This window comes from Brevibacillus laterosporus DSM 25 (assembly GCF_002706795.1).
GTDB classification, from domain to species: Bacteria; Bacillota; Bacilli; order Brevibacillales; family Brevibacillaceae; genus Brevibacillus_B; species Brevibacillus_B laterosporus.
In genome coordinates this window covers 4045858-4968603 of sequence record NZ_CP017705.1, presented here as the reverse complement: position 1 = coordinate 4968603, position 922746 = coordinate 4045858, and the positions used below count along the sequence as shown (strand labels likewise).

747 protein-coding genes, 1 tRNA gene, 25 pseudogenes, 5 riboswitches and 6 other annotated features (1 of these 784 only partly in view) are annotated in these 922746 nt (G+C 40.1%); of the genes and pseudogenes, 228 read left to right on the top strand and 545 right to left on the bottom strand.

Annotated features, from left to right (window positions below):
* Both BrL25_RS26330 and BrL25_RS23135 read left to right on the top strand, forming a co-directional pair.
* Positions 1–14991: the final stretch of a non-ribosomal peptide synthase/polyketide synthase gene (locus tag BrL25_RS26330; RefSeq protein ID WP_018669922.1), read on the top strand. The gene continues 21549 nt to the left of window position 1, outside the view; 14991 of the gene's 36540 nt are visible here — the last part of the coding sequence; its start codon lies beyond the left edge, outside the window; its stop codon occupies positions 14989–14991.
* A gap of 176 nt (positions 14992–15167) precedes the next feature.
* Entirely contained in the window at positions 15168–24707 is a 9540-nt protein-coding gene (locus BrL25_RS23135) for a non-ribosomal peptide synthetase (RefSeq protein WP_018669923.1), read from the top strand.
* Positions 24708–24905: 198 nt separating this feature from the next.
* Here BrL25_RS23135 and BrL25_RS23130 read toward each other — a convergent pair whose 3' ends face one another.
* Positions 24906–26357 carry an MFS transporter gene (locus BrL25_RS23130; protein ID WP_018669924.1) on the bottom strand — a complete coding sequence of 484 codons (1452 nt, stop codon included), beginning with the start codon at positions 26355–26357 and terminating at the stop codon, positions 24906–24908.
* Between the two features lie 30 nt (positions 26358–26387).
* Positions 26388–26780, bottom strand: coding sequence for an AT hook motif family protein (locus tag BrL25_RS23125; protein ID WP_018669925.1), 393 nt, complete (start codon positions 26778–26780; stop codon positions 26388–26390).
* A 414-nt stretch (positions 26781–27194) separates the two neighbouring features.
* Between BrL25_RS23125 and fdhF the strand changes: the two genes are divergently transcribed.
* The 4 genes from fdhF to BrL25_RS23105 all read left to right on the top strand — a co-directional run bounded on the left by fdhF (position 27195) and on the right by BrL25_RS23105 (position 33480).
* On the top strand, positions 27195–30140 hold the full coding sequence (gene fdhF, locus BrL25_RS23120; RefSeq protein ID WP_051088565.1) for a formate dehydrogenase subunit alpha: 2946 nt from the start codon (positions 27195–27197) through the stop codon (positions 30138–30140).
* Positions 30140–30634, top strand: a complete 495-nt coding sequence (locus tag BrL25_RS23115; RefSeq protein WP_018669927.1) for a helical membrane plugin domain-containing protein — start codon at positions 30140–30142, stop codon at positions 30632–30634. Before fdhF ends, BrL25_RS23115 begins: the two co-directional genes overlap by 1 nt.
* A gap of 470 nt (positions 30635–31104) precedes the next feature.
* A complete protein-coding gene (locus BrL25_RS23110) occupies positions 31105–32304 on the top strand; it encodes a dicarboxylate/amino acid:cation symporter (RefSeq protein WP_018669928.1) in 1200 nt (399 codons plus the stop codon).
* Between the two features lie 186 nt (positions 32305–32490).
* Entirely contained in the window at positions 32491–33480 is a 990-nt protein-coding gene (locus BrL25_RS23105; protein ID WP_018669929.1) for an acrylyl-CoA reductase family protein, read from the top strand.
* A gap of 163 nt (positions 33481–33643) precedes the next feature.
* Here the strand turns inward: BrL25_RS23105 and BrL25_RS23100 are convergent, their stop codons facing one another.
* Both BrL25_RS23100 and BrL25_RS23095 read right to left on the bottom strand, forming a co-directional pair.
* Positions 33644–34468 (bottom strand): MBL fold metallo-hydrolase, encoded by an 825-nt coding sequence (locus tag BrL25_RS23100; RefSeq protein ID WP_018669930.1) that lies wholly within the window; start codon positions 34466–34468, stop codon positions 33644–33646.
* 349 nt (positions 34469–34817) lie between these two features.
* A complete protein-coding gene (locus tag BrL25_RS23095; RefSeq protein ID WP_018669931.1) occupies positions 34818–35618 on the bottom strand; it encodes a DUF2785 domain-containing protein in 801 nt (266 codons plus the stop codon).
* 466 nt (positions 35619–36084) lie between these two features.
* On the opposite strand from BrL25_RS23095, the gene BrL25_RS25330 reads away from it, so the two are divergent.
* Positions 36085–36237 (top strand): DUF6877 family protein, encoded by a 153-nt coding sequence (locus BrL25_RS25330; RefSeq protein WP_018669933.1) that lies wholly within the window; start codon positions 36085–36087, stop codon positions 36235–36237.
* Between the two features lie 625 nt (positions 36238–36862).
* Here BrL25_RS25330 and BrL25_RS23080 read toward each other — a convergent pair.
* Entirely contained in the window at positions 36863–37189 is a 327-nt protein-coding gene (locus tag BrL25_RS23080) for an antibiotic biosynthesis monooxygenase family protein (protein ID WP_018669934.1), read from the bottom strand.
* A 1015-nt stretch (positions 37190–38204) separates the two neighbouring features.
* Between BrL25_RS23080 and BrL25_RS23075 the strand changes: the two genes are divergently transcribed.
* Positions 38205–38579, top strand: coding sequence for a DUF423 domain-containing protein (locus BrL25_RS23075; RefSeq protein WP_018669936.1), 375 nt, complete (start codon positions 38205–38207; stop codon positions 38577–38579).
* Between the two features lie 196 nt (positions 38580–38775).
* Here BrL25_RS23075 and mgtA read toward each other — a convergent pair whose 3' ends face one another.
* Positions 38776–41379 carry a magnesium-translocating P-type ATPase gene (gene mgtA, locus BrL25_RS23070; protein WP_018669938.1) on the bottom strand — a complete coding sequence of 868 codons (2604 nt, stop codon included), beginning with the start codon at positions 41377–41379 and terminating at the stop codon, positions 38776–38778.
* A gap of 325 nt (positions 41380–41704) precedes the next feature.
* Positions 41705–41880, bottom strand: a riboswitch (M-box (ykoK) riboswitch).
* A gap of 111 nt (positions 41881–41991) precedes the next feature.
* The gene (locus tag BrL25_RS23060; RefSeq protein WP_018669940.1) at positions 41992–43149 is read right to left on the bottom strand and encodes a 1-propanol dehydrogenase PduQ; all 1158 of its coding nucleotides are present in this window, start codon (positions 43147–43149) and stop codon (positions 41992–41994) included.
* Between the two features lie 220 nt (positions 43150–43369).
* On the opposite strand from BrL25_RS23060, the gene BrL25_RS23055 reads away from it, so the two are divergent.
* From BrL25_RS23055 to BrL25_RS22975, 17 genes are all read left to right on the top strand, one after another.
* Complete coding sequence (locus BrL25_RS23055) at positions 43370–43714, top strand: BMC domain-containing protein (protein ID WP_018669941.1); 345 nt, start codon at positions 43370–43372, stop codon at positions 43712–43714.
* Between the two features lies 1 nt (position 43715).
* Entirely contained in the window at positions 43716–44156 is a 441-nt protein-coding gene (locus BrL25_RS23050) for a EutP/PduV family microcompartment system protein (protein WP_018669942.1), read from the top strand.
* A gap of 12 nt (positions 44157–44168) precedes the next feature.
* Entirely contained in the window at positions 44169–45602 is a 1434-nt protein-coding gene (gene eutA / locus BrL25_RS23045; RefSeq protein ID WP_018669943.1) for an ethanolamine ammonia-lyase reactivating factor EutA, read from the top strand.
* A gap of 19 nt (positions 45603–45621) precedes the next feature.
* Positions 45622–46986: an ethanolamine ammonia-lyase subunit EutB gene (locus BrL25_RS23040; RefSeq protein ID WP_018669944.1), complete on the top strand. Its 1365-nt coding sequence runs from the start codon at positions 45622–45624 to the stop codon at positions 46984–46986.
* A gap of 17 nt (positions 46987–47003) precedes the next feature.
* On the top strand, positions 47004–47936 hold the full coding sequence (eutC, locus tag BrL25_RS23035) for an ethanolamine ammonia-lyase subunit EutC (protein ID WP_018669945.1): 933 nt from the start codon (positions 47004–47006) through the stop codon (positions 47934–47936).
* Between the two features lie 31 nt (positions 47937–47967).
* On the top strand, positions 47968–48621 hold the full coding sequence (gene eutL, locus BrL25_RS23030; protein ID WP_018669946.1) for an ethanolamine utilization microcompartment protein EutL: 654 nt from the start codon (positions 47968–47970) through the stop codon (positions 48619–48621).
* 16 nt (positions 48622–48637) lie between these two features.
* A complete protein-coding gene (locus BrL25_RS26325) occupies positions 48638–49294 on the top strand; it encodes a BMC domain-containing protein (RefSeq protein ID WP_018669947.1) in 657 nt (218 codons plus the stop codon).
* A complete protein-coding gene (locus BrL25_RS23020; RefSeq protein WP_018669948.1) occupies positions 49291–50772 on the top strand; it encodes an acetaldehyde dehydrogenase (acetylating) in 1482 nt (493 codons plus the stop codon). The genes BrL25_RS26325 and BrL25_RS23020 overlap by 4 nt, the downstream gene beginning before the upstream one ends.
* A gap of 43 nt (positions 50773–50815) precedes the next feature.
* On the top strand, positions 50816–51109 hold the full coding sequence (eutM, locus tag BrL25_RS23015) for an ethanolamine utilization microcompartment protein EutM (RefSeq protein ID WP_018669949.1): 294 nt from the start codon (positions 50816–50818) through the stop codon (positions 51107–51109).
* A gap of 109 nt (positions 51110–51218) precedes the next feature.
* Positions 51219–51845: a phosphate propanoyltransferase gene (gene pduL, locus BrL25_RS23010; protein ID WP_018669950.1), complete on the top strand. Its 627-nt coding sequence runs from the start codon at positions 51219–51221 to the stop codon at positions 51843–51845.
* A gap of 5 nt (positions 51846–51850) precedes the next feature.
* Positions 51851–52687: a hypothetical protein gene (locus tag BrL25_RS23005; protein WP_018669951.1), complete on the top strand. Its 837-nt coding sequence runs from the start codon at positions 51851–51853 to the stop codon at positions 52685–52687.
* Entirely contained in the window at positions 52684–52974 is a 291-nt protein-coding gene (locus tag BrL25_RS23000) for a EutN/CcmL family microcompartment protein (protein WP_018669952.1), read from the top strand. The genes BrL25_RS23005 and BrL25_RS23000 overlap by 4 nt, the downstream gene beginning before the upstream one ends.
* A complete protein-coding gene (gene eutH, locus BrL25_RS22995; protein WP_018669953.1) occupies positions 52971–54071 on the top strand; it encodes an ethanolamine utilization protein EutH in 1101 nt (366 codons plus the stop codon). Before BrL25_RS23000 ends, eutH begins: the two co-directional genes overlap by 4 nt.
* On the top strand, positions 54072–54530 hold the full coding sequence (locus BrL25_RS22990; RefSeq protein WP_018669954.1) for a cupin domain-containing protein: 459 nt from the start codon (positions 54072–54074) through the stop codon (positions 54528–54530). It abuts the gene before it with no gap.
* A gap of 481 nt (positions 54531–55011) precedes the next feature.
* The gene (locus tag BrL25_RS22985; protein ID WP_018669955.1) at positions 55012–56235 is read left to right on the top strand and encodes a M20 metallopeptidase family protein; all 1224 of its coding nucleotides are present in this window, start codon (positions 55012–55014) and stop codon (positions 56233–56235) included.
* A 360-nt stretch (positions 56236–56595) separates the two neighbouring features.
* A complete protein-coding gene (locus BrL25_RS22980; RefSeq protein ID WP_018669956.1) occupies positions 56596–57792 on the top strand; it encodes an MFS transporter in 1197 nt (398 codons plus the stop codon).
* A gap of 430 nt (positions 57793–58222) precedes the next feature.
* A complete protein-coding gene (locus BrL25_RS22975) occupies positions 58223–58951 on the top strand; it encodes a YwiC-like family protein (protein ID WP_018669957.1) in 729 nt (242 codons plus the stop codon).
* 246 nt (positions 58952–59197) lie between these two features.
* Here the strand turns inward: BrL25_RS22975 and BrL25_RS22970 are convergent, their stop codons facing one another.
* Positions 59198–59611 carry a hypothetical protein gene (locus BrL25_RS22970; RefSeq protein WP_018669958.1) on the bottom strand — a complete coding sequence of 138 codons (414 nt, stop codon included), beginning with the start codon at positions 59609–59611 and terminating at the stop codon, positions 59198–59200.
* Positions 59612–60104: 493 nt separating this feature from the next.
* Here BrL25_RS22970 and BrL25_RS22965 point away from each other — a divergent pair, with 493 nt between their 5' ends.
* The 8 genes from BrL25_RS22965 (at position 60105) to BrL25_RS22930 (ending at position 66521) form a co-directional block, all read left to right on the top strand.
* Positions 60105–60671 (top strand): riboflavin biosynthesis intermediates N-glycosidase, encoded by a 567-nt coding sequence (locus BrL25_RS22965; RefSeq protein WP_018669959.1) that lies wholly within the window; start codon positions 60105–60107, stop codon positions 60669–60671.
* 265 nt (positions 60672–60936) lie between these two features.
* Positions 60937–61860 carry a DUF7638 domain-containing protein gene (locus BrL25_RS22960; protein ID WP_018669960.1) on the top strand — a complete coding sequence of 308 codons (924 nt, stop codon included), beginning with the start codon at positions 60937–60939 and terminating at the stop codon, positions 61858–61860.
* A gap of 170 nt (positions 61861–62030) precedes the next feature.
* Positions 62031–62456, top strand: coding sequence for a hypothetical protein (locus BrL25_RS22955; RefSeq protein WP_018669961.1), 426 nt, complete (start codon positions 62031–62033; stop codon positions 62454–62456).
* Between the two features lie 37 nt (positions 62457–62493).
* On the top strand, positions 62494–63015 hold the full coding sequence (locus tag BrL25_RS22950) for a hypothetical protein (protein ID WP_018669962.1): 522 nt from the start codon (positions 62494–62496) through the stop codon (positions 63013–63015).
* Positions 62985–63584 (top strand): DUF2625 family protein, encoded by a 600-nt coding sequence (locus BrL25_RS22945; RefSeq protein WP_018669963.1) that lies wholly within the window; start codon positions 62985–62987, stop codon positions 63582–63584. Before BrL25_RS22950 ends, BrL25_RS22945 begins: the two co-directional genes overlap by 31 nt.
* A gap of 373 nt (positions 63585–63957) precedes the next feature.
* Positions 63958–64533: a DeoR family transcriptional regulator gene (locus tag BrL25_RS22940; RefSeq protein ID WP_018669964.1), complete on the top strand. Its 576-nt coding sequence runs from the start codon at positions 63958–63960 to the stop codon at positions 64531–64533.
* 13 nt (positions 64534–64546) lie between these two features.
* Positions 64547–65950: a PepSY-associated TM helix domain-containing protein gene (locus BrL25_RS22935; RefSeq protein ID WP_018669965.1), complete on the top strand. Its 1404-nt coding sequence runs from the start codon at positions 64547–64549 to the stop codon at positions 65948–65950.
* Between the two features lie 43 nt (positions 65951–65993).
* Positions 65994–66521, top strand: a complete 528-nt coding sequence (locus BrL25_RS22930) for a FixH family protein (protein WP_035311825.1) — start codon at positions 65994–65996, stop codon at positions 66519–66521.
* 222 nt (positions 66522–66743) lie between these two features.
* On the opposite strand, the gene BrL25_RS22925 is transcribed toward BrL25_RS22930, so the two are convergent.
* Positions 66744–67223 (bottom strand): hypothetical protein, encoded by a 480-nt coding sequence (locus BrL25_RS22925; RefSeq protein ID WP_018669967.1) that lies wholly within the window; start codon positions 67221–67223, stop codon positions 66744–66746.
* Positions 67224–67362: 139 nt separating this feature from the next.
* On the bottom strand, positions 67363–67545 hold the full coding sequence (locus BrL25_RS22920; RefSeq protein ID WP_018669968.1) for a cold-shock protein: 183 nt from the start codon (positions 67543–67545) through the stop codon (positions 67363–67365).
* A 242-nt stretch (positions 67546–67787) separates the two neighbouring features.
* Between BrL25_RS22920 and fni the strand changes: the two genes are divergently transcribed.
* Positions 67788–68849 (top strand): type 2 isopentenyl-diphosphate Delta-isomerase, encoded by a 1062-nt coding sequence (gene fni / locus BrL25_RS22915; protein WP_018669969.1) that lies wholly within the window; start codon positions 67788–67790, stop codon positions 68847–68849.
* Between the two features lie 99 nt (positions 68850–68948).
* Positions 68949–70184: an MDR family MFS transporter gene (locus BrL25_RS22910; RefSeq protein ID WP_018669970.1), complete on the top strand. Its 1236-nt coding sequence runs from the start codon at positions 68949–68951 to the stop codon at positions 70182–70184.
* A 91-nt stretch (positions 70185–70275) separates the two neighbouring features.
* Here the strand turns inward: BrL25_RS22910 and BrL25_RS22905 are convergent, their stop codons facing one another.
* Positions 70276–70647, bottom strand: a complete 372-nt coding sequence (locus BrL25_RS22905) for a YxeA family protein (RefSeq protein ID WP_018669971.1) — start codon at positions 70645–70647, stop codon at positions 70276–70278.
* A gap of 177 nt (positions 70648–70824) precedes the next feature.
* Here BrL25_RS22905 and BrL25_RS22900 point away from each other — a divergent pair, with 177 nt between their 5' ends.
* The 7 genes and pseudogenes from BrL25_RS22900 to tnpB all read left to right on the top strand — a co-directional run bounded on the left by BrL25_RS22900 (position 70825) and on the right by tnpB (position 78491).
* Complete coding sequence (locus BrL25_RS22900) at positions 70825–71793, top strand: YbgA family protein (protein WP_018669972.1); 969 nt, start codon at positions 70825–70827, stop codon at positions 71791–71793.
* A 340-nt stretch (positions 71794–72133) separates the two neighbouring features.
* Entirely contained in the window at positions 72134–73408 is a 1275-nt protein-coding gene (locus tag BrL25_RS22895) for a Zn-dependent hydrolase (RefSeq protein ID WP_018669974.1), read from the top strand.
* 49 nt (positions 73409–73457) lie between these two features.
* Complete coding sequence (locus tag BrL25_RS22890; RefSeq protein WP_018669975.1) at positions 73458–74255, top strand: EcsC family protein; 798 nt, start codon at positions 73458–73460, stop codon at positions 74253–74255.
* Positions 74256–74357: 102 nt separating this feature from the next.
* Positions 74358–74501: a hypothetical protein gene (locus tag BrL25_RS25325; protein WP_018669976.1), complete on the top strand. Its 144-nt coding sequence runs from the start codon at positions 74358–74360 to the stop codon at positions 74499–74501.
* A gap of 188 nt (positions 74502–74689) precedes the next feature.
* On the top strand, positions 74690–76741 hold the full coding sequence (gene abc-f, locus BrL25_RS22885; protein ID WP_018669977.1) for a ribosomal protection-like ABC-F family protein: 2052 nt from the start codon (positions 74690–74692) through the stop codon (positions 76739–76741).
* A gap of 258 nt (positions 76742–76999) precedes the next feature.
* Positions 77000–77404, top strand: a complete 405-nt coding sequence (gene tnpA, locus BrL25_RS22880; RefSeq protein WP_157775854.1) for an IS200/IS605 family transposase — start codon at positions 77000–77002, stop codon at positions 77402–77404.
* 2 nt (positions 77405–77406) lie between these two features.
* Positions 77407–78491, top strand: a pseudogene (gene tnpB, locus BrL25_RS22875) (IS200/IS605 family element RNA-guided endonuclease TnpB).
* 173 nt (positions 78492–78664) lie between these two features.
* Here the strand turns inward: tnpB and xerS are convergent.
* Positions 78665–79786: a tyrosine recombinase XerS gene (gene xerS / locus BrL25_RS22870; protein WP_018674405.1), complete on the bottom strand. Its 1122-nt coding sequence runs from the start codon at positions 79784–79786 to the stop codon at positions 78665–78667.
* A gap of 502 nt (positions 79787–80288) precedes the next feature.
* Positions 80289–80484, top strand: a riboswitch (cobalamin riboswitch).
* 199 nt (positions 80485–80683) lie between these two features.
* Here xerS and nrdI point away from each other — a divergent pair.
* From nrdI to BrL25_RS22830, 8 genes are all read left to right on the top strand, one after another.
* On the top strand, positions 80684–81109 hold the full coding sequence (nrdI, locus tag BrL25_RS22865; RefSeq protein WP_018674404.1) for a class Ib ribonucleoside-diphosphate reductase assembly flavoprotein NrdI: 426 nt from the start codon (positions 80684–80686) through the stop codon (positions 81107–81109).
* The gene (gene nrdE, locus BrL25_RS22860) at positions 81075–83129 is read left to right on the top strand and encodes a class 1b ribonucleoside-diphosphate reductase subunit alpha (protein WP_051088640.1); all 2055 of its coding nucleotides are present in this window, start codon (positions 81075–81077) and stop codon (positions 83127–83129) included. Before nrdI ends, nrdE begins: the two co-directional genes overlap by 35 nt.
* 15 nt (positions 83130–83144) lie before the next feature.
* Complete coding sequence (nrdF, locus tag BrL25_RS22855) at positions 83145–84137, top strand: class 1b ribonucleoside-diphosphate reductase subunit beta (protein ID WP_018674402.1); 993 nt, start codon at positions 83145–83147, stop codon at positions 84135–84137.
* A 221-nt stretch (positions 84138–84358) separates the two neighbouring features.
* Positions 84359–85024: a GntR family transcriptional regulator gene (locus BrL25_RS22850; RefSeq protein ID WP_018674401.1), complete on the top strand. Its 666-nt coding sequence runs from the start codon at positions 84359–84361 to the stop codon at positions 85022–85024.
* Between the two features lie 36 nt (positions 85025–85060).
* Positions 85061–86017, top strand: a complete 957-nt coding sequence (locus tag BrL25_RS22845) for a bile acid:sodium symporter family protein (RefSeq protein WP_018674400.1) — start codon at positions 85061–85063, stop codon at positions 86015–86017.
* 530 nt (positions 86018–86547) lie between these two features.
* The gene (locus BrL25_RS22840) at positions 86548–87813 is read left to right on the top strand and encodes an efflux RND transporter periplasmic adaptor subunit (RefSeq protein WP_099327294.1); all 1266 of its coding nucleotides are present in this window, start codon (positions 86548–86550) and stop codon (positions 87811–87813) included.
* Positions 87814–87827: 14 nt separating this feature from the next.
* A complete protein-coding gene (locus BrL25_RS22835) occupies positions 87828–88550 on the top strand; it encodes an ABC transporter ATP-binding protein (RefSeq protein WP_099327293.1) in 723 nt (240 codons plus the stop codon).
* The gene (locus BrL25_RS22830; protein ID WP_099327292.1) at positions 88547–89737 is read left to right on the top strand and encodes an ABC transporter permease; all 1191 of its coding nucleotides are present in this window, start codon (positions 88547–88549) and stop codon (positions 89735–89737) included. The genes BrL25_RS22835 and BrL25_RS22830 overlap by 4 nt, the downstream gene beginning before the upstream one ends.
* A gap of 328 nt (positions 89738–90065) precedes the next feature.
* Here the strand turns inward: BrL25_RS22830 and sigJ are convergent, their stop codons facing one another.
* Positions 90066–90938, bottom strand: coding sequence for an RNA polymerase sigma factor SigJ (sigJ, locus tag BrL25_RS22825; protein WP_026315267.1), 873 nt, complete (start codon positions 90936–90938; stop codon positions 90066–90068).
* Positions 90939–91038: 100 nt separating this feature from the next.
* Positions 91039–91455: pseudogene (locus BrL25_RS22820) on the bottom strand (NAD-dependent epimerase/dehydratase family protein); the annotation flags it as partial.
* Positions 91456–91737: 282 nt separating this feature from the next.
* Between BrL25_RS22820 and BrL25_RS26015 the strand changes: the two are divergent.
* The 6 genes and pseudogenes from BrL25_RS26015 to BrL25_RS22795 all read left to right on the top strand — a co-directional run.
* Positions 91738–91956 (top strand): annotated as a pseudogene (locus tag BrL25_RS26015) (TetR/AcrR family transcriptional regulator); the annotation flags it as partial.
* 396 nt (positions 91957–92352) lie between these two features.
* Positions 92353–93828 carry a spore germination protein gene (locus BrL25_RS22815; protein WP_018672851.1) on the top strand — a complete coding sequence of 492 codons (1476 nt, stop codon included), beginning with the start codon at positions 92353–92355 and terminating at the stop codon, positions 93826–93828.
* Entirely contained in the window at positions 93825–94928 is a 1104-nt protein-coding gene (locus BrL25_RS22810; protein ID WP_018672852.1) for a GerAB/ArcD/ProY family transporter, read from the top strand. Before BrL25_RS22815 ends, BrL25_RS22810 begins: the two co-directional genes overlap by 4 nt.
* Positions 94928–96046 (top strand): Ger(x)C family spore germination protein, encoded by a 1119-nt coding sequence (locus tag BrL25_RS22805; RefSeq protein WP_018672853.1) that lies wholly within the window; start codon positions 94928–94930, stop codon positions 96044–96046. Before BrL25_RS22810 ends, BrL25_RS22805 begins: the two co-directional genes overlap by 1 nt.
* 361 nt (positions 96047–96407) lie before the next feature.
* The gene (locus BrL25_RS22800; RefSeq protein ID WP_018672854.1) at positions 96408–96812 is read left to right on the top strand and encodes an Rrf2 family transcriptional regulator; all 405 of its coding nucleotides are present in this window, start codon (positions 96408–96410) and stop codon (positions 96810–96812) included.
* A gap of 225 nt (positions 96813–97037) precedes the next feature.
* Positions 97038–97640: a class I SAM-dependent methyltransferase gene (locus tag BrL25_RS22795; RefSeq protein WP_018672855.1), complete on the top strand. Its 603-nt coding sequence runs from the start codon at positions 97038–97040 to the stop codon at positions 97638–97640.
* 756 nt (positions 97641–98396) lie between these two features.
* Here the strand turns inward: BrL25_RS22795 and BrL25_RS22790 are convergent.
* The 8 genes from BrL25_RS22790 to BrL25_RS22755 form a co-directional block, all read right to left on the bottom strand.
* A complete protein-coding gene (locus tag BrL25_RS22790; protein WP_018672856.1) occupies positions 98397–99362 on the bottom strand; it encodes an ABC transporter ATP-binding protein in 966 nt (321 codons plus the stop codon).
* Positions 99359–100441 carry an ABC transporter ATP-binding protein gene (locus tag BrL25_RS22785; RefSeq protein WP_018672857.1) on the bottom strand — a complete coding sequence of 361 codons (1083 nt, stop codon included), beginning with the start codon at positions 100439–100441 and terminating at the stop codon, positions 99359–99361. Before BrL25_RS22785 ends, BrL25_RS22790 begins: the two co-directional genes overlap by 4 nt.
* Positions 100442–100452: 11 nt before the next feature.
* Complete coding sequence (gene opp4C, locus BrL25_RS22780) at positions 100453–101379, bottom strand: oligopeptide ABC transporter permease (protein ID WP_018672858.1); 927 nt, start codon at positions 101377–101379, stop codon at positions 100453–100455.
* Between the two features lie 11 nt (positions 101380–101390).
* The gene (locus BrL25_RS22775) at positions 101391–102347 is read right to left on the bottom strand and encodes an ABC transporter permease (protein ID WP_018672859.1); all 957 of its coding nucleotides are present in this window, start codon (positions 102345–102347) and stop codon (positions 101391–101393) included.
* A gap of 117 nt (positions 102348–102464) precedes the next feature.
* Positions 102465–104210 (bottom strand): ABC transporter substrate-binding protein, encoded by a 1746-nt coding sequence (locus BrL25_RS22770; protein ID WP_018672860.1) that lies wholly within the window; start codon positions 104208–104210, stop codon positions 102465–102467.
* Positions 104211–104449: 239 nt separating this feature from the next.
* On the bottom strand, positions 104450–105019 hold the full coding sequence (locus BrL25_RS22765; RefSeq protein ID WP_018672861.1) for a manganese catalase family protein: 570 nt from the start codon (positions 105017–105019) through the stop codon (positions 104450–104452).
* Between the two features lie 16 nt (positions 105020–105035).
* A complete protein-coding gene (locus BrL25_RS22760) occupies positions 105036–105317 on the bottom strand; it encodes a spore coat protein CotJB (protein WP_018672862.1) in 282 nt (93 codons plus the stop codon).
* 2 nt (positions 105318–105319) lie between these two features.
* On the bottom strand, positions 105320–105535 hold the full coding sequence (locus BrL25_RS22755) for a spore coat associated protein CotJA (RefSeq protein ID WP_018672863.1): 216 nt from the start codon (positions 105533–105535) through the stop codon (positions 105320–105322).
* Positions 105536–105839: 304 nt separating this feature from the next.
* Positions 105840–106034, top strand: a riboswitch (cobalamin riboswitch).
* A 165-nt stretch (positions 106035–106199) separates the two neighbouring features.
* On the opposite strand from BrL25_RS22755, the gene metE reads away from it, so the two are divergent.
* The 12 genes and pseudogenes from metE to BrL25_RS22695 all read left to right on the top strand — a co-directional run bounded on the left by metE (position 106200) and on the right by BrL25_RS22695 (position 125603).
* Positions 106200–108494, top strand: coding sequence for a 5-methyltetrahydropteroyltriglutamate--homocysteine S-methyltransferase (gene metE, locus BrL25_RS22750; RefSeq protein ID WP_018672864.1), 2295 nt, complete (start codon positions 106200–106202; stop codon positions 108492–108494).
* A gap of 548 nt (positions 108495–109042) precedes the next feature.
* Positions 109043–110767: an ABC transporter ATP-binding protein gene (locus BrL25_RS22745; RefSeq protein WP_018672865.1), complete on the top strand. Its 1725-nt coding sequence runs from the start codon at positions 109043–109045 to the stop codon at positions 110765–110767.
* Between the two features lie 395 nt (positions 110768–111162).
* Entirely contained in the window at positions 111163–112218 is a 1056-nt protein-coding gene (locus BrL25_RS22740) for a FecCD family ABC transporter permease (protein WP_018672866.1), read from the top strand.
* Positions 112218–113239, top strand: a pseudogene (locus BrL25_RS22735) (FecCD family ABC transporter permease). Before BrL25_RS22740 ends, BrL25_RS22735 begins: the two are co-directional and overlap by 1 nt.
* 1017 nt (positions 113240–114256) lie before the next feature.
* Positions 114257–115552 carry a hydroxymethylglutaryl-CoA reductase gene (locus tag BrL25_RS22730; RefSeq protein ID WP_018672869.1) on the top strand — a complete coding sequence of 432 codons (1296 nt, stop codon included), beginning with the start codon at positions 114257–114259 and terminating at the stop codon, positions 115550–115552.
* The gene (locus tag BrL25_RS22725; protein WP_018672870.1) at positions 115545–116471 is read left to right on the top strand and encodes a UbiA family prenyltransferase; all 927 of its coding nucleotides are present in this window, start codon (positions 115545–115547) and stop codon (positions 116469–116471) included. Before BrL25_RS22730 ends, BrL25_RS22725 begins: the two co-directional genes overlap by 8 nt.
* Before the next feature lie 21 nt (positions 116472–116492).
* A complete protein-coding gene (locus BrL25_RS22720; RefSeq protein ID WP_018672871.1) occupies positions 116493–119171 on the top strand; it encodes a PEP/pyruvate-binding domain-containing protein in 2679 nt (892 codons plus the stop codon).
* A complete protein-coding gene (locus BrL25_RS22715; RefSeq protein WP_018672872.1) occupies positions 119164–120306 on the top strand; it encodes a BtaA family protein in 1143 nt (380 codons plus the stop codon). The genes BrL25_RS22720 and BrL25_RS22715 overlap by 8 nt, the downstream gene beginning before the upstream one ends.
* Positions 120303–121622, top strand: coding sequence for a diacylglycerol/polyprenol kinase family protein (locus BrL25_RS22710; protein WP_018672873.1), 1320 nt, complete (start codon positions 120303–120305; stop codon positions 121620–121622). Before BrL25_RS22715 ends, BrL25_RS22710 begins: the two co-directional genes overlap by 4 nt.
* A 33-nt stretch (positions 121623–121655) precedes the next feature.
* Positions 121656–122684 (top strand): GNAT family N-acetyltransferase, encoded by a 1029-nt coding sequence (locus tag BrL25_RS22705; protein WP_018672874.1) that lies wholly within the window; start codon positions 121656–121658, stop codon positions 122682–122684.
* A complete protein-coding gene (locus BrL25_RS22700; RefSeq protein WP_018672875.1) occupies positions 122681–124279 on the top strand; it encodes an AMP-binding protein in 1599 nt (532 codons plus the stop codon). Before BrL25_RS22705 ends, BrL25_RS22700 begins: the two co-directional genes overlap by 4 nt.
* A 10-nt stretch (positions 124280–124289) precedes the next feature.
* Complete coding sequence (locus BrL25_RS22695; RefSeq protein WP_018672876.1) at positions 124290–125603, top strand: cytochrome P450; 1314 nt, start codon at positions 124290–124292, stop codon at positions 125601–125603.
* A gap of 667 nt (positions 125604–126270) precedes the next feature.
* Here the strand turns inward: BrL25_RS22695 and BrL25_RS22690 are convergent.
* The gene (locus BrL25_RS22690) at positions 126271–126933 is read right to left on the bottom strand and encodes a hypothetical protein (protein ID WP_018672877.1); all 663 of its coding nucleotides are present in this window, start codon (positions 126931–126933) and stop codon (positions 126271–126273) included.
* A 126-nt stretch (positions 126934–127059) separates the two neighbouring features.
* The gene (locus tag BrL25_RS26420; protein WP_335639140.1) at positions 127060–127287 is read right to left on the bottom strand and encodes a GntR family transcriptional regulator; all 228 of its coding nucleotides are present in this window, start codon (positions 127285–127287) and stop codon (positions 127060–127062) included.
* Positions 127288–127586: 299 nt separating this feature from the next.
* On the opposite strand from BrL25_RS26420, the gene BrL25_RS22675 reads away from it, so the two are divergent.
* From BrL25_RS22675 to BrL25_RS22645, 7 genes are all read left to right on the top strand, one after another.
* The gene (locus BrL25_RS22675) at positions 127587–128603 is read left to right on the top strand and encodes a helix-turn-helix transcriptional regulator (protein ID WP_018672879.1); all 1017 of its coding nucleotides are present in this window, start codon (positions 127587–127589) and stop codon (positions 128601–128603) included.
* 100 nt (positions 128604–128703) lie between these two features.
* The gene (locus BrL25_RS22670) at positions 128704–129192 is read left to right on the top strand and encodes a DinB family protein (RefSeq protein WP_018672880.1); all 489 of its coding nucleotides are present in this window, start codon (positions 128704–128706) and stop codon (positions 129190–129192) included.
* Between the two features lie 231 nt (positions 129193–129423).
* Positions 129424–130497, top strand: a complete 1074-nt coding sequence (locus tag BrL25_RS22665) for a DmpA family aminopeptidase (RefSeq protein WP_018672881.1) — start codon at positions 129424–129426, stop codon at positions 130495–130497.
* Positions 130498–130779: 282 nt separating this feature from the next.
* The gene (locus BrL25_RS22660) at positions 130780–131208 is read left to right on the top strand and encodes an SRPBCC family protein (protein WP_018672882.1); all 429 of its coding nucleotides are present in this window, start codon (positions 130780–130782) and stop codon (positions 131206–131208) included.
* 1 nt (position 131209) lies between these two features.
* Positions 131210–131533, top strand: a complete 324-nt coding sequence (locus BrL25_RS22655; protein WP_018672883.1) for an ArsR/SmtB family transcription factor — start codon at positions 131210–131212, stop codon at positions 131531–131533.
* Between the two features lie 802 nt (positions 131534–132335).
* Complete coding sequence (locus tag BrL25_RS22650; RefSeq protein WP_018672885.1) at positions 132336–132905, top strand: TetR/AcrR family transcriptional regulator; 570 nt, start codon at positions 132336–132338, stop codon at positions 132903–132905.
* A 70-nt stretch (positions 132906–132975) separates the two neighbouring features.
* Positions 132976–135648, top strand: a complete 2673-nt coding sequence (locus tag BrL25_RS22645; protein WP_018672886.1) for a cytochrome P450 — start codon at positions 132976–132978, stop codon at positions 135646–135648.
* A 344-nt stretch (positions 135649–135992) separates the two neighbouring features.
* Here the strand turns inward: BrL25_RS22645 and BrL25_RS22640 are convergent, their stop codons facing one another.
* The gene (locus BrL25_RS22640; protein WP_018672887.1) at positions 135993–136670 is read right to left on the bottom strand and encodes a TetR/AcrR family transcriptional regulator; all 678 of its coding nucleotides are present in this window, start codon (positions 136668–136670) and stop codon (positions 135993–135995) included.
* Positions 136671–136847: 177 nt separating this feature from the next.
* Between BrL25_RS22640 and BrL25_RS22635 the strand changes: the two genes are divergently transcribed.
* The 11 genes and pseudogenes from BrL25_RS22635 (at position 136848) to BrL25_RS22585 (ending at position 184352) form a co-directional block, all read left to right on the top strand.
* Positions 136848–137864 (top strand): NADP-dependent oxidoreductase, encoded by a 1017-nt coding sequence (locus tag BrL25_RS22635; RefSeq protein ID WP_018672888.1) that lies wholly within the window; start codon positions 136848–136850, stop codon positions 137862–137864.
* A 714-nt stretch (positions 137865–138578) separates the two neighbouring features.
* Positions 138579–141806 (top strand): non-ribosomal peptide synthetase, encoded by a 3228-nt coding sequence (locus BrL25_RS22630; protein WP_018672889.1) that lies wholly within the window; start codon positions 138579–138581, stop codon positions 141804–141806.
* Between the two features lie 101 nt (positions 141807–141907).
* On the top strand, positions 141908–152674 hold the full coding sequence (locus BrL25_RS22625; RefSeq protein WP_026315269.1) for a non-ribosomal peptide synthetase: 10767 nt from the start codon (positions 141908–141910) through the stop codon (positions 152672–152674).
* 104 nt (positions 152675–152778) lie between these two features.
* Positions 152779–172242: a non-ribosomal peptide synthetase gene (locus BrL25_RS22620; protein ID WP_018672891.1), complete on the top strand. Its 19464-nt coding sequence runs from the start codon at positions 152779–152781 to the stop codon at positions 172240–172242.
* Between the two features lie 98 nt (positions 172243–172340).
* Positions 172341–174143, top strand: a complete 1803-nt coding sequence (locus BrL25_RS22615) for an ABC transporter ATP-binding protein (protein ID WP_018672892.1) — start codon at positions 172341–172343, stop codon at positions 174141–174143.
* Positions 174134–175912: an ABC transporter ATP-binding protein gene (locus BrL25_RS22610; protein ID WP_018672893.1), complete on the top strand. Its 1779-nt coding sequence runs from the start codon at positions 174134–174136 to the stop codon at positions 175910–175912. Before BrL25_RS22615 ends, BrL25_RS22610 begins: the two co-directional genes overlap by 10 nt.
* A 107-nt stretch (positions 175913–176019) precedes the next feature.
* Positions 176020–176270: a binding site (T-box leader), on the top strand.
* A 387-nt stretch (positions 176271–176657) separates the two neighbouring features.
* Entirely contained in the window at positions 176658–178034 is a 1377-nt protein-coding gene (gene brnQ / locus BrL25_RS22605; protein WP_018672894.1) for a branched-chain amino acid transport system II carrier protein, read from the top strand.
* A 234-nt stretch (positions 178035–178268) separates the two neighbouring features.
* On the top strand, positions 178269–178463 hold the full coding sequence (locus BrL25_RS22600) for a hypothetical protein (RefSeq protein WP_018672895.1): 195 nt from the start codon (positions 178269–178271) through the stop codon (positions 178461–178463).
* Between the two features lie 195 nt (positions 178464–178658).
* Positions 178659–179805, top strand: a pseudogene (locus BrL25_RS22595) (IS3 family transposase).
* Between the two features lie 349 nt (positions 179806–180154).
* Entirely contained in the window at positions 180155–182620 is a 2466-nt protein-coding gene (locus tag BrL25_RS22590) for a binary toxin-like calcium binding domain-containing protein (RefSeq protein ID WP_099327291.1), read from the top strand.
* A gap of 229 nt (positions 182621–182849) precedes the next feature.
* Positions 182850–184352: an anthrax toxin lethal factor-related metalloendopeptidase gene (locus tag BrL25_RS22585; protein ID WP_099327290.1), complete on the top strand. Its 1503-nt coding sequence runs from the start codon at positions 182850–182852 to the stop codon at positions 184350–184352.
* 101 nt (positions 184353–184453) lie between these two features.
* On the opposite strand, the gene BrL25_RS22580 is transcribed toward BrL25_RS22585, so the two are convergent.
* Positions 184454–184861, bottom strand: a complete 408-nt coding sequence (locus BrL25_RS22580) for a DUF3221 domain-containing protein (protein WP_018673039.1) — start codon at positions 184859–184861, stop codon at positions 184454–184456.
* 272 nt (positions 184862–185133) lie between these two features.
* Between BrL25_RS22580 and BrL25_RS22575 the strand changes: the two genes are divergently transcribed.
* Positions 185134–185382 (top strand): TroA family protein, encoded by a 249-nt coding sequence (locus BrL25_RS22575; RefSeq protein WP_018673038.1) that lies wholly within the window; start codon positions 185134–185136, stop codon positions 185380–185382.
* Between the two features lie 119 nt (positions 185383–185501).
* On the opposite strand, the gene BrL25_RS22570 is transcribed toward BrL25_RS22575, so the two are convergent.
* Positions 185502–186098, bottom strand: coding sequence for an MntP/YtaF family protein (locus tag BrL25_RS22570; RefSeq protein WP_018673037.1), 597 nt, complete (start codon positions 186096–186098; stop codon positions 185502–185504).
* A gap of 198 nt (positions 186099–186296) precedes the next feature.
* Between BrL25_RS22570 and BrL25_RS22565 the strand changes: the two genes are divergently transcribed.
* The 15 genes from BrL25_RS22565 (at position 186297) to BrL25_RS22490 (ending at position 221795) form a co-directional block, all read left to right on the top strand.
* A complete protein-coding gene (locus BrL25_RS22565) occupies positions 186297–186971 on the top strand; it encodes a DUF1232 domain-containing protein (RefSeq protein WP_018673036.1) in 675 nt (224 codons plus the stop codon).
* A 386-nt stretch (positions 186972–187357) separates the two neighbouring features.
* Positions 187358–187735: a replication termination protein gene (locus BrL25_RS22560; RefSeq protein WP_018673035.1), complete on the top strand. Its 378-nt coding sequence runs from the start codon at positions 187358–187360 to the stop codon at positions 187733–187735.
* 303 nt (positions 187736–188038) lie between these two features.
* The gene (locus tag BrL25_RS22555) at positions 188039–189574 is read left to right on the top strand and encodes an FAD-dependent oxidoreductase (protein WP_018673034.1); all 1536 of its coding nucleotides are present in this window, start codon (positions 188039–188041) and stop codon (positions 189572–189574) included.
* 756 nt (positions 189575–190330) lie between these two features.
* Positions 190331–209503, top strand: a complete 19173-nt coding sequence (locus BrL25_RS22550; RefSeq protein WP_018673033.1) for a non-ribosomal peptide synthase/polyketide synthase — start codon at positions 190331–190333, stop codon at positions 209501–209503.
* 87 nt (positions 209504–209590) lie between these two features.
* Complete coding sequence (locus BrL25_RS22545) at positions 209591–210892, top strand: MFS transporter (protein WP_018673032.1); 1302 nt, start codon at positions 209591–209593, stop codon at positions 210890–210892.
* 357 nt (positions 210893–211249) lie between these two features.
* A complete protein-coding gene (locus tag BrL25_RS22540) occupies positions 211250–212014 on the top strand; it encodes a YheC/YheD family protein (RefSeq protein ID WP_018673031.1) in 765 nt (254 codons plus the stop codon).
* Positions 212015–212409: 395 nt separating this feature from the next.
* On the top strand, positions 212410–212865 hold the full coding sequence (locus tag BrL25_RS22535) for a DUF6386 family protein (protein WP_018673030.1): 456 nt from the start codon (positions 212410–212412) through the stop codon (positions 212863–212865).
* Positions 212866–212994: 129 nt separating this feature from the next.
* Positions 212995–213471: a DUF6097 family protein gene (locus BrL25_RS22530; protein WP_018673029.1), complete on the top strand. Its 477-nt coding sequence runs from the start codon at positions 212995–212997 to the stop codon at positions 213469–213471.
* Between the two features lie 419 nt (positions 213472–213890).
* Positions 213891–214373, top strand: a complete 483-nt coding sequence (locus tag BrL25_RS22525; protein WP_018673028.1) for a GNAT family N-acetyltransferase — start codon at positions 213891–213893, stop codon at positions 214371–214373.
* 171 nt (positions 214374–214544) lie between these two features.
* A complete protein-coding gene (locus BrL25_RS22520; protein ID WP_018673027.1) occupies positions 214545–214868 on the top strand; it encodes an ArsR/SmtB family transcription factor in 324 nt (107 codons plus the stop codon).
* Positions 214869–214903: 35 nt separating this feature from the next.
* Complete coding sequence (arsB, locus tag BrL25_RS22515; RefSeq protein ID WP_018673026.1) at positions 214904–215962, top strand: ACR3 family arsenite efflux transporter; 1059 nt, start codon at positions 214904–214906, stop codon at positions 215960–215962.
* Between the two features lie 78 nt (positions 215963–216040).
* Entirely contained in the window at positions 216041–216406 is a 366-nt protein-coding gene (arsC, locus tag BrL25_RS22510) for an arsenate reductase (thioredoxin) (protein ID WP_051088607.1), read from the top strand.
* Positions 216407–216447: 41 nt separating this feature from the next.
* Positions 216448–217239, top strand: a complete 792-nt coding sequence (locus BrL25_RS22505) for an arsenite methyltransferase (protein ID WP_018673024.1) — start codon at positions 216448–216450, stop codon at positions 217237–217239.
* A 1483-nt stretch (positions 217240–218722) separates the two neighbouring features.
* The gene (locus BrL25_RS22495; RefSeq protein ID WP_018673023.1) at positions 218723–220192 is read left to right on the top strand and encodes a BglG family transcription antiterminator; all 1470 of its coding nucleotides are present in this window, start codon (positions 218723–218725) and stop codon (positions 220190–220192) included.
* Between the two features lie 514 nt (positions 220193–220706).
* Entirely contained in the window at positions 220707–221795 is a 1089-nt protein-coding gene (locus BrL25_RS22490) for an ETX/MTX2 family pore-forming toxin (RefSeq protein WP_018673022.1), read from the top strand.
* A gap of 216 nt (positions 221796–222011) precedes the next feature.
* On the opposite strand, the gene cyoE is transcribed toward BrL25_RS22490, so the two are convergent.
* From cyoE to BrL25_RS22460, 6 genes are all read right to left on the bottom strand, one after another.
* Positions 222012–222866 (bottom strand): heme o synthase, encoded by an 855-nt coding sequence (gene cyoE / locus BrL25_RS22485; protein WP_018673021.1) that lies wholly within the window; start codon positions 222864–222866, stop codon positions 222012–222014.
* Between the two features lie 259 nt (positions 222867–223125).
* Positions 223126–224136, bottom strand: coding sequence for a class I SAM-dependent methyltransferase (locus BrL25_RS22480; RefSeq protein WP_018673020.1), 1011 nt, complete (start codon positions 224134–224136; stop codon positions 223126–223128).
* 19 nt (positions 224137–224155) lie between these two features.
* Positions 224156–228097: a non-ribosomal peptide synthetase gene (locus BrL25_RS22475; protein WP_018673019.1), complete on the bottom strand. Its 3942-nt coding sequence runs from the start codon at positions 228095–228097 to the stop codon at positions 224156–224158.
* A complete protein-coding gene (locus BrL25_RS22470) occupies positions 228094–229332 on the bottom strand; it encodes a MupA/Atu3671 family FMN-dependent luciferase-like monooxygenase (protein ID WP_018673018.1) in 1239 nt (412 codons plus the stop codon). The genes BrL25_RS22475 and BrL25_RS22470 overlap by 4 nt, the downstream gene beginning before the upstream one ends.
* Before the next feature lie 15 nt (positions 229333–229347).
* A complete protein-coding gene (locus BrL25_RS22465; RefSeq protein ID WP_018673017.1) occupies positions 229348–234009 on the bottom strand; it encodes a type I polyketide synthase in 4662 nt (1553 codons plus the stop codon).
* A 6-nt stretch (positions 234010–234015) separates the two neighbouring features.
* Positions 234016–237288, bottom strand: coding sequence for a non-ribosomal peptide synthetase (locus BrL25_RS22460; protein ID WP_018673016.1), 3273 nt, complete (start codon positions 237286–237288; stop codon positions 234016–234018).
* A 379-nt stretch (positions 237289–237667) separates the two neighbouring features.
* Here BrL25_RS22460 and BrL25_RS22455 point away from each other — a divergent pair, with 379 nt between their 5' ends.
* The 4 genes from BrL25_RS22455 to BrL25_RS22440 all read left to right on the top strand — a co-directional run bounded on the left by BrL25_RS22455 (position 237668) and on the right by BrL25_RS22440 (position 242326).
* On the top strand, positions 237668–238186 hold the full coding sequence (locus BrL25_RS22455) for a hypothetical protein (RefSeq protein WP_018673015.1): 519 nt from the start codon (positions 237668–237670) through the stop codon (positions 238184–238186).
* A gap of 614 nt (positions 238187–238800) precedes the next feature.
* Positions 238801–239508, top strand: a complete 708-nt coding sequence (gene ric / locus BrL25_RS22450; RefSeq protein WP_018673014.1) for an iron-sulfur cluster repair di-iron protein — start codon at positions 238801–238803, stop codon at positions 239506–239508.
* Between the two features lie 356 nt (positions 239509–239864).
* On the top strand, positions 239865–240554 hold the full coding sequence (locus tag BrL25_RS22445) for a Crp/Fnr family transcriptional regulator (protein ID WP_018673013.1): 690 nt from the start codon (positions 239865–239867) through the stop codon (positions 240552–240554).
* A 542-nt stretch (positions 240555–241096) separates the two neighbouring features.
* On the top strand, positions 241097–242326 hold the full coding sequence (locus BrL25_RS22440) for a DUF438 domain-containing protein (RefSeq protein WP_018673012.1): 1230 nt from the start codon (positions 241097–241099) through the stop codon (positions 242324–242326).
* 245 nt (positions 242327–242571) lie between these two features.
* Here BrL25_RS22440 and fabZ read toward each other — a convergent pair whose 3' ends face one another.
* Positions 242572–242997: a 3-hydroxyacyl-ACP dehydratase FabZ gene (fabZ, locus tag BrL25_RS22435; protein ID WP_018673011.1), complete on the bottom strand. Its 426-nt coding sequence runs from the start codon at positions 242995–242997 to the stop codon at positions 242572–242574.
* 287 nt (positions 242998–243284) lie between these two features.
* Here fabZ and BrL25_RS22430 point away from each other — a divergent pair, with 287 nt between their 5' ends.
* On the top strand, positions 243285–243671 hold the full coding sequence (locus BrL25_RS22430; RefSeq protein WP_018673010.1) for a YmaF family protein: 387 nt from the start codon (positions 243285–243287) through the stop codon (positions 243669–243671).
* Between the two features lie 124 nt (positions 243672–243795).
* On the opposite strand, the gene BrL25_RS22425 is transcribed toward BrL25_RS22430, so the two are convergent.
* The 14 genes from BrL25_RS22425 to BrL25_RS22360 form a co-directional block, all read right to left on the bottom strand.
* Positions 243796–244629, bottom strand: coding sequence for a DUF2935 domain-containing protein (locus BrL25_RS22425; RefSeq protein WP_018673009.1), 834 nt, complete (start codon positions 244627–244629; stop codon positions 243796–243798).
* A gap of 250 nt (positions 244630–244879) precedes the next feature.
* Positions 244880–245059, bottom strand: coding sequence for a hypothetical protein (locus BrL25_RS22420; protein WP_018673008.1), 180 nt, complete (start codon positions 245057–245059; stop codon positions 244880–244882).
* A 163-nt stretch (positions 245060–245222) separates the two neighbouring features.
* On the bottom strand, positions 245223–246221 hold the full coding sequence (locus BrL25_RS22415; protein WP_018673007.1) for a DUF2167 domain-containing protein: 999 nt from the start codon (positions 246219–246221) through the stop codon (positions 245223–245225).
* 454 nt (positions 246222–246675) lie between these two features.
* Positions 246676–247656, bottom strand: a complete 981-nt coding sequence (locus BrL25_RS22410; protein WP_018673006.1) for a glycerophosphodiester phosphodiesterase family protein — start codon at positions 247654–247656, stop codon at positions 246676–246678.
* A gap of 245 nt (positions 247657–247901) precedes the next feature.
* Positions 247902–248861, bottom strand: coding sequence for a carbamate kinase (arcC, locus tag BrL25_RS22405; RefSeq protein ID WP_018673005.1), 960 nt, complete (start codon positions 248859–248861; stop codon positions 247902–247904).
* Entirely contained in the window at positions 248843–249757 is a 915-nt protein-coding gene (locus tag BrL25_RS22400) for an oxamate carbamoyltransferase subunit AllH family protein (protein ID WP_018673004.1), read from the bottom strand. The genes arcC and BrL25_RS22400 overlap by 19 nt, the downstream gene beginning before the upstream one ends.
* A 26-nt stretch (positions 249758–249783) precedes the next feature.
* A complete protein-coding gene (locus tag BrL25_RS22395) occupies positions 249784–251049 on the bottom strand; it encodes a YlbE family protein (RefSeq protein WP_018673003.1) in 1266 nt (421 codons plus the stop codon).
* Between the two features lie 87 nt (positions 251050–251136).
* Positions 251137–252879, bottom strand: coding sequence for an acyl-CoA synthetase FdrA (gene fdrA, locus BrL25_RS22390; protein ID WP_018673002.1), 1743 nt, complete (start codon positions 252877–252879; stop codon positions 251137–251139).
* 121 nt (positions 252880–253000) lie between these two features.
* Positions 253001–254050: an ureidoglycolate dehydrogenase gene (gene allD, locus BrL25_RS22385; protein ID WP_018673001.1), complete on the bottom strand. Its 1050-nt coding sequence runs from the start codon at positions 254048–254050 to the stop codon at positions 253001–253003.
* Between the two features lie 36 nt (positions 254051–254086).
* Complete coding sequence (gene allD / locus BrL25_RS22380; RefSeq protein WP_026315285.1) at positions 254087–255136, bottom strand: ureidoglycolate dehydrogenase; 1050 nt, start codon at positions 255134–255136, stop codon at positions 254087–254089.
* A gap of 120 nt (positions 255137–255256) precedes the next feature.
* Positions 255257–256021 (bottom strand): (S)-ureidoglycine aminohydrolase, encoded by a 765-nt coding sequence (gene allE, locus BrL25_RS22375; RefSeq protein WP_018672999.1) that lies wholly within the window; start codon positions 256019–256021, stop codon positions 255257–255259.
* 66 nt (positions 256022–256087) lie between these two features.
* Entirely contained in the window at positions 256088–257371 is a 1284-nt protein-coding gene (locus BrL25_RS22370; protein ID WP_018672998.1) for an MFS transporter, read from the bottom strand.
* 56 nt (positions 257372–257427) lie between these two features.
* Positions 257428–258660: an allantoate deiminase gene (gene allC / locus BrL25_RS22365; protein ID WP_018672997.1), complete on the bottom strand. Its 1233-nt coding sequence runs from the start codon at positions 258658–258660 to the stop codon at positions 257428–257430.
* A gap of 183 nt (positions 258661–258843) precedes the next feature.
* Positions 258844–260526, bottom strand: coding sequence for a PucR family transcriptional regulator (locus tag BrL25_RS22360; RefSeq protein WP_026315284.1), 1683 nt, complete (start codon positions 260524–260526; stop codon positions 258844–258846).
* A gap of 202 nt (positions 260527–260728) precedes the next feature.
* Between BrL25_RS22360 and BrL25_RS22355 the strand changes: the two genes are divergently transcribed.
* Positions 260729–261595, top strand: a complete 867-nt coding sequence (locus tag BrL25_RS22355) for an alpha/beta hydrolase (RefSeq protein ID WP_018672995.1) — start codon at positions 260729–260731, stop codon at positions 261593–261595.
* A gap of 496 nt (positions 261596–262091) precedes the next feature.
* Here the strand turns inward: BrL25_RS22355 and BrL25_RS26000 are convergent.
* The 6 genes and pseudogenes from BrL25_RS26000 to BrL25_RS22320 all read right to left on the bottom strand — a co-directional run.
* Positions 262092–262229, bottom strand: a pseudogene (locus BrL25_RS26000) (thioredoxin reductase); the annotation flags it as partial.
* 2 nt (positions 262230–262231) lie between these two features.
* Positions 262232–263227 (bottom strand): ABC transporter substrate-binding protein, encoded by a 996-nt coding sequence (locus BrL25_RS22345; RefSeq protein WP_018672993.1) that lies wholly within the window; start codon positions 263225–263227, stop codon positions 262232–262234.
* A gap of 96 nt (positions 263228–263323) precedes the next feature.
* A complete protein-coding gene (locus tag BrL25_RS22340) occupies positions 263324–264631 on the bottom strand; it encodes an NtaA/DmoA family FMN-dependent monooxygenase (RefSeq protein WP_018672992.1) in 1308 nt (435 codons plus the stop codon).
* 562 nt (positions 264632–265193) lie between these two features.
* Entirely contained in the window at positions 265194–266024 is an 831-nt protein-coding gene (locus BrL25_RS22330; RefSeq protein ID WP_018672990.1) for an AraC family transcriptional regulator, read from the bottom strand.
* Between the two features lie 650 nt (positions 266025–266674).
* Positions 266675–268438, bottom strand: coding sequence for a dihydroxyacetone kinase subunit DhaK (gene dhaK, locus BrL25_RS22325; protein ID WP_018672989.1), 1764 nt, complete (start codon positions 268436–268438; stop codon positions 266675–266677).
* A gap of 1 nt (position 268439) precedes the next feature.
* Complete coding sequence (locus tag BrL25_RS22320) at positions 268440–269573, bottom strand: glycerol dehydrogenase (RefSeq protein WP_099327289.1); 1134 nt, start codon at positions 269571–269573, stop codon at positions 268440–268442.
* 198 nt (positions 269574–269771) lie between these two features.
* Between BrL25_RS22320 and BrL25_RS22315 the strand changes: the two genes are divergently transcribed.
* On the top strand, positions 269772–270794 hold the full coding sequence (locus tag BrL25_RS22315) for a PocR ligand-binding domain-containing protein (protein WP_018674232.1): 1023 nt from the start codon (positions 269772–269774) through the stop codon (positions 270792–270794).
* Positions 270795–271151: 357 nt separating this feature from the next.
* Here the strand turns inward: BrL25_RS22315 and BrL25_RS22310 are convergent, their stop codons facing one another.
* Positions 271152–271706 (bottom strand): helix-turn-helix domain-containing protein, encoded by a 555-nt coding sequence (locus BrL25_RS22310; RefSeq protein WP_018674233.1) that lies wholly within the window; start codon positions 271704–271706, stop codon positions 271152–271154.
* A gap of 113 nt (positions 271707–271819) precedes the next feature.
* Here BrL25_RS22310 and BrL25_RS22305 point away from each other — a divergent pair, with 113 nt between their 5' ends.
* The 5 genes from BrL25_RS22305 (at position 271820) to BrL25_RS22285 (ending at position 275561) form a co-directional block, all read left to right on the top strand.
* Complete coding sequence (locus BrL25_RS22305; protein WP_018674234.1) at positions 271820–272404, top strand: LysE family transporter; 585 nt, start codon at positions 271820–271822, stop codon at positions 272402–272404.
* A 993-nt stretch (positions 272405–273397) separates the two neighbouring features.
* Positions 273398–273793 carry an RNA polymerase sigma factor gene (locus BrL25_RS22295; protein WP_236847732.1) on the top strand — a complete coding sequence of 132 codons (396 nt, stop codon included), beginning with the start codon at positions 273398–273400 and terminating at the stop codon, positions 273791–273793.
* Positions 273721–273900 (top strand): RNA polymerase sigma factor, encoded by a 180-nt coding sequence (locus BrL25_RS26610; protein ID WP_412679216.1) that lies wholly within the window; start codon positions 273721–273723, stop codon positions 273898–273900. Before BrL25_RS22295 ends, BrL25_RS26610 begins: the two co-directional genes overlap by 73 nt.
* A complete protein-coding gene (locus tag BrL25_RS22290; RefSeq protein ID WP_018674235.1) occupies positions 273893–274252 on the top strand; it encodes a hypothetical protein in 360 nt (119 codons plus the stop codon). Before BrL25_RS26610 ends, BrL25_RS22290 begins: the two co-directional genes overlap by 8 nt.
* Before the next feature lie 253 nt (positions 274253–274505).
* Entirely contained in the window at positions 274506–275561 is a 1056-nt protein-coding gene (locus BrL25_RS22285; protein ID WP_018674236.1) for a copper amine oxidase N-terminal domain-containing protein, read from the top strand.
* 270 nt (positions 275562–275831) lie between these two features.
* Here the strand turns inward: BrL25_RS22285 and BrL25_RS26605 are convergent, their stop codons facing one another.
* Positions 275832–276386, bottom strand: a complete 555-nt coding sequence (locus BrL25_RS26605) for a hypothetical protein (RefSeq protein WP_026315368.1) — start codon at positions 276384–276386, stop codon at positions 275832–275834.
* A gap of 437 nt (positions 276387–276823) precedes the next feature.
* A complete protein-coding gene (gene shc, locus BrL25_RS22275) occupies positions 276824–278716 on the bottom strand; it encodes a squalene--hopene cyclase (protein ID WP_018674237.1) in 1893 nt (630 codons plus the stop codon).
* 94 nt (positions 278717–278810) lie between these two features.
* Between shc and BrL25_RS22270 the strand changes: the two genes are divergently transcribed.
* Both BrL25_RS22270 and BrL25_RS26415 read left to right on the top strand, forming a co-directional pair.
* Positions 278811–279998, top strand: a complete 1188-nt coding sequence (locus tag BrL25_RS22270; RefSeq protein ID WP_018674238.1) for a DUF2515 domain-containing protein — start codon at positions 278811–278813, stop codon at positions 279996–279998.
* A complete protein-coding gene (locus BrL25_RS26415; protein ID WP_035312417.1) occupies positions 279919–280404 on the top strand; it encodes a CBO0543 family protein in 486 nt (161 codons plus the stop codon). Before BrL25_RS22270 ends, BrL25_RS26415 begins: the two co-directional genes overlap by 80 nt.
* Before the next feature lie 153 nt (positions 280405–280557).
* On the opposite strand, the pseudogene BrL25_RS24980 reads toward BrL25_RS26415, so the two are convergent.
* The 14 genes and pseudogenes from BrL25_RS24980 to BrL25_RS22220 form a co-directional block, all read right to left on the bottom strand.
* A pseudogene (locus BrL25_RS24980) lies at positions 280558–280683 on the bottom strand (transposase); the annotation flags it as partial.
* A gap of 17 nt (positions 280684–280700) precedes the next feature.
* On the bottom strand, positions 280701–281009 hold the full coding sequence (locus BrL25_RS22260) for a hypothetical protein (RefSeq protein ID WP_018674240.1): 309 nt from the start codon (positions 281007–281009) through the stop codon (positions 280701–280703).
* A complete protein-coding gene (locus BrL25_RS26320; RefSeq protein WP_335637760.1) occupies positions 281006–282001 on the bottom strand; it encodes an RHS repeat domain-containing protein in 996 nt (331 codons plus the stop codon). The genes BrL25_RS22260 and BrL25_RS26320 overlap by 4 nt, the downstream gene beginning before the upstream one ends.
* A gap of 107 nt (positions 282002–282108) precedes the next feature.
* Entirely contained in the window at positions 282109–282384 is a 276-nt protein-coding gene (locus tag BrL25_RS22250) for a hypothetical protein (protein WP_018674241.1), read from the bottom strand.
* A 16-nt stretch (positions 282385–282400) separates the two neighbouring features.
* Positions 282401–282781: pseudogene (locus tag BrL25_RS26670) on the bottom strand (DUF3990 domain-containing protein); the annotation flags it as partial.
* A gap of 249 nt (positions 282782–283030) precedes the next feature.
* A pseudogene (locus tag BrL25_RS26600) lies at positions 283031–283435 on the bottom strand (RHS repeat-associated core domain-containing protein); the annotation flags it as partial.
* A 67-nt stretch (positions 283436–283502) separates the two neighbouring features.
* The gene (locus BrL25_RS22240) at positions 283503–283823 is read right to left on the bottom strand and encodes a hypothetical protein (protein ID WP_018674242.1); all 321 of its coding nucleotides are present in this window, start codon (positions 283821–283823) and stop codon (positions 283503–283505) included.
* Positions 283824–283841: 18 nt separating this feature from the next.
* The gene (locus BrL25_RS25965; protein WP_026315371.1) at positions 283842–285287 is read right to left on the bottom strand and encodes an RHS repeat domain-containing protein; all 1446 of its coding nucleotides are present in this window, start codon (positions 285285–285287) and stop codon (positions 283842–283844) included.
* Complete coding sequence (locus tag BrL25_RS25960; RefSeq protein WP_026315372.1) at positions 285205–286461, bottom strand: RHS repeat domain-containing protein; 1257 nt, start codon at positions 286459–286461, stop codon at positions 285205–285207. The genes BrL25_RS25965 and BrL25_RS25960 overlap by 83 nt, the downstream gene beginning before the upstream one ends.
* 369 nt (positions 286462–286830) lie before the next feature.
* Positions 286831–288624 (bottom strand): hypothetical protein, encoded by a 1794-nt coding sequence (locus BrL25_RS25955; protein ID WP_026315373.1) that lies wholly within the window; start codon positions 288622–288624, stop codon positions 286831–286833.
* A gap of 5 nt (positions 288625–288629) precedes the next feature.
* On the bottom strand, positions 288630–289142 hold the full coding sequence (locus tag BrL25_RS25950) for a hypothetical protein (RefSeq protein WP_026315374.1): 513 nt from the start codon (positions 289140–289142) through the stop codon (positions 288630–288632).
* 22 nt (positions 289143–289164) lie between these two features.
* Positions 289165–291207, bottom strand: a complete 2043-nt coding sequence (locus BrL25_RS22230; RefSeq protein ID WP_018674243.1) for a fibronectin type III domain-containing protein — start codon at positions 291205–291207, stop codon at positions 289165–289167.
* A gap of 268 nt (positions 291208–291475) precedes the next feature.
* Positions 291476–292307 (bottom strand): annotated as a pseudogene (locus BrL25_RS22225) (IS3 family transposase).
* A gap of 109 nt (positions 292308–292416) precedes the next feature.
* Positions 292417–293292, bottom strand: coding sequence for an SDR family oxidoreductase (locus tag BrL25_RS22220; RefSeq protein ID WP_018674245.1), 876 nt, complete (start codon positions 293290–293292; stop codon positions 292417–292419).
* 146 nt (positions 293293–293438) lie between these two features.
* Here BrL25_RS22220 and BrL25_RS22215 point away from each other — a divergent pair, with 146 nt between their 5' ends.
* Positions 293439–293804, top strand: a complete 366-nt coding sequence (locus tag BrL25_RS22215; protein ID WP_018674246.1) for a winged helix-turn-helix transcriptional regulator — start codon at positions 293439–293441, stop codon at positions 293802–293804.
* A gap of 11 nt (positions 293805–293815) precedes the next feature.
* On the opposite strand, the gene BrL25_RS25945 is transcribed toward BrL25_RS22215, so the two are convergent.
* The gene (locus tag BrL25_RS25945) at positions 293816–293983 is read right to left on the bottom strand and encodes a hypothetical protein (RefSeq protein ID WP_236847730.1); all 168 of its coding nucleotides are present in this window, start codon (positions 293981–293983) and stop codon (positions 293816–293818) included.
* A gap of 240 nt (positions 293984–294223) precedes the next feature.
* Between BrL25_RS25945 and BrL25_RS22205 the strand changes: the two are divergent.
* Positions 294224–294924: pseudogene (locus BrL25_RS22205) on the top strand (Tn3 family transposase); the annotation flags it as partial.
* 100 nt (positions 294925–295024) lie between these two features.
* Here BrL25_RS22205 and BrL25_RS22200 read toward each other — a convergent pair.
* The 4 genes from BrL25_RS22200 to BrL25_RS22180 form a co-directional block, all read right to left on the bottom strand.
* Entirely contained in the window at positions 295025–295726 is a 702-nt protein-coding gene (locus BrL25_RS22200) for a DUF4367 domain-containing protein (RefSeq protein ID WP_099327288.1), read from the bottom strand.
* The gene (locus BrL25_RS22195) at positions 295710–296207 is read right to left on the bottom strand and encodes a sigma-70 family RNA polymerase sigma factor (protein ID WP_026315387.1); all 498 of its coding nucleotides are present in this window, start codon (positions 296205–296207) and stop codon (positions 295710–295712) included. Before BrL25_RS22195 ends, BrL25_RS22200 begins: the two co-directional genes overlap by 17 nt.
* 99 nt (positions 296208–296306) lie before the next feature.
* Positions 296307–297224, bottom strand: a complete 918-nt coding sequence (locus BrL25_RS22190; RefSeq protein WP_018674416.1) for a stalk domain-containing protein — start codon at positions 297222–297224, stop codon at positions 296307–296309.
* A 1116-nt stretch (positions 297225–298340) separates the two neighbouring features.
* On the bottom strand, positions 298341–298523 hold the full coding sequence (locus tag BrL25_RS22180; protein ID WP_018674418.1) for a hypothetical protein: 183 nt from the start codon (positions 298521–298523) through the stop codon (positions 298341–298343).
* 376 nt (positions 298524–298899) lie between these two features.
* Between BrL25_RS22180 and BrL25_RS22175 the strand changes: the two genes are divergently transcribed.
* On the top strand, positions 298900–299250 hold the full coding sequence (locus tag BrL25_RS22175) for a DUF1878 family protein (protein WP_018674419.1): 351 nt from the start codon (positions 298900–298902) through the stop codon (positions 299248–299250).
* Between the two features lie 229 nt (positions 299251–299479).
* Complete coding sequence (locus BrL25_RS22170; protein ID WP_099327287.1) at positions 299480–300904, top strand: IS4 family transposase; 1425 nt, start codon at positions 299480–299482, stop codon at positions 300902–300904.
* Positions 300905–301153: 249 nt separating this feature from the next.
* Here the strand turns inward: BrL25_RS22170 and BrL25_RS22165 are convergent.
* Positions 301154–302044 (bottom strand): annotated as a pseudogene (locus BrL25_RS22165) (IS3 family transposase); the annotation flags it as partial.
* Between the two features lie 17 nt (positions 302045–302061).
* Complete coding sequence (locus tag BrL25_RS25940; protein ID WP_197245323.1) at positions 302062–302484, bottom strand: HTH domain-containing protein; 423 nt, start codon at positions 302482–302484, stop codon at positions 302062–302064.
* Positions 302485–302594: 110 nt separating this feature from the next.
* Between BrL25_RS25940 and BrL25_RS22160 the strand changes: the two are divergent.
* A pseudogene (locus tag BrL25_RS22160) lies at positions 302595–303030 on the top strand (MBL fold metallo-hydrolase).
* 290 nt (positions 303031–303320) lie between these two features.
* Here the strand turns inward: BrL25_RS22160 and BrL25_RS22155 are convergent.
* Both BrL25_RS22155 and BrL25_RS22150 read right to left on the bottom strand, forming a co-directional pair.
* Positions 303321–304523: a macrolide family glycosyltransferase gene (locus tag BrL25_RS22155; RefSeq protein ID WP_018674229.1), complete on the bottom strand. Its 1203-nt coding sequence runs from the start codon at positions 304521–304523 to the stop codon at positions 303321–303323.
* Positions 304524–304762: 239 nt separating this feature from the next.
* Entirely contained in the window at positions 304763–305314 is a 552-nt protein-coding gene (locus BrL25_RS22150) for a LysR substrate-binding domain-containing protein (RefSeq protein ID WP_206765334.1), read from the bottom strand.
* Between the two features lie 138 nt (positions 305315–305452).
* On the opposite strand from BrL25_RS22150, the pseudogene BrL25_RS25935 reads away from it, so the two are divergent.
* Positions 305453–305542, top strand: a pseudogene (locus BrL25_RS25935) (helix-turn-helix domain-containing protein); the annotation flags it as partial.
* A gap of 365 nt (positions 305543–305907) precedes the next feature.
* On the opposite strand, the gene mngB reads toward BrL25_RS25935, so the two are convergent.
* The 3 genes from mngB to BrL25_RS22130 form a co-directional block, all read right to left on the bottom strand.
* Positions 305908–308511, bottom strand: a complete 2604-nt coding sequence (gene mngB / locus BrL25_RS22140) for a mannosylglycerate hydrolase (RefSeq protein WP_018674227.1) — start codon at positions 308509–308511, stop codon at positions 305908–305910.
* 39 nt (positions 308512–308550) lie between these two features.
* On the bottom strand, positions 308551–310467 hold the full coding sequence (mngA, locus tag BrL25_RS22135) for a PTS 2-O-a-mannosyl-D-glycerate transporter subunit IIABC (protein WP_018674226.1): 1917 nt from the start codon (positions 310465–310467) through the stop codon (positions 308551–308553).
* Positions 310468–310599: 132 nt separating this feature from the next.
* Positions 310600–311334 (bottom strand): MurR/RpiR family transcriptional regulator, encoded by a 735-nt coding sequence (locus BrL25_RS22130; RefSeq protein WP_018674225.1) that lies wholly within the window; start codon positions 311332–311334, stop codon positions 310600–310602.
* Between the two features lie 418 nt (positions 311335–311752).
* Here BrL25_RS22130 and BrL25_RS22125 point away from each other — a divergent pair, with 418 nt between their 5' ends.
* Positions 311753–312376, top strand: coding sequence for a class I SAM-dependent methyltransferase (locus BrL25_RS22125; RefSeq protein WP_018674224.1), 624 nt, complete (start codon positions 311753–311755; stop codon positions 312374–312376).
* Positions 312377–312423: 47 nt separating this feature from the next.
* Here BrL25_RS22125 and BrL25_RS22120 read toward each other — a convergent pair.
* From BrL25_RS22120 to hutG, 4 genes and pseudogenes are all read right to left on the bottom strand, one after another.
* A pseudogene (locus BrL25_RS22120) lies at positions 312424–312828 on the bottom strand (ABC transporter permease); the annotation flags it as partial.
* 836 nt (positions 312829–313664) lie between these two features.
* Entirely contained in the window at positions 313665–315143 is a 1479-nt protein-coding gene (locus BrL25_RS22115; RefSeq protein ID WP_026315366.1) for an Lsa family ABC-F type ribosomal protection protein, read from the bottom strand.
* A gap of 848 nt (positions 315144–315991) precedes the next feature.
* Positions 315992–317179, bottom strand: coding sequence for a sodium/glutamate symporter (gene gltS, locus BrL25_RS22105; protein ID WP_018674220.1), 1188 nt, complete (start codon positions 317177–317179; stop codon positions 315992–315994).
* A complete protein-coding gene (gene hutG / locus BrL25_RS22100; protein WP_035312410.1) occupies positions 317163–318149 on the bottom strand; it encodes a formimidoylglutamase in 987 nt (328 codons plus the stop codon). The genes gltS and hutG overlap by 17 nt, the downstream gene beginning before the upstream one ends.
* Before the next feature lie 116 nt (positions 318150–318265).
* Between hutG and BrL25_RS22095 the strand changes: the two genes are divergently transcribed.
* Positions 318266–319153: a LysR family transcriptional regulator gene (locus tag BrL25_RS22095; RefSeq protein WP_018674218.1), complete on the top strand. Its 888-nt coding sequence runs from the start codon at positions 318266–318268 to the stop codon at positions 319151–319153.
* Between the two features lie 389 nt (positions 319154–319542).
* Here BrL25_RS22095 and BrL25_RS22090 read toward each other — a convergent pair whose 3' ends face one another.
* On the bottom strand, positions 319543–322185 hold the full coding sequence (locus tag BrL25_RS22090) for an Ig-like domain-containing protein (protein ID WP_020608197.1): 2643 nt from the start codon (positions 322183–322185) through the stop codon (positions 319543–319545).
* Positions 322186–323606: 1421 nt separating this feature from the next.
* Here BrL25_RS22090 and BrL25_RS22085 point away from each other — a divergent pair.
* A complete protein-coding gene (locus BrL25_RS22085) occupies positions 323607–324164 on the top strand; it encodes a cysteine hydrolase family protein (RefSeq protein ID WP_018674216.1) in 558 nt (185 codons plus the stop codon).
* A gap of 222 nt (positions 324165–324386) precedes the next feature.
* The gene (locus BrL25_RS22080; RefSeq protein ID WP_026315365.1) at positions 324387–324959 is read left to right on the top strand and encodes a GNAT family N-acetyltransferase; all 573 of its coding nucleotides are present in this window, start codon (positions 324387–324389) and stop codon (positions 324957–324959) included.
* Positions 324960–325019: 60 nt separating this feature from the next.
* Here BrL25_RS22080 and sdaAA read toward each other — a convergent pair whose 3' ends face one another.
* The 5 genes from sdaAA to BrL25_RS22055 all read right to left on the bottom strand — a co-directional run bounded on the left by sdaAA (position 325020) and on the right by BrL25_RS22055 (position 328869).
* Positions 325020–325898: an L-serine ammonia-lyase, iron-sulfur-dependent, subunit alpha gene (sdaAA, locus tag BrL25_RS22075; RefSeq protein WP_018674214.1), complete on the bottom strand. Its 879-nt coding sequence runs from the start codon at positions 325896–325898 to the stop codon at positions 325020–325022.
* 17 nt (positions 325899–325915) lie between these two features.
* A complete protein-coding gene (gene sdaAB, locus BrL25_RS22070) occupies positions 325916–326575 on the bottom strand; it encodes an L-serine ammonia-lyase, iron-sulfur-dependent subunit beta (RefSeq protein WP_018674213.1) in 660 nt (219 codons plus the stop codon).
* Between the two features lie 49 nt (positions 326576–326624).
* A complete protein-coding gene (locus BrL25_RS22065; protein ID WP_018674212.1) occupies positions 326625–327668 on the bottom strand; it encodes a PTS sugar transporter subunit IIC in 1044 nt (347 codons plus the stop codon).
* Positions 327669–328087: 419 nt separating this feature from the next.
* A complete protein-coding gene (locus BrL25_RS25930) occupies positions 328088–328330 on the bottom strand; it encodes a hypothetical protein (protein WP_018674211.1) in 243 nt (80 codons plus the stop codon).
* 149 nt (positions 328331–328479) lie between these two features.
* A complete protein-coding gene (locus tag BrL25_RS22055) occupies positions 328480–328869 on the bottom strand; it encodes a hypothetical protein (protein WP_018674209.1) in 390 nt (129 codons plus the stop codon).
* A 657-nt stretch (positions 328870–329526) separates the two neighbouring features.
* Here BrL25_RS22055 and BrL25_RS22050 point away from each other — a divergent pair.
* Together BrL25_RS22050 and BrL25_RS22045 are read left to right on the top strand one after the other, a co-directional pair.
* Positions 329527–330936, top strand: coding sequence for a glycoside hydrolase family 1 protein (locus BrL25_RS22050; protein ID WP_018674208.1), 1410 nt, complete (start codon positions 329527–329529; stop codon positions 330934–330936).
* Positions 330937–330966: 30 nt separating this feature from the next.
* A complete protein-coding gene (locus tag BrL25_RS22045) occupies positions 330967–331674 on the top strand; it encodes a GntR family transcriptional regulator (RefSeq protein ID WP_018674207.1) in 708 nt (235 codons plus the stop codon).
* A gap of 180 nt (positions 331675–331854) precedes the next feature.
* Here BrL25_RS22045 and BrL25_RS25315 read toward each other — a convergent pair whose 3' ends face one another.
* Entirely contained in the window at positions 331855–332106 is a 252-nt protein-coding gene (locus BrL25_RS25315; protein ID WP_018674206.1) for a RidA family protein, read from the bottom strand.
* A 19-nt stretch (positions 332107–332125) separates the two neighbouring features.
* Positions 332126–332908 carry a PhzF family phenazine biosynthesis protein gene (locus tag BrL25_RS22035; protein ID WP_018674205.1) on the bottom strand — a complete coding sequence of 261 codons (783 nt, stop codon included), beginning with the start codon at positions 332906–332908 and terminating at the stop codon, positions 332126–332128.
* A gap of 359 nt (positions 332909–333267) precedes the next feature.
* Between BrL25_RS22035 and pdxR the strand changes: the two genes are divergently transcribed.
* A complete protein-coding gene (gene pdxR, locus BrL25_RS22030; RefSeq protein ID WP_018674204.1) occupies positions 333268–334746 on the top strand; it encodes a MocR-like pyridoxine biosynthesis transcription factor PdxR in 1479 nt (492 codons plus the stop codon).
* Between the two features lie 370 nt (positions 334747–335116).
* Here pdxR and BrL25_RS22025 read toward each other — a convergent pair whose 3' ends face one another.
* The 7 genes from BrL25_RS22025 to BrL25_RS21995 form a co-directional block, all read right to left on the bottom strand.
* Positions 335117–336541, bottom strand: coding sequence for an IS4 family transposase (locus BrL25_RS22025; protein ID WP_099327286.1), 1425 nt, complete (start codon positions 336539–336541; stop codon positions 335117–335119).
* Between the two features lie 174 nt (positions 336542–336715).
* Entirely contained in the window at positions 336716–338056 is a 1341-nt protein-coding gene (locus BrL25_RS22020) for a sodium-dependent transporter (RefSeq protein ID WP_018670939.1), read from the bottom strand.
* A 115-nt stretch (positions 338057–338171) separates the two neighbouring features.
* Positions 338172–338421, bottom strand: a binding site (T-box leader).
* Between the two features lie 262 nt (positions 338422–338683).
* Positions 338684–339166: a 6,7-dimethyl-8-ribityllumazine synthase gene (ribH, locus tag BrL25_RS22015; RefSeq protein WP_026315097.1), complete on the bottom strand. Its 483-nt coding sequence runs from the start codon at positions 339164–339166 to the stop codon at positions 338684–338686.
* A gap of 19 nt (positions 339167–339185) precedes the next feature.
* Positions 339186–340382: a bifunctional 3,4-dihydroxy-2-butanone-4-phosphate synthase/GTP cyclohydrolase II gene (locus tag BrL25_RS22010; protein ID WP_018670941.1), complete on the bottom strand. Its 1197-nt coding sequence runs from the start codon at positions 340380–340382 to the stop codon at positions 339186–339188.
* 27 nt (positions 340383–340409) lie between these two features.
* Complete coding sequence (locus tag BrL25_RS22005) at positions 340410–341084, bottom strand: riboflavin synthase (protein WP_018670942.1); 675 nt, start codon at positions 341082–341084, stop codon at positions 340410–340412.
* Between the two features lie 15 nt (positions 341085–341099).
* Positions 341100–342203 (bottom strand): bifunctional diaminohydroxyphosphoribosylaminopyrimidine deaminase/5-amino-6-(5-phosphoribosylamino)uracil reductase RibD, encoded by a 1104-nt coding sequence (ribD, locus tag BrL25_RS22000; protein WP_026315098.1) that lies wholly within the window; start codon positions 342201–342203, stop codon positions 341100–341102.
* 371 nt (positions 342204–342574) lie between these two features.
* Positions 342575–342714: riboswitch (FMN riboswitch) on the bottom strand.
* Between the two features lie 192 nt (positions 342715–342906).
* The gene (locus BrL25_RS21995; RefSeq protein WP_018670944.1) at positions 342907–344118 is read right to left on the bottom strand and encodes an MFS transporter; all 1212 of its coding nucleotides are present in this window, start codon (positions 344116–344118) and stop codon (positions 342907–342909) included.
* A gap of 304 nt (positions 344119–344422) precedes the next feature.
* Between BrL25_RS21995 and BrL25_RS21990 the strand changes: the two genes are divergently transcribed.
* Positions 344423–345031, top strand: a complete 609-nt coding sequence (locus BrL25_RS21990; protein ID WP_018670945.1) for a TetR/AcrR family transcriptional regulator — start codon at positions 344423–344425, stop codon at positions 345029–345031.
* Between the two features lie 194 nt (positions 345032–345225).
* Here the strand turns inward: BrL25_RS21990 and BrL25_RS21985 are convergent, their stop codons facing one another.
* Positions 345226–345609 (bottom strand): VOC family protein, encoded by a 384-nt coding sequence (locus tag BrL25_RS21985; RefSeq protein ID WP_018670946.1) that lies wholly within the window; start codon positions 345607–345609, stop codon positions 345226–345228.
* Positions 345610–345941: 332 nt separating this feature from the next.
* On the opposite strand from BrL25_RS21985, the gene BrL25_RS21980 reads away from it, so the two are divergent.
* The 5 genes from BrL25_RS21980 to nadE all read left to right on the top strand — a co-directional run bounded on the left by BrL25_RS21980 (position 345942) and on the right by nadE (position 350515).
* A complete protein-coding gene (locus BrL25_RS21980; RefSeq protein ID WP_018670947.1) occupies positions 345942–346718 on the top strand; it encodes an NUDIX hydrolase in 777 nt (258 codons plus the stop codon).
* Between the two features lie 76 nt (positions 346719–346794).
* On the top strand, positions 346795–347349 hold the full coding sequence (locus BrL25_RS21975) for a cysteine hydrolase family protein (RefSeq protein ID WP_018670948.1): 555 nt from the start codon (positions 346795–346797) through the stop codon (positions 347347–347349).
* A gap of 56 nt (positions 347350–347405) precedes the next feature.
* Positions 347406–349040: a nicotinate phosphoribosyltransferase gene (locus BrL25_RS21970; protein ID WP_018670949.1), complete on the top strand. Its 1635-nt coding sequence runs from the start codon at positions 347406–347408 to the stop codon at positions 349038–349040.
* 13 nt (positions 349041–349053) lie between these two features.
* A complete protein-coding gene (nadD, locus tag BrL25_RS21965) occupies positions 349054–349692 on the top strand; it encodes a nicotinate (nicotinamide) nucleotide adenylyltransferase (RefSeq protein WP_018670950.1) in 639 nt (212 codons plus the stop codon).
* 1 nt (position 349693) lies between these two features.
* Positions 349694–350515, top strand: coding sequence for an NAD(+) synthase (gene nadE / locus BrL25_RS21960; RefSeq protein WP_018670951.1), 822 nt, complete (start codon positions 349694–349696; stop codon positions 350513–350515).
* Positions 350516–350606: 91 nt separating this feature from the next.
* Here the strand turns inward: nadE and BrL25_RS21955 are convergent, their stop codons facing one another.
* From BrL25_RS21955 to BrL25_RS21850, 25 genes and pseudogenes are all read right to left on the bottom strand, one after another.
* Positions 350607–351503 (bottom strand): macrolide 2'-phosphotransferase, encoded by an 897-nt coding sequence (locus tag BrL25_RS21955; RefSeq protein WP_018670952.1) that lies wholly within the window; start codon positions 351501–351503, stop codon positions 350607–350609.
* Positions 351504–351561: 58 nt separating this feature from the next.
* Entirely contained in the window at positions 351562–351759 is a 198-nt protein-coding gene (locus BrL25_RS21950; RefSeq protein WP_018670953.1) for a hypothetical protein, read from the bottom strand.
* Between the two features lie 435 nt (positions 351760–352194).
* Positions 352195–352584 carry a DUF6941 family protein gene (locus BrL25_RS21945; RefSeq protein ID WP_018670954.1) on the bottom strand — a complete coding sequence of 130 codons (390 nt, stop codon included), beginning with the start codon at positions 352582–352584 and terminating at the stop codon, positions 352195–352197.
* A gap of 26 nt (positions 352585–352610) precedes the next feature.
* Positions 352611–353027: a hypothetical protein gene (locus tag BrL25_RS21940; protein WP_018670955.1), complete on the bottom strand. Its 417-nt coding sequence runs from the start codon at positions 353025–353027 to the stop codon at positions 352611–352613.
* A complete protein-coding gene (locus BrL25_RS25925; protein WP_236847752.1) occupies positions 353024–353227 on the bottom strand; it encodes a hypothetical protein in 204 nt (67 codons plus the stop codon). Before BrL25_RS25925 ends, BrL25_RS21940 begins: the two co-directional genes overlap by 4 nt.
* A gap of 3 nt (positions 353228–353230) precedes the next feature.
* Positions 353231–353515, bottom strand: a pseudogene (locus tag BrL25_RS26410) (MauE/DoxX family redox-associated membrane protein); the annotation flags it as partial.
* Between the two features lie 38 nt (positions 353516–353553).
* Complete coding sequence (locus tag BrL25_RS21930) at positions 353554–353988, bottom strand: peroxiredoxin family protein (protein WP_018670957.1); 435 nt, start codon at positions 353986–353988, stop codon at positions 353554–353556.
* 4 nt (positions 353989–353992) lie between these two features.
* Positions 353993–355774, bottom strand: coding sequence for an ABC transporter ATP-binding protein (locus BrL25_RS21925; RefSeq protein ID WP_035311989.1), 1782 nt, complete (start codon positions 355772–355774; stop codon positions 353993–353995).
* 71 nt (positions 355775–355845) lie between these two features.
* A complete protein-coding gene (locus BrL25_RS21920; RefSeq protein WP_018670959.1) occupies positions 355846–356331 on the bottom strand; it encodes a hypothetical protein in 486 nt (161 codons plus the stop codon).
* A gap of 93 nt (positions 356332–356424) precedes the next feature.
* A complete protein-coding gene (locus BrL25_RS24975) occupies positions 356425–356583 on the bottom strand; it encodes a laterosporulin family class IId bacteriocin (RefSeq protein ID WP_018670960.1) in 159 nt (52 codons plus the stop codon).
* 252 nt (positions 356584–356835) lie between these two features.
* Positions 356836–357522: a helix-turn-helix transcriptional regulator gene (locus BrL25_RS21915; RefSeq protein ID WP_236847751.1), complete on the bottom strand. Its 687-nt coding sequence runs from the start codon at positions 357520–357522 to the stop codon at positions 356836–356838.
* A gap of 590 nt (positions 357523–358112) precedes the next feature.
* Entirely contained in the window at positions 358113–359045 is a 933-nt protein-coding gene (locus BrL25_RS21910; protein WP_018670962.1) for a hypothetical protein, read from the bottom strand.
* 142 nt (positions 359046–359187) lie between these two features.
* Positions 359188–359733, bottom strand: a complete 546-nt coding sequence (locus BrL25_RS21905; protein WP_018670963.1) for a DUF4241 domain-containing protein — start codon at positions 359731–359733, stop codon at positions 359188–359190.
* A gap of 161 nt (positions 359734–359894) precedes the next feature.
* Positions 359895–360188, bottom strand: a complete 294-nt coding sequence (locus BrL25_RS21900; RefSeq protein WP_236847750.1) for a hypothetical protein — start codon at positions 360186–360188, stop codon at positions 359895–359897.
* A gap of 242 nt (positions 360189–360430) precedes the next feature.
* Entirely contained in the window at positions 360431–360850 is a 420-nt protein-coding gene (locus BrL25_RS21895; RefSeq protein ID WP_018670965.1) for a MarR family winged helix-turn-helix transcriptional regulator, read from the bottom strand.
* Between the two features lie 196 nt (positions 360851–361046).
* Positions 361047–361532 (bottom strand): GAF domain-containing protein, encoded by a 486-nt coding sequence (locus BrL25_RS21890; protein WP_018670966.1) that lies wholly within the window; start codon positions 361530–361532, stop codon positions 361047–361049.
* A gap of 239 nt (positions 361533–361771) precedes the next feature.
* Positions 361772–362299, bottom strand: a complete 528-nt coding sequence (locus BrL25_RS25920) for a GNAT family N-acetyltransferase (RefSeq protein WP_018670967.1) — start codon at positions 362297–362299, stop codon at positions 361772–361774.
* Positions 362300–362338: 39 nt separating this feature from the next.
* Positions 362339–362644: a GNAT family N-acetyltransferase gene (locus BrL25_RS25915; protein WP_018670968.1), complete on the bottom strand. Its 306-nt coding sequence runs from the start codon at positions 362642–362644 to the stop codon at positions 362339–362341.
* 12 nt (positions 362645–362656) lie between these two features.
* Positions 362657–363079, bottom strand: a complete 423-nt coding sequence (locus BrL25_RS21880; protein WP_018670969.1) for a MarR family winged helix-turn-helix transcriptional regulator — start codon at positions 363077–363079, stop codon at positions 362657–362659.
* Between the two features lie 87 nt (positions 363080–363166).
* The gene (locus BrL25_RS21875; protein ID WP_018670970.1) at positions 363167–363550 is read right to left on the bottom strand and encodes a hypothetical protein; all 384 of its coding nucleotides are present in this window, start codon (positions 363548–363550) and stop codon (positions 363167–363169) included.
* 105 nt (positions 363551–363655) lie between these two features.
* Positions 363656–366940, bottom strand: coding sequence for a collagenase (locus tag BrL25_RS21870; RefSeq protein WP_018670971.1), 3285 nt, complete (start codon positions 366938–366940; stop codon positions 363656–363658).
* A 432-nt stretch (positions 366941–367372) separates the two neighbouring features.
* Positions 367373–368194 carry an SPL family radical SAM protein gene (locus BrL25_RS21865; RefSeq protein WP_018670972.1) on the bottom strand — a complete coding sequence of 274 codons (822 nt, stop codon included), beginning with the start codon at positions 368192–368194 and terminating at the stop codon, positions 367373–367375.
* Positions 368195–368263: 69 nt separating this feature from the next.
* The gene (locus BrL25_RS21860) at positions 368264–368977 is read right to left on the bottom strand and encodes a 2OG-Fe(II) oxygenase (protein WP_018670973.1); all 714 of its coding nucleotides are present in this window, start codon (positions 368975–368977) and stop codon (positions 368264–368266) included.
* Entirely contained in the window at positions 368970–369518 is a 549-nt protein-coding gene (locus BrL25_RS21855) for a methylated-DNA--[protein]-cysteine S-methyltransferase (RefSeq protein WP_018670974.1), read from the bottom strand. The genes BrL25_RS21860 and BrL25_RS21855 overlap by 8 nt, the downstream gene beginning before the upstream one ends.
* The gene (locus BrL25_RS21850; protein WP_026315100.1) at positions 369502–370122 is read right to left on the bottom strand and encodes a bifunctional transcriptional activator/DNA repair enzyme AdaA; all 621 of its coding nucleotides are present in this window, start codon (positions 370120–370122) and stop codon (positions 369502–369504) included. Before BrL25_RS21850 ends, BrL25_RS21855 begins: the two co-directional genes overlap by 17 nt.
* A gap of 144 nt (positions 370123–370266) precedes the next feature.
* On the opposite strand from BrL25_RS21850, the gene BrL25_RS21845 reads away from it, so the two are divergent.
* The gene (locus BrL25_RS21845; RefSeq protein WP_018670976.1) at positions 370267–371373 is read left to right on the top strand and encodes an Ada metal-binding domain-containing protein; all 1107 of its coding nucleotides are present in this window, start codon (positions 370267–370269) and stop codon (positions 371371–371373) included.
* 310 nt (positions 371374–371683) lie between these two features.
* Here the strand turns inward: BrL25_RS21845 and BrL25_RS21840 are convergent, their stop codons facing one another.
* The 8 genes from BrL25_RS21840 to BrL25_RS21805 all read right to left on the bottom strand — a co-directional run bounded on the left by BrL25_RS21840 (position 371684) and on the right by BrL25_RS21805 (position 379002).
* Positions 371684–372610 carry a DMT family transporter gene (locus tag BrL25_RS21840; protein ID WP_018670977.1) on the bottom strand — a complete coding sequence of 309 codons (927 nt, stop codon included), beginning with the start codon at positions 372608–372610 and terminating at the stop codon, positions 371684–371686.
* A gap of 27 nt (positions 372611–372637) precedes the next feature.
* Positions 372638–373318 carry a GntR family transcriptional regulator gene (locus BrL25_RS21835; protein ID WP_018670978.1) on the bottom strand — a complete coding sequence of 227 codons (681 nt, stop codon included), beginning with the start codon at positions 373316–373318 and terminating at the stop codon, positions 372638–372640.
* Between the two features lie 298 nt (positions 373319–373616).
* Positions 373617–374633: an NADPH dehydrogenase NamA gene (namA, locus tag BrL25_RS21830; RefSeq protein WP_018670979.1), complete on the bottom strand. Its 1017-nt coding sequence runs from the start codon at positions 374631–374633 to the stop codon at positions 373617–373619.
* A gap of 48 nt (positions 374634–374681) precedes the next feature.
* Positions 374682–375707: an LLM class flavin-dependent oxidoreductase gene (locus tag BrL25_RS21825; RefSeq protein ID WP_018670980.1), complete on the bottom strand. Its 1026-nt coding sequence runs from the start codon at positions 375705–375707 to the stop codon at positions 374682–374684.
* Between the two features lie 117 nt (positions 375708–375824).
* Positions 375825–376130, bottom strand: coding sequence for an ArsR/SmtB family transcription factor (locus tag BrL25_RS21820; RefSeq protein ID WP_018670981.1), 306 nt, complete (start codon positions 376128–376130; stop codon positions 375825–375827).
* Positions 376131–376184: 54 nt separating this feature from the next.
* Complete coding sequence (yfcE, locus tag BrL25_RS21815) at positions 376185–376736, bottom strand: phosphodiesterase (protein WP_018670982.1); 552 nt, start codon at positions 376734–376736, stop codon at positions 376185–376187.
* Positions 376737–376787: 51 nt separating this feature from the next.
* Complete coding sequence (locus BrL25_RS21810; protein WP_018670983.1) at positions 376788–377624, bottom strand: protein phosphatase 2C domain-containing protein; 837 nt, start codon at positions 377622–377624, stop codon at positions 376788–376790.
* A 151-nt stretch (positions 377625–377775) separates the two neighbouring features.
* Positions 377776–379002 (bottom strand): D-alanyl-D-alanine carboxypeptidase family protein, encoded by a 1227-nt coding sequence (locus tag BrL25_RS21805; RefSeq protein WP_018670984.1) that lies wholly within the window; start codon positions 379000–379002, stop codon positions 377776–377778.
* A gap of 187 nt (positions 379003–379189) precedes the next feature.
* On the opposite strand from BrL25_RS21805, the gene BrL25_RS21800 reads away from it, so the two are divergent.
* Positions 379190–380569, top strand: coding sequence for a class II fumarate hydratase (locus BrL25_RS21800; RefSeq protein WP_018670985.1), 1380 nt, complete (start codon positions 379190–379192; stop codon positions 380567–380569).
* A gap of 92 nt (positions 380570–380661) precedes the next feature.
* Here the strand turns inward: BrL25_RS21800 and BrL25_RS21795 are convergent, their stop codons facing one another.
* The 9 genes from BrL25_RS21795 to BrL25_RS21755 all read right to left on the bottom strand — a co-directional run bounded on the left by BrL25_RS21795 (position 380662) and on the right by BrL25_RS21755 (position 387923).
* Positions 380662–381495 (bottom strand): GTP pyrophosphokinase, encoded by an 834-nt coding sequence (locus BrL25_RS21795; RefSeq protein WP_018670986.1) that lies wholly within the window; start codon positions 381493–381495, stop codon positions 380662–380664.
* Positions 381496–381635: 140 nt separating this feature from the next.
* On the bottom strand, positions 381636–382622 hold the full coding sequence (gene cbiB / locus BrL25_RS21790) for an adenosylcobinamide-phosphate synthase CbiB (RefSeq protein WP_018670987.1): 987 nt from the start codon (positions 382620–382622) through the stop codon (positions 381636–381638).
* A 2-nt stretch (positions 382623–382624) separates the two neighbouring features.
* Positions 382625–383320, bottom strand: a complete 696-nt coding sequence (locus tag BrL25_RS21785) for an adenosylcobinamide amidohydrolase (RefSeq protein WP_018670988.1) — start codon at positions 383318–383320, stop codon at positions 382625–382627.
* Positions 383308–383928, bottom strand: a complete 621-nt coding sequence (locus BrL25_RS21780; RefSeq protein WP_018670989.1) for a histidine phosphatase family protein — start codon at positions 383926–383928, stop codon at positions 383308–383310. Before BrL25_RS21780 ends, BrL25_RS21785 begins: the two co-directional genes overlap by 13 nt.
* Positions 383922–384692, bottom strand: coding sequence for an adenosylcobinamide-GDP ribazoletransferase (gene cobS / locus BrL25_RS21775; protein WP_018670990.1), 771 nt, complete (start codon positions 384690–384692; stop codon positions 383922–383924). The genes BrL25_RS21780 and cobS overlap by 7 nt, the downstream gene beginning before the upstream one ends.
* Positions 384689–385285: a bifunctional adenosylcobinamide kinase/adenosylcobinamide-phosphate guanylyltransferase gene (gene cobU / locus BrL25_RS21770; protein ID WP_018670991.1), complete on the bottom strand. Its 597-nt coding sequence runs from the start codon at positions 385283–385285 to the stop codon at positions 384689–384691. The genes cobS and cobU overlap by 4 nt, the downstream gene beginning before the upstream one ends.
* 16 nt (positions 385286–385301) lie before the next feature.
* Positions 385302–386411 (bottom strand): threonine-phosphate decarboxylase CobD, encoded by a 1110-nt coding sequence (gene cobD / locus BrL25_RS21765; protein ID WP_018670992.1) that lies wholly within the window; start codon positions 386409–386411, stop codon positions 385302–385304.
* A 40-nt stretch (positions 386412–386451) separates the two neighbouring features.
* Positions 386452–387516 (bottom strand): nicotinate-nucleotide--dimethylbenzimidazole phosphoribosyltransferase, encoded by a 1065-nt coding sequence (cobT, locus tag BrL25_RS21760; RefSeq protein WP_018670993.1) that lies wholly within the window; start codon positions 387514–387516, stop codon positions 386452–386454.
* A 131-nt stretch (positions 387517–387647) separates the two neighbouring features.
* Positions 387648–387923, bottom strand: coding sequence for a hypothetical protein (locus BrL25_RS21755; protein WP_018670994.1), 276 nt, complete (start codon positions 387921–387923; stop codon positions 387648–387650).
* 237 nt (positions 387924–388160) lie between these two features.
* Between BrL25_RS21755 and BrL25_RS21750 the strand changes: the two genes are divergently transcribed.
* Positions 388161–389102 (top strand): hypothetical protein, encoded by a 942-nt coding sequence (locus BrL25_RS21750; protein WP_026315103.1) that lies wholly within the window; start codon positions 388161–388163, stop codon positions 389100–389102.
* Positions 389103–389144: 42 nt separating this feature from the next.
* Positions 389145–389813, top strand: coding sequence for a hypothetical protein (locus tag BrL25_RS21745; RefSeq protein WP_018670995.1), 669 nt, complete (start codon positions 389145–389147; stop codon positions 389811–389813).
* A gap of 105 nt (positions 389814–389918) precedes the next feature.
* On the opposite strand, the gene BrL25_RS21740 is transcribed toward BrL25_RS21745, so the two are convergent.
* Entirely contained in the window at positions 389919–390119 is a 201-nt protein-coding gene (locus BrL25_RS21740) for an alpha/beta-type small acid-soluble spore protein (protein WP_018670996.1), read from the bottom strand.
* A 293-nt stretch (positions 390120–390412) separates the two neighbouring features.
* Here BrL25_RS21740 and BrL25_RS21735 point away from each other — a divergent pair, with 293 nt between their 5' ends.
* Positions 390413–391255 (top strand): 5'-3' exonuclease, encoded by an 843-nt coding sequence (locus tag BrL25_RS21735; RefSeq protein ID WP_051088585.1) that lies wholly within the window; start codon positions 390413–390415, stop codon positions 391253–391255.
* Between the two features lie 135 nt (positions 391256–391390).
* On the opposite strand, the gene BrL25_RS21730 is transcribed toward BrL25_RS21735, so the two are convergent.
* On the bottom strand, positions 391391–393136 hold the full coding sequence (locus tag BrL25_RS21730; RefSeq protein WP_018670998.1) for a vWA domain-containing protein: 1746 nt from the start codon (positions 393134–393136) through the stop codon (positions 391391–391393).
* A gap of 15 nt (positions 393137–393151) precedes the next feature.
* Positions 393152–394456 (bottom strand): AAA family ATPase, encoded by a 1305-nt coding sequence (locus BrL25_RS21725; RefSeq protein WP_018670999.1) that lies wholly within the window; start codon positions 394454–394456, stop codon positions 393152–393154.
* Between the two features lie 141 nt (positions 394457–394597).
* On the opposite strand from BrL25_RS21725, the gene BrL25_RS21720 reads away from it, so the two are divergent.
* Positions 394598–394783 (top strand): hypothetical protein, encoded by a 186-nt coding sequence (locus BrL25_RS21720; protein WP_018671000.1) that lies wholly within the window; start codon positions 394598–394600, stop codon positions 394781–394783.
* A 187-nt stretch (positions 394784–394970) separates the two neighbouring features.
* Here the strand turns inward: BrL25_RS21720 and BrL25_RS21715 are convergent, their stop codons facing one another.
* The 13 genes from BrL25_RS21715 to BrL25_RS21655 all read right to left on the bottom strand — a co-directional run bounded on the left by BrL25_RS21715 (position 394971) and on the right by BrL25_RS21655 (position 410542).
* Complete coding sequence (locus BrL25_RS21715) at positions 394971–396446, bottom strand: protein adenylyltransferase SelO (RefSeq protein ID WP_018671001.1); 1476 nt, start codon at positions 396444–396446, stop codon at positions 394971–394973.
* A 352-nt stretch (positions 396447–396798) separates the two neighbouring features.
* Entirely contained in the window at positions 396799–398217 is a 1419-nt protein-coding gene (gene scfB, locus BrL25_RS21710) for a thioether cross-link-forming SCIFF peptide maturase (protein ID WP_018671003.1), read from the bottom strand.
* Between the two features lie 78 nt (positions 398218–398295).
* Positions 398296–398445 (bottom strand): six-cysteine ranthipeptide SCIFF, encoded by a 150-nt coding sequence (scfA, locus tag BrL25_RS21705; protein ID WP_081621595.1) that lies wholly within the window; start codon positions 398443–398445, stop codon positions 398296–398298.
* A 610-nt stretch (positions 398446–399055) separates the two neighbouring features.
* Positions 399056–399763, bottom strand: a complete 708-nt coding sequence (locus tag BrL25_RS21700; protein WP_018671004.1) for a hypothetical protein — start codon at positions 399761–399763, stop codon at positions 399056–399058.
* A 1015-nt stretch (positions 399764–400778) separates the two neighbouring features.
* Positions 400779–401861 carry a helix-turn-helix domain-containing protein gene (locus tag BrL25_RS21690; protein WP_018671007.1) on the bottom strand — a complete coding sequence of 361 codons (1083 nt, stop codon included), beginning with the start codon at positions 401859–401861 and terminating at the stop codon, positions 400779–400781.
* 489 nt (positions 401862–402350) lie between these two features.
* Positions 402351–402965 carry an NUDIX domain-containing protein gene (locus BrL25_RS21685; protein WP_018671008.1) on the bottom strand — a complete coding sequence of 205 codons (615 nt, stop codon included), beginning with the start codon at positions 402963–402965 and terminating at the stop codon, positions 402351–402353.
* Positions 402966–403717: 752 nt separating this feature from the next.
* Positions 403718–404452, bottom strand: coding sequence for a hypothetical protein (locus BrL25_RS21680; protein ID WP_018671009.1), 735 nt, complete (start codon positions 404450–404452; stop codon positions 403718–403720).
* 380 nt (positions 404453–404832) lie between these two features.
* Positions 404833–405072, bottom strand: a complete 240-nt coding sequence (locus BrL25_RS25905) for a helix-turn-helix domain-containing protein (RefSeq protein WP_018671010.1) — start codon at positions 405070–405072, stop codon at positions 404833–404835.
* 15 nt (positions 405073–405087) lie between these two features.
* Complete coding sequence (locus BrL25_RS25900) at positions 405088–405510, bottom strand: helix-turn-helix transcriptional regulator (RefSeq protein WP_018671011.1); 423 nt, start codon at positions 405508–405510, stop codon at positions 405088–405090.
* A gap of 92 nt (positions 405511–405602) precedes the next feature.
* On the bottom strand, positions 405603–406217 hold the full coding sequence (locus BrL25_RS21670) for a superoxide dismutase (RefSeq protein WP_018671012.1): 615 nt from the start codon (positions 406215–406217) through the stop codon (positions 405603–405605).
* Positions 406218–406768: 551 nt separating this feature from the next.
* Positions 406769–407545 (bottom strand): nucleotidyltransferase domain-containing protein, encoded by a 777-nt coding sequence (locus BrL25_RS21665; RefSeq protein ID WP_018671014.1) that lies wholly within the window; start codon positions 407543–407545, stop codon positions 406769–406771.
* A gap of 92 nt (positions 407546–407637) precedes the next feature.
* Positions 407638–408252 (bottom strand): hypothetical protein, encoded by a 615-nt coding sequence (locus BrL25_RS21660; protein ID WP_018671015.1) that lies wholly within the window; start codon positions 408250–408252, stop codon positions 407638–407640.
* A 322-nt stretch (positions 408253–408574) separates the two neighbouring features.
* The gene (locus tag BrL25_RS21655) at positions 408575–410542 is read right to left on the bottom strand and encodes an AraC family transcriptional regulator (RefSeq protein WP_018671016.1); all 1968 of its coding nucleotides are present in this window, start codon (positions 410540–410542) and stop codon (positions 408575–408577) included.
* Between the two features lie 430 nt (positions 410543–410972).
* On the opposite strand from BrL25_RS21655, the gene BrL25_RS21650 reads away from it, so the two are divergent.
* Complete coding sequence (locus BrL25_RS21650; RefSeq protein ID WP_018671017.1) at positions 410973–411797, top strand: CPBP family intramembrane glutamic endopeptidase; 825 nt, start codon at positions 410973–410975, stop codon at positions 411795–411797.
* A gap of 190 nt (positions 411798–411987) precedes the next feature.
* Here the strand turns inward: BrL25_RS21650 and BrL25_RS21645 are convergent, their stop codons facing one another.
* The 3 genes from BrL25_RS21645 to BrL25_RS21635 all read right to left on the bottom strand — a co-directional run bounded on the left by BrL25_RS21645 (position 411988) and on the right by BrL25_RS21635 (position 413912).
* Entirely contained in the window at positions 411988–412575 is a 588-nt protein-coding gene (locus tag BrL25_RS21645; RefSeq protein ID WP_018671018.1) for a hypothetical protein, read from the bottom strand.
* A gap of 273 nt (positions 412576–412848) precedes the next feature.
* The gene (locus BrL25_RS21640) at positions 412849–413391 is read right to left on the bottom strand and encodes an RNA 2'-phosphotransferase (protein WP_018671019.1); all 543 of its coding nucleotides are present in this window, start codon (positions 413389–413391) and stop codon (positions 412849–412851) included.
* A 56-nt stretch (positions 413392–413447) separates the two neighbouring features.
* Positions 413448–413912, bottom strand: coding sequence for a hypothetical protein (locus BrL25_RS21635; RefSeq protein ID WP_018671020.1), 465 nt, complete (start codon positions 413910–413912; stop codon positions 413448–413450).
* A 344-nt stretch (positions 413913–414256) separates the two neighbouring features.
* On the opposite strand from BrL25_RS21635, the gene BrL25_RS21630 reads away from it, so the two are divergent.
* The 3 genes from BrL25_RS21630 (at position 414257) to BrL25_RS21620 (ending at position 416418) form a co-directional block, all read left to right on the top strand.
* A complete protein-coding gene (locus BrL25_RS21630) occupies positions 414257–414616 on the top strand; it encodes a hypothetical protein (protein ID WP_018671021.1) in 360 nt (119 codons plus the stop codon).
* 404 nt (positions 414617–415020) lie between these two features.
* Positions 415021–415710 (top strand): VOC family protein, encoded by a 690-nt coding sequence (locus BrL25_RS21625; protein ID WP_018671022.1) that lies wholly within the window; start codon positions 415021–415023, stop codon positions 415708–415710.
* A 282-nt stretch (positions 415711–415992) separates the two neighbouring features.
* The gene (locus BrL25_RS21620; RefSeq protein WP_018671023.1) at positions 415993–416418 is read left to right on the top strand and encodes a VOC family protein; all 426 of its coding nucleotides are present in this window, start codon (positions 415993–415995) and stop codon (positions 416416–416418) included.
* Between the two features lie 332 nt (positions 416419–416750).
* Here BrL25_RS21620 and BrL25_RS21615 read toward each other — a convergent pair whose 3' ends face one another.
* The 39 genes from BrL25_RS21615 to BrL25_RS21430 all read right to left on the bottom strand — a co-directional run bounded on the left by BrL25_RS21615 (position 416751) and on the right by BrL25_RS21430 (position 464976).
* On the bottom strand, positions 416751–417290 hold the full coding sequence (locus BrL25_RS21615) for a GNAT family N-acetyltransferase (protein WP_018671024.1): 540 nt from the start codon (positions 417288–417290) through the stop codon (positions 416751–416753).
* A gap of 311 nt (positions 417291–417601) precedes the next feature.
* Complete coding sequence (locus tag BrL25_RS21610) at positions 417602–418783, bottom strand: MFS transporter (RefSeq protein ID WP_018671025.1); 1182 nt, start codon at positions 418781–418783, stop codon at positions 417602–417604.
* A gap of 60 nt (positions 418784–418843) precedes the next feature.
* The gene (locus BrL25_RS21605; RefSeq protein ID WP_018671026.1) at positions 418844–419815 is read right to left on the bottom strand and encodes an ABC transporter substrate-binding protein; all 972 of its coding nucleotides are present in this window, start codon (positions 419813–419815) and stop codon (positions 418844–418846) included.
* Positions 419816–420169: 354 nt separating this feature from the next.
* Entirely contained in the window at positions 420170–421153 is a 984-nt protein-coding gene (locus tag BrL25_RS21600; protein WP_018671027.1) for a helix-turn-helix transcriptional regulator, read from the bottom strand.
* 310 nt (positions 421154–421463) lie between these two features.
* Positions 421464–422444, bottom strand: coding sequence for a sigma-70 family RNA polymerase sigma factor (locus BrL25_RS21595; protein ID WP_018671028.1), 981 nt, complete (start codon positions 422442–422444; stop codon positions 421464–421466).
* Between the two features lie 305 nt (positions 422445–422749).
* A complete protein-coding gene (locus BrL25_RS21590; RefSeq protein WP_018671029.1) occupies positions 422750–423439 on the bottom strand; it encodes a lytic transglycosylase domain-containing protein in 690 nt (229 codons plus the stop codon).
* Positions 423440–423519: 80 nt separating this feature from the next.
* Positions 423520–423765: a hypothetical protein gene (locus tag BrL25_RS21585; RefSeq protein ID WP_018671030.1), complete on the bottom strand. Its 246-nt coding sequence runs from the start codon at positions 423763–423765 to the stop codon at positions 423520–423522.
* Entirely contained in the window at positions 423762–424049 is a 288-nt protein-coding gene (locus BrL25_RS21580) for a hypothetical protein (RefSeq protein WP_018671031.1), read from the bottom strand. Before BrL25_RS21580 ends, BrL25_RS21585 begins: the two co-directional genes overlap by 4 nt.
* A 38-nt stretch (positions 424050–424087) precedes the next feature.
* On the bottom strand, positions 424088–424426 hold the full coding sequence (locus BrL25_RS21575) for a hypothetical protein (RefSeq protein ID WP_018671032.1): 339 nt from the start codon (positions 424424–424426) through the stop codon (positions 424088–424090).
* Positions 424427–424536: 110 nt separating this feature from the next.
* Positions 424537–424866, bottom strand: coding sequence for a hypothetical protein (locus BrL25_RS21570; RefSeq protein WP_018671033.1), 330 nt, complete (start codon positions 424864–424866; stop codon positions 424537–424539).
* A gap of 306 nt (positions 424867–425172) precedes the next feature.
* Positions 425173–425406 (bottom strand): hypothetical protein, encoded by a 234-nt coding sequence (locus BrL25_RS21565; RefSeq protein ID WP_018671034.1) that lies wholly within the window; start codon positions 425404–425406, stop codon positions 425173–425175.
* A gap of 31 nt (positions 425407–425437) precedes the next feature.
* Positions 425438–425656, bottom strand: coding sequence for a hypothetical protein (locus tag BrL25_RS21560; RefSeq protein ID WP_018671035.1), 219 nt, complete (start codon positions 425654–425656; stop codon positions 425438–425440).
* A gap of 5 nt (positions 425657–425661) precedes the next feature.
* Positions 425662–426789, bottom strand: coding sequence for a DUF8551 domain-containing protein (locus tag BrL25_RS21555; protein WP_018671036.1), 1128 nt, complete (start codon positions 426787–426789; stop codon positions 425662–425664).
* 373 nt (positions 426790–427162) lie between these two features.
* Positions 427163–427696, bottom strand: coding sequence for a sigma-70 RNA polymerase sigma factor region 4 domain-containing protein (locus BrL25_RS21550; RefSeq protein WP_018671037.1), 534 nt, complete (start codon positions 427694–427696; stop codon positions 427163–427165).
* 718 nt (positions 427697–428414) lie between these two features.
* A complete protein-coding gene (locus BrL25_RS21545; protein ID WP_018671038.1) occupies positions 428415–428714 on the bottom strand; it encodes a hypothetical protein in 300 nt (99 codons plus the stop codon).
* A complete protein-coding gene (locus BrL25_RS21540) occupies positions 428711–429445 on the bottom strand; it encodes a peptidoglycan recognition protein family protein (RefSeq protein ID WP_018671039.1) in 735 nt (244 codons plus the stop codon). The genes BrL25_RS21545 and BrL25_RS21540 overlap by 4 nt, the downstream gene beginning before the upstream one ends.
* A 108-nt stretch (positions 429446–429553) precedes the next feature.
* Positions 429554–429871: a coiled-coil domain-containing protein gene (locus BrL25_RS21535; RefSeq protein WP_018671040.1), complete on the bottom strand. Its 318-nt coding sequence runs from the start codon at positions 429869–429871 to the stop codon at positions 429554–429556.
* Between the two features lie 221 nt (positions 429872–430092).
* Positions 430093–433887: a DNRLRE domain-containing protein gene (locus BrL25_RS21530; protein WP_018671041.1), complete on the bottom strand. Its 3795-nt coding sequence runs from the start codon at positions 433885–433887 to the stop codon at positions 430093–430095.
* A 37-nt stretch (positions 433888–433924) separates the two neighbouring features.
* Positions 433925–436915, bottom strand: coding sequence for a hypothetical protein (locus BrL25_RS21525; protein WP_018671042.1), 2991 nt, complete (start codon positions 436913–436915; stop codon positions 433925–433927).
* Positions 436900–437517, bottom strand: coding sequence for a hypothetical protein (locus BrL25_RS21520; protein WP_018671043.1), 618 nt, complete (start codon positions 437515–437517; stop codon positions 436900–436902). Before BrL25_RS21520 ends, BrL25_RS21525 begins: the two co-directional genes overlap by 16 nt.
* Positions 437518–437559: 42 nt before the next feature.
* Positions 437560–438051: a hypothetical protein gene (locus BrL25_RS21515; protein ID WP_003337268.1), complete on the bottom strand. Its 492-nt coding sequence runs from the start codon at positions 438049–438051 to the stop codon at positions 437560–437562.
* Between the two features lie 250 nt (positions 438052–438301).
* The gene (locus tag BrL25_RS21510; protein ID WP_018671044.1) at positions 438302–439534 is read right to left on the bottom strand and encodes a hypothetical protein; all 1233 of its coding nucleotides are present in this window, start codon (positions 439532–439534) and stop codon (positions 438302–438304) included.
* Positions 439535–439608: 74 nt separating this feature from the next.
* Entirely contained in the window at positions 439609–440442 is an 834-nt protein-coding gene (locus tag BrL25_RS21505; RefSeq protein ID WP_018671045.1) for a hypothetical protein, read from the bottom strand.
* A 15-nt stretch (positions 440443–440457) separates the two neighbouring features.
* Positions 440458–441576, bottom strand: a complete 1119-nt coding sequence (locus BrL25_RS21500) for a hypothetical protein (protein WP_018671046.1) — start codon at positions 441574–441576, stop codon at positions 440458–440460.
* Positions 441552–445073, bottom strand: a complete 3522-nt coding sequence (locus BrL25_RS21495; RefSeq protein ID WP_018671047.1) for a hypothetical protein — start codon at positions 445071–445073, stop codon at positions 441552–441554. Before BrL25_RS21495 ends, BrL25_RS21500 begins: the two co-directional genes overlap by 25 nt.
* 21 nt (positions 445074–445094) lie before the next feature.
* Positions 445095–446930, bottom strand: a complete 1836-nt coding sequence (locus BrL25_RS21490) for a major virion structural protein (protein ID WP_018671048.1) — start codon at positions 446928–446930, stop codon at positions 445095–445097.
* Between the two features lie 34 nt (positions 446931–446964).
* Positions 446965–448386, bottom strand: a complete 1422-nt coding sequence (locus BrL25_RS21485) for a hypothetical protein (RefSeq protein WP_018671049.1) — start codon at positions 448384–448386, stop codon at positions 446965–446967.
* A 40-nt stretch (positions 448387–448426) separates the two neighbouring features.
* Positions 448427–451078 carry a PKD domain-containing protein gene (locus BrL25_RS21480; protein WP_018671050.1) on the bottom strand — a complete coding sequence of 884 codons (2652 nt, stop codon included), beginning with the start codon at positions 451076–451078 and terminating at the stop codon, positions 448427–448429.
* A gap of 16 nt (positions 451079–451094) precedes the next feature.
* Positions 451095–451481, bottom strand: coding sequence for a DUF8551 domain-containing protein (locus BrL25_RS21475; protein ID WP_018671051.1), 387 nt, complete (start codon positions 451479–451481; stop codon positions 451095–451097).
* Positions 451482–451483: 2 nt separating this feature from the next.
* Positions 451484–451900, bottom strand: a complete 417-nt coding sequence (locus tag BrL25_RS21470; RefSeq protein WP_018671052.1) for a hypothetical protein — start codon at positions 451898–451900, stop codon at positions 451484–451486.
* A 127-nt stretch (positions 451901–452027) separates the two neighbouring features.
* Complete coding sequence (locus tag BrL25_RS21465) at positions 452028–455489, bottom strand: peptidoglycan DD-metalloendopeptidase family protein (RefSeq protein WP_018671053.1); 3462 nt, start codon at positions 455487–455489, stop codon at positions 452028–452030.
* Positions 455490–455499: 10 nt separating this feature from the next.
* Entirely contained in the window at positions 455500–456552 is a 1053-nt protein-coding gene (locus BrL25_RS21460; protein WP_018671054.1) for a hypothetical protein, read from the bottom strand.
* A complete protein-coding gene (locus tag BrL25_RS21455) occupies positions 456552–457169 on the bottom strand; it encodes an S-layer homology domain-containing protein (protein WP_018671055.1) in 618 nt (205 codons plus the stop codon). Before BrL25_RS21455 ends, BrL25_RS21460 begins: the two co-directional genes overlap by 1 nt.
* A 129-nt stretch (positions 457170–457298) precedes the next feature.
* The gene (locus BrL25_RS21450) at positions 457299–461783 is read right to left on the bottom strand and encodes a hypothetical protein (protein ID WP_018671056.1); all 4485 of its coding nucleotides are present in this window, start codon (positions 461781–461783) and stop codon (positions 457299–457301) included.
* Positions 461784–461848: 65 nt separating this feature from the next.
* Positions 461849–462004, bottom strand: a complete 156-nt coding sequence (locus tag BrL25_RS25310; RefSeq protein ID WP_018671057.1) for a hypothetical protein — start codon at positions 462002–462004, stop codon at positions 461849–461851.
* A 185-nt stretch (positions 462005–462189) separates the two neighbouring features.
* Entirely contained in the window at positions 462190–462675 is a 486-nt protein-coding gene (locus BrL25_RS21445; protein WP_018671058.1) for a hypothetical protein, read from the bottom strand.
* A 160-nt stretch (positions 462676–462835) separates the two neighbouring features.
* Positions 462836–463894 carry a hypothetical protein gene (locus BrL25_RS21440; RefSeq protein WP_018671059.1) on the bottom strand — a complete coding sequence of 353 codons (1059 nt, stop codon included), beginning with the start codon at positions 463892–463894 and terminating at the stop codon, positions 462836–462838.
* Between the two features lie 363 nt (positions 463895–464257).
* Entirely contained in the window at positions 464258–464518 is a 261-nt protein-coding gene (locus tag BrL25_RS21435; protein WP_018671060.1) for a hypothetical protein, read from the bottom strand.
* Between the two features lie 212 nt (positions 464519–464730).
* Entirely contained in the window at positions 464731–464976 is a 246-nt protein-coding gene (locus BrL25_RS21430) for a hypothetical protein (RefSeq protein ID WP_236848072.1), read from the bottom strand.
* A gap of 279 nt (positions 464977–465255) precedes the next feature.
* Between BrL25_RS21430 and BrL25_RS21425 the strand changes: the two genes are divergently transcribed.
* The gene (locus BrL25_RS21425; protein ID WP_018671062.1) at positions 465256–466257 is read left to right on the top strand and encodes a DnaA N-terminal domain-containing protein; all 1002 of its coding nucleotides are present in this window, start codon (positions 465256–465258) and stop codon (positions 466255–466257) included.
* Positions 466258–466734: 477 nt separating this feature from the next.
* Here BrL25_RS21425 and BrL25_RS21420 read toward each other — a convergent pair whose 3' ends face one another.
* The 7 genes and pseudogenes from BrL25_RS21420 to BrL25_RS21390 all read right to left on the bottom strand — a co-directional run bounded on the left by BrL25_RS21420 (position 466735) and on the right by BrL25_RS21390 (position 473966).
* On the bottom strand, positions 466735–467280 hold the full coding sequence (locus tag BrL25_RS21420; RefSeq protein WP_018671063.1) for a DUF4309 domain-containing protein: 546 nt from the start codon (positions 467278–467280) through the stop codon (positions 466735–466737).
* Entirely contained in the window at positions 467228–467500 is a 273-nt protein-coding gene (locus tag BrL25_RS21415) for a hypothetical protein (RefSeq protein ID WP_018671064.1), read from the bottom strand. The genes BrL25_RS21420 and BrL25_RS21415 overlap by 53 nt, the downstream gene beginning before the upstream one ends.
* Positions 467501–467695: 195 nt before the next feature.
* Positions 467696–468856, bottom strand: a complete 1161-nt coding sequence (locus BrL25_RS21410; protein ID WP_018671065.1) for a flagellin N-terminal helical domain-containing protein — start codon at positions 468854–468856, stop codon at positions 467696–467698.
* A 449-nt stretch (positions 468857–469305) separates the two neighbouring features.
* Positions 469306–470463, bottom strand: a complete 1158-nt coding sequence (locus BrL25_RS21405) for a flagellin N-terminal helical domain-containing protein (protein ID WP_018671066.1) — start codon at positions 470461–470463, stop codon at positions 469306–469308.
* A gap of 752 nt (positions 470464–471215) precedes the next feature.
* Positions 471216–471842, bottom strand: coding sequence for a fumarylacetoacetate hydrolase family protein (locus tag BrL25_RS21400; RefSeq protein WP_018671067.1), 627 nt, complete (start codon positions 471840–471842; stop codon positions 471216–471218).
* A 1446-nt stretch (positions 471843–473288) separates the two neighbouring features.
* Positions 473289–473399 (bottom strand): annotated as a pseudogene (locus BrL25_RS26595) (DUF7667 family protein); the annotation flags it as partial.
* Between the two features lie 228 nt (positions 473400–473627).
* Complete coding sequence (locus tag BrL25_RS21390; RefSeq protein ID WP_018671071.1) at positions 473628–473966, bottom strand: hypothetical protein; 339 nt, start codon at positions 473964–473966, stop codon at positions 473628–473630.
* A gap of 407 nt (positions 473967–474373) precedes the next feature.
* On the opposite strand from BrL25_RS21390, the gene BrL25_RS21385 reads away from it, so the two are divergent.
* Positions 474374–475486, top strand: coding sequence for a Ger(x)C family spore germination protein (locus BrL25_RS21385; RefSeq protein WP_018671072.1), 1113 nt, complete (start codon positions 474374–474376; stop codon positions 475484–475486).
* Positions 475487–475857: 371 nt separating this feature from the next.
* Here the strand turns inward: BrL25_RS21385 and BrL25_RS21380 are convergent, their stop codons facing one another.
* The 4 genes from BrL25_RS21380 to BrL25_RS21365 all read right to left on the bottom strand — a co-directional run bounded on the left by BrL25_RS21380 (position 475858) and on the right by BrL25_RS21365 (position 477899).
* The gene (locus tag BrL25_RS21380) at positions 475858–476007 is read right to left on the bottom strand and encodes a phage terminase small subunit-related protein (protein ID WP_018671073.1); all 150 of its coding nucleotides are present in this window, start codon (positions 476005–476007) and stop codon (positions 475858–475860) included.
* 87 nt (positions 476008–476094) lie between these two features.
* On the bottom strand, positions 476095–476535 hold the full coding sequence (locus tag BrL25_RS21375; RefSeq protein WP_018671074.1) for a hypothetical protein: 441 nt from the start codon (positions 476533–476535) through the stop codon (positions 476095–476097).
* Positions 476536–476588: 53 nt separating this feature from the next.
* On the bottom strand, positions 476589–477275 hold the full coding sequence (locus BrL25_RS21370; RefSeq protein ID WP_018671075.1) for a DUF3238 domain-containing protein: 687 nt from the start codon (positions 477273–477275) through the stop codon (positions 476589–476591).
* A gap of 393 nt (positions 477276–477668) precedes the next feature.
* Positions 477669–477899 carry a hypothetical protein gene (locus tag BrL25_RS21365; protein WP_094701669.1) on the bottom strand — a complete coding sequence of 77 codons (231 nt, stop codon included), beginning with the start codon at positions 477897–477899 and terminating at the stop codon, positions 477669–477671.
* Between the two features lie 385 nt (positions 477900–478284).
* Here BrL25_RS21365 and BrL25_RS21360 point away from each other — a divergent pair, with 385 nt between their 5' ends.
* Both BrL25_RS21360 and BrL25_RS21355 read left to right on the top strand, forming a co-directional pair.
* Positions 478285–478887, top strand: coding sequence for a hypothetical protein (locus tag BrL25_RS21360; protein WP_018671077.1), 603 nt, complete (start codon positions 478285–478287; stop codon positions 478885–478887).
* Positions 478888–479019: 132 nt separating this feature from the next.
* Positions 479020–479619, top strand: a complete 600-nt coding sequence (locus BrL25_RS21355) for a hypothetical protein (RefSeq protein WP_018671078.1) — start codon at positions 479020–479022, stop codon at positions 479617–479619.
* A 35-nt stretch (positions 479620–479654) separates the two neighbouring features.
* Here the strand turns inward: BrL25_RS21355 and BrL25_RS21350 are convergent, their stop codons facing one another.
* Positions 479655–480386, bottom strand: a complete 732-nt coding sequence (locus tag BrL25_RS21350; RefSeq protein WP_236847745.1) for a hypothetical protein — start codon at positions 480384–480386, stop codon at positions 479655–479657.
* 659 nt (positions 480387–481045) lie between these two features.
* On the bottom strand, positions 481046–481435 hold the full coding sequence (locus tag BrL25_RS21345) for an ArpU family phage packaging/lysis transcriptional regulator (RefSeq protein ID WP_018671080.1): 390 nt from the start codon (positions 481433–481435) through the stop codon (positions 481046–481048).
* Positions 481436–481697: 262 nt separating this feature from the next.
* Here BrL25_RS21345 and BrL25_RS21340 point away from each other — a divergent pair, with 262 nt between their 5' ends.
* On the top strand, positions 481698–482051 hold the full coding sequence (locus tag BrL25_RS21340; protein WP_026315108.1) for a YmaF family protein: 354 nt from the start codon (positions 481698–481700) through the stop codon (positions 482049–482051).
* A gap of 86 nt (positions 482052–482137) precedes the next feature.
* Here the strand turns inward: BrL25_RS21340 and BrL25_RS24970 are convergent, their stop codons facing one another.
* Positions 482138–482299: a hypothetical protein gene (locus BrL25_RS24970; RefSeq protein WP_155802997.1), complete on the bottom strand. Its 162-nt coding sequence runs from the start codon at positions 482297–482299 to the stop codon at positions 482138–482140.
* Between the two features lie 71 nt (positions 482300–482370).
* On the opposite strand from BrL25_RS24970, the gene BrL25_RS24965 reads away from it, so the two are divergent.
* Positions 482371–482532, top strand: coding sequence for a hypothetical protein (locus tag BrL25_RS24965; protein ID WP_155803000.1), 162 nt, complete (start codon positions 482371–482373; stop codon positions 482530–482532).
* 40 nt (positions 482533–482572) lie between these two features.
* On the opposite strand, the gene BrL25_RS24960 is transcribed toward BrL25_RS24965, so the two are convergent.
* From BrL25_RS24960 to BrL25_RS21315, 5 genes are all read right to left on the bottom strand, one after another.
* Positions 482573–482734, bottom strand: coding sequence for a hypothetical protein (locus BrL25_RS24960; RefSeq protein WP_018671082.1), 162 nt, complete (start codon positions 482732–482734; stop codon positions 482573–482575).
* 614 nt (positions 482735–483348) lie between these two features.
* A complete protein-coding gene (locus BrL25_RS21330) occupies positions 483349–483957 on the bottom strand; it encodes a pentapeptide repeat-containing protein (protein WP_018671083.1) in 609 nt (202 codons plus the stop codon).
* A 214-nt stretch (positions 483958–484171) separates the two neighbouring features.
* Positions 484172–484702, bottom strand: coding sequence for an NAD(P)H-dependent oxidoreductase (locus BrL25_RS21325; RefSeq protein ID WP_018671084.1), 531 nt, complete (start codon positions 484700–484702; stop codon positions 484172–484174).
* Between the two features lie 58 nt (positions 484703–484760).
* Complete coding sequence (gene nfsA / locus BrL25_RS21320; RefSeq protein ID WP_018671085.1) at positions 484761–485510, bottom strand: oxygen-insensitive NADPH nitroreductase; 750 nt, start codon at positions 485508–485510, stop codon at positions 484761–484763.
* A gap of 146 nt (positions 485511–485656) precedes the next feature.
* On the bottom strand, positions 485657–486880 hold the full coding sequence (locus BrL25_RS21315) for an RtcB family protein (RefSeq protein ID WP_018671086.1): 1224 nt from the start codon (positions 486878–486880) through the stop codon (positions 485657–485659).
* A 237-nt stretch (positions 486881–487117) separates the two neighbouring features.
* On the opposite strand from BrL25_RS21315, the gene BrL25_RS21310 reads away from it, so the two are divergent.
* Positions 487118–487678 (top strand): GNAT family N-acetyltransferase, encoded by a 561-nt coding sequence (locus tag BrL25_RS21310; protein ID WP_018671087.1) that lies wholly within the window; start codon positions 487118–487120, stop codon positions 487676–487678.
* Between the two features lie 145 nt (positions 487679–487823).
* On the opposite strand, the gene BrL25_RS21305 is transcribed toward BrL25_RS21310, so the two are convergent.
* Genes BrL25_RS21305 through BrL25_RS21295 form a run of 3 tightly spaced genes read right to left on the bottom strand, consistent with a single transcriptional unit; the run spans position 487824 to position 493107 of the window.
* Positions 487824–490469 (bottom strand): metallophosphoesterase, encoded by a 2646-nt coding sequence (locus BrL25_RS21305; RefSeq protein WP_018671088.1) that lies wholly within the window; start codon positions 490467–490469, stop codon positions 487824–487826.
* A gap of 2 nt (positions 490470–490471) precedes the next feature.
* Positions 490472–491746, bottom strand: coding sequence for a methyltransferase domain-containing protein (locus BrL25_RS21300; RefSeq protein WP_018671089.1), 1275 nt, complete (start codon positions 491744–491746; stop codon positions 490472–490474).
* Positions 491747–491775: 29 nt separating this feature from the next.
* Entirely contained in the window at positions 491776–493107 is a 1332-nt protein-coding gene (locus tag BrL25_RS21295) for an aminotransferase-like domain-containing protein (protein ID WP_018671090.1), read from the bottom strand.
* 121 nt (positions 493108–493228) lie between these two features.
* On the opposite strand from BrL25_RS21295, the gene BrL25_RS21290 reads away from it, so the two are divergent.
* The 3 genes from BrL25_RS21290 (at position 493229) to BrL25_RS21280 (ending at position 496545) form a co-directional block, all read left to right on the top strand.
* Entirely contained in the window at positions 493229–494164 is a 936-nt protein-coding gene (locus BrL25_RS21290; RefSeq protein ID WP_018671091.1) for a DMT family transporter, read from the top strand.
* Positions 494165–494415: 251 nt separating this feature from the next.
* Positions 494416–495588: a VanZ family protein gene (locus tag BrL25_RS21285; RefSeq protein WP_018671092.1), complete on the top strand. Its 1173-nt coding sequence runs from the start codon at positions 494416–494418 to the stop codon at positions 495586–495588.
* 204 nt (positions 495589–495792) lie between these two features.
* Complete coding sequence (locus BrL25_RS21280) at positions 495793–496545, top strand: metallophosphoesterase family protein (protein WP_018671093.1); 753 nt, start codon at positions 495793–495795, stop codon at positions 496543–496545.
* 61 nt (positions 496546–496606) lie between these two features.
* Here the strand turns inward: BrL25_RS21280 and BrL25_RS21275 are convergent, their stop codons facing one another.
* The 17 genes from BrL25_RS21275 to BrL25_RS21200 all read right to left on the bottom strand — a co-directional run bounded on the left by BrL25_RS21275 (position 496607) and on the right by BrL25_RS21200 (position 538470).
* Entirely contained in the window at positions 496607–497896 is a 1290-nt protein-coding gene (locus BrL25_RS21275; protein WP_018671094.1) for an NAD(P)H-dependent oxidoreductase, read from the bottom strand.
* Between the two features lie 34 nt (positions 497897–497930).
* Positions 497931–498296 carry a PTS glucitol/sorbitol transporter subunit IIA gene (locus BrL25_RS21270; protein WP_018671095.1) on the bottom strand — a complete coding sequence of 122 codons (366 nt, stop codon included), beginning with the start codon at positions 498294–498296 and terminating at the stop codon, positions 497931–497933.
* Between the two features lie 60 nt (positions 498297–498356).
* Positions 498357–499415, bottom strand: a complete 1059-nt coding sequence (srlE, locus tag BrL25_RS21265) for a PTS glucitol/sorbitol transporter subunit IIB (protein WP_018671096.1) — start codon at positions 499413–499415, stop codon at positions 498357–498359.
* A gap of 21 nt (positions 499416–499436) precedes the next feature.
* The gene (srlA, locus tag BrL25_RS21260; protein WP_018671097.1) at positions 499437–499970 is read right to left on the bottom strand and encodes a PTS glucitol/sorbitol transporter subunit IIC; all 534 of its coding nucleotides are present in this window, start codon (positions 499968–499970) and stop codon (positions 499437–499439) included.
* A gap of 166 nt (positions 499971–500136) precedes the next feature.
* Positions 500137–500604: a transcriptional regulator GutM gene (locus BrL25_RS21255; RefSeq protein ID WP_018671098.1), complete on the bottom strand. Its 468-nt coding sequence runs from the start codon at positions 500602–500604 to the stop codon at positions 500137–500139.
* Positions 500605–500734: 130 nt separating this feature from the next.
* On the bottom strand, positions 500735–501100 hold the full coding sequence (locus BrL25_RS21250; RefSeq protein WP_018671099.1) for a VOC family protein: 366 nt from the start codon (positions 501098–501100) through the stop codon (positions 500735–500737).
* A 184-nt stretch (positions 501101–501284) separates the two neighbouring features.
* Positions 501285–502943: an aromatic amino acid ammonia-lyase gene (locus BrL25_RS21245; RefSeq protein ID WP_018671100.1), complete on the bottom strand. Its 1659-nt coding sequence runs from the start codon at positions 502941–502943 to the stop codon at positions 501285–501287.
* Between the two features lie 38 nt (positions 502944–502981).
* Positions 502982–504361 (bottom strand): condensation domain-containing protein, encoded by a 1380-nt coding sequence (locus BrL25_RS21240; protein WP_035311985.1) that lies wholly within the window; start codon positions 504359–504361, stop codon positions 502982–502984.
* A 3-nt stretch (positions 504362–504364) separates the two neighbouring features.
* Complete coding sequence (locus BrL25_RS21235) at positions 504365–508168, bottom strand: type I polyketide synthase (RefSeq protein ID WP_018671102.1); 3804 nt, start codon at positions 508166–508168, stop codon at positions 504365–504367.
* Positions 508169–508173: 5 nt separating this feature from the next.
* Entirely contained in the window at positions 508174–518526 is a 10353-nt protein-coding gene (locus BrL25_RS21230) for an SDR family NAD(P)-dependent oxidoreductase (RefSeq protein WP_018671103.1), read from the bottom strand.
* Positions 518527–518593: 67 nt separating this feature from the next.
* Positions 518594–524596: an SDR family NAD(P)-dependent oxidoreductase gene (locus BrL25_RS21225; RefSeq protein ID WP_099327283.1), complete on the bottom strand. Its 6003-nt coding sequence runs from the start codon at positions 524594–524596 to the stop codon at positions 518594–518596.
* Between the two features lie 44 nt (positions 524597–524640).
* A complete protein-coding gene (locus tag BrL25_RS25895; RefSeq protein ID WP_236848071.1) occupies positions 524641–526068 on the bottom strand; it encodes an SDR family NAD(P)-dependent oxidoreductase in 1428 nt (475 codons plus the stop codon).
* Between the two features lie 7 nt (positions 526069–526075).
* Positions 526076–531367, bottom strand: coding sequence for a type I polyketide synthase (locus tag BrL25_RS21220; protein WP_018673984.1), 5292 nt, complete (start codon positions 531365–531367; stop codon positions 526076–526078).
* 39 nt (positions 531368–531406) lie between these two features.
* The gene (fabD, locus tag BrL25_RS21215; RefSeq protein WP_018673985.1) at positions 531407–534739 is read right to left on the bottom strand and encodes an ACP S-malonyltransferase; all 3333 of its coding nucleotides are present in this window, start codon (positions 534737–534739) and stop codon (positions 531407–531409) included.
* 72 nt (positions 534740–534811) lie between these two features.
* On the bottom strand, positions 534812–536686 hold the full coding sequence (asnB, locus tag BrL25_RS21210; protein ID WP_018673986.1) for an asparagine synthase (glutamine-hydrolyzing): 1875 nt from the start codon (positions 536684–536686) through the stop codon (positions 534812–534814).
* Positions 536687–536702: 16 nt separating this feature from the next.
* Positions 536703–536978 carry an acyl carrier protein gene (locus BrL25_RS21205; protein WP_018673987.1) on the bottom strand — a complete coding sequence of 92 codons (276 nt, stop codon included), beginning with the start codon at positions 536976–536978 and terminating at the stop codon, positions 536703–536705.
* 25 nt (positions 536979–537003) lie between these two features.
* Positions 537004–538470 carry a class I adenylate-forming enzyme family protein gene (locus tag BrL25_RS21200; protein WP_018673988.1) on the bottom strand — a complete coding sequence of 489 codons (1467 nt, stop codon included), beginning with the start codon at positions 538468–538470 and terminating at the stop codon, positions 537004–537006.
* 867 nt (positions 538471–539337) lie between these two features.
* Between BrL25_RS21200 and BrL25_RS21195 the strand changes: the two genes are divergently transcribed.
* The gene (locus BrL25_RS21195) at positions 539338–539586 is read left to right on the top strand and encodes an aspartyl-phosphate phosphatase Spo0E family protein (RefSeq protein ID WP_018673989.1); all 249 of its coding nucleotides are present in this window, start codon (positions 539338–539340) and stop codon (positions 539584–539586) included.
* A 267-nt stretch (positions 539587–539853) separates the two neighbouring features.
* Here the strand turns inward: BrL25_RS21195 and BrL25_RS21190 are convergent, their stop codons facing one another.
* Positions 539854–541278, bottom strand: coding sequence for a D-glucuronyl C5-epimerase family protein (locus BrL25_RS21190; protein ID WP_018673990.1), 1425 nt, complete (start codon positions 541276–541278; stop codon positions 539854–539856).
* Between the two features lie 457 nt (positions 541279–541735).
* Here BrL25_RS21190 and BrL25_RS21185 point away from each other — a divergent pair, with 457 nt between their 5' ends.
* The gene (locus BrL25_RS21185) at positions 541736–542368 is read left to right on the top strand and encodes a nitroreductase family protein (protein WP_018673991.1); all 633 of its coding nucleotides are present in this window, start codon (positions 541736–541738) and stop codon (positions 542366–542368) included.
* A gap of 225 nt (positions 542369–542593) precedes the next feature.
* On the opposite strand, the gene tyrS is transcribed toward BrL25_RS21185, so the two are convergent.
* The 3 genes from tyrS to BrL25_RS21170 all read right to left on the bottom strand — a co-directional run bounded on the left by tyrS (position 542594) and on the right by BrL25_RS21170 (position 546328).
* Positions 542594–543877 (bottom strand): tyrosine--tRNA ligase, encoded by a 1284-nt coding sequence (tyrS, locus tag BrL25_RS21180; RefSeq protein WP_018673992.1) that lies wholly within the window; start codon positions 543875–543877, stop codon positions 542594–542596.
* A gap of 169 nt (positions 543878–544046) precedes the next feature.
* Entirely contained in the window at positions 544047–544727 is a 681-nt protein-coding gene (locus BrL25_RS21175) for a response regulator (protein ID WP_018673993.1), read from the bottom strand.
* 2 nt (positions 544728–544729) lie between these two features.
* Complete coding sequence (locus BrL25_RS21170) at positions 544730–546328, bottom strand: ATP-binding protein (protein ID WP_018673994.1); 1599 nt, start codon at positions 546326–546328, stop codon at positions 544730–544732.
* Positions 546329–546408: 80 nt separating this feature from the next.
* On the opposite strand from BrL25_RS21170, the gene BrL25_RS21165 reads away from it, so the two are divergent.
* Positions 546409–547461 carry a DctP family TRAP transporter solute-binding subunit gene (locus BrL25_RS21165; RefSeq protein ID WP_018673995.1) on the top strand — a complete coding sequence of 351 codons (1053 nt, stop codon included), beginning with the start codon at positions 546409–546411 and terminating at the stop codon, positions 547459–547461.
* 4 nt (positions 547462–547465) lie between these two features.
* Here the strand turns inward: BrL25_RS21165 and BrL25_RS21160 are convergent, their stop codons facing one another.
* Entirely contained in the window at positions 547466–548704 is a 1239-nt protein-coding gene (locus tag BrL25_RS21160) for a glutathionylspermidine synthase family protein (RefSeq protein WP_018673996.1), read from the bottom strand.
* A gap of 65 nt (positions 548705–548769) precedes the next feature.
* Here BrL25_RS21160 and BrL25_RS21155 point away from each other — a divergent pair, with 65 nt between their 5' ends.
* A complete protein-coding gene (locus BrL25_RS21155; protein ID WP_018673997.1) occupies positions 548770–549219 on the top strand; it encodes a hypothetical protein in 450 nt (149 codons plus the stop codon).
* A 103-nt stretch (positions 549220–549322) separates the two neighbouring features.
* Here the strand turns inward: BrL25_RS21155 and BrL25_RS21150 are convergent, their stop codons facing one another.
* From BrL25_RS21150 to BrL25_RS24955, 3 genes are all read right to left on the bottom strand, one after another.
* Positions 549323–549721 carry a DUF350 domain-containing protein gene (locus tag BrL25_RS21150; RefSeq protein WP_018673998.1) on the bottom strand — a complete coding sequence of 133 codons (399 nt, stop codon included), beginning with the start codon at positions 549719–549721 and terminating at the stop codon, positions 549323–549325.
* Between the two features lie 65 nt (positions 549722–549786).
* Entirely contained in the window at positions 549787–550116 is a 330-nt protein-coding gene (locus BrL25_RS21145) for a hypothetical protein (RefSeq protein ID WP_018673999.1), read from the bottom strand.
* Positions 550117–550410: 294 nt separating this feature from the next.
* Positions 550411–550572: a hypothetical protein gene (locus BrL25_RS24955; RefSeq protein ID WP_018674000.1), complete on the bottom strand. Its 162-nt coding sequence runs from the start codon at positions 550570–550572 to the stop codon at positions 550411–550413.
* A gap of 238 nt (positions 550573–550810) precedes the next feature.
* Between BrL25_RS24955 and BrL25_RS21140 the strand changes: the two genes are divergently transcribed.
* A complete protein-coding gene (locus tag BrL25_RS21140) occupies positions 550811–552061 on the top strand; it encodes a dicarboxylate/amino acid:cation symporter (protein WP_018674001.1) in 1251 nt (416 codons plus the stop codon).
* A gap of 129 nt (positions 552062–552190) precedes the next feature.
* On the opposite strand, the gene BrL25_RS21135 is transcribed toward BrL25_RS21140, so the two are convergent.
* The 3 genes from BrL25_RS21135 to BrL25_RS21125 all read right to left on the bottom strand — a co-directional run bounded on the left by BrL25_RS21135 (position 552191) and on the right by BrL25_RS21125 (position 556205).
* The gene (locus BrL25_RS21135) at positions 552191–553498 is read right to left on the bottom strand and encodes a D-arabinono-1,4-lactone oxidase (RefSeq protein WP_026315356.1); all 1308 of its coding nucleotides are present in this window, start codon (positions 553496–553498) and stop codon (positions 552191–552193) included.
* Positions 553495–554715, bottom strand: coding sequence for an amino acid deaminase/aldolase (locus BrL25_RS21130; protein WP_099327281.1), 1221 nt, complete (start codon positions 554713–554715; stop codon positions 553495–553497). Before BrL25_RS21130 ends, BrL25_RS21135 begins: the two co-directional genes overlap by 4 nt.
* A 200-nt stretch (positions 554716–554915) precedes the next feature.
* Complete coding sequence (locus tag BrL25_RS21125; protein ID WP_018674005.1) at positions 554916–556205, bottom strand: NCS2 family permease; 1290 nt, start codon at positions 556203–556205, stop codon at positions 554916–554918.
* Between the two features lie 713 nt (positions 556206–556918).
* Positions 556919–557026, top strand: a riboswitch (SAM riboswitch).
* Between the two features lie 138 nt (positions 557027–557164).
* Between BrL25_RS21125 and BrL25_RS21120 the strand changes: the two genes are divergently transcribed.
* Positions 557165–558463 (top strand): homocysteine synthase, encoded by a 1299-nt coding sequence (locus BrL25_RS21120; protein ID WP_018674006.1) that lies wholly within the window; start codon positions 557165–557167, stop codon positions 558461–558463.
* Between the two features lie 189 nt (positions 558464–558652).
* Here BrL25_RS21120 and BrL25_RS21115 read toward each other — a convergent pair whose 3' ends face one another.
* Positions 558653–558994: a hypothetical protein gene (locus BrL25_RS21115; RefSeq protein ID WP_018674007.1), complete on the bottom strand. Its 342-nt coding sequence runs from the start codon at positions 558992–558994 to the stop codon at positions 558653–558655.
* A 344-nt stretch (positions 558995–559338) separates the two neighbouring features.
* Positions 559339–559698 (bottom strand): VOC family protein, encoded by a 360-nt coding sequence (locus BrL25_RS21105; RefSeq protein WP_018674009.1) that lies wholly within the window; start codon positions 559696–559698, stop codon positions 559339–559341.
* Between the two features lie 620 nt (positions 559699–560318).
* Between BrL25_RS21105 and BrL25_RS21100 the strand changes: the two genes are divergently transcribed.
* From BrL25_RS21100 to BrL25_RS21085, 4 genes are all read left to right on the top strand, one after another.
* Positions 560319–560645: an ArsR/SmtB family transcription factor gene (locus BrL25_RS21100; RefSeq protein WP_018674010.1), complete on the top strand. Its 327-nt coding sequence runs from the start codon at positions 560319–560321 to the stop codon at positions 560643–560645.
* 176 nt (positions 560646–560821) lie between these two features.
* Positions 560822–562582, top strand: coding sequence for a SulP family inorganic anion transporter (locus BrL25_RS21095; protein ID WP_018674011.1), 1761 nt, complete (start codon positions 560822–560824; stop codon positions 562580–562582).
* A gap of 417 nt (positions 562583–562999) precedes the next feature.
* A complete protein-coding gene (locus tag BrL25_RS21090) occupies positions 563000–563434 on the top strand; it encodes a hypothetical protein (protein WP_018674012.1) in 435 nt (144 codons plus the stop codon).
* Complete coding sequence (locus tag BrL25_RS21085) at positions 563424–564467, top strand: phosphodiester glycosidase family protein (RefSeq protein ID WP_018674013.1); 1044 nt, start codon at positions 563424–563426, stop codon at positions 564465–564467. The genes BrL25_RS21090 and BrL25_RS21085 overlap by 11 nt, the downstream gene beginning before the upstream one ends.
* A gap of 98 nt (positions 564468–564565) precedes the next feature.
* Here the strand turns inward: BrL25_RS21085 and BrL25_RS21080 are convergent, their stop codons facing one another.
* Positions 564566–565648 (bottom strand): hypothetical protein, encoded by a 1083-nt coding sequence (locus tag BrL25_RS21080; protein WP_018674014.1) that lies wholly within the window; start codon positions 565646–565648, stop codon positions 564566–564568.
* 288 nt (positions 565649–565936) lie between these two features.
* Here BrL25_RS21080 and BrL25_RS21075 point away from each other — a divergent pair, with 288 nt between their 5' ends.
* The 3 genes from BrL25_RS21075 to BrL25_RS21065 all read left to right on the top strand — a co-directional run bounded on the left by BrL25_RS21075 (position 565937) and on the right by BrL25_RS21065 (position 574196).
* Entirely contained in the window at positions 565937–566386 is a 450-nt protein-coding gene (locus tag BrL25_RS21075) for a MarR family winged helix-turn-helix transcriptional regulator (protein WP_018674015.1), read from the top strand.
* A gap of 572 nt (positions 566387–566958) precedes the next feature.
* Positions 566959–573108: an NTTRR-F1 domain gene (locus BrL25_RS21070; protein WP_099327280.1), complete on the top strand. Its 6150-nt coding sequence runs from the start codon at positions 566959–566961 to the stop codon at positions 573106–573108.
* Positions 573109–573569: 461 nt separating this feature from the next.
* Complete coding sequence (locus BrL25_RS21065) at positions 573570–574196, top strand: Vat family streptogramin A O-acetyltransferase (protein WP_018669980.1); 627 nt, start codon at positions 573570–573572, stop codon at positions 574194–574196.
* 328 nt (positions 574197–574524) lie between these two features.
* Here BrL25_RS21065 and BrL25_RS21060 read toward each other — a convergent pair whose 3' ends face one another.
* From BrL25_RS21060 to BrL25_RS24950, 5 genes are all read right to left on the bottom strand, one after another.
* Complete coding sequence (locus BrL25_RS21060; RefSeq protein ID WP_018669982.1) at positions 574525–575388, bottom strand: spore coat protein; 864 nt, start codon at positions 575386–575388, stop codon at positions 574525–574527.
* A 95-nt stretch (positions 575389–575483) separates the two neighbouring features.
* The gene (gene kapB, locus BrL25_RS21055) at positions 575484–575873 is read right to left on the bottom strand and encodes a kinase-associated lipoprotein KapB (RefSeq protein WP_018669983.1); all 390 of its coding nucleotides are present in this window, start codon (positions 575871–575873) and stop codon (positions 575484–575486) included.
* Between the two features lie 30 nt (positions 575874–575903).
* Positions 575904–576047: a hypothetical protein gene (locus BrL25_RS25305; RefSeq protein WP_018669984.1), complete on the bottom strand. Its 144-nt coding sequence runs from the start codon at positions 576045–576047 to the stop codon at positions 575904–575906.
* A gap of 142 nt (positions 576048–576189) precedes the next feature.
* Positions 576190–576432: a hypothetical protein gene (locus BrL25_RS21050; RefSeq protein WP_018669985.1), complete on the bottom strand. Its 243-nt coding sequence runs from the start codon at positions 576430–576432 to the stop codon at positions 576190–576192.
* A 374-nt stretch (positions 576433–576806) separates the two neighbouring features.
* A complete protein-coding gene (locus tag BrL25_RS24950) occupies positions 576807–577070 on the bottom strand; it encodes a hypothetical protein (protein ID WP_094698784.1) in 264 nt (87 codons plus the stop codon).
* 292 nt (positions 577071–577362) lie between these two features.
* On the opposite strand from BrL25_RS24950, the gene BrL25_RS21045 reads away from it, so the two are divergent.
* On the top strand, positions 577363–577971 hold the full coding sequence (locus BrL25_RS21045) for a nitroreductase family protein (protein ID WP_018669986.1): 609 nt from the start codon (positions 577363–577365) through the stop codon (positions 577969–577971).
* A gap of 99 nt (positions 577972–578070) precedes the next feature.
* Here BrL25_RS21045 and BrL25_RS21040 read toward each other — a convergent pair whose 3' ends face one another.
* The 7 genes from BrL25_RS21040 to BrL25_RS21010 all read right to left on the bottom strand — a co-directional run bounded on the left by BrL25_RS21040 (position 578071) and on the right by BrL25_RS21010 (position 585010).
* Positions 578071–579507, bottom strand: a complete 1437-nt coding sequence (locus tag BrL25_RS21040; protein ID WP_018669987.1) for a hypothetical protein — start codon at positions 579505–579507, stop codon at positions 578071–578073.
* 69 nt (positions 579508–579576) lie between these two features.
* Positions 579577–580542 (bottom strand): DMT family transporter, encoded by a 966-nt coding sequence (locus BrL25_RS21035; protein WP_018669988.1) that lies wholly within the window; start codon positions 580540–580542, stop codon positions 579577–579579.
* 201 nt (positions 580543–580743) lie between these two features.
* The gene (locus BrL25_RS21030) at positions 580744–581814 is read right to left on the bottom strand and encodes a YheC/YheD family endospore coat-associated protein (protein ID WP_018669989.1); all 1071 of its coding nucleotides are present in this window, start codon (positions 581812–581814) and stop codon (positions 580744–580746) included.
* A 111-nt stretch (positions 581815–581925) separates the two neighbouring features.
* Positions 581926–582837 carry an RluA family pseudouridine synthase gene (locus BrL25_RS21025; RefSeq protein ID WP_018669990.1) on the bottom strand — a complete coding sequence of 304 codons (912 nt, stop codon included), beginning with the start codon at positions 582835–582837 and terminating at the stop codon, positions 581926–581928.
* Positions 582834–583574 (bottom strand): glycerophosphodiester phosphodiesterase, encoded by a 741-nt coding sequence (locus BrL25_RS21020; protein ID WP_018669991.1) that lies wholly within the window; start codon positions 583572–583574, stop codon positions 582834–582836. The genes BrL25_RS21025 and BrL25_RS21020 overlap by 4 nt, the downstream gene beginning before the upstream one ends.
* Before the next feature lie 129 nt (positions 583575–583703).
* Entirely contained in the window at positions 583704–584042 is a 339-nt protein-coding gene (locus BrL25_RS21015) for a thioredoxin family protein (RefSeq protein WP_018669992.1), read from the bottom strand.
* A gap of 65 nt (positions 584043–584107) precedes the next feature.
* Positions 584108–585010: a LysR family transcriptional regulator gene (locus BrL25_RS21010; RefSeq protein ID WP_018669993.1), complete on the bottom strand. Its 903-nt coding sequence runs from the start codon at positions 585008–585010 to the stop codon at positions 584108–584110.
* Between the two features lie 144 nt (positions 585011–585154).
* Here BrL25_RS21010 and leuC point away from each other — a divergent pair, with 144 nt between their 5' ends.
* Together leuC and leuD are read left to right on the top strand one after the other, a co-directional pair.
* Positions 585155–586573, top strand: coding sequence for a 3-isopropylmalate dehydratase large subunit (gene leuC / locus BrL25_RS21005; protein ID WP_018669994.1), 1419 nt, complete (start codon positions 585155–585157; stop codon positions 586571–586573).
* Positions 586574–586712: 139 nt separating this feature from the next.
* On the top strand, positions 586713–587306 hold the full coding sequence (gene leuD, locus BrL25_RS21000) for a 3-isopropylmalate dehydratase small subunit (RefSeq protein ID WP_018669995.1): 594 nt from the start codon (positions 586713–586715) through the stop codon (positions 587304–587306).
* Between the two features lie 112 nt (positions 587307–587418).
* Here the strand turns inward: leuD and BrL25_RS20995 are convergent, their stop codons facing one another.
* The 3 genes and pseudogenes from BrL25_RS20995 to BrL25_RS20985 all read right to left on the bottom strand — a co-directional run.
* Entirely contained in the window at positions 587419–587943 is a 525-nt protein-coding gene (locus tag BrL25_RS20995; protein WP_018669996.1) for a DinB family protein, read from the bottom strand.
* 399 nt (positions 587944–588342) lie between these two features.
* Positions 588343–588672 (bottom strand): GNAT family N-acetyltransferase, encoded by a 330-nt coding sequence (locus BrL25_RS20990; protein ID WP_018669997.1) that lies wholly within the window; start codon positions 588670–588672, stop codon positions 588343–588345.
* Positions 588673–589105: 433 nt separating this feature from the next.
* Positions 589106–589341: pseudogene (locus BrL25_RS20985) on the bottom strand (transposase); the annotation flags it as partial.
* A 331-nt stretch (positions 589342–589672) separates the two neighbouring features.
* On the opposite strand from BrL25_RS20985, the gene BrL25_RS20980 reads away from it, so the two are divergent.
* Positions 589673–590686 carry an ETX/MTX2 family pore-forming toxin gene (locus BrL25_RS20980; RefSeq protein ID WP_018669999.1) on the top strand — a complete coding sequence of 338 codons (1014 nt, stop codon included), beginning with the start codon at positions 589673–589675 and terminating at the stop codon, positions 590684–590686.
* Between the two features lie 293 nt (positions 590687–590979).
* Here BrL25_RS20980 and BrL25_RS20975 read toward each other — a convergent pair whose 3' ends face one another.
* From BrL25_RS20975 to BrL25_RS25300, 3 genes are all read right to left on the bottom strand, one after another.
* Complete coding sequence (locus tag BrL25_RS20975; RefSeq protein ID WP_018670000.1) at positions 590980–591378, bottom strand: hypothetical protein; 399 nt, start codon at positions 591376–591378, stop codon at positions 590980–590982.
* A gap of 152 nt (positions 591379–591530) precedes the next feature.
* On the bottom strand, positions 591531–592037 hold the full coding sequence (locus tag BrL25_RS20970) for a hypothetical protein (protein ID WP_018670001.1): 507 nt from the start codon (positions 592035–592037) through the stop codon (positions 591531–591533).
* Positions 592038–592193: 156 nt separating this feature from the next.
* Positions 592194–592349: a hypothetical protein gene (locus BrL25_RS25300; RefSeq protein WP_018670002.1), complete on the bottom strand. Its 156-nt coding sequence runs from the start codon at positions 592347–592349 to the stop codon at positions 592194–592196.
* Positions 592350–592846: 497 nt separating this feature from the next.
* On the opposite strand from BrL25_RS25300, the gene BrL25_RS20965 reads away from it, so the two are divergent.
* Entirely contained in the window at positions 592847–593455 is a 609-nt protein-coding gene (locus tag BrL25_RS20965) for a hypothetical protein (RefSeq protein ID WP_018670003.1), read from the top strand.
* A gap of 31 nt (positions 593456–593486) precedes the next feature.
* On the opposite strand, the gene BrL25_RS25890 is transcribed toward BrL25_RS20965, so the two are convergent.
* The 6 genes from BrL25_RS25890 to BrL25_RS26585 all read right to left on the bottom strand — a co-directional run bounded on the left by BrL25_RS25890 (position 593487) and on the right by BrL25_RS26585 (position 597294).
* Positions 593487–593888, bottom strand: coding sequence for a hypothetical protein (locus BrL25_RS25890; protein WP_018670004.1), 402 nt, complete (start codon positions 593886–593888; stop codon positions 593487–593489).
* A 167-nt stretch (positions 593889–594055) separates the two neighbouring features.
* Positions 594056–594250, bottom strand: coding sequence for a hypothetical protein (locus BrL25_RS25885; protein ID WP_018670005.1), 195 nt, complete (start codon positions 594248–594250; stop codon positions 594056–594058).
* A 646-nt stretch (positions 594251–594896) separates the two neighbouring features.
* Positions 594897–595166: a hypothetical protein gene (locus tag BrL25_RS24945; RefSeq protein WP_140575994.1), complete on the bottom strand. Its 270-nt coding sequence runs from the start codon at positions 595164–595166 to the stop codon at positions 594897–594899.
* Between the two features lie 905 nt (positions 595167–596071).
* Positions 596072–596623 (bottom strand): cupin domain-containing protein, encoded by a 552-nt coding sequence (locus tag BrL25_RS20950; RefSeq protein WP_026315007.1) that lies wholly within the window; start codon positions 596621–596623, stop codon positions 596072–596074.
* 212 nt (positions 596624–596835) lie between these two features.
* A complete protein-coding gene (locus BrL25_RS26590; protein WP_418230134.1) occupies positions 596836–597021 on the bottom strand; it encodes an ArpU family phage packaging/lysis transcriptional regulator in 186 nt (61 codons plus the stop codon).
* Positions 597022–597069: 48 nt separating this feature from the next.
* Positions 597070–597294: a hypothetical protein gene (locus tag BrL25_RS26585; protein ID WP_412679218.1), complete on the bottom strand. Its 225-nt coding sequence runs from the start codon at positions 597292–597294 to the stop codon at positions 597070–597072.
* Positions 597295–597528: 234 nt separating this feature from the next.
* Between BrL25_RS26585 and BrL25_RS20940 the strand changes: the two genes are divergently transcribed.
* From BrL25_RS20940 to BrL25_RS25295, 4 genes are all read left to right on the top strand, one after another.
* Positions 597529–598170, top strand: coding sequence for a L,D-transpeptidase family protein (locus tag BrL25_RS20940; RefSeq protein ID WP_373408733.1), 642 nt, complete (start codon positions 597529–597531; stop codon positions 598168–598170).
* A gap of 586 nt (positions 598171–598756) precedes the next feature.
* Complete coding sequence (locus BrL25_RS20935; RefSeq protein WP_018670010.1) at positions 598757–599437, top strand: YetF domain-containing protein; 681 nt, start codon at positions 598757–598759, stop codon at positions 599435–599437.
* A gap of 367 nt (positions 599438–599804) precedes the next feature.
* On the top strand, positions 599805–600611 hold the full coding sequence (locus BrL25_RS20930; protein WP_018670011.1) for a DUF2935 domain-containing protein: 807 nt from the start codon (positions 599805–599807) through the stop codon (positions 600609–600611).
* Between the two features lie 170 nt (positions 600612–600781).
* Positions 600782–600940, top strand: a complete 159-nt coding sequence (locus BrL25_RS25295; protein ID WP_018670012.1) for a hypothetical protein — start codon at positions 600782–600784, stop codon at positions 600938–600940.
* On the opposite strand, the gene BrL25_RS25880 is transcribed toward BrL25_RS25295, so the two are convergent.
* Positions 600937–601221, bottom strand: a complete 285-nt coding sequence (locus BrL25_RS25880) for a hypothetical protein (protein WP_236847707.1) — start codon at positions 601219–601221, stop codon at positions 600937–600939. The two genes, BrL25_RS25295 and BrL25_RS25880, sit on opposite strands and share 4 nt — an antisense overlap.
* A 1115-nt stretch (positions 601222–602336) precedes the next feature.
* On the opposite strand from BrL25_RS25880, the gene BrL25_RS26405 reads away from it, so the two are divergent.
* On the top strand, positions 602337–602693 hold the full coding sequence (locus BrL25_RS26405; RefSeq protein WP_081621575.1) for a beta/gamma crystallin domain-containing protein: 357 nt from the start codon (positions 602337–602339) through the stop codon (positions 602691–602693).
* Positions 602694–602752: 59 nt separating this feature from the next.
* Here BrL25_RS26405 and BrL25_RS20910 read toward each other — a convergent pair whose 3' ends face one another.
* Positions 602753–603604, bottom strand: coding sequence for a leucine-rich repeat domain-containing protein (locus BrL25_RS20910; RefSeq protein ID WP_018670014.1), 852 nt, complete (start codon positions 603602–603604; stop codon positions 602753–602755).
* Positions 603605–603785: 181 nt separating this feature from the next.
* Between BrL25_RS20910 and BrL25_RS20905 the strand changes: the two genes are divergently transcribed.
* The 4 genes from BrL25_RS20905 (at position 603786) to BrL25_RS20890 (ending at position 607912) form a co-directional block, all read left to right on the top strand.
* Positions 603786–605291, top strand: a complete 1506-nt coding sequence (locus tag BrL25_RS20905) for a spore germination protein (RefSeq protein ID WP_026315008.1) — start codon at positions 603786–603788, stop codon at positions 605289–605291.
* A gap of 26 nt (positions 605292–605317) precedes the next feature.
* On the top strand, positions 605318–606421 hold the full coding sequence (locus tag BrL25_RS20900; RefSeq protein ID WP_018670016.1) for a GerAB/ArcD/ProY family transporter: 1104 nt from the start codon (positions 605318–605320) through the stop codon (positions 606419–606421).
* A 233-nt stretch (positions 606422–606654) separates the two neighbouring features.
* Positions 606655–606930 (top strand): Ger(x)C family spore germination C-terminal domain-containing protein, encoded by a 276-nt coding sequence (locus tag BrL25_RS20895; RefSeq protein ID WP_081621576.1) that lies wholly within the window; start codon positions 606655–606657, stop codon positions 606928–606930.
* Positions 606931–607081: 151 nt separating this feature from the next.
* Positions 607082–607912, top strand: a complete 831-nt coding sequence (locus BrL25_RS20890; RefSeq protein ID WP_018670018.1) for a polysaccharide deacetylase family protein — start codon at positions 607082–607084, stop codon at positions 607910–607912.
* Between the two features lie 87 nt (positions 607913–607999).
* Here BrL25_RS20890 and BrL25_RS20885 read toward each other — a convergent pair whose 3' ends face one another.
* From BrL25_RS20885 to BrL25_RS20860, 6 genes are all read right to left on the bottom strand, one after another.
* Positions 608000–609436: a glycoside hydrolase family 1 protein gene (locus BrL25_RS20885; protein WP_018670019.1), complete on the bottom strand. Its 1437-nt coding sequence runs from the start codon at positions 609434–609436 to the stop codon at positions 608000–608002.
* Between the two features lie 73 nt (positions 609437–609509).
* On the bottom strand, positions 609510–610946 hold the full coding sequence (locus tag BrL25_RS20880) for a glycoside hydrolase family 1 protein (RefSeq protein WP_018670020.1): 1437 nt from the start codon (positions 610944–610946) through the stop codon (positions 609510–609512).
* Between the two features lie 2 nt (positions 610947–610948).
* The gene (locus BrL25_RS20875) at positions 610949–611302 is read right to left on the bottom strand and encodes a PTS lactose/cellobiose transporter subunit IIA (protein ID WP_018670021.1); all 354 of its coding nucleotides are present in this window, start codon (positions 611300–611302) and stop codon (positions 610949–610951) included.
* Between the two features lie 42 nt (positions 611303–611344).
* Entirely contained in the window at positions 611345–612595 is a 1251-nt protein-coding gene (locus BrL25_RS20870) for a PTS sugar transporter subunit IIC (protein ID WP_081621577.1), read from the bottom strand.
* A 1-nt stretch (position 612596) separates the two neighbouring features.
* Positions 612597–612911, bottom strand: a complete 315-nt coding sequence (locus BrL25_RS20865; RefSeq protein ID WP_018670023.1) for a PTS sugar transporter subunit IIB — start codon at positions 612909–612911, stop codon at positions 612597–612599.
* 169 nt (positions 612912–613080) lie between these two features.
* The gene (locus BrL25_RS20860) at positions 613081–613698 is read right to left on the bottom strand and encodes a YczE/YyaS/YitT family protein (protein WP_018670024.1); all 618 of its coding nucleotides are present in this window, start codon (positions 613696–613698) and stop codon (positions 613081–613083) included.
* 169 nt (positions 613699–613867) lie between these two features.
* Between BrL25_RS20860 and BrL25_RS20855 the strand changes: the two genes are divergently transcribed.
* A complete protein-coding gene (locus BrL25_RS20855; RefSeq protein ID WP_018670025.1) occupies positions 613868–615769 on the top strand; it encodes a BglG family transcription antiterminator in 1902 nt (633 codons plus the stop codon).
* A 264-nt stretch (positions 615770–616033) separates the two neighbouring features.
* Here BrL25_RS20855 and BrL25_RS20850 read toward each other — a convergent pair whose 3' ends face one another.
* From BrL25_RS20850 to BrL25_RS24940, 6 genes are all read right to left on the bottom strand, one after another.
* A complete protein-coding gene (locus BrL25_RS20850) occupies positions 616034–617449 on the bottom strand; it encodes a HAMP domain-containing sensor histidine kinase (protein ID WP_018670026.1) in 1416 nt (471 codons plus the stop codon).
* Positions 617439–617762, bottom strand: coding sequence for a DNA-binding response regulator (locus BrL25_RS20845; protein WP_018670027.1), 324 nt, complete (start codon positions 617760–617762; stop codon positions 617439–617441). Before BrL25_RS20845 ends, BrL25_RS20850 begins: the two co-directional genes overlap by 11 nt.
* Positions 617763–617874: 112 nt before the next feature.
* Positions 617875–618405, bottom strand: a complete 531-nt coding sequence (locus tag BrL25_RS20840; protein WP_018670028.1) for a hypothetical protein — start codon at positions 618403–618405, stop codon at positions 617875–617877.
* Between the two features lie 760 nt (positions 618406–619165).
* Positions 619166–619555 carry a M23 family metallopeptidase gene (locus tag BrL25_RS20835; RefSeq protein WP_236847709.1) on the bottom strand — a complete coding sequence of 130 codons (390 nt, stop codon included), beginning with the start codon at positions 619553–619555 and terminating at the stop codon, positions 619166–619168.
* Positions 619556–619710: 155 nt separating this feature from the next.
* Positions 619711–620601 carry a GNAT family N-acetyltransferase gene (locus tag BrL25_RS20830; protein WP_018670030.1) on the bottom strand — a complete coding sequence of 297 codons (891 nt, stop codon included), beginning with the start codon at positions 620599–620601 and terminating at the stop codon, positions 619711–619713.
* A 654-nt stretch (positions 620602–621255) separates the two neighbouring features.
* Positions 621256–621408 carry a hypothetical protein gene (locus tag BrL25_RS24940; protein WP_018670031.1) on the bottom strand — a complete coding sequence of 51 codons (153 nt, stop codon included), beginning with the start codon at positions 621406–621408 and terminating at the stop codon, positions 621256–621258.
* A gap of 187 nt (positions 621409–621595) precedes the next feature.
* On the opposite strand from BrL25_RS24940, the pseudogene BrL25_RS25870 reads away from it, so the two are divergent.
* A pseudogene (locus tag BrL25_RS25870) lies at positions 621596–621742 on the top strand (GNAT family N-acetyltransferase); the annotation flags it as partial.
* 278 nt (positions 621743–622020) lie between these two features.
* Here BrL25_RS25870 and BrL25_RS20820 read toward each other — a convergent pair.
* The 23 genes from BrL25_RS20820 to BrL25_RS20710 form a co-directional block, all read right to left on the bottom strand.
* Complete coding sequence (locus tag BrL25_RS20820) at positions 622021–623658, bottom strand: AMP-binding protein (RefSeq protein WP_035311855.1); 1638 nt, start codon at positions 623656–623658, stop codon at positions 622021–622023.
* 175 nt (positions 623659–623833) lie between these two features.
* Complete coding sequence (locus BrL25_RS20815; protein WP_018670034.1) at positions 623834–624313, bottom strand: hypothetical protein; 480 nt, start codon at positions 624311–624313, stop codon at positions 623834–623836.
* A 163-nt stretch (positions 624314–624476) separates the two neighbouring features.
* Positions 624477–625496, bottom strand: a complete 1020-nt coding sequence (locus tag BrL25_RS20810) for a zinc-binding dehydrogenase (RefSeq protein ID WP_018670035.1) — start codon at positions 625494–625496, stop codon at positions 624477–624479.
* A 43-nt stretch (positions 625497–625539) separates the two neighbouring features.
* Positions 625540–626238: a 4'-phosphopantetheinyl transferase family protein gene (locus BrL25_RS20805; protein WP_018670036.1), complete on the bottom strand. Its 699-nt coding sequence runs from the start codon at positions 626236–626238 to the stop codon at positions 625540–625542.
* 176 nt (positions 626239–626414) lie between these two features.
* Positions 626415–629510, bottom strand: coding sequence for an efflux RND transporter permease subunit (locus tag BrL25_RS20800; RefSeq protein ID WP_018670037.1), 3096 nt, complete (start codon positions 629508–629510; stop codon positions 626415–626417).
* Positions 629507–630739 carry an efflux RND transporter periplasmic adaptor subunit gene (locus BrL25_RS20795; protein WP_018670038.1) on the bottom strand — a complete coding sequence of 411 codons (1233 nt, stop codon included), beginning with the start codon at positions 630737–630739 and terminating at the stop codon, positions 629507–629509. The genes BrL25_RS20800 and BrL25_RS20795 overlap by 4 nt, the downstream gene beginning before the upstream one ends.
* 293 nt (positions 630740–631032) lie before the next feature.
* Positions 631033–631764 (bottom strand): glucosamine-6-phosphate deaminase, encoded by a 732-nt coding sequence (gene nagB, locus BrL25_RS20790; RefSeq protein ID WP_026315010.1) that lies wholly within the window; start codon positions 631762–631764, stop codon positions 631033–631035.
* A 3-nt stretch (positions 631765–631767) separates the two neighbouring features.
* The gene (nagA, locus tag BrL25_RS20785; RefSeq protein ID WP_018670040.1) at positions 631768–632937 is read right to left on the bottom strand and encodes an N-acetylglucosamine-6-phosphate deacetylase; all 1170 of its coding nucleotides are present in this window, start codon (positions 632935–632937) and stop codon (positions 631768–631770) included.
* A gap of 327 nt (positions 632938–633264) precedes the next feature.
* Positions 633265–635079, bottom strand: a complete 1815-nt coding sequence (gene pepF, locus BrL25_RS20780) for an oligoendopeptidase F (RefSeq protein ID WP_018670041.1) — start codon at positions 635077–635079, stop codon at positions 633265–633267.
* Positions 635080–635244: 165 nt separating this feature from the next.
* Positions 635245–636555, bottom strand: a complete 1311-nt coding sequence (locus tag BrL25_RS20775) for a UDP-glucose dehydrogenase family protein (protein WP_018670042.1) — start codon at positions 636553–636555, stop codon at positions 635245–635247.
* A gap of 35 nt (positions 636556–636590) precedes the next feature.
* Positions 636591–637688, bottom strand: coding sequence for a glycosyltransferase (locus BrL25_RS20770; protein WP_018670043.1), 1098 nt, complete (start codon positions 637686–637688; stop codon positions 636591–636593).
* A gap of 4 nt (positions 637689–637692) precedes the next feature.
* On the bottom strand, positions 637693–638649 hold the full coding sequence (locus BrL25_RS20765; RefSeq protein WP_018670044.1) for an NAD-dependent epimerase/dehydratase family protein: 957 nt from the start codon (positions 638647–638649) through the stop codon (positions 637693–637695).
* On the bottom strand, positions 638646–639503 hold the full coding sequence (locus tag BrL25_RS20760) for a glycosyltransferase family 2 protein (protein WP_018670045.1): 858 nt from the start codon (positions 639501–639503) through the stop codon (positions 638646–638648). Before BrL25_RS20760 ends, BrL25_RS20765 begins: the two co-directional genes overlap by 4 nt.
* On the bottom strand, positions 639500–640561 hold the full coding sequence (locus BrL25_RS20755) for a glucose-1-phosphate thymidylyltransferase (protein ID WP_018670046.1): 1062 nt from the start codon (positions 640559–640561) through the stop codon (positions 639500–639502). Before BrL25_RS20755 ends, BrL25_RS20760 begins: the two co-directional genes overlap by 4 nt.
* A gap of 30 nt (positions 640562–640591) precedes the next feature.
* Positions 640592–641857 carry a glycosyltransferase family 4 protein gene (locus tag BrL25_RS20750; protein WP_018670047.1) on the bottom strand — a complete coding sequence of 422 codons (1266 nt, stop codon included), beginning with the start codon at positions 641855–641857 and terminating at the stop codon, positions 640592–640594.
* Positions 641854–642294, bottom strand: coding sequence for a hypothetical protein (locus BrL25_RS20745; RefSeq protein WP_018670048.1), 441 nt, complete (start codon positions 642292–642294; stop codon positions 641854–641856). Before BrL25_RS20745 ends, BrL25_RS20750 begins: the two co-directional genes overlap by 4 nt.
* A gap of 258 nt (positions 642295–642552) precedes the next feature.
* Entirely contained in the window at positions 642553–643287 is a 735-nt protein-coding gene (locus BrL25_RS20740; protein ID WP_018670049.1) for a DnaD domain-containing protein, read from the bottom strand.
* Between the two features lie 174 nt (positions 643288–643461).
* Positions 643462–644427, bottom strand: coding sequence for a siderophore ABC transporter substrate-binding protein (locus BrL25_RS20735; RefSeq protein ID WP_026315012.1), 966 nt, complete (start codon positions 644425–644427; stop codon positions 643462–643464).
* A 402-nt stretch (positions 644428–644829) separates the two neighbouring features.
* Positions 644830–645588, bottom strand: coding sequence for an iron ABC transporter ATP-binding protein (locus BrL25_RS20730; protein WP_018670051.1), 759 nt, complete (start codon positions 645586–645588; stop codon positions 644830–644832).
* Positions 645582–646538, bottom strand: a complete 957-nt coding sequence (locus BrL25_RS20725) for an iron chelate uptake ABC transporter family permease subunit (RefSeq protein WP_018670052.1) — start codon at positions 646536–646538, stop codon at positions 645582–645584. The genes BrL25_RS20730 and BrL25_RS20725 overlap by 7 nt, the downstream gene beginning before the upstream one ends.
* A complete protein-coding gene (locus BrL25_RS20720) occupies positions 646525–647481 on the bottom strand; it encodes an ABC transporter permease (RefSeq protein ID WP_018670053.1) in 957 nt (318 codons plus the stop codon). Before BrL25_RS20720 ends, BrL25_RS20725 begins: the two co-directional genes overlap by 14 nt.
* Before the next feature lie 346 nt (positions 647482–647827).
* The gene (gene asnS, locus BrL25_RS20715; protein WP_018670054.1) at positions 647828–649120 is read right to left on the bottom strand and encodes an asparagine--tRNA ligase; all 1293 of its coding nucleotides are present in this window, start codon (positions 649118–649120) and stop codon (positions 647828–647830) included.
* Between the two features lie 111 nt (positions 649121–649231).
* The gene (locus tag BrL25_RS20710) at positions 649232–650416 is read right to left on the bottom strand and encodes a pyridoxal phosphate-dependent aminotransferase (RefSeq protein ID WP_018670055.1); all 1185 of its coding nucleotides are present in this window, start codon (positions 650414–650416) and stop codon (positions 649232–649234) included.
* A gap of 219 nt (positions 650417–650635) precedes the next feature.
* Here BrL25_RS20710 and BrL25_RS20705 point away from each other — a divergent pair, with 219 nt between their 5' ends.
* From BrL25_RS20705 to BrL25_RS20695, 3 genes are read left to right on the top strand one after another with little or no spacing between them, the layout of a single operon-like run.
* Positions 650636–651622 carry a BUD32 family EKC/KEOPS complex subunit gene (locus BrL25_RS20705; RefSeq protein ID WP_018670056.1) on the top strand — a complete coding sequence of 329 codons (987 nt, stop codon included), beginning with the start codon at positions 650636–650638 and terminating at the stop codon, positions 651620–651622.
* Positions 651623–651662: 40 nt separating this feature from the next.
* Complete coding sequence (locus BrL25_RS20700; RefSeq protein WP_018670057.1) at positions 651663–652760, top strand: glycosyltransferase family 4 protein; 1098 nt, start codon at positions 651663–651665, stop codon at positions 652758–652760.
* The gene (locus BrL25_RS20695; RefSeq protein WP_018670058.1) at positions 652757–653527 is read left to right on the top strand and encodes a HipA family kinase; all 771 of its coding nucleotides are present in this window, start codon (positions 652757–652759) and stop codon (positions 653525–653527) included. The genes BrL25_RS20700 and BrL25_RS20695 overlap by 4 nt, the downstream gene beginning before the upstream one ends.
* Positions 653528–653606: 79 nt before the next feature.
* On the opposite strand, the gene BrL25_RS20690 is transcribed toward BrL25_RS20695, so the two are convergent.
* The 5 genes from BrL25_RS20690 to BrL25_RS20670 form a co-directional block, all read right to left on the bottom strand.
* The gene (locus BrL25_RS20690; protein ID WP_035311859.1) at positions 653607–654653 is read right to left on the bottom strand and encodes a WIAG-tail domain; all 1047 of its coding nucleotides are present in this window, start codon (positions 654651–654653) and stop codon (positions 653607–653609) included.
* A gap of 114 nt (positions 654654–654767) precedes the next feature.
* Entirely contained in the window at positions 654768–656264 is a 1497-nt protein-coding gene (locus BrL25_RS20685; protein WP_018670060.1) for an AAA family ATPase, read from the bottom strand.
* Positions 656257–656787: a hypothetical protein gene (locus BrL25_RS20680; protein WP_018670061.1), complete on the bottom strand. Its 531-nt coding sequence runs from the start codon at positions 656785–656787 to the stop codon at positions 656257–656259. Before BrL25_RS20680 ends, BrL25_RS20685 begins: the two co-directional genes overlap by 8 nt.
* Positions 656788–656986: 199 nt before the next feature.
* The gene (locus BrL25_RS20675; protein WP_018670062.1) at positions 656987–657469 is read right to left on the bottom strand and encodes a cell wall elongation regulator TseB-like domain-containing protein; all 483 of its coding nucleotides are present in this window, start codon (positions 657467–657469) and stop codon (positions 656987–656989) included.
* An 18-nt stretch (positions 657470–657487) separates the two neighbouring features.
* Positions 657488–658192 carry a hypothetical protein gene (locus BrL25_RS20670; RefSeq protein WP_018670063.1) on the bottom strand — a complete coding sequence of 235 codons (705 nt, stop codon included), beginning with the start codon at positions 658190–658192 and terminating at the stop codon, positions 657488–657490.
* A gap of 132 nt (positions 658193–658324) precedes the next feature.
* On the opposite strand from BrL25_RS20670, the gene BrL25_RS20665 reads away from it, so the two are divergent.
* The gene (locus BrL25_RS20665) at positions 658325–658504 is read left to right on the top strand and encodes a hypothetical protein (RefSeq protein ID WP_018670064.1); all 180 of its coding nucleotides are present in this window, start codon (positions 658325–658327) and stop codon (positions 658502–658504) included.
* Positions 658505–658600: 96 nt separating this feature from the next.
* Here BrL25_RS20665 and BrL25_RS20660 read toward each other — a convergent pair whose 3' ends face one another.
* The 15 genes from BrL25_RS20660 to BrL25_RS20590 all read right to left on the bottom strand — a co-directional run bounded on the left by BrL25_RS20660 (position 658601) and on the right by BrL25_RS20590 (position 674514).
* Positions 658601–659893: an amidohydrolase gene (locus BrL25_RS20660; protein WP_018670065.1), complete on the bottom strand. Its 1293-nt coding sequence runs from the start codon at positions 659891–659893 to the stop codon at positions 658601–658603.
* A gap of 38 nt (positions 659894–659931) precedes the next feature.
* Positions 659932–660555: a redox-sensing transcriptional repressor Rex gene (locus BrL25_RS20655; protein WP_018670066.1), complete on the bottom strand. Its 624-nt coding sequence runs from the start codon at positions 660553–660555 to the stop codon at positions 659932–659934.
* Positions 660556–660566: 11 nt separating this feature from the next.
* Positions 660567–661508: a ComEC/Rec2 family competence protein gene (locus tag BrL25_RS20650; protein WP_018670067.1), complete on the bottom strand. Its 942-nt coding sequence runs from the start codon at positions 661506–661508 to the stop codon at positions 660567–660569.
* Between the two features lie 65 nt (positions 661509–661573).
* The gene (gene dinG, locus BrL25_RS20645; RefSeq protein ID WP_018670068.1) at positions 661574–664462 is read right to left on the bottom strand and encodes an ATP-dependent DNA helicase DinG; all 2889 of its coding nucleotides are present in this window, start codon (positions 664460–664462) and stop codon (positions 661574–661576) included.
* Between the two features lie 53 nt (positions 664463–664515).
* Positions 664516–665982 carry a tetratricopeptide repeat protein gene (locus tag BrL25_RS20640; protein WP_018670069.1) on the bottom strand — a complete coding sequence of 489 codons (1467 nt, stop codon included), beginning with the start codon at positions 665980–665982 and terminating at the stop codon, positions 664516–664518.
* Positions 665983–666079: 97 nt separating this feature from the next.
* Complete coding sequence (gene panD, locus BrL25_RS20635; RefSeq protein WP_018670070.1) at positions 666080–666463, bottom strand: aspartate 1-decarboxylase; 384 nt, start codon at positions 666461–666463, stop codon at positions 666080–666082.
* A gap of 59 nt (positions 666464–666522) precedes the next feature.
* Positions 666523–667380 carry a pantoate--beta-alanine ligase gene (gene panC / locus BrL25_RS20630; protein ID WP_018670071.1) on the bottom strand — a complete coding sequence of 286 codons (858 nt, stop codon included), beginning with the start codon at positions 667378–667380 and terminating at the stop codon, positions 666523–666525.
* Positions 667377–668192, bottom strand: coding sequence for a 3-methyl-2-oxobutanoate hydroxymethyltransferase (gene panB / locus BrL25_RS20625; protein WP_051088568.1), 816 nt, complete (start codon positions 668190–668192; stop codon positions 667377–667379). Before panB ends, panC begins: the two co-directional genes overlap by 4 nt.
* 319 nt (positions 668193–668511) lie before the next feature.
* On the bottom strand, positions 668512–669489 hold the full coding sequence (locus BrL25_RS20620; protein ID WP_018670073.1) for a biotin--[acetyl-CoA-carboxylase] ligase: 978 nt from the start codon (positions 669487–669489) through the stop codon (positions 668512–668514).
* A gap of 93 nt (positions 669490–669582) precedes the next feature.
* Positions 669583–670809: a CCA tRNA nucleotidyltransferase gene (locus BrL25_RS20615; protein ID WP_018670074.1), complete on the bottom strand. Its 1227-nt coding sequence runs from the start codon at positions 670807–670809 to the stop codon at positions 669583–669585.
* Between the two features lie 208 nt (positions 670810–671017).
* Positions 671018–672136, bottom strand: coding sequence for an N-acetyl-alpha-D-glucosaminyl L-malate synthase BshA (gene bshA, locus BrL25_RS20610; RefSeq protein WP_018670075.1), 1119 nt, complete (start codon positions 672134–672136; stop codon positions 671018–671020).
* Positions 672137–672206: 70 nt separating this feature from the next.
* Positions 672207–672908, bottom strand: a complete 702-nt coding sequence (gene bshB1 / locus BrL25_RS20605) for a bacillithiol biosynthesis deacetylase BshB1 (protein WP_018670076.1) — start codon at positions 672906–672908, stop codon at positions 672207–672209.
* A 13-nt stretch (positions 672909–672921) separates the two neighbouring features.
* Positions 672922–673311, bottom strand: coding sequence for a methylglyoxal synthase (locus tag BrL25_RS20600; protein WP_018670077.1), 390 nt, complete (start codon positions 673309–673311; stop codon positions 672922–672924).
* Between the two features lie 55 nt (positions 673312–673366).
* Positions 673367–674170, bottom strand: a complete 804-nt coding sequence (gene dapB / locus BrL25_RS20595) for a 4-hydroxy-tetrahydrodipicolinate reductase (protein WP_018670078.1) — start codon at positions 674168–674170, stop codon at positions 673367–673369.
* Between the two features lie 11 nt (positions 674171–674181).
* Complete coding sequence (locus tag BrL25_RS20590; RefSeq protein ID WP_003341666.1) at positions 674182–674514, bottom strand: nucleotide pyrophosphohydrolase; 333 nt, start codon at positions 674512–674514, stop codon at positions 674182–674184.
* A gap of 216 nt (positions 674515–674730) precedes the next feature.
* On the opposite strand from BrL25_RS20590, the gene BrL25_RS20585 reads away from it, so the two are divergent.
* Entirely contained in the window at positions 674731–675594 is an 864-nt protein-coding gene (locus tag BrL25_RS20585; protein WP_018670079.1) for a YitT family protein, read from the top strand.
* A gap of 175 nt (positions 675595–675769) precedes the next feature.
* On the opposite strand, the gene BrL25_RS20580 is transcribed toward BrL25_RS20585, so the two are convergent.
* From BrL25_RS20580 to BrL25_RS20355, 49 genes are all read right to left on the bottom strand, one after another.
* Positions 675770–676588 carry a sporulation protein YpjB gene (locus BrL25_RS20580; protein WP_018670080.1) on the bottom strand — a complete coding sequence of 273 codons (819 nt, stop codon included), beginning with the start codon at positions 676586–676588 and terminating at the stop codon, positions 675770–675772.
* 48 nt (positions 676589–676636) lie between these two features.
* Positions 676637–677248, bottom strand: coding sequence for a DUF1405 domain-containing protein (locus BrL25_RS20575; RefSeq protein ID WP_018670081.1), 612 nt, complete (start codon positions 677246–677248; stop codon positions 676637–676639).
* Positions 677249–677435: 187 nt separating this feature from the next.
* Positions 677436–678221 (bottom strand): menaquinol-cytochrome c reductase cytochrome b/c subunit, encoded by a 786-nt coding sequence (locus BrL25_RS20570; protein ID WP_018670082.1) that lies wholly within the window; start codon positions 678219–678221, stop codon positions 677436–677438.
* Positions 678222–678251: 30 nt separating this feature from the next.
* Positions 678252–678923, bottom strand: a complete 672-nt coding sequence (gene qcrB, locus BrL25_RS20565; RefSeq protein WP_018670083.1) for a menaquinol-cytochrome c reductase cytochrome b subunit — start codon at positions 678921–678923, stop codon at positions 678252–678254.
* Between the two features lies 1 nt (position 678924).
* Positions 678925–679440 carry a QcrA and Rieske domain-containing protein gene (locus BrL25_RS20560; RefSeq protein WP_018670084.1) on the bottom strand — a complete coding sequence of 172 codons (516 nt, stop codon included), beginning with the start codon at positions 679438–679440 and terminating at the stop codon, positions 678925–678927.
* 338 nt (positions 679441–679778) lie between these two features.
* Positions 679779–680216: a DUF2487 family protein gene (locus BrL25_RS20555; protein ID WP_018670085.1), complete on the bottom strand. Its 438-nt coding sequence runs from the start codon at positions 680214–680216 to the stop codon at positions 679779–679781.
* Between the two features lie 76 nt (positions 680217–680292).
* Positions 680293–680499, bottom strand: coding sequence for an IDEAL domain-containing protein (locus tag BrL25_RS20550; protein ID WP_018670086.1), 207 nt, complete (start codon positions 680497–680499; stop codon positions 680293–680295).
* 10 nt (positions 680500–680509) lie between these two features.
* Positions 680510–681625 carry a hypothetical protein gene (locus BrL25_RS20545; protein ID WP_018670087.1) on the bottom strand — a complete coding sequence of 372 codons (1116 nt, stop codon included), beginning with the start codon at positions 681623–681625 and terminating at the stop codon, positions 680510–680512.
* A 267-nt stretch (positions 681626–681892) separates the two neighbouring features.
* Positions 681893–682840: a tetratricopeptide repeat protein gene (locus tag BrL25_RS20540; protein WP_018670088.1), complete on the bottom strand. Its 948-nt coding sequence runs from the start codon at positions 682838–682840 to the stop codon at positions 681893–681895.
* A 76-nt stretch (positions 682841–682916) separates the two neighbouring features.
* Entirely contained in the window at positions 682917–683567 is a 651-nt protein-coding gene (locus BrL25_RS20535; RefSeq protein WP_018670089.1) for an anti-sigma factor family protein, read from the bottom strand.
* Positions 683564–684157 (bottom strand): RNA polymerase sigma factor, encoded by a 594-nt coding sequence (locus BrL25_RS20530; protein ID WP_003338575.1) that lies wholly within the window; start codon positions 684155–684157, stop codon positions 683564–683566. The genes BrL25_RS20535 and BrL25_RS20530 overlap by 4 nt, the downstream gene beginning before the upstream one ends.
* 274 nt (positions 684158–684431) lie before the next feature.
* On the bottom strand, positions 684432–685568 hold the full coding sequence (locus BrL25_RS20525; RefSeq protein ID WP_018670090.1) for an amidohydrolase family protein: 1137 nt from the start codon (positions 685566–685568) through the stop codon (positions 684432–684434).
* 351 nt (positions 685569–685919) lie between these two features.
* Positions 685920–687068: a LiaF transmembrane domain-containing protein gene (locus tag BrL25_RS20520; protein ID WP_018670092.1), complete on the bottom strand. Its 1149-nt coding sequence runs from the start codon at positions 687066–687068 to the stop codon at positions 685920–685922.
* A gap of 218 nt (positions 687069–687286) precedes the next feature.
* Positions 687287–688570 (bottom strand): 3-phosphoshikimate 1-carboxyvinyltransferase, encoded by a 1284-nt coding sequence (gene aroA, locus BrL25_RS20515; protein ID WP_018670093.1) that lies wholly within the window; start codon positions 688568–688570, stop codon positions 687287–687289.
* Positions 688571–688599: 29 nt separating this feature from the next.
* Complete coding sequence (locus BrL25_RS20510; RefSeq protein ID WP_018670094.1) at positions 688600–689700, bottom strand: prephenate dehydrogenase; 1101 nt, start codon at positions 689698–689700, stop codon at positions 688600–688602.
* 165 nt (positions 689701–689865) lie between these two features.
* Entirely contained in the window at positions 689866–690963 is a 1098-nt protein-coding gene (gene hisC / locus BrL25_RS20505; RefSeq protein WP_018670095.1) for a histidinol-phosphate transaminase, read from the bottom strand.
* A gap of 29 nt (positions 690964–690992) precedes the next feature.
* Positions 690993–691811: a tryptophan synthase subunit alpha gene (gene trpA, locus BrL25_RS20500; RefSeq protein WP_018670096.1), complete on the bottom strand. Its 819-nt coding sequence runs from the start codon at positions 691809–691811 to the stop codon at positions 690993–690995.
* 1 nt (position 691812) lies between these two features.
* On the bottom strand, positions 691813–693027 hold the full coding sequence (gene trpB / locus BrL25_RS20495; protein WP_018670097.1) for a tryptophan synthase subunit beta: 1215 nt from the start codon (positions 693025–693027) through the stop codon (positions 691813–691815).
* Positions 692999–693700 (bottom strand): phosphoribosylanthranilate isomerase, encoded by a 702-nt coding sequence (locus BrL25_RS20490; RefSeq protein WP_018670098.1) that lies wholly within the window; start codon positions 693698–693700, stop codon positions 692999–693001. The genes trpB and BrL25_RS20490 overlap by 29 nt, the downstream gene beginning before the upstream one ends.
* Positions 693697–694518, bottom strand: coding sequence for an indole-3-glycerol phosphate synthase TrpC (gene trpC / locus BrL25_RS20485; RefSeq protein WP_018670099.1), 822 nt, complete (start codon positions 694516–694518; stop codon positions 693697–693699). The genes BrL25_RS20490 and trpC overlap by 4 nt, the downstream gene beginning before the upstream one ends.
* Entirely contained in the window at positions 694508–695533 is a 1026-nt protein-coding gene (gene trpD / locus BrL25_RS20480) for an anthranilate phosphoribosyltransferase (RefSeq protein ID WP_018670100.1), read from the bottom strand. Before trpD ends, trpC begins: the two co-directional genes overlap by 11 nt.
* Positions 695527–697110, bottom strand: a complete 1584-nt coding sequence (gene trpE, locus BrL25_RS20475) for an anthranilate synthase component I (RefSeq protein WP_018670101.1) — start codon at positions 697108–697110, stop codon at positions 695527–695529. The genes trpD and trpE overlap by 7 nt, the downstream gene beginning before the upstream one ends.
* Positions 697111–697379: 269 nt before the next feature.
* A complete protein-coding gene (gene aroH, locus BrL25_RS20470; protein ID WP_018670102.1) occupies positions 697380–697751 on the bottom strand; it encodes a chorismate mutase in 372 nt (123 codons plus the stop codon).
* On the bottom strand, positions 697748–698857 hold the full coding sequence (aroB, locus tag BrL25_RS20465; RefSeq protein WP_018670103.1) for a 3-dehydroquinate synthase: 1110 nt from the start codon (positions 698855–698857) through the stop codon (positions 697748–697750). Before aroB ends, aroH begins: the two co-directional genes overlap by 4 nt.
* Positions 698857–700020, bottom strand: coding sequence for a chorismate synthase (gene aroC, locus BrL25_RS20460; protein ID WP_018670104.1), 1164 nt, complete (start codon positions 700018–700020; stop codon positions 698857–698859). The genes aroB and aroC overlap by 1 nt, the downstream gene beginning before the upstream one ends.
* A 121-nt stretch (positions 700021–700141) precedes the next feature.
* Positions 700142–700309, bottom strand: a complete 168-nt coding sequence (locus BrL25_RS25290; RefSeq protein WP_018670105.1) for a hypothetical protein — start codon at positions 700307–700309, stop codon at positions 700142–700144.
* Between the two features lie 81 nt (positions 700310–700390).
* Entirely contained in the window at positions 700391–701176 is a 786-nt protein-coding gene (locus tag BrL25_RS20455) for a CheR family methyltransferase (RefSeq protein ID WP_018670106.1), read from the bottom strand.
* A 117-nt stretch (positions 701177–701293) separates the two neighbouring features.
* Positions 701294–701737 (bottom strand): nucleoside-diphosphate kinase, encoded by a 444-nt coding sequence (gene ndk, locus BrL25_RS20450; protein WP_018670107.1) that lies wholly within the window; start codon positions 701735–701737, stop codon positions 701294–701296.
* 235 nt (positions 701738–701972) lie between these two features.
* Positions 701973–702938, bottom strand: a complete 966-nt coding sequence (locus BrL25_RS20445) for a polyprenyl synthetase family protein (protein ID WP_018670108.1) — start codon at positions 702936–702938, stop codon at positions 701973–701975.
* 9 nt (positions 702939–702947) lie between these two features.
* Positions 702948–703808 carry a menaquinone biosynthesis protein gene (locus tag BrL25_RS20440; RefSeq protein WP_018670109.1) on the bottom strand — a complete coding sequence of 287 codons (861 nt, stop codon included), beginning with the start codon at positions 703806–703808 and terminating at the stop codon, positions 702948–702950.
* Positions 703801–704412, bottom strand: a complete 612-nt coding sequence (locus tag BrL25_RS20435) for a UbiX family flavin prenyltransferase (RefSeq protein ID WP_018670110.1) — start codon at positions 704410–704412, stop codon at positions 703801–703803. Before BrL25_RS20435 ends, BrL25_RS20440 begins: the two co-directional genes overlap by 8 nt.
* Positions 704409–705278 carry a UbiA-like polyprenyltransferase gene (locus BrL25_RS20430; RefSeq protein ID WP_018670111.1) on the bottom strand — a complete coding sequence of 290 codons (870 nt, stop codon included), beginning with the start codon at positions 705276–705278 and terminating at the stop codon, positions 704409–704411. Before BrL25_RS20430 ends, BrL25_RS20435 begins: the two co-directional genes overlap by 4 nt.
* A 35-nt stretch (positions 705279–705313) precedes the next feature.
* Positions 705314–706033, bottom strand: a complete 720-nt coding sequence (locus BrL25_RS20425) for a demethylmenaquinone methyltransferase (RefSeq protein WP_018670112.1) — start codon at positions 706031–706033, stop codon at positions 705314–705316.
* Between the two features lie 3 nt (positions 706034–706036).
* Positions 706037–706867 (bottom strand): heptaprenyl diphosphate synthase component 1, encoded by an 831-nt coding sequence (locus tag BrL25_RS20420; protein WP_018670113.1) that lies wholly within the window; start codon positions 706865–706867, stop codon positions 706037–706039.
* A gap of 152 nt (positions 706868–707019) precedes the next feature.
* Complete coding sequence (locus tag BrL25_RS20415; protein ID WP_018670114.1) at positions 707020–707523, bottom strand: hypothetical protein; 504 nt, start codon at positions 707521–707523, stop codon at positions 707020–707022.
* A gap of 133 nt (positions 707524–707656) precedes the next feature.
* A complete protein-coding gene (locus BrL25_RS25865) occupies positions 707657–707980 on the bottom strand; it encodes a hypothetical protein (RefSeq protein ID WP_018670115.1) in 324 nt (107 codons plus the stop codon).
* Between the two features lie 13 nt (positions 707981–707993).
* Positions 707994–708962: a sugar-binding transcriptional regulator gene (locus tag BrL25_RS20405; RefSeq protein WP_018670116.1), complete on the bottom strand. Its 969-nt coding sequence runs from the start codon at positions 708960–708962 to the stop codon at positions 707994–707996.
* A gap of 219 nt (positions 708963–709181) precedes the next feature.
* Entirely contained in the window at positions 709182–710561 is a 1380-nt protein-coding gene (lpdA, locus tag BrL25_RS20400; protein ID WP_018670117.1) for a dihydrolipoyl dehydrogenase, read from the bottom strand.
* 11 nt (positions 710562–710572) lie between these two features.
* Positions 710573–711934 (bottom strand): dihydrolipoamide acetyltransferase family protein, encoded by a 1362-nt coding sequence (locus BrL25_RS20395; protein WP_018670118.1) that lies wholly within the window; start codon positions 711932–711934, stop codon positions 710573–710575.
* Between the two features lie 15 nt (positions 711935–711949).
* Positions 711950–712933, bottom strand: coding sequence for an alpha-ketoacid dehydrogenase subunit beta (locus BrL25_RS20390; RefSeq protein WP_018670119.1), 984 nt, complete (start codon positions 712931–712933; stop codon positions 711950–711952).
* Between the two features lie 28 nt (positions 712934–712961).
* Positions 712962–713948, bottom strand: coding sequence for a thiamine pyrophosphate-dependent dehydrogenase E1 component subunit alpha (locus tag BrL25_RS20385; protein WP_018670120.1), 987 nt, complete (start codon positions 713946–713948; stop codon positions 712962–712964).
* A gap of 178 nt (positions 713949–714126) precedes the next feature.
* Positions 714127–714297, bottom strand: a complete 171-nt coding sequence (locus BrL25_RS25285) for a hypothetical protein (RefSeq protein ID WP_018670121.1) — start codon at positions 714295–714297, stop codon at positions 714127–714129.
* Positions 714285–715880: a PTS sugar transporter subunit IIA gene (locus BrL25_RS25860; RefSeq protein WP_236848070.1), complete on the bottom strand. Its 1596-nt coding sequence runs from the start codon at positions 715878–715880 to the stop codon at positions 714285–714287. The genes BrL25_RS25285 and BrL25_RS25860 overlap by 13 nt, the downstream gene beginning before the upstream one ends.
* Positions 715855–717015, bottom strand: coding sequence for a transcriptional regulator (locus tag BrL25_RS25855; RefSeq protein ID WP_236848069.1), 1161 nt, complete (start codon positions 717013–717015; stop codon positions 715855–715857). The genes BrL25_RS25860 and BrL25_RS25855 overlap by 26 nt, the downstream gene beginning before the upstream one ends.
* Positions 717016–717247: 232 nt before the next feature.
* Positions 717248–718591 carry a PTS galactitol transporter subunit IIC gene (locus BrL25_RS20375; RefSeq protein ID WP_018670122.1) on the bottom strand — a complete coding sequence of 448 codons (1344 nt, stop codon included), beginning with the start codon at positions 718589–718591 and terminating at the stop codon, positions 717248–717250.
* A 28-nt stretch (positions 718592–718619) separates the two neighbouring features.
* Positions 718620–718904, bottom strand: coding sequence for a PTS sugar transporter subunit IIB (locus tag BrL25_RS20370; protein ID WP_018670123.1), 285 nt, complete (start codon positions 718902–718904; stop codon positions 718620–718622).
* An 18-nt stretch (positions 718905–718922) separates the two neighbouring features.
* Positions 718923–719396, bottom strand: a complete 474-nt coding sequence (locus BrL25_RS20365; RefSeq protein ID WP_018670124.1) for a PTS sugar transporter subunit IIA — start codon at positions 719394–719396, stop codon at positions 718923–718925.
* 290 nt (positions 719397–719686) lie between these two features.
* Entirely contained in the window at positions 719687–719926 is a 240-nt protein-coding gene (gene mtrB / locus BrL25_RS20360) for a trp RNA-binding attenuation protein MtrB (protein ID WP_018670126.1), read from the bottom strand.
* 44 nt (positions 719927–719970) lie between these two features.
* A complete protein-coding gene (locus tag BrL25_RS20355; RefSeq protein ID WP_018670127.1) occupies positions 719971–720708 on the bottom strand; it encodes a lytic transglycosylase domain-containing protein in 738 nt (245 codons plus the stop codon).
* A 195-nt stretch (positions 720709–720903) separates the two neighbouring features.
* Here BrL25_RS20355 and BrL25_RS20350 point away from each other — a divergent pair, with 195 nt between their 5' ends.
* Positions 720904–721149, top strand: a complete 246-nt coding sequence (locus BrL25_RS20350) for a DUF2651 family protein (protein ID WP_018670128.1) — start codon at positions 720904–720906, stop codon at positions 721147–721149.
* Positions 721150–721505: 356 nt separating this feature from the next.
* Here BrL25_RS20350 and BrL25_RS20345 read toward each other — a convergent pair.
* Positions 721506–721582: transfer RNA gene (locus BrL25_RS20345), tRNA-Pro, on the bottom strand.
* 482 nt (positions 721583–722064) lie between these two features.
* On the opposite strand from BrL25_RS20345, the gene BrL25_RS24935 reads away from it, so the two are divergent.
* On the top strand, positions 722065–722586 hold the full coding sequence (locus BrL25_RS24935; RefSeq protein WP_018670129.1) for a hypothetical protein: 522 nt from the start codon (positions 722065–722067) through the stop codon (positions 722584–722586).
* On the opposite strand, the gene BrL25_RS26580 is transcribed toward BrL25_RS24935, so the two are convergent.
* The gene (locus BrL25_RS26580; protein WP_081621579.1) at positions 722523–722717 is read right to left on the bottom strand and encodes a YolD-like family protein; all 195 of its coding nucleotides are present in this window, start codon (positions 722715–722717) and stop codon (positions 722523–722525) included. The two genes, BrL25_RS24935 and BrL25_RS26580, sit on opposite strands and share 64 nt — an antisense overlap.
* A gap of 101 nt (positions 722718–722818) precedes the next feature.
* Positions 722819–723130 (bottom strand): phBC6A51 family helix-turn-helix protein, encoded by a 312-nt coding sequence (locus BrL25_RS20335; protein ID WP_236847711.1) that lies wholly within the window; start codon positions 723128–723130, stop codon positions 722819–722821.
* Positions 723131–724783: 1653 nt separating this feature from the next.
* Here BrL25_RS20335 and BrL25_RS20330 point away from each other — a divergent pair.
* From BrL25_RS20330 to BrL25_RS20320, 3 genes are all read left to right on the top strand, one after another.
* Positions 724784–725863, top strand: a complete 1080-nt coding sequence (locus tag BrL25_RS20330) for a hypothetical protein (RefSeq protein WP_018670133.1) — start codon at positions 724784–724786, stop codon at positions 725861–725863.
* 458 nt (positions 725864–726321) lie between these two features.
* A complete protein-coding gene (locus BrL25_RS20325) occupies positions 726322–726723 on the top strand; it encodes a hypothetical protein (protein WP_018670134.1) in 402 nt (133 codons plus the stop codon).
* A 391-nt stretch (positions 726724–727114) separates the two neighbouring features.
* Complete coding sequence (locus BrL25_RS20320; protein WP_018670135.1) at positions 727115–727522, top strand: mannose-binding lectin; 408 nt, start codon at positions 727115–727117, stop codon at positions 727520–727522.
* 280 nt (positions 727523–727802) lie between these two features.
* Here BrL25_RS20320 and folE read toward each other — a convergent pair whose 3' ends face one another.
* From folE to BrL25_RS20280, 7 genes are all read right to left on the bottom strand, one after another.
* Positions 727803–728369 (bottom strand): GTP cyclohydrolase I FolE, encoded by a 567-nt coding sequence (folE, locus tag BrL25_RS20315; protein ID WP_176452330.1) that lies wholly within the window; start codon positions 728367–728369, stop codon positions 727803–727805.
* Positions 728370–728701: 332 nt separating this feature from the next.
* A complete protein-coding gene (locus tag BrL25_RS20310; RefSeq protein WP_003338529.1) occupies positions 728702–728974 on the bottom strand; it encodes an HU family DNA-binding protein in 273 nt (90 codons plus the stop codon).
* A 481-nt stretch (positions 728975–729455) separates the two neighbouring features.
* Entirely contained in the window at positions 729456–730934 is a 1479-nt protein-coding gene (gene spoIVA, locus BrL25_RS20300) for a stage IV sporulation protein A (RefSeq protein WP_026315015.1), read from the bottom strand.
* Positions 730935–731142: 208 nt separating this feature from the next.
* Positions 731143–731859, bottom strand: coding sequence for a YphF family lipoprotein (locus BrL25_RS20295; protein WP_018670139.1), 717 nt, complete (start codon positions 731857–731859; stop codon positions 731143–731145).
* A gap of 10 nt (positions 731860–731869) precedes the next feature.
* Positions 731870–732214, bottom strand: coding sequence for a 2Fe-2S iron-sulfur cluster-binding protein (locus tag BrL25_RS20290; protein WP_018670140.1), 345 nt, complete (start codon positions 732212–732214; stop codon positions 731870–731872).
* Positions 732215–732229: 15 nt separating this feature from the next.
* Positions 732230–732529, bottom strand: coding sequence for a 2Fe-2S iron-sulfur cluster-binding protein (locus BrL25_RS20285; RefSeq protein WP_018670141.1), 300 nt, complete (start codon positions 732527–732529; stop codon positions 732230–732232).
* An 11-nt stretch (positions 732530–732540) separates the two neighbouring features.
* A complete protein-coding gene (locus tag BrL25_RS20280; protein ID WP_231929042.1) occupies positions 732541–732675 on the bottom strand; it encodes a DUF2768 family protein in 135 nt (44 codons plus the stop codon).
* 179 nt (positions 732676–732854) lie between these two features.
* Between BrL25_RS20280 and BrL25_RS20275 the strand changes: the two genes are divergently transcribed.
* Positions 732855–733421, top strand: coding sequence for a hypothetical protein (locus BrL25_RS20275; RefSeq protein WP_018670142.1), 567 nt, complete (start codon positions 732855–732857; stop codon positions 733419–733421).
* Between the two features lie 131 nt (positions 733422–733552).
* Here BrL25_RS20275 and BrL25_RS20270 read toward each other — a convergent pair whose 3' ends face one another.
* The 16 genes and pseudogenes from BrL25_RS20270 to prsW all read right to left on the bottom strand — a co-directional run bounded on the left by BrL25_RS20270 (position 733553) and on the right by prsW (position 745558).
* Complete coding sequence (locus tag BrL25_RS20270) at positions 733553–733816, bottom strand: stage VI sporulation protein F (RefSeq protein WP_018670143.1); 264 nt, start codon at positions 733814–733816, stop codon at positions 733553–733555.
* An 83-nt stretch (positions 733817–733899) separates the two neighbouring features.
* The gene (locus BrL25_RS20265) at positions 733900–734934 is read right to left on the bottom strand and encodes an NAD(P)H-dependent glycerol-3-phosphate dehydrogenase (RefSeq protein ID WP_018670144.1); all 1035 of its coding nucleotides are present in this window, start codon (positions 734932–734934) and stop codon (positions 733900–733902) included.
* A 12-nt stretch (positions 734935–734946) separates the two neighbouring features.
* Entirely contained in the window at positions 734947–735552 is a 606-nt protein-coding gene (gene plsY / locus BrL25_RS20260) for a glycerol-3-phosphate 1-O-acyltransferase PlsY (RefSeq protein ID WP_018670145.1), read from the bottom strand.
* An 18-nt stretch (positions 735553–735570) separates the two neighbouring features.
* A complete protein-coding gene (gene der / locus BrL25_RS20255; protein ID WP_018670146.1) occupies positions 735571–736884 on the bottom strand; it encodes a ribosome biogenesis GTPase Der in 1314 nt (437 codons plus the stop codon).
* Between the two features lie 55 nt (positions 736885–736939).
* The gene (locus BrL25_RS20250) at positions 736940–737122 is read right to left on the bottom strand and encodes a capping complex subunit for YIEGIA (protein WP_018670147.1); all 183 of its coding nucleotides are present in this window, start codon (positions 737120–737122) and stop codon (positions 736940–736942) included.
* Positions 737119–738033, bottom strand: a complete 915-nt coding sequence (locus BrL25_RS20245; RefSeq protein WP_018670148.1) for a YIEGIA family protein — start codon at positions 738031–738033, stop codon at positions 737119–737121. The genes BrL25_RS20250 and BrL25_RS20245 overlap by 4 nt, the downstream gene beginning before the upstream one ends.
* A gap of 7 nt (positions 738034–738040) precedes the next feature.
* Positions 738041–738697: a YphA family membrane protein gene (locus tag BrL25_RS20240; RefSeq protein ID WP_018670149.1), complete on the bottom strand. Its 657-nt coding sequence runs from the start codon at positions 738695–738697 to the stop codon at positions 738041–738043.
* A 179-nt stretch (positions 738698–738876) separates the two neighbouring features.
* A pseudogene (gene rpsA, locus BrL25_RS20235) lies at positions 738877–740059 on the bottom strand (30S ribosomal protein S1).
* A 179-nt stretch (positions 740060–740238) separates the two neighbouring features.
* Positions 740239–740832, bottom strand: a complete 594-nt coding sequence (locus tag BrL25_RS20230; RefSeq protein ID WP_018670151.1) for a lysophospholipid acyltransferase family protein — start codon at positions 740830–740832, stop codon at positions 740239–740241.
* 14 nt (positions 740833–740846) lie between these two features.
* A complete protein-coding gene (gene cmk / locus BrL25_RS20225) occupies positions 740847–741497 on the bottom strand; it encodes a (d)CMP kinase (RefSeq protein WP_018670152.1) in 651 nt (216 codons plus the stop codon).
* A 119-nt stretch (positions 741498–741616) separates the two neighbouring features.
* Positions 741617–741802 (bottom strand): DUF5359 family protein, encoded by a 186-nt coding sequence (locus BrL25_RS20220; RefSeq protein WP_018670153.1) that lies wholly within the window; start codon positions 741800–741802, stop codon positions 741617–741619.
* Between the two features lie 34 nt (positions 741803–741836).
* Entirely contained in the window at positions 741837–742520 is a 684-nt protein-coding gene (locus tag BrL25_RS20215; protein WP_018670154.1) for a flagellar brake protein, read from the bottom strand.
* A 113-nt stretch (positions 742521–742633) separates the two neighbouring features.
* Complete coding sequence (gene ypeB / locus BrL25_RS20210) at positions 742634–744010, bottom strand: germination protein YpeB (RefSeq protein WP_018670155.1); 1377 nt, start codon at positions 744008–744010, stop codon at positions 742634–742636.
* Positions 744011–744040: 30 nt separating this feature from the next.
* Positions 744041–744589, bottom strand: coding sequence for a cell wall hydrolase (locus BrL25_RS20205; RefSeq protein WP_018670156.1), 549 nt, complete (start codon positions 744587–744589; stop codon positions 744041–744043).
* A gap of 108 nt (positions 744590–744697) precedes the next feature.
* Positions 744698–744862, bottom strand: a complete 165-nt coding sequence (locus BrL25_RS25280; protein ID WP_018670157.1) for a hypothetical protein — start codon at positions 744860–744862, stop codon at positions 744698–744700.
* Between the two features lie 21 nt (positions 744863–744883).
* Positions 744884–745558, bottom strand: coding sequence for a glutamic-type intramembrane protease PrsW (prsW, locus tag BrL25_RS20200; protein ID WP_018670158.1), 675 nt, complete (start codon positions 745556–745558; stop codon positions 744884–744886).
* An 88-nt stretch (positions 745559–745646) separates the two neighbouring features.
* Here prsW and BrL25_RS20195 point away from each other — a divergent pair, with 88 nt between their 5' ends.
* Positions 745647–746618: an asparaginase gene (locus BrL25_RS20195; RefSeq protein ID WP_018670159.1), complete on the top strand. Its 972-nt coding sequence runs from the start codon at positions 745647–745649 to the stop codon at positions 746616–746618.
* Positions 746619–746771: 153 nt separating this feature from the next.
* Here the strand turns inward: BrL25_RS20195 and BrL25_RS20190 are convergent, their stop codons facing one another.
* Entirely contained in the window at positions 746772–748046 is a 1275-nt protein-coding gene (locus BrL25_RS20190; RefSeq protein ID WP_026315017.1) for a Glu/Leu/Phe/Val family dehydrogenase, read from the bottom strand.
* A 293-nt stretch (positions 748047–748339) separates the two neighbouring features.
* On the opposite strand from BrL25_RS20190, the gene BrL25_RS20185 reads away from it, so the two are divergent.
* Positions 748340–749095, top strand: a complete 756-nt coding sequence (locus BrL25_RS20185) for a PIG-L deacetylase family protein (protein WP_026315018.1) — start codon at positions 748340–748342, stop codon at positions 749093–749095.
* Between the two features lie 60 nt (positions 749096–749155).
* Here the strand turns inward: BrL25_RS20185 and BrL25_RS20180 are convergent, their stop codons facing one another.
* From BrL25_RS20180 to BrL25_RS20155, 6 genes are all read right to left on the bottom strand, one after another.
* Positions 749156–749746, bottom strand: coding sequence for a genetic competence negative regulator (locus tag BrL25_RS20180; protein WP_018670162.1), 591 nt, complete (start codon positions 749744–749746; stop codon positions 749156–749158).
* 578 nt (positions 749747–750324) lie between these two features.
* Entirely contained in the window at positions 750325–751236 is a 912-nt protein-coding gene (locus BrL25_RS20175) for an NAD(P)/FAD-dependent oxidoreductase (protein WP_018670163.1), read from the bottom strand.
* Positions 751237–751301: 65 nt separating this feature from the next.
* Positions 751302–752114 carry a LysM peptidoglycan-binding domain-containing protein gene (locus tag BrL25_RS20170; protein WP_018670164.1) on the bottom strand — a complete coding sequence of 271 codons (813 nt, stop codon included), beginning with the start codon at positions 752112–752114 and terminating at the stop codon, positions 751302–751304.
* 20 nt (positions 752115–752134) lie between these two features.
* Positions 752135–752725, bottom strand: coding sequence for a CPBP family intramembrane glutamic endopeptidase (locus BrL25_RS20165; RefSeq protein ID WP_018670165.1), 591 nt, complete (start codon positions 752723–752725; stop codon positions 752135–752137).
* Complete coding sequence (locus BrL25_RS20160) at positions 752722–754344, bottom strand: RecQ family ATP-dependent DNA helicase (RefSeq protein ID WP_018670166.1); 1623 nt, start codon at positions 754342–754344, stop codon at positions 752722–752724. The genes BrL25_RS20165 and BrL25_RS20160 overlap by 4 nt, the downstream gene beginning before the upstream one ends.
* Positions 754329–755441: a helix-turn-helix domain-containing protein gene (locus BrL25_RS20155; protein ID WP_018670167.1), complete on the bottom strand. Its 1113-nt coding sequence runs from the start codon at positions 755439–755441 to the stop codon at positions 754329–754331. The genes BrL25_RS20160 and BrL25_RS20155 overlap by 16 nt, the downstream gene beginning before the upstream one ends.
* A gap of 104 nt (positions 755442–755545) precedes the next feature.
* Between BrL25_RS20155 and BrL25_RS20150 the strand changes: the two genes are divergently transcribed.
* Positions 755546–756472 carry a hypothetical protein gene (locus tag BrL25_RS20150; protein WP_018670168.1) on the top strand — a complete coding sequence of 309 codons (927 nt, stop codon included), beginning with the start codon at positions 755546–755548 and terminating at the stop codon, positions 756470–756472.
* 116 nt (positions 756473–756588) lie between these two features.
* A complete protein-coding gene (locus BrL25_RS20145) occupies positions 756589–756798 on the top strand; it encodes a ferredoxin (protein WP_018670169.1) in 210 nt (69 codons plus the stop codon).
* Here BrL25_RS20145 and BrL25_RS24930 read toward each other — a convergent pair.
* Positions 756795–756953 carry a hypothetical protein gene (locus tag BrL25_RS24930; RefSeq protein ID WP_018670170.1) on the bottom strand — a complete coding sequence of 53 codons (159 nt, stop codon included), beginning with the start codon at positions 756951–756953 and terminating at the stop codon, positions 756795–756797. The two genes, BrL25_RS20145 and BrL25_RS24930, sit on opposite strands and share 4 nt — an antisense overlap.
* Before the next feature lie 275 nt (positions 756954–757228).
* Positions 757229–757468 (top strand) — a binding site (T-box leader).
* Positions 757469–757577: 109 nt separating this feature from the next.
* Between BrL25_RS24930 and BrL25_RS20140 the strand changes: the two genes are divergently transcribed.
* The 4 genes from BrL25_RS20140 (at position 757578) to BrL25_RS20125 (ending at position 762018) form a co-directional block, all read left to right on the top strand.
* The gene (locus tag BrL25_RS20140; protein WP_018670171.1) at positions 757578–758732 is read left to right on the top strand and encodes a pyridoxal-phosphate-dependent aminotransferase family protein; all 1155 of its coding nucleotides are present in this window, start codon (positions 757578–757580) and stop codon (positions 758730–758732) included.
* The gene (gene serA / locus BrL25_RS20135; RefSeq protein ID WP_018670172.1) at positions 758725–760314 is read left to right on the top strand and encodes a phosphoglycerate dehydrogenase; all 1590 of its coding nucleotides are present in this window, start codon (positions 758725–758727) and stop codon (positions 760312–760314) included. The genes BrL25_RS20140 and serA overlap by 8 nt, the downstream gene beginning before the upstream one ends.
* A 130-nt stretch (positions 760315–760444) precedes the next feature.
* Positions 760445–761725, top strand: coding sequence for an ArsB/NhaD family transporter (locus BrL25_RS20130; protein ID WP_018670173.1), 1281 nt, complete (start codon positions 760445–760447; stop codon positions 761723–761725).
* Positions 761726–761739: 14 nt separating this feature from the next.
* On the top strand, positions 761740–762018 hold the full coding sequence (locus BrL25_RS20125; protein ID WP_018670174.1) for a hypothetical protein: 279 nt from the start codon (positions 761740–761742) through the stop codon (positions 762016–762018).
* 151 nt (positions 762019–762169) lie between these two features.
* Here the strand turns inward: BrL25_RS20125 and BrL25_RS20120 are convergent, their stop codons facing one another.
* From BrL25_RS20120 to BrL25_RS20050, 15 genes are all read right to left on the bottom strand, one after another.
* Positions 762170–763435, bottom strand: a complete 1266-nt coding sequence (locus tag BrL25_RS20120) for a bacillibactin exporter BcbE (RefSeq protein WP_018670175.1) — start codon at positions 763433–763435, stop codon at positions 762170–762172.
* 208 nt (positions 763436–763643) lie between these two features.
* Positions 763644–764780 (bottom strand): HAD family hydrolase, encoded by a 1137-nt coding sequence (locus BrL25_RS20115; protein WP_026315019.1) that lies wholly within the window; start codon positions 764778–764780, stop codon positions 763644–763646.
* Positions 764781–764822: 42 nt separating this feature from the next.
* Positions 764823–766601 carry an ATP-binding protein gene (locus BrL25_RS20110; protein ID WP_018670177.1) on the bottom strand — a complete coding sequence of 593 codons (1779 nt, stop codon included), beginning with the start codon at positions 766599–766601 and terminating at the stop codon, positions 764823–764825.
* Positions 766602–767315, bottom strand: a complete 714-nt coding sequence (locus BrL25_RS20105) for a response regulator transcription factor (RefSeq protein ID WP_018670178.1) — start codon at positions 767313–767315, stop codon at positions 766602–766604.
* Between the two features lie 144 nt (positions 767316–767459).
* Positions 767460–768686, bottom strand: coding sequence for a c-type cytochrome biogenesis protein CcsB (gene ccsB, locus BrL25_RS20100; protein ID WP_018670179.1), 1227 nt, complete (start codon positions 768684–768686; stop codon positions 767460–767462).
* Between the two features lie 18 nt (positions 768687–768704).
* On the bottom strand, positions 768705–770366 hold the full coding sequence (resB, locus tag BrL25_RS20095; protein ID WP_018670180.1) for a cytochrome c biogenesis protein ResB: 1662 nt from the start codon (positions 770364–770366) through the stop codon (positions 768705–768707).
* Between the two features lie 21 nt (positions 770367–770387).
* Positions 770388–770921, bottom strand: a complete 534-nt coding sequence (resA, locus tag BrL25_RS20090) for a thiol-disulfide oxidoreductase ResA (protein WP_018670181.1) — start codon at positions 770919–770921, stop codon at positions 770388–770390.
* A gap of 122 nt (positions 770922–771043) precedes the next feature.
* On the bottom strand, positions 771044–771796 hold the full coding sequence (locus BrL25_RS20085) for a pseudouridine synthase (RefSeq protein ID WP_018670182.1): 753 nt from the start codon (positions 771794–771796) through the stop codon (positions 771044–771046).
* Between the two features lie 319 nt (positions 771797–772115).
* A complete protein-coding gene (locus BrL25_RS20080; RefSeq protein ID WP_018670183.1) occupies positions 772116–772649 on the bottom strand; it encodes a spore maturation protein in 534 nt (177 codons plus the stop codon).
* A 14-nt stretch (positions 772650–772663) separates the two neighbouring features.
* Entirely contained in the window at positions 772664–773254 is a 591-nt protein-coding gene (locus BrL25_RS20075) for a nucleoside recognition domain-containing protein (RefSeq protein ID WP_018670184.1), read from the bottom strand.
* Positions 773247–774419 carry a D-alanyl-D-alanine carboxypeptidase family protein gene (locus BrL25_RS20070; protein WP_018670185.1) on the bottom strand — a complete coding sequence of 391 codons (1173 nt, stop codon included), beginning with the start codon at positions 774417–774419 and terminating at the stop codon, positions 773247–773249. Before BrL25_RS20070 ends, BrL25_RS20075 begins: the two co-directional genes overlap by 8 nt.
* Positions 774420–774505: 86 nt before the next feature.
* On the bottom strand, positions 774506–775090 hold the full coding sequence (gene scpB, locus BrL25_RS20065; protein ID WP_018670186.1) for an SMC-Scp complex subunit ScpB: 585 nt from the start codon (positions 775088–775090) through the stop codon (positions 774506–774508).
* Positions 775080–775841 (bottom strand): segregation and condensation protein A, encoded by a 762-nt coding sequence (locus BrL25_RS20060; RefSeq protein ID WP_018670187.1) that lies wholly within the window; start codon positions 775839–775841, stop codon positions 775080–775082. Before BrL25_RS20060 ends, scpB begins: the two co-directional genes overlap by 11 nt.
* A gap of 32 nt (positions 775842–775873) precedes the next feature.
* A complete protein-coding gene (locus BrL25_RS20055) occupies positions 775874–776551 on the bottom strand; it encodes a site-2 protease family protein (protein WP_018670188.1) in 678 nt (225 codons plus the stop codon).
* A gap of 149 nt (positions 776552–776700) precedes the next feature.
* Positions 776701–777282 (bottom strand): HD domain-containing protein, encoded by a 582-nt coding sequence (locus BrL25_RS20050; protein WP_018670189.1) that lies wholly within the window; start codon positions 777280–777282, stop codon positions 776701–776703.
* A gap of 642 nt (positions 777283–777924) precedes the next feature.
* On the opposite strand from BrL25_RS20050, the gene BrL25_RS20045 reads away from it, so the two are divergent.
* Positions 777925–778575 carry a YHYH domain-containing protein gene (locus BrL25_RS20045; protein WP_018670191.1) on the top strand — a complete coding sequence of 217 codons (651 nt, stop codon included), beginning with the start codon at positions 777925–777927 and terminating at the stop codon, positions 778573–778575.
* A gap of 182 nt (positions 778576–778757) precedes the next feature.
* On the opposite strand, the gene BrL25_RS20040 is transcribed toward BrL25_RS20045, so the two are convergent.
* The 4 genes from BrL25_RS20040 to brnQ (BrL25_RS20020) form a co-directional block, all read right to left on the bottom strand.
* On the bottom strand, positions 778758–781850 hold the full coding sequence (locus tag BrL25_RS20040; RefSeq protein ID WP_018670192.1) for a cyclic peptide export ABC transporter: 3093 nt from the start codon (positions 781848–781850) through the stop codon (positions 778758–778760).
* 17 nt (positions 781851–781867) lie between these two features.
* Positions 781868–786364 (bottom strand): non-ribosomal peptide synthetase, encoded by a 4497-nt coding sequence (locus BrL25_RS20035; RefSeq protein WP_026315021.1) that lies wholly within the window; start codon positions 786362–786364, stop codon positions 781868–781870.
* A gap of 99 nt (positions 786365–786463) precedes the next feature.
* A complete protein-coding gene (locus tag BrL25_RS20030; RefSeq protein WP_018670194.1) occupies positions 786464–792937 on the bottom strand; it encodes an amino acid adenylation domain-containing protein in 6474 nt (2157 codons plus the stop codon).
* Between the two features lie 644 nt (positions 792938–793581).
* The gene (gene brnQ / locus BrL25_RS20020) at positions 793582–794922 is read right to left on the bottom strand and encodes a branched-chain amino acid transport system II carrier protein (RefSeq protein WP_018670195.1); all 1341 of its coding nucleotides are present in this window, start codon (positions 794920–794922) and stop codon (positions 793582–793584) included.
* Between the two features lie 319 nt (positions 794923–795241).
* Positions 795242–795497 (bottom strand) — a binding site (T-box leader).
* A 56-nt stretch (positions 795498–795553) separates the two neighbouring features.
* Positions 795554–795811 (bottom strand) — a binding site (T-box leader).
* Positions 795812–795905: 94 nt separating this feature from the next.
* Between brnQ (BrL25_RS20020) and BrL25_RS20015 the strand changes: the two are divergent.
* From BrL25_RS20015 to BrL25_RS20005, 3 genes and pseudogenes are all read left to right on the top strand, one after another.
* A pseudogene (locus BrL25_RS20015) lies at positions 795906–796394 on the top strand (YrpD family protein).
* Positions 796395–796799: 405 nt separating this feature from the next.
* A complete protein-coding gene (locus tag BrL25_RS20010; RefSeq protein WP_018670197.1) occupies positions 796800–798245 on the top strand; it encodes an alkaline phosphatase family protein in 1446 nt (481 codons plus the stop codon).
* Between the two features lie 472 nt (positions 798246–798717).
* A complete protein-coding gene (locus BrL25_RS20005) occupies positions 798718–799110 on the top strand; it encodes a RidA family protein (protein ID WP_018670198.1) in 393 nt (130 codons plus the stop codon).
* Between the two features lie 277 nt (positions 799111–799387).
* Here BrL25_RS20005 and BrL25_RS25850 read toward each other — a convergent pair.
* A pseudogene (locus BrL25_RS25850) lies at positions 799388–799641 on the bottom strand (transposase); the annotation flags it as partial.
* 36 nt (positions 799642–799677) lie between these two features.
* Here BrL25_RS25850 and BrL25_RS25845 point away from each other — a divergent pair.
* Both BrL25_RS25845 and BrL25_RS26575 read left to right on the top strand, forming a co-directional pair.
* Positions 799678–799836 (top strand): annotated as a pseudogene (locus tag BrL25_RS25845) (IS3-like element ISBth8 family transposase); the annotation flags it as partial.
* 14 nt (positions 799837–799850) lie between these two features.
* Positions 799851–800024: a hypothetical protein gene (locus tag BrL25_RS26575; protein ID WP_412679219.1), complete on the top strand. Its 174-nt coding sequence runs from the start codon at positions 799851–799853 to the stop codon at positions 800022–800024.
* Between the two features lie 54 nt (positions 800025–800078).
* Here the strand turns inward: BrL25_RS26575 and BrL25_RS20000 are convergent, their stop codons facing one another.
* Positions 800079–800306 (bottom strand): transposase, encoded by a 228-nt coding sequence (locus BrL25_RS20000; protein WP_236848115.1) that lies wholly within the window; start codon positions 800304–800306, stop codon positions 800079–800081.
* A gap of 837 nt (positions 800307–801143) precedes the next feature.
* On the opposite strand from BrL25_RS20000, the gene BrL25_RS19995 reads away from it, so the two are divergent.
* Both BrL25_RS19995 and BrL25_RS19990 read left to right on the top strand, forming a co-directional pair.
* The gene (locus BrL25_RS19995; protein WP_018670202.1) at positions 801144–802352 is read left to right on the top strand and encodes a DUF418 domain-containing protein; all 1209 of its coding nucleotides are present in this window, start codon (positions 801144–801146) and stop codon (positions 802350–802352) included.
* Between the two features lie 338 nt (positions 802353–802690).
* Positions 802691–803560 carry a metallophosphoesterase gene (locus BrL25_RS19990; protein ID WP_018670203.1) on the top strand — a complete coding sequence of 290 codons (870 nt, stop codon included), beginning with the start codon at positions 802691–802693 and terminating at the stop codon, positions 803558–803560.
* 671 nt (positions 803561–804231) lie between these two features.
* Here BrL25_RS19990 and BrL25_RS25840 read toward each other — a convergent pair.
* The 4 genes from BrL25_RS25840 to BrL25_RS19970 all read right to left on the bottom strand — a co-directional run bounded on the left by BrL25_RS25840 (position 804232) and on the right by BrL25_RS19970 (position 806412).
* On the bottom strand, positions 804232–804417 hold the full coding sequence (locus tag BrL25_RS25840; RefSeq protein ID WP_026315024.1) for a helix-turn-helix domain-containing protein: 186 nt from the start codon (positions 804415–804417) through the stop codon (positions 804232–804234).
* Positions 804418–804586: 169 nt separating this feature from the next.
* A complete protein-coding gene (locus BrL25_RS24925; protein ID WP_018670204.1) occupies positions 804587–804739 on the bottom strand; it encodes a hypothetical protein in 153 nt (50 codons plus the stop codon).
* A 514-nt stretch (positions 804740–805253) separates the two neighbouring features.
* Positions 805254–805955, bottom strand: a complete 702-nt coding sequence (locus BrL25_RS19975; RefSeq protein ID WP_099327277.1) for a DUF4367 domain-containing protein — start codon at positions 805953–805955, stop codon at positions 805254–805256.
* A complete protein-coding gene (locus BrL25_RS19970) occupies positions 805939–806412 on the bottom strand; it encodes a sigma-70 family RNA polymerase sigma factor (RefSeq protein ID WP_018672558.1) in 474 nt (157 codons plus the stop codon). Before BrL25_RS19970 ends, BrL25_RS19975 begins: the two co-directional genes overlap by 17 nt.
* A gap of 244 nt (positions 806413–806656) precedes the next feature.
* On the opposite strand from BrL25_RS19970, the gene BrL25_RS24920 reads away from it, so the two are divergent.
* Positions 806657–806803, top strand: coding sequence for a hypothetical protein (locus BrL25_RS24920; RefSeq protein WP_018672557.1), 147 nt, complete (start codon positions 806657–806659; stop codon positions 806801–806803).
* A 354-nt stretch (positions 806804–807157) separates the two neighbouring features.
* On the opposite strand, the gene BrL25_RS25835 is transcribed toward BrL25_RS24920, so the two are convergent.
* From BrL25_RS25835 to BrL25_RS19940, 8 genes are all read right to left on the bottom strand, one after another.
* Positions 807158–807904: an HNH endonuclease gene (locus tag BrL25_RS25835; protein ID WP_236847714.1), complete on the bottom strand. Its 747-nt coding sequence runs from the start codon at positions 807902–807904 to the stop codon at positions 807158–807160.
* 108 nt (positions 807905–808012) lie between these two features.
* On the bottom strand, positions 808013–808378 hold the full coding sequence (locus tag BrL25_RS26165; RefSeq protein ID WP_250645112.1) for a reverse transcriptase/maturase family protein: 366 nt from the start codon (positions 808376–808378) through the stop codon (positions 808013–808015).
* The gene (locus BrL25_RS26160; RefSeq protein ID WP_250645111.1) at positions 808315–809016 is read right to left on the bottom strand and encodes a reverse transcriptase domain-containing protein; all 702 of its coding nucleotides are present in this window, start codon (positions 809014–809016) and stop codon (positions 808315–808317) included. The genes BrL25_RS26165 and BrL25_RS26160 overlap by 64 nt, the downstream gene beginning before the upstream one ends.
* Before the next feature lie 962 nt (positions 809017–809978).
* Positions 809979–811895, bottom strand: a complete 1917-nt coding sequence (locus BrL25_RS19960; RefSeq protein ID WP_236848068.1) for an acyltransferase family protein — start codon at positions 811893–811895, stop codon at positions 809979–809981.
* A 711-nt stretch (positions 811896–812606) separates the two neighbouring features.
* Entirely contained in the window at positions 812607–813734 is a 1128-nt protein-coding gene (locus tag BrL25_RS19955) for an LCP family protein (RefSeq protein WP_018672555.1), read from the bottom strand.
* 614 nt (positions 813735–814348) lie between these two features.
* Positions 814349–815302 carry a WD40 repeat domain-containing protein gene (locus BrL25_RS19950; protein ID WP_236847632.1) on the bottom strand — a complete coding sequence of 318 codons (954 nt, stop codon included), beginning with the start codon at positions 815300–815302 and terminating at the stop codon, positions 814349–814351.
* 200 nt (positions 815303–815502) lie between these two features.
* Positions 815503–816960: a sensor histidine kinase gene (locus BrL25_RS19945; protein WP_018672553.1), complete on the bottom strand. Its 1458-nt coding sequence runs from the start codon at positions 816958–816960 to the stop codon at positions 815503–815505.
* 2 nt (positions 816961–816962) lie between these two features.
* The gene (locus BrL25_RS19940; RefSeq protein WP_018672552.1) at positions 816963–817661 is read right to left on the bottom strand and encodes a response regulator transcription factor; all 699 of its coding nucleotides are present in this window, start codon (positions 817659–817661) and stop codon (positions 816963–816965) included.
* Positions 817662–818367: 706 nt separating this feature from the next.
* On the opposite strand from BrL25_RS19940, the pseudogene BrL25_RS26570 reads away from it, so the two are divergent.
* The 3 genes and pseudogenes from BrL25_RS26570 to BrL25_RS26560 all read left to right on the top strand — a co-directional run.
* A pseudogene (locus BrL25_RS26570) lies at positions 818368–818958 on the top strand (IS3 family transposase); the annotation flags it as partial.
* On the top strand, positions 818939–819067 hold the full coding sequence (locus BrL25_RS26565; RefSeq protein ID WP_373408746.1) for a hypothetical protein: 129 nt from the start codon (positions 818939–818941) through the stop codon (positions 819065–819067). The pseudogene BrL25_RS26570 and the gene BrL25_RS26565, both read left to right, overlap by 20 nt.
* A complete protein-coding gene (locus tag BrL25_RS26560) occupies positions 819048–819242 on the top strand; it encodes an IS3 family transposase (RefSeq protein WP_412679220.1) in 195 nt (64 codons plus the stop codon). Before BrL25_RS26565 ends, BrL25_RS26560 begins: the two co-directional genes overlap by 20 nt.
* 77 nt (positions 819243–819319) lie before the next feature.
* Here BrL25_RS26560 and BrL25_RS19930 read toward each other — a convergent pair whose 3' ends face one another.
* From BrL25_RS19930 to BrL25_RS19810, 24 genes are all read right to left on the bottom strand, one after another.
* The gene (locus BrL25_RS19930) at positions 819320–819754 is read right to left on the bottom strand and encodes a peptidylprolyl isomerase (RefSeq protein WP_018672550.1); all 435 of its coding nucleotides are present in this window, start codon (positions 819752–819754) and stop codon (positions 819320–819322) included.
* 193 nt (positions 819755–819947) lie between these two features.
* Entirely contained in the window at positions 819948–821264 is a 1317-nt protein-coding gene (lysA, locus tag BrL25_RS19920; protein ID WP_018672549.1) for a diaminopimelate decarboxylase, read from the bottom strand.
* Positions 821265–821483: 219 nt separating this feature from the next.
* Positions 821484–822953: a spore germination protein gene (locus BrL25_RS19915; protein ID WP_018672548.1), complete on the bottom strand. Its 1470-nt coding sequence runs from the start codon at positions 822951–822953 to the stop codon at positions 821484–821486.
* Positions 822940–823521 (bottom strand): stage V sporulation protein SpoVABEA, encoded by a 582-nt coding sequence (spoVAEA, locus tag BrL25_RS19910; protein WP_018672547.1) that lies wholly within the window; start codon positions 823519–823521, stop codon positions 822940–822942. Before spoVAEA ends, BrL25_RS19915 begins: the two co-directional genes overlap by 14 nt.
* Before the next feature lie 26 nt (positions 823522–823547).
* On the bottom strand, positions 823548–823898 hold the full coding sequence (spoVAE, locus tag BrL25_RS19905; RefSeq protein ID WP_018672546.1) for a stage V sporulation protein AE: 351 nt from the start codon (positions 823896–823898) through the stop codon (positions 823548–823550).
* Between the two features lie 2 nt (positions 823899–823900).
* The gene (gene spoVAD / locus BrL25_RS19900; RefSeq protein WP_018672545.1) at positions 823901–824929 is read right to left on the bottom strand and encodes a stage V sporulation protein AD; all 1029 of its coding nucleotides are present in this window, start codon (positions 824927–824929) and stop codon (positions 823901–823903) included.
* 15 nt (positions 824930–824944) lie between these two features.
* Positions 824945–825433, bottom strand: coding sequence for a stage V sporulation protein AC (gene spoVAC, locus BrL25_RS19895; protein ID WP_018672544.1), 489 nt, complete (start codon positions 825431–825433; stop codon positions 824945–824947).
* A gap of 140 nt (positions 825434–825573) precedes the next feature.
* The gene (locus BrL25_RS19890; protein ID WP_018672543.1) at positions 825574–825990 is read right to left on the bottom strand and encodes a stage V sporulation protein AB; all 417 of its coding nucleotides are present in this window, start codon (positions 825988–825990) and stop codon (positions 825574–825576) included.
* Complete coding sequence (locus BrL25_RS19885) at positions 825987–826601, bottom strand: stage V sporulation protein AA (RefSeq protein WP_018672542.1); 615 nt, start codon at positions 826599–826601, stop codon at positions 825987–825989. The genes BrL25_RS19890 and BrL25_RS19885 overlap by 4 nt, the downstream gene beginning before the upstream one ends.
* 79 nt (positions 826602–826680) lie before the next feature.
* The gene (gene sigF, locus BrL25_RS19880; protein ID WP_003337799.1) at positions 826681–827436 is read right to left on the bottom strand and encodes an RNA polymerase sporulation sigma factor SigF; all 756 of its coding nucleotides are present in this window, start codon (positions 827434–827436) and stop codon (positions 826681–826683) included.
* Positions 827437–827446: 10 nt separating this feature from the next.
* Positions 827447–827887, bottom strand: coding sequence for an anti-sigma F factor (gene spoIIAB, locus BrL25_RS19875; RefSeq protein ID WP_018672541.1), 441 nt, complete (start codon positions 827885–827887; stop codon positions 827447–827449).
* A 2-nt stretch (positions 827888–827889) separates the two neighbouring features.
* Complete coding sequence (gene spoIIAA / locus BrL25_RS19870; RefSeq protein WP_026315241.1) at positions 827890–828240, bottom strand: anti-sigma F factor antagonist; 351 nt, start codon at positions 828238–828240, stop codon at positions 827890–827892.
* 136 nt (positions 828241–828376) lie between these two features.
* Positions 828377–829546 (bottom strand): D-alanyl-D-alanine carboxypeptidase family protein, encoded by a 1170-nt coding sequence (locus tag BrL25_RS19865; RefSeq protein ID WP_018672539.1) that lies wholly within the window; start codon positions 829544–829546, stop codon positions 828377–828379.
* A gap of 142 nt (positions 829547–829688) precedes the next feature.
* Positions 829689–831740 carry a methyl-accepting chemotaxis protein gene (locus tag BrL25_RS19860; protein WP_018672538.1) on the bottom strand — a complete coding sequence of 684 codons (2052 nt, stop codon included), beginning with the start codon at positions 831738–831740 and terminating at the stop codon, positions 829689–829691.
* Between the two features lie 333 nt (positions 831741–832073).
* Complete coding sequence (locus tag BrL25_RS19855; RefSeq protein WP_026315240.1) at positions 832074–833033, bottom strand: ABC transporter ATP-binding protein; 960 nt, start codon at positions 833031–833033, stop codon at positions 832074–832076.
* A 31-nt stretch (positions 833034–833064) separates the two neighbouring features.
* Positions 833065–834060, bottom strand: coding sequence for an ABC transporter ATP-binding protein (locus BrL25_RS19850; RefSeq protein ID WP_018672536.1), 996 nt, complete (start codon positions 834058–834060; stop codon positions 833065–833067).
* An 11-nt stretch (positions 834061–834071) separates the two neighbouring features.
* A complete protein-coding gene (locus BrL25_RS19845; RefSeq protein WP_018672535.1) occupies positions 834072–834986 on the bottom strand; it encodes an ABC transporter permease in 915 nt (304 codons plus the stop codon).
* Positions 834987–834993: 7 nt separating this feature from the next.
* Positions 834994–835926: an ABC transporter permease gene (locus BrL25_RS19840; protein WP_018672534.1), complete on the bottom strand. Its 933-nt coding sequence runs from the start codon at positions 835924–835926 to the stop codon at positions 834994–834996.
* A gap of 503 nt (positions 835927–836429) precedes the next feature.
* A complete protein-coding gene (locus BrL25_RS19835; RefSeq protein ID WP_026315239.1) occupies positions 836430–836909 on the bottom strand; it encodes an Lrp/AsnC family transcriptional regulator in 480 nt (159 codons plus the stop codon).
* A gap of 549 nt (positions 836910–837458) precedes the next feature.
* Positions 837459–838595: a M20 family metallopeptidase gene (locus BrL25_RS19830; protein WP_018672532.1), complete on the bottom strand. Its 1137-nt coding sequence runs from the start codon at positions 838593–838595 to the stop codon at positions 837459–837461.
* Between the two features lie 18 nt (positions 838596–838613).
* Entirely contained in the window at positions 838614–839420 is an 807-nt protein-coding gene (locus tag BrL25_RS19825) for an ABC transporter permease (protein WP_018672531.1), read from the bottom strand.
* Entirely contained in the window at positions 839417–840259 is an 843-nt protein-coding gene (locus tag BrL25_RS19820) for an ABC transporter permease (protein ID WP_018672530.1), read from the bottom strand. Before BrL25_RS19820 ends, BrL25_RS19825 begins: the two co-directional genes overlap by 4 nt.
* Positions 840260–840265: 6 nt before the next feature.
* Positions 840266–841372 carry an ABC transporter ATP-binding protein gene (locus BrL25_RS19815; protein ID WP_026315238.1) on the bottom strand — a complete coding sequence of 369 codons (1107 nt, stop codon included), beginning with the start codon at positions 841370–841372 and terminating at the stop codon, positions 840266–840268.
* Between the two features lie 9 nt (positions 841373–841381).
* Entirely contained in the window at positions 841382–842470 is a 1089-nt protein-coding gene (locus BrL25_RS19810) for an ABC transporter substrate-binding protein (protein ID WP_018672528.1), read from the bottom strand.
* Positions 842471–842686: 216 nt separating this feature from the next.
* On the opposite strand from BrL25_RS19810, the gene BrL25_RS19805 reads away from it, so the two are divergent.
* Entirely contained in the window at positions 842687–843442 is a 756-nt protein-coding gene (locus BrL25_RS19805) for an IclR family transcriptional regulator (RefSeq protein WP_018672527.1), read from the top strand.
* 97 nt (positions 843443–843539) lie between these two features.
* Here BrL25_RS19805 and BrL25_RS19800 read toward each other — a convergent pair whose 3' ends face one another.
* The 8 genes from BrL25_RS19800 to BrL25_RS19765 all read right to left on the bottom strand — a co-directional run bounded on the left by BrL25_RS19800 (position 843540) and on the right by BrL25_RS19765 (position 849918).
* Positions 843540–844349, bottom strand: coding sequence for a purine-nucleoside phosphorylase (locus tag BrL25_RS19800; protein ID WP_018672526.1), 810 nt, complete (start codon positions 844347–844349; stop codon positions 843540–843542).
* Between the two features lie 13 nt (positions 844350–844362).
* Positions 844363–845538, bottom strand: a complete 1176-nt coding sequence (gene deoB / locus BrL25_RS19795) for a phosphopentomutase (protein ID WP_018672525.1) — start codon at positions 845536–845538, stop codon at positions 844363–844365.
* A 57-nt stretch (positions 845539–845595) separates the two neighbouring features.
* Positions 845596–846483, bottom strand: coding sequence for a site-specific tyrosine recombinase XerD (gene xerD / locus BrL25_RS19790; RefSeq protein WP_018672524.1), 888 nt, complete (start codon positions 846481–846483; stop codon positions 845596–845598).
* Positions 846484–846565: 82 nt separating this feature from the next.
* Entirely contained in the window at positions 846566–846805 is a 240-nt protein-coding gene (locus tag BrL25_RS19785; RefSeq protein WP_018672523.1) for a DUF4227 family protein, read from the bottom strand.
* Positions 846806–846910: 105 nt separating this feature from the next.
* Positions 846911–847372 (bottom strand): ferric iron uptake transcriptional regulator, encoded by a 462-nt coding sequence (gene fur, locus BrL25_RS19780; RefSeq protein ID WP_018672522.1) that lies wholly within the window; start codon positions 847370–847372, stop codon positions 846911–846913.
* 94 nt (positions 847373–847466) lie between these two features.
* Complete coding sequence (gene spoIIM / locus BrL25_RS19775; RefSeq protein WP_018672521.1) at positions 847467–848093, bottom strand: stage II sporulation protein M; 627 nt, start codon at positions 848091–848093, stop codon at positions 847467–847469.
* A gap of 77 nt (positions 848094–848170) precedes the next feature.
* Positions 848171–849352 (bottom strand): endonuclease Q family protein, encoded by a 1182-nt coding sequence (locus BrL25_RS19770; protein ID WP_018672520.1) that lies wholly within the window; start codon positions 849350–849352, stop codon positions 848171–848173.
* A 2-nt stretch (positions 849353–849354) separates the two neighbouring features.
* Entirely contained in the window at positions 849355–849918 is a 564-nt protein-coding gene (locus BrL25_RS19765; RefSeq protein ID WP_018672519.1) for an NUDIX domain-containing protein, read from the bottom strand.
* A gap of 279 nt (positions 849919–850197) precedes the next feature.
* On the opposite strand from BrL25_RS19765, the gene mciZ reads away from it, so the two are divergent.
* A complete protein-coding gene (mciZ, locus tag BrL25_RS19760) occupies positions 850198–850338 on the top strand; it encodes a Z-ring formation inhibitor MciZ (protein ID WP_018672518.1) in 141 nt (46 codons plus the stop codon).
* 6 nt (positions 850339–850344) lie between these two features.
* Here the strand turns inward: mciZ and BrL25_RS19755 are convergent, their stop codons facing one another.
* From BrL25_RS19755 to BrL25_RS19700, 12 genes are all read right to left on the bottom strand, one after another.
* The gene (locus BrL25_RS19755; RefSeq protein WP_018672517.1) at positions 850345–851454 is read right to left on the bottom strand and encodes a DUF3866 family protein; all 1110 of its coding nucleotides are present in this window, start codon (positions 851452–851454) and stop codon (positions 850345–850347) included.
* Positions 851455–851591: 137 nt separating this feature from the next.
* Positions 851592–852707 (bottom strand): M20/M25/M40 family metallo-hydrolase, encoded by a 1116-nt coding sequence (locus tag BrL25_RS19750; RefSeq protein ID WP_018672516.1) that lies wholly within the window; start codon positions 852705–852707, stop codon positions 851592–851594.
* A gap of 107 nt (positions 852708–852814) precedes the next feature.
* A complete protein-coding gene (locus BrL25_RS19745; protein ID WP_018672515.1) occupies positions 852815–854371 on the bottom strand; it encodes an acyl-CoA carboxylase subunit beta in 1557 nt (518 codons plus the stop codon).
* Positions 854364–855206 carry a methylmalonyl-CoA epimerase gene (mce, locus tag BrL25_RS19740; protein WP_018672514.1) on the bottom strand — a complete coding sequence of 281 codons (843 nt, stop codon included), beginning with the start codon at positions 855204–855206 and terminating at the stop codon, positions 854364–854366. The genes BrL25_RS19745 and mce overlap by 8 nt, the downstream gene beginning before the upstream one ends.
* A gap of 25 nt (positions 855207–855231) precedes the next feature.
* Positions 855232–856884 (bottom strand): acyl-CoA mutase large subunit family protein, encoded by a 1653-nt coding sequence (locus BrL25_RS19735; RefSeq protein WP_018672513.1) that lies wholly within the window; start codon positions 856882–856884, stop codon positions 855232–855234.
* A gap of 400 nt (positions 856885–857284) precedes the next feature.
* Entirely contained in the window at positions 857285–859351 is a 2067-nt protein-coding gene (locus BrL25_RS19730; RefSeq protein WP_018672512.1) for a stalk domain-containing protein, read from the bottom strand.
* Positions 859352–859580: 229 nt separating this feature from the next.
* Positions 859581–860930 carry a dihydrolipoamide acetyltransferase family protein gene (locus tag BrL25_RS19725; protein WP_018672511.1) on the bottom strand — a complete coding sequence of 450 codons (1350 nt, stop codon included), beginning with the start codon at positions 860928–860930 and terminating at the stop codon, positions 859581–859583.
* An 18-nt stretch (positions 860931–860948) separates the two neighbouring features.
* The gene (locus tag BrL25_RS19720) at positions 860949–861932 is read right to left on the bottom strand and encodes an alpha-ketoacid dehydrogenase subunit beta (RefSeq protein ID WP_018672510.1); all 984 of its coding nucleotides are present in this window, start codon (positions 861930–861932) and stop codon (positions 860949–860951) included.
* A gap of 12 nt (positions 861933–861944) precedes the next feature.
* A complete protein-coding gene (locus BrL25_RS19715) occupies positions 861945–862937 on the bottom strand; it encodes a thiamine pyrophosphate-dependent dehydrogenase E1 component subunit alpha (RefSeq protein WP_018672509.1) in 993 nt (330 codons plus the stop codon).
* Positions 862938–862955: 18 nt separating this feature from the next.
* Positions 862956–864377: a dihydrolipoyl dehydrogenase gene (gene lpdA, locus BrL25_RS19710; protein WP_018672508.1), complete on the bottom strand. Its 1422-nt coding sequence runs from the start codon at positions 864375–864377 to the stop codon at positions 862956–862958.
* 253 nt (positions 864378–864630) lie between these two features.
* Positions 864631–865722, bottom strand: coding sequence for a Glu/Leu/Phe/Val family dehydrogenase (locus BrL25_RS19705; protein ID WP_018672507.1), 1092 nt, complete (start codon positions 865720–865722; stop codon positions 864631–864633).
* A gap of 228 nt (positions 865723–865950) precedes the next feature.
* Entirely contained in the window at positions 865951–868032 is a 2082-nt protein-coding gene (locus tag BrL25_RS19700; RefSeq protein ID WP_018672506.1) for a sigma 54-interacting transcriptional regulator, read from the bottom strand.
* Positions 868033–868175: 143 nt separating this feature from the next.
* Here BrL25_RS19700 and BrL25_RS19695 point away from each other — a divergent pair, with 143 nt between their 5' ends.
* The gene (locus BrL25_RS19695) at positions 868176–868442 is read left to right on the top strand and encodes a DUF2627 domain-containing protein (protein WP_018672505.1); all 267 of its coding nucleotides are present in this window, start codon (positions 868176–868178) and stop codon (positions 868440–868442) included.
* Here the strand turns inward: BrL25_RS19695 and BrL25_RS19690 are convergent.
* From BrL25_RS19690 to BrL25_RS19675, 4 genes are all read right to left on the bottom strand, one after another.
* Entirely contained in the window at positions 868397–869332 is a 936-nt protein-coding gene (locus tag BrL25_RS19690; protein WP_018672504.1) for an MraY family glycosyltransferase, read from the bottom strand. The genes BrL25_RS19695 and BrL25_RS19690 overlap by 46 nt on opposite strands.
* Entirely contained in the window at positions 869325–870005 is a 681-nt protein-coding gene (locus tag BrL25_RS19685) for a glycosyltransferase family 2 protein (protein WP_018672503.1), read from the bottom strand. Before BrL25_RS19685 ends, BrL25_RS19690 begins: the two co-directional genes overlap by 8 nt.
* Positions 870002–871174, bottom strand: coding sequence for a putative cytokinetic ring protein SteA (gene steA / locus BrL25_RS19680; RefSeq protein WP_018672502.1), 1173 nt, complete (start codon positions 871172–871174; stop codon positions 870002–870004). The genes BrL25_RS19685 and steA overlap by 4 nt, the downstream gene beginning before the upstream one ends.
* Before the next feature lie 171 nt (positions 871175–871345).
* Positions 871346–871516, bottom strand: coding sequence for a DUF2759 family protein (locus tag BrL25_RS19675; protein ID WP_018672501.1), 171 nt, complete (start codon positions 871514–871516; stop codon positions 871346–871348).
* Between the two features lie 313 nt (positions 871517–871829).
* On the opposite strand from BrL25_RS19675, the gene BrL25_RS19670 reads away from it, so the two are divergent.
* From BrL25_RS19670 to BrL25_RS19650, 5 genes are all read left to right on the top strand, one after another.
* The gene (locus tag BrL25_RS19670; RefSeq protein WP_018672500.1) at positions 871830–872702 is read left to right on the top strand and encodes a LysR family transcriptional regulator; all 873 of its coding nucleotides are present in this window, start codon (positions 871830–871832) and stop codon (positions 872700–872702) included.
* 265 nt (positions 872703–872967) lie between these two features.
* Complete coding sequence (locus BrL25_RS19665) at positions 872968–873315, top strand: hypothetical protein (RefSeq protein ID WP_018672498.1); 348 nt, start codon at positions 872968–872970, stop codon at positions 873313–873315.
* Positions 873316–873643: 328 nt separating this feature from the next.
* Positions 873644–874177 (top strand): sigma-70 family RNA polymerase sigma factor, encoded by a 534-nt coding sequence (locus tag BrL25_RS19660; protein ID WP_018672497.1) that lies wholly within the window; start codon positions 873644–873646, stop codon positions 874175–874177.
* The gene (locus tag BrL25_RS19655) at positions 874158–875114 is read left to right on the top strand and encodes a DUF4179 domain-containing protein (protein ID WP_018672496.1); all 957 of its coding nucleotides are present in this window, start codon (positions 874158–874160) and stop codon (positions 875112–875114) included. The genes BrL25_RS19660 and BrL25_RS19655 overlap by 20 nt, the downstream gene beginning before the upstream one ends.
* A 291-nt stretch (positions 875115–875405) precedes the next feature.
* Complete coding sequence (locus BrL25_RS19650; RefSeq protein ID WP_018672495.1) at positions 875406–876041, top strand: copper amine oxidase N-terminal domain-containing protein; 636 nt, start codon at positions 875406–875408, stop codon at positions 876039–876041.
* Positions 876042–876113: 72 nt separating this feature from the next.
* Here the strand turns inward: BrL25_RS19650 and BrL25_RS19645 are convergent, their stop codons facing one another.
* From BrL25_RS19645 to BrL25_RS19615, 6 genes are all read right to left on the bottom strand, one after another.
* A complete protein-coding gene (locus BrL25_RS19645; protein ID WP_018672494.1) occupies positions 876114–876980 on the bottom strand; it encodes a hypothetical protein in 867 nt (288 codons plus the stop codon).
* Between the two features lie 215 nt (positions 876981–877195).
* Complete coding sequence (trpS, locus tag BrL25_RS19640) at positions 877196–878191, bottom strand: tryptophan--tRNA ligase (protein ID WP_018672493.1); 996 nt, start codon at positions 878189–878191, stop codon at positions 877196–877198.
* 195 nt (positions 878192–878386) lie between these two features.
* Positions 878387–878664, bottom strand: a binding site (T-box leader).
* A 63-nt stretch (positions 878665–878727) separates the two neighbouring features.
* On the bottom strand, positions 878728–879405 hold the full coding sequence (locus BrL25_RS19630; protein WP_018672492.1) for an MgtC/SapB family protein: 678 nt from the start codon (positions 879403–879405) through the stop codon (positions 878728–878730).
* A 122-nt stretch (positions 879406–879527) separates the two neighbouring features.
* Positions 879528–883202 (bottom strand): non-ribosomal peptide synthetase family protein, encoded by a 3675-nt coding sequence (locus tag BrL25_RS19625; RefSeq protein ID WP_018672491.1) that lies wholly within the window; start codon positions 883200–883202, stop codon positions 879528–879530.
* A 138-nt stretch (positions 883203–883340) separates the two neighbouring features.
* Complete coding sequence (locus tag BrL25_RS19620) at positions 883341–885080, bottom strand: methyl-accepting chemotaxis protein (protein WP_236847633.1); 1740 nt, start codon at positions 885078–885080, stop codon at positions 883341–883343.
* Between the two features lie 443 nt (positions 885081–885523).
* A complete protein-coding gene (locus BrL25_RS19615; RefSeq protein WP_018672489.1) occupies positions 885524–886525 on the bottom strand; it encodes a P1 family peptidase in 1002 nt (333 codons plus the stop codon).
* Positions 886526–886745: 220 nt separating this feature from the next.
* Between BrL25_RS19615 and BrL25_RS19610 the strand changes: the two genes are divergently transcribed.
* Positions 886746–889934 carry a bifunctional cytochrome P450/NADPH--P450 reductase gene (locus tag BrL25_RS19610; RefSeq protein ID WP_018672488.1) on the top strand — a complete coding sequence of 1063 codons (3189 nt, stop codon included), beginning with the start codon at positions 886746–886748 and terminating at the stop codon, positions 889932–889934.
* 1235 nt (positions 889935–891169) lie between these two features.
* A complete protein-coding gene (locus BrL25_RS19605; protein ID WP_051088599.1) occupies positions 891170–891766 on the top strand; it encodes a hypothetical protein in 597 nt (198 codons plus the stop codon).
* Positions 891767–892037: 271 nt separating this feature from the next.
* Here BrL25_RS19605 and BrL25_RS19600 read toward each other — a convergent pair whose 3' ends face one another.
* A complete protein-coding gene (locus BrL25_RS19600; protein ID WP_018672486.1) occupies positions 892038–893018 on the bottom strand; it encodes an HRDC domain-containing protein in 981 nt (326 codons plus the stop codon).
* A 590-nt stretch (positions 893019–893608) separates the two neighbouring features.
* Between BrL25_RS19600 and BrL25_RS19595 the strand changes: the two genes are divergently transcribed.
* Positions 893609–894631: a tyrosine-type recombinase/integrase gene (locus tag BrL25_RS19595; protein ID WP_018672485.1), complete on the top strand. Its 1023-nt coding sequence runs from the start codon at positions 893609–893611 to the stop codon at positions 894629–894631.
* A 40-nt stretch (positions 894632–894671) separates the two neighbouring features.
* On the opposite strand, the gene BrL25_RS19590 is transcribed toward BrL25_RS19595, so the two are convergent.
* From BrL25_RS19590 to BrL25_RS19430, 34 genes and pseudogenes are all read right to left on the bottom strand, one after another.
* Positions 894672–895022, bottom strand: coding sequence for a YolD-like family protein (locus BrL25_RS19590; RefSeq protein ID WP_018672484.1), 351 nt, complete (start codon positions 895020–895022; stop codon positions 894672–894674).
* On the bottom strand, positions 895000–895314 hold the full coding sequence (locus tag BrL25_RS19585; RefSeq protein ID WP_236848067.1) for a hypothetical protein: 315 nt from the start codon (positions 895312–895314) through the stop codon (positions 895000–895002). Before BrL25_RS19585 ends, BrL25_RS19590 begins: the two co-directional genes overlap by 23 nt.
* A 122-nt stretch (positions 895315–895436) precedes the next feature.
* Positions 895437–895682 carry a hypothetical protein gene (locus BrL25_RS19580; protein ID WP_035312114.1) on the bottom strand — a complete coding sequence of 82 codons (246 nt, stop codon included), beginning with the start codon at positions 895680–895682 and terminating at the stop codon, positions 895437–895439.
* A 1-nt stretch (position 895683) separates the two neighbouring features.
* Positions 895684–896442 carry a glycoside hydrolase family 73 protein gene (locus tag BrL25_RS19575; RefSeq protein WP_018672481.1) on the bottom strand — a complete coding sequence of 253 codons (759 nt, stop codon included), beginning with the start codon at positions 896440–896442 and terminating at the stop codon, positions 895684–895686.
* A gap of 10 nt (positions 896443–896452) precedes the next feature.
* Positions 896453–896716, bottom strand: coding sequence for a hemolysin XhlA family protein (locus BrL25_RS19570; RefSeq protein WP_018672480.1), 264 nt, complete (start codon positions 896714–896716; stop codon positions 896453–896455).
* A 9-nt stretch (positions 896717–896725) separates the two neighbouring features.
* On the bottom strand, positions 896726–896863 hold the full coding sequence (locus tag BrL25_RS19565) for an XkdX family protein (RefSeq protein WP_018672479.1): 138 nt from the start codon (positions 896861–896863) through the stop codon (positions 896726–896728).
* Positions 896863–897063, bottom strand: coding sequence for a hypothetical protein (locus tag BrL25_RS19560; protein WP_018672478.1), 201 nt, complete (start codon positions 897061–897063; stop codon positions 896863–896865). The genes BrL25_RS19565 and BrL25_RS19560 overlap by 1 nt, the downstream gene beginning before the upstream one ends.
* The gene (locus tag BrL25_RS25275; RefSeq protein WP_198405889.1) at positions 897060–899282 is read right to left on the bottom strand and encodes an Ig-like domain-containing protein; all 2223 of its coding nucleotides are present in this window, start codon (positions 899280–899282) and stop codon (positions 897060–897062) included. Before BrL25_RS25275 ends, BrL25_RS19560 begins: the two co-directional genes overlap by 4 nt.
* Entirely contained in the window at positions 899283–899558 is a 276-nt protein-coding gene (locus BrL25_RS19550) for a hypothetical protein (protein WP_018672681.1), read from the bottom strand.
* The gene (locus BrL25_RS25825; RefSeq protein ID WP_236848066.1) at positions 899558–899725 is read right to left on the bottom strand and encodes a hypothetical protein; all 168 of its coding nucleotides are present in this window, start codon (positions 899723–899725) and stop codon (positions 899558–899560) included. The genes BrL25_RS19550 and BrL25_RS25825 overlap by 1 nt, the downstream gene beginning before the upstream one ends.
* Before the next feature lie 114 nt (positions 899726–899839).
* The gene (locus tag BrL25_RS19540) at positions 899840–900418 is read right to left on the bottom strand and encodes a putative phage tail protein (RefSeq protein ID WP_018672679.1); all 579 of its coding nucleotides are present in this window, start codon (positions 900416–900418) and stop codon (positions 899840–899842) included.
* Positions 900411–901490 (bottom strand): baseplate J/gp47 family protein, encoded by a 1080-nt coding sequence (locus tag BrL25_RS19535; RefSeq protein WP_236848065.1) that lies wholly within the window; start codon positions 901488–901490, stop codon positions 900411–900413. Before BrL25_RS19535 ends, BrL25_RS19540 begins: the two co-directional genes overlap by 8 nt.
* A complete protein-coding gene (locus tag BrL25_RS19530) occupies positions 901487–901900 on the bottom strand; it encodes a DUF2634 domain-containing protein (RefSeq protein ID WP_018672677.1) in 414 nt (137 codons plus the stop codon). Before BrL25_RS19530 ends, BrL25_RS19535 begins: the two co-directional genes overlap by 4 nt.
* Positions 901890–902333 carry a DUF2577 domain-containing protein gene (locus tag BrL25_RS19525; protein ID WP_018672676.1) on the bottom strand — a complete coding sequence of 148 codons (444 nt, stop codon included), beginning with the start codon at positions 902331–902333 and terminating at the stop codon, positions 901890–901892. The genes BrL25_RS19530 and BrL25_RS19525 overlap by 11 nt, the downstream gene beginning before the upstream one ends.
* Entirely contained in the window at positions 902296–903366 is a 1071-nt protein-coding gene (locus tag BrL25_RS19520) for an XkdQ/YqbQ family protein (RefSeq protein ID WP_018672675.1), read from the bottom strand. The genes BrL25_RS19525 and BrL25_RS19520 overlap by 38 nt, the downstream gene beginning before the upstream one ends.
* Positions 903363–904031 carry a LysM peptidoglycan-binding domain-containing protein gene (locus BrL25_RS19515; RefSeq protein ID WP_018672674.1) on the bottom strand — a complete coding sequence of 223 codons (669 nt, stop codon included), beginning with the start codon at positions 904029–904031 and terminating at the stop codon, positions 903363–903365. The genes BrL25_RS19520 and BrL25_RS19515 overlap by 4 nt, the downstream gene beginning before the upstream one ends.
* A 75-nt stretch (positions 904032–904106) precedes the next feature.
* Positions 904107–905801, bottom strand: a complete 1695-nt coding sequence (locus BrL25_RS19510) for a phage tail tape measure protein (protein ID WP_236848114.1) — start codon at positions 905799–905801, stop codon at positions 904107–904109.
* A gap of 496 nt (positions 905802–906297) precedes the next feature.
* Positions 906298–906663, bottom strand: a complete 366-nt coding sequence (locus tag BrL25_RS19505) for a phage tail assembly chaperone (protein ID WP_018672672.1) — start codon at positions 906661–906663, stop codon at positions 906298–906300.
* Positions 906664–906691: 28 nt separating this feature from the next.
* A complete protein-coding gene (locus BrL25_RS19500; RefSeq protein ID WP_018672671.1) occupies positions 906692–907138 on the bottom strand; it encodes a phage tail tube protein in 447 nt (148 codons plus the stop codon).
* Between the two features lie 14 nt (positions 907139–907152).
* Entirely contained in the window at positions 907153–908190 is a 1038-nt protein-coding gene (locus tag BrL25_RS19495; RefSeq protein WP_018672670.1) for a phage tail sheath subtilisin-like domain-containing protein, read from the bottom strand.
* A gap of 14 nt (positions 908191–908204) precedes the next feature.
* The gene (locus BrL25_RS19490) at positions 908205–908651 is read right to left on the bottom strand and encodes a hypothetical protein (protein ID WP_018672669.1); all 447 of its coding nucleotides are present in this window, start codon (positions 908649–908651) and stop codon (positions 908205–908207) included.
* Positions 908652–908664: 13 nt separating this feature from the next.
* Complete coding sequence (locus BrL25_RS19485) at positions 908665–908997, bottom strand: HK97 gp10 family phage protein (RefSeq protein ID WP_236848064.1); 333 nt, start codon at positions 908995–908997, stop codon at positions 908665–908667.
* 86 nt (positions 908998–909083) lie between these two features.
* On the bottom strand, positions 909084–909434 hold the full coding sequence (locus BrL25_RS19480; RefSeq protein WP_236848063.1) for a hypothetical protein: 351 nt from the start codon (positions 909432–909434) through the stop codon (positions 909084–909086).
* Between the two features lie 15 nt (positions 909435–909449).
* Complete coding sequence (locus BrL25_RS19475; RefSeq protein ID WP_018672666.1) at positions 909450–909833, bottom strand: hypothetical protein; 384 nt, start codon at positions 909831–909833, stop codon at positions 909450–909452.
* A gap of 18 nt (positions 909834–909851) precedes the next feature.
* Positions 909852–910070 carry a hypothetical protein gene (locus BrL25_RS19470; RefSeq protein ID WP_018672665.1) on the bottom strand — a complete coding sequence of 73 codons (219 nt, stop codon included), beginning with the start codon at positions 910068–910070 and terminating at the stop codon, positions 909852–909854.
* An 11-nt stretch (positions 910071–910081) separates the two neighbouring features.
* Positions 910082–911200 carry an SU10 major capsid protein gene (locus BrL25_RS19465; RefSeq protein WP_018672664.1) on the bottom strand — a complete coding sequence of 373 codons (1119 nt, stop codon included), beginning with the start codon at positions 911198–911200 and terminating at the stop codon, positions 910082–910084.
* A 62-nt stretch (positions 911201–911262) separates the two neighbouring features.
* The gene (locus BrL25_RS19460; protein WP_018672663.1) at positions 911263–911958 is read right to left on the bottom strand and encodes a phage scaffolding protein; all 696 of its coding nucleotides are present in this window, start codon (positions 911956–911958) and stop codon (positions 911263–911265) included.
* A 73-nt stretch (positions 911959–912031) separates the two neighbouring features.
* Positions 912032–912859, bottom strand: coding sequence for a phage minor capsid protein (locus BrL25_RS19455; RefSeq protein WP_018672662.1), 828 nt, complete (start codon positions 912857–912859; stop codon positions 912032–912034).
* Positions 912859–913401: a hypothetical protein gene (locus tag BrL25_RS25820; protein ID WP_236848062.1), complete on the bottom strand. Its 543-nt coding sequence runs from the start codon at positions 913399–913401 to the stop codon at positions 912859–912861. Before BrL25_RS25820 ends, BrL25_RS19455 begins: the two co-directional genes overlap by 1 nt.
* A gap of 564 nt (positions 913402–913965) precedes the next feature.
* A pseudogene (locus BrL25_RS25815) lies at positions 913966–914325 on the bottom strand (phage portal protein); the annotation flags it as partial.
* A gap of 101 nt (positions 914326–914426) precedes the next feature.
* Positions 914427–916130 carry a phage terminase large subunit gene (gene terL, locus BrL25_RS19445; RefSeq protein WP_018672660.1) on the bottom strand — a complete coding sequence of 568 codons (1704 nt, stop codon included), beginning with the start codon at positions 916128–916130 and terminating at the stop codon, positions 914427–914429.
* The gene (locus BrL25_RS19440; protein WP_236848061.1) at positions 916117–916614 is read right to left on the bottom strand and encodes a phBC6A51 family helix-turn-helix protein; all 498 of its coding nucleotides are present in this window, start codon (positions 916612–916614) and stop codon (positions 916117–916119) included. Before BrL25_RS19440 ends, terL begins: the two co-directional genes overlap by 14 nt.
* A gap of 1137 nt (positions 916615–917751) precedes the next feature.
* Positions 917752–918612 (bottom strand): helix-turn-helix transcriptional regulator, encoded by an 861-nt coding sequence (locus tag BrL25_RS19435; RefSeq protein WP_018672658.1) that lies wholly within the window; start codon positions 918610–918612, stop codon positions 917752–917754.
* 251 nt (positions 918613–918863) lie between these two features.
* Positions 918864–919133: a hypothetical protein gene (locus tag BrL25_RS19430; protein WP_018672657.1), complete on the bottom strand. Its 270-nt coding sequence runs from the start codon at positions 919131–919133 to the stop codon at positions 918864–918866.
* 409 nt (positions 919134–919542) lie between these two features.
* Between BrL25_RS19430 and BrL25_RS24915 the strand changes: the two genes are divergently transcribed.
* Positions 919543–919749 (top strand): hypothetical protein, encoded by a 207-nt coding sequence (locus tag BrL25_RS24915; RefSeq protein ID WP_155803057.1) that lies wholly within the window; start codon positions 919543–919545, stop codon positions 919747–919749.
* A gap of 655 nt (positions 919750–920404) precedes the next feature.
* Positions 920405–920617 carry a helix-turn-helix domain-containing protein gene (locus BrL25_RS19420; protein WP_018672653.1) on the top strand — a complete coding sequence of 71 codons (213 nt, stop codon included), beginning with the start codon at positions 920405–920407 and terminating at the stop codon, positions 920615–920617.
* A 36-nt stretch (positions 920618–920653) separates the two neighbouring features.
* Here the strand turns inward: BrL25_RS19420 and BrL25_RS19415 are convergent, their stop codons facing one another.
* From BrL25_RS19415 to BrL25_RS19405, 3 genes are all read right to left on the bottom strand, one after another.
* A complete protein-coding gene (locus BrL25_RS19415) occupies positions 920654–921103 on the bottom strand; it encodes a hypothetical protein (RefSeq protein WP_018672652.1) in 450 nt (149 codons plus the stop codon).
* Positions 921103–921258, bottom strand: coding sequence for a hypothetical protein (locus BrL25_RS24910; RefSeq protein WP_236848113.1), 156 nt, complete (start codon positions 921256–921258; stop codon positions 921103–921105). Before BrL25_RS24910 ends, BrL25_RS19415 begins: the two co-directional genes overlap by 1 nt.
* 224 nt (positions 921259–921482) lie before the next feature.
* Positions 921483–922700: an HsdM family class I SAM-dependent methyltransferase gene (locus BrL25_RS19405; RefSeq protein ID WP_018672650.1), complete on the bottom strand. Its 1218-nt coding sequence runs from the start codon at positions 922698–922700 to the stop codon at positions 921483–921485.
* Between the last annotated feature and the right edge of the window lie 46 nt (positions 922701–922746).

Genomic DNA, 922746 nt, shown 5'->3' with positions numbered 1-922746 from the left:
AAGTTTGAAGTAGAGTATGCACAGGCAACAGAAGCAGAAGCGGAAAATCTCATTCGCGCCTTTGTACGTGCATTTGATTTGGAAAAAGTGCCACTTCTGAGAGTAGGACTCATCGAGCTTGGTATAAATCGACATCTCCTCCTGTTTGATATTCACCACATCGTTTCTGATGGTGCATCATCAAGCATTCTGATACAGGAATTCGTTCAATTATACAAAGGTGAGGAGCTGCCACCACTTCGAATTCAATACAAGGATTATGCAGTTTGGCAACAAGAGGAAGTACAAAGTAAACAAATGGAGAAACAAGAAAAATATTGGCTAGATGTTTTCCATGGAGAAATTCCAGTTTTGGATATGCCAACTGACTTTGTCAGACCTGCCGTACAAACTTATCAAGGAGACACATTTGAATTCTTTATTGATGAACAACGAAGTAAGGGATTAAAACAAATCGCAGCTCAGACCGGTTCCACTTTATTTATGGTCTTACTGGCTAGCTATTCAGCTATGCTTCACAAATATAGTGGACAAGAGGATGTCATCATTGGAACGCCAATTGCAGGTAGACCTCATGCTGATTTAGAAAACCTGATTGGTATGTTTGTTAATACATTAGCGATCCGGACGCAGCCGGCAGGAGAGAAATCCTTCTATGACTTTGTGCAGGAAGTCAAAGAACATGCGTTAAAAGCATTTGAGAATCAGGAGTATCCGTTTGAGGAACTGGTTGAAAAATTGCAAGTAGCGCGTGACTTCAGTCGAAATCCATTGTTTGACACAATGTTTATCATGCAAAACGTGGAGAATGAGGAACTTGCTATTGAAGGATTAAAATTTACTCCTTATGCAGATGAGCATGGTGTTGCCAAGTTTGATTTAACGTTAAATGCAATGGAAGAAGCAGAAGGCATCAGATGCGGAATGGAATATGCTACCTCACTATACAAACGTGAAACCATAGAACGGATGGCAGAGCATTTCCTACAGGTGATCGATGGTATTATAAGTGATCCACGTGAGAAGCTAGCTATTCTTGAGATGATAACAGCGAAAGAGAAGGCATTCATTCTCGAAACATTGAATGATACAGCAGCAGAATATCCACGTGAACAAACGATCCACCAGTTATTTGAAGATCAGGTGGCACGTACACCAGAGCAGGTAGCGGTGGTTTACGAAGGACAGCAGCTAACGTTCCGGGAACTAAATGAACGAGCTAACCAATTGGCTCGAACACTACGTGCTGAAGGTGTACAACCAGATCAACTAGTCGGTATTATGGTGGAGCGTTCTTTAGAAATGATGGTCGGTTTATTAGGTATCTTGAAAGCTGGAGGTGCTTACGTACCGATTGATCCAGAATATCCAGAAGAACGTATCCGTTACATGCTAGAGGATGCTGGGGCCAAGCTGGTCGTTATGCAAAACCAATTGCATGATCGCTTAGCTTTTGTTGAAAGACGTATTTCCTTAGACGAGGAAGCTTCCTATCATCAAGACAGATCAAATCTAGATGTGCTGGGCAGTTCTAATGATTTGGCTTATGTCATCTATACGTCTGGGTCGACAGGTAAACCAAAAGGGGTTATGCTTCAGCATCAGTCGGTCGTGAACTTGATCCAAGGTATCACAGATCGAATTGATTTTGCCCAAGGAAAGTCCCTATTGTCTGTTACCACTATCTCGTTTGATATCTTCGTATTAGAAACGTTCCTGGCATTAAGTAAAGGGGTAAGAGTCGTTCTGGCTAGTGAGGATCAACAAACAGATCCACAAGCATTGAGTGATGTGATCGTAGAACAACAAATCGATATGATTCAAATGACACCATCTCGTATGCAGATGCTGCTATCGTCTGACCATCTCGAGTGCTTACAACAGCTACATGTAATCATGCTAGGGGGAGAAGCACTACCTGCTTCCTTGCTGGAGATGTTGCGTAGGAATACATCAGCCCGTCTATACAATATGTATGGACCAACGGAAACCACTGTATGGTCGTCAGTCGCAGATGTGACAGGTGAAGAGCAAATAACAATCGGTAAGCCGCTTGTAAATACCCGCTTCTATCTGTTAAGTGCTGAGGGTCAAGCTCAACCAATCGGGGTTGCAGGGGAGCTGTGCATCGCTGGTGAAGGACTGGCAAGAGGTTACTGGAATCGTCCTGAGCTTACGGAAGAAATGTTTGTTGAGAACCCACTTGTACCAGGAGAGAGAATTTATAAAACAGGAGATTTGGCCAAATGGCTTCCAGATGGGACGATCGAGTATCTAGGGCGGATTGACCATCAGGTAAAAATTAGAGGCCATCGAATCGAGCTTGGTGAAGTAGAGACACAGCTATTACAAGTAGGCTCGGTGCAGGAGGCAGTGGTAATCGCACGTGGAGATCAAGAGGGGCAGCAGCAGCTATGCGCTTATTTCGTAGCTGAGCAACAACTGACTGTCCATGATCTAAAAGCTCAATTGTCTCAGGGACTACCAAGCTATATGGTTCCGTCTTATTTCGTTCAACTGGAACAAATGCCACTTACACCAAATGGCAAGATTGATCGAAAGGCACTTCCTGCCCCAGAAGGCGGCATACTCACTGGATCAGAATACGTGGCACCTCGTACATGGATGGAAGCAAAGCTGGTGCAAATTTGGCAAGAGGTACTAGGATTAGAAACGATCGGCATAAGAGATAACTTCTTTGAAATCGGAGGGCATTCCTTACGAGCAACGAACTTGGTAGCGAAGATTTATAAAGAAATAAATAAAAATCTTCCTCTTCGGGATGCATTCCAATACCCGACTATCGAGCAAATGGCCAAAGTAATAGAAGGAATGGAACAAAGTACGTATACCTCGATTCCAGTTATTGAGGAAAGGGATTTCTATCCTGTATCCTCTGCCCAGAAACGCTTATACATTTTAAGTCAGTTCACAGGTGGCGAAATTAGCTACAATATGCCAGACATTGTGATGATCGAAGGCTCGTTGGATCAACAGCGGGTGAAGGAAGCCTTCCAAAAACTGATCGAACGTCACGATACTTTACGAACTAGCTTTGAAATGGTCAATGGAGAACCGGTACAACGAGTTCATCAGAGTGTTGACTTCACCATATCGTATGTGCAAGCAAGTCTTGAAGAAGCGGAAGAACATGTACGTGGATTTATTCGCGAATTTGACTTGCAAAAAGCACCATTGCTACGTGTTGGTCTGATTGAAACGGAACCTGATCGCTATCTCTTACTATTTGATATGCACCATATCATTTCTGATGGAGTTTCCATGGGCGTTCTAATTCAAGAATTTGCCCGACTATATGCTAAAGAAGAGCTATCACCGCTTCGCATCCAATACAAGGATTATGCTGCATGGCAACAAGCAGGAGTTAACAGTGAGAAAATGAAACAGCAGGAAGCATATTGGCTGGATGTATTCCGCGGAGAAATTCCTGTACTAGATCTGCCTACTGATTATGTTCGACCAGCTTTACAAAGCTTTGCTGGTGAAACCATTGAATTTGTAATAGAGGAAAATGACAGAGAAGGCCTAAAGAAACTTGCAGCCCAAACTGGTTCTACCTTGCATATGGTTATGCTTGCAGCCTATACAACGCTCTTGCATAAATATACTGGCCAAGAGGATGTAATCGTTGGAACTCCAATTGCTGGAAGACCACATGCTGATCTTGAGGATATGATTGGTGTATTCCTGAATACCTTAGCACTTCGCAACTATCCGTCTAAAGACAAATCCTTCTATGAATATCTGCAAGAAGTGAAGGTAAGTGCTCTCAAAGCTTATGAGAATCAGGATTATCCGTTTGAAGAATTGGTAGAAAAGCTGAAAGTAAGCCGAGATTTAAGTCGAAATCCTCTGTTTGATACAATGTTTGAATTTATCAATTTGGAGCAAGGCGCGCTAGAGATGGAAGGTTTACGTGTTCAGCCTTATCCAAGTGAAAATACTGTGGCTAAATTCGATTTAACACTAGAAGCAATTGAGAGAGAAGAAGGCATCGTATGCACTTTGGAATACGCTACGTCTCTGTTCAAGAGAGAAACTGTGGAGCGTATCGCGGGGCATTTCAAACAAATTATTTCTGCTATTGTCCAGAATCCACAAGCTACGCTAGAGTCTCTAGAAATGATTACTTCGATAGAAAAAGGGACAATTTTAGAGGTATTTAATGCTACAAATATTGATTATGCACGTGAGAAAACGATCCAACTCTTATTTGAAGAGCAAGTGGAACGTACTCCAGATCAAGTAGCAGTTGTACATGAGGGCGATCAAGTAACCTATCGCGAACTCAACGAGCGAGCGAATCAATTAGCCCGAACATTGCGAGCTGAAGGCGTTCAAGCCGATCAGTTAGTCGGTATTATGGTTGATCGATCTGTGGAAATGATGGTTGGAATCCTGGGAATTCTCAAAGCTGGCGGAGCGTATGTGCCAATTGATCCGGAATATCCAGAAGAGCGTATCAGTTATATGCTTGAGGATGCTGAGGCAAAACTGTTGGTCATGCAGAGTCATTTAGTAGAGCGAGTATCCTTTACTGGAAAACTCGTAATGCTAGATGATCCAGATACCTATCATCAGGATGGAACGAATCTACAAACAGCATCAACTCCCGACCATCTTGCTTATGTCATCTATACATCAGGAACGACAGGCAAACCTAAAGGTGTCATGATCGAGCACAAGCAGGTTACTTCAATCGCTGCTGCTTGGAACAAAGCATACCGATTGGAAGAGGATTCCGTCAGATTGTTGCAATGGGCAAGTTTTTCATTTGACGTATTTACTGGGGATTATGTTCGAGCTCTGTTACATGGTGGAAAATTAGTGATTTGCCCGAGTCAGTCCAGATTAGATCCTGTTCGTATCTATGGATTGATGAAAGAGTATGGAATCACAATTTTTGAATCTACACCAGCCATCGTTATCCCACTTATGGAGTATGTTTATGAAAACAGCTTGGACATTCGTTCTTTGAAAACGTTAATTGTAGGGTCAGATCAATGTCCGTCAGATGCCTTTGCTCAGCTGGTGAGCAGATTTGGTTCACAAATGCGGATTTTAAATAGCTATGGTGTAACGGAAGCGTGCATTGATTCGAGTTATTTTGAACAAGTAACTACCGTGCCTGCATTCAGCTTACCTATTGGTAAACCGTTGCCTAACGTAAAAATGTACGTTTTAAATGAGAACCATGCTATTTTGCCGATAGGTGTGCTAGGTGAATTGTATATAGGCGGAAACGGAGTAGGGCGAGGATATTTAAACCGTCCAGAACTGACGGCAGAAAAATTCGTGGATAACCCGTTTGTTTCGGGAGAGAAAATGTACAGAACCGGGGATTTGGCAAGATGGTTGTCGGATGGAAACATGGAGTATGTTGGCCGGATTGACCACCAAGTAAAAATTCGTGGTAATCGGATTGAACTAGGTGAAGTCGAAACCAAGCTCTTAAAGACACCATTCATGCAAGAGGCTATAGTGGTTGCTAAAGAAAATGAGGCTGGGGTTAAACAGTTGTGCGCTTATTTTGTAGCGACCAAGGCACTGACCTTAAGCGAACTTCGAAGCACATTATCTCAAGAATTGCCTGGGTACATGATTCCGACCTACTTTGTTCAATTGGATGAAATGCCACTTACACCAAATGGTAAAATTGACCGCAAGGCTTTACCTGCCCCAGAAGGAAGCATGCAAACAGGTGCAGATTACGTAGCTCCGCGTACATCGATTGAAAAGACGCTTGTGTCTATTTGGCAGGCAGTACTAGGAACGGATGCGATAGGGATCATGGATAAATTCTTTGATCTTGGTGGTGACTCTATTAAATCTATCCAGGTTTCATCACGCTTGTTCCAAGCAGGCTATAAGCTGGAAATGAAGGACTTGTTCCAATATCCAACCATTGCCGAATTGAGCAAACGTGTTCAATCGATTACGAGAATGGCGGATCAAGGTGAAGTGGTAGGCGAAGTGGAATTAACACCGATTCAGCGTTGGTTCTTTGAGCAAGCGTACACAGAACAACATCACTATAACCAGTCGGTTATGTTGTTTAAAGAACAAGGCTTTGATGAAGGAGCACTTCGCAAGGTGATGCAGAAGATTGCTGAGCACCATGATGTAGTGCGGACCGTGTATACACCAACGGAAAGTGGATATAAAGCAAGGAACCGTGGTATTGAGGAAGGAGAACTGTACAGTTTAGAGGTAGTTGATTTCCGAGATGTATCCGATGGTGCGAAAGCGGTTGAGGCAAAAGCAAGTGAAATGCAAAGAAGCATTGACATAAGTGAAGGACCACTTATGAAGCTTGGTTTGTTCCATTGCGCGAATGGTGATCATTTGTTGATCATTCTTCACCACTTAGTAGTAGATGGCGTCTCATGGCGCATTCTATTCGAAGATATTGCGACTGGATATGAGCAAGCGCAAAACGGAGAGGAAATTTGCTTCCCGCACAAAACAGATTCATTCCATATGTGGGCACACCAATTGGCTCTTTATGCTAATTCAGATGCGATGGATCGGGAACGCGAGTATTGGCAACAGCTTGAACAAATTCCGAAAACTCCGTTGCCAAAAGATAATGTCCAAGCTACTTCGATCATGAAAGACAGCCAGTCTATTATGGTGCATTGGACGGCAGAGGAAACCGAGCAACTTCTGAAACAAGCTAATCGTGCTTACAATACAGAAGTAAACGATTTGTTGCTCACAGCACTTGGCATGGCTATACATTCTTGGACTGGAATAGAACAAATCCATGTGAACCTGGAAGGTCATGGTCGGGAGTCTATCATTTCAGACATGGATATCACCCGAACAGTAGGCTGGTTTACAAGTCAATATCCAGTAGTTCTCGAGATACATGAAGGAAAACATGTTTCCCAGCAAATCAAGAGTGTTAAAGAAGGACTTCGCCACATTCCTCAAAAGGGAATCGGTTATGGCATTCATAGATATTTGTCTGAGCGAAACGAGGGTACATCTTTTACAGAGCCAGAGATCAGTTTTAACTATCTAGGGCAGTTTGACCAAGACTTGCAAAACAATGATATTCAGCTATCTCCATATGCGAGTGGGGCAGAGACCAGTCCAAATGCATCTATGCCGTTTACACTTGACATGAATGGTTTGATCTCCGAAGGTGCTTTAACAATTGAAATGAATTACAGTGGCAAAGAGTACCAGAGGGAAACGATGGAGCAGCTTGCTGAATTGCTACAAGCAAGTCTCCGTGAAGTAGTAACACACTGCGTAGCCAAGGAACGTCCTGAATTAACACCAAGTGATGTCTTGTTACGTGGACTGACTGTTGAGGAACTGGAACAGATCGTCGAACAGACCAGCCGTGTAGGCGAAGTTGAAAATATTTATGCAATGACACCTATGCAAAAGGGAATGTGGTTCCATAGCTTAATGGACCCGCAGTCTGGGGCTTATTTTGAACAAACGACGTTTGACATCAGTGGAAACTTCCATGCAGAAATCTTTGAAACTAGCTTACGTATGCTGTTCCAAAGACATGAAATATTTAGAACGAATTTCTACAATGGATGGAAAGAACAGCCGCTTCAAGTCGTCTATCGAGAAAAAGATAGCTCTCTTCACTATGAAGATTTGATGGCGATGCATGTGGAAGAGCGAAATGCTTACGTCAATTCCTTTATCAAGAAAGACAGGGAAACAGGGTTTGAATTAAGTCAAGATGCATTAATGCGTGTTTCTGTTCTTCGGATAGGAAAAGAAGATTACAAAATTATCTGGAGTTCCCACCATATTTTAATGGATGGCTGGTGCTTATCTTTAGTTGCATCAGAAGTGTTTGAATGCTACTTTGCCATTCTGCAACATAGAGCACCACAATTGGCTGAAGTCTCGCCATATAGTGCCTATATTGAATGGTTGGAACGCCAAGACAGTAGGGAAGCTGCTAGCTACTGGAGCACTTATTTGGCAGGTTACGATCAACAAACGATGGTTCCAAAAGCGAAGTCGCCAGGCAAAGAAGCTGAGCAAATATTTAGGACGAGCTTCTGCGATGTAGATAAAGAACTGACGGCACAAATGAACACACTAGCAAGACAACATCAGGTTACAATCAATACATTAATGCAGACCGTTTGGGGCATGATGCTTCAAAAGTACAATGGAACTGATGATGTGGTCTTTGGAAGTGTAGTTTCTGGTAGACCAGCGGACATTCGAGACGTTGAGAACATGATCGGTTTGTTTATCAATACAATTCCTGTACGCATCCATTGTGAGGGAACGATTTCTTTCTCTGAGCTATTAAAGCAAAATCAAGAAAAAGCCTTAGCATCTCATGCATATGACACACATCCACTATACGAGATTCAGGCTCTGACAGAACAAAAACAGGATTTGATTAACCATATCATGGTGTTTGAAAACTATCCTGTTGAAGAGCAGATGGAGCAGGTAGGAAAAGATGACGAAACGGCATTTGAGGTTACGAACGTCAAGATGGTAGAACAAACCAACTATGACTTTAATCTCATTGTCATTCCTGGTGAAGAGATTAGAATTCACGTTGAGTACAATGCTGCTATGTATGATCAAGCGGGTGTTGAGAGGATTCTGGGACATTTTGTTCATGTTATGCAGCAGGTGATTAATAACCCAGCCATTGCTTTAAACACGGTGGAATTAGTAACGCATCAAGAAAAAGAGCAGATCGTTGAGGAATTCAACCATACAGCAGTTGCTTATCCACAGGAGTACATGATTCATCAATTGTTTGAGCAGCAAGCAAAACTCACACCAGATCAGTTGGCAATTGTATATCAAGATAAGCAAATAACCTATCTTGAATTAAATGAACGGGCAAATCAACTAGCGAGAACATTGCGAATGAAAGGTGTACATGCTGATCAATTGGTGGCCATTATGGCTGAACGCTCTACAGAAATGATCGTCGGCATGCTTGGAATCTTGAAGGCTGGCGGTGCATATGTACCGATTGACCCAGAATACCCAGAGGACCGCATCCGCTACATGCTAGAGGATGCAGGTGCGAAGTTGGTAGTTACACAACAACATTTGCAAGAGTATCTTTCCTTCTTTGCTACTGATAGGCTTGTGCTTCTAGATGATTCTGCGAGTTATCAGGAAGAGAGCTCTAATTTGGAGCCAATCCATGGACAAAACGACTTGGCCTATGTCATCTATACCTCAGGAACAACTGGCAAGCCTAAAGGTGTTATGGTCGAACACACAAGTATCGCTAATACGATTCATTGGAAAGCAAATGCATATGGGTTTACGCGAAACCACCGCGTGCTGATGGTTACTCCATTTGTTTTCGATCCATTCCTTACACACTTATTTGGTCCATTAATATCTGGCTCAACGGTGTATTTGTTACCGGATGGAGAAAGCAAGGACCCTGTAGCTATTAAAAATGCTATTACAGAACAAAGTATTACACATCTGCAAAGCTCACCTAGTTTCCTATGGAGTATTGTGGATACGATGAGTCCAAAAGATCTGAAGTCTGTAAAAAATATCGTAGTTGGGGGAGAGAAGATCGTTTCGGCGCTAGTTAACAGAGTGATGGAAATGAATCCACACATTGAGATCTGCAATGAATACGGTCCAACAGAAAGCAGTGTAGTCACTACTTCTCTATCGATTACGAATGCAGAGCAGGAGCTTTCTATCGGATGCCCGATAGCAAATAAACAGGTCTATATCGTCGGTGCTCACAATCAGCTTCAGCCAATTGGGGTAGCAGGAGAGCTATGCATTGCGGGAAGCGGTTTAGCTAGAGGATACTTGCACCTTCCAGACCTTACAGCGGAGAAATTTGTAGATAATCCGTTTGTAGCCGGTGAACGGATGTATAGAACAGGTGACTTGGCTAGATGGCTACCTAATGGCAAGATCGAATATTTAGGTCGTATGGATCATCAGGTGAAAATCCGCGGTTATCGGATTGAGCTTGGTGAGGTAGAAGCACAGATAATGAACCTAGCACCGATTCAGGAAGCCATCGTCATTGTAAAAGAGGGAGAGGCTGGACAAAATCAGCTGTGCGCCTACTTTGTTTCTGAAGATCAGCTGAGGGTAAGTGAACTTAAAAAAGCATTGGGTCAGGTCCTGCCTGAATTCATGGTTCCATCTTACTTTGTACAATTGGAGCAAATGCCCCTGACTCCAAATGGAAAAATTGATCGAAAAGCCTTGCCTGAGCCTGAAGAAAGCATTCAAACTGGAAACGAGTATGTCGCACCTCGAACAGCAGTGGAAGCAACATTGGCATCGATTTGGCAAGAAGTGCTTGGTCTCTCAACCGTTGGAGTGAAAGAGAATTTCTTTGATGTGGGAGGACATTCGTTACGTGCAACCACTTTAGTTGCCAAGATTCACAAAGAGATGGATGTTGCTGTACCACTAAGGGACATTTTCAAATATCCGACGATTGAACAGCTGGCTCAACTGATAGCTAGCATGGAGCAAATCACGTATGCCTCGATTCCTGTTATAGAGGAAAGAGAGTACTACTTGGTTTCTTCCGCTCAAAAGAGACTGTACATTCTGAGCCATCTTGAAGGCGGAGAGCTTAGTTACAATATGCCAGGCATTATGATGGTAGAGGGCTCGTTAGATAAGGAACGTGTAGAAGCGGCGTTCCAAAGATTGACGCAGCGACATGAGTCATTACGTACAGGCTTTGAACTCGTCAACGGGGAACCTATGCAACGAGTACACGATGGAGTGTCATTTAAGCTGGAGTATTGGGAAACCAGTCTTGAAGAAGCAGAACCGATTATTGAAGGGTTCGTACGTTCGTTTGATCTCAAGCAGGCTCCATTATTGCGGGTGGGCTTACTTGCAGTCGATGTGAATCAATATATCTTGCTATTTGATATGCATCATATTATCTCTGACGGCGTTTCCATGGGCGTTCTGATGCAAGAATTTGTCCAGCTGTATCGGGGAGAAGAGCTATCGCCACTACGAATCCAATACAAGGATTATGTAGCTTGGCAGCAAGCAGGTATTCACAGCGAGTGGATGAGCAAGCAGGAAGCATATTGGATGGATGTCTTTGCGGGTGAAATACCTGTTTTAGACATGCCAATTGATTATCAACGACCAGCATCCAGAAGCTTTGAGGGAGAAGCCGTCGAATTCGTAATTAACAAACAGAGAAGCGAAGGTTTGAAAAAACTAGCAGCCGACAATGAGTCTACCTTGTATATGGTGTTGCTTGCCGTTTATACAACACTGCTTTCTAAACAAAGCGGCCAGGAAGATATTATTGTAGGTACGCCGATTGCAGCAAGGCCGCACGCTGATCTGGAGTCTATCATCGGAATGTTCGTCAACACATTAGCCATTCGTAATTACCCAGAAGCTGATAAGTCCTTCTTGGCTTACTTGCAAGAGGTCAAAGACAGTTCGTTACAAGCTTTTGAAAATCAGGATTATCCATTTGAAGAACTAGTTGAGAAGCTCGATGTGAAACGAGATTTAAGCCGTAACCCGCTGTTTGACACAATGTTTGTGTTGCAAAACACGGAGCAAGGAGATCTGTTCATAGAAGGCTTGCAACTAAAACCTTATGGGGAACAACCTGTAGTAGCTAAGTTTGATTTGACTTTAAATGCAGAAGAGCTTGAGGACAGCATCGTTTGCAGCTTCGATTTTGCAAGCTCCCTGTACAAGCGCGAAACAATAGAACGACTGGTCGAACATTTCATGCAAGTGATCGATTCTGTTCTTGCAAATCCAGAGGAACAGCTTTCCTCCATTGAGATGATTACGTCGAATGAAAAGACTACAATTCTTGAGACATTTAATGATTCACAGGCTGATTATCCACGCGAGAAGGCAATTCATCAGTTATTTGAAGAGCAGGTAGCACTTGTGCCAGATCATATCGCAGTTGTATACGAGGGGGAACAGCTTTCTTATCGTGAACTAAACGAGAAGGCAAACCGACTTGCAAGGTCATTAGTAGCCCAAGGTGTTCAAGCAGATGGGTTAGTAGGTATTATGGCTGAACGGTCTTTGGATATGGTTGTGGGAATGCTTGCTATCTTAAAAGCAGGGGGAGCCTATGTACCGATTGATCCGGAGTATCCAGAAGAACGGATTGCCTATATGCTGGAGGATTCAAATGTGAATCTGTTATTGTTGCAGTCACATTTACTAGGACGAGTAGCTTTTGATAAGAAAGTTATATTACTAGATGACGAACAATCCTACCAGACAGATCATTCTAATTTGGAACTGCGATCTGGACCAAGGCATCTAGCATACGTGATCTATACGTCAGGGACAACAGGTAAGCCAAAAGGCACCTTGATCGAACATAAGAACGTGGTTCGTCTGTTATTTAACAGCAAAAACTTGTTTGATTTTAGTAATTCTGATACATGGACGTTATTCCATTCGTTCTGCTTTGATTTCTCTGTGTGGGAAATGTACGGAGCACTTTTATACGGTGGGAAATTGGTTATTGTGCCTCCGTTAACAGCCAAGAGTCCGAAGCAATTCCTTCAGCTACTTCAGGATCAGCAAGTGACGATATTAAATCAAACACCAACTTATTTCTATCAATTGCTTCAGGAAGAAGCGAATGATAATAGAAAAGAGTTGGCCATACGAAATGTGATTTTCGGTGGAGAAGCGTTAAGTCCAGCCTTATTAAAAGATTGGAAGGCAAAGTACCCACAAATCAAGCTAATCAACATGTATGGAATAACAGAAACCACAGTACATGTCACGTACAAGGAAATTACAGAAGCAGAAATCTCTCAAGCGAAAAGTAATATCGGTAAAACAATACCAACCTTATCTGCTTACATTCTAGATGAACATTTGCGTCTGCAACCTGTAGGAGTTAAGGGAGAATTGTATATTGCTGGTGAGGGATTAGCCCGAGGCTACTTAAACCGTCCTGAGTTGACGAATGATCGATTTGTTTCTAATCCTTTTGTACCTGGTGAGCGCATGTATAAGACCGGGGATCTAGCGAGATGGCTTGCAGATGGCAATATTGAGTATTTAGGCCGAATAGATCATCAAGTAAAAATTCGTGGCTATCGTATCGAACTTGGAGAAGTGGAAACTCAGCTTCTAAACATCGAATCTGTGCAAGAGGCGATCGTGATAGCACATGAAGACCAAAGTGGCGAAAAATACTTATGCTCCTACTTTGTGGCAGATAGTGAGCTGACCGTAAGTGAGCTAAGAAGAGCATTATCGCAACAGTTGCCTGACTACATGATTCCAGCTTATTTCGTACAATTGGAGCGGATGCCACTAACCGCGAACGGTAAACTAGATCGAAAAGCGTTACCAACACCAGAGGAAAGTCTGAAGACTGGAAGAGAATACGTTGCGCCTAGGACCCAGGTGGAAGAGAAGCTAGCCCAAATTTGGCAGGAAGTACTAGGGTTATCCCAAGTAGGAATCACGGAGAATTTCTTCGAGATTGGAGGACATTCATTACGTGCTACGACCCTAGTTGCGAAAATACATCAAGTATTAGACACAAGCATTACACTCAGAGATGTATTCCAAATTCCGACGATTGAGCAGATGGCTGATCGAATTGCCAATACAGAGAAACACGCTTATATATCCATTCCTCTTGCAGAAGAAAAAGACTACTATCCAGTGTCTTCCGCCCAAAAACGTCTCTATATTTTGAGTCACGTTGAAGGTGGAGAGCTTAGCTATAATATGCCGGGTGTAATGACAATAGAAGGTCAGTTGGATTGGATGAAGCTAGAGACAGCATTCCGTCAATTGATTAATCGTCATGAGACATTACGCACAGGCTTTGAAATGGTAGATGGAGAGGTAGTTCAACGGATATCTAAAGACGTTGAGTTTACAGTAGAGAAAATCCAAGCGAGAGAAGAAGAAGTGGATGCACACATTAACGGTTTTGTGCGGAAATTTGATCTTCAACACGCACCGTTAATTAGAGTTGGCCTTATCGAAATAGAGCCAGATCGCCATATCTTGCTCTATGACATGCACCATATCATTTCTGATGGTGTTTCGATGAATATCCTAATGCAGGAAGTTACCGAACTGTATGAAGGCAAGGAATTGTCCCCATTGCGACTTCAGTACAAGGATTATGCGGTTTGGCAGCAGCAACGAGCCAAGAGCGAACTCTATGAACAACAAGAGAACTATTGGTTTGGTGAGTTCTTTGGTCCATTACCTGTCTTGGATTTAATGATTGCTTATCCGAGACCTGCGGTACGTAGTTTTGAGGGTGCCGAGTATGAATTTGTAATTGACCGTGCTTTAGCAGACCAAGTAAACCAATTGGCTGAAAATAGCGGAAGCACATTATACATGCTTCTCATGGCTACCTACACGATCTTGCTTTCTAAGTACAGCGGACAAGAGGATATCATTGTTGGTACCCCTGTAGCTGGAAGACTCTCGGCAGAATTGGAACCACTTATCGGTATGTTTGTTAACACGCTCGCAATCCGTAACTATCCGCAGAAGGATAAGACATTCCACGGATACCTAGAAGAAGTGAAAGAGCGTACGTTACAAGCATTTGAGAACCAAGAGTATCCTTTAGAGGAACTGGTGGAAAAGCTGAATGTGAAGCGGGATGCAAGCAGAAATCCACTCTTTGACACAATGTTTGTCATGCAAAATACAGAGGATCAGGAGGCAACCATTGGATCGTTATCCGTTACTCCTTATGTGCAGGACCATACTGTAGCTAAATTTGACTTAACATTGTCAATAAGCACAGAAGAGGGAGAGATCAGAGGAGCATTCGAATATTGCACAAAACTTTTCAATAAAAACATGATTGAACAGTTAGCAAATGATTTCGTGCGGATACTATCAGAGGTTGTTAGCACTCCAGACAAAAAGCTAGGGGAATTCGATTTAGTAGAGAATTCGGCTAGTAATCATGACCTAGTAGAATCCATTCAGTTTGATTTCTAAGGAAAAAAGAATATTTTTACGAGCGTGTGCTATAGGCGAGTTCTATAGCACACGCTCACCCTTCATTTTTTGCACTCATTCATTTTTTGCGAATTCGAGAAGGGGTGTGGATGTGGTAGTATGACACCTCGCGATTGTTTACGTTCATATGTGAATAAAAAGTTGGAGTGATGCAATTGAAAGCTCTATTTGAAAAAGAAAAGGCTTTTTGGAGTAGCAAGTTCGATACCGATGATCATATCGTAATTCTCCCGTATAACAGAACGTCCACTACTAGTAGAAATACTGACAGCTACCATAGCATTTACAGTACATTACCACCTCAGATTTTCCAAAGAATTAGTTCCATAGCAGGCGGATCGCAGTTAGCCATCTTCATGGTCTTGTTAGCTGGTATAGAAACCTTGTTGTCCAAATATACTAGCCAAGAAACGATCATTGTGGGCGTACCAGGAATTCGAACTTCAAATGATGCCCAACCGCTTTCGAATCAGCTATTATTTTTGAAAAATGAAGTACATAGCAAGAATACTTTCAAATCTTTATTAAACCAAATGAAATCATCCATCAGTGAAGCGATGAAACATCAGAGTCTCCCCTTTTGGAATTTTATAGATAACCTGAATGTACATTACGATTCAAATCGTGTCCCTATTATTAATACCATCGTGTCATTAAAAGAGATTCATCCACTAGATTTCGAGGAGCACGCTGCTTTTGACATCCATTTTCAATTCGATTTGGAAAATGGCTCTCTTCAATTAAATACGATTTATAACGTAAATCGTTATGATCATGAACTGATTACCCAAGTTGGAAGGCACTTATCTCATATTTTATCCATTGTGTTATTTGATCTTGACCTTTCATTAGAACTAGTTGATCTCTTATCAGAAGATGAACAAGAACAGCTTCTACTTACGTTCAATAATACGACTACCACATATCCTAGAGAGAAAACGATTCAACAGTTGTTTGAGGAACAGGTAGAGCGTACACCAGATCAGGTGGCAATTGTCTTAGATGATAAGCAACTAACCTACAAAGAGCTAAATGAAAGGGCTAATCAATTAGCAAGAACCCTAAGAAACAAAGGGGTCACTACAGGACAATTAGTAGGGCTTATGGTTGAACGCTCTTTAGAAATGATCATCGGAATTTTCGGGATTTTAAAAGCAGGGGGAGCCTATGTACCGATTGATCCAGAATATCCGAATGATCGTATTCGCTACATGCTAAAAGATTCAGGAGCAAAGGTATTTGTATTGCAAAGTCATTTACAACAGCGAGCAGATTTCGAGGGAACGTGCATTTTACTAGATGATTCAGAGGCATACAGCGAAGATAGTTCCAACTTGGAGCCAGTAGCAGAAGCTACTGATGTAGCTTATGTAATTTATACCTCTGGATCTACTGGAACACCTAAAGGTACACAAATCAGACACCTCAGTGCTACAAGAGTGGTAATGAAGACAAATTACATCGAGATTAGCGAAGAAGATACACTACTACAGCTTTCTAATTATGTGTTTGATGGCTCTGTATTTGATATCTACGGAGCTTTGTTACATGGTGCAAAGCTCATCCTCATTAAAAAAACAGATATGCTTGACCTCCATAAACTTAGTAGTGTGATTGAGCAACAGAATGTAACGGTCTTCTATATACCTACCGCATTCTTTAATACGCTGATAGATAATCAGCTAACATGCTTTCAAAACATCCGCAAAGTTTTGTTTGGAGGAGAACGTGCATCTGTTAGTCATATAAGAAAGGCATTTCATTATTTGGGACCAGAAAGACTCATACATGTGTATGGTCCTACAGAGGGTACTGTCTTCACCACCTTCTATCCCATTAACTCTTCTATCGAGGAAGACGTTGCTACAGTACCGATTGGGAAACCCTTAGCCAATACATTGGTGTACATAGTGGATCAGTTCAACAACCTCAAGCCAATTGGAGTTCCAGGTGAATTGTGTATAGCAGGAGAGGGGTTGTCGAAGGGATATCTCAACAGAGAAGAATTGACTGGAGAAAAATTTGTAGATAATCCTTTTGTACCAGGTACTCAAATGTATCGCACGGGCGATTTAGTTAAGATGCTACCAGATGCAAATATTGATTTTTTAGACCGGATAGATAAACAGGTAAAAATCAGAGGATTCCGTATTGAGCTGGGAGAAATTGAAAATGCCCTGTTAACATTCCCAGAGATCAACGAAGCAATTGTTGTGGATGGAATAAAGGATGGAAATAAATATTTAGCAGCGTATTACGTAGCAAAAGAGCCAATTGAGGCAAAAGAGCTACTCAAAAATCTGTCGGCGAAATTACCCGAATATATGGTACCTGATTATTGTATATCACTTGACCAGATGCCTCTTACTCCGAACGGGAAAATTGATCGAAAAATGCTCCCTGCTGTTGAGGAGAGCTTACCAATAGAAGAGTATGTAGCACCCCGTACCTTGTTGGAAGAAAAATTAGAGGATATCTGGAAAGGGATTTTAGGGTTAACTCAGGTTGGAATAAAAGATAACTTTTTTGAAAGAGGCGGCCATTCCTTACGAGCAACAGCCTTGGTGTCTACGATTCAGAAAGAGCTACAAAAGAATATACAGCTAAGAGACGTGTTTCAACATCCAACGATCGAACAGATGGCTCAGATCATTGAGAATATGGAGCAAACGGCTTATTCAATCATACCGATTATGGAGGAAAAACCTTATTATCCTGTCTCATCCGCTCAAAAACGACTCTATATTCTGGGGCAGTTAGCAGGTGGGGAAATCAGCTATAATATGCCGAGTGCTTTGATTTTGGATGGGGTGATAGACAGAGAACGTATAGAGAAAGCTTTTCAGCAATTAATTGCTCGTCATGAAATATTGCGAACTAGCTTTGAGCTTGTAAACGGTGAACCAATTCAACGTGTACATAAGGAAGTTCCTTTCACCATGGAGTATGTACAGGTTGCCAATGAAGAAGCAGCGGAAGGAATTATTCGTGATTTTACAAGAATGTTTGATCTACAAAGTGCTCCGTTGTTACGGGTGGGACTTGTCGAACTTGCCCAAGAACGCCATATCTTATTGTTTGACATGCATCATATCATCTCTGATGGAACCTCCATGAGCGTTCTTATTCAGGAGTTTGCTAGATTGTACGAGGGAGAGGTATTGCCTAAGCAACGGATTCAGTACAAAGATTATGCTTCTTGGCAACAGCAACAGATAAAAAGTGAGTGGTACCAGCAACAAGAGAATTATTGGCTCCAAGCATTTTCCGGTGAACTGCCTGTCATTCAACTTCCTACAGATTATACCCGCCCAGCTGTGAGAAGCTTTGAAGGAAATCTTCTGGAGTTTAGAATCGACAAACAAACAAGTGAGGAATTAAAACAGCTGGCATCCCAAACAGGGTCGACCTTATATATGGTGTTACTAACTATCTACACGACGCTACTTGGCAAATATAGTGGACAAGAAGATATTATTGTTGGAACTCCGATAGCGGGAAGACCTCATGCAGATCTAGAAAGCATGATTGGTATGTTTGTAAACACACTGGCGATACGCAACTATCCAAGGGGCGAAAAAACATTTTACGAATATTTACAAGAAGTTAAAGAAACTTCTCTGAAGGCGTATGAGAATCAAGACTATTTATTCGAAGAACTGGTAGATAAGCTGGATGTAAACAGGGATATGAGTCGTAATCCACTATTTGATACGATGTTTGTACTGCAAAATTTAGAAAGTAAGGAGCAGGAACTAGAAGGCCTGCGTATCACACCATATGCAAGTGAACATACGATTTCCAAGTTTGATTTGACCTTACATGCAATGGAAGATGCAGATACAATCCTGTGTAGTTTCGAATATGCTACAACACTATACAAGAAAGAAACAATCGAGCGTATGGCGAAGCACTTTTTACAATTGATTGATGGGCTTTTGAGTAATCCGCATGCTAAGCTGTCCACCATTGAGATGATGACAATGCAAGAGAAGACGTTGATTCTCGAAACGTTTAACAATACGATAGTGGAAGATGTAGAGGAGCAAACCATTCACCAATTATTTGAGACTCAGGTCCAACGTACACCGGATCAAGTAGCTGTGGTTTATGATGGTGAACAGCTGACGTATCGTGAGGTAAACGAGCGAGCAAATCAACTGGCAAGAACCCTGCGAGCTGAAGGGATAAGGTCAGATCAACTAGTCGGTATTTTGGTGGAGCGTTCTCTTGATATGATAATTGGATTGTTAGGCATCTTAAAGGCTGGTGGGGCTTACGTACCGATTGATCCAAGTTATCCAGAAGATCGAATCCGCTACATGCTAGAGGATGCGGGAGCTACGTTCGTAGTTGTGCATAGTCATTTACAAGATCAAATCATTTTCGATGGATTTAATGGAAAATGCATCGTTATGGAGGAGAAGGCTTCCTATCATAAGGATACGTCCAATCTTGAACCCTGCAATAGCCCATCTGATTTAGCCTATGTCATTTACACATCAGGCTCGACTGGTAAACCTAAAGGGGTCATGATTACTCATCAGGCGGTTGTCAACCTGATACATGGCATCACGAAGCGGATTGACTTTGCTGAAGGGAAATCTCTTCTTTGTGTTACTACAATTTCGTTTGATATCTTTGTGTTAGAAACGCTCCTCTCGTTAAGTAAAGGGGTAAGAGTCGTACTTGCTAGCGAAAATCAACAGACGGATTCACAAGCTTTGAGAAATGTAATTTCTGAGCAACAAATCGATATGATTCAAATGACGCCTTCTCGTATGCAGATGCTTTTGTCATCTGTAGATGGTACGGATCAAGTCAAATGTTTACAGGATGTACGTGAAATTATGCTTGGCGGAGAAGCACTTCCCATCTCTTTAGTCAATGCTTTACATGAGCATACATCGGCGTGCCTATACAATATGTATGGTCCGACTGAAACAACCGTATGGTCATCGATTGGGGAGGTGGCAGTGGGACAGCCCGTTACAATCGGGAAGCCATTGATGAATACACAATTCTATATATTGAGTACTGATGGTCATCCTCAACCTATTGGGGTAGCTGGTGAGCTATGTATCGCTGGTAAGGGATTGGCAAGGGGCTACTGGAATCGTCCAGAATTAACGACCGACAAGTTTGTAGAAAACCCGTTTATACCAGGTAGTAAGATGTATAAAACAGGTGATTTGGCAAAATGGCTTCCTGATGGCACGATTGAGTATCTAGGTCGAATCGATCATCAGGTAAAGGTGAGGGGCTATCGTATTGAGCTTGGAGAAATAGAAGAACAGCTAAGGAATATGGAAGAGATCCAAGAAGCGGTGGTCATCGCACGGGAAGATCATGCTGGGGTGCAACACTTATGCGCCTATATTGTGGTAGAAAAGCAGTTGACCATAAGTGAGCTAAAAATTAAATTGGCTTACCAACTTCCAAACTACATGGTACCGTCTTACTTCATACAGCTGGATAAAATGCCGCATACACCAAATGGGAAGCTTAATCGTAAGGCTTTACCTGCTCCAGAGGATAGTAGTATCCATTCGGGAGCAGAATATGTTCCAGCCCGTACATGGATGGAATCGAAGCTTGTGCAAATTTGGCAAGAGGTTCTGGGTCTTCCCAAAATCGGAGTGAAGGAGAATTTCTTTGATATTGGTGGACATTCCCTGCGTGCTACCCATTTGGTCGCTAAAATTTATAAAGAGTTAAATCAAAACTTTCCGTTGCGAGATGTTTTTCAAAATCCCACTATTGAGCAAATGGCTGAGATATTAAAAGGAAGAGAAAAAATCGCTTTCACTTCTATTCCAATTATTGATGAGAGAGAATACTATCCAGTTTCCTCTGCACAGAAGCGGTTGTATATTTTGAGTCAACTCACTGGTGGAGAAATTAGTTATAATATGCCGGATGTGATTCAGATTGAAGGAGAACTGGATAAAGAGCGATTAGAGATGGTCTTCCGAAAGCTGATTTCGCGTCATGAAACATTGCGAACTAATTTTGAACTCGTCAACGGTGAACCGATGCAGCGAATACACCAGAATGTGGAGTTTTCCATAGAGTATACCAAAGCGAATGTGGCAGAGGTCAAGGGACATATTCAAAACTTTGTTCGCACGTTCGACCTTGAGCAGGCTCCATTACTCCGAGTTGGGTTAATTGAAATAACGAAGGACCGTCATATTATGATGTTTGACATGCATCATATTATTTCAGATGGTGTCTCCTTAGGGATTTTGATACAAGAATTTATTAGCTTGTATAAAGGAGAAGAGTTATCTCCACTTCGTATTCAATACAAAGATTATGCGGTATGGCAACGAGAAGGCGTTCTGAGTGAGGAAATGAAGCGACAAGAAGCATATTGGCTTGAGGTTTTCAAAGGGGAGATTCCTGTACTCGATTTGCCAACCGATTATATCCGTCCAGCCATGCAAAGCTTTGAGGGAGATACGATAGAATTTATTATTGATCATAAAAGCAGAAATGGATTAAGGCAGATCGCAGCACAAACCGGTTCCACCTTGTATATGGTGTTGCTAGCAGCTTATTCAACACTATTACATAAATATACAAGTCAAGAAGATGTGATTGTTGGAACGCCAATTGCTGGAAGATCTCATCCTGATTTAGAGCCAATTATCGGTATGTTTGTCAACACTTTATCTATTCGTACCTATCCAGTGGGTGAGAAATCCTTCTATGAATTTGTGCAAGAAGTGAAAGATACGGCATTAGGAGCGTATGAAAATCAGAATTATCCGTTTGAAGAACTAGTAGATAAGCTAGATGTCAATAGAGATTTGAGCCGGAATCCACTGTTTGATACAATGTTCGAGCTAAAGAACGTAGAGCAAGAAGAATTGAGTATCGAAGGATTGCAACTTTCCCCGTACGAAAATAACCATGCGGTATCTAAGTTTGATTTATCCTGGAACGCGGTGGAGGAATCCGAAAGAATCGTATGCTTGATTGAATATGCTACTTCCCTTTATAAGAAAGAAACAGTGGAGCGAATGGGACTGCATTTTGTCCAACTAATTGAGGCCATTGTGAATGATCCACATGCACCACTGTCATCTCTTCAAATCATAACGAATCAAGAGAAAGAGCAAATTCTCGGGTTATTTAATGATACGACAACGGATTATGCCGAAGAGGGAACAATCCATCAGATGTTTGAGAATCAGGTGGAACGTACGCCAGATCAAGTAGCTGTCATTTATGAAAATAGTCAACTGACATATCGAGAGCTCAATGAACGTTCTAATCAATTGGCGAGAACCTTGCGAAATGAGGGGGTACAAGCTGGCCATTTAGTTGGTATCATGGCTGAACGTTCCTTGGAGATGCTGATTGGAATCTTCGCAATTTTGAAAGCTGGCGGTGCTTATGTGCCGATCGACCCAGGGTTTCCTGAGGAACGTATCAGCTACATGCTAAAGGATGCCAATATGAAGTTATTAGTGCTACAAAATCATTTACGTGATCGGATACCTTTTGATGGGAAACGAATTAATTTACAAGATGAACAAATGTATAGCGAGGACAAAACTAATCTCTTACCTGTAAATAGTTCGAGGGATGTAGCCTATGTCATCTACACATCTGGTTCAACAGGCAAGCCGAAAGGGGTTATGGTCGAGCACCATTCTGTTATTAATCGACTCATGTGGATGCAAAATCAATACCCTATCGATGAAACAGATATTATTTTGCAAAAAACATCAATCACGTTTGATGTTTCGGTTTGGGAGCTGTTTTGGTGGTCCATGGTAGGTTCCAAAGTATGCCTATTAGCGGTCGGGGGGGAAAAGAACCCTGAGCAAATCGTTGAGACGATAGCTAAGCAAGGCATAACTACTATGCATTTTGTTCCAGCGATGTTGCATGCTTTTTTGGAGTACATCGAGCAATGTCCAAGAAAAGATGTAAGGAATAAGCTTCATTGCCTGCGACAGGTATTTGCAAGTGGAGAGGCCTTAACCCCTTCGCAAGTAACAAAGTTTAATCAAATTGTTGCAACGGTGAATCAAGCGAAACTAACTAATTTGTACGGCCCGACGGAGGCTACTGTTGATGTATCGTATTTTGATTGCCATGCAGATCAAGAGCACGCTATTGTTCCAATAGGAAAGCCTATTTTTAATACGCAGCTCTACATTGTCCAAAATGAAACCAATAATCTCCAACCGATTGGGGTAGCGGGAGAGCTGTGTATAGCGGGAGTGGGGTTGGCGAGAGGATATTTAAATCGTCCTGAGCTTACAGCAGAGAAGTTTGTGATGAACCCGTTTACGGCCGGAAAAACGATGTATAAAACAGGAGATATGGCTAGATGGTTACCAGACGGTACCATTGAATACTTGGGAAGAATTGATCATCAGGTAAAAATTCGAGGCTATCGTATCGAGCTCGGTGAAATCGAAGCGCTACTTCTAAAAATAGCTTCTGTTGATGAAGCTGTGGTGACTGCAAGAGAGGACCATACCGGTCAGAAGCATTTGTGCGCTTATTTTGTGGCAAAACAGCAACTTACAGTAAGCGAATTAAGAAGTTCGCTATCACAGGATTTACCTACTTACATGATACCATCCTACTTTATACAGCTTGAGCAATTCCCTTTGACTTCAAATGGGAAAATCGACCGTAAAGTACTACCTTCACCAGAGGGTAAGCTTCATCTAGGGGTAGAGTATGAAGCTCCGCAAACACCAATGGAAGTTCAATTGGTTGAGATATGGCAGGAAATACTCGGTGTATCCAAAATAGGTAGAAAAGATAACTTCTTTGAGCTAGGCGGGCATTCTTTAACCGTACTCGAATTAGTCAGGAAGATCTACATGAATATTCGAGTGGAGATTCCAATTCGGGTGGTGTTTGAAAAGCCTACGATTGAAGGAATGGCTCCAGAGATTTTAAGGCCCATATTCGAAAAAAATAACAGAAACCCAATCATGAAATTAAACGAGCATGGACACGTAAATGTGTTCTGCTTCCCTCCCGCAATCGGTCATGGCATGGCCTATATCGAGCTGGCGAAATTACTTGAGAATCATTGTGTAACATACGGTATTGACTTCATCGATGAATATACAAATGATGAGGATTTAATGGAACAATATGTAAAGATAGTAACTGACGTACAGGACAAACAACCATATGTGTTTCTAGGTTATTCGCTGGGAGGAAATCTGGCATTTGAAGTAGCAAAAGCAATGGAGTTAAAAGGCTATATGGTATCGGATATCATCATGCTTGACTCTATAAAAAGAAATGGGGCATCAGAATTCTCGGAGGATGAAGCAGTAAAACAAGTCGATGCTCTACTAGAAGACATGCCTGAACAGTATAAGCATTTTGTAACACCGACATTTACGCATAAAATTTACTCATACGCTAAGTATCGGGATCAGCTTGTAAATACAGGTTCAGTTCAAGCTAATATTCATGAATTAATTGCGAAAGACTCTACAAAGTTAAATTCTGAAGAAGGTAATTGCTTGTCATGGAGACAAGCTACACGTAGTAACTATTCTGAACATCAGGCAAAGGGAATTCATGAAGAGATGCTTGACCCTGAAATGATTGAGGAGAATGCCAAATTAGTACGCCATATTGTCCAGAAAATCATTGATGAAACGTATGCTGTTTCTGCTCATTCTACTGATCGTTTAAGATAGAAAGACTAGTGTAGACAAGAATGTGCACATGTTACGGGCATGATATTCACAAATGAGTATAGGTGGTTAGATCGACCTATCTCTATTCGTGAACGATCATGCCCGTAGCTTTTTAAAGAAACATTTTTATTCGTTTTTCTTGATGAGTTCATGCAGCATAAACTATTTTTGCTAGAAAAGCTAGGAATAAATGGTTTTCTATGCCACTTTCCTTTTCTGTCGTTGCGGTTTATCACGCATTGAAGAGAGAACGGCAGCGCATAAACAAATTACAGCGGCTACCCAAAAGACAGTATGAAGAGCTGTCATATAGGCTTCCACATTTAATATATCAGTACTACTAGAGTCGGGTTGATTGTCTGTTAGTCTATTTAATTGAAAGGAGAATAGTGAGATAGCAAATGTTGTCCCTAATACCATCCCGATATTTCGGACTAATGCATTTAAACCGCCTGCCGTACCCAATAGTTTAGGTGGAACTGATCCTAGGATACTTGCATTGTTTGGTGATAGAAAAAGACCAGTGCCGATTCCCAAAATACCCATATGCATTGCGACAAGCCAAGCAGGTTCATTAGTTGTAAGCTTAGTGAGCAAAACAAAGGAAATAGCATTAATCACCAAACCTGAAATCGTTAAATAATAAGTACCAATTTTATCAGATAGCCAACCAGAAAACGGAGCCACTATCGCCATCATCACAGCATTTGCCATCATGACGTACCCCACGATGTTGGGGGGATATTCTAGCACCAGTTGCATATAAAACGGCATGAGAATTGTTATACAAAAAAGAGAGAGAAAAGACAGGAGAGTCGCAAAGCTTCCTGAACGGAATGTACGAATTCTAAATAGAGAGAAGTCTAGCATTGGATGTGAGATTCGTGTTTCACGTCGATAAAACAAGACGAAGATTACGAATGAAAAGAGAAGACCACCTAGTGTAATACCTGTTGTCCACCCATGTTCCTCTGCATTAGAAATGGTATATAGGAAGGTAATCATACTTGTCATATACATAATGGAACCAAGATAGTCAAAAGGCTCACCCACGCGTTTCTGGTGTTGTTTTGGCATGATACGTAGAGCTGCGATAAATCCGACTAAACCGATCGGTACGTTTATCCAAAAGATAGATTCCCAGCCAAACGAATCAACGAGAATTCCACCGATGGCGGGGCCTGACAATGAACCAAGCGATACCACCATTCCCGTTATTCCAAGAGCACGACCACGTTCCTCTTTGGGAAAGGTACTAGCTATGATAGCTTGACTATTAGCCATTAGCAATGCGGCACCAGCAGCCTGCAGGACACGCATACCAATTAACATCCAAATGGATTTCGACAAACCACATAAAGCAGAGCCGATCAAAAAAATTAAAAATCCTAGATTATATAAGTTCCCACGCCCAAAAAGATCCGATAATTTTCCAATAATGGGTAGAAGGGAAGCGATCGCTAATAAATAGGCGGTTACAACCCATTGCACGATATGTAGGGGAACCTGCAATGTATTGGAAATACTAGGGAGAGCTACATTCGTGATGCTTCCATCCAATGTTGACATAAAGATGCCCAGAGATACATTAGCAAGTATCCACCAGCGAAGAGTAGTCCTTATAGTAGGTAACTGACCTTCCTGACTCATCTTAATTCCTCCTTTATATAACGAAACGGTTTATCCTTTTTTTATGAGCATACGAATAGTCTCAGAGAGGTCAAGGTTGCTTTTTTGACACAAGGATAGTAGCTTTTGGTATGTTTCCTCGTCTAATCTGACATGGATGGCATGCTGTAGTCGATTAAGCTCGTGTTTTCGTGGACGCCCCCGTCCTAGTTTTTTATAAATAATTTCTTCCTCGCTGGGCTTTCTGTCAACAATGATATATCCTTGTTTTTCTATCCATTCATCCCCTTGATTTTTCTTCCAGACAAAAAGTGCGTTTTTGCGGACCTTAGCTAGATATATATCCATTTGTTCATCAACTAATCCATGTTCTATTGCTGTTTTTATCCATTTTTTCTCGAAAGCTTGGGCGAATTCTTGAAAGGAGTAGTATCGATTATCCATAAATGAATTCCACCTTTTTTGTTCTACAAAAAATATAAACCTGTTTCCAAAAATAGGCAACGTTTTTATTTTACAAAAAATGTAAAAAATATTTTTTTATTAGTAACCCAGCATAAACAGGAAAAAAATATGCTCTTCTCTTGCAATTTCTGAAAGTTTGGTTATTATTAAAAAGTAAGTTCATTGATGTCTAAGGCTGGCTGATTACAGTCATTCTATTCATCCTGTGCTTTCACGCATACGCGTACAGAGTATGGAGGGCTTGATAACTGGTATATACCACTGCTAAGTATTAACCCACCATAAAACAGCTTGGGCAACGTTTTTACGTTTGCGCTGGTTGTTTTGTGGTGGGTTATTTTTATTTTTTGAAGCAGATGGAAAAAGAAGAGGAGGAAATAACCCTTGAACAAAATGATTTCATTCACCATTAATGATACGTGGCACCAAGCAGAAGAGGGCACTAGAATTCTTGATTATCTGCTTGAACATGAGATAAAGCATCCCCATATTTGCTATTCACCTATTTTAGGTCCAATTCAAACATGTGATACTTGTACCTGCGAAATAAACGGACAACTGATGCGAGCTTGCTCTACTGTTGTAGAGGAAGGAATGAGAATTCAGACTACCTCTTCACGGGCTAAAGCAGCACAAAAAGAAGCGATGGATCGTGTACTTGAAAACCACATGCTGTACTGTACTGTGTGTGATAATAATAATGGCAATTGTCGTGTACATAATACTGTAGATCTGATGGAAGTGGAGCATCAGGAGCGACCGTTTCGTGAAAAGGGCTATGAGGTGGATATGTCTCATCCTTTCTACCGATATGATCCGAATCAATGTATATTGTGCGGACGTTGTGTAGAAGCATGCCAGGATTTACAAGTCAATGAGACATTGACCATTGATTGGGAACGAGACATGCCTCGCGTAATTTGGGATCAGGATAAATCTATTAATGAATCCTCCTGTGTCTCCTGTGGGCATTGTGTCACTGTATGCCCATGCAATGCTTTAATGGAAAAAACTATGCTAGGTGAAGCTGGTTTCATGACAAATATTGGGAAAGATTTACTTGATCCAATGATTGAATTGGTGAAAGAAGTAGAGCCTGGTTACAGTGGAATATTGGCTATTTCTGAAGCAGAAGCAGCTATGCGTGAAGCTCGAACGAAGAAGACGAAAACAGTATGTACATTTTGTGGAGTAGGCTGTAGCTTTGAGGTGTGGACGAAAGGGCGCCAAATTTTAAAAATTGAACCATCTGAGGAAGCACCGGTCAACAGCATTTCGACCTGTATCAAAGGAAAATTCGGTTGGGATTTCGTCAATAGCAACGAACGATTGACAACACCGTTAATTCGTCGAGGAGATGAGTTCGTTCCAGCTACATGGGAGGAAGCGCTTACACTGATTGCGTCTAAGTGGAAAGAGATGAAACAAAAGTATGGCGGTGACGCATTCGGCTTCGTTAGCTCATCAAAAACAACCAACGAAGAAGCTTACTTGGTCCAAAAATTAGCTCGACAGGTTTTTGAAACAAATAATGTAGACAACTGTTCACGTTATTGTCAATCTCCAGCTACAGATGGGCTCTTATCGACTGTTGGTTATGGTGGCGATTCTGGTGTGATTACAGATATTGCTGCTGCAGGGTTGGTCATTATCATCGGAGCAAATCCGACAGAAGGGCATCCAGTTTTGGCGACTCGGGTGAAACGAGCAAAGAAATTACATGGTCAAAAGCTGATTGTTTCAGATTTACGCAAACATGAAATGGCAGAACGTTCGGATTTGTATTTACATCCAAATCAAGGAACAGATTTTGTCTGGTTAACAGCGGTAGCTAAATATATCATTGATCAGGGCTGGCATGATGTAGACTTCTTAGCAGAACGTGTTAATTACTTAGAAGAGTATAAGAATGCAATTCAAATCTACACACTGGAATATGCAGAAGAAGTGACTGGAATTTCTCAAGAGCAACTAAAAGAAACAGCCAAAATGATTTGTGAGGCAGACGGTACATGTGTACTGTGGGGCATGGGGGTTACCCAAAACGTAGCAGGTTCTTATACATCAGCAGCAATTGCCAATCTTTTATTACTCACAGGAAATTTTGGACGACATGGTGCGGGAGCGTACCCACTACGTGGACATAATAACGTACAGGGCGCTTGTGATATGGGCTCATTGCCAAATTGGTTACCAGGTTATCAGTCTATCTCAGATGATGAGGCTCGCCAAAAATTTGAAAAGGCGTATGACGTCAAGATTTCGAATAAACCAGGCTATACGAATATCCAGATGTTACAGGCAGTAGAGGAAGGTACATTAAAAGCAATGTATTTGATTGGGGAAGATATGGCCTGGGTTGATTCCAATTCTAATCATGTGCAGGAGACTTTAAGTAAACTTGATTTCTTTGTGGTGCAGGATATTTTCTTTACACGGACAGCACAATTTGCAGATGTCATTTTGCCAGCAGCACCTTCTTTAGAAAAGGACGGTACGTTCACTAATACAGAAAGAAGAATACAACGGCTCTATCAAGCATTGCCTACATGGGAGGAATCCAAGCCAGATTGGTGGATCATTACCCAGCTTGCTAACCATCTTGGGGCCAATTGGGAATATACTCATCCTGGTGATATTATGGACGAAATTGCAAGTCTAAGCCCGCTCTTCTCAGGAGTCAGCTACGAAAGATTGGCAGATTGGAACAGCTTGATATGGCCTGTATTGCCAGATGGTACAGATGAACCGTTGCTCTATATCAATCGCTTTAATTTCCCAGATGGAAAGGCCCGTCTTTCCTTGGTAGAATATGTACCCCCTATTTCCTATCCAGCAGAATTTGATCTAGTGGTCAATAATGGGCGTTTATTAGAGCACTTCCATGAAGGGAATATGACGAATAAATCAAAAGGAATTCAATATAAAGTGCCAGAGGTATTTGTCGAGGTGCCACCAGAGCTTGCTTGTGAGCGGGGGGTAAAGGATGGCTCTTTAGTACGCTTGGTATCCCCATATGGAGCCATCAAATTACGGGCGGTTGTAACCAATCGAGTACAAGGAAAAGAGCTGTATGTCCCGATGAACTCAGTCAGTTGTGACAATGCCATTAATATTTTAACAGGAAATATAGGAGATATTCGTACGCAAACACCAGCTTATAAACAAACCAAGGTGCGTTTGGAAGTACTTGAGCATAACGGCCAGAATCCGTTGCCCAAAAATAACCCACGCAATGCCAAACGAAACCCACAGCTGGGTGTGCAGGTAGACCGCAAGTGGGCACGGACTGATTACGAGCCTATTGCAGATGTGAATGTAGCAGGAGGGAAGCAATAATGGCCAAACCAATTACCAAAATAGCCGAACCAACCGAAACAAAAGAAGAACACCAGGAGCTGCATCTTACTCAATTAAAAGAAGAGATTGCCATGCATGCCGAAAGTATTCGTCAATCCGTAAAACTGTTGGATGAGCTACATCAAGCAGGAGTCCTAGAAACGATGCAATCTATGGTTCAAAGTAAGGAAAAGATGGCTGGCATCGCAGTTAAGCAGTTGGTAAAGCCAAATGTAACTAAATCTATTAATAACGTCATGGCGTTAACAGAAGCCTTAGCTCAAATAGAACCAGAAATGACCAAGAAGCTGGTCTCAAGTCTAACACATGGTCTACAAAAAGCAGAAGAAGCCAGCGCTAAAGAGAGTAAAATTGGTATGTTTGATCTGTTTAGAGCACTACAAGACCCTGATATTAATCGTGCAATTTCTTTTGGCTTACATATGTTGAAAGGGATAGGGGAAAATCTAGGGGAGCAAGAGAGGCAAAAATAGAGGTAGGATTTCTATCGAGGGGTATGTAAAAAAGGCGGCATGTAACCGCCTTTTTTACTATTAACATACATGAAATATGAAAAGGAATAGAAGGGTTTAATTACCAATTATTGGAATAGTAAGCCAGAAAAACATTGTCTCATAGAATCGTTTAAAAGTGACAAATATCCACCTCAGAAAAACAAACATACGTTCTAATTAACCATGAAACTCCTTACGAAAATTTATTTTTATTAAGAAATGCATCTTTTTTTTATAAAGATTGTGGGAGTGAAATTTTGTTACAGGTAAAAAAGGCTTACTAACAACGTTTTTAGATTAATAACAGAAAATTCCTAACAGTTATATTATAAATCTTACGGATGACAAAACAAAGCTGGTGTGGTACGGTAGCAGTAATCCATACCTGGCGGAATAGTGTACACCTGACGTGTACACTTCAACACCAAGAAACATAAGGAAGTGAAATGATGAAGAAATTAGGACTTTTACCCAAAATTATTCTAGGTATCATTTTAGGGGTAATTATTGGCTCCTTCTCGCCTGAATGGATCGTCAAAGGCACTGCAACATTTAGTGGTATGTTTAGTAATTTTCTTGACTTTATTATTCCATTGATTATCATCGGATTTATTGCTCCTGGTATTGGGGAGCTTGGAAAGGGTGCTGGAAAGCTCTTAGGATTAACGACAGCAATCGCATATGGTTCTACGATTGTAGCAGGATTGTCCGCCTATTTTGTAAGCACCAGCTTTTTCCCACATATTATAGAAGTTGGGACACTAACTAGTGCTTTCAAAAATCCAGAAGAAGCATTAACTCAGGCTTACTTTACGATTGAAATCCCACCTATTATGGGAGTAATGAGTGCACTTATACTTGCTTTTACCTTGGGACTAGGATCTGCGGCCCTCAAGGGAGATACCCTCCTAAAAGTAATGGTTGATCTTAGGGGAATTGTTGAAAAAGTAATTTCCTCTGTTATCGTACCACTATTGCCTGTGCATATCATGTGTGTGTTTACGAATCTGACATATGCTGGACAAGTACAAATGATTATCTCTGTATTCTTTAAAGTCTTTATTATTATTATTGCCATGCATATTTTGTATCTCATCGTGCAGTATTTTATTGCTGGACAACTGGGACGTAAAAACTTTATCTCTTTAATGAAGAATATGCTTCCTGTCTATATGACAGCGATCGGAACACAATCTTCAGCGGCTACAATACCTGTAACCTTACGTCAAGTGAAGAAAAATAAGGTAAGTGACCAGATCGCAGACTTTGTAGTTCCCTTATGTGCAACTATTCATCTATCTGGAAGTACGATAACACTGGTCAGCTGTTCTATGGCTGTAATGATGTTGAATGGAATGCCTACTTCTTTCGGAATAATGTTTCCCTTTATTCTAATGCTGGGCATTACCATGGTGGCTGCTCCAGGTGTTCCAGGTGGAGCCGTAATATCAGCACTTGGTCTATTGCAAACCATGCTTGGATTTAGCCCATCGTTGACATCACTAATGATTGCTCTTTATATTGCACAGGATAGTTTTGGAACAGCGTGCAACGTAACAGGTGATGGAGCGATTGCAATTATAGTGGATCGTATTAAAGGCGGGCGAAAAGTACAGGAGCCTGTAGAACAGATGGAAGCTATCCTATAATAATGAAAAAGGACTCTACTCTTTGTTTGGGTAGAGTCCTTTTTACCTCAAAAAACGGACTTACTCTTTTTTGCATAAATGAAAAATAATTGATTGATACATAAAAGTTTGCTAGATGTTTTCTTTTCACAAAAGGGAATTCAATTTATACTTCTAGGGAAAGCAATTAAGTAAGGAGTGGATTTCATGCAGGATATCTATCGCGCATTCGTGCTGGATGTTGTAAATGGTCAATCCAACATGCAGATACAAGAACAGACTATAGCTGATTTACCAGATGGAGAAGTGACGATTCGTGTTGCCTATTCCAGTGTTAATTTCAAGGATGGCATGGCGACAATTCCGAATCGCATCATTCGCAAATACCCAATGGTTCCAGGTATTGATTTAGCAGGAGTAGTAATCGCTTCTACGGATGAACGCTACCAAATAGGCGATCAGGTGATTGCTACGAGCTATGAAATAGGTGTATCTCACCCAGGTGGATTTAGCGAAATTGCTAGGGTTCCAGCTAAATGGGTTGTGCCTTTACCAGAAGGCTTGACGATGCAGGAAGCTATGATTCTGGGTACAGCCGGCTTTACAGCAGCCCTATCTATTATTCGGCTAGAGGAGAATGGTTTGTCGAATGATCAGGGGCCGGTTCTGGTGACTGGTTCCACAGGTGGTGTTGGTAGTGTTGCTGTTGATATTTTGGCGAAAAATGGATACGAGGTAACGGCCAGTACTGGAAAAGAAAGTGAGCATGCCTATTTAAAAGAACTGGGCGCCACAAATATTTTACATCGTAATGAGGTTATTGCTACGGATGAAAAACCAATGCGCCAACAGCTTTGGGCAGGAGCAGTAGATCCAGTTGGGGGGAAAACATTAGAGTATCTCCTTTCTACCATCAAGTATGGGGGTTCTGTTGCTGTAAGCGGATTAACGGGGGGAGCGGATGTGTCTACAAGTGTATACCCCTTCATTTTACGTGGAGTGAATCTACTTGGAATCGATTCGGTCTATTGCCCGATGGATAAACGTAAAGTGGTATGGCAACGTCTAGCGTCTGATCTAAAACCACAGCATTTGACAGATCGGATGGTTAATGAAATTTCATTAGAAGAATTGCCGAAGACACTTTCTCAAATATTAGAGGGTCAAATACGTGGACGGACGATTGTAAGATTGTAGTTGAAATCTAAATTGAAACGAAAATCTGAGGAATAAATAGCATCAAAACACTAGGTGTCATCTACGACAATCTGATATTACTTTATTTTAATAAGAAACAAAGCAAACAAGGCTGGCATCCCAACCAGCCTTGTTTACTTTTGAAATCTACTATGTTGACTACTCATGTTTGAAACAACTGTCCTTCTAACGCCTTGATATATCGTTCAGCAGAATTTTGCACGGATTCATTAGCATGCTCAGCTACGATTCCATGAAACGCGTTATATAGACGATTAAATGGCAAATCCTTTACTTTATCGGCCATTGCTCTTACTTTATTAGCAGGTAATGGAATCAAATTGGGATAGCTGTACATAAAGCTTACCCAAGAATTGTCTGCCACCACTTGAATGATATCTCCTGTTAAAAGGACACCTTTTCCGTTATTTCCATCCTTCCAATGCAAGACAGACCCGCCTTTAAAATGTCCTCCTAAACGATGAATAGTCAATTGATCCGTCAAGGAATGAGATTCTCCTGACCAATACACGATATGTTCACTGGGACGAGTAATCCATTCTTTATCATCTTCATGAACATAGATAGGGGCGTTAAAGATTTCAGCCCATTCCACTTGAGTGGAGTAATAATGTGGATGGGAAAGGGCGATTGCTTGGATTCCACCTAGCTTCTCTATTTCCTCAATGGTTGATTGATCCAAAAAGGTTATACAATCCCACAAAAGCTGAAAACCATTACTCTGTAGGAGGTACGCATTTTGTCCTATAGCAAATTTGGGTTTCGTTGTAATACTGAATAATCCGTCTTCTTTTTGTACAATTTCATTCGTATAGTCTGCATGTTGCTGTAGCTCTTCTAGTGTTGTCCAGGCTTGTCCAATAGGGTTCACGAATTGTCTTTCTTCCTTACAGATCAGGCAAAAAGGGGGAGCTTCCTTGCTTTTTGGATATTGAACTCCGCAGGTAGTGCAGATGAAATGTAACATATGTAGCCTCCTAAATAGCAGTATTTTTAATACTTTCTATATTATCATATATAGAAAGTAAACATAAGCTAATTATTTTTGGAGTTGAAGATGTTTTCATCATAAAATCAAGCTGATACGAAACCATTAAACATGGCCCAAGTAAGCCTATTATTAGTATTCATTTTTGATGAATAGGACCAAGGCTTATGAAATATCGTTTTCCTGTTTAACTGTTCGCCGCACAGGGATTTCCTTCTGAGTACATCATGGATCGAGATTAACGATGAAACAAAACTTATCAATTCAACAGGTGGAAACACTTGCCCACCATCTCGTACAGAACTACTGTAAAAATCAGAATTATCTATCAATATTTACTCAAATTAAAAAGAGTTTGGATTATTGTAGGGTACTTACCTTGCTCATGCAGGCGATAGTAGAGACTCCGAAAAAAATTTTTTACATTGATCTTCTGTGCATAAGAACCTATCGAAAAATCATCATCGAGCTGATCGAAAAAACTTTTGATCCACAGATCGATTTCATTGTTTGTAAAAACATCTCGCTTCAACACAGATAAAACTGCTGTTACCATTCGTTCATCTTCTTCATGTAAATAAGTCGTTTGTGTGACTGTGATTTTTACTCGTACAACATCAAGAATTTTTTGAAGATCAGCTTTTTCAATCTCTAGGCATTGCGCTAAATCATCGAGAGCATCTGCAGCATGAGCCGTTGCGTGGGCCCAGCCTTTTCCGGCGACATACCCACGAAGATCTATTTCCTGTGCTATGTAGTTAAACAGATTTTCTTTTATCTGAAGAATTTCTTCTCCTTTCAGAAAAGGATTGTTTTTATGTGCGATCAGGATTAACGGGATTAATAATACGGAAAAAGAACGTGTGAACACCGAATCAGTACCAGTTTCGCCAATACGGTAAAACAAGTGCTGATCGTTCAGAATGATGGTAAGTAGTTTGCTCATTTCTTTTGGAGAAAGCACGCCATCCAAGATCCATTTTGAAAACACTGAATAGATTAACTCGTCGCGCAACTGGGGATCTGGTGAACCAATACTTGAGGTCATTTCCAAGGCTAACTCAAAAGCATTAGGCGGTGCTTCAAAGTCATTCGATTTTATAGAAAGTAATTTTTTCTTAAGCGACATGTTATCCCTCTTTACAAAAGTAATGTATTACAAATATTGAAATATTTTATCATGAGTTATCCTTTTTGAAAATAAAGAAAGGTAACATAATGTTGTGGGGAGATAAGGAGGGGGTAAAAGCTGATTTTACTTAATAGTTATTTTTCTACTAAAACGTAAATCCAATCAATCAATACGAAAACTTGTAATGCGGAAACACAAAAAAACAAAAAAGACATCGTACGGTTTTTGTTCAACTCAAATGACCCTAAAGAAGCCATGATAACAGCTAAGCCCAGCATAGTAAATATTCTTAAGAAAGGAGCATCTGTTATAAGGGAAGCTATTGTAATTACAATGGTTATTATTGAAATAACGTTAAACCAAAGAGGGTTCTTTTTCATTAGACTCACCAAGTTCCTTTTTTAGGAAATTATAACATACAAATTGACCTAATGTATGTAACAATACGGTAATGGAGAAGGCAATGACTTATTTGGAGCAAATAAATAAAATCGCAGGACAACTCCCACTAGCTGTATTAAAAGACATTAATCAACGTGTAGGTGATTGGCTTACAAGTGGAGGAAAAGAGGACGATCCGTATATACAACAGCAACTAAGAGCATGTTTTGAATAAAGATTGATCAATTCATGCTCTTTCTGTATGTAATTGAATCTTCTTTTATAAGGCCATGTTAAAGAATATTGTTGATATGTTTAACGAAATGAGAACTTCTAATTCAAAGAAGTTACTCTCTTCAATAAATTAATCTTTATCTTTATCTATTTTTATATCTATATGTTAACTTTAAAGCGAGGAACTGAGGAATCAAATTCAAAAAACTGACCAACATGAATATTTGATATGGAGCTAGTGGCTTAAAATAGCCACCCCATTGTTCGTTTCCCATCATCTTGCTGATGAAATAATATGAAATTATTTCAGATACTAGATTGCCAATAATTAGAGGAATTGAGTTACTAAAGAATTTGGAGAAGAAAGCAAGAAGCGAAGTCGCTACAATCATTATTAAATAGCCAAGCATTGAGCGTTTAGCAAAGTCTTGGTGCATCGAAAAATAGACAAATGGAAAACAGTATAAACAGACTATTAAGATGCTAATTCCTATTTTTTTAATATTTTCACCTCTTTTTGTAATTTTAAATAGAGCAAATCTAAAACTTATAAAGAAAACGTGGAAAGTCGAATACTATTCTTAGTTGTGTTTATGGGAAACAGGCATAAAGAAAGTCTACAAATATCAGATTCCAAAAATATTATCTCTTTCTACTTTACATATTCTTAGTGCAAAGTTTTTGTACCATTCATTTTTACCTCTATCCTGTGCAACTTGATGTGCTGAATGTTCCTTCCAATTCTTTATCGCATCTAAAGATTCCCAGTATGAAACAGTTATTCCCAGACCTTCATCACGGGCACTTTCTACACCTAAAAATCCTTTCTGTTTAGACGCTAGCTCTACCATTTTTTCAGCCATTTTTCCATAACCTCTGTCGCCCTCAGTTCGTTGCGAAGCAAATATCACCGCATAGTAGGGGGGATGAGGAGTTTTTGCAATTCCACTCAATTTTAGTTCCTCCAATTTATGTTAATTTTAATTAAACATCACGTTTCCTTAATCAATTAAACTGTCTCTATAGTACAATAAGAACAAAAAATTTAGCATCATCAATACAGAATTTTGACCAAACTTTTATTTTTAAGCTACAGCTACATGGCGGAATATTGGCGGTAGGATGGCTCTCCGTTTGGAGAATAAGGTGATAGATGGATTTTCTACTGTGACTGGTAATTTTGATAGACAAGGACTGTCTTTCGGAATTCTTCAGTTTAAACTTTGGGCAAGAAACTCTACAATTCGTCCTTAAAAACTATATTAAATATCATGAATCAGAGTGTACATCTATTTTTGGTAGAGAAAAGGCAGGCATTGCTGAGGCTGGGCTACTTCAGCGAGACTACTGGTAGAGGTAAGCAACAATGCTACCGATGGATCACCGGTATGGGAAGACATGACACAATCGATTTTTAAACAGAGACTACCTTGGAAAGCTACAAAAGGGGATAGGGGAGTAATCGAAACAGCGCCAGGATGGATAGAAAAGCTTGATACTACGTCTCAACAGATTAAGCTAAAGAACGATAAGGATTTCTGTTGAATGCAAGTTGAGCATGTAGTGAGAGTAGATAATAAATAAATAAATACTACTCTTACTACATGCTCTCAAAAATGAAAATCTAAAAAGCCTTGCAATTAATACAGGGCTTCGTGTAGCTGTATTTTTTGGGAGATTTAAACAAACAACACTCGTGACTTTAGCCATGAGAGGTTAATCCTTATTTTCCCGCTTTAAGTGATGCTCTGAGGAGATTCTCATTTGAACACCCCCCATATATAGTTGTAAAGATAACTGCTTAGGTGTATAAAAACCAATGGGTAATAGGATATATTTTACGTCACGGTTTCTCCATGGGTTATGGGTCACTTCTGTTTTTTCCAAATGGGAATACATGCTATGATAGGCTCATACGTGTTTTTGACAAAAAATGATAAGAGAGTAGAGAAAAATTAGGGGGATTTTATGCTAAAACGTTACGTAACAGCGGGCGCCGTACTAGCATTGTTAGGTGTAGCCTTGGGAGCTTTTGGTGCTCATGTACTAGAAAAGATGCTAGATGCTAAAGGTTTAGCCACTTTTGAAACCGGAGTACGCTACCAAATGTACCATGCATTGGGCTTGTTATTCGTAGGGCTGTTAGGAAAACAAGTAGGGGAATCTGCTTTGTTGAAATGGGCTGGTACCTTTTTATTAGCTGGTATTCTCATTTTCTCAGGTTCCTTGTATCTCTTATGTGTAACAGGAGTCAAAATGCTAGGTGCAATCACTCCGATCGGTGGTGTCTGTTTTTTATTAGGCTGGTTGTTTGTGGTTTTGGCAGTCAGACAAAAATCATAAGAGGAGCAACGGTGTAATTTGTCTCAGCTGACGTAGTTTACCGTTAACAAATGATGACAAGACCAGATGCTCTTCAAATGAGTGATCCATGGAAATCATTTACGAGTTTGCTAAAACCTCCTTTGGGTCCATATGGAATGGAACATATGGACCCGAACTCTTCATAAACAGCTTTCCTCTGAATTTGTAGGTTTGCTTACAGCCATTCATCAAAGGTACGAATGTACCATTTTTTTATGAAATGGGTGAGAAGTGCATAACTAAGTAGTATCCCTACTAGCCATGGGAAATATTCCAGTGGTAACGGCTGTAATCCAACACTTGCTCCAAATGCAGAGAAGGGAATATAGATTCCTGCTATTATAATAATACTGGTTAAAAGTAAAACCGGAAAACTAGCTCTACTTTGAATAAATGGTATTTTTTCCGTACGAATCATATGCACTATGAGAGTCTGAGACAATAATCCTTCGATAAACCAGCCAGATTGGAATAAGGATTGATCAGCAATAGTGTTGGCTGCAAATACATAATACATGACGAAATAGGTGGCATAATCGAAGATCGAGCTAATTGGACCAATGAAAATCATGAATCGCCCCACCGATTTCGCATCCCATTTTCTTGGAGTCTGTAAAAACTTTTTATCCATATTGTCCCAAGGAATGGATAGCTGTGAAATATCGTAAAACAAATTTTGAATTAATAAATGAATGGGTAACATGGGAAGGAAAGGTAGAAATAAGCTTGAACCCAAAACACTAAACACGTTACCGAAATTAGAACTGGCGGTCATTTTGATATATTTAATGATGTTTCCGAACGTTCTACGTCCTTCCATAATTCCATCTTCTAATACCAGTAAGCTTTTCTCTAACAAAATGATGTCTGCTGATTCTTTTGCGATATCGACTGCTGAATCAACCGAAATTCCCACATCTGCCTCACGCAAAGATGCAGCATCATTGATTCCATCCCCCATAAACCCCACGGTGTGTCCTTTGTCTTGAAGTACGCGTACGATTCTTGCCTTTTGTAACGGATTTAGTTTGGCAAAGACTGTTGTCTTTTCTGCTAGATCAGCTAACATCTCATCCGTTACATCATCAATTTCTCCTCCAATGATAACCTGATCTACCTGTAAACCTAAATCTGTACAAACCTTACGAGCAACCACTGCATTATCACCTGTAAGCACTTTCACATCGACGCCGTTTGCATGCAGTTTTTGTATTGCACTCGCGGCACTTTCCTTTGGTGGATCTAAGAATCCAATATACCCTACAAGGATCATTTCACTTTCGTCTTTGACACTGTATACATGTTCGCGTGGATCAGAAGGCTTGATGGCAACGGCGATGACGCGCAGACCATCCGTATTTAAATCATGTACCACTTTATTTATGTTTTCCACAATTTCCGATGTGAGGGGCATGATCTGTCCATTACTAGATACTAGAGTACAATTACTCAGAATTTCTTCCACAGCTCCCTTACAAATGAGAAGATGTTCTTCGTTGTTTTTTAGTACGACTGACATACGGCGGCGATTAAAATCGAAGGGGATTTCATCTATTTTTTGAACATTTTTCTCGTCTTCCAGAAGGTTCATTCGTTGGGCATGCTCGACGATCGCAACATCTAACAAGTTTTTTAATCCTGTTTGATGGTAACTGTTCAAATAAGCATATCTCAACACGTTCACATTGGGATTTCCGAGAATATCTACATGTTTTTCTACAACGATTTTATCTTCTGTAAGTGTTCCAGTCTTATCGGTGCATAGAATATTCATAGCTCCAAAATTTTGGATAGCATTCAGTTTTTTCACAACTACCTGTTTTCGTGCCATGCTGATTGCACCTTTGGCCAGATTAGCCGTTACAATAACGGGAAGCATTTCTGGTGTTAAGCCAACAGCGACGGATAATCCAAAGAAAAAAGCTTCCATCCAATCACCTTTTGTAAAACCGTTTATGAAAAAAATGATGGGGACCATAATCAACATAAAGCGAATAAGGACAAAGGTGATACTGTTCACGCCTTTATCAAAGCTTGTCAACGGACGCTTATCTATCAATGTTTTTGCCATGGAACCGAAGTAGGTAGAAGAACCGGTTGAAATCACTAGGGCAGTGGCAGTTCCACTTATCACGTTTGTTCCCATATAACAAAGATTGGAAAGCTCTAAGGCGTGAAGAGATTGATCAGCAGTAGCTTGTTTTTCTACGGGAAATGCTTCCCCAGTGAGAGCCGATTCGCTAATAAACAAATTTTTGGAATTGAGAATTCGAACGTCCGCTGGAACAAGATCTCCGGCGGACAGATGAATAATGTCACCAGGTACCAGCTTCTCCATGTCGATTTCTTGCTTTATAGATAGACGGGTTACGGTTACAGTTGTTTTGACCATCGCTTTCAATTTTTCTGCGGTTCGTTTGGAACGGAACTCCTGAGTAAAGGTAATAAGTACACTGATGGAAACCATTGTGCTAATGATGACGGATGCTTCTATATCATCTGAAAAATAGGAGAATATATCTAACCCAAGCAAAATCAGAATAAACGGATTCTTGAAGCATGAAAGAAGTTGTACATACCATGCTGGCTGTTTCTCTTGGGCAATTTGGTTTTGGCCGTATTGATTTAATCTCTTATTGACTTCGGATTCTGATAGTCCCGTCACAGTTGTGTTCAACGATTGCAGAAGATTATCAATATTCGAAGTCGATGCCTTAATTAGACGAGAAGAAATGTCGTGGTTCAACGATTTATTATTGAGATGTTTAGCTTGTTTCATGTTAGTAAGTACCTCCCGAGTGTGAAAAATAGACACAAAAAAACTCTCCCTGTAAGAGAGAGTGAGCTGACTATTTTTCTATGCACTCGCATGTCACATACGCATACTTAAATACACCCACGATGTTGGTAAAGGAGGGCGAAAAAAAGAGCATAGCAAACATGTAAGAGCATAGAAAATATGCTTCTCTCTTGTTACAGAATGTTGATACAGCTGTTTATATTGACTACTAGGACTGCCTTCCATGTGGAAATCCCCCCTTTACAAAATGAAAAACCCTCTAGGATAACTAGAGGGTTTGAAGTATGCATACCAAAATAAGCATTTTCGTTCCCCCTAGTCGAGTTTTGGCACTATACAACGTAAAGAGACTTACACGATCTCTTAGCCACCTTAAGAAAAGCCTTAATCCGACAGTTCCTGTTCTACCCATGGGCATCTTTCGATATTTCTGGGCAGTGGCCTATGTTTGTATAGGAGCCTCACCTAACGAGGACTTAATTGTTATGTGAATCATACTGGAACAATTCGTAATTGTCAATAGCAAAATAAATTTTGATAGTAAATAGGTGAAAAAATGATTTTGTTAGGCAAATAAACCTGTCGTTTTACTTAATTTCCTAGATAAGCTTGTTCAAATAGATTCCTTAGTTCTCCAACACTAGGGGGACGTGGATTCGTAATTGTGCATTTATCCTGCATAGCCACCTCGGCTAAACTATCTAGCTCTCGATAAAAATCCTCTTTTTTTACCCCCTCTTCTTTAAGAGATGCGGGCATTCCTAGATCTTTTCGAAGTTTTTTCACTGCGATAATTAGATTCTTTACTCCGTTTCGTGTATCGGAGGAAGGTAAATTCAAAAGTTTAGCAATCTCTGCATATTTATTGGACGCGATACTAAAATTTCGATCCGTATATCCTTTAATGTGGGCGTTGTATTCAATAACGTATGGCAACACAATGCCATTGCTTCTTCCATGAGGGATATGAAACTTTGCACCAATGATATGTGCCATACTGTGGCTGATCCCAAGTGAGGCAGTATTAAAGGCGAGACCGGCTATACAGGAGGCATTATGCATTTTCTCACGTGCTAGACGATCTTCTCCATTCCGGAACGATTTTTCTAAATAGGCAAAAACAAGACGAATGGCTTTCTCTGAAAAAGCGTCTGTAAAGTCCGAAGCAAGTGTTGATACATAGGCTTCCAGCGCATGAGTTAAGACATCGATCCCAGTATCAGCTGTTATGAAGGAAGGAACAGTTTTTACGAGCTCAGGGTCTAGGATCGCTTCAGTTGGTAGCATTTCATCAGAAACAAGGGGGTATTTTACATTTTTGTTACTATCTGTAACCACTGAAAAATTCGTTACCTCAGAACCAGTTCCACTCGTAGTTGGCACTGCGATGAATGTTACTTCTTTTGCAGTTGTTTCTTTCTGATTCATACGATTGTTAAAAAGACAAATTGCCTTTGCCGCATCAATAGCTGATCCACCACCTAAAGCAATCACGATATCAGGATCGGCTGCACTCATGACCTGTATGCCATTCACGATGTTTTCAAGTGGAGGATCTGGCACGATATTATGAAAAATAGTGATATGTTCGTTTTTTTCTTCGAGCTGTAGTTTTACTTTATCAATCATCCCCGATTTAATCATAAAAGGGTCTGTCACCACGAAAATACGTTTATTCTCTATACTTCGAAGGCTAGATAATGCGTCTGTCCCAAAATGAATGAGCGTTTTTATTTGAAAATGATTCATCACTTTCTCCTTTCAAATCAACATATATCTATTACAAGGAATGTCTCTGATTTCATCACTTTCTCCTTTTCTAGGAGGCATAGCGTTATTTTGGCTTTCATTAGCCTGATTTATTTCAACCAATTTTTCATAAAAGCATGTTTTACAAAAAAGCATGTTTTACAAAAAGCATACTTTGTCTAGCTAACAATCATAATAACTATGAAGTGGGTGATGAAGTATGGAAGAGAAACAACGTGTCATACAAGAATATGTTCCAGGAAAGCAGGTGACCCTAGCCCACTTGATTGCGAATCCCAATCCTGATCTGTATAAGAAACTGGGGCTTCTCTCTGAAAATATCAAGGCGATTGGAATCCTGACCATAACACCAAGCGAGGCATCCATCATTGCCGCAGATGTAGCCACAAAATCAGCAGATGTTTCCATTGGTTTCGTAGATAGATTCAGCGGATCGCTTGTCATTACCGGCGATATTTCAAGTGTGGAATCTGCGCTTCGAGAAGTGTTGAATATGCTCTCTGAAGTATTACATTTTTCAGCTACATCCATAACGAGGTCATAGTATGGGAAAAATAATGATGCTAGTAGGTAGGACAGGCTGTGGAAAAACAACTCTCACTCAAGCCCTCATGAATACCGAACTCAGCTACCGCAAAACGCAGATGATTGAAACGGTAGAAAATATTATTGATACACCTGGTGAGTATATCGAGAACCGAAATTATTACCGGGCACTTATTGTAACCTCAGCAGAGTGTGATTTGATTGGATTCGTACAAGCTTGCACGGATCAAGCTAGTTTGTTCCCAGTTCAATTTGCTAGTGCCTTTGCAAAACCGGTGATTGGGATTGTTACCAAAGTAGATCGGTGCAATCAAGTGGAAGAGCTGACGCGTGCCGAACGTTTTTTACGTGAAGCAGGGGCAGAACAGGTCTTTCATGTGAGTAGCTATGAGAAACAAGGTCTCGAAAAAATCAAAGATTTGCTCGCAAGAAACACTTGAGGTGGTAACAGAATGAAAGAAGAAGTGCTTAGTGTCGGTATTGACATTGGGACATCAACCACACAGTTGGTATTTAGCAAGATTGGCATCGAAAATACAGCATCTGCCTTTGGTGTTCCTCGAATAAAAATCGTGGATAAAGAGATTATCTATCGAAGTGATATTCATTTTACTCCGCTACTTTCGCAAACCGAGATTGATAGTGACGAGGTTCGGAGGATTGTAGAAAAAGAGTATCAACTGGCGCATGTACAGCCTGAAGACGTACAAACCGGGGCTGTCATTATCACAGGTGAGACTGCTCGAAAACAGAATGCACGAGATGTTTTGCAACGTTTGAGTGGTTTTGCTGGAGATTTTGTTGTAGCAACGGCAGGCCCTGATTTAGAATCCATTATTTCGGCAAAGGGGGCTGGAATTGACAAGGTATCGGAAGAAAAGGGGGCTACTGTTGTCAATTTGGATATTGGTGGTGGTACCACCAATCTAGCTGTATTCAACGAGGGAGAGTTGGTGAATACGGGGTGTTTGGATATTGGCGGTAGACTCATAAAAATAGAACCTTCTTCACGAAAAATTACCTACATTGCCGATAAAATCAAACAGTTAATCAACGCGAGGAACATACAGGTGAAAGAAGGTGATACAGCTGATATCGAGCAGTTGCAAAAAGTAGTCATTGAAATGGTAAGCCTGTTGGAACAGTCCGTCAACCTGATACAGCGTACCCCATTTTATACAACCATTGTCACCCATCATGGAATTGACGATAGTATTCACCCGCAATACATCTCTTTTTCTGGTGGAGTGGCTGATTATGTCTATCATCCAGAAACAAATGATGTACTTGCATACGGGGATATAGGAATTTTGCTAGGACAGGCAATTCGCCAATCATCTCTTTGTGAAAAAATGAAATTGGTGCAAGCTGAAGAAACCATTCGGGCAACGGTCGTAGGAGCAGGTACGCATACAACCGAGATTAGTGGTAGCACGATTACATACACAGAAGAAAACTTTCCTATGAAAAATCTGCCTATTTTAAAGCTAACAGGAGAGGATGAGTCTCAAGGCTTTGCTCATCTACAGGATGTCTTACAAGAAAAATTACGCTGGTTCATATTAGAAAACGAGTGGCAACCTGTAGCCATTGCTATTCGTGGGAAAAAAAGTCCAAGCTTCACAGAGATTCAGGAGCTTGCAAAAGCATTAATCGGTGGTATGGAGGCATTAATAAAAGCAGATTTGCCCTTGGTGGTAATTGTTGAAATGGATTTTGCCAAAGTGTTAGGTCAAACGATGCATAAGCAACTGCAATTTTCTAGAGAGGTCATATGCATTGATAGTATCCGCTTAGAAAACGGCGATTACATCGATATAGGGAAACCACTGGCAAACGGCCGTGTACTACCTGTAATCATTAAAACTCTAGTATTTCATTCCTAACAGTTATGAGGTGACGGCGTTGAAGCTTAAAACAACCCTTTTCGGCAAGGCATATCAATTTAAAAATGTTATGGATGTCATGGCGAAAGCAAACGAAGAAAAATCAGGAGATAAATTGGCTGGTCTCGCTGCAGAAAGCTCCGAAGAGAGGGTAGCAGCTAAAATTGTGCTAAGTGAATTTACAATAGCAGATTTGCGTAATAATCCAGCAATCCCCTATGAAGAAGATGAAGTGACACGAATCATTCAAGATGGAATCAATGAAAAAATTTATAACGAAATAAAGAACTGGACAGTTTCTGAGCTACGTGAATGGATACTTGATGAAAATACCACAGAGGAAAATATCAAGAGAATCAGTAGAGGTCTAACCAGTGAAATGGTTGCGGCAGTTGCTAAGCTTATGTCCAATTTGGATCTCATTTATGGAGCCCGAAAAATTCGTATTCAGGCCCACTGTAATACAACAATTGGCTATGAGGGCACCCTATCAGCACGATTACAACCTAACCATCCTACAGATGACCCAGATGGAATTACAGCTTCCTTAATGGAAGGGCTTACATTTGGCATTGGTGATGCTGTTATTGGCTTAAATCCTGTGGATGATTCTGTTGAAAGTGTAAGTCGAGTATTGAAGAGATTTGAGGATTTCAAGCAAAAGTGGTCAATTCCTACACAAAACTGTGTATTGGCACATGTAACTACCCAGATGGAAGCAATACGTAAGGGAGCACCAGCCGACCTTATTTTCCAAAGTATTGCGGGCTCTCAAAAAGGAAATGAAGCCTTTGGAATTTCAGGAGACATGATTGAAGAGGCACGTCAGTTGGCACAAAGAGAAGGAACGGCAACAGGACCGAACGTCATGTATTTTGAGACAGGACAAGGCTCTGAACTGTCTTCTGAAGCTCATCATGGTGTGGATCAGGTAACGCTGGAAGCACGTTGCTATGGTTTTGCAAAAAAGTATGATCCATTCTTAGTAAATACAGTAGTTGGATTCATTGGACCTGAGTATCTGTACAACAGTACACAGGTAATTCGCGCAGGTTTGGAAGATCATTTCATGGGGAAACTAACCGGTATTTCCATGGGATGCGATGCTTGCTATACGAACCATATGAAAGCGGATCAAAACGATATTGAGAATTTGGCGGTTCTCTTGTCGACAGCTGGATGTAACTACTTTATGGGCATTCCTCATGGAGATGATGTGATGTTGAACTATCAAACAACCGGTTATCACGAAACAGCAACTCTGCGCGAGCTACTTCAATTAAGACCAATTACTGAGTTTGAAAAATGGATGGAAAAAATGGGATTCATCGAGAATGGAAAGTTGACAAAACGTGCTGGGGATGCATCTGTTTTCCTAGCATAAGGAATGGAGGTTAGAACATGCTTCAAGAAAATGACATCAGACAAGTAGTAGAACAGGTTTTAGCGGAAATGACCTCCAATACAGGTGTAGGGAGAACGGAAGGAAAAATTGAAATTAAATCGGCCAAGCCACGACCTGAATCCAATGTTGGGGGTGGATGGACTGTCCAGCAGCAGATGCCTTCCGATGGGGCTATCGATGACATTACGGAAATTGATCTGAAAAGCCAATTGTTAGTGCCTAATCCAGTAGATGCCAGAGGTTATTTGAAAATGAAAGAGCGGACACCCGCTCGCCTAGGAATTTGGCGTGCAGGTCCACGTTATAAGACAGAAACTACACTTCGCTTTCGGGCAGACCATGCTGCGGCACAGGATGCCGTGTTTTCAAATGTAGATGAGCAGTTCTTACAAGATATGAATCTCTTTAGCGTACAGACACTTTGCAAGGATAAGGATGAATATTTAACGAGACCTGATTTAGGGCGAAAAGTATCAGAAGAAGGTTTGCAAAAGATAAAGGAAAACTGCCAGAAGCAGCCGCAAGTTCAAATCTATGTGTCTGATGGGCTAAGCTCAGCTGCGGTAGAAGCGAATGCGAAAGATATTTTGCCAGCCATTATACAAGGATTAGAAGGTTATAAAATTCAGGTAGGAACACCATTTTTTGTTAAATTGGGTCGTGTTGGTGCCATGGATCAAATCTCCGAGGTACTTGGAGCCGATGTAACCTGTGTACTAATCGGTGAGCGTCCAGGTCTGGTCACAGCAGAGTCGATGAGTGCTTATATCGCCTACAAGGCCACAATTAACATGCCAGAAGCACGTCGCACAGTTATCTCCAATATTCATAAAGGCGGGACACCTCCTGTAGAAGCAGGTGCACATATTGCAGAATTGATTAAGACCATGTTGGAGAAAAAAGCAAGTGGAATCGATTTAAAACTATAAACTCCCCATTGTCCTTAGGAGGGAATTTTGAATGAAGAATGATGCACTTCGGGCGAATGTGTTGAGTGTAAAAATCATCCCAAATGTGGCTCCCGATATGGTAAAAGCATTTCAGTTGCAACCAAATCAAAAAAGTTTAGGGATTATCACGGCTGACAGCGATGATGTGACCTATACAGCTCTGGATGAAGCGACGAAAGAGGCAGCTGTTGATGTCGTGTACGCCAAATCAATGTACGCAGGGGCAGCTAATGCTAACTCAAAACTGGCTGGAGAAGTAATTGGAATATTGGCAGGTCCTAATCCAGCAGAAATTCGAAGTGGCTTACATACGGCGGTCGATTTCATCCAAAATGGAGCTCATTTTACTAGTGCTAATGACGATGATTCTATCGCTTACTTTGCCCATTGCGTTTCTCGACCAGGAACGTATCTTTCCAAGATGGCTAACTTACAGGATGCAGAAGCCATTGCCTACTTGATCGCACCGCCTCTGGAAGCGATGTATGCCCTTGATGCTGCTTTAAAAGCAGCGGATGTTAAGCTGGCTACATTTTACGGCCCACCCTCTGAGACCAACTTTGGTGGTGCGCTACTAACTGGAAGTCAATCAGCTTGTATAGCAGCTTGTGATGCATTTGCCGAGGCTGTCCAATACGTTGCTGAGAATCCACAGAGTTACTAACTAAAAAGGTGATCCTATGATAAAAAATGCCTTAGGGCTCATTGAGGTAAAAGGTTTGTTAGCGTCAATAGAAGCAGCAGATACGGCCATGAAGGTAGCTAATGTTACGTTGATTGGTTTCGAGAAAATAAAGAATGGTTTTGTTACCGTAAAAATTACTGGAGATGTATCAGCGGTTACTTCTGCTGTGGAAGCAGGGGCAGAAGCGGTGAACAGATTTGGCACATTAATTTCGAAACATGTGATCTCAAATCCAGATGATAGTTTGTATGGGATAGTTGATCAACCACATGTTCTACCATTCCACACAAAAGATAACAGGCAGAACACACAAATGACTCAAGCTCCACCAAAGACTAAAGCGCTTGAAGTAGCGGACAACTCAATGACAATCGAAGAGGTACAACGCCTAGATAATGAAACGCCTTCCGCTCCTAAAGAGTCTATTCCTACTGTAATATCAGGAGCATTGACTAACTCGGCAAACTCTCTAATTATATCTCCTAACAGCCCTGTGGAACAACTGGAGAGTATGACAGTAGGTGAGTTAAGAGAGGAAGCCAAACGGCTAGGAATCGCGACGATTAATAATAGACAAGTGAAACAGGCAAAAAAAGCTCAGCTTGTTCAGGAGATTACCAAATTGCATAAAGAAGGAGTAACAACAACATGACGCTTTCTGATAAAGATTTACTTTCTGTACAGGAAGTAAGAAATCTCATTAAAAGATCGAACACGGCTCAAAAAGCTTTGAGCAAGATGTCCCAGGAACAGATCGATACAATCGTAAAAGCAGTGGCAAATGCTGGTGTTGTTCATGCAAACCGTCTGGCAAAGCTAGCAGTAGAAGAAACTGGGTTTGGTATCTGGGAAGACAAGGTAATAAAAAATTTGTTTGGAAGCCAGGTCGTGTATGAGCATATCAAGGATTTGAAAACAATTGGAATTTTAAACGAGGACACAGTAAAAAAAGTTATCGAGGTAGGTGTGCCAGTAGGGGTGATTGCTGGATTAATTCCTTCTACAAACCCAACCTCTACTGTCCTATATAAATCTCTTATTTCCATCAAAGCAGGGAATTCCATTATTTTTTCCCCTCATCCAAATGCGAAGAAATGTATTTTGGAAACAATAAAGATTATTAGGGAAGCAATTACATCTGCTAGTGGTCCTGAAGATATCGTAACTTGTATGGAAATGCCTACTATTCAAGGAACCAACGAGTTGATGAAGCACAAAGACGTTCAATTGATTTTAGCAACAGGCGGCTCTGCAATGGTAAAAGCAGCCTACAGTTCTGGAACTCCAGCAATCGGTGTTGGATCAGGTAATGGGCCTGCTTACATTGATAAATCTGCTGATTTGCAGAATGCGGTCAAGCGTATTTTCGATAGTGCAACTTTTGATAATGGAACAATTTGTGCTTCCGAACAGTCAGTTGTCGTTGAAAGATGCATGAAAGAGAAAGTAATAGCAGAATTTAAAAAGCAGGGAGCTTATTTTCTAAACCCAGAGGAAAAGGAAAAAGTTGGACGATTCATTATGCGTGAAAATGGTTCAATGAATCCGCAAATCGTTGGGAAAAGCGTACAACATATTGCCAATTTAGCTAAGATCACCGTTCCCGCTGGCGCAAGACTTTTAATCGCAGAAGAAACAGAGGTGGGCTATAAAGTAGCTTTTTCACGGGAAAAACTGGCTCCTATTTTAGGTTTCTACACAGCCGACAGTATGGAGAAAGCGTGTGATTTATGTGTGGAAATTTTGTTACATGAGGGTGCAGGTCATACCTGCATTATTCACGCGCAAGATGAGGAAGTTATTCGTTATTTCGGTGTACGTCAACCTGTATCCCGCTTTTTAGTAAATACACCCGCAGCATTGGGTGGAATCGGGGGCACAACCAATTTAGTTCCTGCTTTAACATTGGGCTGTGGAGCAGTGGGCAACAATTCTACTTCAGATAACGTAGGACCTATGAATTTAATAAATATCCGTCGCATTGCTTATGGGGTTAGGGAACTAGAGGCCCTACGCCCACATCAAGCGTCTTGTAACACTCAGGGAGGATTTGGGGTCAATGATGATTTGGTGAATTCCATAATCCAGAAAATCCTGCTGGAATTGAGGCAGAGCAACTGCATCTCGTAGCATTTTGTTGTAATCAGATGACATGAAAAACGGAGGAATTGAAATGGCAAGTACAAATGCGTTAGGTATGATCGAGACAAAAGGACTTGTGAGCGCGATTGAAGCAGCAGATGCCATGGTGAAAGCAGCCAATGTAGAACTGGTTGGTAAAGAGCAGGTTGGAGGCGGCTTGGTAACCGTGATGGTTCGTGGAGATGTTGGGGCAGTAAAAGCAGCAACAGATGCTGGAGCAGCGGCAGCAGAACGAATTGGAGAATTGATTTCTGTACACGTTATTCCACGTCCTCACACTGAGGTGGATAGCATTCTTCCCAAATCGAGGCAACAACAAGCCTAATTACAGGAACATACTATCCCTTAGAAGCTTTCATTTGATGGAAATGTTTGCTGAAGGCTACAGCGGATAGTATGCCCTCTTTACATATGACTGAAAAGAAGGTGTGGAATTGATACAAAATCAATTTGATCAAATCGCAGAAAAAGTAGTGGCTGGAATTAAACAAAAACTGTTCATTCCCGTTGAAGCTTCAGGAAGGCATGTGCATTTATCTCGAAAGATCATTGACATCCTATTTGGAGAAGGATATGCACTTACAAAAGCTAAGGAATTGTCCCAACCAGGGCAGTTTAGCTGCGTGGAGCGTGTAGATTTGATTGGTCCTAAAGGAACGATTAAAAATGTGGCTGTATTGGGGCCGGAAAGGCAAAATACCCAGGTGGAGGTTTCTTTAACGGATGCAGTTGCTCTAGGGATTAGACCACCTCTTCGCGAATCAGGGAATTTAGCAGAAAGCGCAGAGATTACGTTGGCTACACAGCTTGCATCCATTCCCGTCAAAGCTGCAATCATTGCCAAACGTCACATTCACATGTCGGCTGAAGATGCTCAATGGTTTGGTCTTTCCGATAAGCAAAATGTATGTGTGGAAGTACTTGGAACAAGACCGGTTATATTTCAAGATGTAACCATTCGGGTGAGTCCACATTTTCGTACATTTATGCATCTCGATTTTGATGAAGCTAACGCATGTGGTTATCACAAAGGTACAGTTGCTAGACTCGTGAGGAAGTGACGAGTTTGGAAAGACAGCAGCTCATCGAAGCTATTACCAATGAGGTTATTACTCGATTGGACACGCTTCGCTTGCAGAAAAAGCCTAAAATATTCGTTTTCTCTCCGAATGAAAGCGAATGGCTTGCGATAAAATCGTTCCTCACTGAAAAATTTGATGTTCATTCTGTTGTGGCTAATGATTTACCATGTGCACAAGAGTACTCTGATGACCCCTTGGAATGTAATGTTCAATCCTTTTCCTTCATCCTGCTAACGGGATTGCATTGCTGTACATTAGCTTCAGTAGCATTAGGGCTAAATACCTCTGATAACGTAATTACTCAAGCTTTGTTACAAGGAAAAAAGGTATACCTATTGCAAGAAGGACTCGAATATCGGCAATATCGTCATACAGCTTCAGCTCATTTATATGAACTGTATCAATCATACGAACAGAAGCTTGTTACCTTTGGAGTGACTTTGATCAAAAAAGCAGACATCCATCTTTTAGGTCAGGAAGGTAGTCATCTGGAGAAACAGCAGACACAGGTAATAGGCAAAATATCTTCTGAACAACTTGATGATCACGTATCTTCCTCCGTTAAAACAATACACTCAAATGGTGCAGAAGAGCATGATATTCATTTGAGTAGGGAACGTACACTTATGCATGCCCCAGAAGAGGTGTGGCATATCAAGCAAAGAGTGATATCTGAATCAGTATTAAAAAAGTTATTTTTACAAGGGGCTCAATCGTTTACCATTTTACCGAATGCCATCTTAACTCCACTGGCTAGAGATTTCGTACGTATGAATCAACTTATTGTCAAGAAAACAAAGCAGGAGGGCAAAAACGCATGATTATCGGAAAAGTCATTGGTAACGTTTGGGCCACAAGAAAAGACGCAAAATTAGATAGTCTTAAACTTATGATTGTTTCTCCCTCCGAAATTTTTGGTGGTGAACCAACGAAAACCTTTGTAGCCGCGGACGGTGCAGGCTCTGGTATTGGTGATTTGGTATTGGTAACGAAGGGTGGCTCGGCAAGAGCAGCTTTTGATCAAGTTAAAGCACCCATTGATGCAACGATCGTTGGTATTATTGATAGCTATGAGCTTAGAGACTCGTGTAAGGAGGACAGTGTATGAGTATTAATGAAATTATCATTTACATAATGGTAATCTTTATGACCTTAGGGGCAATTGACAAATGCTTGGATAATAAATTGAATTTGGGTGATAAGTTCGAGGAAGGAATTATGGCGATGGGATCGCTTACGCTCGCGATGGTGGGGGTTATCTCATTGGCACCTGTCCTGGCGACGCTGTTAAAACCCATCGTTGTGCCTCTTTATACGGCATTAGGTGCTGATCCCGCCATGTTTGCCACCACTTTGCTAGCGAATGACATGGGAGGATATCCGTTAGCAATGCAGATGGCAAGCAATCCGGAAGCAGGACGCTTTGCGGGTATTATTCTTGGTTCCATGCTCGGACCTACTATTGTATTTACTATTCCTGTTGCACTTGGCATCATTAAAAAAGAAGATCGTAAATTTCTCGCTACGGGGGTTCTAGCTGGAATCATGACAATTCCCATCGGTTGCTTGGTAGGTGGATTGGTTGCTGGCTATGACCTTGGGATGATCTTACGTAATCTGGTCCCGATCATTCTGGTAGCACTAATCATTGGTGTTGGACTATGGCTAGCCCCGAATGGAATGATAAAAGGTTTTAGCGTCTTTGGCAAAGGTGTTGTCATTGTTATTACGCTGGCACTAGCGGCTATCATTATTGAAACCTTAACAGGTGTAGTAATTATTCCTGGAATGACTCCTATTTGGGATGGTATAGAAATCGTAGGCTCTATTGCTATCGTACTGGCTGGTGCATTTCCAATGGTGTATGTCATTACTAAATTTTTCCAAAAACCATTACTGAAGCTAGGTTCATTACTTGGTATGAATGATAAAGCAGCAGCAGGACTAGTAGCATCTCTTGCCAATAACATACCAATGTTTGGCATGTTAAAAGAAATGGATACACGGGGAAAAATAATAAATATCGCCTTTGCGGTTAGCGCTTCGTTTACCTTTGGGGATCATCTAGGGTTTACAGCTGGTGTAGAAAAAGATCTTATTTTCCCAATGATCGTAGGGAAACTGGCGGGTGGAGTCACCGCAGTGCTAGTTGCCATCCTAATCGCTTCTAAATCAAAGCTAGCGGCGGAAAGTGAGGAGAAATAAATGCAACCAGATACAGCAACTCTTGAAGCGTTAGTTCGTAAGATCGTGTTGGAAAAGCTGAAACAACTTAACAAATCACCTGATGTAGTAGAAAAGAATATTGATCCGAGCGGCGTAATGTCAGTGAAAGTAAACACTATGAAACTGGAACCTTTTGATACGGGAAAAACAGGTGATCGCGTATATTTGAAAGATGCACTACATTTACAAGAGAGTCCTCGGCTTGGGTGTGGACTGATGGAGATGAAAGAGACCACATTCGACTGGACTCTAAAATATGATGAAATCGATTATATCATAGAAGGAACACTAGAAATTGTAATAAATGGTCGTCGTATTATCGGAAACGCAGGTGATATTATCCTCATTCCCAAAAATACGAGCATCCAGTTCTCGGTACCAACCTATGCGAAGTTTTTATATGTTACGTATCCAGCAAATTGGCAAGAGCTTGATTGATTATAAGAAGAGGGATCGATAGCCGTTTCAACAAGGCATTGATCCTTGTTATTTAAAAACTGAATTTTCAGTTGATTAAAAATACAAAACGTATAGTTATACAAAAGCAGTGCTGATCCAACTAAACCTGGACACGTCATTTTCAACGCTTTGGTGAAGCTGTACAACAGAGTATATTTGATCGATTAGTAGACATTGGCTTAAACAGTCATAAGCATTGATGAATTATTAAAAGCTACAGCGAATGAAAAATATGATACTGCCATGCAGGTAATTAACGAGGATCTCCCGTATATATACTTTTATCATGACTACAATGTGTTTGGTCTTTCTAAGAAGCTGGATGGTTTTGAGCATGTGCCAGACGGAATTATTCGGACATTTACGTTGCCGAAAAAGTAAGCCGCGATCTGTTAAATAAGCTGCGAAAAAGTACATTCAAAAATGATCTGGTCAAATAACCAAAGGAGGTTGTTTTTTAATGTTACAGCCAATGTTCGAGCGCTTGGAACAGCTTTTTCCTGAGTTAATTGATTTTCGTCGAGATTTACACATGTATCCAGAGCTGTCCTTTCAAGAAGTAAATACACCTATTAAAATAGCAGAATATTTAAGCAAAATAGGACTGGAGGTAAAAACGGGGGTAGGCGGCAATGGTGTGCTTGGAGTGTTAAAAGGAGGCAAGCCAGGGAAAACTGTTGCTCTGCGTGCTGATTTCGATGCTCTTCCCATTCAAGATGAAAAGGATGTCATATATAAGTCCCGCGTACCAGGGGTTATGCATGCATGCGGCCATGATATTCACACAGCAGGGTTACTTGGTGTCGCTAAGGTTTTGAGCGAGTATCGTGAATACTTGCCAGGAACAGTAATCTTTATTCACCAGTTTGCAGAAGAGTTATTGCCTGGTGGTGCAGTCTCAATGATCGAAGCTGGATGTCTTGACGGAGTAGATGTAATTTACGGTGCTCATGTTTCTTCAGATCATCCTGTAGGAGTTATTGGTGTAAAAGCTGGCTATATGATGGCAGCAGCAGATTCTTTCTACATTGAGATAACTGGTAAAGGGGGACATGGCGCTTATCCGCATAAAGCGATTGATCCGTTAGTGATTGGAAGTCAATTGGTACTAAACCTACAGCAAATTGTCAGTAGACGAGTTGATCCTCTTCAAGCGGCAGTATTGACAGTAGGTAGCTTTCAAGCAGGTAAAGCGTTTAATGTAATCCCGCATACTGTTACCTTATCTGGAACGGTACGTACCTTTAATGAGAATGTCCGGCAAAAGATTGAAACCTCACTTCAACAAATTGCTAAAACCACCTGTGAGGGGGCGGGGGCAACGGTAACAGTCGACTATGAACGAGGATATCCCGCCGTATGTAACGATGAGACAGAGACAGAGCGTATTCATCAGCTTGCCAAGCTTTTAGTAGGTGAAGAGCATACAGAGGTACTAGAGGCTCGAATGGGTGCGGAGGATTTTGCTTATTATCTCCAGAAAATACCAGGTACGTTCTTTTATGTGGGAGGGCGAAACCCAGAAATTCAGGCAATTTATCCACATCACCACCCCATGTTTGACGTGGATGAACGCTCGATGCTTGTGACTGGCAAGCTGTTTATTTCTGCGGTTATGAACTATCTGACTGAGGGAAAAATACTACCGGAGGCACAGGAAGCGAAGGTGGGATTAGAGACGTAGTATAGGAATAGTAGGAAATAGGATAGGAAGAAAAAGGGAAAGTGAGAGGTTTTTGTATGCATTCTGTTCAGATAGACAGGATGATGCAGGACTTCTCGCTTTTTTATTATGAGCGATAAAAAAATAATCCGTTAAACGTCAAGAATCATCCGTTTAGAGGCGGAACAGCATTCAAATTTTCTTGATAATAAATACAGATTTGAGGTAATAGGGAGGCGATCAGAGCTTATTGGAGTGGAAAATACTCTAAGGTGAACAAAAAATAGAAGCAAAAGGGTCGTTCTCTTTTGCTGTAGAGTTGCTATGAATCAAGTGTGACGATTGTTGCAAGAATTACAAATTACCAATGGAGGTGGTTATATGGAACCCAAACGTGTTATTTTCCTATCGTTAATGATTTGTTATATCGGCTTAGGTGTTATCAATCCGGTTCTGGCCCCGTTGATTCGTGAGATAGGCCTCGACGAAATGCATGCAGGATGGATCATATCAGCTTCTGCTCTCGTCTTGTTGCTTAGTGCTCCGATATGGGGGCATCAGAGTGATCGGTTCGGACGTAAACCAATTATGATTATAGGATTGATTGGGTTTACATTCAGTTTGGTTCTATTTGCTTGGCTCGCTTGGATTGGTTTACAGGGAAAAATAGAACTTACTTTCCTTTTTATCCTATTGTTGCTTTCACGGACGCTGTTCGGTCTGTTTTTCCCCGCAATGACTTCCTCCGGGCAGGCTTTAATAGCCGATTTAACTCCGTTGAATGAGCGGGCGGCAGGAATGGCGATGATTGGTGCGGCGAGCGGGATTGGTTTTCTGATCGGTCCAGCCATGGGCGCAGCACTAGCAGGGATTCATCTCTTGTTTCCGATTGTCGTTGCTGCTGTTCTATCACTATTTGCGGCCCTTTTGGTGTATGCACGTATTCCACGTTTTACACCGAAGTCATCTGGTGAGAGAAACAAGCTGAACCTACGTAAGCCAGGCATACGACCTTATTTATTGATTGCTTTGTGTCTGATGAGCGCTCTCGTTATGCTACAGGTGACAGCAGGTTTTTATGTGCAGGATAAATTTGGATTAAATTCCAAAGATACGGCACTATGGGTTGGTATTAGTCTGTTTTGCGTTGGTTTTATGATGGCATTGGTCCAAATGGCAGTCATTCGGAAACGCTCCTTCATGCCTCGTACCTTGCTCCGTATTGGTCTCCCGATACTAGGGACAGGTCTGTTACTTCTTGTTTCTATTGATCATTTGTTCGGCTTTGTCCTCTCTTTTTTACTGCTCGGTGTTGGAGGTGGGTTCGCAATACCGGGTTATACGGCAGGTGTTTCCATGGCATCAGGAGAAGAGGAACAGGGAGCAGCAGCAGGATTGACTACGGCGGCAACAGGGGTGGGCTCCTTTGTAGCCCCAATCGTTGGAACGGCATTATACCGAATCCAGCCGGAAGCTCCTTATTGGTTAGCATTCTTTGTGATTGCTTTGCTGTCAATGTATGTCTGGAGCACGCATCGTGGGCTTGATGTACAACAAATAGCTATAAAAAACAACTAGTGATGATTGCAAGTAAAAGAGGAAATGGTGGAAAGGTGGTTTAGTGAAAACTACATTTTCCACCATTTTTTTATTAAAAGTCTTCTCTTATATTTATATTAGTTATTTTGTGTAAGTAGGGTTATGTATTTCTTTTATCCATATTCCCTTTGTTCTTATGCTTTTTTCAGGGTGCATTCTACTAGAGAAAAATTGATTGTTTGCACATATTGGATTTCTATCCTAATACTTTACTATGTTTGGCTTTCTTGTGGCAGATTGGTCTAAGGAATGGAAAACTGCTCTTTGAAATGCTATACTTCGCTCTGTAGTCAGGAAGTATGTAAAATATTGATTTTTTTGTAGAATGCTTCAGATGAAAAAAGTTTTAAAAGACGGATGTTAAGAATAAAAATACGATTTGGTTCTGTTGTAAAGGAGTGATAACTCTGTGAAAAAGAGTAGTATTGTAATTCCCCATGAACATGGCGGTTGGGCAATGGTTAGCGTCCCGTTTCTTTTCGGAATGCTGGCTGGAAAGCCTCAATGGATGCATATCCTTTTATTTCTTGCTTGGTTGTTTCTCTATTTGTCGTCGTATCCGTTTCTTCAATATGTGAAAAGAAACACAAGAGCTGAACACTGGGTGAAATGGGGATTATTGTATGGTTTACTTGCCCTTATATGTTTGGTACCACCACTCATAAGCAATCCATGCCTTTTTTATTTTGGACTACCGCTGTTCATTCTGCTTTTGGTAAATGTATGGCATGCAAAACGTAAAAGCGAGAGGGCGATCATTAACGATTTATGTGCCATTCTTATTTTCTCAATGGGAGGAGCGGCTTCGTACCTTTTCGCTGGTGGGGAATTTGATTTCACAATGTCAGCTATTGTATTGTTCAGTTTTTTACATTTTATGGGTAGTGCATTCTTTGTAAAGTCAGTCTTTCGTGAACGAGAGAACAAACGTTGGACCGTGTATGCTCATGTCTATCATGGACTACTGCTATTTGTTCCGTGGTTAACAGGCTTTCCCTGGATGACGATTGCTTATATTTTTTCAACTGTGCGAGCTTTTGTCTACGCTGGCAAGGCCATGCGTCCATGGAAGGCAGGAATTATTGAAATAATAGGTGCCGTACAGTTTTTGATATTATCTAGTAGTTTCATCTCATGAACGAATAACATTTCCATACATAAAAAACAAACATTAGTGCTTTGTTAATGGCTTCAAGCCTCAATAACGTTATGCCTTGTCGTCAAAACTTTCTCACTAACTGAGCATTTCGGTACACGGTACTCGTTAATAAAACGATGTTTGCATAACGGTACACTTATTTTGATAAAGCATATCTCTATTATGTGGGGCAAAAAAAAAGAGACTGTCCGATCATAGAAGGAAAGTCTCTTTTTCTTTCTTTGCTTAATCGATGGAGATTTCAGTGGAGGCTTCGATGAAAATGCCATTGTGAGTACTACGATTGCTTATTTGTAAAAAATATTTTTTTCCTTTTTTTACATCCCATGTAGTTGAATCAGAACCATCTTTTTCTACCTTAAATACCTTACCTACCTGATTACCATTATCATCCCATAGAGTATATCTAAAATGTGTTCTAGAACCATCGGATGATTGATATACAGTAAGAGTCAGACTATTGCTTGAAGCTGTAAATCTAGGTGTATCACGTCTTTCCTCTGGATCAAGTGTTAAGCTTTTGTTATAAATAGAAGCTATCACTACAGCGGCACTCTCAGGTTGGGCTTCTTTTGCGATAACAGGAGAAGCCGAAACTAGTAAAGCAAAAACGGAAGCAATTCCAATTATTTTTTTCATTTACAAATCACTCCTTAATATGTATTTTATTACAAATAAATATTATTAAAATATTCTATAATTGTCTATATTATTTTGAAAATTTAGCAAAATATTACTGAAGCCTGCATCGAATGGTAATACCCCTGAAGATTGGCTGAGGCTCTGCGAAATTCATGATGCCTTACGTCTTGATGAATTGAGTTTGACCGTGAAGCGACGAAAAAACAATTTTAATTTGATTAAGTAAAAATGTACATGGAGATTTAAAATAAAGTTGAACCGTATTTCCTCTTTGGATATGATGAACGAAAGAAATTTTTTATGTTAAAGAGGGAAAAAACAGCTGTTTATGATCAACAAAGGCTGAATAGCCTTATTATCAAATTGACAGCTGACTGAATTGCGTAAAACTCTAAGGTAAACCTGAATAAGAGATTACATGGGGTGAGCATGTTGTAACAATTATTCTATGTTCTTGAATGTTCTAGGATTTTTGAAAGAGGTTGAATAGATGGAGATAATACAAGATGTACGGACACTGATCAGGGAATCACACAAAAAACAGGTAAAATATTTATTTTTCTGGGGGAATACCCCGAAGAAGGACGGAATGGTAGACAAATCTTGTTTCAGCCAGTGGTATCCTGCTCCCTTTGAAGAGGATGGCATTATTTACGCAACCGCAGAGCATTATATGATGGCGAAAAAAGCGGAATTGTTTGGCGATACGGCGATGCGTGACCAGATTATAAAGCAGAAGCATCCGAATCAAGCAAAAGCACTGGGGCGTAGGGTTCAAGCTTTTGATGATAGGGTGTGGAATGGACATAAGCTTGACATTGTTAGACAAGCCAATCTACTGAAATTTAGTCAACATCCGGAGTTGAAATCTTATCTACTACATACAGGTAATCGAGTTCTAGTGGAAGCAAGCCCTTATGACAGAGTTTGGGGGATTGGACTCGCACAGGATCATCCTGATGCTGAACGTCCACAGCACTGGAGAGGGGAGAATTTACTAGGCTTTGCACTTATGCTGGTAAGAGAACAATTCCGGGATTGTATAAATAAATGCTAGAATATTCACAAGAGAGGCATACATAACGATGAAATTGCACCCTTTGAGGATTTCCTCCAGATGGACTGTGGGAAAATGTAATATTCGAAGTTGATCCATTACCTGAGGATATAAACTTGGTTTTATGGTTCTGTATTGTTTAAGGCTACTCAGAAGCAGATTAGAGCTTGTAGAATGGCTGGAGTACACAATGTTTCATCATCGGATGCCATCTTTGTGATATAGAGATGTTGCTTTCCAACATGAATGTAGATAGGAGACGTATATGCAAAAAATCCGCAGAACGAAAACGATAGAAGGAACGAAGGTACCTGGCTTTATATGCAATGGAGGGAGTTATTTTTTTATTAATGTAGACGTTTATGAGGATGGGATGGTCAATTGTTGGGAGCTGGTAGATTTAGATGGATTGGTTCATAAACTGAATAGCAATTGGCTTGTCCCTAGTGTCCCACAAGGTGGAGCGATCTCTATATTCGGCTTGGGTTCGTATGAGGTGGCGGATGCACAGTGGAATTTTGATCAAGATCAATACATTAACCTGATTCACGACACGGTCAAACAACTTAATCCTTCACACAGCAATATCTATCGTATCTCTGAGGAAGAGAAGGAGTTATGGGAGACCAGAAAGGTCCTACATTCTCCAACCCCCGAAGACTTCCGTGTCAATCATGAAATTGGTTATGACACTGTAGCTGGTCAAGGATTCACAGCATTCATGAAGCATGAGGGGAAGAACTATCTGGTGCGAATTGTTGTATATAAGGATGATGTTGTGGTCTGTTACAATTCATTCTTTACATATGAATACAGCATCGAGAGTGTTAAGGAACTATGGGACAATAAAGTCTTATTCACTTCGTTTGAAGAGCCAACTACCATCGTAATTGATCGTTTAGGCGAGGTTACATTCTCAACAACTCAGTATGCAACTGAAATCAATGATAAGTATGATGAATTGCAGGATATGCATAAGAAACTCAAAGGAGAAAAGACTTCATTTGATCTATGTAGACAGGCATACTATGCTTATTTGGAAGATCCGTCTGAGTTTAATCGAGCTAGGCTTCAAGAAAAGTATGAACTTGTACCCGAGCATCAGCGAATGTTTTTAGGAGATATGGATTCAAGGGATTCGGATTATATTCGAATTATCTATTACCCTGATGATAAGAGAGAAGTCTAGTTATTTAAGATACTTGGTTTGAAAGAATCAAGATTCTATAGAATAGAAGAATCGATTTTTTATGTAAACCAAGGTTTTCAAGAGAAACGCGAAAAGTATAATGAGATGTTCATGTACTCTCAGCACATAAACAAAGAATCAGTGATAAACACAATGAAGGAGAATAAACTATGAACAGTATCGATACCGTTCAAAAGAAACTATTGGATTATTTTCATGTTTATGTGGCTTCTGTTTTAGAAGAATTGGATGAAACTAACATTGATGCCCTACTAGATAAGCGGGATGATCCTGCCTTCTCAGAGGAATGGATGCGGGTTTACGCTGAAATTTCTCATATCAAGAAAATGGAAAGCCTGCCTTCTTTATATGCTTCCATGGAGGAAGGGCTGCGCAAGATCATATTTTTGAAGGTGCTAGAAATTACTTCGGCTGATGATTTGGCAGCATATATCTCAGACGATTTTGGATTGATCTTAGATAGTGTAGTGTTGGAATATAGGGATGAATGGCTAAACGGTCTATGGAATGAGTATCAAGAGAAGAGAATTCCACAGGGTGAATTGCAGCACTCTAAACGTCAAATCATTCTGTAAGACGGCTATGATATACAGAAAGTAAGGAGCAATCCGTATGAATAGTCAAGGAATGAAAGCTTATCGATACAATCGGGAATCCAAAATCTATAAGCTCCACTATGTGTGTTTTACATGTCGAACAGCATGTAAGCAACCAAATCCATACGACTTAGCAAGGCAGTATGGCAAAACCGTGCTGCCTTCTCTTGGACATCAAGAAAAAACGAAAAAAGTGATAGAGACCTATCGTACATACTATAATCGGGTAGTTAAATGTCCCAATTGCAGTATTCCTATGACAAGAGTGGGTCTACAAGTGAGAGTTCCAGGAAAGAACGATCTCAAACGCTGGGAATCTTTACGTGTCCTATGCTTATGTGGTTTCGATCATATCAGTGTAGAAGAATTGCCCCAAAACAAGAGGCAGCTACTCTTATTTCTAGAGACCAACAAGACATATTTTGAGCAATTATTGTCTACTCGTCATGCTAAGATGCTAAGTGAAATGACATCTGACTATATTGCGAGAATCTCGGAGGTTACATTGTGGACGAACAAAGAAAAGATCAGCACTTGAGCGATTGGAAACAATGCTTCGCCGCATCATTACGAAAAATTCATATAGTAGAAGCACAAGAACAGAAAATAGAGAAAATCAAAGAAAAATATAATATTCCAGAGGATTCTTTCATTGGTAATATCGTTTATCAAACGGGTGGAATCCTGATTGATGATTGGATACGGGTTCTAGGTTCGGGTGAAAGGGATATCCTTACTTGGAACGAGAAGCTAGGTCTTCCTAATGCAATCATTGTAGCAGATGATGTATTAGGTGGCTTATTTGCGTTTCTGGACAAAGCTAGTACAATCCATTATTTTGCTCCTGATAGCCTTGAATGGGAGGATCTTGAAATCTCCTATGCAGAATTTATACAATGGCTAGCAGAAGGTAATCTTAACCTATTTTATGAGTTGTTCAGATGGGATTCTTGGAAGGAAGATGTAGAGCGTTTACAGATAACAGAAGGAATATCCTGTTTTCCGTTCTTGTGGCTGGAGGAAACAACAATCGATCAAAGAAGTAAAAAAGTCGTATCACTAGAAGAGATTGTTCGAATAGAGCTTGAGATGAGCAACGTTATATGAGTAGCGGCCTGAAAAGGGCTGGGCATTTCAAAACAAACAGGCTTACTGTTTTTTCAAAGATACAACTATAGGAACCTTGAAGTGAATGAAAAATTGAGCGCCTGAAATCCTTTTTATAGGAGGTCAGGCGCTTTTACTTATGTAATTTTTACAGCCATATTTCTGATTCAGACGGATAGAAGACTGGGAAATAGATTCTATTGTTGTAGCTTTTACGCTCTTCTGATGGGCCCCAACACTCTACAGAGTTTAGAACAATTAGTGATGATTTTCAACATTTTTTCACATTTTATATCAAATGTTGCTTGTATACATCGTTCAAATCAAATAGGATATGAAAGCAATCCCTATTACTATTGAATGGTGGGATATCATGTTACCTATTGAGAGAAGACAACAAATTTTGTTGTGGTTAGAGCAGGAGGCATATTTGCGGATTTCAGAAATTAGCAAACGATTGGAAGTTTCAGAAATGACCATCTATCGTGATATTAAGCCGTTGCTAGATCAACAGAAAGTAAGTAAGACTTCCAATGGAATTAGATTGGTTCCACGGCAGCAGATGCTTTCTACCTGTTGTTCTTATTGCCATAAAGTATCCCATAGTAGATTATCAGTGCAATTAATCAAGTCCAACCAACTGGTAGAGCAGACGTGCTGTGCACATTGTGCTTTGCTTCGCTATCAGGATTGTAGAGAAGATGTGTTACAAATCATTTGCCGTGACTTTTTAACAGACACCACCATAAGCGCCCAAATGGCTTGTTTTCTGTTACATACAGACATCAATCTTCATTGTTGCCAACCACAGGCTCTTCCTTTTGAATCCGTTCATCAGGCACAGCAGTTTCAGAAAGGATTTGGCGGAGCGATTTATGATTTTGAAGGTGCCATCGTAGCGATTCAGACTGAAATGACTGGAAGTGCTTGTTGTCACAAGGAAACCTAAAGGAGCAACGAAAATGAACCATAGTACGTTAGAAAAATCAGCATCGCATGAATCTCTTATCACAAAAAAGCATAAATCTGCTCTCCTTTATCAAATGGTGTGGAGATGGCATTTTTATGCGGGACTTCTTTTTTCTCCATTTTTAATTGTTTTAGCTTTTAGTGGGGCCGTTTATTTATTTAAACCACAAATTGAAGCATATTTATATCAACATCTTTATCAGGTACAAGAAGTGGGGCAACAAGCATTACCTGTTTTCAAGCAGATGGAGATTATCAAAGAGCAGTATCCCAATCAAACCATCACGGCCTTAACATTTTATGATGATCCTTCAAGGACTACAGAAGTAATGACAATGGGAAATAATCAGATGACCAGTATTTTTATGGATCCCTATCGAGGAGTAAGTAATGGGACGCTTCAAGTCGATGAGAAGTTTACGGAAATCATCAAAAAATTGCATAGTGAGCTCATTATAGGTGGAACGATTGCCAATCGGTTAGTGGAATTGGCTGCCTGCTGGGCTGTTATCTTATTGGTAACGGGGTTATATCTGTGGTGGCCAAGAAATAAAGCATCGATATGGGGAACTATTCTGCCGCGCCTTCATAAGAAAGGTAAGCTGTTTTGGCGTGATTTGCATGCCGTTCCAGCTTTTTGGTTATCGATTTTGATTCTGATGCTCATCCTCACAGGACTTCCATGGTCTGGTGTGATGGGAGAGGGGATTAATCAGCTTGCGACTTCTACTAAGACTGGTTACCCTTCTTATTCATTCAGCTTTGGAGAGAAGCCTGAGTCTATAGTGAAAACAAAGGACGTAGTAAAAGACGTACCTTGGGCAGCAGAAAATTTGCCAGTACCGCAATCGTTGCATAATCAATATGTACCGTTGTCACTAGAGGATGTGATGTGGGTGGCCAAGCAACAGAATATCACGAAACCTTATACCATTTCATTGCCTCAGAATGAAAAGGGTGTATACACACTAACAACAGCACATACAAAACCAGGGCAGGAAGCAACCTTGCATATTGATCAATATACGGGCATGGTCTTAAGTGAGGTTCGTTATAGTGACTATGGTTTATTAGCGAAAGGAATTACGTTAGGTATTGCACTACATGAAGGACGATTATTTGGTTGGGCAAACCAATTAATTGGCCTAGTTGCATGTTTGGGATTGATCGGAATTGTGGTTAGTTCCTTTATCATGTGGTGGAAGCGTAAGCCTGAAGGGAAATGGGGCGCACCCTCAAAACCTAAACAAGCAAAAATCACAAAAATGATATTTTTCTTGATGGTGATTATGGGTCTTTGTATGCCTCTGGTAGGAATTTCACTGATTGTAGTTTTCTTGTTCGATCGTTTTGTAATTCTTCGAGTTAAAGCAGGAGCAAAGGACCTGCATCCCTAATAGATATCAGCTTTGAGAAAGGAGAGAATTACGTGTGCGCAACATGATTATCACCTGCATCGTTATCAGTGCTTTCATTTTATTATCTGCTTGTTCCGCTACCATTACTCAAACGGAAAACACACTAAAACCAACAGATATCAATGTGGACGTTGCCATTCCTGAAAACATTCAATCCAACCAAATGAGATCGTTGCAAGTGAGACTGACACAAAATAATCAGCCCTTATCCGATGCAGAAGATGTGCAATTGAAAATTTGGAGGGCGAATCAGGAGCAGGAGAGTAAGCGCTATACAGCGACATTAAAGGGCGATAAATCAAATAGTAGCTTTATAGCAAGTAAGATAGATCATCAAGGAGATTCAGATGGGATTTATGAAAGTAACGTAATTTTTCAAGAGGACGGCATCTATTACATACAAGCTTATGTCAAAGCACATGGAGTAGATTTACTTCCTACCAAGCGTGTAATTGTTGGAAGCTTGTCAGAAGAAGAGCAACTAGGCCTGGAAAAAGAAAGGGATCAGCAGGGAAATAAAGCCCAACATGATCACTCACACCATCATTGATAAATATTGTCGTTTCGTTTTTACTAAAATAGCAATCTACCGGGTATTTTCAGACCAATAGGTTGAGGTAAGTCTGAACGCTATGAGCGGAGTTATAGCTAAGATTAGTAAGGGCAAAAGGCTTTCCAGATAACCTTTCATGGAAAGCTTTTTGCTTTAGGAAAATCCAATTGGATAAAGTTATTTGTGAAAGAAAAGGCCCTTAATCAAGGGCCTCCCATTCTACTCTTGGCGTTTAAAATTCTCACTGTGCAAATACGTTACCGCACCTTTATACGAGTTGTAGGAATCCTCTAGATTGTTTCCCGTATATACGTTAAACAATTCATCCTCTTGTAGCAATCGTAGCGTATCACCTTTTTCATTTACCCAAATCTCTTCAATTGGATCAGCCGAATCCAGTGCATCCTCGTTTGCTACATATTCTGTTGATAAATGTGCGATAGAGTCAGCAACCAAGCTACGCAGTTGCTCTTCGGAATAATCGCGGATATTGACCATACCTTTTGGACCAGTCTTTTTTTTCGGAAGGTGGCCAGCATAGACAAAGCCATTTCCGTTTGGATGAAGATGGTTCACAACAATCTTTTTGTCACGTAGGCTTCCTTCAAAATGATAGTTCAGGCGCCCTAGAGAAACCTCTTTTTTTGTTAGTTCTGGGAACGATTCAATAATCGCTTTTTTTTGTTCAAAAGTTAGCATGCAATCCTCCGTGGTTCTATATCTTCGAGATATACTATACATATCATGAAAAAGTATACCATAAGCTTCCTGTGGATGAAATCATAGAGAAAGGGAAGCCTGCCTCTCTAGTAAGAGACACGCTTCCCATGTACTCATCTTAAGCAATAGGGGGGAGCATTTTTGAATCTTTAACCATAGAGGAGCTGCAAATCGGACAAACCGGTACTTCGTCAAAAGATAAATTTTCTCTCATCCAGCAGATACAATCATCTTTGGTACATGCCCAGATAGAGGTTTCAACATCTTCTACCGGCTCTTCTTGTTTGCGAGAATAATACATTGCAAAACACCTCCAAGCTTCTTTGCGAAACTCTTATGCCTTTTATCCTAAACCTTCCAGAGGTCTTTTTATTCAAAAATGAAGAAAGAAGTATAAGTCTCACTTCGTTGAAAAGTTAGGCAACAAGCAAAAAGTTTTTTCTGTCAGTAAGCTTATTTTTTTACAAGCTAGAATCAGAGTAGTAGAATAGAGTATGGCAATGCAGGAAAAGAAGAAGAATGACATGCAGGAAGGTGATTGTAGTGACGCATCAGTCAGAGATTGAAAAACGTAAATCAGAACATATTGAGATTTGTTTACATAAAGAGGTAGCCAACCGGTTGACCACAGGTCTAGAGCAGTATCATTTTTTACATGCGGCCCTTCCAGAGATTCATTTTGCTGATGTCTCGTTACATACCACTTTCTTAGGAAAACATATGGGGACTCCTTTTCTTGTAAGTTCCATGACGGGTGGAACGAAGAATGCTGAACAAATAAATACCAAACTAGCTATTGCTGCTGAGGCTAGAGGGTGGGCCATGGGACTTGGTTCCGTACGTGCTGCATTGGAGAGTGATGAGCTTGCTCAAACCTTTAGAGTGAGAGAACACGCTCCAACGATTCCAATCATCGCAAATTTAGGCGCTGTTCAACTAAATTATGGCTACACGGTCAAAGAATGTCTTCGCTGCGTAGAGCTGGTTGAAGCTGATGCGCTGGTATTACACGTAAATAGTATGCAGGAGATTTTTCAACCTGGCGGAGATCATGATTTTGGGCATCTACTACCAAAGATTGAGCAGGTTTGTAAGGCGAGTCAAATTCCAATCGGGGTGAAGGAAGTAGGGTTTGGCATTGATTCGCAAACAGCTAGACGCCTCGTGGATGCTGGAGTTTCCTTTATTGACGTAGCAGGGGCAGGGGGTACATCCTGGATCGAGGTTGAAAAGCACCGATCCAATGAAACAATGAAGCAAATTGCCGCAGAAGCGTTTCGGGATTGGGGTATTCCGACAGCTGTTTCCTTACAAACCATTCGAGAAGAGCTTCCTTTCTTCCCTTTAATCGGAAGTGGTGGTATTCATAACGGGGTTGAAGCGGCAAAAGCGATTGCTTTGGGAGCTGATTTAGTTGGATTTGGTCGTGCTCTACTTGAAGCGGCTACGACATCCGTTAAAGAAGTGGTGGCACTTATGGAACGAGTAGAGTTTGAGTGCCGTGCAGCGATGTTTGGAATTGGTGTGGCTACGATTGAAGGTCTGTCAGCTACAGATCGCTTATGGTCGATAGGTGAATTAAAAATCAATCGAGGTAAACGATGAAAAATGAATTGACCAAAATGAACTCTTCTGTTATTTTATTTGGTTGTATTCGTTAAATTGTTTCGGTAGATTTTTACAGCATGAGAGGAGAGTACGAGCGTGTTTTCCAAAATGTTATCCACCTATCCTCGAACCTTGTGGATTTTGGCGATAGGGGCCATTATTAATGTAACGGGGATGTCTTTTATTTGGCCTCTAAACAATATTTATATCACCCAGGTATTGGGTAAACCAGCTACGGTAGCTGGACTCGTCTTGATGCTTCATGCTGGTATGGGAATCATCGGAAGTATGGCAGGTGGCATTTTACATGACAAGATAGGCGGAATTAAAACCATCTTTGCTGGGGTACTTATCTCAGCTGCCTGCGTTACCTCGCTAGCTTTTTTCCGAGTATGGCCATTTTATGTTTGTATGATGGGCGTACTTGGCTTTAGTAATAGCATGGTATTCCCGGTCCTCAATGCGATGGCTGGAAGTGTCTGGCCAGAAGGGGGACGACGCGCATTTAACTTGTTATACTTGTCGCAAAATTTAGGTGTAGCGGTTGGTTCTGCGTTGGGTGGAGTGGTTGCTAGCGTATCGTTTATGTTTGTTTTTTTAGTGAATGGTGCAACTAATTTAATCTTTTTAGCCGTGATTGGCTTTGGATTAGATTTAAAGAAGATTGCGGCAGAGACAGCTGCGCGAAATTTGCAAAGAAAGACAGAGAAAGCTAACAAAGCTTCCAAGGATGAACCCTCCATCTGGAAAACACCCTCTGGCTTATCCTTGATCATTCTTGGCTTAGGGTTTGCGATAACTTGGATTCCCTATGTGCAATGGTCGACCAATTTATCTTCTTACATGACGAAGTTAGGCTACTCGTTATCCCAATATAGTTTGTTGTGGACGATTAACGGAGCATTGATAATCCTAGCTCAGCCGCTGTGTGCTTATGTCACACGTCACTATTTATCTAATCTTCGTTCTCAGATGATCGGTGGCTTGTTTATCTTTGTTTGTGGAATGGGTGTTTTAGCGTTCGATCAAGCTTATAGTCATTTTGTGTGGGGTATGATAATCGTAACTTTAGGAGAAATGCTATTATGGCCAGCAGTGCCAGCCGCGGCAGCAGAACTTTCGATTCCCGGTAAAGAGGGATTATTCCAAGGAGCTGTGAGTGGTTCAGCAACTGCAGGGCGTATGATTGGTCCATTCATCGGGGGGCTTTTGTACGAAAGCTTCTCACCAGTCTTTATGCTGTACGTGATGATTGCAATTTGTGTGTTACCCCTCCTTTGTTATCTCTTTTATGATCGCCCGTTATATGGCAGTCTTAGAGATCGAATTTAATCAATAAAGGTAAAACTAACATTAATAAAAATAGGCCGTTTCGTGCTAGGGGTAAACCTGCAGGAAATGGCCTATTTTTTGAACTTTATTTTCAGGACTCTTTTGGAGTACTTAGTTTTATCTGTGCTTTTTCAGGAACACCTGCCGGAGTTACTTCCGTCCAGCCTTTTCCATTTAAGCCTTTCGCATAAACCTCTAAATATGCACCTTTACGCAGGTTTTTAGAAGCGATCATGATAAAGGTATTTTGTTCTCCTTGATCATCGTATCCAACGAATTGATATTCCCACTGTGTATCGTTTAGCTTTTTACCATCAGTTTCCACGACCGTATAGTAAGGCTTTACCGGAATAGTAGGGTTGAGACGATCAAGCATAACAGATTGACCTCTTAGAGCAAACAGAAGAAGGAGTATCCCAGCTACGATGGATGCTAGGATGATTACAAATTTGTTAATAGACACAAAATACCTCCCAAACATATTTCAAGTAGTGTTGAGTACAAGTCTACTCGGTTTATGGATATAACAAAATGCATCTAGCTTACAAGCAACTTACACTTCTGTAAGAAAGAGCTGTTCGTATAGCGTGGAAAAAAACGGATAAAATAAAGAAGATTTCCAACGGGTGGAGGGGCAAGTGTGGAGATAACAACCAAACCGATTGTTGTTGTAAGTAAATGTTTGGAATTTGCGGAGTGTCGTTACAATGGAGATGTGCTTTCGGATGTAACCGTTCGAAGCCTGGCTCCTTTTGTGACTTTTATTCCTGTATGTCCCGAGATTGAGATCGGTTTGGGGATCCCGCGTGAAACCATTCGAATCATTAAAGATGGTGAGCAGCACCGGCTCGTCCAGCCTTCAACACGAGTAGATCTTAGCCAACAGATGGATGCCTTTGCCGATACCTTCTTACAAAATGTAGGAGAAGTGGATGGTTTTATTTTGAAAAATCGTTCTCCAAGCTGCGGAGTAAAAGATGTCAAAGTATATAGTGGTTGGGAAAAAGCACCTGTTGTCGAAAGTGCTCCCGGTTTCTTTGGTGCTAAGGTAAACGCGTATTTTCCTCATGCGGCTATTGAGGAAGAAGGCAGGTTAAAAAACTTTACCATTCGAGAACATTTCTTTACGAAGCTGTTTACGCAAGCTTATTTTCGTCAGCTAAGAATGGAACCTACTATTCGGAAGCTCATTCAATTTCATGCTGAAAACAAATATTTATTTATGGCATATAATCAAAAGCTAACAAAAGAATTAGGTAAGATTGTTGCAAATCACGACAAAAAAGCAGAGCAACAGGTCTGGGACGAGTATGCTACCTTATTACCTAACATGTTTAAGCGTACAGCTCGGTATACCTCCAACATTAATGTCTGTGAACATATTATGGGCTATTTTAGCAAGAGGCTTTCTACAAAGGAAAAGGAGCACTTTAAACATTTATTACATCGGTATCGAGAACGAAAATTGCCACTCAGTAGTATGACCAGTCTTTTGAAATCGTGGGTATTTCGATATGAACAAGAATATTTGTTACAGCAACGCTTTTTTGAACCTTATCCTGAGGAATTAATTGATTTAGGAGACTCTGGAAAAGGGAGAGATTACTGATAAAGATGCATTTGTAGTAGTTGATACACTTCGCCCTGGTATGTAAAGCTGGTCATGGGATACGGAGAGGAACTCCTAATGGTTATGTAACCTTCTGTAGTGTAGCTCGTTATACTCGTGTGAAATGAACAAGCTAGAAAAAGGGGATAACGATCATGAATAAGACAACATGGATTCCGGCGGTGCTTCTAGTAGCCGCATTAGCAGAGCCGATTTCCTCTAACATAGGGGGGATCGGCATTTCGCCTTTTTCTGGATAGTAAAAAAAGCAATTCCATGAAATAATAATCAAGAATTACTACTGCATTCTATTTCATCTAGATAGAGGAGATTTGGTGCTATGGATACCTATAAAAAACAGAAACATGTTCTGGATTCGCCCGTACAGATAAAAGAGCAAAGAATTGACAGTAGGTTACGACAATTAGGTGAAATTGGTAGGACGATGGAACAGGGCGTTACGAGATTGGCGTTGACAGCTGAAGATATGGCAGCACAACGTATAGTTGCTAGTTGGATGGAAGAAGCTGGAATGCGTGTTCGTAAAGATTGTTTTGGGAATTTAATTGGTAGAAAAGAAGGCAACAATCCCCATGCTCCTGTCGTAATGCTTGGTTCCCATATCGATTCAGTTCCTAATGGTGGTAGATTCGATGGTACGGTTGGAGTAATTGGAGGAATTGAGGTTGTTCAGGTTTTACGTGAAAATAATGTGCAACATGACCACCCTATTGAAGTAGTTGCTTTTTGTGATGAAGAAGGAGTTCGCTTTTCAGATGGTTTTTTTGGGAGTAGGGGGATGTGTGGCAAGCTTACCCCAGAGGATATGGAAAGACACGACAATCAGGGTATGACCAGAATGGAAGCCCTACAGCAATGTGGCTTTCCTTCTCAACAATCAGGATCAGATGTGCTGAGTTCTGAGGAAATAAAGGCATATCTAGAACTACATATCGAACAAGGTCCATATCTACAAGCAGTGAATGAGCCTGTTGGGATTGTTACCAGCATTATGGGAGTGAAATTGCTGTCCATCAAATTGATGGGGCAGTCAGGTCACGCAGGTACAGTACCAATGAACATGCGACACGACCCAATCATGGCTGCAGCCGAAGCAATTTTGGGAATAGAAAAAATATGTAGTGCTGATGCTAGCAAACCTACCGTGGGGACAGTGGGTACAATTGGGATAGAACCAGGTGCTTGCAATGTAATACCAGGCTCGGTTGAATTGACAGTTGATATTAGAGATATAGATGAGAGTCGGTTGTTGCAGATTTTGACAGATATAGAGGCCCTCCTCTCAGAAATTTCCTTGCGACGTGGGCTAGAATATCAGATTGAGAATGTGTTGGCGATAAAAAAGGCGGATGCCGCCGCTGAACTTGTACAGATGTTTCGAGAGATTGGCTTGAGAAGACAGAACGAACTGCCAGAGATGTATAGTGGTGCAGGTCACGATGCGATGATTCTGTCTGAGATAACACAAATGGGGATGCTATTTGTTCGTTGCAAGGATGGGATTAGTCATCATCCTGACGAGTGGTCCCATGCTTCAGATATTTGTCTCGGCGTAGAGTATTTGTATGAAGCGGTTTGTCGATTAGCTACCTAATCTGATGAGTGTGAGACAAGAGGGCGGTGTAGTGAAAGGGGCATAATTCATGGAAAGCGTAGAGGAATTGCAACAACAGTTCCGTAACATTGAAGTGTGGGAACAAGAGCAGAAAGATCTATGGTTCTGGGAGAAAATAGGGCGCCTTCCGTTTGTATGGTTAGATCGAGCTGTCCCAAAAGTTTTAAAAGAAAAGGTAGGAGATTTGTTAAACGAATTAGGTGCCTATATCCAGACGGGCGGGAAATATCTAATCAAGAATCAAGATGTTTGGAGCCGGTTTAACAACCCACCAAATACGATCGAGCAAGTGCAAATAAGACCTCTACAGGAAATGGATCAGGTAGCCCTTCAATTAACGGAATCGCGCACGAATGTTGCGATGGTTCAAGGCGCTACTACAGGCTTTGGCGGTATGTTTACACTTGCGATAGACATACCAGTTATCATAGGTCTTTCCTTAAAAGTATTGCAGGAGATGGCACTTACGTATGGCTATGACCCGCATGATAAGGTGGAACGTATTTTTATTATTAAATGTTTGCAATTTACCTCTGCAGATGTAGTTGGTAAAAAGGCAATTTTAGAAGAGCTGGCAGCTTTTGATGAGGGAGAAAAACATCAAGAAATGATTGCTCAGCTACAAGGCTGGCGCGAAGTGAGCTTGACATACATGGATAATATGGCATGGAAGAAGTTATTTCAGTTAATCCCCATAGTTGGTATGTTTTTTGGTGCATATACGAATCGTACACAGATTGCAGACATAGCGATGACAGGGCAGATGCTCTACAAGAAGCGGAGAATCTTACAGAGATTAGCAGAACAAGACAGAGCGAACCTATAAATCAAATGTAAGCATTGCAGAGTATTAGCTGAAAAATCTACTTTACAATTGGTAAACCGTTCTGTATACTATGGAAAAGTTTACAAAAGGAGGTGCAGGTACATGTCAGGAGCTGTTCAAGCGTGGTTTGTGGTAGAAATGTCCAGTCAGACACATGATTTCGTTAACAACGGGAGAAGTCTGTCCATTTTTCACTCTACTATCAAAACCGAACAGTTTCCATTAACGCGTACCATGCATTCATAACCTCCCTTTCATTCATTATTCGATCATCCTGATTTAAGAGGAAAAAAGATGCTACAGGTGGTAGGTGCCTGTGGCTTTTTGTGTTCTCATAAAATGTACGAGGCACTAATGATATGAAATGATTCATGGGGGATGTTAACGCTTGTGTAGCGCTTGTGAGGGGCTGTTTTCCAAGGAGGAAATAGATCATGATCATTCTTGCTACAAACTCTGTTTCAAAATCATTCGGAGCCAATATGGTATTAACGGATATCACATGTGAAGTGGACCGGTTGTCACGTATTGGTATTGTTGGACCAAATGGGGCGGGAAAAAGCACACTTTGCACCTTGCTACTGGGCTTGGATACCCCAGATTCAGGAACTATTTTTCGAGCGAAGGATGCTACCTTTGCTTATTTACCACAACAACCTGTATATCCTAAGGAATGGACGGGACGTAATGTCATTGAAAGTGCCTTTGCCAAGGTACAAGAAATAGAGTTGTCCATGCAATCGTGTCAAGAACTCATGTCAAATATCGACGAGTATCAAAAATTATCAACTGAGGAACAGGAAAAATTATTATTTCGCTATCAACGATTGCAGGATACTTTCGAACAACTAGACGGATATATGGTGGAAGCTAGGATTCAGAAGGTAGTAGATGGTCTGCGATTGTCCACGTCGTTACTTGAAACCCCTTTTTCTTTGCTTAGTGGGGGAGAAAAAACAAAGATTGGCTTGGCAAAAATTTTATGCGAAAAAAGTGATGTACTCCTTTTAGATGAACCTACTAACCATTTGGATGTAGAATCAATGGAATGGTTAGAGCAATTCTTACGTGAATATCCGGGCACTATTTTACTCATTTCCCATGATCGCTACTTTTTGGATGCAGTGGCTACAAGCATATGGGAAGTGGATAGTGGAGAACTACAAACCTATCAAGGGAATTACAGCGAGTTTGTCAAGGAAAAAGAGGAACGTTTATTACGGCAATTCGCGGATTATCAAGAACAACAAAAGAAAATCAAGAAAATGAAAGAAGCAATTAAGCGACTAAGAGAATGGGGAAACCAGGCTAATCCTCCCAACGATTCTTTTCATCGCCGGGCCAAGAGTATGGAGAAGGCATTGGAACGAATGGAGAAAATTGAACGTCCACGTCTCGAAGCTGATAAAATGGACTTGTTTTTCCGAAGAGTAGATAGAAGTGGTCAAGATGTAATAAGAATGAATGCTGTGACGAAAGCTTTTGGGAATGTGTGTCTTTTACAGGAAGCGAATTTCTCTATGCGATATGGTGAGCGGAAAGCTTTGCTGGGTTCCAATGGTAGCGGTAAATCTACATTTCTTAAAATGATTTTAGGGGAGCTAGAACCGGACGCAGGTAATATAATGCTAGGAAGCCAAGTAAAGGTTGGATATTTATCACAACAGGCTTTAGAGGGAGATCCTAACCGGCGTGTGATTGATGCGTTTCGAGAAGTCGCGATTGTAACAGAAGCACAAGCACGGCATATGCTAGCTCGGTTTTTGTTTTATGGTGAGCATGTATTTAAAAAAGTTGGTCAACTCAGTGGCGGAGAGCGGATGCGACTACGGCTGGCTCAGTTGATGAATCAAGACATTAATCTATTTATACTAGATGAGCCTACTAACCATTTAGATATTGAAGCGAGAGAAACATTGGAAGAAGCCCTACTTCAATACCAAGGCTCACTTTTCATCGTATCCCATGATCGATATTTTTTACAAAAAATGATTGAGGGTGTCTACTGGATTGATAATCAGCACTTGACCCATTATGAAGGAACTTATGAAGAAGCGAGAGAAAAGCGCAAAAAGCACCAATTAGCTCACAATCATACAATGGTAAAATACAAGCAAAAAAGCTTACATGTACAAGATACACAAAACAAAGGACAGAGTAATAATGATCAGCTCCAAAAGGTACCTGATGACCAAGCTGAAACTGTAGAATTTGTATATCAAGTTAGTCAAACAGAGAATAAGAAACAGGTACAATTAGCTCCTCTCAATAAAGCAAGAGTACCTAAAGTGAATCCTTTTAAACTTCAGCAATTAGAAACTGAGATTGCTCAAAAAGAAGCGCAATGTGAGCAGTGGCAGCGGGAAATGGAGCAAGGTAAGAACGACTATGTACAGCTTCTTCACTACCAGAATCAAATAGCAGAACAAGAACAAGAGATCAAGCAGCTTTATGAAATTTGGTATGCTATGCAAGGAGAAGAATAGATTGAACCCAGTATACTAAGCAAGAGCAGGCAGCAATCATTCGAAGGAAGGATGCTGCCTGCTTTTTTATATACCTTAATATTATCAACCGTGCCGTAAAACCCCTTGCTTTGTACCCCATAAAAACAGATGAAAAGCCCTCTTTTTTGCGACAGGAGGCTTTTTCAACACTCTGAGTACTTTTTTTTTCGCGGATTTACGTTAGATATGCTAAATGTATCTAACGACATGTGGTATAATTAGCCATAGGTGATGGCTTTGAGTAGATCAGTGGAAAGTAACCACAATATCGTATTTGATTGTAAATACCACGTTGTCTTTTGTCCAAAGTATCGCAAAAAGGTTTTGATTGAACCAGTAGATGTTCGATTAAAGGAATTGTTTCTTGAAAAAGCACAGGAATTGCGTGCTGAAGTGGTTGAGATGGAAATCATGCCCGATCACGTTCATTTGCTCATCACATGCGATCCTCAATTCGGAATCCACCGAATAGTGAAACATTTGAAGGGCTATACATCCAGAGTTTTGCGGATGGAATTTAGACATCTCAAAAGTAGACTCCCCTCACTTTGGACAAACTCTTACTTTGTTGCCACAGTTGGGACTGTTCAACTGGATGTGATTAAACAATACATTGAGTCACAAAAAGAAAGGAGTGATTGAACATGCACAGAGCTTACAAATTTCGTTTGTATCCAAACAAAGAACAAGCAACACTCATCAACAAAACTATCGGATGCACTCGCTTTGTATTCAATCACTTTCTTGCGAAGCGAAAGGATGCTTACGAACAAGAACAGAAAACACTCAACTACAACGATTGCTCTGCCCTGCTCACACAACTCAAAAAAGAGATAGAGTGGCTGAAAGAAGTAGATTCCACTGCCCTGCAATCCACTTTGAAAGATTTGGATTCTTCGTACAAAAAGTTTTACAAGGAAAAGAAAGGATATCCTAAATTCAAGAGCAAGAAGAATCCAAAGCAATCCTACACATGCAAGATGAACATCAAAGTGGAAGGGGATCGCATTAAACTACCTAAACTTGGATGGGTTACATTTGCGAAGTCAAGAGAAGTCGAAGGACGCATTCTCTCGGCTACCGTTAGAAAAAATCCTTCAGGCACATACTTTGTATCTGTTTTGTGCGAAACAGAGATTCAACCCCTATTACAAGCAGAAAAGACTGTTGGGGTTGATCTTGGCATCAAAGACTTTGCCATTCTTTCGACAGGTGAGAAAATAGCCAATCCCAAAGTTCTTCGCTACTACGAAAAGAAGCTTGCTACTTGGCAACAGAAACTGTCCAGACGTAAAAAAGGTGGTCAGAACCGAGAAAAATCACGAAAACAAGTAGCTCGTCTACATGAAAGAATATCGAACACACGAAACGATTTTCTACATAAACTGTCAACTCAACTGATTCGTGAAAATCAAACGATCTGCTTGGAAGACTTACGTGTGGAAAACATGATCAAGAACCACAAGCTTGCGAAAAGCATTGCAGATGCGTCATGGTCGGCATTCAGAACCATGCTGGAATACAAAGCAGCTTGGTATGGAAGAACAATTTCCATTGTGGGGAAACAATTTCCGTCTTCGCAGTTGTGTTCTGGTTGTGGATACCAAAATAAAGAGGTAAAGAATCTCAATTTGCGTAATTGGACATGCCCGAACTGCGGCGTACAACATGATCGTGACAAAAACGCTGCCACAATATTGAGCAAGAAGGACTTCGATTGTTGGCATAACCAACTGAACTGTGGGACACACAGGGATAGCTTGGTAAATTTCACTCCGTTAGGAGTGACTACCCAAGAATCCCCTGCCTTTAGGCATGGGGAGTGTCAAAGAGGTTTGTGTATGGGAGATAGTGTGTAGTTTTTGCGTTGTAGGTGTTCCACATGCAAAGAAGGGCTTTTCTCTATAATTTACGAGTTGTTCGATTTACCGCTTTACTCAAAGCATCATCTAGTACATGGGCATATTGCATCGTAGTATCTATTTTTGAATGACCTAATTGAGCTTGAAGCTGATGAGGATCAGGGTTTAATCGCAAAAACTGGGTAGCAAAGCTATGACGTAACTTATGTACAGAAATGTCTGGCATTCCAAATGCACTTCCATATTTTTTTACTAATTTCTGAACGGAACGTAGATCGATGCGGTGTCCGATTGGCTTTGTAGGTGATACCGTTAGAAATAAAGCATCTTCATTAGCAGGTGGCTGATACTTCTGACGTGTATTCAGATAACGGAGCAAATATTCCTTTCCCCAATCACTGAAGAATGGGGCATCTTCCTTTTTTCCTTTTCGAATCATTAGGACCTGATTTTTCTCCAGTACCACGTTTTGAAGGTTCAAATTAACAATTTCAGATACACGAAATCCTCCAGAAAGGACTAACGCGATAATGGCGACATCTCGATCCCGATTTCGATAATGAAAATGTAGCTTTTTCTTGGTATCACAGAACTGCAAGTAGCCATGGTATACAAAATCGACGAATTTTTGGATTTGATCATCTACTAAAATTTTAGAGCGGATAGCGTTTGCACGAGCGAGCGGTGTAACCTCTTCCACATGTAACTCAATTTTTGCCATCACGTTTCGTTGCAAGTAAGATTCACCATGTTCATCCTCTGAGAGTGCAGATAAATAGTAAAACAGGGACTTTAAGCTAGAAAGCTTGCGAGATATTGTCAAGTCACTGTATTCTTTTTTTGCACTTTTAGTGGGTTTAGTTAATAGTAACGAACGCTCAAATAGATGAGAGTCCTGTAAATAGAGAAGATAGGATTCTACTGTTTCTTTGCGTAGTCCCTCTAGCTCATTGAGTGTAATCTCGCTCATTGCTTGGGCAGTGGAGAGGCCCTCTGCCATTAGCCACCGAAAAAAGAATTCAAAATCACGTAGATAGCCGAGTAGAGTCGAGACGGAAGCGCGTTTCGATCTTTTATGATCCACATATTTTTCAACAAACCAAGGAAAAGAAGGGATTCTCTCAAGGAGTTGTAAGGAATCCCGTTGTTTAGTTACAGACATGAGAATGACCACCTATCCTTTGCTCAACTTCGTATATCGAAATAAATACATATAAAAATTTCAATAATCCGTTATCAAAATGACTTTATACTGGTACAATGATATATCTGTAAGGGCTGTAGATAGCTTACTATTGATTATAGAACATTTGTTCTTATTTAACAAGCCATATACGTGGGGTTTTGTTATCCTTTACGCTTATTGATTGGAGACTAGTTAGAAATTTTCAAGTAATAGTTACATTACTAGATAAGATGCAGCAACCTAAGTTAACGTTGCGTTTTACATGAGTAGAGATGTAATTATTGAGGAAAAACAGATAAAAGAGGCAATTTTTACATGAAGTGTAGCTGGTTGTCCTACCTATCAGTTCGTCGAGTTTTATTTTTGACTTGTAGGCATTTTGTAGCTTGCTCTTTTGATAGAAACATTGTATGCTAGGTGACAAGACTACATTTAGTGTCTCATATGAATGTTATATACTACATACTGATAAAAGTTACTTTACCGCCGAGAATTAGGTGTCATTTTGCGACTTAATAGGGAATCTGGTGAAATTCCAGAGCTGTCCCCGCAACTGTAAGTGTGGATGAAATGAGCAGACCACTGTATAAGCATGTCTCAGGCGACTTATATGGGAAGGGCTCAAAGTAAAGTGAAACACAAGTCAGTAGACCTGCCCATTCTCTTAGTTTCGCATCTTCGGGGAGTGGGAAGTTGAAACGGTACTGGGATTAAATAGTAGCGGCTATTTGCTTTGCTATTTTTTCTTTTTTTGTGCCGTTTTAAAGCTCACCCATGAAGGGATGAGCTTTTTATGTTGGCAAAAAGTAGCATTTATCAGCAGTCAGCTTACTACCATCTTATGTCCTTTATACATGAAAGGGGGGTGTATCGATGCTGATCGTATATGATTCCAAAACAGGAAATGTGAAACGTTTCGTCCAAAAACTAGATTTTCGATGTATACAAATTTCCGATGATATCGTCATAAACGAACCTTTCATTCTGATTACATATACAACGGGATTTGGACAAGTTCCTGAAACGACACGACAATTTCTAACTCAACACTCTCAATGGATGAAGGGGGTTGCAACTAGCGGGAACATGAATTGGGGGACTCGCTACGGATTAGCAGCTGACCAGATTGCCGACCAATACAATGTGCCATTAATCATGAAATTTGAATTGAGCGGTACCAAAAGAGATGTAGAAACTTTTAAGCAGGAGGTATTTCACTTTGTCCACGCAACTACCACAATGGATCACGTTGAACAACGAAATTATGGTGAAGAAAGACGGGAAATTTCAGTTTCATAAAGATTTAGAGGCAGCGAAGAGTTATTTTGTTGATTACGTAAATCAGAATACAGTCTTTTTCCATAACTTACGCGAGAAGATTAACTACTTGATTGAAAATGACTACTATGAAGCTGAAGTGTTTGAAGGCTATGAATTTGCCGATATCGAACGGGTCTATCGCTATGTATATGATAAAAAATTCCGCTTCCCATCCTTCATGAGTGCGTTCAAGTTTTATCATAACTATGCTATGAAAACAAATGATGAAAGTAAATTTCTTGAGCGTTACGAGGATCGGATTGCTGTAGTTTCCCTATTCTTAGCAAAAGGGGATAGCGAAAAAGCACTGCAATATGCAGACTTATTAATTTCGCAAGAATACCAACCTGCTACTCCTACCTTCTTAAATGCAGGTAAGAAGAGACGTGGAGAGCTAGTTAGCTGTTTCTTACTTGAAGTAGATGATTCTATGAATTCGATTGGGTTCTCTATTAATTCGGCCTTGCAATTAAGCAAAATTGGTGGCGGTGTGAGCTTGAACCTTAGCAAAATCCGTGCGGCTGGAGAGCAGATCAAAGGACTAGATGGTAAGGCTAGTGGTGTTCTTCCTGTGATGAAGCTGTTTGAAGATGCGTTCTCATACGCAAATCAGCTAGGTCAACGCGATGGTAGTGGTGTTGTTTATCTCAATATTTTCCATGCGGACATTCAAGAATTCCTAGATACAAAAAAAATCAACAGCGATGAGAAGATCAGGATTAAAACCTTGTCACTTGGCGTGGTTACTCCTAATAAATTCTTTGAGCTGGTAGAAAAAGATAAAGACATGTACCTGTTCTATCCTCATACTGTGTTCCAAGAGTATGGTCAGCACTTAGACGATATGGATATCACTAGTATATATGACGAGCTGGTAAATAACCCACGTGTCCGTAAGAAAAAAATCGGAGCACGTGATCTGATTATGAAATTAGCCCAAATCCAGATGGAATCTGGTTATCCATATATTATGTATGTTGATAATGTCAACGAATATCACGCATTAAAAGAGATTGGTCGAGTTAAATTCTCTAATCTGTGCAGTGAAATTGCCCAACTTAGCGAAGTTTCCACCATTAATGATTATGGGGTGGACGATGTTATTAACCGGGACATCTCTTGTAACCTGGGTTCGCTTAATATTGTAAATGTAATGGCGAATAAGAGAATGAAAGAAACGATTCATTTAGCAATGGATGCTCTTACAGAAGTGAGTGACCGTACAAATATTTCGATCGTTCCATCTGTAGCAAAAGCAAACTGCGAGCTTCATTCTGTTGGGTTGGGAGCAATGAATCTACACGGATATTTGGCTAAAAATAAGATTCCTTACGAATCGAAAGAAGCAATTGATTTTGCACGTACATTCTTTATGATCTTGAATTTTTATTCATTAGAACGATCTATGCTTATTGCAAAAGAACGAGGAATTACTTTCCTAGATTTTGAACGTAGTGAATATGCATCAGGTAGTTATTTTGAACGCTATCAGCAACATGATTACTCACCAAAAACAGAAAAAGTTCAACAATTATTCGAAGGTCACCATATCCCAACAAAGGAAGACTGGACTCGTTTGCAGGATGAAGTACAAACCTATGGACTCTACCATGCCTATCGTTTAGCGATTGCTCCAACGGGCTCCATCTCTTATCTGCAATCCTCTACAGCATCAATCGCACCGATTACACAACGTATCGAGGAGCGCGAATATGGTGATTCCAAAACCATTTATCCAATGCCATTCTTAGATGATGATAATTTCTTCTACTATAAAGAGGCATATGATATGAACATGTTCAATGTAATTGACCTAGTAGCAGAAGTACAGGTGCATATAGACCAAGCGATTTCTACTATTTTGTATGTAAAAGATGACGCGACCACACGGGATCTGGCTATGTATTATATCTATGCTCAGAAAAAAGGTTTGAAGACGCTGTATTATACCCGTACAAAGAAAAAAACCATTGAGGAATGCGTTAGTTGCAGCGTATAAGAGAGGAGTATCGCAATGTCTAAATTTGAAGCAGTGAACTGGAATGAACCGGAAACCCAGTATACCGAGATGTTATGGACGCAAAATACATCTCAGTTCTGGTTAGATACAGAGATTCCAATTTCGAAGGATTTAAAATCATGGACGAACCTCACGGATAATGAACGTGATACGTACATGAAGGTATTAGGTGGATTAACATTGCTTGATACGGAACAGGGAAATGTTGGCATGCCAATGATTGCCCAGCATGTGAAAGAGAAGCAAAAGAAAGCCATTCTGATTTTCCAAGCGGCGATGGAAGAGATTCATGCTAAGAGCTATAGTACTATTTTTACAACAGTAGCTAGTTCAGAACGAATTCATGAAATTTTCCAATGGGTAAAAGAAGATAAACATCTACAATATAAAACAGCAGTGATTGATGAAATCTACAGAAATATCAAAGATGGCGACGATATGAGCCTATATAAAGCGATGGTAGCTTCTGTATTCTTAGAGAGCTTCCTGTTTTATTCCGGGTTCTTCTATCCACTGTTTTTAGCTGGTCAAGGGAAAATGGTAGCCAGTGGAGAAATTATCAAGCTGATCATTCGTGATGAGAGTGTGCATGGTGTATTTGTCGGGTTGTTAGCCCAAGAAGTTTTTGCAAGATTAACAGATGCTGAACAGAATGAAGCAACCCTGTTCGTTGATGAACTTCTTCAAGCACTATACAAGAATGAATTAGAGTATACGGAAACACTGTATGATTCAATTGGGTTAACACATGAAGTGAAAAAGTATATTCGTTATAATGCCAATAAAGCTCTTATGAACTTAGGGGTAGAGCCGATTTTTGATGAAGAAGAAGTTCACCCTGTTGTATTAAATGGTATTCGTACAGAAACAAGTACGCATGACTTCTTTTCCACAAAAGGAAGCGGCTATCAAAAAGGGAAAGTGGAGCCGTTACACGACCAAGACTTTGATTTCTTGAACCAGCGTGTTAAAGATACTTCTTATTAGTAAAGTTATGTGATGCTTGACGTCGAGTAACAAACCTCGCAAATAGGCAGCGACTAGGTCGGTTACTTGTAAATGAAAACTAACAAAAAGGACCATGGTTGGAAATGAAACCCAACTGTGGTCCTTTTGTATAATTTGGAAGTGCGAATAGATTGAAAATTCGGTTGAATGTACAAGCTGTATGCGATATATTACATATTGAATGAATAAGGAGGGAAGACATGCCAATTCCTAGTAATTATGTAGCATCTATTAGAGTGTCCGCTAAAGACTGTGCCTTCTCTCACATTCAAAGATGGATCATAGATGGAACACTAAAGCCAGGAGAGAAATTAGTAGACATTCAACTGGCGGAAGCATTGAACGTGAGTAGAACACCTGTCAGAGAAGCTCTGCAATTACTTGAAGCACAGGGATTGGTTCACATGCTACCAGGAAAAGAGACGAGAGTGAGCAATCTTGAGAAGGAGGATATCTTAAAAGTTTATCCTACACTTGCAACATTACACGCCTTAGCAGCCGAATTTGCTTCTGTACACATCTTGCCTCAACATATTGAGCAGTTGCAAGAATGGAATGCAAAATTTGCAGAGACGATCTCCAGAGAACAGCCTTTTCAAGCGATGGAGTATGATGAACAATTTCATAATCTAATCACAGATATAGCAGACAATCCGTATCTGAGCTCATTTCATGTTTCGTTACAAAATCATATCCGCCGTTTTAAATATGTATTTTTAAAGCAACCGTATGAGATGAACCAAGCTTCCATTCATGAACATGAGGACATTATTCATGCGTTACAAACTGGGGATAAAGAAAAACTTGAACTGAGTATTAAACAGAACATTCTCAGACCCATGCGAGAATTATATGCACTCATGTAGCAAATATAGATAGAGAAACAACAGGGAGGCTTTATGATGGGATTTGTGGAGAGAATCAGTTCTTTTGCAGGAAAGACATTTACAGTTTGGGTTTTGTTGTTTTCTGTCATCGCCTATGTATATCCTGAACATTTTACATGGATCGGGGCTTATGTGATTCCATTACTTGGAATTGTGATGTTTGGTATGGGTTTAACCATTTCTGCATCTGATTTTAAAGAAGTATTTCGCCGTCCAAAAGATGTTGCATTAGGTGTAATTGGACATTATCTTGTAATGCCACTACTAGCATTTTTATTAGCTTATTTCTTAGAATTACCTCCAGAAATTGCAGTTGGGGTTATTTTGGTAGGGTGCTGTCCAAGCGGTACCGCTTCCAATGTAATGGTGTTTTTATCAAGAGGGGATGTGGCTCTTGCTGTAGCAATCGCTTCTGTATCAACGCTACTTGCACCTGTTGTTACACCGTTTTTAATCTTATTGCTAGCAAGTAAATGGGTAGATATAAATATCTGGTCTTTATTTTATTCGATTATTCAGGTGGTTATCATTCCGTTAGCTCTAGGGCTTTTTGTGAAAAAATATTTTGGAAAGCAGGCAGCCGCCAGCGTGAAAGCATTACCATTGGTGTCGGTAGTGGCAATTGTGATGATTATCTGTGGTGTAGTGGCTGGTAATCAAGCAAAATTAGCTTCAGCAGGGTTGATGATTTTTGCTGTTGTAGTACTTCATAATGTACTTGGCTTTCTGTTGGGGTTCCTGTTTGCTCGCCTTTGTGGAATGGATCTAGCCAAACAAAAAGCCGTTGCTATGGAAGTAGGAATGCAGAACTCTGGTCTAGGAGTCGCGATTGCAACCGCGCATTTTTCTCCCTTAGCAGCAGTTCCAAGTGCTATTTTTAGCGTCTGGCATAATATATCGGGTTCTGTATTGGCATCTATCTTTAGTAGAATGAAAGAGAAGAATGAAGTGAATATGGATGAAATGACTTGACACTCCCCATGCCTAAAGGCAGGGGACTCTTGGGGAGTCACTCCTAACGGATACACTCACATGTAAAACAAAAATGCCGTATAGATAGTAACGAAAATCTTCATGCAAGGGTGTAGTTTATGCTACATCCTTTTTTATTAACCAAAATTAGATAGCATGATCTTTCATTAAGAAGATCACCAGTAAGGCAAATGGGGGTGCAAATAGCCCCACCTTACAATTTTGTAATCCTAATGTCACCTTATTAAATTGTAAACATTTCCCCCTTGCCTTAGAATACAAATTGTTCAAGTAAAATATGTAAAATCAAAAAGAATGGTGAGGAAAGGAAAATTAAAAAGTTTTTCAATTTTGAGATTACCAGTATTGGCATTTCTATGGAGTATGTGAAATGTGTGCTTGACGTTGAGAAAAATGTGGCTCGTAATGACCAATGAAAAATTTCTGCAATTGTAAAATTGGAAGACGTGTAATCAGCTGAAAAACTTGTGTGTAATTTGTTTGTAAAGAAATTTTTTGAGGAGGCTATTATGAAGAAACGTTGGTGGGGTGTTATTGCAGCTGGAGTAGTAGTCGTCGGCGCCTATGGTTATTTTAAAATGACCGCTGTCGACGCAACGGGCCTTCCTGTTTCCGTCACTCCTGTTGCAAAAGGAAGCATTGAAAACAAGGTAATGGCATCAGGAATGGTTAAAGCAAAGCAAGAGGTGACGCTCTTCTCCCCAAATAATGGGACCCTGTTACAATTTACTGTACAAGAGGGGGACAATGTTACTGCTAACCAGGTTATTGGTAGTATAGATGTAACCGATCTATCAAGCGAAATCGCTTCTATTAATGCGCAAATCGCTTCGCAGCAGGCTGAACTTAATCGTGTAAAATCAGGCAAAGAGCCTGAAACGATTGCCCAACAGGAGGAACGTGTTCGTCAGGAGAAAGAAAAGGTTGCATCTGCCCAGAAGGAATACAACCGTACCAAACAATTGGTTGAGGCTGGTGCTTCTCCCGCAACTGAATTGGACAAGGCTAAGGAATCTTTATCACAAGCGCAATCATCTCTTACAATGTCCCAGAGCGAATTAGCCCTAAATAAAAAAGGTCCAAAAAGCACAGATATTGCTTCTGTTCAAGCACAAATTAATCAGCTAAACGTAAAAAAAGCAGAGCTAGCGAAGCAAAGCTCTCAATCCACAGTGGTAGCTCCATTCACAGGTACCATTTTGAAAGTGGATGCTAAGAATGGTCAAGCCGTTACGAAGGGTACAGAAATTATTACGATGGGTGACCTATCAAAATTACAAGTAGTCGCAGATATTAACGAATCAGATGTAAAAGATATTCAAGTAGGGCAAAAAGCACTCGTAAGTGGTACTTCTATGGGCAAAGAAAAAGCAGAAGCTACCGTAACTCGTATCTCGCCACTGGCAACGAAGATTCAAAAAGGCGAAACGACAGGAAAAACAAAAGTAAATGTAACATTGGAATTAGATCAAGCCGTCTCTGTGCTAAAGCCTGGCTTTAATGTAGATGTGGATATTATGATCACCAATAAAAACAACATTCTTGTTGTCCCTTTCCAAGCCGTTGTGAATGATCCAAGCGGTTCATTTGTATGGGTAGTAGAAGACGGTCTGGCGAAAAAACGTCCAGTAAAAACAGGTACCGAAAGCGACTTACATGTAGAAATCACGAGCGGTCTGAATGAAGGAGACAGTGTCATTAGCAGTCCTTCTGCTGATTTGATGGAAGGCATGCCGGTAATGGCAATGGAAGCAGGCGTACCTGGAGCCGCATAAAAGGAGGGAAACAGATGTTAACCGTTACTGATATTCGTAAAACCTTTATGAACGGTGATTCTGAGCTTCCCATCCTAAAAGGAGTTAATTTTACCGTTAACAAAGGGGAATTCGTCGCGATCATGGGGCCCTCTGGTTCTGGTAAATCCACCTTTATGAACATGCTGGGTTGCCTGGATCGTCCCTCTTCCGGTTCTTATGTACTGGACGGAGTAGAGGTCACTACGTTAAACGAAAATCAACAAGCTGATCTTCGAAACCAAAAAATTGGGTTTGTCTTTCAGGCATTTAATCTATTACCACGTATTTCTGCGGTTCGCAATGTAGAATTACCTATGCTCTATGCAGGCATTTCTCTTAGTGAACGTAAAAAACGTGCAGAAGAAGCTCTGATTAGTGTAGGTCTAAAAGAGCGGATGGATCACAAGCCGCCACAGATGTCTGGTGGTCAAAAGCAACGTGTAGCCATCGCACGCTCTCTCGTTAATCGACCCGCTATTTTACTAGCCGATGAACCGACTGGAAACCTGGATAGCCGTTCTACAACAGAGGTTATGGCTATTTTTCAAAAATTACACGCTCAGGGAGTTACCATTATTCTTGTTACGCATGAATTGGATACAGCCCAACACGCAGAACGTATTGTTGTCTTTAAAGATGGTGTCATTATTAAGGATGAAAAAGTGAAAGAACGACTCTTCGCTGTCACAGATGAAAACGAGGTGTTCACTACATGAACCTCATAGAGAGCTTTCGTATTGCCATTGATGGGATTTGGTCCAATAAATTACGTTCTATTTTAACCATGTTAGGTATTATTATCGGCATCGCTTCCGTCATTGCCATTATGACGATGGGTAAGGGCGGAAAAGAAATGATGACAAGTCAGTTCGGGAATGTAGCTGATGCAAAGTTTACCACAAGGATAAACTGGGAGAGCGATGAACCAGTTCAAGATGATGATTTGACCATCGATGATGCCGTTACGTTGGAAAGAATTAATCCTTACATAAAAAATGTCATGGCTCAAATCTATGGTAGTGGAACCATTAAGGATAAGAAAAAAGATATCAGTGCCCAGGTATTTGGTACAACAGGTAACTTTTTAGAAGTAAATACGAGCTATAAGATTGACCAAGGTCGTTTCTACACCAGAGACGACGATAAAGAGCAACGTGATGTAGTTGTATTAGACAAAGGTTTAGCTGATAAATTGTTTCCTCAGGGAAATGCTGTAGGAAATCGTATTTACATGTCAGATGCCTCCTTTGTTGTTATTGGAATCCTCAAAAATGATATGCAGGGCTTTATGGGCGGTGGCATGCAGGATCTCGTGTACATGCCTGCACGAACCTATCTCAATCATAATGAGAAAGCAACCGTGAACATGTTCCACATTCAAGCAAAATCAAATGCTACCATTCAATCGGCCATGGACTTTACCAAACAATATCTAAATCGTGTACATAAGCATAACGATCATTATATGGTAAAAAACAGCGCCGATGATCTAAAAGAAATCACGAAGATGCTTGACATGCTTACGATGGTCTTCTCTGTTATCGCCGGAATTTCTCTATTAGTTGGTGGTATCGGGGTTATGAACATCATGCTAGTCTCTGTGACGGAGCGTACGCGCGAAATTGGGATTCGGAAAGCATTAGGTGCTAAAAAACGGGATATCTTGACCCAATTTTTGATCGAATCCATTATTGTCTGCTTAATTGGTGGTGGTGTAGGGGTAGGTCTTGGTCTTGGACTAGCTTCTATTATTATCTCATTTGCAGGCATGCCTCCTGTTACATCTTGGGAAAGTATTCTTATCGCATTTGGCTTCTCTAGTGCAATCGGGATTTTCTTTGGAATCTACCCTGCAAACAAAGCAGCCAAGCTAGATGCCATTGAAGCATTGCGCTACGAATAATCTGGAGAAAAATTCGGAAAAGATGAAGATTATAGAAAATAGGATGCCGTGAAACCATTTGTGTGGGAGAGAACGGCATCCTATATTTTTTATATCACTTTTACTTCATTGGGGAACTGGTAGGAGACGAAAGAATAGAATTAGGAATAAGTAGATGATAATTATCTAGAAGAACGTGGGAAAGCAAAAGCGGTCATTGGTAAAGTAGAAACGGGTGAGAGGAAACGACCAGAGGTAAAAACCATGACTACTTTTTATCGAGTTGGTACTTGGTGACAGCGACGTTGGTATTCCTTGGCACGATACTTGGAAATCCTCAACATTAGAATTAGGAAATATTGATTTTTTGGAGTTTAGCAGGATTTACAACATAAAACAACTGGTGGATTTTATGGGTATTTGGATTCCAAACAAAACTAAATACGCCTATTGGTTTTCCATCTTTTACGATGATTATTCCCTTTTGATTATTTACATTCACTACGTGTGCCGTTTTTCCAGTAAAAAACTTGGTTGCAATCGCATGCAGTAAGGTTAAGACACGTTCCTTGCTCACGATTTCATTAATAGCAGTAACAACTTTGCCTCCCCCATCTGCAAGAAAGGTTACATTATCAGCTAAAATATCCGTAATTTCTTGAATGTTCCCTTTTGATAAAGCGGAGATAAATCTATCTGTATGATCTTCCTGAACTTGATAGGGTATCCTACTTTTCTCAGAAAGGTCTTTTATTTTTTTCTTTGCTCTGCTGAATATTTTACGACAATTTACTTCGGTAATATTCAGCATGCTAGAGATTTCTGGATGTTCGAATTGGAATGCTTTCCTTAGAACATAGACTGCTCGCTCCATGGCAGACAATTTTTCCATTAAAATAATAAGTGCATAACTAAGTGAATCATCTTGGATCATTTTTTCTGAAGGATCTACTAGCTGTCCATGTACAATAGGTTCTGGTAACCAAGTACCAAGGTAAGCTTCTCTTTTTTTTCGAACCGATTTAATCTCATTTATGCAACGATTTGTCACCATTTTACTTAAATAGGATTTCACATTGTTAATTTGAGGAATGTCACTTCCTTGTAATTTAATAAAGGTATCTTGAACAATATCTTCAGCATCAGTTAAAGAACCAAGCATCCGATAGGCGATAGAAATTAAATAGGGCTTAAAAGATAAATATAATTCCTCTACCTTCAAGTTATTAAAGCGCGAATTATACTCCACTAAAACTCTTCCTAGGCTGAAAATACCCTAGATACGTATATCTAGGGTACACAATTTTGTACATAAATGATATTTATTTTAAAACGTTCTTGAAACCCTCACGCCAAGAAGGGTGAAGCGGTTTCCAGTCATAGTAAATATGTGCCTTGGTGTTTAAAGCACCTCGTTCACCACGATTGCTCCCAGAATGGATAGTCGGCTGAGGTGCGCCGATCATGGAGGCATAAGCAGGTAGCCACAAAGTTCCTGAAGCTGGCTCGTCATCCACAATGTTTACTGGACCAGATGGCCAATCTAGTGCGAGGAAGGCAGCTCTTGCAGCATCTTCAACATGAAGGAAAGAGCTCACTCCCTCGGTTGCTGTCATTTCATTTCTGTGTACCTTCTCGGTAATCATTCCATGTAAATCATACCACGTACCTGGTCCATAAAGTGTCCCATATCGAAGGATAACTGATTCAGGAATTTCTGCTACCGCTTTCTCTAATTCAAACGTCAATTGTGTGACTACTATTACTTGCTGAAGGTAGAGCATGTTGTGCTGTATTCTTATTTCCATAGTAAGCTAGCCGAGATGCGATTCTTGAAAGATGGTTGTTAAAATATTCGGATACCCTTGACGCAATTACAAAACAGGAAGGTAAGGCCGAGAAACTCTTCTTTCGCTTATTTCAGCTCAAAAAAGGAACTTATAGAGAATGAGGAATTATTTGCTCTTAACACTTCATTGATTCAAAAAAATAGGCTAGTCATTTAAAGGCACGAGGAAGGGGGAATTAATCAGTTAGATGTCATTATCAAACGTGGGATAAACAATAATGAAATAAACGATCAAGATAGTTTATTATTAGCAACTACCATCTTTGGGCTGATGTCTTATTTTTATCATCCTGCTTTTTCTAAACAGTGGAGGGAAGAAAATATAAATGATGAATTTGAAACGTCATGGGAAATCCTATTCGGCGGCATTTTTCAACATTCAACTACGTAATACCGCTTGGAGAACACTTGCTTGACGAAAACAAAAATTATGGACCAAAAATTTCTATTTTTTATTGATTACATCATCTAATTTTTTTATTTTTAGGGTTTCACTTGTTGTTATCAACAGTTCCTATCAGCAGTTCCTATCTATGTTAAAAGTTTAGGAGCGCTTGATGGTACAGTGAGGATCAATCAATGAATCAATCATTAGTATCAGAAAGTGAAGGCCCCCAACTTTTGCCACCGACAGCTTTGGCATAACGAGTCATCACATCCATTGAAAAAAGACACCTCGAAAAGATTATCAGATAATCGCTTCTTGTCAACTTTCCTTCTATGAAGAATAAAATGGAAACTTGTGAGGCAGACTTCACTCATATGAATAATCGTGAGGGTGAAGAGAATGCCAGAACAGTACGGTAAAGTAAGTGAACGGATGTCAGATAATATTCAACTGCTGGAATCCATTTTCTCTGACGCTCCTGATCTGGTCTACCGGAGCATCGAATCGCCGCACGCACCTGAAACGATGCTTGTCTATTTCGAAGGCTTGATTGATATGAATTCAATTAATAATGATGTCCTTCGTCCGCTAATCGAATCCTTGTCTAATACAGAGGGAACCCTCCCTGTCAGCGTGGGTAAAATCAAAACGGAATCCAATATGGCACAAGTCGAAAATTTGCTGTTGAATGGCAAGAGCGTGCTGTTTCTTTCCGGCTCCACGAAAGCTTACATCCTTGATACAAGCGGATGGCCGCAACGATCAATTACTGATCCGTCGATCGAAACGTCAATTCTCGGCTCTCATCAGGGATTCGTCGAAACGGCCTCTCAAAATATCGCCCTAATCCGGCGTTATATTCCAAACCGTGAACTCAAAATTAAGCAGGTTAAAGCAGGTGTGCGCTGCCCGATTAACCTGTCCATTATATATCTGCAAGATGTGGCCGATCCAGAGGTTTTGCAGGAGCTTGTTCGACGCATCGAAGGACTAGATGTCGACTGTATCATTAATACGGGCGAACTGGTCGAGCTGATCGAGGATAGCGCATTCTCTCCGTTCCCGCAGCTATTGATAACAGAGCGAGCTGATTCTGCCGCCTCTCATATTTTGCAAAGTCGATATGTCGTCGTTGTGGACCGTTCGCCAAGTGTGCTTGTCGGGCCGGTGTCGTTCGTCTCGTTCTTTCAAAGCGTGGATGATTACAGCATGCGCTGGATCTATGCTTCCTTCATCCGCTTGCTACGTTTCTTTGCTTTTTTTATTGCTCTGTTTTTGCCAGCGATCTACATTTCTTTCATTACGTTCAATTACGAGGTCATTCCCATTCAGTTAATCCTATCCGTCGCAGAATCAAGGGAAAGGGTTCCGTTCCATCCGTTTCTGGAGGCTATCATTATGGAAGTAACATTGGAGATGATGAGGGAGGCGGGAATCCGGCTACCGGCCCCGATCGGACAAACTGTCGGACTCGTTGGGGGTATTATTATCGGGCAGACCGCCGTCCAAGCGGGAATTGTCAGCAATATCATGGTTATCGTCGTTGCCTCTACGGCAATCGCATCCTTCATCATGCCTAATTACGATATGGGAACTGCGATTCGCTTCCTGCGCTTTCCGATGATGCTGATTGCCTTTCTATATGGTTTTATTGGCATCGTATGCGGTGGCATGCTCCTCGTCTCTCATTTGACTTCGCTGACATCACTCGGTGTCTCCTACGGTACCCCGTTAGCTCCTATCCGTTTTGCCGATCTGAAGGATACGTTCATACGCTTCCCACTCTGGTTGATGAAGACGCGTCCTGCTGGAACGCATCCTCAACAGTTACAGCGGCAAGGGGATAATAAACCGGAAGGAGACAGTTCATCTTGAATGGAAACCGCATATACTCCATCAGTTTTATGCAGTACACCTTGCTGATTCACGGCATTCAAGTGGCGACCAGCGTCTTGTCCCTTCCACGTCAGCTTGCGGAGATAGCCTCGACCGACGGCTGGATTGCGCTGGTGCTGTCGTGGCTGGTTAATCTGGTTTTCAGCGTAATTATGGTTGTTGTAATGCGGCAATACCCGGAAGATACCTTTTTTGAATTGTTGGGGCGGCTCTTTGGTAAAGCTATCAGCAAGTTCATTATTGCGTTGATTGCGTTGCATTTTGCATTTTCGGCATGGTCCACATTCATCTCCACCATGTTGTATACAAAGGCATGGTTCCTGACTATGACGCCTATTCCGTTTATTTTGCTGTTGGTCGTTATTCCCGCCTATATTACAGCGAGGAAGCATATTCTTGCTATCGCTAGATATTGTGAGATTGTGTTCTTCTTGACCTTATGGATGGCTCCAGTGCTGCTAATACCATTGCGTGAAGGCTATTTAATTCATCTGCTTCCGGTTTTCAAAGAAGGCTGGAGTCCCATCCTGCAGGCGATGCCGACAACGACGAAAGCTTATCTCGGATTTGAAATTTTATTTATCATCTATCCGTACCTGCGCCGCAAAGATCTGGCAGTCCACGGTATCGTGCTGGGCAATACGTTGACTATGCTTATTTATGTGTTCAGCACGCTCGTCTGCTTTATTTTTTTCAGTCCGGACGAGATTTTTGATTACAATCAACCGGTTTTGAACTTGCTGAAGCTCATCGAATTCCGCTTTCTGGAAAGGTTCGACATCATTTTCCTGGCTATGTATCTATTTGTCATCTCCACCTCACTGATTCCATTTATATATGGCGCCTCTGTCAGCGGAGCAAGCCTGTTCGGTACAAAGAGCCATGGCCCGTATGTGCTCGTAATCTGCATCAGTACAATCTTGTTTGCCTCGTGGCTGAAGCCTTCCTGGTTTGAATCGTTACGCTGGAATCAGTGGGCAAGCTATTCCGGCCTGATAGTTTCTTATCTCCTGCCTGTTCTACTATATCTATCCATCAAGATTTACCAGAAGATAACGCCTAAGGAGGCGAGTCGTTAATGCGCCGGATAATCACAATCGCAATTCTGCTGATCGCATTATTTCCGGTTTCTGGCTGCAACTATACAACGATCGAGAATATGACTCTGTCGTTGCTTATCGGAATGGATCTGGATAATGACGGAAATCTGGTGTTCGCGATCTCCAGTCCGGTCTTCTCGAAGGAGGCGAAAGATAAAGAAGAAGAGTTTGAGGTCCATTCGACAACATTGCGCCATTCACGCGAAGGCTTCGATAAACGGTCGCTGGGCTTGACCACGGCAGGCAAGACACAGATCGTGGTTATCGGAAATAAACTCGCCAAGCAGAAAAATTGGTCAACGCTACTCGATCCGTTCTATCGGGATACAAAAAGCACTGTCACGGCGCGTGTCGTCTATTATGATGGTCCGATTGACGAACTGATTCGTTTTACACCCAAAAACAAACCGCGCTTGCCATTGTATTTGTCAAATCTCGTCGAAACAGGCCTGTTCCGGAATGAGACGACCAAGACCACAATACAGGAGTTCCATCGCCAACTGAAGGAAAATGGCATTACGCCAAGCATTACAGCCCTTCGCAAGGAAACAGAGCTTGTCTTGTCCGGCACTGCGTTATTGGATAAAGCTTCTCGCGTAAAAATGGTAGTTGATTCAGATGAAACCAAGCTGATTTATATATTGAGAAAAAGAACAAAGGGTGAATTTCCTTTTACGTTACATCTTCCGAATGCTCCAGGACAAGACATTGATAAAGTGGACACGAAACAGATTAGCATCAATCTTCAGGGCATCGAGACCACAACGCGAGCCCGGTATGAAAAGGACCGTTTCATATTTGATGTGAATGTTCACTCCACCGCCTATGTTTCAGAGCGATTATTCCCGTTCAAAATCGTGAAATCTCCGGAGGGGTTGGAAAAAATGATTGAGGAGAATTTGGAACAGAAATTTGCCGCCCTGATTCGCAAATTACAAAAGGCGAAACTTGATCCAGCCGGATTCGGCATGTATGCACGGGCCTACGCCTATCCGCATTGGAAAAAGGTGAAGGAGAGCTGGCTGGACAATTTTCAGAAAGCGAGAGTTAATATAAAGGTAAATGTAAAAATCATTGGTGTGGGGTCCGTCACTTAATCAACGCCGGAAAAGTTCCGTTATTACTCTGCCGTGGCCAATGAACTGCCACCGTTTATGGACAGGGTGGGTGAGCGGATTTGAAAAAAGCCCCTAAGTGAAGTTATGAGGAAAAGCAAGTCATGAAATGAAGAAAATCAAGCCCTCTCAGTGAAGAGAGAGCTTGATTTTTAACCTTATATTTTAGACAATATGACTCTCACAACGATCGATGTTCCATTTACAAATGCAAATCTGGAACTTTATTATTTTAATGAAGGTTCTCAGTTAATGGGAAGTTTTTTATAAAAGGGTACAACTTGACACATCAGCGATTTCAAGGATATTATAGATACAATAAATCTTTAATTGAGGTGCAACCATGAGATTCACAAAAGCAACAAATTATGCTCTGCACACCATGCTCATGCTGGTTGCCGCTTCTCCGGTCAAGCCGGTAGGCGTCCAACAGTTGGCGGAATCCCAAGGTGTTTCACCAACCTATTTGTCCAAAATTTTAACGAGGCTCGTGAAAGCAGGTATGATCGAATCGATTTCAGGAGCCAACGGAGGCTATCGGTTATCCCGCAAAAAAGACGATATAACATTTTTGGATATTATCCACGCGATTGAAGGCACTAGCTCCTTATTTGAGTGCGATTTTCTCCACGGCGACGAATGCTTGATTCAAGCTGTAATGAGGGAAGCGGAAGAGAAGATGGAGTCGCATCTCAAAAAAATGAAATTAGCGGATTTGGCCCAAAAGCAAAAGCAAACACAAATGTAAGACGAGCCACTTTATGTTGAAAGGAGGTGTACGGTTCGCTGTGTATAAATAGCTTTTTTTGTTTTATTACAGATATAAAATGTCTTTAATATCTGGATTTGAGGGACAATGATTGAAAACCGATCATCCCATGCAGGAATTGATTGAATGAATTCTTTAACAGAAGTTGTAAGGAAATAGATAAGTTTAGTGAAAGCATAAATGAATTACAGGAGGCTAGTGAGTATGGAAAATATATGGCATGAGCGTTTTAATTCGGAGGAATATATGTATGGGGAAGAACCTAACGTATTTATTCAACAACAAGCCTTTCGATTAGAAAAATGTCAAAAAGTTATAGCATTTGCAGAGGGGGAAGGTAGGAATGCTGTTTTTTTAGCAAAAAGAGATCATGAAGTGACAGCAATTGACTATGCTGAGAGTGGTCTACAAAAAACGAAAAAACTAGCTCAGAAGTACGCCGTTGATGTGCATACCAAAAAAAAAGACCTATTGGTAGATAACGTATCAAACGAGGAATATGATGCGGCAATAATGGTATTTGGACATTTTCATAGGGATGATCAGAAAATGATTTTTAATAAAATGAAAAATGCTATAAAGCCTGAAGGGATTATTATGCTTGAGGTGTACTCCAAAGACCAATTACATTATGGTACAGGTGGACCCACAGATCTTACTATGCTTTACGAACCACAAGAAATTCTTACTTGGTGCGAAGGTCTTGAGGTGATCCATTTCTTCTATGGAGAACAAGAGCGAGTGGAAGGAAAGGCGCATACCGGTTTAGCCCATGTCATTCAACTTGTAGTAAGAAAAAGAAGCTAACGGAAATGTTGTGAAGAGCCTTATTGGCAAATGAATCTTATAGAAACGTATGGAATAGGTTTAACTTTATCGATTGTACAAAGCGGCGTTAGTATTGTACGAAGCAGGCACCCATGTCCATTCCTGTGACGTGAGGACCGGCAACAATAGATTATACGCTTGTTGGACAGGTTAGCGACTTATTGTAGACCCTTACTTTCATTCCGTATTCGTTATATTTCAAGATTTTCGTGGATATAGTCAGTCTTTAATATCTCTGTATATGAAGTGGATATGATGATGCACGACCCTGCAATTATCAGAGGAGGGGTAGCATTGGCAGGAGAAAGCAAGAGAAATTAGTAATGAGGAAAAGAGTTTTAAAATCTTGACAGCGAACATGTACAGTCACGAGTTTTGATTCTGACTGTGATTTCACTGACAGATGCATACGAAGCACAAGTATTGGTAGAGGTCAACAACTCAAAGGGTAACGGAATAACACTTCTGCATGAGTTATGGTTCTAGTGAGCGGAAAAACTCCCAACGAAATCCGCCAACCACATCGAACGGCGGATTTCGTTACGTTGAGTAATATATAATTTCGACCACTATTTTAGGCTTGGACAATGGCTGGAAAAAATCCTGCGCTCTTGAAACTAATGTACGAAATACCATAAGCTGCGCTTACGCCAGCAGGCCTGATGTCACCTCCTTTCAAATCAGGCCTGCTTTCGCTTTGGTTAACTAGATAGCACCTTTTGGTGATTATTGCTATTACACGAAATGGCACGCGACATAATGATTGGTTCCAATTTCCCGATAAAGGGGCGCTTGCTCGGAGCACAATGAGGTTGCATATGGGCATCTTGTATGAAATTTGCACCCGGATGGCGGATTTGCTGGACTGGGAATTTCACCTTGCAACACGATTCTCTCTCGTCTGACTGTGGGATTTGGAACAGGCACAGCCGATAGAAGTGCTTGAGTATAGGGATGTTGGGGATGTGCAAATAATTCGTCGCGCGGGGCCACTTCCATAAAGGAGCCTAAGTACATCACCCCAATCGTTGTACAAAGGTGTTCCACCACGCTTAAATCATGCGAAATAAATAGATAGGTAAGTGAGTGCTTTTCCTGTAAATCCTGAAATAAATTGATAATTTGCGCCTGGATGGAAACGTCGAGTGCTGATACAGGCTCATCCGCAACGATAAAATCAGGCTGTAAAATAATCGCGCGAGCAATGCCAATGCGTTGTCGTTGACCACCAGAAAACTCATGAGGAAATCGGTCATAGTGATAAGGGGCAAGACCGCACAAGTCCATTACTTGTTGTACACGTTCACGTAGGTTGCGCTTGGCTACCAATCCATGATCAAGCAGCGCTTCTCCGATTGCATCTCCAATCCGAATACGAGGATTAAGTGAGCTGTATGGGTCCTGAAAAATAAATTGCATCGCAGGGCGCATCTTTCTTAGCTCTTTAGGTGAGAGGGTAGATAGATCAATGCCATTATAGTAGACATCTCCTGAAGTCTTCTCGAGCATTCGCAGAATCGTTCGTCCCGCCGTGCTTTTTCCACTTCCCGATTCTCCGACCAGCCCGAATGCTTCCCCCTTTCTGATCGAAAAGGAGAGGTCATCAACTGCTTTTATTTGCCCTTTACTAGATGGAAAGGAACCGTCGGCTAAAGGAAAATATTTTTTTAAATGTTGTACATCAAGTAATAACTCTTTCATGCTTGCTCCTCCTCATACAACCAGCAGGCTACTTTCTGTCTATCGGATACGGGGGATAGATGAGGCTGTTTCTTTAGACATTGTGGCTTACGATGCTCACAACGCTCGGCAAAGTAACAGGAATCGCCTAATCCAATTGGATTGGGAACTTGACCTGGTATTGAATAAAGTCGATTGGTCCGTTGGTTCATCACTGGTTTGGAACGTAATAATCCCTGTGTATAGGGATGCTTCGGTTGGAGAAATAAATCAATAACAGGACCTTCTTCTATCACTTTGCCTGCGTACATAACAATTACATAATCAGCCATTTCTGCAACGACGCCTAAATCATGCGTTATCAGGAGGATAGAGGTGTTTGATTGTTGTTTAATTTTACGTAATAAATCTAATATTTGGGCTTGAATCGTTACATCTAGTGCCGTAGTAGGCTCGTCAGCAATCAGTAGACGCGGATTACAGCTAAGAGCAATGGCAATCATGATTCGCTGGAGCATACCACCACTTAATTGATGGGGGTAAGAACGAGCAATTTCTTCTGGCCGTGCAATCCCTACTAAGGAAATCAAATCGATTGCTTTTTCGAACGCATCTTTTTTGCTAACGTGAAGATGCTCGATTAATGGTTCCATGATTTGTTCTCCGATGGGTAATACAGGATTCAAAGAAGTCATAGGTTCCTGAAAAATCATCGCTAATTCATTTCCGCGTAACTGTTGCATGTCTTTAGCAGAAATCTTCAATAAATCCCTATGATCAAACCAGACTTCACCATTGACGATCGTACCCATAGGTCCAGATATAAGACCCATAAGAGACATCGCTGTAACACTCTTACCGCATCCAGATTCACCAACAATACAGACGATTTGGCCCTCCTTCATTTGAAAGCTAACATCATGAACGGCTTTGACAATCCCTTCATCAGTATGAAAATAGGTAGACAGATGTTTGACATCTAAGACTGTCTCTTGTTCCTCACCAGTGTGTATATTTACATTTTCTGCTTCAGAAATATGGATTTGTTCTTCACGATGTTCCATCGGATTGGAGTTAAAAGGCTGTTTTGAACCATTCATATGTCGGCCACCTACTTTTTCATTTTCGGGTCTAAAGCATCGCGCAATCCATCTCCTAGTAAATTAATGGAGATGACTGTTACAAAAATGGCTAAGCCAGGCGGAATCCAGAGCCACGGTCTTTTTTGAAAATCAATTAAGGTGTTAGCGGAATCAATCATGTTACCCCATGTTGCTGTAGGGGGGACGATGCCAAGTCCAAAATAACTAAGCGTTGACTCACTCAAGATTGCCCCACCAACCCGCAATGTTGCTACAACAATCAACAAAGGAAAAATGTTGGGAAGTAGGTGGCGAAATAAAATTCGACTATTGCGAAGACCTAAAACTTTAGCTGCTTGAATATACTCCTGTTCGCGTAGACTCAGAATTTGACTGCGAACGAGGCGCGCTAAACCGGCCCAGCCAACGATACTAAGCATAATCATGACAATATATAAGCGGTAATTAGAAGGAACCTTCCACTCAGATAATACAGCTGCTAAGATAAACAGCATCGGTAATTCAGGAATTGTCATCAGGATATCTGAGACACGCATGATGATTGTGTCGATCCACCCACGAAAATATCCAGCTAGAACACCAAGCAAGGTTCCAAGAAAGACAGAGAGAACCATGGAAGCGAGACCGACAGTTAAAGAAATTCGACCAGCTTGCATAAGCCGAGTTAAAATATCCCGACCCAGAGCATCCGTTCCTAGCCAATGGGACATGCTTGGTGGCTTGTTGATCAGTGCTGCATTAATTTTTCCTAATGTATAAGGGGATAGCAGTGGTCCTAGAAAACAAAAAAGAAAGATGATGACGAGAAAACAAAGCCCTATAATCGCTATTTTGTTCTTCTGTAATTTTTTGAAGGATTGTCCCCATAGTGAGGACTTAGAATAAGAGGCAGTCTGGATGCCAGTCTCTAAGTCATTTTTAACAATAGTATTCATGCTTGCTCCTCCTATTTTAGTCTCACCCGCGGGTCGACAACACCATATAACAAATCAGCCAGCAAATTACTGATAATGGTAAGTAACGCGATGAACATGGTAAATCCCATTAGTAAGGGATAATCTCTAAGTGATAACGCTTGCATATACACCTGACCAACTCCGGGCCAGTTAAAAATTTTTTCCGTAATAATTGCTCCTCCAAAAAGGGCGGGGAGTTCAAAGCCGAGCAGGGTAATGGCAGGCAGCAAAGCATTGCGAAGAGCATGCTTGTAGGTAATCACTTTTTCTTTTAAGCCTTTAGCGCGAGCTGTTCGAATAAAGTCCTGACGAATCACTTCTAATATATTGGTACGGAAATACCGAGTTAGGGAGCCAACACTCAACATGGTTAATACTGTAACAGGCAAAATCATGTGTTTAGCAACCTCAATAACATAGGCCATACCCGTTGCATTGCTACCAGTTGTAAGAATTCCTCCAGGCGGCAATAATGCAAGGTCAACTGCAAATATTTTAATAGCAAGTAAACCTACGAAAAATGCTGGTAAGGCCATAGCGGCAAAAACGCCGATTGTTACAAGCGAATCAAACAAAGAATATTGTCTAGTTGCGGAAAAAACACCAATCGAGATGGCAATGATCCAAGTCAATGTAGTGGAGGTGAACGCGATTAAGAAAGAACTCCATATATATTGTCCTAAAATGGTTGTTACAGGCTGCTGATATTGAAGGGAATATCCCAAATCTCCTTGTAATACATTGCCCGCCCAAACAAAATAACGCTCTATAATGGGTTTATCTAAACCGTATAACGCTTTTAGCTCAATTTTTCTCTCGGGACTTAGCTTAGGATTGGTATCCACATAATCACCCGGGGTAAGCGCAAAGAGAAAAAAGATTAAGAGCGAAGAGCCAATCAAAGTTGGAATCATAATCATCAGTCTCTTGAACATGTAGGTTTTCATTGACAGAGCGCCTCCTAGCTAAAACGTAGATGGAATGGTAACTTTCATTTGATATGACTAAGGAAGATGCTCAGTCCCTACCTAGTACATAGGAACTGAGCATGTTCGATTGTCCTCTTATTCCACAATTTTCAGGTTAGGTAGGCTTGAGCTTATACCGGTGTAACCGTTGGGTTCAAATCCTTCCACTCGTGCATTATGACCTGATAAAATTTTTCGATAATTCAGGAAAATAAACGGAGGATCGTCGCTTAATGCTTGATAAAGTTCCTTATAAGCTTCTTTGCGTTTTTCAATATCAAGCGTACCTACACTTTTTGCAAGCAGTTCATCCACCTTAGGATTGGAATAACCATGTGTATTTGTAAAGCTACCTCCACCCGTAGAAGAGAACTGAACAACACCATCAGATGGATCTCCTAGCATCGTAGTAGAAAAGGAAGCAAGATCGTGATCACCTTTATCTGTTCTTGCTACAAGTGCTGGGTAATCCATTAATTCTGCTTCTAGTTGAATACCGATTAATTTGTAATTTTCCTTCGCGATGGGAATGAGCACATCACTTACTTTACTTTTCGTAGTCAAGTAATGAAGAACTAGTTTTTTCCCGTCCTTTTCCCGGATGCCATCTGAGCCTTCTTTCCACCCAGCTTCATCCAGTAGTTGTTTAGCCTTATTCACATCATAAGCATAGGGATTCACATCTTCAGTATACGCCCAGGATACAGGGGCTACAGGCACATTAGCTATTTGTGCATAACCCTGATAGGCAGCATCCACGATTTGTTGACGATCAAGCCCATAGATTAGCGCCTGTCTAACACGTTTGTCTTTTAAATAAGGTTTGCTATGGTTAAACGATAGATAACTATAGGCAGTCGAAGTATAAATATTGATGTTTGCAAAACCGAGACTTTTTAAAAGCTCCAGATTATCAGCATTAGCAGGGAAGGAGCCATAGTCAGTCTCGCCCGTTTGGAAAAACTGAGTTGTATCGCCATCGGTTGTTTTATAAATAAAATGGGTAATGGCAGGTTTACCCTCGTAATAATACTCATTGGCCACAAATCTCACTTCTTGACCGGGGATAAACTTTTCAAACTTGTAAGGGCCAGCTCCGACCGGTTTTGTATGCAATGTACGTAGGTAGTCAAGCTTACCTGGTTCATAACCTTTTCCATAATAGGCTTTGGACAAAACGTGACCACCAAGTAGGAGAAGAGAACGAGCGTTTACTTTCTCTGTGGTAATCTCGATTGTTTGTGGATCGATTACTTTAATTCCCTCAATGGTTTTTGTTTTACCTTCTTTATATGCACTCCCGCCTTTAATGTGCGCTTCAGCGATTTCTGTTTCCCCGTCATACGTTTTATCATGCAAAATAGTTAGAGTGAAGGCGACATCATCAGCAGTCAAGGGCTCTCCATTACTAAATTTCAGATTTTTACGCAGGTGAAAGGTATATGTAAGCTGATCGGCGGAAATGTCCCACTTTTCTGCTAATTTTGGAGCTGGTTTCCCATTCCTATCAATATCAACAAGTGGGGAAAACATCACGGAGGTAACGTTCCCATCATAACCATTGTGATAAAAATATGGATTAAAAACCCCGCCTGGTTCTGTTAAAGCTACTACAACCGTGTCTTTTCTATTTTTAGCCGATACAGGCGATTTTGATTTGTCTGTAGCAGCGATAACCACGTCACCTGCGTTTTGAACTTGCAATGTTTGAGCCTGGGCATCTGCCTGTTCACTGGTTGGGGCATTAGAGGTGGATGGGGGTGCTCCCTCGCTATTGCAACCGACTAATAAGAAAGCCCCTAACAGAAATGTGAAGAATGAATGTATAAAAGCTCTACTCATAATGATCCTCCTAATCAATTGTAAAATGTAGCCTCATTATATTCCTATAATTCCGATCTGTAAAGTATGAATTAAGATATTTCTGTTATTTCGAGAAATGAAAATTTTTCATAGGGTTGGATACGTGCACAGAGGAAATAGAGCGTAGAAAAACATTTGACCAAATCTCTAACTAGAAATTTGGTCAAGTCGCCTTTCGTATTCTTTTGTAGAGCTTTCTCATATTGTTGGCTACTTAGTTAAAAAATCTTCTGTTGTTCACGATCTGCTTTTAAAATCTCCACTGCTTCACGGAACCGTTGAGAATGCACAATTTCACGTTCGCGAAGAAAAGAAAGGCTATCGATTAGGTCGACATCATCAGTCATATTAATCAACCATTGATATGTAGCCCTTGCCTTTTCTTCAGCAGCAATATCCTCATACAAGTCTGCAATTGGATCACCCTTTGCTTGAAAATATGTAGCCGTGAAAGGAACACCGGCTGCATCATGAAAAAACAGAGCCTTATCGTGGCTTGCGTAATGTGCGCCAAGACCTGCTTCTTCTAGTTGTTCAGGAGTAGCATCCTTCGTTAGCTTATATACCATTGTTGCAATCATTTCGAGGTGGGCAAATTCTTCTGTGGAAATATCGTTTAGTAGCCCAATGACCTTGTCAGGAACTGTATAGCGCTGATTCATATATCGTAGAGCAGCTGCTAATTCTCCATCAGCTCCACCATATTGTTCCATCAAATACTTTGCCATTTGAGGATCACATTTGCTTACGCGAACAGGATACTGTAACTTTTTCTCATAGATCCACATTCAAAATCCCCCTTTCTTACACCTGCCAAGGCCAAGGTACATCTTTCCACGACCATGGGTATTGCGCAAAGCTATTGCCAAAATTCATCAGAGGTCCGAATGAAGATTCGAATTGGCGCTTCAGTGTCATACTTTGCTGAGCAGTATCGTTGAATTGCTTAATGGCTGCCATGTCAGTAGGGTGGGTGTCAAGATATAAGTTTAATTCCACTAGAACAAAGTCTAGCACCTGAATTTGATGAAGCAGCTCATAAAATTGTTGCTGTTGTTCATCCGCTTGAGTACCATGATCGCTCACTTTTATTTTCCCCCTTTGTACGGATTTTCATATGGCGCATACAGAGCAGGCCAAAGGGTTCCTAGACAAAGAGCTTTGTACGGATCAAATTGGGGTAAATTCGGGGGTTGAAATCCCAAATAGAGTTGTGGCGGTGTCTCATAGGTTACAACCCTTTGTGGCGGACAAGGATCACATGGACCGATGAAAGGATAGTATGCCTTGCGGTTTCGACTCATATGATTGCCTCCTTTCCAGTAGATGTCCTTATATGCTTATCAATTGGACAAGAAGAGTAGAACTGGAAACATAGGTAAAAAGAGAATGAATTCATATTTTGCAGCCTAATTTTGGGCAAGATGGGGGGATGCTGGTACAAGGTGCGTGCGAATACGGTCAGCATGTAAGTAACACAAGTCCCCTAAGGTAAGAAAAAACGCAATTGAATAAAGATATGGAATTTTGCGTGAAGTTGTATTATGATAGCAAACATACCTAGATAAAGGGTATGGTCGTTTATGTTTTTCGTATTAATATTATTGAATTAAATATGTGGAAATAGGTTCTTTGAACGATCAGTATCAAGGATGAAAAGGGAAGCACGGTGTAAATCCGTCACGGTCCCGCCACTGTAAAAGAGGAGTTAGTGCAAAAATACCACTGATCCAGTAGGATTGGGAAGGTATGTGCTGATGATGATTCTTGAGTCAGGAGACCTGCCTATTTCGACAACACTGTGTGACCTACGGGAGATAGGGAGGTGTTAGGATAGCTGTGGCAGTTGTATACGTATATTCACTGCTTGTTCAAGCATCTCTAACCATCTTTTGATTGGAAGAGATGCTTTTTTTGTTTGAGTTGGTTCTTTAACGAAAAATAACCTGTCTAGGAGGGCGAACAAGCATGAGCAAAGGAATAAGCAGCAGTTTAGGATATCCACGCATTGGTGAGAATCGCGAATGGAAAAAGGGATTAGAAGCATTTTGGGCTGGAACAATTAAAGAGAAGGAGTTTCTTGCTCAAATGGAGCAAGGTAGACTCCAGCATTTACAAAAGCAGAAGGAAATAGGTATTGACCTGATACCGGTCAATGACTTCACCATGTATGATCACATGTTAGATATGGCTGTGATGTTCGGTTATGTTCCAAAACGCTATGAATATGCTGGTGGGGCAGTACCTTTGTCCACCTATTTTGCTATGGCTCGTGGTAACCAACAAGCGGTTGCTTGCGAAATGACCAAATGGTTTAATACCAATTATCACTACATTGTGCCGGAATTTCAGGATATCAAACCCGTTCTTACAGAAAATAAGCCGCTTCTTGCTTATAAAGAGGCGAAAGACAAGCTAGGAATTAACGGAAAACCTGTCATGGTGGGACCTTATACTTTTATTAAGCTATCCAAAGGGTTTGATCCTTTGCAGATACCAGCTATTATCTTGCAGCTCATCCCTCTTTATGTGCAAGTACTGACTGAATTAGCGCAGGAAGGCGTGGAATGGGTTCAAATGGATGAGCCGATTCTCGTAACATCTTTATCCGAAGACGAAATGAAGACGATCTCCTACATCTATGAACAACTTCATGAGGCTGTTCCACAACTACAAATCATGCTACAAACCTATTTTGGTTCTGTTACATTCTACAAGGAAGTAATCCATTTACCTGTTGCAGGAATTGGGTTAGATTTTGTCCATGATGCGGGACGTAACTTTGAACAGATCACTACAAGTGGATTTCCACAAGACAAAGTACTTGGAGCCGGTATCATTGATGGCAGGAATATTTGGCGCGCCAATCTGACCCATAAGATAAATCTTCTCTCAAAAATCAGAAGTCACGTGGATGCATCACGTATCTGGATTCAGCCATCTAGTAGTTTGCTCCATGTTCCGATTAGTTTAAACCAAGAGACACAGCTTGATCCACTGGTTAAAGATTCATTGGCGTTTGCAGATGAAAAACTAATTGAAATCAAGCATGTTACAGATTGGTTGCGAAACGGTGAGGAAAGCGTTATAGAGATTTTCGCTGAGAATCAAGCAATTATAGAACGAGTAGCGAACTCTGTAGCTAGAAATCGCCCTCGTGTACATGAGGCTGTGGCCAGCTTGGATTTAGATCAGATAGGGCGTGCATCTGATTATGAACAACGGCGACAACAACAACAAAACCTCTTGCATTTACCGATTCTCCCGACTACAACGATTGGTAGTTTTCCACAAACAACAGAGGTTCGTCAGGCGAGAAATAAATGGCGGAAGGGCGAATGGTCGGCAGAACAATATGAAAAATTTTTACAAGCAGAAATCCGTGAATGGATTGACATACAAGAGAAAGTTGGGCTTGATGTGTTGGTTCATGGGGAATTTGAACGGACGGATATGGTGGAATTTTTTGGTGAAAAACTAGGGGGATTTGCATTTACTAAGAATGGATGGGTGCAATCCTATGGTTCTCGTTGTGTGAAACCGCCTGTAATTTATGGAGATGTAGAGTTTATTGAACCAATGACAGTCAAGGAGAGCATCTATGCTCAATCTCTAACATCTAAACCGGTCAAAGGAATGATCACAGGTCCAGTCACTATATTAAATTGGTCCTTCGTGCGTGACGATATTTCCAGACAGCAGGTAACCTATCAGATCGCACTAGCCTTACAACAGGAAGTAGAGGCGTTGGAAGCAAGTGGGATCACTATGATTCAAGTCGATGAACCAGCATTACGTGAAGGGCTACCGTTAAAGAAAACGGAGTGGGAAGCGTATTTAGATTGGGCAGTAAAAGCATTCCGGTTAACCACTTCTTCTGTAAAAGACACTACTCAAATTCATACTCATATGTGTTACTGCGAGTTTCATGACTTTATAGATTCTATTAGCGATCTGGATGCTGATGTTATTTCGATAGAAACATCGCGGAGCCATGGTGAACTAATCCATTCCTTCCATAATCACTCCTATCTAAAAGGTATTGGTCTAGGTGTCTATGATATTCATAGTCCCCGCGTTCCAACTGTGGAAGAGATAGTGAAAATGATTGAGAATGCTCTACAGGTCCTTGAATCCAGACAATTTTGGATTAATCCTGATTGCGGGTTAAAGACGAGAGGTCGTACGGAGACGATTGCTTCTTTAGAAAATATGGTGACAGCTACTCGGTTGGTCAGAAATACGATAACGGCTATTCCTTAGTACGTTGAAGTAGAATCTGAGAATTTAATAACGGGGGGAAGAAGAGTAACATCACGTGCTTAACTTACGCTTATTGCTCTAGATGATAAGGGAAAACCTAGGTTAGCTCCACCGATCATCCCGGAAACAGAAGAAGAGCAACGACAGTATGAGCAAGCATAGCAGGGAACTGAAACGAAACAGGTTAGACGACGGGCAGCATTTCTAGTTAGGGAGGGGGTTCCTAATTACTGGAATGCTGCCGTTCCTATTTAAACAGCACCGATTAAAAACCAATATGCTTTACCAGTTTTCAGTAAAATGCACAGGGTAATCTTGATCTACCTTCAACGATAACTACATCTGCAACCAGTTATTACTAAAGCTTGGTAGTTAGTTGGTAACGTATCACGTGTCAGTAGATAAATAATAGAAGAAGGGAACAAAAGAAGTAAGAATTTTTACAGTACACTTCTAAATGAGAAAGATATTCACTTTCAGTTTTTGATCGTTTATACTTAGCAGTAATGTTTTCACTAGTAGACAAGAGAGAAAAGAGTGATAAATTCGTGTTACGTCGGTTTTTTTCCTATTATCGCCCTTATAAAGGTTTATTCATTTTAGATTTTACATGTGCCATTATTGCAGGATTGCTAGAATTAGTATTTCCATTGGCAGTTAATCAATTTGTCGATAAACTACTTCCTGGGCAAGATTGGTCGTTAATTGTTGGAGCTTGCTTTGCTTTGTTAGGTATTTATGTTCTAAACACAGCTCTTAATTATGTTGTTACGTATTGGGGACATATGCTTGGTATTAATATTGAAACGGATATGCGTAAAAAGCTGTTTGACCATATCCAGAAGCTGTCGTTCCGCTTTTTTGACAATAATAAGACGGGACACTTAATGTCTCGCATGTCGAATGATCTTATGGAAATTGGAGAAATCGCTCACCATGGACCAGAGGATTTGTTCATTGCTGTAATGACTCTATGCGGTGCATTTGGGGTAATGCTGTATATTAATTGGCAGTTAGCATTGCTCACATTTCTCGTTATTCCTTTTTTGATCTGGTTAACGGTATTCTTTAACAAAAAAATGACGTATGCTTTCAGAAGAATGTTTACCGATATCGCAGACTTTAATGCGAGAGTAGAGAATAACATTGGTGGCATTCGAGTGGTACAAGCATTTGGTAATGAAGAGTATGAGAAAGCACAATTTGCTATTAATAATGGACGTTTTCGTTTGACGAAATTACTTTCTTACAAGATCATGGCTATGAATATGTCAATTAGTTACTTACTTATGCGACTGGTGACACTGTTTGTATTGATCTGTGGAACTTGGTTTGTCCTTAAAGGTCATCTTACAGCAGGTGAATTTGTTGGGTTTGTGTTACTCACAAATATATTGTTTAAACCAATTGAAAAAATCAATGCAGTTATTGAACTTTATCCAAAAGGAATTGCTGGCTTCAAACGCTATGTGGAACTTTTAGATACTGCTCCAGACGTAGCTGACTCTACAAATGCAATCGCTGTAGATCATTTACAAGGAAACATTGAATACCATGATGTTACTTTTGGCTATCAAAATAAAGAAAATATCCTAAACAGTATCAATTTAACAATCCGTGCAGGTGAAACAGTAGCATTTGTCGGTCCATCTGGTGCTGGAAAAACAACATTGTGTAGCTTATTGCCGCGTTTTTATGATGTTACCGCAGGGCGAATTACCATTGATGGATTAGATATTCGAGATTTGAAGCTAGAATCCTTACGTAAACAGATCGGGATTGTCCAGCAGGATGTTTTCTTGTTCTCAGGTACACTTCGAGAGAATATCCAGTACGGGAATTTACAAGCTAGCGATGAGGAAATCTGGAATGCTGCCCGACATGCTAAATTGGAAGAATTCATTCACTCTCAAAAGGATGGATTGGAAACGATTATTGGTGAGAGAGGTGTCATGCTGTCAGGTGGGCAAAAACAACGTCTCGCTATTGCGCGCATGTTCTTAAAGAACCCACCTATCCTCATTTTGGATGAAGCGACATCTGCTTTGGATACAGAGACAGAACTGGCTATCCAGAAATCACTCGAAAAGCTATCTGAAGGAAGAACGACACTTGTAATCGCTCACCGTTTAGCAACGATTAAAAATGCTGATCGTATCGTGGTCGTGACAAAAGACGGAATTACAGAGCAGGGAAATCACCAGGAGTTACTTGCAGCCAAAGGGGTATATAGTAGATTGCATGAAGCGCAATTTTCTACACTGGTAAGATAGAATCATGTTTACGTGTCACTGATAAAGCATTCCACGAATATCCCAATAAAATGGATAAAGTGGGATGCTTTTTTATATAGAAAGAATCCTACATTTTCTTGTCTTGAGGTTGTTTGACTTGTAAGGGGAATTGTCAAATCGTTTGTGGTCTTCGATTAGTCCTCATTTTTTCTATGTAAAAGTAATAAAAGATATGATACTATCGTTTGAGAATGATAATCAGTTATGTAAAAAGAGGCACTTTTTCATGGATGCGGTACTGAAAAAGATGCTTGTTTATTTTTATAAGAAATCCATGATACATACGACTAGGGGCAGATGCATCTTTTTTCAAGACAGATAATTCATAGAAATAGATGTTTAACAGGATGAATTTGACAAAGGAATGATAGAGAATGGTATCCCACGAATCACACAATGAGCAGGGTGGGGCAACGAAACAGTTGAAACAAAAATCGAGACCCGCAGTTGCTCTTATAATGATTATCGGTTTGTTAATAGCACTTGCCTTTGGAATGGTGGCTTCTATTTCTTTGGGAGCAGCAGATATTGATTTTTTGACGGTTTGGTCAAGCATTTTCTCTTTTGATCCAGACCTAACCTCCCATCAGATTATTCAAGAATTGCGCTTGCCTAGATCAATAGCAGCAGGTTTAGTAGGGGCTTTTTTAGCTGTATCGGGAGCTATTATGCAAGGTATGACTCGAAATCCGCTAGGGGATCCGTCCATTATGGGTGTAACGAATGGAGCGGGGTTTGCGATTGCGATTGCATTCGCTTTTTTTCCAGGTCTGTCAAACATGAGCATGATGGTATTTTCCTTCTTGGGAGCAGGATTAGGTGCTGGTCTCGTATTTGCTGTTGGATCGTTGTCTAAGAGTGGACTAACTCCCGTAAAACTAGCACTCGCTGGGGCAGCAGTTGGAGCGTTACTTACTTCACTTTCTTCTGCTATTGCCATTCATTTTAATGTAGCTAAGGATATTAGCTTTTGGTTTGCAGGTGGGGTAGCAAATACACCTTGGGCCAGTGTTGGTTTGTTATGTATCGTAGGTGCAATAGGGTTTCCGATTGCTCTACTATTAGCACGTTCGATAACGATTCTTAGCCTAGGAGAAGATGTTTCTAAAGGCTTAGGTCAACGAAATTTTCTTATAAAAGTGATTTGTATATTGGTTGTGTTACTTCTTACGGGGGCATCTGTATCGGTGGCTGGTTTTATTGGATTTATTGGGCTTGTCATTCCACATGTAACACGTTCTTTAGTAGGCGTAGATTATCGATGGATTATTCCGTGCTCTGCTCTACTAGGTGCACTGTTACTCATCATATCCGATATTGGTGCTCGTTTAGTAAATGCACCTTTTGAAACACCAGTAGGAGCTGTCACTGCCATTCTAGGAGCGCCGTTCTTTCTGTATTTGGCTAGACGCGAAGGGAGGGGCCTATAATGCAAGTATTACACAAAGGAAGAAAAAGCCCCTGGTTAGTCCTTGGATTGATCACATCACTGATAATCGTAGCTTTTTTTGTCAGTTTACATTTAGGAGTCATTCGCATTGAGCCTTTGGATGTCATATCAACTTTGTTTGGATTTGGAACGGCGGATAACAATCTGATCTTATTCGAGTTCCGACTACCACGGATGGTTATTGCCTTGTTAATCGGAGCTGGTCTTGCTAGTTCTGGAGCCATTTTACAAAGTGTCTCACAAAACGAACTGGCCGAACCAGGCATTATAGGGATAAACTCTGGGGCAGGCTTGTTTGTCGTCATCTATATTTATCTATTTAGTGGTTCGATGACAGCTATTAGTACCATGTCCATCTTTATTTTGCCATTAGTAGCATTAGCCGGAGCTTCTCTCTCTGCCTTTCTGATTTATCTATTTGCCTGGAAAAATGGTGTAACCCCGACACGCCTCATTTTGGTTGGGATTGCTTTGAACGCTATACTGGGTGCATTATTAATTGTGTTTCAGCTTAAAATGAACGATACAGATTTTATGAAGGCTATGGTTTGGTTGTCGGGTAGCATTTGGAGTACAAATTGGACGTATGTATTAGCTACGCTTCCGTGGATTGTTTTTCTTATTCCTTTTACCATGTATAAAGCACGCTATTTAAACGTGTTACACCTTGGCGATGATATTGCTGTGAGTTTAGGAACCGCTGTGGAGAGGGAACGTAGAGTATTGCTGTTAACGGCTGTTGCTTTAGCAGGTGCCTGCGTGGCAGTTGGGGGGGGATTTCGTTCCTCGGATTGGTTGCTCCGCATCTGGCTAAAAAAATCGTAGGGCCGAAGCATCAGATTTTAATTCCAACGGCTGCTCTACTTGGGGCACTTCTTTTACTCACTGCAGATACAATTGGACGTAATATCTTGGCGCCTTCGGAATTACCAGTAGGGATTGTTGTTTCTGCTTTAGGAGCTCCTTATTTTATCTATTTGTTAATGAAATCGAAGTCATAGTCATACTGACAGGTTATCTAGCAAAAGATAACCTGTTTTTTTGAACATATCAGTCTCCATCCTCTCTCTGTAATTCTTCAATTCCTTCTTCGCAACATCTTTTTCCATTCTATGTCAAGAATCTCTTCTAAGCCATCAACGAGTTTTTTACTAAAATAAGGTGTAAGCTCGAACGGTTGTACGTAATCTAACATATTTGATTTTAAAGTGAAATAGTGGCGTCGGATCTTCAGCCAAGATAGCTCAGCTGTTACATACATCTGCATTGATAGCACTGGTATTTGTTAATCGTAATCGATTTTTATCAAAAGTGGTAAAGAATGTTACTAAATGTCAATAAATTGTAAAAAATATATATTATGTAAAAAGAAACTTGATTTACATTTAAGGTGTAACGTTTTTCTCAGAAACAAGAAATGAACTCTCACTATATTGAGCAACAGGTTATTTCAATAAGTTGTATTTTTTGACATATTGTGCTAATATTCAGCAAGGGTAATTTTAAGTATACAGGATAGATCACTATAGAGAGGAGGAGTAGTAGCATTTCTAATAAAAACAGCTTGTTTAATTTTTTTGAAAAACCTTTTCTTAGTAAGAAAAATGATTTTTGTTAGAATCGGATTTACCCATAGCTAGTAGATTAAGGTGTAATTTTTGAGTGAGTCAGGTCCGTTTAACAGGTTTAAATAGCAGTATGTTATCGGGTGAATTGATAGAAATTTCTTAATTGGGATTTCGAGGAATTTGCTAAGCTATGAGTCCACTTAGGCAAAGACTAAAAAACCATTTTGAATATCATAAACACAAATAGAAAAAAGAATTTGTATTCATTTGGATAGTAGTACAAATTGTACTTGGTACTGGTAGATTCTTTTGGTGAAAATTTTGCTAATATTAAAAATTTTAGGTCGCCAAAAATCCAGCAACCTTCTCAGTCACAAAAAAAGATTGAGAAAGGCTTGTTTACATGATTCTTGAACTGTACCAGTACCATATTGCAAAGGAGATAAAACGATGAAGTTTCCAACAAGTAAAGAAGTAGATAATCACATGTTACGAAGTGTTGATGACGATCGATATCAGGATTTTAGTTCCAAGGACACTCCTCTTCCAAAACGTGTACCTGGGGGAGCAAGAGTTTCGGCAAGGGCAATAGAGGCTAGGTGGGATTTACTGTCAGTTGGAGTTGATGCCAAAGAACAATTACTGGGTAGTCAAGCATTAAGCCAACTTGAATTGTATCAAAAAAATATTGAGAATCTTATCGGCACAATCAACATTCCGGTAGGCTTGGCCGGCCCTCTACGGATCAAAGGTCTCTATGCACAAGGAGATTATTATATTCCTTTGGCAACTACAGAGGCTGCACTTGTTGCTTCTTATCACCGCGGTGCACAGGTTATTAGTGAAGCAGGTGGTTGCAGAGCCGTGATTCTGAAAGAAGCAGTTGGCCGTACTCCTGGTTTTATCTTTGAGAGCGTAGTGGAAGCAAGCCGCTTTGCAAACTGGGCAGTTTCCGAATTTGATAACTTACGAGTAGTGGCTGAGAGCACGACAAGCTTCGGGCAGTGCATTAGAATGGATCACATGATCGAAGGTAATTATGTATACCTCATTTTTGAATTTTCAACCGGCGACGCATCTGGACAAAACATGGTAACGATCGCAACGCAAGAAATCTGTAACTATATTCGACAACATTCACCAGTTCCGTTCCAGCATAGCTTTGTTGAAGCTAACTTTTCGGGAGACAAGAAGGCTTCAGCAAAATCCTTCATGACTGTGAGGGGGAAAAAAGTTTGTGCCGAAGTAGTGTTACCAGCGAAATTGGTTCGCTCACGCTTTCACACTACTCCTGAGCATATGGAAAAATATTGGAAAATGGCATTTGTAGGTGGAGTCCTGCAAGGCATGATAGGTTCCCAAGGTCATGTGGCTAATGGGTTGACAGCTCTATATCTAGCAACTGGACAAGACGTTGCTTGTGTATCAGAATCGGCCGTTGGAATTACACGATTTGAACTGACATCGAATGGAGACCTTTATGCATCGATAACTTTACCGAATGTTATTGTTGGTACAGTGGGTGGAGGTACGGGATTGCCGAGTCAGAAGGCATGCCTTGAAATCATGGGACTTTCAGGCGCTGGGCATGCACATGCGCTTGCGGAGATATGTGCCGGCCTAGTCTTAGCTGGCGAGCTGTCTATTATCGCTGCATTGGCTGCTGATGATTTTACTAGGGCCCACCATAAGCGATCTCGTGGCAATGATGGCACAATTCCTGGGATGGTGAAACAATATGTCTAATGTGACATATCAACAACTCTCTTGGTCAAAACGTTGGTGGATTTATCAGCGAGAGAGATTTCCCATTGTTCAAAATGGAATTGTGGTTGCTGTATTCAGCATTTCTACGATGCTATACTCTTCGATCCTAAGAAACGGGGCATTACCTAGTATCAAGTCGCTTGTTATTGGTTTCCTGTCGACTTTTTTGTTCTTTTTGCTATTGCGCATTGCAGACGAATTTAAGGACTTTGAAGAAGACTCCCGATTTCGTTCGTATCGGGCTGTTCCGCGTGGAGTTGTGACCCTAAAACAACTAGGGATACTTGGCGTTTTAATAGGACTGGTTCAGTTAGGCATGGCATATTGGTTGTCTCCAAAGCTCATTCCTTGGTTAGTGCTTGCGTGGGGCTATCTGGCTTTGATGAGTAAGGAATTCTTTGTCAAGGAATGGTTGAAAGCTCATCCGATTATCTATTTGCTGTCCCATATGGTAATGATGCCGATGATCGTGATGTATATTGTGGCTTGCGATTGGGTTACAGCTTCGGTCTCAATTCCTTCTGGGCTTTCTTGGCTTTTACTAGCTAGCTACGGAAACGGAATCATTCTGGAGATCGGGCGCAAAATACGAATCCCAGAGGATGAGGAGTATGGTGTTGAGACTTATAGCTTCCTTTGGGGCTACAAAAAGGCAACTTGGATTTGGGTGTCTGTCGTCCTTCTCACGTCTTGCGTGGTTTTGATGGCTTCCGTACAGGTGGATGCTGGCCAAATTGTGATGTGGTGCACTCTATTGAACGTGCTGATCGCAGTTCTGATGGCCTTGGCTTTTCTTAGGTCTATGACAACCAAAGTAGCACAGGCAATTGAAAAAGTTTCGGGGTTACTCATTATCTTACTGTATCTTAGTTTGGGACTTGTCCCACTTTTACTTTAATGGAAAAGGAGGTTAAAGCACATGACTTATATTCTTCAAATGAACCATATAGAGGCGCATGAACTGCAAAAGATGGGCGGAAAAGCTCGTGCCCTCGCTCTGCTGGGACAGGCAGGAATGGTTATTCCCGAGTGGTTCGTTGTTACTCCAGATGCTTTTATTGCGAGTGTACCAAAAAGTCTTATGGAGGAGCTAAAGATAGCGGTCCTTCAATCCGAAGAAGCAGTCACGCGGGTTTTAAGAGATATCACTTTAGATTCCAATGTGGAGGCTATGCTAAAAAAAGAAGTTGAGTTACTCAGTGCAAATGGGGAACTGCTTGCCGTCCGTTCTTCGGCATTAGATGAGGATGGAACTGAACACTCCTTTGCTGGTCAGCTAGAAAGTTACTTGTTTGTCAAACCTGAGGATGTGTCAGCTAAGGTTCTTCAGGTCTGGCGATCTGGCTTCAGCCAACGTATCTTGACTTATCGCAAAGAGAAGGGACTTAGCCTACTGCCTGAGCCACCAGCCGTCCTTGTACAGCGAATGGTTGACTCGGAAACAGCAGGAGTTGCATTCAGTGCAGACTCCCTGACAGGGCAAAGAAAGATTGCCATTGTGGGAGCCTTGTATGGGCTGGGTACAGCGATTGTGTCAGGGGAATGCGATGCAGACACGTTCAAAGTGAATCGAAGTGGGGAGATCGTGGAGCGTGAAATAGCCACCAAACTTATTGCTCATCGTTTCTCTATGGAATGTGATGAAGGAGTGGAGAGCGTAGATGTAGCAAAAGAGAAGGTGAATCAGCCAGCTCTTACGGATGAGTTGGTGCGTTCAGTTGCAGAGCTAGCTCACCGATGTGAACGTTATTTCGGACGTCCTCAGGATATTGAGTGGGCAATCCAGGATGGAAAGCTTTACCTACTGCAATCCCGTCCAATTACCAACCTAGCTGACATGATTGACCCTGATGATGAGTTTAACCTATGGGACAACAGCAATATTTCAGAAAGCTATGGCGGTATTACTACCCCTTTGACATATTCATTTGCACGTCATGCTTATGCTGAGGTTTACAAGTCATTCTGCCGAATAATGGGGGTCTCTGGTGAGGAAATCGTTAATCGGGAATCTGTGTTCCGTTGCATGATTGGTCTTGTAAATGGACGGGTGTATTACAATCTGCTGAATTGGTACCGGTGTCTGGCATTGCTTCCTGGTTATCAGATGAATCGAAATTTTATGGAACAGATGATGGGCGTTAAGGAAGCTCTTCCCCAGCAACTTACTGATAATGACCAGCAGCAGGTGAGCATGCAAGACAAGCTCAAGGACGCAATGCGCCTAGGTAAATCAATTGTCAAGCTGATTGGCAACTTCAGACGTTTACCGAAGACGATTGATGTTTTTTACCAACGTTTAAACAATGCACTTGGTATTACTCGCCCAGATTTACATCAATACAGTACAGTCGAGCTAGCCAACTACTATCTGAAGCTACAAGGTCAGCTCCTGACTCGTTGGGATGCCCCGTTGATCAACGACTTCGGAGCAATGATCTACTACGGCTTGCTGCGCAAGCTGACTACGAAATGGTGCAATGATGAGGATTCCACCTTACAGAATTCACTGCTCGCAGCAGAAGGGGGAATTATCAGCGCAGAACCAGCAATGCGTATGAAAAAGCTGATGAAGGTAACGCATCAAGATGCCAAATTCATCGACATCCTCTGCAATGGCTCTCTAGCAGAGATCATGAAGGAAATGGATAGGTTCCCGGAATTCAAAGAAGAGTACGAGGCTTATTTGGACAAGTTTGGAGATCGGTGTTTAGATGAACTCAAACTGGAAAGCATAAATCTGTTTGACAATCCGTTGCCGTTGTTGCGCTCTATTGGTTATCTTGCAATGCGTTCCTCCCCAACTAAGATGGGACCGAGCGAAGAAGAAATACGCCGCATGGCAGAAGAGCAAGCATTCAAATCAATCGGCTTCAACCTGTTTCGTCGTGTTCTTTTTCGCTGGGTACTTAAAAATGCGCGGTTGCGCGTTCGTGATCGGGAAAACCTACGATTCGAACGAACACGGGTCTTTGGCCGCTGCCGTTCCATCTTTCTGGAGATGGGGCGTCGCTTTTATGCACTTGATCTGCTTGACGATCCCCGCGATGTTTTCTATCTGGAGGTAGGGGAACTGCTAGGTATGGCAGACGGAACTGCGACATGCAGTAACCTAAAGGGTCTGGTAGCACTGCGAAAAGCTGAATTTGAGAAGTATCATGAAATGGATGTGCCTGAGGATCGATTTGAAACGTATGGCGTTATCTATAAGGGAAATACGTTTAAAGCGAAGGCTCCGAAAGAACCATTGACTGGCGATGTGATGAAAGGAATTGGTTGTGCGGCAGGTGTTGTTCGCGGTCCGGTTCGAGTCGTTACCGATCCTCGTGGGGTGACGTTACTGCCAGGGGAAATCCTAGTAGCTGAGCGAACCGATCCAGGCTGGATCGTGCTTTTCTCTTCAGCAGCTGGATTATTGGTTGAACGAGGAAGTCTTTTATCCCATGTATCAATTGTTTGCCGCGAAATTGGTATTCCTGGGATCGTTTCTGTAACCGGTCTGACTCGATGGCTGAAAACAGGAGATTGGGTTGAATTTGACGGAAGCACGGGGGTAATTCGTAAGATAACCCCGGAGGAGGGATCGATCAGTGCCTAATAGTGTTGGAAATCTCGCCCCACAAGTACCGATAGAAGCGCATCCTAAACTAGTTAGCGAAGTTGATTTTTCCTTAATCCGTTATGCCCAGTGCTGGGAGGATGCTGACATCCTCCTGAATGCACTTGATATCCAGCCTGGAGATAACTGTCTGGCTATCTCTTCTTCTGGCGACAATGCTCTAGCGATGGTAAGCAAGTCGCCAGAGCGTGTTGTTGCCCTAGATTTGAGCCATGCACAGCTTGCCTGCTTAGAATTACGCGTCGCTGCCTATTCAGCTTTAACACATACTGAGCTGTTGGAGCTAATGGGCTCAATCCCAAGTAACCGGCGCAATGAACTGTATCAAAAATGTCGAAATCAGCTCACACCAGCAGTAAAGAGCTATTGGGATTCTCAATCTGCTGCTATAGAGTCTGGAATCGGAAGTATCGGGAAATTTGAACAATATTTTTCAATGTTTCGCAACTCGGTATTACCTTTTGTACACTCGCGCTATCGAGTGGAAAAACTTCTTCAGCATCGGACGCTAGAGGAGCGTCGAACGTTTTATCAAAAGGAATGGGATACACTACGATGGAGATTGATGTTCCAATTCTTTTTTTCACGTTTTGTCATGGGGAGGCTGGGTAGGGATACCCGTTTTTTCCGTTACGTAGAGGGTAGCGTGGCAACAAGGATTCTACAAAGAGCCCAATATGCCTTAACTGAGCTGGATCCCATGCAAAATCCTTATCTCCAATGGATTCTACTAGGCCACCATAGCAATGCACTACCTTATGCATTGAGACCTGAAAATTTTGATGCAATACGTAACAATCTACATCGTATTGAATGGCACTGCTTATCGGTCGAAGAATATTTAAATGATGTGGGCAAGAACGCAATTGACAAGTACAACCTTAGTGACATTTTTGAATATATGTCTGAAGACCAATATGAAAATTTACTGGAGCTTTTAGTACGAGCAGGGCGGAAAAAAGGACGATTGGCTTACTGGAATATGCTCGTTCCTCGAAGTCGTCCAACGCGCATGGAAGAGTCGCTTCGTCCGCTTACGAACTTGAGCCAAGATCTTTTTAAGCAGGATAAAGCCTTCTTTTATAGTGCGTTTGTTCTGGAGGAAATCATATGAGTGGTGTTATTCCCTTACATCCTTGGTTTGGTATTGTGCTGCTGCTTGCTGCCATAGCCTTGCTGATTGCTGGCCTGCGTTTTTACCAAGTCAGATTTCAACCTGATCCAGAATGGGTCCGGAAGCTTTTTCATATGAGTTGCGGTACATTCGCATTAATTGCTCCGTGGCTTTTTGGTCAAGACTGGCCGGTGTTGGTTGTGTTAGGGCTAGTCGCAATTGTCCTACTTCTTTTCCGAGTTACTCGACTAAAGGATGGACCAGGAAAAATTTTATCCGATGTTTCGCGTTATTCATTTGGCGAGATGTATTTCGTTATGAGTATTGCCATTCTTCTCCTTTTTACAGAACCGGAAGAAAGGGTGCTGTACAGCATTTCTCTCATCATTCTCACATTAGCTGATGCGATCGCCGCTCTTGTCGGCGTTCGTTATGGTCAGGTGAGGTACGTGGTTCCCGAGGGAGTGAAAAGTATAGAAGGATCCTTTGCCTTCTTTTTAGTTGCCTTTTTGTCGACTCACATCATCTTATTTCTGTTTTTTCCGATGGACGGAACGGCCAATTTAATGATCTCCATTACAGTGTCGCTATTAGCCACCCTAGTTGAGTCTGTTTCTTGGGGTGGGAAGGATAATTTGGTGGTACCGATCGTCAGCTTCATGATGCTCAAGTTTCTCATTGCTAAAGACAATGCCCACTTACTGTTGGCGCTTTCCTTAGCTCTCTTACTGTTTATCTTACTAGAAGCATGCAGAAGAACTAAGGTGGTGTGTCCACAGGCAGTGCTGGGAATATCATTGATTTCGTATGTCAGCTGGGCTATTGGGGGAGCAGACTTTCTATTGGTCTTGCTATTACATTCTTTGTCATCGCCCATTATTTTGAAAAGTTCAAATGAACTGTTTTCTAGCAAAAAAATAGGATTATTCATCGCTACGTATACGATGAGCTTCGTATGGCTATTTTTGTATCAGCAGACTCAGAGTGAAGTTTTCTTCTTCGCCTTCTTGATCGGTCTGTTGGTTCAATCTGTATGTTTTAGTCTCACGGAAATCTTTCAGTCGTCTCAGAAAAAATATCTGTTAATTTACCTCCTTTTAAACATTCTGAAGAATTGGGGGCTGACATTGGCTGCCTTGGTGCTTCGTTCAGGTCTGTCCAGCGAAGTGGTTATCCATTCGATCTGGGCAGCTGTGAGTATGCTCATGGCTACTGGTATTTATTATCTCTTTGTTTTTAAAAGATCAAAGGCAGAGGTGTTAATTCAACCAATCTGTGCAACGGTTGGCTCTGTTATTGGAATTCTGTTTTTTTAATGAACAATGAAAGAGTAGGGAGGAACACTCGATATGTTTAAAGCAGTGCGGGTTACAAGTATCGAGATGAAGGAAGAGTTCTGCTCATTAGCTGGCCCTTCTGCAAATCGGATCGATACTTTGAATGAATCGAATGCTGATGCTCACTGGATGATACTAGACAATGAAGGCGTAGCTGCACGTTGTTCCCTATGGTGGTCACACGTACCACCATATCAAGATCATCAAGTAGGTGTGATAGGACACTATGCAGCTCGAAATAGTGCTGCAGCTGTTGAATTACTTCAATTGTCTTCTAGAGAATTAGAAAAAAAGGGGTGTACGATCGCTATTGGTCCAATGGATGGAAGTACTTGGAAAATGCACCGGTTGGTTACGAAAACAAAAGGAGATCTTCCATTCTTCCTTGAGCCGAATACACCAGTGGAATGGGCAGATCATTTTACACAAGATGGCTTTGATCCGCTAGCTCACTACATTTCTCGTATCGTTGATCTCGATCATAGAGATTTGGGGGAAGAGGCGCTGGAGCTTGAGAAAAAACGGTACAAGCAACTGACACAGCATATGAGTGGACTTGGTATTAGTGTCCGTCAGTTGGATTTGACCCGAATGGACGAGGAGTTAAAACGAATCTATGAACTTTCGACACGAGCTTTCCAGCAAAATTTTTTGTACACCGAGATCAGTGAAGATGAGTTCTTAAAACAATACAAAAGGATTGTTCCTTATATTCAACCGGAACTTGTTTTGTTGGCCGAACATGGCGATCGACTGGTTGGCTTTATGTTCACCTTACCAGATGTGATGCAATCCCAATTGGGCAGAACAATCAATCAAGTAATTCTGAAGACGTTGGCCGTTGATCCAAAATATCAAGGGTATAAAATAGGTTCCTTCCTCGTAAAGGCAGTCTACGATTTAGCTCAGAAGCTAGGTTACAAACGTGCCATAAATGCGCTAATGATCGAAAAAAACCGATCAACTAGGTTCAACTCGAATGAAGGATACATCCTTCGCGATTATACCCTATTTGCTAAGAAATTGGAGAGGGAAGCATGAATATCTTTGAAATTGTGAAACCCCATATTCAAAATCGCCCAAATGCGATCGCGATACAGGATATGCCAGAAAGAGAGACCCGTCAACTAACTTTTGCCGACCTGGACAAACGCTCTGCTCAAGTGGCAGGTATTTTTAAAAAACAGGGGTTGAAGGCGGGTGATACGGTTCTACTCTTTTATCCAATGTCGATTGAGTTGTATATAACCTTGGTAGCGGTTTTTAGGCTTGGGTTGATTGCGATGTTCCTTGATCCATCTGCTGGTAAAAATCATATCGAACGATGCTGTACACTGAACCCACCTAAAGCACTGATCGCAAGTCCAAAAGCCCAACTGTTGAGGCTATTATCTCCAGCTATTCGGAAGATTCCACATAAATTTGTAATTGGAAAGAAATTGCCTGGAGCCATTTCTTTGACCACACAAACCAATGCAACACCGTACAGTGATTATCATACATGTTATCATGATACGCCCGCTCTCATCACCTTTACCAGCGGTAGCACCGGAGAGCCAAAGGCTACAGTGCGAACCCATGGGTTTTTAGTTGCGCAATACGAAGTACTTCGGCACAGTCTCGATATGCAATCTGGTGCAATCGATATGACAACGCTACCTATTTTTGCCCTGTGTAATCTCGGTGCTGGAATGATGAGTATTATTCCAAATGGGGATCTACGCCGACCGGGAGCAATTGAACCTGGTCCCGTCATCGCTCAGATCGAGAAATACCATGCCCAGAGAATTGTAGCCTCACCTGCGTTTTTTGAACAGCTGTTGGGGTATTGTGAAAAACATGGCATCGTTCTACCTGAGCTTACATATATCTTCAGTGGTGGTGGACCAGTATTCCCACGGCTCATGTCACGTTTACAAAGGATTGCGCCTAATGCTCGCATAATGGCTGTATATGGCTCAACCGAAGCCGAACCCATTGCAGAAGTAGGTTGGAACGAGATCCATACTTCTGACCTTACATCAATCAAATCAGGAAAAGGTCTTTTAGTAGGAACCCCTGTTCCAGAAATTCAAGTGCGTATTATTCGTCAGCAGTGGGGTAAGCCGATGGGATCTTTTTCTAGCGCCGAATTTGAAAATATCTGCCTGACTCATGAGGAGGCTGGCGAAATTGTTGTTACAGGACCACATGTACTTTCCGGGTATTTGCACGGAAGAGGAGATGATGAGACGAAATTTCGAGTAGATGGTGCAGTCTGGCATCGAACGGGGGATGCTGGGTATTTCGACCAATTGGGAAGACTTTGGCTTTTGGGACGAGTTGCTGCACGTATTCGAGATGAAAGAGGGGTTTTGTACCCGTTTGCTGTGGAAAGTGTCCTGTCGTTTGACGAATCGATTGGGCGTACTGCATTAACCCAATATCGCGGTCGTCGTGTATTAATTGTTGAAAGGAGTAGCAAGAGGTACATGACCGCTGAATTGGCTAAATTGCTAGAATGGGCACAGATCGACTCCATTATCTATATGAATCAGATTCCGGTAGATAAGAGGCACAATGCAAAAATCGATTATAGTCTTTTGAACAAGGCATTGGAACAAGGAAAATTTGAGCAACAAACGATTTCCGTTTGAGGAGGACAATATGACTCTTACACTTCCACCTGGGCCAAACAAACCTCTTTACAATGTGTTCCGTACCCTGAGTAATATCCTAGATTTCGTCAAGGAAAACGCAGACGAGTATGGAGACGTCGTGTACTATCCGTTGCTCAACGAACGTATTTATCAGTTGAACAAGCCGGAGCTCATAGAAGAAGCTTTTATCAAAAAACAGTCAAGTTTTATAAAAAATGAACGACTACAAGCAAAACTTATCAAGAATATATTGGGTGAGGGTTTGTTCACTGCTAACGGAGAGCACTGGTTGCGGAACCGTCGGATGATGGCCCCGGAATTCCACCAGAAGCGGATTGAAAGTTACGGAAAAACCATCATTGAAGTAACTACTCGTTACATCGAGAACTGGAAAGAAGGTGAAAAACGTGAAATTAAAATCGACATGCTCAATTTGGCACTCGACGTCGTAATGAGGACTCTGTTTGGACATAACAATACAATTGACGAAGGCAAACTTATTAAGGCTTTACAGACGATTCTAGGGTATTACTCTAAAGCAGTCATGTTCCCTATACCACTTCCAGGCTATAGTAACTATAAGCGCTGTGCTAAAGAGATGGATGACATGATTTTGCAGTTAATTTCTGCACGAAGATCATCAGGCATTTATGGAGATGACTTGTTAGGTATGCTTCTTTGTGTGCGTGATGAAAATGGAGAAGGACTTGATGATCGTCAAATTCGCGATGAAGTGATGACCTTGATCATTGCAGGTCATGAGACAACGAGTGCAGCGCTGGCGTTTGCTTTTTATCTTCTGTCTGAAAATCCTGATGCAACAGACAAAATGGTAGCTGAAATCCGTGAAGTGCTTCATGGTCGTTTGCCAGACATCCAGGATATACCGAAACTAAAGTATACGGGTATGGTGGTAAATGAGACCTTACGCCTTCTTTCTCCGGCTTATATATTGCTTCGTCAGGCTGCTGAAGACATTGAAATTGGCGAATATATGATTCCGAAGAATTCGATTGTGTTAGTTAGTCAGTATGTAATGCATCGTGATTCCCGTTATTTTGAAGATCCATTGGCATTTCGACCAGAGCGTTGGGCAGATGGTCTTGAGAAAAAATTACCGATGTTTGTTTACTTTCCATTTGGTGGTGGACCACGCATGTGTATTGGTCAGAGATTCGCGATGGCGGAGGCCGTGTTGATTTTAGCGACCATTTTACAACGCTACGAGCTATCAGTGGTTAATCAAGAAAAGTTAGATATAAACACTTCGATAACCTTGTCCCCAAAAGCCTTACAGATGGTTGTAAACAAGCGAATGTAAAATAGTATGATAGAGAGGGGTACGAAGTTTATCCTTTTTTCGAGTCAAAGTATCAACTAACATTGATTTGAAAAGTGGATAAACGAATACTGATGAAGGGTGCCCTAAGGTAAAATAAATAAAAAGTACTGATCTAAGGTTAGAGGTTTAACAAAAGAACAAAAAAAGGTAATCATATAAAAACAGCGTGAAACGAACTCGATTAAAGAGTGGCTTCACGCTATTTTTTTGCTTAGACAAGTATGTACTTATGAAGGTAATATTGAATTGATCTAAAACTAACGGTAACAAGTCAGGATTACGAAGAGGACGGAACTCCTAAAGATAGCTGGACGATCTATACTCAGGTTAAAATTGCTCCGTTGTCACAACCAAATCATACTACACAATCAGATATGTTCTCCTATGCAACTGTTGCAGAAATGGCAAACTATATTGATTCTAAAAGAGGTATACCTGCTTAGACTGGACCTGCTTATGAAACAGAGAAAACGATAGCTCAAAGCGTACACAAAATATAAAAAAGCTATTCCAACAGGAGATGATCTACCTGGGAATAGCTTTTTTACACGTATGTATAGAATTTTCCGTCTACTATAAATATTTTTGTCTTAAACGTAGATGCGGTAGTATTCAATTTAGTCTGACTGATCAAACCATGAATTTTTCAGATTTTCTCATTCTTTTTTGCAGGCTGCTTTGGGGAAAAGATATAAGAAGAAGTAATAAGACCATCAATAAATAGAATGGTTGACCAGATACCACTTGCAGCCTTTACTTGTTTTATACTTGTAAAAGTAGCGATCAGCCACCTTCCTTTATCTAATAAAGAAAGTTCAGATGGCATAACATCTCGGTTTACAACCCAGAGATAAATAAATACAGACAGATGTACAACTGCAAAGAGGATTCCATGTTTGGCGAAACCGATAAGTTCCTTCTTCGTGTGCTCCCAACCATAGAGCTGATTTTCAAGATAAGCAATATCCTCTGGTAGTGTTGGCCATGGTTGACCTTTCCATTTTGCTATTTTTTTTCGAATGAACATGTCAACCTTTCTTGCATCTTGTTTCCCGTATGTAACTGCATATAAAAGGAGGACTGCGATCACAATTTGGTAAATAGAAAATACACCAGTTTGCATGTAATCAATGATACCCAGTCCAATAATCCAAATTTCATTTAACAAAAGGAGGGTAAATGAAATCTTTGAAGCATACGACTTTTGAAGTAAGTAACGAAATAATAAAAAAGAAAGAAATAGTAGCCAAAATGTTATTTCGGCAACAATGAGAAGCCCCCACCTGTTTTCTACGATAAGGTTAGTCATTATCATCACTCCTATACCAAATGATAAACGAATTTATGATTATTTTCAATTTTTATACAATATAGAATCATATGAATTAAAGGGGAATTCAAGATGCAGAGGCTAGTTGAATATCTGCCTTTTTTGCTAGCTGAACCAATTCTTCTTCGCTTTTGACTTGTAATTTAGATGAGTCAAACCCGCCTTTAGAAACTTTTTATAGCCCATTACCCTTTGAACATATATCTCAGATAATGATTGTACGTAATAGCCTTGTTTTGGTTTGCTAACAACAAAACCCTCTGAGACAAGCTGCTGGTAGGCTTGTTCTACAGGCGTGGTACTAATACCAAGTAAATCAGCTAGTTTTCGTATAGAAGGTAATTTTGCTTGTTCATGAGATTGTCCTGAGATGTATTGAATTAAATGTATTTTGGTTTAACGTACGTGCCACATATGTCTACGAAAAGCTAGGCTTTGTTCAGGATGGTATTCAGCGTGACTTTCTTTTTTATGATCATGAATATCATGATTCAACCATAATGAGTGTCTTGGTAAACGAATACCGAGCAAGAAAGCAAAAAAGCAAATAGATTTCGCCTTACGTTTGCCTTTTTGGAAGTTTGATATACTCTAGAAAAAGAAATAGATATATCATACGGGGGAAAAAAAGAATGTCAAAAACGCAACGTTTGATTGAAATCATGATGACAATTAATGCAAAACGAAAATTCACGGCTCGGGAATTGGCTGAGGAATTCAAAGTTTCGTATCGCACGATTTTACGTGACTTGAATGAATTAAGCGTGTTAGGAGTTCCTGTCTATTCAGAGGTAGGAGCAGGCGGTGGCTATTATTTATTACAGGATCGGATGCTCCCGCCTATTTTCTTTAAAGAAACCGAAGCAGTTGCTATGTTTTTTGCTTATCAATCGTTGCAATTTTTTGACTCTCTACCCTTTCAATCAGAAACGAAATCAGCATTAAAAAAGTTTTATCACTATTTACCAGAAGATGTAAAAAAACGAATTGATCAGATGCAAGACCGAATTGTCTTCTGGAATCCTAGGTACGCTCAATCCTCTCTCCATTTAGAAGTTCTATTAGAAGCGGCTATTGACCAATCAATTCTTACCATTCAATACGATGGCAAAAAGGGTATCGCCGAGCGAAGGATTCAACCTATCGGCCTATATAGCTATAATGGATTTTGGTATTGCCCAGCTTATTGTTTTCAACGACAAGCGTATCGATTGTTTCGGGCAGATCGGATTAAATATGTGGAGAAAAGTTCTACTGAATTAGGTGCTTTAAAACAGGCTCACTGGCAAATCGATTGTGAAAAGGAGGGTTCGGTAAAGCATAGCTTAGATAATGAAAAGCTGTTATATGACTCCATCATGGATTGGCTTACATACAGTGAACAGATCGGGAGAAATCTCGTTCCTTTTGTCGTTGAACTGACGAGAGATGGTACACGACAAGCAAAATCAATATTGGATTTGGTACGTGTGGTTGAAGAGCGTACTGATGGGACAGGCTGGATAGATACAAGGATTCCACGTGCTGAAATTCGGTTCTTCGCTGAGCTCGTTTGGAATTTAGGCATAGAGGTGGTGGTCAAGGAGCCGCAAGAACTTATTTCTTATGTGAGGGAGAAGGCTAATAAAATGGTGGAGCATTATCGGTAAAAGCTACTTCCTTAATGTGTTAAACCATGACAGGATTTGTCACTAATAGCTGTTAGAATCGAGAAAGGAAGAATCAAAGAGTATGAGGGGATGAGGAAGCATGTCTAATGTCATGAAGTTACGCGATGAACTATTTCATCAAATGAAAGTGGGTATGAGTAGTACGATTTTACTCCTACAGAAAGTGAAAGAGGAGGATTGGGTGTATAGACCTGCTTCAAACATGCGTACTCTACACGAATTAGCTTGTCATCTAGTAGCAATTCCGGAGGTAGACCTTTTAATCATGCAGGAGAAAGATGAAGATACGATTAGACAGGTTGAACAAAAGTACAACACATTGGATAAGGCGAATTCCTTAACACAAGCCATGGAGCAAGGATATCAACTGTGTACTTCTTATCTGTTATCTATGTCAGAGGATGAGTTTTTAAACAAGAAGACAACACCTTTTTATCATGAGCATGCATCTACTCAGGCCCACTGGTTTACGGAGAGCGTCACGCATATTTTTCACCATCGTTCACAGCTATTTACTTATTTACAATTACGTGGATACGAAGTGAACATGTTTGATCTGTATGTCTAATATTGTTTTGTAATGATTTTAGTAGATGTTTGTAAGGTTCGTTGATGAAGGAGGGATTGATTACAAATATCCTGAACTCATAACGAACTTTTTTATGTGGAGTGGTTTCAAATTTTGAGCCTTTATGAACTCGGGATGATCTAAGCCTATCAATAATAGAGCGATTTATAATTATGTAGTAATCTGTATGAATAATGAAACATAATTGAATGATGGGGAGATGTTACATAAATGAACCAAGCGACAAGAAAAAAAGTCCGTGAGTTAGGAATACTGATTGGGACGTTACCAACTGGAAAGAAAAATTGCATAACGGATGTTAGAGGTGTAAGAGTCGGTCATGTAACTATAGATCGACCTCTAGATGACGGGAAGCAAGACTATGCATGTACCGGTGTTACTGCCATTCTACCTCATGGGGGTAATCTATTTTTGGAAAAAGTGATAGCAGCTAGTTATGTGATCAACGGATTTGGCAAAACTACAGGTCTTGTGCAGGTAAATGAATTAGGAGTGCTGGAATCCCCAATCATGCTCACCAATACGTTTTCGGTACCGGCTGTTACGCAAGGTACCCTACAGGAAATGCTAGGACAAAATCCTGAGATTGGAGATACAACAGGAACGATCAACTTGGTCGTTGGCGAGTGTAATGATGGTTATCTAAATACAATCCGTAGATGTGTTGTTCAACCAGAAGATGCTAGACATGCGATCAAGGTTGCGACTGAAGACCAAGCGGAAGAGGGAGCTATAGGGGCTGGAAAAGGTATGGTTTGCTTTGGATATAAAGGAGGGATAGGCAGTTCTTCGCGGTTCATCCAGGTAGATGGAAAAAACTATACAGTTGGGGTACTCGTGTTAAGTAATTTTGGAAAAAAAGATGAATTTCAAATAGATAAATATAAAGAACATCTAGTAGATGTAGAGCTTCCATCTGAAGCTATTGAACATACGTCGGATGGATCGATCATCATTGTTCTTGCTACAGATGCTCCCGTTAATGAGCGTCAATTGTTGCGGATGGCCAAACGTTGTGCCATTGGACTTGGCAGAACGGGTAGCTATTATGGTCATGGTAGTGGAGATATAGTGATTGCCTTTTCAACCGCGCATAAGATTCCTCATCACAGTGAACACATTGTGGAGAATCGGATTCAGCTACGAGAAGATCATCCAGTGATGAATCAATTATTCACTGCTGCAAGTGATGCGACAGAGGAAGCAATTCTTAACTCACTGTCTAGAGCTGTAACAACGAAGGGACGTAATGGTAGAGTGGTTGAAGGATATTCATTCTCATAGTCAAGGTGAGCAATGGGGACAGAAATCATGAGATACTGGGTTTCGTTTGACATGAAACCAAAAGGTGTCATATAATCATAAAGCGAAACCAAAAGGTGTCGTATTAACTGGTTATCTATTTGTCTCCTTGTGACTAGTAATTCGGGATAGTTTGGCACGAATGGAACAAAATAAGACATTATGTGGAAGCCCTTCGTCTTATGAGAAAAAACGGTTATAGTCATCTTTACAATTTCGTGTCGACTGATAGCATGTAAATAATTGATTGTTGGAGGGAAACAGATGGGAACAAATCATTCAAACAAGATTCCAGATATTCGCCAAACGATAGTTTGTAACGCATCAATTGAAAGAGTATGGGATGCTGTTGCTACTTCAGAAGGAATTACCGCGTGGTTTATGCCTAATGATTTTAAGCCGATCGAAGGCTATGAGTTCCAATTGAATGCGGGTCCTTTTGGCATGTCTCCTTGTAAAGTAGTGGAGCTTGAACCGCCTAATCGTCTTTCCTTTACATGGGGAAAAGATTGGACCGTTACTTTTGAACTAACTAAATTAGAGGATGACAAAACCGAATTTACGCTGATCCACAGTGGTTGGGACCCAGATACAATCACAGAGTTCGGTGAAACACATATGGTGGTACGAGACAGAATGGCAAATGGTTGGGTTGGTTTACTGAAAGCATTAAGCACTCACGTCGAGGCTTAATATGAGTGTACCAGCTCATAAGTATGATGTGTTTCAAGCAATTTCTGATCCAACGCGACGGCAGCTATTAGAATTGTTAGGTGATGAAGAGCTGTCTGTCACTGCAATCAGTAGCCATTTCCCCATAACCCGAACGGCTGTTTCTAAACATTTACGCATTTTGACAGAAGCTGGGTTACTCACAGAAACAAAAGTGGGACGTGAAACAAGGTATCGACTTCAAGCAGATCCGTTACTTGAATTAAAGAAGTGGCTCGAATACTATGAACGATTTTGGGAAAATAAATTGTCTGCATTGAAGCGTTATGTGGAAGCAGATAAATGAGTTGTTGGTAAGGAAACAGGTCGCTAAAAAGTGGCCTGTTTTTATGTTTCTACATAGCTTTGCACTAAAGTTTTATAAGTGATGAAAGGATGATTTATAGATGTTGATCGAGCACATAAATTAGCAGACAAAGAGACTCACAATTATAAAAAAACAAGCGAAAGCAGAAAAATTCTTATAATTACAGGACGTGAGTAATTAAAGGGAACGTACGTTCTTGTGAGGGGAAAACAGCATTTTTCTAGCTTTTTGATAAGTGCTTTAATGGTTCCAAAGAGAAAAAATGTAATTTAATAATTTTATTTCCAATGATTTGAGCGAAAATACTCATTTTGTTCTATTGTAAAAATGGTAAAATAAAACATTTTTTATATTCCGTGAATTTGCTGTAAGCAACCATAAATAACGCGAAAAGCCAATAGCTATAAGCTTAGAGGGAGTTAGTATGTCTGGATTGAGGAGTAGGAGTTAACAGATGATTATCAATAGGAACAAATGTTCCTGTACCGAGAAATTCGCCATTATAAAGAAAAAAGCAAACTTATTGTCTCGTTTATCTTGTGAAAATAAAATCATGAATCTTATGGTTGAAGGTAAAAATCTGTAGCACTAAGCAACCAAGGAGAAGACGGTATCTACATTCACAAGCAAGGCTTATTAGGACAACAGCTTCTTTATATTGGTACCTATTCTATTTGTCTGAAAAGTTGAATTTATTTCTTAATTGGTGTAGAATTCTATCAATTGATAGTTTTAACTATCAAAATTATGAACTGATGAAAGGAAAAGAGGGATGTAAACGATGAATAATGCCAAATCAGCAACAAAGGAAGCAAGGCTTCATGCCATTTTGGATGCTGCTACGGAATTACTAGTCGAAAGGCCGACAGCATCTTTGAATGAAATTGCCGACTACGCCAGTATTGGCATTGCCACCCTACACCGATACGTCGAAAATAGGGAACAGCTGATGCTACAACTGGGGTTAAGAGCTTCTCAGGTGGTAAGAGAGACGATAAGCCGAATCCCATTAGACGAGGAAAAAATCGAATTCTATATTACAGAATTAGTTGAGGCGCTGATTCCGCTAGGGGATAAGATCTATTTTCTTGCTCATGAGTCTACGCTATATTACAGTCAAGAGATGATTGTGGCCGAGGAAAAGGTAAAAGAACCTGTACGGCATACAATCCAGTTATTGCAGCGCAAAGGGTATCTCCGTCAGGATATGAATAGCGAATGGATTTTGAATGTTCTGTACTCTCTTCTTTTTATGACCTGGCAGCAGGTTCAAGAAGGTAACATTGCCAAAAAATCGGCTGCGGCACTTCTTTTAGATACGCTATACCACGGTTTTAAAGCAGGGAAATAATAAGCAGGCTTGATGATGCATAGCAAGGCAACTAAACTTTCTCATGAATTTATCTGAAAGGATGTTTGTAATGAGAGAAGTAGGATATATTCCGCAACCCAAAACGTATGGTCCGCTTGGTAATCTACCCTTAATAGACAAAGATAAACCGACCCTCTCGCTTTGTAAACTTGCAGAAGAGTTTGGTCCGATATATCGATTAACACTCCCTGGCAATTCTAGTTTAGTTGTTTCTGGGCATGAACTAGTGGCTGAGATTTGTGACGAGTCGCGTTTCTTTAAAAATATTACAGGTGATTTGGAAAATGTACGTGCCTTTGGTGGAGATGGATTATTTACAAGTAGGACTGACGAGCCAAATTGGCAAAAGGCTCATAATATCCTTCTTCCTACTTTTAGCCAACAAGCAATGAAAGGATACCATTCCATGATGGTGGACATTGCCTTGCAGCTGATTCAAAAATGGGCGCGTCTTAATCCTAATGAAAGTATTGATGTACCAGGCGACATGACCCGGCTTACATTGGATACTATTGGATTATGCGGTTTCAATTATCGCTTTAACAGTTTTTACAGAGAAACACATAGCCCTTTTATTGTCAGTATGGTCCGCGCTCTTGAGGAGGCTATGCATCAAAGTGGAAGATTGAAGATTCAAAACATGCTTATGGTGGGAACAAAACGTCAGTTTACCTACGATATTCAAACGATGTTTTCATTAGTAGACAAAATAATCGAGGAGCGAAAAGCGAATGGCGATCAAGGTGAAATCGATTTGCTCTCACGCATGCTCAACGGGAAGGACCCGCAAACAGGAGAGACGCTGGATGATAAAAATATACGGTATCAAATCATCACGTTTTTAATTGCAGGGCATGAAACAACAAGCGGTTTATTGTCATTTGCTCTCTATTTTTTGTTAAAAAATCCAGAGGCACGAAAAAAAGCGTATCAGGAAGTGGATAAGGTATTAACCAGCTCATCTCCTTCGTATCAGCAAGTCCTACAGCTTACATACATTCGTATGATTTTGCAGGAATCGTTACGTTTATGGCCAACAGCCCCCGGATTTGAACTTACCGCTAAAGAAGATACGATCATTGGAGGGAAGTATCCAATAAAAAAAGGAGAAGTTATTGCATTACTCTTGCCCCAGCTTCATCGAGATAAAGATGCATGGGGAGATGATGCTGATGAATTCCGTCCCGAGCGGTTTGAAGATCCTGATAAAGTTCCTCATCATGCCTATAAACCTTTTGGAAATGGGCAGCGAGCTTGCATTGGGATGCAATTTGCACTTCATGAGGCAACTTTAGTACTGGGAATGATCCTCCAGCATTTTGAATTCATTGATCATACGAACTATCAGTTGAACATCCAGCAAACGTTAACGCTAAAACCAGACGAATTTCAAATATGTGTTAAACGGCGAAATAAACAAAAGCTAGACCAAGCTATTGAAGAGAATGAAGTAGGAGATACAAACACGAAAGGGACAACAAGGCGCTGGGATCAGATGAAAAAATCCATATCAAAGGTCGACCATGCATCTTTGCTGGTGCTTTATGGATCTAATCTAGGTACAGCAGAACGTACCGCACGAGAGCTTTCCAGTATCGCGGGTTTACTCGGTGTCAGTAGTGAGATTGCACCACTTGATGATTGGCTAGGGAAATTACCGAAGGAAGGGGCCGTACTCATCGTTACCGCTTCTTATAATGGAAAGCCTCCGAATAATGCACGTAAGTTCGTACAATGGTTGGAGGGAGCAGAGGAAGGTGAACTTCAAGGTGTTAATTATGTAGTTTTCGGATGTGGGGACCGCAATTGGGCAAATACTTATCAAAACGTCCCAAGATTTATCGATGAGCAGCTTACTTTAAAGGGAGCTAGGAGACTCTCGTCGCGTGGTGAAGCTGACACCAGCGGAGACTTCGAAAATCAACTAGAAGAATGGCAGGAACGTATGTGGCCTGACATCATGAAGGCTTTTACGCTACAAGGAAACAATGAGGAAAAAGACCGAGACACCCTTACCATTCAGTTTGTCAACGACTTGTTAGATGTTCCACTCGCTCTAGAGTACGATGCTGTCTACGCATATGTAAAAGAGAACCGTGAGCTTGAGAGGGCTGATTGTGGGCTGAGTACTCGACATGTAGAAATCACTCTACCAGATGGGCTTACCTATCAGGAAGGTGATTATATTGGTGTATTACCGAGAAATAGTAAAGAAAATGTCAATCGAATTCTGCGACGCTTTGGATTGAACGGGAACGATCACTTGATTTTGAAGGCAAGCGGACGAAACACAACGCATCTTCCACTGGATCGGCCAGTGAGTCTTCATGATTTGCTCAGTCAAAATGTAGAAGTACAGGCAATCGCCACTCGTGAACAGTTACGTGAGCTTGCAGCTTACACGGTTTGTCCTCCACATAAACGTGAATTAGAGGAGTTGTTAGATGAGGCTATCTACGAAGAGCAGATAGGAAAGAAAGGCATTTCGATGCTAGAACTACTTGAAAAATATGAAGCTTGCGAGATGCCTTTCGAAAGGTTTTTGGAGCTGTTACCCCCTCTTAAGCCTAGATATTATGCGATATCGAGTTCTCCTAGAATCAATCCCCATCAGGCTAGTATTACGGTAGGAGCTGGAGCTGGTTCTGCTGTTAGTGAATGTGGAGAACATCCCGGAATTGACTATAACTACTTGGCTGATTTCAACTACCCGAAGGACTAACAACACCGATTATTATAGTGGTCTTTGGGTTAGGAGTGTAGTCTTTTCGAGGCTTTTTACAGACACATGTGGACAAAAATTCTGAACGTTGATTACCTCTTCTAGTAGTCATATTCAAAACGGGAGAGAAACCTAACTAACTATGCTATTCAACAAATAATAACAATACATATACACACAAAAACCAGTCCAATACGTTATCATTGTGCGTTTGACTGGTTTTTTGTGTATGTGAGAAGAATAGTTTCTACTATTGTAAAGGCCAACAAATATCCTAAATAGAAAGAGTGTCACTTCAACATCGTTAGTCTGCCATGCCATTTAGCTCGAGCTATTTGCATATGCTACTCTGTCCACGTTATTTTTTGAATACATTGCCCTACCTGTATGGGAATGACTGAGTCATCTACATCAGGAATAACTTCGGGTTTGAGTAGCTGATGCTTTTTCATCTGATAGTAATCAAATAAGGCTTGTTCTAGTGTCATATGATTCTGTACCAAAAAAACGGGACTAAGTAAACTTGGCAATAGCAGTTCGTCCTGCGCGATTAATAATGAAGGATTAACCGAAAGAAACACACCTTCTCTATGACCCGCTTCATAAAACGTTTTGATATGATCGTTACGAACTTTTTGCGCCTCAACAATTCGCTGGTATAAATGGGGATACATACTTTTTAGATCTTGTAATAATAAATCTGATAAAAAAATAGCTAATACAACCGAGTTTTCAAAAACCTTTTGAAAACGGCGTACGAAAGAAGTTGATTGGTTATCAGATAACTCATTAAAGTTCTGAAGGATATATTCTACGTAAACTTCTACTGTCGATTCCAAGATTTCGTTTCTAGAAGAAAAATATTTATACATTGTTGCTTTACTAATATCCATATATTTTGCTATATCTTCCATTTTCAAAGAGCTAATCCCTTGCTTTTTAAGAAAGGGAAGTAGCCTAATAATCAACTCTTTTTTCATCTCTTGCTCATTTTTTCGTGATCTGCCTCGGGTGTTTGTCACTACAATGCCTCCCAATCTAAAACATCAAACTACATTATAACTCAAACTCACAAAATAAACATACAACTAGCATTTAACTGAACGAAATAAACGAAAAAAGTTTAATTAATTTATTTTGTATGATAATATAGACTTGCAAAGATAAAGTTATAGTAAAAATTAGGGAGGATATTACAAATGAATGAGGTAGTAAATAATCAGATTTTACTTTCTAGTAGACCAGTCGGCATTCCAACAAGTGATAATTTCACATTCATCAAATCCTCTATTCCTCACGTAAATGACAATCAGCTTTTGATACGTACGCTTTACCTATCTGTTGATCCTTACATGAGGGGGAGAATGAATGATCAAAAATCTTATATCCCACCATTCCCACTAAATGAAGTGATAACAGGTGGAGTGATTGGAGAAGTAATAGAAACCAAATCCCCAGACTTCCAAGTGGGGGATATTGTACTTGGTTTCTTAGGATGGCAAAATTACTCAGTAATTGATGCAGGGCAAGTACAAAAAATCGATACGAATGTAGCACCGATTACAACTGCTTTGGGTGTGCTCGGAATGCCTGGAATGACCGCTTATTTTGGCCTATTAGACATCGGTCAACCTAAGGAAGGAGAAACTGTTGTTGTTTCAGGTGCTGCCGGAGCGGTGGGAATGCTTGTCGGGCAAATAGCAAAAATAAAAGGGGCACACGTTGTAGGGATTGCTGGTTCAGATGAAAAAATTCGTTATTTAATAGAAGAGCTTGGATTTGATACAGCTATCAATTATAAAACAACATCAAATATTCAATTAGCATTAGAAAAAGCTTGCCCAAATGGTGTAGATGTTTACTTTGATAATGTGGGTGGTCCTATATCAGATGCTGTTTTAAGCTTGATTAATCAGGGAGCGCGTATCCCTCTCTGCGGGCAGATATCTCTCTACAATTTAGAAAAACAAGATGTTGGGCCTAGAATTCAAGTACAGCTTCTAAGAAAAACAGCTACAATGAGAGGATTCTTGGTGAGTCAATATACAGATCGTTATGATGAAGGAATGATTCAAATGGCTCAGTGGATCAAGGAAGGCAAAATCAAGTACTCAGAGAATATTGTAGAAGGACTAGAGAGGGCACCAGAAGCTTTCCTTGGATTATTTACTGGAGAGAATACTGGCAAACAATTAGTAAAAGTAACTGATTGTTAGAAAAAAATTAAATGTATAAAACAAAAGCACTAAGTTTAATAAAGTAAAAACCAGCCCTTCTATGTGAAGGCCTGGTTTTTTTAGTAACTAGAGAAAAACTTGTTGTCCAACATGAAATTTGCGTCAATAGTAGTCGGAATATTATGAATTAAATTGCGTTTATTGTAATTTTGTGCAAGATATTGTAAATTTAATTCAAGGTAAATATTTGTAAAATGAGGTTAATCTGGTAGTTTCATATGTAATTTTTTATCAGATTAACATTTTTTACATCTATTAACATTGAAACAGATGTGTTGTAAAGCTGTAGCTGATCTTTTTTTGTAATATTCATTATTATTGAAATTCATGATAAAATTACAAAAAATTGATGTGTAATATCGATTTGACCGATATATTATAAGTAAGGTTGTTGCTTGATAATACATATGTTCCTTTTTGTTTATACGGCGAGTCCACTTATAACCTCTTAGATAAATACTTCTGTTGCCTCCCTGATACACTCCTTGATTACTATATTTACGATTCGATTTCCTTTTGTGCTACTTTTATAAAAAGTAAGATCCATGTAAAAAGCTAATAGACAAATCTTTTGTTTGGAGCATCTTATACCACTAATACAAGGAGGTGTTAGGTCTTGGATGTCCCCGGTACTGATATCTGAAAAAATAAAGTACATGTAGAATTTGTTCGAGCACAGGAGGTTAAACTGTAATGATGTATAGTCATTCGCAATCAACACCGTATCCATATGATAAGACAATTCATCAACTTTTTGAAAGTCAAGTTGAGAAGACCCCAAACAATCCTGCCATTATCCTGGAACCAGAAAAACTTACCTATCGAGAGCTTAACTGCAAAGCAAATCAACTCGCACGATTATTTATTGAAAAAGGGATTCAAACTGATCAAATTGTTGGCATTTTCATGGAAAGATCAATAGAGATGGTTATTGGTATTTTAGCGATTTTAAAAGCTGGGGGAGCATATGTCCCGATCGACATCGAATATCCCCAAGAAAGAATTCAATACATGCTAAAAGATAGTCAAACCAAAATCGTGCTAACTCAAAAATCTCTTGTTGGTCTTATCCGCGAAGCTGATTTCCATGACCAAGTTATTACTTTTGAAGATCCAGCAATCATCATGCAAGATGATAGTAATCTTAATTTGGTCTACAAGAGTACTGATTTAGCTTATGTTATTTATACATCTGGCACAACTGGAAATCCCAAGGGAACGATGCTGGAGCATAAAGGAATTTCAAACCTCATCGACTACTTTCAGAAAATACTTGAAATCACACCTAACGATCGAGTTGGACAATTTGCTAGCATCTCTTTTGATGCATCTGTATCAGAGTTTTTTATGGCATTATTAACAGGCGCTAGCTTGTATATGATTCCTAAGGATACAATAAACGATTTTGTAAGCTTTGAAACATATCTGAACCGAAATGAAATATCGATTATTACATTGCCGCCAACGTATCTTATACATTTAGATCCAGAGCGCATTTTATATTTACGTAAACTCATAACAGCAGGTTCAGCCACCTCTTTTCCCCTAGTGAATAAATGGAAAGATAAACTAACATATATCAATGCATACGGTCCAACCGAATCGAGTATTTGTGCGTCCACATGGATTGCAAAAACAGAAGAAGTACAGAACCATTCAATTCCAATTGGTTCACCTATTCAAAATACACAGATTTATATTATCAATCAAAATCTAGAAAAAGTATCCTTTGGAGAAGCTGGCGAACTATGCATTAGTGGGATTGGGCTAGCGAGAGGTTATTGGAATCGTCCAGAATTAACTTCTGAAAAATTTGTTTCTAATCCATTTTTACCTGGTGAAAAAATGTACAAAACAGGTGATTTAGCAAAATGGCTACCTAATGGTCTGATTGAATATATAGGGCGTATGGATCAACAAGTAAAAATCAGGGGACATAGGGTGGAATTAGGAGAAGTAGAAACTGTTTTATTGCGGCATCACAAGATACAAGAGGCCGCGGTCATTGCTAAGAAAGATACGCTTGAACAAGCATACTTATGTGCCTATTTTGTCGAAACTGAGCAAGTGTCAATTACTGAGTTAAGAGAGTACATTGCTAAAGAACTACCCATGTATATGATTCCTTCCTATTTTGTACGATTGGATAAAATGCCACTAACACCTAATGATAAAATCGATAGAAAAGCTTTACCTGAACCTGATACCTCTTCGCTTGAAACGACAGAATATGAAGCACCGACTACTGAAATAGAACAAATCCTTGCAGATATTTGGCAAAGTGTATTAGGGAATAATCGAGTTGGCATTAGTGATAACTTCTATGCTTTAGGAGGAGATTCAATTAAAGCGATCCAAGTAGCTGCTCGATTGTATGCTCATCAGCTAAAGCTGGAGACAAAGGATCTACTCAAGCATCCAACTATCAAAGAACTTGTTCCCCTATTAAAGCGAACCGTACAAAAAAGTGAGCAAGGAATCGTCGAGGGAGTAGTAGAATTAACCCCCATTCAACAATGGTTCTTTGATCAACAATTTACAAACATGCATCATTTTAACCAATCATATGTGCTTTCTCATTCGAATGGAATTGATGAAAAGCTCATCCAAGAGGTGTTTGATAAAATTATTGATCATCACGATGCTCTTCGGATGGTATATACGCAGGAAAACGGGAAGGTTAGTCAGATAAATCGTGGAAAAGTAGGTCCGTTATACGATTTTTTTTCATTCGACCTACGATCTAATCAGGATGTGCAACAAGCTATCTATGAGGAAACCTATCGTTTACAAAGCCAAATCAATTTAAATGAAGGCCCATTAGTAAAGCTTGCAGTATTTCATACCCAAAATGGTGATCATCTATTTATTGCGATTCATCATTTGGTAGTAGATGGTATCTCATGGAGAATATTATTTGAAGATATTGGTATCGCTTATGCTCAACTGTTGGAATCGAAAGATATTTCTTTACCAGAAAAAACGGATTCGTTTAAGGACTGGTCCTTGCAGGTAAAGAAATATGCCAATAGTAAAGAACTACTACATGAAATTTCCTATTGGAAAGAGCTTGAATCCACTGCTAAGCATACTCCTCTGCCAAAAGATTTTGAGAATTCCTATGTCAAACAAAATAGTATTCACCATATGAAAATAGAATTGTCAGTAGAAGAGACGGATCATCTGTTAAAAAATGTGAATCACGCCTATCAAACAGAAATTAATGATATTTTATTATCGGCGTTGGGTCTTACTCTTTTGGAATGGGCTAAAGTAGATCAAATCCTCATAAATTTAGAGGGGCATGGACGAGAGGACATAAGCGAACAAGCTCATATAGCACGAACAGTGGGCTGGTTTACTTGTCAATATCCTGTTTTATTGAAAATGGATAAATCAGATGATTTGTCTTATCACATAAAGATGGTAAAAGAGAATCTGCGCAATATACCGAACAAAGGGATTGGCTATGAAATTTTAAAATATATAACAGATAAGGAAGTAAAGGCTTCTCTATCCTTTACTCTACAACCCGAAATCACTTTCAATTACTTGGGACAATTCGATTCTGATCTGGAGGGTCAGGGTTTTACACGTTCGCCTTATAGTCGGGGAAATTCTCTTGGTGCGGATGGGAAGAATAATATTAGTCCTGAAATGGAAAGTTATATGGTTTTAAACATCACTGGAGCAATTGAGAAAGGGAGATTGAATCTATCTTTTTCGTATAGTGACCAACAATATAAGGAAGAGTCAATTAAGCAACTTAGCGATAGCTATAAATATCATCTTCTTCGATTGATTACACATTGTGTGGAGAAGAAAGAAACAGAACGAACTCCGAGTGATTTTAGTATTAAAGGTCTTGAACTGGAGGATGTTGATGATATTTTCAATCTACTAGAAGAATCAATGAAGTAATGCCTAAGAGCCTAGATGGCTACTACCGCAGAGATACTATACCTTTGGAGTTCCATATTATTGCATAAAAGGCAAAAAAATTATGAAGTGAGGGGTGCTTGGTGAGTACTTTTAGGAGAGAACTGGTTCAGGATATGTATGTACTGTCTCCTATGCAAGAAGGGATGCTGTTTCATTCCTTACTAAACGGGGATAATAACTCGCATTTGGTACAAATGACAATCCACATTCAAGGAAAAATAGATGTTGAGTTATTTTCGAAAAGTTTACAAATGTTGGTATCCAGATATGACGTATTTCGAACCACTTTTTTGCATGAGAAAATGAAGAAGCCAGTTCAGGTCGTATTGAAAGAACGGCCAATTTCAATCCAATTTTATAATATGAGCTCCTTTGATGAGCGGAAAAAGAACGAACAAGCAGAACAATATAAAAGAAAAGATCAGGAAGCTACCTTTGATATAACCAAAGATCCTCTCATGAGGGTGATCATCCTCCAAATGAATGCAGATGAGTATCAGATCATTTGGAGTTTTCATCATATTATTATGGATGGTTGGTGCTTCAGCATTATTTTTGATGAACTCATACAGATGTATTATTCTTTAGTAGAAAACCAGCCTTTGTTATTACAGCCGGTACAAGCTTACAGTACTTTTATTAAATGGTTGGAAAAACAAGATCAAGAAGCATCACTCCAGTACTGGACGAAATATATGAAAGATTATGAGCATCAAGCTGTGTTACAAAAAGATGGAGCTACCAATGAGAAAATGGAATTTTTACCAAAGCAATATCATTTTTCATTTGATCGTACGCTCACACAGCAGTTACAGCAAATCGCTCAAAATAATCATGTTACCCTACCTATCATTTTTCAAACCATTTGGGGACTAGTCCTTCAAAAGTATAATTCATCGAATGATGTAATCTTCGGCTCAGTTGTTTCAGGTCGTCCGTCTGAATTACTTGGCATCGAAAGAATGGTTGGATTATTCATTAATACTCTTCCTTTACGTATTCATACAAAAACAGATCAATCTTTTAGTGAAGTAGTAAAAGCTGTCCATCAAGGAACGCTTAGTTCACAGCAGTATGAGCATGTTCCGCTGTATGAGATCCAAAATCATTCTGAATTAAAACAAGACTTATTCGATCATATTGTTGTTATTGAAAATTATCCATTAGTGGAAGAATTGAAAAAGAACAGTGTCATGCAAAAGGTAGGATTTTCGGTTCTTTCTGTCGAGATGTTTGAGCCAACTAATTATGATCTAACCATCATGGTTCAACCAAGAGAAGAAATCCATGTTCGATTAGATTATAATGCCGCTGTTTTTACTACAGCTCTTATGAAAAGAATCGAAGGACATTTAAAACAAATTGCAGCATGCGTGGCAAATAATCCGAATGCGGCGTTAAAGGATATTACCATGCTTACGCAAGAGGAATATCATCATGTAGTGGTTGAGTTAAATGACACTAAGACTGAGTATCCAGATAAAACAATTCATGAATTATTCGTAGAACAAGTAGAGAAAACCCCTGACCACATTGCAGTTGTTTTGGAAAATAAGCATCTCACATATAGACAGTTAGATGCCAAATCAAACCAACTAGCTAGATTCTTGAGAAACAAAGGAATTGGGCCAGACCGGCTTGTCGGACTTATGATGGATCGATCAATAGAAATGATTATAGGCATACTCGGAATTCTAAAGTCGGGTGGAGCATTTGTACCTATTGATCCGGCATATCCAGCAGAAAGAATTAGCTATATGTTGGAAAATAGTGGTGTGCAAATCCTTCTGACACAGCAGCATCTAATGCATAAAAATCCTTCTCCAATAGAAATAGTAGATATTCAAGATAGTAGCATTATGTTAGAAAGCATGGATCATGTTGCAAACCAGAATACCTCCAATGACTTGTTTTATATTATCTACACATCAGGTACAACAGGTAAACCAAAAGGAGTCATGCTAGAACATAAGAATATGGTTAACTTGATGCAATTTACTTTTGCAAAATCCAATATTCAATATAAGGAGAAGGTCTTACAATATACGACTTGCAGTTTTGATGTATGCTATCAAGAAATATTTTCTACATTATTAAGTGGGGGAGAGTTGTATCTCATTACTGATGACACCAGACGTAATGTCGAGAAGCTATTCACCTTTATTGAAAGAGAAAAAATAAGTATTTTGTCTCTACCTGGAGCCTTTTTAAAATTTATTTTTAACGATGCAAGCTTTTCTAAGATTTTTCCAACGTGTGTGAAACATATTATTACAGCTGGTGAACAACTTGTGGTGACTCATGAGCTGAAACGCTATTTACAAAACAATCAAGTGTATTTGCATAATCATTATGGCCCATCGGAAACCCATGTTGTAACAACATTTACAATCGATCCGAATAATGAAATCCCGGAAATCCCGTCCATTGGTAAGCCGATCTCAAACACAAGCATTTATATTTTAGATAAAGAACAAAAGTTACAGCCACACGGTATTGCAGGAGAATTATTTATTTCAGGTGCCAATGTTGGTAGAGGATATATTCATAATGCAGAGCTGACAGCCGAAAAGTTTAGTACAAATCCTTTTAAAGAAAATGAAAGGATGTATCGGACTGGTGATTTAGCTCGTTGGTTGCCAGATGGCACGATTGAATATTTAGGTCGAATCGATCATCAAGTAAAAATACGCGGTCATCGGATCGAGCTCGGCGAAATCGAGTCACACCTGCTCAATCATAAGAATATAAAAGAAGCGGTTGTAATCGACCGAGTAGATGAAAACCAGACAAGGCATTTGGTTGCATACATTGTTCAGAGTAAGAAAGTAAGTGATATCGAACTACGCAATTATATGGGGAAAACTCTTCCTGATTATATGGTTCCTTCTTTCTTTGTGTCATTAGAACAAATCCCTCTAACGCCTAATGGAAAGATTGATAGAAGATCGCTACCAAAACCTGAAGGAACGATTGGAACAGGTGTAGCCTATGTAGCTCCAGCCACTGAATTGGAACAAAAGCTTGCTACTATTTGGCAAGGAGTACTAGGTGTTCCCAAGATCGGTATCCATGATCATTTCTTTTCACTTGGTGGCCATTCTTTGAAAGCAATGAGTCTTATTTCTCTCATACAGAAAGAGTGTGGGGTTGATATTCCATTACGAATTCTATTTAAGACTCCAACGATCCAAGCTATTGCAAAATATTTGGAAAGTGGCGGTGGAGATGTAGACGAAACGTATACATCTATACCAGCAGTTCCTACTGAGGAATTTTATCCAGTATCATCTGCTCAAAAGCGAATGATCATTTTACATCAGCTTGCGAAAGAGGGTACGGGATACAATATCCCAACTGTGATGGTAATAGATGGTCCCCTACAATATGATCGCTTTGAACTGGCAGTGGAGAGATTAGTTGATCGCCATGAAATTTTACGGACTTCTTTTCCTACCGTAAATGGAGAATCTGTCCAACGAGTGAATCAAAATGTCAACATAAAAATAAATTATTTGGACTCCAAAGAAGAACAAGTTGATCAGGTCATTGAGGAATTTATTCAGCCGTTTATTCTTGAATCAGCCCCGTTAATTCGAATAGGTCTAGTTAAGGTGAGTACAGAACGCCATTATCTACTTGTGGATATGCATCATGTTATTTCTGATGGTGTGTCTGCAAACATCTTTATAAACGAATTAACCAAGTTTTATCAAGCTGAAACACTTCCTGAGCTTCGAATCCAATACAAGGATTTTGCTGTTTGGGAACAAGAGTTCTTCCAATCTGAAGCCTTTAAAAAGCAAGAAGAGTATTGGGTGTCTGCATTTTCTGGAGAAGTGACACTCTTGAACCTGCCGACTGATTATCCGAGACCTACGATTCAAAGCTTTGAGGGTGACCGTTACACATTTGGAATGGAAAAAGATCTGGTAGATGGCTTATATCGAATTGCAAAAGAGACGCAGACAACGCTCTATATGGTTTTGCTAGCGATTTACAATGTTTTGCTTTCGAAATATTCTGATCAAGAAGAGGTTATTATAGGGACACCAATAGCGGGGAGATCGCATGCAGATACAGAAAATCTATTAGGTATGTTTGTTAACACATTGGCAATGAGAAATCAGCCTGTAGGTAACAAAACATTCACTGAATTCCTAGCCGATGTAAAAAACAATGCTTTGCTTGCATTTGAACATGCTGATTATCCATTTGAACACCTAGTAGAAAAAATGAAGCTCCCAAGAGATTTAAGTCGAAATCCATTGTTTGACACCATGTTTATTCTACAAAACACGGAGCATAACTCTTTTGAACTGGACGAAATAAAATGTACGCCATTTGTGCCAAAAGGGAAACACGCTAAATTTGATTTTTCTTTAGAGGCAAGCGAAGAAAAAAATGAATTGAAGTTCTGCTTAGAGTACTCCACGAGTTTATACAGACAAGAAACAATAGAGAGAATGGCAAGCCATTGGCTTCAAATCATCCGTACAGTAGTGGAGAATTCAGATATTAGCTTATCTGAAATCGATATACTAACAGAAGCTGAGAAACAGCAAGTGATTAAGGAGTTCAATGATACACAAGCCGATTTTTCATCAGACCAAACCATCCAACAACTATTTGAACATCAGGTTAAAAGGAGACCTGATGAAGTAGCTGTTGTGTTCGAGCAAGATCAGTTGACATATCAAGAATTAAATGAAAAAGCAAACCAGCTTGCGAGATTGTTACGTCAAAAAGGTGTTCTAGCTAATCAACTAGTTGGCATCATGGTTGAGCGCTCACTGGACATGGTGATAGGCACGCTAGCCATTTTAAAATCAGGAGCAGCCTTCTTACCAATTGATCCTGAATATCCAGAAGATCGTATTCGCTACATGATAGAGGATAGTCAGGCAAAATGGGTGGTTGCCCAACCTCATTTGATGGACAAGGTGGCATGCGATACTGAATATATTAATGTCTCCGATCATATTTTATCTGGCATAGCTAGTACTAATCTTCTTCCTAACAGCCAATCAACTGATTTAGCGTATGTGATCTATACGTCTGGTACAACTGGGAAACCAAAAGGAGTTATGCTAGAGCACACTGGTATCACTAATCTAAAAGCATTCTTTGAAAATAGCTTTGGTATTAGTGAACAGGATTGTATTGGCCAATTTGCTAGCAATTCATTTGATGCTTCTGTTTGGGAAATGTTTATGGCTCTAGCTACAGGAGCTAGACTAACGATCATTTCGAAAGAGAAGATTACTGATTTTATGAGATTTGAGAATTATGTTTCCAAGCAAGGTGTTACCGTACTTACTTTACCACCAACTTATGTCATTCATCTTGAGCCTGAACGTCTTCCTACCTTACGTACCCTTATCACTGCAGGGTCTGCTACCTCATTTGGTTTAGTGGATAAATGGAAAGACAAGGTGACCTATATCAATGCATATGGTCCGACTGAAACCTCTATTTGTGCGACATATTGGAAGGCAGAAGAAGAGAGTTGGGGAACGACTGTTCCTATCGGTATTCCTATCCAAAATGCTCAAGTTTATATCGTAGATCAGCGTCTTCAGCTTCAGGGTATTGGCGAAGTAGGAGAGATGTGCGTTGGTGGGGTAGGGCTTGCGAGAGGGTATTGGAATCGACCAGAACTATCTGCTGAAAAATTTGTGGATAACCCGTTTGTACCTGGTGAAAAAATGTATAGAACAGGAGACTTAGCGCGATGGTTGCCTGATGGAAACATCGAATACCTAGGGAGAATTGACCATCAAGTAAAAATACGAGGACATCGGGTGGAGCTAGGTGAAATCGAGAGTCTTTTGTTACAACATCCCGGGATAAAAGAGGCTGCCGTTCTTGCACGTGAGGACTATCAAGGACAATCATATTTATGTGCCTATATGGTTTCAGATGAAAATTTGTCTGTGTCTGAGGTAAGAGAATATGTAGCAAATGAATTGCCAAACTATATGATCCCGTCATATTTTGTGGAACTAGACAAAATGCCGTTAACTCCAAACGATAAGCTTGATCGCAAAGCTCTACCTGAGCCAGATAAAAATCAGGATACGGGTAAAGCATATGATGCGCCTAGAAACAAACTGGAACAATCACTAGCAGAAATTTGGCAAGCTGTTTTAGGGATTGAAAAGATTGGAATTAAAGATAATTTCTTTGAATTGGGTGGCGATTCACTAAAAGCTATGTCGGTGATCACACAAGTCCATAAAGCGTTCCAAATTGAGCTACCTTTAAAAGTCTTGTTTGAAGCCCAGATAATTGAGACTCTTTCAGAATATATCACTTTATCTGATAAGCAGTTCTACACGCCTATTCCAACTGTTCCTCAACAAGAATACTATCCTGTATCGTCTGCTCAAAAACGAATGTACATTCTTCATCAGCTTGAGGGGGCAGGTATTAGTTACAATATGCCCGGAATGATGGTAATTGAAGGGGCTTTAGATAAGGTTCGTTTCAAACAAGCATTGCAAGAAGTGATTAACCGACATGAGAGCTTGAGAACGAGTTATCGTGTGGTACAAGAACAAATCGTTCAGAGCATTCAGGAACATGTGGAGTTTGATATGGGATATATGCAAGCCCAAGAACAGGGATTGAGCGAGATTTTCCATTCGTTTGTAAGGCCATTTGATCTTGCTGTGTCTCCACTATGCAGAAGCAGTCTGGTAAAACTAGAAGAGGAGCGACATGTTTTCCTTTTTGATGTTCATCATATCGCTTCAGATGGCACATCAATTGGAATTATTCTCAAAGAAGTTGCAGACATTTATGAGGGCAAAAAGCTACCTCAACTGCCTATTTCGTATAAGGACTTCTCTGCATGGCAAAATGAAATGTTCCTAACAGATGCTATAAAAAAACAAGAAGAGTATTGGTTGAACCTGTTTACTGGTGAGATTCCTGTAGCGAACCTACCGACTGACTATCCTAGACCAGCTGTACAAAGCTTCGATGGCGATCAGCTCATGATGAGAACAGGAAAAGAGATATTTGATGGTCTACAAAGGGTAGCTGTTGAAGCGGGTACAACACGTTATATGGTTTTGTTAGCAGCGTATAATGTTCTACTTTCCAAGTATTCTGATCAAGAAGATATTATTGTTGGTGCTCCTATTGCGGGAAGGTCACATGCTGATTTAGAAAATGTAGTTGGAATGTTTGTTAATACACTAGCTATGAGAAATAAACCAGTAGGGAATATAACATTTAAGGACTTCCTTAAAGAAGTAAAACAGAATGCCCTACAGGCTTATGAAAATCAGGATTATCCATTTGAAGAGCTTGTAGAGAAACTACAATTGGAAAGAGACCCAAGTAGAAATCCACTTTTTGACACTATGTTTATTCTTCAAAATGGTGATGTAGAATCCAGAGTCTTTGATCAGCTTGTGATGCGCCCATATGAACAAGGGGATAGCCTGGGTGTATCAAAATTTGATATGGCGTTTCATATGACTGAAGGACAGGAAGAAATTTTATTCCGTATTGAATATGGCACCAAGCTGTTCACACGAGCGACCATTGAGAGAATTGCAGGTCATTTTCTGAAAATCATACGTACAATTATTGCCAACACAGAAGTTACATTGTCTGAGATTGATATGCTAACAGAAACGGAAAAACAATTGTTGTTAGTACGATTTAATGACAATACAGCCGAATTCTCATCAGATCAAACCATCCATCAATTGTTTGAAGAACAAGTAGAAAACCATCCGCATGAAATAGCTGTTGTATATGAACAGTCCCAATTGACGTATCAGGAATTAAATGCTAAAGCGAATCAACTTGCTAGGCTACTCCGCGAAAAGGGCGTACAACCAAATCAATTAGTGGGTATCATGGTAGAACGATCGCTAGACATGGTGATAGGTACGTTAGCGATTTTAAAATCAGGAGCAGCCTTCTTACCGATAGACCCAGAATATCCGGAAGATCGGATACGGTACATGATAGAAGATAGCCAGACTAGATGGGTACTTGTGCAGTCTCATTTGATGAACAGTGTAGATTCGGACGCAGAATTCATCAATGTGTCTACTGAGCTTCCGGCTACCATTGCTACTACAAATCTTGTTTCTATCAGCCAACCAGCCGATTTAGCCTATGTGATTTATACCTCTGGTACAACTGGAAGACCAAAAGGAGTGATGTTAGAGCATACTGGAATAGCAAACCTAAAAACGTTCTTTGAAGATAAGTTTGGTGTGAGTGAAAAAGATCATATCGGCCAGTTTGCTAGCCAATCATTTGATGCCTCCGTTTGGGAAATGTTCATGGCTTTATTAACCGGGGCAAGGCTCGATATTATTTCAAGAGACACCATTAACGATTTCGTGAAATTCGAGGAATATATTAATCAACAAAGGATTACAGTTCTTACTTTACCACCCACGTATGTCATTCATCTGGAACCAGAACATCTTTCTACGTTACGAATTCTTATTACTGCAGGTTCTGCTACATCAGTTGGATTGGTCAATAAATGGAAAGACAAGGTGACCTATATCAATGGATATGGTCCGACTGAAACCTCTATTTGTGCGACGTACTGGAAGGCATCAGTAGAACAAAGCATATCTCAGTCAGTCCCTATAGGTGTTCCTATTCAAAATGCACAGGTCTATATTCTAGATCAGCGCCACCAGCTACAGGGCATTGGTGAAGTAGGTGAATTGTGTGTAGCAGGTGTAGGTTTAGCCAGAGGGTATTTGAATCGACCGGAACTATCCGCTGAGAAATTTGTGGAAAATCCCTTCATTCCTGGTCAAAAGATGTATAAAACAGGGGATCTAGCACGATGGCTTCCTGACGGTACCATCGAGTATCTTGGTAGAGCTGATCATCAGGTGAAAATACGTGGTCATCGGGTAGAGCTTGGTGAAATCGAAAGTCTTCTATTACAACATCATCAGATCAAGGAAGCAGCTGTATTGGCACGTGAGGATGAGCAAGGTCACTCTTATTTATGTGCTTACCTGGTCTCAGAAGAAGCATTGTCTGTAGCAGAGATAAGAGGGTACCTAACAGATGAATTACCAAATTATATGATTCCATCCTATTTTGTACAGCTGGATATAATGCCGTTAACACCAAACGATAAGATTGATCGTAAAGCATTGCCAGAACCAGATAAAAATCAAAATACAGGAAAAGAATATGACGCTCCTCGAAACGATTTAGAGCAATTGGTAACAGAGATTTGGCAAGACGTTTTAGGTATAGAGAAAATCGGAATAAGAGATAATTTTTTTGAATTAGGTGGAGACTCAATTAAGGCGATTCAAGTACTGACACGTCTTACTACTGCTGGATGGAAATTGGAAATGAAAGATTTATTCCAAAATCCAGCCATTGAGCACGTTATTCCTTACGTAACACCTAGCAATAAAATGAGTAATCAAGGTGTTGTAGAAGGTGAAATAGAGCTTACACCTATCCAGAACTGGTTCTTCACAAGCCAATTTACTGATATGCATCAATGGAATCAAGCAGTCATGCTACATGGGGAAAATGGCTTTGACGAAGAGGCAGTAGCTCTCGCATTCCAAAAAATAATAGAACATCATGATGCTTTGCGTATGGTGTACAGACGTAAAGATGACAAAATCATTCAATGGAATCAAGGCATTGAGAATACATTATTTGATCTTTACAAATTTGACTTGAAAGAAGAAGTCAACCTAGAGGATAAAATTTTAAAATTATCAAATGACATCCAAAGTAGTATCGACCTTGCAGAAGGTCCATTGGTGAAAGTAGCGATTTTTCAAACAAGCAAAGGGGATTATTTGTTAATTGCTATTCATCATTTAGTAATTGACGGTGTATCATGGAGAATTTTATTCGAAGACTTCTCTACCGCTTATTCTCAAGCCCTTTCAAATCAGGAAATTACGTTACCGGATAAAACAGATTCATTTAAAGACTGGTCTATTCAGATGCAAAAGTATGCCAATAGTGAATCAAGCATCAAAGAGATTGAGTATTGGGAAAAGCTAGAGAAGACAGCAAAAGTTATGATGCTCCCAAGAGATTTTGAAGAGGCAGAAAATCAACAAAAGAACACTCGCATTTTAAAATCAGAGCTTACAATCGAACAAACTGAAAATCTATTAAGAAATGTAAATCATTCGTATCACACTGAGGTTAATGATATTTTATTGACAGCGGTAGGACTAGCCTTTAAAGACTGGGCTAAAACCAATCAATTGATTATTAACCTAGAGGGACACGGACGCGAAGATATTATGAATGATATGAATATTTCTAGAACAGTGGGCTGGTTTACCTCACAATACCCTGTTGTATTAGATCTGGACAATTCAGAAGATATTTCCCTTCAAATCAAGCAAGTTAAAGAAAACTTACGACATATACCAAATAAAGGGATCGGATATGACATCCTGCGTTATCTAACGATTAAAGAGTTGCGGCCTTCCCTGTCGTTTGGTCTACAACCGGAAGTAAGCTTTAATTATTTAGGGCAATTTGATTCTGATGTAAAAACCGGAGTATTCACACTTTCGCAAACAAATACAGGCAATTTGTTCAGTCCAGATTCTGAAAGACCATTTTTGTTAGATATTTCATCTGTTGTTGAAGGACGAAAATTGCAAATTAGTATTGGCTACAATAGCCTTCAATACAAAGAAGAGACAATTGCAACACTAGCAGAGACATATAAAAAACACTTGTTGCTAGTAATTGAACATTGCATGTCCAAAGAAGGAGCAGAATTAACCCCGAGCGATTTGGGTGATGATGATCTTTCGTTTGAGGATTTAGAAAACATACTTGAGCTAATTTAACGCACGATTCATTTAATTGTTCCTCCAATAGAGGATCGCACGTAATGATTTCGTTGGAGGAACAACATTTTTCTCTTTTCATATCACGTAGCTGAGGTGCAAAAATGAAAAAACAAGATAATATTGCCAAAGTTTATCCCTTAACTCCATTGCAAGAAGGTATGTTATTTCATTCTATTAAGGATGAGCAGACGAGTGCCTACTATCTCCAGATGACCGCTACTATTCATGGCGATTTTGATCTTCCATTGTTTGAGCAGAGTATGAATACACTGATCGAAAACTACGAGGTTCTCCGTACAGCATTTGTTTACCAAAATTTACAACGTGCTAGACAAGTTGTGTTTAAAGAGAGAAGAATGCAGGTATACTTTGAGGATATCACGCGTTTTTCTGACGATGAACAAAAGAAATATATTGAAACTTATAAAAACAGTGGGAAAGAACAAGGCTTTGATCTAACTAAAGATGTGCTAATGAGAACTGCTATCTTCCAAACCAATGATCAAACCTATCAATTTGTTTGGGCTCTTCATCATATCGTCATCGATGGTTGGGGACTCGGGATTCTTATTCATAAGCTTCTCGGTTATTATGCTACCTTAAAAGCAAATAAATCAATTCCACGCGAAGTAACTAAGCCATATAGCGAATATATAAAATGGTTGGAGAAACAAAATAGAGAAGAAGCATTGAAATATTGGAAAAATTATTTAGACAGCTATGAACTGCATTCTGAATTCCCCAAAAACAAGAAGCAGACTGGGAAGGAAAGCTATGAACTTAAGGAGATCCTCTTTACGTTAGATCAGGACACAACAAAAAATCTCCAACAGATCGCGAACCGTAATCAGGCCACGTTAAGTAATGTATTCCATGCGCTTTGGAGCATTTTGGTAAGTAAATATAAAAATACGGACGATGTTGTATTTGGATCGGTTGTCTCAGGTAGACCTCCAGAAATACAAGGAATTGAAAATATGGTAGGGTTGTTCATCAATACCATTCCCACTCGCTTACATTGCAATGGCTTACTGTCTATTGATGACGTAATAAAAAGAGCCCGAGAAAATTCGATTCAATCTACAAAATATGACTATGCACCTTTATATGAAATTCAAAGTCAATCATTGGTAAAACAGGAGCTCATTGACCATCTTGTCACGTTCGAAAATTATCCAGACAACAACATGGATTCTCTAGAGGAAGCTTTGGGTTTTCGTATACGCATAGATAATGGAGAAGAGCAAACTACCTATGATTTAAACGTAGTGGTTGCAGTAGCACCGTGGAACGAAATGATGATTAAATTCAGCTATAATGCTAAGGTTTATGATTCAGTTTTTGTTACTAGAATGCAAGATCATCTCAAAAATATTGTTGCACAGGTGATTAACCACCCTGATGTATTACTAAAGGATATTCCAATCCTGACGAAGCAGGAAAAACAACAGCTAGTAGTAGAGTATAATAACACGGCTTCTGACTATCCAAGAACCAAAACTATCTATGAGTTATTTGAAGAGCAGGCAGCCAAAACACCACACCAAGTAGCAGCAGTATGCCTAGAAAAACAACTCACTTATCAGGAATTAAACGAAAGCTCTAATCAACTAGCACATTTTTTAAGAGAGAAAGGAGTTACTGCTGATAGCGTTGTTTCCATTATGGCAGAGCATTCCTTGGAATTGGTTGTAGGGATTCTCGCCATTTTAAAATCGGGAGCTACCTATTTACCGATTGATCCTGATTATCCAGAAGATCGAATTCAGTATTTACTAGAGGATAGTCAAACAACTATTTTGCTAACGCAGCAAAAGTTTTCCGATAAACTTGATGGTAATATAGAGATTCTATTCCTAGATAATCAAGAGCTATATCAGGGAAGCGCCGCTAATCTAATAAATGAAAGCAGCATGAATGATCTAGCTTATATCATCTATACCTCAGGTTCCACTGGAAATCCGAAGGGAGCTATGATCACTCATCAGGGGCTTGTCAATTATATTTGGTGGGCTAGAAAAGTGTATGTACAAAATGAGACCGTTCATTTCCCACTTTATTCGTCCATTTCGTTTGATTTGACTGTCACGTCTATATTTACCCCTCTTGTTTCTGGGAATACGATCTATATTTATAGAGGGGAAGACAAGGTACAGGTTATTCAGGACATCCTTACAGATAATAAAGTTGGAATTATTAAACTAACCCCTACACATCTAAAACTAATCGAAGAATTCGATGGCACGAATAGTAATATTAGAAGATTTATTGTTGGCGGCGAAAGCTTACATACGCAGCTCGCTAGCAAAATAGATCGTAATTTTGGTGGGAATGTCCAAATTATGAATGAATATGGACCTACGGAAACAGTAGTAGGCTGCATGCTCTATGTATTTGATCCGAATAATACTTCACAAAACTCTGTACCAATTGGTGTACCCGCCGACAATGTAAATATCTATCTATTAGACACAGCCTTGCAGCCAGTGCCAATTGGCTCTATTGGAGAAATGTACATTGCTGGGGATGGAGTTGCCAGAGGCTATTTAAATCGACCTGAGCTAACCGCGGAAAAATTTATAGAAAACCCCTTTAGACCTGGGGAAAGAATGTATCGAACAGGAGACCTTGCGAGATGGTTGCCAGATGGAAATATGGAATATATGGGAAGGACAGATCATCAGGTAAAAATACGGGGTCATCGCATTGAGATGGGAGAAATAGAAGCAAAATTAGTACAGCATGAAATGATTAAAGAAGCTGTCGTTATTGTCGAGAAAGATGAATCCTCGCAAAATGTACTATATGCGTACATTGTTTCTGATTCTGACTTACCTGTATCTGAACTCCGTGAACATGTAGGGAGTACTTTGCCGTCTTATATGATCCCATCCTACTTTATCCGTCTGGAAGAAATCCCTTTGACATCCAATGGTAAAGTAGAGAGAAAAAAATTGCCAAAACCTGATGGCTCCATTCGTACAGGTGTTGAATTTGTAGCACCACGTACCCTCATTGAAGACCAACTGGCTACGATTTGGAAGGGCGTATTAAACGTAAATGAAGTTAGTGTCTTAGATAATTTTTTTGAATTAGGTGGCCATTCTCTAAAGGCAATGACGGTTATTTCTCAAATATCTAAGGCATTCAATGTTGATTTACCCTTAAAGGTATTATTTGACACACCTACAATTGCGGCCATTTCTCATTTTATTGCTAACACAGAAAACGGAATGTACTCGGCAATCGAACCAGTAGCACCTCAAGAGTACTATCCAGTCTCTTCAGCTCAAAAGAGGATGTATATCCTTCACCAACTCAATGAGGATAGCGTTAGCTATAATATGCCAGGTGCTCTAATCATTGAGGGAAATTTAGACACACAGCGCTTTGAAGATGCAATGAAAAGTATAGTAACTCGACATGAAGCCTTACGAACTTCTTTCCATTCAATAGATGGTGAACCAGTACAAAAGGTACATCAATCTGTTCAAGTAGAAATGATTCGGATGAATTCCAAGGAAGATCAAATCGAGCAGATTGTTACTGATTTTATTAAACCATTTGATTTATCTATTGCACCATTGCTTCGAGTTGGTTTGGTTGCATTAGAAGAGCAGAAGCATCTCTTCCTTTTGGATATACACCATATCATCTCTGATGGAGTATCTATCTCTGTGTTTGTCGAAGAGTTTATGAAGCTCTATCATGGTGAGAGCTTGCCTGAGCTACGCATCCAGTATAAGGATTTTGCAGTTTGGCAAAACGAGCTGTTCCAATCAGAGATATTTGAAAAGCAAGAAAACTACTGGATCAACACATTAAAAGGTGAAATACCGGTACTTCAGCTACCTACAGATTCACGTAGACCAGTTACTCAGAGTTTTGAAGGGGATGGAGTTGACTTTGTCATTCCAAAACAGTTAACTTCTGGACTCTATGATGTAACAACGAAATCAGGGGCTACCCTGTATATGGTATTGTTATCGGCTTATAGTGTTCTTTTATCAAAGTATGCTGGACAGGAAGAAATTATTATTGGCTCTCCCATTGCTGGAAGAAGGCATGCTGATGTTGAACGCATTATGGGAAGCTTTATTAATACGCTAGCGATGCGAACCTATCCTGAGGCAAGTAAGACATTAGGTGAGTTCATTGCTGAAGTGAAGCAAATGACATTAGGTGCATTCGAACATCAAGATTATCCATTTGAAGCTTTGGTAGATAAATTAGATTTACCTCGTGATTTTAGTCGGAATCCATTATTTGATACGATGCTCGTGCTACAAAACATGGATCAAACCACATTTGAGCTAGATCAGTTGAGAATAACACCATATGACTTTGTCCATTCCATTTCAAAAGTAGATATGACGCTCTTTGCTTCCGAGGTAGACGGCGAAATTCGTTGTAAATTACAGTACAGCACAGCCCTATTTAAGCGTGAAACCATTGAGCAATTCGTCAAGCATTTCCAAATGATCATACGTGCTTTTGTTGAAAATGTGGAGCAAAAGCTTGCCGAAATTCCATTATTAACTCAAGAAGAGCAAGCTGAACTCATTACAAGAACAACTGGGGTAGAAGCAGATATTCCTCATGATGTCACAATGTATGACTTGTTTGAATCATGCGTAAAGAAATATCCCTTACAACATGCAGTCGTGTTTGGAGAAGAAAAACTGACTTATCAGGATCTACATGAAAAAGCAAACCATGTTGCAGCTCTGTTGCAAGAGAGGGGCGTAGGTGCGAATAAGATCGTGGGGATCATGACTCCTCCATCGTTAGAAATGATGATTGGAATCATGGGAATATGGAGGGCAGGTGGAGCTTACCTACCAATCGATCCCGATGCTCCACAAGAGCGGATTAGTTATATGTTAGAAGACAGTGACGTAGATGTTGTTGTGACTTTGAGTGATTTGTCAAATACTCTTCCAACATCAGTAAGTACGCTTTCGTTGGATAGAGAAATGATAAATCAAGATTTGCAATTGCCTAAAGCAACGAAGGTGGACTCAGAGAATCTTGCTTATGTGATATATACATCAGGTACGACAGGGATGCCAAAAGGAGTTCAAATTGCTCATCGAAATGTAATAAATTACGTTTCTGCATTTTCGCGTCAAGCTAATGTAACATTTGAAGATAGAACAGTGCTCGTGTCGTCCTACGCATTTGACTTAGGCTATACAGGGATTTTCTCAGCTATTTTGTCAGGTAGCCAATTACATGTACTGACAAAAGATGAGTATATCAATACTGAGCGGTTACTAGCGTATATGAGTGAAAATCAGATCACTTATGTTAAAATGACTCCTTCCCTTTTTAGTGTAATTGTTCGAAGTGAGTCATTCATGATGACAAATCATTGCGATTCCCTCCGTTTAATTGTAATGGGTGGGGAACCAATTCGAGTGACTGATGTGATGACGTATCTTGCTAAATATCCTGCTGTGCAGGTCATGAACCACTATGGTCCAACAGAGACGACCATTGGATGCATCACACATTTATTGACTGCAGATAATAGTAATGAATTTGCCAATCGACCTTTTATTGGTAAGCCAATCGCTAATACGCAGGTATATGTTCTTGATGCAAGAGGCCAGTTAGTCCCACCTGGCATTGTCGGAGAGCTATGCATTAGTGGTGAAGGTGTATCGAAGGGATATCTGAACCAACCTAGTTTAACAGATGAAAAATTTGTCTCAAATCCATTTATCTCGGGCACGAGCATGTATCGAACAGGTGATTTAGCGAGATATTTCTTAAATGGAAATGTAGAATTTTTAGGAAGAGCAGATCATCAAGTAAAAATTGCCGGATATCGCATTGAGCTAGGTGAGATTGAAAAGCAGATCATACAGCATAAGTCAATTAAAGAGGCAGTTGTTATTGCTGAGCAAGAAGAACAGTCTCACTCGCTGTATGCTTACTTTGTTTCTGAACAAGAAATCACGGTATCCGAGTTGCGAGAGCACGTAGGTAGTGTGCTACCAACCTATATGATTCCTGCTTACTTTGTTCGTATGGATAAAATTCCACTTACACCGAATGGAAAGGTGGATCGTAAAGCTCTTCCGAAGCCTACGGGAACTATTGTTACAGGGGTAGAATATGTAGCTCCTAGAAATCAGATTGAAATGAAAGTAAGTGGCATTTGGAATGAAGTTCTCTCTGTAAACAAAATTGGGGTGGAAGATAACTTTTTTGAATTAGGCGGACATTCATTAAAAGCAATGAACATGATTTCTAAGTTAAACAAGGTATTTCAAGTAGAGGTACCGTTTAAAATGATTTTTGAAAATCCAACAATTGCTAAATTAGCTCAATACATTACACATGCTGAGAAAGGCAATTATTCGGATATTCAACCCGCTCAACTACAAGAATATTATCCTGTATCTTCAGCTCAAAAGAGAATGTATATTCTGCGTCAGTTAGCCGGAGCTGATCTTGGCTATAATATGCCAGGTGTGATGTATATTGATGGAAAGCTCGATGTTCAACGATTTGAGCTAGCAATGAAAGCACTGGTTCAACGCCATGAATCGTTACGAACTTCTTTCCACTCGATCAATGGAGAAATTGTGCAACGTATACATGAAGAGATTGATTTTTCCATTTCAAACTCGACGTCAACAGAAGATCAAATCGATACGCTTATCACAAATTTTATTCAGCCATTCGACCTTTCGCTTGCACCACTTTTACGTGTTGGAGTTGTAAAAATAACAGAGGAGCGTCATCTCTTCTTAGTGGATATGCATCATATCATAGCGGATGGTGTTTCATTAGGAATTTTTATCAAAGAATTTGTTCAACTGTATCAAGAGAAGGAATTGTCTGAACTTCGTTTACAGTATAAAGATTTTGCTACATGGCAGAATGAATGGTTTGAAACAGGTATATTAAATAAGCAGGAGACGTATTGGCTTACTGCATTTGCAGAAGAAATTCCTCTTCTAAATCTGTCGACTGATTTCCCGCGTCCACTGACGAAGAGCTTTCAGGGAGACCGATTTATTTTTGGCACAGGAACTAACTTGATGCAGGAGTTATATCGAATTGCAAATGAGACTGGGACAACTTTGTACATGGTTTTATTAGCAACCTATAATATTTTCCTTTCTAAGTATTCGGGACAAGAAGACATTATTGTGGGTACACCAATCGCTGGCAGAACTCACGCAGATGTCGATCAAATTATGGGAATGTTCGTGAATACACTGGCCTTACGAAATTATCCAGTTGGAACAAAGACGTTTAAAGAGTTTATAGAGGAAGTAAAACAAAATACGTTACAGGCCTATGAAAATCAGGATTACCCATTTGAAGTGCTTGTTGAAAAATTGGATGTACACCGTGACCTGAGTCGAAACCCATTATTTGACACGATTTTCATTTTACAAAATACGGACAAGAAAGTCTTTGAGATTGAAAATTTAACATTTCATCCATATATTACAGAGGTTAAACAAGCAAAATTCGATCTCACTTTAGAAGCAACAGAAGAGAGTATGGAGATTGTATTCTGCCTCGAATACTGCTCTAAGCTCTTTAAGAAGGAAACGATTGAACAAATGGCGTCTCATTTCTTACAAATTGTACGAGCAGTAACCGAGAATCCAGAGGTCGCTTTATCAGAAATCAATATGCTCACCTTAGAAGAAAGACAACAGGTACTTGTTGATTTCAATAATAATCACGTTCCATATTCAATGGGAACAATTCATAGCTTTTTTGAAGAACAGGTGGAAAAAACACCTGACCATATAGCACTCAGTTATGCAGGTCAAACATTGACTTATCGCCAGTTAAATGAGAGAGCTAACCAACTAGCTGTGTTTTTGCGAAATAAGGGAGTACAACCAGAGCAAATTGTGGGGATTATGGCCGAACGATCATTTGAAATGATTGTAGGGATTTATGGGGTTTTAAAATCAGGGGCAGCTTATTTACCAATTGATCCGGCTTATCCACAGGAGCGTATTCAATATTTGCTTGAGGATAGTGGTGCTACTATACTGCTTACTCAAACACACCTGACCAAACAAATCACAACTGAAATCGAATGGATAGATCTTCAGGATAATCAAATTTATGTAGGAGATGGTAAAAACCTCTCCAATGTAAATCAAGCATCTGACCTTGCTTATATCATTTACACATCCGGTACAACAGGCAAACCAAAAGGAGTCATGATAGAACACCAGTCTATTATCAATTGCTTGCAGTATCGAAAAGAGGAATACGGTTTTACTCCTAACGATAAGGTTCTGCAAATTTTCTCATTTGCCTTTGACGGATTCGTCGCTAGTCTATTCTCTCCAATGATGGGAGGAGCGATTTCTGTCTTGCCTAGAGAAGAAGAGGCTAAAGACCCATTTGCTCTTAGAAATGTAATTGCGGCTGAAAGTATCACGCATTATCATGGCGTACCTAGCTTGTTTCATGCAATTCTTGATTGCTCAACAGCTGAGGATTTCCATCAGTTGCGTAACATATCACTAGGGGGAGAAAAAATAACTCCTCAGCTTGTACAAAAGGTCAAACAAAAAAATCCTGCTATTGAAATTAATAATGAATACGGTCCAACTGAGAATAGTGTTCTCACAACGGTTAAGCGCTCAATGAAAGTAGGGGAAACGATCACAATCGGTCGTCCTATAGCAAATGTAGCGGTGTATATCCTTGACAGCAATCATCTGTTACAACCCGTTGGAGTAATTGGTGAACTGTGCATTGGTGGTCAAGGCTTAGCGAGAGGTTATTTACATCGACCAGAGCTTACAGAAGAGAAATTTGTTCCCAATCCGTTTGTACTAGGTGAACGCATGTATAAAACGGGTGATTATGCTAAATGGTTACCGGATGGCACGATTGAGTATATTGGTCGCGTTGATGAACAGGTCAAAATTAGGGGCTATCGAATCGAGATTGGTGAGATCGAAAATGCTACTCTAACATTTGATAAGATCAATGAGGCAATTGTTGTGGTTTCAGAGGATACAACCCAACAGCAGCTACTAACCGCCTACTTTACGGCAGAAGAAGAAGTCATATTACCTGAGCTGAGAGCACATCTAGCGAAAGAATTACCTGAATACATGGTTCCAACATACTTTGTGCAGCTAGAGGCTTTCCCTACAACACCAAATGGAAAAATTGATCGTAAGGGATTGCCAAAGCCAGAAGGCGATCCGGTTCTAGGAACGGTATATGTAGCGGCTAAAAATGCAACTGAAGCTAAACTAGTTGAAATTTGGGAGAATGTACTCGGACATAAGAAGATTGGCGTGAATGATAATTTCTTTGATTTAGGTGGTCATTCATTGAGAGCTATGACGGTGATGTCTCACGTGCATAAGGAGTGTGGTGTTGAATTACCTCTGAAGTTGTTATTCGAAAAATCTACAATTGCAGAATTAGCTACATTCATTGACCAGGCTACAAAAAGCAAATATGTCCCTATTCAACCTGTATCGCCTAAAGAGCATTATCCGGTTTCGTCCGCACAAAAAAGGATGTATATCCTTCGTCAGTTTGATGGAGCAGGAACTATTTATAACATGCCAAGTGCACTATACATGGATGGCAAGCTAGACTATCCACGCTTTGAAGATGCACTACAACAAGTAATAAACCGACATGAAGCATTAAGAACCTCGTTCCATTCTATAAATGGAGAACCAATGCAACGTGTACATCAGTCAGTTGAACTTGAAATTTTATATAAAGAAGCATCGATAGACCAAGTAGATCAACTTGTTCATGAGTTCATTCAAAATTTTGATCTTGAAGTAGCCCCTCTATTACGTGTTGGACTCATCAAAATAGAGGAAGAAAGACATCTTTTCTTGATGGATATGCACCATATTGTCTCAGATGGTGTATCAGCAGGAATCTTATTTGAGGAATTTGCGAAGCTATATCGTGGTGAAAGCCTGCCTGAACTTCGCATTCAATATAAGGACTTTGCTGTCTGGCAAAATGAACTATTCGCATCAGATGCTTTCAACAAACAGGAATCCTACTGGACAAACACATTTGCAGGAGAAATCCCTGTTCTCAATTTACCAACAGATCATTCAAGACCGACAGTGCAAAGCTTTGATGGGGACCAAGTTGTTTTTCATACCGGAAAGCAAGTCATGGAGGACTTATACAAGCTTGCCAATGAAACTTCAACAACGTTGTATATGGTACTACTGGCTGCTTTTAATGTGCTACTATCCAAATACTCTGGTCAAGAAGAGCTTGTGATCGGGTCACCTATTGCTGGAAGAGCACATCCTGATGTAGAAAAAGTAATGGGAATGTTTGTAAATACGTTAGCGTTGAAAAACAATCCAAGTGGTATGAAGTCTTTCAAAGCGTTTTTGGCAGAAGTACAACAAAATACATTGGAAGCCTATGAAAACCAGGATTATCCGTTTGAATTACTCGTCGAAACATTAGAAATTCAAAGGGACTTAGGTAGAAATCCTTTGTTTGACATCATGTTTATTTTGCAAAATATGGAGAGAAAATCTTTTGTACTAGATGATCTACAGATCACACCTCATGTTGCACAAAGGGGCTATTCAAAGTTTGATTTGACGTTAGAAGCAAATGAAGAACAATCAGGCCTACAATTCTCTCTCGTATATAGTACGAGGTTGTTTAAGAAGAAAAGTATAGAAAGAATGGCAGGTCATTTCTTACAAATCATCGATATTATTGCGAAACAACCGGATATAGCTTTATCAGAGATCAGTTTGTTATCTGAAGCAGAAAGGCAACAAATTGTCGCTGAATTTAATGAAACATCAACAGATTATCCAAGAATGTTAGCCATTCACCAATGGTTCGAGGAGCAAGTAGAAAAGAATCCAGATCATATAGCAGTTGTATCAGAAGGGAATACATTAACGTATCAGGAGTTAAATAATAGAGCAAATCAAGTCGCATGGATACTTCGTCAAAAGGGTGTAGAGTCAAATCACGTTGTCGGTCTTTTAGCTGATCGCACACATGAAATGATTATAGGAATAATGGGGATTCTTAAAGCAGGAGGAGCCTATCTAGGAATTGATCCTGAGTATCCTTCCGAACGCATCTCTTACATGATAGAAGATTGCCAAGTTAACATTGTTCTTTCGTTACGTCATCTGACTTCCCTACTAGTGGAAGAAGTGGACATCATTTTACTAGATGATGAAAGCTTGAATCAAGGTGATGTTACAAATCTTCCAAGTATTACTGATCCGAATGATATAGCTTATATCATGTACACGTCTGGTTCGACTGGTAAACCAAAAGGTGTAATGGTTGAACATCGAAATGTGGTTCGGTTGGTAATAAATACCAATTATGTTGAGGTAACACCAGAAGATCGAATGATTCAAACAGGTGCAATTGGCTTTGATGCAATGACATTTGAAATTTTTGGTGCATTGCTACATGGGGCACGTTTATACCTCGTCAATAAGAATATCTTGTTGGATTCAGAGTTATTAGGTAGCTTCTTACAAGCAAACCAAATTACAACGATGTGGCTAACATCACCATTATTTAATCAATTATCGCAAGACAATGAGAGTATGTTTGCTAGCCTTACCAACTTAATTGTCGGTGGAGATGTCCTATCGCCTAAACACATTAACAAGGTAAAACAAACAAATCCAAATCTAGTAATTTGGAATGGCTATGGACCAACTGAGAACACTACCTTCTCTACTTGCTTTAGAATTGATGAGGAATTCATTGATAACATACCGATTGGTAAACCCATTAGTAACTCAACCGCTTATATCCTTGATCAATGTAATCACTTGCAACCAATCGGGGTTCCAGGAGAGCTATGTGTTGGCGGAGAAGGGGTTGCTAGAGGGTACATTAACAAACCTGAGCTAACTGCAGAAAAATTCGTGTCTAACCCATTTGTTCCAGGTGAGCAAATGTACCGTACAGGTGATTTGGCCAGATGGTTGCCTGATGGAACAATTGAATATTTAGGACGAATTGACCAACAGGTAAAAATTAGAGGATTCCGAATCGAAATCGGTGAGATTGAATCTGTCCTTGCTAGACAAGACAAGGTAAAGGAATCTGTCATAACGGTAGTGGAGGACAAGGGTGGTCAAAAAGCATTATGTGCGTATTACGTATCAGAGAATGCTACTCTTATACCAGAATTGCGTGAACAGCTAGCGGAGGAGCTTCCTTCCTATATGGTACCTACCTTCTTTGTCCAACTGGAGAAAATGCCACTTACACCAAATGGAAAAGTAGATCGTAGAGCATTACCAAAACCAGATGGAGAACTGATTGCAGGCACAGAATATGTAGCACCGAGCAATCAAATCGAAGAACAATTGGTTGATATTTGGAAAAGTGTATTAGGTGTCTCCAAGATAGGTGTTAGGGACAATTTCTTTGAATTGGGAGGACATTCTTTAAAGGCAATGACCGTAATTTCCTCCGTGCATAAGGTGTTCCATGTTGAATTGCCGTTAAAAATCCTTTTTGAATCGCCGACAATCTTTGCTCTAGCATCCTATATTTCGGGCTTAGAAAAAGGAAAGTACGTAGCCATTCAACAAGCTGTCAAAACTGATTTTTATCCGGTTTCTTCAGCACAAAAACGGATGTATATCCTTCATCAATTTGAAGGTACAGGTATTAGTTATAATGTTCCTGGTGTTATGTTCATTGAGGGTAGCTTGGATTACAACCGTTTTGACTATGCAATGAGAGGTTTGGTCAACCGACATGAGGCACTGCGGACATCTTTTAAAACGGTCAATGGTGATCCTGTTCAGATAATCCATGATACTGTGAATTTTGCTGTTACTTATCAAGAGGCGTCAGAGGATCAAGTCGAACAAATCGTAGATGAATTTATTCAACCATTTGATTTGGAGATAGCTCCATTATTTAGAATAGGCCTTGTTACCCTATCAGAAAAACGTCATCTCTTCTTAATGGATATGCATCATATCATTTCTGACGGTGTATCTATGCAGATCATCATCAAAGAATTTGCCCAATTGTATAATGAGCAAAATCTGCCTGAATGTAACATCCAGTATAAAGATTTTGCTGTATGGCAAAATGAGCTGTTCCAATCTGAAGTGATTCAAAAGCAAGAAGAATTTTGGCTCAATACATTCGCAGGCGAATTACCAATTCTAAATCTGCAAACTGACTTCCCAAGACCTTCTGTACAAAGTTTCGAAGGTGACCATATCATTTTTGGAACTGGAAAGCAGCTAATGGCTGACCTACTGAGCCTATCTAATGAGACAGGGGCAACCTTGTATATGCTTTTGTTGGCAGCTTACAATCTGCTATTGTCCAAATACACTGGTCAGGAAGAAATTGTTATTGGTACTCCGATTGCTGGCAGATCACACGCAGATGTAGAAAATATCGTCGGTATGTTTGTAAATACACTAGCATTGAAAAATAGACCATTAAGTGAGCTAACATTCCGTGAATTTGTAGCTGAAGTGAAAAATAATGCACTAGAGGCTTTCCAAAATCAGGATTACCCGTTTGAAAATCTTGTAGAAAAGCTACAAATTCGACGTGATTTAAGTAGAAATCCGTTATTTGACACTATGTTTAGCTTGGGAAAAACCGATTCAACCGGATTTGAGATAGATGGCCTTCACTATGTCCCTTACGAGATGAAAGGGCAAATAGCCAAATTTGATATCTCGTTGGATGCTTTTGAAACGCAAGATGAGATTCAACTCCAATTTAGCTATTGCACCAAATTATTTAGCAAAGAAACCATCGAACGTTGGGCTATCCATTATTCTCAAATTTTACAGTCTATCGTAGCAAATCCAGATAAAAAGCTTTCAGAGATTAGCGTCTTGTCAGAGTCAGAGAAAAATCAAATTGTGTATGACTTTAATGCAACGAAAACGTCTTATCCAATGAATAAAATGTTCCATCAGTTATTCGAGGAACAAGTGGAGAAAACCCCTAACAATATTGCGGTTATTAGTGGACATGAACAGCTTACTTATCAGGAGTTAAATACGAAAGCCAATCAGCTAGCACGAATACTTCGACAGAAGGGAGTTCAGCCTGAACGTACCGTAGGCATTATCATAGATCGCTCTCTGCATATGGTTGTTAGTATGTTGGCCGTATTAAAAGCAGGTGGAGCCTATGTGCCGATTGACATGGATTATCCGCAAGATCGTAAGGAATTTATGCTCGAGGATAGCAATGCAATGCTGTTGCTTACCTTGCAAAATCTAGCAGAACAGCTTGTATTCGAACATGAGGTCTTGTACTTGGATCAAGATGAATATTACCAAGGTGATGGTACTAATTTACAGAATGTCTCAGAAAAGCATCATATGGCTTACATTATTTATACATCTGGGACAACTGGTAAACCAAAGGGTGTCGTGATAGAGCATCAGAGTTATATCAACATAGCATTTGCATGGAGAGAGGAGTATCACTTAGAGACCTTCCCTGTTCGGTTACTGCAGATGGCTAGTTTCTCTTTCGACGTTTCGGCTGGAGATTTTGCCAGAGCTTTACTTCATGGCGGACAATTGGTGGTTTGCCCAAATGAGGTAAAACTTGATCCAGCTTCCCTTTATGACATGCTAAGCAGATACCAAATTACCATATTTGAATCAACACCAGCTTTAGTTGTTCCTCTAATGGAATACATTTTCGAACATAAGCTGGATATTAGTCAGATGAAACTCTTAATTATCGGAGCAGATAGTTGCTCAATGGATGATTACAGGGCGCTACTTGGTAAATTTGGAAAATCCATTCGAATCATTAACAGCTATGGGGTTACAGAAGCTTGCATTGATTCTAGTTATTACGAACAACCGTTTGAATTTCTACATGCAGTGGGAACCGCACCAATTGGAAAACCGCTTCCTAACACCACGATGTATATCATGGATCAATCTGGAGGGCTGGTACCAATCGGAGTCGTAGGAGAATTATGTATTGGAGGAGCGGGAGTTGCTCGTGAGTATCTAAATCGCCCAGAACTTACGGCTGAAAAGTTTGTTGATAATCCATTTGTACCGGGAGAAAAGCTATATCGGTCAGGAGATTTAGCAAAGTGGTTACCTGATGGAAATATAGAGTTTCTTGGTCGAACAGATCATCAAGTGAAGATCAGAGGAGTAAGGATCGAACTTGGTGAGATTGAGTCACAAATGCGTAAGCTTGATGGTCTAAGAGAAGTGGTCGTTATTGCGAAGGAAGATCAAACGAAGGAAAAATTCCTCTGCGCATATATGGTTACGGATAGAGAGGTAAGCATAGCGGAAATACGTGCACATTTAGCAGCTGAACTACCGATAGCGATGATTCCTACTACGTTTATTTCACTTGAAGCGATGCCATTAACAGCCAATGGAAAAATTGACAAGCGATCGTTACCAGATCCAGACAATTCGTTACTTTCTAACACAGACTATGTAGCTCCCCGAACACAATTGGAATCTCAGCTTGCTACTGTATGGCAACAGGTTTTAGGCATTGGTCGAGTTGGAAGTAAGGACGACTTTTTCGCATTAGGTGGTCATTCTTTACGTGCCATGATGGTTATATCTCAAATGCACAAAGAGTATCAAATGGATATTCCTTTACGTGTCCTATTTGAAAAACCAACGATCGAAGAAATAGCCCAATACTTGGAGAGCGAGCGCACGAAGCAGATCATTTCGATCCGACCTGCTACAAAGCAAGATTACTATCCGGTTTCAGCAGCACAACGAAGAATGTTTATTCTTAACCAGTTTGATGGGATAGATATCAGTTATAACATGCCTTCTATCATGTTACTGGAAGGAAAACTTGACCTGGTAAAACTAGAAAAAGCCTTTAGGGATGTAATTAACCGTCATGAGAGCTTGCGTACATCCTTCGAGGTAGTAAATGGTTCTCCTGTGCAGAAAATCCATGCAGTAGTTGATTTTACTGTCGACCATCAGGTAGCTGTTGAAGAGGAATTGGAAGAAATCATTGATGAATTTATTCAACCGTTCCAGTTAAATAAGGCGCCATTGCTTCGCGTCAAGCTTGTTCAAACCCGATTGGATCGTTATTTGTTACTAGTAGATACACATCATATTATTTCCGATGGGGTATCATCTGGAATCATCATCAGCGAACTGGTGGAATTGTATCAAGGAAATACGTTACCAGAACTTACGATTCAGTATAAGGATTTTTCTATATGGCAACATGAACAGTATCAAACAGAAATGTATAAAAAACAGGAAGACCATTGGTTTCAAACATTTGCAGATGAAATTCCTGTATTAAATCTACCTACAGATTTTCCAAGACCAACTACACAAAGCTTTGACGGCGATGTAATCACAATTGGAACGGGCAAAGAGCTTATGGAAGGCTTGTATAAGATAGCTACAGACACAGGTACCACTCTCTATATGGTCTTGTTAGCGACATATAATGTACTTCTTTCCAAATATTCGGGTCAAGAAGATCTGATTGTGGGTACACCGGTTACAGGGCGATCGCATGTTGATTTGGAGAACACTGTTGGAATGTTTGTCAATACATTAGCCATGCGAAATAAACCAGCTAGATCAAAATCATTTAGAGAATTTTTATTAGAAGTAAAACAAAATGCATTACGAGCCTATGAGAATCAGGATTATCCATTTGAAGAGCTAGTGGAGAAACTAAAGCTACAACGGGATGTAAGCAGAAATCCGATGTTTGATACCATGTTTACTCTCCAGAACAGAGGGGAAGACGCTATTGAATTAGATGAGCTACGATTTGTTGCCTATGAAGGAGAAAATAAATCGAAGCACTCTAAATTCGATCTAACCTTTATCGCCACAGAAGAAAGAGACCAAATCATGATTGGTGTGGAATATTGCACCAAATTGTACCGTCCGGAAACAATCAAACGTTTGATGACTAATTTCCTTCAGATTATGAACGCGATCATAGATAATCCTGATGTGAGATTAGCTGCTATTGAACTACTGACGAATGCAGAGAAAACTCAGCTTTTACAAGAGTTTAATAACACAGAAAGAGACTATCAGCAGGATACAACGGTTCATCAGCTTTTTGAAGAACAGGTAAGAAAAACACCGGATCAAGTAGCACTTATCTGGGACAAGAAGAAATTGACCTATCAAGAGCTAAATGAAAGAGCCAATCAATTAGCTCGTACACTACACAATAAAGGAGTCGTTCCTAATCAGCTAGTAGCGATTATGGCAGATCGTTCTGTAGAAATGATTATTGGTATCATGGGTATCTTGAAAGCTGGAGCAGCCTATGTTCCTATTGATCCAGCTTATCCTACGGAACGTATTGAATATGTCTTAGAGGATAGCGGTGCGATTCTTTTACTGACCCAGGCGCATTTGTTCAATGAATTATCAGCTAATATGATGAGGTTAAATTTAGATGAGAAGCAAAATTATGTAGTCGATGGAACCAATCTCACAGTTGTGAACCAACCAACTGACTTGGCATATGTAATTTATACTTCAGGCACAACTGGTAAACCAAAAGGGGTCATGATTGAACATCATTCCATCGTGAATTGCCTACAATGGAGAAGAGACGAGTATGCCTTTAATCCAAAGGATAAAGCATTGCAGATTTTCTCATTTGCTTTTGATGGATTTGTAGCTAGTTTGTTTGCTCCTATGCTTGGAGGGGCCACTTCGATCTTGCCAAGAGAAGAAGAGGCAAAAGATCCATTTGCACTACGAAAATTGATCGCCTCTGAATCGATCACTCATTACTATGGTGTTCCAAGTCTGTTTAATGCAATTGTGGATAGCGCTACAGCAGAGGATTTACACCAATTACGTTGTGTCACTCTTGGTGGAGAAAAATTATCTCCTCAAATTGTACAAAAGATTAAACAGAAAAATCCTGCTATTGAGATTAACAATGAGTATGGACCTACAGAGAATAGTGTAATTACGACTATTCAGAGAGCAATTGAAGTAGACCAAGAGATTACAATTGGTCGTCCGCTTGCCAATGTAGCTGTCTATATTGTTAATACCGAGCATCATTTGCAGCCTATAGGAGTAGTAGGGGAGTTATGCATAGCGGGTCGTGGACTGGGCAGAGGTTATTTAAATCGACCAGAATTAACAGAGGAGAAGTTCGTTGCTAATCCATTTGCACCTGGAGAGCGCATGTATAAAACGGGGGATTTGGCAAAGTGGCGTACAGATGGAACGATAGAATACGTTGGTCGGGTAGATGAGCAGGTCAAAGTACGAGGTTTCCGAATTGAGATAGGAGAGATCGAATCTACCATTCTTCACTATCATGGTGTTAAGGAGGTAGTGGTTACTGCCCAAGAGGATCAACATGCACAGCAATATTTATGTGCGTACTTTGTAGCTGAAAAGGAAGTTGTACTGGCTGATTTGAGAAAATTTGTTTCCAAGGAACTCCCTGCGTACATGGTTCCTACCTACTTCGTACAGCTTTTAGAACTACCTACTACTGCTAACGGAAAAGTAGATAAGAGAGCATTGCCAGAGCCTCAAAACATCGGCGTTGCAGCAAAAGAATATGTTGCCCCTAGAAACATGATAGAGGAACAAATGGCTGCTATTTGGCAAGAAGTACTAGAGGTAGATCCAATTGGCATTACCGATCATTTCTTTGAAATAGGCGGACACTCCTTAAAAGCAATGCATCTCATATCAAAGGTGTACGAGTATATGCAAGAAGAGTTGCCACTACATCTCGTATTCCAGCATCCAACGATTGAAAAAATGGCAGAGTTTATTTTGCATAAGCAGTACGAGCAAAACACGGGTCACCCAATACTATTAAATAAGGAAACAATTCGACCTGTATTTAGCTTTACACCGATTGGTGCCCACAGTACCTTCTATCAAAAGCTTGCAGAAGAAATCCATGATATTTCTTTATATAGCTTTGACTTCATAGAAGAGGACAATCGCATTGAACAGTACGTCAATGCAATTATTCAGATTGATTCTGAGGGACCGTATACTTTGATGGGGTATTCCTCTGGCGGTAACTTAGCTTTTGAAGTTGCAAAAGAATTGGAAACCCAAGGACATCAGGTGTCCAGCATTATTTTATTTGACTCTTATTGGAAGGATAAAGCAATCGAACAAACGGCTGCTGAAGCAAGAAAAGAAATCGAAGCCTTTTTCACAGAAATAGGGGTTCATAACGAGATGTTTAATATGACAAAAGAGGATCTCGAACTGTTCATAACCAATGATTTTGTCAAACAAGGTTTTATTCAAAACATGCTCAGTTATCTGTTGTTCCATAATCAATTAGTAAATGAAGGTACTATAAAGGCTGCTATTCATCTCATCCAATCAGAGTGCGAACAAGGAAACTCAGCTGCCTATGAGGCTGAAAAATGGAATGAGGAAGTGTGGTCACGAGCATCTGAACAATTTATTGCCTATCGTGGCTATGGAGATCATTCGAAGATGCTTAGTGGTGAACAAGTTCCTAAAAATGCTTCCATACTCCAAGAAATTCTCCAAGCGATTTTTGTTCTGAAGTAGATTTTGTACAAATGGAAGTGTAGTTTTCGTGATTTCCCCTATAAAGGATTCGTATTTGTAGGGGGAATCACTATTTATCTTTTCGAGAGGAGCAGCAGATGAATTTTCAAAAACAAGAGCAAACACCCCTAAAAAAACCTGTGTTCCAGTGGGTATTAACGCATGTCAGACCATATCGTTTTTGGGTTTTTCTCTGTATCGTTACTTCTCTGATCGTAGCGACAGTCGAAATTTGGATGGGAATCTTAATTAGAACGATGGTAGAAAATACAAATGACTATCAAAAGCTAGTAAGCTTCGCTACCTTGATTTTCGGATTAACGATTGTCGGTTTTATTTCAAAATATTTCATAAAATATTCAGCTGTAAAATTTAGCGCAAATGCTCTACGAGATTTAAAAAATAATGTTACCTATCACATAGAAAAAATGCCTATTTCTGCGGTTGAAAAATATCATACGGGAGATATTACTTCTCGCTTAACAAACGATGCCACGTTATTGCAGAATTTTTTGCAACAACATTTCTATCAAATTTTTTATATGCCTGTTATTTTTGTTGGTGCCCTTTGTTTGTTAGTTTCTACCAATTGGAAATTAGTTGTGTTAAGTATCTCCATTTTGCCAGTAGCAATTTTGATTATGGGTGTTTTGAGTAAACCTTTACGAAAATATACAGAAGAACTACAACAGCACCTAGGAAAAGCTAACTCAATAGCCCAAGATACTGTGTCAGGTATACATATGGTAAAAGCTTTTAATTTAGCGGATGTGTTATTTGAGAAATATTCGTCTACTATGGCTAACGTTTTGCAAAAAGGAATTTTGGTAGAAAAGAAGCGAGCATGGATGACTGCCCCTGGTATGTTGCTTTTCTCTGCTCCAATCGTCTTTTTTGTAGCATACGGAGGATACTTAATTCAAACTGGGGAATTAGATCTAGGAAATTTAGTCTTGTTCAGTTATTTGCTTAACTATATTATAGAGCCACTTTCTCTCATGCCTGTATTATTTGCACAAGTACAAGAGGTATCGGGCGCATCGAAACGTATGTTCGAAATCTTAGAACAGCCGATTGAACAAGAGGATAAGCCTCGATTGGACATGGACCCACATACACAACCAGTTGTTTTTAAAAATGTATCATTTGCCTATGATGGTCATGAAAAAATATTGGATCGGGTTAGCTTTACCTTGTCTGAAAATAAAACAATCGCATTAGTAGGCGCTAGTGGTAGTGGAAAAAGCACAATCTTAAAACTATTATGTGGTTTTTACCCTATAACACATGAAAATGAAGACAGCAGCATTACAGTTTACGGGCACACTCTACGGGAATGGAATCCTACCGACATGCGAAAGTATATTTCCTTGGTCTCTCAAGAAACATATCTTTTTCCAGTTACGATTGCCGAAAATATAGCATTCGGCAAACAAGATGCTACAAGAGATGAGATCATCGCCGCGGCAAAAGTAGCAAATGCTCACCAGTTCATCATGGAGCTTCCTGAAGGTTACGAAACGATCGTTGGGGAAAGAGGTTCACGATTATCAGGGGGACAAAAACAGCGCATTGCAATTGCTCGGGCTATCTTAAAAGATGCACCTATTCTACTTTTAGATGAACCAACCTCCGCATTAGACACCCAATCTGAAGCAATGGTACAAGAAGCACTAGAACAGATGATGAGAAATCGTTCGGTTCTCGTTGTTGCTCATCGCCTCTCAACGATTAAAGATGCTGATGAGGTATTGGTAGTAGATAAAGGACATATTGTCGAGAGTGGGACACATAATGAGCTACTTTCAAAAAATGGAGTGTATGCGAGACTATACAAAAAGCAATTTATTGCTGAAGAGCATGGAAGGATGGCAGAAGAGGAGGTATACTCATGTTCATAAAAAAATGGCTGAACGAACTTGTATATCTGCTATCTTTTATGGGTGCTAGAAAGAAGAAATATATTTTTGGTATGTTAGGCGATGGTTTCATTCAGGCTGGTATCGTGATCGTTTTACCGTTTGTATTTAAGGATTTAACTGATTTTGCAAGCGGCAAGGATACTACTTTGTTAATTCGAGCAGTAATCATGGTGAGTGGGACACTACTTCTAGTAAGTATCTTGTCACCTACATTTAGTTATATATATCGTCGTACAGTCAAAGAAGTAATGGCTGATGTAAGACTTATGTTATTTAAACAAGTAGGGAGATTTCCATCCCGTTACTATGAACAGCATCATTCAGGCGATATTATGTCCAGATTGAGTAATGATTTACTGACAATGGAGCGAACGTATTCAGAGCATGTGAAGACGATTGCGATCGTTCTATTTTCTTTAGTAGGATCTTTGATAGGCATGTTTCTAGTAGATTGGCGATTTGCCTCCGTACTGGTCGTTCTTAGTGGAGTAACTCTCTATATTAATACACGATTTGCTAAATCAGTGCGCAAGATAAGTGATAAAACGCAGCAACAACAAGGAGTTTTGACGGAACGATTGAATGATTTTTTAGCAGGTCTCCCTATTGTTAAAATGTTCCATTTGCATCGTGTCGTAACGCGACGCTACACCGAAATGAATGGACAGGTAACAGCGTCTACCATTGAACAAGGACACAAAAATGCTTTGTTAGAAGGAACCAACTTTTTCATTAACTTTTTAAGCTTTGGTGGAATGCTGGTATTTGGGATCATTATGGTTGCACAGGATGTAATTGGTGTAGGATCTCTTGTAGCGATCATCCAACAGCAACTATTAGTAACATTAGGATTTCTTCACCTGGGACAGGTTTTATCTATCTTACAAAGCTCTCTTTCAGGTGCTTCTCGTGTAATCGAACTCCTTCAGGAACCAATTGAACCTGAACGTTATTCAGCCTTATCCGAAGAGCTACCACATCAAAAGGACAAGGTATTAGAAATGAATCAGGTTGTTTTTGAATATGATCCCGACGCTAAAGTGTTAGATCATTTTTCGTTCTCGATTGAAGAGGGAGAAACGGCTGCACTTGTAGGAGCAAGTGGAAGTGGAAAAAGCACGGTGATTAAATTATTACTGGGTTATTATCCAGCAAAAAGCGGCGACATTCGCCTGTTTGGCAAAACAATTGGGGAATATACACTTCAGGAAATGAGAAATCTGATCTCTTATGTCCCACAGGATGCCTATTTATTTGAGGGAACAATTGAAGAGAATATTCGCTATGGAAAACTAGATGCCACTCATGAGGAAATCGTTGAAGCTACTAGAGCAGCATATGCACATGATTTTATTATGGATATGCCAGATGGCTATGAAACGCGTGTAGGGGAACGTGGCGCCCTGTTATCTGGTGGTCAGCGCCAACGAATAGCCATTGCTCGGGCAATTGTAAAAAATGCGCCCGTTCTCTTATTGGATGAGGCGACATCAGCATTGGATTCGGGATCGGAGTATTGGGTGCAAAGAGCCTTAGCGGAACTGATGAAGGATAGAACAACATTGATCGTCGCACATCGCCTTTCAACAGTAGAGGATGCTGATATGATTTACGTTGTAGATCAAGGAAACGTGGCTGAGCATGGGCGCCATGAAGAACTTCTTAAGCAAAATGGTTTCTACTCTCGCTTATATAAGATGCAAACAAGTCTTTCAGAGGAGCATGAGTATAAAGCATCTACTGTTTAACCATTTTTCTCTCGTTGCAGAAATAACAACATACAGCTTGACACCAGAAAAAAGCTGGCTATAATTAATAAAAAGTAACTAAGTTTGAATGTTTGTTACAATTCATATGAAAAGCATTGAGAAGGATAGTAGATAATCATGTATGTGATAGAGAGCCGCCCCGAGGCTGGAAGGGTGGTGACGGACTGATTATTGAATGTCACCTTTGAGCTTTACTCGCCAAAGAATGAGGAAGAACGAGTAGTGAGTAACGGTTAGTCTCGTTAAAAGACTTGAGTCATAATATTGACTTACAGAGCTTGTTTTTGTGAAAAAGCAAGAAAGCTGAGTGGTACCGTGTAAAATATACACCTCAGAATGAAATGATACATGTCATTTCGTTCTGAGATTTTTTATTTTTATAAATGATGCAAAATTTCATATTTTCATTACTTGCAATGAGTAGGAGTAGTAGGAAGAGGCTCTAGATGCACAGAAATCCGTTCCACGGCTGAAAGAACGGTCACTATCTTTTTCCGAAGTCGCCTATGAGCTGTGTATGTGAAAAGCATGTAAAAAAGTAGATGCTCAAAGTAATATACACCGGATGATCCACGTTATCGGATGAAAGTCTCTGACTTCATAATGTCTAATCCTCGTGAGTGGATTAGAGAAACTGGGTGGTACCGCGAACCTCTCGCCTCAGTCATCATTTTTTTGATGATAAGGTGGGAGGTTTTATTTATTGATAAAAAGGAGAAGAAAAATGAAACAGTTATCATGGAAGGAACAGTTGTATATTGGACTTATGTTATTCGCTTTATTTTTTGGAGCAGGTAATCTAGTTTTCCCACCGGGACTTGGTTTTTCGGCAGGAGAGAATTTATGGCAGGCTATGCTTGGCTTTCTAATTACTGCTGTCGGTCTGCCTATCTTAGGGGTAGCCGCGATTGCTAAAAGTGGGGGATTAGATGTTTTAACGAATCGAGTTCATCCTATTTTTGCTGTGATATTCACCTTGACAACTTACTTATGCTTGGGACCCTTTTTAGTTATACCTCGTGCAGGTAACGTTGCATTTGAAATGGGAGTTGTCCCCTTTTTACCTGATTTTTTGCGCGCCAATTCTTTCACTTTATCGGTATATACGTTCATTTATTTTGCTATTAATTTTTGGCTCTGTCTCAATCCTTCCAAAATGTTTGCTCGGATTGGAAAAATTTTAACACCTATTTTACTTACCATGATTACAATTATTTTTATACAAAGCCAGTTTCACCCGATTGGCGATTTTGGAAAACCAGCTGAGGCATATCTACAGTCCGCTACATTTAAAGGCTTTATGGAAGGTTATATGACAATGGATACACTAGCTGCATTACTATTTGGAGGAGTTATCGTTGCAGCTTTTGAGAGAAAAAATATTTCTAATAAAAAACAAATTGCCCGTCTTACCATGAGAACAGGAGTATTTGCTGGTTTACTATTAGCTCTCATTTATCTCATGCTAGGTTACTTGGGATCGGTTAGCCAAAGCCTATTGCCTTCTTATCAAAATGGAGGAGAGATTTTGACGGCTGTTTCCACTTATTTATTTGGACAATATGGAACGATCTTATTAGGAACAGTATTTACACTCGCTTGTGTTACAACATCTGTTGGCCTGATAACCTCCTGCGGACAGTATTTTGCGAAGCTTATGCCACGTTTTTCTTATACCGTTTGGACAGGAATTGTATGCTTTACGAGTATGGTTATTGCTAATTTAGGACTAAATCAAATTATTGTTTTTTCTGTACCAATTCTGTTAGTGATCTATCCATTAACAATTGTTTTAATCGTTTTATCATTTGGACATTCCCTTTTTAACGGATATAAATCAGTTTATAAAATGAGCTTGCTGGGTACGGCTATGATTAGTTTAGTAGACGCCCTGCAGCAAAGCCATATAGATGTCTCGTTCATTACAGATGTATATCGCTACCTTCCGTTGTATGAGCAAGGAATAGGATGGGTGTTACCAGCGTTAGTAGGAGCGTGTATCGGTTTTTTATGGGGAAAAAGAAAAGAAAATCGGTTACAGTCTGGACAAAAAGAGAATATATCCCACTCGTCCCTATCACAAATAGAGGAAGGTCAGTAAATGACTAAAGCTTAGGGGCAAATCGCTTTGTATTAACAAGGCGAATATCAAGTTTATTTTGATAACGTTACGTAAAGGGACCCGTGTTAGAAAACAGTCGATTTCACGAGTAAGAAAGTGGAGTTGGCTGTTTTTTTGAAATCCTTACAATAGGTTACCAAAGGGTGCGAAGATTATGGTATATAACCAGGGAAACAATATCCAAGTATTCCTGATTATGACCATGATTTAGTCATGAAACCAGAAATAACTCTTTCAGATATCTACCATCAGTTAAATAAAAATTATGGCTATTACTATGGTAGTAGCGGTGAATATTTAATAAAAGAGCCTAAAGTAGAACGACTTCTAGCTATCATTAAAACATGGCTTAGAGATGGAACCCGTGGTTTTTTTGATGGTCAAACGTATTTTGGTGAAGGTATTTGATGGCTTCTTGGCTTTAACAAATATTCCTACTTATTCGCCCACTCTGACGAATTTCATCTCTTATCAAAGACAAAAGTAAATATAAAATTTATGGTTTAATAAAGAGGAGAATCATTCAATTGTGTGGAGTTAGTATAGTTTCATGGACACCTCTTAGTTAAGTTCTTACAATGAACTTATAGGAGATGAGTACGGATGAAACAAAATAGTACAAACAAGAAATACAAGGAAGATTTTAAAAGAACAATTGTAGACCTTTATCATTCTGGTCACAAGGTAAAGAGTTTATCTAGCGAATATGGCATATCAGAAGTAACCATTTGTAAATGGGTGAAAGAATTTACTCCTTTTGGAGAAGGAGTAAAAGCCATTACACCAAAAGAAGTCGCTGTTATGCAGAAAGAAATGCTCCGATTGAAGCAAGAAAATGAAATTCTAAAAAAGGCTATGGCCATATTCGCGAAAAAATAGACGTAGCTGAGTTAAACCAATTCATTGAGACGAATAAAGAAAAGCATCCTATCCAGATTATGTGTGAGGTACTAAATATACCAAGGCGCACTTACTACTCCTATAAGAAAGAAGCTTCCCCTCGTGAAAATGAAAACCAGCAGATTACGAAAAGAATCATGCAAATTCACCTGGAAAGTAAGGGACGTTATGGTGCTCCAAAAATCACTTTCTGCTAAGAAGTGAAGGTGTTTCTATTAGTTTGAACAGAACTCAGCGACTTATGAAAAAGGCAGACATTCGATCAATTACAAGGAAGAAATTCCGCCCGCAATCAAGTAAAGATAGAGTAATAGAAAGACCTAATATACTAGATCAAGACTTTACAACAACATCTAGTAACGAGAAATGGGTAGCAGATATTACCTATATCCATACTCTTCAAGATGGATGGTGCTATTTGGCATCCGTTCTTGATCTACATTCAAAGAAAATTGTTGGATACTCTTTTTCTCAGAATATGACAGTAGGGTTCGTTTTACATGCGTTAGAAAATGCATACGTCACTCAAAAAACCGCAAAGGGTTTCGTGCTTCATACCGATTTAGGTACACAGTACACAAGTCAAGATTTCGCACAGCGTGTTGAGGAATACCACATAATTCACTCATGTAGCAAAAAGGGGTGCCCCTATGATAATGCCTGCATGGAGTCATTTCATGCTATACTGAAAAAAGAAGAAGTAAACCATGTGACGTACATAGATTATAAGTCAGCAAAGCTTGCGCTTTTTACATATCTAGAAGGCTGGTACAATCGCAAACGGATACATGGAGGTTTAGGATACAAAACACCACAAGCAGTAGAAGATTTGCTGAGAAACGTATCCTAGCACTTAACTTTTTTGTGTCCAAGATATTGACTCAGATCCATCAGAAACAAAAAGTAGGGAATAAATTAACTTTAAAAAGGGCAGAACTCCATTTAAAAACTCAAATAATTTTATATTAACCTAGTATTCTCTGTACACGTTTTAGACATTTTGTGCCGAAAATCACAATTATATGGTTTGTAAATAGCAGAAAGTTCCTTAATCAAAGGAACTTTCTGCTATTTATTAAACAAAAAAACGAATGATAAAGTGATGTTACAAAAAATAATGAAATTTATTCCAACCATAAAGAAATATGCTTTATGTTGGTAAGATTTCATTACATCTACAATAGAAAAGAGTCGATACGATGAAATTACCTAAAATGTATACGTGCTTACTAGCAACCGCACTCCTCGGTCAATTCACCACCTATCCAGAACTATCACATGCGGCTTCAAGCGAGAAAGAAGTAATCAACGACCAAGACGCTAATTTTAAAGGCTTATTAGGCTACTACTTTACTGATAAAGAGTTAAAAGAAACCGCTCTGATTTCGAATTCAGAGTCTGGTGATCTATCCGTTGATAACGATCAAATCGATGATATGTTACCTGATGAATTAAAACAATTTAAATCCGCTATGTGGACAGGATTTGTAAAAGCAGGAAAATCAGGTGAATATACTTTCTCCACGTCAGATAATGACCACACCATATTATGGATAGATGATCAACAAGTCATCGATCAATCCTCCTCTACGCAAAAAATCTATCTAGAAAAAGGGAAGCTATATAAAGTAAAAATAACCTATAAGCCAGAATCCCCTACAGCTAACGAATTTGGCTTACAGCTAAAATGGATAACTCCTGCAGGAAAGAAAGAAATAATTCCAGAGGGAAATTTACTTCTACCTGACATAAAAAATCAACCAGAGAATGAATCCAGTAGAAAAAAAAGAAGTATTTCAGCAACTTCTGATGACGGAGTCGAAGATACTGATGGTGACGGCATCCCTGATTCGTTAGAAAATGAAGGATATACCTTGGATATCAAGAATAAAAAACTCACCCTGATGCCTTGGATTGAAAAAGTCCATGGAAAAAAAGTAACGAGATTTGGAGAACCGTTAACAAAATATACATCCTCTGCTTATAAATGGAGCACGGCTTCTGATCCATATAGCGATTTCGCGAAAGTATCAGGAATCATTGATAAGAAGGTAAAAGTGAGACATCCGTTACTTGCTGCGTATCCTAATTTACAGGTCCATATGGACAAATTCATTATTTCGAAAAATAGAAATGAAACGCTAGAAAATGGGGGAAATGCAAGTAACACGATCAGTGGAAGTACGTCCACAAGCAATACTCATTCAACAGAAGTATCTGTTGGAGCTGAAGTCAATGTTTCCTTATTTAACTTTGGTGGAAGTGTATCCACTAATTTTAGCGATAGCAATTCACAGACAGTAACCATCGATCATTCGAGTTCAGAGAGTTTGGGAAGGAACTGGTCCAAGAGCATAGGTTTAAATGCAGGAGAAGCTGCCTATTTCAACGCGAATATCCGATATGTTAATAATGGTACAGCTCCTATCTATGAAGCAGCACCTACTACTTCTCTCGTACTAGGTAAAAACGATACCATTGCAACGATAAAAGCAAAAGAAAACCAGCTAGCAAATGTAGTGTTACCAGACCGTTTTTATCCAAGCAAAGATCAAGCAGCCATTTCCCTACAAACCAAAGACGATTTTGGGTCCAGCCCCATCACAATCAACAAGGATCAACTTGATATTCTGGAGCAGACAAAACAAATGCGATTGGAAACAGACCAAGTTTCCGGTTATGTAGGTGTAATCGATCCTAAAACAAAATTAGTTGAGGTAGATAAAGATAAGCAGTGGAGTCATATCATCCCTCAAATCGAGGAAACAACTGCTCGATTGATCTTAAAAACACCAGACGATTCAGAAATAGAAAGACGAGTAGCTGCCGTTGATCCTGATGACATGATCGAACAAACGAAGCCAGATGTTACATTAGGAGAAGCGCTCCAATTAGCTTTTGAATTTGAAGACAAGAACGGAACATTATCTTACAAAAATACGAGTATAGATGATTTTAAATTGGTGTTTGATGAAGAAACAGCTGAAAATATAGAAAAACAATTAGAAGACATGGAAACAAAAAATATCTATGATGTCCAATTACATGCTCGCATGAATATACTAATCTCACCGAAGAAGGATGAACCTACAGATGATATTGAGTTATCTAGTTGGGAAATAGATGGGGAAGAAAATTACTATAAATATGATGTGCTGCAAACTGGTTGGCAAACGATAGATGGGAAAAAGTATTATTTTAATGAAAATGGTGTGTTAGAACCCAGCAGAATAATTGAGGATGGTACCTATCAAATAAAAACAGCAGTAAAGAATACCAGTCTAGTTGATTGGAATAGAAGCGATAATAATATCACGGTGTGGGAAAATCTCAATGGCAGTAATCAAAAATGGAAATTAGAATATGATGACTCTCATAAAGCGTATGTAATTAGAAGTTTAGAAAATAACGATCAAATTATGGCTTGGAATGCTTATCAGGATTCAACCAATGTATTTGCTACACCGTTTGAAGGGAAGGCAGAACATTTTTGGATTCCTGAATCGATAGGTAATGGTTTCTATATTTTAAAAAACAAGAAAGATCCTACTAAAGTGTTAGATGTAGATGGTTCGGCTACTTCAAACGGGTCTAACATTCAGGTACGTGATTATAAAGGCACTGATAATCAAAAGTGGGAATTAGAACAAATGCAAGCAAATTAAATTGCCAGTCAACGTTTGTACAGTGAAATGAACTGAAGTTGATAAATTAGCCTCTCTCTATACCATAGATGTCAAAAATAGCCCTCTTTTACCTAGTAATCACATATTAGATGTACTAAAAAAGAGGGTTGTTTTTCTTCGAGTGCACGGATAGACATTGATCTATTTTTCACTGTCTATTTAGACCCAACTATCTTCTAGGATTTACTACCTGTAAGGAGGAATTTAGATGCAACACAGAAATAAAATGCTGAAAGTCCTGGGTACAACTACGATGCTATTGGCTTTAACAGCCACTTCTCCAGCGTTTTCCTATATTACTCATGCCGCAAATGGAATACATGATGTAGAAGATAAAAAGAAAGAGGATAAAGAAAAAAAAGAGAAAGAAGATAAAGAAAAGAAAGAGCGAGAGAAAAAAGCCAGAGAAGAAAGAATGAAAGAAATTAGTAAAGGAATTGTAACAACAGAGTTTAACAGTGAAGAAGAACAACGATTACAAGATACCCAAGCCCTATTAAAAAAACTTTCGCCTGAAGTATTGGAAATGTATGAAAAGGTGGGAGGAAAAATTCATCTGACAGATAAAAGTATTGCAGAAAATCCTACTGTCCGGGATATCAGTGAAAAAGAAAAGCAGATAAAAGATAGCGAAGGAAATGAAGTTTCCTTAGATTCTCATTTTGTATTTTCAATAGGTGGTAAAAACCCAGCTCTGATTATCCATACAGAAGAGTATTCGGAAAGCCACACCAAAAGCAAAGAGGTATATTATGAGGTAGGAAAAGCAATCGCTCGTGACACGTTAGGAGAAAATACTTTTGTAAATGAAACGTTTTTAGAAGCTGTACATCAAGCAAAAGCAGACGAAGATGCAAGCGCGTTACTCCTTTCACATCTACCTCCTCATGAAGGTGAGTTTGATACCACATATGTGAAAGAACACATCAATGAATTTCGAGAGGTGTTTGCACAAGCATTTTCGTATTATTATGAACCTAGCTATCGACCTGTATTAAAAGCTTATGCACCAGAAATGTTCAGGTACATGGATGACATGAGCAAAAAAGGATTTAATGAAATTAATACTCAAGTAAAGGAAAAACAAACAACTCCATTAGACTTTAAAAGTGATATAGATGCTGCTAAAGAATTTGGAGCTAAAATAAAACTTTCGGATACTGTAGTGACAAAAGAAGACAAAAAATTTATGGATGGTTATGTAGCATATGGCCCAATGTTAAATAGGATTTTAAGAGGGGTTGACAAACATCCCGGAATTTCTGATATTGATATGTTCATTCATGGGATCGATAGTCTCTTTAAAAAAGAAGAAGCAAAGCTTCCTAATGATCTTATTGTATATCGAAGAACTGATGAAAGGGAATTTGCTCTTCCAACTGGGTCTCTATTCACCAAGGATGGAAATGTTAATCATGATGCAATTAATAAGCTAAAGAAATTAGAAGGTAAAATAAAAACGGATAAAGGGTTTATTAGCACATCACTAGCTCTTAATAATGTTCCTTTAGGTGGAAATCAAGAATCAATCCTGATACAAATGAAACTTCCAAAAGGGACTCCTGCAATTTACATGGATAATAGCTGGCTTGAGTTATTATTAAAAAGAGATTCTACTTATAAAATTATAAATGTTAAAGGTATTGTTTTAAATGGTAAGATTGTAGTCAATATAGAAACTGAGTTAGTATCAGAAAAACAGAAAAAATAAATCATATCTCAAAGGAAGAGCCCCTTTCAAATTGAAAAGGGGCCTATCTTACGTTTACAACAAATTGGTCCTCAAAAGACAACTGAACCTTACCAAAAACCCTATTTATCCGCTATTTTTTCAATCTTTGAGGCAAGTGCTATTGGTGGAATTGACCAAGTCCATGCTGTTGCAAATACATTCAACTTTTCACCCACAGCAAAATCGTCATTAGTAGATACGGGAACTCTTATAATTTTATTTTGAGATGCTAATTCCCACCAATTATCTTTATAGGAAAGTGCTTCTTCTTGTGTAGAAGTATTTGCCACAACCATATACATATCATCAATAGAAATAACGTAGCCGGTGAAAGGCTGTTGTTCCTCTTTCTCAATAGAAGAGATAGAAGCATGCTGTAATGCGGATTGGTTTGAATCCGCAAAAGCTGGTGCTACTCCCATCGTAAATCCGAATCCTAATGTAAGAGTAGTTACTGCCGCTATTAATTTGTTTTTTGACATTTTCATAATTATGTCTCCTCCTTATATTTTGTACGTACATAGTAGAATTTCTTTTTCCACTCCTAAAAACCTTTATATATTCAAATATTTAACATATATGTCAATAATTAGAGAAAATAAACTTGGCTGAATTTTTTATCGGTTGCATCAAAGTAGAAAGGTAAATTGTGGATTATATCAATGAGGATACAGACAAAAAGACTTGCTGATAATACTTTAAAATAGTAGAACATATTTTTTCATCTGAGTACTCATAGAAAGGAGTTAAGGAACCAGATTTGATTGTAACAGGTAACGAAGAGGTTTTGTCTGATTTTTCCGGAGATTATATTATTTTAACAACTGATACGCGTTCTCTTGAGGATTTGAAAACGGATTCGATATGGAAGAATCTAAGTGCCGTGATGAATGATCGTGTCTATATCTGGAAGCGTGATAAATCTTGGTACTTTGACCCCATTGCCACTCTCTCACAGACCGAGGAACTTGCTGAATGGTTGACTAGTGAGAAAAAGGCATCGTATTGAAACCTTTTAGGATTCGAGCACATTTTTGAATCTGCTTGTTTTGAAATAGACCGTCTCCTGACCTTATCAGGAAGCCGGCCTATTTACGTTTGAATGATGAAAGAGACAGGCATATCTATTTACATAAACATTTCGATTATATTTAATATGATGATTGTACCGCTAATCAAGGTTCCAAATTTTCCAAGATGAAAGGAGCAAATTTTTATCTTTCTCACTTTTCGCCCCAAAGTCACACTTATCCATAATGTAAAAAAGCTTGAAAGGGATGCCGTGAAAGTGATCGTAATGGCAGATAGATGATGAAAACGAGCACGTATTTTATTTACTAAGGTATAAACCGAAAAAGCAAGTAGTAAGATTGTTGCGTGTATTACTTTAAATTGACCAGCTTGATGACAATAGGTACATTCAACAGGGTTTATTATATGCGAAAGCTGTTTTGAAAAAATGTTTTCAAGAACCATCACATTTTTTCGATCAATCGCTAATAAAATAATTTGACTAACAATCACACTTACTAAGAACCCAGCTATGACAAGTGAAACCCAGTGACTGAAATAAATGCTACCTAGACTAACAAGAAAGTATATAAGAGGAATCCATATAGCTGTTACGTTAGAATTATGAAGTTCTCTTATACCATATGCTAAAGCAGCACCTACTTGATCAAGACTAGGAGACGAAGCAAGACCAACAATCAACAAAGTATTCATTGCAAGACACTCCTTTATTATGATGAACTTACTTGAGTTAATTACCTTTACTACTTGAGAATTATCTATATCATGAAAAAGCTTTTTCTTACTTGTATGTTACGAAAACGTTTAGAAAATGTGCGTATCGCCAGTGCCCAATGTTTACTTTATCTAAACAGATTAACATTCATAAATTGACATGAGGGAGGATGGGGAATGGGAAACGAGTCAAAAGAGGCACAATTAGGAATTTTAATTAAAAAGTTGCTTCATGAACGGTCAATGTCCATGCGTAAACTAAGCAAGCTGTCAAAAATCAATGTCGCAACCATTTCCCGTATTATTAATGGGAAACAAGCAGCTCGTCCAAAGCATTTGGAGCAAATTGGAGTGTGTCTTGATGTATCGATAGATCGTTTATTTTTGGCTGCTGGTTATCCGATGTCAATCTCTAAAGAGCCCCTACCATCCGATATTCATACCTCGATTGATAACATTCAGAAAGTTCTAGAATCATCCGGTTTATTCGACTGGAAATATACAACAGAGCAAGTACAACAGGAATTAGAAAAATACGAAAAGCATGCACAGACTAAAGAGGGGAGCAGAATTATTACAGAAGAATTTCAAGAAAAAGTGAAGAATGTGAATGGAGAAGGACCATTTATTGATCAATTAAAAGAAATGTATGTCCAATTTTGTCATGATGAGATTCAACCACTTGAGAAGGCTGTGATTGGTAGTGCTCTTCTTTACTTTATTTTGTCAGTTGACATCATTCCTGATTATGTCTTTCCAATTGGATATTTGGATGATGCGATTGCGGTTCAATTGACGTTGCAAAAGCTAGGGAAGCTAGAGGGGCAGGTGAAAAGAGGAACGAAGGAATAAAGGAATAAAGGGACCAAGACTTGCCGAGAGGTCAATAAAAGAATTGTTCAAGATAGAGTTCGGATTTTTCTTGAATGAGAACAAAGGTTTGTATTATGATGATAAGAAGGTTATTGTTCAATATAAATTATATAAATAGAATCGGGTAAGCATACAAAAGTGTATTAAAAACAAATTGTACTATGTACTAATTGTACATTTAAAACAAGAAAAAGAGATTGGTTTGTATAAGCTCACTCTTCCCCTTTTAGCCCAATACTTATCAGTTTAAACAAGAATATATAATTCACTTGCTAATAAGGGAAGGAAAATAAACCCTTGTATATTTTTTCCTTTTATGTACAATTAGTACATAGTACAAAAATGGGAAGAAGGTGAAATCCCCTATGTCAGAACGAGAAAGCACTGGGTTTCTGATCAAACAAAGAGCCTTTCTTAAACTATATTTGATTACTATGGTAGAAAAGAAAAGGGGTTATGCCTTACAGATGCTCGATTTTTTACAGCATGACTTCAAAAATCTTGGTTATAGACCCAATCACGCGGAAATTTATCGTTCTCTTGATGATCTTGTGGAGGATGGGATTTTGTATCGGGTAAAAAAATCTCAACCAAACCTGAATGCTAAGCATAAGGAAGTCGTTTATTATCATTTTGTTTCGAACGGCGGTTATGAAGCAGCCTTGCGCTATAAGGCAAACGTAAAAACCGATTTAGACAGATGTATTGGGATTTTACGAAAAGCAGTTGCAGATAATTATTAATATAAGCTTGTTAGGGATAACCCGATTTCTGGATAAGAAATTGGGTTTTTTAAGTTTTCAGGAACTGACCTGGAATATGATTTACTTCATACAAATCCAAAGTCAGCATGTATCTATTCTCAGACCTATTTAACTATGTCAGGAGCAATTCCAGAACAAATAGGCTTTAATGGCTATAATCTAAAGAAATTCAATTCGTGTGAAAAGATTATATAAGCTTCCCTGAGCAAGGTAGGTATAAGAACCCTTCGTTTTTGGAAACAACTGTTTTCAATAAGAGGTAAAAAAAACGGAGGATAGCTGATGACACATAATCACATTGGAAGTGAAGGACTACCACGCTTTCCCGAGCCTTACTGGAGAGATTCGGTTACACTACCGACATTTCAATCCTTACAAGAAGACCTAGAGGTAGATATCGTTATTATAGGTGGTGGAATAACTGGAATCACGACTGCCTATCTTCTTGTAAAAGAAGGCTTGAAAGTTGCTTTACTAGAAGCGGATACTTTATTAAATGGAACTACCGGGCATACAACAGCTAAAATTACAGCCCAACACGGTTTGATTTACGATGAATTAATCAGTCATATGGGGCGAACAAAAGCAAGACAGTATTACGAAGCCAATTCAGAAGCACTCCAATTTATTAAGCAGACTGTTGAGGAGCATCAAATCAATTGTGATTTTAGTCAGCAGGATGCCTATATTTATGCTACCACCAAAGAGTGCGTCCATAAGCTGGAACAAGAGTTTACAGCCTATCAACAGCTACATATCCCTGGTGAGCTCATAAGTCACATCCCTTTTGATATAAAGATTCATAAAGCTTTATCGATGAAAAACCAGGCACAATTCCATCCTGTATCCTATTTAACCAAGCTCGTACAATTGATTGTTGAAAGTGGAGGACTTATTTTTGAAAATTCGATGGCCATCGATCTTGAAGAAGGCAATCAGCCAACTGTACTTACACGCGAAGGTCGACGTGTCACAGCAAATTATGTTCTTTCTTGTTCCCATTTTCCTTTTTACGACGGATTGGGGTTTTATTTTACACGATTGTATGCACAAAGATCATATGTGATTGCCGTCAAAACCGAAAAAGAATTTCCTGGTGGTATGTATATCAGTGCAGATCAGCCCACACGATCTCTACGTTCCACAACAATGAACGGTGAAAACATTGTGCTTATCGGAGGAGAGAGTCATAAAACCGGTCAAGGTAAAGACACACTCGAACATTATAAAGCTTTAGAAGCGTTTGGCCATGAAGTATTTGGCATGAATGAAATTCTCTATCGCTGGTCAGCTCAGGATTTGGTTACCTTAGATAAAGTCCCATATATTGGAGAGATTACTGCCAATCATCGCAACGTCCTTGTGGCAACTGGGTACAGAAAATGGGGAATGACAAATGGAACTGCCGCAGCACTACTTCTTCGAGATATCGTGTTAAAAAGGGAAAATCCTTATATTGATTTATATCGGCCTTCACGATTCTTTATTAATCCAAGTTTGAAAGAATTCTTTGTACAAAATCTTGATGTCGCTAAGCATTTAATTAGTGGGAAACTTGAAGTCCCTGATCGGAAAATAGAAGATTTAACGAATGGGGAAGGTAGTGTTGTGCTATATAATGGGGAACGTGCTGGTGCCTATAAGGATGACAACGGTCAATTACACATAGTAGATACAACTTGTACACACTTAGGATGTGAAACAGAGTGGAATCATGGCGATCGGACATGGGATTGCCCTTGCCATGGCTCAAGGTTTTCCTATACGGGCGAAATTATAGAAGGTCCAGCAGAATTACCGCTAAAAAGATTACAATAGGAAGTCTGCTAGAAGAGAGTGAGCAAAGAAAAAGACCGTAAAACGTTTCCTGAATACCTATAACATACATCAATATCATACGTAAGAAATTCAATAGAGTTACTAGAAAATTGGTAGGAATAAATGAATAATTAAGAAGACCTCAGGGGATAGACACCTCGTGAGGTCTTTTTTGCTATGTTTTAATTGCGTCTCGAATCTCTTTTTGAATCTGTTAATATGCTTTTTTGGAACCTCTCGTTACATCTCTCTGTAATTTACGGGTTTCATAACTAATAAATAATGTATTTAAATCATAGCGAGGGATCTTTTATTTTTAATCAACTATTCTGTAAAAGGTAGGCTTGATAAGCAATGTGATTATTGTAAAAAAGCTGTATGATTTATAAGTCAAGAAACAAAGGGAAGAGAATCTAATCTTTACCAGCCTCTAAGCTCTAAAATAGCATATACGTTTCATTAGGAATTTCATACCCTTTTATGTTCTAAAGTAGTAAATGACTATTTTAATAATTATAGAAATGAAATTTATCTATCTTCATCAATCTTCATTTTAAGTGTTTTTTTCTTGATATTTTTTAACTTTTCTATCATATAAAATTTTAATTATTACTTTTAATCTCTTATTTGGCAATAAAAAACAGAATGAAAAGACATAATATTAATAATTTCACTTTTAAAAATAATGATACAATTGTAAAAGCACAACTTATTAACAAATATTTACACTACATTCAATTAGGAGGAAAAATTGGGATGATCAACCACGAACAGATATACCCCCTCACTCACTCCCAGAAACGTATTTGGTTTACAGAGGAATTTTTTCCTAATACCAGTATTTCGAACATTGGAGGTCTAATTAGGTTACAAGCAGAAAGGCTAGACTATGCACTGTTGCAAAAAGCAATCCAAACATTTATTCAAATGAATGATTCTATTCGCCTGCGTATTATTTTGGATTCTCAGAGTAATGAACCAAGGCAGTATATTGCACCTTATCATCAAGAAGTACTGCCTATGTTAGATTTCAGTGAAAAAACGGATCAGGATGAGTTATACTCTTGGGCCAAAGAAAAATTTCAAACCCCATTTGAACTTTTACACAAACCATTGTTTAAATGTTCTGTTATTAAATGTAGTGAACAAGAAGGGTATATTTACCTAAAAACGCATCACATCATTACGGATGGTATGGCTTACGTACAAATCGTGAATCATATTATTTCCATTTATACAGAATTACTTACTGGCACAGATGTTTTAGAATCGAAGTACATGGGTTTACCAGCTTCTTTTATAGAATTTATTCATGATGAGGAAAAATACACAAGCACAGCACGATTCCAAAAAGACCGAGAATTTTGGCACGAAGAGTTTTCTACTTTACCAGAATTTACTGGTTTTAAGGCATATGACGCTTATTCAGTTAGTACGAAAGCAAGAAGGAAAAGAATCGTTGTACCACAAGATTTACGAAATCAAGCACAAAAATTTTGCACAGAAAATAATATCAGTATTTTCACCCTATTCATGTCGATGTTTCATGCATATGTTTACCGTTTGACAGGACAAACAGACATAACCATCGGAACAACTTGCAATAATCGGACACAGCGTAAAGAAAAAGATATGATTGGTATGCTAGTTAGCACGATGCCGTTTCGTTTTCAAGGAGATCCTGAACAAGATGTTCTCTCGTTTATCCGCAATGTAGCGAAGAAGCAGAATAAATTATTTCGTCACCAGAAATATCCATACGATCAAGTAATGCAAAAAGTTCGGGACAAGCATCCTCATGTAAATAGTCTATTTCGTCTATTTGCTGGGTATCAGATCCTTGATTTTGAACAAATAGCTGGAGTTCGTTATACGGTAGAACAATTGTTTGTGGGTCATATGACAGAAGAGATTGCTTTACATATTCAAGAGCATAAAGACAAGGACTTATTGACCATTGAAATAGATTATGTAGAAGAAATGTACACAGAAGATGAAATAAGTAGATTGGCTAAACATCTTTTACGTTTGGCTCAAGATACGATTTCATTTCCGGAGAAAAAGGTAGCTGAGCTACAAATGCTCTCAGAGGAGGAGCAACACGATCTTGTTGTCTTATCAAATCAGCTTGTGAAACCATTCCCGGAAGAGAAAACGATTCATCAGCTCTTTGAAGAGCAGGTGGCTATGAATCCTGATCAGATAGCCGTCTACTTTGAGGGTTCAAAGCTCACTTACCAAGAGCTAAATGAAAAGGCAAACCAGCTTTCCCATATCCTTCGAGATAAAGAAGTCACTACGGATCAGCTCGTAGCCATAATCGCAGACCGTTCTGTGGAAATGATCGTTTCCATCTTAGCTATTCTCAAAGCAGGTGGAGCCTATGTTGCCATAGATCCTGTGCATCCATCAGAGCGTATTTCTTATATGCTGCAAGATAGTGAAGCCAACATTCTGTTAGCCCAAAAACAATATGTGAAAGATATCTCGTTTGGCGGACACATCCTAGAAATAGATGATGAGAAGCTCTTTGTTGGCAATAAGACAAATCCTACTTGGACAGTGCAAGCGACGGATCTTGCTTATGTTATCTACACATCTGGAACAACAGGTAAACCAAAGGGGGTTATGGTTGAGCATCGTGGAATTATCAATTTGCAACAATTCCTCCGTACACAATACGGGCTCTGCAAACAAGATCGTATCGTCCAATATGCCAGCTCCTCTTTTGACGTATCTGTAAAAGAAATCTTCATGGGCTTATTACATGGCGCGACATTGTATGTCCCGACCAAGGAGACAACACAAGATCCGACCTTATATGAAAACTATTTGAGTAGTCATCAGATCACAGTGGCCGTACTACCGCCTGTTTTTGCTGTTCATTTACATGCAGACAAGCTCCGTTCCTTACGTCTCTTATTTACAGGTGGTTCTGCAACCACACCAGAAATGGTTCGAACTTGGAAAGATCGTGTGATATATGTAAATGCTTATGGTCCTACAGAGGCCTCTGTTCAGGCAACAGCATGGATTGCCGAAGAGCGAGAAGACGGCATGATTTCTATCGGTAAACCAATTGATAATGTCCAGGTATATGTTATGAATACCGAACATCAACTGCAACCAATAGGCGCAGTCGGGGAACTATGCATAGGTGGGGCAGGACTAGCGCGTGGTTATCTTAACCGTCCTGAATTAACCCAAGAGAAATTTATCGCGCATCCTTTCATTACAGGTGAAAAAATCTATAGAACTGGTGACTTGGTAAGGTGGATGCCAGATGGCAATCTTGAATATCTGGGGCGTATGGACGATCAGGTAAAGATACGTGGCTATCGTATTGAGTTACTAGAGATTGAAACACAATTGCTAGAAATAGAAGAAGTTGTTCAAACCATCGTTATCCCGTTTACCAACGATAATGGGCAGACTGACTTATGCGCTTACTTTGTGGCTACACGAGAAATGAGCAACCTTGAACTGCGCCAATCCATTGGAAAAAATCTACCAGCTTACATGATTCCTTCTACATTTATGCAGCTCGACGAAATGCCACTTACGGTAAACGGCAAGATTGATAAGAAGGCTCTTCCAAAACCTGAAGGAACGGTGAACACTGGATTACCATATGTTGCGCCGAGAAATGAGGTCGAGGAGCTACTTGCTAGTGCATGGGAAAAAGTGCTAGGAATAGACCGCATCAGTATCATGGACAACTTTTTCGAGATCGGTGGAGACTCGATTAAAGCAATCCAAATTTCCGCACGTTTGCATAAAGACGGCTTGAAGGTAGAAATGCGCGATATATTTAAACATCTATCTATTTCCGAGCTCAGCAAATACGTCAAGGTAGTTAAAAACGCCTATGATCAAGGAATGGTGGTAGGTGATGTTCCACTTACTCCTATTCAGCATTGGTTCTTTGAGAATCAAAAAAGCAATAGACATCATTTTAATCAAGCGAATATGCTGTACCGTGCAGAGGGGTTTGAGGGTGAAATAATTCGGCAGGTGTTCGAGCATATCATTGAACACCACGATGCATTGCGAATGACCTACTCAACTCTAAAAAATGGAAGTATTCAGCAGGTAAACCAAGCGTTCACTAAAGATCATTTTGATTTTGACATTTTTGATTTAAGAGATGAAACAAATGAATCGGTCATCAGAGATCAGATCAAACAGGAAGCTGACCGTCTCCAAACAAGCTTCGATCTTGATAATTGGGGACCATTAGTCAAAATAGGTTTATTTAAAACCACTTCAGGAGATCATCTATTGATTGTAATTCATCACTTAGTTATTGATGGAGTTTCTTGGCGCATTTTATTAGAGGACTTATCAACAGGCTATAGCCAAGTAGTCAAAGGAGAAGCTCTCTCCTTTCCATCAAAAACAGTCTCGTTTAAAGAATGGTCGACCCAATTGCAATCCTATGCAGCAAGTAAGGCGTTTCTTAAAGAAATCCCCTATTGGAGACAATTGGAACAAACCACAATCCAACCTTTACCAACTGATGGATCTATTACAAATAATCAAAAAAAGGATAGCTCGGATATACATGTTGAACTCACTCCACAACAGACGAAACAGCTATTACAAGATGTACATCATGCCTATCATACCGAAATTAATGACCTATTACTGACTGCATTAGGTCTTACCCTAAAAAACTGGACAGGAGAAGAAAACCTTCTCCTATTACTCGAAGGTCATGGTCGTGAAGATATCATGGCGAATATGGATGTTACCCGTACGATTGGCTGGTTTACATCTGCGTATCCGGTTATTTTGCCCATCAAAGAACATGAATTGTCGAAACAAATTAAGCTTACGAAAGAAACATTGAGAAGCATCCCTACTAAAGGTATTGGTTACGGTATCTTACAATATATAACCCCTGTAGAGCAGGCTGAATCAATGTCATTCCAGTTACAACCACAAATCAGCTTTAACTATTTGGGGCAATTCGATCAAGATACTGCAACAGAGGTGTTCTCATCTTCACAGTTGTCTAGCGGTGATTCAATCAGTCCATACTTTGTGCGTGATCAATTACTAGAATGCAATGGTGGTATTTTCGATGGTAAACTACAAATGATTTTTACCTACAACCATCACGCTTATCAAGAATCCACAATTCAACACATTGCGGACCAGTTTAAGACAAACCTACTCGATCTTGTTAAACATTGCGTAGCAAAAACAACCAGCGAGCTAACTCCGTCCGATGTAGGAGCGCTGAATCTCTCTATCGAGGAGTTTGAAGACATCCAATCAATCCTGCAAGAAGTGACTGGAAATACAAAAATTACTAAAGTATATCCTCTGTCGCCTATGCAGGAAGGCATGCTATTTCATTCAGAATTGCAGCCTGAAAGTCCAGCATATTTTGAGCAAAACAGTATCCCGCTCAATGGTACGCTCAATCTAGCTCTTCTGGAACAAAGTCTAAACATGGTAATAGCTCGTTATGATGTATTACGGACTGTGTTTGTCCATCAAGAACTGAAACGTCCGGTACAGGTTGTTCTACAAGATCGACAAACAAACATACACTTTGAAGACATTTCTCATTTAGACGCAGTAAGTCAGCAATCATATCTTGATTCCTACAAAGAGAGGGATAAGCAGGAAGGGTTTACAATAGCAAAAGACGTACTTCTGCGCCTTGCCGTTTTAAAAACAGGGGAAGACACCTATCAATTACTCGTAAGCTTCCATCATATTATTATGGATGGCTGGTGCTTTGTTATCGTATTAGATGAATTGATACGTACGTACCATTCCCTACTAAACAATACGGAAATTCAACAGAATCCTGTCTATCCTTATAGCGACTATATTGAATGGTTGGAGAAACAGGACAGAGAAGAGGCTCTTACTTATTGGAAAAATGATCTACTCGGATATGAACAGTTAGCCACACTTCCGAAATGGCGCTCGCAGAAAACAAGAAACTACGTTCAAGGTAACCATCTTTTCCATTTTGATAAAGAGACTACAATCGGACTAGAACGGTTAGCAAAGCAATACCATACTACATTAAACAATGTTTTCCAAAGCCTATGGGGCATTCTGTTGGGGCGTTATAACGGAGTAGATGATGTAGTTTTTGGGGCAGTTGTCTCTGGACGAAACGCAGATATACAAGGCATTGAACAAATCGTAGGTTTATTTATTAATACGATACCTGTTCGTGTACAACCATTTGCAGAACAAAGCTTTATTGAATTATTGCAAAAGGTAAAAGAACGTGGAACTGCGTCGTCTCAGTTCGATTACTTATCACTTGCTGAAACACAGGCAATGAGCTCCTTAAAGCAAGGATTATTAGACCATCTCCTCGTCTTTGAAAATTATCCGACGCCTGACAAAGAAGGAGCATCCTCCAATGAGAAGAGATTAGATTTTGAGTTTGCTAACATGGAGGTTTTTGAGCAGACAAACTATGATTTCAATGTACTTGTAGCCCCATATGATCAGCTATATGTAAATTTTAGATACAATGAACAAATCTATGATCCACAGCTTGTAGAAAGCATAGCTTCCCATTTGACAGAATTGGCATGTGCGGTTGTTTCCAATCCAGAAATGAAGCTAGGCAATATCAACATCTTATCTGAGGCTGAGAAAGAACATATTCTTCATGAATGTAATCAAACAACAGTAGATTTCCCGCGTCATAAGACGATTCATCAGCTATTTGAAGAGACTGCTGCTAGAATACCCGACAATACTGCTGTTTATTTTGAGAATGAAGAATTAACCTATCGTATGTTGCATGAGCGCACCAACCAGCTAGCTAGAACATTACGAGCGAATGGCGTAACACCTAATAGTATTGTTGGAATTATGCTTGATCGTTCCTTTGAGATGATAATTGGCATTTTGGGGATTTTGAAAGCAGGAGGAGCATATCTACCACTAGACCCGAAGCATCCACAAGACCGTTTAGAATTTACGTTAGAAGACAGTAAGACAGAAATCCTATTAACCCAATCAGAATACAATGGACTAGTAGATTTTAATGGCTTTGTCATCGAGCTAGATCAACCAGGTGCTTATCACATAGACAGCACCGATTTAGAACATGTGAATCAATCGACAGATATGGCTTATGTTATCTATACGTCCGGCTCAACTGGTAAACCAAAAGGTGCCATGATTGAACATACATCCGTACTTAATCGACTACTCTGGATGCAAAAAGCATATCCACTTACCGAAAATGACGTCATCTTGCAAAAGACTCCGTTTACCTTTGATGTCTCTGTATGGGAAATGTTCTGGTGGGCATTTGTAGGAGCAAAAGTGTGCTTCCTCATACCAGAGGGAGAAAAAGATTCGTCTACAATCGTAGATGCCATTGAACGCCGGCGCGTAACTACAATGCATTTTGTACCATCCATGCTCCATGCCTTCTTAGAGCATATCGATCTAAACTCGTCGGAAATCGAAAGACTCGCAAGCTTACGCACAGTTTTTGCTTCTGGTGAGGCATTGCAGGTTGCACATGTCGAACGTTTTAATTCTCTTCTTCATGCTTCGTATCATACGAAATTAGTTAATTTATACGGGCCAACGGAGGCTACTGTAGACGTTTCGGTATTTGATTGCTCGATAGAAGAAAAAATGGATACAGTACCTATCGGAAAACCGATTGATAATACTCAGCTATACATCGTGAGTAAAGAGAATCAGCTCCAGCCTGTAGGAGTCGCAGGTGAACTTTGCATTGGCGGGGTGCAATTGGCTCGTGGTTATTTGAATCGACCAGAACTAACAGCTGAAAAATTCGTTCCTAATCCGTATGTAATGGGAGAACGGATGTATCGTACGGGTGACCTTGCACGTTGGATGCCAGATGGTAATATTGAATATCTTGGTCGTATCGATCATCAGGTTAAAATTCGTGGCTTCCGCATAGAGCTTGGTGAGATCGAAACCCAAATTTTAGCTTACGAAGGAATAAAGGAAACCGTTGTCATTGCAAGTGAAGATAATCAAGGGGAAAAATATCTGTGCGCATATTTTGTAGCTACGAAAGACATGACTTCCACTGACTTGCGAGACTTTTTAGCAAATGAATTACCTAGCTATTTTATTCCTGCGCAGTTTATTCAGCTTGAAAAAATGCCGCTTTCTCCAAACGGTAAAATCGACAGAAAGGCTCTACCAAAAGACGAATTCATAGGGAAAGCAACTGAGTATATGGCTCCCCGTACTAGACTAGAAGAAAAGCTAGTTGCTATTTGGCAGGAATTGCTTGGCATCAGTCCTATCGGTATTTATGATGACTTCTTTGAACTCGGAGGACATTCTCTCAAAGCTACCGTTCTCGCATCTAGATTGCATAAAGAATGTGACGTACAAATTGCATTGAGTGATCTTTTCCAATTTAAAACAATAGATGCATTGGCAACCCTCATTAATAGAACAAAGAAGACTCATTATTCAGAAATACAACCGATTGAGCCTAGCAATTATTATTCCGTGTCTTCTGCACAAAAGCGAGTGTTAATTATTGCCCAAATGCAAGGTGCACAATTAGCCTACAATATGCCTGTTGTATGCAAATTGAGTGGTTTTATCGACAAAGACCAATTGGAAGAAGCGTGCAAAAAACTAGTACAACGCCACGAGAGTCTACGTACTTCGTTTGATTGGATTGATGGAGAACCTGTTCAAATTATTCACCCTCATATTGATTTCAACATGTCTCGTAAAGAGTTATTCGTTGATATCTCAATTCGTGAAGAAGCCATAGCTACTACGGTACAAGCATTTATTAGACCGTTTGATCTAAATCGTGCTCCGTTATTCCGAGTAGAATTAGTCACCATGGAAGAAGATGAGCATATTCTCATGATAGATATGCACCATATCATCTCAGATGGTGTCTCCACAAACATTTTGCTTCATGAACTATCTAAGCTCTATGCAGATGAAGAGTTACCTAACCAACGAATTCAATACAAGGACTTCGCTGCATGGCAGCAAGAGATGTATCAAACGGATGTAATGCAAAAGCAAGAAGCCTTTTGGCTGAAAACATTTGAAGGGGAAATACCAACTCTCCAAATGCCAACAGATTATGCTAGACCATCTGTACAAAGCTTTGAAGGAGACATCGTCTCTTTTGGCATAGATGCTGATTTGACCCAAAACCTTCGTCAAATTACTTCACTAACGGGGACAACGATGTATATGGTTCTTCTTGCAGCATTCCAGGTCTTGCTTGCCAAATACAGTGGACAAGAGGAAATTATCGTGGGAAGCCCAGTTGCAGGTAGACAGCATGCTGATGTTGAGGAAACCGTCGGAATGTTTGTTGGAACACTCGTTATGAGAGGATTCCCAGCTCTTGAAAAGACTTTTACTAGCTATCTTAAAGAAGTAAAAGAGAGCACTTTGCAAGCGTTTGAGAATCAAGATTATCCGTTTGAAGAACTCGTAGAAAAGCTTGACGTTAATCGTGACATGAGCCGAAACCCATTATTTGACGTCATGTTTGCCTTGCAAAATGTAGGCAATGAAATATTGAAAATAGATGGGGTTAAAACAACTCCTTACGAAGCCATCTTCAATCTAGCTAAGTTTGATATTACACTAGCGGCATTTGAAGTTGGAGAAGAGATCAATTGCTACTTTAACTATAGTACGAAGCTATTTAGAAAGGACACCATTCATCGTTTGGCAGGACATTTCGTACAAGTACTTCGTTCGATTGTCAACAATCTTGATATTCAAATTTCGCAAATTGACATGGTAACACCAGCAGAAAAAGAACAGCTTCTCGTTGCATTTAATGATACAGATAGAGAGTTTGACACCCAGGCAACGATACAGCAGCTCTTTGATAAACAAGCAGCCTTGTCTCCAGATCAAGTAGCAGTATTTTTCGAGGGGAAACAGCTTACGTATCAAGAATTAAATGAAAAAGCAAATCAACTGGCACGCTTGTTAATCAGAGAAGGGATTGTAAAGGACAATATCGTTGCTATCATGACAAGTCGATCACTAGAGATGATTGTATCGATTGTAGCCGTACTCAAGGCTGGCGGTGCATATGTACCAATAGATCCTGTCCATCCAGCTGATCGTATTCAATACATGCTAGAGGACAGCAATGCAAAGGTACTACTCACACAGAAGTACCTTATGGATAAAATACCTTTTAATGGTTATATCCTCGATATAGAAGACGAAATGCTCTACCAAGGTGAAGTAACTAATGTCGAAATACAAGCTTCATCAACAGACCTGGCTTATGTGATCTATACATCAGGAACTACTGGTAAACCAAAAGGGGTCATGGTTGAACACCACGGAATTATTAGCTTGAAAACCTATTACCAGTCAGACTTTGGCATAGGTATTCACGATCGTATGCTACAATTTGCAAGCTCTTCCTTCGATGTATCAGTGTGGGAAATCATCGTTTGCTTACTAACAGGAGCATCGTTATACATTCCGACCCAAGATACAATATACGATCCAGCTGCTTTTGGAGATTTTATTGAAGCTCACCAAATCACAGTAGGATTGATACCGCCTGTATATATCGTCAACGTGGGGCCAAGCAAATTATCATCGATGCGTCTTTTGCTCACGGGTGGATCAGCATCGAATAGTGACATTGTAGCAACCTGGAAGGATCGGACAACCTATATGAATGCTTATGGACCGACTGAATCGTCTGTCATAGCGACTACATGGGTTGGTACAGATCGAGAAGATGAAGCATTACCGATTGGACGACCAATCCCAAATACGAAGGCCTATGTTCTAAATGGTCAGAACCAGTTGCAACCAATTGGTGTATTAGGTGAATTATGCATTAGCGGAGCAGGCCTAGCACGTGGTTATCTCAATAAACCCGAGCTAACCGAAAAAGTGTTTGTCGAGCATCCATTTGCAGAAGGCGAACGGATGTACAAGACAGGGGACTTAGTAAGATGGCTCCCAGACGGAATGATCGAATACTTTGGACGGATCGACGATCAGGTAAAAATACGTGGTTACCGTATAGAATTAGGAGAAATTGAAGCACACTTGCTTTCTCTTCATGAAATACATGCTACAGTGGTCGTAGCGTTTACTAATGAAGAAGGACAACCCGATTTATGTGCTTATATCGTTGCTGATCATGAAATCAATATGGCTGATATCCGGCAACAGATTGGCCAAAATTTACCTTCATACATGATTCCAGCATACTTTGTGCAGCTAGATAGCATACCGATATCGGTAAATGGAAAAGTTGATAAAAAGCGACTACCAAAGCCTTCTACATCTAATTCAGATGGTAGAGAATACGTGGCACCACGAAATGAAATAGAATCAACGCTTGCAAGTATCTGGAAAGCAGTCCTAGGAGTAGAGCAGATTAGTATTCACGATAACTTCTTTGAAATAGGTGGGGATTCAATCAAGGCTATTCAAATTTCTTCCCGTCTTCATAAAGAAGGACAAAGGCTAGTTATTAGCGATTTGTTTAAAAATCCGACGATTGGACAACTAAGTAAGTATGTAAAAGCGGGTACTCAAACTTTTGACCAAGGATCAATTGAGGGAGACGTACCACTTACACCAATCCAACGCTGGTTATTTACGGAACACAGTACAAATCTTCATCATTTTAATCAAGCGAATTTCCTCTTCCGACCAGAAGGATTTAACGTAGAGTACGTTCGTCAGGTATTTACCCATATTATTCATCATCACGATGCATTACGTATGGCCTATTTCTTAACGTCAAACGATATGGCTAAGCAAGTAAATAGAGGAATAAATGAGACAGAAGCTTCTTTTACTGTAGAAGTTATCGATTTGATGCAGGAATTAAGCGAGGAGCACGTGGCAGAACGGATCGAACAAGAGGCAAACCGTATTCAAAGCAGTATGGGCCTGCTTCATCAAGGGCCACTGGTCAAATTAGGTCTATTCAAAACTACAGAAGGTGATCACCTTCTGATTGCCATTCATCATCTCGTTATTGATGGTGTATCGTGGCGTATCTTACTTGAGGATTTTACAACAGGCTATGAACAAGCACACAAAGGAGAGCCTATCGTTTTCCCAGCGAAAACTGTTTCGTTACAAGAATGGGCAAAGCGTTTGGAAACCTACTCTACAAGTAAGGAACTACTTAGAGAGAAAACATACTGGAAACAAATCGAAGAAACAAGACTTGATCCAATCCAGACAGATTTCATTGCTAGTGCTAACCGTATGAAAGATAGTTCATCTTTATCAATGGAGCTATCCGAAACCGAGACAGCCCTTTTATTAACAGATGTGCATCGTGCATATCGTACTGAGATGAACGACATCTTGCTAACAGCGCTAGGAATAACGCTTAAAGAGTGGACGTCAAATGATAACATTGCTGTCTTACTTGAAGGACATGGGCGTGAGGATATTATTGAAGAGATGGACATCAATCGAACAATCGGCTGGTTCACATCTGCTTTCCCAGTCCTACTCCCGATGTCTAGGGTTTCAGATGTTTCATACGGAATAAAACAAGTCAAAGAAACCTTGCGCAAAATTCCTAATAAAGGGATTGGTTACGGTATACTTAAGTATTTGACCCCACTGGAACACAAGCTAGATATTTCGTTTACGATACAGCCTGAGATTAGTTTTAATTACCTAGGCCAATTTGATCAAGAAGTAACAACAGAAGTATTCACGGTCTCAAATATGTCAAGAGGTTGCCTTGTAAATCCAGAGATGAATCGGGATCAATTAATCGATATAACTGGTGTTACTGTTGGAGGCAAACTACGATTGTCTTTCGTATATAACCATCTTGCATTTCAGAAGGAGAGTATTGAGAAGCTAATCGAAGGTTTTACATCTAACTTACTATCAATCATCAAACATTGTATGAGCCAATCAACAAGTGAATCAACGCCTTCTGACTTGGGTTATGCAGGTCTACCTATTGAAGAATGGGATACCATTCGTACTTTTATACAGTCTGAATTAGATACCAATGAAATTAGCAAGCTATATCCACTTTCTCCCATGCAAGAGGGCATGTTATTCCATGCAAACCTAGATACGAATACATCTATGTATGTCGAACAATACAGTTTACCTTTATCTGGAAGTATGGATATTTCTAAAATGGAACAGGCTTTCAACTCTATCATCCAACGCTACGATGTGTTACGTTCGATATTTGTACATCAAGATATGACACGTCCACTGCAAGTAGTTCTTAACGAGCGTATAGCTACTGTTCGCTTTGAAGATATTTCTGCTTTAGCTCAAGAGGATCGAATTGAGTATATGGAAAGCTTTAAACAAAAGGATAAAGAACGTGGATTTAAGCTATCTAGTGATAGGTTGATTCGGTTGGCTATTCTGCAGACAGGGTTGGAAGAATACCTCATGATTTTAAGCTTCCATCATATTCTTACAGATGGTTGGAGCATACCAATCATTATGGGGGAATTCATTCATACGTATCATTCGCTACTCAATGATATTCCTTTATCACTCGGTCCCGTCTATCCGTATAGCGACTATATCAATTGGTTGGAAAAACAAGATAGAGCAGAAGCCATCTCGTATTGGCAGGAATATGTAGCAGGGTATGAACAACTGGCTACTATACCAAAGGAAAGAAAAGGTCAAGGTGTAGAATACAAGACCGAGCTGTTTGAGTTTTGCTTCGATCAAGCTATGACAAGTGGTTTAGAGCAGTTAGCCAAGCAATACCAAACCACTTTAAACAGCGTATTCCAAACAATCTGGGGCATACTGTTAGCTCAATATAATCGTGCCAATGATGTGGTGTTCGGCGCTGTAGTCTCTGGTCGCAATGCAAATGTTACAGGCATTGAGCAAATGGTCGGTTTGTTTATCAATTCAATTCCTGTACGCATACAATTGGATGCAGAAACAAAGTTTATTCAGTTACTGCAACAAGTGCAAGCTGATGCCCTTACCTCGTCTGATTATGACTATCTCTCACTTGCCGATATTCAATCCACAAGTGAATTACGTCAGGGCTTACTTGATCATTTGATTGCTTTTGAGAATTATCCGACTCCAGCAGAGGATGGCAATATTCATTTAGCTAAAAAGGTAGTAATTGATTTTCAACAAATGGAGGTATATGAGCAAACCAACTACGATTTCAATGTAGCAGTGGGTCCAGGTGAAGAACTTTATATTAAGTTTATGTACAACGCGCATGTCTACAACAAACAAATGATGGAGAACATTGCAGCTAATCTCAAACAAATCGCACGGAGCATTCTTGCAAATCCATCTAGTAAAGTAAGTGATATAGACATTGTTCCTGCTGAAGAAAGACAAAAATTACTAGTTGAGTTTAACCATACACAGGCTCCATTTGAGAAAGAGAAGACCATTCCTCAGATTTTTGAAGAACTGGTAATGAGATATCCCAATCATCCTGCTGTCTATTTTGAAGGTGATCAATTAACGTACCAAGAACTGAATGAAAAAACCAATCAGTTGGCACGTGAACTACTTACACTTGGAGTGACGACCGATCAGATTGTTGCAGTTATGACAGACAAAAGCATCGAAATGATTGTTGCTATTATGGCTGTCCTAAAAGCTGGAGGTGCCTACTTACCAATTGATTCATCTTATCCAGATGAGAGAATTGCATATGTATTAGAAGATAGCCAAGCTACGATTCTTTTGACACAAAGTCATTTACTCGGATCAATTCGTAATGACTTCGCTACCTATCAAGGTAAAATTTTGGAGCTTACTGACGATAGACTGTATCAAGGCGATAAAACTAATCTCAATTTATCAATCACACCAACCGATCTTGCATATGTTATCTATACGTCTGGAACAACAGGAAAACCAAAAGGTGTAATGCTTGAGCATCACGGAGTTGTTAAGTTAAAGCAGTATATCCATGATCACTACGGAATGTATAAAGAAGATCGCGTTTTGCAGTATGTTAGTCCTTCTTTTGATGCATCTGTAAAAGAAATTTTTGCTTGCTTGTTAAATGGAGCAACATTGTACGTACCCACGAAAGAGACTACTCAAGACCCTACTTTATTTGAAGATTACGTGAATCGTCATCATATTACGGTAGCGGCGTTACCACCTGTCTTTCTCGTACATGTAAATCCTGATAACATAACATCTTTGCGGCTTTTATTTACTGGTGGCTCTGCGATTACTACCGATCTGGTCCAAGCATGGAAAGACCGAACACTATACGTCAATGCTTACGGTCCAACTGAAGCGTCTATCCAAGCGACAGGCTGGATAACAGCAGAAAGAGCAGATGGAATCTTGCCAATTGGGCGTCCAATAGACAATACCCAAATCTATATTGTTGGAGTTGATTATCAATTACAGCCGATTGGCATTCCAGGAGAACTTTGCATAAGTGGAGTAGGTCTGGCACGAGGTTATCTCAATCGCCCTGATTTAACACGTGAAAAGTTTGTAGACAATCCATTTGTTTCTGGCGAAAAAATGTATAGAACAGGTGACTTGGCAAGATGGCTTCCTGATGGAAATATTGAGTATCTTGGTCGTGTGGACGATCAAGTAAAAGTCCGTGGTTTTAGAATTGAGCTAGGAGAAATTGAAGCCCAATTGCTAACACACGATGCCATCACTGAAGCGGTTGTCCTAGCCCTCACAGATGAAGGGGGACAAACTGATTTATGCGCTTATTTTGTCAGCACGCGTAGTATAGCCGCTATTGAATTGCGACAATATCTTGAGCAAAGCCTGCCATCCTATATGATCCCAGCATTCTTCATCAATTTGGAAGAAATGCCTGTGACGATCAACGGAAAAATAGATAAGCGCAGTCTACCAAAGCCAGACAAAAATGTTGATACAGGAGCAGTTTATGTGGCACCACGCAATGCTATTGAATCCAAGCTGGTTTCTATTTGGCAAGAGGTACTAGGCGTAGAACGAATCAGTGTCCTTGATGACTTTTTCGCACTGGGAGGCCATTCATTAAAAGCCACCGTACTTCTATCGAAAATTCATAAAGAATTCGAAACAGAGACATCTCTTCGTGAAATTTTTAAACACACGAAGCTCGAAGAAATGGCCACTTTAATTGGTCATGGACAGAAGAGTGCTTTTGAAGAAATAGAACCAGTGGAGATAGCAGAAAGTTACCCTGTCTCTTCCGCTCAAAAACGACTGCTTATCCTAACACAGTTGGAAGGAGCTGAACTTAGCTACAATATGCCAATGGCCCTGAAGCTTTCAGGTGATATCGTAGCTAATCTACTGGAAAGCTCATTCCAAGAGCTAATTAATCGTCATGAAAGCTTGCGGACATCTTTTGACTGGACAGATGGGCAAATGAGACAGATTGTTCATGAATCTGTAATGTTCCATATGGTTCATACAGTGGCTTCGGAGAGTGAACGTAATCAAATCATCTCGACATTTACACAACCATTTGATTTGAATCAAGCACCGTTGATGAGAGCTCATCTTGTCACTTTTAAGGAGAAGGAACATCTCTTATTACTTGATATGCACCATAGCATTTCTGACGGGGTTTCTATGAGTATCATACTCACGGAGTTAGCTAAAATCTATGCAGGAGAAGAACTCCCTGCATTATCAATTCAATATAAAGATTTTGCTATGTGGCAACAAAAAATGTATGAATCTGATGCAATGCAGAAGCAAGAGTTGTACTGGCTTGAGAATCTCTCAGGTGACTTGCCAGTTCTACAAATGCCAACTGATTATCCAAGACCAGCTGTTTATAGCTTTGATGGTGACAATCTTCCCTTTACTGTGGACAAGGAATTATCGAGCGCTCTAAGACAACTGGCAATGGAGACTGGAACGACCATGTATATGATATTACTAGCAGCATTACAGATTACCCTTGCCAAATACAGTGGTCAAAATGACATTCTTATCGGAAGCCCGATTGCCGGACGTCCACATACTGATCTACAAAGAATCGTTGGGATGTTTGTAGGTACGCTAGTGATGCGTGGGTTCCCAGAAGCCCAAAAGAGTTTTTCAACCTTCTTATCTGAGGTGAAAGAAACAGCGCTTCATGCCTACGAGAATCAAGACTATCCATTTGAAGAGCTGATAGAAAAACTAGACATCAAGCGTGACATGAGCCGTAATCAACTCTTTGATGTCATGTTCACTCTACAAAATATGGATGGTCCAGAAAATGGATTGACTTTTGGTGAAGCAAATGTCTCCCTATATGAAACTAGGCAGAATATGGCGACTTTTGATCTTACTGTGACTGCTCATGAATCAACAGAAGGGATTCGAGTTGATCTAAACTATTGCACGAAATTGTTTAAGCGTGAAAGTATTGAGCGTTTTTCTAATCATTTTACGCAGGTACTGCGTGCAATTGTTAGAGACCATCATGTTATTTTAGCTGAGATAGACATGGTGACAGATAGGGAAAAACATCAATTAGTAACAGAATTCAATGATACAAAGATGGATTTCCAGTCTGATAAGACTCTTCATCAACTCTTTGAAACGCAGGCAGAATTATACCCAAGTAATAGAGCTCTCTATTACGAAGGACAATCTTTGAGTTATCAAGAATTGAATGAAAAAGCAAATCAATTGGCTCGCTTACTCGTCGCAAAAGGGATAAAGGAGGAGGATAACGTAGCAATCCTAACAGACCGTTCTCTTGAAATGTACGTCGCTATTTTAGCCGTTCTCAAAGCGAATGGCGTTTATGTACCAATCGATCCAGCTTATCCAATGGAGCGTATTCGCTTTATCCTAGAAGACAGTCAAACACAATTTCTGCTTACGCAAACAAACACTGACTTGCGTGCCAATGTTTCAGACAACATGGAAGTTATTCAATTAAATGATCAATCTCTGTACCAAGGAGAACATGAAAACCTAGCATTGCCAGCCTCACCAAACAATCTTGCATACATTATATATACATCCGGTACGACAGGAAATCCAAAGGGCGTCATGCTAGAACATCGTGGAGTGGTTAACCTGATAGATCATATTCGATCAGAGTATGGCATTTGGGAGCAAGACCGAGTCATTCAATACACAAGCCAATCATTTGATCCATCTATCATGGAAATCTTCTTGGCATTACTCAATGGGGCAGAGCTATATATCCCAACCAAGGAGACAACTCAAGATCCTGCTTTGTATGAGAAATTTATCAATAAACACCTGATAACTGTAGCTGAAATTCCTGGAGCATTTGCTAGTGTAGTTAACCCGGAAAGACTCATTTCTCTTCGTTTTGTCTCAACAGGTGGCTCCGCTTTGGCACCTGGAGTAGCCAAAGCATGGAGAGATTACGTTCGCTTCATCAATGCATATGGTCCGACAGAGACCACTATTCAATCAACAGAGTGGGTTGTAGAGGAACGAACCGATGGCGCTCTACCGATCGGACGCCCAGTAGCAAATACACAAATCTACATCTTGAATCCATCAAATCAACTCCAATCCATTGGTGTACCAGGCGAATTATGCATTGGAGGTGTGGGGCTTGCGCGCGGTTATCTCAATCGTCCTGATTTGACAGAAGAGAAGTTCATTGATAACCCGTTTGTTACAGGTGAAAAGATATACAAAACAGGTGATTTAGCTAGATGGCTTCCTGATGGGAACATTGAGTTTTTAGGCAGAATTGATGATCAAGTAAAAGTACGTGGCTTCCGCATCGAGTTGCTCGAAGTAGAATCTCATATCCTAGGACTTGAAGATATTTCGGAAGCTGTATTGACTGTAATCCAGGATACAACAGGCCAAAATCAATTATGTGCCTATTTCGAAGCAAAACGCACAATTACCGTTTCCGAGCTACGAGAGCAACTAGCAAAAACGTTACCAGCATACATGATTCCTTCCTATTTTGTGCAATTGGAGAGCATGCCGCTCATGGTAAACGGTAAGATTGATAAAAAGGCTTTACCGGCAGCTGAAGGAAATATGGTTATCGGTAGTGAGTACATTGCTCCACAGACTGAGATGGAGGAGAAACTTGCGGATATCTGGGAAGAAGTGCTTGGTATGGTACAAATCAGCGTAGAAACGGATTTCTTTGAATTAGGTGGACATTCTCTCAAAGCAGTACAGCTTGTCTCAGCTATTAGTAGAGATATGGGGATAGAGATGCCACTTCAGTTTGTATTCCGCTACCGTACCATTCGTCAATTAGCCGAGAAGCTGACAGTACTGCAATATGTACAAGTGGATCAAGAGGCACCTGTTACCCTGCTTAATGAAGGAGGAAAGCCAATCGTTTTTGCCTTCCCGCCAATCGCAGGTTTAGGTGCTGCATTCAAAGAAATCGCAAGCGAGCTTCCGGAATACTCGATCTATTCATTTGATTTTATCACGCACGATCATCTTATTGATGAATACATCAATCACATAATGAACATCCAATCAGAGGGGCCATATCTACTGATGGGTTATTCAGCAGGGGGAAATGTGGCATTCGAGATTGCCAAAGTACTAGAAGAAAAAGGTCATCAGATTCAAGGAATCATTCTTCTTGATACGATAAGGCAGACCGATTACCAGCTCGTAAACGATGAAGAAATTCGTGAAAATGTGGAACTGATCGATAAAGCTGCAGAAGAGAATGAAATATTCAAGGTGGCGAGTATACGGAACAAAATTGTCCAAAACATCGAGAATTATGGTGCATTACTCAATACCATAATCAATGACGGTATGGTTGAGGCAAGCATCCACCTCATTTTAGCGAAAGAGATTGAGCGTGAAGAGGAACTGAAATGGAAGAAGTCTACAACGGGCACCTATATGGAATATCAAGGATATTCTAAACACTATGAGATGGTTGACAAGCAATTTGCCAAACAACATGCTTATTTAATCAATGAAATTTTGGCATTGCTACATCAAGTTGAAATATCCCATTAAGAAGTAAAATTTACATGGAACTGGGTTGTTTCATAACATCGAATATTCCCAGTTCCTTTCTTCTATCTCATTGTAAGGAGAACAAGTATGGGAGAAATGAAGTCGTTATTTACGAATAAAAACTTTACCTTGCTCATGATTGGGCAAGTCATTTCGTTTACAGGCAGTATCATACAGCGTTTTGCTCTTTCCCTGTATGTCCTTGGAATCACTGGCTCTGGTACGTTATTTGCTACCGTACTAGTTATGTCATTAATCCCAACCATTTTACTAGGTCCAATTGCAGGAGTATTCGCTGATCGGTTTAGTCGTCGAAATATTATGATTGTGCTGGATATACTTTGTGCGATTATCGTTGGTATGATGTTGCTCTTGTCTAAAAACGGAATGCTAGACTTACCAGCAATCTATCTGGGAGTGATTTTACTGTCGGTTTTCACTGCTTTTTATGAACCGGCTGTACAAGCATCTATACCATCATTGGTAGGGGAGAAGCAGCTTCTTAGCGCTAATTCACTTAACAGCTTGTTCATGACGTTAGCCAATATGACAGGTCCTATTCTAGCAGGAATATTATATGGGACATTGGGCTTGGATGCCTTACTGCTGATTAACGGAATTAGTTTTTTATTTGCGGCTATCCTTGAAATGTTTATGGTTATCCCACAAACAATACGTGAGAAATCTTCCAATGTCATTCAGGAATTTAAGAGCGATTTGAAGGAAGGCTTCAAATTTGTATATAAGAGCCAATATCTTGGGAAGCTGATATTTGCTACTCTAATTGCAAATGTATTCATATCGCCTATTTTTACAGTTGGGATTGCCTATATCACAAAAATGAGCTTGAAAATGTCGGATCAGATGTACGGACTGAGTGAAGGTGTAATCATGGCAGGTAGTCTCATGGCTCCAATCGCCTTGGGTCTATTAACTAAAAAACTAACAGTCAAAAATGCTTTTGTTTCCATGCTGTTGCTATCAGGTATTTTCCTGTTTGCTACTAGTGGCTCCATTCTTCCGTCCTTCACAGGAATCTTCCCAGATGCAACGATTCCGTTCTGGATATTTACCACGTGTGGATTTGGTATCATGGCTTCCATTACTATCCTTGCTATCGTTGGGATGACCATGCTACAAAATGATACTCCAAATGAAATGTTAGGACGTGTAATGGCACTTGTCACCTCCATGACAATGGCTGCAATACCGCTAGGCCAATTAATGTATGGTTTACTGTTTGATCGTTTTGCTGATAGTAGTTATATTCCCATGTTACTTTCAGCTATTGTCAGTGTAATCCTCAGTCTTTACATTAAAGTTTCACTGGCTGGATATAAAGAAAGAGATGAATCAGCACCTCAAAACCCCGATTCGACCTCTGCTTAAAGATTATTAGATGACAAGATGCTCTTCGGTAATCTCGCATAAACAAATTAGTTTAGTAGAGTGGAGAAGCGAACCTAAAAATAAGAGATTAAGCTATGTGAATGAAACGTAGAAATCATGTAAAAAGAGTCGTGCTTTAGTAGCGACTCTTTTTACGTTCAGATCGACGTGAGATTGGGTTTTTTAACTGTGTACAATGATGGATCGAGACTTGGGAAGGTCATAGGCTTTTTTCTGCATTTCCGCTCATTTCTACGCACAAAAGAAAGTATTTTTTGAAATGTAGGTACACGCCGTGCTCTCAATAAATGTTGTTCCATAGAATGTTTAACATGTCAAAAAGAAAAGAGGATACCTGTGGGAATTGGAAAAATGAGAAAGCATAGGGAAATGTTACAGCATTCCATAATGCGGCACCATTTACCTGAAACACACTGGCTTACACATCAAAATGCTTTGCAGATGCTCAAATCATATTCGACTATCTTTATTAAACCCGATCACGGTAGCGGAGGTTCTGGGATAATTAGAGCTAAAAGAATAAAAAACGGTTATGAGGTTCGATGTGGTTCTAAACAGACTCACGCCGGTTCAGGCTCGCTGTATAAGACGATTCAGTCTTATTGCCAACCATCTAAGCGGTACCTTGTGCAGAGAGGAATCCATTTAGCACCTTACAATGGCTCGATTTTTGATATCAGAATCTACATGCAGAAACCGAAAAAAAAGTGGATTATTTCCGGTATGGTTGCCCGTGTGGCAGCTCCGAATCTTTTTGTTACTAATTATCAAAAAGGAGGTTTTGGGGTACAGCTCAATCAGGTTCTATTGAACCTCTTTGCAGATAGAGAAAAAGTAAATAGTATACGAAAAAAAATAACAAATCTATCCTATCTAATTGCTCGAACGATGAGCAAACATCATCCGTTTCGTGAATTGGGAATTGATATTGGAATCGAGAAAAGTGGCCGGATTTGGATTATTGAAGCTAATTCGAAGCCTGGTCATAAGCTGTTCACTCAACTTGCTGACAAAACTTCGTTGCGTAAAATTAAGAAAAACAAGCGTTTAATTAAAAGAGAAAAACTCCAAATCAAAAAACAACGACAACAAAGAATCTAAACATGATATAGTAACACATAAAATACTAGGGGCGAGATTGAGTTATAAATTAATCACTATTTATGTCATTCGACAGTAGAAATGCTGGCTAGTGACAAAAAATAGATGAACAAAAACGAAAAGTGATTATCCCATATCTATAAGGTTTTAGCCGAAAAAGGTATACGGGTTTGTGCCATAGTTTTGGACACAACCTGTATACCTTTCTGATTTTGGACACAAACCTTATATACCATCGTAGCACTTCTAATAAAGGAGCGGTAGAATTAATATATAATGATAGAGTTAGGAAGGAGACATTAGGAAATAACGAATTCCTTACATAAGGTTCCAATGCTTTCAATTGAAGTGAAAGAACATTGTAAAAATCAAGTAAACGTGAGAGGAGCAAAAGGATGCAGGGTTCATTTCGTTTTATAACTGATACGGCCACAATGTGTGTTTACGATCTCGGAGAGCTGCAACACCGCTTGGATGATACGCCAGACTGGTGGTCGATTCCGGAAGACGAGCTTGCAGAAGTGAATGCGGGTAACTGCTTATTTTTTAATCTGAGTCAAGACGGGGTCTATGAAGTCAATTGGATAAAAGCGGATGAGGACTTGGAGGCTGGTGGGCCTATGACAGAAGTGCTGTACTTTCGTGTGTCCGTCGGCAGCGTATTTGTGGGAGCCGCAGATGATGTAACGGGAGGCAGTCTGGAGCCGGACCATACGTGCGAGGGAGTTATTATAGAACTAGAGCCTGGCAGTTATGCTTGTATGGCGCAGAGAGAAGGAAACCAAATCAGGTTGGCTTTAAGCAGAAGCGAAACAGACACTAATAGACGGGAAGACTTGGTTCGAATGTAAAGATTACTCTAGCAGGTATCTGGGACTTCTACCTGAATCAAAAAGATAAACGATCAGCCATCCGAAATCGTATCCCTGACTGCAAAAGCTAGAACACCACTACATAAAGAAAGGAAGAACATATACAGAGTGAATATTTTTAAACAATTTGGCGACGCTATTGAAAATGGTATTTTTTTACAGGAAGAGCTGCGAAAAGCTCATGCATTTATTCAAGAATACAATTTACCCATAGAAATGGTAGAAAACAACCTACATAAACAAATCATCTTAATGGAAATTTATGCAGGAACCCGCTTCTTTCAGAAGGGATTGGCCAAATATAAAACCGTGAACATCCTGTTGATGACTCTCTCTGTTATCGTAATGCTACTAACAGGTATTATCGCCGGACTGGAGTATCTGAAGCCGGAGCTAGGCGTGGTCGATTTCTTATTAACATTTATGTTTACACATTTTAATTTGTCGATAACTTTAATTAGTATTGTGTTTGCTGCAGTAATCATATTGCCCATCATAAGATCTTATTACGCCAAAGCACTGCATGGCAAGGTGTTAAATCAAGCATGGCAAGCGGTTTGGCAACATGTAACTGTTGAACATTAATATTTAAAGATTTCATTGAATCATGACTTTAATATTCAGGACGTAACACGCTATAATTTAATCGAACTAATTCATCATAAAGCCTTTACCAAGCAGTAAAAAAGAAATCAATGCATACACCTTAAGTGGAATGACTATCTTGCGAGAGCTTGAGTCTATTGGCCATTTTACTCTAAGGTGTATTTTTGTGTTTTGCAGTTGTTGCTCATTCGTTCTATCTCAAAAAATCACAATAAAACATAAAAAAAGTCAGCTTTTACGATGCTGAAGAAAACTTAGTTGATACCGACTCCAAGGTTGTTACTTCTTGGAGCCCACCGAAACGAAAATAGGTCAATCGAATTTGAGGGAAGGATAGGTAAAGGACATCAAATAGTCTCAATGATATTAAAAGCATTTAGGAAAGGGGGGCTAGGATCATGAAAATTCGAGGATTTCAAGTTGCCGATATTAACCAGATTATTTCACTTTTTTATGATACAGTACACTTCGTAAACGCAAGAGATTATTCACTAGAGCAACTTAATGCATGGGCACCAAAAAATGAAAAAGCTGTTAAATTGGTAAACTGGAAGAATTCCTTACGTAATAACATCACTTATATTGCCGAAATAAACGATAAAATTGTCGGTTTTAGTGACATGACTTATCATGGACATCTGGATAGACTTTACACTCATAAGGATTTTCAGGGACAAGGAATAGCTACTACTTTGGTGAATATGATTGAATCTGAAGCAAACAGACTAGGGATTTCGGAAATTCATACAGAAGCAAGTATTACAGCTAAACCATTTTTTGAGCGTCAAGGATACCAGATAATTGAGTCTCAAATCGTTGAACGTAGTGGCATTACATTAATTAATTTTAAGATGACCAAAAGGTTGGTAGGACATATTTGATCAAAATAAAGTCTGACACAAACATATATACCAAATGATTGTTTCAAACCAATAATAAATTGGCGTGGTGACAGTTCATAAAGAAGTACAAATACCCATTGAAGGGGTAGATTTTAAATGCTAATATAGCAATATGGCTATATGGTAATTATAAAGGAGGTATTTATTCAAATGGATCTAACCCAACTTTCTTCGGCCTTAAAAGCATTAGGTGATCCAACCCGACTTAAAATCATTGCCTTATTAAATCAAAGGGATTGTTGCGTATGTGAATTAGTCCCGATCTTCGGTATTTCTCAACCATCGATTTCTAGGCACATGAGTCGTCTAAAGAACGAGAATTTAGTAAATGAAACACGGAAAGGTCAATGGGTCTTCTACTCTTTGAATCGTCCAACTATGGAGGAGATTGGATTATCCCTTGCACAGCTACCAGATTGCACCTCAGATTTTGATAAATTGAAAGAGGCAAACCTACAGATTACTTGTGATTAAACCCTCTACTCAAAAAACGTAAGGGAGATGTAACAATGAGTAATGAGGAGAACAAACGTCTTTCGTTTTTAGATCGATACTTAACAATTTGGATTTTTCTAGCTATGGGGATTGGAGTCGGCCTTGGATTTATCTCTCCACAGTTTGTTACTGGGTTAAATAGTTTACAAATAGGAACAACATCCGTTCCCCTTGCTATAGGTCTCATTTTGATGATGTATCCGCCTCTAGCAAAGGTTCGTTATGAGGAAATGGGGCGTATCTTTAAGGATACGAAGGTACTTATTTTGTCTCTAGTACAAAACTGGATAATCGGTCCATTATTAATGTTTGGTTTAGCCATCTTATTCCTATCGGATAAACCGGAGTATATGATAGGGCTTATCATGATTGGTTTGGCACGTTGTATTGCTATGGTTATAGTTTGGAATGATCTTGCAAAAGGAGATACGGAATATGCTGCTGGATTAGTGGCTTTTAATTCAGTTTTCCAAATGCTTTTCTTCTCAGTGTATGCCTATCTATTTGTAACTGTCATTCCAGAATGGTTGGGGATAGAAGGTGCAGTTGTTTCGATCACTATGGTTGAAGTAGCGAAGTCCGTCATGGTTTATCTAGGAATTCCATTTCTTGCAGGGATGCTCACACGTTTTACTCTCGTAAAAGTAAAAGGGCGTCACTGGTATGAAAAAGAGTTTATCCCTAAAATTAGTCCCATCACCCTGATTGCCTTACTCTTCACCATTATCGTGATGTTTTCTCTAAAAGGCGATGCCATTATCAGTTTACCACTCGATGTAGTTCGTATTGCAATCCCATTATTAATTTATTTTGTACTGATGTTCTTTATTTCTTTCTTTATGGGAAAGAAAATTGGAGCAAGCTACCCAGTTACAACAACACTTGCTTTTACGGCAGGTAGCAATAACTTTGAACTTGCGATCGCTGTAGCAGTAGGAGTGTTTGGTATCCACTCCGGTGCTGCCTTTGCAGCAGTTATTGGTCCATTAGTTGAAGTCCCAGTCATGATTGCACTAGTCAATGTGGCCTTCTGGTTTAAACGAAAATATTATTCGGAACAGCAGAAAACGTAAAGGAAGGGTTAACTCGTGAACAAAAACGATAAAAAAATTATCTACTTCTTGTGTACAGGGAACTCATGCCGTAGCCAGATGGCAGAAGGATGGGCTAAAAAATATCTAGGGGAACACTGGAAGGTTTATTCTGCTGGTATTGAAGCCCACGGCATAAATCTTCATGCAGTCAAAGCCATGAAAGAAGTGGACATTGACATTTCCAATCAAACTTCCGATGTTATTGATCCTTGGATTTTACAAAATGCAGACCTTGTTGTAACTCTCTGTGGACACGCGAATGATGTATGCCCAGTTACACCAAAGGAGAAGGAACGTGTACACTGGGGATTTGATGATCCAGCCAAAGCAAAAGGTACGAATGAAGAGAAATGGATTATAGTTCAACGTGTCCGAGATGAGATAGGAGAACGTGTGAAACTCTTTGCTGAGACTGGTAAATAGTACTTTTCTTATACAAATTACGCTTATTAGGAGGGTTTCAGATGAATGAAGTAAACAAAGATCAAATTAGACAGTCAGTTCGTGAGAACTATAAGAAAGTGGTTCTAAGTGTAACAGATAACGCTGCTAGTTGTTGTGGTTCAACAACCTGTTGTGGATCAGATTCAGATGTGTCTCTTCGATTTGGTTATTCATTAGAAGAAATCAAATCTGTTCCAGATGGTTCAAATCTAGGATTAGGTTGTGGAAATCCACAAACCATTGCTGGATTAAAAGAAGGAGAAGTAGTCGTTGATCTGGGAAGTGGAGGAGGATTTGATTGTTTTTTAGCCTCCAAACAAGTAGGAGAAAAAGGGAAAGTTATCGGTGTAGACATGACACCAGAAATGATCTCGAAAGCACGTTCAAATGCGTACAACAATCAATACACAAATGTGGAATTTAGACTTGGAGAGATTGAAAATTTACCAGTTGCCAACAATTCTGTAGACGTAATTATGTCGAATTGTGTTATCAATTTATCTCCTGATAAAAGAAGAGTATTCCATGAAGCATTTCGAGTACTAAAATCAAGAGGAAGATTAGCTATTTCAGACATTGTTTTAACAAATGATTTACCTGATGATATCCGTAAGGATATCGAGTTATATACGGGTTGCATATCTGGATCATCTCCGATAAATGAACTAGAAGCATACTTAGCTGATGCAGGCTTTATAAAAATACAGATTAATCCAAAAGATGAATCAAAAGAATTTTTAAAGAATTGGGTTCCAGGTAAGAATATAGAAGATTATATTGTATCTGCTGTTATTAAAGCTATTAAGCCTTAATCTATAAAAACTTATCATATAGGGCATATCTGGTCAAAATAAAGTGTGACACAAACATATATACTATATCAATTTTTGGTATACATGTTTGTGTCACAAAATGTAAAAGTACAGGAAGTATACATGTTTGTGTCATTCGACAAGAAATGAAAGAAATTTGCAACTTTTTAAAAATCCCTATTTTCAGTTCTTAAAACAGCCATTTCATGAACTGAAATAAAGTAATGAAATTCATTCGTTTTACAGACATATATATCCCTGACTTCTCCAATTCATATTTCCAGTGTTAATATGAGCCAGATTAGACTTACTCATTGTTTTTTGTTTACTGAAGCTTCATATCCATTTATCTTATCGTATTTAGTATTTCCATCTCCAATTCTGAAGTAAACACATTGTAGAAACATTACTCAGTACCATTATACTCGTAGATGGTTCTATCAACTTTATATACGATGCATAAATCGGTAAATTCCTCCATAATGAAATACAAATAAATCGTGAGAAGTTAATTCTGCAATATTCCAACCATATTCATAATAATTGCTGGTTTTTTAACATCAAAGTTATCTGAAAGCAAACTTCTCATCTTCAATAGAAATCATCAACGTTACGGATAGATGAGATTTCTTTTTTTGTTTTATTTGTTTACATAATATATATTATCGGACTCTATAAAACAAACAAAAAATAACCAACCCGCTTTTGAGTTTTACATAGTAGCAGCGAGTTGGTTTGGTTATGGTTTATAGTTAACAATCAGAATCCTCGGCTAATGATTTTTTATTCTTAGTCTGATGTATTAGCAAAAAATATTTTTACTATTGGCTTCTTCGTTTTTATCCTTATCGTCCTCTTGTTCTTTTTTTCTTGTTTTTCCTGATGAAATTCAACATTGGTCTGACTAGTAATTTTATCGAACGGTGTATAGTAGGTTCCCACGTCTTATTTATTCACGATACGTTTGTACATTACGATCCCGATCAATAGGATCAAAATACGCCCTTTTCTTTCACTGAATCAAGTAGTTCGTTAGCTATTTTTTGGGTATAGTTAGTTACCATTTAAGAGGAAATTCTTTTTGGACTAAAAGAGCTAGACTCATGTGATCTACTTCGTCTTTTGTTAGCATCTTGTTCTGGAATTGGAGGAATCAGCTTTTCTACACACAAAGCTAATTTAATCTCGAATGAAAGTTTTGTTCGCTTAATCTCCTTATTTTGTAAGCACATACGCTTTTATTTTTCAAGTTCATTAAAGTCTTACATGTAATTCCCGATATATAAATTACAGGATATCCCTACCCTGCCTTACATATTTGTAATTTTTATGTAGTATGAATCGATTCTTTGTATTTGCTATTTATTTTAAGATAAAATATATCCTACCTTTTAGCCTACAACGTATAACCTGAAAGCTCTACTACACATAACAGAAATGTATATAAATAAAAGATATAAGATTAGGAGGAATATACAAAATAATGTTAACATTATACTTAGAAAAAGGAATTCTTCGCTGTATCCAACTTGCTAAACTAATAACAAGTGAAAATAGGTGGTTTACAATCTCAGAGCTAGTCCAAAAATTAGGAGGCTCAAATCAAACGATCCGGAAAGACATTTCATTCATAAAAGAAGTGTTACCACCAAATTGGGAGCTAACCTGTCAAAAAGGTAGAGGAATTCAATTAACAAAACCAACAAGCTCTTCAAATAATGAACTGTGTTGCTTGTTATATAGACGATCGGTTGCTTTTGAAATTTTTGAAGAGCTGCTACAAGGTAATGTAAAGGCAGTCTGTCATTTGACTGAAAAATTATTTTTACAACCCCGCTCTGTCTACTCTCATCTTAAAAAAATACAGAAGCATATCCAGCTATACGGATTGCATTTAGAGACGAAACCTTTGAGGATTGTTGGTAATGAAGCACAAATCCTTTTAATGTTTTATGATCTTTACTTACATGCATACTCAGATAATGAATGGCCCTTTACTGAAATACAACAAGAAGTAATTCTTCAGTATATCCGTCATTTCGAAAATCTGGCAGGAGTAAATTTCCACCAAAGTTCTAGGCGAAAATTATCTTTCTATCTAACCATTTTCTTTAAACGAAAGCTTCAGGGTCATGTAGTAGAGTTAGAAACGTGTAAAATAGATGCTTATGTTAATACAAGTATCTATCAGAAGGTGTCCTTAATAGGTGAAAAATTATCCAATGAACTCAATATTTCTTTAACCATTGATGACACCGTGCTGATAACCATTGCTATTAATGCTTCTCGATTTACGTTTAAAGATATAAATCTAGCTAAACAAACGTTTCTCCAATATTTCAAAGAAGGAAAAATAGCTAGCTATCAATACGCTAAGGATTTTATCATCATGTTAGAACAAGAAACCAGACAACACTTAACGGATAATGAAGAATTCATATTTGACATTTGTAATTATTTAAGAAGAATTCCTTATCGATTTCAGCGCTTATCCATGATCAAAAGACCAGAAAAAATAACAACAAAATATATTAAAGAAAAGTATGGGGTAACGTTTGAACAGGTAAAAATAGCTTTTGATACTTTTGTTAAAAAATACGGGTTGGCCAGTAATGCTTATGAGGAAGAAGTTGCAAAGGTTACCCTACGTATAGAGGCCTCTAACATGTTGGCTTCAACTGCTCATAAGAAGGCATTGCTTGTTATTGCAGAAGGAGATAGCTGGAAGGCTTACATAAGAGCTGCACTAGTACAACGATTTGGTGGAAAGCTTCAGTGTGTTCAAAAAGATATCAATGACTTCACAAAAGACGAATTAGTAACTATGGGTATCGATTTGATTATTACGACAACCCCTCTGGAAATCGAAGGTATATCAACCATCTGTATAAACCCGATTATTTCCCAAAGTGATATTGATAACATAAGGGACTTTATAGACGACTGTTCATAACCTGAAGTTTCTCCTTTATCCCCTATCTCAATTCATACTTATACACCCTATAAAGATGCATGTGTGCAGTTATACAATGCCTTCTTAGTCAACCGCTTCTATCATGACTTACTTTCGTCAACTCATCGGACTTTATCGTTTGTTTCTTCCGTATTGATTCCCCCTAGATGAGCTTGTATGGTTCGCAATCTGGAAGTTAACAAGCTCCTCTAGGGGGTTTTAAATTGTACATTTTTATACCATTACTTATAAAAACAACATTTGTTAAAAATAGTTTTTGCTATAGTGAACAGCTACGTGTCTCTGGTACGATTTACTTGTAAGAAAAATTCTCAATTAAAGGAGGATTAAAAAGAATCGTATCAACTTTGGGAATAAGGTGAATAAACTTTAACAACCTTCAAGAGTCTTACATTATTTCAAACCTTCATTTTTCCAGAATAATCTAGTGACTAAAAATGCTCACTCGATCAAATTACTGATCCAAAACAGGAGCATCTATGGAGGTTTTATTATGAAGAAAAAACTTATTGCAGCTACCGCAGTATTGACTCTCGCAGTAACTGGACTAGAAGCAGTCATACCCGTTAATGCCCTAGCTTCTGATCACGTAAAAAATTATGTATTGCAAGAGCATATAGAATCGAAAGTATTTGATTTAGAATCATTGCTTTTGAAGCATACAAAAAACGACATTTCCCTCTCCGCTCTAAGCACTTCTACTGGAACGGTACTAAATCTAGATACCTTGAAAGCAGATGTAGTCTTTGGTGAGCAAGAAGTCATTGCCGATTCATTAAAGAAAAAAACGAACTTTAAGACAGCGAATGTATTTATAAATGAAGATCCTGAGCCTCAAGCGTTCCCAACGAGAGAAATATCAGAAAATGTATCAGATACTCACTCTAAAATGATTACACAAGGCTTTAAAGCAGGAGCAAGCGTGAAGGCAGGCTTCGACCTAGGTTTTACCAAGGGAGACGTTACACTGAACACTGAGTACAATAAAAGTGATCAGGAAGGCAATACAACAGTCAAATCCAAAACGATTAAGTACCCATCGCAAACCATTACAGCTCCGGCGAAATCCGTAGTAGTATTAGAATATAGTCTAGAAGAGAATAAAGCGAAAGCTTACACGGACGTCAACGCCGTATTAGCAGGAGACTATGAGAAAAAGTATTTCTTTATCCCTGCCCATAAATTTATTCCTGATCCACTTGGTATTGGCATATTGACTGACCTAATAGAGACTGGTGATATTAAACCGGAAAAGGAAAAAACACAGAGATTTAACTTATATGATGAATTAGCTAATAACGATTTACTTAAAGATGACGATCCGGTTACACTAGATGAAAAGAATAAAAAAGTAATTTTAAATGGCAAAATATTAACAGATTCATCTGTATATAGTGATAGATTTATTATTAAAAAGAAAACATACTCCCTTGAGGAATATGAGCAGCTCCAGAAAAACGGAAAAAGTGGAAGAAGTAAGAGGGATGTTTCTAGCTTAAATGCTTCTAAAAAGGACTTTTCTGCTTTGACTCCGATCGATGAAGAAACATATACCGTTGAAGGCATCGTAACTGAAAAATAAGCTAGTGAAATCAAAAAAGTAATGATCCTCGCTCCCTGCATGTAGTCTCTAAATGTAAAGAGGGTTCATACCCAGTAGCCGTATGAGCCCTCTTTATTACATCTTCTATCCAAGTGTATCCTTTATCTGCGAAATAGCTGTTTTACGTCTACAATGTTATATGTTTGTGTCGCTTGAAAGCCTGTCCCCTTCTCTCCTGCTCTTTCGAAGCCTATACTACCATGTCGTGTTAACAATCATAAGAATAAAAACGATCGATAAATAATTAATAGAGATAATAAAATTCGTTTTCGCCCAATTTTCATCATCTTTTACATATAGTCCCCTCAGGGTGTGAACCAACCAAATCACTCCACCCAAAACTGAAACTGCCAGGAATATGACACCTACGTAGCCATAATAAAACATGAGTATAGCAGCTGGGATCAGCAACAGAACATAGGGAATCATTTGTAATTTCGTACGTTTGATCCCCTTTACGACCGGTAGTAGCGGAAATCCTGCTGCTCGGTACTCTTCTACTCTCCGAATACCAAGCGACCAGAAATGGGCAGGCTGCCAGAAGAATAAAAGAGCAAACAAGAGCCAAGCACCTATGTCAACTTGATTTGTTACTGCACAATAGCCGATTACAGGTGGCATAGCACCAGAAATACCACCGATCGATGTACTCCAGGTCGAGCTTCGCTTTAGCCACATCGTATAAATTACAATATAAACAAACCAGCCAAGAAGGGCCATCCAACCTGCAACAGCATTAACCAACGTGAATAACAAGCCAGTTCCAAGAATACCGAGCAATATTCCATAGCTGAGAGCAAAGCTAGGCTTTAAGCGATCAGTTGCCATCACGCGGTTTTTCGTCCGTTCCATCTTCTGATCAAGCTCGCGATCCCAGTAATTATTAGTGACGCAGGCCGATGCAATCATAAGCGTAGAGCCTATTAGCACCCAAACCAGATCTAGCCAGTCTACGCTCCATTTGGATGCTACCCAGAAACCAGCTACAACCGCAAATACATTAAGCAGAAGGAGCCGTGGTTTTGTCAATGCAATCATATCCTTAAACACGAAGTAAACCTCCTGAAATAAGACAAGGTGTCAAAATTACACCTAAGAATATTTTTAATAACGGAAAATTTCACTAAATTTATACCAATTACAATATCATACATAAAAGTAGTAGTAATTACAACAGAGCCTCTCTTTTGTTCATTATTACGCCACTTGGAATATAACAATCGGTACGAAAATAATAGGTCTTTTCACAAAAAAATCTTTCCTTATAGCCTAATTGGCTAGTCAGGAAAGATATCTTTTGTCTATAAGCTTAGATTTTTAGTACGTACAGATATGTGCTTGTTGGACCGAACGGGATACACCTTTCGATTGTCAGCCCCGCTTTTTGGAAGGTAAGATCATATTCCTCTTTTGTCGGGATATCTACATCCATAAATGCATGAACTAACTCAAATCCTACATTAAAAATTGGTAGTCTTTCTTTCAGATAAGAAATAGGTGTTCGTAACGTATCTGAAATTAGGAAATATTTAACTTTCGGAAAAACATTCCGAAGTCTATCAAAGAGAGTTTCTCTAATCTCCACTATATTAAAAAGATCATGCATCATCATAAAACTAGTAACTACCTCTACTTCCTTTAGTAATTCTATATCCTTATGAGATGGGTTCATATCCAAAATGTTACCATGAAGAAGAGTAATACGGTTAGATAAGCCGTGTTGTTCTACATTTTGTCGAGCCAAACCAATAGCATCAGAGCTGATATCTATACCAATTCCTTGCCTTTCTGGGGAATGTTTTAGCATGTTGATTAATTTTCTTCCATTCCCACAACCGAAATCACAGATAGATTGGAATGGCAAGCTATCCAAAACCTCTGATAATAGGTTTTCTAGTATATTACTATTCATTAAATCTGAACCAAGTGCAACCTTGGCTTCATCTCGGAGCCCAGACCATTCTTGCTCTCCCGTATGCAAGTCCCCTAATCTACGGAGCATATCACCATAGGCACCAACGCTCCAAATGATATATCCAATCTGTTTTCGCATCTCCTCACCAAGTAAAGTTAGCTGAATGAATTCGTCCTGATAGTTGTTGATATAACCTAGGACCTCTCCAACCTGCAATAATGCTTTAAGCCGTCCTATCTCACTTCCCGTCTGAAGAGCGATATCCGCTATTGAGACTTTATGGTTGCTTACTATGTCTAATAATCCTATTTGGTGATAAGCATATAATACATTTGCCCCTAGATAATGGTTAAAAAGCGTTTTGGGATCATGTGATACTTTAGTTTGGTCTAGTACCAAATTCATCTGATCTCCCACCATTTTATTAATTTTGACCTTTCAAAATTGTAGCTATGACTCGTGCGTTTTCGGTCAAATGTGTAGGATCAATAAGCATATTCATATGTTCACCCGATCCTTTGTGCACATAAACCTGATTGATAGTGGAATTTTCCCAAGACTGAATATCGTCTCTTGTAGTCTCATTAGAAGTGATGATATGAATGTTCGCAGACAGAACGCCTTCATTGATCACTTTATTGGTATAGTCGTAATATTCCTTAATCAGATCGATGTTTTGATCTGCCACGGTGCGAATACTTTCACCCAAATGCTGTGCCATTAGGTTTACTAGTGCCTCTGCTTCTGATTGAATTTTTTGGATATCCAATTGTAAAGCTTCTACTCTTAGGGGAGCATCGACTATGATCAAATCGCTTACAGGTAGACCGTGTTCTTCTAATTTTTTAGCTACTTCAAAAGCCAGGTTACCTCCAGCTGAATACCCTAATACCACATACGGTCCTTCTGATTGAGCTTCTTTTATATAATGTACATACTGCTCAATTCGATCTGCCCCTCTAATAAAATCAAAAGCGTGTAGAATACAACCTGATAATTTTTGATGTAGGGCCTTATAAAGTACACCCTGACCTGTCATTGGTGGGAAACAAATGACTTCCTTTGTATGATCTGTATTGTCACGGAAGGAAATAAATGGTTTCTTTTGCACTAAACCCTTTTCGAGCAATTGAGCCATTTGTCGTACGGTTGGATATTCAAAGACATTTCGAAGTAAAAGTTCAACCTGGAACGTCTCTTTGATTTTGTCCACCAATTCAGCCGTCTTCAAGGAATGGCCACCCAGATCAAAAAAGTTTCCCACAACGCTTACTTGCTTAAGATTAAGCACTTGTCCCCAAATCCTTGCCAACTTACTCTCCCACTCATTCTTTGGAGGTACATACTCAATCATATGTTGTGAGAAGCTCTCCTCGGGTGCTGGTAAAAGATCTCGATTGATTTTACCATTCGTTGTTTTTGGGAGAGAATCCACAAAAATATAATAAGCCGGTACCATATAATCTGGCAGCTTTTGTTGCAAATAGGTGCGTAGTTCCGCGGAAGATATTTCCTGCCCTTCTTCAATCACTATATATGAAACAAGACGATCCTTATTCGTTGTATCGCTATGAACACTCACCTTAGCTTGATTAACGCTAGGGTGTTGAACTAAGACATTTCCAATTTCATCGAGTTCAATCCGATATCCTCTAATTTTTATTTGATTGTCTCGGCGTCCAAGATATTCTATTGTACCATCCACCAAAAAGCGCCCAAGATCTCCTGTTCGATATAAACGTGCTGACTGATCTTGCGCAAATCGATGGTGAACAAATTTAGCCGCTGTTAATTCAGGTTGATTCATATATCCTCTGGCTACTCCGACGCCACCAACATAGATCTCCCCTTTAATCCCAATTGGAACAGGGTTGAGAGAATCATCCAGTATATAAACCTGCATATTGGCAAACGGACGCCCTACTTGACCTGGTAGGCTCTCTTGTGTACATAAATGCACGATACTAATAATAGAAGTCTCCGTTTGACCATAGCCATTATATAGTTTGCGTGGTCCCTTACTCCATTCGGCCATGTCAACTGTGCAAAGCTCACCTGCGCTTAACACCGTCTGCAAGGATTCTGGTAGCTCATCTGGGTTAAGCGTTGCTAGAACAGAAGGTGTAATAAACATAGTCGTAATCTGATTTTCATGTAAAAATGCAAGAAGATTCTTCCCTCCCGCTCTTACATCTGGACTCGTTAGGCATAATGTAGCCCCTGCACATAGAGAGGAAAATATTTCGTGAGCTGACGCATCAAAACTGATAGAAAAAAATTGGATAAGCTTACTATCTGAAGTAATTTCGAATGTGTTAATGGTGTCTTCCGTTATATTACATAAACCCTGATGCTCAATCATGACACCTTTTGGGTCTCCAGTAGAGCCAGATGTATAGATAACATAAGCAAGACTGTGAGCATTTGCTTGTGTTGGAAGATTTTGAATATCCTCACATGCAATCGCTTCTTGTTCGTTATCTAGACAAATACACTCCCTTCCTTCCTTGCTCATCAATTCATTTAAATGTTGGCTTGTAAGGACGATTTGAAGACCAGAGTCCTGTAGGATATGTCGAACTCTTTCTATTGGATAGATAGGATCAATCGGAATATACGCCCCTCCTGCTTTTAAAATCCCAAGCACACCAACAATCATTTCAATTGAACGTTCCATATACATACCGACGAGCGTTTCACGTTCTACTCCTCTTTTTTTCAATAGATGAGCCACTTGATTAGCACGTTTGTTTAACTCCTCATAGGTAATGACTTGATCATTATGCTTGAGAGCAATTTGATCTGGTGTTTTCTCCACTTGGGCTTCAAATAATTCATGAATGCATGCATTATCAGAGAATGGCTGATTGGTGCTATTCCAGTCAATAAGTAACTGTCGTTCTTCTCCTTCTGTTAACATAGCCAAATCACTAATAGAGGAATGTGGGTTTTCTAAGATAGCATGAAGCAAGCGATGCCAATGCTCACGCATCCGCTCAATCGTGTCTTTACGGAACAAATCAGGTGAATATTCAAAAAAACCTTCCAGTCCTTTTTCGGTTTCAGAAAAACCTGCTGTAATATCATACTTTGCTGTTTCAGCATCAATCATTTCGAATTCTACTGTAAGATCTGGCAACTGTAATTTTTCTTCTGGTACATCGACATACACGAATATAGCTTGAACTAACGGGTTGCGACTGACATCCATGGGTACTTTCAATTCATCAATTAATAAACCGATTGGCATATCCTGATGCTTGTATACCGCGAGAGCCGTTTCCCTTACACTATGTAATAATTGGATAAACGTCATATCTTTAGACATTCGAGTGCGGAGTGTACCCATCGTTAGGAAATACCCCATTACATCCTCCATCTCAACTCGGCTACGATTGGCAAGTGGAGTACCAACCAAAATGTCTGATTGACCTGTATATCTATATAAAAGCAATTTAAAGGCAGCAAGTATAATCATGAAAGCAGACGCATTCTCTTTTTGTCCGATCGCTTTTAGGCCATTTAATACTTCGAGTGGTGTTTGAATAAAGCATCTGGCACCACGGTAGGTAATAGCTGGTGGACGAGGAAAATCAGTACTGATATCCAAAACATAATCACAGTCCGCGAGCTGCTCTCTCCAAAATGTTAGTAATTTCTCTTTGGTCTCACCTTCAAAATAATTTCGTTGCCATTCAGCATAATCTGCATATTGGATGGGAAGCTCTGATAGCTGTACGGGTATACCTGTAAGCACCGCCTGATAATGCAAAGATAGTTCTTTGAAAAAAATGGAGAAAGTAATACGGTCGATTACAATATGATGAACAGTCATGACTAACATCGATTCTGAATTGCTTACGTGAAACAGTTTGAAGCGGATCAGCGGACCTTTTTTCAAATCAAAAAGGCGCTGTACCTCTTCTTTCATCTGTCTCTGTACTTCTTCATCCCGAATCTCATCTGGAACAAGACGAAGATCAACCTCTGGAACAGAGATCTGGAGTTCTGGCAAGACAATTTGACGTGCTTGTCCATCCACACTGTCAAACACGGTACGCCATGCTTCATGACGCTTTACAATCTCATTGATGCTCTTCTCTAAAGCCCAGTGATGCACAGTGCCTGTTAATTTAGCCGCACCATAAACGTTATAGGTGTGACTTTCTGGATGCATTCGATTGAAGAACCACAAGCGTTCCTGATCATAAGTAAGTGGACTCGCATTCGAGTGCCCACGAGGATTAATCATTTCTTTATTGATACCGATTTTGTTCACGTCTACATTTTTCTTCTTCAATTGCTTTTCTAGTAATTCACGTTGTTTGTCAGAAAGTAAATTGATACGGTCCGTCAAGCTTTTCATAAGGACAGCTCCTTTTGATTAAATGATTTTTTTAGATCAGTCAACATTCTAATGCTATTCATGATCGTCTCGTTATCTATACCGAAGTCCACTAAGCAGGCCACCTCATCCACACCAATATCAATGAGAGTCTCGATCAGCTTTTTACATTTGTCATGGCTTCCAAATAATGCACTTTCTTGAAAATAAGACTCAAAAGCATGATTTACAATGACATCGAAATCAGAGGCAGACATGGATGAATAATCTGTAAGAATATTCTTCTGTTGTTTCATAAAGGTTTTTAAATATTCCTTCATCGGCTTCTCCACCTTCACCTTGACCTCTTCATCACTTGTTCCTAAGCAAGTATGGAGCATCACAGCTACTTTGCGAGATTCGGGTAAAAAACCACTTTGGGACAAAGTCTTACGATATAAATCAATTTTCGCTTCTAAATCTGCTAAATCTCCACCCGTAATTCCTGTGAGAATATTAGCTCCAATTTGGGCCGCACGCTGATAGGTTTCTGGACTTCCGTTCGTCGCTATCCAAATATCTAGTTCATTTTGCAACGGTCTAGGGAGAGTACGTATTTCGTGAACAATTCCATTGACATCTGTAAAAGGAATCTGCTCACCAGCCCATAGCCTCTTTACCAATTCTATAGAGTTGAACATCCCGTCTTTTCTAGATTCGTAGTAATCAGTAGCTTGTACAGGGGCAATCAAAAAATCAGCAGGATGCCATCCCGTAGCAAATGCAACTGAAACACGCCCCTTTGAAAGATTGTCCACCACAGACCATTCCTCTACAAAGCGAATTGGGTGATGTAATGGTAGTACTACGCTTCCTGCCCTAAGCTCAATACGTTCTGTAATCGTAGCTAGAGCGGCGCTTAACACCGAAGGATTTGGATATAACCCTCCAAAATCCTCAAAATGTCGCTCTGGTGTCCAAACTGCTGCAAACCCATTCTGATCAGCAAAAGCTGTGGTCTCCAAAAGTAAGGAGTATTTATTCTGATCCTGAGTAGAACCATCACCTGAGAAAAAGAAGAGACTAAATTCCATCTTATCCATATTTCTTTTTCTCTTTGGTACAAAGCTGCTAGAAGCGCCATTTCGATTTTTCGCTTCCTGCTTAGATAATCCCGCAGGAAAAGGAGTTTGGATACCCTTTTGTTTGAGGCGTTGTTCAAGTAAAACCCGTTGTTCAGGAGAAAGTGCTGCTAATCGTTTGTCTAACTCGTTCATCATTTGTTCTCTCCTTTATACCTCGCTAACAAGTTTATGTGATAGTTCCTCTGGTGACATCTTTTCTATTTCACTCAACATACGCTCGATTTCATCCATCTCCTCTTGTCCGATCTGAGACGTCGTTATCGCTTGAGCTAACTCTACAATAGATGGAAATTGGAAAAGAATATCCATCGGAATATCGTTATGGAACGTATTTCGCAAACGTGTAACAAGCTGAATGGATAATAGAGAGTTACCACCTAGTTCAAAAAAGTTAGCCTCAATACTGATTGCAGAAACACCAAATAACTCTTGCCAAATGTCAGCTATTTTCTTCTCCGTCTCATCACGTGGTGCGATATAGGCATCACCTTCTTGATTGTGATTTCGATCAGCACGGTGAGACTGAGCATTTGTTTGTAAGGAATCGTATTGAATCAATTCATGAATCGCAGAATGAATGTCTTGCGTAGAAACAATCACTTGAGAGTAGTCGCTTGTAAGAAGACGGTTCAAGACCTGTGCGCCTTCACTGGCTGTGATTCCGTATTTTTCTTGCAATTGTTCCATATGCATCTGCATTTCTGACGACATCCCTGTCTGACTATGAATCCAATTATCGTTTTTCCACATTCCCCAGTTAATTGCAATAGTAGGAATACCTTTTGCAGTATGATATCTAGCGAATGTATCCAAAAAGACATTTGCTACACAATTGTCCATCTGACCTACACCGCCTGTTAGAGAAAATGTACGCGAGAATAGGAGCATAAATTCAATATTCATTTGACCTATGATCTTTTCAAGGACGAGTGTGCCGTACACCTGCTGTGAAATGTTTTGATAGCAAGAATCTTTACTTTTTAATGGAATGAAACCAGAACCAAGTCGCTCTGCAGCAAAAACGATACCTGCAATCCTTCCCACGTTGTCTTCCGCTAAACGAATCACTCGTCTCATTGCCTCTTCATTTGTCAGATCAGCAGAATAATAAAGTAATTTTTCGCATTTTTGCGTAAGGAGAAGGAGTCTTCTGATTTTGTTCGCAATCTCATCATCTGCATCATGGGCTTGCAGGTAGCTATCCCATTGATCAACTGCTGGAAAACCAGGATCACCTATTAAAACCAGGGAAGCTTTTACTGATTTGGCTATCTCTTCACTTACTGACAACCCTATTTCCTGAGTCACACCTGTAATAAGATATACTCCTTCATCACGGAAAGAAGGCGAATATGTACGGTACTTCTCCTTTGACAGCCTTATTTGTTCAAATTTTTGAATAAATCGGTGGGTACCGCGAATAGCGACCATAAAATCGGATGTAGCACTCAAAATCTCATCAAACACTTGTTTTAGTAATCGATCTGATGTTTTGGAAGACATATCTGTCAGTTGAACGTCAATGCAGCGCGTTTTTATCTGCTGATATTCTTGTGATATAACACGTAGAGGTCCTAATATGGTTGATCGTATTGGAAGATGGATCTCCTCATTGGCTATTTCTTGTAGGTTATTTGAAAGAGCAATGATTTCTATTCTTTGCTGTAATGTATACATTCCTAATTGTTTAGCAATGTACATCATGCTATATAAACCATAATGCTCTAACTGTTCATCTTCCTGTCCTGGTTCTTGCTTGTCTATAGGCTGAATGCTCCACATGTGAACGATTTTGTCTGGCATAAAATCGTGCATATCCAATGTTGTAAACAGCTCATGATAAGATTCTTCACTTCTGATATCGATGGTATAAGCGTTCTCGCCAATTTTAGAAAACTCTCGCCCAGGAACCACAGTCACTACTTTAAACCCAAGCTTTTCAGCGTGCTCTCCTACTCGTTTCCCTAGCCCTTGCTCGTCTTGAAAAATCAACCATCTTTGATTTATATCAAAGGTTTCCTCGTCTTCGATAGACCAAGCTCTGCTCGATTGATTCCACACCGGAATATAGAACCAATCAGCCATATCCCTTCTCTTTTGATCCAATGTATCGAGTTGATTACTTGTTGGTTTCTCCTTTTTCTCTAGGAAGTAGGTCTTTCTTTCAAAAGGATAGGTTGGAAGATGAATACGACGAGCATTTTCATGATTCCCTAAAGCATAACGATTCATCTCTACTCCATGGCACCACAAGTACCCCACCGCTAATCGTATACTAGCCACATCCGATTGTTCCTTTTTCGCAGATGGCAACGTAGTGATGGTAAATGATTGCTGAGCCTGTTGTGCTTCTCTATGCTGACGAACGAGGGAGACAAGCGACTGGCCCGGTCCTACTTCAACAAAAATACAATTGGACTCCTCCATCAGAGTGCGAACTCCTGTAGAGAAATGAACGGTTTCTCGAAGATGTCTTTGCCAATAAAGAGGGTCTGTTGCCTGCGCAGAGGTAATTTTTTCACCAGTAATGTTAGAAATATATGGAATCAGCGGTTCATGGAAGGTCATATTCAGTAACGATTCATAAAACTCTCCTAACATTGGCTCCATCATCATCGAATGGTAAGCGTGAGAGGTAATCAACCGTTTATAAGTAATACCCTTTGCTTCCATCAATTGCTCTACGCTAAGAATATCTTCATATGTACCCGCAATGACAGTAGATATCGGACTATTCACAGCTGCTACACAAAGCCCCCCACCATGTTCTTGCAATAATTCACGAGCCTGTAATTCTCCTAGTGCTACCGCTAGCATTGCACCTTTATTCATCTTTTGCATCAAGCTACCTCGTTTTGAAACCATGCACAGAGCGTCTTCCAATGACATTACGCTGGCAAGGCAAGCTGCGACGTACTCACCTATACTGTGACCGATCATAGCATGTGGACGAACACCCCATGATTCCATCAATTTAGCTAAAGCGTATTCGATGATAAAAAGGGCTGGTTGGGCATAGATCGTTTGGTTTAATTGCTCTTTAACTTGTTCTTCCAGCTCCTCAGTTGGATACATCAGCTCACGAATATCAATACCAATGTGATTCTTTACTCGCTCAGCACAATAATCCACTTGTTCTCTAAATATTCTCTCAGTCTCATATAGGTCTCGCCCCATATTCACATACTGTGAGCCTTGACCGGAAAACATGAATACGATAAAGGGGCTTGGGAGCGTTCTTCCTTCTACGATCAGCTCCTTTGGGCTACCCTGATAGTGAACGGAAGGAATATACTCGTCTCGTAAAGTCATTTTCGCGGATGTAGTATCATGAGCAATCACAGCACTTCGATGGGAAAATTCTTTTCTTCCTGCTTGTAGCGTATATGCTACATCCCCTAGATTTACTTCTGGATTTTTGTCCAAAAAATCTGCTAGATTTGCTTTTGCCTGATGAAGAGCAGTCTGTGTCTTGGCAGAAAGAGGTAATACTTTCCACTCGGTAGGTGCATCCTCTTCTCTCTTAGCATACACAGGCGCCTCTTCTAGGATCACATGTACATTTGTGCCTCCTATACCAAACGAGCTAACTCCTGCACGACGAGGATGATCACCTGTCTTCCACTCTGTAAGCTTGGTGTTTACATAAAAGGGGCTTTGTTCAAAGTCAATCTGCCGATTCGATTCAGAAAAATGAAGGCTTGGAGGAATTTGTTTATTTGAAAGTGCCAGCACTGTTTTAATTAAACCCGTCACTCCAGATGCGTTATCAAGATGTCCGATATTGGTTTTTACAGACCCAATCGCACAAAAGCCTGTCTTGGTCGTATGCTCAGAGTATGCTTCTGTCAGTGCCGCTATTTCAATCGGGTCTCCAAGTATTGTTCCTGTTCCATGTGCCTCTATGTAGCTAATCGTTTCTGGATTAACATCAGCAATGGTAAGAGCATCTTTGATTACCTCTGCTTGATAAGCAATGCTTGGAGCAGTATAGCCCACTTTCTGCTTACCATCATTATTAATAGCTGTTCCCTTCACGACTCCGAGGATATGATCATTGTCAGCCAAAGCGTCCTCTAATCGTTTAAGCAAGACAACTCCAACCCCATTGCCGATTACTGTTCCTTGTGCTTTAGAATCAAAGGCACGACAATGACCATCTGGAGACAAAATACTGCCTTCTTGAAATTCGTGATTATTGCTTTGATCTGCCTTAACGGATACTCCACCAGCCAAAGCCATGTCACATTCGTATGTCAACAAGCTTTGGCATGCCATATGTACGCTTACCAAGGAACTAGAGCAAGCTGTCTGCACCGCTATACTAGGGCCTGTTAAGTCTAGCTTGTATGATACACGCGTGGAAAGAAAATCAGGTTGTGTACCAAGCATGATCTGATAGCCTCCAAGGGCATCTACAATTTCGGGGTGACTATGTACATGGTCTAAATACCCGGATTGCCCACTGCCTGCATAAACCGCAATTCTCCCACTATATTTCGCCGGATCATATCCTGCCTGTTCCAAGGCCTCATAAGCAGTTTCGAGGAACAAGCGTTGTTGAGGGTCTGTGACTTCTGCTTCCCGTGGAGTCATTTCAAAAAATGCTGCATCGAATTCGGCCATATTTTCCAAAATTCCCATTGCTGGGATCTTTTTTTCACTTTTTGGCTTAAAGAAATGAATTGATTCTTTCCCTTGGCGAAGGTTATGCCAAAACTCTTCTATATTTCTAGCACCTGGAAATCTCCCTGACATACCGATAATGGCAACTGAGGATTGCATATCCTCGCTTATCAACTCATGCATCTTTTCTTACCTCCCACGTTTTCTTATCTGTTTTTGTTTCTGCATCGCTTCTTTACGTTTTAGAGCTATTTCCCTATTTAGAGTCAAAGTTGGCACAATACTCATCTCCTGACTTAGTCTCTGTGCCAATGTATGGATGGTGGGATAACGAAACATCTCAATAACCGGCAACTCTCTTCTGAATATTGCATTAATTTCTTGGTGAGCATAAAGTAACCGATAGGAATCCCCACCAATATGAAAAAAGTGATCGTGGATGCTTATTTGCTCAGTTCCTAATGCTTCCTGCCAAATTTTAGTCAAAGTGCTTTCTATTTCTGTGATAGGAGCTACATATGCTGTATGTTCGGCCTTACTATTTAATTCCACACAATTTAATTTTTTTCGATCGATTTTGCCATTTGGATTCAATGGAATATCTTCAAGTATCTTGATTGCATTAGGAATCATGAAAAATGGAAGCTTTCCCTGTAAAAATACTCGCAATTCTCTTGTTAGAGAAATAGAAGATTCTCCATCTGGAGAAATAAGCACAACATATGCGACTAGCTTCTTTCCATACTTCTCATCATCTTCTACTACTGTCACACATTGCTTTACTACTGGATGCTCGCATAGAACATGTTCGATTTCTTTTATTTCAATTCTATGTCCACGTATCTTCACCTGATCATCGATTCGCCCCTCGTACGCAATACGTCCATTTGGCAAAAAACGAGCTAAATCTCCAGTGCGATAAAGTCGAATAGCCCCATCCCCAAGCTCTTTAAACTCTACATAGACGAACTTTTCCCTAGTCAAGTCCTCTCGATTCAAATATCCACGTGCTAAACCAGCACCACCGATATACACCTCACCTATCACTCCAACAGGAACCGGCTGTTGGTTCTCATCTAAAATAAATATTTTAGAATTTGAAATAGGGTGTCCAATATCAGGTGGTACTGGTTTGTCTAGCTCTTCTGGTATATTTGTTACTACATATTCGCCACTAGTTGAACATACAGTTGCTTCGGTAGGTCCGTAAGAATTAAAAAAACGACGACCTTTCCCCCAGCGAACTGCAACAGTAGTAGGACAAATTTCTCCACCTACCTCCAAAGTTTGAAGGTAAGGTAGCTCGGCATCAGGAAGTATGCCCATTACGGAGGTTGGGACTGCTGCCATATTAATTCTCTTCTCATGTAACCAATCAATCAATTGTTTGCCTGGAAATAAGCGTTCTTTCGTATCCATGCATACTGTACCGCCGCTAGCAAGTGTAGGAATGATTTCACGCACAGAGGCATCAAAGCTAAATGAACAGAATTGTAGCATCCTGGTGTCAGATGATATTTCATGCAAATCACGTGTTGCAAAAATTAAATTGCTGAGACTTTTGTGTTCAATCATGACACCTTTGGGCCTGCCAGTCGAACCAGAGGTATAGATGACGTAAGCTAAATCAGTAGGATGTGGGGAGCATAGTGTCTCCAACTGGCTATTTACGCTTGATGCACGCTTTATTTCCTCTATAGACTTTCGTACATCTATCTTCTCACCCAAAAAATCAATATCTGATAGATCAAGCTCTTCAGTTGTAAGTAAAATAGATGCAGCACTATCCTCCAGCATGTACGCAATTCGTTCCGGTGGGTAATCAGGGTCAATAGGTAGATAGGCAGCACCAGCTTTACTCACAGCTAGTATGCTTACAATCATCTCGATGCTACGTGGAAGCATGATCGCGATTATGCTTTCCCGCCCAGCTTTTTTTCGTAACGTATGTGCCATACCAGTAGATAGCTCGTCTAATTCTAGATAGCTTAGCGTTTTCTCACCAAACTCTACCGCATGATGCTCAGGTATCTGACTCACTTGTTCTGTAAATAAATCAACAAAGGTTTTCTCTAGCGGATATTCTTTTTCTGTTAGATTCCAATCCACCAAAATCTTTGTTTTTTCTTCTAAAGAAAGCAAGTCCAACTCTTTCATGCACTTCATCGGGTTTTTCAGGGCGCTTTCGATAAGTGTTCGGTACCGCTCGCTCCATATCCCAATCTCTTCTTCAGTAAATATATCCAGATGGTGATCAAAATCTAGCTGATAGCTTTTAGTCTCGCGCCGGTCTTTAATATGTAGAATTAACTCCTGTGACTCGTAACCACTGAATTGTATGTCAGATGTATAACTCAAATCATCCTGCATATCGAATTCTAACACCTGAAATTCCATTGCAATTGAAAAGAGCTGCTGGACATTTGGGTGCTGCTCCCTCACCTTAGATAATAACGTTTGGTAGGGATATTTTTGATGTCGCAGCATTTGCCTTTGCTGTTTGGCGATCTCTAGACAATAGGTGACAAAATCCGCATCAGGATTTACCATATGACGAAATGGGATCGTGCTTGCAAACATGCCAAATGTATGTTTATCACGAGCACCTGATCGATTGCTAATAATATGTCCCACGATAATATCTCTCTTAGCTGTGATCCGATAGAGGTATAGGTAGAAGGTTCCAAGGAAAAATATATTAGGGCTAATCCCAAATTTTTCGCAAAAGGAATCAATTTGATCACGTAGATCATTTTGTATGAACAGACTATGGCGTCCACTAGCGATATTGCGAGACAGCCCATCATGATTAGTAAGACTAACTAATTCCGGAACCTTTTCGAATTGACTACTCCAATAGTTTTCATCCGACGAAAAGCGTCTAGACCCAAGATATTCCCTTTCTCTATCAAGCATTTCTATATAGGAAGGCTTTACTTGTTTCTCCCGCTCTTCCCCTCTGGCTAGATGCTGATAGCAAGCAACGATTTCTTTTATTGCATACAGCATAGCTACACCATCTGCAATCAGATGACTGAATTTCATATATAGCATTGTCTCTGTATCTGTTTTTTGTAATATGGCAAAGTAATACAACGGGCCCTCGGAGAACGAAAAAGGCTGTTTCGTCATTTGGCTTAGCCATTCTTGAATCGCTTGCTCTCTCTGATGATGAAAACGAAAATCAAATATGGGTATACTTGGATGGATGTCTTCGGAAATGATTTGCATTGGGAACTGATTGTTTCCGGATTGGCTGAAGATGGTGGTGAGGCGAATTGAGTCGTTTTCACTGATAAATTGATGGATCGCTTTAATCAAAATATCATGCTGTAGGCTCATAGAAAACGTAAACGAGGTAGCGAGATTCGTCGCCCCTAAATTTGGATAGATATTCTCCACAAACCAAATTCGCTTTTGTGCATTGGTCAATGAATAGGACGGAACTGCTTCTACATGCATAAAATGCTACCCTCCCTTATTTAGAATTTTTAACTACACCAAACCTGTGACACAACCTTACCTTCAACGTAAGAAACCAATAATTGTATAAATTCTTATCTATTACAAAGTGAATGATAGATAAATCTTCTATAATTATTGGCTAAAAATGGACTAGAAAATTTTTTAGGCATTCCTCCCGGATACATAAAAGTTAATTTTTAGGTATACATTCATTATTTAACAAATACTTCACTAATTATCCTAATTACCTTTGGAAATGTCAATAAAATCTGAATATTTTTATTAAATATAAATTAAAAAGCAATTAAAGGATTATATTCCAAAATATAGAAATAAATAAGTGCTTCTAATTTTATAACAAGGAGAGTGTTTGAAAATGAAAAAAAGTCTTGCAGCCCTGATGGTTACCACAATTTTAGCCAGCATGTATATTTCCCCAGCTTATGCCTTAACAGATCAAGCAGGAATTGACTCAAAGTCTACTAAAAATGTAAAATCACTGGATGCAAGGGTTTCCGATCCTAATCGGTTCAACGGGTTACGTGTTAAGGTAGTCGATGATCCTACCGTATTTATCATTATGGATGGGAAGAAAAGAGGGATTGTCAGCGAGGCAGTATATTTCAGATTATTCCGTTCATGGGACGGCATCCAATCATTCTTATCACTTGATGGTATCCCCGATGGACAGGTTATCAACGAAAACACACAATTGATAAAATATCAAAACAATCCGACGGTATATTTAGTAGATCATGAGAATGGAAGAACTGTAAAACGTGGCTTTGTCAGTGAAGCGGTATTTAACAAATACAGCTTTGATTGGAATAAAATAATTACGCTTCCAGCTTCCATGCAAAATACAATTCCGGACGGCACTCCAATCAGCAATTAAATGGTACTTTAAATAGTATAAAGAACACCTCTTAAAGTGCATGTTTGTCTTGTCTGTAAGATAAGTTGCCAACTTTAAGAGGTGTTCCTATGTCATTCATCATATTGATATCACGGTAATTATGTAGCATTTTCCTCTTGTAAAACCAGTTTGTTAACTGGCTACCGTATTTTAGCCCCCCTCACCCACATTCTAAAGTTTTGAGGATTCCTCAGCTTGTTCCCCAAGGTATCGTTAACAATAATGTGTCTATCTATCGATCAATGCCCTCGATTTATTAACCCAAGTTTTCTTGGCATCCTATTTATTTTTCAGCTACCACTTCATTAGAGCCCCTCTGTTTTATGGATTATATCTCCAATCAATTGATCGATCATCTCCGATTGCTTCTATCTACCCTAACAATCTTCCAACTATGATACGCGTCTCACATCATAGCTTACAATTGTCCGATCTGAAAATGTTTTTTTATCTTCCTGTGTAGAATTATAGGAGTTCTAAATTAACTTATGATAAATTTAACACATTTTAAGTGATTGAGATCACGACGTAAATTTAAAATTATTCATATTCTTAATCCAGATACAAAATTTAAAAAATGTGGAGGCATTCATATGGAACATACATTTACCGAGTCTTCTATTATTGGTGATATCGTTACGAAATTTCCGAAGGCAAGCGACCTTTTTAAATTGTATAGAATAGATTTTTGCTGCGGTGGGAATAGACCCCTTAGCGACGCTATTAAGGAGAGAAATTTAATAGCAGAAGAGGTTATAACAAATTTAAATACTCTTTATCACGATACTAAACTTTTACATGAATCTGAAATTGATTGGAAAAATGCCTCTTATAGTGAATTAATTGACTATATTGTGAATAAGCACCATCACTATTTAAATGAAGAGTTGCCTCAGTTAAGCCCTTATGTGACAAAAGTGTTACGTGTTCATGGATCAGCACAACCACATTTAGCTAAAATCCACAAGCTATTCCATGAATTAAAAACAGAATTAGAGCAGCATTTAATAAAAGAAGAGACAGAAGATTTCCCGTTGATTTTAGCATATGAGCAAAATGCAACGGAAGAAAATTATACGAATTTATGCAAAGTGGTGGAAGCATTGGAGAGTGAGCATAGCCACGCCGGCAGTATTATAAAAGAACTTCGTACCATTACGAATGACTTTACTCCTCCAGAAGGAGCTTGCGGTACTTATCGACTAGTCTATCAACGTCTTGAAGCACTTGAATCCGATTTGTTCCAGCATATTCACTTGGAAAATAATGTTTTGTTTCCACGTGCAATTGCACAGAAGTAAGTTAGATCAAGAAGCGGCATAATCATTATGTAACGATTATGGGATATGAAAAAATAGCACCCTTTTTTAAATAAATTTCCCAATATCCTTGTCTTTGACTAATCATCTTATACGTATTTTTGTTTAGGTAACTGCTTTTCATAAGAAATGGGACATGAGTCAAAAATCGCTCATATCTCATTTCTTATATATTTTATAAGTCGGCCTTATAGAAACAGTAACCTAGTAGCGTATTTTAATTTAGAAAACGATGAGAAAAAACCTCTAGCCTTTCTTATCGTCCAGTCACTGTTCCATGTAGCAGTTTAATATTTCTATGGAAAGAATATGCCGAGATTGGCTAAGGAGTTGTATGTATGAAAGAAGGAATGATCAAGAAGCATTTACGGAAGATCCCCCTTTTTACAAAACTTTTAGAAGAAGAGCTTCAATCCATTGTGGATATTTCTCAAATGCGAACTTACAAAGCAAGGTCTTTTGTATTTATGCAGGGCGATCCACTTGATCGTGTGTTTTTTATCCATTCAGGTAAGGTGAAAATTCAAAAAACGGATACAACGGGAAGAGAACAAATTGTTTCTGTGCTCCAAGCTGGAGAAATGTTTCCCCATGCCGGTTTTTTCCGAAAAGGTACTTTCCCAGCAAATGCCGAGATACTTGAGATTGCACAATTAATTGTTATTCCAATCGGTGATTTTGAGAATATTTTGCTTCAGTATCCGCAATTATGTATTACATTGTTTAAAGTTCTCGAAGAAAAAATTGTGGATCTCCAGAATAGATTAGAAGAAAAAATTCTTCATGATATGAATGAACAAATTATTATGTTATTACTTCGCTTATGTAAATCAAATGGTATACAGATACATGATAAATACAAATTAACCACTCAATTTACGAATCGAGAACTCGCTAATATGATTGGAACTTCACGGGAAACAATTAGCCGCACAATTAATCAGTTAAAAAGAAAGAAACTAATTGATATTGATGAAAACGGCTTTTTCATTATTATTCCAGAGAAATTACAAGAAGAAATCGCCTAATTGAAGTACCTACCTACCTTCCTATCTTTGAATATAAACTTTATCGTTCAAAATTAGAGAAGGTCGTCTTTCAATGACCGTATTGGGTCTATACTACAACGCTTCCTTTCCACAGGTAACGTGACCTAGCCTGGTCAGCAATTTTTTCGATTTATTTTTTGTGCCTCATTCATTGTGACTTGATGTTTCAGTTTTGCAGTCATTGTTTATCTGTTTCCCTTAGCTGCTCTACTACGAGTGTTAACCTTTCTTTCATAGGGTTGGATGAACCAAAAACATTGATTACATTCTAACAATCAACAAAGCTTTTTTTAAAAGTACATTTGTGATTTCACTCACAATCTACTCATTCTCTCAACTTTTATTGAGAATAACTTTCATTTAACCTGAGTTGAGAATGACGAAAAGATGCCTAGCTGTAGACCCGATATGCTACAAACCTCCAATCAAAGTGATGACTTGGCCAAATAAAAGGTTGTTTACCGATGCAGGAAAAAAAGCTCCCTTAGAAATGATAAATGGAAGAGTAAAGGAGAATTCTTATGAGTGAAATAATTAATAATCGTGAACTAGAAAATATGAATACATTTGAAAGACAAGCTATCTTAAAACAAATTATTAAAAATCTTCATCAGGGAAAAAGTGTGGAAGATGTGAAGGCTCAATTTGAAGAAGCCGTTGGGAATATTACCGTTGCGGAAATTTCCCAGCTCGAACAGGCACTCATGGAGGAAGAAGGAATTCCAGTGGAAGAAGTACAGCGGTTATGCTCGGTGCATGCAGCCATCTTTAAAGGTTCCATTGAGGAAATCCATAGATCTGAAAAACCCGAAGATAAATCGGGTCACCCGATTCATACATTTAAGCATGAAAATAAAGAAATAGATATTCTTGTTAACTTTGAACTTAAGCAGCATTATGACCATTTTGAAAAAGAAGATAGTGAAGAAAACGTCTATACGCTAATCGGAGACTTAAATCTGTTGTTGGATATTGATAAACATTACAGCCGTAAAGAGAATTTACTTTTCCCTTATTTAGAGAAATATGGCATTTATGGGCCGACAAAAGTAATGTGGGGAGTCGACGATGGCATTCGTAGTGCCATTAAAGATGTTAAACAAAAATTAACAAACTATAGTGGAGATAAAAAAGCAGCTTTAGATGGGATTGCCTTTGTAATAAGTGAGGTAAATGAAATGATTTTTAAAGAGGAAAAAATCTTATTTCCAATGGCACTTCAAACTCTTACGGAAGACGAATGGGTTAAAATTGCTCATGAAAGTGATGAAATTGGCTATTGCTTAACAGGCCCTGACGGTGTGTGGAAACCTGAAAGAAAAGCGATAACAAAGCAGTCGATATCTGAAGGGTTCATTCACTTAGAAACAGGGATACTATCTATAAAGCAATTAGAGCTGATGATGAACCACCTGCCCGTGGATATTACGTTCATTGACAAGGATGATATTGTACGCTACTACTCCCATGGAAAAGAGCGAATTTTTGCCCGCACAAAAGCAGTAATTGGCAGAACGGTCCAGAATTGCCATCCTCCGAAAAGCGTTCATATTGTTGAAAAACTTTTGGAAGACTTCAAATCGGGAAATAAAGATTGTGAGGATTTCTGGATTAAGTTTCAGGACAAATATGTATACATTCGTTATTTCGCTATAAGAAGTGAAGATGGAGAATACATGGGCACCCTTGAATTTACTCAAAATATTAATCCTATTCAAGAAATTCAGGGCGAAAAACGTATCCTCTCATAAGTTTGAGATTGTCATGGGTCCCTTGACCGTTTTCTAAGGAGGATGAATTCATAGCTAAGTAACGATTCATCCTCTTTAAGCGGACAGCACACTTGATTTATTACCCCTGCTATCGTAGCTTACAATATAAATCTGAAACAAGTCTACTACTGATATAACAAAAACCAGTCCATCAGGAAATAAACTGTTAGACTGGTTATTACATAACACTACTTGTCCATTTAATACACCAATTTTTATGTGTGTTAATCACCAAATGCAAATATTATTTCCGCCTCGCAAACTAGCTCCCCATCAACTGTAGCAATACCTTTGCCTTTGCCGATTGCACCTTTTAATCGAGTAATATCAATCTCAAGACGAAGTTGGTCTCCTGGTTTTACCTGACGTTTAAAACGACAATTATCTATACCTGCTAAAAGCCCCAACCGTCCTTTGTTTTCTTCTTTAGTCAGCATCACAATTGCACTTACCTGTGCCAATGCCTCTATAATTAATACACCTGGCATAATCGGATAATTTGGAAAGTGTCCATTAAAAAAATCCTCATTTGCTGTAACATTTTTTATACCAACTGCCCTGCATCCTTCTTCTAACTCCAATACCCTATCCACTAAAAGAAATGGATAACGATGCCTAATAACATCCATAATTTGTTGAGCATCCAGCATCACTATTCCCCCTGAATAATAATCTATTAACTCTATATTATCACCTGATACTAATAGTTGATACTATTAACGTTATCTTTTTCAACTAAACTTCTTATTCGTTTAACTAGCTATTCCTTAGGCTAAGGTCTGTTATATGGATCATGTTTCGGATCATTCATAAGCAACTCTATATTCTCCCCTACCTTCCCTTTGTCAAGCCATATACCCTGTAAATGGTACTCATGCCTATATCAATCCCCCTACACATTCATACAGTATAATAAATTAGGAAAAGGGGTTGCAAAATGAGAAAAATACCTGTTACAGGGTTTCTTGTCCAATCTAATGAATTCTCATCAGAACATTCACACGAATTGTATATTACGTCTTGGAATGGCATGCCTGTACACACACATCCATTTTCTGGTACTACATCATTCAATGATGGACATGATCATCAATACATTGGGGTAACCGAGCCTGCTCCAACGGGTGTTCCTCACGTTCATCGCTATTATACAGTTACTTCATTTGATGATGGTCACACTCATGTGATTGAAGGAACAACTGGCCCAGCAATCGGACTACCACGTGGAGGGCATGTTCATTACTTTGAAGGGTATACAACAGTAAACGGAAGACGCCCTCATTCCCATCATTACAAAGGAACCACAGAAAATGAGATTGATTAAATTGTAGGCATAATTTCCGTAAGAGAATGGTATGTATTGACACTTGTATCCAATCAAATGAAAGCAAAAGAGCTCGCAAATTAATGTGAGCTCTTCCTTATATAAGTCCAACATTTTATCCTGACTAACAATTGGATTCTGGAGTATTCCTTCTTTGTTTACTACTGTTTTCTGCCCCCTCTAATGCTATTTCAAAGGCATCTAAAATTTCAAGAAAATGAGATGCCTCTCTAAAGACATGATCTGCAAGAAGTGGAGGAATAATGCTCTTGATGCGGCAAGCTTCGATTAAATCACGAGCTGTTTTTTTGAAATCACGGAGTTGACGAACAGACACTTTATTTTGATCGACAAACTGCGATAATAAAGGAACGGTTTGAGACTGGGGACTCATGGAATCTAAATCGATCGCTTGATATAGAAGCTGGTCAAAGTCATGGCTAAAATCACGAGCTTGCTCAACTAGTTTTCTTTCAGAAGGATCAAGTAAGTGATTAATGAATTTAGCATGATCAGCCATAATCTTAAGAAAGAAGACATTTTCATTAATAATAGCATCAGGCAATGGGTCTAAGGTTCCGGTGTTAAGTTGTTCTAAACGTTTGGCAAAGTAAGCAGCTTCTCTGCTGACGTGATCCACTAATAACGGTAGGTTATTACCTCCAATTTGACAGGTGATGATCAGACCTAATACCCTTCGTTTGAAAGCCCAAATTTGATTAACAACAGGAAGAATTTGAGCATTAAACTCATATATATATTGAGGATCAACATCTTCTGTTAGAGAAAGAGCCTGGGCCTCTATATTTTCAAATATTCTGTAAAAATGTTCAGCTTCATTTATTAACTGTGTATCGTCACAATTAAAACCTAGTTTCAAAAAAAGGGAATGTTCTTTCATTATCCTAGACCAAAAGCGAACTTCCTCAAGTGATCTAATTACGAATGCATTCGCCATCCCATGAATCCTCCTCAAATTATGTATTTTCCCAGAAGTTTATGCAGGAGCGATGTAACAAATGTCTGTTACCTCATTTTTAAGTATTGGATAGACGAATAAACGATCTCACACCATAACTGTTCTTTATACACTTTTTCTTGTTCTGAGAGAAAGTCTATACTCAAAATGTATTTCTGATATATAGAGGTTTTGCCAAAAAAATCCCCTGCAAAGAAGCAAGGGATTGAATATATTGCAGTGCTATCTATCATTCTTTCACTTTTGGAAACATAGGTGTTATTTTTTCCTTCAGTTGATTGGCCATCTTTTTGTAATTGTCTATCTCAACCTTCTTCGACGCCACTTCTACCTTTGCCTCTACCGTCCAGATCGGTGTCACTGCCAACACACTGACCACTGCTATGATTACTCTACGATCTGCTTTCATACTTTCCACCAGCTACTTGTTATCGCATAGTCATACCGAAGTCAGTCTGATATCCTGTAACAAACCTCGGCTAGCTCGTCCTCTTCCATGATCTGCTACTACACATACAGATTTTCATAGAAAGATTAAAAACCACCCTGGTTATCCAAGGTGGTTTCATGATTTACATCGTTTTCGAATTATCGTTTGAAGAAGATGTAGAATCAGTCTGATTAGATGGAACCGATGACTCATTTGAGTCTACTGTTGGAGACTTCTCACTTGAAGAATTAGGATTAGTCTCTGCTTGCGAATCGTTGGATGTCTCCAACGTGTGGTCCTTTTTCTTTTTAAAAATGTTGGAGACTACTTTAAAGATACCACCTAACACAAGAACGACAACAATCCATGCTTTTTTCAGAAAGATAAGAATAAGTGCAAGAAAACCTACTTTTTTGGCAACAGCCAAGCCTAATCCACCTAGAACAAGTCCAGTTAAACCATAGTCAGCTAACTTGTCTGTAGAAGCATCATAGTCACTGTACCGATTTCCTTCTTTCAATTGGAACTGCGGTAAAATTTGTTCAGTCAAAATCTTTTTATCCTTCGCCAATGTGGCTGGATCAGATACAAGAATAAAAGAAACATACCCTTTTCGTGTTAACAATCGCAGGTTGTAGTTAATAATCGGGTTTTTCTGATTATCTTCCGCAAGCATCGACCATTGTAAGGTATGTGTCTTTGCGTTATAGGAAGGGGGCACGTCCCACCCTACTACATGAATTTGCTCTTCGGGCTTGCGTTCTTTATTGTGTTCTTCTGTTCCCTCTTTGTAACTCTTCAGGATCGCATCTTTATCGATATTGTTTTGCTCATCATCCATGATGTGACCTACTTCATCATATTCTATGACTACGTACCAATTTTCTTGATCCGAAGTAGGATACACACTTGCAATTTCACGTGATGATGCTGAGTTCCCGAACTGCTTTTGAACCGTTATCGTATCTTCCTTGTTCAAATAAGCGAGTTGATCTGGGACTTTAAAAGTAGCTAAACGATCGCCTACATCAACTTTCGTCCCCCCACTCACCCACTTTAGATTCTCTACTGCATAAACCGAAGTAGTAAAAATGGTAATAAGTAAAATAAGAATGATTGAATAAATGCTTTTCGCTCTCACCTAGATGCCTCCATTGTCAAATTAGTTATATGCACAAACGTAATCTTAACAATTGATCTAATAATCGTAAATGATATATAAGTTGTAAATAATTAAGTAGAAAGTCATAGGAAATCAGTAGCTAACCGCATTAATTTGATAAGTGTTTTTTTCACAAGAGTCTTTGGATACATTTTACAATTTATTCCCTATAATATTCCTTTTGGTATGCTCTACTATTACTTATCAATTCTGTTAGGGGGCTGTACCCTGTAAGCCAATAACTATTTTAAAATGACCTACTAAATTGGATACTAGCCCCCTCCAAAAACAGAATGATTTAGTTTACATAATATAAATTATGTTTATTATGTAGTATCATGTCTTTCCTATTTAATTGTTATCTTCGTTTCTTATTTTTGTATCATTTCCAAGAAATATCCAACCGAAAAAGTAATTCCCATAAATGATTTCACTACTTATATAAAGGTGCTATTTTATCAATCCGATTTGTCCATATCCCACCCGAATAATTGTTTGGAAGTCGTTTAATATCTTCATGAGAGTCAAATCCACTTGAAAATCCTCCCCCATCTCCACCTACAATAATGACTCGTGCGTCCACTTCATCCATCCGATTCAGAAAACGATTCGGCCAACCCCATAGCCACGGAGCGACTTTATCCGGTATGTGTAACTCGCCATGCTTTAGACTAGAGGGAACGTAACCAGTCCATCCTATTGCAATATAACTAAGAAGATCTTTTTTCATCGAAGCCTTTGACATGGTTCGTAAACTAGGAATACGTTCCTTTATCGCAGCAATTGGTTTATCTCCACCATACACCGTTAATTGGTCAAGACGGCTAGCTGGTAGTTTTTGAAGGTACGCAGCCATTTGAATTCCTTCATTGGTATCATTACTTTTGATATGAATCAAAAAAGAACGATCGGGAAAATGGTTCAGTACTTCATCTAATGTTGGCATTACATTAATTCCTTTACCTCGAAATGGATATGTTTTACCACCATCAGCCGTATACCCGTACCCAATATCAAGTCGTTGCAATTCTTGGGTTGTATAATCTCTTGTGACCCCCTTCCCATTTGTACGACACTCAAGGGTCCAATCATGGAAAACAACAAAATTGTTATCTTTTGTCCATTGAACATCAAATTCCACTATATCCGCACCAGCTTTAAAAGCAGCCTCCATAGAAGGGATTGTATTTTCTAAATAAGGATGCTCTGGAGTCGTAATCCGTTCAGCTGTACATGTTTCGTTAGTGATATCCTCCATACTAAAGGTCTGAGCAAGCCCTCGATGAGCAAGTAAAAGAGGAGAGCCCTCATGTCGATTCGCAAGCAAAGAGCTATTGTTACCATAAATAAATACGAATAGGACAAGAAGTATCCAGATAACTTTACGTTTAAGCAGTTTCTTTATCAGTTTCATTGTTTTCTCCTGTTCCACATATTGTTGAAATACCTTACATCATGTTCGTTTTTTAATACTTTTAACATACTATAACCCATCTGTTTTGTTTTACAATAGTGATGAGATGACATTTTACTCATATTAAAATGATAGATCGTTGCTTGATGGTTGGTTTGAGTTGACTCTTCCTTCAAATAAAAAAGAGCAGTCCTATTGTCATTTTCATGACTTTAGAACTGCTCCAGTCGAAAAACCATCTTCCATTATTTACATTGTGCCAGATTAACTTGAGTGATGCGAGTACCTGCTTTTCCTTCCAAAGCTAAATCCGCCTGGTCCAAGGAACAAATAACAGCAGTTCCTCCTTTTTCAGCGAAACCTATGGCTGATTCCATTTTAGGTCCCATGCTTCCTGCACTAAACTGTCCTTCATCCGCATACTGCTTGGCTTCTTCCAATGATATCGTCTCTAGTGATTTTTGATTTGGTTTGCCATAGTTCACATACACATTTTGAACGTCAGTCAAAATCATAAAGACATCAGCATTCACATCTTGGGCAAGCTGGTAACCACTTCGATCCTTATCGATAACCGCTTCCACCCCCTCAAGGGTTCCATCCGATTGACGGGATACAGGAATACCTCCTCCACCTGCAGCAATTACGATGGTCCCTTGATCAGTCAGAGATTGAATTAAATCAGCTCCGATGATGGATTTAGGCATTGGAGACGGTACCACCCGACGCCAGCCTCTTCCTGCATCTTCCTTAACAATCCAGCCTTTTTCTTCTGCAAGGCGCTGTGCTTCTTCTTCACTGTAGAAAACACCTATCGGCTTTGTTGGATTTTGGAATGCTGGATCTTCTTTTGATACTTCCGTTTGTGTCAGCATACTTACTACAGAATTGTTTAGTCCGAGCTTTTGAAGCTCATTTTGTAAGCATTGGTTCATTATATAGCCGATGAAGCCTTGAGATTCGGCACTACACACATGAAGTGGGAACGGCGGAACCACTTCTTTTGCTTCGTCCTGCTGACGCAATATATTTCCCACCTGCGGACCATTTCCATGTGTGATAATTACTTCATAGCCCTGCTTGACAATACGTGCGATTACCTCGCAGCTTTTCCGGATATTTTCTAGTTGATTCTCATAGGTTGCCTGCTGTTTTGGTTGTAAAATAGCATTGCCACCGAGTGCAATTACAACTTTTTGTGCCAATTTGAGTTCCTCCTTATTATCAGCAAACCGATCAGTATGCCAAATGCTGTATCCAGACCCGAGCTGTGTCCTACACGTAGCAGTTCTCTAGTCCTCTCATTCAAGCTGACTGAATTATTTTGTAGAAGAGAATGTAAAACATCTGTCACCACCGAACTGAAGTCTCGTTTCAGCGCATACTTCAGGTATTCACGACTGATATCTGTTGTCAGGTCTTCTCTCCCCACTAGCCTTGATAAGTGCAAGCGGAACGAATCCGTGAGCACCTCCGTTACTGCATCCACAGCAAGCAGTCCCACCAGCATGTCATCTCCGGAAGGTGTGAGACCTTTCCCTCTTCCAATCCAGTACCTAAGAATTTCATCTATCTGTGATAAGTTCTCAGTTAAAGCCACATCCATCAGTTGTAAAACCTTTTGTTCCCTTTCCGAACAGCACACAAAGGTTTCCATCATGTTGCATTGGATAAAATGCTCTACTGAAATATCAGCTCCTGTAGGCCGACTATGCATCACTAGCTCAGTTGCAAACGCATCCAAAAGATGGAGCAGTGATTGCGGATGCCTCGTAATCGGCCCAACACAGAGATGATATGCATGTTGCGGGTTCAATGTAATACAAAACTTGGAAAAGAGAAGAGCCGACATGTCGTCGTTAAAGTGAACCATTTCATTTTGCTCGATCAACGAAACGAGCTTTGGCAAGAACCTATCCTCTAGATGAATGCCAAAAGGAAGCAGTCCGTTCTTCGCACTACCGATAAAAATAAGTCCATCTCCCATACCGATATTCCATCCATTCTGAAACACACTATGGATATAGCCCGGTTTGTCTGTCTGGAGGAGAGGGTGTACAGACTGGCTGTACATCCCGTTTATCTGTAGTAAATCTTTCATGTCGCTCTCCCCTGTCCTTCGTTTTGTTAAATCAATCCTAGTTTTTGGGCATAAGCTTCTAGAGCTTTTTCAAAGCAAGCGAGAGGTGCACGAACCGTACCTGCACCAATTTGACCTACCCCAGGTTCTTTGTGTGCAATTCCTGTATTAATTACTGGTGTAATGCCTGTTTCTACTACTTTTCTTGCATCGATACCAAGGCAAATACCTTGGAAGTTCCACGTAGGGATCGTAAAGTTAGGGTTATGGTCAATGCAGATTTCCGTCATCTCATTGCTGGTTGCCAGCGCATCTTCAAATCCACCCGCACCCACAAAACGAGTAACACCAGGAGCTGCCACCATGGCCATACCGCCAACACCAAATGCTTCTGTAATAGCGCTATCACCGATATCGGGATTTGCCATATCTTGGGAGTAACCTGTGAAGAACAAGCCCTGCGGCGTATTAACTGGGGCCGTAAACCATTCGTCTCCCATACCGCTGATACGAATGCCAAAGTTTTTTCCGTTTCTTGACATAGCTGTTACTACGGTACCGTGTTCAATCGTTCTTGCAGCATCTAAAACCGCTTTAGAGGTTGCCATAGCAACATTCAGGAAAAACTGATCAGTATCTGCTAGGAATTTCACCACATCGAATTTATCTTTTTCGGACGCATCCGTTTGTAGGATATACGGACTTATTTCTTTCAAAAATACAAGGGAAGATGCGATATTCCGTTGATGGAATTCGTCTCCCATCGTAATTGCCTTTGCCATCATTACATTAATATTTAAGCCGTTTTCGGTTTGATATAAAGCTTTAGAGAGGGTAGGCCCCAATACATCTCTCATCCATCTCAGACGCTGGATAACCTCCTCAGAATAGGCTCCAAACCGTAACACTTTTCCGATTCCTTCATTCATTGTGCAATAAGCACGGTTTCCATCTGTCTGATTTTCTACAACCAGAAGCGGCATATTGGCTGAAGTGATGCCGCCCATTGGCCCTACAGCTTTGACATGATGGCACGGAATGAATGTGATGTCCCCTTGTTTTAGCATGGTCATCGCTTCTTCTTCATTCGCCGCCCATCCTTCGAATAAGGATGCTCCGACGCATGCCCCTTGCATAGGGCCTGTCATGTCGTCGAATTGAATTGGCGGACCTGCATGAAGAAGCACCCGCCCGTTTAATTCTTCCACTACGGATTTAGCAGGAACTACGTCCACTAGAAAAGGAGCACCGGCTATAATTTTTTGAATAACTGCCTGATTTGCTTCATCGATTGTTTGATATGGTCCGTACATGCTACATCCTCCTAATTGGATATTAATGTATTCATATGCTGTGTAAGCGCTTAGGTAAAACAAATCCCTCAGGATAAAAACAACAGTTTACTTGAGTAGGCTCAAAATCTTACGCATTCTTTCATTTCCTCCAGCTACCGGTCGCCAGTCAAAATGCACCGTACTTCCGCCGTAGCTAGTTACTGCATGTACAAATTTCTTGAGTCCTACATTCACTACTACCGGTTTTCCACTCAATAGCTTGATGATAGATTCAGAAACCTTACTATCTTCTTGTTCATACTGCTCACTAGGAATCAATGATTTCTCCTTGTCCTTAAGCTGGATGCCCATCATTGACAGAGCTGTCCGAACAGCCTGATTATTGCTCTCTTTAACAATAACGCCAGCTTGCTCAAGCTTGTTCTTTTGCTCGTGGTAATCTTGCGGATCTTTTTCAGTTCCGCACACCGTTGCCACGAAATACAGGTTTTTGCCTCTTGCCTTGGCACTACCTTGTGCTTTCTCAATGACAGGCAGTAGTGCACCTGCCATATCGTCATGGGAACCGTATCCTAAAACGACATCCAGTAAAATAATCGCTGTGGATTCATCTGAAGCTGCCTGCTCAATGTAATGAATTCTCGTTTCCGGATCAATCATCGGGTGAGGTTTGCCTTGTGTATATTTGTCATCTCCTAGGTCGATTACTTCATGACCTTTAGCTTTTAGCATATACCCGTCTTCATGAATGAGTTGTCCCAATTCAAGCCCTTTTGACATAAGGATAGCGGTTTCATAAGCAAGCGTACCACCCGAGTACAGACCTTTAATTGTGGTTTGCTCTGGTTTCAGCTCAGCTTTCGGAGCTTCTATATTCAATATGTTGTAATTCGCCTTGACTTCTCTGCCTTTAGACAGATCCACAGCAATCATGGCAGTCTCTTCCAGCGTATGGGCATAATATACACTACCTTCATGCGCTTCAGGCTCTTCGCCTACGAAAATAGCGACTACCGGTTTTGATATACGTTGCAAAAGCTGAACCACCTGGTTACGAACTTCTTTGGCAGGAGGTTTTGAAATGACTACGATCACTTCAGTAGCATGATGCTTTTCAAGTCCTCCAATAGCATCTAACATCGTAATTGCCCCGATTGTTTCAGAGAGGTCACGTCCGCCAGTTCCGATTGCATGGCTTACTCCTCCGCCCAAGCGGTCAATAAGCGTGGTTACCTCTTGAATGCCAGTTCCTGAGGCACCTACAACACCGATGTTCCCTTCTTTCACCACGTTAGCGAAAGCTACCGGAACACCGGATAGAATCCCAGTTCCGCAGTCAGGTCCCATGACCAGCAACCCTTTTTCATGCGCTTTTTGTTTCAGTCGTAGCTCATCCTCAATAGCAACGTTATCACTAAAAATAAAAGCATGTAGCCCGCGGTCAAGTGCCTTTTCTGCTTCTTCCGCCGCATATTGACCAGGTACAGAGATCAGGGCTAGATTAGCATTAGGCAGAGCCTGCATCGCCTTATCCCAAGTTCGAACGGACTCGAATTCCTGCTTACTACTGCTGACAGCTTGATTTTTCAATTCATCTTCAATGGTGGTCAGCACTTCAGCCACTTTTTCTTCATTGTCTGTATCAATCACGATGCACATATCGTTAGGTCCCGCTTTTTCTAGTTCATCCGTATACATGCCGGTATTTTGGAAAATTTCTTTATTCGCAGGGGTCCCCATCATAATGGATGCCTGTTTTACACCATCCATCGCAGAAATTTTGTTGGTTAGGAGCATGAGATTAACCGAATCTTGATAGGAATTTTGTTTAATGATGGAATATAGCATTAGTACGTGCACCTCTTCCGTCAGATAAGTTGTTATTTTCATTAAAGCGTCAAAGCGTCAATTTAATAAAGAATCAAGGTGCTGCTATAGGATGATATCTCCTTATAAGCTAGCTGTGAAATTACTTTGCAAATGGGTCCTTGTTGTCGTATTGGTTTTTATGAACAACGTCCGAAACCAAATAATCATACACGTCATCCACGATTTCGATCCCGTTCATCTCGCTCTCTTCCTCGCGAATTTTACTACGCTGTCCCGGATAAGATACTTCTTTAAAACCGGGGGCAGGTTTCATCTGGTTCAAATCTCCCATCGTATTCGTAATGTTTTGTAAAAATCCAGTTAGGCTTGTAAAATAAGTCGGATTAATTACGATATGAAGCTGTCCCAGATTTCGGTATTCTGTCAAGTCATGATACATAGAGGATACCTTATTCCCGAACGGCAGTCCGAGTAAAATGCCGGATAGTATATCGACCATCATCATTAGACCGTATCCTTTAGGTCCGGCGATCGGCAGCAACGCGTTCACTTGGAAAGGATCTGTCGTTGGGTGGCCTTCTTTATCTACTGCCCATGTATTTGGGATCATTTCATTTTTAGATCTGGCATGTAAAATTTTTCCCCAAGCCTGTACCGTTGTCGCCATATCAAAAGTAATCATTTCATCGTCACTACTAGGTGCAGCAAAGGCAATCGGATTTGTTCCATAATAAGGTTCTGAGCCACCAAATGGTACAACCATCGGATCAGACTGACAGAGCGAGATTCCAATCATCTTCTCTTTGGCTGCCTGCTGTACAAAATAAGATAGGGCTCCGCTATGACCGATTCTTCTAACACCAACAACCGCAAGTCCGTTTTCTCTTGCCATTGCGATAGCTTCATCCATCGCTACTTTCGCCGCTACATGCCCTGCTCCATTGTCACCGTCAAAAATAGCAGTGCAAGGACCTGTTTTTTCAAATGTAAAGGTAGGATACGTATTGGTACCGCCCTTAGCAATCCGTTCAGCGTAGTATTCTACACGCATGGCACCATGAGAATGAACACCTCTTGCATCGGCATGTACCAGAACGTCAGCTACTCCTTGTGCATGCTCCTCCGTCAATCCGGCTTTATGGAGTTTGCGGGTGATTAAACCCTTCAGCTCTTGCTTGCTTACTCTCATTTGTGCCACCATACCTTTCTAACCACAGCGCCTATTTTATTTGGCAAAAGGGTCTTTATGATCATAGGAGTTTCGATGAACGATGTCTGAAACCAGGAATTCATACACCTCATCTACAATTTCAATGCCGTTTTTCTCAAATTCTTCCTGAATCATGTCATTATTCTGTCCAGGGAAAAGCACCTGTTTAAAACCGGGTGCCGGCTTGATTTGGTTCAAATCGTCCATGGTAGTAGAAATATACTTTTTAAACATGTCTGGATCAGTAAAGAAGGCAGGGTTAATGACAAGATGAAGTTGACCAAGATTCCGATATTCAGTCAGATCATGGTACATCGAGGAGACTTTATCCCCAAATGGAAGACCGAGCAGAATACCTGAAAGCACGTCCACCATCATCATTAAGCCATATCCTTTTGGACCGGCAATCGGAAGCAGGGCCTTTACCCTGAAAGGATCTGTTGTTGGATGGCCTTCTTTATCTACCGCCCATGTATCCGGGATAGATTCCTGCTTCGATCTGGCATGAAGAATTTTTCCCCAAGCCTGTACCGTTGTCGCCATGTCCAGTGTCATAATACGCTTATCATGGCTAGGTGCGGCAAAAGCAATCGGATTGGTACCGTAATATGGCTCAGAACCGCCGAAGGGAACAACCATCGGATCAGATTGGCACATAGAAATCCCAATCATTCCGGATTTTGCAGCCTGACGTACAAAGTAGGAAAGAGCTCCGCTATGTCCAATTCTTCTGACGCCAACAACGGCTACTCCGTTTTCTTTAGCCATCTTGATAGCCTCATCCATAGCTTGCTTAGAGGCCACATGACCTACTCCATTATCCCCGTCGAATACTGCTGTGCAGGGACCCGTTTTCTCGAATGTAAACTTCGGATCAGTATTTAAACCGCCTTTTGCAATCCGTTCTGCATAGTATTCTACACGCATGGCACCATGGGAATGAATGCCTCTAATGTCGGCATGGACCAGAACATCCGCCACACCTTCAGCATGCTCTTCCGTTAAACCAGCTTTGTGCAGTTTACTTGTAATCAGCTCTTTTAAATTCTGTCTGGATACTCTCAATTCCCACACCTCTATTACTTTGGATTTCAGCAACAATGTGATCGCTCTTAGCTATAACAAGGAGAATGGTAAAAAGTTGCCCACCTTTTACCATCGTCCTCGTCTGCTGAGGTCCTCCTCTTAGAGATCCGCGTCTCGGTTGCAGTCTTTAGAATAGACATAAGCAAGTTTCTCTCGACCGACAGCGTAGCAAGCCTGTTGAACATATGGACCCATGAAGATGTAATCACCTTTTTTTACAGGAATCCATTCATTATCAAGGTTGTACAGCCCTTCACCGGAAAGTAAGTATGCTCCATGCTCCTGAACATGTGTTTCAATGAATGGATGGCATGCACCGGGATCGAAAGTCAATATATGGAAGTTCATATCAAAAGCTATTTCTTTTGGTAGGAGATCCTGAATTCGCATATCAGTCATACCGTCATAGTCTTCTTCTGGAATATCATTTGAGTTACCGGTAACGACCCATGGTTTCAAGTCTTTTAACGGTTTATACTTTTGCTTGTACAAGAACAGTCTGCTGTCACCGTCTTTGAGATTTTCCAGATACATTTTTGTTCCTGGTGGGCAGTATAGGTAACCGCCACTTGTCAGCGTGTACCCCTTATCATCAGCAGATGCCTTAACTTCTCCCTCTAGTACATATACGAAGGTTTCGATATGTTCTTGTCCACCAAAGCCGTCCGTATTTTTGCCTCCCTTGTGCATCGTAACCACATAATCGACAAAGCTAGCTCCAAGCTTCGGAGTTGCCAGAATAGACATCGAGCAGTTGTCAAAACCTGGAACCACGTTATTAACTAGACCTTCCGGAGCAAGTAAAGCATATTTCCCATGTTTTATGATGGAACGGCTGGATAGTAAGTCAGTTGGATATCCCATGATATTTCTCTCCATTTCTCTCTACGATTTTTGTGAAAATGATTCCGTCAGTATGATACCTAGAAATCATTTGCTAAATTTGAATTCTTGCTCATCATCAGGTAACCTCTTACTGCGCGAGTTACTTCTCATATTTGCAAAGAACAGGAATACCGTACATACAATAATAATACCGATAGCAAGATAAAAGCCCAAGATTTTACTTCCCGTAGCGTCCGAAATCAAACCGGTTACGAACGGAGCGACTACAGATGACATCATCCCAAAAAAGTTAAACACGCCGAATGTAGTGCTATACCCTTGTTTAGGGGCAATGTCTGCCACGTAAGAGATCATAATCGGATCGACGGCTAGTTTACCGAAGAATCCATACATGATTAAAAACAAAATGAGTAATTCGTTATTTTGAATCGCTACTGTCAGATACAGTGTAACTGCGGCAATGACTTGTAACAAAATAACAACCATAATCTTTTTATTCTTAAACTTGTCAGACAAACGGCTGAACAATAGAGCACCTGGAACAGAAGCAAAGGCAACCAGAGCCGAGGCAAATCCGATAGCAGCGCCCTGAAATCCTCTCTCCATTTGCAGGTAACTAGGAAGCCAGGTTACGATCATGTAATACCCGTAACAGACGGAAAAGTAAATGACGTAAGCTGAAATCATGCGGATATCTCCAAAAAGCGTTTTCATCGTTGCTTTATCATTTGGATCTTTTTCTTTGCTTCCTTCAACAGCATTTGCTGCCGGCTTTTCCTTAATAACTTTTGCAAAGGCAATAACGATAATAATAATCAAAGCACCTGTTACATAAATTAAAGGTCTCCAGTCCCAACCAAGCCCCTTCACCATGTACGAGGAACCGATATATCCAATGGCCATTCCGAGAGCCGAACCGCTGTTGATAATGGCAGTGGAGAAGCCTCGCTTTTCATTCGGAATTGCAGAGGATGAGATCGAGTAAGCCGGTCCATAATAGGTCCCTTGTCCAAGTCCTGCCAGAAAACTTCCCACAAGCAGGAAAACCAGAGATGGTGCGATCCCGACCGTAAAGGCTCCAAAAGCAAAGATCAAGAAGCCTGGAATCAGCATTATTTTTCTTCCAAATTTATCAGCAAGAAATCCGGATGGAATCTGCATAGAGGTATACGCCAGGAAAAACATACTGGAGATTAGACCCATGCTGGCATCTGATTCAACACCAAGCTGCACTTTAATTTCCGGTAAAATCGGGTTAAGTACAGTTCTGTAAATCCAGATGACAGTCCACCCAAGACAAAACAGAATGACGACCTTTTTCCAATACTCAAGACCACCTTGTTTAGCTGCTGGGGTATGTTCGTTCATCTCTTTTCTGCTCCTTATGATGAGAGTATGGGCAGACGATACGCCATGACGATCGCCTATTCTTTGTATGCCAGCTCATAAAGAGTTCCGATCAGAGCTTTCACGCCCTCTGCCAGATCATGTGGCTCGGTATACTCAGCTGGGTTGTGGCTAATTCCCTTTCTACTTGGTACAAAAATCATTGCCGATGGAACAAATGGCGCTAGGATTTGGGCATCATGTCCCGCTCCGCTGTGCATCAGCTTATAATTCAAGCCGTTTTCCTTACACTGACTTTCGATTACTTCGACCACGCGTTTATCCATAGGAACTGGGTCTGCATCCATCCACATATCGACCTTTAATCCTACGCCCATTTCTTCTGCAATAGCATTCATAGAAGCCATAATCTCTTCAGTAAATTGGACAAGCGCTTTTTTCTCAGTATGGCGAATATCCATTGTAAATAGGGTATAGCCCGGAACCACGTTAACCACGTTTGGCTTGACTTCAATTTTGCCCACCGTCGCTACTAACGGATCTCCGTGTTTTTTCGTTCTATTCATCACGTCACAGATCATGGTGCTAGCTGCATGAACGGTATCCTTGCGGTAACCCATCGGAGTCGTACCAGCATGGTTGGCTTCCCCTGTCACTTCTACGGTAAATCTGCGCTGGCCTACAATACTATGGACTACGCCTACAGATTTTTTCTCGTTTTCCAGTACACTACCTTGCTCGATATGGATTTCTACAAATGTTTTCAGATCTTTGCGAAGCTCTGTGGATTCCTTGCGAAAATCAAATCCGCACTCTCTCATCGCATCCACGAAAGCTATGCCATCAAAGTCTGCGATGTTTTCCACTTCTTCACGCTTTGCTGTACATACGATATTTTTGGAACCCCAGAATGCATAAGGGAAACGACTTCCTTCTTCCTCAGCCATAGATACCACTTGTAGATTACGTAGCGGGTTCCCGTATTTTTCCTTTAGATATTTAATCGCAAGCAATCCTGCGATAATACCGTACTGACCATCGTACAATCCACCATTCCCTACCGTATCCACGTGAGAACCGGTCAAAATGGTTTCATCTTGGTACTTGGTTCCCTGAAGGCCTCCAAATAAATTACCTACCTCATCAAAGTGAAAGTCGAAGCCTTCTTTGTTCATCCAGTCCTCTAAAGCTTTTTGAGCCTCCAACCACTCTTTGGAGTAGAGAAATCGGGAAATGCCCCCTTCAGGTTCTTTCCCAAAATGACCCAGCCACTCCAAATGCTGTACGATCTCTTTACTTAACTCTCCCATACTCACTGTTCCTTTCTATGATGATGAATTTGATTCAAATGACGTTACCTTACTTGCATCCTTATTGTAAGCGCTTACTAATATAGAGTCATTAACAGTAGTGGATAAAAGTCGAGCTAATTCTTTATCCAACTTGGGTAAAAAAAAGACGGGCACAGGCCCGTCAATCATACATTTCTAGTTTTATCTATCAGTTTTTACCAAATTTAGAATCTTGAGGCCTACACGCACTCCTAACATCTCCTCCGAGTCTTCAAAATCCATGCCAGTTATTTCTCTGATCCGCTCCAGTCTATACATGACCGTTTTGTAATGAACAAATAGGTCATGAGCTGCTTTTGCAGCATTTTGGTTATGCTCTAAAAATACTTCTAGTGTATGTAGCAAATCATTTTTGATAGCATTCTTGCTTTCGACTAATCTACTTAAAGAAGGTGGGATAAAAGAGGTTAGTACGGCAGGGTCTGGAAATTGGCAAAGCAGTCGGAAAAGACCAAGCTCAGCAAAGGCGGTAATCGATTCTTTACCATAGAGCTTCTCCCCTAGATCCAATGCATCCTGCGCCTCTTGATATCTTCCGGAAATATCCATTACGGTTTCTGCCACATTACCGATGCCAACTTGTACCACAATGTCTTTGGCTTTCTCACGAATATTCTCCTGAATCTCACGTGCTTTCTCTTTCACAGTGGGTAGCCAGTTTTTCCCCTTCCCTTCCTGCTGGTTAACCGGTAAAAGTAGGATAATCGTATCTCCCCGTCTACGCAGAATACCATCCGCAAAATGGGAACGTACAACTTCGTGTAAATAGCTAAAGGTTTTTGTTTGTAATCTGCGTGAACTTCTGGGCTTGTTCATTTCGTTTTGACTCAGAGAAGTAAACTCTTCTTTCACATGAAACAAAAGCACAGCATATGAACGGTCTAAATCCCAACCGATCAAATTAGCCCGATGATACACCGTTTCTAGCATTTGGCTTTTTCCCGCTAAAAGGTCGTCAATAATGTCGTTTTTAAATTCCCGCTCCACTTCTGCTACGGCAAATTGTTTGACTAGTTCAAGGGAAAGAGCTGTAGCGGCATTTTCGATCGCAATAAAATCCAGCTCTTCCAGTTGCTTACGAACTTCTGTGATAACGAGATGTACCTTAATATGATTGATCGTCCGAATTGGCACGACTAACTGCTCGACTAATTTAGTTTCTGATTCAAATTCAGTAACCTGCGCCGTTAACCAATAATAAGGGAATTTGGTTTCGACTGTTTTCCCACGTTCTACAATACTCTCCTGTTGTTCTGTTGGCATCGTGTATGAGGATGTCGCCGTCATACAAACAAAATTCCGATCATAAATAGCGACAGGGTTCCCAATCAATTCCCCTAATGTAGTGATAATGGATTCCAGACCAGCATCCGTTAGAGAAAGCGCTGTGAAACGGTCATGCACTTCTATAAAGTATTTAAGCTTCATCACCTGATTATTAAACAGCTCTTCCATAACCGGATAAAGCACGTCCACATAAGGAATGTCTTGGGGAATCTGGATAATAGGCAAATCTGATTTCTCGCCTGCTTCCACGATAGCATCCGGGATTTTTTTGACGAATCGGTGGTTTTTGATCAGCAAAGCACTAACTCCCTTGTCAGCAAGACGAGAGACAAATTCTCGCTGTTCCTCCTCCGTATAATTACGGATTGGATATAAGCTGGTCAGTAGCATCTCCCCACCCTTCAGCCAATCTGCAATATCGGGAGCTTCCATTATTGTGATCCCTTTAATCACATTGGAAAGCCCTTTTTTTCCTCCTAATACCACCGCATCCTGTAATCTATCCATTTTCAGTAGATGTTCTATCCTAAACTCCATATCCTCAACCTCAACCCCTTCAGTAGAAATAATCTCAGCTGTCTTATTATGTAGAGAAAAGGCCCCATTTTCTAATGTGTTCCCATACCAGCTATTGAGTCTTGCGTCGGAAGACAGTACTATAAGCATACCAATACTAACAGTAGAAGTCTTCGTTAAGATACATAGTAACAGAAAAGTCGGACTCAAAAGGAGAAACGAAATGAGAACAATTTGTTATAAAACGGTTAACGGAATTAACCTGCTCGGAGATTTTTACAGCGCCAGCAACACCAACTCCCCTGTAATCGTCTATATCCATGGGGGTGGTTTTATTTTTGGATCGAGAAAAGAAATTTTGCAGGAGCAGGTCAAGCAGTATAATCAAGCTGGATTCCATGTTTTCTCTATCGATTATCGATTGGCTCCGGAAACCAAGCTCCCAGCTATAATCGAAGATGTTCGGGATGCACTTCGGTGGGTTTGTGACCAAGCCCCGAGCATGCTTGATATCGAGCCATCAGCTATAGCTGTAATAGGTTCTTCTGCGGGAGGTTATCTCGCGTTACTTGCAGGCTCTAAAGAGTCATATGTGAAAGCAGTCGTCTCTTTTTACGGTTATGGGGATATTCGAGGGGGATGGGCGTCAGAGCCTAGTCCCTTTTACTTACAAAAAACAATCGTCCCAAAGAAGTTAGCCGATCAATTAATCACGAAAGAAATACTCACAGAAAGCTCCATCCAGCAAAGATTCGGTCTTTATTTATATTACCGTCAGCAAGGTAGCTGGATTCGGGAGACTACGGGACTGGGCCCCATCCAAAATAAGGAGGAGCTAAGACTGCTCTGTCCGATTGAGTGCGTGGACCATTCGTCTCCCCCTATTATGCTCCTACATGGGGAAACAGATCATGATGTTCCCTGTGAAGAATCTATATGTATGGCGGAACGGTTAAAACGTGCTGGAATCGAGCATACGCTCCTTACCCTTCCTGGTGAAGACCACTTGTTTGATCGACAGCTGGATAAAGAAAACGTCCAGCAGGCATTTGCCCAAGTGCTTGACTTTCTGCATCGTCATTTGACTTAAAATACTGCGAAGAAACCTATTATTCTTGTAATTGCCACCACTCTCTGATCGTTCCTGCTTCCAGCGAGCATGACTATATGTTAAGAACTACATGTAATCGCATATGTACCTAGATATCAAAATTAAAGAGGCAGTCAGGAACAAAAAAACACGTTTCTGACTGCCTCTTTTTATTTAACTATCGAGTCCGTTAGTTCAACAACTTTTCCGTTACTTGTGATACGGCTCAAATTAGTAGGTTCAAAGTAAAGACCACCATTAGTTGGTAGGATAATAGAGGTATGTTTATTCAAGTAAAGTTTTAGCGTTTCTAAATAGTCGTATTCAAATAAAACCCTCTACGTTTTTCAACTTTGCCCTACTTATGATAAGACTCCCTGCTCACTGTAGACGCTGCAGAAGTCTTCGTCGCCGATGGTGTGAAGACCAACTTCGGATTCTCTTGCTCCCTGCTTAACTTGATGACCGGCTCCTAGCGGACCAACTGGTCTGGCTTTTATTTCGTATACAAATTCTTCATCAGGCTCGCGTTTTTTTGCTTGAACAAGTCATTGTGCGAGGAAACCATTCCGTACGCGTTTGCATCAGGCGTCACGTATTGCATCGCTTTGTTCACAGCATTCGCGGCATCTTCCATTACTTATCTAGGTGCTTTTGCACACCTTCTAGAAACTTGATTCGACTATAAGCGGGACCTCCTTCCATAAGAGGATCAACCACATTGACATATACGTGATCTTGTTTAAAGGCATTCAGGTTTTGTATAACGGGATTCTTTTTCAAGTCTTCAAATGCATGTTTCGCATCTTGCGTTTCACTCGTAGAGAATTGTACAAATAAATAATCCGGGTTCATTTCCGCCAGCTGCTCGATAGAGATCGCTTCTTGCGTTTTCGCCATGCTTATCTGTTGCGGAACCTCCAAACCAATTTCGTCGTATAAGACAGGGTTAAAGTAAACATCTTTCGGGTAAACGAAAACTTGTGACCCACGAATGCGAACAGTGGCTACTTTTTTGCCTTGAAGCTTTTCTTTTAACAATGCTTTTACTGCTTGTGTATCTGTTTCATATTGGGATAGAATCTTGTCTGCCTCTGCTTGCTTTCCCGTTAATTCTGCCATTAGCTTCAAATTAGATTCCCAGTCTGTAGCAATATGCGATACCAAAATAGTGGGAGCGATTTTTTGCAATTTCTCCACCGCTTCTTTTTGGAACTTGGATGAACCTAAAATAACGTCTGGCTTTAATAGCAATATTTTCTCAAAGTTGGGTTCTTGTTTTTCACCAATTGATTCCGACTTGCCCGTTACCGAAGCAAACATTTCCGGAAACTTTCCACCTATCGATATTGCCCCTACTGGATGAACGTCAAGCACTACCGCATCCTCCATCGCTTCCATAGCTCCAGTAATCACAATTTTTTCTACCTTTTGCAAAACGGTATACTTTTCACCGAGATACTCAATCGTTCTTGTTTCGCTCGCTCCTGCATTGTCCACTTCGGCTCGTGCTGTTTCTTTATTGTTGCTAGAGGTTGAACTTGCTTCATTCGGTTTTTCTCCTCCTCCACATGCAGCCAAAACCAGCATGAATAATGCTATCAACCCAACCAGCATAAGCTTTTTATTCATTTTTCACCTGAACCCCTTTTTAAAAAAAATCTCGAAATAGAAATTTTGATTACCCATATCTAGTTCCATTCTTGAACCTTGTCTCCGAGCGATGGCTTATGTAATCCCCAAATGCTCACGCAAGGTGACACCTGTATATTGGCTTCTGAACAAGCCTCGTTCAACCAACTGCGGCATCAGTTTTTCAAAAAATATTTCCATTGATTTTTCTGAACCGCCCGGAAGAGCTATAAATCCGTCAATCGCTCCAGCCTCAAACCGCTCAATAATATCGCTTACCACGTCATCAACTGTTCCAACGGAAACCCAGTGAGCAGATCCGACAACCTCCGGCCTTGCCAACACCTCTTCGACTGTAGGCTGATGGTTTGTAATATACCGGCGCAACAGCTCAGCATGAGTTCGGCTGCGGACTGGCTGATTCGGATCAGGCAGCATATCGGCAGTTACGCGATGATCCAAAGCAAAGCTGCTTAAATCAAGGCCGAGCACTGATTTGAGCGATGCATGTCTGCGATCCATACTCAAATGTGCGTGTGCAGCCTTATGTAATTCATTCGCTTCCTCGCGAGTATCGGCCAAGAAAAAATATAATCCAGGCAAAACTTTAATGGCGTCCGGATCTCGTCCATGTTCTTTGGCTCTTTTTCTCAGATCATTTCGCAATTCCACTCCGGATTCAAGGTCTGGCATCGCCGCAAATATAGCATCCGCTACTGTAGAGGCAAAATTCCGTCCTGTATCCGACGCGCCTGCTTGAAAAAAAGGAATGGATCCCGATTTATGGGCGGGCATAGTAAGCGGTCCCTTGACACTGAAAAACTCACCTGAATGATCAATTGAAGAAACCTTATCCCTATCAGAAAACATGCCTGACTCGCGGTCCATTACAATTGCTTCATTCGGAAAACTTCCCCAGAGCTTGCGTACGACATCCGTAAATTCAATTGCTTTCGCATATCTTTCTTGCGCTGAAGGCATGGGGGAATCACCGAAATTTTCGGCACCTTCTATAGAAGTGACAATATTCCAGCCAGCTCGTCCATTGCTCAGCCAATGCAAAGACTGAAGCTGCCTGGCAACAACATACGGCGGATTAAAAGTCGTAGAAATAGTCGTAACCAGCCCGATCCGCTCGGTTTCACGAGCAATCGCTGCGAATATCATCGTAGGGTCAGGGCTACCGAAATTAGCGGAATCGCCCAACATCTGTGGGCTCACATAAAGATAATCCGCCCTGAAAAGAAAATCGAGCTTTGCCTTCTCCGCTATTTTTGCCAAATCAATGTAATAGTCTATAGAATCCATTTTTTCCACACCGCTGTCTGGGCGACGCCATCCGTCTCCTTTCATCCAAGTTGCAGACAGGGACAATCCGATACACAATTGTCTATTTTCAGTCATTTTTTACCACCCTTTCCTTCTAAAAAATCCGATCAGAGGCATGCTTAAGAAGGCGAAGTCGACCGATTGAACATTCAGCAACATCGCCGCTACATGGCAACAACGCTCCGAGGATCATGATGAGAACCGCCTGTATTTGAGCCAGGATCGGCAAAAACGTTATCGGGGCCGAACCTTGCCCCGGTATTCTCGGTCAAATCGACCATTGACGAGCCAAACCCTTACATTTACTTATTCACCCCCAAAAACATAACAATGATTCTCATTATCAATTAATAGTGTAGCAAGGACTGAAACAAAAGCAAATGCACAAATCACGAATGTTATATGCATCATTATCTAATCTAGGTCTGCTGAGTGATTAAGTAGCTGATATTCAGGACAGGGCAACGACGGTACAGGAAGGAAATACTGAGGTAAACAGGAAGCAACCTGCGCTCCAGATTCATCACCAGCCGTTGTAGCGTGATGACGCACTCGCTCGTCCGTCGAGGCGGGCTTGAATACAGCCCAGCCCATATTTTGTGCTTGCCTTCTTCAATGGAATACATAAATCAGAATCTCAATATATAGGATTATCTAATTTATGTGTGTATGCGGAGGGAGACACACCGAATTTCTTTTTAAATACTCTACTGAAATATAGCGGATTGGCATAGCCGACACTCACAGCAATATCGCAGATGGGATAATTTCCTGCTTTAAGTAATTCACTCGCTCTTTCCATACGATAATTGATGACATAGTCGATTGGACGGAACCCCGTATATTTGTGAAAGAAGTATGAGAAGCGTTTGGGACTCATTGCATGCAACTCAGCTAACTCGTCGAGTGTCAACGGATTCATATAATGCCCGTTAATGTATGTAATGGCTTCCTCTATCACCTTTTTACTAGGAGAACTGCCACTCTCTCGATGCCTGCAACCTACCAGAACTTGATACATGATGCTTAAGAATAATTCCTTGACACGAAGTTTCCCAATCCCGCCAAGAGTATGGGCATTCTGATGGATCATGATCAGTAATTCTATCACTCTCGGATTTGCTCCCGGTTCCAGCTTGAAATGAGAGTCGCATACATGACCGCTATTTTCATCACCTAGCTTGTCAAATCTATAAAAAAGCAAATAGTACTCGTACTCTGATTGGCCTATAACTTGCGATTCAAGTTGCATGCCTGGAGCCGCATGAAATACTGATCCTGGATGTAATTCGTAGGCAGTCCCATTCACACACATTCTAGCTTCTCCACGAATGGTAAAAAGAAATCCATCCCTTACAGTCCTAAATTCACGCAATATACTTTTCGGCTGGATGACTAAACGGTAGACACCTTCTATATCATAGGAACCACTAGCAAATATCTCGGCTAATTTATCCACATCTATCATTGTACTGCACCTGCTCCCTATCCAAATATTGTACACCTAAGCTACTTTCAATAATGTCAAACAATAGTTCTATCCCTCGCGGTGTCAGCCTGGCCGCTATTTGTTGGGGATCGGCCGGGCTATACGCAAGATTAAGCCATTCACTTAACAGAGCATCAAGTCATTTTTTAAATGGCATTTTCACAGTATTAGTCTATCATAAGACCAAGCGTATAAAACCTACTAACAACGCAAAAAAGCCCACGGGAGCCTTTACCCAAGAGCATTACTTCATCGTTGGTACCGATGAGAGGACTAGAACATCAACGGGTCTGCCTATTTGATTTTGAGCACGGCGTGTATAGCCAAATAGTGGCGTGTCTGGAAAAGAGGGCAGACTTTCACCGATTTTCAACCCGCAGTGGTGGATAGGTTTACCGACATGGGTCATTGGAGTGCTTATATTTAAGCACCCCTTTGACCTAACATCTTAGCTTCTACATTCCATTCGATTTTCTGCTTTACCGCTATTTATAATAGGTTCAGCTTAACGAAAAGTAAGCAACTCAGAGTTACATAAATAACAATAATAACAATAGGGCTGTCTTTTGGCATCTTTTACGACTTCTGGGACAGCCCCATTTTACAAATAGGAAGCAGCTATGATCGGTTTATTCTATGACTTGAGCTAGCTGGGTGAAAATGACTCCCAATGCAAAAGCTCCTGCGTCTGGATATCCAATGCTTCTTTCACCGACTGTACCTGCTCGGCCCATTCTAGCAACAATGGACTCCGTTTGCTTAGCCCCTTGTACTGCGGCCTCTGCCGCTTTGATAGCTGCCGTCTTGACATCATCGCCCTCTGTGGCACTTTGCTCCCAGGAATCGGAAAATGGAACAAGTGCATCAATTAAAGTCTTATCACCGACCACAGCTCCCCTTCCAAAGGATCTTTCTCCCGTGTCTTGGATGCCTTTGACAACAGACTTCATCATGCCAGCAAAATCTGTGACGGATAATTCGGTCTTGTCTTTGGCAAATTTACTTGCAGCTCGGAATGCCGATCCCCAGATGGGTCCGGAAGCCCCTCCGCAATGCTCCATAATGACCATGGAACACGCATGTAGAAAATCCCCTATATTGGCTACATTGTGTTCAGTAATTTCCGACCACTCATTTTTCAATTGTTTAAAGCCTTTTGCCACGCTCATGCCAAAGTCTCCATCACCGGCATGGGAATCCAGTTCACAAAAAGCAATTTCATTCTCTATAATAACCTCACTCATCTTATCAATCAGATATATCAGGTTGTGTAAAGAGAAAGTATTCTTATCGATCTTTGCATATTTCTTATCTGTCTCGCATTGATAAGAAATGGTTTGATTCACTTGTTGCGACTCCAATACTGCTTCGTCAACACGCAGCTGGGTGAACGGTTGGTTAATTTGCAGCGCAGGAGTGTCACAGCTTGCCTCCAAATAATGCTTTAATTGATCGTCTAATGAAATAATCGATACCGAAGCACCTTCCATGTCGATACTTGTCATGTAGTTGCCAACAAATACTTTAAAGATGGATACGTTGCTATTGTTGATTTCACGAACAACCGCGTTTGCAAACAAATATAGTTCTTGTAATGGCGATCCACCGAATCCATTAATCAATACACCGATTTCTTGTTGTGAACCATCGCTTATTTTCATGTCGCGGAACAAATCTATTACCATTTTCTTAGCCAGTTCATTGGCAGAAACAAGCTTTTCTCTACGGATTCCAGGCTCCCCGTGAATGCCTACTCCATACTCGATCTCATCATCACTCAGTTCGAAGGTAGGCGTCCCTTTAGCCGGAACCGTACAAGAAGTAAGAGCAAAACCAATGCTTCTTGTACGATCTATTGCCTTTTGAGCAATTTCCTTTACTTCTCTTAATTCTTTTCCTTCTTCCGCGGCAGCGCCGGCAATCTTATGAACTAATACTGTTCCGGCAACGCCCCTTCTTCCGACCGTGTACAGACTGTCTTCCACTGCGATATCATCATCGACTTTGACATAATCGATAAGCACTCCATCTTCGCCTGCAAGATGTGCCGCATTTTTAAAATTCATAATATCTCCGCTGTAATTTTTGATGATCAACAAGGTACCTTTCTTACTAGCAGAAGCTTTGATTGCTTGATAAATCTGAATCTGGGATGGTGAAGCAAATACATCCCCGCAAACCGCAACATCTAACATTCCTTTCCCAACAAATCCTGCATGTGCAGGTTCGTGTCCACTGCCTCCACCGCTAATAAGCGTGACTTTGTCTTCATTAATTTTCTTTTTCTTGATAATTTTATATTTACTATTAAATTCTAGATCCGGATGTGCAAGAACGATTCCACTGCACATTTCTCTTACTAGCGTTTCTGGATTATTCATAATTTTCTTCATATTACTCACCCTTTTTCTTAAATTCCTGCCCGATTTGATCCGCCACCATAATAGCTGCTACTACATTTTCTTCAGTCAACGGAAAAGGCATGGAATGAATAGATTCTTCCAGTATACAAGCTTTCTGGGCGACATTGAGCAACTCGGATCTTGTGACATTCGTTACGCCAATATCAGCGAGACAAACTGGAAGACCCACACTTACACAGAAATTCAATACCTCGTTTATTTCTTCTGTGTTTGCATTTTCAAGGACTAATTGAACTAGCGCAGAAAATGCGACTTTCTCACCATGATAATACGAATGGGTTCCTTCCAACGCGGTTAAGCCATTGTGAATGGCATGCGCTGCTGCCAGACCACCGCTTTCAAATCCTAAACCTGATAACAGAATGTTTGTTTCGATAATATTTTCAAGCGCTGGAGTGACGATATTGGAATCACAGGATATTTTAGCTTTTAGACCGTCTTCAAGCAGTGTTTCATAGCAAAGCTTGGCAAGGGCAAGAGCAGCTCTTGTTCCTTTAGTTGGCTGACCAACTCCTGCATTTGCTCCACAAGGAAGTCCTGCATTCACATTCGAATAAGAGTTAGCGGTCGCTCTTGCTTCAAAGTAAGTAGAAAGCGCGTCCCCCATACCCGCAACTAGAAAGCGTGTAGGAGCATTAGCGATAACGTTTGTATCTATCAATACTACACTTGGACTTTGCTTAAAGTAGGCATAATCATCAAACTCTCCTTCTGGCGTATAAAGAACCGCAGAGTGGCTTGTTGGCGCGTCCGTCGCCGCAATTGTCGGCACAATAATTAACGCTTCTCCTTCTGCTACACATTTCGCAGTATCAATTGCTTTACCCCCACCTAATCCAATGGTGCAAGAGCAAGCATGTTCCTTCGCAAGCTGTTTCAATCGATGGACTTCATTTCGAGAACACTCTCCATTGAAACCGCTCTCAATTATCGTTACGCCAAATTGTGCAATGGTATGTTCAAGCTTGTCTTTTACACGTGTTATATCATCTTGATGAGCAATAAGTAGAGCCGAATCACCAAATGTCTTGATGAAATATCCCAGATTGACTAATTCATTCTCACCCTGAACATACTTAGTTGGACTAATAAAAGCTTTTCTCATTTAAATAATCCTCCTCTGTGCTATTGTATCCCCATTATAGAGCTACCTTGTACAAAGATCATTGGACGATTCACTACAATTAAAGCGCTTTCACGTCGTATTATCTTATCCTGCAAGCACCAAAATGGTATTATCTTGTCCTGCCATCCGACTATTATGCTATAATAATGCGAAGGTGCAAAAGGAGAATTGATCACCATGACTACGCATTTTAAATTGGACAAAATTATTGATTTGGAAAAGTGGCAGAAACTGCAGGACTCACTCTCTCTGGTCACTAAAATGGCCATTATTACAACCGACTATAAAGGCGTTCCTGTAACGAGGCACAGCCAATGCCAGAGCTTCTGTCAGACGATACGAAAAGATGCTGCATTGTCCGAATACTGCCAAAAATGCGATGCAAGGGGCGGACTGGAGGCTGTGCGACTCAATCAACCCTATATCTATCTTTGCCATTTTCATATTGTTGATATTGCCATTCCTATTATTGTCAACAATCAGTACATTGGTGCTATTATGGCGGGACAAGTAAAATTGGGCGACAATCCGCTGGAGCTGGAACAAATAGTAACTCGGCCAACAAATGCCGATACCCATAAAAAGCTCCTCGGCTTGGACCAAGACTATGCTTCACTACCTGTCTTGTCCTATGACGAAATAACAACTATTTCTGAAATGCTATATCATTTATGCAATTATATTGTAGAAGAAGCCATAAATAAAAATTCAACGATCGATATGTACCGGCATGCGTTAACTACGAACAAGCCTGTTATTGATTCTATTGCCGATCACTCGTATCGTAATATCCAAACCATAAAAAAAGAGCTGGAAAATACACTTATTGATAGCCAGATCATAAAAATGTCTACCCATAAAAGGATTTCTTCTAGTGCCATTCTTCAACCGGCCTTTGATTATATTTATGCTCATAAAAATGAGAACTTCAAATTAGCGGACATGGCTGATATCTGCCATGTTAGCCCAAGCTATTTCAGTCGTATGTTTACCAAGGAAACCGGGGAGAATTTTTCTGTGTTTATTCCACGCCTGAAAATGGAGTGGGCTAAACAAATTTTAGAGACAACCGATCTGTCCATTTCTCAAATCAGCAATGAATTAGGATTCAATGAGCCTAGCTACTTTATCAAAACGTTCAAGAAATTCGAGCGGATAACACCTTCTGTTTATCGTAATGTGTATAGCAAAAGAGAGTAAGCTAGGGGGTAGAACAAGGGCATGCTGTTGTGGAAGGAACGCTCGTTCTTTTTTCAATTGTTGCCTATTAGATAAGGCGACGAACAAGATCAGGACGGTGTATACCACATAAAGAGGAGTAACCGGCTATTTTTTTATCCTCTGTATCAGAGTCCAAACTCCAAACTCATATTTTAGAGAACACCTCCCCTTTATCTATTTCAGTCATCGTAATATCGAGAATTTGACATGAAAAGTGTACTGTTTTGTATGTATGCGATGTTTAGTAAAACCCAGTTTTCATAAAAGGGAATGATGCAACAAAAAATAAAAGCTCTAAAAAATAGAGGCAATCCCCTGTTTGTAGGACAGGGGATATTAAGATGGATAATATAAAACCATACTTAATCGAGTTAATGTTATCCCAGAATTATGATAGGTATGGGGGCTGTCAGCCTTAAATCTAATAGAATCACCATTTCTTATTGTATAGTCATTGTTATTCACTCGTACGGTTAGTTCCCCCTCAAAAACAGTTAAGAACTCTTCCGTTCCCTCCCTATGCGGATCAGAACTTAGAAAGCCACCTTCTTCTATCTCGACTGAATAAACCTCAAAGCGTCTTTCATCTTCGAAGGGAAAGTAAGGATAGACTCGATATTTTCCATTGTCTTCAGATAATTTTTTACTTTCACTTCTTAAAACAACTTTTGTATCTGGCTGTGGATTATTTATTAGTGAAGTAAAAGAAATCTTTAATCCGTTTGCTATTTTCCAAATCGTTGTAATAGTAGGGCTCGATTCCCCTCTTTCAATTTGACCTATCATCGTTTTACTTACTCCAGTTAATTCTGCAACTCTTTCAAGACTTAATTTCTTCCTTTCTCTAAAAGCCTTTAAGTTTTTCGCAATGATAAGATGTATCTCCTCCATAAACACACTCCTTTCCCTCTGTACAATATAACGTTTATTTCATACAATAAAAAGCAAGACGTTATATTGTTCGTTTTGTACATTATAACACACATCACAGAGGGGGTTCTTATATGCCTTTATTATCAATGTTGTTATATGCTTTTGTTTCTAGTTTTACCCCAGGCCCGAATAACATTATGGCAATGTTATTTGCTAATAAATACGGCTTTAAAAAAACATTTAGATTTTGTTTAGGAGTAGGTGCTGGTTTTTTTGTTATAATCATATTAAGTTGTTATTTTAACCTGGTGCTTAAAAACCTTATTCCGAAAATTGAATTTATTATGTCTATTATAGGTGCAACCTATATGATGTATCTAGCTATAAAAATTATTACTAGTAAAAATAATGATCAAGACAATGACGGGGGCAAGAATAACAGTTTTTTCGCAGGTATGCTTTTACAATTCGTAAATCCCAAAGGCATTTTATATGGTATTACAGTAATATCAACCTTCATCATTCCATATCATACTGAACATCTCAGCTTATTATTTTATTCAGTACTTCTAGCTTTTATTGGTTTTATGGGAACCTTTAGTTGGAATGTATTTGGTTCAATTTTTAAAAAGTTCTTATCAAAGTATAGAAATCAGTTTAATGTAGCTATGGCTTTATTATTGATATATAGTGCAATTTCAATACTTTTTATATAGGGATGAGAATCTCAAAAATATGTATTTTCTGTATGATTTACGGAACGGAAAACCTGTTCTGGATACTACCTTTTTGTAGATGAAATTGAGGAGGCCGGCCAGAGGCAGCAGAGTTTGGTGAAAGACTCAGAACTATACCAGGCGGTCACCACTTAGCGATGATCATTATGCTGTGCTTACCAAGGAAAGAAAAAATTAATTAAAAAACACTTGATAATATTCCGCCAGGCTATCAATGGCGGGGTATTTGCTGTGTCCCTGTGCCCATAGGCAATATATTCTATGTAAATGATCTGACTCCTTTAATGAACTCATAACAGCCACCTGCAAAAGTGGGCTTCACTGCACGGCTTTCATACCAATAAACAAAAACCACAAAACGATGGTTAGCCACATTGCTGTTAGTTGCTCATAGATTAGCGTATGCTTTTTTTAATTCTTTGTTGTTTCTTGTACTCTTTTAAAAGTTCTTTCATTGTGTTCATCTTCCGATACCCCCTCCTGGCAAGCCCAAGATATAATTGTTTTGCCGAACATATATACAGGCTCCCATTTGGGGGCTTATTTTTTTGTCTCAAGTCTCTAGTTTTTTTGTCCTACACCCCTTTTGCTACGTTTAGGTGTGGAAAGAGGTGATTACCATGACTAAGCATCTGTATTTCTACGTAAGTTTTTGAAGATGCATTGAACGGTTCAATCGGGAACTAACTCAGCTCAGCTATACGAATTACTACCTGAAGCCACACAACATTGTTTTTGTTTTCGAGCGTGTAACCGATTTGAATCACGCCCATTTTGAGACATCTATTCAGTACAGATGAATCGTAACAACTAGACAACTAACTCAGCAGGGCTGGTGCCCAGCCAGGCGATCACTAATTTCATGAAAAAAATAAGTAAAACTGATATTAAAATATATAACAGTTAAAAAAATTTAACCGAGAATGGGATATTTTCGAGTTACTAATCGTGTTATATGTAGGAGGCGAAAAAATGGAAAACAATTCTTTATTGCGTACGGATAAAGAATTGGCCGAACTATATCAACGGCATGCAGATCTAGTTTACAGGTTGTGCTATATATATTTGAAAAATCCCGTTGATGCAGAAGACGCTGTTCAATCTGTATTTATTAAACTAATCAAATCTCAAATGATTTTCAATGACTACGAGCATGAAAAAGCCTGGTTGATGGTAACCACCAGAAATTACTGTAAAGACGTTCTAAAAAATTGGTGGAAAACCCGTCGTGTTGCTTTAGACGCTTTACCGGAAGTTTCTTCTTGGAATGGTAATGAGTCATCGGGGGAGGTGGCTTGCAAGACTGCTTTCACTTCCCGAAAAATACAAAACAGTTGTACCTATACTATTTCGAGGAGTACTCGGTAAAAGAAATATCAGAGATGTTAGGACACAAAGAAAGCACGATCCAAACACAACTATCTAGAGGCCGCAAACTCCTTAAAATTGACTTAGGAGGGAATTACCTTGAGTAACAAAAATATTAATCGGCTTTTTGAAGCTCTTACGCCAAAAACCGAACAAAAAGAAAAAATGTTTCATAACATTTTAGTGCAAAGCCAGAATGAAAACAAAAGACACAGAGGATTTACTCCCGTGAAACGTTTAAGATTTGCAGTACTGTCTGCTGTACTGATGGTTTGTTTAACAACAACAGCTTTTGTAGCGGCATATATGGGAATAGATAAAACATTTTTAAAATTTCTTAATCCAGTAAATAATGAGCAGGCACAATATTTGTCAAATGGCGCTTATGTGGTTGACAAGCAAGTGGCAAACGAGAATGGAACGTTGAACTTCCAACCTCCAGAAAGATTCTCCGATTGACTATAAATGTGTCCTGCCATTTCAGCGGCTTCCATAGGTGTTGGAATATGTCCACTGGGATTAGCATACCTCAACATATTATTACTGACATACGCATACCTGTTGAGTGACAAAGGATTATCCACCTGCCCCTTATACGTATCCTCCGTTATAAACTTTTTTCTTTTCCTGAAACGTTTGTTAAAAACACCTCGTCAAAGAGTATGAATCAAACAAAATGGAAATTTTGTTAATGAAAATGGAGGTATTCACAATGAATAAAACTTTTAAAATGTTAAGTGCTGCTCTGATTACCGCTGTGGTGGCTACGAGCTCCATTTCAGCTTATGCCGCTACTCCACAACAATTACAAACAAACAATGTACTAACAAAACCAGCTTCTAAGCATGCTATTTATGTTAATGGTAAACTAGTAGACCAGAAGATCGACATATACGCAAATAAACAAAATGTACTAATGATACCATTGCGTACAATCGCTGACCAGTTAGGTTATCAGGTTACCTGGAATACAGAAACCAAGAGTGCCGAATTGCAAAAAGGAGCACAATGGACAGCAGTAGCAGTGGGAAAAGATCAATATAGTGTAAATAAAATGTACGTGCAATTAGGATCTGCTCCAGAGTCTAAAGCAGGAGTAACCTATGTACCAGTTTCTTTCTTTGATAAAGTGCTACATCAACAGGTAATTATCGAGAAGGATGGCACCATAAAGATTGGTGAACAAGTTCAAGGGGCTATGAAAAAAGGTAGTATTACTAACATCTCTATTGAAGAAAAAGATGCTTCTATCAAGGGAGCTATTATGGTTAATGGGTTCACAAATGGTGTACGTTTAAACATCACAGATGAGACAAGCATCGTTAATCAGGATGGCAAAGAGTTAACAATAGCTGATTTGAAATTGGGGCAAGAAATTGAAGTTGAGCATGGCTTGGCTATGACTGCGAGCATTCCGCCTATGACCAATGCAGTGAAAATCGTGGTAAATGATAAAATGGCTGATTCAGAGGTTCTAGGAACAGTAGGTGAAGTCGTTGAAGCGAAAACATTGACAGATGGAACGGTTCAGGTAGTGATTAAAGGTGAGAAGCTTAACGACAAATCCTTTGAGATGATTGCATTAAATCTAGCAAAAGATACCCCGATTATCGACGCAAAAGATAATAGCGGATTAAAAGCTGAGGACTTGCGTAAAGGGACAAAAGTCTATGGATTCTATGGTCATATGACAACAAGGAGCCTACCAGCAATTGGGCAAGCGGTGAAAATTATGGTTGAGCAGGAGTCGTTGATTCAGCCTAAATAATGCGTTTAAAGCACTGGTGAATCGTAGCCTAAAAGAGAATGTATATACGAAAAACGCTTGGATTTATGTCCAAGCGTTTTTTTGAGACGGTTTAGAGCATCGTAGGTGTATGAGCTGTCTTCGATTGTTGGTGATTTTGCTGATACAATACTTTAGGGGTTGCCGCTTTCGTCGTACGTGTACGTTTGTTCTCTTGTCGGTGTTTTTTCCTTGCGGATCCGATCCAGTTTATCGTAGCCGAATGTGGAAGCAGATTGGTTCACCGTTGTTTCAACTAGATTTCCAAAAGCCATAATATTGATTTTGTTCTTCCCATGCTTTGTTGTTAGTTTGGAAATGCTGCACGTCTGTTGTCTGGCCAAATGAGTTGAAGCCTTTCTCGATTTTGGTGCCGTTTGGATACTGGGCATGCACGGTATCCCCTGTTGTGGACGTGTCGTACTCATAGGTGATCTTGCCCATTCCTGGATGTTTGACGGATAATATGCGTCCTAGCCCATCATAGGTGTAAGCTGTTGCAGTTCCATCTGGATACACAATCGAGTCAGGGGTATCATCTTCATCCTCGTATCTTTGTTCGTACGTACGTCCAAATGTGGTCATAGAAGTTGGGCGTAAAAAACCGTCATACGTATAGGAAACCTTCGTATCGTTGTTTTGCTGTGTGAGGAGCTGGCGTGTCGTTTGATCGTAGGTATTCTTCTCCGTCTCTACTACTGCCCGATAAGACCTGCAGCGTATCCAGCTCATTGAATGGCGTATAGGTATATTTCCGCGTATTTCCCTTTTGATCCGTATAGCTTGCCAGATTCTCACTCTTGTCATATTCGTAATTCTCTCTGACCTTTTCGGTAGCTGGGTCAATTACAGGAACAATCAAAAAAATCATCCTCATTCTTTACTTGATCTATTTGAAATCCTTCTGAAACCAATTGGTTAGGATTCAGCCCGTGTGATTTTGAGCATGCAAAAAGGGCCCATTCCTCCGCATGCAGAATCTCCCGTTAAAACATTAGTTCTCTTCCACTTTATTATGAAATAGCAAATGACCAGACGTATAATCATATTAAACGACGATTGCTCGAATAAGCAGATTGTTACTTAAATGTGGGTGGGATCTCTAAGTGAACCGTTGATTCTCCCATCAAGATTGAATTTCATTAGTGGTAAAAGCCTCGGAAAACCATAAGATGTCCATTTTCATCCAGAGTGTAAACCTTATCCATAGACCCTTGTGAAACATAAAAAACATAAAGAGATATTTAATATTTCTTTTTATAATTACCTAAAGCAAGCAAAGGCCAAATGTACCGGTAGCTGTGGTAGTGAAAGTAAAAACCGCCGGGTAATCCGGCTCCTGTCGGATAAGAGAGCGTCCAGTCCTGATTTTTTTCGGAGTCAATTAAAAATTGAATTCCACGTTCAATCGCCGGAATTGGCTTTTGGAACACTGAAATGAGGGCATCCACTCCCCACGCGGTTTGAGAAGGTGTACTGGCACCTAAAGAAACATATGTTTTAACAATATCACTCTTACATGACTCTCCCCACCCCCCGTCTTCATTCTGGATTTTTAATAACCACTGTACAGCTTTCTGAATTGTAGGATGTTTAGAAGAGACTCCGACAGCCATTAGGCCGGTAGCAGCTGCCCATGTGCCGTAAATGTAAGAAATGCCCCATCGCCCGTACCAAGAGCCATTGGCTTCTTGGTTGCTTAGAAGCCACTTCACCCCTCTTTGAATCTGGGGATGACTGCTGGTAAATCCTGCATTGTTTCCGAGAAACTCCAAAGTCCTACCTGTTAAATCTGCCGTAGAAGGGTCTGTACTAACTGCGTCTGCTCCATCGAAAGGAAGCCAATTTACTATTCTTTTATCCGTATTTTTCTCAAATGCCGGCCAGCCTCCATCGGCGTTTTGCATCGATAACAGCCAATTGAGACCTCGATCCCATGAATGGTGGAAGGTCGGGTCTGTTTCTCTTAATTTGCTTATTGCTCTTAATGAAGCCGTTGTGTCATCGACGTCGGGATTGATGGTATTGATATCGGAAAAACCCCATCCCCCTGGTAAAACAAAAGGATTTTTCATCATCCAATCACCATATTTATGATGCTGGCGAGAGAGTAAATAGTGGCCAGCGTTTTGAACTGTAGGCTCAGATACAGAGACCCCGGTTCCTTGCATAGCATGAGCCAATAAAGCGGTATTCCAGACCGTTGATGTCGCAATCTGAATATGGAAATGTCCATTGGTCAGGCAAGTCATTGCTTTCAGCCCTGAAATCGCACGGGTGATCACTGGATGATTGGCCGAATATCCAAGGGAAAGTAGAGCGAATATCATAAGAAACGTGGAAGTGAAATAGCTGTACAAGGTTCCATCCGGTTCAATTCTTTCCAGTATAAAGCGTTCAGCCTGACGTAGCGCCATATTATGGATTTGCGACGGAAGGTAAGGAAGATTCTTGAAACCATCCAAGATCGTGTTAAGAAGCGCACGGTATTCATGGGATCGTTGATTTGTCAGATATGGATGGTTGCCCAATGCTGTTGGAAGGTCGTTTTTTCGAAGATCGGACATGTCTGGTGTTCTTTTTGTTTTCATTACGAACTTGCGGTCTGCAACGACCAATATGGGTTCGATGTGTACTCTTGCATATCCGACAAAATCGAAGAAATTGATGGGGAACCAGTGCGGCAGCAGGATGATTTCAACCGGGATTTGAAAGTATCCCTGCCAATGATACTGCCCTGTCAAGGCAAGAAGGATTTTTGTTAGCATACTTGCCTCCGAAATTCCACCTTTGGTTAATATAAACTTCTTTGCTGATTGCATGTGCTCATCCGTTTTCCGGCTGTGCCCTGAAAAAAGCAGGGCATAGTATGCTTCAATGGTTGCAGACAAATTTCCTTCCTCTTCATCATGAAACAGCTTCCAGGCTCCGTTTTTCTCCTGCCTTATGGTAATGCGATCAGCCAAACTTCTAATTAACTCCTCGTCATCAATCATCAAGGTCCGTAATAGGATTATCATATATGCATCGGTTAGTGGTCCGCTTTCCGAACAATAACGCCAGGCGCCGTCAGCTGATTGAGCTTTTTGCAATAGATGGATTATACGTTTAATTTCTAATTCAATTTTTTCTTTCATATTTCAAACATACCTTTCTAAAACCCAAGTGTAATGCCTATATCCACTCTATTCATTTTCAGACGAGGGGTTCTTAAAAGGGAGACGAGAAAGCATGGGAATCCGGATCCTGAAGAAGAAATTTGACTGGTTTAAACAAAGTCAATTTCCGCCTTTTCTTAAAATAAACAAAGAATTGCAGAAGAGATTGAAAGATGTCAACAAGCCTCTCAAGAAAGAAGCTGAATTACCCGAACAAGATCAAATATTGATTCGTCAAATTAAAGAATCTACACGCCGGCTAAACTTGAACAATGTAACGCGGACTACGGCGTATTTTGACTACTATCGAAAACATCCAGAGATACACTGGGCCTTGTTGGGTCACATGGTGTCGCGAAATGGCGGCTGGAATATGACGGATTTGAAGGGAGAGCTTCTGTCAAAATTACTTTCCGACGCGGAACAGAAGGATTATTTTCTGTTTTTGGAGCGCGGCAATTGGTTGATTTTCCAAGATATTTATCCTCAATTTTTGCTGTATGAGGAAAGTTTGAAAAGAGAAGCGAGCTTGTTCTATCTGCTTTCTTTTTTTCATGTATCCGTCTTTATGGAGGTTATGTGGAATCATTTCTGGAAAAATGGAGACCGCTATCTTCTGGCGATTGCCCTAGTCATCAACGAGCAGAGCTATCTGGAAAAAAGGGTGATACAGAATCCCCATTATCAAAAAACGGTTCTGGAAACGAAAGAGTTCAAAGTTCAGGATTTATTGAGTTTAAATCAAATTCTTTTCCCGTGTTGTAACAATATGAACAAGGTTCCCGGGCAGGTACCTGACCTTATCGGACAAACGCTTCATCATTTTGCTTCCCTTCAAGAACGCATATTATTGGGTAAACGATTATATTCAGTGCTTTTTGGCTCTTCTGAAATTCTACAGGGCGTAATAAACTGGGCGGCGGATAATCCGCATACGGGTTCCCGTAAAGATTACTGGCCCCATCTGTTTAACGACGTAAACGAATCTGTGCCATCTATGCCTGGAACTCCCTATAAGAGGCGAATGGATGATTGTCAATTGAAAGCTGGGGCCAATCGATTATTCAGTCCAAAATTACAGTACGCTTGGAAAAATATAGAGCAAGATGAAGCGGAAATCGGGGATTGGTTTGAGGATTGGAAAATCTTAACCTACTTTATCAACCAAGAAAAAAATGTAAATGGGGAGATCTATCATAAATACTGTAAAACACTGGAAAAAATCGAACTTGCGGTCATGGCCAAAACAGCCATCTTTTAGAGAGAAACTTAAATCTTATGTTCCAACAATGATATTTGTTTCTTGGTTGGGAACTTATCTGGATCTCATCTTTGTGGAGAAGCAATTGTATTCTTTTCCTGTGAGACCGTTTCCCGATATTTTTAAAATCAATATTATGTTTACTCTGTGTATATTGCCGATTGTTACAGCTATCTTTCTGAATTGCTTGCAGTCGATGAACTCATGGCAAAGAAAGGGAATCGTCCTGTTTTCCGGCATAATAGCAGCTGGAATTGAACAGATATCTGAAAAACTGGGATGGTTTACCCACAGCAGCGAATGGCGGCATTTTTATTCCTTTTTCGGCTATATCCTATTTATGTGGCTTATTTGGAAATTTCATCTATGGATAATTCATTTATCAAAAGAAGCCCCTCAACAATAATGGGGTTCAAACCAAATATTTTTTCAAAACAAAAAAAGGAACCAACTAATGTTGGCTCCCCCAGGCTGTCGAAGAAAACCAATTTATTAGTTAACCTCAAGCAGTATTGATTGTCTCGTTGACGAAGTGCATAAAAAAAGATCGTTCTCTACCTTAGCTACTCTTAGCGAGGTGAAGAGCGATCTTTTTTATATTCTGTACAGTTGCCGTCAGTAGCACCTGCTCCTGTACATTTGCTTTTCCCCGTAAACGGCTGTAGCGAAGCCCATGCAGTTCTTTGAATCATCAATCTTCAACTACAATATTTGTTGTTTTCCGCTGGCTAAATGCTCCTTCCATTCCCGATATTTACCTTGTCCTTCGTTACTTCCAATGCCATCATATTCACATATTAAAGTATCTTGAATAACACTCCATTTCCCTTTAATTTCATATTTCAAACGAAATGGAAATTCACCATATGTTATTTCGGGACGTGGAGGATTTGATAATAAAGAACTTCCCAAAAATATCATAACCCATGGCCAGACAGTAAAATATGCTATTATCGCAACAAAGACTATTAACACTATAATCATCGTGCGTAAAGAAGTGTTGCTCCTCACTTATATTCTGCTTCCTTTAGCGCCTTTTGGACTGCGCCCATTAAATGGTTTTTTATCCTGTCAATAGCGTTTGTTTGCCAAAACTCAGACCAATGTCCTCTGTACTGTTGAGGCAAATACACCACTTTGTCTATTGGTTTACTGAACCCCACTTCTATAGAATTTAGAATATCACCTTCTACAATAAATGTAGTCATACTGGCACTATAATTGGAAGAAATTATCCCATATGCCTTCAGATTGACGGTTGCAGGATTGAATATGATACTGTTTTTATTTGCTACCACTGCATTTGCCCCTCCTTTCGAGTGCCCAGCCATAGTTATTTCGTTGTTCGAATGATTCATCACAAATTCTTTTGAATTTTCAATTGACGCCTTCATATCTTCTAATGAACCAAAATGCTGTTCGATATTATTTTTCCAGTCACTCAAGCTTGATGCCGTTGTACCTTTATTTACCAGTGCATATTCAGTTGTTCCATTTGCTTTTACTCTTGAATATACTCCCATCACCATATTATCACCACCATTGATGGCATAGTTGAACTTCCACCCTCCAGAAAAATCCCCCGATTGACTATAAATGTGTCCGGCCATTTCAGCAGCTTCCATAGGTGTTGGAATATGCCCACTCGGATCAGCATACCTAAACGGATTATTACTGACATACGTATACCTGTTGAGTGACAAAGGATTATCCACTTGCCCCTTATACGTATCCTCTGTTATAAACCTTCCATCATTTGGATCATAATACCTGGCACGCAGATAAATCAAGCCTGATTCTTCATCATATAGCTCACCCGCATACAAGAACGGATTTGACATCTTTTCCTGCTTGCTCTCTACATTTCTCCATAGGTCGTACTCATACTTATTTAGGGTCTGCCCAGCCTTATCCTTTATTTCTACGATGTCACCGTGGGCATTTGTATAGTAATAGCCTTGTTTTTGGCTTTCCACATCATCGTAGAGTAGTTCACTCCTCAAGATATTACGGGCTTGGAGGTTATTTTTTTCTCTAGCTCTTTCTACAACGTCAAAAAGAAACCCCAGACGAGTAAATACTCGTTTTGGGGTTTCAGGTTCAAATTCGATTATTGTTCTGGAAACGGTATTGGTTTTAAGTCTAGATCGTCCTTTCTTGCCCACCAACGCGAATCAGAACCGTAATAAATATCATATGCCCAAAAATCTTCCAATTCATGATATATTATATGATCGTCACCAAAAAATGAAATTCCCTTCCATTTTTTGTTTACCCTTCCGATTGCCTCTTCTTCCGTGATACCGAAACACTCCCTCATTTTCTTTATGATCTTTTGGCAATATTCGTTTGCATCTTTATCAGTAACAAAGTCAAATTTAATCATCTTCCGACCTCCCTCATTAATTTCCAATTCTAAAACTACCAGCATATGCTTTTCTCAGCCAATTAGCCATTTTTTGAGTGCTAATAGATATTTGGTTTCCTTTTGCGATTAATTTTTTATTTGTTCCTAAAGCACTTGGATTTGCTAAATATGGTCCTTCAACATAATCATAAGAGTTTAATAACTTACCAGCCCGATTGCCTCTTACAAATTCCTCCCATTGTTTACCACCCCATAGACGCAAACCACGAAATTGTTTCATCTCGTCTGGATCAACTGTGAAAAGCATTATTGAGCCTTTTCCACCAAATCTACTATTAACCCAATCAACTGCTTGTTTAGCATCTCTTGTGACGTAAAATCCCTGTCCAAAGTCTAAATTTGCTCGTCCATACTTTACATCAATACCATTGGTTAATATAGATTGTGCTCCAGAGTTACTAGTTGCGTGATATAACGGTATTAATTTCTTTTTGTTTTGTGTGTTCTCGATTGGTACAGCTAAAGGCTTTGTATCCGCTCTTGTTCTTGATTCATGTAAAGCCTTTCCGGTCTCTATTCCAAGAGCAACAGTAGCTAGTGTAACTACTGCACCTGCTATATACGTTACCGCCGCGGCCTCACCTATGCAAGCATCCCATACACAATTCCCAGTAGGATCAACATTCCTCACAGGATTGTTATGCACATACGTATACTGATTCAAACTAAGCGGATTATCCACTTGCCCCTTATACGTATCCTCTGTTATAAACCTTCCATCATTTGGATCATAATACCTGGCACGCAGATAAATCAAGCCGGATTCTTCATCAAATATCTCACCCGCATACAAGAACGGATTGGACATCGTTTCCTGCTTGCTTTCCACATTTCCCCAGAGATCATACTCATACTTATTCAGGGTCTGCCCGGCTTTATCCTTTATTTCTACGATGTCACCGTGGGCATTTGTATAGTAATAGTCTTGTTTTTCATCCTTCACATCATCCCGGTAGAGAAGCTCGTTCCCCCAGATGTTACAGGCTTGGAGGTTATTTTTTTCATCTAGTGCTTTCTACAACGTCAAAAAGAAACCCCAGACAAGCATGATTGCTCGTTTGGGGTAAAAACATAGTCTAGTATAAGGTCAGGTAATCATCATCAATTTCTCCAGATAAAGTGAATACAAGTCTGTACGAACCAACTCCTTTTTCCTGATAAAAAATCCGAAGGTTTGTTACTACACGAGTGTAATTACACTCAGGCCAGTTTCCAAGTGATAATGAAACAGTATCAATGAATACATCTAGATACTCAGGGTTATAGTTAGTAAAAAACATACGAAACTCCTCGGGATCGTCTACACGATAGCTTTCAAATGCTTCCCAAAAGGATTTAATGGAGCGCTCTTCTATTTTATTGGATAGACACCACTCTTTTAACGTTTTAATATTCATTATATTTTCTTGCTCCTTTTAATGTTTTCCTTTATCAAACCTATCAAATATAATACGTCCAGACTTCGAATCAAAGTTACCGTAGATACGCCAATCACCGTACTGCCCCTTAACTTTAACTTCATATTTATACCATTTTTTTCCTACTCCTATTCCCTTACCAGAAAGCATCTTAATCCCATTTTCACCTTTACCTCCGACTATGCCCTTATTCATTGCATCTACAAATTTTTGAACTCCTTCCTTACCAAACTTATTTCGAACTTCATTATAAACCTCATGTTTAATCCAACCCTGACCTATATTCTTAGAGAAAAATTGCAAATCCATTTTAATAAAAGTAGTAGTAGTTTCTTGGGCAGCCTTTTTGGCTCCAGCTTTGATTGCTCCTTTTACTAGCCCCCCAACACCTGAAATGTAAGTAAATGGATCTTCAAATCCTTCTAACACTCTTACTCCATCATTAGACATTTCATACTCAAATATATCTATTTTTCTACCGTTTTCTTTAATAATACTTCCATGGTGATCACTATCATAGCTGGATTTACTGCCCGTGTTATTACATGAACCTGGGTGTGCCCACCTTCCATCCTTAGATTCGCACCAATTCCCAGTAGGATCAACATTACTCACAGGATTGTTATGCACATACGTATACCGATTCAACGACAACGGATTATCCACTTGCCCCTTATACGTATCCTCTGTTATAAACCTTCCATCATTTGGATCATAATACCTGGCACGCAGATAAATCAAGCCGGATTCTTCATCAAATATCTCACCCGCATACAAGAACGGATTGGACATCGTTTCCTGCTTGCTTTCCACATTTCCCCAGAGATCATACTCATACTTATTCAGGGTCTGCCCGGCTTTATCCTTTATTTCTACGATGTCACCGTGGGCATTTGTATAGTAATAGCCTTGTTTTTCACCTTTCACATCATCGCGGTAGAGCAGTTCATTCCCCCAGATGTTGCGGGCTTGCAGGTGATTCTTGTCATCCAACTCCTCCATCACGTTGCCGTTTAGATAGACATAGTGAGTTGTTTTGCCGTTTATTTCTTTACTTGCTCTAAGCTCACCCGGATAGTATGTGTAGGTGCTTTCTTTTCCGTTCTTTGTATAGGTTTGAAGACGGTTGAGAGCATCGTAGGTGTACGAACTGTCTGCAATCGTTGGAGATTTTGCCGTCAAAATACTTTGGCGGTTGCCCCGTTCATCATACGTGTAGGTTTGTTCTCTTGTCGGTGTTTTTTCCTTACGAATCCGATCCAGTTTATCATAGCCGAACGTGGAAGCAGATTGGTTTATCGTTGTTTCAACAAGATTTCCAAAGCTATTAAATTGGTTTTGCTCTGTCCATGCTTTGTTGTTAGCTTGGAAATGCTGCACGTCTGTTGTCTGACCAAATGAGTTGAAGCCTTTCTCGATTGGTGCCGTTTGGATACTGGGCATGCACGGTATCCCCTGTTGTGGACGTGTCGTACTCATAGGTGATCTTGCCCATTCCTGGATGTTTGACGGATAATATGCGTCCTAGCCCATCATAGGTGTAAGCTGTTGCAGTTCCATCTGGATACACAATCGAGTCAGGGGTATCATCTTCATCCTCGTATCTTTGTTCGTACGTACGTCCAAATGTGGTCATAGAAGTTGGGCGTAAAAAACCGTCATACGTATAAGAAACCTTTGTATCGTTGTTTTGCTGGGTGAGGAGCTGGCGTGTTGTTTGATCGTAGGTATTCTTCTCCGTCTCCACTACTTTTTTGCCCGATAAGACCTGCATCGTATCTAGCTCATAGAATGGCGTATAGGTATATTTCCGAATATTTCCCTTTTGATCCGTAAAGCTTGCTAGATTCCCACTCTTATCATATTCGTAATTCTCTTTGACCTTTTCGGTAGCGGGGTCAATTTCGCGCAGTTTCCATGAGAGACCATTGTATACATAACGGGCTGTCTCCTTGTCATTTTCAAAGGTACTCATCAGGTTCCCGTTTGCATCGTATTGGAATTTATATACGTTCTTCTCCGGGTCTTTCACATAGATGGGTTCTCCTCGCAGATCATGCTTATAGTCCCAGCTACGTTTTTCTCCCTGTTCGTTTGTGATCTGCTTGTGCGTTGGATTTCCGAATCGATCATACTGCATCTGAGTTTCCGTTGATAACGTGCCGTCTGCCGTATGAACCATATTGAAGACCATGCGTCCATAGAGATCATAAAGCTGTGTGGTTTCTAATCCATTTGGAGCAATTGTTTTTTCTACCGGAGTTATCAAACTGCTATCCTGAGCCTGATTGGCGTATTGCATGGTGGTCGTGCGTTTCAGCGCGTCTGTGACAGCCTTTAAGGTTCCATCACTGTGATAGCTGTATGTGGTTCCTCTTTCTTTTTTCCCATACGGATACGTCGCTACTAATTGTTTTCCATCCTCTGCATAGGTGTTTTCCACGAGAGTGCGTCGATTTCCTTGCCTATCCACCTCTACAGAAAATACGACTTCTCCAGCAGGTGTATACGCTGTGATCAGGCCCGTTTTATTAGGTAGCGTTTTAATCACTTTGCGCTCACTGTTTGTATACGAATATGTTGTTTCCCGATTATCGCCCTCTGCGGAAATAAACATTTCTTTTTGAATCCGGCCAAGCTCGTCGTAGAAATACCCTACTATGCTCTCATCAGGAAATTGTTTTGTTACTACGAAATCTAAATCGTCATACCTATAGGTAAAGGAATACGTTTCTAACGAGTTTTCTCCGTTATATACCGTAATTTGTTCCGTCGAGACATGTAGATCATTCTTGTCATAGGTAAAGGTCTTCGAGAAATGTGAGAATTCATCACTTGCCCCAAATTGAACTTCTATGAGAGAAATAGGCAGCTTTTTGTCCCCATACTTGTACGTACGAAGAAGCTTATCTTCATATTCCTGACCTGGATATTTGGCTGTAATGGTCTCCGATTCCAGTAGATGATCCCGATTATAAACATATTCTTATTTCTTGGCATGTCCATCTCCAGCAACTTGTTCGATAAGAACAGGCAGTCGCAATGTCCCTACTTCTTTATAAGTAAAGTTGGTGGTCAAACCATTCGGGTCCTTTTGCTCTGTGATATCCCCATTTTGGTCATACTCATAGATCGTCTCATTTGCTAAGGAAGAAAGATTTTCTATCTTATCGCGTTTATCGATCTGAGGTTCAAATAAATACTTCTTAGCTTCTCCATCTGGTAGGTTATCTACGAAATGATAGACATACGATGGCTTCGTTTTAATCCCTTCATAGGCGTAGCTGGTATAACTCACCGGGTTATATCGATAGTTTTGCCCCTTTGCTTCCATCTGTTCGGATTGCTCTTTAGGACTTGTCTTCTTCTCAAGAACCAAATTAAATTGTTCGTTCTCATTAATCCGATAGGTTCTTTCCGTCGATTGCGAGGAAAAGCTATTGGTTTCTTCGATTGTCACAACGTCTCCCTGGCGTAGCGGATGGTTACTCAAACGTGTAATACCAGACTTAGGAGTCTTCCAAATCTCTTTTGTCGGCTTTCCTTGATTGGTGAATTTGTAATAATAAATAAAGCTTTTTCTTTCGGTATCCCCGAACAAGGAGGACGCTTGATCATAGCTAAATCGAACAGAGGTAACCGGATGGTACGTATAGTAGAATATGGCTTGATTATCCTGATAAAGCCTAATGACTCCACGTTCAAAAGGATTGACAGGCTCGGGATTATAGGTGCTGTAGGTATAATCCACTGTTACTCCCTGTGTAGGATACTCTACCTTTTGAAGTAATAGGTATTCAATAAATTCCCGTTTTTGCTTGTCTTTTGCTAGATATGCTTCCGATTCAAGCTGATCTGGCTTCACGGCCGCGTTATTTTCTTTTGGCAATTCGTATGATTTGATGTAATTGTATTCCGCAGTCGCTGTTTTATAGTTATATCTAGCAATCGTAGTTGATTTCCCGTCTTTTACTTCTTCTACGCTCTCTAGCTGCTGTGTATTGTTCGGGTCTCTATAATGATATCTAAGCTCTTTGATCAGGTTATTTTTTTGGTTATACACCTTAAGGGAATCAATCATTCTTTCCTTCCCATAACCAATCTCCACTCTTCTCCCGACTGTATCAATAATCTCAATCGTATTTTTGTAATCTGGAATCTTGTACGTAATTTTATCTCCATAAATATTTTGCTTTTCAACAAGATACGTACTCTCTTTTTCCATATATTCAATGGAGTATGAATAGCCATCTTTTGCAAAACCTAAATCTCTGTTCGTCATAATAGAAGGTAATTTTATATTACGGTAGGGAAGTTTTTTACTGCTATCAATCGTACTCCAATCATCCCCTGACATAATAAACTGGGAAACAGGGTGTTTCGTATTTTTCGCTTCATAAAACTGTTGGTTACTATAATCATGTACGGCAATCCCTAATTCCTTTGTTACCTCTTCAAAGGTTGGAAGATTAAAGCTCCAGCCCGTTCCTACCGTATGCGGTAAAGTACCGGCTTCTCTTACAATGTAGGTTCGATTCTCTTTCGCTGTTTCACTATATTCGAACCCCGGAGCCGTTATCTTACTAGACAGCGAGTTATATCGTCGCTGGATTACCAGATCCATTCCATGCTTTCCTTCAAGTGTTACATCTGTTTCTAGCATGTTCGAAGTTAGATAGATATCATCTACTGGATTTTCCACCTGATTGGTAAAGTAACGAATAGGCTGTTCCGTTTCTGTAAAGTGCATGCTTGGGCTTGAGGCAGAAGCTAATGCCATACGCTTTACTCTAGCTTTTGGTTTATCCTTGTCTCTCCACTCCTGCAGGCGTGAATGACACTAGGGGCATTTTGCTCTAACAGTTTTACTTTTTCCGCTGATATGTTGGAAATTTGGCCCATGACCTGTTCATCATTCCACGCATACAGCTGATTCATCTCTTCTTCTGTCAAAAGCTGATGCACATCGGTATAATAATAGGCAACGATTTGTAAAAGTGTGCGATCCCCCTGATCAAAAAGCTGTTGAACAGACGCAAGCGGAAGCTGTTCCCACTTCATTTGGGCTATTTGTTCTTTTGTTACATCGACTTTAGTAGATGTTGGTTCTTTTTTCTGTTTTTCTACCTTTTTCTGTTCCTCTATGATCCAATCTTTTGTATCCTTTTCATTTGTGTCTCTGCTTATTTCCTCGTTTTTCACTGGCGCATCTGTTGCTCCCACAACATTTACGTTCGTGAATAACCCAGTCCAAAGAATGGCTACACATAAGAAAGGGGAAACCCATTTTCTATACATAAATTCCTCCCAAACCCTTACTTTATTCCTGTACTATTTTTTTCGTTAGTAGATTTCCATTTTCATCGTATAGATAGCGAATGATAACCGTTCCATCTTTTTTGATAGCGATTAATTGATTCTGCTCATTGTATTCGTACTCATACAAGGCTGCGATATTGTTCTCACGGAAAGCAATCGTGAAGGCACCGCTCTTTGTTTCAGCAGTTGCACCAACAATACAATTCTTATCTATTTTCAGAATGAGGTTGTCCACTGGCTTATCATGGACCTTGGCTCTCCCATTCAATTGGATGGTTATCTGATTGTCTGAATCACGTTTTGTCGATATCGTTAATCCTTGTGGTAAATTTTCAATCGTGATTCCGCTAGAGAGATCTTTTTCAAAAACTCCCTGCTTGAGATACACGATTAAAGGTGTAGCAATGCTACCATCGTTTTGACTTGACTCCTGAAGTACATTAGTAGATAGGATTAGCTGCGGATTCGTCACGGTACCTGGTATCTGGACCTTCAATTCATCGCTGAGTAACGATACGGTTAAGGATTCAAAAATAACGACGACCTGATAATGATATTGCATACCAGGCTGTACATTCTTATCTATATACTTATTCTCGCTTACATTTTTGGGATTCTCACCATTTCGGATCACTGTATATGATAGAATAGAATCGTTTGGTTTTACGACAGGGTCCCATGTTAAGGTAACTTCATTCGAGCTAACAGATGATGCTACGAGATTAACCGGCTTCGTGGTAAGTTCATGTAAGCTTCGATAAACCTCTCCCTTGTAAATCACATCGATATCAGCGTACTTATCCTCATTTTTTCCGCCACAACCGATGAGAATATAACTGTCCTTCTTTATATACCCACTGTAGTTATCCTTATCCTGATAGGTAATTCGGCTAGGTGCCTCTCTGAAAGCAGATTCCTCTCTAATTGCACAGGATGTATCATCATAAAACTGTTCTTTCTTATAGATTTGGACCGATTTTTTATAGGGAATGGGAACCGCGACATTACTTGGCTCGGAACGTCTACCTGCTATATCAATCGCTCGTACCACATAGCTATAAACCAAGGGGTCTTGATCACTATCCGTAAACGTAGTCGTTTTTGTAATAGCAATGCGCTTTCCATTTCGATAGATTTCATAACCTGCTAAAGCAACATTGCTTTTCGAACCAGTCCAGTTGATGACCATTTTTTTATCATCCGTTTCAAATGCTTTCAAAAGACCGGGTCTTGTTGGCGGCTCTTCCTCTTCTAAAATCGATCTTTTCTTGCGAAGCGAGACCTTAGGTTGATTTGTAGGCTGCTCGTCCCCTAGTTCAAAATGCTCAAGGGTAAGCGGGGAACGTTCAATGTTCCCACTGTATTCAATGCTGAGAATCACTGTTTTTTGATCGTCTTTATCTAGTACAGTAGCGAAGTATTTTCCTTTAACCAGCTGACCCCTATATTGGTTGTCGTTATAAGTAATCTCTGGCGCAGCAGCTTCATACATCGATTTCTCTATTTCGATAAGTTTACTTGGATCAAGCTCTTCTTGTGGTAATGTTCGTTCAGACGTAAGAGAAATGGTAACAGCTTGTTTTGTCTCTTGTTCTTGCAGAATTTTTTCCACGGTCTCTTTTTCAAGCGTTACCTCATTTTCTTGAGTAAGCTGAGAGGAAACGGAAGATTCAATTTCCGGTATAGAAATGAGATCGGAGTTTGTTTGAGGCTCTTGGGTCTGTTGTTTTTGCTGGTTTTCTTGATCCGGTTCTACCCCAGATTCTTTCTCCGGTTTTTGTTCAACTGTTGAATCCGTGTTTTCTGAAAGTGCTGTCGTTTCTGGTGTAGCTAGAGAAGAAGGATCAGAGCTAAGCGTCTTTTCCTTCGCAGGCTGTAAAATTTCCTCTGTTTTCCTTTGTTCCAACGTCTGGCTTGTCGTTGGTCCTAACGGTATTGCTTGATCTGTTTGCTCTAAGGCAATTACTTCACCTCCTGGCAAGATACTGATACACAGCGTGATTATCAATAACCCTGCTGTCCACTTTCTAAAATTGTTGTACATACGAGAAATTTACCTCCCATTTCCAAATTGGCAAAACATAGCTATCTTATAATGAAAGCTGGATAGTAACAAGGGTATTCATGTAGTTAATTTATTCCATTATAAAAAAACTAATGACATTCCCCTCTACCTCCCTATAAAGCGATATTTTACCATGTTGTTCTACGATTTCCGTTTAATAATTTTATTCGCAACAGTCATAAATTTTTCGACAAAAAAAGAACGCTAGTTGGTCTTACCCCTGTCAAGTAGACAGTATTAAAAAAGCCTAAGCAGCCAGTGTGTTTCGGTATTCCACCGGAGCACACTGGTTTAATTTTTTCTGGAATCGTTCATGGTTATAAAACCATATGTATTTTTTTATGGCTTGAAAGAGTTCTTCTTCTGTTTTACACTCAGAAAAGTACAATGTCTCAGTTTTGAGATGCGAAAAAAAGATTCAATGCAGGCGTTATCGAGGCAGTTTCCTTTGCGAGAGTGGTTGCCTTTTAGCTCCTTCATCAACCGGTATACTCGTTTGTGATTCACATTCCATCCTTTCTTTCTTAATGCAATTTGCATTCTTGGATATCCGAAGTATGGATGAGCTTGGTGGATCGCTATTAGATGTTCCTTCAGATTTTGATTCTGCTCTTGTCTGAATGATAGTTTTCCTTTTGCGTTGAGCCATTTGTAGTAACCGGATCGAGACACTCTCGCCATTTCCACTAACCAAGTAAGGGGATATTTTTTACGCAGCTCATTTATGATTAAAAACCGATTTACTTTCCATACCTTCCCCCCAGATGCAGATTCGGATTGCGCTTTTTTAGGTATTCTACCTGCGCTTTAAGATAATCTCTTTCTTCTTCCACAGTAGCAAATTTGGTGCGTGGACGACCAATAAAAGGGTGGTCACAAGAACGGCTCTTCCCTCGTTTATCCATAACCCCTTCTCCGCTATTGAACTTTCGAACCCACTGCTTAATCTGAGTTGAACTTGGTATTCCTAATGCTTTAGTTATCGCTTTATAGGACATCCCTCTTTCTTGATACAAATTTACAGCCTTCAGCTTAAACTCCTCGGAATAACGTTTGAATTTTTGACCTTTTTTAGCCATAGGAAAATCCCCTCCAAGTAGAGTGTACCAACCACCGTCAGGTGGGCGGGCTTTTTACACTGTCTACTCAAAGGGGATGATATCAGAGAAGGTCGTTTTTTGATTAAACTTAATTTCCTGTTTGAGAGCTTTGACTAACAATTTGGCTCAAAGACTCGTTTATTGGTGTAGCAGAGCGACCAAGTAATTTTTCTAAATCGTTGCTCTCTATCTCTAATTCACCATCTCGAATGCCTTTTTGCATGTTTACGAGCATAGGAAGGTAGGCTTCTGGTACCCCTGCACCTTTCATCATATCGGCATAAGTAGCATCATCGACTTGTTGTACAGGGACTTCTTTACCTAATACAGTTCCAAGAGCAGATGCTAATTCCTCTTGAGTCATTAGCTTACCGGAAAGCTCGTAAACTGTATTCTCGTGTCCTTTCCCAGTTAATACATTTGCTGCTGCCTCCGCATAATCTTGTTGAAGTGCCCAACCTACTTTTCCAGTTCCAGCAGATGTAACCCAAGGTACTCCTGCAATCGCACCTTGTATGCTTCCAATTTCATTTTCCAAATACCAATTGTTTCGTAAAAACGAGTATGGGATGTCTGTTCTCAAAATAGCTTCTTCTCTAGCTCGATGAGCTGGAGCAAGGAATAAGTTACTTTCACTTGCATTTGTTACACTAGTATAAGCAATAAATTTAACTTGAGCACGTTGAGCAGCAGCTACAGCATTAGCATGCTCTCTAATGATTGTTTCATCATCCCCAACCGTAGATATAATGAAAAGTCGATCAATTCCTGAAAAAGCAGAATCTAATGTTTCTGGTTGATCAAAATCTCCTTGTCGAACTTCTACTCCGCGAGCTCGTAATCCTTCTGCTTTCTCTTGATTTCGAACACTAACAACTAATTGACTCGCTGGTACAGTTTTTAATAACGTTTCTACAACTTTTGATCCTAATTTCCCTGTTGCACCTGTAACTAATATTTTCATTTTCTTTCCCTCCAATTAAATTTTCATATTGAATTATGAAGCTTAGGTATATACTATATCCACAGTCACAATAACAAAAGTAGGCATTTTTTTATGACATAGTCACAAAAATAGTACCATTATGAGAGAGAGGGAAAATACAATCAATGGCTCGATTTAATTTTCAAGGAGAACCACCTCCGGAAGAACAAGAAGAAGTATGCTCTTTGACACTTACGCAAAATGTAATTGCTGGAAGATGGAAAATTATTATTTTATGGTATCTAAGTCGGCGAACAAGAAGATTTAACGAACTTCAGAGGTTGTTACCGGGCATTTCAAAAGGAATATTGACAAGACAACTGAGAGAATTGGAAGAGGACGGAATGGTTCACAGAGAAGTGTATAAAGAAGTTCCTCCTAAAGTAGAATACTCGCTAACAATACAAGGGAAAAGCTTTATACCAGTATTGGACATTATGGGAGAGTGGGGTAAAAAATATATGGAGAAAAAACAAAAGGAACAAAATTAGTCCACACCAAGTTAATAAAAAAGGGCTATAGTATAGGCAGGAATTCTCAGCCAACCGATGAAATGAGCCAAAATATCAAGATTTACTTCGTGATATCTTAATCCACACTCCTCTAGAAATTGAAAGTAGCGCTTTAGATGGTAACAGTATGATTTTAGTGTGTTTTCAGCCTTTCCAATGTTATCTAAATACTTTATATATTTTGCAACAGGAATGACAGGATACCCTCACTTGTCAATTAAAAGATATCTTTTCTTTTCATGAATGAGAACTTCTTGTAGTTTCATCATTACCACCCCCTGATTTCGTAGGATACTATATATCCATAAATTTCACAGTACACATAATGATTCTTTAAGGAAATATAAAAGAAGTAGTTGGTACCGTAAGATACGTTATTAAATACTTCTAATACTAGTACAATTAAAGCCGGTTATACGAATCAGCTCTTTGGCTTGAGTCATTTACTTGGTTTTCGGTTTGCCCCGCGTCTTCGAGATTTGTCTGACGCGAAACTTTATACGATCAGAAAACCTAGTGATTTCCCGAAACTTGAGAATCTTCTCCGGGGCCAAATTGATATGAAAGTGATACGTGAAAATTACGAAGATGTTTTACGATTGGCCCATTCAATTCGAGAGGGAAAGGTGTCTGGTGCACTTATATTGGTAAGCTTGGCTCCTATGCTCGCCTGAACAAGGTTGCCAAAGCCCTTCGAGAGATGGGACGAATTGAAAAGACAATCTTTATCCTAGACTATATCTCAAGCGAATCGATGCGACGCCGTATCCAACGCGGATTAAACAAAGGAGAAGCAATGAACGCCCTGGCACGAGCCATTTTCTTCGGGAAGCATGGAGAGTTGAGAGAGCGTGCTTTGCAAGATCAACTGTAACGCGCAAGTGCTTTAAACATCCTGATAAATGCAATTAGCGTTTGGAATACAGTTTATCTAGGCAAGGCTACGGACCTGCTTCGAAGTAAAGGGATATTACGAGAGGATTTATTAAAGCATATGTCTCCACTGGGATGGGAACATGTCAACTTCCTTGGCGAGTATCGCTTTGATCCGAAAGAAGTTATCACATTAGAATCATTGCGGCCGTTGAACCAGGGATAGCAATAAAGCCGGTTACACCTTAGCGTAGGAAAAAATCGGCTTTTTGCATATGCAAACGTCCTAGCAGTACGATTTCTTTTTGCATAGACCCCTGTATCGGTCATGCTTTTTCCATACTTTCTATAATCAAAATCACAGCATTTTTTTCTATTCCTCTTGAAAAAGACAAGGAATAGGAACAACCATCCTTTATCCAAGTGGCGAGGTTGATAAGCGAGTTACTTCCCTTGAGTGTTACCTCAATATCGCCAATTTTTACAACATCGGTTTCTTCATAGGATGTATAGTCACCACTGATATCCTCTGCTCCCTTTGCCACTCTATATGTGATTTTTTTACTTCCGTCAGAATAAATAATTTTTGCTAGTTTTCCTGAAATAACTGAAGAGTTATCCAATTTATACCCGGTTGGGAGTTTTCCCGGTACAAGCAGTTCAAAGGGAACAGCTTTTTTAACCTCGTCAACCCCTTTCATATTCTTAATCGGGCTAGTAACTAAAACCCGATCCGTTCCCGGTTGGGCGCTCATTCCTTCCTCATTGTCTGCATGTGGAGATGTTTGAATCTGTTTATTGACCCCGTTGTTATTTATCAATGTTGGATAAATGGCCATAGCACCTAGTACAACGGCACAACAGGCAGCAATAGTGCTCGCTGGCCTGATCCATTTGAGGTATTGTTGTTTTTTTATCTCGGTACTCGCTTCTCTTTTCCTTGACACACTACTTAGAATTCTTTCCTCCATTTGAGGAGTAACTTCGATTTTTTCCATTGCGGAACGATATTTATTCTTCAAAATCATATGCTCCTTTCAGGGTTTTTTTGAGCATATCTCTTGCCCTATACAGAAGGGAACGTACCGTAGACTCTTTCTTTTGGAGAAGAGAAGATATTTCAAATGTGGAATAACCCTCGTAATAATAGAGGTGGACCACTTCGCGGTACTTTACCGGCAGGGTATGAACTGCTTCCAACACCTCTGATTCTTTATCCGTAATACTTTCTATTTGAAGATTTTCGGGAATTGCAATGGTTTTAAACCATGAAGATTTTAGTTTATTTTTACATAGGTTGATAGCGACGCGCATCAGCCAAGCTTTTTCATGTTCAGGACTGGAAAAAGCAGGCTTATTCCTCATCAAACTGAGCAAAGTATCCTGCAGAACATCCTCTGCATCAGAAAGATTATGTAAATACGAATAAGACAATCTTACTATCGTATTGCCGTAGAATTTCAATGCGTGTGCGACTGTCTCATCCGTACACAATGAAACATCGGGCACCTTGCTTACACTCCTTTCGCCTACAAGAATAAAATCTATGGAATCTAAGAAAAGAGCAAAGAGAAACACCCTAAGCTCCTTTCTCATTAGATAAACCTATTAAATGATCCCGTCAATGATTGTTGATAGTGTTTTCTCATTGACAGGTACGTCAAAGGATAGAGAGAAGCTGGTTCCATCCTTTGTCCATGTAGCAAGATTGATACTGTCACCTTTACCTTTTACAGTAATTTGGGTATTTCCAACAGTAATCGTTATAACTTTATCATAAACATTATAATCACCGCTGATATCAGCATTTCCCTTGGTAGTACGGTATGCAATTTGATTGTCACCTTTCGAGTAGGAAATTTTTGCTAGGCTGTTGCTTATCACGGTAATGTCTTTCATTTGATAACCATCCGGCAGGGTTGTAGGCACCGCAAACGTAAATCCCACCGCTTTTCGTGCTTCATCCAACGTGCTGTAGTTTACCAAAGGGTTGGGTAGTCCGATAGAAGCTGGTTTTTTCGGTTTCATCGAGTCGGTTGATATGTTGATAACATGATCTTTTATACTAACACAATTCGGATCGGTCAATAATACCTTGTAGAGGTCAACAGGCACATAGATTGATCCTTCAATGATTGCCGGAGCCACACCCAAGCTTAGAGGTGCTGTCATTCCTATCGCTTTGCTGCTGTATGCAAAATAGGTAGCTTCACCCATTGTTAAATCGGTTTGCATTCTACCATTATCCATGTGGATGGTTTGCTTCTGTTCATCCAACTTCAAGGTGAATCCAAGTGCTTCTGACGTAATTTTGAGCGGAACCATAATTTGGTCTTCCATTACAACAATTTTTTCCGTTCCAAGCTCAACCGTCTTGTTATTGATTTTAAGAGCATATTGCACTACAGGAGATTTCTGCGTCACAACAGCAGTGTGTTTCGGAGATAACACATTGGTTGCCTCAGCGGCAAAAGCAGGAACTGACATCATTGTTGCAGCACATAAACCGACAAGTATTTTTTTCATTTTTAAAACAGTCCTTTCTTTGTATGAATTGTTTATAATTTGAACTTCTATCCTAAATACAAATGAGCAGTGAAAAATGTTGCAAGCTGAAAAAATTATTTATAATTTTAATTATGAACTCAACTTTCGCACCATAAAATTCGGTGCAATCTCTTGAGATTTATGAGATTAACGCGAAAATTCCGTAGATTGACAAAGAAACACCTTTCTTGTTTGATATCATGGAAGTGACGAGCAACCATGCAAACAAAGAAAGGTGTGTACCCCTATGCTACAGGCATTAACTGGCTTTTCCAAGGTGTTCTCTACCCTCCAAATCGGCCTTTTTCTTCGCAAGGCTGGTATTGCCAAAACATTCGGCCACTCTAGCCTAGCCGTGTTTCAGCTTTGACCGAGATATCATAAATTTCAAAACATCTCTTGTCACAATAAAACATATGTCTCCACTGTGGTGGGAACATATCAACGTCCTTGGTGAGTATCGCTGTGCCGAAAGGAGTTACTACCTTAGAATAATTGAACCAAGTATAGCAATATAGCCCGCCCCTTCCTAATGAATTGCGTGTTTTATTACCTATCTTTTAAAGTCAGAGTAAATATAAATCAATAAGCTAATTAATATTCCTATGATACTAAAAATAAAAAGATTGGGGATGTCTTCAACATTTAAAAATCCTATCTGACTGACCCCTCCGCTATTTGCAGAAATCATTGATAAACTAGTAGATATTAGTATAAATAGTATCAAAGAAGAGAAAGCAGTTTGTTTTACATATCTACCGCCCTTATTTTTGTAAATACCAATCGTCAAAAAAATGATGTAGAGGATAATAAAAGTTAGCAACATACTAGTATCCCTTCCGTCTATAAACTTGACTCAAGCCAAAAGTAATATCATGCTTTAATTATTTTGAGTTATAGTCTAGACTAACTGTTTTTTGAAAGGTTTCTGTTCTATTTTTCTCCTTCATAGGATTAAACCATGTTAAAGTAGTCTTCACTTTAAACTCTTTTGTTCCTCTATTTTCGTAATGTCCCACTCCAAAAATATGATCAAAGGAATGCCCCTTATCTTTTAAAACAGCTTTATTTTTCTTGATTTTTATATTTTCTAGACTAATTGAACTTGATAAAATTATATGTATCTAATTTTTCACCTTTATCATCTAAATCAAAGAAAGTTTTAGCTTCGTAATCTAAGTGTTTTTCTTTTGAAAAAACAGGTTGAATATCAGACATACTTACTGTTGACAGTAGTGCAGTAAGGGCTACAGTTATTACTTGTTTTTTTAAACTCATAACAAATTCCTCCATCTTGAAAGTTTAATATTTTTTGAGTAAATTAAAATACAAAAGTCACCTCAAAATTTTCATTTTATTTTTTTGCTAAATAATGTAATTAATTCACCCTCATTGATATTAACATAAATAATGTAAATGACGGTGAATTTTAGTAATTGACTTGTTTTTGACACATATTCATTAACATTAACGTGATAAGTTAGCAGGTTACTTTGAGGATTCTATCAGTTATATTAAAAAGAACTTAAAAGAACTACTTGAATGGCAAGAAGTCTTTGAAAATAATGTTCGTGATAAGATAGCTGGGGCAATTTTTGATTCAGGTGCTCCACTTTCTGTAGCCCGAACCAACTCTTAAAGAGGGATAAGGCGAATGACAAAAGAGACTTTGGAACAAAGGTTAGAAAGGTTAGAGTTTTATCTAAACTTGATGAGGGAGTTTGCAGTAGATCCAGAAACGTTTGCCTTGTGGGATTATGTTATTTCAGAAGGGTTGAGTGAGAACCAGACAAAACAGATTTTAGAAGTTCTAAGAGAGCATCATGGTAATATAAAATCTGCTGTAGAGGCTGGTGCTTCTATCCCTGATTTAGAAGGCTTATTTAGCAAAATGATTCCACTTCTTCACATTGAAGGACGAACCACGAGTAAGGAAAAGGTAATGCAAATTTTGAGAAGAGCTTCTAAATTACCTATATTTCCTTATTTGAATAAACATTTATAAATTATAGAAAAAAGTAAACCGAACGTCCGAACTTACAAATTCGGGCGTTTTTACTGTGAAAAAAGTCCAGAAATTCATCAGTTGCTATTCCTTATTCCCTTAGTGCTAGGGGAAAAATGGGTTAATAGGGGTACCGCCACATCGCCATCAACTTAAAATAATTTAGTACCCCCAAAACGAAAAATACGCTATTCTTTCCGTAGATTCCTAGGAGAGGATGGCGTATTTTATGGAAATCTTAGACGAGCTACAGCTTTTTTCTCAAGAGCTCCAGCGTTGCTTAGTGCCTGAAGCTCTTGAAGAGCTTGCCAGAGAAGCTGGTTTTACCAAACGGAAAAGTAAGTATCAGTCTCAGGAGTTAGTTGCACTTTGTGTATGGTTAAGTCAAAAGGTTGCGAGCACATCTTTAATGAAATTATGTAGTCGTTTAGAGGCATACACTGGGATATTAATGAGTCCGGAAGGACTAAATAAGCGATTTAATAGGCAAGCCGTACAATTTCTTCAACGACTATTTTCACACCTTCTTATTCAAAAGCTATACGCTGCCGATACATTACCTCATGGTTACGCAACTTTGTTTCATAGAATCCGCATACTAGATTCCACTACTTTTCAGCTTCCGGATATCTTTGCTTCTGCTTATAAAGGATTTGGGGGAAGTAGCCATACAGCCGGTGTTAAAATTCAGTTAGAATATGACCTTCTTAGTGGACAGTTCCTACACGTTGAGGCGGGACCAGGAAAACAAAACGACCGAACCTACGGTTCTATTTGTCTAGAGACTGTTCAGAAAAATGACTTATGTATTCGTGATTTAGGCTACTTCGATTTACAGGATTTCGAACATATGGATATGAGAGGAGCTTATTATATTTCTCGTTTAAAGTTAAATAATCGTGTATACCAAAAAAATCCTCACCCGGAATACTTCAAAGATGGAAAAATAAAGAAGCAATCTGAGTATATCCAGTTAAATATGGAAGACCTTATGAATCAAATCCAACCAGGCGAGACGCATGAGATATCCAATGTTTACATAGGTCAGTATCAAAAGCTACCAACCCGGGTTATTATTCATCGGCTGACAGAAGAACAGATTCAAAAGCGACGGAGGGATCAAGCTATTAAAGAAAAAAAGAAAGGAATCGTGTACTCGGAGAGAAGTAAACGATTAAGTGCTATCAATATTTATATTACGAATGCCCCCTCGACAGAGGTTCCTACCGAAAATGTTCATCCTTTGTATTCATTACGCTGGCAAGTCGAAATTCTCTTTAAAACATGGAAGTCTTTCTTTGGTATTGATCATTGTAAAGAAATCAAACAAGAACGCTTAGAATGTCACCTGTACGGGCAACTTATCAGTATTCTTATTTGTTCCTCCACCATGTTTCGAATGCGGGACCTTCTACTAAGAAAACGAAAAAAGGAACTGAGTGAGTACAAGGCCATACATATGATTCAAGATTACTTTCCACTTCTACATAGGTCCATAGAAAAAGACACCACAGAAATGTCAAAGATTCTCCTTCGCCTGTTCAACCTCCTACAGCGTAACGGGCGGAAATCTCATCGATACGAGAAAAAGACAGTCTTTGATATACTGGGTGTCGTATACAATTATACCATGTCTCAAGATCGAGCTGCATAGTATCAAAAATTTAGACCCGCTAGGGTCTATTTGTCATGCACACTTTTATCATGTATGGGTTAGCCCGATAAAAAATAACTACTATCCATCTATAGTGGACCATAGTGGATTCTTAAGTTGATGGCGATGGGGTACCGCCAACCAAATGACTTAAAAACCCACGCTAAGGACTCAGATACAATAAAAAACTCGATTTCCTGTACGCTGAACTGTGACCCTATTTGTAGACAGTTTTAAAAGAATACCTAACTAGGCAGCTAAAAGGTGACTTCTGAATTCATCAGGGGTCATCTTTTTTAATGACCACTGGTAACGTTCAGAATTGTAATAATCAATGTAACTGTCTACTCGATCCCTCAACTCTTGTATTGTTTGACATGTCTTAGATTCCAAATCGTCTTTCATATGACCAAAAAAAGTTTCCATTGAAGCATTATCCCAACAGTTTCCCTTACGGGACATGGACTGCCTAAAGCCTGCTTTCTTGATTAAGCGACGGGTTTTAAAGTGGGTATAATGCAAACCTTGGTCTGAGTGTAGAATGGCTTCGGGGTGAATGTTGCCATCTAGCCGTTGGAACAGTCGTTTCAAAGTAATCCTCACCAATGGAAGCTTTAAAGATGAAGAAAGATAGTGAGCTAAAATCTGTTTTGTTGCCCCATCCTTGACTACCGACAGGTAGGCACATTGACCATTACCGTAATACATATACGTAATATCGGTGAGCAGTACTTTTTCAGGTTCTCCCTGATCAAACTGACGCTGCAACAGGTTGGGACATGTTTGGTGCTCTTGCGTTGCCTTAGCTAATTTTCTATAGGGATTGGCTTGGCGAATGGTAGCAACAAGTTTATACTTTCGCATCAATCGACGAATCTTTTTATGATTCATGATCACTCCACTTTTACGCTCAAGTCGCATCTTAATAACTAATGCTCCTGCTTTACCATGAAGAGCGTCAAAGTGCTTCTTGATAAGTTTAATGTCATGCTCATCCGCATCCTCTCGTAGCTGTCGAATTTTCTCCGCACGAAGCCAACGGTAGTAGCCACTCGCACTAACACATGCAAGTTTACAAAGATATCGTGTTACATCACGCAAATTGTACTGACGTATGGTGCGATTAATGATTTGATAGCGCTCGGAGGGGGATAACGTTACCTCTGCAACTTCTGCTTTTCGAGCGCGTCGAGCTTTTTTAAAAAGTCGTTCTCCGCCTCTAAAAACTTGATACGTGCCTCAGCTCGTTTAAGCTTTTCCTCTACGGACAACTCCGTTGTCGAGGGTCTACCCGTACTTTTCTTTCCACGTTGTTCATCTAAAAGGCCGATCTCTCCATGAATTTGATACACATTACGCCAACGTTTTAAGCATGTTTTTGGTTTGTCATGACCAATAACGTCTATGTCAAAACCAGCACCACAAAAAATTTCCATAGGTGTTTGCCCCTCTTGATACGCTTTGACAGCTGCTACCTTAAATGCTGGTGCATAAGTAATACTTTTGTACGTTACATGCTGAACATAAGGGTTAGCTTCAAGATATTTCATTTCTTGTTCCGTGAAAACTGTTTTTCCCATAATTCTTTCCTCGCTTTATTTTAATAAGTTGATTAAAACACAAAAGACCCGTAAGAAGGTCACAGTTCACGCTTAAGAACTCGAGTTTTTTCATTTTGTGGGATCGAGAAATGGCTGTTTTAATAGACACAGGATTCCCAGGGCAAATTGACGATTTACGCGTGGCCATGGAAAAGGTAGAAGTGTCGTTCGACAAACCTAAAAGTTGTGATTTTGACGCATCAGGATGTGGATCATACCTTGAGTGACGGTCAGGAACTGCCGTTTTGCGGCGGGATTCGCGTCATCCATACTCCTGGGCATACTCCCGGGCATATCAGCCTTTATTTAAGGCAAAGTAAGACTCTCATTGCCGGGGATTCGATGTACAGTGTAAACGGGATTCTCGGGGGAATTCATGTCCCGACCACACCGGATATGAATGCAGCTCGTCTCTCTTTAAAAAAGTATGTAGACCTCGACATTGCATCCGTGGTTTGTTATCACGGGGGATTAAGTAATGTAAATGGTAATGATCAGATATTAGGACTTAGCCAAGGATTATAAAGTTAAAGTTTCATCGGATTATCTTTTGGTGAAACGATGTTGTTACGCTAACGGGGATCGATAGTTCAATCATTTATCTATTGACTTGTTGCCTGCCATTTAGCACAGCAAAGCTGCCGAATATCTCTGCAGCAGCTTCTTGGTTGCACTCTTGATCCCGTGTTACTTTAAGTATTTAAGTATACAATCTTTCTTTTATAATAGATCCTGTTCCATTACTTAATTACAAAAAAAGTTGCAGTAACCACTGGGAAAAAGTCAACAATATAGTAGCTAAAAAATTTTTATATTTAGATATGATATTGACTTTTAAATTCGAAAATCTCATCAGCAGCTTGATGATACCCACCTGATTTTCGAAAGGATTCCCTAATGTTTGCAACAGCTTTCTTGAAAGATGAGAGGCTTAACACATGATCTACCGCTTCACGTAGTTGATTTGCAGTCAAGCTTTGCATTTGTAATTTAATACCTGCTCCGATATTGGCGACTTGTTGAGCAATTATCGGCTGATCCGCGCTTTGTGGGATTACAATTAGCGGAACCCCGTAATAAAGACCTTCATTGGTACTGTTCATTCCACCATGTGTAATAAATAATTTAGTGTATTGCAGTACATCAGTTTGTGGAACATAATTTTTTACGATGAAGTTTTTAGGAATTTCCCCTAAATCAGAAATTTGGGTTTTATTCCCAACAGACATGACAATAGTATGATCAGTGTTCACAAATGCCTCAAAACAAAGCTTATAGAAATCAATTGCTTGGTTTAAGACTGTACCCAGTGAAATGTAAATTGGGTTTTTCCCCTTTATTGCAGTAAAGTCGAAGTTTTCTTGAGTTAATCGTGAAGAGATGGATGGACCTACAAATTTATAAGTTTGGTCGAATGCTTCTCCATAAGGTTGAAACTCCCTAGTTGTATAAACGATTGTAAGTGGTGCAGGATTACAAAACACTTCGTAAGGAGAATGGATCTCCACATCATATTTTTCCTTCACCATTACCGTCAGGCTTTGAAATTTATCGTTTATAGGTTTAACTATTTCTGTAGGGACTTTTATAGAAATTTGTTCCAACATTTTATCGAATGATACTTTTGTCTGCGCAAAAGAAGTACAAGAGTTGATTGCAGGAAGCTTAAGAATTTGAGCAAGTAAACGTCCACAACCAAACATGGAATCATGGATGATGTAATCAAAATGCTCTCCTTTGATCTGTTCAAGAACGCTTGGTATGACTATATCTGCCGTAAGTAAAAGACCGTTGATTCTTTCGAGTAAATAATCTCTTCCACCTGAGATAAAGGCTTTTATAAATTTTTGATCGTCAAATGTTCGTACTGAAGCTCCCGTCTTCTCAATACGCTCCCGAAAAGCTTCTATAGAAAAGTACACTACCTCTTCTCCACGCGAAATAAGCTCTTGCACAACTCCAATAGTTGGATTGATATGTCCCTCTGATCCACCATTAATAAATAAAACACGCGCCATTTCTACCACTCCTTAGGTATACTGTTCTCTAAACTGTGTAAGAGTAAGGGGCACTGTCTCATACCATCGCTCGAATCAAATAATGGAATCAAGTTTATCATAGTACAATACTGGAAAATCTCAAAACTTTAATCACCATATTTTTCCGCTATTCTGCCCGTTAGTTTAACGCAGCTAGCAGTCTTTGTTATGAGGTACCGTGCGTTTATTGAAAAAATAATAAGAAGAAAAGTCGATGGCTATATAGATTCTAATGTTAACTCAATAAACTTTTTAACTGCAGGGGATTGCCACTTCTTTGACTTAACAAGTACATATGAGTAAAAGGGCTCAAATTCTTCATTGTGTTCCATAATTTTTAATAACCCCTTCTCAACTTCATGTTTTACCGTGATATAGGGTACTGCCGCAAATCCTAAACCGCTCATTACAGCTTGTTTGATTGCCTCCAAACTCCACAGTTCCATTATTTGAAATTGAGGCAGTTTATGATTAGCTAAATATCTCTCAAACATGGAACGATAGCTGCATCCCTCTTCATTGGTAATAAAGTAGTCGGTAGTCCCATTATTTTTATAATCATCAAAGTATTGACTTTTGTTCGGAGCAGTAATTAAAACAATCTCTTCCTTGTGGAATTGATGGTAAACGCAATGATCTAACTCTAACCTTGTCCAAACCATAAAAGCAACATCGACATGTCCACTCATAAGGTCTTTTTGGTTTTGCCCACAGGTTCCATTACTCAGAATGATTTTAACATCTGGATATCTAGTCAAATACTCTTTCAAAATCGGTCCTAATCTTGGAGTTAGTATAGTTTCATGGACACCTCTTAGTTAAGTCCTTACAATGAAAACAAGAGGAGATGAGTCCGGATGGAACACAAAAAAACTAATAAGAGATAAAATGTAGATTTTAAAAGAACAGTGGTAGATCTTTATCACTCTGGTTACTCTGTAAAGGAATTATCTAGCGAATCTGGTATTTCAGAAGTCACCATTTATAAATGGATTAAGCCTTCATTGTCCAGTGGTAATTTACCAAATGGTATTGTTTACTTTCTGCCCGGCCTCATCAAAAAACTCAAACCAGTGTAGAAAATGTAGGCTAAGATATTTATTGATCATCTACTATGAGCACAAAAACAGGCTACCTTGGCAGCAACCTGTTAATGTTTAATTGAATTTTGCTTATGGAATTGTTCGAGGTCCCCGCCAAAACCCTGACGTCGCACAGTACGACTGACGTCTCGACTTCCGTTCCGGTATATTCCAATATTTCTGAAGTAAGTTCCTCTCTCGTCCGCATTTACAAGACCAATGCCTTCATCACCGAGGTCTACACGCTGAAGGCACTCTAAGAAGTGTCTTTTTAAAACGGCTTAAAACAAAATTGACTTTACTTGATTTGTTTTTACACCTAGTTGAACTTGATTGTTGTTTACTGAAAGATTTTCTATAGCCTTTTCATTTAGATTAGCTGAATATGCATTACCAATCTCACGGTTGAACTTGAATACTACGGTTTCTTCTACATCTGATGGATTATAGAAACGTAGTACAAATTTACTTTCTTTCTCAGCCTTTTTCAACGTACTCATTACAATGTTTGACTGAACCTCTTTAAAAAAGCTAAAGTCTATAGGTGTTTTTACAGCTGCTCTGTTAAGTTTCATAGCATCATGTGGTATTTTATTATAAGTTTTTACTGGAGTAAGGTACTCTTTTGCGATACGTGCGACGTTTGATTGTTGATTATGTGTTGTGATCGCAAAATCTAATGTTAGTTTTCCGAGCATTTGGGAATCTGGTGTTGGTAATTTAATCCCAGATGGCCGACCTGGTCTGCGTAGCATCTCCTCTTTTCCAAGGAAACCTATACTTCGGAATAAGGTGATCGCAATTGTGTCAAATCCCTCACCAACAATTTCATACTCTCTCGTGCTATTTGTTAAAATACTTACGCCATAGTTGTCGTTTGACAAGCCTACAAAGTTTAACATAGGATAGATGGAATCAGGGCGCTCATCCCACCCCTCTTTCTCCCACACATATATAGCAGAATCAACGACATCACGTCTAATGGAACCGAATTGATTATCAGAAATCGAAAACGAAGATGAAATGTTTGTTGGAATCAGTGCTCTTAGACGATGATCCTTCGCATAGTTGTTCACTTCTAATTTTACTTCAATCACCGGCTTATGATTTGGAACAGTAACGACGATATGGACTTCAACTGCTCCATCCACTATTTGGGCTTTACGTTTTTCTATATTAGATGGTACTTCAAAAGTATATTTAATATCAATTGTTCCACCATATTGATTTTGGCAAATTTCTGTTTTTACATCTTTAGCATTATCACTGTATATTAGCTCTTCGTTTGGTAATGGTGAGTAGTCGTATTCATCCCCGTCATCTCCCCCATTTTCTAGCAGAAGAACATTTTCAAATCTTTGATTTAATTTTTTATCAAAAATATTTAATGTTCCATTTGGATTTACAATAATTTCGTAAAAATCTGTTTCAACCTTATTCGTTGACACATATGAATTTGTAGCTTTCTCATCGCACTGTAGGACAAAATATGTTTTATAGCCCATTGCTGGAAGTGTATCTTTAAATTGAATTGTATACTTTATGAATGGATCATAATTTCCATAATGAACTATTTGGCGGTCGATTAAACCAGGATCAGTGATTTCACTTCCAATTATCTCAAAATCAAGTTCATTTAGATCTTTATCAACAAGCTTGAAAGATTTTAGTTTTGTCATAACACTTGATGTAACAACCTCTGTCCGCTCATATGGAAGTAAATTAAATGCGGTTAGTCGATCATCCTGTTTATCTGTATCTATTGAATCGACTATTTTACGTTTATAAAAATGGATTAACTGATCGACTTTTTCCTCCGCTAGGAAGAATCGGTTGCATATTTCACGATGTACTTTATCGGAACAACAACAACCAATACTGTCATGCGCGTGGTTCTTCATAATTTCTTTCCAAATAAGTTCAATTAAACCATGATGGTATTCAAAGCCTAACCTATATGCAATGGAAGCAAGCGGTTCTAATATATTTGTGATCTTGTTCTCTATTCTGGCATTAGCCGCTTTAATATCCATGCGAGTAGAAAAAATACTGCGATGAACACGCATATATTTGCCATCTAAAAACTCACCCTGCAATGTAGGAAGATCCTTATGTTTTTCAAGTTCAATAAAGACATTTTCATATTTGCTTAAGAAAAATTCACGTTCTGGATAGAGCTTGCGTAGTTTTTGCATAACCGTAAAAATGTTCTTTTGAATCGGCATTTGGTCATGTCCGTTCGGTAAAATGATATGGTCTGTTGTCGCCCCATTATCAAGCACAGTGAAGTATTTATCGATTCGTTTTTGAAGTTCTTTCTCATCTTCTGGCAAATATTTCCCAATTGCATATCCTAATGGAAATAATTGTACAAGAACCTTTGAACCATCATCCGTTTTCCAATAAAACTCCGTTTTATCGGTCCCATGACGTTCAGAAGTACCCCGCCAAAATATTGAATACTTAATATCAAAACCGTTCAAAATCATCGGCATCTGGGCTGATTGTCCAAATGAATCCGGGAGATATCCAATTCTCATGTATCCCCCATATTCTTCACTATCTTTTATGCCGTATAAAAGGTTACGTACAATTGATTCTCCACCTACCACCATTTCATCAGTCTGTGTATACCAAGGTCCGATAATTAATCGTCCTTCTTGAACAAGTTTTTTTAAGCGCTCTTTATTTTCTGGCTTTACAGAGAAGTAATCTTCTAAAATTGAAGTTTGTCCATCTAGTACATAGTATGGATAATCTGGATTGTTTTCTAACATCTCCATGATTTCTTCCATGTTATTAACTAATAAAATTCTAGATTCTTCTGTAGAAAAATACCATTCTCTGTCCCAATGCATATGGGGAACTATATGAACGTTTTTCATTTTATTCTCTCCATTCTATACTAAGTCTTGTTGCATTTTTTATTTCATTCTCTCTTTATCTATTTTATTTTTACGAGTCACTATCAATAACATCATTGATATTACGGCACCTATTAATGCTGCACCAAACCAAATACTTGCTGCTAGTAATAATGGTTGTCCTTGTAATAATGCAAGTGAGAAAATACCAGCACCAGGGACATTTAAACCAATATCAAAGTAAGCTACAATTCCACCAGTTATCGCAGATCCCACGATTAATGATGGGATAACACGAAGTGGATCGTTTATCATGAACGGGATTGCACCTTCAGTTATTCCCGCTAATCCAAGTAACCAGGTTTGTTTCCCTATTTCTTGTTCTTGTTTTGTAAAATACTTTTTACCGACGATTGTTGCACCTGTTACCGAGAATGCAGATACCATTTTTACAGATGCAAATGTTGCGTAAGGAACAAAGTTCCCACTTGCCATTGCACCGATACAGAACGTATATGCTGCTTTGTTCACTGGACCACCTAGGTCAAATGAAACCATTGCACCCAGTATTACACCCAGAATGATTGCATTTACTCCACTCATTCCGTTAAGCCACTGAATTAACCCCTCATTTAAGAATGCTAATGGCTTACCAATCACAAATAACATGATTGAACCAACAACAAGTGTTCCAATTACAGGATAAAACCAGAAGCTAACAAATCCAGCGAATGTACCTTTTGGTTTTACTATCCTTTTTAAGGATTTCAAAAAATAACCTGCTAATAGACCACCAAGCATCCCGCCTAAGAATCCACTGCCAATCAAGTTTGCTGCTATTCCTGCCGCGAAACCAGGAGCCAATGCAGGTTTATCAGCAATTGAATATGCCATGTATGCTGATAGAATAGGAATCATTAACTGACCTAGAAGCGATCCGCCAAGTTGTCGTAATAGCCACAACCATGTACCTTCTTCTGCGTACAATTCTTGCAGACCAAATGCTTGTGAAATAAAGACGGCCGCGGCTAACGTCATACCACCTGCAACAATAACTGGAATGATATATGAAATACCTGTTAATAAAGAGTCTTTGATTTCTGTTCTAATAGATTTACCTTCTGTTTCGTCAGTAGAATTATTAGAATTGACAAACTCTGATTTCGGTGAATTCTCAGCTATTTGTAACGCTTGTTTTAAAATGTTTTGAGCATCTCTTAGTGGTGCTGCCACTGTTGTTTTTACCTTTGGGAGGTGGTCAAATCGATCTGCGTCTTTTACAGCTACATCGACTGCGTACACAATCGCGTCTGCTTTTTTTAGAAGTGCTTCTGTGTGTCGGTCTTCAATACCGTTTGCGCCTTGCTTTTCGACAAACACGTCGATACCAAGTTCTTTTCCTGCCTTTATTAAGGCCTCAGCTGCCATATAAGTATGTGCAATACCTGCAGGACAAGCAGTAATCGCTACTATTGTTTTATCAAGCTTTTTCACATCGCTTGTATTTGGTGCTTCTTGTTGGGATTTATCCAAACATTCGTATAGGTCTGTATTTGTCTTTGCCTGTAGTAAGTTGTTTTTATATTCCTCGTTTGATAATTTTGTCACAAGCTCTGATAATAAGGAAAGATGTAATGAACCTTCCTCCACTTTTGGAATCGCTAACAAAAAAACTAATTCAACTTTATTATTTGGATCGACGCTTTCCCATGAACCAATAGGCTTTTCAAGTGTTGCAACAGCGAAGGCTGCTTCTTTTACCGCCTGTGATTTACCATGAGGTATTGCAAGACCACCCTCGAATCCAGTAGGGGATAATGCTTCTCTATCCATTACAGCTTTATAAAACTCTTCTTCAGAGTGTATTTTCCCTTCAGCTGCTAATTTCTTTATTAGGTACCTTATTACTTCCTCTTTAGAGGAGAAAGATTGCTTGGTACTAATTAAGGATGGGGAAGTCAAATTCCTTAACAACATAGCTGTAACCCCTTTCATAAATGTGTAGATCAATATGGTTACATCTTAGCAAATAAAAAAAAAGAAGCTGGATTCTTCTTTAATTTACACAGAAATCTATTTCTAATTCTCTTTCGTGTGTATTTCTACACATCATTTTTCTATAGCCCAATAAATTTCAGCTAATGCCCGTAGTACTATCATTACTGGCGTTTTATCCGTGATATTATACTCTTTAAACTTTCTATTAGGAGAATAACAATACAAATTTGCATCTGCCATTTGCTGCAAGGAATTTTTGTAAAAATGTGTAAGGCTTATTAAACGAACTCCTCTTTTCTTAGCTATCTCAGCAATGTCTAATACCTGAGACGTTTCACCCGACAAGCTAATGAGAAAAAGAACATCGGTTGCTTCAAGGCGATTGACCTCATGAATCATATCGTGGCGATGATAATAATGTTCCGCCTGCTTTCCAGCAATTTTAAGGTACTTCACTATAATTTCACAAAAAGGAGTCGTATCTCCAACTGCGAAACATAGCACCCGATTCGCCTCCTGAATCATTTTTGTAACGATCACTAATTTATCTCGATCAATAATACTAAGTGTTTTATGTAAGTTAAAAGAAAGACTATCTTTCATAGGTTCTTTTTTCTGATTAATTTCTTCCTTCAAACTAATTTTCATTTGGGAGTACCCTTCATAACCCAATTTCTTTGATAATCTTGTAATCGTATTCGGTACAGTAAAATGCTTTGCTGCTAAATTCTGTATCGAAAGGTTAACAGCTTCTTCTTTATTTTTAAGGATATATTCAATGATTTGTTCATCAGTGTCATTTAACTTATATTCATATTTTTTAATTTGTTCTTCGAATAGCATCATTGGATAACACCTTCTATTCTGGGATTATGTATATAATACGTGAGAGGAAATCCACCTGTATTTGAGAAAAGGCTACACTCATCTTAATTGAAATGAGACCTTGAAACAAGGATAGGCTGGGGTATTTTGGAGTAAGGAGCTTTCCCTTTTCGTAAATATGTTAGTTACAATTTAAGCTGTTTAGAATTGTTAGAAATAAAAGTGCGTTAGATCGATAACTTATTTGATAACATTTTTATATTTTTATACAAAAAATGAAATATTAAAGTATATTTATTCCTATTTTCAGGTCTCAGCTATCTTTTGGTTTTATCTTCTTCATTTTTCACCTCATTTAAACAATAAAATGATTGTTTGAATATTATTTATACCCTATAATAAAAACAATCAAATGAATGTTTGAATGTGGAGGTAGAGAATGAACAACGTATGGAACAAAATCATTTATAAATTAGGGGCGCCTTTTTATGATGCCTTTTTTAACTCTGGTATCTTTCTGAACGCAAGAAAAAAGGTGTTTGAAGGCCTTGTCTTACACAAAGGGCAACATATTCTTTTTGTTGGTATCGGTACAGGAGCTGACTTGTGCTTTTTTACTGAACAGGACATTCAAATAACTGCCATTGACATATCTCCTTCTATGCTGACCCAAGCCAAGGAAAAAGCAAACAAAAAAATGAATATTCAATTTTTAGAAATGGATGCCCAGCACCTAGCATTCCCTGACCAATCATTTGATATGATTGTAGCCAATCTTATTCTTTCCGTTGTGCCTGATGCAAACCAATGCATGAAGGAGATTATACGGGTAACAAAAAAGAAAGGTACGATCGTAATTTTTGATAAATTTGAACCTATAAACAAAAAACTTTCTTTTAGTAAAAGACTACTCCGTCCAGTCATCTCTGTACTTGGCACTGATATTGGGCGTAACTTTGAAACAATTGTTAAGCCGTACAATGAGCAAATTATAGTACAAGGAGATGCTCCGATCTTATTTAATGGTATGTACCGAAAAATTACCATGCAAAAGATATACTAAGTTCCTCTATTCCTTCTATACAGCGAAAGCTAAAAGGTTTTTTTCGTCCAAGGAAATACGAATCCATAGCTAAATTTGTTCATTATTGTCCTATAGATCAAATACATCACGATTAAGCTGATTGGAAGCCCGTAAACCAGCGACTTGATTCCATAAAAAACACTTTCATAGTTCATCATTTTATTAAAACCTTTTGACGTAATTCCAACGGATTTTAGCATTGCAAATTCTCGTTTTCGAAGGGATATGCTCGTTGAGATTGTATTAAAAATATTCGCAATCGAAATCACTGAAATTAATGCGATAAAACCATAAGAAAATACTGACATTAACATAATCTTCTGTTCATTTTGTTACCGATATTGATATATATTGTGAACATACAGATAAGTCTCTCTCATTTCTTCGATTTCCTGTTATGTTTTTATCGGATCCGTACTTTTCAGGAAGAGACTACATTCTTTTTGCAATTTTTACTTTTTACATTGGGAGCTACTTTCCGTAATACTTAATTCTACATGTCTACCCGTTTCGGGTATTTACGGAATGTTGTCTTGTAAGGAAATTACTCCTGCTTGTTTTCCATTTTTATATATTCTTCTATAATCAAGCCATTTTTATATCTAACAATATCTATTTATCTACCCAAGGAATATAGAATATATAACATGATGCTAAACAGTTCTCATTCCATTATGGTCGTCCCAGCATTGTATATATCGTGCTACTCGTATTGCTCCTTTTTTGGTTTTCTCTCATATTGAAATTCATTTAAAACCTACTTTGGTGAGGAAATAAAGAATTTTCTAACAAAACTTTACTGGAAGGCTATTGTTCTTTGCCAATTAGGTGCAATTGTGGAAGACCGCTTAGTTTTAGTTGATTATTTAAAATAGACAAATTGGATAACGAAAAAACCAACCATAAGAAATTCCATGGTTGGCTTTACATCAATCATTTGATTTTTAGTTGCAATGCTAGAAGTATTTTCTTGTACGAGTTGGAGAGTTCAACTCCACTAGTTACATGGCTTAATAACCTTGATTCTCTCAATTTTCCTGCTGCTGTTTTAAAATGGTACGTTTTGGATGGTTTAATTAAAAAGTCTCGTAACCGCCTAATTATATTGGGAGGTTTTTTCGGCAGAACCTACACTTTGTTTAATGCGATAACTCATTCCATCAAGATGTTCGAGAAAAATAATTAGACTGATCTCAAATAAAAAGGCAGTGGCAGCTTCGGACGCGAAAATAATGTCCTAGACTACTACCTAAGCTATCGATCTCTGTTAGAGTTCAATGATCTTTGTAGCAATATTTTTGCAAAATTCCCTGTCATGCTCCACAAAAAGAATGGTTGGGGAGTGTTCAAGCAGTAACTCTTCAATTTGCATGCGAGAAATAATATCAATAAAATTAAGCGGTTCATCCCAAATATGCAAATGAACTTTCTCACAAAGACTTTTTGCAATCAACACTTTTTTCTTTTGGCCGCCGCTAAAAGTTGAAATATCCTTTTCAAATTGAACTCTGGAAAAATCAAGTTTTCTTAAAATAGATTTGAAAAGGCTTTCATCAATCCCATTGTTTCTAGCGTAGTCCGTTAAATTGCCCTGTAAATGTGAGGTGTCCTGTGAAACATAGGATATTTTAAGCTGACTTCCCTTTCTGAAAGTACCAGTATAGTTTATATTCTCACCACAAATAAGTTTGATAATACTTGATTTTCCGGAGCCGTTTTTACCTGAAAGCGCAATTCGTTCACCTTGTCCAATAGTAAAACTCATATCTGTGCAAACCATCTTTTCACCGTAATAAATCGATACATTTTCAAGTTCAGCAAGTTGGTTTTTATGAAAAGCAAGTTGTGAAATCTTTAAGCTATCAGGGTTTTCAATATTTTTAAGGAGCTTAGATCGTTCATCAATAGCAGATTGTTGTCTTTGTTCCATTGCTTTAGAGCGTTTCATCATTTTAGCAGCCTTATGACCAATATAGCCTTTATCTACCTTGGAACCGGAATTTCTTGTACCATTTTTCGTTTTTTCCACTTCGTGTGACCAGTTGCTCGTTCGTTTAGCAGAATCCGACAAGCGTTTAATGTCTTTTCTTAGCTTTTCGTTCTCTGCAAGCTCAAAGTTATCTTGTCTCTTTTTATTTTCCCACCAATCGGAGAAATTACCTTTTTGAATTTCGATGTTGGTCTTATTGATTGAAAGTATGTGATCTACGGAGTTATCAAGAAATGATCTGTCGTGAGACACAAGAATAAATCCGCTTTTGGTATTGAGATAATCACTGACAAGTTTTCTTGCATTCATGTCAAGATGATTGGTTGGTTCATCAATTAACAGAAAACTATTTTCCTTAAGAAATAATGTAGCCAACAACACTTTCGTTTGCTCTCCGTTGGACAATGAATCAAAGGGCCGATATAAAACATCCTCAGAAACCTTTAACAATGAAAGCTCACGCATTAATTTCCAGTGAAGATAGTCTGGAAAAATGTCGTTGATTACATCAAGGGTATTATGCTCCTTGTTTTCGACAAGGAAAGGAAAATATTCAAACCTGACATTAGCAGAAATATTTCCGCTGTATTCATATTTACCAAGCAACAAGTTGAGAAATGTTGTCTTACCTCTACCGTTTCTTCCCGTAAATCCTAATTTCCAATCGGTATCTATTTGGAAACTTACGTTTTCAAATATGTTATCGAAACTACCATCATAGGCAAACGTCAGGTTTGTAACATTTATTAATGACATGAAATTATCCTCCTGTATGATAAATATAAAAGCCACAAGAAAGTTACTTTCTTGTAGCTCAAATAAATACAGCAAATCCAACCCCCTATAGAGTTAGATAAGGATATATTGTTTGAGTGAAAAGATGTAGTAACTTTCTTGCATATAAAGAATAAAACATGCGAAAAATATCGCTTTTCTTGTTTTATTAATTTATATATTCGCAAGAAAAATTACATGATGCTTTTCAACTCCAATCATTAAATTAAACGTATCTTATCATACCCATTTTTTAATTTCAACAAATAAATCCTGGACAATCGAGGTTAAAACCACAAGACCAATCAAGAAGAACGACAAGAATAGGCAAATCTGTATATTCGAAAATAAGCTATAAGGAAAAAGCATGTGTGGAAAAAATACGAACGCGCAAATAAAAAAGACTGGTTTTCAATAACCAGCCACAATCGAACATTTAGTAAAAATCACATACACCAACCAAATAACAAATGATAAAGGAATATAGAAAAGCATAAGTGTACTTGATGTAGCAACGTTTAACCGGTTGTCACCTTCTAGGTCAGAGGTATTGATTAAAAAGTCAATATTGTCTGAGTCAATGATTCTTACCTTTTCGTACAACTCGCGGAACACTTTTTCTTGTCTTAAGATACACCCGTCCAAGAGCCAACAGGTTAAAACAAGTATAAAAGATAAAAACAAATTACTGTTTGTATCTTTTGCGGCTAGAGCCATCAACTCAGATACTAAGGTAACAGCTCACCTCTTTATATAAAGGAGTTTCTCTCCATTCCATTATTACAGACTGAGCCATTTCTAAATGATTCAGTTTCGAGTTTTTCGTCACCCTATTTAAATAAATTTATCGTTGCAATAATGATCGGCATGCCGAACACATCAATGAGAAAAGCACCTACAACTGGAACGACCAGGTAAGCTTTTCGTGAAGGTCCAAAACGCCCAGTCACTGCAGCCATATTCGCTATTGCATTTGGTGTAGCGCCAAGGCCATGTCCTGTAAAACCTGCGACCATTACTGCGGCGTCATAGTCTTTGCCAAGCAACCGAAACAAAATGAAAATACCGAATAGGATAATAAATACAACTTGTACAAACACGATCAATAGCATTGGAAGCGCAAGATCAGCTACTTCCCATAATTTTATACTCATGAGTGCCATGGATAGGAAGATTCCGAGTGTCACGTCACTAATCAGGTTGATGCTCTTCATGTCAATTGCATTGGGATTTAGTTTATCTACGACGTTACGGACGATGACCGCCACAAACATGGCTCCTACATAATTAGGTAGAACAAATCCCGTTGCTGATGAGAACAGCTCGCCTAAATACGTTCCTAATGCCATACAGAATGTGATGAGCAGTACTTGGATGAAGAAGGTATTTGTCGTAATCGGTTGTACTTTTTCTTCAACTTTCTCTACCTCATCTTCTGTTTCAGTCGGCTTTAGATCGTATTTTGAAATTAAATATTTTACAGTCGGTCCGCCAATTAAGCCCCCAGCTACGAGGCCAAAGGTAGCTGCAGCGATCCCAATGGCTAACGCTGATTGAATTCCCATATCTTCAAGGGTTTGTCCAAATGCACCTGCCGCTCCATGTCCACCTTCCATGGAAACTGACCCTGCCATCATCCCAATTAATGGATGAATGCCGAACAATGAAGCCATGGAGACGCCAATCACGTTTTGTGCTAAAGCCAAGAATCCGCATGCGAGCCAGTATATGACGAGCAGCTTACCACCTAATTTGATGAGCTTAAAGCTTGCTCCCAACCCTACAGTTGTGAAGAACGTGAGCATGAACAGGCTTTGAAGTGAGGTATCCAATGTAATTTCCAAAGCTCCCGTCGCTTTCAGGGTCGTTACAATGGTTGCAAACAATAGCCCTCCAACAACTGGTGCCGGAATACAAAACTTTTGCAAAAATCCCGCTTTTTTTACTAGGAATGTTCCTAATACTAGTAGTGCTACTGCGAGAAATATCGTATTTACTTGATTAAGTGCTAAAGTCATAGTTGTTTCCCCCTAAAAATCTCATGATAGCTTCATTCGTCAAATAAGCACCTAACTTTACTGTTCTTCCGTTTTCATCTAAGACAGGATTCACTTCACAAATATCGAACGAAAGCGTTTTCTTATGAGCTGCAACTCTACGAATCAAGGTTCGGACAACCATTGGTGTTAATCCAAAAGGAGATGGAGCACTGACTCCCGGGGCAAATGCTGCATTTAAAACATCTGTACAAAGTGTGAGCATGACATAATCTTGTTTTTCTATGAATTCATTTAATGCAGAAATGATGTTATCCATCCGTTCTTCAGTCATATCTTCTTCATAAATATACTGGGTACCGAGTTCGTCCGCTTTATCAAATAGTTCCTGTGTATTACCGAAACGCTGGATCCCAAGCACAAAATAACGGCTATTTTTGTCATTTTCTAATATTTGCCTAAACATCGTCCCAGATGAAGGCTGATTTTCATAGGAACGTAAATCGAAATGAGCATCTATATTGATGATTCCAAGCGTAGCATCTTTTCCTATATGTTTTCGAACACCTAAGTAATGTCCATACAGCGTTTCATGTCCTCCGCCTAAAATAATGGGAGTCGCCGACTTTGAAAAGATTTTAGAAACTGCCAGACCCAATTCTTTCTGGGCATCTTCGAGTTTTTCGTTTTGACAAAGAATATTCCCTACATCGATAATACGTTTACCTTCCTCCAGTTTCCAAGGAAGACCTGCAAGTGCTTGCCTAATAGCATTCGGAGCTTTGGCTGCACCTAATCGGCCTTGATTGCGCCTAACTCCTTCTTCACATTCAAATCCGATAATTGCACAGGTGTTATCCTTGAAAGTCTGCAATCTATCTAAGTCAATCAATTCCACAATTTGATGGTAGCGAAAACTGCTTCTTCTTTCCGTATGATCAGTCCTACCGGTCCATAAATCAGCTGAAACATTCGTTGGCACTTTGTTCATCCTTTCTGAAATTTCTGAAGTAGATTTTTTTTGATTATATAATGACAAACTTATTATTTCTAATATATAATTCAAATAAATTGATAGTTTGAAGCTATAAATAAGGAGGGGATTTTTTGGACATAAAACAATTGCATTATTTTGTGACGGTTTCCAATCAGTTGAGCTACTCTAAAGCCGCACAAAAACTGCATATATCACAGCCTTCTTTAAGCAACGCTATTAAAAATTTGGAGCAAGAGGTCGGATCACCATTGCTTGATAGAAATACGAGAAAAATGGAACTGACTGACGCTGGTAAAATTTTATATAAAAAATCGATTCTCCTCCTTTCCCAAATGAACATGTTGAAAAAAGAGATGGAAGAAGTAAAGCTGACCGGCAGTGGGGATCTCATTATTGGCATCATTGAGTCAGTAAAGCATTGGATTCCAAAAGTGATCCGTGAATATCAAGATCGTTTTCCTTCCATTAACATCAAGCTAATTGAAGTGCTGAGTGGAAAAGCCGTGAAGGAATCATTGAGGAAATACGAAACACATTTACTCATTACAAACCAATATATAAACGAAGCGGATATCGAATCATTCCCGTTATACGATGAAAGATTAGTACTTGTGCTGCACAGGGATCACCCTCTGGCCCAGAAAAGGGAATCCATTCTTTTAAAAGAGTTAGAAAGAGAACCTTTCATAATTAGTACGGAAGGATTTCAAACGAGAGAAGATATTTTAACAGCCTTTACACTTGAACAAATGGCTCCGAAAATAAAATTTGAAATTGAACGTTTTGAAACAGCTTTGACATTAGTAAGAGAAAATCTAGGAATTACCATTATCCCCGAAAATTATTTATCTGAACCAATGGATGCATCCATTGTTCAAAAAACAATTGATTCATCAGCATTGGAAAGGACCGTTTATTTAACGTTTATGAAAAATCGTTATTTGGCTCCCGCAGTCCAAACCTTTTTGGAAGATATACGACGGAACTTTGCTCATTGATAAAAATTAATGATTCAAAAAATCAACCTACTACTCATGATCAGTAAATCATATTTTGTTTAATAGAAAATTTTTTACCTTTCTTTTGTTAATTCTACTTAATATAAACTAACATGTATAAAAGCCTAATTTTCTTCTCATAGTAAAAACAAAAAGAACTTGTAACTATTTATACAAGTTCTTTTTGCAATAATGTTTTTCGTACAATGCCATATGGCTCAAATGACAAGTTTGTTTCGCTTTGACGATGGTATTGTCAAAAGGCTTGCTTTTTGACACGCCAAAAGCACAATATTCCCATTTACTGGAATATCATGGCCCATTCTTTCTTCTTATCATTTACAGTAGCAATTAGAAACATCTGGTTTAGTCCATTACATGTCTTACTATCATTTTGTAACATTGACTATCACCTGAGTCTTTTTATCGCCATAGCTTACAGTAATAACTGTGCGACCCACACCAGTTGCTTTAATTATGCCATCCTTCACATCAGCAATTGTAACTTTTGGAGTTGTCCACAATGCAGGCTTCGTTACATCTCGATCTATTCCATCTAAATAGGTTGCAGTCGCATTTACTTGCTTTGTTTCCCCAACCTTCATATTTAATTGGACGTGATTCGTTTTAAGATACTTTAGCTGATCCACTTCAACATAGACTGTAACTGATTTCCCACCATATCTAGCAGTTACTGTTGTTTTACCATATCCAATAGCTTTAATAGTTCCTTTGTTTGCCTCGGCAACTTTATAAGATGAAACTTTCCATTCTGCTTGATCTGTCATGTCTACAGTACGTCCACCCGTTAAAGTAGCCATCAGTGTTACTTTCGTCTGGATATCCTTTACATCGCCTAGAGTTTTTAATCTTACGAGGCGTGTATTCGCTACCAATCCTTGAAGAACATCAACTTCCACTAGTATAGAAACAGATTTCCCACCATATCTAGCTGTGATTGTTGTCTTACCATTACTGTAAGCTCGAATTTCACCTTTCGTAACTTCAGCAACTTTCGACGAACTAGATGACCATTCTGCTTGATCAGTAATATAATTACTGTCTGCTGCATCTGGGTTAAGTTTAATTTGGACTTTTTCTCCCACACTCATGAAAACATTTTTTGTATTCGAAGTTAAAGAAGCTGTAATATCAACCTCTACAGGAATCTTTACTGTTTTATTACCAAAACTAGCTGAAATATCCACTTTACCTGATCCCTTGGCTTTTACCAAACCGTTAGCATCTACCTGTGCAATAGTAGAGGACTCAGGAGACCAGTTTGCAAGATCAGTTACATCTTTTGTTGAGCCGTCCATGTATTCAGCATTCAATGTAAGTTGAACAGAATTATCTTTTTGCATGACAAGCTTATCAATAGCAGCATCCGCTTTTTTTATTGTTATTTTTTTCACAACACCAACAGATACTGGTATAGTAGTAGTTCGATTACCATACTTAGCAGAAATCGTTGCTGATCCGTCTTTCAAGCCTGTTACGTTACCTCTTCGTACCTCTGCAATCGCTTCTGCACTAGAAGACCATTCTGCTTTATCGGTAATGATCTCTTCTCGCCCTTCATAGATTGCTTTTAACACTAGTTGCTGGGATCCTCCTACTTGCAGATTAAGAGACTTTACGTCCACAACAATTTGTTGGGAGTAATCGACATCTACACCAACAGTAACTGTTTTATCAGCGTATTTGGCAGTAATGGTAGCTTCACCAGATTTGAGAGCTTTAATTTTTCCCTTGTAAACAGTTGCTACATTTTCATTACTAGAGGTCCAAGTAGCCTTCTCTGTGACACTCTGGTGTGTATCATTTGCATAATAAGCGATTAACTCAACAGATGTCTCATCCGAGTCTTTTGTACTAAGTGATACATAATCTTGATCTACTTCAAGACGTCTAGGTACTTCTACATCCACTGCCGCTTTGACTTCATTATCTCCGTACTTTGCTGTAATAATGGCTTCTCCCGATGAATGTGCAACAATAGTACCTTTATTTACTGTCGCAACCGCTTTATTACTTGTAGTCCATTCTGCTCTATCTGTAATATCTTCTTCCTCACCATTAATAAAAGAAGCTGTCAATTTTAGCTTTTTCGGACTATCTTTCAGAAGCATAAATACATCTTGTTGATCTAATTCTATGACCATAGCTGAGTCAACATCAACTTTAATCGTAGCAGTTTTCGTCCCATATTTCGCTGAAATGGTTGCTTCACCCACTCCATATGCCTTGATTGTACCGTTCATTACATCAGCTACACTTTCATTATCCGAAGACCACACTGCCTTGCTGGATACCTCTTCTTTGCTTCCATCAGGAAATATTGCTTGCAATTCAATTGTTTCAGTATTTTTACCAGAACGAAGAAGTAGAGAAACATTTGATTTACTAGGTTCTAGTCTTTTTATAATCTCAACGTTAACAGGAATAGAAACGGAGTGTTTCCCAAATTTCGCCGTTACGGTAGTGCTACCAGAACTTTGTCCCACAATTTTCCCATCGAAAACGGTTGCAACAGACTGATCTTCAACCGTCCACATTGCTTTTGTAGTAACGTCCTCTGTGGATCCATCTTCATAGACAGCAGATACGTTAACTTGTTCACTATGTACCTCTCCAGTCCGAATAGTAACCATTTGTTTGTTTTTTGTTAATGTTCGAATCTTTTTTGATACATCTACTTGTACTGGTACAGTTTTATTCAGATACGTTGCGACGATTGTAGCTTTTCCTTCTTTTATCCCTCTAATCGTACCCGCATATACAGAGGCTATATCACTATTTGAACTTGACCAAGTAGTTTTGATAGTGACATTCTCAGATTTTCCATCTACATAAATTGCCGTTGCCGTTAACGAATTTGAATCTCCCGTTTCCATGGAGACTTCATTTTCTGATAGAACCAACTGTGAGATCTCTGTGCTATCTGCAGCTACTACTGTTTCAGAACTACCTATCACTCCATTCGAAAATAGTAACATTGTGCATAATAAAATTGTTAGCAATCTCTTCATCTCTGACCTCCATGAATGTTTTTAAAAAAATATAAAATATTTCATTATTCTATTTTCTGCTTTGTATGGATTTTGTCACTATAGCCATGTCACCTTGGCTTTGCCTCATATAACTGCAATCCTGTCACTTTGCAGATTGTCACACTAAAAATCCTGTCACCTCAATTGTCTTCTCCTTGGCTTGGTCACTTATTGCTCTCGCTACCAGCTCGTCTTCCTCCAAAGATTGAATATCGCACCATTTCTCAAAGATTGCCGCGAAAAAAACAGGCCATTAAATGAAAACTCGATGGGACGAACAATGCTATTTAATATGCGACTACATACATACCTTAAAGTCAGTCATATCAATGGAGCAGAAGCAGGATAAGAAAAAATGGTATTCATTTTTTGGAAAAGTATAGTAAACAACAAAAAAACCACCTTCACCAGCAGGGGTTACAAAATGTAGGAAAGGGAATTTCCTACCTCGATGTCATAAGGCATGGCTTCCCCTGATAACGGGAGGGGCATGCCTGCAAAACATAAGGCTACTGCTAATTTCACTGTTTTTCTGCCACATTTCCGCTCTGCCTCTAGGCTCACCTGTAGCTTACTTATTGAATATTTGTTAGTCTCTATTTTGAGCCTTTCCAACTACTTACACGTTTCAATTACTCAGCCTTTGCTTGCTTCAGAGTGTTTCTTTTTTTACATTTACTCTAACCACTCTTGTAGCAGTTTGTTCACTGTATCAGTATCATCCGCATCAGCCACTACTTAATCTGTTGCTAGTGCTAACACCCCAATCATCCATTTGATACTTTTTCTTCATTAGAATCAAACTCCTTCATAGTTAGTTTTGTAAAAGTACTTATTAACAGTACTTATTACAAGTACCAGTATACTAGGGTAGTATGTCAGATGAATGTCCACCTTAAGAAAAAGCAGAGGAGGAGAAAAATACATATAGAAGTAATCCCGTAAATCGCCCTTAGCTTTCGAGGACACAACTGATTCAGGTCCCAAAATGTACATGATCTCTTTGCTATCACATTTTTTAACGCCCACTGTATATTCTCAAGTCCACTTCTACGCTCCTTTGGGCTTTTTCTTTAAAAATACATTACACGTAACTAAAATACTCATCAACTTGTACTGATGAGTACCTTATACACGTACTTCTGAGTACTAAATGTCCTTACTTGTGAGTACCAGCCTCTCGTACTTGTGAGTACTGAATTGGTTAGGAGCGTTTTTAAGGAAAATGTGTTAAGATTAAATCGTCTAAAAATTATAAACACTAATTTATAGACAATATTGGTTTAGGGGGTAGATATTATGACAAACAAAAAACATGTTAGCGTGCAAAATTATAAGGGGAAAACGTCTAACTAATTAAACGATATAGCGTTTCCCCACATTTGAAAGGGGAAAATCATTTGAATCAAACATTATTAATTATTGATGCTCAACAAGAATTAATTGATGGGAATCAAGAAGAAGGTGCGGTTTTTAATAAAGAGCAGCTTATTAGAAATATCAATAAAGTAATTGAAAAAGCAAGAGAATCCGATGTTCCAGTTGTGTTTGTGAGGGATCTCGATGTTGCCGAAGGTAAAGGTGGAGGATTTCAAGTTCACAATGAAATTCATGTACCTACGGAGGCAAAGTTTTTCGATAAATCTGCAACGAATTCCTTTTATGGGACAGGTCTTCTAAATCATTTACGATCTCAACAGATTGAACATATTGTTGTTATGGGCTGTAAAACACAACACTGTATAGATAGTGTAGTCAGAACAGCCACTATTAGTGGTTTGGATGTAACATTAGTCGGTGATGGGCATTCAACAAACGACAATGATGTTTTAAATGCAGAACAAATCATAAAGCATCATAATAGTACTCTTCATGGTCATTACAATGTTGAGCACTTTTCAGTTGTCAGAAATGTAGAGGAAGACTTGTTTCGTCCAACTCATGACTCTTATAGGTAATATAAATCTAATAGCGGTACTAAAATGTGCCGCTTCTATTCAATAACAATCGGGCGCTTTTATGAAGTAACCAATGCCCAATTTCTCACTTACAACATCGAGAAATTGGGCTTTTTTATATTCAGATTTTCTTAATGTTGTAAATCTGCCTTTTCCTGATATTACCCCAAATAGCATATGTACAATGGAGGAACAGTAATGAATCGAAAGAAGAATGAACTGATGATAACTGATACCATACAATCAATTTACTATAATCAAGCATCTGACACATTACGCCGTGAGATCGCTTTAATGCTACATCTAGTTTGGCCAGATGTTTGTCCAATACCGGGAGAGACGATTCCGGCTGTACTCGATGCTCGTTCTTTCTATTCCTATATAGATGGACGATTGGTCAGCTATGCAGGTGTAGTCCATAAGACCATAAAGCATAACAAACAGACATTCAACATAGCTGGACTTAGTTGTGTCGCAACCCATCCGGATTATCAAAATCGAGGGTTGGGATTGCGAACGGTTGCTGCCGCTACTCGATGGATCGAACAGAGTGATACAGATTTTGGCATATTCACATGCAAACCTACTTTGGCCTATTTCTATAATCATGCCGGTGATTGGTCGGTTGTGCCGGATGTGGAGCTAATTGGTAGTCGTGATGAAGGCGCTTTATCCAGTGAATCCTTACAGGTTGTCGTTTTGATGCGCCTATTTTCAGCGAAAGCCCGTGCCTATGAGTCGATGCTACGTCATACTACCATTGATCTTGCCCTTCCAATCGGCGATTTCCTGTAGTGATTGGAAAAGGAGCCCAAGTTTATTTGAGCTCCTTTTTGTTATCACAATCATATTTTCTTATTTGCTACTCTTCCCAAAAATCTCTTCTTGCAGACGACGACCTGTCGGTGTTGCTGCAAGTCCACCTTCAGCTGTTTCACGAAGTGCTACTGGCATTGTTTGTCCGATTCTAAACATCGCTTCAATTACTTCATCACATGGAATTGTACTAGTCACACCAGCTAGCGATAAATCAGCTGCAATCATAGCATTTGATGCCCCCGCTGCATTACGTTTTACACAAGGTACTTCTACAAGCCCAGCAACTGGATCACATACTAAACCAAGCATATTCTTTAAGGCAATTGCCATAGCTGTAGCTGCTTGATCCGGCGTTCCACCAGCCATTTCAACAGCCGCTGCTGCTGCCATTCCACTTGCTGAACCAACTTCAGCTTGACATCCTCCAGACGCGCCAGAAATACAAGCATTGTTTGCAACAACCATACCAAAAGCTCCTGCTGTAAATAAAAATTCAATCATTTCTTCACGTGTTGGCTGCAATTTTTCTTTCAGTGCAAACAGTACACCTGGTACTGTTCCAGCTGATCCTGCTGTTGGTGTTGCACAAATGATTCCCATCGCTGTATTTACTTCATTTGTTGCAACTGCTTTACTCACCGCATCCAAAATTGTATGTCCAGATAAGCCATTTCCACTCTTCATGTACTCTTGAACTTTCACAGCATCACCGCCTGTTAAACCTGTCGGTGACTTCACTCCTCGAATACCACGTTCTACGGCTTGCTCCATCACGATTAAGTTCTTTTCCATTCCGGCAAGCACTTCTTCACGCGTGATACTTCTTGTCTCTATTTCACATTTAATCATAATTTCTGCAATTTTTACGTTTTGTTCTTTAGCTTGCGCCACTAGTTCCGCTGCGTTCCGAAACATGTGTGTTCCCCCTGTAATTAATCCATAATGGTTACTTGACAAATATTTGATTGCTCTTTTATTTCCTCAATTATTTCGTCTGCTAATAATTCATCTGTTTCAATGACCATAAGCGCTCTTCTGCCTTTTTCCTTACGTGAAACACTCATCGTACTGATATTAATTTCATGTTTCGCAAGTATAGAAGATACAGCTGCAATTGCTCCAAAGCGATCGTTATTTACAATAAGAAGTGCCGGACTTGTTCCTGATAGTTGAAGATCAAATCCATTTAACTCCACAACTTCAATCTTGCCGCCACCTATTGAACAAGCAACGACTTCGATTTCTTCTTCTCCTTTATACAGACGAACTCTCGCTGTATTTGGATGTGGAGCATTTGCTTCTTCTTCAATAAATTCCACTTCAATTTCGCGCTCTTTTGCAATTTCTAACGCATTTGGAATTCGTGTATCATCCGTTTCAAACCCTAATATTCCACCAATTAACGCTACATCAGTCCCGTGACCACGATATGTTTTTGCAAACGATCCATATAACGAAATCTTAACTCTCTCCGGTTCGTGACGGAACAGTTGACGAGCAACTTGCCCCATTCTTGCCGCACCTGCTGTATGTGAACTTGACGGGCCAATCATAACCGGACCAATAATATCAAATACTGTGCGATATTTCATCATAATTCCCACCTAAACCTTTATAAAAAAATTACTTACTACTATTCTATTAAGCTACCGTATCTATTGCTTTTCCAGCCGTACCACGAATTTGCTCCGCTGTACGAATTGGATAGTTTTTGAATAACAGTGAGCCAATATATCCTGAAATAATACCAGATACCATAATACATAAGAAACATAATGTTACTTTCATTGGATCGTTGAACCCGTACATAACCATAAGTCCTGCAATTGGCGTTGCTGTTCCTGTTGCATTATTAATAAGATCAAACATTGAAATAATAATTCCCGCTGTTGCTCCACCAATAAAGTTTGTTACATACACCGGAATTGGATTTGCTGAAATTAGATCCGCTTGCGTTAATGGTTCAATCGCAACTGCAATGGTCGTTCGCTTATCTCCAAACTTCATTCGTTTAAAGAATACGTAGTTCATAAAGGATGAACTGGTTACCGCTAATGCACCAATTGCCATCGGTAACCCTGTTAATCCAAGCAATGCTGTTAATGCCATTGAGCTTAACGGTGCAGTTGCAACGACTGTAATAATACCACCTAGTATAATTCCCATAATAATTGGACTTGCATCAGTTGATGATGTAATAACTCCACCGATTTGCTTCAATGTTGCTGTTACAATCGGATCCATTCCTTTTGCAATTAATCTTGTTAATGGTGCTGCAATTACAATACAAGCAATTAAATCTAATCCTTCTGGTACGCGTTTTTCAATTTGTTTTACTAAAAATGATATAAGATAACCAGCAATAAACCCTGGAAGCAATCCAAATTTTAATACAGAAGCCCCTACAAGCATAGCATAAACAGGTGATACGCCCATCGCTAATGCAACTAAAGTTGCACCAGCTACGCCGCCTAGACTACCGGCAGATTCCCCAACCTCTTTTAAAAATGGTATACCGATTAAATCACCACCAACGTATAGCTGAAAAGCTTCAACTAAGAAACTAGCAACTGCTGCACTTGCTAAAGCTCCCATTGCCTTCATACCGTTTGGTGCTTTAAAACTAAAGAGTGAAAAAAGACTTAGTACAAATAATAGTAATATCGTTCCCTTAAGAATCTCCATGATATCATCTTCCTTTTAATCAATTTTGTTACGAAAAATGACTAAAATACACTATAAATTATGATGAATTGTAATACGCTCTCATTATATCTTGTTTTTTAGAGAACGCTTACTTTTAGTGAATTTTAAAACTTCTGAATTAAAAACCCTCTACCTTTCTTATATTAATGATATATAAATTTTTATACATCACATAATTTTTGGCATGAAAAAAGACTCATTCCTCCTCATCGTTCAAGTTGGAATAAGCCTTTGAAAGATTATCAAGTGTTCTTGTCAAGCTCTTTAGTGTTTGGTTTGTTGTTGTATTGTACGATCTTACCTACTAAGATGTAAACCTAGTCTATTTTTCTGTATTTTACATAGAGGTTATATATGTGTTATTGGTTAAATAATGAGTTCATTCGGTACTGAGTACCTCACTCAGATATATCAATATAGTCTTTTTCGCTGATCTCTTCATACATTATCTTTATTTTCTCTGTTCCTTCAAGCAGAGAGGCAATGTAGTTTGTTATATCCACTCTAATTTCTTTAGCATCATTGGGTTCACTGTTTCTTGGGTCTGAACGAACTTCTAGAATATATCCATCTTCTCCTCCATAACCCTGTATAACTAACTCAAACCCTAGTATACTTTCTTTAATGTATACTGCGGGCACTTCTTCATAAATATAATCTTCTAAACCACCAAATGGAATGTCGCCAACTACTTATTAGAAATGATCTTTGCAACACCAATAGTATCTTCCTCTGATACTATTGGTAATAGACAAATAAAGTATGGATATTTTTTCATAACATCTCTCTCCTAATCAATTATATGGCTGCCTTTATTAATTTTTCTATTATATTCCCTTTTTGTAAATATACGGAGAGTAAACTTGTCTGGCCTTCCTCTTTTATCCACTTTTCTTAATCCATCCAGAGATTCTTTGAGAGTTTTATCAATTTGCCCCTGCATATGTTTAACTTCTTCAATATCTGCATCTGATCTCCATTTTGTTTTAGAAGGAAACCTTGATGCTAACTTATCACTAACAATGAATGCATCGATTTCGAAATCTGTCGGGTCAAATGTAGCATTCCCCTTATGTGGACCTTTTTGGCCAGTAGCCAAAGAACCTCTATATCCAACTTTGGCATTTGGGTCAATTTCCTTAATTTTCTTTACTACAGGACTCAATCCTGTCTTGAACAATATTCATAATATCTTCCCTAGTCTGAGCTTTTGGTGTCCCCTCAGCTTTCCCCTTCTGACACTGCCCAGTCCCAAGTCCAGCCAGCCCTAGCGGATCAATAAACCCTACTGGATTACCATTCACATAGGCAAATCGGTTAAAAGGTCTGCCATTCCATTACGTGCTATTAATATTTATTGCTGTGTGTTCCTATTTTTCGATAGCTTTCTACCAATGCCATTCCTCTTCAGTTCTTGCTGTTTGCGATCTAACATGCCTTAATGCAGATGATTCACGTTATAAATCAGAAGTACTTCCAGCTTTGGGTGACCATCCTTTCGATCACAACATCCATCCGGTAAAACTTTTGATGAAGTATGTGTGTGTGTAAATCAGCAATGATTTTTCTTTTGAAGCGTCTAAATCTACGTATTTTATGCCATGCTTCATAATATACTAGCACGTTCGTAATGTAGCTCTGACTTGGTTTGATTTTTGTAGTAATTCAGTCTAACCAAATGAACCCACAAAATTACGAGTAAGGACCTTTTTTTCGTTCATGATCTTATATAGAAAAAGGTTGTAGTTTAAAGTATAATTAGCTTCGTGTATTTGTACCTACAAATCAAATAAGTAGATATAAATTAAATTCATTATACAAAATGGAGGTATGTAAATTGAAGTTTCCATATGATTTTTTATTTGGAGCTGCTTCAGCTGCTTATCAAGTAGAAGGTGCATGGAATGAAGATGGAAAAGGCGTTACGAATTGGGATGTTTTTTCTAAAATTCCTGGTAAAACATACAATCAGACAAATGGAGATGTGGCTATTGATCATTATCATCGATACAAAGAAGATATTCGATTAATGGCTGAAATGGGATTAGAATCGTATCGTTTTTCCATTTCGTGGGCACGTATTCTACCAACGGGTGATGGAGAGATAAACGAAAAAGGCATAGAATTTTATAACCGAGTCATCGATGAATGTTTACAAAATGGGATTGTTCCGTTTGTTACTTTGTACCATTGGGATTTACCATTGACACTTGAAAAAGATGGTGGATGGACGAATAAGCGAACTGCAGAGGCTTTTGTAAAATATGCAGAAATTTGTTTTAAATCATTTGGTGATCGAGTGAAGCATTGGATTACATTTAATGAGACAGTTATGTTTTGTGGATTAGGGTATTTAAAAGGAGCACATCCACCAGGCGTTCAAAATGATGTTCCAAATTATTTTCAGGCTACTCACTATGTGTTTTATGCACATGCTAAAACAGTTAAAATGTACAAACAGTTAAAGCAATATGGAGAAATTGGCATTACACACGTTTTCTTACCTGCCTATAGTATAGATGATCAGCCGGATAATATATTAGCGGAACGTCATGCGAATGAATATGAGACATTTTGGTTTTATGATCCAATTCTGAAAGGAGAGTATCCATCTTATGTTATACAGCAATTAAAGTTAAAGGGATGGATGCCTAACTGGACTACTGAAGAATTAGAGATTATAAAACAAAACGCTGAGAAAAACGATTTTATCGGTTTGAACTATTACCAACCCATGCGAGTGGAACGATATCATAAGGATACTACGAATGAGATGCATTCTAGAGAAACATCTACTCTTGCCCCAGGTAATCCTTCTTTTGATGGTTTTTATCGAACAGTGCGTATGCAAGACAAAACATATACAAAATGGGGATGGGAAATATCGCCGAAAGGTTTTTTAGATGGCTTGCATATGTTAAAAGAGCGATATGGTAACATTAAAATGTATGTGACGGAAAACGGGCTTGGTGATGAAGATCCAATTATTGATGGAGAAATTGTAGATGTTCCTCGAATTAAATATATTGAAGAACATTTAAAAGTTATAAAGCGTGCCATCCAAGAAGGAATTCATGTAAAAGGATATTATGCATGGTCTGTTATTGACCTGTTAAGTTGGTTAAATGGTTATAAAAAGCAGTATGGTTTTATTTTTGTAGATCATAATGATAATTTAAAGCGTAAAAAGAAGCTTTCGTTTCACTGGTATAAGCATATCATTGAAACAAGGGGTCAAGAGTTATAAAAGAGAAAAGTTCGTTTTAGGAGACGGAATATGAGTGTAAAATATAAAAAAATTGCCGATATTTTAGAGAAAGATATTCGCGATGGAAAATTCAATGAAACAAAAAAGTTACCAACTGAAGAAGAGTTAATGAATATATTCCAAGTTAGTCGAAATACGATACGTAAAGTTGTTAGTCAGCTTGTCAACCGAGGTTATATTTTTCAAGTGCAAGGAAGTGGGATGTTTTTACGCGAAGCCCCTATAACAGATTATATTCATTTAGGAAGTCTACGTGGTTTAACGAAAAATCTTGTTTCACAAAATATCGAAACCAAGGTATTAGAGTTACATGTAATGGAAGCCGACGACACATTAGCAGAACGGATGCAATGTCAGGTAGGAACGAAACTATATTTTGTGAAGCGATTACGAATTGTAGACGGTAAACCATTTTCGATTGAAATAAGCTTCTTTAAAAAAGACGTTGTTCCATATTTACATGAAGAAATCGCATCGAGTTCCATATATAGTTATTTAATTGAAGACTTGCAGCTCAACATCGGTTTTGCAGATAAAGTGATTAGTTGTGAAAAAATCGATAAAGAAAGTGCACAATTATTAGAAGTAAATGAACACGATCCAACGCTTCTTATTGAAAATACAGTATACCTTGTAAATGGAACGATATTCGAGTTATCTCAATCCATGTTTCATTATCAGAAGACAAAGCTTTTAAATCGAATTAATTTTAAATAAAAGGGCAAGGACAAGCGTAGTATATATCCAAACATTTTCAAGCATATACCAAAGAAAAAGGCATTATCATAAGCATGTCTCGTACAGGAAACTGCCATGATAATGCCTTTAAGATAATCTTTTGATTCTCATTTAAAATCAACATACTATACCCACAAAATCTAAAGCAATTACATAATGCTAGTTTTTCAATAAATCATTGATAACGGTCCAAACTGGAAGTAAGTTAATATATGCTGCTACACTCCCTACTCCAACAATTTTTACACTAGCATTCCACGCAAAATACGCAACTACTGAGGCAAAGGTACTCACATATCCTGATACAAACAAAGCATTTCCCAATTGTTTTACCGGTACATACATTGCCTTTGGAGCAGAGTTTTCAGGTAGTAGAATACCCGACTCTTCAATTTTTCGTTCTATTTTCAAAATACGACTGTCTCATTCCTTAACATTTTAATTGAATATCAGCGATGGCATACACAACTGCTGTACCACTTATTTTCACTCTGTCTCCTAAAGATTTGCAATATAGCGTTCCACCACGCTTAGAGAGCTGTCTCGCTACCATTTCGTCCTTACCTAAGCGTTTTGCCCAGTAGGGAATAAAACTGCAATGCCCAGAACCGCACACGGGATCTTCAATTACGTTCAACTTTGGGAAAAAGCATCTAGAAACAAAATCATAATGTTCACTTTTCGCTGTAATTAAAACCCCCAAACCATCTGACAATTTTTCCAGCTTAGAAAAATCAGGGGATGCATTTTGAACATCCTCTTCCGTTTCTAATACAAACATTAAATCTCTGCCCAAATAGGTTTCGATAGGCTTTACCCCAAGAGCTTCGACCATTTGCTTTGTCAACGTATGTTTTTCAGGCATTCTGCTAGGTAAATCCATTTCATAAAGTTCATCTTTTTTTAATACAACAAGCTCCCCACTCATTGTCTGAAACTTAATTCTGTCCACATTATTTTCATAATAGTTGGCAATTACATACGCTGTTGCCAAAGTAGCATGGCCACAGAGATCAATCTCTCCCCCGGGAGTAAACCATCTTAATCGATAGCCGTCCCCCTCTTTCACAGCAAACGCTGTTTCAGAAAGGTTATTTTCAGTAGCAATTTTTTGCATAATATCTTCTGAAAGCCATTCCTTCATGATACAAACAGCAGCGGGATTTCCTTCAAATATATTTTCGGCAAACGCATCTACAATGTAATATTTCATTGTATGAACCTCCTTGATTTTATACACACTAATCAAATTTTACTGATACATTTCTTATTTGCTGTCCCATTAAATGCAACACCAAATGTCTAATCTGTAAGTAAAAGAACCTATTAACATATTCTTCAAAAAGAGCAAGATGACGAAAATAAGATGAATAAAGCTGTTCTAAGTAAAATATAGTAACAAAATACAAAATGGTGGAGATCACTATTACTCATCTTCATCTTCTCTATAGTAGAAATGTAATGTTAAATGCGCCTTCAAATGTTATAGTGTGTTTAATTATTAGTGCCATTCTACGATACAACCATATATAACACTCAACGTACTTGTATAACACCTAAAGGAGATTAAATATGCATATTGAGATTCAACGTAAGGCTGAAATACCACTTTCAAAGCAAATATACTTATCTATTGTGGATCACATCCGTTCAGGACTGCTTCAAGAAGGTGTACAATTACCGTCAGTACGTGAACTATCTAAACAGCTCGAAGTAAGTTTAGTTACAGTAGTAAAGGCATACACCAAACTGGAACAAGAGAATTTTGTCACTTCTATCCAAGGAAAGGGAACATTCGTAAAGGCGAACAGAAAAGAAATAGTGGATAGACAAAAGGAGGTTCACTCTTACAATTGGCAACTATCTGTTCAAGATTATTTACCTAGATCTCAGTTTGCTCAGTTTCATCATGCCCCTGAGAAGATTCACCTTTCATCCTCTATGATTGATCCGGGACTTCTACCTAATCGATATTTAGAGCGAGAGATATACCAAATGCTTTCTGAAAACCCAAGAATTTTATCACAATATGGAGAAATTCAAGGTGATGAACAACTTAGAAACGCAATGTATGAGTATGTAAAAGAATGTGAAGCTCCTACTACACCTGAGAACATTTTAGTTACAAGTGGTTCACAGCAAGGAATAGATCTTGTTGCACGCACATTTGTTGGACCAGGTGATGTGGTTGTAATGGAAGCCCCTACGTATCCAGGAGCTATTGATGTTTTTAGAGGTAGAGGAGCTACAATACTTACTGTTCCTGTTGATCAAGATGGGATGCGAGTAGATATACTTCAAAATTTATGTGACAAATATAAACCCAAAGTTATTTATACGATTCCAACTTTTCATAATCCAACAGGTGCTGTTATGACGTTTAAACGGCGAAAACAAATTCTTAATTTAGCTCAAAGTATCCAAAGTATTATTATAGAGGATGATCCATGGAGTGAAATTTACTTTGATAAGAAACCACCGGCCTCCATTAAAAGTATGGATCAGTATGGCCATGTAGTTTATGTAAAAGGTTTAAGTAAAACACTAGCGCCAGGTTGTAGAATTGGAATATTAGCTGCTTCTGGTTCCATATTCAAACGTCTATTGGCAGCCAAAGCAAATACTGATTTAGGAAGTCCTTTGCTCACACAAAAATCAATATTACCATTTATCAAATCCAAAAAAATGATTGATCATACAAAAAAACTACGAACTGCTCTAAAGATAAGACGAGATTTGGTTCTTGAGTTACTTTCCAAACATGCTCCTTTTGAGGTATCGTGGATAATCCCGAAAGGAGGATTAAACGTATGGATTAGTCTTCCCTCTTGGATAGATACGAATCACCTCCTATTAGAAGCAAAGAAACAGCAACTAACATTCTTACCTGGATCAGCATGCTACCCTGTGGAGTTAGAAAATCATCATTTACGATTGAGCTACTCTTATATGAGTGAACAACTATTACATGAAGGAGTTACAACATTATGTAGCATTTTTCATTCAGTCATTTCATCAAAAAAACAGCATGACAACTCGCCATTTTTTTGATGCCCGATTTTCCTTTGATCCTGAAGGAAAATCGTTTTTTAGATTGTTTGTGTAACCTCTTCAACAACCTTGATTGAAGAGGTTCTCCTTTTGTAAGGGTGGATCACTCCCCCTAAGCGACACTCTTCGACCACTCCAAACAAATTAACAGCAAAAAGTCGATCCCTGAGCATACAGGAAATCGACTTTTTGTTTTTATAATTTTACTTAGCGTGTTTTTTTCGAAATGCTGGCTTTACCCCATCGCCATCAACTTAAGAATCCACTATGGTCCACTATAGATGGATAGTAGTTATTTTTTATCGGGCTAACCCATACATGATAAAAGTGTGCATGACAAATAGACCCTAGCGGGTCTAAATTTTTGATACTATGCAGCTCGATCTTGAGACATGGTATAATTGTATACGACACCCAGTATATCAAAGACTGTCTTTTTCTCGTATCGATGAGATTTCCGCCCGTTACGCTGTAGGAGGTTGAACAGGCGAAGGAGAATCTTTGACATTTCTGTGGTGTCTTTTTCTATGGACCTATGTAGAAGTGGAAAGTAATCTTGAATCATATGTATGGCCTTGTACTCACTCAGTTCCTTTTTTCGTTTTCTTAGTAGAAGGTCCCGCATTCGAAACATGGTGGAGGAACAAATAAGAATACTGATAAGTTGCCCGTACAGGTGACATTCTAAGCGTTCTTGTTTGATTTCTTTACAATGATCAATACCAAAGAAAGACTTCCATGTTTTAAAGAGAATTTCGACTTGCCAGCGTAATGAATACAAAGGATGAACATTTTCGGTAGGAACCTCTGTCGAGGGGGCATTCGTAATATAAATATTGATAGCACTTAATCGTTTACTTCTCTCCGAGTACACGATTCCTTTCTTTTTTTCTTTAATAGCTTGATCCCTCCGTCGCTTTTGAATCTGTTCTTCTGTCAGCCGATGAATAATAACCCGGGTTGGTAGCTTTTGATACTGACCTATGTAAACATTGGATATCTCATGCGTCTCGCCTGGTTGGATTTGATTCATAAGGTCTTCCATATTTAACTGGATATACTCAGATTGCTTCTTTATTTTTCCATCTTTGAAGTATTCCGGGTGAGGATTTTTTTGGTATACACGATTATTTAACTTTAAACGAGAAATATAATAAGCTCCTCTCATATCCATATGTTCGAAATCCTGTAAATCGAAGTAGCCTAAATCACGAATACATAAGTCATTTTTCTGAACAGTCTCTAGACAAATAGAACCGTAGGTTCGGTCGTTTTGTTTTCCTGGTCCCGCCTCAACGTGTAGGAACTGTCCACTAAGAAGGTCATATTCTAACTGAATTTTAACACCGGCTGTATGGCTACTTCCCCCAAATCCTTTATAAGCAGAAGTAAAGATATCCGGAAGCTGAAAAGTAGTGGAATCTAGTATGCGGATTCTATGAAACAAAGTTGCGTAACCATGAGGTAATGTATCGGCAGCGTATAGCTTTTGAATAAGAAGGTGTGAAAATAGTCGTTGAAGAAATTGTACGGCTTGCCTATTAAATCGCTTATTTAGTCCTTCCGGACTCATTAATATCCCAGTGTATGCCTCTAAACGACTACATAATTTCATTAAAGATGTGCTCGCAACCTTTTGACTTAACCATACACAAAGTGCAACTAACTCCTGAGACTGATACTTACTTTTCCGTTTGGTAAAACCAGCTTCTCTGGCAAGCTCTTCAAGAGCTTCAGGCACTAAGCAACGCTGGAGCTCTTGAGAAAAAAGCTGTAGCTCGTCTAAGATTTCCATAAAATACGCCATCCTCTCCTAGGAATCTACGGAAAGAATAGCGTATTTTTCGTTTTGGGGGTACTAAATTATTTTAAGTTGATGGCGATGTGGCTTTACCCATTTCTTATTTTAAGAGAAGGATTAGACATATACATAACATTCAAAATTTAACTGAATATTACAACATTTCAGTTAAATAATTCCAATCACATTCAAAAAGACAATAATAATCGCAATCGGAGCGACAAATCGAAGCAAAAATACCCAGCAAGTAAACAAGGACTTCCCGTAGTTTCCACCTACGAAAAATTCAGCCTCCAATATCTTTTTCTCCATTTTAAACGATACGAAAATACTAATAAACAACGCTCCAAGTGGCATTAAAATATTAAGTGATAAAAAATCTACTGCATCAAAAATATTTTTACCAAAGATTGTAATATCACTCCATATACCAAATGAAAGTGCTGACGGAATACCTACTAAGAAAATACATAGACCAATTGTCCATGACAATTTTTTTCTTCTTTCTTGCTGACCATTCGCTATGGCTGAAACAACTGTTTCAAGTAAAGAAAATGCAGATGTTAAAGTTGCAAAGGCGAATAGTGCAAGAAATACTGTTAAGAAGAAACTTCCAAATGGAATTTGACTAAACACGGATGGTAAAATGATAAATAGCAAACCTGGTCCCTCTGTTGGCTCCATTCCTAATGAAAATACTGCTGGAAAAATAGCAAGGCCGGCAAATAGAGAAACAAATAAATTCAATGCAACAATCGTTACTGCTGATCGTGGTAAACTTTCTTTTTTATTTAAATAAGAACTGTACGTAATCATAATGGAAATCCCAATACTAATCGCAAAGAATGATTGACCCATTGCGAATAAAATACTTTCTGAAGTGATTTTTGAGAAATCAGGTTGTAAGAAAAACGTAACACCCCTCATCGCATCATCTAGTGTTAATGAACGAATAATAAGAGCAATAAACAGAATGAACAATGCTGGTAACATGTATTTACTCGCTTTTTCAATTCCATTTTGTACACCTTTTGATACAACATATATCGTAATAAACATAAAAGCAAAATGCCCGACAATGGCCCAAACTGGATTCCCAATTGTTTCGGTAAATACCGCGCTATAATTTTGCTGTGGTGCAATAAGTTGTCCTGTTATTCCTCTGAATAAATAAATTAGTACCCAACCACCAACAACACTGTAGAATGATAGCAATATAAAGCAAGTACCAACGCCAAGACGTCCAATCCAGTGCCACCCTGTATTTGGTGCAATATTTTTAAATGCTTGAATTGCTTGTTTATGTGTACTACGCCCTATCATAAATTCAGCTACCAATAACGGAAGACCTATTAATACAGTAAACAATATAAAGATTAAAAAGAATGCTCCTCCCCCGCTCTTTCCAGCGATATAAGGAAACTTCCATATTGCGCCAAGGCCAATTGCAGATCCTGCTGCGGCCATTATAAATCCTAATTTCGAAGTCCATTGCTCCGTCTGTTTCATCAAATTTTCCTCCTAATTAAATGACTTTATATTAATAAACAAATATTATTGACCAATCCATAAAACCTCCATTTCTTCCTGTATAAAATAAAAAATGGCCTAGCATCCCCTTATATAAAGAGACGCTAAGCCATTTACTTAACGCGGTACCACTCTTATTGATTCCATAATGAATCCACCTTAGTAGTAATCGTTTGATTACGAACCTGATATCGAAGGTTAGTCGTTAAGATTTACTAAGAATTAGACTTCCGTTCCACCTTACTGCTCCTAGGCGAGTTCAAGATGTCATTTGACTATGTCGCACCAACCCATAGCTCTCTGCACAAATACATGACCTTACTACTCCTATTCATCGCATTCCAATATTCCGAATATATTTTCCTTTGAAATTACTAAGAATTATATAGGGTATATTTGCGACTGTCAAGCAAGATATTAATTTTTTTTATCAAAAAAAGAAACTATAAAAACAGAAAAGAAAATTTTCGCAAATTTAAAACACAAGGAGCGATCATTGTTGTTGTCAAAGTTTCAATACGCGCTCCTTGTATAAAAGCAATCTAAAATACACTTTTGTACGTATACTCTGCGGATTCACTTGCTTACTCTACCGTCAGAGGGCACCTATCCTAATCTAGCAGATTCCTCAAAGCTACGCGCCAAATTAGCCATTTCAATAGCGGAAGTAGCCGCTTCACATCCTTTGTTACCAGCCTTTGTCCCAGCACGTTCAATAGCTTGTTCAATATTATCAGTTGTCAGAACACCAAAAATAACAGGTACTCCACTGGTCATAGAAAGAGCTGCTACTCCTTTTGCACATTCATTACATACATAATCAAAGTGAGGAGTTGATCCGCGAATCACCGCTCCTAACGTAATAATCGCATCAAAACGCGCTGTTTCAGCCATTTTTTTTGCCATAAGTGGAATCTCAAATGCTCCCGGAACCCATGCAATTTCAATCTGTTTTTCTTCCACGCCATGTCGTTTTAGTGTATCTATAGCCCCACTTACCAGCTTACTGACAATTAACTCATTAAATCGACCAGCAACTACTCCGATACGTAATCCTGAACCTACGAGATTGCCTTCCCAGATTTTCATAGCCATCCTCATTTCCTCTTTATAGTAAAGTTAGCATATGCCCTAATTTTTGTTGCTTGGTATGCAGATATCTTTGATTGTGCTTATGACTATTTATTTGGAGTGGTACTCGCTCTACTACTTCCAAACCATAACCATTGAGCGCAACGATTTTTCTTGGATTATTGGTTAACAAGCGCAATTTCTTGGCACCCAAGTCGCGCAATATCTGTGCACCAATTCCGTATTCACGCAAATCAGCAGGAAAGCCTAGCCGTTCATTGGCTTCAACAGTGTCTAAGCCTTCTTCCTGCAACTGATATGCTTTTAATTTGTTTATTAAACCAATCCCACGCCCTTCTTGCCTCATATATAGAAGGATTCCCGTTCCTGCTTTATCGATTTGTTGTAAGGCCGCATGCAATTGAGGTCCGCAGTCGCAACGAAGAGAACCAAATATATCACCTGTTAAACATTCAGAATGTACACGCACTAAAACAGGATGTGCAGTACAAATATTTCCCTTAACAAGGGCTACATGCTCCTTTCCGTCCAACGTATTGGAGTAGGCAAAAATACGAAAATCTCCGTATTCCGTAGGCAAAATTGTCTCCGCTTCCTTTTTCACCAACGATTCACTTTGCATGCGATAATGAATCAATTGTTCGATCGAAACAATCTTTAGGTTTAAACGTTTCGCTATTTCTAGTAAAGCAGGTAAACGGGCCATGCTTCCGTCCTCTTGCATGATTTCGCAAATCACACCAGCAGGATAACCACCAGCAAGCCTTGCCAGATCTACTGCCGCTTCTGTATGTCCTGCTCTTTTTAATACTCCACCTTCCTTGGCGACCAACGGAAAGATATGCCCAGGACGTCGGAAACGATCAGCTACTGCTTGCGGATCGAGCATCGCCATGATCGTTTGCGAACGCTCATGCGCTGATATACCAGTATGCGTGTCCCTTTCATCAATTGAAACTGTAAAAGCTGTTCCATGATGATCTGTATTATTTTCAACCATCTGTCTTAACTGCAGCTCGCGAGCTCTTTTGTCCTCAATCGAAACGCAAACCAACCCTCTCCCATGAGTAACCATGAAATTGATCATTTCAGGTGTTGCCTTCTCCGCCATACATAGAAAGTCTCCCTCATTTTCCCGATTCTCGTCATCAACAACAATGATGGGCTTTCCTTGACGCAATGATTCCAAGGCCTCTTCTATCGTGTGAAGCATGTAGATTCCTCCCCTAGCCTATTGGTATTACACAAACCCATTGTCACATAAAAAGCTTTCTGTTACAGATTGTTGCTTGGTACCAGCAGGATGCAAAGAATTGAACAAATCTCCTTGAGGAGCTAGTAGCCTTTCCACGTACTTTCCGATTACATCATTTTCAAGGTTTACGTAATCTCCCACCTGTTTCTTTCCGAGCGTTGTAACTGTTGCTGTATGCGGAATGATCGAGATGGAAAAGGAGTTGGCTTTGATGTCAAACACGGTTAGGCTTATTCCATCTACTGTAATGGAACCTCGGGGAATGAGATAACGTTTTATATCTGCTCCCGCTTCGATTTCAAATAGAATGGCATTTTCATTTTGTCTTTTAGATATAATTCTCCCTGTACCATCAACATGCCCTGATACCAGATGTCCACCTAGTCTATCTCCTAAAGACATTGCCCGTTCCAAATTTACTGGATCACCATTACGGAGCTCGCTTAGAGTCGTCCTCTTCAGCGTCTCTGGCATGACATCAACGACAAAACCGTTTCCTGTAAACTCGGTAACCGTCAAACAAACTCCATTCACTGCAATGGAATCACCTAGTTTACTCTCCTCTACCACCAAACTAGCTTTTATATGCAGACTTCCAGCTTTTTGACCGGTTAAAATTCCATTGATCCTTCCCATTTCCTCGATAATTCCCGTGAACATGATCGTCTTCACTCCTTATGAATTGATTGGATCTGTCCAAAGTGGGTAACCCGTTATCCTCAGTTCCTGTTCACTCACCGTCTCTACGGTTACATCCCTCAGCCTGATTGCATCTTTCATAAAGGGGATGCCGAATCCCCCATAGGCAACTGGAGCCTGCTCTCCACCCACGAGTGTAAAAGCGACATAGGCGATTACTTTTTGTATTGCTTTTGCTTCTAAAAAAGCCCCACTTATCTTGCTACCACCTTCCACAAGTACCGAGACAATTTCAGCCTCTCCCAAGGTTTGTAGAACAAAAGGTATCGTTAGTTGATCTTCCTGCTGCACCGTAATCCGGATTCCTTTTGCACGCAGGAACGCTGCTTTTTGTTGAGAAGCTCTTCTTGTGGTAAAAATCCAGACCAAAGATGTAGAATCCTTCAAAATAGTAGCTGTCTTTGGAATACGAAGTGTTTGATCAAGAATGACACGTATCGGCTGCTTTCCATTTTCATACAACCGAGCTGTAAGTAAAGGATCATCTTGTATTACGGTGCTGATGCCCACTAAAATAGCGTCAGATTTGGCTCTTTCCTCATGAACTTCTCTTCGTGCAATTTCACTTGTAATCCATTTGCTATCGCCTGTTGTTGTGGCCAACTTCCCATCTAATGTACTAGCCGTCTTCAACGTAACAAACGGCCTTCTCGTGTTGATATAATGAAAAAACGACTCATTACATTGTCGGGCTTCTTTCTCCAATACACCGATTTGTACATCAACACCTGCATTTTTTAGTACTGCTAAACCTTTACCTGCCACCAGTGGATTGGAATCTACTGTAGCGATGACAACCCGCGCAACTCCTGCCTCCAGTAGCGCTTGTACACATGGTGGTGTTTTTCCATAATGACTGCATGGCTCTAGGGTTACGTATACAGTCGCCCCCATTGCCTTTTCCCCAGCCATTCGTAAGGCGTGAATTTCAGCGTGGGATTCACCTGCTCGCAGATGTGCTCCCATTCCTACGATGCTCCCGTGCTTAACAATAACAGCACCCACTGTAGGATTAGGAGATGTCTGATGCCTTGCTCCCTCTGCCAATTGGATTGCTAGCTTCATAAAAGATTGCTCCAAAAGCGCTTGATTCTCACATTCTCTCCTCTCGTGTTTTTGATACTCACTCATAAAGCGTTCCTCCTTTCGGTGTTTTTTCCCATTACTTTTATACTGCTTTTACTCTTGCAAACGCACCTTGGTTACTTACATAACCTATTTTTTTACAATAAAAAATGCCCTTTTCAGTAAAAGGGCATAGAGAAATACAGCCTATCATGTCATTTTTCTAAAAAAGGCTACAAAAAAAGAGTTACCCACCGCTTACGCGTAACGCCTTCAAAAAACATTTTTGAATACGTCTAAATAAACTGTCTTCTCATTTTTGAAAAAACAGTCTTCGGTGGCCGCCACAATTTAATCTTGTGCCTCACTGAAAAATGTGATAAGCCTTGTACCTTCTCCCATCCGGACTATACCGTCGGCCTTGGATTTTCACCAAGTCAGTCGCAAAAACGGTTTGCGAGTCGCGGGCTCAGACATAATTGTCATTACCGCCGGTCGGGAATTTCACCCTGCCCTGAAGGTGGTTATGCAATTGCCAGTAGTATAACACAAGTATCCATACATGGGAACGGATACTTTCTATCTTCTTGTCCAATGCTTTTGCCTTCTATTCATAATCAGCAACAGCCTGATGCCTATATCAAAAAAACGCGATTCTTTTTGTAGGAGTATACAGAAAGGATGGCGTTTTTGTATGAGTTTAATCATTTCAAATCTACTACATTTTCTCCATGCTCATGATCGCTTGATTGTATGCTGATCGGAGGGCTCTGTAGCCAAGAATTATGATAACCAGAGCAAGCACACCTGCCACTACGGCCACGAAAAACCCTGACCGTGCGCCAAATCTATCCACAAACCATCCAGCTACAGCTGATCCTAGAGCAACCCCGATGCCCAAGCCTGTGATTGCCCAGGTCATTCCTTCCGTAATCTGGGACTCCGGAACAATTTTTTCCACCAATCCCATCGTGATGATCATAGTGGGAGCCACAGACATTCCAGCGAAAAAAATAGCGACTGCTAACGTAGCAATTCTATCTACGAACAGAAGTGGAAGCATCGTCATCGTCGATATTGCAACGGCTCCCAGAAACTGACGATAAAGCGGAGCGTTCAACGTAAGAGTTCCGAAAATCAATCCGGCTAGACATGAACCGATAGCATAGACGGAAAGCACCATGCTGGCGGCTACCGTATTTCCCTGATTTTCAGAAAAAGCTACACTTACTACATCCACTGTCCCAAATATGGTTCCTATGGCTGCGAGTGTGTACACCAGCACTCTCAAAGAACCAATCTTGATCACCGCTCCCTTGCTTCTAGTGCTAAGGGGACGCACAGCAGGTTCGGTACTCTTTTGTGCCGTGAATAGCAATACCCCTATTGCTAGAAATACGCACGACAGAAGAGGACCCGCTTCTGGGAAAACCATAACGCTTAAACCAACAGAAATGACCGGGCCGATGATAAAGCAAATTTCATCAACAACCGACTCGAAGGAAAAAGCGGTATGCAGCTTTGGCGAGCCTCGGTAAAGCTCGGTCCATCGGGCACGTACCATCGCTGGCATACTAGGCATGCATCCTGCCAATAATGCGAAAAGGAATAACGTCCAATCTGGCGCTTGATATCTGGTACACAGTAGTAAGGCGATAATAGATAGCACGCAAACCACTGTGGCTGGTAGCAAAACACGGGATTGACCTAATCGATCCACCAAACGGGAAATTTGAGGGGCCATCAAAGCTGTCGCTAACGCAAAGGTAGCGGCAACAGTACCGGCAAGCCAATACTCGCCGCGTAACTGAGACAACATAGTTACAAGACCGATGCCAGTCATAGATATAGGCATCCGCGCAATAAAACCAGCAGCCGAGAAACCCTTTGCGCCAGGGGCATCGAATAACTCACGATATGGATTAGGCATAATCTCCCTCCAAATAAATACCGTTTCGCAATGCAATCTTCATTCCTTACAACCTCCTTGTTGGATTCGTCAGTCAGATTAAACAACTTTACATACGTCGTGTATGTGAATACCATAATACACATACATAACGTATGTCAATACTCATTTTAAACATCCCACCAGTTTCTTCACATGAATAACACCTGTACAATCGCTTATTTTCAAAGGATTATTCCTTTGTGTGTCGAACAATAATAAACATGGGATTGAGTCAGAAAAGAGGACAATTCATTATGTACAACGTGTGAAAACAGGAGGAAAAATGGCTCGAAAAGCGCGGACGGAAATGATTGCAGAAACATGCGCCAAGTTAGTGGGCGCGGCAAGGAAGGCTTTTGGCACGATTGGGTACGCAGACACATCCATGGATGAACTCACAGCTTCTGTGGGACTAACGCGCGGTGCGCTCTATCATCATTTTGGTGATAAAAAGGGTTTATTGGCAGCCGTTGTTCAAGAAATCGATGTGGAAATGGATGACAGATTGGCAAAGATCTCAGAGACAGCAGAAGGAAATTGGGAAGGCTTCGTCAGTCGCTGTCGTGCTTATCTCGCTATGGCGCTTGAGCCAGAGATCCAGCGAATCGTGCTAAGAGACGCACCATCAGTACTAGGCAATGATTATTCTCGATCATCACAGTCTCATTGCCTAGCAACAATGGCTCACATGCTTGAACAATTGATGGAGGACCAACTAATTGCAACGACTGACTGTGAAGCCTTAGCACGTCTATTGAATGGAGGTCTCGTAGACGCTGCTTTATGGATCGCAAACTCCGAGAATGCCGAGTCTGACTTAGCCAAGGCTTTAAAGAGCCTCTCTGTCATACTGAATGGCTTGCTTTTAACGAAGGATTATAGAGCGGAATAAAAGACACTTCCACTCCTGTACGGAAGAACATCATGACGCACTACGTCCCTCCATCTTATCGTCACTAATTTTACAACATAAATGCCGGTATCCTTATCATAGAGGATACCGGCATTTATGTTGTCAGATAAGGATCACTTGGAGTACAGTCTATCAGCTAACATTCCAAACTGGTATTGCTTCGTGCATATTTATCATCCCTGAAAGAGTTGTATGAGATTACCACATGTATCATTAAACACAGCAATGGAGGTCTCATTCATGTCTATAGGCTTTGTCTTAAACACCACACCTAGCCCGATCATCCTTTCGTACTCTTTGTGAATATCCTCAACAGCAAACGCCGTTACAGGTATGCCTGCCTCAAACATTTCCTTTTGGAATGTCTTGGCAGCAGGATGTCCTAGTGGCTCAAGAAGCAATTCAATATCGTTCGGTCCTTCTGGCGAGACAACCGTTAACCATTTAAAATCTCCAGCTGGCAATTCTCTTTTTTTCACAAAGCCCAAAACATCCGTATAAAATGTGAGGGCCTTATTCTGGTCATCGACAAATATACTAGTTAGTTTAATCTTCATTGGAATCCTCCTTTCCTACAAGATGCAATTCAAGCTGAATATCTTGCATAAACCGAGTTGATGAGAGTTCGTGCTTTGATCCATTTTTATTATTATCTATCAAACTCTATTTTCCATTCCTGCTTCTTTAAACCGCTGATTGACCTACTTCTTTCTTGAAGCTTCCCTTGACAGCCATATAATCCCTCAGCTACAAACAAGTGAAATGCGGTTTCTTTGTCATAAGAAAAGAATATATGTAAAAACTTCTAGTTTTTTATTTAGTTATATTGACAATATCAAAATGACTATGTAAAATAATCTCAAGAACTTGTAGAAAGGAGCTGTCTTCTTTGCAAATTCCTCCAAAGGAAAAGCCAGTCTATCGCTCTCCTGATGGTTTACCTACCGACATTTGTATTTTTACGATTACATCGGAGCCCAGAAAAGATACCAACCACAAATCACTTCCCGATCGTAAGTTAAAAATATTGCTGATTCAGCGTGATCCTCAAAGTGATCGCTTTCCAGGATATTGGGCTTTTCCAGGCGGTTTTCTCAATGAACACGAAACGCTTGATCAATGTGCTGAACGTGAATTACGTGAGGAAACACATATCTTAAATGACAAAGTACATATTAAACAGCTAAAAGCCTACTACACTCCAGGACGTGATCCTGGTGGATGGATTCCAACAGTTGTTTATTATGCCCTTGTTAATGAGCAGGCATTGGCTGGATATAAAGCTGATGACGATGCCGTAGATGCACGTTTGTTCACAGTTGAGGAAGCAATGTCTATGAATTTGGCGTTTGACCACAACGAAATTTTGAAGGATGCTCTACAAAAAATTCAAGAGATTATGGTTCAAACAAATATTGCAAAAGAATTTCTACCAGAAGAATTTACGTTATCTGAATTACTTCAGGTCATTGAAACGGTGGTACCCGATTTTAAAGTAGATCGCTCTAATTTTAGCAGACGATTGGTGTCAACGATAAATAGAAAAGGGATTATTGAAGAAGTCAGAGATGCTGAAGGTTCCGCTAAATACTCGACTAAATACTCACAAAACCGAGCCAAACTATATAAATTTACAAATTACGTGCCATTTGTGAGCATCTATTAATCCCTCTTTTTTTTAATATCTAATATAGTCGTTTTAACAATGTTAAATCGAATTTACAAAACGGAGGTATTTATTTATGAACCAAAAAGCTATCCTGATCATCGATTATACAAATGATTTTGTTGCAACCAACGGTGCTTTGACGTGCGGAGAACCTGCCCAAAAAATTGAAGAGCGCATTGTTCATCTTACCAATCACTTTCTACAAGAGGGAGAATTCGTAGTGATGGCTATAGATGCACACGAAGAAAGAGATCCCTTCCATCCTGAATCGAAGCTCTATCCCCCCCACAATATGCTCGGGAGTGAGGGACGCCAATTATATGGCGAACTGCAAAACCTCTATAAACAAAAGGAAGCGTTTATTTATTGGATGGATAAAACCAGATATAGCGCATTTGAAGGAACTGATTTAGCGTTACAGCTTTATACGCGCGGTATTCGTCAAATTCATCTTGTTGGTACATGCACTGATATATGTATACTCCATACGGCGGTATCTGCTTGGTACCTAGGCTTTGAAGTTATTATTCATGAGGACGCAGTTGCAAGCTTTAACTCTGTTGGACACGATTGGGCATTACAGCATTGTAAAAACCAAATGGGAATGCAGGTTGTAACTAACTATTGATCGATCATGTATGCTTTTCTCTCAAAAGATGCTGTAAAAGAAAGGACTGACCGAAGATGACAAAAACAATCTTTGATATTGTTGATCCAAAAATATATCGCTATATTCATGTGTGCCATTTTTGTAAACAACCTACTTTTAGAATGTCACCTGAAGAAACACCCTGCCCTATTTGTGGAGAACAAGATTTTGAAATACTCCCATTCTACGATCCTTCTAAAGATTATGGTCTTGATGTGGATGAATACGCGATTACAATGATGTATGCTTTATACAAAAAGAACCTTCACCACACGGAAGTTGTATTTGATGATTTTTATCGTAAAGCTCCATTTGTTAAGCCAGGCAGTGATTTTACTGGCGACTTAGGGGGGTATGTTGCTTTTGGAGGTCTAGAACAACTCATTGATATTGTCGAGAATCTTTACTTTAATGAGAGCGACATTGAATATCTGCGTTCCAAAAACTTGTATGAGGAAGCTTTTCTAGCAGAACTTCGCACACTACGTTTTACTGGAAGCTTACATGCAATGAAAGAAGGCCAAATCGTGTTTCCAAACACTCCCTACATACGAATTGTTGCCCCTATCATGGAGTGTATCTGGATAGAAGCCCAGTTGCTTAATACAGTGAACAGCGAATCCCTGCTCATGACAAAAGCATCTCGAATTGTGACAGCAGCAGATGGGCAAAGTGTTATTGAAATGGGAAAAAGACGTGCTCAGGGACGAGACGCATCAGTACAAGGAGCTAGATCCGCCTATATTGCAGCATTTGACTACTCCTCTAATATGAAAGCAGGGAAAAAATATGGTGTTCCAACTACAGGTACACATGCTCATTTATTTGTTCAATTTTTCCCAACTGAGCTTGACGCCTTTCTCGCCTTTTCAGAAGTTTTCCCTGCCAAAAGTATCCTTCTTGTTGATACATTTGATGTCTTAGGTTCAGGTATCCCGAATGCGATTAAAGTAGCTAAACGAATGCAAGAGTATGGACAAAAGCTTACTGGCATTCGTTTAGATAGTGGAGATTTAGCCTTTTTATCCAAGAGAGCGCGAAAAATGCTAGACAATGCAGGGTTCCCATATGTAAAAATTGCTGCATCCAGTGATCTCGATGAGCATACGATTACCTCTCTCAAACATCAAGGGGCTAAAATTGATATTTGGGGAATTGGAACCAAATTTATCACTGCATATGATACTCCTGCACTAGGGGGAGTACACAAAATTGTTGCTCGACGAACCGAAAAGGATTGGGTGGCTCTTATTAAAATCTCTGAAAATATAGATAAGATTAGTAATCCGGGTTGCAAGAAAACCTACCGGTTATACGATCAAGATGGTATGGCAAAAGGTGATTATATTTGCCTCGATCATGAGAATATTCAAGGCCTGAAGGAAATTCAACTGAAACATCCGCTGAATCCATTGAAAATGAAGCGAGTAAGTCATTTTAAAGCAGTCGAGTTATTAGTTCCTATCTTTGAAGAAGGAAAGCTGGTCTATGATAAGCCTTCCCTTGAAGAAATCAAAAAGTTCCATCAAGCTCAAAAAAATACATTCTGGGAGGAATATCTTCGCTTAGACAATCCAGAAGTATATCCTGTTACGTTGTCTGACGAATTACGAGTACTGAAAAATACGATGATTAACGAAATACGCGAGCTTGCCTTGATAGAATCTTAAAGGAGGAACCTTCATGCGTTACGGTATTTATGGAAGTAGTTTTGATCCGATCACCTATTCTCACCTTTTTACAGCTGCTGCTGTGGCAAAACGTAAACGTCTGGACAAAGTATTTTTTATTCCCTGCTCCTCTCTACGCAGAGATAAAATACTTCAAACAGAAGATCAGCACCGATTAAACATGCTTCAGATTGCCTTAGAAACGTGCAAAAACAAGAAAAATCGCTTGGGAGAACCTCTATTTGAAATCTCTACTGTTGAAATGAACGCCTTACCAGGTGAGACGTATACCTACGATACAATGAATCATTTCAAAAAACTGTATCCGCAGGATGAGATTTTTTTCATCATGGGTGCAGATTTGCTAGAAGGTATATCAACTTGGGGGAACGCTGAAAAATTGGTCAAGAACAACAAGTTCATCGTCATGGCAAGAGAAGGCTATCACTCCGATGATCTAATTGCTAAGGACCCCTTATTACGCAATAACGATGAAAATTTCCGTACGATGTCGAAAGGGATTAGTATGGGAATCAGCTCTAGCTATATTCGTGGGGAGCTTCGCAATGATGGTGAGGCTAGCTTTCTCTTACCTGAGGAGGTATTGGACTATATCAAGGAACATCAATTATATGTAAGAGAGGTCCGCTAAGATGACGAAACAAGCAGAAATCATCAGAAAGCTACATGTTCACATAAATACACAGCCAGAACGAGAATTTCGTAACAGGGTAGATTTTTTAAAGAAATACCTGCTTACGTCTGCTGCTAACGGCTACATTATTGGAATAAGCGGCGGTATTGACTCTACTTTAACTGGTATCATGGCTCGTGTTGCTTGCGATGAGCTTACTCAAGAAACGAGTAAACAGTATCATTTTGTGGCTGTTCGTCTCCCCTATGGAACTCAAGTTGACGAAGATGATGCTCAAAGTGCACTTCAATTCATCAAACCACATAAAAATTTGCTGGTTAACATCAAACCTGCTGTTGATACCTCTCTTGAACAGCTCAAACGATCAACTGGATATGAGCTGTCAGATTTTCTCAAGGGTAATACGAAAGCAAGAGAGCGCATGAAGGTCCAATATGATATAGCTGGACATTTAGGATTATTAGTTCTCGGAACTGATCAAGCAGTCGAAGCAACTACCGGTTTTTTCACAAAATATGGAGATGGAGGCACTGACGTTGTTCCCCTTTCCGGTCTGACAAAAGGGCAAGTGAGACAAATCCTGCAATATCTTGGAGCACCAGATTTCTTATATTTGAAAATTCCTACAGCTGATCTTGAAGATGAGCGTCCTCAACTACCTGATGAAACCGCCCTTGGCTTTTCTTATGATGCTTTAGATAACTATTTAACACTTCAGCCAGTACCTGCTGAAATAGCGAAAAAAATCGAAGTAAAATATGATGAAACCGAGCACAAACGCCATTTACCTGTAACTCCATTTGATGACTGGTGGCAGTAAAAAAGATCCCTCCGGGACTTACTTTTCCGGAGGGCAAGATTTTCAATCAATAAATCCCATTCTAACAACCTGTTCTCATCCTATCAATTACCTATACTCCAAGCACTTGTCTAGCCATCTCTTTGTACTCTTCTAACCCAGATTTTTGAGCAAATTCAGCAATGCCAACAGGATAAGCAGCCGTTAGTTCAATCACATGAGCAGCCATATTTGGCCAAACATAACCACCTGCTTGTTCATAGTGATAAATAAGTCTTTGAAGTGCTGCTTCTCCGAAAGTCCGATAGTGAGCAACAAAATCATGGGCAGGATCAGTTATCCTTGCCTCTGTCCAATCAATCAAGCCCGTTACTCGTGATGCTTCATCCACTAGAATATGACCCGCGTGCAAGTCCCCATGAATAAGCGCGGTTTTCTTGGGCCAAAGCGAATCATTAGCAAGCCAATTTTGCCAGCGATTCCATAGTTCATCGCTTACCCCAAATGTCATTTTGACTTTATCCATCCGCTCCTTCATTGAAGATCTTGCTTCTTCCGCCGTCTCCATTTCAATTCCTGCCTCCCTACAAGCTGTAGAATCAATCCGATGTAAGGATGCGATTGCAAGGGCGAGTGTTTCATGAAAGATATCTGGTACATTTTTTTCGTCAATTTCCCAAATATATGCCTTTGCTTCGGGATCAATTGTTCCTGCTGGCACACCGTTTAACAATTGATAGGCAATCAAATCTTCCGTGTAAATCTTCCAATTCGGAACTTGTACCGACAGTTTCGATTCTATCAAGTTTAAAATCTGCTTTTCTTTTTTTGCTGAAGGAAGCACATCTTCTCTTCTTGGATATCGTAACACCCATTTTACTTCATCCACATCGCGTGCAAAAACAACCTGAAAATCTAAACCAGAATCATTTCTCTGTAAAGAATCTTCTTTTATTAACAGTCCATGCTTTTTCGCTTCTGCTATAATATGCTCGTTGGTTTTTATCATATTCTACACATCCTTTTTTTGGTTTTTCTACACCCGAAACATTGGTTATTGTCACAAATTAAAATACACAGGCATTGCTACCTGTGTTTGAGTAACGGGGAAAGAACACCAAAAAATAAGATGGGTCATTGGAATAGCTCGTAATAAACAATACGTTACGAAGCAACACGTAGATATCAGCTTCAAAGCTCTTTACACTAGCCATAATGGCACTAGTAGCTTGCTTCTTCACCAAAATGATGGTCTTATCGCACACACCATGTTCCTCATCTTACATAAATATAACTATGAAAAAAAGGACAGACGTAGACATGTCCATCCCTTTCTTTTAGCATAACACTACATAGAGTTTTCTCAAAAAAGGCAGACTAATCCCGATTACTCTACACACAGGTAGAGCCTTTGAGCACTATTAAATTAGTGGGCCAAAGTAGTAAATCGGAATCTTATGAATGCCATTAGAAAACCCTCCGTTCGATAAATTTGTTTCAGAATACCATATGTCTTAAAAAAATACAATCTTTTCTAGTTTATTGTACCGTTTCATCAATGCCACTTACATTGCAATTTTATCATCATTTTTAGTAGCAGATTTCGTTATTTCTACAAAATAAAAAGCTACCATATGAGTCAGGTAGCTCCATTAATACGATCGTTCTATTTATTTACGATAAGAGTAACCTTACAATTACTACGACACTTGCTCCATCTGTACATGGACTGGATGAGTCGTTACCACTTCTCCATCATAATATAGCTCTGCTGTATACGTTCCTTCTAAACTAAGTACCATAGACATTTTTAATGATGTTTCCATTTCAGAGGATTGGTCATCCTTACGCTCATGATACATTGTTATGGGACTCGAAATTCCAACGTCTTTTCCATTCCGATCCTTCATCTTCAATTGAAGTTCAAAAGTTGCCCGATCAGGTAACTCTTTTAAAGCGATAAACATGTGAAAAGTACACACAAAAGGCAATGCTGGAACCGTGATATCTTCAAGGATATGGCCTATGATATGTTTTTTATGTTCGCTGCTAAAATTGACTTTATCTACAACTAGTAATTGACTATTCATGTATGAACAACACCTCGCATCTAATCTTAATACGTATGAAAGCGTACGATCGGTATTTTCTTAACAATCTCTTGATAGGTAAGATAAGCAGGAAAAGCTGAAATCCCTAAATCATCAGACATCATCCCCTGTTCATCAACCCGTAGCTTTGCAAGATCGTTTATTTGGCGGGACAATACCCTTGCTTTCCATTCAGGTGCCTTATAGATGATATAAATCTGATACTTAGGGAAGCGACGGCTGATTTCCGCAAGATATTCAGCGTTTCCAGGATCTGTATAAGATAGAAAGAGAAAGACACTCTTATCATGCAATTCCGTTATTTCCTCACTACCAGATACATAGATTTGAAAATACCTTTTATAATAGAAGGCTTTTGTTATCTTCATCCCGATGATCAAAACAAGTATGATGCCCCAAATACTTAGCATGAAGTTCATCATGGTACAATCATCCCTATTTTTTTCTTCATTTTATACAAAATATGTAATTCCTTATAAGCATGGATGAAAAAAGCTACTGCAATAAGATAAGACATGATATTCTCTTGAGCGTATGGTAACCTCTCTAGCTGATTGGCTATACATGCTCCCCATATTGCTCCAAGTAATAACAAACTATTACGTAGGATGGCAAGTTTCATGTTTGTCTTATTTGCACTGACCCCAAAGCAGCTACAGGCAAAACTCTTTTTCTGCTTACTAGCTCGTATAAAAAGGGCAGTAAAAAAAATCATCAACAAGCCAGTCAGGATAAAAGCCACATGTAAAAAAACGAGTTGGGAAAAACAAATTGCTAGAACAAATTCCATAAAAAGAACCAAAAAGGAACTGATCATCACATATTTTCTGGATATAACATCAAAGTGTACAATAGACTGCCTAAATTCAAACATAGAAAAACACTTTGTAACGGCTGAAACAAAAAACATGAACGCAAAACCATATGGGAGTAAGAAGAGATATGACATCATTGTAATGATACACTTTCTAGAATTTTATGGATATCTACTGCATTATAGATATCCCCTTTGCTAACAATCACACCCTTCGAATCCGCGAACAGGAGAAACGGATGGTAGGTAACCTCAAAGATTTCGTTCATCTCATTATGTTTTAGTTGAATAACGGGGAATTCCCATTCAAAATAATCAACCATTTCTGCATGATCCTCGATCTCTCCATCAGAAAAAAGATAAAGCTGCATATTCTGACGCTGACTTATCGATCGAAGGTGAGGCAATAAATCGATACAATACGAGCAAAAGACAGAGACGAAAACCAAAGCTGCTCCCTTAGGCAAAAAATTCAGCTCTAGTTTTGAGGAATCCCAATTTGTGAAGTGAATTTGTGAAATCGTTGTACCTATCTCTAAACCGGTATCACGAACTAGTTTTTTTGACATCGTATTATGACCCCCTATTTTCGTAAACTAATTCTGAATTATACCACTCACTTTGACGTTCCCAGGTTTGATAATATTCACCCTTTGCATCCATTAATTGCTGATGACTTCCTTGCTCGATAATACTTCCTTGCCTCATATAATAGATGCGATCTACCTTTTTACCGATTCCAATTCGATGAGAAATGATGAAGAGTGTTTTATCCTTCGCTAACTCTAGGATATCGTCAAATACTTTCACTTCACTGTTCGGATCTAAGGCAGAAGTAGGTTCATCTAATACCATCAAATCCAGATTTCGATATAATAGTCTAGCTAGTGCGATTCTTTGCCATTGACCTCCGGATAAGTCTACCGAATCCTCATGAATGTCTCCAAGCTTGGTAGACAAACCGTTTTTTAACCGATAGAAATCTTGAATATTCAGATGTTCGAGCAGATGATATAGCTCCTGATCGTCCTTCCTTTCATTTCCCAAGCAGATATTATCCTGAATAGATACCTTGTACTTCATAAAATCCTGAAAGATTGCCCCACAGCTTTTCCATAAGCCAGCAACATCTAGTTGTTTTTGTTCCACACCATCATAAAAAATCGTGTTATCTGGAGCCTGGTATAAGCCTAGCAATAGCTTTATCAACGTAGATTTACCAGCTGCATTATCGCCAATAATAGCAATCTTCTCCCCTTTTTTTACCGATAGATTGATATTATGAAGCGCGGGTTCCAATCTATTCGGATAGGTGAAGGTTAAATCGATTACCTCTATACCTTGCTTTAGCTGAAAATCTGTTATCGCCGTTTGTTTATCCTCCTTGCTCGGAGTAATCAGATCCAATTTCTTATACTCATCTACATAGCGCAGATTTTCTAATAGATTTTTGCATTGGAGAAACAGAGAGAGGATATTTCTTTCAGCCAAAGAGGCAGCCAATGATACCGCAACGAAATCTCCAATGGTCATCCTCTTATCTGCAACAAGAAAGACCATCATCACCATAATAAGCAATCTGCTACATACAGATAACAAACTACTGATCAGTTCTGGTCTTACATTTAATTTCGTGATTTTAATATTCATGTTCATGATGTTTGTTTTCGCATCAAGCCATTTCTCTTTAAAAAAGGAGAAGGCCTGAAATAAGAGAAATTCCTTTTGGGCCTCTTTTCGGACTAATAGATCTCGAAAATACGTAGTTAGGTTATGAGCGCGTGCCATTTGTAAATTCATACTGACAAGTGGATCGATAACCTTAAACACAAATATGCTTTTTATAAGGGAAAACCCAATAATAATAGCACCTATGAGCCAATACCCACTTACCAGCACATAAATGGAAAGTCCCCCTGTCAGTAAAGCTTTTACACATTGTATCCCTGTTTGAAAGGTGGCTTGTATTTTCATAAGTCCAAGCGACCATACCTGTATCTTTCCTAAAAAACTAGGATGCTCACGTTCTAACAATTGCATTCTTGCTAGCTTGTCAAATAGTTGTTGCTCCCTGTAAATCCCAAACTGTTCATCGCATTTCGAATTATAGAATCGCAGGAAAAGATCAAACGCCTCCTGAAGCAATTCGAGGAATAGCATCATTCCAATTCCAAGTAACGCAAGATATATTTGTGAACTGACAAGATTGTCGATTGTATATTTATTCGCAATAATAATTGCATTTGATTGTAGTGCAAGAATAATACTTAAGGAACCTACCAAAAGCATGTAGGTTTTATTAAATCTCCAGACGATTTTACACGCATACAGAAATAAATGTTTCCTGTGTCGCATCCTTTGAAAAAATCCCAAATGCTCTCGGTTACTCGTGCTATGTACAGAATCACTGCCATTCAGGTTCATTTTTAACAACTCTCCAAGGAGTAATAGACATTCAGAAACGGTTCCATTCTCATTTCAAGTGACTCCACTTCATTACGAAAACTACCACAAGTGATAATTTGACCGACACGATTCATTGCAATCATAGTAGGAACCAGCTCTATAAATAATTTTTCTCCTATTTCTTTTAGATCCGTCAACTCGATCGGAATGGAAATCTCATACTCTTCTCTTATCTGTTCCTTAGATTCCTCTGAACCATATAAGAAAATCAAATGATAAAATTTATTGTATTTGTCAGCAAACTGTTTTATGGCATCAAATCTACAAAACCTGCATGAATCACTCATTATGTAGATAACTGTTCCACAAGCCTCCTTACGAACCCATGTAAAATCTAAGGATGGTCCATCTTTCATTAAATTCATTTCTTCCGGAAAAAAACTACCGATCTTTTCCAAAAAACGATCTGGGTTTTTGAGGAACTTTTTGTGATTATCTGCTTCCATTTTTTAACCTCCCACTAAGATAAAGGACTAGGAACACTCTATCTTAGATAGAGTGTTCCCTTCCCTTCTGTATTTCCTATCTATGTGTAAAATCTAGCAGCCTTTGCTCCATTCTGTTTTGCAATACAAATTAGCACCATTCATGCAAACAGCAAAAACATGTCTATAATATTTTCCTTCTACTGGGTGACACTTCCAATCACCGTAAACCCAATCATCAACTGCATCTGGACATTCATTTACGCATGCCATACCTTTCATCCTCCATTCAAATGTTAGAATTTTTAAGAATTAACTTACACATACTCTTTCATCTGTGGTGCACGGGATTACACTCTATTCCATGGAAAAGCGCGCTAGAGATATAAGAACCCTCGAACCACATTGAAAAATCACCATTTTCGACTGCTATGATAAAAATATCATTCATTTTTAAAATGGTAATATTTTCTATTTTTATTATATTATAACCAAATGAATTTGAAATCACCTTCAAGGGGGATTTTATCCGTGGTAGACAAATGTTCTAATTAAGTCTACTCTGTTGTTTACTCCAACCTTATTGTAAATATTTTTTACATGTGTTCTTACAGTCTCTACCGAAATAAAATGATGCTTTGAAATATCTTTGATCGAAATATTTTCAAGAAGACTACTAGCTATCTCGCATTCTTTCTTAGTTAGCTGAAAAACTTTGAATTTCTTCTCCAGTTCCTGCTCTTTGTGGGAAGTATCAACATTGTTTAATTTCCTTTCTACTGTTTTTATGATGTAGCAAAAAATATTGACTATGTAGGAGATATGCTCTTCTGATTGATAATTTAAACTAACATATCCCTTTCTTTTATTATTTATATAAATAGGACTTCCAATACTGATCCATCCTGGTAGTGCATTTGGAAGCATTTCATCTCCGTATCGAATAGCAGGAGTTTTTGTAAAGCTTGCCTCTTGGATCGTCTCCATTGAGAGCGCAATCATGCTCTTCTGAAAAGAATCATCCATTTCTTCATTCTTCAACTTTCCATGTGAGCACATAAAATCAATGCTCTTAGCATCCTTATTGGTTACAATAAAGAAATAAGGGTTATGAAAAAAAGGCTGGACAAAGTGAATTTCTTCTTTAAGATAAGTGAGCAAATGGTTTATTGTCACTACCGGCATCTCTGTGTGCTGTTGCAACGATAACACCTCTCTACTTTCTATATTTTAATAAAACTTAACATATATTGGAAATTAACTCAAAAATTTATTACATATTTTTCTTTAAAAATGCATTTTTTAAAAAAAATGTCACAATTACACTTTCGAATAGAGTACGAAAATGCTGATGCTGGGATGTAATAACCAAAGGATTTTGATTTATTGCTGAAATATTGGGGACTAATGAATAGGGTGAAAAAAACGAAGTGGAGAAAGCATTTTGAACAAGTGAGGAACAGCAATATAAGTAGGTCTTCTTTTAAGGTACGCCCAGTGCACTGTTGGACTAGGAAAGGAATTACTTGAAGGACACAGGTAGATTACCTAAAAAGCAATCCAAATCTGTACAATGCAGACAGATTTGGAAGATAAAAAATGAGTTTAGACTTATTTTAGACACTGTAGAATAAGTGGCAAAAGAAAGAGACGTTCAAGAAGGATATCTGACTCAGATCAGGGCTTCCTAAACGTCTAAACAGTACAATAAGCGAATATGAAAAACTTAGCACAAAAAACAAATACTAGATAAAACAAAGATAGGGACCTCCGTATATATGACAAATATTCCTCCCTTGTAATCACACTCGATTTACAATCTCATGTAAATGAACTTTATATAAGCAATCTCCTTCTCTCAGAATCAAAACATCTCCTCTAAAATCTCGATCATATGACTGAATCGTCTTTCCTTCTTGAGTGATAAACCTTACTTCACATTTTTGTATAAACTTCCCAGAGTTATTATTTTTCAGTAAGATATATTCATCATGTTTACCATATCCTTTATCAAATAAAAAGTAACTGTTATAGGTAATAAAACCTGATGATCCTGAAATTTTAGGATTGAAAAACTCCATTTGATCATTAGCTATTTTTACTAAGTGAAAGTCGGTATAGTAATAGAACCAAATCTCTTGATCACTAGCCACATTTAATGCATAACAATCACATATATCTGCCTTGTGATTTGAGAATACTTGTTTTCCATTTCGATCCCAAGCAATCAGGCCTGAAGCTCCGATTGGTTCGACCCATCCGTAATTCCCGAATACTCCTTCATCAAAAAACCCTGTCCAAATAGTCCCGTTAGCTGATACTTGTACATTTTGAATCCCATCTCCTAGTAACAACTCCTTGATTAGATTCCCATCCAAATCAAAAATTTTGCCGTTAAGCTCGTAATTGTTAGGACCAAAATATCTTGTTCTTGCACCAACTACCAACAGGTTATCGTCATTGATAGGCTGTATAAAATGATAGTTGTATCGCTGCTTAGATAGCGACGTTTCATAGATTTGACCATCTTCAGCAATCGTTAGTACTTTATAGGTAAACAGGCTTGTTGTTTTTGATTGAACAAACATTCCATCCATTCTTTCTGGTGTTTTATTCACTAGTAAGATGTATATCTTTTTGTCATAACCCAATGCTGAAGTTACTACCTCATAATCCTCTGTATATGGGCTAATATCTATAAACCTGCGTAACTCGTATGTAATTTTTTTCTTCATCGGTTTCTCCCTTCATTAAGATAACCATAAAATACTACTATAGAAGCTTACTTTACTAGAATTAATCAATCGTTATCATAATATTATATAAGTTAAAAAATAATGTAAAAAAGGAACCACTCAGGTCCCTATGGGTGTAGGATTACACTTCGTCTTCGTCTTCCTCCTCTTCAAGTAAATCCTCTTCTGTAATAAATACGATTTGCACTGCAATCACTTTACCTTCAGCATTTTTCGCGATAAATGCATCATAACCCCCATCGCCAAATCCCGAGCTAGATACGACCCCTCCATTAATCACTCCTGCTTTTGGCTCACCCAAAGTCTGATCGCAGCAGGAAGAGTACCATCTATCCTCAGGCATGAATTTCGTTTCTCCGATTACAGAATCATCCACTCTATATATTTGATGCTCAAAGATTCCCGCTTGACCGCTGTCTACCCCTACAATAAAGTCACATGCTTCCCAATTCGTCACTTGTTCAATGTCAATTGACTCGTGATAAGCACAAACATAGGCACATCGCTCTCCCCAATCTCCTGTGTCAATTTGATCGATTATACCTATCCATGTACCAATTGCCGCTTCTTCTACAATTCCTGAAATGCCTTGTTGACATTCATAACAAGGATCTGATACCACTAATGTCCCAGATGTAATTTGAAATGTCCCTAGATTTACGATCACTTTTTCATTTCCTCCTCACATGTAATACAGATGCTAGTAAAAAAAGAACGTACACTCATACTGGATTGGAGATAATTGCTAATCTCAGCAAAATAATATTGAATTTCTGATATTAATTATACATGTTCTTTTTTCTTACAACATGAATCCTTCGTTATATTTCAGCCTTTCTTAACATAGTGACAAGATACTTGTAACAGCCTCCAACTACCGAAAGCTACTAGTAATAAAATCCCACCAAACATCACAGAGATAAAAAAATTAGACAGCTGTGATACTTGACCAAACTTCCAAATGCTCAAATGAATGTCAAACCCCACTATATATAGCACCCCGCCAATCACAGAGACAAAGGAGCAAATACACATTCCTATAGAAAAGACGCTGAGTACAGGAACCGCAAACAGACCTACTACTCCTCTACATAAATATTGAATATACCTATTTTCCATCATGTATTTCTCCCTTTCATCTACATAGAACTATTTCAGAAATAAATAAGGTAGGTTTTATTCATCTAAGCCCCACCATCCTCGTTCTCACATAATTTAATATGTATATATTTTAATAACTAAAATATATTTCATTTATAACTTAATATACATATATTTTTCTGTCAACAAAATAAAATAAAAAATAAGCTACCCCATGATTGGAGTAGCCCACTTTTGTCTTACATTTTACTCATTCTTCCATATTAATCAATAATTGTTGACAATAATTCATTTACCTGCTTAAATACATTAGCAAATTCATGTAGCTTTTCCTTAGAAAAGCCTTTAAATACTTGGTTTATTTTTTCTTCTCCTTTTTCTGTAAGAGCAACCAAAACCACTCTACGATCCTCTTTCGTACGAATTCTACACACTAGACCAAGCTCTTCTAATTTGTCACACATAGCAGTTGCAGCACCTGCTGTAATGAGGAATCTTTCGGAGATTTCAGTGATTCTCATACTATTTGCTAGTTTTAAGTCGATTAGTAACATAACATGATTTTGTGATAAAACCACATCTTTTGTAAAAATATCCATAAAAGCCTTTGATTTTTGTTGCACACGGCTCATTTCGATCATTACTGTTTGGATATCATGATCAACGGAATGATTATCTTCCAAAATGCTTACCACCTTATTTTGCTTACTAAAAATTTAATTGACTAAAATATATTAAAGAGCACTGATATTGTCAAGAATAAGTGATATTTCCTAGAAAATCTCATTACCTAATAAACTTACATATAAATAAACCAGGCGCCTTTTATTCGTTTGACGCCTGGTTGTTAGTTATTTCTTTTCTGTTATATGTTCTATACTACACACACTTTGCTACACGTAGGACAAACTCTTTCAAATACTTCTCATCTATTTCGTCAAAACGATCTGTAATCGGGCTATCTATATCTAGCACCCCATAGATTTCTTCCTCTTTGAAGATCGGAATAACAATTTCGGAGCGAGATGCCGCATCGCAAGCAATATGTCCAGGGAATGCATGTACATCTGCTACTCTCATCGTGCGTCGCTTTGAAACTGCTGTTCCGCACACACCCCTACCTGCTGGAATACGTGTGCATGCCGGCAGACCTTGGAATGGACCAAGAGTTAATACGGCTTGTTCCTTGTCATATAAATAGAACCCTACCCAGTTAACTTCTGTCAGAAATTGATTTAATAGAGCAGCTGCATTACTTAGATTAGCCAGCACATTAGTTTCTCCATCTACTAATGCATCTAGTTGTTTTACAAGAAGCTCATAATTCTCTTGTTTATTACCTGTATATCCCTCTGCTTGAAACATGGATGCCGTCACCTCACGATTTAATAGCGAAATGAGATCGTCAGTTTAATAATACTCTCTCTTTTTCCTATTATAACGCTTTGTAATGCAATAGAGGATTCAATTTACATATCTTCTTACACTTTTGTCTATTGATACACGATCTCTTCAGTACCATCTATTATGAGCAGAGAACTAGCTTTTATAACTTTCCCTTCATAGGTGAAATCATCATACAAGTAGTTTCATTGGGATCGGAATCATTCACCAAATATCTGTGCAGCAATCCCGAATAATGTTTTGTTTCGGGGAGGTAATTCAATTGTATTTGTAATCATGATAGGAGGCTGACTTACCTTTTCAAACCCGCACGTTTCTACATAAGACATAAAAATTTCATTCCCTGAGGGGACATCAATTCTTAAATTCCCTTGATGCTGCTTGGCTAATTGATCAAATATTGCATATGCTAGATCTGCATTCGGAGCGACGATAGGACCTAGTATGAGATTAACAGGACCCAATATGGAAAAACCATAGCCTACTACCTGACCGTCTGGATTTTTCACAACCACTGCCTGTTTTGCCTGATTATATCTATGGAGAAGAAAAACTTCTCTCTTTGCACCAAAGGCATCTTTATCTATCTCTATCACGTGTGATAGATCTTCCTTGTACATTGGCATGATAGTAACATCTATATTCTTACTAAAATCGATGGATTGATAGTTTGAACAAAGATATTTGTGAACATAATCTGTACAATGAAAGCCCATTTTTTCATACATTGGTTTTCCCTCCTCTGTAGCAATAAGCATAGCTGGTATCTAATCAGGAATCGATTCTAAGCATTTTTGGGTTGCTTTTCTTCCTAATCCCAGTCCTCTATATTCTTGGTTAACAATCACCATGCCAATAGAAGCTAGATGTAAACCATATGGGATAATGGCTGCACTTGAGATGATTCTTCCTTCTTGATTTCTATGTCCATATACGTTGCCAGAGGACATAATTGTGTTGATCTCATTTTGATCATAGTCCCAGCCTACAGAAGACGAGAGTTCAATTAATTCAGGAATATCAGACTCATCGAATTTGGTTATCGGGGATAGTAAATTCGCTAGCTCATTCATATCGTCAGTCTCCTACTTTGATTTATGATCAGTCAAAAATATGTTTAACTTCGAACAAATACGGGTAAAAGCTTCGATTTCATCCTTTGAAAGTGCTTTTCCAATTAATTGAATAATCTCCTTGCGTGATTTTTCAGCTTTCATCAGGAATTTCTCTCCTGATTCTGTTAAGACAATATGATAATAACGCCTATCTGCCTCACTCCGCTGTTGTTCAATAAGTTCTTTATGTAAAAGTTTTTTGGTTAATTTTGAGATAGCTGATACTGTTATGCCAAGTGCGCTAGCCAGTTCATTTGTTGTCTTTGGACCTTTTTGAATAAGCTCAAGAACATTGTACTGAGCCGACGTGATTCCTTCGATATTAAATTTATTATGACGGCTCACAATTTCACATTGAAACGGAATAAAGCTATCTTCCAATAATTTTGTCAAAAAAACACCTTCTTTCAGAACCCTATAAAAATTGTTTTATAATAGAATTTGCATTAGCTTTGATCTGTTGAGGAGTCCCTTCGGCAATTACGCTTCCCCCGTCTTCTCACCCCCTGGTCCCATTTCAATAATCCAATCAGCCTGACGGATCAGGCCTACATGATGCTCGATGACGACAACACTATTTCCTTTATCAACAAGCTCATGTAGGACCTCAATGAGTTTATCAGTATCGCTTTCATATAATCCCACTGAAGGTTCATCTAAAATATAGAACGTATTTTGTCCAGTAGCAGTAGCTAGCTCCGAGGCCAATTTAATTCTTTGCGCCTCTCCTCCAGACAAGGTATTTGCTGGTTGACCTAATTTTATATATCCTAAGCCAATTTTATCTAAGTAGACAAGCTTTTGTTTGATTTTATCCATATCCGAAAACAGAGCTAACGATTCCCCTTTGCTGCGTAAAGTCAAAACCCCCTACAGTAATACATTGGATATCTTTAAGGGGGCGATATCAATGTTTACTGTAAGGGGTGCCTAGTAATGAATATGATTGCTGCTTACTACTTTATCATTCTACTCTTTTACGAATAGCGTATATGGAATAACCTCATCTTTGTATTTATAGACATACAAATAGTAGAGACCCGGTTCGGCTGTATAAGTAGCACTCATCTGATCCTTATCGATCGATACTGGATAGGAAACTGGGTTCTTCAAATCATCCTCATGGTAAAGCATCCAGTTAATTCCCGCTTTTTTCGTATGCTTCAGAATAATTTCTAAATCACTCTCTTTTTTCAGTTCAAAACGGTAGACATCTGCATTATCGTCCTCATCTAGTATCCCTTTAACAGGTTCACCTAGTGGTAACGGGCCATTTGCATCCTCAAATTTATCGTTTGGCTCACTCTCAGTAAAATCCTGTGATCCGCCAGCCAGATCTACTTGATACTTGTAGGAAACAGGCTCTTCTGTTGTTGGATACACATAAAGATAATATCGACCTGCTTTTGCCTCGTGAGTCGCCATCAACCGATCGTCTTCGCCCTGATTTGGATAGGCAATGTAATTTTTCAAATCATCCTCGTGGAATAATAGCCATGCAACTCCTTTTCTATCCTTCACTTCTACTGATACATCTAATTTCCCTGGGTTTTTTACATCAAAATAGAATACATCAGCTTGATCCTTCGGGCTTATCTCATCCTTTAATTGCTTACCAAATGCTTCTAGCTTGCTGGCATTTTCAAAGGAATCATTAGAGTTATCGGACGGCTTGCTATCCTTCTCACTAATGGTTACGGTGGTCTTTTTCGTCACTTTTTGTCCAAAATCATCAGTTACCTGCAAGCTCACCTCGTAGGTTCCAGCTTCAGCATATACATATGTCGGATTCTCTTCTTGGCTTGTCTGTCCATCGCCAAAATCCCATTGGTAAGACATAATCTTCCCGTCTTTATCGTGAGTTCCTTTGCTGCTAAACGAAACTGCCTCACGCGCGATTCCCGTATACGGACCATTCATTTCTACGACAGGCGCTAGGTTCCCACTATGGCTACCTTCTGGTAATTTGCCGTGGAACACTACATCATAGGAGAATCTTCCATCCTTCGTTACCTTATAATTTACAAAGTAGGCGGTTACAGTCCGATATCCATTCCAAGATTTTTTACCTAATTCCTTCAAGAAGTCATCTGTTACCTGATTCATTTTTTTCCAATCTTGCTCTTCCCCTGCTGACCTGTCACCGACATAGGTCCCGTGTAAGGTAAAGGTAGTAAAAAATTCAGATTCATGCTCTACAGTCTCTACGTCACGCAAACCTGTAGCTTCAGAGATTTCTGCATAAATATCTGCTTTCTGCTTCGGTTCCAATACCTTTAGGTAATCATCTGACACAAGTGGTACATCCCAATTTTCATAATTCTGTACCAGTTCATCAATGGTTTGTTGATAGTCGTCATTTACCCGCTTGTCTCTACTCAACTGTTCGATATATTGATCAAATTGAGCTACATCATTTTTCATAATAGCGTTATGAATGCTATCCAACATCGGAAAATCATTTTGGAATAAATGATACTGCATAGCAAATCCATAGTTGTAAAAATTCCACGAGCCATACTGAGCGTGTAGGGTATCAGACACAGACATACGACTAGATGGATCATCATATCTCATATTCCCAACGACAGATTTACGTGGATGAATGCCATCTGTTCTAGTAGCGCCGGCAAAAAACTCTGCCCCACCTTCTTCAAACCAAGGCAAGCGTCCATTTTGATACATCTCTCCTCGACCGAACATACCTGGAACCACGTATCGAGCTTGTAGATAATGGGTGAACTCATGACGGAACAATTCTTCTAGTGAATAAATGCTTTGCTCAGGGGTTCTGTCATAGGTAAAGAACGTTCCATCTCCCTCAATGTAAATCCCACCATTTTCCGTTTCGTAACCATATAAAGATTTATTCATTCGGTATTCGTCAGGATTATTGTAGATAACGACAGTTAGCACATCATCAGGGTTACCCTTTTCTAGCTCTTGGTCATTCCCTACAACACGGTGAAACTGAGCTTTTACCTCTTTAGCTGCCCAATAAAGTCGCTGTAGCTGTTCCTCAGTCAATTGATCCCCTGTGCGGAAGATAAAGCTTCCTCCATCGAACTCATATCGATTGGGTAGATATTGCTCTTTCCCTTCTTCTTTCAGTTGTTTCATATCAATTTTCTCGCCATAATAGTTCTTTTCATCATATCGATAAGAAATTTGCTCTGCTGCCACAAAATATAATTCGCTAAGCTTTGGATATAAATTCATTGCCTCAGTAAGAATTTTATTACCTTTCTCAGGGGTACTGTGGTAGTGCCCTAAAGAACCGGTGTAATACAAGCCGTTGCTTACTAGCCACGAAAGATCACTGGATGCTTGATCCTTATGAGCGACACGGAACATTTGTTCCAAATATTCATCAATTCTACCCATGAACACTTTTTGTTCCTCTGGCTCACGCACTTGCCACATGAGTACATACCCAATCCCTTGAATTACAGAGTGAAACGAGGTGCTCATTTCTCGATCTTTTCCATATTCATCAAAATGATCAATAAAGTCTGAAACTAATCCAGTCATACGAGTTATCGTCTCAACATCAACCGTTGTGTTTGAGATAAGTTTCCCCGTAGCACCGATTACTTCCTGTTGTGTATTGCTTCCCCATGCAAAATACTTGTTTGCCATAATGGTCTTTACAGCTGGCAGTACCTTTTCTTTATACTCAGAGCGGTCGAGGTATTTTAATTCATCATGGTAGTATCCAAGATAATAACCTGAACGTAAAACTTCAACGAGTGTCGAAATTCCACGAGCATCACGATCGGTAAAGGAGCTTCCACTTTCCTCAAGGGCATTAATAATGGCCTGAACCCGATCGTGATCTGAGTAGAATTCAACCGAATCTGAATTAAACTTGAACAGATCAGGTATATCCTTCCATTCTATCTTGCGTAGAACCTCTACTAGCTCTTCATAGCTAAGACTATTCAAGTGTGACATACTGTACGTCTGCTGTTCAGTTTGAGATTCTTGAAGTGCTTGGCGTTTGACTCGCTTGCTCTTTTTCTCTAGCTGGGAAAAGGTTTCAGTACGAAGCTCCTCTTCTCCCAGTGGAGTTACCTCTGCTCCTAGGACACCAGCACTTGTTTTGAATTGAGGTAAAGGCGGTTGCTTACTTAGTGAGAATACTGATTTGTTTACTTTGTTTGTTGCTGCATTGGCAGGTGTAGGTAGCCATACTGCACCATTGGAGAGTAAAACTGCACTTGCCGTCATCATACTTAGCCACTTATAATTCATCGCTTCTAATCGACTCCTTTTTTAGTTGGAATTTTATTTCCATACCATAGTATCGGTTTAAAATCCAAAACTGGAAATATTACCTAACACCTATTTTTGACTAAATTATGTCGAAATATAGAATATTGTTAACTAATTAAGTATTTTATACAAAATGTTTATTGAAAATTCAAAAAATAAACTAAACTTCATTCTTACTTCCTTGCCAAGTTTGTTAACAAAAAAATTGCTCTCACATCCTTCAAGACACAATGAACATCATAAAACTCTCAGATGGAACCAAGGGTGAATTGCGCTAGTGGGAATGTTCTCCCTACTGTGACATCTATTTCAGATACCGTTAAATAGTTTGTCTATTGAATTCTCATTTTTACACAAAAAAATAGCCCCCAATACCGGACGCTACAAGCTCATCATCGTTTTTAAATTTTTTCAGTACGGCGCGAATCCCTTCTGACTTAGCAAAACCTGATCGCCAGGAAAAACCCGTTTAAATCGATCATAAACCAGTTGATAGGCAGTAGGATCATACCATTCCCCTACATTTAACTCTTGATACAACGATTCAATTCCTAAGTTCCTGGTTCGTCTTCCTCCACTACCATCCCCCATAAAATAATCATCAATACAGATACGATCAACCAGCTTTATTAACTTTTTCGGAAATTCTTCACTGCTTGGTAATAATGGAGCAATGGTTGCCTGAGTAGGTACACCTGCATCTGCTAATAGCTGTAGTGTCTGTAATCTGGCCTGAATTGGTGGTGCATGAGGTGTGAAATGCTTGCGGATATCCTCACGATCTGTCTCTATGGTCATACTTACCCGAACCCTCTCCTCTAAGGACAATAATAAATCAATGTCTCGACCAACAAGGGGGCTCCTGGTTTGGATAAATAAAAAGTCAGGCGGTTCTTCCACCATGACCTCCAAAAGAGATCTTGTCACCTTTTCTTTATGCTCGATTGGCTGGTAAGGGTCTGTACTCGATGACATGAAAATTGTTACCTTCCCTTTACTTTTTGCCCTTTTGAGCTCTTTACGCAATAAATTTGCCGCCTCCTTTTTGATGTCAACCCAAGTTCCCCACTCCTTCTTACGAAATGTCGATACCGGCATTTGTCGTACATAGCAATAGGAACACGCAAAGGAACAGCCTGTATAAGGATTCAAAGAATGAGTGTAATCGGCAAGAAAGCCTGTTCCTTTATTAAGAAGTGTCTTGGGATACTTGTAAAAAAACTCACTCTTCATATTTATCGCCTCCTTCTGTATGATTTACTTTGCTGTATAAGCTTGATTTTTTACTTATTAAGCGTACAATCACTTCGCATCATGAAAAATAATACCAAGCGTATATCTCGTTCCTGAAGTAATAGTGCTGACACCGTGCCGAATCGTTGTCTTATAATAACCGCGCGAGCCTAGTACAGGGCGATAATTCGTTGGAAAGATTAGTCCTGAACCTTGATCCAAGGTTATCACTTGCCCTCTACTTTGCGCCCTTGGCCGTTGTTCCATCAGTAGAAACTCACCGCCTGTATAATCCATCTCTTTTTGGGATAGGGCAAATACTACTTGAAATGGAAAGGAGACATCTCCGTACAAATCCTGATGCAAACAGTTGTATCCCCCAGCTTCATATTTAAGGATTAAGGGTGTTGAGCGTGTCTGCCCTTGTTTATGACATTGAACAAGAAAGTCTGACAACAATGCTGGGTAAACTTCTTCACGATCAAGCTGTTTTAGCCATCGATTCGCAGTTGTAGCAAGTTGGGGATAGAAACCTTCACGAAGCTGTTGCACCAAATCTGGAAGGGGAGCTTGATAATATTTATACTCCCCAATGCCGAATCGAAATCTAGCCATATCAATCGTGTTTCGAAAATACACTTCTTTCTCACACGTGCTGATCATTTCATTACATTCATTTTTATCTAATAAAGTTGGAATTGTAGCATAGCCCTGCTCATCTAAAGTCTGTTGTAGTGCAGTCCAATCTAAGGCGGCAATCCGGTCTGTGAGGCGTTCAGGCATATTGCTTGCTCCCCTCTGTCAAACTATTTTCGTTTTCCAATTGCAGGAGCTTCGTTTTCATTTCCAAACCACCTCGATAGCCGGTTAGGGAACCATTTTTACCAATTACTCGATGGCAAGGTACCGCAATTAAAACTGGATTAGCACCAATTGCAGTTCCAACAGCACGTATTGAATTCGGTTTTTGTATATAATAAGCAATATCTGAGTAGGACTGGGTTTGTCCAAATGGGATTTCACAGAGCGCGTTCCACACAGCAAGCTGAAATGGTGTACCATAAAAATCAAAGTCAATAGAAAAGCTTTTACGTGTTCCTTGAAAATACTCAACTAATTCTGCTACATACTTTTCTAATTTTTCATCATCATGCACCAATTCACCATTCGTAAACCGTCTATTTACCCAATGTGATAATTCTTCAAACGGTTTATTTTGCGAGCCTACGTAACAAAGTCCCTTCGCTGTTGTAGCAATGTATAGGCTCCATTCCTGATAAACCAACACCGAATAGTAAATCGTCTGTTTATTTTTTGCTGCCACTTTGCAACACCTCCATGGTTTGTGTATTTTTATTTAATTGGCGAAATTTTTTAGGTGTATACCCTGTTACTTTCTTAAACAGCGTGATGAAATACGGTGTGTTGGGCATTCCAACAGTCATTGCGATATCGGCAATCGTTTTATCAGATTGAATTAGATAAACCATAGCTTTATTTATTCTCGTCTGTTGGATATATTCGATGGGAGTTATACCCATAATTCGTTTGAATGTCCGATGCATATGATAAGGACTCCCATGGCATATATCAGCTAAGGATTCAAGCGTTAGGGTTTCACTGTAATTCTTCTTGATGTAATCCGTAATCTGTGCCACCCACTCAACATCAGGCAAACGTTGTCCAGTGGGTTTGCACCGCTTGCAGGGGCGGAAATTTTCTGACAGCGCCTCTTCTGCCGTAAGAAATATTCGAACATTTTCCTTTTTGGGCTCTCTAGACCTACAAGAAGGTCTGCAAAAAATACCTGTAGTTTTAACCGCATAAAAAAATTTATCATTGTAAGATGCATCGTTGCTTATGATCGCTTGCCACTTCTCGTCCGTTAGAGAACCATGCTCCTTCCCATGCCTTTGGATATCTTTCATTTGGTTCACCTCCATCCACAGTATACCCTCCACAACGAACCTATGTACGATTTTATGATTGTAATAGCAAGATATTGAAATTTCGTAGAAGCCTTTTATGTTAAAACTAAGAGTGTGTTTGTTTGCAATGAATGGAGGATATTTATGGAAAAGAGAGCGGTTTATCCAGAGTGGGATGCTTCTTATTTCACTGGTAAAAAAACAGAAAAAATATATTGTTTCCCTTGGTGTACGGAACTGCTTGATCTGGAAAATACGGTTCGGTTTGAAACACGAGCAAATGCTGAACAGGCAGGCTATCGCTCATGTAAAACATGCTGTTCTACTCTTCCCGTAGGCGCTTGGGAGGATCAACAGAAAGAGTTAACTCTGGTTGTGCCAAAAGAATTCAGCTTTACCGAAAATATGAAATACTTGTCCAAAGAGCCTAACGAATGCTTATTTTATAGTAAGAATCAACGAATTTATAGAGCCATACCCATTGAGGAAGAAACGCCCGTTGTTGAAATTCGTGCAGATCAGGATAACGTGATACACATTCGATTTTTAGGAGATACAATGCCATCCAGCAAATGGGTACGAGCCGAGGTGGCCCGTTATGTAAGAGATTGGTTTGATTTGGACACAGATTTGCTACCATTTTATGATTTAGCTAGAACAGATGTATTGTTACAAAGAGCAGTTACTGAATTTACTGGCTTGCGTAATATTGGAATTCCTGATCTATTCGAAGCAATCTGCTGGGGAATTATCGGTCAGCAAATCAACCTGCCCTTCGCCTATACGTTGAAAAGGCGGATGGTGGAATCGTTTGGCCGAAGCGTTGAATGTAATGGTGAAAAGTACTGGATATTCCCCACTCCACATGATATCTCAGCTCTGAGCGTTGAAGACTTGAATGGATTGCGAATGACGGTTAAGAAATGTGAGTATCTAATTGGCGTAGCTCAGCTTATGGTGGAAGGCAAATTAACCAAAGAACAGTTATGGAACTGCGGAGATTATAAAAAAGCAGAAAACATGCTTGTAAAAATCCGTGGCATTGGACCGTGGACCGCTAATTACGTTTTAATGCGTTGCTTGAAGATTCCCTCGGCTTTTCCTATTGATGATGTGGGCCTACACAATGCAATTAAATATCTCCAGGGCACTCCACAAAAGCCGACGAAAGAAGAAATTTTAAAACTCTCTGCGACATGGACAAATTGGGAAGCCTATGCCACCTTTTATTTGTGGAGATTTCTCTACTAACAATAGCGTAAAAGACCAAGTTTCAGTGAAATCCTTTCAACAGTAAATATCATCTTCAAGGACACACAAAGGAAACATTTTGAAAAAATGTATTTGCTCGAACAGGTAAAACGATTCCTCCCTTTTTCATTTATAAAAGACGAAGCCAGTATTCCATATCGGAATACCGGCCTTTTTTATTTGATAACCAATATTTAATGTTAAATTATAGTTCATGTACTATCGAGGCTCTCCTGAATTAGACCACCACAGACCACTGATTACATATTACAGCTTTACTGATCTTTCTCGTTCAGAAGGAAGGTAAAACCTAATTTGTCTTTACGGTCTCCTTATTCCCACCCAGGGAGAGTATAGCAATGGTAACAAGAATACACAAAGTACCTACCCAATCTGTAAAGCCAAAGGATACATGTAGCCAGATCACTGATAAGACAGCTGCTGAAACAGGCTCGACACAAGCTAATAAACTAGTTTCGGAGGCACTAAGATACTTGAGACTTTCCAAATAGCAATAAAAAGCAATAAGTGTTCCAAATAACACAATAAAAATGACGGCTAAAGAGGAAGAAATCGACCATTGCCCCTCCAATCTCCATGGTGGATGGACCAAACTAAAACCAATACCTCCTATTAGCATTGCCCAACCTACTACGATTGCTGCTCCCCATTTGGCAAGAAGTTTATGTGGATGTAATGTATAAAAAGCCAATGCTACAGCCGAGGCAATCCCCCAAAATAATGCCCATCCAGAAATAGATAGGCTACGGATGCTTCCATGTGTAACCAGTAAAAATGTTCCTAAAAGTGCCAAAATGACAGCTAGCAATTCTTTTAAAGTGGGAAACCTTTTCAACCGAATGGCTACATAGCATGTAATAAGCACAGGTGCCAAGTATTGAAGGATAGTAGCCGTCGCTGCATTTCCGTGCTTAATAGCCGCAAAATAGGTATATTGAACAGCTAACATTCCTAGGATACCAAATAAGATAAGATTGAGTCGTTCCTGGTTGTTTTTCCAGATTCCCCAGATATTTTGTTTCTTTTTTCTATAGGCAACTCCTAATAGAATAATACCTGACAGTAATAGACGTATAACAACTAACCACTCGGGACTAAAGCCTTGTTGCTGAAACAGATACTGAGCAACAGTGCCTGATATCCCCCACAACACAGCTCCTGTAAGTACCAAGGCAACTCCGACTTTTCTAGACAGCACGATCTTTTCAGTATTCATATGGTCTCCTCACTGATCTACCATTCTTCACGGTTTCTTATATTGCATCAGTTGATATACTTCTTTCATAGGACGCAGCCAATTTTGCTCCATAATCTCTGCAGCTAGTTGTCCATTTTTCTGTATAAAGGCTTGAACAATTCTCTCATGTTCACCAATAGAATCTTCCTTAGGAATGTGTTGTTGCTTAAAAAATATATATTCTAAGCGTTGAATATGTAGCTGAAGGACAGACGTAAAATTAATAATATAGGGATTGTCCACAATTTCTAAAATAAAGGTGTGAAATTGACTATCCATTTCTACAATTTTAGGTACGTCTTTATCATGGATTGCTTGTCTATAGCTAACATTTACGTCGTTTAATTTTGCAATTTGTTCTTCTGTAATTGTAGTCGCAGCTAATTTGGCTGCCAATGCTTGCAGGGAAGCAAGGGGTAAATACATCGTCTGTACATCTTCTTTTGAAACAGTAGTAACTCTTGTATCTCGCCCTCGATAGGTTTCAATAAAGCCTTGGACTTCGAGTAGCTGAAAGGCTTCCCTTACAGGAGTCCTGCTTACTCCTATCGCTTCTGCAATTTCAGCATCATATAACTTTTCCCCAGGCTCTAAGGTTCCATCAATAATCCAGCTCTGTAGCTGTCGAAACGCTTTTTCTTTTGCCGTTAAGCGAATAGAAGAAGTGTAATTCTTAGGAATTGGCATAGTAACCCCTCTTTTAATGTATTGTAAGCTTTATTTAAATTGTCAGAAATATATTTCATATATATACTATAACTTATACCATTTTATCCATAAGGTCAAACCAATTGCTGTATTTATGTACATTCACAAATATCTCAGCTTTCTTGCAATAATCGCCTAACACAAGAAAAGCTAGAATCCTATACGTCCAAAGGATCACTAGCTTCTCATAGTCAATTTGTAATTTCTACAAACAATTTTTTTAAAAGGGTACCTGCAATCCATTCAAGAATGAATGTTGTCACGCATACGCTTACGTTTACCAGCCCAATCGATACTGTCTTGGTGCTTCAATCTCCACTTGCAATTCATCTGCAGCACCTCTAGCCCAGTATGGATTGCGTAACAGCTCGCGGCCCAAAATGATTACATCTGCACGATTATTTTGTAAAATCTCTTCTGCTTGTATTGGAGATGTAATTAATCCTACTGCACCAGTTGGAATGTTCGCTTCTTCTTTAATTTGCTCTGATAATTTTACTTGATAGCCTGGATACACATTAATAGTAGCCCGTACGAGCGCTCCAGAACTAACGTCAATAAGATCCACGCCCTGTTCTCTCATCCAAGCTGCGAATTGTACGTGATCCTCGATGGTTAAGCCCCCTTCTGTGTAGTCGGTAGCGGAGACACGCACCAACAACGGACCTTCCCAAACACTCTTTACTTCTGTTATTACTTCTGATAATATACGGTATCTATTTTCTTGAGAGCCCCCATATTCATCTGTTCGTTGATTAGAGAGCGGAGATAAAAATTCATGCAATAAATATCCATGAGCAGCATGAATTTCAATGACATCAAAGCCTGCTTGTTTGGCTCGAATTGCTGCTTGCTTAAATGCTTCTACTGTCTGTTTGATTTTCTCAACTGACATTTCTTTTGGAACGCGACTACCCTCGTCGAAAGCAATTGCAGATGGCCCATAGATGGTACCAGGAACCTCTGCTTTTCGGCCAGCATGCGCTAATTGAATACCCATTTTAGCCCCGTATTGATGTGCTTGGTCGACAATTCTTTGTAATCCAGCAATGTGTTCATCATTCCATATCCCTAGGTCAAATTCAGAAATACGTCCCTGAGCTTCAACAGCAGTAGCTTCCACGATTATAAGACCTACCTGTCCTACAGCGCGTGTTGAGTAGTGCGTAATATGAAAGTCAGTAACTTTTCCGTCTTTTTCAGTTGCAGAATACATGCACATGGGAGCCATGACAATACGATTTTTTAATGTAACCTCTTTTACTTGATAGGGTTGAAATAATTTCACAGTCATCTTTCTTCCTCCTTAGTTTTGTTTCCTGCATTTGATTTGAATGATTTTTTAGCTGTATGTATAACCCGAACTTGCTTCATCCACAGCCTGCTTTAATAAGGCATAGGATCGTTTACGGGCACTTACATCATAAATAGGTGAAACTGCCATCAACTCTTCAATCGGATATCGCTCTTGTAGTTCTCTGATTTTTAGGGCAACGGTTTGTACTGATCCGATTAGGAATGTACGCTTCATTGCTTCTATCTCAGCAAATTCACTTGCGGTATAGGGGTAGGCATTTACCGTTTTCGGGCTAACAAGCGGTTGCAAACGTCCCCGATACAATAAATGAGTAAGATGTAACGCACTTAGCGCGAGTTCATTCGCCTCTGCATCTGTATCTGCCACAATGATTTTCATTGCTGCAAGTACTTTGGGTTGTAGAAGACGTGATGATGCTTGAAATGCACGTAGATACTGCCGAATAGCCTGGTCCATCGCTCCTGGTTGGGAATTGATAAAGTGAGCAAATGCATATGGCAATCCCAGCTGCCCAGCTACCGATCCACTGTTGTCACTAGATCCAAGCATCCAGATTTCAGGCTTATGCGCTGGAAGTGGAGTAGCTTTTAATCCTGGAAAAGGCTGTTCCCCATTCCATCTGTCGTCAATGTAGCTAATTAGATGCTGGACTTGCTCTGGAAATGTATCTATGTCACGCGCCTGCAAATCCTGTAGAGCTCTGGTTGAGAGTGGCATCCCCCCTGGAGCACGCCCAATTCCTACATCTATGCGACCTGGGGCCAAAGTGCTTAATACGTTAAAATTTTCTGCCACTTTATATGCACTGTAATGAGGAAGCATTACACCCCCCGACCCAATACGAATTCTTTTCGTTTTTGCCGCCAAATAAGCGATAAGAACTTCTGGAGATGAACCTGCTAGCGCTTCGGAATGATGATGCTCAGACACCCAATACCTGTGATACCCAATTTCATCCACGTATTGCGCTAGCTCAGTCGTTTGCTCCAAGGCTAGCTCTGGGGTTCCCCCATCTATTACATACGATTGATCCAGTACACTAATTTTCATGGGACTCTCCTTTTGAAGATATATCATGTGTAGTCACTGCAATATGCTAAATCGGAATATCGGAAATTTTCGATATTAGGTTAAAAAAGAAAAATGAAACGGTGTTCCACTCTTCTTTTACAACTCCTTTTCGAAATATGTAGCCAGTTTCTGCAACATTTCCTCATTTCTGCGATAGTACGTCCATTGGCCAAAGCGCCTAGCTTCTAATAACCCCGCACGTTGCATAATTGCTAGGTACTGTGACGTGGTCGATTGGGATAGACCCGCTTTTTCTTGAATTTGTCCTACACAGATTCCTCCTGGAAAATGCTCATAGTTGCAAGAGGATGGCGGAAAGTGTAGCTCTGGCTCCTTTAACCAATGTAACATTTGCAATCTGGTTTCATTCGATAAAGCTTTAAAAATCATGACATAATCCATAATGATGATTATATCGATATTTCCCGATATGTCAATAGTAGTATGAATTCCCGATCAATTCAATACGAGTGAAGACTCTATATACACCTCGCCATCCAATTTTTTAATCAAAAACTGATCATCCTCAATCACCCCATATGTATGCGGATGATTCTCTTTCGGAATAGCTATGGAACCAGGGTTTAGGATAAATAGATCACCCTTTTTCTTGGCCATCGGGATATGTGTGTGACCATGAATCAACACATCTCCAACCGATAATGCCGGATGATGATCCTCATGATAAATATGTCCATGCGTAACAAAAATACGACGTTTATCCGTAATGATCGTATTAGAATCGCTCATAATCGGAAAATGAAGGAGCATCTGATCAACTTCTGAATCGCAATTTCCACGTACAGCTGTAATGCTGTTAGAATACCTATTTAGCAGAGTGGCTACTTCAGACGGATTATATCCGTCTGGTAGGGCATTACGTGGTCCGTGATACATCACATCTCCTAATAGGATTAAATGAGTTGCCTGTTCTCGTTCAAATGCTTCTAGGGCTATTTGGGCATAGGTTAAAGAACCGTGGATGTCTGAGAGAAAAAATAACTTCATGCTGATTACCACCTTTTTATTTGGTTCAATCCCTATTATACCAATCTTTCTTTATAGTGTAAGGATAATACCCGTTTTGTCATCAGAGATTTTAAATCGTGGGTATTTCACACACTCTGGATCGCTTTCTTCTACCTTTGTTAGCGCTTGAGCATAGTTTTCTAGACCCATATCCATTATTTTATGAACCATCCATGACCAATCCTGCTTTTTTTGATTGCCTAATGGCCAGAACAATCCGTCTGTAATCATGACCACGTGCTTTACTCCAACACGACTAATTCTGCCATATTCCACAAAATCTAAGGCTTGTTCCTCTCCATTTAATACTCCATAGCCATTCGTTTCATTTTGTAATTCACGATTTTGAATAATTAAATCTCGAATGAGTAAACTTAATTCCGCACGTGATAGTAGACCATTCTCAATGCCTTCCTGCCATTTTTGCAATGTACGTTCTTCTAACATCTCCACTTGTGGACGAGTTAATATACGTACATTACCATTTTCATATACAGCAAAAATCATACAGTCTCCTGTTTGTGCATACGATATACCGTTCTTCTCGATTGCCACAATTCCAACTGCGGCTCCCCAAAGATTTTGTTTGAAAGACAGATCAATTCCGGCTTCCTGCATGTGTAGACGAACAAGCAAATTAGCAGTCGCTATGTGGTCTGGTAACGAGATCAGTCTATGTATCTGTGTAAAATAGCGAGCAATAGCTGTTGAAGCCAGGTATCCACCGGTTTCTTTATTTTCATTAACGAATCCATGTAGTGAAGTAACACCATCAACCACACCATAAATAGGGAGGGTTGGATGAACAATCAACGAATCTTCGTTTAAACAGCCTATACCCTTGCTAGTAAACGTTTCTATTCTCATTGCAATGCCCTCCTACATTCTTCTATGTGTCTGTCTATATTTTCAATAATCTTACATCTTTTTCTATTATAACTTTTTCCTGCAAAAAAAGAACAACCGGCTTGTCCGATTGTTCTTTCGCATATATAGCTCATAGTAGGCTTGCTTATTTTTAATTTGCTCGTTTCCTCAACACAATATTCGTACGCCTCGTACGCCGTTTCGCGCGTAATAAACGAATGAAGAAAAGGATGAAAAACAAGTTAAGTAGCGCCCAAAATACGACAATACCATATAGAGCAATTGGATTACGAGTAATCACCTGTTCACTCTCCTCTGAAGTAGAAACAGCCGTCGGAAGTACTTCAGGTTGTAGATGTAGCTTCCTCACTTCTCCATTGGATAAAGTCACCTCAAGGTCCCCGTTGTTCAGTAGCTTTTGTTCGTATGTAGTCTGTTTGGGAACCGTGATAAATAAATCTTTATCCGTATAAAAGTTTGCTGCCTTCTCGGTATCAGTCTGGGGTTGGTATACCAGGTATTGTCCTGCATTTACGATCTTTTTCGTTTCATAATGGGTAAAGCCAAAATCGAGCATTTTGTTTACATCCTGATAACTAACCACATTAGATGGTGCCTTCATGGTAACCGCAATCAGTTCTGTATCTCCCCGTTTAGCTGTAACCACCAAAGTATTTCGTGCTTGATCCGTAAAGCCATTTTTTAAACCTGTGGTTCCTTCATAAGTAGTAAGCATTTTATTATGATTGACCAGCACGGTATCCCATTCTTTTTGGTGCCATTCATAACGTTTGGTACCGGCAATTTCACGTAAGAAGGGATTTTTCATGGCATACTGCGCAATCTTAGCCATGTCAGCAGCAGTTGTGTAGTGATTCTCATCATGCAATCCATGTGGATTCGTAAAATGAGTATTTTTTACTCCGACTTTTTCTTTTAAATAAGCATTAACCTTTTCAGCAAAAGCTTCTGTGGAACCAGCCATATGTTCGGCAATCACAATGGCAGCATCATTACCTGAATTTAAAATCAGCCCAAAGAGTAAATTTCGCATGGATACTTGTTCACCCTCAGCCAGATAGACGCGGGATCCTTCTACCGTTCTCGCCTTATTAGAAACGGTGGCCATATCGTTTATATTTCCGTTTTCTATAGCATAAATAGCAGTGGCGATTTTGGTAATACTAGCAGGAAATAAATACTGTTGGGGATTTTTTTCAAATAGAACGGTTCCTGACGAGCCATCAATGAGAATCGCACCCTCCCCTTTTACTTCTTCTAGTGGTAGGGCTGGTGGTTGCGCAGCGTAACTTGGCTGAATTCCAAACGTAATCAGAGAAAAACCAATTGCCAAGAACGTTTTCATCCATTTTTTCATGCTTGTAAAATCCTTTCTACGAACAAGTTACCTCACCACTCTATCAAATGGAAAAGGCATTGAACAAGTGCCTATTTGGACATTATGTCGATTAAATGCTGGGGGAAATGGGTAAAAATGTTGTATTAGCGGTATTTATAGCTTGTCATTATTTACGTAAAATTTTTTTATGGAAAGGGTGTTACAGATGGATGAACGCATCAGCAAAGACACGTTAGGCGAGGTGTATATCCCTCGATCCGTATATTACGATGCACAAACCACACGCGCTATCCATAACTTTCCCATTAGCGGTCTTCGTTTACCACGAGCATTCATTAAAGCACAAGGAATCATCAAAGCCTCTGCGGCTGTTGCAAATAGGGAAGTGGGCAATTTATCCGAACCTATTGCTAGAGCTATTGTAACAGCCGCAGAAGAAATGATTAATGGCAAATGGGACGATCAATTCGTAGTAGATGCCTATCAAGCTGGTGCGGGTACCTCTCAAAATATGAATGCAAATGAGGTTATCGCAAACCGCGCAATTGAAATATTAGGTGGTGAAAAAGGAGATTTTTCGCTTGTCCACCCCAACGATCATGTGAATATGGCTCAATCAACCAATGATACGATACATGTAGCGATTAATATTAGTGCTGTCGAAATGATAAAAAAAGAATTGCTACCATCTCTTCAGCGACTTCACTACGCCCTAAAACAAAAATCCAAACAATTTGATCCTATCATCAAATCAGGAAGAACCCATTTACAAGACGCCGTTCCCATCCGGCTGGGACAAGAATTCGGAGGCTATGCAGCGTCCCTAGTATCGGCTGAAAAAAGTATTCGGCATGCTCTCTTGGAGTTATACGTGATGGGTATTGGGGGTAACGCGGTAGGTACTGGAATTAACGCTCATCCTGAGTACGCAGAACGAACATTACGTGAGATTATACTTCGAACAGACCAACCTTTTAAGCAACCTCGTGATCGTTTCGCTTTTATGCAAAATACCATGGGTGCTATTCAAGCAAGCCATGCTGTAAAGGAGCTAGCGATTCACCTATTAAAAATATCAAGCGACCTACGCTTACTTGGTTCAGGGCCACGCACTGGACTTGGCGAGCTGATACTTCCCGCTGTTCAGCCTGGGTCATCCATCATGCCAGGAAAAGTAAATCCTGTGATGGCTGAGATGATGTACATGGTTTGTGCGCAAGTCATCGGCAATGATGCCACAATCACTGCGGCTACGATGGGTGCTCAATTGGAGATTAATGTTATGATGCCCGTTATCGCTTATAACCTGTTACATTCCATTCATATTTTGACAAATGCTATGGAAGTATTCCGTGAAAAATGTATAGAAGGGCTCCAAGCTGATGCAGAGCGTTGTCAGTACTATGTTGAGCAAAGTACTGCACTTGCTACATCTCTTAATCCCGTAATTGGCTATGAGAAAGCCGCCAAACTTGCTAAGACTGCTTATCAGGAGAAAAAAACAGTCAGAGAAATCGTTGCGAGAGACACCGAATTGACGACAATAGAAATCAACGAGTTATTAAATCCTGCACGGCTCGTCTAACCGAATCTTATATGAAGGAATCTAATTCCTACTATGTTGATAGTAAAATAGCCTCGTCACGTAGACTGAGGCTATTCTTTGTTATACATCAGTTATTTTCCAAACCGTTTACTTAACAGTTCATTAATCATACGGAATTTTGGATTATCCAGAAAAGCTTCTTCATACCCAATAAAGTGTTCCTTGTATAGCGCTTCAGCAGATTCAAAATCTTGTTTGACATAAAGTGAGAAGATTTCTTCCAATCTTTCTTCCATATCAGTGTCAAGATCTGGTGGCGTCATAATTTCCTGACGTAAACTGTTCATCAACTCATCTAATTGATTGGTGACAGTCGAAGCAATATGCAGCTGTTCTAATACGTCTGAAGGAATATTTCCGTCATATTTATAACGCAATTCATGCTCATTGGTTGCCCAAAAATTCATGCCTAACGTCCGGATTTGTACTTCACAAGGCAAGATTTTCTTTTCACTTCCATGGTACACCGTATAATCCCCAATCATATGAATGCTACGATAGCCAGATTCTTTTGGATTGGTAATATAATCTTTAACGTCATGTACCACAAAGTCTTCCCGTTCCATCAGCAGATTCTGCACTTCCCGGACATCATCAATATAGCGGCAAACAACACGGATACCAGCAATGTCGGTAATTTCTTCACACAATCTATTTTCCCAATCATCTTGAGCAAAATCAATGCCTCTAAGAAGAGCTTTTCGTAATAGACTATCTGTTTTCTTGACTCGCCCGACTACAAATTCAATCGGAGAATAGCGTCCACCTTTTAGAAACCCGTATTTTATTCCTTTTACCTTTAGCTTTAATTCGTCAACAACTTGCTCATACGGATTTAAAATTGTGACGAGACGGTTTAGTACTTTTTTGGGTATGCGAGCTTTTATGTTTTTAATTTCGCTCATAGGTTTAGAACCCCCATCAATCTCGGATGACACGATAGTCTAGCATTTCTTTTATTGTATTTCGACGTAACAACAAAAAATCCTGCCGTTTTCGAGTCAAAATCATACAAACTCCAGCCTTATTCGGACCGTTCCTTCTTTTAGTATAAAAGCAACCCTCTTAAAATGAAAGCGCATAAGGTATAGCAAAAAGTGGTTGCATATAGAAGCTGTATGGTTTGTTTAATGTGCACAGCATGAAGCTCGGTCTTTGGTATCCCCATGAGAGCACGGTGAGAAACCACCCCTTGATAGGTATTGGTTCCTCCTAATTGAATGTGTAGGGCACCAGCAACAGCCGCTTCACTCCACCCACTGTTTGGACTTGGATGCTTACTTGCATCACGAATTCCTGCTTTCCAGGCATCCCGCCAATCTTTTCCCAAAAAGAACGATGCTAGAATCAGAAAAACAAAGGTGATTCGTGCGGGAAGATAGTTACAGAGATCATCTAAACGTGCGGAAGCCCAGCCAAGGTGTAAGTACTTCTCATTTTTATAGCCTACCATTGAATCTAACGTATTAACCGCCCGATAGGCCATAGCAAGCGGTGCTCCACCTAGCATGGCAAAAAATAAAGGAGAAGTAACTGCATCCACAATGTTTTCTGCTACTGTTTCCACAGTGCCACGTGAAATTTCCTTCTCATCCAGCTGTTCTGTATCACGTCCAACTACCATCGACAATTGAAAGCGAGCTTCCCCTAGATCGCCCTTCTGTAAAGCCGCATATATTTTTTGTCCAGCTTGAGCAAGTCCTTTTGTAGCAATTGTGGTAGCAATCAATACAACCTCAGCTGTGAAAGCAAGCCATGGATGAATGCTAGCTAGCCCCTTCAATAAAAAATATGGAACCAAAAAAGCCAAACTGACTAATACCACTGGAAATAAAAGACCTAACAAACGACCTGAGAGTACAGCCGAACGCCCGCGGCTAACAAGTGTCTGATATATCGGTCGAATATGACGATCCAGCCATGTAATCACTTTTCCCATGCCAATCACCGGGTGTGGAATCCAACGTGGATCACCAATAATAAGATCCAATAGATAGGCACATAACAAGCTAGTTCCTAGCATTATTTCCATAATTATTCTGCACTCCTACGCTCTTTTCGATTTTGCTCATGGGTAAGCGCCATGCGAGTAGCATCGCGTACTGCACAAGCAATTGCATGGCCCAAGTTCGTAGCAGTTCCAGCATAAGGATGGACGGACTGATAACGTGATTGGTTACAAGTAGCCGCCACTACAATGGCATCAGTAGTAGTTCCTGTTGCACATCTTCCCTCTCCATCGCTAATTCCCATTTCTGCTAACGCAATCGTTTTAGCTTCTGTTGCCGTAATGACAGCATTTATTAGAGCCCCGTCTGTCAGATTTCCATCAATGAATACGACGGTATTAATCGTACCAGCTGCATAGGCATTATAGCGCTGTTCTACGGTACCTGCTCGAACCGCATTACCAATGCCAGTGGTCACAACTGCACAGAGTTCAAATTCGTCTCCTTTTAATGTAGAAATCCCTAAATCCTCCACACAGGCTGCTGTCAACAATCCTATTGTTTGCTCAGGTATTGCTTGATTTTGCAGGACAAACTCTCTGATATCTTCCTGAGGATTATCTGATAAGTAGCCCTTTCCCACATACTGGTTTAATATCCACTTCGCCTCGCTAATTCCACCACCAAAAACAGCACTAGAGCAAGCACGAAACCCTTTAGGATAACTAATAAGCACACGTTCTTTGTTTACATCTAAATACCAATCTTCTATAAATTGCATGTTTCCCACTCTCCGTCTTCCCTACAACACGTAATCAGAAATTGCCCATGCCCAATGGATGAATCAAAATAACGACCTGGATCATTTTCTAATAAAAGAGCAGAAACCAAGCGTAGCATTCCACCATGAGTAACCACCAATAAAATAGGATTGGGGTCACTCGAATAACCCTTTGTCTTCTTGCAGTAAAGACTGATTTCTTGGTTCACGAATCGCTCTAGCCGTTTTTGTAATTCTAGTAATTTTTCCCCACCAGGAGGGGCTACATTCCACGGATCATCGTAAAATTGATAAATTCGTTTCCGATCTATTCGCTCAATCTCTTGGTACGTCAACCCTTCCCACTCACCAAAAAACACTTCACGTAAGTCACTACTGGTCTGCACAGGAAGATTTGGATGGTATTCTGACACAATAGCCGCCGTTTCCTTAGCTCGCATTAAATCACTTGTAAAGATTGCTGTAAGGGGCTGATTAGCTAAGAATTTTGCGACCTGCTGGGCCTGTTCTACTCCTTTGTTCGATAAAGGAACATCATAGTGCCCAATATATTGTTTAGCCAGATTTTCGGCTGTTATAGCATGTCGTAACCAAATAACTTTTACCATCCGATCAAACCTCCGTGATGTAGGTAGCTGACCGCCCCAAGAAGCAATACCATCTCAATACATTCAATTTGTGCCCCATAGGTATCGCCCGTTAAGCCGCCCAGCTGTTTGACAATCATTCGATTAAACAGATAATGCGTGACCGTCGTAAGTACGAAAAAAATGATCGCTAATTGGTATCCAACTAATAAGAAAGCGACAAGGCTTGAGATAACAATTGAAATGATAATGTGCTTCATATGCAGATGCTCCCTAAAACCAGAAGCCATTCCCTTCCCTTTATGCACATAAGGCCAAAAATAAATGCATCCCAGTAAGGAAACGCGAGCTGCAAACGGGATAATAATCAATACGTAACTGACTGATAGTAAAGGTAAGTTAGTCGTAATCCAATACAATGATACCACCTTTACCGCTAATAAGAGAAAACAAGCAAGTACACCCATTGCTCCGACTCGACTATCCTTCATGATTTCTAGCATGCGTTCACGTGAACGAGCAGATCCGAGTCCATCAGCGGTATCCATCCAACCATCTAAATGCAGGCCGCCAGTTATATAAACCCAAAATGCAACCACTGCAAGGGAATGTAAGACATCTGGAAACAGCCACTGGGTAATCCCTGCGATTCCCGCTAAAAAGATTCCGATAACCATCCCCACATAGGGATAATGTTTTACGCTATGATACCAATCTTGCTCTGTTGCTTGAAAGCGTACCGGAATGCGCGTAAGAAAGGTTAGTGCGCTCCAAAACGCATTCATTTATCACTCGCCTCGCTCCCTTTAATCTTCATCGGGATACCAGCCACCACTACATATACTTCGTCAGCATATTGTGCTACTATCTGATTAGCAAAACCAGTAATATCCTGAAATGCTCTGCCCAACTTAGATAGCGCTACTCCACCTAGTCCAACCTCATCACTTACCACTATCCATGTCCGATCTAAGGAACGCATAGCAGATACACAAGAGATTATTTGTTGTTGACAAGCTTGACGGACAGCGGAATTACTTAGTTGATCTTCAGGCAGCTGCATTAATAAGTTCGCAATCCAGCCTGAGAATGTATCCAATAAAATAATCGGTGACTCAGAATATCCTTCACGCTTATCGAATTCGACCATAGCTTGGATCGCCATCTGTAATTGATATGGCTCTTCCACCGTCTCCCAATTATTCTCTCTTCGTTCTCTGTGTAAATGAATCCGATTTTGCATTTCTTCATCCCAAGCTTGCCCTGTTGCAAGATACACTAAAGCGCCGCCATGTTCCTGCTTCTGTTGTTCCGCTAGCTTTTCGGCAAAAGCACTTTTCCCCGATCGAACGCCACCTGTAATAAGAATGATCTTCATGATACCTTCTCTCCTTTTATCTCCTAGTTGACAGGATTTGTAGGGATTCACGGAACACGCTTACCATTCGTTCGTTCTCTTCTTTTGTTTTTATCGCAAGTCGTATATATCCTTCACCTAAACCTGGATACATACTACAATTTCGAATTAAGATGCCTCTTTTAGCCATCTCTTCTTGAAGTAGTTGAGATTGAGTAGAATCTACATGAACTAATAAGTAATTGGTTTCGCTCCTAAAAGTTGTGATGCCTGGCAGTGTTTCAAGAGATGTCAGCAAGCTTGCTCTTTGTGTAGTAACATATTCCTGAGTTCGTAACACATAATCATGCTGTTGAAGCAAGAATTCACCTGCCACTTGCGCTAAATGATTCACACTCCAAGATATCTGTTTAGATTTTAGACGTCTGATCACTTGCTCTTGCCCCATTACGTAACCGAGCCGCAGCCCTGCAATCGCGTACATTTTAGTCATAGAACGAAATAAAAGCACATGGGGAAGCTTATGTAGATCAGTTACTAAAGAATGCTTCTCAGATTGATTCACAAAGTCCAGAAATGCTTCATCCACACAAAGATAGGTTTTGTGTTGTTTACAAGCTTCAGCCACCTTTTGTAATTCGTTACGTGGCAGAAAATTACCGGTTGGATTGTTAGGATGTCCAATGAACAGCATATCCACCTGTTTCACGAAGGCACATAACTCTTCGACGTCAGGTAAAAACTGCTCTTCTTTTTTCGTAAATAGCATGCGAATCTCACAGTCAGCTTGTCTTGCAATCGCTTCATATTCTGAGAAAGAGGGACAAATAATCCCTACGATTTGTGGCTTGAGAGCGGAAACCGCCAAGTGCAAGCACTCAGCAGCTCCATTCCCTACCAAGATATTTTCTGGTTGAATATGTGATCCAAGCGAGTTTGCAACTGCTTTGCGAAGATTACGGCATGTGGGATCAGGATATCTAAGGACCTGTGGTAATGCTTGTTTCAGTATAGAAAAAAGCTGCTCAGGAGGTCCAAACGGATTAATATTTGAACTATAATCAAGAATACGATCCGCCTCTAGGCCAAAGGACTCTGCAGCAGTCCATATGTCCCCACCATGTCCAAAACGCTCTATCATAATCATGCCCCTCTTCCTGTTGCCTCACCTAATCTCAGTTTATTTGTTACTCTGGATCAGGTAGACCTAGATCAGAGTAGGTAGCCATCTCTTGCAATACACGACAAGCTGAATCCATCATTGGCATAAATAGCGTAGCACCAGTTCCTTCCCCTAAACGCATGTTTAAGTGAAGGGATGGTTGAATACCTAAATCTTCCAGAATATATTGATGAGCAGGTTCAACTGATAAATGAGTGGCCATGAGGTAAGGAATAATTGCTGGTTGAAGACGTGCAGCTACCAATGCGGCCGCTGAAGCAATCACTCCATCTAATAGTACAGGAATGCGAGAAAGAGCAGCACCAAGCGTTACCCCAGCCATTCCGGCAATCTCTAAACCACCTACCTTAGCAAGTACATCCAACGCATCGTCTGCCTGAGGCTTATTTACCTCAATACCGCGTTGAATTACTTCACGTTTGATTAAAAGAGATTTGTCATTTATACCCGAACCTCGTCCTACCAAACCATCTTCCAGCGGACGGCCTAATAATACACTGGTAATCGCTGCACTAGGCGTTGTATTTCCGATTCCCATCTCACCAAGAGCAATGACATTACTGCCTTTTTTCGCCAGCTCCTGCGCTGTTTCAATTCCCACCAAGATCGCTTGTGCAGCTTCTTCTCTGCTCATTGCTGGGCCTTTAGCAAAGTTGTTTGTTCCTGCTTTCACTTTCCTATTTATGACATTCTCAGGTACTTCCGATGCTTTAGAGCCAATGTCAACTACCGTTACTTCAGCACCAACTTGTCTAGCTAACACGTTTACTGCTGCTCCAGCATTAATAAAGTTAACCATCATAAGTTGAGTTACTTCCTGAGGGAAGGCGCTTACACCCTCATCCACAATACCATGGTCGCCACACATAACAACGACATCTTTTCGCTCGATCCGCGGCTTAGCTTGTCCTGTAATGCCAGCCAACTGAACAACTATATCTTCTAAAACGCCTAGACTTCCAACAGGTTTGGTCAAACGTTTCAGTTCTTTTTTTGCCTGTTCGGCTGCTACCAGATCTATGGCTGGTATCGTATGTATCATACTAGATAATTTATCGCTAAAGCTCATGTCAAAATCCTCCTCAGATGTCTAGGTCCATTGCCCGTTTAGTATAAATATCTTCTTTTCTAGTATAGCAGAATAAAAGAAAAAAGGGTTGGCTTCTGACCACCACCCCACAAAATCCACAAATTATTCACTTATATTTTTTTGTTATCCGAAATAACGTCTAATATACTTTGCAAACTGGTTAGCTTCTCGTTTACTTTACGCGTTTTCTCTGAAATATTCTCTAAATTAACAAAGGAAGCGAAAGAGGTACGTTGCTTTCTTTTTTCCTTTTCCCATTGCTCTAAATATTTGTCCATCTGGGCAGGATTGCTTAGCACTTTGGCAACACGCGTTGGCTTTTGCTTTAACCACGATTCAAATTCAGGATAATCACGCAAAATTCGTTTTGCCGTACTTTTTTTCACTGATTATTTCCCCTCTCCTGTGCGTTATTGATAAGCACATGGTTTCTTTACTACCATATGACTAGTCCGCTCATGCCGTTTGTGTGAATAACCAGTGCAACAAGAAAGGGCTGGAATCTAGGGCAAATGTGGAATTATTCAAGAAAAGGGCTCTTGTTTACAGCAAGAATGTCGGGGGATACATATACATGCATAGTAAATATCTTGATTGGTCAAATGAAAGGGGCTATGTATAACATGTTCGATATTACCACTTTACAGTCTCTGGTCGGCAAGACTGTACGCCTCTATAGAGGTGGAGCTGAATCACTGCGTGGAATCTTGCTGGCTGTCAAATCAAACTACCTCGTTCAATTATCAGAAGATAGCCAAGTCTTGTATTATTATTTGCCACCACTTACTAGTATTGAAGAGGATTTTCGACACCCGCCATTTGAAATTAAGGAAGGAATCCCTCAGGAAGTAATCGATGCCGCATCATTCCAACAACTGTTAGGATTTCTGGTCAATAAAAGAGTGAAAATTGAACAAAATGGGAATGATTCTCGCACAGGACTACTTCGTTTCGTTGGCACTGACTATGCTGTTTTGCAAACCAATAAAGAGACATTTGTGTATTATCAATCAAATGAAATCAAGTCCATAGGTATTCAAGAAAGACCACCTAAACATCATAAAAAAGATCGAAATGATGATAAAATTAGAACTACCAGCCCTTTGGATAAGTTTCATGATGCTCCCAATTTCTCCTCTTTATTAACCAAATTACAAAATACATTTGTTCACATCCATTTCGCATGTCATGAAACTATATCAGGTATTTTGACGCAAGCGGATCAGAATCAAATTGCATTGGTCCATGATAAGGAACTCATCTGGATTTCCCAAGCAACGATTGCTAGTGTAATAACAACAGCTCGCGATGCAACTCCTGTAGCTAATCAGAATACCAAAAATGTAGGTAATCGAGAAATATTCAGCTTACGTGTGAAAAAACGCGATAAGCATAAACGGAAAACGTTCTTTCCTGCACCACCAGCAGTAAAAATCCGTCCAAAAAGGAACTCCTCAAAGCAAGTTGCGATAAGAACAGAATATCCTTTCAGAAAAAAAGGGAATTCCATCCAAAGGGTTACGATAAAACTGCCAGGTGTGTTCATTCCGAGAGGGAAAAAGTAGACCGTTACTCTCCCATTAGCCTTGGAAAGGAGGCAGCCTCTCTTGGAACCCATCTCTCCCTTCATAAATCAGTTTGTTGAAGTAGCATTACCTGAAGAGAAGCAAATACTGGGTAAGGTTATGGATCAGGGGATTGATATCCTCGTCTTATATGATGGTACGCGATACATTTATGTACCTTGGATACATGTAAAATCAATCAGACAGGTAACTACAGATCTAGTCAATGCTCTTGAGATACAAGATAGTCCCATCTTTTTAAATAAAGAAGCTCTTTCCTATCGTAATATACTAAATAACGCAAAAGGTTTGTTCATAGAGATCAATGTGACAGGTAAACACTCTTTACACGGTTACGTGACGACAATTCTAAACAATTATCTGGTGTTCTATTCCCCGATCTTTAAGACTATGTTTATTTCCCTCCATCATTTGAAATGGCTAATCCCTTACAGCCGAAGCATTACCCCTTTCTCCCTTAGTAGTCATCATCTACCAATTAAACCATCTCAGATTCCGCTTTCTCGTTCTTTTGAAGAACAGATGAAACGGCTAGAAGGAGAGCTAACTATACTTGATACAGGTGATGATCCTCATAAGATTGGAATAGTCAGCCGTCTAGAAAACAATTTATTGGAGCTTACCAATGCTAACGGAGATCGAACCAGTTGGAATGTACAGCATATTAAAACGATTCATCTTCCTTCCTAATAACTCTGCATAAGTAAAGGAGGATCGGTGCTTAAAAGCAAACCGACCCTCCTTTTCGTTATGAGGGTGTTTCATCCCTCATCATCCACGTATGCAGTTGTTTAATTAGCGAGCTAATTGTTGCTCAGCGAAAGAAACAAGGCGCTTCGTGATTTCTCCACCAACAGATCCGTTTTGGCGAGAAGTAGTGTCCGGTCCCAATTGTACGCCGAATTCAGTAGCGATTTCGTATTTCAATTGGTCAAGAGCTTGGTTAGCTTGAGGAACTAAAAGGTTGTTGCTAGAACCATTGTTGTTAGCTGCCATAACCTTTCATCTCCATTCTGTTTGGATTTTTGCTGAGGCTATTGTGGCCTTCAGCATTCAACCTATCTGCTTTAGATAAGCTCAATGCTAACGGCTACACTATTCCTTTGCTGTTGTGTGGGGTGTATCTATATCATGTATCATTTCATTTATTTCATTCCTGCTTTTTTTTACTATTTTCTAGAAATCAGCTAATCCCTGTCTTTCGTGCTATAATCAAGGAATAGAGAAAGTTGGCTTTATTATGGGAGGAGTTACTTGCTTTGAAGAATAAAATTTTACTATTGGATGGCATGAGCTTTCTATTCCGTGCATTCTATGCCTCCTCTTGGACAGGCAGTATTCGTCAGACAAAAAGCGGTGTGTACACGAATGCTGTCTATGGTTTTACCAAAATGATGCTTGATTATGCAGACTTGATTCAACCAACTCATTTGATCGTTGCTTGGGATGTTGCTTCTCGCGAGTCCTTATTGCGAAGCCAGTGGTACGATGGGTATAAATCGAACCGAGTTGAACCACCTGCTGAGTTAATTCCTCAGTTCTCGCTGGTAAAGGAAGTTACTCAAGCTTTTTCCATACCTAATATAGGCTTGTCTGGTTATGAAGGGGACGATATCTTAGGTACGTTATCCAGACGATTTGCTGAAGAAGGACACGAAGTAATTATTTGCTCTGGTGACTATGACAACTTGCAGCTTGTCTCCGATCAGGTACATGTTAAAATTTTAAAAAACGGGGGTAAGCATGAACATTACTGCCCGCAGTCTTTACTTGAACAAAAAGGAATTACTCCTGCTCAAGTCATTGATGTAAAGGCCCTGCAAGGAGATACTTCCGACTGCATCCCAGGTTGCTCTGGTATTGGTGAAAAAACAGCAGTGAAGTTAATAAAGGAGCATGGTTCCTTGGACAATCTCTATGCCAATTTAGACTCCCTAACAACTAAAATGCGCGCCAAATTGGTTGAGAATAAGGAACAGGTATATATGAGTCAAAAATTAGCGACCATTCTCTCTAATGTACCCGTGGAATTGGTATTAGAAGAGGCGAGCTGGCAATACGATCCCCTATTGGTTTTAGAAAAAATGAATGAATTAGAATTTAGCAAAACAATGCTTGCACGGATTGGATAAAACAAGAAACAGACAAACAAAAAGAGCTGTAAAACCTCATTGGTCTACAGCTCTTTTTATATTTACAGGTTTTCATTTTGGGCATACTAATCCAAACAGCATTGTTTACAAGAAGATATTCTCTACTCAATTCAATTACGTAGCTTTTCTCCGTTCAGCAGCAAACACATCAAGGAATAATTCGCCATTCTCCGGGTCATTGGTCTCCCATGAAGTGGCGAAGCGTACATGGTGAGAAATGCCGATCAGGTCATAGGTCTGCACGAGATGCTGCCGCGCCGTTCCCATAATTAATGAATGTAATTGAACCTGTTTTTCCTTAGCTACCTGCCCTAATAACTGGCGCACTGGTGGAGATATTTCTCCAATACCATCTGTAATCATGACAAAATCAGCAGCCTCGAACTTTGGATTCTCATTCAAAATATGTATGCCACGCTTTATTGGTTCATCGAAATTAGTGCCTCCACCAAATGCCTGTTGAGCTAGCTGATAAAATCCTGTCCAATCCGGCTTTTTATAATACAAAGGGCGTTCAACAACTTCACCCTTAGTCCCAAATAGCATTAGCATAAAGTCACGTTTTTCCAATAAAGAGATAGCTGCGAAAGTCATAACAAAAATTTGGGCTAGCCGAAGTTTAGCACCTCGCATAGAATGAGAACTGTCTAACATGCAAATAACAGGTCCACTAGGAGGGTCATCGCGCCATCCGATCGTATCATAAGTAAGTAATTTTTGTTCCAGTGCCTTGACCATGAAGTAGGTTTCTAAATCAGGATCAGCGAGTAATACCGCTTCGCTTGCCAATAAATGGGACAGATTCCCAGATTGTCTTAAATCATCATATTCTTCCGGTATCCGTCGCTCTTTACGCTTTTTTTTACGCATGGAGAATTCATGAACGTTACGTCCCACTTCCTGCAAAAAGTGTATCAGGTCTGGATGCTTTGTAAGCTGTTCTACCCATTTTAAATATTTTTCATATGTTTCTCGTCTTAATTTCCCTAGTTCACTTCCCCAACGCCGATTCGAAAAACGTTGACTCGCCTCTAATAAGGCGTGCAAGTATGAGGTATCCTTCTCTTCTGCCTCTAATGACTTCTTTAATGATTGATGTAACCAATTACCCAGTTCTTGTTCTAGGTGATGTATTGCCGATTTTTCTTGCTTCATGAGGCGCTCTATTTGCTTCTGTTTTTGCACTACTTCCTCTTCTAGCTTTTTTACTTTCTGCAACAGCTTGGGACGCTTTATATAATTCGTTTTCATCTCTTCTTGCAACTTTTCGATTCGACTACGCAATAACCGCACTTCTTCTTCTGCCAACGGACGAGAAGATTGAGATTCTTCTTTTTCCTCAACCATCCGCTTGCCCTGCTGTAAGGTGTAGCCTACCAATCGCAATTGCTCTTGTTGTTTTTGAGTCAGACGCTCTAGTAGTTGGTCCGTTTGTTCAGGTTGGTTCGATTGCTCATCGCCTTTCTGACCCTGCTGTGGTTGATCTCCAACACCTAGCATCCTGTCCATTTTTTTACGCTTCTCCACCTCTTCTTCAAAGCTAGAAACCAGCCACATAAGTGCCTTACTCGCTGTTTTAAAAGAGGCGCTCTCTCTGGCTATTGTTCTTGGATGAATACTTTGGTAAAAATGCTGACGCAACAAGGAACGTATCATCCAACGATGAAAAGGAGAAACATCACTAGCTTCATTTACCTCTGGTTGTTTCAAATAAAAAGCTAAGAAAAAATCAAACAAGAGTGGCTCACTAAACCATGGCGATTTACGCTTCGTTTCCTCCACCCATTCCTTTGCCATACGAGAAGAACGAAAATAAGCATCAAACACATAGCGATCTACACGCTGGTGTCGTACAAACATATCCGTTCACCACCACTACAAGGTATAGTCGTACTCAACTCCAGGAAGCTCACGGTCAAACAATGTACGATACAAGCCCTGCAGGATTTGTAATTGTCGTTCACCCTCCAGACGCAGGTGAGCAAACTTCACCGTATAGGACTCTACATGTAGCAGCATGAAATTTTTCTCTAAAAGATAACCAGGCAAGTCCCCTTCTTGTTTAAGCCATTCCGTCAGCTTTTGTTGTAAATGGCGTGCTGTTTCTTCCAATTCTATTTGGCATTGCTCTAGCATTATTTTTGCTTGTTCTGAAGCTTCCTTGGTCATTTTCGAGCCAATTTCCTTTTTAAATTGGAAAGCATGGAGTTCTTCTTCTTTTTCCATCCATTTGCTTGAAACTTGTTCGTAGTAGCGTAATGGTAGCTCCTTCTCTAGCTCTGCCTTCAAAGACTCGATAAATCGTTCTTGGTAAAGCTCAGTCAGTGTCGGCAAATCTTCGGGCACGTCCCATAGCATATGTGGGGTGAACACCGTATCCCAGAGAGAAACTTCTTCCCGCCCATTTAACACAGCGGAGGTCTGCCATACCAATGCAATTTTACGCAAACGACGATCAGAGATAATGAACTCTTTATCTTCCATCTGCTGCTTTAATCTATATAAGAAATAAACAAGTGATTCCGGTATATGTACTTTAGAAGCAGCCTGTTGTACATCTTTTACTTCGTACATGTTAAATAAGGCGGGAAGTGGCTCCGATTCGAGTTGGAACATTTTTTCGTAACTGGAGGCAAGCTTCAAATAGCCAACCTCATAACGAATCAGAAACCGATCATATAACGCTGCTAATTGCTCCTGATCGTCAGGTAGTTCGTTAGAGGCCGCCATCACAAACATTAACGGCACTTCCTCCTTCTCTTGACCATTAAAGAAGATACGTTCATTTAATATAGACAGTAAGGCGTTTAAAATCGCACTATTAGCCTTAAAAATTTCATCCAAAAATGCAAATTGTGCCGTAGGTAGATATCCATTTGTTTTGCGCACATATTGATCCTGCTTTAATTGTTGTAAGGAGATGGGTCCAAATAATTCATCCGGTGTGCTAAAGCGTGTCAATAAATATTCAAACCAATGATTGGTACCAAATAATTGTGAGAAGGCACGAGCTAGCTGTGATTTTGCAGTTCCTGGCGGTCCAACCAACAAAGCATTCTCACCGCTCATGACCGCTAAAAACAACAGACGAATCAATTCCTCTCGCTCTAAGAAACGTCCTTCCAATTGCTTAATAGCGCTTTGTATACCACGTTGCATAGCTTTCGTATTTGGCTTCATACATCTGCTGCTCCTCTCTGATACAAATCTGCTTCCATGATGACATATGAGAGTAAAAAAAGAAAGTTGAGCACTGATTAAAACCGCTGATATTAAGGTGACAATAAGGATACAAACCATAAATTGGAAGGTGAATGTGACATGCCTCACGTGCATTTAAGCGAAGAAGAGTATCAGGCCATGATGGACCGAATTTACAAAATTATTTCCCGTACGGAAGAATTAGACCAAGTGACCCATCATCTAATTTTTGAAGTCTGGAGAATCCTCCATTTCGGAAAAGTGGACAGTCCTTCATCCATGCAGGTATTACCAAAAGCTGAGTAGTCCAATGCTGAAGCAAATCTAACACAAAAAAGCTCGGTTTTCCAAAAGAAAGCACGAGCTTTTTGTATCATGAATTTTAGATTAACCATCTGTTTCTTCGTAGGTGAACATTTTACATAACCATTTAGAAAAATTATTGTCATCGTTTTTCTTGTCATCAATACGTTTGTCTAACGCTTCTATATGATCAAGTACCGCAAAAGGTTCGGTAAGGACCGGTTGATAGCGGAGGCAGTTTGGAGTATTCCGCCTGCTCAGAAGAGTGCGCGTAGGGGTTTGAAAGAGCAACAAGAAGCCGCTCCATCACGCTGTAGTCTCCTTGGTTCACTGCGCTTTCTAAAGCGTCTTCTACCCGGTGGTTCCGAGGAATTAGCGCAGGATTGCTGTTTTGCATCAACTGATGTGAGGAGGCTTTCGATCCCTGCTGCCTACTTAGTCTCGCCTGCCACAGCTCATGCCACTGAGTAAATTCTGGAGTCTCAAACAGAACCGTGTCCTTCAGTGTATCAAAAGTTAATGCGCGGAAGGTATTGGTATAGTCCGCACGATACTTCTGCATCATACTGAGGAGGTCTTCAATAAGGGATTCATCCTGTATCTCTTCGTTGCTTATTCCTAGCTTTGCTCTCATTCCCGCGAGCCAATTACTGTGATACAACTCAGTAAAATCTGAAATCGCATCCTGAGCCAGTTTGACTGCCTGCTCATGATTGACATGTAGCAGAGGCAATAGGGTTTCAGCGAATCGGGCAAGATTCCAACCAGCTATATACGGCTGATTGCCATAGGCATAGCGGCCTTGAATGTCAATGGAACTGAATACCGTTGCCGGATCATAGGCATCCATGAAGGCGCAAGGACCATAATCAATGGTTTCTCCACTAATGGCCATATTGTCAGTGTTCATTACCCCGTGAATAAAGCCAACCAGCTGCCATTTAGCAATCAGCAAGGCCTGACGCTTGATCACTTCCTGAAGTAGTAAAAGATAGCGATTCTCACCAGCTTCAACTTCTGGAAAATGTCGTTGTAATGTATAATCGGCTAGTACTCGGAGTTCCTCTTCAGTGCCCCATTTTGAAACGTATTGAAAAGTGCCGACGCGCAGATGGCTGTCAGCCACGCGTGTCAGAACTGCACCAGGCAGGTCGGTTTCACGAATTACTGACTCACCGGTTGTCACCACCGCTAGACTGCGAGTAGTAGGAATACCAAACCCATGCATTGCTTCGCTGATGATGTATTCGCGTAGCATCGGTCCAAGTGCCGCTCGACCATCACCCCGTCGAGAGTATGGCGTTTTCCCTGAACCCTTAAGCTGAATATCAAAGCGTTCACCTAGGGGAGTGATTTGCTCGCCAAGCAGCAGAGCCCGGCCATCACCTAACCTCGTAAAATGCCCAAATTGATGCCCCGCATAAGCCTGAGCAAGAGGAAAAGCACCTTCAGGAATCCGGTTACCAGCAAGCACTTCTACCCCATTTTCACTTTGCAGCTCCTGTACGTTCAACCCCAGAGAGGTTGCCAACGGATCATTAAGAATGATCAACTTTGGTGAAGATACAGGGTTTAGATTGAGACTGGCAAAAAATGATTTCGGCAGTTGTGCATAACTGTTGTCAAAATTCCATCCTGTTTCTATTATTGCTTTTTCCTTTGTCATCGTATCTACCATTCCCCTTTTCTTGTTTATGTCGTTTAGTATGCTAGTTTTTTCTGTTCTATTGAACAAAAATCATAAGTATTCTTTGGTATTTTTGGTTATCTATTTTCTATCCCCCACAAGGCAATCCCTGTTAGTGTCTACTTCTGCCAATTTATTATACTCTTTCGGCACATAAATGGCGCCCTCGATAAAGGAAAGATTTCTCCCTCCATCCTGTGTACCTTCGTTTTCAGTCCCTAGTAACCTCCTATTAATTCCCATAAATAGTATATACGAAAAAAGAGCCCCTTACTTATAGAAGGAACTCTTCTGTACTTGAAAACAAAATGGTTACTTGTTAGTAAAGCAATTACTCAAGAGAAATCCCAGCCACAGCTTGATTGCCTTCTTCCATAGCGCTGATAGATTCGGCTACCTTAACCATCATGGAACATTCGATTCTCTTACGGAAGATGTCACAACTAAAGTCGTAAGTTCCCTTGAGGGAGCCAGTTGCGTGAAGTGCATTGGCAGGACAACCGCCGCTACAGTATAGTTTCGCCCAGCAGTCCTGGCATTCAGGCTTCGAGTAGCAGTTGCTCTCTTTAAATTGGCATTGCATCTCTGGTTTTGTGATTCCATCCCAGATGTTTCCCATGCTGTATTCTTCATCCCCGACGAACTGGTGACAAGGAAAAAACTCGCCCCATGGTGTGACAGCGAGATATTCTGTTCCTGAACCGCAGCCAGAGATTCTCTTTTGAATGCAGGGGCCTTCTGAGAGGTCGAGCATGTAATGATAGAAGGTAAAACCATTGCCATTTTCCTCGCGCTTGAGCATTTCCTTGGCGAGAATCTCGTACTGGTTATAAATCTCTGGGAGGTCATCCTCAGTGAGCGCATACGGTTCCCGTGGATCACAGATGACCGGTTCCATCGAGAGTTTATCAAAACCAAGGTCTGCGATGTGAAAAATGTCATTAGTGAAATCGACATTATTGTGGGTGTAGGTTCCACGTACATAATATTCTTTGTCTCCGCGCTTTTCAACGAATTCCTGGAACTTCCGAACAATAAGATCGTAGCTCCCCTCTCCAGTGACTGTTTTGCGAAGTCGATCATGGACCTCTCTTCTTCCATCAAGACTCAATACGACATTATACATTTCCTGATTCAAAAAATCGGTGATCTCATCGTTGAGCAGCATGCCATTCGTAGTAAAGGTGAAACGAAAAGTCTTTTTGTACTCTTTTTCTTTACTTCTTGCGTAAGCGACAATCTGCTTGACAACCTTCCAAGCCATGAGCGGTTCTCCACCGAAGAAATCGACGTCAAGGTTTCGGTGATGACCAGAGTTTTCCAATAGGTAATCAATCGCTTTTTGTCCAACCTCATAGCTCATGATTGCTCTGTCTCCGTTGTATTTCCCCTGACTGGCGAAGCAGTATTCACACGACAGGTTACAGGTATGCGCAACATTGAAGCAAAGAGCCTTTACATAAGTCGGACGATTTCTCAAATCAATAGAGAGAGCCTTATATTCATCCTCTGTAAAGAGTTGCCCATCATTTTTTAGCTCCTCCACATCCGCGATTGTTTCTCGAATGTCTTCCTCGGAAATGTCAGATTCATGTGCGTACTTCTCCAACATCATTGCCACTATTTTTTCCGTAGGTGTATTTTCATAAAGCGCGATGATTTCATAGGCGAGGTCATCGACAACATGCACCGATCCACTGTAGGTGTCGAGCACAATGTTGTATCCGTTTAGTTTATATTGATGAATCATACTTGATAATCAAGCTCCTTTTGCCCATAAAAATTGCCGCCCATCCGCAAAGCAGTTGGGCGGTACATTGCCTGTTTCCTATCTGTTCATTGTGTTTTCACACTGCTGATTTGCAACTCCACAGGAAGTTTTGCAGGCTGACTGACAAGATGTCTGACAGGCGCCACATCCACCGTATTTTGCGGTATCCTTCAGTTTACGAATGCTCAATGTTACGATTCTTTTCATCATGCACGACTCCTTTTGAAGATACTTTTTTGAAGAAATAAGACTTACATATCGTGAATTTTTTCACATTATTCCCATGATAATTTTAACAACACCTCTGGTCAACGTCAATCCGTACCGATGTCTTATCTGTGAAATATAATTGATTTCGCTTCCTCAAATGCTTCAACTATTCACGGGAACTGATCTACAGGAGTATATGTTTAATTGATTTTATGGCGCTTTGATCAAAGGCAAGAGATGATGAGAAATTGAATGTTAAATTTAGGAGAAATATATTTGATGGTTTTACTCTACATATGATTCGTACGCTCAATCACTTCCGCAAAATATTCAATATTTTCCAATACAGAAAATCAGGTCAGAGAATATCGTGATGCTAGACTTCTCTCAAGTATTACGATACGAGTAAAAAGAATTACTGATATGTATAGTGAGGAATCCACAAAATGGTGCGGATACTAGCTATGAAATTATCTTGTAAGGGATACTGATAGTTGCATTTTGTATTTGGTATAATACACAATTGAACGCCCGAATTTGTATATTCGGACGTTAATTTTCACATTTGGAAATCATCAAAAGCCATCTACGGAGACTTCAATTTATTCTATAGCTCTTTCCAACCACCAGTATAAGTACCGTCACCACGAACTAGTAATTCTCCTCTAAGGCTTATATTTTGCAAATTAATAATATCTCTAATTCCCCAACTCAATTTAGAATTAACAATAGCTCTTACGTCATTACCCTCTGGGTCATTATGATAAGTTTCGTGATCAAGATGCCAAGCATTTAAAATATTACTCGTTTTCCACTTTGTATAAGGATTTTTTTCGTACCATGTAACTCTTTCTTTTTTGATTTTTACTTTTTGATAAAGTGTATAAGTCCACAACTCAACCCCAATTGCGCTTTCTAATGTATAGGTCGTGTAACCGGTAACTTTTTCCTCTTTCTCCTCTTTTGCTTGTGTACTAATTCCCCTATTTGGGCTTGGTTCAGTAATCATATGAGTAGTCACTCTGATTTTACTTCCATCCTCAAACTCATGAACTTTTATAGCTTTTACTCCATCAATCTTTCCTGAAGTTTCCATTCCATCATTTGCAAGAGCTTTTTTAATTTCATCGGCTCTTAATGCTTGAATTATGGTTCCATCTTCATTTATCGCGCCAGATTGCATTAAAGCGGATAACCCTTCTGTATTTTGAGGAATGGTTAGTCTTGTTTCACTCTCTGTTGCAAAAGTTGGTTGAACTAATCCAGTAACTAATACAGCAGACATTGCAATAGAACTAATAAACGATTTTTTCAAAAAAATACACTCCTTATTGTTTATTTGGAACAAAGTGGTAAAATGATTCTTGAGGTGATATTAACGTGAAGACATTTCTCTTAAGACCAAGTGTTATAATTCCTTTAATAATTCTAGTAATAGGAATTATTAATATTGCACCATCCGATTTTTGGATGGCTTTTTTCAAATTACTAATTTTTTCAGTTGTTATTGCTCTAGTTATTGAATGGATAGGTTCACTGTTTAAAAAAAAGAAAAACTTATAAAACCTTCATTTTTCTTTTTCTATAATGTCATCCTCTATATATGAATCACCCCATATTAAAAATGATGTAATCCCACCTATATGTCTTCAAGAAATAACTGAAAACAGCTCAGTTTCTTTTTTCAAATTGGATTTTCAGTACAAATATTCCATATCGACAACTAGCGTTTAAACTTCTGAAAGACATTAGTGTATTCATCTAATTACTGACTTATTTGTAAAACTGCTGGATTCGAAAATGAACCTTTTTGAAATAAAACTGTTCTAATTCTGTTCGGAGGATTTCTAAGTTTCTATAAATTGATTTCGAATTCTAAAATTTCTGTTTTAATCGTTTGTAAGTGAGTGATAAAATGAACCTGAGTAACTGTTTTTGTTGCTTAAGGTGGGGGCGTTCCTATGGTCTTCAAACTAACAGGAACGCCCTTTTATTTGATAAGCAACATAGACTGATAGCAAGGCACCTCCTTCCTTCCTCCTGTGTATTATTTTACCATCAGTTACTGAAACTACCTTTAAAAATCTTGAGAGTGAAACGTTCTTAAAATTCCGACAAAATATTGCATATTTCCAATAAAAAAGAACGCTCCTCAAGTTATAGCCTTCTTTAGATTCGTTTTAGATGAGTTAATGACCAGGATCATCATGATTTTGCTTCGCGGCTTTAAACATTACGTAATTTCCTGAATTAGAATAATGGATTACAGTAAAAAAAGATAATAATACCAACGAAACAGTTGCAATAATAGTAAAATATTTCTTCATTAGTTATCTCTCCTTTTCATTACCTTTATTTACCTTATTATATACTTCCGTTATTCTTTCCAGAAGAGATAATTCAATTTGTTTCCCTATGTCACAATGGGAGGAATAAATATATTCGGAGCACTCCATAATGTTATGTCGAGCGTTTATCTCGCTGTAAAAATACATACTTTTTAGATATGCCTCCATTCCATCATCAAATAGGCCATGTTGTACAAGAAATCTGCCCTTATATCTAAAATATTTACCTAATTCTAAATACTTATATGGTGAAATTTTACTATTGGTATTTCTTTCTTCTTGTCCTAAAATCTGCTGAATAGCAACAGTGTCATTGATTTTAAATAAGACCTCTAATAAGTCATTTACTCTATGTAAGCGATTATCTACTGTTGCTTCCTCTATACAATCTTTCAGTAATGGAATTGCTTCATAGTATTGCCCGGTTTTAGAAAGAATAATTGCACGAAAATACTTCACTTTTTCTATTATTAGACGATAGCCCAGTCTGGCATACATCTCAAGATGTTTTTCTAACTCTATATATTTTCCTAATCGTGAATGAGAATTCAAAATAGCTAGAGCTACTCGTTCTTTTAGCTTATTGTTCGTTGCGTCCTCTTCATGCCCCTTTTCTCCATATTCAATACACTTCTCATACCTCTCAATATTGTGTGCATGCAAAGAGATTTTATAGTAAAAATGAACTTTCTCATCCTTTCTCATAAAGTCAGTGTAATTTAGTACCTCCTCACCTACTTTAAACGACTCATCTAAGTATTTTAGATCTTCTCGCTCAATAAGATATTTTTGGTATAAGCCTTTAGTTATGTAGTTAGGTAGTCCATGTCGGTGTTCTATCTCAATATACCGTTCAATGATCTCTTCATAAGGGATGCTTAAAACTTCTGCGATTGGTTTTAAAGTCTTTAACTCTGGACGCTTCGTTTCCCCAGATTCAATCTTCGACAAAACCCCTTTACTGATTCCTGACAATCTTCCCAACTCCGATAAGCTAATTCCTAATTCTAATCTTTTTATTTTTATCAGTTCCCCCAATGTTGTGAAAGTTAAACTTTCAGACATATTAATCCCCTTCCATAAGTTATCATAGTAGCATTGAAGCCTTTATTATTTTTAACCTGATTCTAACCTTTATGTATAATTTTGTAAATAACAATAAAAATTATTGGATTAAATAATTCTTTTTTACAAATAAGAATCAATTTTTGAAATATGAAAGATGGGCTCCATATACTCTGCTCTTGTTTAATAATTTAAATTCAGATCACAGCAAATTAAGTCAAAATAAAAAAGGAGTACGATTAACATTCCGCCTCCCTTTTAAGCTGTTATTATATTCTGTAAATAACCTTTTATGTTCTATCCTTTCATCACATTGTGAATCAAGTTATACATATGTATTTGTAATATCAATCCCATCTTTTATTAATAGTAGTAGGTTTCTTAAGCCGTTTTTTCTTTAGCAAAAAATACGGAAACATATCTAGTTTAAAGTATAAAAAACTTCCTAATGAACTTTACATTTGGGGGAGCTATCTCCCCCACTACGTTTTACTTCAATACATCTACTACAAATTTAGACCAGCTCTCTAGTCTTTCATATGTATCAGGTTGTAACAGCTCCTCGATGGTTGTCCATTTGCCTTCCAACTGTTCTATTTCTCTTACATTCACAATTGCATTCTCATCTAAATCAAGTGTTACAAGTAGCCCAATATGTACTTTACCTACTTCTTCAAGATCGTCATTGATAAAGCCAATCGTGTTAAATTCTCTCTCCGCTGCTTGAATGTCTAGCTCTTCTTCAAGCTCTCTGAGTAAATTCATCTCTAAGACTTCCTCAAAGCTATTAGTATCTTCATCATTCATGTGACCACCTGTGCCTAACGATAACTTATCATGGAGACGTGCTTCTCCCCCACCTGATAGACGTTTATACATGAACAGCTCATTACCCTTGCGAATCACAACATAAGGAATTGGTTGCTTAAAGCTTGGATCTTCCTCGGCATCTCCACGTCTCATAACAGTGTAATGAGTTGAGATGTTACTCATTAACTTCGTGATTCTATCAGGTTCTTTTTCAATCCCTTGGAAAACTAACTTCTCATTATCAAATAGGTTCGTTCGTTTTACTACTAGAATTTGTTCATCCATTTTACTCATTGCGATTCTCCCTTAGTCTAAATAATGTTCCCTCATCACAAATTGGGGGTTACCCTTGCCTTACCGTACCCATTTATTGAGAAGAAGTTAATAGGCTTCTCTCTTGGATTTAATCCATAAAGTGCAAATCGAGTTATGTCACCTTCTTCACAATAGGGATCAGACGCTAGAGTTATCCTCAGCCCTTTTAGCATTATCACGAAAGAAAATACTCTGCATCATGGACAAGCCCAATTTTGATTATTGAGGTCTTTAGTATACAGTAAATTTGTTGAGAGATGTTCGTTTAGCAAATCATAGGAACTTTTTGAAGAATTTCTAAGCTGTAGAAACGATTGCTTCTACCAAAACAACTAAAATGCACAACATTCTTTCTCACATCAATTTGAAATAGCTAGATCTGACTGATTATAACGAATTTATTAATGAGAACATCAAAGGGATATTCCTTACAGATGAAGTTGTTACTCTATTTAAAGGGTATATTTAAAAGCCTTGGGGCATTAGTAAGAAAAGAAAACAATAATAGCTATTTGCAAAAGTTGTCGAATAACTATTATTGTGTTTATAGTAGATAGGCCATATCATTTTCAATCATGTATCTCGCTACGTAAAAAGACAAAAGGCAATATACCCAATTAATGCGTCCATTCCGGGTATAAAGTATGGTGTATGTATGAATATGTATGTTTCATGCTGAAGAGCCATTCTCTGTGAGATTTGGCTCCTCAACACTTTGACAGATTGAATTGTTATTTTTTAGTTTTTACATCGACTAAAGGTACTCCGCCATATTCTTCAAACACATTACTATTAGAAGCACTTAGCGTATCAAACATAAAAATTCTCACAATCATTGGTACTTTTGCATTTTCTGCATATACCTCTTCTTTTACTGGTAATCCCGTTTCAGGGTCAAGATACGCTATGACTTTTTCTCCCGTTCTTTCTCCTGCGTATAAGCCAAACCCAACGTTGACTTTCATTTGAACCTTATTCACTTTTTTCCCAATAAATTCAACGGTTCCGAGTTGCTCCCAAGAGTTTTCTTTTACTGACTCTTTGTACTTTGATTTATAGTATTCAAACAATGAATCATAGGATAAATTCGAACCTTTTACATTTGCTACTTCTCCTTTTACTCTCCCATCCTCATCTAATTCTATCTTTACACGTTTAGAAGAGTCCTTCGCATTATTATAAAATTCCTTGGTATAAGTAACATACTCAGTCACACTATTCGATTGAGGTGTTGGATATGAATAAGTAAAATAATCTGTACGCTTATTTGCCGAATTACGCCATTGTTCTTCAATACTAAAAGTCATGCTTTCATTGAAATCATCGCCATACTTAAGTATTTTTACATGCTCAATAGCTTGTTTTTGATTGTCGCTTTTATTCGATTCTTTTGCGACAACAACATTGCACACGGTTAAACTCATCGTTAAAGCTAAAGCTACAAACTGATACACACTCTTCTTCATTACAAAACCTCTCCTTTATAATATATATTCTCTTCTAGTTGTAATGTCTAATATTGTCTCAATTTGGATTATAAAGGAAAACACTGATCACAAAAAGCTATTATTTTGCTTAATTCATTCGATCAAATACTCGTCTTATCATATGACCTTATAAAAATAATTGTAAGCAGCTATTGACTTATACTTTATCCTACATGTGAGAAATATAATTCATGCTCTCGATCATGAAAAGGCTAATAAGGTGGGAATTTATAGAGGTTTGGGATTCTGAAAGATAGGCTATAGTAGCGAAAGACCCTTAGTATAATCAAAAGGGTCTCTGCATTCGAATTATGCTTAATAAATTCCAAATATTACTCCCCCCATATTCATTGTTCATATCAGTTCGATTCATCTCCTTCCGTTCTACTAGCCTTGCCCCTCTCTTTTATCAAATAACGACATCTCACGTTCCCGTCTGCAATGCATTCCGTACGTTCAACATCAGCGTCAAGCAAAGCTGCGAACAGGGCAACCTCACATTTGCATGCTTGGCGATTGCGGATTGCAACTTCTACAACAGGACAATTTGCTTCGTCAAATAAATATGTACCATCTTGATTTTTTTCTAACTTGACCATGTATCCTTCATGATCCTAAAATTTTGCCAGAGTTGCGACTCTTTCCTCAAAACTTTGTCCAGACATCGCCTCTCGGTACTTTTGCTCAATTTTTTCCATTCTCCGTACAAATAAGCTAGTAACTAACGATTCCCCGAACATGTCATTGATCTCCTCAATCAATTCCATGGCCAGATTATCGTATTCATTCGGAAATAATTCTTCGGATAAAACCGTAAGACGATAAGAAAAAGTCGGTCTTCCTACATGCTGACGTAGAATGCTGGTTTGGATATAACTGTCCTTTTCTAAAGCGTATAAATGCTTACGAACAGACATACGGGTCACTCCCAAATGTTCCGATATTTCCTGGACACTTACTGAACCACGCTTCTTGAGAAACAGCAATATTTCTTTTCTTGTTGATTTTTCCCGTAATCGAGCCGCGTGTCTGTTCATGGATACCCTTCCTTCCTGAGCAAGATAAGAGTTTATAGTATAAAACTTTGCAGAAGCGATCTGTCTCTTCTGCAAAGTTTAGATGAGTGAGGTTAACGAATCGCTTCGTTATAGCGACGATTGACCTCCTCCCAGTTAACTACATTCCACCAGGAGGATACAAAATCGGGCCGTTTGTTCTGATACTGTAAATAATAAGCATGCTCCCAAACATCGACGACCAGAATCGGTGTTTTCTTATCCATTAAAGGAGTATCTTGATTTGGGGTACTGATTACTTCCAACTTGTCCCCATTAACAACAAGCCATCCCCAGCCCGCTCCGAAACGACTGACAGCAGCTTTCGTCAAGTCGTCCTTCATCTGTTCAAAGCTACCGAAATGCTTTTCAATTCCCTTCGCTATATCACCATCAGGATTCCCACCCCCAGTCGGACTCATAATGGACCAATACAAGCTATGACTATAATGTCCACCTCCATGGTTTCGAACAGCTGTACGAATTTCTTCAGGTACATCGTCCAAATGACTGATCAATTCTTCTACAGTAGCATTCTTGAACTGGGGATGGTTTTCGATTGCCTTGTTTAAATTCGTCACATAAGTTGCATGATGTTTGCCATGATGGATTTCCATAGTTCTGGCATCCAGGTAAGGTTCCAACTCGTCGTAATCGTATTGCAGTTTTGGTAAAGAAAATGGTTCCATTCAATTATTTCCTCCCATCTTGGTTGATTACACCCTTAGTTTACACGATATAAAATATTTTGTACACAACCAAATATTTTTACTCAACGCAACTTATTTGGTATATATTTCATAATGATATATCTCAATTTTTCGATTGTCCCTTCTTACTTGAAAGTAGACTGCATAATTTGCGTCTGCCGAAAAGATGATGATTCATTTAAATATTCCATCTACTAAAGGTATAGAATTCCAACAAAAAAGAACGCTATATAATGAATAGCGTTCCTTTAGAAAAAACTGATCAATGCCTCGGATCAGCGTTATTTGTACGTATACTGAACAATATTTGTTCGCTCGAAGCTGCTAAATTATCTACATAAACAATTCCAACAGTAATAATCATGCATAATGACAATACCAGCATAATCATTTTATTTTCATCCAATCCAATCCAACTCAATCCTCTTATTTCATATTTTCCCTTTTGTCTGTAAAATCTTCCGATTGATGCCAGTTTATAAGGTGTGTGCGGATCATTTGGTAATAGTTCTTGTTCTCTGTTTACTATTTCATGTAAAGTCCCATACCAACCTCAAGTATTTGCGATACAGTTCATCAAGCTCCGCAGTTGGATCTATCATGTCACAACTATAAGTAGAAGAAATTTCAGTAAGATGTGCAAACCCTTCTTCAATGAACTGATTTAACACATCAATACGTTTTTCAAAGTTAAATTCTTCACCAGCTATCTTGCTTCTAAGTAGCTCCTCAATTTCTCTTTTCACCTCGGAATCAACTATCATTTCATTCACCATGTCTTGGAGCAAAATGGGTGGATTCATATTGTATTTCTCAATCCACATGCAAGCTAGCAAAGGGCGAAGAACATAGAAGTACTTTTTAATTTTTACCTGTTCTCCCTGTAGATAGTCTCTATAATTTCCTTTCGCCATGTTAAGATAGTGATGGATAGAAGCCTTTGGAGAAAATACACGCTCCCTTAGCTTTACCAGCTCATGCTTAAATCCATAAGCATCGTGGTAAACGATTTCTGAACTCAACCATTCCATCAATGAAGGATTTGACTTTCTAAATAGCTTGAGGGCCTTTCTAATATCCCATCCGTTTATGTCAAGCAAATTATTAATTGGGACTTCAATCACATCTCGCTTATCATCAATTGAAAGATACCATTCAGGATGCCTGATATAAACAAATCGCACATCGTAATCACTATCTTGTGATGGGAAGCCCCATGCTCGGCTTCCTGATTCCACGGCAAAAAGAATTTTTATATTGTGTTTTTGCTCCATTTTTTTGATTTCATATTGTATAATTTCTTTCATCTTTCTCTCCCATTATGAAGGATTATCCGTAAATGGTTCACGCTCTATTTTGTCATAATATAAAACACATTCTGTCCGTTTAGAGAGATATATTAGCTAGAGTAGTCATAATAATCTCCTGCTCGATAAAAATTTCCGTGAGAATCTCTGTTGGGAAATCCCTCTTTATGAGCTGATTTTATTGGCATCTTACTCCCACATGCATGACACCACGTCTCGGTCGAATTTTTGTAAATATAATGAACACCCTTATTCATACATATCGGACATTCATATCTTAATTTGTAACGTTTTGTTCCATTTGAATCTTCTTTAATTCCTGTTGTTAGATAATCTGAAACATGAACAACATTTACTTGATTATCATTTGACTCTTTAGCTTCCTGGGAATCCTTACTCGATTGTTCTTGAATTTCATTGTTATTGTTTTGATGCTGTTCTTCCTGTTGTTCTATTTCCTGCTGTTCTATTTCCTGTTGTTCTATTTCTTGCTCCTCTTCTTGCTTCATATTGTCAAAGAAATTACTATACGCCTTACCTATCTTTTCGAATTCGTTTACTGTTTTAAGGATATCCTTGTCCACACCGAAAAGATTAAATACGTTCTGAATAATCACTAATTTAGCTAGATAGTCATTTTCTTGTAGTTCGATCCCTGCTTCTTTACCCTTATCGTCCTTGATGGAAATTTTAACTATTAATGACATTTTTTAACCACCCCGCAAATGATTATAAGCAATAAATCTACATAAAGCAATGCAGAATAGCATATTATGAACCCCTATTACTCCAGTAAAAGGCAATTTGCTTTCCATTTTGTTCATTCTTAACCTAGGTAGCTTATGAAAAGATAAACGGGAGATCATAAAAGTAAAATCTATGAAAAACAGTGAAGTACCCTCTTACATAGACTTCGGAAAAGCTCTAAGGCTACCGGATGAAAAGTCTAAGGGGACACTTCACTGCACGATCTGGTATTGTTTTTCTCAAGTTTTCATCTTTATATAGACTGTTTCTAGCATAACACCTTTAGTGCTGGCCTGCCAGCCAAGCAGCGATTTCCTCTGTCTGCGACAATACTGCAATCGGATCAAAGTACCAGGAACGTTCTTCTTTCCATATGTATACACGATTGTTTTTTACTGCATCAAGGGAAGACCAAATCGGATCTGCTTTCAAATCTTCCAAGGTGCGGTCGTTAGACGTCAGGATGATATAATCACCTGCATACTTTGGCAATAACTCATCGGACAACTTAGCCCACTGCTTTTCAAGTATTTCTGCTGCTATAGGAGTAGGAGGCTTGAATCCAAGGGCCTGATAAACGGCTTGACCACCTCGTCCAAAATTGTCACCGTAAACATGGATCGACTTGGTTGTTAGCTCAAATATAGAAAAGGTAGCATCAGCCGGCACTGCTTTCCTTGCCTTTTCTCTTGCAGCAGCAATACGACGGTCATACTCCGCAAGCCATATTTCTGCTTCTTTTTCTTTACCCAGTAGCTTTCCAAAATAGGTCAGCTCTTCATGCGCATTCTTCAATTCGCCATAGGGAACTGATATTGTAGGGGCAATCTTGGATAATTGCTGGTACCTGTTATGATCGCTTGCCGACCCTGTCACGATCAGGTCTGGTTGTAAATCGATTACCTTTTCTAAAGAACCATCCACATCACCAATATCCTCCACATCCTTGAGTGCTTCAGCAAAATACGGATTTTGTCGGTGCAGTCCGGGTGTGCCAATCGGAGTAATGCCCAGCGCGATGAAACTGCCCAGATATTGATCGGCTATAATCTTTTTAGGATTAACTGGAATTTGTATATCACCAGTGACCGTCGATATTACTTTGGTTTGCACGGTTTCAGAAGCCTGACCGGAATTCGATTGAGTTGAGCTTTGCGACACTGAGACCGCAGATGACGTCTGACTCCCCGCATTTGCTGTATTCGTGTTTGAAGTGCCAACAGAGCACGCACTAAGAAGCAATGCTATGCAAAGGAATAATGTTGCCGTAGTAGTTGACTTGGATTGTTTGTACATCGGTATAAGTCCCTCTTTCTTATATTGATAACGAATATCATCATCAATATAGCGCCGACCCTTTTGAACTGCAATGGAGGATCGAATGGTGTTAAAAGGACGATCTTCTGTTTTACGCTGCTCTAACTCTCTGACTCTAAACCGGGCCGGCGAAACACCCTTGTACTTTTTGAAAAGACGACCAAAATAATATGGATCCTCATAGCCCACACTTACAGCTATTTCGCGTAAAGTCGCATCCGTTTCCACTAGCAGGCTTGCTGCCTTATCCATCCTTATCTGAATGAGATAATGAATCAGGCTGTGTCCGGTCTCCTTTTTGAATAGAGCTGATAAATGTGGAACACTGTAGCTCAAGGTCTCTGCAAGCGATTCCAAAGTAATCGATTCGAAATAATGCTTTTGCATGTACAAAATCACTTGTGCAGCAATTCCTGGTTCTTTCCTATGAATCTTTTGGCTTTGGAGCTGTCGCAAAATACTGTAGACGAATTGATAAAAAACCGATTTTATGTGGAAACGTTCAATTGACCCAAGCTGTCTCCATTCTTGATTCATTACTTTAACTTTATGGAAAAGTGAGACAGGGTCGTTCGGAGAAAAGCTGTATTGTAATTGAAACGGATTACTATTTTCCATCAGATCCAAAACGTCCTGACTACATAGATGCGGGAGAGTAGCCTTATAAAGAATTAAATAGTATTCGAGCTCGTCTTCTATCCCTATAATCTCCAAGCATGCACCCTTCCCGCTATGCAGCACATGGAATCTCTCTGATCGATAAACTTCCCCATCAAGCAGAATTTGGGCAACACCGCGAGTCGCATACACAAAACCGCTTGCGGGGAGTCGATAAGAGCAAAGCTCCTCTCCTGCCCTCAGGATCGTATGGCGGATATCCAACACTCGTATGGAAGCATGATTCCATAACACAAAATAGTCGTTTACAGGCATAACTGTAAATCATCTCCTTAAAGTGCAACATATCACGGTACCACTTACCCCTTGCAACCATACAAAATATGAAATCATTTTACTTGATGCTGTATCTCATCAAGTTATAATGTAGCACTGCCGCGTACCGCATACAAAAATCCACTGGTTGGTAACCGATAGAATCGAGGCTGGATAAGCTTTCATCTAACCGTACTTGTCTGTTCGACTCCTCAGCAGTCATTGTGACCCGTGTATCAATTGCATCATTCATTATACATGATAATAGTTATCATTATCAATGAATGTACTGTACTTTCAGTCGATATCTATCATTCATAGAAGCTTCACTCATCTACTTGTGAAAATAAGGAAAAAAACCTTTCGCATAATACTTCAATAGATTAAAATGGAAGAATATGATAGGTAAAAGGTATAGGAGGCTTCTCTTGTGAAAACGATAGTCATCTCCCTACAAGTCATCGCAAAAATAGCACTCACAATCATGGCGGGGTTCCTCATTTCGTTTTTCCTTCATGCGATTTTCCCTACTTCACTCAAAAATTTTTCTCAAATAGGGATGCTTATCGGGGTATGGATTACCTATTGGCTATTTGAACGAAAACGTCGTTGGCCTCTAGGGTTTGAAGTAAAAGGAAGCTGGAAGCAGTTTGTAATGGGTATAGGAATAGGAGCCTGTACGATTATTCTTTCCTGTGTACTCATCTGGTTATTTGGTGGAGTACAACTTACAAGCGTACCAATAGATACCTATTTACTTGTGGCTGTTCTTTCTACCATTCCCAAGTGGATAATAGTTGCCGTCGTTGAAGAAGGACTAGTGAGAGGATATATTCAGGGACTCGTAAAGGAGTCATTCGGCACCAATGTTTCAATTCTTTTCTCTTCTCTTTTGTTTGCATCGATTCATTTGTTCAACACTGGTTCTACCGAGTCACTACTCCCGATGTTATGTCTTTTTCTTGACGGGTTGTTTTTCGCTATGATCAGGGAGATGACGGGCAAACTATGGCTGCCTATTGGTGCTCACTTTATCTGGAATTTCTTACAATCTGCTCTGGGATTTGCAGTTTCAGGTGGTGAATCAGGGGCGCCTGCTCTTGTACAAGTTCAACCAACGGGGGATACCATGCTCTCTGGAGGAGCTTTTGGTGCTGAGGGAAGCTATCTAACAGCCAGTATATTACTGATTACTTTGATTATTGCATGGAGAATATATCGAAAACAGAATATGAAGGCTGCTGGCAGTCTGTAGAACTCTTTACATGATATTTATCTATTTGTAATACTTTACTCGTTCAAATAAACTGCTATTACCTACAAGCGGTAGAAAGCAAATCTCTTCATTAAAACCCCCAGAATCATTCTGCGGGTTTTAATGAAGATTCACTACACCTTGATACATCTCATCAAAGCAGCTTCAATTCAGATATGAGTGTTCCCTATTAACAGGTGTAATCATAATAATCTCCTGCTCGATAAAAATTCCCATGTGAATCTCTATTAGGAAATCCATCCTTATGTGCTGCTTTGATAGGCATCTTACTGCCGCACGCATGGCACCACGTTTCAGTCGAGTTTTTATAAATATAATGAACTCCCTTATTCATACAGATTGGGCATTCATATCTTAATTTATATCTCTTTTTACCATTTGAGTCTTCCTTGATGCCAGTTGTTAAATAATCTGATTGATCAATCGTTTTTGTTTCAACTTCTTTAGACTCTTCTATCTCCTGAAAGCTTTTTATCATCTGTTCCCTAATTTGTTCATTATTAACAATGCGTTTTTCTTTCATCTGCTTCTCTTCTAATTGCTCTTCTTCTGGTTTCATATTGTCAAAAAAATGGCTGTAAGCCTTGCCAATCTTTTCAAATTCGTTTACTGTCTCCAGTATATCTTTATCTACGCCAAATAAGTTGAATACATTTTGAACAATTACTAATTTAGCCAGATTATCGGTTTCTTGAAGCTCTATTTCAGCTTCTTTCCCTTTGTCGTCCTTTATGGTAATTTTAACTGTTAATGACATATATTAACCACCTCGCTGATGATTATAAGCAATAAAAGGACGCAACGCAATGTAGAATTGCATATTTATACAACTAGTCCATTACTTGAAGCATACTAGACTACCATTTCCCTATTTATGGAGGTTATTCTACTTTATCTGCTCCTCATATTGCTTTAGAGTAAAAGCTTCTTTGTAGTATATCGAAGCCTTACATCAAAATTAATTACTTAGCATTATGATTCCCCCACAAGTTCAAAATACTCTGAATAACGTTATACTATAATCTATCCCTTATTCAAGTATAGAAATATACTGCTTATCTATTTTGTCAGCCAGCCAAACCATTTCATTTCCATGATAAAAGGTAACATTATCGATCCAAGCTTTTTTTGCTTCTATCTTTAGAATAGCTGGTTGCTTATCCCTTCTTTTTCCCACTTGTGTTGCAGTCTCAATTTCTTCCGATAAGTGGACATATTGTCTTCCTTTAGGTATAAGTCCTTGCTCCATAATCAATGCAACGAATCTTTTTGGTGTGCCATGATAAAGAAACTCTGGAGGCTCACTTTCCTCTTTCAGAACTTTTTTAGCTGTAGAATGGCCATACAAAGCTCTAATTTTTCCATTATGAATCTCGTGTCGTTTCTTATCAGATTGTGAAATCATGATATGCAGGTCATTTTCATGAACATTATGCCATACCGGTTGCTCATGTAAGGAATGCAATAATTGCTCAATATGGACCCACCCATATTCATCTAACTCTAATTCATATTCATGTGGTGCATGACGCAGGGCATACGAAATTTCTTTACTCAATTTTTGATAATTCATGTTCTACACTTCCTTCTGAATTTTTATCACGATAAAGTATAGCATTTTCTTTGCTACTATTTTCTATATCCAGTTTCTTCTTCTATAATGTCACAATCAAAAACCCTGAGTAAAAAACGAAGAGTGTCAGCACTTCCATATGGGAATGCCCATGCGTCGTATTCTAATCTCCCTAAATTTTGATCGACGCTTTCACAGCTTACAAGGGTATATTCAGCACTTGCGATAGCGTCCAACCATGATTCAAAATCCCATGGTACTTTTAATCTAGGATCTGTATCTCTTTCCTCAGCTGGTAACGAATAGTACAAGCTCCAATACTCATCTAATTCCTGCTGAGAGGGGTTCCAAAATTTTGACCATTTTTCTTCCGTAAAAAACGACTTCCAAAGTACATAGTCTCTGTCATGCAGTTTACCTGCTTCTTTTGCTGTTTTTAGTTTATTGAACAAGCTTTTTAATTCGTTAAATGAATCATTATTATTAATTTTACATGTAAAATAGAGTAATTCTTCTGCCATATAATCTCCCTAGTAATAGACTTTGACATGTCGGTAAGGTATAGGTATCACTTATGCTGCATGTATGCATATTATATCAATTGAAGCAGATATTCAGATAGCGATTATTTAGAGAAATTTCTATTCTGATGCAAGAAACGATAAGTGGTCATTTATTGATTATGTTCATGTTATTCCTGTTATTAATCGTCTAAAATTAATTGTTTGTTCGCTCCTGTTCTGGATGTACATATGGTAAAAAATGTATACAATTCAAACATACCCCTTTTCCGATAGTATACATATCCAAAAACACATCTAGTTGATTATCAAGTTGGGTGTCTAATATGAAGGAGATGGTAATGATGAAGAAAGTAAAATTCATTGCTTCCTCACTAATGGCGGTTTCTTTAATGTTTGGAGCACAAGCTGCTAGTGCGCACACTACTCTTGAACGTTCCTCTGCCCCATCACATTCGATTCAACCTAGCTTTGACTATCCTGGTTATAAAATCGTTCAGAAGAACCTTGTGGTTGATGGTCATTTTTATATTGCAAATCTAGACTTTTTTGTAGAAGGAGCACCAGGTACGATTCGACTTGAAAATGATTTTGCAAATAACAGAACAAAAGTCATAGCTATTAATCCTACTCCATTTGATCCTGCAATAATTCATGACCACAAAAGTAAAACGACTTACAAAGTCTATATCACTTGGTATTAATTTATTTACAAGACGTGGGACTTCCTCCCACGGTCTCTTTTATGATCGAAAAGCTGAAAGCTCCTTTATTACACCTAAAGTAGAATTCATTTTTTATGACCTAGTTGTTTAACTAGATCATTTCTATTACATCTTACCGTTTCATGAACGAAGTAAAATTGAAATATCTTAGGCTGTTGGTTAGCCTGTGTAAGCCGTTGCTTTACGTTTCATAAGAAAAAATGTTTTTTGCGAGATCCATCCTTCTTTCACGGTGCTACCTTCACGAACACAGTAATCCAAAATACCTTCTTACAACCATAAACTTATGGATTGGAAAAATATATGAATAACGATACAAATGTATTAAACTAGAATTCAGATGATCCTTGCCACCACACTAACTTTAGGAGGGATGTGTCTGCATGCGAATAATAGAAATCGTACTACAAACGAATCGTTTAGACGAAATGAAGTCATTTTATGGAGAATTGTTAGGTTTTCCTATTGAACAAGAATCTGCTGAGTCATTTACTATTATAACTGGAGAGTCAAAAATAATATTCCAAAAACCCGTTTGTGATCTAGGTGCTTATTATCATTTTGCTTTTACAATCCCTTCGAATAAGCTGGTAGAATCAAAGCAATGGCTCCAAAAAAAGGGGATTTCTTGCTTTTCAAATGACAATCAGGATCAATTCTTTTTTCCTGACTGGAATGCAACTGCCTCCTATTTTTACGATCCAGATGGTAATCTGGTCGAATTTATTGTACATCACTCTTTACACAATCCCTCGGAGGCTCCATTCAGCCAGCACAGTATCCTATACATCAGCGAAATTGGACTACCTGTTCCGAATGTTGCAGAAGGCTCAAAACATATTTACGAGATATGTGAACAGGAAATATGGAGAAAAGACGAAAAACAATTTGCTGCCATCGGTGATGTAGAAGGATTATTTATTCTCATTGAAACGAGCCGTCCGTGGTTTCCAGATGCAAGAATGCCTGGTGTGTTTCCAACTCTCGTAAAAATTCAAGGCGACTTAGATAAACAAGTACAGCTCTATGATTTGCCGTATCAGATAATGTGTACTACAAAGGTGCATATGTAGGAAAAATGTAGTGTAAACCAATAACTGATATTCTCCTCTCTGTTTGATACAAATTTATTTCTGAATTTTCTGGTAGCGTCTGAACGAAAAAACCATGACTTCTCCTGTCTAATTCGAAATTTACAAACGTATGTTCTTTGTTTTATAATGACATTAATGTTAATAATGAAATATAGGGCTGATTTCACTGGATAGTAGCAACCAGAAATAAGCCTAAACGATTTAGAAATCTGCATAGTAGAAACGATTAAAAAATGTAAGGCCAAAGGAGCTGATTAGACAATGACATTGAAGTTGATCCCCTACTTAGTGATGGACGGGAATGCCAAGGAAGCTATCCAGTTTTACGAAAAAGCTTTAGATGCCAAAGTCCTTTTTAACCAAACATTTGGTGAGATGCCCGAAAACCCCGAATTCCCTCTACCAGCAAATGCAAGAGATCGTGTGGCACACGCAATGGTTAAAGTCGGCGAAACGGACCTGATGTTTTCTGATACATTTCCAGGTCAACCGCATCAAAAAGGCAATCAAGTCACTATCTGTATTGCAACAAGCGATAAGGAAAAATCTACACAAATTTATGATGCCTTGCAGGAAGGCGGTCAAGTGAATATGCCCCTGCAAGAAACTCATTTTAGTCCTGCGTACGGGATTGTAACAGACAAGTTTGGAGTAACCTTCCAAATCTATACAGAGGGCAAACAATAAATTATTGACCATGCACCCGTTTGATACAAAAACTTCATGACAGGCTCACTTATTTCACATATGTAGCGTAATAAATCGTGTCTACTATCCATTGATTTGTTTACTTGCGTGGAACAATGAATAAAACGGCTCTGTTTATAGCAGAGCCGTTTTTCTGATTCCTCTTCTTCTTCGATTGCAGAAATGTTAATATAACTTATTTAAAGAATGAATCTTGCTTTGGTTTCTATTGCTTAATGAGGCGGTTTTATTATTAAACGCCAAGAGTTATATTGCTATAAAAACCATAGAGGACCCAGACAATTGTATGGGTCTAAAAATTGCTCCATCATTTAATCCAAGCATTGAGCTAATTCAATCCTGACCTCCTTTTTCTCAATATCATGATTTGAATAGCTCATGACATTAATTCCAATGAATGAAAATCCACAGGCTAAATAAAATTGAATAGCTGGATAGTTAGAGGTCTGGGTTTCAAGAGTAATCATACGACTACCGAGTTCTTTTGCGCGTCTACACGCAAACTGGATTAATTTTCGACCTATTCCCTGTCGCTTACAATCTTCATGTACATATAAATCCCATATGACGCAGCTCTGATTCCAACTTGAATAAGCAATTGTAATAATCCCTACTTCTTTGTTATCTACTAGCGCAGCATAGCACTCAAGCTCATCTCTATCTTCATCAAAGAGGTTACCGATATCCCTCTTATGAAATGTTAGCTCGAATTTTTCTACGATGAGATCTACACTCCATCCCCTCTCACTAGATTTCATCTGCACATCGTAATAAAAATCTGATTGATATTCATATGTAATATTTTTTCCGTTAGGATAATCATCTCTATTCAATTTTACAATTTCAAGCATACGGCCACCTCTTCGTTATTTCATCAGATAATTTAGATAACTAAACCTTTTCGCCTGGTATGTCAACACGGTCTTCGCTAGTCGTTGATCAAATTTTTTTCTTATCTACAAATTCCTACTTTGCGAGTAAAATATATAATTAAAGTTCTTTTAGACTTTAAATATTTTGAATCATAGCATAAATTCAGGTTATAAAAAATAGGTTTTGCAATTTTTACCGATGCACGAAAAAACTCCGAGAGACATGAAAATATTCAAGTCTCCCGAAGCTCTTTCATTTATTATCCATCTCTCTTTTAGATTCTTTCCTACTACGCAGAAAGCTTTACACTATGTCTTTTTCCAAACACAGAAATACCCGACAAACAAATCAAAAGTACACAAAACGAAAATGGTAGGACCTTGTTACTCGTATAGAGTACCGTACCGATAAGAGGCCCCAAAAACGAGCCTCCCCCTTGAAGTGCAGCAATAAAGGAAGCAACACTTCTTTGTTCATGATCCTCAACAGCTAGGGAAGCACCCGAACTATAGCCTAATAAGGTAAACCCTATCCCAATTCCCAAAATAGCAAAATCAATGTAGGCGAAGCGTAAGAACAGTAAAAATCCTAGTAACCCTAAAGTGACACAAGATAGCCCTACGCGTAACACTATTGCAGGTTTCCATTTCAAATACTTACTGATCAGAATTTGGGAAGCAACAACCATAACACCCGAAATGGCTAACCCAAGCCCTATAAGCTGGGTAGCTTTTTGAGCATTGTAGCCCAAATTATCTTGGATATAAAATCCGATGGTAACCTGAACGATATTAAGAGCAACAGATAGAACGAATCCAATCCAAAGATAGAGACGGATACGTGAATCATTTGGTGAGATAGTGGCTGTTGTTCGGCGAATCTCACTTTCCTTTTCATCTGGAATGGATAACAGAAAAATAACGGCAATAACCAACAGGAGCACAGCTACCGCATACATGGGTACGGTAAGACTAATCACCGCCAATCCTCCACTCATCGCTGGTCCCAACACAAATCCAAGACCATTTGCTGCTCCGAATAACGCCATCCCCCATGTGCGCGTTTCCTGCGTTGTCCAGCCCATTACATATGCTTGAGCTTTAGCAGGAATACCTCCAAAGAAAAAGCCTGCAATGGCTCGTAAAACCAGGAATATCCAAAATAAACCAGCGGAACCAATGCCCAGCGTATTGCTCGCGGCATTGTCGGCCAGCAAGGCAAATACGATCAGGGTAACTACATAGACAAACATAATAGAGGCTAGCAATTTTTTTCTACTCTTGGCTGATTTTCGTTCCCAATAATATCCACCTAATAACCAACAAATTCCCGTGATTGAAACCAGACAACCTGATTGCACCTCACTTAGTCCTAAGTTGCGTGAAAGAGGACCAATGATCGGGTTAAAAGCGGCTATTGAAATCATTCCAGATAGCACAATCAAGAACATAACCGCGAATTTGAATTTCATCTTAAATCCCCTTCCTTATTGATTGATTTGATTGGTTTGATCGTTTTTATCTCAGGTTCCCTATTTTTTTCCCATTGCTTGCATGATTTCTTCCAAACCGTCGATCTTAGCTAAAGCCATCGGTCCAGGTAGTGAAGGATCCTCTAAAAAATACACCTGATTATTTTTCACTGCCTTCAAACTATTCCACACCTGATTATCTTTCAACGCTTCCTTAACTCCCCCTGGAATTGGATCTTGCCAATTATTAATCACAAACAGATGATCAGGATTTAATTGAGCTAAGCTCTCCAATGATAATTGACCACCCTTTTCAGCTCCTTGCACCGGCTTTAGTCCTAATCCCTTATAAAAAGGCTCAAATCGTTTTTCCTCCCAGGTTACAAATTGATCCTTACTCCGTGACATAGTAAACAGCACAGATTCTTGGCTTCTAAAAGCCAGCTTCTTCTTATAATCTGCTGACTTTTGGTCAAAATCAGCTAATATCTTAGTCGCTACATCTTCTTTACCAATTACAGCAGCAATCTGCTCTAATGTCTCCCGCCAATCACCTGCCTGAGGCAAAATAACGGTTGGGGCAATCTGACTCAATTGTTCGTACTGCCCAATCATGTCATCCGCTGCAATGATCAGGTCAGGCTTCGAGCTTAGTAATTTTTCCATACTTGCCTCTGTGCCCAAATCAATGATAGCTTTCCCTTCTAGTCGTTTGCTAAGATTAGGAAAATTTTGTTTAATGGTTGAAATTCCTGATGCGGCATAAGGATATTCATCCAATACAGCTAAATAGTCCACAAAAGCAATGTAAGGGGAAGCGATTTTAATTGGCTTATTCTGAATTACTGTTTCCCCCTTCATATGTTTTATCGTTTTAGGGAAAGCGTGTGATGAAGTTATTTCATTAGTTGTGGAAGATGTTGTTTGTTCCTCAGTCACTCCCGTATTTGGTTTGCTTGCTCCTGTGCATCCTGTAACAAGCCACATCATAGCCAACACTACGATAATAGAAAGTATTTTTCTTCCCCACATATTCTTCTACTTCTCCTTTTTTACCGCTTCCTGAGGCGGTTTTGTTTCATTAACGTATAGTAACCTAGCTAATGAGATTAATTATCAATGCATACATCTTATAATGTACGTTTGCTTGTTATCTACCAGTAGAGGAAATGAGATAGCGGTTTGCGGGATATTTACCGATTCAGTCATTTCCTACTCCATGGAAGGGTTTCCTTGTTCTTATCTATTGATTAGAAATTCCTAATGCAATAAAAAAACTGCCCTTACTAGGCAGTTTAGGTGATAAAATTACATGGTTTTATTTTCATAAGACCAGTACTACAGCTGCCCTTCTATCCTCTACTACGACAACAAATCTTAATTTCTCTATCGTAAAGAGGAAGTGGAACGGCGGACAAACTCACCAGGATTAACCCCATACCTTTCCCGAAAAGCTTCTGCAAAATAGCTAGGATTCGAGTAACCGACTGTGCACGATACTTCGTTTACATTCATTTTGCCGCCTTGTAGCAATAAAAGGGCTGTTTCCATTCGTTTATTCCGTAAGTATCCAAACACCGTAGTCCCGTACATTTCTTTAAAGCCGTTTTTTAGCTTGTAGTCATTTAGACCAATCATACGAGACAATTCGATTAATGTTGGTGGCTCTGCCATACACTCAAGCATGATAGCACGTGCCTGACGAATTTTTTCCATATCATCCTTGGTCAGTTGTGTCGATTCTGAATTCCCATCTAATAAAAAGTTTCGGAAGGCTGCTGACAGAATTTCCATAATAGTACATTCTATCTCGAATTTTCTCGTCCTTGGTGAATCTACTAGCTTTATCAATCGATGTAAGATAATAGAAGAAAGAGGATCGATTGTTTGTTGAAAAGCCCGGAAGGATCGTTTTCCCAGGATATCAGAAAAATGAATCGATCTTGTACCATCTGCCTCTTCCATAAAATGATGGAAGCTAGAAACGGGAATACCAATACCAAGCATATAAAAGGGCTGCTTTCCCATAAACTCAAAACGAGTTTGCTCCTGTTTCATGAATTGTAATGTACATGTTCCTGAAGCAATTTCCTGACGAACCCCCTGAAGACTAACCTCTCTTGCTCCTTGAAAGCAATAACTCAGCTCAACCATTTCTTCTCTAGGGGCAAAACTCATTGCATGCTTGTCATGGAAGGTGTAATCGGAAATGACTACCTCCATATCCGGACGAGGAACAAAACGACGGATGGAGCCTTCTCCAATCGAAGAACGTAGCGTCATCTGTTCTGTACGATCTACATTCTGTCGAGCCAGCCCAAGCCCGTCAAAGAAAAGATTAAAGTTCTGGTGAAAGCCAGTGTTGCTCATTTGTCCATCACTCCGGTTGTGTTTCTCTACCTCATTTGCTTCTCCATAGGTTTAAAAACCAATTATGATAATAATTCTCATTTATATTGTAACGAATTTTTGTTCATTTGACTATCTCTCTTTCTCTATTGCTAATACGTCTCCCAAGTGTCACGTCTATGTCAGCAGGTATCGTTCGCATCGTAAGCTTTCTTCCTCAATAACCAGATTAATTCCATCGTATATTCTCCATTTTACCTTGCGTTTTGTTTTAGCTTGAACTGGCTTTTTACTTCTAACTGAATCAGTCTTTTTGCTGAGTTTCCCTGCTTCATCCGTCCGGCTGATCCTGCCACTTTTTGCTTACCTTTTGACGAATGTAGTATAAAATCCGATTAGAGTATGCTTGCTTGTCAAATCCATATCCCCCAAGGAGTTCTGATATTTCATTAACACACATCAGCTTGTTGCGTGATCTGCTCTCTTCTTCTATCAACTTGATTTCTCGATCATATTTAGACGTTACATTATTTTGCAAGTCTGATTTATTTGATTGAAAATTCAGAACCTTATTTCTAATACGCATTATCGCTCTGTTAATCGTCATGGGATATACCTGTAGACGTTCAGCAATTTGAGTATTATTTATACCTTCCATGATAAGCTTCATAATCGTCTTCTCAAAATCGTTACATATTGAACTACCTAGTAAATGTTCTACATATACTTTATCCACCACATGCTCCTCAATATTATGGCAATTATGATCTATCACCTCGAAGTTTTCATAAGCATGATAATGTTCAATTTCATCACTAAATCGGGCAATCTCCTTATATCTTTCCAGCGGGATAGCAAGAAGCTTTGCCATTTCCTCCTCGCCGGGTCGATATCCTAGCTTTTCCTCAATGGCTATCATACGTTTAATTTGTTCAACTGCTCCCCTACTTAATCTTACAAATCGTGAATCGTTGTAAAGCAGTTGATTGATCTCCCAAATAATCGGTCTGACCACAAAGGTTGTAAACTTGATTCCTCGATGAAAATCGAATTCCTGTAGAGCACTAATAACACCAATATAAGCATGCTGTAACAATTCTTCTTCTGTTACTCTAAACTTAAAACACAATTCTTCAATGTTGCCTTTATAATGTTTGATAATCGAGAAAAGAAACTCCTTGTTTTCTTCCAAAAACTCTCCCAACAACTCTTTATCTTCTTTACATGCACGAATAAGGTCTGTATTATGCATGTCTTTTATGTTTTCTTTCCGTAAATGGAGATATCGTTGACTTAACAATCTTTCTTTCACTCCTAGTCATCTCTTTCGTTCCGTCTCCCTATAATAGTCGAGCTATCCTGTCTAAAAGATGCAAATACGCGTGGGATTGTTTTGTTTCATGAGATCACTATTTTTCCATGCAGAAGCTTTAGAAGAAAACCCTCGAAATGATTTGGTGTAGCACTACAAATATGACATCTATATCCTTTTACTGTAAAAAAATACACCCCTTACCAATACCTTGGATATTGCCCACTCAAGGGTAATCCCAATGTCTACTGGAAGGAGTGCCTGTGATTCATTTATTTAATCTCGTCAAACAATTCCAAAATTCCTTAGTAGGATGTCCTATTTTTCATAGTTGACCATACTTGTTTAACTTTCATCAGGTAGGTTGTTTTAAATGTACCACGTACGATATTACCCTCTCCTTGGTTATAAGCAACGATCCCTAAATCTGGTCCGAACCTGCTTTGTGTGTAAGCCAAATATTTGCATCCAACATGAATATTCACTTCTGGATCTGTAAGCTCTCCTTTTATACCCATATACCGCTGTGTAGAAGGTAAGATTTGCATAAGGCCTGTATCACCGTGTTTGCCAATCCGATTAGGTTGATAATAACTTTCCACCTCTATCATAGCTACTATTAGGGTAGGATCTACGTTGTACTTATCAGAAAAAGTAAGAATATAGTTTGATATTTTTGCTGCCTCTGTGATTGAAATATTTTTGGAGGTCATATGCTGTATGATCGTCGCGTGAACTTGTTTGTGCTGAGCAAAAATTGGTGCTGTTAGGGCTATCGAAGCCGCAGTCCTTTGACTTGCTGGCATACTGTCCAAATGTGAAATCAGATTTGAATTAGATAGATTTGTTATCATCAGCAACATAACCATGATGGGTTTCATTCCAATTATCATGCAACCATCCTTTATCTGCATTATCATACTATAGTTGTCGATCCAACCTCCTGGATCGTTGCGAATGATAGGTGCCATCACATACGTTCTTACAAATATCAATTCTATCTATCCTCCCTCTAAGACGGTACTTATCAGTTCTACACATCAAAACAAAAAAGACGGGGGTACTTCCTCCCGTCTTAAAAGGTTACACATTCTCGCATACAAGCAGCTATTTGTTTTTGTATTTCATCAAGGTCTACTTCCTTCATGGATACATCTGCATTGTAGAGCTCCATGTAACTCTCTTTTAACCTTAGATGTTCATAAGTAACTAAGCAATTGGCTGTACTACAACCAATATTTTCGATATCTAATCCCATATCCGTAAGAGACTTATTTGTTTGATGTAACGCTTCATATAGATCCTTACATTTTATTTTCATGGCGTATAGTCCCTGCTCCTCTCTGTATAGGGCCCTTTGTTGCTATACGATGATTCCATACATTCTCGCAAGCATTTTTTATGTTTTATCAGCATGCCTTCCAAATCGAGAGAGGACGAAATTTCTTGTTCCATCATATATTCTACAATCTCTTCTAATTGCTCTTTATGTCGACGGAGCACTTCTACAGAAGCAGATGAAGTATGTCTCATTGCTCTGTTGATTTGATGAATAACGTGTTGAATCTCATCAATCTTCTCGATAAGTATACCTAAAGTGTACACTTCTTCCCTCCCATCTGGCGTCCCATTTCCTTTGTAATTTATTCTCTATTGTCAAAAAAGCCCCAGAAAAACGGATCGTGCTTCATTAAGAATTCATTTTGATCTTTTTTTCTACTTTCCTTATCAGTTTGATTTTTATGATAAGTAGCTAACTCAGTCTGTAGCATTTTGATTTGTTGGTATAAGACTTGTAATTCCTTACAAAGCTGTTCATTGTTAACCGCCAAAACTTTATTTTTTTTCAATAGTTGCTTGGTTTCTTCTCGCATGGTTGCATACCCACTCAGAATTTTAACAAGTAAATGAAGATCAATGGTTGCCTTCGTATCAACAATCTCTTGATCTGAGATAATGGTATGCGCATCAAGGTTTATCATCTTCTCACTCCAAAACGAATAGGTTCGTGTATTTTATGCTATTTATTATTCAGGCTCCAATTACCGGGCAGGATAGAGTGATGAATGGATGACTAACTTATTTCATCGATCTACTCCCCATCATTCTTATATACGTAATCAGTAAAATCTTTCAAATGTATTTCTACCCTGTTCAAATTACAGGAGGAATCAAGTGCAATAGCTTCCTCTAACATTTTTAACTTTTCCAACATTTCCTTTTTGATTGGAGGTTCGATCTTTTCCTCTCCCTGCTGGTATCTCTCCCACCACTTACGAAAAGTCTCTAACGTAAAAGTTTGATTGATGTAGTTCCCGCAAGAACGACACCAAGCAATCAATGATTTATCGCATTCTAATTCTTCCAATACAAAGGATGCCTCTTTCTTGCAATGTGGACATTTATTTAAATAACCTATCATTACAACACAACCCGCTTCCTTTTATCTTGCTTTTTAATATGTGATAGCTGATGAAACTGCTTGAAAATATCACTGGATCGTTGCGTAAAAGGGGATTGTTTCTGCACAAGCCTTCTTGCTCTTGTAATCGTTTCTGGGATCGTCGCTTTTCCGATATAATCTTACATAAAAGATTCCATGTTACTAAAATCTAGTTTGTCGATAAGCCGCCAATAGTAAGAGAGTAGTAATTTATCATTGGTACGTGTTTCCGGATAAAGAATCAACAGTTTTCTAACGTTTCTTACAACGGTCTCTTTTTTCATATTACCCTTTTCCATCCTTAGTCTTTTGTTCAGTTACATAGGAAAATTGATTGTCAAATTCCTCTGCTGCAATATGCATTTGTATATCCGCTACTTTTACTATTACATAGTCTCGAAGACCACTGCTTCCTTTCAGAGTACCTTCGATGATACCTACTGTACCGGTTTTAATCATTCGATCCATAAACTCCAGATCCTTACATACTTTGATCTTTTGCCCTGACTTTTTTTTCATTTGATCTACCCCCTATCTGTTGTTCATTACATTACTCTCTAACCTCTCCCGAAAAATAAAGAAAATAGTCCATTGTTTCATGTAAAGGCTCATAAACTATTCCGTTGTCACCTTCAAATGGAGTTGTGTGAATAACCCTTAATTCTTGTATTTGTTTGGGAATGCCATTAGGAAAGGCCATACAACTCATTTTTGACCTGCTGTCACGATTTAAATATTTACAAAAAACACAAGGTATCGTAAAATCCATTGCTATCACCCCTTCCAGTTATTACATTCATACCCACCGTATTGCTGGTACCATTCCTGTATCTTGGGATCGATGGGGATATCCGTCACTTTCGCCGTAAATGTCTCTGGAATTAATTCGATTGGATACCAACTGGTCGCATAGCTACATAGATGAGTAGCAATATATGTAGCTTCTGAGTAGGACAAGATCGTTTTAGGCCCATAATTGTCGGGATCAAGCGCTGAAAATCGGTAGAATTGATCAGCCCCTACATTATGAAAATGCAACCAATGACCTATTTCATGGATAATGGTTCGCAATTTATGTGGAGACGATTTTTGGCCAGCTTGATATTCTGCTAGTGCAATCTTATCTGCATTGGAAAAATCGTATTTTTTGTTCACAACAACCTCTCCCGTTGGAGGATTAAAGTATCCGTTTGCTCCTTTTGCATCCTTGATATTAATGGTGAGTTTATGTTTTAAAATCATTGTTTTGAAACCGCAACAATGATTCAAAAGATGTACAAGTCCTTCCGTTACATAGTTAGCTGCATGGACATTGCGTTGAAAATTAGCATCAATATTTATGCTATTACACCAATTCTCAGCTTCCCTAGCTGTTGCATAAGGCTTCCATACAATTGGATTTTTACATGTATCATCGTCATCCGGAATTGGTACGGGAACTGGATCAGGAGGTAGCGGATCGGGATAATTTCCATTATCAATCGTTCCAGTCAAAATCGGTTCGACTTCTGGATCACTAAGAAGATGGAACATGACCTCTATTTGCTTCCTGTCACCAACCTCGGTATAGAACTCTAGTTTACAGATAGTCCCTGCTTTGATTGGGTGGGCAACCTGGAAATAGAGCCCCTCCTCAAAATTTTTACAATAAATATTTTTTGCAATCAATTTGTTATCAATGAGAAGATTCCAATGATCTGAGGGAGTAATAATATCAGATCTTATAGAAATAGCATAAAATTCTACATCATGTGATAAGCGAAAAGTATCAGTAATGACTCTTTTAGTACCCGGGCTTCTCATGCCTTTTACATAAATATCTCGTCCAATAAAATGAGCTCTTGTTTTAGTAGGGTAATAAGGGGGATCCAATCTCCCACCTACTACATATCTAGCTAACATTCAATTAATTCTCCTCCATGCTTTTTCTTTGTGTAAGAGTGTGTAAGATAAACCAATCTGGTCTTTTATAAATGTGATCAAGATCAGAACATCAACAATCTCTGGAATAGATTACATACCCATTGTCCGATCCTATTCAATATTCATGTAAAAGTAGTCGGTCTATATCTTTGAAAAGGTGCAATAAGTCCAAATATTTAATGTGCTTTTGATAGATGTGTTTAATAACACTTCATGTTTTTTTCTTTTTTGCAAAATATTGTCGTTTTATGCCTTTAAAAAGTTGCGAAAATTCTTCTAGTTGGATTGCAGATTTATGAGCAAAATGATATATTTATTATGAAATGGATTTCGGCTCCTCTTTTTATCAGAATTACACCAAACATACGTGCTTAAGTTTGTTCATTGCTCGTGAAGCATGGGACTTATTTAAACCTAATTGATTGGAAATTTGCGTAGGTTTCATATCTATTCCGTCTTCGGTAAATAGCATATAGCTAATAATTTTCTGTTCCTGATTTGTAAAAAGGTGTTTATGAAACAGATAATCATTGCGTACATCAGCCAATCCATAGCCAACTTCATAATCTACGCCATAGAAATGATCAGTAGTTGATCCCTTTTCATCGTCGGCCCCATCACAAAAATGAACCATTGTACTTTTCTGTATAATCATCCGTCTTTTTTTTCGATAATAATCCATGACAGTTCTTCTAATTACCGTATGAGAAAAAGTAAATAGATCCTTTTTAATGGCTCCTTTGTTCATTGCAGTTAATATACGGACAATAGAATCATGCTTTACATCCTCTCTGTCTGCTATGTGGACCCCCGACAACACAAAATCAAATATTGGATTTAAGATTCCAATATCCAGGATTTCTGTAGTACCCTTGGCTTTTTCCATATAATAAATCCTCCTAACGACTACAAATATTATGAGAAATAATCAACTTTGATAATTGTTTACTAGAGAAACTTATATTTGTGCATATAGGTAGTAGAAGAATAGAGAAATCTATTAACGATAGATTGTATGTTACGTGTTGTCATTAATGGGTAGTTGATACCAAAGGATTTCACTTCTATATATAAGTAACTGCTGACATGATCTAACTAACCTTAGTAATTTTTTCTTAGGAAGTATATGTAAAAGTAAGAAAATCCCTTAATTCTCTATATTTATATCTAGTTGTCAATTCTTCATTTTTATTTCCCCTTGCTATTTTTGTGTTTGATATAAATCCTCCTGGCATACTTTCAAATCAGAAAATCATATAGTCAGGACTTACCGACTAATGTATTCCAGGACTAAAAACAGATAATATGTTTAAGACCTAAGGTATCAACTATATTTTTACATCTAAAGTAATAGTCCTTCAGTAGCAAATACTATAGTAGTCGATGCAACCTTTTGAAAAGTTGCACGATATTTCCACTTATAATTTCTTAGAAACAGGAATGTGTGTTCCTAATCTAATTCTTAAAATCATCGTCTTTACATACATAAAAAGAGCCATTAGCGAATCATTCGCCATTAGCTCTTTTCCTTTTTCTATCGATCATAGTTTTGGGAAAGTAACATGATACTTTCCTAATATACATCGCAAATATTCCGTTAGTATTTATTGACGTCCTTTTGATAACATCCCTAAATTCTTGACAAAGCTATGCACATAATTAGCGCCTCGACTCACGATTAGTCCAGCTGAAACGATAGAGACATGCTTCCCCATATGTTGCATGCCAAATAGATTCATTCCAAAAGCATAGCAGAGGATAATCCCTATTAAGATGGATATAAAATAAGTCATTTGATCTTTCATCCACTTTGAAAACATTCCTTTAATAATTTCTGTAAGTGATTCTGTTAAAAAGGCTAATAGGATGAGCAGTTGAGCTTTTTCTAATATAAAATCTGTCATTTGGTTTCACCTGTTAGATTACGCTGTAATACCATCGTCGTAATAAAGCTAAGCTCACTCTGTATTAATGTTCTAGATTTTGCTTTTTCTTCCCAAGTTTTATCCGTTAAATAACCGTTACGAGTAAGATCAACCAAGGCTTGGGTCAGCATATCGAATTGCCACTCATTTAGTTTCAAGTCCTCTTCATTCCCCTCTGCTGGTTTTGTAACTACCGAAGATATTATGTTGGATTTTGGTGTACATAGCTTATATTCTTTAATAACATCCTGAATGAATTGGTTCCATGTGATGTTCATCCTCTTAAAGGCGTTTTTTGTGGGGTCTAATTTACGATTGGGATCAAGATCACAGTGGGCTACAATATGTTTTTCTGGTTGCAAATGATACAAATAACAAAGCTCTACCCCGATCGCAATATCATTGGCATCACCATTGAATAATTGATTATTCCGTGGGATTTCGTAGAGAACATGCCATGCTTTTTCTGGCTTGCCTGTAGTAGCAGGAATACATTCCCAGACTCCTGTGTCATCGATAAAAGTGTGGGCTGAAGCATTCGTGCTGTCACAGGTATTTTGATAATAACGAATATTGGCAAGAGCTGTTGATCCAGGGTTTCCCGTATCGTGAGCCACGATAAAACCGATTCGCTTCATAGGAATTCCTGAACGTCTTTTGGTTCTTGGAGTTACATATTTTGTTTGAATGGGGTATTTCATTACAAACATGAATGATGCTCACCTACTTTTTCATCTGATATGCATAGCCTGCTGCGTTAATCTAAAAAGAGTTCCGATTTTAATACGGTTTTATGCATAATGAATAAGTATACAGTTCTACTCATTGTGGTCCCCATCTAAACGCAGCATCAAAGATTCTACTTTTGTATTAAGCGATCTGTTTTCCATCAGAAGTTTGAAGTTTTCTTGCCGTAATACTTCAATCTCTTGTTTTAATGCCTTGATTTCTTCTTTGTAGATTCTCAATTCCTCTCGTAATTCTGCTCGAAATGTCTGTTCAGCTTGAGACAATAACTGACGATCTGAAATACTTACTTCTTTTTGATTGTTATTTCGGCCAGATATATAACCGATAATACCTGTACTAAGGGATACTGCTCCCCCAATAATGGCGATCATTACATTCGCATCCACGCTTATTTCACCTTCTTTTTTGTCTGTAAAATTACGTAATGTTTAAGGTCGTGATCCTCGTATAAGCTAGAGAAGTCGTATCGTCTTCAAAACTTTAAACTGGGCTTACATGAAACGATTTTTGGACTGCATCAAGCATCACATCTGTTGTCAACAATCTTTAATATAAGTAAAAAGAATAAAAAATTAACCCCTGCCACGGAGGACAGAGGTTACTATTCTTACATAATAAAGACATATCCATATTCAGCAACAACATCAATATGACTTTCAATGTCACTACACACCTTGATGATGCATGAGCATGAGAGATCAGTATGAATGTTCTTCCTAACCTTAATACTTCCGTTCAGTAATGATTTTTCCCATATTTCCATAGAGGACGGAAAATCGACGTTATTTTGTACCCGAATAGCAATCCTTCCTAAAAGATTACTATGCTCTTTTAGGAGTAGTAAGGAAAGCAATTCAGAACAATCTTCTCGTCTAACGGCTGTATGACTTGGAAGATTGACATTTGACCTTACTCTAATAGAAAGCATTGAATGTAAATCATTGCCATCTGTTACTCGGACGATCAAATTACTATCTAATGAAGTAGAACCCGATAATCGAACGGCAAAGACACACCACAAAAAGGCATAGCGCATCTTGCGGGCACTGATTTGGCCTTCTAAATCGTCTTTACCTAAGGCGTTTACAATCAGATGGCCAGAACGTTCCGATCGGTCTTGTAATTGAACGGCTAATTTAGTAGAAAGATCGTGATGTGTACTAGTGCGAATATGAATACTTGACCCTAAATATCCTGATCGAACCTGATTTGTAGTCTCCAAATCTGACACAGCTTTTACCCTAATGGTGATATATGAAGGTACATCCTTCCCTTTATGATAGGGAATAGCTAAGTGCCCCGATATATATCCGGAAAGAACAAAAATATTTGAAGGAACATCCAATCTAGGATAAATATATAGATTTGATAAAAGATTGTTTCTTGATTTCACCACTAGTTTTGCTTGTAACTGCACGTCTTCTGCAATCCGTACATGAAGAGAGGCTGCAAGATGGGACGCATACACCACATTCAAGCTACCATGCATGTGGTTTTTATTGACTAACAGCATACTTGATATGCTGTCATGGAATTTTACAAATCCACTTGCTGGTACATCAACTTGATTTCCTACCATAACTGATAATAATCCTGGAGTGTCAAAGCCAGTATAGACCGATAGGCAAGCATGTAAATCGCTTCTATTTACAGTCAAATAGGAAGAGAAATCTATTTCTGAAGAACGCCGTACAATCACTTCTCCATCTATTACATCCCGATTAATGCACAGAGTAGAATTGATTTCAGGATATGGAAAGCCCTCACGTCTTACTGCTAGCTGAGAGTCTATATCTTTTCTATTTAAGATATAGATGTGAGAAGGTCTATCTGGCGCACTTACAAATAGACTGCATTCTATCCAGAAAGAATCTTTTGTAAAAACCTTCATATAGCCTGCGGTATCATGGTGAGTTGACTGTCTTACAGATATACTACTTATCAATTGGTCTCTACTTACGGTCATCTCTGAAAAAAGATCTCGAGGACTGACTAGGAATAAGCGAGCTGACAAATCCTTATAATCCTGGAATTGTCTAATCCGTAAAGATGATTTTACATCTGATGACTTGCTTTGTCTGACTATTAGTTCAGACCAGCAGCTATCTCTACCTAGACTATATATTCGCGTGTCATAATACGTTATTTCTAAGATAGGTCTATGTGATTTTTGTTCTCTGGTAAAGAAAGTAAGCGCCGAATTTTCAAACTCGTTGAAAGCTTTAACGATAAATCCAAAATTGTCTTTACTTTTCTCATGCCAATTTTTAATTGAGCCTGTTACATCGAAAGAAATATATCTGGAATTCCCCTCGATACTCTCTATCACATTAATCCCATCATACGACGATGTAGGTGAATCAAATCCAAACGGATAAGGCTGGTTTTTCCAGGTGATACCATATTCAGCCCAATCTGTGACTGGTTCAATCATTTGGACCTGCTTGGTTGGAATATTTCTTCCGTCAACGTATAGCTTTACGACCGCTTTCTTAATAGTAACATTACTAGTTGGGATGGAAGCAGATGCTAAATCAAACCCTATATACGAACGGAATGTATCCTTCAGTGTAGAATCGTGTCCGATATACATTTGTTGTTCAATACCATAGTTCAATCTTGGAACTGCTTCTCGAACAAAAGCATCCTTATTCGCATACAAGATCGCAGTAAATTCAGGTGGTGACAAAATTTCATACTTACTTCTCATGTGACTGTACGGAGAAATACGTAGTAGCGCTGCAAGATTGCTACTCACCTTAATGGATATATCTGCTGGAATATCAGAAGCATAGTTTGCAATGATTCTGTATTTTGCTATTGCCTTTGCATACGGAGCAATGCCAAGAGACGAAGGCACATCATTTGTTTCTTTAATAGACATGTTAGAGGCAAGATCAGAGTAATCGCCTCTTTTCATTCCATATTTGGCCTTTAGGAATCCACTCGTAGCTATCTTCAATCGACTGTTCAGATCGGCGTTGCTAGTTATGTTTAGAGAAGAAACTAAATCACTACCTTCAACCGGTACAATGTCATACCTACCGATAAGCTGGGTCTTTGTATTAATTCCCATTCTAGAAGATAGCTGGGAAGTAGCAGTGACGTGTAGCTGCGAAGTGAGATCATCTACTGATGTCTCGATAATCTTGTATCGGGCCACAAGTTTTTGTCTGGACGTAACACCTAGTTTTCCTGCAAGATTTGAGGTGTTTGTAACTGTGAGAGAGGACAAGAGTTCGTTACTAGTTATACCTTTCACTGCATATCGGCCCGTTAGCTGCCCCTTTAGTAAAATGGAAAGGTGAGAAACTAATGTATCTCTTTGAATTATCTGGATGGTACTGTGTACATCATGTCTAAACAGCTCTGTAATCTGATATTTACCCGAAAGAATAGCCTCAGGTCTAACAGAAAGTACAGCTTCTAGGTGATTCGTATGGTTGATACATACAGAAGATGGGATATTGCTAGTAGTCTGTCGCTGAATATGGTATACCCCATGCAAGATTGTATGTGGATTAACATAAAGACTACCTGTTAGTCCAACTGTTCTGTTGATCTTGATGTTGGATGGTATATCCTGCACATCAGATGGAATAATTCGGTAATTCCCTTTCGCAATGCCACTGGTACCTATTTTCAATGAACAATGAACATCCTGCCGGTTTGGGACTAAGATATGTGAGGGGATCTGGCTCTCGTTTTTATATAACAGAAACCCAGCCAAGTAGTTCTGAGCTACTTCATCCATTGACAATGCCCTGTTATAAATTCGGATTACGGGGATTGTTCCTCGGAACCATTTTGACATCTCTTTATGATGACGCCCTATAATCAAATCGGCTAAAGGGTCTGTAAACGTTCCAGATGTTGCCTTTATCCTTCCTTGTGGGGCTCCATTGAGATAAGCACTCAAGTATCCCGTATGTTCGTCAAAAGAGCCAACCACGTGATACCATTCGCTTTTGGGGTGGTAGCCAAGATTAAACATGGTCTGGTATTCAGGAGTTGTTACGTGTAATTCCCCCAGTTCGTTAAATAAGAGAGCAATTCCTTGTGTACCCTGAATGTGTCCCCCAGAAGAAAGAACAATACTTCCGCCAATAAAATAGAACCAGGCTTCGAATGTAATACTTGCGGTAGGCTTCAGTTGAGAAGCACTACCGCAAGTGACATAGTTGCCATATCCATCAAAATAAAGGGTATACGGATGAAAGCCCGTATTGTTCCCTACCCATCCACTTTGAGAATTATATTGAAACCCGTGTAAGGTACCGTGATTGTTGTTACCACTAAGATCATGCCATTTGGTGGTAGGTGTGGCATTATTACCTCTTGTCAGACCATTATCAGCAAGAGAAGCGTGAAGGGAAAGGACCAATCCTTTTTTAATAAACATGTAATATCACGCCCTGTTCCATTGTATTGGAAGCTCGTTATGCTGGACTAGCCTTGGCCTTGAGATCAAAGGTACCACCCTGCTTCACCGTAATATCTGAACCAACTCGGACATAAAATTTAGATGCTGCACCCGGTGCATAGGTACCGCTAAACTCCAATTCCGAAATTCCGATAAATGGTGTCTCACTTATACTGAGTTTGACATCCATCCCTGCTTCGACCGTAGCCTTATCGACCCAAACCTGCATCCGATTGACAGGAAACTCTGCATTATTCTGTAACCATACTGCCTTTGGCAAAGAGGTCTGGCTTGCGATCAAGGTTCCAAAATCCAGATAGCGTAATAACCCGCCTGCATTGTCTGTATAATATTTTCCAAATTCATTGCGGAAACCTAAAATTGGCGGGTCAATAGGAAGTAGATTTCGCAATGCTGGGTAGCCGTCATTGTATTTGGTATCTAAAATCCAGGTAGTGTTCATATCCCAATTTGTGTAGAGTGATGGGTGTTTCAGTTCTGCTGTATATTTAGGAATGCCCCCGTAGCCGCCGGTGGTTGTTTTGTAGGTTTGGCGGTCGAAATAGCATTCGGTTAGGGTTTTACTATTAGGGCTATAGTGATCATACGTAAAGCCTCCACCTTTTCCATAGATAGTACCGATTGCATTACATTGTTTAAAATTTCCTGTTGTAATATAACCAACAAATCCTGCAACATGACTACCGATTACATCACAAGAAGTATAGCAATCCTCAATGCTGGAATTACTAGAACCCATATGTCCAATGAATCCTGCAACATAAGAAGTACCCTCGATTCTTCCTTTTGAGTAGCTTCTTTTCACGCTGATGTTACTGCCTGTGATAGTTCCGATGAACCCGCCGATATAGCTAACGCCAATCATATTGGCATTTGCAGAGCAATCCTCAATAATTGTATTTGAGTTAGCATGACCAATCAGAGCACCTGCATAATCGCCTTTACTAATTATTCGACATGATGAAAACGTATCCACGTGACAATTTTTAATCAACGAATTAATACTGTATCCTACTAATGAACCAGTAGATCCGGCCCCCGTAACATTACAGTCTATAATGTCTAGATTCTGGATGGTTGCTCCTGTTATTTGCCCAAATAATCCGGCATAGCTATTTGATGGTAGGTTGATAAACAGATTCGCAATGCATCGTCCACCACCATCGAAACTCCCTCGAAAGTAATCATCTTGTCCAATTAAAGAAAACCCTATGGGATAAAAACCACTATTTGTTTGATGATCAACCATTTTAATATCATCTTCAACTTTAAATCTACTATGTCGAAACCACCGAATCTGATTAAGTTCATCTTCTGTAGTAATGATGTATGGCTCTGCCTGTGTCCCTTTTCCCGTTTTGTATCGAATAAATTGGCGATGCTCCGGATACCCTTCGTTTACATCTTTCTTTACATCCCAATACAAATCAAAATCCCAAGAATACGTATCCTTATTCTTCATCTCTGAGGTTGCTTTGCCAATGCCAGCTGCACTTGTAGGGGCACCTGAGGTTTCTAAGTCCCAAAAACAGTTGGTAGCATTAGAATTATTGGAATAATAGCCGACCAAACCACCAATATTCGTTCTGTCCTTAGCAACCGTAATATCTTCTACCTTTCCTGTGGAATAACAATTATCCATATAAACCCCATTATTATCCCAATATACATTTCCTACCAATCCACCAGCAATATTTCCACCTGTTTTAACGTTACACTTATAGTTATAACAATATTTTATTTCTGTAGCCCAATTACTATGAACAGAATAAGCATAGGCATCACCAACAAGTCCTCCAACCTTGCCATCCCGACCTTCTACTGTTCCACCAATAACATTGCAATTAAATATTTTACATCCAACGATATACCCTATGAGGGCGCCTGTTGTTTGTTTTTCATTTGTAATATTAGGATCAATAAGACGTAAATTTCGAATGATTGCTGAGCGACCAGTACCAAACAGTCCTACGTGATTCCTGTTCCGGTTCATAAAGAGACCCTTGATGAAATGACCTCGACCATCATAGTTTCCAGTAAAGGGAGTATTAGAAGCCCCTATTGGCTCAAACCCTTCCCCAGATTGAAAGCTCCCCATCACAATATCCTGATCCTGCACATACCAGGCCCCAAGATTGTTCCTTACATTATTCAAATCCTGTTCATTTGAAACAATGTAAGGATCAGCTTGCGTTCCACCACCTCCAGAAAAGTGATTCACATAGAGATACGTTTTCCCATTTTTCTTTTCAAAGTATGGTCTCACACCATTCGTCTCTTCCTTGCTTTGAAGAAACGTAATCTCATTTTTCCCATCATGATCAGCATCACTTACAACAAACACCTTGTCGTAATCATCATAGGGTAGCACGATAATTCCCTTGGTATCCTTGGCACCATCCACCCAAACAAATTCACGTGAGAATGGAATCTCTTCATGCTGTTCAATCGCGTCAGAAATAGATGATAGGTTATCTTTTCCCTTTATATCTATCTCTGACAAATCAGTAGTCTCTAAAATGACCTTTGCTTCCAGATGTCTAGTTCCAAACATACTAGCAAAGGCTTGATACTCTTCGTAGATGCTTTGTTCTTCTTTTGTTCGCTCGTTTGCTGCCTTGGCTAAAAGCATATCGACTAAATAAATGTCCTGGACAGATACCCATCCATGTGGAGTAAGTACCTCCACAGGTATAGGGGAAGCATCTAAGGTCGTTTGTCCTTTACCTTGATGGACATGTGATGAAAAAAATCTGACCTGCAAGGACTCCGGTTCTGCTCTCCCCTCTTCTGACACAGAAAGTAGATTTTGAGACGAAGTAGCCTTTACTTTGCTCTTGGACAAACTTCTCTTTTTAGAAGCAACCAGCTTCTGAGAGGAACTATTCGTCTCTTCTTGAACAACGGGATCTTGTCCACGATTCATAGCATTCTTTATAAACTGGCGGATTTCTCTTGCCAACTGTTCATTTATAACACTTGCCAATTCAGCTCACCTCCTACATTTGGTCGTAATGGAGAATGAAACTCATTAGCTATAAGTCCATTCACCCTAATTTGCAATTTTCCGTCTAATTTTTTATCACTAACTAACCAGAAGTTCATATAAAAGGGAGACTGAAATGGAATGCAGCAAATCGCCTTAAAATGGATTGTCACATCATCTGCTATAAAAGTAGATTTGTATCCAAAATTATATTGAGTAATTGTACTACTAAGATTGCCTCCACTACCAAGAGCCATAGGACTAAAGTTGGCCAGGCCTCTTGCTTCTGCATCTTTGTACGAAATAATATCTGTGTAGGTATTCTGAATGTTTCCGGTTAGATAAAAATCTTTGTCAGGTGTTGCATAGGTAACATCAATTAATCTACCTGCTAGATTAAACGTTCCATCTTTTTCAAAAAAAAGCTTCTGCCCATGACCAACTAGCCCGAAGCGTATTAACTTGCTTCTTTGAATCTCATAGAAGCTATTCTCCTGTTTCGTAGTAAAATCAAACTCAGCTAGGTGAGTACCATCTACGTACTCACCTAACCATATGAAATCCTGTGTGACAGGCGAATAGCCGTTACAACGAGAAAACACGGTAAAAGTCCCCCTCCATTGTATTGGATGTAAGCATCCTCACTAAATATAGCGATAAGCTACCCGGGTCAAGAAATTGACGTTACCTGCTGTAGCAAGAGGAGGCACATTCGCACGTAGAGTAACCTCTACAAAATTTCCCTTCGAATTCACAGTGGAGCCATCATTTTGGACACCTAGTATCTCTTGATTATTTGGTGAATAGGTTCCTGTTGGGTTGGTTGTATTACCACCTGGCTGAATAGCTTTCGTTACAGGTCCGCCAATTTTAGAGAAATTACTTTCTTTCATGCTATCGACACGAACCTCAATCCATGTGCCGATAACCAAATCTCCTGTGTCGCCCCCTGCACTATCTTTCGTTGTAATGGTACAATCCGTCATGGTCGAGACGTCTGCAGTACCCCCACGGTTATTCCAGATTAATACCCCGAGAGCCGGTGAAATTGAACCGGCATCAATTGTGCCAATCTCCCATTTTGTTAATTGGGTTACATTATCAGTCTTATACCACGATACTGCTGGTGCTGGCATGTGAAAACCTCCTTGAGAGTGCTTTAAAACACACTTGTTATACTTTCAATATAAGATAGCCACACGAAACCTTAACACAAACGAAGAAACAAAAACCAAGCGATTGCCAAGGTCACAATTGATGATTTAGTAATAACGAATACATAATAGAATCAGTACCACCTCTCTTTTATCTAACAAAAAGAAGACCCTCTAGAGAGAGAGTCTTTTCATTACAGTGATGTTTCTCTATATAGCGAAACGAATGCGCCTATACGGATTTTTTGTACCTAATATAAAGTAGATCAGGAATTCCGTCAGTTACTTTTAAAACATCTGGAGCAAAATCAATACCAATAATTCTATTAGAAGCATCTTTTTTACATTCAAAGTTGATCGTGGGCACTTGAATTTGGCCATTAATAGCTACTAAAACTGATTTGTCTTTTGCCATACCTTTTGTGAGAGAATAGCTTGTTTCGCCACCCTTTGCCTCGTAAAACTCTTCTTCCTCTTCTGTTTCAAGCAGAAGGATGCGATCATCTAGCTCTTTCGTACGAATATCTGTCTTATTTTCAATCTCAACAAGACGTTCTTTCAGACTAGTAAAGTTAGCTTTTGGAAACAAACCATTTTTCGATGCCACATCACGAATGTGGGCATCTACAACCTCTTTATCAGAACCATGCTCTACGGTTTTTATACGTTTAGCAAGGTCAGTAAGCACTTTCTGAACAGTAAGGCCTGTATAGTTTGGATCGCTAACAACTCCTACAAGAGAGGCACCAGTGGTAGCAGCAAAATCATCGCGAATAGCCTTATCAGCATTTTGACGCGTGCTTTCCTCGTCAGCGATTTGTTGGACAATGGATGTAGCTAGATTGGCATTACCATCGTTATCAAGCGTACCACCCTTACCATAGATGTCCTTCATAAGCTGTACAAGGTTCATGTATGCTCTAGCATCTGTGGCACCCTCTACAAAGCCTGCACCGCCTTTAACAATGGCATCCACTGGTATAACAGATAGATTCGTACGAATAACAAAGCGATAATCAATATTTTCTGCTTTTTTATCAAACGTATATAACTGCTCTGCTCCATTTTCAATACTAAAGAATGTAAGAGTAAATACTCCTCCTGCTTCTTCCAGTCGACCATAGACTACATCAGAATCAGCATCCCCGATAGGTGTATCGCTCCCAGTCAGTCGAAGCTGAACCTTTTCAGTTAGTACAACTCCTTCTACATCCACGCCCGTCGAGATACTACGAGCACCAACGTCAGCCGTAACGTCAATCTGAGAAACTCCTTTTACTTCTTTGTTGTTTGCTTGTACAAACACATCAATCTTTGTGTCTTCTAGAATTTCCCGGTGATTGTGAAATTGAATATCTAAATATGTTTCACTAATTTTGTTAGCAGAATCAAAATGATTATTTCGCATAATCTTATTATGAACCTGCTCACCGCGTAATCTAGCAATACCTCTTGTTCCAGCCATTATTATCACCTCTTTTAAAATATTCACAATCATTATAGGGATAAAGGACTAGATATTCTCCGAAGATGGTAAAATTAGATTATAACCTTTATTTCAATTGTTACGCCTTCAATACCTTCGCCTAACTCCTTAACATGAATGCGAAAATGATCATCTTTTAAGATTGTATCTTCTGCTAATTTATAGCTGGGATTAGCTGTATTTGAGGATTTTTCATTTTTGTCTATGACAAGCTTATTCTGGAAAATATTTTTCCAGGATGGGGTGCTATCATAATTAGCTTGCGAGCATTTTTCGATTTGAAATACGGTTTTTCCGATGCCTGATTTAGCGCAAGAAGCGTATACTTCCTGAATCTTCCCATCGAAAGGGAAACGTATCTCAAGCTTTGCTACCCCTAAAAATACACGATTTAAAACGAACACCATCGTTTTTACATGAGCTCTTTCCTGTATATGATCAAGTCTGTCGTCTATAGAAAAGAAAGGCAAGTCGCTTGTTTTATATCTTCTTGCTGAAATGATTTCTTCTTCCAGTCTTTTAAATCTAAGATCATCGATACCACTCCCACTTCCTTGACGATATTCAGGTTTCCAGGTACGTATAAATATCTCATCGCCAAGCACCAGTGGTACAGCTTGTCCCATCAATGGATGGAATTCTGGATAAACACCTAAATCGAGACGAATTATATATTCATTTATTTCTTCATAGCCACCATCTGCAAGTAAGTGTTGACCATTAAAATATACATCTAACATTTTCGTACCCATTTGATAAGGATGTGTTAAATGAATAAATAAACCTCGATTGAGATCCAGATAAGCCTGGTCTACAATGATCTCTTGTTCCTTCCAATATAGATATTCGTTTCCATATCGACGTAGAGTCATTTTAGTTCCTGCCATCCCCAAACACCCTCCTTACAAATGATTAATATCCAGAATGAAGTGCAATGGCTTTAATCCAAAGCGTTCACTTTTTTTCTCTACCTTCATCCAAAACTTCCTACTAGTGAGTGGAGCTAAGTCCCCCATATCAAGGGTTTGAGAATAATTGTTCGTCGGCATATTTGATCCGTCATCATGACAAATATCAGCCCACTCATATCCAAATTCCTCTAGGTATTTTAAAATACGCATGGAAATACTTGTTGCTGTTTTATTGGAAGACGGATTGTGCAGCTCCATCTGAACGATAATTGTTTTTTCGTACATGGTGCCCAGATAGGTTTCTCCTGTAGAGCTTAGTTCAACGCCTTTCCAAAGTACCCGCAGGTCTGTCCCGTATAAAAAGACATCCCCACCATACATTTCAACAGGTCCCAGACTGGACAAGAGTGTACCTGTGGAATCATAGATTCGAATCATGCCGTGGTAGGACAAGGTCGGGAGCTCTAATTCAACTCCTGTCCAATTTTCTTCTAAGGTCGAAGAAGCAACGGTATAGCCATCCGTATCACACAAAAATACAGAAAATCCTGGTGGTAGATTTCCAATTGTGATTTTGCTATCCTTACATACGATTAGCCGATCAATATTTAGATTCATATAGCCTGATGATGAGGGATTCTTGACAACAACCCCCATCTTCTCAGCCACTATATCATCTGTATCAAATAACTCCCAGCCATATCCTCGGTTAGCAAAAAAAGTCCATTTATTCCCTTTTTTATAGGCTCGCCATCTACTGTATTCCTTTACTGTCGTATCTCTGCTCTCAAGAAACTCTAGTCGATGATACCCATCTTGCCAAATGAGAATACCACCTTCATCACCAAGCTCCGTTGGGACATAATCAGCTGTTACCTCAAACATTAGGGTATGTTCATCCTTCGGTACATTGAACAACACCGATGTTTCCAAATCTGTATGGGTCATAACCAGCTGATTCTTACTACGATCAAGTGAGCAGGCGTTGCTTGGAGATAAGTTGTAACAAGAGTGAATACTCCCGTTATCAAACTTATCATCAAAAATCAAACCACTCCATTTCTTGTAAATTCCCATAAATTCCCCTACCTTGTTTTCTTCCAGTTCCATATGCTCCAAGAAGCAACTTTACCAAGAATCATCCAAATTTTACGTTTTGTTGAAGAAGGGATGGTTTCATTGGTAGCTCTCGATCCTTGTTCTAGAACTGTATTAATCTTTTTATTAGGTCTTCTTGCTTCTTCAGGCTGAATCAGATCTGTTTTTATTACATTTTTCATACGCTTACCCTTTAAAGCATGAGACAAGAGTGTTGGATAAACACGTTTACGTTTGCTTGACTGTTCTGCTATTTGGAGATGAGTTACAATTCGTTTCTTCTTCCGTACACCATCTGTATTGATGTGAACTTGGCTGTCCTGAGTCATTGTAATGGAATTGGCCTTCGTATCTTGATTAATAGTGGTTTGAATAGATCCACCGTCATCTGTTGCATGTACTTGATCTTGTAAAACTCCCAACTTGTTCCTTCCATCCATATATGACATTTCAAACTTTTGAGTAACGCTCAAAGAAATGGTATCCGCCCCAGAGCTCTCGGCGTTTTCCACATGTGCATCATAGATGTTTTCTCCTACTTGTTGCATCGTCATTTCCTCTATTACAGTGGACAAACCTTTATCATAGGAAGCAAACTCCATGTTCTGGAGGTTCGCGTTGTCAAGTTTATTGATTTCTCCTGATTCCTGACTATTTGAAATGGCATCCAGAGTAAGCTGTTGTCTATCGCCACTATTCCATTCCACGAAAATAGAATCATAGGAGCATTGTTGTACAAATGCTGTATCATTTACAGAAGTAAAGGTATCCAGGATTTTTTCTTTATAGGTGCCCAATTCTATGTCACTCGTGTTAGTATCATAATTAACTTCATATGAGCCTGATTCTGGTTTATCTACAGCTATATGATTGTAATCTATTACATAGTCGGCTGCTTCTGGGCGTTGCTCCGATGCTTCGTAGTTCGTTACATAGTCGGCTATTTCTGGGCGTTGCTCTACTGTTTCATAATTGATTACATAATCTGCTGTTTCTGTCGAATCTACTTCACTCGAATCCTCTTCCATCGAAGAAGTGCTTTCTGTTAGGAAAATAAGCAATCCATTATTGGTATACTCTCGTTTGGATTGTTTTGTATAATCAAGAATACTATCTACATAGGAAGCTTTTGTCCCTAGCTCCTTGTTCTCAAGCGTAGCAATAGGCAAATCTGTTCCCTTGCGGACCTTTTCGCTTTCTTCTACTACAGCATGTACGCTTCCACTTGAATGTGCGGTATACTGAGGCTCATATTCACTTTCTTGATCCATCCATTTGTCTATCCATCGTATGGTTTCTTGCTGCGTATCTTCAGTAAAACCAACAAAGCTTAAATCAATTTTCTGTGTATCTGCATTAGCAAAATCATTTTTAAAGACAGATACTCCATTATGAGATATCGCATCACTACGAGAATGAATACCACTACCACATGTTTCTTCGAGCATGAAAGCTTCTGCTTCCTTCTTCTTATTTCCAATATCTAATTTCAATGAATTTCCTACATCTACATCATTTATAACTTTTACCTTTGTACTGTTTATCGGATTTTCAGAAGCTATGTCTTTTCTTACTTCTGCTATCAGTAGTTGATGATGATCTATTTCACGAGTAAACCCACTATTCGACGAAATCAGCTCTTCCATGTCACCCAAACAATTTTGGTTTTTCGTTACAAAGACAGTATGATCTACATCTAAAAAGATAGGGTTTTCTACTGAACCTTGGATTATGTTTCCTGGTGAATCTGAGTATTGCGCTCGTGCAGACTGACCAGATATAAATATAGAGTTATTTACTAGGTGCTTAAAGTTGCTATGCGCTGTAGATACAAAACAGTTAACAGAAGCCTGTTTTCTACTAGTACTTACAAACGCATCTATTTTTTTATCTTCAAAGCCATCCGCTTTAATCTGGTTTTGTCCAAGCTCTTCACTCTCTATCTGGACATCGCTGGTATAAGTAGCCAGACCTTGTACAAATTTTTGAATTCCTGAATCTGAGGAATGACTGCTATTACCCTCCAGTAAATGTTGTATTACTGTTTGAGAGATAGAGTGAATATCTACATCTGTAGTAGTTTGCATCACTGTATGCTTAATCACGTTTTCCATGCCTGCTTCGATCATCTTAAATGCTTTGTCACCATACATAATTTCTAATAAGCGGCTCATTCTACTAATTTCGGGAGTTTGGACGAACAGGCTCTTTAGTCCCTCTACAGCAACGGAGGTTTGATGATCAATATCCCAATCAGTTCCCAAATTTGAGATAGAGAATTTTTCTATCGTTACCCCACTATCTCGTTTTAAATAGCTTTGTATTGAACCAGAAACATTTCCAGGCACATATTCAGAAGCTAGTCCATTGATTAAATTCTGAGGTTCTTTTGTATCTGCTTGCATCGATAAAGAGTCACTGTCAGAAAAAGGAACGATAGAATATACATCATGGGTATCTTTTTTTATAGGATTACGTAAGGTTTCAATCACAATTTGTTCTTTATAATCAAAAACGGGCTTAGCTGCTTTCTTATCCGTACAATCCGCTAGATAAGAGGCTTGTCTAGCCGTATCAGTTACATCATGTAATTTATCTACATCATAGATGGACTCCCTATATCCAAGAGCATTCTGTTCCCATTCCTTGTCAAATATATCACCCTTAATACGGAGAGCAGCTTTACTGGCTTGATTCTCTACGTCGTAATCAACCTTGTTGAACAGACATGTATCCTGTAGCTCTCCCACCTCTTCAGAAAGAGTATTTTGTGACGAGAGCACTTCTTTACCCTCATAGGTTATCTTCTTCATTTTACTTTTCGTCAGTTGATCAGGTTGAGAAGTATCTAGCCTCTTGCTTGTGGATGCAAGCTCCTGATTTTCCAACAATGCTTTATAAGTATTCAAGATTTTATCTGCAAAAGAATTAGTAGCTGTATGAGTATCTTGTTCATACCCTACAGCACTAATAGTAAGCTGATTCTTGACTTCCAGACTTGTTAATCCATAGGTAAAAGTTGACTGATAAACAGGAACGAATGTCTCTGCTAAGACCGTTTGTTCGCTTTTAGCGTGTAAAGTAGAATCAGCTTTTGTACTTCTGTCGATCTGTTTCTGGACATTTAAAAATGGTGTTACTTCTTGCAAACAATGATTGTTACTGTCGATCACTGCATGTTCCCCGTTACTGTATCTATAGATGTCCGTAAGATAGGATACGACATTACCAAAGACTGACTCTACTTCTACTCCCTCCACTTCTGTCACGTTAGAAGCCAACTTCATGTTTTTTCCAAGCAGACCGGTAGCGGAATAAGAGACTTTATTTGCCGTCTTGTAGGTATCCAATTTAAGGCTTCTATAAGTACTGTAAACAGGGGCTGTTAAATGGTATTTAGTATTTCTGATCCCATCAAAAACTGTGTCTATACCAAACGCCAGTTCATAGCCCTTTTTAGAAAAAAGGGCGGTGAAACTGATTAGGTAAGATTTTTTACCATTCAGCACACCGCCAACCTCCCCGCCTTATTAGCTGTTTTTAACAAGTGTGTCTTTTAGGATACCAAGACCGATAGGTGCAAACGGGCTTATGGTTGCTAACGTTAAAGGACATACAGGTGTATCTGCCAATGTATAGCGATACAGCTGCTTATAGTCATAAGTAGCAAGTATTTCTGCATCTTTCGCAGGTTCTTTTCCATCCAAGAACACAATTCTCTTTGTTTCAAAATCAAGCGTATAATCCGTTCCAAGCACCATCATCGTACAATCTACTTTTACCTCCAGCTTGAAAGGGGTCCCATCATCTTTTAGTGAAGGTTGGTGGGAGAGATGGAAGGTTTTCTTCACTCCATCTCCTTTACCCAGATCTTCATTTTCAGAAGTCTCAATTACTTCTAGCTCGTCCAACTGAGAGATATTTTTTGGATGGATAGCATAGCACTCATCCAGCTTACCAACAAAACCATCGTTTGGATGTACTACATACATTGGCGAAATATGATATTTCCCACTATAAACAGATGGATTGAAGCGTGACTCACCTTCATCAACCATTTTGTCATGTGTAATAAAAGCTAGATAATGCTCTTGGTAATACGTACCACCAATAGATTGTTGCAACTGTACACTACTATTACCATTGGAGGTATGGTTACCAAAGTCAACGAACAGAGCTCCTAATTTCATATCCTTCTTCCATTTAATCTCATCTTTTGGACGACACCCTGACATAATCACATGATTTTTACGTGGAGACTTACCAAGCGTTGTCATACGTCCAATATATAAAGGAGCATAATAGGTGTTCTCAGGACCCGCTGTTGGATCAGGACGCAGGAATAAAACGATTCGATCCTTTGTCATATTTCCCCAATAAAACATAGTAGAGTCACGTTGCCAACCTCGATCAAAATGATCTAAAGGAGTAAAGGACAAGGCAGTTGGCATGGATGGATAAATATAAGTAATGGCAGAATATACACCATCCATCATAGATTTACCATCATCTGGATCAAATTTTTTCACTAAGATATCGCCATAGTTAATTGTCTTTGTTCCAGTTCCAACTAACACACGTACATAGGAAGCATGTAGCTCTGCCCCCAAATCAGGAGCTGGACGAGTGGAAAGAATTTTGATTGTGTTCGTCGTGTAATCTACGTCGTACTCCTCAGGCGAAATTTCAATCTGGTTTATATAAAGACGTACCGTTCCTTCCTTAATTGTAGTTACTGTTGGAATCGGGAAGCTTCGTTTGGTGCCATCCCCATCAGGCAAAATTGATTCAGGATCACCTACTTTTACATTGCCATCCATTCCTTGAACAATCTTCTCGCTTCGAACATCATCATAGGTAAAGAAATACAATCTTTTGGGCATATCAGGGGCATTTGGTGCGGGGGCATAGGAAACCGTGAATTTATCATTAGGTTCTGTCGGAGAATTGAGAGTAATAACTCCAGTAAAGTCCTCCACCTTATACTCTGCTTTATCAACAAATACTCCATTTTTGTAAAGCATTAGTGATCCTTTTTCGATAGGGTAAACAATGACTTGCAATTGGGTTGTTGAACCCGTAAGCAAAGTAGCTTCACCTAACACTGAATTTTGTGAAATATAATCTACTTCACCAGGCTTCTTGAATTTACCACCGTAGCCATATACCATACCAAAATTTCGAACTTGACCATCACTTCCAACGGATCGAAACAATCGTACATCTGCAAATTTTGTTGTGACTCTTCTTGCATGATCTGTTAGCGCGCGATATTTTACATAAGTTTGCCACCCATGATCATTAAATAATTTTTCAAGTTTATCAGGAAACAACTGAATGGTAGAATCTCCATCAAACCATGCCATTACGCATTCACCTCTCTACGTGTTTTACCTAATCCTAAGGAGTAGGGATTTCTTTTCCTTCTTTATCAACCGTGTTCAGGTACAAGCCAATCCCAGCAGGACGGAATTGAGTCCCTGGCTTCTTGGTAAGAGGAGAAACACCTTCTACCATGAAATAGCGGTACACGTCAAATTCGTCTGGACAATGAGCTTTTTTGACTCGTAATTTATTTGCATGAAAGGAGAATGCAGCCAAAGCGATGGTATCTTTTAGCGTTCCACGCACACCTTCCTCAGGGTGGATTACGTATACTTTGGAAGTATGAACCTTACTACTATATCGAGACGGATTAAAATTGTATTTATATAAAGGATTCTCTGCGTTATTCCAAGCTCGCGGGTAATCTCGTTTTCCATCGACTGAAGATCGTTCTGGTGGCATCTGATTTGGTGGTGCATTCCAGGACAAATAGTGTGCCTGATAGCGAGCACCCAGCTTACCACGATGTACACATACGTTATCCAGCCCGTTAGCAGGGAATTTTGGATACGATTTGAGCAACGGCATAATATTGGGTTGACGAGTTGCTGTATTGTCGTAATCATATTCCGTAATATCCTTGAGATTTTTCTCAATAGGTACACTACCAACAAACAAGGCGTAAGCATTGTCGCCTTCTTCAATTGGATCCAGCTTGCCAAAGTAAAACGGAATACTTGGTACTAAGTTCCCTTCAGGTGCAGGCACATTATCGCATTGCATAACAAAGAATGCATTCGTCTTTGAAAGAGTACCTTTGATTGATATCTCAGAATCAGCCCACCAGTTCGTAAACTGAACAGCAGAATTGTAAGATGGTTCGAAATATTTTTCTAATAAATTAGTACGAAGACCAGCCTGCATTACAGGTGATTGCATTCGGCCTCCCTCAGCCTTGTCAATTGTGAATACAACATTCGACGATCCAGAATCACTCCATTTACTGGATTCAACCTCAATATCGACTGCTGCGCGCAATTGTTCCTTTTCTAGACTTGTATCCCAAGCTAAGACAACATCTGAATAATTTAGAGTCAATCCCTTTAGGTCTTCAACCATGTAGACAAATAGTGTTTGAGGAGACCGATATTTTCTGAATTCATTGGTTGTCCAATCAGCAAAATCAGCAATCGCATCTTTATCAGGTCTGAATTTATACTCCAGTAGTTTTGGACTCCAAGAGCCAGTAATCGCAATTCCAAACATCTTATTTTCTTGATTTGCATAAATAAAATGCTCAGCAACCGTTATTCGATACACATTACTGGGGGTTTTAGTCGACCTTGGATTTGTTAAGCTTGCATCAAAAATGACCTTCTTAAAGTTAGCCGCAACGCTCCAGCCTGCTGTCGCGAGCAGATCACCTAATCGTGCTTGTAAATCAGACTCTGTTACTTTCGGTGAAAAAGTAGCAGCAGTCGTGTCAATGAAAGGCATATCATACACCCCTTATATGTTTTATTTAAATCCCCTATTCCTATGGACTAGGGCAATGCACCAAGTATTCCCATTGAGTACCCGAACTGCTTGATGATACGACGACCTTAATCTGGGTTATTCCACCAAATGGATTATATTGAAACGACAAGCTCCCTTTGTTACTTACTTCTCCATAAGTACTAGCCACTAGATTATCTTGATAAAAGACATCCATACGATCAGGCACTCCGTACATGTCGTAGTCAATAACAACATTCCCTCCATTTGAACCGAGCTCATGATATTTTTCCGTCCGCTGTCCTCCGCCCGATTCTGCCAGTTTGCCACATTTTTGCGTGTTTGGAGGTGGTGGCGGAGGTGGTGGTGGTGGCGGCTCTATAACTTCAATCGTTGCCGACGCTTTCCCTTTTTGCCCCTGTTCATTTACAATCGTTAGTGTTACCGTGTAGGTTCCACTCTGCTTGAATGTAAATTGAGCCTGATCTACTGAATAACTCCCCTTATGGTGGTCTTCCGATCCATTCCATTCAAAATGTAGAACGGGCGAATGCCTACTATAACTTGATGTAAAGTTAACGGATTCTCCAGTCTTTATTTTCGAAAAGGATGGTGAAATGGATACCACGAATGGCAGTGGCGGCGGTGGATCGGGGGGAATTGGAGGAAGCGTAATGTTTCCTTCCTTTAGAATCCCGAGCCCTGCTGGACGAAAAGGAGTTCCAGGTCGTTTCGTCATGGGAGAAATTCCCTCCACTAGGTAGTAGGAATAGATTAAATGTTTATGCATTCCGTCTATATCGCAGTATTGATCGGCTACAGTTAATTCATCACCATTCATTATAGTTAAGGGAGATACAAAAATAACATGTCGTAGCGTTCCATGAGCTCCATCTTCTGGATGAATCAGCATAGCTTTGGATGCATGTGCTTTTTCACTATATCTGGAAGGGCTGAATTGATATTTGTATAGCTCGTGCATATAGTTGTTCCAAGCTCTTGGATGTTTTTCTTTCTTTTTGGTTTCACGCAAGGGAGGCATGTTATTAGGCGGAACATTCCAAGAAAAATAATAGGATTGATAACGTGCGCCGTATTTCGTTCTTTTTACCATGACAGAATCGATCCCGTTACTCGGATGGACTGGATATTCCTTTAAAATGGGTAACAAGGTATCTTGCCAGTTGTCTGCATCGTAATCATCATAATCAAATGTGGCAGAAGCCCTTAATGCGTTGTCTACATTTGCCCCTTTTTTATTTAAAGCAGAACCAGAGAACAAAGCTGCTGGCTTACCACCCTTATCTGTATAAATAGTAAAATCAAGCCATATGCGGGCTGATACAGGAGGATATGCGTTTACCCCAGCAGTACTCTGAACCTCAATCGTAATAGTGCTCTTATCGTCTATTCCAAAAACATCAAACTCTCCTAGGTACTCTGCATCCGTTTTTATATCAACTGGACTCTGATAGTCAATTGTATGAAAAACTCCTACCTCTACCCCTTCTACAGAGACCTTTACAAGCTCACCTTCATCCCCATTTACATCCCCAGATAACCAGACTTTGACTTTTGACCCCTGTGATTTCATTGGATTATTGGACACGATAGTTATTTTTTTGCGCGATGCTTGGTCAAGATCAAAGACAAGATCTCTCTTCAGAACTTCCTCCATCTCGCCCTCTATATCAAAATCTCCCATATAAAGAGGGATAGCAGGTACCGCATTACTATTCCATACAGGTGCAGTATCTGAGATAATGATAAACATGAGCGATTTACCATCTACAAAACCTCTAACAAACACATTGCTATCGCTCCACCAGTTGGTGTATTTTACGTGTAAACCTCCGATAGTATCAATGCTTTCTAGCTGTGGAATTCGGGTTCTTGAAGTAACGATTGGAGATTGGTAAAATTGCGGATACTGCTCTGTGACTTTAAATTGCAATGCTTGGGACTTGGATTGTAATCCCCACATCGACGATTGAACCTCTACGTCTAACGCAACTCGTTGAAACTCTTTCGGATCTTGCCAGCCTACGATCATATTGCCGCCTACTATAAATTTATCCAGTTGGTAGAAATATAACGTATGTCGTTCATACAGGTCTTCTTCCTCCACTTTTTTAATTGCCCAAGAAAAAATGCCTGTGTCATGCGGCATAAGTTGTGTACCCCAATCTGCAGCTGGATGATAAACAGAAAAGGGTACTCTTTCACCTGTGTTATAAATTTGTTCCTTTACCTTTCCAAGTACGGCCATTCCAAACAAGTTTCCCGAGATGTTCCGTAGGATATAGTGTTTGGCAACGTAAAACTCAAACTCCTCTGTACCCTCTATCTCGCTATAGTAAATCGCAGCTTGTCCCTGCACACCTGGTTCGAATTCAATTCGTAAGCCTCCATTTGCCTTCTCTATTACGCTATAATACGTACTAGGCATTAATTTGCCATCCAAATAAATATAAAAATCATCTGGATAAGCTAGCTTGGGAATATCAACATCGGGGCGAGCCAAGGGTAAAAAGAACCGAACAATAGTTGGTTTGGTCAGTCGAGATGCGTACACTACTTTGTGAAATTCAGCTTCCTTTCTCCAACCATTCGCTATACATAGATCAGCTAAACCTTCAAGCAAATGTTTTTCAGTCAGCATGACATCAAGCCAAGGGTGAGCATCAGACATACAATCTTCTCCCTCACTATCTCAACATTTGGTAATTAACCCAAATATATTTATTTTTTCCACCTTCATTAAAAAATTCAAAATAGAATGTACTTCCCGCCGAACACGGTATAAGAGCTGTTAAATACATCCCCTCAGGTAAATCCTTTGTATAAATGTTCTTGCAAATCAATTGATTATTTACATAAAAATTCCAAAAATCCTTAGCTTCATAATGGGAAACTCCAACTGCAATGGAAAGTAATTCACTATCCTCAGCAATCGATAATGTATGATCTGTCTTTCCAAGCCCCTTGGATGTAAGAATGATTCCCTCAATATACGGGGCTGTTTTCGTTGGCATAAAAGGTGGATCGAACCTTCCGCCAACAACATAACTAGCAAAATTAGCACCACTAGACACGCCTACACCGCCCTTACATAGTCAAGTTGAAGACTTTTAAACAGACCATTTTCTCGAATAATGCTGCCTTGTATTGCTTTGAAAGCTTGCATGTCTGTCTCTTCCTCCAACTCCTCATTTACTATGGAGGAAAGCTCTACCTCGATTAAAAAACCAGTGATCATTAAGCTTTCATCTCTTTCAAGACTAAGCTTTTCAATTGCTCCATTGTCATATGTATAAATAACGGTAGTAACCAGTGACGGATGTGATGTCATTTCTCGCAGTACTTCTACACTCACAACCTCAGGCTCTCTCCCGCTCTGAACAATGGTAAGGTCGTCCCCCCCGGCGTATAACCCTCCTTTTTTCATCTCTCTTCTAATCAGGTCTATAATGGGGAAAACTTCATTAGCGTTTGTAAAGTTACGATTGAACATAATCAACACCTCAGCTTCTATTTCAATATAAGAAAAAGCAAGGAACAGTTATCGTTTGATACGTAAACATTCCTTGCTTTTTTATTGAAATGGAGAAAGAAGGATACAAGGGAACTAAAGTTTTGAGCTATGTAGGCTGTGGTAAAGAATGCCAGGTAAGTTCCAAAAAGTTAACCATACCATTCTCATTGCCAACAAGCCTGTTTCCCTTAATCAGATAGTAGCCTGCTGTGTAGGTATTTTCGTCATAGACGTAGCAACCGTCCAGCAATTCAATATATGGATTGCCTTTGACTACTACGTTTTTTGTTCTAGCTTGGCGTTTCATATCAAAGAAAATTTTATTGGCAATCTCTTCCTTAAGCCCACGCATGGTAGCTCCATCCTTTTCCTCAATCCAAGGCATATGCATACCTGCTGTTCGAATACTTCCTTTCGTTGCCACCAATAAACCCTTATCAAAAAAATGCTCTACTGAACCTGCTGAACCCCAAATCATCAAGTGATTCCGAATACGAGAATAATCCGTAGAGGAGGTCATTTCTAGTAAGTTGTTACTATCGACAAAGTCCCATTTCGTTGAATCTATCATTTGCCATTGGGGAACATCCAGAAAGGAAAGACGTTTCACATGAAAGGTTCCATATCGATCACAGTAGACTCTATAGGGCATATCTTGTAGCAATGACTGAATGGCATCTGCCGCTCTGGTCCCTGCTTGGAAGGTGACAGACGCAACAAAAGGATTTTGCCATCCCCCCACTGTTTTCACGCTTTCTTGGGTAACTGCCTCTAATTCATTTGTCTTCCTGTTAAATTTCATAAAGGTGTTCTTTCCTTTATTGACATCAATGTAGACCGTATCCTCAATTTCATAATCGGGATATTTCGTATCTTCATAATGAATACGCCAATTGCTTAATCCAGCTGTAACTGCGATATCTTCAACAATACTAGATTTTAACCATGCAAATGCTCCTCCATCACCTGCATATGCTTCTTCTGGTGGATAGGACATCGGTTTGTAAAATACAAATTCTTCTAAGACATCGTATCGATCAACACAATGAAAGGTGATGGTTTTAGCCTCGGCGTCCTCTTCAATTTCTCCCTTAATCAGTCCTGTAAAAATGCGAACCACATCTTCCCCATAGCCAGCATAGATTCGGATAGGCGTCCCTTCACTAATAACATGGCGCATTTCTCCTTCCTCCCAATATGAATAGGGAGACGGAAGATTTTTATAGGTATCAGGAAAAATGGTATTTCGCTCAAATGTAGGAGAATATTGGCCTGTTGCGTTATTTAGCGTGATAGCAGCAGTAGTAGAGGAGGTATCTAGATGAGAGTTCACTTCCCATGACATGATGTCATTCTCTAATAGGAACGTATCCTCATATTGAAAACTCCCTACCTCATACCATTTTTCTTTGTACATATTCTCAATGTGGGTAGCAAACTGTTCAATAGCATAATTATCAAATGCATACTTCACATCTGTAAGGTGAAGTGCTCCTTTAGTAACAGCAAACAAAATACGGTTTGTCCCATATGGAACAGCCGTTCCACGTACTCCCGTATTTTCCCACTTTTCTTTATCATCGGGGAGTAGCTTCTTAACGTACACATCCATATCTGTTTCATTGTGACAAACGACAACATACTCCACAAAATCCTTTTTGTTGTCTATTTTATACGTTCCACCATTGGTGCCGATCCCTTCATCGGTAATCTCGATCTGATATACTTTTTTTCCATCGGAGATATATACCCTCCCTTGGGAATTTGTGTCAAGCTTGACCTTAAATTGCATAGTAAATGGGAAGCCTTTCACGCGTCCCACTCGCTCTAAACCTGCTTCCTTACCCTTGGTCGTGATGGTTTGATAATCACCATTATCTTTAACATCTGCTTGTTGATAGGTAAGCCAGTTCTTCGCGGAGCTCATCGTATCTTCGTAATCCCAAACCGTTTTCCTGTTAATAGATTCCACATCGAACTCACGTGCTTTTAAGAAAAGAATGCCGAAACGACCTGTAGAAGCTTTGGAAGGATTTGATAAAGAAAACTCGATTTTGTGTTTTCCTTTTGGAACGGGGATAGATGGTGGATATGCTATCCCATACTTGGCATTCATCCCCTTAATCGTAACTACTACGATCCCATCTACCTTGATCTGAACCACATCTTCTAATTCCATATTAGCCATGTACGCCCAGCCTAAACTACCAGCCTTAAACCAGTCGTGCTCAAAGGTGAATTTTTTAACCTGTCCAGCTGTATTCGTTTTCTTAAATCCAAGGAGATGACAGGATTTATTGTGAGAATCGTAATCGATATACTGCTCAGCACCCACTACCTCTGTATACTTAGTGGGATCTAATGCCGTCTTTTTCAGGGTAAAATCCTTATGATAAGAAATCTTTTCTGTTGTCCGATTAAATTGATAGGTAGAAATGGTGTGATTAATCTGTCCATCTGAATTGCGTACCCTACCATCTCCCCAGTTCTTTACCCGAACCAGAACTTGTTTTCTTCCAAATGCCCTGCACTTTTGATCGTTCTCCATTAAAATATCAATCTTGTTACCCTTGATCGCTCCACCAATGTCATCTGCAAGGTATTCTCCCCAGCTAACACCATCGACAATAACTTCTACTTTACTCTTAAGAGGTATGATAGAGGGATCAACAGCGATGATTTTATCATTTTTCCAGACACTAACATCCGTTCCCCCTTTTGTAATACCTGTACACCCCGTACATTTTGCATGATACGCAGTCGCTTCCATCGAATACTCAACAGATGAGCCTGCTGATTGCAAGGAATTTTGTGTTGTTGAATGAATGCGTACTGGTGCCTGAATCACCTTTTCCCCTCGTAAGAATGGCTCTGGATTTAGATCTTGATCATTATGTCGTACCTCAAAGTGGAGATGTGAACCGTCACCTCCCCCTCCTTTAATCACGAGTCCCGAATTCCAGCCAATCCCAATTGGTTGACCTGCATGAACCGTTTCCCCTTTTGTAACTAACAAATGGTTCGGTTTCATATGAGCATAACGAGTAGACCAACCGTTTCCGTGATCAATGTACACAGCGGCACCGTAACCATTTAACCATCCTGCTTGAACGACACGACCTCCCCATACCGCATGTATATAGTCTCCTTTTTCACAGTCCAAATCGATCCCTTTATGCCTTTTTCGGGAACACCTTGGATCGGAGTCATGCCAATCTGTAATCAGCATCCCATTTATATGAGTATTGTCATTCTTTTTACCTTTCATCGTTCTGCTTGACAAAATTGGCATTGACATACTTGTATTAATCAGTTCGGTCGGGGCGTTAATTGGTGTACCATCTGTTTCGCTAGTCAATTGGGTAATCCCATCGATGGACAGCATATTTCCTACAACTGAATCATACACGTACTGTACGGCATCATATTTTTGCCGAAATCCAGGCACGTATGACATCTTATCTAGCTCTATAATTACACGTGGTTGTGTACCATACGCACTTACCCGTCTCATAATAGATTCCAGTATTCTGGAGGAAGGATAGTTCACATCACTTACAAAAGCCATTTTGTATCACCTACCTAAACCTTTCTATTGCCCATTCAATGAAACGATTGAGAAAAACGATTGCTTCAGCACGAGTTATACATTCTTCGGGTTCAAAACGTTCATCCTCATATAATGGAAATGCATAGCATCCGTCCAAAAATCTTTCCTCTAAAATATCAATCACATCCGTCTCGTACCACTTACCAGAAAAGGTATCCCGATCGGTGATGTAACGAGTTGGAGATGGATTAGGCTTGTACTCCTTATCTGTAAATCGATTGTAAAAGCTTCTTCTCATCCGTTGTAGAAAAACCATAAATTCAAATCTTCTCAATTGGACTTTTGGAAAAAACCGATCATTATAACGTACACATCCTGACTCTACAATCACTGTGTCTGTCGTGGTTTTGAATTTCCCACCTACCTTGTAGTTATACGTCACTTTTGCTGGATAGCCATTATACCTGTATGGTAGATAAACTCGTCCTGCATGTATTACAAATACATCCCGATTAAATCCAATAGCTTCATTGATTTTCTGTTCAGGATTGTCTCCTGGTTGAATATCTACTAGCTTGCGTTTTAGCTTTACACCTAGTACAGTGCAAGCTTCCGGCTTTAAACGTAAGCTAAACGTATATTGAGATTTTTTCATTACATCCGCAGATGGCATGTGAACATCATTTTCTCCGCAGGTGCTAAAAGGGGTATATACACAGCCTACTTGTTTATATTTAGGCTTTCCAAAAGCAATGCAGACGACCTCAATTCCCCCTGACATCGGATTCGACATCGTGATTTTTCCATTTTCCACCTTCTCTGGCTGAACCTCAATTCCATGTACGATCACAAAAATAGGGTTATCATCATGCACCTTATAATCAGGCACGAGAAATTCCTCTTGCCCATCCACGGTAACAAAGCGCTTGACCATGCGCTCATAGCCCTTTTCGAAAGCATCATAATACATTCCATCGATAAAGCTTTGTGTACCTTCACCGTCGAGATGAAGACGAGTAGCTTCCAATAAGTCTCGATAAAACCAATCTAGTGGATCAATATCAATCCAACGCCGCACCATTAATACCCCCTTAGAATCCGATCAATATGACGGTATGTCCTCATCAAAAAGGTGATTCCTTCTGCTCGTGTACATACTTTGTCAGGTCGGAAATAAGAAACCGCTTCACCTTCATCTTCATAGTTAGCGATTAATCCTCTCTGTTGCATTTCGTCAACATATGTTTTTGCCCAATGCTTCTCCATATCAATAAATTGATTGATATATCGGTATTCGTGCTCTTGCTTACGGATAAGGGAAAGCCCAATTGTCACAATATACTTCGTTTCCATTTCAGCTGTGTTAATGTCTGGTTCCCCTGTAAGAATCCCGACATAAATCGTTCCTTTTTCATCATAGTAACGATGCTTAGCTCCACTAAACTGTAACCAGTCAGCAAATTCCTTTTTACTGTAAAACAATAAAGTAAGCGTCGTCGTATAATGAGAGGTTCCATGACTGATCAATCCAGCAGAAGACGACAGTGTCTGATTTACATGTGTTTTTAGACTAGGAGAAGGTGGTTTGTAATCATTGATAAGCTTTGCTTTTACCTCGGTAAAACGTATGCCATTATCATAAAAGAGACGCTTTTTATATATGTAATCCTCTGAATGAAAGCTGTTTTGTTGGGTCACGTTACTACCTCCTTGTTAGAGCTTTTAGACTTGGATTAGGGTTAGAATTCAGGAAAGTTTTACTCGTTCCATACGAAAAGAAATACCCTACCTCAATATAAGGTAGGGCGTCATTTTCATAACGAAATATTACGAATAACTTGAACGATAAGCAGCAGTCCCCATCAGCATTTGATCTCGAATGCTACCTACTCGTCCAGAGAATAATCCACGGCCGATTCCATTACCAATCGCTGTTAATTGTGCCTCAGTAGTATTGTTGGATACATTAGGCAATGCGATATTTACCGTTACATCACCTGAACCAACTGTAAAGGACTGGTGCGTATTTCCTCGAGTCAAATATTCATAACGACTCATGGCTGTTACACCGTCTGGCAAATTAAAGGTGCCTACAGGCGATTTCACTTCATCAAGAATACCTAGCTGAGCCTGTAGTGATTGTTTCGTCAAATCCCGAATTTCTTGCATATACTTCTTTTGTTCTTCCGGACTCTTTCCAACCATATCCTTCTTGTATTGCCCAATTAGCTTATTTATGTCCTGAACTTCTTGTTTAGCAGAAGCAATACGTAGCGCTCTCATTCCAGAGGAATCATCTGATGCACCTCCCCGTCTTAGCTTTTCAGCCAGATAAGTATTTTCACGATCTCCTGCTTTCTCTTCTAAATCAATACGCTCAATTCCAATTTTTGATAATGATAGGTCCTTATAGCGAAGTTGCTCACTAGAAATGCTATTTTGCACGTCACGAATAGCAGAGGCTATCTCGTCCTTTTGATCACCCTTTGCCTCGATCGCCTTTAATTCGGCAAGTCTTACTCTCAAGTCGCTAATTTTTGAATTTGTAATTTTTTGTAATGCACCAATATAAGCCTTCGACTGTCTGTCCATGTTAATGGCAACCATCAATTCTTTGGCTTGAGCCACTTGCTCTGCCTGTTGTAGCCCTTTTTGTACAGAAAAAAACTTCGTTTGAAATTGTCTCTGCTGTTCAGCTTTTCTGTCTATACGTATCTGCTTTTGGCCTTCTTCTTCTGTACTTTTTCGGTCATCTACTAATTGTTTATAACGCTTTTCTTCTTCCTTGTATTCTGCAGAATTTTTATCCTGAATGCTTTGCAAGTGCTTCTTAGATTCCTCAATATACCTATCAATAATTTCTAATTCCCGTTGTAATACCTCTTCTAATCTTTTTATCTGTCCCTCCTTCATATCAATGAAAGCTTTGCTATCGGTAGCCACGCCATTCAATTCGGCCTGTAAGCTCTCTTCCTCGTTTTTTTTCTGAGCTTCTGTAAAGCCTTCTCTAAGTCTAGTCTTAGCTTCATCTGCCGTAATGTTGGATAAGAGCCCATTTTTGTACTTTTCATCGTAGCTTTTTTTTGCATCTTCTTGGAGCAAAGCTTTTTCTTTATTTTCAAGCTGCGTCCGTTCATATTGTTTTATAAAAGCTTGTTTTTTCTTTTCCTGAATTTCCTTTTTCCTTCCACTCTCTTCAGACCAAGCATTCACGGCTTCCTCTTGGGAAATATCATTATCTCTTAGATAGTTGGCAAGATCTTCATTATTTTTGAGGTTCGCTCCCCGTTTGTTGTACATTTCGCGGACTCCATCCATCATTTCTTTCGCATGTCCTACTCCTAGATGTGTATCTTCTCCCCCAAAGAATCGACTAACACCGTTCATAAAGCTTCCATACATGAGATAAAGAGTATTACCAATGTTAGGCAAACTCCAAATCCCATTATCTCCAGCCACTCTTAATGTGTTCGCCACACCTACCATGTCTTGCTCTTGTTTTTCAGCACTCATTAATTGACGCTGATCTTCTGTGGTCGTCATGTTCATGGCTACTGTCTTGGCAGCTTGTGCTAAAGCCAGCATGGCTACAAGCTGAGCACCCATCTTGAAAATGTTAGCTGTTAAACCACCGATGGCCCCCCCTGCTCCCCTAGCTAGATCGGAGGTTTCACTTAGGAAGTTCTTAAACTTGTCACCCATTTTGTTTCGATTAGCTTGTTCATTCATACTACGCATCGCATGGGATAGTTCTAAATAAGTGGCAGACGAGTTGCGCGTAACTGCTGAACTTTGCCTTAACGAATTCTGATAACTATCTAAAGCTTGATTTAGACTCGTAATGCTATTAATCGCTGGAGAACCATTCCTGCGCAATTCCTGAAGATGTTTCTCAAAACCGTCAAATTCAGTTTGACTCATTGCACCCATGCGTGAAGCGGCACTTTTAAATCCTGTATTTGAACTCATTTTTTGCACATAGGTAGTACGATCCGTTGTATTTGTTAGCAAGGTATTCAAGAACGTAGGCTGAATAAGCTTATTAGAATCAGGATTCGTTTTCAATCGATTGGCATAAGTCCGATTCCGATTAAATCTTTCTTGATACGAAACCTTTCCTTTTTCTTTCCAGTTTTTTGATTCCTCCATCATTGTAAAAAAAGTTGGAAAGTCATTTACCTTTTGTCCTGAGTTGGCTACATATTTTTTAAAATGCTCGTGCTGGGCTTTACTCATTGAATTAAATTCTTGCATTCGTTTTAAAAAGGTTTCATTCCCTTGTAAATCTGTTGCTTGCTGGCGCAATTTACTATTATTTCCCTTTAAATCATTACCAATAATACTCCTTAATACAGGATCTGACGCCATTCCTTTCATACGATTGGCATAAGCAGTGCGCTCTCTTTGCTTTTCCCAGTTCTCAGGAATTCCTGATTTTTGCCATCCCCACTTGATGCCTTTCATTAGTGTAAGACCAAGCAATGCGTTAGATAGAACATCTGCTAGACTAGCAAAAATATGAATATTCTTTGAAACCCCATCCGCCATATTCATGAGCATATAAGAAACCTTATTGATAGATGGAGTCAACTCGGTAACTAATGCATCCAAGGCTACTTCTAAACTTGAATTAACCCGATTCATATTAACAGAAGGATTTTGCAAGGACTGTTGAAGCATTCCTTCAAATTTAGACTGTTCAAAGCCTTGCATCTTACTAATAAACTCTGCATGTGTTTTAGCTAAAAGGGCTTCCTGACTGGCGCCACCTTTTCCACCTTCTTTTGTACCAAAAAAAGAATCGATAAGCTTATCTCGCTCAGCATTATTACGTAAGGAAGAGAGTATATCCGCAAAATCCTTATACATGGGCTCTGCACTTCTTTTTTTCGTTCCACCAGTTGCTGGATCCATCTCTTCTGTTTTGACGCCCAACTCTTTCGCTTTATCCCTTCCTTTGTCACTTTCAAAGCGCTTCAGGATTTTTTCGTAGGTTCCGAGATTTGTATTTGTTTGAATCGACGCAGCAGAGAGCCCTACGAGCATATCTGCGTCTGTTTTCGATCTTAAAGTATTACCTGATTTATTGATCATCTGCAAAATTTGTTCACTGTTTGCCGCTCCCATTTGGGTTACGGCAGCAATGGAACGAACGATCTTATCATCCATTTCTTGCATGGATATCCCGAGCTTATCTTTAGTCGACAACAAACCGCTAGCTACTGCTTTCGTATCAGAAGAAGGATCTATTGTCTTGATTTGCGCAACCTGTTGCACTAGCTTTTTGATTTCGGCTGGTTCATTAAGTGTTTTACCGCCAATGGAGGCTACTTCAAAAAGCTGCTTAAAGGGCAGACCATAAAAAGCAGATTGTTCACGAACAAAGCCTTTAATACCTTCAATAGCACTCGATACTTTTCCCTGATCAACCGGGCTTTGAGAATTTGTGGGATCGACTCGATAATCTTTGAGTAAAGAGAGACTGCGGTATAGCTTGATCTCTTCCTGTTGAATATGATTAAAAATATCGATAGCTTGGTAGAGAAGTGAGGAAGGGTCTTTAGCTCCACTTATCGCTAAGTTATTACGAATAGAAGTAATAGCAGCATTTTGAGCACTGATAGCCGTCACTACACTAGCAGCGGTCCCCTTCTCATCTGATGCTGGAGAAACGCTAGCTTTCTTACCTGATGCTGTTATACCCGATCCTATTACACCATTATCTGATGAACGTAACTTGACAGAAGAAGAGAGGAAGGGTGGCAAAGAGCGATTATAGCTCTGTATGCGTCCAGCGCTTGACCCAAATTCTTGCAGTAAATGCTCCACTTGGAGATCGAATTGTTCCCTGATCTTTTTGATCAGCTTTTTGTTGATTAAATTGATTTGACTAATTAGGTGTTTTTTTAACCTAGGGCTCGATTTAATATCTAGCGTTTCAATGCTTTCTACTAACTCTTGCAATTCAAGCTGAATGCCTCGTTTTAATTTTCCTTGAACCTCGTTTGAGACTCTTTGCATCAGCGATTGTATTTCTGGCATCCTCTGAGTGATTGTCCCAGTCCTCTGTCCAATACCCTTGATAATGGGCATGGAGTTACCTCCTTGATTCAGCTGTTGGTCTAGTTTTCTTCCGCTGTCTCTGTTTACTTCTTTGTGAAAGGAACGTATTGAATTATGTGCGGTACTTATCCGAGTCACCAATTTTCCAAATCGTGAGTCAAGTTTCTCTAACTCCTTCCCATACAGAATGGAGCTTTGGATGGAACTGCGTAACTCAGATGCAAAGGTAGCTCTCATCTCATTATTCATCGTCTCACCTGCCTTATAAAATAAAACTCCTGCCCCTCCATTCAGGAGCAGAGCAGGAGTATGTATTAACCCAAAACGTTGGCAAGCCATTCCATATCTGTTTCATCTGCTACTTTATAGCCATCCATGTAAGTCCCAGTCCCATCTGGTCTAGTCTCGATCTGTCCTTGTGACTGATCCTTGGAGGATAAACCTCCTCCAAACAGGCTTCCAAAGGACATGGTTGAAACTTTCACAGTGAATTCGATATGTTCATTGCATTGCTCTAAATAAAAACCCAACTGAGGCAATGTCAGCTGCCAAACCTGATATTTATCCAGATGACAATAATGGGCCAGCTTGAAAAAAATATCAGCCCAATTGATAGGAGCTCGTTTCTTATACTCCTCATCTTCTTCCTCAGTGGTTACATTGACTTTTTTAATCCATTTAATCCAATCATTGCATCGATGATCCTCTTGGCAGTCTCTAGGTCTACATAATCAGCCAAGTACTCCGTATCCACGTGTTTATAATAGGGTTTAAACGCCATTAAGAGTACCTTTAATAATTCCTCATAACGATCATCGTCTAGCTCTGACTCTGGAATTAAATTGGCAATAATGATTCCTGAATCAATTGTATTTAACAATTTCATCAGCTTTCTGGCATCCCTAATACCAAGAGGAGGTATAGAATACGTCTTACCATCTCGCAACCTAACCTTTTCGTCCTCCTCAAAAAAAACCTTTTCACGTATGGACGCCTCTTCTTCACTTAGTACCTTGGATGACTCTTCCTCAGGTATTGGATTTCCTTGTTGCTCTTGGACTTGACTTGCGACCTCTTGTTGAATTGTTTGTTCCGTTGTCATTTCATTATTTTTTGGAATCGCAAAATTTCGATCACTCAAAACGGTGACACCCCCACTTGTAATTTCCCCCATTTGATGTAAGACATAGGTAAGCTAAATGGCGGGGGTAACCAGATAGCTACCTATGCTGTCATTCTAAGTACCTATGAGCGATTTCGAACATGATTATGGAAAGAACCCCTCCTAGAGGGGTCCCTTTCTAGCAAAGATTTTTAGCATTAGCACTTTGGGCTTCGTATCGTTTGATTGTTCCGAGTTTTCCGTCCACACGATCAGGATCAATAACAGTCAAGGTTACGCTATGTGTAGAAGCCTGTTGACGTTGTGCATCCACCGTAAAGTTTGATTTCACGCGGCACAAGTATAGTTCTGTTTGATATCCCTGGATAGAACCGTCTTTTTGTTCAAATTGACCATCATGAATGACATGAACAGTAAGAGGCATATCCTTCGTGCTAATATCCAACACATCTACTACTTCGTTACGTTTGTAGTTTACGTAAATATCTACATCCTTTAAGGAAGAATGGAAAGATAACGTGCCGCCATTTACTGTGTACTGATTTTCTTTTGGAGTAGCACTTGTCGTTTTCTTTAATAGTTTGTTTCCTTTCAATGTACGAACAGAAATTTGTGGATCTTTATGCAGGGCAGCTCCAAAAACAAGATCAACTTCGAATTTACCAGCTGTCTCTTTTACCGTATTCTTCTCTTCTAATACCCAAACAAAACCATCCTCATCATAAGAAACTCCACTCAATGCAACTGGATACACGATCACCACGGTTTTACCTGCAAGAGAGTCATCAAAAGTGATTGTTTTACCTGCAAGTGTTACATTCGATGTTAAGTCAGTTCCGTTAATAGTGCTCTCATACGCTTTATGAGCGGGACTCGATACGGAGGATTCAGAAAGTGTACCCTGATAAGGTGCGGAAGAAGGAACCTGTACGGTCTCCGTCACCATTTTATATGTGGCGCCACTTACACCTTCTCGTAATTTAGAACCTAGGGCCAAACGGACAAGGTTCAGGTCAAATTTTGCATCCTCGGCAGTGATATCGATAGTCTTTTTCCGTAAAAGGGTATCCAGAGCAACGCTGGAATCCCCACCTTCAATATCTTGCATGTCAAGTTGAATATCTAAGCGCATGTTGTTCAACGTACCAATTGTGATTAATTCATCGCAATTGGGTATTTTTGCCATAAATTTACCTGCACCCTTAATTAACATTTTCTTATTCTTCGTTGTACTCATGTATAAAACCCTCCTCTAATCTTCTCAAAACAATGGTTGTAGTAATTTCGTGTTCCTTACACGCTTTTTCAATAAAGTAACTCCTGAAAACATCTGACTTCATCAGTTCCTATCCAAATCATGAAAATCATAGTTCTCTGACGAGTAACACGTAACATATGCGTATAGATACGAACACATTGATACCACTAAACCCCATCATCTTTTTCATGGTTCGTATCACAATATAAGTTAAAGTAGTCCACCGTTTAACTAACCTGCGTATTGAAACAGAGCTTTTTTCTGTTTGGCTTTTCTAACCTATCTACTAATAACCTTGTTAACGAAACTCCACCAAACGATCTGTGCTATAACGGAGAACTCCTAAAGAAGTCCTCTTCTTTTCATGCAAGGTCGACATCCCTCAATAACCGTTTTAGGAATATACATTTGTTTATTAGATGACTCAACTTCATGAGGAAATACAAGATTTCCATGAACATTCATTACTTTTCCTGTTCTCTCCCCCAAACAATGCAAGCATGTTTGGGGTTGCCCTGAAAATCCTTCTGTTAGATAATTTTGTTTTGCCTTTTCCGTTACATAGCGAAAACCACACTGTACACATCTCATTAATTCTTGCATTTGTTATCCACCCAATTCTACTAACAATCTTCTAATCCTAATTTCTTTTCGTCATATCTACTTACGGGAGTTCATCAAATCTGACATTCTCCTATACTCGTTTTGGCTGTTGCCACGGCTCTTACAAAACGAGAATGCAAAGTTTCGCAACCTTTCATGAAGATAGGACCACTACTATAAAAGTAAGGAACAAAACGTAATAAATAAAAAGGTTACAAAGCAAGTTCTTGGATAGCAATATAAAGCTCCTCTTTGCTTTTTACGATTACAAATACTGGCGGCTCATGTTCAATAAAACTAACAAATTCTATAGTGTATTCCTCTTCTTGTTGACTATTTTCGTATATATCTATCACCACAATACCTTTTTTGAATCGGAAAGCCAGTCCCATGAAATAGGTATCTCGTCCGAAGCTGGACGTAATTTGTGTAAACAGGTTGTCTAACAATATGCTCATCTCCCTATTCTCAAAGATGGTTTCCAACTCAATATAAGTGAATAGCAAGCATTGTTAACAATCTGTGTTCAAATAAATAGACTGCCTATCCCAATTGGTACATTCACAACAGACAGTATGATCAGGAAATACTAAACCCTCTCTTTCCAAATTAAAAGAGAGGGGAATTCTTTATATAAAAGATTTCATTAGCAAGTAAATTTATTCAATGAAACACAAACTCAGTCATCGTCTATTCAATATGACTGCTACTTCTTTTCTATAGAGAGGATTCATTCTATGAAAAAAAAGAAACATCTAAGTCTGAAACAATTAACATATTATCGAATTGAAAAAACCGGAATTAAAAAACCTGTCTCACGGATAAGAATGGTCAAAGGAAAGCCTGTTGAGCAGACGTATGATCAAGAAGTTTTACAACGGGTCTATTACACCTATCAAGATTTTCAGTCTCTTCGTCTGGAAAAACTAGGGGTAAATCTACCAATTGATAACAAAGGATTTACTACGATTAGTAATTATTTTTTGGACTTCTGGGGTGCTGTGATGGGAGCAACAGCTACTTCTCTTTATATTCATCTTACAAGATATTGCTATGGAGACAAGGATTTCTGCTTTCCTGATTTACCTACCATCGCCTTAAAAATGCAGATTACAACCACGACATTAAATAAATATATGGACATTCTTGAACAACACGGCTTTATATTTAGATTTTGGTTACAAAATCCTGAGGAAAATAATAATGATTGTGGAATTATCTATAAAGTAAGACGTACAATTCCCATTCTAAGTAGAGAGTTAGTTGAAAACTTACCCAAGCCCTTTCAAACCATGCACGATCAATACATTGAACAAATCATGGAGGTTACTCATATTGAGCTTGCTGAAAGTTATGATTACACAAATGATTTCGAGAAATTACGTGAAAAAGGCAAGCTTGGTAGGCTCCCCATTAACCTCTCACCTGCTGAACGTATCTTGTATGCTAAAAAGAAGATTACAACTATTATGGATCAAAGGAGTATAGCAGATAAAAAACTATGGATTAGCGTCCTGACTTATATCCAGCAACGGCTAACTATTAACTCCTTTAAAACCTGGTATGCCGACACATTCTGTATCACAAGAGAAGAGGAGCTGATCATCTACGCCAAGAACACTTTTCATCGAGATTGGTTATCCAGTCGTTATCGGGAATTAATTATGGAGGCTCTCCACAACGCGTCCCATTTCTTTGAAAAAATAACTTTTGTGGCATGTATAGATGAAAATGAGTAATGATTCTCCTGATACTTTTGTTTTTTTCAACAAACAAAATTTTATGGGTAGCCCATTAAATTCCTATGGGCATCATCCAACTCATTAAAAAAGACTAATAAAATTTTTATGGGTAGGTTATCCACAGATTTTTGGCCCATCAAAAAATGATCTGGTAGGGGCAGATAGAAAAGAGATCGGCATCTGCCCATAAAAAAGGTATGGACATTAATAAAACAAAGTCTTTAACTTTTCCTTATTATGTAATATAAAGAGGAATTGTATTTTTTGATGTAGACATATTAGGGATCTTAAATGGGGGGAAAATGTGACAATGGCGTATTCATATGAGTGATCTAGTGGAATTACCAATTTTTATTCACTACCACAGAAAGATTTTTCCTTGAAGTATCAGGGTATTCCCTCCAAAAAGTTTACATAATTTCAAAAAAGTAGCCGGGCTGTTTTCCTACACACCCGGCTTTTATTCCTAATTTTTTACTTATCAAAATCAAGGGGGGTTCTAACCGAAATAGTACTTACGCTTCGATCTGGAGAATTATTGTCTATCTTTATGAAAATTTGATATTTTCCTACATTATAATACATATCATAACCGCCATAGGCTTCATTATCATAAGCATTAGTTGGTTCGCCTAAGCCTTTTCTAATATCATTTTCTGTAAGCTTGACATCGTAATAGGCTGGTTCGACAGTTATTCGGTTCAATTTGGTAGTTGGCTTGACCTGATTTAATTCTTCTCCGCAAGAATCATGGTCATAATAGAAATCGGCTGTGGTCTTGGGATGATCATAACTATACGTCCAGCATTCATCATTTGAAATGCTTTTAGGCTTTCCGTAGGTTTTCTCTATCTCTTTGTAAGCGGTGCCTAATGAAGTCGTAATACCTTTCAGTTTACCTTTCTCAGCCTGTTCTTTTATAGCGAGGAGTAGCTTGTGTTTTTTCGGATCGAGAGGTTGTGTGAGCTTATCTGTGGATTTTATCCGAAGTTTTTTCTGTAGTATTTTCTGGAGATTCATCTGTGGTTGATTCTCTTGTTGTCTCTGAAGCAAGCGTCTTCTCATTTTTTATTTTGCTTGCGCTTTCTTTTTCTGGCTTCATCCCTTCCGTCGTGTTTTTTCCTTTTTCAACTTCTGTAACTGGGATGGTAGCTTCCTTGCCTGCTTGTTTGGGTGTACTACAGCCTATTACTACTAGTGAGACGGCAAAGAATACTACAAATACATTTATTGCTTTCATAATGTGCCCCCTTCTTACAAGAGAAATCTGTATCTTTTTGGATGATGTAAAATTACACTTCCTTCTCAATTGTAAGATATTGGTCATTCCACTTTCAATGAAAGTTTGATGATAACTCAATGGAGGACTCTGGTCTTATAAAGAAAAAAAGACCTGGCGCGAGGCCAAGTCTCTTTTGTCTATATAGACGATCAATTAACGAAGTAATTGAAGTACGCCTTGAGGTTGTTGGTTAGCTTGTGCAAGCATTGCTTGAGCTGCTTGAGTAAGAATGTTGTTTTTAGTGAAGTCCATCATTTCTTTCGCCATATCAACGTCACGGATACGGGATTCTGCAGCTGTTAGGTTCTCTGCAGTTGCTCCCAAGTTGTTGATTGTGTGCTCTAGACGGTTTTGGTTTGCACCTAGTTTAGAGCGCTCTTCAGATACTTTGTTAAGAGCGTTGTTGATGGTTGTGATCGCTTTGTCTGCTGCTTTTTGGGTGGAGATGTTAACACCTTTTGTGTCATCAACCTGAGCTGGGTTCGTTGCATCTGCTTTTGCTGATGTATACGATTGTCCAAAAGCAGCGGCTGCAACGATAGCAGTACCAGCAGTAGCGTCATCCGTAACTTCTAATCCAGTTTTCTTTAACGCTTCTAATACATCTGCCTTTGTAGCTGTAACTGCACCTGCAGCATCCTGTGCTAAAGTTAATTTGACTGTTCCATCTTTATCAACGGATGCAGTAGTTTCAGTAACCGCAACCGCTGCTTTAGCAGTAACATCAATGACAATGTCTGTTTCACCATCACGATTCGTAACCTTAACACCAAGTACAGCTTGCGTTGTTTCATTTTTTAGTCCGTTCACACCAAGCTCTGAGTTGCTCATGTCGTTGATGCTCAATTTGATGCTTTGTCCTTGGTTAGCACCGATATGGAATGTTTTGTCTTCGAAAGAACCATCCAATACTTTTTGGTTGTTGAACTCTGTGTCTGTAGAAATACGTTTGATTTCTTTGGACAACTCATCAACCTCTGCTTGTAGCTTTTGACGGTCAACGCCTTCATTAGTGTCAGAAGAAGCTTGAACTGCTAGTTCACGCATACGTTGTAGAATGCTGTGTGTTTCAGTCAATGCACCCTCAGCTGTTTGGATCAAAGAAATACCATCTTGAGCATTTTTAGAAGCCATTTCTAGACCGCGGATTTGTCCACGCATTTTTTCGGAGATTGCTAGACCAGCTGCGTCATCACCTGCACGGTTGATGCGAAGACCAGAAGATAATTTCTCCAGGTTTTTACCAGATGCGCCAGTGTTTACACCTAGTTGACGGTGTGTGTTTAATGCTGATACGTTGTGATTGATTCTCATGATTCTTACCTCCGTGTTTTTTTACTTCTTGAACCATCCATTTGTTCAAGATTATGTTGTGTTGCTTCATTTTGAAATAATGTTGTTTCAAAATGGCAACTTCGTCAGTCAACCCAAATGTTGCTAGTAGTAACTCTACCATTAGCATCCGTGGTTTAGGTGGCTACTATTATTATCGGAAACTCCGTATAAAAGTTTACAGTTTATAAAAAAGTTTTTTAAAACTTTATGTACAGTCGATTGTAGATATTTATTTGGTAGGAAGTAAATGTAAGCTTTATTATGAAACCTCGGGAATCATTCTGAGACTTAAAAAATCTTGTACAGAATATCCTTGCTTGTAAATTAATATTTCTTATACATTTATCTATTTTAAAGCTACAAATTTTTTATAAAAAGAAAAGACCTAGCTGATGAGCCAGGTCTTTTCTTTGAGTTATTATCGTTAATTAACGAAGTAATTGAAGTACGCCTTGAGGTTGTTGGTTAGCTTGTGCAAGCATTGCTTGTGCTGCTTGAGTCAAGATGTTGTTCTTCGTGAAGTCCATCATTTCTTTCGCCATATCAACGTCGCGGATACGGGATTCTGCTGCTGTCAAGTTCTCTGCAGTTGCTCCCAAGTTGTTGATGGTGTGCTCTAGACGGTTTTGGTTTGCACCTAGTTTAGAGCGCTCTTCGGATACTTTGTTAAGAGCGTTGTTGATTGTTGTGATTGCTTTGTCTGCTGCTTTTTGAGTGGAGATGTTAACACCAGTTGTATCATCAATTTGAGCTGGGTTAGTTGGATCTGCTTTTGTTGATGTATAGGTTTTTCCAAGAGTAGCTGCTGGAATTGTACCAGCTGCTGTACCGTCATCTTTAACTTCTAATCCAGCTTTCTTTAAAGCTTCTAGTACATCTGCTTTCGTAGCTGTAACTGTACCATCATCTTTTTGTGCTAAAGTTAATATAACTTTTCCATCTTTATCAATAGAAGCAGTAGTTTCGTTGATATCAACACCTGCGTCAGCTTGAACTTCAATTACAATGTCTGATTCACCATCTCGGTTAGTAACGGTAACACCAAGATCAGCATGTGTTGTATCATTTTTAAGACCGCTTACACCAAGTTCTTTGTTACTCATGTCGTTAATACTTAGTTTAATGTTTTGTCCTTGGTTAGCACCGATATGGAACGTTTTATCATCAAAAGATCCATCCAATACTTTTTGGTTGTTGAATTCTGTATCTGTAGAAATACGTTTGATTTCTTTCGACAGTTCATCAACCTCTGCTTGTAGCTTTTGACGGTCAACACCTTCGTTTGTGTCAGAAGATGCTTGAACGGCTAGTTCACGCATACGTTGTAGAATGCTGTGTGTTTCAGTTAATGCACCTTCAGCTGTTTGGATCAAAGAGATACCATCTTGTGCATTTTTAGTAGCCATTTCCAAACCGCGGATTTGTCCACGCATTTTTTCAGAGATTGCTAGACCAGCTGCGTCATCACCTGCACGGTTGATGCGAAGACCAGAAGACAATTTCTCCAAGTTCTTACCAGATGCGCCAGTGTTTACACCTAGTTGACGGTGTGTGTTTAGTGCTGATACGTTGTGATTGATTCTCATGATTCTTTACCTCCATGTTTTGGTTTTTTTGTTTTTAGCCATCCTCTGCTCAGGTTAATATATAATAATCACTCTTCTCGAAGTAGCACATTGTTCAGAGAATTAAGCATTTGAAAAGGCTTTCATCTTCTAGTGCACTTCTTCCCCATACTTACTTCTTCAAGATAGAATGTTATTACTGGAAAAAGTTTCGTTCTTTTAGCTCTTTTTTGTAGCCAGCTAAGTTTATTGTAGTTCAAAATTTACTTAACTATTATTACTATCGGAATTAGTAATAAAGTTTTTAACAGTTTATAAAAAAATTTTTATATAAACTTATATTTTTTTTAAAATACAAGGATGTAACTACTAAAAAATGTTATTTAATTGCTACATAACGGTCTATCTAAACGTTTTTAACAAAATTTACATTTTTCTACTTCCACAACTCAATCCACTCCTCATCCTCGGGAATCATGACCTGATCCAGTAATTTTTCTTCTTCTAATCGACTTCGTAAATCTGCTCGTGTCACCTGTTACGTATATTGTTACAAATGTTGATTTGGTAATCCATTATGGTAGAATACTTCCCTACTTCTTTACCCATTCTCTCCACAAAAAATCCCGTTGCACGATTAAAAAGTGAACGGGATCTCATCATTTGCTATAAAGGATTTTTATTTAAAAGATACACAGCTGACTACACAAAGCAAATGTCTATATCTTTTTACATGCTGTTCGGGGTTCGTTATTATCTTCTTACCTTATCCATTAACTAAGTTTAATCACACAGCTTCCTAACACCTTATCCCCAAAAACCAGCTCCAAGTGGTCACCATTGGAAATCGCACCCACTCCTGCCGGTGTGCCTGTGAATAGGACATCTCCTTTTCCTAGACCAAAATGCTCCCCTGTAAAATCAACCAGAGCCTGAATGTCAAAGATCATATCTGTGATATTGCCACGTTGCACTTCCTGGCCATTTATCAACAGGCCGAAATCAACCTTTTCTAGCTCGGTAATACTACTAATTGGTTCACTCGCAGTAAGGATAGCTGAGTTGCGGAAGCCTTTAGCCAATAGCCAAGGAAGCTTTTTTTCTTTCAATTGGTCCTGTAAATCTCGCATTGTAAAATCAATACCTAGTGAAACGCGATCGATTAATTCGTCAGCTTTCATTCCCTTTTTATAAGCTTGATTTATATGTACGACAAGCTCCACTTCATAGTGAATAGCCCCCTGATCACTTGGCAATTGGATATCTTGACCATCTGCAATCACCTGAGCATGAGTTGGTTTCATAAAAAGAAATGGAGATGTTGGCACCTGATTACCTAGTTCTGCCGCATGTAAACGATAATTACGACCTACACAAAAGATGTTTTGCACTTGTTCCATGTCTTCTACCTCTTTTCTGCTAGTTAAGGAATGCGTCAGCAACGACTACTCATTGATTGACTTCCTTGCTTTATAGATGATGTCATTACTCTCTTATTGTAACACTGATCATAAAAATTTGGTCACACTTCTGAAATTTTCGGAAGCCACTACTGCACTCTGGATTGAGATTGGGTAAGACAGTGGCGGTACTCCTAATTAACTTTTGCCCCGTATGACGGAAGCGTAGTTGATTTGATTTCTATCTGTTATAGTGTAATTATTTGGGATTTAATTTGAGTTTTTAAGTTTGCTTTTAGATTTATTGTGATGATTTGTAATGCTTGTTGACTATTTTGTTAACAATTCGTCAAAAAAACCCCCTTTTTATATTCATTTACGTCCCTTGAAAAAAGAAAAAGTCGTTTCCTAAATTTAAGGAGACGAATTTCTTCATCAAGTTATATATCTACCTTCCGAAGTGCGCCATTCTCCTGTGTTTTTAGACGTTCCCCGAACAAGACCATTAGCGATACTTTTAACGCATGAGAACTTCCCTTCACGTGACAGATAGCGCATATTTTATAGGTTTTCCCATCAATCAAAAGGTTGTTTTCAAAATCAGATTCTGATTCAACGACACTGAGAAGTTCCATTCCCTCGTAATCATTCGCCCAAAATTTCTAGCTGTCATAAAGTCGTAACTTCCACATCTCAATTCCTCCCCATTTACAAATTGTGTGTTATGTTCTATTGCTTGTAACAGCGATGCTTTCACATGTACGTTTCCGACATTCACCCATTTTTGTTTTCAGGATAATCAATTCTATAGCTGCCCTCATACCATAACTATCATGGTTAGGAAGGGGGATGGATTTATGGATCCTATTGAATACCATCGGGGGAGAATGCACCATCATTTAAGGCATGCCGATCACTTTCGCTCTTTAAGTATGGCACATCGGCATCACCCAATGAGGCATCACGAGTTTGCCCACAGAGAACATTTCCATCGCATGAGAGCTCATCACCATAGAATGATGATGCATCACCATAGGAGGATGATGCATTCACATCAACATTAATTTCACCAACATCCACCACCTTTACAAAACAAGTCCAATAACTTAGGTTTATTCAACCGTACTCTCCTTTTTGTCCCAGCTCCTCGCGCTACAATGGCGTCAAAGAGTGTGATATCATGCAAAAATTGTTTTATTATCTAGTGCCGTGTTGCCGATCTGCTGGTTTGATTAGAAAGTTCCGACGACACGGCATCCCTTTTGAAGTTGAAGCTATCCGAAACAGCGATAAGTGTACGATTTGCGCTCCCTGATCTACCAGTGAGGCAGTATCATGTCGTGTATATCATTTTAATTCTTCTATAATATACAGTTTGATTAACCTGTTTGTTTTCAAAAAAAATCGTTTCCTCATTTCTTAGGAGACGATTTTCTTCATTTTATATCAGCTCTGTATTTTTTCTAACTTTGCACATAGCTCATGTTGCCACTCTGTGTTATTTGTTAAGCTAGCATCTAAAGATAGGTTTTTGAGTTTTGCAATCTCCAAAGCTCTGCCATGCGTTGGTGTGCGATCCACATCTGCACCAGCTCCTTAATCTTAATGGTACAGTGTATTCCCATTGGCTCTAAATACTCCCTGTACACATTTTATCTTGTGAACAGTATTCTTATTCAAATACCCATATACCCTTGTACTCACACCTAGCTAATCGTAACAGGAATAGGAGATTACGTCTTAAGAACAGATAGGAAACATTGTCACTACCCCAATTATTTAACATTAAGTCACCTTATATTTATGACCATCTTTCAAACTTAACTCTAATGCTTCCCTTAAATCCTCAACTCTTGTTGCTTTTTCATTTACAAGCACTAAAGAAACGGTAGCTTTTCCTTGGCCTGGTTGCGGGTTTTTATACTGAATTTCAACTTTATATTGATGTTCATCCTTAAGATACTTAGAATCTAAATGGAAATTTTGAGATGTTTTAATGCTATCATCCGTTCTCTTAACCTCACTAATATCCTGAATTTGGTTTATAATGTCATTTTTTATTTCCTTTCTTAGAGTAGCATTTGTGTTCCCCAAATTACCTTTACCATCATCAATAACCGCCACTATTAATCATCCTTTCAATTATTATTTCCCATGGCTACGGTGTAAGACTTAAACTTAGCCTTGTCCTAATAACAATATACCGTACACATTTACAAAATAATACCTTTTTTCAAATAATTACATATTTATTTTCCCCGGGCGGATTCTCTAACGCCTCTACTCTCTTTTGTCTCTTTCCACCAGCTAATTGTTTTCGTTTCCATACTATAGCACCTCATCTAGAATGCTATTTATTTAACAAGGTAGACTCATGATCTTCATACTGCTTTTATCAACCTCCTGCATAGAAATGAGAATTTAGGTGCAAATTATAGTAAATATTAGCAAATACTTAGCTATGTGTTTCCAGTATTGCTGGGGTTTTATATCATCCTCTACCACTTTTTTAAGAGAAGGAAGCCTATTTAATGAGACAAATCATATATAAATTTTTCATGGGGATGTTGATTGTTGTTTTAACAGGCTGTACTGACAGGATTGAACTAGAAGATGCCACCTTGATTGTTACATTAGGGCTTGATTTAGATGAGCATAATAATCTAGTCGTATTTGAGAAAAGCCCTATCTTTAGTCGAGAGGTAAAAAAAAACACGGAACATCATGATGTGCAATCTTCTACTGTTGAACAATCTTATACAAATTTGGATTCAGTCGTTGCTGGGTCAACACGCACTGGCAAAACACAACTCCTTTTAATTAGCAAACGTTTGTTGCAACGTAAAGAGATACTTCCCTATTTGGATGCTTTATACCGAGATCCTAAAAATTCAACAAACCTAAGAATAATCGCTATTGATGGCCCAGTTAGTGAAGTGGTTAATTTTGAGCTAAAGAATAAGCCACGTCTTTCCATTTATCTATCAAAACTTATTGATTCTTCTTCATTGCGACATATTACATCCAAAGTTACTCTGCGAAAATTCCACTACATGATGGTTGAGCCAGGCATTACCCCCTTTATCTCAGAAATAAAAAAAGAGAAGGAAGAATTGAGAGTTTTAGGTATTACACTTTTAAACGATAAAGGATATTATCGTACATCCCTCAACCTACAAGAAACAGAGCTGTTAGATTTATTAAGAAACAACCAAAAAGCATCGTATTCTTTTACTATTCCAGTGAAGATGTTAGGGCCCAACAAAAAAAACATCTCAATATTAGTTAAACCCCAAAAGCGAAATATAACTACAAATTATCAACATGGGTTACCGCAGTTTGATATTGAAATAAAAGTAGTAGGGAATATAACGGAACGTACATTCCAGATGAATCTAGAGAAGAAAGGGAATAAAAGGAAGCTTGAAGCAATGATTGAGAATGAAATTAACAAACTAATGGCAGCACTAATTAAAAAGCTACAGCGACATCAAGTAGATCCAATTGGTCTTGGTCTTTACGTCAGAGCTTATCACTATAACAAATGGAAGGCGATGAATAAGCCTTGGCCAGAAATCTTTGCAAAATCCTCCATTCGTTTTCAATCACAAGTTGAAATTAAAAATATAGGTGTAATTAAATAGGTTAACTATTAATTGACATAGGTAAGAAACATCTTTTTGTTTCACCCCGTTATGTCCTTTACGTACCTTGGTGTCAGCCCAAAAGTCACTTCTTACATTTTTTGGATGCCGTTATGTCTTCTACGTAACTTGAAGTTGGTTTGCAAAAGAAAAAGTCGTTTCCTAAATTTAAGGAGACGACTTTCTTTATTATAAATTACATATCAATCTTCACTACATCCTCTACAGGTATCCGCAAAAAAATCCCCATCATTCTTTAGCTTGATTTGTTTAAACGTTAAATTAAATTATTTATTAACCTCAACCTTTTTTCAATTTCATCTTGTTTTTTGTATACGAATCTACAGATCAAAAGAATAGCGGTAACGTTACTATTCCCATTGGTCTTGATTTTTCCACTTACGTATTTGTGAATCACTTACCCCAAGTTGTTCCGCAATGTCTTTCAAAAGCATGTTTCCGCCACTTTCGAGATACATTGTTTCGGCTTTTTCTCTATTTGGACTTCTTGCTCTAGCCATTTACATTATCACCACCACCTATTGAGTTTGTTTTGGAAAAAGAAATAAGCACCCTGATAGGTGCTGATCTAATTAATACTTAGAACTTCAGTTTGTGTCCTTAGTCATTTTTTTAAAAATAATCATTGTGACAAGAGATATATGATAAAAAAGTAGCGATCCAACTATATATATAATATAAGCTTTATAGTTAAATATTTTTTGTAGAATATCCCCCTTAGTTAATCCGAAGAAAACCCAAGCTATGGAAATACCCGCTAAAGAATATAATCCTAAATTTAAAAAATAAAGCTTATTTTTAGTCGATATTTCCATTCTATTAGTAATAAAATCGATTAAGATAGTGCAGGGAATTCCAATAAACAAAAATATCGGGATGGAGTACATTAGATAGATTATCATTAGAGTTATAAAAGGAAAATAATAAGTATTTGGCTGACGTGCTGTCATTGGAGTATATTCTGACACTGCAAGAACTAAGCAAAAAAGTATTGCGGTAACGACCCCAACAAAGATTCTGTGTAACATTGCCTTCCCCCCTTTATTACTAGCCTACTTATAGTTCACATACATTATTTTCACTAAGGTGAAAAAACCGGAAGCTTAAGGGCTCCCAGTCTTCCAGTTAAATTAGAGATATTAAAATAATGTTTTGGAGTGAGTTCGAATAAATAAAAGAAATCATAAAGAGCGTGTTGAAATAATTCTTCGTATGGACCATCATCAAAAGATATGTAGAACTCATGACTTGGTGCCCCATCATGCCAACCCTTAATTTTATAGTCACCGTCTTCTCTAAAAAGACTTGCAGTAAAAGCGTAATCAATTCCTGGCGGAGTAAACTTTAAAGATCCTTCTAAATATGGAATTCCAACTGAATGTTCAAGATCAAATTTGATATTATCCATATTTACAACCCTTTCATCTAAGCTAATTCCATTACTACCTGCATTTTTTGTTTTAAGTAATTTTTTATTAGAGTCATAAAAAGTTGAGCTATTCACTTTTTTGGATAGAGTTGTATCTTCATCTGTAAAATCCGATTCAATATTTATCTGAGTTCTAAAGCGAGAATGGGCAACTGCAAAATCTCTATTATCTCCACCAAAATATTCAACGTCCCTCTTGTTATCTACATCATTATTTGAAGAAATTCCTAACGGAGATACTTTTTCTTTCTCTACAATTTTAATAATTGAAACATAATTATAGAAGAGTTCTTCGCCTTTTAAAACCATTTCGGAATCATTAGCTTCTTCACTTTTCAAAAGATTATGTATTTTCTATTTTCTCTTTTCCTTTTCTTCTTTATCTAGTGGAATTTTACCAAGAAACTCATAGATAACTTTCACTTCTCCTCCGTCCAATTCATCACTAAATTCACTTGTCTGGACAGTATCAATTATTTTTCCGTTCTTCTTAATTTGATACTCCTCTACCTGTCCGTTATCATCCCAGTCAAATTTTATATTTTTTCCATCAGAAATCGTTGAAACAACAGTATCATTTATTTCGTTTCATTTGCAGATAGCGAAATTAGACCTGCACTTTTTATTTCTGATTCCAAAGTCTCAGTATTTAATTTTGTGCTTATAATCTCAGAATTGTCAGAATCAAGAGCTACTAACTTATACTTATAGCTTTTTCCTGATTTTAAATTATTATGTATAGGAGTTTTCTAAGCCACTGTATAACTCAGTGTCCCCCTGATAAACCTTATATTGAGCTGTATTGGGTATATCTCCCCATTTAAGGATAATTTGATCTTGATGAGGCTCAATAGTAATGTTTTTTAGTAAGTCTTGATGACTAACCTTTTCTGAAGCATATGCATTATCTGATCCAAAAATTGTAGATAAAGCGATTATGCCGGATAGTAACATCCTCTTCATTTCCATATACCGCCATTTTTATAATTATATTACAATTTTATAATAACATTATTATAATAATGTTACCATTTTTTTATAATATTAGATTCAAACAATATTATTCTCTAGCCATATAAGAACTCTTCAAAAAAATATTAGCTTTTTATATTGGTACTTCATCCATTTTTTTTATCTTTTGTTTACCAAAAGACATGAAGTATCCTTAGCTCATATGTCAATAGCAAAAGATTTATTTGTCTCTCTACTTATAGGTGGCTTTTGCATGATAAAAAGCCTATCCGAAAACGAATAAGCTTAACTTCAAAGTTTTTCACATACCTAAGGATATTTACCCTTTATCATGTTATACTTGTAAAAATTGGTATATATGGAGGGTGAACCACAGATGAAAGTAAGATCAGTTGGGTTATTTTCGCTTATTCTTTTAGGTCTTCTTAATTACTTTACAGCTTCTCCATCTATAGAAGAACCTACCGTTGGAACAGGTGCACCTCCAGAATATTTATCCATACAAGACTTAGATAATATTACGTTTAAGGACGACAACAACAAAACAAAGACCATAAAAATACCAATCAAATCTATATCAGAATTTAATAAGATTTACTCGGAGCTAGATAATGATGAACAAAAAAAATTAGAATTAAGTGCTACCTCTGAAGTTATTTTGTCAGAAGATAGTAATCAGGCATTTTTACTATTAAATTACTCTTGTGGTACTAAACTTTGTAAAACTCTTTTAATCAAAAAAGATAAAAATAAAAATGAAATTACTACACTTCCTCTACACAAGGAATCTGAGATATATGTAAAACATCAATTCTCACCTAACAAAAAAACACTAGGCTTACTATTTATTTCTGATATTCTTGAGGACAATAGCTACGAGTACACTGTCTATATTATAGATTTACCCTCTTTCAAAAAAACTAAGACTATCTCTCCCTTAAAACAAAGTCCTGACATGAGTAAGCTTTTACAAAACTAATACGGATTGGTGGCTTTTGATTGATTTCAGCAATTACTTGATCAAGATTTAAGGTCTGTTGTTGATTAGTGTTACATTTAGTTCCTGAGCAGAAACTTATAAAAATTGGTATATATGGAGGATGATTCCTATATGGAAGTAAGATCAGTTGGGTTATTTACGCTTATTCTTTTCGGTATTCTTCAATTCTTTGCAGCCTCTCCATCTATAGAAGAACCTACCGTTGGAACAGGTGCACCTCCAGAATATTTATCCATACAAGACTTAGATAATATTACGTTTAAGGACGACAGCAGCAAAACAAAGACCATAAAAATACCAATCAAATCTATACCAGAATTTAATAGGATATACTCAGAATTAGAAGACGATAACCTTAAAAAAATGGAGCTATTTGCTACCCGTGGAATCATCCTCTCAGAAGATAAGGATACAACCTACCTACTCCTCAGATATCAATGTGGTACTAAACTATGTAACGCAGTTCTAATAAAAAAAGAACACGAAAAAATTACAACAACCCCTGTTATTCCAGAATCTCAAATCTATGTAGAACATAAATTTTCACCAAATAAAAAGATATTAGCATTATCTTTTATTTCTGATCTCCGAAATGACTATCAGGAATATACTGTGTACCTCATAGATACTTCTACGCTAAAAAAACGTAAGACCATCCCCTCGATACAACAAACTCCTGATTTAAACAAAATCTTACGTGAAAACTCATAAAATTTTAGAGGGGCATGTATGGCCCCTCTTTTTAATTAGAAATATGAGTAATAGGACAATGAACCATAACCAAAATCGGAAATATCATATCCCTTTCCTAGATAATTACCATAACCATCTTTAATTAAGCCACGACGTAATTTTTGATTAGCGCTCTCTGAAATATAGTCTAAAATGACACTTAAACGATCTTGGTCTGGTAAACGTTCTCGATCATGAGACTTACGATATTCGTCTTCTAGTTCTCTTATTTTAACGAATATAGATCGCTCATCTACAAACCTGTAGGTCTGTACCATATGATCGAACATAAAAGCTAGACCTTGAGTTGTAACGATACCGAACCTTTTGCAATAATCTTCTGCACGATCAACATACTGCATACCTGCATCCTCTTGATACTTTTGGTTATTTCTACTTCTACCCATTTCCTGAAAAGGAATTTTCCAATCTTGTAATACTCCACCGCCTCGCAAAGAGATACTCGTTCCCCACCTAACCTGGTCTTCTTTTCTATATTCAAAAACTACCTTCTTTAGTATGGCTGCCTTTTCTTTACCAAAAATAGATGTGAACTCTGATTCATGATATTTAATATAATCTTTTAGGACAGGTTGTAGAGTTTCTTGGCCAAAGTTAAACTGAAGAATCCCGAAAGACAATCCTTGTCTATCAAAATTACCAGTCACAGTAGAAAAGCCATCGTGTCCTTCAAAAAAACCAGTGTGTACCAAAAGGTCTCTGACTAATGAACTTGGAATTGCCATTACTTCACGCCCTTTATCATATTTTGGTAGCAAAAAACCATACAAGGAGTGAGTTAGTCATGACCTCACCAAGGAAGCTCCCTGTGTGCTGAGCATAAAAAGGTTATCCGTTTTATCGGGCAACCCATTTATTAGTAGTTTGATGTTAAGCATGTACCCCACTTGATTCGGCAGGGGACTCCGCCGTGATCCACTCTTTTAGCCGCTACGGTCACGGTTGCCTAGGAGGGGGGTATGCTGCGAGACTCTATTCTACTGCCTCACAACCAGGAGTGGAGTATTCGTGATGAGTGTCACGGGACAGAGGGCAAGTAGCATTTGCCTTACTTGCAAAATACTCCTCTGTCCGGTGTATCCCATTTATATAGGGCGGTCTACAAACTCCGAGAGGGGCCACGCTTGTCCAACCGCTTTGGTTAAACAAATCTATTAATTCCCCGCTACAACCGTCGCAGACTAGCGCGTCCAGACTCAGAATGCCCCCTTCGAGTACGTCGTTGATAAGGTATAGGCGCTTCTCCCAAGGACACGTGTTCGTGTTCTTAATACAAGATATACCGATTTCGCCTTTTAAAAAAGTCCAGCATTCTATCCCTATTTTTATCCATGTTTTTGTCCTACTTTTTGTCGGGTTTTTGTCGGGAAAATAAAAACAGCACTCAAATGATACCGAGTGCCGTAGCAATTTGAGAGATTGCCTCTCCCTTTTTGATGTAGTATTGATCCTTTGTTAGCCCTAAATCTAAGTAAACATTTATATCATTTACTCTTGTTGGACTGAGGTATTTTTCATTAATGATTTTCCGTTCTATTTCATCTAGCGAATACTGTAAGGCTCGTTCTATTTGTTGTGCCTTCAAGTTGTTTGCCATCTCGGTTGGATTAAGACGCGGAAACAGTTGCACAATCCCGTTTTCAGCTTGCTCTTGCTTATTTTGTACAGCAACCCGTAAAGCTTTGTATTTTTTTAGCTCTTTAGCAACAACTCTTCTAACTGCTTTCTCATCTACAGGTGGAAACATAGCTAGTTGCTCGTGCATTGTGTTCATCAATCATTCCCCCTCACCATCTGCTCATGGTATACTTTAGTTGACGAGACTAAATCCATGGCTCCCTGATGAGGGGGCTTTTTTGTTTATATGTCTATCATTTTTATAATCGCTCTTATTCTGTAGTGCCTTTTTTCATATATCCGTTCCCAGAATGATAAAAATAGGGCAAGTATCTAACACTTGTCCATGCCTGTATTAATAAAATGGCAGTATCTCTTGACAGAAAGCAGGGATAATTGTGGATAAAAGAAAAGGAAAAATCAAAAAAGCAGAGAGTACGAAAAAAAAGAAAAGTAGAACAACGACAGTACAAACACATGTACATGAGTTCTTAGGTAGTACACAACTTGCAGAAGAAGGTGATGATAGACATAACCACCGTTTTGCAGGAGTAACTAGCGAAGTCATACCTTTTGGTGACAGCCACGTACATGCAATACTTTCAAATACCGATTTTTTAAATCATCATCATGAAGTCGGTATAGTAACTGGTCCTGCTATACCTGTCGGAAACGGAAAACATATACATTTTGTTAAAGGGTCTACTACCTTAGATGATGGGCATGTACATCAATTTGAGTTTGCTACTTTAATTCAAAAACCCCTCATATAAAAGATATACGAAATCTCGTTTGATTTTTAATGCTCCCGCACACGGAAGCATTGTATAGATGCCTCCTAACGGGGGCTTCTTTCATGTTATTCCCACCACATACGACGTAATATCCACGCCTTTTTGTTGTAACCACGAAAAACCACAACGGTCGGTAAATGGTTTATTTCTTCATGATGAAACATAAGGCCTTGATTAAAGGAAATTGTAAGATTAGCCAATAATCGCATAAATAGACGTATTTCCATGAGGGTTCGTCCAATCGTTTTCAGCTATTTTCGATTATATATAAAGTATGAAACAAAGAGGGGGTGAAGTAATGTCTTGTAGCTGTCGTCGCTGTCGTCGTCGCCGTCGTGATCGTGATCGTGATCGTGATCGCGATTGCGGTTGCTTCCGTAGACGCCGTCGTGACCGTGACCGTGACCGTGATCGTGATCGCGATTGCGGTTGCTTCCGTAGACGCCGTCGTTGTTGCTAGGATTAACCCGATACCGTCCGAATTTAGCTTTTGGACGGTATCATTTTTTCCTCTCTTTCGCGTCAATCTCTCTACTCATTGGCTTCCTCCTTTTTTTCCCGCATCCTACTACTTTACATATCCAATCCGTATTCTTTTTAATTTCTGCATCCATCATTTCTCTTATCCTGTCTAAAGCAGATAAGACTTCATGTTGTTTCATTGTGCTTACCCTTTCTTACAAACGTGTGTTGTGTAAATTAACCTAGCAAAGAAGTAATTACACAATTTACCCATTTTTTTATATAATCGAAATGTCTCGCAAACTTAAAAAGCAGGTGATTTCCTTGATTAACATGGGCGAAGTTGGTCAGAGTTTTTTTTGCGTTACTGCCCATTTTCTTAAATATTTTCTTTAGTATCTGGGCCTATCGCGATTCAAGAAGTAGAGGTAATAGTAAGGAATTCTCACTCATTGCATTGATAGCTATATTGGCTTTTCCTATCATTGGTTTGGTAATTTATTTAGTAATTCGAAAAGATTAGTTTTTTTTATTTTGATTTTCTAGGTCTAAGTGACTTTTGCATATTCCTATAATAACTTCTATGCGCCCCCCAATCAGCAGATAAAGAAGCTACTAATAAATTTGAACCCATATTTCAACCCAAAGCATCTGGCACCATAGAATAAGACACCAGATTAAATTCCGGTGTCTTTTATCCTTTTATGTTCATCATTCCTATACCTGTTACACTCAAATCTAAATCACTGTTATATAGCTAAAATCATTGTTATATCAACGTTTTAAGATGCCTGTTCCTTTTTTAGTAAGCAAATCAACACTCTACACATGCCCCGTATGAGCGAGTAAACGCTACCGCCTGTACAAAATCGAGGCGAACACCTTGAACATTAAACGATTTCCAATCAATTCCTTCCAGCTTGGCCCCACGTAAATCTGCCCCTTTTAAAGTAGTGTTACCAAAGCTTGCGTAAGATAAATCAGCGTTTGTTAGGTCTGCCTTCTCCAGACGGGCGAATGCCAAATCTGCCTCTACTAATTTGATATCTTGCAGCTTTTGTTTGGACCAATTCGCATACCGTAGATTTGTATAAGACCAATCGCCACCTTGAATGGTAATACCATCCCACACCACGTTGGCAAAATCAGAACCTACCATTTTGCATTCTTCAAACCTACTTGAAAATAAATTTGCCCCAAAGAAACGGCAATTGGTAAAAGCAGAACGCACATGTATAGAGGCATTAAAGCTGGCACCAGAAAAATCACAGTCAATAAACTGGCACCCCGTAGTCATCACCTCATGTAACTGTGTACCAATAAATAAGCATTTGGTAAAAACAGAATTACGGATTTCTGTTTCACGTAAATCCAGATGATTATAGTTAATTTCTTCATAATTTCCATTCTCAAAAGACGGCATATCACATTCACTTCCTACCTATTCGGCTATTTCCATAGTGTATCAAAAGGGAAAGACTTACTCAACGAACGAGCCAACTATTATAAAAAAACAAGAAATGGATTGCTAGTAGCTTGCTCCCGTATTCGAGCTACTTTATACCGTTATAAATAAATAAGAAGCATGAAAAAGATCCAAGATACCTAAATATAGGACGTCTTGGATCTCACAAGCTTTACACCTGATGTTCTGCTACAATATATTTCACATACTCTTCTGCACTCTTTTGGACAGCATGCTCATCCGCTTGATATACCCCATGGAAAAGATAAGCGGGCAAAAATGTCGTACCAATTAAATTACTTGTTGCTTGGAAAGGCTTCAATAATTCGCTCATGGAGTACTGATTCAGGCCACCAGCACGATATTTTTCCTCCACACTTCCTGTTGTTATCGCAAGGATTAATTCTTTATTGTGTAATTTGTTCCCATTTGTACCGTACGCCCATCCATGGGTCAGAACTACATCTTGCCACTTTTTAAGTAACGAAGGCGAGCTATACCAGTAGAACGGAAACTGCAAAACAATTCGGTCGTGCTGCTCACATAATTTTTGTTCTGCTTCCACATGAATTTGTTCGTCAGGATATTCTTTATAAAGCTCATGTACCGTAATCGCTACATGTTTCTTTGCTTCCTCTATCCATGCGCGATTAACAACTGACTCCTCGATAGTAGGATGAGCAGCGATAACTAACACCTTCATGAGATTACCTCCAAATTACCGTAGTAATGCTTACCTAGTTACGTGCTTTCATACCAACCTACTTTTTGTTCAGTCCTTGCTTCTCTACAAATTCCTTCATATACATACGAGCGGGTTTGGACAGCATATTGGCCATCTGCGCTGTCCATGTATCTGAGCGTTCGCCTTGTGTACGTTCTTGATAGTAGCTAGAGATCGTCTCGTTATACTTCTGCAATTGCTGTTGGTAGCTGTGTGCATCCTGATTATATTTCCCCTGATGGTACACATGTGCAAGTGGCAAACGTGGCTTCTGACTCGATTCGTGTAACGGATAGCCTACTGTCATTGCAAAGAGTGGCATGACGTGAGTAGGGATGTGTAAAAGCTCTGTGACAGCCTGCAATTGATTGCGCAAACCACCAATATAGCAAATGCCAAGCCCCATAGATTCTGCTGCAAGGGCCGCATTCTGTGCTGCAAGTGTCGCATCGATCACTGCTACCATAAATTTTTCTGTGCTTTCAATGGCTGGAGTAAGCTCTTTTCCTTCCATCTCTGCAATCACTTGATGACGGTGTAAATCAGCACAAAAAACAAACAGGTGACCATTGGTTTCTACATACGGTTGATTACCACATAGCTCAGCCAACTGACGTTTTGTCTCTTTATCTGTAATTCCGATGATTGAATAAGCTTGTATGTAACTGGAGGTTGAGGCCGCTTGTGCACATTTGACAATCGTAGTAATTTGTTCTTCTGATAACGGACGGTCCTCATACTGTCGAATAGAACGATGGTTCAGCATGGTTTCAATGATGTTATTCATAGATATCTCCTCCCATTTCCTGCTACTGGAAAACAAGGAACCAAGTAAATCTGTTCCCCTCTCTATTAAATATCCAAATGAGAGAAGAAGCAAACGCTTTGGGAAAAGAAAGTGTAACAAGAAAAATCAGTCTTTTCTTTTACCTGTTAATCCTTATATGGGTCAAACTCGTCTGAGCCTGCCATACATACCCCTACAGGCTTTAACACATGTAAAACATCTAGTGTGTCGGTGTGAGCTTGCAGGACATCTTGTAGCTTTTTATATACAAAGGGGCTTTCATCTGGGCCTGCACCACGAAGCTCTACACCGAAATCTTGCACGGCTTTTTGCATTTGCTCTTCAGTAATCTTTCCTCCACTACGCTTACGAGTTTTCCAATTAAGACGACCTGCCGCTTCTGTTCGACTCATTATTCTACCTGCTCCATGCACCGTACTGTAAAAAGCATCTTTGTTTTCTTGGGAATCCTTTCCTTGAACAATTACAGAAATATCCCCCATACTACCGCCGATAAATCCAAGCTGACCAGGTGCAGAAGGAGTTGCCCCTTTACGTACGACAACATACTCTTTCTCGTCATGTATTTCCTTCCACGCAAAATTATGATGATTGTGCACCTCAAACGTACTAGAGGCTCCTAAAATTTTTAATACTTGATCAATCACATAGTCGCGCCCTGCATAAGCATACTTACCGGCTAAGCTCATAGCTCGCAGATACATATCACCAATTTCTGTATGCAAATCTAGCAAGGTCGGAGCTTGATCCATGCTTTCTCCTGGTGCCTTATCGGAAAAACCACGACCGTGAGCCAAATTGAGGAATCCACTCGCTGTCTTATGACCAAAACCACGACTGCCAAAGTGATTTGCAATCCAAACAGCGTCCGTAGCCTCTTCCACAAAAATGTCCACAAAATGGTTACCGCTTCCTACCGTCCCTAATTGATTGCGCGCCAATGAATAGAGAGACTGGTATTCTTTTTTGCCAATTTGCTTATACACGTGCCAATTATCATCGTCAAATAGCTTATGATCTACCCTCTCATTATTCACGCGTCCCATTCCAAAGGAGATTCGTTTGGCAATTTTGTTCATAATAGCAGGCATTTTTTGTTTGATATCCTGATACAGTAAATTAGTACGGACCGCCTTATTTCCACATGCTATATCATAACCTACTCCAGATGGAGAGATTTGCCCATCGTAGACGACAACTCCCCCAACCGGTTGAGAGTACCCTTTGTGATGATCAGCCATCAATAGCACCTGCACAACATTTCCATGCTGGGCACAGGTTACAGCTTGCGAGACAGCATTGTCTAGCGGAGTTCCCCAGACACGTACGTTTTGAATGGTTTGGTACATATTTCACTCTCCTAGTTGCTTATTATTTTCTAAATCCTTCGATTTCACCTTTTGCCAGTGGTCTTATGACCTGATTGTAACAAATCTTCCTCAATTTTTGCATCTTTCACCCAATTAGATTGTATATTTTTCCTCTTATGTTAAAATAGTTCCAACTATCTGATAGTAATAGCTACTTAGATGAGTTGATTTGTAATGATAAGCGAATAAACGATGATCAAGAGAGGAACAGGTAGAATGAATACTGTACAAATCTTTCCGAAACTTGAAACAACGAGACTTATTCTTCGTCAGTTGCAACCCTCTGATGCACCTGCCATATTTCATTATTTCTCAAAGGATGAAGTAATGAAATATTATGACTTAGAAACGTTCACAGAACTAGAACAAGCAGAAAACATCATTTCTTTATTTAACGAACGCTTTTTGGAAAAGCAAGGGATTCGTTGGGGTATTACACACAAAGCCGACGATGTAGTGATTGGAACCTGCGGATATCATAATGTGAACAAAGAGCATTCAAAGGCAGAAATTGGATACGAGCTATCTCCTGAGTATTGGCAGCAGGGAATCATGTCTGAAGCAATTCAAGCGATTGTTGCTTTTGGTTTTTCTCAATGGAATTTGAATCGAATTGAAGCTTTTATTGACCCAGAGAACGAGGGATCAAGAAAACTTTTAACCAAAACGGGGCTCCGAGAAGAAGGTTTCCTGAAGGAATATTTTTTCGAAAAAGGCTGTTTTGTTGACGCTGTTATTTTTGCTATTTTGCGAAGCGAGTTTGACAATAAAAGATAAAAAAAGAGAGACCTTTCTCCTTATAGATAAAGGTCTCCTCTTTTCAGACTACAGCTTTGGTGTTCTCTGCTTTTACTAAACAATTCCTATTGTTTATAACCTCATTAGTAAGTGAACTTATCCATTCTCGTAGGTTCACCTACTATTACAATCTGGGATCAAGCTCCTTCTCTTTTCTCTCCTCAAACAGCAAATTAGCTACCACTTGCTTGTAAGCCTCATTTTCGGGGGAAATTTCTGCGTTAGTAACATGTAGCATTTGTTGCCCCAGTTCAAATTCTGCAATCGATGTCTGCAATTTTTTACGTGTTTGTTTTTGATTAATCAGCTTCTGATAACGATACGGAAATTGATAATCGTAGCCATAAATCAGCGTCAGATAATCTGGATTACGAACCTTGATAAACGGTGCTATTCCAGCTTGTAATTTCTCCGGCTTAATCACAACACCCTCCATCCTCTGCTTGGTTGTAAGCTTCGTAAAGTAGTCTGTTGCCTTCTCTAGGTAGTGATCCTCCGTCAAATCAAGTAATAGATATTCATCAGAAGATACAAATCCAAATAACTGGGAAGTAGGCCAAGCGGGGATTTCTTCCGTACCATCCTGATAGATCAATTTCAGAATCGTAAAAGGCTTATAAGTTAATTCTCCCGATTCTCCGTACAGCTGCAACTGCTCATGATAGGTTTGCCAAGCTTTTTTCTGTTCTTCCAAAGCTATTTGTGTATCCTTGACGTGAGAAATCCATTTATAAGATTGATATGTGGCATCCCCATATAGCTTTGCTAATTCCTTTTTGCTCAAATGCTGGCGCTCTGTTTCAAATGCAGTAGAATCATACTTATCGATCAATTCTTTTAGAGCTTCTGCAAATCCGTTCTCTTGTAAGAAATCTAGCTCTAGCCCTACCGCTGTATCAATAACCTTATATTCCTTTTCAATTAACCCTTCACCAAGCGCTTTCCACGGCAATAGTTCTCCATCTAGGATTATGGTTGAGATATGTTTATCAAGCATATAAGGAGAAAATTTTTGATGAAGCTGCTCATACATTTTCGTTATGTCAACCTGCTTAATTTTATAGCCATTTCGAGACACAGCAAAGCATTTTTCAATATCCTCATGCAAATAAATATTACAGCGTGACCCCATATATTTAGGCTGTAAAACGACCTGCTCTACACCATGCTTGCGAAAATACGAAAGTCCCTTCTGTAACGATTCCAATTCATTCTGTTGAATGTCTTTATCCGCAGGTGCCATTGTACCCGAGATATAATTGATTTTATGCTCCAAAACATACTCGATTCTGCGTTTGTCCCACTCCTCCAGCGAATCAAGCTGTACGTCCGAATGGCTTGCTTGGAACAGATGTGGTAAAGCCTCTTTGAGAAGTAGTCTGTCATCCATTTTACTTTGCTTAAATATGGGCCTATTGCGATCCAACCAAACGGAGCTTAGAGCGTGTCCATGACCTGCACCACTATCTAGGCCAATCTTATTTTTCAGACGGTAGTAGCTCTGAGACGCTACGTGACCAAATACATGATAAGGATGGTTGCTAGCGCTCTCTGCTTGTAGGAAATCAAGCTGTTGTTCGATATCCCGATCACGATCTAAATAAAAATTACGTTGGCGTTTTTTCGCATAGGCATCTAGTTTGCCAATATATTTGTTTTTGCAAGGCGCATGAGTCAAGAAATAAGATGCGCTTTTGGACCCGATAAAGCGATAAAAATCCTTTGATTGCTCTACTAGCTGAAAGAACATCGAGCATAGCTGCTCATCATCGCTTAAATCAGCAGCCGAAGTGAAGTATTTTTCCAGTAAAGAAGGCTCAATTTCCTTTTGTTTAATATCTCCACGTAATAGTTTATAGACAAAATTTTCATGATTTCCTTTGACCAGGTAAAACCAGTTCCGATTTTCCCAAATAAACTCTACTATTTCACGCGTGTTCCCGCCCTTGTCTATCCAGTCCCCAAGTAGAACGATGCGCCAATGGCTGGTTTTATCCGTAGCGAAAATTTTATTTTCGTTTAAAGAAAAACCATTAGAGGCTAACAGTTCTTTCAAAGCATGAACCTGCTCATGCACGTCCCCAACTACTAGATATCGGTACTCCTGTGGCAAAAGATGGGTCAGGTATTCTTTATCGTTTCCAATCTGTACAACATACTTTGGATTTGCTTCTCCTGTGTTCGGATCAATGAAATCTTTTGTTCGGATACGGTGAATAGCACTCGCTTTCAATTTGGATAATGACCCTAATACTTCTTGACGTAAGCGTTTTACGTGATTTGCAATAACACTTCTATTGAGATCGGTTGTATTGTAATATTCTTGCACATTTTTATAGTCAAACAAAATAATCTCTACTTGATAATGTTGTTCACGAGCAATCGTGGCTACTTGTTCACGAAACTCTTCAGACAAGCCAATCGTGTCCACAATGACAAATTCCGCTTGAATAGGAAAGCTTGTGACAGCTTGTAGTTTAGAAAATAAAACATCAAAAGCTTGTTTACTACTCTCTAGCATTCTTTGATCATATTTATGATAAGGTGCCCCAAGAATTTCTTGTCGGATTTCGTCTGAAGAAATGTACTGGACATTTGCCCGATAATTTTTTGATTCATCCTGGCGTTGAAGCTGCGGTATTAGAATATGTTTCGCAAACGTCGTTTTTCCACATTCAGAAGGACCTACCAACAAAAAGATGGTGTGTAGCTTGGTTGTCATACATATGTTGGCATTGTTGCTAGTGTTCATCTTCATGTCTGTGTTCATATTCAAGCCCCTTCCTCTCCCTTACGCAAAATATGTACGCCTTGCGTGATAGAGATACCATCTACTAAGTCACCTATTTGGAAAAAGTGATATATGTATTCATCCCCTAACAAAGGTTCAATGAAGCTCTGGAACTCCTCTGTGCCCATTTCCCACTTATGATCATCGTGTCTATACTTATCCAAGGCATAAAACTGATTAAAGTCAGCATTGGGTGTGGTAATAATGCAGGTTTCAAACGCAATCTGAGTAAGCATCTGCTTGAGGAAAACCTCTGCTTCTTCTTTTGACATATGTTCAATCACTTCGGTACAAATGACATCAACAGGCTCATCTTCATATGTCATTAAAAAAGTGTCTAAAGATGGATAGGTTAACACATTTGCTAGTTCAGCCTGCTCTGCTTTTTTATCTATAATTGACAAAGCATGCTCCGAAATATCAATCGCGTAGTAGAATTGTGGCTCAATTTTTTTAGCAAATGGAATGGCATAGAACCCCTCTCCCGACCCAATATCAACAATTGCTCTTGTAAAGGACAGCTTGCCTTTGATCGCATCTCGACGTTGAATTGCAGTTCCACCATACTGTAGCTTCAATTGATGGCGGTTGGATTTCTCTAATTCTTTCCCATATTTTTGAAACAATTTGCGGTCGGTTACTACATTTCGTGCAAATAAATAACGAATAAAATATGGAGCATCAAGTTTATTAATATAATCAATATATTTCACGATAATACTATCTGTTACATCCATATACTCGTCGCTTAATAGGCTTAAAAATAAAAATAATAAGCTAGCAAACATCAACAGTTCATGTAGACTATAAGAAGTGCGAATCGTCAATTGATAGCTTTTGTGAACAAGTGGCTCTATTTCGATGCTGAACCCTTCAAAATACTGGTCAAAAAAGGATACATAGTGTGCCATATCGATATAAATCAACGAAACCTTGCATTCGTGTTGATAGCCTTCTCGATCTTTTTCATGACGATTTTTAACCACTGTACCAAAATATTCGTTAATTGCATTGAGTGGAAATACTGGACTATTGTAGCGGGATACATTTACATATCCATACGAGTTTTCTTTTGCTTTGCGATAGGATACCTCGTGATCTGCATCCTGAAAATAGATTGCATATGTGGTTGGGCTTGCATACCAGCCATAGCTTATGCCTTTTCGCATACTCCTGATCTGCATACCAGATGCTGGATTCTTTTTTAAAATGAAGGATAGGTCTGGGTTAGATGATGTAAGTTGTATAATGGCCATGTCTTAGTCTCCTTCCATAAGCTTCACCTCTATAATTGAAGAACCTCCGCAACCTCGCCTAGCGCCTTCTCTATCCGAGTTTCCTCAACATAAGAAACGTTGATTCGCCATAATAGCTCTTTTTCGGAAAATTTCATATAGTAACGATCCATGGTGTCTATGATAATTCCTCGTTTGAGCAGATTCGTTTTCACATTGGTTTCTGACATTCGCGCCCTTGTCTTGATATACGTGTGTACACCACCATTTAGCGGGGCTTCAACCACACCCTGATGTTGTTGCCATTTGCGAAAAACCTTATTTACTTGCTCCATTTTCCCTGTATAGGACAGACGAATTTTTTCCCGATGTCGATCAAACATGCCGCTTTTTACATAAATTTCTAGTGCGGCTTGGGACAGCATAGAGCTATCAATATCCATTAGTTTTTTATAAGCATAAAAGGCCTCCTGCAACGGTGCGGGAATAACCGCTACGCCCACTCGTAAACCGGGAAATAAGATTTTAGAATAGCTTTTGAGGTAGATAACATGGGAATGCGCATAAGTATGGATCGGGTCTGCCTTCGTGTCATGTTCGAGATCTGCAAGATAATCGTCCTCAATGATATACACATCATACTTTTGTGCCAAATAGGCGATTTGCTTTTTCTCCTTCTGCGAATATGACGTGCCTAATGGGTTATGAAAGCGTGGCATCGTATAGAAAAACTTGATTGATTCCTGCTGAAAAAGCCTCTCTAGTTCTTGAAAATCGATACCTGACGCAGTTCTTTTAATGGTGAGCGTAGGGATATGATGTAATTCTAATAATTGAATCAGCAAATGGTATGTAGGCTGTTCGACCAATACTTTTTGTTTGTGATTCGGAAAGCTCATCAGACCCAAAATGGCAAGCGCTTGTTGAACTCCAGAGGTGATACATAGGTGCTGAACGTCTGTAAAAACCTGATAGGACTGTAGTTGCTTTTGCAATAATCGCAACAAAGTGGGTAATCCTTGTGCCGTTCCATACCTAAAAAGATCGTCTTGATAGGTATCCACCGCTTTGTTAATACAATGCTGAAAATCAAGATAAGGAAACACGCTTGGATCAGGTGCAGCAGACGAAAAATCCACGAATGGTTTAGAGTCTGCTATTAAAGCGGGATCTTTTCGTCCAACCACATAATAGCCACTTTGCGGGATGGAATAAATAAGGTGTCTTCTTTTTAAATCGGCAAAACCTCGGATAATCGTACTCTTACTACATTGATAGGTCTCTGACAGCTGTCGAATAGAAGGTAGTCTTTGACCAGGCTTTATTTCTCCCCCAAGGATACGTTCTTCCAGGTCAGTTACAATCTCTATATATTTGCACAAAAGGGACACCTTCCTTACTAAACTGTACCGGTACAGTTGCGGTTTCTTTCCATTGTGACGATTTTTCTCCTTCGCTATAGTGTAGATATCGGCCGAGAATTATTTTCAGGAGATGATTGTCATGCAAACCAAGTCAGTATTCAGCGCCTATATAGCCGCTATCGTATACAGCATCATTATCGGCTTTTCATTTCTTTTTGTAAAATTGGCCTTGCAGATTTCTACACCGTTAGATGTAATTGCTCATCGCTTTACAATATCATTTGTCGTTATGTTAATTCCAGTAATATGCGGCTGGATACATGTTCGAATCAAATGGACTGATTTAAAAAGAATAATACCACTCGCCTTATTTTATCCAGCGATTTTCTTTGTTCTCCAGGTATTCGGATTGCAATACACCTCTTCTTCAGAGGCAGGCATTATCCAAGCAACTGTTCCCATTTTTACGTTACTGATCGCATCCCTTTTTTTAAAGGAGCGATCTAGCGGTTGGCAAAAAGCTTCCCTTTTTCTATCTGTTGCTGGGGTCATTTTTATCTTCGTAATGAAAGGAAGCTCCTCTGTTCACTTTTCCGGAATGGGAACCTTGCTAATCATGCTATCGTGCCTTTCGTTTTCGGCATACAGTGTACTAGCACGTTCTTTAACAAAAATTTTGGGGCCCTTAGAGCTAACTTTTATCATGATGTCATTGGGTTTTGTTTGTTTTAACGTACTTTCTCTGTCCCAGCACTTGAGCAATGGCACAATTTCAGCTTTTTTTACACCTTGGGCTGATATGCGGTTTTTATTGGCTACACTATATCTCAGTATCCTGTCTTCTGTCGGCACTGCCTTTTTATCCAATTACGTACTATCTAAAATCGAAGCTACCAAGATGAGCGTATTTAACAATCTTTCAACACTTATCTCTATGCTAGCTGGGGTCATTTTTCTACACGAGGAGCTTGGGTATTACCACTATGTAGGAGCAGTCATGATTGTAGCCGGTGTTATTGGTACTTCCTTTTTAGGACAAAAAAGACAACAAACACAAAGCATTCCAAAATCCTAAAAATGAAATATGTGATAGAGCAATCGATATGTACCAGCCTTGAATCTCTCCAAGACTTCAAGGCTTTTTTATTTGAATTAGCTATTTATTTTTATATCATTTCCGAAGATTACTTACACAAAAGCTGACTAACACTTTTTTCTCTGGAGTTGCAAAAGTATACGATTCAAATATTGTTTTTTTTGTTAAAATGAGAATTGGGAGTACCTACCTACAAACTTCCTCTATCAAATCATCTAAGGAGTGTCAAAATGGGAGCCTATCTCGTACCAATTCAAACTGCATTATTTATTTTTCTCTTTGTAGCCTTCATCTTGACTGTTCCTTATATGATCTTTAGCTATAGACGTTATGGCTACATCAATAAGTATCGCGTCATTTTCCTGTCATCCTTTTTATTTTATGCACTATGTGCCTATTTTCTGGTGATTCTTCCTTTACCGAACATCATCGATACTTGTTCGATTCAATCACCGGGAACGGTTTATTACAATTTACGGCCATTTTCCTTTGTACAAGACTTTCTCAAGGAAACCAACCTCGTATGGTCCAAACCAGCTACCTATTTGTCAGCTTTACGAGAACGTGCCTTCTTGCAAGCAGCCTTTAACTTTCTATTATTGTTGCCATTAGGTGTCTATGTACGTTATTTCTTTAAAAAAGGTTGGAAATTTGCATTAGGTGTAGGCTTTATAACATCACTCTTTTTTGAATTAACGCAGCTAACTGCCCTCTATGGCTTTTATACTTGTCCATATCGTCTATTTGATATTGACGATTTGATGCTTAATACCACTGGTGCCGTAACTGGATTTTTCCTTGCACCATTCTTACTAATCATGTTCCCACCTAAAGACCAATTAGATCAAGGGATTAATTTGGACGAAAAACCTGTTGGCTACATACATCGTTTGCTTGCCTTTTTGATTGATTCCCTGATCGTAGAACAGCTAACATCACTGTTTACAGCCTTGTTTATAAAGGATACATCTTCTACGAACTGGAGCAATTCGACATTTCAGTATCCATTGATTACATTTACTTGCTTCATCGCTTACTTTATTGGAATAACCTATCTATGCAAAGGACAAACCATTGGACTATGGCTATTGCGTCTACGTCTTGTATCTACCGCGCGAGAGAAGTTACCAATAAAAGATATCGCAAAACGAAACGTTACCCTGTATATCGGGAACATCGCGATTACTTCCGTGGGCTATTTTATACTCAATGGATTGCCAACTAGCTTATCTTATTATCCACTACTCTACATTATGACTTTTGGCGTGGTCTTCTTGTACCAGTCCTTGTTGGTACTTCATTTCTTGCTGATCATACTACGAAAAAAGCGACAATTTTACTATGAAACAATCAGTCAAACAAGGATAGTTCGTAAAATAAAAAGACACAAAACAACGGATTAAAAATATAGCTAGCCCACATCCAAAAGCTTGGAGTTTCATTCTCCAAGCTAGAGTAAAGAAATCAAATTACTGATGGAGGAACCACCCAAAGCATTTATAAACAACTTCACTTTAATGGAAAAATAGTTAACAAAAGGAGAAAGCAGACGGAGCATTATTGCCGTCTGCTTTATTATGCAGTATGGTAAAGGATGAGGTGATTGTATGCTAGAACAAACAAAACTTGCCATCCTAGCAGATATACACGGAAATGCATGGGCATTGGACGCCGTTCTGACTGATTTGGACCAACGTCAAGTAGATGCTATTGTTAATTTAGGTGATACATTGCTAGGACCTCTAGACCCACAGCGTACCTACGATTTATTACAAAATCGTGATATGATCCATATTTCTGGAAATCAGGATCGAATATTATGGGAATCACTTGAAGATCATACGTTATCAACCCATGCACCTTCTATATTAAAAGAAATCACTCCTAAGCAAATTAGCTGGTTACAGAGTCTTCCTGCAACGAATATTTGGCGTGATTCCATCTTATTATGTCATGGCACTCCCTTTTCAGATGAGACCTATTTAGTAGAGGAAATAAGAAAAGACGGTAGCGTGGGCACCAGGTCGTCTGAAGAATTAGAAAGTTCACTCGCTTCCATTCATTATTCTGTCCTCCTATGTGGTCATAGCCATATTCCACGTACCGTAATGCTACCAAGTGGAAAACTAATCGTAAACCCAGGAAGTGTAGGGTTACCTGCATATACCGATGAATCACCTGTCCCACATGCGATGGAATCATGTTCTCCTCACGCCAAATACGCTATCCTGACCCATCAAGCAAGAGGCTGGTCCGTCGAGCATATTGAAGTACCATATGATTGGGACCGTGCAGCCAGAGCAGCTAGCCAGCATGGACGTGATGATTGGGCTAAATGGCTTAAAACTGGCAGAGTGTAATACTCTTAGATACAAAAATGCCCGCTATCTCACTTGACAGCGGGCATTCTATAAGCACTCCTTACATCTGTGCGTCCATCATGTTACGTAGGTGTAAGATCATGTTTTCTTCCATAAACTCTACGTCGTCATACGTAATATATTCGCCTTGTTTCACGATTTTTTTAAGACGGATATGAGGGCCAATTAAGCCGATCGGTAATGCACCCATCCGCTGTTTATCTGTAGTTGTTACGATCCGACCAAACGCAGTGAATCCCCCAATACTATCCAATGCATCACCAGGCATCAAATCTTTTTTAGCTACTGCCACCGTTTCAGCTACGGAACCATAATAAGGGATAATTGTTGGCTCTTGATCTAAATAAGCTTTGGCTACAGAAAGCGGGGTTTCTAAACTACATAGATGATACGGGCGATATAATACATAATGGGGACCATTACCCATTTTTAGATATTTCATCTCATGGTGTACTTCTTCTTTATCAGAGGTAATGATGGCAAACACACCTGGAGCGATTCCATCAACATACTCGACAATCTTATGTTGATGCAAAATTCCTCCATGTTCTTGTAAGCGGAAGATATCTGGTAGCTCTCTCACACCTGATTTTACCCCATGCATGCCTGGGATATCTGGAATAAATCCAGTTGCATTTGCTACACATGTCATCTCTACCATCGTCTTTGTCCCGTCCTGGAAAGAAGCAATCATCTTCGGACTGGAGCCTTTTTGAAATGCTTCTTCACGTGCCGTATCTGGGTTTGCAAAGTAGTTCACTTTATTGTTTTTTCCTTTTCCTAGCGCAACAATCTCAAATCCCAATGCATCTGCAAAATCATGTAATTCCATAATACATCCAGGCTCGTCTCCTGCTGTACCTGTGTAGACCAGCCCTGCCGCTCTAGCCACTTTTGAAAGGAGCGGTCCAACAGTCACGTCTGCCTCTGCATTTAACATCACGACGTGTTTGCGGTTCATAATACCATCCCATGCAATTTTAGCACCGATATTAGGAACACCTGTAGCATCAACTACCACATCTACTTCCTGAAGACTGGTAATAAGTGAGGCATCCTTCGTTACCACTACACTCCCTTGACTGATCGCCTGATCTGCTCTGTCGTTATCTTCCGTTTCATAAATCTCGGTACTTTTCACTCCTGCCTTTGTGTAGGCATTCACTGCGTTTTCTGGTGCAATATCAGCTGTAGCAACCACTCGCATACCCTTCATAGACTCAATTTGAGAAATCAACCCACGCCCCATCTGCCCTGCTCCAACCAAACCTACCTTGATAGAGCCTCCATCTTTTGCCAACTGTGCTAGTTTTCTATTGATGTTTAGCATATTGCTTCTCCTCCTTGGTTTTGGGAACGGATTTTTAGTAACGTACAAATGCAATGACCATATCAATATCAGGAACCGGTAACTCATTTTCTTCCACATGAATGGTGCCTGGTAACTCTGGGGTTGACTCTCCATCAAACTTAATCGTGCAGTGACCCATGCTTTGTAGCGTTTCATTAGCTGTTGTTCCTACTGCTGTAATCCTATACTTTCTATCTCCAACAACCAGCGAATCGCCTACTTGTACAGGTGCAAACAATTCAGCTTTGGTGTGTAGGACAGCGATATCATGTAATTCGTCTGGAACATTGTCATTAAAAATAATCAGCGTACTTTCTGTTAAAAAGCTTTCAACCAATTCTCCAATTTTTGTAGCTTTCGTTTCTAGTAATGTTGTCATTGGTTTCTCCCCTTCACGTCATTATCTGTGTAGTTTTCTATCTGTTCACAATCGGTCTTTTTATTCTGAATAAAGACCAAAACTGAATAAATAGGCAATAATAACAGCAAGTGGACCCGTAAATAAGCGGGAAATTAAGACGGCTGGCACCCCAACCTCGATCGTTTCTGGCTCCGCTTCACCTAAAGTAAGTCCTACTGGCACGAAATCACACCCTACTTGAGGATTAATAGCGAATAACGCTGGCAAAGCAAGTTGTGGAGGAATATTTCCTCTACCGATCTCGACCCCAATGAGAACCCCAACCACTTGGGCAATCACTGCACCTGGTCCTAAGACTGGGGATAAAAATGGTAAAGCCGCGATGATCGACAATAACAATAGCCCAACAAGGTTTCCAGCAAGCGGGGAAACAAACTTGGCAATTACATCCCCAATGCCGGAATAGGTGATAATGCCGATGAGTGTACTCACAAATGCCATAAACGGTAATATATTTTTGATAACCTGTTCAATCGTTTCGCGTCCAGCTTGATAGAAAACATTAACGATTCCACCCATTACACGACCAATTTTTTCAATAAAATTCGGTTGTTTGCCGGCTTTCATTTGGGCTACTTTTGCTCTGGCTTCATCTTTTAATTCTTTAGCACTTTTATCTGTCTGAGACAACAAAGCCTCAGTATTATTCGTATCTACATTTCCTATCTCTGCTGCTGAAGCCACTTCAGCTTCATGCGTTGCTGTTTCGGCTTCCATGATATGCTGTTCGCGTACACCAGAAACGAAAATCTCTTCTTTAATGAATTGAATGAGCGGTCCAGATGGAGAGGTTGCCGTGATGTCAACAGTCATTACGTTTAAGCGAGGATATACACCACAACGAGCCGTTCCACCACAGTCTATGACCACGCAAGCCATTTCATCTGGTTCCACTTTATTGTTAAAAGCATCTACAGCAATACCACCAGTCAATTGAGCAATCTTGTTCGCTACAGGATGAATTCCTCCCCCTGTTACACTAGCGATATATTTCTTTTCATCGGTTGGTAGAATGGTAAGTGGACCTCCCCATCCTCCAGAGCCCTTGACAATACGAACGGCACGGTATTTTTTCATTGACCCTTCCCCTTTCCTCTTCTATACGCCTGCTTGTTGAGCTTTTCGTTTCAGCATCATCTTAGTGATATACTCTGTCAGTACACCTCGAATCAGGATAACGATTGCACCAACAATAAAAAAACGGATTGCGATTGGCCCTAACGTGTAGCCTAGCTGTTGAATGCCTGTAGCAATGCCCATGTAAACAAATAATTCAGCAGGATTAGCATGTGGAAACATACCGGTGATTGGATGACACATCGAGACGGCGGAATCGTAAAAGGCTGGTTTTTGTTCCTCTTTTAAGAACCGTCCAAAGGTATACGCCATCGGATTGGTTAAAAAGAACATCGCCATGATGGGAAATACGGTGTACCGTAACACAATATTGCCTGTACACTTTTGAGCAAAGCGTGCAATTCGTTCCTCACCGCAAAATTTGATTAATGCATTTACTGCTGTAATCAGGCAAACTAGCGTAGGAATGATACCTGTTACTAAACCAACAAATGTTTTCCCTCCTTCATTAAACATTCCAATAAACCCTTCAGCCAGATGGATAAAGAAATCCATAGCCATACCCCCTAACAAGTTATATTAGTTACTCGGAATAACCGAGCTTCTACCTTTGTTGATGAATAAAAAAGGCCGAGTCATGCATCTTCTGCATGTACTCGGCCCATGACCCAAGTAATGATCTCTAGTTTATTTCTTTACTTTTCCGTTGCGTAAAAGCTATTTATGAGTTATAGGTGTAATCTAATGTAGGTATTGACTGAGCGTCGCCCTCCATGTCTTTCGTGGAAGGGAGTGAGGTCTGAGGTATCTGTAGCTTTTTTCGTTGTAGGTCAATCTGTTGAATAGCTATTTCTAATGCTTTTTCTTCTGCTTTAACAGGAGTAGTAGGGTAGCAATCTTCTAGCTGCTTCCCGATCAGCTCAGGTATTTCTTTAAAAGTAGCAAAAACAGTTACTCCCGTCATTCTCTTACATCTAGTAATAATTCCATTCTGATCCGTAGTAAGTATGACAACGGAGCCAATCGAAAATCTGCTTTTCTGTACTCCAACACCCAGAAAACCAGTGCTTTGCTGTCTCATCTCATGTATGCTTTGACGATAATGTTTCACCTGACGGAGTGTTAAGTAAATTTGGCAGAGCCACATTCCAATGAAAAATAGTATGAGTGCCCCCCACAAGCTCATCATCGCTCACCTCATTACATTTGTTCTGATTGATTACAATTGTAATTTGAAAGCGTTTACTTGTCAAAGGATTTTTGCTAAAGAAAAAAAAGAACCCACTTTTTCATTGGGTTCGCTTTGGTACAAGCAAAACTTATTTTGGCTGCTTTAAACCGAATTGATTGCCATCCTCGTCTCTGAAAAAACCAAAGATACCAAATTCCATTTCATTCGGTTTGTCAACGTCTACTCCTTTTGCTTGCAGGTCTTCACACAATTTATAAATATCATCACACTCAAACACGATGGAGGGTTTTAATTCTGCCCAGTTTTTCATCATTGCTTTTGGATAAAGAACGAGACGTGTCTGGGCATTTTCTGGTCCTACTTCCATCCATGTCGCTTTAGGTCCCATAGGAAAGTTAGCATACACGGTAAATCCCACTTTCTCTGTCCAGAAGGCTAATGCTTTTTGTTGGTCTTCCACGTATACGCCAACTGTTGAAATATGCCTGAACATAAATATTCACCTAATTTCTATTTGTTAAAAAGTATAATGCCCTTGTATCATATGAGAAATTCAATTCACCTTGCAAGTCCTGCTGTAAATAAAAGACTCCCCAAACCTACTGGGAAGTCTTACAAATACGCTTATAAGAAAATAACTAGCTTCAAAAAATATTCTCTGTACCCCATCATTACCTTTATTCAAGTGAGGTTACATTTTGATCTTGAATTTCTTTTTTTAGATTTCCAGAGCGGATAAGCTGAACAACTTTCTCAATGTCTCCATCTAATGCTCTATCACGTTCCACAAAAGGCACCTGCATTCGAATCATGTTATAAATCTTTGTGGTTTTTGGTGACATTTTTTTCGTGCCTCGTAAATCTAACGCCTGACAAAGTGCAATGAGATGAATCGCCGCTACATGTTGAGTCAATTCTACAATTGTACGTGCATCACGTGATGAAATTGTACCCATACTCACTTTATCTTGATTGTGAGCCTCAGTAGAACGTGAAAACACACTGACTGGATTGCTCATTTTCAAAGCTTCAGCTGTTAGGGCAGAACTTGCAATTTGCATCCCTTTAAATCCATGATGCAACCCTAATTCATAATGATCACTGTTAAAACGCTGAATTAAATTTGGGGTCAAATTCTTATTAAACTTTTCATCGACCACCAGTTGCAATTGTCGATCTAGCAAATCTGCAATATTGGCAACCGCTACTTTTAACGAATCCATAGCTTGTACGACATGACCGCCATAAAAATTTCCACCATTGTAAACTTCACGCGTCTTCACATCAAAGATCGGGTTATCGTTCGTTGAATTAATTTCTACCTCTAGCCACTTTTTCACCCAATCTAATGTGTCATACAGTACGCCCGTAACATGAGGTGCGCAGCGGATTGAATAACGATCTTGGATACTCTCTGTTAATTCCAAATAAGCTTTCGAATCCAACTTTTCATTATTCCCTACAATTTGCGAATATTCTTTGGATAATTGAGAGCCTTCTAGCATGGTGTAAATATTTTTTGCACTTGCCATTTGACCTAGGTGCGGTTTTTGTTCATGAATGAATGAATAAAAATGTCCCCGGTTCCCTAGCAATGCTTCTGAAGCCATAGCCGTACAAATATCGGCTATGAATGCGATTTCTTCTGCATCCGAGTAAGCTAAACAAGCAAAGGCAGACATAAAAGAGGTCCCGTTTACTAAAGCAAGTCCTTCCTTGGCTTCCAATGTTAAAGGCATAAGTCCCTCAGCTTCCAGTGCTTCCGCTACCTCGCACTCCTTCCCTTTATACAGGACTTTTCCTTCTCCAACTAGTATAGAGGCAATATAGCTTAATGGAACTAAATCACCACTCGCTCCAACTGAGCCACGCTCAGGAATAATTGGAGTAAGTCCTCGTTCCATATAGGCTATTAATTGATGAATCACATCCATCCGTACAGCTGAATTACCTTTCACCAAGCAATTCGTGCGTATGAGCATAGTTGCCCTTGCCACAACCTCATCTGCTATTGGACCAACTCCGCACGATAGGAATCTGATTAAATTTCGTTGTAAATCCCAGGTTTTCTCACCAGAAATTTGTCTGTGCACACTGTCGCCAAAGCCAGTCGTAACACCATATATGGGATACTGTTTATTAATAATTTCATGTTTTAATTCATTGCATTCTTCAATTCGCTTTATGGCTTCTTCTGAAATGAGGAAAGTAGATGATTCAGAGGCACCTTTTGCTACATGAGCAACATCTGCTATGGTCAAATCGTTACCTGTTAATGTAATTTTTTGTTGATTATGCTGTTTTTGATCTATTTCTAAAAGGGTTGTTTGACTCATTTTCAACCTATCCTCTCTATGTGCGTATGCTTCCTCATCTATCTCTCAATCGCTTGAAGGAATGAACATAAGGTGGAAATTTTCACCTGATCATCATCAATGACAGTCGTAATGAATTTCATGAAAATACGACTTACCTTCTCTATCGTTTCTTTATCAAAAATATCGGCATTGTATTCAAATATGGGTAAAATCCCATTCTTCCGATCTTCCTCCACATACAGAGCAAGATCAAATTTGGAAATTTTCTTTTCTGTATAGTAGTGATTCATTTGTAATCCATGTAAGTTGATCTCATGTGTGGAATCCCCAAAATGAAACGTCGTGTTTTGCCTAGGCCACTTTTGAATGGAGAAGCAAGTTTGGAACAGAGGTGTTAGACCGGTTTTTATATCCTGATCCTCCATCATAAGTGTCATAGGAAAATCTTGATAGTCAAGACACTGATTAATTTGTTCATCAACAAAACGTACCAGCTCAGCATATGTTGCATCTTTTGGCATTTTCATTCGCAATGGGACCAAGTTGATAAAAACTCCACACGTATTATAATAACTTGTCGATGCACGCCCATATCTAGGTGTTCCAATTACGATTTCTTCCTGCTGTGAATAACCATGTAAAAAAGCAAAGTATAGAGACAGAAGAACCCGATCCAGAGTGGTATCTTTTTGTTGACAATAAGTAAAAACGTTATCGCTCAATGTTTTCTCAAGGCGAAACGATACAGTTCCTCCTTTATAGGTCCGAATCTCAGGAAAATCTCGATCAGCCGGAAGCTTCAGAACAGGTAGCTCCCCTGATAGCTTTTCTTTCCAAAATAAACGCTGTTTTTGTCCTTCTGAACTTTCTAGCATTTCGTTTTGCGCTACCACAAAGTCTGAAAACTGTCTTCTGATCGGAGTAAGTTCAAAGTCATTTTCTTCCAATAAATTCTTGTATAATAATCCAAAATCATCGATTGTAAGAGAAGCCGACCATCCATCTACCGCAACATGATGCCACACTAAAAGTAAAATAAAATCATCATCTGAAAATCGGAACAATCTAATTCGAAAGGGAGGGTTTTCTTCTAACTGAAAGGGACGATAGGTTTCTTCACTCAAAAACTGTGCTACTGCCTCTTCCGGCCAGTTGCTAGCATCCACCACCTCAAAATCCAAAATCGCTTCTTCGTACACTTGATGTACCGGCTCATCTTCCATAATAAAATTGGTGCGGTACATCTCATGTCGCTTGATCACTTGTAAGAAGGCTTCCCTCATTACATCTATATTTATCTGAGAATGTATACGATAAAGCACTTTTTCGTTGTTTCCATAGGAATCAGGAAGCAAGGCATAATGTTGATAAAAAACACTCTGCACTTTTGATAAAGGATACGTTTTAACCACAGTTTTTTTCACCAATGTAACCATCCCCTATTCTTGTTCTTGTAAATAATGGTGCAAAATGCGATTAAACTCCTCATAATGAGTGATATTGCATCCATGACCACCGTTTATCTCGACTAATGTAGCACGTGGTATTTTCGTTACTAATTGATTCGTTTGATAATAAAAGCCCATGATGTCTTTTTTAGCTGACACGATTAATGTTGGTACAGAAATATTTTCTAGGATACCGTGTGTATTCAATTTACCTTGTTTTTCAATATCGTTATATTGTAGGACAACAGGATTTACAAATTCGCTATCTTGAATCAACTCATACGCACCTTGTCGATAATTAACATAATAATCAAGTTTGAATGCATCTTTTAAGGATTGTTCATCCCATAATTGGTTCATGTCACAGAAACTTGTTACTAGTGTTAAGGAAACAACCTTTTCTGGGAAATTTGCTACAAAGGTTTGGGCAATCATTCCTCCCCAAGAAGTTCCTATCACATAAAGAGGTAAAGAGATTTGTAGGATATCTAATACTTCATGTACCGTATTGGAAATACCCTGAAAAGAAAGATCCCCATTATCTTCACTTAATCCTACCCCTGGCGGGTGGATAATAATGAATTGATAGTCCTCTCTTAACTCCTTAATTTGGTAGTACCATTGGGAGGCGGTTAAACCGAAACCGCAGAATAATAGAACAATTTTTTTGCCTTTTCCACAGATAACAACTTCAATCTGCCTTGAGGTTTGGGTACGAATGAGTAAATGCTGTATATCGTTTCCCTGTTCCATCCATGACCGAACCTCGTCCACATTCGATTTATGTCTAATGATTCGTTGTCCAGCCTTTATGTTGCTCCAATACGTTTTCAGATCTTCAGGAAAAGTAAAATGATCTAAGCAAATTCTCGTTATTGTACTAGCCGTTTCATCCTCTTGTTCTCTCCTTACTGCGTTCAGCTTTTGTATCTGGTTCCTAATGGTACGTTCCTCACCATATAACACGATGCTTTGAGTGCTTTTTTGTGATAATAAATGATCCAATGCTGCTAATCCTTCTTCACTTGGCAATACAGACAGCCCTGTCGAAGCGGTAGTCATTTGTAACAAGTCTTCTTCGAGCCGCATACCCCCATCTGCCCAGAGTGGCCAGTTAACCGTAACGGTTTGACCACATCTCTTGCCGATGTTTACCTGTTCTTGCCGTTCGAAAGCAAATAAATCCATAGCTGCGTTGGCGCAAGCATAATCAGCCTGACCTACATTTCCCATAATGGCTGAAACGGATGAAAAGAGAACGAAAAATTCCAGTTCATCATCCTGAGTGGCCTGATCTAGATTCCACGTCCCTCTCCATTTAGGTGACAGCACAGCTTGTAATTCACTGGTAGTTTTGTGAATGAGCAATCGGTCTTTAATCACACCAGCACAATGGAAAATACCTGTGATCGGTCCTAACTCTTCTCTAATGGACTGAAAAGCTTGAACTGTTTCTGTGCTCTCACATAAGTCAACCTCCAGATAACGTACATCCGCTCCCATTTCCAGTAAGCGATATACTTGTTGCTGTTTCTTCTCATCCAGCTTAGAACGTCCTAATAAAGCCAGCTTACAATTCGCCTGCTTCGCAAGATGACTTGCAATCAAATATCCTAAGCCACCTAGACCGCCCGTAATTACGTATACACCATGCTCCTTTACAGAATGAGGAAGGCGGTTACCTGTGGTATTCATTTCTTTTAGCTGATGAACATACCGAACGAAGTCCTTACCTCGATACTGAATGCTGGCCATCCCTTTCTCATGACAACGTGTCTCTTTTTCAAGCAAGGCAGCGATTTCATGTGTAGGGGTTTCAATCAGATGCTCAATATGTATCATCTGGCTGTGTATTTTTGGTTGCTCTAGGTAAGCTGTCCTAAGCATTCCTTCTAAAGCATTAGCGTATTTATCTTGCTCACTTGAACCGGTTACAATCTGAAGCAGAAATTCCGTTGCAGGTTTGCTCTGTAACAGTGCTTGAATGTGTCCTAAACATTGCTTGCATTTGTCTTCAAATTGATCGACACTCTCCACCTTATCTGATTTCAAAACCAACACTGTCTCTACATACAATTGCCGTTTCAATTCAGCTTGTAAGTCCATAGGATCATGAAAGAGGAGTACAATATGCTGGCGGCTCATCTCGGCAGGTTTATTTTTCTTCAGCCCAAGCTTTTCCCAGAATCGTTCAAAATAAAGCACAGTAGCTTGCTTGTCTTGTAGCTTGCTCGTCACAGACGACACAGCTGTTACTTCTGTATCTATACCAGTGCCAGCTAAAAAAGATGCCCCCCAGTTTTCTAGCAAATATTCAGATAGACTAGCGACAGTTGAATATTCAAATAACAGTGTTGGATACAGGGGTGCATCTACTTTTTTCTCTAGGACTTTAACAAAGCTTATTAAATGTGTGGAGTCTAATCCCAATTCATAAAAGCCTGTATGCAACTGGATGTCTGTAGGATTTGTTTTTAATACAGAGGCAATTTCTTGTTGTAGGTATGAATGAATCAAATCCACCCGTGATTGATAAGGTTTATTTGTACTAGGTTCTGTTACAAAAGCCTGTTCAAAATGGTCGAGCAAATATTGAGATAAGCTTTCCACAGTCGAGTATTCGAATAACAGTGTTGGATACAGTGCTGTCTTTACTTGGCTCTCCAAGACCTTTACAAGTGCTAGCAATTGTGTAGAATCTAGTCCCAGCTCATAAAAGCCTGTGTTCGTTTGCACGTTATTTGGATTTATTTTCAATACGTTTGCTATTTCTTGTTTCAAGTACATTTGAATAGAGGCTAGGTGCGGACTATCTCTTCCTTGGTGGATGATCTCCTCTTGCTGGATTACCTCAATCTGCTCGTGTGAACGCTCAATTGGACGAGCTGTATCGGTATGAATGGGTTGCGTTTCGATTAATTTTTTTATGAGATGTGGTTCCCTAACTCGTTTTACAGTAAATCTATTATATTCGACAAGTACATCACCCCCTTCATTAAAAATAGTAATATCACGAGACACAACATCTGGCGCAGTTGATATCTTTCCATGAGTTGCGGTTTGCTCTGTATACGTATAAACCTTGTTGGGAAGAGGCTTATAGATACAAAACCGTTCAAGTATAAATGGAATATAAGGCGTATTCTCCTGAAAAATATTGTATTGCATGCCGGTGACCATAAAAGATGCTCCAGATAAACATGATCCATCTAAAAAAGCGGCATGGGCATAAAATTTATCTAGGTAGGATTCTGCTAGGCTACTGAGCTTAAGCTCCATTAATTCCTTATGCCCCCATTGATACACTGTACCTTCCGTTTTCATGAATGTACCATGGTGAATTTTTGTTTTTCGCACTAAATCATACATTTGATCCATATTCCACTGCTTGTTTGATTGACTCATAAAGGATTGTACATCAAGTGTTTGGGGGTTATTTCCATCTGTCATGACATACAAGAAGCATTCCATATTCACTTCCATTTGCTGATCAATAACCACATCATCTTTTATTTTCTGACTGGTAATCGTTACTTTCCAGTAAAAATCCAAAGGTGAAAACGTAACATAAATATTTTTATCAAAATGTTCAGATGTCACTATGGGCTGTTTGAACAAGACCTGTCTCAACTCAATTGGCTGTTTATCTAAATAAATAGCAGCTACACGATAAATCATATCCATTAGAGCTAAACCTGGAACAGCACAAACGCCATGAACACGGTGATCCTGTACTAAATAGTGACTATGATATAATCGCTGTAAAAAAGTCTCCTGTGTTTGTGTTTGATTCATGTCATTTATTCTCCCCTATGCTCAACTCGAATCGGCTCATAATAAGCAAGGTTTTCTGCGGTTCTTCTGTTATCTTGTTCTCGTTTCTGTAGTTTAGTTGAATCTTGCTTTCCTTCTGGCCAGTACCTTTTTCTTTGGAATGAAATGTTTGGATTTATACTTTCCAGAGGTACTCGATGTGTTAGAGGGATTCCTTCATTACTCACAATAATATGAGCATTGTTTCCGCCCAATCCAAACGCACTAATTCCTGCTCGTAAAACAGCATATTTACTCACCCATTTCATTGGCTCTTGCACAATAAAAAATGGTGATTCTTCAAAATGAAAACGCGGATTAGGATGTTCACAATGCAATGTCGCAGGAAGCTCCTCATGAACAAGCGATAGCAATACCTTAATAAAACTGGCTACTCCAGCTGCACTCATCAAATGTCCGATATTACTTTTTACACTGCCCACACCGCAATATTGTTTTTGTAAGGTGTGTTTCTTACATACTTGGGTCAAAGCTTTCAATTCAATTGGATCACCAATCAAAGTGCCAGTTCCGTGTGTTTCCACATAACTTATTGTTTCTGGGTTTATTTTTGCGTCTACAATCGCTTTTTCAATTAACTCCCTCTGCGCCTCTGGATTCGGAGTGGTAATTCCCATTGTGTTCCCATCATTATTAATCGATGATCCCTCAATCACGCCATAAATTTTGTTTTGATCCCGAATTGCTTGTTGTAGAGGCTTTAAAATAAGGACTCCACATCCTTCGCCGAGGCCTATTCCATTAGCTTCAGCGCTAAAGGTTTTACAACGCCCATCCCGCGATAATACATTAGCTGCGCTCATTGCAACATACGGTGATTCATCTAATAGGATATCTACTCCCCCTGCTAAAGCAAGTTCGCTTTCTCCATTTTGAATGCTTCTAACAGCTAGATGAATGGCTGTTAGCGAGCTAGAGCAAGCCGTATCAATCACCATGTTAGGCCCTTTAAAGTTGTATACATGAGCTAAATGCGCTGCAATGAAATTTTGCCCTGTCCCAACGATGGTATCCTTAGTGCTTTGTTCTAGCTTTTGCGAAAAAGTGCTAGCTCGGGAGCCTACAAAAACCCCAACCTGTTTATTCCACAGGTCTTTTTCCTTATATCCTGCATCAAGGATCGCTTCTGCACTCACCTCTAACAGTTGTCGTTGAAGCGGATCAATTTGGTAGGCTAAGGGTTCTGGTATATGGAAATAATCAGGATCAAAATCTTCAATTGAATCTAAGAAGCCCCCCCATTTACTTATGCTTTTTCCTTCCGTGTATTCGTTTGAAGTGTAGAGCTTTTCAATATCCCAACGCGATTTTGGTATTTCTCGAATACTGTCCTTGCCTATCTTTAGATTTGCCCAATATTCTCGTGCATTCCTTGCATCTGGAAAATGACAAGCTATTCCGATTACAGCGATTTTATCTTGACCATTAAGCTGATGTTCATGCTCTTTATTAGCATGTGGTACTTCAGATACTGTGTTATGGTCATTTTCAATTATTGCTTTCCGTGAAGTCTTTTTCTCTTCAATAGAAAATAATGATTCTAATACGTCTGGGTATGTCTCGATCAAATAAGTAGTTAGACGCCCTATTGATGGATGTTCCAACAAAATAGATGGATCTAATGCTACAATTTTTAATTCACGGTCCATTTTTGTAATAATTTGTGCCAATAATATAGAATCCATACCATATTCTTGAAATAAGCTGTCAGCATCAACCAGGGAAGAATCTAGCATTAATTCTTTTGAAAATAATGCAAGTAACCATGATTGAGTTTTCTCCATAAGCTCATCGTGAACAACCTCTCCATGATTGACGACTTCTAGTCTCATGTGAGCATGCTGTACACCTGCAACACCAGCTTTTCTCTTTGATTGCATGAGCATTTCTGGCTTCCAAATCGGGGCTTGAATAATAGCAGGAAGAACAACAGGCCCCAGCTTCTTGGCTAAAATACGATCTAAAAACGAGAGTCCTTCTTTATTTGTCATACTGAGCATTCCTGATTGCTCATAGGAGCTGCTTTTCACTTCTCCCATACCGGTCTCTTTCCAGCTAGGCCATTGTATGCTCACAATTGGGCAAGAATGAGCTACTGACTCACTAAAATAGTCCATATAAGCATTAGCCATCGCATAGTCACTTTGACCCGCTCCTAAGCTTGGGACAATCGCAGAAACGGATGAAAACAATACAAAGAATTGTAATGGCTCTTCTTTTAAGACTCTGTACAGTACGCGTAAACCTTGAATCTTAGGTTCCATGACTTGATTGATTGTTTCATAGGATTTCCGTATAAATGCCGGATTTTCCATATCTACAGAACCCGCACAATGAATGACTCCACCAATTGAACCCATGGAAAGCTTCACTTGCTCCACGCACTTGCGTACTTCCTCCTCATCTGATAAAGCTAAGGAGAATACTTGGATTTCGGCACCAAGACTTTCCAATTGTTCAATAGCTCTGATTTTTTGCGCTGTAGATGAATGATGTTCCTTATATAAATCCCATTCTTCACGTGAAGGCAGTGACTCTCGTCCAGTTAGAACAATTCGTTTAGCACCATAATTTTCCACAAAATGTTTCGCACATAATAATCCGAGTCCTCTTGTTCCTCCTGTAATCCATAATACATGGGATGAAGGAAATACCTGCTTTTGACTTATAGTATCTATTTCGTCCTGCACTACATCAAGATAAGCACGATATCGTTGCCCATCCCGGTAACAAACTTCGACATCTTGACTTTCTGCAAATAACTCCTCAATGATTTGTTCTGCAAGGACATGATCTTCAAGATGTCTTTCTACATCCATGTGTCTTGAACAAACATAGCTGTATTCACTTTGTAATGTACGGTACAACCCAACCCGTGTGGCTCCTGCTACATTTATCGAGCCATTTTTGAAGGCTTCTAATCCTTTTGTGACACATAAAAGCATTACATTTTCTTTTTTTCCTATTCCGATTAGGGTTTGAAGAGTGAATATCCAACTAGTATCAGTCTGATCTTTAGAACCACATCCAGCTAGATCAATAATACCCGCATACTTTTTCCACTCCTCTTGTGAATGGCTTAGCTGTGCTGGTATTTCGTACATTTTCATAATTTTAGTATTTCGCATACGTTCGGAAATTCGCTTCGCTAACGGCTCTGTTTCATTCGTTGTCAAAATCGCAATGGTCCCATGTAATTCCTTGGCTTTATTTACATTTGCTAACTTCCAATATTTTTTGACAATGCAATCCGTGCGTGATTTTAATTTGCTGTGATGACTTGACTCGTTTAATGCGTTAACAAAGGTGGAAGTTGAGCTATTCCGAGATGGAGAAATCCAATACTGTTCTTTGGTGAAGGGATAGGTAGGCAAACTCATTTTCTGAGGCTTGTTTTCCCCATATAATTCGTTCCAGTCTATTTGTAATCCCTTGACCCATAAACGCAGTAATTTTGCATATTTTTTACGCTTGATCCATTTTTGAATAGCCTCTTGTAGTTCTTCATCCTGAAGGAAGATAGATACTGTCTCTTTATTTTGTTTTACTTTCCCTTGGTACACATTTTCCAGATTTGCTTGCTTATTACGATAGCCTTTAAGCTTTTCTTCAAGGTCATCTATAGATTCGACAATCATTCCAAGGCGTTCTTCCATTGCCTCTCTTCCTACTTGTAAGGTATATGCCATTTTTTGCAAATCGCGATCTGTATAGCTCTTCTCCTGGAGTGCAACTAACAGCTGATTTACTTGCTCCTGTAAACAATCCTCATTTTTGGCAGAGAGAACAAGGATGACAGGGTTGTTTTGGTGTGGACTAGTAGATTGGGCTACTTTGCTTGGAATAAATTCTTCTACGATTACATGTGCATTTGCTCCTCCTGCACCGAAGGATGAGATTCCTGCAATTCTTGGGCATTCTGTTGTTACTCCATTTATTTCTATTACAGGTCTCAACCATTCACTGAGCTCCTGCTGTACGGTAAAGGGAGTTTTGGCAAAATTGATATTCGGATTTAATTCCTTAGCGTGTAAACTTGGAACAAGCTTTTGGTTCTTCATTTGAAGAATAATTTTCGTTAATCCTGCTATACCTGCTGCCGCCTCTAAATGGCCAATATTACTCTTCACAGAGCCAATCGCACAAAAATTGGTATCTTGAGTATCTTTACTAAAGGCCTGATGAAGACCTGTGATTTCAATCGGATCACCTAACTCCGTCCCTGTTCCATGCGCCTCAATATAACTGATGGTTCGAGCATTTATTCCTGCTTTCTCCATTGCTTCTCGGACAAGTTCGCCTTGTGCTACTGGATTTGGAACTGTGTACCCATTAGTTTTCCCTCCATGATTAATACTCGTTGCACGGATTAATGCATGAACCTGATCACCATCTTCAAGGGCTTTTGAAAGAGGTTTTAATAAGAACGCCCCTACACCCTCGCCAGGAACAAACCCATCAGCAGCTTGTCCAAAGCTTTTGCATTTTCCTTCAGCAGAAAGCATTTGTTGTCCACATAATTGAATATAATTTGACGGATGTACATATAAGTTAACTCCGCCAACTATAGCCATTTCACATGCTCCATGGCGGATATGTTCACATGCTTCATGTATAGCTGTTAGAGAAGACGAACACATCGTATCGATTGGCATACTTGGACCTTTTAGGTTAAGTAAATACGATACTCGATTCGCAATCGAACTAAATGAGGTATATGGGAATAACTCCTCCCCCTCTTCCCATAGCTGTGGACCGTATAACTGAAACCCAGTTTTTGTAATGCCAGCAAAAACACCGACTCGTCCCTTATGTCGCATTGCGAGTTGCTCCCTAGTGTACCCTGCATCCTCTAGGACTTCCCAACAAGTCTGAATGAATAAACGTTCCTGTGGGTCCATATTTATCGCTTCACGAGGTGAGATCGAAAAGAACAGAGGATCAAAGCTTGCAAAATCTTGGAGAAACCCACCCCATTTGCTATAACTTTTCCCTTTAGCAAAAGCGTTTTTTCGATTCGCATCATAGAAATTTTCCGTTGACCAGCGTTCCTCCGGGATTTCTACAATACAATCCTTTCCTTGTGCAAGATTATTCCAATATTGTTGCAGGGTGTTTGCTTGTGGATAATGACCGCTCATTCCAATAATCGCAATGGGTTCAAGCAGTGTCTGTGTCTGTGGCTCTGGCTTCTGCTCCATTGGTACATCGACATGGCTAGGGGATCGTTTTGTTCCTTTGCTAGATATCTGACTGGGTAATTCTTTTTCCACACTATGATTTAAAACTGATATCTTTGCATCTACGCTCATTTCCTGAGCTAGCCCTGTCCATTCCATACACTGTTCTAGATGATGGAGAGTAAAATATTTGGTTACTTCCTCCACTGTTTGATATTCATAAAAAATGGTTTTAGAACATTCCCCAAAAATCCCTTCAAGCTTTTGATTCAGCTCGATGATGACCAGTGAATCAATTCCATATTGATCTAAAGTCTCCGAAGCATCAATTTGATCAACGCTTATCTTTAATTGCTCCCCCAGTAGAGTTTTCAATTTAGTCTGGGTTCTTTCTTCTACAATAGCCTTGTCGATCTGGAGAACAGATTGTTCAATGGAAGGCTCCATTTTTTTTACTTGCTTCGTTAGGAAATAAGCTCTGAGCTTCGGCAAGTCTCCCTCCATAAGCACCAATCTATTCTTTCTGGCTGTAAACATTTGATATATATTTTCAATGCCTGTTTTAGTGTCAATTCCGATCATACCGGTATTTTTCAGTAACATTTTTTCCGTTTCTAAGGGAACGTGCATACCGCCTTCTTTCCAAAGCGGCCAGTTAATAGAGAATGTTAGACCTTTACGTTCATTCGCATCAGCTAACTGATTCCGATACTCAGCATAGTAGTCAATAAATGCATTACCCATCGCATAATCTGCTTGCCCAGGATTGCCTATGGCTCCTGACATAGATGAAAATAAAAGGAAGAAATCCAATGGTATGTCTTTGGTAGCTTCATCTAAGTAAATGGTCCCTGCAACTTTAGGAGAGAGGACATTAATTACCTCGGCAGTATTTTTCTTCAGGATATAATTATCTTGAATGATTCCTGCACTATGAATGATCCCATTTAGACTTCCAAACTCTTCTTGAATTTGTTTAACTACTTGCTCCACTTCATCTTTCTTCGTAATATCAATCTGTCTATAGATGACTCTAGCACCTACTGATTGCAGTTCTCGTAACCTTGCTGTCTTCTCTTCCCTCAGTTCAGATCTTCCCGTGAGAATTACGGTTACATTTTTGCTTTTCTGCACAATTTCTTTCGCAAAAATACGCCCTAATCCGCCAGCTCCGCCTGTAATTAGATAAACGCCATGATCTTTCCAAGGAATTTTATCAGCTTCCGCTACGCCTTCTCTTTCATTCCAACAAGCTACCCAACGACTTTCTTGTTCATATCGAATATGTCTATCCTCAGGACATTGCTTGTTGTTTCTAATTTTTTCAATCAGCTCGGTTTGTTTGATTCCTTGCTCTACCTCAATCATTTGCCCAATGATTTTTGGATTTTCCAGTCTTGCTGTTTGTAATAATCCTACCAGTCCTGAAAAAACTTGCTGTTCTCCTTGATAAGAACCAACTATTTGAATCAAAACATTTCCTTCTGGTTTAGATTGAACAATCTGTTGTACGGTTTCAAAAGCTTGCACTGCATAGCTTTCGAATCTTTGTTCAAGCCTAGTATTTTCTGAGTGTAGAGAAATAAAGGTTATTCCATTTGTTTGTGCTACCAATTGATCCCGTACATGTACAAACGGTTCGCATAGCATGACAATGTGTTGATGGTAATTTGGCACGCGCTCTCTCTGAGTGATTTCTTGTTCCTTCCAGACCGGCTCAAGGGTTATCTTGCCTATATGCTTACGATTATCAGACTGATCGTCTTCTTCTGGTATCCAATATCGTTCCTTTGCGAATGGATAGGTTGGAAGAGATATTCTCGAATAATGATTTTGTAAAAACATTTGGTCAAATTCCAGTTCATAGCCTTGTGTATATAAAGCCGCTAAGGTAGACAAATGACCTATATATGCGCTACCATCTGTTTCAATAGTTAGTTTTCGAATATACTCATTCCCATATTGCTTCATTGCTATTTGTTCTTGTTGCTCTTTTTTATCTAAAACAGAAGCATATACCTCAGACGCTTCCCCTTTTTCTATCCACTTTTTCAGAGCGTCCACAAGCTCATTTTGCTCATGAACGACACAAGCTAATCGATGATTACAGTGTTTTCTTCCCATTAGTAATGTATAACTCATATTGCCATAATCAATCTTATCCTTATGTTCACAATACTGGATTAATCGTTTTACTTGCTGATGTAGTTGATCTTGTGTACGAGCAGATAACGTGATTAAATAGCCTGGTTTGGGTTCAGAAGCCTTCTCCACATAGGGGGCTTCTTCAATAACCATATGTGCATTCGTACCGCTAAATCCAAAGGAGCTAATGGCCGCGCAACGCTTCATGTTTGGTTCCACAGACCATTCCGTAAGTTTAGTATTTACATAAAAAGGACTATCTTCAAAATTAATATTCGTATTACCCTTCTCATAATGCAGGGTTGGTGGAATTTGTTTTTGCTGTAAGGACAATAGAATTTTAATAAGCCCTGCCACCCCTGCGGCAAATGTCAAATGTCCGATATTACTTTTTATCGATCCGATTGCACAATAATTTTTCTCGTTCGTATAATTACTGAAAGCTCGCGTTAAAGCCTTATACTCAATTGGGTCACCAAGCTTGGTTCCTGTTCCATGAGCTTCAACCATTTGAATGTGCTGTGGATCAATGTGAAACGTATCATACACTTCTCGCTCTAATCGTTCTTGCGATTTCGCGCTCGGTGCTGTAATTCCATTGGTAGTCCCATCCTGATTAATAGCTGAGCCGCGAATAACACCATAAATATGATCTCCATCTGCTATTGCATCTGAAAGTCGCTTAAGTACAACCACCCCTGCTCCTTCACCAAGTACAAAGCCATCCGCACGCTCGTCAAATGTATAGCAGCGACCTGTAGGAGATAACATTCCTGCACGATTTGTAAATTGATAGATTCCCGGAGTTGATTGAATGAATACACCACCAGCTAGGGCCATCTCTGTTTCTTTCGTCCATAAGCCTTGACATGCTAGATGAATGGCTACAAGGGAGCTTGAGCATGCTGTATCTACAGCAATGGCCGGACCTTGTAAATTCAAATAATAGGCAATGCGTGCAGGAATGATTGAATTTGCAGTACCCCAGAAAGCCTGCGGTGGTGGATTATGTCCAAGTAACTGTTGGTAATCGTTCGCACCACACCCTACGTAAATACCGCATTTTTTCCCCTGAACACCCGCGCCAGCATATCCCGCATCCTCTAAGGCCTTCCACGTTTCTTCTAAAAAGATTCGTTGCTGTGGGTCCATATATTCAGCCTCAGAGCCCGAAATATTGAAAAAGAGTGGGTCAAACCGATCGATATCATCTACAAAGCTACCTTGCTGTGGGAAGCTCATACCCTGCTTGTCATACCTAGATAAATCCCAGCGAGACACTTCCCCAACTAAATCGTTACCACCAGCAAGATGCTCCCATAATTCATAGACTGTTTCTGATTTTGCGAAACGTCCACTCATTCCAATGATAGCTATGTCTGTTTTATTCTTTTCAACACCGATAGTAGATTCAATCCTGTCAAGCAAAGTAGGCTGAGAAGTTATGCCCTCTTGATTTTTTGATTCTTTCGTCAGCGTCATGATTGGCGGTACATTCTGTTCTACATTTTGAAATAACTGTTGCATAATGGTCTTTCTATACTCAGATATAATATGCGATGCTAATAAATTGACGGAACTATAATCAAATAAAGTAGTCGTGTCTAATGTAATATTCATCGCTTGATTAATAACTTGGACGAGCTTTACTCCTGTAATGGAATCTACTCCGTAATCAGAAAACGATTCATGATAATTGATCATTTGAATATCGACCAGTAACGATTCTGAAATCTTTTGAATGATCATGTTCATAACATAATCAAGCATTTTTGGTTCAATGCCCTGTTGATCTGTAGAAGCCAAAATCTGTTGATTTGATGTTACATGCTTCCTCTCGTCTCTTTTCTGATCATTGCTTGGTTGTTTTTGAATGTCTTGTTTGTGACGTATAAGTCCGTCACTTTTGGCAACAAAGATTTGCTGACCTAACTCCTCGGCATCTATTGCTGGAAATAAGACGGATGTAAAGCCTTCTACTGTTAATACTTTCTTCCATCCTTTTGCGCATAATCCTGGGCAGCCTGGGATGCGAAGTGCCGTATCTTCATACAGCCACCACCCCTCTAGTAGCCCAAATGTAAGATGATTAAACAATGTCTTCTCCGTGATTTCATTTATGACAATGATTCCGTTTCTCTTTAACAGGGCTTTAGCATGCCTTATTGTCTGATGAATGTTAGGAGTTGCATGTAGAACATTTGCTGCAATGACCACATCATAAGTACCTATATCTATATTTTGCTTCATGATCGATTCATTGATATTTAACATCTTATAGGTTAAAAAAGGATTGCTAGGACCATATTCCCGGGCTCCATGCATAAGAAATGCTTTAGAAATATCCGTATAGCAGTATTCTTGAATATGGTCGTGATAGGGCGTCAATTTTTGCAATACTGTAGCACTTGTACCTCCTGTTCCCGCTCCGATCTCCAGTATCCTGATTTTCGCATTCGAATTACGATCTATCTGCTCCTGTACATAGGAAATTACTGTCTGAGCTAGCACATTATTAAAATAATCTGCAATCTTATTATGTTTGTAAATTCCCTCAACCAATTGCATAGAAGAATGAGGAAACATAATTTCGGTAGCTTTGCTTGTTCCATTCAAAATATCTGGCAATGCACGTAGCATTGTTTCAACTAACATTACTTTAGCCTTCGTATTACTATCCTCAAGCCATTCATGCTTCTTACTATCCCACTCTTCCCATAGTAATTCTTGAGCTATTAGAGTTTGATCACATAGGTGAAATGTTTCTCCAACTTGTTTGATATAGTGTTCCTGTTCCAAAAAATCTAAGCTTACCTCTAACCATTTATTATAAAAATCCGGTAATTTGGTTTGCGCTTGAAAACGGGAGAGAGAGTTACTTGATATCAATCCCATAGATGATAATTGAGCCAACAATAGCTTCATCAATAATTCATTCATTATTTCCATTTGTTTCTTTTCTTCATATATCTCATTACGCTTATACGCTTGCATGTTCATCTCTCCACACATCTAGATTCTATAAGTAAGAAACCCTTCGTTTTACATTAGAGTAATTTTATTACATCATGACGAAAGAATGTGCCCTGTTTACATGTATCCACGTAGAAGATGTAGTCATTTTTGCGAACGCTAATTGGTTCATCGGTCCGATCAAGAGAGCTTCTAATGCTTCCATTGCCTCTGGAGGTTCAATCGAACCAACTCCTCTATTATGCATCCGTCTTTGATATTCTTCGGATGCCACTGTACCTACCGTTCCCCAGTACCCCCAGTTCATAACTTTCACGGCACACGGCCACTCCAGAGCGAGCTGGCTTGCAAAAGCATCTTTAAACGTACATCCTGCTACATAGTTGCTTTGTCCCGCTGCTTTTACAAACGAATTCATCGAGGAGAAAAATAAAACAAAATCAAGCGGCTCCTGCTCAAATACTTCTGCTATATTCACACTCACATCTACCTTGACACGGAGTCCCGCCCGGAATCTTTCCTCATCCATATTAGCTAGACTTTTATCCAGCAGAACGATGGCAGAATGTACGATGCCATGTATGTGACCATATTGCTGTTTGATTTCTTCGTAGGCTCGGTACAGCTCTTCTTGATCTGTTGCATCTGCCACGATATAGCTCGGTGTGGGGCCTATCGATGCTAGTCGATCTATTTTTGCTTGAATATTGGCATCTTTTTCTCTTCTTCCGATCCAAATCACCTTGGCTTCGTACATTCGAATCACATATTCACTCCATACTTCGCCAATTCCCCCAGCTCCGCCAATCACCACATACACGCCACCGTTCTTATACAGCGTCTCATCCTGCCTGTTATAACGTACAGGAACCAGCTCTTGATGATGCCATTGCTGTTCTCGATAGACGTAAGCGTTCCCTTCCTCATGACTTGGTAGGGTGAATAGCTCCGGCATGGGCCAGGTAGCTGCTGACTCCAGATCGATGACTCGGATTTTCCAATGACTATATTCCTTTGCCAACGTCCCCATTAATCCATGAATACTGGCATGGGTCGGATTTACTTCATCGTATTTATGAATGGGCTGAGCTTGTATGGTAATGACAGTCCAGCCTATTGGTCTGCTATCGTATCCAAGAGCGAGCAGACTTTTGATGATTTTAAATAGATAGATCACACCTGCTTCTTGCCCCTCGATATTGGCATCGTCTGTTATCGATGAATTGTGCTCCTCTGGTGCCATCCAGAAAATATGGTCGATTGGGGCATGCTGTCTCAATTCTCGGATGATTTCCTCTATCGTATTCCCACTATGAATAGGTAGCACACGAGCATGAGGGTACTGTTTTCGGATTTCACTCCAATTTGTTTCATTGCCTCCAATAATGACGAGGTTTTCATTTAACGAAGGAGTAATTTGTTGTTTCTCATAGCGTAGAGGTTCCCAAACCGGCGCTATCATAATTGGTTCTTCATCAATTGCTGGTAACCTATCACACTGGTTTAATTCTCCTTGTACATCAGAAGTATGTTGTAGCGACACGGGATGCATTTCATTTAATACTCCTTGCCCTTCATTATTATCATTTCTATTGGAATTCTTATCACTTTCAGGCACCCAGTAAAACTCTTTTGCAAACGGATAAGTAGGAAGAGGGATTTTAGCATAGTGATCATCTTCAAATAGGTGCTCAAAATCTAATTCATACCCTTGGGTATACAAGAATGCCAGCATAGACAGCTGTTCAATATAAACATTGGCAGTCATAACCGCATTTATATTTCGTATACATTCATTACCGTAGCGCTTTAATTCCATTTGCTCGCGTTGCTCATTTTTATTTACGATAGACGTATATACTTCTGGTGCTTTTCCACTTTCTAGCCACCTTTTCAAGACAGGTACGAGTTCATTCCGTTCGTGAACCACAAAGGCTAACCGGTGATTAAAGTGTTTTCTTCCCATCAGTAAGGTATAACTCATGTCCCCATAGTGAACCTGATCTGCTTTTTCACAATACTGAATGATATGCTCTACTTGTTGTTTTAACTGGTCTTGGGTACGAGCAGATAATGTAAGTAAATAGCCTGATTTTAGTGTAGATGTTATCTGTCTTCTCGGAGCTTCTTCAATAACCATATGTGCATTCGTTCCACTAAAGCCAAACGAGCTAATCGCAGCACAGCGTTTCTTATCTGGTTCAACCGTCCACTCTGTAAGCGAAGTATTCACATAAAAAGGACTGTCTTCAAATTCGATATTTGAATTACCCTTCTGGAAATGTAGGGTTGGCGGCATTTGTTTATGCTGTAAAGACAATAAAATTTTAATGATTCCTGTGACTCCAGCCGCAAAGGCTAGATGCCCAAGATTACTTTTTATTGACCCGATTGCACAATAATGTTTCTCATCTGTATATTTGGTAAATGCTCGCGTCAAAGCCTGAAATTCGATCGGATCCCCAAGCTTCGTACCGGTTCCATGCGCTTCGATCATTTGAATGTTTCGAGGCTGAATGTGAAAAGTATCATAGACCTCTTGTTCCAGTCGTTCTTGCGATTTGGCGCTAGGTGCTGTAATACCATTTGTACTGCCATCCTGATTAACTCCTGAGCCACGAATCACGCCATAAATATGATCCCTGTCCGCGATTGCATCAGACAAACGTTTAAGTATGATTGCCCCAGCTCCTTCACCAGGAACAAAACCATCCGCACGTTCGTCAAAGGTATGACACCGACCAGTAGGAGATAACATCCCAGCTCGATTCGATTCCAGATAAAAAGCAGGAGTAGATTGCAGGAATACACCGCCTGCCAATGCCATCTCTGTTTCTTTCGTCCAAAGACTTTGACAAGCAAGATGTATCGCTACTAAAGAACTTGAGCACGCGGTATCTACAGCTATGGCCGGTCCCTGCAAATCTAAATAGTAAGCAATACGTGCAGCAATGATGGAGGCGGCATTTCCCCAAAACGAAGTCGCAGGGGGCTCTGTATCGAATAAATTTTGATAGTCTTTGCCGCTACAGCCTACATAAACTCCACACTTCTTGCCCTCAACTCCCGCTCCCGCATATCCAGCGTCCTCTAATGCCTTCCAGGATTCCTCTAAAAAGATTCGTTGCTGCGGATCCATATAAATCGCCTCAGCACCTGAAATATTAAAGAAAAGCGGATCAAATTGATCGATGTGCTCAACAAAACTGCCCTGATTACAATAAGATGTGCCTTCTTTGTAATACTGTGACAGATCCCAACGCGATACTTCTTCCACTAGGTCATTGCCCTTTGATAGATGCTCCCATAACTCATGGACTGTTCTTGACTTCGCAAATCTTCCGCTCATCCCAATGATCGCAATAGGTTCTTTTTGGATAGCTGGGGCTACTTTATATTGATATCGTTCTGGGATCTGTACGACTATTTTTCCGATATTTTCTCGATTTTCCATGCATTGATACGCTTCTTTAATGTCATCAAATAAAAATACTTTATAGATAGTCGGCTGAATCACATTTTCCTTTATTAATCGAAGCATCTCTTTTCGATAACCTCGTAGTACATTAGGTTGTTCCAAACCCAATTTTCTCAGATCAATGCTATAAAAAGACTGGTTGTTGTTTAAAATGGATAAATCAATTGTCCTGGCGCTTTTAAGTGCTGTCATCGCAATTTCAATGTATCTACCACCTCTTGCTAGACATCCAAACCCTTTTTGAATGGCATCTCCTGCTAACGTATTGATGACGACATCAACGCCTTTACCATCCGTCAGTCGATAGATTTCTTGCTCAAAATCAGAATCAATGTAATTGATAGCATGTGACACGCCAATTTGTCTTACATACTCTAGCTTGTGCTCAGAACCTGCAGTAGCATAAATTTCAGCTCCATAATACTTGGCTAGCTGGACAGCAATAAGTCCAACTCCGCCGGTTGCTGTTTGAATAAGGATTTTTTCGCCCTTCTTTACTTGTGCTTTCCGAAAAGCAGCTATAACCGTCATCGATACAATGGGTAAAGAGCAAGCTTCTTCAAAGGACAACGAAGAAGGCTTAGGAAAAACATCGGCTGCCTTACAGGTAAGTAAGCTGGCCTGCCCTGCCAAATGTTCTCCCCCGCAATAAACAACCTCATCTCCAGGACGGATTGAGCTTACTGCATTCCCCACTTCTACTACTACACCACTAGACTCAAATCCAGGAGTAAATGGGTATGGGGGCATAGTCGGATATAAGCCTTGCAAACATAATAAATCTCCAAAATTTAAGGAAAAAGCACGAACTGAAATTCTCACTTCATCTGCTTTTAATTCGAGAATGTCGGACTCTACTATCTGAATATCATCTGTACTCCCTGGGGATTCAATTAGTACTCTATGAAACATCGATCGTTCCTTTATAATGGGTGAATGTACATCTGATTGATCAACTGCTACTTTTAAAGAGTCGCTTTTTTTGATATTTTTTTCGCTAGAAGCTTTCACTTTTCGTTGACCGTTTTGCATGGCCTCTACTTTACTCCACTTTGAACTTGCAACTTCTACAGGTGTTTTTTCTTCCAATAAAGCTACTATAGTCGATCTATATTCCCTAATCATGTAATGAACCAATTGATTCACGTTATTGTAGTCAAACACAACAGTCGTTTGTAGCCTTGTATGGCATCTTTTATTAATGAGTTGAATGAGTTGAATACCGATAATTGAATCTACACCATACTCCGAAAAACTCCGATCGTTTTGAATCATTGCTTCACTGATCTTCAATTCTTCACAAATACTTTCTCTGATTATCTGTATAAGATGTTCCTCGATCATTTGATCTGTAACATTGATGTGCTCCATCCTGTCCTCAGGATTCTCCATTGAAGACGACTTTTGATGACGTTCCTTATGTGCAAATTGTGTATCACTCTCGTCTTGTCTATTGTTATAGTCTAGTGTCGATGCAGTAGGAACAGGGTCTTGCAATTGCATGGTGACTCCATCACTTTTTGCACAGATAATCTGTTGCTTATAGTCGTTTTTTTCATTTACTGGGAAGGAAATAGAATGGAACCCTTCCGTTTTTAATACCTTTTTCCAGCTATCTGGATATAATCCTGGACAACCTGGAATACGTAGTGCCGTATCTTCATACATCCACCAGCCTTGTAAAAAACCAAAGGTAAGATGTGTAAACACTGAACGATCTGCTATTTCATTTAATAGCAATAAACCATTATTTTTCATTGTAGCTTTCACATTACGTAGCGTATGTCGTATATTTTTCGTAGCATGCACTACATTTGTCGCAATGACCAGATCATAGCTATTCGGTTCAATGTCCTGATTGGCAACAGGTTGTTCAATATTAAAAATCTTATAGGTTAAAAATGGATAATCTGGTCCATATTCCTTCTCTCCATGTCTAAGAAAAGCTAACGAAAGATCCGTATAGCAATATTCCTCGATATACTTCTGATAAGGCTTTATCTTGGGAAGAACGCTAGCACTGGTTCCTCCCGTACCTGCTCCAATCTCTAAAATTCGGATTGGTTTACTTGCAATCGTGCTTTGATTACTACGCTCCTGCATAAAAGCAACTATTTTTTCAGAAAGTACTTCATTAAAGTGATCTGCAAGTAGATTATGTTTATATACCCCTTCCACTAAAATCATAGATGACTGGGGAAACATTACATCAGTGGCAGGTTGTATTCCTGTGAGTATCTCAGGTAGCGCACCTAGCATCGTCTCTACCAATACGACCTGAGATTTTAGGTTAGCATCTCCTAGCCATTCCTTCTTTCGCTGTTCCCACTCTTTCCACGAGTCGGTCAATTCAATAGAAGGGTTTTTCATGACCGTACACATTTCTTTGTCAAATGACAAATAACCATACTCTATGAATATAGCGATCGTCTCATCTACCCATTTTTCATATAAATCGATGATTCCCATTCTTGTTATGACAGTTGCTGGATCGAAGGTGTTAGATATAAACATTCCCATCCCTCTACATTGGTCCCACAATAACTTGACTAGAAGCTTATCCATATCGTCCAATTGCTTAGTCACATAAATGAATTGGTCATCATTTCTCATGTTTTATCTCTCCAATGATTGATTTCTGACGAATACGAATTTTTTTATTGATAAATGGTAATACATTTTCTTCGATTGACATTAACCCAAGCAGAGGATGAAGTCATTTTTGCAAACGCTAATTGGTTCATCGGTCCTATCAAGAGAGCTTCTAATGCTTCCATTGCCTCTGGAGGTTCAATCGAACCAACTCCTCTATTATGCATCCGTCTTTGATATTCTTCGGATGCCACTGTGCCTACCGTTCCCCAGTACCCCCAGTTCATAACTTTCACGGCACACGGCCACTCCAGAGCGAGCTGGCTTGCAAAAGCATCTTTAAACGTACATCCTGCTACATAGTTGCTTTGTCCCGCTGCTTTTACAAACGAATTCATCGAGGAGAAAAATAAAACAAAATCAAGCGGCTCCTGCTCAAATACTTCTGCTATATTCACACTCACATCTACCTTGACACGGAGTCCCGCCCGGAATCTTTCCTCATCCATATTTGCTAGACTTTTATCCAGCAAAACGATGGCAGAATGTACGATGCCATGTATGTGACCATATTGCTGTTTGATTTCTTCGTAGGCTCGGTACAGCTCTTCTTGATCTGTTGCATCTGCCACGATATAGCTCGGTGTGGGGCCTATCGATGCTAGTCGATCTATTTTTGCTTGAATATTGGCATCCTTTTCTCTTCTTCCGATCCAAATCACCTTGGCTTCGTACATTCGAATCACATATTCACTCCATACTTCGCCAATTCCCCCAGCTCCGCCAATCACCACATACACGCCACCGTTCTTATACAGCGTCTCATCCTGCTTGTTATAACGTACAGGAACCAGCTCTTGATGATGCCATTGCTGTTCTCGATAGACGTAAGCGTTTCCTTCTTCATGACTTGGTAGGGTGAATAGCTCCGGCATGGGCCAGGTAGCTGCTGACTCCAGATCAATGACTCGGATTTTCCAATGACTATATTCCTTTGCCAACGTCCCCATTAATCCATGAATACTGGCATGGGTCGGATTTACTTCATCGTATTTATGAATCGGCTGAGCTTGTATGGTAATGACAGTCCAGCCTATTGGTCTGCTATCGTATCCAAGAGCAAGCAGACTTTTGATGATTTTAAATAAATAGATCACACCTGCTTCTTGCCCCTCGATAATGGCATCGTCTGTTATCGATGAATTGTGCTCCTCTGGTGCGATCCATAAAATATGGTCGATTGGGGCATGCTGTCTCAATTCTCGGATGATTTCCTCGACCGTATTCCCACTATGAATAGGTAGCACACGAGCATGGGGGTACTGTTTTCGGATATCACTCCAATTTGTTTCATTGCCTCCAACTATGACGAGGTTGTCATCAATTGAAGGAATCCTTTGTCCTGTTTCATGAGGAATTACTTCCCAAATAGGGGATACCAGCATGGGTTCAAATGGAGGTGTGATTATAGCTTCTCTCGACGTAGAATCCATAGAGCAATCAGTCGAAATATCCCCCCTCTAATACCCTAGACGAGAATCCAGACATTCGTACACAAACTGTACCCCTGTCGTCACAAAGGTCAATATCATACTTCTGAGTCTCATTCCCGCTGATATAATCTTCACTATGACGTACATGAGCCCACATTTTGGGTGTATACGGTCGAATAATCTCCATCGTCTCCAAAGCAAAAGGTAACGATGGCTTTACAGACGTATTGAAGGTATTATTCAATTGCATCTGAAATACAAGCGATGCCTGCAAAGCAGCATCCATTAGACTAGGATGTAGGACATATTGTTCTTGAGTATCCTCTGAGTAAGAAGGTAAGACTAGCTCTGCCAGTACCTGATCCTTCCCTACATGCACACTTTGTATTCCCTGATGACTTTTCCCATAAGCAATCCCCACTTTATGAAAAGCTTGATAACATTCTCTACCTGTCAGGACACGTTGATTACATTCGGATAGTAAAGTGGGGACATCCAAGGGTAATGTTTTCTTTTCTTCCCAACGTAATGCTACGCCTTGACTATACACAATAGGGTTGTCGCTTCCTGGAATTTCCTCACTGTAAATCTCATAGTTGATCTCATCATGATTTCCTGAAAAAACTCGTACATGCACTTGTTTTGATTGCTCCTCTAGGAGGATGGGCTTCTTCCAAATTACGTTATGAAGCTGAAAACCCCCGTGATCACCCCCCCTATCTTCCAGCACTTGCTCCATAGCCTTACGCGCCATTTCCAGATGGGCAACACCTGGTAGAACTTTACAGCCATTCACTACATGATCTCTAAGAAATAACTCTTTGCCTGTAAAAGTGGAACTAAATCGAGTCGTCGATAAATATGATGTATTTTGCTGTAATAGCGGATGAATCACATTTTGTGTACCTGAAGTTATTTTCTTTGGCTTACTGGTGAGGGTGCGGGATTCTATCTCTGATAACCAATAATGTTCTCTTGCAAACGGGTAGGTTGGAAGTGAAATTCTTCGATTATCTGTCTCAGATCTGTACAGCTCCTGCCAATCGATATCTAGCCCCGAAACCCATAAATAAGCAAGTTGATGCAAATCATTATTATGAATAAAGTGATTGACCATCTCATTCTTTTCTTCATGTCCAATCGATAAACTAGAAATCGAGTTATTCTTATTCACATTTCCTTGATAATTGTTTTTCAGAGTCCCTTTATTATCGAGGTAATCGAGTAATGATTTTTCTAATTCTTCAATATGACTGATGACGGTAGCAAATCTCTCTTCCATCGCCTCTCTACCTACATGTAGGGTATAAGCCATATCTTTCAGATGAAAATCTGTCAGGTTTTGCTTTTTGATTGCTTGTAATAATTGCCTCACATGCTCCTCTAAGCGTTCCTCGTTCTTTGCCGACAACACGATCATGACAGGATTGCTACTACTGGTGTCCCTTTTTGTATCTACCTTATCAGTAGAGGGATATTCCTCAATCACAATATGAGCATTTGAACCACCTGAACCAAAACTGCTAACTCCCGCTCTGCGTAAGCCTCCTCTATGAGGTGGCATCCACTCTTGATTACTGTTTACGATATAAAATGGAGAATTTTCAATAGGTATGTGCGGGTTTAATACCTGAAAATGCAAGGATGCTGGTATCATACGATGACGTAAACTTACTAAAACCTTAGCCAAGCCTGCCAAGCCTGCGGCAGCTTCCAAGTGTCCGATATTTGTTTTAATAGAGCCTAACCCACAATACGATTCCCATTTATTGTCATCTTGTTGTGAAAGCTCTAAAAACGCATCTTTCAAGGCTGCAAACTCAATAGGGTCACCTAATGAAGTACCTGTACCATGGGCTTCCATATAACCTACTGACTCGGGTGCAATATCAGCTGAACGGAAGGCCTCCTTGATTAAAGTAGCTTGCTTCGCTGGATTCGGCACAGTTAAACCGTTTGCCTGCCCTCCATGATTAGTAGCTGTTCCTTTAATGACAGCCATGATAGAATCGCCATCGAGCTTTGCCTGTTTCACAGGTTTTAACAGTAATACAACTCCACCTTCTCCACGAACATATCCATTGGCATCTTTATCAAACGTTTTACATTTCCCATCTCTGGATAACATTCCGGCTTTATAGTAAGCAATGCTGTTAGCAGGATGACACATTAGATGAACTCCGCCTACTAAAGCCTGCTCACACTCTCCTGCTTGCAGAGATTTTACAGCTTGATGAACGGCAACCAAAGAACTTGAGCAAGCCGTATCTATTTGAATACTAGGACCATGAAGGTTATAAAAATATGAGATCCGATTAGGGAGAATCGCCATGGATGTACCTATTCCATACTTAGCTTGAACATCATCACTGTAACGATCCAAGAGCTTACTATAATCGGAGCCACTCGCACCAATAAATACACCTGTATTACTACCTGAAATGGCGGTAGCAGAATAATTAGCTCCTTCTATACACTCCCAGCTTAACTCCATGAGCAAGCGTTGCTGAGGGTCTAAAATCTCTGCCTCCGTAGGGGAAATTCTAAAAAACAATGGATCAAATTCAGCAATATTATCTAGGAATCCACCTTGATCTATCCCTTTATGTTCTGAATCAGGATGAATTGTATCGGGCCAATCCCATCTATGTTCAGGCATCGGTCTAATAGCATTGCAGTTGTTAATTAATAATTCCCATAATTCTTCGAGATTGCTCACCCCTCCTGGAAGACGACAGGAAGCACCGATAATTGCAATGTCATCCTTTTCTACATAAGGATTAGTCCTTGCAACTATTTCATTTTCTGAGACAGATTCTTCTGCTACAGACACTTGTTCTACTACATCCAAGCTCTCTATGAGATACGAAATAATTTTTCTAGCGGTATTGTATGTAAAAAAGAACGTTGTTTTAAGTTCGATTTGAAACCTTGTACCTAACTGATCGTTTAATTCTAGTAAATCACCTGAATCCAAGCCAAGCTCCATTAGTGGACGATCTACATAAGCTAGAACATCCTTCCTCTCTTTATCCAAAAGAGAACCTATACTATCTAACACAAAATCTGTAATAGCCTTAGAAAGATCACTGTTCCCCGTTTGAATCGAAATGCATTTTTTTTCAAGACATTCCTGGTTACGTACTTTATCAAGAGACTCACAATAGCCTCGATTTAAAATATCGTATTCAACAAGTACTCCATAGCCAAGATTTGCAACATCTAATGGACGATAATTCGGAATTAATTCTTTAATCTTTGCTCCATGCATTTCGTGAAATCGCAACGTTTTGTCGACTAATTTATTATTTTTATTACGAAGGGTGATATATTTGTCCTTATCTATCGTTGAATACCGCTGATAATCCTTACATTTTGTAATACCAATGACAGACCTGACCTCGCTTATCAAACTGCAACGCTGTAGCATAAATTCCAAAAGCTGATCTCCCAGCTTGCGATCCTGCATTTCAGGCAAGATATTGATAGCTAACAATTGAATAATAGTCCCTTCTGGATGGTGAAACTGTTCAACAGTATTGCTTTGAGATGTCTTTATATCCTTAATCTCTCTAATTTTTTGTGAATAAATAACACCTACTACTCTATTATCTACCTCAAGGACTAGTTGCCCTTCTGGATATTTCTTTATTCTGTGCAAAATTTTTTCAGCAGGAGCAGCGAGATCCTCTCCCCAACATTGCAACTCAAGTTGTCTTAACACCGAAATATCATGCTCGTGTGCCATTCTGATCTTGTAATCTCTCTGCTCAAAATAATTTAACGTGATTCGTGAAAACGGCATAGCTTTTGGATATTTACGAAAATATTGTTTATGAGGAAATAATCCTACCTCTGCGGCAGCTAAAATAAAAGTATCTGCTTCTACTAATAACTTTTGCGAGAATCTATGAATAGTATCAAAATGAAAGCTCTCACATTTATCAATATGCTGACTAATTGTCTTCGGCTCCAAACAGTGCGCTTCTAAAAGGATGAAACCATGCTTATTTACTAGATGTGACCAGAGTTGTAAGTGTTCAATCAGTTTCTTTTTCACTAATTTAGAAGAACATTCCCGTCCAGTTTCATCTACAAAGACCGTTTTGGTAGGGATGAAAGAATTACAATTCGTTTCATCAGTATCCTCTGGTACGATGAAAGGTCGATCATGATCAAGAAATGACCGAACATATAAAATATTTTCTGTATCAGGAATTCCGCCTTCTCTAATAGTAGTTATAAGCTCATTAGGATTCCCGATCGTTCCTTTTAGCAAAACATGTTTGATATCCTTTAGGGTTGTAGCGGTTTCTATAAGAGATTCTTCCTTGTTGTCAATTCCGATTAACGTCAAGGGATATTGATCAATTCTCTTACCTCGCAGTGACTTCATTTTAATAATCTCGTATATTTTTTTTAATAGCGCTCCATTGCCACATCCCATATTTGCTATATATTTCGGCTGCTCCTCAAGCGGTTCTCTATCAAAAATAGAAATTACTATTTGTTCCATATCTCTTACATATTCTTCCTGATGAAATCCGTATTTTAGCCCCTGTAGCATACGGTCCATATATGCTCCATACTCTTGACCGTCTCTAGTAAGAACAGCTTGGCAATCACCAAAAAGTAGCTCATCTATATTTTTTATTATTGGATGATAGGAATAAATAGCTGCCGTATTCAAAATTCCATCTAACATATACATGCCGGTTTCTGTTAAGGTGCCAATCTTTTTTGTTTGATCCAACCAATTTTTTTTTAGGAATAGCTGCGTAATTTCTTGCTTAGCGACACCAGATAGATTATGGAACAGTAATTCGTGTTGTTGAGAAGGATACTGCAAAATGAATTTTTGTTCATTTAATGAGAACAGCAAAGGAATCATTACCATCCCATCCAGAAACTGCGAATACATCACATTGTCAATATTCCATTGTTTAGCAGACAGCTCAATCCACTTTTGCAGACGATATTTTCTCTGGGATTTTTTAAAGTATTCCTTCATCGGAAAATCGAATAGCTCAACCACTTCTTCCGGTATTTTTTCTACCACATTCCATCCTGTCAGTAACGTATACCCATCCTCACTGTCTCGACATAAGATTTGTAGGGACTCTAACATATGAAGAGCACTGCGCAAGTGACCACTATTAGCATGTAGCTCATGTACAATTTGACTAAACGGAGTAGATTGATTTTGTTGTAAAAGATCAAATAAACCTCGTTTTTTGCACGATAAAAGCACTGGAATTGCCAAATACCCATGAGAATAATGATGTAAGATGGATAACATGAAATATACCTCGTTTCAGTAACGAATTTTCCTTTCCGACTATCTCATAACAAAACTTCGTAATTTTGCATCTAAAATTTTTATAGTTTCTTCCATTAGCTTTACACCGATTTCATCTACATGACGATTTTTCCAGCTTTCCAAGCTTGTTCCTCTTACCCAACGATTAAACGCCCCTAACGCAGGGCCACAATAAATTTGATAATCTACTTGTTGTTCTGGAATACCGTCTATTGCTAAATTTATAGAGTGTGCTAGGTACCATTTAAAAATCAAAGCCATTTTATACTTCTGATTTTTTTCTGCCTTATCTATTTCTACCTGTGAGGCATTCTGTTTACATTTCTCATAAACTTCCTCAAAACTGCGTTTAAAGTATTTTACCTGGATGAGTTTTTTATCTTTTTCATTGATCTCTTCCAGTGAATTATATTGAGAATACAATTCAAACAGCTTATTCGCCCTAGCAGGGAAGAACACACCTCTTTTTAACACTTGAACCTTAGCTCCTATTTCAAATCGATCTCCTGCTGGCGCATATGCGGTATCTTGAATTTGCACCTGTTGTAACAAGTCTTTAACTGCATCACTTGTGCCTGCTTCCACTGTACATTGATTAATAGAACCTGTTAGTATAAAATCTGCACCTAACATAAAAGCTGCCGCTGCTGCCTCAGGAGTCCCAATTCCTCCAGCTGCTCCAATCCTAACCTTCTTAGGGTATTTATATTTTCTCATCATCTCATCACGTAGCAGTATCATGGCTGGCAATAAAACATAAGATGCTACCCCATCTGTAGGTCCGCCTGAATCAGCTACTATACACAAGTCATCTGCCATAGGAATTGTACTAAGCATATGAGCTTGGTCTCTGGTAATTTTATTTTCTCTAACCATTTTCTCGACTAAGTACTCTGGTGCCGGACGTAAAAATTGTTCAGCCATTTCAGGTCTTGATACCTTGCCAATGATTCGATTCGTACTCGATACGGTTCCATCAGGTAGCTTTTTTACTCCATGCGCACGATATTTAATTAATGCCGATGTTATACTCATGTAAGCAGATACTTCTACTGCTTTAATCCCATATTGAATATATAAATCGACCAGTTGATCTTCTCTTTCTTGTTTATCGGGAGTATGTAGGAGGTTCATCCCATACGCTTGTCCGGCATGTAGTTCTCTTTGAATGTATTGAATCGATTTCTCGATTTGAGAAAGATGTAAGTCTCCAGTACCTAAAAAACCCATCATGCCAGCCTTGCCCAGCTTTACTACTAATTCTTTAGATGCGATGCCCTTATACATACCACCAGCAAGATAGGGATACTGCAATTGATAATCTTGCATAAATTGCTTGCATCCAACAGTTGTAATCACACTAGCTTCGGGTTGTTGAACGAAAGGTTTTTCTTCAATTTCTTCTACGCCCTCTCTTCTGTTTTCATCCCTATTGAATTGCTGAGACATAGGCTGAGATATAGTAGGAATTGCAAACTCATATGTTGCTTCAGTAGGCAAGTAGATTGGGGTTGCTTCTGCTGTTATTTTCCTCATCAGCCCAGTTAACACTTTCCCCGGTCCAATTTCCTTGACTTCTATTCCTTCAAATCCCATCAGCACTTGAACTGTCTCACACCAGCGAACTGACTCTGTTATTTGTCTAATCAAATTCATTTTCATATCGTTTTTTTGATATAATCTCGCATGGACGTTAGACAAAACAGGGATGGTACATTCAGAAAGAACGAAAGAATTGATATAGGTCTCAAACTGCTCTCTTGCCTCCAACATATGTCTCGAATGAAAGGCTCCACTTACACGTAACGGAATATAAGTGATACCTTCAATCGCCTCAAATACTAGCTTGGCCCGAGCTATATCCGATTGTAATCCTGAAATAACCAACTGCTTAGGGGAATTCAAATTAGCAATATCGATTCTGTCTAATTGATTTTGAAGTAAGATCTGCTTCATCTTATCCTCAACTATTCCTATAACTGCTGCCATCCCCCCTCCAACAGCTCGACTCATTAATTCTCCCCTTTTTTTCACCAGTTTTAATCCAGTCACAAAGTCAAAAGCTCCTGCTGCAAACAATGCATTATATTCACCTAAGCTGTGTCCAGCCAGAATATCTGGTTTTCTTCCCGATTCGTTAATGGTATCCAAATACATCAGCGCATTTACCGTATATAAGGCAGGCTGTGTGTACTCGGTCTGTTGTAATCTCCCTAATGGATCTTCTAGACACAATTCTTTCATGGAATATCCTAAAACCGAATCAGCTTGACTCGTGATATCAGGATACTGATCAAACAAGTCTCCTCCCATTCCTTTTTTTTGCGATCCTTGTCCAGGAAATACAAAAGCAAGCATACTTTTATTCTCCTTTTTCACTGTAGTTGGACTTTTTTGAGCATAATTGCGTAGGATATAATCCAAATTTTGTAGCTCTGTTTTATATGGAGTAAGAATCGGCAGAACGATTTGATTCTTTCTTAAAATAGACATTGATTTACACATAGTAAAAAGCGTTCCTGAAGGACCGACATCCAAATATATCCGATCGTTACCCTCCTCTTGTAAGAAGGTGATCCCCTCAGTAAATTGAATTGGCTTTCGAATAACCTTCCAAAAATAATCTGTATTCCATTCTCTAAGCGGTTTTCCGTACACACTTGATATATACGTTATTTTAGAATCAAGAAAAAGTTGCTTTTGTAAAAAAGCAACGTATTCATCTGATGCAGGATCAATGCTAGAAGAATGGAATCCTTGAGTAACAGGTAATTTACTACACATGATTCCTTTTTTCTTTGCATGCTGTTCAACCAAAGCCATATGTTCTTTTTTTCCTGATACAATAAAATGATTTTCGCTATGAATAGAGACCAACTCGCTATTTTCATATAGAACCGGATCAGACGAGAATAGGGACGGATGATGTAGCATAGCCAACATACCGCCTTCTTCACACCGACTCTCTACTAATTGGGCTTGTTTCACAACGGATTGGAGTGCAGTATCAACACTACATACACCTGCTGTTACAGCTGCTGCAAATTCCCCCAGACTAACACCAATAACAGCGTCTGGAACTATGCCATTTTCTAATAAAACCATTGTCATGGCGTATTCCACCATAAAAATAGAAACGTGAGTATAAAGCGTACGAGTAAAAGGCTCTGTCATTTTTTTATTGATCTCATACAACTCACTGCGTACAGATACTCCGATCAATTCGCGGACTTTTGCATCTAATTCATACATGTATGATCTAAAAATGTTATTTTGCTCAAATAAGGCCCTTCCCATCTGATAATACTGTGATCCCTGACCTGAATACATAAATACAATCGATGGATTCACCTGGAAACACCTCTGGGTAGAATGTAATCGTGATTCGTTTTATCTGCACAATGTATGCTGGCTTCTCCTATATTATATAAAGCCGTGTAGATTCCTGTTAGTGGATTTTACCGTAATTCTATATTCGCTTAGCCACATATTTACCTGTATAAAGTACTCCATTAGCTTAAGTAACAAGCCTTGACTAGAGTGCATTTTTCCTTGAAGGAGTGAGGAACTGCCATCTACAACATGCATCAATTTCTTTTTATCCAGTAAATCATGAATTGGTGCATTTGAATTAGACATCATCTCTTGAAAGATAGACTGAACACCTGCGAAATAGACTGGGTCTTGTGTAGATGGATAAGCACTCTTTCTACGAAGTCGTACTTCTTCTGGTACATAACCTTGGAAGGCTTGACGCAGTATACCTTTTTCGATATTCCCAATGGTCTTCATCTCAAATGGGATATTAAATGCATACTCCACTAATCGGTAATCGCAAAATGGAACACGTACCTCAAAGCCTGCATACATACTTGCGCGATCCTTACGCTCCAATAAACCGATTAAAAATCGAGTGATGAATAAATAAGACATTCTACGTTGACGCATCTGTGTCATCGTTTCATTTTCAAGCAAAGGTACTTCCCTTGTTGCTTCAGCATACCTCATTTCCGCATAATCGTTTGGTTGAATGCTTTCGATTACATCCTGCTGTAATATAGAAGCAAATTTATCCCATGTGTTAAGCAGCCATGGATATCTACTAGAATCCAAATACTCTTCTTGGTGAAACCATGGATATCCACTAAATATTTCGTCTGCTGATTCACCTGAAATAGCTACCGTAGCATCCTTCTTCATCTCTTTACACAATAAATGTAAGGATGTTTCCATATCGCCATACCCAGGTAAATCACGCATACGCATTGGAATAAGTAAATTTTCAAGCAGCTGTTCAGAGGTAAGTGTTATAACATGGTGCTTCGTTCCCACATGCTCAGACAGCATTTTTGCATACGGTGCATCTAAACTAGGACGAGCTCCATCTGCTACAAAATCTTGATCACTCCCTACAAAGTCGACGGAGTATGTAGACAACTGTTGACCTTTATCAAAAAATTGACGCCCTGCAATCGAAACTAAACCGCTTGAATCCAAACCACCCGAAAGCATGGATACAACCGGAACATCAGCAATTAATTGGCGTTTTACTGTATCTTCTAACAAGTGCGTAATATGTTCAGCCGTTTCTTCAGCCGTTTCAGTATGTAATCTACTCTGGAGCTGCCAATAGCGGGTCTCTCTTGTTCTTTCTTTTGTAAACAGTATCGAATGAGCTGGCTTTACTTCAAAAATATTTGTGAAAATCCCATTGCCCGGCGTACGTATTCCTCCAAGAGCAATTAGTTCGGATAATCCTTGAAAATCAACTTCCCGTTTCACATCTGGGTGAGCAAGAATTGCCTTTATTTCCGAGCCAAACAAAATCGAACTTCCTTGTTGATAATAAAATAAAGGCTTAACCCCTAAATGATCTCGTGCTAAAAACAAACTTTGCTTCATTCGGTCCCAAATCGCAAAGGCAAAAATACCATTCAGATGCTTAACACAGTCTTCTGACCATTCCATATAAGCGTGAAGTAATACTTCCGTGTCAGAATTTGTTTTAAATTGATGGCCTCGTTCTATTAATTCACGACGTAGTTCAAGATAATTATAAATTTCTCCATTATAAGTCATGGCATATAATCGATCAGACTCGTGATAGATAAAGGGTTGAACACCACCTTCAGGGTCAATAACAATTAAACGTCGGTGCGCCAAAGCTGCGTGCTCCGTAATCCAATATCCTTCAGCATCCGGTCCTCGATGACGAATAGAATCAGACATCTGCTGTAAAATAGGTTTTTGATTCAACAAGTTATGTTCCCAATCGATCCAGCCTGTTATCCCGCACATGTTCAAGGACTCCTCTTTATCTTTTTTTGGACTGAATATAAGCCACTACCTTATGAATTGTCCGTACTAATTCTGAGCTAAGCTCTTCATCTGCTATCTGAATATCAAATCGTTTTTCAATTTGTACCAACAACTCCATAATAACAATGGAGTCTAAATTATATTGTTTGATAATATCTAAATCGTCTGGAATACTATTAGGATCAATCTCTTGACCATAATGTGATTTTATAATTTCCGCCAGATCATTTTTAATAACTAGTCCGTAGTCTGCTGAATTTGTAGTTCCCATCTTGTTCTCCCCTTCTTTGCTTAAGCTATCTCACTTCTTTTCGACGCACCTTACCCGCCGCCGTTTTAGGTAAATCCTCTCTAAATTCGATTCTTCTTGGCACTTTGAAATCAGATAGTTTTTCACGACAATATTCTAGTAGCTCTACTTCCGTAATCTGATTTTTAGCTACTACATAGGCTACCGCCATTTCCCCACGGATAGGATCATGTTCGCCAACCACTACTGCATCTGCTATTGCTGGGTGCTGACTAAGCACTTCCTCAATTTCATACGGGTTAACTTTTTTACCATTCACATTTATCGTAATATTTAGACGACCAACTATATGTAGCTCACCCTCTTCACTTAGATAGGCCAAATCTCCGGTTCGCCACCACCCATCTTGCACTACATATCCACTTTCATCCGAATCTCCCTTGCGTAAGTACCCTTTAGCAAGTGACTCGCTTTTTATGAGTAGTTCATAAACTGTTTTTCCATCAAATTCAAATGGGTTTGTATCATCAAGCTTTACCTGTACCCCATCAATAAGAGTGCCTACGCTAGTAGACTCTCTAGAAGAGAAACGATTTTGTTGAATGGACACGACACCTGCTTCTGAGGACCCGTATATGTTTTGAATGAATAGATTCAATTTTTTCTTACAGGATAAAAGCAGCTCATCTGATAATGGTGAAGTTGCTGATAAAGCAATCCTAATTTGATCAAGTGGCTTATCAACATGTTCAACCAGCATTTTATAGTGGGCTGGAACAGCCATTAGTATGTTACAAGCTTGCTTGTATATTTTCTTTTCCAAACTAGACGGCAAAACATATGCCCCAGTGAAAGATACAGATGCTCCACATAAGAAAGGAACAAAACACCCACAAATTGTGCCATAAATATGATATGTGGGTGCTGCGCATAAGATACGATCTTCAGGGACAATCCCAAGGGTTTGACCTATCCGTTTCCCATCAGACATAAGGCTCTCCATTGGTTTAACCACTGCAGACGGTATCTTAGTTGAACCCGATGTTAAAAACACAAGATTGCTTTGATTTGTTGTTGGTTTTAGATATTCGTTCCAACACGTCGCATACTTTCCTATATTTCCTATCGAGAAGACATGCTCAAAGCAGGAAAGCTCGTACCATTCCTTGTATTCAAGCGAATCTATTGACTTACTATTTATTTCACGTAATACATACTGAGTCTTATACATCGTCATGATCTTTTGCATTTCCTCTTCTTTCAATAGAGGATCAACTAACATGACGGAAATATTTAGATGGCTTGCAGCTACTATCGCGGCCCAAATGACCTCACTTTTTTGAAGAACAATTGCTAAAGGCGTTTCTGCATGTAAGCCAAACTTTTGAAAAATTTGTATCAAATGATCCGCTTCACTTACTACAGCCTGATAAGGAATTTCTTCCGTTTCTTTAATAATGGCTGTTAACCGAGGGTTGTGTTCAATTAGTTGCTTCAAATGTTTATAAATCATGAGGATCACCTGCTTTCAAATCTAAATACTATTCACTCTAATGCAAATGAGTGTAACAGCCACAATTTTCATAAAACCTTGGTTCATACTTATTTTATCCTGATTGATAAAATGTTAATTTTTACTTCAATTTCTATTTGCAAACTAACGTTACCATAAAATTACATGCTAGTAAATATAAATAAATCCATATAATGGAACACCAATAATAGCACCAAAGGAAAGGTACTGACCAGCCTTACTCTTATTATTGTATGGCACTTTCACTTTCCATATAATGAAAAATCCGATGTGTCTGCCCCCGCTATCTACCTCTACAAACATCCCAATAAATCCATTCGTAAGTAATTCGTAAGTAATTCGTAAAACTTTGACAGGATAACAACATATTTTTCCGACATTCTTACTTTATAAGCTGAAAACGAAGTAGAAAAAAGCAGAATTACCTATACTCTCGACATTTTCTCATTTCGGACTTTCGGTCTTCTCTTCATATTGTAAAAAAAAGGGCCTGTTTTTTTATTTACTTTTTTAGAATATTAACATCAATTAACTAGAGCTACATAGGAAAGCAAGAGTAACCAGGAGCCACATTCTGGTTTACCTGTGTAATAATCAGATAAAATTGGGTACTTTCGGATCGCAAACTAAATCGTATCAAGTTTTCATTTTTTAACTTTTTTATCTCAAATAAATGTTATATGAAATAATAATATTAACAATGAACATCTGTAGAATTATGTCTGAAAGAAACCAGACGATGACTGTCGAAGGCTGTAAAACGTTTCTAATTACCGAATAAGCCATTTTCCTTTGATACGCTAGATATAGTAAGAGTAAGAAAAAGATGAGAGGAGAAAAAATTTGATGGAACCAAAACAGCTAAAAATTCGGACAGATATCCCTGAACCTGTAGAGGATGAAATTGAGCTACAAAAAGTAATTAATCAATTAAAAAATGAGTTGGTTCAACTAGTATCAGAAAAGGGTAGCTTTTTAGATCACTCGGTTATTCACCTAAGTCAAACTCTCGATACCTACATCCTGCAGATGCAAAAAAGAAAAATTCACTCAAACCCATTTTTCTCACCCAGCCTCCTTTGGCAATATGCTTAATAAGTAACAAAACTCTATTCTCTAAAAAATGAACGAGCTGCCCATGATAGATGGAGGAAAAAATGAACAAACACACGAAACACTGACGAAGTGCTCCTCATTTGGTCATCATCCCCAAATAAGCATTTCGTCTTTTATTTGTTAGAACAAAAAAATACAAAAAAAAAAGCAAGAGCCTACGCCCTTGCTTCGCACCATATTTTTCAGTTTTCATTCCGCTTCTCACAACGCTATTCATGATTCCTACGCTTACCTTACAGATGCTTATTATTTTCTATAGCCTGTTACATTATTTGCATCCATCCATTGTTTTTTCATCTGCATCAGATAAGCTAAATCTGGATCTTCCCAACCTTGTATAATTAGAAGAACCCTTTGAACGACAACTAGGTCATTATACGTTAAGTATGGGTAATCTTTGAGCCCCATCGTACCATCTGGCATATACGCATAATGTAAGTTAGAATCTGGCATGACCCAAGCATCCCTCGTCAGTTTAATCCCCCAGAGCATTTTCTCTGCAAGTTCTTTGAAGCGATCATCTTTAGTCTGGATATATAGCTCATACAAATAATTTATCTCTTGTAATTGATGGTTCAAGGAGGTATGAGTTATTTGATGTGGCTTTTCATGAGAATAATCACTTACCAATATGCCTACTTGACCATCTCGCTCAATCTGGAAATGATTTTGCTTACTATGCTGTAAGAAAAACTCTGCATACCGCATACTTGCTTGTAAAAAGCGTTCATCATGATAAGACTGGTACGCTTTTAGTAATAAAAATGCAATATCAGTATTAAATCGTGTGTCATAAAATCCGGCATCGATTTGGTAATCATCCCATAACCATGTTGATTTAGGAGCTGTCGGCCAGTACCCCTTAGCATTTTGATTTGGCAAAATTGTGTGGAGCATCATCCAGCCAAGATCCTGTGCTGCCCTACTTCCTTCCGTAATCACAAAAGAGGTAGCAAAATAGTTATCTGGATTACGCCAGAAATAATTGGGTCCTGTTGGAACATATGTAGTTGGTGTCCGGTCATAAAAACCATCCCAGCTCCAGCGTAGACGGTCTTCAAAATCAATACTTCGCCAGATTAGCTCCATATTTGGTGTATTCCAGTCAATTAATGGTTGAAAAGATTCCAATGCCCAAACTTCTCCATACATATGAGATTCAACAGGCATTTCAATACTCACGTTGTAGCCGCCATATGTCTTTTTCGCAATTATCTTAATTTGATTCATATTTTTAGGTACAACCTCGATGGAATTATGTGTCCTAGGTATATAAATGTGCGGTTTACTTAAAATGATTGAATACTGATCTGTCATAATATACCCGGTATGTACAGGTAAGTTTCCCTGTAAAGTTGTTTTCGTCCATTTGGGTACGGCCCCATTGCTTGCAAGATAGCGGAATTCTCCGCGCGTTCCGGGAATAAACAAGGAAATCTTTTGCTTGGTTTGCTTTGCGCCTGGTTTAGATTGTATTCGTTCGATCCAATAACGATCTTGGTTGGGGAACATTATTTGTTTTTTCTGTAAATTATACTGATTCGTACGCTGTTCTGTATAGGTTGCGTGTAAGCCTTGCTGTTGATCTACCCCTTTCACATGATGAGACGGGGCTAAACATGTAAGTAGAAGCATACCAGAAAGCGCCTGTATCCATTTTTTCTTTGTCAACAAACGTTCACCTCAATCTCCCCTCAATTTAGAGCAATGTTTCTTCTTTTCTGTGAGTACATATAAGCATTATCCATCCTACCTGAATCTAAGCTATACATCATGTAAATACTTGTCACCAATCACTTGCCTGTTCCCCTAATTACTAGACGTTACAAATCACACTTTGTTATTCTATTTTTGAAAAATCTAACTTTTGTCTTACTGATTTTTCATCTACCTATATGATAAACAGGACTTTTTTCCTATTATTATTTCTTAGAACAGAATAGTTATTGAAAGCTTTTTAATTGATTGAGTCATATCGTAACATTTACTTTGTGCACTTTACGGTTACAATATAACCAGTAGATGAATAAACAATCAAAAAACCTCCGAAGCACACTATATTATTGTAAGTAACTTCGATTTATGTTACAGTTATCCTACTTCATTTAATGATTGGAGAGATTTTCCTATGAATACGGCAACATTTGAAACACTTGTTGAGGTAATGAAAGCACGTCATAGTGTTCGCAAATACGAAACTGGTGTGGAAATTCCCCGTTCCGAGCTTAATGAAATTCTGGAACTAGCTGCATCCGCTCCTTCCTCTTGGAACCTGCAACATTGGCGTTTCCTAGTGGTTACAAATCAAGAGAAAAAAGAAAAGTTGCTCCCACTTGCTTATAATCAACAACAAGTAGTAGATGCTTCTGCGGTCATTATCGTTCTAGGTGATGTTAAAGCAGATCTAGCTGTTCGCGATATCTACGGAAAAGCTCTACAGGATGGTTTAATCAACCAACAAGTGTTTGATATCATGGTTAACCAAGTAGAAGGCGCTTATGCAAGCAACGCTGAGATTGGTATAAAGGAAGCTATTTTGAATGCCTCTCTTGCTTCCATGCAATTAATGCTTGCAGCAAAAGCAAAAGGCTATGATACATGCCCAATGGGTGGAATTGATCGTGATGGTATTGTGAAAGAATGCAACATTCCAGAGCGCTATTACCCGGTCATGATGCTTACACTGGGAAAAGCCAGCACTCCTGCCCATCCTACTGGTCGCTTGCCTCTTAGTGAAGTCGTTATTAATGAAAGCTTTTAAGTTATAGAACAAATCAAAGGCCTGGAAAGAGAAACTACTCTGACCAAGCCTTTTTTCTGGTGTAAAAATGAGCACGGGATGTACCTACATTTTTACAAAGTAAATGCTATAGTACGTAGAATATTGATTTTAATCTAACTTTTACTCATTTTAAGAAAGGGCTGTTGTCATAATCGACAACAGCCCTACGCTTGCCCTCGGGTAAGGAGGTCAAAAAAGCAGTTTCTATCCTTTGTATTCAACGAGGTAGTAGTTTTTCTTACCGCGGCGAATGACCAAGTATTGACCGCCCAGACGCTCGATATCAGCTAGTTTAGTTTCTAAATCAGTGAAGCGAACATCATTTACCGTAATGGCATTGTTGTTCAGATATTCGCGAGATTCACGTTTAGATTTAGCTGCGCCTACTTGGACAAGTACATCTACCATTGTTAGCTCTCCATCCTCTAGAGTAGTAGATGGCACATCGCTAAAGCTATCAGCAATTTCAGCTGGGGTTAGCTCTTTTAGTCCCCCGTTAAACAAAGAAACAGAGATTTCTTCCGCACGTTTCATTGCTGCTTCCCCATGAACCAAACTGGTTACTTCACGAGCCAAGGTACGTTGTGCTTCACGTTTTTCTGGTTCAGTAGCTACAGCATTTTCTAACGCATTCAACTCTTCCATGCTTAGGAACGTAAAGTATTTTAAGAACTTCACAACATCACGATCATCAGTATTCAACCAGAATTGATAGAATTTATATGGAGAGGTCTTGCTAGCATCTAACCATACTGCTCCACCTGCTGTTTTACCAAATTTGGTACCATCGCTCTTAAGAACCAATGGGAGCGTCAAACCAAATACTTTTTTAGCTTCCGTCTGATTTTCATCATTCTGGTTCGCACGTCGAATGAATTCTGTACCAGCTGTGATATTTCCCCACTGGTCACTACCACCCATTTGCAATTCACAATTATGAGTTTGGTTTAATTTCCAGAAATCGTACGCTTGCATAATCATATAGCTAAACTCAGTGAAAGAGATTCCGTTTTCCAAACGCGCACTTACAGAATCCTTTGCGAGCATATAATTAATCGAAAAATGTTTCCCAATATCACGTAGGAATTCAATTAGAGTCAGCTGCCCTAACCAATCATAGTTGTTAGCCATGATCGCTGGATTACCATCACGATCAAAATCTAAAAAACGTTCTAATTGGCTTTTTAGTTTGTCAGAATAGCCTTTTACAACCTCTTCTGTGTTCAATGAACGCTCTGTAGAACGACCGCTCGGATCACCAATCATACCTGTGCCCCCACCTACAAGGGCTATTGGTTGATGACCTGCCTGTTGAAAACGGCGTAAGGTGAGAATGGGAAGTAGGTGCCCAATATGTAAGCTATCAGCAGTTGGGTCAAAGCCCGTATACAGTGTGAGCTTACCTTGTTGAAGACGCTTTGTGAGCTCTTCTTTATCTGTTGATTGGTAGATCAGCCCTCTGCTTTCCAGCTCTTGAATAATATCCATTGCTACCTAATTCTCCTTTGCAATAAATTGTGTAATTTGTATATCATAGCATAAGTTCGCACATATTTTTATATTGTACCAAAAAAAATATTCTCTAGCGATAATGACTCCATATAATTGTGTTTGACTACAGGAATACAAGATACAAGCTTTTGTCCACTCATGCTTCCTATTTCTTAATTAAATAGCGATTAACAGGTCTGCCAACCCCACCATATTGCACATCACGTTCCACCATTTGAATACGTTCTAAATGCTCGAGGTAACGCCTTGCTGTGACACGTGCAAGGCCAACATGCTCCGCTACCTCCTCAGCTGACATGGACTGCTTTTGCTCAACCATGAATTGTTTAATTTGTTGCATTGTAAGCGTATTTAAGCCTTTTGGTAATTCTTGCTGCTGATGCTCCTGTCTAGTGGTTTGCCCAAATAGAAGTGAATCTAGTTCCGATTGCGACATTGTGGATTGTTCGCCTGTCTGTTTCGCATATTTACGAAAATTATCCAGCGCTTGCTTTATACGCTCAAATTTAAACGGTTTCATAATATAGTCAAATGCACCATGGCGAATCATGGTCTGGATGGTCTCCATGTCTTTAGCGGCAGTAATTACGATTATCTCTACTGGATTATCGCCACTTCGCAATTGTTTTATCGTCTCTATACCATTTTGGGAAGGCATGAAAATATCCATGATAGCCAAATCTGGCTGTAGCTCTTTAATCATGGAAAGTCCTTCTGATCCATTAGAAGCTACCCCTATAACCGTAAATCCCTCTACTTGCTGGATAAATAGGCGATGCAATTCCTGAACCATGGGATCGTCCTCGATAATAATGACTCGAAACATACTTACTTTTCTCCTTTCATAGGAAGCTGAATCAAAAAGGTAGTTCCATATCCCGGTGCAGAGTCAATTGAAATGTCGCCGCGCCCTTTTGTGACCAGTGTTTTTACCAAATATAGTCCTAATCCCTGATTGTGCTCAAATTTGGTAGTAAATCCTCGTTCAAACACACGGGCTTGGGTACTCTCATCCATTCCAAATCCATTGTCTTCTACCATTAAAGATAGGCTCTCCTCGTCTTGGTGTAAGCTGATAAATAAACTCTTGTCTTCCCTCTCAGACATGGCTAAAGCATCAAAAGCATTTTCTACTAGATTGCCGATGATCAGCACAAAATCATGGTGATCCATCCTATTTGGAAAAGCATAGAATCTACTTTTACGATCGATTTCCACCTGTATGCCCAACTCTTTACCACGCCCCACTTTACTAAGCAATAATCCTGAGAGATTATCATCGTAAATATTTTCAGTTAGGAAGCTACTAAGCTCCTCATGTTTTTCTGAAACATCAAAAACGTATTGCAAAGCTTTATCTGCTTGATTTAGCTGGAGCAATCCTGCAATGGTATGCATTTTATTTCGGTGCTCATGATTTTGTACCCGCAAGGCTTCTACAAACGCTTTTACCCCAGTTAGTTCTTCTGCAATTTTGGCAAACTCTGTTCGATCCTGAAAGATAGCCAGTGCACCTACCGTTTTGTTATTCACTTTAATCGGAACACGATTGGACCAAATGATGGCATGTTGCATTTGCAATTCCTGATTATAGATGGGTTGATCCAAGCGTAAAATTTCCGGTAGTCTGGAATCAGGGATTACATCATTAATTTTTTTACCAATGACATCACCCGTAACTTGAAAGATTCGTTTGGCGTGTTCATTAAAAATGGTAATGGTTAAAGCGTTATCAATTGCAATGACACCTTCATGCATAGCTTGAAAGGTTGCAGTGCGTTCAATTAGTAGCCGGGCAATCTCCTGGGGTTCCAGATTTAACAACTGCTTTTTCATATGACGAGCCAACTGCCATGAGCCCATTACGCCAAACAAGAGAGATAGAAACAATGTAATGGTGATACTCTCCTTTTGATTCGCAAGCATTTCATATAAGGTAGGTAGTATATGCCCTGTCATAACAACACCAATCTGACGGTGCTCCGCATTCATAATTGGTACGTAAGCACGTAAAGCCATCCCTAGTTCCCCTTTTACCTTATGGACAAAGGTATGTTCAGCAAAGGCTGGCCCCGCCTCTTTCCCGGTAAATACTGTGCCAATTCGCTCTTCCCTAACATCAGACAATCGAATTCGATTCATCGATAACACAACGATATAACTTACATCATTTACAATCTGAATACGTTTAGTCGTTGATTGAATCGATTTCCAACCATCTGGTTTTACTATATTTTCTCCAATCGCAGGTATTTCAGCTACGGTACGCGCAGTAACCAATAACCGTTGGCCTAACTCTGACTCTATCTCCATTGACATTTTTCCGATAATAATAATTCCCCCAATTAAGAGAGAAAATAGTACAATACCAAAGGAGAGAATCGTAATTTTCCAATGAAGTTGCAAGTTTTTGAGCAGAATCTTCACAATCCTTCCGCTATCATCTTTATTTTTCTATTTTGAAATAGATTGATAGATTCTTCAACTAGGAAAGCAAGGTGAATTTCTTGAAATCATTGATTGGCATTTTTTCATTTATCATGATCGGACTTTTAACAGCCCTGTTTATTGGCTTTGGTACGGAGTTAACCCCCGAGCCAAAACCTCTTGACGAGGAACAAAGCGGATTAAAACATCGAGTTGTCATAAAATTTAGTCATGTAGTTGCAGAAAATACACCAAAAGGCTTGGCCGCTGAGAAATTTGCCCAATTAGTCAAGAAGAAAACGAACGATCAAGTTGAGGTACAAGTATTTCCAAATGGAATTCTCTATTCAGACAAGGATGAGTTCCAAGCTTTAGCCAAGGGTGAGATTCAGATGATCGCTCCAGCATTTTCTAATCTCTCCAATGTGATACCACAATGGCTTGCTTTGGATTTACCGTTCGCTTACCCCGATCAGAATTCCATTCATCAAGTCTTTGACGGAGAGATTGGTCGTCTCCTTTTTCAAACACTAGAACCAAAAAACATGCGTGGTCTGGCCTTTTGGAGTAATGGCTTTAAACAAATCAGTAGTAATCAGCATCCCTTGCTGCGTCCTGCTGATTTTGCTGGACATACCTTTCGTATTCTACCTAGTAAAGCCCTTGAGAGCCAATTTAAACTTTTAGGGGCCAAAACCATAGCAATGCCCTTTACAGAGGTTTACCGCAGTATTGAATCGGGTTACGTAAATGGACAAGAAAATACGATTTCTAACATTTTTACTAAGCATCTGGATCAAGTTCAGCCTTATATTACAATCAGTAACCATGGATATTTGGGTTATGCAGTCATTGTAAATAAAGACTTTTGGGAGGGACTTGACCCACATACCCGAGAGCTGTTAACAGAAGCTTTAGCAGAAACAACAACGTGGAATCGACAGCGAGCGATTGAGATGAACAGACAACAATTAGCTTTATTGCGCCGAAAAAAGTCCGTTTTTATTCAAACCTTGACACCTGCACAAAAAGAAGCTTGGATTGCTACACTACAGCCCATTTACAAACAATTTGAGGCAACGATCGGTAAGGAGCTCATGCAAAAAATAGCGGATTTGAAGATACAAAAATAAGTTCTCATCGCTGGTATCCACATGGTAGAAAATACGCCATGTTATCTGTAATAGGTCCACCTAACCGATACCCAAAAGCAGAAGCCTGACCATTGATAAGAAAGCTCCCCACCATGAGATGTCCCTTAACGACTTTTTCAACGGTCTGAACATAAGTAGTCGGAAGTGGTACATATCGCTGATAAACAGACAAGTAATCGGTATATGACTTGTTGATGTCTTCATGGAGAATGGCATCACCCTTAATAATTTGCACGGTATCCCCCTCTCTTCCAAAGGCAGGCTTTCGAACATAAGCTGTCCCCTGTTGTTGGAAAAGATCGGGTTCTAAATAAGTAGGTAAAAAGTGCTCGGCAATCCAAGCATGTTCCTCACTTGAATAAAAAGGGTGCTGCTCCTCATGTAGACCCCAAATGACAGCCTGAATCGCTTTACTTTGCAACAAAAAAGCTGAGATTGGATTAAGCATAGCCAACCTGCGACGTGCTACTAATTCAAGTAGCATCTCTCCCACGGGATCTTTGGTATTCGGATCATAATCAGCTACCATTTGCTCAATGGGGTACGTTTGACGGTATAAAAGATCAATACGTTTACCACCCGCATCATATAACCCCTCTCCATCGACGATTTGTAGCTCATGAAGGGGTACGTAGCAGCTCGGTACCTGTGCCAATTCACGTAAATATTCGACTGTATACCGATCTTCCTGGTTATCTGCATGTGAGGTAAACACGATATGAGGCGAGTCTACATTGTTTGGCACTATACTTTGTAAACTAATAAAAATAGCAGCTTGAACAGCTTGTTGAAGTCTTTTTTCTTCCCCTTCATTGGGGTTTTTATAACCAAATTCCTTACATATCCGATCATTTACAAAGAATAACTCCTTCAAAAATGTGGGCGTATCACTGTTGATTTCGAGGACAACATATCGATCATCGACCTGTACGAGATCTAACCTTGCAATAACACTCTCCAAATTGGTTTGACGAATTCGCAAAAAACGTAAAGAGCTAGCGGGAAAACCTAAAGAAAGCAATAGATCATCATCAATCTGACGCAATAACCCTGCTGTTTTAAAAAATAGATGTCCTACTCGAGTGGTAGTTGTTCGAATGGTAGACGCCTCTTGTTCTGTCACCGGATGCACGTCGTATAAGCTATACTCTTGCCCATAGAGATCTGCCCAATAATGTGGGATCTTCTGATAAAATTGCTTTCTTTTCTCTTTATGATTCATGAAGGAGAGTCGCATCCTTTTCTATAGTAAAAGCGTATGTCATAATCAATCTATCAGATGAAAGGGTGATTTATATCCATACGTGTACGTGTTATATCAAACAAAAGGACGAGCAATTTACGGCCTTTGCCGAATACCATTCTACAGAAATTGGAGAGGATGGTATTTTAGCTCGTCACTTATGCCACTATCTAATTAAAGATGGGAAACAATATCAGCTTCTGTCCAATGAAATGGAGGAAAACAGAGAAATCCTCATTTATGAATATCAAGGAAGTGCAGAATGTTTTCACGACGAGCTGTTTAACAGTAATAAAGGGGTTCTTATTGAGTTTCGGAGATTGCTAGCCGCTGGCGATACAGAGCTTCTAAGCCACTTGATTGTCCCCCATCATATGGATGTGGTGCGTTATTTATTGAAGGATTATATCCATATAGCCGAGATAGGACATTTCGAGGTGGATTCTACAGAAATTGATGAAGATCGTGGTGTCTACGTTATTTATGTGGTGTAACATTTAGAATCGTTTTGACGCTTTCCCAACTTAGTTTTTATTCTGGGCAATTCATCACCCGGGAAAGCGCAAAAGCTGATTCGCTTCGACATCATTTTTCAGCCTAATAGGTCAAGCATTGCCCAATTATCCAGCCAATTGATATCGACACCATCATTAAAAGTATTCCTACGGCGGTATTATTCTTTTCAATCGCTTCCCGAATGCTAAATCGAATTGTAATGAGTTCAGCTAGAAAAAAGAAAATAATTTGGGCTACAATTCCAACTCCGCTCCAAATCACCATATCGACCAAAGATACCGAGTTGGCCACAGCAGAACCAAGCACAAAAGCAAGACCAAGCATTTTTCCACCAAGGGTCATTGCTGCTGCCTGATTATTATTCGCAATTAATTGAAACTCTTTTACCTTTGTTGTGCTGACAACAAATAAAACCAACCCAAGCAACATCATGGCAAAAGCAGTACCAGCATAAAGCAAAAAATTTATGACCAAAGACATGTTACATCACTCCTGTATGTTATATCTTTATGATTGTTCTACAACGACTATCTCTACAATTAGCTTCAGCCACCCGAAGAATGAGAACCGCTACCAAATCCGCTTCGAGAAGAGCTTTTAAAGCTGGAGCTATTTTTGTAGCTTTTATATGATTTACTATCGTAGAGCTGGTTTTTATTACTGTAATACGCTCCTGCATGATAGTAGCTACCATGATAGGACGAGCTCCTATCTGAACATTTGTATACATCGTCATCCCCGTCATAATCCCATGCGCCACAGTTCCGATCCTCTGGTACCGGTGGTTGAGACTCGGAGGAGGAACATCCTGCTACACCCATCGACATGAGAGCAATGGCTGCCACTTTGGAAACCACTTTTTTTGTTTGATTCATGGTGATCCTCCTAATTCTTCCTTTTACTGCTTTTCTGGTGTTTTACTATTACACTCCCTGATGAAAATCTACCGCTAAAAACTCGTTGCGTACTACTAGCTGAGCTTTTGTCTCCAAATCCGTTACTTCCTAAGAAGGAAGATGAATTGCTTCGAAATCTCGAACTGTTTTTATCCTTATGAAAATTGATTATTGCAATAAAGCTGACGCATAGAACATGCCTCCATACATCAGTTGATTATAATCGGAGGAGGAGTTGTCTGTACAGCCATAAACCCCCTGTATATCCACAAATTACAAATATTCGTATTTTGTATCTTCTGAAATGCTCAAATCTCCATTTTCACCCTCAAACGCGTCTCTTGAACGGCAAAACACTATTTCGGCCTCAGCTTCTGAGTTTGATTCATAACATTTCCCCCTCACGTTAATTCCATAAACTACCTTAAAAATCATAACAAAAAGCACCTTTCCAAATCAAACGATGCAACCTCATGGTCTGCTATCTTCAAAGTAGTCAAAAAATCATACGCCAACTAGCTCTCTTCCTTGATAACTCTAGATTAGTCATGATTGTTCAAGACCAAAAAAACCAAAAAGAACAATAAGACCATATTCTTTTATAACTTTCTAAAAACTCTTACAATAATCTCAGATAAGTAAAACGCTTACAAACAAAGGAAGTGAACTATCCATGAAAATATTGAAAAATTTAACGTTTCAGGTTATCACAGGGGTTATTTTAGGAATTATTGTTGGTTTTATCTTCCCCGAATTTGGAGCTAAGCTAAAGGTACTAGCAGATGTCTTTATTAAAATGATCAAAATGGTGATCCCACCAATTGTATTCTTCACAATCGTTCATGGTATCGCTGGTATGGGTGACATGAAAAAGGTAGGTAAAATAGGCGGAAAGGCCTTGCTCTACTTTGAAATTGTAACAACATTAGCATTAACAATCGGAATTTGTGTCGTTAACGTAATAAAACCAGGTGTAGGTATTGATACATCGAAAGCAGCTAGTACAGATATTTCCAAGTACACTTCATCCGCATCGGAAAGTAGTGGTTTCCTGGACTTCCTCGTTAATATCGTGCCTGACAATGTAGTAGGTGCAATGGCAAAAGGTGAATTACTTCCTATTTTGTTCTTTGCTGTCCTGTTTGGTATTTCACTAACGGCAATGGGGTCGCAGGCGAAGCCCGTTCTACAATTATTTGAGAAGCTGGCCCAAGGATTCTTCGGAGTTGTTAACATGATCATGCGCCTCTCCCCAATCGCAGCTTTTGGAGCGATGGCCTACACTATCGGTAATTTTGGAATCAAATCATTGATTAACTTAGGTCTTCTGATGAGCTCTGTTTACCTAACTATGTTTTGTTTTATCATTGTAGTATTAGGTCTTATCGCAAGGGCTTATAAGTTTAACATCTTCTCTTTTATCCGTTACATTAAGGAAGAAATTTTATTGGTTGTTGGTACTTCGTCTTCTGAATCTGCCCTACCTGGCATGATGCGTAAGCTTGAAGCTTATGGCTGCTCCAAGTCAGTAGTAGGCTTGGTTGTCCCAACTGGTTATTCCTTTAACCTGGATGGAACCTCCATATACTTGTCAATGGGTGCCATCTTCATTGCTCAAGCTTATGGTATTGATTTAACAATTTGGCAAGAAATTACCTTATTAGCTGTGCTCATGCTCACTTCAAAAGGTGCCGCTGGAGTTACCGGTTCAGGTTTGATTACACTTGCTGCCACATTGGCTGCTTTCCCGATGATCCCAGTTGAAGGAATCGCATTATTGATCGGTGTAGACCGCTTCATGTCTGAAGCCCGTGCTGTCACAAATCTAATTGGTAACGGTGTTGCTACTGTAGTAGTTTCCAAATCGGAAAAAGAATTCCATCCAATGGTGACTACAAATTCAGAATCTACTATCGCCTCGTAATACGATTGTTCAAACGTAGAGAATATATCCTATGATCACTTTCAAATCAAAAAGCGTTCTCGCCTGTACAGGATAGAGAACGCTTTTTGCTACGAAGTCAGAAGGAATGTGTCATCATCATCCTAACTACTATACTCCAAACAACCGTGACAAGTACGGATTAAGAAACAATCCATTCGGGTCCATCTGTCTTTGAATAGCTTTAAACTGATTCCACATAGGAAACCGTTCTTGTAAATCAGCAGTTGTTAATTCATGCAATTTCCCCCAATGTGGTCTTCCATCATATTTTAGAAAAATACGTTCCATTGCTTGAAAATAAGCCTCGTATGGCATTCCTTTGTACATATGCACCGCAATATACGCAGAATCTCGTTTGTAGGCCGGGCTGAGCCAGATATCATCTCCTTTTACATACCTGCATTCAATAGGAAAATGGACAGCGAAACGATGCTCTTGTAAGCATTCTCTGATCTCTTCCATCACCTCTTTCATTTTATCAGCAGGTACACTATACTCCATCTCACTAAATCGAACCCAGCGTGGTGTAGCAAACAGTTTATGACTAGCGCCCACTTCTTCAATATCAGGAACCGCTTTTGCAGAAAGTTTACTTATCGGGACACACAAATGCGGAAATAAACGACACCCCTCCGATAAAAACCAGAATAGGCCATTTTCAATACCAATTTTTTTAAACTGATTCCAAACACTATTTTTAGAAGCCGATTCTTGAGTGATTTGCATAAATTTTGCTTGTACCACATTCGTATGAACAAACCAGTAAAATTCGAAATGACGATGGTTATCAGTAAAGGTTGTCAAATTATTTAAACAATCGTTTAAATTCATTCGCTTACTTTTATAATGAATGTTGTATGCAAGTAGCACACGTAGCCTTACTTTGACAATGATCCCTAGCAATCCAAGAGAGACTTGCAATGCACGAAAAAGTTCAGGATGATAGGTTTCGGAGCATTCCAGTATATCACCCTGAGCCGTTACTACAGTTAAACCGACTACTTGCGTAGAAACACTCCCGAACTGAATCCCAGTCCCATGTGTTCCAGTGCTAATCGCTCCCCCAATGGACTGGGCATTAATGTCTCCTAAATTCTCTTGCGAATAGCCTCGTTCGTACAGTGATTCCCCCAAAAGCTTGAGTTTTGTCCCTGCCCAAACGGTGGCTGTTTGCTCTTCATCATCGATTGTTATCACACCCTGTAAATCATCTAATGATAAAAGAATTTGATCTGTTTCAACAAGTGCAGTAAAAGAATGTCCAGACCCGACTACACGGATCGTTTTCCCCTGTTGACTAGCTTCTTTTACAACTTGTACCACTTCCTCTAAGCTGGATGGATAAACCACTTGTTGTGGTGTGCTAGTAACTAACCCTGCCCAATTCTTCCATGATTGCATTGCCACTGCTCTCATAGAAAACACCTGCCCTCTCCCCGATACGTTATTGCTTCTCCTATCCTTTCCCCGTCGCGCAGCAAATGGAGAGTTGGAAAGCGTTCACATAATTCTCCTGCCTTACTATGCCGAAAAAAGATAGGATCTCCGATTGTAAGCTTTTGCACCCCTTCAAAACGTACAGGTGTTTGCACCTCTCCTGCTCCTTCTAAAAGTAATAACTTAGCTTGTGGTGGTAAGTAAGGAAGGGGGAGCTTTTCTTTCCCTACGGCCCCAGAGGCCACATACCCTCCCCCCATACAAGTATAGATATTGGGCTTAGGCTGTCGCACAATCTCAATAGCAAATCCAGCCGCTGGTTGTAAATGAAATTCTCTGTAGTAGTCAAATAGGGCAGGAGCGTAAAAACCAGAACCTACCGTTATTTCTGTCACTGCGTCTTCGTGGCACGTGGAGGTCATACTTCCGGTACCGCCTCCATTATGAAAGCGAATCGAAATATTACGTCGCTGCAACTCGTCATGTACACGGGTCCGCTTTTCCCTGATAGAGCGAATCGAACGTTTTTTTAGATAAGAGATGAAACCATTTTTGATACCTTGCCTAGGCATGTTATCACCAACTCCAGCAATTTGAGCTTCATAACTCATCATTCCATCCAAGACAAGCCAAGGGCTGGTTACAATTCTTTCGACCAGCTGTATCACTTGCTCGAACGTACGCAAAGGAGATCGATACACACCAAAATGCAGACTAAAAAAAGAGTCAGAGGCATCCATATCCACACAAAGCAACAAGGGGGTATGTAATTGTTTTGCCACCTCTTCCACCAAACAAACATGCTCCAAGGAGTCGACCATTAGAGTAATTTGTGCACCTTGCTGTACAGCTCGTGTAATCTGGAGTAACGAAGATTTGTCCACCACAGGATAGCCAAGTAACAGATCATTAAACCCGTTCTCCCACAAAAACAATGCTTCTGAAGCGGTAAAACACATGATTCCTTGGATCAAAGCGTCATAATCCAAAATATAGCGTAGCATAGGGATAGAACGAATTGACTTACTGGCAATTCGAATACGTTTCCCATTGCTCCTAGCTACAATTGCGGCAATATTTTGATCCAATAAATCAAGATCAATATAGGCATATGGCATAGATATGTTAGCGAAAGCTTTTCGGTAATGTAGATATCTACTTGTCGTCTCGTACAGAAATCTCACTTCCTTTATCATTTATATGAAAATGTATTTCTATTCAGTATATTCAACTGCTAAAAGATCTAAAACTAGTGGACTAAAGAAACGAAAAAGGTTTGATTTTTCTTGAGCTCCATAGACTATCCTTCCATTACTCCAATCATCAGCTACACTTTTCTGCCCCAACATACAAAAAGCAGCCATCCTCTCAAAAGAGAAAATGACTGCCTTTTACCTTAATGAAGCTGTAACGCTAGCAATACAAAATATAGGAAAAACATAAGCGAGATGATCAAAAGAGGCAAAGGAATTTCTTTTCTTCTGCCCATCGCCAGTTTAACAATTGGATACGCCATAAATCCGAAAGCAATTCCATCCGCTATACTTGCTGTAAATGGAATCAGCACAATGATCAAGAACGCTGGCAAGCCTTCTGACATGTCAGTGAACTTGATTTGATTGACGCTTTGCATCATTAGGCTACCAACTAGAATTAAGATGGGAGCAATCGCCGTATCCGGCACGTAACGAATGACAGGAATGCAGAAGATCGAGATCAAGAATAGAATCCCTACCGTAATGGCTGTAATTCCTGTTTTCCCACCAGCAGCAATTCCTGCAGAGCTTTCGGCTGAAGATACGGTTGGACTCGTACCAAACAATCCGGATAGCATAGCTGAAATTGAATTTGCTTGGAAAGTCCGAGCAAATTTACTTTCTGGAACCATGCTGTGCAAAAGCCCCATATTTTCAAAAACAATGACCATCGTTAACGGAAACACAGCCAACCAAAATCCAGTAGTGACTATGCCATCAAACGAAAGGGCTCCGAAGACAGTTAGGTAAGTTGAGAAGGAGAAATCGCTCCCCTGACTGGTACCACCTACTGTCCCAAGTGCAATAGCAATCAGCGTATTAATAATGATACTGATTAAAAAGCTTCCTTTTACATTGCGTAAAAACAGCACGACGGCAATTACCAAGCTGACTAATCCCAGTACTACCTTGGTATCCCCTAAATCACCTAGAGCAATAAACGTAGATGGATTAGGTACGATTAAGCCGCCTTTTTGCAAACCAATAAAGGTAAGAAACAACCCGATTCCAACCGTCATTCCTTCTTTTAGAGACAGTGGGATGCTCTTCGCTAAGATTTTGGCAACTGGAGTAAAAGCAATCACGATAAACAAAACACCTGACATGAATACAACTGCCAAAGCGCTATCCCATGACAATCCCATAGATTTAACGATCGTGTAAGAGAAAAACGCATTAATGCCCATACCAGGAACAAGTGCTACAGGTGCATTCGCCCAAAAACCCATGATCAAGCATCCAATGAAGGAGATTAGGATCGTGGCTACAATACCTGCTTCCAATGGAATACCTGCATCCGATAAGATCATCGAATTAACGGCAATAATGTAGACAGCGGTGAAAAACGTGGTTAAACCAGCCAAAATTTCGTTGCGAACCGTTGTTTGATGACCTTTTACATCAAATCTTTTACGAAAAAATGAGTACAAAATAGATTCCCTTCTTTAAGCAAAACAACCCCTCGGCCCACCCGTGCCAATTTACCCTAAAAATCTGGGCAAGACACCTTTCCCTATAGTAGCAAAAAGAGCGAAAAAGAGTAAATAGGAAAATGTAAAAATGTGCACGAAGGTGAAGGAATTGATGCTTATTTTATGTGTAATTGAAATACATATCTCGCTCATGTTATAAAATTTTCCATTTTCCTACCCCTCAGAGACAGACACTCCCTTTAGCATTTGTTGTTCACCCTTATAAAACCCACACTTTTATCTCCCTAGCTTTTTTTCTATATTATCGTCTTTCTCTATTCATGTATCCATCCGACACGGACAAGGTCAGACTTTCGACTATTTACTTTCATAAAGGATTTATATGATGTATGCATGTTTTCACCTTTTTACAGCTATATAACCCATTTCAACCCCAAAAAAGCAAGCTACGATACGATTTATACATTCATTATGTATAATTATACTAATTTGTATTTTTATACATCCTTATTCACTTCTTGTATACTACAAGTAAAACCTCTTTTATTCCGATATCCACCTTATTGTTTTGATGTTTAACCAAGATAAAACCATACCGATTGTAATGTTTACTATTAATAAAAAACCGAATTTGTTCTATTCTTTTTTCAGAATGTACAAAATTTTATTGACTTATCACTTTGAGCTTCTTACAATAAAACAAACTTTCATTTTCATCAAGAGTGGTGGAGGGACTGGCCCGACGAAGCCCGGCAACCGGAACGTAGTGTTCTAGGTGCTAAATCCTGCAGAATCCGAAAGGTTCTGAGAGATGAATGTATGCGAATTTGTAAACGCAGCCTTCCTCTACTCAGAGGAGGGCTTTTTGTTGTAGGTGCCTACCTTCTCTGCCTGTACTGCAAACCTTTTTACCCAAAAGAATCACCGTACTTTACATTGAAAAGGAGTGGTTTTTAATGTCAAATCTACATTGGAAAAGAGAAACGCTAGCCCTTCACGGAGGTCAAGAGGCAGACCCGACTACTGGAGCTCTCGCAGTCCCCATCTATCAAACATCATCCTATGAGTTTCGCGATACCAGCCATGCAGCCAATCTATTTTCGTTGCGGGAGCCTGGGAACATATACACCCGCATCATGAATCCTACACAGGATGTTTTTGAGAAGCGTGTTGCTCTCTTAGAAGGTGGTATCGGTGCATTGGCTACTGCATCTGGTCAAGCCGCCATTACATTTGCCCTGTTAAATATCGTTCAAGCTGGTGATGAAATCATCTCTTCGAACAGTTTATATGGAGGAACCTACAACCTATTTGCCCACACATTTGCCAAGCTAGGTATTACGGTTCATTTTGTTGATCAATCCAACCCAGATCATTTCCGTTCAAAGATTACGGACAAAACCAAAGCCTTCTTCTGCGAAACGATTGGTAATCCCCAGATGCACGTTGCTGATCTATCCGCCATTGCTACCATAGCTCATGAATATGGATTACCTCTTCTGGTTGACAATACCTTTGCCTCCCCTATCTTGTGCCGACCTATTGAACACGGAGCAGATATCGTTATTCATTCTGCTACCAAATTCATTGGTGGTCACGGCACATCTATCGGGGGAATTATTGTCGATTCCGGTAATTTCGATTGGAGTAATGGCAAATTCCCTGGGCTTTCTACACCAGACCCTACCTACAATGGAATCGTTTATACAGAGGCTGTTGGCAATGCTGCTTATATCGTAAAAGCTCGTGTACAGCTACAGCGAGATGTGGGAGCTACCTTATCTCCTTTTAACTCCTTTTTATTCTTACAAGGCTTAGAAACTCTCCATTTACGTATGGAACGGCATAGTCAAAATGCTCTTGCTGCCGCTCAATATTTAGAAAAACATACCGATGTCGAGTGGGTTAGCTATCCAGGACTTGCTAGCTCCCCTACCTACGAACTTAATCAGCACTATTTACCAGATGGTCATGGAGCTCTTTTGACCTTTGGAATCAAAGGCGGAGTAGAAGCTGGCAAAAAATTAATTGAATCTGTTCAGTTGTTCTCTCATTTGGCTAATGTAGGAGACTCCAAATCATTGATCATTCATCCAGCTAGTACCACACATCTACAACTCTCTCTGGAAGAACAAGCTAAGGCGGGTGTGACTCCTGGGATGATCCGTCTTTCCGTAGGTACAGAATCAATTGATGATATCTTGCACGATTTAGAGCAGGCAATTCAAAAAGCTGTGGAAACGGTACAAGTATAAGCTTGATTACAAGGTCCAGCACAATTGAAAGATAAAACCCAAAGGTCATAATACTGAAAAAACCCTTCTAAAGCCTTGTTATTCAAAGAAATCTCTGCTCTTTTCTTCATGCAAAAAGGCGTGCTTCCCTGTTGAGAGCTGCACGCCTTTTTTCTATATGTAAGATGATATTTTGACTTTTGTCCTATCTTACTTTTTAGATACCTGAACATATGAGGTTTGTTTCACCGTGTACGTATCTTCTAGCGTTTTTTCTTTTATGACGCCTAGCTTGATCAAACTATTTACTTTTGCCACATCCACTTTGGATATCAGCCGCCATATTTGCGGGTCTTCCACAACTTTAAGTAGGTTCTCCTCATTAAACTCTTTCTTCTCTTGTCGACTAATTCTCAGACGATACTCTCCTACCTCAACCACACACGGTTCAGGGTAAACTGCCAACAGTATGCGTCTTACCTCTTCCAGTTCCTCTTCTAGCTTTTTTTGCTGTTGTTTGATCGCAAAATACCGAGCAATTGTAGCTTCCATGTGCCCCTCTCCTTTCATTCTGACAACAATGTATGTAGAAAGGTCGCACATAAGAACTGAACAAGAGAAAGTTATCATACCTTTGCTTTTATTTCGAATATTTCTTCCAATATCTTCTTCCGCACATTACGACAACTAACACCAGAAAGAAACTAACGATACTAATGATATTTTTTGCAAAGCCTTCTTTAATAAATAGATTCAGGATAAATGTAGACCCAACAATCAGCAACAATAAATTTTGCGAGTGTTTCCCAATAAAGTTCAATCACTCTCTCCTCCATGTTTATAATTATCATTACGCTTACACTAGCCTATCTCCTCATTGTACCATATTTATCATGTTACTTCCCGATCAAGACAAATACATTGCCATCCGGCGCTTCCATAATAGCTACATGACCACCTAATGAGTTGGAGAATGGTGTGCGAATCCACTGAATGGATGGCTCGTCTTTCCACTGTTCATAGAATGCACTGACATCCTCCACAATAATTTCTGGCTCGATGAAATTTAATTCAGGATTATTTTTTAAAACAAGTTCTGCATGACCTTCTCCAAATCCCATACCTACTAGCTTCCATGGTTTACCTGGAATTTGCTCGACCTCCCATTTCTTTACTAACCCCATTTTCTCATAGAAAATAATGGATGATTCCAAGTCCTTCGTATAAATTGCAAGGCATTGTAATTTCTTAAACATTTTTTCTCCTCCTTTCTGAGTCAATTCTAGCCTTGAATAGTGACATTTCCTGACACTGTTTATGAAACAGTTGAGTTTTTTTATAAAACGAGTACTAAAAATGGTTGCTTATCAAAAAATGCCAAAAAGCCAACCCGTAAGAAGTTGGCTTTTTAGCAAAAATGTTAAAAATAAGGACGTTAAAAAAATAGAAAATGATAGACTAAGCGAACGCTTTTACGAGATCAATTAATAAAGGGATTACTGCTCCAATGAATTGTAGTACAGCGATTGCGATGCTCATAATATCTCCCCCTTGGGTAAAATAGAAAATCACTTTCTACTAATGATAATAACCCATATTTTGAAAAAAATCTAGCAAAATTTGCCTAATTCGATAAAAATGTGTACACAAATTGAACAGTTTGAATTTATATATATATATATGATCATTATATGAATATCATAAAATAGTATGGTAATCCCTCTCCTAATACAAATATAATCGGTATATACAGCATTGAATATTAGAATCAACAAATATTATAGTAGTAATGTACTCTTTTACAACTTACCTACCATCTGTGTTATCTTATTCATATATTCTTATCTTTCAAATTGTTTGTAAGGAGTTTAGATAAATGAACCGAGAAATTCAACAGTTTAAAGCAGAATTTTTTAAAGCGTTGGCCCATCCGTTGCGTATTCGAATCCTTGAAGTACTATGTGAAGGTGATAAAAACGTTAATGAACTTCAGACTATTTTAGGAACGGAAGGTTCTGCTGTGTCACAACAATTAGCTGTCCTTAGAAACAAGAATGTGGTTAGTGGCACGAAGGAAGGCACCTCTGTAATCTACTCCCTGCGAGATCCCCTTATTAAAGACCTTCTTAAGGTTTCCAAACAGATTTTTGATAATCATTTAGTAGACGCCATTTCACTACTGGAAAACATGCGAAATGAATAAACATCAAAAAAAACAAGAGAATCTTACATACAACAGGATTTTCTTGTTTTTTTGTTTGTAGACTAAATGTTTATGAAATAAATGAGCTCTTTTCCTACATTGACAAGAACGGATCAGCAGGTGTATATTCCCCTTATATTCAAATAATCAAATATACAAAAAAAGAAGGGTTCGAAATGAAGTTGTCGGGGAGATTTGAGAACTACAACGGTACTTATTTTCGACATGATCTCATATCAGGGTTAATTGTAGGTGTCATCGCCATTCCTTTAGGAATGGCTTTTGCTATTGCTGCTGGAGTTAATCCTCAATATGGAATTTACACAACAATTATTGCAGGTTTTTTTATTTCTTTATTTGGGGGGTCTAAGTTTCAGATCGGGGGTCCTACAGGAGCCTTTATTCCTATTTTATTTGCAATTGTCATGCAGTACGGGTATGAGAACTTACTAATTGCCGGTTTATTAGCTGGGGTAATGCTCATCCTGATGGGAATTTTTAGGCTAGGGGCACTTATCGCATTTATTCCACGCCCGGTCACCATTGGTTTTACCTCTGGCATAGCTGTCATTATTTTTACTGGGCAAATCTCAAATTTTTTGGGGTTAACAGAAATCCAAAGGCATCAAGACTTTCTTTCAAATATGAAGGAGCTCGGTATCCATCTGTCCACTATAAATCCATACAGCATTGTTACGGCGCTTCTTTGTTTCGCTATTCTTTTCATAACACCTAAGCTTTTTCCAAAGGTACCTGGATCACTCATCGGTCTGATCGTATCCAGCTTACTAGCAGCGTGGTTTTTTGAAGGGAAAGTAGCGACAATAGGTTCCACATATGGGGAAATTCCCAGTACCCTTCCCAGTTTTCATATACCTGATATCACCTGGGATCGAATTGTCCAGCTACTTCAGCCTGCCTTCGTAATTGCCTTACTCGGAGGGATTGAATCCCTCTTATCTGCGGTGGTGGCTGATGGAATGACTGGAAACCGCCATAAAAGCAATCGTGAGTTAATAGGGCAAGGGATTGCGAATATGATTACCCCTTTGTTTGGCGGAATCCCTGCAACTGGAGCCATCGCTCGTACAGCTACCAACATAAAAAGTGGTGCCAAGAGCCCGATTTCAGGGATGATTCATAGTCTAGTCGTGTTAATCGTGCTCATGTTGTTTGCTCCATGGGCTTCTTCAATTCCTTTAGCCAGCATGGCACCTATCTTAATGGTTGTCGCTTGGAACATGAGCGAACGTAGAGCATTTATCCATATCGTAAAAACAAAAACAAGTGATTCTCTTGTATTAGTAATCACTTTCTTTCTGACTGTACTAACCGATTTAGTAACTGCGGTCGAAGTAGGATTAATATTGGCAGTTATTCTGTTTGTGAAGCGAATGAGGGACATATTAACCGTCGCAAAGGTGTTACCTGATCCTACGGTAAAACACGAAAAAATGTCTCCTCATATGGTAAAGGAAGGACACGACTGTCCCCAAATAGCTATTTTTACCATAGAAGGAGCTCTATTCTTTGGTGCAGCTGCCATGTTTGAATCATCGATTATGGAAACCATACATTATCGCCCTAAGGTACTACTACTTAAAATGGCAAAGGTTCCTTTTATGGATACCACTGGTGAGTCTAACCTTGCGAATGTAGTCAACGATTTCACAAAAAATGGTGGGAAGGTTCTCATATCTGGCATTCAAGCTCAGCCTAAAGAAGTTTTGACAAAAACAGGCTTGGCACAGGTAATTGGTAAAGAGAACTTTTTTGAACATACAGGTGAAGCTATTGAGTACGCCTTAACTCAATTAGAACGTCAAAAATGCTTAGGATGTAAACATTTTAGCTTTCGTGAATGTACTGTATTATCAGACCCGAATGTAGGGAAGCAACAATCAGTTCTACCAATCAAACAATTTTCGGAACAATAAATTAGGAATGAAAGAACAGTAATTTTAGCTAAAGGACAGTTTTTTGAAATCAAAAAACTGTCCTTTTCCATTTATAACATGAACTTTTCAGTCTAGCTTTATGATTGAAAGCAAAAATTTATAAATATATCTACACCCTATACAGATCGAAAAATAGCGAAATTCCACGGATTTAGTAGATAACTTCCGAAAATAACGTCATTCCTTGGTTCTTCTAATTGATTGGTAAAATACACGTGATTCATTCCATGTTATAATAGAGCGTCATGTAAAAAATGTCGTACTGACGCTAAATTACGCGAATGGTGTCTTGTTTAGATACCTTTTGTTTGGACAAGCTTTTTCGAAAAAGATAACAAGTAAAAAGCTCCCTAACTACAAGGGACTGTCCTGATTTCTTGAATGGGAGGGAATGAAATGAATCAAAGCTATATGGAGCAAACAAAATCAGCTTCGGCAGCCGTGCGGCCATCAAAACAAAAACGACTAAGTGCACCCAAACGTAAAGGAATATTAGTCGCCGGTACTGTGCTACTCTGGGGTGGATTATGCTTTGGCGGCTTTCAGCTCGCGCATAGTTATATCACTACTTCACAGAGTTATCTGGACCAGCGCATTAGCATGGTGGAAGCCAAAAATGATGAGTTGATTAAGTTGATTGAAACACAAATGGGAAATGTACAGTCAGAGATGAATGGAATTAAAGAAGAATTAGCATTAACTGGTGAGACCATCTCTGGAACAGACAAAACGAAGCAAGCCCTGTCACAACGGATTACAACATTGGATAAACAATTGGCAGAACTGAAGGGCTCTCTGAAAAAACTGGAGGACGCTGCTCGTGCTTTCTAAGCTGAATCTGTTTTTTGCTTTATTGCTAGCTCCCCTTTGTGGGATTCTGCTTGCTTTTGCCGAGCCCTCACCCTTGGAAGCCAATATGGACAAGCTATCGTTAAAGAGCGCTCAACTCGCTGCTCATATTTCGGAGCTGGAAAAAGCCTCTAATGAAACGAAAGACATCTTGGCAAGTCTACGTAAAACGGCTGATCAGGATAAAAAAGAAGCAGAGCATTATCAGAAGCAACTTGATAACCTTGTAGCAGCTAGCAAAAATCAGACGAAGCAATCTACTGGATTAGTAGATGAAATCCTCGCTAATCTGTTAGGCGATCCGATTGGTCAAAACTTCGGTAAAAATTCACGAATTAAGGTGTACTCGCTTAAGGAAGCAGGATATAGCGGTTATATGGCAAAAGTCCATCTGTTTAACCCCAATGCGCTGAAAATGGTATTGGCAAACGATAGCATCTATAGTAGTGGGGAAACGACTAGTCATGCAGCGAAACGAAAAGGTGCCGTTTTAGCAGTTAATGCAGGTGGTTTTGATAAACGTAATGGCAAACTTGCTCCACTCGGTATTACAGTGGTAGATGGTCAGGTCAAGACATTTTCCAATAATCCGAATCTGAGTTTTGTGGGCTTTAACAAAAACGGTCGCTTGCACAGTGGACGTCTTACATCACAGGAGCAAGTGAAAAAGAACGGTATCATGCAGGGAGCCAGTTTCTTGCCAATCCTTCTGGAAAATGGTCAGAAAAAAACAATTCCAAAAGCATGGGCAAACCGTCGTGAACCACGTACACTGATCGGAAACTTTGAAAATGGAGACCTGTTATTTATTGTAATTGATGGACGAAATAAAGGCGGTAGCAAAGGCGTTACCTTAGAAGAAGCACAACGTAAATTGCTTGAATTCAAGGTACGGGACGCATACAACCTAGATGGTGGAAGTTCCAGTGTCTTTTACTATAATGGTAAAGTTTTAAACCACCCTTCTAGCGGACGTGAATTACCTTTGACTACTCATTTAGTGGTTCTTCCTTAACTTTTTCATTTTTGTAACTTGACGATTCATTAGAAAAACGCGTTCCTGGGCCCGATACCAAGCAGGAACGCGTTTTATTTTCACTTGTAGACCATCAATTATGCCCCGATAATCTGTTTTAGTAGTCGATCTGTGATTAATTGTAGTTTTTCAAAATCAACAGCCTGTTTGTTCTCATTAACGATTAGATCACGTAACGATTTAGCTTGAATTAAATGCTCCTTTGCTTGTTTGACTGTATGATTATATTTATCCAATATAGAACGTAATTGAAAAGCGTATTTTTCGTCCGTAAATGGAGTAATCGCTCGCTCATACATATCAATAACCCGATCGGAGGATCGGCTTGGAAGATACTCATGTGGAGCTGTACTATCAAAGATCGCTACATTAGCTTCCGGTAAAATGACCATGTCTAGGCTATTTGGGTCGAGTGCACAATGATAAATTTCCATATTAAATCCACGCTGTTTTGCTATCTGAACCACTTTTTTTAACATCGTAGACTTCCCTGATCCTGGGCGTCCTTTAATAAAGTACCGCACTACCTCTTCCGTTAAGCTCATAATATAATCGACATTGCCTCCTGGTGTAGCTGCACCAAAATAACATTCTTGCACACGCGATTCCTTCTCTAAAAAAACGTCTCCAAAAATCATTTGGCAGACTTCTTCTGCTGCCATATTGGCTTTTTCGAAATCTAGATTACTAATATAAATTCTCTCCCAATCATCATGGACAAACAAAGCATCACGATAGCAAGCATACGCTTCCTCTAATTCAGCCTCCATCTGCTCTTCGTATTCCTTATTCTTGTTTTCCGATTGGGTAAGTCGTGATGTATCACAAGCTTCTTTTATGTCAATAAGAGATAGTTTATAGGTTGTTTTGTTGGCAACTGCCTTTTCATAAATGTTTCCATCCATAATGGCGATTTGTTGGGTTGGCAATAGTAGAGCATCTATATCTTTTTGGTCCCATGGAGAATGAACTACTTGTATCTTACTTCCTTGTTCAGCCAATCTCTCTTGGATCGAATCAAGAACAGCCGACTTCCCAGTGCCGATTGGGCCGTCTATCAGGTACAGGTAATTTATATCTTGTAAAATGGAATCGTAAAAACTGTAATACCCTTTGGAGGTATAGACTGCTGCGAAAATATGGCGCACATGGTTTGGCATATGAAATCCCCCTCGTTCCTTGTCATAGACGAACAACACCCATACGTAACACACGGTTAGATGTCAGATAAATCCATCCCATCAACCTCCCGATCACTTTTCTTAGTCGTATCGGTTACTATACTATATGCAGGCTCATGCCTATGTGTGTTGAAAACATCCTTTACAATTTATAAATGATCGACTAAACTTATGCATGCATTCGTTCAATATTGAACAATTCAAACATAAACTATTTGTCAGATACGATAGAAATGGAGAATGAATACATAAAATGGGAGGTTAGGTATGAAACAATCCATTGAATTTCTGCAATCATTTTGGGCTATCAATCGAATCACATCCAAATTGACCCAACTAGATGCTGCCAACGCTGGCCTTACTTTACAACAATTAGCGATATTAAATGTCATTCGCTTTCATCCAGAGTTAAAAACACTAAAACAATTAACAGATCGTTTGTTAACAGCCAAAAGTACGTTGAGTATCTCTATAGATGGGCTAGTAGCGCTTGGTTATCTTACTAGAGAACCTTCTACGGAAGATAGACGTGAAATCATTTTGTCGTTAACACCCCAAGGGCACGAGTTATCTCAAACTATCAATAACCATTCTTCAGCTCATCATGTTATGGAAACTGCTTTAGAAAGCATGAACCCTGAAGATGTGGAAACCTTGCTCAGATTGCTTAAAACCTTACACACTCAACTGTATAGTTTGAAAGCAGAAGTACATTAGTCTAGATAGTACCAGCGTAGTATCAGCTACGTTGGTGCTATCTCAAATGGTAAGATAAAAATTAGAAGCGCTTATCATTAACCGAATATTCTATTGATTACCAGTAAACCTCTTCTGTTGCTTTTCACGTTATGTAGGTTTAAAAAGTGAAGCTTTTAAAAAAATTGCCCTCTCCCCTCAAGCCCCTATCAGCTTTAAACCCTTTCATTCACCCATTATTTTTTTGCTTCCTTAATTATATAGCTTGAAGATTTTACTTTGTCTCCTCTGTCCTTCCAAGAAACTCAACATTCTGGTGAAACGATCATTTTTCGTAAGACCTAGTTGTAAAATTATTTTTGCTAATATAAATTCTTTTGTAATCTCTGCTTTTTTATATTCTATAAGCTTTGATGAAATTGAGCTTTTTCATCTTTTTTTGCGGTTTTTATTTTCATATATTCTATTATTTTAGGTAATCCTTTTCTTTCAAAATTGGGGGTCAATCGAATGATACTTACCGTTCCCTTAATAGAAAGGGCAACATAAGATGTACTAGCACCAAGACCTTTTTCATGAAAGTGGTGGTTTAGTTGCCTTTTAGTAACAAAATTGTAAATGGTGATTTTGAAACGGGAACCCTGATCCCGTGGAGCTCTATAAACGTAGCCATTACAAATCTACAGAGTCACACCGGTTTTTTTAGTGCACGATTATTCGGAAATACAGCTAATAGTTTATTGTTTCAAGCAGTGCCTGTAACACCTGGAGATAGTTTTGAATTTTTACTATCCATCGCAAAATTAGGGAATTTAGTAAGCCCTCAAGTAAATATTGCACTTCTCTATTTAGATGTAACAGCTACCCCTGTTGGGATTGGACTTAATCTTACAATTCCCGTAGGTCACCTTCCAGATAACACAGCGGATATTTGGACTACAATCTATGAAACAACTTCTGTTGTACCAGCAACGGCGATTCAAGCTTTGCTCATTATTGAAAAAGTTCCTGGCCTAACTACTGCTGATGTAGTTGTTGATGACATCGAATTATTACAGACTAGTGGTGGTCCTACTGGTCCTACTGGTCCTACTGGTCCTACTGGTCCTACTGGTCCTACTGGTCCTACTGGTCCTACTGGCGCTACTGGCGCTACTGGCGCTACTGGCGCTACTGGTGCTACTGGCGCTACTGGTGCTACTGGTGCTACTGGCGCTACTGGCCCTACTGGTGCTACTGGCGCTACTGGCGCTACTGGTGCTACTGGCGCTACTGGCGCTACTGGTGCTACTGGCGCTACTGGCGCTACTGGTGCTACTGGGGACACCGGCCCTACTGGGGCTACCGGAGACACCGGCCCTACTGGGGCTACTGGAGACACCGGTGCTACTGGGGACACCGGCGCTACCGGCGCTACTGGCGCTACCGGTGACACTGGTGCTACTGGAGACACCGGCGCTACTGGGGACACCGGCGCTACTGGGGACACCGGCCCTACTGGGGACACCGGCGCTACTGGCGCTACCGGTGACACTGGCGCTACTGGCGCTACCGGTGACACTGGCGCTACTGGGGACACCGGCGCTACTGGAGACACCGGCGCTACTGGGGCTACTGGCGCTACCGGTGACACTGGCGCTACTGGGAACACCGGCGCTACTGGAGACACCGGCGCTACTGGAGACACCGGCCCTACTGGGGACACCGGCGCTACCGGAGACACTGGTGCTACTGGTGCTACTGGAGACACTGGCCCTACCGGAGACACTGGCCCTACTGGAGACACCGGCCCTACTGGAGACACTGGTGCTACTGGAGACACTGGCCCTACTGGAGACACTGGCCCTACTGGTGATACCGGCGCTACTGGAGATACTGGCCCTACCGGAGACACTGGCCCTACTGGTGATACCGGCGCTACTGGAGCGACTGGAGACACTGGCCCTACTGGAGACACTGGCCCTACCGGAGACACTGGCCCTACTGGTGATACCGGCGCTACCGGCGCTACTGGTGACACCGGCGCTACTGGTGCTACTGGAGACACTGGCGCTACCGGTCCTACTGGGGACACTGGCCCTACTGGAGACACCGGTGCTACTGGAGACACCGGCGCTACTGGAGACACCGGCGCTACTGGAGACACCGGCGCTACTGGAGACACCGGCGCTACCGGAGACACTGGCCCTACTGGGGACACCGGCGCTACCGGAGACACTGGTGCTACTGGAGACACTGGTGCTACTGGTGCTACTGGTGCTACTGGTGCTACTGGTGCTACTGGTGCTACTGGTGCTACTGGAGACACCGGCGCTACCGGTGACACTGGGGCGACTGGTGACACCGGCGCTACCGGAGACACTGGTGCTACTGGTGACACCGGCGCTACTGGAGACACCGGCGCTACTGGGGCGACTGGAGACACTGGTGCTACTGGAGACACCGGCGCTACTGGAGACACCGGCGCTACTGGAGATACCGGCGCTACTGGAGATACTGGCGCTACCGGTCCTACTGGGGACACTGGCCCTACTGGGGACACCGGCGCTACTGGCGCTACCGGAGACACTGGCGCTACCGGAGACACTGGCCCTACTGGTGACACCGGCGCTACTGGCGCTACCGGAGACACTGGTGCTACTGGTGACACCGGCGCTACCGGAGACACTGGCCCTACTGGTGATACCGGCGCTACTGGAGCGACTGGAGACACTGGCGCTACTGGAGACACCGGCGCTACCGGAGACACTGGCCCTACTGGTGACACCGGCGCTACTGGTGCTACTGGTGACACTGGCCCTACTGGTGCTACTGGTGACACTGGCCCTACTGGTGCTACTGGTGACACTGGCGCTACCGGTCCTACTGGGGACACTGGCCCTACTGGGGACACCGGTGCTACTGGAGACACCGGCGCTACTGGGGACACCGGCGCTACTGGGGACACCGGCGCTACTGGTGCTACCGGAGACACTGGCGCTACTGGGGACACCGGCGCTACTGGGGACACCGGCGCTACTGGTGCTACTGGTGCTACTGGCGCTACCGGTGACACTGGCCCTACTGGGAACACCGGCCCTACTGGTGACACCGGCCCTACTGGTGCTACTGGTGACACTGGTGCTACTGGTGACACTGGCCCTACTGGTGATACCGGCGCTACTGGAGATACTGGCGCTACCGGTCCTACTGGTGACACTGGCCCTACTGGTGACACCGGCGCTACCGGAGACACTGGTGCTACTGGCCCTACTGGTGATACCGGCGCTACTGGAGATACTGGCGCTACCGGTCCTACTGGGGACACTGGCCCTACTGGTGATACCGGCGCTACTGGAGATACTGGCGCTACCGGTCCTACTGGGGACACTGGCCCTACTGGAGACACCGGCGCTACTGGCGCTACCGGAGACACTGGCGCTACCGGAGACACTGGCGCTACTGGGGACACTGGCGCTACCGGAGACACTGGTGCTACTGGTGACACCGGCGCTACCGGAGACACTGGCCCTACTGGTGATACCGGCGCTACCGGAGACACTGGCGCTACCGGAGACACTGGCGCTACTGGGGACACTGGCGCTACCGGAGACACTGGTGCTACTGGTGACACCGGCGCTACCGGAGACACTGGCCCTACTGGTGATACCGGCGCTACTGGCGCTACTGGAGACACCGGCGCTACTGGAGACACCGGTGCTACTGGTGACACTGGTGCTACTGGTGACACCGGCGCTACTGGAGACACCGGCGCTACCGGAGACACTGGCCCTACTGGGGACACCGGCGCTACCGGAGACACTGGTGCTACTGGTGACACCGGCGCTACTGGAGACACCGGCGCTACTGGGGACACCGGCGCTACTGGTGCTACCGGTGACACTGGCCCTACTGGGGACACCGGCGCTACTGGCGCTACCGGAGACACTGGTGCTACTGGTGCTACTGGGGACACCGGTGCTACTGGAGACACTGGGGCTACTGGTGACACCGGCGCTACTGGAGACACCGGCCCTACTGGTGCTACTGGTGCTACTGGCGCTACCGGTGACACTGGCCCTACTGGGAACACCGGCGCTACTGGGGACACCGGCGCTACTGGAGACACCGGCGCTACCGGAGACACTGGCCCTACTGGTGACACCGGCGCTACCGGAGACACTGGTGCTACTGGTGCTACTGGAGACACCGGCGCTACTGGGGCGACTGGAGACACTGGTGCTACTGGTGACACTGGCGCTACTGGTGCTACTGGAGACACCGGCGCTACCGGAGACACTGGTGCTACTGGTGACACCGGCGCTACTGGAAACACCGGCGCTACTGGGGCGACTGGGGCGACTGGAGACACTGGTGCTACTGGAGACACCGGCGCTACTGGTGCTACTGGTGACACTGGTGCTACTGGAGACACTGGCCCTACTGGTGATACCGGCGCTACTGGAGATACTGGCGCTACCGGTCCTACTGGGGACACTGGCCCTACTGGTGACACTGGTGCTACTGGAGACACTGGCCCTACTGGTGATACCGGCGCTACTGGAGATACTGGCGCTACCGGTCCTACTGGGGACACTGGCCCTACTGGTGACACTGGTGCTACTGGAGACACTGGCCCTACTGGTGATACCGGCGCTACTGGAGATACTGGCGCTACCGGTCCTACTGGGGACACTGGCCCTACTGGTGACACCGGCGCTACTGGCGCTACCGGAGACACTGGTGCTACTGGTGACACCGGCGCTACCGGAGACACTGGCCCTACTGGTGATACCGGCGCTACTGGAGCGACTGGAGACACTGGCGCTACTGGAGACACCGGCGCTACCGGAGACACTGGCCCTACTGGGAACACCGGCGCTACCGGAGACACTGGCCCTACTGGGGACACCGGCGCTACTGGCGCTACCGGAGACACTGGTGCTACTGGTGCTACTGGTGACACCGGTGCTACTGGTGACACTGGGGCTACTGGTGACACCGGCGCTACTGGAGACACCGGCCCTACTGGTGCTACTGGTGCTACTGGCGCTACCGGTGACACTGGCCCTACTGGGAACACCGGCGCTACTGGGGACACCGGCGCTACTGGAGACACCGGCGCTACCGGAGACACTGGCCCTACTGGTGACACCGGCGCTACCGGAGACACTGGTGCTACTGGTGACACCGGCGCTACTGGAGACACCGGCGCTACTGGGGACACCGGCGCTACTGGTGCTACCGGAGACACTGGCGCTACTGGGGACACCGGCGCTACTGGGGCTACCGGAGACACTGGTGCTACTGGTGACACCGGCGCTACTGGGGCTACTGGTGACACCGGCGCTACTGGGGCTACTGGTGACACCGGCGCTACCGGAGACACTGGTGCTACTGGTGCTACTGGAGACACCGGCGCTACTGGGGCGACTGGAGACACTGGTGCTACTGGTGACACTGGCCCTACTGGGGACACCGGCGCTACTGGCGCTACCGGAGACACTGGTGCTACTGGTGCTACTGGGGACACCGGTGCTACTGGTGACACTGGGGCTACTGGAGACACCGGCGCTACTGGAGACACCGGCCCTACTGGTGCTACTGGCGCTACCGGTGACACTGGCCCTACTGGGAACACCGGCGCTACTGGGGACACCGGCGCTACTGGAGACACCGGCGCTACCGGAGACACTGGCCCTACTGGTGACACCGGCGCTACCGGAGACACTGGTGCTACTGGTGACACCGGCGCTACTGGAGACACCGGCGCTACTGGGGACACCGGCGCTACTGGTGCTACCGGAGACACTGGCGCTACTGGGGACACCGGCGCTACTGGGGCTACCGGAGACACTGGTGCTACTGGTGACACCGGCGCTACTGGGGCTACTGGTGACACCGGCGCTACCGGAGACACTGGTGCTACTGGTGCTACTGGAGACACCGGCGCTACTGGGGCGACTGGAGACACTGGTGCTACTGGTGACACTGGCCCTACTGGTGATACCGGCGCTACTGGAGATACTGGCGCTACCGGTCCTACTGGGGACACTGGCCCTACTGGTGACACCGGCGCTACTGGGGCTACTGGTGACACCGGCGCTACTGGGGCTACTGGAGACACTGGTGCTACTGGAGACACTGGCCCTACTGGTGATACCGGCGCTACTGGTGCTACCGGTCCTACTGGTGACACCGGCGCTACCGGTGACACTGGTGCTACTGGAGACACCGGCGCTACTGGTGCTACTGGAGACACTGGCGCTACCGGTGCTACTGGTGACACTGGCCCTACCGGCCCTACCGGTCCTACTGGCCCAGCTGGAGTATTCTCTCCTGCGTACGGTTTCTTCCAGCTAAGCAAGACTATGTTAATACCTTCAAATGAAGCTATACCTTTTGACACTATTGGTCCTGCTATTGGAGGAGTTTCACTAGTTAATTCAGATTCTATCCACATTGCTCAAGGAGGAGACTATTCCATTTACTTCCTCGTAGCAGTGATGCCAATCAGCACATTGCAACCAGAGTATATTGAAGTTGGCTTAATGATAAATAACAAGGAAATCCCTGACTTTAAAACATCTACCGTAGCTACAAATAGTGATTCTGCAAATTCTGCTATACAAATTTCAAGTGAAGCTATTGTTTCAATCCCAGCTAACACAACACTTCAACTTAGAAATTTACAGAATAATGCTTTCACTATCAATAGTAGTAGCGTAAGTGGAGTTACAATTAAAATCATTAAATTAAACTAATCATTTGAATTGGAAAGGCGATTATGTCGCCTTTCCTTTTTGTTATAAACTGGAAATTAATTGATGTTATCATTTATCCTTCAAAGAGGAAAACCCACCACCTGATTTCACCTCTCTTTCCCTTTCCTTTCAGATTGGCTCATGAATCAATTTAACATTTCTTGACAAGACACATCTGCTAAACTATATTAAAGAGAATGTAATTCGAAAGGGTGAACAAAAGTCCAATGATCAACTAATCCTATTTGAAAAAGAAAATTTCGTACAATACGAAACACTTTCTAGATAGGATTAGTCCGGGCTTTTTTATATTAGCAGAAATAATTACACCCTTTATTAGGTGTATTATTTCTGTCCATGATTAGTCAACCTCCTCCTATCCAGAAAGTGGATTAGGAGGTTTTTTGTTGTTATTAAAATTTTTAGCCTTTTATTTCGAATCAAAAAGGAGGTAGATCACAATGACAGGACCAAACCCAGATGTAAAATATCCGATCGAGGGATATCAGGGCTTACAATATATTAAAAATACCATCACAAAGCCAAATATTATTGTGGGGGACTATTCGTACTATGACTGTCGAAATGGAGATTTTGAAGATCAAGTTCTACACCACTATGAAATGTATGGCGACCAACTGGTTATAGGTAAATTTTGTTCGATCGCTTCTGGCGTAACCTTTATCATGAATGGAGCTAATCATAAGATGGATGGCTTCTCCACCTATCCCTTTAACATTTTTGGTCATGGATGGGAAAGGTTTACACCATCTTTAGAAGAACTTCCATTTAAAGGAGACACCGTGATTGGAAACGATGTTTGGTTAGGTATGGATGCTTGCATCATGCCAGGGGTAAAAATTGGAGACGGTGCCATTATTGCGGCTAAATCAGTTGTAACAAAAGACGTTCAACCATACACGATTGTAGGGGGAAATCCTTCCAAAGAATTGAGGAAGCGATTTACAGACGACATCATTGCAACCCTGCTCAATGTGGCATGGTGGGAATGGGACATTGAAAAGATTTCAAATCACATTGACATCATTGTAAATGGAGATAGTAAGGCATTACTACAGGTAAAATAGGACGCACATATTCACTCTCATAAAATGTAAAAACGCTAATCTCTCCCTGTTACTTGGTAAGATTAGCGTTCTTCTCATTTCCATTTTTTAATATAGTAAACCATAGCCCCAAAGAGAACCAGAGCAACTATTCCAAAAAGTATTGCATCTATGACAACCTGAGACATTAAAAACTCTCCTTTTATATAAACACTTCCCTATTATAGTACAAAACAAGTAACATGAACATTGCCAAACTTTTGATGATACCTGATTTCACAAAAACATCCCGAGTAAAAGCCTCATATAAATATGGATGGTGGCTTTTGTCGGGATGTATTGTGCTTGCTTATTCAGTTGGATGTGGAGCATGTCCTACATGATTACTAAAGATACTAGCAGCAGATGGTTGTTGCTCCCCGTGAGAAATGTTATGATCCGGTGTCTGAGGTTGCAAAGGTTGATTCCCTACTCCCGTTGTTACGTTTTGATTACTGTGCTGCAAATCAATACTGGCTGTAGTTCCAGAGTAGTTAGCATACGTATGATGAGGTAAAATCGATGCGTTTGTTTGATTCATGTGTTGGACTTGTGAAACCAGTTGTGGAGATGGCTTCGCAATTGATTGATTCATGACGGGAGAATGTAGACCAAATGATTGGTTCATCGTTGGCTGATACGTATTGATCATGGTCTGCGTAGTTACTTCCTTCAAAGTAGCCACCTGATAATAGCCTCTCTGGTTCATGTATTGCCACACTTCATACGCCATATCTGCACAGTTAACGGCAGCTTGTGATAGAGCGCGACGCAAGGTTGGATCTGCACATTCCAATGTCGCCATCATCTTAATAGTAGCAGCAGATTTATGTAGACCCAGCATACAACTAGCGATGTCTCGATCATCTATTTCCTGTGTAGAAGTAGAAGGCGCCACCGGAGTAGGTTGACGCAATCCATATGTAGGTTGTCCATATCCCAGCCTTTTCATATGACGCTCTTGAATGGAGCTTTGATAATTCGTCTTCTGCAAAATAGATATGAGCATATTGTAAGATTGCAAATGAAATTGCAATTGATTATCCAGTATACTCATTAATTGCGGGTCTCTAACATAAGCACGATACATCTGCATATTGTTGCTAGTGTTAATCATTCCATCTAAGACCTCATGTAAATCTAGCACCTCATGTGCACCTAATCCTGCTGCCATACATAAAAACCCCCCTTGGTTTAATAAAAATCAGAGTCATACCCCTACTAGGGTTCCCTGTTTTTTCTAATTTTATGACCAAAGGGGGTTTTCTTTTATAAAAAATATTCGTCGCGCAGTTGAGTCAATTGATGTAGTGCAAGATTAGCATACTCATCGTCTCGCTCTCGCAATTGTTCTTCTATCTTATGCAAAGCTTGGTGTAAAGACTCGAGGTAGGTTGGCACGCTTTCCCCAAGATAGGGACGCAAAACGGCTGTTGGAACATATACTTTTTCAAGAAACGCCATTGCTTTGCGCTGGTGAAACAAAGGCACATTGGTTTCGTACAAATTATGTAAATCACCTTGTGTAGGGTGTGTGATTACTGCTAACGTTTTGACCAACGCTTTGCTCGGCGTCAGTTCAATGATCTCACTGATATACTCCCCCGTTCGATGCCTTACTGTAACGATGTCACCTAATTGTAGAGATCGTTCTGTCATAATGCTACACCTGCTTTCTTGATTTGTATCCTAGCGGAGAAACATAAACCAGCCAATAATAAACACACAAACGACCATTAAACCAATAAAAGTAAAAATTACCACCTTAGCTTCCTTATTGACTTTAGGCTCTGTAAGTTGATTTTGTGGTTGTTGATCCTGGTTTTGTGACATGTGATTCTCCCTCCGTTATCTTTTTATCGCTGATGCTCCTATTGTAGCAGATGTGGATAGGATACGAACAGGTGACAACTTGTTATGTAGTAACCTGGGTACTAACTACGAAAAAGGAACCCCATCTGGGGAGATGAGGTTCTTAGGAAGCGTATTCTTTTACTCGTAAAAGCTTTATCTTAAAGTCAATATAAGAAATTAATTTTTGTAAGGTCTCTACTTCCGATTCGGTGGCTTGCAGAAGTTTAATAGTTTCTGCGCAATCAGTGTCTCCCTCTGTCATGGTAAGTTGCGAGAGAGATTTTTTACTTTGTTCTAAGTAATGTACATATCGTTGTTTGTCTTCATGTAGCTCCTCTAGCATTTCAAGTAAATCTTTTGACATATAGGTTACCTCCTCTTGCTTCCAGTTCCGATTTGAATTCTTATCTATAGGATAGAGTGAAACAGTGGCATGTACAAGTTAATTTATTTGCACATTTTCTACAAGAATAGACATGGGTTTATTTTTATGTATGAAAGAAGGGTTGCTATGTTTACTCTCACAAAACATTGTGAAGCAACAAATAGCAACCCTCCCTAGTGTTCGGTTCTCTTATTTACATGAAGCCTTTACTATCTTATCGTATCCACTATTTGTTTAATCAACCTACAATTACTTGAAACAGATTTAGATACAGATGATGTACTTTTTGTGGGCTTTTGTCGACTTTTTTTCATTCTTTTTAACTGAAAGCACGCAAATCTATCTATGCTATTTTAACTAAGAACGAGAACTCGTTGCTCATCTGGTTCCATCATCCCTGTACGTGGCACTCCAAGCAGTGTCCTGCGTTGTATTTGCAAACGCTCCATACTACGTCGCTTCATCTGAATTTCCCTGTAAAAACTACACTGGGTCGTACAGAACTGATTGTTCCGTTTTTTTTGACCAGGACGGCGATGAAGCAGAGGCAAATTGCAAGACTGACACTGATTTAACATGGCACATATTTCTAAGCGTGCTGCTTTTAATTCTTGCATACTCTTCCCGCCTTTCTATGCTTATCTTAGCGAGTAGATAAAGCAAGAGTATGGAGGAAATGTGGAAATGATGTAGGAAAAAGTTGCTCATAATTTTATTATGTAAACAAATTCAGTACCCCTCTGAATATACATTTGTAAGCTATTTATACCCTAAAAGCACATGAAATGATCACAAATAAATTTTTAGAAGTGCCAAAAAGTAAGAGCGTTGCTATACTTAAAGTATGTATTTGTTCCAGAAAATTCAGTCAACAATTCTTGTTTCAACAAAAAAAGGAGGGATTATCCAATGGAACGTAGTGAAAAATCTGCATGGGGACAATTTCATCGGGAAAGTAAACATGCTATCGATCCTATTTACTTAAATCGCTGGTCTCCTCGCTCATTTGCAGAAAAAACTGTAGAAGCTGAAGTATTATATCGCATATTTGAAGCAGCACGTTGGGCTCCATCAGGCAGTAATGAACAGCCATGGCGTTATATTTTGGCACGCACACCAGAAGATCGAGCTACCTTCCTAAAATTCATTATGCCGGGTAATACCGCTTGGTGTGACAAGGCTCCTGTTCTTGCCCTTCTCTTATCTCGCAAGCTTTCCTCACGTGGTGAACCGCTTCGTTCTCATTCCTTTGATGCTGGCACCTCATGGGGGTATTTAGCTTTAGAATGTGTTCGCCAAGGGCTCGTCACTCACGCTATGGGTGGCTTCTATCCTGACAAAGCCCGTGAGCTATTGAATATTCCAGAAGAGTACGAGGCTGAAGTTGTTATTGCTATTGGTTATCAAGGAGAAAAAGAGGCTTTATCAGAAGCATTCCAAGAACGTGAGATCCCTAATAATAGACGAGAATTAGAAGAAACCATTTTTGAAGGAAAGTTTGGAGATTCACTTTCCTAATGAAGCGCAGTGTGGAAAGAGATCAAATTTTAGCTAACGAAAACTATACGTAAATCAAGAAGACCAGAGTATCTGTCCACTTTTCTCTGGTCTTTTCTTTCATAGGAGAAAAACAGCAACGATTGTCGTCACAACTAGTCCAATTAAAACGGGAATCAAGTTGCGTCTTGCTAGTTCAAACGGGCTTACACCACAAATTGCTGCTGCTGGGATTAAGGCCCAAGGAACTAGCGTACCACCACCAACCCAAATTGCTGCCACTTGACCTAAAGCTGTAAGAGTGGCAACCCCATCGTACATTGAAGAAGCAAAAAGATGGGACACCGACCCAGCCAAAGTAATACCAGAGAATCCAGAGCCATCCAAACCAGTTATAATTCCTACTCCCATAACAGTCGCTGCTGCTAGTTCTTTGGTTAACGGAATCATCTGAGCCAAAGCAACCCCAAGGTCATTAACTATTCCTTGGGAACCAGCAGGTAATATTTCACCAAATACCTTGGTAAAACCACTATCTCCCATATAAAAAAAGGCTGCTATCGGAATGACGGGTCCGAAAACTCTGAAACCGAATTGGAAACCCTGAATCAGATACTCTGTAGTCTTCTCTAACCCTCTATTTTTGTGTGTAAATATAGTAACTAGTAACGTAATAGACATTGCCGTTCCACCAATTAAAGCTGTAGCATCCCCTCCTCTTAGATTAAAAAGCCACATAGCTAGAACATCTAAGGCAAACAATAAAGGGACAAGAATGGAAAAGAAAATACGAAATGGCTTTGAAAGCGAGGAAGTATTTGTTGTACCATCCTTTTTTATTACCGTTCCTATATCTCCATTCTCCTCTACAAAAGTTTTATTTGGTAACAAATCTGGATCGACTTGTAACTTTCCATTTTTCATATCTCGACGTAACAAATAAAACGCAACACTTGTTGAAACAAGTCCCATGACCATAATTAAAGGAACGCTCGCACGTATGACATCCTCCACCGCTATCCCGGCAGCCCCCGCTGTAAGAGATGGGGCACCTTGAATGATGAAATCACTCGATAGTGCAATCCCATGACCAAATAAGTTCATCGCTATGGCAACACCTATCGCAGGTAAGCCTATACGGACAGCAACAGGAAGCACAACAGCACCAATTAAAGCCACTGCTGGTGATGGCCAGAAAAACCATGAAATAACCATCATGGAAATCCCAATGATCCAGTAAGCTGGGCCTGGAGCTTTGATAAAAAATGTCATAGGTGTAATCATTGTTTCATTTACTCCAGAAGCCGATAATACCAGACTCATGCCAACAATTACGCAAATAATCAGAATGGTAGGTAACAGCTCGTTGATTGCATAAATAAAACTGTTAAAGATTCCTTCTACTGCTGTATACATAGAGCCACTTGCCACAAAACCCAGCACAGCAATACCTACTATACTGACAAGACTCGTATCTCTCCTTAATACCATAAGCAAAATAATGAAAAGGATAAAAAGAACGTATATCCCATGAAGCCAGCCAAATTCAACCTGCATCTGTTGCAACACCCCTCCCCTTTTGTACCATATGCCTTAGAGAGAGGGTGGGTGAATGCACATATTTATTTATTTGATTGGTTTTCCAGCTTTTTGTACAGCGTTTTTAACAGATGTTGTTGACTTTTGTTTATTCACAATGATAATGCCCCCTGCTACACAAACCAGAGCAATTAATACCACGAGATGGATTGCTTCTTGTAGCATAACAGAAGAGAGTAGTACTCCAAACACAGGAATCAAGAATAAATACATGGAAACATTCCCTACTTTGTTGTATTTCATGATGTTGTTCCATAGTACAAAACCAGCGCCTGAAATAAATGCCAAATAGAACAGCATCAAGGTAGTGTTCCAATCAAATTGAAAAGGCATTATCCCTACCTGACTAGCTCCAACCGCAAGTAAACCTAATCCCCCCAGTAGCATTTGATAAGAAGTCAGATATAGAATATCGAGATGTGCTGCTTCTTGCTTTGATAAGATATTTCCTAATCCACCGCAAAACATAGCGGCCAATAAACAAATCTCTCCTATTCCAAATGTGATTCCCATCGAACCACCACTTGGTAAATTAACAATAATAACACCTAGGAATCCAATTGCTAATCCCACACATTTTCGTATACTTAATGAATCATTCTTGTACATAAAATGGGCCAGGATAATTTGAAAAAAGGAGGTAGTCCCCGCAATAATAGAGCCTTGGATCCCTGAACTGTAGCTAAGACCAATATAAAAAAAGATATATTGCAAAAATGTTTGAAAAGCTCCCACCTTCACTAATCGCTTCAAGGAGCCTGTTTGGTACCCTAACTGTTTACGCAGCAATAGCATCACCAATAAGATCCCCAGAGCAGCCAGCACAAAACGATATCCAGCAAACAGCATTTGTTCAAAGATGTCTGACTTGCCGATTTGTAAATGTTCATAGCTTTTTTTAATAAAGGGAAAAGAACTCCCCCATAAAAAAGTAGTTACTGTGGCTGCAACAGCTATACCAACAGGATGTGTAAAAAATTTCTCAGCTTTCATAAACTCGTTTCTCCTTCTACTCCTATCGGCTTTTATAACGTATAGTTTTTCTTGTCCATCCTCGAAACGAAAAAAAGCAGGCGGTAGCCGTTCATTTCATTAGGACACGGGCGCCTGAATATTTCATTCCTATATTTACTTTCGTGATCGATTTCTTTCCAATACAAAATGAAGTTGTTTATTCACTATACCTAATTGGTATTACTGGACTGAAGCCAAATACTTTGCATATTGAATCGGACGTTCAATCGATTGCTGATAAGTTTGTATTTGTCCTAATTCCCGGAAAATTTCCCGGCCAGGCTTGGGATTTACCTCAATAAGCCAAATATATCCATTTACATCAATACCAATATCAAGTGCAAGCTCCAACATCCGACCAAAATGTCGTTCGACTGTGAGAGCTGTTCGTCTTGCTAATTGATGACACTCTTCTATAATTATATGTGTTCCTTCTGCTCCAAATAACGATTCTAAAAACGGAGCCAGCTCTTTTGCCTGTCCCCCACCATGTAGATTAGAGGTAGCTGAGTGAAGTGGACCGATTCGAACTCCCATACCGGTCACGTCCCAAACTCCTGTTTGTTCCTTCTGAATGAGCAAACGGACATCTACTGATCTCTTTGGTATCAGGTCTAATTGCAAGCCTTGCTGTACAATCCATTTATCCTTTTTTCTCCATTTAGTAAGCCATTTGTTTGTCTCAAGAAGTGTTTTACACGTCGTTCTGATTTTCTTTCGCTGATCATCTCTTCCTACCAGGTGATAATGATTCTCTGCACGTTCTACCTTTACGATCCCCCTGCCACCTGTACCATTGCTTGGCTTAATATAGACATGGGAGTACCTTTCTAGTAGTTGCTTTAATCTCTTTTCTGTATACAAATAGGTTTCTGGTAGCCACTGCTCCATAGTAGGCTCTGTGGACAAGATCTGGTGTACCTTCCATTTGTTAGCCAGTCGGTGATTTGCATAATACATATGATTTCGTTTACGAAAATCTACATACTTCTTAAAAGCTTGATCAGATCGATAACGATAACGATCAATCACTACATCCGGCCAAGGAAAGCGTTTGGAGAGCCAGCCTTTTTCACGGGACCAAAAAAATCCTTGCACTAGTTTGGCTTTATCATCTACATCTTGTGGGGAAAACAGATAAAGAACCACTCCGAGTCGCTTTGAAGCACGGTGTAGCCTTTTAAAATAGCCAGGTTCTGCAAACGTCCGTCCAGATCGCCAGGTTAACACACCGATGATGGGTTTTGTCATACCATCGCCCTTTCATGTGATTTCTAGGCATTGTATTCACTATACGGACATTCGTTTCCTGACTTACAGCTTTTCCTAATCTTTGTGGTAAAAAGGACGGCTTTATTTGGTTTACAATCGTTTCTTTAGTTCCTGTAAATCCTGTGGTAGTTTTGCTGTGACCTCCACATGCTGCTCCCCGAATGGATGGATAAATTGAAGTTTGGCTGCATGTAATGCTTGTCTGTTTTGAAGGGCCTGTTTTTTTCTAGCTCCATACAAAATATCTCCGAGCAATGGATATCCCATATAAGCTAAATGAACACGAATCTGATGCGTCCGTCCTGTTTCAAGACGACAGGATACTTGTGTAGCATCACGATAGCGTTCAATCACATTAAAATGAGTAACAGCCCGGTCACCCTGTGGAGAAACTCGCCTTCTCGTTGCATGATGGCGATCTTTTCCTATAGGCGCCTCTATTTTTCCTTGCTCTTCTTGCATAATCCCTTCTACAAAAGCGATGTACTGGCGAGAAATATCCCGTCTTTCCAGTCTCTCAGCAAGCATAGCTCCAGCGAGTGGATGTTTAGCATACATCACCAATCCCGAAGTATCTTGATCCAATCGATGAATATGCCGAACCTTGTTCTTGATGTTCTGTTCTTTAAAATAACCAGCTACCCAATGGTCCAATGTCTCATGGTGAGTAGGTTCAGTAGGATGTAAAAGCAACCCGGCTGGTTTATCTACGATCAGTACATGATCGTCTTCATACGCAATTTGTAACCGTCCCTTGACTGGCTCAAGCCCCAACTCCTCTTCTTGACATACGCGCATAGCAATCAGTTGCCCGCTTATTGTTTTTTGGACTTGAGTTGCTGGCTGGCCGTTGACTACAATCTCTTTGTTTTGAAATAAAAGATGCGCCGTTTTTTTCGGAAATCCCCATCTTTTTCGAAGTAAGTCTCCAAAAGAAAGAGCAGCCTCTTGTTCACCTAGCGTGCCAAGAAGCCACTCTCCCTCTCTATTCATTGAAATCATGTCGTACTTCCTTTCCATGAAAACCATCTATCGGGATGATTCGTGCATATATGCACATGCGATCCTAATTGAGCTAACTCTCGCATATGCTCTGGATCATCTACTGTCCAAGCTATGATATGATAACCCCAATCCTTTGCTTGTTGCACAATCTCTTGGGTCAAATAAGGATACGCGAGCGATAATACATCGGCTCCTATATGCTGGGCTTGTTCGTGTAATAAAAGTGGCATACCATAAATCAACGGTCCCACCTGCAAACGTGGTGCCAATCTTTTTACATGATAGACGCTCTGATGTTGAAATGAAGTAATGATCACATGTTCTTCCATATCATACTGTTCAATTAAACGGATCACTTTTTCTTCCAGCACCTGTTCCTTGCTTGCCATCATCTGCTTTAGCTCAATATTAAGCCATTTTTTCTCGCGATTGGCAATGAGCACTTCTTCCAAGGAGGGGATCGTCTCGCCGACAAATTGATCGTTGAACCAACTGCCCGCATCCAGAGAACGCAACTCAGCAAACGTATGATCTTTAACCCATCCAGTTCCATTTGTGGTACGTTCCAACGAATAATCGTGAATAACCACAGGAATTAGGTCCCTCGTTAGCTGAACGTCAAATTCGATCCCATCTATCTCCGGGTGTTCCAGTGCCATTCGGATAGACGCCAATGTATTTTCTGGAGCAATTCCTGACCAACCTCGATGCGCGATGCATACATTGCTTCGCAAGCTGAACCCTCCTTGAAAGAACTCCCTGTTGTTCTTTATTTGTTTATAGATATGAGCGTTTCCAACAAAATCTGCTCAGAATGTTTTCAGAAGTTATGTGCCTGTACGTTTTGAAGAGCGATTCTTTCATTAAAGTTCCGCACTAATTTGCACAGAACGATCTAAAAATTGCTCGATCTCTTCACGACTTTTAGCTAGTTTGCTTACAAAACGTATGACTTCCTTGCCGTTCTTGAACGTAACAAAGCTAGGGATACCCATGATCTCTAGTTGTTGGGACAGTTCAGGAAGGTCATCACGGTTAACTGCTATCATATCCACTTTCTCTTTATACGCTTCCTCTAATTCGGGCATAAACGGATCAATCCGAAAGCAGTCAGGGCACCAAGTTGTATAAAATTTAACAACAACCGGTTTGGAAGAACGGATGGCTTCTTGGAATGCTTCTTCTGTTTTAATCTCTCTCATGTGTGTATCCTTCCTTTCCATGCATGTTTTGTTGTTAGTGTAACACACCTGCCACTTTTTTGTCTCTACATGAGGTTTAGTGAGTACTGCTTCCCTGCTAAAGCTATCTCTTCACGTAATGCTAGCATTGGGGTAGATAAGTGCTTATCTTTATGGGATGCAACTACCAAGGTTCGATTAGGGTGCGTTGATAGATGCACATAGGTTGGACAGACGTTACCGTTCATCGCTCCTGTAATCATATGAGGAGCGAAAGAAACCCCCATACCCGATGCTACCAATGCTTGCACCGTCTGGATATTTGAGCTTTCAAACACGACCTTAGGCATAAATCCAGCCTGCTCGCACAATGACAATGAGATCGTGCGAAATCCTTGCCCTTCTTTTAATAAAATAAATGGTTCATCTGCCAATGCCTTTAAATCGACAACCTGCTCCTTCGCAAATGGATGTTGAGGTGGTACAGACAAATAAATTTCCTCTTGTAATACCGTAGTTGTTAATAATGCAGGATGTTGTATAGGCATTGTTAGCAGGCTCATATCTAACTTACCATGAACCAGCATCTGTTCTAGATTACTCGATGTTTCTTCTATTAAAGTAACCTCGATGCGAGGATAGCGCTTGGTAAAGGCTGAAAAAGCTTCGGGTAACACAAATGCCCCTGTGATCGGTAGGCTACCCACGACGATTCGCCCAGCGTTCCCTTCTGCAAATTGATACATTTCACGTTCTAAGGCATCTGCTTTCACAATAAGTTCAGTGGCTAACTGTATAAATCGATTACCTGCATCCGTTAACTCAACTCGTTGTGGCAATCGGTGAAACAAAAGAATTCCCCACTCACGCTCTAATTTTGCAATTTGTTGACTAAGCGATGGTTGTGCTAAATGGAGTTTCTCCGCTGCACGGGAGAAACTTTTTTCTTGAGCTACCATCATCACGTAACGTATTTGTCGCAATTCCATCTATATCTCCGCCTGTTCTTTGTTTCTATGCTTATAGGTAATTCCTATCGATTCTATAATCATTATATCTTTGTGCTATTTCTTTATCCATGGTACAACTAACAAAAGCAGGAACGCGATAAAATGTGAAGGAGCGGAAGTCCGATGAAAGCACGCACACTATTTGAAAAAATCTGGGATCAGCACGTCATTTACGAAGAAACAGGAAAACCTAGCTTATTATATATCGATCTACATCTAGTTCATGAAGTAACATCCCCACAGGCTTTTGAAGGATTACGTCTGGCTAATCGAAAAGTGCGCCGCCCCGATCTTACTTTTGCAACAATGGATCACAACGTACCTACGAAGAACCGCTACCTTGTAGAAGATCCAATCTCACTTACACAGATGGAGACCTTAACAAATAACTGTCGAGATTTTGGCGTACCACTTGCAGATTTAGACAGCCCTGATCAAGGAATTGTGCACGTTATTGGACCAGAACTTGGATTAACTCATCCTGGGAAAACAATCGTTTGTGGAGATAGTCATACCTCTACACATGGAGCTTTTGGTGCTCTTGCTTTTGGAATCGGAACCAGTGAGGTAGAACATGTGTTAGCAACACAATGCTTACAGCAAGCAAAACCAAAAACAATGGAAGTACATGTAAAAGGTCCAATGCCGCTAGGTGTCTCTGCAAAAGATTTAATTTTAGCTATTATCGCAAAATTCGGTACTGACTTTGCCACAGGTTATGTTGTTGAATATACGGGGGAAGCTATCCGTCATTTAACTATGGAAGAACGGATGACAGTTTGTAATATGTCCATTGAAGCAGGTGCACGTGCAGGCTTAATCGCTCCAGATGACACTACTTTTGCTTACCTGAAAGGTCGACGTCATGTCCCTCAGGGAGAGGCTTTCGAACAAGCTGTTGCTGCATGGAAAGAGTTAGTAACGGATGAAGGTGCCGTATATGATGCTTACGTTGACCTCCAAGCGAGCGATATTGAGCCACAGGTTACCTGGGGAACTAGTCCAGGAATGGGTACTGGTATTACTAGAAACGTCCCTCATCCCGAAGAATTTGTTAGCCAAACCGATCAAAAGGCAGCACGAGACGCCCTTACTTATATGGGGTTATCTGCAGGTACTCCCATGACCGACATCACTATCGATCGTGTGTTTATTGGCTCCTGTACAAACGGACGGATTGAAGATTTGCGCCGTGCCGCTGCTGTAGCTAAAGGTCGCAAGGTATCTTCTCAAGTCAATGCCATGGTTGTACCGGGGTCACAAGCAGTTAAAGAACGTGCTGAACAGGAAGGGTTACACCATATTTTCACCGAGGCTGGCTTTGAGTGGCGAGAATCAGGTTGTTCCATGTGTCTTGCGATGAACCCAGATATTTTGTCACCAGGTGAGCGTTGCGCCTCCACTTCTAACCGTAACTTTGAAGGACGTCAAGGACGTGATGGACGAACCCATTTAGTTAGTCCTGAAATGGCTGTTGCCGCTGCTGTCGCAGGTAGGTTCGTTGATGTCCGAGAGTGGCTGAACACTGCTGCTGTGGTGTAAGTATGCATAGCAAGACTTAGGGGCTTTTGCAATCTATCAGATTGTATTTGGATAAGGATGATTACATGTACTCAGCACATGTAATCTCTTGTCAAAAAAGCATGGGCACTACCCCTACATTTAAAAGGAGGCACTATCTATGGAACCCTTTGTAAAAGTGACTGGCTTGGCCGCTCCTGTCGATCGGGCCAATATCGATACAGATGCTATTATCCCCAAACAATTTTTAAAACGAATTGAACGTACAGGCTTTGGACAATTCTTGTTTTATGAATGGCGCTTTACTATTGAAGGCGAGCGAATTGATTCATTTGTCCTCCATCAGCCGCGTTATGAAGGAGCAACTATCCTCCTTGCACGTAATAACTTTGGGTGTGGTTCCTCACGCGAGCATGCACCTTGGGCTTTATTAGATTTTGGATTTCGAGTAATCATTGCCCCTTCCTTTGCAGATATCTTTTATAATAACTGCTTTAAGAATGGAATTTTGCCAATTAAACTGACAGAGGAACAAGTAGAGGAATTATTTACACGTACGGAGTCTACGGAGGGTTATACATTAACAATTGATCTAGAACGTCAGGTAGTGGAGGATGGCAACGGTCTCTCCTATCCTTTCGAAGTAGATACTTATCGCAGGTATTGCCTGTTACATGGTTTAGACGACATTGGAATTACCCTACAACAAGAAGATAAGATTGTGGCTTATGAACAGAAAATGACAGTATGGTAAGAGGAATATAATTGGAATAAAGAGGAAAGGGGTTCACTATCAGGTGACCCCTTTTTTCATTACTATAAGTTTTATTATCGTATGAGGAATCTAATCTTTTTTTATGCCATCATTAATTTTTCAATATACCTAAATATTCTTTCCAAGGCCCACCGTCCGCCCTGTATCTCTCGGCCATTACCCGTACAATTTGAGCAATGTGTGTTAAATCATGAACAACCCAAGTAGAAAGCATTTCTCTTACCTTTACTACACCAAAAGCGGGGTGTGATCCAGTCAATTCAAGATGGAATTCAGATTCAAATAAAGCCTTAAGTTTGATTATATTTTGTGTTCTAATCGTTTTAAATTCAAGTAACTTTTGTTCAAGCGATCTTTCAGACCTTTCATTTAAGTGAGAATAACGATCAAATGGAGGAAAGACTTTACTTTCCCCTTCCTGAAGAATAATTTCTAACCTTGGAATCCAATTATTTTTCTCTCCTTCAATAAGGTGCTCAATCACTTCAGAGACATTCCAGGTTCCTTCGCCTTCGTTGCATAGTAACCACCTATCAGATAGACCAGATAAAAAATACTCCAACGTTTGTGGTGTACGCTCCAGAACCTCAATAGCTTCTTCCATATTAAAATTCATATAACTGCTCCTTTCTGCGATTAATCCCGAGGTACCCTTCGAACAATCTCCTTTTGTTCAGAGAAAATAAAGTTATAGATAAAGCTCTTTGTAATCACACAACTTTTTTGAGGTCATGATAATAGAGGAAAAGACTTGTCATTACGTAAGAAAAGTTATGGTCCCCATGTCGGTAAAATTGTAAGGAGGGGTAATGTGATCGACCTTTTTCAGGAATTTTCAATCTCATTCTGCAAGACTTATTAATTGAGCGTGGCAATATGGAGGCACCTCACGAAACGCAAAAAATCGTACCTCAAACAATTTATTGTAGAAAAAACCGGACCTCCTTTACTCTATAAGAGAATCCGGTTTTCGTAATCAAAGGTAGTGCAAGTTCAATCAACGTACTCGTTTCATTTAGTCTTTTCTCCTCCAAACTCCCCCTGAACAGTGTATGAACCCACTCTCTGTATAGAATGCAGTGTGTTTCGAATCATAGGTCAAAGTAACAATCTCTAATCCGATTCGCTCCGCCTCTTCAAGTAATTTCTTTACTAAAGCTTGACCGAGTCCTTTCTTCTGAAAATGCGGATGCACAATAATGTCTTCCATATAGCCATGCTGCAACCCCATTCCAGCAATATAGCCAAATGCTATAAGCTCATTTTTTGTATCTCTGAGTCCAGCCCAAAAGTTGCAACGCTCAAATAAAGTTGGGTAATCAGAATGCCTTCCGTCCCACCCCACCAGTTCTCTTAAAGCTGGAACTTCGTGCGACTCTATTGGCAGATTAATTATTATCTCCTTTTTCAGTTGACTATCCCCTTTGTTTATTCATCTTAGCTATCGTTGTTCATCATAAAGATACTGCCCAATAGCCTAACAAGACAAGCGTCTTCCTCGTACGGCCATGTAATGCTGAGCTATGTATCCCTCCCTATAGCCATTCGTATTGATTGAACCCATTGAACCCTGTTTCTGATCGGCTGTCTGTTTTACTATCACTTCGAAATATTTAGTTCCATATTTATACTGAATATTCAGGCTGTCGAGAAACCTCCTCTCCGAATTTCACGGATTGGGTAGAAAGAATTTGGTCTTCCAGAATCGTTTCTAAGGCGTTTTTCGATGGTGGGTAGACATATTTGTACCCCCTAAAAACAGATGAAAAGCTCCCTTTTTAGCGAAAGGGGACTTTCTCAACACTCTGAAGAAGCTTGCGCTTCTCCTTTGCAGGATTCCAAAGCCAAGTAGCTAGTTTTTTTAATTCATAGAAGCAAAAACAAGCATCACCTGTATGGTCACTTTTTTAATCCCTCGTAAAGTGGTCCATCTCAAGCCATACTTTTCCTTTAAATCTGCAAATACTCGTTCAATCGTTTCTTTTTTTCTTGAATAGATTTCTTTATTTTTTGGCAGGGACAAGTTCATCGGACAAAACAACGGACAGTTGGTAACGGCCTTCTGCATCTTGTCTTTTTAACAAGAAACTCACTCCTTTCTGTTCTATTCATACATTCAACAAAAAAGCGTGCAGACCTCGATACCTTTCAGTATTTTGTCCACAGTCTGAAGGGGGGTTATAGATATTTAAATATATTTATTAAAACGAAATTTGGTATCATATGTGAATTATTTCACAACATACTCTTTATTTTTTTGTATAATTAATTTGCAGTGCGAAAGAAGAAAGAATTGGGATAATTTCCGATTATTTCTTCGAAATAATTTAAGAGGAGTGAATTGTATGAAACTAAAAAGTATATTTAAATGTGTCACAATTACCGCAGTATTATCCCAGATTGCTGTATATCCAGTAACATCTTATGCAGTAAGCAACATTGAACAGAATTCTGACAATAAGAAAATAACGGAAGAAAAAAGCGATATGTTAGAAAATGGTTCACTATTAAATGTTCATGAATCCTCTGTAAAAGCAGCCTATTCTTCTAATGTTACTAATGTTGACGAACAGATGAACAAAATTTCTGATTTTTATTATCAGAATAACCTTGCATGGAAAGAAATCTCTACTTACTATTTGGTAGACCAATTAAAAGAAAAAAAGACTACTATGTCCTTAGATCTTAACGCCTCTGATATAAATAACTTAACATATAATGACTTACAACCAGAATATATAGGTGAAAACGAATTTGAAAATAAAACGGATCAGGAACAAACATTTACTACAGCACCCTATTCTCATACAGTTACAGACACTGTAAGTTCTACTGTTACGAATGGATTTAAAATCGGAGGTAGTGGAGATACTATTTTCAAAATTCCTATTTTATTAAAAGATGGAATAAAACTGAGTGCAGAATTCAATTCAGCTACAAGTACAACAAATACAACTACAGATACGAAGACTCTTACAGCTCCTTCTCAAAACATCAAGGTACCAGCCGGTAAAACCTACAAGGTGGAAGTAAACCTACAAAAGAAGAACTTCGCAGGAGATATAGACTTCACTGGAAAAGCAACCAATGTAAATTCAAAATTAACAGTAAATGCAGCATATGTTGGTCCTGGATTCCCTCGACTTGATAAAGAGCAGTCCTTCACATATGCTACAGCAGACATGTGGAAAGATTTAACGAATGATCAACGAAATCAAATTACCGGAATCTCCTTTGATAATAATAAGAATTTAACACTTAATGGTAAAGCAAAAATAGAGGGTATTTATGGAAGTAAATTACAAGTGAGTGTTTATGATATTACAAATAATGCTCATAGATTAGTACAAGTATTCTAATAAACTCACCTCTTATTTGATTACAAATGTACATTTATTTATAGTCAGAAAATGTTAAGCTTAAACAAACTCTCCTTATATCAGTAGCAAAAGAAGAGTTTGTCCACAGTCCGAAAGCACCCAATAAGGTGCTTTCGGACTCATCTACCAAGTAATTTTCTTAAAATCGCAATTATAATAGTACCTCCTACAAATAAAGCCACTGCATAAATGCCAAATGACCATGGCATAAACGCTCCTGCTGTCAAATACTTGCTGTACGTAATGCCCTATACAACAAAAGCGCATATATTTTAAAGCCTTTCGCCGATCTTTACTCCTTTCCAAGTATAGTGTTGTTCTGAGTTCGGAAAACGATACAATTTTACCTCAACCTTAACCTTTTTCTCATGCTTATCAAAATAAAAATCTGCTTCAGCTTTCGGATTCACATGACTACTTCTAAAATACCAAATGCCGCGCCGTAAATACGCTAATAAAGGCCCGGCTTGTAACCACTCTCCGGTAATGTAAATTATCGGGGGTTCTTTTTTAGGATTTTGATGCCTGAACCACGCAAAACCATTAATTCTATACTGATGCGGCTGTACATTTGTGTATATATGAGTTTCGAATTTTAGAATGTCTCCCCCTCCTGTTTTGTAGAATCCATCAATGTTCAATTGATTTGGATTGGATGCAAATCGATACATATCTACTCTCCTTCATAACAGGCGTGAATAAATTTATCCATTCCAAAATATGCGAAATGAAAAGAGTAGGAGTTTGTCTATTTGCTGAAAGTGTCGCCTATTTAAAACAAAAAGCCACCCGATTATCGAGTAGCTTTGTTCGTCTATTGAGTTTAATTTATATACTCTGTGTATACATTGTAATCATGTCTAAAATCCGAGTCTCTTGCCCCAGCGCTGACACATATATAGTATTTTTTCCCTGCTTTAACATCAAATTGTAAAACCTCTCCTGGATCTTCTGTCGTTGCTCCAGATAACCTACTTGGGCCGCGTTTCCCTTCATCATACACTCGTACTCGAAAAATATTCATATCCCCTTTACTATAAGCAAAGACTAAACTAACTTTACCCGAGCGCGTAGGGGTAAATGTATACCAGTCATCTCTATCTCTAACCTTATCCATAGGCAATTCCCCGTTTATTTGCCCACCTATCATATATGGATTAGCTTGTTCCGGTTCATCATTTGGTTCGCGTTCATAGAATATCGCTGACAACGTATTTACTTCTGTCGCTTCTGCTATTTCTGTTGCTTCAATTTTCTCTGTAGCCAATGCGGATGAGGAAATACTTGTAACTAGAGCTAATGTTAAAAAACTAAAAATTACTTTTTTCATGTAAAGCACCTCCAAGTATTTTATACGCAAACATACCAAATATATACTTTTTTACAATATTTTTCAATACATTGATATTTTTTAATATATTTTAATTTTTATATCTTTCATGCGACAATCTACAACATTTGATGGATAATAGGTAGGCCACTTTGTTTAATTAAGTCGTTGCTCTAGCTTTAATTTAAGATCGTAATGCCCTGAATCATCCTCATAGGTAGCAAATTCATAGTTTTGATAATCAAGAGCGCTAATGATTAATTCAATTTCTTTATCACTTAAAGAAACACTTTTCAATTCAGCACCTCCCATCGTTTTACCCTTCTACATATAGGTGGCTTTTGCATGACAAAAAAGAGCCACTCATCAAGAGTGACTTCTTCCTTATATGACATACTTAAAACAAACGTACATACCGCCCAAGATGCTTATTCTTATAGCGATCCTGCCAATGTTATCAGGAAACCGTGAGGTTAGGATAGCTGCTATAAAACCTGGTATAGCCAAGCATAATATCACTTTAACAAGCATCCCGAACACTGGCCACATGTTTACACTAAAATCCAAATCTTCCACAACCTTTCGTCCCAGTTAAAGTACAAAAGGCTAAAATATTTGTCAAGCATGAATAGAAAAATCCACCCGATTTATAAGGTAGCCGTTTTATCCTTCTACTTATAAGTGGCTTTTGCATGACAAAAAGCCTATCCGAAAACGAATAAGCTTCAAAGTTCTTCACATACCTAAGGATATTTACCCTTTATCATGTTATACTTGTAAAAATTGGTATATACGGAGGAGAATCCTATATGAAAGTAAGATCAGTTGGGTTATTTACGCTTATTCTTTTAGGTGTTCTTAATTACTTTGCAGCTTCTTCATCTATAGAAGAACCTACCTTTGGAACAGGTACACCTCCTGAATATTTATCCATACAAGATTTAGATAATATTACGTTTGAAGACTATAGCAGCAAAACAAAGACCATAAAAATACCAATCAAATCTATACCAGAATTTAATGAGATTTACTCAGAATTAGAAGATGATAAACAAAAAAAAGCTGAACTGGGTGTTGCTACACGTGGAATGATCCTCTCAGAAAATAAGGATGCAACCTATTTACTCCTAAAATATCAATGTGGAGTTAAGCTTTGTGACTCTCTTTTACTAAAAAAAGAGAATGAAAAAATCACAACACTACCCATAAATGAAAAATTCCTTTTTGCAGATTATCAATTTTCATCAAATGAAAAATCTTTAGCTCTTTCCTATATTACTATTCATTATGTAGACTTCCATAATAGTGACAAGGTATATAAAACATACACTGTCTATATAGTTGATCTGCCCACTTTCAAAATTAAGAAAACCTTAGAGATGAAGCAGGAACCAAATTTTAGTAAGCTTTTAAACTAAAGAATGGGGGATTATTCCCCCATTCTCACTTTTAAAATGAACTACTGTAATTTAATGACCCATACCCAAAATCACTGATATCATAACGCTTATCTCCATAATATCCGTAGCCTTGTTTGATTAGGGATCGTCTTTTAAATTGGTGAGCTGCATCATCTGGAATAAAATCTAAAATAATACTCAAGCGATCTTCATCTGGCATAGACCTATTATCATGCGCTTTACGATACTCGTCTTCTTTTTCTCGAATTTCACGCAAAATTCGTTGCATATTATTAAAACTCCAACTTTGAATCACGTGATCAAAAACAAAAGTAAGACCTTGTGTTGAAATAATACCAAATGAATCACAAAAACCTTCAACTCGATTAACAAAATCCATCGCCACATCTTCCTGACACTTTTGATTATTTCTACTTCTTCCCATCTCCATGAATGACTTCTCCCATTCCTTTATTACTACTCCACGATTGGAAATACTTGCTCCCCATTGAACCTGTTGTCTAAAACCGTACTCAAAAACTACTTTTTTAAGGATATCTCCTTTTTCTTTTCCGAAAATAGAGTAGAATTCTTTTTCATGATATGAAATATATTGTTTTAAAACTGGTTGAAGAGTTCTCTGTCCAAAGTTAAATTGAATAATACAAAAGAGATACCCTGACCATCAAAGTTACCAGCCAAGTTTGAGTAGCCATAATGACCCTCAAAAAACCCTGAATGTTGTAGTAAGTCACGTACTAAATAGCTTGCAATTGCCATTACTTCACGCCCTTTATCATATTTTGGCAGCATAAAATCCCACCATACAGGGAGGGAGTGAGTTAGTTATGAACTCACCTAAATTAGTTCCCTGTGTGCTGGGCATAAAAAGGTTATCCGATTTATCGAGCAACCTATTTATTTAGTAGTTTGATTTTCATGTATGTATCCCACCTTGATGTAAAATAAAAAAGCACCGCGTGGGTGCCTTATTATCTTTTAAATATTTTTTTGTATTTTTTATAATCCAATCGAAGTTTTTTTATCCTTTTTTTCTTTTCGGATTTTTCCATAAATCCGTTTGATCGCACTTTTTGGATTTGTTTCTTGAGTTCCTTCCTTTTTTCTTTTCTCCTTTTTTGAGTGGTTTGGTGGTAGTCTTGAAATAATTTACCATATGTATTAACTGCCGATTCTATAAACTTTTTCAACGAATTGTAAGCATCGTACAACTCCTCTTCGGATTGTATGGTTTGATATTTCATTTCGACGTTATACCATAATTTTAAATCGTTATATTCGACTAGATAAACTTTATCATAGATCAACTTAGATGTCTGAGAAAAAACATTATTCCAGACTTTCGTATCACATTCAAGCGTCTTAAAAGTAATTAGTTCTCCATCGTCAAATTCTAGATCCTCAAAACGCCATTCAACCCTTAATTGATTATTATACTTCAAAAAATAATAAATAACTGATTGTATAATTCGAATAATTGCTTTTCTTGAAGCTGTTTTTTTGCTTTAACGTTATCAACAAACTTGTCCTTTAAGTATCCTACAAGAATAGACAATACTACAGTGAATATTGGAATAATAACTACAGAATATTTCATTAACAATTCCATCAATCTCATCCCTCCTATTACATTTTCTAACGGAATAGGAGGGATGTCCATAATAATTATATCCCACTTAATTCGGCAGGGGACTCCGCCGCGATCCACTCCTTTAGCCCGCTACCGAACTTGTTGAGATTTAGGCTGGTAATCTGATTAAATAATCCAAGCATATTAATGTATTTAACCATTTACTAAATAGAGGATTTAATTAATCAAAATACGAGGTGAAGATATGAAAAAGAAAAACTTAAAAAGAATAATTAAGCAAGTACAGTACCCAATTCCACCTTATGTACCCTATTACGAAGATTATCGAACCTGGAAGAGACATGAATGTAAAAGACGCTACGAAGCCTGCATAAGATACTGTCGACAAATAGAGGGTATGACTCATACAGAGGCTAGTATATATGCTATTGATATCTGCCTAGATAACTGCATTGATGAATATTCAAATTGTTTAATTGAACATCCATGATATCTCTTTTATTTTTGGGCTAATAAAGGCCTTATTTCTAAACAACCAGGAGTGGAGTATTCGTGATGAGTGTCACGGGACAGAGGGCAAGTGACTAATAGCCATTCTTGCAAAAGATACTCCTCTGTCCGGTGCATCTCATTTATAAGAGCGGTCTACAAACTTCGAGAGGGGCGCCAAGCTTGTTCAACCGCTTCAGCTAAACAAATCTATAATCTATCAATTCCCCGCTACAACCGTCGCAGACCAGCGCGTTCAGACTCCGAATGCCCCCTCTCGTTTGGCAAGCATTCATCATCATCCATAGATTACTTCGAGTACGTCGTTGATAAGGGATAGGCGCTTCTCCCAAGGACACGTGTTCGTGTTCTTAATACAAGAGTACCGATTTCGCCTTTTAAAAACGTCCAGCATTTTATCCCTATTTTTATCCATGTTTTTTTCCTACTTTTTGTCGGGTTTTTATTTTTTTGACCTTCGAACCAAAAACAAAAACCACCTTCAAGGCGGTTTTTGTTACTACAGTATTCAGCTATCGAACCCGTTCAGCAGCCATAGCATTTGCTTTTGTTTCATGAACAGTACCATATGGATGTTCAGGCGGAGCATAGATAACGTAAATTTTAAGTTGCTTATTACCCGTATTGGTTACATTGTGCCATTTTCCAGCAGGTATCATAATTGCATAGTCATCATAGGCCATTTCTTGAAAATCTAATTTATCTTTGCTATCCCCCATTTGAACAAGTCCCTGACCTTCTTCAATACGTATGAATTGATCAGTTGTTGGATGAACTTCTAAACCGATGTCATCTCCAACATTTATACTCATCAGAGTCACTTGAAAGTGTTTCCCTGTCCATAAAGCGGTGCGGTAAGTATTGTTTTGCTTAGTAGCTTTGTCAATATTCACTACAAATGGTGTTGGTCCATAATCTTTTAAAATGATGTTTCTAAAATAAGGATTCCAGTTGTTATTCCAATTGTAATAATGAGGATTCCAATTATAACTCCAATTGTTGTTATTCCAGTTGTTATGCATTGGATTATGCCATTGATAGTGATGGGATGATCTAGGGTACATTTTCATTCTCCTCCCATGATTTCATGATTTACCTTTTATCCTATGCAGTTGCCTATTTATAGGAATGCAAAATGGGCAATAATGGGCAGGAGCCTGTGGCCTAATAAAACGATGACAATACAAAATGTCAAACAATTGATGTCCACTTTTTTCCCCGCATGTCTTCATAGTTATTGAAGCAAAACGTAACAACTTAAATTTTTTCGATGGCTTTAGGAACTCAACATAACACTCTGAAATAATAAGGGCAACAGCGTCTGGTATAATGAAATAAAAATCGGCACTAAAATGATACCGAGTGCCGTAGCAATTTGAGAGATTGCCTCTCCTTTTTTGATGTAGTATTGATCCTTTGTTAGCCCTAAATCTAAGTAAACATTTATGTCATTTACTCTTATTGGACTGAGGTATTTTTCCTCAATGATTTTCCGTTCTACTTCATCTAGCTAATACTGTAAGGCTCGTTCGATTTGTTGTGCCTTCAAGTTCTTTGCCATCTCTGTTGGATTAAGACGCGGTAACAGTTGCACAATCCCGTTTTCGGCTTTCTCTTTCTGATTCTTTACAACAACCCGTAATGCTTTGTATTTTTTACTCTCTAGCAACACTTTTCTAACTGCTTTCTCATCTACAGGTGGAAACATAGCTAATTGCTCGTGCATTGTGTTCATCAATCATTCCCCCTCACCATCTGCTCATGGTATAACAGCTTCACAAACACATGTTCCTCATGATGAAGGGACTTATTTTATTTCTCCACATAATGCTTAAATAAAATTTTAAAAGATGACACATGTTAAATGATATCGAGTGGATCAGATAACTATTGGATAAAGTAGTGATTAATGATGAATCGAATTTCCCTTCTTTTTCGAGGCATTGCAACTATTTTTCTCATTTTGATCATGTTTGAACTAAATGGTTTCCAGCCTGTTTATGCCGGTCTATCGCTACCGATTGTAGTTGATCAAGGAATCTATTGCATTGACATTCACCCTCTGCAACACCAATTAATTGTTCGGAAACATGGTCAAAAAATAAAAATATATCCTATCGCTGTTGGTAATCCGTCCACCCCTACACCTGTTGGTGAGTACAAGGTTATATACAAAGGAAAAAACTGGGGACCCTCTTTTGGACCGCGGTGGCTAGGTTTAAATGTTCCCTGGGGAATTTATGGCATACATGGCACGAACAAGCCATATTCCATCGGACAGCATCTGAGCCACGGTTGTATCCGAATGCGCAACAGAGACATTCTAGAATTATTCGATATAATTCCACTCGGAACAAAAGTTACGATTTACGGGCATATATTAGGGGACCCGAATCAAAATCCAAGAGATTTAGCCGAAGGTGATGTTGGTGGCGATGTACAACTGATTCAATCCCGTTTGAAAAGCGCCGGATACTTTAATGGGAAATGTGATGGCAAGTTTCGCTCAAATACCACTGCTGCACTAAAAAAGTTTCAACGCGACCGTCATTTGACACAGAACGGTGTCGTCTCAATTAAAGTTTACGAAGAACTAGGATTGCTGGAGTAATGAACAAGGAGAGGTCATTACTCCAGCTTGTCTTTAACTTTTACCTAAACCCTTTTAATATGGTGTGTCGATATCCCTCCCCATTACCTCCGTTACCAGTGTTGCAATGATCTGTTGTTCGGTATTGCGCTTCCTACTAAACAAAAATGACTAGTTCGTCATTTTCTTCGTCAATCACCGCAACTCAAGGGACTGTTTTCAACTTTATCTTTGCTGTCATTAATTCAATCCCTAAAAGAGTAGTCTGTATATTTATATCCAATTAGCTTTTAGTATTTTGGGGATGAAAACGTTAAATATGGCATCTTTTTTTGTTCCAAATGATCGGTAATTGTGTTTCCCCCCTGAGAAACTCAAAGTTTACTTTTTGTAAAACTACATTCCCTCACCAGAAGAGGAAAAGAAACCTTTTCATAATGTGAATCATCTTTTGGATCGTACCAATACAATCCCTTATCCTTTCACCCCAAGCACTCTACAACTTTCTCGTCAATCTTTCTGTTCATTGGCTTCCTTCTCTTAACTATCAGGATCACTACATAGATTATTAAATAACGAAGGTCAACAGCCAATCGGAGGTTTTTTTATGGTTAACAATGTTGTTGCTTTACTTGACATAGCTGGTAGAACATTCTTTAGCTTTTTGACTCTGTTACTGTTAACGAGAATTTTAGGTAAAAAACAACTTAGTCATCTTACTTTCTTTAATTACGTTACTGGAATTACAATTGGATCAATGGCAGCATCTTCTGCATTCGACAAACACATCAACTTTATTGAAGCTATTTTTTCACTTATCATGTGGTCCTTACTAACTATTCTTGTTGAGTACATTAGTCTAAAATCGAACAAAGCAAGAGTTATACTTGATGGTCAACCCACAATCCTTATTAAAAAAGGAAAAATTATGGCAGACGCTTTAGCCCGGGTTCGGATGAACATGGATGACCTGAGCATGTTGTTGCGTGAAGAACATGTATTTTCAATTAAGGATGTTGCATATGCCATTTTAGAACCTAACGGTCGTCTAAGTGTAATGAAAACAAAGGGCGCTACTAGTGTAACGAGAGAAGATTTGAAGATAAAGAAGGCAGAGGTAACCATTTTCCCTTCAGAATTAATCGTAGATGGTCAGATTGTGGAGAAGAATCTGAAAGAATTTAACCTCAATAAAAAATGGCTACTTCAAGAATTAGACAAGCAAGGGATTACCTCATTAAAGGATGTGGTTTTTGCTGAACTCCAAGAAGATGGTTGTAATTATTGATAAAAAAGGAAACACTCATGAGTATAATTAGTTTTGCTTTGCAGTCTTTTATTGTGATAAACCTTATTTGAATTTCTGTTCAATCCACCTCATCACCTTGGTTACCAAAGTTCCCATGATCTGCTGTTCAATCAGAGTGCTTCCTCCCTGAGAAATTCAGGTTTACTTTTTGTAATTATTTGGACTTTTAGCTTCTATGCATGTGTGCATGACCACTTGGTTACCTTTTTTAGACAATGGATTTTTAATAGACATGATCTCCCTCCACATACGGCGTAATATCCCCACCTTTAGATTATCTAGAGACCCCCATAACATACCTCTAGCTTTACATACATATTCTGGACTATATAAGGGAGGGGACGACGTGAATAACGATACTCGAGAGAATATTTTGTTTGAGCACCGATTCTGGCTACAAATTCTGGGGGATCATTCCCGGTTTATTTTTGAATCATTAGCTCCGAAAGAGCAAGCAGAGATCGAGCGAGCCAACTACTTTATCCACACATTTGACAGATTATTGGAATATGCACGCAATAATCTGTCTGCTGAAGAAATCAATACGCTCAACCAACAGGCAAACAGTGAAACGCAAAACTTACGCCAGTTTAAGCTTCATCTTCTAGAACGACATCTTATTGGTAAAATTTCCATCAGTCTTCCTCCAACTTTTATAAACCATATGGTTAATGAACTGGAAGAATATCAACGAATCCTTGAGGCTTGTCTATCCGATAATTGGCCTCCTACATCTCATCCCCTTTACTATCATCTGGTTTGGCTCTTGGATGCTGTGGGGCATGCTGATACCATCACTTCACACCTAGATATGGTGGAACATGACTACAAGCAAAAAAGCAAGCACTTTGCAAAACAATTTGAACATTTTCATCTCAAAGCAATCGAATTAGCCGGTTACCTGCGGACAAATTTATCAGACTTCCCAGCGCTACATCGTTTTAATCATCAGTCTGAAATGGAAATTCAACTATTTCAGGCCTTTTTGCATGAATTGGAGGAGCTACGATTGAAGGATGAGATATTAGGAACGTTGTCTCCACTTATGGCCGATCATATGTCAAGAGAAGAGTGTTATTATTTGATGAAGCTATCCGAAGTGTCTGAGGTCAAATCACCTGACTGTTATCCAACCAGACCCCGAATTGAATAAAAATTAGGGAGGACAGCCTTTAAAAATAGCTCTAAGTCTATCAGATCCCCTTTTGACCAATAATGTGTGTTTTTAAATCACATTGGATAAATTTTAAAAAATTGGTGAAACCTAGAACATAAAATAGCTAAACGTTAGAAAGAATCAAATCCATTAGGGTGGTGATTATAATGGACTCAAAACAACGTTCCGCAAAGGAAGAACCAACGATAGCTCCAAGTATGAACGGTCATGATCCACTTGAAGAAAAAGCGAGCACTGATGAAGTAGAAAAAGGAGAATATACTTCAGTCACTAAGCTTTTTCTTGATCGCACTCCAAAAGATTAGAAACGGGTAACATATCCGTTTCTTTTTTTGTCCCAATTCGCCACAGTACTACGGCACCAAGGAGTATCATAAAAAATACTTAGTTCTTCTTTATCAGCTTCTTTTGTTTTTAACGTTACTACATCAATTTTTTGATTATCCCAATAGGTTAAAAACTCTAGAACCTCATTTCCAAATGTATAAACATAATTTTCACACGTAGCTGATTCATAGCAATCTTTTACTTCCATTTTATACTCTGTACCATACGTTTTGAGAACCTCTTCCTTTGTTCTTGGCAATTTTTCTCCCTCAAGATACTCCATATAAGAGGTGCTTTTAATTACTTTATCGTTTTGCAAAATAAGCGTATTTGACAGTCCTTTTTTACTTCGATATGCTAATAATTTTGTCTCCCCCTTTTCATCTTCTGATTCAGATTCTTCAATTTGTGATCCTCCTTATTTGATGGCAGTTACATTTCATTATCTACCATCATTTACAAATTTATCGTGATATATCTTTACCTTTTTCATGTAGTAATCCCAATCCCAATATTTCCCTGGATCAGTATGTGTTTGATTCGGGTACTCGCTATGTCCCTTAATGTGCTGTTGGACTTGAGGTCAGTGAAGGTATGCTTATACTCGATAATATAGTGCATAAAATAGTAAGTTTAATAGCTTTCTTTTTCAAAAAAGTAACATCCTTTCTAGTATTCCAAAGAAAATCCTCCATTTTTTCAACGAGTCAGACTTTCATTATGATCTTACGCAGCCTTGATTTCTTGTTGTAAAGTCGCAATATTTCCCTTGAATTATTAAAACTCTCATGATTTTGATATCTTTACTGTACAGTAGAATTTGGACTTAATAACATGTGGATTCAATTTTTCAAGAATATAGCTAGTCAATTACCATCAATGTCATAACCATAAACACTTGGAAGTACTTCTGAAGTTGTTTGTTTCGTGATGTCTAGATCATCGCTACCAAATATTAATATTTCTATTCCGTATCATATGGAGACATGGCATAAGGTGTTGGATTGTGATATGTAACGTGGAAGCAACCTTGCTTTAATCAAACTAAAACTTGCTACTAGGGACGCCATTTACAATCTATTTTCAGTAGAGTAAGTAGTGTTTCATCGAACAACATTGAATATTGTTAAGGATTACACAATATAAAGAGCCCATCATCAGTGATATTACCGCCTACATATTATCTAAAAACTCCACGTGGTTTTCGTTATCTTCAGGAGCTAGCTGAGTTGTAGAACCCTTTAGCAAAGATAGAATGATTAGTTCTCCTTATTGGACACCCATATACCCTGTAAAAAATGACTTGCGACTTTGCACATAAATTACAGATAGGCATACATTGTATGAAGTAAAAAAAGTATTGGAGAGGTGTTCATGATTTATAATCCGTATCATTATAGTCCGCATTATGAAAATTCGTATTATGATAACCCATATAATTATTTAGACGTTCAGCATCGTGTCAACCGGTTCTTTGAACATATAGACGGAACTGGTAGCTCTTTCACTATGAATTCGGGAGATAGATTATCGTACGTGGGAGATCCCTGGAACGACAGGATTTCTTCTGTACGTGTCGCACCTAATACTCTTGTCGTTTTATACGAGCACATAAACTTCAGAGGTAGGAAAAAAATACTTGAAAATTTAAGTAACAGATCCCATCTCTTCAACATTCACAAGGATTTTAATGACATTACTTCATCAATTAAAACGTATCGACTGTGCTAAATAATAAAGGAAGTGCCCCCAGTATCCAGAGACTGAGGGCACTTCCTTACTTGTGTTTTCTATTTATAAACAACGCACCCTTTTTTCTCTAAATCATCCAAGCATTTCGTTAATTTTAAGTTCTTATTCCATCTTAGATCCAGTTTCTCCAGACATTCAAGATTCATCACTGAGCTTGGAATTTCTTGTATATCATTGTCTCTTAAATCTAGTTCGATGAGATTGGTTAATCCACCTATTTCGTCTGGAATTTCTTGTATCTTGTTTTTTCTCAGATTTAATCTTCTTAATTTTTTGAGCTTGCCGATTGATTTCGGTATCCTTTTTAGTTTATTGTCAGCTAATTCTAATATACGAATTTCTTTTAAATCTCCTAAGCTTTCTGGTAAGCTCCTTATATTATTCCCATATAAATGAATTTCTCGTAAACATCCTATAGTAGTTATTGATTCTGGGATATGTTCAAGTTGATTATTATATAACCGCAATTCAATAAGACTTTTTAATCTACCTATATTAGAGGGTAACTTTTTTAATTGATTATCTGTCACGTTTAAATATTTTAGTTGTTGAAGATCACAGATTTGCTCTGGAAGAATTTCAATTTCATTATTACTCAGATAGAGAAAAGAATCCAAATTTCTCAACATTCCTATTTCTTTTGGTAATTCTTTTAATTGATTATGACCTAAGTCAAGCATTTTTAAATTTAATAAGGCTTTAATCCCCTCAGGCAATACTTTAATATTGTTCCCTGCATAATTTAATACTTCTAATTTTTGTTGACTAAAGAGCCTTTCCGGTATTTCATTAATTTTGTTGTCATACATACTTAACTCAATAAGATTATCAGTTTCAAAAACTACTTCTGGTGTTTCAGATAATCCTTTACCATTAAAGTTTAATCTCATTCAACTCTCTCCTATTACTGTCTCTCTATAGAATATTCTGGATCACTTTTTTTGCACAAGTCTTAATGAAATATTAATGATAACACAAGTTGTAGATCATCTTCACTACTCCTGCATAGAAATGAGAATTCAGGTGCAAATTATAGTAAATATTAACAAAGAAACGAATGCAGGTGTTACAATGAATGGTCGTAAATGGTTTATAAAAAGTAAAAATAAAGCTATCAAGGAGACGATTTATGAGAAGACAGATAGCCCAATAACAAAAGACCTAAAAATAAATGAAAGTCACCTCTATTCGCTTTTTGATGAAGCACCTGATCTTAAAGTACACCACATTAAACTAAGTGGAGAAACCAATACAGTACTTACCTACTTAGAAGGATTAGCTGACAAAAGAACCATTCAATTAAATATTATTAGACCTCTTGTGACTGAAATGAAATCTATTGATCAGCTTTGGTCTTCTAATGTGATTTATAGCCACTTAACTTATACTTTCTCATGGTCAGAAATTGAAGCTGCTATCCTTGAGGGTAATAGTATTTTATTTGTTGACGGTGAAGAGAAAGCAATTGTTATAGACTCTCAAGGTTGGCCACAACGTTCTGTGGAAGAACCCCACTCTGAAACGATGCTAAAAGCTAGCCATGAAGGATTTCTTGAAACGGCATCTCAAAATATTGCTCTAATTCGTCGCTTTTTGCCCAACCGAGAACTAAAAATCAAACAATATAAAATAGGAGAAAGGGCAAATATTAAAATTCATCTCGTATATCTAGGTGATGTTACCAATCCTACAATTATAGAAGAACTAGAAAAACGCATTAATAGTTTCACAGTAGATACTTTACTTACTACAGGTGAACTAGAACAATATATTGAAGATGCAACTTTTACCCCGTTTCCGCAATCAATACTTACTGAAAGACCGGATGTTACAGCTATGCATGTTCTTGAAGGAAGAGTAGCCGTTATAGTTGATCGTTCTCCTCGGGTATTAATTACACCAGTCAACTTTCTCTCTTTTTTTCAAACAATTGATGATTACAGCTTACGTTGGTCCCTTGCCCTTTTTGTACGGTTACTACGATTGTTAAGCTTTTTCATCGCGGTTTTTCTACCAGCCTTATATATCGTAGTTATTGCTTTTCATTACGAGGTTCTCCCAATGAATTTGATTTTGTCGATAGGTGAAACAAGAGAAAGGGTTCCTGTATCTCCCTTTTTGGAAGCTATACTTATGGAATTAACACTTGAAATGTTAAGAGAAGCCGGGATCAGACTCCCTTCCACCATTGGACAAACAGTAAGTATCGTAGGGGGAATCGTCATTGGTCAAGCAGCAGTTCAAGCGGGGTTAGTAAGTAACGTCATGGTTATCGTCGTGTCATTAACAGCGATTGCATCCTTTATCATTCCAGTCTTTGATATGGCTTACTCTATTCGTTTAATTCGATTTCCCATGATGATGATTGCCTGGATGTTTGGGATGGTTGGCATCGCTATGGGCTTCATGATTATTCTAGCACATTTAATTACAATGGAATCGATGGGAACTTCTTATGGAACCCCCTTGGCTCCTCTGAAATTTTCTGATTGGAAAGATTCTGTGATACGGAGCCCTCTTCGTTATTTAAACAAGAGGCAGAGCGGCCCTCGTCCCATTCAACGAAACAAAAAATGATGGCATATATCCCATAAGGAGTAGTTATGAGAGCGTACCCAATAACAAACATTTCCCTTATGCAATACATATTTATCATTCATGGGACACAAGTAGGTATTGGTATTCTTACTCTCCCACGTGAATTGACAGAGATTGCGGGAACAGATGGGTGGATCTCCATTTTGTTTGGTGGGGTATGCTCAGTTCTTGCAAGCATACTGATTACGAGTATCATGAAAAAACATCCTGATAAAACCTTATATGAATTACTTCCTATCTATTTGGGACCTTATCTTGGTACTCTTGGAAACGTCCTTGTGTGTTTATATGGTGCATTAGCTACTTTTACGGTTATTTTTACAACCCTTTTTGTTATTAATGTCTGGATTCTAGTTGAAACTCCTAATTACTTAATTTTGGCTGGGTACCTCATTCCTGCTTATATTATTGGTAGTAACAGCATAAAGGCATTAGGGAGATATTCGGAAATTACTTTCTATCTTGCCATCTGGATGCCGATCCTACTTTTAGTTCCTTTGAAAGAAGCAAATGTGTTGCATCTTTTACCAGTATTAAAAGAGGGATGGTGGCCTGTGTTTTCTGCCGTAAAAAATACAATCATATCTTTTTTAGGATTTGAGATGGCATTCTTTTTTTATCCTTATTTAAAATGTAAAAAACAAGCAACAAAAGGCATTATACTTGCAAACCTGATGTCGGTAGTTATGTTTTTACTAATAACCCTGATTAGTTATCTTTTTTTCAGTCCTAACGAAATTAACCAGTATCAGTGGCCTACTTTAACTTTATTAAAGGAGGTAGAATTCCCCTTTCTAGAAAGGTTTGAGATTATTTACTTATCCTTTTATATGTATGTTCTCTCAACCACCTGGTTGCCGTACATCTATGTCACGATCTTAGGTAGCCAAGCCATATTAAAAAGAGGGAATCACAAAAAACACCTTCTCATCGTTCTTTTCCTATTGTTGTTTGCAGCTATTTTTTTCCAACCCTCCTATATGCAAGTATCCCTGTTAGCCAAAGTATGGGGTGACGCTGGACTTATCATTAGTTATGTGTTTCCAGTACTGCTTGGATTTTATATCATACTCCACCATTTTTTTACGAGAAGAAAACCAACTTCATGAGACAAATACTCTATAATTTTTTCATTGTAATTCTTATTGTTGTTTTAACAGGTTGTACTGACAGGATTGATCTAGAAAATGCTACCTTGAGCTTGATTTAGATGAAGATAATCATTTAATGGTGTTTGAGATAAGTCCTATCTTCAGTCGAGAGGCAAAAAGTATCAAAAAGCATCATATGCTTTTACTATTCCAGTGAGAATGTTAGAAGACAACAATAGAAATAAAAAAACATCTCCGTATTAATTAAACCTAAAAAACGTAATATAACTACAAATTATCAATTTGGGGTGCCGCAGTTTGATATTGAGATAAAAGTAGTTGGGAATATAACTGAACGTACATTCCATATGGAACTAGAGAAAGAAGAAAACAAAAGGAAGATTGACACAATGATTGAGAACGAAAGTAATAAAAAGATGGCAACACTAATTAAAAAGCTACAGCGACATCAAGTAGATCCGATAGGTCTTGGTCTTTACGTCAGAGCTTATCACTATAACAAATGAAAAATAAATCTTGGACAGATATCTTTGCAAAATCCTCCATTCGTTTCACTTCACATGTAGAAATAAAGAATATAGGTATAGTTAAATAGGCTTCCAAAACGGGAAGACTACATGTAGATGGTAAATAAGCTCAACAAGGAGTCATTACGTGATGAAAGTAATTTGGATCATTCCTTTATTGGTATTAATGATTTTCTCTGGCTGTACTCAATCTAAAAACAACACATTACCTCCGAAGTCGGAAGGAATTAACAATAGCGCTATACAATCCTCCCGTACACCAAATTTAACGGATGGTAGTGAAGGGGAAACACGTAATCCCCATCCATTAACATTAGCGGATTTACGTGAAAAGTACAAAAGCACCTTTTTGCTGAGAGGATCAGCCTCGAAACGCGAGGTCGCTTTAACCTTCGACGACGCACCAGATGACTGTTTTACCCCTCAGATCCTCGATATATTGAAACAAGAAGGAGTGAGAGCGACATTTTTCGTGGTGGGGAATCGAATCGAAGCCCATCCCGAAATCGTAAAAAGAATGGTCAAGGAAGGTCATATCTTAGGAAACCATTCATACAACCATCCGAATTTCCCTACATTAAGCGACGCAGATTTCCGGGATCAAGTCATCAGAACAGATGAATTGATTTCTTCTTTTACAGGATATAAGCCATCGTTCATCAGAGCTCCTTATGGAAATATAAACGAGGACCAAATTCTATGGTTGGCAAGCCAACATAAAAAAATCATAAATTGGGATGTCGATTCATTAGATTGGAAGGGATTAAGCACAGAGCAGGTCAAAACTAATATTTTAGCACATGTACATCCGGGTTCTATTGTCCTACAGCACGCGGGGGGAGGAATCGGAGAAGATTTATCGGGCACTGTTCATGCACTACCCGAAATCATTAAGAAACTTAGAAACGACGGCGTTAAGCTAGTTACGATCCCCGAGTTACTGGATCTTCCTGCTGGATAAATGAGGAAAATTTGAAACACCATGTAGGAAAACTATATTTCCTACATGGTGTTGAGGGGTTCCCCTACTGTTTGGTAAGATTCTTTTTTACAACTCTTCTCCGTTCGACTGGACAACCTTCTGATACCAATAAAAGCTGTCTTTTCTCTTTCTTTCAAGCGTTCCTTTTCCATAATCGTCTTTTTCAACGTAGATGAAGCCGTAGCGTTTAGACATCTCGGATGATGAGCAGCTGACAATATCAATTGGTCCCCACGGATAGTAGCCGATTACTTCCACACCATCTTTAATTGCTTCTTTTATTTGTTCAATGTGGCGTTTAAGGAATTCAATGCGGTACGGGTCATGAATTTCGCCATTTTCATCGACCTTGTCATACGCTCCAATACCGTTTTCAGTAATCATGATTGGTTTTTGGTAACGATCATAGTACAAATTTAAAGCAGTTCTTAAACCGATCGGATCAATGGACCAGCCCCAATCGCTTGCTTTCAGCTCCGGATTTACATATGCAGAGTTAGGCTTCTTTACACTTTCTGCATCAGAAATTCGTGTGTAGTAATAAGAGAAGCTAAAGAAATCGGCTGTATTTTTGAAATCTTCCTCATCATTTTCTCCGAAATGAATCATAATATTGTTCTCCTCAAAAAAGCGGAACGCATAATTTGGATATTTACCACGCATGAGAATATCAGAGAAATAGTACTCCATTTGGTTGCGTTTTACTGTTGCCAGTACATCTTCTGGCTTACATGTTGCAGGATGTGAAATTGCATCAAACAGCATCATTCCGATTTGCATCTTAGGATTGATTTCTTTCGCTATTTTTGTTGCTCTCGCACATGCAACGAGCTCATTGTGTGCACCTTGGTATTTGGCTTCCAGTAAGTTTTCCACACGATCTGCTGGAATGCCTAGATGATTAAAAGATTCAAACGTAATTAAGTTAATCTGGTTTACGAGAATCCAGTATTTCACTTTGTCTTTATATCGTTTAAATAATACTTCACAGTAGTGAACAAAGAAATCAATCGTTTTCCGGTTATACCATCCATTATATTCGATTGCCAAATGCAACGGCATTTCATAATGGGAAACCGTAATAAGTGGCTCCATTCCATTTTTAATAATCTCATCAATCAGCTTATCGTAGTATCTCAGCCCTTCTTCATTCGGCTCTGTCTCATCGCCTTTCGGAAAAATACGCGACCAGTTGATAGAAGTACGGAACGAATTCATTTTCGTTTCTGCAAGCATGTTTAAATCTTCTTTATAACGGTGATAGAAATCAATCGATGTACGTTTTGGATAGTGACCTTCCTTATCTTCGAGAGCAAACTGAATGTCTTTTGTTGTCAATTCATAATTGCCTTTTTCCTTAATACTCACTTCATCATTAAACTTATTGATATCTGCTACACAGAGTCCTTTTCCGCCTTCCAAATAAGCACCCTCTGCTTGGTTTGCCGCAATCGCGCCTCCCCATAAAAAGTTTGTAGGAAATAAATCCGGATTTTTTCTCAAGTTGCTTGCCTCCTTTATTGGCTCTGTTCATTCATTTTGCTGATGTACCAGGTTTTTTAGCTTGAATATTCCGTTAAATAGTTTCTCCATTTGTTTCAATTACTTTTTTATACCAGTAAAAGCTGTCTTTTTTAATACGTTTTCGCGAGCCATTCCCGTCATTGTCAATATCAACATAGATGAAACCATAGCGTTTTTCCATTTCAGCCGAAGAACAGCTGACGATATCAATCGGTCCCCAAGCACAATATGCGAAAATTTCCACACCGTCTTTAACAGCTTCCTTTACTTGGGCGATATGCTCAGATAGATACGATATACGATAATCATCATGAACCATCCCATCTTCTGGCTTGTCATACATACCAAAACCGTTTTCAGCGATCATGATCGGCACTTGATAGCGATCATAGTATTGGCATAATGCGTTATATAAGCCTTTAGGATCGACAGCCCAGCCCCATGGATTAGCTTTAAGATGCGGGTTTTTACTTAAATCAACAGGGCTCATCCCATTCCTTTTTGCTGAAACCATGGAAGAATAGTAGTATGAGATTGCCAGAAAGTCCATTGTGTTTGCTTTTAAAATAGTGGCGTCCTCTGGCAGTTCATTTATTGAAATATCATTTTCATGAAAGAAACGTCTCATATAGCCAGGGTATTCGCCTCTAAATTGAACATCGGTAAAGTAATACTGTAGACGATTTCTCTTCAGCGCCAGTACAATATCATCTGGATGGCAGCTCTCTGGATAGGCTGTGCAATCAGCCAGCATTGTGCCCATATGAAGTGCAGAACTCAATTCTCGCGCCTTTTTAACAATTCGAGCCGATGCAACCATTTGATTGTGAATAGCTTGATACTTAGCTTCGTCTACATTTTCCACCTGGTCTTTGCAGATCGCAACCGAGTTAAAGGATTCATGATACATTAAATTGATTTGATTGATCACAATCCAATATTTCACTTTGTCTTTGTAACGTTCAAGCAATACTTCTCCATACCGAACGAAAAAATCAATTACTTTACGATTATTCCATCCCCCATATTGAAGGGTAATGTTTAACGGAGTTTCATAGTGAAGCATCGTAATAATTGGCTCCATGCCAAGGCCTCTGATCTCATCAATTAACTTATCGTAGAAAGCAAGTCCTTCTTCGTTTGGCTCTTGGTCATCACCATTAGGAAAAATGCGAGACCAATCAATAGATGTTCGAAATGTTTTAAAGCCCATTTCAGCAAGAAGCTGTAAATCTTCTTTATATGTGTGATAAAAGTCGATCCCATGTCTTTTCGGATAATAACCGACTTTGTCTTCAATTGCTTCTTTCACTTGCGCAAGAGTCATATCAGAATCATGACTTGTAATATCTTGATCACAACGATAACGGTGAACGTCTGCAAGGCTAATTCCTTTTCCGCCAACCCCAAAAGCACCTTCGCATTGATTAGCTGCAACCGCTCCGCCCCATAGAAAATCTTTTGGAAAAGTACCTTCATACGTTCTCATGGTTATGCCTTCTTTCCATCAATTTTTTCATCTATTCTTCTAAAAACGCGAACTAACCGTTTAGCTATTTCATATTCGCTCTTTACTGTCATTAGTGTATCTTGGGCATGAGCAAACAGTAGTGAGAAAATGGCTTCCTCTCCCTGTGCTTCTTTTTGTACGGTTTCTGTTTGTAGCTTATGAGATGCAACGATATCTTTATTTGCATTTTCTAATATTTTCTCAGCACGGTCGTATTCCTCGTCTTCGCAGCATTTTAACGCTTCCATAACATCATTGCGTGCATCACCTGCATGTAAAATCATTTGCATTGATATTAAATACAGCGCTTCTAGTTCTTGTTCTCTGTCAATCATGGTACAATCTCCTTTACTGTTGTTTTGGAATGCTATACCGAATTACATTTCAGGTTCACTTACTTCTAATTCTTTCTTCCTCTCTTGAATATCGTAGGCTTTAAAGAAAGGGAAGAAGATGATAAATGCTACGACGAATAATATCATTGCTAAAACAATAGCTCTCCAATCTTGAGTTGCCAAATATGATGAAATCGGCATTGGCACATACCAAAGCATGAATGTCTTCGCCGGGATACTTACCCAGCCAACATGCAGCACCCAGTACGTAATACTCGGAATAACAATTGCAGTGATCCACATCGGTATCATCAAAAATGGGTTAAAGACAATTGGCGCCCCAAACATTAATGGTTCATTGATGTTAAAGATAGATGGAACGATCGTTGCCTGTCCAATAGCTTTCATTCGCATCGACTTTCCTAGGAAGAACATCATGATAACGAGAGGCAAAGTCGTTCCGATTCCACCCATGCTTGTAAAGGCATAAAGCGTTTCCATAACTGCAATATTGGATGGAGTTCCTCCAGATGCTACTACTTGTGCATTTTCTGCAAGACCTGATAAATAGACGGGATAAATAACCGGCATCATTACCCAGCCGCTAATACCAAAAGTGTACAGGAACGCTGGAATGAAGACAGATAAAACAAAACCAGGATAGCTTTGAACAATACTTGATAATGGTTTAAAGATAGCTAGGATTACTCCAAAGAAATCAATTTTTGCTTGAACACCAATCAGCCATCCCGTCAGCATAATCAGCGTGATCGGTATGAGTGTGTCAAACCAAACAATGATAAAATCCGGAATGGATGAATCCTCCGAGAAAAACGAGAATTTGGAGAATTGAACAAGTACAAATCCAACAAACAAGCCGACAATCAATGACAGGAACATACCAGTTGCTCCAAATCGATCTAGCATGAACTGAATTTGTCCGTTCTCTAAGATGACTGGCGACAATAAGAACAGATAAAGAGCCAGTCCTGTTGCGCCTGCTATTAGCTTTTTATTATCGAGTTTCTTTTTCTCCATAATGAAATATGGGATTAAGAAGGAGACGAATAAGCCTAGCAGACCGAATGTAAATGTATTAATTAAAGAAAAATCAGGGAGCCACGAAAATACACTATTTAATAGACTGACAATCGTAATTAGCGAACCGACAAGGATTAGCGGCAGAATGGTCATAACCGCATCCTGGATCGATGATACCCACGGGTTTTTCGTGATTTTATTAACCCTTGGACTAAACGATTCGTTCATAAAAGTCATTATTTTCTCCATCATGTTATTCACCCGATTCAAGTAGGTTAGTAATAAGGTCGCACGCTTTATTGCCATCTAATGTGCCATAAATGATTTGCGGAATTACAGATACTTTAATCTGATAGTCTCTTACTTTTTGTTTCACTTCATCTTCCATATATTTCAAATGAGGGCCAATTAACAAAACATCGATTTCGTTTAGATACTCTGATAATTGTGACTCGCTTCGAGCTTGTACAGACATTTCCATTCCTCTTTTTTTGCCTGCTTTACGAATAGCGTTTGCCATAAAGCCACTAGAAGCACCTGCTCCACAGATTAACAATACTCTGGTCATTTGAAATTCCCCCTGAATCATTTTTTTGGTTTCGCTTACATGCTTAGTATTGCATTGGTCGAATTTTAAAACCAACAATAAAAGTTCCTATCCATAGGAACGATAATTGACCTCATGTTCCTATTCTCTATCGTTTAAAAAAGCAAATATACTATCCTTTCTACAAAAATCAATTTCTAACTTTTTTTGATAACGATGTGAAAACCTTTAATGAAAGTTCAATAACAGGCCCAACTAAAAAGATACAAAGAATGGTTCCGATACCGTATAAACCACCTAATAAAATTCCCGTAACGACTAAAATCCCATCGATGGTCATTCTTGTTACCTTTATGGTCACGTTTAATCGCGTGGAGAAAAAGAACATAAGGCCTTCTAACGGTCCCATTCCTGTTTTTGTAAATAAAAAAAGACCTGTTCCACACCCATAAATCAAGATGCCAATCAGTGCAATACATATACTGGGTATCGATTGCAGAGATAATGTAGCCTTCGCGTCCATTGCGAGAAACAAGTTAATGCAATAACCACATCCAATACTGAAAATAAGACTACCCACACCAAAAAACTTGCGATTTAGAAAATAATTGATGACTAAAAAGGTCAGACTAAAGATCTGACTTGCTGTTCCAAACCGAATCGGAATAAAATGTAGTCCACCCAATAAGAACGTACTAATGGGATCTACTCCTAATTCCGCCAGCAAAACCAGTGAAATCCCGAAAGCTGTCACAACTGTGCTAATGACAACAAGTGTATAATTCATTACTTTTTTACTCATTTTCATAGTTCCCTCATTTGAACGTTCATTTGTATGAAAGTATTTCATCTTTCCTATGAAGGAACCAACTAAAAAAAGTTCCTATCTGTAGGAACTTTTTTTAGTCGAATGCATATTATTCTTTTTTTATAATAAAAATGAGGAACCCTATATCTTTCATATAAGGAGCTCTGTTATGAAAAATGATCGTAAAGAAGCCTTCATTCAATACCTAGCATCTAAAAATGATTGGTGCACAGCCACAAGCTTGGCAAATTATTTTAAAGTGTCCACAAGAACCATTAGAAAATATGCTAACGAAATTAACCAAGATCAAATCATTATCGCTTCCTCTCCGCAAGGGTATCAGCTAGTAAGCAGAAATACAGTAAAAACAGAGGATAATCACACTTCCCCTATGGACCGTATGAAAGTCATATTGAAAGAATTAATTCTACACTCGGAAGGACTAAATATCTTTGATCTTGGTGAAAGACTTTTTTTAAGTGTTTCTTCAATTGAAAATGACATCGTTCATGCAAATAAAATTATTAAGCCTTATCAATTAAAAATCCGCCATAAGAAAGACATTCTCATTTTAACAGGCGAAGAGAGAAATAAGCGAAGATTAATGAGTTTTATTATCTCACAAGAAACTTCCAATGAATTTTTAAGCTTAAAAGCTGTTCAAGATTCTTTTCCAGATTATGATGTTTCTTTACTAAAAAATGAAATCGTTTCCACCCTTGGAGAACATAATTTGTATGTAAACGATTACATTATGAATAATATTCTCCTCCACCTTGTTATTACCGTGGACCGAATAAAAAATAACAACTCAGTTCTTCAAACAACTGATCTCCACAAATTAAAAAGCAATCTTGAAACAAAAGCAGCCAATAAAATCGCTGACTTTCTGGAGACAAAATATAGTATCCGCTTTAATGAATCGGAACGCTATAATTTTATTTTGCTTTTATCAAGTAAAACGACATTGCTTAATTATCAATCATTAACGCCTAGCTCTTTAAATCATTACGTCGATGAGCATTATGTGAACCTCTCTAAGAAATTGTTAGAGAAAGTGCATGAACGCTACTTTATTGAAATCTTTGATGATGAATTTTTTGTCAATTTTACGCTTCATATACGTAATTTAATTTTTCGGGCAAAGAATGAGCAAATGGCTAAAAATCCTCTAACGCATAAATTAAAGCATTCCTATCCACTCATTTATGAACTGGCTGTCTTTATATCGAATCAAATTCAATTGATGGAGAGCATTCATATTAATGAGGATGAAATTTCTTACATTGCCTTTCATATCGGTTCTTACTTTGAACGAAAGGTAAACTTAGAAAAGAAGATTTTATGTGCAGTTATTTGCCCGAGTTACTATGATATGCAAGTACAGCTCATCCAAAAGCTAGAAAAGAAATTTCATGATTCTTTAGAGATAATTAAAGTTTCATCTGATTCAAGTGAGCTTTCTTTACTCGAGGAAATAGACTTAATCATTAGCACACTGCCTTTACAGAAGGAACAAATTCCGTCTGTATTTGTTCATCCTTACCTGACAGAAGAGGATTATGAATACATTCAAAGTCAAATAAACAAACTAAATAAGCAAAAAAAAATACGCAAAGTAAAACAATATCTGGATTTATATTTTGACGAAGAATTATTTATGAAGAATGTGTATCTCGACAGCGATGAAGCCTATATCGCATTCATGTCAAAACTGCTTTATGAGAAAGGCTATGTGTCCCAAGACTATGGAAAGTCTGTGCTTGAGAGAGAACGAATGTCCTCCACTGCCTTTAATAACAACGTAGCTGTTCCTCATTCCATGCATATGGATGCTGCAAAGACAGGCATATGCATTATCATTCTAGACCGCCCGGTAAGTTGGGGAAAAGAGAAAGTGCAAGCCATTGTGATGATTTCAATTAATAAACAGCAGCGCGAATTATTCAGTCCCTTTTTCGAAGGCGTTATCAACATTCTATCGGAATGGAAAAACGTCAATGAGCTAATTAAAGCCAAGGATTATGATGATTTTATGGACAAGATGACGAGGCTATTAAATGAGAGCTAACGAAACGTTAGTAGTCAAGTAGATAATCTCTTTACCTTGGGCTAATTTCCACTTTGTTTTCTATGTAATCAGTTCAAACGGGTTTATTCTTTTACTATTTTATTGGGTCATCTTAGGAGTGGTAACATCCTAAGAAAACCTCTGCTTCTATGAAAAGAACCGTTCTTCTAAAAAAGAAATGTCCACTACTACCTGTTTATCAGGATTTAGTGGACATTTCTGCTGAATGCAATCATATAGCCGTGGATACGTTTTTATTTCCACTCATTTTTTTAGTGATAGTGTAAAAACAGTCTTCTTTCTAACACTCTCAGTCAACCGGAGATCGCCACCAAGTGCCCTTGCCAGCATTTTGCTAAAAGGTAATCCTAGTCCGAGTCCCCTTACCTTATGTTTTTTCTCTTCCCCGCGATAAAATCGTTCGAAAATATCTGCCTTCTCTGTTTCTGGTATACCAATGCCGTTATCTTGTACATTAATATGAAAATCTTCTTCTTGGTGTAATAGAGTGACTTGAATGATTCCACTTGGTCCCGTCGCTTGTTTTGCGTTATTTAATAGGTTGTATAAAATTTGCTGAATTCGTAGTGGGTCCGTGTCAATCCAAATCTCTTGTTCAGGAGTATACGTTTGAAGCGAAAGTGAATTTCCTTCTTGTCCTATCAACCACTGATGCGTGATCTCTTGCACGAGATGATTCAAATTCTGTGGTTGTTTCGTAACATTGATACCTCCAACCGAAAAAGAATTGAAATCTAATAAATCCTCCACCATTTTTTGCAAACGAAAAATCTCTTTTGAACAAACCTCCAGAAATTCTTTGGCTACTTCACCTGTGACTACTTCATCCTTGACTGCTTGTAGTAATCCACTAATGGATGTGACTGGCGTTTTTAGCTCATGAGTAACTCCCGCAAGCAGTTCCGTTCGCATCATTTCTAACTGCCGAAGCCGATCCGCCATATCTTTGAATGACTGAATAAGTTCGTAGATTTCCTTTTCTTTGATATCCTTTTTCAGATTAATATCATAGTGTCCCGTCACAATCTCTTTTGCTGCATCTGCAACATCCTTCACAGGTTCCGATAATTTTTTAGTCAAATAATAAATAACAATCCACCCTAGCACTCCAAGACCTGTTAACATAATAAATAATTGTTGCATCGCTTCTTCACTATGATCCATTTCTTTTTTCGGGGAAAAGAGAAGTATCCAGCCCAGCGTTTTGTCCCCGCTCTCTATCTTCTGGGTAAGAAAGAATACTTTTTCTCCCGAACGCATCTGCATTTCTTGCACAGATTGACTTTTCTCCCAATCAGGTGAGAGTCGTGGGAGTATATCGTCAATAAAAGGACTTGGTGCGGTTGTGGATGTGTGAAGGATGACACGCTTCTGTTCATCTAAGATGAGCACCATGGGCTTAAATCCTTTCATGAAGCGTTGACGATTATCTAATATTCGTGGCAAAAAAGAGGGTATCGATACTTTCCCGTCCGCTGTAACAATTTGCTCAGAAATGTCTATTGCCAGGTATTTCATGACGTCAAGCCGTTTTTGCGTTTCATTGTAGCGTATCCACATACTAGATAAGAGGCCAATGACGATAAGGCCAACACATATAGTGAGTACATAACGAGTTGTCCAATAGGTTAATAGCGTCTTACGCTCTTTATTTTTCATTGACACAGAATCGATACCCCAATTCCCGTAGTGTCCGAATCTCGCTTGCACCGATTGGCCAATTTTGCCAGGTTCTTCTGATCCGTTTCATCTCTTGATCAACAGCACGATCACTACCCTCATAATAATCATCAGTCCCCTGATGGAATCCAGTTATTTTCTGGTTCAGTCGTCTACACACTGTTAATATGATGACGCAACGACTACTTATGGTACATATATACTTCAGTACCTTCCACTCACTCTTCCCTGATAGCATATCGTCCAACAAGATCAGAAAAGGTGACATACATTTGAAGATTGTTTGCATCATATGTTCACTTCCAACTATATAACGTTAGGGATCTATCAAAAACCAAATCGAAGGGAACATGAAAGTGCATTTTGGCAGTTGCCATCACTTTTCAACTACTTACACGTTTCAATCAATCAGCCTTTGCTTCAAAGGTTTTTTTACTTTTCATTTTCTCTAACAACTCCTGTAGCAGTTTGTTCACTGTATCAGCATCATCCGCATCAGCGGCTATTTTAATCTGTTCCATGATATTTTCTTTATCTTCAAATTCCTTACCTTTGAACGTAAACTTGTCAAAGCCTTTCACACCAAGCTTCTCATTGGCTTGTTCTTGAGTTAACGTACCATTCTTCACTTGTTCACGAATTTCATCTAGCTTTTTCTTCGTTGCTTCATCCACTTTTACTTTCATTTTTTCCTGCTGCTCAAAAAGCTGCTGGAAATCATCAGCTAAATCAGGATTGTATTTGTTGATAATTTGCATTAATTCTTGCTGATTGGTTTGTCTATCCTCAGGTGAATCGTATACGAGTTTTTGATGAATGGCTTGCTCTACATTTGTTGCTTCTACGTTTGTATTCGTTGCCGCAAAGGCTGCTGTTGGTGAAAAGACTGCTAGTGCTAAAGCTCCAATCATCCATTTTGATACTTTTTTATTCATTCGAATCAATCTCCTTCGTAGCTTGTTCTGCAAGAATGCTTCTTACAAGTACTAATCTACTAGGGACGTATGTCAGAGGAATGTCCACCTCAAAGAAAAGTTGTAGGAAAGATAAGGAAATCCAATCACTGAGTGCTTAACATTCCTTATGAAAAATAATTGAATGGCATATTGAAATACAGATATGGCATTTTAAATGACTTTTTAATGGAACTCTCTGCAATTACCAATCTATATGCCCGTTGTCCTCGTCAATTTGACATCATCTCCAGTTTCTTCTTTTACTTCTCTATGTCTAGCATATAGTTCTTTAAATAAATGAACTACCACTTAGAAAATACTTTGTTTTCTTGAGGTTGTAGAGCTTGAAGAACAAGCTGATTTTGACCGCCAACATTCGAAGCATTGCAAAGAATATAAAAGATGGGGCTACGTTTAGGATTACGACAAGCATTTCGGTTTAGGGAAAGATCTTGCAGTTTTTGCATTGAAAAAGAGACGTGTCCTCAATGGGGGGAGAATTCGCGATGGGTAAAGATTATGTGATTGATAAACATGGTCAATCATACGGTTTTGATGAAAAGCAAACAGCCACCTAATCTAAACAATAGGTGACTGACTGTTTTTACTTACTTGACTGCTTGATATAAAGATTTGGGTTTATAGCTTCATCTTGTTTAAACACAGTAAAATGCAATTGATTTTCGGCTGTTCAGACGATCCCACTTCAGCAATTTTTTGACCTTTTTTACAGTATCTCCTACTTTGACAAGAAAAGTTCCTGGATTAATGTGCCCATAAAGGGTGGTGAGCTCTGAATTATGTTTGATAATATCGTTTGTCCAAACCCTTTTAAATTACTTGCCACAATAACAATACCATCATTTGCGGCAACAATAGAAGTTCCTTTTGGAGTAGCATAATCAATACCATTATGGACAGTTATTGCCTTGGTTTCAGGATCGATTTTCTCACTAAATTCGGCAGAAACTCGATATTGATCGGTTGCCAGAGGGAATTGCAACGAAAATTTCGTTTCTTCTGTTTTTGTTTTACTAGATTGTGTTGGGTTACTTGCCTCCGAGGCAAATGCTGTTGGTGTTACACTTATAGTTAAAGCCAATAAGCTTAATAAAATTCTTTTTTTCATAAAATCCTCCCCTTGCTATTGTAGGACTCCTGTTAGGTAATTTTAGGGGTAACCTCATGAAAATGCCAATTTACAACGCTACATATATTCCAGAGCGATTACCCCGTTTTCACCTACTATTTAGTGAAATTTCATCAATGTTTCCTTTTAATATTTTATGAATGTGATGTTAATGGAAATAAAAAATGTTTAGGTAGATCTTTTAGTAACGGTCGAACGAACAGCGTATCGTCGCTCTCTGTTATTAACTCAGTATGAATATTATTTCTTTTGAAATCGGGGGTAAAATAAAATCTAATTGTCTTTGTTTCAGCAGAAATCATACGATCTAGAATCGAATCTATTTCAACTCTTTTATTGCTAATTATATCAAAAATATGAAGCTGAGCATTTTCTTGTTTACATATAACAATCACATCCTCCTCTTCGATATAATAAATCGCATCATTAAAGGCTACGATAGAGTAAAACATTAATAGGTGCTCATTATTTTTCACTCCTAATATTGATGATACAGGAAGCCTTTCACGAGCAAATTTTTCTATCATTTCGAAATCAGTCGGATTCTCAGTATCTAAAGCACGCACAGTACCTGAATGTATTGGTAGCTTTTTTAGATCGGTTACTTTCAAATAAAACCGACTTTCTTGTAATTTTTCAAATCCAAACTTGGGATAAAACTCTAAAACTGTTTCATTTGCGAACAAGTAGATGAAGTCGTATTCTTTTTCATATTTATCAATAATGTAGTGCATTAGTTTCCCAGACAAACCTTGGTTACGATAATCAGGATGCGTCATAACAGTACCAACTTGGATCGCTTTATATTCTTTCCCGTTAGAAACAACTGTCATTTTGTTTATGGAGGTATTTGCAATCACTTTATCTCCATCAATGAATGAATAACAAATATAGTTATCATTCCAACACCCTTTTTTGTACCATTTCTTAAAATCAATCTCAAAGATAGTTTTAGCTAATTCATTGAAGCTCTCTTTATATTTTTCGATATGCTTATAGTCACTAACTAATTGATACTCATTCATAATAAAACCTCTCTTCCTTATGTTTTTGATATATAATTTAAAGCTAAAGCTTTATTACCATTTGACTCACCTCTCAAAGTAGACACAAAAAAGACTATAAGAAGAATAAACTTCTCATAGTCAAATGTAAGTCATTTATGAATAAACCTATTCCCACAGGGGGAAATAGAAACTAACTTATAATTTGTTTTGATGAGATATAATGTCTTCTAATCGCTATTTGTAAAAAGCATACGAAATAAAATTAAGATAGGATCCTTAATTCACTTTTTACAATATTAAATTCTGTTTGAATTTAAATTAGCAATTAATAAGTTTCATCATATAACATCAAAACCTCTTTCCGTAGTAATATTGAAGTAACTATACATTATTTTACAAAGGTTGTAAATCAGTAATTAGTTAGATACTGTTTGTTTGTTCAAAAACCAAGCGAGCAAAGCAATATCCACCTTTTCTGTATCCTTCTTCATAAGGTGCAATAAAATTACTTTCCTATGTAGGCATGAAAGGACACTTGTTACCCAATGCTATTTTTTCGCTCCTTGATCCAAGTCAAAGCCATTCACACCAAACTTTTCATTAACTTCTTCCTGAGTTAATGTACCATTCTTCATTTGTTCACTTAACTCATCTAGCTCTTTCTTCGTTGCTTCATCCTTGTGTTTCCTTCATTTCCTGTTGTTCAATGCCGTTAATACCAAGCTTCTCAAAGGCATCTTCCTGAGTTAGTACAAAAACCACGGTTGGTATTAAGATTGCTAGTACCAATGCCCCAATAATTCCTTTTACTGCTTTTTTATTCACTCGAATCAAGGCTCCTTCATAAGTTTATTTTGCTAGAATAACTTCTAACATGCATTAATCTACTTTGGGAGTATGTCAGAGGAATGTCCACCGTAAGGAAATGTTGTGGGATGTTAACGCTTTCTCCAATGGGTAGTACTGTATATGTTTTGGGGTGTGTATTTTGATTTTGCAAACTCTAAACCTGCTTACGTTATCAGTAGCAACCTTCAACCAAAGAGCGAAAAAGGTAAATAGAAAAATCGGATTTAAAGAGGTTCATACTTTTATACAGGATACAAATGGAGGTAGTTTCGAATTTCTAAAAATGACTTACGAATGTTACGAGAGATAGGTAAGCAGGCAGCATATATTACCAAATTATGATATAATGAAAATATCATAAAAGTTTGGCAAATGGGTGATTGCTAGTCCCCTATGACTAGAAGGTCAAAGTACGGTAACATTGAAATGGTTAGTTACTGACTATATTGATCATATGAACTATCATTTGAAACAAATATTTGTTGAGTAAGCAAATTAAACAACTAATGTAAAGCTGCCCTAGAACCGGGGCAGCTTTTTTTGCTAAACGACATTACTTGTAATGCAAGTGCATTGATTCCCTTCGAGTTACTCATTAGTTGCGGCAGATTGATTCAAGCCAAAAATCTCAATGGCTTGCTCTCTCAGCTTATATTTTTGAATTTTACCTGAGGCTGTCATTGGATACTCATTGACAATTTGTACATAATACGGAACCTTAAAGCGAGCAATTTTCCCCTGGCAGAAGTCTTTTAGCTCATTTGATGTTAAGTGTTCTCCCTCCTTTACTTTAACGCATGCCAATACTTGTTCGCCATAGCGGGGATCGGGAACACCAATAACTTGTACATCCAGCACTTTAGGATGAGTATACAAAAACTCTTCAATCTCACGAGGATAAATATTCTCTCCTCCGCGAATGATCATATCCTTCAAACGCCCAGTGATCCGATAGTATCCGAATTCATCAACGGTGGCTAAGTCTCCTGTATGGAGCCAGCCTTCAGAATCTATCGCCTGAGCTGTCTGTTCGGGCATCTTATAATACCCTTTCATAACTTGATAGCCTCGCGTACATAATTCACCCTGTTCGCCTCTAGCCACTTCTTCTCCTGTTCCCGGCTTCATTAGCTTAATTTCTACTGGATCATGCTTACGACCTACTGTTGAAACACGAAGCTCGATGCTATCATCTACTCTAGTCTGAGTTACGACTGGCGATGATTCAGTTTGCCCATATGCAATCGTAATATCACGAATACCCATGTTATCTACTACATTTTTCATTACTTCTTCTGGACATGGAGAGCCGGCCATGATCCCCGTGCGTAATGAGCTTACATCATATTGCGAAAAAGTGGGGTCATTCAGCTCAGCAATAAACATAGTTGGTACTCCATATAGAGCGGTACACCTCACCTTAGAAACCACTTCCAAGACTACCTTGGGCTGAAAGGTAATAACTGGCACCATTGTAGCTCCCGTAGCTACGCAGGCTAATGTTCCCATTACACAGCCGAAGCAATGGAAAAATGGCACTGGAATGCAAACTCGATCTTGTTGTTGCAAATTTTGACAACTAGCTACTTGAATTGCATTGTTAATAATATTGTTATGGCTAAGCATGACACCTTTTGGAAAGCCTGTCGTACCTGAGGTGTACTGCATATTAACTACATGGTCGGGATGAATAGTCTTCTGACGTGCTATCTGTTCTTCTTCCGTCACCCGTTTTGCTAAGTCATAGAAGTCTGTAAATAAATACATGCCTGGTTGACGCTTTTCTCCCAGATAAATGACCCGGCGTAATTGAGGAAGACGCTCCGCTTGTAGTTCTCCAGGTGTAGCATCTTGTAATTCCGGACAAATTTCGTGCAACATGTCAACATAGGAAACATCCTTAAACTGATCGATTAATAGTAAAGTTGTAGCATCTGATTGATGCAACAAATATTCCAGCTCATGTGTACGGTAGCTTGTATTTACGGTCACGAGCACACCACCCATTTTAGCAGTGGCAAACTGAGTTAATACCCACTCTGGAACATTATTAGCCCAAATTGCTATATGTTCACCCGGCTTTATACCCAAGGCCATAAATCCCCTGGCTACTTGATTGCATACCAGCTGAAACTCCCGATATGTATAGGTAAGTCCAAGCTCATGATAAATAATGGCTTCCTTGTCAGGAAACATGCCTACTGTCTCATCTAATAAATCCCCCATCGTAATGGAACGTAGATCAGCCACTTTATCGACCTCCTAGTTGTATTAATCAGAATATTCCATTAAGACATCGGTTTTCCTGCTACATATTCATACACATTTATATACAATGGTGGTTATATATAGCAAAAAGACCCCGATAAGGTATCAACCATCGAGGTACTTCTTTCTCAATCTATTTAATTTGAAGTATTTTTACTGTTTCTACCTTGTAAGATAGATGATTTGGGTAAGCTAATTCTATCTTTAATTCGTGTTCCCCTTTTGGCATATTCTTAATAGTAAATTGGGGATTATAAATCTTCTGAATCATTTTTCCATCCACATACAGATGTGCATGTCCCTTTCCATGCATGGACTCCAGTTTTTGATCTGCGTTGGACTGTTCTTCCGTAAAGGTAAAGCCAGTTGTGATGAGGTTGACAGATATCTCATTATCCTCCACCTGTACATCCATAGCCACCTGAGGCTTTTCGGAGGCAAACGGGTTGTCTGCTACTTTTGCTGTTGTCTCCATGCTTTCCCGATCAAATTGGAACAGGGTTGCAACATGTAATGGATCTTTCCATATTACCAGTACGATGGCAAGTACTAGGCCAACCCCTACAGCAGAGCCATAAAGCAACTTGCGCAAACTAATTACAAATACTCTCATTCGTAACTCTCCCTTTCCGCCCTATTTGTACATGCATACGCGAGAATGGAGAGAGTTAGAAGTAATTCTTGTAGAAAACTGCTACAAGCAAATGGAACTTGCATTTTTTTCCAAGTCATACATGAAAGATTCCTTACTTATTTTTCCCGATTATCCAAAAGTCTCATTCCTTATGATCCGCTTCAGTTTTACTTCTACGTAATACGATTTTGCCAAACTGTTCTGAATCCTGAAGTCGTTGAAGGGCAGCTACTCCTTGTTCTAAATCATAGACGTGATCTATAATCGGGCGGATTTGATGTTGTTCCATAAAGCCTAGCATTTCAATAAATTCTTCCTTACTACCTAGAGTGGTTCCTAGAATATTACACTGGCTGTAAAAAAAGCTTCTGAGATTAAACTCTATGATATCACCGGTAGTGGCACCAAATGTAACGCATGTCCCCCCGGGGCGTAGTTGATGTAATGATTGCTGAAAAGTGGCAGGACCCACACTATCAAACACGATGTCGACCTTCTCACCCTGTAACGCTTCATTCCAATCCATTGTTGTATCAATTGCAACATCAGCACCTAGCTGCAAAGCCCTTTCTTGTTTAGCTTTGCTTCGGGAAGTAACAATGACACGACATTCCATGGCCTTACTCATTTGAAGTAAAAAAGTAGCTACTCCACTGCCAATTCCAGGAATCAACACCGTATTTCCCTCTTTGACCTGTCCTTTTGTACGTATTGCTCGATAGGCTGTCAGTGCGGCAACAGATAGGACCCCAGCTTCTTCCCACGTTAGATAGGTAGGTTTTTTTACGAGAAGGGAAGCAGGAACAACGATATACTGAGCATGAGTTCCATCGAAGGAAGAACCTAAAATTTCAAAAGAAGCAGGAGGAGCGTCGCTTTTTGTTAACCAGTTCACACCTGCATGCAAGATTACTTCGTCACCTACATGCCATTCCTCCACATCACTGCCTACTTCTTCAATTTTTCCAGCACCATCAGCACCAAGAACGAGTGGAGCATCTTGTTCATTTCGCCACATCATATTGAGTAAATCCCGACGATTTAAACCAGATGCTTTCAACCGAACTAGCACTTCATCAGCAGCCAAATTTCGTTTCGCTCGCCCTGCTATTTTTACCCCTTTTAAACCAGTTGGACCATGATGCAATAATGCTTGGTACATGTCCGTTCCTCCTTTTCGTTACTACTTACCTTCTCATTTATATTCACAATATAAAATATTGGATCAGTTCGTCCAATCGGATCATTTTTACCTCTTCTGCAAACTGATTACTAGCACTACACACAGACAATGGATATCCTGGAGCTAGGTGATACTGCTTAAAAACCCAATTCGTCTTTGACGGTGTCTCTTCGCTAAAATCGATCGTTCCATTCAGATTCTTTCTTATGGAAAAAGAGGCAAGGGGAATGGATAGTCCCTTCCCAACTGCCTTCATGTAGCTCTCCTTCAACGTCCAAAGGTCATAAAAATACGACAGCTGTTCTTCTCCTTCTGATTTCATTTCTAAATCCGTGTATTCTTGTGTTGAAAAGTAATGCTTAGCAATTTCCATGTCTATGGGCTTTTGCTGTTCTACGTCTACTCCTACAGGTTCAACACTTGTTCCACACACTACCCATTCACCAGAGTGGGACAAATTAACGTTGCAATTTGTATAGTTGGGCAAGTAGGGTTTACCATACTCATTGTATTGAAATTGAATCTCATCTAGAGGAATGAAGTGATGTGTGCATAAAATATAGCGAACAAGTAAATCAGCCAGTAGTCCCCTATAGGCATCTTCCCGTCTTCGGAATCGAAGGATTTTATCACGTTTTTCTGGGGATACATGATCTAGTAAATGATTAAATGTATCCTCTTCTAGTTCTGCTGGTATATGTAGAGCAAATACGTTTGTCATGTAATTCCCCTCTCTCTTTTCCATATTTTAGAGGATATTAGTAAACAAATCTACTATGTCACATGGAATTTTCGAATTAGTATTTTGTTCTAAATAAAAGAAAGGCTCTCATCGCTACTAATGCCGTTGCGAAAGCCCTTCCCTCTGTTAGATTATTTTATTTCTATTACAACTATCTATTTTTCTTCTACTACGTTACCTTCCGACGTGGCCACTATTGATCTCTTCAATCGCTTTTGCATACGTTTTTCCCTCTTATTGTTCCACCAATTATCAATTCCTTCAAATACGGAATACAGCACGGGCACCAAAACCAGTGTAACTAACGTGTGAAAAATAAGTCCAGCTATCACTACGGTTGCCAGTGGAGCTTCTAAACTAGCACCATCCCCAAATGCCAAAGCCATTGGTACCATACCCAGGATTGCTGTAATTTTGGTCATCAGAACGGGGCGTACTCGGTCATGAGTTCCTTTAATAATAGCTTCTTGTAACGGTATTCCTCGCTTTCTAAGTAAATTTATACGGTCAATTAACAGAATCGCATTGGAAACGACAATTCCGATTAGCATAATTACGCCAATGATGGACATGGCTGTCATCATGCGCTGTGTCAAAACTAGCCCCATAACAACACCTACACCTGCCATAGGTAGCGTAAGCATAATAATAAATGGATGCGACAAACGTCCGAATTGGGCAACCATAATTAGATAGATGCAAGCAATGGCACCTAAAAAGACAAACAATGCACTGGACATATTGTTTTCTTGGTCTTTAAGACTACCTGCTAACTCCACTTGCAAGCCAGCAGGAACAACCAGTTGATCCAACTTCGTTTGTAACAAACGGGTCGCATTACCTGGATCGATTCCAACAAGATCAGCTGACACTTTAATTACTCGTTCTCCATTTCGGTGATTAATTTTTTGTGGAGTCTTACCATACTTCCATTCGACGACATCTACTAACGGTATCATGGTTTGATTTTGAGTGGGAATCAACATTTTCTTGAGTTGCTCAGGATGTTTCATTTCTTGCTCAGGGAATCGAGCCATTACATCCACATTTGTACTGTCTGTTGTAAGTTCAGCCACTTTCTGCTCACCCATCATACTGGATAAATGTTGAGCTAGTACCCGTTCGTCAACCTGTAATCGATTCATGGCTTCCTTTATAGGCACTAGTGTAATCTTTTCTTTTCCTTCACTAAAATCATTGCGAACACTCGAAATACCCTCTATACCAACTAGCATTGTTGATACTTGCTCACTCAGTTCTTTCGCTTTCTCTAAATCTTTACCTGAAATCTCTACTTCGACAGTTACTGCACCACCATCTGGACTATCCGTGCTGAAAGAAAATCGTTCTACACCTGTTACTTCTTTTGTTTTTTCCATCACTTGCTTGCCAATTTCTTCTTTGCCCAATGAGCGTTCTGCTCTCGGTAATAACGCGATTTGTAACTGTAGACGTTCAAGATTACCACCAATATAAGCATCTTTTACTTCTTTTATCGTAGCCAATTTCTCTTCCGTTTGAGAAATGACTTGTTTTGCACCTTCCAAAGAGGTTCCATGTGGCAACGTAATATCAGCAAAGATAAAGTTTTCATTCACATCAATCCCCAAATTGGTTTTAACATGGGGAGCCAGCACAAAGATACTGCAAAACATGAGAAAGGCAAGACCAAGTGTTACAAATCGTCGACGTAGACAAAGATGCAAGACACGGTCAAACCAGCGTACCATGAGATTATCCTTGTGATTTTCTCCATTCACTTTTTGCTTATCATTTTTTAAAAAACTATCTGAGAAAATGGGTACAAAGAAAATCGAAACAATCGTAGCTGATACAATAGCCGCCGTCACTGTAAAAGCAATCGTAGTGAAAATAGGCGTCAGCGCTTCATCAAAGCCTGCTAGTACTAAAGGTAAGAATACGACTACCATAGTGATCTGTGACGATAATACTGGTGTAAGTACCTCTTTTGTTCCTAGCAAAATTGATTCTCGCAATGCTTTTCCTTGCTCGCGATAGTGATAGATACTCTCCAATACCACGATCGCTGCGTCAACAATTAAACCAACTGACAAACTAAGAGAAATAAGGGTTACCATATCGAAATTATAGCCAAATACTTTCAAAGCAATAAATGTCATTAAAATAGAAAGTGGTAACGTTGTAGCAATGACCATCGTGACCCGCCAGTTACGTAAAAAGACGAATAATATCAAAATAGCGAGAGCTCCACCGATCATAACATCTCTACTCAAATTACTAATCGAATGTTCAATAAAAGAGGCTGCTTCAAAAATAGATGTAAGATGATAAATTCCATTTGCATCTTGATTAATTTGGGCGATAAGCTGTTCAACCCTTGTTTGGGTTGGTATGATTTCACTACCCTCTGTACGTTTTATTGATATACCAATATAGGGTTTTCCTTTATAGATAGCAAGTGATTGATCACTCTCGCTTCCGCGTAAATCTTTTACGGTTGCCAATTGGCTGAGTAGTGTCATTCCCCTTGGTGTTGGGATCATTACAGACTTTAATTCCTCTACATGATGTAGCGTCTTATCCAATTCAATTACCGTCTGATAGCCAGCGTTATCAAGTGTCCCTAGTGCTTGTTTCCAATTTTGTTTTTGTAGTTCCTGATAAATCTGTGCTGGTGTCACCTGATAAGCGGAGAGTCGCTCTGGCAATAAGGTAATTGCAATTTTATTTTCAAAGCTTCCTTTACTAATCTCTACGCCTTTTACTCCAGCTACCGCCTCAATTCTTTCTTTAAGCGTATCTTGAGCATAATTATATAATGATTGCGGATCGTTACCTGTTAAAGCTAACACCATCAGAGTTTCGTCGCCATAATTGGCCTGATAAATATTACTATGTTCAACTTCTTTCGGAAAATTGGTTCGTTCACGGTTGATAATGCTCTCCAGCTTCTGTTTCGCTACTTCACCTTTTCCCTCCTTGGCTACCAAAGTGATTTGAACGTTACCACTAGAAGAGGATGAAAAATAATCCTTTACTTCCTCCATTCCCTTCACTTCTTTTTCTACACGCTCAGCCACTTTTTTCTCCATCTCTTCGGGAGGAAGTGATCCGCCAGAAATATTAGCAATAATCCAAGGTAAATTTGTTTTTGGCACAAGAAATACTTTAAAGGAAGCAAGTGAAGCAAAGCCTGTGAATAAAATCATCAGAGTCAAAAGATACACAATAAGCTTTCGTTGAAGAAAGAATGATAGGAGTTTACTCATTGTTTTACTCCCTTCACCGCTACGTTTTCACCGTCAACGATATAGGTAATTCCACTTTTCACCACTTGTTCCCCTACAGAAACACCCTTTACAATTTCAATATTGCCATTAATAATCTGTCCGACTTCCACAGGTTGTTTTTTGACAACTCCATTCTCGACTTTCATGACGAAATGGGTCTCGTTTGTAAGTCCTACACATTCTAGAGGTAATAAAAATCCTTGCAATGGGCGAGGAACCTTAACATTCGCAACCATACCGCTCCGCCATTTTTTCTCTGAATTAGCCATGTTAATCTCCACTCGATATTTACCGTTCGCAGGGTCAATTACAGGCGAAACAAATTGAATTGTACCCTTGCTTCCTACACCAGAAGCACCCTGTACCTCTACCTGCTTACCCTCAGTAAAAAATCCCACTTCGTCGCTCTCAACGAACAAGACTACCTTAACCGTTTTCAAATCAACCAACTCAATTATGCTTTGTCCCCCAGCTACAACCTTCCCTTGCTGTTCATGCAACGCTATGATCGTTCCAGAGAATGGGGCAATAATTTTGGTTTGCTGTAAACTCTCCTGCGCTCGTACAGCCTCGCTGTTTGCCTGTGTAATGGCGGCACTTGCTCGAGCTAATTGATCTGGGTTTGCCCCTCTTTGAAGCTCCTGAAGTGCAATCTGTTCATTTTTTACACTCATCTCTGCTTGCTTTGCTTTGAGAAGAAGAGCCTCATAATCATTTTTTGAAAGCGCACCACCTTGAAACAAAACTTCTCCTTGCTTCGCAGCCTTTTTTGCCTCTGTGGCATTTTGTTGCTCTCGATCCAGTTTGATTTTTTGCTGGGCCAGTGCTTCTTGAGAAGCTCCTTTCCGTGTTTCCTGAGCGGCAACAGCTGCGGATTGTACTTGCCCTGCGGCAGCCTGAGCAGCTACCTGATATACTTTTGCGTCTAAAGAGGCCAAGACCTGACCTTGCTGTACCTGGGCCCCTTTCTCTGTATTCAATTGTGCAATTTTTCCTGAACTCCCGAAGCCTAGCATTACCTGTTTATTTGCTTCAACTACTCCTGAATATCCTAGTAAAGTTGAAGCTGGTGCTTGTTCAATTTTATAGGTCTCCACCCATTTGTTATTTTTCTCCTCTTGCACACTAGCTACTGGCTCCACATTACCCGCACAGCCGCTAACTAACAAGATAGAGGCACTCAAAACCGACACGACAACACGTCTCACATCTGTTCCTCCCAGCTCTTTCCTTTTTTATTCTATTGTCTCTAATTTTCTGAAATAACAGAACGGTCAGCAGGTGGAACTTGTATCCAACTTAAGACGGAGATTGAAAGCATAAGGTAAATATAGTAAAATATAATTTTATACAAAAATAATCATAGAAACCTTTTTAGATAAAAAAAGGAAATATATCATCTTCCTTTTAAACAAGAATATGCTCAGCCTTCACTTTCATAAAATAGAAAAAGACTGTCTACTTTAATATAGACAGTCTTTGCTGAGTTACTCCTTGCTAGTTATGATTGCAACAGAGAAGCTGCTTCCTTATCTAGAAGGAAGGTGACATCAGGATGCTTTTGTAAAATAGAAGCTGGCAGCTCTTCGGTTATTTCACCTTGAACCGCTTTCGCCACTGCCTCTGCCTTTTTCACACCGGCTGCGAGAATTACAATTTTTTTACTTTGCATAATGCTAGCAATCCCCATCGTAATAGCATGGCGCGGTACATCCTCCACACTATCAAAATAGCGAGAGTTAGCTTGAATCGTGTTCTTTGTCAGCTCTACCATACGAGTCCGAGAATCGAACGAAGCCCCTGGTTCATTAAAGCCAATATGACCATTTTCACCTATTCCTAGAATCTGGATATCTACTCCCCCGATTAGTCCTATTTCTTCTTCATATCGGTTGCACTCTGCATCCACATTGGTGGTTTCGCCATTAGGAAGGTGAATATTTTTTGTTGGTATATTGACATAGGCAAATAGACAATCATTCATAAATGTCCAATAGCTTTGTGGATGCTCACGCTTGATCGGATAATATTCGTCTAGGTTAAATGTACGTAGTGTCGAAAAGTCCAGCTTTTTATCTTGATAACTAGCAATCAAGTGTTTATAGAATCCTTCAGGTGTTCCGCCCGTAGCTAATCCAAGAACTGAATCCGACTTTTTTTCAATCTGTTCTAAAAAAATATCTGCTGCATAACGGCTAAGTGTATCATAATCCTCAAAAACTTTTACCTGCATCATCTAGTCCTCCGCCTTTTCAAATACGATTTTTCCTTCTACCCAAGTAGCCATAACCTGATATTCATTGGATAACAGTACAAGGTCCGCATCTTTACCTACTTCGATACTACCTTTTGTATCACTGATTCCTAATTTTTTTGCTTGGTTCATTGTAAGCAAGTAAATTGCTTTTTCTAAAGGAATCTTTGTAAACCGCATAAAGTTAGACAATGCTTTATCTAAGGTAAGGACACTACCCGCTAATGTACCATCAGCAAGGCGAGCTTCATCTCCACGAACGGTCACATTTTGTCCGCCCAGATCATATTGGCCATCATCTAGGCCTGCTGCACGCATCGCATCGGTAATTAACATCATCTGATTTAATTCGCATGCTTTTGCCAGAATACGGATGAAGTTTGGGGATAGGTGAATGCCATCACAGATAAAATCAAATGTCATTTCTGGATTCTGCATTGCTAATCCGATAATACCAACATCACGATGGTGCAAGCCTTTCATCGCATTTCCCAAATGGGTTGCATGATTTACCCCTTTACGTAAACATTGGCACGCGCCATCATAATCTTGTAAGGAATGGCCAACAGAAGCGACAACCTTTTGTTCACGTAATAGATCAAAAACCTCTTCTTCAGTAACCAACTCAGGTGCTAATGTCATAAGCTTAACTAATCCAGGTCGAGCAACAGAAAAGACTCTTTGCATATTAGCAAGCGTTGGAGGCTCAATCCACTCTCCATTTTGGGCACCTTTTAAAACTGGATTTATGAAAGGTCCTTCCATATGGACGCCAACTACTTTGGCACCTTTGTTTTCCTTTATATTCGAATAAAATTCTAATATTTCAAGATTACGTTCGATAGGAGCTGTCATAGTAGTAGCCAATAGACCAGTCGTACCGTGCTGAGCATGGAAGCTACAAATACCGTCAACTGCTTCCTGTGTGCTATCCATAAAGTCAAAACCTGCCCCACCGTGCACATGTAAATCAATGAATCCTGGTGCTAGAGTTGCACCTTTTCCATCATATACATGCTCTGCTTCTTGTCCATTTTCAGGTCCTACATAGATAATTTTTCCGTTTTCCATAAGGAGAATGGTCTGTTCAAGAATGCCTTTTTCTGTGACAATATTCACATTTATGATTTTTTGTGTTTGACCAACAGTCATGGTGTACTCCTCCTATTTTTCGAACTACGTGAAGCCTCTGTCTATCTTTTGTTAGGCATCCGATTTATACGCATCCCCTGCAATTATTATGTAGAAAGCGTTTGTAAGAAAGTCTACGAAAGCGATTTCTCACTTATTATTGTAACAGAAAACGATGCTGTTACCCAAGAATCTTCTTACTCTTCAAGAAACAGACACACAACTGAAGCATTGACATACCGGCATTCTTGCTTACTTTGAGCTAGTTCTTCTATATGCGAACTGTAATAGTTAGCAAACAAAAAAGAGGGTTACACACCCTCCATTTTGTGATCTTCTACAGCGCCTCTATTTAGATAACACTAATTGCTCCAATTCATCTAACAAGCCTTTAAAGACATCCATTGCTTCCTCAATCGGTTCTGGTTTTGCCATATTGACTCCTGCTTTTTTCAACAATTCAATCGGGTAATCGGAACCACCACTCGATAAGAAGTTCAAATAGCGCTCTACTGCCGGTTCACCCTCCTCCAAGATTTGTTTCGATAGGGAAGTAGCAGCTGAGAATCCAGTGGCATATTTGTACACGTAGAAATTGTTATAGAAATGAGGAATTCTTGCCCATTCAAGATCAATATCTTCGTCGATCACAACAGAGTCTCCGAAATATTTCACATTTAACTCGCGATACATACTGGAAAGAGAGTCTACTGTCAGTGCTTGCCCTTCTTCAATGGTAGCATGAATCATCTTCTCAAATTCTGCAAACATGGTCTGACGGAAAACAGTCGCTCTAAACTGCTCTAAGTAGTAGTTAAGCAGGTACATGCGTTTTTCTTTTTCAGTCGTTTGTTCAAGTAAATGCTGCATTAATAGTGCTTCATTTAATGTAGAAGCTACTTCTGCAACAAAGATCTGATATTGCGAATACGTATACGGCTGATTTTTATGCGAGTAATAGCTGTGCAACGCGTGACCCATTTCGTGTGCTAACGTAAACATGTTATTTAGGTTATCTTGATAATTCATTAACACGTAAGGATGAACAGAATATGTTCCCCACGAATAAGCACCGCTCGTTTTTCCTTGATTTTCATATACATCTACCCAACCGGAAGTGAACCCTTCGTGTAAAACTTTTCCATATTCCTCACCGAGTGGAGCTAGTGAGTCCTCCACCGTTTTAACAGCCTCTTCATAAGGAATTTCCATATTGGCTTCCGCTACAATCGGAACATATAAGTCATACATATGAAGCTCATCTACACCCAACATTTTTTTGCGTAAATCTAAATAACGTTGTAGCTCAGGCAAATTCTTATGGATAGTAGCAATGAGGTTGTCGTATACAGATTGATCTACATTATCGTTAAATAGAGACGCCTGTAATGCAGACGAATGTTTCCGGGTACGTGCATAAAATACATCACGTTTTACGCTTGCAATCAGTGTAGCTGCAATCGTATTTTTATGATTTCGGTATGTTTCATACATAGCCTTAAAAGCATCGTGGCGCACTCGTCGATCCTTGCTCTCCATATATTGGGAATATCGACCTTTTGTCAGCTCAACCTCTTCTCCATTTTCATCCGTAACCATTGGAAATTTAATATCTGCATTATTTAACATTGTGAAGATGTTAGAAGGTGCACCTGAAATCTCACGCATTTCTGCAAGCAAGACTTCTTCCTCAGCTGACAACGTATGCGGCTTATAACGAATAATCTCAACCTCTAAAAATTTTCTGTAATGATCTAAACCACTTTCTTCGTTAAGTAAGGCTTCAAGACGCTCATCTTCTATTGCTAGAATTTCTGGTTGAATATATGCAAGTGCACTAGAAACCTGCGTAGATAGAGAAGTAGCCCGATCAGTTAAAGCCTGGTATGTAGAGTTTCCATTATCTTCATCTCTTCTCATGCGAGCGTACACGTACAGTTTTTCAATCAATTGAGATATCTCATCCATTAAAGTTAGCACTTCTAACAATTGCTTCCCAGAATCAGCCAATTTTCCCTTAAAGCTTTGTACTTTCTGGATCAAGGTTTTTGCTAGCTCTGCGTCTTTTTCCCAATCGTTATTGGAAGGATAAATGTCTTCCAGCTTCCATTTGAATTGGTCAGGTACTTCGTTTCGTTTAGGTAATGTTTTGGTTTTGTTCACATTGATACACTCCTTTATATGGAAAATAGGCAGAGCCATCAGAAAAACTGGTACTATTCTCCATCGTACACTAAGCGAAGCTCTGATTCAATTATTTGCAACCCTCTCCTTCTGGTGATTGATAAAGCGAATCGTGGTAGAAAAAAAATAAAAAAAACCTGGCTTCTACACCAGGCTCCCCACTTGATTTCCAATCCCTACATATTCAAATCCAATTTTTCTCAAATCAGAATGTGCTAATGCATTGCGACCATCAAAGATTAATGGTTGCTTCATAATATGGTACATATGTTCATAATCTAATTGAAGAAACTCTCTCCACTCTGTGCAAAGGATGACCGCATCCGCTCCGGTCACAGCCTCATAAGCTGTTCTGGTGTAAGTCACCTGCTCGGGTGAAAATACGCATTGCATGTTGGGCATAGCAACAGGATCATAAGCAGTGATGATCGCTTCTTTTTTTTGTAAGATAGTTAGTAGTTTCTGTGCAGGAGCTTCTCGAATATCATCGGTATCTGGCTTAAAGGATAGACCTAATAAAGCAATTCGTTTCCTCGCAAGTCCGCCTAAGCGTTGCTCTACTTTATGCAAAAACCAAGCAGGTTGTTGTTCATTCACCTTAATTACTTGGTACAAAATATTCAGTTGCTCATTTTTCTCTTGTGCTATTGAGAGTAAGGCAGAAGTATCCTTTGGGAAACAAGATCCACCATATCCCAAACCTGCTCGGAGAAATTCTGGACCAATCCTAGAATCAAGCCCCATTCCGGTAGCGATGATCGATATATCTGTTCCCAGTTTATCACTTAGTCGAGCTAGTTCATTCATAAAAGAAATTCGCATGGATAAAAAAGCATTAGAAGCATATTTTATCATCTCTGCATTTAACCGACTCGTTTTAATCCGTGGTGCATCAATTGTTACGTATAAATCTTCTAGTATATGAAACGCTTTTGTAGACGAGGCCCCCATCACGATGCGAGCTGGTTCTAATGAATCATGTAAAGCACTTCCCTCCCGTAGGAATTCTGGGTTAGAGGCGACGTGTATCTGTGGGCAATCGGAGAAAAGTTGTGCTACTTGATCGTTACTTCCTACAGGTACTGTACTCTTAATGACCAACACACGTTCCGAAACATTGTGACGAAGCATGTGGTGAACCTGATCTATTACATCCTTAAAAACGCGTAAATCAGCCCTTCCCTCCTGATCGGAAGGGGTGCCTACACAGATAAATATAACCTGTGCTGGAAGTAGTGCCACTGTAAGATCAGTGGTAAATTCCAGCTTTCCTCTAGTTATTACGTCCGTCAGAGCTTCGTCTAAACCTGGTTCATAAATGGGTGATCTGCCAGCTTGCAATAGGCGTATCTTTTCTTCGTCTACATCCACCCCCGTCACTTCATGTCCTGCCATCGCTAATGCGACTCCTGTTGTAACTCCTACATATCCGGTTCCAATGACGGCTACTTTCATGCTGACACCTCCGCCATGATTTGGTGATACTCATCTTACTTGGTCTTTATCCGTCTACTGTTTTCTTTTATAAGTCGTACATATACATTTTCCAGCAGCTTGCGTTGCTTTTTAATATCATGTTGTTTTTCCACTTTCACACGTGCATTCAAGGTGTATTCTGTCCACCGCTGTTCTTCCTTGATCATACGAATCATCATTTCAGCAAGTGTACGGGGCGATTTCTCAGGAGCAAGTAGTCCGCTTACCCCATGCTCCACCAGCTCTGGAATACCTGCGTGACTTGTAGAAATAACTGGCCTCCCTGTTGCCATGGCTTCCATTAGCACGTTGGGAATCCCTTCTTGATTGCCATCTTTCGCTGTTTTGCAAGCAAGTACAAACACATGACAACGCGCCAATTCCTCGGCTACTTTTAGATGGCTGACACCGCCCTTTAGTATCACGCAATTCTGTAACTTGTAGCGTTTAATCAACTTTTCCAGTTTCTTTTGCTGATTCCCTTCCCCGACAATTGTAAGCGTAGCTTTTGGATAAATCTTGTGTACATATTGAAAAGCGCGAATGAGAGTATCCATGCCTTTTTTCTCTACCAGTCGACCTACACTTAAAAATCCATAGGCATTATTCCAAACAGGTTGCATAGCTTGATAAGTAAACTTTTGGAGGTCAATCCCTGACCGTAACAACGTTATTTTTTGTTTAGGGCATCCTAGTTTGATTACCTTTTTTTTCATGTGCTTGCTTACTACTGTGAACGCGCTTCCTCTTCCAAATAATTTTTTTAATTGACGTCTATATTCCGGATCAACATTGGGCCGACGTGATACATCCGTTCCGTGAAATGACACAAGTAAAGGTAATTTAGAACGTTTGGCAACAGGTAATAATTCTAAACCACCTGTTCCAAATCTAGCATGCAATACCTTGATTTGTTTTTTCTTCACCCAATGATGAAGATTTCTTAACTTTTTTTTCACATAGATTGACTGGTGAGGAAATTGATCCACATTAATCGGTTTACTTCTGGTCACGACCAAAGGTTCCACCTGTGTATGTCCAATCAATTGTTCATAAATGAAGGTTTCACTTCTTGGAAGATAAATTCGCCGATACAAAAGAACCCGATGCATACTTTCATCCTCCTTGGTACAGCTTCTTAATATCCTGAAATTGCTGGTAGAGCCCCTGTTCCAATGAGGTATGCGGACGATAGCCAATCTGTTGAGCTGCTAGGGATATATCAGCACAGGTACGCCTCGAATCACCTTTTTCTGCTATTGTGAAGGTAATATCTGGACTCACTTGCATGATCTTTGCCATAAGGGACACGGCCTCTAACAAGCTAATTTCTCGTTCTCCACCGATGTTATAAATCTTGCCCGCCTGACCGTACTCACTCGCCAACAGATTGGCTTCCACCACATCATGTACGTAGCTAAAGTTACGGCTTTGACTACCATCCCCGTAAATTTGTATGGGCTCTTTTTGCATCATTGCTCGAAAAAATCGATGAAAGGCCATGTCAGGACGCTGTCTCGGTCCATATACGGTAAAATAGCGAAGTGCAACCACTGGTAGTTGATAGGCTTTCACATAAGCTTGCATCAAATACTCCATAGAAACCTTGGTTACACCATAAGGGGAAAGCGGTACAAGCGGAGCTGATTCCTCTGTTAAACCCTCTTGCATTGTGCCATAAACAGACGAGGAGGAGGCAAGCACAATTTTTCGCAACGAATCATGAGTAAGACTAGCTTCTAACAAGATTTGTGTAGCGGTCACATTGTGGTTCACATACTCCTGAAAAGCATCCCCCCAGCTTGCACGTACTCCAGGCAAGGCAGCCAGGTGAAAAATATAATGGACCCCCTTTAACACATAAGACCAGTCAACATCCTGTATAGATTTTGTGATGTACTGAAACCGGGAATCTTGTAGACTATATTTGATATTGCGCTCTTTATAACACAATGGGTAGTTCAAGAGCATACTATCTACACCAATTACTTCATAATCGTCTGCCAGCAATCGCTCGGTCAAATGAGAACCAATAAATCCTGCACAACCAGTCACCACAGCTTTTTTCCTCATTTGCGATGACCTCTTTTCTTTTTCCGCTTCACTAGCTGTTTAATGACCAGAAAACACCCTCTCTTTCCAAAAATTGCACGATATTTATTCCCCCACCTTTTTAAACAACTTTCATATGTCTGTCTTCGTAGATAATTACGTTTTTGAATCGATCCTGGCTCTGTCAATTGGTTTCGATGCTTTGTTCTGTTATATAACGTTTTATCTATATGTTGAACAGGAAACTTTTCAATCAAGCGTAAAATCATACGACGATCTTCCATAATTCTTCCACCATATTTGTCAGAGGTATCCCAGCCACCTACCTCTTTCAAAGCATTAACACGATAACAACGCGGGGCTACCATCCAACCATCATATCTTAAGAAATCATACTTCCCTCTTATTTGCCGGTGTTTAATGACCTTACGCTTACGGTATATACTTTTATAAACACGCCAAACATTCATATTTCCGTAGTATAGAGCACATTTTTCCTTTTTCTTACTCCGTTGATTCTTATTAATTGTATTTTTAAAACGTTCCAACGTACGTTTGGTTAACCAATCATCGGAATCCAATTGAATAAGATAAGGGGTGCGAGTAAGTGACAATGCCATATTCATAACCTTAGATATCCCTGAATTCTTCTGCATACGATAATATCGAATGTTTGAATGAGTAAGAAGGACAGAGACAATTTCTTCCGTATCATCCGTTGAAGCATCATCCATAATGAGTATTTCCCAATCATCGCAGGTCTGTTTCAAGACACTATTTATCGCCTTTGGTAACATATCCGATCTATTATAGGTAGGTATTACGACAGTAAACATGGGGATAGCTACATCTACATTCTCTTCCATCTCAGTCATGAAGTCTCGATTCTCCTTGTCGCTGGTAGTGTTATCGTAGAATGATCACTCATAATAAAAATCCCCATGTGCTGTCGTGAAACATTTGGTACTCCCCCAACTAAATAAGAAGAACGTCCAAAAATACTATCATGAATATAACAATCCAAATTTACTAATTTCGTGTCCTCTAATAAAATACTGTTTTCAATTCTTTGGCAATTTCTTACCTCCGCTCCATTTTGAATACTTACATAAGGTCCAATTGTGCAGTTAGACAATACACAATCTTCACCTATCATTACGGGACCAATAATCTTACAATTATCGATCAGACTTCCCTCTCCTACTTGCACCTCAGTTCCAACAGATTTGTCTAGCATCCAGCGATTAGCCTCCAACCATCTCTCCATCGTTCCTACATCGGAATAAGGTAGCTTGGTTGTAGAATGTACTACCTTTTTGCCTTGTTGTAAAAGTACTGCAATGGCATCAGTAATTTCATATTCCCCCCGCTTAGATGGTTGCAATCCAGCAATCACTTGAAAAATAGCAGGAGTAAAAAAATAGGCTCCGATTACAGCTAAATTGCTTTTGGGATACTGTGGTTTTTCAACAATTGACAGAATTTGTTTTCCTTGTATTTCAGCTATGCCAAAATCCTGTGGTTTCTTTACCTCACTCAATAAGACGGCAGCTGAGGCATCTGTTTTGACGAAGCTGTCATGTAAACTGTGCAAGGATTCCATCATTAAGTTATCCCCTAAAAACAAAGCAAACTTATCTCCATCGATAAAGGATTTGGCTAATGAAACAGCATGGGCAATACCCAATGGCTCTTGCTGTTCAATATACCTAATCACTGCGCCACATTTTCTTCCATCCCCAACGTAGGATGGAATTTGCAATTGATTTGGACTAATCACGATACCTATTTCCCTTATACCGACATCAAGTAACTTTTGCAAACAATGCTGGATCACCGGTAGATTAGCTACAGGTAGGAGTGTCTTGGGCTGTGAATAGGAAAGTGGATATAGTCGTGTGCCACGGCCAGCGCATAAAATTAACCCTTTCAAATGACATTCACCCCTGTTCCATAGAGATATCTATACTTTATGCACAGGGATAGTAACGGTTTGGGTGATTGGCCCTACTAACCCAAATAGTGGCGAATGCCTATGTAAAAAGCGCCTACGTTTTTTTCGTGGGCGCTGTCTTTTTTGTTCACGGATTTGAGAAGCCTTAAAGAAAATCTCCACATATTCATTAGCTGTTTTTTCCCATGTAAACTCACTTGCTCGTGATATGGAGCGATTAGCAAAGGGTGTAAAGAAAGAGACAGAATTCCACATTTGTTCCCAAATGTCCGGAATTGTTTTCATCCACTTTTTAGGAGGAATGAGATAGCCGGTCTTATCATGCTCAACCACCTCTCCTATTCCTCCCCGTGTTGAAGTTAAGATAGGCTTTCCTGCTGCCATTCCTTCTATATTAACCCGGCAAAACGGCTCGTTCCAAACTGATGGGGTAGCTACAATATCACAGATATGATACCACTCTGGCATCTCTTTTGAAGGAATAAAATTAACGAAACGTACCTTCTCTTTTATTGGTCTAGCTAGTTTTTTTAAATAGCTCACATATTTATTTTTTCTATTGTTTCCATATCCTGTTCCACCAACTATGAGAAGACGTGCATGCTGATCACGCTTAGCGATTTGTTTGAAGGTGCGAATTAACAGGTGTACCCCTTTTTCGCGCATCAATCGCCCTGCATACATCATCACGCGATGGTGCTTTTTAAAACCCAAAGATTCTCGTTTTTCGGAAATAATCTTCCGCCCTTCCTTAGACAGTGAATAAGCAGCAACATTTACTCCAAGATGAACTGCATGTATCTTACGTTTTGATATGCCATGTTTCTTGATGAAATATTGTCGCAGATAGTTACTATTGGTAATGAAACAATCAACCTGCTTTTTCACTTTTTTCATACGAAGAGGCGAAATAGCCCTTCGTGAAGCAAATACATGAGAATGCATATTAAGTACGATAGGTATATCTTTATGAGCCTTGCGCACGATAGGAACAAAACTTGGACGATTCTCTATCAAAATTACATCAGGCTTGTTTTTTTTTATCCGACTTGTCACTTGCTTAATAAATGACTTTTGTCCATGATAAGATAACCGAATGTACTTGATTCTCCCATCCTGTTCTGACCGAGGGTATTCTTTACAGGTCCTTGTATAGATTTCGATATCATGAGATTTTGCTAGCCTTTTACTTACCTCATCAATATCCAGCTCAACGGAACTACCTCGTATAGGTGGAACAGTAAAAGGGCCGGGGCTTACTATTGCAATCCTCATGCTCTGACCGATTCCCATTCCTTTTTAATGGCAAGCACGATCTGATAAATTTGTTCTCGTTCCTTGTTCCATTGAAGAACTACTTTCTCCACTTGTTGTTTCCATTTTTCGCTATTGAGTTGTAACGTCTCCCATCGATTTATCATAGCCGCCATTTTGGATTCCATTGTAGCCATTACCTGCTGATATTCTTTGATTTGTTCCTGCCATGCGTTTCGCTCCTTCTCCAAGTGATCCAACCGTTCCTGCATTTCTTTCCACTGATTAAGTAATTCTTGTTTTTCTTTAGCTTTTTTGGGATATAGTCCTTCCAATAACACGGCATCAGGGATCACACGGCAGTCATTTTGGCCCCCTGAGGCTTGCAAATCAAACATGGCCGAAAAGACAAATGGCCCTCCCTCAGTATTCAGTTCTAGCTGTTTTCGATTATCCATTAGTTCTCCCTCCTTTACTTGTTATATTCTATGTACTTAACAGGCCGATAGGTGCATACCTACTAGGTTGTTCTCCTTCAAATCATGTATTTCTCTCATCAGGCAATCCTATTTGTTGACTACAATAAGACCAAGGAATACAAAAACCCCTTTGCGCATCGATAAACGGCAGCACTACTAAATGCCTTTTATCGATTGCGTAAAGGGGTTTTTCGTTAATATTTTTTATCCTTTAGTATGGATATCCTTATTGTTTACCTACCGTCCCTCTTTTACTGCTACTGGGTGACGGAATCGCTGACTATACTCGCGCGCTTCCTCAACAGAGTTGACTTGATTGCGTTGCCACTCCAATAAGATACGGTCAATATAACGGATAAATAGCTTACCAACAGACTGTGCCTCTCGTAAGGCAGCTATAATTAGCTCTTCTGCATAGCCATCCTCTTCCGCCCATATTTGTAACGTTTCTACCTCAATGGGAGATAGTGGTCGACCAAATGTTTGTTCAAACTGAGTGTACAAACTATCTGGCTGCTGTTCCTCATCTAATGAAAATAACATTGTATCAGCAGGTCCACCTGATATATCCATGTGGGAAGTAACTGCTACTTCCTGTCTGGAATCGCTAAATGCTTCACGTTGCACTTGATAGCTTTGTTTCAAGCAGTCATACAAGCGGTCATAGACAACAGAAAGATTGTAGCTTTCCGAACGGAACCCCGTTTGTTCATCAACATTCTCATCAATGCCGATCCATTGATCCTTCATCATTTTCTGCAACAATTGTATTAAACGCAATCCAGACATGGAGAGCCGATCCTCAAGCTGCGATAAGGTGGGAAATTGATTCCCTTCTTGTTGAAATGACAAGAGGTGGATAATTAACATCATTTCTTCGTCCGCCAAAGACATACGTTTATAATTCTTTAATAATAAATTAGAAACGGACGTAGAACCCTCTTGTATCAGTTGTCTTATTTGTCGATCCATGTCGTGCTTTCACCTCTCCCCTATTATAACAAGGACAGGCAAATTCACCTAGTAAAAAAACACATAAACCATTGGAGAATCTTTCTTTGCCATACAAAAAGCTGAAAAAGAAAACAGCTAGTAGAAAGGGGGATTTCTACTAGCTGTATCGTTCCTTCAGTGCTATTTTATTTTTTATTTATAAACAGCAGCTGTTTCTTTTACCATTTCAGATACAGATTCTAATCCGCCACCGGATAGGTACCAGTATCCTGGATCTAGGTAAATGACTTTATTGTTTTTAACTGCATTCGTTTTCTTCACAATTTCATTTTCTACTACTTGTTTCGCAGAGGATTCACCTTTTTTAATAGCCGCAGTACGGTCAACTACGAAAATGTAATCAGGGTTTTTCTCCAAGATGTACTCGAAAGAAACACTTTGTCCATGTGTAGATGAGTCGATTTTATCATCTGCTTGTTTGAAGCCAAACACGTCATGAACAATACCAAAGCGAGAAGTAGAACCATAAGCACTTACTTTACCATCGTTAGCAAGAATAACTAAAGCTTTTTTCTCGTCAGCTTTTGTTTTTTCATTTAGGTCTTTAATTTCTTTTTCAATTTTAGCTAACATTTCATCAGCTTTTGCTTCTTTATCAAAAATTTGAGCCAATGTTTTTACTTTAGTAGTGAAGGATTCCATGTATTTCTTATCATCAACATCCATGTAGATTGTTGGAGCGATCTTTTTAAATTCTTCATACTTATCGGCTTGACGACCAGCAATGATGATTAAATCAGGTTTTGCTTCATGAATTTTTTCAAAGTCAGGCTCTTTCAAACCGCCAACATTGATATATTTTTCATCTTTGTATTTATCTAGATAGCTAGGTAGGCTTTTTTGTGGCAAACCAACTGGTTCTACGCCCAATGCATCCATAGTGTCAAGTGAACCAAAGTCAAATACAACGACTTTTTGTGGATTTTTCTTTACTACTGTCTCACCCAATTCGTGTTTTACAGTAATTTCTGCAGGAGCTGCTTGTTTTGCTGCTTCTGGTTGAGCACCAGATGTTTTATCTGTAGCATTATTTGACCCGCAAGCCGCAGTAACCAATGCTAGCATAAATGTAGCAAATACCATTGCTAATTTCTTCAACATTCTCACCTCTATAATTTTTTTGAAACAAGATGTAGAACAGATCATTTGCTAGGAAGATCTGCTCTTCCTTCAGCTAATGAAACAAAGGTAAAACTTATCTGTGCCTGCTTTGTACCTTCTTTCTCTTCCTCCAAGTGTCCTATGTCAATTCACGTACCTACATTACTAGCAGTCCGTGATCCCCCTTGCTTGAGTGACGACAGGATGCTTGTCATTAGGTATTACCCAGTTGGAATCAACCAGCAGGTCTCTTCCGTACGTAAGAAAGGGAGGAAAGAAGGTTTCCCACATCGGCAGGCCAGTTTTGCCATCCTTTTCGGTTCTTTGTTTCATGAAATCCAACTACATCCGTTTGCGTTCTCAGTACGATTTGTAAATGGTTTTCAGCGATACTTTTTGTTAAGCGAAATAGACACAAATGTCATTACCTTCGATGTTTTGGATATTGAAATCCATCTCATACAAGTCCTGTAAGACCTTAGGGTTAATGATTTCTTGGGTCGAGCCCTCTTTGACGATTTTGCCGTCTTTTAATGCAACAATATAATCGGAGTAACAGGATGCAAAGTTAATATCATGAATAACAATGATGATCGTCTTGCCTAATTCAGCTACCAAACGACGCAGGGTTTTCATGATTTGCACCGAGTGCTTCATATCCAAGTTATTAAGTGGCTCATCCAACAGGATATAATCCGTGTTTTGCGCGATAACCATTGCAATGTAAGCTCGTTGTCTTTGTCCACCACTTAATTGATCTAAATATTTATCCTGCATCTCTTCCAGTTCCATATAAGCAATCGCTTCTTCGACATATTTCCAATCTTCCGGTGATAAATTACCCTGTGAATAAGGAAAACGACCGAAACTTATCAATTCTTTCACGGTTAAACGAATATTAATATGGTTGGACTGTTTTAGAATCGAAATTTTCTTGGCCAAATCGTTGCTGTTCCATTTACTTATTTCCTGTCCTTCAATATAAACCTCGCCTTCATCTTTCTTGAGTAAGCGGCTGATCATGGACAACAATGTACTTTTTCCAGCACCGTTGGGACCGATAAAGGAGGTGATGCTTCCCTTTTTTATCTTCACCGATATATTTTCAACAACAGGCTTATTCCCATAGAATTTTGTGACGTTTTTAACTTCTACCATGCTTTATTCTCCTTTAACAGCAGATATAAGAAGTACATACCACCAATAAAATTGATGATGACACTGAGCGGTGTCGAGAATTGAAAAACCCGCTCCACGATGAACTGTCCGCCAACTAAAGCAATGGTACTAATCAGCATAGAACCAATAAGCAAATACTTGTGCTGATACACCTTTAAGAATTCTCGTGTCAAATTGGCTACCAATAATCCTAAAAAGGTAATCGGACCAACTAATGCGGTTGAAATAGAAACTAGCACCGCAATTACGATCAGTAATCTTTTCACAACTCGCTCGTAGTTAATTCCTAAATTAATCGCTTGATCTCTTCCCAAAGACAAGACATCGAGGAATTTTAACTGTTTAAAAACATAACCACAAGCTAAGGCTATTCCAATCACAGATAGCATCAGGATATCTGTGTTTACACTGTTAAAGCTGGCAAACATTTTATCCTGAATGACCTGAAATTCGTTTGGATCAATTAACATTTGCATAAACGAGGATAGACTGGAGAAAAAGGTTCCAAAGATAATCCCCACTAAAAGCAAGAAAAATATATTCCTGCCCTCGCCTCTAAACAGCGTTTTAAATAAAATGCTTGAGAATACAATCATGAGCCCTACTGAAAGAATAAAGTTAACGTTATTATTCACGATTGTGATGTGCATAGAACCAAATAAGAAAATGACCAATGTTTGAATAAACATATACAGCGAATCTAATCCGATGACGCTAGGAGTTAAGATTCGGTTATTCGTTATCGTTTGAAATACAACAGATGAGAACGCAATCGCTCCCCCAGTCAATAAGATAGCAAGTACATTTTTACTGCGTTTGGGAAGAACATAATCCCAATTATTCGCATTCATCTTGTAGAAAATAAATAATCCGATCAAGACGATTGCGATCATCGCAAGGATGCCCAACATTCTTCTACATTGTTGCATATGCATTTCTCCTCATGAGTAAGTACAGGAAGATTCCACTGCCGATAACTCCGACCATAAGTCCAATCGAGAGCTCATAAGGAAAAATTACGATACGCCCTAATATATCACATGCTAGGACAAATACGGCTCCGAGTAAGGCTGTATGCGGTAGACTGTTCCGTAGATTATCCCCACGATAAATGGAAACGATGTTAGGAATAATTAAACCAAGGAATGGAATCATTCCGACTGTGAGCAATACCAGAGAGGAAATCATAGCAACGATGATTAATCCGATATTGATCACACGCTGATAGTTGAGTCCTAGATTAACCGCGAATTCTTCTCCCATTCCTGCGACCGTGAATTTATTCGCATAAAGAAAGGCGATAATGACAAGCGGGATACTAATATACAAAAGCTCATATCTTCCCTTCATGATCATGGAGAAGTCTCCTTGTAACCATGAGGATATATTTTGTATCAGGTCATATTTATAAGCAAAGAAAGTGCTTATAGAACTGATAATATTACCAAACATGATACCTACCAATGGAATAAAGATATTGTCTTTGAACTTTATTTTTTTAAGGATTTTCATAAAAATAAAGGTGCCGCCTAAGGCAAAAATAAATGCGACAATCATCTTTACAATCGGACTCTCTGTAGTAAATAGCATGAGTGATACCAGCACTCCTAATCGAGCGCAGTCCATCGTTCCAGCAGTAGTAGGAGATACGAATTTATTACGGGTGATCTGCTGCATGATTAAGCCACAGATACTAAGGCTAATCCCAGCCACAATAATGCTAACTAATCGTGGAACACGGCTGATTAAGAAAATTTCAACTTGCTCATCATTAAAATTTAGAATGTCAAGTGGAGTAATGTTTTTGACTCCAATAAATAAGGAGCACATGGATAGGATGATTAATGCTAAAAATAAATATCTCTTTTTCATAGTTCCCCCCGTATGACATTAGCAACTGATGTGTGTTTCTCTAGGATTTAATACTTCTAGCTTCGTGTTATCGATCAATTATGTATTTATTTATATTACATATTATTACAAATGAGATTGATTTTCATTAACCATCATCCAATGAGTATTATAAATGATTTTCATTCTCATATTCAACTGTTTTTTCATATTTTCTACATTTATAGCCGTTTTTTCGTTACACAAAGTAGTTTTAAACATTAAAAAAACAGGAAAAAACCCCTTGTTCATACTCTAAACAAGAGGTTTTTATACTATTTTAGCATGTAAAGAAATTGATCAAATTCATTTATAGATAAATAATCTATTACGGATATAGTCTGTACAATAAACGTGGGAATGGTATTGTTTCACGAACGTGATCCAATCCACAGATCCATGCCACTGTTCTCTCTAAGCCCAAACCGAATCCAGAGTGAGGCGCTGTTCCATATTTACGTAGGTCCATATACCATTTATAGGTTTCTTCAGAGAGGTTATGCTCTTGAAAACGTGCTTCTAGTAATTCTGGATCATCAATACGTTGGCTACCACCAATAATCTCTCCATAGCCCTCTGGAGCAATCAAGTCTGCACAAAGAACCACTTCTGGACGATCTGGGTGTGGCTTCATATAAAATGCCTTGATTTCAGTAGGATAATGCGTAATGAAGACAGGCATATCATAGTGTTCAGCAATCGCTGTCTCATCTGGTGCACCAAAATCATCGCCCCATTTAATCTCACTACCTTTTTCTTGTAGGAGCTTGATCGCATCATCATAAGTGATACGTGGGAATGGTGCTTTTACTTTTTCTAATTTCGTAGTATCGCGGTCTAGCGCTTTTAATTCAAGTTGACAGTTCTTTAATACTGACTGAACAACATGCGATACAAAATTTTCTTGAATGCGTAAGCTCTCTTCATGGTCAACAAATGCCATCTCCGGCTCAATCATCCAGAACTCAATTAAGTGACGACGTGTTTTGGATTTCTCAGCACGGAATGTAGGACCAAAGGAAAACACACGTCCTAAAGCCATCGCAGCTGCTTCCATGTACAACTGACCACTTTGAGAGAGATATGCATCTTCCTCAAAGTATTTCGTATGGAACAGGTTAGTCGTTCCCTCAGCAGATGTAGGTGTCAAAATTGGCGGATCAACTTTATAAAATCCGTTGATTTGGAAGAACTCGTACACTGAACGAATAATTTCCGAACGGACAGCCATCGCGGCACGTTGGCGTGGAGAGCGCAGCCATAGATGACGGTTATCCATCAAGAAATCTACCCCATGCTCCTTAAGAGAAATCGGGTAGTCTTGTGCAATTTGAATGATTTCTACTCCTGTTACAGTTAATTCGTAACCGCTTGGAGCACGATCATCTGCGCGTACCATTCCAGTTATGTACAAAGAACTTTCTTGCGTAAGTTCCTTCGCATTGTTCCAAGCCTCTTCGCTTACTTCTGCTTTTACTACAACCCCTTGAATAAATCCGGAGCCGTCACGCAGTTGGAGAAATTGGATTTTACCACTGCTTCGCTTGTTGTATAGCCAGCAACCTATCTTAACTTCTTGTCCGACATGTTGCCCGACCTGACCAATTGTAATTAATGACATAATAAGACCTCCATTTATCTGTACCAGATAACCCTTACAATTATACTATCCTCTCTCTACTAATTTCAACGATTGTTATTGCTTCTTTTTCACCATGGAAAAAGCCCCTCCTTAGAGGGACTTTCCTTCCACAAATTGCTTGATTCGACCAATGCCCTTTTCCAATTGTTCCATGGATGTTGCATATGAAATACGAATATTCTCAGGGGATCCAAAACCACTCCCCGGGATTAAAGCTACCTTTTCTTGCTCCAGTAACGCTTTACTCCAGTCATCTATATTAGCAAAGCCCTGTTTTTCCATTGCTTTAGCTACATTTGGGAAAACATAGAAGGCTCCCTCTGGTTTTAAGCATGTCACGCCTTCAATTTCATTTAATAGATCGACTACACGATCACGACGCTTAACAAACTCGCCCCGCATCATTTCCAAAGAGGCTTGAGATCCTGTTAATGCTGCCAGTGCACCATATTGGGCAAATGAAGTCGGATTAGAAGTACTATGGCTCGACAAATCAACCATGGCACGAATCAAATTCTCATTACCTAAAGCGTAACCCATCCGCCATCCTGTCATGGAGTATGGTTTTGACATTCCATTAATAATCACTGTGTTTTCATAGGCTTCTTTGCCAAAAGAGGCTACAGTAACCGCTTCATGCCCATCATAGATCAACTTTTCATAAATTTCATCAGAAACCATTAACACATTATGTGACAAGCAAACATCTACAATCTCTTCCAGTTCCTTACGTGTATAAATACTACCGGTAGGATTGCTTGGAGAATTAATAATGAGTGCACGTGTTCGAGGAGTGATAGCTTGTTTTACTTGCTCCGCTGTCACCTTGAAATTGTTTGATTCCTTGCCCTCAACAAAAACAGGAACACCCTCTGCTACCCTCACCATCTCTGGATAGCTCACCCAATAAGGGATAGGAACAATCACTTCATCACCAGGGTTTAACAACGCCATGAACAAGTTGAACAAGGCATGTTTTCCCCCATTGGTCACGATGACTTGCTTGGTGCTGTAAGTCAAATTATATTCTTGTTGATACTTGTTGCTGATGGCTTGTAACAACTCAGGAATACCAGCTGTTGCAGTATACTTGGTTTTTCCTTCACGCATCGCCTTTTCAGCTGCTTCAATGATATGTTCCGGGGTATTAAAGTCAGGCTCCCCCGCTCCGAAGCTGACAACGTCAATGCCTTGTCGCTTCATTTCGTTCGCTTTCGCTGTAATAGCCAAAGTAGAAGATGGAGAAAGAACTGTGACTCGATTTGCAAGTTTCATGGAAAACCTGGACCTCCTGGTAACGTCATGATATAAAAAACTGCCAAATACTTAATGATAGCCTATCACACATAGATTTGGATGTATAGTTCTTCGTTATAGAATCTACAAGGACTATTATCAAACGTACAAGCGACTATTTTATGAACGACTATTGAAGTTGGTGCATCTAATAAAGGTATCAAATATACTATAGTTTGAAGGTAAGGAGGGAAGCTTTTGGAGTATACCAATCTTCTTAAATACCTTGCTCAAATTTGGGTAACCCCAAAAGAAAATCAAGACGTGGAAGTAATAAATCCGACTCCGTTACAATTATTAGGTAAGGGTAGACAAGGAGCTGTCTTCCAATTAACTGATAACATTTGTGTCAAGATTTATGGAGAAATACAGGATTGTGAGCGTGAATATTACGCACTGTCACTTGGTCAACATACAGAGTTACTGCCAATCGTCTATGAACGCGGAAGAAATTACATTGTGATGGAAAAGATTACTGGGATTAATTTGCGTGAATATTTACAGTCGGAGACATTAACCAAAGAACTATCGCTAAAGCTAATTCAAATGCTCGTCACCTTTAAAGAAATTGGTTATGAACGAATTGATCATCATAAGAGACAGATATACTTACTCCCATCTGGGCAACTGAAGGTAATAGATGTAGGTAGGACCGTTTGGCGAGATCGAACCTATCCCTATCCGCGAAAATTACTTACCAGTCTTGGTACTAAAATCTCTATTCTTTTTCTTACCCACGTAAAAAAAATGGCACCTGAGCTTTATAAAGAGTGGAAGCAATATCGCGAAATGGACAATTTGGCTCGTTATATTCATGGAGTCATTTCCCAAGAGCAACTACAAAATGTCGAAAATATCGCAAGTGACGCAACTCGTCCTCTACTATCCATTCATGATCCAGCCGTTTTTGAATGGAAGCTCGAAAGTATGGTACGTAAAATTCACAAAGAAGAAACAGAAAAAATACTATCGGATCAACATATTCGATCGAAACATTTTGCTTTCTTCCATGAACCATCTTACCTAGAGCAAAAAGAACAACCCTCTACGGGCAAAAAGCATGGTTCTCAAAATAAATATGTCTTTACCATCCAAAATAACAGACCATCAAAACAATCTTATTCCAAACCAATCTTAGAGAACCAGAACCAGAGCAATGTTGTGGTCTTATTTACAAAGCTTTAATCTTTTTACGGAATACGTACACACCAAGGTGGGTCAGAATATGAAAATATTAGTCATTTGGCGCCTTTTGACCGTTGGTGGCGTAAATGCTGGATGGCGCAATCGTGCTATGTTTTTCAAGAAATATGGTATCGAAACTGAATTCTTATACACATCCGATCTCGGTGGCATGCACATGATGCAGGATGTTGCTCGGGTATATCTTACAGCAGACAGTAACGAAAGCATTAAAATTATCAGAGACAATCATTATGACGCGATTGTTGTTGTTGATACCAAGGAAGCATATCGTTGGTTAAAAACGGCACAGTATACTGGACCAGTTATTGTAGAAGCACGTACTCCCGAGATTATTAAGCTATCCCCCCATCTTTCTAACTTCCAAGGTATTCAGCCAGTTCAAATTATCGTGCCCTCCTCCTACCAAAAAAGAGTGGTTTCCATTCTATGTAACTCAGCTCCCATTACCGTAATCCATAATGGCGTTGATACCGATTTGTTTCAGCCAGTTTCTTCAGAAGCTAGCACCAAGCTCCCCTTTCTTACTCGACCTAATTTTAAAAAAATCGTGGGTTGGATCGGCCGTTTAGACAAACGGAAAAATTGGCATATGTTGCTTAAAATCGCCAAATTAGTGAAAACAGAGAGAAACGACATCGAATTCTGGATTATCGGTGGTAATAAAAGTGTGCAGAAGGAAAAATTTTGGACTAAATGGTACGAAAAAGAGCTAACTGACATCGTAAGGTGGTTCCCTATTGTTCCTTATCAACACATGCCTTATGTGTATTCACGCATTCTGGAATCTGGAGGTTGTACGCTTGCAACAACAAGAGCAGAGTCCTTTGGAAATACCTTTATTGAATCCATGGCTTGTGGTGTACCTGTTATAGCTGCTAGTGTTTCTTCCATACCTGAAATTATCAAACATGGGGAGAATGGTCGGCTCTATCAAGAAAATCATGTTCGTGGCGCTGTCAATCAATTGTATCGCTTGCTCGATTCACATGAAATGTATCAAGCCATGTCTCAAGCATGTATCGAACGTGTAGCTACTCATTTTGATATCACGATCTGTGCAAAACAATATGTTGATTTCCTACATCGAGTGGTGAAAAAGGAGGGGAGCGATTCATGAGCCAATTGCGTTTCCATCGTCAGTTGGAAGGTAAATCGCTTGCTCATCTTATCACAGGCGAAGACGGACAGAAGTACGTAGTCAAAGCAGTGACACCCGGCTTTGATAAAACGTTACTTAATGAGTGGATCGGTTATTGTTTTGCTCGTTTTTTACAACTACCTATTCCTAGATCTTCAATTATTCATCTTCCTCAACCTTTTTATGAACAACAAGCATCTCTAGATCCGCTCCTCTACACACCTGAACAGTTTGCATCTAGCTACATTCCTAACGCTGTGAATGTGATGCATCAACCTTTACCAGAGAAGCTATCTAATCCGGAAGTCATTGCTCCGCTCATTGTGTTTGATTACTGGCTATGCAATGTTGACAGGACAAAAAAAAACGTACTCCTTACAGATGAAGCAGATGGTTTTGCTAGGCTGTGGTTTATCGATCAAGCTGAAATCTTAGGGTCTCCTAATTGGAATACCAATACTTTGCAACGATTACCCATTCGGTTATTAAAAAGTTCGATTCATATGATGCTTGCAAAGCATGTCAGTAATGAGCGAGAATTCTGGGACGCTTTGGAGATAGTTCATTCCATTCCATCCATGCTAATCGAAGAAGTTGTTCATACGCTACCAGCTTCGTGGCCCGTAACAGATGCGGAAAAAAAAGAGCTGGTAAACACTCTGGTTAAAAGAAAACAAAAGCACCTTCAGACATTAATGCGCTTGTTTTATCATGAAATTTATCTTCCTAGTAAAAACCAATTGTAAAAATAGATGAGAAACACCATGGATCCATGGTGTTTCTGTTGTTCATATCTTCAAATTCTTCGTTTTCCTTATTTATTTCTTATCCAATATCTTGAACTACCTGATTTTCCACCTTTTCACCAACCGCGATCCATTCTACCTGTCCAGATATCTCTCGATTAGCAATTTGGCGAATTATTTCAATGGTCACTCTATTTGACTCTTTCTTCTCTACAACAGCAAAACAAAACGGTACGTTAGTGGTTGCCATAAATACATACTTCATCTCTTGAAATGGTTCTGTTAAATCGATTGTCAATTTTGTTCTCACACGACCTTGTTGTAACGTAAAGCTCTCTTTTCCAACTTGTTGTAATTTTATAGTTTCCAGCTGATTTGGTGTAGGAACCAACGATACCTGAGAATGATTACTTTGAATATTGTTAGCTTGTTTATCTTCTATAATGGAAACGTCTGTTTTATTTGATTCCATTTGCTCATCAATTTTTTTCTCAGTAATTAAAAAATCTTGCAAATGTCGAGTGAGTTCGGACAATGGTTGCAAATGCTGATCGGTCAATCCGAAAACACCTGGCATTGTACATATAAATTGGGCAACATGATGGGGAAGATCGGGATAAAATTCATCACTTTCTCTAGCTTCTAAAGCAACAGACCTGCTACCGCTCTCTTCATAGTAGGATGGTACTCCAGAATATCCAGTCTCTTCATTAGGACTTTTTTCTTCTTCTGTCCATTTTGTAATAAAATGCCGCTGACTTTGTGGAATATTTGTTGACCCTACTAATTTAAGTGCTGGATATGTCGATTTTCGCTTAGAGGAGGGTGAAGAAGATCGTTTTGGCTTCCGACGACTTCGTTGTTTTCGCTTTTTTGGCTGGGGGCGATTAGGTTTACTGATTTCCATTTCCTGTTGGGAAGACTCCTGTAACAACGTTTCCACCTCATTTGCTGACTGAGGTATAGAAGTCTCTTCTTCCTGGATGTAAAAATCGGAACTATCATCAATCCAATTATTAACCAATGCTGTTTCCAACGCATCTAGCTCTTGCAGAGCTTGGTTTTTCTTTTTCGACTTTTTTTGCCTATTTTTAATATTTTGCTTTTGTAGGTTTTGTTTAGCCATATTCTTTTCCTTTCCTTTTGTCTTCAATACGATATTGTATGTAGGAAAGAGAAACATGACTATTCTTTTTTTGTTGTCAACAAAAGAAAAACCGATAGAACACTCCATCGGTCGTTACGCTACTACCATATCTATTTCGGCCAGCTTTTCACGAAACTGATCACCACTTAACACTTCAGCCTCCAACAGCACCTGTAGACTATAGCGATAAACGGTATCATGTTCGCTCAACAAAGACCGCGTTTTTTCAAGCAATCCTTCAATAATAGCATGTACTTCTTGATGCACTGCATTTTTATCTACATATTGCATATTAATAATCCCTAGTTTCGACATACCACTTTGAACAATTTCTTGGGCCATTTGTAGTGCTTGTTCAAAATCATTTTTAGATCCTGTACTACGTCCACCATAATAAATTTCTTCTGAAACTGCGCCCGCAAGGCAAACCATAATCTGCCCTTCCATATACTCACGCGTATAAAGATAGTGATCATCCATCGGGTTTTGACGAACATAGCCTAATGCTTGTCCACGAGGTGTTAAGGTTACCTGAGACACGGAACCAGGACGTACTCGTTCACTCACGATAGCATGTCCCAATTCGTGAATCGCTACCCGTTCTTTTTCAGTCTGAGGGGCTTCACGATCGGTCATTTCCCCCATCATAACCTTGTCTATAGCAAGTGAAAAGTGACTTTGCATCACTTTTTCAGTTTTGTCACGCATCGCATAAATAGCAGCTTCGTTGCAAACACTTTCTAGTTGGGCACCGGAGAAACCAAATGTTTCTTGTGCCACTTTTTCCAATTTTACGTCAAGTGCAAGTGGTTTATTTTCTGTGTGTATGGTTAAAATTTGTTCACGAGCTGGTTTATCTGGTAAATCAACCTGAATGTGTCGATCAAAACGACCAGGACGCAATAATGCCGCATCCAGTATATCTTTCCGGTTCGTTGCAGCCATTATGAGTATGCGTGGTTTTTCACTTGTTGCCATACCGTCCATTTCGGTTAACAGTTGGTTTAAGGTTTGATCATATTCTCGTTGTTGTTGACCATCGCGTTTTCCTCCGATAACGTCGATTTCGTCAATAAAAATAATCCCACTATCTTGATTGCTTTTCTCAGCTAATGCGCGTACTTCTTTAAATAATTCACGTACACGCTGCGCCCCAACCCCTACGTACATCTCCACAAATTGTGAGCCAGATGCAGCAACAAACGCAGAGTTCGTGTAATTAGCGGCAGCTTTTGCCATTAATGTTTTACCTGTTCCAGGTGGTCCCGTTAACAGTACACCCTTTAAGGGACGAATTCCGTATTGGGCAATCGCATCCTTATGCAACAAAAAATCTAAAGCTTCCTTTATTTCTTTTTTTGCACGTTGCTGTCCTCCGATATCGGCAAATGTAATATTGGATTTCTTCACAACTTGACTGCCACTTTTGCTTTTACCAGAACCAATCTGCATGCCACCTTGTTTGGAAAACAACAAGTATGTACCTGCTAAAATGGCCCCAAACAGCAAAAATGGCCCAATATTAATGCCCAAAAACAACAAGAATACGATAACCGCTGGTACTACACCATACAATATTTCTCTACCCACGGTTTTCCACCTCGCTTGTTGACTGGTTGCGAGGAATAATTTGGTAGTACTCATCATTTCCCCGCTTCAAAAAAATATAAACATTCGCATCATCAATACGACCATAAGCTGCATCAAGTTTATAACGATCTTTCATCTGAGCTAAAATGGTAGGAATTTTGCTATAAGCTTTACCTTCAATTGCTTCAGTTAGTCCAAACAACCCCTCATTCCAGACTGGCTTGAGTGAATCAGCCTGATTGGTAAGCATTATATCAAAAGCCTTCCCTCGTGCATAGGCTTGAAGTGTTTTTAAAAGCTCTGGGTACTCTTCTACAAACTTGTCTGGCTTTGTAACTTGCAACTTCATATCAACGTGGTCTTTATTGATCTTGAAATCGACCAATGTAGCCGATGTTAGTTGTTCTGCCTTTTCTCGTAACGGGCTTTCTATTTGCATCTTTTGGTATAAAAACCAACCACCGAAGAGGAGTGTAAGTGCGGCAAGCAATGAGAGTAACATAGGTACTTTACGTAATTTCACTAATAACTCCCCTTTCTTTACTCATAAAAAACCTTTATCTGTTCGTTCATTGCGTCTTGGTTATCAGTTACGAAACCAAGTATAGCATTTTTATGGTACCATTTTGCTATGTATTTGTTGGAACTGCGACCAATTCCATTCTTATAGAAAAAATCCGATGATAAAGTAAGAAAACCCTTTCCAAAAGGAACGGGTCGTCTTATGATTTCGGAATATTTAACGTATACGCCCGTATTTTTTGACCAGTCAAAAAATCATAATATACGTAGTTGTAACGATTTTGCTTGTCCACTAAAGTAACTTCCCATAGTCTTTTCTCTCCCTCTAAACCAGGTACGATGCGTTCGATTTGCGCTCCTGGATAGGAGGCCTCCGCTAATTGTTTTACTTTCGTGCGTGGGAGAGCTTTTTCCAGTAAATCAAATGTGACGTGTTCTTTGCTAAACCAAGCCACCACTGGAGTTCCTACCTTATTTTTTCCGGTAACAACAATATAGGCTTCCCGTCCTCGATATTCTTCTATCGTATCAATCTCAGCAATGTTTGTTTTTTCTGCTACTAATGCTCTGGCCTCTGCTTCTAACGTGTGACGCTCAGACAATAAGCTGGAAAGTAGCTGATACAGAGATGCGCCTAACACAACAAGCGCACATGCTGAAATGATCAAGATGCGTTTCCACACTATGATTCTCCTACTTCCCTAAAAATTAAAAATCAGTTGATCTGATCTATCGCCCTTTTGGTTCTTCAACTGAAGCAAGACGACCATACGCTTCAACTGTTTTCTGTCATCATCATACCACAATTGATATTTAATTGTGGTTGATTGCTGTAATTGAACAAGTTCATTTTCTGCCGGAAAACTAGGTCCCAACCATTCTCTTAAAAGCTCGTTTACCTTATCTGGCTGGAGTGTAACACTAAACCCCTGCAAACCCGCTTCATCTCTTGAAACGAGAGGGACAGATTGTAGCTGTGGAAATTGATCCTTCAATAGCGAAGCATGCTCAGATGGTGTAAACAAGGCATAAGGTAGTACGTTTAATTCCTGTTGTTCATTATCTATGACGAGCGAAGCACCTCGATTGTTACGTTCCATCTTCACTTTTTTCCCCTGTAATGTTCCTGTAAGCTGAAAATGATTGCCTCGATAACTTCCTACAAAAGATTGATTTTGTATCTTGACTCCAAAGGGAGTTGCTTTCTCCACAAATAGTTGATCGATCAATTGTTTCAGATTGGCATTATTTTGATCGGTATTCCAGCTACCTCTGCCAATAGATTCATTAGCGCTCTCCAGTGCTACAGGTAACTTGTCTGTTGCTTGTCCCAGTAAAGCTCCCAAACCAAATAAGCATACTAATATTGGCAACAACAACCAAAGATACCGTTGCTTCACGTACATGGGTACCCCTCCCTTACGTATCTCCTAACATTTATGAGATACAAGAAGGTTTTAGAACCACGTGGAAAACTTACTAATTATAGAGTCATGATAAGTAGCCATACTATCAGTACACCACAAGGAGGTGAGCGTGTGAATCAAACCGACAGGAGCCCTTCCTTACCTAAACAGGGTTGGGAACAACATGATTTGTATGAATCCTGGGTAGGTCTGGCCTCACCGCTTCGTACCTTGCCACCTACCGCTACTCTCTCTGTTCGCCATACCTCACTTACAGATTTGTGGCAAACAGAGATGCAACGGACGGACTAAATTTTTTTCTCTATCTACACACCTACACTACTCTCTCCTGCCGCCTGAAGCTCTTGGCAGGAGCCTTTGTCATATGAATGAGCGTCCTTTTTTATCTTATTGCTTTAATAATGCAAACACACGGTTCACTTCGATGATTGCTTTTTGTTCATCCATTGTGATTAACTCTTTATCTTTCATCAAGAAATGCCCATCAACAATTGTATCTGTTACATCATAGCCATTTGCCGCATAAACAACATGGGAAATAGGGTCATTCGCCGGTTGGAAATGCGCTTGAGCCGCATTTAGCATGATCATATCTGCTTTTTTACCCACTTCTAAAGATCCTAAGCTATCTTTTTGGAACACCGCATCTGCCGCATAACGAGTTGCCATACGAAGTGCTTCTTCTGCTGGTACCACTTCAGGATCATAGGATACACCTTTATGAAGGATAGCTGCTAATTTTAGCTCTTCAAATAGGTTCAAGTTATTGTTACTTGCTGAACTATCAGTTGCTAAACTTACACATACACCTTTCGCAAGCATCTCAGGAACCCTAGCTACACCACTAGCCAATTTTAAGTTACTAATTGGATTATGAGCTACTTTAACATCATATTTAGCCAACGTATCAATCTCTTCATCTGTTAAGTGAACAGCATGAGCAACTAATGTTGGGTGATTAAATACACCTAGATTCTCTAGGTGAGCAACTGGTCGTACACCATAATCCTGAACGTTTTGTTCCACTTCTGCTTTTGATTCAGACATATGAATATGTAATGGTACGTTTAATTCAATAGCCTTCTCAAGGATTTGCTGGATATACTCAGGAGAGCACGTATAAGGAGCATGCGGTGACATCATTGTATGGATACGACCGTTAGCTGCACCGTTCCAACGTGATGCGAATGATGCTGCTTCTTGTAATTTCTGTTGACGTTCTTCTTCTGAGCAAAACCCAATCACTCCACGGCAGAGTACGCCACGCATCCCAGATGCTTCCACCTCTTGAGCTACTGTATCCATATGATCATACATGTCTACAAAGGTAGTTGTACCCGTACGGATCATTTCGATAATAGAAATAGCTGTACCCCATTTCACATGCTCTGCTGTAAATTGACCTTCCATTGGCCACATTTTATCTTCCAGCCATTGTTTCAAAGGTAGGTCATCCGCAAATCCACGTAGTAGGGACATGCCTACGTGACCATGTGTATTAATTAATCCTGGCATTACATATTTATTTGTTCCATCAATGATCTCGTCATATGCTGATAAATCTTCAGGTGTTTTACCTACATATGTAATTTTTCCCCCGTCAAAGCCAACCGCTCCATTATAAATAACCTCATTTTGTTCATTAACAGTAATTACGGTTGCATTGGTAATGATTTTCATCAACGTAGACACTCTCCTCTTTTTCTGTTTGTGATTCCTTAATTTAAATAATAGGCTAAACTTTGTAAGCTGGAAGTCAAATCGTTATGATCAATTTTCACTTCTTTTTCAGTTCGAATCGTTGTTGGAGCAAAATTTAGGATCGCTTCTATTCCAGCTTCAATCAGTTTATTTGCCACCTCTTGTGCTGCGGAAGCAGGCGTCGTAATAATCGCCATACGAATTTGTTTTTCTTTAATAATTTCTTCCATTTGATCAATCGGTTCAATGACCAATCCACCTAAATCTTTGCCTATTTTCTGTGGGTCCGCATCAAAAATGGAAACTATTTTCATATTATCTTTTAAATAGACATTGTAATTTGAAATCGCTTGGCCTAAATTACCGGCTCCCACCAACGCTACATGAATCACTTGGTCCAATTTTAAGATATGACGAATCTTTTCAATCAAGTAATCTACGTCATAGCCAATACCTTTTTTTCCAAAGTCACCAAATGCAGATAGGTCCTTTCGAATTTGGGCTGGGTTAATATCCATTGTTTTGCCCATCTGTTGGGAAGACACCGTCTTTACTTGTAACTCCTGTAGATTTGTTAAATATCGCAAATAGATCGGCAGACGGCGAACGACCGCTTCAGAAATTTTTGGTACTTTCCCCATAAATTGCACTCCTAACTTCGTTGTCTATCACGTATAGAGGTCTTGACTGCCTTTAAAACCTTATAATCTTGTCCATTAGAGAGAATGGTAATTGATCCATCCCGGCTAGTGACATACGTATCTGCCCATGATTCCTCCAAACGCTCCACCACTTCACGCATGGAGTCTTTCCACTGCTCCCGAGGAATGCCGGTTTGCACAACGGCAATCTGAGGATCCACCTTCGTTAAAAAGGCTTGAATAGAGGCTTGATTGCTACCCTGTGCCGCTACCTTTATAATCTCAGCAGGCAATAGAGAAGGATATTTTGCAAGCAACCGCTCCTCTGCTTTTTCATTAATGGCACTGGTGAACAAAAATTGGAGTTTTCCTTGGGTCAGACAAAACACAAGCGAATTATCCTGTGGTGATAAAAACAGGTTCTCGCTGGGATGTAAAAATGTGATCTCCACATCTTTTCCCTCTAGTAATTGATCCTTTTCCTTTACATACACAACTTGCTTTTCCCTAGATATATGGATATTACTGTGAATTGCGAACGCTGTCAATTTCGGCATGTAAATCTTATCAAATTGAATTTTCTCCGCTAACTTATCGTAGCCACCAATATGAGTAGGTAAATCGTTTGTCAATAACAGGTAATCCACTTTTGTAACATGACGTTCAAGTAGCAAGGAAACCAGTTTTTCGGTATCCTTTTCGCTACCAGTGTCAACTAGCATGGTTTTTCCCGTTGGAAATCGAATGAGCGTACTCTCCCCTTCTGGTAAGGAGAAAAAAGTCGTGGTAAGTCCAACAAAATCTTCCTCCTGTTCAACAGCATCAGGATCCTCGATGTGCTGTAGCTGATGTGTAATCGCAATAGGTCGACTTGCTTCAACTGTTTGGGATAATGCAAGGATCATCATGCCTATACAAGTAACTAGCAATAGGTAATATCGCATTGTAGTCATGGAGCTACCTCCCTCCTACTATATAGCGTAGATCAATTCATTACGAGCTTAACGTTGTTTTCTAGTTATTGTAAAAATGGAGCTATACGCTCACGTAACGTAGTCCATGGACCTGTCTCTACCTGATATGGGGGCAAAGATTGCAAGAACATCCGGCCATATTTAGATTCTATAATACGCGTATCAAATACAATAACAACACCGCGGTCTGTTTGTTGACGTATTAATCGACCTACTCCCTGCTTAAAACGAATAACAGCATGGGGCAAGGAAAGCGTCATAAAAGGATTCTTTTTCTCTGCCTTCAGTCTTTCCGAACGTCCTTCCAATAGTGGGTGATTAGGAGGTTGAAAAGGGAGACGAACAATGATAAGGCAACTCAGTACATTCCCAGGTAAATCTACACCCTCCCAGAAACTATTCGTTCCCAAAAGTACTGTTTTTGTCCCTGTTTGAAAGCGACGTACCAGCTTACTTCTATTACTTGAATCAACGCCATGACCTAATAGTTCAAACTCTTCCCCTTCTAATAAGCTCTTCATTCCTTCATAAACAGCTCTAAGCATACTATATGAGGTAAATAGGATCATCGTCCGACCCTCACTTGCTCGAACAGCATCAACACAGCCAGCAATGACAGCTTCTACAAAACGGTGTTCTCCTTCCTTTGTTACAGAAGGGAAATCGGAAGGAATTACTATGAGTCCTTGTTGACCATAGTCAAAAGGGGATGGAAGTGAGAGCATTTCAACTCGTTCTTCAGGTAAATTTGTAAAACCCATTCTCTCCATAAAGTAGGTAAATCTATTCTTTACGGTTAGTGTAGCAGAGGTCATAATGATACTTCGTTTTGGTTCTAATAAAGTCGTGCGCAAGGTATCTGCTATATCTAGCGGTGTTTTAAAGAAAAAGAGTTGTTTGCGAGACGTTCTTGTCTCTATTTCCATCCAGCTTACGTGCCCATCCTGTTCTTCTACTAACAAAAAATGAAGTTTCACAGCCACTTGGCCGATTTCCTCTACTAAACCAGTAACATCCGTTTGCAAACGCTGTAAAGAATATGGAATTTCTGCCTTATACTGCAACAAAATGTTCAGTAACTGTTCGACTTCCTTAGCTACATTTCCTAACTTTTGTAAAATTTGATTGCTGGATTTTCCAAGCTTTTTATATTTTTTCTTAAAGTCTTCTGTTTTATATCGAAGTGTGGCTCTTTGTGATTCCCCTGTATCCATACTCCGTTCAGTTCCCCAATGATAAAAGAGTTGTAGCCAGTTCGTAACCGCCTCTTTTAGCATTTGCTGCTCGATCTTAACTTGTTGTAGATGCTGTTCTATTCTTGCCTTTTCAGCCGGTTGCCACACCTTCAATTCATTGGCTAACAGGAGTAGCATCTGCTTTTCTCCTTCAGTACCAAGCTGCTCTACCAATTGAAACAATTCTATACTGGAGAACTGCGTTCCAAAATGTTGACTTGCTACTTCATCAAGTTGATGGGCTTCATCAATAATCGCAACCTCAAAGGATGGCAGTACACCGTTCTCTTTATCAAGATCACCAATTAATAAAGCATGGTTAACAATAATCACATCAGCTTCTTTTGCTTGTTGTTTCGCCTGAAAGTAAAAGCAACGGCTAAACCACGGACACTCCCGATTTAGACAGGAGGCTGTGTCACTCTTGACTGATTGCCAAAATGACTGTCCACTAGGACTTAGACTAAGCTCTTCTACATCACCTGTAGTTGTTTCAGTAAGCCATGTTAAAACCTGCGCTTTGGCTAGCTGTATGTCTTGTGTTGCCCCTTCTTGGCTTTCAATGCTTTGTTCAAATTTTCGCAAGCACAGATAATTTCCTCGTCCCTTCAATTGGGCAGCTCGAAAGGAAAATGGCAACGCTTTTTGTAATAAAGGAATATCTTTGTCGAAAAGCTGGTCCTGCAAATGTATCGTATGCGTACTCACAATTACTGGCTGCTTATGCATACGGGCCCATAATATACTTGGTAACAAATATCCCAGCGATTTCCCCGTTCCTGTTCCTGCTTCTACCAACAAATGCTTCTGATCAGTAAAAGCCTGGTATACAGCATACATCATCGCTTCCTGTGATTCACGTCTTTCATAGTGTTCATGATGAAGTGCAAAACCGTCGCCATCTAATGCAACCATACGTTCGAAAAAGGGTTCTAAAGAAAAATGGATCGGTGGTTGTTCCGATTGTTTCTCCGTCCATTTCTTACGTCTTTTCAATCCAAGATTCCGAAAGAGATCATACTTGCTTGCTTCCTCTGGTGTAGAAGTTGCAGTTACAAAGGTGTTTGCTTCGTCTACAGGAAAGCTCTGCATTAGCTTCTCCATCTCAATTTCTCTTAATAAGGTAGCAACATCGAAACGGAAAGAGGAGATCATCATCTGCAACCCTTGAATTGTAATAAGAGGTAGCTTATGAAGAATATCTAGCAATCGTAACAATAAATGTGCAGTAGCAATAGCGTCACTGTCAGCCTGATGTGGATTTTCATGCTGAATATCAAAATCAGATGCTAGCTCTACTAGCCGGTAGCCACTTTGCATTGGCAATAATACCCGTGCTAATTCAACTGTATCCAAAATAGGCCCATCAAATGGATAATAGCCCTGACTTAGCAGGGCTTCTTGTAAAAAATTCAAGTCAAACGCTGCATTATGTGCCACAAAAACACGCCCGTCTAGAAGGCGCAATAAATCAGGAAGCACATCTTCTATAGAAGGAGCATCACTGACCATCTCATTCGTTATACCCGTTAATTGTGTAATAAATGGCGGGATTGTTTTATCTGGTTTTACAAATGTGGAGTAACTTTCAATTATTTGTCCATTCTCGACCACGACAGCTCCGATTTGTATAATAGAATCTCCCTGACGTGGCTGATTACCCGTAGTTTCAAAATCTACGACGATGAACTGCTTCATTATCGTCACCTCTATTGACACTCACAACACATGCTGCTACTGTTTTTTTCTTTTTACCATTCGGCAGTTGATGTCGAAATTCCTGCTATCTGACTATTAACCTGCACATGGTCCTCCGTATTCTTACATTTCTCCCACCATTGATTAACCTCTGGAATCACATCGCTATAGGAGCGTGCTTTCTCTAAATATTGACTTGCTTCCAGCTGATTCCCTTGTTGAAGAGATAATTTTCCCAGTTGATAATGCCCTAGCATCTGCGAGTACTGATCCTGTTTTTGAATAAGTGTAGTAGCTATACCTTTGGCTTGATCATAAGCTCCTTCTCCTTCATGAGCGTAAATTAATCCCAGCAAGCCAAGATGATGATTCTCAGTTGCATGTAATATTTTTGAAAAAGCGATCCGAGCTGAAGTAATTTCACCTGTTGCGAGTTGCATCCAACCGTATGAAAATAAATAATCAGGATGTTCAGGTGCCAGCGTTAGTGCTTTTTTTAATGCAGGCATCGCTTGCTTTGGTCCATCTAATAACCACTTGTTCCAAGCAATCGCATGCCAAAGCCCTGCATCTAATGGTTGACGTTCCAAAAGAAACTTGTAGCAACTGAGTGCGTGCTTATAGAATCCAGCTTGTTCTGCTAGCATAGCCAATTCCCATAAAGTTGGCGTATCCAGATTTCGATTCGGATCATACATTTTTAGCATTCTCTCTATATCTTTTTGTGGATAATGAGCAAATAATTGACGAACAGCACGTAAATAGAGAACTTGTACTTCCCAATCCTGATCATGTTCGGCTAATAGCTGCTCGCATATTTTCATTGTTTTTTCCGTGTCTCCCTGCTCCAAATAACAGATGGCTAGATTGTATCTACTCTCCGTATATTCAGGACGAACGGATAATGCCATCTCAAACGCCTGTATGGCTTCTAACCACTTTTGTTCCTGTACATACATGCACCCTAAAGCATTGTAACTGATGGAAACAACTTTAGGGGAAACAGCCGTTCGTGTCAACAATCGAAATTCTTTTAAAGCGAGTTCATGATCACAACAGTAGTATAGACTGTAGGCATAATAGAGACGTCCACTTTCCCAATCAGGCGCTTGTTCCAAGAAAGAGGCGAAGTGCTGTTTGGATTGCTCATATAATCGTAGATGGTAAAATCCTTCTGCCTTTACAAATAACTCACTCTGTTGCTCTTTTTGTGGCTGCTCTTCTTCAAGCAGAGTAGAGAATAAAAGTGGTTGCTGTACTTTTGACAGCTTTTGATTCTCTTCATCCAAACTTTCTTCAGTAGAAATGGTTACATCGCTTGCTTGCTTAATCATCCGAATTGCTTCGTTTAGCTTTTCTTCATATTTTAGCCACAGATCAATAACCTGGTCACTACATGTTCGGAGTTCTTTTAGTTGTCGTATTAGATGTTCTTGCTTTTCCGTTGAAGCCGTAGCCCATTCTTTTTCAATGCGATCCACTTTTTGATATAAGTCCTCAAACCAATCCTCAATAAACACAAGAGCCACCCCCTTTGTCAGAGTGAGTAGTCTCATTGTCTCACAAGTGGGATGGCTCTATGCAAAAATGGCACTGGTAGTACTTCCTGCTCTTGCTCTATAGAATAGTAGCGTGAACTTCTTCCGCTAATAATTGAGCGATTTTATTATGCTCGTCCATAATGGCTACCTTAGGCTTATGCTTGCGTGCCTGTTCATCTGTCATCATCGCATATGCAATGATGATAACCACATCCCCTGGTTGGACAAGTCTTGCTGCTGCTCCATTTAAGCAAATAACACCACTGCCTGGTTCACCTTCAATAATGTACGTTTCTAAACGTGCGCCATTATTATTATTTACAATCTGAACTTTCTCATTTGGTAATAAATCAAGTGCGTCCAGAATATCTTTATCAATTGTTATGCTACCTACATAATTTAAATTCGCTTCCGTCACAGTAGCACGGTGAATTTTAGCAGTCATCATTGTACGAAACATTTCCAATTCGCTCCCTTGAATGTGAATCTTTCTATATCTAATAGCTTTCGTTCACACTTTTAATCGACGACCGTAAGTATTACGTTATCAATTAAACGAGTACGACCAAATTTTACTGCTAGAGCAATTAAAATTCTATCCCCAGTTTTTAGAATTTCTATGTCACTCATCTCAGGATAACGTTTCACTTCTACATAATCTATTTCTGCCAAAGGTTGACTTTGGATGAGATTGCGAACTTCGTTACTAAGAACTGCCACGTCTCTTTGCTGATTCGCAATCATCTGTTCTGTACGAGACAAGCTTTTGTAGAGTATTAATGCTTGTAATCGCTCCTCTTTTGAAAGAAACACATTACGTGAACTCATTGCCAATCCATCTTTTTCTCGATAAATGGGACATGGAACGATCTGTACAGGTATTTGTAAATCAGCAACCATTTGTTCAACGACAGCTACCTGTTGAGCATCTTTTTGGCCAAAGAAGGCTTTATCAGCACCCACAATATTAAATAGCTTCGTGACTACTGTCGCAACCCCATCAAAATGTCCCGGTCGCGATAACCCACACAGTGCTTCCGTAATGTTTTGCACAGAAACATTTGTCAGCATAGGGCGTGGGTACATTTCCTCTACAGAAGGAGTGAATAGATAGTGCACTCCTGCATCCTGTGCTAATTTCTGATCACGGGCTAAATCGCGCGGATAAACGGAAAAATCCTCATTTGGACCAAATTGCAGTGGGTTAACAAAAATGCTCATAACTACTACATCTGATTCGCTTTTTGCTTGCTCTACCAAACTGAGGTGTCCATCATGTAAATAACCCATCGTTGGTACAAATCCAATTGTTTTCCCTGCCCTCTTATGCACAGAAAGCGCTTCACGTAGTTCTTTGATGGTGCTAATCGTGATCATACTCGTACCTCTTCTCCATATAATTGCTGAATGGTTTCTTCAGAAGCGGCAAAGGAATGTCGTTGTTCAGGGAATTGTCTACTTCTTACTTCTACTACGTATTGAGAAATCGCTGATTGAATCATGTCTCCAATCTGAGCGTATGATTTTACAAATTTAGGAGTAAGACTGGAAGCATAAGAAAGTACATCGTGGAACACTAGAACCTGTCCATCGCACTCTGCTCCAGCTCCAATGCCAATCACAGGAATTTCTACTGCTTCCGTTACTTTCGCTGCTACTTCTGCTGGTACGCATTCCAAAACAATACCAAATGCGCCAGCTTCTTCTAGAGCCTTTGCATCCGTGATTAATTGCTTTGCAGATTCAAGATCTTTGCCTTGTACTTTATACCCACCTAATTGATGGACAGACTGTGGTGTTAACCCTAAATGGCCCATAACCGGAATTCCAGCCTTTGTACATCTCTTGACAATAGGAAGAATCTCTTCTCCCCCTTCAATCTTCACGGCTTTTGCATTTCCTTCCTGAATTAACCGACCCGCATGATGAATGGCTTCATCTACAGAGCCATGACATGTCAAAAAGGGCATGTCCGCTACAACAAAGGCTGTTTTTGCTGCACGCGTAACAGCTTTTGTGTGATGGATCATGTCATCCATGGTAACAGACACCGTAGATTCATAGCCTAACACAACCATGCCTAGGGAATCTCCCACCAGCAGGATGTCTATTCCTGCTTCTTCTGCCAATTTCGCAGAGGGATAATCATAAGCGGTAAGCATGGTAATTGGCTCTTTTTTTTCTTTCATTTGACGTAGCTTGGACGTCGTTAGCGGTTTCTTTTCCTGCACATTAGACACTCCCGTTGTCTCCTACACCCAATACCGTTTTGAAATTATTCCAATGTGTACTCTAGTGCGCTTCGTACATACCAAAAAACCTCCGCACCGCAGGCGAAGGTTGTGTTTACGCAATAAAGCACGTAGTCCATTAGAATTTCTTCCTTCTGTCTCGGTCCCTTTAGGCTTAGAGCAGATTTTTTGTTTCAGTTGTTTTTCTAGCATACTTCTTAACAGGAAGTGCTATTCCAATAGGATATAGCCTTCAGAAGCAGTATAACAAAATTTCCTAGGTATCGCTATACTCAATATCAGCAGAGTACACCTTGTGCATGACTCCCTCATCATCGCGTAATAAGAGAACTCCCTCTTCATTTAAGCCTGTTGCTTCACCTTCTAATACTGCTTGTAGAGTACGGACTGTAACACGACGATGTAAAGACATCGACAAGGCTTCCCATTCTATCTTGATTTGACCAAATCCATCGCTCAAATATGCCAGATAGAGTTGTTCAAATATACGGCAAAATACTTGAATAAATTGAGATCTTTTCAATGGCTCCCCCAACGCTAGGCGTAATGAGGTTGCAACCTCTTGGAGGACCGGATCAAAATCTGACTCTTGATTATTTACATTAATTCCAATCCCAATAATTAAATAGTTAACACGATCAGCCTCTGCGTGTAGCTCTGTTAGAATTCCGCACACTTTTTTGCCATTTACAAAGATATCATTAGGCCATTTAATTTTAACCGGAATTTGAAACTCTTGGATTGCTTTAGCCATAGCAACTGCTGTTAGCAACGTCATTTGGGGAGTGCGCCCAATCGGGATGACGGGACGTAACACTAAACTCATCCATATGCCCGTCCCTTTTGGTGAATGCCAGACTCGACCTAACCGACCTTTACCACCTGTTTGTTGATCAGCCACCACTAAGGTCCCTTCAGGTGCTCCCTTAGAAGCTAATTCATGGGCTAATGCCTGTGTTGTTGGAACCGTTTCGTAAGCTACAATATTTTTTCCAATTCGTTCTGTTTGCATTGCAGACAGAATCTCTTCAGCCGATAGCGAATCTGGTGAGGAAACAAGCCGATAACCTGATTTGCGTACCGCTTCAAATTCATAGCCCTCTTGTCGCAGCTCTTCGATATGTTTCCATACTGCTGCTCGTGTGCATTTACAATTTTGACTTAGATATTCACCCGAAATAAATTCTTGTGGATGATTACGAAAAGCGCGTAATATTTCCTGCTTAATATTCATAGGTCTCCTCCGTCATAGCCGCAAAAAATAACGATTCCATTCCTTTTTTCGTACATCCATCGAACGATCATGTAGCACCACGAGTCATTTCATTCACCCTGATGTGCTTTTGTCACAACGCATAAAATCTTTAGCCGCCATCAGCAAAGTCTCCGATTCGTTAGTAAGTCCTCCAGTTACTGTGCGCTCCCACAGATATTCCAGGGTTTGTTGAATCCAAGGACCTTGTTTTTGATCACTTATCTTTCTAATATCTGATCCATCTACAGCTAATTCTTTCAAGGTTTTCACTGCCATGTTATCAAAAGCAGATTGAAGTGTCCCCTGCTTTTTGGATAGATCATTCCACCATAAAGCATCCAACACTTTTTCCAAGTCATAGCAGCGTTCCAGACCAAACTTCATAATGAATCGAGTCCAGTCAATAGACTGACATTGATCCCATGTTGGCTGAAGGAACATGATTTGTTGCATAAGATAAGTGATTGTTTCTTCTTCTTTACGTGACATCTTCAGGTATTGACATAACTCACGCGACTGCTTCCAACTGAAATCAGCAGCAAAAAGTAACACAACCCATTTATGCATTACACTCTCTACAGTTTGTAATCTCCACAAATGAATTGTTGATTGATCAAATAATTGCTGCAAAACAGGAATGGCCTGAAATAGCTTCGTTTGTTGAGCATATTGAAAGCCTTTATCCGGATGCTTGCTATCAATGAGTTTGTTGCATTCATCGCGGACCCTCTCTACTGCAATATGAATCAACAATGGGGCGTTATCCCTCATAGCGTTTCTTGTTTCATCTTCAATCTGGAATCCCAGCTGAGAAGCGAAGCGAACTCCCCGAACAAGTCGTAGCGCATCTTCCTGAAATCTACGACTAGCATCACCCACTGCTCGGATTACATGATCATTTACATCCTCCAATCCAAAAAAAGGATCAATTAATTCTTTGTTATATTTCATCGCCATTGCATTAATTGTAAAATCACGACGGGCCAAGTCCTCCACTACTTCATTAACATAGTGAACTTCCCTTGGTCGACGAAAATCTTCATATGTTCCCTCTGTTCGAAATGTCGTTACTTCAAACAAATAGCCATCCTGCTTAACAGTTATTGTTCCGTGCTGTAAGCCCGTAGGAATATGGTCGGGGAACAAATTCATAATGTCTCCTGGATGGGCATTTGTACATATATCTATATCATGAACAGGACGGTGAAGAAGCCAATCACGGACGCAACCACCGACAAAATAAGCCTCGTAGCCGTGCTCTTCTAATTTTTTAAGTACCTTTTTCGCCTCTTCTTTCATTTACACGCCTCCTGTCCTTTCTTTCTTATATATTGTCTTTCAAAATCCTACTTTTCATATAGGGGTGCTAAAATATGCGTATTTTAATAGGAGTTGCTGTGCTTCTCTCTCAATTTTTCACTTCATTTCGTAGCAAAGCCTAACCATACGTTAGGCTTTGCTTACTTACATCGATCATTTGGCTTTGATGCAAATAGAAGTTGGTTTTTTATGTAGAGAGTAGTTGCTGATATAATGATTCATATTGGGAAGTAATGTTGTCATAGCTAAATTTATCCTGAGAACGACGTAGTCCTTCTACGCGAAAGCTTTCGTACAGCATATCATCCTGTAACAATTTACAAGCATATATAGCCATCTGTTTGGTGTCGCCAATTTCGCATAGATATCCTGATTCACCATGTGAAACCACTTCAGGTAATCCCCCAGCACAAGAGGCAACAACTGGCACACCGCATGCCATTGCTTCTAATGCCACTAGCCCAAAGCTCTCCTTTTCGGATGGGAGGAGCATCAGATCAGCTAATGAAATGACTTCTGCTACGTCATCTTGTTTCCCTAAAAAGAAAACATCATCACATAGCTCTTCATCCTGAATTAATTTCCTTATATTACACTGCTCAGGGCCTTCACCAATTAAAATTAATTTAGCAGGCATTTCATCACGAACATAACGGAAAGCTGCTACTACATCTTGCACACGTTTGACCGGACGGAAATTGGAAATGTGCATGATGATTTTTTCTCCGTTAGGTGCAAATTTAGCTCGCCATTCGGTTACATCCTTACGTGAATACCTGCGCTTATCTACAAAGTTGTATACAAGCTCAATGTTTTTGTCTACTTGAAGTGAATCATGCGTTTCGCGGATTAAATCTGCTGAAACAGCAGTTACCATATCGCTCTTTTCAATTCCAAAGCGAATCATATCTCGTAAGCTCGGCTCGTAACCAAGGACTGTGATATCTGTTCCATGCAAAGTGGTGATGATTTTCAAATGATCGCCAACCATTTGCTTGGCTAGATAAGCACATAGCGCGTGAGGTACTGCATAATGAACATGCAAAATATCGAGATTCTCATTCTGAGCAACCTGTGCCATGCGATTCGCTAATGTTAAATCGTACGGTGGATACTTAAATACATCATATTGATTTACTTCTACTTCATGAAAAAATATATTGGGGTGAAACTTCCCTAAACGAAACGGCATGCCAGCTGTAATAAAATGCACATTATGTCCACGCTCAGCCAACAATTTGCCTAACTCTGTGGCCACCACACCGGAACCGCCCAAGGAAGGATAACACGTAATACCAATATTCATTTTAATTCCTCCCTTTTGTACACAGGAAATGGCCTGTCATCGGCTGACAGGCACTCGGGCGCTCCCACTGTTACAAGGATGAAAGTACCAACGGTGTGGCACTGACAAAACCTTCTGCATATGTCACTCCTGCTTGTTGCCCAAATAAACGCTCACGATACTCTACCAATTCAATGTATCCATTATTTAATGGAGTGCTTACACTCCCTTCTTCTTGCTCAAACTGACTTCGATACGACTCTAGCACCTGTATCTTTTGCGGATACAGATCCGTGATATCTACAAAAAAACTAGGAGAAGCAGTACTATTGATGAAGTAATAAAAAAATTGCTCAGGACGATATGCAGGTAATTCACGTTCTCCTACGAACTTTTTTATACCTGCTGAAAAAATCGCCTCTTTTACGATCCGACTTACACTCTCATGATCGGGATGCCGATCATGAAAATAAGGAGCTAACACTACTTTAGGTCGAGTTTTTCGAATAAGATCGACAACCTTTTTGACAGCCAGTTCCCGGTTTGCTTCCAATCCACGATCAGGCAATCCAAAATTGTAACGTGCAGTCAAATTCATATGCTCAGAAGCAACAGCTGCCTCCTCTTGACGGCGCACTACTGTCCCATTTGAAGAAAGCTCTGCATACGTTAAATCAAGAATACCCGTTCGTTTTCCTTGCTGATTTGCTCGTAGCAAGACCCCTGCTGCTCCAATCTCCACGTCATCAGGATGAGCACCAATGGCTAATATATCCAAGTGATTTTCTTCCATAATATTCCTCCCGTTAGACTTCCCGCCAAGCCATGTTACCCTGCTCCACAGCTTTTAGTAGGATTTCTGCTGTAGCTAGATTAGTCGCAACTGGTATACGGTGAACATCGCACAATCGTAATAAAGCTTGAATATCAGGTTCATGTGGTTGAGAAGTGAGTGGATCGCGTAGGAACACGATAACATCCATTTCGTTCTTAGCAATCATGGCACCAATTTGCTGATCGCCACCTAAGGGTCCCGATAAAAAACGCGTTACCTGTAATCTCGTATTTTCCATAATGCGCAACCCTGTGGTACCTGTTGTGAATAATTGGTGCTTTTGTAAAATACCCTCATAGGCCATAGCCAACTGAACCATCTCTTCTTTTTTCTGATCATGTGCAATCAATGCGATGTTCATGTAAAATCCCCTCTCAGTCACTCATTCTGTCTGTTTACCACTACTCTTTTGTATATTAATCAATGAGGTGCTCTAGTCCATATACTAACGTCTGTAAAGAGACAACTGCCTTAATGGCCATTTGAACACCTGGCATAAACGATTCACGATTTATGGAGTCATGACGGATAGATAAGGTTTGTCCAATTGCTCCAAATAATACTTCCTGATGTGCTACCATACCTGGCAAACGCACACTATGGATTCGGAAGCCCATATAATCAACTCCTCGTGCTCCAGCAAGGATCTCTTTCTCATCTGGATGACCTTGCTGTATGTCATTACGAGCTGATGCAATCATTTCAGCTGTTTTAATCGCAGTTCCACTTGGGGCATCAAGCTTTTGATCATGATGTAGTTCAATAATCTCTACATGTGGCATATATTTAGCTGCCATGCTAGCGAATTTCATTAAGAGGATAGCCCCGATAGCAAAGTTAGGCGCTATTATAGCCCCAAGCTCATTGTCTACACATATTTGATTTAATTCTGCTATTTCTTCAGGACTAAGACCAGTCGTACCTACAACTGGTCTCACACCATGTTGCAGACACAGGAGCATGTTTTGGTAAACCTGTGAAGGCGTAGTAAAGTCTACGACAACATCTGGTTTAAAAGCTAGTAAGGCTTCTTCCAAGGAATTAATCATTGGTACGCCTATTGGCTTTCCTCCTAGTACCTCACCCACATCTACATCTGTCAACTGTGAATCAATCCCTGCAACAAACTCCAGAGAGGGATCTTGTTCAAGCATTTTAACCACTTCGCGCCCCATTCTTCCTTTGGCGCCAGCTACGGCAACGCGAATTATCTTTTCCATCCTACCCTCTCCTACTCTTCAATTCTGGTCCATCTATCCTTGTCACGAGTATTAAATTTGTGCATAATGCGATCAAATGCTTCCTGCAAATCTATACCAAGAGAATTGGCAAAACATAAGACAATAAAGAAAACGTCTCCCAGTTCGTCTTCAACTGTTTTTTCTGCTTCAGTTGATTTCTTAGGTTTTTCTCCATAATAATGATTGATTTCACGAGCGAGCTCTCCTACTTCCTCAGTCATGCGAGCCAACATAGCTAATGGAGAAAAATATCCTTCTTTAAACTGAGAGATATACTGATCTACTTCTTCTTGAATTTCCTGTAATGTTTTTTTATTATCCATTTTTTCCTCCCTCATACTAGACCCAAAACCGAGCAAACTATGTAAGCAAGCAAATTAATCAAAAAACCTATTGGCTAAAGTGTATCATAAATAGACAAGGCAAAAAACCTCCTTTATAATGACTCTGATTAGGGTTACAAGCAAGTTTTTCCTACCTGTGTACAGTCAGCATGTTTGCTACCTTTTGATTTACCGGAAAAGGAGAGATTTCCCTTCATGAAATTGCATTTGAAAAACATATTAGCAATTATCATCGGTTCTATCATCATGGGTTTTGGCATTAACGCTTTTAACATTCCAAACGGACTGGCAGAAGGCGGTATCACAGGGATCAGCATTCTGATCAAACTAGCCTTTCCAGCTATTGATCAGGGAATTGTTTATCTATTACTCAATCTTCCTTTATTTTTTATTGGGTATCGTTTGTTAGGGAAAGTCAGCTTTTTTTACACCGTCGTTGGAACGGTTTCTTTATCAGTTTCGCTTTCAGTATTTGGCATGATTTTACATTATGAAAAATTGGGCGACACTTTGCTTGCCACTTTATTTGCTGGAGTTGCAATCGGTAGCGGTCTAGGTATCATTTTTCGTTATGGTGGAACGACAGGGGGCGTCGATATTATCGCCCGTTTATTAAACAAGATGTTCGGAATCAGTATGGGCCGTACCTTACTCATGGGTGATATCCTAGTAGTCGGTGCATCTCTGATCTACTTAACTATTCAAAACGCTATGTATACGTTAGTCTGTGTGTATATTGCTGCACGGGTTATAGACTTTTTCCAAGACGGTGCGTATGCTGGTAAAGCTTTAATGATCGTATCGGAGAACCCCCAAAAAATAGCTCAGGAAATTTTGACCACAGGACGGGGTGTCACGATTTTAAATGGAAAAGGTGCCTTTTCCGGTATGGATAAGGAGATTGTCTACTGTGTTGTCAGCAGAAATGAAGTCCCTCGCCTCAAAAATCTTATGAATGAAATTGACCCTCATGCTTTTGTTATTGTGAGCGAGGTTCATGAAGTTTTAGGTGAAGGTTTTACATTTGATGAAAATAAAAAGCCCTTGCGACAAACATAAAAGGCTACTTTTCCTTTATTAACTAGACTTTTGTATGCTTCATGTTATACCTGTGATTCTCTATGCAGGTAATGACTAATATAAGAAGTACGGATGCATGGGTACTTCAAAAAGACCTACTCTCGACATGAGTAGGCCTTTTCCATCATTAATCTTATATATCTCAATCCTGAATTCAGATCCTTCGTTGCTTCATCGCAGAGTATTTTATCCAAGCTACATAAGCTAGTGAAACAGTCACCAAAGTAGATATCCACACCATCAGACGATACGTTGATTCTGGATTGTCCATGAATGAACCCACAGCAGTCTGATCTTCCCCAACAAACGCTTCCTGCATCGTACTACTCAGTTCTCTGATAGAGGAACGCATCATCTGCCAATCCAGCTTCTGATTAAGTAGATGTTTCGCTATCTCTTCATATTTTCGTGTAACCTTATCCATTGCCTGTTCTTTTAACTGGATTGTCATTGCAGGCCGTAGCGCTAAATATAATTGGTAATTTTCCTCATATTGTGCTCGAAGGGTTTCGGTATCTCGTTCGACAGCGGCTTGCAATAAGTTCTGCATCTGCTTTGAGTAGGAGTTATAGTAGGTGCGCCACATAGGACTCCTTTGATGACTCAGCGCATCTACAGCTACTCTCACCTGCGTCGCATGCCACAACAATCGATTTTCTGTCGTTTTTGGACTTGCATAAGCTTTTTTGGCTGATAAAATGGACTGTGTTACAGCATTGAGACTTTCAATCCGTAAAGATATAGGAAGGGTTTCGTTGGGAAATTGAGAAGCTAACCTCTCTATTTTTAGTTTGGCCGTGTCATAATCTCCTTTTTCAGTTGCTCGTAGCATTTCCCCTGCCACCTTATCTAATTCAGCCAAATGTTTTTCTTCTGGCGGCTGGTTCATTTTTGTCACAAAGTAACTAATCGGCATGGCTAATAGAAATCCCATTACCAATAAGAGTAGCAACATTCTGATGTTTTTTGGCACAAAAAAACCTCCTTTCCCATAGTACAGACTATGGAATGGAGGACAAGATTAGACCTGATTTTTATTCGCTCGTGTATGTAAATAATAAATAATAGCAATGGAGAGCAAGCTTAAAACAACCGTACATAAGCCCACAATGCCGGTATATGGAACCAGTGGTGTTGGTAGATACGGGTGAATTTCCATTACGTAATCGAGAAAATCGTTATTTAACACCCAAAGCGCTGCTATTCCAAGCCCCAACCAAGTTATTTGATAGTAGCGAGCATACAGCATAGACTCCACTGCCATTCCCAAATGGGACGCTAAAAGCATCAGATCTTGCCAATGAACCTCGTTACCCAGAGACCAGCCTGCAACAATAACTCCAACTGCCCACATCCCGTACTTAAAGTTCGTAACTGATGCGACCGCTTCCAATATTGGAACGTTTCGACCCAAAATGTACATTAAGATAACCAGAGTAAATAGTCCGCTCCCAGTAGGGCTATCTGGGACAAATAACAGCAAATAGGGCGCATTATAGGCAGCTACATCTGCAAGTTGGTCCTTATACCAGTAAAAACCGTAGATTGTCCCTAAAAAGTTAATGAAGAACAAGGTCCAGAGAAACCACGATTTTTTTAATGATCCTAGAAACCAGAGCCACATCCATTTCATTTCCTTACGTCACCCCTATTAACTGTAAAAAGATACCTCTCTAGTTTACATGTACCAACATACATCTGCAACCAATGTCCACACGTTTGTAAGAATTGTGTTACAGTTGAGTGTCGAACTGTCTCATATGTATAACCCTACAAATAGGAAAAGCTGACCGAGGTCATCAGCCAGCTTTGCTCCTTTGTTATTTCAAACTTGCGAGGTAATCTACCAGTTTTTTCAGATCTTCATCCGATCCTTTAAACATACCACCTGGCATATCACCTTTACCTTCTACAATCGTCTTGTGGATATCTTCAGCACCTAGAGTCGAACCAATCTTTTGTAGATTAGGTCCCATCCCGCCTTCAAGATTTCCACCATGACACCCAATACAAGACTGATTTGCTGCCCATAGTGGATCAGCTTTAAAGCTTGGATCAGCCTTTGCTGCAGCAGCAGGAGCTCCTCCTCCACCGCCGCCACCTAGCTTAGCTAACTGTTTTTCATGTTCGTCATGAGCTGCCCAAGTCAAGAAGAAGATGGAGAACAAGGACAGTAGCATAAGTCCAGTTGCAATAGGACGACGAATTGGACGTCGATCTTTACCTGTATCTAAGAATGGCGCTAGAATCATGGCACCAAAAGCAACGCCAGGAATACCAATTACGCCAAGCAGTACGTGATCACCTGCTGCCCATGGATATTTCAATAATTGGTACAGGAACAAGAAATACCAGTCCGGTACTGGAATAAAAGAAGTATCATTTGGGTCAGCTTTCGCTGTTAGAGGTGATTCATGTGAAACCGTTAACACCAAGAAACCAAGCAAACAAACCGCAGCAACCATCCACTCTTTTAACAGAAAGTTTGGCCAAAACGGTTCAGTGGTTCCTGGATAGTCAGAATACGAAGGTGACACATTTGGCATGCGCTTCGCTGAGATCCGAGAGTCTCCAACGAAGGTAGCATTCTTATCTTGTTTTGCCATGCTAATTCCTCCTATTGTTGAAGACTAGTTTTATAGAGGTCCAGAAATACCTTGTACACGTATCATAATAAAGTGAGCACCCAATAATCCCAACAAGCCAGCTGGCAAGAAGAATACATGGATAGCAAAGAAACGAGTAAGCGTTTGCGCTCCTACAATTTCTCCACCTGTTAACAAACTTTTCGCATAAGGTCCAATTATCGGAATAGAGTCAGCGATTTGAAGCCCTACTTTTGTAGCAAAGTACGCTGTGTTATCCCAAGGTAACAGATACCCAGTAAAACCAAGACCAAGCATTACGAAGAAGATTAACATCCCTACAATCCAGTTTAATTCGCGTGGTTTTTTATAAGATCCTGTGAAGAAGACACGTAAGGTATGTAGGAACATCATGACAATTACTAAACTTGCGCCCCAATGGTGCATACCACGAACGATTACACCAAAAGCAACCTCAGTTTGTAAGTATTTTACGGACTCATAAGCATTAATGATGTCTGGAACATAATACATGGTCAAAAACATTCCAGATAGAATTTGAATTACAGTAATAAAAAAAGTAAGGCCCCCAAAACAGTAAACGAACGCTGAAAAGTGATGTGCGGGATTTACGTGTTCAGGTACTTCATGGTCAGCCAGATCACGCCACATAGGAGTGATATTTAGGCGCTCATCCACCCAATCATACATTTTTTGTATCATTTTATCCGCTCACCCCTGGACGTGGATTTGGTACAATTTTACCTAAGTAAACTTTACCATCTTTAATTTCTACTTCGTACTCATCGAGCGATTTAGTTGGCGGAGTATTCAGAATGTGCTCTCCATTAATTGCATACCTACCAAAGTGACATGGGCAAAAGTACTCGTTTTTAAAATCTTCACTAGAATTCCAGCTCACGGTACAGCCCAAGTGCTTACAGATAGGGGACAATGCCAAAAGCTTGCCATCTTCCAGTTTACGAATCCAGGCAGACATTGGCGTTTCCGACTCATACCAACCGTCTTTGGTATGAAGAGAAAAGTTCACGTTCTTTGGTTCCGGCCCAAAATCGCTTACATTTCCAACCGCAACTTTATCTCCAGCAGCCGAAGTTTTCAGCACAGGATCAATGGCAAAGCGGATCATCGGTGTGATCATACCTGCAGCCAAGAAACCACCAGTTCCCATGAGTGCATAGTTTAGAAACGTACGTCTGGAAATTTCTTTTTTGCTCATCTATTTCCCTCCTTATCCTGTTAGATTTCTTTCAGATTTCGACTACATGCATATAGGAAACACTAGGTCAAGACCAATAATAGCTAACCCCTCAAGTAATGTCAATAATATGACTCTTTAGAGTAACCATTGCTTTGCGAAAATACTGATAATGTTAAGATTTTGTCAAAAATTCAACACAATTCACACAAATCAGGGTCAAAAAGGGATAATTATCCAAAAACCCTTGCGTTTCAGTCTCTTTTCTACCCTGTTATTGGAAAGAAAGGGATTACTCACCCAAATCTTTCATGTCTGAATAAAAGCAAGTTCCCTTTCTAACATTTTGATAAGCTGGTCTATTTTTTATGATTTTGCCAAATTTGCAAAATCTCTTGGTATAAAACATCACTTGTAATTTGAAAACGAATCTCTGACTCCAAATCTTCATCACTGATCGTTAGGAATTCTACATGTGTGTCTGAATCTGGGTATACTGGTATATGAACATCAATTCCAGAAAAACGTAAAATAAAATTGTAACCGAATTCATTTGGTAATTGAATCTCATTGGGTCCTGTTGTATCCTCTTTAATTTGATACATGAGGGGAAACAACACGACTCTTCCCTTTAAGCGTTGTTCCACAGCCATAGCTAGGCTAGAGAGGTATCCCATACGTGCAGCATTTGTAGCGATTGATAGCTTCTTGTCAAATATGTAATGCGGCAAAATTGCTGAATCATAATAAGGTCTAACTGCCTCAAATCCTTGCAGTTCTTCTACATTCCATTGCATAGTGCGTACCGCCCTCTCCCCGTTCTATTAAGCCAAAACGAGGAAAAACGCCCGCTGACAAGCGAGCTCCTCATTTTTAACCTGTTTCAGTTATCTCATATGTTAGTAATTCTTTCAATTCATTTGTCAGCATCAAAAACTTTTCCTTATTTTTTACAGCCAATGCTTCATCTATCTCTTTATATAGTGTGCGCTTGCGAAATTGTCGCACCTGCTGATCAATCATGATCTCCGATAGCAATCCCGACATAAAACCATTGCCCAAGTACTTGGACTGTTCCATGACTAGTCCCTCATTTCATTAATATGGTGGTATCGACAAAACCGTTATAATCTCGCAGCCAAACCTCGCAAACGTCCGTTCTTTCATAAACCCACTCGCCTGCCTTCGATTGTCCTACCTTAAGTAATCCAACATGGACCATCATCTTTAAGATGCGGTTGGATAGGATTTCCTCTCGTTTGTCATAATAGAAAGGCTTCATCCAAGGAAGTAGCAAATCGGATAGCTGTTGTGAAGAATACCATTGATTAGAAGTCAACATTGCTATCAACTGGACCAACAAGGGGAGATTAGGAATCGCTCGTTTATATAAACGAAACCAAAAACGGATGCATTCATGGTGAGTAAGCGGGCTAATTCCTTGTTGGAGTAGCTCTAAACCACTTGAAGTGATATAAACTTGCTTTCCATCCTCAGCAATCCATCCTTTATGGTAACAAAAATCGTAAAGAAGCGAGAATCGATCTGGATATAGGTCAAAATGCAATCCATATCCAAAACGCCATTTCTGTGGGGCAAGCGGTTCCTCTTTTACGCTTAAAAAATTAAATAGCTGCACCTGATAGCGCCGATACATGCCTCCATCCTGAGTAAGAGGAACAGGCTCATTTTGCAAGAAACGGAGCAGAATCAGCATATCATCTAATAAAGCCGTTCCTTCATCACGATAAGCGCTAGGCACCTCACTCTGGACATTTACTCCAGGCAAGTACCGTATCCATGTTTGTACATACAGCTCTCGAATATCAACAGGGATTTCGAACTGTCCTTGCAACCTGCCCTTCGCTGGAAAAATCCATCCTCTTTTCAAGGAAAACGCTACTTTTTTACGTGCCTCTTCCTTCTTTTCCTCACACTCCTCCACTTGTGCAATTGCTGCTTTTGCCAATAAATCTTCGAGTGTAAAACGCTCGCGTTTATCCAGAAATAACAGCAACAGGAAGTGCAGATCAGCCGAAGAAAGCTGCTCTAGTTCCGTTCGTATTGTCTTTTGATGTCGCAGCCCGGTCATTAAAGTAGTGACCAACTCGTTTTTCGAATGCGGATCGCACTGATAACCATAATGTCTCGCAATCTGATGTAATTGGTTAATATCAGCGTAAACGAGTACTTCAGCTAATTTCATTGCGCATCCCTTCTTACTTTGCAGATTTACTTCCATTGTTGCCCAGTTCATTCTAGGCTTAAACCTGTTGAAACAATTTTGGTAAGAAAACTTGGGATACACATGAAATAATTACTCGAAAGCAAATAACCTTTTGGAGGGTGTACTACAAATAAAAAAAGCACAAGCTTTCGCTGTGCTTTTTTATATAAAATGGCATAAGAAATGGAGGACTACTGCTTAAAGCAGACATTTATCTTACGTACTTTCAAAATAAAACTGCTTTTTTTATTCTTCGCTTGTCTCTTCTTGTAAATCCCATTGCTCAAGTAACTTCTGATATTCTTTCGATTCTTCATAGCGACCAGCTTGCATTAAAAGAGCTGTTAAGCGTCGGATATGTTCTACATCAAAACCAGATAGGTCTACATACTTTTTCAGTGCGTCAATGGCTGCTTCTGTCTTTCCTTGGGATAGCAAAATATCACTATGAAGCGGATATGCAGTCACATATTCTTCGTCAATTGCTATCAATAACTGAATATATTGCTCCGCTTCTTCCCATTTGTCGGTATAAAAAGACATCAACGCACAGCCATATACAACTTCTGGTAATTGCTCGTACTGTATTGCCTTTGTATATAGCTGATAGGCTTCTTCAAATTGACCCTGCTGTGCAAATGTGCGTGCTTTTAATACAAGCGCATGGAATGTGGTTTCAGAAATCTCATCCAACAGGTTTATCGCTTCCTGTACTTCACCTGTTTTCATGTGCATTTCACTTAAAGCAGCTCGTAATTCTTCATTATCTGGATCACGTTCATGAGCTACTTTCAAATATTTAACAGCAACTTCTTCTAAATCCTGCATAGCATACAAATCAGCCAGTAGTAGATACAATTGAATCTCATCATAGCCATCTTCTTTAAGAGCATACAGATATTCGTGGGCAGCATCGTAATCTGCTTCGTCTAAAGCAATCTCCGCAGCCATAATCTTGGCTTCTTGACCCATCTCTTTTGGTATAGTGGGATTTGCTAGCAAGTCTTGAATGATCTTAATTGCTTCCTGATTGTGTCCAAGCCCGTACCAGACATCTGCCAAACAGAACATTACTTCTGGAATTTCCTTGCCGTGTTCACCTATTTTATGTAAAACTTGCAGTCCAAGTTCCATTTCATCATTTTCAATTTTATTAACAGCTTCCTCAATGATACGCAGCCATTTTTTCGGCATGCGAAACACCCCATTTCTATACTAAGCGATAAAAGACCGTCAAATTGACGGTCCTCATCCTATATTTTATATGATTTTAGGCTCTTGTAAACCAACTCATTGTCAAAACCGTAATTAAAATTCCAAAAAAGCTTAAAATGACACTATAATTCGGCTTATTTGACGACGGTTCCATATCAGAGGTGATCACATTAACACGCATCTCTTTTTGTTGTTTTAATAAAGGAGCAGCTGTTTCACCGCCAGAATCAATTGTTTGAACCGCTACATCTTGATCTGTTTCAGACGCTGTACTTACTTCAGATTTAACGTTATCTGAGGAAAGTGCTTCTGCTTTTGCAGTATAAGGTATAAATGAATTTAAATTGTCGTCTGAATTATGATAAAGAGTGAAAGAACAAATCATTAAAAGTACCATTGCCACACTAAGTCCAATGCGTCGCATACGCACGGTTAAAGTAAACACCTTTTTCCCAATAGGAATGGCCCATTTCTCTTCCGATAAAATGCGCGCCATGACAGCATCTACAATCGAAGTGGCAGGTGGATTAGCTATGTAGTCATCTTTATGCATTTGTATGAAATTGTCACTGTCTAGCAGTACATCATATTTTGAATGACAGGAATCACAACAGGCCAGATGATTCTGAAGCCTACGCTCCGATAACTCTGGCAAATCACCCTGTGCATAGTCATGTAACATTTCTTGTGCCTCATCGCACCTCATCGCTTACTCATCCCTTCGGCTTCTTCCAATTGTGAATCGATAAAATAAGATTCCAATTGTAATTTAATGCTTTGTCTAGCCCGAAATAAAAGAGATTTAACCGAACTAACCGTAAGATCGAGGATTTTGGCAATTTCATTGTAATCCAGTTGCTCGTACTCACGTAAAATAAGCGCCGATCGCTGTTTTTCAGGAAGATTATTAATCGCTTGTCTCACCAGGTCTTCACGCTCTGTTTGCAACAATTGTTGCTCAGGGAGCCGTTCGAAGGAAATGCTCGGAACCTGGACACTGTCTTCCAAATAAACGTCAGCGTTACGACTTTTACGTAGCTCACTCAATACTGTATTACGAGCAATGGTATACAACCATGTTGAAAATGTAGCTTCCACATCTCGGAAAGAATGAAGGCTTTTATACGCTTTATAAAAGGTTTCTTGACAAATGTCTTCTGCTATATGCTCCAAATGCGCTTGACGCAGCATATGAGCAACAAAGGTCAAGATCTTCCTTTCATACCGACGTATCAGCTCGGCATAACTCTCAATATTGCCCTCTTTTATTTCGCGAATTAACTGGGAATCGGTCATTGACTAGGTTTACCTCCTAAGCGATTCCAAACTCCCCAGTGACCCATGCACTAAATTAGACCACGCAGATCACCAAAAGTTGCGGAAAAGGCATAAACTTTTTCAGCGATAAAGAACCTACCTTCAGACACAGCATAGCCCTTGAAGGAATGAGTTCTACAACTCACCATTTTCATATGCAAAAGTAGCCTACGTAGAGTAACTAAGAAGAAAAACAGGGGACTACACTTTTTTATCATAGTGTGGAACAGTATGAAAAAACCCCATGACGGGGTTACATCGCGTAGTTATACGGCCGTAACGGCCTCAGATGTCTTCCTGCACCAATTGTCGAATGATGGGTACCATTCTGATAAATAAAGACGCCTTTCGACATAACTCTCACAGGATTACATACTTCGCTAAGAATGAGCATAGTGGAAATAGAATGATTTGTCAACCATTTGTCTTTTTTTAGGAACAATAAGTCAGCATCTGCACCTGGCAACAAACTTCCTTTAATAGGATAGCATCCCGCCAGCTTTGCAACGTTCGTGGAAGCTAGTCGTACCGTTAAGGACAGGATTCGCTCTGCTTCCCCACGCGCCCATAGTTGTGATGGAACAGTTAACTCCTTTATAGAAGCAAATAGCGAATGGTGCAAATACCAATTTTTCAGGTGCCTCAATAGCCATCCATACTCTTTCTGTTTCTCTTCAAGTTTCCCAACCGGCTGGAGATGATAAAAAGAAATCGCTTCTTTTATTACGTCTTTTGTTTGATTTTCATTTATGCAGGTGCGAATCTTTCCATAATGGCAATATTGCAACCATGCTTCTATGATAGTCTGACGATCTTCTCGGGAAATGGTTTCACCTAGAATGTGCAAATGCAGTGACACTCGTCCCTGCAAAAGAAGCGGATACAGGCTATTCCAGTTAATTCGGTGCACTTCTTCTAATGTGCATACCATAATTTGGATGATCCGAAATCCTTGTTTTATCAATTGACGAATCCTATCATACTGGCATTCAGCAGCCATTATTTCTATTCGAACAGCATAATCAAGGGGGCTATTGTAATGGGGTGATAGCTGATACATGCATTGTGACTCATCCATCCAATTACCTATTTTAATGGTATCAATAAATGTTGTGATTCCCTGTTCAACTAACATTTGGATCTCTTGAACATATGAATGGGTAGGCCGATAACTCAATGAATTAGTTCTCAATACCTGTAAAAATCCTGGCAAAATATAATATTCGGAAGCATCAATTTCTACTATAGCTTGTCCACTACTCCACTTTCTGCATAATGTATCCGGATGTGTGCGTACAATTTTACCTTTTTGAATCCAAATATCCGCTTGTTTCACCGCATGCTGTGTGACAACCGACGCATTACGAATTATCGTGAGAACTTCATCCATGCTCGTCCCCCTCTTAATCTTTTCGTCATCAAGAATATCTTTACTACCAACATATGAGCGATTTTCTTGATTATTCCCAAAATTCTAGGTTTCAAACAATTGGTTTCAAAAACAAAAAAGCCGTTGATCGAATGAAAGCGCATTCAACCAACGGTAGCACACTTGTGCTATATATTTGGATAGGAGTGGAGAGAAACCATACTGTACTTCTAATTATACCCATATTTAGTAACTTGTCAAACTATTTTTATCGTGAGTATATTTTCGAAAAATACATTTTCTATTCCAAAATAGAACCCCAGCAAGGAGAGCCTGACTTGCAGGACCTCTTTCCATTGCTGGGATTTTCCTTTAAAGCGTAGTATCAAAGTTGATACTTCCTAGATCAGTTGATATTTGGATAGGAAAGGTACCATCCCCCAAGGTTTTCATCGCCTTGACACTTGCCCCGTTACGTTCAACTTGTAACTCATTGCCAGAGATACTCCCCAATTTGGTACTCGCTGTTAACGTCACCTGGCTCGTTTTTGGTATATGTACCATAACAGCCCCTAGATCAGAATGTAGCTGCCAAGGTCCATTAAGAACTACATTACTTGAAACATTAATTTTACCTGCATCATTACCTACATCCAATGTTCCTTGTACCGATCCGTTGACAGTAATCATTCCTACATTTGAACGAAGAGTTGCATTCGTAATGTTTGTCGCTTCAATAGCACCCGCATTAGAACTAACTTTTAGTTGTTCTGTAATGTCAGAAACCGTAACCTTGCCTGCATCTGATTTTATATCTGCTTTTCTTACCTTTTTAATGTCTGTTAGACCTGCTTTTACATCAGAGGTAATCTCTGTATTTTCTGGGATCATCACATACAATGTTAAATCACGGGCCTTATTGTAGTTATCCCTGATCTCTATACTGGTTTCTTGGCCTTGTTCTATACTTACTTCTATATCTTTCGCTCTTTGTTCTGCCTCTTCCTTGGAATCAGCTTTAACATTTCCATCAACACGGATATGAAAACGACCATCTGAAGAACCTTCTACCATAACTTTGCCAAAATCATTTGTAATCCGAAGCGCTTGCATACCAGCTACTTCCAAATCGTTTTCCATGACTGTAACAAATTGCACAGGCCCCTTGTAAAGACGATTCGTTACTAGCTCCATGATGTTTCCATTAGAAAAAGCTTGGTAAACGTTTGCCCCCATAAGAATCACAACCATTAAAATCAAGCTACTAGCATCTAATTTCCAGCCTGGGCTATTTTCAGATGTTTGAAATAATTGGCGTAAAATTAATTCAACTCCAATGATAATAAGTAGCAACGGCCAAAACTTTAAGACGGTTGCTAAAAAGTTCGTATAAAAAAGTTGATCTACTAAAATGCCAATCCCTATCGCTAAAACAGTAATGGCTAATTGCCAAGGACCGATCCGCTTGTAACGCGAGCGTTGGGGATTTAAAGTTGATTGTTTTTCTTCTGGCTGACGCATGAACTTCTCCTCTCTCACTACATCCGTTTATACGTTGAGCTAATTGTAGCATATCACATTTGATATCGGCTCAGTCCTTGGACGTATCTTGGACTAAGACCCTCGGTTGTTTTGGATAAGAGTATATATAAACAGGAAATAGCTTCTACCAATGATGATAGAAGCTACTCTACTAGACCCTTATGAACCTAAGCGTTGTTTGATCCAATCCTCTAAACTTAGCGCTGACAAATGGATGCGAGTAAATTAGCAAAACCGGGGAACGATACATCGATTGCTTCTGCTTGTCGAACAATTGTCTCACCTTGTGATGCCAATCCAGCAATAGCCATTGCCATACCGATACGATGATCACCCATGCTGTTGATTTCCGTACCGTGTAAGACGCATTCTCCGGTAATGATCATACCATCGTCAGTAGGTTGAACCTTTGCACCAAACTTACCTAGCTGGCTTACCACAGTTGCGATTCGATCCGTTTCCTTCACCTTTAATTCTGCAGCGTCACGGATAATCGTTTCACCTACCGCTTGTGTAGCCATAACAGCAATAACAGGAATTTCGTCAATTAAACGCGGAATAAGATCACCTTCAATGACAGTACCATGTAGTTTTGTATAAGCTACATAGATATCTGCTACTGGTTCCTCGTTTACTATTCGTTCATTTCGTAATTCGATAGTCCCCCCCATAGCACGAACTACATCAATAATTCCTGTACGTGTTGGATTAATCCCAACGTTTGTAATCAAAAGCTCACTTTCAGGTAGCATCATAACAGCTGCTATTAAGAAAGCCGCAGAAGAAATGTCCCCTGGTACACTAATCTCTCTACCAATCAGTTTTTGCCCACCTTGCACGCTGACACTCTTCCCAGATTGCCCTACTTCTACACCAAAAGCACGCAGCATACGTTCAGTATGATCGCGCGATACGCTTGGTTCCTCTACAATTGTCGTTCCATCTGCTTGCAAACCAGCCAATAAAATAGCAGACTTTATTTGGGCACTAGCCACTGGAGAAACATAGGTTATGCCTTTCAAATCCCCTCCACGTATAGAAAGTGGGGTGAACTCGCCATTTTTTCGGCCATCTATCTTAGCACCCATTTCACGTAAAGGACCTATCACTCGTCGCATTGGACGTTTCGCAATAGATTCATCTCCTTCTACTACACAATGAAATGGTTGCGTAGCTAAAATACCACTCATTAAACGGATGGTAGTACCAGAGTTACCTACATCAAGCTTTTGATTCGGCTCTTGTAACCCAAACCAGCCTTTTCCGTGTACAGTTACGTGATCACCTTCTCGCTCTATTGAAACACCCATGCGCGAAAAACACTCAATCGTACTCAAGCAATCTGCTCCTTGTAAAAAACCACTTATTCGTGTGGTTCCCTCTGCAAGTGCCCCAAACATGACAGCCCGATGCGAAATCGACTTATCTCCAGGTACTTGTGTTTCCCCTTGTATTCTCTTAGCTGGTTGAATGGTTAACATGACTATACCCCTCTCTCAATCTACCTCTTTTAATCTCTACGATACACATTGTAATCAAAATAACGAAGGAGTTCTATGCCTTTTGCCAGCTCTGTTTCATTGCGGAAGCTGATCCGCAGCGCGCCATATTCGTCCTCACGTGTTTCCCTGATTTGTAGGTTAGTAATACTTATCTCCTTACTTCCTAGTAAAGTGGTAATTCTACCAATCTCACCTGGATGGTCAGGAATATCGATATATAAATCGTGTAGAGCTGGAATAGCTCCTAGACGTCGTTCCGGTATAGAGTCACGGAATTCACGCGCATCTTGAAAGAAGGACTCAATCTCGTTCGCATCATCCTGTTCCAAAGCATGGACAATCGCAGTAAAATCCTCTTGCCAATCGCGAGCGATCTGTAACAGATATGTTTTATTGCTTAGTAAAACATCTCTCCAGAGTTTTGGATTACTAGATGCAATACGAGTAATATCACGAAATCCACCTGCTGCTAATCGATGATACCATGGTTTTTGAGTGTTATATTTCGATACTTGATTGACTAATAGAGCAGCGATCAAATGAGGAAAGTGACTGATCGCTCCAACGATTTCATCATGTTCGTCAGGCTGTAACACAATGACTTTAGCACGCAGTGGCTCTAGTACCTCCTGTAAAAGCTCTACTTGCTCAAAGGGTGTCTCTTCATCTGGTGTTAGCACGTAAAAAGCATTTTCAAATAAACGTTCATTTCCTGCTTCTACCCCTGATTTATGTGACCCTGCCATGGGATGACCCCCGATAAAAGTAACACCTTTCTCACGTAAAATGTACGCACTTTGTACTACCTGATATTTTGTGCTCCCTACATCCGTAATAATTGTTCCTTCTTTTAAACGCAATTGAGCTAGTGATTGCATAAGATGATGGATTTGCTCTACAGGAGCTGCAATAAAAATAATATCCGCTTCCTTCACAGCAAGTTGCAAGTCCGTGCTTCCTGAATGGATAACTTCTTTGTTGATCGCCTTGTCCAGTTGTTCCTGATGTAAGTCAAACCCGATAATTCTGTTAACAGGATTCTGACGCAATGCAAGTCCAATGGAAGCCCCTATTAATCCTACTCCCAGAATGGCAATTGTTCTATTCATATTCTCCGCTCCACTCCACAGAATCTCTCTATTATTTTCTCCTTTACCTGTCTCATATCTTGCATGAGAACGAAGTAGAACATATAGATAGTAGAAAAAGCCGGTGTTGACCGGCCTACTCCACTACTTATATTACTATTTTTACCTTATCATTTTTCTATTTGGTTATTTTTTAGCAGCTTCTGTCACTAGACTTTCCAAAGCTACTAACAGCTTATCGTTTTGCTCGCTATCTCCAATCGTAACACGCAGATAACCGGGATGACCGAGCGCATTGCCTGATCGAGTGATAATTCCTTTTTGCAACAAGTATTGGAAAGCCTCGTCAGAATCTCTCTTTACTTCTAATAGAACAAAGTTCGTTTGAGAAGGGAAATAGTGTAAACCTAGTTCATCACATTTGTCAGTGATACGCTTCATCTGTTGACGATTTTTTTGACTACATTGTTTAACGAATTCTTGATCCGAGATCGCTGCACGTGCTGCTATTTGAGAGAGAGAGCCTGTATTAAACGGCCCACGCACATGATTAAGATGTTGTACGACATCTGGATTAGCTATACCATACCCGATACGCATGGCTGCTAATCCATAGATTTTAGAGAATGTACGTAAAATAATGATATTTTTGTATTTATCAAGGAGCGGTATGGTTTGTGGATAATTCTCGTCTACTACATATTCATAATAGGCTTCGTCCAGTACAACTAACACGTTAGCTGGTACTTTTTCTAAAAAGGCAAGTAACTCATCTGATGTATTCATTGTTCCAGATGGATTGTTGGGATTGCATACCCATATCACCCGAGTCTGTTCATTCAATGCAGCTAACATCGCCTCTAAATCGTGGACGCCATCTTTTAGCGGTATTTCAAGTAAATCAGCACCCTCTACCGTCACATTTGATCTGTATTGAGAAAATGTCGGAGTCGCCATAACGCTATTTGTGCCCTTCTCCAGATAAGCACGGGAGATCATCAGTACAATTTCGTCAGAACCATTGCCGAAAATCAATTGCTCAGGTTGTACGTTTAAAAATTCTGCAAGTTCCCATCGCAGTTGCATACTTGCACCATCTGGATAGATAGCCAGATCATTCATTGCAGCTAGCATCGCTTCTTTTACTACAGGGGAATAACCGTATGGATTTTCATTAGAAGCTAATTTAATTACTTCTGTAAGGCCCAATTCACGCTTTACATCCTCGATAGGTTTCCCTGGTTTGTACACCGGAACACTTAAAATTCGCTCTTTTGGTAGCACTTGTCCTCACCCCATGCTTTTTGTTTCTGTTATTTTAACTCATTGGATAAGGAATTTACAAACTTTTTCACACGTTCTAATCCACTGTTTCGCGTTTCCTCACTAGAGAGAGCTTCTAGATTTTTCTCAACCTCTCTGACAATTGCGCTTCCAACAATCACGGCATCAGCGTAATCTGCTACGGCCCGAACTTGTTCAGGGGATGAAATTCCAAAGCCAACAGCTACAGGGATACTGCTATTTTCACGAGCATTTTTTATTAAATCATCCAATTCGAGCGGTAGATTGTCTCGAACTCCAGTAACCCCCAATGAGGATACGCAATATAGAAATCCATCTGCTGCTTTGCCAATCATCGCGATTCGTTCCTTTGATGTTGGGGCAATCAATTGAATCAAATGTACCCCATTTTTCTTTGCCGCTACACGAGCCGCTGTACTCTCCTCAAATGGTAAGTCTGGGATAATGGCCCCATCAAGTCCAAAAGCCTGTAAATCAGCAAAGAAACGCTCCACACCATATTGTATGACTGGATTACAATATGTAAAGATCACCAGTGGAATGTTCACCCCTGATGCACGTAACCTTTCTCCCAGTAAAATAGCATCCTTCAGTTTCACACCCTGAGCCAAGGCTCGCTGTGAAGCTCGTTGAATAATCGGCCCATCCGCCAGAGGATCAGAATATGGCACACCAAGTTCAATGATGTCAGCTCCTGCTTCAATTAGCTTGTGTACCAGATCAAATGTTACATCCAAAGAAGGATCTCCTACAGTAATGAAGGGAATAAATCGTTTTATTGTTCGATCAGCAAACAGCTCTTCCATTCTTGTCATCGTATGTTGCATGTTAATTCTCCTCCTTGCTCAGATGGTTTTGTAATGTGTGTACGTCTTTATCCCCTCGACCAGAAAGGCACACAGCAATGATTTGATCCGAACTCATTCGTGGAGCACGCTTTACGACTTCCGCTATGGCATGAGAGCTTTCCAAAGCAGGCAATATTCCTTCCAATTTAGTGAGCAATTGGCAAGCTTCTAAAGCTTCCTGATCAGTAATTGCCACATACTCCACTCTGCCGCAATCTTTTAAATAAGAATGTTCGGGACCTACACCTGGGTAATCAAGTCCAGCTGAGATTGAGTGAGCTTCCTTCACCTGTCCATCATCATCCTGCAACAGATACGTAAGAGATCCATGAATGACACCTGGACTCCCTTTCGTCAATGTTGCTGCATGCTTATCTGTCTCCACTCCCTCTCCGGCTGCTTCTACTGCAGTCAATCTCACCTGATCTTTCACAAACGGATAGAAGAAGCCAATCGCATTGCTCCCTCCTCCAATGCATGCGATAAGTTCATCAGGTAAACGCCCTAGCTGTTCCAAGGATTGTGCACGTGTCTCTATTCCAATAATTTTTTGGAACTCCCGAACCATATAAGGATACGGATGCGGTCCCATCGCCGAACCAATTACATAGTAAGTTTCTTCTACATTGCTCACCCAATAGCGAATCGCTTCATTGGTAGCATCCTTTAAAGTAGCCGTTCCTGATGATACTGGAATGACTTCTGCTCCTAAGAGCTTCATCCGAAACACATTTAACTCCTGACGTTTAATATCCTCTGCGCCCATAAAAACCTTGCAAGAAAGTCCCAAACGTGCTGCTACAGTCGCACTTGCTACCCCATGCTGACCGGCTCCTGTTTCCGCGATAATTGCTTGCTTACCCATTCGCTTAGCTAGTAACGCTTGCGCTAAGGCATTATTTAATTTGTGAGCGCCAGTGTGATTTAAATCTTCTCGTTTTAAGTAAATTTTGGCCCCTCCCAGATGCTCACTCAAACGTTGCGCATAATAAAAGGGAGTCGGTCTGCCTGAATAGTAGCGAAGAAACTGATTTAATTCTGCATGAAAGGACTCATCCTCCAACGCTTCCACTAAGCTTTTCTCCAATTCGATTAAAGCTTTCATTAGGGTTTCAGGAACAAATCTGCCCCCATATTCACCAAATCTACCTGATTGCAGGACAGACTCATCTCGTACATTCGTAGCTTGTGCCATGCTGCTTCACCCTTTCTACTAATTTTGTTATTTTGTGAGCATCCTTCACACCATTTGTCTCTACCCCACTGGAAAGATCAATTAAATCTGGTGCATATTTGTTAAGTAAAGTTTCTACATTCTCTATTGAAATACCACCTGCAATGATTGCGGGCAAGGGAGATATCATTCGTTGCAGATCGGGAATGTGCGTCCACGTAAATTTTTTCCCCGTACCTCCTGCTTGTTTCTGGTCATGCGTGTCAAACAAGTAGGCTTGCACACTATTTTGGTAGGAGGCAAGCTTTTCTGATAGAGAGTTTTCCTCTGCCCCTATTCCGATCGCTTTCCATACAGGCTTGCCATAACGTTTTCGTACCATTTGGCAGAATTCTGGCGTTTCTTGACCATGCAATTGGATAACATCCAACAGTACCTGATTTACAGTAAGATCTAGTTCAGATAAACTCGGATTAACAAAAACACCTACTAGTCGCGGAAAAGACCTTGCCTTGTTTTCTGTTTGGTTTGAGTCCACTATATTCCTAGCTTCTTCAACCAAAGTCCTTGCCTGCTGTATTGTTACCTGACGCTTACTTTCAGCAAAAACAAAGCCCGCATATTCCACTCTTAGCTGTTGTAACAAGACCAATGTATTCGAATCCTTAATCCCACAAATTTTTAAAGCGGTCATATCGTTTCACCTCGTGAAATCATCTGCGGTTTCATCTGTTGATCTTGCATTAGGTCACGAACGGCACTAACCACGTCCAGCTGACGCATAAACTGCTCACCTACTAAAATGGAGCGTGCTCCTGCCGTCCCAACTGCCTTCACATCTGCTGCTGTCGCTAAACCACTCTCACTTACTACAGGAATTTTTGTAGGGATCAGTTTTAAAAGCTCTACTGATGTGTTTAGATTCGTGGTAAAGGAACGCAAATCACGATTATTAATGCCAAGTAGCATGGGATCGACTACAGACAAAACCTGCTCTAATTCCGCGTGGTCATGAATTTCTATTAAAACATCTAGTCCAACCTCTACTGCCATTTGATAAAAGTGCTTGATTTGTTCACGATCCAGAATGGCTGCAATCAATAAGATAGCATCCGCACCACTCGCTCTCGCTTGAACAATCTGGTATTCATCAATAGTAAAATCTTTACGTAACAGCGGCTGGAGAACCAATTCTCTTATGATGTGTAGATACTTCAAATCACCTTGAAAAAATGTTTCGTCCGTTAAAACCGATATTGCATCTACACCTGCTTCCTGATAGGACTTTGCAATAGCAGCAGGGTCAAAATCAGCGCGAATGATGCCTTTTGACGGAGAAGCCTTTTTTACCTCAGCAATTAGACTTACCTTCCTGGGACTTGTGGTTAGAGCTTTGACAAAACCACGAGTACCTGGCAGTGCTTGAATCTCCGTAAGCATCTGTTGAAGAGTTGTTTCTTGACGAAGGGCAGCCACCTCCACTTTTTTTTGCTCAACAATTTTACGAAGCATGATGAACCCTCCCCATTACCTGACGTAGTTGTTCAAGCTTACGCATTGCATTGCCATTGTCGATTAATTCTGCCGCTCGGATGACACCCTTTTGCAAGCTACTTACTTTATCTGTGAGATACAGAATTGCACCTGCATTGAGTAGCACAATATCTCGTTTAGCACCCCGTTCTCCTTTAAAAATTTGCTCGAGGATTAGTGCGTTCTCTGCTGCGTCACCACCTGCAAGCTCTGCGGAGGTCCCGAGCTTCAATCCAAAACGCTCTGGGTCAATTCGATACGCGGATACCTCACCATCTCTTAATTCAGCTACCTCGCTTTCCCCCGTAATCGTTAATTCATCTAAACCGTCCAGTCCAGCTACGACCATTGCTTTCGCTACTCCTAACTGACTTAATGTCTGGGCGATTGGGACCAGCAGCTCACGATCGTACAAACCTAATAACTGACGATCAGCCCGAGCAGGATTCGTTAATGGACCTAGTAAGTTGAAGACCGTTCGAATCGCCAGCTCTTTTCTCGGTACAGCCGCATGGCGCATCGCTTCATGGTAAAGTGGTGCGAATAAAAAACAAAGATTGGTTTCTTCCAAACATTCGGCCGCTTGCTCAGGCGTCAGTTGAATCGGAATACCTAGTGCTTCTAACACATCAGCGCTACCACACTTACTAGAAACAGCCCGATTTCCGTGTTTGGCGACGATGACACCCCCACTAGCCGCTACAATGGCTGAGGCTGTCGAAATATTAAAGGTAGAAGCGCCATCTCCCCCAGTGCCACATGTATCAATGACATTCTGTTTAGCAATCGGAAATGTTTTGACCCGTTCACGCATCGCTTCTGCAAAACCGATCAATTCTTCAACCTGTTCACCTTTTACCCTTAGAGCCGCTAGAAAAGCACCGATCTGGGCATGTGTTGCTTTTCCATCCATGATTTCACCCATCGCTAATCGAGCTGTCGTACGATCTAGGTGTTGCTTACGGCTAATCTTATCCAAGGAGGTCGTTAGCATAACGCTACCCCCTTTGGTTGAAAGAGTTGCTCTGCTTTTTCTAGCGCTTTGACCATGGCTGCTGCCTTATTCATCGCTTCTTGATATTCTAGCTCTGCTACCGAATCAGCGACGATGCCACCCCCTGCTTGTATATGCACCTGATCCTGTGTAAACAGCAGGGTACGAATCGTGATGCAGCTATCCAAATTGCCTGTAAAGCTAAAGTAGCAAATGGAACCTGCATAGGTGTGCCGGGCATCACGCTCCAATTCTGCAATGATTTCCATCGCTCGCAATTTAGGAGCACCAGACACGGTGCCAGCAGGGAAAGCGGCCAGAAGAGCATCAAAACAATCCAAATCTTCACGCATTTCTCCGGACACATCTGAGACAATATGCATCACATGCGAGTAACGATCCACATGTAAGGGATTTTCCACCTTTACGGTACCGTACTTGGAAACTCTCCCTACATCATTTCGGGCCAAATCTACTAACATATGATGTTCAGCCAATTCTTTAGGATCGGCCAACAATTCTTGCTCTAACGCCAAATCTTCCTCGTTAGTTGCTCCGCGTTTGCGAGTACCAGCTATCGGACGAACTTCAACCTTGTTGTTCTGAACTTTTACCAGAACTTCCGGTGATGCCCCGACCAGAGTCGCTGATCCCAATGGTAGGTAATACAGGTAAGGAGAAGGATTAGTAGTTCTCAGCATTCGATAAACAGCAAACGGGTCCACATCCGTCTTCATCGTCATACGCTGAGAAAGAACAACCTGAAAGATATCACCACTCGCAATATACTCTTTTGCTTTGGAGATCATCGTCTCGTACTCTGAGAGAGTCATGTTACTTTGCAAACTGCTTGTCACTGGCTTCTTGGCTACTTCGCCTACCTGACTTGGCTTGCTCGATGACTCCAAATTCTCCATCTGACTTATTTTGTTTAGCTGCTGTAGCCTTAAATCACTCGGGATAGCTGTATGCATGATGTGATCACGTAGAGCAACCAAACGCGCTCCAGCCTTTGCATACTTGATCTGTAGCGATTCTTCTGTGTCCTCCTCAGAAACCCTGAGATGAACCATGCATTGAATCTCTTGCTTTACATGATCATAAACAAGCATTTCATCTACAAAGACGACGTGCATATCCGGGATATCGAGGGGGTGGTTCTGGTGCTTAGGCAATTGCGTCTCTACATAGCGCAATGTATTGTATCCTAAATATCCGATTGCTCCACCTGTCAACGGCGGAAAATCATGAATGGAAGGTGCTCTATACTGCTGACATAGTTCTCGTAGCACTTCCATGGGATTTCGGTTACACTGCTCTCGCTCCCCCGACTCTTTGAGAAGCGTCACCTTCTGATCAATAGCTTCTAACCGCAAAAAGGGGCGTAGTCCTATAAAGGAGTACCTAGACCAATGTCCCCCTCCTTCCACACTTTCTAGTAGGAAAGCTGCTTCTTCCGTACATTTTTGATACAAACTGATCGGCGTTTCCTGATCAGCTAAAAGGGTAAGACGAATCGGAATAAAATTGTGTGTAGATGCATAGTGCTGCACCTCTTGAAATGTGGGTTCTAACATGGATAACACACCTCTCTTCTTTAGATAGAAAGAGGATGGTCATATAGGAGATGGGGTATTGTGTACGACAAAAAACACCCAGGAAAGAGTCCTGGGTGTTGGTTTTTAGCATAACGAAACCAGTCTCAGCTCTCCTCGTCTCATACAACCTATCTCTTCTCAACTCTACTCAGCTCTCAACTAACCTGCTAACTTGCTCTTGACTACCTTCTCATTCTTAACTAGTAAAACTTGCTCTTACTTTACAAAACCTACGACCCTACTGTCAACTATTCTTTTACTAAATCTGGACGTAAGCGAACTGCTTCCCGAAGAAAAATATGTTTAATTTCATGTGGAGACTTATCAGTATTGATGTGTAGCATGACACGGATACAGTTCTTTAAACTACCCGCCACAGGAATTTCTTTTGCACACATAAGTGGAACATGCTCCCAATTCAGAAATTCACGGGCAGCCTGAGCGGGAAATACAACATCCAAATCCTCTGTCATAGTTATAATAACGCTCGCTATATCGTCGGTTTCAATTTCATTTTTTTGCACCATCTCACGCAAAAGCTCTGCTGTTGCCTCTAAAATTTCGCTTTTATCATTTAGGATGACCGTTGTCGCACCACGGACCCCTCTAACCTTACTCATTGTTGTGATTCCTCCCACTCTTCGCTCATAAACCGTAGTACATCTTTTTCTTCTACCCTAGGCACAATCTCTACATGCTCCATAGATGTTGGTAAAATAAGTGTAAGTGTACCTGCTACGCCCTTTTTATCCAGATGCATTGCCCTCAAAACATCTTCTGGATGTAATTCTTTTGGCCATTGAGTTGGGAGTCCAAAGGCTGCAAGTACTCTTTGTGTACACTCTGTTACACCTTCTGGCGCCATTCCAATAGATTCTGCATAACGGGCAGCTAAGACCATCCCGATCGAGATTGCTTCACCATGATTGAGCTGACCATAACCAGTTAACGCTTCAAAGGCATGGCCAAAGGTATGACCCAAATTTAAGGTCATGCGAATATCTTGCTCAGTCTCATCTTTGGCTACCACCGCCGCTTTTACTGTGCAGCCACGATAGATTGCTTCACTAACCAGTTCAGCATCCAGCTCCATCAGACCTTCCGCATGCTCCTCCAGCCATCCCACAAATCCTTTATCTGAGATCAGGCCATGCTTAACCACTTCCGCAAAACCTGCCGAGATTTCTCTAGGTGGTAATGTTTGTAGAGTGGCCACATCGTAAATTACCATCAGGGGTTGGTGAAAAGCTCCAATTAAATTCTTACCTAGTCGATGATTAATCGCTACCTTGCCACCTACCGAGCTATCATGAGCCAATAAGCTTGTGGGAATTTGCACAAAATCAATTCCACGCATGTATGTAGCCGCTACAAAGCCAGCCAAATCACCTACAACTCCACCGCCTAACGCAAGCACAACAGATTTGCGATCAAGTCCTGCCTCAATAGCAGCTGTCATTACCTCTTCATAGACAGCAAACTGTTTCGCTTTTTCACCAGCTAAAACAATGTGGGAAAAAACCTGGTAACCCGCTTGTTCTAAGTCAAGTTGTAATGGCTTCAAATAATGTTGCGCTACATGAGCATCTGTAATTAGGAATAACTTTTGCGTAGCTTTGATGTTTGCCTCCTGCAATAGGGCAGGTGTCTGGCTCAACAAACCCGCCCCAATATGAATCGGATACGCTCTTTCATTCAAGTCAACTACTAACGTACGTTTTTCCATTAGAATCTCTCCGTATAAGCTCGATATTCTTCTACATTTGCCACCATATCATCTAAAGCATCTGACGGGAATTTCTCACACATTGCACGAGCAATTTCCCAAGCGACGACCGCTTCAGCGACTACACTTGCAGCTGGTACAGCACAGCTATCTGAACGTTCAATAGTGGCTGCAAATGGCTCTTTGGTATCGATATCTACACTCATTAACGGTTTATATAAAGTAGGGATAGGCTTCATTATTCCACGCACCACGATTGGCATTCCAGTGGTCATACTTCCCTCCAAACCACCTGCCCGATTCGTTTTACGACTGTAGCCTTTACCTTCCGTCCATTCAATCTCATCGTGTACCTGGGAACCCGGCAAGCCTGCCGCCTCAAAACCAATTCCGATCTCTACTCCCTTAAACGCTTGAATACTCATAATGGCTTGAGCTAATCTTGCATCCAGCTTGCGATCCCATTGCACATAACTACCTAAACCAATAGGTACACCTTCCACAATCACTTCTACAATTCCACCTAAAGAATCGCCTTCTTCTTTAGCGCGATCAATAAGCTCCATCATTTTTTTCTCTGCAACAGGGTCAATGCAGCGTACAGGCGAATCCTCAGTAATTTGCATTAGCTCATCTAAGGATACTTCACGTTCTTCGGCCACCACCTGCCCGATTCTCTTAACATGACCAGCTACACGAATTCCAAATTGGGATAATAATTGACGTGCCACAGCACCTACGGCTACCCGCATTGTTGTTTCCCTCGCACTAGAGCGCTCCAGGATATTTCTCATATCCCTCTGGTGATATTTAATAGCCCCATTCAAGTCAGCATGACCAGGACGTGGACGCGATACACGACGACGTGCTTCATCCTCTTCTGGCACAGGTGCAGCACTCATAATTTTTTGCCAGTGGGTCCAGTCATTATTCTCAACAATCAACGTAACAGGAGCCCCCGTTGTGTAACCATGACGAACACCAGATACGACCTGAACAGTATCTTTCTCGATCTGCATCCGGCGACCTCGACCATGACCTTTTTGACGACGATGTAATTGTTTGTTTATTTCGTCAAATGAAAAGGGGAGATTGCTGGGAATTCCTTCAATAATTGCTGTTAATTGTGGTCCGTGTGACTCTCCTGCGGTTATATATCTCACTCTTCTCTCCTCCAGTCAAATCCTTTAACACTTTTAAGCGATATAATATCATACATAGCCTAAGATGAAAACAAAAATAGACAAAATGCTTCTCACAATAAGGAGAAGCATTCTGCCATCTCTATAGATGATCGATTGTTATCAGTCGATCAGCCTGCTCACGATAGTAGAGTCGCTTCTGCATCACTAGGTTTTCCAGCTGGCGAGTTTCCGCTCCTAGAATTTGTCCACACTCTTGCAAATTGATGAGCCCATGTCGATACGCTTCAATCACCTTTGATTTATCCATTGACTCGTTGCCTCCATCTGGAAATGTTTGTCTTCCTAGTAGCTATTGTTCAATAAATAAATCATTGATATACATCTTTCGTTATGATTTTATAACCTTTTTATAAAAAAACGTATCTTCTACCTCAAACTGATATTGCTGTGGTTGGAAAATTTGCTCTGTACTGCCTACGAACAATACGCCACCAGGGCGAAGGGCACGACTAAACTTTTGATATAGCTCATGTTTCGCTTCTTCTGTAAAGTAAATCAAGACATTTCGGCAGATAATTAAATCAAAGCCTGTATCAAACGACTCCGCTAGCAGATTATGCTTTTTAAAGTGCACGGCATTTTTGATTTCTTGATCCAGACGATAGGTGATCTGGTCTTTATGAAAATATTTTTGTAATAAATCTTTCGGGCAATCTTGTAGGGAACGCTCAAGATATATTCCCTGCTTCGCTTTTGCCAGCGCTCCCTCATCAATATCACTAGCCAAAATGCTAGAGGACGCCAGTAATTGCTTTCTTTTTAACACAAGTGACAGTGTATACGGTTCTTCTCCTGTAGAGCACGCTGCACTCCACAGCTTCAAACGGCGGGATTCCTCATACAATCTTGGCAAAATTTTATTTTCGAGCGTCTCCCATCTGCCTGGATTTCGGAAAAACTCTGAAACATTTATCGTCATCCGATCCAAAAATTCGTAAAATAAATCCTGATCTTTATTCAGGCCCTCAAAATACGAGACAAAGCTATTAAACCCCCGCTTTAATCGTAACGAAGTTAATCTGCGCTTCATTTGTGCCTCTTTATATAGCGCTAGATCTATCCCTGTTTTCTTTTTGATGAGTGCAATAAATTGCAAGAAGTCTTTATCCTCCACTATGTATAATCCCCCTTTTGCCTTACTCCAAGCCATTCGTTACACAATTCGCCAAATCCTGCTACGATACGAAAAAAAGACCTTCAAAAGAAGGCCCTTTTTACGAAATTTGTCATATTAGATCCAACGAGCGATCGTTTTTTCTACGGAAACGATTTCATCCTTCGAGAACCAAAGACCAATTTCACGTTCTGCACTTTCAGCAGAATCAGAACCGTGAATGATATTCATGCCTACAGATACTGCATAATCACCACGGATTGTACCAGGTGCTGCATCAGCTGGGTTTGTTTTTCCCATCATGTTACGAGCAGTACTAATAACCTTGTCGCCTTCCCATACCATTGCAAATACTGGACCGGAAGTGATGAAATCTACCAATTCACCAAAGAAAGGACGCTCTTTATGTTCAGCATAATGCTCCTCCGCTTTTTCACGGCACACATTCATTAGTTTAGCGCCAACCAAAGCAAAGCCTTTTTTCTCAAAACGTGCAACGATCTCTCCTACTAGATTACGTTGTACGCCGTCTGGCTTTACCATGATAAAAGTTTTTTCCATTCGAATGCCCCTCCATACCTCTATGTAGAGAATATTTGTACCATCGAAAATTTTATCAGAAGTAGGCCGTACAAGCAACCGCTCAGTTGCAGAAACTTCAATAAATTTGGTTGATATGGAAAAGTTGTTATTTTCACATAGTTAAGAGGTATACATCTTTTCAATCCATGTAGATCTACCCTTATACAAAAAGCCCCTTTCCAACAAGAAAGGGGCTTCTCTCATCCATTTTTTACTAAAATTTACGTCCACCAATATAATCAGCAATTTGCATCAATGATTTTTTTGTCGGTGATGCAGGCAAATCTGCTAATGCTTGTTTAGCTCTATCGATGTAGCGTTCAGCCAACGCTTGTGAATAAGCAATCCCTTCTCCTTGATGGATCAGAGGAATTGCTTGTTCAATACGGGAGTTGATTTCACCCGTACGCATCCACTCTTGAAAGATATCCTTTGTACTGCCCTGATAAGCACTAAAAAGAGCTGGCAAAGTGACGTTTCCTTGACGTAAGTCACTTCCTGCCGGCTTGCCTAGTTGTTTTTCTGTTCCTGTAAAATCTAAGATATCATCTGTGATTTGAAAAGCCATTCCTACATTATAGCCAAAATGATACATACGACGCACCACATCTGCCGAAGCATTAGTTGCAACAGCACCAAGTTGACAGCTAATTGCAATTAAAAGAGCGGTTTTGCGTTTGATCCGACGCAAATAATTACGCAATCCCTGATTCCAATTTCCTAAATCGCGGACTTGCTCAATCTCCCCTTTACACATCTCCACAATTGCTTTAGAGAGAATTTGATGAATCTCTGGATTAGATAATTGCGTCACAATACTTAATGCCCTTGCTAGTATGTAGTTCCCGGAATACATCGCCACCCGGTTGTCCCATTTCGTACGTACGGTGTCTTTGCCTCGACGTTTGTTTGCATCATCCACCACATCGTCGTGAACAAGTGTGGCCATATGAATAAGCTCAAGCGGTACAGCTACTTGAGATAAATTTTGCACACTATAATCTCCAAATTTACCCGCTAGCAACACAAAGACAGGGCGGATTCGCTTTCCACCTGCCTTTAGAAGATGGGTAGAAGATTGGTAGAGTTCACGAGACTCTGGTTTAATGGCCCGTTCCAGTTCTCGTTCGATATATGTTACATCACTTTTTACTTGCATATAGATATCGACCAGATTCATTTCATCCACCTAACTCGTTGACATAGTAGTAATGTTGTCTGTTGCCCAAAATGCTACCTTCACCGGCTTGGGCAATAGACCAAGATCAGCCGTGCAAGCATAGTAATGTTCCAATCCTATTATTTGTTCCTGTGTAAAATCATGAATTAATCCAGTAAAATAACCTTCCCAGAAAGTTACATCACCACCAAAATGCTTATGAGCGTACTGAACTATTTCACTACAATCGGCATGACTCTTGTTCTTGCTATGAACAAATTCTTCATGAAGTTGATGTAACAATTTAGCATGTGTTTCAACAGCTTCTCTACGAATGGCCCATACAGCAAACGTCATAGGGTACCCTGTATGCTCATACCAAAGCTGCCCTAAATCATACACATAATATCCCAAATCCTGCTGACGAGCTAGAATCGCTTCATCTCCAATTAACAAGGAAGCATCGTATTCTTGCATCATCACCTTGATATCAGGACGCATCGTGGTATATTCGGGAGTCATCCCCTTAAATTTTTCCAATATAACTCGTAGCAAATTGACAGACGTAGCAGAGGTATTCGTTAACGCAATATGTGCTCGATCCAGTTGATCAATCGGGCGTTTACTAAATAAGAAAATAGAACCTACAGGACCTTTAGCACCAACACATACATCTGGCATCAATACATATTCATCTACATGTTCAGCGTAACTGAAGGAAGATATAGGACCTACGTCGATGATTCCCTCCGCCATTGCTCTATTTAATTGTGCAGGATATTGCTGGATAAAATCAGCTTTCCCCAAAAAGCGGTCTAAATTTACATAAAAATAGACAGGAAGCGTATTTGTATATAAGATCTGTCCGACCTGTAGTTGTGTTTTACTCATGGCCCTCTCCCCATCTCGTAAACAAATGATTTTCTACATCAAGCTGGTCAAGTGCTTTGCCAACCACGAAATTCACTAGGTCATCAAGTGTTTGCGGGCGTTGATAGAAACCAGGCATCGCAGGGAGAATCTTTACCCCGATACGGCTTAGTTTCAGCATATTTTCTAGATGCAGCGCGTTAAAGGGTGTTTCACGCGGGACCAGCACCAGCTTACGTCCCTCTTTAATCATTACATCTGCACAACGTTCTAATAAATTGCCAGAAGCCCCGTGAGCAATACCAGAGAGCGTCCCCATCGAACATGGAACAATGATCATCCCATCGCTTTTGTAAGAACCACTCGCCATTGGACAATTAAAATCTCGTAACGTCCAATAATGTAGCTCACCTTCGGAATATTTCTCAAAATACTCCAATAAAAACGTCTCACGTTCATCTACAGTAGGTGCAAAATCCAATTCATCATGAAAGACCTGCCAACCAGCTTCTGTTATCATCAAATGAACCGTATGCCCAGCTCTCAGCAATTCTTCAACTAGTCGAATCCCATATTTGGCACCACTTGCTCCTGTTATGCCTACGCCTAGCTTCATCTTTTTCATAGAATCACCAGATCCAGAACAGTGAAGCAACAAATGACTACGCTAAAAATTCCATTCATTGCAAAGAAAGCAATTTCAATTTTAGACAGGTCATTATGTTTAACTTGACTGTGTTCATAGAATAAAATCGCTGCCCCAGCAATAATCCCTATGAGAAACCATACGGATAGGTTAGTCGTCATATACATCAGTAGGAGACCAAGAATGGTCAATAAATGACAAAAGCGAGCAATTATTAGTGCATTCTTAATTCCGAACCGACTAGGGATGGAGTACAGCCCTTCCTTGACATCAAACTCTGTATCCTGACAAGCATAGATAATATCAAAACCAGCTGTCCAGATCATTACTGTAAAGAACAGTAGCATCGCAGTCCCATTTACTTGACCTGTGGTTGCAATCCAACCACCCAATGGTCCAAATCCAAGCGCTACGCCTAAGATAAAATGGCAAAGCCATGTAAAACGTTTGCAATAGGAATATAAGACTAATACAAAGACCGCAAGTGGTAAAAGCTTAACCGCTAAAGGATTTAATTGCGATGCAGCAACGAATAGAACCAAGAAAGAAACAATGATAAAAACAAGGACTTCAGCAACAGATAACAGACCTGCCGGAATAGCACGCTTCGCTGTTCGTGGATTTTTGGCATCAATGACACGGTCAATCAAACGATTTAGTGACATAGCTGCGCTTCTTGCCGCTACCATCGCTATCGTAACCCAGAAGATCTCCCCCCAGGTAGGCCATGTACCTTCTATAATTATATTTCCTAGTACTGCCCCAATAAAAGCAAAAGGCAGCGCAAAAATACTATGTTCAAATTTAATCATTTCGAGAATGATTTTCACTTTACTAAACACCATTTTGACTTGCACTTCCATTCTATTTTGCGGATAAGCTATGCATTTTTTGTACCGATATGCAGGGCAGATACACCACCCATAAACAATTTTACCTGTACATGATCAAGCCCCGCTCTTTTAAACATCTCAGCCAGTTCTTTACTATCAGGGAAATTCGTGAGGGACTGAGGTAACCAAGCGTATTCTTCATACTTATTCACTACCATTTTAGCAATAATTGGTAGCATTTTATAGAAATAGAGATAAAATAGCTGACGATATGGCATAAATGGTGGCTTTGATACTTCTAAAGACACAACCTTGCCCCCTGGCTTTACCACGCGCGTCATTTCGTTGAGCACCGTTTGTACATCTGGCACGTTACGTAAAGCAAACCCAATCGTAACAAAATCAAATGTATTATCTTCAAAGGGCATTTTCATCGCATCGGCATTAACTAATTGCACCTGGCTTAGCCCTTCCTTTTCAACCTTGTACGCTCCTACATTCAACATATTTTGGCTGAAATCAAGCCCAACCACTTTCCCATTAGGACCTACTGTTTTGGCCAAGCTTATTGTCCAATCGCAAGTCCCACAAGCAACATCCAGGCAAGTATCACCTGGCTTCACTTGCATTTGGTTCATCGTATACTTACGCCATGATGCATGGCTACCAAAACTGATGACATTATTCATACGATCATATTCATCCGCGATGCTTTCAAAAACGGAATGTACATATTCCGCTTTCGATGGTTGTTCATGTGTGTTCAAAGCCTACATCTCCTCTGCCCGCTTTAACCGTTGTACTCGATTCGTATAGCGAGAAGTCACCCACGCTAACTCGCTTTGTGTTTCGCCCGATTTTAATGTAACGATCAATTGCTCACAGATATGCAATAACTCCATGACTTTCCCTTCAATCATTTCTACCACATTGGTGATTGTAGAACCTGGTTTCTGTAGCAAAAATTGCGTCAAACCACTAGGTGCTTGCTCTTGCCACTGTAACTGCTCCCATTCCCCGATCAGTTGTTCAAAAGCTGAGGTCTGTTCAAACAAGCTAGTCCAAAATTCGCGTACAGAGTCACTTGTTGCATATTTGTCTACAAAAGCTACATAAAGAGCCGTATCAATCTTTTTGCGCAAGCTAAGATACGTCTCCTGTGTTAATTTATTGTCTTTTTGAGCAATATATAGCTTCATTTTCATTTCGTGAGCAAGTTGGTTACCGACAGACAAAATCTGGATAGCTTCAATTTCATTAGCGTCTGCGAGCATATTATAATAAAGACTACTGTAATAATCCCCCGCTAGAACAGTCAACTGTCTATTACGTTCGGAAACCAGAGTTTTTTCATAATGATTCCGTACTGTTTCATGTGTATCAATGCCTAATTGTACTAACCCAGTCGCTACCGAGAGCAGATGAGCTCGTTCTTTGGTGAAGCCGTTCTCATGTAAAAAGAAGAATAAGAGAGCGAGTCGATTTTCAGCCATGGCTGGGACATCCACATATTGTTGAATATATGTTTGTTGTATTCGACCTTGAATTTCTTCGATGATAGCTTTTAATTCCTGTGAATATGCATTTCGATCTGTGCCCATTATGCCTCCTCCATCTAAAGCGTTGAAGCCCCATCACTGTCCCCATTTTTTACAAAGAATGTAATGTTTTTGAACACAAAAAATGGTACGCAGTAATCCATCGCCATACAGTATATCACACTTTTAAAGGAAGGAATAATTTTCTGCTGTAATCAGGTGGCTTCTTTTACAAAAAAATGCTGTTTTACATACTGCTTTACATCGACCAGTTCAGTTGGGCTTTTCCATTTATCTTCTTGTCCGATTTGCGTTCGATCAACTTCGATTAGAAGCAAAACTGAACTCTTTGTATTTGGTTCATTAGGTCTAGCGAATTGAAGGGTGACATGCTTAACATTCGTCGTTTTGTTCATCAGAACATACACAATTGAATAGGCATCATGAAACATGAGGTCATTTACTTTCTTGTGGTCTTCAGGTAAGGTCAACGTGAGCATGATAGCAGGTTGGTCCCACTCTACATGACTTATCTTATAATGAGTTTCCAGTAAAGTAAATAAATCCACAAGATTGTGTGAACTTACCGTGAGTTTAGGAATTTCCTGAAAGGTAGGTACATCCGTTATGGGTCCTTTTTTCGTAAAAACCGGCAAAACTGACAACAACAGAGATAATCCTACTGAAATCATCATCGCGAATAAAAATCGTCGTGGCATTTCTGCATTCCTCCTTCTTCTCCATTCTACATAAGAAAAAAGCAGGCTATGCCTGCCAAGGAGAAAAATGCTGATATAACCCTTCGAAAGGAATAAAGAAATATTTTTCTACTTGTCTATCTCCGACGAATCGTTATACCTTTTTTCTATAGCGAAAAATACCCTTTAGCTCCCTATAAGTACGAAATGGCTTACTGATGACACGGTAGGGCATGGTCGAGATAAAATGGCTCAAATCTTCTCTGAATTCCTGAGTAATCCGTTGTGGCTTCGAAATAATTCGATCAACATACTGCGTATAAATTTCTTTCAATAAATCTGGTTCCATGACGCTCTCTTTTCCACATTGCTCACATTTGACCATATATAAGATATCATGTACATACGTGACAGTGTGAGGTGCTTGACCAAGACAAGTTATACAGTAGAGTTCCGTTTCAATCACTGTCTCTTCCAAACCCGTTCCCTCCTTACTCCTCAATCTTGCCTTTCTCATCATTTCTAGCAAGTAATTCTCTGGCTGTGCGCTCATCTATAAATAATTTATGGAAATAACCACCACGTAGGGCAGCCGTAATTGCTGTCACCTTTGCTAAACCAGTCGCTACCGCAATTACGGTTGGAATCTGAAACAGGTCTGGTAAGTCAATACCAATAACACGATTGTTCAATGGTATATTAATCTGCTTACCATCTCTGTCTATAAAGCGGGAACCTATATCTCCCACGGCATGATTTTGTTTTAACTCTTCCATTTCATCTTCTTTCAAATATCCCATGTTAAACAATGTTGATTCTTCTAAAAAGCCGATTCCTAACAACGCAATCTCTACCTTACGAATTTGATCTAGTAAAACGTGAATAGATTCCGATTGCAGTATCTGTTCTTTTAGTTCCACTGTTTCTACCAACGCTGGCGCATACAAAAACTCACAGTTTGCCCCCATTCGTTTTGAGAGTTCATAGGCTAATTGATTAGAATGGATTTCCACGTATTTGCGTCCCGTTCCCCCAACAAGAGGGTATACCATCATTTCTGGATTTCTTTCGTATGGGTACTCATTTACCATATGATACAGGGTGGTCCCCCATGATAATCCGATACTCTTGACATTTTTAGCTAATTTAGATAGGTGCATGGCTGCTTCCTTAGCTACTAGTTGCTTTATTAATTCCTGATTCTCAATTCCGTTCACAGGAACAACAATTGCCTCATCTAAAGAGAACATCTCTTCTAGCTTTTGTTCAATCTCCACTACGTTTACAGTTTCATCTTTAATAATGATCTCTACAATTCCAGCATCTTTTGCTTTTTGTAGGAGTTTGGATATAACAGGGCGGGAAACCCCGATCTTTTTAGAGATTTCTGCTTGTGTTAGTCCTTGAAAATAATATAGTTTAGCGACGCGTACGAGTTCCCTTTTTTCAGCCCAATCCATTGTCTCACCTCTCTTACATCTATCTTCCTTCCTCTATTATAAACGTAAACTCATAGTAGCGCTAAATAGAAAACAAATTCCTATCCCAAATGAATCGCTGAAAAAATCACTCCAAGAGATAAGGAGCAAAAAAGAACTGAGGAAGGGCGTCCCCAGTTCTTCTTTTGTACGTTGTGTCCCATGTAAGAGACTAAACGCTAATCTACAAATATCAAGTTCTTACGAATGTATACCTTTACCTAGCCAGTCACTTGCTGCTTCAAGTAATGTTTCCGATACAGTTGGATGTGGAAAAATCAAATTTGCCATTTCTTCAACCGTACCTTCCAACTGCATATAGGCAGAGATTTGTGAAATCATCTCGGTAACATGCGGCCCAACCATCACAGCTCCCAGTATTTCCCCATAGACCTCATCTGCAATCAGTTTTACAAATCCCTCTGTATGGTCGCTTGCTAAGGCCTTGCCGTTTACCGCAAGTTGGTAAACAGACGTTTTTACCTGAAAACCTTTTTCTATTGCTTCACGTTCGCTTAGCCCTACACTTGCTATCTCAGGATAGGTGTACATGCATCGAGGTACGCTACGGTAATCCATGTCTCTAGCTTGACCCGTCGCATTCATGGCAGCTACAATTCCTTCTGCACTTGCTACATGAGCCAGCTGCCAATTACCAATTACGTCACCTACTGCATATATATCTGGAACACTCGTTTCCATACGAGTATTTACTTTAATAAATGGACCCTCCGTATCAAGTGACAGATTAGCAGAAGCCGACAAATTTGGTCGACGCCCAATCGCTACTAAAATCTGGTCTGCTACAACATCCTGCTTTGCTCCAGCTTCATTATAGATAATAAGCTGTTTTTGCGAGTCATGGGCTTTAACCGCTGTTACCTTTGCTTTCGTTATAATCGTAACCCCAATTTTGCGCAAATGTTTGGTTAATAACTGGGAAGCCATTTCATCCTCTGTAGCCAAAATGCGATCTGCCATTTCAATGATTGTTACTTTTGTTCCCAAACTCTCAAAGATGCTGGCAAACTCTACACCAATGACACCACCGCCAACAATTGCAAGTGACGCAGGAATTTCCTCTATATCAAAAATGGTATCGCTTGTGTGATAAAGTACCTGATCTAAGCCCTCAATTGGAGGTACAGTCGGAGAGGAGCCCGTCGCAATAATAATTGACCTCGCTTTGATACTCTCTGGTTTATCACCCGTAATTACCACGGTTTTATCTGGTTGAATCTCACCCTTACCTTGGTATACATCGATTTTTCCGGTTCGTAATAGATGAGCGATTCCCCCACGAAGCTGATTGATAACCTGATTTTTTCTCTGCATCATTTTTGGCAAGGAGAGCGTCATTTCTCCTACCTCAACCCCGTATTTGGAAGCATCCCTAATGGCATGAATAATTTCAGCATGCTTTAGTAATGCTTTGGATGGAATGCATCCTCGGTTCAAGCAGGTTCCTCCTAGATGCCCCTGCTCCACAAGTGCCACCTTCTTGCCTTCTTTTGACGCGCGAATGGCTGCTACATATCCGCCCGGCCCTCCTCCGATGACAATGATATCGTAGGTATTCATAGCTGTTCCTCCTAGACTAGTAGCTGATATGGTTCTTCAAGAGAACGTTTTATGCTTTGTAGGAATTCCGCTGCTGGTGCTCCATCCACGATTCGATGGTCAAAAGAGAGGCTCAAAGTCATCAACGGACGAAGTTTCAGCTCCCCATTAATACCAACTGCTTTCTCAGTAATACGGCCAACCCCCAAAATGGCGATCTCTGGCTGATTAATGATCGGTGTAAAGGCATCAATGTCGTACATTCCAAGGTTGCTAATCGTAAATGACCCACCCTGCATCTGATCAGGCATCAATCTGCTTTCTCTAGCTAATCGTCCTAGCTCTTTACACTCTGCTGTTAATGTCGCCAAGCCTTTCTGATCTGCATGTTTGACAACTGGCACCATCAGACCGTTTGGTACTGAAACAGCAAGACCGGTGTTCACTTCCTGTTTATAGACAATATAGTCACCTTCAATGGAAGCGTTCATGTTTGGATGTTGCCGTAATGCCATCGCAACCGCTTTCATAATGATCTCTGTATAAGACAACCGATATCCCGTCTGACTCTCAATCAACGGGAGTAAGCTTTTACGAAGTTTGATTGCATTACTCATATCTACTTCTGTTACTAGTGTGACATGTGGAGCTGTGGTAACACTTTTGACCATTCGTTCAGAGATAACTTTACGCATGCCCTCCAATTTTACACGTGTTGGCTCGACGGTTGTTTGTGTACCGTTTGTTTCACCATGGTTTATAGTTGTTTGTAAACCAGTAGGCGTTGCTTTTAGGACATCATTTTTAGTAATTTTCCCATTTGCTCCCGATCCCTGAATCGTGTCTAGTTGAACACCTGAGTTCGATGCAATTTTTTTCGCGAGAGGAGTTGCCCTTCGACCTTGATTTTCTTTAACATGTGCTTCTACATCTTCTGCATGAATGCGGCCATTTGCCCCACGACCTTCAATCTCGTGTAGGGCGACATCGTTTTCTCTGGATAGGCGTCGAGCTGCCGGTGTAGCACGCACTTTATCCGCTTCCTCTCCAGAGTCGAAATCATCTACTCTAGCTACGGTCTCGTCGCCAGCTTTACTTACACCAGAAGGAGTTTCTTCTCCCTCTATAGCTGGTGGTGTCTCTGGGACTTTTTCTCCCTGTTCTCCAATATAGCCGATGATTTTTTGTACAGGTACAACCGCGTTCACATCATCATAAATTTTTAATAACCTACCCGTTGCATAAGCCTCTACTTCAATGTTAATTTTGTCTGTCATTACCTCTAGTAGCAGATCACCCTCTTCTACCAGATCTCCCTCTTTTTTAAACCATTGCAAAATGGTTCCCGTCTCCATTGTCATACTAAGTTTAGGCATGAAGATTCCCGTTGCCATGTTCCTCTCCCCCTCCTAACGATGTGCCACTGTGTCTTTTACTGCTTGTATAATATCAGGCACTTGCGGGATTGCCGCTTTTTCTAGAACTGGATTATAAGGCATAGGTATCCATTTACCACCCAGACGTCTGATAGGAGCATCTAAATAGTCAAATGCTTCACTCTCTGCGATCATACTTGCAATCTCTCCTCCGAATCCGCCAAACTTAACTGCTTCATGCACCACAATCAGCTTCCCTGTTTTCTTCACTGATCGAATAATGGTGTCGGTATCCAAAGGTACTAATGTACGTGGATCGATGACTTCAACAGAGATGCCTTCCTTCTCTAATTCTGCGGCGGCTTCTAACGCTTTGTGTACCATAATGGCAGTGGCTACGATTGTTACGTCCGTTCCTTCTCGTTTCACATCAGCCACACCAAGTGGAATACTGTACGATTCTTCTGGTACATCCCCCGATATTTTATATAGAAGCTTGTGTTCATAAAAAATAACCGGGTTATTATCATCAATTGCTGCTTTTAATAAACCCTTTACATCATAAGCAGTTGAGGGCTGGACAACTTTTAACCCTGGAATGTGGGCCATCCATGCTTCTAGACTTTGCGTATGCTGTGCCGCGGCACCCGTTCCCGAACCAGATGGTGTACGTACGACCATTGGCACCTTCCCCTTACCACCAAACATGTAGCGATTTTTCGCTGCCTGATTAACCAGCTGATCCATTGCAATGGTTACAAAATCAGAGAATTGCAGTTCCATGATTGGTCGCATGCCAGTCATAGCTGCTCCAACAGCTGCTCCTGCAATCGCTGCTTCGGAAATCGGAGTGTTGCGAATTCGCTCTGGCCCAAATTCTTCAATCATCCCACGCGACACCCCAAACGCTCCCCCATATACTCCGATGTCTTCCCCCATCAAAAAAACATCTGGATTGACACGCATCTCCTGACTCATCGCTTCGCGGACTGCTTCCAAATACGTAATCTCTCTCATGTGGTTCCCTTCCTTCTTTGTTTATCCGTTATGCGTAGACATCTTCTTCCAACGTTTCTAGTGAAGGCATTGGGCTTTCTTCAGCAAACACCACTGCTTCTTCTATCTCTTTCTTTGCCTGTTGTTCGATTTCTTTCGCTTGTTCTTGTGTAAGTAAGCCTTTCTCTATCAATACTTCTTGTAATTTCTTAATACAATCGCGATTTTTTCTCCAATCCATCTCTTCTTCGCGTGTCCGATATTTTTTCGCATCGCTCTTTGAATGACCTTTGTATCGATATGTTTTGGCTTCAATTAAAGTAGGCCCTTCGCCACGCCGAGCTCGTTCTGCCGCTTCAGCTACAGCATTCATGACTGCGAAAAGATCATTTCCATCTACTACGACTCCAGGAATACCATATGCTTTTGACCGTTCCGCAATATGTTCGATATTCACCATCTCCGTTACAGGACCAGACATTCCATATTGATTATTTTCACAGAAGAAGATAACGGGTAATTTCCAAATGGAAGCCATATTAACTGACTCATGAAAGCTACCTTCATTACTCGCTCCATCGCCAAAAAAGCTGATTGTAACATAGCCTAACTTCCTCATTTGTGAGGTAAGCGCCGCTCCAACTGCAATAGGAATACCACCACCGACAATACCATTCGCTCCCAAATTCCCTTTATCTACATCCGCGATATGCATCGATCCGCCTTTTCCTTTGCAATATCCCGTTTCACGTCCAAATAATTCAGCCATCATTTTATTAACATCAGCACCTTTGGCAATGCAGTGTCCATGACCGCGGTGCGTACTTGTAATTTTATCCTCTGGTTGAAGCACAGCGATTGCACCTGCCGCTGTTGCTTCTTGTCCAACACATAGATGGGTAGTTCCGTGAATTAACCCTTTTGCAAAAAATTCATCCACCTTCTCATCAAAAAAGCGGATCACCCACATTTGATGTAGTAATTCAACCAACTTTTGCTCCGTAATCATCTCAGGCAATTGCCAAGCAGTAGTCATGTTGTACCCTCCTTTGCTCTTTAGAAAAAGACAAAAGGCCGAACACCTCCACACAGGGAAGCATTCGGCCCGAGGCCCTTTTTTACATTTGTTCTGATAAGTTACATTTGTTCTACATCTTTATTTTACCTCTTTTTTTATATCCGTCAACCATTATCTCAATGGTTTTCTTATCTTTTTATTCTTCTAACAACTTTGGATTTTCTTCCAAGCGTTTTTTAAATTCCTCTTTGGTTAATTTTTCAATGGGAATGAGAAAAACTTCTTCCGTGCCCTCGCATACAAATTTATCGTGTTCAAACAATTTATATATTTTTGTGCCAGGAGTTACTCTTTTCATTGATTCCATTTCTCTTCCTCCCCACCTCTGGTTGTAATCTTCTGGATATTCGCTGGTTCTTCCAATGCTTCCATTAATTCTTCCACAGCAAATTGGCATGTATCATTAACTGCCAACATGATTACCCAGTCTACCTGAATACCCGGTCCCCACTCCAGAGGATGAGCCAATTGCATAATGGCAACGGCAGGCTTGATAGTCTGAGCAGGCTCTGCATGCGGGATCGCGATACCACCTGCGAGTGATGTTGTCCCAAGCTTTTCGCGTTCCCACACCTTCTGTACGAATTCGGGTTTTACGTAGCCTTTTTCTACTAGCTTGTGAGCAAGAAAAAGAATTGCTTCTTTTTTATTAGAAATGTTGCAATCTGAAAAAATAAGATCCGTCACAAATAAATCCTGCATGTGTAATGGTGTCCGTTGATCACTATCTGCTTGTCCACCCGTCCAATCACCCACCATTAATAAGCGATCTAAAAACGAAAATCCACTTCCCTCAATTAAATTCTGTAAGGAGATAAAGGGTAGCCCATCTACCAATGGATCAATCGTGCCTACAACCGCTAAAATATGATATTCCTCTTTCCACTTTGTATAGGAGGAGCGTACCGTATGAGTATTTGCAAACAAATAATGTAGATCCCCACCACGATCTCCCACATGCTCGCTCACAATTTGTCCGAGTTGACGTGCTGCCCCTTCCCCAGTCAAACAAACCAACATCAATGCTTTGGGCTTGGCTATTTTCCACTCATCTAAAAAAGGGGAAACTGGCATACGCCATTGAACAATTTCCTGTGCCACATGAGACAATGACTTTGGTGCGTACAAGCAGCGACGCATAACCTCCATAGCAAATGGCAAGCTCAGAGGTGCAAATATTAACGTTTCTACCTGAACATGTTCCCGCCAAATCTCTTCACTACCTACCATCCGTCCAGCATCTGCCAAGACGACAACTCCCATACCATGGTCTGCCCGTTTAATAGCAGAGCTAACTTTAGACAAAAAACGCTCCTCCGAATCATCTACAGAGAGACTAACTGCTTGAATATGATGTTGCCCAAATAAAGAATGTAGTTGTTCTGCCATACTCTCAGCAATACTACCGTATGAAACCAAAACCATACCGACAGTTGGTGAATTTTTTTCAATAAGGGTGCAATGCTTCACATATCGAGCCAGCATTTCTGTTTCTGCCTTCGTAATGCTAATTCCCCAAGTGCTTTTTATTACCTCTGCCATCTCTTCGGCAACAATCCATTCCATTGACAAGTAAGTAGTAGTTGCCTCGCTTTTTCGATCCCCATGATAAATCTGATTTGGCTCTGTAACCTGATAACGTTCTAACATCCCTTTCACATGCAAAGCAAGAGCCATTAATAGCTTTTCATGATCGAGCACAAGGTGCCTCTCTGCAATCCATAGCATTTGCTCTACCATTTGCATGACCTTTTCTCCGACAAAAATACTTAGACTGCGAGCACGCTCTGCATCTGACTTACGTTTTCCACTGTCATCTCTCAATCGTTCTCGGCATTCATGTTGCAATTGGAGTCGAATTAGTTCAGGCTGAACCCCTTGTTGATTCATTTGTGCAAAACTGTAGCCAATGATAGATTGAGTCAGGCGCTACAGCCGTCGGAGAGCTTTGTTTCGTTCTTTCATCACTTTGCGGAGTAGAAATGGTTTCAAATAACCAATCTATTAATTCATTGCAAACAAAAGCGCGGATTTCTGCTCGTAACTGCGTAATGTTAGCCGTATACCCATTCATCAGTTTTTTACTTTCTCCGCATTTATCCATACGAATCGGACAACCAGCTTGTTGTGCTTGCTGTTGAATCATATCCTCAAGAAAACGGAGCTGTGACTCTTTCGGCCATGATGCTAAGGCTGGTAAGTGGATCTGAATGGGAAACAAGCGATGCATGAAGTCAGTATTATCCCAGCCTGCTGTATTCGTGCTTGACGCGAAAACGAATATGGGTGAGTCCATCTCTCGTACACGCTTGAGCACCCCTTCTATAGACTTCAGGGATAAAAGCTGAATTTCCCGAATATACAGTGCACCACCTACACCTTTATAGCTACAAAGTGTATCGTGAATCCGTTGCTCAAATAACGGCCCTTCCGGTATCTCTCGTATATCTATCTCTATAAAGATAGCTTCTGATGTAAGTTGTTTCTCTTGTTTCGCAAAGGAAAAGGCTGCTTCTGCAATAGCTCGCTTACCTGTGCCCTTTTCTCCCTGAAATAAAATTGGTAGCTTTTGATATGGGTATAAAATGACTGCCTTCACCTGCTGTACAAATGGCAATAAGAAACCATCACTCTCGATCAAATCAGCAAACTGCCGTAGTCTTCGTTGTGCTGACTGTTCCTTGTTTTGAGAAACAAGTGTTTCTGTGGTCAAAGACATCTCTAGCCAATTTTCTTGCTGTTCTTTCCGCAAATTCATCACAGTAAATTTTGATATTTCAAACCCTATTTTGCGTAGCTCTCCTGTTAGTTTGCGATCTGATATCTGTGAATGCTCCTTTAGAATCCGGTTCATTTCTGCTGTCAGCAATGGTAACCGTCTTTTACGGGAATCAGGGATATGAAACTGTTGGCGCAATAACGTACATTTATCTCTCCTAATTCCTAATTTTGCGGCAATCTCTTCGTCAGTCAGCGGATTTTTGGGATCTTCCTCCTGTACAATCCGCAGTAGCTGTGTCTTCATTTGCCACCATTCCTTCCCTTTTTAGCAGAATCCCTGATAACTACTCACAATTTCTTTCAATCCCTGAGTCTTCTACATACCGACCACTCATTATATACCAGTGGTAGAAATTGTTCTTCATAAGCACAAAAGTGCGATACAAACGTAGACGAACCAGGAGATACATGCTCTCCTGGTTATACCTACTTGTAATCGTTAAAGGAACAAGTGATCTTTCGTTATTTTATTTTTATCACATCTCGCGTTGTTGTAGCATCTTTCTTTTGTCCCGTCGTCTCAAATAAATAGCTGTACCTATGGCAATAGCACCAATCCCAATGATACCGACGTACCCCAGCTTAGCACCAAAAACGAATAATGCTGTCGTAGGAACCGCACCATCCACTAAGGAAGAGATTGCCGCAGCCCCCTCAGGGAATTTGAACCCTGCCATAGTTGCCGCAGTAGTAATAAGCGGAGATACGTAAGTGGCTAATAATAAGCCCAGTCCCAGAGCGATCGTTGACCCGAGAACAGTACGTACCACGTTTCCTTTAAACACAGGAACCATTAAGCAGACAATAAACGGAATGGTTGCTAAATCTCCGAAAGGTAACACCTTGTTACCAGGAAGCAGTACTGCCAATGCCAAAACAATAGGGATCATAATTAACGATGAGGCTATAGCGGCTGGATGTCCTACTGCGAGCGCAGAGTCCATCCCAATATTTACTTCACGATCTGGGAACTTACTGCGAACAAATTCCGAAGCCGCTTCCGATACTGGTAATAATCCTTCCATAAGAACAGCTACCATTCGAGGTAACAGGAGCATAACAGCAGCTGTATTTACCCCAAGGGTTAAGACATCCTTCACACTCCACCCAGCTAAAAGACCGATAATAATACCTAGAATAAGACCTAGTACGGTTGATTCACCCAACACGCCCATCCGTTTTTGAATGGAATCTGGGTCAGCTTTTAAGCTACGCAACCCTGGAATCATATTAAATAATTTTTCGAGCGGCATGGCGATCACATAAAAAGCAGTAGAAGTACCATGCGGGAATGTAACTCCTTGATAACCATAAAATTCAGACACATGCTTAGAAGACATGTCCGCTAGTACAAGTAATACGATTGCATGAACAATCGCTGTCAATAAACCCATCGGTACACTATCGGTCATAACTGTCACCAATGATCCAGTAAATGCGATATGCCATAGGTTCCATACGTCTACATTTAATGTCTTAGTGAGTCCGAATACTAGCATTGCTAGGTTGACCCCAAGACCAATCGGGATAGCAAGAGCTCCTATCGTTGTACCAAACGCAATGGCTGAACTAGCTGGCCAGCCTACATCGATAATCGTTAGCTCCACTCCTAGATTTTTGACCATATCTTGAGCTGCAGGACCAAGTGAACTGCTAAGTAATCCAATAATCAGATTGACCCCAACAAATCCAATCCCGATAGTGAGTCCAGCCCGGAACGCCTGTCCGGGCTTCGTTTTTAAGAGAATCGCAAAAATGAAGATGATAATGGGCAATACGACAGTTGGCCCTAAATTAACAATCTTTTGTAAGTACTCCATTCCCTCATCCCCTAACTCAGTAAAATGGCTATTCGTTCATCCGTTTCTCAATTTCGGCAAACACTTTTTCTTTACCGATTCCTGTTAACAACGGAACAGCGTTAATCACCTTTTCTTGTAAATTAGTTGGTACTGCTGTAGTGGAAATAATCAGGTCGTATTGATCACCCTTATTTAAAACATCGCTTACTTTTGATTGCTCTAAATTAGCCTCTAATCCTTTTTCTTGGAAGAACGTTTTTAATTTCTGCATAACCACTGTAGAAGTTGCTACCCCTGTACCACAAATCACCATAACTTTTTTCTTTGCCATAATGAATTCCTCCTAAAATTAGTGGTTGTAACTGTTAGCTGGCTGGATAACTGAAAAAAATTCTACCGGAGTACTAGCCTGACTAAGTGCCTCCAAGCGTGAAGCATCCTGGATGAACGTCATAATCTCTTCCAACATTTCCAAATGAGCCTCACTTTTTTCAATCGCTAGCATGATAATAAGCTTGACTGAAATCGTTTTGCTTGCATCAGCCATACAGTGAAATTTTGTACCTTGTTTCACTACACCCAATGCAATGGTTTGCTGTTTAACGTGACACGCATCCGTATGTGGAATAGCCACATGTACATCAGCCAACTCTAAACCAGTGGGATAATGCTTTTCACGATCCTTGACAGCGTTTACATAACTTTCATGCACAAAGCCCTTACTCCATAACGATTTTGCCATGATTTCTAGGATAACGTCTTGACGGGTCTCATCTGGAAATATAAACAAATGATCCGTTTGCACCATCTCAAAAAATGACATGTGGATTCTCCCTTCTATCTAAGCTGTCTCTGTCTTTTTTGTGCAAAAAGCCAACATTTCTATACAAAAAGGGCCAGATCGTATGACATTCATACAAATCTAGCCCGTGGCTCTTTTCACAAATTATTCCATTGTTTCCTGTTACATTTGTTCTTACTTTTATCATTTGTTCCTTACAGCTTTATCATACTATCCTCGCAAACAAACGTCAACAACATTTTCTTCACTTTTTATACCGAAAAAGAAAAGAAAGCGACCCATGGTCACTTTCTTTTCTACATTTTCTACCATTATTCCTCTGTATCAATAACTCCATGTCTGGTTTGAATAATCGCCTTACCACGTACCTTAATAGCAGATGTATGCTCCGTAAATTGGGCTAACATTACTTCGCCCTTATCTAGTTTTTCTGTATGGTGAAAACGTGTATCTGTACCACGGGTCAATCCGATCACATGTACTCCATTTTCTTTTGCTTTAATAACAAAAAAGTCTTGGTTGCCATTGCTTCGTTGTTGATGTTGGTCCATCTTTTTGTCCCCCTAAGAGAATTTCTCTCTTTACTATACCCTACCTAATCTTCCGCTTGCAATTTCGTCGTTATCTTGGCGACATAACGCTGTGTCTCTTGAGGAAGATTAGCTGCTAGACGGTCAAAATCTTCATCTGTCTCAATTCCAGCCCTTCTGACTCGACCAGATCCTGCATTATAAGCAGCCAATGCAACCTTTACATTACCATCATATCGGTCGAGTAATTTGCCCAGATATTGAGTACCGCCTGTCAAATTTTGATCCGGATCATAAGAATTGCGTACCCCTACACTACGAGCAGTATCATCCATTAATTGCATGAGACCTTTTGCTCCAGCATGAGAAGTAACAACAGGATTAAAATTAGACTCGGCTCGTACCACCTCTTTGACCAAGTCAGAGTTTACGCCAAAACGTTTGCTCACCTGCTCAATTTTATCCACGATCTGCTGACGGCTCCATGTCATAGATTCGCCCCTACTAAAGGAAAGGTCAGGAGAGGTTGAAGAATAGTTCATTGAAGAATTCCAATTATCTTGCTGCTTCGTCCCATCTAACTCAGCTAGGACCTGCTCTTTAGAGATTACATGTTGATATTTTTGCAACTCACTATCAAATACATCCGAAAACAAGGGATCTTGTCCATTTGAATTCGCCTGATTATCCAATAGCTCTTGAATTTGTGCTACCTGACTAACATCACCTGATGCCCATTGCCCATTAGATGCAAGGTTCCTAACGAACTGATTACTATCTATTTTCACGATTAGATCATCCATTCTCCTCTGTCTTTTATGTTCTATTATAAGGGAAAGCTTTCCATAGAGCCAAGAGAAAAAAGACCTGGGTGCGGAGAAAAATCTTTACTTGAATTTTTTAAAAAACGAAAATGATGAAACATTTTAGATAAGTATGCGTATAACCGAACAGGTACATTCTTTCCTAATTTATCTAGTAAGGAAGTGGTGCGATACGTGAGTGAGTTTTTGTTAGTCTTATTTTATTTTCCAATAGCAGTAGGGATTTTAACGATTATTGGTACGCTAATCTGGAAACGATTTTATGTCATGCCTGTTGGGACTTTCCTTTTCTTTACGATCTTAACCTATACTTATTTTGGTGATACATTTTTTATGTGGTCCGTTGTGTATGCTGGTCTATCCTTGTTTGTTTCTCTTATGACTTCTTGGGTGTATCATGTGTTTCTACGAAATAAATAACTCGTCTGTACTGAACGTAAGAATGATCAGCCTTCGACCTGTTGCGTATTAAATGAAAAGAATCCATTTTGCAAAAAATTTGCAACAAAATGGATTCTTCCCTATAACACCTTTATAAAAAAGTTTGAGCAATTTCAGAGTAATTTGGCTTCCTACAGAATAGAACCAACATGTGTCTAGCCCAGTTATCCTGTCCGCCTTCTTGCGGCCTTTTTACATTACTAAAAATTTGCAAGCTCTTCCGAATGGATCATAGTTTTCCGCGAAGGACGAATGTAGATAGTCGTATACATAAAGTTTCTTTTCTAAAAAACACCTCTTCGCATAGTAATGCTGAAGAAGTGTTAGATTCTAAGTGGTCGGAATGCAGGGATTCGAACCCTGGACCTCACCCACCCCAAGGGTGCGCGCTACCTGGCTGCGCCACATCCCGATGTTTTAATTTGGATAAACTTCGTAAAGCGTTGATTTAGCGGGGATTTTTCACCTGTTAACAGTCGCGCCTAATTGTTCGATTATTCAAAGTATATCATACAGCCCCGCACCCCCGCAATACCTAATAGCGCACCCCTCGTTACTGTTTATATGACTCTCAAACGTACAATATTTCTTTTTCGGGTTAAATTATTCGGTATCTTAACGCGGTCAGATCGTACACATCATCGGTTTGATTACGCTATCTGACATGATTATGACTTAAAGAAGTAAAATTACGCTAGCCTTCCGGGGCTGTTGCTTCTATTTATATCAAGTGGAATAACAAGTCTTTAATCTAGTGATTACACTCTTACTAATAAACTTAAAATGTAATTATTATACAATTCGCATTACGGGAGGATTCCACATTGAGAAAAATAGCCGTTGTAGGATTTGTAGTAGGTCTTATACTATCTAGTTACTCTGGAACGTCTAATAATGGAACTGAAGTTAATGGCGTCACCAAAACGGTTAAAAGCACCTAGCACACCGTCCGTAGAGAAAACACTTACTTCTACTGAACAATCAGCTATCGAATATATAACCGTCATGCAAAACGGGCAAGATACGGAATTGAAAAAGAAATTTGTAGCTGAAAAGATCACTTCGGAAGTGCGTCCTATATTTGAAATGGCAACGAAATCTCCGTCAGCAAAATCAGCTAAACATGATAATGCCACGGTTGTTAAATCTGTGGATCACGAAATGGGTGGCAAAAAAGCAACCGCGGTCCTTATTGTTTGCGATAAAGAAAGTGAAAAATCAGTGGAAGAAATCGTCCTCGTCTCTGATGGTAAAGTTGGATGGGTACATACAAAAGCAGATTCCCCTGAGCAGTTCGATAAGTTCCGAGGGATATTTAACGGTATCATACAACTTGGCTACACCCCTCACCGTCAGAAACTCGCCTCCGTTCTCGGATACCTCGCGCCATACTTGACGGCTAATTCGATGTTATAACGTTTACTTTCCGTTAGTCTATAGTTAATCGCCATGATTTCGTCATGATCGAGGTCAGGCTTTGACACTAACGATAATTCTCTTCGGTATTTAAGGTACCATTCGCGTTGCTCCGGCAATACAAGTCGCATGGAGCCGAATAGGTCGTTAATCTTTGTTCGTTTTTGTATAGTAGAACTCGTCCTCCGTCCACAGCCAATCTATCAAGACTAGGTTAGGTGGTACGATGATGTCAACGATTTGATCGACGTGGATCGTATAAGAGTCCGCCGAATTTATAAAACAGCTCAATTCCTTTCATCGAGCCTTGCCCTTTAATTGTCATGTCCAAATGTTTCTCCATGATGTGCGGAAGGTGTGACATAAACACGTCTGCCGATAGTTCATTCGCGTACGCAATAAAGTCACGATTGTGAAGACGCCATTTATAAAGCGCACTAACTGAATACTTCGCCTGCTCCGAAATCTCGTCGAGAGTCAAGCGACCTTGTTCGCCATCATTTGGATTGCAATAAGAAGTTGTTGACCGCGAGTAATTGGGCATCGATTTCTTCGCGTGTTAATTTCGCTTCTAATTTTCGTAAACCTTTCGCCATGATTTCGTTCTCCTTTCGCTAGTATGCATTGTAACATTCAAAACGTTCACGCTTTCTCGGTAAGTAAAGACGACCACAATCGTTATAAAGCTTATTTTCATAGTAAGGGATTAACGCAAAAAAACCCCGGAAGAAATCCGAGGTTCACTTTTCTTATTTCACAATATCATAGGTAAAAAAAATTTTATAAAAGAAAAGAATTATACCAATTGAAATGTAAATAAGAAGAAAAGAACTAATATAATTGAATATTTTTCTTATCCTTGGTAATTTTTTATTGTTATAAAAAATCAATAAAATAAGTGTAAGTACAAGAAAAGTTATATAAAAAAGAATAACCCATTTATTAAACATGATATTTAATAGTATCATTCCGAATCATACGCGTCTCTGAATGAGCGTTTAACCTTTCTTTCATGTAGGAAAATATCAAGTAAATTTGAACCAGCCCACCCAGTAAAACCTAATGCTGCAAAGTGGCTAAGATTTTTTGATCTTGCCAACTAGATTTAGCACTCGATAAGACAATTTTCTTCAAAAATAATCATCTCCATTTAGGTATTTTTTGTAAAACGAGACTTGATTGTACTAAATTTTTTTAAAAAATACAAATCATACTATAAATAGATTTTTGCTCATTTTCTTTCATATAAAAACAAAATTTACTTCTCCTACTAACACCAATTTACCCATACGTTAATACCGGCCGAATTGTTTGGTTGTTAATCGTTTAACCATCGGTGTTTACCGTCTCCTTTCCATTGTTTATCTATATGGACCGTTGGAAGCTCCGCAAGATTAGAACGCCTGCTAACGCGCTTAATCCAACTGGTACTCCGATAAGCTATACGACCCATATCGGTATAGTGAACGTCATTGACGCGACCTCCTTTCGTTTCAATAGAAATAATGCGGAACCAAAGAACGGCGCCGCGTCTACATTTGGGTAAAACACCCCGTCGATCCGTCTATTCAGGACGGGACATATAGTCATTTACTATAAAAGGCGTGTTACTTTAATGAGGGAGTGAAGACATGAAACGAAAGGGTAATAAGAGAGCCATTCGACACGTGCAGTATGACGGGTATCCGTATCCGTACGATCCTTATTTCTTGCCGTACCCGTACCCATACCCGCACCGATCGAGTGACGATGTAAACCGCGGTATATGTACCCAAGATTATTATGACTGCTTACGCAACTGTCACCACACTTACGATCCTTACGCTTACTGCCGATCCGAATGCATCGCTAATTATAACTATTGTTTAAATCAGATCTAATGTCTGCAAATTCCTTTCGTCAGTCATCCGGCTTTCCTCGTAAGTAATCGACACTATAACCGCTAGCCACTGTGACTCGCGCACTTCTCAAACGAGATCGGCGTATTTTTACTTAGAAAGACGAGCCCAAGACAGTCTAAGCAACAAAACACCATCAAAAAGTGATAGATTTGAGGGAATAGTATTCTAATCTTACCTTCCTAATTTCCAATAATTGACTCAAATCCAATTAGCTGTTTAAATAAAGGTGCTACCCAATTGAACTTTTGGTAGGTAATTATAGATTACATCTTTTATAAATAAGAAAGGGTGTTTTTTTGAAAAAGTATTTTTTAATTACTTTAACCTTGTCAATTGTTATATTTAGTTCTTTCTTTTCTCCTAACGCAGACGTCCATTCAAAGAACAGTGAATATGAGTTACATACTACAAAAAAAGATTTTGAAAAAGCTTTAAAAAAGAATGGTGTGGCCTTCATAGATACTGAACTAGTTCCACTGGAAACTATAGACAGTTATTATGATAGTGAAGATGAGGGAGTGAAAAAGTTTCAATCTTTTAAATCAAATGAAAACCCTTCTTTACACGTTGATGAAAAGCCTACTTCTAAGATTGATGCGTACGGGTTAATTCAAGATGGAGATAAAGAAATACCTGTTTATATCATAAGTCCAATTGATACGGTAATGCCGAAAAATATGAATAAACAAGATATCATTGAAAAAGTAATTAAAGCTGCTTTAAATAATTATTATGCTAAAGAGAAGACAGATAATCCCCCTAATAGTCTAGTTCCGTTTGCTATGGGAACCTATGAACCAAAAGCTTCAGCACTTAAAGTAAATCATACTTGGTCTACTAATGATTCTTATTGGTTAACCATATATAGAGTATATGAAGCTCCACGTTCAGGTTCAAATGTTTATACATTTATGCAAGCTGATCATGAGTATCTGGGCCCGACTAAAGGGAATAACAGAATTATACCATGGACATTTAAAACCCAATGGATAGCTAGATATGATGGACTGATGCATAAACCACAGCCTCAGAACATAAAAGGAGAAAGTGATATGTCTATAGCTATTAATAAATATATTACTTTGTCAGCTGATTTCATTACAGGTTTGACTCTGAAACATGAGTTTTCCATGTTAAATAATCACGCTGTGTGGACAATGCACCCCTATAATTTTGCTTCCTTCCGAAAAGGTTTTCAATTCTCACAAGGAGCATACATTGATAAAGGGGCTGATTGGAATTCTGTTAACCTCCAAGTATGGGATGAATTTTGGCTGACTCATAGTACTGGTTCAAATTCTGCTGACTTACAACATAAATATAATGTGAAATATTTCTATAAAGACGACAGATTAAGACTTACGACTAAAGAATAAACACTTTATATTTTTCTGGAGGTAAATTTTGAAAATACTTATATTTGTACTATGTTTGATGATCTTTACTATTAATTCTTATCTTTATATTTTTGTGAGTAGTTTAGAAAGAAATCATCATCCCACAGAAACCCAAAGCATATTTTATTTAATTAATATCGTGCTTCTTTTCTTGGCTGTTCAGACACATAAAAAATATAAGTAATAGTAAAGTTATATTTTGTGATCGTAATTTCTAGAATATCGAAATGACCTTAACTGACGACTACTGAATTTAGGCGTCAGTTTTTTATTCCATCATCCTACCACTTTCGACATAGAGGCGGCCTGTTCCTCGTCAATTCTATTTATCTGCTCAATTTAGTTATTTTAATTTACACACAATTTTAATATGGTAATATTAGTAAAATATGGTATCATTAACAATATATTAAATTAATATAGAAGGAGGTGCTAGTGTGTTAAGAAAATTTTCTCTATCCTTCTTCCTTTTAACCATGATGCTTTTCTACAGTCTACCTGCCTTTGCTGCTCCGGGAGAAAATCGGCTCAATCCTGGTGAAGGAATGAATAGGGGACACCAGCTAGTGTCTAATAATGGGCTGTATAAATTGGTCTTCCAAAAGGACGGGAATCTTGTACTTAAAGGAAGAGGCACAACATTGTGGTCTTCCAACACTTACGCTGCTTGGGCCGTAGTCATGGATAAAAACGGTGCTCTTACAATTTGGACTTACCCTGTTGTACTTTGGAGTAGCGGAACTCATAATCCAGGCGCATACTTAATCGTTCAAGACGATGGGAATGTAGTCATTTACAAAGATCAAATAGCCCTATGGTCCACTGGTACGGGCCAGTAGTTCTCGCACACTGCCTTTATAGGCGGTGTTTTTTTAATTTCGATCCATCAATTATTCACAATGAGTGATCCTACCAAAGCGTTGAGCATTCGATCCATCTCCATCGCCTTCGTAGCAAGCGGCAATACTCGTCCATTGTGTGACAAATAGGAATCTATGAAACTCATCCTGATTTATTCCATCCACTCTACTGCTTATCGTTTCTTTTATTCTATCTTTAGCATAAATATATCGTAAAATTAGAGTTACAAAAAAACTACCTGAATAAAAGTCACTCGGCAAAAGGAATATCTTAGTAAATCATTTATTAATAAAAATTATATTGGTAATTTTTAGAAATATATGATATTATTTCCACGTAACAGCATTTCATATGAAAGGAAGTGTTCATGTGGTAAAAAAAGTTACTGCTTCATTTTTTCTCTTTGCCATGATGCTGCTATTAAGCATCCCAGCCTTCGCGGCTTCAGGAGAAGACCACCTAGATCCGGGTGAAAAACTTGTCAAAGGACAATATCTAAAGTCAACAAATGGTGAGTATCAATTGGTCTTGCAAGATGATGGAAATTTCGTACTTTACGGAAGAGGTAGAGCTTTATGGTCCTCTAACACACATGGTCACGCTGCTAGTAACGTAATTATGCAAGGAGACGGCAATCTAGTAATATACGGATACCCTAATGCAATCTGGCATTCCGGAACCCACAATAATCCCGGAGCTAGATTGGTTGTTCAAAACGATGGTAACGTGGTTATATACTTAGCTCAAAAAGCTATTTGGTGGACAGGTACAAACTAGTTTTCTTTAAAAGCGCACCTCCATTTAGGGAGGTGCTTTTCCATTTATGTCAATCAATCTATTTTGCTATTAAATAATGACTATATCTTAATGAATTTGAGTTATGAAAAAAGCCCACGATTCCTATAAATAAGGATTTGTGGGCTTTAGCTTTGCATTGATATCATATTAAAAGTGGTTCGTGATAATACACTAAAACCCGCCTTTCAAAGGAAAGCGCGGGTTTTCACTTTCTTGTTATCATAGGAAGTAAAATCGGCTCGCTCTTCGCGACAGGACACTAAGCTTTGATGTATTGTAAAACCTCTGCACGTGCATTAGCATCTTTTTCAAATACTCCACGAACAGCTGTAGTTACAGTAGAAGAGCCAGGCTTTTTCACACCGCGCATCGTCATGCACATATGCTCTGCTTCTACCATCACCATAACACCATGTGGCTCTAGTTTCTTCATAATCGCGTTAGCCACAGTGGAAGTAATACGTTCTTGCAATTGTGGACGACGTGCTACAGTTTCCACAGCTCGTGCTAATTTGCTCAAACCTACAACTCGTCCACCTTTTGGTATATAAGCTACATGCGCTTTCCCAAAAAATGGTACCAAGTGATGTTCACACATAGAATAAAAAGGAATATCTTTAACAAGTACAATTTCTTCATGATCTTCGCTGAATATGGTTTCGAAGTAAGTCTCTTCGTCAACATTCATGCCTTCAAAGGCTTCTGCGTACATTTTTGCTACACGTTTTGGTGTATCCAATAAGCCTTCGCGGTCTGGATTTTCACCGACAGCTTCTAGGATCATTCGAACAGCTTGTTTTATTTTTTCGTGATCTACATTCATAATGACAGCCTCCTCAAACCCTTCGCAACAAGAACAAGCCAATTTTATCATACCCTATATAAAAATACAAAACACTAATGTGTAGAAACTTACTTATTACTATATCCTAATTAGATTGCTTTTTCATCCTTTATGATAAGATTTTACAGATTAGAGGAGAGAAAACGCTACAATGACGAGTCCCTGACTCTACTAGTATCTGGATTACAATGCGAAAAAATGAGATGCTTTTTCTATTTGTTGTAATCACCAAAAAAGGCCCCCTAAAAGAAGTTAGCTAATAACCCGCTACTTCTCTTGGGGACCTTTTATATGTAAGATCTTGGAGCTTCAATCTATTTGATTGAATCCTTCAGCTGTTTACCAGGTTTGAAGGCAGGAATCTTACTGGAAGCGATCTCGATCTCTTCCCCTGTTTGTGGGTTGCGGCCTTTACGAGCAGCACGTTCGCGCACTTCGAAGTTTCCAAAGCCGATTAGTTGAACTTTGTCTCCCTCTTTTAGCGCATCAGAAATCGCATCAAGAACAGCGTCAACTGCTTTTGTAGCATCTTTCTTAGTTAGTTCAGACGTTTCAGCTACCTTTGCAATGAGTTCTGTTTTATTCATTACGTTCACCTCCCCTCAAAACTTGGAGTTGCATGTATGGTATTACATGTCTTAACAGATTCAGCTAATTTTATACGCAGAATGGCGTAATTATGCCTTCTGACAAGCTTATAGTAATACAGAGATTTTATTTTTACAAGACTTTTCCACTTGAAATGCGAAAAACAGTTCTCTAGCAGGAGAACACTCGTAAAAAAACCACTTTAATGCCTAAAAAAACATTCATTACTCATCTTTTCATAAATGAAAAAATGTGTTTCTTTTTCAATCAAAATCAAAAAACTGTTTATAGGAATCTCTATCTCGCTCACTTCTATGCAAGGGGGAAGCTTTATTATACTGCCCAGTTTTGTTTGATGGAGCGGGTGTATTCCTTCTATATGTCATTTTATATTTTCTTCTCTTCCATAACAAAAAACCCTGTTCTCTTCCTTTTGGTCCTACAAAGAAAGAAACAGGGTTTTATTTAGTGAATTCACCTTTATAAGATGATGGCAATGAGGCCCCCTGAACCTTCGTTAATAATGCGTCCAAGAGTCTCTTGCAATTTATAGCGAGCATTATCAGGCATCATCAAAATCTTGGCCTGGATACCTTCACGTACAATGGAATGTAGAGATCGACCAAAAATATCAGAGTTCCAAATAGCCAACGGATCTTTATCAAAGTCTTGCATCAGGTATCGCACCAATTCTTCGCTCTGTTTCTCAGTACCAATAATCGGTGCAAACTCAGATTCCACATCAACACGAATCATGTGAATAGATGGTGCTGTAGCTTTTAGACGCACACCGAAGCGTGGTCCTTGCCGAATCATCTCTGGCTCATCCAAAGTCATTTCATGCAGGGATGGGGCCGCAATTCCATAGCCCGTGGAACGTACCATATGCAGTGCCTCTGCTACCTGATCGTATTCGCGTTTTGCATGGGCAAATTCTTGCATAATTCGTAGTAAATGATCCTTGCCACTGATTTCCTCGCCAACGATTTCCATCAGGATTTGATCGTACAGATGATCAGGGGCTATTAAATCAATCTCTGCGACACCGTGTCCCATATCCATACCGGCTAATGCGGCTTTTTCAATAAACTCATACTCATTAAATTGTCCTACTACACGGTCCACATCGCGTAGACGACGAATATCTTTAACGGTCTCACCAACTGCTTCTTCATAGTTTTGGCGCAACCAATGGCCGCTCTCAAGTACCATGACCCAGCTTGGCAGATTTACGTTTACCTCATGCACGGGGAATTCAAATAATACTTCTTTTAAGATCAAGAGAACTTCCGACTCTGACATTGAATCAACAGAGAGAGCCACAACCGGAACATCATACTTTTCTTGAAGTTCAAGGCGTAATGCTTGTGTTTCGTCAGAGCGAGGGCGGGTTGAATTAATTAAGATGACGAAAGGCTTGCCTACTTCCTTCAATTCAGCTACTACTCGTTCTTCTGCATTCACATAGCCTTCACGAGGTATTTCAGCAATGCTACCATCTGTGGTAACAACAATTCCGATGGTGGAATGCTCCTGGATGACTTTCCGCGTTCCTACTTCCGCAGCCTCTTCAAACGGGACTGGTTCTTCATACCAAGGTGTATTGACCATACGAGGCCCATTTTCATCCTCAAACCCTTTTGCTCCAGCTACCGTATATCCTACGCAATCCACAAGGCGTACATTTATATTAAGGCCTTCTGTTACGTTTATTTGTACAGCTTGGTTTGGAACAAATTTAGGCTCGGTCGTCATGATGGTTTTGCCAGAAGCACTCTGCGGTAGTTCATCCGTGGCACGAATACGATCTGCCTCGGATGGAATATTAGGAATGACCGCTTGCTCCATAAAACGTTTGATAAACGTTGACTTACCAGTACGGACAGGACCCACAATCCCAAGATAAATATCACCGCCCGTACGCTCTGCTATGTCTTTAAAGATATCGATTCGTTCCACCATCGAAAACCTCCTTGTGATTGTCTATTTAAATCTATGGCTCTTTTTCTCATTTATCCCTGATTTCGAATATTTTATATAATCTTTTTTGTACAAGTGTTGTGGACAGTATCAATATATGAATAGATACTATTTTTAGAACTAAAAAAAGACGCCTGCAATATGCAGACGCCCATTTCATTATTCCCGTTTATTTCCTACTATTTAGTTATAATTTTAACAATTCAGGTTCATGATTAACCAGTTTGTACGGAAAGGATTTCACAGGCACAAAAAATGTTTCCCGTGCTAATACATAGCGTGGATCTGTTCCCTTTGGTACATTCCATTTCTTTTCACGTAATAGCGTAGCGATATCAATGGCGTAATCAATCCCTACTTCACCTTTAGCATTCATAATTAATGAGAGAGTATTTTGTGTATACGGACTACTAATCACGGGCTCCTTCATGCCTATAAGATCATAGCGAATTGAAAAATACCCATTGCTAATGTGCTCCTTAATAGGTAGCTTATCATTAGAAATTTGATAGCGAATGACAGCTTGTTGCACATCTGCTACCGTGCTAACTGTAGGTAAATTGATGAGTTTTACCTGTGGCTTCTCTTCCACATCAACCAAAACGTATTTAAAGTTTCCTCCTTTTTCAAAAGCATTAGCTGGGGCATCAGGTAAGTACTTTGGGACCAACTTAGTAAAATCCACTTCATACTTTTCAAAATAAGGCGTTGACGCATCCTTAGTGACAATAGGTAAAATACCAGATTGTTCTTGAAGTTGCTCTACTGCCTTTTGTGTTTGTTCTACATACATCGGATGGGGCACCTGATTCTCCGATTTCCGATCTGCTGGGTATAAGCAACCGCTTACGAAACTTGATACCAACAGTAAAAGAGTGAATAATTGAACCTTCTTCTGAATCATGCTGTTCCTCCTACCATTCTTCCTCCTCGAGGCGTTGACGCTCCAAGGCTTTCTCCACAACTGATTTCAATCTGGACTCAGGAACACGAACAATAAGGTCTTCTTCAAGCACACGTGCTTGACAAGCTAAACGTATTCCCCTCGCTCGATCACGCTCTGATAGTTTACGTTCTTCACTAGCTGATAATGATGAGACTGTGCCCTTCTCAATCGTTACTTTGCATAACAAACAAGCTGCATTTCCATCACAACGGGTAGGTATAGCTACACGAGCTACTCGGGAGAGCTGCAGAACTGTTTGTCCAGGACGAGCTTTTATGGTTTTTTTACTTGGAAAAAATGTTACTTTTGGCATTCTTGCTCCCTCACTTTAGTATGGGACATGCCACAACCGAATGGCTCCCTCTTCGTGCACTTGGATTTGGCACCCCAAACGATAATGCTCCTGACGCTCTGCTTTTTTCAGACGTAGCTTCTCTTCTGTTGTGACCTCATTAAGAAATTCTGCCCCCTCCAAAACTTTGGTGCGGCATTGTGCGCAGATACCTCGTTCGCATGCATGACCCCATTGAATTTTATTTTTTTTTGCCAATTTTACAACAGTCATATTTTTTTCGATTATTACATCATGAGTGGTCCCCAGCTTAGTAATTAATGTCAACTCTTTCATTCTATCATCTCCTAGACTAGCAATACGATTAAAATCATACCAAACACAATCAACAGCATGAGAAATGCCAAGATTTTAAGAATAATACCTAGGAATGTCCCCGCTTTTTTCCGTGAGAATAACAAGAGTAAATTGCACACAAACATAAGAAAAATCGCAAGAAGCGAAATATTCATTTTAGTCATGGGGTCAATGTACATATTCTTCTGCGTCCTTTACTTTTTCTTTTTAGCCTGATTATAGCATAATTATCCGGGGCACGAACCTATTTAAGAGCAGTGGCATATGATATTGAGATAATCCACGCCCATTTGGAGGGAGCTACATGAGTAAGCGAAAATGGCGAAATCCTTACGTCACCATTAATAAAAAACCTTCTCGTCCGAGTGCCAATAAAGCCAAAGCAAAAGCAAAAGGAAATGTAAATATTGCTGTACAAGAACCTGTAGTGAAAGAAATTTCTCAGAAAAAGGGGCTCTTATCAAAGCTGCCATCTCTAGACATCCTCAGTAATCTTGACCTGCGTACTTCTGTCACCAAGGTGAGAAGTAACATTAAAGGAATTAGTACAACAATTCGCCAAATGGAAGATACAATGGAATCGATCTTTGGTGCGATGGAGATGTTGGATTCATTCAAGAAGGTAAATAAAACAGAGAACGTAAAAACAGCGAGTGAAATACCTCCTCAGAAAAAACAACAACATGAGTCTGCCTTCCTTTTTGAGGACGAGGAGGAGATTGAAGAGGAAGCCCCTGTTCAGGAAAATACGTCAAACCCTTTTAGCGGACTAGACATCGGACAATTGTTGGGCTTGTTGCAATCACCGTTAGTGCAAAGTCTTCTAACTCAATCATCGAACGATTCTGGTAAACGAAAAAAAGAGGGGTAATATCCCCTCTTTTTTTCTTAATTGGATAGAGCAGCCATGTCCCTGTAGAGCCATGATTGTTCCTATTTTACTCTATGTGATTGTAGAAGGCTGGGAACTGACGCAATGGCCCATTTATGAGTAAAAGGGGCCTATTTCATTTTATCAAGCATGCCAGAGAGATCATCCGGATTAAAGGAACCATTTTGAACCATTCCCATAATCTCTTCTTCCTTTTCTGGACTAATTGCTACTCCACTCATCATGGAAACCATTTTGATTAGCTGACGTAGCTTCTTCTCGTCTTGTATATCCTCTTTATTAAAAGAACTAGCGAGTTGAAACAACTGTGATTGATCAACGTTAGTCTTGCCCGTTAACTTGCTCAACAAACTTCTAGATATACGCTTATTCATGTGTAACTCCTCCTCATACGTCCCATTCATAACAATGGGTACTCTCTTTAGAGTATGAAGCAGGAGCAAAAATGGTGTAATGCCTATTTATCTTTATAGCGAACGATATCTTCTAGTTCAAGTCTACGTCCTCGCCCCATCAGCTCTTCTACCGCCTGACGTGGGGAACAGTCTCCAAAGAAGACCTGAAAAAACACCTTGGTAATTGGCATGTCTACGCCTTCTCTCTCAGCTAGTGCTTTTGCAGCCTTAGTGGTGCGCACACCTTCGACAACCATTCCCATATGAGCAAGTACTTCATCAAGATTTTTTCCTTGACCCAGCATATAGCCAGCTCGCCAGTTACGACTGTGCTTACTGGTACACGTCACCACCAAGTCTCCTACTCCTGCAAGCCCCGCAAACGTTAACGGATTAGCACCCAATTTTACGCCTAAACGCCCTATTTCGGCCAAACCACGGGTTAACAATGCAGCTTTTGCATTGTCCCCATAACCTAATCCATCGCTAAGACCTGCTCCGAGCGCAATAATATTTTTTAATGCACCTGCAATTTCAGCACCAATCATGTCAGGGTTTGTATAGACACGGAAGTAAGAATTCATCAATATATCTTGGGCTTTTAGCATGCTTTCTTCACATTCAGAAGCTACAACGACTGTTGTTGGTGATTTTTGAATCACTTCTTCAGCATGACTTGGTCCTGTTAATACAACAACGCGATCGCCAATCTCTTTAGGTACCTCTTCTCTGATCACCTCTGACATGCGTTTTAAGCTCTCTAGCTCAAAGCCTTTCGTTGCATGGATAATCGTCACATCTGAGTTTAGCCACGGAGATATTTGCTTTACTACCTCTCGCATCGCTTTTGAAGGCAATGCCAGAATAATGGCAGTCTGCCCTGTAACAACTTGTTGTAGGTTCGTTTCTGCCACGATCGTGTCAGGCAAGGTAATGCCTGATAAGTATTTTTCGTTGGTATGGTTTATGTTGATTTCATGTGCATTCTTTTGATCACGAACCCATAATGTCACCTGAAAATCATTCGCTGCACAGACTGAAGCTAGGGCGGTACCCCAACTGCCTGCTCCAATCACTGCTATGCGCTTGGTCAACATTCTTCCCTCCACTCAGCTTAGTTTCCTATTCGATTTATCACCAAGTTTACGCTCTGTTCCGTTCCATAGATTAACCAGATTGGAATAATGCCGATAATAAGCCAATGCAGGAATGGCTAAGGTAATCCAGAAAACATAAATGTCCTGTTTAAAAAACCAAATCAATATAGGAAATAATGTAACAAAAAGCAACGATCCTACAGAGACATACTTGGTAATAGCAATACAGATAATAGTCAGAATCGTACAAATCAAAAATGCTAGTGGCGATAAGGCCAGTGCTACCCCAACAGTTGTAGCAATGCCTTTGCCGCCACGGAATCCATAAAAAATGGGCCAATTGTGGCCAACGATCGCTAATATTCCAGAAAAAGCATACGCCACAGCATCTCCATCAGTAAGCCAATGAGTTACGTACATGGCTAGCACGCCTTTTAATAGATCCAATAGTAGAACCAGAATCGCGGGGCCTTTACCGAGTACACGAAGCGTATTAGTCGCTCCAGCATTCCCACTACCATGGCTTCGGATGTCAATACCCGCTACTTTTTTTGCAACTAAATAACTAAAACTAACGGAACCGAGCAAATAACTGATGACTAGAGAAATCAACACCATCATTGCATTCTCCACTCCCTATGTTTTCTTACGGGTTAAAATACGGATTGGCGTTCCTTCAAATTCAAACGCTCCGCGAATTTTATTTTCTAAATATCTTTCATAGGAGAAATGCATTAACTCAGGGTCATTTACAAACACAATAAACGTTGGTGGTTTGACAGCAACCTGTGTCGTATAATTGATTTTAAGGCGTTTTCCTCTGTCTGTTGGCGGAGGTGCCATGATAGTAGCATCCGTAATCAAATCATTTAAGACTGACGTATTCACACGCATCGAATGTGAATCTGCCACAGCATTTACTTTAGATAAAATGGTATGAACACGTTGTTTTGTCTTCGCAGAAACATAGAGAATTGGTGCATACGACAAGTACTTGAACTCTTCACGGATCAATTCCGTAAAACGTTGCATGGTTTTATCGTCTTTTTCCAAAGCGTCCCATTTGTTCACTACAATGATAACTCCGCGACCAGCTTCATGTGCATATCCAGCAATCTTCTTATCTTGCTCGATGATGCCTTCTTCCCCATTAATTACCACCAGTACAACGTCAGAATCCTCTATCGCTTTAAGTGCACGCATTACGCTATACTTCTCTGTACCCTCGTACACTTTGCCTTTTTTACGCATGCCAGCTGTATCTACCAGCACGTACTCCTGACCATCACGTTCAAACGGCGTATCGATGGCATCACGTGTTGTTCCTGCTATTTCACTGACAATAACACGCTCTTCACCTAAGATTGCATTGGTTAGAGAAGATTTTCCTACATTAGGACGACCAATGATAGACACACGAATCACATCATCGCGTTTCTCCTCTTCATCCACAGGAGGCAGGTGATGGAAAACTTCATCTAGCATATCACCTAAGCCAAGACCATGTGATCCTGAGATCGGGAATGGCTCACCTACGCCCAGCTGATAAAACTCATAAATATCATTACGCATCTCGAAATTATCTACTTTGTTAACAGCTAATACAATTGGCTTACCTGTCCGGTTTAACATACGAGCTACATTCAAATCAGCATCCGTCACTCCAGCACGTACATCAACGATCAAAATGATAACATCCGCCTCATCAATAGCCAACTCTGCTTGATAGCGCATTTGCGTTAAAATTTGATCTGTCTCAGCAAACTCTATTCCGCCTGTATCAATCACGTGAAATTCACGATTTAGCCATTCACCTTTTGCATATAAACGGTCACGTGTAACACCTGGCTTGTCTTCTACTATAGCAACTCTTTCGCCGATCAATCGATTAAAGATCGTTGACTTACCCACATTTGGGCGGCCTACGATTGCAACTACTGGTAATCCCATACTACACAACACTCTCTCTCTGCTAGCTTATTTCATCTACTAATCATACCATATTCTACTTGTGCCTAACAATGACCAGGATTTCTGGTGTAATTTGATGAATCATTGCATCTGTTATTTTTTCTAGTGTAAACGCGATATCTTGCATCTCCTTACTATCCTTAGCAAAAAAGATAGGGGCTCCACCTGCTATATCCCCTTTTCTTGTTGAAATGATCGCCAGAATACCAGCACTCATGATGAACTCCCCTTTGGCTGATTTACCTTTGCTTCACTCGGCATGCGAATGGCACTTTCAATAACAGGCGTATTTTCAAGTACACTTTTACCTTTTTCAATTCCTTGCTCATATGGTAACAGGAAAATCCCCATGCGCCCCGTTTTCAGATCTCGTTTTACAAGTGGAGTAAGAGAGGGCTCACCTTCGTCTGAATAAATGCCTAGAATAGTTGAGGCATCATGAATAATTGCCTGGCGTTGTCCTGGATGTGCAATAGTTACCTTCGCATTGGCATTTTTAGGAATTAGTATATAACCTACACCTCGTTCCCTTATGATAGCCTGAGCCTCGGGGGAGCCCACATTCATCATATAGATGTCGTCTACATATAAATGCACGTCATCGAGACGAATGACTGACGGTACTACATCCGCTATGTATTTCAATGACTTTCCCGATTTGAATAAGCGAGAAATCATCAAAACCAAGATACCTACCAATACCCCTCCGTACCAATTGAACAGCACAGTTGCAAACGTAGTACAAAATGCAGAGAAAATAACCATGTAATTACGCCCTTCGAAGACCATCGCAATTCCTTCAATATAACTCCCACCTCGTGGAACCAGCTCGTGCTTATCGATTTCTGTCAAAGTTGCTCGTTCCATGTTACGAACATCCCTAAACTGTTGAGCAGCAAGTGCCAAAAACGTAATAGCCGTGTAATCCTCTTTTAAAAAGGAAGGTACCGCAACCGCCCCCAATCCGGAGGCAATAATCCCTAATGCTACATGAATGAGCTTCCCATGAGGATAGGTAGGATATTGCCGATAATCAGTCTGGAGTAAATACAGGCGTGTGACAATCCCAGCAGCAATTCCAATCAAAAGAGGAACGACATACTCATTTGAAAGCAATTCTTTGATCATAAGTTGTTCACCTGTTCGTAGGAGATTTTGATTTAAACCGAATCAAAGGGGCAATTCGTGTACGCAAGAGCATACCGGTCTTCTGGAGCAATTGAATAACCAGATAACAGCCTGATAACAAAGTAAATGACGCCCAAAATAAATCTTGCTGGTATTCTCCACCAATTACGCAACGCTCTGTTAGGGAAAGAAAGGAAGCCTGATAGAACGCATCTGATAATGGAAAAGCAACACACAGTAAAAACCAATGATAGGTAGCATGCCTTGTCACAATAAAGCACAAAATTACACAAAGTACTGGTAAAATCATCACCTCATCGATGAATAAAAGTACAGGGTCCCAAAAAAACAATTTACGCAACAAAATCAGAGCAAATGCCATCAATATAGCACTAGTCATCATATACTTCCGCCGCTTCTTTTTGAGATGGTACCATAAGCCCCCCCCTATCAATAATGGGAGAAGCATTCCGCTCACATTTACTTCTACAGGTAGAATAAAAAGCCGCCACTCACTGTAACTTGTAATAAGAAAAGCTGTTAGAACCATCAATGCAGTTGAGCGCTTCCATCCCATGTGATGTAAAAACCGATCAGTAAGTCCCATCCATACCACACATAGTAGCGTCCACTCTACTATCATGGCCATTGTTCCATCATTCATCTGACAACACCTTCATTAGTTAACATAGGCTTAATAGGTAAGTAATCCTAGTATGACTCAGATGTTGGACTAGTAACCCCATTTGACAAAATCTACTAAAGAAGAGGCAAGCCACTCCATTAATCGTAATGATTAACGAGCGCTTGCCTCTTCTTTACTATATAACGGTATTTACGAGTTTATTTTAGCTTGTCTCGTAGGTCGCCGAATAAGTCTCCCAGCGTCACACCCATACCCTGTTGATTGTTATCTTGTGTATATTGTTGGAGTTCCTTACGAGATAGAACGTTCTGCTTCCTCGTCACGATCTTCTTCAACCGCACGAATACTTAAGCTTACACGTTGCTCAGCAGGATTGATTTCAAGGACTTTTACATTTACTTCTTGCCCTTCTTTTAATACTTCGCTAGGCGATTTCACACGGCGATTCGCGATTTGTGAGATATGCACCAAGCCTTCTACGTGAGGAGCAATCTCTACAAATGCACCAAAGCCAGTTAAACGCTTCACCGTACCAGAAACCACGTCACCTTTTTTGAACTTCTCAGCAATATCATGGTAAGGACCTGGTTGCGCTTCTTTCATACTCAAGCTGATGCGCTCATTTTCCTTATCCACCTTCAGAACCTTCACTTTAACCTTGTCGCCTTCTTTTACTACATCAGCAGGTTTATCTACATGCTTCCAAGCTAATTCAGACACATGAACAAGCCCGTCTACGCCACCAATATCAACAAATACGCCAAAATCAGTCAAACGTTGTACAGTACCATCGAGGATATTTCCTACTTCGATGCTGTCCAATACTTTACCTTTGCTTGCTTTGGATTCTTCTTCTAAAACAGCTTTATGAGAAAGGATCACCTTGTTCTTTTCTTGATCCAATTCCATAACTTTTAGAGTAAGCGTACGTCCTTTGTAGTCGCTAAAATCCTCTACGAAATGACGCTCTACCATAGAAGCAGGGATAAATCCACGTAGACCTACATCAACTACAAGTCCACCTTTTACGACGTCTTTAACTTCTGCTTCGATCGTTTCATTGTTTTCTTGCTTCTTAGCCAGTTCTTCCCATGCAATTTGAGCATCAATTGCTTTTTTAGAAACAACCAGCTCTTCTTTTTCTTCATTCAGTTTTGTTACTTTTACAGTAAACTCGTCGCCTTCTGAAACGATATCAGAAGTTTTTTCTACATGAAGACCAGAAAGCTCACTGATTGGGATAAGACCATCATATTTGTAGCCTACATCGACCAATACTTGTTTTTCTTCTACCTTTGTCACTTTTGCCTTCACAATGTCCCCTACGGACAGAGTTTGAACATCTGTTAGACTTACGTTGTTATCTGTGCCATCGACCATTGAACAAACCTCCTCGAATGCCAACATTGACATGTAAGTGTTATTGAAGCCAACCTGTGAACAAAATATATTAAACCCCGCCAATGGCGTGTGGTCTTCCAAAATTCAAGCAGGTGAGAGTAGCTATTAGTATATGATGATACTGGAAAAACCATACAAATTCCAAGTAATCAACTGTGCTACTGTTGATGAGTATCTTTTAATTTTTGAATCTCGCCCATAATCACCTGCGTTACCTCGCGCATAGTATCACTACTGCTTTTAGCTTCTCGGTACTTTGAGATATCAATTGGCTTTCCATACACAACTTTTACTTTATGAAACAAACGGTATGGTCCAATTATTGCTACAGGTACGATAGTTGCCTCTGATTTGAGAGCAAACATTGCTACTCCCGTCTTTCCTTCGCCCAATTCTCCTGATTTGCTTCGCGTTCCCTCCGGAAAGATACCAAAGACCCTTCCCTGTTCCAGAACCTGTAGTGTAGTACGAATAGCACCTCGATCATTCCCACCACGCTTAACAGGAATTGCGTTAAAGCTTTTCAGTACGTGAGACAAAACGGGAAACCTAAACAATTCTTCTTTTGCCATATAACTGACTTGTCGGTCTATTCCACATCCTAGTAAGGGCGGATCCCAATTACTAATATGATTGCAGCATAGAATGACTGGACCTTCATTTGGTACATTCTCATATCCTATGGACTCATATCGATACAATCCCTTAAGAACAATACGGAATATACCTCTAAAAAATTTATAAAGAATCAATGTATTTCACCCAATCATTTGCAGAGCGCAAGAATTTTACTAACAACCTCATCAAGCGGCATTCCTGTGGTGTCTAATAAGATAGCATCCTCAGCCTGCTTGAGTGGCGCTGTTTCTCGCTCACGATCGCGTTTGTCGCGCTCAGCAATTTCCTTTTGTAATTCGGTTATATCAGGTTGTTCCCCTTTTGCAAGAAGGTCACCAAAACGACGTGTAGCTCTCTCTTCAATGGAAGCTGTCAGAAAAACTTTCACTTCCGCTTCAGGTAACACGTGCGTACCTATATCGCGCCCATCCATCACTACATTTCCTTGCTGGGCCATATCACGTTGCAGAATTAGCATCGTAGCACGAACTTCTGGGTAACTCGCCACTACTGAAGCATAATTACTTACTTCCTGTGTGCGAATTTGGTGAGTGATATCCTCATGATCCCAATACACGCGTTGTCCTTCCTCTGTACGCTTCAACTCAATCTTGGCTTGTTGTAACAGGCTTGCAACAGATTCTTGATCTTCAATTGCAGTGCCGTTCTTTAAAACAGCCCAAGCTAAAGCCCGATACATCGCTCCTGTATCAATATAAACGTACTGTAATGCAGCAGCAACTAGTTGTGCCACGGTACTCTTCCCTGCACCAGCAGGTCCATCAATTGCAATATTCATTATGTAAATTCACCTACTAGAGTTTAAATACGTTAATAATGAAGAAAAGCCTCGAGCGAAGACAGTTCGTCGAAGCCAAGCTATGGTATATTGTACCACAGTAGCGAATATGAAGCAAATTAACGGATAGCAGAAATGCCTTCCAATCTCTCAACGCGAACAAAATAAGGGCGAATTGAACTCCAAGTTAAAATGGTTTGAGCCAACAATAAAGAAGCAATAAAAATAATGATAGCTTTCATAAGATATCTCTCTAAACGATTGGACAGCATTACAAAACGAGCATCAAACGTTGATTTTCTCATGGAGGTAACGCTCCTTCTTGTTGTTAGTCAACCATTACTCAACTATTCCTTTTTGTCTTATTTCCAATTGACGTTCATAACATACACGAACAATTTTAGCTCGATCTGCTTCTGATATAGTTGTAAACTGCAAAGATATCCAATTAAAATCACTCAGTTCTTGTTCTTGGACACGTGTTACTTGTGCTTTGGCAAAAGCATGACTAACGGTTCCCGTTTTGGATGGAAAACTAATCCACATAGCTATTTCCTGCTCTTCTTGTAAGATGTGGTTCTTGGGACATGCAAATGCCAGACCTCCACCACTAATATCCAAAGTCTTCGCCAGGATCTTTTGTTTTCCTCGGATGTCTGGATAGCTAACAGAGATCTCAAAGCTAGCAGGAACTCGCAGATAACCTCTGCGTTGCGTACGAATGATCTGTTCTTTTGCTACTTTTTCCATCAAAAGCATAGAAATGTTTTCTTGTTTCGTACCAATAATTTTTGTTTCAAAATCAAATCGTGAACCATCTTGTCCAACATACCATACTGAACAGGTCGTTCCAATTGGAAGAGACTCCGTTCTGCCCGTTTCTTCGTCGATGGGTAGTTCAATTGCAAAGTTTTTTTCAGAATAATCTGCTACTCTTGTCTTATACACTTTCTTGCTTTGCTCTTCTGACAGGGACGCGAGAGATAGACGCATCACTTGTCCTACTTGAGGTAACACACTCACTCTTATTTCCTCCCCTTCTCACCCTCTTCCAATATTATACACACGCGGATATCCATACAGCAAACAAAGAAGTTTGCCCTTAGACAAACTCCTTTGTACTCTCTCTTAACCTCTTATGCATTTTCGCCTTTATTTGGCATTTTTTGCTCGCCTACATTCATTTTTATTACATCTTCTTCTTCACCAGTCTGTGCATTGATATAAATCATATAAACATCATTTTCAAATTGTCCAGTGAACTCATAAGCTAAAACTTCTTTCCCGTTATTCTTTCCTTGAATCATGGCAAGTCTAGAATCAGTAACCTTAACATGTGGATTGATCATAGTTCTTGCTCGCTGGGCAGAGACTTTTGCTTTTGGAATCATGCGTTGTTTATGGTTAAATAAATATTCAACAGCATGAAAACCATTCACATCTCCATTATCAAGCGCCACTTTGACCGTTACGGAATCAGGATAGATTAGTACGTCTTCCACTTTTGGTACAAACGTAAATACCCCTATCCCTCCGTATGTATCTCGTTCGGTTGCTACCATATCGCCGTAACCCTTTTCTTTCAGGAACTTCTTAGCGCTTTTTTCCGCTTGATCTAAGTTTATCTTTGCTTGTTTGACTTCTCTTTCGTTTAATAACCAGACAACCTTTCCGCCTTTTTTGGTTACATCCATATTGATTGGACTAGCATTTTTACTAGTTATACGGACACTGTATGCATTATATTGCATACCTTTTCCGTTTTTTTCTACAGAAATCTTGTCTTTTGGCGAAATGTTACCAACGAATTTTTTAGCAATCTCTATCGCTTTTTGTTCACTAACTGGTTTTCCTGATATGCCCTTTATACGTTGCTGACGTTTCGTTTCCATATTGTGAACAGTCATTCCCCATTCCATTTCAGGGAACTCCTGTACTTTTTTATCAATCGTTTTAAAGCCGTCAACGATGGTGTTATCTCCAGGCTGTTGCTGTTTAGCAAGTGCTGTTTCTACATCCATCCAGCGCAATTTGCTATCAATAACCTTTGTTTGAACACCAGTCAATTCTTTTTGGATTTTTTTAGAGTTCTGGTACAGAGTGTTGAGTCTTTTATACTCCTTTTCACTCAATGGCTCCTGATTTAAATCTCTCACAGCTACTTCATAAGAAAAATCAGCTACCTTGGCCAAAAATTCTTCTGTGTGATTGAATGGCATTAGAGTCAATGGAAGTTGACCAACGTCATTCTGTGAGGTATATGCAAGACGCCACACATTAGTAAGGCATGGAGCTAACTGCTTGCGTGTATTTAATACAACAGATTTCCCTAACTCATCATGCAGTTTGTTCATATGAAAGTTTAAATCGTGGAAAGCCCTTTGATATTGATTCTCTGCTTTGATTAGTATACTGTTCTTCTCGTTATGTTCCTGATAGCCCCAAACACCAACACCGACCAATCCAACTAAACATACCGGAAACAGCACTCGCGAAATTGCACCATAAACCATATCTAGATCCTCCTTCTTCCGTTGTATTGATTAGCGGCAGAATATATGTTTACCGATTTTTTTTACCTGAGGGCGCCCCCATATCCATTTGGATGTAGCTGTTTCAGGATTAAAATAATAGGTACATCCTTCTGTCGGGTCCCACCCTTTCAAAGCATCCTTAACTGCCTTTTTAGCATTTTCATTCGGGGTTAAGTTAATCTGACCGTCTGCTACCGCAGTAAAGGCACGAGGTTCAAAAATAACAGCGGAAGGCGTATTTGGAAACGATGAACTCTTTGTCCGATTTATGATAACAGCCGCAATCGCTACTTGCCCGATATAGGGTTCTCCACGCGCTTCTCCATATACAGCATTTGCCATCAGCTTAAGGTCATTGTCTGATAACTGTGAGGCTGAAAATGTTTTTTGTGCCGTGGTAGTAGCAGCTGGCGTCACATTAGATTCGGTAGGCTGTTCCGTCTGTTTCTGCACCGCTTCTTGTAGATTAGTAGCGAGTAATAAATAGAATGCCGTACAAATAACTACAACTGTACTTGCAACCATAAGCCTCCATGTTTTGACCTCTTTACTCCTCATTTAACTTCCTCCTTCAAACCGGTAAATTTCCTTTCCTTGTATGTATTGTTCGTGAGGGAAATCATGTTTATACAAAAAGAAAGAAGAGACCAGTAAATACCAGTCTCTTCATTCTTCCAGATGGGTGATATCAAATTGTTCCTGATTGTCGCAGATACATTGCTTAAATCCTGTGTCAACTTTTCCTTCCATGCCTGGGCGACCACGCAAGATAAATTTTTCGCCGCATTGGTTGCACCGTATCATAATTTTAGATCGCTGAGTTTTGAACAAATACAGTCGCCTCCTCATACTCTAGTGTGGACGATTGTGTATTTTTTTAGAACTGATATCGTGAGCAAGTTCTACTTTTTTCATTCCAAACCACCAAAGTACTGCCATATATGGCACGACCATAAACAACCAATAATTAACAGACAGAAAAATGAAATTGTAAATTGCGTGAAAACACATTGGCAGCATTAAAGAGACAAATAATAACCATAGTGGATTCTCATTTGCATTCGCAAATTTAGCTCTACCCATGTAATAGCCCATATAGATACCAAACAAAGCATGGCTAGAAACTGGTAATAATGCTCGCCACATGGCAACTTGCTTTCCATTAATCACGAGATACAAAAAGTTTTCAAGCGTCGCAAAACCAAGGGAAACCGCTACAGCATAAACAATACCATCATACGGTTCATTAAACTCTACATGTTTATATGCGGTGTGAAACACGACTAACCATTTAAAAAATTCTTCCACAACTGCAGGTGAAATTACCGTGTTAAACCAGACGGAATCGATGCCCCATTCATTTTGAAAAATATATTGCAACACCATTACGGGAAAGGCAAGCAAGATACCAAAAATAAAAGAGCGTATCACCATTGAAATTGGCTCCGGCTCTAAGTTATCGCGCAAATAAAAATAACACAGCAAAGCAAGTCCTGGCGCCAAAGCTGCACCAATTAACGGAATCATATTTCTTGTTTGCTCCTTTACATAGGTTCCCTATTCATCGTACCATGAAAGATAATATATGAAAACCCGCAACAGGAGAGAGATCCCTATGAAAAAAGTGCTAGTAATAAATACAGGCGGTACCATTGCAATGTCAGTCGAAGAAGGCACAGAAAGCGTTAAACCACTAGATGAGCATGTTCTAAACCATAATCTTCCCTATTTAAGTAAGTATGCTGATGTGGTAATGAAAGATTTCGTTAACCTACCCAGTCCACACATGACGCCTGCTATTATGAATCAACTGCGGGAAATTATTGAACAAGAGCTGTTACAAGATACTTACGATGGTATCGTGATTACTCATGGTACCGATACCCTCGAAGAAACAGCATATTTTCTTGACCTTACCCTGCCAATTACCGTGCCGATTGTCGTAACAGGTGCTATGCGCTCTAGTAATGAACTAGGAGCAGACGGTCCTGTCAACCTGATTTCTTCCGTGCGCACGGCCATCGATCCAAGCAGTCGAAACAAAGGTGTACTGGTTGTTTTTAATGATGAAATTCATGCAGCCCGGCATGTAACCAAGACCCATACATCTAATGTAGCTACCTTCCAATCCCCTTCTTACGGGCCGATTGGTACCATCTCAAAAAAATCCATCCAGTACCACCATGCGCCTCTTTCACGCGAATTTTATGAAATATCGCATGCAGATGGCAATGTACCGCTCATTAAAGCGGTAACAGGTATGGACCCTGCCTGGCTCCGCTTTTTGTTAGACCAAAAAATTGATGGTATGGTAATTGAAGCGTTTGGTTTAGGAAACCTACCTCCAATGATCCTTCCCGTACTAAAGGAGCTACTACAGCAAAATGTCCCTATTGTCGTCGTTTCACGTTGCTATAACGGACAGGTGCAAGATTTATACGGATATGAAGGCGGTGGACGTCAATTAAAAGATATGGGTATGATTTTTTCAAATGGATTAAACGGACAGAAGGCGCGTTTGAAGCTGTTGGTAGCTTTACAACAAACCATTGACTCAACAAAATTGCAAGATTGCTTTGATCACTAATAGCAGACTGTGAATTCGTAACAATCACGTAGAAAGAAGGATGTTTCTACGTGATTGTTTTTTTACTATTTCTTCTCATCTCTACCACACAAAATGAGTAGCACAAATAAAAAAGCCTTCTTGGCATCCATCCAAGAAGGCTCTTCCTTTATCTTAAACCCATCCACGGAAACGAGATGCTTCCGCCATCTTTCGAGCGCCCACCATATAAGCAGCTAAACGCATATTTACACGACGTGTTTGAGAAGTTTGGTAGACGTTCTCAAACGAACGAACCATCACACGTTCTAATTTCTCTTCAACTTCTTCTTCTGTCCAATAGTAACCTTGGTTGTTTTGTACCCACTCAAAGTACGATACTGTTACACCGCCAGAGCTAGCTAGCACGTCAGGCACTAACAAAATGCCACGCTCTGTTAAAACTTTAGTAGCTTCTAATGTGGTTGGTCCATTGGCTGCTTCTACTACAATAGAAGCTTTAATGTTATGTGCATTCTCAGCTGTGATTTGGTTTTCAATAGCAGCCGGAACAAGTATATCGCAATCCAATTCCAATAGTTCTTTATTAGAAATGGTGTTGGTAAATAGTTTGGTAACGGTACCAAAAGAATCGCGACGATCTAAAAGGTAATCAATATCCAAACCATTTGGATCGTAAAGAGCACCGTAAGCATCAGAGATACCTACCACTTTAGCACCAGCGTCATGCATGAATTTAGATAAATAACTTCCCGCATTACCAAAGCCCTGGACAACCACGCGAGCACCTTCAAGATTGATACCTAGCTTCTTAGCAGCTTCACGAATGCAGATGGTTACACCTTTTGCTGTAGCTGTTTCACGACCATGAGAGCCCCCTAATGCAATAGGTTTACCCGTAATGAATCCTGGAGAGTCAAATTCACGAATGCAACTATACTCGTCCATCATCCATGCCATGATTTGTGAATTGGTAAATACGTCTGGAGCAGGGATGTCTTTAGTTGGTCCAACTAATTGACTGATAGCGCGTACATAACCACGGCTAAGACGCTCTAATTCAGGGAAGGACATTTCGCGTGGATCACAAATAATTCCACCTTTACCCCCGCCATACGGTAAATCAACAATTCCCGCCTTCAAGCTCATCCATATAGAAAGCGCTTTCACTTCATCCTCTGTAACTTCTGGATGGAAACGTATTCCGCCCTTTGTTGGACCAACAGCATCATTGTGTTGTGCACGATAGCCTGTGAACACTTTTGTATCGCCATTGTCCATTCGAACTGGGATGCGAACAGTCAGGACTCGCAAAGGCTCCTTTAACAGTTCGTACATCGACTCTTGGTAACCTAGTTTTTCTAGTGCTTCCCTAATCACCGTCTGCGTCGAAGCTAAAAGATTCAGACTTTCTTTTTGTTGCGCAGTCTCAGTGTTGTTGGTTACCATTTCGTGATTCCCCATTGTATAATCACCTCAAAAAGTTATGTTCAGTAAATCCATCGTTCAGTATACACGCTCACTACCTGAAAGAGAAGTAAAAATTCTGCTTTTTCCTTATTTATAAGAACTTTCTAGAAAAAACGGAAATTCTCTCTTGTCACTAAACTTTCCTACAGCCAAAGCATACTCCTCTTTTACTAAAATGAAAAGGGTTACGCGCTTATCAATGTGCTTCTTTTGTATGCGTATGGAGGAACCTATGCCATAATAACAATAAAGAAGGCTATAGGAGTGTGAATTTGTTGACAACACAAAAAGGAATTCTATTAATTTATGCGCATCCAGACGATGAGACATTTGCCTCCGGGGCCACGATTGCATTTTATAATGACCAAGGTACTGTTCGTCAAACTCTCCTGTGTGCTACGCGAGGTCAGGCAGGTAAAGCAGGAACACCACCTCTATGTACACCAGAGGAGTTACCCGCTTATAGAGAGGCTGAATTACGCCATGCCTGTGAAATCTTAGGTGTGGATCGAGTTGCCGTATTAGATTATGAGGATAAACTAGTAGGCAATTCTCCAATAGAGGAGCTTGCTGCCCATATAAAAGAAATAATTGATGAGGAAAAACCACAAATTTTGATTACTTTTGCTCCACATGGGATATCGGGTCATCCTGATCATATAGCGATGTCTAAGGCTACTCAGTATGTCGTTGAGCACTTACTAGACGATTCTTCTAGTGTTCGTAAGCTATATCATGCGACAATACCGTTAACTGCTCCTTTTACGAGCAAAAATGGCACTCCTACCAATGGTGATTCACTAGAAGATATTACAACTATTATTGATCAAAAGCCCTATAGAGATCGGATAGCTAAAGCTTTACTAGCCCATAAAACACAGCATTTATCTGTTGAGCGAGTTTTTCCAGGTATAACTGCCCATGATTATAAAAACGTCCCTACCACTAATTATTATCTATTGGCCTGGCACAACTTGCCCAACTATCATCCTATACAAAAAGAAACCGACTTATTTGCGGGTATCTAAAATGAAAATGGTAGTAGAAAAAAGGACACCTATATACACAGGTGTCCTTCTCTTTTCACATTAACGAAAATAACGAGCTATCTCTTTAACAGCATCATCAGGCATGATCGACTTCCCGTATTCTTCTAACACGTATACAGTAATTGGATTCGCCTCACCATATTCCGATAAAATGGCAATTAAATGTTGGTAACGCTCTTGTTCAAGCTCTACATCCTCTAAAACAAGGTAGTATTTATCCTGATAGAAATATAAGCTACCCCCATATGTTAAGAAGGCATTAATTCTGTGGGCTACTTCAACGACATGTTCAAAATCGCGGAAAGCATATATGATTAAGTCACTCTCTTCTAAAGTGACTTCCATTTCGTATACATCTTCTTCTTCATCTTTTTCAGCAGTAATTCCTGTTTTGCCACGAGTGACAATGACTACCATTCCTTGGGCAGGTAAAGCAAAGACTTCTACAGCGACTGGACCAGATATTTCAAATCCAAGCTCATCATAAGCCTGCTCCATCATATCATTAAACAGCTCATGAACTTTAGGAATGTCACGCCACATGTCTTCCTTTTCAATACCTCGCTCCGTAAGATCGTCAAAGGTTAAAAAAATTCTTATCTTGTCTTGGCCAAGGCGTTCAACTCGCATGACTGTCCCTCCTCACCATCCAGTCCTATTACAACGTATGTTAAGAAGCCTGTAATTGTTCCGTACATACATCTATAAATAGAATAATCTGGCGTACAAAAATATCTGTTTTATTCTTACTAGACAAACTCCCCTTAAGCTATAATCCTGCTGTGATTACGATTCATCCATTCTTGTATAATACCACATTGTGAGACAAGAACATAGATATTGAAGTTTTTCCTACTACTCTCTTTCCGACATAAATCGTCAATCTAGTGGGTAGCTGAGATATCCTTGTCAAATATTGCGCTTTCCCAGGAAAGGATAAACAACCATGACAGACTCATTCCCTACTTATACGTAGTATTCTAGCAGTTCGCTGCATGTAAAGAGGATATACCCAACTGTTATGTATCAATTCAACCCATGACATCATGTTCAATATGATCTCATACTCCACAATATGCATGGGACAAAAAAAATGACGTTACTGCTTCCAGAAAACTTATGAGCTTTTCCCGACGCTTGTCCATCATCGTTGCTCATCAAGTACGGAAGATCATAACGTCACTACAACAATCCATCGTATTACGATGTTATTCTTGTGTCAGCTCTAACAATCGCTTGTGTATCCAAATAGCCGCCTGAGAGCCATCCCCCATTGAGATCGTTACTTGTTGAGAATGTGCATTGACATCTCCTGCTGCCCAGATATTACGATGATTTGTTTCCTTTGTTCGTGGGTCTACCTGAACATGGCCTTGGGGTAAAAGTTGAATACGAAAAGCTTGTAGTAGGTCTGAATTCACATGTGCTCCAGCAAAAGCCAAAAAACCTCTTTCTACTGCTATTTCTTCGCCTGAGCGTAACGCTATAGATGACAAGTAACCATTCTGCTGTTCTATAGAGACGATCTCATCATCTCTGTATGATTCTCCCCATTCTTTTGCCTTGATTTGATCATCTTTGTCCAGTGATGTTAACGAATGATTAATAACCATAATATCTTGTGTATAGTATTTTAATTCCTGTGCCATTTGCAAGGCTTGCTTGACAGAACCAATTACTACTGTACGCTTTTTATACACTTCATAGCCATCACAATCAGGGCAAATGTAGATGGATTCACCTAGACACTCAACCAATCCTGGAATATCTGGCAGTGGATCAGTAATTCCCGTTGCAATCAGTAATGTTTTGGCCATAAAGGTCTCCTTATGTTCTCTTGTGGTCACACAGAAAATATGCTCCTGATTCTGCTCACAAAATGTTGCTTCATCTTGAATGAACGTGGCACCAAAACGTTTAGCCATTTTTTCGCCCTGAATTCTTAGTTCCACTCCACTGACACCCTCTGGATAACCTAATATGTTACGGTATTTGCGGGCTAGGATCGATCTCCCCGATTTTTTATCAATAACCAATACCTTATGTAAGCTTCGCGAGAGCTGAATAGCGGCTTGTAAGCCTGCGATCCCGCCTCCAATCACGATGGTGTCGTAAATCATGAGTACCTCCTAACAGTTTCTCTCTCTAGAGTAACCATTTTAGGCGATTAACATGATTGCATTCATTAATCAACGGGAATGTAAAGTGTTTTTCCCTCTATTAATGGGGCTTCTGTATCGAGACCATTAAAAGTTGCGATTCGATTTACTCCATTATTATTACCATAGTAAGCACGGGAAATCTTATGTAAATTATCTCCTCTTTTTACTTTATACAATTTACTTTTTATTTTTTTTGCAGGTTTTTGTTCGCTTTTAGTTGGTTCAGGTTTGTTTGATGGTGAGACTGAAGCTGGGCTACTAGTTTTCTGGTCAGCAGTAGGTTTATTAGCAGATGGGGTAGAGCTACCAATAGGTTTAGCAGTGACTTTCGTTCCTCCCTCTCCTTTTTCTCCTTCCATCGCCAACGATGAATTATTTGTTGGTTTCTCGTCATCTAGCTTCTTTTGTATTCCTGTTGTTGCTACATTTGACTGATCTGCCCCTTCCCTATTTACAAGAGGTTCGGGCCCCGTAACTGAAATTCCTGTCCCCGAAGCAATTGCATCTGTTCGCGTGTGGTTTTCGCTAAAAAAAGATGTCGTTTGTGACGTATTCATCTCTTTCCAGATGAACAATACACCTGCCACGACAACTGCACCCGCTAGCGGAACAATCACCTTCCATCCTCCTCCACTGGTGAGTTTAGTCGAGGCTTTTACTGGTTTACTAGATTCTTCGTTATCATTCTTTGCTGATAGCTTTTCTGTGCTTGTACGATTTACTTGCTTTTTTTGTGCTTGTTTTTTATGATTTTTTAACCTTGTTTTTCTAGGTGGTAAGCCGAGCAGGGTGTCCTGTTGCCCTTCCATTCGCTTACCAACATCTCTACCTTCCATCATATTTCCTCCCCTTTTTGTTACGTATCTTCATGTGAATATGTAGACTTTGAACTGTATTTTAAAAATAGCGCAAGAATAAAATTGATAGTAGCATGAACAAACATAACTGTGATCAGACTATTGGTCCAGGTAAAAAGTACGCCTAGTAAATAGCTTGTAAGAAATACCATTCCAATGAGTATAGGTTTTTGTAAATATCGAAAATGAATAGCTGTGAACAGTAAACTTGTCCAAAAATTCCCGACCAACTCATAAACCACACCACGAAAAAGCCATTCTTCACTAATTCCTACTGCAACGCAGAGTAAAACCGTAGTTGGAATGGAAAGGGAACGAAAAATTCGTTCATTCATCCCACCATCATCTATCCAGTTTGGTAGAACTGTTTTTTCAATAATAATATTACTAGCTACAACAAGGATGATCAAAATGGCTGCATATCCGAGGTAAGCAGGGTGCAAAGTAAAAAATAGATGCCACAGTTCTGTCTTGGTATAAAGAAACCATGATCCTAGTATGGCAATCAAGAGAACAATGCCTTGTGTCAGCCATAGATTGAGTAGCAACGTACGGTCGTCTAATTGATCTAGCTGATTGTTTCTGTTCACAATGAAGCGGTCCCTCCCTCGTTTGATGGTCTATGAGGCAACAATCGCTCCAATGCTTCTTGCAGATTCCAGGCTGATTCCTGAGCAACCCTTTCCGGTTTTGTAGACTCAAGATAAAGAGTTCTGTTGATCCCACAAGCTCTACAGCATGATTCGGGGTTGTTTATCAGCCTTTCCCCAAAATAGGCTAGCAATGATTCTCGATAACAACCAGATGACCGAATCCACTCCTGCATATTCCCCAATTTTGCATATTTAGAACGCTTTACTAGCTGTATTCGTTGCTTCATAGTAGCAAGGACTACCTGGGGATCATGCGGTTGAAACCAGTAGGTATAACCGCTTTTTCCTAGTTGGACACTACGGACAGCTCCTGCTTCCTGTGCATAATAAAATAAGAATCTAGTTACATTTTCACCAATACCAATAGCTGCAAAAAGTTCCTCATGTGTGAGTTTTTGCTCATACCCCTCTCTTGCTAGAACAACAGAATCAGATGCATGAACTGAATTACGAAGCAACTCTAAAAAGGCAACTAGCTCTTCATCTGTTGGATATTCATTTTGGAAAAGACGGTGATGAATATGCACATCCTCTTCCTGTACATACAGGCAAGCATATCCGGGGTGTTGATCGCGCCCAATCCGTCCAACCTCCTGTGTGTAAGCCTCTATGCTTGCAGGAAGATGATAGTGGATAACAAAGCGGATATCTGACTTATCAATCCCCATTCCAAACGCATTCGTTGCAATAATCACATCTAATTGATTCGCAATAAATTGCTCTTGAATTAAAATACGCTCCATCGGGTTCATTCCACCATGAAAGCCACTTACTCGCTGAATTCCCTCCCGCTGGCACAGCAAGACTAGTTGATCTACTGCTTGTCTTGTGCTGCAATACACGATGCCTGGCTTTTGGCACTCACGTAATTGAGCAAGTAATTGTGTTTTCTTGTCCGCCTCATCGCTGGCTTGATAAAGATCATAGGCAATGTTAGAACGATTCACACTATGTCGGATCTGATTATCGAGGTCAATATCAAACAAATGTGCAATCTCTTGCGCTACGCTATGTGTTGCAGTAGCCGTAACAGCTAGCACAGGAGGTTGACCTAATGATTTAACCAGAGACGGCAGTTTTAAATAATCCGTGCGAAAGTCATGTCCCCACTGTGAAATGCAATGAGCCTCGTCAATCGCTACCAAGGACACTCCTCTTTTTTGAAGTAGTCGGATGATAGAAGGTTGTTGCAACTTTTCGGGGGAAATGTAGACAAGCTTGTATTTGCCCGCTTCCAGCTCATCTACTATTAAACGAATTTCGTCGCGATCCAAGGAACTATTTATGTAAGTCGCTAGCCGATGTCCGTTTTTTAATAATTGCTGAACCTGATCGACCATCAAGGAAATTAACGGGGAAACCACAAGTGTGATGCCAGGTAGCAAATAAGCCGGAACTTGGTACGTAAGCGACTTTCCCCCACCTGTAGACATGATTCCAAGTACATTTTTCCCTTGTAAGATTCGACTAATAATCTCCTCTTGTCCAGTACGAAACGTAGCGTGACCAAAGTACTGTTGTAAGATAAGACGAATTTTCTTCATATTTGTTTCCATGATGACGCTCCTCTAAGGGCTAAAGCCAATCGTATTTGCAAATAACTGTAGTCATGACCCAATTCATCCTTTAACAGTCGCAATCGTTTGGTTTGTAATCGCTCGCTCGCTTCATGCACGAATTCAATTTGTTGCTCGCTCACCCAACGTCCATACTTACAAGGAAGAGACATTAAGGCTACTTCAATCAGGTGATCCTCTACAGTATTTAACTTAATGGCACGCCTAGAAGCAATTTCCTCAAGGGTTATATCTTTTTGGAGCATTTTATATGTTTCCCAAGCACTCATACTGATTGGAGGCTTTTGTGCTGATTGAAGCTGGCATAGCTTTTGTAACAATGGAAATTGCCCTGACTTGTTCTCTTTTACCTCACAATACATGCTACTCCAAATCGACAGCAACTTTACCTCCGTGAATAGAAATGATTCACGAAATTGGTAGGCAATTTGCCGAGATGTGAGACCTACTTGTGAAGCCCCTGTCCATTGCAAAAAAAACTGCTGTTGCAAGCTTGGCTCAAGCATGTCCATAAGCAGATAGAGCTCAGCTACTAATCCATCAAGCCAAGCTGCTCGTCCTACCGGTTCTGCCAGCAGTTGCTTTATTTGACGTTGGATTTCTCTATTTTGCACAATTGGTGAAAAATGAGCGTTGGCATACAAAAGCTGAGAAATAGTTTGGACCATGAGCAAAGCCTGTAAACGAAACAAGGATGCTTCCTCTGTTATCGAAATCCCATTAATCTCAGATAACCACCGTTCCAACTGATAGGTTTTATTTTGTTCACAAAGTTGTTGATAACCAGAACTAGTTAGCTCAAAGCTTGATATAGCATTCTTTTGCGCTACATTAGTATTTGAGACCCACTTTTTTTCCATGAGATTTTTCATGGTTTGCTCCCACAGCCCTCTTGAAAGCCAAGGGAACAGCCGATAATAGGAGTGGAGGTTAAAATTATTCACATCCTGCCAAACTTGATTAGCTTTACGTCCTTTTACCATGTAGTAGAGAGATTGAGGAGTTCGTTCCCCTTGCAACACAGCTAGTCCGTTCAACACAACAGTTTCAAAAAAATGGAAATCTTGTTCCTCCATGGATCAAAGTTTCTCCTTCACGATTGATTCATTTCATTATTTTATCATGGAAACAGCGACAAAAAATGATTTGTAATGTTTTTGCTTTAGACGGAGGGATACCTATGACAAAGCGTTTGTCCAAGCACGAGTACATCGTTACATACATGATTATCTTATCATTAACTTGTTTGGTTGTCGGATTTTTTTGGGGAGCAAACGTGGTTCAATCTAAAATGAATCAGCAGCTATCCCAACTCCAGCAGTTAACACAACAAACACATAATCAAGAAAAACTCATTCGTGAAAAGAAACTATATCCCGAGCAAGATTTCACCAATTATTACTACAGTTTTTATGAACCACTAAGCACTTTTCAAACCGATTATTTTTATTATGTAGCCAACTTACAAGGAAAAACATTGCAAGAACAAAAAGGAGTTCATGACCAACTTAAACAAGTGGTACAAGCTAAAATTAAACAACTAGAAACAGTTCATATCGGTGATAGTTCTCCATTGCTGGTTGCATCTAGAAATCAATTTTTGAAAAGCCTACATACCTTACATAATAGTTTAACTCAAGCCATGGCAGATGCTAAAGGCAGTCACTACTCCTCCGAAGACATTGCAGCCTTAAGACATGCCAAAGACTTTCAATCAGAATATTTGCAAGCTCAAACGAAATTTTATCAAGCTATTGCTATGTGGGAGCAAATCTATGTACTACAACACTCTATTGGGGATGTTGATATTACCTCGCTGACATTTGCAGCTTGGGATACACTGCCTTTTCATTATCGTAATTACATATCTGCTCGTTATATGGAGAATATTAGAAGCATACCTCAATTCTTTCCTCAGGATTTGACTGCTTCTATCGATGCCCGTATAAAAAATAAAGAGACAGTGAAATTAGGCTGGCAAAACATCCCGTTTGGTGTTAATGTATTGATTGCAAGCAATGGGGTACATGCTGGAGATTTTGTACAAGTAAACAAAAATATCTATCCTGCCCTAACATTGCCTGAAGTGCCGATTTATCATAAATAAAATCGTGTTCTCGGTACATATTTAGACGCGATTCATTCTTGTAATCGGCATAAAGTAATTATACAATAATTGTGTAAGCTGGACGTACTATCAAGGGGGCAGGAGGTGAAACCATAATGACTACATGGGTAGATAAAGATACCTGTATTGCGTGTGGAGCCTGTGGCGCCACAGCTCCTGATGTATTTGATTACGATGATGAAGGTTTGGCGTTCAACACGATTGACGACAATACAAACACTGCTGAGATCCCTGATATCTTACACGATGATGTTCGTGATGCAGCAGACGGTTGCCCAACTGACTCTATTAAAATCGACGGTTAATCGATTGCAATCAAATAAGGAAGACCAAAACCACTTATCTCTGCTTTAGCAGTGTGAGTGGTTTTTCTTCTGCTCAAATCTGGTATACCCCAATAAAATTCTCTTTTTTTATAGGTAAGTTTACTTCCTAAAATCCGAATATTTTTCCGTAACATTTTTATTTATCACTCCCTCATTACCTGTTGAACCACATCGCATTTTTATTATTTTTTGTCATTTATCTCTCGTTTTCTACCGGTTAGTCCCATTTTCTTCATATTACAAAAACCGTACATTCAACTGCTTTTTCATCATGATTATGTAACTCCTCCATTTATTTACGAACAACTATGGCACCACACAAAAACAATGTTCTTTCTTTTTCTATTTTTCTTCTTGACGCTACTGTTGTACGGTGATAAAGTAAGTTCTAACTTTAACAGCTACATACGAAACAACTTTGACGAAGAGATGCTTTTACAGGAAATCCTCAGAGAGCCGGTGGTTGCTGCGAACCGGTGATTCCGTTAAAAGATGAGCACTTCCGAGTTGGCAAACCCAGCCCGCTTACGGTCGTAGGTTTGAACGGATGATCCGTTATCTCTCAGGTCTTGTTACCTGGTAAGGTTCTTTTTTGCGAAAAGAAGAACAAATGAGGGTGGTACCGCGAATATAACTTCTCGCCCCTCACTACATCATGTGTTTTGTAGTGGGGAGGCTGAGAGGTTTTTTTATATGCTCAAAAAGCAAGATTCTACGTGTAAATAAGTAATAGAGATATATTTAGGAGGATGAGAATCATGTTCAAAGAGAAAATCATATTACGTATTCCTGGCCCTACTCCAATTCCACCTCGCGTGCAACAAGCAATGAACCGTCCCATGATCGGTCATCGCAGTGGTCAATTTTCTCAAATACTATCTGATGTAGCTGAGAAAATAAAACCGGTATTCGGCACTACACAACAAGTGTACGTACTCGCAGGAAGCGGTACAAGCGCATTGGAAATGAGCGTAGTCAATACTTTGCAAGCAGGAGATGAAGCAATCGTCACGATTAGCGGAGCTTTTGGCGAACGATTCGCAAAAATCTGCGAACGTTATCAAATTAAAGTTCATCGTCTAGAGGTTGCTTGGGGAGAAGCAATTACCCCTGAACTCTTGCAAGATTTTCTAGTGCAGCATCCCATGGCAAAAGCTGTTTTTGCTACCTATTGCGAAACATCCTCAGGTGTTTTAAATCCAATTCCAGAATTATCACAGGTCGTCAAAACGCACAGCAACGCTCTATTTATTGTAGATGCGGTCAGTTGCTTAGGCGCTGTGCCTTGCGAAATGGATGAGTGGGGTCTGGACATCGTTGTAACAGGTTCGCAAAAAGCATTTATGCTACCTACTGGACTTGCTTTCATTGCAGTAAGCGAACAAGCTTGGAAACGTATTGAACAGATCACTCCTCAAGCCTTCTATCTTGATCTCAAGGCGTATCGCAAAAGTATGGCAGAGCAAACAACGCCTTATACTCCTGCCGTATCACTCGTGTTTGGATTAGAAGAAGTGGTAGCAATGCTCGACGAAGAAGGACTTCCTCAGGTATTTGCTCGTCATGAGCTTATGAAAAAAATGACACGAGCTGCAATGAGAGCATTAGGATTGCCATTAATGACAGCTGATGCATACGCCTCTCCAACTGTTACATCCGTAGATCCTGGCGATTTATTTAATGCTGAGGAACTACGTAAGATATTGCGCACCAAGTATAATGTGATCATTGCTGGTGGACAGCAGCATTTAAAAGGTAAGATTTTCCGCATTGGTCATATGGGCTATTGTGATCCACAAGATATGTTGACTGTAATTTCACTCATTGAAATCTCTTTGCAGCAGATTGGTTATGAAACGACATTAGGTGCCGGTGTACGTGCGGCTCAGGAGGTATTGATTCAACATGGATAAATTTCGCGTATTAATAAGTGATCCCCTAAGTGAACAAGGTATTCAGCAACTACTGGACGCTCAAGATGTGATCGTTGAACAAAAAACAGCTTTATCACCGAGTGAATTACTTGAGATCATCGGGCACTATGATGCTCTATTGGTCCGGAGTCAAACACAGGTGACTGCTGAAGTCATACAAGCAGCCAAGAAACTAAAAGTAATTGGTCGTGCAGGTGTTGGTGTCGACAATATTGATATTAACGCAGCCACGGCAGCCGGTATTGTAGTCATCAACGCTCCAGATGGCAATACGATTTCCACTGCTGAGCACTCTTTTGCAATGCTAATGGCAGTAGCCCGCAACATTCCTCAGGCTCATAAAAAGTTGGTTGATGGAACATGGGATAGAAAAAACTTTCAAGGTGTAGAGCTTCATAATAAAACCTTAGGAATTATTGGGATGGGTCGAATTGGTTCGGAAGTTGCTAAACGAGCAAAGGCTTTTCAAATGAACGTAATTGGTTACGATCCTTATTTGACAAACGAACGTGCTCAAAAGCTTGGGGTAACAAACGGCACTGTGGATGATATCGTTACACAAGCAGACTTTATCACCGTGCATACTCCACTAATGAAAGAGACCAAACATCTTTTAAACGACAAGCAATTTGCTAAAATGAAACCTACCACTCGTGTTATCAACTGTGCACGTGGCGGAATTATTGATGAAAAAGCCTTGTTACATGCATTAGACAACGGACTGATTGCTGCAGCCGCACTTGATGTATATGAAGAAGAGCCTCCTGTAAATAATCCATTGGTAGGACATCCACGAGTTGTTACAACTCCTCACCTAGGGGCATCTACTGTGGAAGCTCAAGAAAACGTTGCAATTGATGTATCCGAAGAATTACTTAAAGTATTACGTAATGAAACTTTCAAAAACGCAGTAAACTTACCTACTGTAGATGCTCATTTGATGGAATGCGTACAACCCTTCTTCTCACTCTCAGAGAAATTAGGACAATTCTTAGCTCAGCTCACAATCGGTGCATTACAAGAAGTGAAAATTACGTATAGTGGAGAATTATCAGAAATGAGCACCTCTCCATTAACTCGCACGATTTTAAAAGGCTTATTAGCTTATCGATTAGGTGCCGAAGTAAACTACATTAATGCACCCTATCTAGCAAAAAAGCGGGACATCTCGGTTACAGAAGAAAAATCAACAATTTCTCGTGGTTTTACAAACTTAATCACCGTGACACTCCGCTCCAATCTAGAGACAAGAACTATTGCTGGTACTCGCTTAAATGGCTTTGGTGATCGAATTGTTAAAATTGATCAGTCCACCATTGATGTACAACCCCAAGGCTACCTAATGTACGTTCAGCATAATGACCGTCCGGGTGTTATTGGATATGTTGGCAGCGTGCTTGGTCAAAACGGTGTCAATATCGCCACCATGCAGGTAGGTCGCAAGGATGTAGGCGGGGATGCCATTATGATGCTAACAGTCGATAAACCACTCAGTGCTGAACTGTTGGATGAACTAGGTCAATCCCTTGAAATCTCTAGCGTAACGCAAATTGAATTGTAATCAGGAAAGAATCAAAGAAAAGTATAGATTAAACTTTAGACAGCCAAACTGGTAGAGATTCTGCCTTTTTGGCTGTTTTTCCCAAAAGTAAAAAGTCAAGTACAACCAAAAAAGCTAGGAGGAAATCATAATGGGCAGCCAGGCTTATCTTGCGCTTACGTTCTTTCTTCTTACGTACGCATGTATCATCAGTGAAAAAATTCATCGAACAATTATTGCGATGGTTGGTGCTGTCCTGCTGATTATAACAGGCATTGTCAGTCAAGAACATGCACTTCATTACATTGACTTTAATACACTTGGGCTTCTGATTGGTATGATGATCCTAGTAGCAATCACTTCTCAGACTGGTCTTTTTAAGTATATGGCGATTAAAGCTGCTAAATTAGCGAAGGGCAACCCCTCTATGATTCTCATCTATCTTAGCTTGATTACAGCGCTGGCTTCCGCATTTTTAGACAACGTAACCACTGTCTTATTAATTGTTCCCATCACTTTTAGTATCGCTCACTCCCTTAGAGTAAATCCCATTCCCTATCTCATTAGTGAAATTTTAGCCGCTAATATTGGAGGTACAGCAACATTAATTGGTGACCCACCAAATATCATGATCGGTAGCGCTGTTCCTGAGCTAGACTTCATGGCTTTTCTAACAAATCTAGCCCCTATCATTGTGCCTATCATGACCGTAACGCTTGCCTTATTATATTTTATTTATCGTAAGCAATTAGTGACAGCTCCAGCTTTGCAAGCAAAAATTATGGAATTAAATGAAAAGGAAGAGTTGACCGACATCCGCTTAGTAGTAAAATCTCTTATTGTGCTAGGTCTTACCATCACAGGTTTTGTTATTCATAACCTGCTGGGATTAGAAACAGCTACCATCGCTTTAACAGGTGCTTTTTTCTTATTATTGTTAACCGGTGAAAACTATTTAGAGGATGCTTTGTTACAGGTAGAATGGACAACCCTGTTCTTCTTTGTGGGGCTATTTATTTTGGTAGGTGGATTAGTAGAAACAGGAGTAATCGATTTACTGGCGAAGAAAGTAATGTCACTAACAGGCGGAGGAGCTATGAGCTCTGCTTTTCTCATTCTCTGGTTAAGTGCGATCGCATCAGCATTCGTCGATAACATTCCATTTGTGGCTACGATGATACCCCTGATTAAGGGCTTAGGCCATTTGGGTATACAAAATATAGAGCCCCTTTGGTGGAGTTTATCACTTGGAGCATGTCTAGGCGGAAATGGAACTGTAATCGGTGCTAGTGCTAATGTTATTGTGATCGGTTTGGCAATGAAGGATGGTTATCGCATTACATTTCTAGGCTTTATGAAAGTCGCTTTCCCACTCATGCTCCTCTCCATATTGATGGCTAATCTCTATGTGTATCTAGTTTATTTCATGTAAAAGGAGGAAGAACTATGGTTACGTATACGTACAACGAAGCATTCATCCACATTGAAGAAACACAAAACGAGAAGGATGTCACCTTTCGTGTAGAAGTAAAATCAGAGGTAATGCGCGATCGTATTAAAGAATTGCGTAACTATCTAAACAATGACAAAGACTATACAGACGCATTATTTTATACCGATCAGCAAGGAGTCTTTGAAATAATCGTTCGTAATGATTACTATTTGAAATTTTTAACTGAAGCCTTCCGCTTTCATTGTTTAGAATCCCTAAGTTGGAGCGAATAGTAGGACTATCTAAAATCACTTTCAGTTGTAAAAAAAGCCAAGTGCTTAGGATGAAACTCCTATTGCCTTGGCTTTAATACTTGGATTACAGCAACTTAACCAGTCAGGAAACTTGGTATTAAAAACTACGTATGCGTTATTCCCCTGCTCATTAGGCTTTTACTCTGCTCTTTCTAAGCATATTGATGGACTCAGGGCCACCATCTTCTTTTTTTGTGGTTTTCTCCGCTGGTTTAATGGCAAATAAAGAAAGAATCGCTGCCACCAAGCAAATTCCCGCTACTGTCAAAAACAAAAAGCGATGCGAAACTGTAATCAAATAGGCAAATAGCGGCGGACCAGATGCAACTCCAACAAACCGGGCACTATTGTAAAACGCCGTAATAGTTCCTCTCTCTGCTTTATCAAAGCGTTTAGTCAAAAGAGCATCTAGACTTGGAAGTGTCGCACCAATGCCGGCACCACTAACACATAAAAGAATAAGGAACAGATATATGCTCTGTGGCTGGCTAAAGCTAATCCAAAGCATACTGCCAAACAGGATCAACATTCCCGAAAAGGACAACCACTTCATTAACTGCTTATTTTCTCCAATTAGCCTCCCTGTCACATAGGATACAAGGCATAAGGATGCTAATGGTATTGCTAGAACTAATCCTTTTTTTATGCCTTCCCACCTATACTGATCCTCTAACACGGACGACAAATGAAAGAGTACTCCAAATAAAACAAGCATAGAGATACACCCGATAGCAAACACCGCATATAGCCAACGACCCTCTGCTTGAAAAATAGCCAGAATGGACTTTTTATATTCTTGGAAGCTTTTTGGTGTTTGTTTCTCCTGTGGAGCTTTAACAAAAAAGGCTACTAGTAAAAGAGAAACTAGGCAAAAAATAGGTGTTGCCAAAAAAGGTAAATACCAGATCAACGTCGCTAACCAAGCGCCTAATACAGGAGATAGCACTTTTCCAAAGGTATTGGATGTTTCAATAATACCTAAACCAGAGCTAACCTCCTTTTTATTTTGATACATGTCCCCAATTAACGGCATAACAATAGGAAACGCTCCAGCCGCCCCCACTCCTTGCAAGGTACGACCAACTAGAATCATCATATAAGGATTTGCCATTTTCCAAGCTGCCCAACCTGATAGCAGACCACCTAGGCCAGCAATCAGTAGACTCGGTATGATAATGGTTTTTCGACCAATGCGATCTGACAAAAAACCTGCCAGAGGTATAAGTAAAATAGCTACTACAGAATACGTAGTAATAAGCATACTTGCTTGCAAAGGAGAAATCCCCAGCTTCTTTTCCATAATTGTCAAGACTGGAATAAGCATGGAATTACCCAATGTCATGACAAGAGGGATTGATGCCACAGAAATAAGGTCCCACGTTTTTTTGTCTTTCATAGTAGATTAGCTAATGACCTTTCCGAAAGCAGAAATAGAGATGATGATCATGTTGTTTTCCTCCCTCAACTCATACTTCTTTTACTATTCCTTTTATGTATTTTGTTATGAAAGGTAAATTTTAGTTAGTTGTAGCCAGTCCACAACAAGAAAAAGCATGCGAAGACAACTGTAGTTGCTCACATGCTCTTCACAAATCGATGTTTAATTAAAACTCAATCGTTGCAATTTCACTTACATCACGCAAAATAAATTCTGCATTCGCTTGTTCAAATTTCTCCCGAGCTTCTTCTCCTGTTAATCCTGTCAAAGTAGCTGCAAACTGACAACCAATTGATCTAGCAGCCATTAAGTCAGCAACGGAATCTCCAACAACTAGCAGATTCTGACGTTCTTCCTCCGTTAGCTGACAGGAAAGTGCAGCAGAAACACCTTTGCCTCTCGTCAAATAACCTTGAAAGTAGCAGTATGGATGTGGCTTGGAGAGTGGGGCAGTGTCTGGGAATTGCTGTTCTGCTTCCAATACATGGGAGGCAGTTACAATACGATCTGGGTCAAAGAACTCTAAAATCCCAAGCTCTTTTAGTGGAACATACGTCTCGATAGAAGGGCGTCCTGTACCTACGCCTAAGCGATATCCTCGATCACGCAAGCCTTGTAGCACTTCTCTCATAACGGCTGGTTCAATGATTGGAATTTCATCTGACAAAAATCCTCTTTTTCCTACCTGGTGGGCTGCTCTACCTATGGAGTCTGCGATCAGCCCGTCGCCTAGATACCATTCTTGGAATGTCTCTTGGCATAGTTCCCACAGCGAGCTAGTTCGCGCAAAAATGTTAGTTGATATTCCACATTTTTCATAGGCGATTTGATTGAGATAGAGTAGCATCTCACTCTTCTCTACATTTCCTTTTGTAAAATCCGAAACAAAAGCAGCATAGTCAGGAACAAAGGAGAGATTTTCCGATCTCACCAAAGCTTGAATTTTTCCAATCTCTTCTCGACCAATTTGATTCGTTAACAGTGCACGAACTTCCTCTGGCTTGGATTCTTGTAATTTTGCAACAAGACTAACAAGATGGTAAGAAACAACTAAATACACCATATCCCAGTTAGAGTTAATCCCCTGGGCTTTCATAAAGGTCAGCACCTGGTCATTTGCAAAAATTTCGGAACGGACACGTCTGATCACCTTTTCCTCAGGAGCTGGCACGAAATCCTGTCCCTCTATTCCAAGATATTTTTCGCTAAATAACATTTCCCAAATCGTCAGAGAAGAAGCATCAAAATATCTTTCCTCGCTTAGAAATACACCATCCACATCAAATAAAATCGTTTTGTTCATCCCCAAAAAACACTCCATTCTCTCATCCATCTTACTCTCTATCTATGTGATGACTGGTATTGTAATGGTAAAGGTTGTTCCTTCCTTCATCTTACTTTGAACAGATATTTTTCCGTTATGGGCTGCTACAATGTTTTTTGCAATAGCTAAGCCTAATCCAGTTCCTGCTCGACCACGAGTTCGAGCTTTATCTGCTTTGTAAAAACGCTCAAAAACAAATGGTAAATCCTCTTGAGGAATTCCACTACCTGTGTCGATGACCTCAATGGTTATTTTTCCTGTATCCTCATTCTTTATACGAACAGTGATAAGTCCGCCATCGGGAATATGACGAATTGCATTGTCAATTAAATTGGTCAGCACTTGCTCCATTTTGTCCGGATCAAAAGAAATCCACCCATAATCCGTTTGTATATCAAGCTTGATGTCGACATTACGTTCTGCCGCTCTGTTCGCAAATTTGCGCAATACTCGTTCGAAATAAGGAAGAAGCTCTGTTAGTTCTTCATGGAGCTCCACATGCCCTGCTTCCATACGTGCTAAGCTTAACAATTCATTTACTAGCTTAGTCATCCTAACTGATTCATCATAAATAATCTTTGCTAGCTCCTTATGTTCCTCTGGAGTGGAAGCAATACCATCTACAATGGCTTCACTATAACCCTGTAGCATGGACAGAGGCGTTCTTAATTCATGCGAAATATTTGCAACAAAGTCTTGGCGTAATTTGTCCAGTTTCCGCTCTTTAGTCATGTCCCGCAGTACAGCGACAGCTCCTCGAACTTGATTGTGATCGTATAGCGGTACCATCACAACAGACCAGAAACGCCCTTGTGCTTCAAAATCTTCCATTACTTCTTGTTCTGAGAGCAACATTTTTTGATACAATTCCTGAATAGGCAAAGGACGACCTTGATTTTCAAAAGCCCAATCCCGAGTAAAATCTTCTGCCTGAGGATTGGTTAATACGACACGCCCTTTTTGATCCAGCATGATAACGCCATCAATCATACTACGTAAAACAGTTGCCATTTGCTCCTTTTCATGCGACAGAGCATTTACTACATTACGAAGTTTTAGCGTCATGACATTAAAAGCAGCCGCTAATTCTCCAATTTCATCAGTCGATCGAAGCGGTATCTCCGTATTAAATTCTCCTTCAGCGATACGTTGAGCAGATTGTTTAATCTGACGCAATGGTGAAGTGATACGTGAAGATAAAAAGAACGCGAATACTGTCGTTAAAATAAACCCAATGACACCCACAACAAAAATAAGTTGTCTAATCTCCAGATAAGTACCATTCACTTCTTGGATGGCTTGATATAAAATAAGTGCGGATTTTTGTTTTCCATCAAAGGAAATAGGAATAGCCATGGCCAGAAACTGTGTGTGTTCAAGACTATCTGAAGCTTTATCTCCAAAAATCAAACGATTAGGTCCGACCTGTTTTCCTGCAAAAGCATCAGCTAAGGGAAATCCCCCGCTATTTAATAGCTTATCCAGAGTAATGGACGGTTGTTTTTCATCAGTCGTTTCATGAACAAGAACGCGTTTTTGCTCATCTACCACAAGCAGACCTGTATGGTACACCGTCAAGAGTTTGGAAGCCATCGTTAGCATTTCTTTTTGATCACGCACAGTTTCCAGATTAGCAGCAACTTTTGTTCCAAGAAGAGCCAAATCAGCCGACTGCTTTTTCAGATAATAACTACCAAAGGACTGAACAAGCAAGAGGCTGAAAATCGTAAGTACCACCGCGAATAACGCTATGATTGTCATCCAAAGCTTTCCGACAACACTTCGCAGGATATTATCCACTTATTTAGGCACCTCGAGTTTGTAACCTACGCCCCAAACGGTTGAGATCATTTGAGCAGCGTCAGGAGAGACTTTGTTTAGCTTTTCTCTCAGGCGTTTAATATGCGTATCCACGGTTCGCAAATCTCCGAAGAAATCATAGTGCCATACGTCCTTTAGTAATTCTTCCCGTGTAAATACTTTATCTGGAGATAATGCTAAATAATGCAACAACTCGTACTCTTTTGGAGTCAGATTTACTTCTACACCATTCGCTGTAACCTTGTGTGCATCATGATCGATCGTTAACTCTGGAAAAACCAGAATGGAATGACTCGATACCGTATCCGTTTTTAAAAAAGCAGTAGCAGAAGAACGACGTAAAATCGCTTTTACACGAAATACAACCTCACGTGGACTAAACGGTTTTACTACATAATCATCTGCGCCAGCCTCGAAACCGTTTACCCGATTGGTTTCTTCTCCTTTAGCGGTCAACATGATGATTGGCGTCGCTTTTTGCTCACGAATTTTTTCACAAACTTCGATTCCATCCATACCAGGCAGCATTAGATCGAGCAAGATAATATCATAATCTTGATTTAGTGCCTTATCTAAGGCTTCTTCTCCATGCTCTGCCTCATCAATATAGTAATTCTCTCTCTCCAAATACATCTTTAGCAGGCGACGGATTCTTTCTTCGTCGTCTACGATGAGGATTCTTTCTTTCTCCACCCGGATCACCTCTGCTACAACATTGAAATTAATTGTTAAATGAGTACTACAACCTACCTATCTAAAATAGCCTATACGTCTTGATAGTACAAGTAAAAAGCTGGCGTGCGACCAGCTTTTTTACTTGTTAGCAAATTTTTAGAGCTAAGCACCTGCATAAGAGTGCAAGCCTACGATCACCAAATTTACTACAACCAGCGTTACTAATATAATAACAAACCCTAGTACTGCCATCCAAGCAGATTTTTCTCCAATCCATCCTTTTGACAAACGAAGGTGCAAATAAACACTATAAAAGAGCCATACAATCAACGCCCACGTTTCTTTTGGATCCCAACCCCAGAAACGCCCCCATGCTTCATTCGCCCAGATCATAGCGAAAACAAGCGCTCCTAACGTAAAAATAGGGTATCCAATAGCAATTGCACGGTAGCTAATCTCATCGATTAGCTCTGGATCAATATCATCTAAAGATGGTTGAATCGCTGCTGCAATACGTTTACGTAAAATCAATCGTAAGAGACCATAAAGCACAAGTCCTGACAATACGGACCAGATCATCGTATTAAATTTGCGAGCCGCATCTTTCCCATGCATAAAGGACGGGGCTTCAAATAATGGCTTGATTGGACCCTCTTTGATGATTTTATACTCTTGTGGTGCCACAATTGCCGGCAATTTATACTCGACCTGCTGCATATTTTTAACAATAGCCGGGTTATTTTCATCATAAACCGGAAACTCAAAGGTGGTTCTCAGACTTGGTGAGGAAAAGGATGCCGATACAACAATAAAACCAACCATCATTAAAACAACACTTATGGAAAATTCTAACCAAAAGGTACTTGCTGATTTTTTGATTTGCGGAATAGTGCGAATTAAGTACATGAGCCCCGCAGCAAATCCAATTGCCAAAATTCCTTCCCCAAGCGCTGCTGTAGTAACATGAATCTTTAACCAGTAGCTTTGTAATGATGGAATAAGTGGCGTCACCTCTTTTGGAAAAACACTAGCATAGGCTAGCATAATAGCTGCTAGCGGCATCGCGAAGGCGCCCAGTACCCCTAGCTTGTAGATATAATAAAGCAGTAAGAATGCGGCTACAATACATATTGACAAGAAGGAAATAAATTCGAACATATTGCTGGTAGGGATACGCCCAGAAGCAGCCCATCTTATGATAAATTGCCCCAAATGGCCTAAAAATCCAATTACAGTGATTCCCACGCCAATCTTTGCATATCGTGCCTGGTGCGCCTTTGCATCCCTGTTAGACCAACGTTTTCCCGTGATTGCTACCGCAAATACTATCGTAGCGATCAAATACAACACAAAGGCGATCAATAATAGATTGCTACTTATCTGTATCAATCGTGAGAACCCCTTTCTCTACGCTTTCTTCTTCGATTTTTGTTTATCTTGTTCAAGAATGAGTTCCAATGGTAACTCCAATTGTTTCACCAGATTCTTAACTTCCTGTTGTAAACCAAACCAGTTTTTATTGGTGTGACCGGCTAGATACAGCTCATTATTTGTAACATGCACCCAAATCCGGCGATGTTGCCAATAGAAGCCCATGACTAACCCAATCATCGTAATAAAAGCCCCGAAGTAGATTAACGGAATCATGGTATCCTTACGCACCAATAAGCCGCTTGAATCAATGATATCAGGCTTATGTACTTCTAAAATGAAGCGAGGTGATTTTGTATTTTCAATAAACCCACCGGCTACGTATGCTAATCGTTCGCTCTCATTTGTTTTCGAATCAATAAATTCCAATGCAACCATCGGATTATTTGGTAAAGTTGTTTTGGTCGTCGGTACCCCATCTTTGCCTAGCTCAAAATCTGGGAAATAATCCATGACACGCACAACGTAATGATTGCCTACTTTTTGTTCCTTTTTAGGCTCATACAAATCAATTTTAAACGAGCCAACTCTCTTTTCCTTCTCTTTGGCATCATATAAATCAAAATTAAGTGCGCCCAGCATTTGTTCTCGACGATCCAATTGGTATAAAAGAATTCCCTCGTAAGTCAGCGGATGATTTACGGTAATTGATCCTCTTTTGACTTCCACCAATTTGGGCTTGGCTCCCGCTAGCCCTTCATTTTCATTTTTGTATAAAACAGCATCAGTCTGGTAGTTCTTCGGAATTACTTGCCCTTCTTGTAACGGAAGATCTTCAGCAAATTCATCCTTTGTATAATATTCAGTCTTATAATCTAGATTTTCAATATAGAGCTCAGTTCCTGGCACTTTTACGGTTTGCCCTTCACGCACCCAAATCGTATCCTCTAAGAAGAATTGTGGTACACCACGCAGCAATACACCTAACAAGAAAATAATCAGTCCAATATGATTCACATAGGGACCCCATCTACTAAACCTTGCTTTTTCTCCCAATACGGAATTACCTTCCCGATAGACGCGATAGCCTTTTTTCTTATACCAGCTCTGCACTTGTGCAAGCTTTTCTTCACCGGAAAGTCCCTCCGGTAGTAACATATCTGCGTGTAACTTCTGCCCTTTATAAAACGAAAGATGCTGATTCAAACGTGGTTTATTCAACGCTTTGTACAACGGTATTACCCGGTCTAAACTACAAATAACCAATGATATTCCTATCATTACTAATAAGGAAACAAACCACCAAGATCCATACATTTCATGAAAGCCTAAAGCGTAATACACCTTACCAAAAAAACCGTACGTTTGTTCATAAAATAAAGCTTTGCTGGGTTCATCTAGTAAAGGGACCGGGACATATTCTAACTGCGGCAGGATTGTACCAACTCCTGCCATCACCAAGGTAATGATTATTATGATGATTGCGATTTTTACAGAAGAAAAGAAGTTCCAGACTTTATCCACTACCGAGGTGGAATAAGTCTGGGAACGGCGAGCTGTCCCTTCATAACGCATATCAGGAAACGCTTTCTTTTCATCTATCTCTTTAACAGGCTGTAAAAGAGGTATACCGCAGGATTCACACAAAAGCGTTCCCACCGGGTTGGTGTGTCCGCATTCACATTTTCTTTGATCCATGTTCGTGTCCTCGCTTACGGTTTAGTTTGTCTTGACAGGTCTAATCTTTTCGAGCGCGGCATTTATTCTCTTTTCATTCATTTGTCCAAGGATGATATCTTGGACGATACCATCCTGATCAATATAAAAAGTACTAGGCATTTGTCCAATATTATATACTTTTGTAACTTCTCTCTGCTTATCCATCAAAATGGGAAACGTGGTTTTTACCTGACGGACAAACTGCTCAGCAGATACCTCCGATTCTCCCACGTTGACCCCTACGATTACAATATTTTGATCCTTATTGGCAAGCCATGCTTTTTCTAAGTCCGGCATTTCATTTCTACAGGGCTCACACCAGGAACCCCAGAAATTAAGGATGACTCCCTTACCTTTTAGATCAGCTAGTGTCATCGTCTCACCATCCAAGCTTTGCAAACTGAAATTAGGTGCCCTATCCCCTTTTTTAATTTCGTTTGGCTTGGCAAAGCTTGTATACACAGCAAAAACGAGAGCAACTAACAAAACTCCCAAAATGGCAACTCGCATTGATGTTCTTTTCTGTTTATTCACATTTGCTCACCTGACTTTGTTCAGAATCGTTCCAATTATTACTCATTCTTTCTTTATTATAGCTTGCCGCTATTTTAAACGAATTGGATATTTTGAACAACTTTTGAACGATGTGCAGTTAATCACAAACGTTTGTTCGTTTTCTTTCTAACTTTTTTTAACTCACTCCGCAATCGTTCTACTTCTCCCTTTTGTAAAAAACGATATGTACCGAGATCAAGATTGCCTAACGTAAGAAAGCTAACCTGAATTCGTTGCAAAGTAATTACGGGATGTCCAATTGCTTGACACATCCTACGTACTTGACGATTACGGCCTTCATGAATGGTCAGCTCAATTAATGTGCGATTTTTCTTGGCATTTCTCTCCAAAATTCTTGCTTTCCCAGGAGAGGTGATTCCGTCCTCCAACTTAATACCCTTAGCTAGTTGTAAGACACTTTCCGTTGTGGGCATTCCTTTAACCCAGGCCCGATATACCTTATCCATCTCAAATGACGGATGAGCCAAGCGATTAGCCAATTCTCCATCGTTTGTCATAATAAGCAGACCCGATGTATCAAAATCTAAACGCCCCACTGGATAGACCCTCTGAGGAATTTTTTTGATCAGATCACGAACGGTTTTACGTCCTTCAGGATCACTCATGCTTGTAATGACACCTGTTGGTTTGTTGAGTAAGACATAGACATGTTCTTCTTGTGCTATGGACTTGTTATCAACCAGAATTTGATCTACGGAGGCATTTACCTTTGTACCTAGCTCCGTTACCACTTGTCCATTTACTTTTACTCTACCTTGCTTTATCAGTTCTTCACAGCTGCGACGTGAGGCGACACCCGCTTGTGCCAGCACCTTCTGCAAGCGTTCTTCCATATAGACCACCCCTCACACATTCTACCTATTTCCGGCAGGTTGGACAAGAGCACGGTTGGCAAAGATTGCAAGTCAACCATACATAAGCATCTTTTTTTGAAAAATACACATAGCACGGGAATCATAAGCAACTATCTAAAAAACAAATAAGAATGCTTATCTTATAGGTTTGAGCAAGATGCCACTCATTATCCGTAAAGAATACCACTGAAAAATGAATAAAAAAAGCTTGTATCATAGATTATCAATCATGACGCAAGCTTTTAAAAAATCAGTTTATAAATGTGAAAGAAGTGAAGTGTTTAAATTAGATTCGGGTTTAAGAAAAAATATAATAAACAACTACTAAAGAAGCGACTACACCAATCAAATCCGACCATAGCCCTACTTTTAATGCATACAATCCATTTTTGACGCCCACCGCCCCAAAATATACGGTCAACACATAAAAGGTTGTATCAGTGCTACCCTGCATCGTGGAAGCAAGTCTACCAATCATAGAATCGGGACCAAATTGCGCAATCAAATCTGTTGTAATGGCAAGTGACCCTGTACCTGACAAAGGACGTAGCAAAGCCAATGGGACAATTTCAGAAGGGATATGAAGCAATTGGAGTACGGGCTTCATCGCTTGTAATAAAATATCTAAAGCTCCTGACTCACGAAACAACGTAATGGCCACCATCATCGCTACTAAGTGAGGTAATATTTTGATGGTTGTGACAAGTCCTCCCTTAGCTCCTTCTATAAAAGTGTCATAGACTTGCACTCTTTTATACCATCCGTAAGTTAAAACAAAGGAAATAAAGACCGGAATTGCCCAAAGCGATACGACATTGATCAGTGAGTACAAGCTAACTCCCTCCTTTAACGGGACTTGCGCTTGTAGCGCAGACGGTAGACACGATCAAGCAGTAGGGCAAAAGCTGTTGCGAAAAAGGAAGCGAGCAGAGTTGTACCCACTATTTCAAAAGCATTCGTTGAGCCATATTGCAAGCGTATTGCGATCATAGTAGTAGGAATAAGTGTGATACTGGCCGTGTTAATGGCAAGTAAGGTGCACATAGCTGGGGTTGCGATATCTTTGTGGGGGTTTAATTTTTGTAGCTCCTCCATTGCCTTAATTCCCATTGGAGTAGCAGCATTTCCAAGCCCGAGAATGTTGGCGCTCATGTTGGAGAGAATGTAGCCAATGGCCGGATGTCCTTTAGGTATATCGGGGAAAAGCTTTTGCACAATGGGAGATAACCAGATTGAGACTAGATGTAAAAGTCCGGATTTTTCGGCAATTTTCATGATCCCCATCCAGAAGATGAGGACGCTGAGAAGACCAAAACAGACAGTAACGCCTGTTTTGGCACCTTCAAATATCGATTGACTAATAATTTCCATACGTCCATTCACAGCTGCTACAATCACGCTGATAATGATTAAAATGAGCCAAATGATATTAAGCATCAGGTAATCCTCCCTTCAGCAATTGGGAGACATGCTTCCAGACACCATTTGGTGTGGTTTTTTGAAAGGTATCTGTTACTTTTATTTCTCGTACAGTAAGTGGTATTTTGCCAATGGAAGTTGTGCCTAAGTAGATCTCAACAAATCCAACATGCTCACTTACCTCTTTTTTTCCTACCTGCTTTTGAAACAATTGAACTTTTTTACTCACGTTCTGCTCTTCTCCAGCCTTAAGTGGATAAGTAAAGTCAGCTAATGAAACCAACTCAACCTTTCCCTTGTCCTCCAGTTTAATCGCTTGGGGAGCATCCCATTTTTCGCCTTTGTGAATTAAAGAGCTTTCTTTGAACTGTTGAAAGCCATAGTCGAGTAGTGTAGCATGGTCATTCCAGTCATCCGGTGCATTAAGCGTAACAACGGCCACTTGTCGCCCATCTCGGCTTGCTGATGATGCTAAGCAACGTTTTGCAAGTTTCGTATAACCTGTTTTCACTCCATCCGCTCCGTTATAGAGATGGAGCATTTTATTTTTGTTTTGCAACCTGCGGTCCCATTTCTCGCCTTCCCACGAAATACTTTTTACTTTTGTGGAGACAATCTGCTGAAATTGTGGGTTTTGTAAGGCATAGGCCGATAATTTAGCCATATCAACAGCTGTTGAGTAGTGCTCCTTGCTATTATCTAATCCATGCGGGTTCATAAAATTACTTTGATCCATGCCGATGTACATGGCTTTTTCGTTCATCATTGTGGCAAATCCTTCAATAGAGCCCCCTACCTGCAAAGCAATCGCAGCGGCCGCATCATTTCCAGAACGAAGCATCAAGCCGTATAGTAATTCTTCTAAGGTCAGTTTCTCCCCTCTTTTTAAATAAATGGAGGAGCCTTCAACTCCTATGGCTTTGTCAGGTACAGTAACCACTTTTTTTATATCGGTTGCTTCCATTGCAACAATGGCCGTTAACGTCTTCGTCAGGCTGGCAATTCTCATTTTCTTACTTCCATTTTTTTGGTACAGAATACGTCCTGATTCAACATCAATAACCGCAGCTGCTTCCGCCGAAATCTTAGGTGCTAGCGATGCCCATGCACGAGGTTGTGGGCCTAAATAGCTAACGCACAAAAGAAAAACGACGAGTACGCCGATTATTCGTTGGTATCTCATAGTGTCCTCCTCATGCTTGGTTTACAATGGTTTGTACCAAGTATATGGAGACAAGACCTATGATATACCCTAATCTTAATCGGGTCCTAGTCGTTTCCAGCAGATTCCTTCCCGCGAAACAATTGAGCCATTTCCTCATCGTGTTGATCAAATGAAAAATCAATTGGCGGTTCTGGTAAATCTGCAATTCCCTTCAATCCAAAATACTCTAGAAATTCTTTAGTTGTGCCATATAAGATCGGTCGTCCGATCCCCTCTGCACGTCCCATTTCTTTAATCAAAAGTTTAGATGTCAAAGTATGTAGCGCTTTTTCGCATTTCACTCCACGAATCTCTTCTATCTCCGAACGAGTAATCGGCTGGCGATACGCGATGATAGCTAAGGTTTCCAATGCCGCTTGCGATAACGACGAGTGCGTGGGGGAAGTAGCCAGCTTTTCAAAATAAATCATGTGTTCAGGCAAAGTAGTCAATTGATAAGCTTTCGCCACTTCCACAAGCTGAATACCTCTATTCGATCGGTAAAAGTCCGCTTTCATATCCTCTAGTAGGTCAATGACAACATCTTCAGAAACCTCTATGATTTCGGCAATCTGCTTTGCATCTATCCCCTCATCACCGGAGATAAATAAAAGACCCTCTATCACCGATTTTAATTTATCATAATCCATGTTCCGTTTCTCCCTTTCCCTCACTGATCAAGATGTCCGTAAATAATTGATTTTGAACACACGTAATAGCCTTTCCCTTCATCAATTCCAGTAAGGCAAGAAACGTCGTCACAATCTCAGTGCGAGTAACGTTTGTAATAAACAATTGAGAGAAGCGAACATGCCCTCCTCCAACCTTAATGAGCTGACGAATCTCTTTCATCCGGTCCTTTATGGAAATTTCATCTCGTGAGACCTTAGCTACAGGCTCTTTGGTCTGCAATCTCGCAAACATTTTTTCTAATGCATGAAGCATATCAAATAGGGTCACATTTGCAATTCCTGGCTCCTCTTCACGCGCATATGGTGTTAAGTCCTCAGCCGGTCGAGTAAATACATGGCTACGCCCCGTCTCCATTTCGCGTAGTTGTTCGGCCATGCGTTTGAATTTTCTATACTCCAGTAAGCGTTGTACCAGTTCATCCCGAGGATCTTCCTCTTCACCATATTCATCGTGCAATGGTTCAAAATGTATCTCCTCTTTTTTAGGAAGTAACGTTTTGCTTTTGATGGCCAACAGAGTAGCAGCCATGACTACGAACTCACTAGCTACATCCAATTGAAGCTCACGCATCGTATGAATGGTATCCAAATATTGTTCAGTAATCACCGCTATTGGTATATCATAGATATCTACCTCCGCCTTGTCGATCAAATGCAAAAGCAAATCGAGCGGCCCTTCAAACGAATCCAATTTAATACTGTATGACAACGCTAATCCCGCCTTACTTCATTGCAATCATGTTATAAAAAAAGCTGAATAACCACATATCGTGTAATGCTTTGGATCCAAGACAATACGATGCCTAGTGGTACACTAAGCAATCCACGTAACGGTGGCAAGAATACGATTAACAATAACAACCATGGTCCATATAGGTCTAATTTATCAAAGAATCCACTGCATTTATGCGGTAAAATATAACGCAGGATTTTAGAGCCATCTAACGGAGCTATTGGAAGCATGTTAAACACCAGCATAGCGCAGTTAATCAAAATACAGTATTCTAAGGTTAAAGAAACCGCTTCTAACCCCTTAGCAGGCCAGGAAGCCATCATGTCTGCCCAGAATGGGGTCTGAATATAAAACCATAGAAACGAAAAGAAAAACGCTAATACTAAGTTCACGAACGGTCCTGCTGCTGCAACACACACAATTCCTAGACGCTTATTACCTCTGAAATTGTAAGGATTAAACGGAACAGGTCTAGCCCATCCAAAGGGTCCAAACAAAATCATCAGGAGTCCGAACGGATCTAGATGCGGAATTGGATTGAGTGTTAAACGCCCTTCGTTTTTCGCTGTGTTATCACCTAATCGATAAGCAATAAACGCATGTGCCCACTCATGCATGGAAAATGCGATCACAAACGCGATAACCCGGAAAGGGAGCGTATTTAGGTCAAAGTGAAATAAGCCCATGGAGCCCTCCTTCATTCTCTGTTTCTTGCACATGCCTAATCATAGGTCGTTTGTGCAAAAATACACTATTTTATTAGAATAACAGCCTTCAGAGAATGACACAAGTACAAGCAGTTTGAATCAAACTTATTGAATTGTGCATATTGGTCTCACTCTTCTTTATACTGTTTGTCATCAGCCATCGCTTCTTCATGAGGAGTATCTTCCTTAGCAGCATCATTAGGAGTGCCCTCTTCCGTATTTCCATCCTGTTCTATATGAGAAGTTGGTTTATTTTCCTCTGGATTTTTTAGCTTTTGGTTATCCTCAGTATCCGCCTCTAATTCTTTCAGTGCTCGTTTATATTTTTCTATACGAGCTACATCAGCTTCCGTAGGTTCCGCTATTCGAGTCAAATCCAAATTATCTTTGATATCTGCAATCTTCACAGCTCGCGCTAACTGATTTTGTTTAACCCTTTTAATGTAGCTGTCATAATCCTCTTTTGAATTTTTGGTAAGGATCATCACTGCCTCCACTACTTCCTTTGGAAACCCCGCTTCGCGCAAATCATCTGCGGTCACATCGGTATCTTCTAATACATCATGCAAAACCGCAACTGCTCTTGCTTCGTCCGAAGGCATGTACATCATAACGCGCAAAGGATGTAAAATATAAGGCTGTCCTCCTTTATCTTGTTGATTGGCATGCGCCTTTGTTGCTAATAAGACAGCTTCTACAGCCATATTCATGTGTATCTCCTCCTAAGTACCTTCTTTTTCTCAGACAATAATTACAAAATCATACCTGCTTCTTTGTATTCCGCCTAAAAAAGCCGGATTCGGCTGTATTTAGCATTATACTGGCGCAATTTTAGGAATAGGTTCAGTCAGCTTCGCTCACACCATGAGAAGCCATATTATCAAGAGAGGTCGCTCCTTACCATGTTTTACCAAATTAATAAATAACGATATACTCATTACTAATCTGACAAAAAAGGAGTTGGGAAGACCCCATGGCACTAACAAGTACTGACCGTAGGAAATTAATGCTAGTGAACGACCTACACTCCCTCATTATGTTGGAGAACTCACAAGGTCTAAGCTCTTATGAAAGCATCCTTCTAAAAAAACTAATTAAAGAATACCATGAGATGAATTACGAGTGCACCAAATAAGAGATGAATACCTATTATTACGATACGTCTGGCAAAAAAAGAGGAGGGCTATCTCCTCTTTTTTTGCTGTAATCAGTTCTACTGTTTTGTACCAATCAATTGCTCTTAACATCCATTTACCATTTTCCACAAGTAATGTGTCAGCAAAAATTCATAACTTTCCATTTTTTGTAATTATGCTATGATAGTATCGAGATTATTTTAGGAGGAATGTTCTATGAAAAAAGCACTATTATTTTTTTTGTTCTTAACTATGCTAGCTATACCATTCCAGCAAACATCAGCACATCCAGGTCGAACAGACAAGAACGGCGGGCATACCTGCCGTACCAACTGTGAAAAGTGGGGGCTTTCCTACGGAGAATATCATTATCACAATAGTGGGGGCTCTAGTTCAATCAAAAGTACATCTCCTGCCAAGGCCAAAACACCTAGTAAAAGTACTACTCCAGCCACGAAACAAGCTGTCAAAGCCCCAGTGGTACAGAAAAAAACTATCATTGCAGTCGATCAAGCACCAGTATATAGCTCCCCAGCGACTTCAGCTTCTGTTGCTACCACCCTCTGGTATGGTTATGAAGTGAAGGATAAAGGCGGTTCAAACGATTTTGCCTCCATTGACCAAGGCTATCTATCTAAAACGTTGCTAACTCAGTACAATGTCATTAGCCCTAAAAAGGTAAGCATACAAGTTGAAAAAGGTTATTTTTATGCGACACCATCATCAAAAAGTAAGGCTCGTGGTTCAGCACCACTTCATGGTGAAGTGAGTGTCGTCGGAGAAAATCAAACTTGGTATTTTGGGTCGAGTAAGGATTCAAATGGTAACGTAGTAGTTGGTTTTGTTTCAAAGAGTATAGCTTACTAGTTTCTAGTTTACATTTCTATTTTGTAAAAGGTAAATGACATAACCTGAACCTGGGTACGCCTCACGAAGCGTTCTGTTAGCTACATCATCATTCTTATCATGTAAAAATAAGAGACTCACTTTTCTGTACATAAAAAGTGAGTCTCTTTTATATGAACTAGTAAACTAATGTATCAATTGCCTCAAACACTGACTGGGTTCTTCATTTGTCCCGCATCCATCTTAATCACTTTATCGGCTATGTGGAAATATTGATCATCATGTGTGATAGCAATAATACACTTCCCTTTTTGTTTCATGTCTGGCAATAACACTTGATAGAAAAAGCGTCGATACTCAGGATCTTGGTCAGCAGCCCATTCATCAAAAAGGCAAATCGGCCGATCTTCCAGATAGGTAATTAAAAGAGCAAGGCGTTTTTTTTGCCCAGTTGAAAGTCTGGTTGTACTGAAAATCCCATTTTCCACTTTCACCTTCTCATGCAGCTCTAAGACCTCTAGATAGTGCTTGATCTCTTGTTCATTACGCTTTGAATCAATTCCATAAAGGCGATCGAATAGATGGAAATCCCCAAAAATCGCCGAGTAATATTGACTCAATTGAGCATGCGTGACCTTGCTACCGTTGATAGTAATTTCCCCTTTTATAGGTGCATACAGACCGGTTAGTAGCTTCGCGAGTGTTGACTTTCCACTCCCATTTCCACCTGTAATAAAAATAATTTCTCCAGATGCAAACTCAAAATTGATAGGTCCAACGCTAAAGCCTCGCTCTTCTTGAATTTTATAGTCATAAGATACATCCTTTACAATCATCCGAACCGGTTGCATGACGTTCTCTGACGTTAGTACATTGTCTTGCTCTGGGTCTTTCGCTAAGGCTAGTTCTTGGATCATTTTGGTGATACGTTCCCAGCTAATACGAATCATTACAATTTGAGGGAGTCCATTTAATAAACCATTTACAGGTCCGGTCATATATAAGAAAACAAAAACATAGTTCCGTAGCATATCAGCATTCATTTGTTTAAATATTTCTGGAAATATGAATACGACACAACCGATTACGATAATAAACAGTAATTCCCCGATGATAAATACGTTTGCAAATTTAAGATCGCCCTCGGCACGTTTGTCACGGTATTCTGCACAGCTTTCTTGAATTGCAATATGAAACTCTTCACGTTTTCCTCTATGCAAGGTCAGTTCTTTAAACCCACTAGTCATATCGGTGATGAATTTGAAGAAAACATTCTGAATATCACGTGTTTTCTCCCACAGCTTATTTGCCTTCTGCCCAATAAGATAGTAAATCGCTGCTACAAGCCCGATAATCATAGCGGAGAGTGCAAATGCATAAAAATTCATGATTCCTAGATAAATAAAACAACAAACTAGTGTGATGAAATTAGTTACACAAGTAATCATAATATTGATTGCTCGACTAATAACTTCTGTATCATTGTTTAATGTAGCCTGAATACGACCTTGCTCTATTTCTTCTAAACTGCTATAGCTAGTTTGAAGTAATTTCTCAACCAACTCCATCCGTTTTTCATAAACCAATTGATTGGTTAATGTAACAAGACGCGAGCGAAGTATCTTTTGGCTAACGACATACATAAAAATCCCCATGATAAAATAAAACAGTAAACCGTTAACCAAATTATTTGTTCGTGTAAAGGCTTCATTAACAATGAAGATAATAAAGGCGTTACCAAAGCCACTAACTATGCTTAGAACTGTTAAAGAAAAATAAATGTTTTCCTGTTTTTTTTTAGAAAACAAGAGAAGTAACGAATAAAAGAAATAGAGAACGAATGCTAGTGTAACTCCATATACAGCAAACATAATCGTCTCTGGAATCCATACTTTAATAAATTGCCAAGTTAGTTCCATAAATAGCAGATTTGGCAAATAGAAAATGCCTAACGAGAATATACATAATAATAGTACATGGAACAATAGGCCCACTATTACATTTTTTTTCATCACTTGAAACTTTCGTTGCTTTTTCCATACTTCGAGAAACATACGACCTATTAAAAAAAGAATCGCTAGACAAACTGGACCTACTACACAAATAATGGAAAACGATAACTGATCCAGTTTTTTGTATAGGTCTGAATGGATAGGAGGTACTTCTTTATTAAGAAGCATGTTCATAATTCCCTGCCCAATATTAACCGTATAGTCACTGTTCATATTGGCTAATACAGCTACCCCCATTTGTTCAGTTGGGCGAACTACTATAAACGAACTAAACGTTGGATTACTTCCAGGGTGTGAAAGCTCACCGTCTCCTTTTTGATAAACTTCCCAGCCAGTAGCATATGATGACCCACTACTGCTAGGCTTTACCTTACGATCTGGCTCATGAGATGCTTTAATTAGAGCGGGATTAATACTACCTGTGCTACCTGCTCCTATTTGTATTTTCATCCACCGAGCTATATCTATTCCATTGCTTATAATATATCCTGCTGGTGTATTTCCCCGGAAACTAGGCGGATTGTATTTTTGAGGTTCAGTGAATCCCATCTTGTAACCAGTGGCCTTTTGTGTTTGATCAACGTTTTGCTCACCAACATATGTATCTGGAAGCTCCAGAGCGTTTAAGATATTTTGTTTGATATACGTTTCAAAAGATTGGTTGGTGACCTTTTCTATTACCAATCCTAATACATCGTAATTGATAGTCGCATATTCGTACCTTGTCCCAGGTTCACGATTCAGCTCCTGTACAAGCAATGTTCGTACCGTCTTTTCAAGTGCATCCTCCTCATTACCTTCTGGGAGAAAACCTATCGATTTGAACGGAACTCCACTTGTATGATAAAGGAATTGGCCCAACGTAATAGGTTGAATCTTTCCTTTATAGGAAAGATTCAACCAAGGAAGATACTTTGTTACCGGGTCATTCAAATCGATTAGCCCTTTATCAGCTAACTGTAAGATGGCAAGACCAGTGAAAGCTTTACTATTTGATCCTAATTCGAACAACGTTTCATTCGTAACAGGCTTTTTGCTCAGTACATCTGCGTAACCAAAGCCCTTTTGATATATCGTTTTGTCTTTTTCCACAATGATTACCTGTAAACCGGGAATTTCCGCCGTATTCATTTGCTTGGTAATGAATTCTTCCATTTGCTCTAATCTTTGTGGTGATAGTGAAATAGTAGCTGCACTTATCTGATTAACTGGGTACACCAAGAATATAAAGGAAAGCAACCATGTCAGAAAAATGGGTCGGTATAACAATTGTTTCATGTTCATCTTTTTCGTTTCCTTTCTTAGGCGAATAAATCATCAAGATCATCTTGTGTGAGAGTAACGGTAGTAAAATCAGAAGGGGTAAAATCTCGGATCTCTTCTGACTGACAGCAATGCTTGAGAATATCGTTTGTGCTTGTGATGATATTATCCAGAAATTGTTGCATGGCTACTCGATGATAGTTGCTTTTACTGTAGGTAAGAGCAACATGTAACCTTTTCTCTTTGATCATGGCGTTAATTTCTATGAGGCATGTCATTGGATTTTGTAAAGAGATATCTGATCCTGTATCCTCATATGCTAAAGTAAGAAACTGATTGTCCACTTGATTGTCTACTTCCCCCAAAAAGTTAAAGCGAATTCGCTTCTCTGGCAATTGACTGAACTGCCCTGTCAAATAGGTAAGAATCCCAAAATCAATACCTTTGTTCGGCACGGTTCTGATCTGCTCCTTGAGATGTTTAATTACATGAGCAATATCTCCCTGAGGAAGTTGCAATCTAACAGGATACATAGACGTAAACCAACCAATGGTACGCGACACATCTATATCAGAAAACAGCTGTTCCCTTCCATGTCCTTCCAATTCTATCACTATATCTGTTTCATTCATTAAAGTGGCGGTTGCTAGACATACTCCCATAATGAGAAGCTCATGAGAATGCGTTTGATATGCCTGATTGGCGTTGTACAACAATTGGTCTGTCGACTCTTTCGTGAATGCAGCATTTCGTGTCTCACAATTTGCCAAGCATTCCTCAGCTTCCGTTTTATGATTTAAGGCTGAGGTTTCCAAAGCTTCCTTCCAGTATTGTTCATATTGGAATGCTCCTGTTTTACTATAATGCTCCAGCTCTTCCGCCCATCTTTGCATCGAGTGAGTTTTTGCTGGTAGGTGTAACCGGCGCCCCTCTTCTATGTCTCGGAAAAGCTGCCCCATATCTTCTAATAAAATCCGCCATGAAACGCCATCGATGACTAAATGGTGTGCTGTAAGTAGCAAACGCGTCTCACCTTTACCTAACTGGAACAATACTGCTTTAAACAATAATCCCTGTTCCAGATCGAAACTTCTCTTGACTTGCTCACCGATTTGTTTCAATTGTTCAAGCTGTTTTTCAAACGGAATTTCCGACAAATCCACCGTTTCAACATCCACTGTTTGAGCTAGATGCTTATCATTATAAAAGAGCGCTTCTGTCTTCGAATCATAGTTGAGTCGCAATGTATCGTGATGATGAACAATTTTTGTAAGTACCTTGCTTATTTGTTCTATTGTAAATGCCTTTTTTAGTTGAAGGAGGACAGATTGATTCCAATGTTGAGCCTCAATTAGATTCTGCGAGAAAAACCATGCTGTGATTGGTGTTGGCTTGATTGCTCCACTCATCGCCTCTTGTGGAGCTACAGGTTGTTGATTCATTTCAATAGCAGCTGCAAGTTCATGTACCACTGGAAAAGTCATGATATCTCTCACCGTAGCACCGAGATTCATCTGATTCAGTTTACCAACCACTTGGATCGCTTTTATCGAATCTCCACCAAGAAAATAAAAATTAGAATCTACTGTAACTTCATTCGTCTGTAATACTTCTTTCATGATTTTCATTACTATTTCTTCTGTATCGTTTGGCTGTTTATTTCCTGATTGATTTACACTATTTATAGCAAGTGGATCAGGAAGTTGATTACGATCAATTTTTCCATTTGATGTTAACAAAAATTTTTCAATCGTAACAAAATATGTTGGAATCATATAAGAAGGGAGCTTGTTTGTTAGTTTTAGGCGCATCTCAACTATAGAAATATTCTCATCTGCGACCATATATGCACACAGATATTTGTGCCCGTTCTCCTCTACTCGATCAATGACCACAGCTTCTTTTACAGATGCAAAACTAGTTAAGCAGTTCTCAATTTCCCCTAATTCAATCCGATATCCTCTCAGCTTTACCTGATGATCGATTCTTCCTGCATACTCTATATCTTGTGAAGGTAGCATTCGGGCAAGGTCTCCCGTCTTGTAAAGACGATATCCCTGCTTAAACGGATTGTCTAAAAAACGCTCCTTCGTCAAATCCTCTCTAGCCAAATACCCTCTAGCAACGCCATCACCGGAAATATACAACTCTCCTGTAACACCATTAGGTACAGGCTGTAGATCATCATTGAGAAGGTAGATTTGTACGTTATTGATCGGACGACCAATTGGTACAGAACCCATTCTATTTATCTCAGGATTATATTCATAGATCATGCAACCCACTACTGTTTCTGTCGGTCCATACTCATTGTAAATGCTGATATCTCCTTTGAAGCTTTCATAAGTTTTGGCAGCGAGTGTTGCCTTAAGGTCTTCTCCACCAACGATGAATCGTCTGATTACGGAATTGTGATTATCCTTGTCACTAATTAAAGCAAGATGTGCAGGTGTCAGTTTAAGAATATTGACACGATTTTCACGAAGAATAGTATCCAGCACAAATTCAGATTCGTTTTCGACATAAACAATAATCTGATTTCCATTTAAAAGTGGAGCAAAAATGGATGTAACTGTCAAATCAAATGCTAAGGAGGAATAGAGGGCAAAGGTTTCATCCTGAGATTGTATGTACTTTTGTTTTGCCCAATGAATGTAGTTGACCAATCCTCTATGTTCAATTAATGTACCCTTTGGTTTTCCTGTAGAACCAGAGGTATAAATCGCATATACCAAGTCACTTACTTGATTAATGTTTACAAGGTTATGCGATTCTGATAAATAGTTTGCTGGATCATCAAGACGAATAACCTCTCCCTCGAAACCTTCTATATTTACGTCTGCATTTGATAATAAGAGCTTGGCCTGACTATCCTGCAAAATATATGAAACACGATCAAGTGGAAAATCAGGGTCAATCGGCACGTATGCCCCTCCTGCTTTTAAGACAGCCCAAATTCCCACAATCATCTCATACGAATGCCTCATATAAATACTAACGAATTGATCTGAAGCTATCCCTTTTGTACGAAGTGTACGCGCTAGTCTATTAGCTTGTTCATTCAGTTGACGATAGGTATAGGTTTTATCTTGAAAACGTACAGCGACAAGATCAGGAGTTAGTGCTACCTGATCCTCAAAAAGCTGATGTATCACCTTGACTCGTGGATAAAACGCATCAGTTTGATTTCGCACATAGATATGCTCATATTTCTCCTGATCACTCAAAAGAGAGATATCCTTAATCAACTTTTCAGGCTGTTTTATGATCTGTTCTAGCATGTACATCAGTCGATCGTGAATTTCTTCGATCTGTTCATTGGTATAGTCGCTGGTCTTGTAATCATAGAACAAAGTAATTTTGTTCTCACTTGACCATTCTTTTATGACTAATTGTAATGAGTATGCTTGATAACCACTGTAAAATTCCAGATTATCAATACTTATTCCCTCTAGCTCATTCACTAACTTCGTTCCATAGTAATTCACACAAATTTGAAACAGACTATCATAGTCCTTTTTCTTTAGCTCTAAATTACTAATCAGAAGATCATACGGATATCTTTGATGAAAAAAATTACTTAATACCTCATTTTGAACTCTCTTGTAAAAAGCCAACAATGTCTCAGTGTCTTCTAGCTTCATCCGGAATGGCATGGAACTAGTAAACATCCCAAAGATATTTTTTTCTTTATTTCCAGAACGATTAAGAACAGGGATACCAAGTATTTGATCATTATTTTGCTGTGTTTTGTACTGATAGAGTAAGGTAAGCATAATAAACAAGGAACTTAGCGATAAATGATGCCTAGTAGCAAACTCGTTAATACGAGTTGACAGGTCGTTATCAAGATCGATGGTTTTCCTATTTCCTTCCACTTGATCTGAACTCTTACTCAAAAAACTCTCGGGAAGTGACTGGAATTTGTCATTCCAATATTTCTTATTTTTTTCAAAACGTGAGGAAGTTACATACTTCTCTTCTTGATGTAAAAAATCTACGTACGAGTATTCAACTTCTTCAGATATATTCTCACCATTTTTTATTTTTTGATAAATGTTGCTGATTTGATTTGTCATAATATTGATAGACCAGCCATCAGCAATAATATGATGTAACTTGACAAAATATCCTGTATATTTCTCATGAGCTCGAAAAGTAGCAAAGGAAAACAACGGATGATCAATAAGCACAAAGGGTTTTGTAAACTCTGCCTCAGCCCATTTCAGCACCTCTTCCTCGGCTTGATCCGAATGACTAAAATCGTAGAAAGGCACATCAAAATCATTCAATTCCACAATGTATTGATTTACATCACCCTCTTTCTCATGCAAATGAAGTCTTAATCCATCATGCTTTTTTATAAAAATCTGGATGGCCTGAGTAAGAAAAGCAATATCAACAGAACCATGCATCCGAACGATTCCTCCGATATTGTACATGGAGGTGTGAGGATATGTTTGCTCTATGTACCATATACGTTTTTGGGGATGCGAAAGTGGATAGTACTCATACTTAACGGTCAAAATAATCACCCTCACTTTCAGTTTTTGTAGCTCTCACCTGCTAGATCGGTACTGCTTTCCTATTTCTTGTAATGTCAGACAATAGTAGTAGGGTGGCACCCTTCTTTCCTAGATCATCATTTCCCTAAGGATTTTAGCCATCTTTTGAACATGGGGCATTTCCAGCATGGTATAATGATTGCCCGAAAAATATGTGGGGCTTACCTTCCCCGTTGTAAAGCGATTCCATCGCGTTGTCTCTTCGTTCGTTGTAAATTGATGCTGTATCGCTCCATCTGAAGCAAGAAAAAGGTGTAGATCAGTGTCAATCTTCCCAGAAAGCTGATATTTGTGTATAGCTATACCATTTGTTGCATGAATGCGTAGTTTAGACAGTAATTCCGGTCTATACACCTCATCTGGAAACAGTTTTTGTTTGCACGCCTCTTCCCAACAAAATCTCATTTTTTCTTCTTCCGTTATTCCTGCCAAATCCTCCTGATTTATTCCACTAAGAAGCGCATATTGAATGACGGCATCCAACTTTCCATAACGCTGGTCTACATTAATGCGGTCGCTATTCAGCAATGGGAGACAGTCAACTATTACCAGTAATTCTACCTGCTCTCCCTGCTGCTCTAATTGTTTGGCCATTTCATAAGCAACTAACCCTCCAAAAGACCAACCAACTAATTGGATAGGCATAGTTGGCATAATTCGTCGAATAGAAGCAATATAGTGTGCGGCCATTTCTTCAACTGTTGTCAGGGCATCCGCTTCAGCATCATAACCAACAGCTTGAATACCATAGACGCTACAGTCCCTTCCTAGTTCATGTGCTAGATGAGAGAAAGTAATAACTCCCCCTCCTTGGCCATGAATCATGAATAGTGGTGGGACATTACAATCTCCTTGTTTGAGTAGGATCACATTCTGGTCTAGAGCTACCTCTTGCTTCTGTAGATGATCACATAGACCTGCTATAGTCGGCGCCTTAAACAAATCTGACAAGGGAAGATTGAGTCCAAAACGCTGAGTAATCTGGCTAACAAGCACAAATGCTTTGAGTGAATGACCTCCTAGCATAAAGAAATTGTCCATAATACCAATCGGTTTAACTTCTAAAACTTTCTCCCACAACAACACCATTTGCTCTTCAAAAATGTTTCGCGGTGCACAGTAACTGTGTTCATTTCTTAGGACGTCCCCATTTGGTTCAGGTAAAATTTTGCGATCTATTTTGCCATTAGGGGTTAGCGTGAATTCATCTACTGCGATAAAAAAGCTTGGTATCATATAATCAGGTAAAAACGTAGCAAGCCATTGATGCAACATCTGTGTAGTATCTGGAGCTGAATTCAATTCTTTATTTTCAAAGACAACATATGCACACAAATATGGAATTTCATATGAATCTGTCTTAGTCATAATTAGTGCCGCTTTAACCTCCGGATGACGTAGCAATAGAGTTTCTATTTCACCAAGTTCAACGCGATAACCACGAATTTTCACTTGATGATCCATCCTGCCCAAAAATTCCAAATTCCCTTCCTCTGACCATCTTGCTTTATCTCCTGTTCGATACATCAAAGTGTTAGGATGAAAGGGGTTCGCTTTAAAACGTTCTCCTGTCAGCTTTTTTTGATTCCAATACCCCAGGGACAATCCCTCCCCTGATATCCATAGCTCACCTGTCACACCCTTTGGAACAAGATGGCACTCAGAATCTAGAATGTATACCTGCATATTGCCTATCGGTTTACCAATTGGTACAAATTTGCCTGTTATCTCGCTTTTTTCAAAACGGAAAGCGGTACAACAAATGGTAGCCTCACTTGGTCCATATCCATTGACGATGAGCATTTCAGGATTAAGAGAAAGAAATTGGGCCAACACCTCATCCTTAATTGGCTCAACACCAACAAGCATTTTATGTAATACATAATTTTCAGGTGAAACAAGGATTGTCTCATACAGTTGGTTAAGTAGAGCCGGCGGTATATAAGCTAGAGTTACCTTTTCTTCCTGGATTGTTTTTGCAAGAAGCTTAACATCAAATTTATGCCCATTAAAAAGAACAAGTGTTGCACCATTTATCAACGCCTGAAAAATCTCAAAACAACTAACGTCAAATGAAATATCCGTAGAAATGAGAACACGATCCTCATAACTGATCTCATCTAAGAATTCCTTATTCATGGCAGTGACGAAATGATGTAATGCCTTGTGCTGAATCATTACCCCTTTTGGTCTACCTGTAGAACCAGATGTATAAATGATATAAAGAAGATCCTCCGAATTCGTGTCGCGTTTGAAATTACCATCATTTTCATCTAATGGAATTTCTCCTACACAAATCCACTCACCCTCAAAACGTAATTCGGGTAGTGGATGCTGATTGGTTACTACCAAACTAACTTTGCTATCTTCTAACATGTATTCAATTCGTTCTGCTGGATAATTCGTGGATATTGGTACGTAAACACCGCCAGCCTTTAAAATAGCTAAAATGCTGATAACTAGTTCCGGGCTACGATCCATCATGACACCAATAGGCTGATTACGTTTCACCCCTCTGGAAAGGAGATATGTAGCAAGTCGGTTGGCTGCTTTATTCAACTCTTGGTAGCACAGCATTTCCCCATCTGAAACAACAGCAATGTGATCAGGATGCAACGTCACTTGATACTCGATCAAATCCATGATAGTTAGTTCTTTGTCATAAGAAATCGCCATTTGATTATTGATAGCTAGCAATGCGTTTTTTTCTTCTTCGCATAGGATTTCTAATTCGCCAATAGTAATCTCAGGACTTACGGAAACTTTTTCCATTACTGTAATGAAATGCTTCAACATTTGCTTAGCTGATTCCTTCTTCCAAAGATCAGTGGAAAATTCCCAGGAAAGTAGTAATTGATCCTCAGATTCAACTGCAACCACGGTAATATCAAATTTAGCAACATCATGATCTTTCATGATCGGCCTAATTGTAATTCCATCTAGTTCCACGATCTGCCTCTCATAGTTCTGAAGCGTTAGCATGGTATCAAATAATGGATTTCGCCCCATATCTCTAGGTAACGCAAGATTCTCCACAAAATCGTCTAAAGAATAATCCTGATGGTTAAACGTCTGAATGGTTTGTAGCTTTACTTCTTCTAAGAAACCGGTAAATGTTTTACTTGTCACTGGTTTATTTCGAATTGCTAACGTATTAACAAACATTCCGATTACAGATTCCACATCGCTTACATTTCGCCCAGCCACTGCCGTTCCAACAACAATATCTTCCTGATTGCTATATTTAGCAAGCAATATATTAAATGAAGCGAGTAGGAACATGTAAAGAGTCGCCCCGTTTTTTTGACAAAGCTGTTTAACAGCTTCAAATTGTTTTCCTGATAACGTAGCGGTTACGATATCCCCCTTAAAGCTCTGGAGTTTTGGGCGTATAAAGTCGGTAGGTAGGTCAAGAACAGGCAGTTCATCAGAAAATTGCGTTAGCCAAAACTGTTTTTGCTGCTTATACTCTTCTGATTGTTCCCACTTTTGTTGCCACATCGCATAATCTTTATATTGAATACGAAGTGGTAACAAGTCCTGACCTCGATAAGCTTTTTCAAGCTCAGCCATTAGTATGCTTATTGAAATTCCATCAGAAATAATGTGATGCATATCAACAAACAAAAGATACTCATCACTAGATAACGATACTAATCCTGCACGAAATAATGGTGCCACTCCTAAATTAAAAGGTTGAAAGAATGAGTCAATGACCTGTTTTTCTTCCAAATCTGTCGTTTCTAGAAGAGACAGAGAAAACTGGATTCCAGAATGAATCCGTTGCATCGGTACATTATCAATCACATGAAAAGACGTACGCAACGCTTCATGACGGTCGATGAGCTTTTGAAACGCCTGTTCCAGCTTGCTCTGATTTATTTCCCCTTGAAAACGCCAGATCGTAGGCATATTGTATGCTGTCTTTACACCCTCAAACTGACTTAATAAAAACAAACGTCGTTGCATGGAAGAGAGAGGATAATAATCTCTACCCTCCGAAATTTCAATTTGTCTTTCCACTCTTTGTTCTGATTGCTCGATCATTATGATCTGATCGCGGACTGTTGAATACAGAAATATATCCTTCAATGTTACATGAATCTGATATTTTCTACTGATTTGATGGGCCAATTTAATAGCAGATAGTGAATGTCCACCAAGTTGAAAGAAGTTATCCGTTACCCCAATATGTTCTCTTTTCAAAATATTTTTCCATAGTAATACCAATTGCTTTTCCATCTCACTACCTGGAGCAACGTATGAATGTTGGATAAGCTTGTAGTCATCTGGTTTAGGTAAAGCATGACGATTTATTTTACCATTGGATGTAAGAGGCATTTTTTCTAGTCGTATAAAAAACATTGGAATCATATATTCAGGCACTTTCTGTTGGAGAAATTGACGTAACTCACTTTGGCTCAGCTCTTCATCAGAAAGATAATAACTGCATAGCTCATTTTCGTTTTGATTATTAGGAAATGCCAGTACAATTGCTTCATGGACTAACGGATGAGTGATTATATGTTTCTCAATCTCTCCTATTTCAATCCGATAGCCTCGGATTTTTATTTGATGATCCATTCGCCCCAAAAATTGAACCATACCTGTTTCATCCCACCGCGCCATATCTCCCGTTCGATAAAGTCGTTCACCAGTAGTAAATGGGTGATCAATAAATTTTTCTCTTGTTAAAGCAGGTTGACCTATATAACCGCGTGCAAGTCCTTTTCCTGCAATGCATAATTCACCAGGAACCCCTATAGGCACAAGCTGCAAATCCTGATTTAAAATTAATACCTCCGATTGAGATATTGGTTTGCCGATGGTTGGACATTTTTGAAATCTATGCCATTCATCAAAATTAATTTGTAAAGCCAAAGTACCGATTGTTGACTCGGTTGGACCGTAGTGATTCATGATGGCTACACTAGGAAGGTAACGATGAAATGTATCAACATCAATAGGTTGAATCGGTTCTCCCCCTGTAACTACTAAACGTAACGCTGGCATATCAGGTGAATGTAACCCGTCCATTGCTTGTACTAGCAATGAAAAAAGGGATGGAGTCAGTTTTAAAAAACTGATCTGCCCCTCTTTTATATAATTCAATAAGCTATCGGGATGCAGATATGTGTCTTTTGGTACAATATGTAGGGTGCATCCATTGAGTAGTGCTGGGAAAAGACTTGTGTATCCTAAATCAAATGCATAAGAAGATAAGAGCATTGTGCTGTCTCTTTGCGTGATGCTAGCCTGTCTACTAAACCAAGTTGCATAATTAATCAGGTTCCGATGCTCTACCATTACTCCCTTTGGATTGCCAGTCGTACCTGAAGTATAAATGACATATAACAGATGTGATGGTGTCTGACTCGGTGTAAGATTATTCATATCACCTACATATAACTCGTCCTCATCTAGGTAAATTTTTTCTCCGTCAAACTCTACATCGCGGCCTACTTTCTTGTGTGTCAATAAAAAGCGGGATTTACTATCGGCAAGCATATAGCTTGTACGCTCTGACGGGTTCTCAGGATCGATTGGAAAAAAGGCACTGCCTGCTTTGAGTATACCTAAGATCCCGATCATCATCTCCAAGGAACGCTCTACCATCAGAGCAATTACCTCATCCTTTTCTATCCCTTTTTCTCGCAAGTGCCGTGCCAATTGATTTGCTTTCTCGTTTAGTTGTCGGTAGGTTAACTTTTGTTCCTGATAGACTACTGCTATTTTATCTGGGTATTGTTCAGCTTTTTTCTCAAATACTTGATGAACCAATTCATCCGTTGGGTAAGATTCAAGTGTTTGAGAAAAAAAAGTAAGCTGAGCTTTTTCATCTTCATTCATCAGCTCAATCTCACTTATTGAGATATTTACGTTTGTGACTATCATGCGCAGAATATTTATGTAGTGAGTAAAAAATCGCTCCAACGTCCGTGACTCATATACTGCCTTATCATAATAAAGATTTACCTGAAGTGAATGATCAGATTTTGAAAAGAGTAATAAAAGGTCTACCTCTTGAGCCACGACAAACTCTCTGTCGTGTATCCTGTCAAAAGCTACAACTACATTAATAAATGGAGAGATTGAACCCTGTGGATTAATATCCAATTTTTCATAAATATGATGAAGTGGATAATCCTGATTTTTGTATGACTCCGTAAGAGACTGCTTTACATCAATAATAAATTGCTTGGAGATTAAATGTGGGTCCGGATTTGAGACGATAGGAACCAGTCTAGTAGACGGTGAAAGATTTGGTGCACCCACGCAAACCTCTGTTTGCTGGGTATATTTATGTAGCCAAATTTTTGCTGTTGCTAGCAAAAAGGTATACAAAAGCAAATCAGAGTTTTTACAAACTTGAATGAGCCTGTCTGATATTTCTTGTTCAATGGATACTTGCAGCGAGGCCTTACATTTGGTTTGACCTACGTAAGGATAGTCCGTGGGGACCATAGAAGGGATGAACTCACCACCAAGTTTAGACAGCCAAAATTGTTCTTGTTCCATCACTCTATTGTTAAAGGCTACCATGATATTTATTAGCCACCTTCCCTAATTAGTAAATTAGATTGTGAATTTTTGTATTAAGCACAGTTCATCCTGAAAGATTTCTTCCTTTTCCTCAAAGACAATGCCTTCTTCTGCATACAGTTGGTGCCAAAATAAAATTGGTAAGATCATTGGTGTAACTTGATAAATCGTGCAAATATAGGGGCATTAGATTGAAAATAATATTTTTATCTCTCGATATAACTGGACATAATGAAATATATGAATTTTTATTTATCAAAATCTCCCAACACCTTTCTAAAGGATCTTAGTTACAAATTTAATGAATTATTTCAAATCAGAAGGACGAACCTACCTCGAGTAATCATAATTTTTCACTTCAAAATATAAACCAAATTTCAAAAATTCAAAACAAAAAAAGTAAGATCTTATGTATAAAACACTTTTTTTCGTACTAGTAATTTGTTGTTTTACTATAATTTAACTTCAAATTGGATAATCCTGCAACTATTATGTTAAATTATACTAAAAAATAATTCGACAATTGTATATTGATTGAAAAATCATTCTTATCTCTCAACACAATTCTTATCCATCCTTTCTTGTTTAAAAACAAAAAAACAATCCCACCGCCACTACGGGACTGGAATTGTTTTTTCGAAAGATTATTCTGTAAGTTGAGGAGCTAAACTTGCATTCTTCTTTTTTAGAAAGGAAATTACATATCCAATCAACGCACCTACTATTCCTGGAATAATCCACCCAAGACCTTTTTCATGTAACGGCAAATAGCTCAGTAACTGATCAAATGCTATAGAATGAATTCCTACTTGACCTAATGCATCCGTAATACTAATAATTCCAACAAATAGCATACTGCATGCGTACACAATGGAATCTCCTTTTAACAGGTCATTTGTAAAGGACAGAACAATTAAAGCAATTGCTAACGGATATATAGCAGACAATACTGGTACTGAAATCGACAGTATTCCACTTAGGCCCATGTTAGCAAAAAACATACTAGTTAAAGCAAGAATTGTCACCCACATCTTGTACGAAACTCTCGGTACAAGTGTTGTAAAGTATTGACTGCATGAAGTAATAAGTCCAACCGATGTAGTTAAGCATGCCAGAGAAAACACAAGACCTAGTAGTATTACTCCAGGTTTACCAAATAAATAAAGCACCACATTTGTTAACGTTTGAGCTCCATTCTCTGTCACTCCAAACATGTGAGAGCTAGCTGCTCCCAAATAACCAAGTAAAACATAAATAGAGACTAGAATTGCACCAGCAATCAATCCTGCATAGACAGTGGTAGCGATCAATGACTTCTTCTCTTGAATTCCCTTTTGCTTAAGAGTTACTGAAATAACAATTCCAAAATTAAGAGCCGCAATTGTATCCATGGTTAGATACCCATCCAAAAAACCATTGAAATAAGGGGTTTGTACATAACTCTCAATTGGACTAGTAAACGATCCCATAGGCTTAAATAAGCTATAAATGAAAATACCCGTAAGTAAAATCAATAATGAAGGCGTAAGTACCTTACCGAATCGATCCGATAGCTTAGCCGGGTTTAAACAAAGCCAAAAGGCGATCGAAAAATAAACAAGTGTATAGAGGAATAAGATCCAACTAGTTTGTTGCCATTCCACTGGTAAAAAAGGAGCCACTCCCATTTCAAAGGCTAAGCTTCCATTACGAGGAATACCTAAAAATGGACCAATTGATAAATAGATAAGAAGAGTGAAAATAAATGCAAAAATAGGATGTACTCTTTTTGCTAAATTGTGTAGACCATCAGATTTTGCTACTGCAACAACTCCCAAGATAGGTAGTCCAACAGCAGAGACGATAAAACCGCACATTGCTTGCCAAAAGTTAGTTCCCGCTGACTGTCCTAAGAAAGGTGGAAAGATTAAATTACCTGCTCCAAAAAATAAGGAAAAAACCATAAAACTTACCAACAGTAAATCTTTTCTTGATAACCTCTGCATATTAATTCTCCTCACTAAAATTCATTTTCTGGATGAAGCGAATCCATTCTACTCTTACCTCGAATCTCAATTTCCATTGTGCCCCCTCCTTCTATGTAAATATAAGTTTTCATCCCTTAATACTAGGAATTAATAGTGTTCCTATCCAAAAACGGTTGATAATTTGATTTAGAATCCAAAAAATCCTCCTATTAAATGGTATATTTTGTAATCAACCATGCACTTGAAAGACTGTTCGGCTCAACTCCTTTTATTTTTTAAAATAAAAAACACCTCAGCAACCAAGCAAGTGTTTCATCTAAAACACTTCACTTTTGGTTACTGAGGCGAAGATAAACGCGGTACCACTCAGCTTTCTGTCTTCTCACGAAAAACAGACTCTGCAAGTCAAAATTGACTATCATCAGATAACGGTGATTTTCCGTTGCCCCCTACTAGAACATTTTGTAGATGCCCTTTCAAGAACAATGCTCTAAGGTGATATTCAAACAAGGTGTAATGACCATCCTCTCAGCCATGGGACAGCTCTCTGCACATTAGATCCTTCTTTTACTTCTCCTCGTCAATGCTTTTTACCTATAAAATTAAAATGAAAAACTCTCGTCTCCACAATCAACGGTTACGTTTTGATTGCAGAGACGAGAGTTTCGCGGTACCACTCAGCTTTTCCGCCTTCCTCACGAAAAGCAGACACTTATCAAGTCTAAAAATAGACTTGGTTCCTTTTAACGGGGGACAATCCGTTGTTACCTACTTCGATATAATCATCGTTCGTTAACAAAGCTCCGAGGTGATATTCAAAGGGAATTAACGACCATCCTTTCAGCTCTATGGGATGGCTCTCTATCGTTCATTCTTGTCTTCTACTTGTCCTCATCACAACTTTTACATTTGTTTGATTTGTTAGTATTATAGTAATCTTTAAAGGTTACTGTCAATCGTTTTTTAAGAAAACACAAAAGATAGATAATTCAGTATAATGAATCATTGAAGCATCTGATTTTATCTCAGATGGCGTTGGTGGAAAGCAAGAAATCACGCAAAATGGAAGTAATTTACGTACCAAGCTTACACTCCCTCTTGATTCGATGGTTGATAAAAAAGTGGCAGCATACAATTATGGTGGTTTTCTCTATCTTGCTAATACAAGCGGAGCCATCGGTTCATGGGTAGCTCATATGGGATTAGATTACTATACCAATGTTGGTAAATCTCAAAATGAAAAAGGCTAGAAACCCATTATCATCGTAAAGCAGAAAACATCTGCAAATGCTTAGACAGCCTATAAAAGCGATGTTTTCGATCCAAACTATAAAGAAGGACAGTATAGAAATGCTTATAAGTCAGGCTCCGATGTGAACCTTGATTTCTGGTATAACTATAATGGAAAAGTTCGCATGAAGCTAAACGGTACTACAATTTGTAAAGAACGGACATGCAGTACACCTCCCTTATCGTATGGAGACGGGTAGTTTTTTGAGTTATTTTTTAGATGTGTCTGTCATATCATGCAACTGAACAATTTAATTTTCGTTATTTTCTAAATGTGTGCAGTTTGGGGAGAAAGATTATTTTAATCTAATAAACATTTTATTAATTCAGTGTATGCTTCGACAAAAGGATAAAAGTTGTTTCTGCTAAATCAATAGCCAAGTACACTTTTCCCATTATAACTACCCCTTCTTCTAAAAAATCGGGCAGTATTTTTTAGAGTAATCCTTAATTTAAGCTAATCACTTTTCAGTTTTTACATGAGTGTAACATCAAGGAACAATTCGGTTGTTTAGTATTAAGCTTACCGGGAAAAGGGAAAGCTTTTACTAATAAGGAGGAATGGTGACTTTATTGCCACTCTTTTAAATACTGGAGGATAATAAATGTTGAGTAAAATTGATCATATTGTGGTACTGATGTTGGAAAATCGTTCTTTTGATTCCATGGCTGGAAGACTATATGATCCTCAAAATCCAGCTCCTTTTAATCAAGTACCTCGAAATCAACCCTTTGAGGGACTGGCTGGGAAAAACTTATCGAATCCGATTTCAGTTGGAGAAACAGAGGCGGACAACAAAAAGGTACCGGTGGGAAAAGCCGGCTCATTTACTACCCCTGAGATAGATCCAGGGGAAACTTTTGAACATGTTTTTTTCCAGCTTTATGGTAAACCATTTTCTTCTGAGACTGCTTCTTTACCACAATCGGCGACAATGGACGGTTTTGTTACGGATTATATTCATGTACTACGAGAACAAAACAAGCTAGCAGATGATAGACAATACCAACAGGTGATGGCAGGATACACTCCTACGATGTTGCCCGTGTTAAGCAGGCTTGCTAACGAATTTGCGATTTGTGACCAATGGTTTTGTTCTGTTCCTAGCCAAACATGGACAAATCGCTCGTTTCTACATGCTGCGTCCTCTAGTGGATGGGTAAATAATGCTCCTTATGAAAAATGGCTCTTGGGAAACCATGCTGAGACAATTTTTGATCGTATTCTTGCACAGAACAGGGAAGATCTCACATGGGGAGTATATTACGATAAGCTTGATATGGTGTCCTTAACCTTGTTAATTCATTTTCCAAGGCTTTCAGGTTATTGGAAAAGTCATTTTTCTTTCATGGAGCAGTTTAAAAAAGATGCGAAAGAAGGGAATCTTCCATCGTATTCTTTTATAGAACCTAGGTATTTTATAGATGCTAATGATCAGCATCCTCCTCATAACGTATTACTTGGGGAAAATCTTATATCGGAAGTTTACCAGGCAGTAAGAGAAGGTAAACGTTGGGATCGGACGCTCTTAATTGTTACGTATGATGAACACGGGGGGTGTTATGATCATGTTGCTCCTCCAAAAGCTGTTCCTCCCACGACCAAACAAGAGATAGGAGAAAAAGGATTTACCTTTGACCGCTTGGGAGTACGAGTTTGTACATTACTTATTTCTCCCTATATTGAAAAGGGAACTGTTTTTCGAGCGAAGCAAGTATTAGACGGCGTGGAGCATGATGTACCACTTGACCATACCTCTATTATTAAGACGATTACAAACCGTTGGGGGTTGGGAAACTTAACAAAGAGAGATAAAGCTGCTTTTGATATTAGCCAAGTATTAACCAGAAAAGAGCCAAGAAATGATTGTCCTGTACTGGGGCCAATTCGTGCCGTTAAGACCTTTACTTCTGAGCTTCCTTTAAATGATTTACAACATGGGATGATCAAAGGCCTTTCTTCGTATTGTAAGATGCCTGTGCCTACATTAAGTAACGTGTCAGAAGCGCTGCCTTTCCTAGAGAAACTTGTCAAAAATATGGACTTATAGCAAATAAATGATCATAAATGCTTCTCTTTTTGAAAAGAACGAGGACTCTATATAGTAGGTTCTTAAAGGTAGTATTAAAAGAAAAACAGTTTTTGATTGGGTTTCACGTCATACAGGACATGTCTGGAAAACAGAAAAGAATGGGTTCATCAGAACCGACTTAGTAAATCTGGAAGATATCTATACAGTACTACTGACGGCAACTGTACAGAATATAAAAAAGATCGCTCTTCACCTCGCTAAGAGTAGCTAAGGTAAGAACGATCTTTTTTTAATGTGACATAATTATACCCACATGATGTACAATAACTAGTGGATTTAGTTTTTGTGGTCTAGTCCACATATAGGCCTACCCTAAAACTAAATATACACAAAGCTACGAATTCATCTGCAAGGAACCTTTGTGTCACTTAAGTTTATACGATTTATGTCAAAATTTATTTTGTATGATAAAACAAGGAGGAGAAGCACATTGCAGAAAAAATTTTTGAATCCTGAAACTATGCCAGCCACTTTTGGTTACTCACATGTAGTAGATGTTAGTAATGCCCGAACAATTTATATATCCGGACAGGTAGCAATAAACACCGAGGGTAATATAGTAGGAGTAGGAGATTTAGCTTCACAAACAAAACAGGTATTTGAAAATATTAGAATTGCTTTAGAAGCTTCAGAAGTAAGCTTTCATGATGTAGTGAAATTAACTTTTTTCTTGACAGATATCTCACAAATGCCAATTGTTAGAGATATTCGAGATCAGTACATTGATACAAAGAATCCTCCAGCTAGTTCAGCAGTAGAAGTTAGTAAACTTATAAAGGACGAACTATTAATTGAAATAGAGGCAATTGCTGTAGGAAACTGACTTTTCAAGTAACTTTACAGAGTCGTTGTTTATATTAAATTAATTAATGCATTATCAAGGTAAATTTTTTATTGTCACCCCCTTTAAGTAAACAGTGTTAAATTACATATTCAATATTGTGAACACTCTACTTAGAGGGAATTATGGAAATGGGATGACAATTGTAATGAAAAAGAAAGTCAGTTGGTGCTTTTGTGTTGCAAGTTGGGAAAGTTGTGTCCTGAAATGGGAGTTGGCATTTGGGTTTCGTCAATAATGATGATCGGATATGTTTTAGCTACCCACTGCCGCAGTTTAATTTCTTCTGGAAACGGTTGAAGTTGTAGAAAGTGATGTATTCTTGTATGGCCTGCTCCACATCGGCAACGCTTGTGGTTTGGTAAGATAAATCCTTTCTGTTTTAAGATGTGAAAAGAATGATTCGATACAGGCATTGTCTAAACAGTTTCCACGATTGGAGTGACTGCCGAGAATACCAAGTTTTTTCAGTTTGTGGTTAAACGGTTTTGACGTGTATTGGAATCCCTGGTTTCAAAGCAATTGTCATACGCAGGTAACCAAAGTAAGGGTGAACGATTTGTGTATCTCTCCGCCATTCAGGATTTCTTTAACAACGAGATTGTCGCTTGGTATTTATCCGAACGCAACGACCTCGCATTAGTGACAAGAACTCTGGACATGCTCAGCGAGAAAACAGACCTCAACGGCATTCTCCTGCATTCTGACGTGAAGGGATCCATGTGAACCATAAGCCCGTTTACCGGTTGATGAAGAAACTTGGTATCCGCTCTGTCGCTATTATGTGTTCTTCTAGTAGTTGTTCTTGCAACACACGTATATTCGGTCGGATACCTTTTTCCGCCACTTGTAATAGCCTGCACGTAATACCTCAGCCAGTTTTAGGAGCCAACTAACTGGATACTTCATTCTCATTTCCTCAATGATATCACACCGACTAGCTTTACTCGTCACTCCTTGTGTAGATTTGGATACCGCTTTTTTAAGTACTCGATTTCCGCCCTTAAATACGTCATTTCTTCCTCTACACTTGCACATCTGGTCTTTGGTCGTTCTTTACGAAAAGCTTCTTTTTGAAAGGGCTGACCTTCTTTATAACGAGTTACCCATACTAATACCTGCGTCTTATTCCGAATACCGAGTTGCTTTGCTACCTGATACGACATATTCTCCTCAATTACAAGCCGTACGGCATCTGTTTTTATTTCCTCAGTGTATCTGATATTTGTTCGTCTTTTTTTCGCTGATTTCACTTTGGGAAACGAGCAGATTTGGAGTCAATTTTTTGAGTCAAACTCTCCTGCCCCTGAACGAACCTTTTGAAGAAAAGACCGTCATGACTTTATATTTTTTTCATTTAATTGAAAACCCATTTCATATATGTTATTCGATACACTTTTGTAAAATTTCGCTACTTCATCTTCAGTTATTGAAATCTCGAGATAATCAGCTAATCCTGACAAGATAGAGGCTATTTTTTAGAACCAGGTTCATGCCATACCTCCGTGTCCGGTTTATCCTCCACTTTGGTTCCGAACGTCCAATTCACTTGCAGACCAGTGTCTACATGAATTTTTGATTTTTTCAATATTGAACACCCTCCTTCTCCCTACATAAATAAGAAAACTACGAAATGTTTAGTTTTTCTATGATCCATTCTAATTGATATATGTTGAAAATGCTGGTCAACCAGCCATCAGGCAGTACATTTCTTCTATGTTAACGGAGTGTCCTTAAAACCGGGTCAAAATAGGAAGATTCTACACAGCGGCACCCATTCCCTGTTGCAAATAATTCGATGAACACAACCGTGTAACAGCCAGCCACTTAAGTGGAAAAATGAAGCATTTGCCAGTACTAAATAATTTTCGTTTGCCTTGTTTGTGACATTTTGTTTACATGTTGATCAAACTTTAGTGACATGTGCCCGCTATAGTGAGATAAGCATGACATCACCCATATGCAAAGAATAATAGAACACCTAAAGAAATAACCATTTTGAGGAGGAATGCTAATTGTCAGTCAGTAGCAAGATGCCGGACGAGTTCGGCAGTGAATATGAAACGGGAGCAAGCATCGAGGATGTAGTGGCTTCCAAAAACAACGGACTGAAAAAAAATGCGGTTGCAGGCAAATCAAAGGGGCGTCTTGTAGCGCTTGATGCAGCACGGGGGTTGGCGGTCATAGGGATGTATTTGCAGCACTTCGGGCTGAACGAGAGGATTGCTGCGATCGTCTCTGGGAACACGACGCTACTATTTGTGCTCTGTGGCGGCATTTCCTACTCGATCATGGCGCAACGCATGAAGGATCGAGAAACGGAGACAACCGCGTTTCGGGCACGGATGCTCGCTCGCGCGGTGTTCGTCGATGTGATCGGGTATCTGCTCATCCTGCTGAATACCTCTTACGGGGTAATCTTGCCCGCCTATGCGGCAATGTTCGTGCTGGCGTTGGTGCTGATTCGTCGTTCGACGCGCGTGCTCGTTACGACAGCAGCCGCTTTGATCGTGGTGGCCCCACCGCTGATGATTCTTGGTATGAGCGTCCTATCGGGAGCGTACCTCCTTTATGATATTGCGGGCGGCCCGATGTCTGCGCTCGCACTTGCCCCCGCTTTCGTCGCGGGTATGGCGATCGGGCGCCTCGAACTTACCAAGTTACGTACTGCACTCTCGCTCGCGGGCGGCGGCATCATCATGCTCGTCGTCGGTAAGGTGCTGGGCGCTTCCGTTCTTTCTGGGCTGAGACGTTCCTTCGAGGCGTGGCTTATTGGCGTTCAAGGTGCCGTCAGCGCCCAGCCGGACCCGTATGCAATTTGGCCGCTCAACGTGGAACCACCGCTGTGGAACATGCTTCTCTGGACATCTCCGCACAGTGCGTCGACATTCCAGACGCTGATTGGGCTGGGGGTCGCATTCCTGGTGCTGGGACTGTTATGCCTCGTACCGAAGAAGACCTCTGCCGTGTTAATGCCTTTCGCGGCAGTCGGACGCGTGGCGTTAACGATGTATGCGGCTCAGTTCATAGTGATATGGTGTCTCAAACTCGCGGGGATCGAATATGGTCTTCAGGGAATTCCATTCAGTGACCTGCTCGTTGTGGCCGCAACGTTGGTGACGGGGTGGTTGATCGCGCGGCTCCCCACCGGTCCGCTCGAGTCATTGATGCGACATTTCGACCGGGCGTTCAGCTCCTCCCGAACAGCACCGGCGTCCAGGTAGGCGGTCGTCCTCGAATCCCTCTTACCGCTGCACAAAAATCCTTATGCGCATCGCTTAATTAATGTCCCTTTATATTTCTTCTCTTGACTGCTTGCGGTCTGTTTGCTTTACCTTTTGTGGGAATCCCTCATCGCTGTTCCACACTTTTCTTGCCCAACGCTCCCTTTGTTTTGAGTTTTGCTCATCTCTCAATGGGGTACTTTGCTTTTCGTAATGTTTTCCTTTTTTACATTTCTAAAATCCTCTGAATTCCCATGGAAATGTGATGGAAATGTGATGAAAAAAAGCAGCGACGCGTACTATGATAACTATAAAAATTTAACGAGGGAGCTACATATATGAAAAATATAAAAAAGGAAAAACGAAAAAAAATATTAACAATTTTACTTGTAAGTCTATTTGCCTTTTCTGGTTGGGTATATTGGGGAAACACTGCCATTCAAACAACAAAAATTAACATCAACAATGAAAAAATCCCGGAATCCTTTGATGGATTTACCATTGTGCAGGTATCTGATTTGCACAATGCAGAGTTTGGAAACAATCAAAGCAGACTGCTTAATGCAATCAAAGCTGTATCCCCAGACTTCATTGCCGTTACCGGAGATTTGATTGATTCAAATCATACGGATGTTGCGAAGGCGATGGAATTCATCAATGGAGCTATTGAAATTGCCCCGGTGTATTACGTTACAGGCAACCATGAAGCACGGTCTGATCAGTATGCTAAGTTGAAACAGCAAATGCTTGAAGCTGGCGTTATCATGTTAGAGGATGAAGGCACTACAATCAAACGCGAGGGAGCTTCCATCCGGTTGTTTGGGCTTAATGATCCAAACTTCACGGCAACTGATGATGTATACGAAAGCGCAGCCATGGTTGATACGAAATTAAAAGCTATGCTAAGTAAGAACAATGAATACACGATTCTGTTGTCACACAGGCCGGAATTGTTCGACATCTATGCGGAAAACAGTATTGATCTGGTTTTAAGCGGTCACGCTCATGGCGGGCAGGTTCGCTTGCCCTTTATCGGAGGGCTTGTAGCACCGAATCAGGGCTTCTTTCCTAAATATTCTGAAGGCGTGCATGAAAAAGAGCAAACTAAAATGATTGTCAGCCGAGGCTTAGGTAACAGCATTATCCCTGTGCGAATCAACAATCGACCTGAATTGGTTGTTATTACGCTTGATCATAAGCAGATATAACTACAATTCACTGAGCAGGCCAACTCTCTTTAACGAGTTGACCTGCTCCATTCATCACATTCTTCCTTGCTGATTATTTCATCTGTTGAATCTGTGATGTTCAAATTCCCTAAAGACCTCCAGATGACTTTCAACATTGTCATAGTTATGTAGCTCAGAATATGAATTAATCATTGCTAAGTATGCTCTAGCTTTTAGCTCTGTATCATTTTCTTCTAAAGGAACCCCAGCCTCACATAGTTCAATACATTCAAAGTATTTCTTAATGTTATGAGCATGTAGTGACATTCTGAAGTAAAACGTTATTTTCTCGTCGTCAGATAGAAAATCAATTTAATGTAAACCTTCTTCTCCTACTTAAAACATTCCTCCAACCGTTTTAAGTCCTCTCTCTCGATAAGGTACTTTTGATATAGTCCCTTGGCTATATATTTTGGTACTCCATGCTGTCTTGCGTATTTCACAATGACATTGTAAAGAGTCAACTTTGCTTCATTGTCTTCGAAAGTAGTGGTAAGGTTAAACAGATGTTCCAATATTGTGGATTATAGCTACTTTTGTGAGTAACGAGATATTGGCAATTTCAACAGCCTCTGCTAAAAATGCTTCTAAGATCTCAATACGGAGTTCGACATCAATATAACGATCAATAATATCTTCATAAGGTATGTCTATAGTGCTGCAATAAGTTTAAGATTTCTTAGCTCTGGACGCTTTGTTTCACCCGATTCTATTTTTTGAATAATGCCTTTACTAACCCCCGTTCTTCTTGATAATTCCGATAAAGTAATTCCAAATTCTTCTCTTTTTTCTTTTATCAGTTCCCCCAATGATGTGAAAGTTAAACTTTCAGCCATGTTAAGATATATCCACCAATAACAACTGTCTTCCATAAATAGAAAAAGCCACCGTAAATGGCGACTATACTTTAACAAGGTTGTGTATTCCTTGAAATCTCAAGGCTCAGATACTGAAACTAGGATTGCCAGTCCCCTAAGTTATACAACCGGTTGGCCTTTAAAAGGATTAATAACCTGGATCATCGGACCAACCGGGGTCACTTGTAATGCATGTGTATTGAATCGACCAATCAGGCTCTGCCATAAGTATGTCCTCACTTAGATGATATCTAGGATCATCACGCCAACTTGAATCAAAAACCCATTCAGGTTCTGTCATAAGTACCCTCTCCTTTACTAATTTAGATATTTAGTAGCAGCCACTCAATAACTCCATTCAGGTTCTATGCAAAGTTTCCGCTCTTGAAAACTTTCATAACTCCAACCTGATCCGTTATGTGCCTTCATCCAACTCACCTCCTTGCTACACCTTTCGATAAGATATTCCATATAAGAGAGCTGGTTTGTATTAAAAGTTAATATCATGTTCTACTAACTATAGGTAGATGCTTATTTTATTTATCGGTACCCCTTCAGCCTTACTTCTATAGAATTCCATTAGTTCTAGATGATCTGGTGTAACTTTTTCATTAAACGGTATTAATATTTGAGCGCTTTGATTAGGAGGAATCATTAATCTTTGAACTGGTATATATTTGCTCCTAATGATCACATATGGAGCTTCTTTATCCCCTACCTTGGATAGCAATAAAGCAGGTTACACCTTAGCGTAGGAAAAAATCGGCTTTTTGCATATGCAAACGTACTAGCAGTACGATTTCTTTTCGCATCGGTCATGCTTTTTCCATACTTTCTATAATCAAAATCACTGCATTTTTTTCTATTCCTCTTGAAAAAGATAAGGAGTAGGAACAACCATCCTTTATCCAAGTGGCGAGGTTGATAAGCGAGTTACTTCCCTTGAGTGTTGCCTCAATATCGCCATTTTTTACAACATCGGTTTCTTCATAGGATGTATAGTCACCAATGATATCCTCTGCTCCCTTTGCTACTCTATATGTGATTTTTTTACTTCCGTCAGAATAAATAATTTTTGCTAGTTTTCCTGAAATAACGGAAGAGTTATCCAATTTATACCCGGTTGGGAGTTTTCCCGGTACAAGCAGTTCAAAGGGAACAGCTTTTTTAACCTCGTCAACCCCTTTCATATTCTTAATCGGGCTAGTAACTAAAACCCGATCCGTTTCCGGTTGGGCGCTCATTCCTTCCTCATTGTCTGCATGTGGAGATGTTTGAATCTGTTTATTGACCCCGTTGTTATTTATCAATGTTGGATAAATAGCCATAGCACCTAGTACAACAGCACAACAGGCAGCAATAGTGCTCGCTGGCCTGATCCATTTGAGGTATTGTTGTTTTTTTATCTCGGTACTCGCTTCTCTTTTCCTTGACACACTACTTAGAATTCTTTCCTCCATTTGAGGAGTAACCTCGATTTTTTCCATTGCGGAACGATATTTATTCTTCAAAATCATATGCTCCTTTCAGGGTTTTTTTGAGCATATCTCTTGCCCTATACAGAAGGGAACGTACCGTAGATTCTTTCTTTTGGAGCAGAGAAGATATTTCAAATGTGGAATAACCCTCGTAATAATAGAGGTGGACGACTTCGCGGTACTTTACCGGCAGGGTATGAACTGCTTCCAACACCTCTGATTCTTCATGCGTTATACTTTCTATTTGAAGATTTTCGGGAATTGCAATGGTTTTAAACCATGAAGATTTTAGTTTATTTTTACATAGGTTGATAGCAACGCGCATCAGCCAAGCTTTTTCATGTTCAGGACAGGAAAAAGCAGGCTTATTCCTCATAAAACTGAGCAAAGTATCCTGCAGAACATCCTCTGCATCAGAAAGATTATGTAAATACGAATAAGATAATCTTACTATCGTATTGCCGTAGAATTTCAATGCGTGTGCGACTGTCTCCATTTGCCCTTCTTGCTTCAGCCTTATAAGGACAAGCTCCGAGATATAGCATAGTTCGCTCGTTGGATCAGCAGTATGATAAATTTGAAGCCTGTTGTTGACCTTCACTGAGAAAAATACTTCGTTGCATCGGAGAAGCTTAGATCCTGCTAGAACAGCTCACCCTTGGGTGGGCTTTTTTTGGGAGTCAAACGCTCTGTTTTTATACAGCAAGTTCAGATGAACACTCATAAAAAGAGGAATCTCTATGAGAAAGAAAATCGACTTAGAACTGAAGGGGATCAAACCTGCACAGGAGATGATCAGTGTGGTCCTTGAGGTTGATTTAGAATGGGCAGGAGAAAAGCATGAAAGCAACGATTCCAACGATTCCTCTAATGGTGACAGATCATGAAGACGTGTAGAAGTCTGAGGCTTGCTATATACTTCCATCAATTGATGTCACTACGGCTCTTCTTGACGGCAGCCAAGCTCGCTATCCAACGACCACCTTTATTTAACGGGGGATGCTTGATGTGGGTTTTTACAGCGCTTAGCAGGCGTTTGAAACCAAATGGATATCTGCTCTCCGTTCGTTATTAAGACAAAAGAAAACCGTCGGACCTTTTCTCAATATCAACAGTTTACAAATTCAATTTTTTTACACATGATAGTGATAGGTAAGGATGACCCTCGGCATGACCCGTTAGGGTCTCCTTTCCCCCACTTCACACCGTACGTGCCACTTTCGAGGCATACGGCGTTCCATCTACTCAGTACTCGTAAAATCACCTAACTTTTCTCTGAACGATCGAATTTTATCCCAGATTTTCTTTCCTAATATTGAGTAGTCTTCTTTGTCATGAATCCGTTTATGACAGATTTGATGCACGCTGGCTAGATTGGGAACCCGATTGATTTCATTCATTGGGAGGGTAGGGTTGATGTGATGAGTCTGAGTGTTCCAGATATAAAGTTCGTTTCTACAAACTCTGCATTTTCCCTTATCTCTGTTGAATGCATAAGCCTTATTTAGGAAGTATTCAAAGTTGTATCGCCTTCCTGTAAGTTTAAAACCAATAAGTTCTGATAAGCTTACAGTTAGTAATTCGTCAGCACGCGCTTTTACTGGTTTCTTACCTGTACGCCTTCGGTGTATTTCTCTCCCTCTTTCGGAGTATGGTGTCTCATCTGGGATTTTTAGTCGGGGGATCTTCCATTTAGAGAATGCTAGGTTTGTAATACCTACCGTCAATCCGTTATATTCAATGGCAGGTATCATAGTGTCATAGCGTTCATGGACGGAAGTCCAGTTATTTGTATCTTTAGCCCGAACCCATTTTCCTCCGTATTGTTTTAGGGAATTGTAACCTGCCCACTTTAATCGTTCGGAAAATCTAGTCATGACAACATGTACCCAAGTTGTTTCCTCATGATAGTTAATTAATCCACGAATAGCACTGTTGATATTATTTATTTCATGGAGGAGTCTCTCTGTATCGGAGACTTTCCTCAACTTGCGTATTCTCTGGTGTATACTTTTGATTTTCTGGATTAATCGTTTTCTATCGGGCATTGTACGTGTGATATACCTGTCCGGCTCTTTCCTTTCACGACTCCGATCTCATACCCAAGGAATTTCATATGGTTTCTTCTCATGTGTAATGAGTGTCTTTTCATCCGATAGTTTAATTTTTGGTCGTTTCTGTAGATAGTTGGTTATTCGTTCTTTCCATTTTAAAGCTTGCTCTTGACTTTTTATAATCAGAACCCAATCGTCGGCATAGCGAACCAAGTAGGCGGGGTGAAGCTTAGTTGTTTTTATAGCTCGCAACTTTTCGCTTTGTCGACTGTAGGTATGTTTGGTTTCTTTTCCTTCCCATTGTTTGGAGACCCACTGATCGAAGATATCAAGGTAGACATTGGCTAGTAGGGGAGATAAAATACCCTCTTGTGGAGTACCGATGGGGTTTGACCGCACTTCATCCATAATCCCTGCTTGAGTAACCGTCTGTCACGTATCCCCATCTGCCATAAACGTTTTAATAAAACGTTGTGGTCTACGGTATCAAAGAATTTACTTATGTCGCCTTCAATGACCCAATGATAACCTGTTTTATGGATGACTTGGTTCACTCTTTCGAGTGCCATTTTTGTGTCTCGCCAAGGTCTGAAACCGTATGAGTGTTTGAAAAATTGGGCTTCGAGAATAGGTTCTATCGTGATGCGAATGCATTCCTGCATGATTCGATCTCGGACAGTCGGTATTCCCAGAGGGCGTTTTTCATTAGTGTTTGGTTTCGGTATCCATACTCTCCTGATTAGGTGAGGGTGATAATCATTGTTTCTAAAGGAGCTTTGGATTTCCTTGATAACCGATTCATAATCTTGTTGTAAGTAGTCGTCCTGCATGGTTTTCTCATCGACACCTGCTGTTTGTGAACCATGATTACTTTTAATGTTATGGATAGCTGAAAGGATAACCGTTTCGGATGACACTATTTCTAAAAGTGAGTAAAACCATGTAGTTTTTCCAGATTCTTTTCCTCGTTTGGCATTGTCGAAAAGTGCAACTAGGAGTTGGCGCAATTCGGTTTCGTTCTTTGGATAGCTGAATGTTCGTGCCACGCTCACCACCTCCTTTCGGAAGTATGTATGGCGTGTAGCTGGGGTGAGTCTTCGACTTCCTCAGCAGGCTAGGTTGATTTTCTTTCCTTTGTAAACTATGCCCCTTCGCCGTGTAATAGGCTTTCCCTATCTCAGACTACTACGGGCTGCTGCCCTACCGATTTAACAGTCATTTCCTACTGTTTAGAAGCGTTTGATATTCCATTCATTAGCATCTTCTTCGGTAGTTCCGTTGTTCCTCGTGTCCTAGCTTTCCATATGTGACCGTAGCCGTCTTCTCTGACCCGTTCATCGTTCTTTTGCCCACTGATTAGAGGGCGCAGAACTCTATTCCTTTATAGGAGTAGGATAGGTATTGCCGTACCCAAGGTTTTACCTATGATGACTCCCTCTTTCGAGAGCGACAACCTTCGGATTTGGTTGTCTCTGGCTTTCGAGCCGTACATTCGAAGATTCGTCAAACAGCTTTTATACTGCTATTCTCGGTATAGTCACCTTATAGCCTCCCGACTATTTTAAACCATCTCAGGTTCGTTGTTCGCCGCCTTCACCGAGCTTCATAGAAGAATGTTGGTATCCACTCTTGCATGTCGGAGTATTAGAGAACGTTAGCCAATCTTCTAACGTGCCAAGAACTGCCCCTGACCATTCGGATACGAAGTTCGGTTTCGTTAGAAACCGCCTAGTTTTATTGCGTATTACTACACAGGTTGTGTCTAGGAACAACGCGCACGGGTACCGCCAGCAAAACGCAGATTTACTACATTAAGGACTTCTTGACACAAAAAGAGCCAGTTTTCACCACATTCAGGGTGTGACCGGCTATTCTAATTAAACTTTATCCCTGCGAATTTTGGGTTGTACCAGCGTCGTTGATACGACCCATAAAGATGCTGGCGGTACCCCAATTAGGAGTTTCGTTAAAACACAAAAAAAGTACAGGAAACACAATAAGGAATTTTTCATCGACGTGTATTTGTCACGCTCTCCACAAGAAGCGAGGCGAAGTACTTTGCTCCCTCCGGTTTCAGATGCACGCCATCTTGATAGAAGTAATCGTCCTTTCCTTCACTGGCTGAATACCAATCTATCATCTTAACATTGCTGAACTGATTCGCCACTTCTGAAAGACTAGCATTCACAATATCTTGCCACTCTCTCGGTACGCGTGTGTTCACGATCATAATCTGTTTTTCGCCGCTAAGAGATTGCAAAAATATCCGGAATTTGTCCTTATTGAAAGGCCCGTTGGTTCCTAGCTCAATGATGATCGAATCACCCAACTTCCCTTGTGCTTGCAACTGATTAATAACCTCCTGCGCCTGACTCATCTGACGGCCAACCTTGCCGTCGATGACAATTCCCGGAAGCATGTTCTCCAGATAAGAGGCCACACCCAGCATGACAGAATCACCAATGACGGTAATTCCTTTGCCTGATGGGATCTCTGCCTTGCCAGTGGAAGGAACGGCTGAATCTGACTGAATATCTGCTTCCCCCTGGAAGGGACCGATCGTTTCGGATTGAAAAACTTCTTCCCCTATAGATGGAACGGCCGTATCTAATTGCATGGATTCCTCGCCCGAAAATCGGGGCGTTGTATTGTTCGACTCCTGCTGTACAGGGGTTAATTCTTCCTCAGCCGTAGATGTTTCCGTTCCAGGCTTGGGGGCGTACATGCTGCTGCACGAAATCGGAATAAGACATACCAATAGTAAGCCGACCAGAAAAACAGGCCGAATGTAGCGTCGGCGGGCAGAGCGCTGTCGTCCGTCACTGCTTCTGGCGCTGAAGATCCCCCTGCGGAAGGGTTGCTCTATATATTTGTAAGAAATGGCGGCAATGATAAAGCTGGCTGCCAGTTGCAGTACGATGCGCAGTATGCTGGCCCCTTCCGTATTCACTGGAGAACTCGATAACACAATGATTGGGAAGTGCCAAATATATAAGCTGTACGACCGGATCCCGATCCATCGGAGTGGCTTGCAACCGATGAAGTTCCCTACTCGACTGGCAGGATGTACTAGCACGGCAATCACTGCTGCAGTGATAAACGATAACTTTAGGAAACCGCCACGGTAAAGTGAATCATCGAATTTGTTTGTATCATTGATCAGCACGAGTAACATAAACACTCCTACTACTCCAATGCTATCCAGCAAAAGACGTGTTGTTTTGGAAACCCTATAATTTAACTTCTGACTTGGCCATATCACTGCCAACGCCGCACCGACCAATGGGCCAAAAAGGCGAGTATCTGTACCATAATAAACCCTGCTCGGATCGGTTCCCGGCACATATAACATGGCCATCGCGAGGGCGGATACGACAGCGCCGGCCAGGATCCAAAGGGTAAGTTTTCCGCGATGAGGTATCATTTTGATCCCGATTACAAGAACCAAAGGCCAGATGAGATAAAATTGCTCCTCGATGGAAAGCGACCAGAGATGGCCGATCGGGGAAACCGGTCCATAGCTTTCAAAGTACGATATGTCATGAAAAATGAGCCACCAGTTATTCACGTAAAATATCGAGGAAAGAAAATCCCCCTTCAAAGCGAAAAGTCTTCCTGGATCTACCCACGATGCCACGAACAGAAGCATACAGATCAATACAGGAAGCAACCTTCGCGCTCTTCGGACCCAGAAATGCAAAAGACGCAGTTTCTGAAACTGCTTCCACTCCGTAACGATTTGGTCTGTAATCAGATAACCAGAGATGACGAAAAAGATTCCTACCCCAAGCAGCCCTCCTTGAGCCCACTTCCCGTTGAGATGATAGGCTATGACCGCGAGAACGGATAATGCTCTTAGTCCATCTAATCCTGGTATATAGCGTTTACTCGTTTGATTTCTAAACTGTTTCATGCTGTCATCCATTGTGATTCAGTCCTTACTTTGTTTGAAGTATATAAACAGAAAAAATACGTTATGTGAAATGCTCTGTGTTAGCGTTGGGATATTTTATGGGGGATGAATGTTTTCTAATTTACACTTCCTCTCCTTGAAGCCGTCATGAAAATCAGATGGTTAGTTGGAACTTACTTCTACGTAAATCTAAAAATCAACCCATGACAGTCCTGACTCTTTCCAATATAGAGCGCTCTTGTCACGAAAGTTCGACCTACTTGTAAACAAAATGTCAACAATAAAGTAGATTTTCGAGCCAGTCAGCATGCTGTTCCAAAACTATCAACGGATGAAAGATAAGTCGATAAGGGGACTTATTGGTGGAGTCAAACAAAGACATGCACGATAGATTAAATGAGCATATAAATTTGAGCGAAGAATATTTAATGGGAACGATCTTAAGAAGGTTAAGAGTAGGAGCATTATTTTTCGTCATTCCAAACAAAACAACCTTATTCCGAATGCACATGGAAATAAGGTTGCAAAAAACAGACTTATGTTTACCGTAAAGAGGGTACTCTCACTAAGCGATTGGTTTATCAGTCCCGCAAAATGTTTGTAATTCATCCATCGAAAGGCTCCTTATATCAGTTAACAGGTGTGATTATCACTGGTATGTTGATCACCAGTTTTGGCAATCCTGCTATTGACTACAACACTGACTGATGTGTTTCCTTAGGGTCATCCAGTTTTTTCCTTCGTGCTAGAAGAACCGTTATCACCTTCATAGATCGGCGAGTTGTTCAATTCGGTAATTTGATGGTTCATCACATTCATCTCGGTTCGTAGCGAATTGCGAATGGCGAGAAATTTATCCCTGTCCAAATACGTATACCCAGCCTTCCAATAGCCACCGTTGTCAAGGGAGATTAAGGAAGAAGCCGAAATACCTTTAAAGTCCATTGCAAGACCAATTATTTGTTCTTTCGACAGGTCGGTATGGACATGTTCACCAGCTACTTCCAGCAGCTTGAACAGCTTTGGCAACTCGTCAAGATTGGTCAACTTATCTGCAACCACCTTGATCACCTCTTGTTGACGGCGGTTACGGTCGTAGTCGCTCGAATAAAACTTGAAACCGCGGCTGTCTTCACGGTGGCGAACATAGTCTAGCGCCTGGGCGCCATTTAACACTTGCACCCCTGGGTTAAGATCGATATGAGTGCCATCGGTTGAGTCGTTGTAGTATAACTTGCGCTCTACATTCACTTCTACTCCGCCCATCTCGTCAATCACCGATCGGAAACCATCAAAATCAATGTTTATGTAATGTTCTATTGGAATGCCAAGCACTCCCTTGAGCGTTTGTTTGACGAGCGTTTCACCAGTTTCTGCCGGTACTTGGCCGTTCCGTTCCGCCTTTCGCCGCGCTATTTCCCCTTTTGCGTAAACGGCATTAATCTTATGATATCCGCGGTAGCCGGGAATTTTTACTCGCGTATCACGAGGCATGGAAACCATCGACACTTTTTTTGTACTAGGGTTCGCCACAGCCACGATTATGACATCCGTATTCATTGTGCCTGTTTCCGGACGGGTATCCCGGCCAAGAATGACGAACGAAATTGGTTTATCATGATGGAAAGCTGTGTCTACACCCGAATTTGGCGAATTTATCACGCCAGGTGTCTGCTCTGTCACTTTATTTAGCGTATCATTCACGTTCCACATTATTGCTCCAGCAGTACCGCCGATGCTAAGTAACAGAAAGAGCACAACTAATAGAATAATCTTACGTATACTCTTGCGTCGAACAAGCTTTCGTTGAGTACGTTTAGAAAGGCGATCTCTCGCCACCGTTTCTGGCATGTATGATCAATCTCCTTACATTCCTGATTGATAAACTCCGTTATCTATTGACGATTCAAAGCATGGTCAATCTGTAAATGTCTTTTTGGATAACATTAAGCTGGCAGTAAAGTGTACAGAAAAGGAGAACTCCCGACTATTTACTGAGATAGAGAGTTCGGGTCCAACAAAACGAACCGGATGAAAACGAGGTCGTTTTGTTGCAACGACAGCGGATTGCTACTTCAATCATTTCAACCCTTGACCAAAAGTTAGTACGAGAACTTTCAAGGACTTATGGAAGTCTCCTCTTTGTCTTACAGAACTCTCCAGTGAGAAAAGTGATTTACCCATCATAATTAATTAACGCTAAACTCGTGCTCCCCCCGACTCTTCCGAATATATCGCTCTTATGTCACGAAAGTTTGGCTTACTTGTAAACAAATTGTCAACATAAGAGACAGACTCAAGCTTTTATTGTTTCGATATTGCTTTGATGCAAAAAAACAACCTTATTTCGGTTGAATAACGAAATAAGGTTGGCTAGCTGTCTGGTTCCCGATATGAGCTCTGGCAGGGTATTGTTCCTATACAGATTTGAGGATTTTAAGATTGAGCTACTTTTCCAAGATATACTATTGAAATGTGAGTACAAAAGGCAGCTCATCTGAGGTATTCGATTCTACTTGCCCGCCCTGCACAGAAGAATAGTACTTCCTGCCATGAATGAGAAGGCTTTTATTATCTGGACTCCAGAATATTTTCGATGGTATGACTCCATGATACACAGGTTCTTCGTAGAGGACATTTTTACCTTGGAGCTTTCCGACAAAGATAGTGTCTTTATCGTACAACGAGTATGCGACATACTTCCGGTCTCGGGAGAACTCGAAGTTGCTTATTTTATCCAGCAGGACGGTAAGCTCGCTGGTTCTGCGGTCGTATTCATACAGCGTTCCATCTGTTCCAAGGTACACGAACTGATCATTATTTAGCCAAGCGTTTTGTTCGCGACCTGTCTGGTGCTCATACTGTACGGTAATATCACTTCCATTGATCATTCCCATGACTATCCTGTTGGAACGACCTGATTTATTCTCAAACAGGGTAAGCAGCACGCTTTGTCCATCATCAGAAATGTTAACCCCTGTGAGCGTCCTTCCCCGATCAATATCCTTTAGTTGATACGTTTTGTAAGATCCTGAATCGTTATCGTATACTCCTACTCTGGCTTTTCCCTTCATGGATGCATCTATGATGAGAAAGCATACGTATCGACTGTTGTTAGACCACTCAACATCTTGCAGATACAGACTTTGGCTGGAACGGTACATCACTACTTCCGTTTCCTTTCCGTCAGGTAACGAGATCAGCTTTATCGATGCACCGGATGCCGACATGGCTATTTTAGAGATTTTCTTGCCGTCTGGGGACAGTTCCAAAAAAGCTGTATTGGCGTCGATTTGTTTCAGCTGCTCGAACTTTTCATAGGGATAGGCAAGACGCCCCAGGTTCCTCGTCACACCCTCAGTTGTGCTCGCTTTCCTGAACACACCAATCACGGAGTCTGTGGCGGACCACCCCAACATCTGATCCGTCTCCGCGAATGTATTGAAGAAACGGTATATCGCCTTCACCTGGAACGGGCGGCTATTCAGTTCATCGGTATGAGTCTCTTCCTTGCTTGGTATAACAATCGTCTCAGATCTGGGCCCTAGCGTGCATCCGGACAGAAAGATGGCGAGGAACAACAGCAGCGCCCCAGACGTTAAAAAGGATCGACTATTCATCATGATAATATCTCCGCCTTCACGCAAGGAATTTCCACAAACACGCTAGTATAATAATTCTCGCTGACGATACTGATCGTCCCTCCGTGATCGTCGACGATGGATTTGGCAATACTCAGTCCTAAACCGACACTCCCTTCTTCCGCGCCTTTCACATTTACCGAATAAAAGGGTTGAAACAGCTTTGTTAGTTGCTCAGGTGCGATCGGATTACCGGGATTTTTAAATTCAACACGTACATTCCCAGCTGAAAGCTCACCCTTGACTGATATTTCCGCGTAAGTTGAGCTGTATTTGATGGCATTATCTAGAAGATTAATGAAAAGCTGGCGTAATTTGTCAGCCTGACCGTACACAAACAGATTTTCTTCAGTCCTCCAGACGATCTTCTTTTTATAGCGCTTCGCCCGAAACGACATCGAATCACAAACGTCATGCAGAATTATTCCTGTGTCCACCCTATCGAATTCATAATTCTTTGAGGTTCTGCGGGAGATCTCAAGCAGTTTCAACACCATTCTGTGCAGACGTCGGCTCTCTTCGATGATGTGATTGATCCCTTTTTCGAAAAACTCCCGGTCAGTTTCCCCTTTTTCCCGAATAATTTCGGCGTACCCCAGAATGGAAGTCAACGGTGTTTTGAGCTCGTGCGTGATATTGTCAAAAAATCGTTTTTCCTGTTGGTTGACTTCTTTAAGTAAGTCACGGTCTCTTTCGATGGTTGAAATTTGGGTGCTGATCCGTTCGATCATATCGTTAAAATTGACAGCCAGTCGACCAATCTCATCCTTGCGATGAAAATGAATACGAACATCGAGATTGCCGTTCTTCACCTCTGTGGAAGCATGGGTTAGTTTGACGAGTGGGATCGAGAGGTGCCTGGAGAGGATATAGGAGAACAGGAATGCCACTGCGAAGAGCGCAAGCGAGCTGTAAAAGATGATGTCCAATATCCGTCCACTTTGTTCATAAAGCAGGCTAAAGTCTTTAGCAAATCGCAGGATTCCTACCTTGCTTCCATCAATGACAACCGGATAAGAGAAAAAGACCTCCCCGTTGTTCTGGTCGTACGTGATATGATAGGCTGTTTTGCCTCCAATCGCCTGTTTAAGGTCCTTCTCTTGCTGTCCTGAGAATACCGATTTGTCCGAGGAATACAACAAAACGCCTTCCAACGTATAGACGCCGACGTTGCTTCCTGTGGCATGATTTAAGTCACTTACCAAATCCTGGGCCATTTGGCTGAAATAGAGTTTGTTATTTGAAAAATGATTGATAAGAAATGCTTGACGTACATACACATTGCTGTTGTTTTTGAGACCAACCAATTCCGAAGTTACAATCTTTTGATTGCTCGTCCAAATGATCTCTTTTACCGTCTGATTGAGAATAAGGAAAGAGAAAAGAAAGATCAGAAAAAAACCGATGATAAATTTGGCTCGGATCGTCCCGATCATCGCTATTCGACCTGCTTCCCGAATTTGTACCCGATCCCGAACACGGTTATGATCAGATCGCCTGCATCCAGTTTTTTGCGGAGCCTCTGAATATGGGTATCAACCGTCCGGGTATCGCCGCCAAAATCGTATTCCCATACCAGGTCAAGCAATTCTGACCGAGTGAAAATTCTTCCCCGGTGGCCAAATAATGTCATAAGTAAGTCGAATTCCTTGGGAGTCAGGTCGACTAGTATGCCCTCTTTTTTAACCAGTCTTTCCTCCACCACAATCTCGATATTTTTAAACCGGATCACATCGTCTCCAACCGTATCCCGTTCCCTAATATTGGCTTGATCAACCCGACGTAGAATCGTGCGGATTCTAGCGACAACTTCACGCAGGTCAAAAGGCTTCGTGATATAATCATCTGCTCCGAATTCAAGTCCGAGCACTTTATCGGTAATATCAGACTTCGCAGTTATCATTAAAATAGGAATATTGTAGTTTTCTGTAACTCTTTTACAAATATCCAGTCCACTTTGATCCGGTAGCATCCAGTCGAGCAAGAGAAGATCGGGGTTGAATTGTTCCATTTCCATCATTCCTGTAGCTCCACTTGCCGAAATACGTGTACGAAAGCCTTCCAACGTAAGCCCATATGAAAGTAAATCGGCAATTGGTTGTTCATCTTCAATAATGAGAACTTTTGTTTTATTCATGGAGATCACCATTCCTTACTAGTCCAGCTAGGGGTAAAGTTTAAAAAGGTCCCTATGTTGAATCGATTTTAGCACATTATAATATAAATCATAACTTCTAAGCACACTCTTTCTCTCCATAATTCTCTAACTCTAGTAATCAGGGATATAGTAAATATTTGCCCAGATGAGATCCATTACTATAAATAATTACTGAATTAACCATTATAGTAGGTTATACATTGCTGTTATTAACTGCCTTTGTCAACCAATTTTTTTGCGGGCCAAATTCTGGAATGGAAAAGGCATGAATCGGATCTTTTTGACGAATTATAGATAAGTTTTTAAATAAATTTGCTCTAAATAATGGATTAAATAGATTAAATTCAAAAGTTGTCAGTTAAATCCTTTCAAATATCAATAAATTATTTATTCACGTTAGTGGACCCCGAATTGGATTTGAGTCATCCTCTCTGCAAGTCGTTAAGATGAAACAAGCAGGCGTTACGAATTAGGAGATATTGGAGCAATTAGGAATCGAGGATAAAAAGCAAATTAAAACCTGAATGAAATGGTATCGAAACGGGGAAACACATCGATTTTCCCAACCTGTAGGCAAGCAGTATAAGTATGGGAAAAGCGGTTCAAATCATCTCGACGAGATGACTCAGAAGGATCTAAAAATCCGACAATTAGAGATACAAATTAAAGTCCTAAAAAAGTATCTGGAACGACAAAGGAGGTGGAAAAATCAATTTTAATGGAGGTTGTAGAGAGTTTTCGGAGGAAATTTCCTATCACAGATGTGCTTAAACTGTTTGGAGTGCCACGGGCGACTTATTACCGCTGGAAAGCCAAAGCAGGCAATAGGGAAATGGAGCTTGAAACTCTAATTGAGCAGTTGTGTCGGAAATATCACTATCGTTTTGGTCACAGAAAGAAACGAGCTTTACTGTGTCGTAAGCATAACAAACAGGTGAATCGTAAGACAGTCCAAAGAATTATGCAGAAGAAAAATCTACAATGTCGCACCAAGCCAAAACGTAAGACGTTTATCAACGGGGAGAGCAGAATTGTTGTAGCGAATGAACTTAACAGGGATTTTACGGTTTCGAAACCAAATGAAAAGTGGGTTACGGATATTACATATTTATCTTACGGTCAAAGCATGTTGTACTTATCGACAATTATGGACCTGTATAACAACGAAATCATCGCTTACCGAATAAGTGACCGACAAGATGTTTCTCTCGTGCTAGAAACTCTGGAGGAGGCAATAAATACTACGGAGGCAGCAGGTGCTCTTTTTCCACAGTGACCAAGGCTCAGTTTATACGTCATACGCGTTTCAAAGCAAAGCAAAAGAAAAAAACATTACCACGAGCATGTCCCGAAAGGGGAATTGCCATGATAATGTTTGTCATTGAATCCTTCCACTCCTCGCTAAAGTCGGAAGAATTCGACTCTCTAAAAAGAGAGATCCTAACAAACCTAATGGTAATACAAAAAGTAGAGAATTACATCTGTTTTTACAATGAAGAACGAATTCAGGAGAAATTAAACTACCTGTCCCCATACGAGTATGGGAAACAGGTAGCATAGGTGTTTTTTCAAAGTCTCATTAACCTGGGTCAGTCCATAATACTTCACTAGGGGATTCATTTATGACTATCTAGGAATTACTCTTCCCAGACCTTTACTTCAGTCATTTTTTCGCCTTGCTTAATTTTGTCCACATGCTCCATACCTTCGATAACTTGACCAAATACAGTATGAACGCCATCTAGATGTGGGAATGCATCATAACCGATAAAGAATTGGCTACCGCCTGTATCTTTACCTGCATGTGCCATGGACAATGCACCACGAACGTGTTTGTGTGGGTTTCCTTGTGTTTCACATTTGATTGTGTAACCAGGACCGCCAGTCCCTGTTCCATGTGGGCAACCGCCTTGTGCAACAAACCCTGGAATAACACGGTGGAAAGACAGACCATTGTAGAAGCCTTCAGTTGCTAGTTTTTCGAAGTTTGCAACGGTACCAGGAGCTTCTTTATCGAAGAATTCAATAACAACCTTATTTCCGTTGTCTAGGGTGATTTGACCTTTTTTCATATGTATATACCTCCATTATTTCCATTCCCTTAAAAGGGATAAATAAATAGTCCACCTGCTCATTGAACAAAGTGGTTTTTATCCCTTTTATCTTATCTTGTTCAATTCCTAATAGCAAGTTATCGTTGTACAAAGCAAAAAAAAGAGACTCCATCTCTGAAATCTCATTTCCTTGAGAAATATATCATCCTTTTTACAGTGAAACTTTGGTATACAGGCGATCATTTCGAATCAGATCCATTAATGATTCACGCTGAACCACCAATTCTGCTTCGCCTTCTTTAACAAATACAACAGCAGGTCGCGTAATTCGATTATAGTTATTAGCCATTGCATACCCATAAGCACCTGTACTGGAAACGGCTAAAATATCCCCAGGTTGATGAGTAGACAACTGTACGTCCCAGATAAGCATATCGCCTGATTCACAGCATTTACCCGCTATTGAAACCAGTTCTGTAGCAGGCTCAAGCAAACGATTAGCCACACAGGCCTCATATTTAGCTTGGTACAAAGCAGGTCGTAGATTGTCAGTCATTCCCCCATCAATTGCTACATATTTTCGAACATCAGGAATTTCTTTCGTCGCTCCAATTGTATACAAGGTTGTCCCAGCATCTCCAATAATACTCCGACCAGGTTCAATCCAAATTTCTGGGAAAGGCAGGTTATGCTTTATAAACTCAGTACGTACACCATTCGTAATCGCTTCGATATAGTCCTTTGCTACAAGCGGTGTATCCCCTTCCACATATCGAATACCAAAACCGCCTCCGACATTAAATACCTGACAAGTAAAACCTAGCTCTTTTTTTACATCAGCTAAAAATTCCGTCAAACGTTGAATAGCTAACAGAAAGCCATCTGTTTCGAAGATTTGGGAGCCTATATGACAGTGAATGCCAAGTAATTGCAACGCTTGACTTTCTTGTGCTACTTCAATAGCCTTCATCGCTTGATTGCTAATCATATCAAATCCAAATTTGGAGTCCTGCTGTCCAGTGGATATATATTCATGCGTGTGTGCTTCTACACCAGGTGTAAGACGTAGCAAAACATTAGCTGTCAATCCACGCTCTGTAGCTAGTGAATGTAACATATCTAATTCATAAAAGTTATCTGCCACAAAACAGCCAATATTGGCTTCAAGAGCCATAATTAATTCTTGCATGGTTTTATTATTACCATGAAAATGAATTCGTTCTGCCGGGAACCCCGCTACTAATGCTGTGTATAATTCTCCAGCAGAAACCACATCCAGGGATAATCCTTCCTCTTCTATCAGCTTGCACATTGCCATCGTACAAAAAGCTTTGCTAGCATAGGCTACTTGAAAAGCAAAACCACTTTGCTGAAAGGCCTCTACAAAAGCACGGCACTTTTCCCGAATTAATGTTTCATCATAGACGTACAATGGAGTCTGATATTTCTCTACTAGCTTGGTAGTATCACATCCCCCAATTTCAAGGTGTCCTTTTTCATTGATGCGACTTGTGCCATGCAAAAACATAGCCTTTCCCCCCTTATCCACTTTCCCTGCTCTGCATTCTCATGAATAAAGCTATTCTGGCTTTTCCATGTATTTCGACTACTTTAGGAAGGAGATAGCAACGCCACATTCTCATGGCTCGCTATACATCCTGTATTTTTATTCGTATATCTAATTTTTAAGCATTAATATACCACAGCGAGTAACCAAATCCAAGATATATATAACTACGTCTACCTTCTATTGTCTGTTGGAGTTTTGGGAACGAACAACGCTTGGCCGTTTCTCTTGATACGGTACAGCCTTACGTAATACAATTTCCTTAAATCCTTCATAGTTAAACGGAATTAATGGCCACAGATAAGGGGTATCAATCGATCTAGTCATCGCAAGCGCAAGTAAAACGAAGGCACAACCAAACATATAGCCTTGCAATCCAAAAAGTCCAGTGCTTACTAATAATAGTAACCGGACCAATCGGTTGGCCATGCTGAGTTCATAGCTTGGAGTTGCATAGGTCCCAATTGCCGCCACGGCTAGGTACAAGATCACTTCAGGTGAAAACAAGCCTACCTTAATTGCAACTTCACCAATTAAAATAGCTGCAATAAGTCCCATTGCAATTGAAAGAGGTGCAGGGGTATGTACTGCCGCCATCCTCATTAAATCAAGCCCAAGCTCAGCTAGCAAAAATTGTATCATGATTGGAATAGAACCTGGATCTTTGACGCCGAGAAATTGTAATTGAGAAGGTATATACTCTGAATGCATTACTAATAACAGCCATAGAGGTGGTAACACCAATGAAGCAATGATACCCAGAAAACGTACCCAGCGTAGATATGCTCCAACAACTGGCGTCTGCCTATATTCCTCCGCATGCTGTACATGATGAAAGTAAGTGGCAGGAGTGATGATGACGCTAGGTGAAGTATCTACATAAATAAGGACATGACCCTCAAGAAGATGAATAGCCGCCACGTCTGGTCGTTCTGTATAACGTACCAATGGAAATGGATTAAACGATCTTCCAATAATAAACTCTTCAATGGTTTTTTCTGACATCGGAATCCCATCGATTTGGATATCTTGAATTCTTGATTTTAATTTTTCCACTAAATGTGGGTTGGCTACATCAGCCAGATAAGCGATAACGACATCTGTTTTCGAACGTTCCCCGACCTGCATAATTTCAAAACGTAAACGTTCATCACGTATACGTCGACGAGTAAGTGAGGTATTGGAAACTAGATTTTCTGTAAAACCATCATGGGCTCCTCGTACAACACGTTCAGTATCTGGCTCTTCCGGCGTACGAGTCAAATAAATTTTGGCATCGACCATTAGAGCTGTATCTTCGCCATCAATCAGTAACCCGATTTGACCAACCAATACTTTATCCATGAATTCATTACATGTTTTTATCTTTGTTATTTGAAAAAAAGGAACATATTTCTGATAAAATATTTTCCAGTTTTCTTCGCCTGTTTCCCGTTCTTTAATATTATTTAGATCTTGTAAAATCAACGTCACAATCGTGCTATCTGCAAATCCGTTAATATAATACAGGCTGACTCTAATACGACCTACCTTTAAATCATGGACGCCAATATCAAAAGATGTGCCTACCCCTAGCTTGTCATCAAGAAACGCCCTATTCTCTTCAAGACTAGGGACAATAGGTTGTTTGTCTTGTTTATCCTCCGACACCAAATCCACTCCTTTCCATAATCCATTCTACTGCTCTCCTAGTAATCGGACAGCCTTTATTGATGTGGTCCCGCCCGTCCATTTTTCCGATGTCACCAATACCAATAATGTGGGCAATATCACATGCGTTTAGAATATCAACCGTATCACCGTAGATTCGATGCTGAAGTTCCTTGTGGACGACTCCATCCTTATCGACCGCGTCCTCCACCACTATTCCTTGCTTTGTAACTGAATATTTTACTTTGGTACCCGCTACCCATTTGGTGTTAGACGCAACTGCTACTGCCCCTAGAACTTCAATGTCTGGATGTTTTGCCACAAAACAAATCGCCCTTTCCCCTCGTCCAAAACCATAGTTTCCATTGTCATCAAACATAACTAGAACCGGATCATAAGGCGTTTGTTTAATAAGTGCTACCATTTGCTCCCCTGACAGCGGAGTTGGATTTCCTGCGGATAATGAAATACATCTTCCTCCAATTTGTCTAGCTACTTCTTCAATTACTTTCTGTGCGATGTGGTCGCCGTCTGTGATTATGATAACGCGGCGTCGAGCCTGATTCATCGAACCGCCTCCTCCGCCAAGAATTCCTACCCTTTTGGTTTGAACACTAGGGAAGCAAGGAAACTAAAAGCAATTGCAGCAGTAATACCAGCCGCTGGCACCTCAAACATTCCACTTGCTACACCAATTGCACCGTTTTGATTTAATTCCTGTAAGGCACCATGGTACAGTGAATGGCCGAAACTAATGATTGGCACAGTAGCACCAGCACCAGCAAATTTGATAAAACCATCATAGATTCCAATAAAATCAAGCACCACACCTGTTACTACTAACGTAACCATGACATGGGCAGGTGTAATTTTAGCTACATCTAACATAATCTGCCCGACCACACAAATTAAACCGCCTATGATAAAGGCAATAAGGTATTCCACGATTATTTTCCTCCTTCAAATGCAACTGCATGAGCAATACACGGGATTGAATTTCCTTGTTGTGTACTAATGGGACTAAGCAAAGCTCCAGTTGCACACACAAGCACCTTTTTTAATTTGCCAGATTGAAGCTGATTCATAATATAGCTGTACGTTACGCTGGCACTTGAAGCACATCCACTTGCCCCTGCAAATACTTCCTGATCGGGTGAATAAATCATAAGACCACAGTCATTGTACACACCTTCAACGTTATAGCCTTCTTTTGCTAGCATATCTTTACAAATAGCATAGCCCACCGTCCCCAAATCTCCCGTGACAATGAGATCATAGTCTGAAGGACTTCGGCCCGTATCAATAAAATGAGTAGCGATCGTAGAAACAGCGGCAGGTGCCATCGCTGCTCCCATCGCAAAAGGGTCTGTAATCCCCATATCAATTACTTTACCAACTGTAGAATACGTTATCCGAGGTCCATTGCCTCCTCTGCCTACAATTGCTGCGCCTGCTCCTGTAACTGTACACTGTGAATGCGGAGGCTTTTGTCCACCATACTCAGTCGGGTAGCGAAATTGCCTTTCAGCTGTTGCGTTATGACTGCTGCATGCAGCTACGATATAATTAGAATACCCCGCATTTACAAGGGCAGAAGCGGTAGAGAGCGTCAGCATAGAGGAAGAACATGCTCCGTACATACCAAGTGTAGGAAATTGCATTTTTTCTGCGGTAAAGCTGACCGTGATATTTTGATTAAGTAAATCTCCTGCGATAATTTGATCGATTTGATTTTTTTTCAGATTAGCTTTCTTAATTGCAAGTGTAATGGCATCCTCCATTAGCTTTTTTTCAGCTTTTTCCCAGGAATCCTGACCAGCGTACATATCGTCATATGTTCTATCAAATAGATCTTTCAATGGACCTTCAGCTTCCTTTGGTCCTACAACCACCGCACTTCCCTGAATCCGTACATCCTCTGTAAATTTCCACGTTTGCTGACTTACTCTATTTTTACTTTTCGTTGCCGTACTCACTTTCTTCACCTCGTTTTAGTAGAACATATTTAATAGCACACGCAACATCCCAAAAATAAAGGCTGCGGTTACTCCATAAACGATAACGGAACCTGCCAGTTTAAACATGTTACCAGCTACACCAAGCACATAGCCTTCACTGCGATGCTCGATTGCAGCAGATGACATAGAGTTGGCAAACCCTGTAATCGGAACTGCTGACCCAGCCCCGGCATATTGACCGATGTTGTCATAAATTCCAAATCCGGTTAATAATACAGAGATTAAAATAAGAGTAATAGAGGTGGGTCCAGCAGCCTTTTCTGCGTCTAGGTGTAAGAAAGCTACATAGAGATTCTGAATGATTTGCCCTAGCAAGCAAATCGCTCCACCTACCCAAAATGCACGAAAACAATTTAACAAGAGATTGCGTTTTGGTTCATATTTTTGGGCTTGCTCCTGATAGACTTGCTTATTCATTTGTAGTTTGAAGCCCTGTTTTTGTTTTTGCTTGGTTGTTGCCATCTAACTTGTCCCCTTTATATCTGTTATGAGTACCACTGTGACCTAATACCTTCTGCTTATTTTTTCTATGTCAGCGTCATTCTATGAATGGCTCGATTTACCAATTCCACTTCTATTACCACTCTACCTTCCCATGCACCTTATAAGGAGAAAGTCCATTGCAACAAAGAACCAACTATTTTCCCTAGCACCATCGCCATTAAAAAATTTCTCATATAATCATGGAGCCCTAGCCGCTTGGTTAAAATAGGGAACACATTTAATACCTCCGTAAGACCAGCCGCTAGCATACCTACAAAAATTCCAGCTATGCCTCCTACCACAGCAGTGAACACTGCTGGCAACTGAACAGAAATCGCAAAGTAATCACACCACGTAAACCAAAGCGCCCCCAGGACAATTGCCCACTCGTAGCTACGAATGGAAGAATGAGAAGAAGAGAGTTGTGTCAGGCGTGGAATAATATCTAAGACGCTTAAAAAAGCGACCAGTCCGCTTCCTACTGCCAGACCCCAACCCAGTCCCATTACAATGACAAACAAATAAAGAAGCATCATGTCTTATCTCGTTGATTTTCCTCGTTCTCATTTTCTAAATAATATTGATCCAAGTTCTGTTGATATAAAAATAATTCAACGTCAAGTGGACTAGGCTCTTCATTGAACCGTTTTCGAAAAATATGATTAAAAAATAAAACCATTCCAAGACCAATTCCTAAAGAATAAGGGATTTGTAACAGTAAAGGGCGTTTTTCATATTGCCCTGTGATTAGTTGATATAAACGTTGCTGTACCTCTAACATGCTTACATCAGCATGAAAGTTCATAATGGCTAAGCCAGAGCCTATAAACAAAAGTAGCCAAACAAATGATACGATAAAGAAATTGGCCTGTTTTACGGGGCTCTCTACCTCAACGATAATTTGAGACGAACCTTGTACCTCTAGATGGACTTCTGGATACATCTGACGCAGTTTACGGATAACCTGCATAATGTCGATGATAATCAAATTCCCATCCTCTTTCTTTACTTGGTAGACCGGAATCCGACGTAATCTCTCCTCGCGTTCACCATCCCAATAAAGCTGACAGATATCACCGAGCAGAATGACATCTTTCTCCCTTATCACCAGTCGTTTGCGTAACCGTAAAAATAAAATCTGCTCCATATCACTGCCTCCTTCCTTGCTAATGCAAGCAGTGCGGTGTTTTTATGTAGTATCTGCAAAAAGAAAGAGACCATTCGAGCTATTGCTCGATTTGGTCTCTTATCGTTTGAAGTATTCTCTTTTCCAATCGTGATACCTGTACTTGTGAGATTCCTAATCTCTCGGCTACCTCGGATTGAGTTTGGTCCTTATAGTAACGCAGAAGAACAATCAATTGCTCTCGTTCGGTTAACTTACTAATTGCGTCACGCAAGGCAATCTGATCAAACCATTTGCTTAAACTTTCATCAGCTATTTGATCGATCAATGTGATAGGGTCACCATCATTTTCAAATACAGTCTCATGAATAGATGACGGAGCCCGGCTAGCCTCCTGAGCGAACACAACATCCTCATTAGATAGCCCTAGCGTTTCTGCAACTTCGCTGATGGTAGGTGAACGTCCAAATTTCTTATACAATTCGTCCCTTGTTCTTCGCACTTTGTTTGCAGTTTCCTTCAACGAACGGCTTACTTTGACCGTGCCATCATCCCGTAGGAAACGTTGAATTTCTCCGATGATCATGGGTACAGCATACGTTGAAAATTTGACATCGTAGTTTAAATCAAATTTATCGACTGCTTTTAATAATCCAATACAGCCAATTTGAAACAGATCATCTGCTTCATAGCCACGGTTCATAAAACGTTGGACAACAGACCATACTAAACGAATATTACTACTTACCAGTTGGTCACGTGCAGACGTATCTCCCGTTTGGCTTTTAGCAATGAGCTCTTTTACTTGTTCGTTAGTAAGAAACGGCTGACTAGCGTTTTTAATATCGGCTCCCATGGCATTACCCCTAGCTTTGTAAAGCTTTTGCATAAGCGAGACGTTTAACTAAGCGAATCCTTGTACCCTGATTAATGGCCGTAACCACTTCTAGTGAATCCATAAAATTTTCCATAATCGTAAAACCCATTCCTGAACGTTCCAACTCTGGCTTAGAAGTAAACAATGGTTGCATCGCCTCTTCCACATTAACAATTCCTTTTCCGTAATCCTCAATGACAAGCTCGACTACTCCATCCTCCAAAGTAGCTTCAATATGGACCACTCCTAGTGGATTTTCATCATAAGCATGGATAATCGCATTCGTGACTGCTTCTGATACGACAGTTTTGATTTCCTCTAACTCTTCCATCGTGACATCGAGTTGTGAGATAAAAGAAGCCACAGAAACACGTGCAAATGCTTCGTTTTGACTGAGGGCAGAGAATTGTAGTTGCATATGATTTCTCATCGTTATGCCACCCCCAGTACGTCCAGAGCGTCTGACACATGTTCTTTATGCTTTAATACTTTAAACAAACCTGACATTTCAAAAATGCGATAGATCGTGGGATTAATGGAACAGACAAATACTTCTCCATTACGTGCTGTAATTTGTTTATATCTACCTAAAATCACGCCAATTCCTGAGCTATCCATGAAGGTCAAGTCCTCCAAGTCTAGGACCACATGACGAATCTGCTCATCCTTGATAGCAGTGTCTAAACGGTTTCTCAAGGTTTCCGCTGTGTGATGATCCAGCTCACCTTGTAGCCGGACCAACAAGACCTCTCGTAAGGTCTCCATCTCAATGTGTAAACTCATAACTTGGAACAACTCCTTCTCCCGTTGATGTCTCTCTTTTTCTCTATCCAACAAACCAATTCCTCCCAGCCGACAAAAGAACAAAAAAGTCGAGAAGCCTCTACAAAAGTGGACATTCTCGACATTTTTCGTAAATTCAGCGATAGGTAAACATTACCTTCTGGGTTGTTCTTTTGAGTATGTCCCACATATTGGCACGTTCAACTGTTTTCTCTGGATACAAATCAATCCGAGCTATTTCCTTGCCATCCTTTTTTATAAAAATATGGCCTACTACGTTCGATTTTTTAATCGGAGCTTTTACCTCGCTAACCAGTGTAACCTCTTTTACAAAAGCGTTAGGATTTTCTCCTTTTTTCGTAAGAAGACTAACAGGCTGTTCGGTCACAACATTTACCTTCGTTTCTTCTCCTTTATCCAGAGAAAGCTGTTGAATAACATCCCCTTTTTTATAGATGGGATGCACTTGATAATGATTAAAGGCATAATCAAACATACCTGTAATTTCACTATTTCTTACCTTGGTATCTGGTTCACCCAATACAACAGCAATTACACGCATGTTTTTGCGTTTAGCTGTTGCTGTAATACAAAACTTAGCTTCCGATGTATAGCCCGTCTTCAATCCATCTACTCCGTCATAAAAACGAACAAGTCGATTCGTGTTCACTAACCAGAATGGGCTGGTACTTTCTTTCCGTAGATAATCTTGATAGATGCCCGTATATTTAGTTATTATTTCATGTTTTAACAGCTCACGTGACATGATTGCAATGTCAGAAGCAGTTGAGTAATGATCTGGTGAAGGTAATCCATTGCAGTTAATAAAGTGTGTATTTTTTAGTCCTAGTTGCGCTGCACGTTCATTCATCTTATTGATAAACGCTTCTTCAGTTCCTCCGATATGCTCAGCCATAGCAACCGCAGCATCATTTCCAGAAGCGATAGCAATACCTTTGACCATATCTTCTACTGTCATCTCTTCCCCTGGCTGTAAGAAAATCTGAGATCCACCCATGGAAGCAGCTCGTTCGCTGGTACGAACTTTGTCGGTTAACTTTACTTCTCCTCGCTCCATTGCCTCAAATATCAGTAACAAGGTCATTACCTTGGTGATACTTGCTGGCGGTAGCTTTTCATGCGGATTTTTTTCAAACAGAATGGTGCCGGAATCTGCCTCCATCAGGATCGCTGACTTTGCATGTGGGGCCATATCAGGTTTTGACTCTGCTCCAAAAGCTAACCCTGGAGTAAGCAAGGTTATGCAAGTAACCAAACAGAGAAAAACACGAAGTAATCTTTTCATTTCGCTTTCGTACCTCCATTCGTATTTCTAGCATCCCCTTTTCTCAGGAAAATATTCACACTTTCAAAGAAATAAAATAGATAAAAACGAGCCGATAACAAAAAACTTGCCGTCTTTGGAAAAGAGACGGCAAGCTTGGTAGTTATACTTGGAATTTAGACACATGAGCTTCTAAATCATTTGATAATTCTTGCATGCTTTGTACATTTTTATTTATCTCTGAAATAGCTTTTAGCTGTGCTTCTATAGTTGTAACCGCTTCAATCAGTGATTGATCTATCTCACCGGACCTTTGTGACAAATTTTGCATGGAGCTACTAACAACTTGATTACCAGCTGCCATCTCTTCAGAAATAGCAGTCATTGATTCACTCTGTTCAGCAGCAGCCTGAATCTCCTGTAGGATGTGAGTAAAGGATTGGCCCACCATCTCTACGGATTTGAGTCCGACATCCGCTTGTTTTACTACATCATCCATGTTTAGTGTCATCTCTTTTGCTTCATAATTAATCGATCCTGCGATAGCTGCAATCTTTTCAGAAAAGCTACTGCTTTCTTCTGCCAATTTGCGGACTTCGCTTGCTACAACAGAGAATCCTTTACCTGCTTCTCCCGCTCGTGCTGCTTCTATCGCTGCATTTAAAGCGAGAAGATTGGTTTGAGATGCGATTCCTGTTATCATTTTAACGATTTCTGAAATTTCGTTAGACCGTTGACGTAAAGTATGCATTCGATTCGCATTTTGTCCGATTTCTGACGTAACACCACGAACAACCTCAACTACATCTTGAACCTGCTTCATTCCAACCTGAGCCCGTTCTAATGTTTTGGATGTAGCATTAGATGTAGCTTCTGCGGATATCGCAACCTGCTCCACCCCTTCGGAGATTTCAGAAACAGTAGTCACGGTACTCTGTACCTCTCGATTCTGCATAGAAATACGCTCTGAAATCCCGGTTAATGTACCTGAAATTTGGTGCAAGGATACCGTATTAGCTTCAGAATGTTTCTGCAACTCACCAGATGCCACATTCAAGACAACCGCTTGACTTTGTACACGTGTAATTAAATCCTTTAGTTCACCTACCATTTGGTTAAGTGCTTGTCCGACTTGGGCAATCTCGTCTTTACCCTGCACCTCTATGTCTGTCGTGAAATCTCCACTTCCTACTCGCTGCATTTGTGTTGTTACTGTGATCAATTGCCTTTTCATAGAATTTGCATACCACCAAATGGCTGCACCCGCTAGCACAGTGACCGGTATACTGACTAAGAATATAATCCAGCCCATGCTGTTTACTTCTCCGTAGATTTCCGACAGGCTTGTGCTTAATACCAGACTCCAAGGCAACGTTTTTAATGGAGCGATTGATGCAAATGATTCTATGCCATTATCAGTGTAGATGACATTTGTACTAGAGCGATCTATTACTTTTTGCATGATTTCTTTATAAGCTGGGTCGCTACCTACCTCTACATTATTCGTGTATTCCTCATTCTTATGAGCCACGACCAGACCATTTTCATTTAGAACATAGCCATAGCCATTTTCCATGAACTGAACTCCTGCTATTCTGTCCAGCATTTTCTGCATAGAAAAAGCAACTATTAGAATCCGACTAGTATCGCTATTAGACGGACCTACTGGTGTTGCGATATATCCATAGCTTTTTTCCACATGAGGTTGAATATCTTCACCAGAAATGATCATTTGCTTTTGGGAAACAGCTTCTTTAAAGAACGTTTTATCATTAAAATTCGTAAAATTCATAGTAGTCAATGAATACTCTTCGATCCCTGTTTTCCCATTCACGAGATGAATTTTTTTAATTTCCGGAAAACTCTGTCTCAATAATTTAAATTCATCTTTTACAAGGGTATCAATGTTGGTTCTCATTACATTCTTTGCAGCAGAACCTTTTACTTGTGTCGCAATTGAATTTATCCATTCATCAACACTTGCTGTGTATTGCTCTGTCAACATTTTGGATTGTTTGGTTGTAATGTTGATTAACGTATTTTTGGAGAAAGACAATACGATCGTTTCCAAGGTTCCAAAGATCAATAGAACCATGATGATTCCCCAAATAATCATTTTAGTTGCTATGGACTTCCCCATATGGAGTTTCATTTTTCTTATGTTTGTTAAAGAGGGTTTCCAGTTGTTTTTTACCCCTCTAACTCCCTTGATCATTTTTATCATCCTCCTTACATGTTGAAAAGCACGGTACATATCGAGCCTATGGTACCACAAATTATTCATATGTATAAACGAAACATGAAACTTATTATCTATATCGGAAAAACAGAGGGACTTAATTACTATAAAACTGTAAAATTTCACAAAATAATAACTTTACAAATGATTTACACACATTTTACAAAACATGATTCTCTGCTTATTTCGGGAACAACGCGAAATTGAAAAATGCCATGCCTACTAGGTTAGGTAAAAGAACAACGGCACCCTGCTATGCTGCAAGGCGCCGTTTTCTTTTATACTCGGTTTTCGCATAATGCAACGAATTTAGTTAAACAAGTGACAAGCTACAAAATGGCCTGATTCAATCTCTTTCCAATCTGGCTCTTTCGCTGCACACTCCGGCATTGCTTTCGGGCAACGCGTACGGAAATGACAACCGCTTGGTGGGTTCATTGGACTCGGTACATCGCCTTGTAGAACGATACGCTCACGAGTACGCTCGATTTCAGGATCTGGAATAGGAATCGCAGATAATAAAGCCTGTGTATATGGATGAAGCGGTTTTTCATACAGCTTTTCACTATCTGCTAACTCTACCATTTTCCCAAGATACATAACGCCAACTCGATCAGAAATGTATTTAACCATGGACAAGTCATGGGCGATAAACATATATGTTAAGCCCATTTTTTCTTGCAGTTGCTCCAATAAGTTAACAACCTGGGCTTGAACGGATACGTCCAATGCTGAAATCGGTTCGTCACACACGATAAATTTCGGTTCGACAGCTAGAGCGCGTGCGATCCCAATACGTTGACGCTGACCACCAGAAAACTCATGTGGAAAACGGTTCATATGCTCAGGGTTCAAGCTTACTAATGACAGCAATTCTTGGATGCGTTCTTTACGTTTTGAGCCAGAAGCAAGACCATGAATATCTAGAGCTTCTCCGATAATATCGCCAACTGTCATACGCGGGTTAAGAGAAGCGTATGGGTCTTGGAAAATCATCTGGATGTTACGACGCATGGCTTTCATTTCAGAAGGGCTTAATTTAGACAAATCTTTACCCTCAAAAAATACTTGTCCGTCAGTTGGATCGTATAAGCGAAGCATTGTACGACCAGCAGTAGATTTCCCACAGCCAGACTCACCTACGATCCCTAAGGTCTCACCGCGTTTAATCGTAAAGGATACGTCATTGACTGCCTTTAATGTATTTTCACCGATCTTAAAAAATTTCTTTAAATTGCGTACCTCAACCAATGTATCATCGTTTGACATATCTTTGTTTGCCATCTGTGCTCCTCCTCCCTTACGAACCTGTGCGAGCTTGTGCTAACGGATGTTGTAACCAGCAGGCGGCGCGTTGACTGTCGCTAATTGTGGTCAATTCAGGATCATATTCCATACATACCTTCATTGTGCACTCACAGCGCGCAGCAAAGCCACACCCCACTGGAGGTTTTAACAGGTCCGGTGGTGTACCAAAGATTGGAGTAAGCGGCTCATCACGATTTAAATCAAGTCGTGGTACAGAGCGCAACAAGCCTTTTGTATAAGGATGCTGAGGATTATAAAATACTTCATCAACTGTACCCTCTTCAATTACCTTACCAGCGTACATAACGACTACACGATCGCACATTTCAGCAACAACACCCAAATCATGCGTGATCATGATAATAGAAGTACCCATTTTCTTTTGCAAATCTTTCATCAAATCAAGAATTTGCGCTTGAATGGTTACATCCAGAGCTGTTGTTGGTTCATCGGCAATTAACAGCTTAGGTGAACATGAAAGAGAGATTGCGATCATGCCACGTTGGCGCATACCACCGGAAAATTCATGCGGGTATTGGTTCACACGACGGTCTGGTTGTGGAATACCTACAATGTTTAATAGTTCAATCGCACGCTCTTTAGCAGCAGCTTTGCTCATGTTTTGATGTTTAATCAAACCTTCCATGATCTGATTACCGATCGTCATGGTTGGGTTAAGAGAAGTCATCGGATCTTGGAAAATCATACCAATATCTTTACCACGAATGGATTCCATCTCTTTATTTGTCTTCTTAATAATATCCTGACCATTGAACAAAATCTGACCTTGCTTATATTCACCCGGAGGCGTCGGAATTAGCTTCATCAAAGATTGAGCTGTAACCGACTTTCCACAGCCGGATTCCCCTACAATTGCTACTGCTTCCCCTTTATTTACATGAAAGTTTACGCCACGCACAGCTTTCACTTCACCAGCATAGGTGTGGAAGGAAACATGCAAATCTTTAACTTCCAAAATTCGTTCCATCCTAATCCCTCCTATTTACGTAAGCGTGGGTCTACTGCATCTCGAATACCGTCACCCAACAGGTTTAAGGCCAAAATGGTTAAACTGATAAAAACAGCTGGGAACATTAATCGCCATGGGTAATACTTCATCGCTGGCAATCCCTCTGATGCCATGGTTCCCCATGAAGCAACTGGTGCAGAAACCCCTAGACCAAGGAAGGACAAGAACGCTTCAGCAAAAATTGCACTTGGAATCGACAAACTCAACGTAACAATGATCGGACCTAGAGCATTCGGGATCAAATGTTTAAAGATAATACGCTTACTATCAGCACCAAGCGATTTCGCGGCTAGTACATACTCTTGTTGCTTAAGCTGCAGCATCTGTCCCCTGACAATCCTAGCCATCCCGATCCAGCCCGTTATGGTAAGGGCTAAAATAATGGTGGTAACACCAGGTTTTAAAACAACCAGTAGCAAGATAACTACTAATAGATAAGGAATAGCAAACAGGATGTCAGCAATACGCATCATAATCTCGTCCACTTTACCACCATAGAAACCGGCAATACCACCCCAAAGTACTCCAACAATTAAATCAATAAAGGCAGCGGCAAAACCTACTTCAAGGGAGATACGTGCACCGTACCAAATACGAACGAACATATCGCGTCCTAAATCATCCGTTCCAAAAAAGTGTTCCATGGAAGGCTTTTTGTTTTTACCAGTTAAATCTGTCGAGAAGTAGTCATTAGAACTCACCATTGGCATAGCAATAGCACAGACAATAAGGGCTACTAAAAAGATGAGCGAGACCATAGCTACTTTATTTTGTTTAAGACGGCGCCATGCGTCTTGCCAAAAGGATAAACTTGGACGCTTAATTTGTTCTGCCTGACTAGCATCAACGGAGACAGGCTCAAAGTGTTTTTCTGTTAATTGCATTCTGTCACTACTCCTTTCCAACATCGCCAAGCTTAATGCGTGGGTCAATCAATGTATAGGCAATATCCACAATCAAAACCATGACAACAAGTATCATCGCATAGAAGACGGTTGTACCCATGATAACCGTATAGTCACGATTCGTAATGGATATAACGAATTCTCTACCAAGACCAGGGATACCAAAAATTCTCTCAACAACGAAAGCCCCAGTCAAAATGCTAGCGGACAAAGGTCCTAAGTAAGTAATAACAGGTAAAAGTGCATTTCGGATCGCATGTTTTACTGTGATAACGAAAGTACTTAATCCTTTAGATTTAGCCGTTTTAATGTAATCTTGTCCCATAATTTCAATCATATTAGAACGAGTCAGACGCGCGATAAAGGCTAGCGGACTTGCTGCCAACGCGAATGTTGGTAAGACAGTATGTTTCCAAGTGTCCCATTTTGCAATCGGGAACCATCCAAGCTCAATCGAGAAGATATATTGATAAAAACTTGCAAGGATAAAGCTAGGTACCGAAAGTCCAAGCACAGCAATCAGCATGGCACTATAATCCTGCCATTTATTATGATAGAGAGCTGCAATAACACCCAAGGAAATTCCGCCAAAAATAGCGACTAATAAAGCCTGTAGACCTAAATGTGCTGATACAGGAAATCCACGATTGATCATATCATTAACCGTTGATGATTTCTCAGTAAAGGATGGACCCAAATCCCAGGTAGCAATCCCTTTCAAGTACAACAGGTACTGTTGACTAATTGGTAGGTCCAGATTGTACTTTGCTTCCAGCGCTTTTTGAATCTCTGGTGGTACATTACGTTCACCGGTGAATGGTCCACCCGGAATTGAATGCATCAGGAAAAAAGTCGCGGTAACAATTAAAAACAGAGAAACAAACATAAAGATGATACGTTTACCAAGGTAACGGAGCAAACCTCATTCCCCCTTAAAAGATTTCTACTATCTCTACACAATCCACCTCGGTGCATCTTGGATGACCTTATGTGAATATATGATTGTGCTACTGTACAAGCAATCAGCATTTCCCTAACAAGCATTTACAATATTCGACAGTTTTTGAGCATACACTGTCCATCCTCTGTAAGACAGCTATCTATCCATTCTCAGTTACCTATTCACATGAAATGAACCATTCGTCTCTTTAAAATAATCTTATGCGTTATTGTACTACTTAAGTAAAGTAAACCAAATAGGTTATTCATTCTGAATATTCTAGATAAATAACAAGAGACTGTATAATGCCTTTTTAATCAGTTTAATTCATAAGGTTGATCATACATCTAAGCAGAGAGCAAGTAATTCACTAAATCATGCTTCTATACCTTATAGATGCATGATTCATAGTACAATGCTCTCATTTTATGTTTTTTCTGAAAAATCCAGCATCGGGAGATACGGTTCAAAAGCCGGCTTGTTCAACCCCCTTCTGGTGTCGTAATATCCTCTTCACGTACGTACGAAAAAGATTCTTTATACTGCTTTAGCTCCAAAGAGACATCGGCAGCGAGAATGCCATCGATTCGCGAGAGTTGCTCATTAACGAAGATAATCAGCTCATCATTACTGTAAAAACAGGCTTGTATAATTAAATCGTGCTTGCCACTAAAAGCTCCCACAAATGTAACCTGAGGTAATTCGGTTAACTCAGCAGCTACTTGTTTCTGTTTGCCCAATTTCGTGGTTAGCCCGATAAAAGCCAGCACATTAAGCCCTAACTTTTCCGGATCGGTGCGAATGACAAATTGAAAAACTCCATCATGTAATAGACGAGATATCCTCGAACGAATCGTGCCTTCACTCACTTTTAATTGGTGAGCAATCTCTGTATAAGGAGTTCGGCCATCTTCTTGGAGGATCTGCAAGATTTGCCTATCCACATGGTCGATTTTCCTCAATCTTACCACTCCATTTTACTCTTATTTCTGTTTGATCTCATTTACTCTACGAATTTACTTTCGTACATTTCCATTTCATTACGAATTTCGCAAAATAACGAAACAAACTCTCTGTTACATATAAAAATATTACGAATTTATTACGGTGTCAACGAATTACAGCCCCTACAAACATAAAATATTATAAACAAAGTGAATAGAACTAGCATGAATTTCCTACAAATGTATGTTACAAACTAAACTGATCAGTCAATTTTCATAAACTTTTCGATTTCAATCGAAATAGTCTTGTTAATAAAGCGGTGAATACGCTTTCAATTTGTCTCTTGTTTGAAATATCCCATTCTTTGTCTTTCATTATTATAATTTATTTATTTTATATTTTTTTATGTTTATCTGACAGAATTATCTTACATATGTAACATAATGCATTCGTTTTGAGCTTGTATAGTAACATTTAAAGGAACGACTCTCTAATCCATCCCTCCCATTTATCTACAAAAGCAGATTTGGCTTAGGTTTGGATCAAGAGAGTCTCATTAATCATTTTTAACATTCTTCTAACAAACGTGCTAATAGTGTCGTTCGTTTTGGGACATCTTTTATCCAAATGAACTCACGCGGCGAATGGGCATAATCTCCACTTGCCCCCAATCCATCTAAGGTGGGAACCCCACAAGCAGCGACAAAGTTACCATCACTTACACCGCCTGTTCCCTCTTCAGTTAAAGAGCAAGAGAATTCTTGTTCACAGATATACTTCGCTAACGCAAAGAGCGCATAGCTTTTCTCCGTTTTTTCCATGGGTGGACGATTGATACCTCCCTTCACAACAAGCTTTGTTCCAGAAAGTACTGGTTGTAGGGACATAATTACTTGATGAATCCGTTCGGCTTCCTCTTGAGATTGCACTCGTACATCTACTTCGGCTTCCGCATAATCGGCTACCACATTACGTCCAACCCCGCCTGTAATAGTCCCCACATTTATCGTAGTTCCACTTGTATAATTGGTGAGACTATGCAAGCGTTGAATATGATAGGTCATTTCTTGGATAGCTGAAATTCCTTTTTCATGATCAACACCAGCATGAGCCGAGACTCCCGATACTTGAATTGTGTATTGCGAACTACCTTTGCGCCATGTCTTCAACGCCCCATGGGGTGCCACCGGAGGTTCTAATATGAAGGCCACCTCTGCCTTTTTTGCTTCTTCTTCCAAAATCATGCGAGAAGTAGGGCTACCAATCTCTTCATCACCTGTTAGAAGAAGAACAATGGTTTTATCCTTAGGCAAACGATCAAACCTACTTAAAGCATGAATAGCAAACAGGGCTTGGAGAATACCTGCTTTCATATCATAGACTCCTGGTCCGTATGCTTTTTCATCTTCACAACGAAATGGTCGCTCTATAGATTCCTGTAGTGGCCATACTGTGTCATAATGACCGACTAATAAGATTCTTTTCGTTCCTGTTCCTACTTCACAACGCAGTTGGTCACCATAGGTGGGATTTGCATAACGGTGAATCTTTCCCCCGGTTAATTTCTGCATGACTTTTATATACCAAGCAATCATTTTTTCACTCTGTGGTTTATGTTTAGAAGGAGAGTCGATGTTCACACTCTCCTCTAATTTTTGCAAAAAGCTAGGCATTTGTTCTTGTAAATACGTATATAGGGCCATAGGTAGATGACATCTCCATTAGTGTTGTTGTGCGTTTAGTCCAAATAATCGATCTAAACCATATACCTTCTCCAATAAAAAGATAAAAAATAAACTAATAAGAATAACAACCGATGAAATAGAAGCTACCATTGGATCAAGCGATTCTTGCATATAAGTAAAAATAGCAAGTGGTAACGTTGTTGTATCCGGAGCAACCAGGAATAAGGATACCGTCACATTATCAAACGAAGTCAGGAAGGAGAAAATAAAGCCCGACAAAATCGCTGGACGTAGCATTGGTAATGTGATATCCCAAAACACATGTAGCGGTCTTGCTCCTAGCATAAACGCCGCTTTTTCCAAGGTATAATCAAAGGTAGTTAAACCCGTCAAAACCAGACGTACTACATAAGGAATAGAAATTAATATATGCGCCAGCAACAACCCTAAGAATGTTCCCCCAAGCTCCAGACGGGTAAAGAACAGCAACGCCGCGATACCAATAATCAACGAAGGCACTGTTAAAGGTGATAAGAGCAAGCCACTGATGACTTTCTTTCCCTTAAATTGATACTTAGAGATTGCAATGGCAGCCATTGTTCCGATCAATGTTGAAAGGATCGCTGTGATAGCTGCAAGCTGCAAGCTAAACCAGAAAGCATCTATAAACTCAGGACGATCTAGAATTTGTTTATACCACTCGAAGGAAAACCCTTCAGGGGGAAACGATAGGTATCCAGCAGAAGTGAATGAGCTTGGAATAATAATTAAAAAAGGTGCATTTACAAAAATCAAAATGGCAACGGTGATAACACCTAGCCAAGAAAATCTTCCTTGTCTCATGATGTAAACACCTCTTTATACCGTTTTGTTTCTACGAATCGACTAAATAAAGTGACCAACACAATCGTACTTGAAAGCAACATGATAGCAAGAGCTGCTCCTAGTGGCCAGTTAAGGGTCGACATGATTTGTTCAAAGGCTAGTACAGGAATAACTTTTACCGACGTTCCTCCCATTAAAGCTGGCGTTACATAGGCACTCATCGACAAGCTGAATACCAGCGTAATACCGGCAAATACACCGGGCATGCTCAGAGGTAAGGTTATATGAAAAAACGATTGAAAGCGTGTTGCTCCTAAGATAGAAGCCGCTTTGTACAAGGAAGCGTCAATGGTATAAAGACTAGTCGCAATCGCTAATACCATATAAGCAATAAAAGCATCCGTTAATCCTACGACAATCCCTAATTCGTTGTATAACAAACGTAGTGGTGCATCAATGAGTCCTACTTTTAGCAATATACTATTAATCCAGCCCGTATCTCCTAGAATGACAACCCAGCCAAAATTCCGTATAACAACACTAATAAGATGTGGACACAAAATTAACATGGTGACCAGCCCACGTAGCTTTCCTTGTGTGCGGGCCATAAACATGGCTACAGGAAATGCTAGTAGTAATGTACAGACAACTGTATATAAACTTAGAGAAATCGTTCGACCTAGTATCTCCAGATAATATGTATCCTGAAAAAACATGAGATAATTGGACCAACTAAACTGACCCTCTGCCCCTTCAAAACTTAAAAGAAGAATAAAAAGCATAGGTATAAGAAAGACGCCTAGCAAAATAATCATGGCCGGCAGAAGTAATAACAAATAGGTAAGTCGCTTAGACATCTTTTACTACCTCCCCTCCGCCATTACAAATACATCTTCTTTTTCCCATTGGCAAATTGCGGTTACTCCCTGCTTCATTTCAGTAAGCAAATTAGATTCTTGCACACGTACGTCAAGCTGAACGCTTCCAATTTGTACCTTACATTCGGTATAGGCACCAAGGAACGAGGAAAATGCCAGTTGTCCGTATACTTGATTATCCACGGGAAATTTATCACCTGATCTTTCATTCAACGGAAATAGTTTGATTTTCTCAGGACGAACATAGGCTATCACTCGCTGGCCTACCTGCAAGTTGGTATCAGTCGCAACTGCTTGTATCTCCCAATCTCCATCTGTCTTAATCGTCATGACCTGCCCGTTACTAGCTGTAATAAGACCAGGTATCCGATTTGATTTACCAATAAATGTATGAACAAATTCCGTTGCTGGATGGTTGTAAATTTCGTGAGGTCGACCAATTTGCTCCACTCGTCCATAATTCATAACTACTATTCGATCGGATAAAGATAATGCTTCCTCCTGATCATGTGTAACAAAAATGGTGGTAACTCCAATTTCCTGATGTAGTCGCTTGAGCTCATCACGTAATTCTTCACGTAATTTAGCATCAAGATTGCTTAAAGGCTCGTCAAGGAGTAACAGAGACGGCTCTACAACTAAAGCTCTAGCAATTGCAATACGTTGGCGCTGTCCACCTGAAAGCTGCTTGGGATACCGATCTGCTACATGTGGTAGCTTCACCAGCTCTAAGACCTTTCGAATTCGATCTTTTTGTTCTGCTTTAGAGATTTTGCGTAATTTTAATCCATAACCAATGTTCTCTCCTACCGTCATGTGCGGAAATAAGGAATAGGTTTGGAACACCATTCCCAATTCACGCTTATATGGAGGAACTCCATTCATCTTGTTTCCTTTAATGAGCAAGTCACCGTGATCTGGATCTAAAAACCCAGCAATCATATTTAACGTTGTGGTTTTACCACAACCAGAAGGTCCGAGCAAAGAGATGAACTCCCCTTGCTCTATCTGAAGATGGAAGTTATCAACAATAATCTGATTCTGAAATTTTTTCTGAACATTGATAAATTCTACATCAGGTACTCTTGTCAATGTGGACACCTACTTTCCTACCTTTGGCGCGATTTCCTTGTTGAATTGGTCAACCCATTTTCCCGTCTTGCTTCCCAAAACGGCATAATCAAAATGCACAACTTTAGTCCGATCAAAATCAAGTTCTTTCTTTACATCATCCGGTAAGTCCACTTTTGTTGCTGGGTTGTAATATAATTTTGAAGCATACATGCTCTGTACTTCATCGGTTAGTAAGAAATTCATAAATTCTTTAGCTGCCTCTGAATGCTTTGCACCCTTGACCATAACCGCTACGTTAGGTACTATATTAGCCCCTTCTTTGGGAAAGACGAATTCAAGTGGTAATCCTGCTTTTTTCTGTGTAATGCTACGCGCCATAGTCCAAGCTGTATAAGCAGAGGTTTTACTTTGCAAATTCTGTTGTAGCTGTGCAGCTGACTTTGCAAATGTAGGCATATAGCCAGCAATCGCTTCCAGCTTTTTGAAGCCCTCTTCCATTTCTTTTTCCGAACCACCATTGGCATACGCAAGCATGATTAGCGTACTACGTCCAAAGTTGCTTGTTACATCGGTTAAAATCAAATTTCCTTTCATTTCAGGACGAGCAAGATCATTCCAAGATTCTGGAACAGGTATACCTTTTTCTTTAATTAGATCGCTGTTGTAGGAGATACCCATAGGTGTGAAATTAACCGTAACTCCTGAATTTTCTAACACTTTCAAATCATCAGGTACGTTGGCGGCATTAGGAATGTCTTCTGCTGTAATCGGTTGCCATAATCCTTCTGTACGACCTTTCTCTTGCTCACCACCTTCTATGATAGCTACGTCTATCTGTGGAGAGTTTTGTTGTGCTTTTACCTTGGCAACAATTTCAGTAGACACACCTGATACATATGAGAGCTTTACGTTCGGATATTTTTCATTAAATTTTTTAAAAATCTCGTCTTTCATCAGCTTTTCTACGGTAGCACCATTTCCAGCAATAACTAGCTTGTCTTCCATCTGGGACGAAGAACTACTGCTTCCTGCTGGCTGTGCCGAATTTCCACATCCTGCCACCACTACTGCTGCAAGTGTAATTACTGATATCACTGTCCACGCTTTTTTCTTCATCATAAGCCCCCCATACTCTCTTTTATTGTTCTCTTATAGTGAACAATGTTATCCATATAAGAACGATATGTGAATTTTAGCATGAAAATTTGTAAAAATCAATTATTTGTGAAAATTATGTGTCCATGTTACAATACCGTTACATCAGGGCTTTTCCCCCTTTTTTTGGAATACAAGTCAGTCATGTATGACTTTTCATAGGAAAGGAATAATCGGATGGACAACTTCTTATCTTCCGTTAAAAAAAGCTGTCATCTTATGCAACTCTTTTTGGATTCTCCTAAAGAATTAGGTGTAACAGAAATAAGTAAAAAACTGGCGATGTCCAAAAGCGCTGTACATAAATTACTGACAACTTTAGAAAGCGAAGGCTTTATTCGTCAAAATCAAAAAACCAAGCAGTATGCGCTTGGTTATACTTTACTGGAATTAGGAACGAAGGTATTACGTGATCACGATACAGTCGAATATGCAAAGCCCCACTTGCATGAGCTGGCAGAGCAAACCAAAGAATTGGTATGTCTTTGTATTATGGATGGTAAAGATGCCATTTATGTGGACAAAATCGACTCCCAATATCCGATTCGTTTTACTGTCGATGCCCATCGGCGCTTCCCCTTGTATGCGACAAGTAGTGCCCGTTGTTTGCTCGCATATCAATCTGAAACTTTCATCGATGAAGTCCTAGCAACTGGACTTAAAGCATACACACCACAATCCCTTACTTCTACTGAGGATATGAAGCAGCGTTTGAGAACGATCAGACAAAATGGGTACGAGGTTAGTTCCAATCTACGCAATGTTGGTGTAACAGCTATTGCAGCGCCTATTTTCGATACAACTGGACAGGTTATCGCTTCCATTAGTCTGATCGGTCCTTCCGAGCGTATGCTTCCTCATATGGAGGTTTTTCAGCAAAAGGTATTGCGAACCGTTTCTCAATTATCACTTGGCTTAGGATATCACCACTAGTACAAAAAATCCCTTTGGCTCTTTTAGTCCAAAGGGATTTATCTTTGTTAGCTATAAAGCATGCCTTGATTCCACCAGTAGGCATGATCATGAATGATTACATCTTTTCTATAACACCTTTTACTAAAGAAAGAAACTCTGCTTTTACCTTCTCAGTTGTCTCCATTACCTCGTCATGAGATAATGGTTGATCAAGAATTCCTGCCGCCATGTTGCTGATGCAAGAAATTCCAAGAACCTCTATGTTCATATGACGAGCCACAATCACTTCTGGTACTGTGGACATTCCGACAGAATCCCCACCTAAAATACGCAACATGCGAATCTCAGCAGGAGTCTCATAGGATGGACCTAATAGTCCTGCATACACGCCTTCTTGTAATTGGATGCCTAATGTAGCTGCAACCTCTTTAGAAAGCCCACGTAAACGTTTGGAATAAGCTTCTGACATATCAGGGAAGCGAGCGCCTAAAGACTCATCATTTCCACCGATTAGCGGATTGCGGTACGTCAGATTGAGATGATCTGAAATTAACATTAGATCGCCTGGTTTATAGGATTCATTGACACCACCTGCTGCATTTGTAACAATGATGGTTTCTACACCAATCGCCTTCATGACACGAATCGGGAACACGACAGCTTCCAAATCATGACCTTCATAGTAGTGAAAGCGTCCTTGCATCGCTACTACCTGCTTGCCTTTCAATTTTCCAATTACCAGCTGCCCTTTATGTCCGACTACTGTTGATTTCGTAAAATGGGGAATCTCGTTGTATGAAATAACAGTAGCTTCTTCGATTTCATCTGCCAAAACACCTAGACCTGAACCTAAAACCAAGCCGATGGTTGGCTTTTCAGTAAGCTTTTCCTCAATAAACGCCTTTGCTTCAAGAATTTTGGACATGTATGCTCTCCCCCTACAATTGAGCTAAGAAACTTTGACCGATTTTCGGCATTTTCACTTCGAAGTTTTCGGCAATTGTTGCACCTAGGTCAGCAAATGTTTCGCGCACACCAAGATTTTTGCCTGTCTCCAAGTTTTTGTAGTATGCCAGTACAGGAACATATTCACGAGTATGATCAGTACCATGATGTGTTGGGTCATTACCATGGTCAGCTGTTATGATAAGTAAATCATTTTCTTTTAGGGCTGCCAGTAGCTCTGGAACACGTGCGTCAAACTCCATTAGCGCTTTTCCGTACCCTTCTGTATCACGGCGATGACCATATTTGGCATCGAAATCAACCAGATTTACAAAGCTAAGCCCTGTAAAGGATTCTTGCATGCTTTGAAGTAGTTTATCTACTCCATCCATGTTATCTTTGGATCGGATCTCTTTACTTACGCCCTCTCCCGCATAAATATCAGAGATTTTACCAATCGCAATTGAAGTGAGTCCTGCATCTACTAGATTGTTCATAACCGTTTTATCAAATGGCTTTACAGAGTAGTCATGACGATTAGAAGTACGTTCGAATGCCCCTGGTTTTCCTAAGAACGGACGAGCAATTACACGTGTAACTGCATATTCGTCGCGCAGTGTTAGCTCACGAGCAATCTCACAGATCTTGTATAGCTCTTCTAACGGTACGATTTCTTCATGAGCAGCAACTTGGAATACGCTATCAGCAGACGTATACACGATCACTGCACCCGTTTTCATATGCTCTTCGCCCAATTCATCCAAAATTTCGGTTCCGGATGCTACCTTGTTACCTAATACTTTACGCCCTATGCGTTGCTCGAATTCCTCAATTAATTCTTGTGGAAATCCATCTGGATATGTATTAAACGGGGTAGATACATGCAGCCCCATAATTTCCCAATGCCCAGTTGTTGTATCTTTTCCCATAGATATTTCTTTCATTTTGCCATAGTGTGCACGAGGTGCAGCTACAGCTGGTACGTTATGTAGAGAAGCAATAGTGCCCAGACCCAATTCTGCAAGATGTGGAAGTGCAAACCCTTCTACCTTTTGTGCGATATGACCAAGTGTATGAGAACCTTCATCATTAAAATTCTTAGCGTCTGGCAATTCACCAATTCCAACACTATCCAACACAATTAAAAATACACGTGAAAAACGATTCATTTGTGTGTTCCTCCTTATGCACTTGAAGTCTGCCTTGTAAAGTGTACGTCCATCTCTTTAGGCACGAGGATGTGTTTTTGCATAGACATCTTTGATGCGCGTACGCGTTACATGCGTATAAATTTGAGTTGTAGAAATATCGGCATGTCCCAACATTTCCTGTACAGATCGCAAGTCTGCACCATTTTCTAAAAGATGAGTTGCAAAGGAGTGTCGCAAGGTATGCGGAGTAATCTCCTTTTGGATTCCCTCTTGTAAGGCATATTTTTTAATAATTTTCCAAAACCCTTGGCGTGTAATCTGTGTGCCTAAATGATTTAAAAACAACGCCTGATCTGAACTAGCCTTAACAAGTTGTGGACGTCCCCACTCCAAATAGGTACGGATAACCTGAATTGCAATGCTACCAAGCGGAATCATGCGCTCCTTAGAACCTTTACCCATACATTTGACAAAGCCCATGTCCAAATTAATATCCCCCAGTTGTAAGGATACTAACTCAGAAACGCGAATTCCAGTCGCATATAATAATTCTAGCATGGCTTTATCACGATATGCTATAGGTACATTCCCTTTTGGACCATCTAATAAACACTCTACTTCTTCTACTGACAACACTTTAGGCAGTCTTTTCTCAATTTTGGGTGTTTCCAAATGAATAGATGGATCACTTGTCATATGACGGTCTCGGACTAAGAATTGATAAAAAGCACGAATGGATGCCATATTCCTAGATAATGTAGCCGTAGCCCGTCCTTTCTCTTGAAGCATAAATAGATAGCCAACGATATGAGTGCGCGTAGTCTCTTCTACCTTGCTAATACCTTGGTCATTCAAATATGCAGCGTACATTACCAAGTCATGTTGATAAGATTCCAACGTATTGGCTGCAAGTCCTTTTTCTACTGCGAGAAAGTGGGTGAATTGATCGATTAGCGTATCCATGAAGCCACTTCTCCTCCTGGATTAATTATACCAGAGCGGTACCTTATACATTTCAACAGCGCACTTACAAAATCCTGCTTTCTCATTCCCCTTCCGAGAAAAAAAGCTGAAGGCGCTCTAAATACCAGTCCCACTCAGATACGGGTTTGTTGTCCAGCCATTTTACCACCTTAACAGCATTCCCGGAAGGTTCTCGGTAGGGATTTGCCGGCAAAATATGGTGTGATAAGTAGGATACTACTCCATAACTGAACAAGGAACAAGTGACAAAAAGTAAAAAGAATCGAATTAATTCCATAAAACGGCGAAATGGAAAACTCATTGCAACAACCCCTTGAGCACGGTTATTGCTATTTTATGCCTTTTTGTCCCTATTCATGACTTTCACGAACAAGAAAAAAACTTCTCCTTAACTATGGAGAAGTTATTACTTGTAGTCTTCCAAATTAACTTTATCAAGACAACGATGGCAGATTCCATAAAAACTGAGTCGGTGATCTGTTATAGCAAATTTGTAGTCCGCTTTTACCTTCTCTTCTGTTCCCACTAACAAATCTTCAAATATCTCATCCACCGTACCACAATGTAAGCATATCAAGTGATGATGGTGATGTTTAGCATTATCATCTCGGAGGTCATAACGTGCTACCCCGTCACCAAAGTTCATTTTATGGATAATCCGCAGCTCACTTAATAGCTCCAAGGTCCGATATACCGTCGCTAAGCCAATCTCAGGAGCTTTGTCTTTCACCTTTAAGTAGACATCCTCAGCACTGAGATGATCTGCTTCATTCTCCAGTAAGACACGAACTGTAGCTTCGCGTTGCGGAGTCAATTTATAGTGGTGCGAATGTAATTGTTGCTTTATCTTTTCTATTTTTTCTTCCATGTATGCCCCTCCCCGTTCGCATCAAACCTGTACTTATTATAGAGGAGAGAAATCTATTTAGTCAAATACATAAGTTCTTATCTTATAATTATTCTTAATTAATAGCGTACTGCATCAATAATGGGGACAAAAAAGTCTCCAATAAAGCTGCAGCTGTCATGATTATAAACATGCTACCAACTAGAATTGAATAATTAGTAAAATGCGGCATAATGCTATCTCTACGTGTGACCAATCTAGTACGTACCAAGCGAAGAGAGAATGAAATACCTGCAACACCGGCAATGAGCATAGCGGGAACAACTAACATGTTTTGTGGAAGGACACCAAGTAAAGCAAACGTCACTCCCTTCCACTGCAACTCTCCCACCAAGAATCCAACGGTAAAACCAACAATGATACCTTTGAGAAATAATAGTAGTAGGATCATAGGCAATCCAATTATGGACATTCCTAATACCCACAGTATCAAAATTGTTTTTAAATGATATCCGAACGCTTGTTGAAAATGTAGGGAGGAATCCGTTATTCCGCTTTTGTCAAAGTTAGAAAAAAAATAATTGAGAAAGCCAAGCAGTTCTTGTCGCTGAGACAAATCAAGCGAATTAACAAGCACAGCTCCAAAAATGATGCCCATAGTAAACAGGACGATAGTAAATAAAAAAAGGGACTGGTTTTCTTTCAAATAAAGATGGATGCCATGTCCAAAGCGGTTACGCAAGACGGCCCCCCTCCTTGGTTGCCAGGATACTTACATTCTATGCACCGCTTGTCTATTCTATGACTAATACATTGCTATTACTTCTCTCTTTCTCCAATTACCTTTCCATAGATCCCAGCTCTTCCAGCCTGAATCAATAGCTCGCCACGTCTTGCTTTGGCAATCATACTCGTTATTTTTTCACCTACTACCTGACACAAAATCTCCTCATCCACCCGATGGAGGACATCCATTTCGGTTCCAATTTGTTCATACATTTTTTGCCGTATTTTTGGTCCTACACCTGGCAAAAACTCTAAAGGAATCTGTTCCACATAAGGAGGCCGGTGTGAAGGATGCACCCCGATTGGTACATCAGCTAACTGATCGATCCGTTGACTAACCCCTCTCACCATCCGTTTATATCCGCAGGCAGGGCACCTCCCCATCTCATTCTCTCGTTCCATGGACCCACATCCCTGACACGCTGTTTGGTGATACTTTCCTAGCTGTGGAGATAGTCCATAATTACATGAAACCCTTCTGTGCTGCTCACGTCGCATTGCCATGACCCATTCCTGATAGCTTGGTTCCTTTAGCAAGAGCACTTGATATTCCCGGCCAATTTTTTGTAAGGAATGAGCATCTGAATTTGTCACAAACGTTTTCTCATGTAACTCCTGTAGCCGATCTGCCATATCCGTATTTGCACTTAATCCTAGCTCTACCGCATAAACCAAACTAGGATCAGCAACCTCGCTAAGATGATCCGTACAGCTTCCGTAAAGCCCTTTATGGGGTGTAAAGATGTGTGCTGGTATCATAAGTCCCTCATGCTGGTAAACAAAGTGCTGGAGCTCACGAAGACCTGTATACACGCGTTGCGAGCTAAGGTGTACATTCTTGCAACGAACAGCCAACCACTCTGTGAAGAGGCGCATTCTACGCAAATCGGGCATATAGCACAAAAAATGAGCTTCTCCCCTATCTGGTTCCTTAATTTCTACCTCACAGCCAAGCAGTAGCATCGTTCGTTTATAATGGATACCCCCATCCGGATGAGCTATAGCCATTTTTCGATCAATTAATTCTTGCAATTCAGCTTGTACCTCAGGGGCATGTGCATCTATAACGCCAATCATTTCCATTCCCTTACGCTCAGAAGCTTCCTCCAAAATACTGTGAAGAGTCATTTTTCGGGAAGCCGTAATTTTAACAGCTTTTCCTGACATCGTTCCGCCAATGTGTATATGTAAATCTGCAAAGATAGATGACAGCATGATTATAAGCGCTGATTCAGACGCTCATTTTCCATTACAAACAAAGCAAGAACGGTTTTAGCGTCTCGAATCTCTCCAGCTTCATGAAGTTTTCTAGCTTCTTCTAGTGTCACGTACATCACTTCAACAAATTCATCTTCGTCAGGATTACATTCTCCCGCAATCAATCCTGTAGCCATATACAGGTGTAATAGTTCATCTGCAAACCCCGGTGAAGTATAAAACGAGCTGATATGTTTATACTCTGTGGCTTTAAAGCCGGTCTCTTCTTCTAATTCACGCTTGGCGCATTCTAAAGGATCTTCTCCCCGTTCTAACTTACCAGCTGGAATTTCTACAATAGAACGCTCCAATGGTTTACGAAATTGACGTACAACGATCAATTTGCCATCCTCTGTGATCGGCATAACTGCTACGGCTCCCTGATGCTTAACAATCTCTCGTTTAGCTGTATGACCATTTGGTAATTCTACATCGTCAACCTGAACCGAAATAATTTTACCGTCGTAGATTTTTTTCGTAGCAATGGTTTTTTCATATAACGAATCGTGCTGAGCTTGTGTCATGGATGTTTCCTCCTAAATGAACAATGTTTTTTGCTGTGTTTTGTAAAACATGCTTTTTTATAAAATACCTGTTTACTTTTAAAACACACTTTTTAGTTCTATATCCGAACCTCTCTCCATATCTTAGCATCAAGAATAGCTTGTACAACCCTTTCTCAAAAATCCACTAAAATCAATGCCCTCTAAGCACTTTCACTTTCTTGCTAAGTAGACATCAGTTCTATACACACTCGCAATAAGTTGTAAAGATGAATTACCCAAATACAAAGGAGGGATTCAATGATGAAATTATATACAGATCTGAAACAAATACGCTTGGTTGGAAAAGCAAACGAAATCCAGGCCGCTCTACGTCAAATATCTGAGCAGCCCCTTACATTACATGTTTACTTGCAACAAGTGAGTCAACAAAAAATCTAAAATATCTCAATTCATTTCTGTATGCTTCCTGATCCAACAGGCGGTTTTGGCCATTGTATCAGCCGTTAAAAAAGGAGTCGGGTCTTCCTCCCAATTCCGTCCCATCGAGGAAAGCTTTTCTAGGTGGTGCCGTTTATACAATTTATCAATCTCCCCTACTGTCCCTGCTTTTTGTCTTAGGACAATATGTTTTTGTGACAAGGATGACTGTTCCACCTGCTTCTCTATAGATGAATCACGTTCATCTTCAAACAGAGGTATGGGCAGAATGACAGGACGAAGCACAAATTGCCTTAACAAGGTGGTTGTATGATGACTCATGCCATGGTGCCGTTCTCGTTTATCTACAAAGCTAATTCTTGGTAAAAAAAACGGTACTCCTCCGAGAATATCTACATGATGCAAAACGTCCGCTAATTGTAACCCTGTGAATCCATAAGGAGTACCTGTACCAACTCCACCAGGTCCAGGTGTACAAATAATCCAATCAGCTTGATACACGTGTTTTGCCGCTAATAGACCTGTTACTGTATTGACACATTCACCATCCCCACCAAAAGCCTGACCCGTGGTAACGGTTGCGTGTACATATTTGTTGCTTACCAGCCAGTGAACATGCCGTGAAAGTGAGATTGGCAGTGCGGTATGATCCGTCATGATATAAACAATTCGCGCTTCTGGCATCAGTTCTTTTAATCTAATGCACAACGCAGGTAACATACTATGTAATTCAGCTACAAGTACAAAACTCCCCGCTAAAGACAATTCCTCCTGAGCAAATAACCCATGATAAGGGCTCGCCTGTTCTTCTAGTGTATCCACTGCCATCTGGCAAGGCGTATAGCGCATTTTCATAATATGCCCGTATTGTAATGGAGAATGTTGCCTATTACAAAATGGTTCCAGAGCCATTATGAAGTCTGTACCACCTGTTCCTAATTCCAGATGAGTCGCTGTTACATTAAGTAACACTAATTGCCCCACCCTCAAATCTTCGTTTTGGCCATAATAAATAGCACGTTGTTTTTTACCATCTGCTCGCTGAACGACTACTTCTGTAAGCCCTCTTCGTTGCTCTCCACATGTAAGAATATAACCAGCCATCATTTGTTGCATCAGCTTCATCCTCATCATTTTCATTTCTTAAAAAAGATGGAACTCTACATAATACATACTTATGCCCTTCCTTCTCTAAACTTTCTGGTACATACAAAAAGAGCTTGGTGCCATGACCAAGCTCTCTTTCTTTTCTCTTATTCAACACATTCAGCGATAACAGCTAGTACCAATTCAGCAGCCTTATATAGTTCTTCTAAAGGCATACGTTCATTTTTTGTATGTATCTCTTCATACCCGATACCAAAGTTAACAGAAGGGATACCATGTCCGTTAAACACGTTTCCGTCGCTACCGCCACCACTACTGGTTAACTTCGGTTCACGATCTACACGTTTAACTGCGGCAATCGCTTTTTGCAACACCGGCGTACTTTCATCAAATTTATAGCCGGAGTACATAAACTTCACATCATTTTCGCAAGTCGCCCCTAGCTCAGAAGCCACTTCTTCAAATGCAGTCGTCATTTTTTTCACTTGTACTTCTAGTTTTTCATTTACCATGCTGCGAGCCTCTGACCAAATCTCTACGTAGTCTGTTACGATATTGTAAGCGCGACCACCTTCAAAACGGCCAATGTTTGCAGTGGTATCTTCATCAATACGCCCAAGCGGCATACGTGAAATAGCCTTGCTAGCAACAGTGATAGCACTTATGCCATCCTCTGGATTCACACCAGCATGAGCAGCTTTTCCGTGAATTTTGGTAACAATGCGATATTGACCAGCTCCAGCTTTGACAATTTCGCCCACTTTCCCTGTTGAATCCAAAATAAAGCCCATTTCTGCTTTTAATTTATTTGCATCCATGTGACGTGACCCAACTAGACCAGATTCTTCACCAACGGTCAAAACAACCTGAATAGATGGATGAGGTAGATTCTGTTCTTTTAACGTACGAATCGCTTCAAAGATTGCAGCGATACCCGCTTTGTCGTCAGCACCTAGAATTGTAGTACCATCCGTTACCACATATCCATCTTTAATAGAAGGCTTTACACCTTTACCTGGAACGACGGTATCCATGTGACTGCTAAACAGAATAGTAGGACCCTTAGCAGTACCTTCAAGGGTAGCAAACAGATTGTTCGCACTATGTTCTGTTTTGGAAGCAACATCATCTTCCTCTACAGAAAAGCCCAAGCTTGCTAATTTATCCTTTAATACCTCAGCAATCGCTGCTTCTTCTTTTGTTTCGCTGTCGATTTGGACTAGCTCCAAAAACTCTGCAAGAATTCGTTCTTGATTAATCACATTGACTTCCTCCGTTCCTAATTCTCTATGTAACACTTTTAGTATACCGTAAAAAAGTTAGTCTGTACTATTCCAGTCAGAACTTTTTTCTTTGCTATTTTCAGTAGCTACAACGGGATATTCCCATGTTTTTTTGCAGGTCGCTCCTCACGTTTCGTCTTTAGCATGTCCAGAGAATGAATAAGGTATTTTCTTGTTTCTCTTGGATCGATAATATCATCTACCATGCCATGCTCTGCTGCTACATAGGGATTAGCAAATTTCTCTCTGTATTCAGCAATCTTGCGTTGTCTGGTGTCTAGAGCATCTTCACTTCTCTCAATCTCCTTAGCAAAAATAACACTGGCTGCCCCCTCTGGACCCATTACCGCTATCTCAGCATTAGGCCAAGCATATACCACATCAGCACCAATTGCCTTGGAATTTAGCGCAACATAAGCACCGCCATATGCTTTACGAGTAATAACACTGATTTTTGGTACTGTCGCTTCTGAGTATGCGAACAGAATTTTGGCACCATGTCGGATAATTCCTCCGTGCTCCTGATTTACACCAGGAAAAAAGCCTGTCACATCAACAAAGGTAACTAACGGAATATTAAAACAATCACAAGTGCGAATAAAACGTGCCAATTTATCAGAGGAATCAATATCAAGTCCCCCTGCCATCACTTTAGGCTGATTGGCAATAAAACCTACAGGCTGACCTTTTAAACGCCCAAAACCAACCACGACATTTCGTGCAAATTGTGATTGAATTTCCATGAAATCCCCATCGTCAACAATGAGTGTCAGCACTTTTTTCACATCGTATACCTTCGTCCCAGCGACAGGAACAATGTCGAGCATCTCCTCTAGCCAATTTCCATCCTCTCCATCAAAAGGGATAACTGGGGGCTCTTCGCGGTGGCTTTGAGGAAGAAACTGTAGGAGACGACGAACTTCTTCCAGCACTTCCGCCTCCGACTCTGACGTAAAATGAGCCACTCCACTTATACTGGAATGAACCTTGGCCCCTCCAAGATCCTCACTAGAAATCCTTTCTCCCGTAACAGTTTCAATGACCTTTGGACCAGTGATAAACATCTGTGAGCTCTTTTCTACCATAAACACAAAATCAGTAATAGCAGGCGAATAAACTGCACCACCTGCACATGGTCCAAGAATAACCGAAATTTGTGGAATTACACCTGAATAGATAGAATTCCGATAAAATATATGCCCATAGCCATCTAGTGAAACTACCCCTTCTTGGATACGCGCTCCCCCAGAATCATTTAAGCCTACAACAGGAGCGCCATTTTTCGCCGCTAAATCCATAATATTAGCAATTTTCTTTGCATGCATTTCACCTAATGCCCCACCAAAGACAGTAAAATCTTGGGCAAACACATAAATCATCCGTCCATGAACTTTTCCGTACCCTGTCACAACGCCTTCTCCAGGTGCTTCCAGCTTATCTAAACCAAACAAATTGCTACGGTGCTTTACGAATGGCTGAAGCTCTACAAAGGTTTCTGAGTCTACTAATAGATCAATCCTTTCACGAGCTGTCAGCTTTCCACGCTTATGCTGGGCTTCAATTCGTTCGTCTCCACCGCCCAACTCTACTTTATTCTTCCGTTCGTATAGCTCGTCAATCTTGGCGTACATTTCATTACTCATCTATCAGCTCCTCCTTCTGCTGTTCGTACTGACATAGCTCGAATAATACGCCATTCGCCGCTTTGGGATGTAAAAAGGCTATCTGTGCTCCATGCGCTCCTAGCTTCGCCTGTTCGTGAACAAGCTGCACACCGTTCTGTTTAAACTGCTGCAATCGTTCTTCGATATCATCCACATCCAAAGCAATATGATGAATACCTTCGCCGCGTTTCGTAATAAAGCTAGCGATTGGGCTTTCTGGGGAGAGAGGTTCTAATAGTTCTAGGTTCGTTTCTCCAATTTGCAGAAAGGCAACCTCTACCTGCTCTGACTCCACTTTTTCCCTCCCCTTAAGCTGTAAACCTAATTGCTCAATGTAAAAAGGAAGTACCGCTTCAATTGACTGGACCGCAATGCCTATATGAGCAATTCGTTTTGGAGTTTCCACCCAGCTATCCCTTTTTGGTCTTGCCTTGCTTCGAACAAAGTCTACAGCAGCCTGCGTTGGGGTACCTGGTGTAAAAATCTCAGCAATCCCTTGCTCTTTTAAGAAAGGAATATCCTCTTGCGGGATTACGCCTCCGCCAAAAACCATGATATCCTCAGCCTGTTGCTCTCGTAGCAAACGAATCACTTCGGGAAATAATTCATTATGCGCACCAGATAAACACGACAATCCAATAAAATCAACGTCCTCTTGAATAGCTGCATGTACAATCTGTGCAGGGGTCTGTCGTAAGCCGGTATACACAACCTCCATTCCTGCATCTCGCAAGGATTGGGCGATAACGAGTGCACCACGATCATGACCATCCAAACCTGGCTTTGCTACTAATACGCGAATTTTTTGTTTCATAGTTGTCTTTCCTCCTTCGACCCGATTAAACCGCCCGATACTCTCCAAAAACTTGACGCAAAACTCCACAGATCTCTCCAATCGTGGCATAGGCGCGTACACAGTCAATAATAAAAGGTATCAAATTTTCTGTGCCTTCCGCTGCTGTCTTTAATCGACCGAGCGTTTGATCAACTAAAATTGGATCTCGACGATTTCGTAGACCTTCCAGTCGTTCCGTCTGTTTTTTACCAATCGATGGATCTACTCGTAAAAGCTCAGGCTGCGTCTCATGCTCAAGCGTGAAACGATTCATTCCTACTACTACTTCTTCCCCAGATTCAATATTACGCTGTGTGTCATAGGCTTGCTTGTGTATCTCACGTTGCATATACCCTGCTACGACTGCAGCTACAGCGCCACCCATCTTCTCGATTTTGTCCATATAAGCCAGAACACCTTTTTCGATTTCGTCTGTTAATGCTTCCACATAATACGAGCCGCCCAATGGATCGACCGTATCTGTAACACCACTTTCATGGGCAATAATCTGCTGAGTGCGTAAGGCAATACGTGCAGAATCCTCTGTTGGTAAGGCAAGTGCTTCGTCACGGGAATTGGTATGCAAGCTCTGGGTCCCACCTAATACAGCTGCCAATGCCTGTAAAGTAACTCGAACAATATTATTATCTGGTTGCTGTGCAGTTAATGTAGAACCACCTGTTTGTGTATGAACACGGAACTGCCAAGATTTTGGCTGTTTTGCACCATAGGTGTTTCTCATCAGATTTGACCAGATTCTTCTGGCAGCTCTAAATTTTGCGACTTCTTCAAAGAAATGATTATGAGCATTAAAAAAGAAAGATAACTGCGGAGCAAAAAGATCGATATCAAGACCTGCTTGTAATGCTGCTTCAACATATGCTCTGCCATCCGCTAAGGTAAAAGCTACCTCTTGCACAGCACTAGAACCGGCTTCTCTAATATGATACCCGCTAATGCTTATGGTGTTCCATTTAGGCACATGTTCCGCACAGTACGCAAAAATGTCTGTAATCAAGCGCATCGAAGGCTGTGGTGGAAAAATGTATGTACCCCTAGCAATATATTCCTTTAAAATGTCATTTTGAATTGTACCGCTTAGAGCGTGTGGTGGTGTTCCTTGTTTCTCCGCTACAACGATGTACATAGCCAATAGTACAGAAGCTGGTGCATTAATGGTCATGGAGGTACTTACTTTATCAAGCGGAATGCCCTGTAATAAAGTTTCCATATCTTCCAAGGAATCTATTGCAACGCCAACCTTCCCCACTTCTCCCACCGACATGGAATCATCAGAGTCATACCCAATTTGTGTAGGTAAGTCGAATGCTACGCTTAGTCCAGTCTGTCCCTGCTCTAACAGGTAGCGAAACCGTTTATTTGTCTCTTCTGCTGAGCCAAATCCTGCATACTGACGCATCGTCCAAAAGCGCCCTCTAAACATAGTAGGCTGAACGCCACGGGTATATGGATATTCCCCGGGAAGACCGATTTGATCCATATATGATTGATTCACTTCTTTAGGCAGATAAAGCCGCTCGACTTCCAAATCAGAAGAAGTGGAAAACCTTTTCTTACGTTCCGGTGTTTTTTCGAGCCTCTGGTTCAACCGTTGTTGCCAGTCCTGATAGATTTGGGTAAAATTATGATCAGACACGTGTTCTCCCCCAATGCCAGCATAATGGAAAAATTAAGAATTCTCCTCTATTTTATTCTAGCATAGCATCGCCGTTTTTCAATCAACGGTAGAAGCATTTGTACATTTAAGAAAGCTGATTCATTTTTTTAGAAATTTTGGTTTTGCAAACTGATTTAGTTAAAGTAAAACCTTATGCAACTTTATTGAACAAATGAAAAGGAGTTGTCTATATTGAAACATCAATCTACAATCGCCAAAATTTTGGTCATTATTCTTGTACTGGCCCTTGTTGTTCCGATGGTTCTTCAATACGTATAGTATAGGAAAAAGGACCAAAATAAAAAACACCCCCCAGTTGAAAGATGGAAGCGAATGAATCTCCATCTGTTCTGGGGGGTGTTTTTCATGAAATAAGTTCTTATTTAAAGATAATGACGCTGGAAGAAGCGTTATCCCACGCTAGGTTGAAGCGCAAGTTATCTGTGATTGTACGAATTGGTAACATTGGTACATTGTTTTTCAATTGTACAGCAGATGGCAAGGTATAGTTCTTACCGTTGATGTTGACAACATTTGATCCTACTTTAAAGGTCATCGTTGTATTTCCATGTTTTACAGTAGCGGCTGCTTTTGTATATGTTGTGCTTACTTTTAAACCATCACGCACAAAGGTAGCTGGTACCATGGTATTACCATTCAATGTGTAAGGAGCTACAGCCAATGGATAGGTTTTTCCTTGGGTTTTAAAGGATGCTGCACCTACTTTAAAGCTGATCCCGTTTTGTGCACCAACCGTTACTTGGCGGATGAACAATGGATTTTTTTCTGCAGAAGTATATACGCCTACATTGTAAATGTTAGATGCACCAGGTGTTTGGATTTTTGCATTTTCATTTACGGCTACGCTTACTGCTTGACCTGCAGGTAGGTTAACCGATGGGTAGATAACCAAGTTTTGTCCACGAGTACCAACATAGCTTGGATATGTTCCATTAACAGTCACTGCTGTTGTTGGAATGGTCGTAGGGACACGGAAGGATGTTGGCATAACCACTTCAATATAGTCTGCAGTGCTAAGACCAACGCCTAGTGCCTTAATACCAACAGTCATACCAGTAATGGCATTCGGATTAGGCTTGCTAAGTGATACAGTCGCTGTGCTGTTGTTGGCAGGAATTACAGGAACCGTAGGATTAGTCGGGCTTGTCGGATTAGTCGGATTCGTTGGTGTTACTCCTCCTGCTGTCACAGAAAACGACTTCGAACGGTAAGTTGTATCTCTATATTTTACAGCCAGATCGTAGTTACCTGTTGATGTAGGCATTTTAATGAACGCATCGTTCTTAAATTCGATACGAACACGATCTGAACTAGAGAAGTTATAAGGTGTTGACAAGGTTACGGTACGCCCTGAAACGCCAATAGATCTCACAGCTGTTCCATTGATTGTTGCAGATGTGCTAAAAATATAGCCTGGCACCATATCTTGGGTAGGAAATTCTACATAAATATCATTGCCGCCTCTAAGCTCATCCTTTAATTTTACTTCCATGGACACACTTGTGCGAGCCCCTGGATTGCTGTCTGATAAGGTGACACTGTAATCACTATCTACAGAGGAGGAGCCTTTTTTCAATTCAAACTCTTTTGAAACGTAGGTCGTATTTTTATAATCGACTTCTACTTTAAAAGAGCTACTGGAAGAAGGAGTTCTGATCCCAGCATCCTTGTTAAATTTAATTGTTAGCTTTTTATCCCCATCTGCTTTGGAGCCAGGTTTAATTTTAACTGTTCGACCAGAGATCTCAACGTCTTTTGGTGAATATCCGTTTAATTCAACATCACTAGTGCTAATTCTATTAGGTAGCATACTAGAGTAAGGGAATGTCACTTCCACATACTTCGAATCATCTAACTTGTCATTTAGATCAATTCGGGAAATTTCAAGAGATGTTTTTTCATCTTGATATTTGCTTCCAAAGTCAACGGAAAAGGCACTTTTCTCCGTTTTACTTTTTGAAGAAGAGCTTTTGCCTTTTCCGATTTTAATGCTTTCTTCTGCTTCATCGTCTCCATCGTCAACAGAAATGTCATATTCCCCACTATCATCTGGATTAATGACATCATCGATTTCGATTTCTACACGATCACCCTCATCAATTCTAGAGGGAATAGTGATCGTCAATTTTGAACCACTTTTCTTTAAATCTTTAATAGAGTCTCCATCGATTTCAATGGAACTCTTTTTAACATTTTTTAGGTCAAAATCACTATCAAATTTTACTGTGATTTTGTCTCCTTTTTTCAGGTCGTCCCCTGCTTTAAATTTAAGCGTGTACGTAGTTTTCTCTTCTGTGTCAGTGTCGTCAGCATCAATAGATAGATTCTTCGCTGCGTATGTACTCTGCGGAACAGAGACCAAAGGTGTAATTGCTAGAGTCGATGCTAGCAGTAGGAATGCGCCTCTCTTTAGTTGTTGTTTCATAATTCTCCTCCTGTTCACTCTCGATTTTTTTGCCTTTGGAAAAACCCAACTCTCCCTTTCAGTGTACCATTAACAGTATGTTAATAAGACAAAGTTGTTGATAGCTTTAAGGCAATTTTAAAATAGTATCCATTATTTAATACGAACAAATCGTGAAAAAGTTACATAAAAAAGTAAAAAAAATGAGGAAGATTACCTATCCTCCCCATTTTTCCCATTTTATTTAGTCCTAATAAACCTTTGTTTCTGGGCCAATTGCTTCCAATTTTTCTTTTACACTTTGCAGGAATCGTCCACACACTAACCCGTCGAGAACGCGATGATCTAGTGACAGGCACAAGTTAACCATGGAACGAACAGCAATCATATCGTTTATAACCACTGGACGTTTCACAATGGATTCCACGCTCATAATCGCCGCTTGTGGTGCGTTGATGATAGGTTGTGATAGCACCGAACCAAACGAACCAGTATTGTTTACCGTAAAGGTCCCGCCGCTCATATCATCCATCGTTAATTTACCTGCTCGTGCCCGGTTTGCTAAATCTTCAATTGATTTGGCAATACCGTACACCGATTTTTGATCAGCATCTTTAATTACTGGAACAAATAAAGCATCCTCGCTCGCTACGGCAATAGAGATATTTACGTTTTTACGAACGATAATTTGATCGCCTGCCCATGATGAGTTAAGCATAGGAAATTCTTTTAAAGCTTCTACAACCGCTTTAATAAAGAATGGCAGGAATGTTAAAGAAACGCCTTCTTTTTTCTTAAATTCATCCTTAACACTATTGCGGAAATGAACTAGATTTGTCGCGTCCACCTCAACCATCATCCATGCGTGCGGTGATTCATGTTTACTTTGCACCATACGTGACGCTATCGTTTTACGTACAGGCGTCACAGGAATGCTCTGGTCTCCTGCTGCTACAGATACTTGACTAGATGTTGAAGCAGTCATTGTATTGATACTATTGGACTGCTGAGCCACTGGTATAGATGGTGCTTGTGTACTAACTGCCATTGTAGCAGGCTGTGGAGTAGTTGCTAATTTGTTCGTATTGGCTGCTTGTGGTAATCCACCTTGATCTATTACCTTTTGTACATCCTTGCGCGTAATACGTCCTTCTAGGCCTGTACCAATCACAAGGGATAGATCAATGTTATTATCCTGAGCAAGTCGCATCACTGCAGGAGAATAACGTTGTTTCCTTTCAGGTTGCCCCTTTGTTTCACTTGTCGTAGAAACAGGTCCAGTTGAAACTGGAGACGGCATCGGAGTAGCAGATTCTTGCAAGCCTGCTTCTACATTATCTGTTGATTCACTGGCGCTTTCCGTTCCCTCGTCTATATGAAGGATCAGGGTACCGACACTAACTGTCTCTCCTTCAGGAACTACTATCTCCTTGATTCGTCCCGATACAGTGGATGGTACTTCTGCTGTTACTTTATCTGTATTTACTTCAGCTAACGGATCATACTTGTTGACCACATCGCCCACATTTACAAGCCATTTAGTGATGGTACCTTCTGTAACGCTCTCGCCCAATTGTGGCATGAGTACTTTCGTTGCCATGGTTCGTCCTCCTTTTGCCTAGAAGTGCGCTAATTCACGCATCGCTTCCAATACTTTTTCTGGACTTAACATAAAGAACTTTTCCATCGGTGGGCTGTATGGCATTGCCGGTACATCCGGTCCGCACAGACGCTTAATGGGCGCATCCAGATCAAATAGACAATGCTCAGCAATAATAGCTGCTACTTCGCCACCAACTCCGCCTTCTTTATTATCTTCATGGATGATTAACACTTTCCCCGTTTTAGATGCCGCTTCTACAATTGCTTCCTTGTCTAGCGGATAGAGTGTACGCAGGTCCAGAACGTGAGCAGAAATCCCTTCTTGAGCAAGCTTTTCCGCTGCTTGCAAAGCAAAATGCAGGGTGAGTCCATAGGAGATGACCGTAATATCGTCTCCTTCTCGCTTTACATCTGCCTTACCGATTGGTACTGTGTAGTCTGCTTCTGGTACTTCGCCTTTAATCAAGCGATAGCAACGCTTATGTTCAAAAAACAAGACCGGATCTTCGTCACGGATGGCTGCTTTTAATAAACCTTTCGCATCATATGGGGTAGAAGGAACTACCACTTTTAACCCTGGAACGTTTGTAAACATCGCTTCTAAGGATTGAGAATGGTACAGGGCTCCATGTACGCCACCACCAAATGGAGCTCGAACAGTAAGTGGGCAATTCCAATCATTATTGGAACGATAACGCATTTTAGCGGCCTCGGAAACAATTTGGTTCACCGCTGGCAAAATGAAATCAGCAAATTGTATCTCTGCAATAGGACGCATACCTACGGCTGCTGCTCCAATTGCCACACCCACAATCGCTGATTCAGCTAAAGGAGTGTCCATAACACGTTGCTCCCCGAATTCTTCAATCATACCATTGGACGCACGAAATACCCCTCCGCGTACTCCTACGTCTTCTCCCAACAGAAATACCTTGGGATCACGACGCATTTCTTCCTTCATCGCCATGGTAATTGCATCAATAAAAGAAATGACTGCCATCTTAACTCCCCCTTACGATCCGTATACGTGCGTCAAAGTCGATTCTGGCGCTGGATATGGTGCCTGTTCGGCGTATTCCGTTGCTTCATCTACGATTGCTTGCACTTCGTTAGATAGAGCCGACGCTGACTCATCCGTTAAGAGGCCTACCTCTTTTAAATACTGAGCAAATGTAATGATTGGGTCTTGTTTTTTCGCTTCATCCACTTCTCCACGATCCCGATATACACGATCATCATCGTCACTTGAATGAGGTACAAGACGGTAGGTTACGGCTTCCACTAAAGTAGGACCTTCTCCAGCCTTTGCTCGATCAACCGCTTCCTTCATGACACGATACACTTCAATTGGGTCGTTTCCATCTACGCTAACCCCTGGGAATCCATAACCAACAGCGCGGTCTGCCACGCTTTCGCAAGCCAATTGCTTTTTCAATGGCACAGAAATGGCATACTTATTGTTTTCACAGAAGAAAATAACCGGCAATTTATGAACGCCTGCGAAGTTAGCCGCTTCATGGAAATCGCCTTGGTTGCTAGATCCTTCTCCAAAAGAGGTGAAGACAGCATGATTCTCGCCTGTCATTCGTCCTGCTAAAGCAATTCCTACAGCATGTGGTACCTGTGTAGTAACCGGGCTCGATCCTGTCAAAATACGGTATTTCTTACCACCAAAATGACCAGGCATTTGGCGACCGCCACTGTTAGGATCTTCAGCTTTTGCAAAAGCAGATAACAACGTATCGCGAGCTGTTTGCCCAAAGACCATAACCGCTCCAAAATCCCGATAGTACGGGCATAAATAATCCTTTTCTTTATCAAAGGCAAAAGCAGCCCCAACTTGAGCAGCTTCTTGACCTTGGCAGGAAATAACGAATGGAACTTTCCCAGCTCGGTTTAACAGCCATAAACGCTCATCCACTTTTCTTGACAAGAGCATGTAGCGATACATTTCCAGCACTTGCTCATCGGTTAAACCTACAGCCTGATGACGATTCTTGGTCATAAGGTTTCCTCCCTGCATTTAAGAATGAATAGCCAGACCTTCAATATCAAGAGCCGCTTCCGCAAAGGCTTCCGACAACGTCGGGTGCGGATGAATTGTATGGGCGATCTCCCATGGGGTCGCATCCAATACACGCGCTAACGCTCCTTCTGAAATCATTTCAGTAACGTGTGGTCCAATCATGTGAACACCAAGCACATCATTGGTTTGTTCATCGACAACCAATTTTACAAATCCGTCGTTTTCTCCAAAAACCAATGCTTTTCCTAGCGACTTGAAACTAAATTTCCCTGTTTTTACGCGATAACCCTGTTGTTTCGCCTCTGCCTCACTTAAACCTACACTTGCTACTTCAGGACGACTATAGGTACATTTAGCTACCTTTGTTGGATCAAGTGCCTCAACAGCTCGATTGTTCATATGCTCAACGGCCAAAATTCCCTCGTGAGCAGCTACATGAGCCAATTGAATCCCACCAATCACGTCTCCTATTGCATAAATATGCGGTTCAGCCGTTTGATAGGTAGAATTAACAGCAATTTGCCCCTGTTCTATTTTAATTTCAGTCGCTTCTACGCCTAAATTGTCCACATTAGCTTGGCGTCCGACAGACAAGAGCATTTTTTCAGCGGTAAAGGTTTGTATATCTCCTTTGACTTCCGCTTGTACACTTACTTGACCATCTGCCACCTGAGCACTTTCAGATATCACTTTTGCATTTGTTACGATTTTTACTTTCCGTTTTTTAAGTATGCGGGTTAATTCCTTACTGATATCAGCATCTTCTGTTGGCAAAATGCGATCCCCGTACTCCATTACGGTAACATCCACACCAAAGTCGCTTAATAAAGAAGCCCATTCGATACCAATAACCCCACCGCCAACGATGATCATGGACGCAGGAAGCTGTTCCATTTCCAAGGCTTCGTCGCTCGTCATTATATGTATTCCATCTATGTTTAGGCCAGGTAATACTCGTGGTCTAGAACCGGTTGCAATCAATAAAAAGCGAGGAACAATGATTTCTTGTTCACCATCCGCTGTCTCGATGCGTACCGCTCCAGCTTGTGGAGAAAAAATACTTGGCCCCATTACACGACCAAATCCTTGATATATTTTGATTTTTCCTTTGTTCATCAAGTATTCTACGCCTTTATGCAACTGTTCCGTTATCGAGCGTTTTCGCTGTTGTACCAGCCCAAAATCTAGCTCTACATTACCTGTGCGTACCCCGTATTTCTCACTTTCCTTGATCGTGGCAAAAACCTCGGCACTACGCAATAATGCTTTGGAAGGTATGCATCCGCGGTGCAGACACGTTCCACCCATTTTATCCTTTTCGACGATGGCTACCGACATGCCTAATTGTGTGGCACGGATCGCCGCTACATAGCCGCCAATTCCTCCACCAAGCACGACAAGATCAAATTCTTGGGACATCTTCACATCTCCTTTACCCTGTAGTAGCTATGTGTTGCTTTTGCCTTACCGAGACACATTATACCACATTCCATGACCTGGTACTAAAAAAAGAGCTGGATGTATCAAGAAATGGTCCAACTCCTACTCTTTACTCATTTGTTCTGCCTTTTTATCTAGGGATTTGGCATGAAGTAGATAGTGTAGGTAGTGCAAGAATCAATAACATTCTTGCACTACCGTACTACCAATGCTTTTTTCAGTCAAGTTGTTCTTACTTTGGTAAGCTTGCTTTTGGATCACGCAAAAACGTTTTACGCGATCTAGCTAAGCGAGCAATACGCTCTTCTGCCATACGGTCAGCCGCTTTATACGTTGGAATATTATCGCGATCCGCAATTTCAAATACGCGGTTCATGTTATCGTAAATAGTTTCTACCTTTTTCATGGCACGTTCACGGTTGTAGCCATGCAATTCATCCGCAACGTTGATAACGCCACCTGCATTGATTACATAATCAGGTGCATAGACGATACCCATTTCCTGAATGATGTCGCCATGGCGTTCTTCTTTCAATTGGTTATTAGCCGCTCCAGCAATTACTTTGGCTTTGAATTGTGGAATGGTATCATCATTGATGATTGCGCCTAATGCACAAGGAGAGAAGATATCACATTCAACGCCGAAAATTTCATTGACTCCTACCGATTTAGCCCCAAAGTCTACTACCGCACGTTGAACATTATCCATGTTAATATCCGTTACAATTAGATTTGCACCTTCTTCATGCAAATAGCGGCACAAATTGTAAGCAACGTTCCCTACCCCTTGAATAGCAATCGTTTTACCGGAGAGATCATCATGACCAAAGCCACGTTTTGCAGCTGCCTTCATCCCACGATACACACCATATGCTGTTACAGGCGACGGATTACCCCCAGAACCAAATGCTGGTGATACGCCTGTTACATAATTGGTTTCTTGATAAATTAAATCCATATCAGCAACAGTCGTTCCTACATCCTCAGCCGTAATATAACGACCATTTAAGCCTTGGACAAAACGTCCGAATGCTCGGAATAACTCTTCGCTCTTATCTTTACGAGGATCACCGATAATAACCGCTTTTCCTCCACCCAAATTAAGTCCTGCCGCCGCAGCTTTATACGTCATACCACGAGACAAGCGAAGTGCATCTTCAATTGCCTCTTCTTCAGAATTATACATCCACATACGTGTACCACCCAAAGCTGGGCCAAGCGTTGTATCATGAATCGCAATAATTGCTTTTAATCCAGAAGTCTCATCCTGACAAAGTACCAATTGTTCATAATCGTATTTTTGCAGATAATCAAAGATTTTCATGAGTAGCCCTCCTGCTGTTTCTATTCCAAAACGGATTTTTGGGGTTTAATTTTCCTTCTATGAATTCGCTTACACAACCTACCTATTTATCAAAGCAATAAGCATGCCAACCCATAAGATATTTGTGAACAATCGATGGAGAGGATGTGAACATCACGTTTCACTTTATCTATGATGAAATATTTTGCACAACTTTGCAATCCTTTGCACGCAAAATTTTGCAGATATTCACAAACCATCTTGTGGATTCGTTTCCAAAATGCCTAGTTTCTCCATTTTATAATATAGATTGCGTAAGGATACTCCTAATTGCTTAGCTGCTTCCGTTCTATTGCCTTTTGCCTTATGTAGTTCTTGTAAAATACACTGTTTTTCCGCTTCTTCGACAGCCTGCTTTAAGGTTCTAGTTTCCCTACTAGCTGGCTTTTGATGCGCTGCTTCTGTTTGAGAAACATGCGTTCGTTCCAAAGGTGGTAAATGATGTGGCATGATCTCTATCTCTGTAAACTTCATGTGAATAATAGCCCGTCCCAAAATATTTTCGAGTTCACGAACGTTCCCTGGCCAACGGTACCTTTTTAGGACATCCAATGTAGAATTGTTGATCTGCTGAACGTGACGCCCATATTCGAGATTAAATTTTTGTAATAAAAAATTAGCAAGCGATTCCAAATCCTCTTGTCGTTGACGCAAGAGGGGGATATAAATCGGCAACACATGTAAGCGGTAATACAGATCTTCTCGGAATTTGCCTGCCTGAATGGCTGTTTCCATATGTACATGGGTAGCTGCAATAATGCGAACGTCGATTGGAATCGCTTTCGTACCACCAACTCGGATAATCTCTTTTTCCTGTAATACACGTAAAAGTTTAGCTTGCATGCCCATAGATAGCTCACCAATTTCATCTAAAAAAATGGTGCCGCCACTTGCTTCTTCAAATAGGCCGCGTTTACCTCCACGTTTAGCACCAGTGAAGGCTCCCTCTTCATAACCAAACAGTTCACTTTCTAACAAGGTCTCTGATAAGGATGCACAATTAACTCGAATGAATTGATTGTACTTACGTGAGCTTCCGTTGTGAATCGCATGGGCAAACAACTCTTTACCAGTCCCTGATTCACCACGCAAAATGACAGTAGCCGGAGTCATGGCAGCTAACTTAGCCTGTTCGATAGCCCCTTTCATCGGTTCACTATCTCCGATAATATCGTCGAAGGTATACTTTGCTTCCAGAGTACGGATAAGTCGTTTAGCTGTCTCTAACTCTTCAGATAAGGTCTTAAATTCAGATATATCATGAATAACGCCTACACTACCACGCAATTCTCCATTTACCAGCACGGGGGCTACGTTTACCACCACATCTTTACGCATTGGTCCTAACTTCATACGAACACCGCGAACTGGTTTTTTGGTACGCAGTACTTGCATATGCATACTCTCACCTTCAGAAATATCCACAGTGGCTGGTTTACCTATCACATCATCGGGAGTCATGCCCGTAATGCGTGTATAGGCTGGATTAATTAACAGTCCGATCCCATCACCATCAACAACAGAAATAGCCTCATCAGATGAATGCAAAATTCCTTGCAATAAGCTTTGTAATTCTTTTAAATCAGTTACTTCTTCAAGTAAAGATATAATCTCAGTAATATCTCGGAAGACAGAGACAGCCCCGACCACTTCCCCAGCATCATTTCGTACAGGTACCCGATTGGTAATAATACGAGTGTCATTCGTTAAGGCCTGCTCCTGATTAATCTCAGGCTGACCAGATTTTAGTACATAGTGCAAACGTGTATTGGGAATAGTCTGTTCCGCACGTGTACCAATCACTTCATTCTTAGACAGTCCCATCAGTTTTTCACTAGCTCGATTAAAAATCGTTACCTGCCCCTCTTCGTTGACAGCAATAATTGCGTCGTGTGTGGAGTTTAGCATGGTATCATACTCTCGTTGCTTCTGACGAAGTGTCTGAATGAGCTTTTCGCGCTCACGAATTAATTTCATGATAATACTCGTAAAATTACCAGGTATTAAAACAGTTTCAGCGCGCTTTCTCTTTAAAATGTCATCATAGGCATGAGGATCGCCAGTTGCTTCCAAAATCAAGTCCACATCGCGAGCCAAATAAGGAATATAATCCGTCCCTACCTGTATCCCTAGAGAGTTGGCCACTTGTATACCTGGGGCGTCAGCATTGTGGTCGATCACAGCAATGAGCTCTACACCCTCCATCTGCAACAATAAGTGGATTAGTAGTGTACCGCCTTTTCCAGCCCCCACCACAATAACTTTATGCATGTAAAACCCACCCCTTTCATTGAGGACTGCTGCTATGGCTGAATCTTCCACTTACATTTTATCGTATTTTGTAGGTTAGACAAGCACCACCAGATGTTTTATGATGGAGATAAACAAACCTTTACAAAAAGGATGTGGCTTGGTTGCTCGGTCAAAGAATCGTTGCGTTGCTCATCATGGTTATTCCTGCTGTCATCGCAGGATGGGGCTTTAAAATGATGCGCGATACTTTATACCAATACTTTAATCCTGATATCAATCAATTTTTGTGGGGACACTTTACATTTGGAGCCATTTTATTTGTTGTGCCTATTGCATTTATTGGTGGCTTTATTTTGCATCATGACCGTAAACGTAATCGCGTTCAACCGCGCTTCATGAAACGAGATCCCGAAGAAGATGATGAGTAAGAAGCTTCGCTACGTATAGGCGGGGCTTTTTTTCCACCCAACAAATCTAACCTGTGTAAAAGTGGTCGATTGCTAATAAAGGTCGTAAATGAATAACGTTCTGCCAATATATGCAAAATCAAAAACAACAAGAAAAAAACAATTTTGATGTTGAAAGGAGTCGTACAGACTAACGTGTACCCTAAAATAAATCCGAGATAGTTGGAGCCTGTATCTCCTAGCATGACCATTCGTTTTGCATCATGATAAAATAAAAGAAGGGTGGCACATATGATTGGATAAATCATGATCCATGAAACGGGGACGCTAAAGAAAGGCGTCGATGCTAATACAAGAATGAATAAGCTCAAAAAAACCTTACTTGCTCTTCCTGGTCGTAAATCAAATAGGTTTATCAGATTGATCGACAATGCAAGCAGAATGGTATGAAACAGAACCTCCAGCACGGTATCATACAAAGCCAGACAAATAATGAGAGAAATATTGCCCCCTGCCCAAGCTTTTAAAAAGCCACTGGTCATTCTTCGTTCAGTCAGTAGAGTACCTACATGTCCGCGGAATCCTTTGATATGCTTATCGTGAGCGCAGTCATCCTGCCAGCCCAGCGCAGCGATTGCAAAAGAACCGCATAGAAAAAACACTCCAAATTTCCAAGGTATTACTACAGAAGCCTGAAAGATCCATAAGAGCAATAGCAACAAATAGGTACTGGTAATATAAAAAAATAAGAACCATCCGCAGCCTGTTGGTATCAATTCCTCTTGATAATTCAACCTGACAATCTCATGTCTCTTCAGTATTTTAATCCCTCGAAGAAAAAATACATCGTGTAAAATCAGAGGTAGGATGATCGCAATACAGGATAGTAATAGAATGGAGCTATTATTCATCTTTTTTCACCTCTTGCCGTTTGCGTTGTAGAGTTTGATAAACATGCCAAAACTCTTTTCCCCTATGCAAAAATCCATGGAGATTGTTAGATGTATAGCGATGTGTAAATTTCACCGGAACCTCTTTGATTCGATATCCAGCCCGCAAAATATCAATTGTCATTGCTACCTCAATACCAAACCCACAATCCATGAAACGAACACAGGAAAACAAATCGCGTCTAAAGGCTCTTTGCCCGGATAAAGGAGCTTGTAGCTTCTGCTGGGTCATCTGTGCTATTCCTTGATAAGCTAGCTTTCTAGTTAGTCCAAAACCAGCCTTGCGTGGAGCTTTTGGTAATATGGCTATCGTCATATCACATTCTTCCCTGACGACAGGAGTCAGTAACTTGTCCACTTCACGTGCGCTCTTCTGTAAATCAGCATCTAAAAACAAAATAATATCACCTGTAGCTTCCTTCAAGCCCGCTTGTAGAGCAACTCCTTTGCCAACATTCTTAGGCAGCGTAATCAGCTGATCAACCCACGGCCTAGCGATGGTAGCCGTACAATCGATACTCCCATCATCTACTACAATCAATTCTTGGATGAACGATAATTCTCTCAATGTAGAAACCGTTTCTTCAATCCAATCCTGCTCATTAAAGGCTGGAATAATCGCGCTAACTCTCATACCATTCCCCTACTAACATGCGTCCAGAGCATATAGCCAACTGTACGAATGGTTGGATGCATGAATAAAAGCAGTAATATCAAGCACAATGAACTTGCAACAACAGTACCTACAGAAGGTCTGAACATTTCTTTTTGCTGTATCAAGTAATGGATTCCTTTTGCATCAATAAGCTTATGTCCAATGCGAGTACGAATAAGAAAGGTACTAGCCATCCCTTTTCTTCCTTTTTCCAAGAAATCTTGCATGTTGGTATGACTACCGACTGTAATAATTCGAGTAGCTTGACCTTGATAGGCTACTAGCATAGCTACATCCTCACTCGTGCCAGGAGCGGGTAACAGTTGATACGATACACCCAGCCTATCCAAGCGGCTTCGCCCAGGTGCTATTCCATTTTTATAAGCGTGCAAGATAATCTCTGCTCCAGAATAAAGGGCACGATCCGATATGCTATCTAAATCACCTATAATAACATCAGGAACCCATCCACAGCGCAGGATGACATCTGCTCCCCCATCTACCGCAAGTAAAATCGGTCGATATTTCTTTATAAAAGCGGACAATGAGTGAAGATCATCTCGTGCAGAAGGACCGCGATTAACAAGTACAACAAAGCGATTCCTAAACGATGCACGAATGGGAACAAGTGGAAGTCTAGTTGTAAAGAGGTTTTTTTCTTGTTCGATAAAGGATAACGTGTTCGTTAGAAATTGTATGTAATATTCCGGCTCGTGACTAATAGCTTGCTGGGCTCTCGTCTCGTAATCTGACATAAGAAAAGGACGTAGCGGAATCTTGATTTGTTTTTTAGACGGAACAGCATGTAAGCAATTATTGATAATTTCTACTTGCTTTCCATCTAAAAAATCTTGTATATCGCTTACAATCGTTCCTGCATTTTCGATTTCATATAGTACTATGTTCTCTTGTAAAAGAAGGGCTGCTCCTTCTGTCAAAAAATCGCCTGCCAAAAAAGGGGAGAGATTGATAACTGCTTTTACTTGAGATGCAATCAGGTCTTCAGCCGCTGTTACATCCAGATTTCTATGATCAATCATGGCAATATGCCCTGCTTTTAATCGTTGACATAGCCACTTGGTTTTTGAATCTGTCATCAGGATTCCCTTCATATGAACAGTATCGGACTTACCTTTATTCCATCTCATTACTACTCCACCTCCTATTTCTAGTATGACGTAACCCCTTCTTGATCATGCGTCAAAAAGAGCACGTCTATCTAATTAGCTCCGTACTCATAAACATAGTAAAGTCCACAAAAAAAAGAAGCTTTGCCAATAGCAAAAGCTTCTCATGATGAAACCACTTACATTTTACAATTACGCACCTGTTGCGAATTTAAGAATAAGGAAATCAGCGTACACAAATACTGCTAATGAAACCAGACCAAACGCTGTGGCAAACTTGTTTTTCGCCTTAATGGAACGAAAAACCCCAGCCAAAATAAACAGAGTTATCAGAAACATAGTTACGTCCATAACCCATTGCATCCCAGTTCAACCCCTTTGCAAATGATATACCTGTTCAAGGATAGCAAACAATGGCAAATTAATTATATAATGTACCCAATATTGAAACAAGTCATATCAACAATTGTGACAAGTAAATTCACAAGTTTCCTATCACTCTATAGATTAGCAACTTTCCCACTTGATGAACTTTTCTATCTTTATTTTCTGGCAATCCACAATGGCGTATATCTTACTTCTTTATTTATCAGGCTAGTTATATAATTGCGATAATAAGCTATCGATAAGTTCGATATCTTTACATACAGACTAATCTTTGAAATAGGAGGGTTTTATGGACTTACAAAGCTTAGAAATTTTTATTTCTATCGCCCGCATGGGTTCCATAAATAAAACGGCACATGCCCACTTTTTAGCGCAGTCCACCGTAACACATCGGCTGAAGCAATTGGAAAAAGAGCTAGAGATGACTCTCTTTACCCGTACAACCTCGGGGGTAACGTTAACGGAGGAAGGACGAGCTTTTTTACCTGTTGCCAGTTCCATGATGGAACAATATCAGCAATTTATTCAGCAAAATCATCAGATACGTCCACTACGAATCGTTGCCGGGAAGGCATTTGTCTCCACACAGCTACCTCGTCTGCTAGGGGGATATCGTCAAGTGGACCCTTCGTTTACCTGTTATCTACGTTCTACCTTATTTGAAGAATCGGTTCACTCTTTATTAGCTGGTACCGCTGATCTAGCTTTTTTGGGTAATGAATTGTATCATCCGCACATTAAGACTACATATTTGCCTGACGATCCTATTTTGCTAGTCTGCTCACCTCATCATCCATGGGCTTCAAATTATCCTGGCTGGGCGGAGTGGGATAAGCAATCTCTAATTGCTTTTGGCAATCCTACCGCTCCCTATCGTCAACGAGTTGACCGTTATTTAGCAGAAAATGGAGTTTTCCCAACTATCATAATGGAGCTAGATAGTTTTAGCGCTGTAAAGCAGATGGTTTTACAAAATTTAGGGATTGCTCTGCTACCTTCACGTTTCGTTCAACAAGAAAAGCTACAAAGAAAATTAGTCACTATCGATATTTCCCATGGCACGTTTACTCGTCCCACCCTTCTCGCCTACCCTGCTGAAAAAGAAAGCGATCTTCGCCTAGCCTCCTTTATAAACTGGGTGATAGAGCATTATGATCACTGATGGGATTGGTAAAAGTTTTTCATCCCTTTTTGACTGATTTACGCCATGTGTTTTGCAGAAATGGGGATGCTATGAAAGACATTTTCAACAGCCCCCAACAAGAAAGGAAGTGTCATCATGTCCAAGCATAACGGAGTCAAACCTCAACAAAGTGATAAAAATAACCCTTCACAAACGCGTTCTTCCAATACCATGAGTAAAGAATCGCAAGCAAAACCTGTTTCCCGATAGCGCTAAAGTGATCCAGTGGAAAGGAGGCTATCTCATGCACATGCTTACTTCACAGTACAATCAACAGATCAATATGCATAAGCAACAAGCTCAGGCCCATCTAACTCAAGCTCAGGCTCACGAGCAGCAAGCTCTGATGCATCGTCAACAGGCAGATTTGCATGATAAACAAGCCATGCTTATTATGCAATCTTCACAGCAAATGAATCAAACTTCAGTCGCGATGCCCGTTTATACTCAACAATTTATGGACCAATCCATTAACAAGCAACATCACCAGGAAAACCAGGTTGCTCACAACAATCAAGTTTCAAAAGCTTCCCTAGCTTTTAATGGTAAGGTTCCTAGCGATGAGGAATTAGCGAAAGCAAGTAAATCATAAACCAAATGACCTGATCCAAATTTGAAAACGTTCCTCCCTTTTACCTGCATGGGCTAAAGGGGGAACGTTTTATGTTCAACTTAGTACCATTTGGTTACATACTATAGCCTTCATTATTTTGATTTTACATACATGAGAATAATTATAATTCTTCTTTCTCCTTTTCAGGCTTTTGGGAAGAGATGGTTAGGAGTCTGTTTTTTCCGTCGACCTCTTATCTGGGTAACTGAATTCACTCTCCTTTTAAAAAATGAAACTTTCTGATCAACTGGATGGTCTAATAATGGAAACAGACGATTGTAACATTTGTTTGAAAGGAGAGAACTAAATGCGCGCGCATACTCCAGTTCAGTCCACTGAGGAGAGAGAACATCTTTATAGACTTATAGAAGAAAACAAGGAAAATTTATACCGTCTTGCTTACAGTTTTGTCAAAAATCGTGACGAAGCACTGGATATCGTCCAGGATACGATATATAAGGCTATCGTTTCAATCGATAGCCTGAGAAATCCTGAATTTCTCAAATCATGGTTGTATCGTATCGCGATTAATTGTGCTCATAATTCTTTACGAAAGACACGAAGGATTATATTTATGGATACGAGTATTTTGGAAAATGTTATGTACCATTCAGATAACAAGCGCGATGAGATCTTCGATGTGAGGCAAGCACTAGCGAAACTCGATCTAAAATATAAGACGGTAATTATCTTAAGATTTTTTGAGGATATGACGCTGGAGTCCGTAGCAGAAATATTGGACGTGCCCGTAAGTACTGTTAAGTCGCGTCTCTATCGGGGACTTCAAAAATTAAAAATTGATTTGCAGGAGGTTGAACATCTTGAACAATCAATTAAATGAACTGAAACAGAGCTATGAAAGCATCGAAATACCGAAGGAGCTGGATGCTGTAATCCAATCAGCTAAAGCAAAGGGCAATGCGGAATTATCATCACGGAATAAGGGAGTAGGACGAATGAAAAATAAAACAAGCAGAATTTTGATGAAAGGACTTGGCGGAGTCGCGGCCATGTTTTTATTATTCGGAGTTGCCGTCAACACGTTGCCGGGTTTCGTTGTTGCTGCGGAAAATGTACCGTTTCTAGGAAGCCTTGTGAAGGTATTGCAGTTTAATAGCGGGTATGCCAATGGCGGCGAAAGAACGGACGGAAGCAACATCAAGCCAATTACGTTCAAGAAGGAAAAAGATGCCGAGCAAATTGTGATCAACTTTACCCAAGGTAACGAGGAGTGGGGGGAAACACCACAAAAAACCGCTCCCGCTTTCCACGTATCCTATCAGGAAAACCCCTACACGATGACTTTTACGTTGGATGGCGTAAGATGGTTTGATAATCAAACATTTGAGGAACTGAAGAAGAGCGATTTGGTGGCAGATGCTTACCGGTTAATTACACTGGACGACTCTTCTGATCGTTTCGTATTTGTATTCAAATCACCAGTTAAGTATGAGGTAAAAGAATATTCGAATCCTGCCCAAATCATATTGAACCTTTCAAAAGATCATCAGGTACAGGAAAAAACTGTATATTCAATAAGAACTGCTGCTTATCCGCTCGGGGAAAAATTGGCGCTTATTGAAGAAGGGCTAATCGAAGAGAAAGGAGTTCGTATTCTTAAAGACAGTGAGAATATGTTTTATATTGAAGTAGGGCTGTTCGAAAACATGGAAGAAGCAAACCAAAAAGTATCGGAAATAAGTGAAAAGTACGGATCCACATTTAAAGAAGAGTACGGAATGGAATTAAACGTATTTGTGGAAAAAAGGGGAAAATAAATCGTGCTATCAAGTATAAAAGATTAGTCCATTTCGTATTAAAACCTGCTGTACGTATTTCTGCTATAAGCACTTCATAAAAATGATGGGACTCATAATACTGAATTGTGTGCTGGCTTTGAGGAACAATCTGTGTGCCCATGCTGAGTAGACCAGATTTCGTAAAATGCAGGATATTAGGAAAATACAGCCATATTTGATGTTTGCTTTTCCCCACGAATATTCCGTATGCTTTAGGTCAAGCAAGTTATCAATAAACAGATATTCACACTAAAAGGAGATACTTACAACATGAAGAAGATGGGGAAAAAGAGTTTATTTTGCGGCGTATTAGCTACAGCACTGCTTGTATCGGGTATGGCTTATGCTGCCCCAGCCATCAAATTGATGGTAGATGGGAAAGAAGTGAAATCAGACGCGCAAGCCCAAATCATCAATGGTCGGGTGTTTGTACCGGCACGCGCTTTGGCAGAATCACTCGGAGGAGAAGTGCAGTGGGATCAAAAAGATAAGATCGTGAAAGTAAAAAGCAACGCCTCCCAACAGAATGGAGCAATAACCAGCAAGGATGCTTATGTGATTGAAGATCAAAAAGCTCTTATCAGTCTTCCTTCTGAATGGAAGGATAAGATCAAGGTAGAAAAAAAGGCGAATGAAGTTGCTTTTCAATATGTGCCGAAAAATAAGGCCGTCAAACCGGAATTTTTCTTCAGCGTCCTCATCATCAACAAAACCGTGTGGGACAAAGATGAGTATGCAGATACGGGACTCTTTACCGTGCTAGGAATGCAGGACGGTAAGGTGTATGCGTTGCAAACACCAAGTGAAGCACCATATTTGGAGAAGCCGGAAAGCCCAGAATTTAAAGAAAGCGTCGACATGCTGAATCACCTTAGACAATCCATTCAGTTTATGTTCATCAAATAAGATGGAAGAAAAGCAAAAGAATCCTTGAAGATGAGCTTCAAGGATTCTTTTGTAGTATATGAATAGGTAGCTTTAATATCTTTCCAAAATCAAAGCCGTTTTCAAGGAGTCTTTTGGTAAAAACCATCCCTTTGCTTCTAAAAATGCCATTATCTTCTTTTGTCCCTCTGTTGCTTCCCTGCTTTTGGTGGTTTTGAAGGAAGCCTCTACAATATATTCCACACTGTTTCCCGAGGCAGATTTAATCGGCCAAATTTCCACATCGATCTTTAGCCCATTCCATGTTCCTGTGTAGCGTTCTGCCAGAACAGGCCCATAAATTCTCGCTTGTCCTAATTTTTCTTTTCCCCATCCAGCGTAGAGCCATTTATCCAGTTTTCCAGGAATATTGGCGGTCACTAGTTTGATGGAGTCGGCAAGAGAGGGTAAATCTGTTCCTTGATAACCTGATTGTTTTACTTTTTTCTTTCTAGAGATGCTTAAGGTTTTTTGTTTGTAACCCCATTCCACCTGCGCTTCATAATTGGTATCTGTAGCATCAAATCCTTCCTTATTAGCCTGTGTCAAAGCAGCATCAATGTTATTGTTTTCGATGGGGTATCTTTTCTTATATGTTACTTCCAAATGTTCTTTACTGTCCGATTTGCGGATGCGACTGATCCAGCCTTCTTGATTCAAATCCTGATCATCTGTATCTAGAAACTGCACATTCATTTTAATGGCGGAGTCAGGCATGTTGAATGCTTTAAGAACTTCTGGTAGTAGCTTGTGATCAGAAGACAGCACTTGATTAGAGTCCAGTAATAGCTTCACTTCATAATCTGGCTCTAGATTGCCGACCGCTTGTACCGCTTCGGGAATGGCAAAAAAGGAGGAACAAAGGCCTAGACAGACAGCAAATGCGATAGTTGCATGTTTGAGCGCAGGGATCGTTTTCACTTTAACAGCTCCTTTGTTTAAAAAGTGCCAAATTTATTTATCGTTCTTGTACATCCATTCATACAAGCTACACATTTGAGTCGTCAACTAGCTGTCTTTATTGCGTTCCAGATCTATGATAGTATCTCAAGCTTGGGATAATTCACTCTTATATTTTGTATAATTATACCATAATTGTCAATATAGAGAATCAACAAAATCATTCGTTGCAAAACTTATACCATCAGGATTCCGATAGCATTTCGTACCTCTTGAAGAACCTTTTGTGCAGATAACCGAGCTTTCTGTGCACCCTGTTGAAGTGTATCAAGTATTTGTTCTTCTGTGAGTTGCTGTTTCCGAGTACGGAAAGGTTCTACAATTTGTTCGATTTCTTCAGCTAGTCGCTTTTTGCAAGCTACACATCCAATTGATGCCGTTGAACATTGTTCTCTAAGTTGCTGTTGACCTTGCTCATCCGTAAAGTACGTATGCAGATGGTAGACATTACAACCTTGTACACTTGGGTGACCTGGTTGTTGAATATAGAGACGAGTTGGATCAGAATATGCCTTCTTTACTTTCTGGTCAATCTGACTTTTGTCATCCTGTAAACTAATATACGTATCGATTCCGTCTGACTTACTCATTTTCCCCTGTCCATGTAACGCAGGAATACGAACTGCATTCTCTGCCAACGGTTGTGGGTATGCAAAAATCTCACCATACATATGATTGAAACGGCGAACGATTTGCCGTGCCATCTCCAAATGCACCAATTGATCTTCACCAACAGGTACTACTTCACCTTTATGCAACAGGATATCTGCTGTCATCAGTACAGGGTATCCAACCAAACCATAATTTACATTATCAGGATGTTTCTTTGCTTTCTCTTTAAATGTTGGACACCGCATCAACTCACCTAGTGGCATTACCATACCTAGGTACAAGGATAATTCTGCAACCTCGGCTGACAGGGCAGATTGTGTGTAAAACGTGCAGTGCTCTGGATTCAGGCCCGATGCCAGATAGCTGGCAGCAGCCTCTAAAGCATTTGTAGACATATGCTCCGGGCTAGGATGTGTGGTCAATGTATGCAAATCTGCAATAAAAAAATTAGCATCGTATGTGTTAACAACCTTATCAATGCCTTTCATCGCACCATAATAGTTACCCAAATGTAATTCACCTGTAGAACGAATACCTGATACTAGTTTTTGCTTGTTCATATATAATCAGCCTCTTTCGTTTTGAGAGCGGAGATCGTTGGATACGATAGGCATTGATCCCCCTCTTTTTATTTGTAGCATTCAGTTGATAAAGCCACCACCAACCATCTTCCATTCTCATCACGCTCCTTGTCCTGATTACATCCTATTTTGTTTACAGAAATACAAAAAGGGCTCCTCATCCTTATCTTTAAAAATAAGGACGAGAAACCCGTGGTGCCACCTTAATTCGCCGTTTTCACAGCGCGCTCTATTGTATCGGAACAAACGCGCACTTCTACATGCCATTGTTCGAATACCTGTCCCTTGTATCGGTGAGACGCTCCGCCAGAGCCTACCTGTGTGTTAAACCCTACACACTATCGGTCTAGACGCTCAAAAGTCCATTCTGCAAGCTTCCTGCACTGATTTTCACCAACCATCAGCTCTCTTTAGCAATCGGCATGCATACTCCTCTTCGTCATTGCGCGTGTTTATCATTATGGTTCATTTATAAAATTCCTGTAAACTTATCAATCAGTATACGTAATCCATCACTAGCTGTCAATCTCTACACGTGCCACCCCATTTAAATTATGTACCATCTCATAGATGTCAGTAATATAGATATGATCATACACAACCAGACGTAGATCCATCTGTACCCTTTGCTTATCAACATCCTTTAACCAGACATTCTTAATCTTCATATCTTCTTCTTTGAATTTCTGGATAATCGCTGTCATATGTGAGTGCTCATCTAAGAACAGACGAATTTTTAACTCTTTTCCTTGTAATTTTCGAACTCCAATCATATTTACTAAATATGGGAGCAACTGCACAGAAAACAAAATCATCGCAGCTCCTAATGCTGCTTCATAATAAAAGCCCGACCCGACCGCAATTCCAATACCTGCACTAGACCAAATAATTGCTGCTGTGGTAAGGCCAGAAATAACATCATTATTTCGGCGCAAAATGACCCCTGCACCCAAAAAACCGATTCCACTAACGATCTGTGCAGCCAAACGCATAGGGTCTGTCCGATTGTTAATAGACGTTTCCGCATAAAATTGAGCAGATTCGATCGAAACAATCGTCAGTAAGCAGCTACTAACCGATATGATTACGCTGGTTTTTAATCCCAGTGGTTTTTGTTTTAATTCACGCTCAATTCCAATTACGATTCCAAGGAAAGCAGAAAGCATCAACTTTGCTAAAATAATTAATTCCATGTTATTCCACCTCTAACCTGGTTTGTCTGATGACTTTCATTACATGTAGCTTATTATAAATCTTTCTGGGCTATTCTGAAACCAACTGATAATTAGAGGACTATTACGTAAACAACACTTAGTTAACAAATGGGCTCTGCCAACGTTGGCATCGGGAAATATCCGTTTGCTATGGCATACTTCACCATCGCCTTAAAATATGCTTTCGTGGGTTGTGGGCATGAAATATGAAGCTTTTGTAACACGGCCGTCGTCTTAGGGCAGGCAAATCGAACATTCGAATTACGTGCTCCATCTCCCTCTAGCTGGGTAATAGCAAGCTCCATTCCTTCCCGATTTTTTTCTGTTCCATCAAATAACCACTGTTCATATTGTTGTTGAGAAACTAGGCTCAATTTATAGCCAAAGGACTGAAAATGTTCCAATAGCTCTACATACGGAATTTGTTTTGGATTGACAACATGGAAAATGGCTCCGACTGCTTCCTCTTGCAATGCGAGCGTAGCAATCGCTTTTCCAGCAAAATCAATGGGAGTGAAATCTACTAGCCAATCGGCATGTGGTGCAATTCCCAGTAAGAACATCGCCCGACACATTCGATACATTGCATTTGTTTCCATGTTGCGTTGAAACGTACCAGCTAAAGAATGGCTACTTAGATTGCCAGCACGATAGATTGTCACTGGTATACCTTCTTGTTCAAACGCCTTCATCACATGCTTCTCAGACTCCCATTTGCTATTGACGTAATGATTTTCTAGCACAATAGAATAATCCATTTGCTCTGCATTACGTAATTCATGCCATTTCCCTGCATGGGACAGTTCTTCGGGAATACCAATCGTAGAAACATAGTGAAAATGAATACCCTGCTTTTCTCTGGCCAGATCAAGTAACGTCTCCGTGCTTCGTACATTTACCTGATAGAAATGCTGAGCATCGCCAAAGTGAGACACATCTGCTCCACAGTGCATGATGGCATCCACATTTTGAACAAGCCCATACCAATCCTCTTTTTCTAATCCCAACCTTACTTCTTGCAGATCGCCTATCATAACCTTTACACGTGACGTGAGCTGTTTCTGCTGCTCCTTACCGAAATAAAAGGAATAATTTTGATATAAACGATCCATAGCAGCCTGAACATCTTTCCCGCGTACCAAACAATAAATCGTGCCCGGGGTTGTCTGTAATAATTCATACAACAAGTGAGAACCAAGATAGCCTGTCGCCCCCGTTAGCAGGAATGTACGCTGCTTTCGTCGTACGATTTTTTTCGTAGTTTGTAAACGCTCTGGATATTCAGCAAGTACTTCCTCCGTTTGATCATTACCACCAATCCTTCCAGCACTCGCTTGTTCTGTCTCCTGTTTTTCTCGATACAGTTCTTCAATTCGATACGCTAATGATTGAACCGTTGGATGGGTGAAGAAATCATTAATCTTTATCATAGGATATTTTGGTTTTAATTCAACTAATAACTCTATAATTTTAAGAGAATGACCTCCTATTTCAAAAAAGTTATCACTCAAACCCACACGATCTACTCCTAGTCCCGTTTGCCACACTCGGGCAATCTCCTGTTCAATCTCCGTTCTAGGTGCGGTATATATTTGGTTTCTTGTTACCGGTTTTAATTCAATACTTGCTAGTTGTTTACGATCAATTTTACCCGTTGGTGTTATCGGCATTGCTGGTATATAACCAAACTGAGCTGGAACCATGTAAGGCGGCAGCTTTTGTGAGATAAAATCCTGTAAAAGCGACGGATCAATCTCCTGTTGTGTTTTTGTTGTGTAAAAGGCTATTAATCTATTCTGATTGTCACGATCTTTTTTCACTATAACCGTTACGTTTTGTATCCCTGGATACGTGGCCAATCGCTCCTCAATCTCTCCCATTTCAATCCGATGTCCACGAATTTTGACTTGAAAATCTTTACGTTCTAAATACTCCACGTTTCCATCTTCCAATATACGCCCCAAATCACCTGTTTTATAAAAGATTTTTCCTGAGCCTTGTGAGAACGGATCTGGAATAAAGACTTCCTTCGTTTTCTCAGGCATATGCAGATAGCCTTTTGAAATCCCTACCGTGCTAATCAGAATTTCTCCTGGAACACCGATGGGGCACAGCTGATATGATTCGTTGACAAGATATATCTCATAGTTTGCAAGAGGTTTGCCAATTGGGATGCTGATGGTAGCATCTGAAACCGGTTTTGTCACAGCATGGTACGTAGCTGTCACCGTGCATTCCGTAGGTCCATACAAATTATAAATAATGGTTTCACGTGAAAATGTAGCTTGGAAGGAACGTACTACCTCACCAGTTAATAGTTCTCCACCTACCCCTATGCTTTTAACTTTGGCAAAGCTGTCTGCTTCCGTGCTTGGCAACGTTTTTACTAATTGATTAAAGAAAGCCGCGGGGATGCCAGGAATGCATGTAATTCCTACACGCTTTACTGCTTTTGCAAAAGCAATCGAATCCATTCTTTCTTCGTTCGTCAAAAAATGTAAGGTAACCCCGTTTAACAAACCACCAAACAACTCATGTATGGATGCATCAAAGCTAAACGTGATGAACTGCGTAAAGATATCCTCTTCTGTCACATTCATCATTTTTCTAACAGCGAGTCCGTAATTCACCACTCCTTGATGATGTAGAATAACTCCCTTAGGTGTTCCTGTAGACCCCGAGGTAAAAATAACATAGGCTGGGTGCAGTGGGCTAATAGCTGGTTTTACAGCTTTCTCAGAATATAGTTCAATGTCTTCGATCCATAGCACCTGCGCTTTAGGAATAGCTTGTATCACTAAATTTCGATAGGCAAGACTAGATAAAACCACATGAGAATTCGTCTCAGTAATAATATGAGCATTACGCTCTCTCGGATGGTGTGGGTCTAATGGAACATAAGCTGCCCCTGCTTTCAATATCCCTAGTAGTGCTATGGTAGCTTCGATACTTCGCTCCATAAATAATGATACATATTGCCCTAGCTCAACTCCATGCTGTAGTAACATTGTAGCAACCCGATTAGACGCCGCTTCTAATTGGTTATATGTATACGTAGCTTCATCTGTCTGTAAGGCTACCCTCTCCCCATACGCTTCTACTACCTCGTGAAAGATATCCAAAATCGTTTTTTCTGCTGGGAATGCTTCCACTGTCTGATTAATCGATTGATAAAGCTGCTGTTCCATTCGAGACAGCATCGGATAAGTAGTAAAAGTAATATGTGGATACAGCACAGCCTGTTCTGCTAGACGTTCGAGTTGTTCCATAAACCGATCAATTGTCTGCTCACGGAAGCTGTGGGAATCATAATACATATTCCACCTAGCTTTTGTTTCGTTCACGATGATTCCAGAATGTAGGGGAGCAGCCAATTGTGATTCGATATGAAATAGTGGTTCTTCTTGTACACGAAATGTACTTGGGAATTGCATGAATGAGTAGGAAGCATCAGTTTGTTCTGTCTTGCTTTTCCATGCTTGTTCAACCTGATCAAGTAAATCATTATAGCTCATCCCTTGTTGAACGGTTATCGTTACTGGTACCCATTTCTCTTGCACAAGAGTACCCAGTGTAATCTGCTCAGTCCCGCTGACTCGGTGCAACCACATGATGTACACGGCCAATAAATGAATCTCCTGTCCCTTTTCCCATAACTTTGTCATATACGGAGTCAAATCATACGAGCTTCTTGCCGTCACAGTATTTGTGAGCTGACCGAAGCGATTATTGTCTAGTGGGAACGTTATTGGTTCGTATCTTGTTGTATTGTGCATGATAAACTCCTGCCTCCTAAATAATTTGTATGTATGTGAAAAGGTGAAAAAAGAAGAGAGACCAGCATCTGATCTCTCCTCTCTCTACTCACTATTAGCATTCTGCTGACTGCCCAACACTCTCGTAGAGATGAAAATCTACTTGTGTTCCTCTAATCTTAGTTGGGAAAGCGCCTTATCTAATTCCTGCGCTATTTTACTCAATCCGTCAACAGACACTAAAATTTCTTGGTAAGAAGCTAACTGATTATCTGACTTGGCCTGGATGTTTTCTGCTGATTTTGTGTTTTTTAGTGCATTTTCCGATACTTGTTTCACCACAGAGGTAACTTCCTCTGTTTCAGCTGCCATTTGTTGCGTCGAAGCAGAAACCTCTTGCATACGGTCGGATACCTCTGTACTTGCCTGTACCATATGACGGAATATCTCACCCGTTTCTTGTACGATCTTCACACCATCCTGGACGTGCTCCGAACCTTGGCGAATAGAGATTACTGCTGTATTTGTGCGTTCCTGAATATCCCCGATTAACTGGCTGATTTCTTCTGCCGAGCGCTTAGATTGTTCAGCTAGTTTTCGTACCTCATCCGCAACAACTGAGAAGCCTCGACCGTGATCACCTGCTCGTTGCGCTTCAATTGCTGCATTTAAGGCAAGTAGATTCGTCTGGTTCGCAATTTCGGAAATCATTTTGACAATCTCACCAATTTTACCTGACTGTGATTGTAGCACATTAATAATATTTTCAGATTCCTGCACAGAATGCTGAATTAAATGCATTTGATCCGCCACTTTGGTGACAGAGTATTGACCGGATTCAGCCTGATCTTTCATGTTAAGAGATGTGTGATGAACCTCTGTTGAGTTATTGGCGATGCTATCAACACTGATCACCATCTCGTCCAATGATTTTGCGCATTCTGTTGTAGCAATATTTTGCTGGTTGGTGTGTTGGAACATTTCTTGAATGTTATCCGTGATTGTTGTGGCATGCTGGTTATTTACTTCCATAATCGTATGTAATTGCTGTGAATTCTTTACTAACTGGTTAGAAGATTCGCGAATTGTCATCATAATCGTACGCATATTTTCTGCCATTAGGTTAAACTTGTTGTTAACCTGACCCAGTTCGTCCTTTCCTTCACGCAAACGAACATCTAAATTTCCTTTACTCATTTCATGAATGCCTCGCATAAGCTCTTGAACTGGTTTAAATGTACGATTCACAATCCAATACTGAAAGATCAAATTGATGAGTAATAAAATAAATAACAATATGGAAGAGTATAGCAACAGCGCGTCCTGTCCGTGCGTTACCATGCTGGCATCGACATCCATTCCGAAATAAGCAACAATCTGTCCACTGTTATCCATGATCGGATGAAGAGCCGAAATCCAAGTACCTAAATCATCATCATAAATAGAGGTCATCGTATCTTGTTTGGTAGTGATAAGATGCTGTATTCCTTTCACAATGACGTCTGGCTGAGGGAGCATATCTCCCAATTTAATTCCTTCTGATTTCATAAACTCGAGAATTTGAGATGGTTGAGAAATAATAGTAGTCTGATTTCCCTCTTTCAATTCAACCCCAAAAACATATGCTTGTTTAATCTGAGGATGCTCTTTACTAATCTGGTCAAGCTCCTCTGTAAGTTTCTTCTGTATGGAAGCGTTCAGATCAGGATTTCTAACTGCCTCATGTATGTCTTTTGCAGAAACATGTAGAGATTGTGACTGTAACAAGGCGTGGGTATCTTTTTCTAGCATATCTATGAGGACTCGTCCTTGAATCATGAAACTTGCTAAGATTAATACAGCTCCGATCAACATTGTATTAAGAACTGTAAACAATAAATTCCTGGTAGATATTTTCATGTTGGAAAACAACTCTTTCCCCTCTCTTTCTTCTTCCCTGCTTCTAGACCTATCATTTATGTAAATAGGGCACTATCCCTAATATCGGTATGGAATCACAAAAGTTTTAATTTCTAAACGTTAAAAAAATCAAGTTTTTCTTTACTAAAATGTACCGTTTTTGGACATTACGAAAAATTCACAGATGAGATTGTATAGGACTATCAACACATAACAGGGCAAGAATGCTTATTTAATAACGATTTATCCTGAATAAAAGCATGCCAAATAGCACAAAGACGAAGACATTGTGCTTGGCTAAAAAAACTTTTATCCAATTAGAAGCTGATAACATTTCATAAAAATGACAAAATTTCACATCGATTCCACAACTACATGCTACGGGAGTAATACCGATTTGACATATGTACCTAGCAATAAATCACTTTATTAATCATGGATAACTATTTACATTTCGTTACAATATCATTTCTGCTTTTACGTTCTCTACTACGGTAGGATGGAATATTCCCTGCTGGCTCTGCTGCCTTTATAGCTCTTACAACAGCTTCTGCCATTACCTCTGCTGCTATTGCACCTATCAAATCCACAGATGCCCTTACTTCTCCTGTTCCAATCGCGAATAGCGTATCACCGTCGTACATGGTGTGAATCGGATAAATGGTGCGAGCTAGTCCATCATGTGCCATTTGAGCAACTTTATTCGCTTCTGCTTTGGTTAGGATTGCATTACAAGCTACTACGCCAATTGTGGTATTCGCACCATCTGGTATTACATCAAAGGTAGCTCTTTCCATACAATCGTAGATATCCAATAACTCCTCATCTTCTCCACGTGCTCCTGCAAGTCTTTCTCCAGTTACAGGACAACGCACCTCACCAACGGCATTGACAGCAACAATTGCTGCAATAAGTAACCCGTTACTCAATTCACGAGACGCTGTGCCTAGACCGCCTTTCATTGCTCGTTCAAAACCCGCCATCTTTCCAACAGTAGCTCCACAACCGGCTCCAATATTTCCTTCTGCAAACTTCTTTTCACTCGCTTGCTTTGCCGCTTCATAGCCCATGTCTACCGTAGGGCGGATCGAAGCATCCCCTAAAGCAAGATCAAATAGTACTGCGGCTGGAACAATCGGTATTTTTGCTACTCCTACATCGAGGCCAATTCCCTGCTCCTCTAAATAACGCATCACCCCGCTAGCTGCATCCAGACCAAACGCGCTTCCCCCAGACAAGCATATCGCATGGACTTGATCAACTTTATTTATCGGGGAAAGCAAATCAGTCTCACGGGTGCCTGGAGCTGAACCCCTAACGTCAACTCCGCATACTGCACCTCGCTCCATGAGAAGTACAGTACAGCCTGTAAGTGCTTCCTCATCTTGTTGATGTCCTATCTTTATGCCTTTAATATCGACAATTGAGCCTACTGTAGTAGCCATAGATTATATCTTCTCCTTTATACGCAAATAGATCTCAGCATACGAATGAATGTTGCGCATGCTTATTGTAGAGATTCACCTACTCGGTTTCTATAAAGTCCATTTTATTACTAGTAATCTTTCCGAACAAACCGAATAAAACCAGTCAATCCTTGTAAAAATAAGGTAGCAACCCCTAAAAGAGAAACGAGAATAACCAAGAAATATGTACTAGAGAGGATTGATTACGATTTCTCACTCACAAAACATTCCACAACCAAAAACCTTTGGTCCCCTTGGAAATTTGCCTTTAATCAATCCAGAGATGCCGATTCAATCCATCATGAAGCTTGCCAATGAACTCGGGCCTATCTTCCGACTGGAGTACCCAGGAGGTCGTATTAGTACCTATATTTCCAATCACCAATTAGTAGCAGAGGCTTGTGATGAATCTCGTTTTGATAAGAATGTATGGCCTCCCTTGCAAAAAGTAAGAACATTTGCTGGCGATGGTCTTTTTACTAGCTCAACCGAAGAGACCAATTGGCAAAAAGCTCATAACATCCTGCTTCCTTCCTTTAGCCAAAGAGCAATGCAAGGATACCATTCAATGATGGTAGACATCGCTGTACAGCTTATCCAGAAATGGTCACGCCTCAACCCTGATGAGAGTATTGACGTACCAGAGGATATGACACGCCTTACTCTTGATACGATTGGGTTGTGCGGCTTTAATTATCGGTTTAATAGTTTTTATCGAGAACAACCGCATCCCTTTATCACCAGCATGGTTCGAGCTCTAGATGAAGCAATGAGCCAGTTACAGCGCTTAGAGATTAAAGATAAATTGATGGTCATCACAAAACGTCAATTTAAACATGACATACAAGCCATGTTTACCCTTGTAGATAAAATAATAGCTGAACGTAAAGAGCACGATCAACATGATACAAACGATTTGCTTTCCCATATGCTAAGAGGTAAAGACCCCCAAACAGGCGAAGGATTGGATGACGAAAACATTCGGTATCAGATTATTACTTTCTTAATCGCTGGTCATGAAACCACAAGTGGTCTATTATCCTTTGCTTTATACTTTTTATTAAAAAATCCAGATAAGCTTCAAAAGGCATATGAGGAAGTAGACCGTGTATTAACAGGTTCCATTCCAACTTATTCTGAAGTGCGAAATCTTACGTACATAACAATGATTTTGAATGAATCTCTTCGACTTTGGCCAACAGCCCCTGCCTTCTCCCTTTACGCTAAGAAAGATACGATGTTGGGTGGAAAATACCCTTTGAAAAAAGGAGAGAGTGTCAATGTACTCATTCCCACTCTTCATCGTGATACAAGCGTCTGGGGAGAGGACGTCGAGGAGTTTCGTCCTGAACGCTTTGAAGACCCAAGTCAAATCCCCTATGATGCATATAAACCATTTGGGAACGGGCAGCGAGCCTGCATTGGACAACAATTCGCACTTCAAGAGGCAACCTTAGTACTTGGTATGATTCTAAAATACTTTGACATCATTGACCATAATCATTATCAGCTTACCATTAAGGAAACATTAACCCTAAAACCAGAAGACTTTACCATGCGTGTCCGTTTACGTACAAATGAACTGTCCTTTCAAATTACCGGAAAAGAGAAAGAACGCGAAAAAACGCAAGCGCAGCCAACAGTCTCTACCATCGTTGATACACACAATACTCCTCTACTGGTGCTTTATGGTTCCAATCTTGGCACTGCGGAGGGCATTGCAAGGGAACTTGCAGAGGATGCACGTTTTCAAGGCTTCAAGAGCGAGGTTGCTCCATTAAATGATTATTTAGGTAAGCTTCCCAAAGACGGAGCGGTATTTATTATCACCTCTTCTTATAACGGAAAACCACCGAGTAATGCGAAAGATTTTGTACAATGGCTAGAGGAGGTAGAGCCTGGAGAATTTACAGGAGTCAACTATGCTGTATTCGGATGTGGTGACCATAATTGGGCCAGCACATACCAGCAGGTTCCTCACTTTATTAATCAACAGCTCGAAGCAAAGGGAGCAACACGCCTTACGATTCAAGGTGAAGGTGACGCCAGTGGTGATTTTGAGAAACAACTTGATGATTGGCGTCATCAATTGTGGCCTGATGTCATGAATGCTTTAGGTCTAAAAATCAATGAAAATCAAGAGCGAGAGCGTAACACGCTTTCGGTTCAATATGTGAATGGAATTGCGGGGGTTCCTCTTGCCGAATCCTATGATGCTCACCGTTCATACGTTACGGAGAATAGAGAGCTTCAAGGAGCGACTAGCGAGCGTAGCACTCGCCATATCGAGATAGCTATTCCATCAGGAGTGCATTACCATGAAGGGGATCATTTAGGTGTTCTACCCAAAAATTCTCCTCAGCTAGTCGAGCGTATTGTACATCGCTTTGGTTTAAACGGTAATGATTATCTTATTCTTAGTGGCAGTGGACGTAGTGCAGCTCATCTTCCTCTGGATCGTCCGGTAAGTGTATATGATCTACTAAGTCACAGTGTAGAATTACAGGAAGCAGCAACACGTGCTCAGCTACGCGAACTTGCTTCTTATACAACCTGCCCGCCGCATAAACGGGAATTAGAAGCCTTACTTGAAGAGGATGACTACAAAACCAATGTTCTGAAAAAACGCATCTCCATGTTTGATCTTATGGAACATTATCCCGCTTGTGAATTACCTTTCGAACGATTTTTAGAGCTTTTGCCCCCTTTAAAAGCTCGATACTATTCCATTTCTAGCTCTCCTCATCTCCTACCAGATCGAGCTAGCATAACAGTAAGCGTTGTGCGCGGCCCGGCTTGGAGTGGACAGGGTGAGTATCGGGGCATTGCCTCGAACTATCTAGCTGAGCTGAAACAAAATGAACCTGTTGTTATATTTGTACGCACACCAGAATCTCAATTCACGCTTCCTACGGATACAGAAACACCTATTATTATGATCGGGCCAGGTACCGGAGTGGCGCCATTCCGGGGTTTTTTGCAAGCACGGAAGTACTATCAACAACAAGACAAAAGACTTGGTGAAGCCCATCTTTACTTTGGTGCCCGCCATCCGGAACATGATTACTTGTATCAGGAAGAGCTTGAGCAATATGAAAAGGAAGGTATCGTGACCATTCATACGGCCTTTTCTCGTGTAGAGGGGCAACCCAAAACATACGTCCAGCATCTCATGAAACAAGATGAATACGAGTTGATTCGTCTCCTAGATCAGGGTGCTCGACTTTATGTATGTGGTGATGGGAGTCGAATGGCTCCCGATGTTGAAGCTACGCTTATTTCTTCCTATAAAACGATCCATTCGGTAAGCGAAGAAGAAGCCCAAGCTTGGCTAGATAAGCTTCAACGGGATGAGCAATATGTAAAGGATGTGTGGACAGGTACGTGATGAGGAGAGCATTGGTACTTGTCTTTTGAATCCCTTATAAAAATCAGATAAAAAATAACTATTACATCCTTGTAAAGCACCCAGATCAATCATTGGCTGGGTGCTTTTCACATGCTTAGCTGTTCATTTTCATACTAAAACTGTAGTGACCGATTAACACCTACTCTTTCGACCAGCCAGAATGGGGCTCAAAATAGTTATACGATCTATTGCAGGACAGTGACATTAAACAAAATAAACACACGGTGCCACGCGAACGTCACCGTTACTGTATTTGGGTGAAGCACCCCGTTGATCCGTTTAGTCAGGACAGGGCATAGCGTCATTTACTATATAAAGCATATTACTTCCAAAATGGGGGTCAAAAACATGAAAAGAAAAAGTAACAAGCCAATTATTCAGCAAGTACAGTATGACGGGTATATGAATCCATACCATGATCCTTATTACCTATTCGATCCATACTCGCCACGTCGTCCCGACCGTCGTGAGATGTGTATTAGAGAATGGCGAAGATGCGAGAGGCGCTGCCACCACAGAATGGGGCACGATAATGTCCGATGCAACAGAAGATGCCATAGGGAATTTCAAGATTGTTTAAGCTTTCACCACAGAAGATAACTTATCCCTGGCTTTCATTGTCTTTAACTACATCAGTCAGAGGGCGGTATCCAAGTCATTACCGCCCTCTTTTCCACGTCAAAAGGTGTGTAAGCGTCGTTACATAATAGCCTAATTTCGTATAGACTTCGTTCTGCTCAACGTGTGCTGGTGCATCTCTACTGTTACAAAGGCATAGTCCCATGGAATGCAGGAACCCCTGCTTTTGTCCCTGTTCTACTGGCTTCCGTGCATCGAAATACAGGACAGGCACAGAATCGGGTACAGACGGACGTGCTCCCTCTTCATAACCTGTTCAATCTGTTCCTTTATTTACTGAATAGGCAAAAGCCCATATCATGATACATTTCCTCACATATACTGTTTAGGCAAATAGCTATTGTGAAATCAAAAAATAAGTAAGTAAATTTGGTTCAAGTTGAAGGGAGTAATAAATAGTGAGTCCATTCTCTTTTGAGACTTTTCCTTACGTTATTCAGCCAGGGGATACCTACTGGCTGTTAGCCCAACGATTTAGAACACCCGTGCATGACATTGTTGCTGTCAATCCAAACGTAGATCCCTATTATCTTTTTGTGGGTCAGGTTATTTGTATCCCTTGTGTACGACATTCCATGCCATTTTCATCCCCAAGACCTTCGCCTTATCAAAATGTACATGACTGCATTAGCAAAGCTGAGGTTGATTTAAAAAGTCTCATGCGTACTCTCTGGGAACAGCATGTTGCTTGGACGAGGATGGTTATCATCAGCATCGCAGCTAATTTGCCAGATGAAGAACTCGTTACGAAACGTTTGCTCCGAAACGCAACTGATATGGCGAACGCGCTAAAACCATTCTACGGTGAAGAAAATGCTGCTACGTTTGAACGTTTAATAAGAGACCACTTAGTAATTGCCGATCAGCTTGTTAAAGCAGCAAAGGCCGGCGATAGCAAAGCAGCAGCTAATGCAGAAAAACGCTGGTATAAGAATGCAGATGAAATTGCATCTTTCCTCAATAGCATCAACCCGTACTGGTCGGAGGAAGACATTAGGAAAATGTTTTATGAGCATCTTGCATTAACTAAAGCTGAAGCAGTCTATAGACTAAACAACAATTTTGCATTGGATATCGCGACATTTGACAAAATTGAACAGCAAGCATTAGAAATGGCTGACGCTTTTACTGACGGAATTGTAAAACAGTTTCCAAATCTGTTTACAAATTAGCATACCATTCCTTCCCCTTACTTCTTTTCTAACTAATCACATTCCATAGTGACAAAGGAACGTGAGTGACCATATTGAACATTTCTCTTTCTTAATCATGTCCTATGAAGACATTTCGTCAATTCTTTCCAAACACCCCTCAATTCGCGTTCTTCTCGATATGTTTTCGAAATAAGGGGAAACCCTTTCCACTAAATTGTGAAGTAACAAAAACACGCCATCCTTGAAGGGCTAGCGTGGAGCTAGGTTATTGTTGTAATTGATACTTAATTCACCCATTGAAAATACCCAATATTCCCTTCCCGTATTTTTCAACTTTTACTTGTCCAAAGCCCTTAATAGAAAGCAACTCTTCTTCAGTTCTTGGATATTTCGCTATCATATCTTCCAGCTCATTATTATTGAATATGTAGTAAGCCTTGATGTTTTCATCTCTTGAAGTTTGAAGTCTGTACGATGTTAGTTCTTCACGAAGCAGAGTTTCATCCTTCTTCTGAAAATCATTATTTGAAAGCTGATACTTTGCAACTAAATCCATCTTCAGCGGTGTGTTCAGCTTGACTAACAAATTTGAAATTTCATGCATTTGCTTCTCAGCTACGTTATATGTATTTGCTTTATCATTCTGGTATCTTTCCAGTGTTGCCTTGATTTGATCGTACTTAATGATTGAATTTTCAATCTCAGTAGGGCAACTATGCTTATTAATTATTGTTTTGGGATTAGCCATAACAACAAGAGATAGAATTGGCATGTTATTAATTTTCAATTCTTTTGACAAGACATGTTTAATAATATCGATATGCCTTGTATTTTGAGTTATAGGGCTATATATCCCCATTTTATATTCTTTTCCGTATTTATTCTTCATTATTCTTACAAAGTTACCATCTTGGTCAATTGAAATATTACCGCTTAGTTTTTTCGTTTCCAAAATGCAAATGAACTTATTAGAAATTACTACGAAATCAAGTTGAGCAACGTAATCCTCATACACTACCCTTACATCATGTAAGCATAAAATGGGCTGGAACGAATTTTTTAGTTCAAAGTAGACGTTGTTCTCGCCATCAAGCCCATATGTAAGAAACCTAATATCCCTTTCAATGTTATCTTTCCTCTCTCCATCTACAACCTTGTTTAAGAGGTCATTAAGGGCAGAAAGGTGATGATTATCTTTTGAGAAATCCTTAACAAATGTCGGACTTTGAATTGTCCTTTTTTGACCAAATAATTTGTTGAATATAGACATATGCAAATCTCCTTGGAAATATAGTTAGTTTTTAGGGCGTATGTAAAAATATCCCTTACCTGATAGTAAGATTATACCATATACTCACTTTTTTAAGTTGGCCTTTCTTATCTTACATAAGCCTACAGAACTATATTTTCGTATCATTAAAAGTCGAAAAGCATCCTAACCTAACTGGTTGCCTCAACCTTCTCATATTCATTACTCCTACGATAAAAGGGATTCCACTTCATACCGACCTTTGTCAATGTGATATGCAATGTCCGTCATTTAAAAATACCACATGTTTATCGGCTTCTAGGAAGACCAATAAACATGTGGTATTAGTTTATTTAGCATTTCGAAATTTATCAGCTCAAGTGCATTTTTGAAATTGACTTACTCAATTTTTTGACATCAAGACACCTTATGCTCAATCCGCAGCTTGTCTGCAACCATCGCAATAAACTCACTATTCGTAGGTTTTGCCTTTGTCTAAAAAGCCCGTTAAATTAGGCGTGAACAGGTACGTGAGTTTGCTATTCCAATAAACTATACGTTAGCTTATCGGAACGTGTCGAATTTATTTATTGGAAAGGTTTGATTCTATTATGGCCGCTAAATTCAACTTTATCTCACGTACAGAACCCGCTAGAGAGATCGATCTCGACAAACAGGTTCGTGACTACCTCGCGATTAAAAAGACGGAACGTAGATCGCCTAAAACGATCGAAATTTACTCACAATGTTTAGCGCAGTTTAAGAAGTGGGCGACAGAACGGGGGCACAGTACTTTTACTCCCGACATTATGCGCGAATACATCTCGTATTTAACGTATGAGAAGGCAAAGTGGGACGATCACCCTACGAATCCAACCGGACCAAAAGGATTGACAGCCCGAACTGTCAATAACAACATCCGCAATCTTCGGGTGTTCTTTAACCACTTGGTAAATGAACGGATAATCTCGTCCTCACCTATGGATAATATTAGCTATCAAACGCAAGACAAAGAGACTTTTGAAATCTTTAGTGATGATGAGGTACTAAAATTGCTTGAGGCTCCTAATAAACGGGTGTATACGGGCCTAAGAGATTATGTAATGATGCTGGTTTTGTGTGATACTGGATGCCGCGTCGGAGAATTAACTAACTTAAAGATATCTGATATCGATCTCAAGTTAAGACAAATTTCTATTCGCGCTGAAATCTCCAAAACGCGTACAGCTAGAACTCTCCCCATTTCTACTATAACCGCAAAGGAAATTGAGCGCCTGATTAATTTTATGAACGTAGACTCAAATGACTACTTATGGCTTACTCAGTTTGGAGAAAGGTACTTTGGCGACACTTTCTCAAAGATGCTAAAAAAATACGCAAAGAAAGCAGGAATAACTGGGGTTCGTGTATCCCCCCATACTTTCCGGCATTACTTTGCTGTAAAGTTCTTACGACAACGCGGTGAACCAATTGCGCTCATGCGGATTTTAGGTCACACGTCTATCACTATGACGGAACAATATGTGCGTTACGCTAATAAAGATTTATCTGAATACCATGAGATCGCCAGTCCGGTAACATCATTAATGGGCAAAGGTACCCAGAAAAAACGCGGAAATGTGTTGTTTAAATAAATGAAGAAAAAGACCCGGGAAACCTCGGGTCTCTTCTATTCTAATCGGTAACGGACGCGATATTCCCGAAATCCACCCACGTCCATTCACCGTTTTCTTCCTCGATTCTAACTTGCTTCGTAATCGTATCAAACGACTTAGCTACGCCCCTCACCGTCAGGAACTCGCCTCCGTTCTCGGATACCTCGCGCCAATACTTGACGGTCATCTCAATGGTATAACGTTTACTTTCCGTCAATCTATAATTAATCGCCATGATTTCGTCATGATCGAGATCAGGCTTCGGCAATAGCGATAATTCTCTTCTGTATTTCAGGTACATTTCGCGTTGCTCCGGCAGTACCATGCGCATGGAACCGAATAGGTCGTTAATCTTTGTTCGTTTTTGCATAGTAAAACTCATCCTCCGTCCACAGCCAATCTATCAAGTCTAAGTTAGGTGATACAACGATGTCAACGATTTGATCGACGCGGATTATATGCAAGTCCCAATCCGTCAGTAGCTTGATTTGTTCGTTATCCTTAGCCGCGATCCAGCCCCAAGATGCGTGGGTTCCGGCTTGGTCCGACCAGATAACCAATAGTGGCCTGTTGTTGATTGTAGAATCGTTGATGACATACTGCACATCCTCTAGTTGAATTCGAGAGATAGGTTTTATCTTCTCGACAAACAAATCCAGCATAGTGACCGCCGCCTTCTGTTTAAATAGAACGTTTGTTCTTATTATATGCGAACAGAACGGGAACATGCAACAAAAAAATCGCCCACCTACCAGCCGTTAGACCGATAAGTGGGCTCGTATCCCTATTTCATTTTCCTCTCGCTACTATCGGGCTTAACGTAACTATAAGCACCCGCGGCCGTCAATCCGACCACGACCGTAGTCAATAGATTCGCCTTCAACGCGCCATCCGGCAAGAACACGAACACTCCCGAAAGAGCAATCGCTACCAACGGAGCGTACTTCGTCGGCACCCCGAATCCTTTCGCGATTCCCGTCAAGGCCGCCACGATTGCGGCCAGCGTCGCGATATCATACGTAAGTTCCACGTTATGCACCTGCCTTTCTCGACGCCACCCGATCCGCTAGCACGAAAACCAACCACGGCATGTCCTCGATTACCTTCTGCGGGTCCTTCCGTAGTCTCTCCTTCCATTCGGCCGCATCCGACAGCATCGACTGTGCCGCGAGATTATCTATCGACTTATCCGCTAGTTCTAGTTGCCATTCTTTTAACGCCAAACTAACCGCCTCCTCGATTTTCTTTATAGGTACCGGGACCACCGGCTTATCAAAACGGGTTAACTTATTTCCGTTTACAATCGACATAATTAACGTAACGTAATTCGGATCGGTCGCGTACCCGCCCCGTTTGACTGCTTCCGCAAACTCCCGGGGCGTCTTCGCTTGCCATACGCCCGCATTTACGTAGCGCGGTTTCTTTAGCAATGCGAAGTGGTCATCGATGGCCTCGCCGTAATTGTTGTACGCTCGGAACCGCGCCTTTACCTGTACCCTCGTCTTGGCACCGGAAGTATCAAGTATCTTTACGAGGTCGCCGCTTGCCCGTGCCTTCGCTACGTCAGCCGCCGAATAATACTCCGTGGTCAAGATCGTAACGCTACCGGCCGGCCCCGTTCCTTTGATATTGCCGAGATTATACGACTCGCGCCCCGTCACCATATCGCGCGGTGTCCGTAAGTCCCATCCGACCTCTAGTATGAGTTGCGCGATAACGCCGGACGGACATGGATAGCGCCCGACTACATGCGGTGATATCAACGAGATTAGCCGTTCTTGCTTCGTCATGTGATCGACCTCATTTCGTAAGAAAATAAATAAGGATGGAACCGATAAAACTCGTTCCCATCCCGATTATTACGCCCCAACTTCGGCGTGAGTCCGCTTTGATTTCCGCAATGTCACGAGCATTTTCCTGCGCTAAGGCCAGTGCGTCTCGTGCTTTATCGTTGACTTGATCGAGCTTTTCACGGTCCCGCGATAAGTGGTCGACCTTTTCTTCTACGCGGACCATGCGCTCGCGGACGTCTTGTAAAATAGATACGGTATCGTGTTCTCCCATGCGTGCCCCCTAGAATTTAATGCCGGTGATTTCTTCGTACTCAGCCGGTGTGATCTCTCCGAACGGATTGGCCTCCGTCTGTACAGCAAGTCGTAGCTTCTCGGCCGTGATCCAATTGTATCTATAAGCTAATGACCAAAAACGCATTATTGGCCGCCCCCTTTTAACTGGATGATGTCGAGTCTCAAAACGGCTAATTCTTCGCCCAACGACTGAATTAACGCGTCCTTCTGTGATAGTTCGATCTTTGTTTTGGCGATCTCTTGACCGAGAGTTACGATAGGCATGTCGGCGTCTTTACGTTCCTGTTCGATAATAGATAACGGTTTAGGTTTTGTGAGAATCAATCGAATGCACCTCCGAATCCTCTTACGATAACAGGCTCAGTTGCCGTTCCTTTGGTGAAAGAAAAACGTAAGCTAACGCCCCATTTTTCCGCTGTTTTTTCCTTGTTGGTGAAGATGAAGCCTCGGTTGAATTTGACGAAATTCGTTGCGTCTTCCCATGTTGGTAACTCATCGAAAGCGTTATTTGAGACTTCAACCCTGTAATCAGCTCCCGATGGAACGGTTGCATCGATAGTTACCAAAATACGTTTAGCAGCAATGTCTGTTGAGAATGGTTTTTTCAAATGAAACGATAGTCGCTCTGCCGTTCTACGAAAAGTGAATGTTCTGGTAGATGTCATACCTTTGCTGTCTTTTGCTTCTATAGTGATAGTGTGACTGTCGTTTAAGGAGAGACTTAGCCATGTGACTTGTGGGATGGTCACGGTATTTTCCTTGCTGTCAGTCCCAGCGAATGTGCGGATAACTTTGCCGTTGATTTTCTCCGTGATGGTAAACGCGTCACCCTCTGGCTCTGTGACTGTGTAATTCTCGGAAGGGATAGCGCTTAATACGCCGAGGTCTACATTTTGTCCGCTGATAACGGGTGGACGGTTGTGGACGACTCGGAACTTGCGCGTCACTTCGGTTGATATACCACCTTGATCATCTTCTGCCCAGATGGTTAGCGTATGATCGGTGTTTTCGGCTAGGTCAGAGCCTGTGAGATCGGTGGTGCCGTCATAAAGGCGTTTGGTTCGGAAGGTTAGCGTTTTGGCAAAAGAAATAGGCGTGCTACCGTTGGATACTCCGGATTGCAACGCCCTTGTGGTGCCGTTGTTGATGCGGTATTTTATTGTGACTACGTTGTCTTTGTCGGTGTCGGATGCGGTGCCCTGGATGGTTAGTGTAGCGTTTTCGGTTAGGGTTTGGTTGTTGGGTGGTGCAGCAACATTTAAGGTTGGTGCAGTGTTAAACCATGATGATTTAATCACTATATTATTCTTTAATGCAAAGCAAGTAAAGCTTGCTGCCGATCTACCACCATAGTCGGCCCGAAAGAAAAATTCTTGTGCTGGGTCCATATACTTCGAATAATATTGTAAATTAGTAATAGTTTTTCCTATAAGAGTTGGAGGAATGTCAGCAGAAAAAATTATAGTGTTTCCAGCTATCGTGTGTTCTATTTTTGTAATATTTCCCCCAGTAGTTACAATTTCACTTGCTTCGGGATGGTACGTTTCAGGATATGGAGTAATTCTTTTAAAATAAAGAGGAAAGTCATTTCCGTTTGGTTCCTTCGGACTTAATCGATGAGTAAAAGACAACAACAAATAAATCGATCCGTCAGAACGCCTTCTTATTTCTGATTTAGTTGAGCCGAAAATGCTCCCACGCGACACACCTAGTTCATAAACTTCTGCTCTGCGTATCTCTACACTGCTGGTAATATCCTCTACTAACCAAGACTTATCTAGATAACCGTTAAAATCCGTCTGGTTCCCTTTATCATCTCGAACAGATACTGTAAACGGATTTACCCCTGCCGTAATATCAGCGTTTTTAAACGTATAGCTGACGGGCTGGTTCTTAGCTATCGCTGTCCAATCCGTTTTAACCACGTTGTTTAATTTGACTCGGAATTGTAGAGTGTCATCAGGATCGGTGTCATTTGCGGTGATGTTAACGGTAAAGTCGTTAGTGCCGATGCCGATTCTTTGGTTTTCGGTTAAGGGTTGGTTATTTGCTGTTAGCGTGACACTTGGACTAGCATTAGCAATAAAATATAACTGAATGCCAGGAATCACGGAATCCTGATCGGGATATGCTCCCTTATTTCTAGTAAACTCTTCTGTCTGATAACCCGCCTTAACCTTGAACCTAACACCGTCTACAGTAGAATCTACTTTCAAGTCCGAAACCTGAGCCCTAAAACCTAATCTTTCTGAATCAGGTGCCCAGAAGCTAACCATGTAATCGCCGGGGGGTAGGATATTAGAGAACCTTGCAAAATTATCTGATCCTACTTCAGATGTATTGATAATTTCTTTGCTAGATACCCTCCATATTCTAACCTTAGTGTAAGTACTGTCAGTCCTGACTACACCTATTCCAGTTAGTTTAATCGCCTTGTCTATATTGAAAATCAGCCCGATTGAACCTATCGCGTTAGAATATCCATTAACGTTAACGTATAGTGGAACACGATTTTCAGTAAGAGATTGCTGTTCGTTTTTCATCTACAAAACCACCAGCCTTTTATTAGCCTCGTCATACCAGCCTTCTGTTAGTGTGATATCGTCTAAGGTAGCGAAGTTTTCAAAAAACACGTTGTCCGTGAAGTTGTTAAACACCGCATCTTTTATCGTCTTCACATCAATCTGCAAAGCCGAAATAGCCACCGTGTGCTGTTCCAGTAGCTTGTGCGCATCGTCTATTCCTTTTTCCCATCGGTTGACGTCGCCCTCCGTGATATCATCCTCGAACTCCCAGTCTAGCCGTGCGTTAAACGACATCAACGCGCCCCCTCTCGAATAGCAAAACTGAACCGAAATTCCAAACGTTGCCCCTCGCTGACCGGAACATCCGCCTGCCTCTCCGCAATCAGTCCACCCGCTTCATCGTACAGTCTTAATGAAGAAACTCGCGCAATCCCTTTGACTGATTCTGTCCGTATGGTCACCGTCGCTCCATTCCGGTTGATACTCCGAATAGGCACCGTTTGGTTATTCAACACGATTGTAGTCGCACGGGCCGCGATATCCTCCGCGATCCGTTCGAGATATCTTCCGTCCATCTATATCGTCACCTCCCGTTGCTCCTTACCGATCGTATCTCCGACACGTAGTTCGCCGATCGTTCGATATCGCCGTAGATTTACCGTTACAGTATCGACCACTTCGATTACTTCCCGTGGCATAGGCGCGAGTACCACATCGACATGAGCCGGCGCCATTTCACGGAGGGCAACGTAAGCATCGTATAGATTCGGGGGGATATCACCGCCGATTACGATAATGACCGCATACTTGCGCGGCTCCTCTTCTGCCGTGGCGTCAGGGAAGAACGCGTCCGCAATGGATTCGAGCACAGCCAACGTAACCGTCCCTGTACCGCGTATCTTAGACTTAATAACGGAGCGCCGCTGTTCGATTGGTTTAGTTAGATCGGTGGGCACGCCGACAACGGACTCCCATCGCGTCAGACCCCACGTTGCCGTATCGACGAAGAATTGGTCGATCAGGTCCCGAATCCCTTCGTGTAATAATGCAAATTCCTCCGACTCCCGCTCAATTATGTTCTTTATTTGACATGACTCTCCGTAGTGAACAATCGGTAAGGAATCGAGCATTCGGCGTTTAATTACGTCATTCACTGAGTGTCACCGTCCCCAGTACCGCAATAGAATCGGTGCCTATTGTTATATTTTCTTCGGCACCATTCACGGTTAGATCGGCATAGTCAAGGACAGACGCCGCTCCCCCGACCACACCAGCGACCCGTGTGTAACGAACCACCGAATCAACTAGCGCGAGCTTACCGAGATAATCCGTTAGTGCTTTCGTCACTTCCTCACGTGCCTCTTCGATGGCGTGACCGTTCACAAGCGTTATCTTCGCGGTTACCTCGATTGGGATTTCGGTTACCCCAACGACCGTAACTTCCGCACATGCAGGCCGCTCCTTTTCGATGTAAGTCGCTACCTTGTCGATTAGTTCTCGGGAAGGCGCACGCTTCCGGTCGTCTAGCAAGACGACTTTTACCGTTCCCGGTCCGTCCCACACCTCGTATACTCGCGCATCAGAGATACCGACGACATCAAGCGCCCACTTACGGTAATGATGTCGGTTGCCTGACGTTATGGGCTTTCGGACGCGATCAAGGTACCGTTCTAGTAGGGCCCCGTCCGATTCTTCATCGATGCCGCCCTCGAAAGGCAGATCGTTAGTAACGCCGGTTATCCCTGTGATATTGCCCTGCGTTAGCTTGATTTCGCCAGCTCCCACGTTGCCCGATTTTCCGCCCTCAATTGCTTTCGTGGCTAACGTAACAGTCCCGTTTAAAATGACGCCAAACTCCGTTACTTCAAAGTAGATTGGCTCGTCACCGTCCGTAGAGACTTCGGTACCTACAGGGATTTCCGTACTCTCATGACCGTAAATAGTAACGGTGCCCTTCGCCTTTTCGGAGGGCTTCCGATAGACACCGAGTTCGGCGCATCGACGCGTCAGCCATTCGTTGTAAGACGACAAAGTACCGTCAGTCTTTATTGCGAAGCCCTTATCGTAAACTACGTCTAACTCTAGCCATAGTGCCTCTAGTTCGGGCGCTACCGGAGCCGTCGCATCATACAAGATCGCCCCGGGCCGCTTATCTACGTCCGGCCGGGACCTTTCGAGTATTCGTTCCAGTATTGCCTCACGTGTTTGCTGTTCGTACAATGTCACACCCCCTCAACGACTTCTATCGTCAAACCATCCGTCGTATCAACGTAAAAAGAGACGAACAATTTGTCCGCCTCTCGTTCTATCTCAAAATCGTACACGTCGTCTATTCGATCGTCATAAATCAACGCCTCTGTTATTACGCGGGGTATCTCCGACCGCAAAAGCTCCATCGGTAAATCCTGCCCGATTAAGTCTATGAGTTCACAGCCGTACTCGCCGTCGTAGATCGGAAACCGAAATCGCGCCGTCATAATAACCTTCCGAATAAACTGACGGATGGCCGTTTCGCCGTCGATCATGCCGCCGATATCACCCGTATCGAAATCTAACGAATAGGTTAACGTTGGCTGTGTGTCTGGCTCCGATTGGATCACTCGTTCCTCTAGTCGTTGCAACGGACTAAGCGCCATTATAGATCACCGCCCGATCTTGAATGATATACGTTTGGCCTTCGTCAATAGACTGGATGATAACGCGATCGCCCGCTTTCAGCTCGTCGGTGAACTCGATCTCGCCTTCGATAACCAACTCCGTAATATCATGCACATGAGGCGTATAGCCTGCCTTCGTCATAGCTTCGCGCACTGTTTCACTAGTTAACATCACTTTCCGTTTATGTCGCGTCAAATGCTCCGCAACGATCAAGTCCTCCGCTAACAGTTCGAGCTTTTCATCGTTATCGACCGTAACTCGTATAGCTGGCGGAGGAGCAACGACAGTGCCGAGCTCGATGTCCACGCCCTTGTTGTATCCGATCTGTTGGATGAGCTGTCGAAACTGGCTCGGTCCCCCGCCTTCCAGCCGACTAGGCTCTTGGAGTCTTTTTGAGGATTTCGTCGACAACAGACTTCCGCCCCTTCCGTTTCTTCTTCTTTTTCTTCTTCGCCTTGTCTTCCGGTGGTGGATCGTATTTCAACGTCGGAAGATCATCCGTCGCGCTCAACGTAAGTGACATCGTGTGTTTACCGCTCTCAAACGTATGACTATCGGTTGAAACGTAGTAACCTCCGATTATCTCCGTCATCGACTCTTGTACATAGACGCCTACTCCCGCGTACACTGTATCAATCCCTAACGCATTGACGGTCGCCTCGTCGTGAATAGTACCGAGGTCTTTTAGGAGTTGCTTCGCCAGTTGCTCGATTTGGGAACGGGTTTTATCCGAATCGGCACTTTCGAGGTGTTGCATAATGCCAAATCGTTGTATGAGTGCGTCGTTTTTGACCACAGCCACCAACGGCTTTTTCTTGTCGTCCCCGCCCGTCACCTTGACCTGCGTTCGTAGTTCTTCGATCGACTGCGAGTATGACGCGTCCAGTATATTAACGCCATTTTCGAGCACCCACCGGACGGGTTGTTCTTTCCGCGATAACAGATTAAACTTGCCATCCTTCGAGCAAATAAAAAAACGCCGGCCGGTCTGCTTCTGCGTAACCGTTAGCGCTGTAATCATCATGTCCCATATGGATTTATTTCGAAGTACAAGCTTGGGTATTACGTACCCCGTGTCGTCGATTTTACCGACTGCAATATCAAACTGTTTACATAGTTTCTGCGCAATGGCGCTCGCCTTCATGTTACGAAATATCTGCGTGTCCTGATTCTTCGCAAGATAGATATTATCATCGTACGCCGTAACGCTCATGCTCCCGCGATCATTGATATTATGCTTAAACGTCAGGCCTCGAAATAGTTCATGTCCATTACTGTAGAGACGTAACTCCTTACCGAGCTCTACGGGGACAGCTTTTTTACGGCCGTCCACCGTATTGACGAAAGATATCTCCAAGGTGCGGGCTGGCTGCGTAATATCACCGGACCATGTAGCGCTTTGGACTAACAAAGGCGCGCCGTCATAATGCACTTCCCACGTCATACTAACACCAACTTTTGACCCGGCTTTATTTTGTTTGGATCGGGACCAACAACGGCTTTATTCTTGGCGTAGATATCACGTGTTTTAAGTCCGTATCTGGCCGCGATCACTGATAGACAGTCGCCTTTCTTTACGATGTAAGGTTTCGGGATGTCTTTCTTACCGCTCCTTGCGGTCGTCTTTTTCACTTTCGCTGTTGCTGTTCCGTTGCCTTTCTTCGCGTTCATGTCAATCTGACGGATGGTTACGAACTTGTACTCTTTCAGCTCGAGATCATAGTAGATGTCACCGGGCGCTCCGTGTTTTTCGGGCACGATAACGAACTTGCGGATGGTCACCGCGTAATTTATCGGCGTTCCCGTAATTGTCAGGCGGCACGGCTTGCGTGAGTCGCGCCACCTCTCTAGCATCTCTCTAGCTGACCACGGATCGGGAAAGCCTTCGTACTCGCAATAGGACGGGTGATAATCGCGTGGAAAGAATGATGAAAATGAAAAGTCTCGCAACTTGGGATCACCGATAACGGTAAATTCACCTAAGTGCGAGACTTCAACGTCTTGATAGCCGAAATCACTCGATATTTTGATAGAGTCGGGGTTGACCGGGAGTTGCAGGCGTTCCGCCCCGTTATTGTAAGAGAGCCAGAATTGGATACCGTTTGCCATCGTCATCACCTCGTTTACACTTGCTTGCTGATTTTGCGTGCCATGATTGAGAGGAATTTGTCTGCGGCTGTCTAATTAACAAACCTCTACCAACCGATGCACTATCCCTAATGTAATCTTATCAATATCCGCTTCTTCTCTTACGGTCGCATGCACATTAATCGTAACATTATTAGAAGCGTAACTAGAACCACCATCGTTCACAGGGTTTCGTTTATCGACCGGAGGGTTAGACGGCTCTTCCTTGCTGGCTCGGTTCTCCTCCGCAGTCATTACCCTTTCGCCTTTGTGTAGACGCGCACGATAACCGTCAAAAGGTACGTAGTCAAGGCCGCTGTAGTGAGAGCCATCATCCCCGACGCCTATATTGCGCCGCTCACGGAAATCTCTCATCTTCTCTTGTTGAAGCGAGTAATCCATTTCAACTTCGGCTATTTTCGGGATATTAAGCGTGAATTCTTTTCCACCAGTTAGGTCAGCCATCCAGTCAGGCAGTTGGATATTGAACGCTTGATTCATCGCGTCAATGAGCCTATTAAGCCCACCGATGATCCAGTTTATCGCTGTAGCAAAACCATTCTTGATAGTGACACACAAGGAACGGCCTGCATCCTTTACAGTCTCCCAGTTTTGAACCAGTAGATACCCCGCTCCAATTAAAGCACCTATTCCGACCACTACAAGCCCTATTGGGTTAGCGCTAGCCGCGGTATTAAACGCCCACTGTGCGGCTGTTGCCGTTAGCATTACGGCTTTATAAGTAGCCCATGCCGTAGTAGCTCCGACAATCAAGGGTCCAACGACTTCCAATACGTCCTTGGTCGTCTTTCCCCACTTTTGCGCCTCTTTACTTCCGAGCCATTTATTGAAGACGGAGGCCGCATTCGCTCCCTTTTCGGCGAGGTCCTTTAAGGTAGGAAGCAACGGGGAGAACACTTCTATCTTTAACCCTTCCAGCGCGGACTCCAGTTGCACAAGCGAACCATTAAAGTTATCGAGTTGGACTTTTGATACCCTTCCAGCCGTCCCTCCGCTGTTCTCTAGTTCCTTCGTAAACTTCCGCAACTTATCGGGACCAGCGTCCATTAACGCCAGAAATCCGCTACCAGCTTCCAGACCCGCGATTATACTGGCTAGACTCGTTTTCTGTTCGCTGGACATGCCTTTCATCGCGTTTTGAAGTTCTCCGAGGATCGTAGCGAGCGACTTCATCTTCCCTTTACTATCGAACAGTTTAACACCGAGCTTATCCAATGCCTCTGCCGCTTCTTTCGGAGGTTTCGCAAAACGCGCGAATAGTCCCCGTAACGTAGTACCCGCTTGTTCCGCTTGGATACCGGCATTACCAAGGATACCTGCGGCGGCGGCCGTTTCTTCCAGTGATACACCGAGCGCTTTCGCCCAAGGAGCCGCGTATTTCATCGTGTACCCGAGCATTTGAAGATCAACGTTAGCTGACGTAAACGCCTTCGTAAGCACGTCGGCCACACGCCCCGTATCTCCTGCCGCGATCCCAAAACCGGAAAGGATATTCGAAACGATATCGGCTGTTGTTCCAAGGTCAGTTTGACCTGCCGCGGCCGCATCGAGAAGCCCGGGCATAGCCGCGATTATCTCGTTGGTCTTATAGCCCGCCATCGCAAGGAACTGCATGCCCTCAGCCGCTTGGCTTGCGCTGAATACCGTAGAGGCGCCGAGCTCTTTGGCTTTCGTGGTTAGTTTCGCAAGGTCTCCGGCGCTAGCGCTAGAAAGAGCAGCAACACGTGACATCGAACTCTCGAAGTCGGCCGCCGTTTTGATTCCGTCAAAGGCCGTCCCAACCGCTACGACTGCACCCGCCAACATTTTAAGCTTCCCGAGAAGGTTCGGAAGTCCCCCCGAGAAATTATTCAACGATTGCGTGGCGGCGTTCTGTCTTTGAACAAATCGGCTGTTCTCGTTGGTCAGACGGCTTTGGGCATTACGGTAGGAGCCGGTAGATGCGGCAATCTTTTTCACCGAAAGGTTCGTCCGGTCTAGTTCCGAAGATACTCGGCGGAGGGTCGGGGTCATCGCGTCGGTAATCCGTAACCGGCCGACTAAATCAAACGCCATAATTAGCCGCCTCCTTCCCTACTCTGCGCCGCAATCTCGTCTTCTAGTTGTACCTCCGTGGAAGCGTACATAAAGATACGCTCACCTCTTGGTGCGTTGTAAACGTAGGCCGGCGGGAGGCCCTGTCGCTGGAAAATCGTGTGTACAATATAAGCCTCGCCTCCCGCGCGTATTAGTTTTTTACTTGATCAACCGCAGAACCTAAGTCGTAGCCGGAAAGCTCTAAAATCTCGGTGAACAGCTTAACCCTTTCACCCGGGAGCAACGTCTTTTCGACAACCCTTACAGAATCCTGTGTCTCATATTTCGCGAGTAAATCGGGGTGTGACCAATCCGGTACAATTGTTGCTTTTTGGATCATTAGTAGCGCTTTTTTAGTCTGGTCAACCGATTTACCAAACGTCGCTCTTTCTTCGATATCTTCAATTTCTTGATCATCAAGTGCGCGAATACGGAATGCCCCAAACCGTTTTAGAGGTACATCTTTCTCAGGTTTTTTATCCGCATCAAGTAAGGCTTTTAATAGATCGTCAGTCATGTAATCATCTCCTAATAGTTAGTAGGTTTTACTTCTCTTCAATGAAATCTAGGAACTCGTAATCTTCAAAAACAAAAGGCCACTCCGTCTCAACGGGTGACCCGTGTTCAAATTTCATTACATCAATCTTGGTGAACTGAACTCCTTTTGCTAGTACTCGCTCGGCACCGTATGCTTCGGGATCATCGAGTTTCATGACGAGCTGGCAGACGAAAGCCCCGCTACGGTCGTCCATGATCTGTCCTATCTTACGAGCAAACGCGGATGATATCTTGTATCCGCGAATGGAACCGCTACATTCGATGCTCATAGGCTTGTTCCCAGCTTTACGACTACCGGATCGCTTGATCTTTTCGTATTGAATCTCGACGGACAACTCCCCGGCGTTGAAGTTCGCCAGCCATACGCCGTCCAGCCAAATTTCTCCAAACGAACCACTCAGGACGCGGTTGGATTCTAGTAAATTTCTCGTCATCTATGTTTACCTCCCTATACGTGGATTCGTAGGAAGATGCGTTCCATGCTATCGGTTTCTGTGTAAGCAATGTACAAAAACACCGCGTCTCCCTTCGATTCAAATTCGGGGTCTAGCGTTACAACTGGGTCTTCGAGGACGTTCGCCTTGCCTAAACGCTCTAAGTACGCCTTGATGGCCGCAATAAGTGCCGCCTGACCGTCTCGGTTGTTATCGAGCTTACCGATGTATTCACTCGCGGCCGTCTTCGGAATGTCCGTATTAATCGCCTGTCGTCCGCGAATCTTGCGAATCTTGGCGCCGCTCGTTAATTGCCCTTTTTCAACAAGCACATAATCACCGTTGTGTACGAGGACCAGCGAACCCGCTTCGAGGGCCTCCTCGATCTGTGCGTTGGTTAATCGTTTAGTAACGTCGTCTAACGGTAATCTTGCGTACGTAATCGACTTGTTAATCGGGGTACCTGCGATTAAACCAGCAATGTACGCCGCGTATTCACAGGACGGGTACTCCTTGCCGTTGACTACTCCGCCGACAATCAGGTTAGCTACATAGTCGTCCGCAACCTTCTTGCTACGTGCATTACCCACTTTCGGGTCAGCGTCATCAGCCGCCGTACCGCCCGTTACATACACGAAATGTTTACCTTCCTTACGATTGCGTTTCGTCCACGCTACCGTTGCGTCAATTTCGGCTGCATCCGCAAGCCCGTCGTACACAAACACGTTAAATGCTCGTGTTTCAAAGGAATCGCGCATCTCAATAAATGACTCCGGCGTCAGCTCCTTCGGCATGGTGTATACAATTACTTGCTTTGCGCCACCCTGCAGCGCAAATCGAATCGACTGAATGTTTGTTACGCCGAACAAGTCAACCGATTGCTTTTCAGTCTCAATCATGTAGAACGTCTTTTCTGTTGCCTTTGCTCCGTACTTCATAAGTGGAATCGCTACGATACCACGTGCACCGCCTCGAATCTGTGATGCCGCCGCTTCCACGTACATTAGATAGAGCCCGGGACGGGTCGGCTCGTTAAGTGGGTCCCATTCCATTGCGTTACCTCCTTTTATCGGGCTTCAACTCGCCCATATACATGCATAATCTTGTCGTACTGTTCTTGCGTTCTTGCCTCGCGTACCTCCGTTGATAGCACCCCAAGCCGTGCGTAGAGACCACCCTCCGTCTTGAGTGCCGTAGAAAAAGAAAAAGACCCGATACGGATATACCGCTTCGAGTCTTTCACTGGAATTAACGTAGTTCCATCGTTTGCTTTACGTTCGATCACGTCCATTTTCGCTAGGACGTCCTGCGCATCAACACCGTATACCACGATCTGATAGTCGCGATCAATCCGGTAGTGATAGCGCGTCTCGGACTCAGAATCGGAGGACAGGAGTCGGACGACTACGTTATTTTTCGCAGGCTTGTCAGGTACCTCGTATTTCAACGCGATCGAAGGTAATGCCGCCTTTATAAACTCGCCCACTGATTCCTGTTCAACAAGTGCGGACAACGTACCACCTCCGTTAGAAACCTAGTTTCTGAACTTCCGCTCTTACTCCGTCTTCAATGTCTTTTAGCCACTTTTTCTTATGTTCATCGGCTGGAGTATCTATAAACTTCGCAACAGTGCCGGGAGTTGTCGGATTCTTGATGTCACCTTTTACCTCGTGAAAGTAGTAAGCGTAATTAAAGTTCGGCCACTTGGGCGTACTTTCTACCGCAACGGCCGAAATCTCACCGCTTACCTCACCGCTTTTCTGCCGGACTTCCGTACTAATACCGCGCCGTAACGTGCCTTTGTCCAAAGGTGCAACGTCTACTGACTCCGCTTTCCACTCGTCCATAGCATCGTGCATACCTCGCTTGGTTGCGGCAAATACAACCTCGGGCGTTCGCTTAATCGCGTCCTTAAATGCCCGCATATCAAATTCGAGTTCCATCGTTACAGTGACACCTCCGTTAAGATAGGCTTGCCGCCAATATTACGCTTAATCTCGATCGCTAACGGACTATACTGACGTACTCTACCGAGCTCGTCGACAAATTCGATCCGATCACTGATCGAAATAGGCGCTAGTCTGTCGCATAGTATTTGCGCAGAGGACACGACTTCCTGCGAAGTAACCCCATGCACACCGCCCTGATTCGTCTGTGCCCGGACAAGCTTCGTCTTCTCTTGTATCCGGCAACGCAACGAGAAAGGATCGCCGTATACCGGTCGATCCCATTCGTCTGTCTTCGGATTGCCCTCGTCGTCTAACAACGCAGGGTACACCGTTATCTTGTTTCGCATCGGCACCAAAGGCATCTATAACACGCTCCATCCTACGCCGCGGCTTCCGAGTTTCACGTCGTTTTCCGCCCCGATTAGTTCACGACTTATTGGCGGTATCAGGTCGACCAGTTCTCTCGGTTTGTCACGGAAGGTAAAGGATGCAACGCCGGATAACGAAAACGAACTAACGCCGCTGTGCGCCTGCCGTAACGTATCGTTAAACTCCCGGGCTAATACTGCCGCGAACTCATATACAGCCGTATCCGGTATCGTATACTTTGGAAATGCAGACGTTAATGTGCGTGATGCGACGTTAATTATCCGTTGTTTTCTCGCTTCGTCACAGTCCGCCCAATCCTCGATATCAATAACATTTACGTCAACATACTCGTCTGCGGCTTCGATTGATAACATCATAGGGAAACACCTCCGGTTTTATTCGGAGGCTTTGCCGCGTCCCCTTTTGGCGGGTTGTGCGGCGGGTTCCTCCGTATGAGTTACGTCATCTGTACGCTTGATCCATGTGGGGACCAACGCGTCTAACATAGTAATTTCGTCTGCTTTTTCGGTTGAATACGTTCCGAAGAATCCAAACTTGACGCGGATATTGCCGCTATCAACTTCATAGAAAGGGGATGCTTTATAGTTAGCCATTTGCTACCTCCTTACGATACCGACGTGGAGATATTTTCGAGAATTGCGATCTTCTCCTTTGCATTCTTTACCTTCACGCCGTACTCGCCGCGAATTTGACGAGCTACAAAGTCAGCTCCCGGTACGCCTGCATCCACGTCGTAAAGGGCACGACCTTGCAACGAATGCATCGACAAGATACTTCGATCGAACAGCGCTACCTTATTTTTCGGGAAGTTCGGGTCAACGATAATCGTCGCTTCACCGCCACCTACGATGTCAGAAACGAACGTGGAGATACGGTGACCAGTCGCAGTATCTTGTCGCTCAGTGCGAATCGTATTGGCTGCTAGTTTCGAGATTTGACGTGCACCCGCTGTGTTTGTCAGGATGGTGTTTACGTTACCTCCGCGCAAATAAACTTCTTCCATCAAATCGTTAATAACCTTTGCATCGATCTCTTTTCCACTGAGGTTCTTTTTAGCCGCGCCCTTCTTATCCGCGTAATACAAAAGACCACCGCTCATGCTCGGTGTACCCTTGTTACCCATAATTTTACGACCATAAATCAGGGTATCGTTCATCTCACGAGACATCTCTTTCAAACGTAACTCAACTTGGTAGTTTAATTCGTCGGTTACGTTATGGGTGCGAACTGCCATTTGCGTATTGGAGACGGAGGCATAACGCTCATAGATTTGCGTATAGTTATCATCGACGTAACGATCGTGGCCCTCGTCTTGGCCTACGCCAGCGCCTTGCAACTGCGGACGAGCTACGATTCGAAGTTCTGCTCCGGCTTTTAGAGCGCCCGCCGTAGTGCCGTCAAATCCACGAATTACTGTTACCTCATCGCCAGCAACGGCAGTCACTTTCATGTACTCTTCGCCGGCTACCACGATTGCATTCATGCGGAATTTCTCGCCGTCACCATCATTTACGACCAATTGAGTATCAGTAGCCGTAGCATCTGCCTTTACATTGGCGCGGTTCGAGTTAAGGTTGTCGGACATCCACTCAAATTTCGTTTGTGTTAGTGGCTCGCCGTTTAAGCCAACCAAACCTAGTAGAGTAGGCGCGTCGTCGATAATTAGATCAATTCCAGCCGATAGTTCACGTACTTGGTCTTTAAAGTCATAGGTAAATAGCATTAATGGGATTCCTCCTTGTTTTTGGGTATTAAAAAACCACCGCTAATAGATCGGTGGTAAGGTTACTTACGTAATTGACTTAGTTTATTGGACAGCTCTAAGACTTTTCCGAAGTCTTTTTTTGTCTTTGCATCCTCTAGTTGTGCCTCGATTGTTTTGACTCCCGTTTCGTGTCCGTATCCAGACGGTCCGCCGATCGTACTAGGCTCCTTTTTGGTCTGTGCGATAAGAAACGGTTTGGTCTCTACCAAAGACTGTATTACGCTATCCACCCCCGTCACATTGCCCGACTCATCAATCGTTACTTTAGATAAATCAGTTGACGCGAGGATGTAGGCATCGTCGATATGAGCGATATTTGCGCTAGTTGCCGCTGTGATAAACGCGTTACGAATTTTTTCCTGACGGTATTTCGCTTCCATTTCGGCGACACTTTGCTCTAAGGCTTGTTTTGACGCGACTTCCTTCTCGAAATCCGTTTTCCATCGCTCAATCTCGGTCATCTCAGCTCGTTGTTTCTCTTCACGTTCTCGCTCGTATTCGGTAATCTTTGTTTTCAACTCATCATAATCGGCATATTTCTCCGTCTTCTTACGTTCACGCGCGACTCTCTCAGCTACAATCCTGTCTAATTCTTCCTGCGTAAAGGTTTTTGGTGTTTCTACGGGATCGTCGGTTGGTGGCGCTTGTTCTTCTGTGTTATCCTCCGCAAAAGTTTGCAGATTCATCGGAAATAATAGTTTAAAAGTGTCAGTCATTCGTTACCTCCCGCTTAAAGCCCGTCGGCTATATAGTTTCCGAAAGTTTTTCGCCATTTCGTAAGGCCGGACACTATTCCGGTGCTCTGATCGGTGAGACCAGATGACGACAACGAGGATGGAAGATATCCCGTCGTCCTCTTAAATCTTCAAGATACGGATAATCGCCGGGTGCATCGGGCGTCAACTTAACGATCCGACCTTCCCACAGTCGGCAAGCATCTTTTGCCCCATGCCTCGAAATCCTGCCGTAGTATACTTCGCGTCCAATCGCCTCGTTTATCGTGCCTTCCATGTGCGCGAACATCGTTTTCGTACGGGTTACCATATCGACATAGACTTCCGGCTTCCAACGCCTTCCCGCCGCGTCAATAATTCCTGTGTTTAAGGAGTCGCCTAGAGTCTTTCGGAGTCTCGACAGTACATCTCGGTTGATCGTCCGTCTACCGTTTACCCCCTTCGCCATGTTTGCCCGCATAGATTCTGCGGTTACCTTGCGCACAGCGTTTCGTACCCTTCGTTTTATGTTTTTTGTCACCGCAAGTAAGTCCTCTTGCGCATCCGCTATTACAGCGTCAGTCATTGCCTTATTCATTCGATTGAACTTCGCTATTGAACGTGCTTCCTCGATCGTTGACGCGGCTCCTAGCGCGTAAATAACGTCTGCTACACCGTTGCTGGCGGCTAAAGGTATATTTACTCGAACCCATTCCGCTGATTCTCTGTCCAATGCGGATAGTATGCGGGCGACTTCGCTTAGAGCTGCAATCCCGTTGTCCCGTGAAATCGACGTAATATCAAGCCGATCAAGCTCGTGGAATATGTCCTCGACGGCTTGCTTGTATGCTCGAACTAGTTTCTCAGTTTCGTAATCATAGTTGGGCATCGGTGGTTCTCGCACTATTCTTCGCCACCCTCAGCATTAAAAATAGACGAGTCCACCGTCCCGTTTGCGGCTTTCTCGTCCTCGTCAATACGCGCCATAATTTCGTCTGCTTTTTCGTCGTCTACTTCGTCCATGTACTTAATCGCGGAACGAACGTCTATAGTAGGCTTGCCCCCGGTTCTCACTGACATAGTTTCCGCAATCTCTTTCTCATCGCGAGGTATACCGTCTTTCCAACGAATAGTTGGGTATGCGGGCGTGTACGATTCGAAGCCCTCTACGCCGTCATTCGCGAAGTTCTCTAATATTTGCGATGAGTACAACGCGTCACGAAAAGCTCGGTCAACGTGCGCTCTTATCCGTTTAACCTTTGATAGAATCGGCATAAAACGTGACTTTATCGCCGAGCCATCGGTATGTGACGTTCCAGTTCCGCCCTTGTCTTCCGCAAGTGTCGTACCGAATAGCCATTGCGGTGTCTCACTCATTTGAAATACGATGCCTAGTAGCACGTCTAGTTCTTTAAAGGCGCCGTCTAACTGCGAATCCCACGTCATGTATCCGGGTTTAACCTCCGTCTCAGCTACGGGAATATAACGCCCACTGAATCGTACGTCGGGCTCACCTAAATCGGGGCCATACGCCGTCGGGTCACTGTGTTTCCACAGAATGTAATCGATCTGAACCAGTCGATCGTTAATCGCGGCTAGTACCGACTCTATCTTTTCGATCCCACTGCTTCCCCACCAATCCGTATCAGTAGACTTGTACGGGATGTGGTGGATTGCCATGTGAGAGAGACCCGTTGCAACAACATCTTTATCGCGTCCTGTACTAACCCCCTCGCCTATGGTGAACGTTTGAATCGGCGCATCATATCTCGTATCTACCGATTTGGGATGCAGTCGGAACCTTTCGTAGATTATTGCCCCCGGAACATGACGTTCGACGTTAAGATAGGGAGCCTGCGTTGTCTTCGAACCCTCCACAATTGACTCTATCAATCCGTTTGTCTCCGTCACCCACTCGACCCACGCTATACTAATCGCTTTGAATCGTTTGCGTGAGCCCTTCGATAGCTCAGGGAATACGTTCGACGGGTCAACCGCTTCAATAATCGGCTCGGGTTTCACGTTGATTTCGATACCTTCGGGCACTTCCGATAAGTCCTGCCGTTGAGCATAGTACGTCTTAATGAACGCGTCTCCTCGAATTCCAGCACCGGTAACTATCTCGTGACCCAAAACGTTCAAATCGTTCTCCTCGACGATAGAGCTCAGTCGTTGTTGCTCGAGGGAGGAATCTGGTAAGCCGGATTCATACGAAGGAGGTTCGCCAAACATTAAATCGGCTGGCTTCGTTAGTAGCACGTCCATCAAGTTGACCGCGATATAGAGCTTCGATAATTGTGGAGCGTGCGGCGTATCCTTTAGGATTTCGGTAGCACGTTCGAGTACTTCCGCTTGCTTGCCGTCGAAAATCTTACGGCCACGATAGTATTTGGATAGGCGTTCGACGTCGCGAGCAGGCGGGAATTGTGCGCCTGTGACGAATAGTTTAGTGATAAGTCTCGACCTCCTTTCTACATATATGCGGGCTTGTCGACCACTCGTTTTCTACGTATTTTTGCCGCGTCGTACGCCATATGTAAGGCATCTGGACCATCATCGTGATTATGATTCGGGTACATTTCGAACATTTCGATCAGTAGACGTTGATCCCGCTTAAATCGAATCTTCCCACTCTGAATATCCGGTAATAACGATTCAATACGGAGTGCTTTACGCATACGTTGCTTGATCTCCTTCAAACGCCGATGCGTAGGGTATCCTTTTCTCCGTAACTCTTCCGCCAGTTTGTGCGCGAACCATTCTTGCGCCTGCTGCGCCTCTACCGCGATACCTTCGTACTGGAACCGCAACGCCCTGTCCACCGTTTCGTTTAGCAGTACATCGGGATGAACACGTTTTAGAAAGACGTCAGTGACGTAGCAAACACCAGTGTCGCGATTTCGGGCGAGTGTGATAATAGCCGAGTAATCGCCTTTCTCTTTTCCCATGGCAAAGTCAATCCCCACGTAATAGTCGAGGGTCAGTTCCTCTAGTTCAGAATCTATATAATAGGTAAACTGCTCTGGATCGAATATCTGTGACTCTTCATCGACGGGATTGCCAAGATACTCCTGATTGAAGGCACGGGCTCCCATTGATTCTCGTTTCTCCATAAAGTAGAGATACGAGTACATTTGCGGCCAAAGGACTTCGGTGCCCTTGGTCATTTCTTCCTCGTTGCTCCTGTAAAAATTCCGGGCGCGTTCTTTTGCGTCTGAACGATCCTCGGTGTAGATTCTTCTCCACTCGTCCCACAAATCCTCACGCTCTGACCAACCTAAAATAGCAGGGAATTTCCTTGAAACGAAGTCCTTACCTTTGGTCAATACGTGGTTAAGCAACGAATCATAGTGCACGATTGTTCCCATGTATACGCAAATACCACCAAACCCCAATGCCTCTAACATCTCGGACCTAAACCAATGTAGGTTTTTGGCGCGAGTCTCTGGTGTATTGGTGTTTTCGGCGGATTCCAAATCATCGAGAATAAACAAACCGGGCCGCTCACTCAAATGACGCAGACCGCGCATCTGAGTACCGATCCCTTTCGCCTCAACCTTCGTGCCTGTTGACGTAATAAACTCGTATTTGTTGTCGACTTCATTCATCGATGGCTTCGGATGGAGTAACGGTCCGAAATCCTCCCGTAGCTTCTCGTTGAACTTGAGTTGGTTAACCGTCCATTTGATGAAGTCACCGGCAACATCGGTAGTTTCGGATACCTCTACGATATACTTCTGCATGCGAAACGCGATTTGGTGGCATAGATACGAGTTCGATAGGTACGCTGTTTTAGCGTGACGACGCCCTACTGACCACGCCACATTCTCGTTAATGTCTCCCTTTACGATCTGATCTAGAAGTCCACATAGCGTAATATGAAAAGAGGCAGCGCCTTCAAGCGTCTGCCCCTTCGGAATTAAATTCGAATTGTTATCGGGATTCCTGTCCTCTGAAAAATATTCATACGTAAAAAAGAGAACGTCATGTTCTGCGCGATGAACTCGTTCTAGTTTTTCGAGTTCGCCCACGACGTTTTCCCACTGGTCTAGATCGTATTCGGTAAGGCTCCCGCTTTTCGCTAGTTTCTTGTACGCGTCGATAAGACGGTACCGTTGCGCGATCTCCTCCTCCCGATCCGCCCTATCTAGCCACTCTCCGTTAAGATATGCCATCGGTATCAGGCTCCTTGGACCGTTCCAATAACGCCGCTAGTCGTTCGTCGATAGACTGTAGCGAACGCCCATCATCGTTTGTAACCTCCGACTTATCGATCAACAGACCGCCGAATTTATAAAAAAGCTCGATCCCCTTCATCGATCCTTGACCCTTTAGCGTCATGTCCAAGTGCTTCTCCATAATCTGCGGAAGATGCGACATAAAAGCGTTTGCGGACAGACCGTTCACATAATCGATAAATGTCTCGTTATAATTGCGCCATTTGTAGAGTGAACTGACGGAGCAACCCGCTTCCTTCGCAATTTCATCGAGCCTCATTCGCCCCTTTTCCGCGTCAACGGGATTTTTAGCTAGGAAGTTGTTGACCGCGAGTAACTGCGCCGCCTTAATCTGTTCTTGGGTAAGTCGTGCCTCAAGCTTGCGTAAATCTTTCGCCATGTTGTCGTCTCCTTTCGTAAATTGAGTACAAAAAGAAGCCACCGATAGGCATTCGGTAGCTTTCGTTTACATTCAAGATGTCTAATTGGACCCGGTGATTTAAAACCTGCAAGAAATAGTCCGGCACCTGATCGTGGGAAAACCGACGACCGCCTTGGGGGATTCGCATTTCGCTTACTTTTCGGTAGTTACACACGTTGCGTAACCGTGGTTACTTACTTTAACGTAGCGACTTCCGATTCCTCTATGCAACCGTTATGCAAGCGTGTGGCCCCGTCATTCGCCTGTATAACACCATGTTCGCACTATATATCGTTATACATCCGATTATGTTAACTGTATAACGAAACGTAACCATACGAATGCTGTAATAACGCTGGTTTCGCGTACGAACAACGGTTAACATACCGTAGATTATCGGACTCAAACATACGTTCGAATACAACCGTATACACAATCGGTGCATAAAAGGGAACGGGTGCAGATCACGCATATAACCGTTGGTTAATACGTATATTTGACGCAACTCAACGGTGACCCGATGTTTTCGGAGGGCACGCGTCTGGAACGTCCGAGTGGATATATTCCATATAATTCGGTATGTATCGGTAACAATACGTAGCTTAATCCGTCCTGACGCTTCATTATATACGCGAAGAAAACGTGATCTTGACGTAGCGTAGCGATTGTGCTTCCTAGACATAGAAAAACGCGGAACCAACGAACGGCGCCGCGTGCTTACTTCCGACTAGTCTTTATATCCCCATTCGCGGTACTTTTCCGTGATAAATTCCAACGAAGCCCCAATGAGTAGTAACGGCATGTGGTACCAACGTAGTTCACTAAACGGATTGAAAGCGATCATCCCCCTCTTACTCTTTTCGTAACACAGGTAGTAAGCTACGGCTCAATCGAGCCTCCACCCTCAGCGGACAAGCCGCCTCGGTATCAATATCTTCTACCGCGTTATATTTACTTCTATACTTTGTTCGCGATGAAAGGTGATAGCGAGGCAACTTGTTTGCCGAAGCTCGGCGTTAGCCGATGTCATACGTCTCTAAAGATAAAGAGAAGAAAATCCGTAAAAACCGCCTTCCACCCCGCCGTTACAACGTTATTCCCACTTTCAATAGGTGTCGTTTTGACCTAAGCAAACGGGGTAAAAGGTATCGTTTTGACCTAAGCAAATTTCTTCGCCTGCCGAATCCGGTGTTCCTCGAACATCCTCCGCACGACTCGCGTATACTCATCCTCGTACTCTTTCCGGAACATAACGTCTGGATGGACGAGATAATTCGTTGTCTTGGCACTTGTTGTCGTCAGCACTACGCCTTTGTTGCGGAGTTTATTCACGAGCTCATACACCGTCTGTATGTCGTGTCCCACTCGTTCGGCCAATTGCTCACGGTTCAAGTGACGTATGACCTCCGGATTCTCCTCGTCTGGATTGTCGCAGAGATAGTACGTCTGATAGTGGAAGAACGGGAGTATCTTGTATAAGAAGCCGAGTTCGCTGAGCGTCAACTCCTCCGCAATCTCACGTGCTTTCACTTGGTATAGCTTCGTAAAGGATGCGCCATCTATTACGTCGCCCATCGTATGGAAATTGACGCTAATGTAGTACACGTTGGTACGGCCTTCCTTTTCGCAAGTTATGACGCCGAGCGTTTCCAATCGTTGTAGAATCGCCATAGTCGCTTTCTTACCGCGACCTAACAGTCGAGCAATGTCCGTCTGCTTTAGTGGCTTGCCGTCCTGTACGAGCTTGCCCTCGCTCTTAAAACGCAAAAACGGAAGCAACTTGATAAGTGCTCCCGCCTCTATTAACGTTAAATCTCGTATGATTCCGAGTATAGCTTCGTGATAACACGCGACCCAATTTAGCCCACGATAAACCAGTTTTATTCGTTCGCGTTCGAAATGCTGACGGGTTGCTTCCCGTTGCGCATCCGTCTGTATAGTCACGTGAGAACCGTCTGGGATAAACGTGCCGAGCTCGCCCGTCTCGGGATGGTATGTACGTTCTAGTACGTTGCTCATGCGCGATCACCTCGAAATATCGTAAACGGTCCACAACAGAACAGTGTCGTCGTTGAACCGAAGGAAATACTACGCCAGTCAAATACTACCCGCATCCAATCGCTCCCCATTCCGTTATTGTTTACGCTCCCATAAGGTAAACTTGCGGCCGATAGCGTGGAGCGTTACGCGTTAAGAACGGTTCATGACGCCGTTCCTCGACCGCATGTAGCGTACGTAAACTAAATAAAGCTCCCGACGGTAGGCACTCGTCAGAAGCTCTCGTTTAATTTACGTTTGAAATCATCACTCTCGAATACAATGTGTACTTTACGTCTTATTTCCTGTTCTTTAACAATCGCGAATACCTTAACCTCGTCGTCCGTTTCCGATATCTTAATATGGACTAGCTTCCCGTCTAGTTCTCGCCACTGTGACTCGCGCATTTCTCGAATGTGGTCAGCGTACTCTTTCTGCGCGGAAAGACGAACCTCACCGTGGTGGAGTACCGCGCGATAGCCGTCTGCTGGTACGTAATTCATTCGATCCCCTCCCACTTAGCCTATTCGGAACACTGGCGAAACACCAATCGGAGCGTTCGCTTTAATGTATTCGATGGCTTGTCGCCGCGGCTCCTCTTCGCCGATTACGGAAACGATGATCCTGTCCGGACGTGATGAGTATAGGTACGTAAACACGCCGAAACGTTCGCCAACCTCGTTATACCATTCTCGCGAGCCTATAACCGTCAATTGTAACGACCTCCTATAAAATAGAAAAAGCCGCCGTAATTGGCGACTCTTAGTTAATTGCTTGCTCAGTGGTAAACATGGCTACTTACCAGCCGATTCCACCGTCATTAAAACGTTGTTTAGTCCAATCAGGTGCTGTCATCTCGTACACTCCTTCACTTAGTGACCTGGGTCTGCGTTCCAGCCCGGATCGCCCGTATTGCAATTACGTTGTACCGCCCAATCTGATTCGGTCATATTGCGTGCCTCCTCCGTTTTAGTAGCCGGGGTCGTCGATCCAGATAACGATACCGTTAGGATCATCGTGCCAATTTTTATCGTACATCATCGCGTTCCCTCCTCGATTAATGACCGGGATCATCGCACCATTCTGGATCAGTCATGTCGTGTAACCTCCTCATATTAGTGGCCGCCGTCTCCGGTCCACTCAGGAGCAGTTTTCCAACGAGGGCCTGCGTCCCAGTCCGGGTCTACGCTATGCTTCCACTCCGGGAAACTTTCGAAAGTAACTTTCATAGTATCCACCTCCTCGTCTACACCTTTCGACAAGGGGATTTCAAAATCCTTCCAAAACCGCAAAAAGCCGCCGGCTATCCGACGACTAATTGCGGTTTTTCACGGCTCGTACCAACGCGGCGATCGAAATGCCCAGCGCTATTACCGCGATTACCAATGTAATAGTTTGCACTGTTCCAACGCCTCCGTTGACTATCGTACATAATCGAGGGTATGATTGGAATAAGATAATGGGGAGGGCAGGGAACCGTTAGGCTCCCATACCCGTTTGTTGACCGACCTCTTACGCCGCTAACGTAAGGGGTCTTTACTTTAGGTTCCGACCGTTGCCGTTTCGCCTGCCATTGCGATAGTTGACTACCGCAGTTGCCAAGTTTACCAGCGCGGTCACCAGAAGCACGACCTCCACCATTACCCGTCCTCCTTCTCATTTACTGGAAGGTATGGAAATCACACCCTCTATAAGAAGGATAACACGTTCCGTTAAACGTGACAATACATTTCGTGCTATTATAGTGTTAAGTTGAGTAATGGAGTTGTTCGCGATGAAAGTTCATATCAAATTAGGGGCTTTACTAAAAGAACGTGGAATCTCTCAACGAGAACTCGCACGCCTGACTGGAATACGTGTCTCGTCAATCAACGAAATGTGCAATAATGAGACTTTACGTTTACCTCTCGATAACCTTGCGAAAATATGCGAAGTGCTTGGCGTTGAGATTACGGATATCCTCGAACTTGTGGATGAACGTCTCTAACATACATAGATACGAAATCCCCTAAAACTGAACCCCTTACGCAATAAAATATTTCTTGACTTCCCCGGCTTTACGGTACTTTTCGTACTGCTCCCGTCTTTGTTTATTACGGATTCGCGCGGTTTCATCCACGAATCGGTTTTCGTATGGACTCCGTTTCCTACGGGACGGCTTGCGGTAACTTCTACCATCCGTTCCCGTGTCCTGTACGATAGCCAGTGAGGTCTCTCCGCCCATGCCGGAGCCTCTACGTTTATGCTTACCCTCTCGACGACGCGCGAGTTGTGTCTCGCTCAGGATCGGATATTCATTATGTGATCCTTTATGCGCATTAGGATCGGTGAGTTCTTCGTGTAGTATCGCGTCTGAATATTTCTCTAGCTCGGCGGCAGGAGGTCGATCCCCCTGTGTCATGACAAAATGATCAACCACCTCTTTAATTCTGCTTATTCGCGTTGTACGTTCCATCACCGTTAGTTCGAACATCAAGCCGCCTCCTCTATTGTTACTTCTCCGTATTTCCACCACTTAAACACCGCCGCAACACGTCCGAGACCACTGTCGATAAGCATTCCGGCTCTCCGATCACTAATCCCTATAATTCGAGCCGCTTCCCTCGCCGTCATATCACGTTCATACACGTAATACAACGCTTCACGCTCCCGATCCGTCAGCCCTGCCCATTCGATCGCCTCCGCCAGATCAATTAACACGTCACACGCCGCGTAGTCGCCCCGTTCGAACCGGCTTGACCGTAAATAGTGGATGTCGCGTAGGATTGCGTGCACGCCGTCGCGGTTATTTAACGCATACCTAACGGAAAGATTTCGGTGTCCCTTTTCGATATCTACGGCACATGCGCCCATTAAGCCGCCTCCTTTATCGTAGTCCTCTCGTAATACTTCGCTACAATCCGATCCATCCACCCAAAGTCCCACGTACTATTACCGTTAATCTCCTCGCCCGCACCGAGTGTCAGTTCATTCCACCGGTAAGGTCCGTCGGCATACGTTTGGGACCCGTCTCTGTATCCGTCGCAGGAATCGTTACCATGCGAGAAGAAAAACGCATCGTTACCCTTGCCGATCCCGTACCAACTCGGAATATGCGGATACAAGTTCTCCCGGACTAAGCCGTCATCCGTAAAGTCCACGAGCAGATCGTCCAGTTGTGCCGAGTCAGTCCGTCGCCCCTTAGCATCCAACCCGATGTCCGTCACCACTGCGAAATATGACGGTAGCTGTCCGGCTAGGAACCGCGCATCGTGTTGCGTGATAGCGCCGTATCCTCCACGCTTAAAACTCGATCCCCACCGTTTAGTCGCAGGCTCAATTAACGGTGTATCTGGCGGTGCCTTCCGAATTATAAGAATCTGCGTCGCTATCGTCGTCCCTACGTGTTGGAACGTTTCGCCTGGCAGGTGAATCGTCGCGATGTGCCAGCACGTTTCATGCATGTATTTACGGATTTTTGCGGAATAATTCGCGTACGAAATACCCATCGGTAGGACGAACGCAATGTAACCGCCGGGCTTTGCAGCTTTGATCGCGAGTTCGATAAATACGTTCTCGGACTTACCGCGGTATTTGCCCTTCGACTTGGATAGCGTCGTAAAATCGTCACGCTCCGTCTCCAACGTCAGCCCATACGGTGGGTTACCAATGACTATATCGTAGTAGTCGCGTCTCTCATGCGTTAGTGCATCCGCATTTATAACGTTAACGTGCGGATAGATGAGCTTCGTCACCTTAGCGCTCGTTTCGTCCAATTCGAGCGCAGTCACTTCGCAATCTGGCGGAATGTGTTCGAGAAACACACCGGAGCCGGCTGAAGGTTCGAGGACGCACGTGCCTGCCGTTAGTCCACCGGACAGTCCCGCAATCGTCTCGACCATGAACCGCGCTACGTGCGTCGGCGTGAAGAAAGCACCGCCGGAGAATGCGTTCGGTAAGAGACCGCCTGCCGACGTGTAGCTTTCGCGTAGGAACTGGACGTCTTCCTCTGTTATTTCTTCGGGTGGTTTCGCTACTATCGCCATCGAGCGTACGTTACCTTCCCAACGTTTGCGGTCGGCTTTTCCCATTTACGCCGCCTCCTTCATTTCGCGTGTGAGATACGATAATAAACGC

Excerpts from the sequence above, each read along its gene's own strand:
- BrL25_RS23130 (WP_018669924.1), bottom strand. The coding sequence starts at position 26,357 with ATGAGTCAGGAAGGTCAGTTACCTACTATAAGGACTACTCTTCGCTGG.
- BrL25_RS23125 (WP_018669925.1), bottom strand. The coding sequence starts at position 26,780 with ATGGATAATCGATACTACTCCTTTCAAGAATTCGCCCAAGCTTTCGAG.
- fdhF (WP_051088565.1), top strand. The coding sequence starts at position 27,195 with ATGATTTCATTCACCATTAATGATACGTGGCACCAAGCAGAAGAGGGC.
- BrL25_RS23115 (WP_018669927.1), top strand. The coding sequence starts at position 30,140 with ATGGCCAAACCAATTACCAAAATAGCCGAACCAACCGAAACAAAAGAA.
- BrL25_RS23110 (WP_018669928.1), top strand. The coding sequence starts at position 31,105 with ATGAAGAAATTAGGACTTTTACCCAAAATTATTCTAGGTATCATTTTA.
- BrL25_RS23105 (WP_018669929.1), top strand. The coding sequence starts at position 32,491 with ATGCAGGATATCTATCGCGCATTCGTGCTGGATGTTGTAAATGGTCAA.
- BrL25_RS23100 (WP_018669930.1), bottom strand. The coding sequence starts at position 34,468 with ATGTTACATTTCATCTGCACTACCTGCGGAGTTCAATATCCAAAAAGC.
- BrL25_RS23095 (WP_018669931.1), bottom strand. The coding sequence starts at position 35,618 with ATGTCGCTTAAGAAAAAATTACTTTCTATAAAATCGAATGACTTTGAA.
- BrL25_RS25330 (WP_018669933.1), top strand. The coding sequence starts at position 36,085 with ATGACTTATTTGGAGCAAATAAATAAAATCGCAGGACAACTCCCACTA.
- BrL25_RS23075 (WP_018669936.1), top strand. The coding sequence starts at position 38,205 with ATGCTAAAACGTTACGTAACAGCGGGCGCCGTACTAGCATTGTTAGGT.
- mgtA (WP_018669938.1), bottom strand. The coding sequence starts at position 41,379 with ATGAAACAAGCTAAACATCTCAATAATAAATCGTTGAACCACGACATT.
- BrL25_RS23060 (WP_018669940.1), bottom strand. The coding sequence starts at position 43,149 with ATGAATCATTTTCAAATAAAAACGCTCATTCATTTTGGGACAGACGCA.
- BrL25_RS23055 (WP_018669941.1), top strand. The coding sequence starts at position 43,370 with ATGGAAGAGAAACAACGTGTCATACAAGAATATGTTCCAGGAAAGCAG.
- BrL25_RS23050 (WP_018669942.1), top strand. The coding sequence starts at position 43,716 with ATGGGAAAAATAATGATGCTAGTAGGTAGGACAGGCTGTGGAAAAACA.
- eutA (WP_018669943.1), top strand. The coding sequence starts at position 44,169 with ATGAAAGAAGAAGTGCTTAGTGTCGGTATTGACATTGGGACATCAACC.
- eutC (WP_018669945.1), top strand. The coding sequence starts at position 47,004 with ATGCTTCAAGAAAATGACATCAGACAAGTAGTAGAACAGGTTTTAGCG.
- eutL (WP_018669946.1), top strand. The coding sequence starts at position 47,968 with ATGAAGAATGATGCACTTCGGGCGAATGTGTTGAGTGTAAAAATCATC.
- BrL25_RS26325 (WP_018669947.1), top strand. The coding sequence starts at position 48,638 with ATGATAAAAAATGCCTTAGGGCTCATTGAGGTAAAAGGTTTGTTAGCG.
- BrL25_RS23020 (WP_018669948.1), top strand. The coding sequence starts at position 49,291 with ATGACGCTTTCTGATAAAGATTTACTTTCTGTACAGGAAGTAAGAAAT.
- eutM (WP_018669949.1), top strand. The coding sequence starts at position 50,816 with ATGGCAAGTACAAATGCGTTAGGTATGATCGAGACAAAAGGACTTGTG.
- BrL25_RS23000 (WP_018669952.1), top strand. The coding sequence starts at position 52,684 with ATGATTATCGGAAAAGTCATTGGTAACGTTTGGGCCACAAGAAAAGAC.
- eutH (WP_018669953.1), top strand. The coding sequence starts at position 52,971 with ATGAGTATTAATGAAATTATCATTTACATAATGGTAATCTTTATGACC.
- BrL25_RS22990 (WP_018669954.1), top strand. The coding sequence starts at position 54,072 with ATGCAACCAGATACAGCAACTCTTGAAGCGTTAGTTCGTAAGATCGTG.
- BrL25_RS22985 (WP_018669955.1), top strand. The coding sequence starts at position 55,012 with ATGTTACAGCCAATGTTCGAGCGCTTGGAACAGCTTTTTCCTGAGTTA.
- BrL25_RS22980 (WP_018669956.1), top strand. The coding sequence starts at position 56,596 with ATGGAACCCAAACGTGTTATTTTCCTATCGTTAATGATTTGTTATATC.
- BrL25_RS22970 (WP_018669958.1), bottom strand. The coding sequence starts at position 59,611 with ATGAAAAAAATAATTGGAATTGCTTCCGTTTTTGCTTTACTAGTTTCG.
- BrL25_RS22965 (WP_018669959.1), top strand. The coding sequence starts at position 60,105 with ATGGAGATAATACAAGATGTACGGACACTGATCAGGGAATCACACAAA.
- BrL25_RS22960 (WP_018669960.1), top strand. The coding sequence starts at position 60,937 with ATGCAAAAAATCCGCAGAACGAAAACGATAGAAGGAACGAAGGTACCT.
- BrL25_RS22955 (WP_018669961.1), top strand. The coding sequence starts at position 62,031 with ATGAACAGTATCGATACCGTTCAAAAGAAACTATTGGATTATTTTCAT.
- BrL25_RS22950 (WP_018669962.1), top strand. The coding sequence starts at position 62,494 with ATGAATAGTCAAGGAATGAAAGCTTATCGATACAATCGGGAATCCAAA.
- BrL25_RS22940 (WP_018669964.1), top strand. The coding sequence starts at position 63,958 with ATGTTACCTATTGAGAGAAGACAACAAATTTTGTTGTGGTTAGAGCAG.
- BrL25_RS22935 (WP_018669965.1), top strand. The coding sequence starts at position 64,547 with ATGAACCATAGTACGTTAGAAAAATCAGCATCGCATGAATCTCTTATC.
- BrL25_RS22930 (WP_035311825.1), top strand. The coding sequence starts at position 65,994 with ATGATTATCACCTGCATCGTTATCAGTGCTTTCATTTTATTATCTGCT.
- BrL25_RS22925 (WP_018669967.1), bottom strand. The coding sequence starts at position 67,223 with ATGCTAACTTTTGAACAAAAAAAAGCGATTATTGAATCGTTCCCAGAA.
- BrL25_RS22920 (WP_018669968.1), bottom strand. The coding sequence starts at position 67,545 with ATGTATTATTCTCGCAAACAAGAAGAGCCGGTAGAAGATGTTGAAACC.
- BrL25_RS22895 (WP_018669974.1), top strand. The coding sequence starts at position 72,134 with ATGGATACCTATAAAAAACAGAAACATGTTCTGGATTCGCCCGTACAG.
- BrL25_RS22890 (WP_018669975.1), top strand. The coding sequence starts at position 73,458 with ATGGAAAGCGTAGAGGAATTGCAACAACAGTTCCGTAACATTGAAGTG.
- BrL25_RS25325 (WP_018669976.1), top strand. The coding sequence starts at position 74,358 with ATGTCAGGAGCTGTTCAAGCGTGGTTTGTGGTAGAAATGTCCAGTCAG.
- abc-f (WP_018669977.1), top strand. The coding sequence starts at position 74,690 with ATGATCATTCTTGCTACAAACTCTGTTTCAAAATCATTCGGAGCCAAT.
- xerS (WP_018674405.1), bottom strand. The coding sequence starts at position 79,786 with ATGTCTGTAACTAAACAACGGGATTCCTTACAACTCCTTGAGAGAATC.
- nrdI (WP_018674404.1), top strand. The coding sequence starts at position 80,684 with ATGCTGATCGTATATGATTCCAAAACAGGAAATGTGAAACGTTTCGTC.
- nrdE (WP_051088640.1), top strand. The coding sequence starts at position 81,075 with ATGGTGAAGAAAGACGGGAAATTTCAGTTTCATAAAGATTTAGAGGCA.
- nrdF (WP_018674402.1), top strand. The coding sequence starts at position 83,145 with ATGTCTAAATTTGAAGCAGTGAACTGGAATGAACCGGAAACCCAGTAT.
- BrL25_RS22850 (WP_018674401.1), top strand. The coding sequence starts at position 84,359 with ATGCCAATTCCTAGTAATTATGTAGCATCTATTAGAGTGTCCGCTAAA.
- BrL25_RS22845 (WP_018674400.1), top strand. The coding sequence starts at position 85,061 with ATGGGATTTGTGGAGAGAATCAGTTCTTTTGCAGGAAAGACATTTACA.
- BrL25_RS22840 (WP_099327294.1), top strand. The coding sequence starts at position 86,548 with ATGAAGAAACGTTGGTGGGGTGTTATTGCAGCTGGAGTAGTAGTCGTC.
- BrL25_RS22835 (WP_099327293.1), top strand. The coding sequence starts at position 87,828 with ATGTTAACCGTTACTGATATTCGTAAAACCTTTATGAACGGTGATTCT.
- BrL25_RS22830 (WP_099327292.1), top strand. The coding sequence starts at position 88,547 with ATGAACCTCATAGAGAGCTTTCGTATTGCCATTGATGGGATTTGGTCC.
- BrL25_RS22815 (WP_018672851.1), top strand. The coding sequence starts at position 92,353 with ATGCCAGAACAGTACGGTAAAGTAAGTGAACGGATGTCAGATAATATT.
- BrL25_RS22805 (WP_018672853.1), top strand. The coding sequence starts at position 94,928 with ATGCGCCGGATAATCACAATCGCAATTCTGCTGATCGCATTATTTCCG.
- BrL25_RS22800 (WP_018672854.1), top strand. The coding sequence starts at position 96,408 with ATGAGATTCACAAAAGCAACAAATTATGCTCTGCACACCATGCTCATG.
- BrL25_RS22795 (WP_018672855.1), top strand. The coding sequence starts at position 97,038 with ATGGAAAATATATGGCATGAGCGTTTTAATTCGGAGGAATATATGTAT.
- BrL25_RS22790 (WP_018672856.1), bottom strand. The coding sequence starts at position 99,362 with ATGAAAGAGTTATTACTTGATGTACAACATTTAAAAAAATATTTTCCT.
- BrL25_RS22785 (WP_018672857.1), bottom strand. The coding sequence starts at position 100,441 with ATGAATGGTTCAAAACAGCCTTTTAACTCCAATCCGATGGAACATCGT.
- opp4C (WP_018672858.1), bottom strand. The coding sequence starts at position 101,379 with ATGAATACTATTGTTAAAAATGACTTAGAGACTGGCATCCAGACTGCC.
- BrL25_RS22775 (WP_018672859.1), bottom strand. The coding sequence starts at position 102,347 with ATGAAAACCTACATGTTCAAGAGACTGATGATTATGATTCCAACTTTG.
- BrL25_RS22770 (WP_018672860.1), bottom strand. The coding sequence starts at position 104,210 with ATGAGTAGAGCTTTTATACATTCATTCTTCACATTTCTGTTAGGGGCT.
- BrL25_RS22765 (WP_018672861.1), bottom strand. The coding sequence starts at position 105,019 with ATGTGGATCTATGAGAAAAAGTTACAGTATCCTGTTCGCGTAAGCAAA.
- BrL25_RS22755 (WP_018672863.1), bottom strand. The coding sequence starts at position 105,535 with ATGAGTCGAAACCGCAAGGCATACTATCCTTTCATCGGTCCATGTGAT.
- metE (WP_018672864.1), top strand. The coding sequence starts at position 106,200 with ATGAGCAAAGGAATAAGCAGCAGTTTAGGATATCCACGCATTGGTGAG.
- BrL25_RS22740 (WP_018672866.1), top strand. The coding sequence starts at position 111,163 with ATGGTATCCCACGAATCACACAATGAGCAGGGTGGGGCAACGAAACAG.
- BrL25_RS22730 (WP_018672869.1), top strand. The coding sequence starts at position 114,257 with ATGAAGTTTCCAACAAGTAAAGAAGTAGATAATCACATGTTACGAAGT.
- BrL25_RS22725 (WP_018672870.1), top strand. The coding sequence starts at position 115,545 with ATGTCTAATGTGACATATCAACAACTCTCTTGGTCAAAACGTTGGTGG.
- BrL25_RS22720 (WP_018672871.1), top strand. The coding sequence starts at position 116,493 with ATGACTTATATTCTTCAAATGAACCATATAGAGGCGCATGAACTGCAA.
- BrL25_RS22710 (WP_018672873.1), top strand. The coding sequence starts at position 120,303 with ATGAGTGGTGTTATTCCCTTACATCCTTGGTTTGGTATTGTGCTGCTG.
- BrL25_RS22705 (WP_018672874.1), top strand. The coding sequence starts at position 121,656 with ATGTTTAAAGCAGTGCGGGTTACAAGTATCGAGATGAAGGAAGAGTTC.
- BrL25_RS22700 (WP_018672875.1), top strand. The coding sequence starts at position 122,681 with ATGAATATCTTTGAAATTGTGAAACCCCATATTCAAAATCGCCCAAAT.
- BrL25_RS22695 (WP_018672876.1), top strand. The coding sequence starts at position 124,290 with ATGACTCTTACACTTCCACCTGGGCCAAACAAACCTCTTTACAATGTG.
- BrL25_RS22690 (WP_018672877.1), bottom strand. The coding sequence starts at position 126,933 with ATGACTAACCTTATCGTAGAAAACAGGTGGGGGCTTCTCATTGTTGCC.
- BrL25_RS22675 (WP_018672879.1), top strand. The coding sequence starts at position 127,587 with ATGTCAAAAACGCAACGTTTGATTGAAATCATGATGACAATTAATGCA.
- BrL25_RS22670 (WP_018672880.1), top strand. The coding sequence starts at position 128,704 with ATGTCTAATGTCATGAAGTTACGCGATGAACTATTTCATCAAATGAAA.
- BrL25_RS22665 (WP_018672881.1), top strand. The coding sequence starts at position 129,424 with ATGAACCAAGCGACAAGAAAAAAAGTCCGTGAGTTAGGAATACTGATT.
- BrL25_RS22660 (WP_018672882.1), top strand. The coding sequence starts at position 130,780 with ATGGGAACAAATCATTCAAACAAGATTCCAGATATTCGCCAAACGATA.
- BrL25_RS22655 (WP_018672883.1), top strand. The coding sequence starts at position 131,210 with ATGAGTGTACCAGCTCATAAGTATGATGTGTTTCAAGCAATTTCTGAT.
- BrL25_RS22650 (WP_018672885.1), top strand. The coding sequence starts at position 132,336 with ATGAATAATGCCAAATCAGCAACAAAGGAAGCAAGGCTTCATGCCATT.
- BrL25_RS22645 (WP_018672886.1), top strand. The coding sequence starts at position 132,976 with ATGAGAGAAGTAGGATATATTCCGCAACCCAAAACGTATGGTCCGCTT.
- BrL25_RS22635 (WP_018672888.1), top strand. The coding sequence starts at position 136,848 with ATGAATGAGGTAGTAAATAATCAGATTTTACTTTCTAGTAGACCAGTC.
- BrL25_RS22630 (WP_018672889.1), top strand. The coding sequence starts at position 138,579 with ATGATGTATAGTCATTCGCAATCAACACCGTATCCATATGATAAGACA.
- BrL25_RS22620 (WP_018672891.1), top strand. The coding sequence starts at position 152,779 with ATGAAAAAACAAGATAATATTGCCAAAGTTTATCCCTTAACTCCATTG.
- BrL25_RS22615 (WP_018672892.1), top strand. The coding sequence starts at position 172,341 with ATGAATTTTCAAAAACAAGAGCAAACACCCCTAAAAAAACCTGTGTTC.
- BrL25_RS22610 (WP_018672893.1), top strand. The coding sequence starts at position 174,134 with ATGTTCATAAAAAAATGGCTGAACGAACTTGTATATCTGCTATCTTTT.
- brnQ (WP_018672894.1), top strand. The coding sequence starts at position 176,658 with ATGAAACAGTTATCATGGAAGGAACAGTTGTATATTGGACTTATGTTA.
- BrL25_RS22600 (WP_018672895.1), top strand. The coding sequence starts at position 178,269 with ATGAAACCAGAAATAACTCTTTCAGATATCTACCATCAGTTAAATAAA.
- BrL25_RS22590 (WP_099327291.1), top strand. The coding sequence starts at position 180,155 with ATGAAATTACCTAAAATGTATACGTGCTTACTAGCAACCGCACTCCTC.
- BrL25_RS22585 (WP_099327290.1), top strand. The coding sequence starts at position 182,850 with ATGCAACACAGAAATAAAATGCTGAAAGTCCTGGGTACAACTACGATG.
- BrL25_RS22580 (WP_018673039.1), bottom strand. The coding sequence starts at position 184,861 with ATGAAAATGTCAAAAAACAAATTAATAGCGGCAGTAACTACTCTTACA.
- BrL25_RS22570 (WP_018673037.1), bottom strand. The coding sequence starts at position 186,098 with ATGAATACTTTGTTGATTGTTGGTCTTGCTTCGTCTCCTAGTCTTGAT.
- BrL25_RS22565 (WP_018673036.1), top strand. The coding sequence starts at position 186,297 with ATGGGAAACGAGTCAAAAGAGGCACAATTAGGAATTTTAATTAAAAAG.
- BrL25_RS22560 (WP_018673035.1), top strand. The coding sequence starts at position 187,358 with ATGTCAGAACGAGAAAGCACTGGGTTTCTGATCAAACAAAGAGCCTTT.
- BrL25_RS22555 (WP_018673034.1), top strand. The coding sequence starts at position 188,039 with ATGACACATAATCACATTGGAAGTGAAGGACTACCACGCTTTCCCGAG.
- BrL25_RS22550 (WP_018673033.1), top strand. The coding sequence starts at position 190,331 with ATGATCAACCACGAACAGATATACCCCCTCACTCACTCCCAGAAACGT.
- BrL25_RS22545 (WP_018673032.1), top strand. The coding sequence starts at position 209,591 with ATGGGAGAAATGAAGTCGTTATTTACGAATAAAAACTTTACCTTGCTC.
- BrL25_RS22535 (WP_018673030.1), top strand. The coding sequence starts at position 212,410 with ATGCAGGGTTCATTTCGTTTTATAACTGATACGGCCACAATGTGTGTT.
- BrL25_RS22525 (WP_018673028.1), top strand. The coding sequence starts at position 213,891 with ATGAAAATTCGAGGATTTCAAGTTGCCGATATTAACCAGATTATTTCA.
- BrL25_RS22520 (WP_018673027.1), top strand. The coding sequence starts at position 214,545 with ATGGATCTAACCCAACTTTCTTCGGCCTTAAAAGCATTAGGTGATCCA.
- arsB (WP_018673026.1), top strand. The coding sequence starts at position 214,904 with ATGAGTAATGAGGAGAACAAACGTCTTTCGTTTTTAGATCGATACTTA.
- arsC (WP_051088607.1), top strand. The coding sequence starts at position 216,041 with ATGGCAGAAGGATGGGCTAAAAAATATCTAGGGGAACACTGGAAGGTT.
- BrL25_RS22505 (WP_018673024.1), top strand. The coding sequence starts at position 216,448 with ATGAATGAAGTAAACAAAGATCAAATTAGACAGTCAGTTCGTGAGAAC.
- BrL25_RS22495 (WP_018673023.1), top strand. The coding sequence starts at position 218,723 with ATGTTAACATTATACTTAGAAAAAGGAATTCTTCGCTGTATCCAACTT.
- BrL25_RS22490 (WP_018673022.1), top strand. The coding sequence starts at position 220,707 with ATGAAGAAAAAACTTATTGCAGCTACCGCAGTATTGACTCTCGCAGTA.
- BrL25_RS22480 (WP_018673020.1), bottom strand. The coding sequence starts at position 224,136 with ATGAATTTGGTACTAGACCAAACTAAAGTATCACATGATCCCAAAACG.
- BrL25_RS22475 (WP_018673019.1), bottom strand. The coding sequence starts at position 228,097 with ATGAAAAGCTTGACGGACCGTATCAATTTACTTTCTGACAAACAACGT.
- BrL25_RS22470 (WP_018673018.1), bottom strand. The coding sequence starts at position 229,332 with ATGAACGAGTTAGACAAACGATTAGCAGCACTTTCTCCTGAACAACGG.
- BrL25_RS22465 (WP_018673017.1), bottom strand. The coding sequence starts at position 234,009 with ATGCATGAGTTGATAAGCGAGGATATGCAATCCTCAGTTGCCATTATC.
- BrL25_RS22460 (WP_018673016.1), bottom strand. The coding sequence starts at position 237,288 with ATGCATGTAGAAGCAGTTCCGTCCTATTCATTGACCAATGCACAAAAG.
- BrL25_RS22455 (WP_018673015.1), top strand. The coding sequence starts at position 237,668 with ATGAAAAAAAGTCTTGCAGCCCTGATGGTTACCACAATTTTAGCCAGC.
- ric (WP_018673014.1), top strand. The coding sequence starts at position 238,801 with ATGGAACATACATTTACCGAGTCTTCTATTATTGGTGATATCGTTACG.
- BrL25_RS22445 (WP_018673013.1), top strand. The coding sequence starts at position 239,865 with ATGAAAGAAGGAATGATCAAGAAGCATTTACGGAAGATCCCCCTTTTT.
- BrL25_RS22440 (WP_018673012.1), top strand. The coding sequence starts at position 241,097 with ATGAGTGAAATAATTAATAATCGTGAACTAGAAAATATGAATACATTT.
- fabZ (WP_018673011.1), bottom strand. The coding sequence starts at position 242,997 with ATGCTGGATGCTCAACAAATTATGGATGTTATTAGGCATCGTTATCCA.
- BrL25_RS22430 (WP_018673010.1), top strand. The coding sequence starts at position 243,285 with ATGAGAAAAATACCTGTTACAGGGTTTCTTGTCCAATCTAATGAATTC.
- BrL25_RS22425 (WP_018673009.1), bottom strand. The coding sequence starts at position 244,629 with ATGGCGAATGCATTCGTAATTAGATCACTTGAGGAAGTTCGCTTTTGG.
- BrL25_RS22420 (WP_018673008.1), bottom strand. The coding sequence starts at position 245,059 with ATGAAAGCAGATCGTAGAGTAATCATAGCAGTGGTCAGTGTGTTGGCA.
- BrL25_RS22410 (WP_018673006.1), bottom strand. The coding sequence starts at position 247,656 with ATGAAACTGATAAAGAAACTGCTTAAACGTAAAGTTATCTGGATACTT.
- BrL25_RS22400 (WP_018673004.1), bottom strand. The coding sequence starts at position 249,757 with ATGAAAGATTTACTACAGATAAACGGGATGTACAGCCAGTCTGTACAC.
- BrL25_RS22395 (WP_018673003.1), bottom strand. The coding sequence starts at position 251,049 with ATGTACGGACCATATCAAACAATCGATGAAGCAAATCAGGCAGTTATT.
- fdrA (WP_018673002.1), bottom strand. The coding sequence starts at position 252,879 with ATGCTATATTCCATCATTAAACAAAATTCCTATCAAGATTCGGTTAAT.
- allD (WP_018673001.1), bottom strand. The coding sequence starts at position 254,050 with ATGAGAGTAAGCAAGCAAGAGCTGAAGGGTTTAATCACCCGCAAACTC.
- allE (WP_018672999.1), bottom strand. The coding sequence starts at position 256,021 with ATGGGATATCCAACTGACTTACTATCCAGCCGTTCCATCATAAAACAT.
- BrL25_RS22370 (WP_018672998.1), bottom strand. The coding sequence starts at position 257,371 with ATGAACGAACATACCCCAGCAGCTAAACAAGGTGGTCTTGAGTATTGG.
- allC (WP_018672997.1), bottom strand. The coding sequence starts at position 258,660 with ATGGGAGAGTTAAGTAAAGAGATCGTACAGCATTTGGAGTGGCTGGGT.
- BrL25_RS22360 (WP_026315284.1), bottom strand. The coding sequence starts at position 260,526 with ATGGAGTTTAGGATAGAACATCTACTGAAAATGGATAGATTACAGGAT.
- BrL25_RS22355 (WP_018672995.1), top strand. The coding sequence starts at position 260,729 with ATGAGAACAATTTGTTATAAAACGGTTAACGGAATTAACCTGCTCGGA.
- BrL25_RS22345 (WP_018672993.1), bottom strand. The coding sequence starts at position 263,227 with ATGAATAAAAAGCTTATGCTGGTTGGGTTGATAGCATTATTCATGCTG.
- BrL25_RS22340 (WP_018672992.1), bottom strand. The coding sequence starts at position 264,631 with ATGACTGAAAATAGACAATTGTGTATCGGATTGTCCCTGTCTGCAACT.
- BrL25_RS22330 (WP_018672990.1), bottom strand. The coding sequence starts at position 266,024 with ATGATAGATGTGGATAAATTAGCCGAGATATTTGCTAGTGGTTCCTAT.
- dhaK (WP_018672989.1), bottom strand. The coding sequence starts at position 268,438 with ATGAAGAAAATTATGAATAATCCAGAAACGCTAGTAAGAGAAATGTGC.
- BrL25_RS22320 (WP_099327289.1), bottom strand. The coding sequence starts at position 269,573 with ATGAGAAAAGCTTTTATTAGTCCAACTAAGTATGTTCAGGGTGAGAAT.
- BrL25_RS22315 (WP_018674232.1), top strand. The coding sequence starts at position 269,772 with ATGACTACGCATTTTAAATTGGACAAAATTATTGATTTGGAAAAGTGG.
- BrL25_RS22310 (WP_018674233.1), bottom strand. The coding sequence starts at position 271,706 with ATGGAGGAGATACATCTTATCATTGCGAAAAACTTAAAGGCTTTTAGA.
- BrL25_RS22305 (WP_018674234.1), top strand. The coding sequence starts at position 271,820 with ATGCCTTTATTATCAATGTTGTTATATGCTTTTGTTTCTAGTTTTACC.
- BrL25_RS22295 (WP_236847732.1), top strand. The coding sequence starts at position 273,398 with ATGGAAAACAATTCTTTATTGCGTACGGATAAAGAATTGGCCGAACTA.
- BrL25_RS22285 (WP_018674236.1), top strand. The coding sequence starts at position 274,506 with ATGAATAAAACTTTTAAAATGTTAAGTGCTGCTCTGATTACCGCTGTG.
- BrL25_RS26605 (WP_026315368.1), bottom strand. The coding sequence starts at position 276,386 with ATGACAAGAGTGAGAATCTGGCAAGCTATACGGATCAAAAGGGAAATA.
- shc (WP_018674237.1), bottom strand. The coding sequence starts at position 278,716 with ATGAAAGAAAAAATTGAATTAGAAATTAAACGTATAATCCATCTATTG.
- BrL25_RS22270 (WP_018674238.1), top strand. The coding sequence starts at position 278,811 with ATGGGAATCCGGATCCTGAAGAAGAAATTTGACTGGTTTAAACAAAGT.
- BrL25_RS26415 (WP_035312417.1), top strand. The coding sequence starts at position 279,919 with ATGGGGAGATCTATCATAAATACTGTAAAACACTGGAAAAAATCGAAC.
- BrL25_RS22250 (WP_018674241.1), bottom strand. The coding sequence starts at position 282,384 with ATGATTAAATTTGACTTTGTTACTGATAAAGATGCAAACGAATATTGC.
- BrL25_RS22240 (WP_018674242.1), bottom strand. The coding sequence starts at position 283,823 with ATGAATATTAAAACGTTAAAAGAGTGGTGTCTATCCAATAAAATAGAA.
- BrL25_RS25965 (WP_026315371.1), bottom strand. The coding sequence starts at position 285,287 with ATGCCCAGTATCCAAACGGCACCAATCGAGAAAGGCTTCAACTCATTT.
- BrL25_RS25960 (WP_026315372.1), bottom strand. The coding sequence starts at position 286,461 with ATGTTTATTTCCGCAGAGGGCGATAATCGGGAAACAACATATTCGTAT.
- BrL25_RS25955 (WP_026315373.1), bottom strand. The coding sequence starts at position 288,624 with ATGGCATTAGCTTCTGCCTCAAGCCCAAGCATGCACTTTACAGAAACG.
- BrL25_RS25950 (WP_026315374.1), bottom strand. The coding sequence starts at position 289,142 with ATGTATAGAAAATGGGTTTCCCCTTTCTTATGTGTAGCCATTCTTTGG.
- BrL25_RS22230 (WP_018674243.1), bottom strand. The coding sequence starts at position 291,207 with ATGTACAACAATTTTAGAAAGTGGACAGCAGGGTTATTGATAATCACG.
- BrL25_RS22220 (WP_018674245.1), bottom strand. The coding sequence starts at position 293,292 with ATGAAAATATTAGTTACAGGTGCAACAGGGAAATTAGGATCAAAAGTT.
- BrL25_RS22215 (WP_018674246.1), top strand. The coding sequence starts at position 293,439 with ATGGCTCGATTTAATTTTCAAGGAGAACCACCTCCGGAAGAACAAGAA.
- BrL25_RS22200 (WP_099327288.1), bottom strand. The coding sequence starts at position 295,726 with ATGATTTTGAAGAATAAATATCGTTCCGCAATGGAAAAAATCGAAGTT.
- BrL25_RS22190 (WP_018674416.1), bottom strand. The coding sequence starts at position 297,224 with ATGAAAAAAATACTTGTCGGTTTATGTGCTGCAACAATGATGTCAGTT.
- BrL25_RS22180 (WP_018674418.1), bottom strand. The coding sequence starts at position 298,523 with ATGAGTTTAAAAAAACAAGTAATAACTGTAGCCCTTACTGCACTACTG.
- BrL25_RS22175 (WP_018674419.1), top strand. The coding sequence starts at position 298,900 with ATGACAAAAGAGACTTTGGAACAAAGGTTAGAAAGGTTAGAGTTTTAT.
- BrL25_RS22170 (WP_099327287.1), top strand. The coding sequence starts at position 299,480 with ATGGAAATCTTAGACGAGCTACAGCTTTTTTCTCAAGAGCTCCAGCGT.
- BrL25_RS25940 (WP_197245323.1), bottom strand. The coding sequence starts at position 302,484 with ATGGGAAAAACAGTTTTCACGGAACAAGAAATGAAATATCTTGAAGCT.
- BrL25_RS22155 (WP_018674229.1), bottom strand. The coding sequence starts at position 304,523 with ATGGCGCGTGTTTTATTTATTAATGGTGGATCAGAGGGACATATCAAT.
- mngB (WP_018674227.1), bottom strand. The coding sequence starts at position 308,511 with ATGAAAAACGTTCATATAGTTCCCCATATGCATTGGGACAGAGAATGG.
- mngA (WP_018674226.1), bottom strand. The coding sequence starts at position 310,467 with ATGTTGTTAAGGAATTTGACTTCCCCATCCTTAATTAGTACCAAGCAA.
- BrL25_RS22130 (WP_018674225.1), bottom strand. The coding sequence starts at position 311,334 with ATGATGCTATTCGAAGAACAAATTAAAAAATATGAATATAAGTTAAAT.
- BrL25_RS22125 (WP_018674224.1), top strand. The coding sequence starts at position 311,753 with ATGAACAACGTATGGAACAAAATCATTTATAAATTAGGGGCGCCTTTT.
- BrL25_RS22115 (WP_026315366.1), bottom strand. The coding sequence starts at position 315,143 with ATGTCATTAATAAATGTTACAAACCTGACGTTTGCCTATGATGGTAGT.
- gltS (WP_018674220.1), bottom strand. The coding sequence starts at position 317,179 with ATGACTTTAGCACTTAATCAAGTAAATACGATATTTCTCGCAGTAGCA.
- hutG (WP_035312410.1), bottom strand. The coding sequence starts at position 318,149 with ATGAACAAAGTGCCAACGAATGTTTCAGCTGATTTATGGACCGGTAGG.
- BrL25_RS22090 (WP_020608197.1), bottom strand. The coding sequence starts at position 322,185 with ATGAAGAGATTGCTAACAATTTTATTATGCACAATGTTACTATTTTCG.
- BrL25_RS22080 (WP_026315365.1), top strand. The coding sequence starts at position 324,387 with ATGATAACTGATACCATACAATCAATTTACTATAATCAAGCATCTGAC.
- sdaAA (WP_018674214.1), bottom strand. The coding sequence starts at position 325,898 with ATGTTTCGGAACGCAGCGGAACTAGTGGCGCAAGCTAAAGAACAAAAC.
- sdaAB (WP_018674213.1), bottom strand. The coding sequence starts at position 326,575 with ATGAAATATCGCACAGTATTTGATATTATTGGTCCGGTTATGATTGGC.
- BrL25_RS22065 (WP_018674212.1), bottom strand. The coding sequence starts at position 327,668 with ATGGAGATTCTTAAGGGAACGATATTACTATTATTTGTACTAAGTCTT.
- BrL25_RS22045 (WP_018674207.1), top strand. The coding sequence starts at position 330,967 with ATGAGTGTAAAATATAAAAAAATTGCCGATATTTTAGAGAAAGATATT.
- BrL25_RS22035 (WP_018674205.1), bottom strand. The coding sequence starts at position 332,908 with ATGAAATATTACATTGTAGATGCGTTTGCCGAAAATATATTTGAAGGA.
- pdxR (WP_018674204.1), top strand. The coding sequence starts at position 333,268 with ATGCATATTGAGATTCAACGTAAGGCTGAAATACCACTTTCAAAGCAA.
- BrL25_RS22025 (WP_099327286.1), bottom strand. The coding sequence starts at position 336,541 with ATGGAAATCTTAGACGAGCTACAGCTTTTTTCTCAAGAGCTCCAGCGT.
- BrL25_RS22020 (WP_018670939.1), bottom strand. The coding sequence starts at position 338,056 with ATGAAACAGACGGAGCAATGGACTTCGAAATTAGGATTTATAATGGCC.
- ribH (WP_026315097.1), bottom strand. The coding sequence starts at position 339,166 with ATGAAAATCTGGGAAGGCAATCTCGTAGGTTCAGGATTACGTATCGGA.
- BrL25_RS22010 (WP_018670941.1), bottom strand. The coding sequence starts at position 340,382 with ATGCTTCACACGATAGAAGAGGCCTTGGAATCATTGCGTCAAGGAAAG.
- BrL25_RS22005 (WP_018670942.1), bottom strand. The coding sequence starts at position 341,084 with ATGTTCACGGGAATTATCGAGGAAATGGGAAGGATCAATGGAATTTTA.
- BrL25_RS21995 (WP_018670944.1), bottom strand. The coding sequence starts at position 344,118 with ATGCCTAATCCATATCGTGAGTTATTCGATGCCCCTGGCGCAAAGGGT.
- BrL25_RS21990 (WP_018670945.1), top strand. The coding sequence starts at position 344,423 with ATGGCTCGAAAAGCGCGGACGGAAATGATTGCAGAAACATGCGCCAAG.
- BrL25_RS21985 (WP_018670946.1), bottom strand. The coding sequence starts at position 345,609 with ATGAAGATTAAACTAACTAGTATATTTGTCGATGACCAGAATAAGGCC.
- BrL25_RS21975 (WP_018670948.1), top strand. The coding sequence starts at position 346,795 with ATGAACCAAAAAGCTATCCTGATCATCGATTATACAAATGATTTTGTT.
- BrL25_RS21970 (WP_018670949.1), top strand. The coding sequence starts at position 347,406 with ATGACAAAAACAATCTTTGATATTGTTGATCCAAAAATATATCGCTAT.
- nadD (WP_018670950.1), top strand. The coding sequence starts at position 349,054 with ATGCGTTACGGTATTTATGGAAGTAGTTTTGATCCGATCACCTATTCT.
- nadE (WP_018670951.1), top strand. The coding sequence starts at position 349,694 with ATGACGAAACAAGCAGAAATCATCAGAAAGCTACATGTTCACATAAAT.
- BrL25_RS21955 (WP_018670952.1), bottom strand. The coding sequence starts at position 351,503 with ATGATAAAAACCAACGAGCATATTATAGCAGAAGCGAAAAAGCATGGA.
- BrL25_RS21945 (WP_018670954.1), bottom strand. The coding sequence starts at position 352,584 with ATGAATAGTCAATTACTAGTTGTAGATAAAGTCAATTTTAGCAGCGAA.
- BrL25_RS21940 (WP_018670955.1), bottom strand. The coding sequence starts at position 353,027 with ATGATGAACTTCATGCTAAGTATTTGGGGCATCATACTTGTTTTGATC.
- BrL25_RS25925 (WP_236847752.1), bottom strand. The coding sequence starts at position 353,227 with ATGAAACTTGCCATCCTACGTAATAGTTTGTTATTACTTGGAGCAATA.
- BrL25_RS21930 (WP_018670957.1), bottom strand. The coding sequence starts at position 353,988 with ATGTCAAAAAAACTAGTTCGTGATACCGGTTTAGAGATAGGTACAACG.
- BrL25_RS21925 (WP_035311989.1), bottom strand. The coding sequence starts at position 355,774 with ATGCGACACAGGAAACATTTATTTCTGTATGCGTGTAAAATCGTCTGG.
- BrL25_RS21920 (WP_018670959.1), bottom strand. The coding sequence starts at position 356,331 with ATGGAAGCAGATAATCACAAAAAGTTCCTCAAAAACCCAGATCGTTTT.
- BrL25_RS24975 (WP_018670960.1), bottom strand. The coding sequence starts at position 356,583 with ATGGCATGCGTAAATGAATGTCCAGATGCAGTTGATGATTGGGTTTAC.
- BrL25_RS21910 (WP_018670962.1), bottom strand. The coding sequence starts at position 359,045 with ATGAAGAAAAAAATTACATACGAGTTACGCAGGTTTATAGATATTAGC.
- BrL25_RS21900 (WP_236847750.1), bottom strand. The coding sequence starts at position 360,188 with ATGATGGAAAATAGGTATATTCAATATTTATGTAGAGGAGTAGTAGGT.
- BrL25_RS21890 (WP_018670966.1), bottom strand. The coding sequence starts at position 361,532 with ATGTTTCAAGCAGAGGGATATACAGGTAATAAACAAGAGAATTATGAG.
- BrL25_RS25920 (WP_018670967.1), bottom strand. The coding sequence starts at position 362,299 with ATGTATGAAAAAATGGGCTTTCATTGTACAGATTATGTTCACAAATAT.
- BrL25_RS25915 (WP_018670968.1), bottom strand. The coding sequence starts at position 362,644 with ATGAATGAGCTAGCGAATTTACTATCCCCGATAACCAAATTCGATGAG.
- BrL25_RS21870 (WP_018670971.1), bottom strand. The coding sequence starts at position 366,940 with ATGAATTATAAGTGGCTAAGTATGATGACGGCAAGTGCAGTTTTACTC.
- BrL25_RS21865 (WP_018670972.1), bottom strand. The coding sequence starts at position 368,194 with ATGAAGAGTGAGTTTTTTTACAAGTATCCCAAGACACTTCTTAATAAA.
- BrL25_RS21860 (WP_018670973.1), bottom strand. The coding sequence starts at position 368,977 with ATGCCTGAACGCCTCACAGACCGGATTGCCGCCTTAGATTGGACTGCA.
- BrL25_RS21850 (WP_026315100.1), bottom strand. The coding sequence starts at position 370,122 with ATGAAAGATATCCAAAGGCATGGGAAGGAGCATGGTTCTCTAACGGAC.
- BrL25_RS21845 (WP_018670976.1), top strand. The coding sequence starts at position 370,267 with ATGGAAAAGAGAGCGGTTTATCCAGAGTGGGATGCTTCTTATTTCACT.
- BrL25_RS21840 (WP_018670977.1), bottom strand. The coding sequence starts at position 372,610 with ATGAATACTGAAAAGATCGTGCTGTCTAGAAAAGTCGGAGTTGCCTTG.
- BrL25_RS21835 (WP_018670978.1), bottom strand. The coding sequence starts at position 373,318 with ATGCCAATTCCTAAGAATTACACTTCTTCTATTCGCTTAACGGCAAAA.
- namA (WP_018670979.1), bottom strand. The coding sequence starts at position 374,633 with ATGACTGTGAAATTATTTCAACCCTATCAAGTAAAAGAGGTTACATTA.
- BrL25_RS21825 (WP_018670980.1), bottom strand. The coding sequence starts at position 375,707 with ATGAAAATTAGTGTACTGGATCAATCGTATGTAATAGATGGGGGAACC.
- BrL25_RS21820 (WP_018670981.1), bottom strand. The coding sequence starts at position 376,130 with ATGGATTATGTCATGATTTTTAAAGCTTTATCGAATGAAACCAGATTG.
- yfcE (WP_018670982.1), bottom strand. The coding sequence starts at position 376,736 with ATGAAGTTATTTTTTCTCTCAGACATCCACGGTTCTTTAACCTATGCC.
- BrL25_RS21810 (WP_018670983.1), bottom strand. The coding sequence starts at position 377,624 with ATGAGAATAGAAACGTTTACTAGCAAGGGTATAGGCTGTTTAAACGAA.
- BrL25_RS21805 (WP_018670984.1), bottom strand. The coding sequence starts at position 379,002 with ATGAAAAAATGGATGAAAACGTTCTTGGCAATTGGTTTTTCTCTGATT.
- BrL25_RS21800 (WP_018670985.1), top strand. The coding sequence starts at position 379,190 with ATGGATGAACGCATCAGCAAAGACACGTTAGGCGAGGTGTATATCCCT.
- BrL25_RS21795 (WP_018670986.1), bottom strand. The coding sequence starts at position 381,495 with ATGAGCGAAATTAAAAACATAAAAGCTCGCATACCCAAAAAAGTACTA.
- cbiB (WP_018670987.1), bottom strand. The coding sequence starts at position 382,622 with ATGGAAATAATGCTAGGAACTAGCTTGTTATGTGCCTATCTATTGGAT.
- BrL25_RS21785 (WP_018670988.1), bottom strand. The coding sequence starts at position 383,320 with ATGCAATTTATAGAAGATTGGTATTTAGATGTAAACAAAGAACGTGTG.
- BrL25_RS21780 (WP_018670989.1), bottom strand. The coding sequence starts at position 383,928 with ATGGTAAAAGTTATTTGGTTACGACATGCTATAACAGCCGAAAATCTG.
- cobS (WP_018670990.1), bottom strand. The coding sequence starts at position 384,692 with ATGAATGCGTTTTGGAGCGCACTAACCTTTCTTACGCGCATTCCGGTA.
- cobU (WP_018670991.1), bottom strand. The coding sequence starts at position 385,285 with ATGAAGATCATTCTTATTACAGGTGGCGTTCGATCGGGGAAAAGTGCT.
- cobD (WP_018670992.1), bottom strand. The coding sequence starts at position 386,411 with ATGATTATGATAGAGCGTTTTGGACATGGTGGGGACATATGGACTGCT.
- cobT (WP_018670993.1), bottom strand. The coding sequence starts at position 387,516 with ATGAGCTTTAGCGATAAATTATCTAGTATGATACATACGATACCAGCC.
- BrL25_RS21750 (WP_026315103.1), top strand. The coding sequence starts at position 388,161 with ATGTTCGATATTACCACTTTACAGTCTCTGGTCGGCAAGACTGTACGC.
- BrL25_RS21740 (WP_018670996.1), bottom strand. The coding sequence starts at position 390,119 with ATGGCAGCTAACAACAATGGTTCTAGCAACAACCTTTTAGTTCCTCAA.
- BrL25_RS21735 (WP_051088585.1), top strand. The coding sequence starts at position 390,413 with ATGAGCTTTCTATTCCGTGCATTCTATGCCTCCTCTTGGACAGGCAGT.
- BrL25_RS21730 (WP_018670998.1), bottom strand. The coding sequence starts at position 393,136 with ATGTTTGTACGACACCAGCGTGTAGATCGCTATGTGTTTGATGCTTAT.
- BrL25_RS21725 (WP_018670999.1), bottom strand. The coding sequence starts at position 394,456 with ATGAAGCCAAATACGAAAGCTATGCAACGTGGTATACAAAGCGCTATT.
- BrL25_RS21720 (WP_018671000.1), top strand. The coding sequence starts at position 394,598 with ATGCCTCACGTGCATTTAAGCGAAGAAGAGTATCAGGCCATGATGGAC.
- BrL25_RS21715 (WP_018671001.1), bottom strand. The coding sequence starts at position 396,446 with ATGACAAAGGAAAAAGCAATAATAGAAACAGGATGGAATTTTGACAAC.
- scfB (WP_018671003.1), bottom strand. The coding sequence starts at position 398,217 with ATGATTCATCAATATAAACTAAACGGATACAACATTGTGCTCGACACC.
- scfA (WP_081621595.1), bottom strand. The coding sequence starts at position 398,445 with ATGAAAAGAATCGTAACATTGAGCATTCGTAAACTGAAGGATACCGCA.
- BrL25_RS21690 (WP_018671007.1), bottom strand. The coding sequence starts at position 401,861 with ATGTCTGAAAGTTTAACTTTCACAACATTGGGGGAACTGATAAAAATA.
- BrL25_RS21685 (WP_018671008.1), bottom strand. The coding sequence starts at position 402,965 with ATGAGTAAAATGGATGAACAAATTCTAGTAGTAAAACGAACGAACCTA.
- BrL25_RS21680 (WP_018671009.1), bottom strand. The coding sequence starts at position 404,452 with ATGAAGAAGAGTGTGTATCAGTTTGTAGCTTTAGCTTTAACGATGAGT.
- BrL25_RS25905 (WP_018671010.1), bottom strand. The coding sequence starts at position 405,072 with ATGGTCAAGTTAGAAAAAAATCAAGATGGTACATATTTATTTGACGAA.
- BrL25_RS25900 (WP_018671011.1), bottom strand. The coding sequence starts at position 405,510 with ATGAACAGACACGCGGCTCGATTACGGGAAAAATCAACAAGAAAAGAA.
- BrL25_RS21670 (WP_018671012.1), bottom strand. The coding sequence starts at position 406,217 with ATGGAACCATTTTCTTTACCAAAACTGCAATACGATTACGACGAGTTG.
- BrL25_RS21665 (WP_018671014.1), bottom strand. The coding sequence starts at position 407,545 with ATGAAAGAAATTATACAATATGAAATCAAAAAAATGGAGCAAAAACAC.
- BrL25_RS21660 (WP_018671015.1), bottom strand. The coding sequence starts at position 408,252 with ATGTCATTAATAGTTAAAATTTCCATCAAGGACGATAAGGGTAAAGAA.
- BrL25_RS21655 (WP_018671016.1), bottom strand. The coding sequence starts at position 410,542 with ATGCCTGTAAACGACTATTTTGTGTTATGGAATCATGCTTCCATACGA.
- BrL25_RS21645 (WP_018671018.1), bottom strand. The coding sequence starts at position 412,575 with ATGTCATTAACAGTTAAAATTACCATAAAGGACGACAAAGGGAAAGAA.
- BrL25_RS21640 (WP_018671019.1), bottom strand. The coding sequence starts at position 413,391 with ATGAATTATCAAAAATTGAGTAAAGAAATTTCGTATGCCCTGCGTCAT.
- BrL25_RS21635 (WP_018671020.1), bottom strand. The coding sequence starts at position 413,912 with ATGGCAGAAGAATTACTCTATTTTACATGTAAAATTAATAATAATGAT.
- BrL25_RS21630 (WP_018671021.1), top strand. The coding sequence starts at position 414,257 with ATGAAGAAAGTAAAATTCATTGCTTCCTCACTAATGGCGGTTTCTTTA.
- BrL25_RS21625 (WP_018671022.1), top strand. The coding sequence starts at position 415,021 with ATGCGAATAATAGAAATCGTACTACAAACGAATCGTTTAGACGAAATG.
- BrL25_RS21620 (WP_018671023.1), top strand. The coding sequence starts at position 415,993 with ATGACATTGAAGTTGATCCCCTACTTAGTGATGGACGGGAATGCCAAG.
- BrL25_RS21615 (WP_018671024.1), bottom strand. The coding sequence starts at position 417,290 with ATGCTTGAAATTGTAAAATTGAATAGAGATGATTATCCTAACGGAAAA.
- BrL25_RS21610 (WP_018671025.1), bottom strand. The coding sequence starts at position 418,783 with ATGAAATTCAAATTCGCGGTTATGTTCTTGATTGTGCTATCTGGAATG.
- BrL25_RS21605 (WP_018671026.1), bottom strand. The coding sequence starts at position 419,815 with ATGTGGGGAAGAAAAATACTTTCTATTATCGTAGTGTTGGCTATGATG.
- BrL25_RS21600 (WP_018671027.1), bottom strand. The coding sequence starts at position 421,153 with ATGAGCAACACTGGCTTTCACCAGAACTTTAATCTTTTCTTTGACGGG.
- BrL25_RS21585 (WP_018671030.1), bottom strand. The coding sequence starts at position 423,765 with ATGAAAATAAAATGTAAGGATCTATATGAAGCGTTACATCAAACAAAT.
- BrL25_RS21575 (WP_018671032.1), bottom strand. The coding sequence starts at position 424,426 with ATGATAAACCTTGATGCGCATACCATTATCTCAGATCAAGAGATTGTT.
- BrL25_RS21570 (WP_018671033.1), bottom strand. The coding sequence starts at position 424,866 with ATGATAGGTTATTTAAATAAATGTCCACATTGCAAGAAAGAGGCATCC.
- BrL25_RS21565 (WP_018671034.1), bottom strand. The coding sequence starts at position 425,406 with ATGAAAAAAAAGTCAGGGCAAAAGATCAAAGTATGTAAGGATCTGGAG.
- BrL25_RS21560 (WP_018671035.1), bottom strand. The coding sequence starts at position 425,656 with ATGGATTTTACGATACCTTGTGTTTTTTGTAAATATTTAAATCGTGAC.
- BrL25_RS21555 (WP_018671036.1), bottom strand. The coding sequence starts at position 426,789 with ATGTTAGCTAGATATGTAGTAGGTGGGAGATTGGATCCCCCTTATTAC.
- BrL25_RS21550 (WP_018671037.1), bottom strand. The coding sequence starts at position 427,696 with ATGGAAAAAGCCAAGGGTACTACAGAAATCCTGGATATTGGAATCTTA.
- BrL25_RS21545 (WP_018671038.1), bottom strand. The coding sequence starts at position 428,714 with ATGACAGATTTTATATTAGAAAAAGCTCAACTGCTCATCCTATTAGCC.
- BrL25_RS21540 (WP_018671039.1), bottom strand. The coding sequence starts at position 429,445 with ATGTTTGTAATGAAATACCCCATTCAAACAAAATATGTAACTCCAAGA.
- BrL25_RS21530 (WP_018671041.1), bottom strand. The coding sequence starts at position 433,887 with ATGTTTATTAAAAAAGGATTGGTCCTTTCCCTTCACGCTTCTCTTGCT.
- BrL25_RS21515 (WP_003337268.1), bottom strand. The coding sequence starts at position 438,051 with ATGCCAGCACCAGCAGTATCGTGGTATAAGACTGATAATGTAACCCAA.
- BrL25_RS21510 (WP_018671044.1), bottom strand. The coding sequence starts at position 439,534 with ATGGCTGGAACAAGAGGTATTGCTAGATTACGCGGTGAGCAGGTTCAT.
- BrL25_RS21505 (WP_018671045.1), bottom strand. The coding sequence starts at position 440,442 with ATGGCAGGAACTAAAATGACTCTACGTCGATATGGAAACGAATATCTA.
- BrL25_RS21500 (WP_018671046.1), bottom strand. The coding sequence starts at position 441,576 with ATGGAACTGGAAGAAAACAAGGTAGGGGAATTTATGGGAATTTACAAG.
- BrL25_RS21490 (WP_018671048.1), bottom strand. The coding sequence starts at position 446,930 with ATGGCATGGTTTGATGGAGATTCTACCATTCAGTTGTTTCCTGATAAA.
- BrL25_RS21485 (WP_018671049.1), bottom strand. The coding sequence starts at position 448,386 with ATGCCTTTCATTGACACGACTGCTGCTACTTTTTCACCGAAAGTAACA.
- BrL25_RS21480 (WP_018671050.1), bottom strand. The coding sequence starts at position 451,078 with ATGTCTGATGCTCACCCTTGGCTTGATGTCATGCTGACTGAAAAACAT.
- BrL25_RS21470 (WP_018671052.1), bottom strand. The coding sequence starts at position 451,900 with ATGTTCAATCGTAACTTTACAAACGCTAATGAAGTTTTCCCCATTATA.
- BrL25_RS21465 (WP_018671053.1), bottom strand. The coding sequence starts at position 455,489 with ATGGCTTTTGTAAGTGATGTGAACTATCCTTCCTCCAGAATACTGGAA.
- BrL25_RS21460 (WP_018671054.1), bottom strand. The coding sequence starts at position 456,552 with ATGGTGCGGCGTTGGATTGATATTGATCCACTAGATTGGTTTTATCGA.
- BrL25_RS21450 (WP_018671056.1), bottom strand. The coding sequence starts at position 461,783 with ATGAATAATGAGATGAGAGCTACCTTTGCATCTGAGTTACGCAGTTCC.
- BrL25_RS25310 (WP_018671057.1), bottom strand. The coding sequence starts at position 462,004 with ATGTCCTTTGGAAGCCTGTTTGGAGGAGGTTTATCCTCCAAGGATCAG.
- BrL25_RS21440 (WP_018671059.1), bottom strand. The coding sequence starts at position 463,894 with ATGAGTACAACGAAGAATAAGAAAATGTTAATTAAGGGTGCAGGTAAA.
- BrL25_RS21435 (WP_018671060.1), bottom strand. The coding sequence starts at position 464,518 with ATGCAAGAATTAATGAGATGTGTACAGTGTGGTTTTCGCTATGTAACG.
- BrL25_RS21430 (WP_236848072.1), bottom strand. The coding sequence starts at position 464,976 with ATGAGCATATTGTTAGACAACCTGTTTACACAAATTACGTCCAGCTTC.
- BrL25_RS21425 (WP_018671062.1), top strand. The coding sequence starts at position 465,256 with ATGAAAAAAAAGAAACATCTAAGTCTGAAACAATTAACATATTATCGA.
- BrL25_RS21420 (WP_018671063.1), bottom strand. The coding sequence starts at position 467,280 with ATGAATCTCCAGAAAATACTACAGAAAAAACTTCGGATAAAATCCACA.
- BrL25_RS21415 (WP_018671064.1), bottom strand. The coding sequence starts at position 467,500 with ATGAAAGCAATAAATGTATTTGTAGTATTCTTTGCCGTCTCACTAGTA.
- BrL25_RS21410 (WP_018671065.1), bottom strand. The coding sequence starts at position 468,856 with ATGAGAATCAATCACAACGTATCAGCATTAAACACACACCGTCAACTA.
- BrL25_RS21405 (WP_018671066.1), bottom strand. The coding sequence starts at position 470,463 with ATGAGAATCAATCACAACGTATCAGCACTAAACACACACCGTCAACTA.
- BrL25_RS21400 (WP_018671067.1), bottom strand. The coding sequence starts at position 471,842 with ATGGAACAAGTGCAAAACATCTTTTGTGTAGGTCGTAATTATCGTTTA.
- BrL25_RS21385 (WP_018671072.1), top strand. The coding sequence starts at position 474,374 with ATGAGACAAATCATATATAAATTTTTCATGGGGATGTTGATTGTTGTT.
- BrL25_RS21380 (WP_018671073.1), bottom strand. The coding sequence starts at position 476,007 with ATGGCTAGAGCAAGAAGTCCAAATAGAGAAAAAGCCGAAACAATGTAT.
- BrL25_RS21375 (WP_018671074.1), bottom strand. The coding sequence starts at position 476,535 with ATGTTACACAGAATCTTTGTTGGGGTCGTTACCGCAATACTTTTTTGC.
- BrL25_RS21365 (WP_094701669.1), bottom strand. The coding sequence starts at position 477,899 with ATGAAGAGGATGTTACTATCCGGCATAATCGCTTTATCTACAATTTTT.
- BrL25_RS21360 (WP_018671077.1), top strand. The coding sequence starts at position 478,285 with ATGAAAGTAAGATCAGTTGGGTTATTTTCGCTTATTCTTTTAGGTCTT.
- BrL25_RS21355 (WP_018671078.1), top strand. The coding sequence starts at position 479,020 with ATGGAAGTAAGATCAGTTGGGTTATTTACGCTTATTCTTTTCGGTATT.
- BrL25_RS21350 (WP_236847745.1), bottom strand. The coding sequence starts at position 480,386 with ATGGCAATTCCAAGTTCATTAGTCAGAGACCTTTTGGTACACACTGGT.
- BrL25_RS21345 (WP_018671080.1), bottom strand. The coding sequence starts at position 481,435 with ATGAACACAATGCACGAGCAACTAGCTATGTTTCCACCTGTAGATGAG.
- BrL25_RS24970 (WP_155802997.1), bottom strand. The coding sequence starts at position 482,299 with ATGGAAATACGTCTATTTATGCGATTATTGGCTAATCTTACAATTTCC.
- BrL25_RS24965 (WP_155803000.1), top strand. The coding sequence starts at position 482,371 with ATGTCTTGTAGCTGTCGTCGCTGTCGTCGTCGCCGTCGTGATCGTGAT.
- BrL25_RS24960 (WP_018671082.1), bottom strand. The coding sequence starts at position 482,734 with ATGAAACAACATGAAGTCTTATCTGCTTTAGACAGGATAAGAGAAATG.
- BrL25_RS21330 (WP_018671083.1), bottom strand. The coding sequence starts at position 483,957 with ATGCCGTCTTTTGAGAATGGAAATTATGAAGAAATTAACTATAATCAT.
- BrL25_RS21325 (WP_018671084.1), bottom strand. The coding sequence starts at position 484,702 with ATGAAGGTGTTAGTTATCGCTGCTCATCCTACTATCGAGGAGTCAGTT.
- nfsA (WP_018671085.1), bottom strand. The coding sequence starts at position 485,510 with ATGAATAACATCATTGAAACCATGCTGAACCATCGTTCTATTCGACAG.
- BrL25_RS21315 (WP_018671086.1), bottom strand. The coding sequence starts at position 486,880 with ATGTACCAAACCATTCAAAACGTACGTGTCTGGGGAACTCCGCTAGAC.
- BrL25_RS21310 (WP_018671087.1), top strand. The coding sequence starts at position 487,118 with ATGAATACTGTACAAATCTTTCCGAAACTTGAAACAACGAGACTTATT.
- BrL25_RS21305 (WP_018671088.1), bottom strand. The coding sequence starts at position 490,469 with ATGAACACAGACATGAAGATGAACACTAGCAACAATGCCAACATATGT.
- BrL25_RS21300 (WP_018671089.1), bottom strand. The coding sequence starts at position 491,746 with ATGGCCATTATACAACTTACATCATCTAACCCAGACCTATCCTTCATT.
- BrL25_RS21290 (WP_018671091.1), top strand. The coding sequence starts at position 493,229 with ATGCAAACCAAGTCAGTATTCAGCGCCTATATAGCCGCTATCGTATAC.
- BrL25_RS21285 (WP_018671092.1), top strand. The coding sequence starts at position 494,416 with ATGGGAGCCTATCTCGTACCAATTCAAACTGCATTATTTATTTTTCTC.
- BrL25_RS21280 (WP_018671093.1), top strand. The coding sequence starts at position 495,793 with ATGCTAGAACAAACAAAACTTGCCATCCTAGCAGATATACACGGAAAT.
- BrL25_RS21275 (WP_018671094.1), bottom strand. The coding sequence starts at position 497,896 with ATGCTAAACATCAATAGAAAACTAGCACAGTTGGCAAAAGATGGAGGC.
- BrL25_RS21270 (WP_018671095.1), bottom strand. The coding sequence starts at position 498,296 with ATGACAACATTACTAGAAACGAAAGCTACAAAAATTGGAGAATTGGTT.
- srlE (WP_018671096.1), bottom strand. The coding sequence starts at position 499,415 with ATGAAAAAATACCGTGCCGTTCGTATTGTCAAGGGCTCTGGAGGATGG.
- srlA (WP_018671097.1), bottom strand. The coding sequence starts at position 499,970 with ATGGATTTCTTTATCCATCTGGCTGAAGGGTTTATTGGAATGTTTAAT.
- BrL25_RS21255 (WP_018671098.1), bottom strand. The coding sequence starts at position 500,604 with ATGATGAGCTTGTGGGGGGCACTCATACTATTTTTCATTGGAATGTGG.
- BrL25_RS21250 (WP_018671099.1), bottom strand. The coding sequence starts at position 501,100 with ATGTTCAGGCATATTTCAACAGTTGGCGTATACGTGGAAGACCAACAA.
- BrL25_RS21245 (WP_018671100.1), bottom strand. The coding sequence starts at position 502,943 with ATGAGTCAAACAACCCTTTTAGAAATAGATCAAAAACAGCATAATCAA.
- BrL25_RS21240 (WP_035311985.1), bottom strand. The coding sequence starts at position 504,361 with ATGGTTACATTGGTGAAAAAAACTGTGGTTAAAACGTATCCTTTATCA.
- BrL25_RS21235 (WP_018671102.1), bottom strand. The coding sequence starts at position 508,168 with ATGAATCAAACACAAACACAGGAGACTTTTTTACAGCGATTATATCAT.
- BrL25_RS21230 (WP_018671103.1), bottom strand. The coding sequence starts at position 518,526 with ATGCAAGCGTATAAGCGTAATGAGATATATGAAGAAAAGAAACAAATG.
- BrL25_RS21225 (WP_099327283.1), bottom strand. The coding sequence starts at position 524,596 with ATGAGAAATGATGACCAATTCATTTATGTGACTAAGCAATTGGACGAT.
- BrL25_RS25895 (WP_236848071.1), bottom strand. The coding sequence starts at position 526,068 with ATGGATTCTACGTCGAGAGAAGCTATAATCACACCTCCATTTGAACCC.
- BrL25_RS21220 (WP_018673984.1), bottom strand. The coding sequence starts at position 531,367 with ATGTTATCCATCTTACATCATTATTCTCATGGGTATTTGGCAATTCCA.
- asnB (WP_018673986.1), bottom strand. The coding sequence starts at position 536,686 with ATGTGCGGGATAACAGGCTGGATCGATTGGGAACATAACTTGTTGAAT.
- BrL25_RS21205 (WP_018673987.1), bottom strand. The coding sequence starts at position 536,978 with ATGGGAACTACAAATTCAGCAGACTACGGACTAGTTATTAAAAATGAT.
- BrL25_RS21200 (WP_018673988.1), bottom strand. The coding sequence starts at position 538,470 with ATGATTTATAAACATTTGAAGCAACTAATTGAACACAACCCTCGGTTA.
- BrL25_RS21195 (WP_018673989.1), top strand. The coding sequence starts at position 539,338 with ATGGAACCAAAACAGCTAAAAATTCGGACAGATATCCCTGAACCTGTA.
- BrL25_RS21185 (WP_018673991.1), top strand. The coding sequence starts at position 541,736 with ATGAATACGGCAACATTTGAAACACTTGTTGAGGTAATGAAAGCACGT.
- tyrS (WP_018673992.1), bottom strand. The coding sequence starts at position 543,877 with ATGGATATTATTCAAGAGCTGGAAAGCAGAGGGCTGATCTACCAATCA.
- BrL25_RS21175 (WP_018673993.1), bottom strand. The coding sequence starts at position 544,727 with ATGTTTCGAGTCATTATTATCGAGGACGATCCCATGGTTCAGGAATTG.
- BrL25_RS21160 (WP_018673996.1), bottom strand. The coding sequence starts at position 548,704 with ATGAATCATAAAGAGAAAAGAAAGCAATTTTATCAGAAGATCCCACAT.
- BrL25_RS21150 (WP_018673998.1), bottom strand. The coding sequence starts at position 549,721 with ATGTCTTTGGTCATAAATTTTTTGCTTTATGCTGGTACTGCTTTTGCC.
- BrL25_RS21145 (WP_018673999.1), bottom strand. The coding sequence starts at position 550,116 with ATGAATCAAACAAAAAAAGTGGTTTCCAAAGTGGCAGCCATTGCTCTC.
- BrL25_RS24955 (WP_018674000.1), bottom strand. The coding sequence starts at position 550,572 with ATGATTTTTAAGGTAGTTTATGGAATTAACGTGAGGGGGAAATGTTAT.
- BrL25_RS21140 (WP_018674001.1), top strand. The coding sequence starts at position 550,811 with ATGAAAATATTGAAAAATTTAACGTTTCAGGTTATCACAGGGGTTATT.
- BrL25_RS21135 (WP_026315356.1), bottom strand. The coding sequence starts at position 553,498 with ATGAGAGCAGTGGCAATGCAATCATGGAAGAATTGGGCAGGGTTAGTT.
- BrL25_RS21130 (WP_099327281.1), bottom strand. The coding sequence starts at position 554,715 with ATGATAAAGGAAGTGAGATTTCTGTACGAGACGACAAGTAGATATCTA.
- BrL25_RS21120 (WP_018674006.1), top strand. The coding sequence starts at position 557,165 with ATGTCAAATCTACATTGGAAAAGAGAAACGCTAGCCCTTCACGGAGGT.
- BrL25_RS21115 (WP_018674007.1), bottom strand. The coding sequence starts at position 558,994 with ATGGAAGCTACAATTGCTCGGTATTTTGCGATCAAACAACAGCAAAAA.
- BrL25_RS21105 (WP_018674009.1), bottom strand. The coding sequence starts at position 559,698 with ATGTTTAAGAAATTACAATGCCTTGCAATTTATACGAAGGACTTGGAA.
- BrL25_RS21100 (WP_018674010.1), top strand. The coding sequence starts at position 560,319 with ATGAACCGAGAAATTCAACAGTTTAAAGCAGAATTTTTTAAAGCGTTG.
- BrL25_RS21095 (WP_018674011.1), top strand. The coding sequence starts at position 560,822 with ATGAAGTTGTCGGGGAGATTTGAGAACTACAACGGTACTTATTTTCGA.
- BrL25_RS21090 (WP_018674012.1), top strand. The coding sequence starts at position 563,000 with ATGAATCAAAGCTATATGGAGCAAACAAAATCAGCTTCGGCAGCCGTG.
- BrL25_RS21080 (WP_018674014.1), bottom strand. The coding sequence starts at position 565,648 with ATGCCAAACCATGTGCGCCATATTTTCGCAGCAGTCTATACCTCCAAA.
- BrL25_RS21075 (WP_018674015.1), top strand. The coding sequence starts at position 565,937 with ATGAAACAATCCATTGAATTTCTGCAATCATTTTGGGCTATCAATCGA.
- BrL25_RS21065 (WP_018669980.1), top strand. The coding sequence starts at position 573,570 with ATGACAGGACCAAACCCAGATGTAAAATATCCGATCGAGGGATATCAG.
- BrL25_RS21060 (WP_018669982.1), bottom strand. The coding sequence starts at position 575,388 with ATGGCAGCAGGATTAGGTGCACATGAGGTGCTAGATTTACATGAGGTC.
- kapB (WP_018669983.1), bottom strand. The coding sequence starts at position 575,873 with ATGACAGAACGATCTCTACAATTAGGTGACATCGTTACAGTAAGGCAT.
- BrL25_RS25305 (WP_018669984.1), bottom strand. The coding sequence starts at position 576,047 with ATGTCACAAAACCAGGATCAACAACCACAAAATCAACTTACAGAGCCT.
- BrL25_RS21050 (WP_018669985.1), bottom strand. The coding sequence starts at position 576,432 with ATGTCAAAAGATTTACTTGAAATGCTAGAGGAGCTACATGAAGACAAA.
- BrL25_RS24950 (WP_094698784.1), bottom strand. The coding sequence starts at position 577,070 with ATGCAAGAATTAAAAGCAGCACGCTTAGAAATATGTGCCATGTTAAAT.
- BrL25_RS21045 (WP_018669986.1), top strand. The coding sequence starts at position 577,363 with ATGGAACGTAGTGAAAAATCTGCATGGGGACAATTTCATCGGGAAAGT.
- BrL25_RS21040 (WP_018669987.1), bottom strand. The coding sequence starts at position 579,507 with ATGCAGGTTGAATTTGGCTGGCTTCATGGGATATACGTTCTTTTTATC.
- BrL25_RS21035 (WP_018669988.1), bottom strand. The coding sequence starts at position 580,542 with ATGAAAGCTGAGAAATTTTTTACACATCCTGTTGGTATAGCTGTTGCA.
- BrL25_RS21030 (WP_018669989.1), bottom strand. The coding sequence starts at position 581,814 with ATGACAAAACCCATCATCGGTGTGTTAACCTGGCGATCTGGACGGACG.
- BrL25_RS21025 (WP_018669990.1), bottom strand. The coding sequence starts at position 582,837 with ATGATTTCAATGAATAGAGAGGGAGAGTGGCTTCTTGGCACGCTAGGT.
- BrL25_RS21015 (WP_018669992.1), bottom strand. The coding sequence starts at position 584,042 with ATGAGAGAGATTAAAACAGAAGAAGCATTCCAAGAAGCCATCCGTTCT.
- BrL25_RS21010 (WP_018669993.1), bottom strand. The coding sequence starts at position 585,010 with ATGGAATTGCGACAAATACGTTACGTGATGATGGTAGCTCAAGAAAAA.
- leuC (WP_018669994.1), top strand. The coding sequence starts at position 585,155 with ATGAAAGCACGCACACTATTTGAAAAAATCTGGGATCAGCACGTCATT.
- leuD (WP_018669995.1), top strand. The coding sequence starts at position 586,713 with ATGGAACCCTTTGTAAAAGTGACTGGCTTGGCCGCTCCTGTCGATCGG.
- BrL25_RS20995 (WP_018669996.1), bottom strand. The coding sequence starts at position 587,943 with ATGAATTTTAATATGGAAGAAGCTATTGAGGTTCTGGAGCGTACACCA.
- BrL25_RS20980 (WP_018669999.1), top strand. The coding sequence starts at position 589,673 with ATGAAACTAAAAAGTATATTTAAATGTGTCACAATTACCGCAGTATTA.
- BrL25_RS20975 (WP_018670000.1), bottom strand. The coding sequence starts at position 591,378 with ATGTATCGATTTGCATCCAATCCAAATCAATTGAACATTGATGGATTC.
- BrL25_RS20970 (WP_018670001.1), bottom strand. The coding sequence starts at position 592,037 with ATGAAAAAAGTAATTTTTAGTTTTTTAACATTAGCTCTAGTTACAAGT.
- BrL25_RS25300 (WP_018670002.1), bottom strand. The coding sequence starts at position 592,349 with ATGGGAGGTGCTGAATTGAAAAGTGTTTCTTTAAGTGATAAAGAAATT.
- BrL25_RS20965 (WP_018670003.1), top strand. The coding sequence starts at position 592,847 with ATGAAAGTAAGATCAGTTGGGTTATTTACGCTTATTCTTTTAGGTGTT.
- BrL25_RS25890 (WP_018670004.1), bottom strand. The coding sequence starts at position 593,888 with ATGGAGATGGGAAGAAGTAGAAATAATCAAAAGTGTCAGGAAGATGTG.
- BrL25_RS25885 (WP_018670005.1), bottom strand. The coding sequence starts at position 594,250 with ATGCTGCCAAAATATGATAAAGGGCGTGAAGTAATGGCAATTGCAAGC.
- BrL25_RS20950 (WP_026315007.1), bottom strand. The coding sequence starts at position 596,623 with ATGTACCCTAGATCATCCCATCACTATCAATGGCATAATCCAATGCAT.
- BrL25_RS26585 (WP_412679218.1), bottom strand. The coding sequence starts at position 597,294 with ATGAACACAATGCACGAGCAATTAGCTATGTTTCCACCTGTAGATGAG.
- BrL25_RS20940 (WP_373408733.1), top strand. The coding sequence starts at position 597,529 with ATGTTTGAACTAAATGGTTTCCAGCCTGTTTATGCCGGTCTATCGCTA.
- BrL25_RS20935 (WP_018670010.1), top strand. The coding sequence starts at position 598,757 with ATGGTTAACAATGTTGTTGCTTTACTTGACATAGCTGGTAGAACATTC.
- BrL25_RS25295 (WP_018670012.1), top strand. The coding sequence starts at position 600,782 with ATGGACTCAAAACAACGTTCCGCAAAGGAAGAACCAACGATAGCTCCA.
- BrL25_RS26405 (WP_081621575.1), top strand. The coding sequence starts at position 602,337 with ATGATTTATAATCCGTATCATTATAGTCCGCATTATGAAAATTCGTAT.
- BrL25_RS20910 (WP_018670014.1), bottom strand. The coding sequence starts at position 603,604 with ATGAGATTAAACTTTAATGGTAAAGGATTATCTGAAACACCAGAAGTA.
- BrL25_RS20905 (WP_026315008.1), top strand. The coding sequence starts at position 603,786 with ATGAATGGTCGTAAATGGTTTATAAAAAGTAAAAATAAAGCTATCAAG.
- BrL25_RS20900 (WP_018670016.1), top strand. The coding sequence starts at position 605,318 with ATGAGAGCGTACCCAATAACAAACATTTCCCTTATGCAATACATATTT.
- BrL25_RS20890 (WP_018670018.1), top strand. The coding sequence starts at position 607,082 with ATGAAAGTAATTTGGATCATTCCTTTATTGGTATTAATGATTTTCTCT.
- BrL25_RS20880 (WP_018670020.1), bottom strand. The coding sequence starts at position 610,946 with ATGAGAACGTATGAAGGTACTTTTCCAAAAGATTTTCTATGGGGCGGA.
- BrL25_RS20875 (WP_018670021.1), bottom strand. The coding sequence starts at position 611,302 with ATGATTGACAGAGAACAAGAACTAGAAGCGCTGTATTTAATATCAATG.
- BrL25_RS20870 (WP_081621577.1), bottom strand. The coding sequence starts at position 612,595 with ATGATGGAGAAAATAATGACTTTTATGAACGAATCGTTTAGTCCAAGG.
- BrL25_RS20865 (WP_018670023.1), bottom strand. The coding sequence starts at position 612,911 with ATGACCAGAGTATTGTTAATCTGTGGAGCAGGTGCTTCTAGTGGCTTT.
- BrL25_RS20860 (WP_018670024.1), bottom strand. The coding sequence starts at position 613,698 with ATGAAAATGAGTAAAAAAGTAATGAATTATACACTTGTTGTCATTAGC.
- BrL25_RS20855 (WP_018670025.1), top strand. The coding sequence starts at position 613,868 with ATGAAAAATGATCGTAAAGAAGCCTTCATTCAATACCTAGCATCTAAA.
- BrL25_RS20850 (WP_018670026.1), bottom strand. The coding sequence starts at position 617,449 with ATGAAAAATAAAGAGCGTAAGACGCTATTAACCTATTGGACAACTCGT.
- BrL25_RS20845 (WP_018670027.1), bottom strand. The coding sequence starts at position 617,762 with ATGATGCAAACAATCTTCAAATGTATGTCACCTTTTCTGATCTTGTTG.
- BrL25_RS20840 (WP_018670028.1), bottom strand. The coding sequence starts at position 618,405 with ATGAATAAAAAAGTATCAAAATGGATGATTGGAGCTTTAGCACTAGCA.
- BrL25_RS20835 (WP_236847709.1), bottom strand. The coding sequence starts at position 619,555 with ATGAAAAAAAGAATTTTATTAAGCTTATTGGCTTTAACTATAAGTGTA.
- BrL25_RS20830 (WP_018670030.1), bottom strand. The coding sequence starts at position 620,601 with ATGAATGAGTATCAATTAGTTAGTGACTATAAGCATATCGAAAAATAT.
- BrL25_RS20820 (WP_035311855.1), bottom strand. The coding sequence starts at position 623,658 with ATGGGGGATTTATTAGATGAGACAGTAGGCATGTTTCCTGACAAGGAA.
- BrL25_RS20815 (WP_018670034.1), bottom strand. The coding sequence starts at position 624,313 with ATGAGAGTATTTGTAATTAGTTTGCGCAAGTTGCTTTATGGCTCTGCT.
- BrL25_RS20810 (WP_018670035.1), bottom strand. The coding sequence starts at position 625,496 with ATGTACCAAGCATTATTGCATCATGGTCCAACTGGTTTAAAAGGGGTA.
- BrL25_RS20805 (WP_018670036.1), bottom strand. The coding sequence starts at position 626,238 with ATGACAAACGTATTTGCTCTACATATACCAGCAGAACTAGAAGAGGAT.
- BrL25_RS20800 (WP_018670037.1), bottom strand. The coding sequence starts at position 629,510 with ATGAGTAAACTCCTATCATTCTTTCTTCAACGAAAGCTTATTGTGTAT.
- nagB (WP_026315010.1), bottom strand. The coding sequence starts at position 631,764 with ATGCAGGTAAAAGTTTTTGAGGATTATGATACACTTAGCCGTTATGCA.
- nagA (WP_018670040.1), bottom strand. The coding sequence starts at position 632,937 with ATGACTGTTGGTCAAACACAAAAAATCATAAATGTGAATATTGTCACA.
- BrL25_RS20775 (WP_018670042.1), bottom strand. The coding sequence starts at position 636,555 with ATGAAAGTAGCCGTCATTGGAACCGGATATGTAGGAGTTACAACAGGA.
- BrL25_RS20770 (WP_018670043.1), bottom strand. The coding sequence starts at position 637,688 with ATGCATCGGGTTCTTTTGTATCGGCGAATTTATCTTCCAAGAAGTGAA.
- BrL25_RS20765 (WP_018670044.1), bottom strand. The coding sequence starts at position 638,649 with ATGAGGAAAAAAGCTGTGGTGACTGGTTGTGCAGGATTTATTGGTTCT.
- BrL25_RS20760 (WP_018670045.1), bottom strand. The coding sequence starts at position 639,503 with ATGACTGAGATGGAAGAGAATGTAGATGTAGCTATCCCCATGTTTACT.
- BrL25_RS20750 (WP_018670047.1), bottom strand. The coding sequence starts at position 641,857 with ATGAGGATTGCAATAGTAAGCCCCGGCCCTTTTACTGTTCCACCTATA.
- BrL25_RS20745 (WP_018670048.1), bottom strand. The coding sequence starts at position 642,294 with ATGGATAATCGAAAACAGCTAGAACTGAATACTGAGGGAGGGCCATTT.
- BrL25_RS20740 (WP_018670049.1), bottom strand. The coding sequence starts at position 643,287 with ATGGATCGACAAATAAGACAACTGATACAAGAGGGTTCTACGTCCGTT.
- BrL25_RS20730 (WP_018670051.1), bottom strand. The coding sequence starts at position 645,588 with ATGGTAGAAGTTAAAAACGTCACAAAATTCTATGGGAATAAGCCTGTT.
- BrL25_RS20725 (WP_018670052.1), bottom strand. The coding sequence starts at position 646,538 with ATGCAACAATGTAGAAGAATGTTGGGCATCCTTGCGATGATCGCAATC.
- BrL25_RS20720 (WP_018670053.1), bottom strand. The coding sequence starts at position 647,481 with ATGAAAAAGAGATATTTATTTTTAGCATTAATCATCCTATCCATGTGC.
- asnS (WP_018670054.1), bottom strand. The coding sequence starts at position 649,120 with ATGTCATTAATTACAATTGGTCAGGTCGGGCAACATGTCGGACAAGAA.
- BrL25_RS20710 (WP_018670055.1), bottom strand. The coding sequence starts at position 650,416 with ATGAAACTTGCAAATCGAGTCACAGTTCTTTCTCCATCTTCTACTTTG.
- BrL25_RS20700 (WP_018670057.1), top strand. The coding sequence starts at position 651,663 with ATGAAAATATTAGTCATTTGGCGCCTTTTGACCGTTGGTGGCGTAAAT.
- BrL25_RS20695 (WP_018670058.1), top strand. The coding sequence starts at position 652,757 with ATGAGCCAATTGCGTTTCCATCGTCAGTTGGAAGGTAAATCGCTTGCT.
- BrL25_RS20690 (WP_035311859.1), bottom strand. The coding sequence starts at position 654,653 with ATGGCTAAACAAAACCTACAAAAGCAAAATATTAAAAATAGGCAAAAA.
- BrL25_RS20670 (WP_018670063.1), bottom strand. The coding sequence starts at position 658,192 with ATGTACGTGAAGCAACGGTATCTTTGGTTGTTGTTGCCAATATTAGTA.
- BrL25_RS20660 (WP_018670065.1), bottom strand. The coding sequence starts at position 659,893 with ATGAAAATCATTACCAATGCAACCGTAATTACTGTTAATGAACAAAAT.
- BrL25_RS20655 (WP_018670066.1), bottom strand. The coding sequence starts at position 660,555 with ATGGGGAAAGTACCAAAAATTTCTGAAGCGGTCGTTCGCCGTCTGCCG.
- BrL25_RS20650 (WP_018670067.1), bottom strand. The coding sequence starts at position 661,508 with ATGACTACAATGCGATATTACCTATTGCTAGTTACTTGTATAGGCATG.
- dinG (WP_018670068.1), bottom strand. The coding sequence starts at position 664,462 with ATGAAGCAGTTCATCGTCGTAGATTTTGAAACTACGGGTAATCAGCCA.
- panD (WP_018670070.1), bottom strand. The coding sequence starts at position 666,463 with ATGTTTCGTACAATGATGACTGCTAAAATTCACCGTGCTACTGTGACG.
- panC (WP_018670071.1), bottom strand. The coding sequence starts at position 667,380 with ATGATCACGATTAGCACCATCAAAGAACTACGTGAAGCGCTTTCTGTG.
- panB (WP_051088568.1), bottom strand. The coding sequence starts at position 668,192 with ATGAAAGAAAAAAAAGAGCCAATTACCATGCTTACCGCTTATGATTAT.
- BrL25_RS20620 (WP_018670073.1), bottom strand. The coding sequence starts at position 669,489 with ATGAATATTAAGCAGGAAATATTACGCGCTTTTCGTAATCATCCACAA.
- BrL25_RS20615 (WP_018670074.1), bottom strand. The coding sequence starts at position 670,809 with ATGAAAGAAGAGGCGAAAAAGGTACTTAAAAAATTAGAAGAGCACGGC.
- bshA (WP_018670075.1), bottom strand. The coding sequence starts at position 672,136 with ATGAATATTGGTATTACGTGTTATCCTTCCTTGGGCGGTTCCGGTGTG.
- bshB1 (WP_018670076.1), bottom strand. The coding sequence starts at position 672,908 with ATGGAAGAAAATCACTTGGATATATTAGCCATTGGTGCTCATCCTGAT.
- BrL25_RS20600 (WP_018670077.1), bottom strand. The coding sequence starts at position 673,311 with ATGAACATCGCATTGATTGCACATGATCAGAAAAAAGAAGAGATGGTT.
- dapB (WP_018670078.1), bottom strand. The coding sequence starts at position 674,170 with ATGGAAAAGATAATTCGCGTTGCCGTAGCTGGCGCCAAAGGAAGAATG.
- BrL25_RS20590 (WP_003341666.1), bottom strand. The coding sequence starts at position 674,514 with ATGGATAATAAAAAAACATTACAGGAAATTCAAGAAGAAGTAGATCAG.
- BrL25_RS20585 (WP_018670079.1), top strand. The coding sequence starts at position 674,731 with ATGAAATTGCATTTGAAAAACATATTAGCAATTATCATCGGTTCTATC.
- BrL25_RS20575 (WP_018670081.1), bottom strand. The coding sequence starts at position 677,248 with ATGAAATGGATGTGGCTCTGGTTTCTAGGATCATTAAAAAAATCGTGG.
- BrL25_RS20570 (WP_018670082.1), bottom strand. The coding sequence starts at position 678,221 with ATGGCAAAACAAGATAAGAATGCTACCTTCGTTGGAGACTCTCGGATC.
- qcrB (WP_018670083.1), bottom strand. The coding sequence starts at position 678,923 with ATGATACAAAAAATGTATGATTGGGTGGATGAGCGCCTAAATATCACT.
- BrL25_RS20560 (WP_018670084.1), bottom strand. The coding sequence starts at position 679,440 with ATGAGCAAAAAAGAAATTTCCAGACGTACGTTTCTAAACTATGCACTC.
- BrL25_RS20555 (WP_018670085.1), bottom strand. The coding sequence starts at position 680,216 with ATGCAATGGAATGTAGAAGAACTGCAAGGATTTGAGGCAGTTAGACCT.
- BrL25_RS20550 (WP_018670086.1), bottom strand. The coding sequence starts at position 680,499 with ATGGAACAGTCCAAGTACTTGGGCAATGGTTTTATGTCGGGATTGCTA.
- BrL25_RS20545 (WP_018670087.1), bottom strand. The coding sequence starts at position 681,625 with ATGAAATTAGCTGAAGTACTCGTTTACGCTGATATTAACCAATTACAT.
- BrL25_RS20540 (WP_018670088.1), bottom strand. The coding sequence starts at position 682,840 with ATGCCGAAAAAATGGCTGCGTATCATTGAGGAAGCTGTTAATAAAATT.
- BrL25_RS20535 (WP_018670089.1), bottom strand. The coding sequence starts at position 683,567 with ATGAGGTGCGATGAGGCACAAGAAATGTTACATGACTATGCACAGGGT.
- BrL25_RS20530 (WP_003338575.1), bottom strand. The coding sequence starts at position 684,157 with ATGACCGATTCCCAGTTAATTCGCGAAATAAAAGAGGGCAATATTGAG.
- BrL25_RS20525 (WP_018670090.1), bottom strand. The coding sequence starts at position 685,568 with ATGGATGAAGTTCTCACGATAATTCGTAATGCGTCGGTTGTCACACAG.
- BrL25_RS20520 (WP_018670092.1), bottom strand. The coding sequence starts at position 687,068 with ATGCGTCAGCCAGAAGAAAAACAATCAACTTTAAATCCCCAACGCTCG.
- aroA (WP_018670093.1), bottom strand. The coding sequence starts at position 688,570 with ATGTTAACCATTCAACCAGCTAAGAGAATACAAGGGGAAACACAAGTA.
- BrL25_RS20510 (WP_018670094.1), bottom strand. The coding sequence starts at position 689,700 with ATGAATAGAACAATTGCCATTCTGGGAGTAGGATTAATAGGGGCTTCC.
- trpA (WP_018670096.1), bottom strand. The coding sequence starts at position 691,811 with ATGCAACATACGATGACAAGAATGGAAGAGCTGTTTGCTGATCGAACA.
- trpB (WP_018670097.1), bottom strand. The coding sequence starts at position 693,027 with ATGGCACAAGCTACGAATGTACGAGATGAGTCTGTCCTGCAATCAGGT.
- BrL25_RS20490 (WP_018670098.1), bottom strand. The coding sequence starts at position 693,700 with ATGACCGCTTTAAAAATTTGTGGGATTAAGGATTCGAATACATTGGTC.
- trpC (WP_018670099.1), bottom strand. The coding sequence starts at position 694,518 with ATGCTTCGTAAAATTGTTGAGCAAAAAAAAGTGGAGGTGGCTGCCCTT.
- trpD (WP_018670100.1), bottom strand. The coding sequence starts at position 695,533 with ATGCTAACGACCTCCTTGGATAAGATTAGCCGTAAGCAACACCTAGAT.
- trpE (WP_018670101.1), bottom strand. The coding sequence starts at position 697,110 with ATGTTAGAACCCACATTTCAAGAGGTGCAGCACTATGCATCTACACAC.
- aroH (WP_018670102.1), bottom strand. The coding sequence starts at position 697,751 with ATGAGTAAGGTTAGAGGGGTCCGTGGTGCGACAACGGTCATCCTAAAT.
- aroB (WP_018670103.1), bottom strand. The coding sequence starts at position 698,857 with ATGGAAAAACGTACGTTAGTAGTTGACTTGAATGAAAGAGCGTATCCG.
- BrL25_RS25290 (WP_018670105.1), bottom strand. The coding sequence starts at position 700,309 with ATGGATAAATCAAAGGTGATTGAAGCGTATCGACATGGGCTCATCAAT.
- ndk (WP_018670107.1), bottom strand. The coding sequence starts at position 701,737 with ATGGAAAAAACTTTTATCATGGTAAAGCCAGACGGCGTACAACGTAAT.
- BrL25_RS20445 (WP_018670108.1), bottom strand. The coding sequence starts at position 702,938 with ATGAATCTGGTCGATATCTATATGCAAGTAAAAAGTGATGTAACATAT.
- BrL25_RS20440 (WP_018670109.1), bottom strand. The coding sequence starts at position 703,808 with ATGAGTAAAACACAACTACAGGTCGGACAGATCTTATATACAAATACG.
- BrL25_RS20435 (WP_018670110.1), bottom strand. The coding sequence starts at position 704,412 with ATGAAAAAGATGAAGCTAGGCGTAGGCATAACAGGAGCAAGTGGTGCC.
- BrL25_RS20430 (WP_018670111.1), bottom strand. The coding sequence starts at position 705,278 with ATGGTGTTTAGTAAAGTGAAAATCATTCTCGAAATGATTAAATTTGAA.
- BrL25_RS20420 (WP_018670113.1), bottom strand. The coding sequence starts at position 706,867 with ATGGGCACAGATCGAAATGCATATTCACAGGAATTAAAAGCTATCATC.
- BrL25_RS20415 (WP_018670114.1), bottom strand. The coding sequence starts at position 707,523 with ATGCCACGACGATTTTTATTCGCGATGATGATTTCAGTAGGATTATCT.
- BrL25_RS20405 (WP_018670116.1), bottom strand. The coding sequence starts at position 708,962 with ATGGATTGGGCTGAAAAAAGGGAACTCGTACGCGTCGCTAAACTATAT.
- lpdA (WP_018670117.1), bottom strand. The coding sequence starts at position 710,561 with ATGAATACCTACGATATCATTGTCATCGGAGGAGGGCCGGGCGGATAT.
- BrL25_RS20395 (WP_018670118.1), bottom strand. The coding sequence starts at position 711,934 with ATGGCAACGGGAATCTTCATGCCTAAACTTAGTATGACAATGGAGACG.
- BrL25_RS20390 (WP_018670119.1), bottom strand. The coding sequence starts at position 712,933 with ATGAGAGAGATTACGTATTTGGAAGCAGTCCGCGAAGCGATGAGTCAG.
- BrL25_RS20385 (WP_018670120.1), bottom strand. The coding sequence starts at position 713,948 with ATGACTACTGCTTGGCAATTGCCTGAGATGATTACGGAGCAAAAGTTG.
- BrL25_RS25285 (WP_018670121.1), bottom strand. The coding sequence starts at position 714,297 with ATGGAATCAATGAAAAGAGTAACTCCTGGCACAAAAATATATAAATTG.
- BrL25_RS25860 (WP_236848070.1), bottom strand. The coding sequence starts at position 715,880 with ATGAATCAACAAGGGGTTCAGCCTGAACTAATTCGACTCCAATTGCAA.
- BrL25_RS25855 (WP_236848069.1), bottom strand. The coding sequence starts at position 717,015 with ATGAAGACACAGCTACTGCGGATTGTACAGGAGGAAGATCCCAAAAAT.
- BrL25_RS20375 (WP_018670122.1), bottom strand. The coding sequence starts at position 718,591 with ATGGAGTACTTACAAAAGATTGTTAATTTAGGGCCAACTGTCGTATTG.
- BrL25_RS20370 (WP_018670123.1), bottom strand. The coding sequence starts at position 718,904 with ATGGCAAAGAAAAAAGTTATGGTGATTTGTGGTACAGGGGTAGCAACT.
- BrL25_RS20365 (WP_018670124.1), bottom strand. The coding sequence starts at position 719,396 with ATGTCATTTTTTGAGATGGTGCAAACGGATCATTTGTTTATATTTCCA.
- mtrB (WP_018670126.1), bottom strand. The coding sequence starts at position 719,926 with ATGGACCAACATCAACAACGAAGCAATGGCAACCAAGACTTTTTTGTT.
- BrL25_RS20355 (WP_018670127.1), bottom strand. The coding sequence starts at position 720,708 with ATGGATGATCTAATCGTGAAAATAGATAGTAATCAGTTCGTTAGGAAC.
- BrL25_RS24935 (WP_018670129.1), top strand. The coding sequence starts at position 722,065 with ATGGAACTGAAGTTAATGGCGTCACCAAAACGGTTAAAAGCACCTAGC.
- BrL25_RS26580 (WP_081621579.1), bottom strand. The coding sequence starts at position 722,717 with ATGCGACTTGTATTGCCGGAGCAACGCGAATGGTACCTTAAATACCGA.
- BrL25_RS20335 (WP_236847711.1), bottom strand. The coding sequence starts at position 723,130 with ATGCCCAATTACTCGCGGTCAACAACTTCTTATTGCAATCCAAATGAT.
- BrL25_RS20310 (WP_003338529.1), bottom strand. The coding sequence starts at position 728,974 with ATGAATAAAACAGAACTCATTGCAAAGGTAGCTGAAACGTCTGAACTA.
- BrL25_RS20295 (WP_018670139.1), bottom strand. The coding sequence starts at position 731,859 with ATGATTCAGAAGAAGGTTCAATTATTCACTCTTTTACTGTTGGTATCA.
- BrL25_RS20290 (WP_018670140.1), bottom strand. The coding sequence starts at position 732,214 with ATGCCAAAAGTAACATTTTTTCCAAGTAAAAAAACCATAAAAGCTCGT.
- BrL25_RS20285 (WP_018670141.1), bottom strand. The coding sequence starts at position 732,529 with ATGAAAGAGTTGACATTAATTACTAAGCTGGGGACCACTCATGATGTA.
- BrL25_RS20280 (WP_231929042.1), bottom strand. The coding sequence starts at position 732,675 with ATGTTTGTGTGCAATTTACTCTTGTTATTCTCACGGAAAAAAGCGGGG.
- BrL25_RS20275 (WP_018670142.1), top strand. The coding sequence starts at position 732,855 with ATGAGTAAGCGAAAATGGCGAAATCCTTACGTCACCATTAATAAAAAA.
- BrL25_RS20270 (WP_018670143.1), bottom strand. The coding sequence starts at position 733,816 with ATGAATAAGCGTATATCTAGAAGTTTGTTGAGCAAGTTAACGGGCAAG.
- BrL25_RS20265 (WP_018670144.1), bottom strand. The coding sequence starts at position 734,934 with ATGTTGACCAAGCGCATAGCAGTGATTGGAGCAGGCAGTTGGGGTACC.
- plsY (WP_018670145.1), bottom strand. The coding sequence starts at position 735,552 with ATGGTGTTGATTTCTCTAGTCATCAGTTATTTGCTCGGTTCCGTTAGT.
- der (WP_018670146.1), bottom strand. The coding sequence starts at position 736,884 with ATGGGATTACCAGTAGTTGCAATCGTAGGCCGCCCAAATGTGGGTAAG.
- BrL25_RS20250 (WP_018670147.1), bottom strand. The coding sequence starts at position 737,122 with ATGAGTGCTGGTATTCTGGCGATCATTTCAACAAGAAAAGGGGATATA.
- BrL25_RS20245 (WP_018670148.1), bottom strand. The coding sequence starts at position 738,033 with ATGATCAAAGAATTGCTTTCAAATGAGTATGTCGTTCCTCTTTTGATT.
- BrL25_RS20240 (WP_018670149.1), bottom strand. The coding sequence starts at position 738,697 with ATGAATGATGGAACAATGGCCATGATAGTAGAGTGGACGCTACTATGT.
- cmk (WP_018670152.1), bottom strand. The coding sequence starts at position 741,497 with ATGAATATTGCAATTGATGGACCTGCTGGTGCAGGGAAGAGTACCGTG.
- BrL25_RS20220 (WP_018670153.1), bottom strand. The coding sequence starts at position 741,802 with ATGAGAAAATCAACGTTTGATGCTCGTTTTGTAATGCTGTCCAATCGT.
- ypeB (WP_018670155.1), bottom strand. The coding sequence starts at position 744,010 with ATGGTTTATGGTGCAATTTCGCGAGTGCTGTTTCCGGTATGTTTAGTT.
- BrL25_RS20205 (WP_018670156.1), bottom strand. The coding sequence starts at position 744,589 with ATGAGGAGTAAAGAGGTCAAAACATGGAGGCTTATGGTTGCAAGTACA.
- prsW (WP_018670158.1), bottom strand. The coding sequence starts at position 745,558 with ATGATTCCGTTAATTGGTGCAGCTTTGGCGCCAGGACTTGCTTTGCTG.
- BrL25_RS20195 (WP_018670159.1), top strand. The coding sequence starts at position 745,647 with ATGAAAAAAGTGCTAGTAATAAATACAGGCGGTACCATTGCAATGTCA.
- BrL25_RS20190 (WP_026315017.1), bottom strand. The coding sequence starts at position 748,046 with ATGGTAACCAACAACACTGAGACTGCGCAACAAAAAGAAAGTCTGAAT.
- BrL25_RS20180 (WP_018670162.1), bottom strand. The coding sequence starts at position 749,746 with ATGCGAGTTGAACGCCTTGGCCAAGACAAGATAAGAATTTTTTTAACC.
- BrL25_RS20175 (WP_018670163.1), bottom strand. The coding sequence starts at position 751,236 with ATGATTTACGACACCATCGTGATTGGAGGCGGGATCGCAGGCTTACAA.
- BrL25_RS20170 (WP_018670164.1), bottom strand. The coding sequence starts at position 752,114 with ATGGAAGGTAGAGATGTTGGTAAGCGAATGGAAGGGCAACAGGACACC.
- BrL25_RS20160 (WP_018670166.1), bottom strand. The coding sequence starts at position 754,344 with ATGGAAACAAATATGAAGAAAATTCGTCTTATCTTACAACAGTACTTT.
- BrL25_RS20155 (WP_018670167.1), bottom strand. The coding sequence starts at position 755,441 with ATGGAGGAACAAGATTTCCATTTTTTTGAAACTGTTGTGTTGAACGGA.
- BrL25_RS20150 (WP_018670168.1), top strand. The coding sequence starts at position 755,546 with ATGACAAAGCGTTTGTCCAAGCACGAGTACATCGTTACATACATGATT.
- BrL25_RS20145 (WP_018670169.1), top strand. The coding sequence starts at position 756,589 with ATGACTACATGGGTAGATAAAGATACCTGTATTGCGTGTGGAGCCTGT.
- BrL25_RS24930 (WP_018670170.1), bottom strand. The coding sequence starts at position 756,953 with ATGTTACGGAAAAATATTCGGATTTTAGGAAGTAAACTTACCTATAAA.
- BrL25_RS20140 (WP_018670171.1), top strand. The coding sequence starts at position 757,578 with ATGTTCAAAGAGAAAATCATATTACGTATTCCTGGCCCTACTCCAATT.
- serA (WP_018670172.1), top strand. The coding sequence starts at position 758,725 with ATGGATAAATTTCGCGTATTAATAAGTGATCCCCTAAGTGAACAAGGT.
- BrL25_RS20130 (WP_018670173.1), top strand. The coding sequence starts at position 760,445 with ATGGGCAGCCAGGCTTATCTTGCGCTTACGTTCTTTCTTCTTACGTAC.
- BrL25_RS20125 (WP_018670174.1), top strand. The coding sequence starts at position 761,740 with ATGGTTACGTATACGTACAACGAAGCATTCATCCACATTGAAGAAACA.
- BrL25_RS20120 (WP_018670175.1), bottom strand. The coding sequence starts at position 763,435 with ATGAAAGACAAAAAAACGTGGGACCTTATTTCTGTGGCATCAATCCCT.
- BrL25_RS20115 (WP_026315019.1), bottom strand. The coding sequence starts at position 764,780 with ATGAACAAAACGATTTTATTTGATGTGGATGGTGTATTTCTAAGCGAG.
- resB (WP_018670180.1), bottom strand. The coding sequence starts at position 770,366 with ATGGATCAAAGAAAATGTGAATGCGGACACACCAACCCGGTGGGAACG.
- BrL25_RS20085 (WP_018670182.1), bottom strand. The coding sequence starts at position 771,796 with ATGGAAGAACGCTTGCAGAAGGTGCTGGCACAAGCGGGTGTCGCCTCA.
- BrL25_RS20075 (WP_018670184.1), bottom strand. The coding sequence starts at position 773,254 with ATGCTTAATATCATTTGGCTCATTTTAATCATTATCAGCGTGATTGTA.
- BrL25_RS20070 (WP_018670185.1), bottom strand. The coding sequence starts at position 774,419 with ATGAGATACCAACGAATAATCGGCGTACTCGTCGTTTTTCTTTTGTGC.
- scpB (WP_018670186.1), bottom strand. The coding sequence starts at position 775,090 with ATGGATTATGATAAATTAAAATCGGTGATAGAGGGTCTTTTATTTATC.
- BrL25_RS20055 (WP_018670188.1), bottom strand. The coding sequence starts at position 776,551 with ATGGGCTTATTTCACTTTGACCTAAATACGCTCCCTTTCCGGGTTATC.
- BrL25_RS20050 (WP_018670189.1), bottom strand. The coding sequence starts at position 777,282 with ATGAATATGGCTGTAGAAGCTGTCTTATTAGCAACAAAGGCGCATGCC.
- BrL25_RS20045 (WP_018670191.1), top strand. The coding sequence starts at position 777,925 with ATGAAAAAAGCACTATTATTTTTTTTGTTCTTAACTATGCTAGCTATA.
- BrL25_RS20040 (WP_018670192.1), bottom strand. The coding sequence starts at position 781,850 with ATGAACATGAAACAATTGTTATACCGACCCATTTTTCTGACATGGTTG.
- BrL25_RS20030 (WP_018670194.1), bottom strand. The coding sequence starts at position 792,937 with ATGGTAGCCTTTAACAATAGAGTGATGGAACAAGAACAATTTTGGCTG.
- brnQ (WP_018670195.1), bottom strand. The coding sequence starts at position 794,922 with ATGCAGAGGTTATCAAGAAAAGATTTACTGTTGGTAAGTTTTATGGTT.
- BrL25_RS20010 (WP_018670197.1), top strand. The coding sequence starts at position 796,800 with ATGTTGAGTAAAATTGATCATATTGTGGTACTGATGTTGGAAAATCGT.
- BrL25_RS19990 (WP_018670203.1), top strand. The coding sequence starts at position 802,691 with ATGAAAAATATAAAAAAGGAAAAACGAAAAAAAATATTAACAATTTTA.
- BrL25_RS25840 (WP_026315024.1), bottom strand. The coding sequence starts at position 804,417 with ATGGCTGAAAGTTTAACTTTCACATCATTGGGGGAACTGATAAAAGAA.
- BrL25_RS24925 (WP_018670204.1), bottom strand. The coding sequence starts at position 804,739 with ATGACAGAACCTGAATGGGTTTTTGATTCAAGTTGGCGTGATGATCCT.
- BrL25_RS19975 (WP_099327277.1), bottom strand. The coding sequence starts at position 805,955 with ATGATTTTGAAGAATAAATATCGTTCCGCAATGGAAAAAATCGAGGTT.
- BrL25_RS19970 (WP_018672558.1), bottom strand. The coding sequence starts at position 806,412 with ATGGAGACAGTCGCACACGCATTGAAATTCTACGGCAATACGATAGTA.
- BrL25_RS24920 (WP_018672557.1), top strand. The coding sequence starts at position 806,657 with ATGAGAAAGAAAATCGACTTAGAACTGAAGGGGATCAAACCTGCACAG.
- BrL25_RS26165 (WP_250645112.1), bottom strand. The coding sequence starts at position 808,378 with ATGGATGAAGTGCGGTCAAACCCCATCGGTACTCCACAAGAGGGTATT.
- BrL25_RS19960 (WP_236848068.1), bottom strand. The coding sequence starts at position 811,895 with ATGGATGACAGCATGAAACAGTTTAGAAATCAAACGAGTAAACGCTAT.
- BrL25_RS19955 (WP_018672555.1), bottom strand. The coding sequence starts at position 813,734 with ATGCCAGAAACGGTGGCGAGAGATCGCCTTTCTAAACGTACTCAACGA.
- BrL25_RS19950 (WP_236847632.1), bottom strand. The coding sequence starts at position 815,302 with ATGTTGGGGTGGTCCGCCACAGACTCCGTGATTGGTGTGTTCAGGAAA.
- BrL25_RS19945 (WP_018672553.1), bottom strand. The coding sequence starts at position 816,960 with ATGATCGGGACGATCCGAGCCAAATTTATCATCGGTTTTTTTCTGATC.
- BrL25_RS19940 (WP_018672552.1), bottom strand. The coding sequence starts at position 817,661 with ATGAATAAAACAAAAGTTCTCATTATTGAAGATGAACAACCAATTGCC.
- BrL25_RS26560 (WP_412679220.1), top strand. The coding sequence starts at position 819,048 with ATGATAATGTTTGTCATTGAATCCTTCCACTCCTCGCTAAAGTCGGAA.
- BrL25_RS19930 (WP_018672550.1), bottom strand. The coding sequence starts at position 819,754 with ATGAAAAAAGGTCAAATCACCCTAGACAACGGAAATAAGGTTGTTATT.
- lysA (WP_018672549.1), bottom strand. The coding sequence starts at position 821,264 with ATGTTTTTGCATGGCACAAGTCGCATCAATGAAAAAGGACACCTTGAA.
- spoVAEA (WP_018672547.1), bottom strand. The coding sequence starts at position 823,521 with ATGAATCAGGCTCGACGCCGCGTTATCATAATCACAGACGGCGACCAC.
- spoVAC (WP_018672544.1), bottom strand. The coding sequence starts at position 825,433 with ATGGCAACAACCAAGCAAAAACAAAAACAGGGCTTCAAACTACAAATG.
- BrL25_RS19890 (WP_018672543.1), bottom strand. The coding sequence starts at position 825,990 with ATGATGCTTCTTTATTTGTTTGTCATTGTAATGGGACTGGGTTGGGGT.
- BrL25_RS19885 (WP_018672542.1), bottom strand. The coding sequence starts at position 826,601 with ATGGAGCAGATTTTATTTTTACGGTTACGCAAACGACTGGTGATAAGG.
- sigF (WP_003337799.1), bottom strand. The coding sequence starts at position 827,436 with ATGGGAGCCGATATTAAAAACGCTAGTCAGCCGTTTCTTACTAACGAA.
- spoIIAB (WP_018672541.1), bottom strand. The coding sequence starts at position 827,887 with ATGAGAAATCATATGCAACTACAATTCTCTGCCCTCAGTCAAAACGAA.
- spoIIAA (WP_026315241.1), bottom strand. The coding sequence starts at position 828,240 with ATGAGTTTACACATTGAGATGGAGACCTTACGAGAGGTCTTGTTGGTC.
- BrL25_RS19865 (WP_018672539.1), bottom strand. The coding sequence starts at position 829,546 with ATGAAAAGATTACTTCGTGTTTTTCTCTGTTTGGTTACTTGCATAACC.
- BrL25_RS19860 (WP_018672538.1), bottom strand. The coding sequence starts at position 831,740 with ATGATCAAGGGAGTTAGAGGGGTAAAAAACAACTGGAAACCCTCTTTA.
- BrL25_RS19855 (WP_026315240.1), bottom strand. The coding sequence starts at position 833,033 with ATGTCAAACGATGATACATTGGTTGAGGTACGCAATTTAAAGAAATTT.
- BrL25_RS19850 (WP_018672536.1), bottom strand. The coding sequence starts at position 834,060 with ATGGAACGAATTTTGGAAGTTAAAGATTTGCATGTTTCCTTCCACACC.
- BrL25_RS19845 (WP_018672535.1), bottom strand. The coding sequence starts at position 834,986 with ATGCAATTAACAGAAAAACACTTTGAGCCTGTCTCCGTTGATGCTAGT.
- BrL25_RS19830 (WP_018672532.1), bottom strand. The coding sequence starts at position 838,595 with ATGGCCCTATATACGTATTTACAAGAACAAATGCCTAGCTTTTTGCAA.
- BrL25_RS19825 (WP_018672531.1), bottom strand. The coding sequence starts at position 839,420 with ATGAGACAAGGAAGATTTTCTTGGCTAGGTGTTATCACCGTTGCCATT.
- BrL25_RS19820 (WP_018672530.1), bottom strand. The coding sequence starts at position 840,259 with ATGTCTAAGCGACTTACCTATTTGTTATTACTTCTGCCGGCCATGATT.
- BrL25_RS19810 (WP_018672528.1), bottom strand. The coding sequence starts at position 842,470 with ATGAAGAAAAAAGCGTGGACAGTGATATCAGTAATTACACTTGCAGCA.
- BrL25_RS19805 (WP_018672527.1), top strand. The coding sequence starts at position 842,687 with ATGGACAACTTCTTATCTTCCGTTAAAAAAAGCTGTCATCTTATGCAA.
- BrL25_RS19800 (WP_018672526.1), bottom strand. The coding sequence starts at position 844,349 with ATGTCCAAAATTCTTGAAGCAAAGGCGTTTATTGAGGAAAAGCTTACT.
- deoB (WP_018672525.1), bottom strand. The coding sequence starts at position 845,538 with ATGAATCGTTTTTCACGTGTATTTTTAATTGTGTTGGATAGTGTTGGA.
- xerD (WP_018672524.1), bottom strand. The coding sequence starts at position 846,483 with ATGGATACGCTAATCGATCAATTCACCCACTTTCTCGCAGTAGAAAAA.
- BrL25_RS19785 (WP_018672523.1), bottom strand. The coding sequence starts at position 846,805 with ATGAGTTTTCCATTTCGCCGTTTTATGGAATTAATTCGATTCTTTTTA.
- fur (WP_018672522.1), bottom strand. The coding sequence starts at position 847,372 with ATGGAAGAAAAAATAGAAAAGATAAAGCAACAATTACATTCGCACCAC.
- BrL25_RS19770 (WP_018672520.1), bottom strand. The coding sequence starts at position 849,352 with ATGCTGTCATCTATCTTTGCAGATTTACATATACACATTGGCGGAACG.
- BrL25_RS19765 (WP_018672519.1), bottom strand. The coding sequence starts at position 849,918 with ATGACACAAGCTCAGCACGATTCGTTATATGAAAAAACCATTGCTACG.
- mciZ (WP_018672518.1), top strand. The coding sequence starts at position 850,198 with ATGATGAAATTATATACAGATCTGAAACAAATACGCTTGGTTGGAAAA.
- BrL25_RS19755 (WP_018672517.1), bottom strand. The coding sequence starts at position 851,454 with ATGCAACAAATGATGGCTGGTTATATTCTTACATGTGGAGAGCAACGA.
- BrL25_RS19745 (WP_018672515.1), bottom strand. The coding sequence starts at position 854,371 with ATGAGTAATGAAATGTACGCCAAGATTGACGAGCTATACGAACGGAAG.
- mce (WP_018672514.1), bottom strand. The coding sequence starts at position 855,206 with ATGAAACAAAAAATTCGCGTATTAGTAGCAAAGCCAGGTTTGGATGGT.
- BrL25_RS19730 (WP_018672512.1), bottom strand. The coding sequence starts at position 859,351 with ATGAAACAACAACTAAAGAGAGGCGCATTCCTACTGCTAGCATCGACT.
- BrL25_RS19725 (WP_018672511.1), bottom strand. The coding sequence starts at position 860,930 with ATGGCAACGAAAGTACTCATGCCACAATTGGGCGAGAGCGTTACAGAA.
- BrL25_RS19720 (WP_018672510.1), bottom strand. The coding sequence starts at position 861,932 with ATGGCAGTCATTTCTTTTATTGATGCAATTACCATGGCGATGAAGGAA.
- BrL25_RS19715 (WP_018672509.1), bottom strand. The coding sequence starts at position 862,937 with ATGACCAAGAATCGTCATCAGGCTGTAGGTTTAACCGATGAGCAAGTG.
- lpdA (WP_018672508.1), bottom strand. The coding sequence starts at position 864,377 with ATGTCCCAAGAATTTGATCTTGTCGTGCTTGGTGGAGGAATTGGCGGC.
- BrL25_RS19705 (WP_018672507.1), bottom strand. The coding sequence starts at position 865,722 with ATGAAAATCTTTGATTATCTGCAAAAATACGATTATGAACAATTGGTA.
- BrL25_RS19700 (WP_018672506.1), bottom strand. The coding sequence starts at position 868,032 with ATGCATAAAGTTATTGTGGTGGGGGCTGGAAAAGGCGGTACACTACTA.
- BrL25_RS19690 (WP_018672504.1), bottom strand. The coding sequence starts at position 869,332 with ATGAATAATAGCTCCATTCTATTACTATCCTGTATTGCGATCATCCTA.
- BrL25_RS19685 (WP_018672503.1), bottom strand. The coding sequence starts at position 870,005 with ATGAGAGTTAGCGCGATTATTCCAGCCTTTAATGAGCAGGATTGGATT.
- steA (WP_018672502.1), bottom strand. The coding sequence starts at position 871,174 with ATGAGATGGAATAAAGGTAAGTCCGATACTGTTCATATGAAGGGAATC.
- BrL25_RS19675 (WP_018672501.1), bottom strand. The coding sequence starts at position 871,516 with ATGCAATGGGTTATGGACGTAACTATGTTTCTGATAACTCTGTTTATT.
- BrL25_RS19670 (WP_018672500.1), top strand. The coding sequence starts at position 871,830 with ATGGACTTACAAAGCTTAGAAATTTTTATTTCTATCGCCCGCATGGGT.
- BrL25_RS19665 (WP_018672498.1), top strand. The coding sequence starts at position 872,968 with ATGCACATGCTTACTTCACAGTACAATCAACAGATCAATATGCATAAG.
- BrL25_RS19660 (WP_018672497.1), top strand. The coding sequence starts at position 873,644 with ATGCGCGCGCATACTCCAGTTCAGTCCACTGAGGAGAGAGAACATCTT.
- BrL25_RS19650 (WP_018672495.1), top strand. The coding sequence starts at position 875,406 with ATGAAGAAGATGGGGAAAAAGAGTTTATTTTGCGGCGTATTAGCTACA.
- trpS (WP_018672493.1), bottom strand. The coding sequence starts at position 878,191 with ATGAACAAGCAAAAACTAGTATCAGGTATTCGTTCTACAGGTGAATTA.
- BrL25_RS19630 (WP_018672492.1), bottom strand. The coding sequence starts at position 879,405 with ATGGAATTAATTATTTTAGCAAAGTTGATGCTTTCTGCTTTCCTTGGA.
- BrL25_RS19625 (WP_018672491.1), bottom strand. The coding sequence starts at position 883,202 with ATGCACAATACAACAAGATACGAACCAATAACGTTCCCACTAGACAAT.
- BrL25_RS19620 (WP_236847633.1), bottom strand. The coding sequence starts at position 885,080 with ATGAAAATATCTACCAGGAATTTATTGTTTACAGTTCTTAATACAATG.
- BrL25_RS19615 (WP_018672489.1), bottom strand. The coding sequence starts at position 886,525 with ATGGCTACTACAGTAGGCTCAATTGTCGATATTAAAGGCATAAAGATA.
- BrL25_RS19605 (WP_051088599.1), top strand. The coding sequence starts at position 891,170 with ATGCCATTTTCATCCCCAAGACCTTCGCCTTATCAAAATGTACATGAC.
- BrL25_RS19600 (WP_018672486.1), bottom strand. The coding sequence starts at position 893,018 with ATGTCTATATTCAACAAATTATTTGGTCAAAAAAGGACAATTCAAAGT.
- BrL25_RS19595 (WP_018672485.1), top strand. The coding sequence starts at position 893,609 with ATGGCCGCTAAATTCAACTTTATCTCACGTACAGAACCCGCTAGAGAG.
- BrL25_RS19590 (WP_018672484.1), bottom strand. The coding sequence starts at position 895,022 with ATGCAAAAACGAACAAAGATTAACGACCTATTCGGTTCCATGCGCATG.
- BrL25_RS19585 (WP_236848067.1), bottom strand. The coding sequence starts at position 895,314 with ATGCTGGATTTGTTTGTCGAGAAGATAAAACCTATCTCTCGAATTCAA.
- BrL25_RS19575 (WP_018672481.1), bottom strand. The coding sequence starts at position 896,442 with ATGACGAAGCAAGAACGGCTAATCTCGTTGATATCACCGCATGTAGTC.
- BrL25_RS19570 (WP_018672480.1), bottom strand. The coding sequence starts at position 896,716 with ATGGGAGAACACGATACCGTATCTATTTTACAAGACGTCCGCGAGCGC.
- BrL25_RS19565 (WP_018672479.1), bottom strand. The coding sequence starts at position 896,863 with ATGCGTTTTTGGTCATTAGCTTATAGATACAATTGGATCACGGCCGAG.
- BrL25_RS25275 (WP_198405889.1), bottom strand. The coding sequence starts at position 899,282 with ATGAAAAACGAACAGCAATCTCTTACTGAAAATCGTGTTCCACTATAC.
- BrL25_RS19550 (WP_018672681.1), bottom strand. The coding sequence starts at position 899,558 with ATGTCGTTTAACGCACGGCTAGACTGGGAGTTCGAGGATGATATCACG.
- BrL25_RS19530 (WP_018672677.1), bottom strand. The coding sequence starts at position 901,900 with ATGGCGCTTAGTCCGTTGCAACGACTAGAGGAACGAGTGATCCAATCG.
- BrL25_RS19520 (WP_018672675.1), bottom strand. The coding sequence starts at position 903,366 with ATGACGTGGGAAGTGCATTATGACGGCGCGCCTTTGTTAGTCCAAAGC.
- BrL25_RS19515 (WP_018672674.1), bottom strand. The coding sequence starts at position 904,031 with ATGGCAAACGGTATCCAATTCTGGCTCTCTTACAATAACGGGGCGGAA.
- BrL25_RS19510 (WP_236848114.1), bottom strand. The coding sequence starts at position 905,801 with ATGTCACGTGTTGCTGCTCTTTCTAGCGCTAGCGCCGGAGACCTTGCG.
- BrL25_RS19505 (WP_018672672.1), bottom strand. The coding sequence starts at position 906,663 with ATGACTGACGATCTATTAAAAGCCTTACTTGATGCGGATAAAAAACCT.
- BrL25_RS19500 (WP_018672671.1), bottom strand. The coding sequence starts at position 907,138 with ATGACGAGAAATTTACTAGAATCCAACCGCGTCCTGAGTGGTTCGTTT.
- BrL25_RS19495 (WP_018672670.1), bottom strand. The coding sequence starts at position 908,190 with ATGGAATGGGACCCACTTAACGAGCCGACCCGTCCCGGGCTCTATCTA.
- BrL25_RS19485 (WP_236848064.1), bottom strand. The coding sequence starts at position 908,997 with ATGCACGATGCTATGGACGAGTGGAAAGCGGAGTCAGTAGACGTTGCA.
- BrL25_RS19480 (WP_236848063.1), bottom strand. The coding sequence starts at position 909,434 with ATGCGAAACAAGATAACGGTGTACCCTGCGTTGTTAGACGACGAGGGC.
- BrL25_RS19475 (WP_018672666.1), bottom strand. The coding sequence starts at position 909,833 with ATGATGTTATCAATCGAAGCCGCAGACGAGTATGTTGACGTAAATGTT.
- BrL25_RS19470 (WP_018672665.1), bottom strand. The coding sequence starts at position 910,070 with ATGGCTAACTATAAAGCATCCCCTTTCTATGAAGTTGATAGCGGCAAT.
- BrL25_RS19465 (WP_018672664.1), bottom strand. The coding sequence starts at position 911,200 with ATGCTATTTACCTATGACTTTAAAGACCAAGTACGTGAACTATCGGCT.
- BrL25_RS19460 (WP_018672663.1), bottom strand. The coding sequence starts at position 911,958 with ATGACTGACACTTTTAAACTATTATTTCCGATGAATCTGCAAACTTTT.
- BrL25_RS25820 (WP_236848062.1), bottom strand. The coding sequence starts at position 913,401 with ATGACGTGGGATTCGCAGTTAGACGGCGCCTTTAAAGAACTAGACGTG.
- terL (WP_018672660.1), bottom strand. The coding sequence starts at position 916,130 with ATGGCATATCTTAACGGAGAGTGGCTAGATAGGGCGGATCGGGAGGAG.
- BrL25_RS19435 (WP_018672658.1), bottom strand. The coding sequence starts at position 918,612 with ATGAGCAACGTACTAGAACGTACATACCATCCCGAGACGGGCGAGCTC.
- BrL25_RS19430 (WP_018672657.1), bottom strand. The coding sequence starts at position 919,133 with ATGAATTACGTACCAGCAGACGGCTATCGCGCGGTACTCCACCACGGT.
- BrL25_RS19420 (WP_018672653.1), top strand. The coding sequence starts at position 920,405 with ATGAAAGTTCATATCAAATTAGGGGCTTTACTAAAAGAACGTGGAATC.
- BrL25_RS19415 (WP_018672652.1), bottom strand. The coding sequence starts at position 921,103 with ATGTTCGAACTAACGGTGATGGAACGTACAACGCGAATAAGCAGAATT.
- BrL25_RS19405 (WP_018672650.1), bottom strand. The coding sequence starts at position 922,700 with ATGGGAAAAGCCGACCGCAAACGTTGGGAAGGTAACGTACGCTCGATG.